Origin of the sequence: Klebsiella sp. I138, from assembly GCF_051131765.1 — a bacterium.
Lineage (GTDB): Bacteria > Pseudomonadota > Gammaproteobacteria > Enterobacterales > Enterobacteriaceae > Klebsiella.
Map to the genome: position 1 here is coordinate 1,373,940 of NZ_CP180447.1, position 922,746 is coordinate 2,296,685.

The 922,746-nt window shown below is 55.0% G+C and carries 840 protein-coding genes, 3 tRNA genes, 15 pseudogenes, 3 riboswitches and 1 other annotated feature (2 of these 862 running past the window's edge); of the genes and pseudogenes, 396 read left to right on the top strand and 462 right to left on the bottom strand.

Annotation, left to right across the window (positions count from 1 at the left end):
• Both ACMYSK_RS06410 and ACMYSK_RS06415 read right to left on the bottom strand, forming a co-directional pair.
• On the bottom strand, positions 1–666 hold the 5' portion of the coding sequence (locus tag ACMYSK_RS06410; RefSeq protein ID WP_434641139.1) for an ABC transporter permease subunit. Its footprint begins 249 nt before the window's first position; the window shows 666 of its 915 coding nt (coding positions 1–666); the start codon lies at positions 664–666; its stop codon lies off the left edge, out of view.
• Between the two features lie 110 nt (positions 667–776).
• Positions 777–1,835, bottom strand: coding sequence for a branched-chain amino acid ABC transporter substrate-binding protein (locus ACMYSK_RS06415; protein WP_434643939.1), 1,059 nt, complete (start codon positions 1,833–1,835; stop codon positions 777–779).
• A 563-nt stretch (positions 1,836–2,398) separates the two neighbouring features.
• On the opposite strand from ACMYSK_RS06415, the gene ACMYSK_RS06420 reads away from it, so the two are divergent.
• On the top strand, positions 2,399–3,394 hold the full coding sequence (locus ACMYSK_RS06420; protein WP_434643942.1) for an HAD family hydrolase: 996 nt from the start codon (positions 2,399–2,401) through the stop codon (positions 3,392–3,394).
• A 127-nt stretch (positions 3,395–3,521) separates the two neighbouring features.
• Positions 3,522–4,928: a glycoside hydrolase family 10 protein gene (locus ACMYSK_RS06425; RefSeq protein ID WP_434643945.1), complete on the top strand. Its 1,407-nt coding sequence runs from the start codon at positions 3,522–3,524 to the stop codon at positions 4,926–4,928.
• Here ACMYSK_RS06425 and ACMYSK_RS06430 read toward each other — a convergent pair.
• The 10 genes from ACMYSK_RS06430 to ACMYSK_RS06475 form a co-directional block, all read right to left on the bottom strand.
• Positions 4,861–6,192 carry a type II toxin-antitoxin system HipA family toxin gene (locus tag ACMYSK_RS06430; protein ID WP_434641141.1) on the bottom strand — a complete coding sequence of 444 codons (1,332 nt, stop codon included), beginning with the start codon at positions 6,190–6,192 and terminating at the stop codon, positions 4,861–4,863. The genes ACMYSK_RS06425 and ACMYSK_RS06430 overlap by 68 nt on opposite strands.
• Entirely contained in the window at positions 6,192–6,464 is a 273-nt protein-coding gene (gene hipB / locus ACMYSK_RS06435) for a type II toxin-antitoxin system antitoxin HipB (protein ID WP_434641142.1), read from the bottom strand. The genes ACMYSK_RS06430 and hipB overlap by 1 nt, the downstream gene beginning before the upstream one ends.
• A gap of 171 nt (positions 6,465–6,635) precedes the next feature.
• Positions 6,636–7,196: an RNA polymerase sigma factor gene (locus ACMYSK_RS06440; RefSeq protein WP_434641144.1), complete on the bottom strand. Its 561-nt coding sequence runs from the start codon at positions 7,194–7,196 to the stop codon at positions 6,636–6,638.
• A 5-nt stretch (positions 7,197–7,201) separates the two neighbouring features.
• Positions 7,202–7,630, bottom strand: a complete 429-nt coding sequence (locus ACMYSK_RS06445) for a hypothetical protein (protein WP_434641146.1) — start codon at positions 7,628–7,630, stop codon at positions 7,202–7,204.
• 154 nt (positions 7,631–7,784) lie between these two features.
• Positions 7,785–8,738 (bottom strand): hypothetical protein, encoded by a 954-nt coding sequence (locus tag ACMYSK_RS06450; RefSeq protein WP_434641147.1) that lies wholly within the window; start codon positions 8,736–8,738, stop codon positions 7,785–7,787.
• Positions 8,739–8,941: 203 nt separating this feature from the next.
• Positions 8,942–9,574: a class I SAM-dependent DNA methyltransferase gene (locus tag ACMYSK_RS06455; protein WP_434641149.1), complete on the bottom strand. Its 633-nt coding sequence runs from the start codon at positions 9,572–9,574 to the stop codon at positions 8,942–8,944.
• A gap of 19 nt (positions 9,575–9,593) precedes the next feature.
• Positions 9,594–10,835 carry a GGDEF domain-containing protein gene (locus tag ACMYSK_RS06460; RefSeq protein ID WP_434641151.1) on the bottom strand — a complete coding sequence of 414 codons (1,242 nt, stop codon included), beginning with the start codon at positions 10,833–10,835 and terminating at the stop codon, positions 9,594–9,596.
• Positions 10,836–11,065: 230 nt separating this feature from the next.
• Positions 11,066–12,172: a DUF4056 domain-containing protein gene (locus ACMYSK_RS06465; RefSeq protein ID WP_434643948.1), complete on the bottom strand. Its 1,107-nt coding sequence runs from the start codon at positions 12,170–12,172 to the stop codon at positions 11,066–11,068.
• A gap of 54 nt (positions 12,173–12,226) precedes the next feature.
• Positions 12,227–13,186, bottom strand: coding sequence for a hypothetical protein (locus ACMYSK_RS06470; RefSeq protein ID WP_434641153.1), 960 nt, complete (start codon positions 13,184–13,186; stop codon positions 12,227–12,229).
• Between the two features lie 17 nt (positions 13,187–13,203).
• Positions 13,204–14,331, bottom strand: coding sequence for a BamA/TamA family outer membrane protein (locus ACMYSK_RS06475; RefSeq protein WP_434641155.1), 1,128 nt, complete (start codon positions 14,329–14,331; stop codon positions 13,204–13,206).
• 292 nt (positions 14,332–14,623) lie between these two features.
• Positions 14,624–14,725, top strand: a riboswitch (TPP riboswitch).
• A 64-nt stretch (positions 14,726–14,789) separates the two neighbouring features.
• Between ACMYSK_RS06475 and ACMYSK_RS06480 the strand changes: the two genes are divergently transcribed.
• From ACMYSK_RS06480 to ACMYSK_RS06505, 6 genes are all read left to right on the top strand, one after another.
• On the top strand, positions 14,790–15,485 hold the full coding sequence (locus ACMYSK_RS06480) for a TenA family protein (RefSeq protein WP_434641157.1): 696 nt from the start codon (positions 14,790–14,792) through the stop codon (positions 15,483–15,485).
• A complete protein-coding gene (locus ACMYSK_RS06485; protein ID WP_434641158.1) occupies positions 15,482–16,210 on the top strand; it encodes an ABC transporter ATP-binding protein in 729 nt (242 codons plus the stop codon). The genes ACMYSK_RS06480 and ACMYSK_RS06485 overlap by 4 nt, the downstream gene beginning before the upstream one ends.
• A complete protein-coding gene (locus tag ACMYSK_RS06490; RefSeq protein ID WP_434641160.1) occupies positions 16,207–16,947 on the top strand; it encodes an ABC transporter permease in 741 nt (246 codons plus the stop codon). Before ACMYSK_RS06485 ends, ACMYSK_RS06490 begins: the two co-directional genes overlap by 4 nt.
• A gap of 32 nt (positions 16,948–16,979) precedes the next feature.
• The gene (locus ACMYSK_RS06495) at positions 16,980–17,915 is read left to right on the top strand and encodes an ABC transporter substrate-binding protein (protein WP_434641162.1); all 936 of its coding nucleotides are present in this window, start codon (positions 16,980–16,982) and stop codon (positions 17,913–17,915) included.
• Between the two features lie 306 nt (positions 17,916–18,221).
• Positions 18,222–19,607, top strand: a complete 1,386-nt coding sequence (locus tag ACMYSK_RS06500) for a diaminobutyrate--2-oxoglutarate transaminase (protein WP_434641164.1) — start codon at positions 18,222–18,224, stop codon at positions 19,605–19,607.
• Positions 19,608–19,616: 9 nt separating this feature from the next.
• The gene (locus ACMYSK_RS06505) at positions 19,617–21,098 is read left to right on the top strand and encodes a pyridoxal phosphate-dependent decarboxylase family protein (protein WP_434641166.1); all 1,482 of its coding nucleotides are present in this window, start codon (positions 19,617–19,619) and stop codon (positions 21,096–21,098) included.
• 226 nt (positions 21,099–21,324) lie between these two features.
• Here ACMYSK_RS06505 and ACMYSK_RS06510 read toward each other — a convergent pair whose 3' ends face one another.
• From ACMYSK_RS06510 to ACMYSK_RS06570, 13 genes are all read right to left on the bottom strand, one after another.
• Entirely contained in the window at positions 21,325–22,515 is a 1,191-nt protein-coding gene (locus ACMYSK_RS06510; protein ID WP_434643951.1) for a cytochrome c biogenesis protein/redoxin, read from the bottom strand.
• Between the two features lie 101 nt (positions 22,516–22,616).
• A complete protein-coding gene (locus ACMYSK_RS06515; RefSeq protein WP_434641168.1) occupies positions 22,617–23,960 on the bottom strand; it encodes an ATP-binding protein in 1,344 nt (447 codons plus the stop codon).
• Positions 23,957–24,697, bottom strand: coding sequence for a response regulator (locus ACMYSK_RS06520; protein WP_434641170.1), 741 nt, complete (start codon positions 24,695–24,697; stop codon positions 23,957–23,959). The genes ACMYSK_RS06515 and ACMYSK_RS06520 overlap by 4 nt, the downstream gene beginning before the upstream one ends.
• Before the next feature lie 83 nt (positions 24,698–24,780).
• On the bottom strand, positions 24,781–25,773 hold the full coding sequence (locus ACMYSK_RS06525; protein WP_434641171.1) for an alpha/beta fold hydrolase: 993 nt from the start codon (positions 25,771–25,773) through the stop codon (positions 24,781–24,783).
• A gap of 182 nt (positions 25,774–25,955) precedes the next feature.
• The gene (locus ACMYSK_RS06530; protein ID WP_434641172.1) at positions 25,956–26,732 is read right to left on the bottom strand and encodes a glutamine amidotransferase; all 777 of its coding nucleotides are present in this window, start codon (positions 26,730–26,732) and stop codon (positions 25,956–25,958) included.
• A gap of 153 nt (positions 26,733–26,885) precedes the next feature.
• Positions 26,886–28,808 (bottom strand): penicillin-binding protein 2, encoded by a 1,923-nt coding sequence (mrdA, locus tag ACMYSK_RS06535; protein ID WP_434641173.1) that lies wholly within the window; start codon positions 28,806–28,808, stop codon positions 26,886–26,888.
• 224 nt (positions 28,809–29,032) lie between these two features.
• Positions 29,033–30,832 carry an allophanate hydrolase gene (gene atzF, locus ACMYSK_RS06540; RefSeq protein ID WP_434641174.1) on the bottom strand — a complete coding sequence of 600 codons (1,800 nt, stop codon included), beginning with the start codon at positions 30,830–30,832 and terminating at the stop codon, positions 29,033–29,035.
• A complete protein-coding gene (gene uca / locus ACMYSK_RS06545) occupies positions 30,829–34,434 on the bottom strand; it encodes an urea carboxylase (protein WP_434641176.1) in 3,606 nt (1,201 codons plus the stop codon). Before uca ends, atzF begins: the two co-directional genes overlap by 4 nt.
• 171 nt (positions 34,435–34,605) lie before the next feature.
• Positions 34,606–35,241: an urea amidolyase associated protein UAAP2 gene (locus tag ACMYSK_RS06550; RefSeq protein WP_434641178.1), complete on the bottom strand. Its 636-nt coding sequence runs from the start codon at positions 35,239–35,241 to the stop codon at positions 34,606–34,608.
• A 10-nt stretch (positions 35,242–35,251) separates the two neighbouring features.
• The gene (locus tag ACMYSK_RS06555) at positions 35,252–35,980 is read right to left on the bottom strand and encodes an urea amidolyase associated protein UAAP1 (protein ID WP_434641180.1); all 729 of its coding nucleotides are present in this window, start codon (positions 35,978–35,980) and stop codon (positions 35,252–35,254) included.
• Positions 35,981–35,984: 4 nt separating this feature from the next.
• Positions 35,985–36,764 carry an ABC transporter ATP-binding protein gene (locus tag ACMYSK_RS06560; protein WP_434641182.1) on the bottom strand — a complete coding sequence of 260 codons (780 nt, stop codon included), beginning with the start codon at positions 36,762–36,764 and terminating at the stop codon, positions 35,985–35,987.
• On the bottom strand, positions 36,761–37,576 hold the full coding sequence (locus tag ACMYSK_RS06565; protein ID WP_434641184.1) for an ABC transporter permease: 816 nt from the start codon (positions 37,574–37,576) through the stop codon (positions 36,761–36,763). The genes ACMYSK_RS06560 and ACMYSK_RS06565 overlap by 4 nt, the downstream gene beginning before the upstream one ends.
• Before the next feature lie 24 nt (positions 37,577–37,600).
• Positions 37,601–38,659, bottom strand: a complete 1,059-nt coding sequence (locus ACMYSK_RS06570) for a putative urea ABC transporter substrate-binding protein (protein ID WP_434641186.1) — start codon at positions 38,657–38,659, stop codon at positions 37,601–37,603.
• 56 nt (positions 38,660–38,715) lie between these two features.
• Positions 38,716–38,814: riboswitch (guanidine-I (ykkC/yxkD leader) on the bottom strand.
• A 578-nt stretch (positions 38,815–39,392) separates the two neighbouring features.
• Here ACMYSK_RS06570 and katG point away from each other — a divergent pair.
• Positions 39,393–41,570, top strand: a complete 2,178-nt coding sequence (katG, locus tag ACMYSK_RS06575; RefSeq protein WP_434641188.1) for a catalase/peroxidase HPI — start codon at positions 39,393–39,395, stop codon at positions 41,568–41,570.
• Between the two features lie 63 nt (positions 41,571–41,633).
• Here the strand turns inward: katG and zapE are convergent, their stop codons facing one another.
• Positions 41,634–42,659 carry a cell division protein ZapE gene (zapE, locus tag ACMYSK_RS06580; RefSeq protein ID WP_434641190.1) on the bottom strand — a complete coding sequence of 342 codons (1,026 nt, stop codon included), beginning with the start codon at positions 42,657–42,659 and terminating at the stop codon, positions 41,634–41,636.
• Positions 42,660–43,018: 359 nt separating this feature from the next.
• Between zapE and ACMYSK_RS06585 the strand changes: the two genes are divergently transcribed.
• From ACMYSK_RS06585 to ACMYSK_RS06600, 4 genes are all read left to right on the top strand, one after another.
• Positions 43,019–45,142 carry a TonB-dependent receptor gene (locus ACMYSK_RS06585; protein ID WP_434641192.1) on the top strand — a complete coding sequence of 708 codons (2,124 nt, stop codon included), beginning with the start codon at positions 43,019–43,021 and terminating at the stop codon, positions 45,140–45,142.
• Positions 45,143–45,150: 8 nt separating this feature from the next.
• Complete coding sequence (locus ACMYSK_RS06590) at positions 45,151–46,164, top strand: ABC transporter substrate-binding protein (RefSeq protein WP_434641194.1); 1,014 nt, start codon at positions 45,151–45,153, stop codon at positions 46,162–46,164.
• 271 nt (positions 46,165–46,435) lie between these two features.
• Positions 46,436–47,845, top strand: a complete 1,410-nt coding sequence (locus tag ACMYSK_RS06595) for an MFS transporter (RefSeq protein ID WP_434641196.1) — start codon at positions 46,436–46,438, stop codon at positions 47,843–47,845.
• A gap of 234 nt (positions 47,846–48,079) precedes the next feature.
• Complete coding sequence (locus ACMYSK_RS06600; protein WP_434641198.1) at positions 48,080–48,520, top strand: hypothetical protein; 441 nt, start codon at positions 48,080–48,082, stop codon at positions 48,518–48,520.
• Between the two features lie 123 nt (positions 48,521–48,643).
• On the opposite strand, the gene ACMYSK_RS06605 is transcribed toward ACMYSK_RS06600, so the two are convergent.
• The gene (locus ACMYSK_RS06605) at positions 48,644–49,531 is read right to left on the bottom strand and encodes a LysR family transcriptional regulator (protein WP_434641200.1); all 888 of its coding nucleotides are present in this window, start codon (positions 49,529–49,531) and stop codon (positions 48,644–48,646) included.
• Between the two features lie 187 nt (positions 49,532–49,718).
• Between ACMYSK_RS06605 and ACMYSK_RS06610 the strand changes: the two genes are divergently transcribed.
• Both ACMYSK_RS06610 and ACMYSK_RS06615 read left to right on the top strand, forming a co-directional pair.
• A complete protein-coding gene (locus ACMYSK_RS06610) occupies positions 49,719–50,519 on the top strand; it encodes an AraC family transcriptional regulator (RefSeq protein ID WP_434641202.1) in 801 nt (266 codons plus the stop codon).
• Between the two features lie 82 nt (positions 50,520–50,601).
• Positions 50,602–51,222 carry a LysE family translocator gene (locus ACMYSK_RS06615; protein ID WP_434641204.1) on the top strand — a complete coding sequence of 207 codons (621 nt, stop codon included), beginning with the start codon at positions 50,602–50,604 and terminating at the stop codon, positions 51,220–51,222.
• A gap of 46 nt (positions 51,223–51,268) precedes the next feature.
• Here ACMYSK_RS06615 and ACMYSK_RS06620 read toward each other — a convergent pair whose 3' ends face one another.
• The 4 genes from ACMYSK_RS06620 to ACMYSK_RS06635 form a co-directional block, all read right to left on the bottom strand.
• Positions 51,269–53,569: an FdhF/YdeP family oxidoreductase gene (locus tag ACMYSK_RS06620; RefSeq protein ID WP_434641206.1), complete on the bottom strand. Its 2,301-nt coding sequence runs from the start codon at positions 53,567–53,569 to the stop codon at positions 51,269–51,271.
• A 215-nt stretch (positions 53,570–53,784) separates the two neighbouring features.
• Positions 53,785–54,702, bottom strand: coding sequence for a bestrophin family protein (locus tag ACMYSK_RS06625; RefSeq protein WP_434641208.1), 918 nt, complete (start codon positions 54,700–54,702; stop codon positions 53,785–53,787).
• A 414-nt stretch (positions 54,703–55,116) separates the two neighbouring features.
• Positions 55,117–55,986, bottom strand: a complete 870-nt coding sequence (locus ACMYSK_RS06630) for an oxygenase MpaB family protein (protein ID WP_434641210.1) — start codon at positions 55,984–55,986, stop codon at positions 55,117–55,119.
• 134 nt (positions 55,987–56,120) lie between these two features.
• The gene (locus ACMYSK_RS06635) at positions 56,121–56,552 is read right to left on the bottom strand and encodes an OsmC family protein (RefSeq protein ID WP_434641212.1); all 432 of its coding nucleotides are present in this window, start codon (positions 56,550–56,552) and stop codon (positions 56,121–56,123) included.
• A gap of 340 nt (positions 56,553–56,892) precedes the next feature.
• On the opposite strand from ACMYSK_RS06635, the gene hpaD reads away from it, so the two are divergent.
• The 4 genes from hpaD to ACMYSK_RS06655 all read left to right on the top strand — a co-directional run bounded on the left by hpaD (position 56,893) and on the right by ACMYSK_RS06655 (position 61,668).
• On the top strand, positions 56,893–57,906 hold the full coding sequence (hpaD, locus tag ACMYSK_RS06640) for a 3,4-dihydroxyphenylacetate 2,3-dioxygenase (protein WP_434641214.1): 1,014 nt from the start codon (positions 56,893–56,895) through the stop codon (positions 57,904–57,906).
• A gap of 88 nt (positions 57,907–57,994) precedes the next feature.
• On the top strand, positions 57,995–59,236 hold the full coding sequence (locus ACMYSK_RS06645; protein WP_434641216.1) for an MFS transporter: 1,242 nt from the start codon (positions 57,995–57,997) through the stop codon (positions 59,234–59,236).
• Positions 59,237–59,285: 49 nt separating this feature from the next.
• On the top strand, positions 59,286–60,575 hold the full coding sequence (locus ACMYSK_RS06650; protein ID WP_434641217.1) for an FAD-dependent monooxygenase: 1,290 nt from the start codon (positions 59,286–59,288) through the stop codon (positions 60,573–60,575).
• 46 nt (positions 60,576–60,621) lie between these two features.
• Positions 60,622–61,668, top strand: coding sequence for an amidohydrolase family protein (locus tag ACMYSK_RS06655; protein ID WP_434641219.1), 1,047 nt, complete (start codon positions 60,622–60,624; stop codon positions 61,666–61,668).
• A gap of 75 nt (positions 61,669–61,743) precedes the next feature.
• Here the strand turns inward: ACMYSK_RS06655 and ACMYSK_RS06660 are convergent, their stop codons facing one another.
• The 8 genes from ACMYSK_RS06660 to ACMYSK_RS06695 all read right to left on the bottom strand — a co-directional run bounded on the left by ACMYSK_RS06660 (position 61,744) and on the right by ACMYSK_RS06695 (position 69,075).
• Positions 61,744–62,589, bottom strand: coding sequence for a DUF2218 domain-containing protein (locus ACMYSK_RS06660; RefSeq protein WP_434641221.1), 846 nt, complete (start codon positions 62,587–62,589; stop codon positions 61,744–61,746).
• Positions 62,590–62,721: 132 nt separating this feature from the next.
• A complete protein-coding gene (locus tag ACMYSK_RS06665; RefSeq protein WP_434641222.1) occupies positions 62,722–63,102 on the bottom strand; it encodes a RidA family protein in 381 nt (126 codons plus the stop codon).
• 68 nt (positions 63,103–63,170) lie between these two features.
• Entirely contained in the window at positions 63,171–64,349 is a 1,179-nt protein-coding gene (locus tag ACMYSK_RS06670) for a hypothetical protein (RefSeq protein WP_434641224.1), read from the bottom strand.
• A 319-nt stretch (positions 64,350–64,668) separates the two neighbouring features.
• Positions 64,669–65,895, bottom strand: coding sequence for a DUF3500 domain-containing protein (locus tag ACMYSK_RS06675; protein WP_434641226.1), 1,227 nt, complete (start codon positions 65,893–65,895; stop codon positions 64,669–64,671).
• Positions 65,892–66,761 (bottom strand): fumarylacetoacetate hydrolase family protein, encoded by an 870-nt coding sequence (locus ACMYSK_RS06680; RefSeq protein ID WP_434641228.1) that lies wholly within the window; start codon positions 66,759–66,761, stop codon positions 65,892–65,894. The genes ACMYSK_RS06675 and ACMYSK_RS06680 overlap by 4 nt, the downstream gene beginning before the upstream one ends.
• 11 nt (positions 66,762–66,772) lie before the next feature.
• The gene (locus ACMYSK_RS06685; RefSeq protein ID WP_434641230.1) at positions 66,773–67,150 is read right to left on the bottom strand and encodes a nuclear transport factor 2 family protein; all 378 of its coding nucleotides are present in this window, start codon (positions 67,148–67,150) and stop codon (positions 66,773–66,775) included.
• Positions 67,147–67,929, bottom strand: a complete 783-nt coding sequence (locus tag ACMYSK_RS06690; RefSeq protein WP_434641231.1) for an SDR family oxidoreductase — start codon at positions 67,927–67,929, stop codon at positions 67,147–67,149. The genes ACMYSK_RS06685 and ACMYSK_RS06690 overlap by 4 nt, the downstream gene beginning before the upstream one ends.
• 261 nt (positions 67,930–68,190) lie before the next feature.
• Entirely contained in the window at positions 68,191–69,075 is an 885-nt protein-coding gene (locus ACMYSK_RS06695) for a LysR family transcriptional regulator (protein WP_434641233.1), read from the bottom strand.
• A gap of 113 nt (positions 69,076–69,188) precedes the next feature.
• On the opposite strand from ACMYSK_RS06695, the gene ACMYSK_RS06700 reads away from it, so the two are divergent.
• The 3 genes from ACMYSK_RS06700 to ACMYSK_RS06710 all read left to right on the top strand — a co-directional run bounded on the left by ACMYSK_RS06700 (position 69,189) and on the right by ACMYSK_RS06710 (position 72,210).
• Positions 69,189–70,040, top strand: coding sequence for a Vmh family MBL fold metallo-hydrolase (locus ACMYSK_RS06700; RefSeq protein WP_434641235.1), 852 nt, complete (start codon positions 69,189–69,191; stop codon positions 70,038–70,040).
• A gap of 158 nt (positions 70,041–70,198) precedes the next feature.
• Positions 70,199–70,339 (top strand): stationary-phase-induced ribosome-associated protein, encoded by a 141-nt coding sequence (gene sra / locus ACMYSK_RS06705; protein ID WP_004861775.1) that lies wholly within the window; start codon positions 70,199–70,201, stop codon positions 70,337–70,339.
• A gap of 173 nt (positions 70,340–70,512) precedes the next feature.
• On the top strand, positions 70,513–72,210 hold the full coding sequence (locus ACMYSK_RS06710; protein ID WP_434641237.1) for an NAD-dependent malic enzyme: 1,698 nt from the start codon (positions 70,513–70,515) through the stop codon (positions 72,208–72,210).
• A 277-nt stretch (positions 72,211–72,487) separates the two neighbouring features.
• On the opposite strand, the gene ACMYSK_RS06715 is transcribed toward ACMYSK_RS06710, so the two are convergent.
• Positions 72,488–72,943 (bottom strand): hypothetical protein, encoded by a 456-nt coding sequence (locus ACMYSK_RS06715; RefSeq protein WP_434641239.1) that lies wholly within the window; start codon positions 72,941–72,943, stop codon positions 72,488–72,490.
• Between the two features lie 801 nt (positions 72,944–73,744).
• On the opposite strand from ACMYSK_RS06715, the gene ACMYSK_RS06720 reads away from it, so the two are divergent.
• Complete coding sequence (locus tag ACMYSK_RS06720; protein ID WP_434641241.1) at positions 73,745–75,457, top strand: ABC-F family ATP-binding cassette domain-containing protein; 1,713 nt, start codon at positions 73,745–73,747, stop codon at positions 75,455–75,457.
• Positions 75,458–75,520: 63 nt separating this feature from the next.
• On the opposite strand, the gene ACMYSK_RS06725 is transcribed toward ACMYSK_RS06720, so the two are convergent.
• Entirely contained in the window at positions 75,521–76,501 is a 981-nt protein-coding gene (locus ACMYSK_RS06725; RefSeq protein ID WP_434643954.1) for a bifunctional helix-turn-helix transcriptional regulator/GNAT family N-acetyltransferase, read from the bottom strand.
• A 210-nt stretch (positions 76,502–76,711) separates the two neighbouring features.
• Complete coding sequence (locus ACMYSK_RS06730) at positions 76,712–77,311, bottom strand: inorganic diphosphatase (RefSeq protein ID WP_434641243.1); 600 nt, start codon at positions 77,309–77,311, stop codon at positions 76,712–76,714.
• A gap of 257 nt (positions 77,312–77,568) precedes the next feature.
• Here ACMYSK_RS06730 and adhP point away from each other — a divergent pair, with 257 nt between their 5' ends.
• The 7 genes from adhP (at position 77,569) to ACMYSK_RS06765 (ending at position 85,880) form a co-directional block, all read left to right on the top strand.
• The gene (gene adhP, locus ACMYSK_RS06735; RefSeq protein ID WP_434641245.1) at positions 77,569–78,579 is read left to right on the top strand and encodes an alcohol dehydrogenase AdhP; all 1,011 of its coding nucleotides are present in this window, start codon (positions 77,569–77,571) and stop codon (positions 78,577–78,579) included.
• Between the two features lie 184 nt (positions 78,580–78,763).
• Positions 78,764–80,386 carry a TIGR04028 family ABC transporter substrate-binding protein gene (locus ACMYSK_RS06740; RefSeq protein WP_434641247.1) on the top strand — a complete coding sequence of 541 codons (1,623 nt, stop codon included), beginning with the start codon at positions 78,764–78,766 and terminating at the stop codon, positions 80,384–80,386.
• A 10-nt stretch (positions 80,387–80,396) separates the two neighbouring features.
• On the top strand, positions 80,397–81,341 hold the full coding sequence (locus ACMYSK_RS06745; RefSeq protein ID WP_434641248.1) for an ABC transporter permease: 945 nt from the start codon (positions 80,397–80,399) through the stop codon (positions 81,339–81,341).
• Positions 81,338–82,189, top strand: coding sequence for an ABC transporter permease (locus ACMYSK_RS06750; RefSeq protein ID WP_434641250.1), 852 nt, complete (start codon positions 81,338–81,340; stop codon positions 82,187–82,189). Before ACMYSK_RS06745 ends, ACMYSK_RS06750 begins: the two co-directional genes overlap by 4 nt.
• A complete protein-coding gene (locus ACMYSK_RS06755; protein ID WP_434641252.1) occupies positions 82,186–83,790 on the top strand; it encodes a dipeptide ABC transporter ATP-binding protein in 1,605 nt (534 codons plus the stop codon). The genes ACMYSK_RS06750 and ACMYSK_RS06755 overlap by 4 nt, the downstream gene beginning before the upstream one ends.
• The gene (locus ACMYSK_RS06760) at positions 83,787–84,776 is read left to right on the top strand and encodes a putative FMN-dependent luciferase-like monooxygenase (RefSeq protein WP_434641254.1); all 990 of its coding nucleotides are present in this window, start codon (positions 83,787–83,789) and stop codon (positions 84,774–84,776) included. The genes ACMYSK_RS06755 and ACMYSK_RS06760 overlap by 4 nt, the downstream gene beginning before the upstream one ends.
• 9 nt (positions 84,777–84,785) lie before the next feature.
• Entirely contained in the window at positions 84,786–85,880 is a 1,095-nt protein-coding gene (locus ACMYSK_RS06765; protein ID WP_434641256.1) for an alkylhydroperoxidase domain protein, read from the top strand.
• Here the strand turns inward: ACMYSK_RS06765 and araJ are convergent.
• Complete coding sequence (gene araJ / locus ACMYSK_RS06770) at positions 85,877–87,046, bottom strand: MFS transporter AraJ (protein ID WP_434641257.1); 1,170 nt, start codon at positions 87,044–87,046, stop codon at positions 85,877–85,879. The two genes, ACMYSK_RS06765 and araJ, sit on opposite strands and share 4 nt — an antisense overlap.
• A 230-nt stretch (positions 87,047–87,276) precedes the next feature.
• Entirely contained in the window at positions 87,277–87,609 is a 333-nt protein-coding gene (locus tag ACMYSK_RS06775) for a glycine zipper family protein (RefSeq protein WP_434641259.1), read from the bottom strand.
• A gap of 301 nt (positions 87,610–87,910) precedes the next feature.
• Here ACMYSK_RS06775 and ppk2 point away from each other — a divergent pair, with 301 nt between their 5' ends.
• Both ppk2 and ACMYSK_RS06785 read left to right on the top strand, forming a co-directional pair.
• Positions 87,911–88,729 carry a polyphosphate kinase 2 gene (gene ppk2 / locus ACMYSK_RS06780; RefSeq protein WP_434641261.1) on the top strand — a complete coding sequence of 273 codons (819 nt, stop codon included), beginning with the start codon at positions 87,911–87,913 and terminating at the stop codon, positions 88,727–88,729.
• Between the two features lie 162 nt (positions 88,730–88,891).
• Positions 88,892–89,323, top strand: coding sequence for a VOC family protein (locus ACMYSK_RS06785; protein WP_434641263.1), 432 nt, complete (start codon positions 88,892–88,894; stop codon positions 89,321–89,323).
• A 36-nt stretch (positions 89,324–89,359) separates the two neighbouring features.
• Here the strand turns inward: ACMYSK_RS06785 and fdnI are convergent, their stop codons facing one another.
• Genes fdnI through fdnG form a run of 3 tightly spaced genes read right to left on the bottom strand, consistent with a single transcriptional unit; the run spans position 89,360 to position 93,964 of the window.
• On the bottom strand, positions 89,360–90,028 hold the full coding sequence (gene fdnI, locus ACMYSK_RS06790; protein WP_434643957.1) for a formate dehydrogenase-N subunit gamma: 669 nt from the start codon (positions 90,026–90,028) through the stop codon (positions 89,360–89,362).
• Complete coding sequence (fdxH, locus tag ACMYSK_RS06795; RefSeq protein ID WP_434641265.1) at positions 90,021–90,905, bottom strand: formate dehydrogenase subunit beta; 885 nt, start codon at positions 90,903–90,905, stop codon at positions 90,021–90,023. Before fdxH ends, fdnI begins: the two co-directional genes overlap by 8 nt.
• Positions 90,906–90,916: 11 nt before the next feature.
• A complete protein-coding gene (fdnG, locus tag ACMYSK_RS06800) occupies positions 90,917–93,964 on the bottom strand; it encodes a formate dehydrogenase-N subunit alpha (protein ID WP_434641267.1) in 3,048 nt (1,015 codons plus the stop codon).
• Between the two features lie 223 nt (positions 93,965–94,187).
• Here fdnG and yddG point away from each other — a divergent pair, with 223 nt between their 5' ends.
• A complete protein-coding gene (yddG, locus tag ACMYSK_RS06805; protein ID WP_434641268.1) occupies positions 94,188–95,066 on the top strand; it encodes an aromatic amino acid DMT transporter YddG in 879 nt (292 codons plus the stop codon).
• Here yddG and benD read toward each other — a convergent pair.
• The 7 genes from benD to ACMYSK_RS06840 form a co-directional block, all read right to left on the bottom strand.
• Positions 95,063–95,836 carry a benzoate diol dehydrogenase BenD gene (gene benD / locus ACMYSK_RS06810; RefSeq protein WP_434641270.1) on the bottom strand — a complete coding sequence of 258 codons (774 nt, stop codon included), beginning with the start codon at positions 95,834–95,836 and terminating at the stop codon, positions 95,063–95,065. The genes yddG and benD overlap by 4 nt on opposite strands.
• Positions 95,837–95,845: 9 nt before the next feature.
• Complete coding sequence (gene benC / locus ACMYSK_RS06815; RefSeq protein WP_434641271.1) at positions 95,846–96,859, bottom strand: benzoate 1,2-dioxygenase electron transfer component BenC; 1,014 nt, start codon at positions 96,857–96,859, stop codon at positions 95,846–95,848.
• 9 nt (positions 96,860–96,868) lie between these two features.
• A complete protein-coding gene (benB, locus tag ACMYSK_RS06820) occupies positions 96,869–97,354 on the bottom strand; it encodes a benzoate 1,2-dioxygenase small subunit (RefSeq protein ID WP_434641273.1) in 486 nt (161 codons plus the stop codon).
• Entirely contained in the window at positions 97,354–98,736 is a 1,383-nt protein-coding gene (locus ACMYSK_RS06825) for a Rieske 2Fe-2S domain-containing protein (RefSeq protein ID WP_434641275.1), read from the bottom strand. The genes benB and ACMYSK_RS06825 overlap by 1 nt, the downstream gene beginning before the upstream one ends.
• A 143-nt stretch (positions 98,737–98,879) precedes the next feature.
• Positions 98,880–99,806, bottom strand: coding sequence for a catechol 1,2-dioxygenase (gene catA / locus ACMYSK_RS06830; protein WP_434641277.1), 927 nt, complete (start codon positions 99,804–99,806; stop codon positions 98,880–98,882).
• 74 nt (positions 99,807–99,880) lie between these two features.
• A complete protein-coding gene (catC, locus tag ACMYSK_RS06835) occupies positions 99,881–100,171 on the bottom strand; it encodes a muconolactone Delta-isomerase (RefSeq protein WP_434641278.1) in 291 nt (96 codons plus the stop codon).
• A gap of 19 nt (positions 100,172–100,190) precedes the next feature.
• Complete coding sequence (locus ACMYSK_RS06840) at positions 100,191–101,357, bottom strand: muconate cycloisomerase family protein (protein WP_434641280.1); 1,167 nt, start codon at positions 101,355–101,357, stop codon at positions 100,191–100,193.
• Between the two features lie 121 nt (positions 101,358–101,478).
• Between ACMYSK_RS06840 and ACMYSK_RS06845 the strand changes: the two are divergent.
• Positions 101,479–102,367 (top strand): annotated as a pseudogene (locus ACMYSK_RS06845) (IclR family transcriptional regulator domain-containing protein).
• Positions 102,368–102,369: 2 nt separating this feature from the next.
• Here the strand turns inward: ACMYSK_RS06845 and ACMYSK_RS06850 are convergent.
• Positions 102,370–103,860 carry an MFS transporter gene (locus ACMYSK_RS06850; RefSeq protein ID WP_434641282.1) on the bottom strand — a complete coding sequence of 497 codons (1,491 nt, stop codon included), beginning with the start codon at positions 103,858–103,860 and terminating at the stop codon, positions 102,370–102,372.
• A gap of 119 nt (positions 103,861–103,979) precedes the next feature.
• Here ACMYSK_RS06850 and ACMYSK_RS06855 point away from each other — a divergent pair, with 119 nt between their 5' ends.
• The 7 genes from ACMYSK_RS06855 to ACMYSK_RS06885 all read left to right on the top strand — a co-directional run bounded on the left by ACMYSK_RS06855 (position 103,980) and on the right by ACMYSK_RS06885 (position 113,411).
• Positions 103,980–104,561 (top strand): TetR family transcriptional regulator, encoded by a 582-nt coding sequence (locus tag ACMYSK_RS06855; RefSeq protein WP_434641284.1) that lies wholly within the window; start codon positions 103,980–103,982, stop codon positions 104,559–104,561.
• 285 nt (positions 104,562–104,846) lie between these two features.
• Positions 104,847–106,235 (top strand): NarK family nitrate/nitrite MFS transporter, encoded by a 1,389-nt coding sequence (locus ACMYSK_RS06860; RefSeq protein ID WP_434641286.1) that lies wholly within the window; start codon positions 104,847–104,849, stop codon positions 106,233–106,235.
• Positions 106,236–106,295: 60 nt separating this feature from the next.
• Positions 106,296–110,036 carry a nitrate reductase subunit alpha gene (locus tag ACMYSK_RS06865; protein ID WP_434641287.1) on the top strand — a complete coding sequence of 1,247 codons (3,741 nt, stop codon included), beginning with the start codon at positions 106,296–106,298 and terminating at the stop codon, positions 110,034–110,036.
• Entirely contained in the window at positions 110,033–111,559 is a 1,527-nt protein-coding gene (gene narH / locus ACMYSK_RS06870; RefSeq protein ID WP_434641288.1) for a nitrate reductase subunit beta, read from the top strand. The genes ACMYSK_RS06865 and narH overlap by 4 nt, the downstream gene beginning before the upstream one ends.
• Positions 111,559–112,254, top strand: coding sequence for a nitrate reductase molybdenum cofactor assembly chaperone (narW, locus tag ACMYSK_RS06875; RefSeq protein WP_434641289.1), 696 nt, complete (start codon positions 111,559–111,561; stop codon positions 112,252–112,254). Before narH ends, narW begins: the two co-directional genes overlap by 1 nt.
• The gene (narI, locus tag ACMYSK_RS06880) at positions 112,251–112,931 is read left to right on the top strand and encodes a respiratory nitrate reductase subunit gamma (RefSeq protein ID WP_434641291.1); all 681 of its coding nucleotides are present in this window, start codon (positions 112,251–112,253) and stop codon (positions 112,929–112,931) included. Before narW ends, narI begins: the two co-directional genes overlap by 4 nt.
• Positions 112,932–113,144: 213 nt before the next feature.
• On the top strand, positions 113,145–113,411 hold the full coding sequence (locus ACMYSK_RS06885; RefSeq protein ID WP_434641293.1) for a hypothetical protein: 267 nt from the start codon (positions 113,145–113,147) through the stop codon (positions 113,409–113,411).
• A 543-nt stretch (positions 113,412–113,954) separates the two neighbouring features.
• Here the strand turns inward: ACMYSK_RS06885 and ACMYSK_RS06890 are convergent.
• Positions 113,955–114,857 carry a LysR substrate-binding domain-containing protein gene (locus ACMYSK_RS06890; RefSeq protein WP_434641294.1) on the bottom strand — a complete coding sequence of 301 codons (903 nt, stop codon included), beginning with the start codon at positions 114,855–114,857 and terminating at the stop codon, positions 113,955–113,957.
• 105 nt (positions 114,858–114,962) lie between these two features.
• Between ACMYSK_RS06890 and ACMYSK_RS06895 the strand changes: the two genes are divergently transcribed.
• The 3 genes from ACMYSK_RS06895 to ACMYSK_RS06905 all read left to right on the top strand — a co-directional run bounded on the left by ACMYSK_RS06895 (position 114,963) and on the right by ACMYSK_RS06905 (position 116,471).
• A complete protein-coding gene (locus tag ACMYSK_RS06895; protein ID WP_434641296.1) occupies positions 114,963–115,277 on the top strand; it encodes a carboxymuconolactone decarboxylase family protein in 315 nt (104 codons plus the stop codon).
• A 10-nt stretch (positions 115,278–115,287) separates the two neighbouring features.
• Entirely contained in the window at positions 115,288–115,698 is a 411-nt protein-coding gene (locus ACMYSK_RS06900; RefSeq protein ID WP_434641298.1) for a tautomerase family protein, read from the top strand.
• Positions 115,699–115,859: 161 nt separating this feature from the next.
• Positions 115,860–116,471 carry a flavin reductase family protein gene (locus tag ACMYSK_RS06905; RefSeq protein ID WP_434641299.1) on the top strand — a complete coding sequence of 204 codons (612 nt, stop codon included), beginning with the start codon at positions 115,860–115,862 and terminating at the stop codon, positions 116,469–116,471.
• A gap of 87 nt (positions 116,472–116,558) precedes the next feature.
• Here ACMYSK_RS06905 and nhoA read toward each other — a convergent pair whose 3' ends face one another.
• The 5 genes from nhoA to ACMYSK_RS06930 form a co-directional block, all read right to left on the bottom strand.
• Positions 116,559–117,404: an N-hydroxyarylamine O-acetyltransferase gene (gene nhoA / locus ACMYSK_RS06910; RefSeq protein ID WP_434641301.1), complete on the bottom strand. Its 846-nt coding sequence runs from the start codon at positions 117,402–117,404 to the stop codon at positions 116,559–116,561.
• A gap of 70 nt (positions 117,405–117,474) precedes the next feature.
• On the bottom strand, positions 117,475–119,136 hold the full coding sequence (locus tag ACMYSK_RS06915) for an ABC transporter permease (protein WP_434641303.1): 1,662 nt from the start codon (positions 119,134–119,136) through the stop codon (positions 117,475–117,477).
• A 10-nt stretch (positions 119,137–119,146) separates the two neighbouring features.
• Positions 119,147–119,275, bottom strand: a complete 129-nt coding sequence (locus tag ACMYSK_RS06920; protein WP_434641304.1) for a hypothetical protein — start codon at positions 119,273–119,275, stop codon at positions 119,147–119,149.
• Positions 119,276–119,327: 52 nt separating this feature from the next.
• On the bottom strand, positions 119,328–120,296 hold the full coding sequence (locus tag ACMYSK_RS06925; protein ID WP_434641305.1) for an ABC transporter substrate-binding protein: 969 nt from the start codon (positions 120,294–120,296) through the stop codon (positions 119,328–119,330).
• Positions 120,293–120,997: an ABC transporter ATP-binding protein gene (locus ACMYSK_RS06930; RefSeq protein ID WP_434643960.1), complete on the bottom strand. Its 705-nt coding sequence runs from the start codon at positions 120,995–120,997 to the stop codon at positions 120,293–120,295. Before ACMYSK_RS06930 ends, ACMYSK_RS06925 begins: the two co-directional genes overlap by 4 nt.
• A 211-nt stretch (positions 120,998–121,208) precedes the next feature.
• On the opposite strand from ACMYSK_RS06930, the gene ACMYSK_RS06935 reads away from it, so the two are divergent.
• The 4 genes from ACMYSK_RS06935 to ACMYSK_RS06950 all read left to right on the top strand — a co-directional run bounded on the left by ACMYSK_RS06935 (position 121,209) and on the right by ACMYSK_RS06950 (position 122,879).
• Complete coding sequence (locus tag ACMYSK_RS06935) at positions 121,209–121,790, top strand: flavin reductase family protein (RefSeq protein WP_434641306.1); 582 nt, start codon at positions 121,209–121,211, stop codon at positions 121,788–121,790.
• 111 nt (positions 121,791–121,901) lie between these two features.
• Positions 121,902–122,024, top strand: a complete 123-nt coding sequence (locus tag ACMYSK_RS06940; protein ID WP_434641307.1) for a hypothetical protein — start codon at positions 121,902–121,904, stop codon at positions 122,022–122,024.
• Positions 121,988–122,224 (top strand): DUF6616 family protein, encoded by a 237-nt coding sequence (locus ACMYSK_RS06945; protein ID WP_434641308.1) that lies wholly within the window; start codon positions 121,988–121,990, stop codon positions 122,222–122,224. The genes ACMYSK_RS06940 and ACMYSK_RS06945 overlap by 37 nt, the downstream gene beginning before the upstream one ends.
• 136 nt (positions 122,225–122,360) lie before the next feature.
• The gene (locus ACMYSK_RS06950) at positions 122,361–122,879 is read left to right on the top strand and encodes a ClbS/DfsB family four-helix bundle protein (RefSeq protein WP_434641309.1); all 519 of its coding nucleotides are present in this window, start codon (positions 122,361–122,363) and stop codon (positions 122,877–122,879) included.
• A gap of 117 nt (positions 122,880–122,996) precedes the next feature.
• Here the strand turns inward: ACMYSK_RS06950 and ACMYSK_RS06955 are convergent, their stop codons facing one another.
• A complete protein-coding gene (locus ACMYSK_RS06955; RefSeq protein WP_434641311.1) occupies positions 122,997–123,821 on the bottom strand; it encodes a helix-turn-helix domain-containing protein in 825 nt (274 codons plus the stop codon).
• Between the two features lie 203 nt (positions 123,822–124,024).
• Between ACMYSK_RS06955 and ACMYSK_RS06960 the strand changes: the two genes are divergently transcribed.
• The 3 genes from ACMYSK_RS06960 to ACMYSK_RS06970 are packed head-to-tail and all read left to right on the top strand — an operon-like array spanning position 124,025 to position 128,653.
• Positions 124,025–125,596 (top strand): sugar hydrolase, encoded by a 1,572-nt coding sequence (locus tag ACMYSK_RS06960; protein WP_434641313.1) that lies wholly within the window; start codon positions 124,025–124,027, stop codon positions 125,594–125,596.
• Between the two features lie 25 nt (positions 125,597–125,621).
• Positions 125,622–127,004, top strand: a complete 1,383-nt coding sequence (locus ACMYSK_RS06965) for a glycoside-pentoside-hexuronide (GPH):cation symporter (protein WP_434641314.1) — start codon at positions 125,622–125,624, stop codon at positions 127,002–127,004.
• A 44-nt stretch (positions 127,005–127,048) separates the two neighbouring features.
• The gene (locus ACMYSK_RS06970; protein ID WP_434641315.1) at positions 127,049–128,653 is read left to right on the top strand and encodes a carbohydrate porin; all 1,605 of its coding nucleotides are present in this window, start codon (positions 127,049–127,051) and stop codon (positions 128,651–128,653) included.
• 106 nt (positions 128,654–128,759) lie between these two features.
• On the opposite strand, the gene pptA is transcribed toward ACMYSK_RS06970, so the two are convergent.
• Together pptA and ACMYSK_RS06980 are read right to left on the bottom strand one after the other, a co-directional pair.
• Complete coding sequence (gene pptA, locus ACMYSK_RS06975; RefSeq protein ID WP_434641316.1) at positions 128,760–128,987, bottom strand: tautomerase PptA; 228 nt, start codon at positions 128,985–128,987, stop codon at positions 128,760–128,762.
• A 144-nt stretch (positions 128,988–129,131) separates the two neighbouring features.
• Positions 129,132–130,136 carry a LacI family DNA-binding transcriptional regulator gene (locus tag ACMYSK_RS06980; RefSeq protein ID WP_434641318.1) on the bottom strand — a complete coding sequence of 335 codons (1,005 nt, stop codon included), beginning with the start codon at positions 130,134–130,136 and terminating at the stop codon, positions 129,132–129,134.
• A 304-nt stretch (positions 130,137–130,440) separates the two neighbouring features.
• Here ACMYSK_RS06980 and ACMYSK_RS06985 point away from each other — a divergent pair, with 304 nt between their 5' ends.
• Positions 130,441–131,637: an L-talarate/galactarate dehydratase gene (locus ACMYSK_RS06985; protein WP_434641319.1), complete on the top strand. Its 1,197-nt coding sequence runs from the start codon at positions 130,441–130,443 to the stop codon at positions 131,635–131,637.
• Between the two features lie 158 nt (positions 131,638–131,795).
• The gene (locus tag ACMYSK_RS06990) at positions 131,796–133,106 is read left to right on the top strand and encodes an MFS transporter (RefSeq protein ID WP_434641320.1); all 1,311 of its coding nucleotides are present in this window, start codon (positions 131,796–131,798) and stop codon (positions 133,104–133,106) included.
• 67 nt (positions 133,107–133,173) lie between these two features.
• On the opposite strand, the gene ACMYSK_RS06995 is transcribed toward ACMYSK_RS06990, so the two are convergent.
• The 9 genes and pseudogenes from ACMYSK_RS06995 to ACMYSK_RS07035 all read right to left on the bottom strand — a co-directional run bounded on the left by ACMYSK_RS06995 (position 133,174) and on the right by ACMYSK_RS07035 (position 141,873).
• A complete protein-coding gene (locus tag ACMYSK_RS06995) occupies positions 133,174–134,067 on the bottom strand; it encodes a transporter substrate-binding domain-containing protein (protein WP_434641322.1) in 894 nt (297 codons plus the stop codon).
• On the bottom strand, positions 134,064–134,840 hold the full coding sequence (locus ACMYSK_RS07000; protein WP_434641324.1) for an amino acid ABC transporter ATP-binding protein: 777 nt from the start codon (positions 134,838–134,840) through the stop codon (positions 134,064–134,066). The genes ACMYSK_RS06995 and ACMYSK_RS07000 overlap by 4 nt, the downstream gene beginning before the upstream one ends.
• Positions 134,824–135,753: an amino acid ABC transporter permease gene (locus tag ACMYSK_RS07005; RefSeq protein ID WP_434641326.1), complete on the bottom strand. Its 930-nt coding sequence runs from the start codon at positions 135,751–135,753 to the stop codon at positions 134,824–134,826. Before ACMYSK_RS07005 ends, ACMYSK_RS07000 begins: the two co-directional genes overlap by 17 nt.
• A 9-nt stretch (positions 135,754–135,762) precedes the next feature.
• The gene (locus ACMYSK_RS07010) at positions 135,763–136,272 is read right to left on the bottom strand and encodes a GNAT family N-acetyltransferase (RefSeq protein WP_434641328.1); all 510 of its coding nucleotides are present in this window, start codon (positions 136,270–136,272) and stop codon (positions 135,763–135,765) included.
• Positions 136,273–136,283: 11 nt separating this feature from the next.
• Positions 136,284–138,547, bottom strand: a pseudogene (locus ACMYSK_RS07015) (NtaA/DmoA family FMN-dependent monooxygenase).
• A gap of 52 nt (positions 138,548–138,599) precedes the next feature.
• Positions 138,600–139,721, bottom strand: a complete 1,122-nt coding sequence (locus tag ACMYSK_RS07020; protein WP_434641330.1) for a M20 peptidase aminoacylase family protein — start codon at positions 139,719–139,721, stop codon at positions 138,600–138,602.
• Positions 139,718–140,719 carry an MsnO8 family LLM class oxidoreductase gene (locus tag ACMYSK_RS07025; protein ID WP_434641331.1) on the bottom strand — a complete coding sequence of 334 codons (1,002 nt, stop codon included), beginning with the start codon at positions 140,717–140,719 and terminating at the stop codon, positions 139,718–139,720. The genes ACMYSK_RS07020 and ACMYSK_RS07025 overlap by 4 nt, the downstream gene beginning before the upstream one ends.
• Positions 140,720–140,824: 105 nt before the next feature.
• Positions 140,825–141,370, bottom strand: coding sequence for an adenylate kinase (locus ACMYSK_RS07030; protein WP_434641333.1), 546 nt, complete (start codon positions 141,368–141,370; stop codon positions 140,825–140,827).
• A 104-nt stretch (positions 141,371–141,474) separates the two neighbouring features.
• Positions 141,475–141,873 (bottom strand): (R)-mandelonitrile lyase, encoded by a 399-nt coding sequence (locus tag ACMYSK_RS07035; protein ID WP_434641334.1) that lies wholly within the window; start codon positions 141,871–141,873, stop codon positions 141,475–141,477.
• 114 nt (positions 141,874–141,987) lie between these two features.
• Between ACMYSK_RS07035 and ACMYSK_RS07040 the strand changes: the two genes are divergently transcribed.
• Together ACMYSK_RS07040 and ansP are read left to right on the top strand one after the other, a co-directional pair.
• Entirely contained in the window at positions 141,988–142,875 is an 888-nt protein-coding gene (locus tag ACMYSK_RS07040) for a LysR family transcriptional regulator (RefSeq protein ID WP_434643962.1), read from the top strand.
• Positions 142,876–143,064: 189 nt separating this feature from the next.
• Positions 143,065–144,528: an L-asparagine permease gene (gene ansP, locus ACMYSK_RS07045; protein ID WP_434641336.1), complete on the top strand. Its 1,464-nt coding sequence runs from the start codon at positions 143,065–143,067 to the stop codon at positions 144,526–144,528.
• A 45-nt stretch (positions 144,529–144,573) separates the two neighbouring features.
• On the opposite strand, the gene ACMYSK_RS07050 is transcribed toward ansP, so the two are convergent.
• Together ACMYSK_RS07050 and ACMYSK_RS07055 are read right to left on the bottom strand one after the other, a co-directional pair.
• Positions 144,574–144,795: a YgdI/YgdR family lipoprotein gene (locus ACMYSK_RS07050; protein WP_004861607.1), complete on the bottom strand. Its 222-nt coding sequence runs from the start codon at positions 144,793–144,795 to the stop codon at positions 144,574–144,576.
• Positions 144,796–144,938: 143 nt separating this feature from the next.
• A complete protein-coding gene (locus tag ACMYSK_RS07055; RefSeq protein WP_434641338.1) occupies positions 144,939–146,000 on the bottom strand; it encodes a YncE family protein in 1,062 nt (353 codons plus the stop codon).
• Positions 146,001–146,259: 259 nt separating this feature from the next.
• Between ACMYSK_RS07055 and pqqU the strand changes: the two genes are divergently transcribed.
• Together pqqU and rihA are read left to right on the top strand one after the other, a co-directional pair.
• Positions 146,260–148,371 (top strand): TonB-dependent receptor PqqU, encoded by a 2,112-nt coding sequence (gene pqqU / locus ACMYSK_RS07060; RefSeq protein WP_434641339.1) that lies wholly within the window; start codon positions 146,260–146,262, stop codon positions 148,369–148,371.
• A 268-nt stretch (positions 148,372–148,639) separates the two neighbouring features.
• The gene (rihA, locus tag ACMYSK_RS07065; protein ID WP_434641341.1) at positions 148,640–149,575 is read left to right on the top strand and encodes a pyrimidine-specific ribonucleoside hydrolase RihA; all 936 of its coding nucleotides are present in this window, start codon (positions 148,640–148,642) and stop codon (positions 149,573–149,575) included.
• A gap of 579 nt (positions 149,576–150,154) precedes the next feature.
• Here rihA and ACMYSK_RS07070 read toward each other — a convergent pair.
• The 6 genes and pseudogenes from ACMYSK_RS07070 to ACMYSK_RS07095 form a co-directional block, all read right to left on the bottom strand.
• A complete protein-coding gene (locus tag ACMYSK_RS07070; protein WP_434641343.1) occupies positions 150,155–150,520 on the bottom strand; it encodes a DUF596 domain-containing protein in 366 nt (121 codons plus the stop codon).
• A 90-nt stretch (positions 150,521–150,610) separates the two neighbouring features.
• Positions 150,611–151,210: a hypothetical protein gene (locus ACMYSK_RS07075; protein ID WP_434641344.1), complete on the bottom strand. Its 600-nt coding sequence runs from the start codon at positions 151,208–151,210 to the stop codon at positions 150,611–150,613.
• A gap of 86 nt (positions 151,211–151,296) precedes the next feature.
• A complete protein-coding gene (locus tag ACMYSK_RS07080) occupies positions 151,297–151,611 on the bottom strand; it encodes a DUF596 domain-containing protein (protein ID WP_434641346.1) in 315 nt (104 codons plus the stop codon).
• 67 nt (positions 151,612–151,678) lie between these two features.
• Positions 151,679–152,443, bottom strand: a complete 765-nt coding sequence (locus ACMYSK_RS07085) for a hypothetical protein (protein WP_434641347.1) — start codon at positions 152,441–152,443, stop codon at positions 151,679–151,681.
• 287 nt (positions 152,444–152,730) lie between these two features.
• Positions 152,731–153,770, bottom strand: a pseudogene (locus ACMYSK_RS07090) (NADP-dependent oxidoreductase).
• Positions 153,771–153,835: 65 nt separating this feature from the next.
• Positions 153,836–154,411: a helix-turn-helix domain-containing protein gene (locus ACMYSK_RS07095; RefSeq protein ID WP_434641348.1), complete on the bottom strand. Its 576-nt coding sequence runs from the start codon at positions 154,409–154,411 to the stop codon at positions 153,836–153,838.
• Between the two features lie 169 nt (positions 154,412–154,580).
• On the opposite strand from ACMYSK_RS07095, the gene ACMYSK_RS07100 reads away from it, so the two are divergent.
• Positions 154,581–155,099, top strand: coding sequence for a GNAT family N-acetyltransferase (locus tag ACMYSK_RS07100; protein WP_434641350.1), 519 nt, complete (start codon positions 154,581–154,583; stop codon positions 155,097–155,099).
• Entirely contained in the window at positions 155,096–155,545 is a 450-nt protein-coding gene (locus ACMYSK_RS07105; protein ID WP_434641352.1) for a DMT family transporter, read from the top strand. The genes ACMYSK_RS07100 and ACMYSK_RS07105 overlap by 4 nt, the downstream gene beginning before the upstream one ends.
• Positions 155,546–155,553: 8 nt before the next feature.
• On the opposite strand, the gene ACMYSK_RS07110 is transcribed toward ACMYSK_RS07105, so the two are convergent.
• The gene (locus ACMYSK_RS07110; RefSeq protein WP_434641354.1) at positions 155,554–155,787 is read right to left on the bottom strand and encodes a YdcY family protein; all 234 of its coding nucleotides are present in this window, start codon (positions 155,785–155,787) and stop codon (positions 155,554–155,556) included.
• Positions 155,788–155,803: 16 nt separating this feature from the next.
• Positions 155,804–157,402 (bottom strand): ABC transporter substrate-binding protein, encoded by a 1,599-nt coding sequence (locus ACMYSK_RS07115; protein ID WP_434641355.1) that lies wholly within the window; start codon positions 157,400–157,402, stop codon positions 155,804–155,806.
• A 264-nt stretch (positions 157,403–157,666) separates the two neighbouring features.
• Here ACMYSK_RS07115 and ACMYSK_RS07120 point away from each other — a divergent pair, with 264 nt between their 5' ends.
• Complete coding sequence (locus tag ACMYSK_RS07120; protein ID WP_434641357.1) at positions 157,667–159,100, top strand: aldehyde dehydrogenase; 1,434 nt, start codon at positions 157,667–157,669, stop codon at positions 159,098–159,100.
• Between the two features lie 153 nt (positions 159,101–159,253).
• Here ACMYSK_RS07120 and ACMYSK_RS07125 read toward each other — a convergent pair whose 3' ends face one another.
• Entirely contained in the window at positions 159,254–160,024 is a 771-nt protein-coding gene (locus tag ACMYSK_RS07125) for an alpha/beta fold hydrolase (protein ID WP_434641358.1), read from the bottom strand.
• A gap of 72 nt (positions 160,025–160,096) precedes the next feature.
• Complete coding sequence (locus ACMYSK_RS07130; RefSeq protein WP_434641360.1) at positions 160,097–160,270, bottom strand: GhoT/OrtT family toxin; 174 nt, start codon at positions 160,268–160,270, stop codon at positions 160,097–160,099.
• 172 nt (positions 160,271–160,442) lie between these two features.
• Here ACMYSK_RS07130 and yncL point away from each other — a divergent pair, with 172 nt between their 5' ends.
• A complete protein-coding gene (gene yncL / locus ACMYSK_RS07135) occupies positions 160,443–160,538 on the top strand; it encodes a stress response membrane protein YncL (protein WP_064610873.1) in 96 nt (31 codons plus the stop codon).
• 49 nt (positions 160,539–160,587) lie between these two features.
• Here yncL and ACMYSK_RS07140 read toward each other — a convergent pair whose 3' ends face one another.
• On the bottom strand, positions 160,588–160,881 hold the full coding sequence (locus ACMYSK_RS07140) for a hypothetical protein (RefSeq protein WP_434641361.1): 294 nt from the start codon (positions 160,879–160,881) through the stop codon (positions 160,588–160,590).
• A gap of 591 nt (positions 160,882–161,472) precedes the next feature.
• On the opposite strand from ACMYSK_RS07140, the gene ACMYSK_RS07145 reads away from it, so the two are divergent.
• Positions 161,473–161,595: a small membrane protein gene (locus tag ACMYSK_RS07145; protein WP_434641363.1), complete on the top strand. Its 123-nt coding sequence runs from the start codon at positions 161,473–161,475 to the stop codon at positions 161,593–161,595.
• A gap of 466 nt (positions 161,596–162,061) precedes the next feature.
• Here the strand turns inward: ACMYSK_RS07145 and ACMYSK_RS07150 are convergent, their stop codons facing one another.
• A complete protein-coding gene (locus ACMYSK_RS07150; RefSeq protein WP_434641364.1) occupies positions 162,062–162,235 on the bottom strand; it encodes a GnsA/GnsB family addiction module toxin in 174 nt (57 codons plus the stop codon).
• Between the two features lie 258 nt (positions 162,236–162,493).
• Positions 162,494–162,661: pseudogene (locus ACMYSK_RS07155) on the bottom strand (DUF2213 domain-containing protein); the annotation flags it as partial.
• A 375-nt stretch (positions 162,662–163,036) separates the two neighbouring features.
• Here ACMYSK_RS07155 and ACMYSK_RS07160 point away from each other — a divergent pair.
• Both ACMYSK_RS07160 and ACMYSK_RS07165 read left to right on the top strand, forming a co-directional pair.
• Positions 163,037–163,318 (top strand): hypothetical protein, encoded by a 282-nt coding sequence (locus ACMYSK_RS07160; RefSeq protein ID WP_434641366.1) that lies wholly within the window; start codon positions 163,037–163,039, stop codon positions 163,316–163,318.
• Positions 163,319–163,481: 163 nt separating this feature from the next.
• A pseudogene (locus tag ACMYSK_RS07165) lies at positions 163,482–163,996 on the top strand (transposase); the annotation flags it as partial.
• Between the two features lie 17 nt (positions 163,997–164,013).
• Here ACMYSK_RS07165 and ACMYSK_RS07170 read toward each other — a convergent pair.
• A pseudogene (locus ACMYSK_RS07170) lies at positions 164,014–164,157 on the bottom strand (IS5/IS1182 family transposase); the annotation flags it as partial.
• Between the two features lie 297 nt (positions 164,158–164,454).
• Between ACMYSK_RS07170 and ACMYSK_RS07175 the strand changes: the two are divergent.
• A complete protein-coding gene (locus tag ACMYSK_RS07175; protein WP_434641367.1) occupies positions 164,455–164,808 on the top strand; it encodes a FimD/PapC C-terminal domain-containing protein in 354 nt (117 codons plus the stop codon).
• Between the two features lie 29 nt (positions 164,809–164,837).
• The gene (locus tag ACMYSK_RS07180) at positions 164,838–165,818 is read left to right on the top strand and encodes a fimbrial protein (protein ID WP_434641369.1); all 981 of its coding nucleotides are present in this window, start codon (positions 164,838–164,840) and stop codon (positions 165,816–165,818) included.
• Positions 165,819–166,181: 363 nt separating this feature from the next.
• Here ACMYSK_RS07180 and patD read toward each other — a convergent pair whose 3' ends face one another.
• The 6 genes from patD to ACMYSK_RS07210 form a co-directional block, all read right to left on the bottom strand.
• Positions 166,182–167,606, bottom strand: a complete 1,425-nt coding sequence (gene patD, locus ACMYSK_RS07185) for an aminobutyraldehyde dehydrogenase (protein WP_434641371.1) — start codon at positions 167,604–167,606, stop codon at positions 166,182–166,184.
• A 22-nt stretch (positions 167,607–167,628) separates the two neighbouring features.
• A complete protein-coding gene (locus ACMYSK_RS07190; RefSeq protein ID WP_434641373.1) occupies positions 167,629–168,438 on the bottom strand; it encodes an ABC transporter permease in 810 nt (269 codons plus the stop codon).
• The gene (locus ACMYSK_RS07195) at positions 168,428–169,357 is read right to left on the bottom strand and encodes an ABC transporter permease (protein WP_434641375.1); all 930 of its coding nucleotides are present in this window, start codon (positions 169,355–169,357) and stop codon (positions 168,428–168,430) included. Before ACMYSK_RS07195 ends, ACMYSK_RS07190 begins: the two co-directional genes overlap by 11 nt.
• Before the next feature lies 1 nt (position 169,358).
• Complete coding sequence (locus ACMYSK_RS07200; protein WP_434641377.1) at positions 169,359–170,372, bottom strand: ABC transporter ATP-binding protein; 1,014 nt, start codon at positions 170,370–170,372, stop codon at positions 169,359–169,361.
• A 17-nt stretch (positions 170,373–170,389) separates the two neighbouring features.
• Positions 170,390–171,535 carry a putative ABC transporter substrate-binding protein YdcS gene (gene ydcS, locus ACMYSK_RS07205; RefSeq protein ID WP_434641379.1) on the bottom strand — a complete coding sequence of 382 codons (1,146 nt, stop codon included), beginning with the start codon at positions 171,533–171,535 and terminating at the stop codon, positions 170,390–170,392.
• 307 nt (positions 171,536–171,842) lie between these two features.
• Positions 171,843–173,255 carry a PLP-dependent aminotransferase family protein gene (locus ACMYSK_RS07210; RefSeq protein WP_434641381.1) on the bottom strand — a complete coding sequence of 471 codons (1,413 nt, stop codon included), beginning with the start codon at positions 173,253–173,255 and terminating at the stop codon, positions 171,843–171,845.
• 325 nt (positions 173,256–173,580) lie between these two features.
• Here ACMYSK_RS07210 and ACMYSK_RS07215 point away from each other — a divergent pair, with 325 nt between their 5' ends.
• From ACMYSK_RS07215 to ACMYSK_RS07270, 12 genes are all read left to right on the top strand, one after another.
• Positions 173,581–175,056: an MFS transporter gene (locus ACMYSK_RS07215; RefSeq protein ID WP_434641383.1), complete on the top strand. Its 1,476-nt coding sequence runs from the start codon at positions 173,581–173,583 to the stop codon at positions 175,054–175,056.
• Positions 175,053–176,582 carry an FGGY family carbohydrate kinase gene (locus ACMYSK_RS07220; RefSeq protein ID WP_434641386.1) on the top strand — a complete coding sequence of 510 codons (1,530 nt, stop codon included), beginning with the start codon at positions 175,053–175,055 and terminating at the stop codon, positions 176,580–176,582. The genes ACMYSK_RS07215 and ACMYSK_RS07220 overlap by 4 nt, the downstream gene beginning before the upstream one ends.
• An 8-nt stretch (positions 176,583–176,590) precedes the next feature.
• Positions 176,591–178,270 (top strand): FAD-dependent oxidoreductase, encoded by a 1,680-nt coding sequence (locus tag ACMYSK_RS07225; RefSeq protein WP_434641388.1) that lies wholly within the window; start codon positions 176,591–176,593, stop codon positions 178,268–178,270.
• Positions 178,267–179,829 (top strand): FAD-binding oxidoreductase, encoded by a 1,563-nt coding sequence (locus ACMYSK_RS07230; RefSeq protein WP_434641390.1) that lies wholly within the window; start codon positions 178,267–178,269, stop codon positions 179,827–179,829. Before ACMYSK_RS07225 ends, ACMYSK_RS07230 begins: the two co-directional genes overlap by 4 nt.
• Complete coding sequence (locus tag ACMYSK_RS07235; RefSeq protein WP_434641391.1) at positions 179,826–180,401, top strand: glycerol-3-phosphate responsive antiterminator; 576 nt, start codon at positions 179,826–179,828, stop codon at positions 180,399–180,401. Before ACMYSK_RS07230 ends, ACMYSK_RS07235 begins: the two co-directional genes overlap by 4 nt.
• A gap of 16 nt (positions 180,402–180,417) precedes the next feature.
• Positions 180,418–180,732, top strand: coding sequence for a putative quinol monooxygenase (locus tag ACMYSK_RS07240; protein ID WP_434641393.1), 315 nt, complete (start codon positions 180,418–180,420; stop codon positions 180,730–180,732).
• A gap of 9 nt (positions 180,733–180,741) precedes the next feature.
• Complete coding sequence (locus ACMYSK_RS07245; protein ID WP_434641395.1) at positions 180,742–181,908, top strand: iron-containing alcohol dehydrogenase; 1,167 nt, start codon at positions 180,742–180,744, stop codon at positions 181,906–181,908.
• A gap of 170 nt (positions 181,909–182,078) precedes the next feature.
• Entirely contained in the window at positions 182,079–183,476 is a 1,398-nt protein-coding gene (locus tag ACMYSK_RS07250; protein WP_434641396.1) for a cytochrome ubiquinol oxidase subunit I, read from the top strand.
• Positions 183,476–184,486: a cytochrome d ubiquinol oxidase subunit II gene (cydB, locus tag ACMYSK_RS07255; protein ID WP_434641397.1), complete on the top strand. Its 1,011-nt coding sequence runs from the start codon at positions 183,476–183,478 to the stop codon at positions 184,484–184,486. The genes ACMYSK_RS07250 and cydB overlap by 1 nt, the downstream gene beginning before the upstream one ends.
• Complete coding sequence (locus ACMYSK_RS07260; protein ID WP_434641398.1) at positions 184,486–184,611, top strand: DUF2474 domain-containing protein; 126 nt, start codon at positions 184,486–184,488, stop codon at positions 184,609–184,611. The genes cydB and ACMYSK_RS07260 overlap by 1 nt, the downstream gene beginning before the upstream one ends.
• Before the next feature lie 99 nt (positions 184,612–184,710).
• The gene (locus ACMYSK_RS07265) at positions 184,711–184,989 is read left to right on the top strand and encodes a hypothetical protein (RefSeq protein WP_434641400.1); all 279 of its coding nucleotides are present in this window, start codon (positions 184,711–184,713) and stop codon (positions 184,987–184,989) included.
• Positions 184,990–185,143: 154 nt separating this feature from the next.
• On the top strand, positions 185,144–185,377 hold the full coding sequence (locus tag ACMYSK_RS07270) for a DUF2554 family protein (protein WP_434641402.1): 234 nt from the start codon (positions 185,144–185,146) through the stop codon (positions 185,375–185,377).
• A gap of 13 nt (positions 185,378–185,390) precedes the next feature.
• Here the strand turns inward: ACMYSK_RS07270 and ACMYSK_RS07275 are convergent, their stop codons facing one another.
• Positions 185,391–187,355, bottom strand: a complete 1,965-nt coding sequence (locus ACMYSK_RS07275) for a peptidase U32 family protein (RefSeq protein ID WP_434641403.1) — start codon at positions 187,353–187,355, stop codon at positions 185,391–185,393.
• Positions 187,356–187,587: 232 nt separating this feature from the next.
• Positions 187,588–188,136, bottom strand: coding sequence for a helix-turn-helix domain-containing protein (locus ACMYSK_RS07280; protein ID WP_434641405.1), 549 nt, complete (start codon positions 188,134–188,136; stop codon positions 187,588–187,590).
• Positions 188,137–188,327: 191 nt separating this feature from the next.
• On the opposite strand from ACMYSK_RS07280, the gene ACMYSK_RS07285 reads away from it, so the two are divergent.
• Positions 188,328–189,494 (top strand): benzoate/H(+) symporter BenE family transporter, encoded by a 1,167-nt coding sequence (locus ACMYSK_RS07285; RefSeq protein WP_434641407.1) that lies wholly within the window; start codon positions 188,328–188,330, stop codon positions 189,492–189,494.
• On the opposite strand, the gene ACMYSK_RS07290 is transcribed toward ACMYSK_RS07285, so the two are convergent.
• The gene (locus tag ACMYSK_RS07290; protein ID WP_434641409.1) at positions 189,474–190,340 is read right to left on the bottom strand and encodes a helix-turn-helix domain-containing protein; all 867 of its coding nucleotides are present in this window, start codon (positions 190,338–190,340) and stop codon (positions 189,474–189,476) included. The two genes, ACMYSK_RS07285 and ACMYSK_RS07290, sit on opposite strands and share 21 nt — an antisense overlap.
• 183 nt (positions 190,341–190,523) lie before the next feature.
• On the opposite strand from ACMYSK_RS07290, the gene ACMYSK_RS07295 reads away from it, so the two are divergent.
• Complete coding sequence (locus ACMYSK_RS07295; protein WP_434641410.1) at positions 190,524–191,420, top strand: DMT family transporter; 897 nt, start codon at positions 190,524–190,526, stop codon at positions 191,418–191,420.
• A gap of 63 nt (positions 191,421–191,483) precedes the next feature.
• Here the strand turns inward: ACMYSK_RS07295 and ACMYSK_RS07300 are convergent, their stop codons facing one another.
• Positions 191,484–192,152: a DUF3313 domain-containing protein gene (locus ACMYSK_RS07300; RefSeq protein WP_434641411.1), complete on the bottom strand. Its 669-nt coding sequence runs from the start codon at positions 192,150–192,152 to the stop codon at positions 191,484–191,486.
• Positions 192,153–192,287: 135 nt separating this feature from the next.
• On the bottom strand, positions 192,288–193,880 hold the full coding sequence (locus ACMYSK_RS07305) for an ABC transporter substrate-binding protein (RefSeq protein WP_434641412.1): 1,593 nt from the start codon (positions 193,878–193,880) through the stop codon (positions 192,288–192,290).
• 114 nt (positions 193,881–193,994) lie between these two features.
• On the opposite strand from ACMYSK_RS07305, the gene pepT (ACMYSK_RS07310) reads away from it, so the two are divergent.
• Positions 193,995–195,224 (top strand): peptidase T, encoded by a 1,230-nt coding sequence (gene pepT / locus ACMYSK_RS07310; RefSeq protein ID WP_434641414.1) that lies wholly within the window; start codon positions 193,995–193,997, stop codon positions 195,222–195,224.
• Here the strand turns inward: pepT (ACMYSK_RS07310) and tehB are convergent.
• Both tehB and tehA read right to left on the bottom strand, forming a co-directional pair.
• On the bottom strand, positions 195,221–195,817 hold the full coding sequence (gene tehB / locus ACMYSK_RS07315) for a tellurite resistance methyltransferase TehB (protein WP_434641415.1): 597 nt from the start codon (positions 195,815–195,817) through the stop codon (positions 195,221–195,223). The two genes, pepT (ACMYSK_RS07310) and tehB, sit on opposite strands and share 4 nt — an antisense overlap.
• Positions 195,818–195,819: 2 nt before the next feature.
• Complete coding sequence (gene tehA / locus ACMYSK_RS07320) at positions 195,820–196,818, bottom strand: dicarboxylate transporter/tellurite-resistance protein TehA (protein WP_434641416.1); 999 nt, start codon at positions 196,816–196,818, stop codon at positions 195,820–195,822.
• A 111-nt stretch (positions 196,819–196,929) separates the two neighbouring features.
• Here tehA and ydcK point away from each other — a divergent pair, with 111 nt between their 5' ends.
• Positions 196,930–197,910, top strand: a complete 981-nt coding sequence (gene ydcK / locus ACMYSK_RS07325; RefSeq protein WP_434641417.1) for a YdcK family protein — start codon at positions 196,930–196,932, stop codon at positions 197,908–197,910.
• A gap of 18 nt (positions 197,911–197,928) precedes the next feature.
• Here the strand turns inward: ydcK and rimL are convergent, their stop codons facing one another.
• From rimL to ycaC, 5 genes are all read right to left on the bottom strand, one after another.
• The gene (gene rimL, locus ACMYSK_RS07330) at positions 197,929–198,495 is read right to left on the bottom strand and encodes a 50S ribosomal protein L7/L12-serine acetyltransferase (RefSeq protein ID WP_434641418.1); all 567 of its coding nucleotides are present in this window, start codon (positions 198,493–198,495) and stop codon (positions 197,929–197,931) included.
• A gap of 66 nt (positions 198,496–198,561) precedes the next feature.
• A complete protein-coding gene (locus tag ACMYSK_RS07335; protein ID WP_434641420.1) occupies positions 198,562–200,217 on the bottom strand; it encodes a glucan biosynthesis protein D in 1,656 nt (551 codons plus the stop codon).
• A 191-nt stretch (positions 200,218–200,408) separates the two neighbouring features.
• Entirely contained in the window at positions 200,409–201,182 is a 774-nt protein-coding gene (locus ACMYSK_RS07340; protein WP_434643965.1) for an ABC transporter substrate-binding protein, read from the bottom strand.
• Between the two features lie 17 nt (positions 201,183–201,199).
• On the bottom strand, positions 201,200–202,369 hold the full coding sequence (locus ACMYSK_RS07345; RefSeq protein WP_434641421.1) for a pyridoxal phosphate-dependent aminotransferase: 1,170 nt from the start codon (positions 202,367–202,369) through the stop codon (positions 201,200–201,202).
• Between the two features lie 144 nt (positions 202,370–202,513).
• Positions 202,514–203,137 carry an isochorismate family cysteine hydrolase YcaC gene (gene ycaC / locus ACMYSK_RS07350; RefSeq protein WP_434641422.1) on the bottom strand — a complete coding sequence of 208 codons (624 nt, stop codon included), beginning with the start codon at positions 203,135–203,137 and terminating at the stop codon, positions 202,514–202,516.
• A 189-nt stretch (positions 203,138–203,326) separates the two neighbouring features.
• Between ycaC and ACMYSK_RS07355 the strand changes: the two genes are divergently transcribed.
• On the top strand, positions 203,327–204,175 hold the full coding sequence (locus tag ACMYSK_RS07355; RefSeq protein WP_434641424.1) for a LysR family transcriptional regulator: 849 nt from the start codon (positions 203,327–203,329) through the stop codon (positions 204,173–204,175).
• On the opposite strand, the gene ACMYSK_RS07360 is transcribed toward ACMYSK_RS07355, so the two are convergent.
• Both ACMYSK_RS07360 and hglS read right to left on the bottom strand, forming a co-directional pair.
• Positions 204,162–205,670, bottom strand: coding sequence for a carboxylesterase/lipase family protein (locus tag ACMYSK_RS07360; protein ID WP_434641425.1), 1,509 nt, complete (start codon positions 205,668–205,670; stop codon positions 204,162–204,164). The genes ACMYSK_RS07355 and ACMYSK_RS07360 overlap by 14 nt on opposite strands.
• A gap of 56 nt (positions 205,671–205,726) precedes the next feature.
• Positions 205,727–207,070, bottom strand: a complete 1,344-nt coding sequence (gene hglS, locus ACMYSK_RS07365; RefSeq protein ID WP_434641426.1) for a 2-oxoadipate dioxygenase/decarboxylase HglS — start codon at positions 207,068–207,070, stop codon at positions 205,727–205,729.
• A gap of 243 nt (positions 207,071–207,313) precedes the next feature.
• Here hglS and pcaH point away from each other — a divergent pair, with 243 nt between their 5' ends.
• The 4 genes from pcaH to ACMYSK_RS07385 all read left to right on the top strand — a co-directional run bounded on the left by pcaH (position 207,314) and on the right by ACMYSK_RS07385 (position 212,455).
• Positions 207,314–208,054 carry a protocatechuate 3,4-dioxygenase subunit beta gene (gene pcaH / locus ACMYSK_RS07370; RefSeq protein ID WP_434641428.1) on the top strand — a complete coding sequence of 247 codons (741 nt, stop codon included), beginning with the start codon at positions 207,314–207,316 and terminating at the stop codon, positions 208,052–208,054.
• A complete protein-coding gene (pcaG, locus tag ACMYSK_RS07375; RefSeq protein WP_434641430.1) occupies positions 208,051–208,671 on the top strand; it encodes a protocatechuate 3,4-dioxygenase subunit alpha in 621 nt (206 codons plus the stop codon). Before pcaH ends, pcaG begins: the two co-directional genes overlap by 4 nt.
• A gap of 170 nt (positions 208,672–208,841) precedes the next feature.
• Positions 208,842–209,765: a LysR substrate-binding domain-containing protein gene (locus tag ACMYSK_RS07380; RefSeq protein ID WP_434641432.1), complete on the top strand. Its 924-nt coding sequence runs from the start codon at positions 208,842–208,844 to the stop codon at positions 209,763–209,765.
• A gap of 317 nt (positions 209,766–210,082) precedes the next feature.
• Positions 210,083–212,455, top strand: coding sequence for a membrane-bound PQQ-dependent dehydrogenase, glucose/quinate/shikimate family (locus ACMYSK_RS07385; RefSeq protein ID WP_434641434.1), 2,373 nt, complete (start codon positions 210,083–210,085; stop codon positions 212,453–212,455).
• Positions 212,456–212,539: 84 nt separating this feature from the next.
• On the opposite strand, the gene ACMYSK_RS07390 is transcribed toward ACMYSK_RS07385, so the two are convergent.
• From ACMYSK_RS07390 to cybB (ACMYSK_RS07405), 4 genes are all read right to left on the bottom strand, one after another.
• Positions 212,540–213,658 (bottom strand): S-(hydroxymethyl)glutathione dehydrogenase/class III alcohol dehydrogenase, encoded by a 1,119-nt coding sequence (locus ACMYSK_RS07390; protein WP_434641436.1) that lies wholly within the window; start codon positions 213,656–213,658, stop codon positions 212,540–212,542.
• A gap of 24 nt (positions 213,659–213,682) precedes the next feature.
• A complete protein-coding gene (locus ACMYSK_RS07395) occupies positions 213,683–213,958 on the bottom strand; it encodes a metal/formaldehyde-sensitive transcriptional repressor (RefSeq protein ID WP_434641438.1) in 276 nt (91 codons plus the stop codon).
• A gap of 104 nt (positions 213,959–214,062) precedes the next feature.
• On the bottom strand, positions 214,063–214,533 hold the full coding sequence (locus tag ACMYSK_RS07400) for a GNAT family N-acetyltransferase (protein ID WP_434641439.1): 471 nt from the start codon (positions 214,531–214,533) through the stop codon (positions 214,063–214,065).
• A gap of 93 nt (positions 214,534–214,626) precedes the next feature.
• Positions 214,627–215,154: a cytochrome b561 gene (cybB, locus tag ACMYSK_RS07405; RefSeq protein WP_434641441.1), complete on the bottom strand. Its 528-nt coding sequence runs from the start codon at positions 215,152–215,154 to the stop codon at positions 214,627–214,629.
• A gap of 238 nt (positions 215,155–215,392) precedes the next feature.
• On the opposite strand from cybB (ACMYSK_RS07405), the gene ACMYSK_RS07410 reads away from it, so the two are divergent.
• Positions 215,393–215,848 carry an NUDIX hydrolase gene (locus ACMYSK_RS07410; protein ID WP_434641443.1) on the top strand — a complete coding sequence of 152 codons (456 nt, stop codon included), beginning with the start codon at positions 215,393–215,395 and terminating at the stop codon, positions 215,846–215,848.
• A gap of 181 nt (positions 215,849–216,029) precedes the next feature.
• Here ACMYSK_RS07410 and ACMYSK_RS07415 read toward each other — a convergent pair whose 3' ends face one another.
• Entirely contained in the window at positions 216,030–216,248 is a 219-nt protein-coding gene (locus ACMYSK_RS07415; RefSeq protein WP_434643968.1) for a DUF7661 family protein, read from the bottom strand.
• A gap of 174 nt (positions 216,249–216,422) precedes the next feature.
• Between ACMYSK_RS07415 and ACMYSK_RS07420 the strand changes: the two genes are divergently transcribed.
• A complete protein-coding gene (locus ACMYSK_RS07420) occupies positions 216,423–216,800 on the top strand; it encodes a RidA family protein (protein WP_434641445.1) in 378 nt (125 codons plus the stop codon).
• A 31-nt stretch (positions 216,801–216,831) separates the two neighbouring features.
• Here the strand turns inward: ACMYSK_RS07420 and ACMYSK_RS07425 are convergent, their stop codons facing one another.
• Positions 216,832–217,752 (bottom strand): AraC family transcriptional regulator, encoded by a 921-nt coding sequence (locus ACMYSK_RS07425; protein ID WP_434641447.1) that lies wholly within the window; start codon positions 217,750–217,752, stop codon positions 216,832–216,834.
• A 105-nt stretch (positions 217,753–217,857) separates the two neighbouring features.
• Between ACMYSK_RS07425 and ACMYSK_RS07430 the strand changes: the two genes are divergently transcribed.
• Entirely contained in the window at positions 217,858–218,703 is an 846-nt protein-coding gene (locus tag ACMYSK_RS07430; RefSeq protein WP_434641448.1) for an oxidoreductase, read from the top strand.
• Positions 218,704–218,945: 242 nt separating this feature from the next.
• On the opposite strand, the gene ACMYSK_RS07435 is transcribed toward ACMYSK_RS07430, so the two are convergent.
• Complete coding sequence (locus ACMYSK_RS07435; protein ID WP_434641450.1) at positions 218,946–219,959, bottom strand: LacI family DNA-binding transcriptional regulator; 1,014 nt, start codon at positions 219,957–219,959, stop codon at positions 218,946–218,948.
• A 113-nt stretch (positions 219,960–220,072) separates the two neighbouring features.
• On the opposite strand from ACMYSK_RS07435, the gene ACMYSK_RS07440 reads away from it, so the two are divergent.
• From ACMYSK_RS07440 to ACMYSK_RS07455, 4 genes are all read left to right on the top strand, one after another.
• Positions 220,073–220,903: an SDR family oxidoreductase gene (locus tag ACMYSK_RS07440; protein WP_434641452.1), complete on the top strand. Its 831-nt coding sequence runs from the start codon at positions 220,073–220,075 to the stop codon at positions 220,901–220,903.
• Between the two features lie 8 nt (positions 220,904–220,911).
• Positions 220,912–222,054 carry a phytanoyl-CoA dioxygenase family protein gene (locus ACMYSK_RS07445; RefSeq protein WP_434641453.1) on the top strand — a complete coding sequence of 381 codons (1,143 nt, stop codon included), beginning with the start codon at positions 220,912–220,914 and terminating at the stop codon, positions 222,052–222,054.
• Positions 222,055–222,424: 370 nt separating this feature from the next.
• Positions 222,425–223,969: a nucleoside hydrolase-like domain-containing protein gene (locus ACMYSK_RS07450; RefSeq protein WP_434641455.1), complete on the top strand. Its 1,545-nt coding sequence runs from the start codon at positions 222,425–222,427 to the stop codon at positions 223,967–223,969.
• Positions 223,970–224,068: 99 nt separating this feature from the next.
• Positions 224,069–225,115 (top strand): ROK family protein, encoded by a 1,047-nt coding sequence (locus ACMYSK_RS07455; RefSeq protein ID WP_434641457.1) that lies wholly within the window; start codon positions 224,069–224,071, stop codon positions 225,113–225,115.
• A 111-nt stretch (positions 225,116–225,226) separates the two neighbouring features.
• On the opposite strand, the gene ACMYSK_RS07460 is transcribed toward ACMYSK_RS07455, so the two are convergent.
• Together ACMYSK_RS07460 and ACMYSK_RS07465 are read right to left on the bottom strand one after the other, a co-directional pair.
• Positions 225,227–225,811 carry a dihydrofolate reductase family protein gene (locus ACMYSK_RS07460; protein ID WP_434641459.1) on the bottom strand — a complete coding sequence of 195 codons (585 nt, stop codon included), beginning with the start codon at positions 225,809–225,811 and terminating at the stop codon, positions 225,227–225,229.
• A gap of 316 nt (positions 225,812–226,127) precedes the next feature.
• A complete protein-coding gene (locus ACMYSK_RS07465; RefSeq protein ID WP_434641461.1) occupies positions 226,128–227,336 on the bottom strand; it encodes an MFS transporter in 1,209 nt (402 codons plus the stop codon).
• A 104-nt stretch (positions 227,337–227,440) separates the two neighbouring features.
• On the opposite strand from ACMYSK_RS07465, the gene ACMYSK_RS07470 reads away from it, so the two are divergent.
• A complete protein-coding gene (locus tag ACMYSK_RS07470) occupies positions 227,441–228,358 on the top strand; it encodes a LysR family transcriptional regulator (RefSeq protein ID WP_434641463.1) in 918 nt (305 codons plus the stop codon).
• Positions 228,359–228,462: 104 nt separating this feature from the next.
• Here the strand turns inward: ACMYSK_RS07470 and ACMYSK_RS07475 are convergent, their stop codons facing one another.
• Entirely contained in the window at positions 228,463–229,035 is a 573-nt protein-coding gene (locus ACMYSK_RS07475) for a TetR/AcrR family transcriptional regulator (RefSeq protein WP_434641464.1), read from the bottom strand.
• Between the two features lie 99 nt (positions 229,036–229,134).
• Between ACMYSK_RS07475 and ACMYSK_RS07480 the strand changes: the two genes are divergently transcribed.
• A complete protein-coding gene (locus ACMYSK_RS07480) occupies positions 229,135–230,028 on the top strand; it encodes an ABC transporter six-transmembrane domain-containing protein (RefSeq protein WP_434641466.1) in 894 nt (297 codons plus the stop codon).
• A 109-nt stretch (positions 230,029–230,137) separates the two neighbouring features.
• Here ACMYSK_RS07480 and ACMYSK_RS07485 read toward each other — a convergent pair whose 3' ends face one another.
• Complete coding sequence (locus ACMYSK_RS07485) at positions 230,138–231,514, bottom strand: serine hydrolase domain-containing protein (protein ID WP_434641468.1); 1,377 nt, start codon at positions 231,512–231,514, stop codon at positions 230,138–230,140.
• 136 nt (positions 231,515–231,650) lie between these two features.
• On the opposite strand from ACMYSK_RS07485, the gene ACMYSK_RS07490 reads away from it, so the two are divergent.
• The 3 genes from ACMYSK_RS07490 (at position 231,651) to ACMYSK_RS07500 (ending at position 233,657) form a co-directional block, all read left to right on the top strand.
• Positions 231,651–232,562, top strand: a complete 912-nt coding sequence (locus tag ACMYSK_RS07490) for a LysR family transcriptional regulator (RefSeq protein ID WP_434641470.1) — start codon at positions 231,651–231,653, stop codon at positions 232,560–232,562.
• 268 nt (positions 232,563–232,830) lie between these two features.
• A complete protein-coding gene (gene ydfZ / locus ACMYSK_RS07495; RefSeq protein WP_434641472.1) occupies positions 232,831–233,034 on the top strand; it encodes a putative selenium delivery protein YdfZ in 204 nt (67 codons plus the stop codon).
• 269 nt (positions 233,035–233,303) lie between these two features.
• Positions 233,304–233,657 carry a DUF1294 domain-containing protein gene (locus ACMYSK_RS07500; protein WP_434641473.1) on the top strand — a complete coding sequence of 118 codons (354 nt, stop codon included), beginning with the start codon at positions 233,304–233,306 and terminating at the stop codon, positions 233,655–233,657.
• Between the two features lie 6 nt (positions 233,658–233,663).
• On the opposite strand, the gene ACMYSK_RS07505 is transcribed toward ACMYSK_RS07500, so the two are convergent.
• A complete protein-coding gene (locus tag ACMYSK_RS07505; protein WP_434641475.1) occupies positions 233,664–234,584 on the bottom strand; it encodes a LysR family transcriptional regulator in 921 nt (306 codons plus the stop codon).
• Positions 234,585–234,681: 97 nt separating this feature from the next.
• Between ACMYSK_RS07505 and ACMYSK_RS07510 the strand changes: the two genes are divergently transcribed.
• The 3 genes from ACMYSK_RS07510 to ACMYSK_RS07520 all read left to right on the top strand — a co-directional run bounded on the left by ACMYSK_RS07510 (position 234,682) and on the right by ACMYSK_RS07520 (position 236,792).
• Positions 234,682–235,740, top strand: coding sequence for an SDR family oxidoreductase (locus ACMYSK_RS07510; protein ID WP_434641477.1), 1,059 nt, complete (start codon positions 234,682–234,684; stop codon positions 235,738–235,740).
• A gap of 154 nt (positions 235,741–235,894) precedes the next feature.
• Positions 235,895–236,290 carry a VOC family protein gene (locus ACMYSK_RS07515; RefSeq protein WP_434641479.1) on the top strand — a complete coding sequence of 132 codons (396 nt, stop codon included), beginning with the start codon at positions 235,895–235,897 and terminating at the stop codon, positions 236,288–236,290.
• A 64-nt stretch (positions 236,291–236,354) separates the two neighbouring features.
• Positions 236,355–236,792: a GNAT family N-acetyltransferase gene (locus tag ACMYSK_RS07520; RefSeq protein ID WP_434641481.1), complete on the top strand. Its 438-nt coding sequence runs from the start codon at positions 236,355–236,357 to the stop codon at positions 236,790–236,792.
• Between the two features lie 60 nt (positions 236,793–236,852).
• On the opposite strand, the gene ACMYSK_RS07525 is transcribed toward ACMYSK_RS07520, so the two are convergent.
• The 3 genes from ACMYSK_RS07525 to ACMYSK_RS07535 form a co-directional block, all read right to left on the bottom strand.
• Entirely contained in the window at positions 236,853–237,185 is a 333-nt protein-coding gene (locus tag ACMYSK_RS07525; RefSeq protein ID WP_434641483.1) for an NIPSNAP family protein, read from the bottom strand.
• 85 nt (positions 237,186–237,270) lie between these two features.
• Positions 237,271–237,573, bottom strand: a complete 303-nt coding sequence (locus tag ACMYSK_RS07530; RefSeq protein WP_434641485.1) for a putative quinol monooxygenase — start codon at positions 237,571–237,573, stop codon at positions 237,271–237,273.
• A gap of 128 nt (positions 237,574–237,701) precedes the next feature.
• A complete protein-coding gene (locus tag ACMYSK_RS07535) occupies positions 237,702–238,604 on the bottom strand; it encodes a LysR family transcriptional regulator (protein WP_434641487.1) in 903 nt (300 codons plus the stop codon).
• Positions 238,605–238,702: 98 nt separating this feature from the next.
• Here ACMYSK_RS07535 and ACMYSK_RS07540 point away from each other — a divergent pair, with 98 nt between their 5' ends.
• Positions 238,703–239,011, top strand: a complete 309-nt coding sequence (locus tag ACMYSK_RS07540) for a monooxygenase (protein WP_434641489.1) — start codon at positions 238,703–238,705, stop codon at positions 239,009–239,011.
• Between the two features lie 96 nt (positions 239,012–239,107).
• Here the strand turns inward: ACMYSK_RS07540 and ACMYSK_RS07545 are convergent, their stop codons facing one another.
• Positions 239,108–239,317 carry a tautomerase family protein gene (locus ACMYSK_RS07545; RefSeq protein WP_434641491.1) on the bottom strand — a complete coding sequence of 70 codons (210 nt, stop codon included), beginning with the start codon at positions 239,315–239,317 and terminating at the stop codon, positions 239,108–239,110.
• Between the two features lie 12 nt (positions 239,318–239,329).
• Positions 239,330–240,070 carry an SDR family NAD(P)-dependent oxidoreductase gene (locus ACMYSK_RS07550; protein WP_434641493.1) on the bottom strand — a complete coding sequence of 247 codons (741 nt, stop codon included), beginning with the start codon at positions 240,068–240,070 and terminating at the stop codon, positions 239,330–239,332.
• 119 nt (positions 240,071–240,189) lie between these two features.
• Between ACMYSK_RS07550 and ACMYSK_RS07555 the strand changes: the two genes are divergently transcribed.
• Complete coding sequence (locus ACMYSK_RS07555; RefSeq protein WP_434641494.1) at positions 240,190–241,110, top strand: LysR family transcriptional regulator; 921 nt, start codon at positions 240,190–240,192, stop codon at positions 241,108–241,110.
• Positions 241,111–241,207: 97 nt separating this feature from the next.
• On the opposite strand, the gene cybB (ACMYSK_RS07560) is transcribed toward ACMYSK_RS07555, so the two are convergent.
• Both cybB (ACMYSK_RS07560) and ACMYSK_RS07565 read right to left on the bottom strand, forming a co-directional pair.
• Entirely contained in the window at positions 241,208–241,744 is a 537-nt protein-coding gene (gene cybB, locus ACMYSK_RS07560; RefSeq protein WP_434641496.1) for a cytochrome b561, read from the bottom strand.
• A gap of 30 nt (positions 241,745–241,774) precedes the next feature.
• Positions 241,775–242,464 (bottom strand): VIT1/CCC1 transporter family protein, encoded by a 690-nt coding sequence (locus ACMYSK_RS07565; RefSeq protein ID WP_434641498.1) that lies wholly within the window; start codon positions 242,462–242,464, stop codon positions 241,775–241,777.
• A 157-nt stretch (positions 242,465–242,621) separates the two neighbouring features.
• Here ACMYSK_RS07565 and ACMYSK_RS07570 point away from each other — a divergent pair, with 157 nt between their 5' ends.
• On the top strand, positions 242,622–243,515 hold the full coding sequence (locus ACMYSK_RS07570; protein WP_434641500.1) for a cation diffusion facilitator family transporter: 894 nt from the start codon (positions 242,622–242,624) through the stop codon (positions 243,513–243,515).
• 28 nt (positions 243,516–243,543) lie between these two features.
• Here ACMYSK_RS07570 and ACMYSK_RS07575 read toward each other — a convergent pair whose 3' ends face one another.
• The 4 genes from ACMYSK_RS07575 to ACMYSK_RS07590 all read right to left on the bottom strand — a co-directional run bounded on the left by ACMYSK_RS07575 (position 243,544) and on the right by ACMYSK_RS07590 (position 246,582).
• Positions 243,544–243,831 carry a hypothetical protein gene (locus ACMYSK_RS07575; protein ID WP_434641502.1) on the bottom strand — a complete coding sequence of 96 codons (288 nt, stop codon included), beginning with the start codon at positions 243,829–243,831 and terminating at the stop codon, positions 243,544–243,546.
• Between the two features lie 242 nt (positions 243,832–244,073).
• On the bottom strand, positions 244,074–244,991 hold the full coding sequence (locus ACMYSK_RS07580) for a M14 family metallopeptidase (RefSeq protein ID WP_434641504.1): 918 nt from the start codon (positions 244,989–244,991) through the stop codon (positions 244,074–244,076).
• 271 nt (positions 244,992–245,262) lie between these two features.
• Entirely contained in the window at positions 245,263–245,670 is a 408-nt protein-coding gene (locus ACMYSK_RS07585) for a DUF2000 family protein (protein ID WP_434643970.1), read from the bottom strand.
• A gap of 57 nt (positions 245,671–245,727) precedes the next feature.
• The gene (locus ACMYSK_RS07590) at positions 245,728–246,582 is read right to left on the bottom strand and encodes a helix-turn-helix domain-containing protein (RefSeq protein ID WP_434641505.1); all 855 of its coding nucleotides are present in this window, start codon (positions 246,580–246,582) and stop codon (positions 245,728–245,730) included.
• Between the two features lie 323 nt (positions 246,583–246,905).
• On the opposite strand from ACMYSK_RS07590, the gene ACMYSK_RS07595 reads away from it, so the two are divergent.
• On the top strand, positions 246,906–247,934 hold the full coding sequence (locus ACMYSK_RS07595; RefSeq protein ID WP_434641507.1) for an LLM class flavin-dependent oxidoreductase: 1,029 nt from the start codon (positions 246,906–246,908) through the stop codon (positions 247,932–247,934).
• Positions 247,935–247,981: 47 nt separating this feature from the next.
• Here ACMYSK_RS07595 and ACMYSK_RS07600 read toward each other — a convergent pair whose 3' ends face one another.
• Complete coding sequence (locus tag ACMYSK_RS07600; RefSeq protein ID WP_434641509.1) at positions 247,982–248,317, bottom strand: gamma-glutamylcyclotransferase family protein; 336 nt, start codon at positions 248,315–248,317, stop codon at positions 247,982–247,984.
• A gap of 250 nt (positions 248,318–248,567) precedes the next feature.
• Here ACMYSK_RS07600 and gap point away from each other — a divergent pair, with 250 nt between their 5' ends.
• Complete coding sequence (gene gap / locus ACMYSK_RS07605; protein WP_434641511.1) at positions 248,568–249,566, top strand: type I glyceraldehyde-3-phosphate dehydrogenase; 999 nt, start codon at positions 248,568–248,570, stop codon at positions 249,564–249,566.
• 67 nt (positions 249,567–249,633) lie between these two features.
• Here the strand turns inward: gap and aldA are convergent, their stop codons facing one another.
• From aldA to ACMYSK_RS07645, 8 genes are all read right to left on the bottom strand, one after another.
• Entirely contained in the window at positions 249,634–251,073 is a 1,440-nt protein-coding gene (gene aldA, locus ACMYSK_RS07610; RefSeq protein WP_434641513.1) for an aldehyde dehydrogenase, read from the bottom strand.
• A 198-nt stretch (positions 251,074–251,271) separates the two neighbouring features.
• Positions 251,272–252,072: a YdcF family protein gene (locus ACMYSK_RS07615; RefSeq protein ID WP_434641515.1), complete on the bottom strand. Its 801-nt coding sequence runs from the start codon at positions 252,070–252,072 to the stop codon at positions 251,272–251,274.
• 310 nt (positions 252,073–252,382) lie between these two features.
• Positions 252,383–253,819 (bottom strand): amino acid permease, encoded by a 1,437-nt coding sequence (locus tag ACMYSK_RS07620; RefSeq protein WP_434641517.1) that lies wholly within the window; start codon positions 253,817–253,819, stop codon positions 252,383–252,385.
• A 10-nt stretch (positions 253,820–253,829) separates the two neighbouring features.
• On the bottom strand, positions 253,830–254,825 hold the full coding sequence (gene astE, locus ACMYSK_RS07625) for a succinylglutamate desuccinylase (protein ID WP_434641519.1): 996 nt from the start codon (positions 254,823–254,825) through the stop codon (positions 253,830–253,832).
• Positions 254,826–254,835: 10 nt separating this feature from the next.
• Entirely contained in the window at positions 254,836–256,176 is a 1,341-nt protein-coding gene (gene astB, locus ACMYSK_RS07630) for an N-succinylarginine dihydrolase (protein WP_434641521.1), read from the bottom strand.
• A 22-nt stretch (positions 256,177–256,198) separates the two neighbouring features.
• Entirely contained in the window at positions 256,199–257,665 is a 1,467-nt protein-coding gene (astD, locus tag ACMYSK_RS07635; protein WP_434641523.1) for a succinylglutamate-semialdehyde dehydrogenase, read from the bottom strand.
• Complete coding sequence (astA, locus tag ACMYSK_RS07640; RefSeq protein ID WP_434643973.1) at positions 257,656–258,678, bottom strand: arginine N-succinyltransferase; 1,023 nt, start codon at positions 258,676–258,678, stop codon at positions 257,656–257,658. The genes astD (ACMYSK_RS07635) and astA (ACMYSK_RS07640) overlap by 10 nt, the downstream gene beginning before the upstream one ends.
• 18 nt (positions 258,679–258,696) lie before the next feature.
• Entirely contained in the window at positions 258,697–259,902 is a 1,206-nt protein-coding gene (locus tag ACMYSK_RS07645) for a bifunctional succinylornithine transaminase/acetylornithine transaminase (RefSeq protein ID WP_434641525.1), read from the bottom strand.
• A gap of 656 nt (positions 259,903–260,558) precedes the next feature.
• On the opposite strand from ACMYSK_RS07645, the gene ACMYSK_RS07650 reads away from it, so the two are divergent.
• The 6 genes from ACMYSK_RS07650 to ACMYSK_RS07675 all read left to right on the top strand — a co-directional run bounded on the left by ACMYSK_RS07650 (position 260,559) and on the right by ACMYSK_RS07675 (position 267,268).
• Positions 260,559–261,833 (top strand): Glu/Leu/Phe/Val family dehydrogenase, encoded by a 1,275-nt coding sequence (locus ACMYSK_RS07650; RefSeq protein WP_434641527.1) that lies wholly within the window; start codon positions 260,559–260,561, stop codon positions 261,831–261,833.
• 187 nt (positions 261,834–262,020) lie between these two features.
• Positions 262,021–262,452, top strand: coding sequence for a MarR family winged helix-turn-helix transcriptional regulator (locus ACMYSK_RS07655; RefSeq protein ID WP_434641529.1), 432 nt, complete (start codon positions 262,021–262,023; stop codon positions 262,450–262,452).
• Positions 262,452–264,104: an MFS transporter gene (locus ACMYSK_RS07660; RefSeq protein WP_434641531.1), complete on the top strand. Its 1,653-nt coding sequence runs from the start codon at positions 262,452–262,454 to the stop codon at positions 264,102–264,104. The genes ACMYSK_RS07655 and ACMYSK_RS07660 overlap by 1 nt, the downstream gene beginning before the upstream one ends.
• 27 nt (positions 264,105–264,131) lie before the next feature.
• Positions 264,132–265,217 carry an HlyD family secretion protein gene (locus ACMYSK_RS07665; RefSeq protein WP_434641534.1) on the top strand — a complete coding sequence of 362 codons (1,086 nt, stop codon included), beginning with the start codon at positions 264,132–264,134 and terminating at the stop codon, positions 265,215–265,217.
• Entirely contained in the window at positions 265,214–266,593 is a 1,380-nt protein-coding gene (locus tag ACMYSK_RS07670; RefSeq protein WP_434641536.1) for an efflux transporter outer membrane subunit, read from the top strand. Before ACMYSK_RS07665 ends, ACMYSK_RS07670 begins: the two co-directional genes overlap by 4 nt.
• A gap of 15 nt (positions 266,594–266,608) precedes the next feature.
• Complete coding sequence (locus ACMYSK_RS07675; RefSeq protein ID WP_434641538.1) at positions 266,609–267,268, top strand: O-methyltransferase; 660 nt, start codon at positions 266,609–266,611, stop codon at positions 267,266–267,268.
• 126 nt (positions 267,269–267,394) lie between these two features.
• On the opposite strand, the gene hrpA is transcribed toward ACMYSK_RS07675, so the two are convergent.
• Positions 267,395–271,240, bottom strand: a complete 3,846-nt coding sequence (hrpA, locus tag ACMYSK_RS07680; protein WP_434643975.1) for an ATP-dependent RNA helicase HrpA — start codon at positions 271,238–271,240, stop codon at positions 267,395–267,397.
• 258 nt (positions 271,241–271,498) lie between these two features.
• Between hrpA and azoR the strand changes: the two genes are divergently transcribed.
• The 3 genes and pseudogenes from azoR to nadS all read left to right on the top strand — a co-directional run bounded on the left by azoR (position 271,499) and on the right by nadS (position 272,953).
• Entirely contained in the window at positions 271,499–272,104 is a 606-nt protein-coding gene (gene azoR / locus ACMYSK_RS07685; protein ID WP_434641540.1) for an FMN-dependent NADH-azoreductase, read from the top strand.
• Positions 272,105–272,332: 228 nt separating this feature from the next.
• Positions 272,333–272,656 (top strand): annotated as a pseudogene (locus tag ACMYSK_RS07690) (type II toxin-antitoxin system RelE/ParE family toxin); the annotation flags it as partial.
• Between the two features lie 12 nt (positions 272,657–272,668).
• Entirely contained in the window at positions 272,669–272,953 is a 285-nt protein-coding gene (gene nadS / locus ACMYSK_RS07695) for a NadS family protein (RefSeq protein ID WP_434643977.1), read from the top strand.
• Between the two features lie 25 nt (positions 272,954–272,978).
• On the opposite strand, the gene paaY is transcribed toward nadS, so the two are convergent.
• The 13 genes from paaY to paaA form a co-directional block, all read right to left on the bottom strand.
• A complete protein-coding gene (gene paaY, locus ACMYSK_RS07700; RefSeq protein ID WP_434641542.1) occupies positions 272,979–273,575 on the bottom strand; it encodes a phenylacetic acid degradation protein PaaY in 597 nt (198 codons plus the stop codon).
• 9 nt (positions 273,576–273,584) lie between these two features.
• A complete protein-coding gene (paaX, locus tag ACMYSK_RS07705) occupies positions 273,585–274,511 on the bottom strand; it encodes a phenylacetic acid degradation operon negative regulatory protein PaaX (protein ID WP_434641544.1) in 927 nt (308 codons plus the stop codon).
• 188 nt (positions 274,512–274,699) lie between these two features.
• Positions 274,700–276,016, bottom strand: a complete 1,317-nt coding sequence (paaK, locus tag ACMYSK_RS07710; protein WP_434641545.1) for a phenylacetate--CoA ligase PaaK — start codon at positions 276,014–276,016, stop codon at positions 274,700–274,702.
• Between the two features lie 26 nt (positions 276,017–276,042).
• Entirely contained in the window at positions 276,043–277,248 is a 1,206-nt protein-coding gene (gene pcaF / locus ACMYSK_RS07715) for a 3-oxoadipyl-CoA thiolase (RefSeq protein WP_434641547.1), read from the bottom strand.
• Complete coding sequence (gene paaI, locus ACMYSK_RS07720) at positions 277,248–277,670, bottom strand: hydroxyphenylacetyl-CoA thioesterase PaaI (RefSeq protein ID WP_434641548.1); 423 nt, start codon at positions 277,668–277,670, stop codon at positions 277,248–277,250. Before paaI ends, pcaF begins: the two co-directional genes overlap by 1 nt.
• Complete coding sequence (gene paaH / locus ACMYSK_RS07725) at positions 277,660–279,102, bottom strand: 3-hydroxyacyl-CoA dehydrogenase PaaH (protein WP_434641550.1); 1,443 nt, start codon at positions 279,100–279,102, stop codon at positions 277,660–277,662. Before paaH ends, paaI begins: the two co-directional genes overlap by 11 nt.
• Before the next feature lie 2 nt (positions 279,103–279,104).
• Positions 279,105–279,893, bottom strand: a complete 789-nt coding sequence (paaG, locus tag ACMYSK_RS07730; protein ID WP_434641552.1) for a 2-(1,2-epoxy-1,2-dihydrophenyl)acetyl-CoA isomerase PaaG — start codon at positions 279,891–279,893, stop codon at positions 279,105–279,107.
• Between the two features lie 2 nt (positions 279,894–279,895).
• Positions 279,896–280,663: a 2,3-dehydroadipyl-CoA hydratase PaaF gene (paaF, locus tag ACMYSK_RS07735; protein WP_434641554.1), complete on the bottom strand. Its 768-nt coding sequence runs from the start codon at positions 280,661–280,663 to the stop codon at positions 279,896–279,898.
• Complete coding sequence (gene paaE, locus ACMYSK_RS07740) at positions 280,660–281,730, bottom strand: 1,2-phenylacetyl-CoA epoxidase subunit PaaE (RefSeq protein ID WP_434641556.1); 1,071 nt, start codon at positions 281,728–281,730, stop codon at positions 280,660–280,662. The genes paaF and paaE overlap by 4 nt, the downstream gene beginning before the upstream one ends.
• A gap of 7 nt (positions 281,731–281,737) precedes the next feature.
• A complete protein-coding gene (paaD, locus tag ACMYSK_RS07745) occupies positions 281,738–282,235 on the bottom strand; it encodes a 1,2-phenylacetyl-CoA epoxidase subunit PaaD (protein ID WP_434641558.1) in 498 nt (165 codons plus the stop codon).
• A 12-nt stretch (positions 282,236–282,247) separates the two neighbouring features.
• Entirely contained in the window at positions 282,248–283,003 is a 756-nt protein-coding gene (gene paaC / locus ACMYSK_RS07750) for a 1,2-phenylacetyl-CoA epoxidase subunit PaaC (protein WP_434641560.1), read from the bottom strand.
• Positions 283,004–283,010: 7 nt separating this feature from the next.
• On the bottom strand, positions 283,011–283,298 hold the full coding sequence (gene paaB / locus ACMYSK_RS07755) for a 1,2-phenylacetyl-CoA epoxidase subunit PaaB (protein WP_434643980.1): 288 nt from the start codon (positions 283,296–283,298) through the stop codon (positions 283,011–283,013).
• Positions 283,299–283,309: 11 nt separating this feature from the next.
• Positions 283,310–284,239, bottom strand: coding sequence for a 1,2-phenylacetyl-CoA epoxidase subunit PaaA (paaA, locus tag ACMYSK_RS07760; protein WP_434641562.1), 930 nt, complete (start codon positions 284,237–284,239; stop codon positions 283,310–283,312).
• Positions 284,240–284,525: 286 nt separating this feature from the next.
• Here paaA and paaZ point away from each other — a divergent pair, with 286 nt between their 5' ends.
• Both paaZ and tynA read left to right on the top strand, forming a co-directional pair.
• A complete protein-coding gene (paaZ, locus tag ACMYSK_RS07765; protein ID WP_434641564.1) occupies positions 284,526–286,571 on the top strand; it encodes a phenylacetic acid degradation bifunctional protein PaaZ in 2,046 nt (681 codons plus the stop codon).
• 322 nt (positions 286,572–286,893) lie between these two features.
• Complete coding sequence (gene tynA / locus ACMYSK_RS07770; protein ID WP_434641565.1) at positions 286,894–289,161, top strand: primary-amine oxidase; 2,268 nt, start codon at positions 286,894–286,896, stop codon at positions 289,159–289,161.
• Positions 289,162–289,224: 63 nt separating this feature from the next.
• On the opposite strand, the gene ACMYSK_RS07775 is transcribed toward tynA, so the two are convergent.
• The 4 genes from ACMYSK_RS07775 to ACMYSK_RS07790 all read right to left on the bottom strand — a co-directional run bounded on the left by ACMYSK_RS07775 (position 289,225) and on the right by ACMYSK_RS07790 (position 294,434).
• Entirely contained in the window at positions 289,225–290,178 is a 954-nt protein-coding gene (locus ACMYSK_RS07775) for a zinc-dependent alcohol dehydrogenase family protein (RefSeq protein ID WP_434641567.1), read from the bottom strand.
• A 60-nt stretch (positions 290,179–290,238) separates the two neighbouring features.
• Positions 290,239–291,132 (bottom strand): oxidoreductase, encoded by an 894-nt coding sequence (locus ACMYSK_RS07780; RefSeq protein ID WP_434641569.1) that lies wholly within the window; start codon positions 291,130–291,132, stop codon positions 290,239–290,241.
• 132 nt (positions 291,133–291,264) lie between these two features.
• Positions 291,265–292,794, bottom strand: coding sequence for a DUF2235 domain-containing protein (locus ACMYSK_RS07785; protein WP_434641571.1), 1,530 nt, complete (start codon positions 292,792–292,794; stop codon positions 291,265–291,267).
• 140 nt (positions 292,795–292,934) lie between these two features.
• Positions 292,935–294,434, bottom strand: a complete 1,500-nt coding sequence (locus tag ACMYSK_RS07790) for an aldehyde dehydrogenase family protein (RefSeq protein ID WP_434641573.1) — start codon at positions 294,432–294,434, stop codon at positions 292,935–292,937.
• A gap of 231 nt (positions 294,435–294,665) precedes the next feature.
• On the opposite strand from ACMYSK_RS07790, the gene feaR reads away from it, so the two are divergent.
• From feaR to ACMYSK_RS07805, 3 genes are all read left to right on the top strand, one after another.
• Entirely contained in the window at positions 294,666–295,577 is a 912-nt protein-coding gene (gene feaR / locus ACMYSK_RS07795) for a transcriptional regulator FeaR (RefSeq protein WP_434643983.1), read from the top strand.
• Positions 295,578–296,436: 859 nt separating this feature from the next.
• The gene (locus tag ACMYSK_RS07800; RefSeq protein WP_434641575.1) at positions 296,437–297,882 is read left to right on the top strand and encodes a sugar porter family MFS transporter; all 1,446 of its coding nucleotides are present in this window, start codon (positions 296,437–296,439) and stop codon (positions 297,880–297,882) included.
• Positions 297,872–298,306 carry a PTS sugar transporter subunit IIA gene (locus tag ACMYSK_RS07805; RefSeq protein WP_434641577.1) on the top strand — a complete coding sequence of 145 codons (435 nt, stop codon included), beginning with the start codon at positions 297,872–297,874 and terminating at the stop codon, positions 298,304–298,306. Before ACMYSK_RS07800 ends, ACMYSK_RS07805 begins: the two co-directional genes overlap by 11 nt.
• Before the next feature lie 84 nt (positions 298,307–298,390).
• Here the strand turns inward: ACMYSK_RS07805 and ACMYSK_RS07810 are convergent, their stop codons facing one another.
• From ACMYSK_RS07810 to ACMYSK_RS07820, 3 genes are read right to left on the bottom strand one after another with little or no spacing between them, the layout of a single operon-like run.
• Complete coding sequence (locus ACMYSK_RS07810) at positions 298,391–298,714, bottom strand: YdbL family protein (protein ID WP_434641578.1); 324 nt, start codon at positions 298,712–298,714, stop codon at positions 298,391–298,393.
• A 7-nt stretch (positions 298,715–298,721) separates the two neighbouring features.
• Positions 298,722–298,907, bottom strand: a complete 186-nt coding sequence (locus ACMYSK_RS07815; protein ID WP_434641579.1) for a YnbE family lipoprotein — start codon at positions 298,905–298,907, stop codon at positions 298,722–298,724.
• The gene (locus tag ACMYSK_RS07820; RefSeq protein ID WP_434641581.1) at positions 298,904–301,543 is read right to left on the bottom strand and encodes a YdbH family protein; all 2,640 of its coding nucleotides are present in this window, start codon (positions 301,541–301,543) and stop codon (positions 298,904–298,906) included. Before ACMYSK_RS07820 ends, ACMYSK_RS07815 begins: the two co-directional genes overlap by 4 nt.
• A 212-nt stretch (positions 301,544–301,755) precedes the next feature.
• Here ACMYSK_RS07820 and ACMYSK_RS07825 point away from each other — a divergent pair, with 212 nt between their 5' ends.
• From ACMYSK_RS07825 to hslJ, 3 genes are all read left to right on the top strand, one after another.
• Positions 301,756–302,256 carry a DedA family protein gene (locus ACMYSK_RS07825; protein WP_434641583.1) on the top strand — a complete coding sequence of 167 codons (501 nt, stop codon included), beginning with the start codon at positions 301,756–301,758 and terminating at the stop codon, positions 302,254–302,256.
• 146 nt (positions 302,257–302,402) lie between these two features.
• Complete coding sequence (locus tag ACMYSK_RS07830) at positions 302,403–303,392, top strand: 2-hydroxyacid dehydrogenase (protein ID WP_434641586.1); 990 nt, start codon at positions 302,403–302,405, stop codon at positions 303,390–303,392.
• 124 nt (positions 303,393–303,516) lie between these two features.
• Positions 303,517–303,939, top strand: a complete 423-nt coding sequence (gene hslJ / locus ACMYSK_RS07835; protein ID WP_434641588.1) for a heat shock protein HslJ — start codon at positions 303,517–303,519, stop codon at positions 303,937–303,939.
• Here hslJ and ACMYSK_RS07840 read toward each other — a convergent pair.
• Positions 303,936–304,202 carry a putative hemolysin gene (locus ACMYSK_RS07840; RefSeq protein ID WP_434641589.1) on the bottom strand — a complete coding sequence of 89 codons (267 nt, stop codon included), beginning with the start codon at positions 304,200–304,202 and terminating at the stop codon, positions 303,936–303,938. The genes hslJ and ACMYSK_RS07840 overlap by 4 nt on opposite strands.
• Positions 304,203–304,514: 312 nt before the next feature.
• Between ACMYSK_RS07840 and ACMYSK_RS07845 the strand changes: the two genes are divergently transcribed.
• From ACMYSK_RS07845 to ttcA, 9 genes are all read left to right on the top strand, one after another.
• Positions 304,515–305,513 (top strand): LacI family DNA-binding transcriptional regulator, encoded by a 999-nt coding sequence (locus ACMYSK_RS07845; protein WP_434641591.1) that lies wholly within the window; start codon positions 304,515–304,517, stop codon positions 305,511–305,513.
• 45 nt (positions 305,514–305,558) lie between these two features.
• Positions 305,559–307,244, top strand: a complete 1,686-nt coding sequence (locus tag ACMYSK_RS07850; RefSeq protein ID WP_434641593.1) for a glycoside hydrolase family 13 protein — start codon at positions 305,559–305,561, stop codon at positions 307,242–307,244.
• A complete protein-coding gene (locus ACMYSK_RS07855; RefSeq protein ID WP_434641595.1) occupies positions 307,231–308,628 on the top strand; it encodes a PTS transporter subunit EIIC in 1,398 nt (465 codons plus the stop codon). Before ACMYSK_RS07850 ends, ACMYSK_RS07855 begins: the two co-directional genes overlap by 14 nt.
• Positions 308,629–308,757: 129 nt before the next feature.
• Entirely contained in the window at positions 308,758–310,329 is a 1,572-nt protein-coding gene (locus tag ACMYSK_RS07860; RefSeq protein ID WP_434641597.1) for a carbohydrate porin, read from the top strand.
• A gap of 275 nt (positions 310,330–310,604) precedes the next feature.
• Positions 310,605–314,132 (top strand): pyruvate:ferredoxin (flavodoxin) oxidoreductase, encoded by a 3,528-nt coding sequence (gene nifJ / locus ACMYSK_RS07865; protein WP_434641599.1) that lies wholly within the window; start codon positions 310,605–310,607, stop codon positions 314,130–314,132.
• A gap of 356 nt (positions 314,133–314,488) precedes the next feature.
• Positions 314,489–315,595, top strand: coding sequence for a porin OmpC (ompC, locus tag ACMYSK_RS07870; RefSeq protein WP_434641601.1), 1,107 nt, complete (start codon positions 314,489–314,491; stop codon positions 315,593–315,595).
• Positions 315,596–315,739: 144 nt separating this feature from the next.
• Positions 315,740–315,952 carry a KTSC domain-containing protein gene (locus ACMYSK_RS07875; protein WP_434641602.1) on the top strand — a complete coding sequence of 71 codons (213 nt, stop codon included), beginning with the start codon at positions 315,740–315,742 and terminating at the stop codon, positions 315,950–315,952.
• Positions 315,953–316,031: 79 nt separating this feature from the next.
• The gene (uspF, locus tag ACMYSK_RS07880) at positions 316,032–316,466 is read left to right on the top strand and encodes a universal stress protein UspF (protein WP_434641604.1); all 435 of its coding nucleotides are present in this window, start codon (positions 316,032–316,034) and stop codon (positions 316,464–316,466) included.
• A gap of 205 nt (positions 316,467–316,671) precedes the next feature.
• Entirely contained in the window at positions 316,672–317,607 is a 936-nt protein-coding gene (ttcA, locus tag ACMYSK_RS07885) for a tRNA 2-thiocytidine(32) synthetase TtcA (RefSeq protein ID WP_434641606.1), read from the top strand.
• A gap of 44 nt (positions 317,608–317,651) precedes the next feature.
• On the opposite strand, the gene dbpA is transcribed toward ttcA, so the two are convergent.
• The 7 genes from dbpA to ACMYSK_RS07920 all read right to left on the bottom strand — a co-directional run bounded on the left by dbpA (position 317,652) and on the right by ACMYSK_RS07920 (position 325,112).
• Positions 317,652–319,025 (bottom strand): ATP-dependent RNA helicase DbpA, encoded by a 1,374-nt coding sequence (gene dbpA / locus ACMYSK_RS07890; protein ID WP_434641608.1) that lies wholly within the window; start codon positions 319,023–319,025, stop codon positions 317,652–317,654.
• Between the two features lie 14 nt (positions 319,026–319,039).
• Complete coding sequence (gene ynaL, locus ACMYSK_RS07895; protein WP_434641610.1) at positions 319,040–319,225, bottom strand: proline-rich small protein YnaL; 186 nt, start codon at positions 319,223–319,225, stop codon at positions 319,040–319,042.
• A gap of 280 nt (positions 319,226–319,505) precedes the next feature.
• Positions 319,506–320,489: a zinc transporter ZntB gene (gene zntB, locus ACMYSK_RS07900; protein ID WP_434641612.1), complete on the bottom strand. Its 984-nt coding sequence runs from the start codon at positions 320,487–320,489 to the stop codon at positions 319,506–319,508.
• Between the two features lie 354 nt (positions 320,490–320,843).
• Entirely contained in the window at positions 320,844–321,773 is a 930-nt protein-coding gene (locus ACMYSK_RS07905) for an ROK family protein (protein WP_434641614.1), read from the bottom strand.
• Positions 321,770–322,630 (bottom strand): ABC transporter permease, encoded by an 861-nt coding sequence (locus ACMYSK_RS07910; RefSeq protein ID WP_434641616.1) that lies wholly within the window; start codon positions 322,628–322,630, stop codon positions 321,770–321,772. The genes ACMYSK_RS07905 and ACMYSK_RS07910 overlap by 4 nt, the downstream gene beginning before the upstream one ends.
• A gap of 1 nt (position 322,631) precedes the next feature.
• Positions 322,632–323,552 (bottom strand): ABC transporter permease, encoded by a 921-nt coding sequence (locus ACMYSK_RS07915; protein ID WP_434641617.1) that lies wholly within the window; start codon positions 323,550–323,552, stop codon positions 322,632–322,634.
• 24 nt (positions 323,553–323,576) lie between these two features.
• Entirely contained in the window at positions 323,577–325,112 is a 1,536-nt protein-coding gene (locus ACMYSK_RS07920) for an ABC transporter substrate-binding protein (RefSeq protein ID WP_434641619.1), read from the bottom strand.
• Between the two features lie 232 nt (positions 325,113–325,344).
• Between ACMYSK_RS07920 and ACMYSK_RS07925 the strand changes: the two genes are divergently transcribed.
• From ACMYSK_RS07925 to ACMYSK_RS07935, 3 genes are read left to right on the top strand one after another with little or no spacing between them, the layout of a single operon-like run.
• Entirely contained in the window at positions 325,345–326,481 is a 1,137-nt protein-coding gene (locus ACMYSK_RS07925) for an ROK family transcriptional regulator (protein ID WP_434641621.1), read from the top strand.
• Positions 326,482–326,491: 10 nt separating this feature from the next.
• The gene (locus ACMYSK_RS07930) at positions 326,492–327,943 is read left to right on the top strand and encodes a M81 family metallopeptidase (protein WP_434641623.1); all 1,452 of its coding nucleotides are present in this window, start codon (positions 326,492–326,494) and stop codon (positions 327,941–327,943) included.
• Between the two features lie 3 nt (positions 327,944–327,946).
• Positions 327,947–329,764, top strand: a complete 1,818-nt coding sequence (locus ACMYSK_RS07935; RefSeq protein ID WP_434641625.1) for an ABC transporter ATP-binding protein — start codon at positions 327,947–327,949, stop codon at positions 329,762–329,764.
• Between the two features lie 27 nt (positions 329,765–329,791).
• Here ACMYSK_RS07935 and ACMYSK_RS07940 read toward each other — a convergent pair whose 3' ends face one another.
• Positions 329,792–330,433 carry an HD domain-containing protein gene (locus ACMYSK_RS07940; RefSeq protein ID WP_434641626.1) on the bottom strand — a complete coding sequence of 214 codons (642 nt, stop codon included), beginning with the start codon at positions 330,431–330,433 and terminating at the stop codon, positions 329,792–329,794.
• Positions 330,434–330,548: 115 nt separating this feature from the next.
• Here ACMYSK_RS07940 and ACMYSK_RS07945 point away from each other — a divergent pair, with 115 nt between their 5' ends.
• The 5 genes from ACMYSK_RS07945 to ACMYSK_RS07965 all read left to right on the top strand — a co-directional run bounded on the left by ACMYSK_RS07945 (position 330,549) and on the right by ACMYSK_RS07965 (position 334,706).
• On the top strand, positions 330,549–331,511 hold the full coding sequence (locus ACMYSK_RS07945; protein WP_434641628.1) for a GlxA family transcriptional regulator: 963 nt from the start codon (positions 330,549–330,551) through the stop codon (positions 331,509–331,511).
• A 130-nt stretch (positions 331,512–331,641) separates the two neighbouring features.
• The gene (locus ACMYSK_RS07950; RefSeq protein WP_434641630.1) at positions 331,642–332,388 is read left to right on the top strand and encodes a DeoR/GlpR family DNA-binding transcription regulator; all 747 of its coding nucleotides are present in this window, start codon (positions 331,642–331,644) and stop codon (positions 332,386–332,388) included.
• 13 nt (positions 332,389–332,401) lie between these two features.
• On the top strand, positions 332,402–333,484 hold the full coding sequence (locus ACMYSK_RS07955) for an oxidoreductase (RefSeq protein ID WP_434641632.1): 1,083 nt from the start codon (positions 332,402–332,404) through the stop codon (positions 333,482–333,484).
• A gap of 391 nt (positions 333,485–333,875) precedes the next feature.
• Positions 333,876–334,070 carry a hypothetical protein gene (locus ACMYSK_RS07960; protein ID WP_434641634.1) on the top strand — a complete coding sequence of 65 codons (195 nt, stop codon included), beginning with the start codon at positions 333,876–333,878 and terminating at the stop codon, positions 334,068–334,070.
• Between the two features lie 516 nt (positions 334,071–334,586).
• Positions 334,587–334,706 (top strand): small membrane protein, encoded by a 120-nt coding sequence (locus tag ACMYSK_RS07965; protein ID WP_434641636.1) that lies wholly within the window; start codon positions 334,587–334,589, stop codon positions 334,704–334,706.
• Between the two features lie 538 nt (positions 334,707–335,244).
• Here the strand turns inward: ACMYSK_RS07965 and ACMYSK_RS07970 are convergent.
• A complete protein-coding gene (locus ACMYSK_RS07970) occupies positions 335,245–335,571 on the bottom strand; it encodes an EthD family reductase (RefSeq protein WP_434641638.1) in 327 nt (108 codons plus the stop codon).
• A 240-nt stretch (positions 335,572–335,811) separates the two neighbouring features.
• Here ACMYSK_RS07970 and ACMYSK_RS07975 point away from each other — a divergent pair, with 240 nt between their 5' ends.
• On the top strand, positions 335,812–336,723 hold the full coding sequence (locus ACMYSK_RS07975) for a LysR family transcriptional regulator (protein ID WP_434641640.1): 912 nt from the start codon (positions 335,812–335,814) through the stop codon (positions 336,721–336,723).
• Here ACMYSK_RS07975 and ACMYSK_RS07980 read toward each other — a convergent pair whose 3' ends face one another.
• Positions 336,724–337,839, bottom strand: coding sequence for an alkene reductase (locus ACMYSK_RS07980; protein WP_434641642.1), 1,116 nt, complete (start codon positions 337,837–337,839; stop codon positions 336,724–336,726). It abuts the gene before it with no gap.
• 667 nt (positions 337,840–338,506) lie between these two features.
• On the opposite strand from ACMYSK_RS07980, the gene ACMYSK_RS07985 reads away from it, so the two are divergent.
• Positions 338,507–339,121, top strand: coding sequence for a helix-turn-helix transcriptional regulator (locus ACMYSK_RS07985; RefSeq protein WP_434641644.1), 615 nt, complete (start codon positions 338,507–338,509; stop codon positions 339,119–339,121).
• A 525-nt stretch (positions 339,122–339,646) separates the two neighbouring features.
• Here the strand turns inward: ACMYSK_RS07985 and ACMYSK_RS07990 are convergent.
• Positions 339,647–341,266 (bottom strand): peptide ABC transporter substrate-binding protein, encoded by a 1,620-nt coding sequence (locus ACMYSK_RS07990; protein ID WP_434641646.1) that lies wholly within the window; start codon positions 341,264–341,266, stop codon positions 339,647–339,649.
• Between the two features lie 188 nt (positions 341,267–341,454).
• Between ACMYSK_RS07990 and mpaA the strand changes: the two genes are divergently transcribed.
• The gene (gene mpaA, locus ACMYSK_RS07995) at positions 341,455–342,168 is read left to right on the top strand and encodes a murein tripeptide amidase MpaA (protein WP_434641649.1); all 714 of its coding nucleotides are present in this window, start codon (positions 341,455–341,457) and stop codon (positions 342,166–342,168) included.
• On the opposite strand, the gene ycjG is transcribed toward mpaA, so the two are convergent.
• Entirely contained in the window at positions 342,159–343,124 is a 966-nt protein-coding gene (gene ycjG / locus ACMYSK_RS08000) for an L-Ala-D/L-Glu epimerase (RefSeq protein ID WP_434641650.1), read from the bottom strand. The genes mpaA and ycjG overlap by 10 nt on opposite strands.
• Positions 343,125–343,227: 103 nt before the next feature.
• Here ycjG and tpx point away from each other — a divergent pair, with 103 nt between their 5' ends.
• Positions 343,228–343,734: a thiol peroxidase gene (gene tpx / locus ACMYSK_RS08005; protein WP_004861181.1), complete on the top strand. Its 507-nt coding sequence runs from the start codon at positions 343,228–343,230 to the stop codon at positions 343,732–343,734.
• 77 nt (positions 343,735–343,811) lie between these two features.
• On the opposite strand, the gene ACMYSK_RS08010 is transcribed toward tpx, so the two are convergent.
• The 8 genes from ACMYSK_RS08010 to pspA all read right to left on the bottom strand — a co-directional run bounded on the left by ACMYSK_RS08010 (position 343,812) and on the right by pspA (position 351,017).
• A complete protein-coding gene (locus ACMYSK_RS08010) occupies positions 343,812–344,867 on the bottom strand; it encodes an AbrB family transcriptional regulator (RefSeq protein ID WP_434641652.1) in 1,056 nt (351 codons plus the stop codon).
• 113 nt (positions 344,868–344,980) lie between these two features.
• Positions 344,981–346,522, bottom strand: coding sequence for a transcriptional regulator TyrR (tyrR, locus tag ACMYSK_RS08015; protein ID WP_434641654.1), 1,542 nt, complete (start codon positions 346,520–346,522; stop codon positions 344,981–344,983).
• A gap of 198 nt (positions 346,523–346,720) precedes the next feature.
• Positions 346,721–347,782: a TIGR01620 family protein gene (locus tag ACMYSK_RS08020; RefSeq protein WP_434641656.1), complete on the bottom strand. Its 1,062-nt coding sequence runs from the start codon at positions 347,780–347,782 to the stop codon at positions 346,721–346,723.
• Positions 347,779–349,176, bottom strand: a complete 1,398-nt coding sequence (locus tag ACMYSK_RS08025) for a YcjX family protein (RefSeq protein WP_434641657.1) — start codon at positions 349,174–349,176, stop codon at positions 347,779–347,781. The genes ACMYSK_RS08020 and ACMYSK_RS08025 overlap by 4 nt, the downstream gene beginning before the upstream one ends.
• Positions 349,177–349,383: 207 nt before the next feature.
• Complete coding sequence (pspD, locus tag ACMYSK_RS08030; protein ID WP_434641659.1) at positions 349,384–349,602, bottom strand: phage shock protein PspD; 219 nt, start codon at positions 349,600–349,602, stop codon at positions 349,384–349,386.
• A 19-nt stretch (positions 349,603–349,621) separates the two neighbouring features.
• Positions 349,622–349,981 (bottom strand): envelope stress response membrane protein PspC, encoded by a 360-nt coding sequence (gene pspC / locus ACMYSK_RS08035; RefSeq protein ID WP_434641660.1) that lies wholly within the window; start codon positions 349,979–349,981, stop codon positions 349,622–349,624.
• A complete protein-coding gene (pspB, locus tag ACMYSK_RS08040; RefSeq protein ID WP_004861160.1) occupies positions 349,981–350,205 on the bottom strand; it encodes an envelope stress response membrane protein PspB in 225 nt (74 codons plus the stop codon). Before pspB ends, pspC begins: the two co-directional genes overlap by 1 nt.
• A 146-nt stretch (positions 350,206–350,351) precedes the next feature.
• Positions 350,352–351,017, bottom strand: a complete 666-nt coding sequence (gene pspA / locus ACMYSK_RS08045) for a phage shock protein PspA (protein ID WP_434641662.1) — start codon at positions 351,015–351,017, stop codon at positions 350,352–350,354.
• Between the two features lie 162 nt (positions 351,018–351,179).
• Here pspA and pspF point away from each other — a divergent pair, with 162 nt between their 5' ends.
• Positions 351,180–352,175: a phage shock protein operon transcriptional activator gene (pspF, locus tag ACMYSK_RS08050; protein ID WP_434641664.1), complete on the top strand. Its 996-nt coding sequence runs from the start codon at positions 351,180–351,182 to the stop codon at positions 352,173–352,175.
• Here the strand turns inward: pspF and ACMYSK_RS08055 are convergent.
• Both ACMYSK_RS08055 and ACMYSK_RS08060 read right to left on the bottom strand, forming a co-directional pair.
• Positions 352,166–353,557 carry an MFS transporter gene (locus ACMYSK_RS08055; RefSeq protein WP_434641667.1) on the bottom strand — a complete coding sequence of 464 codons (1,392 nt, stop codon included), beginning with the start codon at positions 353,555–353,557 and terminating at the stop codon, positions 352,166–352,168. The two genes, pspF and ACMYSK_RS08055, sit on opposite strands and share 10 nt — an antisense overlap.
• Before the next feature lie 26 nt (positions 353,558–353,583).
• On the bottom strand, positions 353,584–354,753 hold the full coding sequence (locus tag ACMYSK_RS08060) for a M20 aminoacylase family protein (RefSeq protein WP_434641668.1): 1,170 nt from the start codon (positions 354,751–354,753) through the stop codon (positions 353,584–353,586).
• 172 nt (positions 354,754–354,925) lie between these two features.
• Between ACMYSK_RS08060 and ACMYSK_RS08065 the strand changes: the two genes are divergently transcribed.
• The gene (locus tag ACMYSK_RS08065; protein WP_434641670.1) at positions 354,926–357,232 is read left to right on the top strand and encodes a helix-turn-helix domain-containing protein; all 2,307 of its coding nucleotides are present in this window, start codon (positions 354,926–354,928) and stop codon (positions 357,230–357,232) included.
• On the opposite strand, the gene ACMYSK_RS08070 is transcribed toward ACMYSK_RS08065, so the two are convergent.
• Positions 357,213–358,076, bottom strand: a complete 864-nt coding sequence (locus ACMYSK_RS08070; RefSeq protein ID WP_434641672.1) for a helix-turn-helix transcriptional regulator — start codon at positions 358,074–358,076, stop codon at positions 357,213–357,215. The two genes, ACMYSK_RS08065 and ACMYSK_RS08070, sit on opposite strands and share 20 nt — an antisense overlap.
• Before the next feature lie 97 nt (positions 358,077–358,173).
• On the opposite strand from ACMYSK_RS08070, the gene ACMYSK_RS08075 reads away from it, so the two are divergent.
• The 8 genes from ACMYSK_RS08075 (at position 358,174) to sapF (ending at position 365,640) form a co-directional block, all read left to right on the top strand.
• The gene (locus ACMYSK_RS08075; protein ID WP_434641674.1) at positions 358,174–359,064 is read left to right on the top strand and encodes an SDR family oxidoreductase; all 891 of its coding nucleotides are present in this window, start codon (positions 358,174–358,176) and stop codon (positions 359,062–359,064) included.
• A gap of 128 nt (positions 359,065–359,192) precedes the next feature.
• Positions 359,193–359,507: a PTS sugar transporter subunit IIB gene (locus ACMYSK_RS08080; protein WP_434641676.1), complete on the top strand. Its 315-nt coding sequence runs from the start codon at positions 359,193–359,195 to the stop codon at positions 359,505–359,507.
• Between the two features lie 163 nt (positions 359,508–359,670).
• On the top strand, positions 359,671–359,955 hold the full coding sequence (locus tag ACMYSK_RS08085; RefSeq protein WP_434641678.1) for a hypothetical protein: 285 nt from the start codon (positions 359,671–359,673) through the stop codon (positions 359,953–359,955).
• A gap of 399 nt (positions 359,956–360,354) precedes the next feature.
• A complete protein-coding gene (sapA, locus tag ACMYSK_RS08090; RefSeq protein ID WP_434641680.1) occupies positions 360,355–361,998 on the top strand; it encodes an ABC transporter substrate-binding protein SapA in 1,644 nt (547 codons plus the stop codon).
• Entirely contained in the window at positions 361,995–362,960 is a 966-nt protein-coding gene (gene sapB / locus ACMYSK_RS08095; RefSeq protein WP_434641681.1) for a putrescine export ABC transporter permease SapB, read from the top strand. Before sapA ends, sapB begins: the two co-directional genes overlap by 4 nt.
• Positions 362,947–363,837: a putrescine export ABC transporter permease SapC gene (gene sapC, locus ACMYSK_RS08100; RefSeq protein ID WP_434641683.1), complete on the top strand. Its 891-nt coding sequence runs from the start codon at positions 362,947–362,949 to the stop codon at positions 363,835–363,837. Before sapB ends, sapC begins: the two co-directional genes overlap by 14 nt.
• On the top strand, positions 363,837–364,829 hold the full coding sequence (sapD, locus tag ACMYSK_RS08105; RefSeq protein WP_434641685.1) for a putrescine export ABC transporter ATP-binding protein SapD: 993 nt from the start codon (positions 363,837–363,839) through the stop codon (positions 364,827–364,829). Before sapC ends, sapD begins: the two co-directional genes overlap by 1 nt.
• Before the next feature lies 1 nt (position 364,830).
• Positions 364,831–365,640, top strand: coding sequence for a peptide ABC transporter ATP-binding protein SapF (sapF, locus tag ACMYSK_RS08110; RefSeq protein ID WP_434641687.1), 810 nt, complete (start codon positions 364,831–364,833; stop codon positions 365,638–365,640).
• 30 nt (positions 365,641–365,670) lie between these two features.
• On the opposite strand, the pseudogene ACMYSK_RS08115 reads toward sapF, so the two are convergent.
• The 6 genes and pseudogenes from ACMYSK_RS08115 to ACMYSK_RS08140 form a co-directional block, all read right to left on the bottom strand.
• Positions 365,671–367,119: pseudogene (locus ACMYSK_RS08115) on the bottom strand (purine-cytosine permease family protein).
• A gap of 53 nt (positions 367,120–367,172) precedes the next feature.
• Positions 367,173–368,675 carry an HAL/PAL/TAL family ammonia-lyase gene (locus ACMYSK_RS08120; protein ID WP_434641688.1) on the bottom strand — a complete coding sequence of 501 codons (1,503 nt, stop codon included), beginning with the start codon at positions 368,673–368,675 and terminating at the stop codon, positions 367,173–367,175.
• Positions 368,672–369,466, bottom strand: coding sequence for an ABC transporter ATP-binding protein (locus ACMYSK_RS08125; protein WP_434641690.1), 795 nt, complete (start codon positions 369,464–369,466; stop codon positions 368,672–368,674). The genes ACMYSK_RS08120 and ACMYSK_RS08125 overlap by 4 nt, the downstream gene beginning before the upstream one ends.
• Before the next feature lies 1 nt (position 369,467).
• Complete coding sequence (locus ACMYSK_RS08130; protein ID WP_434641692.1) at positions 369,468–370,199, bottom strand: ABC transporter permease; 732 nt, start codon at positions 370,197–370,199, stop codon at positions 369,468–369,470.
• A gap of 10 nt (positions 370,200–370,209) precedes the next feature.
• Positions 370,210–370,929 carry an ABC transporter permease gene (locus ACMYSK_RS08135; protein ID WP_434641693.1) on the bottom strand — a complete coding sequence of 240 codons (720 nt, stop codon included), beginning with the start codon at positions 370,927–370,929 and terminating at the stop codon, positions 370,210–370,212.
• A 12-nt stretch (positions 370,930–370,941) separates the two neighbouring features.
• Entirely contained in the window at positions 370,942–371,799 is an 858-nt protein-coding gene (locus ACMYSK_RS08140) for a transporter substrate-binding domain-containing protein (protein ID WP_434641696.1), read from the bottom strand.
• A gap of 216 nt (positions 371,800–372,015) precedes the next feature.
• Here ACMYSK_RS08140 and ACMYSK_RS08145 point away from each other — a divergent pair, with 216 nt between their 5' ends.
• The 7 genes from ACMYSK_RS08145 to osmB all read left to right on the top strand — a co-directional run bounded on the left by ACMYSK_RS08145 (position 372,016) and on the right by osmB (position 378,684).
• Positions 372,016–372,564, top strand: coding sequence for a HutD/Ves family protein (locus tag ACMYSK_RS08145; RefSeq protein WP_434641698.1), 549 nt, complete (start codon positions 372,016–372,018; stop codon positions 372,562–372,564).
• Positions 372,565–372,784: 220 nt separating this feature from the next.
• Positions 372,785–373,573 (top strand): enoyl-ACP reductase FabI, encoded by a 789-nt coding sequence (fabI, locus tag ACMYSK_RS08150; RefSeq protein ID WP_434641700.1) that lies wholly within the window; start codon positions 372,785–372,787, stop codon positions 373,571–373,573.
• Between the two features lie 217 nt (positions 373,574–373,790).
• Entirely contained in the window at positions 373,791–374,948 is a 1,158-nt protein-coding gene (locus tag ACMYSK_RS08155) for a CMD domain-containing protein (RefSeq protein WP_434641703.1), read from the top strand.
• Between the two features lie 80 nt (positions 374,949–375,028).
• Complete coding sequence (locus ACMYSK_RS08160; RefSeq protein WP_434641704.1) at positions 375,029–376,963, top strand: exoribonuclease II; 1,935 nt, start codon at positions 375,029–375,031, stop codon at positions 376,961–376,963.
• Between the two features lie 193 nt (positions 376,964–377,156).
• On the top strand, positions 377,157–377,339 hold the full coding sequence (locus tag ACMYSK_RS08165; RefSeq protein WP_434641706.1) for a YciZ family protein: 183 nt from the start codon (positions 377,157–377,159) through the stop codon (positions 377,337–377,339).
• Between the two features lie 71 nt (positions 377,340–377,410).
• A complete protein-coding gene (gene yciT / locus ACMYSK_RS08170; protein ID WP_434641708.1) occupies positions 377,411–378,160 on the top strand; it encodes a DNA-binding transcriptional regulator YciT in 750 nt (249 codons plus the stop codon).
• Between the two features lie 305 nt (positions 378,161–378,465).
• The gene (osmB, locus tag ACMYSK_RS08175) at positions 378,466–378,684 is read left to right on the top strand and encodes an osmotically-inducible lipoprotein OsmB (RefSeq protein WP_015584565.1); all 219 of its coding nucleotides are present in this window, start codon (positions 378,466–378,468) and stop codon (positions 378,682–378,684) included.
• Positions 378,685–378,782: 98 nt separating this feature from the next.
• On the opposite strand, the gene yciH is transcribed toward osmB, so the two are convergent.
• The 5 genes from yciH to pgpB form a co-directional block, all read right to left on the bottom strand.
• Positions 378,783–379,109: a stress response translation initiation inhibitor YciH gene (gene yciH, locus ACMYSK_RS08180; RefSeq protein ID WP_434641710.1), complete on the bottom strand. Its 327-nt coding sequence runs from the start codon at positions 379,107–379,109 to the stop codon at positions 378,783–378,785.
• Entirely contained in the window at positions 379,109–379,846 is a 738-nt protein-coding gene (gene pyrF / locus ACMYSK_RS08185) for an orotidine-5'-phosphate decarboxylase (RefSeq protein ID WP_434641712.1), read from the bottom strand. The genes yciH and pyrF overlap by 1 nt, the downstream gene beginning before the upstream one ends.
• 191 nt (positions 379,847–380,037) lie before the next feature.
• Entirely contained in the window at positions 380,038–381,207 is a 1,170-nt protein-coding gene (gene lapB, locus ACMYSK_RS08190) for a lipopolysaccharide assembly protein LapB (protein WP_434641713.1), read from the bottom strand.
• A 6-nt stretch (positions 381,208–381,213) separates the two neighbouring features.
• Entirely contained in the window at positions 381,214–381,522 is a 309-nt protein-coding gene (locus ACMYSK_RS08195; protein WP_434641715.1) for a LapA family protein, read from the bottom strand.
• 135 nt (positions 381,523–381,657) lie between these two features.
• A complete protein-coding gene (pgpB, locus tag ACMYSK_RS08200; protein ID WP_434641716.1) occupies positions 381,658–382,425 on the bottom strand; it encodes a phosphatidylglycerophosphatase B in 768 nt (255 codons plus the stop codon).
• Positions 382,426–382,588: 163 nt separating this feature from the next.
• On the opposite strand from pgpB, the gene ribA reads away from it, so the two are divergent.
• A complete protein-coding gene (gene ribA / locus ACMYSK_RS08205; RefSeq protein ID WP_434641718.1) occupies positions 382,589–383,179 on the top strand; it encodes a GTP cyclohydrolase II in 591 nt (196 codons plus the stop codon).
• Positions 383,180–383,222: 43 nt separating this feature from the next.
• Here ribA and acnA read toward each other — a convergent pair whose 3' ends face one another.
• The 4 genes from acnA to topA all read right to left on the bottom strand — a co-directional run bounded on the left by acnA (position 383,223) and on the right by topA (position 390,594).
• Complete coding sequence (gene acnA, locus ACMYSK_RS08210; protein ID WP_434641720.1) at positions 383,223–385,895, bottom strand: aconitate hydratase AcnA; 2,673 nt, start codon at positions 385,893–385,895, stop codon at positions 383,223–383,225.
• A 389-nt stretch (positions 385,896–386,284) separates the two neighbouring features.
• Positions 386,285–386,452, bottom strand: coding sequence for a YmiA family putative membrane protein (locus ACMYSK_RS08215; protein WP_434641722.1), 168 nt, complete (start codon positions 386,450–386,452; stop codon positions 386,285–386,287).
• Between the two features lie 243 nt (positions 386,453–386,695).
• On the bottom strand, positions 386,696–387,670 hold the full coding sequence (gene cysB, locus ACMYSK_RS08220) for an HTH-type transcriptional regulator CysB (protein ID WP_434641724.1): 975 nt from the start codon (positions 387,668–387,670) through the stop codon (positions 386,696–386,698).
• A 326-nt stretch (positions 387,671–387,996) separates the two neighbouring features.
• Positions 387,997–390,594 (bottom strand): type I DNA topoisomerase, encoded by a 2,598-nt coding sequence (topA, locus tag ACMYSK_RS08225; protein WP_434641725.1) that lies wholly within the window; start codon positions 390,592–390,594, stop codon positions 387,997–387,999.
• Positions 390,595–391,007: 413 nt separating this feature from the next.
• On the opposite strand from topA, the gene ACMYSK_RS08230 reads away from it, so the two are divergent.
• Entirely contained in the window at positions 391,008–391,259 is a 252-nt protein-coding gene (locus tag ACMYSK_RS08230) for a YciN family protein (RefSeq protein WP_434641727.1), read from the top strand.
• Between the two features lie 75 nt (positions 391,260–391,334).
• Here the strand turns inward: ACMYSK_RS08230 and sohB are convergent, their stop codons facing one another.
• The gene (gene sohB, locus ACMYSK_RS08235) at positions 391,335–392,381 is read right to left on the bottom strand and encodes a protease SohB (RefSeq protein WP_434641729.1); all 1,047 of its coding nucleotides are present in this window, start codon (positions 392,379–392,381) and stop codon (positions 391,335–391,337) included.
• A gap of 254 nt (positions 392,382–392,635) precedes the next feature.
• Between sohB and ACMYSK_RS08240 the strand changes: the two genes are divergently transcribed.
• Positions 392,636–393,397, top strand: coding sequence for a YciK family oxidoreductase (locus ACMYSK_RS08240; protein WP_434641731.1), 762 nt, complete (start codon positions 392,636–392,638; stop codon positions 393,395–393,397).
• A complete protein-coding gene (cobO, locus tag ACMYSK_RS08245) occupies positions 393,394–393,984 on the top strand; it encodes a cob(I)yrinic acid a,c-diamide adenosyltransferase (protein WP_434641733.1) in 591 nt (196 codons plus the stop codon). Before ACMYSK_RS08240 ends, cobO begins: the two co-directional genes overlap by 4 nt.
• Here cobO and ACMYSK_RS08250 read toward each other — a convergent pair.
• The 9 genes from ACMYSK_RS08250 to rnm form a co-directional block, all read right to left on the bottom strand.
• Positions 393,956–394,930: an AraC family transcriptional regulator gene (locus tag ACMYSK_RS08250; RefSeq protein ID WP_434641736.1), complete on the bottom strand. Its 975-nt coding sequence runs from the start codon at positions 394,928–394,930 to the stop codon at positions 393,956–393,958. The genes cobO and ACMYSK_RS08250 overlap by 29 nt on opposite strands.
• A gap of 24 nt (positions 394,931–394,954) precedes the next feature.
• Complete coding sequence (locus tag ACMYSK_RS08255; RefSeq protein WP_434641738.1) at positions 394,955–397,306, bottom strand: beta-glucosidase; 2,352 nt, start codon at positions 397,304–397,306, stop codon at positions 394,955–394,957.
• 16 nt (positions 397,307–397,322) lie between these two features.
• Positions 397,323–398,687, bottom strand: coding sequence for an MFS transporter (locus ACMYSK_RS08260; RefSeq protein ID WP_434641740.1), 1,365 nt, complete (start codon positions 398,685–398,687; stop codon positions 397,323–397,325).
• Positions 398,688–398,866: 179 nt separating this feature from the next.
• Positions 398,867–399,748 carry a 23S rRNA pseudouridine(2605) synthase RluB gene (rluB, locus tag ACMYSK_RS08265; RefSeq protein WP_434641742.1) on the bottom strand — a complete coding sequence of 294 codons (882 nt, stop codon included), beginning with the start codon at positions 399,746–399,748 and terminating at the stop codon, positions 398,867–398,869.
• Positions 399,749–400,031: 283 nt separating this feature from the next.
• Positions 400,032–402,650 carry an EAL domain-containing protein gene (locus ACMYSK_RS08270; protein WP_434641743.1) on the bottom strand — a complete coding sequence of 873 codons (2,619 nt, stop codon included), beginning with the start codon at positions 402,648–402,650 and terminating at the stop codon, positions 400,032–400,034.
• A 32-nt stretch (positions 402,651–402,682) separates the two neighbouring features.
• Positions 402,683–405,025, bottom strand: a complete 2,343-nt coding sequence (locus ACMYSK_RS08275; RefSeq protein WP_434641745.1) for an EAL domain-containing protein — start codon at positions 405,023–405,025, stop codon at positions 402,683–402,685.
• A gap of 232 nt (positions 405,026–405,257) precedes the next feature.
• The gene (locus ACMYSK_RS08280; RefSeq protein ID WP_434641747.1) at positions 405,258–406,583 is read right to left on the bottom strand and encodes a GGDEF domain-containing protein; all 1,326 of its coding nucleotides are present in this window, start codon (positions 406,581–406,583) and stop codon (positions 405,258–405,260) included.
• A gap of 250 nt (positions 406,584–406,833) precedes the next feature.
• Complete coding sequence (locus ACMYSK_RS08285) at positions 406,834–407,454, bottom strand: L-threonylcarbamoyladenylate synthase (protein WP_100683962.1); 621 nt, start codon at positions 407,452–407,454, stop codon at positions 406,834–406,836.
• Between the two features lie 15 nt (positions 407,455–407,469).
• Positions 407,470–408,333 (bottom strand): RNase RNM, encoded by an 864-nt coding sequence (gene rnm, locus ACMYSK_RS08290; RefSeq protein ID WP_434641749.1) that lies wholly within the window; start codon positions 408,331–408,333, stop codon positions 407,470–407,472.
• Positions 408,334–408,492: 159 nt separating this feature from the next.
• Positions 408,493–408,588 (top strand) — a sequence feature (Trp leader region).
• 34 nt (positions 408,589–408,622) lie between these two features.
• Between rnm and ACMYSK_RS08295 the strand changes: the two genes are divergently transcribed.
• From ACMYSK_RS08295 to trpA, 5 genes are read left to right on the top strand one after another with little or no spacing between them, the layout of a single operon-like run.
• On the top strand, positions 408,623–410,185 hold the full coding sequence (locus ACMYSK_RS08295) for an anthranilate synthase component 1 (RefSeq protein ID WP_434641752.1): 1,563 nt from the start codon (positions 408,623–408,625) through the stop codon (positions 410,183–410,185).
• Entirely contained in the window at positions 410,185–411,780 is a 1,596-nt protein-coding gene (gene trpD, locus ACMYSK_RS08300) for a bifunctional anthranilate synthase glutamate amidotransferase component TrpG/anthranilate phosphoribosyltransferase TrpD (protein ID WP_434641753.1), read from the top strand. The genes ACMYSK_RS08295 and trpD overlap by 1 nt, the downstream gene beginning before the upstream one ends.
• Positions 411,781–411,783: 3 nt before the next feature.
• A complete protein-coding gene (gene trpCF / locus ACMYSK_RS08305) occupies positions 411,784–413,142 on the top strand; it encodes a bifunctional indole-3-glycerol-phosphate synthase TrpC/phosphoribosylanthranilate isomerase TrpF (RefSeq protein WP_434641754.1) in 1,359 nt (452 codons plus the stop codon).
• Positions 413,143–413,151: 9 nt separating this feature from the next.
• Positions 413,152–414,345, top strand: a complete 1,194-nt coding sequence (gene trpB / locus ACMYSK_RS08310; protein ID WP_434641756.1) for a tryptophan synthase subunit beta — start codon at positions 413,152–413,154, stop codon at positions 414,343–414,345.
• On the top strand, positions 414,345–415,154 hold the full coding sequence (trpA, locus tag ACMYSK_RS08315) for a tryptophan synthase subunit alpha (protein ID WP_434641757.1): 810 nt from the start codon (positions 414,345–414,347) through the stop codon (positions 415,152–415,154). Before trpB ends, trpA begins: the two co-directional genes overlap by 1 nt.
• Positions 415,155–415,186: 32 nt before the next feature.
• Here the strand turns inward: trpA and ACMYSK_RS08320 are convergent, their stop codons facing one another.
• Positions 415,187–415,642, bottom strand: coding sequence for a MarR family winged helix-turn-helix transcriptional regulator (locus ACMYSK_RS08320; RefSeq protein WP_434641759.1), 456 nt, complete (start codon positions 415,640–415,642; stop codon positions 415,187–415,189).
• Between the two features lie 75 nt (positions 415,643–415,717).
• Between ACMYSK_RS08320 and ACMYSK_RS08325 the strand changes: the two genes are divergently transcribed.
• Positions 415,718–416,665, top strand: a complete 948-nt coding sequence (locus ACMYSK_RS08325) for a quinone oxidoreductase family protein (protein WP_434641761.1) — start codon at positions 415,718–415,720, stop codon at positions 416,663–416,665.
• Positions 416,666–416,827: 162 nt separating this feature from the next.
• Here ACMYSK_RS08325 and ACMYSK_RS08330 read toward each other — a convergent pair whose 3' ends face one another.
• On the bottom strand, positions 416,828–417,730 hold the full coding sequence (locus tag ACMYSK_RS08330; RefSeq protein WP_434641763.1) for a LysR family transcriptional regulator: 903 nt from the start codon (positions 417,728–417,730) through the stop codon (positions 416,828–416,830).
• Between the two features lie 121 nt (positions 417,731–417,851).
• Between ACMYSK_RS08330 and ACMYSK_RS08335 the strand changes: the two genes are divergently transcribed.
• Positions 417,852–418,553, top strand: a complete 702-nt coding sequence (locus ACMYSK_RS08335) for an SDR family NAD(P)-dependent oxidoreductase (protein WP_434641765.1) — start codon at positions 417,852–417,854, stop codon at positions 418,551–418,553.
• Positions 418,554–418,642: 89 nt separating this feature from the next.
• Here the strand turns inward: ACMYSK_RS08335 and rcnR are convergent, their stop codons facing one another.
• Positions 418,643–418,915 (bottom strand): Ni(II)/Co(II)-binding transcriptional repressor RcnR, encoded by a 273-nt coding sequence (gene rcnR / locus ACMYSK_RS08340; protein ID WP_434641766.1) that lies wholly within the window; start codon positions 418,913–418,915, stop codon positions 418,643–418,645.
• A 120-nt stretch (positions 418,916–419,035) separates the two neighbouring features.
• Here rcnR and ACMYSK_RS08345 point away from each other — a divergent pair, with 120 nt between their 5' ends.
• A complete protein-coding gene (locus tag ACMYSK_RS08345; RefSeq protein WP_434641767.1) occupies positions 419,036–420,151 on the top strand; it encodes a nickel/cobalt efflux protein RcnA in 1,116 nt (371 codons plus the stop codon).
• 2,107 nt (positions 420,152–422,258) lie between these two features.
• On the opposite strand, the gene ompW is transcribed toward ACMYSK_RS08345, so the two are convergent.
• Positions 422,259–422,894 (bottom strand): outer membrane protein OmpW, encoded by a 636-nt coding sequence (ompW, locus tag ACMYSK_RS08350; protein WP_434641769.1) that lies wholly within the window; start codon positions 422,892–422,894, stop codon positions 422,259–422,261.
• Positions 422,895–423,259: 365 nt separating this feature from the next.
• Between ompW and ACMYSK_RS08355 the strand changes: the two genes are divergently transcribed.
• From ACMYSK_RS08355 to yciA, 5 genes are all read left to right on the top strand, one after another.
• Entirely contained in the window at positions 423,260–424,003 is a 744-nt protein-coding gene (locus tag ACMYSK_RS08355; RefSeq protein ID WP_434641771.1) for a YciC family protein, read from the top strand.
• Between the two features lie 52 nt (positions 424,004–424,055).
• Positions 424,056–424,595: a septation protein A gene (locus ACMYSK_RS08360; RefSeq protein ID WP_004860967.1), complete on the top strand. Its 540-nt coding sequence runs from the start codon at positions 424,056–424,058 to the stop codon at positions 424,593–424,595.
• A gap of 179 nt (positions 424,596–424,774) precedes the next feature.
• A riboswitch (Fluoride riboswitch) is annotated at positions 424,775–424,836 on the top strand.
• 79 nt (positions 424,837–424,915) lie between these two features.
• Positions 424,916–426,238: a voltage-gated chloride channel family protein gene (locus ACMYSK_RS08365; protein ID WP_434641773.1), complete on the top strand. Its 1,323-nt coding sequence runs from the start codon at positions 424,916–424,918 to the stop codon at positions 426,236–426,238.
• Between the two features lie 214 nt (positions 426,239–426,452).
• A complete protein-coding gene (locus tag ACMYSK_RS08370; protein ID WP_434641775.1) occupies positions 426,453–428,636 on the top strand; it encodes a TonB-dependent siderophore receptor in 2,184 nt (727 codons plus the stop codon).
• A gap of 98 nt (positions 428,637–428,734) precedes the next feature.
• Positions 428,735–429,133, top strand: coding sequence for an acyl-CoA thioester hydrolase YciA (gene yciA, locus ACMYSK_RS08375; protein ID WP_004860955.1), 399 nt, complete (start codon positions 428,735–428,737; stop codon positions 429,131–429,133).
• Positions 429,134–429,162: 29 nt separating this feature from the next.
• On the opposite strand, the gene ACMYSK_RS08380 is transcribed toward yciA, so the two are convergent.
• Entirely contained in the window at positions 429,163–429,699 is a 537-nt protein-coding gene (locus ACMYSK_RS08380) for a YniB family protein (RefSeq protein WP_434641776.1), read from the bottom strand.
• A gap of 133 nt (positions 429,700–429,832) precedes the next feature.
• On the opposite strand from ACMYSK_RS08380, the gene hxpB reads away from it, so the two are divergent.
• From hxpB to ACMYSK_RS08400, 4 genes are all read left to right on the top strand, one after another.
• Positions 429,833–430,501, top strand: a complete 669-nt coding sequence (hxpB, locus tag ACMYSK_RS08385) for a hexitol phosphatase HxpB (RefSeq protein ID WP_434641778.1) — start codon at positions 429,833–429,835, stop codon at positions 430,499–430,501.
• Between the two features lie 143 nt (positions 430,502–430,644).
• Positions 430,645–431,406: a 2-dehydro-3-deoxy-D-gluconate 5-dehydrogenase KduD gene (gene kduD / locus ACMYSK_RS08390; protein ID WP_434641779.1), complete on the top strand. Its 762-nt coding sequence runs from the start codon at positions 430,645–430,647 to the stop codon at positions 431,404–431,406.
• Between the two features lie 91 nt (positions 431,407–431,497).
• Positions 431,498–432,088 (top strand): metal-dependent hydrolase, encoded by a 591-nt coding sequence (locus ACMYSK_RS08395; RefSeq protein WP_004860944.1) that lies wholly within the window; start codon positions 431,498–431,500, stop codon positions 432,086–432,088.
• Between the two features lie 131 nt (positions 432,089–432,219).
• Positions 432,220–433,611 carry an L-cystine transporter gene (locus ACMYSK_RS08400; RefSeq protein WP_434641780.1) on the top strand — a complete coding sequence of 464 codons (1,392 nt, stop codon included), beginning with the start codon at positions 432,220–432,222 and terminating at the stop codon, positions 433,609–433,611.
• Positions 433,612–433,728: 117 nt separating this feature from the next.
• Here ACMYSK_RS08400 and cedA read toward each other — a convergent pair whose 3' ends face one another.
• From cedA to osmE, 8 genes are all read right to left on the bottom strand, one after another.
• Positions 433,729–433,968, bottom strand: coding sequence for a cell division activator CedA (gene cedA / locus ACMYSK_RS08405; protein ID WP_434641781.1), 240 nt, complete (start codon positions 433,966–433,968; stop codon positions 433,729–433,731).
• 170 nt (positions 433,969–434,138) lie between these two features.
• Positions 434,139–434,897 (bottom strand): chitin disaccharide deacetylase, encoded by a 759-nt coding sequence (chbG, locus tag ACMYSK_RS08410; RefSeq protein ID WP_434641783.1) that lies wholly within the window; start codon positions 434,895–434,897, stop codon positions 434,139–434,141.
• A gap of 12 nt (positions 434,898–434,909) precedes the next feature.
• Positions 434,910–436,256, bottom strand: coding sequence for a 6-phospho-beta-glucosidase (locus ACMYSK_RS08415; RefSeq protein WP_434641785.1), 1,347 nt, complete (start codon positions 436,254–436,256; stop codon positions 434,910–434,912).
• 102 nt (positions 436,257–436,358) lie between these two features.
• Entirely contained in the window at positions 436,359–437,183 is an 825-nt protein-coding gene (gene chbR / locus ACMYSK_RS08420; protein ID WP_434641788.1) for a transcriptional regulator ChbR, read from the bottom strand.
• Positions 437,184–437,210: 27 nt separating this feature from the next.
• Positions 437,211–437,558, bottom strand: a complete 348-nt coding sequence (chbA, locus tag ACMYSK_RS08425) for a PTS N,N'-diacetylchitobiose transporter subunit IIA (protein ID WP_100686083.1) — start codon at positions 437,556–437,558, stop codon at positions 437,211–437,213.
• 52 nt (positions 437,559–437,610) lie between these two features.
• Complete coding sequence (chbC, locus tag ACMYSK_RS08430) at positions 437,611–438,969, bottom strand: PTS N,N'-diacetylchitobiose transporter subunit IIC (RefSeq protein ID WP_434641790.1); 1,359 nt, start codon at positions 438,967–438,969, stop codon at positions 437,611–437,613.
• Between the two features lie 167 nt (positions 438,970–439,136).
• The gene (gene chbB, locus ACMYSK_RS08435; RefSeq protein WP_434641792.1) at positions 439,137–439,457 is read right to left on the bottom strand and encodes a PTS N,N'-diacetylchitobiose transporter subunit IIB; all 321 of its coding nucleotides are present in this window, start codon (positions 439,455–439,457) and stop codon (positions 439,137–439,139) included.
• A gap of 281 nt (positions 439,458–439,738) precedes the next feature.
• On the bottom strand, positions 439,739–440,077 hold the full coding sequence (gene osmE / locus ACMYSK_RS08440; protein ID WP_434641794.1) for an osmotically-inducible lipoprotein OsmE: 339 nt from the start codon (positions 440,075–440,077) through the stop codon (positions 439,739–439,741).
• Between the two features lie 229 nt (positions 440,078–440,306).
• Here osmE and nadE point away from each other — a divergent pair, with 229 nt between their 5' ends.
• Together nadE and cho are read left to right on the top strand one after the other, a co-directional pair.
• The gene (gene nadE / locus ACMYSK_RS08445; RefSeq protein WP_434641797.1) at positions 440,307–441,134 is read left to right on the top strand and encodes an ammonia-dependent NAD(+) synthetase; all 828 of its coding nucleotides are present in this window, start codon (positions 440,307–440,309) and stop codon (positions 441,132–441,134) included.
• Between the two features lie 111 nt (positions 441,135–441,245).
• Positions 441,246–442,121, top strand: a complete 876-nt coding sequence (gene cho, locus ACMYSK_RS08450) for an excinuclease Cho (RefSeq protein WP_434641799.1) — start codon at positions 441,246–441,248, stop codon at positions 442,119–442,121.
• A 79-nt stretch (positions 442,122–442,200) separates the two neighbouring features.
• Here the strand turns inward: cho and spy are convergent, their stop codons facing one another.
• From spy to astC, 6 genes are all read right to left on the bottom strand, one after another.
• On the bottom strand, positions 442,201–442,683 hold the full coding sequence (gene spy, locus ACMYSK_RS08455; RefSeq protein ID WP_434641802.1) for an ATP-independent periplasmic protein-refolding chaperone Spy: 483 nt from the start codon (positions 442,681–442,683) through the stop codon (positions 442,201–442,203).
• A gap of 366 nt (positions 442,684–443,049) precedes the next feature.
• Positions 443,050–444,018, bottom strand: a complete 969-nt coding sequence (gene astE / locus ACMYSK_RS08460; protein ID WP_434641805.1) for a succinylglutamate desuccinylase — start codon at positions 444,016–444,018, stop codon at positions 443,050–443,052.
• 27 nt (positions 444,019–444,045) lie between these two features.
• Positions 444,046–445,380: an N-succinylarginine dihydrolase gene (astB, locus tag ACMYSK_RS08465; RefSeq protein WP_434641808.1), complete on the bottom strand. Its 1,335-nt coding sequence runs from the start codon at positions 445,378–445,380 to the stop codon at positions 444,046–444,048.
• Positions 445,377–446,855: a succinylglutamate-semialdehyde dehydrogenase gene (gene astD / locus ACMYSK_RS08470; RefSeq protein ID WP_434641810.1), complete on the bottom strand. Its 1,479-nt coding sequence runs from the start codon at positions 446,853–446,855 to the stop codon at positions 445,377–445,379. The genes astB (ACMYSK_RS08465) and astD (ACMYSK_RS08470) overlap by 4 nt, the downstream gene beginning before the upstream one ends.
• Positions 446,852–447,886 carry an arginine N-succinyltransferase gene (gene astA, locus ACMYSK_RS08475; protein WP_434641812.1) on the bottom strand — a complete coding sequence of 345 codons (1,035 nt, stop codon included), beginning with the start codon at positions 447,884–447,886 and terminating at the stop codon, positions 446,852–446,854. The genes astD (ACMYSK_RS08470) and astA (ACMYSK_RS08475) overlap by 4 nt, the downstream gene beginning before the upstream one ends.
• Positions 447,883–449,103, bottom strand: coding sequence for a succinylornithine/acetylornithine transaminase (gene astC, locus ACMYSK_RS08480; RefSeq protein WP_434641815.1), 1,221 nt, complete (start codon positions 449,101–449,103; stop codon positions 447,883–447,885). The genes astA (ACMYSK_RS08475) and astC overlap by 4 nt, the downstream gene beginning before the upstream one ends.
• 446 nt (positions 449,104–449,549) lie before the next feature.
• Between astC and xthA the strand changes: the two genes are divergently transcribed.
• The 8 genes from xthA (at position 449,550) to ACMYSK_RS08520 (ending at position 457,221) form a co-directional block, all read left to right on the top strand.
• Positions 449,550–450,356 carry an exodeoxyribonuclease III gene (xthA, locus tag ACMYSK_RS08485; RefSeq protein ID WP_434641818.1) on the top strand — a complete coding sequence of 269 codons (807 nt, stop codon included), beginning with the start codon at positions 449,550–449,552 and terminating at the stop codon, positions 450,354–450,356.
• Positions 450,357–450,583: 227 nt separating this feature from the next.
• Positions 450,584–451,246, top strand: coding sequence for a TVP38/TMEM64 family protein (locus tag ACMYSK_RS08490; RefSeq protein WP_434643986.1), 663 nt, complete (start codon positions 450,584–450,586; stop codon positions 451,244–451,246).
• Positions 451,233–451,940 carry a TVP38/TMEM64 family protein gene (locus ACMYSK_RS08495; RefSeq protein ID WP_434641821.1) on the top strand — a complete coding sequence of 236 codons (708 nt, stop codon included), beginning with the start codon at positions 451,233–451,235 and terminating at the stop codon, positions 451,938–451,940. Before ACMYSK_RS08490 ends, ACMYSK_RS08495 begins: the two co-directional genes overlap by 14 nt.
• Positions 451,940–452,506, top strand: coding sequence for a carboxymuconolactone decarboxylase family protein (locus ACMYSK_RS08500; protein WP_434641823.1), 567 nt, complete (start codon positions 451,940–451,942; stop codon positions 452,504–452,506). Before ACMYSK_RS08495 ends, ACMYSK_RS08500 begins: the two co-directional genes overlap by 1 nt.
• A 10-nt stretch (positions 452,507–452,516) precedes the next feature.
• Positions 452,517–453,686: an ABC transporter substrate-binding protein gene (locus ACMYSK_RS08505; RefSeq protein ID WP_434641825.1), complete on the top strand. Its 1,170-nt coding sequence runs from the start codon at positions 452,517–452,519 to the stop codon at positions 453,684–453,686.
• Positions 453,659–455,194: an ABC transporter permease subunit gene (locus ACMYSK_RS08510; RefSeq protein ID WP_434641828.1), complete on the top strand. Its 1,536-nt coding sequence runs from the start codon at positions 453,659–453,661 to the stop codon at positions 455,192–455,194. The genes ACMYSK_RS08505 and ACMYSK_RS08510 overlap by 28 nt, the downstream gene beginning before the upstream one ends.
• A complete protein-coding gene (locus tag ACMYSK_RS08515) occupies positions 455,194–455,826 on the top strand; it encodes an ATP-binding cassette domain-containing protein (protein WP_434641830.1) in 633 nt (210 codons plus the stop codon). The genes ACMYSK_RS08510 and ACMYSK_RS08515 overlap by 1 nt, the downstream gene beginning before the upstream one ends.
• A gap of 87 nt (positions 455,827–455,913) precedes the next feature.
• Positions 455,914–457,221, top strand: coding sequence for a sulfurtransferase (locus ACMYSK_RS08520; protein WP_434641833.1), 1,308 nt, complete (start codon positions 455,914–455,916; stop codon positions 457,219–457,221).
• Positions 457,222–457,226: 5 nt separating this feature from the next.
• Here the strand turns inward: ACMYSK_RS08520 and ACMYSK_RS08525 are convergent, their stop codons facing one another.
• The gene (locus ACMYSK_RS08525) at positions 457,227–457,850 is read right to left on the bottom strand and encodes a CDP-alcohol phosphatidyltransferase family protein (RefSeq protein WP_434641836.1); all 624 of its coding nucleotides are present in this window, start codon (positions 457,848–457,850) and stop codon (positions 457,227–457,229) included.
• An 86-nt stretch (positions 457,851–457,936) separates the two neighbouring features.
• Here ACMYSK_RS08525 and ACMYSK_RS08530 point away from each other — a divergent pair, with 86 nt between their 5' ends.
• Entirely contained in the window at positions 457,937–458,347 is a 411-nt protein-coding gene (locus ACMYSK_RS08530; protein WP_434641839.1) for a pyrimidine (deoxy)nucleoside triphosphate diphosphatase, read from the top strand.
• Between the two features lie 270 nt (positions 458,348–458,617).
• Complete coding sequence (gdhA, locus tag ACMYSK_RS08535; RefSeq protein ID WP_434641842.1) at positions 458,618–459,961, top strand: NADP-specific glutamate dehydrogenase; 1,344 nt, start codon at positions 458,618–458,620, stop codon at positions 459,959–459,961.
• Positions 459,962–460,194: 233 nt separating this feature from the next.
• Here the strand turns inward: gdhA and ACMYSK_RS08540 are convergent, their stop codons facing one another.
• Positions 460,195–462,147: a DNA topoisomerase III gene (locus ACMYSK_RS08540; RefSeq protein ID WP_434641845.1), complete on the bottom strand. Its 1,953-nt coding sequence runs from the start codon at positions 462,145–462,147 to the stop codon at positions 460,195–460,197.
• A gap of 4 nt (positions 462,148–462,151) precedes the next feature.
• Positions 462,152–463,195 (bottom strand): selenide, water dikinase SelD, encoded by a 1,044-nt coding sequence (gene selD, locus ACMYSK_RS08545; RefSeq protein ID WP_434641848.1) that lies wholly within the window; start codon positions 463,193–463,195, stop codon positions 462,152–462,154.
• 226 nt (positions 463,196–463,421) lie between these two features.
• Here selD and phoC point away from each other — a divergent pair, with 226 nt between their 5' ends.
• Complete coding sequence (gene phoC / locus ACMYSK_RS08550) at positions 463,422–464,168, top strand: acid phosphatase PhoC (RefSeq protein WP_434641851.1); 747 nt, start codon at positions 463,422–463,424, stop codon at positions 464,166–464,168.
• Positions 464,169–464,217: 49 nt separating this feature from the next.
• On the opposite strand, the gene ACMYSK_RS08555 is transcribed toward phoC, so the two are convergent.
• Complete coding sequence (locus tag ACMYSK_RS08555; RefSeq protein ID WP_434641854.1) at positions 464,218–464,769, bottom strand: NAD(P)H nitroreductase; 552 nt, start codon at positions 464,767–464,769, stop codon at positions 464,218–464,220.
• Between the two features lie 165 nt (positions 464,770–464,934).
• Between ACMYSK_RS08555 and sppA the strand changes: the two genes are divergently transcribed.
• The 4 genes from sppA to ACMYSK_RS08575 all read left to right on the top strand — a co-directional run bounded on the left by sppA (position 464,935) and on the right by ACMYSK_RS08575 (position 470,227).
• The gene (gene sppA / locus ACMYSK_RS08560; protein WP_434641856.1) at positions 464,935–466,788 is read left to right on the top strand and encodes a signal peptide peptidase SppA; all 1,854 of its coding nucleotides are present in this window, start codon (positions 464,935–464,937) and stop codon (positions 466,786–466,788) included.
• Between the two features lie 347 nt (positions 466,789–467,135).
• Positions 467,136–468,152 carry an asparaginase gene (gene ansA, locus ACMYSK_RS08565; RefSeq protein ID WP_434641858.1) on the top strand — a complete coding sequence of 339 codons (1,017 nt, stop codon included), beginning with the start codon at positions 467,136–467,138 and terminating at the stop codon, positions 468,150–468,152.
• A 9-nt stretch (positions 468,153–468,161) separates the two neighbouring features.
• Positions 468,162–468,803, top strand: coding sequence for a bifunctional nicotinamidase/pyrazinamidase (pncA, locus tag ACMYSK_RS08570; protein WP_434641860.1), 642 nt, complete (start codon positions 468,162–468,164; stop codon positions 468,801–468,803).
• 170 nt (positions 468,804–468,973) lie between these two features.
• Positions 468,974–470,227 (top strand): glycoside hydrolase family 18 protein, encoded by a 1,254-nt coding sequence (locus tag ACMYSK_RS08575; protein WP_434641862.1) that lies wholly within the window; start codon positions 468,974–468,976, stop codon positions 470,225–470,227.
• Positions 470,228–470,379: 152 nt separating this feature from the next.
• Here ACMYSK_RS08575 and ACMYSK_RS08580 read toward each other — a convergent pair whose 3' ends face one another.
• Both ACMYSK_RS08580 and msrB read right to left on the bottom strand, forming a co-directional pair.
• Positions 470,380–470,658 (bottom strand): YeaC family protein, encoded by a 279-nt coding sequence (locus ACMYSK_RS08580; protein WP_434641864.1) that lies wholly within the window; start codon positions 470,656–470,658, stop codon positions 470,380–470,382.
• A gap of 44 nt (positions 470,659–470,702) precedes the next feature.
• Positions 470,703–471,116 carry a peptide-methionine (R)-S-oxide reductase MsrB gene (gene msrB, locus ACMYSK_RS08585; RefSeq protein ID WP_434641865.1) on the bottom strand — a complete coding sequence of 138 codons (414 nt, stop codon included), beginning with the start codon at positions 471,114–471,116 and terminating at the stop codon, positions 470,703–470,705.
• A gap of 339 nt (positions 471,117–471,455) precedes the next feature.
• On the opposite strand from msrB, the gene gapA reads away from it, so the two are divergent.
• Positions 471,456–472,451, top strand: coding sequence for a glyceraldehyde-3-phosphate dehydrogenase (gene gapA, locus ACMYSK_RS08590; RefSeq protein ID WP_041145107.1), 996 nt, complete (start codon positions 471,456–471,458; stop codon positions 472,449–472,451).
• Between the two features lie 87 nt (positions 472,452–472,538).
• Positions 472,539–473,426 (top strand): D-hexose-6-phosphate mutarotase, encoded by an 888-nt coding sequence (locus ACMYSK_RS08595; RefSeq protein WP_434641867.1) that lies wholly within the window; start codon positions 472,539–472,541, stop codon positions 473,424–473,426.
• Positions 473,427–473,520: 94 nt separating this feature from the next.
• Here the strand turns inward: ACMYSK_RS08595 and ACMYSK_RS08600 are convergent, their stop codons facing one another.
• From ACMYSK_RS08600 to ACMYSK_RS08610, 3 genes are all read right to left on the bottom strand, one after another.
• Complete coding sequence (locus tag ACMYSK_RS08600; protein ID WP_434641869.1) at positions 473,521–474,978, bottom strand: DASS family sodium-coupled anion symporter; 1,458 nt, start codon at positions 474,976–474,978, stop codon at positions 473,521–473,523.
• Between the two features lie 97 nt (positions 474,979–475,075).
• Complete coding sequence (locus ACMYSK_RS08605; RefSeq protein ID WP_434641871.1) at positions 475,076–475,930, bottom strand: aldo/keto reductase; 855 nt, start codon at positions 475,928–475,930, stop codon at positions 475,076–475,078.
• A 93-nt stretch (positions 475,931–476,023) separates the two neighbouring features.
• Positions 476,024–476,770, bottom strand: a complete 747-nt coding sequence (locus ACMYSK_RS08610; protein ID WP_434641872.1) for a MipA/OmpV family protein — start codon at positions 476,768–476,770, stop codon at positions 476,024–476,026.
• Positions 476,771–477,198: 428 nt separating this feature from the next.
• Between ACMYSK_RS08610 and yeaG the strand changes: the two genes are divergently transcribed.
• The 4 genes from yeaG (at position 477,199) to ACMYSK_RS08630 (ending at position 483,330) form a co-directional block, all read left to right on the top strand.
• Positions 477,199–479,133: a protein kinase YeaG gene (gene yeaG, locus ACMYSK_RS08615; RefSeq protein WP_434641875.1), complete on the top strand. Its 1,935-nt coding sequence runs from the start codon at positions 477,199–477,201 to the stop codon at positions 479,131–479,133.
• A 131-nt stretch (positions 479,134–479,264) separates the two neighbouring features.
• The gene (locus tag ACMYSK_RS08620) at positions 479,265–480,548 is read left to right on the top strand and encodes a YeaH/YhbH family protein (protein ID WP_434641878.1); all 1,284 of its coding nucleotides are present in this window, start codon (positions 479,265–479,267) and stop codon (positions 480,546–480,548) included.
• A gap of 343 nt (positions 480,549–480,891) precedes the next feature.
• Positions 480,892–481,545 carry a DUF1345 domain-containing protein gene (locus ACMYSK_RS08625; protein ID WP_434641879.1) on the top strand — a complete coding sequence of 218 codons (654 nt, stop codon included), beginning with the start codon at positions 480,892–480,894 and terminating at the stop codon, positions 481,543–481,545.
• A 453-nt stretch (positions 481,546–481,998) separates the two neighbouring features.
• Positions 481,999–483,330, top strand: coding sequence for a carbohydrate porin (locus ACMYSK_RS08630; protein WP_434641882.1), 1,332 nt, complete (start codon positions 481,999–482,001; stop codon positions 483,328–483,330).
• Positions 483,331–483,382: 52 nt separating this feature from the next.
• On the opposite strand, the gene yajD is transcribed toward ACMYSK_RS08630, so the two are convergent.
• On the bottom strand, positions 483,383–483,727 hold the full coding sequence (gene yajD / locus ACMYSK_RS08635; protein ID WP_434641885.1) for an HNH nuclease YajD: 345 nt from the start codon (positions 483,725–483,727) through the stop codon (positions 483,383–483,385).
• A 357-nt stretch (positions 483,728–484,084) separates the two neighbouring features.
• Here yajD and ACMYSK_RS08640 point away from each other — a divergent pair.
• Positions 484,085–484,215: pseudogene (locus ACMYSK_RS08640) on the top strand (RidA family protein); the annotation flags it as partial.
• 200 nt (positions 484,216–484,415) lie between these two features.
• Here ACMYSK_RS08640 and ACMYSK_RS08645 read toward each other — a convergent pair.
• Positions 484,416–484,715 carry a hypothetical protein gene (locus ACMYSK_RS08645; protein WP_434641887.1) on the bottom strand — a complete coding sequence of 100 codons (300 nt, stop codon included), beginning with the start codon at positions 484,713–484,715 and terminating at the stop codon, positions 484,416–484,418.
• 414 nt (positions 484,716–485,129) lie between these two features.
• Between ACMYSK_RS08645 and ACMYSK_RS08650 the strand changes: the two genes are divergently transcribed.
• Positions 485,130–486,029 carry a LysR family transcriptional regulator gene (locus ACMYSK_RS08650; protein WP_434641890.1) on the top strand — a complete coding sequence of 300 codons (900 nt, stop codon included), beginning with the start codon at positions 485,130–485,132 and terminating at the stop codon, positions 486,027–486,029.
• A 5-nt stretch (positions 486,030–486,034) separates the two neighbouring features.
• Here the strand turns inward: ACMYSK_RS08650 and ACMYSK_RS08655 are convergent, their stop codons facing one another.
• Together ACMYSK_RS08655 and ACMYSK_RS08660 are read right to left on the bottom strand one after the other, a co-directional pair.
• Positions 486,035–486,259: an alcohol dehydrogenase catalytic domain-containing protein gene (locus tag ACMYSK_RS08655; protein WP_434641893.1), complete on the bottom strand. Its 225-nt coding sequence runs from the start codon at positions 486,257–486,259 to the stop codon at positions 486,035–486,037.
• 89 nt (positions 486,260–486,348) lie between these two features.
• Positions 486,349–487,347, bottom strand: a complete 999-nt coding sequence (locus ACMYSK_RS08660; RefSeq protein WP_434641897.1) for a zinc-dependent alcohol dehydrogenase family protein — start codon at positions 487,345–487,347, stop codon at positions 486,349–486,351.
• Between the two features lie 410 nt (positions 487,348–487,757).
• Between ACMYSK_RS08660 and ACMYSK_RS08665 the strand changes: the two genes are divergently transcribed.
• The 8 genes from ACMYSK_RS08665 (at position 487,758) to ACMYSK_RS08700 (ending at position 496,582) form a co-directional block, all read left to right on the top strand.
• Positions 487,758–489,329 carry an arylsulfatase gene (locus tag ACMYSK_RS08665; protein ID WP_434641898.1) on the top strand — a complete coding sequence of 524 codons (1,572 nt, stop codon included), beginning with the start codon at positions 487,758–487,760 and terminating at the stop codon, positions 489,327–489,329.
• Between the two features lie 115 nt (positions 489,330–489,444).
• The gene (locus tag ACMYSK_RS08670; RefSeq protein WP_434641900.1) at positions 489,445–490,740 is read left to right on the top strand and encodes an anaerobic sulfatase maturase; all 1,296 of its coding nucleotides are present in this window, start codon (positions 489,445–489,447) and stop codon (positions 490,738–490,740) included.
• The gene (locus tag ACMYSK_RS08675) at positions 490,737–491,735 is read left to right on the top strand and encodes an AAA family ATPase (protein ID WP_434641901.1); all 999 of its coding nucleotides are present in this window, start codon (positions 490,737–490,739) and stop codon (positions 491,733–491,735) included. The genes ACMYSK_RS08670 and ACMYSK_RS08675 overlap by 4 nt, the downstream gene beginning before the upstream one ends.
• Entirely contained in the window at positions 491,735–492,646 is a 912-nt protein-coding gene (locus ACMYSK_RS08680) for a DUF58 domain-containing protein (RefSeq protein WP_434641902.1), read from the top strand. The genes ACMYSK_RS08675 and ACMYSK_RS08680 overlap by 1 nt, the downstream gene beginning before the upstream one ends.
• Positions 492,639–493,079 (top strand): DUF4381 domain-containing protein, encoded by a 441-nt coding sequence (locus ACMYSK_RS08685; RefSeq protein ID WP_434641904.1) that lies wholly within the window; start codon positions 492,639–492,641, stop codon positions 493,077–493,079. The genes ACMYSK_RS08680 and ACMYSK_RS08685 overlap by 8 nt, the downstream gene beginning before the upstream one ends.
• Positions 493,072–494,046 (top strand): VWA domain-containing protein, encoded by a 975-nt coding sequence (locus tag ACMYSK_RS08690; protein WP_434641906.1) that lies wholly within the window; start codon positions 493,072–493,074, stop codon positions 494,044–494,046. Before ACMYSK_RS08685 ends, ACMYSK_RS08690 begins: the two co-directional genes overlap by 8 nt.
• The gene (locus ACMYSK_RS08695; RefSeq protein WP_434641908.1) at positions 494,043–495,554 is read left to right on the top strand and encodes a vWA domain-containing protein; all 1,512 of its coding nucleotides are present in this window, start codon (positions 494,043–494,045) and stop codon (positions 495,552–495,554) included. Before ACMYSK_RS08690 ends, ACMYSK_RS08695 begins: the two co-directional genes overlap by 4 nt.
• Positions 495,551–496,582, top strand: a complete 1,032-nt coding sequence (locus ACMYSK_RS08700; RefSeq protein ID WP_434641910.1) for an oxygen tolerance domain protein — start codon at positions 495,551–495,553, stop codon at positions 496,580–496,582. Before ACMYSK_RS08695 ends, ACMYSK_RS08700 begins: the two co-directional genes overlap by 4 nt.
• Before the next feature lie 64 nt (positions 496,583–496,646).
• On the opposite strand, the pseudogene ACMYSK_RS08705 reads toward ACMYSK_RS08700, so the two are convergent.
• Positions 496,647–497,836, bottom strand: a pseudogene (locus tag ACMYSK_RS08705) (glycosyltransferase family 9 protein).
• A gap of 360 nt (positions 497,837–498,196) precedes the next feature.
• Between ACMYSK_RS08705 and ACMYSK_RS08710 the strand changes: the two are divergent.
• Positions 498,197–498,697 (top strand): YbaK/prolyl-tRNA synthetase associated domain-containing protein, encoded by a 501-nt coding sequence (locus ACMYSK_RS08710; RefSeq protein WP_434641912.1) that lies wholly within the window; start codon positions 498,197–498,199, stop codon positions 498,695–498,697.
• A gap of 137 nt (positions 498,698–498,834) precedes the next feature.
• Positions 498,835–499,281 carry a DUF441 domain-containing protein gene (locus ACMYSK_RS08715; protein WP_434641915.1) on the top strand — a complete coding sequence of 149 codons (447 nt, stop codon included), beginning with the start codon at positions 498,835–498,837 and terminating at the stop codon, positions 499,279–499,281.
• On the opposite strand, the gene ACMYSK_RS08720 is transcribed toward ACMYSK_RS08715, so the two are convergent.
• Positions 499,265–500,059, bottom strand: coding sequence for an AraC family transcriptional regulator (locus ACMYSK_RS08720; protein WP_434641918.1), 795 nt, complete (start codon positions 500,057–500,059; stop codon positions 499,265–499,267). The genes ACMYSK_RS08715 and ACMYSK_RS08720 overlap by 17 nt on opposite strands.
• A gap of 97 nt (positions 500,060–500,156) precedes the next feature.
• Here ACMYSK_RS08720 and ACMYSK_RS08725 point away from each other — a divergent pair, with 97 nt between their 5' ends.
• Complete coding sequence (locus ACMYSK_RS08725; RefSeq protein ID WP_434641921.1) at positions 500,157–501,341, top strand: CynX/NimT family MFS transporter; 1,185 nt, start codon at positions 500,157–500,159, stop codon at positions 501,339–501,341.
• Positions 501,342–501,437: 96 nt separating this feature from the next.
• Here ACMYSK_RS08725 and ACMYSK_RS08730 read toward each other — a convergent pair whose 3' ends face one another.
• The gene (locus tag ACMYSK_RS08730) at positions 501,438–502,130 is read right to left on the bottom strand and encodes a CTP synthase C-terminal region-related (seleno)protein (protein ID WP_434641923.1); all 693 of its coding nucleotides are present in this window, start codon (positions 502,128–502,130) and stop codon (positions 501,438–501,440) included.
• Between the two features lie 191 nt (positions 502,131–502,321).
• Between ACMYSK_RS08730 and ACMYSK_RS08735 the strand changes: the two genes are divergently transcribed.
• Positions 502,322–502,831 (top strand): DUF523 domain-containing protein, encoded by a 510-nt coding sequence (locus tag ACMYSK_RS08735; RefSeq protein WP_434641926.1) that lies wholly within the window; start codon positions 502,322–502,324, stop codon positions 502,829–502,831.
• The gene (locus tag ACMYSK_RS08740; RefSeq protein ID WP_434641929.1) at positions 502,818–503,165 is read left to right on the top strand and encodes a DUF488 domain-containing protein; all 348 of its coding nucleotides are present in this window, start codon (positions 502,818–502,820) and stop codon (positions 503,163–503,165) included. Before ACMYSK_RS08735 ends, ACMYSK_RS08740 begins: the two co-directional genes overlap by 14 nt.
• An 11-nt stretch (positions 503,166–503,176) precedes the next feature.
• Here ACMYSK_RS08740 and ACMYSK_RS08745 read toward each other — a convergent pair whose 3' ends face one another.
• Positions 503,177–503,419, bottom strand: coding sequence for a putative hemolysin (locus ACMYSK_RS08745; RefSeq protein WP_434641931.1), 243 nt, complete (start codon positions 503,417–503,419; stop codon positions 503,177–503,179).
• A gap of 301 nt (positions 503,420–503,720) precedes the next feature.
• Between ACMYSK_RS08745 and ACMYSK_RS08750 the strand changes: the two genes are divergently transcribed.
• The 3 genes from ACMYSK_RS08750 to ACMYSK_RS08760 all read left to right on the top strand — a co-directional run bounded on the left by ACMYSK_RS08750 (position 503,721) and on the right by ACMYSK_RS08760 (position 505,292).
• Positions 503,721–504,734 (top strand): sensor domain-containing diguanylate cyclase, encoded by a 1,014-nt coding sequence (locus ACMYSK_RS08750; protein WP_434641934.1) that lies wholly within the window; start codon positions 503,721–503,723, stop codon positions 504,732–504,734.
• Positions 504,735–504,850: 116 nt separating this feature from the next.
• Entirely contained in the window at positions 504,851–504,952 is a 102-nt protein-coding gene (locus ACMYSK_RS08755; RefSeq protein WP_004101234.1) for a YoaK family small membrane protein, read from the top strand.
• A gap of 217 nt (positions 504,953–505,169) precedes the next feature.
• Positions 505,170–505,292 carry a hypothetical protein gene (locus ACMYSK_RS08760; RefSeq protein WP_100684930.1) on the top strand — a complete coding sequence of 41 codons (123 nt, stop codon included), beginning with the start codon at positions 505,170–505,172 and terminating at the stop codon, positions 505,290–505,292.
• Between the two features lie 43 nt (positions 505,293–505,335).
• Here ACMYSK_RS08760 and ACMYSK_RS08765 read toward each other — a convergent pair whose 3' ends face one another.
• The 3 genes from ACMYSK_RS08765 to lpxP form a co-directional block, all read right to left on the bottom strand.
• Positions 505,336–505,599 (bottom strand): DUF2534 family protein, encoded by a 264-nt coding sequence (locus tag ACMYSK_RS08765; protein WP_434641938.1) that lies wholly within the window; start codon positions 505,597–505,599, stop codon positions 505,336–505,338.
• 126 nt (positions 505,600–505,725) lie between these two features.
• Complete coding sequence (leuE, locus tag ACMYSK_RS08770; protein WP_434641941.1) at positions 505,726–506,364, bottom strand: leucine efflux protein LeuE; 639 nt, start codon at positions 506,362–506,364, stop codon at positions 505,726–505,728.
• A gap of 91 nt (positions 506,365–506,455) precedes the next feature.
• Positions 506,456–507,370: a kdo(2)-lipid IV(A) palmitoleoyltransferase gene (gene lpxP, locus ACMYSK_RS08775; protein ID WP_434641943.1), complete on the bottom strand. Its 915-nt coding sequence runs from the start codon at positions 507,368–507,370 to the stop codon at positions 506,456–506,458.
• 793 nt (positions 507,371–508,163) lie between these two features.
• Here lpxP and fecI point away from each other — a divergent pair.
• From fecI to ACMYSK_RS08820, 9 genes are all read left to right on the top strand, one after another.
• The gene (gene fecI / locus ACMYSK_RS08780) at positions 508,164–508,682 is read left to right on the top strand and encodes a ferric citrate uptake sigma factor FecI (RefSeq protein WP_434641946.1); all 519 of its coding nucleotides are present in this window, start codon (positions 508,164–508,166) and stop codon (positions 508,680–508,682) included.
• Positions 508,679–509,626, top strand: coding sequence for a ferric citrate uptake sigma factor regulator FecR (fecR, locus tag ACMYSK_RS08785; protein ID WP_434641948.1), 948 nt, complete (start codon positions 508,679–508,681; stop codon positions 509,624–509,626). Before fecI ends, fecR begins: the two co-directional genes overlap by 4 nt.
• Positions 509,627–509,722: 96 nt before the next feature.
• Entirely contained in the window at positions 509,723–512,053 is a 2,331-nt protein-coding gene (fecA, locus tag ACMYSK_RS08790; protein ID WP_434641951.1) for a TonB-dependent Fe(3+) dicitrate receptor FecA, read from the top strand.
• A gap of 112 nt (positions 512,054–512,165) precedes the next feature.
• Entirely contained in the window at positions 512,166–513,068 is a 903-nt protein-coding gene (locus ACMYSK_RS08795) for a Fe(3+) dicitrate ABC transporter substrate-binding protein FecB (protein ID WP_434641953.1), read from the top strand.
• Complete coding sequence (gene fecC / locus ACMYSK_RS08800; RefSeq protein WP_434641955.1) at positions 513,065–514,063, top strand: iron-dicitrate ABC transporter permease FecC; 999 nt, start codon at positions 513,065–513,067, stop codon at positions 514,061–514,063. Before ACMYSK_RS08795 ends, fecC begins: the two co-directional genes overlap by 4 nt.
• Positions 514,060–515,022: a Fe(3+) dicitrate ABC transporter permease subunit FecD gene (gene fecD / locus ACMYSK_RS08805; RefSeq protein ID WP_434641957.1), complete on the top strand. Its 963-nt coding sequence runs from the start codon at positions 514,060–514,062 to the stop codon at positions 515,020–515,022. Before fecC ends, fecD begins: the two co-directional genes overlap by 4 nt.
• Positions 515,023–515,790, top strand: a complete 768-nt coding sequence (fecE, locus tag ACMYSK_RS08810) for a Fe(3+) dicitrate ABC transporter ATP-binding protein FecE (RefSeq protein ID WP_434641959.1) — start codon at positions 515,023–515,025, stop codon at positions 515,788–515,790. It begins immediately after the preceding gene.
• 494 nt (positions 515,791–516,284) lie between these two features.
• Positions 516,285–517,472 (top strand): HD domain-containing phosphohydrolase, encoded by a 1,188-nt coding sequence (locus ACMYSK_RS08815; RefSeq protein WP_434641962.1) that lies wholly within the window; start codon positions 516,285–516,287, stop codon positions 517,470–517,472.
• A gap of 81 nt (positions 517,473–517,553) precedes the next feature.
• Positions 517,554–519,338, top strand: a complete 1,785-nt coding sequence (locus ACMYSK_RS08820; RefSeq protein WP_434641965.1) for a diguanylate cyclase — start codon at positions 517,554–517,556, stop codon at positions 519,336–519,338.
• Positions 519,339–519,367: 29 nt separating this feature from the next.
• Here ACMYSK_RS08820 and ACMYSK_RS08825 read toward each other — a convergent pair whose 3' ends face one another.
• Entirely contained in the window at positions 519,368–519,976 is a 609-nt protein-coding gene (locus ACMYSK_RS08825) for a histidine phosphatase family protein (RefSeq protein ID WP_434641967.1), read from the bottom strand.
• A gap of 470 nt (positions 519,977–520,446) precedes the next feature.
• Here ACMYSK_RS08825 and ACMYSK_RS08830 point away from each other — a divergent pair, with 470 nt between their 5' ends.
• From ACMYSK_RS08830 to ACMYSK_RS08880, 11 genes and pseudogenes are all read left to right on the top strand, one after another.
• Positions 520,447–522,423 (top strand): alkyl/aryl-sulfatase, encoded by a 1,977-nt coding sequence (locus ACMYSK_RS08830; protein ID WP_434641969.1) that lies wholly within the window; start codon positions 520,447–520,449, stop codon positions 522,421–522,423.
• Between the two features lie 596 nt (positions 522,424–523,019).
• Complete coding sequence (gene hflK, locus ACMYSK_RS08835; RefSeq protein WP_434641973.1) at positions 523,020–524,930, top strand: protease modulator HflK; 1,911 nt, start codon at positions 523,020–523,022, stop codon at positions 524,928–524,930.
• Positions 524,931–524,958: 28 nt separating this feature from the next.
• Positions 524,959–525,963 carry a protease modulator HflC gene (gene hflC, locus ACMYSK_RS08840; protein ID WP_434641975.1) on the top strand — a complete coding sequence of 335 codons (1,005 nt, stop codon included), beginning with the start codon at positions 524,959–524,961 and terminating at the stop codon, positions 525,961–525,963.
• A complete protein-coding gene (hflK, locus tag ACMYSK_RS08845) occupies positions 525,960–527,039 on the top strand; it encodes a protease modulator HflK (RefSeq protein ID WP_434641979.1) in 1,080 nt (359 codons plus the stop codon). Before hflC ends, hflK (ACMYSK_RS08845) begins: the two co-directional genes overlap by 4 nt.
• On the top strand, positions 527,036–528,964 hold the full coding sequence (locus tag ACMYSK_RS08850; protein ID WP_434641982.1) for a heavy metal translocating P-type ATPase: 1,929 nt from the start codon (positions 527,036–527,038) through the stop codon (positions 528,962–528,964). The genes hflK (ACMYSK_RS08845) and ACMYSK_RS08850 overlap by 4 nt, the downstream gene beginning before the upstream one ends.
• Before the next feature lie 151 nt (positions 528,965–529,115).
• Positions 529,116–529,361 carry a YmjA family protein gene (locus ACMYSK_RS08855; protein ID WP_434641985.1) on the top strand — a complete coding sequence of 82 codons (246 nt, stop codon included), beginning with the start codon at positions 529,116–529,118 and terminating at the stop codon, positions 529,359–529,361.
• Positions 529,362–529,614: 253 nt separating this feature from the next.
• On the top strand, positions 529,615–530,091 hold the full coding sequence (locus ACMYSK_RS08860; RefSeq protein ID WP_032717235.1) for a cold-shock protein: 477 nt from the start codon (positions 529,615–529,617) through the stop codon (positions 530,089–530,091).
• A 289-nt stretch (positions 530,092–530,380) separates the two neighbouring features.
• A pseudogene (locus ACMYSK_RS08865) lies at positions 530,381–530,914 on the top strand (SDR family NAD(P)-dependent oxidoreductase); the annotation flags it as partial.
• Positions 530,915–531,139, top strand: a complete 225-nt coding sequence (locus ACMYSK_RS08870; RefSeq protein ID WP_434643989.1) for a hypothetical protein — start codon at positions 530,915–530,917, stop codon at positions 531,137–531,139.
• Positions 531,140–531,693: 554 nt separating this feature from the next.
• Positions 531,694–532,677, top strand: coding sequence for a DUF1852 domain-containing protein (locus ACMYSK_RS08875; protein WP_434641988.1), 984 nt, complete (start codon positions 531,694–531,696; stop codon positions 532,675–532,677).
• A 27-nt stretch (positions 532,678–532,704) separates the two neighbouring features.
• A complete protein-coding gene (locus ACMYSK_RS08880; protein WP_434641991.1) occupies positions 532,705–533,736 on the top strand; it encodes a methionine synthase in 1,032 nt (343 codons plus the stop codon).
• A 157-nt stretch (positions 533,737–533,893) separates the two neighbouring features.
• On the opposite strand, the gene ACMYSK_RS08885 is transcribed toward ACMYSK_RS08880, so the two are convergent.
• The 5 genes from ACMYSK_RS08885 to ACMYSK_RS08905 form a co-directional block, all read right to left on the bottom strand.
• Positions 533,894–534,370: a GNAT family N-acetyltransferase gene (locus tag ACMYSK_RS08885; RefSeq protein ID WP_434641995.1), complete on the bottom strand. Its 477-nt coding sequence runs from the start codon at positions 534,368–534,370 to the stop codon at positions 533,894–533,896.
• A 3-nt stretch (positions 534,371–534,373) separates the two neighbouring features.
• Complete coding sequence (locus tag ACMYSK_RS08890; protein ID WP_434641998.1) at positions 534,374–535,063, bottom strand: NAD-dependent epimerase/dehydratase family protein; 690 nt, start codon at positions 535,061–535,063, stop codon at positions 534,374–534,376.
• Positions 535,064–535,199: 136 nt separating this feature from the next.
• Complete coding sequence (locus ACMYSK_RS08895; RefSeq protein WP_434642001.1) at positions 535,200–535,769, bottom strand: TetR/AcrR family transcriptional regulator; 570 nt, start codon at positions 535,767–535,769, stop codon at positions 535,200–535,202.
• An 86-nt stretch (positions 535,770–535,855) separates the two neighbouring features.
• Positions 535,856–536,707: an SDR family NAD(P)-dependent oxidoreductase gene (locus tag ACMYSK_RS08900; protein ID WP_434642004.1), complete on the bottom strand. Its 852-nt coding sequence runs from the start codon at positions 536,705–536,707 to the stop codon at positions 535,856–535,858.
• 435 nt (positions 536,708–537,142) lie between these two features.
• Complete coding sequence (locus ACMYSK_RS08905; RefSeq protein WP_434642006.1) at positions 537,143–537,682, bottom strand: DUF2058 domain-containing protein; 540 nt, start codon at positions 537,680–537,682, stop codon at positions 537,143–537,145.
• Here ACMYSK_RS08905 and ACMYSK_RS08910 point away from each other — a divergent pair.
• On the top strand, positions 537,681–538,094 hold the full coding sequence (locus tag ACMYSK_RS08910) for a hypothetical protein (RefSeq protein WP_434642009.1): 414 nt from the start codon (positions 537,681–537,683) through the stop codon (positions 538,092–538,094). The genes ACMYSK_RS08905 and ACMYSK_RS08910 overlap by 2 nt on opposite strands.
• A gap of 11 nt (positions 538,095–538,105) precedes the next feature.
• Complete coding sequence (locus ACMYSK_RS08915; protein ID WP_434642012.1) at positions 538,106–538,624, top strand: phosphoribosyltransferase; 519 nt, start codon at positions 538,106–538,108, stop codon at positions 538,622–538,624.
• A gap of 63 nt (positions 538,625–538,687) precedes the next feature.
• Here the strand turns inward: ACMYSK_RS08915 and ACMYSK_RS08920 are convergent, their stop codons facing one another.
• Both ACMYSK_RS08920 and ACMYSK_RS08925 read right to left on the bottom strand, forming a co-directional pair.
• Entirely contained in the window at positions 538,688–540,259 is a 1,572-nt protein-coding gene (locus ACMYSK_RS08920) for a sensor domain-containing diguanylate cyclase (RefSeq protein ID WP_434642015.1), read from the bottom strand.
• Positions 540,260–540,562: 303 nt separating this feature from the next.
• Positions 540,563–540,730: pseudogene (locus ACMYSK_RS08925) on the bottom strand (isocitrate/isopropylmalate family dehydrogenase); the annotation flags it as partial.
• 179 nt (positions 540,731–540,909) lie between these two features.
• Here ACMYSK_RS08925 and ACMYSK_RS08930 point away from each other — a divergent pair.
• A pseudogene (locus tag ACMYSK_RS08930) lies at positions 540,910–541,299 on the top strand (SOS response-associated peptidase family protein); the annotation flags it as partial.
• A gap of 161 nt (positions 541,300–541,460) precedes the next feature.
• Here ACMYSK_RS08930 and ACMYSK_RS08935 read toward each other — a convergent pair.
• On the bottom strand, positions 541,461–542,570 hold the full coding sequence (locus ACMYSK_RS08935) for a DUF1214 domain-containing protein (RefSeq protein WP_434642018.1): 1,110 nt from the start codon (positions 542,568–542,570) through the stop codon (positions 541,461–541,463).
• 56 nt (positions 542,571–542,626) lie between these two features.
• Positions 542,627–543,709 (bottom strand): DUF1254 domain-containing protein, encoded by a 1,083-nt coding sequence (locus tag ACMYSK_RS08940; protein ID WP_434642021.1) that lies wholly within the window; start codon positions 543,707–543,709, stop codon positions 542,627–542,629.
• A gap of 397 nt (positions 543,710–544,106) precedes the next feature.
• Between ACMYSK_RS08940 and ACMYSK_RS08945 the strand changes: the two genes are divergently transcribed.
• From ACMYSK_RS08945 to ACMYSK_RS08970, 6 genes are all read left to right on the top strand, one after another.
• Positions 544,107–544,889: a hypothetical protein gene (locus ACMYSK_RS08945; protein WP_434642023.1), complete on the top strand. Its 783-nt coding sequence runs from the start codon at positions 544,107–544,109 to the stop codon at positions 544,887–544,889.
• A gap of 114 nt (positions 544,890–545,003) precedes the next feature.
• A complete protein-coding gene (locus tag ACMYSK_RS08950) occupies positions 545,004–545,366 on the top strand; it encodes a DUF3302 domain-containing protein (RefSeq protein WP_434642025.1) in 363 nt (120 codons plus the stop codon).
• A 192-nt stretch (positions 545,367–545,558) separates the two neighbouring features.
• Positions 545,559–546,695: an HlyD family secretion protein gene (locus tag ACMYSK_RS08955; protein WP_434642027.1), complete on the top strand. Its 1,137-nt coding sequence runs from the start codon at positions 545,559–545,561 to the stop codon at positions 546,693–546,695.
• Positions 546,696–546,784: 89 nt separating this feature from the next.
• A complete protein-coding gene (locus ACMYSK_RS08960) occupies positions 546,785–546,838 on the top strand; it encodes a hypothetical protein (RefSeq protein WP_434643991.1) in 54 nt (17 codons plus the stop codon).
• A gap of 321 nt (positions 546,839–547,159) precedes the next feature.
• The gene (locus ACMYSK_RS08965) at positions 547,160–548,050 is read left to right on the top strand and encodes a LysR substrate-binding domain-containing protein (protein ID WP_434643994.1); all 891 of its coding nucleotides are present in this window, start codon (positions 547,160–547,162) and stop codon (positions 548,048–548,050) included.
• A gap of 149 nt (positions 548,051–548,199) precedes the next feature.
• A complete protein-coding gene (locus ACMYSK_RS08970; protein WP_434642030.1) occupies positions 548,200–549,192 on the top strand; it encodes a zinc-dependent alcohol dehydrogenase family protein in 993 nt (330 codons plus the stop codon).
• Positions 549,193–549,984: 792 nt separating this feature from the next.
• Here the strand turns inward: ACMYSK_RS08970 and ACMYSK_RS08975 are convergent.
• A complete protein-coding gene (locus tag ACMYSK_RS08975; protein ID WP_434642032.1) occupies positions 549,985–550,911 on the bottom strand; it encodes a LysR family transcriptional regulator in 927 nt (308 codons plus the stop codon).
• A 201-nt stretch (positions 550,912–551,112) separates the two neighbouring features.
• On the opposite strand from ACMYSK_RS08975, the gene ACMYSK_RS08980 reads away from it, so the two are divergent.
• Positions 551,113–552,312: an MFS transporter gene (locus ACMYSK_RS08980; protein WP_434642034.1), complete on the top strand. Its 1,200-nt coding sequence runs from the start codon at positions 551,113–551,115 to the stop codon at positions 552,310–552,312.
• Between the two features lie 293 nt (positions 552,313–552,605).
• Here the strand turns inward: ACMYSK_RS08980 and ACMYSK_RS08985 are convergent, their stop codons facing one another.
• The 24 genes from ACMYSK_RS08985 to ACMYSK_RS09100 all read right to left on the bottom strand — a co-directional run bounded on the left by ACMYSK_RS08985 (position 552,606) and on the right by ACMYSK_RS09100 (position 580,060).
• The gene (locus ACMYSK_RS08985; protein ID WP_434642037.1) at positions 552,606–553,913 is read right to left on the bottom strand and encodes a tail fiber domain-containing protein; all 1,308 of its coding nucleotides are present in this window, start codon (positions 553,911–553,913) and stop codon (positions 552,606–552,608) included.
• A gap of 30 nt (positions 553,914–553,943) precedes the next feature.
• Positions 553,944–563,786 (bottom strand): TipJ family phage tail tip protein, encoded by a 9,843-nt coding sequence (gene gpJ, locus ACMYSK_RS08990; protein ID WP_434642040.1) that lies wholly within the window; start codon positions 563,784–563,786, stop codon positions 553,944–553,946.
• A 64-nt stretch (positions 563,787–563,850) separates the two neighbouring features.
• Entirely contained in the window at positions 563,851–564,456 is a 606-nt protein-coding gene (locus ACMYSK_RS08995; protein ID WP_434642043.1) for a tail assembly protein, read from the bottom strand.
• A gap of 52 nt (positions 564,457–564,508) precedes the next feature.
• Positions 564,509–564,844, bottom strand: a complete 336-nt coding sequence (locus tag ACMYSK_RS09000) for a hypothetical protein (RefSeq protein ID WP_434642046.1) — start codon at positions 564,842–564,844, stop codon at positions 564,509–564,511.
• 35 nt (positions 564,845–564,879) lie between these two features.
• Entirely contained in the window at positions 564,880–565,590 is a 711-nt protein-coding gene (locus tag ACMYSK_RS09005; protein ID WP_434642048.1) for a C40 family peptidase, read from the bottom strand.
• Position 565,591: 1 nt separating this feature from the next.
• A complete protein-coding gene (locus tag ACMYSK_RS09010) occupies positions 565,592–566,347 on the bottom strand; it encodes a phage minor tail protein L (RefSeq protein WP_434642051.1) in 756 nt (251 codons plus the stop codon).
• Positions 566,344–566,682 (bottom strand): phage tail protein, encoded by a 339-nt coding sequence (locus ACMYSK_RS09015; protein ID WP_434642053.1) that lies wholly within the window; start codon positions 566,680–566,682, stop codon positions 566,344–566,346. Before ACMYSK_RS09015 ends, ACMYSK_RS09010 begins: the two co-directional genes overlap by 4 nt.
• Positions 566,682–570,017, bottom strand: a complete 3,336-nt coding sequence (locus ACMYSK_RS09020) for a phage tail tape measure protein (protein WP_434642055.1) — start codon at positions 570,015–570,017, stop codon at positions 566,682–566,684. Before ACMYSK_RS09020 ends, ACMYSK_RS09015 begins: the two co-directional genes overlap by 1 nt.
• A 238-nt stretch (positions 570,018–570,255) precedes the next feature.
• A complete protein-coding gene (locus tag ACMYSK_RS09025) occupies positions 570,256–570,624 on the bottom strand; it encodes a phage tail protein (RefSeq protein ID WP_434642058.1) in 369 nt (122 codons plus the stop codon).
• Positions 570,625–570,687: 63 nt separating this feature from the next.
• Positions 570,688–571,149 (bottom strand): phage tail protein, encoded by a 462-nt coding sequence (locus ACMYSK_RS09030; protein ID WP_434642061.1) that lies wholly within the window; start codon positions 571,147–571,149, stop codon positions 570,688–570,690.
• Between the two features lie 32 nt (positions 571,150–571,181).
• Positions 571,182–571,574: an HK97-gp10 family putative phage morphogenesis protein gene (locus tag ACMYSK_RS09035; RefSeq protein ID WP_434643996.1), complete on the bottom strand. Its 393-nt coding sequence runs from the start codon at positions 571,572–571,574 to the stop codon at positions 571,182–571,184.
• A 5-nt stretch (positions 571,575–571,579) separates the two neighbouring features.
• Positions 571,580–571,969, bottom strand: a complete 390-nt coding sequence (locus tag ACMYSK_RS09040; RefSeq protein WP_434642064.1) for a hypothetical protein — start codon at positions 571,967–571,969, stop codon at positions 571,580–571,582.
• Positions 571,950–572,288 (bottom strand): phage head completion protein, encoded by a 339-nt coding sequence (locus ACMYSK_RS09045; RefSeq protein WP_434642066.1) that lies wholly within the window; start codon positions 572,286–572,288, stop codon positions 571,950–571,952. The genes ACMYSK_RS09040 and ACMYSK_RS09045 overlap by 20 nt, the downstream gene beginning before the upstream one ends.
• Positions 572,285–572,602 carry a head-tail connector protein gene (locus tag ACMYSK_RS09050; protein WP_434642069.1) on the bottom strand — a complete coding sequence of 106 codons (318 nt, stop codon included), beginning with the start codon at positions 572,600–572,602 and terminating at the stop codon, positions 572,285–572,287. The genes ACMYSK_RS09045 and ACMYSK_RS09050 overlap by 4 nt, the downstream gene beginning before the upstream one ends.
• Positions 572,583–572,846 carry a hypothetical protein gene (locus ACMYSK_RS09055; protein ID WP_434642072.1) on the bottom strand — a complete coding sequence of 88 codons (264 nt, stop codon included), beginning with the start codon at positions 572,844–572,846 and terminating at the stop codon, positions 572,583–572,585. Before ACMYSK_RS09055 ends, ACMYSK_RS09050 begins: the two co-directional genes overlap by 20 nt.
• Positions 572,847–572,904: 58 nt before the next feature.
• Complete coding sequence (locus tag ACMYSK_RS09060) at positions 572,905–574,191, bottom strand: phage major capsid protein (RefSeq protein WP_434642075.1); 1,287 nt, start codon at positions 574,189–574,191, stop codon at positions 572,905–572,907.
• 75 nt (positions 574,192–574,266) lie between these two features.
• The gene (locus ACMYSK_RS09065; RefSeq protein WP_434642078.1) at positions 574,267–575,187 is read right to left on the bottom strand and encodes a S49 family peptidase; all 921 of its coding nucleotides are present in this window, start codon (positions 575,185–575,187) and stop codon (positions 574,267–574,269) included.
• A 37-nt stretch (positions 575,188–575,224) separates the two neighbouring features.
• Complete coding sequence (locus ACMYSK_RS09070; RefSeq protein ID WP_434643998.1) at positions 575,225–576,490, bottom strand: phage portal protein; 1,266 nt, start codon at positions 576,488–576,490, stop codon at positions 575,225–575,227.
• Positions 576,468–576,665, bottom strand: coding sequence for a hypothetical protein (locus tag ACMYSK_RS09075; protein WP_434642080.1), 198 nt, complete (start codon positions 576,663–576,665; stop codon positions 576,468–576,470). Before ACMYSK_RS09075 ends, ACMYSK_RS09070 begins: the two co-directional genes overlap by 23 nt.
• Positions 576,659–578,380, bottom strand: a complete 1,722-nt coding sequence (locus ACMYSK_RS09080; RefSeq protein ID WP_434642083.1) for a terminase large subunit — start codon at positions 578,378–578,380, stop codon at positions 576,659–576,661. Before ACMYSK_RS09080 ends, ACMYSK_RS09075 begins: the two co-directional genes overlap by 7 nt.
• A complete protein-coding gene (locus ACMYSK_RS09085; protein ID WP_434642086.1) occupies positions 578,380–578,814 on the bottom strand; it encodes a phage terminase small subunit P27 family in 435 nt (144 codons plus the stop codon). The genes ACMYSK_RS09080 and ACMYSK_RS09085 overlap by 1 nt, the downstream gene beginning before the upstream one ends.
• A 156-nt stretch (positions 578,815–578,970) precedes the next feature.
• The gene (locus ACMYSK_RS09090) at positions 578,971–579,390 is read right to left on the bottom strand and encodes a hypothetical protein (RefSeq protein WP_434644001.1); all 420 of its coding nucleotides are present in this window, start codon (positions 579,388–579,390) and stop codon (positions 578,971–578,973) included.
• Positions 579,390–579,701, bottom strand: coding sequence for a hypothetical protein (locus ACMYSK_RS09095; RefSeq protein ID WP_434642088.1), 312 nt, complete (start codon positions 579,699–579,701; stop codon positions 579,390–579,392). Before ACMYSK_RS09095 ends, ACMYSK_RS09090 begins: the two co-directional genes overlap by 1 nt.
• Complete coding sequence (locus tag ACMYSK_RS09100; protein ID WP_434642091.1) at positions 579,698–580,060, bottom strand: HNH endonuclease; 363 nt, start codon at positions 580,058–580,060, stop codon at positions 579,698–579,700. The genes ACMYSK_RS09095 and ACMYSK_RS09100 overlap by 4 nt, the downstream gene beginning before the upstream one ends.
• 226 nt (positions 580,061–580,286) lie before the next feature.
• On the opposite strand from ACMYSK_RS09100, the gene ACMYSK_RS09105 reads away from it, so the two are divergent.
• Positions 580,287–580,763: a retroviral-like aspartic protease family protein gene (locus ACMYSK_RS09105; protein ID WP_434642093.1), complete on the top strand. Its 477-nt coding sequence runs from the start codon at positions 580,287–580,289 to the stop codon at positions 580,761–580,763.
• Between the two features lie 2 nt (positions 580,764–580,765).
• On the opposite strand, the gene ACMYSK_RS09110 is transcribed toward ACMYSK_RS09105, so the two are convergent.
• From ACMYSK_RS09110 to ACMYSK_RS09125, 4 genes are read right to left on the bottom strand one after another with little or no spacing between them, the layout of a single operon-like run.
• Positions 580,766–581,119, bottom strand: a complete 354-nt coding sequence (locus tag ACMYSK_RS09110; RefSeq protein WP_434642096.1) for a hypothetical protein — start codon at positions 581,117–581,119, stop codon at positions 580,766–580,768.
• 42 nt (positions 581,120–581,161) lie between these two features.
• Positions 581,162–581,674: a DUF2514 domain-containing protein gene (locus tag ACMYSK_RS09115; RefSeq protein ID WP_434642099.1), complete on the bottom strand. Its 513-nt coding sequence runs from the start codon at positions 581,672–581,674 to the stop codon at positions 581,162–581,164.
• Entirely contained in the window at positions 581,671–582,210 is a 540-nt protein-coding gene (locus ACMYSK_RS09120; protein WP_434642101.1) for a lysozyme, read from the bottom strand. Before ACMYSK_RS09120 ends, ACMYSK_RS09115 begins: the two co-directional genes overlap by 4 nt.
• 1 nt (position 582,211) lies before the next feature.
• Entirely contained in the window at positions 582,212–582,454 is a 243-nt protein-coding gene (locus ACMYSK_RS09125; protein ID WP_164485153.1) for a class II holin family protein, read from the bottom strand.
• Between the two features lie 135 nt (positions 582,455–582,589).
• Here ACMYSK_RS09125 and ACMYSK_RS09130 point away from each other — a divergent pair, with 135 nt between their 5' ends.
• Together ACMYSK_RS09130 and ACMYSK_RS09135 are read left to right on the top strand one after the other, a co-directional pair.
• Positions 582,590–582,778, top strand: a complete 189-nt coding sequence (locus ACMYSK_RS09130; RefSeq protein ID WP_071984169.1) for a type II toxin-antitoxin system HicA family toxin — start codon at positions 582,590–582,592, stop codon at positions 582,776–582,778.
• Positions 582,779–582,841: 63 nt separating this feature from the next.
• A complete protein-coding gene (locus ACMYSK_RS09135) occupies positions 582,842–583,252 on the top strand; it encodes a type II toxin-antitoxin system HicB family antitoxin (RefSeq protein ID WP_139530386.1) in 411 nt (136 codons plus the stop codon).
• A gap of 475 nt (positions 583,253–583,727) precedes the next feature.
• Here ACMYSK_RS09135 and ACMYSK_RS09140 read toward each other — a convergent pair whose 3' ends face one another.
• The 5 genes and pseudogenes from ACMYSK_RS09140 to ACMYSK_RS09160 all read right to left on the bottom strand — a co-directional run.
• A complete protein-coding gene (locus tag ACMYSK_RS09140) occupies positions 583,728–584,336 on the bottom strand; it encodes a hypothetical protein (protein WP_434642104.1) in 609 nt (202 codons plus the stop codon).
• 13 nt (positions 584,337–584,349) lie between these two features.
• The gene (locus ACMYSK_RS09145; RefSeq protein ID WP_434642107.1) at positions 584,350–585,396 is read right to left on the bottom strand and encodes a DUF968 domain-containing protein; all 1,047 of its coding nucleotides are present in this window, start codon (positions 585,394–585,396) and stop codon (positions 584,350–584,352) included.
• 199 nt (positions 585,397–585,595) lie between these two features.
• Positions 585,596–585,988, bottom strand: a complete 393-nt coding sequence (locus tag ACMYSK_RS09150; RefSeq protein ID WP_434642110.1) for a DNA-binding protein — start codon at positions 585,986–585,988, stop codon at positions 585,596–585,598.
• 342 nt (positions 585,989–586,330) lie between these two features.
• On the bottom strand, positions 586,331–586,564 hold the full coding sequence (locus tag ACMYSK_RS09155) for a DinI-like family protein (RefSeq protein ID WP_434642111.1): 234 nt from the start codon (positions 586,562–586,564) through the stop codon (positions 586,331–586,333).
• A gap of 140 nt (positions 586,565–586,704) precedes the next feature.
• Positions 586,705–586,809: pseudogene (locus tag ACMYSK_RS09160) on the bottom strand (DNA polymerase III subunit theta); the annotation flags it as partial.
• A gap of 260 nt (positions 586,810–587,069) precedes the next feature.
• Between ACMYSK_RS09160 and ACMYSK_RS09165 the strand changes: the two are divergent.
• Positions 587,070–587,411, top strand: coding sequence for a DHCW motif cupin fold protein (locus ACMYSK_RS09165; RefSeq protein ID WP_434642114.1), 342 nt, complete (start codon positions 587,070–587,072; stop codon positions 587,409–587,411).
• Between the two features lie 217 nt (positions 587,412–587,628).
• Here ACMYSK_RS09165 and ACMYSK_RS09170 read toward each other — a convergent pair whose 3' ends face one another.
• Genes ACMYSK_RS09170 through ACMYSK_RS09205 form a run of 8 tightly spaced genes read right to left on the bottom strand, consistent with a single transcriptional unit; the run spans position 587,629 to position 591,305 of the window.
• Complete coding sequence (locus ACMYSK_RS09170; protein WP_434642117.1) at positions 587,629–588,111, bottom strand: class I SAM-dependent methyltransferase; 483 nt, start codon at positions 588,109–588,111, stop codon at positions 587,629–587,631.
• The gene (locus tag ACMYSK_RS09175; protein WP_434642120.1) at positions 588,108–588,311 is read right to left on the bottom strand and encodes a hypothetical protein; all 204 of its coding nucleotides are present in this window, start codon (positions 588,309–588,311) and stop codon (positions 588,108–588,110) included. The genes ACMYSK_RS09170 and ACMYSK_RS09175 overlap by 4 nt, the downstream gene beginning before the upstream one ends.
• On the bottom strand, positions 588,308–588,574 hold the full coding sequence (locus ACMYSK_RS09180) for a DUF977 family protein (protein ID WP_434642121.1): 267 nt from the start codon (positions 588,572–588,574) through the stop codon (positions 588,308–588,310). Before ACMYSK_RS09180 ends, ACMYSK_RS09175 begins: the two co-directional genes overlap by 4 nt.
• 2 nt (positions 588,575–588,576) lie before the next feature.
• Entirely contained in the window at positions 588,577–589,017 is a 441-nt protein-coding gene (locus ACMYSK_RS09185) for a hypothetical protein (protein ID WP_434642124.1), read from the bottom strand.
• Positions 589,018–589,031: 14 nt separating this feature from the next.
• The gene (locus ACMYSK_RS09190) at positions 589,032–589,577 is read right to left on the bottom strand and encodes a replication protein P (RefSeq protein WP_434642126.1); all 546 of its coding nucleotides are present in this window, start codon (positions 589,575–589,577) and stop codon (positions 589,032–589,034) included.
• Positions 589,489–590,472 (bottom strand): DUF1376 domain-containing protein, encoded by a 984-nt coding sequence (locus tag ACMYSK_RS09195; protein WP_434642128.1) that lies wholly within the window; start codon positions 590,470–590,472, stop codon positions 589,489–589,491. The genes ACMYSK_RS09190 and ACMYSK_RS09195 overlap by 89 nt, the downstream gene beginning before the upstream one ends.
• Positions 590,473–590,526: 54 nt before the next feature.
• On the bottom strand, positions 590,527–591,081 hold the full coding sequence (locus tag ACMYSK_RS09200) for a toxin YdaT family protein (RefSeq protein ID WP_434642131.1): 555 nt from the start codon (positions 591,079–591,081) through the stop codon (positions 590,527–590,529).
• A gap of 2 nt (positions 591,082–591,083) precedes the next feature.
• Positions 591,084–591,305: a transcriptional regulator gene (locus ACMYSK_RS09205; protein WP_434642134.1), complete on the bottom strand. Its 222-nt coding sequence runs from the start codon at positions 591,303–591,305 to the stop codon at positions 591,084–591,086.
• A gap of 101 nt (positions 591,306–591,406) precedes the next feature.
• On the opposite strand from ACMYSK_RS09205, the gene ACMYSK_RS09210 reads away from it, so the two are divergent.
• From ACMYSK_RS09210 to ACMYSK_RS09230, 5 genes are all read left to right on the top strand, one after another.
• Positions 591,407–591,796, top strand: a complete 390-nt coding sequence (locus ACMYSK_RS09210; RefSeq protein ID WP_434642137.1) for a helix-turn-helix domain-containing protein — start codon at positions 591,407–591,409, stop codon at positions 591,794–591,796.
• 888 nt (positions 591,797–592,684) lie between these two features.
• Positions 592,685–592,879 carry a DUF1482 family protein gene (locus ACMYSK_RS09215; protein WP_128321249.1) on the top strand — a complete coding sequence of 65 codons (195 nt, stop codon included), beginning with the start codon at positions 592,685–592,687 and terminating at the stop codon, positions 592,877–592,879.
• Between the two features lie 173 nt (positions 592,880–593,052).
• The gene (locus tag ACMYSK_RS09220; protein ID WP_434642139.1) at positions 593,053–595,110 is read left to right on the top strand and encodes a 3'-5' exoribonuclease domain-containing protein; all 2,058 of its coding nucleotides are present in this window, start codon (positions 593,053–593,055) and stop codon (positions 595,108–595,110) included.
• A 52-nt stretch (positions 595,111–595,162) separates the two neighbouring features.
• Positions 595,163–595,408, top strand: a complete 246-nt coding sequence (locus ACMYSK_RS09225) for an excisionase (protein WP_131050564.1) — start codon at positions 595,163–595,165, stop codon at positions 595,406–595,408.
• Positions 595,389–596,516, top strand: a complete 1,128-nt coding sequence (locus ACMYSK_RS09230; protein ID WP_434642143.1) for a phage integrase Arm DNA-binding domain-containing protein — start codon at positions 595,389–595,391, stop codon at positions 596,514–596,516. Before ACMYSK_RS09225 ends, ACMYSK_RS09230 begins: the two co-directional genes overlap by 20 nt.
• 119 nt (positions 596,517–596,635) lie before the next feature.
• Here the strand turns inward: ACMYSK_RS09230 and icd are convergent, their stop codons facing one another.
• On the bottom strand, positions 596,636–597,886 hold the full coding sequence (gene icd, locus ACMYSK_RS09235) for an NADP-dependent isocitrate dehydrogenase (RefSeq protein WP_434642146.1): 1,251 nt from the start codon (positions 597,884–597,886) through the stop codon (positions 596,636–596,638).
• Between the two features lie 264 nt (positions 597,887–598,150).
• Here icd and rluE point away from each other — a divergent pair, with 264 nt between their 5' ends.
• Genes rluE through purB form a run of 5 tightly spaced genes read left to right on the top strand, consistent with a single transcriptional unit; the run spans position 598,151 to position 602,486 of the window.
• Complete coding sequence (gene rluE / locus ACMYSK_RS09240) at positions 598,151–598,771, top strand: 23S rRNA pseudouridine(2457) synthase RluE (protein WP_434642149.1); 621 nt, start codon at positions 598,151–598,153, stop codon at positions 598,769–598,771.
• 20 nt (positions 598,772–598,791) lie between these two features.
• Complete coding sequence (locus ACMYSK_RS09245; protein ID WP_434642152.1) at positions 598,792–599,250, top strand: NUDIX hydrolase; 459 nt, start codon at positions 598,792–598,794, stop codon at positions 599,248–599,250.
• A gap of 56 nt (positions 599,251–599,306) precedes the next feature.
• Complete coding sequence (gene mnmA / locus ACMYSK_RS09250; RefSeq protein WP_434642153.1) at positions 599,307–600,413, top strand: tRNA 2-thiouridine(34) synthase MnmA; 1,107 nt, start codon at positions 599,307–599,309, stop codon at positions 600,411–600,413.
• Positions 600,414–600,470: 57 nt separating this feature from the next.
• Entirely contained in the window at positions 600,471–601,112 is a 642-nt protein-coding gene (gene hflD, locus ACMYSK_RS09255) for a high frequency lysogenization protein HflD (protein ID WP_434642156.1), read from the top strand.
• A gap of 3 nt (positions 601,113–601,115) precedes the next feature.
• Positions 601,116–602,486 (top strand): adenylosuccinate lyase, encoded by a 1,371-nt coding sequence (gene purB / locus ACMYSK_RS09260; RefSeq protein ID WP_413698382.1) that lies wholly within the window; start codon positions 601,116–601,118, stop codon positions 602,484–602,486.
• Between the two features lie 120 nt (positions 602,487–602,606).
• Here purB and ACMYSK_RS09265 read toward each other — a convergent pair whose 3' ends face one another.
• Positions 602,607–602,900, bottom strand: a complete 294-nt coding sequence (locus ACMYSK_RS09265) for a hypothetical protein (RefSeq protein ID WP_434642159.1) — start codon at positions 602,898–602,900, stop codon at positions 602,607–602,609.
• 270 nt (positions 602,901–603,170) lie between these two features.
• Between ACMYSK_RS09265 and ACMYSK_RS09270 the strand changes: the two genes are divergently transcribed.
• From ACMYSK_RS09270 to ACMYSK_RS09295, 6 genes are all read left to right on the top strand, one after another.
• Entirely contained in the window at positions 603,171–604,688 is a 1,518-nt protein-coding gene (locus ACMYSK_RS09270) for a DUF1254 domain-containing protein (RefSeq protein WP_434642161.1), read from the top strand.
• Between the two features lie 26 nt (positions 604,689–604,714).
• Entirely contained in the window at positions 604,715–606,007 is a 1,293-nt protein-coding gene (locus ACMYSK_RS09275) for a DUF1254 domain-containing protein (protein ID WP_434642164.1), read from the top strand.
• Between the two features lie 116 nt (positions 606,008–606,123).
• Positions 606,124–606,759 (top strand): helix-turn-helix domain-containing protein, encoded by a 636-nt coding sequence (locus tag ACMYSK_RS09280; RefSeq protein WP_434642167.1) that lies wholly within the window; start codon positions 606,124–606,126, stop codon positions 606,757–606,759.
• Between the two features lie 285 nt (positions 606,760–607,044).
• Positions 607,045–607,719, top strand: a complete 675-nt coding sequence (gene phoP / locus ACMYSK_RS09285; RefSeq protein WP_434642170.1) for a two-component system response regulator PhoP — start codon at positions 607,045–607,047, stop codon at positions 607,717–607,719.
• Positions 607,716–609,182: a two-component system sensor histidine kinase PhoQ gene (gene phoQ, locus ACMYSK_RS09290; RefSeq protein ID WP_434642172.1), complete on the top strand. Its 1,467-nt coding sequence runs from the start codon at positions 607,716–607,718 to the stop codon at positions 609,180–609,182. The genes phoP and phoQ overlap by 4 nt, the downstream gene beginning before the upstream one ends.
• A gap of 122 nt (positions 609,183–609,304) precedes the next feature.
• Positions 609,305–610,426, top strand: coding sequence for a JmjC domain-containing protein (locus ACMYSK_RS09295; RefSeq protein ID WP_434642173.1), 1,122 nt, complete (start codon positions 609,305–609,307; stop codon positions 610,424–610,426).
• A gap of 113 nt (positions 610,427–610,539) precedes the next feature.
• On the opposite strand, the pseudogene ACMYSK_RS09300 reads toward ACMYSK_RS09295, so the two are convergent.
• Positions 610,540–611,030 (bottom strand): annotated as a pseudogene (locus ACMYSK_RS09300) (REP-associated tyrosine transposase).
• A 95-nt stretch (positions 611,031–611,125) separates the two neighbouring features.
• A complete protein-coding gene (gene pepT / locus ACMYSK_RS09305; protein ID WP_434642175.1) occupies positions 611,126–612,355 on the bottom strand; it encodes a peptidase T in 1,230 nt (409 codons plus the stop codon).
• A 256-nt stretch (positions 612,356–612,611) separates the two neighbouring features.
• On the opposite strand from pepT (ACMYSK_RS09305), the gene potA reads away from it, so the two are divergent.
• The 5 genes from potA to ACMYSK_RS09330 all read left to right on the top strand — a co-directional run bounded on the left by potA (position 612,612) and on the right by ACMYSK_RS09330 (position 617,042).
• A complete protein-coding gene (gene potA, locus ACMYSK_RS09310; RefSeq protein ID WP_434642178.1) occupies positions 612,612–613,748 on the top strand; it encodes a spermidine/putrescine ABC transporter ATP-binding protein PotA in 1,137 nt (378 codons plus the stop codon).
• Positions 613,732–614,589, top strand: a complete 858-nt coding sequence (potB, locus tag ACMYSK_RS09315) for a spermidine/putrescine ABC transporter permease PotB (RefSeq protein WP_434642181.1) — start codon at positions 613,732–613,734, stop codon at positions 614,587–614,589. The genes potA and potB overlap by 17 nt, the downstream gene beginning before the upstream one ends.
• The gene (gene potC / locus ACMYSK_RS09320) at positions 614,586–615,371 is read left to right on the top strand and encodes a spermidine/putrescine ABC transporter permease PotC (RefSeq protein WP_434642183.1); all 786 of its coding nucleotides are present in this window, start codon (positions 614,586–614,588) and stop codon (positions 615,369–615,371) included. The genes potB and potC overlap by 4 nt, the downstream gene beginning before the upstream one ends.
• Positions 615,368–616,414, top strand: coding sequence for a spermidine/putrescine ABC transporter substrate-binding protein PotD (gene potD / locus ACMYSK_RS09325; protein ID WP_434642186.1), 1,047 nt, complete (start codon positions 615,368–615,370; stop codon positions 616,412–616,414). The genes potC and potD overlap by 4 nt, the downstream gene beginning before the upstream one ends.
• 106 nt (positions 616,415–616,520) lie before the next feature.
• A complete protein-coding gene (locus ACMYSK_RS09330; protein ID WP_434642189.1) occupies positions 616,521–617,042 on the top strand; it encodes a methyltransferase in 522 nt (173 codons plus the stop codon).
• A 24-nt stretch (positions 617,043–617,066) separates the two neighbouring features.
• Here the strand turns inward: ACMYSK_RS09330 and ACMYSK_RS09335 are convergent, their stop codons facing one another.
• Positions 617,067–618,704 carry a long-chain fatty acid--CoA ligase gene (locus ACMYSK_RS09335; RefSeq protein ID WP_434642192.1) on the bottom strand — a complete coding sequence of 546 codons (1,638 nt, stop codon included), beginning with the start codon at positions 618,702–618,704 and terminating at the stop codon, positions 617,067–617,069.
• Positions 618,705–619,072: 368 nt separating this feature from the next.
• Between ACMYSK_RS09335 and ACMYSK_RS09340 the strand changes: the two genes are divergently transcribed.
• The 3 genes from ACMYSK_RS09340 to ACMYSK_RS09350 are packed head-to-tail and all read left to right on the top strand — an operon-like array spanning position 619,073 to position 620,808.
• Complete coding sequence (locus ACMYSK_RS09340; RefSeq protein ID WP_434642195.1) at positions 619,073–619,684, top strand: cytochrome b/b6 domain-containing protein; 612 nt, start codon at positions 619,073–619,075, stop codon at positions 619,682–619,684.
• A gap of 10 nt (positions 619,685–619,694) precedes the next feature.
• On the top strand, positions 619,695–620,483 hold the full coding sequence (locus ACMYSK_RS09345) for a molybdopterin-dependent oxidoreductase (protein ID WP_434642198.1): 789 nt from the start codon (positions 619,695–619,697) through the stop codon (positions 620,481–620,483).
• Between the two features lie 49 nt (positions 620,484–620,532).
• Complete coding sequence (locus ACMYSK_RS09350) at positions 620,533–620,808, top strand: pentapeptide MXKDX repeat protein (RefSeq protein WP_434642201.1); 276 nt, start codon at positions 620,533–620,535, stop codon at positions 620,806–620,808.
• Positions 620,809–620,980: 172 nt separating this feature from the next.
• Here the strand turns inward: ACMYSK_RS09350 and cobB are convergent, their stop codons facing one another.
• From cobB to lolC, 5 genes are all read right to left on the bottom strand, one after another.
• Positions 620,981–621,805, bottom strand: a complete 825-nt coding sequence (gene cobB / locus ACMYSK_RS09355; protein WP_434642203.1) for a Sir2 family NAD+-dependent deacetylase — start codon at positions 621,803–621,805, stop codon at positions 620,981–620,983.
• A 14-nt stretch (positions 621,806–621,819) separates the two neighbouring features.
• Positions 621,820–622,731 carry an N-acetylglucosamine kinase gene (gene nagK / locus ACMYSK_RS09360; RefSeq protein WP_434642205.1) on the bottom strand — a complete coding sequence of 304 codons (912 nt, stop codon included), beginning with the start codon at positions 622,729–622,731 and terminating at the stop codon, positions 621,820–621,822.
• Positions 622,732–622,886: 155 nt separating this feature from the next.
• Positions 622,887–624,131 (bottom strand): lipoprotein-releasing ABC transporter permease subunit LolE, encoded by a 1,245-nt coding sequence (lolE, locus tag ACMYSK_RS09365; RefSeq protein WP_434642208.1) that lies wholly within the window; start codon positions 624,129–624,131, stop codon positions 622,887–622,889.
• On the bottom strand, positions 624,131–624,832 hold the full coding sequence (gene lolD, locus ACMYSK_RS09370) for a lipoprotein-releasing ABC transporter ATP-binding protein LolD (RefSeq protein ID WP_434642211.1): 702 nt from the start codon (positions 624,830–624,832) through the stop codon (positions 624,131–624,133). The genes lolE and lolD overlap by 1 nt, the downstream gene beginning before the upstream one ends.
• Positions 624,825–626,024, bottom strand: coding sequence for a lipoprotein-releasing ABC transporter permease subunit LolC (gene lolC, locus ACMYSK_RS09375; RefSeq protein WP_434642213.1), 1,200 nt, complete (start codon positions 626,022–626,024; stop codon positions 624,825–624,827). Before lolC ends, lolD begins: the two co-directional genes overlap by 8 nt.
• A 486-nt stretch (positions 626,025–626,510) precedes the next feature.
• On the opposite strand from lolC, the gene mfd reads away from it, so the two are divergent.
• On the top strand, positions 626,511–629,957 hold the full coding sequence (gene mfd, locus ACMYSK_RS09380) for a transcription-repair coupling factor (protein WP_434642216.1): 3,447 nt from the start codon (positions 626,511–626,513) through the stop codon (positions 629,955–629,957).
• 167 nt (positions 629,958–630,124) lie between these two features.
• On the top strand, positions 630,125–631,087 hold the full coding sequence (ldtC, locus tag ACMYSK_RS09385; RefSeq protein WP_434642218.1) for a L,D-transpeptidase LdtC: 963 nt from the start codon (positions 630,125–630,127) through the stop codon (positions 631,085–631,087).
• A gap of 222 nt (positions 631,088–631,309) precedes the next feature.
• Here ldtC and bhsA read toward each other — a convergent pair whose 3' ends face one another.
• On the bottom strand, positions 631,310–631,567 hold the full coding sequence (bhsA, locus tag ACMYSK_RS09390; protein WP_434642221.1) for a multiple stress resistance protein BhsA: 258 nt from the start codon (positions 631,565–631,567) through the stop codon (positions 631,310–631,312).
• Between the two features lie 249 nt (positions 631,568–631,816).
• Between bhsA and ACMYSK_RS09395 the strand changes: the two genes are divergently transcribed.
• Together ACMYSK_RS09395 and ACMYSK_RS09400 are read left to right on the top strand one after the other, a co-directional pair.
• Positions 631,817–632,452 (top strand): TetR/AcrR family transcriptional regulator, encoded by a 636-nt coding sequence (locus ACMYSK_RS09395; protein ID WP_434642224.1) that lies wholly within the window; start codon positions 631,817–631,819, stop codon positions 632,450–632,452.
• 245 nt (positions 632,453–632,697) lie between these two features.
• Complete coding sequence (locus ACMYSK_RS09400) at positions 632,698–634,884, top strand: TonB-dependent siderophore receptor (protein ID WP_434642226.1); 2,187 nt, start codon at positions 632,698–632,700, stop codon at positions 634,882–634,884.
• 53 nt (positions 634,885–634,937) lie between these two features.
• On the opposite strand, the gene ACMYSK_RS09405 is transcribed toward ACMYSK_RS09400, so the two are convergent.
• From ACMYSK_RS09405 to hinT, 8 genes are all read right to left on the bottom strand, one after another.
• Positions 634,938–635,477, bottom strand: coding sequence for a glycine zipper 2TM domain-containing protein (locus ACMYSK_RS09405; protein WP_434642229.1), 540 nt, complete (start codon positions 635,475–635,477; stop codon positions 634,938–634,940).
• A gap of 241 nt (positions 635,478–635,718) precedes the next feature.
• On the bottom strand, positions 635,719–637,023 hold the full coding sequence (locus ACMYSK_RS09410) for an NAD(P)/FAD-dependent oxidoreductase (RefSeq protein WP_434642232.1): 1,305 nt from the start codon (positions 637,021–637,023) through the stop codon (positions 635,719–635,721).
• 235 nt (positions 637,024–637,258) lie between these two features.
• Positions 637,259–637,801, bottom strand: a complete 543-nt coding sequence (gene ycfP / locus ACMYSK_RS09415; RefSeq protein ID WP_434642234.1) for an alpha/beta hydrolase YcfP — start codon at positions 637,799–637,801, stop codon at positions 637,259–637,261.
• 26 nt (positions 637,802–637,827) lie between these two features.
• Positions 637,828–638,838 (bottom strand): beta-N-acetylhexosaminidase, encoded by a 1,011-nt coding sequence (gene nagZ / locus ACMYSK_RS09420; RefSeq protein WP_434642237.1) that lies wholly within the window; start codon positions 638,836–638,838, stop codon positions 637,828–637,830.
• 32 nt (positions 638,839–638,870) lie between these two features.
• Positions 638,871–639,689: a thiamine kinase gene (thiK, locus tag ACMYSK_RS09425; protein WP_434642240.1), complete on the bottom strand. Its 819-nt coding sequence runs from the start codon at positions 639,687–639,689 to the stop codon at positions 638,871–638,873.
• Positions 639,670–640,305, bottom strand: a complete 636-nt coding sequence (lpoB, locus tag ACMYSK_RS09430; RefSeq protein WP_434644004.1) for a penicillin-binding protein activator LpoB — start codon at positions 640,303–640,305, stop codon at positions 639,670–639,672. Before lpoB ends, thiK begins: the two co-directional genes overlap by 20 nt.
• Before the next feature lie 21 nt (positions 640,306–640,326).
• The gene (locus tag ACMYSK_RS09435; RefSeq protein WP_434642242.1) at positions 640,327–640,701 is read right to left on the bottom strand and encodes a YcfL family protein; all 375 of its coding nucleotides are present in this window, start codon (positions 640,699–640,701) and stop codon (positions 640,327–640,329) included.
• 3 nt (positions 640,702–640,704) lie between these two features.
• Positions 640,705–641,061 (bottom strand): purine nucleoside phosphoramidase, encoded by a 357-nt coding sequence (hinT, locus tag ACMYSK_RS09440; protein WP_434642245.1) that lies wholly within the window; start codon positions 641,059–641,061, stop codon positions 640,705–640,707.
• Between the two features lie 357 nt (positions 641,062–641,418).
• Between hinT and fhuE the strand changes: the two genes are divergently transcribed.
• Positions 641,419–643,587: a ferric-rhodotorulic acid/ferric-coprogen receptor FhuE gene (gene fhuE / locus ACMYSK_RS09445; RefSeq protein ID WP_434642248.1), complete on the top strand. Its 2,169-nt coding sequence runs from the start codon at positions 641,419–641,421 to the stop codon at positions 643,585–643,587.
• 140 nt (positions 643,588–643,727) lie between these two features.
• Here fhuE and ptsG read toward each other — a convergent pair whose 3' ends face one another.
• From ptsG to yceD, 14 genes are all read right to left on the bottom strand, one after another.
• Entirely contained in the window at positions 643,728–645,161 is a 1,434-nt protein-coding gene (gene ptsG / locus ACMYSK_RS09450) for a PTS glucose transporter subunit IIBC (protein WP_434642251.1), read from the bottom strand.
• 304 nt (positions 645,162–645,465) lie between these two features.
• Positions 645,466–646,251, bottom strand: coding sequence for a metal-dependent hydrolase (locus ACMYSK_RS09455; protein ID WP_434642253.1), 786 nt, complete (start codon positions 646,249–646,251; stop codon positions 645,466–645,468).
• A gap of 10 nt (positions 646,252–646,261) precedes the next feature.
• The gene (gene holB / locus ACMYSK_RS09460; RefSeq protein WP_434642255.1) at positions 646,262–647,266 is read right to left on the bottom strand and encodes a DNA polymerase III subunit delta'; all 1,005 of its coding nucleotides are present in this window, start codon (positions 647,264–647,266) and stop codon (positions 646,262–646,264) included.
• Entirely contained in the window at positions 647,263–647,904 is a 642-nt protein-coding gene (tmk, locus tag ACMYSK_RS09465; protein WP_434642256.1) for a dTMP kinase, read from the bottom strand. Before tmk ends, holB begins: the two co-directional genes overlap by 4 nt.
• On the bottom strand, positions 647,894–648,916 hold the full coding sequence (gene yceG, locus ACMYSK_RS09470) for a cell division protein YceG (protein WP_434642258.1): 1,023 nt from the start codon (positions 648,914–648,916) through the stop codon (positions 647,894–647,896). The genes tmk and yceG overlap by 11 nt, the downstream gene beginning before the upstream one ends.
• A gap of 2 nt (positions 648,917–648,918) precedes the next feature.
• Positions 648,919–649,728: an aminodeoxychorismate lyase gene (gene pabC, locus ACMYSK_RS09475; RefSeq protein WP_434642260.1), complete on the bottom strand. Its 810-nt coding sequence runs from the start codon at positions 649,726–649,728 to the stop codon at positions 648,919–648,921.
• Positions 649,729–649,861: 133 nt separating this feature from the next.
• Positions 649,862–651,103 (bottom strand): beta-ketoacyl-ACP synthase II, encoded by a 1,242-nt coding sequence (fabF, locus tag ACMYSK_RS09480; RefSeq protein WP_434642261.1) that lies wholly within the window; start codon positions 651,101–651,103, stop codon positions 649,862–649,864.
• An 86-nt stretch (positions 651,104–651,189) separates the two neighbouring features.
• Positions 651,190–651,426, bottom strand: a complete 237-nt coding sequence (gene acpP / locus ACMYSK_RS09485) for an acyl carrier protein (protein WP_000103754.1) — start codon at positions 651,424–651,426, stop codon at positions 651,190–651,192.
• A gap of 210 nt (positions 651,427–651,636) precedes the next feature.
• Positions 651,637–652,371 carry a 3-oxoacyl-ACP reductase FabG gene (gene fabG / locus ACMYSK_RS09490; RefSeq protein WP_434642262.1) on the bottom strand — a complete coding sequence of 245 codons (735 nt, stop codon included), beginning with the start codon at positions 652,369–652,371 and terminating at the stop codon, positions 651,637–651,639.
• A gap of 12 nt (positions 652,372–652,383) precedes the next feature.
• Positions 652,384–653,313, bottom strand: a complete 930-nt coding sequence (gene fabD / locus ACMYSK_RS09495) for an ACP S-malonyltransferase (protein WP_434642263.1) — start codon at positions 653,311–653,313, stop codon at positions 652,384–652,386.
• Positions 653,314–653,328: 15 nt separating this feature from the next.
• Positions 653,329–654,282: a beta-ketoacyl-ACP synthase III gene (locus ACMYSK_RS09500; RefSeq protein WP_434642265.1), complete on the bottom strand. Its 954-nt coding sequence runs from the start codon at positions 654,280–654,282 to the stop codon at positions 653,329–653,331.
• Between the two features lie 53 nt (positions 654,283–654,335).
• Positions 654,336–655,433, bottom strand: a complete 1,098-nt coding sequence (plsX, locus tag ACMYSK_RS09505) for a phosphate acyltransferase PlsX (protein WP_434642268.1) — start codon at positions 655,431–655,433, stop codon at positions 654,336–654,338.
• A gap of 142 nt (positions 655,434–655,575) precedes the next feature.
• Positions 655,576–655,749, bottom strand: coding sequence for a 50S ribosomal protein L32 (gene rpmF, locus ACMYSK_RS09510; protein WP_000290724.1), 174 nt, complete (start codon positions 655,747–655,749; stop codon positions 655,576–655,578).
• A 16-nt stretch (positions 655,750–655,765) separates the two neighbouring features.
• Positions 655,766–656,287: a 23S rRNA accumulation protein YceD gene (gene yceD, locus ACMYSK_RS09515; protein ID WP_434642270.1), complete on the bottom strand. Its 522-nt coding sequence runs from the start codon at positions 656,285–656,287 to the stop codon at positions 655,766–655,768.
• A 141-nt stretch (positions 656,288–656,428) separates the two neighbouring features.
• Between yceD and ACMYSK_RS09520 the strand changes: the two genes are divergently transcribed.
• On the top strand, positions 656,429–657,013 hold the full coding sequence (locus ACMYSK_RS09520; RefSeq protein WP_434642273.1) for a Maf family protein: 585 nt from the start codon (positions 656,429–656,431) through the stop codon (positions 657,011–657,013).
• 107 nt (positions 657,014–657,120) lie between these two features.
• On the top strand, positions 657,121–658,365 hold the full coding sequence (locus ACMYSK_RS09525) for an MFS transporter (protein WP_434642275.1): 1,245 nt from the start codon (positions 657,121–657,123) through the stop codon (positions 658,363–658,365).
• A gap of 34 nt (positions 658,366–658,399) precedes the next feature.
• On the opposite strand, the gene rluC is transcribed toward ACMYSK_RS09525, so the two are convergent.
• The gene (gene rluC / locus ACMYSK_RS09530; RefSeq protein ID WP_434642278.1) at positions 658,400–659,353 is read right to left on the bottom strand and encodes a 23S rRNA pseudouridine(955/2504/2580) synthase RluC; all 954 of its coding nucleotides are present in this window, start codon (positions 659,351–659,353) and stop codon (positions 658,400–658,402) included.
• Between the two features lie 821 nt (positions 659,354–660,174).
• Between rluC and rne the strand changes: the two genes are divergently transcribed.
• Complete coding sequence (gene rne / locus ACMYSK_RS09535) at positions 660,175–663,522, top strand: ribonuclease E (RefSeq protein WP_434642279.1); 3,348 nt, start codon at positions 660,175–660,177, stop codon at positions 663,520–663,522.
• Positions 663,523–663,758: 236 nt separating this feature from the next.
• Here rne and ACMYSK_RS09540 read toward each other — a convergent pair whose 3' ends face one another.
• Positions 663,759–664,787 carry a LysR family transcriptional regulator gene (locus tag ACMYSK_RS09540; protein ID WP_434642281.1) on the bottom strand — a complete coding sequence of 343 codons (1,029 nt, stop codon included), beginning with the start codon at positions 664,785–664,787 and terminating at the stop codon, positions 663,759–663,761.
• A gap of 16 nt (positions 664,788–664,803) precedes the next feature.
• Between ACMYSK_RS09540 and ACMYSK_RS09545 the strand changes: the two genes are divergently transcribed.
• The gene (locus tag ACMYSK_RS09545) at positions 664,804–666,018 is read left to right on the top strand and encodes an MFS transporter (RefSeq protein ID WP_434642284.1); all 1,215 of its coding nucleotides are present in this window, start codon (positions 664,804–664,806) and stop codon (positions 666,016–666,018) included.
• Positions 666,019–666,070: 52 nt separating this feature from the next.
• Here the strand turns inward: ACMYSK_RS09545 and murJ are convergent, their stop codons facing one another.
• The 4 genes from murJ to rimJ form a co-directional block, all read right to left on the bottom strand.
• Complete coding sequence (murJ, locus tag ACMYSK_RS09550; RefSeq protein ID WP_434642287.1) at positions 666,071–667,606, bottom strand: murein biosynthesis integral membrane protein MurJ; 1,536 nt, start codon at positions 667,604–667,606, stop codon at positions 666,071–666,073.
• A 112-nt stretch (positions 667,607–667,718) separates the two neighbouring features.
• Positions 667,719–668,642, bottom strand: a complete 924-nt coding sequence (locus ACMYSK_RS09555; RefSeq protein WP_434642290.1) for a Gfo/Idh/MocA family protein — start codon at positions 668,640–668,642, stop codon at positions 667,719–667,721.
• Between the two features lie 2 nt (positions 668,643–668,644).
• Positions 668,645–669,292: a YceH family protein gene (locus ACMYSK_RS09560; protein ID WP_434642292.1), complete on the bottom strand. Its 648-nt coding sequence runs from the start codon at positions 669,290–669,292 to the stop codon at positions 668,645–668,647.
• A 9-nt stretch (positions 669,293–669,301) separates the two neighbouring features.
• The gene (gene rimJ, locus ACMYSK_RS09565) at positions 669,302–669,886 is read right to left on the bottom strand and encodes a ribosomal protein S5-alanine N-acetyltransferase (protein WP_004860498.1); all 585 of its coding nucleotides are present in this window, start codon (positions 669,884–669,886) and stop codon (positions 669,302–669,304) included.
• 229 nt (positions 669,887–670,115) lie between these two features.
• Between rimJ and mdtH the strand changes: the two genes are divergently transcribed.
• The 7 genes from mdtH (at position 670,116) to ACMYSK_RS09600 (ending at position 675,565) form a co-directional block, all read left to right on the top strand.
• Positions 670,116–671,324, top strand: coding sequence for a multidrug efflux MFS transporter MdtH (gene mdtH / locus ACMYSK_RS09570; protein WP_434642295.1), 1,209 nt, complete (start codon positions 670,116–670,118; stop codon positions 671,322–671,324).
• A gap of 113 nt (positions 671,325–671,437) precedes the next feature.
• Positions 671,438–671,998: a lipoprotein gene (locus ACMYSK_RS09575; RefSeq protein WP_004860496.1), complete on the top strand. Its 561-nt coding sequence runs from the start codon at positions 671,438–671,440 to the stop codon at positions 671,996–671,998.
• 122 nt (positions 671,999–672,120) lie between these two features.
• On the top strand, positions 672,121–673,167 hold the full coding sequence (gene pyrC, locus ACMYSK_RS09580) for a dihydroorotase (protein WP_434642298.1): 1,047 nt from the start codon (positions 672,121–672,123) through the stop codon (positions 673,165–673,167).
• A gap of 72 nt (positions 673,168–673,239) precedes the next feature.
• On the top strand, positions 673,240–673,491 hold the full coding sequence (gene dinI, locus ACMYSK_RS09585) for a DNA damage-inducible protein I (protein ID WP_434642301.1): 252 nt from the start codon (positions 673,240–673,242) through the stop codon (positions 673,489–673,491).
• 386 nt (positions 673,492–673,877) lie between these two features.
• A complete protein-coding gene (gene bssS, locus ACMYSK_RS09590; RefSeq protein WP_434644007.1) occupies positions 673,878–674,132 on the top strand; it encodes a biofilm formation regulator BssS in 255 nt (84 codons plus the stop codon).
• A gap of 125 nt (positions 674,133–674,257) precedes the next feature.
• Positions 674,258–675,376, top strand: a complete 1,119-nt coding sequence (solA, locus tag ACMYSK_RS09595; RefSeq protein ID WP_434642304.1) for an N-methyl-L-tryptophan oxidase — start codon at positions 674,258–674,260, stop codon at positions 675,374–675,376.
• Positions 675,377–675,451: 75 nt separating this feature from the next.
• Positions 675,452–675,565, top strand: a complete 114-nt coding sequence (locus tag ACMYSK_RS09600; protein ID WP_004860490.1) for a YceO family protein — start codon at positions 675,452–675,454, stop codon at positions 675,563–675,565.
• On the opposite strand, the gene ACMYSK_RS09605 is transcribed toward ACMYSK_RS09600, so the two are convergent.
• On the bottom strand, positions 675,551–676,615 hold the full coding sequence (locus ACMYSK_RS09605; protein ID WP_434642307.1) for a rhodanese-related sulfurtransferase: 1,065 nt from the start codon (positions 676,613–676,615) through the stop codon (positions 675,551–675,553). The two genes, ACMYSK_RS09600 and ACMYSK_RS09605, sit on opposite strands and share 15 nt — an antisense overlap.
• 210 nt (positions 676,616–676,825) lie before the next feature.
• On the opposite strand from ACMYSK_RS09605, the gene ACMYSK_RS09610 reads away from it, so the two are divergent.
• The 3 genes from ACMYSK_RS09610 (at position 676,826) to ACMYSK_RS09620 (ending at position 679,630) form a co-directional block, all read left to right on the top strand.
• Positions 676,826–677,746, top strand: coding sequence for a Kdo(2)-lipid IV(A) acyltransferase (locus tag ACMYSK_RS09610; RefSeq protein WP_434642310.1), 921 nt, complete (start codon positions 676,826–676,828; stop codon positions 677,744–677,746).
• 154 nt (positions 677,747–677,900) lie between these two features.
• The gene (mdtG, locus tag ACMYSK_RS09615) at positions 677,901–679,151 is read left to right on the top strand and encodes a multidrug efflux MFS transporter MdtG (RefSeq protein ID WP_434642313.1); all 1,251 of its coding nucleotides are present in this window, start codon (positions 677,901–677,903) and stop codon (positions 679,149–679,151) included.
• A 92-nt stretch (positions 679,152–679,243) separates the two neighbouring features.
• Positions 679,244–679,630 (top strand): MysB family protein, encoded by a 387-nt coding sequence (locus tag ACMYSK_RS09620; RefSeq protein WP_434642315.1) that lies wholly within the window; start codon positions 679,244–679,246, stop codon positions 679,628–679,630.
• Here ACMYSK_RS09620 and ACMYSK_RS09625 read toward each other — a convergent pair whose 3' ends face one another.
• From ACMYSK_RS09625 to mdoG, 3 genes are all read right to left on the bottom strand, one after another.
• Positions 679,631–679,858, bottom strand: coding sequence for a YceK/YidQ family lipoprotein (locus ACMYSK_RS09625; RefSeq protein ID WP_004860481.1), 228 nt, complete (start codon positions 679,856–679,858; stop codon positions 679,631–679,633).
• Positions 679,859–679,924: 66 nt separating this feature from the next.
• On the bottom strand, positions 679,925–682,453 hold the full coding sequence (gene mdoH / locus ACMYSK_RS09630) for a glucans biosynthesis glucosyltransferase MdoH (RefSeq protein ID WP_434642317.1): 2,529 nt from the start codon (positions 682,451–682,453) through the stop codon (positions 679,925–679,927).
• Entirely contained in the window at positions 682,446–683,999 is a 1,554-nt protein-coding gene (mdoG, locus tag ACMYSK_RS09635) for a glucans biosynthesis protein MdoG (protein WP_434642320.1), read from the bottom strand. The genes mdoH and mdoG overlap by 8 nt, the downstream gene beginning before the upstream one ends.
• Positions 684,000–684,251: 252 nt before the next feature.
• Between mdoG and mdoC the strand changes: the two genes are divergently transcribed.
• Positions 684,252–685,412 carry a glucans biosynthesis protein MdoC gene (gene mdoC / locus ACMYSK_RS09640; protein WP_434642322.1) on the top strand — a complete coding sequence of 387 codons (1,161 nt, stop codon included), beginning with the start codon at positions 684,252–684,254 and terminating at the stop codon, positions 685,410–685,412.
• A 64-nt stretch (positions 685,413–685,476) separates the two neighbouring features.
• On the opposite strand, the gene ymdB is transcribed toward mdoC, so the two are convergent.
• The 5 genes from ymdB to ghrA all read right to left on the bottom strand — a co-directional run bounded on the left by ymdB (position 685,477) and on the right by ghrA (position 689,209).
• Complete coding sequence (gene ymdB, locus ACMYSK_RS09645) at positions 685,477–686,010, bottom strand: O-acetyl-ADP-ribose deacetylase (RefSeq protein ID WP_434642326.1); 534 nt, start codon at positions 686,008–686,010, stop codon at positions 685,477–685,479.
• Between the two features lie 263 nt (positions 686,011–686,273).
• A complete protein-coding gene (locus ACMYSK_RS09650; RefSeq protein WP_434642328.1) occupies positions 686,274–686,768 on the bottom strand; it encodes a DUF1097 domain-containing protein in 495 nt (164 codons plus the stop codon).
• Positions 686,769–686,871: 103 nt separating this feature from the next.
• Positions 686,872–687,426, bottom strand: a complete 555-nt coding sequence (locus tag ACMYSK_RS09655; RefSeq protein ID WP_434642330.1) for a TorD/DmsD family molecular chaperone — start codon at positions 687,424–687,426, stop codon at positions 686,872–686,874.
• A 22-nt stretch (positions 687,427–687,448) separates the two neighbouring features.
• On the bottom strand, positions 687,449–688,186 hold the full coding sequence (locus ACMYSK_RS09660) for a phosphatase (RefSeq protein ID WP_434644008.1): 738 nt from the start codon (positions 688,184–688,186) through the stop codon (positions 687,449–687,451).
• Positions 688,187–688,270: 84 nt separating this feature from the next.
• Complete coding sequence (ghrA, locus tag ACMYSK_RS09665) at positions 688,271–689,209, bottom strand: glyoxylate/hydroxypyruvate reductase GhrA (RefSeq protein ID WP_434642333.1); 939 nt, start codon at positions 689,207–689,209, stop codon at positions 688,271–688,273.
• A 268-nt stretch (positions 689,210–689,477) separates the two neighbouring features.
• Between ghrA and ACMYSK_RS09670 the strand changes: the two genes are divergently transcribed.
• Positions 689,478–689,565, top strand: a tRNA-Ser gene (locus ACMYSK_RS09670).
• Positions 689,566–690,046: 481 nt separating this feature from the next.
• Here ACMYSK_RS09670 and ACMYSK_RS09675 read toward each other — a convergent pair.
• Positions 690,047–690,952 (bottom strand): LysR family transcriptional regulator, encoded by a 906-nt coding sequence (locus ACMYSK_RS09675; RefSeq protein ID WP_434642336.1) that lies wholly within the window; start codon positions 690,950–690,952, stop codon positions 690,047–690,049.
• Positions 690,953–691,066: 114 nt separating this feature from the next.
• On the opposite strand from ACMYSK_RS09675, the gene ACMYSK_RS09680 reads away from it, so the two are divergent.
• From ACMYSK_RS09680 to ACMYSK_RS09695, 4 genes are all read left to right on the top strand, one after another.
• Positions 691,067–691,927, top strand: coding sequence for a pirin family protein (locus ACMYSK_RS09680; protein WP_434642339.1), 861 nt, complete (start codon positions 691,067–691,069; stop codon positions 691,925–691,927).
• Positions 691,928–691,946: 19 nt separating this feature from the next.
• On the top strand, positions 691,947–692,624 hold the full coding sequence (locus tag ACMYSK_RS09685) for an isochorismatase family protein (RefSeq protein ID WP_434642342.1): 678 nt from the start codon (positions 691,947–691,949) through the stop codon (positions 692,622–692,624).
• Positions 692,625–692,769: 145 nt separating this feature from the next.
• Positions 692,770–692,857 (top strand) — tRNA-Ser (locus ACMYSK_RS09690).
• 889 nt (positions 692,858–693,746) lie between these two features.
• Entirely contained in the window at positions 693,747–694,988 is a 1,242-nt protein-coding gene (locus tag ACMYSK_RS09695) for an MFS transporter (RefSeq protein WP_434642345.1), read from the top strand.
• 58 nt (positions 694,989–695,046) lie between these two features.
• Here ACMYSK_RS09695 and phoH read toward each other — a convergent pair whose 3' ends face one another.
• From phoH to efeU, 4 genes are all read right to left on the bottom strand, one after another.
• Complete coding sequence (gene phoH / locus ACMYSK_RS09700) at positions 695,047–695,835, bottom strand: phosphate starvation-inducible protein PhoH (RefSeq protein WP_434644011.1); 789 nt, start codon at positions 695,833–695,835, stop codon at positions 695,047–695,049.
• Between the two features lie 512 nt (positions 695,836–696,347).
• The gene (gene efeB / locus ACMYSK_RS09705) at positions 696,348–697,631 is read right to left on the bottom strand and encodes an iron uptake transporter deferrochelatase/peroxidase subunit (RefSeq protein WP_434642347.1); all 1,284 of its coding nucleotides are present in this window, start codon (positions 697,629–697,631) and stop codon (positions 696,348–696,350) included.
• Positions 697,632–697,635: 4 nt separating this feature from the next.
• Positions 697,636–698,763 (bottom strand): iron uptake system protein EfeO, encoded by a 1,128-nt coding sequence (gene efeO, locus ACMYSK_RS09710; RefSeq protein WP_434642350.1) that lies wholly within the window; start codon positions 698,761–698,763, stop codon positions 697,636–697,638.
• A gap of 48 nt (positions 698,764–698,811) precedes the next feature.
• The gene (gene efeU / locus ACMYSK_RS09715; RefSeq protein ID WP_434642352.1) at positions 698,812–699,651 is read right to left on the bottom strand and encodes an iron uptake transporter permease EfeU; all 840 of its coding nucleotides are present in this window, start codon (positions 699,649–699,651) and stop codon (positions 698,812–698,814) included.
• Positions 699,652–699,923: 272 nt separating this feature from the next.
• Here efeU and ACMYSK_RS09720 point away from each other — a divergent pair, with 272 nt between their 5' ends.
• A complete protein-coding gene (locus tag ACMYSK_RS09720; protein ID WP_434642355.1) occupies positions 699,924–701,108 on the top strand; it encodes a NupC/NupG family nucleoside CNT transporter in 1,185 nt (394 codons plus the stop codon).
• 131 nt (positions 701,109–701,239) lie between these two features.
• Here the strand turns inward: ACMYSK_RS09720 and ACMYSK_RS09725 are convergent, their stop codons facing one another.
• Positions 701,240–701,677 carry a DUF3574 domain-containing protein gene (locus tag ACMYSK_RS09725; RefSeq protein WP_434642358.1) on the bottom strand — a complete coding sequence of 146 codons (438 nt, stop codon included), beginning with the start codon at positions 701,675–701,677 and terminating at the stop codon, positions 701,240–701,242.
• A gap of 143 nt (positions 701,678–701,820) precedes the next feature.
• Positions 701,821–703,329 carry a sodium/proline symporter PutP gene (gene putP, locus ACMYSK_RS09730; protein WP_434642360.1) on the bottom strand — a complete coding sequence of 503 codons (1,509 nt, stop codon included), beginning with the start codon at positions 703,327–703,329 and terminating at the stop codon, positions 701,821–701,823.
• Between the two features lie 425 nt (positions 703,330–703,754).
• Between putP and putA the strand changes: the two genes are divergently transcribed.
• Positions 703,755–707,717: a trifunctional transcriptional regulator/proline dehydrogenase/L-glutamate gamma-semialdehyde dehydrogenase gene (gene putA / locus ACMYSK_RS09735; protein WP_434642363.1), complete on the top strand. Its 3,963-nt coding sequence runs from the start codon at positions 703,755–703,757 to the stop codon at positions 707,715–707,717.
• Between the two features lie 196 nt (positions 707,718–707,913).
• Positions 707,914–708,309: a lysozyme inhibitor LprI family protein gene (locus ACMYSK_RS09740; protein ID WP_434642366.1), complete on the top strand. Its 396-nt coding sequence runs from the start codon at positions 707,914–707,916 to the stop codon at positions 708,307–708,309.
• On the opposite strand, the gene rutR is transcribed toward ACMYSK_RS09740, so the two are convergent.
• Positions 708,306–708,944: an HTH-type transcriptional regulator RutR gene (gene rutR, locus ACMYSK_RS09745; protein WP_434642369.1), complete on the bottom strand. Its 639-nt coding sequence runs from the start codon at positions 708,942–708,944 to the stop codon at positions 708,306–708,308. The genes ACMYSK_RS09740 and rutR overlap by 4 nt on opposite strands.
• A 283-nt stretch (positions 708,945–709,227) precedes the next feature.
• Here rutR and rutA point away from each other — a divergent pair, with 283 nt between their 5' ends.
• From rutA to rutG, 7 genes are read left to right on the top strand one after another with little or no spacing between them, the layout of a single operon-like run.
• Positions 709,228–710,319 carry a pyrimidine utilization protein A gene (gene rutA / locus ACMYSK_RS09750; RefSeq protein WP_434644014.1) on the top strand — a complete coding sequence of 364 codons (1,092 nt, stop codon included), beginning with the start codon at positions 709,228–709,230 and terminating at the stop codon, positions 710,317–710,319.
• On the top strand, positions 710,319–711,029 hold the full coding sequence (rutB, locus tag ACMYSK_RS09755; RefSeq protein ID WP_434642372.1) for a pyrimidine utilization protein B: 711 nt from the start codon (positions 710,319–710,321) through the stop codon (positions 711,027–711,029). Before rutA ends, rutB begins: the two co-directional genes overlap by 1 nt.
• Entirely contained in the window at positions 711,022–711,417 is a 396-nt protein-coding gene (gene rutC / locus ACMYSK_RS09760; protein WP_434642374.1) for a pyrimidine utilization protein C, read from the top strand. The genes rutB and rutC overlap by 8 nt, the downstream gene beginning before the upstream one ends.
• Positions 711,414–712,196 carry a pyrimidine utilization protein D gene (gene rutD, locus ACMYSK_RS09765; protein ID WP_434642377.1) on the top strand — a complete coding sequence of 261 codons (783 nt, stop codon included), beginning with the start codon at positions 711,414–711,416 and terminating at the stop codon, positions 712,194–712,196. Before rutC ends, rutD begins: the two co-directional genes overlap by 4 nt.
• 14 nt (positions 712,197–712,210) lie before the next feature.
• Positions 712,211–712,801 (top strand): malonic semialdehyde reductase, encoded by a 591-nt coding sequence (locus ACMYSK_RS09770; RefSeq protein WP_434642379.1) that lies wholly within the window; start codon positions 712,211–712,213, stop codon positions 712,799–712,801.
• A gap of 9 nt (positions 712,802–712,810) precedes the next feature.
• Positions 712,811–713,305 carry an NADH-dependent FMN reductase RutF gene (rutF, locus tag ACMYSK_RS09775; protein WP_434642381.1) on the top strand — a complete coding sequence of 165 codons (495 nt, stop codon included), beginning with the start codon at positions 712,811–712,813 and terminating at the stop codon, positions 713,303–713,305.
• A 21-nt stretch (positions 713,306–713,326) separates the two neighbouring features.
• Entirely contained in the window at positions 713,327–714,649 is a 1,323-nt protein-coding gene (gene rutG / locus ACMYSK_RS09780; RefSeq protein WP_434642384.1) for a pyrimidine utilization transport protein G, read from the top strand.
• 143 nt (positions 714,650–714,792) lie between these two features.
• Here the strand turns inward: rutG and ACMYSK_RS09785 are convergent, their stop codons facing one another.
• Positions 714,793–714,966 (bottom strand): general stress protein, encoded by a 174-nt coding sequence (locus ACMYSK_RS09785; protein WP_004860412.1) that lies wholly within the window; start codon positions 714,964–714,966, stop codon positions 714,793–714,795.
• A gap of 381 nt (positions 714,967–715,347) precedes the next feature.
• On the opposite strand from ACMYSK_RS09785, the gene wrbA reads away from it, so the two are divergent.
• Together wrbA and ACMYSK_RS09795 are read left to right on the top strand one after the other, a co-directional pair.
• Positions 715,348–715,944, top strand: a complete 597-nt coding sequence (gene wrbA / locus ACMYSK_RS09790; RefSeq protein WP_434642387.1) for an NAD(P)H:quinone oxidoreductase — start codon at positions 715,348–715,350, stop codon at positions 715,942–715,944.
• 20 nt (positions 715,945–715,964) lie between these two features.
• The gene (locus tag ACMYSK_RS09795) at positions 715,965–716,192 is read left to right on the top strand and encodes a YccJ family protein (RefSeq protein WP_004860407.1); all 228 of its coding nucleotides are present in this window, start codon (positions 715,965–715,967) and stop codon (positions 716,190–716,192) included.
• A 75-nt stretch (positions 716,193–716,267) separates the two neighbouring features.
• Here ACMYSK_RS09795 and agp read toward each other — a convergent pair whose 3' ends face one another.
• Entirely contained in the window at positions 716,268–717,515 is a 1,248-nt protein-coding gene (gene agp, locus ACMYSK_RS09800) for a bifunctional glucose-1-phosphatase/inositol phosphatase (protein WP_434642390.1), read from the bottom strand.
• A 156-nt stretch (positions 717,516–717,671) separates the two neighbouring features.
• Here agp and ACMYSK_RS09805 point away from each other — a divergent pair, with 156 nt between their 5' ends.
• Both ACMYSK_RS09805 and ACMYSK_RS09810 read left to right on the top strand, forming a co-directional pair.
• Complete coding sequence (locus ACMYSK_RS09805) at positions 717,672–718,121, top strand: winged helix-turn-helix transcriptional regulator (protein ID WP_434642392.1); 450 nt, start codon at positions 717,672–717,674, stop codon at positions 718,119–718,121.
• Between the two features lie 130 nt (positions 718,122–718,251).
• The gene (locus ACMYSK_RS09810) at positions 718,252–719,040 is read left to right on the top strand and encodes an SDR family NAD(P)-dependent oxidoreductase (RefSeq protein WP_434642394.1); all 789 of its coding nucleotides are present in this window, start codon (positions 718,252–718,254) and stop codon (positions 719,038–719,040) included.
• Here ACMYSK_RS09810 and ACMYSK_RS09815 read toward each other — a convergent pair.
• The gene (locus ACMYSK_RS09815; protein WP_434642397.1) at positions 719,037–719,396 is read right to left on the bottom strand and encodes a winged helix-turn-helix transcriptional regulator; all 360 of its coding nucleotides are present in this window, start codon (positions 719,394–719,396) and stop codon (positions 719,037–719,039) included. The genes ACMYSK_RS09810 and ACMYSK_RS09815 overlap by 4 nt on opposite strands.
• A gap of 100 nt (positions 719,397–719,496) precedes the next feature.
• Here ACMYSK_RS09815 and ACMYSK_RS09820 point away from each other — a divergent pair, with 100 nt between their 5' ends.
• Complete coding sequence (locus tag ACMYSK_RS09820; protein ID WP_434642400.1) at positions 719,497–720,246, top strand: SDR family oxidoreductase; 750 nt, start codon at positions 719,497–719,499, stop codon at positions 720,244–720,246.
• Between the two features lie 17 nt (positions 720,247–720,263).
• Here the strand turns inward: ACMYSK_RS09820 and ACMYSK_RS09825 are convergent, their stop codons facing one another.
• Positions 720,264–720,488, bottom strand: a complete 225-nt coding sequence (locus ACMYSK_RS09825) for a hypothetical protein (RefSeq protein WP_434642403.1) — start codon at positions 720,486–720,488, stop codon at positions 720,264–720,266.
• Between the two features lie 247 nt (positions 720,489–720,735).
• Here ACMYSK_RS09825 and ACMYSK_RS09830 point away from each other — a divergent pair, with 247 nt between their 5' ends.
• Positions 720,736–720,858: a small membrane protein gene (locus ACMYSK_RS09830; protein WP_434642405.1), complete on the top strand. Its 123-nt coding sequence runs from the start codon at positions 720,736–720,738 to the stop codon at positions 720,856–720,858.
• A 100-nt stretch (positions 720,859–720,958) separates the two neighbouring features.
• On the opposite strand, the gene ACMYSK_RS09835 is transcribed toward ACMYSK_RS09830, so the two are convergent.
• Together ACMYSK_RS09835 and ACMYSK_RS09840 are read right to left on the bottom strand one after the other, a co-directional pair.
• Positions 720,959–722,350, bottom strand: coding sequence for an APC family permease (locus tag ACMYSK_RS09835; RefSeq protein WP_434642407.1), 1,392 nt, complete (start codon positions 722,348–722,350; stop codon positions 720,959–720,961).
• Positions 722,351–722,715: 365 nt separating this feature from the next.
• Positions 722,716–724,134: a glutamine synthetase family protein gene (locus ACMYSK_RS09840; RefSeq protein ID WP_434644016.1), complete on the bottom strand. Its 1,419-nt coding sequence runs from the start codon at positions 724,132–724,134 to the stop codon at positions 722,716–722,718.
• A 225-nt stretch (positions 724,135–724,359) separates the two neighbouring features.
• On the opposite strand from ACMYSK_RS09840, the gene puuD reads away from it, so the two are divergent.
• The 4 genes from puuD to ACMYSK_RS09860 all read left to right on the top strand — a co-directional run bounded on the left by puuD (position 724,360) and on the right by ACMYSK_RS09860 (position 728,703).
• Positions 724,360–725,112, top strand: a complete 753-nt coding sequence (gene puuD / locus ACMYSK_RS09845; RefSeq protein ID WP_434642410.1) for a gamma-glutamyl-gamma-aminobutyrate hydrolase — start codon at positions 724,360–724,362, stop codon at positions 725,110–725,112.
• A 25-nt stretch (positions 725,113–725,137) separates the two neighbouring features.
• Positions 725,138–725,695, top strand: coding sequence for an HTH-type transcriptional regulator PuuR (gene puuR, locus ACMYSK_RS09850; RefSeq protein ID WP_004860381.1), 558 nt, complete (start codon positions 725,138–725,140; stop codon positions 725,693–725,695).
• 237 nt (positions 725,696–725,932) lie between these two features.
• Positions 725,933–727,420: an aldehyde dehydrogenase PuuC gene (gene puuC, locus ACMYSK_RS09855; protein ID WP_434642412.1), complete on the top strand. Its 1,488-nt coding sequence runs from the start codon at positions 725,933–725,935 to the stop codon at positions 727,418–727,420.
• 2 nt (positions 727,421–727,422) lie between these two features.
• The gene (locus ACMYSK_RS09860) at positions 727,423–728,703 is read left to right on the top strand and encodes an NAD(P)/FAD-dependent oxidoreductase (RefSeq protein WP_434642414.1); all 1,281 of its coding nucleotides are present in this window, start codon (positions 727,423–727,425) and stop codon (positions 728,701–728,703) included.
• A gap of 109 nt (positions 728,704–728,812) precedes the next feature.
• On the opposite strand, the gene ACMYSK_RS09865 is transcribed toward ACMYSK_RS09860, so the two are convergent.
• Entirely contained in the window at positions 728,813–729,778 is a 966-nt protein-coding gene (locus ACMYSK_RS09865; RefSeq protein WP_434642417.1) for a LysR substrate-binding domain-containing protein, read from the bottom strand.
• A gap of 82 nt (positions 729,779–729,860) precedes the next feature.
• Here ACMYSK_RS09865 and ACMYSK_RS09870 point away from each other — a divergent pair, with 82 nt between their 5' ends.
• From ACMYSK_RS09870 to ACMYSK_RS09890, 5 genes are all read left to right on the top strand, one after another.
• Positions 729,861–730,946 (top strand): tartrate dehydrogenase, encoded by a 1,086-nt coding sequence (locus ACMYSK_RS09870; RefSeq protein ID WP_434642420.1) that lies wholly within the window; start codon positions 729,861–729,863, stop codon positions 730,944–730,946.
• 260 nt (positions 730,947–731,206) lie between these two features.
• The gene (locus ACMYSK_RS09875) at positions 731,207–732,814 is read left to right on the top strand and encodes a BCCT family transporter (protein ID WP_434642423.1); all 1,608 of its coding nucleotides are present in this window, start codon (positions 731,207–731,209) and stop codon (positions 732,812–732,814) included.
• Positions 732,815–732,854: 40 nt separating this feature from the next.
• Positions 732,855–733,979, top strand: coding sequence for a carnitine monooxygenase, oxygenase subunit YeaW (yeaW, locus tag ACMYSK_RS09880; RefSeq protein ID WP_434642426.1), 1,125 nt, complete (start codon positions 732,855–732,857; stop codon positions 733,977–733,979).
• Between the two features lie 18 nt (positions 733,980–733,997).
• On the top strand, positions 733,998–735,446 hold the full coding sequence (locus tag ACMYSK_RS09885) for an NAD-dependent succinate-semialdehyde dehydrogenase (protein ID WP_434642429.1): 1,449 nt from the start codon (positions 733,998–734,000) through the stop codon (positions 735,444–735,446).
• 57 nt (positions 735,447–735,503) lie between these two features.
• Positions 735,504–736,469 (top strand): PDR/VanB family oxidoreductase, encoded by a 966-nt coding sequence (locus ACMYSK_RS09890; protein WP_434642431.1) that lies wholly within the window; start codon positions 735,504–735,506, stop codon positions 736,467–736,469.
• 66 nt (positions 736,470–736,535) lie between these two features.
• Here the strand turns inward: ACMYSK_RS09890 and ptsP are convergent, their stop codons facing one another.
• Entirely contained in the window at positions 736,536–739,037 is a 2,502-nt protein-coding gene (gene ptsP, locus ACMYSK_RS09895) for a phosphoenolpyruvate--protein phosphotransferase (protein ID WP_434642434.1), read from the bottom strand.
• A gap of 308 nt (positions 739,038–739,345) precedes the next feature.
• Here ptsP and ACMYSK_RS09900 point away from each other — a divergent pair, with 308 nt between their 5' ends.
• From ACMYSK_RS09900 to ACMYSK_RS09920, 5 genes are all read left to right on the top strand, one after another.
• Positions 739,346–740,422 (top strand): PTS fructose transporter subunit EIIC, encoded by a 1,077-nt coding sequence (locus ACMYSK_RS09900; RefSeq protein ID WP_434642436.1) that lies wholly within the window; start codon positions 739,346–739,348, stop codon positions 740,420–740,422.
• A gap of 20 nt (positions 740,423–740,442) precedes the next feature.
• Positions 740,443–740,763, top strand: a complete 321-nt coding sequence (locus ACMYSK_RS09905) for a PTS fructose-like transporter subunit IIB (protein ID WP_434642439.1) — start codon at positions 740,443–740,445, stop codon at positions 740,761–740,763.
• Between the two features lie 137 nt (positions 740,764–740,900).
• Positions 740,901–743,198 carry a formate C-acetyltransferase gene (locus ACMYSK_RS09910; RefSeq protein WP_434642441.1) on the top strand — a complete coding sequence of 766 codons (2,298 nt, stop codon included), beginning with the start codon at positions 740,901–740,903 and terminating at the stop codon, positions 743,196–743,198.
• Entirely contained in the window at positions 743,164–744,039 is an 876-nt protein-coding gene (locus ACMYSK_RS09915) for a [formate-C-acetyltransferase]-activating enzyme (RefSeq protein ID WP_434642444.1), read from the top strand. The genes ACMYSK_RS09910 and ACMYSK_RS09915 overlap by 35 nt, the downstream gene beginning before the upstream one ends.
• A 16-nt stretch (positions 744,040–744,055) precedes the next feature.
• Positions 744,056–744,397 carry a PTS fructose-like transporter subunit IIB gene (locus tag ACMYSK_RS09920; protein ID WP_434642446.1) on the top strand — a complete coding sequence of 114 codons (342 nt, stop codon included), beginning with the start codon at positions 744,056–744,058 and terminating at the stop codon, positions 744,395–744,397.
• Between the two features lie 144 nt (positions 744,398–744,541).
• On the opposite strand, the gene ACMYSK_RS09925 is transcribed toward ACMYSK_RS09920, so the two are convergent.
• Positions 744,542–745,309 carry a phytanoyl-CoA dioxygenase family protein gene (locus ACMYSK_RS09925; protein ID WP_434642449.1) on the bottom strand — a complete coding sequence of 256 codons (768 nt, stop codon included), beginning with the start codon at positions 745,307–745,309 and terminating at the stop codon, positions 744,542–744,544.
• 250 nt (positions 745,310–745,559) lie between these two features.
• On the opposite strand from ACMYSK_RS09925, the gene ACMYSK_RS09930 reads away from it, so the two are divergent.
• Positions 745,560–746,393: a helix-turn-helix transcriptional regulator gene (locus ACMYSK_RS09930; protein ID WP_434642451.1), complete on the top strand. Its 834-nt coding sequence runs from the start codon at positions 745,560–745,562 to the stop codon at positions 746,391–746,393.
• 5 nt (positions 746,394–746,398) lie between these two features.
• On the opposite strand, the gene ACMYSK_RS09935 is transcribed toward ACMYSK_RS09930, so the two are convergent.
• From ACMYSK_RS09935 to hpxU, 8 genes are all read right to left on the bottom strand, one after another.
• Positions 746,399–747,307: a GGDEF domain-containing protein gene (locus ACMYSK_RS09935; protein WP_434642454.1), complete on the bottom strand. Its 909-nt coding sequence runs from the start codon at positions 747,305–747,307 to the stop codon at positions 746,399–746,401.
• A gap of 317 nt (positions 747,308–747,624) precedes the next feature.
• Positions 747,625–748,887: an allantoate amidohydrolase gene (gene hpxK / locus ACMYSK_RS09940; protein WP_434642456.1), complete on the bottom strand. Its 1,263-nt coding sequence runs from the start codon at positions 748,885–748,887 to the stop codon at positions 747,625–747,627.
• On the bottom strand, positions 748,884–750,125 hold the full coding sequence (locus ACMYSK_RS09945) for a pyridoxal-phosphate-dependent aminotransferase family protein (protein ID WP_434642459.1): 1,242 nt from the start codon (positions 750,123–750,125) through the stop codon (positions 748,884–748,886). The genes hpxK and ACMYSK_RS09945 overlap by 4 nt, the downstream gene beginning before the upstream one ends.
• Positions 750,126–750,140: 15 nt before the next feature.
• Positions 750,141–750,878, bottom strand: a complete 738-nt coding sequence (locus tag ACMYSK_RS09950; protein WP_434642462.1) for an amino acid ABC transporter ATP-binding protein — start codon at positions 750,876–750,878, stop codon at positions 750,141–750,143.
• Entirely contained in the window at positions 750,859–751,515 is a 657-nt protein-coding gene (locus ACMYSK_RS09955) for an amino acid ABC transporter permease (protein ID WP_434644018.1), read from the bottom strand. Before ACMYSK_RS09955 ends, ACMYSK_RS09950 begins: the two co-directional genes overlap by 20 nt.
• On the bottom strand, positions 751,515–752,180 hold the full coding sequence (locus tag ACMYSK_RS09960) for an amino acid ABC transporter permease (protein WP_434642464.1): 666 nt from the start codon (positions 752,178–752,180) through the stop codon (positions 751,515–751,517). The genes ACMYSK_RS09955 and ACMYSK_RS09960 overlap by 1 nt, the downstream gene beginning before the upstream one ends.
• A gap of 9 nt (positions 752,181–752,189) precedes the next feature.
• Complete coding sequence (locus ACMYSK_RS09965) at positions 752,190–752,975, bottom strand: transporter substrate-binding domain-containing protein (protein WP_434642467.1); 786 nt, start codon at positions 752,973–752,975, stop codon at positions 752,190–752,192.
• Between the two features lie 213 nt (positions 752,976–753,188).
• A complete protein-coding gene (gene hpxU, locus ACMYSK_RS09970; RefSeq protein WP_434642470.1) occupies positions 753,189–754,028 on the bottom strand; it encodes a MurR/RpiR family transcriptional regulator HpxU in 840 nt (279 codons plus the stop codon).
• A gap of 166 nt (positions 754,029–754,194) precedes the next feature.
• Between hpxU and hpxW the strand changes: the two genes are divergently transcribed.
• From hpxW to hpxZ, 4 genes are read left to right on the top strand one after another with little or no spacing between them, the layout of a single operon-like run.
• Positions 754,195–755,778 carry an oxamate amidohydrolase gene (gene hpxW, locus ACMYSK_RS09975; protein ID WP_434642473.1) on the top strand — a complete coding sequence of 528 codons (1,584 nt, stop codon included), beginning with the start codon at positions 754,195–754,197 and terminating at the stop codon, positions 755,776–755,778.
• Between the two features lie 9 nt (positions 755,779–755,787).
• Positions 755,788–755,976, top strand: coding sequence for an oxalurate catabolism protein HpxX (gene hpxX / locus ACMYSK_RS09980; RefSeq protein ID WP_434642476.1), 189 nt, complete (start codon positions 755,788–755,790; stop codon positions 755,974–755,976).
• A complete protein-coding gene (locus ACMYSK_RS09985; RefSeq protein ID WP_434642478.1) occupies positions 755,973–757,370 on the top strand; it encodes an AtzE family amidohydrolase in 1,398 nt (465 codons plus the stop codon). The genes hpxX and ACMYSK_RS09985 overlap by 4 nt, the downstream gene beginning before the upstream one ends.
• A complete protein-coding gene (gene hpxZ / locus ACMYSK_RS09990) occupies positions 757,367–757,753 on the top strand; it encodes an oxalurate catabolism protein HpxZ (RefSeq protein WP_434642481.1) in 387 nt (128 codons plus the stop codon). The genes ACMYSK_RS09985 and hpxZ overlap by 4 nt, the downstream gene beginning before the upstream one ends.
• A 34-nt stretch (positions 757,754–757,787) precedes the next feature.
• On the opposite strand, the gene puuE is transcribed toward hpxZ, so the two are convergent.
• From puuE to ACMYSK_RS10005, 3 genes are read right to left on the bottom strand one after another with little or no spacing between them, the layout of a single operon-like run.
• Complete coding sequence (gene puuE / locus ACMYSK_RS09995; protein ID WP_434642484.1) at positions 757,788–758,720, bottom strand: allantoinase PuuE; 933 nt, start codon at positions 758,718–758,720, stop codon at positions 757,788–757,790.
• A 15-nt stretch (positions 758,721–758,735) separates the two neighbouring features.
• Complete coding sequence (gene hpxA / locus ACMYSK_RS10000; protein ID WP_434642487.1) at positions 758,736–759,479, bottom strand: allantoin racemase; 744 nt, start codon at positions 759,477–759,479, stop codon at positions 758,736–758,738.
• On the bottom strand, positions 759,479–760,195 hold the full coding sequence (locus ACMYSK_RS10005; RefSeq protein WP_434642490.1) for a GntR family transcriptional regulator: 717 nt from the start codon (positions 760,193–760,195) through the stop codon (positions 759,479–759,481). The genes hpxA and ACMYSK_RS10005 overlap by 1 nt, the downstream gene beginning before the upstream one ends.
• Before the next feature lie 144 nt (positions 760,196–760,339).
• Here ACMYSK_RS10005 and ACMYSK_RS10010 point away from each other — a divergent pair, with 144 nt between their 5' ends.
• Together ACMYSK_RS10010 and guaD are read left to right on the top strand one after the other, a co-directional pair.
• Complete coding sequence (locus tag ACMYSK_RS10010) at positions 760,340–761,830, top strand: NCS1 family nucleobase:cation symporter-1 (RefSeq protein ID WP_434642493.1); 1,491 nt, start codon at positions 760,340–760,342, stop codon at positions 761,828–761,830.
• Positions 761,831–761,940: 110 nt separating this feature from the next.
• The gene (gene guaD / locus ACMYSK_RS10015) at positions 761,941–763,311 is read left to right on the top strand and encodes a guanine deaminase (RefSeq protein WP_434642496.1); all 1,371 of its coding nucleotides are present in this window, start codon (positions 761,941–761,943) and stop codon (positions 763,309–763,311) included.
• Here guaD and uraH read toward each other — a convergent pair.
• The 3 genes from uraH to ACMYSK_RS10030 are packed head-to-tail and all read right to left on the bottom strand — an operon-like array spanning position 763,291 to position 764,248.
• The gene (gene uraH, locus ACMYSK_RS10020) at positions 763,291–763,617 is read right to left on the bottom strand and encodes a hydroxyisourate hydrolase (protein ID WP_434642499.1); all 327 of its coding nucleotides are present in this window, start codon (positions 763,615–763,617) and stop codon (positions 763,291–763,293) included. The two genes, guaD and uraH, sit on opposite strands and share 21 nt — an antisense overlap.
• Complete coding sequence (gene uraD / locus ACMYSK_RS10025) at positions 763,614–764,114, bottom strand: 2-oxo-4-hydroxy-4-carboxy-5-ureidoimidazoline decarboxylase (RefSeq protein WP_434642501.1); 501 nt, start codon at positions 764,112–764,114, stop codon at positions 763,614–763,616. Before uraD ends, uraH begins: the two co-directional genes overlap by 4 nt.
• A complete protein-coding gene (locus tag ACMYSK_RS10030; protein WP_434642504.1) occupies positions 764,114–764,248 on the bottom strand; it encodes a hypothetical protein in 135 nt (44 codons plus the stop codon). Before ACMYSK_RS10030 ends, uraD begins: the two co-directional genes overlap by 1 nt.
• Before the next feature lie 354 nt (positions 764,249–764,602).
• On the opposite strand from ACMYSK_RS10030, the gene hpxO reads away from it, so the two are divergent.
• Positions 764,603–765,757: an FAD-dependent urate hydroxylase HpxO gene (hpxO, locus tag ACMYSK_RS10035; protein WP_434642506.1), complete on the top strand. Its 1,155-nt coding sequence runs from the start codon at positions 764,603–764,605 to the stop codon at positions 765,755–765,757.
• On the opposite strand, the gene hpxR is transcribed toward hpxO, so the two are convergent.
• On the bottom strand, positions 765,754–766,671 hold the full coding sequence (gene hpxR / locus ACMYSK_RS10040) for a LysR family hpxDE operon transcriptional regulator HpxR (protein ID WP_434642508.1): 918 nt from the start codon (positions 766,669–766,671) through the stop codon (positions 765,754–765,756). The genes hpxO and hpxR overlap by 4 nt on opposite strands.
• Positions 766,672–766,799: 128 nt before the next feature.
• Here hpxR and hpxD point away from each other — a divergent pair, with 128 nt between their 5' ends.
• From hpxD to ACMYSK_RS10055, 3 genes are all read left to right on the top strand, one after another.
• On the top strand, positions 766,800–767,837 hold the full coding sequence (gene hpxD / locus ACMYSK_RS10045) for a molybdenum cofactor-independent xanthine hydroxylase subunit HpxD (RefSeq protein WP_434642511.1): 1,038 nt from the start codon (positions 766,800–766,802) through the stop codon (positions 767,835–767,837).
• Between the two features lie 13 nt (positions 767,838–767,850).
• A complete protein-coding gene (locus tag ACMYSK_RS10050) occupies positions 767,851–768,822 on the top strand; it encodes a PDR/VanB family oxidoreductase (protein WP_434642513.1) in 972 nt (323 codons plus the stop codon).
• Positions 768,823–769,046: 224 nt separating this feature from the next.
• Positions 769,047–769,388 (top strand): hypothetical protein, encoded by a 342-nt coding sequence (locus ACMYSK_RS10055; RefSeq protein WP_434642516.1) that lies wholly within the window; start codon positions 769,047–769,049, stop codon positions 769,386–769,388.
• Between the two features lie 175 nt (positions 769,389–769,563).
• Here the strand turns inward: ACMYSK_RS10055 and ACMYSK_RS10060 are convergent, their stop codons facing one another.
• The 7 genes from ACMYSK_RS10060 to ACMYSK_RS10090 all read right to left on the bottom strand — a co-directional run bounded on the left by ACMYSK_RS10060 (position 769,564) and on the right by ACMYSK_RS10090 (position 775,936).
• A complete protein-coding gene (locus ACMYSK_RS10060) occupies positions 769,564–769,884 on the bottom strand; it encodes a hypothetical protein (protein ID WP_434642519.1) in 321 nt (106 codons plus the stop codon).
• The gene (locus ACMYSK_RS10065; RefSeq protein WP_434642522.1) at positions 769,881–770,123 is read right to left on the bottom strand and encodes a hypothetical protein; all 243 of its coding nucleotides are present in this window, start codon (positions 770,121–770,123) and stop codon (positions 769,881–769,883) included. The genes ACMYSK_RS10060 and ACMYSK_RS10065 overlap by 4 nt, the downstream gene beginning before the upstream one ends.
• A gap of 16 nt (positions 770,124–770,139) precedes the next feature.
• Entirely contained in the window at positions 770,140–770,853 is a 714-nt protein-coding gene (locus ACMYSK_RS10070) for a DarT1-associated NADAR antitoxin family protein (protein ID WP_434642525.1), read from the bottom strand.
• Between the two features lie 4 nt (positions 770,854–770,857).
• Positions 770,858–771,925 (bottom strand): DarT ssDNA thymidine ADP-ribosyltransferase family protein, encoded by a 1,068-nt coding sequence (locus ACMYSK_RS10075; protein WP_434642527.1) that lies wholly within the window; start codon positions 771,923–771,925, stop codon positions 770,858–770,860.
• Between the two features lie 362 nt (positions 771,926–772,287).
• Positions 772,288–773,319, bottom strand: a complete 1,032-nt coding sequence (locus ACMYSK_RS10080; protein ID WP_434642530.1) for an ABC transporter ATP-binding protein — start codon at positions 773,317–773,319, stop codon at positions 772,288–772,290.
• A gap of 1 nt (position 773,320) precedes the next feature.
• Positions 773,321–774,895, bottom strand: a complete 1,575-nt coding sequence (locus ACMYSK_RS10085; protein ID WP_434642532.1) for an ABC transporter permease — start codon at positions 774,893–774,895, stop codon at positions 773,321–773,323.
• 24 nt (positions 774,896–774,919) lie between these two features.
• Positions 774,920–775,936: an iron ABC transporter substrate-binding protein gene (locus ACMYSK_RS10090; RefSeq protein WP_434642535.1), complete on the bottom strand. Its 1,017-nt coding sequence runs from the start codon at positions 775,934–775,936 to the stop codon at positions 774,920–774,922.
• Between the two features lie 803 nt (positions 775,937–776,739).
• Here ACMYSK_RS10090 and ACMYSK_RS10095 point away from each other — a divergent pair.
• The gene (locus ACMYSK_RS10095) at positions 776,740–777,186 is read left to right on the top strand and encodes a GNAT family N-acetyltransferase (protein ID WP_434642538.1); all 447 of its coding nucleotides are present in this window, start codon (positions 776,740–776,742) and stop codon (positions 777,184–777,186) included.
• Between the two features lie 605 nt (positions 777,187–777,791).
• On the opposite strand, the gene ACMYSK_RS10100 is transcribed toward ACMYSK_RS10095, so the two are convergent.
• From ACMYSK_RS10100 to ACMYSK_RS10150, 11 genes are all read right to left on the bottom strand, one after another.
• The gene (locus ACMYSK_RS10100; RefSeq protein WP_434642541.1) at positions 777,792–778,091 is read right to left on the bottom strand and encodes a hypothetical protein; all 300 of its coding nucleotides are present in this window, start codon (positions 778,089–778,091) and stop codon (positions 777,792–777,794) included.
• Between the two features lie 85 nt (positions 778,092–778,176).
• Entirely contained in the window at positions 778,177–778,584 is a 408-nt protein-coding gene (locus tag ACMYSK_RS10105; protein WP_434642543.1) for a hypothetical protein, read from the bottom strand.
• A gap of 811 nt (positions 778,585–779,395) precedes the next feature.
• Positions 779,396–780,940: a diguanylate cyclase DgcJ gene (dgcJ, locus tag ACMYSK_RS10110; RefSeq protein ID WP_434642546.1), complete on the bottom strand. Its 1,545-nt coding sequence runs from the start codon at positions 780,938–780,940 to the stop codon at positions 779,396–779,398.
• 411 nt (positions 780,941–781,351) lie between these two features.
• Positions 781,352–782,764, bottom strand: a complete 1,413-nt coding sequence (locus ACMYSK_RS10115) for a PLP-dependent aminotransferase family protein (RefSeq protein WP_434642548.1) — start codon at positions 782,762–782,764, stop codon at positions 781,352–781,354.
• 369 nt (positions 782,765–783,133) lie between these two features.
• The gene (locus ACMYSK_RS10120; RefSeq protein ID WP_434642551.1) at positions 783,134–783,991 is read right to left on the bottom strand and encodes a fimbrial protein; all 858 of its coding nucleotides are present in this window, start codon (positions 783,989–783,991) and stop codon (positions 783,134–783,136) included.
• 277 nt (positions 783,992–784,268) lie between these two features.
• Complete coding sequence (locus ACMYSK_RS10125; RefSeq protein ID WP_434642554.1) at positions 784,269–786,758, bottom strand: fimbria/pilus outer membrane usher protein; 2,490 nt, start codon at positions 786,756–786,758, stop codon at positions 784,269–784,271.
• 61 nt (positions 786,759–786,819) lie between these two features.
• A complete protein-coding gene (locus tag ACMYSK_RS10130; RefSeq protein WP_434642556.1) occupies positions 786,820–787,587 on the bottom strand; it encodes a fimbrial biogenesis chaperone in 768 nt (255 codons plus the stop codon).
• Positions 787,588–788,142 (bottom strand): fimbrial protein, encoded by a 555-nt coding sequence (locus ACMYSK_RS10135; protein ID WP_434642559.1) that lies wholly within the window; start codon positions 788,140–788,142, stop codon positions 787,588–787,590. It abuts the gene before it with no gap.
• A gap of 227 nt (positions 788,143–788,369) precedes the next feature.
• Complete coding sequence (locus ACMYSK_RS10140) at positions 788,370–788,951, bottom strand: LuxR C-terminal-related transcriptional regulator (RefSeq protein WP_434642561.1); 582 nt, start codon at positions 788,949–788,951, stop codon at positions 788,370–788,372.
• A 318-nt stretch (positions 788,952–789,269) separates the two neighbouring features.
• Positions 789,270–789,770, bottom strand: coding sequence for a FidL-like protein (locus tag ACMYSK_RS10145; protein ID WP_434642564.1), 501 nt, complete (start codon positions 789,768–789,770; stop codon positions 789,270–789,272).
• Between the two features lies 1 nt (position 789,771).
• Positions 789,772–790,605 (bottom strand): winged helix-turn-helix domain-containing protein, encoded by an 834-nt coding sequence (locus ACMYSK_RS10150; RefSeq protein ID WP_434642567.1) that lies wholly within the window; start codon positions 790,603–790,605, stop codon positions 789,772–789,774.
• A 972-nt stretch (positions 790,606–791,577) separates the two neighbouring features.
• Between ACMYSK_RS10150 and ACMYSK_RS10155 the strand changes: the two genes are divergently transcribed.
• From ACMYSK_RS10155 to ACMYSK_RS10165, 3 genes are all read left to right on the top strand, one after another.
• Positions 791,578–792,405 carry a winged helix-turn-helix domain-containing protein gene (locus tag ACMYSK_RS10155; RefSeq protein WP_434642570.1) on the top strand — a complete coding sequence of 276 codons (828 nt, stop codon included), beginning with the start codon at positions 791,578–791,580 and terminating at the stop codon, positions 792,403–792,405.
• A 5-nt stretch (positions 792,406–792,410) separates the two neighbouring features.
• On the top strand, positions 792,411–792,893 hold the full coding sequence (locus ACMYSK_RS10160) for a hypothetical protein (protein ID WP_434642573.1): 483 nt from the start codon (positions 792,411–792,413) through the stop codon (positions 792,891–792,893).
• A 260-nt stretch (positions 792,894–793,153) separates the two neighbouring features.
• Positions 793,154–793,753 carry a hypothetical protein gene (locus tag ACMYSK_RS10165; RefSeq protein WP_434642576.1) on the top strand — a complete coding sequence of 200 codons (600 nt, stop codon included), beginning with the start codon at positions 793,154–793,156 and terminating at the stop codon, positions 793,751–793,753.
• A 465-nt stretch (positions 793,754–794,218) separates the two neighbouring features.
• Here ACMYSK_RS10165 and ACMYSK_RS10170 read toward each other — a convergent pair whose 3' ends face one another.
• The 3 genes from ACMYSK_RS10170 to ACMYSK_RS10180 are packed head-to-tail and all read right to left on the bottom strand — an operon-like array spanning position 794,219 to position 797,016.
• Positions 794,219–794,935, bottom strand: coding sequence for a DUF554 domain-containing protein (locus tag ACMYSK_RS10170; protein WP_434642578.1), 717 nt, complete (start codon positions 794,933–794,935; stop codon positions 794,219–794,221).
• A gap of 15 nt (positions 794,936–794,950) precedes the next feature.
• The gene (locus tag ACMYSK_RS10175) at positions 794,951–795,523 is read right to left on the bottom strand and encodes a UbiX family flavin prenyltransferase (RefSeq protein WP_434642580.1); all 573 of its coding nucleotides are present in this window, start codon (positions 795,521–795,523) and stop codon (positions 794,951–794,953) included.
• Positions 795,524–795,534: 11 nt separating this feature from the next.
• Positions 795,535–797,016 carry a UbiD family decarboxylase gene (locus ACMYSK_RS10180; protein ID WP_434642582.1) on the bottom strand — a complete coding sequence of 494 codons (1,482 nt, stop codon included), beginning with the start codon at positions 797,014–797,016 and terminating at the stop codon, positions 795,535–795,537.
• 119 nt (positions 797,017–797,135) lie between these two features.
• On the opposite strand from ACMYSK_RS10180, the gene ACMYSK_RS10185 reads away from it, so the two are divergent.
• Complete coding sequence (locus tag ACMYSK_RS10185; protein ID WP_434642585.1) at positions 797,136–798,044, top strand: LysR family transcriptional regulator; 909 nt, start codon at positions 797,136–797,138, stop codon at positions 798,042–798,044.
• A 121-nt stretch (positions 798,045–798,165) separates the two neighbouring features.
• Here ACMYSK_RS10185 and ACMYSK_RS10190 read toward each other — a convergent pair whose 3' ends face one another.
• The 6 genes from ACMYSK_RS10190 to ACMYSK_RS10215 all read right to left on the bottom strand — a co-directional run bounded on the left by ACMYSK_RS10190 (position 798,166) and on the right by ACMYSK_RS10215 (position 803,837).
• A complete protein-coding gene (locus ACMYSK_RS10190) occupies positions 798,166–799,575 on the bottom strand; it encodes a PLP-dependent aminotransferase family protein (RefSeq protein ID WP_434642588.1) in 1,410 nt (469 codons plus the stop codon).
• A 295-nt stretch (positions 799,576–799,870) separates the two neighbouring features.
• Positions 799,871–800,815 (bottom strand): DMT family transporter, encoded by a 945-nt coding sequence (locus ACMYSK_RS10195; RefSeq protein ID WP_434642591.1) that lies wholly within the window; start codon positions 800,813–800,815, stop codon positions 799,871–799,873.
• Positions 800,812–801,630, bottom strand: coding sequence for an amino acid ABC transporter ATP-binding protein (locus ACMYSK_RS10200; protein WP_434642594.1), 819 nt, complete (start codon positions 801,628–801,630; stop codon positions 800,812–800,814). Before ACMYSK_RS10200 ends, ACMYSK_RS10195 begins: the two co-directional genes overlap by 4 nt.
• 4 nt (positions 801,631–801,634) lie before the next feature.
• A complete protein-coding gene (locus tag ACMYSK_RS10205) occupies positions 801,635–802,297 on the bottom strand; it encodes an amino acid ABC transporter permease (protein WP_434642597.1) in 663 nt (220 codons plus the stop codon).
• On the bottom strand, positions 802,294–802,965 hold the full coding sequence (locus ACMYSK_RS10210; protein ID WP_434642600.1) for an amino acid ABC transporter permease: 672 nt from the start codon (positions 802,963–802,965) through the stop codon (positions 802,294–802,296). The genes ACMYSK_RS10205 and ACMYSK_RS10210 overlap by 4 nt, the downstream gene beginning before the upstream one ends.
• A 23-nt stretch (positions 802,966–802,988) precedes the next feature.
• Positions 802,989–803,837 carry a transporter substrate-binding domain-containing protein gene (locus ACMYSK_RS10215; RefSeq protein WP_434642603.1) on the bottom strand — a complete coding sequence of 283 codons (849 nt, stop codon included), beginning with the start codon at positions 803,835–803,837 and terminating at the stop codon, positions 802,989–802,991.
• Between the two features lie 155 nt (positions 803,838–803,992).
• On the opposite strand from ACMYSK_RS10215, the gene ACMYSK_RS10220 reads away from it, so the two are divergent.
• From ACMYSK_RS10220 to ACMYSK_RS10250, 7 genes are all read left to right on the top strand, one after another.
• Entirely contained in the window at positions 803,993–804,946 is a 954-nt protein-coding gene (locus ACMYSK_RS10220; protein WP_434642606.1) for a LysR substrate-binding domain-containing protein, read from the top strand.
• 86 nt (positions 804,947–805,032) lie between these two features.
• Entirely contained in the window at positions 805,033–806,250 is a 1,218-nt protein-coding gene (locus ACMYSK_RS10225; RefSeq protein ID WP_434642609.1) for a M24 family metallopeptidase, read from the top strand.
• Between the two features lie 329 nt (positions 806,251–806,579).
• Positions 806,580–807,242, top strand: a complete 663-nt coding sequence (locus tag ACMYSK_RS10230) for a DUF3313 domain-containing protein (RefSeq protein WP_434642611.1) — start codon at positions 806,580–806,582, stop codon at positions 807,240–807,242.
• 240 nt (positions 807,243–807,482) lie between these two features.
• Positions 807,483–807,941 (top strand): paraquat-inducible protein A, encoded by a 459-nt coding sequence (locus ACMYSK_RS10235; RefSeq protein WP_434642614.1) that lies wholly within the window; start codon positions 807,483–807,485, stop codon positions 807,939–807,941.
• A 19-nt stretch (positions 807,942–807,960) separates the two neighbouring features.
• Positions 807,961–808,554, top strand: coding sequence for a paraquat-inducible protein A (locus ACMYSK_RS10240; protein ID WP_434644021.1), 594 nt, complete (start codon positions 807,961–807,963; stop codon positions 808,552–808,554).
• A complete protein-coding gene (locus ACMYSK_RS10245; protein ID WP_434642617.1) occupies positions 808,551–810,185 on the top strand; it encodes an intermembrane transport protein PqiB in 1,635 nt (544 codons plus the stop codon). Before ACMYSK_RS10240 ends, ACMYSK_RS10245 begins: the two co-directional genes overlap by 4 nt.
• Positions 810,182–810,787 carry a PqiC family protein gene (locus ACMYSK_RS10250; protein ID WP_434642620.1) on the top strand — a complete coding sequence of 202 codons (606 nt, stop codon included), beginning with the start codon at positions 810,182–810,184 and terminating at the stop codon, positions 810,785–810,787. Before ACMYSK_RS10245 ends, ACMYSK_RS10250 begins: the two co-directional genes overlap by 4 nt.
• Positions 810,788–810,836: 49 nt before the next feature.
• Here the strand turns inward: ACMYSK_RS10250 and ACMYSK_RS10255 are convergent, their stop codons facing one another.
• Positions 810,837–811,460: a TetR/AcrR family transcriptional regulator gene (locus ACMYSK_RS10255; protein WP_434642623.1), complete on the bottom strand. Its 624-nt coding sequence runs from the start codon at positions 811,458–811,460 to the stop codon at positions 810,837–810,839.
• Positions 811,461–811,842: 382 nt separating this feature from the next.
• Here ACMYSK_RS10255 and ACMYSK_RS10260 point away from each other — a divergent pair.
• A protein-coding gene (locus ACMYSK_RS10260) for an IS3 family transposase (RefSeq protein ID WP_434642625.1) occupies positions 811,843–812,954 on the top strand; the annotation gives its coding sequence in 2 pieces (ribosomal slippage) (positions 811,843–812,104 and positions 812,104–812,954; 1,113 coding nt in all).
• A 267-nt stretch (positions 812,955–813,221) separates the two neighbouring features.
• Here ACMYSK_RS10260 and ACMYSK_RS10265 read toward each other — a convergent pair.
• Positions 813,222–813,309: transfer RNA gene (locus ACMYSK_RS10265), tRNA-Ser, on the bottom strand.
• Positions 813,310–813,453: 144 nt separating this feature from the next.
• Positions 813,454–815,082 carry an ABC transporter substrate-binding protein gene (locus tag ACMYSK_RS10270; RefSeq protein ID WP_434642628.1) on the bottom strand — a complete coding sequence of 543 codons (1,629 nt, stop codon included), beginning with the start codon at positions 815,080–815,082 and terminating at the stop codon, positions 813,454–813,456.
• A gap of 267 nt (positions 815,083–815,349) precedes the next feature.
• Between ACMYSK_RS10270 and yccA the strand changes: the two genes are divergently transcribed.
• Positions 815,350–816,009 (top strand): FtsH protease modulator YccA, encoded by a 660-nt coding sequence (gene yccA, locus ACMYSK_RS10275; RefSeq protein ID WP_434642630.1) that lies wholly within the window; start codon positions 815,350–815,352, stop codon positions 816,007–816,009.
• Positions 816,010–816,097: 88 nt separating this feature from the next.
• Entirely contained in the window at positions 816,098–816,427 is a 330-nt protein-coding gene (gene tusE, locus ACMYSK_RS10280) for a sulfurtransferase TusE (RefSeq protein WP_434642633.1), read from the top strand.
• On the opposite strand, the gene yccX is transcribed toward tusE, so the two are convergent.
• Genes yccX through ACMYSK_RS10295 form a run of 3 tightly spaced genes read right to left on the bottom strand, consistent with a single transcriptional unit; the run spans position 816,424 to position 818,120 of the window.
• Complete coding sequence (gene yccX / locus ACMYSK_RS10285; RefSeq protein ID WP_434642635.1) at positions 816,424–816,705, bottom strand: acylphosphatase; 282 nt, start codon at positions 816,703–816,705, stop codon at positions 816,424–816,426. The two genes, tusE and yccX, sit on opposite strands and share 4 nt — an antisense overlap.
• Before the next feature lie 51 nt (positions 816,706–816,756).
• On the bottom strand, positions 816,757–817,545 hold the full coding sequence (locus ACMYSK_RS10290) for a helix-turn-helix transcriptional regulator (RefSeq protein ID WP_434642638.1): 789 nt from the start codon (positions 817,543–817,545) through the stop codon (positions 816,757–816,759).
• Between the two features lie 20 nt (positions 817,546–817,565).
• Positions 817,566–818,120, bottom strand: coding sequence for a kinase inhibitor (locus ACMYSK_RS10295; protein ID WP_434642641.1), 555 nt, complete (start codon positions 818,118–818,120; stop codon positions 817,566–817,568).
• A 190-nt stretch (positions 818,121–818,310) separates the two neighbouring features.
• Between ACMYSK_RS10295 and rlmI the strand changes: the two genes are divergently transcribed.
• Together rlmI and hspQ are read left to right on the top strand one after the other, a co-directional pair.
• Positions 818,311–819,513, top strand: coding sequence for a 23S rRNA (cytosine(1962)-C(5))-methyltransferase RlmI (gene rlmI, locus ACMYSK_RS10300; protein WP_434642644.1), 1,203 nt, complete (start codon positions 818,311–818,313; stop codon positions 819,511–819,513).
• A 59-nt stretch (positions 819,514–819,572) separates the two neighbouring features.
• Positions 819,573–819,890: a heat shock protein HspQ gene (gene hspQ, locus ACMYSK_RS10305; RefSeq protein WP_434642647.1), complete on the top strand. Its 318-nt coding sequence runs from the start codon at positions 819,573–819,575 to the stop codon at positions 819,888–819,890.
• 33 nt (positions 819,891–819,923) lie between these two features.
• Here the strand turns inward: hspQ and ACMYSK_RS10310 are convergent, their stop codons facing one another.
• Positions 819,924–820,337: a CoA-binding protein gene (locus tag ACMYSK_RS10310; protein WP_434642650.1), complete on the bottom strand. Its 414-nt coding sequence runs from the start codon at positions 820,335–820,337 to the stop codon at positions 819,924–819,926.
• A gap of 153 nt (positions 820,338–820,490) precedes the next feature.
• Between ACMYSK_RS10310 and mgsA the strand changes: the two genes are divergently transcribed.
• Positions 820,491–820,949, top strand: coding sequence for a methylglyoxal synthase (gene mgsA / locus ACMYSK_RS10315; RefSeq protein ID WP_434642652.1), 459 nt, complete (start codon positions 820,491–820,493; stop codon positions 820,947–820,949).
• A gap of 28 nt (positions 820,950–820,977) precedes the next feature.
• Here the strand turns inward: mgsA and helD are convergent, their stop codons facing one another.
• Positions 820,978–823,032 carry a DNA helicase IV gene (gene helD / locus ACMYSK_RS10320; protein WP_434642655.1) on the bottom strand — a complete coding sequence of 685 codons (2,055 nt, stop codon included), beginning with the start codon at positions 823,030–823,032 and terminating at the stop codon, positions 820,978–820,980.
• 122 nt (positions 823,033–823,154) lie between these two features.
• Here helD and ACMYSK_RS10325 point away from each other — a divergent pair, with 122 nt between their 5' ends.
• A complete protein-coding gene (locus tag ACMYSK_RS10325; RefSeq protein WP_004860167.1) occupies positions 823,155–823,601 on the top strand; it encodes a YccF domain-containing protein in 447 nt (148 codons plus the stop codon).
• A gap of 17 nt (positions 823,602–823,618) precedes the next feature.
• Complete coding sequence (gene yccS, locus ACMYSK_RS10330) at positions 823,619–825,754, top strand: YccS family putative transporter (protein WP_434642658.1); 2,136 nt, start codon at positions 823,619–823,621, stop codon at positions 825,752–825,754.
• Between the two features lie 17 nt (positions 825,755–825,771).
• On the opposite strand, the gene ACMYSK_RS10335 is transcribed toward yccS, so the two are convergent.
• Entirely contained in the window at positions 825,772–826,365 is a 594-nt protein-coding gene (locus ACMYSK_RS10335; protein ID WP_434642661.1) for a TfoX/Sxy family DNA transformation protein, read from the bottom strand.
• A 460-nt stretch (positions 826,366–826,825) separates the two neighbouring features.
• Between ACMYSK_RS10335 and sulA the strand changes: the two genes are divergently transcribed.
• Both sulA and ompA read left to right on the top strand, forming a co-directional pair.
• On the top strand, positions 826,826–827,335 hold the full coding sequence (gene sulA / locus ACMYSK_RS10340) for an SOS-induced cell division inhibitor SulA (protein ID WP_434642664.1): 510 nt from the start codon (positions 826,826–826,828) through the stop codon (positions 827,333–827,335).
• 352 nt (positions 827,336–827,687) lie between these two features.
• Positions 827,688–828,758: a porin OmpA gene (gene ompA / locus ACMYSK_RS10345; protein ID WP_434642667.1), complete on the top strand. Its 1,071-nt coding sequence runs from the start codon at positions 827,688–827,690 to the stop codon at positions 828,756–828,758.
• A gap of 105 nt (positions 828,759–828,863) precedes the next feature.
• Here the strand turns inward: ompA and matP are convergent, their stop codons facing one another.
• Complete coding sequence (gene matP / locus ACMYSK_RS10350) at positions 828,864–829,316, bottom strand: macrodomain Ter protein MatP (RefSeq protein WP_434642670.1); 453 nt, start codon at positions 829,314–829,316, stop codon at positions 828,864–828,866.
• Positions 829,317–829,501: 185 nt separating this feature from the next.
• On the opposite strand from matP, the gene ACMYSK_RS10355 reads away from it, so the two are divergent.
• Positions 829,502–831,259 (top strand): AAA family ATPase, encoded by a 1,758-nt coding sequence (locus ACMYSK_RS10355; RefSeq protein WP_434642672.1) that lies wholly within the window; start codon positions 829,502–829,504, stop codon positions 831,257–831,259.
• 69 nt (positions 831,260–831,328) lie between these two features.
• The gene (gene fabA / locus ACMYSK_RS10360; protein ID WP_095095783.1) at positions 831,329–831,847 is read left to right on the top strand and encodes a bifunctional 3-hydroxydecanoyl-ACP dehydratase/trans-2-decenoyl-ACP isomerase; all 519 of its coding nucleotides are present in this window, start codon (positions 831,329–831,331) and stop codon (positions 831,845–831,847) included.
• 63 nt (positions 831,848–831,910) lie between these two features.
• Here the strand turns inward: fabA and rmf are convergent, their stop codons facing one another.
• From rmf to rlmKL, 6 genes are all read right to left on the bottom strand, one after another.
• Positions 831,911–832,078, bottom strand: a complete 168-nt coding sequence (rmf, locus tag ACMYSK_RS10365) for a ribosome modulation factor (protein ID WP_004871568.1) — start codon at positions 832,076–832,078, stop codon at positions 831,911–831,913.
• 256 nt (positions 832,079–832,334) lie between these two features.
• Positions 832,335–832,898, bottom strand: a complete 564-nt coding sequence (gene pqiC, locus ACMYSK_RS10370; RefSeq protein ID WP_434642675.1) for a membrane integrity-associated transporter subunit PqiC — start codon at positions 832,896–832,898, stop codon at positions 832,335–832,337.
• Positions 832,898–834,535, bottom strand: a complete 1,638-nt coding sequence (gene pqiB / locus ACMYSK_RS10375) for an intermembrane transport protein PqiB (protein ID WP_434642678.1) — start codon at positions 834,533–834,535, stop codon at positions 832,898–832,900. The genes pqiC and pqiB overlap by 1 nt, the downstream gene beginning before the upstream one ends.
• Positions 834,525–835,793, bottom strand: a complete 1,269-nt coding sequence (gene pqiA / locus ACMYSK_RS10380) for a membrane integrity-associated transporter subunit PqiA (protein ID WP_434642681.1) — start codon at positions 835,791–835,793, stop codon at positions 834,525–834,527. The genes pqiB and pqiA overlap by 11 nt, the downstream gene beginning before the upstream one ends.
• A 14-nt stretch (positions 835,794–835,807) precedes the next feature.
• Positions 835,808–837,715 carry an ABC transporter ATP-binding protein gene (locus tag ACMYSK_RS10385; protein ID WP_434642684.1) on the bottom strand — a complete coding sequence of 636 codons (1,908 nt, stop codon included), beginning with the start codon at positions 837,713–837,715 and terminating at the stop codon, positions 835,808–835,810.
• A 12-nt stretch (positions 837,716–837,727) separates the two neighbouring features.
• On the bottom strand, positions 837,728–839,833 hold the full coding sequence (rlmKL, locus tag ACMYSK_RS10390) for a bifunctional 23S rRNA (guanine(2069)-N(7))-methyltransferase RlmK/23S rRNA (guanine(2445)-N(2))-methyltransferase RlmL (protein WP_434642687.1): 2,106 nt from the start codon (positions 839,831–839,833) through the stop codon (positions 837,728–837,730).
• 98 nt (positions 839,834–839,931) lie between these two features.
• Between rlmKL and ACMYSK_RS10395 the strand changes: the two genes are divergently transcribed.
• A complete protein-coding gene (locus ACMYSK_RS10395; protein ID WP_434642689.1) occupies positions 839,932–841,041 on the top strand; it encodes a YcbX family protein in 1,110 nt (369 codons plus the stop codon).
• A gap of 6 nt (positions 841,042–841,047) precedes the next feature.
• Here the strand turns inward: ACMYSK_RS10395 and zapC are convergent, their stop codons facing one another.
• Complete coding sequence (gene zapC / locus ACMYSK_RS10400; RefSeq protein WP_434644024.1) at positions 841,048–841,590, bottom strand: cell division protein ZapC; 543 nt, start codon at positions 841,588–841,590, stop codon at positions 841,048–841,050.
• 167 nt (positions 841,591–841,757) lie between these two features.
• A complete protein-coding gene (gene pyrD / locus ACMYSK_RS10405; protein ID WP_434642692.1) occupies positions 841,758–842,768 on the bottom strand; it encodes a quinone-dependent dihydroorotate dehydrogenase in 1,011 nt (336 codons plus the stop codon).
• A 251-nt stretch (positions 842,769–843,019) separates the two neighbouring features.
• Here pyrD and ssuE point away from each other — a divergent pair, with 251 nt between their 5' ends.
• The 5 genes from ssuE to ssuB are packed head-to-tail and all read left to right on the top strand — an operon-like array spanning position 843,020 to position 847,264.
• Positions 843,020–843,595 (top strand): NADPH-dependent FMN reductase, encoded by a 576-nt coding sequence (gene ssuE, locus ACMYSK_RS10410; protein ID WP_434642695.1) that lies wholly within the window; start codon positions 843,020–843,022, stop codon positions 843,593–843,595.
• On the top strand, positions 843,588–844,550 hold the full coding sequence (locus tag ACMYSK_RS10415; RefSeq protein ID WP_434642698.1) for a sulfonate ABC transporter substrate-binding protein: 963 nt from the start codon (positions 843,588–843,590) through the stop codon (positions 844,548–844,550). Before ssuE ends, ACMYSK_RS10415 begins: the two co-directional genes overlap by 8 nt.
• On the top strand, positions 844,547–845,692 hold the full coding sequence (gene ssuD, locus ACMYSK_RS10420) for an FMNH2-dependent alkanesulfonate monooxygenase (protein WP_434642701.1): 1,146 nt from the start codon (positions 844,547–844,549) through the stop codon (positions 845,690–845,692). The genes ACMYSK_RS10415 and ssuD overlap by 4 nt, the downstream gene beginning before the upstream one ends.
• Positions 845,693–845,702: 10 nt before the next feature.
• Entirely contained in the window at positions 845,703–846,494 is a 792-nt protein-coding gene (ssuC, locus tag ACMYSK_RS10425) for an aliphatic sulfonate ABC transporter permease SsuC (RefSeq protein WP_434642703.1), read from the top strand.
• Positions 846,491–847,264, top strand: coding sequence for an aliphatic sulfonates ABC transporter ATP-binding protein (gene ssuB, locus ACMYSK_RS10430; protein WP_434642706.1), 774 nt, complete (start codon positions 846,491–846,493; stop codon positions 847,262–847,264). Before ssuC ends, ssuB begins: the two co-directional genes overlap by 4 nt.
• 62 nt (positions 847,265–847,326) lie before the next feature.
• On the opposite strand, the gene pepN is transcribed toward ssuB, so the two are convergent.
• Positions 847,327–849,942, bottom strand: a complete 2,616-nt coding sequence (gene pepN / locus ACMYSK_RS10435) for an aminopeptidase N (RefSeq protein WP_434642709.1) — start codon at positions 849,940–849,942, stop codon at positions 847,327–847,329.
• Positions 849,943–850,271: 329 nt separating this feature from the next.
• Between pepN and pncB the strand changes: the two genes are divergently transcribed.
• The 4 genes from pncB (at position 850,272) to ACMYSK_RS10455 (ending at position 856,110) form a co-directional block, all read left to right on the top strand.
• Positions 850,272–851,474, top strand: coding sequence for a nicotinate phosphoribosyltransferase (gene pncB / locus ACMYSK_RS10440; RefSeq protein WP_434642712.1), 1,203 nt, complete (start codon positions 850,272–850,274; stop codon positions 851,472–851,474).
• A gap of 178 nt (positions 851,475–851,652) precedes the next feature.
• Entirely contained in the window at positions 851,653–853,053 is a 1,401-nt protein-coding gene (asnS, locus tag ACMYSK_RS10445) for an asparagine--tRNA ligase (protein ID WP_434642715.1), read from the top strand.
• 591 nt (positions 853,054–853,644) lie between these two features.
• On the top strand, positions 853,645–854,730 hold the full coding sequence (locus ACMYSK_RS10450) for a porin (protein WP_434642718.1): 1,086 nt from the start codon (positions 853,645–853,647) through the stop codon (positions 854,728–854,730).
• A 189-nt stretch (positions 854,731–854,919) separates the two neighbouring features.
• Positions 854,920–856,110 (top strand): amino acid aminotransferase, encoded by a 1,191-nt coding sequence (locus ACMYSK_RS10455; RefSeq protein WP_434642721.1) that lies wholly within the window; start codon positions 854,920–854,922, stop codon positions 856,108–856,110.
• Between the two features lie 62 nt (positions 856,111–856,172).
• On the opposite strand, the gene ACMYSK_RS10460 is transcribed toward ACMYSK_RS10455, so the two are convergent.
• The 7 genes from ACMYSK_RS10460 to cmoM form a co-directional block, all read right to left on the bottom strand.
• The gene (locus ACMYSK_RS10460) at positions 856,173–856,820 is read right to left on the bottom strand and encodes an MBL fold metallo-hydrolase (protein WP_434642724.1); all 648 of its coding nucleotides are present in this window, start codon (positions 856,818–856,820) and stop codon (positions 856,173–856,175) included.
• Between the two features lie 13 nt (positions 856,821–856,833).
• Positions 856,834–857,385, bottom strand: a complete 552-nt coding sequence (locus tag ACMYSK_RS10465) for a DUF882 domain-containing protein (protein WP_434644026.1) — start codon at positions 857,383–857,385, stop codon at positions 856,834–856,836.
• A gap of 180 nt (positions 857,386–857,565) precedes the next feature.
• Positions 857,566–859,356, bottom strand: a complete 1,791-nt coding sequence (gene ldtD / locus ACMYSK_RS10470) for a L,D-transpeptidase (protein WP_434642727.1) — start codon at positions 859,354–859,356, stop codon at positions 857,566–857,568.
• Positions 859,357–859,540: 184 nt separating this feature from the next.
• Positions 859,541–863,989 (bottom strand): chromosome partition protein MukB, encoded by a 4,449-nt coding sequence (gene mukB / locus ACMYSK_RS10475; RefSeq protein WP_434642729.1) that lies wholly within the window; start codon positions 863,987–863,989, stop codon positions 859,541–859,543.
• Entirely contained in the window at positions 863,989–864,693 is a 705-nt protein-coding gene (gene mukE, locus ACMYSK_RS10480) for a chromosome partition protein MukE (RefSeq protein ID WP_434642731.1), read from the bottom strand. Before mukE ends, mukB begins: the two co-directional genes overlap by 1 nt.
• Positions 864,674–865,996, bottom strand: a complete 1,323-nt coding sequence (gene mukF, locus ACMYSK_RS10485; protein ID WP_434642734.1) for a chromosome partition protein MukF — start codon at positions 865,994–865,996, stop codon at positions 864,674–864,676. The genes mukE and mukF overlap by 20 nt, the downstream gene beginning before the upstream one ends.
• A gap of 3 nt (positions 865,997–865,999) precedes the next feature.
• Complete coding sequence (gene cmoM, locus ACMYSK_RS10490) at positions 866,000–866,779, bottom strand: tRNA uridine 5-oxyacetic acid(34) methyltransferase CmoM (RefSeq protein WP_434642737.1); 780 nt, start codon at positions 866,777–866,779, stop codon at positions 866,000–866,002.
• A 121-nt stretch (positions 866,780–866,900) separates the two neighbouring features.
• Here cmoM and elyC point away from each other — a divergent pair, with 121 nt between their 5' ends.
• Positions 866,901–867,680 (top strand): envelope biogenesis factor ElyC, encoded by a 780-nt coding sequence (gene elyC, locus ACMYSK_RS10495; protein ID WP_434642740.1) that lies wholly within the window; start codon positions 866,901–866,903, stop codon positions 867,678–867,680.
• Here elyC and ACMYSK_RS10500 read toward each other — a convergent pair.
• The 12 genes from ACMYSK_RS10500 to serC all read right to left on the bottom strand — a co-directional run bounded on the left by ACMYSK_RS10500 (position 867,657) and on the right by serC (position 881,817).
• Positions 867,657–868,550, bottom strand: coding sequence for a YcbJ family phosphotransferase (locus ACMYSK_RS10500; RefSeq protein ID WP_434642742.1), 894 nt, complete (start codon positions 868,548–868,550; stop codon positions 867,657–867,659). The genes elyC and ACMYSK_RS10500 overlap by 24 nt on opposite strands.
• A 140-nt stretch (positions 868,551–868,690) precedes the next feature.
• Positions 868,691–869,437, bottom strand: coding sequence for a 3-deoxy-manno-octulosonate cytidylyltransferase (gene kdsB / locus ACMYSK_RS10505; RefSeq protein ID WP_434642745.1), 747 nt, complete (start codon positions 869,435–869,437; stop codon positions 868,691–868,693).
• Positions 869,434–869,616: a protein YcaR gene (gene ycaR / locus ACMYSK_RS10510; RefSeq protein WP_434642747.1), complete on the bottom strand. Its 183-nt coding sequence runs from the start codon at positions 869,614–869,616 to the stop codon at positions 869,434–869,436. The genes kdsB and ycaR overlap by 4 nt, the downstream gene beginning before the upstream one ends.
• A 96-nt stretch (positions 869,617–869,712) precedes the next feature.
• Positions 869,713–870,942, bottom strand: coding sequence for a winged helix-turn-helix domain-containing protein (locus ACMYSK_RS10515; RefSeq protein WP_434642750.1), 1,230 nt, complete (start codon positions 870,940–870,942; stop codon positions 869,713–869,715).
• A 55-nt stretch (positions 870,943–870,997) separates the two neighbouring features.
• Positions 870,998–871,978 (bottom strand): tetraacyldisaccharide 4'-kinase, encoded by a 981-nt coding sequence (gene lpxK, locus ACMYSK_RS10520; RefSeq protein WP_434642753.1) that lies wholly within the window; start codon positions 871,976–871,978, stop codon positions 870,998–871,000.
• On the bottom strand, positions 871,975–873,723 hold the full coding sequence (gene msbA / locus ACMYSK_RS10525) for a lipid A ABC transporter ATP-binding protein/permease MsbA (RefSeq protein WP_434642756.1): 1,749 nt from the start codon (positions 873,721–873,723) through the stop codon (positions 871,975–871,977). Before msbA ends, lpxK begins: the two co-directional genes overlap by 4 nt.
• Positions 873,724–873,759: 36 nt before the next feature.
• Positions 873,760–876,024: a ComEC family protein gene (locus ACMYSK_RS10530; protein WP_434642759.1), complete on the bottom strand. Its 2,265-nt coding sequence runs from the start codon at positions 876,022–876,024 to the stop codon at positions 873,760–873,762.
• A gap of 210 nt (positions 876,025–876,234) precedes the next feature.
• Positions 876,235–876,522 carry an integration host factor subunit beta gene (gene ihfB / locus ACMYSK_RS10535; protein ID WP_004100704.1) on the bottom strand — a complete coding sequence of 96 codons (288 nt, stop codon included), beginning with the start codon at positions 876,520–876,522 and terminating at the stop codon, positions 876,235–876,237.
• 151 nt (positions 876,523–876,673) lie between these two features.
• Positions 876,674–878,347: a 30S ribosomal protein S1 gene (rpsA, locus tag ACMYSK_RS10540; protein ID WP_004860074.1), complete on the bottom strand. Its 1,674-nt coding sequence runs from the start codon at positions 878,345–878,347 to the stop codon at positions 876,674–876,676.
• 136 nt (positions 878,348–878,483) lie between these two features.
• On the bottom strand, positions 878,484–879,167 hold the full coding sequence (gene cmk, locus ACMYSK_RS10545) for a (d)CMP kinase (protein WP_434642761.1): 684 nt from the start codon (positions 879,165–879,167) through the stop codon (positions 878,484–878,486).
• A gap of 205 nt (positions 879,168–879,372) precedes the next feature.
• On the bottom strand, positions 879,373–880,656 hold the full coding sequence (aroA, locus tag ACMYSK_RS10550) for a 3-phosphoshikimate 1-carboxyvinyltransferase (protein WP_434642764.1): 1,284 nt from the start codon (positions 880,654–880,656) through the stop codon (positions 879,373–879,375).
• A gap of 72 nt (positions 880,657–880,728) precedes the next feature.
• The gene (gene serC, locus ACMYSK_RS10555; RefSeq protein WP_434642767.1) at positions 880,729–881,817 is read right to left on the bottom strand and encodes a 3-phosphoserine/phosphohydroxythreonine transaminase; all 1,089 of its coding nucleotides are present in this window, start codon (positions 881,815–881,817) and stop codon (positions 880,729–880,731) included.
• Between the two features lie 476 nt (positions 881,818–882,293).
• Between serC and ycaO the strand changes: the two genes are divergently transcribed.
• The 4 genes from ycaO to pflA all read left to right on the top strand — a co-directional run bounded on the left by ycaO (position 882,294) and on the right by pflA (position 888,696).
• Positions 882,294–884,054, top strand: coding sequence for a 30S ribosomal protein S12 methylthiotransferase accessory factor YcaO (ycaO, locus tag ACMYSK_RS10560; RefSeq protein ID WP_434642770.1), 1,761 nt, complete (start codon positions 882,294–882,296; stop codon positions 884,052–884,054).
• 384 nt (positions 884,055–884,438) lie between these two features.
• Positions 884,439–885,296, top strand: a complete 858-nt coding sequence (gene focA, locus ACMYSK_RS10565; protein WP_434585726.1) for a formate transporter FocA — start codon at positions 884,439–884,441, stop codon at positions 885,294–885,296.
• Positions 885,297–885,347: 51 nt separating this feature from the next.
• Entirely contained in the window at positions 885,348–887,630 is a 2,283-nt protein-coding gene (gene pflB, locus ACMYSK_RS10570) for a formate C-acetyltransferase (RefSeq protein ID WP_434642773.1), read from the top strand.
• Positions 887,631–887,955: 325 nt separating this feature from the next.
• Complete coding sequence (gene pflA, locus ACMYSK_RS10575; protein WP_434642776.1) at positions 887,956–888,696, top strand: pyruvate formate lyase 1-activating protein; 741 nt, start codon at positions 887,956–887,958, stop codon at positions 888,694–888,696.
• Between the two features lie 80 nt (positions 888,697–888,776).
• Here the strand turns inward: pflA and ACMYSK_RS10580 are convergent, their stop codons facing one another.
• From ACMYSK_RS10580 to lrp, 10 genes are all read right to left on the bottom strand, one after another.
• The gene (locus ACMYSK_RS10580) at positions 888,777–890,216 is read right to left on the bottom strand and encodes an APC family permease (protein ID WP_434642779.1); all 1,440 of its coding nucleotides are present in this window, start codon (positions 890,214–890,216) and stop codon (positions 888,777–888,779) included.
• Between the two features lie 211 nt (positions 890,217–890,427).
• Complete coding sequence (locus ACMYSK_RS10585) at positions 890,428–891,576, bottom strand: MFS transporter (protein WP_434642782.1); 1,149 nt, start codon at positions 891,574–891,576, stop codon at positions 890,428–890,430.
• Positions 891,577–891,848: 272 nt separating this feature from the next.
• Complete coding sequence (locus ACMYSK_RS10590) at positions 891,849–892,712, bottom strand: dimethyl sulfoxide reductase anchor subunit family protein (protein ID WP_434642785.1); 864 nt, start codon at positions 892,710–892,712, stop codon at positions 891,849–891,851.
• Between the two features lies 1 nt (position 892,713).
• Positions 892,714–893,331 (bottom strand): DMSO/selenate family reductase complex B subunit, encoded by a 618-nt coding sequence (locus ACMYSK_RS10595; RefSeq protein WP_434642788.1) that lies wholly within the window; start codon positions 893,329–893,331, stop codon positions 892,714–892,716.
• Between the two features lie 10 nt (positions 893,332–893,341).
• Positions 893,342–895,780 (bottom strand): dimethylsulfoxide reductase subunit A, encoded by a 2,439-nt coding sequence (gene dmsA / locus ACMYSK_RS10600; protein WP_434642791.1) that lies wholly within the window; start codon positions 895,778–895,780, stop codon positions 893,342–893,344.
• A 202-nt stretch (positions 895,781–895,982) separates the two neighbouring features.
• Positions 895,983–897,275, bottom strand: coding sequence for a serine--tRNA ligase (gene serS, locus ACMYSK_RS10605; RefSeq protein ID WP_434642794.1), 1,293 nt, complete (start codon positions 897,273–897,275; stop codon positions 895,983–895,985).
• Between the two features lie 91 nt (positions 897,276–897,366).
• On the bottom strand, positions 897,367–898,710 hold the full coding sequence (locus ACMYSK_RS10610) for a replication-associated recombination protein A (protein ID WP_434642797.1): 1,344 nt from the start codon (positions 898,708–898,710) through the stop codon (positions 897,367–897,369).
• 8 nt (positions 898,711–898,718) lie between these two features.
• The gene (gene lolA / locus ACMYSK_RS10615) at positions 898,719–899,330 is read right to left on the bottom strand and encodes an outer membrane lipoprotein chaperone LolA (protein WP_434642800.1); all 612 of its coding nucleotides are present in this window, start codon (positions 899,328–899,330) and stop codon (positions 898,719–898,721) included.
• 122 nt (positions 899,331–899,452) lie between these two features.
• A complete protein-coding gene (ftsK, locus tag ACMYSK_RS10620) occupies positions 899,453–903,556 on the bottom strand; it encodes a DNA translocase FtsK (protein ID WP_434642803.1) in 4,104 nt (1,367 codons plus the stop codon).
• Positions 903,557–903,691: 135 nt separating this feature from the next.
• Positions 903,692–904,186, bottom strand: coding sequence for a leucine-responsive transcriptional regulator Lrp (lrp, locus tag ACMYSK_RS10625; RefSeq protein WP_000228469.1), 495 nt, complete (start codon positions 904,184–904,186; stop codon positions 903,692–903,694).
• Positions 904,187–904,720: 534 nt separating this feature from the next.
• Between lrp and trxB the strand changes: the two genes are divergently transcribed.
• From trxB to infA, 5 genes are all read left to right on the top strand, one after another.
• Positions 904,721–905,689: a thioredoxin-disulfide reductase gene (gene trxB / locus ACMYSK_RS10630; RefSeq protein WP_434642806.1), complete on the top strand. Its 969-nt coding sequence runs from the start codon at positions 904,721–904,723 to the stop codon at positions 905,687–905,689.
• 114 nt (positions 905,690–905,803) lie between these two features.
• On the top strand, positions 905,804–907,570 hold the full coding sequence (gene cydD, locus ACMYSK_RS10635; RefSeq protein WP_434642809.1) for a heme ABC transporter permease/ATP-binding protein CydD: 1,767 nt from the start codon (positions 905,804–905,806) through the stop codon (positions 907,568–907,570).
• Positions 907,571–909,292: a heme ABC transporter ATP-binding protein/permease CydC gene (gene cydC, locus ACMYSK_RS10640; protein WP_434642812.1), complete on the top strand. Its 1,722-nt coding sequence runs from the start codon at positions 907,571–907,573 to the stop codon at positions 909,290–909,292.
• A gap of 148 nt (positions 909,293–909,440) precedes the next feature.
• Complete coding sequence (gene aat, locus ACMYSK_RS10645) at positions 909,441–910,145, top strand: leucyl/phenylalanyl-tRNA--protein transferase (protein ID WP_434644029.1); 705 nt, start codon at positions 909,441–909,443, stop codon at positions 910,143–910,145.
• Between the two features lie 388 nt (positions 910,146–910,533).
• Positions 910,534–910,752 carry a translation initiation factor IF-1 gene (infA, locus tag ACMYSK_RS10650; protein ID WP_002211347.1) on the top strand — a complete coding sequence of 73 codons (219 nt, stop codon included), beginning with the start codon at positions 910,534–910,536 and terminating at the stop codon, positions 910,750–910,752.
• A 130-nt stretch (positions 910,753–910,882) separates the two neighbouring features.
• Here infA and clpA read toward each other — a convergent pair whose 3' ends face one another.
• Together clpA and clpS are read right to left on the bottom strand one after the other, a co-directional pair.
• Complete coding sequence (clpA, locus tag ACMYSK_RS10655) at positions 910,883–913,162, bottom strand: ATP-dependent Clp protease ATP-binding subunit ClpA (protein WP_434642814.1); 2,280 nt, start codon at positions 913,160–913,162, stop codon at positions 910,883–910,885.
• A 30-nt stretch (positions 913,163–913,192) separates the two neighbouring features.
• Positions 913,193–913,510, bottom strand: coding sequence for an ATP-dependent Clp protease adapter ClpS (gene clpS / locus ACMYSK_RS10660; protein WP_434642817.1), 318 nt, complete (start codon positions 913,508–913,510; stop codon positions 913,193–913,195).
• A 325-nt stretch (positions 913,511–913,835) separates the two neighbouring features.
• Between clpS and cspD the strand changes: the two genes are divergently transcribed.
• Positions 913,836–914,057 (top strand): cold shock-like protein CspD, encoded by a 222-nt coding sequence (gene cspD, locus ACMYSK_RS10665; protein ID WP_004860015.1) that lies wholly within the window; start codon positions 913,836–913,838, stop codon positions 914,055–914,057.
• A gap of 68 nt (positions 914,058–914,125) precedes the next feature.
• On the opposite strand, the gene macB is transcribed toward cspD, so the two are convergent.
• From macB to ACMYSK_RS10680, 3 genes are all read right to left on the bottom strand, one after another.
• Positions 914,126–916,072 (bottom strand): macrolide ABC transporter ATP-binding protein/permease MacB, encoded by a 1,947-nt coding sequence (gene macB, locus ACMYSK_RS10670; RefSeq protein WP_434642821.1) that lies wholly within the window; start codon positions 916,070–916,072, stop codon positions 914,126–914,128.
• Entirely contained in the window at positions 916,069–917,184 is a 1,116-nt protein-coding gene (macA, locus tag ACMYSK_RS10675; protein WP_434642824.1) for a macrolide transporter subunit MacA, read from the bottom strand. The genes macB and macA overlap by 4 nt, the downstream gene beginning before the upstream one ends.
• Positions 917,185–917,285: 101 nt before the next feature.
• Complete coding sequence (locus ACMYSK_RS10680; RefSeq protein WP_434642826.1) at positions 917,286–918,944, bottom strand: ATP-dependent endonuclease; 1,659 nt, start codon at positions 918,942–918,944, stop codon at positions 917,286–917,288.
• 396 nt (positions 918,945–919,340) lie between these two features.
• Here ACMYSK_RS10680 and aqpZ point away from each other — a divergent pair, with 396 nt between their 5' ends.
• From aqpZ to hcp, 3 genes are all read left to right on the top strand, one after another.
• Positions 919,341–920,036 (top strand): aquaporin Z, encoded by a 696-nt coding sequence (gene aqpZ / locus ACMYSK_RS10685; protein ID WP_015367500.1) that lies wholly within the window; start codon positions 919,341–919,343, stop codon positions 920,034–920,036.
• Between the two features lie 127 nt (positions 920,037–920,163).
• Entirely contained in the window at positions 920,164–921,063 is a 900-nt protein-coding gene (locus ACMYSK_RS10690; RefSeq protein WP_434642830.1) for a lysine exporter LysO family protein, read from the top strand.
• A 233-nt stretch (positions 921,064–921,296) separates the two neighbouring features.
• A protein-coding gene (gene hcp / locus ACMYSK_RS10695; protein ID WP_434642833.1) for a hydroxylamine reductase crosses the window boundary here: on the top strand, positions 921,297–922,746 show its 5' portion. It continues 203 nt past the right edge of the window; 1,450 of the gene's 1,653 nt are visible here — the first part of the coding sequence; its start codon is at positions 921,297–921,299; the stop codon falls past the right edge of the window.

Sequence of the window (922,746 nt, forward strand, 5' to 3'; positions counted from 1 at the left end):
GTTCATGGTGACCAGCACGCCGGCCAGTCCGGCCATCGCTGCGCCAATGACAAACACCAACGAGATAACCCGGTCGGTATTAATCCCGAGGATCGCGGCCATTCGCCGATCCTGCTGCGTCGCCCGGCAGATTCGGCCAAGCCGGGTGTGCTGTATTAACCAGGTCAGGACAATCATGCCCACCAGCGCAGCGATAAGAATAAAGATTTTGGTCCAGGTGATCTGCACGACCCCATCGCCAACCTCAAAGCGAAGGACGCCGGAGAGCAGCGTCGGGATCCCCTGTTGATTGGGCCCCTGGCTGATTTGTACGTAGTTCTGCAGGATAAGCGACATGCCGATAGCGGAGATAAGCGGCGCCAGGCGCGTGGAGTTGCGCAGCGGTCGGTAGGCAATCCGTTCGATAGTCCAGCCGTAGACTCCGGTCACCACGATGGTAAATATCAGCGTGCCGAAGATCAGCAGAGGAAAAGAGTGGATGCCAAAATAAGAGAGCAGCGCCAGTCCGATTGCGCACAGATAGGCCGAAATCATATACACCTCGCCATGAGCGAAGTTAATCATGCCGATGATGCCGTACACCATGGTGTAGCCGATGGCGATGAGTCCGTAAACGGCCCCCAGCGTCAGCCCATTGATCAATTGTTGTAGAAAGAACGCTTCCATAGACACCATCCTGCCGGTAAACGGACAGCGAACGGCAAAGCACGCCGCACGCTGCCTTTTTCGCGAGTAACACCCTTGTCAGATACAGGGTTGGAGAGTTCAGTTAGCGCTTAAAGCTGGTGGTATTTGCCTTTGTCATCCCACTTATACACCACGTAATCCGAGACCTTCAGATCGCCTTTAGCATCCCAGGCTTTCTTGCCCATAACGGTATCGACGCTGTGCGTTTTCAGCCATTCGCTGGCTTTGGCATTATCGGTTCCAACGGCGTTATAGGCGGCAGCAATTGCCTGAATAGAAGCGTAGGCGTACAGGGTGTAGCCTTCCGGTTCAAAGCCACCGGCGCGGAATTTGGCAATAACGGCTTTCCCTTCCGCAATGGTGCGCGGATCCTGACCAAAGGTCATCAGCACGCCATTGGTAAACTGCGGGCCACCGGCGGCAGTCACCAGCTCCTCCGTCACGATACAATCGCCGGAGAAGAATTTTGCCTGTACGCCCTGTTCTCTCATCTGACGAACCAGCGGACCCGCTTCCGGGTGGCAGCCGCCGAAATAGACGACGTCAGGTTTCAGGGCGCCAATTTTTGTTACCAGCGCGTTGAAGTCCTTCTCACCGCGGGATAACCCCTCGTACAGCACTTCTTTCGTCCCGCGTTTGGCCATCGCGGCGCGCGTGGCATCCGCTAACCCCTGCCCATAGGTATCTTTATCGTGGATCACAGCGATTTTTTTCGCCTTCAGCACATCCAGCATATAGTTCGCGGCAATAGTTCCCTGCTGATCGTCGCGCCCGCACATGCGGAACATATCCTTCATGCCGCGCTCGGTGATTTGTGGGTTGGTCGAACCGGGGGTAATGGTCAGGATACCGGCCTCGTCATACACCTCAGATGCCGGCATGGTGGATGACGAACAGAAATGCCCCACTACGGCGGAGACACCGGACTCATCGACCAGACGGTTAGCCACCGCCACCGCCTGTTTGGGTTCGCAGGCATCGTCACCTTGCACCAGAACAATTTTTTCGCCTTTAATTCCTCCGGCCGCATTAATGTCCGCTACCGCCTGCGATGCCCCTTTCCAGTACTGGGCACCGTAGGTGGCATTAGGCCCGGTAAACGGTCCGGCAACGCCAATCTTCACATCCGCCTGTGCGTAAAATGCCACGCTCATACAACCCGCAATCGCAAAATGAAGAGTCAACTTTTTAAGTTTCAGGGACATTCGATATTCCTCAGCGATTTATAGCCTGGCGCCATGTTATGGCGCGGAAAATATCAATTACTGTTTGATTTGCCGAAGGCTGACAATGTGCCGTCACGGCCGGGGTGGAAGAAGCAAAAATCCCGCCAGGGAGAAACGGCGCGTCAGATCGCTTACTGATGGATGGCGATAACGGGTGATAACAACGTTATCGCCTCCGGCTGACGTGCATTTCAGTACGAGTCAGGAGGTCTGTTGCCATCACGTGGCGAGTCGGGAACTGCGGCGTCCATATCGACCAGCGAGCTAAACATAGTTGCTCTTTTCACCCGCTGCGCACTGCCCTGGTGCAAAAGTGCGAAAATGATCATGAGAGTGAATAATTTTGTTGCGGTATTGTGAACAATATAACAAGACGTGAGGGAATCGACGTGGGAACCTCCCTGCGATGCTGGCGGAAACAAGGATTCCACGCTATGCACTAATAGACCCCTCGCACAGGCTGACGCCGTCTAACAGGAAATATGATGAAGAAAAGACTGATGACCATGACGTTACTGCTGGGATGCAGTGCCGCAGTTCATGCCGAACCGCTGTCAGCCTGGAATGACACGGCCGCAAAACAGGCCATCGAGCAGTGGGTCAAAGGTGCCACGCAGCAAGGCAGCGCCACCTTCATTCCTGAAGACAAGCGCTATGTGGTATTTGATAACGACGGGACGCTGTGGCCGGAGGCCCCGCTGACCTTTCAGCTCCAGTTTGTGATTGATGAGGTTCAACGCCTGGCGCCGCAGCATCCGGAATGGAAAAAGGACCCGCTGGTTACCGCCGTGCTGAACCACGATCTCCACACGCTGGCGCAATCCGGACAGCAGGGACTGCTCAGGCTGCTGGCAATGACGCACACTAATATGAGCACCGAGGAATACAGCCACCGCGTCAGCGCCTGGCTTGACAGCCACCAGGACCGCCGCTTTAGCTGTCGTTACGATAGAATGGGCTATCAGCCGATGCGCCAGCTGCTGGATTATCTGCGTGAAAACGGGTTTAAAACCTGGATTATTTCAGGTGGCGGGATCGATTTCATGCGCGTGATGTCGCAGAAAATGTACGGTATTCCGCCCGAGCAGGTGGTGGGATCCTTTGCGCTGGGCGAATTCTCGCTCTCGAACGATGGCAGCCAGATACGTAAAACGATGAACGGGGCGTTCAACGACGATGCGGCCAATAAACCGGTGGCCATTCATCTGTTTATGGGACAGCGGCCCGTCGCGGCGTTTGGTAACAGCGATGGCGACCTGGCGATGATGCAATATACGGCTTCGAACCCCGATTACTCTACCTTCGGATTGCTGGTACATCACACGGATGCGGCTCGGGAATATGCTTACGACAGCCATCCGCCAGCCAGCGGCAAGCTGGTGAAAGGCCTCGCAGAGGCAAAAACAAAAGGCTGGACCGTAGTTGATATGCAACAGGACTGGAAAACGGTCTTCGACCCGGCGCTATGCCCGGCGAAGTGAACCATCGGGTGCCGCCCTGTCTGCGGGGCGGTGGACCCGCCGCAGATGAATACGCTCACACCAATTGACTTGCATTCGAATCGTAGGAAAATGCTTCCTCACGCAATGACCTATAACGATGACGAATATGATTTTCTGCTCTCATAACGTTCATGTAATCAAAAAAACGACGCTGTCCGCCGTGGCTGTGGCTGCCGCACTGCTGCTGGTGAGCTGTTCCAGCAAACCGCCCCGCTCTCTGGTGACCCCGCTTCCCCCGGCGCTGAAGCAACCCCATTTACCCAAAAGTCATGAGCCGGTGCGTGGTGTCTGGCTGACAACGGTCTCCCGCCTTGACTGGCCGCCTGTTGCCTCGGTAACGATTGGCGACCCTGCGGTACGCATCCGTCAGCAGCAGAAAGCGCTGACCGATAAACTGGATAAGCTGCAAAGCCTCGGTATCAATACCGTCTTCTTCCAGGTCAAACCGGATGGTACCGCCCTGTGGCCATCTAAAATTTTGCCCTGGTCCGATATGCTGACCGGCCACATTGGTCAGGACCCGGGCTACGATCCGCTCCAGTTTATGCTCGACGAGGCCCACAAACGCGGGATGCGGGTTCATGCGTGGTTCAACCCCTACCGAGTTTCCGTGAACACCCGACCGAAAACCGTCAATGAACTCAATGGAACGCTGTCGCAGATCCCGTCCAGCGTATTCGTATTGCATCGGGACTGGATCCGTACCGCCGGCGACCGTTTTGTCCTCGACCCGGGGATCCCGGAAGTCCGTGACTGGATAACCAGCATCGTCGCCGAAGTGGTGGAACACTACCCGGTTGATGGCGTGCAGTTCGATGATTACTTCTATACCGAATCGCCGGGTTCTGCCCTGAACGATAGCCAGACCTACCAGAAATATGGCCAGGGGTTTGCGTCTAAGGCGGACTGGCGTCGGCACAATACCCAGCAGCTGATCGCCCAGGTGTCACGTACGATTAAGCAGCTCAATCCCGACGTTGAATTTGGCGTCAGCCCAGCAGGCGTCTGGCGTAACCGTTCGCACGATCCGGCAGGCTCGGACACCCGTGGCGCAGCGGCCTATGATGAATCTTATGCCGATACCCGTAGCTGGGTTCAGCAAGGCCTGCTTGATTACATCGCCCCGCAGATTTACTGGCCCTTTGCCCGCGATGCGGCACGCTATGATGTGCTGGCTAAATGGTGGGCCGACGTAGTGAAGCCGACCGGTACACGGCTGTATATCGGCGTAGCGCTGTATAAAATTGGTGAACCGTCGAAGAATGAACCCGACTGGATGGTGAACGGCGGCGTCCCGGAGCTGAAAAAGCAGCTTGATTTGAACGAGTCAATGCCACAAATCCAGGGCACCATCCTGTTCAGAGAAAACTACCTCAACCAGCCGCAGACTCAGCAGGCGGTCAACTACCTGAAAAGCCGCTGGGGCAGTCACGCCGTATCGGGGTTTAGCCCCACGCAGACGCCGCCATTGCGCTCTGCAAGCGTGAATGGAACCGTAGTAAGTGAGCCGTAATCGCCTCATACACCGGTTGTGAGAAATCATGCGGTAAAGAGTCCTTTACCGCATCGATGGCGTGCGGGACGTTATCGGCAAAATAGCGCAGAATGTCCAGCATCTGCTCCTGAGCAAACCCGACCTCTTTGGCCGTCGTGAGAAAGTGACGTGGGTAGATCGTCTGAATCTCCGTTTTGCGCCCTTTACTGGCCTTCAGGCTCATTGAGAGCTTGAGGTCGCTCAGATGCAGACCCGTTCCGCCGAGCAGCGGAAAGGCGGAGATAATGTCGTAGAACGGGGTTAAGCGGAAGCTGCCCCCCGGCTGCAGGAAAATCGAGAAGTTCTTGGCATGGCCATCTGTTGCGCCAATCATCCACTGGAATACCATAAACTTCATAAAGTTATAGCGATCCTGTAGCGCCTCGCTGGATCCGCCCAAAAATGCCATGATCGCCCGAATTCCCGGGCCGCCATCTGACTCATATTTAATGGACGACGGAATACCAAACGCCTGACACAGGTCTTCCTGCGGTAAACGCAGCAGTACCGTTTTTTCCTGCGCCCAACGGCGGTCAAAACGCTCAACGGCCAGCGCTCTGATGCTGGCGGTCTGGATGATTCTGGCCTGCGGAACGGCAAAACCCAGCGCCCGGGCCAGGGCTAAACACAGATATTCGTTATCCACGCTTTCGCTAAGATCCAGCACCGCATCCGGCTGTTTTATCTCACCAATGGGGAGCTTAATGATATGCGTGGTTGGCGTGGTGCCGGTAGGAACACACCACCGTTCGCCGATTTTCAGCAATGCGGTTTTTTCCTGGGCGCCGGCGACCGAGATCCTGAAGTCATCATGTTCATTGACCATACCGAGTGGAATATCCGACTGGTAGGCCGTCAGCAGTGCGTCGAGGGCGCGGTTATCCAACGGCTCCCAGCTCAGCGCCCTCCGGGCGGCATTCTCTCCCGGCGGGAGTAATGTCACCGCACCGACGCTGTCCCGCCCGATTTCAGCCAGCAGATCAAACGGCTGCTTTGAACGGGCCTGGTAACGCTTAACAATGCGATCCCGCACCCGCGGGCTGTCCGGCAGCAGGTTATCGAAATAGTTAAACACCGCATCGTCGGTGATATTACCGTACTGCAGCGGGAGCGACAGAGAGAGCGGTCTGGCGCGAGGATTGCGCATCCATGCCTCTTCATAACGAAAGAGATGTGCACCGTTCGCCAGCTTGATCAGTTCGCCAACCCGCTCATTGTTCATCCACGTCACGAGTGTCGCCATTACCAGTCCAGATCCTGTGGGCTCTCATTTTTATCGTCGGTTTCTGGCGCATTTTTTTCGCAAACAACCATCGACAGCTCAAGCGATTGTAAAATTTTGAACACCGTCGTTAACGTCGTTTTCTCGGGATGATTTTCAAAGTTAGAGATAGTAGCCTGTTTGATACCCATGCGCTGCGCGAGGTCGCTTTGCGTCCACTGGTTTTTCTGCCGTACCAGTCTGAGATAGTTTGCCAGCTGAACCGGGCTGTATATCATCGGTGAAGGGCTCATATTGCCTCCTTATCCTTTTGTGCGGATAAATCATTGTTTATACCCTACCAGGGATAAAGTCAACGCCTTCATTAATATCCCCACTGAGGGATAAATATAAAAATATCCCCATTTGGGGATATTTAAGTGCCGATGTGATAGCGGAAATCGCGCGGTAGCCAGGTGACAAGTTCAGCCGCCAACCAGCTCATCGTAGAAGATGCGCAGCCGCGTACGAAGATAGAGTACGGCTTTATGTTTACGGGAGAGCAGCGCCTGCTCGCTGACACCGCTTTGTTGCGCCAGCTCCTTATAGCTGTATCCCTGCAGCTCGGTCTGCTCAAATACCTCACGTTGAGCGGGCGGCAGTTCGGACAGTGCCTGGTAAAGTGCATCCCAGAGCAGCGCCTTCAGATACTCCTCCTCCGGCGTTTGCGGCACGCCAAACAATGTCTGCGAAATTTCATCTTCGGGCAGGCCGTCGTCGCCCTCCCCGCTAACGTAGCCCGAAAGCGGCAGCTCGCGCTTTTTACGCGCCCGGTCGGTCATTTCGTTACGCGCGGCGCGAAACAGCCAGGCGGCCACGTTCTCTACCGGCTGCTCTACTTTCATCAGCTGATAAGTGACCTCCTGGAGGATGTCATCGGCATCGTCGCGGATCGGGGTTCGGCCGCGAATAAACGCTTTCAGTCGCGACCGGCAGGCGGTGATTGCCGATACCAGCAGCGACTCTCTGGCCATCCCTGTTTTCATTTGACTCACTCGTCTGCGGTCGTTTTTGGCGCATCATCCTGCGGCGGCGTTTTCTCATTGCGCCGTTCGCGCCAGCCGCAAGGCCCGCGAGGGTCACGTGGATCGCGATGCTGGAAGCGCTGAATAAACTCTTCGCGCTGTTCCGGGCTCATGCTCATCCAGCGTTCGTGCATCCGCCGACGTGCCATCCCGAACATGCCGGGACGAAAACCCAGGCCACCAAAGAGAATACGCGAGAGCGCCAGAATCCCTAACGCCTGCCAGAAACCGATGCTTTTGACGCCAAGAATGGCCGGCAGCAGCGCATTCCACAGTGACATCACCAGAAGACCGAGGATCGCGACCAGCGCTACGCCGAGAATCAGCGGCTTAGCCATTCGATGGCGACCAAACCCGCGTTCGTGCGGATATCCGTGCATACCAAAACCTCTCATGATCATGACCTCATTAACGTAGTGAAGAGTAAGCTTGTGGTGAGGTAGACGAATGAGCGGTGGAAATATTGCTCAAAAAATTAAAAAAAATGGCATAGAGGGTGAACGGATGGCAGGGAGTCTGATATCACGCGGCGTAGAAGTGGGCCGGCAGTTAAAAACTCATCGCTAAACCGATGCCGTAACCCCGGGTATTATCCCCGAACATATATCGGGCAACGAGACGAGTGCGACTGATAAACACGGGATATTGACTGCTGTCGAGCTCCAGCCCGACGCCAAGCGAACTCAGGCCATTAAACCCGAGCTGCCCGCGCTGATCGCCCAGGTATTCGGTATGTGCGCCTTCGAGAACGTAGCGCACCGGGCTTTTCAGCAGCGTCCAGTCAGAAATGGGCGCCCGCCGGCGCAGATACAGCCCGACGTTTTCTGCGCTGGACTGTCCACTGACGGCATCCGGCGTATTGCCGAAGGTTTGCAGGCTCATGCCGGAATACCGCAATTCAACATCGACATCCTGTTCTTTGGAAAAGAGTTCATAATCCAGCATCAGCGACCCGCCGAGGCCGTAAGCATTGAGCCGCCCGCCGTCGAGAAACTTAAAATCCGCATTTCGACGCTGCTCAACCAGCCAACTGCCAATACGCACATCGCTGGCCATGGTTCCCAGCATAAAGTTAAATATGGGCCGCAGGACCAGCGTGCCGCCCCATTTATCGGTATGTAGCGTGAAATCCCAGCCGATGCCGCCGGTGCCGGTCAGACTGTTCCACTTCGCCGGAACATTGCGGCTTTCATTCCCGTTGCTCAGCACAAACTGCGGGTCGTAGCGGCTGTAGCCCAGGGTGCCTTCTAAATAGACAGGATAGCGCTTGCTGAGGGTCGCTCCGCCGCCAAACTGGGTAATCGACAGCTGGTTCTGCTCATTAGTGCCGGAACCAATATTAAGATCGCTGGCGGTGACATCGGGCACCACGGTGTAGCTCATCAGCATCAGCACGGCATCGGCGCGCTGTTTTAAATGGCTGCCGTCAAGCGCAAAACAGGCCGGAGAGACCAGTAAAAAGGCAGCAGACAGAGTGAAGGCACGCGGCAAAGAAACCATCATTTCTTATTTGAAACCTCACCCGAAGAACAAAGGGTTATCCGCTACGTCAGAGCTGACTCTTGAGTCCTGGCCCGATGAATAAACAGCGGATCATTATAATAATTCAGTATAGCGGCAGTTTTGTATTCGCCATCGTGACAAACTCGTCAGGTAGACAAAATTTCCTGTCCGCCCCTTTGTCGCAGGAGCGGTCATGATGCGGGTCACGCGCTTTTCACCGCCAGCCAGATCGTGCGCCCGCCGCACTGCGGATCGTTGACAACGTGCTTTAGCAGCGAAAAACCGTGGCTTTCCAGCAGTCGACGATATTCCTGCGGGGCCAGGCTGGCATGATACAGGTCATGCCCCTCAAACTGCCCGATAGCTTCGCCGTCGCTGGGGCCGCTGGTAAACATCAGCGGCGCATTCGTACGGGCATGCGCCGCAAAATGGGCAAACATATTACGCTGGGCATCGCGGGTGAGATGAAAGAAACTGTCCCACGCCAGCAGCCCGTCAAACTGCTGTCCCAGCGCCAGAGTACGCATATCCGCCACTGCCCACTGCTGATCCGCGAAGCTACGGCGGCAGCGGGCAATCATCGCCGGGGACGCGTCTACGCCGGTCACCTGAAATTTTTGTCGAATAAAATAGGCGGCGACAGGCGTCCCGTTGCCACAGCCGATATCCAGAATATGGCCACCGGGCCTGATCAGGTTAAGAAACGTATCCAGCCAGGGTTGCTCAAACAACCGGGTTGAACGTAGCTCTGCCCAGCGCTGTGCATAGCGCTCATACAACGCGACGATATTCTCAGCACAAGGATCGTCCGCGCAAGGTATACCATCGGTTGACATGCGTTCTCTCTTCAGATGTTTAATATTTTTCGACCAGATACAGCTTCACTTTATTACGCCCTTCTTTCTTCGCCGCATACAGCGCTTTATCCACGCGATTAAACAGCTGGTCTATCTCTTCGTCATGTTGATGCTCGGCCACGCCAATACTCACCGTCACTGCGCTCGCGTGTTCAGGGATGTGAAAACAGCTTACTGCATGGCGGATCTCTTCCGCCATCTCCAGCGCCATAGCGATGGATGCGTTGGGGAGAAATAACAAAAACTCTTCGCCCCCCCAGCGATAAATCTTGTCCTGACCTTTTCCGGCGGACTCCAGTATTCGGGAAATCGCCAGCAGAACCTCGTCGCCTTTTTGATGACCGTAGCTATCATTAATGGCTTTGAAATTATCGACATCAACCAGCAGCAGGCAGAAACCTTCAGGGCGAAATAACGAAGAGTCAACGATACGATAAAACTCACGACGGTTAAGTAACCCGGTTAAAGGATCATGAGTCGCCGCAAACTCCAGTTCTTTCTTTAAATGCACCTCTTCGGTAATGTCATGAATAATGCACAGCATTAAGCGTATATTGTGCAGCACCACCGGGCCGGCATAGGTCTGAACATAGCGCAGTGAACCGTCCGACAAAATATGGGTAAAATTAAGCGGTTTGTGCCCCCCGGGCAGGCCGGCTACGCCGTGCATCACCGGAAGTACGTCCCGTCCCAGAGTATTGATCTGCCAGGTATGGCGGGTGCGCATCTCATCTGCCGTGTAGTTATAAAAACGCAGTGCCGCAATATTGGCATCAATAATTCGCCCATCCTGCTCAGGGTCAATTAACAGCATCGGGGCGGAACTGGTCATAAAAAACCGCGAGAAGAAGCCATTGCTTCTTCGCTTGTATTGTCGTGCAGGGAGGGCTTTAAACGATCCATTTTGCTGTAGGATTTTTACCGCTTCAAAAAGAATTAAGGTGTCATATTCTTCTGATTTAATCAGCGTCGTTTTGCAATATACCGGAGTAAGGCCTTCCGTCGTTTTAATTGTCCAAACTTCGAATACTTCAGCAATATTTTTGAAGTAGTACAAATAATTCTGCAGGCTACGTTCCGGACAGGTTGAAAGCGTACCTTTGCGCATTTCATCCAGCGTTAAATCACCGCCGAGGGTTCTGGATGCCTGATTGGAATAGACGACCGCTTCTTTAAAAGGATGAACCACCCAGACCGGGGTGCTTAATAAATCAAAAATCGTTAACTCTTTTAATAACATGCAGCCCTCCAGCAAACAGGCACCACGTTTCTGAAACACAACCTCATAGCCAATACCGCCCAGCAGCGTGAGCTAAGGAGATGATTCAGGGAATTCAGACGCGTGATGATGACGCCGCAAGTATAGTTCTTTTTCGTCGCTGTGCTCTGTGCGCCTGGAAAGCAAAACGGGGCTGCCAATGCACAGGCCGGGTGCTTTCCAGGCGTTTTCTATTCTGGTCACTCCGGCATTTATTTCTCTATCCGCTCAAGCTGCGTTTTATCCGCCAGTTCAGCACGGTCAGCAAGCCCCTGGAACTGTGCAGGCGTATAAAAGGTGTCCGGTACCGGCAGCATCTGCATGTCGTGCCCCGGGTGAATTTGCAGCTGCCCAAGCTCTGCCAGCGTATACCCGTCGACCGTCTTCGGCATGGTTAACCGATACGGTGTCGCGGTCTCGAACGGTACCGGCGTCGGCAGCCGATCGTCGCTCAAATCGTAGTTGCGTTTAAGTACCAGAAACTTATCCGGCACCCGGCGGTGGCTGTTCCACCAGTCGCCATCCAGCCGGCGGAACATACTCTCCGTTTCACTACGTGGCGCCACCATCAGCTTAACCAGCACCTTTTTCAGTGCCGCTTCCATCGCCTGATTATAATCATCAACCGAACCGGCATGGCCGCGTAAAATCACGCTAATTGCCAGCCGTGCGCCCAGCAGATTCGAATAGAGATCTTCCGGAGAAAATGCGGATATTTCTTCTGAAAACCCCGGGACCGACTGGAAACCATGCCACTGCGCAATCTCATGCCATTGCGCAAGCTCATAGGCCAGACGCCCTGCCAGCCAGGCGGCAATCTCATAGCGACGGGACATAGAGGCCGGCGGCATAAACGCATTCAGCTGAATACGCCGGACACCCAACTCCTCGCTATAGAAAATGCGCCCCTCTCGCCCGAGCTCAGGGTAAATACGGGTAAACAGATAAAACGTGTTGTCCGCGGTATCGCGAACGTGTGCAATATCGATAAACCCGCCGCGGCGGGTATAAATCAGCCCGTTCTTCTCTTCGCTCAGGCCCACCAGGTTTTTAACCGCCCCCAGCGCGCTGTCGTTGTAATGATGCTTCCCCAGCGTATCGAGGGTCAGGACATTGCCAATTTGATAGACCGGGATTGGCACCCCAATGGCTCTGACGTGCAGGTCATAACCGAAGGCGCAGCACGGGCGCAGCGATTCCGGTGGCGCCAGCTGGCTGACCACCGATTTCACCCGGGGAACCGGGACGGTTGGCAATACCGGATCCTTCGCGCACACCGAGAACGCGGCCGCCAACAAAAACAACAAGCCATTACGCATTAACATCGTCTCCAGGACATAAAGCTGAGGCCTCACAGGCGGCATCTTGCGAGGTTAAAAACGGTATTCGCCGGCGACAAAGAAGCTATTACGTTCGTTAAAACCAAACTCTGTTAAGACGTTAAAGTTCTGCGTAATTTCGTATTGCGCACCCACCAGCATATTCCACGGCGACGAGAGCCGCTGTTTCACATCGAACTTGCCCTGATCATCTTTATTGACCGCAGCGATTAACGGCTGGAGCTCCGGCGGCATATGCAGGTCGGAGAGATTGCCTTTGAACTCCTGCTGCACGTTCTGGTACATACTTCCGACCCAGATACTTAAGTTTGACGGGCCCGCAATACCTTGCAAATTAAAGCGATAGCCGATTCGCGGCGAGATGGTCGTCGCGGAAATTTTACCATCAAGAATATCGAAGTCGGTGCGGGTATAGTTGGTATCAACCAGACCAAACCAGTTGCCATAGCCACCGGCGAGCGTAAACCCGGTGCCCCAGGTGGTTCCTTTGAAGTCCAGAGCAAAATCAATATCCTGCAGCTGCCCGTTCTCATGGAGCCGGTGTACGGATCCGGCAATAATTCGGTCGATCCCGGTATATTTTGACGGATCGGCATCAACGGAGACTTTTGATAAGGACGATCCGCTGGTATGCCCGGCAATACCGTAGATATTTAAAAAAGGGAACACCCACATATCAAGACGCAGGTTCTCAGTTTTACTTTTCTGTCGCGTGTGCCCCGCATCGATGGCGAACATATCGCTCGGAATCGGGTGATTGCCCAGCTTCAGCCCGGAAAAATAGATACTGTCGACCAGAATATCCTGGCGGATATTCATGTAGCTTAAATTGACCCCAAACGGCAGCGGGATGGAATATCCGCGCGCCCGTGCTTCATCACCCCAGATCGGAAAATAGCTGTCATTGCTGCTGTCGGAACTGTCGGTTGTGCTGGCCCCCCAGGCGGTACCCGACGTTAACAACAACATAATTACGGTTTTAGTCCATCTCATTTTTTTCTCATTTGACCTTAAAGTCCGGAACCCACATTAAAATAGACCGCCTGCTCGTGTTCGCTGAAGGCGATATCAATCCCCGTATGTAACCCATACTGGCGCGCTATCAGGTAGCGAAACCCTGTCCCCCACGCCACTTCCGTTTGCTCCCACAATGAATGTGCTTCGTCTGCTGCACTGCCAATGCCGACGAAACCTTGCAGGATCCAACGCGGCTGAAACTCCCAGGCTAGCTGAGTTTGTGCGGTACTCACGTAATCCCCTTGATAGCGATAACGCGAAATCCCGCGTAATTCGATATAAGGGCGAGCCATCGGCGTCAGACGCTTATCATGATGAGTTAGCGACTGATAGTTGCCGGCTACGGCGAGCGTCAGCGTGCGGCTCAGTGGGATAAAGTATTTCCCATCTAAAGAGAACTGATCGTAATGATAGTCGCCGCCCAGCAATGAACGATAAAATCGATACTCGCTCTGTACCGATAACCCCTTCTTAGGATAGAAAAAATTATCCGTAGTGTCATATTCAGCCACCACCCCCAGCGCCGAAGATGCACTTTCCTGCCCCAGTACCTGCTGCCAGATCCGATTGACCACCGGGTTATCGGCAGAAATATCGGTTTTTGCATAAACCTGCGAGGCGCCGACAAATACCGGCGTGTCGCCAATGCGGAACAACAGTTTTTGCAGACCGCCATAGCCCCGGGTCTGCGAGTGAATCGCCGTATTTTTATTCAGGTTGCTGAGGCCGTCAGAATAGATATCCAGTTTAATATTGGCGTAACCCAGCATCACCAGATAGCGGATATGGTCGTTCTTCCAGGTATGCCGATGGCCGCCGCCAACAAACCAGGTGCCGTTTTGCGTCCCACCACCACCAAAAGCAGTGATTGGCGGCGGAATGAAATTATCGCCATCACGCGTGCCTTTACCGTGCAAAAAGAGGCCAAACAGCCCCCCGCCGTAGCCCACCGCCGGCTCCGTGATGACCAGCGGTACCGGAAGAAATCCATACTGGTTATCCTGGAGATAATGGCTCATATCCAGCATGCCATCTTCCGGATCGAACAGATCGGCGGCCGCCGCAGGAAAGGAAAGCGGCACGATGAGCGCCAGCAATAAGGTCGATAGCGAAAACTTCATGCACTCTCCGGGGCCGTGATGGGTTCTGAACGCCCAGGTGGCTGAAGAATAATGGGTTTCAGGTAATGAAAATATATCCTATGGCGCCATGAACTACCAATTTTCGGCCAGAGGTTTTCTTTAATTTTGGACAAAATAGCCCGCCTTAAGCGCATACATTGCTAATAAAAACCGTGCGCATTCTGCTTGTGCGGTGAATTTTCCTGCCAAAAATAAGTGACAGCGTCACCTATGTGTGGCTTAAATCGCCTCCCTGCGGGATTGTAATCAAAAAGTGAATGCCGTATAACATTGCGCAACCGAGGGGTGTCCCGTGAGGGCTGAGATGGCGTAAGCCGAACCCTTTGAACCTGATCTGGGTCATGCCAGCGAAGGGACGGGTCGGCAATTTTGCCAGTTACCGCCATTGCCTGTTCATACTTCCGCACGCCCGGATCTCCCTTTTATCAGGAGGTCCTGTGATTCTTCCCGTCTTCACCCAGGGTATTTATGGTCGTCTGCGCCAGCAGGCGGGACACGACTGGGAACAGTACGTTGCCCATCCTTTTCTTCGCCAGCTCGCCGACGGAACCTTGCCCGAATGCGCCTTCCAGCGCTATCTGACTCAGGACTACCTGTTCCTGATCCACTTTGCCCGCAGCTATGCCCTGTTAGTCAGCAAACTGCGTACGCTCCCGGAGATGCGCGCCGCGGCCGCGTCAATGAACGCAATCCTTGGCGAACTGCCGCTGCACGTCGGCTACTGTGCCGGCTGGGGGCTGGATGAAGCCACGATGGCCGCCGAAAGCGAAGCGCCTGAGACGGTAAACTACACCCGCTATGTGCTGGATATCGGTCATTCCGGGGATGCGCTGGACCTGCTGGTGGCGCTGATGCCCTGCGTCGCGGGCTACGCGGAAATCGGCCTCGGGCTGCTCAACGACCCGGCTACCCGGTTCGAAAATAACCCATATGCTTCCTGGATCCGTAACTACGGCGACGCGGGTTATCTCGACGGCGTCAACGCGGCAATCGGCCTGCTCGAAAATATCTGGCAGCAGCGCGGTGCGCAGTCACGTCTCGCCGAGTTGAGTTCGATCTTCACTACCGCCACCCGTCTGGAAGCCAACTTCTGGCAAATGGGACTGAATGCCGTCACGGCGGTTACGGCGTGATTGCCCCGACGATTCAGGTGCGGGACTTAGGCCTGAGCTTCGGTTCGCGGGTCATATTCGACAATCTGTCGTTTGAGATCCCCGGAGGACAGTGGATTTCGCTGCTGGGTGCCAGCGGAGCCGGCAAAACCAGCCTGCTGCGGATCATCGCCGGGCTGGCCGCCCCGACCCGCGGCCAGGTTTATGCCAGCGACGGCCAGCCGCTGGGGCATCGCCTGGCGTGGATGGGGCAAAAAGACCTGCTCTATCCGTGGCTGAGCGTGCAGGACAACGTTGCCCTCGGCGCTCGTCTGCGCGGAGAACGCGTCGATCGTCAGCGGGTGGCGACCTTATTAGACCAGGTGGGGCTCGGCCAGTGCGCCAACGAGCGTCCGGCATCGCTCTCTGGCGGCATGCGTCAGCGGGCCGCTCTGGCGCGCACTCTGTATGAAGATCGCCCGATCGTCTTAATGGATGAACCTTTCTCGGCGCTGGACACCATTACCCGCACCCGTATCCAGACGCTGGCGGCGGAACTGCTGACCCGGCGTACCGTGGTGCTGATTACCCACGATCCGATGGAAGCCTGTCGGCTTAGCCATCGTCTGCTGGTGCTCTCGCCACCGCCCGGCGGCATTGATGATTCGCACCATCTGGCGGGGATACCGCCGCGGGCACCGGACGATCCGGCCCTGCTGCATAGTCAGGCCGAGCTGCTGCAACAGCTGATGAGGGCCAACGGATGAGAGGAAAACTATTACGCGGCGGCGTGGTGTTCTGTGGCCTGCTGCTGCTCTGGTGGCTGGCCAGCCGCAGCGGCATCCCCGCGTTCCTGCTGCCGTCGCCGTCGGCGGTGGCTAACGCCCTGTGGGTCAACCGCAGCTGGCTGGGGTGGCACACGTTGGTCACGTTAAGCGAGATCCTCAGCGGCCTGGCGCTCGGCGTTCTGCTCGGGGTGGTATTAGCACTGAGCATGATTATGTCGCCACGGCTACAGCGCTGGCTGATGCCGCTGGTACTGACCAGCCAGGCCATTCCGGTTTTCGCCCTCGCCCCGCTGCTGGTGCTGTGGTTCGGCTTCGGGATGAGCGCCAAAGTGATGATGGCGGTACTGGTTATCTTCTTTCCCGTCACCTCCGCCTTTTTTGACGGCCTGCGCCGGGTCAACCATGACTATCTCGACCTGGCGCGCACGATGGGCGCCTCGTCTGGCGCACAGCTGCGTCACGTCCGCCTGATGGCCGCCCTGCCGGCGCTCGGTTCCGGGCTGCGGATGGCGGCTGCCGTGGCGCCCATCGGCGCGATTATCGGTGAATGGGTCGGTTCGGCCGAAGGTCTGGGCTACGTCATGCTCAATGCCAACGCGCGCATGCAAACCGATGTCTGCTTTGCCGCGCTGTTTATTTTAGTGCTGCTGACCATCCTGCTATGGCTGGCGGTGGATGCTTTCTTACACCGGCTGATCAACTGGACGCCGGAATAATGACCCACACGGACAACGATGAAGGAATACCCATGAGCAAATCTATTTTCGCCGGGATGGCCATCACCGCACTGCTTAGCGGTCAGGCTATCGCCAACGAGAAGCTGACGCTGGTGCTGGACTGGTACATTAACCCGGACCATGCCCCGATTATGGTTGCAGAGCAGATTGGCGCCTTTAAAGAGCAAGGACTGGACGTCAAAATAGTCCCGCCGTCTGACCCGGCGCTGCCGCCGCGTCTGGTGGCAGCCGGTCAGGCGGATCTGGCCATCACCTATCAGCCACAGGTGCATTTTTTCGCCGATGAGGGCCTGCCGCTGGTGCGGGTCGGTACGTTGATTAACTCCCCGTTGAACACCGTGATCGCCCTGGATAAAAGCATCAAAACCCCTGCCGACCTGAAAGGCAAAAAAGTCGGCTACTCGGTGAGCGGTATCGAGCAGGCCACGCTGGCAACGATGGCGACAAACGCCCATATCGATCCGCAAAGCATCACGCTGATTAACGTCAATTTCCAGCTAACCAGCGCCCTGCTGGCCGGTCAGGTTGATGCGGTGATTGGCGGCTACCGTAATATCGAAGCTCTGGAGCTAAAATTGCAGGGTAAAGACCCGCAGGTGATGAACGTCGAAGATTTCGGCGTGCCGGCTTACGATGAGCTGGTCATTGTGGCAAATCGTGAGCAAATTCATGCCGCTAAAATCAAAAAATTCCTCGTGGCCCTGCAAAAAGGCGTGGCCTACCTGCACGCCCATCCGCAGGAAACCTGGCAGGCATTTGCCGCCGCTCACCCGGAGCTGAATACCGAGCTGAACAAGCAGGCCTGGCAGCAAACCGAACCCCTGTTTGCCCGTAATCCGGCGGCGCTGGATAAAGCCCGCTACGAGGCTTACGAACAGTTTTTATATAACAACAAGTTGGTTAAAAAGATCACACCTTTAACGCAATATGCGGTCGAACTGGATTGAGTAACCATACAGCTGACGGAAGTATTTCCGTCAGCTAACTCAGCGAAACGGTAATAAACCCCGGCACTTTCACTCACTAAGAATTACACTTTTAATGGTTTTATAACACTTAAATTAAATCATCTAAATCAATGCGTTACCATTGATTTTCGTAATGTAAAAATAACGTAAAAATACCTCAATAAATAAAACATTGAATGACGATTTAAAAAGCCATATATTGTGCGCGCTTTATGAATGGCGATTCATTTTCTTAAACCAATTATTCAACCAGTGTTCAACCGCAACGCTGGTTGTGGGAGTGATATGATGACGGATAAAGTCCGTATTGATACTTTAAGTGCAGATTTATTGGACGCTAACAACGAAACCTTTTTGGCCCGTCAGGCTGAATTCGAATCGAACGTCAGGAGTTACCCACGTAAGCTGCCGCTGGCCATCACAAAAGCGGAAGGCGTGTGGTTAACCGATGCGGATAACAAGCAGTACCTTGATTGCCTTGCCGGCGCGGGTACCCTTGCTCTTGGTCATAACCACCCTGATGTGCTGCAAAGCATCCAAAGTGTCATTACCAGCGGCTTGCCGTTACATACTCTCGATCTGACCACCCCGTTAAAAGATCGCTTTTCTGAATACCTGCTCTCGTTACTGCCGGGAGAAGGCAAAGAATACTGCCTGCAGTTCACCGGCCCGTCCGGCGCTGACGCCGTAGAAGCGGCCCTGAAGCTGGCGAAAAAATACACCGGTCGTTCTTCGGTTATCAGCTTCTCCGGCGGCTACCACGGCATGACCCACGGCGCGCTGTCAGTGACCGGGAACCTGTCACCGAAAGAAGCCGTCAACGGCATGATGCCTGAAGTGCAGTTTATGCCGTATCCGCATCAGTACCGCTGCCCGCTGGGTATCGGCGGTGAAGCGGGCGTGAAAGCGCTGACCTACTACTTCGAAAACCTGATCAACGACGTGGAAAGCGGCGTGCGTAAACCTGCGGCGGTCATCCTTGAAGCCGTTCAGGGTGAAGGCGGCGTGAACCCGGCTCCGGTTGAGTGGCTCCAGCGCATTCGTAAAGTCACCCAGGAACACGGCATTCTGCTGATCATCGACGAAGTTCAGGCGGGCTTTGCCCGTACCGGCAAGCTGTTTGCCTTTGAACACGCCGGGATCGAGCCGGACATCATCGTGATGTCGAAAGCCGTCGGTGGCGGTCTGCCGCTGGCCGTTCTGGGTATCAAGAAGCAGTTTGACGCCTGGGAACCGGGCCACCATACCGGTACCTTCCGTGGTAACCAGCTGGCGATGGCCACCGGGTTGACCACGCTGCGTCATCTGAAAGATAACGACATTGCAGGCAAAGTTGCGGCACAGGGCGAGTGGCTGAAAGGCAAACTGGCCGACATGCAGAAACGTTTCCCGGTGATGGGCCATATTCGTGGTCTCGGTCTGATGATCGGTATTGAGATAGTCAACCCGAACGGCGAGCAGGATCATATGGGTTGCTACCCGGCTGACGGCGCGCTGTCTGCCCTGTTGCAGAAGAAATGTTTCGAAGCCGGCCTGATCCTCGAACGCGGCGGCCGCGGTGGCTGCGTACTGCGTCTGCTGCCGTCCCTGCTGATCAGCAACGCCGAGCTGGAAATTTTCCTCGACAAATTTGAACAGGCCATGCTGGCCGCCGGTGTTAAACCGGTCTGAGTGGAGCGAGTGACCGCAATGTCCAAATTGAATCCGATTCTGGCTGGTTCGCCACAAAGTATTGAGGCTTATCAGCAGGTGATCGCCCAGACCAGCCAGGCCGTTGCGCAATGGCTGCAGCAGCCTGAGATGTATCAAGGGAAAAGCGTCGCCGAACTGCGCGAGCGCATTACGCTTGAGTTCACCGAACAGGGTCTGGGCAACCAGGCGGCGATTGAACGTGCGATCGAGTACTTCCTGAAAGACAGCCTGTCGGTACATCACCCGCAGTGTGTGGCGCATCTGCATTGCCCGAGCCTGGTGGTCAGCCAGGCGGCGGAAGTGCTGATTAATGCGACTAACCAGAGCATGGACTCCTGGGACCAAAGCCCGTCGGCAACCATCATCGAGATGAAGCTGATTGAATGGCTGCGCGCGCAGGTCGGCTACCCGGCCGGCGACGCAGGCGTCTTCACCAGCGGCGGCACTCAAAGCAACCTGATGGGCCTGATGCTGGCACGCGATGCCTTCTTCGCCCGTCAGGGGCACTCCATCCAGCAGGACGGTCTGCCGGGTGATGTGCGCAAGTATAAAGTGCTGTGCTCTGAGAACGCCCACTTCTCGGTGCAGAAGAATATGGCGCTGATGGGCCTCGGCTACCGTTCCGTTACGCTGGTGAAAACCGACGAATTCGCGCGGATGGACGTTGCGGACCTGAAAGCGAAGATCGCCGAAGCTCAGGCTAACGGTGAGCAGATCATGGCGATTGTCGCCACTGCCGGAACCACCGATGCGGGGGCGATTGACCCGCTGCGGGCGATTGCTGGCGTGGCGGCGGAACATCAGATCTGGCTGCACGTAGATGCGGCATGGGGTGGCGCACTGCTCCTGTCCGAGCAGTATCGCGATTATCTGGATGGCATTGAATGCGTGGATTCCATTACCCTGGACTTCCACAAGCAGTTCTTCCAGACCATCAGCTGCGGCGCGTTCCTGTTAAAAGACGCGCGTCACTATGAGCTGATGCGCTATCAGGCAGCCTATCTGAACTCTGAGTTCGATGAAGAACACGGCGTACCGAATCTGGTCTCCAAATCGCTGCAAACCACCCGTCGCTTCGATGCGCTGAAGCTGTGGATGGGCCTGGAAGCGCTGGGTCAGAAGCAATACGCAGAGATCATCGATCACGGTGTGACCATGGCGAAAAACGTGGCGGAATACGTTAAGTCCCAGCCGACGCTGGAGCTGGTCATGCAGCCACAGCTGGCGAGCGTGCTGTTCCGCTCTCGTCCGGCGCAGATGGCTGACAGCGATGCTGCTGCTATGGCCCTGCTTAACCAACGCGTCGGGGATGCGCTGCTGGATTCCGGCCGTGCGAACGTCGGCGTGACCGAGCACAACGGCGTGACCTGTCTGAAGCTGACGCTGCTGAACCCGATCGTGACGCTTGATGACGTGAAGGTACTGCTGAATCTGGTAGAACGCACCGCGCAGGAACTGCTGGCGAAGTAACATTCTGGACCGGGGCAGCGGGTAACCTTCCCCGGTAATAAGCATGGCCCCACGGGGTAAACCTGCTTAGCGAAAGCCGATAACTCACCTTATCGGCTTTTTTACGTCTGTTCTCTGACGCGATAAGTGACATCGTCACTTTGTTGGCCGAAAAGGCGACACGGCACAACAGGTCAGCTCGTCCCCTGGACCGGTCAGCGTAGCGCCTCCGGGGCGTTTCTTCGACTCAGATTTTGGCCTCTTGCAGCAACTGCTGAATCATTTTTTCCTGCCGGGCGTAATCCCCTTCGCCAAAAGCGGTGTCGCGCAGCTTACCCTTCGCATCGAACAAATAATGTGCGGGCCAGTATTGATTGCCGAAGGCATTCCAGATGACGTAACCGTTATCCGCAACAACCGGATACGGCAGCTTCCATTTTGCCACCGCCTCGCGCAGCGCCGGCACCGACCGTTCCCACGGATATTCCGGCGTATGCACGCCCACGACCACCAATCCGGCGGCGCGATATTTATTCGCCCACGCACGTACATACGGCAACGTGTGCTGACAGTTAATACAATCCCGGGTCCAGAAATCGATCAGGACCACTTTCCCCTTCAGGTCGGCCTGACTCAGGGGCGGGCTATTGATCCACGCACTGCCGCCTTCAAGTGCAGGCATATCGCTGGTCGGCTGCACGGCGGCAACCGGCTGTAATACCGAAACTTGTCCCCGGGATGGCAGCCTGGCGCTAAGGTTTTGCTCCAGCGTCTGCGTCAGACCACTGGCACCTTGCAGGTAGCGATCCGCCCCGCTGGCAATTAAAGCTACCGAGGCCAGAATCACCCCGCCCGCCAGCTGCCGCAGCCGCTGACTAAAGGCCAGTCCGCGATGCAGGCGCGCCACCAGCTGTGAACCCAGCCACCACAGCAGAGCCAGCATCAGCGCACAGCCGCTGCCGTAGGCGGCCAGCAATACACCCGTGGTCACCGACTGGCCGTTAAGAAACGCAAAGCTGAGGATCGCCCCCAGAACCGGCCCGGCACAGGGCGCCCACAGCAGCCCGATGGCAAACCCAGCCAGCAGCGCCGAAAGTCCACCGGCGTGGCGATAGCTGCGTTCGTTGATGCGGTTGCCCAGCGCGACCAGCGGCGAAGTTAACCGTTGCGCCACCCGCAGCGAAAGCAGGCTCAATCCTACCAGCGCCAGAAAAATCAGCGCCAGCCAGCGCCCGGCCAGTGTCAACTTGATGATTCCGCTGCCGGCTACCGTCACCAGAAGCGACACTCCGGTAAACATCAGCACCATCCCAGTGAACAGCAGCAGCAAATGGCTTCGTTTGCCGCGGAGGCTGGCAAAAATAAGGGGGATCACCGGTAAGGTACACGGGCTCAGCAGCGTCAGCATGCCGCCCAAAAAAGCGATCAGGATAGACATCATATTCACCTCGTTATCAACACGCGGCCGGTCATGGCAGCAGGCGTATTACAACAGGCGAATGTCGTCACAAAATGTCTGAATTTGCGGGTTTTGTCTGCTTAGTTATCGATACCCGCGGGAGATACAGACGGATACAAAACGGTGGCATCAAGGCGAAGGCTGGCTTCTAAGCCACCCTCGGGCCGGTTACGCAGGTAAAGTGTTGCCGGCATCTGACTTGCCAGCTGTGCGGCAATCGCCAGCCCGAGTCCGGTGCCGCCGGTGTCGCGGTTGCGCGAATTTTCCAGGCGAAAGAACGGTTGCAGAACATCTTTCAGGCTCTCTTGCGGGATCCCCGGCCCGTTATCCATCACCTGAATAATGGGGTCGCCATTCCTCGGATAGCTCAACCGGATATCGACTCGTTCAGCGAACTTTAATCCGTTGTCGACCAGATTGGTCATGATACGGCGCAATGCCTGAGGCTGCGTCAGGACTACGCGGCCCTCTTCGGCAGGCATGAAGGTGACCGGTCTGCCGACATCAGCATAGTCGAGAGCAATACTGTCCAGAAACGCGTTCAGGTCCAGGCGTTGACGTTTCTCCTCCAGCGGTTGCGCCGAGCGGGCAAAAGCAATCCCTTCTCTGACCAGGCGACTCATATTGTCGAGGTCCTGCAAGAGCTTAGCACGCAGATCTGGCGCGTCGGCCATTTCCAGACGCAGCTTCATGCGTGTAATCGGCGTCTGGAGATCGTGGGAGATCGCCGCGAGGATCCGCGCACGTTCCTGTAGATGGTCGCGGATGCGCGTCTGCATCGCATTAAACGCCCGGGCTGCATGCTGCACTTCCACCGGCCCCTGCTCCGCCATCATTCCTGGAGCGCTGTCAGCCGGTTGCAGCGCATCAATCGCGTGGGTAAAGCAGGTCATCGGGCGCACGACCAGGCGCACGGCATACCAGGCGCAGGCCAGCAGGAGTAAAAACTGGGCGACCAGCACCGCCGGCAGCCAGCGGGCAATCGCCGGCAGTCGTGGCCATAAATCAATGCTCAGCGGAGCTCCGTCATGCAGGATGATATGCGCCTGAATATGCTCACGCGGACCGGGAACGGCAATAATACTGACCGGATAGCTGCCGCTCAGCGCTTCCTGTAAAGAACGCACCGCATCGCGGGAGCGCCAGCGGGTGGGATAGCTTCCGCTGCTCCCTGCCGACAACCGGTAGCGATAGTTTCCGCGCGCCAGGCGCGCCAGCCACTGCGGACGTTCAGCGGCGGGAAGTCGGTCAAGGATCGCCACGCTGGTCGCCACGTCGTATTCGAGGTTTCCCAGCATTACGCTACGGGCGCTGCTCATCCTTTCATACAGCAGCAGCGACAGCGTCAGGGCATTAGCCAGCAGTAATGTGAAGAAAATCATCAGCATCAGCCGCGACCGCAGAGTCGCGGGCCACAGTCTCATTCACGGACCTCGCGAATGGTGACCGGGACTGACAGGACATAGCCTTCGCTACGCACAGTTTTGATACAGGCCGGTTCGCGGGCATCTTCACGCAACCGCTGACGCAAGCGACTGACCAGCAGATCGATAGAGCGTTCAAACAGCTCGGCATCGCGCCCCTGGGTCAGATTCAGCAGTTGATCGCGATTCAATACCCGCTGCGGATGGTCGAGAAAAACCCGCAGCAGGCGATATTCTGCGCCGCTTAGCGCAACGATGGTACCGTCGCTGTCCAGCAGGTGGCGGGCTGAGGTATCCAGCTGCCAGCGACCAAATGCAATCAGACTGCCGACTTCGGTAATGTGCAGATTGGGCGGCAGCGCGCGCGTTCGCCGCAGGATAGCTTTGATCCGCGCCAGCAGTTCGCGGGCGACAAAGGGTTTGACCAGATAGTCGTCGGCTCCCATTTCCAGCCCCAGAATGCGGTCGCTGTCGTCGGTACGCGCGGTTAACATCAGTACCGGGATATTTTGCTGCCCGTGGCTACGCAGCTGGCGGCAGAGGATCAGGCCATCATCTCCGGGCAGCATTATATCGAGGACAATCAGGTCCACATGATGGCCCTGCAACACTGACCACATCGCTTTACCGTTAGCGACTCCCGTGGCGCGGTATCCCGACTTGTTCAGATAATCGGTGACCAGTTCACGAATATCGCGGTCGTCATCGACAACCAAAATATGGTCAATGTGTTCCATTGCAGGCTCCGCTCAGAATGAATACAACTCAACAAGAATATGCGCTGCTGCCGGAAGCGCAAATCCTGGCCCCGGCATGCGTGTTACAACTGGTCGGCATCGACCACTGCTTTAACAAAATCAGTGGGATCTTCCTGCGGCGGATTGTGGCCAATGTTACCGGTGAATATCCGGTGTTCATACCTGCCGCTAAATTTCGCCCGATAGTTTTCTGGCGTCGGGTGCGGCGCACCGTTATTGTCGCCTTCAAGGGTGATTGTCGGGACGCCGATGGTCGGCAGCAGAGCCAGTTTCTGTTCATAGGCGGCATATTTTTGTTCACCTTTATCAATCCCCAGCCGCCAGCGATAGTTGCTGATAGTCACCGCGACGTGGTCCGGGTTAGTCAGTGCTTTGGCGCTTTGTGCAAACTCCGCTTCGCTGAACGCCCAGCCCGGTGAGGCCTGATGCCAGATCAGCTGCGCAAAATCCCGCGTGTTCTGACGATAGCCCGCTTCTCCGCGCGCGGTGGCGAAATAAAACTGATACCACCAGGACAACTCCGCCTGCGGCGGCAGCGGCGTAACGCCAATTTGCTGGCTGCCAATCAGATACCCGCTCACCGATACCAGCGATTTCACCCGCTCCGGCCACAGCGCCGCCACAATATCGGCCGTCCGCGCGCCCCAGTCAAACCCGGCAAAATCGGCCTGTTTTATCTGCAAAGCATCCATCAGGTTAATCATATCCACGGCCAGGGCCGAGGGCTGCCCGTTGCGCGGGGTGTTCGCGGAAAGAAATTGCGTACTGCCATAGCCGCGAAGATACGGCACGATAACGCGGAACCCTTTTTGCGCCAACGCGGGCGCCACTTTCTCATAGCTATGAATATCATATGGCCAGCCGTGCAGCAGGATAACCGGCTGGCCGTCGCGCGGGCCGATATCGACATAGCCGATATTCAGATCGCCGGCCTTAATGTGTTGGACATGTTCGAACGTAGCGGCATCTTCCGCCGCACAAACGCTGGCTGACCACAAAGCCGACAACGCCAGCAACAGCGCGCTACCTTTACGGACCCGAGAGAATCTGTTCATAAGCAAACCCACCTGTTAACTGAAGAGATAAGAGAGTACACGGACAGTTAACCAGCGTTTTGTATACGGCATATGCAGAGAAAACCGGGGTTTTGTATCCTGATGTAATGCTCCCCCGGCAGAGACAGTACGATACAAAATGAAGGGGCCGGTATGCGAACCGGCCCCTGAAAATACGATTGTTATTCTTGCCGCAGCGGGTCAACCCGCATGGCGAACGACGTCGGCGAGCGGTCCGGTTCCAGATAGTTCGCCACGAAACGGGTTAAGATTCCGGCCGCGACCGGGCATGCCTCCACCTTATCCAGCAACTGCTGCGGGTCGAGCCCCTCCTGACGCAGCACATCGTCACGATACTGAATTAATGAACGTGCAATCTCAGGGGTAAATTCCGGATGGAACTGAGTGGACAATGCATGCCGGGTATAGCGCACTATCTGGTGAGGATCGTGTCCGGAAGAGCCGAGCACCGTTGCATCCGGCGGCAGCCTGACGACCGTTTGCAGATGGCTGAGGTGCGCAGGAAAATGCGCCGGCCGGTCGCTTAACAGCGGGTCCGTTAGCCCGGCAGCGGAAAGCGTAATCGCCTGACATCCCGTTTCGCGTCCGGCCGGATGGTACGCCACCTCGCCGCCCAGCGCGTCGGCCATAAGCTGATGCCCGTAGCAGATGCCAAATAACGGCATCTCTACCGCCATGGCTGAGCGGATCCACGCCGCGGTCCTTTCACTCCAGGCCAGGCGGTCAGTGACCATTGCCCACGAGCCGGTCATGACTGCCACGGTCTGACTGTCCGGCGCGGGCAGCGCTTCCCCGGCATAGACGCGTACGGTAGCAATCTGCTGGCGCCAGGGTGCAAGCAGCCGAGCAAACCAAACCGGAAGATCGCCATGCCTGGCCTCGATGTCCACCGGGGGCGCACCGGTCTGCACAATCAGGAGTTTGTTTCTCAACGCCATAGCCCGCTATCCTTTGAGTCTTCTCATATTCTTTCACTATGGAGAAAGGCGGCTGTTTCGACAAATAACCAATCTCTATGAATAACGTCATGCGGGAATAAGCATCTCTTTGTCGTGCCCGGCCAGCGCGGAGGCCGTGCGCTCCCCACCGGTCTACTGCGCGTCGGCGCTGTCTATCTGCGGTACGCTGGCTTCGGCCCTCTGTGCGACATCAGGCGCATTGGCCGGGTCAAAGATATGGTCAAGAATGGCGCGCGCCGTCGGCCCGGCTACGACGCCATCGCCGCCGCCGTTCTCCAGAATCAGCGCCATCGCCACCTTCGGATGCTGATACGGCGCAAACAAGGTATAGAAGATATGGTCGCGCAGTCGAACCGGGATCATCTTCGCGTTATAGGTCTGGTTCTCCTTCAGGCTGAAGACCTGCGAGGTGCCGGATTTTGCCGCAATCTGATACGGCGCGGTATGGAACAGTTTATACCCGGTACCGTTAGGTAAGTTGGCCATGCCGTACATCCCGTTGCGCACGATGCCCCAGTACGGTGATTTCGGGTCTCCTACCTGCGGCGTATTATCCGGCGGCTGATAGCGCTCAACCTTATTTCCGCGCTTCATGGAATAGAGCAGATGAGGATTTTTAACCTTACCGTTGTTGATAAGCGTCGTCAGGGCCTTCACCATCTGAACCGGCGTGGCTATCCAGTACCCCTGGCCGATCCCGACCGAAATGGTGTCGCCCTGATACCATGGCTTCTTATGCACTTTTTGCTTCCACTCGCGGCTTGGCAACACCCCGGCATACTCTTCGTTTAAATCAATCCCCGTCGACTGCCCGTAGCCAAACTTGCTTAGCCAGGTGTGGATACGGTCAATACCCATTTCAAAGGCCACCTGATAGAAGAAGGTATCCGCCGACTCCTCGATGGCTTTGGTCACGTTCAACATCCCGTGCCCGGTTTTCAGCCAGTCACGGTAGCGGCGCTGGGTACCGGGCAACGTCCAGGTCGGCGCGCCGAAAAAGGTGGTGGTGGGCGTAATTACGCCGGCGGACAGCGCTGACAGCGCCATATACGGTTTGACCGTCGACGCCGGTGGGTAAAGCCCCTGGGTAACGCGGTTGATCAGCGGGCGATCCGGGTTATCGAGCAGCGAACGGTAGGCCTTATAGCCGATGCCCTTCACGAAGGGATTCGGGTCATAGCTAGGGCTGGAGACCATTGCCAGCACACCGCCATCGCGAGGGTCAACCGCCACCACTGCCGCACGCTGGCCCTTCAACACCCCTTCAATATACTGCTGTAAGTGCAGATCCAGCGTCAGGTAGATATCCTTCCCGGCTACCGGCGGTACTTCTTTGAGCAGGCGTACGACGCGACCATGGTTATCGACTTCCACCTCCTGATAACCGGTAATACCGTGTAACTCTTTTTCGTAATAGCCTTCGATACCCTGCTTGCCGATATTGTGGTCTGCGGCATAGTTCTCCGCCTCGCCGTTTTTGGCCAGCCGCTGCAGGTCGCCGTCGTTGATTTTCGACACATAGCCAACCACGTGCGCCAACTGGGCACCGTAGGGATAATCACGCTGCTGGTAGTTCTCCACCGTGACCCCAGGAAAACGAAACTCGTTCACCGCAAAGCGTGCCACCTCAACATCGCTCAGGGCGGATTTCAGGGTCACTTCTTTGTAGCGGCTGTTGTGGTGCATGTCGTCACGGAAGCTGGCGATATCGTCGGGAGTCAAATCAACGATGGGTGTTAATGCATTCAGCAACGCGGTCATATCGGGAATTTTGCTGGGGATCACCTGCAGACGGTACAAGGTGATGTTCTGCACCAGCGGGATACCGTTGCGATCGAAAATAAGCCCACGGCTCGGCGCAATAGGCAGCATTTTAATATCATTCTGATTCGATCGGGTCTGATAGAAATCGTGCTGATCTACCTGTAAACGGTAGAGATTAAAAATCAGCACGCCAAAACAGACCACCACCAGTAGAAAAGCGATCGCGGCACGACGAATAAACAGCATCTCTTCCGCTGAGTGATCGCGAATTTCATCTCTCATTTGGGTCATTAGCGGCAATTCACTTGAGTTTGAATAAAAAGCGAAAAATATAAAAAGCGGAGCAGAATAGCGTTATCGACGCGCTGGCCCTACAGAAAGGTTGCTAATGATTTAGCAGAAATGTTTCAGCATGTTAGATGCCCGAACCGGGCCGGTAGCAAAAGTCGGAGGTTGCGATATGCGTGACACTGTCACGAAATGGCCTCTGCCGGATAATGGCAGAGGCCCGATGCTCAGTCGCGGGCCAGCCAGGCTCGCCAGCCTCCGTAGGTGGTGATGTCGCAAGCCCCCTGCAGGCCATAGCCTTCGCAGATAAAACCGCTCAGCCAGCGTCCGTCTGCCAGTTCGACTTTTCCAAGCCCTAGCGGCGAGGGAATGGCCGTCAGGAGCGATCCCAACTCGGCAGAGGGCAGCTCCCACACTTCGACGGCGATGGCTGCGCCACCATTGTCATCACGCACCATACCCGGACGCCGTCCGTCGGCCAGGGCATACAGCCGGTAGCGCGGAGCGCTCTGCGTCGCCGTCAGGAGACGACCTCCCCGCTCCCGCAGCTGACCGTTTAGCGCCAGACCGTCAAGATGGGCACCGCATACCACCAGAGGCATCCGGTCGTGGCTGGCGATTGCGGCGGACGCGTCACCGGCCAGCCGCGTGCCGCCCGCCAGCGGCAATGGCTGCACGCGCTGGAAAGCATCGGCCACACCAAGCAGATACTGGTCGGTAAAGGCCCGACCAAACAGCGTCACGCCGGAGGGCAGCCCGTTTGCCAGAAATCCGACCGGCACGTTTACCGCCGCGTAATCCAGCAGATTCATAAAGTTGGTGTAGTAGCCCAGATCGGCATTTCGCTGCACCGGTTCGGCCTCCAGCTCGGCCAGCGTTACCGGGCGCGGGTAGGTTGGCGTCAACACGCAGTCCAGCGTCTCCAGCAACGCATCACACTCCGCCTTGTACGTTTGCAGCTGATACATCGCCCGGAAAGTGGCCACGGCATCGATCCCCGGCGCTTTCGCCAGCACATCGCGTATCACCGGGAGCACCGCGTCCGGCTGCTGCTCAATCAACGGCCCCACTATCGCATACCGTTCTGCGACCCACGGACCGTCGTAAAGCAGGCGTGCGGCGGCGAGAAACGGCGTTATATCGAGGTTCACCGGTACGCCACCAAGGGCTATCAGCCGCGCTTTCGCCTGCATAAATAACGCCTCGCTCTGCGGACAGCCGAGGAAATTCAGCGTCTGCGGTACCCCGAAACGAAATCCTGGTGCCGGGGTGCCAAACGCCTGCCGACCATTCCACAGCGGATTATGGCGGCTATAGGCATCTTGCGGATCGCGCCGGGCGGTCAGGGCCAGCAGTTGACTGGCCTCGTCGGCGGTGGCGGTAAAGAATGTCGTACAGTCGAGCGTCCGACAGGCGGGCACCACCCCCGCGGTTGAGATAAGCCCCTTGCTGGCCTTCAGGCCCGTCAGGTTATTCAGGGCCGCCGGCACCCGCCCGCTGCCGGCGGTATCGGTACCGAGGGCGAAACTGGCGACGCCGAGCGCTACCGCCAGCGCGGAACCGGCGCTGGAACCGCCGGAAGGATAGTCCGCATGAAAAGCATTCCGGCAGCGGCCATAGGGAGAGCGCGTGCCGTTCAGCCCGGTGGCGAACTGATCGAGATTAGTTTTGCCAACCGGGATGGCGCCAAGGGCAATCAGCTGTGCCACGATAGTGGCATCCTCCGTCGCGGTGCGGGCGAATGCCGGGCAGGCGGCGGTGGTGGTTATCCCCGCGAGATTGATATTATCTTTGATGGCAAACGGCACGCCGTACAACGGCAGCATCTGAGGTGAAACCTCATCCAGCGCCGCCAGCCAGGGTTCCTGCTCTTCTGGCGTCAGAATATGAATAAACAGCTGATATTCCGGATTCAGCGCCAGCGCTTTTTCACGCAGGTCGGCCAGCAGTGCTCGCGGGGTCCATTCGCCGCGCCGGTAGGCCTCCGCCAGGGTTGCGAGGCGTAAATCAAAGGTTGGCTGACTCATACGTTCTCCTCCAGGATCACCGCCACGCGTTGCCCGGCACGTACCGATGCGCCCGGCTGAACATGCATCTGTTGAACGACACCATTGCACGGTGCCAGCAGCGGAATTTCCATTTTCATCGACTCCAGCACCACCAGAACGTCGCCGGTGCGAACATGGCTCCCGGCAGCGGCCTGCACCTGCCACAGATTGCCGGAAATCGGGCTCTCAACGCCCTGCTGTCCGCGCTGCAGCGGCGGCTCATCTCCCGCATCGACCGGCGCCTCCTGGCTGTCGAAATGTGCCTGACCGCTGGCAATCCAGCGTTCACGTTCGTCATTGAACGCGCGCTGCTGATGTTGACGAAACGCGTCGATACTCGCGGCTTCCCGTTGCAGGAACTGCTGGTACTCCGCCAGCCGCAGCGTGCTGTGCTCAATACGCAGCGAATAGCGGCCAAGCGGGAAATCGCGGCGAATTTGCAGCAATTCATCGGCAGAAACCGGATAAAAGCGCAGCTGGTCGAAGACGCGCAGCAGCCAGGGTTTACCGGCAAAATCAGCCACCTCGTGATAGCGGTTCCACATCTGAAGCGTACGGCCAACAAACTGGTAGCCGCCGGGGCCTTCCATACCGTAAACGCACAGATAGGCTCCGCCGATCCCCACCGAATTTTCCGCAGTCCAGGTGCGCGCCGGGTTGTATTTCGTGGTCACCAGACGGTGACGCGGGTCAAGCGGTGTCGCCACCGGGGCACCAAGATAAACATCGCCCAGCCCCATCACCAGATAGCTGGCGTCAAACACCGTATTCCACACCGCCTGTTCGTCCGGCAGGTCGTTAATCCGGCGGATAAATTCGAGGTTGCCCGGACACCAGGGGGCGTCGCGGCGCACGGTGGTCATGTATTTATCAATCGCTTTACGGCAGGCCGGGTCATCCCACGACAGCGGGAGATGCACGACCCGGGTGGGGACCTCTAGATCGTCGCTGAGGCACACCGTCGTCCACTCCGCGCTCACCCATTGCAGCAGCGCCTCAAGCGTCAGCATTTCCGGCTGGAAATGAATCTGCAGGGAGCGGATCCCCGGCGTTAGATCAATCACGCCCGGTCGGGGCAGATTCTCCAGGGCCTGCATCAGGGCATGAATGCGAAAACGCAACACCAGGTCGAGTTCGGCGTCTCCCGCCTCCAGCAGCAAATGGGTATCGCCGGAAAGGCGGGCTACCAGGCGCTTATCCGCCTCCCCGCAGTTCATCACCACAGGTGAATTCAGAGGCGTGGGCTGCCACGCAACCGGCGCCGCCTCAAGCGTGGCCAGCTCAGTGCGGTAGCCTGCAGCCAGCCGACGGGCGGTGGGCAGATCCACCGGGACAAAACGCACTTTATCACCGGCTTTTAACTGTCCCAGCTGCCACAGGTCGGCCTCGATGACCGTCACCGGGCAGACGAAACCGCCGAGGCTCGGGCCGTCCGGGCCAAGAATAACCGGCATGTCGCCGGTAAAATCGACCGCGCCGACGGCGTAAGGGTTATCGTGAATATTCGAGGGATGCAGCCCCGCGTCACCTCCGCTTTCGCGAGCCCACAGCGGTTTAGGGCCAATCAGCCGCACGCCGGTACGGCTGGAGTTAAAATGCACTTCCCAGTCGGTGGCGAAAAAGGTATCGATATATTCTGCGGCAAAGAACTCCGGCGCCCCGTGGGGACCATAAATCACCCGCAGGGTGCGCTTTTCGCTAAGGGGTGTCGTCAGCGCAACGGGCAGCGCGGCTCCGGTTTTCCCCTCGCTGGCGAAGGTCAGATGCAGAACATCCCCACTACGCAGCGCGCGCCCGCCATGGCCGCCAAATTGCCCCAGAGTAAAGGTACTTTTGCTGCCTAAATAGTCCGGGACCTGGATGCCCCCGCGCAGGCAGAGATAGCTTCTGACTCCTGCGCCGTCGATAGCACCGATTTTCAGCGTTGCACCCGCCGGGATCCGAAATACGCAGTTCATCACCTGCGGGATGCCCGCCAGCAGAACCGGGACAGGCGCGCCGCTCACCACCGCGTGGGTGTCGCAATGAAACTTCAGCGTTGGCCCGGTCAGGGTGATTTCCAGCGCGGCTTCTCCCGGAGAATTACCCAGCAGCCGGTTGCCGAGGCGCAGCGCCCTGTCGTCCATCGGCCCCGACGGTGGAACCCCCACCGCCCAGTACCCCAGACGGCCGGGATAATCCTGGACGCTGGTTTGCGTACCGGCACTGAGCACCTCGACGGTCGCCGCCCGGTAGCTCAGCTGTTCCAGGCACCGGGTCCAGAGTTCACCGCGCGTAAAAGGCTCAAATGCCAGAATCTGCTGAAGATAAACGCGGTTGGTTTCCACACCGTACAGGCGGGTATTTGCCAGCGCCCGGGCCAGTTCCGCAATAGCCTCCTCGCGGGTCGGGCGCCAGGCGATCGCTTTGGCCAGCATCGGGTCAAAAAATGGCGGCACGTCGCAACCCGCCTCGACCCAGCGGTCGATACGCAGGGTTTCGCCGTCTGCCGGCGGGAAAGAGACATCGGTCAACAAACCTGGCGATGGCTGAAACTGCCTTCCCGGATCTTCGGCATAAATCCGCGCCTGGATGGCATGTCCCCGTGGATTCAGGTCGGCAAGCAGGACGGCGAGCGGCGGCAATTCACCGGCCGCCAGCGCCACCATCCAGTGCACCAGGTCGACGCCCCACACCTGCTCGGTCACGCCGTGTTCAACCTGCAGGCGAGTATTGACCTCCAGGAAATAGAAGCGTCGTGCCGCGCTGTCATACACAAATTCAACCGTTCCGGCGCTGCGATAGCTGACCGCTTTACCCAGCGCAATTGCCGCTGCGCAAAGGGACTCCGCCATGCCAGCGGGTAAATTTGGCGCCGGGGTTTCTTCGATCACTTTCTGGTTGCGGCGCTGAATCGAGCAGTCGCGTACCCCGAGGGCGATAACGTCGCCCTGCCCGTCGCCAAAAATCTGCACTTCCAGATGGCGTGCGCGTTCAATGTATTTTTCGACAAACACGCCCGCGTCGCTAAAGTTGTTCTGTCCCAGTCGCCGGACGGCTTCAAACGCATCCGCCAGCTCGCGGGCATCGCGGCAGACGCGCATCCCAATACCGCCGCCCCCCGCGGTGCTTTTTAGCATCACCGGGTAGCCGATGTCCTCCGCTGCCCGGCACGCCTCGGCACTATCGGCCAGCAGGCCGGTGCCCTCCAGCATCGGGACGCCCTGCGCTTTTGCCAGCGCCCGGGCGGTGTGCTTCAGACCAAACGTCCGCAGCTGATCCGGGGTTGGGCCGACAAAAACCAGCCCGGCGGCTTCGCAGGCCTCTGCAAAGGCGGCATTTTCCGATAAAAAGCCGTAGCCGGGATGAATCGCCTCGGCTCCGCTGTTTAACGCGGCGGCAATGATCTTATCCGTCATCAGATAGGTTTGCGCTGCCGGGCCATCGCCGAGGCTGATGGCCTCATCGGCTTCGCGAATATGCAAACTGCTGAGGTCTGCATCAGAGTAGACCGCCACGCCTTTTACCTGCATCGCGCGCAGGGTGCGCAAAATTCGGCAGGCAATGGCGCCACGGTTAGCAATCAATAAGGTCTTGAACATACACGGGACTCACATCGTGGCGGGTCGTCCCGCAGCAAAAGAATCGACCTCCCCAGGGTCGTCCCCGGGGCGCGTAAGAGGGTCAGGACTTACGCGTGGGTGTACTTGACAGACGTTCGGCACGGACGGAAAACAGACGCCAGGCCAGCAGGCGCCAGCGCTGCCAGCGGGTCAGTTCCATACCAGCACCTCCGCGGGCGTCGGGTTCCAGCCGTTGCAGGGATTATTCAGCTGCGGGCAGTTGGAGATCAGTACGATGACGTTGCATTCCGCCCGCAGTTCGACGTACTTCCCGGCACTGGAGATACCGTCTTCAAAGGTCAGACCGCCGGCTTCGGTCACCGGGACGTTCATAAAAAAGTTGATATTGGCGCCGATATCACGCTTATGCAGCCGGCCGTCGTGCAGGCAGGCGCAGAGGAAATTATCCCGACAGCTGTGCATATAGCGTTTATCCAGCGCATAGCGCACGGTGTTGCTCTCCTGCGCACAGGCTCCGCCGAGGGTATCGTGACGTCCGCAGGTATCGGCCACGATGGTCAGCAGCGGATTGCCGAGGTTGGAGTAAAGCACGCTCCCGGTCGTCAGATAGGCATTTCCCTGACGGCGCAGCGTTCGCTGCGGGTCGTAGCGCTCCCGAGGGCTGTCGGCGCAATAAAACAGGGTGTCGATTGCCTGGTTACCTTCAAGATCGAGCAGGCGCAGGGTCTGCCCCTTTTCCATTTCGAACAGCCAGGGTTCGCCCGCCGGGATCACGTGGCGATAGACGGCATCGTCCGGGTTACGGGTACTGGTCACAAGGTTCATGGCAGGTTCCTCAAAGGGCAAACAGTTGGGTATTAGTGAAAGCACGCTGGTTCTCATCGCGGGTAAACAGCGACTCGACGGCCGCCTGCTCATCATCGGCCTGATACCAGCTCAGCTGGAGCGGACGCGGGGCATATTCGGGGGCCGGGTTCATCGGGTGCGGCAAGGCGGTCAGGATCATCAGCACATCCATGGGCGCAAACAGCTCAACGTAGCTGCCCGCCGCGGAGTTCGCCGGGCAAAACTGCAAGCGTCCGTCGTTCTCTACGCTCACTTTGCTGAAGAAGTTGACCACCATCAGCAGATCCTCCAGACCGAGATCCCATTTGCCCATTTCGACCAGCAGATTATCGGTACCGTTACGATGAAATGCGTTGCGCAGCTGCTGGTAGCGGCCCGCACCATATTTTTCTTCCGTCTCCTGCGCGTTGAGCACGCCGCCAAACGGATCGTGCCAGCCGCAGCTATCGGCGACGATGCCGGCCAGTACGCGGCCCATATCTGAGTAGAAACAGTGTCCGGCGGTCAGCCGGGCGGTGTGCTGCCCCTTGAGGGTATCCGGCAGATTCAGACGTTCGCTCTTCTCGTGCGGATTGAGCATCATCATGCTGACGTTGGCCCCACCGTCGATATCGGTCAGGCGCAGGATCTGTCCACGGCGCAGAATGAACGAGGTATGCCCCCCGCCCGGCAGAAATTCTTCGCGCAAACTCGGCGAGCTATGAAACTGGGTTGTCATCGGGCTATCTCCTTAGGGCATAGACGTTGTTATCGGTGCCGGTGCCGAGCATCTGCGACATCCGGGTCTCATTAAGTGGAATATCGTAGGTAATGCGCGCGCCGTAGGCGTTGGGAGCCTGCGGATCGTGGCGCACTTTGTCGAAGACCAGCAGACGGGTGCCAAGATTGAACCCTTCGGCCAGATCGTGGGTGACCATAAAGACCGTCATTCGCGTCTCGCTCCACAGCTGGAGCAGCAGCGCGTGCATATCTTTGCGAATACCGGGATCGAGCGCGCCAAAAGGCTCGTCAAGCAGCAGAACCCGCGGCTGCATCACGAACGCCTGTGCGATTGCCAGGCGCTGCTGCATTCCGCCGGAAAGCTGCGCCGGATAGCGGTTAAGGGCGTGGGAGAGCCCCACTTTCTCCAGCATCTGCGCCGCCTGTTCGCGGGCGGCGCGCTTACGGGCGCCAAACAGGCGGCCAAAACACGGCGCGGACGGCAGTTCCAGACCGACGGTCACGTTATCCAGTACGCTAAGATGCGGAAAAACCGAATAACGTTGAAAAACCACGCCGCGACTGCGATCCGGCTCGGGAGCCAGCGGCTGGCCATCGAGCGTAATCTGGCCTCGGGTCGGCTTCTCCTGCCCCAGTAGCAGGCGCAAAAAGGTGGATTTCCCACAGCCGGAGGCCCCGACCATTGAACAAAACTCCCCTTCTTTAACCGTTAAATTGATGCGTTCCAGCACCACGTGGTCGCCGTACTCCTGCCAGATGTTGTTGATGGTGATAAAACTCATGCCCGGCCTCCTTCGGCCCACGGGAAGCAGACTTTGTGCAGCTGGCGCAGCGCCAGATCCATCAGCCAGGCCAGCAGGGTTATCCAGATGACATAGGGAATGATCACGTCCATCGCCATGTAGCGTCGTACGAGGAAAATACGGTAGCCCAGCCCGGCGGTGGCGGAAATGGCTTCCGCCGAAATCAAAAACAGCCACGCCGAACCCAGCAGCAGGCGCAGCGAGGTGATTAAGCGCGAGAGCAACTGCGGCAATACCACGCGCAGCACCGCCGTCCAGCTGTTGGCACCGAGGGTTTGCGCTTTGATAAACAGCTCCGCCGGAATTTCCCGCGCCCGTTGTTCGAGGTCGCGTGCCAGCATCGGCGTAATACCAATCACGATCAGCATCACCTTGGAGAGTTCATCAAGGCCGAAGACGATAAACAGCACCGGCAGGATCGCCAGCGGCGGCACCATCGAGGCGACGGTCATCAGCGGCGACAGCGCGGCGCGATACACCGGAAACACGCCGGAGACGATCCCGATGCTCAGGCCGATCATTGCGGATACCGCCAGACCGATGAGCAGCCGGGTCAGGCTGATCAGCGTGTCACCCCACAGCAGATATTCGCCGCTGCGTTTGTCCGGCATAAACGCCATCCGTTCGATGGCCGCCGCCATCTGTGACAGACCGGGCAGCAGCTTGTCCTGCGGGTTAGCTTCAAGGCGAATAGCGGAGCCGATAAACCAGGCGGCAATCAGCAACACGAAGGGCAACAGCATCAGCATCAGCTGCATGCCCTGCTGCGGATGGCGGTTAATTTGGCGCATGGCGTTCACTCCCGTCGTCAGTGATTACAGCTGGCCTGCGGCGGCCATTTTCAGATAGCTATCGTCGAAGCGCAGGCGAGTGTTACCGCCGTCGCCGACGGTGACGTTGCCCGGGAAGCTCATACCAATGAAATCGGCGCTTTGTGCCCCTTCGCCCAGCAGCCCTTTATCAAAAGAAAACTGCGCCACGCGCTGCATGGTTTTCGCCAGCTCCGGGCTGGAGATGAACGTCAGGGTCTCGGCGGCGGTCCAGAAAAGGTGGGTGGTTTTCAGCTGTGCCCGATAGCCCGCGAGATCGGTACCGGAATCTGCCGCCATAGCGCTCAGCGCCTGTTCGTCTCCGGCATGCATTTTGGCCATCATTTCAAACCATGCGCCGGTCAGCGCCTTCCCCAACGCAGGGTTATCTTTCAGGATTTGCGTGTTGACCACCATCATGTCGATAAGCTCGCCGGGAACCTGCGCGGAGCTAAAGACTTCGCTGGTTTGCGGGGTCTTTTTAATCGCCGACAGCTGCGGATTCCATGCCACGGCGGCGCGGACGCTAGCGGTGCCAAAGGCAGAGACGATATCGGCATCAGAGGTATTAACGACGTTGACATCTTTTTCCTGCAGACCGGCCTTCTCCAGACCGCGAACCAGCAGATAGTGCGAAACCGACAGTTCCGGGAGATAGACCTGCATACCTTTCAGGTCGCTCAGCGTTTTACCGGTGCCTTTGAGTACTACGCCATCATTGCCGTCGGAATAGCTGCCGGTGATCAGGGCGGTGGTATCAACACCGCCCGCCGCAGGAATGGTCAGCGCATCCATATTGGTCATGGTGCAGCCATCAAACTGGCCGGCGGTATACTGGTTAATCGACTCGATATAGTCATTGAGCTGCACAATATTGATTTTGATGCCGTACTTAGCGGCCCATTTATCAATAATTTTTTCGTTACTGATGGCGCCCCAGGGCATCCAGCCGGCATAGATCGTCCAGCAGACGTTGAACTCTTTTTTTACGGCGGCAAAGGAAGGAAAACTGGCCAGCAGCGCCAGCGACAGCAGGAAAGAGCGGATTACGCGGGATGTCTTCATTATGAACCTCTGGTTGGCACAAAAACAGGAGCAGCGCGACACCTGACGGTGCTGCTGTCTCCCGGGCTTTTGTCCCGCCGTGTAACCTCGCAGAGGTCGCCAGCTCTCGGACCAGACATTCACCTGCGTGAACCGGAACCCTAGCCAGCTATTGGATCATCTTGATTGTCTGTTGCGCTGCCTTCTGATTTATCGTTTGCAAAGGGCATGCCAGAAAATAGTTCTTGTGAATTCAGCAACATAAGGATTATGACTGCTGCATCACACCACAATGGGGAGTGATTTTGGGGCAGTGCGTGAATTTGGTGCAGGCGCCCTGTCCACTCCCGGACGCCTGCCGACAATAAGCCCTCCAGCACCGCGGAAATATTCCCCGCGACCATTCTGCCAGCGCTTCAGCGTTATATAAAAGAGGGTGTTCACCCCCAGAATTCTTATTTTTCAACACCACAACGGGTGGCCAGTAATTGACCAGAATTCACCTGCTTAGCTTTTTTGCAACCGCTGATTTTATCACCAGACGCGCCGTCACAGTGTCCTATACTGATTAGCTAATGAGAACGTACGTAAGCCGCTTTACGTATTTTGGCTTTAACCCACAAATATTTTATGGATTTCTTTATCGCCTGTTGTTAAAAGGATATAACTATTAATTCCGTAGATTCATTCAAGTATCACTTATTGGTTGCAGTGTATATCGTAATGGCATTCACAAAAGCAAACGGAGCCTGATATGAGCACGTCTAACGATTCATCTAACAACGCATCCGCCGGGAAGTGCCCTTTTCACACAGGGAAGCCCACACAGAGTGCCGGTGGCGGCACCGCCAACCGTGACTGGTGGCCAAACCAACTCCGCGTGGATCTGTTAAACCAGCATTCCAACCGCTCAAATCCCCTGGGCGAAGATTTTAACTACCGTGAAGAGTTTAAAAAACTCGACTATGCCGCACTGAAAGCAGACCTCAGAGCGCTGCTGACCGATTCGCAAGAGTGGTGGCCGGCAGACTGGGGCAGCTACATCGGGCTGTTTATTCGTATGGCCTGGCACGGTGCCGGTACCTATCGTACCGTTGATGGTCGCGGCGGCGCAGGCCGTGGACAGCAGCGTTTTGCCCCGCTGAACTCCTGGCCGGATAACGTCAGTCTGGATAAAGCCCGCCGCCTGCTATGGCCGGTGAAGCAAAAATACGGCCAGAAAATCTCCTGGGCGGACCTGTACATGCTGGCCGGTAACGTCGCGCTGGAAAATGCCGGTTTCCGTACCTTCGGCTTCGGCGCCGGTCGTGAAGATGTCTGGGAGCCGGATCTGGACGTTGACTGGGGCCATGAAAAAGCCTGGCTCGAACATCGTCACCCGGAAAGCCTGGCACAACAGCCGCTGGGTGCGACCGAAATGGGTCTGATCTACGTCAACCCGGAAGGCCCGAACGCCAGCGGTGACCCGCTCTCTGCCGCTGCCGCCATTCGCGCCACCTTTGGCAACATGGCGATGGACGATGAAGAGATCGTCGCGCTGATCGCCGGCGGTCATACCCTTGGGAAAACGCATGGCGCAGCGGTGACCACTCACGTGGGCGCAGAGCCTGAAGCCGCTCCAATTGAAGCGCAGGGTCTGGGCTGGGCCAACAGCTACGGCAGCGGTGCTGGCCCCGACGCAATCACCTCGGGTCTGGAAGTTGTCTGGACGCAGACTCCGACCCAGTGGAGCAACTACTTCTTCGAGAACCTGTTCAAATACGAGTGGGTGCAGACCCGCAGCCCGGCAGGTGCGATTCAGTTCGAAGCCAAAGACGCCCCGGACCTGATCCCTGACCCGTTCGACCCGGAGAAAAAACGCAAGCCGACCATGCTGGTCACCGACCTGACGCTGCGCTTTGACCCGGAATTCGGCAAAATTTCCCGTCGCTTCCTTAACGATCCGCAGGCCTTCAATGAAGCCTTTGCCCGCGCCTGGTTCAAACTGATCCACCGCGATATGGGGCCGAAGTCCCGCTACCTCGGACCGGAAGTACCGAAAGAAGATCTGATCTGGCAAGATCCGTTACCTGCCGCGATCCATAACCCGTCCCCGGCGGATATTGCTACCCTCAAGACCGCCATTGCCGATGCCGGGCTGTCGGTCAGCGAGCTGGTGTCGGTGGCCTGGGCCTCCGCCTCCACCTTCCGCGGCGGTGATAAACGCGGCGGAGCTAACGGTGCCCGTCTGGCGCTGGCGCCACAGAAAGCGTGGCCGGTGAACGCCATTGCGGCGAAAGCGCTGCCGACGCTGCAGGCTATTCAGAAAGCCTCCGGTAAAGCATCTCTGGCCGATATCATCGTGCTGGCAGGTGTCGTCGGCGTTGAGCAGGCCGCAGCGGCAGCCGGTGTACAGGTCAGCGTGCCGTTCGCACCGGGCCGGGTGGATGCCCGTCAGGATCAGACTGATATCGAGTCCTTCGATCTGCTGGAACCGCTGGCGGATGGTTTCCGTAACTATCGCCGCATTGAAGGCGGTGTTTCGACTGAGACGCTGCTGCTGGATAAAGCCCAGCAGCTGACGCTGACCGCCCCGGAAATGACGGTGCTGGTGGGCGGCCTGCGGGTGCTGGGTGCTAACTACGACGGGAGCCAGCACGGGGTCTTCACCGACCGCGTCGGCGTGCTGAGCAATGACTTCTTTGTCAACTTACTCAGCATGGCCACCGTCTGGAATGCCACTGACGAGCAAGGTGAACTGTTCGAAGGCCGCGATCGTAAGAGCGGCGAGAGCAAGTACACCGCGACTCGTGCCGACCTCGTTTTCGGTTCGAACTCGGTACTGCGGGCGCTGGCAGAAGTTTACGCTTGCCAGGATGCTCAGCAGAAGCTGGTGAGTGACTTCGTGGCCGCCTGGACCAAGGTGATGAACCTCGACCGTTACGACCTGTAATCTCCCTCCCCGGCTGGCGCCTTGCCCGCCGGGGCTTTTTCCTTTCACTCCGGTTTTCCCGCGCTATTTCTGCCGCAGCTGTAGTAAACGACTGTAGGTGCGCTGAATATCATCCCGTTCCACATCCGCAACCAGATCGGCTAACCCGCAGTCGGCCACGACAACGGGACAGCACTGCTTTTCATACAGAACATCCACCAGGTTAATAAATCGCTGCTGGGCCGCCGGACCTGTCTTGCACAACGGCGGTACCGCATCAATGACCCACTGCGTATGCGTGTCGCACAAGGTCAGATAGTCCATGACCGCCGTTGCACCACCGCACAGCCGGGCAAAGGTAAAATGCAGAAACTCCCCGGGCGCCGAGGCCACATGCAGGGTTCGATATCCCACCTGTAGCGGCAGCTCCGTGGTTGCCGGATCCGGGAGCGCGAGCGCCTGACGGATCCGGGCCGAGGGCTGCACCAAAAACCAACCGCGGCAGAACGGGTTCTCCATCGGCGCATGACGCGCCCGATAATCCTCTTCGCCATCAAGCGCTGCAATCTTCATGTGCTGTTTTATTAGCGCAATGGAAGGCGCAAAGCGTTCATGATGCAGCGGATTCGCCAGTAGCTGGTCCGGCGGATAGTTGGAAGTGGTGATCAGAACGACACCGCGCTGAAACAGCTGCGCAAGCAGTACCTTTACCAGCATCGCGTCGCCGGGATCGTGCAGATGAAATTCATCAAAACAGAGCACGCGGCAGTCACCTGTCATCTGCGCAATCGCGTCTGGCAACGTCGGAGCGGCCGGCGTATTCAGCCGCTGATGAAGTTCGCGAAAGAAGGCATGAAAATGCACCCGGCGCTTTGCCGCCAGCGGCAGACTGGCAAAGAAATGATCAACCACAAAGCTTTTCCCGCGCCCGGTGCGACCCCAGATATACAGCCCTTTGCCGCCGCCGGATGTGCCCGACATCAGTTCCCTGCTCAACGTATCGAGATGGCTCACCAGCGTCTGCTGGTCCGTATCGAGCGTCAGCGCCCGTTCACGGGCCCGCTGTGTCATAAATGCGCTAAAACTCAAAGCGATTATTCCTTGCGTCATTTTTGCTCAGTCAGGTGTCACTGCCCGAAGAGATAAAGAATCAACACCAATTACACCTTCGCGCAACGACAATAACAAGTGTATCTACGCCAGAGGCGATTATTCACCGTCTCCCGGCGTGAAATAACCGCCTACCCCTTCAGGGGCAAAACAATTCAATAAAACTTATAAAAACAGATAATTATGGCAGTGTATTTACCGTGTAACTCATCGTTTTATCATCGAAACAGATCGTTATATATTGACATACATAGCGATCCTCTTTATCTTTTTGTCATACAAATAAAAACCGTACCCTTCAGACAGAGACGAGATTTTCCCCGCCTCATTCCGTTTTCATTCGTCTGAACTTAAAATTAATGCGCTCATATAAACTCGTTTTATTAACCGGGATGATTCCCTGTTCACCCGTTTTGCTGGCGATGCCTGTACATGCGGCAGAAACCATGGTTGTCACCGCAGAACCGCATACGCAATCTCTTGATGACGTCACGCCCGCCGCTGAACAGCAGGCAACACTGGGCAATCTCGGCAAGAAAAAGCTGATTAACGTCCCGTGGTCCGTGCAGACGCTATCGGATTCTCTGACCCGCCAGGTGCAGGCCAGCAGCGTCAAAGATGTCTATCGCTATCTGCCTTCTGTTCAGGGTGACGGCGTTCGTCCGCAGACCCGCGGCATGCAAGGCAGCGTAGTCCAGAACAGCATGATCGATGGTCTTAACGCGGTTTCCACCACCGAATACCCCGCCGAACAGTTCCAGCGCATCGAAGTACTGAACGGCATGGCCGGCGCGCTGTATGGCCCGGCGAACCCGGCAGGAATGTTTAACCTGGTGTCGAAACGGCCAACCGATGTTCCGCTGCGCCGGGTGACCGTTGGCGGTGGGACCGCCTCCGGCGCGAATGCCGCACTGGATCTAAGCGGCCCGCTGGACGCCGGGGATCGAGTGAAATATCGTCTCAACCTGATGGATCAGGACGGCAGCAGCTATACCCACGGAAGCCGCCAGCGCAACCAGTATGCGGGCCTGGCACTTGACTTCCAGCTGACTGATCAGACCGTGCTGGAGAGCAATTTCAGCTACTATCATTTCTATCAAAAAGGGCTGCCCGGCTCGTTCGCCCTGGCAAAAGGTACCCACTTCCCGTCGCCGCTGGACCCGACGAAAAGCAAGTATGGTCAGTACTACGCCGGCAACGATGACACCACCACCACCGGAAGCCTGCATATCAAGCACGACTTTGACGGTAACTGGCTGCTGGACGTCGGTGTGCTGCGCCAGATTGCCGACCGTGAATCAACCACCGTGACCAATACGCTCACCGATAACCACGGGCATTACACCACCACGACCGCCAACTCTGCCGCCAGCCGTTTTACCATCAACAGCTACCTTGCCAATCTCACCGGCAGCCTGGAGACAGGCTGGCTACAGCACGACCTGGCGGTGGGCATACGCGGCTTCGTATGGAAAAACTACAATCCGCGCGATGGCGGTACGCAAAAGCTGGGAAGTTCCTCGCTGGAGGACAGTCCGGAGTACGCCCGCCCCGCTTACCCGGATTTCACCGACCGCTACCATTCGGCGACCACCACGCAGCACGTTTTTTTACTGAGCGATACTCTGACCTTCAACCCGCAGTGGAGCCTGCTGCTCTCGGGGAGTGAAAACCTGTTTACCGTCGATAACTACAACAAAAGCGGGAATCGCAGCAGCAACCATGATGACCGGGGCGCCAGCGGTTCCGCCAGTCTGATGTATAAACCGGTAGAGAATGTCACGCTCTATACGACCTGGGCGAACAGTATGCAACAGGGCGACACGGCGCCGGCCGGGGCGAATAACGCCGGAGATGTTCTCAACCCCTATCGTAGTCACCAGGTGGAGGTCGGTGCGAAATATGCACCGCACAACGATCTGCTCTTAACCGCGGCGCTATTCCAGGCCGAGCGCCCGTTCGCTTATACCAACGACAGCGGCGATTTTGCCGAAGACGGTACGCAAAAAAACCGGGGGCTGGAGCTGCTGGCCGACGGGCACGTGACCTCTAACCTGCGCCTGCTCGGCGGCGGTACCTGGCTCGATCCGCGTCTGCATGACACGTCCAGCGCCGATGCGGATGATAAGCAGGTTGTTGGTCTGCCGCGCTTTACCGCCAACATGCTGGCGATTTACAGCATCGATCCGGTCCCGGGTCTCGACGTCAACGGCAATATCCACTACGTCGGGCGCCGCGCGACCGATAATGCCAACGACAGCTGGGTTGGCAGCTATACCACCGTTGATATCGGCAGCAACTATCGCACCCGGCTGTTTGGCACCGACACCACCTTTAGGTTAGCAGTCACTAACATTACTAATCGCCACTACTGGACCAACATCGTTCCCGGTGCGCTCACGGGCTATACCGGCGCAGGTTATGCCAGCGCTCAGCTCGGCGCACCGCGCGAAGCGACAGCGTCAGTGCAGTTTGATTTCTGAGGAATATCATGAAAAAGATAGCCGCTGGTCTGCTCTCACTGCTGCTTGCTTTCCCGGCGCTGGCCAACCGTCAGGTTACGGACGACGCCGGGCACCCGGCGATCCTCCCCGATCGGGTAACCCAGGTGGCGGAGGGCTGGTATGCGCACCACTCGCTGCTGATGACGCTCGGCGTTGGCAACCGCGTGGTCGCCACGGTTAACCGTCCGGATAGCCGCCCGTGGATGTTCTATCTCGACCCCCGGCTCAATCAGGCGTTGATCGCTCGCGGCCCGCATTTCACTAGCGAAGCGCTGCTGGCGCGCGGCGCGCAGGTGGTGTTTGTGGCGCAGGGCAACGGCGATGCAGAGGCCTACCGTCAGGCGGGATTAGCGGTCATGGAAATGCACTTTACCGACTACCCATCGCTGGCGCGGGCCGTGCAGACCACTGCGGAGGTCTTCGGCACGCCTCAGGCGCGGGCCAGAGCCGAGGCCTACAACCAGTATCTGCAACAGACCATCGCCCGCACCGCTCAGCGCAACCAGGGGTTGACGGATGGCGAGCGCCCGCGGGTGCTGCATATCCAGTCGCTGAAGCCGCTCAAGGTCGACGGCAGCAATACGCTGATCGATACCTGGATTCATCTGGCCGGTGGGCAAAACGCGGCGGCAGGAATCTCTGGCAATATGCAGGAAATTTCGCCGGAGAAAGTGCTTGCCTGGCAGCCGGATGTCATCATTCTCGGCGCCGGATGCGGTGATTTACAGCACTCGGCTTATGGCGAACTGTTCTCCACGCTGCGGGCGGTGAAAAAGGGCAAGGTATGGCAAAATCCGGCGGGCGTTTTCCCCTGGGATCGCTACGGCACGGAAAGCGTGTTGCAGATCCAATGGGCGGCAAAACAGCTTCAGCCGCAGCGTTTTGCCGACCTGGATATGATCGCCATCACCCGGGATTTTTATCGGCGCTTTTTCGATTTTCCACTGACGGAGTCGGAAGCTAAGCGGATTTTGCAGGCCCTGCCGCCGAAGGGAAGGTAAAGCCTGAGTCTGTCAACATGGCCCCGTGGCAACGCGGGATCATTTTATTGACATCTACCATCCCTCTTTTCCCCTTCTCCGTTATCGCATAGTCATATCATTCAAATCTGCCGAATCAGCCTGGCGTAAACCAGTGCATTCCCCCTGTGCATTCCATACACACCAGATTTTTCACTGAAGAACCTTGATGGGAAGAGGAATTAAACATTTAAAACCATTAACAATCTAATAACATTAGCAGGCAAACATTTTATCTGAGGAAAATAATAATATGTCTACCACCCAGGTTCTGGGGGATGCACCTTTTGTATCCACAGGACAACCCCACCCCAGCTTAACCAGCCGCATCGATGCCCTGCCTGCCTCTTTCGGCCTGTGGTCGTTTATTACGCTGCTGGCGCTGGGCGGTTTCTTTGAACTCTACGATCTTTTTCAGACCGGCTACATCAGTACCGGGCTGCTGGCAGAACATATTTTCCATACCAATCAACAAGGGATTTTTGGCATCTCCGACCAGGCCTCGTTTGCCTCGGCCACCTTCTTCGGGCTGTTTATCGGCGCCAGTCTGCTTGCGCCGCTGGCAGACAAGCTGGGCCGCCGGCTGACCTTTATGTTTGCGCTGGCCTGGTACGGCGTTTTTTCGCTGCTGATGGCCTTTCAGAATAACGCCGAAGGGGTTATCTTCTGTCGCTTTCTGGTCGGGATCGGGCTGGGCATTGAGCTGGTTACCATCGACACCTACCTGAGTGAATGGGTCCCTACCCATCTGCGCAACAAGGCATTCGCCTTCGCCTTTTTTATCCAGTTTCTCTCGGTACCTGCCGTCGCGCTGATGTCGTGGATGCTGGTCCCGACGACGCTATTCGGCCTGACCGGCTGGCGCTGGGTCATTATCTTTGGCGCCCTGTGTTCGCTGATCATTTGGGTCATTCGCAAAAAGCTGCCGGAATCGGCCCGCTGGCTGGAGGTCAAAGGTCGCCATGCGGACGCCCACGCGGTGATGTGTCAGATGGAGCAGCGCTGTGGCATCACGCCTTCGCCACAGCATCTTTCGGACACCCGCCAGGCTCAGCGCAAAACCGGGTCCTTCAAAGAGATCTGGGCGCCAGAGTACCGCAAGCGGACGATCATGCTGATGGTGATGAACTTCTTCCAGGCAATCGGATTTTTCGGCTTCGGAAACTGGCTGCCGGCGCTGCTCTCCGGCCAGGGCGCCAGCATTACCCACAGCCTGCTGTACGCCTTTTTTATCACCCTCGCCTACCCGCTCGGCTGCTTGTTCTGTACACGTTTTGTCCATCGTTTCGAAAATAAGTGGCAAATCGTTCTCTCCGCGCTGATGACGGTGGTGTTTGGTACCTTGTTCGCGTTGCAGAATAACCCGGTAATGCTGGTTGTCTGCGGGTTTATGATAACCTGGTCCAACGCCTGGCTGACCATCAGCTATCACGCGTACCAGGCGGAAATCTTCCCGACCCGTATTCGGGCCAGAGCAGTGGGCTTTTGCTACTCGTTCAGCCGCCTGTCAACGGCGATCACCAGTATTTTGATCGGCGTGATTCTGCAATACGCCGGTACGCCGGGAGTGATTAGCTTTATCGTGGCCAGCATGCTGATGGTCATGCTTTCGGTGGGTATTTATGGTCCGAAAACCCGCGGTATTGAACTGGAAAATATCTAGCTAACTGCCGCCGCCGGGTTATTTCCGGCGGCACAGTTTGAATTATGGATGATTTATACCTCACCGCTGCAGGACGCGCGTTATGTATTTCCATTAGTCGATAAAGTAATTATAAAACCGATTGTAATTATTGAGGATATAAATACCTCACTATAAATCATAAATACATTGATGGGTTCACGCGCGCGTGTTATTAATCATGCTCTGTTTTTTGTTCAGAATAAAAGGATAAGCATGATGTTCAGCGCGGCAAGGATAGCAATCACCTTGATCATGATGACATCCATATTATGGGGCACCCCAGGCGTGGCAAAAGAAAGTTTAGCCACGGCGGAGTTGAATGATGCAACGAACAGCCTGGCTTCAGCACCGTATTTCTCTCATGGCAATAATGGGTTCATCGGGCAAAGAAACGATGCGCAAAAAGCGCTGGAAATCATTTCATCCTCTCCGGACGCCATCGACAGACTGATTAACATCGCCCTTGCCGCCCCGACAACCCCTGCCGGGAGTCTCTATGCCGCCTGTGGGTTACAACAAAAGCATTATAATAGTATGAATATTATCTTCCCTCCTTTATTTCATTATACTGTTTCAGTGCTCGAGGGTGATATATTGCGAAAAGAGTCATTTTATGATGTTTACACCAGAATCAGCACCTATGGCTGCCAATAAAAACTCATCCGCACCTGCAGTAAATGATTAAAACCACCTTGCGAATAATATAATAATAAGGATATCGCCGCCGGTTGTATTTTTCAACGCCCCGGTCGGAACGTTGAATGCGTGGCACAGGTTTTATTCTTCGCTAAAAATCGTTTGGGCATCGGCAAAGCATTTTTCCGCCAGCGACGAGACCGGTTCCTGATTACGCATAATCAGCACCAGCATCGAATCCACTTCGGTTTCGGCAATGGGAATAATCTCCAGATTGTCGCTTAAGGCTTCCAGTCCATTGTTGAGCGGCATAATAGCGCAACAAACTCCCGCCTGTACCGCCTGAATAATCTGGAAGGTGGAGTCGCTCTCAAAGACGTATTTCGGTGTTAACCCTTTGCTCTTAAAGCTCATCTCGATGGATTCGCGGTAATGCATTCCTTTGGTGAGAAAACCGAGCGGTAATGCGGCCAGCGTTTCCCAGTCCGGTGCCCCCTCGGCAAACTGAAAATGACGTTTATCGTGCAGCAGTCCCATCCGCGTCGCCGGAAGCCGCTGGACGTTGAAAAGCTGGCTATCGACATGGTGGAGGTAGCAGATACCTAAATCGAGCTGATTGCGACTGACACCATCAATAATCTGCTCTGAGGTGAGCGAAAGCAGGCTGAACTGGAGTTCAGGATACTTCACGGACAGCGGTTTAATCAGCTGCATTGGGTTAAGGCTTGCCAGCGGCACCATTCCCACCCGAAGCTGTCCCACCATCTGGCCGCGGCAAATCGCTGCCTCCGCCTCCAGACCGTCATGCGCCGCCAGCAGCGCCCGCGCCCAGGCCAGAATACGTTCGCCTTCCGCAGTAAATCCCTCAAATCGCTGCCCGCGCTGAATTAATACCAGATTGAGCTCCTCTTCCAGATTGCGGATACGCATCGATAGCGTCGGCTGAGTGATATGGCATAGCGCCGCGGCCTGGCCAAAATGACGCGTTTGATCGAGTGCGATCAGGTACTTGAGCTGTTTGATATCCATGGTTAATCCAGTGTATTGCCTTTCGCTGTACGCGAACGCCGGGACGATGCAGACACCCCTCGCCCGATCAAAAAAGTATGTTAGTTAAATGTTACGTTCAGCATCCGTCAAATACAAGCCGGGCCGTCGCTTGCGAAGGGGGCTGTCGGCGGACTACACTCCCAGTGAATTCCTTCGGGAGAAGCAAATGGCAGCCCGTATCCATCACGTCCGGCAGCACCGGTTGAATCTCCCCGGCCTTGAAGCCATGTCGCTGCTGACCGAACAGCACTTTTCCCGTCATGCCCACGAGCAGTTTGGCCTGGGTATTTTCACCCACGGCGCCCAGCGCTCGTGGAGCCATATTGGCCAGGTTGATGCCTCAGCCGGGAGCATCATTATGGTTAATCCAGGCGAAATGCACGATGGTATACCCCTGGACGGCCCCCGAAGCTGGCAGATGGTCTATCTCGATCCGCAGCGGGTCGCCGATGAATTTCAGGGCGATGTGAAAAGCGAGGATCTTCTGCTGCGTCCGGTGGTTGATGACCCGCCGCTGCGCCAGCTTATGCAGCGATTGTTCCGCGAAATTACCGCCACTGTGGGCGATGAGACGGCTATTGAAGAGGCGCTGCTGCTCTGCCTGCTGCGGGCAACCCGCTGGCATTGTCTTACCCGGACAGCGGTGCCGCGTTTTTCCCCAACGACCGCCCTCGCCAAAGAGTTTCTTGATGATGCACCTGGGGAAAAAATTTCCCTCGATATGCTCGCTGCGCTTTGCGGTATCAGCCGATTTCAGCTGATCCGTGGCTTCGCCCGTGAAACCGGCATCACCCCCCACGCCTATCTGGTACAGTCCCGGGTACGTCTGGCGCGTCGACTGTTGCGGGAAGGTCATCCGCCCGTCGACGCCGCCCTGATGGCCGGTTTTGCCGATCAAAGCCATCTGACCCGCGCCTTCCAGAAACAGTTCGGCACGACCCCGGGCAGCTATCGCGCGGCACAATAATGTCACTGCAATTTTATTCAATACCTTCCTGCACGCTTGCGAAATACTCAGGGCAACCGATTTCTCACGCAGGAGCAGCGCCATGTTGTTAATCAGCCCGGAATTTCTACTGACCTCTTTAATTGTCGTCCTCGCCCCCGGCACCGGAACGCTCTACACCATTGCGACCGGGCTTTCCTCGGGAAGAATCATGAGCTTTGCTGCTGCCCTGGGCTGCACCCTGGGCATTATTCCGCATCTGCTTGCCGCGGTCACCGGCCTGGCGACGGTGCTCCATCGCACCCCGGAAGCCTTCGGCATAATAAAATATCTCGGCGTGGCCTGGCTGCTGTATATGGCATGGACCACGCTCGGTCAACGGGGAACGTTAACGCCAACGAGCCACGACGAGGCGGGATCGCCGCTGAAAGTCATCACTCATGCGGTACTGATTAACCTTCTTAATCCGAAACTGCCGCTGTTTTTTTTCGCCTTTCTGCCGCAGTTTATCCGCAGCGACGCAGCCTCTGCGCTTCAAGAGATGCTGACGCTGAGCGGGGTTTTTATGCTGATGACACTACTGGTTTTTATGCTGTACGGCGCCTGTGCTGCCGCCATGCGCGGCTACGTGCTTTCGCGCCCCAGGGTACTACAGGGACTACGGATAGCTTTTGCCGCCGGTTTCGTCGGGCTTGGAATCAAGCTGGTACTGACGCAAAAATAGCGCATAACGGCTGCCGGCTATCCGCCCGGCAGCCGTCGTGAGCGGATTAGCGCAGGCCGGAGACGGGCTGGATCTCTTTCGACCGCAGGGTCAGTCGAATCGGCACGGATTTATAAGACGGCGTGCCGCTCTCCTCGTCAATGTAGTTCAGTGGAACCAGCACGTTGGCCTCTGGATAATAGGCGCCAACGGTGCCGGGCGCGATACTGTAGGCCACCAGCGTCATATCCTCCAGACGCAGATCGCTGTCAGGCAGCGCCGTGGTGATATCCACCCGGTCACCGTGTTCCAGCCCCTGACTGGCCATATCCTGCTCGTTCATAAACAGCACGTCCCGGCGGCCAAAAATCCCGCGATAACGGTCATCCATGGCGTAGATAGTGGTGTTGTACTGGTCATGACTGCGCAGCGTGACCAGGCGCATCACGTCTTCACCTTCAACGTGAACGTTTTCATGTACGCCGTGGAAAACCGAGAACATGGCTTTACCGGTGGGCGTTGGCCAGATGCGCTCCGTCGGCGGCAGCGGCATGCGGAAACCACCCGGATGACGGATGCGTTCGTTGTAGTCGTCAAAACCGGGAATGGTGCGTTCAATCAGGTCACGGATCCTGTCGTAATCCGCGACCAGTGAGAGCCAGTCGACCTTGCTGTTTGCCAGCGTCGCCATCGCCATACCGGCGACAATTGCCGGTTCTGACCGCAGCAGCGGCGAGGCTGGCTTCAGTTTCCCTGATGAGGCGTGCACCATCGACATGGAATCTTCCACGGTAATCGACTGACGCCCGCTCTCTTGAGTATCGAGCTCGGTGCGGCCCAGGCACGGCAGAATAAAGGTCTCTTTGGCCACCAGTAAATGCGAGCGGTTCAGCTTCGTACCGACGTGTACGCTGAGATCCAGCCCGCGCATCGCCGGGAATGCGCGTTCATGATCGGGCATTGCCACCGCAAAGTTACCGCCAAGACACAGCAGAACCTTTGATTTACCCTCAATCATCGCCTGCAGCGCTTTTACCGCATCATGGCCGTGTTTATGCGGGGGCTCAAAACCAAACACCTCTTGCAGTTTTGCCAGGAAAGCGGCGCCCGGCTTCTCGGTGATCCCGACGGTGCGGTTGCCCTGAACGTTGGAGTGACCGCGCAGCGGGCAGATCCCGGCTCCGGGCTTGCCGATATTCCCGCGCATCAGCAGCAGGTCGGCGATCAGCCGTACGTTCGACGTCCCTTTATTATGCTGGGTAATCCCCATACCGTAGGTCACGATTGTGGCATTTGATTGGGCATACGCGTCGGCAACCCGTTGCAGGTCAGCGCGGGTCAGGCCGGATTCGCGTTCAATATCTTGCCAGGCGGTATTCAGCAGATCATCAGCAAATGCCGGGAAGTTCTGCGTATGCTCGGTAATAAATGCGCGATCGAGGACGTTACCCTGCTCTTCTTCCATCTGGAGCAGCGCTTTGGCAATCCCCTTCAGCGCCGCGGCGTCGCCACCGGCCTTCACCTGAAAATAGGTTGAGGCGATATTTGTGGAGCGATAGGTCGCCATCTCAATCACGTTCTGCGGATCGGCGAACCGCTCCAGCGCCCGCTCTTTCAACGGGTTAAACACAATTATTGGTACGCCGCGACGGGCCAGTTCATGCAGCGTCCCCATCATGCGCGGGTGGTTCGTTCCGGGATTATGACCGATGGAAATCACCAGCTCGGTTTTTTCAAAATCGTCCAGGGATACCGTCCCCTTACCAATACCGATTGACTGCGGCAGTCCGACGCTGGTCGATTCGTGACACATATTTGAACAATCCGGGAAGTTGTTCGTGCCGAGCTCGCGGGCAAACAGCTGAAACAGCCAGGCCGCTTCGTTGGAGGCGCGACCTGACGTATAGAACTCGACTTCGTCAGGCTGCATACCGCGGACCACTTCGCCGATGCGCGCAAAAGCGCTTTCCCAGTCGATGGGGCGCAGCGTATCGCTCGCGCGGTCGTAGACCAACGGATGGGTTAAACGCCCGTAGCCTTCGAGCTCAAAGTCGCTTTTGGCCAGCAGCGAGGTCACGGTGTTTGCCGCCAGAAATTCCGGCGTGACGCGCTTGCTGGTCGCTTCCCAGGTCACCGCTTTGGCGCCATTTTCACAAAACTGGAAGGTAGACTTGTGTTCTTTATCCGGCCACGCGCAGCCTGGGCAATCAAAGCCATCGGGTTGGTTAGTACGAAGCAGGGTCGCAGGCGCATCCAGGGCATCCATCTGTGTGCGCACGGCGATAGCCGTCGCTTTCAATGCGCCCCAGCCACCGGCCGGGCCATCATAGGGATGCACGCCAGGTACTGAGCGTCTCTTCATATTCATGTCTACTCCTGAATGCGCCGTCGATAAACGGCTACGACGTGTCAAATCGTCTTAACAGGGCGATCCGCCACGTGAAATGAGTCCGTCCACCGGGGCACGCGCCGATGGACGTTTTTTGTTAACGAAAGAATAACAATCAGGATCGCAACTGTATAATCAATGTTATCTATCACGCGTTAGATTTAACTTATTTAACAGTTACGCCGGGCGAGCAATCAGGTCAGATTGTAGTAGCGGTCGGGCTTGAGCGTTGCCGGCAGCGGGTGCTGTCCGGTCATATCCAGCAGGTTGCGTTCAATGGTGTTGCACATGGCGTTCAGAGGCAAATCGTTGGCTGCGGTACCAAACGGATCTTCCAGTTCTTCCGCCAGCGAATCCCAGGATAAAAAGGTGTAGGAGATAAAGACCGACACAAACGGGGTCATATAGTGCAGGTCGCCGACCAGCGCAAAGGGCAGCAGGGTGCAGAACAAATAGACCGTTCGCTGCAAAATCAAGGTATAAGCAAAGGGTACCGGCGTACTGGCAAGACGTTCACATCCGCCCAGTACGTGGGCCAGTTCGTCCAGCTTATTGTCCATCAGACCATAGGTTATATCACTCACCTTCCCCGCTTCACGCAGCTGACCCAGTTCATGACCAACCAGCAATAAGATCCGATTAGTCGGCATCGAGCTGCCGAGGATTTCCGCGACGATAGCCGGAGGCAGCAATCGGTTAAGATCGGCCTCAGGGGCGGTTTTTCGCAGCTGGTGTTTCAGACTCCAGCTAAACGCAATCAGGTAGCTGGCGATTTTCTGGTGCACGTCATGTTCTGCCGGCAGAATATTCTTGAGCTGGCGCATCAGGGTGCGTTCGGCAATGAGGACCGTTCCCCACAGATTGCGCGCTTCGACAAATCGGTTGTAGCTGGCGCTGTTGCGAAAACCCAGGAAAATCGCGATGGCTATCCCCAGCAGACTGAAGGGCGCCACGGTCAGATGGATGCCCAACTGCTCATACCATTGATAGCTGATGATGGCGACAACCGACATCAGGACGTTCAGCAGCAGGCGAAAAATGATTTTTGACAGCACGGAGCCGTGCCAGTCAAACAGGCGAAGGAACCAGTGTTGCTCTGGTCGGATGATCATTGTATGACTTCCTGAATGCCCATTCTGGCTATAGATAATATCTATTAGCCGATTGGATTATTTTATTGAACATAAACACGACAATGCGTTTGATAATGACCATTAATATGCGATGGAATAATGGCCGATGAATTATGTTCCGTTTTTATTTATCGGGCAATAAGCAAAATGCCACGGCGAGACAATATATATCCGACAGAAGACCCCACAGAATCATTACGGTTATATTACCTGCCAGCACCGTCAGACGGGTGATGAACGGTTTGCAAAACGTCAGCGCAGTGGGTATCTGCATACAGATATTACTCATAATTTAATTCACTCAGCGCGCGCATACTCAATAAAAATATAGATTTCGGCAGCTGTTGGGGGCCTGAAATAATGCTCCAGGTCCGCTTAGCTGCCAGTGAACAGTTAATTTTCAGCCATTCTTCGCATCGCACAATGATAGGCGCCATTGCGCACCGATGCCCGAAGCACCTTTGCCACGCCATGCACCGCAAGCCTGGCGGTATGCCGCTGGCGGGGAGTGAGTCTCAACCCGAGCATCTCCTGCCCCCAGGGCGGAAGCAGGTCGATCCCGGCATGCATCATCAATCGGCCCACCGGCTGACTCAGACGCCCGGGTAAACGGGTGTTCAGCAGCACGTTCGCCACCTCCCGCGTGCGTTCATCGCAGCGCAGCTGCGGGCGCATATCCTGCAAATATTCGGCCACCTGCTGCGGCGTCACCGGGATATCACTGGCGCCAAGACGGCGGGCTATTTCAGCTGCCTCATGAAAATATTGCGTCTGACGAGCCTCGCTGACCACCGTGCGCTTATAGCGCAGATGTGACGCCATAAAACGGCTGCATTCAGCCACGTGCACCCACGTCAGGAGCGCCGGATCGCTCGCCTCATACGGCGTGCCGTCTTTATCCTGCCCGCTGACCCGCAGGTGAATACCCTGCACTTTCGCAATCAGCCGTTCGGCGTCGGCGGCGGTTCCGAAGGTTGTGGCGGAGATAAACTGACTGGTTCGCCGCAGACGGCCAAAAATATCATCGCGAAAGTTTGAGTGATCCCAGACGCCGGCCAGCGCCAGCGGATGCAGCATCTGAAGCAACAGCGCGCTAACGCCCCCGCAGAGCATCGACGTAAAGTCTCCGTGTACCTGCCAGATGGCTGACCGGGGGCCAAACAGCCCCGGATCCCCTTTCGGGTGCTCGAAATCAATCTCTTTTAGCGCCATGCCGGTTAAGCCCAATACCTGAGCTTCTATCATTCCCCGTATGCTGGTCATTGTTTTGCCCGCTTCTCTGCGTGAAGGCAAAACATATCACTATTCGGCAGCGGACTCATGTGCCAACGGTGACTTTATCTGCGGCGCAAGGGATGGCGTGAAGGGAGTGCCCGTCGTAAACGGGCACCAAAGACTCAAGGATTCAGCTGGTAGTCAAGACTAATCGCGGCGTTTAACACCTGTGAAACCGGGCAGCCGGCCTTCGCTTTCTGGATAATGCCGTCAAACACATCGGCTGCAATACCCGGCAGGACAATCTTACTTTGTAACGCCACCTCGGTAATCGCAAAACCGCCGGCGGATTTATCAAGGGTCACCACCGCCACCGTATCAATCGCCGTGGCCGTATACCCTTCTTCACTGAGCATCAGCGACAGCGCCATGGAGAAGCAGGCGGCATGTGCCGCACCAATCAGCTCTTCCGGGTTTGTCCCTTTTACGCCTTCAAAACGGGTATTGAAGCCGTACGGCTGCTGACTCAGCGCCCCGCTTTCTGTCGAAACGGTGCCCTTGCCACTTTTTAAATCGCCTTCCCAGTGCGCCTGACCTTTCTTATGGATTGCCATGGATTCGCTCCTGTTGGTTTGTCGAACCCAGAGTATAGATGGTGAGACGCTTTCCGGGGGTGGATTAGGAAAATCCCCTATAAAACAAAAAATTATCGTGCCGCGCTCGCTGGCGTTATTTTTAACACGATAATGACAATGATTAACATTCGCGCAACAGATCACATTTTCATCATCGCGGTATAGCGAATTTTTTCCGCTCATCTACTATCAGTTCATTGCACGATATATCGAGATAAAAGATATATCTCAATTGAGCTTTGTCTTGATCAGAACAGGCAGCCGAAGAGCCGCCACGTATCCGATACCTGTAGCGATGACTGATAGAGAGAACCCTACAATGCAGCACATCAATGAGATTGTCGGCCAGCCCCCTTTTAACGTGACCCGGGCCAGCCATGTCGTCCTGAACGTACGGGACCTTGAAGCAAGTAAACATTTTTATCGCGAACTGGTAGGTCTGGTCGTCAGCGATGAAGATGCCTCTACCGTCTGGCTCCGTGGGCTGGAAGAACGCGGTCACCACAGTCTGGTGCTGCGTAAGAGTACGCAGCCGGGCTGTGCTCGCATCGGCATGCGGGTTCATAGCGAAGACGACGTAAAACGAGCAATGGATTATTTCAGCGCACAAGGTGCCAACGCCGAACTGGTGGATGTCCCCTGGCAGGGACTCACGCTGCACGTCAGCGACAGTATTGGCGTGCCGCTGGAGTTTTGCGCGACCATGGAGCCACGCGAGCGGATGTTTAAACAGTACGATCGCTATCGTGGCGCCTGCGCCCAGCGTCTCGATCATTATCAGCTGCAGGCCAGCGACGTGCGCACCGCATTTGATTTCTATCAGCGCCTGGGATTTCGCACCAGCGAATACACCTGGTCGACGCTGGCTGATGAAGAGCAGCTGTGGGGCGTGTGGATGCAGCGCAAAGGCAACCCGCACGATATCGTCTTTACTAACGGGGTTGGCCCCCGTCTGCATCACTTCGCCTATACCATCCCGGATACCAACGACATGATCCGCGCCTGCGACGTGGCAGGCGCATTGGGCTACGCGCCGCAGCTGGAGCGCGGCCCCGGACGCCACGGCATCAGCGGCGCGCTGTTTATCTATTTTCGTGACCCTGACGGCCACCGCATCGAGTTGTTCAACACCCACTACCAGCACATCGACCCGGAACCCGCCGTCGGCTGGGATCTGGCGGATCCGAAACGGGCCGATCAGTGGGGACTCCCGGCGCAAAATAAATGGTTTACCGAGGCCACCACCTTTGTCGGCGTAACGCCACAGCCTCCTCGGCTGCGGGTTGACCCGCCCGATCTGGAGCGCTTTCTGGCCATGGCGAACGACGCCTGACATTGCACATCGTCACACGCTGTACCTCAACGCTCCCGGCGCCGCACGCGGCCTGTGAGCAAACTTAACAGCATCCAGGAGTACGATTGTGGCTACATTTTTTCAAAATGCTTATCTCAGAATTCTGGTGACCTACGCGCTCGGTGTCATGGCGGCGATGACCGTCAGTGAAGCGGTCACCGAACTGGGCGCCATTGCACAAGCGTTTCATCTCGACGGGCACGGCCAGGTGGGGCTTATCATGTCGCTCCCTTCTTTAATGGTCGCTCTCGGGGCGCTGCTGGCGGGCTATACCGTCGACCGTTTCGGCGACCGCGTAGTGCTGCTGATTGGCGCGGTGGTGATTGTCGCCGGCGACCTGCTGGTGATTGCTGCCCCCACCTTTAAGCTGCTGTTGCTCTGCCGGGCAATTACCGGCGTGGGCTACGTCCTGACTGCGGTTGCCGCCGTGACGCTGCTTATTCGGATCACCACCGGCAAACAGCGGACCATGGCGATGGCCCTGTGGTCTACCTTTGTCCCGGCCAGTTTTCTGCTGCCGTTTTTGTCGGCGGGTCTTGCCGAACACTTTGGCAGCTGGCGGGCAGCGTTCCTGGCTCACTCCATCCTGACTCTGCTGCTGGTCGTGCTGGCACAGTTCTGCCTGCCACGACGTAGTGCGGAAGAAAAAATCATGTTCTCTCGTACCCGTGGCCTGCGCGAAGTCCTCAAAAGCCCGCTGCCGTGGCTGCTGGGGATCTCCTTCGGTGCCGATGCGTTTTTGCAAACGGGCGTCATCACGACCCTCGCACCGTGGCTGGCGAAAAACTACGGCGTGGATGTGCTGATGGTATCGCGCTGGAACGTGGTGGCGATGGTGTGTAACGGTATCGGCTGTCTGATGGTGGGCGCCCTGCTCAACCGCGGCGTCCGGGCAACGCGTATCGGCGCGCTGGGCATCGTACTCACCGGTATTCCCGCGCTGGTTATTTTCAGCCTGCAGCTGGGGCTGTGGCCATCGCTGGTGGCATCCTGGGTCTTTACTTTCGGCAGCGGGCTGCTGGTAGGGATGTGGGCGCTGGCTCCGGTGGTTGCTCCTTCACGCGACAGCATTGGCGCCACCAGCGGGCTTATCACTCAGTTGACGCTAATTGGCGTGTTCCTTGGGCCGCCGCTGTTTTTCCATGCGCTTCAGAATCAAACCGGCCATTCGCTGTCGCTGCTGGTTCTGGTGGGGCTGGCGGTCTGTCTGGTCGGCATTCCCGTCTGGCTGCGCGACCCGAACCATAAACCCGTCGTTGAACATCGCGCCCCGGACGGCGCAGGCATCAACAAATCGTCCGTGAACTGACTATGACAGGCCAGCTGGCCTGCTGATAACACAATCTGAGGAAGTTATTATGTTGGATATCGTCATTATTGGTGCCGGTCCGGCAGGGCTGGCTGCGGCCCTGCGTCTGCACCAGCAGGGATTTAAACCGCGTTTATTTGAAGCCGTTCAGGAAATTAAGCCTCTGGGCGTCGGGGTAGATATTAAACCTTACGCGGTGAAAGAACTGACGGAGCTGGGTCTGTACGACGCCTTCTGTGAGATCTCCGTCGAAGCCCAGGAGTCGATTTTTTACACCGGTTACGGCCAGCAGATTTTCGCCGAACAGTGCGGTCGGCATATGGGGTATGAACACGATCAGCGCTTCGTGCATCGCGGCCACCTGCAAATGATGCTCTATCGTGCGGTACAGGAGCGGCTGGGGCCCGATGCGATTACCCTCGGCTGCCGCTGCCTGAGCTTTACCCAGGATGAACATGGCGTAACCGTGACGTTTGATAACAGCCTGAACCCGGCAGCCCCGCAGCAGGTGCGGGCCGATGTGATGATCGGCGTTGACGGGATCCGTTCTGTCGTTCGCAGCCAACTGCTCCCGGCGTCTCAACGTAGCCATTTTTCCGGCCTGACGCTGTATCGCGGCGTCACCGTGATGCCGCCAGTCAAAACCGGCGGATCGATTTTACACATCGGCGATCCGATTCGTCAGGGCACGCTTATCGTCTACCCGATCCAGGACAACGTCGATGGTCAGGGCAATCAGCTGGTCAACTGGGTGATTGAGCAAGCCGAAAAACCGCAAAGCGAAGAAGACTGGAACCAGGAAACCGGCGTCAAAGAGATTGAGCATGTTTTCGATGATTGTCAGCTCGGTTTCCTGGACGTCAGCGAAATGATCCGTCAGGCACGGGAGTGCTACCTCTTCCCGCTGATCGACCACGATCCGCTCACCCAGTGGTCGTTCGGCCGCATCACCCTATTAGGCGACGCCGCTCATGCCATGTATCCGCGCGGCGGCAACAGCGTGTGTCAGGCATTTGTTGACGCTCGCGTGCTGGCAGAGAAGCTCAGCGCCGTGAACAACCCGGTCGAGGCGCTGCGGGCCTACGAAGAAGAACGCCGCGATAAAGTCAACTGGCTGGTACTGGCTTCGCGCGGTGAAGGCCCGGAGGTGGTTCGGCGGATCGTCGAAGAGCGCAGCGGCGGAAAACCGTTTGACGATATCGAGGCGATTTTTCCTCACGAAGAAGCGCTGGCGATTTTTAGCGAATACCACGCGAAAGCCGGAATGCGTATTCCCGGGAGTAAAGAGAGCGTCACCCCCGGTAAATATCAGTCCGTTTTTGCCACCGCGCAGAAATAACACAACACAACACTAATACGACATCAAAAACAAAAGGAAAGTACACATGAGTAAAATTATCGATGCCAACATGCACTGGCTGCCAGGCGATCTGTTTTCCGACGCAAAACTGCTGAACGCCTTTCTGGACTGCGTCCCGAAACAGTACGGGGTACATACCCGGGTGGAACAAATTGAAGGCAAACCGCTGCGTCAGCTGATCATCGAACAGCCGAAAGGCTACGTGAACCTGAACTATGCCGAAGGCCAGTACACCCTCGAAAGCCAGCTGGCCGATATGGAAAAAGCCGGGGTTGATCACGCCATTTTCCGTCTCCCGGTATGGCAGGAGTGGTTAGATCTGGAAACCTGTAAAAAGGTCAACGACCGGATGGCCGAATACGTTAAACGCAGCGGCGGGAAAATGTCAGCGCTGGCGGTTGTTCCACCGTGGGGCACCGAAGATTGCCTGCGTGAGGTGGACCGCTGTCTGAATCAGCTCGGCTTCCGTGGCGCACAGATTGTCGCCCACTACGGGCAGATTTATCTCGACGATCCGGCCTTCCGCCCTTACCTGAGCTACCTGAACTCGCTGGAAGTCCCGGTCGTGGTTCACCATACCCCGCTGCCGGTGGACTTTAACTCCGTGTTGCCGTACACCAACCAGCGCCGCCAGTTCGGACGCTGCATTGACCAGGCCACCGCCGTCGGTCGCGAGCTGTTCAGCGGTATGTTTGATGAGCTGCCGAACCTGCGCTTTATCCACTCTATGCTGGGGGGCGCGTTCTATGCCTTCGCGGATATGCTGGTGCCGCCGCAGCATCAGTTTAACGATGCGGTCGATCGTTTCCAGACCGGTACCGGTAACCTGCGCGCCCAGTTAAGCAACAACATCTTCTTTGATACGTCCGGCGCGCCGCAGTGGGGCAAAGCTCAGCTGGAAGCTGCGGTGAAGGTGATCGGCGGGAAAAACATTCTCTACGGCAGCTCCTACCCGATCCGCAAAGACTGGTTCTTCCAGGGGGTGGACACGATTCAGAGTCTGGATATTTCAGCGGAAGATAAAGCCAATATTCTCGGCGGTAACGCCGCGCGGATGTTCCATCTCGACTAACGAAATCAGCCCCGGTAAGCGTCAGATTACCGGGGCCAAAGAAAGAGAGAAACCGGCAGACCTCTGCCGGTTTTTTTACGTCCGCTGCCAGCGGATATCGAGCGTTTCGCGCACCGCTGCTTCCGCCAGATGGCGCTCCAGAATGGTTTCCATCTCGGCGAGATCGTCCATTTCCGTGGCGCTCAGCGTAATTTGCAAAACGTTATCCTGCACATCCAGACGGACTTCACCAATGCTCAGCCTGAACTGTCCGCTGTTCTCATCGCTGACAACCGGCGTACGATGCTGAAAATGGCTGCACAGCCGGCGCATAAACCGCGGGGCGTTGGGAGTATTAATGCAGGCGATGCTGGAATGCACGCCTTCAGTTGGCGTCGGCGTGGTCAGCAGATGTTCAATACGCTCGGCGGCCAGATGAATCGCCTGCGCCAGACTATCCACCATACCGGCGGGCAGCGGCTCATATTTCATCCGCAGACTGAGCGCCCGTTTCAGATGATCCATGGCCTCCACCAGGACCGGCGGCGATTGACGATTCGCCTGCGGTGCAACCCGCGACTTAAGCATATCCATAACCGACTGGTTGGCCGTCAGCCACGCCTGTCCTTCTTCGGTAATGCTGTAACGCTTGCGGCCACCCTTTTCCAGATCGATAACCGCATAGTTGCGGTCGTACAGCCAGGTCAGGGTTGGATAGATAACCCCGGGGCTGGGCTTATACAGGCCGCCAAAACGTTCTTTAATGTCATGAATCAGTTCGTATCCATGGCTCGGCTGTTCAGACAGCATCGCCAGGAGCAGCACGCGTAGCTCACCGTAATCGAATACCCGCCCACGACGCCCGGTCTGCCCCGCATTCTGCGGGACAGTCGGGGTATCATTACCGGCGGATTTTTTTCCGGAGCGTTGTGTTTGTTCCATCGTCGACTCCTTTATCATCCACTGCAACATAACTAAACTTTAAATATATCTTAAAGAGATGGCGCAGGCCTGAATTTTGTTCGCGAACGGAATAAGAGCGGAAAAAGCGGAGAATCGGTCGGTAACAATCGATTAAAGAACGGCGATGAAATCGCACTGAACGCGGATATTACCGCTCAGCACCGCGTCGATAGCGTACCTGGCCGGACGTGATGCCGGGTCAGGGAAATAGCGGACCCAGTGGCGATTTACCGTTTCGCGTTCGTTTTTGTCTACCATCAGCAGCGTCAGGCGAGCAATATTGTCCAGCGTGCCACCGGCGTCCTCGATCAGCGTCTTGATATGGGCAAACATGAGCGCGCACTGGGCATCGATATCGTCCGGCACCTGCCGGGTATGCGGATCCCGGCCATATATCACGCCGGAAAAAACCATATTGCCAATCCGACTGGCGGCGGGAACGGGATTGGCGTGAACAAAGGCCTCGCTATAAATACTGGTTCTGTTGCTCATGTTACTCTCCTGTCAGGATCTGCCGCCTGGCAGATCCTTGTTGTGATGAAGTTATGATGAAATAACGTTTAATATTCACTGTCCGGCATCATAGCGCCGAATTTATAAACCAGTCGCAGACGTTCAGCATGATAATCGCCGGTCACCGGCGACGGTGAGTCAATATAATCAAATTCAAATTCGGCATGTAATCGCGGGGTCAGGTTATAGCCTAAAATCATAAACCCGGCGTTAATATCCTTAGCAGCTATCGGATAATAAATCCCGCTGGAATCTTTTAAATCCAACCGCGTATAGCCTAATACCGCCAGCGCATTTTGATTATGATAAACGTAGCGCAGCGCCAGCGCATCGCCGGGCTGATTGCTGGTAATCATTGATGCCAGCGGCTGCCCGGCTTCAATGGGCGTGGTGTCATAAATACCGAAGTTATACGGTGCAAAATAGGCACCATTTAAAAACGCACCGTCTTTGCTGGGGACATGAGTAGCAATGACCGAGAAACTATGATTACGTGAGCGAATACCCAGTCGCGCGGAATAAAGGTCGGTATCGATATTTTTATACGGCCAGGCCTGGTCGGAGGTATCCCATTCATGCAAATACTGGGCGCCGAAAAACGGCGTCCATTCGCCGAGGCTGAGCGCATGCACCGGCAGTTCGCTGCCAACAAACGCCATCTGCGCGCGCTTATCAAAATGATAATACCAGGCTTCGGCCTGGGCATCATACAGATGACCGTAGCGCAGACCAAAGGTGGAGAAACCATCGCTGTCGACCGAGGGGATCGTCGTATCGTCAACCTCCGGTGCCCCGGTATCCCCTTTGCCAAAGGTATCCGAACTAAACGGCTTGAAGCGATAAATCCGGTAGCCGTAGAGCTTTAATGACGCTTTATCAAGAAGAGTATAATCGCCGCCAACGCCCTCATATAAAGCCGGAATCATCGTGCGGCCCTCGCCACCGTTGGCGAAAGGCGTGTCGAGCGCAATTCGTCCGCCCTGCAGATTAAACCCATATCCGCGATAGCGCAGATAGGCCTTGCCCAGAACATTGACATTGTCCGCCGGTAAATAGCCTTCCGTTTTCTCGCTATTATCAGGGTTGAGACCTAAATTCCACGATGCATAATCGGCGACGCCAAAGCTAAAGCCATAAAACTCCGGGCTGACATACTGAATATCACCACCAAAAGCATGCGTTTGTTTATCCGCAACGGTGCCGTTAAATTCTTTAAAAAACTGCATGGTTTTGACTTCGCCATAAATATTACCTTGCGAAAGCCAGTCGTTAAATGAATCAGAGTCAGTGCCTGCGGATACCGTATTTGCATAACAACTCCCGCACATCAACGCCAGCGGAAATAACGCCATCGTTGAGACTCTGAATGAACAGTTTAATTCCATTGCCAGATAACCTCATTGTAGGAGACAGAGATATTTTTTTATTTACCGCTCAGAGCCTGTTCGATGAGGCCCTTATAAAATGGCGCGTCAGTGCGCCCACCCGCGCCATGCACAATGCGTACGACGACGGGTGATATAAACAGAGATAAAACTGCAAGACTTATTCGGAAATTTGCGCCAGTAATGCTTTGCCGTAATCATTGCCATTCGGAATACGCGTAATCGTATGGATGTGAAAACGCGCCGGCTGTTCATTGGTCAGCCACATGCCGCTATGGTGATCGAATTCCAGCATCACCACCGGGCTTTGAATACGATAATAAAAGACATCATCATCGCCGCAACCGCCAATCCAACACCACCAGGTTTCCTCCAGATACTGCGCAATTAAGGCCAGTCGGTGCTGTCGCGGGCCGTCGGGTAAGAAATCGAGAAAACAGGCAATCGTCGCCATCAGCTTTTCGCGCTGTTCTGGATTCAACTCCGCCACACAAATCCCCTCATAAGGAATAATGCGGTTATCCTGAAATGCCCCGCCAAGATGGCGCTGATCGGCGAAATTAAAGCGTTCTGGTGGCATCGCCGGATCTTCCATCTGTTGGAAAATCGTCGCCCGCCTCTGCTGATGCGGGGTCAATGCCTGCATTAACGCCAGACCGCAGCGCTCCTCGTCGGTAAACAGCGTCGCGTCGCTTTCATCACCGCGATCGATAACGTTCGGCTCCACGCCCATAAACGTTGGCGCGATGGTCAGCTGGCGTCCGACGATAAAGCAGCAGAACGCAACATGATGGCCGTAAATATTCCAGCCCCAGGGCTTATCGCTGGAAGGCTCGCCGAACAGCATGAAATGAAAGCTCCAGCGGTTCATGATGTTGTTCAGATCGTACAGTTCGCCAAGAAAATGGTTGGCATCCATCAGGCGAGTGACTTTACGAAATCCCTGCTCGCTGGTGCAGGCGTGCAGCAATCCGAGAAACGCCTCGCGCGTTGCCTGGCCGGTCTCTTCGAGGCGCACGCCGTAGTCATTGAACGGAATTTCCGGGTTATACCAGGCCCGCCACTGCGGCGCATCCATCGGCTGACAGACGCGCTGACGCTGCGCCGGATCCAGCGTGATCAGCAGCGCCGTAGCGGCAGCGACCGCCTCGTCGACGGCAAAACCCTCATCGACTCGCGGGAATAGTCCATCGCGTACCGTACCGTTAGTGGTGATCCCGCGAAACGTTTCATCCAGACTGGCCTGCCACTGTGCCTGTAGCGCGCGGGCTTTATCCGTCGCCAGCATCCTGGCGCCGTAGGTAGCCACATCAACGTTACGCGCGGCCAGAATACGCGGCGCGTCGGCGGGCAGAAGATAATCACGAAAAGGATGGCGGCTCATCATGCCTCCCACACAGCGGCATCATCTTCAGCCACCACGCGATGCTCAATCGCGCCCAGGCCATCGATGGTCAAATGCATCAGGTCGCCCGGCTGCAGGAAGCGACCGGTCGGGGCGCCAATCCCGGACGGTGTGCCGGTGGCCAGCACATCACCCGGCTCCAGCGTCATGACCGAGGAAAGGTACTCAATTTGTTGATAAATATTGTAAATCATATCGCCGGTTGATGCATGCTGGCGCCGTTCACCGTTTACCGTCAGCGTCATTTGCAGCGCCAGCGGGTCGGCAATTTCATCACCGGTCGTCAGCCACGGCCCGAGCGGCCCATGTGTATCGAATGATTTTCCGAGCGTGAATGTCGGTGATTTTTTCAGCCAGTCGCGAGCGGAAAGATCGTTGACGATCAGATAGCCGGCAATGACCGCTTTTGCCTCCTGGGCGCAAACGTGGCGACAGCGGCGACCAATGACCACGCCGAGCTCGATTTCATAATCCATCTGTTCGCTGACGCGCGGCTTAACGACCGGGTCAAAGGGGCCGTTGATGCAGGAAACCTGCTTGTTAAACCACATTTGCGACTGCGGAATTACGATCCCGGCCTGGCGTGCCTCTTCGGCATGCTGGCGGTAGTTCATGCCGATGCCGAGAAACTTTTGCGGATCGTTAATCGGAGCTTCCAGACGAACCTCTTCCAGCGCAATAGCCGGCCCGGTTGCCCGTTCAAGCCGCGTCCGCAGCGCCGGCAAACCGCAGAGCAACTGGCGCATCGAATGACCAATACCGGTAATTTCTGACAAATCGATAACCGTAGAATCGACCACTTTGCCAAGCCGGGTTTGTCCGTGATGGGTGTAGCGCACGAGCTTCATAACACTCCTTCTTACGCCGCAAAGGGCGTCATTTGTGAAAGCACAATCTGCCAGCCCTGCGAGGAACGACGCAGAACCAGCGTGGAATAACCGTGGCGCGCCCTTTCAGCACCATCGTGCAACGAGCGGACAATATTGCGCGTTTCGCCGCTGATAATGGCGATATCACCCAGCAGTCGAATGTCCGGGGTTGGCCGGTCGATAGCCACAAATCCCCCCATTTTCACCACATGTTCGAGAAACTCATCCTTACCGTGAACCATCCCGGTGCTGTGAATATGGATAAGATCGTCGGCCAGTAGTCCCGCCAGACACTGGCGGTCGCCAGCCACGAGGGCCTGCTGACGCTGGGATTCGAGCGCCAGCAGGGCCAGAATATCCGCGTTCATAGCAGCCCCTCGTAGGAACCGCCGTCGAGCTGGAGGTTTTGTCCGGAAATATAGGAAGCCTGCTCGCTACATAAGAAAGCGCAGGCTGCCGCGAACTCTTCCGGGCGACCAAAACGCCCGGCGGCGATCGTCGCTTCATTGCGGCGCCGCGCCTCTTCAAGGCCGATCCCCTCTTTGTCCATCAACCGTTGCAGCATAAATGCCTGGCGCGGGGTATCAATCCGCTCCGGAAGCAGGTTATTGATAGTGACATTGTCGGCCACCACCTCGCGGCTGATGGCTTTGCAAATGGCCGTCAGCGCCGTGCGCGCCGAAGTCGATAGCCCCATCATGTAGTGCGGTGCTTTGACCATGGCCGAGGTGATATTGACGATCCGCCCGAAGCGCTGCGCCTGCATCGCCGGCAGCCAGGCGCGGATCAGCTGCACCGCCGGAATAAAATTGGCTGCCATCGCCGCCAGCAGCGCCTCCTCGTGCCAGTCGGCTAGCGCTCCGGGCTGGGGACCGGCGTTATTCGTCACCAGAATGTCGATGTTCGGCCAGGCCGCCAGGATCGCCGCGCGCCCCGCCGGTTGCGTCAGGTCGGCGACGATACTCGTGACGGCTATTTGCGGGAAGCGCTGGCGCAGCGCCGATGCCGCCCCTGCCAGCTTCTCTTCATGACGTCCGTTGAGGGTTACGTTCACCCCTTCTGCCGCCAGCGCCGTCGCGCAGGCCAGCCCCAGCCCTTGCGATGAGGCACAGATAAAGGCCTGTTTTCCGGCAATCCCCAGATCCATTGTCCGCTCCTGAATGTTAATCATTGGTAAAATAATGTACATATATTGATATATCTCAAATTACGATATGTCTAGATATCAACCAGAGGATTAGATGAAAGTCGGAGATGGCTCACGAAAGAAGCGATTATCGACGGGAGACGCCAGGCGTTGCAGCCAGACAGGCGCAGGTATCCCGGCCTTGTCTTACGCACTCTGGCGAGAGATGACAGGAGAACGCGCCGATGTGGCGCGACGGGAGAAGGTTGGCGCGAAGGTGCGCTAGCTAAGCTGCGTCAGCTGTTGTTGAATTTCATCGAGAAACAGCGGCAGCGCGCTGGGCTGGTAGTCGCGCGATAAGTAGATACCGTATACGCTCAGCGCTTTCGGGGTCCATGCCGGCAATACCGGCTTCAGCGCCCCGCTGTTAAGGGCGCGCTGCGCCTCCAGCTCCGGCAGCATCGCGATACCGCAGCCGGCCACCGCCGCTTCCAGCAGTAACGAGGAGATCCCGGCGCTCAGATTCCCGGAGACCGCCACCGCGACAGCCTCACCCTGCGGGTCAGTAAACTGCCAGGTCGGGGCGGCAAAATGGCTGTAATGCAGGCAGTTATGTGCACCCAGTTCCGCTGGCGTTTGCGGCTGGCCGTGCAGCTGTAGCCAGCGGGGTGACGCACACAGAACCGAGCGACAGACGCCCAGGCGACGAGCGATGGCCCCCGGTTCAGGGTTGTCGGTGATTCGAATGGCAACATCAATTCGCTCGCCAATCAGACTCACCGGATGGTTATTGATATCCAGTTCGAGACGCAGCTGCGGATAGCGGGCGAGAAAATCGGGTAACAGCGGCGAAATCAACTGCATGGCGGTAAAGTGGGCGCAGGCGACACGCAGCGTCCCGCTGGGTACTGCGCGTTCGGTCTGCCCGGCAATCTCGTCAGACAGCTGGGTCAGGCTGCGGGTTTTTTGCAGCACTTTCTCCCCGGCGGTGGTTAAGGTTAATTTGCGCGTTGAACGGTGTATCAGACGGGTTCCCGCCCAGTGCTCCATCTGTTCCAGATAGCGGCTGACCATCGGTCGCGACATCCCCAGCGCACGGGCTGCGGCACTGAGGCTACCCAGCTCGCAGATCCGCATATAGACCTGCGCGGCAATAATCCTGTCCATTTATCCCTTCCATCTGCACGTTTTATGAAACTCAGCATCTCTTTTTTCAGGAATTTTCGCAAATCAGGAAATCCGTACAATGGCGCTATTCACCTGACACTGAGAAAACAATCATGAAATTAACTGCCCTTGCCGTTGCGACCGCGCTGTTCAGCACCGCCACTTTCGCCGCCCCTTTAACTTTGCAGACCTACAATCCGCAGGATAAAGGTATCTTCGCCGTGAACTCGACCCTGGCCTCCGGCCCGCACGAAGCAGTACTGTTTGATGCGCAATTTAGCGTCAAAGATGGGGAAAAACTGGTCGAGATGATCCGTAAAAGCGGCAAAAAACTGACCCGCATTGTAATCACTTCCGGCGACCCGGATTTTTATTTTGGCCTCGAACCGCTGGTAAAGGCCTTCCCGCAAGCAAAAGTTGTTGCCACCTCTGAGGTGGTCAACCACATCAATGCCACCAAATCCGCGAAGCTGGCGTTCTGGGGCCCGCAGATGAAAGATGGCGCCCCGAAACAGCTTTATACTCCGCAGGTGATGGCCGCGAATACCTTCACCATCGACGGCGAGAACGTTGAAATCCGCCAGCCGCAAAACTACGCGGCGTTCGTCTGGATCCCGGCAAACAAAACCATCCTCGGCGGCACCGGCGTGGCCTGGGGTATGCACGTGTGGACGGCCGATACCCAAAGTGCCGAAAGCCGTTTGCAGTGGCGTAAAACGCTTGAGGATATGGCCGCTCTTCATCCACAGCAGGTTATTCCCGGCCACTATCTCGGAACACCACCGGCCGGCGATCGTGCAATAACCTTTACCCGCGACTATTTGCAGCAGTTTGAGCAGGCGCTGAAAACGCATAAAGATTCCGCAGGGGTCATTACCGACATGAAGCAACGCTGGCCAAACCTGGCAGAAGAGAGTTCGCTGGCGCTCAGCGCTAAAGTGAACACCGGCGAGATGAAATGGTAACCGCAGATTATTCCTGATTGAGGGTGATGGATTTGCCATTGGTGGGAAAATAGACCACGATAGATAGCACGGTCGCGTTAGCGCACCGTTCTTAGGGTAACATTTCGTCCGGTAGCGCCGGGCTTGTCCTTGAAACAGAACTGGATTAAGGAGTAAGAATGAAATCGAACCACCAGGCACGTCATCTTCTCGGTCTGAACTATAAGCTGTCCCAGCAGAAAAAAGTGGTGCTGGACGGCGATGTTGAAACGACAATCAACCATGCCCACGCCACCGGCCGTAAACGCCGCGCGGGTTAACTTCTCACCTGAGTGATGATAAAAACACCGTCCTTTCGCCAGGATGGTGTTTTTTTAATACAATTTACCCTCTTTGATAACATCTGCTTTATACTCCTTCCCGCTGTATTCCCTGCTAGCCCGCACGCTTATCGCCGCGCCCGGTCTGAAGTGAACATCAAGGAGTTAGTGCGATGCAATTCACCCATAAAAAAAACCGTTCTCTGTATATCCCCTACGCTGGTCCCGTTCTGCTCGAATTCCCTCTTCTCAACAAAGGTAGCGCCTTCAGCATCGAAGAGCGCAGCAGCTTTAACCTGCTCGGTCTGCTGCCAGAAGTTGTTGAAACAATTGAAGAACAAGCTGAACGTGCCTGGATCCAGTATCAGGGGTTTAAAACTGAGATCGATAAACACATTTACCTGCGCAACATTCAGGACACCAACGAAACCCTGTTTTATCGTCTGATTGGCAACCATCTCGATGAGATGATGCCGGTCATTTACACCCCGACCGTCGGCGCCGCCTGTGAGCGTTTCTCGGAGATCTACCGGCGCTCACGCGGGGTATTCATTTCCTATCAGAACCGACACAACCTCGACGATATCCTGCAAAACGTCCCCAACCACAACGTCAAAGTGATCGTTGTTACCGACGGGGAACGTATTCTCGGCCTTGGCGACCAGGGCATTGGCGGCATGGGTATCCCGATTGGCAAGCTGTCTCTGTACACCACCTGCGGCGGTATCAGCCCGGCCTACACGCTGCCGATCGTGCTGGACGTGGGAACCAACAACCAGCAGCTACTCGACGACCCGCTGTATATGGGCTGGCGTCACCCGCGCATTACCGACGACGAGTACTATCAGTTTGTCGATGACGTCATCCAGGCGATTAAACACCGTTGGCCGGACGTGCTCCTGCAGTTTGAAGATTTCGCGCAGAAAAACGCCATGCCGCTGCTTAACCGCTATCGCAATGAGATTTGCTCATTCAATGACGATATCCAGGGCACCGCCTCGGTAACCGTGGGTACGCTGATTGCCGCCAGCCGCGGAGCGGGCAGTCAGCTTAGCGAGCAGAAAATCGTCTTCCTTGGCGCGGGTTCTGCCGGCTGCGGGATTGCCGAGCAGATTATCGCCCAAATCCAACGCGAAGGGCTGAGCGAAGAGGAAGCGCGTCAGCGCGTGTTCATGGTTGACCGTTTCGGCCTGCTGACAGACGCCATGCCGAACCTGCTGCCGTTCCAGAACAAGCTGGTCCAGAAGCGCGAAAACCTACAGCAGTGGGATACCACCAACGATGTGCTTTCCCTGCTGGACGTTGTGCGTAACGTGAAACCGAATATCCTGATCGGTGTCTCCGGCCAGCCGGGCCTGTTCACCGAAGAGATTATTCGCGAGATGCATAAGCACTGCTCGCGCCCAATCGTGATGCCGCTGTCGAACCCAACGTCCCGTGTGGAAGCCACGCCGCAAAATATTCTCAGCTGGACTGACGGTGAAGCGCTGGTTGCCACCGGCAGCCCGTTTGCACCGGTGACGCTGAAAGGCAAGCAGTACGTTATAGCCCAGTGCAACAACTCCTATATCTTCCCCGGTATCGGCCTTGGCGTCATCGCCTCCGGCGCGTCGCGGGTCACCGACGACATGCTGATGGCAGCAAGTGAGACGCTGGCGAAGCACTCGCCGCTGGTTAACAACGGCGAAGGCCCGGTCCTGCCGGAGCTTAAAGATATCCAGACCGTTTCGCGCGCCATCGCTTTTGCGGTCGGTAAGGTTGCTCAGGAGCAAGGTGTGGCGGTGAAAACCTCCGCCGAAGCGCTGCTGCAGGCGATAAGCGATAACTTCTGGCTGCCGGAGTACCGCAACTACCGCCGGACATCAATCTGATTGTTCGCTGTACTCGTTCGCTGAACTTAACGGGCCTGCATGCAGGCCTGTTATATCTGACCCGCCCTAGCCTTCTTTTTGCTCAAGGCCATTACTGGCCTGTTGTGCGGATAAATGAGAATCTTATGCCGTGCTATTAATAGCTGTTCCTGATAGTCGAACGTTTAAAGGGAACACATTTCGCGTTGTGCTATCTGAACAATCGCCGAACCAATCACAATCACCCGTCGAACTCAGCGATGCCAATAATGCTGAGAAATACCGCGCTCTGTGGTACTCATATCAACTGCCCCCGATACTCTAAATCAATCTGACAAGGCACACCGTCTGAGTAAATCCCCGCACAGGAACAAGCAGTAAACGCCAATTTTAAATCTTGCAGAATCTGTTCCGTTGCTGCCGTAAGCTCAGGTGGAATATTGATCGACAACAACCGCCGATGGACATAGTAAACACCATCATTGTCCGTCTCAGGCTTGGTTTTTAGCTCCCTGGTCTCAAGTGACAGCAGCGTACCGCGCCAAAAATAGTCCCAAATTTGCTTTCCGGTTCGTCCAGGTTTATCGGCAGTGTAATCGCTGTAGATATAAAAGAGCCTTAACCACACGGCTTCTTCACGATCGATAGTCCACTGGAAATTTGGGGTATGCAAACCGTTCATACGTCGATTCACCGTGTCTAAATCATAACGTTGCCAATCATCATCTGAGATCATTTCATTAACAAAAGCCATTTCATTATCCCTTGTCGCAGTTTTCCGTTTTATGCGCTTATCGAGGGGTAAGCATAAAAAACCGTTATTCTTAATATCATTAATTTTATTGCCACCTTCATCCTGGATATTTTGTTTTTGCTGCGACTCATTACGATGCAAAATATAAATGAAAATATGGCAAGTGGCCCTCCAGCCAATCCATGACTATATATTCACACCTACATTAAAGTCTCCAGAAATAAATTTTCGGCATAAAACGCAACGGGTAAGAATGAGTTCCCTCGCTTTCATATTCCACATCTATATAAAGTTGATAGATCATCATTATGCTGCGTTCATCGTATCGCTACAGGACTGGATAACATAACGATAAATATTCAGGTTAAAATTTATGAAAATAGAAGCGCTCCGTAAGGCTATTTTCATTGGGAATATACCCTCAACGTAGTTGCCCCTTAATACCCGGCTAAAGTCCCTCTGTCATCACTTGCGTCAGCAGGTCGTCATCCGACGCTACTGCCACAACCGCGACCCCACTATCTTTAGTCACTAGCCAAAACGCCGCCCGGGCTCTACACTGCATTCACCTGTTAACTGACTAATTAAAAAAGGAGGCCCCCATGCTGTTCTGTGAAATATCGATTTTTTCACTGACATTTGGTCATCGTACCAGCTCAAGCGTTATCGGTATCGTGCTGCGATAACTTCAGCTTGAGCGAAGACTTCAGAGACTAATTCCCTTCCCTCGGGCTTACCGGGTTATCGTCAGCGATGTTTGACGAGGCATTTTCATGCCTGTAACTCTTGAGTAAGTTCACTATGAGCACATTATTTACCGCACAATCCCTGCATGTTGAAACGGCATTCGGGCCGCTTTTCACTGACCTTTCCTTTACCCTGAAAAAAGGCGATCGCATTGGCCTGATTGGCCATAACGGCTGCGGCAAAAGTACCCTGCTACAGGTGCTGGACGGCACGCTGATACCCGGATCCGGCAGCGTGGCGCTGGCGAACCAGTGTCTGATGGCGCGGGTTGAACAACACCTCCCGGATGTACTGCTGCAACTTTCGCTGATTGAAGTGGTGCTGGCACGGCTGCCCGACGCCGGCCGCGAACAGCAACGCTGGCAGGCAGAACGTTTGCTGGCGGCAATGGGGTTCACAACGACCGAATTCATGCAGCAGGCCGCAACGCTAAGCGGGGGTCAGCATACCCGACTGCTGCTGGCCAGGGCATTGATTCAGCAACCGGATCTCCTGCTGCTGGATGAACCCGGCAACCACCTCGACCTGCCGACCCTGCTGTGGCTGGAAAGCTTCTTGCAAACCTGGCAGGGGAGCTTCGTTCTGGTGTCTCATGACCACCAGTTATTGGATGCTGTAACTAATACCAGTTGGATCCTGCGCGACAGAACGCTGCACACCTTCTCTCTTCCCTGTAGCGCGGCGCGACAGGCGCTGGCAGAACGGGACGACAGCGATGCCCTGCGTCATAAGGCCGAGCAACGCGAAATTGACCGCGTCACCGCCAGCGCCAGACGGCTGGCGACCTGGGGTCAGGTGTATGACAACGAAGACCTTTCGCGCAAAGCCAAACAGATGGAAAAACAGGTTACGCGATTAAAGGAGAGTCAAACCGAACTGACCGCCGGTACGCCGTGGCGTCTGGCGCTGCATGGCGATGCTCTGCGAGCCGATCGTTTGCTCGACATTGAACGGCTACCGGTCCCTCCGGCTCCGGGATTACCGGCCCTGTTCACCGCCGAACTGGCGCGCCTGCGCAGCGGTGACCGGGTGGCGATTATGGGTCGCAACGGCGGCGGCAAATCCTCGCTGTTGCGCCTTCTGTGGCAGCAGATGCAGCAGTCGACGCCGGACGCCGGGCTGCGTCTGCATCCGCGCTTGCATCCGGGTTATTACGACCAGACGCTGCATCAGCTACCGGACAACGCCACGCTGCTGGAGGCGCTGGAAAACTTTGAGCCTGCCGGCGAAGCTCGCAAGCGGGCGCTGATTTCAGCCGGTTTCGGCTGGAGCCGTCACGGACAAAAGGTCAGCACCCTCAGCGGCGGCGAACGTTCCCGGCTGCTGTTTGTCGGCTTGTCGCTGGCTCGCTATAGCCTGCTCCTGCTGGATGAACCCACTAACCATCTGGATATGGAGGGGAAAGAGGCGCTGGCTGCATCGTTGCAGGATTACTCCGGCGGCCTGCTGCTGGTCAGTCATGACCGCCAGTTGATAAGCCAGAGCTGCAATCGCTTCTGGCTGATTGATGACAGCGGGCTGAGCGAGTGGCACTCCGTGGATGAGGTCTACGCGCGCCTGCGCAGCGGGGCCCGCCGGGAATATACGGCGGCGGAGGCTGAAGCCACGGCGGAGCAGGTTGAGGACAGTGACGCCCTGCTGGAACGGTTAGTCGACCTGGAACAGCGGCTGGCGGATGACGTCTCGCGTAAGCCTAAGCATCAAAAACCCCACCTCCAGGCACAGTGGCGTGAGGAGATTGCGGCCCTGAGTGCTAGGCTCAGTTAACAGGGCCTGAATCGCCGGCTAAGGTGGCGACGCCTTAGCCGGTTTTACGACACCCGATGAGCGTCATTCCGCCGTAGCAGAACCTGTCTGGCGTCGGCTAAACTGCTGTTCGGTCATCATCATTCCCCACTGATCGCCTTGCCACTCTTTATGCAGCGTAAAGCCGAATGATTCATAAAGCGCGCGGGCGGCGTTAAGACCGCTGAAGGTCCACAGCTGAACGGCGGAAAAGCCGCGGCGGTCACAAAAGGCCATAGCCTCGGTCAGCAGACGGCGACCCACGCCGCTACCGCGACAGCTGTCATCGAGAATAAACCAACGCAGATGTGCTTCGTTGCCACCCAGGTCTTCACCATCGATGGCGACGGAACCGACGATTTTGCCATCCAGCACCGCCAGCCAAATCTGATTGCATTCGGCGCCCAGTCGTGTCGAAAACTCCGCCAGCCCGCTGGCAACCTTCCCTTCAAAGAAATGGCCGAACCCGTGGTGCCGGGCATAATATTCGCCGTGCATCTGTGCGATGCGGCCAATCATACCGGGCCGGTATCCGGTCACAATAGCCACGTTTTTTGTCGCTGCCGGTATCTGTACTTCGCGGCATTTTGCCAGCGCCTGCGCGTAGGCGCCCAGCCCCTGCGCCACGCGTTGTTGTTGCCCGGCATCGAGATGCGCCAGCGCATCGACAACCCGCATCGCCCCGTAGTCGTTAATCCGGCTGACCGTTGCCCGCCCCTGTTCCGTCAGTTCGAGGTGTTTGAAGCGGGCATCGTCGCTGTCAGGTTTTTCCTGCAGCTCACCGGCGGCCAGCAGGCGGGACAACATACGACTGACGCTCGATTTCTCAAGGCCGAGTATCTGAACCAACTGCGCGGCTGTCATCGCCCCATGCGCGGACACTTCCAGCAACGTATGCACGGCGGAAGGAGAATAGTCGGTCGCGGCCAGGGTGGAACTCATGAAACCGAGTTCACGCACCATCAGACGGGAGGCGCGGCGTATTTCGTTAATAAGCGAGTCATTAATAAGCGATGGATGAGTCATGGTGTCGATGCAGGCTAATTGATAGTTGTATAATACAACCATTGCGGCGGCATTGCTGTCAATCAGGGTCGCCATTTGCCCCTCCTTCCCGCCTGGCATTTCATGCCACAGCAGAGGGTCCTTGCCAGGATTAAAAACGGTCGGAACGGCGCATCTCTGCGCTAAAAAGTCACAGGCACCGGTCGGTGCCTGTTTTTATCTTCTTGTGAATTACTGCGGATTTTTTTCTTTCCAGGCATCCCAGGCCTGTTTGATCTCTTGCTTCGCTGCGGCGGCATCGTTAAAGCCGTTCAGCTCCACCTTTTTACGGCCATCCGGCAGCTGCTTATAGACGCGGAAAAAGGCCTGCAGTCGCTCCTGCTCAATTTTAGGCAGGTCGCTAATATTCTTCACGTCATCATAGGTCGGGTCGATTTTGCTCGCCGGCACGGCAATAATCTTGTCGTCTTTTTCGCCGCCATCGATCATCTTCAGCACGCCAATCGCCCGCAGTTTAATCAACGTCCCCGGTGCCATCGGCGCGCGGGTGTAGAACACCACGTCCAGCGGATCGCCATCTCCCGCCAGCGACTGGGTCAGTGAACCGTAGTTAGCCGGGTAGGCAACCGGCATCGACTGGAAACGATCGGCTATAATAAATCCGGTTTTAGCGTCCGTTTCATATTTAATGATACCGCCGGTTGGGATTTCGGTGACCGCGTAGAACTCTTCCGGGTTGTTCTCCGGCTGCGGGAAGTCCAGTACATTCTGGGCCTGAGCGGCGGCAGACAGGAACAGCGATGCGGCGAGGATAGTTTTTACCAGATGCATTGTAGTGTCACTCTGTTGTTATATGAAATTTACCTGTAAAAGCCTGCCCGTTAGCAATGAACGGAATATGACGCCCTCATTTCACAATTATTAACAGCCAAAATTTATACAAATGTTCGAATTTTGCGCTATTCGTGCTGCTTCAGACCACATATTTCACTAGCAAACTTGCATTCCTGCGCGTTAGGGTTAATCCTTAATGAGTATTATTTGCGAGTGAATAACCCTATTTTTTCCTCAAATTTCAAGGAGTAGATATGAAGGCAGCCGTTGTCACCCACGATCACCAGGTTGATGTGACGGAAAAAACACTGCGCCCCCTGCAACATGGAGAGGCGTTGTTGAAAATGGAGTGCTGTGGCGTATGCCATACCGACCTGCACGTGAAAAACGGCGATTTTGGCGATAAAACCGGCGTGATTCTGGGCCATGAAGGCGTCGGCGTCGTGCAACAGGTCGGTCCAGGCGTCAGCTCCCTGAAACCGGGCGACCGTGCCAGCGTGGCGTGGTTCTTCGAAGGCTGTGGACACTGTGATTACTGTAACAGCGGGAACGAAACGCTCTGTCGCTCGGTAAAAAATGCCGGTTACAGCGTGGATGGCGGGATGGCTGAAGAGTGCATCGTCACCGCTAACTATGCGGTCAAAGTACCGGATGGTCTCGATTCCGCTGCCGCCAGCAGCATCACCTGCGCGGGCGTCACCACCTATAAAGCGGTGAAAGTGTCGCACATTAAACCTGGACAATGGATTGCCATTTATGGCCTCGGCGGCCTCGGCAACCTGGCGTTGCAGTATGCGAAAAACGTGTTCAATGCCAAAGTCATCGCTATCGACGTTAACGATGCGCAGCTGGCGCTGGCATCCGAGATGGGCGCAGATCTGACCATCAATTCCCGCAATGAAGATGCGGCGAAAGTGATTCAGGAAAAAACCGGCGGCGCTCACGCAGCCGTGGTCACGGCCGTTGCCAAAGCAGCATTTAACTCCGCCGTTGACGCCGTGCGCGCCGGTGGCCGCGTTGTAGCCGTTGGCCTGCCGCCGGAAGCAATGAGCCTCGATATTCCACGCCTGGTGCTGGACGGTATCGAAGTCGTTGGCTCACTGGTGGGTACCCGTCAGGATCTGACTGAAGCCTTCCAGTTCGCAGCCGAAGGGAAAGTGGTGCCTAAAGTGACGTTGCGTCCGCTGGGCGATATCAACGCCATCTTTAAAGAGATGGAACAAGGGCAAATTCGCGGCCGTATGGTTATCGATTTCCGCCGCTAAGCCTCGCGCCTCTCCCGCGCCGGGAGAGGCCGTTTTCACTGACTCCGCCGTCGACTCCCCCTCATAAAATATTCCCCCGACGCGGCAAATGCCTTTTCCGCAAATGCTTAGCGCAATTCGTTGGTTCCTTTGTTTATACCCGCGCCCGATGATGGCAACACAATAGATAACAAAGGAATTCACCATGCAAAGCCGTTTTCGCCTGCCCGCGTTGGCAGCCCTCTTTTTATCAGGCGCCTTTTCCGCCTGGGCCGCGGAAGTACCGGTCAAAGGGGGAACATTAATTTATCTGGAGCAGCAGCCGCACACCAATCTCTATCCGCCGGCCGGGGGGTTTTATCCGAACGGTGGCATTCTTAATCAAATAACCGATAAGCTGACCTGGCAAAACCCGAAGACCCTTGAGGTGGAACCGTGGATCGCGGAAAGCTGGCTCACGAACGCCGACAAAACCGAATATACCTTCACCCTGCGCCCCGGTGTCACCTTCTCCGACGGCACCCCGCTGGATGCTAACGCGGTTGCCAAAAACTTTGATACCTACGGCCTCGGTAATAAAGCCCATCGTCTGCCGGTCTCTGAAGTCATCAACAACTACGACCATAGTGAAGTCATCAACCCGCTGACGGTGAAATTCTACTTCAAAAAGCCGTCACCGGGCTTCCTGCAGGGAACCGCCACGATCGGCTCCGGGCTGGTTTCCCTCAGCACATTGCAGCGTAATTTCGACGAACTCGGCGATGCGCGCAATATTATCGGCTCCGGTCCGTTTACGGTAAAAGATGAAAAGCCGGGCCGCGAACTGACGCTGGTCGCCCGTAAAGATTACCAGTGGGGGCCCAAAAATCTCGCCCAGCAAGGGCCTGCCAATCTCGATGGGATCACTTTTATCGTCACGCCGGAAGACAGCGTGCGGATTGGCGCACTGCTGGCGGGACAGGCCGGTTTTATTCGCCAGGTGCAGGCCTATGATGAAAAACAGGCCACCGATCAGGGCTTCAGGATTTATGCCGCCCCCACCCGCGGCGTCAATGACAGCCTGAGCTTCCGTCCCGATAATCCGCTGGTTTCCGATCTGCGCGTGCGCCAGGCGTTACTGCACGCCACTAACGCCCGACAGGTCGTCGAAACTCTGTTCTCCGCCAACTACCCGCAGGCCACTTCGGCCATCGCCAGCACGGCGGCAGGTTACGTGAATCTGAGCGACAAACTGACTTTCGACCAGGCGAAGGCCCGGCGGTTACTGGATGAAGCCGGCTGGAAACCCGCTGCCGACGGTATCAGAGTGAAAGAGGGTCAGCGCCTGGCGCTGACGGTGTATGAATCTCTGCCGCAGCCGCAAAACAAAGAAGTGCTTCAGTTGATTGCCCAGCAGTGGCGACAGATCGGTGCGGCACTCAGCGTAAAAGCGGGCGATGCCGGCAGCCGGGTACTCGATAACCTCGATCCGCTGAAGACTCCGCTGACCGTTTCGGAAGTGGGTCGCGCCGACCCCGACGTGGTGAAAAGTATGTTCTTCCCGACCAACCGCGATGCCCTTCTGCAACGTGGCGGCTCCAGCGACAAAGTCCAACACTTTCGCGACGACAAGCTTAACGATCTGCTGAGCGCAATTTCCGCCGAAGTCGATACGCCAAAACGCCTGCAGCTGACCGGCGATGCCCAACGTTATCTGCTGGATAACGCCTACGTGATCCCGATATTTGAAGAGCCGCAGGTCTTTGCCGGCGCGACATGGGTGAAAGGCGTGAGCTTTGAAGCCGTCGGCCGCCCGTCGTTCTACGGCGCCTGGCTGGAAAAACACTAAGGAGCATGGGATGAGCCACACTCTTTTGCAACGTCTGGGCCAGAGTTTGCTGGTGCTATGGGCGGCCTTTACCCTCTCCTTCGTGCTGCTTCAGGTGCTTCCGGGGGATGCGGTATTGATCAAGTTCCAGAACCCGGATCTGGGCCTCAGCCCGGCCCAGATCGCCGAAATGCGCATTGCCTACGGCGCCGACAGCCCGCTCTGGAAGCAGTATTTTCACACCTTAGCGGCGATGTTGCAGGGGGATTTTGGCTACTCATTACAGGCGGGTATTGCGGTCAGTACGCTGCTGGCCAGCAATCTACCGGATACCCTTAGCCTCGCTATCCCGGCATTTCTCCTGGCTATCGCCCTGGCTTTCAGCCTCGCCTTTGCCTCACGCCTGCCGGGCCTGCGCTGGCTAAGTAATACGTTGCAGTCTTTGCCGGTGTTGTTTATCTCACTGCCGACGTTTTGGCTGGGTATTGCGCTGATTCAGCTATTTTCCTTCCAGCTACGCTGGATCCCGGTGATCAACCCCGGCCCGCTACAGGGGTTGATACTGCCCATTATCGCCGTTGCGGTGCCCATCTCCGCACCGCTGGCGCAGATCCTGATGCGCAGCATGGATCAGGTGGCCGCCCTGCCGTTTGTGGCGGTAGCCCGCGCCAAAGGGATGAGCGAAACCGGGGTCCTGTGGCGCCACATCACCGGCAACGCCCTGCTGCCGGCGTTGAATATCGCCGGGCTGCTGCTTGGGGAGCTGATCGCTGGCGCATTGATTACTGAAACCGTCTTCGGCCGCGGCGGCCTGGGCCAGCTGACCCAGCAGGCGGTCAACAACCAGGATATTGCCGTGCTGCAGGCGGTGGTCATGATCTCCGCCCTCGCATTTGTGGTGATTAACCTGCTGGTGGATCTGCTGATGCCCCTGTTCGATCCGCGTTTGAAAACACTGACCGGAGGAGTGGTATGAGCCTCGTTGATTACGCAACCGCGGTCCGCCGTCGGGCGCCCGCTCGCCAGCCGCTACGTTTCCAGCCAGGGTTGTGGCTGGCCTGGGGCATTATGATTCTGGCGCTGTTAATGGCGATCGCGCCGCAGATCTTCAGCGCTTATAACCCGCTTGAAGGTATTCCCGGCGCACAGCGTCTGGCACCGCAGGCGGGTCACTGGCTGGGTACCGATCAGCTGGGGCGCGACCTGTGGACGCGGATCGTCTATGGCGCGGTGCACTCTCTTTCCGCCGCGCTGGCGGCCGTCGCCATCGGCCTGCTGGTCGGTACCGCCCTCGGCACCCTGGCCGGCGCCGTTGCCGGACGCGTCGAGTCGCTGGTCATGCGCCTGGTCGACGTTCTGCTGGCGATCCCGTCGCTGCTGCTGTCATTGACGGTGATCATCCTGCTCGGGTTCGGCACCGTTAACGCCGCGGTTGCCGTCGGCGTCGCCGCCATTGCCAGTTTTGCCCGTCTGGCCCGAGCGGAAGTGGTCCGCGTGCGCCACAGCGATTACGTCGAAGCGGCCTTCGGCAGCGGCGGCACCTTCTTCGCCGTCTTCTGGCGGCATATTTTACCCAACTCACTCACCGCCGTGCTGGCCTTCGCCACGCTGCAGTTTGGCCAGGCGATTCTCGCCCTCTCCACGCTGAGCTTTCTCGGTTACGGCACGCCGCCGCCGGTGCCTGAGTGGGGCCTGCTGATTGCCGAAGGACGCAATTATCTTTCAACCGCCTGGTGGCTGACGACCTTTCCCGGCGTTGCGGTGATCGCCGTCGTGCTGGCGGCAAACCGCATCAGCCGTCAATTTAGCGGAGACCGCTCATGAACGTATTACGCGTGGAAAATCTGCGTATCAGCTACCGCTCCCGCCACCGCTGGCAGGAAGTCGTGCATAACGTCAGCTTCACTCTGAAACGCGGGGAAATGCTGGCGTTTGTCGGCGAATCCGGCTCCGGTAAAACAACCACCGCGCAGGCTATTATTGGCCTGCTGGCAGACAACGCCCGACGCGATAGCGGGCGAATTGACATTAACGGCGAGGATATCAGCCGCTGGTCCGGGAAACGTCTTGATAGCCTGCGCGGCGCACGCATCAGTCTGATCCCGCAGGACCCGGGTAACGCCCTGAACCCGGTGCAGACGATAGGCGCTCAGGTCGGCGAAATTCTGCGTCTGCATCAGAAAACCAGCGCCGTCGAGCGCAAGCAGCAGGTTCTGGCCCTGTTGAGTAAAGTCGGTCTCAGCCATCCCGAGCAGCGCATTAATCAGTATCCGCATCAGCTCTCCGGCGGCATGAAACAGCGGGTATTAATCGCCATCGCCATCGCCCTGAAACCGGATTTGATTATTGCCGACGAGCCGACCAGCGCCCTCGATGTCACCGTACAAAAACGCATCCTCGACCTGCTCGATACGCTACGCCGGGAGTCCGGGACCGCGGTGCTGTTTGTTACCCACGACCTGGCGCTGGCCGCCCAGCGCGCCGACAGGCTACTGGTCTTTCGCCACGGGGAAATTCAGGAACAAGGCCTGACGGCGGATGTCGTGCGCACGCCGCAGCATGCCTACACTCGCCAGCTGTTAAACGACCTGTCGGGAAGCCAGCTAACGCTTGAGGCGAAACGCCGCCAGCATCATGCGACTCCCGCCATTCGCGTGGCCGATATCAGCAAACGCTTTGCGCTGGGGGACGCGCAGCTGCAGGCGCTGGACGCTGTCAGTTTTGAAGTGAAACGCGGCACGACTCATGCGCTGGTTGGCGAATCCGGTTCGGGAAAAACCACCCTGGCGCGGATCCTGCTGGGTTTTGAACATGCCGATAGCGGCCATATCGCCATTGACGGGATCGACGCTGGTCATTTAAGCCGCGAGGCGCAGCGTCAGCTGCGGCGTAAAATTCAGTTCGTCTATCAGAATCCGTTCGCCTCCCTCGACCCGCGCCAGACGCTATTTGAGATTATCGAGGAGCCGCTGAAAAATTTCGAACCGTTGAGTCCGGCCATACGCCGCGCCCGCGTCGAGGCAGTCGCCGCGAGGGTCGCCCTGGTCCCGGAGCTACTGACGCGGACCGCCCGCGAACTTTCCGGCGGCCAACGACAGCGGGTAGCCATTGCGCGCGCGCTGGTGCTGGAGCCGACGATTCTGGTCCTCGATGAAGCTACTTCCGCGCTGGATGTCACCGTTCAGGCGCAGATACTCGCCCTGCTTCAGCAGCTGCAACAGCAGCTTGGGCTCAGCTATCTGTTTATCACCCACGACCTGGCGACGGTGCGCCGCATCGCCCACAGCGTCACGGTCCTGCGCGCCGGTGAGGTGGTCGAGTACGGCGAGGTCAGCCGCCTGTTTACTCAACCGCAGCACGACTATACCCGCGAGCTTATCGCCGCCATTCCTCACGTATCCACCCTGAGCAAGGAGATCGCATGACGCGTAAACGCCTGGGCTTTTTTACCCGCCTACTGGACAACGTCGCCCCGCAAGAGCGCTATCGGCTGGCCACCGAACAAATTCGCCACGCTGAACGCCTGGGCTTTGACAGCGCGTGGATTGCACAGCATCACTTCCACGAGCGTGAAGGTGGCCTGCCTTCGCCGCTGGTCTTTCTCGCCCATGTTGCAGCACACACCGAACATATTCGTCTCGGCACCGCCATTATCACGCTGCCGATGGAGAACGCGCTGCGGGTTGCCGAAGATGCGGCGGTGCTGGATTTACTGGCTGACGGGCGCCTTGAAGTTGGCTTCGGCTCTGGCGGTACGCCAACCTCTTTTCTGCCGTTTGGCTTAACCAGCGAGCAGCGGGGAGCCGCGTTTGCCGATAATCTGCATCTGATCCAGAGCGCCTGGCGCGGTGATTCACTGGCCCATCCCGACAATCATCTCTACCCACCGGCACCGCAACTGGCCGAACGAATATGGATAGCGACCTTTTCGATAGAGGGCGCCGTTCGCGCCGGCCAGGCCGGGCACGGTTTAATGCTCTCCCGAACGCAGCCGCGCCCGCACGGGCAGCCCGGCCTGCCGCTGGATGCTATCCAGAATCCGATTATCGATGCCTACCTCGCGGCACTGCCCGCCGGCGTCGCCCCAAGGATCCTTGCCTCGCGCACCGCGTTTCTTGCCGACAGTCAGGAATATGCTCTGCAGGTCGCCGCGTCGGGATTACGCCAGCAGGCGGCGGCTCATCGCACCGCCGGCCATGAAATTATCGGTGACACCGTCACTGATCATATGTCGCAGCTGGATGCCCACGTTGGCGATGTCGAACATGTGCTGGCATCACTGGCGCGGGACAGCGTCCTGGCCCGCGTGACCGATATTTCGTTCCAGGTGCACTCCGTCGAACCATCGCACCGTGACACGCTGCGTTCCCTTGAGCTGATTGCTCAATATATTGCCCCGCCACTAAGGTAAGGAGTCACCATGACATTGCGTCAGGATATTTTGACAGAGCTGGCCGAGATTTCCCCGGATTCCCCGTTAGCGGCGGCCCGGGCCGTACGCGAAGCGGCAACCCGTCACGCGCAGGGCAGCTATGAAGTGCTGTTCAGCCAGCAGGATGAGGACTTCCCGCCAGATGAGCGTTTTGCCATCGCCGCGAAAGTGGCGAAGCTGCATCAGGCTGATGCGCTGGCAGCCCACTATGCCGGTTTCGGTCTCGCCGACCCGACTTCACCGCGGCTGACCCCGGCGCTGGCGTTTGCCCGCCTGTTAACGTTCACCCCGGTGGAGGCCACCCCTTCGGCGCTGCAGGCGCTCACCCGTGCAGGCTGGAGCCCGCGCGGGATAGTCACCCTCGCCCAGCTGATTGCGTTCGTCAGCTTCCAGAGCCGTCTGCTTAACGGCCTGCGGCTACTGAACGGAAAATCGTATGCCAGCGCCGATACCCCGGTAGCCGCTGGGTTCTGGCACACCACGCCGCAAACGGCGAGCGGCAAACCGGCCCCGGTGCATTTCACCCGTGAGGAGCTGAACTGGGAACCCTGGCTCGCCGCCAAGCCGCTGGAAGCATTCACCGACGCCGAACAGGCGATTCTGGCGAGGTTTGGGCATACGGATTCCCCCTATTTTCGTCTGCTGGCGCGCAATCAGCCGGTGCTGGAACAGCGTACGCTGACCGATAAAGGCATCTTCTACACGCCTGGCGGCCTGCCGCGCGCTGAACGAGAGCTGGCCGCCACGGTGGCCAGTAAGGTTAACGGCTGTATTTATTGCGCATCGGTACATGCCCGCAAAGCAGCACAGCTGGCAAAAGATGAGATTGCGGTAGAAACGCTGCTGGCGGTCACGCCGGGAGAAAAGTTGAGCGACGGTCAGTCGCCGCGCTGGCGGGCGGAAATTGATTTCGCCGCCGCCCTTTCCGTCACCCCGCCGGCCCTGAGTAGCGCACATCTCCAGGAACTGGAGCAGCACGGGCTGGACACCCTCGCCCAGCTCGATCTGCTGCAATCGGCTGCCTTTTTCGCATGGGCTAACCGGCTGATGTTGACCCTCGGCGAACCGTGGGAGACTCGTTAGTCCGCTACGCCCGCCGCTATGCGGCTCCGCTGGTCGCGGGCGTAAATCAACAGGGCTGTCATCGCCAGGAAGGAGAGCAGCGCCGCCGGAAGCGCAATCGAATTCCAGCCGAAGCCTGAGGTGATCATCATTCCACCGCAGAATGCGCCAATGGCGCTGCCGAGGTTAAAGGCTATCTGCCCACCGGCCGCCCCCAGCATTTCGCCGCCTCGCGCATTTTGCAGCAGCAGAATTTGCAGCGGCGCCGCCAGGGCAAATAGCCCGGCACAGCAGATAAACGCCAGCATCAGCGACGCCGTTTTATGATCGCCAAAGAGAAATATCAGTAACATCACCACCACAATGGCACCATCGGTGGTCGCCGCAATGCGCAGCGGACTGTAGCGACCGGAGATTTTTCCACTCAGCAGATTACCGATGACCATTCCCAGCCCGACCAACATCATAATGGCGATCATCGCGCTTTCGGAAAATCCGGAGACATTGATCATAAACGGTTTGATATAGCTGAACCACGTAAACACCCCGGCGTTGCCAAACAGGGTAGCGGCGAAAATAAGCCACGGCGCGGGCGAGGCCAAAAAGTGGAATTGTTCGCGCAGCCGGGTTGTCGATTTATCAAAGACCGTCGGAACCCACCAGAGAATCGACATCAGGACCGCAACATTGAATATCGCGATGCCCAGAAAGGTATAGCGCCAGCTGAACTGATGCCCAAGCCAGGTCCCGGCGGGGACGCCGATAAGGTTAGCCACCGTCATGCCGGCAATCATCCCCGCAACCGCCGCGGTGACTTTGCCCGGCGGCGCCACCTTCGACAAAATAATGGCTCCGACGCCAAAAAAGGCGCCGTGGGGGAAACCGGAGACCAGGCGACCCAGGGCCAACATGAAATAGCTGGAAGAAAAGGTAAAAAGCGTATTCCCGACAATACAAAGCGCGGCGAGAAACAGCATGACCGATTTTAATGAAAAGCGGCTGGAAAACAGCGCCATCACCGGAGCGCCAATCACTACGCCAAAGGCGTACCAGGCAATCATGTTACCGGCGACCGGAATGGAGATCCCGACATCGTGCGCAATTTCCGGCAGTACGCCCATAATGCCAAATTCCGCCATGCCCAGGCCGAACGTCCCCAGGGCGAGCGAAAAAATCGTCTTTTTCATTGAGTTAATCACGTTTTTTGGATTTTCGGCCGGCATTATTGACCATTCAGGATCGGCAAACCAGACAAAAACGCCCGCTGACCCGTTTGTCCATAAAATAGCGCAATCCATTCATGTGAGCCATGCAATGAGAGAGAGGGTTTAGAGAAATAACGTAGATGAGAAGAGAGGAAGACTACGCGATGCATAACTGAAGGAAGCCGTATCGCGGAGCAATACGGCTGGAAATATTAGTCGGTCGCTTTGCCGATCATGCCGCCCGCGCCTGCGCCCAGCGCCGCACCTTTAAGCACGCTGTTGCCGGTTACGGCGGCGGTCCCCGCGCCGACCGCAGCGCCAACCGCCCCGCCGGTACGTGCGGCCTTCCCTTTATCACCGTGCTCGGTCATCGCGCCGACGCCGCCGCCAACCACCGCGCCTTGTACCGTGGAGCGCACGCTTTTGCCGGTTAACGCCCCTACGGCGGCCCCCGCCACGGCGCCACCGGCCGTTTTATCCATCGCGCTGGCGGAAAAGGCCAGCGTACAACCCAGAAGAATGGCTATCCCGTTTACTGTTTTCATCAGTCAATTCCTTTTTAATTCGCTCCCGAGAGCGTTCATGCCCGCGGCACGGGCGATACTCAGGAGCCAGACCTGACGGTCTGAGGTAAAGAGTCAGCACAAGGTAGGCGCTCATCGGCTGAATAAACAGTAAAAACTTGTCCATTTCTGGATAAGTTTTTATTCACCCTGCAACCGTCACGCCTCGCAGACTTCGTGGGCTAAGGCGCGGAAATATCATAATTTCCGCCACTATTTCCCGGGGTGATTACACTTTACGGTACACAAGCCCCATTTCCCCTCTTATAACGGAGCGATAGCCATGGGAAACAACAAAAAGACCAAGGGCGTAGCGGGTTCAACAAAAATGAAACCGCTGGGCGATAAAGAGTATGAAAAGGCGCTGCGTAAACTTCACGTTGAGCTGGTTAAGCTTCAGCAGTGGGTGGTCAGTCAGGGACTGAAGGTCTGTATTGTGTTCGAAGGCCGCGACGGCGCCGGGAAAGGCGGCACCATCAAGGCGATCACCGAGCGGGTCAGCCCGCGCGTATTCCGGGTGATTGCCCTGCCGGCCCCCACCGACAAAGAAAAGACCCAGCTTTATTTCCAGCGCTACATCCCGCATCTCCCGGCCGCCGGTGAAATCGTGATTTTCGACCGCAGCTGGTATAACCGGGCAGGCGTTGAACGGGTTATGGGATTTTGCACCGCCGATGAAGTCGATAAATTTCTCCAGGGGGCGCCGCTGGTAGAACGCTCGATGGTGGAGTCAGGCATCATTCTGCTTAAGTACTGGCTGGAGGTGACGCCGGAAGAACAGGAGCGCCGGCTCCGCGACCGAATTGATGACGGGCGTAAAATCTGGAAGCTGTCGCCGATGGATATCAAGTCGTTTAACCGCTGGGATGAATATACCCAGGCCAGGGATTCGATGTTTGCCGCCACCGACACTTCATGGGCGCCGTGGTTTGTAGCACGTTCGGAAGAGAAGAAGCGGGTACGGCTGAATATTATTACCCATCTGCTGTCGCAGATCCCGTATAAAAGTATCGATTCCGAACCGGTAAAATTACCCAAACGAAAAATTGGCAAAGTCAAAACGGCCGATTATCCCTTCCGTTTTATTGCCGAACGTTTCTGACCAGGAGCCCGCCTTTCCCGCATTGAGCTCGTCTATCGCGGCAGGAAAGGCCATCCCCCCCTTTTCTGGTGAGCTCAAATCGACAAACCCGCTGTTTACCTCAAGTTAGCTTTAGGTCTTACGCTTAACACCTATCAGTGCAAACGACGATAAGGACATGATATGCATGAGATTGACAGCGGTTTTACCCACGTCGCCTTTACGGTGCGGGATCTGGACAAGAGCATCGATTTTTATACCCGTTACACCGCCATGCAGGTGATTCACCAGCGTTCGCCGGGCCTGCCCTCGGCTCGCCACGTGGCGTGGTTGAGCGATCGAACCCGGCCATTCGCCCTGGTGCTGGTGCAGGCGGATGAACAAACCGATACCCCGCTGGGGCCGTTTGGCCACTTAGGCGTGGCCTGTGCGACAAAAGAAGACATTGACGCCAAAACCGCGATGGCGCAGCGGGAAGGTGTCCTGAGAAAAGCCCCGGAGCAGCTCGGCGAGCCGGTAGGCTATTACGTGTTTTTCCGCGACCCGGATGGCAATACGCTGGAGCTCTCTTACGGCCAGCGCGTCGGGCTGGAAGTCCTGCGCGGCGAAAGCTGAAAGCACATGGCGCGACCCGGTCGCGCCATGATCCGGTCAGGAACGGCGAGATATGATGCCTTCCTCACTCTCCTTTTTCGCTTCCAGACGCTCAACCTCACGGTACCAGCGCGGATGGTGCTTCTTCGCCCAGCGGCGGCTCACTTTCCCTTCAACCATGCCCTTAATCGACCCTTTGACCCAGAACGCCATATACATATGGATAAGAATGACGTGAATCAAAATAATCGCCGAGGTGGCATGAATCAGCAGGCTGTAGCGAATAACCTGGATCGGGAAAAAGGGCGCAAACCAGGGACGCCAGATAATCACCCCGGTCACCAGTAGCACGAAAATCATGCTCATGATGGTCCAGAACATCATCTTCTGCCCGGCGTTATATTTGCCGACGCGGGCCACCTTATGTTCATTGCCCTTCAGCACTTCGACAATCCCCTTCAGCCACGGGATGTCCTGCTTGTCCGGAATGTTATGCTGGACAAAACGGACAAACATGAACATCAGGGCGACGAAGATAGCCACGCCGAAGAAGGGATGCAAAATGCGCCCCATCTGCGGTGTCCCAAAGGTTTCCGTCAGCCACTGCAACGTCGGGAAAAAGAACGAGATCCCGGAGAGCGCCACCAGAAAGAAGCAGATAACCACCGTCCAGTGACAGGCGCGATCGATAAACTTTGTGCGCACAATCATTTTCGATTTATTCATCATGCTCCTCCTCGTCATCATCCACTTCCTTGTTCGGCCCGATGCCAATGTAGTGATAAATCAACCCGGCAAAGGTGGCAATAAACCCGGCCGCCGACAGCGGTTTAAGGGCCCCTTTCCACAGATTTATGCTGGTATCAATCTGCGGGTTTTTCGGCAAATTGTGGTACAGCTCCGGCTGGTCAAGGTGATGCAGCACGTACATCACGTGAGTACCGCCAACGCCCTGCGGGTTATACACTCCGGCCTGGGAGTAGCCGCGCGCTTTCAGCTTGTTGACCCGCTCCTGCGCCACTTCCAGCATCTCCTTCTTGGTACCGAAATGAATGGCACCGGTCGGGCAGGTTTTCACACAGGCCGGTTCCTGGCCGACGCTGACGCGATCCACGCAGAGGGTACATTTATAGACCCGGTTGTCCTCTTTATTGAGGCGCGGGATATTAAACGGACACCCGGCAATGCAGTAGCCGCAGCCGATGCAGTTTTCCTGCTGAAAATCGACGATACCGTTCGCGTACTGAATAATCGCTCCCGCCGAGGGGCAGGCTTTCAGGCAGCCAGGTTCCTCACAGTGCATACAGCCGTCTTTGCGGATCAGCCACTCCAGCCTGCCGTTCTGTTCGGTTTCGCTAAAGCGCATCACCGTCCAGGATTTTGCGCTCAGGTCCGCCGGATTATCGTAGACTCCGACGCAATGCCCTACCTCATCACGGATATCGTTCCACTCTGAACAGGCCACCTGGCAGGCTTTGCAGCCCACGCAGGAGGAGACATCAATCAGCTTGGCCACTTCCGCTTTGTAGTCCCGCGCGCGCGGCGCGGGCGTGATTGGATTGGTTGCGGAGCGTTTAATAATGTCTTGTGTTTCCATTGCCATTGAATCGCTCCTTACGCTTTCTCGATGTTGACCAGAAACGCTTTGTACTCCGGCGTTTGCGAGTTGGCATCGCCGACATTTGGCGTCAGGGTGTTGGCGATATAGCCCTTCTGCGCCACCCCTTCAAAGCCCCAGTGCAGCGGGATCCCGACGGTCTCCACCTGCTGACCGTGAACGTTGAGAGTCCGCAGGCGGCGGGTGACTACCGCCACCGCGCGAATAAAGCCGCGCTGGCTGCTCACCGTGACCCGGTCGCCGTTGGCAATGCCTTTCGCCTGCGCCAGGCCCTCGCTGATTTCCACAAACTGCTGCGGCTGAGCGATGGCATTAAGCCGCGCATGCTTGGTCCAGGTGTGAAAATGCTCGGTCAGACGATAGGTGGTCCCGACGTACGGGAACTTATCTTTCTTGCCCAGCCGCAACGCATCGTCTTCATACAGGCGCACCACCGGACTGGAGATCACATTCGGGTGCAGCGGGTTGGTTCCCAGCGGCGTCTCCATTGGCTCGTAGTGTTCCGGGAACGGCCCCTCGGCCAGCTTATCGAGGGCAAACAGGCGCCCCAGCCCTTCCGGCTGCATGATAAACGGCCCGGTGTTGCTGCCCGGCGCGGCGGTATTGAAGTCAGGAATATCATTCCCCGTCCACTTACTGCCGTTCCACTGGATCAGCATCCGTTGTGGATCCCACGGTTTGCCGTTGATATCCGCCGAGGCGCGGTTATAGAGCACGCGGCGGTTCAGCGGCCACGCCCAGGCCCAGCCCAGCGTATTGCCCAGGCCTGACGGGTCGGCGTTATCGCGGTTAGCCATCTGGTTACCCTGCTCGGTCCAGCTTCCGGCGTAGATCCAGCAGGACGATGCCGTGGTGCCGTCGTCGCGCAGCAGCGCAAAGCTGTTCAACAGCTGGCCTTTTTTCGCCAGCAGCACACCGTTGCTGTCATAGAGATCGTCCAGCGCATAGCCGTTGTTCTCTTTCGCCACCTCTTCCGACTCCGGATGGTCCGGTTGCTTGTAGTTCCAGCTCATTTTCAACAGCGGTTCAGCGCCTTTTCCGCCTTCACGACGGTACATTTCGCGCAGTCGGTGGTAGATCCCGGCCAGAATCTCACCGTCATTACGCGCTTCGCCCGGCGCGTCCTGGCCTTTCCAGTGCCACTGAAGCCAGCGCCCGGAGTTGGCAATCGACCCGTCCTCTTCCGCAAAGCAGGTGGACGGCAGGCGGAAGACTTCAGTTTGAATCGACGCCGGATCAACCTCATTCATCTCGCCATGGTTTTGCCAGAAGTTAGCGGTTTCGGTCACCAGCGGATCGATAACCACCATGTACTTCAGCTTGCTCAGGCTACGCACGACCTTGTTTTTGTCCGGGAAGGAGGCCACCGGGTTAAAGCCCTGGCAGATATAGCCTGTGACCTCGCCCTTATCCATCATGTTGAAATATTTGATAACGTCATAGGCCTGGTCCCATTTTGGCAGCCAGTCAAAGCCCCAGTCGTTCTCTTTCTGCGCCGCATCGCCGTAGAAGGCCTTCATCAGGCTGACCGCAAACTTCGGATAGTTGCTCCAGTAGTTCACCTGATCGGCGAGCGTGGCTTTTGGCGTATTTGCCGCCAGCCAGGTATGCAGACAGGTCTGCTTTTCAGACGGCAGCGTGAGGTAGCCCGGCAGGCTGGTCGACAGCAGGCCAAGATCGGTTAAGCCCTGAATGTTGGAGTGCCCTCGCAACGCGTTAACACCGCCGCCGGCCATCCCCATGTTGCCCAGCAGCAGTTGGATCATTGCCATGGTGCGGATGTTCTGCGCCCCAACGGTATGTTGCGTCCAGCCCAGCGCATACAGGAACGTGGTGGTTCTGTCCGCGGCACTGGTGGAGGCCAGTACTTCACACACTTTCAGGAAATCGGCTTTCGGCGTCCCGCAGATATTCTCCACCACGTCCGGCGTGTAGCGGGAAACGTGCTGCTTGAGCAGGTTCCACACGCAGCGCGGGTGTTGCAGCGTCTCATCGCGCATGGCATAGCCATTTTCGTCGAACTGATAGTTCCACGAGGATTTATCGTACTGCCGTTTTTCAGCGTCATAACCGCTAAACAAGCCGTCGTCGAAGGCAAAATCATCGCGCACCAGCAGGTTGGCGTTGGTGTAATGCTTCACGTATTCGGCATTGATTTTGTTGTTTTGAATCAGGTACAGCAGTACCCCCGACAGGAAGGTAATGTCGGTACCAGAACGAATCGGCGCATAGATATCGGCGACCGAAGCCGTGCGCGTAAAGCGCGGATCGACGACGATAAGCGTGGCATCGTTATTGTTCTTCGCTTCCATCGCCCAGCGGAATCCCACCGGATGGGCTTCAGCAGCGTTGCCGCCCATCACCACCACGACGTTAGCGTTTTTGATATCAACCCAGTGGTTGGTCATCGCACCGCGACCAAATGTTGGAGCAAGACTTGCTACCGTTGGTCCGTGTCAGACGCGCGCCTGGTTATCCACCGCCAGCATGCCAAGCGAACGCACAAACTTCTGCGTCAACATGCCGGTTTCATTACTCGCCGCAGAGGCGCACAGCATCCCGGTTGATAGCCAGCGGTTAACCGTAATGCCCTGCTCGTTTTTTTCAATAAAATGAGCATCACGGTCGGCTTTCATCAGTCTGGCGATACGATTGAAGGCATCGTCCCAGGAGATGCGCTGCCATTTATCGGACCCTGGCGCACGATATTCCGGGTAACGCAGGCGGTTCTCACTGTGAACATAATCCAGCAGTCCGGCCCCTTTCGGGCACAGCGCCCCCCGGCTGACCGGATGATCCGGATCCCCTTCGATATGATAAATAGCTTCTTTCGCGTTCTTCGCGCCGTCGCCCAGGCTATACATTAATAGCCCGCAGCCTACGGAGCAGTATGTGCAGGTGTTGCGGATCTCTTTAGCGCGCAATAATTTGTAATTGCGTGCCTGAGCCAGTGCCATTTTGGGTGCGAAACCCAGTGCAGCAGCGGTTGTTCCGGCCATACCGCCTGCGCAGATTTTAAAAAACTTTCTGCGGCTGACGTCCATTGGTTTTCTCCATGCAGGATGCTTGTTCATCGCGAGGCAAACTAACAGCAAAGTCCCTGAATTTTTTGCGTCAAATCAATGTCGAAAACCGACGCCCCCTTAATAGTCACCGTCACCGGGTTTCATTACTCCCTTTGTATTAAGTACGGTGGAAAATAGGGGCCAGAAAGAATAAAAAAATGTTATAAATCGACTCTTGATAAATATCGGTGTCAGGTTTGACATGGAAAAGAAAAAAGCAACGTTGACCGGTCTGATCGCTATTGTGTTGTGGAGTACGATGGTCGGTTTAATCCGCGGAGTCAGCGAAGGGCTAGGTCCGGTCGGCGGCGCGGCGATGATCTATACGCTGAGCGGTGTACTGCTGCTGGTGACCGTTGGCTTTCCCCGCCTGCGGCAAATGCCACGCGCCTATCTGCTGGCCGGCAGCCTGCTGTTTGTTTGTTATGAAATTTGTCTGGCGCTGTCGCTGGGCTTTGCCGCCAGCCGCCAGCAGGCGATTGAAGTCGGTATGGTCAATTATCTCTGGCCCAGTCTGACGATTCTCTTTGCCATCCTCTTTAACGGCCAAAAAACCAGCTGGCTGGTTATTCCTGGATTATTTCTCGCCCTTCTCGGCGTCACCTGGGTATTAGGCGGTGAGCATGGTCTGAATATCGCTGAAATTACCCGGAACGTGATCTCCAGCCCCCTGAGCTATATTCTGGCCTTTGTCGGCGCGTTTATCTGGGCAACCTACTGCACGGTCACCGCTAAATATGCACAGGGAAAAAACGGCATCACGCTGTTTGTGTTATTAACCGCCCTGACTCTCTGGCTAAAGTTTATGCTGAGCGAACAACCGCCAATGATCTTCAGCTGGCCGGTGGTGATTAAACTGGTGATGTGCGCGGTGGCGTTGGGATTCGGCTATGCGGCCTGGAACGTCGGTATTCTGCACGGTAACGTCAGCTTGCTGGCCGCGGCCTCGTATTTCACGCCGGTGCTCTCTTCCGCACTGGCGGCGGTGCTGTTAAGTGCGGTGCTCTCCTGGTCATTCTGGCTGGGAGCCGGCATGGTGTGCGCCGGCTCCCTGCTTTGCTGGTATGCCACCCGGCGTTAGCCGAGGTCGCCACCGGCGACCGGCAGCGTGACGCCGGTGATATAGCTTGCCTCATCGCTGGCGAGAAACAGGATAGCGTTGGCCTGTTCCGCCAGCGTCCCGTAACGATGCATCAGGCTGCTCTCTACGGTTTGATCGACAACCTGCTGATACCACGTCTGCTCTTGCGCCGTGGGCGTTTCGTGGTTACGCGGGGTTAAGCGCGTCGGTGCCTCGGTGCCCCCCGGCGCCACGGCGTTGATGCGAATCCCGCTGCCGCTGTACTCCATCGCTATCGAACGGGTCAGCGCATTGACGCCCCCTTTTGCCGCAGAGTAAGGCACCCGGTTCACCCCCGCCGTGGCGACGGAAGAGACGTTGACGATGCTCCCTTTGCCCTGTTTCAGCATCCACGGCAGCGCCGCCCGGCAGCCCCACAGCGTGGGGAACAGCGAACGACGGATCTCTTTTTCAATTTGATCCGGCTGGTATTCGGCAAACGGGCGCGCCCAGATAGTTCCGCCGATATTATTGATAACCACGTCGAGGCGACCAAAATGGGCGACCCCGGCGGCAAAGGCCTGCTCGGTGCTCTCCCACGCCTCAAGGTCCGCCTCAAGGGCCAGCACCTCGCTGCCCTGCTGTGTCAGTGTGGCAGCCAGCTCATGGACATAGCCAGAACGATCGATCAGCAACAACCTTGCCCCTTCGCGGGCGGCCTGCTCGGCGGTCTGGCGGCCAATACCCTGGGCTGCGCCGGTAATCGCCACCACTTTATGTTGAAAACGCATTCCCGCTCCTTATGCCGCCGCACTCTGGCTGGCGTTAAATTTCTCGTACCAGAAACCGGCCGGGCTAATCCCGCGTTCCCGTAACGCTCCGGCAACCGCATTGACCATTGGCGGCGGGCCGCACAGATAGATATCCACATCACCGTCGTTAAGGATCGCCTCCTCAAGATGGTCGGTGACAAACCCGCGTTGCGGGCAGACGCTGTGCTCATCGGCTACCACCGGCAACCACCGGTAGCCGGAAAGCTGTCCGACAAAGGCATCCAGCGCCTCGGTTTTTACCAGGTCACAATCGCGGGTCACGCCATACAGCAGGGTAATCGGGCGGGTATTCCCCTGCGCCGCCAGGGTATGCAGCATCGACAGCAGCGGCGCCAGTCCGGTACCGCCCGCCAGCAACAGCAGAGGACGTTCACCGTTGCGCAGATAGAAGCTACCCATCGGACCGCTAAGGCTCAGACGGTCGCCTGGCCGCGCCTGCTGGGTCAGCCACTGGCTCATCATGCCACCGGGTACATTGCGGATCAGGAAGCGGCCTTCACGCTCGCCCGCCCTTGAACTGAATGAATAAGCGCGGCTGTGCGGCGTACCCGGAACCTGAATTGAGACATATTGTCCCGGCAAAAAGGCCAGCGGTTCGTCAAGCTGCACCACCAGTTCAATGGCGGTATCCGACAGCAGACTCACCTGCATCACCTCTGCGCCGATGTTGGTCATAGCGGTTTTGCACTGCGCCGCCGCAACCGGAACATCAATAATGCAGTCGCTGGTCGGGATCATCTGACAGGTCAACACCTGGCGGTCGTTGGCCTCGTCTTCGTTTAACGCCTCCTCCAGATAGTCTTCCCCCATGCCGTATTCGCCGCTGGCGCAGTGGCACTTGCAGGTGCCGCAAACGCCGTCTGAGCAATCCATCGGCAGGTTAACCTTCTGTCGGTAGGCGGCATCCAGCACCTTTTCACCCGCATTGCAGTGGATGAAACGGGTAATGCCATCCTCAAAGTTGAGTGCGATTGTAAACATAACCACCTCTTAAATATGGTAAACGTCGATCACCTGACGGATGTAATCGTTGTTCAGGCGTACCGTTTTACGCAGGATCTGCGGTTTGCCGTCGCCTGCCGCCAGGGTGCAGCAGGTTGAGCCAAAATAGGCATCGGTATGCTGGTAGCGGTGGCTGTAGGTCACCCAGTTGTAGCGCACCTCCATGCCCTGCTCGTTCTCGCCGAGCAGTTCAACGTTGCTAATCATGTGGGTGGTGCGTGGCTCTGGCGTACTGGCGCCGGAGCGTTCCGTTTTAATGCGGTAAACGCGGTCTTCAAGCCCGTCGCGGTTGGGGTAATAAATCAGGGAAATTTCGCGCTGCGGATCGCGGGTCAGCTTGTCGTCATCCCCCCATGCCGGCATCCAGAAGACCACTTTCGGGCTGTAGCACGTCAGCCACTCATCCCACTGCCGGTCGTCCAGCAGGCGGGCTTCGTAATAGAGAAACTGGCGAACCTGTTCAAGCGTCAGCATTACACCACCTCCACACGTTGAGTAATCGACTGTTCATAGCGCTGCTGCTCTTTTTCCAGCGCCGCCAGCATCACGTTTTGCCAGTGATGGTGATGGGCGATGTACAGCGCTTCATCTTCCGATTTCACCCCACTGAGCAACGGAGTGAATCCGGCATGCCGGGCGTGTTCATCCGGGCCATCGACCCAGTGCAGCGCACCGCGACTGAGATCGCTCCACGCCAGGCTCTCGCCAAGATAACCGCGCTGGCAGGCGCTGAACTCTTCGAGGTCGTCCGGCGTCCCCATGCCGCTCACGTTAAAGAAATCCTCGTACTGGCGGATGCGTAACGCGCGGGCCTGGTCCGGTTCACCTTTTGGGGCGAAGCACCAGATAGTGACTTCGGTTTTGTCTACCGCGATGGGACGAATAACGCGGATCTGCGTGGAGAACTGGTCCATCAAATAGACGTTCGGATAGAGGCAAAGATTGCGCGTTTCGTTGACCATCTGGTCGGCACGCAGCTCGCCAAACTCGGCTTGTAAACAGTCCTGATGGGCATAGACCGGGCGGACTTCCGGGTTCAGCGCCCGGGTCCACAGCAGCATATGGCCGTTCTCAAATCCGTAGCCGCCACCGAGGCTTTTCGACCAGCCGTTGGCATCGACGGAATGCGTCCCCTCCGCTTCATAATTACGGCGCGACATCGTGGAGGCATAGTTCCAGTGCACCACGCTGACGTGATAGCCATCGGCGCCGTTTTCTGCACCCAGCTTCCAGTTACCCTCGTAGACATAGCTGGAGGAGCCTTTTAGCACTTCCAGCCCTTGCGGCGCCTGATCGACCATCAGATCGATAATTTTGCAGGTTTCGCCGAGATAGGCTTCCAGCGGCTGTACGTCTTCACTGAGGCTGCCGAATAAAAACCCGCGATAAGACTGAAAGCGCGGCAGCTTTTTCAGGTCGTGCGATCCTTCATGCTTGAAGGTCTGCGGATATCCGCCGGTGCTTTCATCTTTGGCTTTCAGCAATTTTCCATTGTTGCCAAAGGTCCAGCCGTGGAACGGACAGGTGAACGAGTTTTTATTCCCGGTCTTACGCCGGCATAACATCGCGCCGCGATGGGCGCAGCTGTTAATTAACGCATGTAATTCATTCTTTTTATCGCGGGTAATAATAACCGGCTGGCGTCCCAGCGTCAGAGTGAAATAATCGCCGGGTTCAGGAATCTGGCTTTCATGAGCGAGGAACACCCAGTTCCCTTCAAATATATGCTTAATCTCAAAATCGAATAACTGAGCATCGGTAAAGATTGAACGATGGCAGCGGTAAATATGTTTTTGGCGATCGACAATTAATGCATTACTGATTTTATCTTTTAATAGCGAGAGTGTTTTTTGCATGAGCTTAGCCCTCCTGCAGAATTCAGGAATCAATGAAATCAGAGAGAATAACGAATTCGGGAATATCCCCGGCCGCACGACTCCGGCCGGGCGATAGCAAGGCTCACCGGCCCGGACGCAGTGTCCAGGCGGTGCGCCGGTCATTACTCTTGCGCGCGCAGGCGGGAAATACGCTGTTCTTCTTCGGCGCTCTGGGCCGTGCACAAGGTAAAGTCGAAGCGAACTTCGGTGTGTTCGCCGTCGAGCTTACGCTGAGAAATCAGTTCGCGGTCGGTAATTTTAACCGGGTCGGCGATCAGACCGTCGCGAGTGGCGAAAGCAAAATCGTCCCACAGGTACTTATCGCCATTAAGGTTAATCTGGCTGGTTAAGTGCTTATGGCCCGGTGCGGAGACGAAGAAGTGAATATGTGCCGGACGGTTGCCGTGGCGACCCAGCTGGTCAAGCAGCTTCTGGGTTGGGCCATCCGGCGGGCAGCCGTATCCGGAAGGCATAATACTGCGCACGCTGTAGCGGCCATCGGCACCGGTACGAATGCGGCGACGCAGGTTATATTCACTCTGGCTCTGGTCGAAGAACGAATAGTTCCCCAGCGTGTTGGCGTGCCAGATATCCACAATGGCGTTAGCGACCGGGCGGCCCTGGGTATCGCACACCTGGCCATGCAACCACATGACTTCACCGGCATCGTGACCGTCATCCATCCGCGTGTGCCCTTCCGCCAGCGGCGCATTGGCAACGTACAGCGGCCCTTCAATGGTACGCGGCGTGCCGGTTTCCCGATGCGCTGCGGCGTCAATCGCATCCTGGCGCAGGTCGAGGAAGTGCTCAAGGCCGAGGCCGGCCGCCAGCAGCGCGGCTTCCTGACGCCCGCCCAGCTCATGCAGATAGTTCACCGCATGCCAGAACTCTTCCTGGGTAATATTATAATCGTCGATCAGGGTACACATATCTTCCAGTAAACGATGCACAATGGCTTTAAAGCGTTCATTACCACCGGGAACGTTTAACCCGGCACTTTCACGTAATAATTTCTGCACGGCGTCTTGTTGTACGAAAGAATTTTTCATTGTGATTCTCACTTATTGCTTGCAGGTTGCTTGTAGGGTTTACGCCGGTATGCCCGGCGCGAGGTTTCTTATTATTAGCTATCGTCTTCACGCACCGAGGAGGGATGGCGACACAATGCCTCCACGCGTATTTCCATAAACGGGTATAACGGCAGGCCCATTAAAATCTGGTGTAACTCGTCGGCATCTCGCACATCAAAAATACTGACGTTGGCGTACAGCCCGGCGACGCGCCAGATATGTCGCCATTTGCCTTCACGCTGTAATTGCTGCGAATAGGCTTTTTCTCGTTGTTTAATTTCCTCAATCTCAGCCACTGGATATCCCAGCGGGATCTTGACGGTCATATCCACTTTAAACAGCATATTTTTCTCCTGTCATGCCTCACGCTTTGCGGGCATAGAACTGCAATTTCTCTTCATCAAGCTCAACGCCTAACCCCGGCGTCTGCGGCAGAACGACGCTGCCGTTGGCGAAAGTCAGCGGCACGCTGACGATGTCATCTTTGAGCAGCAGCGGGCCAAACATTTCCGTGCCCCATTGCAGCGGCAGCGTCGACCAGGCGTGCAGTGACGCGACGGTGCCGACGGTTCCTTCCAGCATGGTTCCGCCATACAAACCGATACCCGCCGCCTGCGCGACGTGCGCCAGAGCCAGGACGCTGGCCGGGCCGCCGGCTTTGGCGATTTTCAGCGCATATGCGCCGCTGAATCCCTGCTGCGCCAGGCGATAGCCGTCGTAGTGGGTGGCTACGGCTTCATCGGCCAGAATCGCGGTATTGACGTGGTGACTGAGGCGAACCAGCGCCGCGTTGTCCTGCGCGCTGACCGGTTGTTCAATTAAGTCGATGCCCATCGCCGCCAGCTCACGACAGCCTTTAGCCGCTGCGGTGGCATCCCAGGCCTGATTGACGTCGACACGAATACTGGCCCGGTCCCCCAGGGCTTCGACAATCGCGCGGGTATGGCGCAAATCGGTGGCCAGATCGCGCGCGCCAATTTTTAACTTAAACGCCTGGTGGCGACGGTCGGCCAGCAGCCTTTCCCCTTCGGCGATGTCTTTGTTGGTATCGCCGCTCGCCAGCGTCCACAGTACCGGTAACGAAGTCTGCAACGCCCCGCCCAACAGCGCTGAAACCGGCAGCCCCAGCGCCTTACCCTGCGCATCCAGCAGCGCGGTCTCAATAGCGGATTTGGCGAAGGTATTACCTTTGATGGCGCTATTCATACGCTGGGTCAGCGCATTGAGATTATCGGCGGGCTGTCCCTTGAGCAGCGGTGTCAGGTAATGACTGATGGCGGAAGAGATGGCCTCCGGGCTTTCGACGCCATAGCTCAGACCGCCAATGGTGGTCGCTTCGCCAATACCGCAAATGCCGTCAGAGCGCGTTATGCGGACAATCACCAGCGTCTGGCAGCCCATGGTTGTCATTGAGAGTTTGTGCGGGCGAATAGTCGGGAGGTCAACCAGCCAGCTTTCAATGCGTTCTACGGTCGCGGTCATGTTTTCTTCCTGATCGTTAAATTCATAACTTTTTGTGCACCCAACCATAACGAGGGGTGACGGTGCCTTTGACAATAGGGGGGAGCCAGTGAAATGGTCAACGGCGATAATCGAAATGTTGTGCGATTATCGACGCGCTTGTTAAAATGAGGTTAATAATGTGATCCGAGTGGTAAAACCGGCACATTCCGCCGCCGCCCTTTTTACGCGCGGTATAGTGGTGCCCCGTGAGCTTTTGTCTTCGAATGTAGAGGAATTCAATGAGCGCTACACCGCCAACCCCCCTCAGCGCCAGGCAGGCCGAACATGACCCCAACTTTATGCTGTCACTGGCGCGCGGACTGGAAGTTCTCAATGCCTTTACTCCCCAGCGCCAGCGGCTGACTATCTCGCAGCTCAGCCAGAAAACGCAGATTTCCCGCGCCGCCGTCCGCCGCTGCCTGTACACCCTGGCCGCGCTCGGTATGGTCCACAGTCCGGACGGGCGCGGCTATGAACTGCTGCCGCGCGTATTAGCCGTCGGGCATGCCTATCTGGCCGGGACGCCGCTGGCGAAAGTCGCTCAGACCGCGCTGGACGGCCTCGGCAAGACCCTGGGCGAGTCCTGTTCCGCCGCCACTCTCGACGGCGATAACGTACTGTATATCGCCAGAGCCGCGGTCAACAATTTGCTGAGCGTCGACATCGGTCGCGGCAGCCGCCTTCCCGCCTGGGCGACCTCAATGGGTCGCGTACTGCTCAGCGCGCTGCCGGAAGAACAACTTGATGTGACGTTGTCACGCGCAAGTTTAATTCGCTACACCCCGCATACGCTCTGTGATTTAGCGGGATTAAGACAGGAAATCGCCCGGGTGCGGATGCAGGGATATGCGCTTGCGGATCGGCAAATTGAAGTGGGATTGTGTTCGCTGGCGGTGCCGCTGCTGTCACGCAGCGGCCAGGTGGTGGCGGCACTCAATGTCGGCGTGCCCGCCGCGACCATGAGCGCCGCCGCCCTGAGAGAGAAAGCGCTGGCCCCGCTACGACGGGCGGCCATGGAGCTTTCTCTCCAGCTGTAGGGTCAGGTCATGTCGGGGGCCTTCGCCAGACTGCGCCAGATCCCGACGGCCAGCAGCAGCAGCAGAACACCGGCGGTAGCCAGCACAATGCTGTGAGCACTGATAAACGCGGTTTTCGCCGCCTCAATCAAGGAGTGCGCCGGGATAGCGGGCAGCGATTGCGCCAGCGCAATCGCCTCGCTTATCGAGGAAGACGCCTGCGCCGCTGCCTGGCCTTCCACTCCGGCAGGTAGCACAATCGATGAGCTGTAGCTGCGGGTCAGAATCAGGCCGAACAGCGCGATCCCCAGACCGGCTCCCAGCTCATAGGCCATGGTTTCGATCGCGCCCGCCGCCGCCGCTTTCTCTTTCGGTGCCGCGGCCATAATGGCCGAACCGGAAGCCAGCAGCGCGCTGGCAACGCTGAACCCTAACAGAATCATCAATCCCCACGCCTGCCACTGCTGGGTGCTGAAATCGGTCATCGACAGGCCAAGGAAGCTGAACGCGCTCAGCAGCATGCCGCCGGTCGCCACCTGCCGCAGACCAAGGCGGGAGACCATGACTCCGGCAATCGGCCCGCTAAACCCGCTTGCCAGCATCAGCGGCAGCATAAACAGTCCGGCTTCAAACGGCGTTTTGCCGTGGACAAACTGGAGCTCCTGCGCCATCAGCAGTTCAAAACCGACCAGGGTTATCAGCGCGGTCATCGCCATCATCACGCCGCTTAAGATAATACGATGCGTAAACAGACGCATATCGACCATCGGGGTCGCGGCAGAAAGCTGCTGGCGAACAAAATGCACCAACAGCGCCAGACCAACCAGCGCGATGACTCCGGCCATCCATAATGCCATCTGCCCTTTCAGGGCTGATTTTGCACTGAACACCAGCATCAGGATCGCCGCAATAAGCATCAAGGCCTGCATAATATTAAGCGGCTGTTCGCGCCGCGCCGGCTGACGTGGCACCATCCGGGCGCTGAAGGCGATAACTGCCAGCACAATGGGGACGTTGATCAGAAACACCGATCCCCAGTAGAAATGTTCCAGCAGTATGCCGCCCACCAGCGGACCGAAAGCGGCGCCACCGGAACCAATCGCCGCCCACAGGCCGAGCGCCATATTCCTATGCCGCGCCTGGGAAAACGTGTTCCTGATACCGGCAAGCGTTGCCGGGACAATCATCGCCGCGCCAATAGCCAGCAGCGCACGAGAGGCGATCAGCGCCAGCGCGGTAGGAGAAAATGCCGCCGCCAGCGACGATACGCCAAAAATAGCGCTGCCGAGCAGCAGCAGTCGTTTAAAGCCAATTTTGTCGCCCAGCGCGCCCATCGGCAGCACCATTCCGGCCATCACTAATGAATAAATATCAATGATCCACAGCAGCTCATTGCTGCTGGTCCCCAACGACATGCTAAGCGTTGGCGCGGCGACATGCAGTACCGTGGCATCGATCGCCACCGGCACATATACCAGTAAAATCGCCACAAGCGTTAACCATTGCCGAGACATACCTTTTTCCTCAACTTTCCAAATTGGACACGCGTCCAGGATTGCGATCCTGCCGGAATGTTGAACATCTGTCCAACTTTTTGTTACTATCGAGGAAAACCAAGGCTCAGCGGGGAAATATGCATTACTTAAATCGGGAAGCGCGGCGGGAAGTCATCATGCAGGCGGCAATGCGCGTCGCGTTGCAGGGCGGATTAAGTGCGATGACCGTGCGCCAGATTGCCGCCGAAGCCGACGTATCCACCGGGCAGCTGCACCACCATTTCACCTCCATCGGCGAACTCAAAGCGCAGGCCTTCGTTCGTCTGATTCGTGAAATGCTGGATATTCAGCTGGTCACCGAAGATGCAAGCTGCCGCGAGCGCCTGTTTTCAATGCTCGGCAGCGAAGATGGTCGCCTGGAGCCCTACATCCGTCTGTGGCGTGAAGGGCAGCTGCTCTCCGGCAGCGATAGCATCATCAAAGAGGCCTATCTGCTCACCATGTCGATGTGGCACGAAGAGACGGTGAATATCATTCGCAGCGGTACCGAAACCGGCGAATTCCACCCCGGCGATGGCGCAGAGGACATCGCCTGGCGTTTAATTGCCCTGGTCTGCGGGCTGGACGGTATTTATACGCTGGGAATAAAAGCAATCGACGACAGCGCATTTACACGTTATATAAACTATTATATAACGATGGAGCTATTACGCCCGTAAACGCTATCTCAGCAGCTCCCCCGGCAAGCGCCGTGACGACAGGCCTGCCGCCCTGCTGGCCCCACCTCCGCACCCGGCAGTGGTGCAGTTTTGAGTACATTTCATTTACATTTAGTAACAAATAATAAACCCCTATTCACCACGCGCTTTCTTGTGCCGCGTTTTTTTTATCTATTCTTCAAGCATTACAATAATTAATTCGACCAGCCTTGATCACCTCTTCTCTTTAATTTGCTGTTTTCTCATATTTAATTTTTCTTTGGTTACTGTGCATTCGAGGGCAATATGTCAAGAGAAAATGAGAAAGATAATCATTACCTTTTAAAAGACTGGCGCCCGGAAAATCCGGCATTCTGGGAAAATAAAGGGAAAGCCATTGCGCGAAGAAATCTGTGTATTTCAGTAAGTTGTTTACTTCTCGCCTTCTGCGTCTGGATGTTATTCAGCGCTGTGGCAGTCAACCTCAATAAAGTCGGATTTAATTTCACAACGGACCAGCTTTTTTTATTAACCGCGCTCCCTTCACTTTCCGGGGCAATATTGCGCGTGCCCTATTCTTTTATGGTACCCATATTTGGCGGACGCTACTGGACGGTATTCAGTACCGTTATTTTAGTGATCCCCTGCCTGTGGCTTGGCATCGCAGTGCAAAACCCGGCCACGCCATTCTGGATATTTATTCTTATCGCCCTGCTCTGCGGCTTTGCCGGGGCTAACTTTGCCTCCAGCATGGGCAACATCAGCTTTTTCTATCCGAAAGCGAAGCAAGGCAGCGCTCTCGGGGTAAACGGTGGTCTGGGCAACCTCGGCGTCAGCGTGATGCAGTTACTCTCACCCGTCGTTATTTTTGTACCCGTCTTCACCTTTGTTGGCGTTCACGGTGCCGACCAGCCGGACGGCACAACACTGTGGTTAGGAAACTCGCCGCTCATCTGGGTGCCGCTGCTGCTCGCGGCCACCGTGGCGGCGTGGTTCGGCATGAACGATATCGCCGGTGCCAAAACCTCAATTCGCGATCAGCTCCCGGTGTTGAAGCGTCCGCATATGTGGCTGTTGAGTCTGCTTTACCTGGCCACCTTCGGCTCATTTATCGGCTTTTCCGCCGGCTTCGCGATGCTGGCCAAAACCCAGTTTCCGGATGTGAATATCCTCAAGCTGGCCTTCTTTGGCCCGTTTATCGGCGCCCTGGCGCGATCCTTTGGCGGCATCATTTCCGACCGTCTGGGCGGCGTAAAGGTGACGTTGGTGAACTTTATCCTGATGGCACTGTTTACCGGCCTGCTGTTCCTCACCTTACCCGGCTCCGGTTCAGGAAGCTTCCTGGCCTTTTATATCGTGTTTATGGGGCTGTTCCTGACCGCCGGTCTTGGCAGCGGCTCTACCTTCCAGATGATCGCCGTGATCTTCCGCCAGATAACCATTGATAGCGTCAAGAAACGCGGCGGCACCGATGAACAGGCCCAGCATGAAGCGGTGACCGATACCGCTGCCGCGCTCGGGTTTATCTCCGCCATCGGCGCGGTCGGCGGCTTTTTCATCCCCAAAGCCTTCGGTACCTCGCTCGCGATGACCGGCTCCCCGGTCGGCGCCATGAAGGTTTTCTTTGTCTTTTATGTCGTTTGCGTACTGGTGACCTGGCTGGTCTACGGCCGTCGCAAGCCCGCCACAAAATAATCACAACCATGCTGAGCACGGTAACCACGGAGGCGCCTGCCTCCGTCAGGAGATAATGTCATGAGCAAACTACTGGATCGCTTTCGCTACTTTAAGCAGAAACGCGAGACCTTTGCCAACGGCCACGGCCAGGTGCTGGACACCAACCGCGACTGGGAAGATAGCTACCGCCAGCGCTGGCAGTTCGACAAGATCGTCCGCTCAACGCACGGGGTAAACTGTACCGGCTCATGCAGCTGGAAAATTTACGTCAAAAACGGGCTTGTGACCTGGGAAACTCAGCAGACGGACTATCCGCGCACCCGCCCGGATCTGCCCAATCATGAGCCGCGCGGCTGCCCGCGTGGCGCCAGCTATTCCTGGTATCTCTACAGCGCCAACCGGCTCAAATACCCGCTGGCGCGCAAGCGGCTGATTGAACTGTGGCGCGAAGCGCTGGCCCGGCATCCCGATCCGGTCGAAGCCTGGAACAGCATCATGGAGGATCCGCAAAAGTGTCTGAGTTACAAAAAAGTGCGCGGAAAAGGTGGATTTATTCGCTCGACCTGGAAAGAGCTGAACCAACTGATTGCCGCCGCTAACGTCTGGACCATCAAGCACTATGGCCCGGACCGGATTGTCGGCTTTTCACCCATCCCGGCGATGTCAATGGTCTCTTACGCCGCCGGTACCCGCTACCTGTCGCTGATCGGTGGTACCTGCCTGAGTTTCTACGACTGGTACTGCGACCTTCCCCCTGCCTCACCGATGACCTGGGGTGAGCAGACCGACGTGCCGGAATCCGCCGACTGGTATAACTCCAGCTACATCATCGCCTGGGGATCTAACGTTCCACAAACCCGAACCCCTGACGCCCATTTCTTTACCGAGGTGCGCTACAAAGGCACGAAAACCATTGCCATTACGCCGGACTATTCGGAAGTGGCGAAGCTGTGCGATCAGTGGCTGGCGCCAAAACAGGGTACCGACAGCGCCCTGGCCATGGCGATGGGTCATGTGATCCTCAAACGCTTTCATCTCGACAACCCGAGCGACTACTTCCTCAACTATTGCCGCCACTATACCGATATGCCAATGCTGGTGATGCTCGATGAACGCGGTGACGGCACCACGGTACCCGGACGAATGGTGCGCGCCTCTGACCTGCTGGACGGACTGGGCGAGAGCAATAACCCGGAGTGGAAAACCGTGGCCTTCAGTACGGCAGGTGAACTGGTTGCCCCCAATGGCTCCATCGGTTTTCGCTGGGGAGAAAAAGGAAAATGGAACCTCGAAGCACTGGCCGCCGGAAAAGAGACCGAGCTGGCACTGTCATTACTGGATATTAAAGACGCCGTCGCGGCCGTGGGATTCCCCTACTTCGGCGGCAATGAGAACCCGCATTTTCGCAGCGTGAAACAAGACCCCGTGCTGATTCACCAGCTGCCGGCCAAACGTCTGACGCTGGCCAGCGGCGAGAGCAAACTGGTGGTTAGCGTTTATGACCTGGTCCTGGCCAACTACGGCCTCGACCGGGGGCTTGACGATGTTAACGCGGCCGCCGACTTCAACGATGTGAAAGCCTACACTCCGGCCTGGGCGGAGCAGATTACCGGCGTTCCGCGCCGCCACATAGAGCAAATCGCCTGGGAGTTTGCCGATACCGCCCACAAAACCCACGGACGCTCAATGATTATCCTCGGCGCCGGCGTCAACCACTGGTACCACATGGATATGAACTACCGGGGAATGATCAATATGCTGGTCTTCTGCGGCTGTGTCGGGCAGAGCGGCGGCGGCTGGTCGCACTATGTCGGTCAGGAAAAACTGCGCCCGCAGACCGGCTGGCTGCCGCTGGCGTTTGCCACCGACTGGAATCGCCCGCCGCGCCAGATGAACAGCACCTCATATTTCTATAATCACTCCTGCCAGTGGCGCTATGAAAAACTGACCGCGCAGGAGCTGCTCTCTCCGCTGGCGGATGCCAGTCGCTATACCGGGCATCTGATTGATTTTAACGTTCGCGCCGAACGCATGGGCTGGCTGCCCTCCGCCCCCCAGCTCAGCGTTAACCCGCTGACGATTAAGCAACAGGCCGACGCCGCCGGACTCTCACCGGCCGACTACACCGTACAGGCACTAAAATCCGGCGCTATCCGCTTCGCCTGCGAGCAGCCGGATAACGGGAAAAACCATCCGCGCAATATGTTTATCTGGCGTTCTAACCTGCTGGGTTCCTCCGGTAAGGGGCATGAGTACATGCTCAAGTATCTGCTGGGAACCGACAGCGGCATCCAGGGCGATGAGCTGGGGGCGACCGATGAGGTGAAACCGGAAGAGGTGGAATGGCAGACCGCCGCTATTGAAGGCAAACTCGATCTGCTGGTGACTCTCGATTTCCGTATGTCGAGCACCTGTCTGTTCTCCGATATCGTCCTGCCGACCGCCACCTGGTATGAAAAAGACGATATGAACACCTCGGATATGCACCCGTTTATCCACCCGCTTTCCGCTGCCGTCGACCCGGCCTGGGAAGCAAAAAGCGACTGGGAAATTTATAAAGAGATCGCCCATGTCTTTTCGACGGTCTGCGTCGGACACCTCGGCACCGAGACCGATGTGGTCCTCCTGCCTCTGCAACATGATTCAGCGGGCGAGCTGTCCCAGCCCTTCGATGTCGTTGACTGGCACAAGGGCGAGTGCGAGCTGATCCCGGGGAAAACCGCACCGACTATCGCGGTGGTCGAGCGCGATTATCCTGCGACCTACGAGCGCTTCACCTCCCTCGGCCCGCTGCTGGACAAGCTGGGCAACGGCAGCAAAGGCATCAGCTGGAAAACCCAGGACGAGGTCGATTTCCTCGGCAAGCTCAATTACGTCAAGCTTGACGGGCCGGCGAAAGGCCGCCCGCGCATCGACAGCGCCATCGACGCCACGGAGGTTATCCTCAGCCTGGCGCCTGAAACCAACGGCCAGGTGGCGGTTAAAGCCTGGCAGGCCCTCGGCGAGTTTACCGGGCGCGACCACACCCATCTGGCCATCAATAAAGAAGACGAAAAGATTCGCTTTCGCGACATCCAGGCCCAGCCGCGCAAAATCATCTCCAGCCCGACGTGGTCCGGCCTTGAAAGCGAACACGTCTCCTACAACGCGGGATACACCAACGTCCATGAGCTGATTCCGTGGCGCACCCTCTCCGGCCGCCAGCAGCTGTATCAGGATCATCCGTGGATGCGCGATTTTGGCGAAAGCCTGGTGGTATATCGTCCGCCTATTGATACCCGCAGCGTCAGCCATATGCATGAGATCCCGCCCAACGGCTTCCCGGAAAAGGCGCTCAATTTCCTCACGCCGCATCAGAAATGGGGCATTCACTCGACCTACAGTGAAAACCTGCTGATGCTGACCCTGTCGCGCGGCGGGCCGATTGTCTGGCTCAGCGAAACGGATGCCAAAGAGCTGGGGATCGAAGACAACGACTGGATTGAAGCCTTCAACGCCAACGGTGCGCTCACTGCCAGGGCGGTAGTCAGCCAGCGCGTGCCGCCCGGGATGACCATGATGTACCACGCCCAGGAACGCATCATGAATATTCCCGGTTCAGAAGTCACCGGCCGCCGCGGCGGTATTCATAACTCCGTGACCCGTATTTGCCCGAAACCGACCCATATGATTGGCGGCTATGCACAGCTCGCCTACGGCTTTAACTATTACGGTACCGTCGGCTCCAACCGCGATGAATTCATCATGATCCGCAAAATGAAAAACATTAACTGGCTGGATGACGAAGGTCGCGATCAGGTACAGGAGGCGAAAAAATGAAAATACGCTCGCAAGTTGGAATGGTGCTCAATCTCGACAAATGCATCGGCTGCCATACCTGTTCGGTCACCTGCAAGAACGTCTGGACCGGACGCGAAGGGATGGAGTACGCCTGGTTTAACAATGTCGAGACCAAACCCGGCATTGGCTATCCGAAGAACTGGGAAGATCAGGAGGAGTGGCAAGGCGGTTGGATTCGTGGGATCACCGGCAAGCTGACGCCACGCCTTGGCAACCGCGTTGGCGTATTGTCAAAAATCTTCGCCAACCCGCAGCTGCCGGGCATCGACGATTACTACGAACCCTTTACCTACGATTATCAGCATCTGCATACCGCACCGGAAAGCGAACATCTGCCTACCGCACGACCCCGTTCGCTGATCAGCGGCAAGCGGATGGACAAAATCACCTGGGGGCCTAACTGGGAAGAGCTGCTCGGCGGCGAGTTTGAAAAACGCGCCCGCGACCGCAACTTCGAAGCGATGCAGAAAGAGATGTACGGCCAGTTTGAAAACACCTTCATGATGTATCTCCCGCGCCTGTGTGAACACTGCCTCAACCCGAGCTGCGTTGCCACCTGTCCGAGCGGCGCCATCTATAAGCGCGAAGAAGATGGTATCGTCCTGATTGACCAGGATAAATGCCGCGGCTGGCGTATGTGCATCAGCGGCTGTCCGTATAAAAAAATCTACTTTAACTGGAAAAGCGGTAAATCAGAGAAGTGCATCTTCTGCTATCCGCGCATCGAATCCGGCCAGCCGACGGTCTGTTCAGAAACCTGCGTCGGGCGCATTCGCTACCTCGGCGTACTGCTGTACGACGCAGATCGCATTGAAGAAGCGGCCAGTACCGAACATGAAACCGACCTCTATGAGCGCCAGTGCGATGTGTTCCTCGACCCCCACGACCCGGCGGTGATTGAAGAGGCGCTGAAACAGGGCATTCCTCATAACGTTATCGACGCCGCGCAAAAATCGCCGGTCTATAAGCTGGCGATGGACTGGAAGCTGGCGCTGCCGCTGCACCCGGAATACCGCACGCTGCCAATGGTGTGGTACGTGCCGCCGCTGTCGCCGATTCAGTCCGTTGCCGATGCCGGTGGCCTGCCGAAAAGTGACAGCATCCTGCCCGCCGTTGAAAGCCTGCGCATTCCGGTACAGTACCTCGCCAACCTGCTGAGCGCGGGCGATACCGGCCCGGTTCTGCGCGCGCTGAAACGCATGATGGCAATGCGTCACTACAAGCGTTCTCAGACCGTTGAAGGGGTGACCGATACCAGGGCTATCGAAGAAGTGGGTTTAAGCGTGGAGCAGGTCGAAGAGATGTACCGCTACCTGGCCATCGCCAACTATGAAGATCGCTTTGTGATCCCCACCAGCCACCGGGAAATGGCGGAAGACGCCTTCCCGGAACGCAACGGCTGTGGCTTTACCTTCGGCGACGGTTGCCACGGGTCGGATACCAAATTCAACCTGTTTAACAGCCAGCGAATCGATGCCATTAACATCGGGGAGAAGGACTAATGCGGATTCTGAAAGTCATTGGTCTGCTGCTGGAGTACCCGGATACCCTGCTGTGGGACAACCGCGAGGAGGCGCTGGAGCTGGTCCGCGCCGATGCGCCAGCCCTGCTAGGGTTTGTTGAGCCGCTGTTGGCCGCCCCGCTGCTCGACCGCCAGGCCGAATGGTGTGAAGTGTTTGAGCGCGGGCGCGCCACTTCGCTGCTGCTGTTTGAACATGTTCATGCCGAATCTCGCGACCGTGGCCAGGCGATGGTTGAGCTGATGAATCAGTATGAACTGGCCGGACTGCAAATCGACTGCCGGGAACTGCCTGACCATCTGCCGCTCTATCTGGAGTACCTCAGTAGTCTGCCGCAGGACGGTGCCAGGGAGGGGTTGCAAAACGTCGCCCCAATTCTGGCGCTCCTTGGCGGGCGGTTGAAACAGCGGCAGTGTGAATATTATCAGCTGTTTGATGTGCTGCTGGCGCTGGCGGGCAGTCCACTCAGTAGTGACAGTGTCACAAAACAGGTGGCGGGCGAGAAACGCGATGACACCCGCCAGGCGCTGGACGCAGTATGGGAAGAGGAACAGGTGAAGTTTATCGAAGATAACGCCACCGCCTGCGACAGCTCTCCGCTGCAAAATTATCAACGACGCTTTAGCCAGGACGTCGCGCCACAGTACGTCGACGTCCGTGCCGGAGGCCCGAAATGATACAGTACCTGAACGTCTTTTTTTACGATATCTACCCGTATCTGTGCGGAACGGTGTTTCTCATCGGCAGTTGGCTACGCTACGACTACGGGCAGTACACCTGGCGAGCCTCTTCCAGCCAGATGCTCGACAAGCGCGGTATGGTGCTGTGGTCAAATCTGTTCCATATCGGCATTCTGGGTATTTTCTTCGGCCACCTTTTCGGCATGCTGACGCCGCACTGGGTCTACTCCTGGTTTCTGCCGATGTCGCAAAAGCAACTGATGGCAATGATTCTTGGCGGGGTCTGCGGGGTACTGACGCTGATCGGCGGCGCGGGCCTGCTGATTCGTCGTCTGACCAACCCACGCATTCGCGCCACGTCATCAACGGCGGACATACTGATCCTCAGTATTCTGCTAATCCAGTGCGCGCTGGGGCTAACCACCATTCCCTTCTCTGCCCAACATCCTGACGGCAGTGAAATGTTGAAACTGGTGGACTGGGCGCAGGCGGTTGTCACCTTCCACGGCGGCGCCTCGGCGCATCTCGATGGCGTGGCGTTTATCTACCGCATACATCTGGTGCTGGGAATGACCATCTTCCTTATCTTCCCGTTCACCCGTCTGGTTCACGTCTGGAGCGCGCCGATAGAATACCTGACGCGCCGCTACCAGCTGGTGCGTTCCCGGCGCTGAGGACGTGACGGATTTCATCCCTGCCCGCTTTGACTCATTGTTAAAAGCAAGCGCCCGGCCTCCAGTTCTGGAACCGGGCGTATTTATTGCACCACAAGACAGCGGTTAATCTGTCGTCAATCTACGCCATGCTTTATACTCTCCTCGCATTATTGCCGTATTTGCCTTAACGCAATTGACGCCAACGGAAGCGATTTTTCCTGTGAGGGAACCATGAGTAAATATGTCATTTTTATCAGCGCCAGCGGTGGTAAAGCGTTTCCAAAAGAACAGGTTACTCGTGCATTCATCAATGCCATGAAGGATAAAGGCTTTAGAAAACATCATATTGAAGTGGACGCCGAGAACGAGACCCAGGCCGTTATGGCGTTAAATCAATTTAATGATGAGTATATGCAGGAAGTAAAAGACTATACCGGCAACATTATATTTGTCGGCGTCATCATGTTGTTCGGTTTTATTATTTGGCTGTTTGCATGAATATAGGGACTGATAGCGCCGGATGAATACAAATACCAGTAACCATGAGTTTATGGGTTATCACACGTCGGCATGATACCGGGATTTCATACTTTCGTTTCTGTCGCTAAAAAAGCCTTCAGCAATGATACTGCGACGGAACAGCCACGGTATGACAGCGCGGGGGTTAAGGCGCGTCAGGAAAACGGGCGGGAACGCAGGTGCACATCCAGGACTGACCACCAGGACGGTGGTCAGAGGGCCGGTCGAGACAGGGACGTCGAGTCCGGCCCGGTCCGCCAGATGAAGCCGGAGTGGAGCATACCGCGTAGCGGCCGTTTTCAGCGCAATGCCGGGGGTCATGGGGGGCGAGCGAAACGCCCCCCATGCCGTTCACACGCTGCGGGTGTGAGAAAAGTGGCGGATTCACCGTGAACGGAACACTCCACCGTTCAGGCAACAACAAACGTACGCTCAAAACGCCGTAAAAACGAACCCTCTGACTTAACAGGGTGAACCGAACCTTAGCCCATCGGCATTACGTGGCCGTTGCCACTTCGGCTGCTACAGCGTGGCCTGAGCCGGCGGCAGATGCAGCGCAAAGCAGTCAATAATGGTATCAAGCAGCAGCTTTGCCGGCGCAGAAAGGCGACGTTCATCGCCATATAACCCGACGCCAATATCTCCTGCGTCGGGCAGCGTTGTGGCATGAATGACCTGCAGTGTCGCCGGCATGCCCATGGTGGTGCGCAGCGCAACCCCTAACCCCGCAGAAGCGGCTGCCCAGATACCGCTCAAACTGCGGCTGGTGAAGGCAATCCGCCAGGGAATACCGGCCTTATCTAAGGCCGCGATAGCGGCAGTACGCATCACGCACGGTGCTTCAAAGGCCAGCAGGGGCAACGGTTGGTTATTCCCGAGGTAACGGGAGAGATCACACTCTGCCCCCGTTATCCAGCGTAGCGGCAGCCTGCCCAGCGGATGATCAAACGCCGGTTGATCACGCCCTTCCCAGCTCAGGGCCAGATCCAGCGTCTGGTGTACCATCCCCTCTTGAAGCGGCGCATTTCGGCTGACGGTGACGGCTACCTGCACCTCAGGACAGGCGCGGGCGTATTGCCCGAGAATAGCCGGCAATAGTACCTCACCAAAATCCTCCTGCAGACCAAGGCGTACCTCGCCGCTCACTCCTCTGGCCTTGAGCGCGGCACAGGCTTCATCATTGAGGTTAAGCATGCGCCGCGCGTAGCCCAGCATGATCTCCCCCTCCGCCGTCAGCACCAGATGACGGCCCGACTTTTGCACCAGCGCCGTGCCGGTCTGCTGCTCAAGCTTTTTCAGCTGAGCGCTGATCGCCGACGTTGAACGCCCCAGGCGTTCAGCAGCCAGGGCAAAACTCCCGAGCTCCATCCCGGTCACGAAAGCGCGCAGCGCGTCGGCATCAAACGTCAGTGGTCGTCTGGTCATTGTTAATCATCCCGTTTTTCAGGACTGTTACCCATGAATTATATGATTATCGAAATCATCATAGCCGGATATCGTGACAGTGACACCCCACACCGGAGATAAAAAATGAACCATATGAATCTGACGCGAGAAAATCTCGCCGGGCTGGCACCAAAACTGGCGTCACTGAGCGAAGAGGTGCTTTTTGGCGATATCTGGCAAAGAGCGGCGCTTTCCCCACGCGAAAGAAGCCTGATAACCATCAGCGCACTTGTGGCGCTGTATCGCCCGGAACAGCTGGCCTGGCATCTGCAATTTGCCCGTAAAAACGGCGTAACGCAGAGTGAAATGACAGAGCTGATGACCCACCTCGCTTTTTACGCCGGATGGCCCGCCGCCGTTTCAGCCCTGAGCGTTTTAAATCAGCTCAGCGCAGAATAAGGGGAAACCAATGCCTGTAACCCGCATTGCTATTTCTGAACAGCGTTTCGCGTGCTGGCATGCTCAGATAAGCATGGCCTTACAACAGTCGCTTGAATGCCATTTTTCGGTCCCGGTGGGCGACTGTTTCCAGTTATTTGATTGTTACAGCCCGCAACGACGCGTATTTAATCCGGATTATCTCTGCGGCGGAGATGGCAGGCGCAGCGATGATTTTCTGCTGTTTCAGATCACGGCAGGCAAAGCACGCAGCCGTCAGCAAAAACAGCGTTTTTACCAGGACCTGACCAACCGACTCGAGCAGTTACTGGGTATTAGCCCGCAGAACATGATGATCGTCATCGGCTACACCGAGCCGGAGGACTGGTCGTTCGGCAGCGGAAAGATGTTCTGCTTAACGGATATTCCTCAGCCGCAGTAAGCGAGTCGTTGATTACGCGATCGGGATAAGCGATGGGCCGAAGTCGAACTTCGGCCTGATCAATGAGCGCAGACACGTCAGCGACACTTTGTGCCAGAGCGAAGTATTCCCCCCAAATGAAGAGCATATTCACGACTCTGAGTCGTCTCAAGGAGGATAAAATGAACATGCTGTCAGTCGATTTTTCATCTTTATATTTTGGTACACCGGTCGCTCTGCTTTCCACCCGCAACCCGGATGGTACGACAAACCTGAGTCCCATCTCCTCATGGTGGATTCTTGATAACAGCCTGATGATTGGGCTTGCCACTGTGAATCAATGCTATGAGAACATCGCCAACCATCCTGAAATCGTGCTCAATATTCCCGATGCTCGTTTGTGGAGAAACATCGAGGCGATAGCAGCGACCAGCGCGAAAACCCCTCTGCCGACGCAGAAGAAAAAGATGGGCTATGGTTTTGAAAAAGACAAATTTTCGCGAAGCCGCCTCAATGAAGTAGGGAGTATCTGCGTCTCGCCGGGAAGCGTAAAAGAGTGTCCGGTAAAAATAGAGGCCAGGATGATCCGACAGATGCCCCTGGGAGAGTCGGGTGAAGAGCTGGCGGCAATGGAAGCACGTATCTTGCGGGTTCACATAGCTGAAGAGCTTCTGGGCAGCCGCTGCGGGAATCCCCGGTTTTTGGTCGAAAAATGGCAGCCTCTATACTACATTTTTCGCCACTACTACTCCGTGGGAGAAAGACTCGGGGAGAATTTCAGATGCGACAACTAAGCCGCATCGGCAGCGTCTGAGCCCACCGATGCGTGACATACAATCCCCCTGCACGGCCAACCGCTTCTCGGACTGTACGGCGTCGCGCTACTTCCCCGCCTCCGGGTGAGTATCGAACGCGGCCATTACCGCCGCGAGCTCGGCTTCGCTAAAGCCATATTTGGCATCATCAACGCCGAGGCCAAAGCGGGTTTGCAGCGCTTCGTACAGCGCCGGAACATCGGCTAAATCGACCTTCTCGACCACGTGGGCATTATCCCAGTGGGTAAAGTGAAAGTTGGTTAACGTCATTTTACCGCCGTCCGGTAAGTGACGGCACATCAGCAGATGGTGACGAAAATGCGACTGCGGCCAGTGCGCCGACCAGAAATTACCCATCACATAGTCAGCGGCATACTGGCGACCAAGGTCGAAAAGATACATCGACTGCCAGTGGCCGTGATGGCTGTACTGCAACGTCCACTCATCCCCTTCACAAATCAGCCGGTATACGCCGTGCGGCGTCGATTGTTCGGCGTCAGCCAGCAGTCGGATGGGTGCGGTCAACGTCTGACCGCCGAAACCAACATCGGCAATCCAGCGCTCGCCTTCAACCTCGACCAACAGCAGGCGATGGGTACGCGGCGGCGTCTGCGCTGGATTCGCCAGCACCACCCGGCCCAGCAGGCTACGGACGTTAAAGCCTATCTCGCGCAGCGCTCTCTCCAGCAGGCCATTTTGTTCAAAGCAATAACCGCCGCGACGGCCGTTAACCAGCTTCTCTTCCAGCGTCCGATCGTCGAGATGAATCTCTCTGGGCAGCAGCACATCCAGGTTTTCAAACGGGATCGCGCCGTTGTGGTGAATATGCAGCTCGCGCAAGGTATTAAGGGATACATCAGGGGTGCCCGTCCAACCCAGACGAGAAAAATAAGCGCTTAAAAATCGACTCATCAATGCCTCCAGCAATCGGTGTCCGACATTTATAGCCTATTTTTCCCGTCTGACTGTATATTTTGTGCGGTCAGGATTGGCTACGCGAACCGCGCTGCATCAAAGCCAGCGCGCAGAGCATCAACGCCAGACCGGTCACCAGCGTCAGCGAAGCCATCGCCATACCCTGACCAACCGACCCTTGCTCAAACTGGCGCCAGATAAATACTGCCACGGTTTGCGTTCCCGCCGGGGCCAACAGCAATGACGTCACCAGCTCACGCGAAGCAACGGCAAACACCATCAGCATGGCGGCCAGCAGCGCAGGAAACACCAGCGGTAGCACAATCAGACGCAGCGCCTGCAGGGGCGAGGCGCCGTGCACCCTTGCTGCCGGTTCGAGATGACTGCCCAGCTGACGCAGAGCGCTACCGACATAGCGCACCGGCCACGGCAGCAGCAGGCAACAATACGACAGCAGCAGCATAAACCAGCTGTTATAGGGTGATACCGGCCAGAACGGCTGGTTCCACAGCAATATCAACCCCACTCCCACGACAACACCCGGCAGCGCCGCTGGCATCAGCGACAGCGCATCAACAATCGCACTGCCGGTGATTTTTTGTACCTGCACCAGCCACGCGGCGACCAGACCAATCAGGCCGACAATCAGCGCCGACGCCAGTGCCAGAGAAAGGCTGGTGCCTAGCGCCGACAGGGCATCCCCGTGCTGGGCAAACAGCGCGGTAAAGTGCCGGAAGGTAAAGTTCTCGGCGTGAATACCGCCCGACAAGGTCCCCATCAGGCTGGTCAACACCATAGAAGCCCCCGGCAGTACGACCGCGATCCCCCCGATACACAGCATCAGCAGCACGGCGGGCAGCGTCAGCCATCCCAGCTCTGCCCCGCAATTTTCCCCCGGCTTGCCGGTCACGCTGGTGACTTCCTTATCACCCACCAGCCGCTTTTGTAACCACCAGGCCAGCAGCGCCACCGCGATCAGCAGCAGCGAAAGCAACGACGCGCCAGGCAGGTCGATGGGCCAGTCGGCGAGTTTTTTCTCAATACCGACGGTGAGCATCACCAGTCCGGCACGCGATCCCAGCGCCGCCGGGACGCCAAACTCCTCAATCGCCAGAGTAAATGCCAGCAGCATCCCCGCCGCCAGCGCTGGGGAAAGCATAGGCAGCGTAATATGCCAGAAGGCCTGCCAGGCGCTCGCGCCGTGGACCCGCGCGACAATAGCCAGCCGCTGGCCGCTCGCCAGTAGGCTGCGGGAAACGGCAAAATAGACCACCGGGAAGATGTTAAAGGTCATCACCAGTGCGATCCCGCTGCGGCTAAACAGCAGATCGTTCAGATCCCAACCGGTCATCTGTTGCAGATAACCGTTGCTTTGCAGCACCAGCATCCATGACAGCGCCGCGATATAGGGCGGCGTGAGAAACGGGATCAGGAACAGCAGGTCCCACAGACGCGGCAACGGGACATTGAATAAACCGCGCAGAACACCCAGCGGCAGGCCGATAATCACGCTCATCAGCGCCACGCCGCAGGCCACCCACAGGGTGCCACCCAACATCGGCAAAAGTTGAGGATCGGCAAACAACGCTGGCACCCCCGTCAACGGCTCGCTCAGCGAACCGGCGCTAAAATGGGGGAAAATGGCCTGTAAAATGATGAAGAACAGCGGCAACGCCACCAGCACCAGCAGCGCGGTTAGCGTGACGGCGGAAATCAGTTTTTGTTTCACGGTAATTTCCTTAAAACGAGCGCCCACAATTTGCCAGCGGTCCTGGAGTCTGGGTTACTTTGCCGGCGGTCATCGGGTAGCCCGGACAGGCGCGCCAGCGCCACATGCGGGAAACGTGCCAGGCATGATGCCCCGGCATCGCCTCTTCCCGGTGGCGCTAAGCTGACCGGGCTACGTTGGGGGGCCTCGGTTTACTGCGCGAACAGCGTATTGAAGCGTGACAGCACCACGCTACGTTCACTGCCGCCATCGCTGGTGGTCGGCAGGATTTTCAGTTCATTAAGCAGCGGACGTTTGGCCGGAACATCGCTGCGAGCGGGCATCAGCCAGGCCCCGGCAACCAGCGCCTGCCCCTCCGGCGACAGCACATAGTCCACGAAGGCTTTTGCATCGGCTGCCTGCCGGGTCGTTTTGAGGATCATCATCGGACGCGGGGCAATGACCGTCCCGCTGGCGGGGAAAATCACCTTCAGTGATTCCCCCTGGTCGATATTGCCATATGAGACGTAGTCCACCGCGCCAAACACCGCCGCTTTCGCCCCCTGCATCACCGGCGTCACCGCCTGGGCATTCGGCCCGCTGACCACCATGCCGTTCTTTTTCAGATCGTCGAACAGCGCCCAGGCCTTGTCGCCCATGCCATTTTGCAGCCCGATCAGCAAATCTAACGATGCGCCGGAGAGCGCCGGGTCCGGTGTCGTGACCTTATCTTTAAATGCCGCCTCGGTCAGGTCGCGCCACTCTTTTGGCTCCGGAGTCCCGCTTTTGGTGTTCCAGACAATCCCCAGAGCGGAAATCCCCTGGGCAACGTAATCCGCCGATTTCAGGTTCGACGGCACCTTATCAGCATTGGCACTTTGGTACGGCAGCAGCCAGCCGCGTTGATGCAAATCCTCCGCGGTATCCCAGGACGCGGAGATCAGCACATCCGCTTGCGGATTGGCCTGCTCGGCTTCAAGACGCGCCATCACCTTCCCGGTTGTGGCCTGGAAAATATTGACCTTCACCCCGGTTTTTTTCTCATAACCGCTGGCGAGGCTTTTCGCCAGCGATCCCGGCCCGGCGGTATATACAGTCAGCGCGTGGGCGCTGGACATCATAGTGGCTGACAACAACATCGCGAGCGCGGCTCCTTTCTTAACGGTCATAACGGTTTTCATGCGAGTTCCCCTGAGGATGAAGTAACGGTACGAACGGCGGCAATGCTGCCGGCAGATAAATGGACAATGCGGTCGGCCAGTAGCTCAGCTTCACGGCGGTCGTGAGTGACATACACGGCGGTGATCCCCAACTGGCGCAGCAGACGGCTCATTTCCACACACAGCGATTCGCGCAATTCGCTATCGAGGTTGGAAAGCGGCTCGTCAAACAACAGCACGCGAGGTTCGGCGACAATGGCGCGGGCCAGCGCAATGCGCTGCTGCTGCCCCCCGGACAGGCCGGAGGGTTTACGGTCGGCGAAGCCGTTCAGGCCGACCATCGCCAGCGCGTCATTGACCCGCTTTTGCCGTGCGTCGCGCGCCACGCCGCGCATGCGTAGAGGAAAGGCAACATTCTGCGCCGCCGTCATATGCGGCCACAGAGCGTAGTCCTGAAAGACCATGCCGATATCGCGCTGCTCGGGCGGCATTCCCCAGCCGGTTTTCGCCACCAGGCGGTCGCCAAAGCGTATTTCGCCACAGGCGGGTACGCTGAGCCCGGCAAGCAGGCGCAGCAGCGTACTTTTTCCGCAGCCGGAAGGCCCCAGCAGTGCCACAATGCTGCCCGCATCGATATGCAGATCTATCTGATTGAGTACGGTATGAGTGCCGAAGGCGAACGAGACGCCGTCGAGGGTGATGCCGGTAAGCGCGCGCATTATCGCCCTCCCCGTTGGGAAAGCGATGCTCCGCCCGCGGTCAACACCTGACGGGCCGCGCTCACCTGTGATAAAGACAGGAGAGCTAACATGTTGTTATCCTCTTTGGGATTTAGTGGTGCCGACTATAGGGAGCCTGTATGACGTATTGATTACGTTTTCATTGCGGATTAACGTGTTGTCTGGCATCAGACCCATTTACCAAGGAACGCTTATGAGCCGTTTTCGCCACGTGGAACTCCAGTACGCCAGTCGCCTGCTCAATCATGGCCCAACCATTCTGATAACCAGCTACGACGCCGCCACTCAGCGCCGTAACGTCATGGCCGCCGCATGGTCGATGCCGGTGGAGTTTGCGCCACCCAGGCTTGCCATTGTGGTCGATAAAAGCGCCTGGACGCGGGAGATTATTGAGCGCAACGGCACCTTCGGGATCGTGGTTCCCGGCGTGGCCGCAGCCAGCTGGACCTATGCCGTCGGCAGCATCAGCGGGCGCGATGAAGACAAATTCAATGCCTACGGGATTCCGGTCGTACAAGGACCGGAGCTGGGATTACCGCTGATTGAAGAAAAGTGCCTGGCGTGGATGGAGTGCCGGCTGCTACCTGCCACCGCCGCCCAGGAGCAGTACGACACCTTGTTTGGCGAGGTGGTCTCAGCCGCCGCCGATGAACGCGCGTTTGTTACCGGCCGCTGGCAGTTCGACGACGATAAAATCAATACGATCCATCATCTCGGCACCGGTAATTTTGTTGCCAGCGGCCGCCACATCCAGGCGAATATGCCGGAAGAATAATCATCCTTCACCGTGGCAGGCGATTAAGCCTGCCTTCCGCCGTATTCCTTCACACATCCTTTTTTGGCAGGTTGATCGTCCGTTGCTTCGGTCATATAAGGAGCTACAAACATGCCTCATTATTTAGTCGAACGCTACACCCCTAACGCCGCCTGGCACGCACTGTCAGAGGCGCAACGTACCGCGTTTATTCAGGTATGGGCAGCCTGGCGCAAGGGGGAATTGAACTGCTGACGCTGGCGGAAACCGATACGACCATCGACAACGCCGCAGCGCACCGCTTTTTGGGGATCTGGCGTTTTCCTGACGCCCAGGCCCGCGACGCGCAGCTGGCCGGTATCGCCGCCAGTGGCTGGTATGGTTATGTTGACCACATTAATGCCGCCGCAGAGACGGGTAATATGCAGCAGCACCTGCATGCGCTGGCGGGATAAGATCTCACTGCCAACTCTCCGGTGGCGCTACGCTTACCGGGGCTACAGACTGCATAATCATAATATCGTAGCCCGGAGAAGGTGCTCGGTGCCGTAATCCGGGAATCGTCTATATCATCTCAGAAAGGAAATCGCGATGAGCATACCGCAAACCCAGACTCAGCTGCTGGAAGCCATTGACAAAAACTTCACCACATTAGCCAATTACCTTGCGCATATTCCTGAAGAGAAAACCGCTGAAAAGAGCTTACCTGGTCATGCACAAGGCACGGTAATGAGCGTACGCGATCTGGTCTGTTATCTGTTGGGATGGAACGAACTGGTGCTTAAATGGCTCACACACGACAAGGCGCAAGCGCCTGCCGGGCTTCCTGAAATCGGTTTTAAATGGAACCAGCTTGGGCTGCTGGCACAGAAGTTTTATGGCGATTATCCTTCGCGGGACTTCCCTTCTCTACTGAACGACCTGCATAAGGTTAAGCAGCACATTATGCTCCAAATCTCGACCGGTAACGACGAGACGCTGTACGGTCGCCTCTGGTACGGCAAATGGACGCTTGGGCGGATGATTTCATTAAACACCTCATCACCCTACTCCAACGCTTGTGCCCGATTGCGTAAATGGGCAAAAGAGCAGAATATTCCCTTGAAATAATCCCTCCGGCAACGCGCCACTTTTGCGAGGGCTATATTGGGTGATTTCCCGGTGGTGCTGCGCTGACCAGGCTACACACCGCACGATACCGTAGCCCGGGCGGCTTTACGGTGTGTCTCAGCGCAGCTGACGGCGGCGGTCTTCGCTGGGGGTCAACCCAAAAACCTTTTTGTATAAGGTGGTGAAGTGGTTGCTGTTAGCAAATCCGCATAAATAAGCGACGTCGGTAATCGTCATATCCGTTTCCCGGAGTTTCACTCTCGCGGAGACTAAGCGCAGGCGTTTTAAATAATTATCCGGCGTCATCCCGGTTGCTTCTTTTATATGGCGAAACGCGGTACGGGAGGTCAGATGAAATTTTTCTGCCAGCTGCTGCCAGTTATGATCTTCAAAACAGCGCTCCTGTAACCAGGTCAGCAACTTATGCAGTTTATATTTAGTATTGCTGTATTCCGCTTCAGTTTCTGCATGTCGCATAGTCGTTACCAGCTGAAAAAAAGCGGCTTCCCGTAGCGCGGTATTCTCAACCCGCAGATATTCTGCTGAAAATATTTTCTCCACCAGCTCCTTGCAGATATGGCGGGTATCCGGGGCCAGCCACCCGTAGCAGGAGGCCTGCCGGGCAGAGAATGATTGTAATAATGAATCAAGATGACGTAAATAATGAAACTCAATCTCGGGATTAATCAATACATTAATTAATTTCAGTGTCCCGAGCTCATCATAATAATGGACGTCGCCAGGCTGAACGTAAAAAACGTCACCTTGCTGAATATATAATGGCCGCCCATTAATAATATGTAGGCCATGTCCCTCCTCCACCATCACCAGTTCAGCAAACTCATGACTGTGCTCATGGCTGTTATCTTCCGGGTCACTGGCGTACATCCCCAGTTTATCCTGTGGATCGGCGAAATAATACTCAACGGTTAATATCATCATTAACAATATCCAAAACGGCATTCGGCGCAGTGGCACGATAATGCATTTTACTGACCGCCACGAGCAAGATTTGTGGAATTGTGATCGCCAGCCGGCCCATCCCATTATCAGTGCCATTTTCTCAAATGCATTGGCATTGCCAGAGTGGTTGTCGCAGGCGACGGCATCTTATGCTGCGTGAAAATCAATACAGAGGACGCAGTATGTCGCAGGCTATTCAACACAACGCGCAGGTCGCGATGACCCGCCATCCGCATTTTTTACGCACCGCCGAAGCGCTCAGACCCGCGCTCAACAGCCAACTGCACCCGCCGGTTGCGGTGGTTGAGGCGCATGCCGACCCCGAGGCCCTGTTCGGCTGGCGCGCGGACGCAGTCTGCACTTTAGCGGACTTTTATCGGCGCGAGCTGACCCGCAGCGATCGGGTGATTATCGATTTCGGCAGCCACTATGTTGGCTACCTGCATTTCACCTGCCTGAGCGCCGGTAGCCCTCCCGATGCGCCAGCCCATCTGCAATTGACCTTCGGTGAAACCCTCAGCGAAGTGTGCGAACCGTTCAGCGATTACCGGGGCTGGCTCAGCAGCAGCTGGCTCCAGCAGCAGGATCTGTGGCTTGATGTGCTGCCCGCCGTCGTCGAATTGCCCCGGCGCTACTGCTTTCGCTACCTGAAAGTGGAGGTCAAAGCCGTGTCGGCGAAATTCCGCCTGCGTCTCGACCAGATTCAGGTCAATGCCGTCACCTCGGCGGTGCAAACTTGCCCTCCGGTGTTGACCGACGATCCGCAACTTCAGGCCATCGACCGGGTTGCCGTCCTGACCCTGAAAAACTGTATGCAGGACGTTTTTGAAGACGGACCGAAACGCGACCGACGCCTGTGGCTCGGGGATTTACGCCTGCAGGCGCTGGTCAACGATGTGACCTTCGCTCACCACGATCTTGTGCGCCGCTGTCTGTATCTGTTTGCCGGGCATACCCGGGAAGACGGGATGGTTTCAGCTAACGTCTTTGTCCAGCCGGACGTGCTTGCTGATGATACCTTTCTGTTTGATTATTCACTCTTTTATACCGATGTTCTCTACAACTATCTGCGCAGCACCGGGGACAGCGAAACGGCTCGCGAGCTGTGGCCAACGGCACGTCGACAAATCGAACTGGGGCTGGCCCGCTGCGAAGCTTCGGGCCTGGTGCGTGATAGCGATGACTGGTGGGTATTTATCGACTGGCAGGCGTCACTGAATAAACAAGCTGCCGCTCAAGGCGTGCTGATCTATTGCCTGCGTTGCGCCATCCAGTTGGCCGAGCGTTTTGAACCCGAACGGGTACCGGACTACCGCGCCCGTTTGCAGCAGCTCATCGCGGCGGCACAGGAGAAGCTGTGGGATGACAAGCAGGGATTTTACGTCAGCGGTGCGCAGCGTCAGATCTCCTGGGCCTCGCAAATCTGGCTGGTGCTGGCAGAAGTCGGCAGCGCCGGGCAGCGCCGGGCGATCATGCATAACCTGCGACGCCATCCTCCGACCGTCGCCATGAACACCCCCTATTTGCGCCATCACTATATCGCCGCCCTGCTTCAGTGCGGGATGCGCGAAGAGGCCATAGATGAAATCAAGGCCTACTGGGGTGCGATGGTCGACTACGGGGCCGATACCTTCTGGGAAATTTTCGACCCGGCGAACCCCGAGTTTTCCCCTTATGGCAGCAAACTGATCAACAGCTATTGCCATGCGTGGAGCTGTACTCCGGCCTGGTTTATTCGCCAGTACGGACTTTAACAACAACGATAAGCGAGTGCATTTTATGGCAGAAACATTCTTTACCCAGTGGCGGCAGCGTCTTGGTTATGGCATTGCCGACCTCTCCTGCAACCTCGTGTGGCAGCTGATTTCCTTGTATCTGATGTTCTTTTACACCGATGTCATGGGGCTTCCCGCCTATTATGTCGGCCTGATGTTCCTCGTGACCCGTCTGGTTGATGGCATCGCCGACGTACTGATGGGGCTGGTTATCGACAATACCGCCACCCGCTGGGGACGCTGTCGCCCATACCTGCTCATTGGCGCGGTACCTTTTGGTCTGCTCTGTATCCTGGCCTTTTATGTGCCGGATTTTGGCACAACCGGCAGGCTGCTTTATGCGTTTGTGACCTATCTGTGCCTGTCGTTTCTCTACACCCTGGTCAATATTCCGTTCTGCGCAATGTTGCCGTTTCTGACCAACGACTCACGGGAGCGCACCACGCTATCGACGGTGCGTATTCTGCTGGGTTCGCTCGGTGCGACGATTGTCGCCGTCGCCACCCTGCCATTAGTCGGGGCGCTGGGTAAAGGCAGCCAGGCAGAGGGTTTCTTCTACACGGCGGTCATTTTCGGTGTGATTGCTACCTTCTTCCTGCTGGTGAGCTTTCGCAACGTCAAAGAAAACATCCAGATCACCGAAGAGCGAATGACCTTAAAACGCGCGTGGGTCAGCCTGCGTGCCAATCGTCCCTGGTTCGTGTTTGCGGTGAATATTTTCCTGATGTGGGGGGCGTTTTTCTTCCAGACCGGAGCGCTGGTTTATTTCTTCCACTATTACGTCGGCAACAACGATCTGACGGCGATCGTCGCCGGGATCTCCACTTTTGTCCCGCTGCTGGGCACCCTCACCGTGCCGCTGCTCGCCAGCCGGATGAAGAAACGCCACGTTTATTTGCTGGCCAGCACCATTAACCTCGTCGGCATGGGCATGATGATGGCCGCCGGTGTCAATAGCTGGGGCCTGATTGCCGGAGCGGTAGTCCTGTCCCTCGGCGCCGGCCAGCGCACGGCAATTTATTTCTCCATGCAGGCGGACCCGGTGGATTATGGCGTATGGAAAACCGGTATCAACACGGCGGGGATTTTAACCTCCATCAACGGCTTCCTGGGGAAAGTCGCCATGGCGGGCGCAGGTGCGATTACCGGGGCGCTGCTCTCCTCCGGCGGCTATATCGCAAACCAGGTACAAAACGACAGCGCTATGCTGGCGATTAAAGCCTGCTATCTCTATATTCCGGCGCTGCTGATTGTTGCCTCGATGCTGTGGATCGGTCGCTTCTACCGCCTTGACGATCATTACGAGCAGATCCGTGCTGACCTTGATTCAGGCCGTCGCGCGCCGTCCGCCTCCCCGGTGGTTACAGGAGAAAAACACGCCATGTAAGGCGCCCCCTCACCGTTTTTACCTCTGGAATAATAAGGATTGATATGCGTATCTCTGTGATTAGCGCAGCGGTTTGCTGCGCCCTTTTTTCGACCTTCAGTGCTGATGCCACACCACTTTCCATCGAGCAACGTCTGGCACAGCTGGAAGCCCGGTTGAACCATGCCGAGCTTGAGGCAGGAGAAGCAAACCGCCGGGCACTGCAGGCGGAACAACGCACAACCGCCGCCGAGCAACGCGCAACGGCGGCAGAAAAACAGGTACAAACCCTGAGTCAAAGAACCACCGTAACCGAACAAAAACAGCAGGCGACCGACAAGCAGCTGGCGAAGAGCAGCCTCAGCGACGGCTTTGAATTCAATGCCTATGCCCGCTCAGGGATGCTGGTTGACAGCCACGGCAAGGGTGCGCGCGGCGGCCCGGGGATCTCTCCGGCCAGCTCGCTCAACGGCGATGCCCACGTTGGCCGTCTTGGCAACGAGAAGGATAACTATGTCGAGCTAAGCTTTGGCAAGAAGATGACCTTTAGCGACGGTTCGTGGGCGCATTTTAAAACCATGCTCGCCGACGGAGCGACCAACCCAGACCCGTGGGTGCAGGATAATGACAGCCACCATCTGAACGTGCGCCAGCTGTACGTCGAGATGGGAAACTTCGCCGACTTCTCCGGGCCGTTCAGGAACGCGTCGCTCTGGGCGGGCAAACGCTTTGACCGCGACAATTTTGATATCCACTTTACCGACAGCGATATTATGTTCCTCGGCGGGACCGGTGGCGGGATCGACGATGTCAACTGGGGCGACAGCCTGCGCGGCGATTATTCGGTCTATGCACGTAACTTTGGCGATCTGGGGAGCGATAACTACGAAGACAACGACATTCAGAACCTGATGTTCACGGCGAACCATTTCTGGGAAAAATGGCAGTTGATGACCACGGCGATGACTGCTCAGGGCAACGATTCGCTGAAGGATAATACCTCTACCACCGGCAGCTATGCCCTGCGCAGCAACAATACTGCGAAGAACGGTTATTACGCGATGCTGGCGTATCACGACAAACAGCAGTTCTACGGCATGGCTCCAGGGGTATCGGAGAGCGCTCTGCAATACGGCGGTGGGCTGGGGGCCGAGGCGCGTCAGCCCGGCAGCGATGGCGATCTCACTGAGAACGCCAAATCCCTGCGATTTGCCTCGTACGGTATTTTGCCGCTGGGGGAAAACTGGCAGCTGGCGCCGTCGGTGATCGCTCAACATAGTGAAAATCGCTATCGCGATGGTGACCGCTATGACTGGGCAACCTTCAACCTGCGCGTCTCGCAAGCGCTGACCCGTCATTTCGCCCTGCTGTATGAAGCGTCGTGGCAATATATGGACCTCAACCCGAACGGACGCAGCTACCGGTATAACGACAATGTGTACCAATATCAGGCGGTGAGCGGTGATTTCTATAAGTTAACCTTCGCTCCGACATTTAAGGTCGGCGATGTGTTTGATATCAAGGCTCGTCCGGAGATTCGCTTCTTCGTAACGTGGATGAACTGGGATAAAGCGCTGGATCACTACGCGATTAACGATGATTTTGGTAGCAAAGGCTTTACCGCCGGGGGTAACTGGAACTTCGGCGTGCAGACGGAGATTTGGTTTTAAGTCAGACAGTTGTCCCCGGTGGCGCGACGCTTGCCGGGGCTACACGCCGCACAATCCCGTAGCCCGGATAAGGCGCGCCGCGCCACTATCCTGGATGAGGCGATGATTACATGCTGTAACCGGGCTTTTTAATCAGCTGCTCGATCTGCGGAGCGATTTCGCTGTCCCAGACCTGCTGCCAGTCGCCGGGCTCAACCTGGTTAAGCGCAACGCTGACCGCGCTGTCCTTGCTGCTGAGGTGGCGGATCAGTACATCGGTGATATCGGCAGCCAGGGCGGCTTTTTGCTCTTCAGTCAGCTCGCGGGGAAAACACTTAATATCAACATGTGGCATAGCAGGCTCCTTATTGTGAGATCGATAAACTAGCATAGCGCCGGTAAGTCGGTTGGCCTTTTGTGCTTTAAATCAATTCGTTGTCGCGCAGAGCCTGCGACGTCCCCGGTCCGGGCGCCAGATCCGGGCACCGGTCGAGGAGGGTCAGGCCGATTCGCGCGCCACCAGTTGAAAGCCGATATCAATAATCACCTCGCCTTCCTCGTGGCCTTCAATACGGTCGGCCAGTAGCATCGCAGCCTGTTCACCGATGGCATGCCGATCAACGCTGACGGTCGTCAGTGCCGGACGATTGCTGGCGGCGAAATCAAGATCGCCAAAACCAATCACCGCCAGATCTTCAGGCACGCGCAGGCCGCGGCTTTCGGCTTCCATTATCGCCCCCTGCGCCAGGGTGTCGGAGCTACAGACGATGACATCAAACTCGCCGCCGTCTAACAGTTGCCCCAGACCGCTGCGCCCCAGCGCCAGCGAGGCCGGGAGTGGAACTTCAACCTGAGGCGCCGCCGGGATCCCGTTTTTTTTCAACGTGGCACACAGCCCCTGCTTACGCCGCGCCGCACGCGCATCGCCAGCCCACAATAATCCCGGGCGACGGTAGCCTTTTTGCCACAAAAATTCACCGATGGTTTCGCCAACCTTCTCGTGAGAAAAGCCCACCAGCATATCCAGCGGCGTAGGGGTCAGATCCCAGATTTCTACCACCGGCGTGGCGGCGTTAAGGATCGTTTTTTTCAGCGCCGGGGCATGCTGAATCCCGGTCAGGACCACGCCGTCAGGGCGCCGGGAAAGTAAGGTTGCCACCAGCTCGGCTTCAGTCTGACGACTGTAGCCTGCCACGCAGAGCAACATATGGTAGCCGCGCGCGGCGAGGGTATCGCTCAGCGCCTGGATCGTATCGACAAACATATTGTTGTTAATCTGCGGCACCACGACGGCAACCAGTTTACTGCGCCGCGATGCCAGGCCACCGGCCAGCGCGTTGGGAATGTAGCCGGTGGCCTGCACCGCCTGCATCACCTTCTCCACCGTTTTCGGCCGCACCAGCTGCGGAGTATTCAACGCCCGGCTGACCGTCATTGACGACAGCCCGGCGGTACGGGCGACATCATCCAGCGTCGGCGCACGCGACGGTTTTCTGCTTTTCACGACGAAGCCCCTGTGTTGAGTCGTTTCCTGTGGGCATTATTGATGATGGTCCGCGCAATTACCAGCGCCCTCCGGCACATCGCGAATAGAATCAACCACCTGCAAGATAAAATGTTATCGCTATCATTCAAGGTTGTGCTTTTTCACAAAGCTTGTTGGATCGTGACATCACCGACACAATTTTACCATTAATAACCGCCAATTGTGATCGTTTGTACAAATTAAAACCATCAATATAGCATCCGCATTCAATCAGGATTAAAAATGTTAGCGCAAACATTTTATAACTCGTAAGGAATTGACCATGACCTTTAGCGCTAACTCCGACTCCGTAACCTACGCCAAAACGCTCGGCGTCAAAACCGCCGCCGAAACCGGTGACCGCATTGAACACGTCAAACTGTCGCTGGCCTTTTTGCCTCTGGCGACGCCAGTCAGCGATGCCAAAGTGCTGACCGGCAGGCAAAAACCGCTGACTGAAGTGGCGATTATCGTGGCCGAAATCCGTTCCCGCGACGGTTTTGAAGGCGTTGGGTTTAGCTATTCAAAACGCGCCGGCGGCCAGGGGATCTACGCGCACGCCAAAGAGATTGCCGATAATCTGCTGGGCGAAGACCCGAATGATATTGATAAGATCTACACCAAACTGCTGTGGGCCGGTGCATCCGTTGGCCGCAGCGGCATGGCGGTACAGGCTATCTCCCCTATCGATATCGCGCTTTGGGATATGAAAGCCAAACGTGCCGGGCTGCCGCTGGCTAAACTCCTCGGCGCACACCGTGATTCCGTGCAGTGCTACAACACCTCGGGCGGTTTCCTGCATACGCCACTGGATCAGGTGCTGAAGAACGTCGCTATTTCGCGGGAAAACGGCATCGGCGGGATCAAACTGAAGGTCGGCCAGCCCAACACCGCGGAAGATATTCGTCGCCTGACGGCGGTGCGCGAGGTGTTAGGTGATGATTTTCCGCTGATGGTCGATGCCAATCAGCAGTGGGATCGTGAAACGGCCATCCGTATGGGGCGGAAAATGGAGCAGTTCAACCTTATCTGGATTGAAGAGCCGCTCGATGCTTACGATATTGAAGGCCATGCGCAGCTTGCCGCCGCGCTGGATACACCCATCGCGACCGGCGAAATGCTGACCAGCTTTCGCGAGCATGAGCAGCTGATTCTCGGCAATGCCAGCGACTTTGTGCAGCCGGATGCCCCGCGCGTGGGTGGCATCTCCCCGTTCCTCAAAATTATGGATCTCGCCGCGAAACACGGCCGCAAGCTGGCGCCACATTTTGCTATGGAAGTGCATCTGCATCTGTCTGCCGCCTACCCGCTGGAGCCGTGGCTGGAGCACTTCGAATGGCTGAACCCGTTGTTTAATGAGCAGTTGGAACTGCGTGACGGACGGATGTGGGTGTCGGAACGTCACGGTCTGGGATTTACCCTGAGCGAACAGGCCCGCCGCTGGACTCAGCAAAGCTGCGAGTTTGGTAAACGCCCATAAAAATGCCCCCCGATGGCGGTGCTCACGGCAGCACCGCATCTGCGGGGAAAGGTGTCGATACCAGCGGATTTATGGATAACGACGCGGGAGGACTTGCTGTTTTTCTCCCGCGCCTTACATGCTGTACCCTATAAACAACCCTGCAAAGGAGTTGACCAATGACGACCTCTACAAAACGCAGCAATGTGCGTTACGGCATTTTATTATTTCTTTTTTTGGCCACCGTATTTAATTATGCCGACCGGGCGACATTATCTGTCGTCGCCCCAATGATGAGTAAAGAATTAGGTTTTGACGCAGAGGCCATGGGGCTGGCCTTTTCAGTTTTCGGTATTTCGTATGTGGTGATGCAATTACCCGGCGGCTGGCTTCTGGATAAATATGGGTCACGCCTGGTTTACGGCTGTGCGCTCATTGGCTGGTCGGTGGTGACAATGTTTCAGGGCACCATCTATCTGTACGCCAGCCCACTTATCGTGCTGATTATCCTGCGTCTGATGATGGGTGCTATTGAAGCTCCGGCATTCCCGGCCAATAGTCGCCTCAGCGTACAGTGGTTCCCGAATAAAGAACGAGGGTTTGTTACCTCGGTGTATCAGGCGGCACAATATATCTCTCTGGGCATTATTACACCGCTAATGACGATTATTTTGCATAATCTCAGCTGGCACTATGTCTTTTACTATATTGGCGCTATTGGGGTCGTTCTGGGGATATTCTGGCTGATAAAAGTTAAAGATCCCTTGCACCATCCGACGATTAATCAACAGGAGATTGATTATATTCGCGACGGCGGCGGCGAGCCGGAGCTGGGCAGCCGAAAAACCCAGTCGAAATTAACGCTCGCGCAAATCAAAAGCGTCTGTGTGAACCGGATGATGATCGGCGTCTATATCGGTCAGTTTTGCGTGACCTCGATTACCTGGTTCTTCCTCACCTGGTTTCCGACCTATCTGTATCAGGCCAAAGGCATGTCAATTCTGAAGGTGGGTTTCGTCGCCAGCATCCCGGCGATTGCCGGATTTGTCGGCGGACTGCTGGGCGGGGTGTTTTCCGACTGGCTGCTCAAGCAGGGTTACAGTCTGACGACCGCCCGTAAGCTGCCGGTCATCTGCGGAATGCTGCTCTCCTGCGTGATTGTCGTAGCCAACTACACCGACTCGGAAGTCGTGGTCATTGCCGCCATGAGCCTGGCGTTTTTCGCGAAAGGGTTTGGCAACCTCGGCTGGTGTATTCTCAGCGACACCTCGCCGAAAGAGATGCTCGGCATTGCCGGCGGCGTTTTCAACATGTGCGGCAACCTGGCCAGCATCATCACCCCGCTGGCCATCGGCGTGATCATTGCTAACACCCAGTCGTTTGATTACGCCATTTTGTACGTCGGTTCGATGGGCGTATTAGGTCTGCTCTCGTATCTGTTTGTCGTCGGCCCGCTGGATCGCCTTACGCTCACGCCACGGGTCGCCTGATTTAATACCGCTGGCGAGCGTTCGCCCCCGCTGTTTCGCATCACACTCCTGCGAAACAGCGGTTTTTTTAGTAGGTAATCCCCGGCGGATTAACCTGCGATTGTTCCACCGCCTCCCCCTGCTCACCCCAGCGTGCCAGCACCTGTTGATACTCGCCGCGCGCAATGGCGCCATCAAGCGCCGCCTGCAAAGCATATACCAGGCCATTGCCTTTTTTGGTGGTCGTGGCAACCCAGGCTTTTTTCGGTCCCAGCCCGACAACTTTGGTTGATCCGGTCAACGCCGCCTTATACGCCGCCGTAGACTGCGGACCAAAGAAGACGTCCGCGCGCCCGGACTGAATATACAGGTTGCCGGAGGCGTCATCGGTCAAATAAATCGGCAGCGCCGGCTTGCGCCCCGCCGCTTCATTCTCCCCGTTCCAGCCCAGCAAAATGCGCTCCTGATTAGTGCCGGATCCGACGATCACCTTACGCCCGGACAGATCCTCCGCACCGTCAATTTTCTCGATAGCACTGGTTGATTTAACGGAAAATGCCAGCGAATCGACGCGATACGTAGCGAAATCGAATTTCTCCTTACGTTGTTCGGTGACGGCGATATTGACCAGCGCCACGTCATAACGCCCGGAAGTGATGCCGAGCGGCCAGTCTTCCCATGCCGTGGGCACCAGCTTAAGTTTTAGCCCTAAGCTCCCCGCCAGCAGGCGGGCAATATCCGGGTCACTGCCGATGCGCGTCCGGTTGTCGCTTGCCAGCAGGGCCAGAGGCGGCGAATTAAGCGCCGAAATAGCCACCGTCAGCGTACCGGGTTCAACAAAGCGATAGTTGGCCGGGATCCTGGCGATCGCTGCGTTGTCCGCCGTGACCGGCAGCGGCTGTTCATTCGCGCGCAGATCAATGTTCGCCTGCGCTCCCGCCGATATACCCCCCAGCGCCAGCGCGATTAGTTTGTTTCTCATGCCAGTACCTTCGATAAGAATTGCCGCGTGCGCGGGTGCTGCGGATGATTAAGCACTGCGTCGCTGCTGCCCTGCTCGATAATTTTCCCCTCGACCATAAACACCACCTGATCGGCCACTTCGCGGGCAAAACCAATTTCATGAGTCACCACCACCAGCGTGGTGCCGGAGCGGGCCAGTTTTTTAATCACATCAAGCACTTCGCCTACCAGCTCCGGGTCCAGCGCCGATGTCGGCTCATCAAACAGGATCACTCGCGGCTTGAGGGCCAGCGCCCGGGCGATGGCAATACGCTGCTGCTGGCCGCCAGAAAGGTGGCGCGACCAGGCATCGGCCTTGTGGCGCAGCCCTACCACGTCCAGCAGTTCATAGGCGTAGGCCATTGCCTCTTTGCGGGTTGCCTGTTTGTGGGCAATCGGCGCCTCAATCAGGTTTTCCAGCACCGTCAGATGCGGAAACAGGTTGAAGTTCTGAAAGACATAGCCGACGTTAACCCGCTGGCGAAGGATCTCTTTTTCCTTCAGTTCATAGAGCTTGTCGCCCTGACGCCGATAGCCAATGTAGTCGCCATCTATCTGGATAAACCCTTCATCTACCCGTTCCAGATGGTTGATAGCGCGCAGTAAGGTTGATTTTCCCGAACCGGAGGGCCCGAGGATCACCGTGACGGTGCCGGGTGGAACCTCCAGAGAAACATCGTCCAGCGCCTTATGGCGGCCAAAATACTTACTGACGCCGGTAATCGAGATATGACCGTTATGAGAGTTGGACATGAATGACCTCCTGCGGTTTCTGCGGCTGGCGTGGGGAATCATCAAGGCGTGCACGGCGCGGCGAGTTGACCGCCGACTGCCGTTCGCTGCGTGCCAGGGCGCGCTCTACCAGATACTGAATCAGTGACAGGACGCTGGTGATCGCCAGATACCAGACAGCGCCAACCATCAGCAGGGGGATCACTTCCTGGGTACGGTTGTAAATCATCTGGATGGTGTAAAACAGCTCGGGCATCGCCAGCACATAAACCATCGCCGTCCCTTTGGCGAGGCTGATAATTTCATTAAACCCGGCGGGCAAAATCGTGCGCAGTGCCTGAGGCAGAATAATGCGCAACGTACGCCGCCACGCCGGTAGCCCCAGCGCCGCAGCCGCCTCATACTGCCCGTGGTCGACGCCCAGGAAACCGCCGCGAATAATCTCTGCGGTGTAGGCACTCTGCACCAGCGTCAGCCCGACGACCGCCGTGGAGAACTGTCCCAGAACATGAATAGTCTGATAGCTGCCCCAGCTAATGCCGGTAAACGGAATCCCGAGCGACAGCGTGTCGTACAGATAAGAGAAGTTATACAGGATGATCAGCACCACAATCAGCGGCAGCGAACGGAACAGCCAGATATAGCCCCAGGCGAGGCCGCTCAACAGCCACGAAGAGGAAAGTCGGGCCAGCGCCAGCAGGCCGCCGAAGACCACGCTCAGCACGGTACCCAGCAGCGTCAGCAGCAGCGTTTGGCCCAGTCCCTCCAGAATGACCGGGTCAAAGAACCAGCGGGCGAATACCGCCCACTCCCAGCGCGGGTTAAAGGCTACCGACTGCACTACGCCCGCCAGAACCAGCAGCGCCAGCACCGCGCCTACGGCGCGCAACGGATAGCGAGCCGGAACGACCTTGATTGTTTCGGAACGGTTCATGCTTCCTCCTCAGGCGCTGTGGCTTAGCGCGCTGACCGCCAGCGCTTTAGTGAACCGCAGCCGTCCGTCAAACGGCGGCTGACTGTACTCTTCCGGGTTGCGCGACAGGTCAAACTGCGCCTCATAGCCCTGGCTCAGATAGAGCCTGACCGCCTCCGGCTGGCGAAAACCGGTGGTCAGATAGATGTGGCTGTAGCCCGCCAGCACCGCCCGTCGTTCCAGCTCCTGCACGACCCTTGCCGCCAGCCCTTGCTGGCGCAGGGCGTGATGGGTCCAGATGCGTTTAATTTCCGCCGTGTGGGTATCTTTCGGCTTATAGGCGCCGGTCGCGATGATCTCACCTTGACGTTCGAGGACGATAAACAGCCCCTGCGGCGCGAGATACCATTCGGTCAGCTCCACTTCTGCATCGCGGGAGAAATAGTCGCCGTAGCGCGAGGCGTATTCGGCGAACAGGCCGTTAATAATCGGCTGGAGTTCCGGTGCTTCGGGTGAAATATCGCGGAATGCTTCACTCATGTTGCCTCCTGTTAGTCGCCCAGTCCGGCCGGGTTAATTTCGGATTGCGGGATGCTTTCCACGCTTTCGCCCCAGCGGGCAAGCACTTTGGCGTAGTCACCGTTCTGAATAGTGCCGTTCAGCGCCGTGTGCACGGGCGCGACCAGGCCACTGCCCTTTTTCAGCGTGACCGCAATATGCGCCGCTTTCGGCCAGCCGCCGTCGACGCTGCCCACCAGTTTGGTTTTCCCGGTCAGCGCCGCTTTCCAGGCACCGATCACGTTAGGGCCAAAGAAGGCGTCAGCGCGGCCGGACTGAATCGCCAGCGTCTGGGCGGCATCATCTTTGGTGTAGACCGGTGTAAAAGGCTTCAGCCCTTTTTTCAGGTTTTCCGCATTCCACGCCAGCAGGATGGCCTCCTGATTGGTACCGGAGCCGACGATAATCCGCAGCCCGGCTATGTCTTCCGCCGTCTCAATTTTACTCAGCGGGCTGGTACTCTTGACGTAGAAGCCCAGCGAGTCCTTACGGTAGGTGGCAAAATCGAACTTCTCTTTGCGCTCTTTGGTGACGGTAATATTGCTGATCGCGGCATCATATTTGCCGGAGGCCACGCCCAGCGGCCAGTCCTCCCAGGACGTCGGTACCACGTTTAGCTCCAGGCCCAGGCTGTCGGCGACCAGGCGGGCGATATCCACCTCGCTGCCAAGCAGGGTCTTGTTATCGTCCGAGAAAACGGTCAGGGGTGGCGAGTTCAGCGCCGCCACCGCCACGGTAAATTTCCCCGGCACCGCCAGGTGATAATTCGCCGGCAACTGGGCAATGGCCTGCGGATTCTTTGCCGTATGCACCGGCGCTTTATTGGCCTCCAGGCTCACCCCGGTGCCGTTGATATTGACGTCCTGCGCCCATAATGGCGCGCTGAAGGCCAGCGCGAGAGCCAGTAAAAGTGACTTTTTCTGCATAGCGTCGGTTCTCTTTTTTATTGCAGGAAGGCGTTCACGGGCTGTTCCAGCCCCAGACTTTCACGCAAGGTGGTACCGGGATAGTCCCGGCGGAACAGTCCTCTCGCCTGCAAAATCGGCACCACGCGATCGACAAAGCGCGGGAAGGTATCCGGCGTGCCGCCCTGGATGATAAAACCGTCGGCCCCACGCTGTTCAAACCACAGCTGTAAACCATCGGCGACCTCCTGCGGCGTACCGGCAAAAAGTGGCCGTGGGCTGGCGGCCTCCAGCGCGACCTGGCGCAGGGTCAGATGGCGTTTGCGGGCGTTGCGTTTGATCTCATCGGTAGTGCTGCGGAAACTGTTTTTACCTAGCTCGCCGACATCCGGGAACGGTTCGTCCAGCGGGTACTGCGCAAAATCGTGGTGTTCGAAATAACGCCCGAGATAGCTCAAGGCATCCTCAATCGACACCAGCGCGGCGGTGGTCTGATATTGCTGCTCTACATCGTCGGCATCATCACCGACAATCACGCTGACGCCCTGGAAAATATGCAGCTGATTATCTTGCCGTCCATAGGCCGCCAGCTGGCTTTTCACATCGCGATAAAACTCTTGCGCCTGGGCAAGCGAAGCCTGATGGGTAAAAATGGCATCAGCATGGCTGGCCGCCAGTTTTTTTCCGTCATCGGAAGCGCCGGCCTGGAAAATAATGGGTCGCCCCTGCGGTGTGCGGGAAATATTCAGCGGACCGGCAACCTGGAAAAAATCACCGCGATGGTCAAGGGTATGCAGCTTATTTTTATCAAAGAACTGCCCGGTGGTTTTATTACGCACAAAAGCGTCTTCTTCCCATGAATCCCATAATCCTTTAACTACCCGCAAATATTCGTCGGCAATTCGGTAGCGCAGCGCGTGGTCGGGGTGACGGTCGCGGGAGAAGTTCTTTGCCGATCCCTCCAGCGGCGAGGTCACCACGTTCCAGCCCGCACGTCCCTGGCTCAGATGGTCAAGGCTGGCAAACTGTCTCGCGGTAGTAAAAGGTTCGCTGTAGGAGGTTGATAAGGTCCCCACCAGTCCCAGATTGCGGGTGACCGCCGCCAGCGTCGAGAGCACGGTCAGCGGTTCAAAACGGTTTAAGAAATGCGGGATAGATTTCTCATTAATATATAAACCATCGGCAACAAATATAAAATCCAGCTTGCCCTCCTCGGCTTTTAAAGCCGTCTGTTTGACAAACTCAAAATTAATACTGGCATCCGCCTGAGCGGCCGGATGACGCCAGGCAGACATATTTCCCGATGCGCCGTGTAATATCGTGCCCAAACGTAATTGTCGCTTTTCAGACATAGCTACCCCTTTCCTTGCCGAAAATGAAAATAAAAGCCCGATGTCTCAGACGTTAGATCTGGCGCAATGCCTGTTCAGCCAGTGCCGCAAAATAACGCGCCGCCGGCGCCATTAAACTGTCATCCGGATTGTAGGCCGGGTGATGGAGACCAAATTCGCTGGCGCTGCCGATGCTGACAAAGGCGCCGGGAATATGCTGTAGGTAAACGGCAAAATCCTCGCCTCCCATATGCAGGTCCGCATGATGCGTGCGATATCCGGATTCTGCGGCGACATCGCTGGCGAACGCCGCCCAGCGCTCGTCATTGACTAACGCCGTCGGCCCGGCATACCAGAACACATCTATCTGCGCGCCAAAGGCGCTGGCAAACCCGGCAGCAATCTCGCTGACCCGCGCCTTCACCCGCTGCTGGACATCGCTGCTGTGGGTACGCAGCGTCCCTTCCAGCTCCACGCTTTCCGGCAGCACGTTCCAGGTGTTGCCACCCTGAATACGCGTCACGCTCAGCACCACCGAATCCAGCGTATTCACCTCGCGGCTGGCGACGCTTTGCAGAACGGTAACCAGCTGGCTGGCCAGCAAAATGGCGTCTTTCCCTTCATGGGGACGGGCGGCGTGCGCCCCTTTCCCGGTAACCTTGAAGACAAAGCGATCGACGTTGGCATAGAAGGCTCCGCCGCGGGTAGCAAATTCGCCCACCGGCAGGCCGGGTTCATTATGCATCCCGAAAATTGCCGAAACCCCTTCCAGCGCCCCGGCGCGAATCAGGGTTTTCGCACCGCCGAAATTCTCCTCCGCCGGCTGAAACAGAATTCTAACCCGGCCAGGGAGCAGCGCTTCGCGTTCTTTCAGCAACAGCGCGGCCCCCAGCATGACGCTGGTGTGAATATCATGCCCACAGGCGTGCATCACCCCTTCGTTTTGCGAGCGCCAGGGCAGCCCGGTGCTCTCCTCTATCGGTAGCGCGTCAATGTCCGCCCGCAGGGCGATAATCTTATCGCCGCTGCCGACTTCCACTACCAGCCCGGTTTTTAGCGCATAGGGTAGCACCTGGAGGCCGCCACTTTGCAACCAGTCACGGATCCGCGCCGTCGTCGCCACCTCCTGTAAAGAGAGCTCCGGATACTGATGCAGTTCACGCCGCCAGTTAATCAGCTGTTGTTCGAAGCTCATGGCAGCACCTCCGCGCCAAGATGGGCCTGAGCCAGCAGGCGCAGGGAGTCGAGGCGAGCCTGCCCTTCACTGACCGGCGTGTCGATAATAAATTCGGCAATATTCCAGGCGCTATGCAGATCGTCGAGTTGCGCTTTCACCTCCTCCGCGGTTCCGGCCAGCAGCGAGGACTCACGCCGGGCGATACGAACCGGAGGACTGCCGGCCTGGCGAGCAAAAGCCGCCGCCTGCGCTTCGCTACCGACCGTCACCCGCAGGCCGTTTTCCAGTTCGACGCCCCAGACCTCAACCTGTTTTGCCAGTTCAGCCGCCGTAGCGCTGTCTGCGGCGACGATCGCCTGTACCGCAACGATGGCGTCCCGGCGACTTAGCGCCCGCCAGCGGGTTAACACCTCGCGGAGCAGCACTTTGTCACCGTTTAAGTGAGCGGCAAAAACGAAATTCCAGTCCAGCTGCGCGGCGAGCTGGACGCTCTCCAGGCTGGCGCCAAGCAGAAACCCCTCGGCGCGGCGCGGCGGGATCGGCGTCGCACGCAGGCTCTCTTCGCCTGCGGCATCGGTGAGTGAGAGCCAGTTATCAAGCTGGGCGAGGCTATCGGCAAACGACCCTTTCTCTGCTGGATCAACCCCCTGTTGCAACGCCCGCGTTGACAGCGGCAGTCCGCCAGGCGCTTTACCAACGCCAAGATCGACCCGGCCTGGCGCAATGGAGGCCAGCAGATTGAAGTTTTCCGCGACTTTGTACGGGCTGTAATGTTGCAGCATGACGCCGCCGGATCCGACGCGAATCTGTCGGGTCTGACCGAGGATCCAGGCGATCACCACTTCCGGCGACGGGCTGGCTAGCTGGTCGGTATTGTGATGTTCGGCAATCCAGAAACGATGATAACCCCAGGCTTCCGCCTGTTGCGCCAACGTTAATGTACGCCCCAGCGCCTGAGCGGCCGTCTCTCCCGCCGCCAGCGGGCTTTTATCCAGAATACTGATTCGATAAGACATTTTGCAGGCTCACATTTTCTGACATGCCTGCATTATTAGAATCTGCGGCGGCCACTGAGAAACAATTTATTCACATGTGCTCTGCCGGAAAATAGATATACGCAGTTAACGCGGCGTCGCCTGCGCCTGCAAGCGGCGGATAAAATCCTCCGTCTGCTGCTGGGTACGCAGGCGCACGAAGCGGATGTGTTGCCAGGCCGGGTCGGCCATATCAGACTGATAACGCTGGCGATTATTCCTCCAGGTCTTGATGGTCCACCAGATAATGGAATCGCGGCTGAAGAAGGCGCGACGGAAGCTTTCGCAGTTGCCGGTTCCCGGCCATAGCTCCTGATGGCGACTTGCCCGGGAGATGGCCCGGCAGACGGCCTGTCGCAAGGTTCGGCAGAAGCCATAGTCCACCCACACGACCAGATCGACGTTGCGCCATTTGACCGGACGACTGCGGTTGTAGTTGCCGTCCAGAACCCAGCCGGGGACCTCGGTAGCGACGGCCACTTTTGCGAAGAATGCCTCATCTGGCGTGCCCTGCCAGTCCGCACGCCAGTATAGTCTGTCCATCTCAATGCAGGGAACGGCAAGGGTATGCGCGAGCCGGCGCGCCAGGGTTGATTTGCCGACGCCGCTGGTGCCAACTACGTTGATATTCATCGTTGTCTCTCAGCCGTGGTGGGGCTGAGAATCATAGCCTGAAACGGCCAGACGGCGCTAGCGGCTCACCCGACCAGCGCCGCCGGGCAATACGGACCGGAGGGTTAACTTGCCGGATACTGCTCGTCGGTCACTTTTTCAAGCCAGGTGACCGGGCTGCCATTTTCCGATTCCGCGATAGCAATATGCACCATGGCGGTGTCGCCGCAGGCGCCGTGCCAGTGTTTGACGCCCGGCGGGATCCAGGCAATATCGCCCTGATTCAGCGCCTGAGGCGCCTGGCCCCACTCCTGGAGCCAGCCGCGCCCCTGGGTGATGATAAGCGTCTGGCCAAGCGGATGGGTATGCCAGGCAGTACGCGCGCCGGGTTCGAAAGTCACCGTCGCCCCGCCCACTTTTGCCGGCTCGCTCGCCTGGAACGGCGCATCAATACGAACATCGCCGGTAAACCAGTTGTCCGGACCTTTTCGTGAAGGCTGTGAGCCGCTACGAATAATGTTCATTTTTCTCTCCTCTCAACATGACGTGTCTGATCAAGGTAGCGCAATCTGGCACCGAGGATTAGACTGCAAAATCAGAAAGGAACCATGAGCGAAATTCATTAATCAGGAAAAATGATGTTAAAAGATAACGTTAACGACCTGCTGTCGTTTATGGTGGTGGCCCGCGAGCGCAGTTTTACCCGCGCGGCCGCCCAGCTTGGTGTCTCTCAGTCCGCTCTCAGTCACGCGATGCGTAACCTTGAGGCCCGACTCGACGTCCGACTGCTGACCCGCACCACCCGCAGCGTGGCGCCTACCGAAGCGGGAGAAAGACTGTTTCAGCGCCTGAGTCCGCATCTGAAAGAGATAGAACAGGAGCTTAACGCCCTGCGCGACACCCGCGATCGCCCGGCGGGCAACATTCGCCTGACCGCCGGTGAACATGCCACCAGCGCCGTGCTGTGGCCTGCCTTGAAAAACTTCATGCTGCAATACCCGGATATCAATATCGAGATTACCGTGGACAACGGCCTGACTGATATTGTCGACGGCCGCTTTGATGCCGGAGTTCGCCTCGGTGAACAGGTTGCCAGAGATATGATTGCCGTGCGTATCGCACCCGATATGCGTATGGCGGTAATTGGCTCTGTGGATTATTTACAGCGCTACGGCACCCCGCAAACGCCCTACGATCTCGAGCACCATCGCTGTATTAATATGCGCCTGCCGACCCTCGGGGGTATCTATGCCTGGGAGTTTGAGCAGGACCACCGTGAAGTCCGGGTGCGCGTCGAGGGGCAAATAACCTTAAACAGCCTTCCGCAGCGAATTGACGCCGCTGAATCCGGGCTGGGCCTGGCCTATGTCCCGGAGGATAGCGTTGAGCAGGCGCTGGCGGAAGGGAGACTCGTCCGGGTCCTCGATGCCTGGACCCCCTCTTTCTCCGGCTATCATCTTTACTACCCCAGCCGCCGCCAGCATACGACAGCCTTTAGCCTGCTGGTGGACGCCCTTCGTCGTTGAACTCATTGATATATAAGCAAGTGCTGTGCAGAAATGTTTTACGTGCGTGACTATCTCGATGCGTGTAGGATGCTGCGCCATGCTCTGCTTATCTCCTACGTCAGAATGATGGGAAAGCCAGCATAACGTACTGCGACTCAGCGGTGCGAGGAACCACTCATGGACATTGACAGGAAAATGGGTACACCAATGAATACAAAGCAAAACACGACGGCAGAACACCATGCCGCCAAACGTCACTGGCTCAACTCTCAGGAGTCGGGTTATCACAAAGCGATGGGCAACCGTCAGGTGCAGATGATTGCCATCGGCGGCGCCATCGGTACCGGCCTGTTTCTCGGCGCGGGCGCGCGATTACAGATGGCAGGGCCCGCGCTAGCGCTGGTTTATCTGGTCTGCGGCCTGTTCTCATTCTTTATCTTACGTGCGCTGGGCGAACTGGTCCTGCACCGTCCTTCCAGCGGCAGTTTCGTCTCCTACGCCCGCGAGTTTATGGGTGAAAAAGCGGCCTATGTCGCCGGCTGGATGTACTTTATCAACTGGGCGATGACCGGGATTGTCGATATCACCGCGGTAGCCCTGTATATGCACTACTGGGGCGCTTTCGGGGATGTTCCGCAGTGGGTCTTCGCCCTCGGCGCGCTGGCAATCGTCGGCACTATGAACATGATCGGTGTGAAGTGGTTTGCCGAAATGGAGTTCTGGTTTGCCCTGATCAAAGTGCTGGCGATCGTTGCCTTCCTGGTGGTGGGGACGATTTTCCTCGGTAGCGGCAAACCGCTGGACGGGAATGCCACCGGCTTCCATCTGATTACCGATAACGGCGGCCTGTTCCCGCACGGGCTGATGCCTGCGCTGGTGCTGGTGCAGGGGGTGGTGTTCGCCTTTGCCTCTATCGAGCTGGTCGGTACCGCCGCCGGAGAATGCAAAGATCCGCAGACAATGGTGCCGCGCGCCATCAACAGCGTGATCTGGCGTATCGGCCTGTTCTACGTGGGCTCGGTACTGCTGCTGGTCCTGCTGCTGCCGTGGAATGCGTATCAGGCCGGGCAGAGCCCGTTTGTGACCTTCTTCTCGAAGCTGGGCGTGCCGTACATCGGTAGCGTGATGAATATCGTGGTACTCACCGCGGCGCTCTCCAGCCTCAACTCTGGCCTGTACTGCACCGGGCGCATTCTGCGTTCGATGTCGATGGGCGGTTCCGCGCCGAAGTTTATGTCGAAGATGAGCCGTCATCACGTGCCCTATGCCGGGATTCTGGCCACGCTGGCGGTGTACGTGGTTGGCGTGTTTCTGAACTATCTGGTGCCGTCTCAGGTCTTCGAAATTGTCCTGAACGTGGCATCGCTGGGGATTATTGCCTCGTGGGGCTTTATCGTGGTGTGCCAGATGCGTCTGCGTAAAGCCATCAAGGAAGGGAAAGCGGCGGATGTGAGCTTCAAAATGCCGGGCGCGCCGTTCACCGCCTGGCTGACCCTGCTGTTCCTCCTGAGCGTACTGGTGCTGATGGCCTTCGATTACCCGAACGGCACCTACACCATCGGCTCAATTCCGCTGATCGCGGTGTTGCTGGTCGCCGGTTGGTTCGGGGTGCGTAAGCGCGTTCATGCGATTCATAGCACGGCGCCGGGCGCACAGACTGCACAGAAATAACCTTATCGCGGTTTGTCCGTCATCGGGCAAACCGCCACTTCTTGTTTAGTTGTCTTCCACCAGCTGTGACACGTCGCTGCTGTTAATCTGACGATGGTTGCCGGATTCATCCACATAGCTGGTCATGCCGGTGTCTTTATCCAGACGCGGTTTACCCTGAGTCACAATGGTCTGCCCGCTTTTGGTGGTCATCACATAGTTTGAAGTACAACCCGCAAGCAGTGCCAGCATCGCGCCAGCGCACAGAACCATAAATGGCTTATTCATACATCCTCCAGATTGATTAATACCGCCCGGCAGCAGGCGGAAAGCGTTAATTGTAAAACCATTATATTAATCGGGCCAATAAGTGTTTGTAACAGAGGGTGATTCCGGCGGGCGGGAGGGGTTTCCCCCTCCTCAAACAAGACTTACAGCGCAATGCGGATAATGTCATCCGGCTGGGTCGCTTCTTTCTGACGGGTTGATTCCTGCTTCACGCTGACATACAGCGTTTTACCGTCGGCAGAGAGCACCAGACTGTTCGGGTGGGTTGGCGTTTTGAAGGTTTTGACGACTTTGTAGGTTTTGCCATCAATAACGCTGACTTCACCGGCTTTCCGATGCGTGACGTAGGCTTCGTTGCGCGTCGGGTTGAACAGCACCGCCAGGGATTCCGGCGCGGCAACTTTATTCAGTACTTTCCCGTCACGGAGGTCGACCACCAGCACTTCCGGCTGTTTGCCATCGGTGATGAAGGCGCGATGGCCGGCGGTATCCAGGCTCAGGTTAAGATAGAAATGCTCTTTGCCGTCGTCCTGAAGTTTTTTGCGGCTCAGAATTTTGTTGCTCTCGCTGTCGATGATCAACAGCTCGCCGTCGGCATTGGTGGTGTAAATCCGTTTCGCATCAGCATCTACCGCCAGCCCGGTTGCCATAGCGCCGGTATTGGTGATGGTGTCTTTCAGCGTCAGCTTTTCACCATCCACGACCCAGATCACGCTCTCTTTGCCCAGACCGGTGATATAGACGGTGTTGGTTTTTTCATTAACGGCCAGTTCACGCGGCGCCAGCGGGCGCACGGTTTCGCTGCGTTTACGATCGTCGAGCACCAGACGGCCTTTCACCGTGCCGGTTTTCGCGTCAATAGCGGTGACGGTGCTGTCAGTGGTGTTGCCAAACCACAGCGTTTGCGTCGCGTTATTGATCGTCGCGCCGAACGGTTTCAGATCGTTATGAATAACCTGAGTGACCTCCAGCGTGGTCGGATCGAGACGATAAACAATCCCGCCTTTATCCAGCGAACGGCTTTGAGAAGTAGCGACCCACAGCGCATTTTCCTGCTGGCTGTAAGCCATTTCGTATGCGCCCTTACCGACCGCCTTGCGCAACATTTCTTCTGCCGCATGAGCGCTAAAGCTCCCCGCCAGCAGTAAAGAGGTTAATAACAGTGAACGGCGCAGACGCGGCGTGGACAGATGACGTAATGACATGACGACTCCCTTTGATAAAACAACTATGTGCCTGCTCGACATTGCTTCCCTGACGCAAAGTCATGGCTTTGCGTTATTTTCAAATGCGAATAGTAATCATTATTTACCCTAAAGTGGAGCGCTATTTGTCGAAACTGACGGCTAAAATAACCATTCGGTGCCATTATTTAACGAAAATAACGTTAATAATTTTCAAAAAATTACAAAAGGGTTAACATGTGGACATATGTTCCGTTTGGTTCGTTTTACGAGTAGCTCTATGAAAATCCTTTCCGTGCGCACGGCTGCGCTCCCTGCCCTCCTCTTTCCGCTGATTGCAGTGGCTCAGACCAGCACCACCGATGAACAGACTATGGTCGTGACCGCCGCCCCAACTGCGGTCTCCGAACTCGATACCCCCGCGGCCGTCAGCGTCGTTAACGGGGATGAGATGCGCCAGGCGGCGCCGCGGGTAAATCTTTCTGAATCACTGGGTTCCGTACCGGGGCTGCAGGTGCAGAACCGCCAGAACTACGCTCAGGATCTGCAGCTATCGATTCGCGGCTTTGGTTCCCGCTCTACCTACGGCGTGCGCGGGCTGCGTATTTACGTCGACGGCATTCCGGCCACCATGCCCGACGGCCAGGGACAAACCTCGAATATTGATATCGGCAGCGTCGACAGTCTGGATGTCCTGCGCGGACCGTTCTCTGCGCTGTACGGCAACTCCTCCGGGGGGGTGATCAACGTGACCACTCAAACCGGCAGCCAGCCGCCAACCATTGAAGCCAGCAGCTATTACGGCAGTTTCGGGACCTGGCACTATGGCCTGAAGGCGATCGGATCCGTCGGTGACGGGACCCACGCTGGTGACGTCGATTACACCGTATCGACCAACCGTTTTACCACCCACGGTTACCGCGATCACAGCGGCGCGCGCAAAAATCTGGCCAACGCCAGGCTGGGCGTACGCATCAATGACGTCAGTAAACTGACCTTGCTGTTCAACAGCGTGGATATCAAAGCCAATGATGCCGGCGGCCTGAGCTACGATGAATGGCAGAACAATCCGCGCCAGTCGCCCCGTGGCGACCAGTACAATACCCGTAAGTCAACGAAACAAACCCAGGCGGGATTGCGCTACGAGCGACAGCTCAGCGAGCAGGACGACCTGAGCGTGATGATGTACGCGGGCGAGCGTGAAACCACGCAATATCAGTCGATTCCCCGCGCGCCGCAGCTCAACCCCGCTCATGCGGGCGGCGTTATCGACCTGACGCGCCATTATCAGGGGATTGATACGCGCTGGACCCACCGCGGTGAACTGCTGGTGCCGGTCACCTTCACCACCGGCCTCGACTATGAAAATATGAGCGAGCGTCGCAAAGGATTTGAAAACTTCGTGATGGTTAACGGCGCGCCGCAGTACGGCGAAGAGGGTAACCTGCGCCGGAATGAACGCAATCTGATGTGGAACATCGACCCGTATCTGCAAACCCAATGGCAGCTGACGGACAAACTCTCGCTTGATGCCGGAGTGCGCTACAGCTCGGTGTGGTTCGATTCCAACGATTATTACATTACCCCGGGCAACGGCGATGACAGCGGCGACGCCAGCTACCACAAATGGCTGCCGGCAGGATCGTTGAAGTATGCGGTCACCGAGGCGTGGAACGTCTATCTGTCCGCCGGCCGAGGCTTTGAAACACCAACCATTAACGAACTCTCTTACCGTGCCGATAACCAAAGCGGCCTGAACTTCGGCCTGCAACCTTCGACCAACGAAACGGTCGAGATCGGCAGTAAGACGCGGATCGGCAATGGCCTGTTTACCGCCGCGCTCTTCCAGACCAATACCGATAACGAAATTGTGGTAGATGCCAGCAGCGGCGGGCGTACCAGCTATAAAAACGCCGGTAAAACTCGCCGTCAGGGGATGGAGCTGGGCCTGGATCAGCAGTTTGCAGAGAACTGGCGCCTGAAAGCCGCGTGGACCTGGCTGGACGCGACCTACCGGACCAACGTCTGTGACGACAGCAACTGCAACGGCAACCGGATCCCAGGGATCGCCCGTAATATGGGCTATGCGTCATTTGGCTATCAACCGGATCGCGGCTGGTACGCCGGCAGCGATATTCGCTATATGAGCGATATTATGGCCAATGATGAGAACACCGCCAAAGCGCCGTCGTGGACGGTGGTCGGTCTCACCACCGGCTATAAGTGGAGCTACGGCAAGATGGATATGGATCTGTTTGGTCGCGTCGACAACCTTTTCGACCGCAGCTACGTCGGCTCGGTTATCGTCAACGAGTCCAACGGCCGCTACTACGAGCCTGCGCCGGGGCGTAACTATGGCGTCGGCCTGAACCTCGCCTGGCGATTCGAGTAATCGCCAGCCACCGTCAGCGGAATCACCCCCCTCTCCCCCGGTGAACACAGCGCCGCCGGGGGATATTCCCGGAGGCGGCGCGACACACCTGTCCGGGCTACAATATTCCCAACTGCACAGGGCCGTAGCCCGGTCAGCGCAGCGCCAGCGGGGAATCGTCCTCACCGCCATTAAAATGCTGCGTGCTTCACGCTTTGCTTTATCCTTTCTCGTCTGTTGTGCTTCCGGGCGTTACCCTTGTCACAATTAACACCCAAAAGGAGCTGCTATGGCACTGCCGATCATTCTCGATTGCGATCCGGGTCATGATGACGCCATCGCGATTGTTCTCGCCCTCGCCTCACCCGAACTTGACGTCAAAGCGATCACCGCCTCTGCGGGCAATCAGACACCGGATAAAACCCTGCGCAACGTGCTGCGAATGTTGACGTTACTCGGGCGGCAGGATATTCCGGTCGCCGGCGGCGCGCACAAACCGCTGATGCGGGATCTGATCATCGCCGACAATGTTCATGGCGAAAGCGGGCTTGATGGTCCGGTGCTTCCGGAGCCTGATTTTGCGCCACTGGCCTGCACCGCCGTCGAGCTGATGGCGAGCACGCTTCGCGCAAGCCCGCAGCCGATAACCCTTGTCGCGACCGGCCCGCAGACTAATGTTGCCCTGCTGCTTAACAGCCACCCGGAACTGCATGGCAAGATTGCTCGTATTGTCCTGATGGGCGGCGCGATGGTGCTGGGCAACTGGCAGCCCGCCGCCGAGTTTAATATCTACGTCGACCCCGAAGCCGCGGAAATCGTCTTCCAGTCCGGTATCCCGATAGTTATGGCCGGGCTGGACGTGACCCATAAAGCACAGATTCATGACCAGGATATCGCGCGTTTTCGCCAGGTGGGTAACCCGGTTGCGACCATTGTCGCCGAACTGCTCGACTTCTTTATGGCATACCACCGGGATGAAAAATGGGGTTTTGTTGGCGCACCGCTGCACGATCCCTGCACCATTGCCTGGCTGTTGAAACCAGAACTCTTCACCAGCGTTGAGCGCTGGGTGGGTGTGGAAACGCAGGGGAAATATACCCAAGGGATGACGGTAGTCGATTATTACTCTCTGACCGGCAATTCGCCGAATACAACGGTCCTGCTGGACGTCGACAGGCAAGGGTTTGTGGATTTGTTAGCCGGGCGACTGGCGTTTTATGGCTGAATAAGGGTTCTGCGCGACGTTAGGGGTTGCGATACAGCCTTCTGGATAAAGACGAGCGTCGACAGTTTGCAGAGCATTAGGCGACGAGCTTGTCAGGGTCAGGCCTTGTCCGTTCGTTCGTCAATAACCCTGCCTTTGGTCTGTCCGGGTTGGATCTATCATAGGCAGGCAGCGCCGTTAATTTCAGTGTCGTGACCGACAAACTGCGTTTATGCGGGATATATTCAAGGATAACGGCTCCGAAGAGCACCGACAGCCATCCCCTCCAATTCCTCCAGTCTTTCCTGGTAAAGTGTGTTTGTGATGGTTAGCTTATTCATATTTTTCTCGGTTGCTTTTGCGACCATGGATTGACCAATAATATCAACCGTCCGGCGAGAGATACCATATTTACAATACTAGCGTACCACTCAGAGCATAATGTCTCGTTGAAAATGCCGACATTTAAATATATTCATAAGTAACGTTAGTGGTGAAAATGAAAGTAAAGTCTATCAGCGAAACAATCTCTCAACAGAGCCGGTCATCATGACATCCTCACCGTCCTGGAGGACGAGGAGGATGTCAACATATCATTACCTAAGTCCAATCCTGATAGCCGTTTTCGTGGATCCAGACAAGTCCAGCAGGACAAGCATCAGATAAAAACCAATACCCATTAAAAGCACCACACTCCATCTCTTCAGGAGAATGTGGAAATCTTTGTCTAAGTTTAACGATCTGTTCTTGTATTGTTCCCGTCCAAAACTCGCCACCGTTTCCAAGTTTTACTTTCCCTTCATTCATCAAACACACGATAAACCAGAGGAATAACTCTTTCTCTTCAAAAAATGATAGCGTTATCTTACCTGATAAGCTATCCGGGTGGATATTTTCCCAAATCGTAACCATTGATGCTCCCTCAAGAGCTTCTTTCCTCTTTTCATATTGCTCTATCGTAATCATATAGATCACCTATCTAAATTTGATTTCAAATTTGTTATCGGAGAGATTCGCAACTTTATTTATATCTTTATTACCGACAATATAAATCAACTACCGAGCTTTTGACTCTTGCGCACTAGTAGAATAGTTTCTCAAATTTATTACCTTCCCTTCAAACTTAGCGTAGTAAACAACATCTTTCGAATTCCTCACCTCGTTGAGAGGTATACCTCCAGCAAGCGATTGTGCGTATACATAGATGCCTTTGTCGCTAAGCGATTCAGATGCAACAATTTTTATTGTTCCTTTCGTGTTACTTCCCTCATCACCCAACACTTGTACTATTGACTTACCAAAAATATTAATATTACCATCTGTCTGTGTTTTATCGAAAAGTTTAACCAACTGGTTAGTGTTAGTTTTCTGAATATCCCGGACATAATTTTCCGTTTTGCTTGACAGAACCGCACCGGCAGCCGTCTCACTTTTAATAAAGCTGACAACGGGTTGGGTATTCAGCGTTTTCGTTTTGTACAGACCATCAGAGGCCTTCACCAGTTGCTGTGAAAGCTTCTTCACGCTGTCTCCGGTTTTCCTCACAATCAGCGTGCTGGCCGTGGTAATAGCCCCGGTACCGATTAGCGCTTCAGGCGCTATAATATCTGCCGCATAGATACCCGCCTGGTTCAGGCAAAGCGCAGGAACGGGCAAGTATTGCCAACACTCATGCAATTTGGAGTAAGACGGATATAAATTAAGGATAACGGCTTCGCAGGGCCGTTATCCTTGTCGATGCTTCAGGTCCAGTCTTCATAGCCATTTTCATGGATCCAGACTATACCGCCAGGGCAATCTTCTTCATAAAACCAGATCTCTTCGTTTCTTTTTTTCCACTCATCTTCTGTTTTCGGAAAAGCCATTCTGTAGCGGCTGATCTGTTCCTCAATAGAACCATCGAGAAATTTACCATGTTTACCAATCCTTACTTTTCCTTCGGTCATGAATCTTTCAAGCAACTCAAAAAAATAAGTTCTTTTTTCTTCAAAAGGAAATTGTACATTACCAATATCTTCATTCGGGCAACTGACCCCCCAAAGAGCATCGATAGCCATTCCCTCCAATACCTCCAGTCTTTCCTGGTATAGTGTGTTTGTGATGGTTAGATTATTCATAAATCACCTACCTAAATTTAATTTCAATTTTATTTATATTTTTTTCGGTTGCTTTTGCGACCATGGATTGACCAATAATATCAATCGTCCAGCGAGATTTGGTATCATCCTGACTTCTGGAAAAATTTCTAAGATTAATAGTGACACCATCTTTTTTTGCAATATAGATGTTCCCTGCAGCTGTTCTTTTCTCTACAAAATGAGTAACACCGGCCAGTGATTGCGCATAATCAATGATCTCTCTATTAGACAGTTTATCTGTCGCAAAGATTTTGGTCGTCCCTGATTTATTACTTCCACCATCCCCCAACACCTGAGCAAACTCTTTGCCGAAGACATTGAGTTTATCGCTACTCTGTTTTGGGTCAAACACTTTTACCAGTTGGTCGGTGTTGGCCTTCTGAATATCCCGGACATAATTTGCCGTTTTGCTTGACAGAACCGCACCGGCAGCCGTCTCACTTTTAATAAAGCTGGCAACGGGTTGGGTATTCAGCGTTTTCGTTTTGTACAGATCATCAGAGGCCTTCACCAGTTGCTGTGAAAGCTTCTTCACGCTGTCTCCGGTTTTCCCCACAATCAGCGTGCTGGCCGTGGTAATAGCCCCGGTACCGATTAGCGCTTCAGGCGCTATAATATCAGCCGCATAGATACCCGCCTGATTCAGGCAAAGCGCAGGATTAGTTTTACAACCGGCAATAACCAGCCGTGCTGCAAGAACCAGCTCAGGCGCCGCTCCAACCAGTGTCATTCCGCCCGCGGTCAGTGCCATACCACCGCCGCTGGCAGCCGCTACGATGATCGCTGCTTCTCGCCGGGCCTGAACGCGCTTCGCCGCCGCCGAATGTTCGTATCCACATGGTACGGGCTCAGCGAAGAGGCAGCCCTCATAGGTAAGTCGCTGAAGAATGGTAGATAAGAGGGGATCGTGAGGGGAAAACCCAGATAGAAGTGCCGAACGGTAACATCGTGGAAATGGAAAAAGAAAACCCGGATGACAGCGCAGCGCGCTCTATCCGGGCTCCAGGGTACAGTCGTTTCGTGAAGTGCTAAGCGCGGCTACTTATCGTCTGGCGAAACGCGTACCACCACTTTGCCGAAGTTTTCCCCCTTCAGCAGACCAATCAGCGCATCTGGCGCCTGTTCAAGACCGTCAATGATCTGCTCGCGGTATTTGATTTTACCTTCCTGCACCCAGCGCCCCATCTCTTCCTGAAACTCGGCAATGCGATGCCAGTAGTCCAGGCCGATGATAAAGCCCTGCATACGGATACGTTTTTTCAGCAGCGTCGCCATCAATAATGGCAGACGGTCCGGGCCATCCGGCAGTTCCGTCGCATTATAACCACTGACCAGGCCGCATACCGGGACCCGCGCGGAAGTATTCAGCAGCGGCAGCACGGCATCAAACACCTTACCGCCCACGTTTTCATAATAGACATCAATACCCTGCGGGCAGGCCTCAGCCAGCTGACTGGCAAAGTCTTCGGCGCGATGATCCAGGCAGACGTCAAAGCCCAGGGTCTCGACCGCATAACGGCATTTCTCGCTGCCTCCGGCAATACCCACCGTGCGGCAGCCTTTCAGTTTTGCGATCTGCCCAACCGTGCCGCCAACCGGCCCGGTGGCGGCGGCCACCACCAGCGTCTCACCCGCCTTTGGCTGGCCGATATCCAGCAGCCCCATATAGGCCGTAAAACCGGGCATGCCGAGTATGCCGAGCGCCCAGGAAGGGTGTTCCGGATGCGCACCCAGCTTCACCAGGCCGCTGCCATCTGAGAGTTCATAATCCTGCCAGCCGCCGTAGCTCAGCACCCACTCTCCGGGTTTAAAATCAGCATGATCAGAGGCTTCGACGCGACTTACCGTTCCCCGACCATCACGGCGTCAATCGCAACCGGCGGCGAGTAGGACGGGGCGTCGCTCATGCGCCCACGCATATAGGGATCTAAAGAGAGATATACCGTGCGCAAGAGCACCTGCCCGGGGCCGGGCGTCGGGGCTGCCCCCTCTTCCAGACGAAAATTATCCCCGGTCGGCTCGCCGTGCGGGCGAGAAGCCAGCACCCAGCGGCGGTGGCGTTGCGAATGAAAAGCCATAGCAAACTCCTCTTATTAAAAGCCTGTAATGAGGCTAGTCGCAATTGCCGCCGCGCACATTGGCATTATGAGGCAGATTGATTTAATCGCACGACCAGGTAGGTGCACGATGCGCTGGACTCATTGATAAAACGGCAGTCGTTTGGCGGCCCCAGTTCAAGACAATCACCGGCCCTCATCTCATGCCGGGTCGCCCCCTCGACAAAAACCAGCTCGCCCTGCTGCAACCAGATCAGTTGACGCGCCAGCGCATAGGAGGCTGCGGGCATCGGGACGTCGCTGCCCGCCGGCAGCTCCACCTGCACCAGATCGATGGGCAGATCGCTGCGTGGCGAAACGTGACGACGTAAATAGTGACTTTGCGGGTCGCGCCATACCGGCTGCTGCGCAAAACGCAGCAGTTTACCTTCCTGCATCTCTGCTCTGGCGATCAGCGTCGACATACTGATGCCAAAGGCGCCGGAAAGCCGCCCCAGCATCGACGCCGTCGGGCTGCTCTCACCGCGCTCGATCTTGTGGATCATCGCGCGCGAAGCGCCGGCCCGCTCGGCCAGTTCGCTGAGCGACCAGCCGCGAGACTCGCGCTCGATGCGGATACGGGCGCTAATGCGCTGATTCATATTGTCTTCAATAGTATTCATAGCGTAGTACTATAGTGTATGAGTCAGCCTCAGACAAGGTGGTACCGAAGGCCCACCCAGCCCAGACAGGACGGGGAATAATAAATTTATTGCTAAAACAGATGACAGCGTTGCGTACATTATTGTAATAATATCGTACTACTATAGTGTACAGATACTGAGGTTTGCTATGCCCATTCGTTATGCCTGCAAAGAAGACTGCGCGGCGATTGCTGAAATCTACAACCACGCGGTGCTGCATACCGCCGCTATCTGGAATGACAAAACCGTCGATACCGATAATCGCATTGCCTGGTTTGAAGCCCGTCAGCTGGCAGGCTTCCCGGTATTGGTGAGTGAAGAGAACGACGTCGTAACCGGCTACTCCTCGTTCGGTGACTGGCGCGCCTTTGAAGGCTTCCGCCATACCGTTGAGCATTCGGTTTACGTCCACCCCGATCATCAAGGTAAAGGATTAGGCCGCAGACTGCTGGTGGCGCTGATTAAAGAAGCTCGCCGCCTGAACAAGCATGTCATGGTCGCCGGTATCGAAGCGCAAAATCAGGCCTCTCTGCATCTGCACGAGACGCTTGGTTTTGTGACCACCGGGCAGATGCCGCAGGTCGGTACCAAATTTGGCCGCTGGCTGGATCTGACCTTTATGCAGCTCCAGTTAGACGATCGCCTCGATCCGGATGCCAGCGCATGAACTCATCCCTGACGCTTGCCTGCCTGATCGCCGCTGGCGTCGGGCTGGTGGTGCAAAATACGCTGATGGTGCGCATTACGCAGTCTGCCTCCACGATATTAATTGCCATGCTGCTCAACTCGCTGGTTGGGATTGTGATTTTTGTGACGATCCTGCTGCTACGCCATGGCGCGGCGGGCTTTCAGGAGCTGGCGCTCAGCATAAAATGGTGGACATTGATTCCGGGACTGCTGGGGTCGTTTTTTGTCTTTGCCAGCATCAGTGGCTATCAGAACGTCGGCGCGGCAACAACGATTGCGGTGCTGATTGCCAGCCAACTGGTTGGGGGACTCGTGATGGATATTATTCGCGCTCACGGTGTGCCGTGGCGGGCGTTGCTGGGGCCGACATGCGGGGCGGTGATGCTGGTTGCAGGCGCCTGGCTGGTAGCCAGACGCCAGTTTTAACCCAGGACTCAGAGAATCGCGCCACCTTTGTTCAACTGGTCGCGGCGTGCTTCCTGTTCTTCATGATGCTGACGCCCATGATGTGCAATCGTGGTCCGTAAACGCTGCTGCTGGGTAAAGCGCTCGTCGCGATCCAGCTCAGCATCGTCACTTAGCGCCACCAGCAGTTCATTCATATGAGTAATAACACCCTCGGCAATCGCGGCATCTACGCGGGCGATAACGTCATCCAGATGTGCCATTTTGTTCTCCTTCGGCTTAATTCAGTTTAACCTTTGAAAAATCGCTGCCCATCAGGCTTACGCTATAGCCGCTGACGTTGCTACGCGTGGCATAGAAGGTTTTCCCCGTCGCCAGGGTAATCCATGGCGCCTGCTGATAAAAAATCTCCTGAGCCTGGGCATACAGTGCAGCGCGTTGCTGCGGATCGCTCACCAGGATAGCTTTTTTCACCAGCGCGTCGTAAGACTTATCGCACCAGCGGGCAACGTTAGAACCGGTCTGGATATTATCACAGCTCAGCAAGGTGCCGGCAAAGTTGTCCGGGTCACCGTTATCCGACATCCAGCCAAACAGCGCGCTGTCGTGTTCTCCTTTGCGCATGCCTGAGAGATATTCACCCCACTCATAGGTGACGATTTTGGCCTTGATGCCCACTTTGCTCCAGTCGTTCTGAATCATTTCGGCAATACGCCGCGAATTAGGGTTATAGGGACGCTGCACCGGCATCGACCATAAAGTCACCTCCGCGCCTTTTTCCAGCCCTGCCTGCTTCAGCAGCGCTTTGGCTTTTTGCGGATCGTAATCGTAGTCCGGCAGATCGTTCTTATAACCGAGCATGTTCGCCGGCAGCGGGGATTTGGCGACAACGCCAGAATCCATAAACACCGCTTTGACGATCGCCTGCTTGTCGGTGGCGTAGTTCAGCGCCTGACGCACCAGCACGTTATCAAACGGTTTTTTCTCGGTATTAAACGCCAGATAGCCGACGTTGAGCGCTTCGACAGAATGCAGCGCCAGATCTTTATTGTTCTTGATAACGGCAAACTGCACGGGAGATGGCGCCGGGATAATCTGGCATTCATTGGTTTGCAGCTTCGCGAGGCGGGTCTCAACGTTCGGGGTAATTGAGAAAATCAGGTGTTTTGTCGGAACTTCGCCTTCCCAGTAATGCGGGTTGGCAATATAACGGATAAGCGAGTCGACTTTATACTGCTGGAGCACATACGGGCCGGTGCCGACAGGCCAGGTATCGACATACTCCGGCGTGCCTTTCTTCAGCATGGCATCGGCGTATTCCGCTGACAGTATCGAGGCGAAATCCATTCCCCAGTCGGCGAGAAAAGCCGCATTCGGCTGCGTCAGCACAAACTGGACGTGATAATCATCGACCTTTTTCACTTCTTTAATCAGCTTATCCAGCCCGACATCGTGAAAATATTCATAGTTGCCTTGCGAAACGTTGTGGTACGGATGTTTCGCATCCTGCTGGCGCAGCACCGAGAAAATCACGTCATCGGCGTTAAAATCGCGGGTCGGTTTAAAGTATTTATTGCTGTTGAACTGCACCCCTTTACGTAGGGTAAAGGTCCAGGTCTTACCATCTGGTGAAACGGTCCACGCGGTGGCGAGCGAAGGGATCGGTGTGTTTTTAACCGGATCAAAAGTGATCAGGCGGTTATAGAGCACCTGTGAGCTGGCCACAAACGAGGGGCCAGAGCTGGCAATCTGCGGGTTAAATGATTCCGGCGAAGCTTCGGAGCAATATACCAGCGTATCGTTACCGGCTGCCCATGCGGCGCCAGCCGGCAGCAGTGCACTTATCGCCAGCGCAATTAACGTTTTCCCTGTAGACATGGTTATAAACCTTATCAATTTGTTATATGTGCTCTAATAACAGCACAGCGGGATTCAACCGGCAAATAATCAATCGGTATCAGGTTATGCTGAAAGCGCCGTTTTCGTCGATTTATTCTCCATCTTCCGGCCCGAGAGGCTGAAGTTGTGAACTCCCTATAAAACCAGAAAAAAAACGTGCGATAACCGCCCTGCTTACTCCACGCGGCCCCGTCGCCCGATACACTCGGAAAACCGCCGAACGCAGAACAATGAGGTTTTCCGATGACAATAACCTGCAACTTATTTACCCATGGCCAATGGCATGATGCTGAAGGCCAGGCAACGTTTACCCGCACGAACCCGGTCAGCGAGCAGCCCGCTTCCATCGCCGCTGCGGCAACCCTTGCCGATGCCCGCCGCTGTGTCGAAGCCGCCGCCGCGGCCTTCCCACAATGGCGCGATACCGCCCCCACCGAACGCCGCCGCCTGCTGCTGGAAGCGGCGGAACAAATGTGCCTTCGTGAAGCAAAGTTTATCGCTACGATGTCGGCAGAAACAGGTGCTACGGCTCACTGGGCGGGTTTTAACGTACATCTGGCCGCCGACGTTTTGCGTGAGGCTGCCGCCCTCACTACCCAGATTGAGGGTCAGATCATTGCGTCGAACGTACCGGGTAATCTGGCCATGGCCGTCCGCCAGGGCGCTGGCGTCGTGCTGGGGATGGCACCATGGAATGCGCCGCTGATCCTGGCGACTCGTGCGATTGCAACGCCGCTGGCCTGCGGTAATACGGTGATCCTCAAGGGCGCAGAGATTTCACCCGCCAGCCAGGCGCTGATCGTTGATGCACTGGCGGCCGCCGGATTGCCGGACGGTGTGGTCAACTATCTGACCTGCGCCCCGGCAGATGCGCCGGCGCTGGTCGAGTCGCTTATCGCCCATCCGGCGGTGCGCCGCGTCAACTTTACCGGTTCCACGCCGGTAGGACGCATCATCGCCCGCACCTGTGGCCAGCACCTGAAACCGGCAGTCCTTGAACTCGGCGGGAAAGCGCCGCTGCTGGTACTTGACGATGCCGATCTCGAACAAGCGGCGGCCGGAGCGGTTTTTGGCGCGTTCGCGAACGCCGGGCAGATCTGTATGTCGACCGAACGCATTATTGTCGACGAGTCGATAGCCGATCGCTTTATCGCCCTGCTCAGCCGCCGCACGGTCACCTTGCCCGCCGGGCTGATTGGGCCCGTTGTCGATATGAAAACCGTCACGCGCTGCAATGAGCTTATCGATGACGCGCTGGCAAAAGGAGCCCGGCTCTTAACCGGCGGCAAAGCTGATACCACGCAGATGAGCGCCACATTGCTTGATGGCGTTACCCGCAATATGCGGATATGGCAGGAAGAGTCCTTCGGCCCGGTGAAAGCGATTATTCGCGTGCAGAGTGAACAAGAGGCGTTGGCCGTTGCCAACGAAAGTGAATACGGGCTCTCTTCGGCGATATACAGCCGCGACAGCGCCCGGGCCTGGAATGTAGCGCAAGCGCTTCAAACCGGCATATGCCACATTAACGGCCCAACCGTGCACGATGAAGCGCAAATGCCGTTTGGCGGCTGCAAAGCATCTGGCTACGGCCGCTTCGGCGGGCGCGCGGGCGTCGCCGAGTTTACCGAACTGCGCTGGATAACAATGCAGACCCGTCCGCGTGAACTGCCGTTTTGATCTGGAGCAGCCGGTTGTCCAGTCTCATCACCGGTTAACAGCCACGTCATTTGGCTGCCGTTGCGGGGCAGGATTACCGCGCAACGGCGGCGACGTTGTTGTCGCCGAACGGAGCAACCGGTCATGCGGCTGAGCGCGCGTGTGGAGCAGGTATTAGTCTTTAGCGTTAGCCACGTCGAAGAATTGCGCCACGCAGCCGGCGAGCGCAACCGGATTGTCCCAGGCCAGCGAGTGCCCCGCGTCCGGTACGACCCGCAGCGGAATACCGGCAGCGACCGCATCGTCAGCCTCCTGCGCCGGGAGCGACAAGGCACCGTAAATCAGCGCCTTGCGACAGGATAATTGCTGAAAGCGGGTGAACCAGGAAGGCGTCACTCCGGCCACCAGGCTGCTGGCCCCCCGCCATACTGCCCACGGAGCGCTGTTTTGCAGGCACCCGGCCCAGGGCGTCGTGTCTTCCGCCAGTATGCTGGAAAAGCCATGAGCAACAAATTGGGCTTCCGTTTGTGCGGCGATCGCCCGGCTGTACATGCCGCCACCGGCATAAAGATTAGGCTCTGCCACCAGCAGAGCCAGCACGCGGTCGCCAAGAAGATCAGCCGTCTCAATGGCAATGCTGCCGCCCATACTGTGGCCAAACAGATAACAGCGGGCCAGTTGCAGGTTGTCGAGCAGTTCCACGACCACCCGCGCCTGCTCACCGGTGCCGTAGCCAAATGTTTCGGGCTTGTCGCTATAGCCGTAACCAGGCAGGTCGACAAGCAGGGCTCGCCGCCCGAGAAAAGCCGGATCGGTCACGACGCGCGGATAATCATAAGAGGACGCGCAGCCCAGTCCGTGAATAAAGACAACCGGGTCGCCGCGTCCAGGAATATCGAGCCAGCGTACGGTCGCGCCAGCTAATGAGGAGAAATAGCCATTCATAAGGTTGTTCCGTCAGGATTAACTGTATTTTTATACAGCTTTATTTTCACGGTTGCCAACGACTTTATGATATCAGAACAAAGAAACCAGCAGCGCCATCGGAAAACTAAACGGCCAGGTGGCGCCGATTAGCAGCGCGGCCAGCAGGCGAATCAAACGGCTTTCTTTTGTTAAGAACCAGCTAATTATTGCGCAAATACATCCCATAATTGCGTAAAAAAACAGCATTTTTTGGTAGAGGGTCATTCTTACTTATTCCTTCCCTGATAAGCCCGCACTCAGGGTACGCCACTGCCTGCAAAATCACACAATGAATAACGTGATTAATCCGCAGAAAACAACCAATTCAGCCTTGTCTGATAGCACTTCTTTTCGCCTCGTACTATACCTGTAGAGGCTTACTCATAAAGGTGGCGTTATGGATGTTTCCAGCAAAACCGTAATTCTGATTAATGTCGGCGTAGCTTTCGCGCTTATCAGCCTGTTATCTGTTCGTTTTGGTTGGTTTTACTGATTATTTTCAGCAAAGAAACCTAAAAAAGCAGCCTCTGCGGGCTGCTTTTTTACGATTTAATCGGGGCGCTCTTATCCGCGCCGGTATGGCTCAGGGCCTGTCTCACCGCAATGGCCTTGAGATTCTCAGGGTTGTAAGCCGGCAGTAGATTAATTTTTTCACTATCCCACTCAGCAGCTATGCAGACGGGTTCGCTGGCACCCTGTTTTTCACAACCGCTAATACGCTGGGCAGGTAAATTGCCATAGAGAATTGTCGTGGCGCAGGCCATCGACAGAAAGAATGCTAATTTTTTCAAAACAAGATCAACGTCAAAGTAACAAATTATGACAAATGTTCGCATGAGCCCGCCTGTAAAGTCAAACCACAAACCCTCTTTTACCCCTTAGAGAGAGTGAATCAAGGGTGATTTCATAACATGCCATCTACATTCCTTGTGCATAATAAAAAATCGCCTCGCGGTAAGCTGTCACGACCCATTTTAACTTCAACAAGTTATTGCGTGAGCTGGATGATTTATCACCTTTAACTCTCCAGGAATAAAATCTGATGCTGTTAAATAAAAAATGAAATTAATGTTTGCGGTCTTACCAGGTGATGCCAGCACACGATGCAAAATAAAAAGAGTGTATAAGAATAAACCTAAAAAAACTGAATATACGCTACGAAGAATTAAGTATAAGAAATGAAAAAACGCTTAGCCATTGACTAAAAATGCGAAAATCATTAAATACGCAATCTTTGTGCAAGTAATAAAATGGCACATAATTCATTGTTTTTTATAACGTTTATAAGCATGACCTGTATTTTCAACAGTGCTATTCGACGCCTTCTCATGCAAATACCGTTTGCGTTATTGCTCGTTAGAAATTACATTCGTCACTTCATATTATTCCTGTCTTTTGTTTTTTCTCATTTTATTTTGGGGTGGTTCATGTCCGGAATTATTGTGCTAATTGTGGCATTTATACTCCTGGTAATTGCAGCGTATAATCTGGTGTCTTACATTCGCGACCGTCGCCAGTCTAGCCTGCCGACTAAAAAATCAAAGCGATAGTTCCACGCGTTACTCGCAAATCGTGCAGCCATGACAGAAATTTTTTGTCATGGCGACGTTTCGCCGCAGGAAATAACACCACGATTTCCATGGGAATAAATTGTTTCAACCGCGTAGGTCCTCTTTTGCCGGCGGCATCTGACCGGGTAAGTACGGACGCAAACAAAAAACCCCTGTATTCAATACAGGGGTTTAATGTGCTTTGCCGTTTGCGGTGAATAATTAATCAACACCGCTTCTCTGTCTGTCCGCGTTGAACGGCATGTTACGCGCCCCACCCGGCGCTTATCTCCGGCACTCATTCTGGCTTAGCTCTTGAAGGGGCATAAGAATACTCTCATATTTTTACCCATTTGTTTTAACAATAACTGCCATTGTGATTATTAGCAGACTAATGCACGCAATGCGTGATTATCTCATCCGTAACAAGCCATAAAAAAAGGTCGCCCTGGCGACCTTTGATCTTTCACATCAGCTTTATCCTGACGTCGTACCCGTCAAGTCCCGACATGGTTTCATGAGGTATAAATTCGATCTCAGAGACTTCTTTACCCGTTTTCTTGCGCAGTTCTGCGACTTTTTTACTAATCAGCGCCGAGATCTCTTCTTCAGCTTTCCGAGTCAGCTCTTCGCTTTTCATTGGTCAATTCTCCTTGAATATCACGATGTCGTCCGGCAATGGGGTTGTCATGCCTTATCGAAAAGGCAACCCTAACCTATTATAAATAAAAGGTTATCCTCATTGAAGTTCTATTCGAAACCTCTTTATTGCATTCGTCCTGAACTCTTTGATTAATGGCCAATGATGCGAATGACTAAGGCGCCCTCCTGCGGTGCTGGGCGTTGCTCGTCAGGAGCAGACATGGCTCATCATAAGAGGTGTATTATGGCCTTTACCGAACATGCCGGCGCCCTCTTCAGGCGTACCGGCACTCGGTTCGTCCAGCAAGATAGCGATATGGTCGAACTGCATGTTGCGAGCGATCCACGAATGCTTCCTGTCCATCGACTCACCGGACTTTTTCTCTTTGTTGGTGAGCAGCCCGGTAGAAAGGTGAATCGGGTCGTCACCATCCACCAGGTAATCGTCCAGGATGGTCTGAACAATGTTTAGCAGGTCAGCCAGCTCCTGCGGCGACATGTCGTAGATTAACCGCCCGGCATTGGCCTGGCAGAGCTCCTGCTCTACCAGTGCGCAGAATTCGAGGTCACATCGACCTCATTTGCCGGATGATAGCGATGTATGGGTGGACGTTTTCAGAGCTATGGATGGAATGGCCGACGTTCAGTTGACACAGCCTTTTCCTTCTCTTGCTGAGTTACAACAAAAAAAAAGCAACTTGAGTAGCTGTAGCTATTATTTAGTGAAACCAGCAATGCATCATGTGGCATGACATGCCTGGTTTTCTCCTGGTGAACAACTATCTCTTGGGTAGGAATTATGATGAATACAATCACATTTAAGACATCAGACGGGCCTGACGTATCGTTTATTGGTCAATTTGTTGCAGATGATACTGAACAAAGTGTGACCACGGCAATTTACGATACACAAAGTGGAAACTGGTTTGTAGCAATAACAAACTCCAGCAACATCTTGATTGTTTATCGAGTTATTGAAAATAAATCAGTGAGTGACCTTATCGATTTCCTTGGGCATACCGACGGCGCAGAACGCCTTTATAAGAAACTTGGAATCGACACTACTCAACATCCAGATTAATGGAATATTCTTTTACTTCTATTAACTAGCAACCTTATGCAGCTCTGATAATTATACTTTGTCCCATTAGAGAGCCACCTCTGGTATAAGCATCTCTGCAATCCGCACCATTCACCTTTAGGGATCTTCCGACATACTGATTATGTCCTCTGAGAAGATCACCATGCGTAAAGCCCGATTCACCGAACACCAGATCATTGCCGTTCTGAAGTCCGCCGAAGCCGGACGTACCGTTAAGGATGTCTGCCGTGAAGCCTGTATCTCAGAAGCCAGTTATTACAACTGGAAAGCGAAGTCTGGCAGTATGGAAGCTTCTGATATCAAAAAGATAAAAGATCTTGAGGACGAAAATCGTCGTCTCAAACAGATGTTTGCCGATCTCAGTCTTAAATGCCGGGCCCTGAAAGACGTTATCGAAAAAAGCTTTAAAACCAACGATAAAGCGTGAACTTCAGCTATCTGACGGCGCAATTTGCCATGAGTTTACGCCAGGCCTGCAGGACATTATCACTGAGCAAGGCAGTGTATTTTTACCAGCCCGATACCCGGCGCGATGAACCGGTGATCCAGGTGCTGACTGAGCTGGCAGAGCGCTATCCGCACTACGGTTTTAAGACGCTCTTCCAGTTGCTACACAGGCAGGGTAAGGCCTGGATCCATAAACGCGTTCACCGCATTGACCGTCTTCCGAAACCTTTACGGGACTGGATATGCGGCTCGTAGCGGTAGCTCTGTAGATACGTTTTCAGCCAGCCTGCTTCGTAGCCTTTGTCCAGGCAGAGTCTGAGTTTTTGTCCCGGACGCCCCGTCTGAAGGGCATCGAGCGTATCCGCCATCTGCTGCCTGTCATTCTTTTAATTAAAAATATAATTATTTGAAGTTATCTTAGATCGATGGTGGAGGGATGTGATGGTTGGTGAAATATGATGTGTTTTTCTGACGTTATGATTATTTTTTCTTTTGTGTTTGAGTTCTCTGACATTCATGCCTGATCGTCATTTTGTATTTTTTACTGCAGCTCAATGTGTTTGTGCAGATGTGACGGTTTTTTTGAGGTTAGAGCGGGTGAATGTGCTGATTGAAAAGACAAAATATAATTTTAATTAAAGTCCTTGGGCTGGTTGGCTATTATCTCGGTGCTAAATATTAAAATTTTTAATACTCAATGCACGGTGGCGATGGTGCCGCAGACGGTGGTCCCGACTTGGGGTGCGGCGGTGAAGGTGAGCTACCAGACCAGCGTCGGAATCAGGGCGCTGATGGTACTGAACCGCGCCGATGGTCAGGCGGTGCCGTTTGGTGCGGCTGTGACGCTGGCGGGGAACCGTGAGGAGCAGGGTTACATCGTTGGTGACGGTGGTCAGGTCTATCTGACAGGCCTGGCGCCGCAGGGCGAGTTGGATGTCCGCTGGGTAAAGGGGCCGGGCAGCAGTGCCGTGCGGCATTTCGTTTGCCTGATGAGACGATGGCTTCGGGAATACGCAGCCTGACGGCGCAGTGTTTATAATTTAAGGATATCATGATGCGTATAATTAAATGGATGGCGTTGTTGTTTTTATTGGCACCGGGTGTGTCTCAGGCCGTTGTATGCAACGTTTCACGTGTAGGTTATGACAGTGCAACTCTGTCAGGAACAATTACGGTACCTCGTACTGTTGAGCCTGGTGATGCCATTGGGGGCTCATATTTATTGTCGGCTAGCGGTACTAACGGATACGTTACTTCCTGTAGCGGAAAACCTCCTTTATATTTGGTTTTTTCCAGTACTCAAACACCATCGCCTTTTGCTGGTATATACGAAACAAATATTCGCGGTGTCGGTGTAAAGGTCTGGAGTACTTTTGTAGGCCAAGGAGGTAGTGGAAATACTATTGTTGGTAATTCTCCAGTATATTGGTATTCGCATTATGATAGCGGTGGTTTTCTTGGGTCTACAGCATATATGAGGGTGCAGTTTTATGCCACAGCTAGTGATATTGGGCGAGGAAATATTTCTTTTCCCTCTCCTTTCGTCACGGCACGGGCAGGCGATCAACTGGTAATGTATTCTAACTTGTCAATTAATTCTTCTCTCAAAATCGTACCTGAAAAAGGATGCTCAGTAACCAACCCCAACCAGACCGTCACATTATTAGATGTCAAAACCACGGCGTTAAAAAACAATGCCGGTAGGTATCCTGACGGGAAAGACTTCAATATCGGACTCAGCTGCACGCCAGAGACCAAAGTCTCGATGAAGTTTGAAGGTGCCACCATGGCAGGGCATGGCGATGTGCTGGCGAATCAGAGCACCGATACAGATGCTGCGGGTAACTCAGTCGGCATACAGATGATGTATGGCGATAATCCCGTCACTCTGGGGCAGACCTTCCTGGCGGTTGCTGATGCAACAAATGCAGAGACGTTGCCTTTCAAAGCGCATTATTACTATAACGGCGGAGCGAATATACAGAGTGGCGATGTTACCTCCTCGACCACATTTACCTTTAGCTACCAGTAAGCAATTCATACCGCGTTGCCAGAGTATCCGTGCCCCGAGGTGTTTACGTCGGGGATACGGGACCTTTGGCGGGGCAAAAGAACCGAGTCAATGCCGTGGCAAGAGATCAGCATGGGCAGATTTCAGGATTTTGCTATTCAGCGAAACGTCTTGCAATTAAAAACAGGTATCATATGTAGGTAAATAACCGGAGTGTTGAATTTGTCCCGTTCGATTTTAATGTTTGCGGAAAATGAATATCTGACCGAAACGGTAATCAAATCGCTCTGCTCAACCAGAATTTTGACTTTAATGCCCCACAGATGCCCCATAAGAAAATGGCTGTATTGTAATAATTATACATTACAGCCACTTATCACTTTATCAGTGCTTTATCATCACATGGCGCACGACGGTATAGTCTTCCAGACCATACATTGACATGTCCTTCCCATAGCCGGAGAGCTTCTGCCCGCCGTGTGGCATCTCACTGACCAGCATAAAGTGGGTATTCACCCAGGTGCAGCCGTACTGTAAGCGCGCGCTCAGACGATGAGCGCGGCCCACATCGCGGGTCCAAACCGATGAAGCCAGTCCGTACTGGGAATCATTGGCCCATTCCAGCACCTGATCTTCATCGCTGAATGACGTGACGCTGACCACCGGGCCAAAGACTTCCCGCTGCACAATATCATCATCTTGCTGTGCGCCTGCCAGCAGCGTCGGCTGATAGAAATACCCCTTGCCCTCCGCCCGGCTTCCACCGGTCACCACCTGAATATGCGGCAACGCACGCGCGGCCTCAACGGCGGCACTGACCCTCTCCAGGTGCGCCTGTGAACTCAGCGGCCCCAGTTCGGTGGACGAGTCGTCCGGCGGGCCCATTTTCAGACTGGCAACGGCGGCGCCCAGGCGCTCCACCAGTTGGTCGTAGACACCCTGTTGAGCATAGATACGACAGGCGGCGGTACAATCCTGACCGGCGTTGTAAAAACCGAAGGTCTTCACCCCTTCTACCACCGCATCAATATCCGCATCGTCAAACACGATCACCGGCGCTTTTCCGCCCAGTTCCATGTGCGTGCGTTTTACCGAGGAGGCCGTATGACCGATAATATGTGCGCCGGTGGCAATCGATCCGGTCAGCGACACCATACGTACTTTCGGGTGACCGGTCAGCGGGTCCCCGACGGTTTTCCCCCGACCGAACAGCACATTCAGAACCCCTGCCGGGAAAATATCCCTGGCCAGTTCGGCCAGTTTCAACGCCGTCAGCGGCGTGATTTCCGACGGTTTTATCACCACGCAGTTACCGGCCGCCAGCGCCGGCGCCAGCTTCCACGCCGCCATCATTAACGGATAGTTCCACGGGGCGATAGAGGCGACCACGCCAACCGGATCCCGGCGGATCATCGAAGTGTGGCCTTCCAGGTATTCACCGGCTGCCATGCCCGGCAAGCAGCGCGCCGCCCCGGCGAAAAAGCGAAACACATCGGCGACAGCGGGCAGTTCGTCATTTATCACGCAGTGCAGCGGCTTACCGCAGTTTAAGGATTCCAGCTTCGCCAGCGTTTTAGCGTGATCGGTAATCGTCTCTGCCAGCTTTAACAGGTAGTCAGCCCGGGTTTTCGGCGTCGTCTGGCTCCAGCTGACAAAGGCCCGATCGGCAGCCTCAACGGCCGCATTCACCTGGGCCTCCGTGGCCTCCGCAATTTCCAGAATAACTTCGCCATTAGCAGGATTGAATACCGGCACCATCTCGCCTTCACCCGCCACTAACTCACCGTTAATCAAAAGGTTATGTTGCATAGCATTATCCTGTAGATAGATATTATTTGCCGTTTTCAGCGTTGTTTATGTCACCGTCACGGGTTAGCCACCAGGCTCCCAAAATCGGTATCGTCGTTACCAGCATCACCAGCAGCGCAACCACGTTGGTTATCGGTACATCGCGCGGGCGGCCCAGCTGATTCAGCAGCCACAGCGGCAGCGTACGTTCATGCCCGGCGGTAAAGGTGGTTACGATAATTTCATCAAACGATAAGGCGAACGCCAGCATTCCCCCGGCCAGCATCGCCGATCCCAGATTCGGGAGCACTACATAGCGAAAGGTCTGCCAGCCCGTTGCGCCTAAATCCATAGAGGCCTCCACCAGACTCCACGAAGTCCGGCGAAAACGCGCAATAACGTTGTTAAAAACCACCACCACGCAAAACGTGGCATGACCTACCACGATAGTAAGCAGGCCTGGCTCAAGATTGATGGCGTTAAAAGCCGTCAGCAACGCCAGCCCGGTGATAATTCCCGGCAGCGCAATCGGCAACAGTAGGAGTAACGACACCGCGCTCTTACCAAAAAACGTGCTGCGCCATAATGCGCCTGCAGCCAGCGTGCCAAGTACCAGTGCGATAGCCGTCGACATGGCGGCAATTTTAAGTGACAACGTCACGGCTTCGATAATATCGCTGCGCCCGGCAGCCTCGCTGAACCAGCGGAGAGTCAGGCCCTGAGGCGGAAAACTAAAGGCGGCATCTTCGGTATTAAACGCATACAGCGCGATAATCACCAACGGGAAATGGAGAAAGATAACCCCGCCCCAGGTTGCCACTTTCAGGAACAGCGGTGCGCGTTCAGAGTGCATCAAACGCTCCCAGACGTTTCACAAACGCCAGATAAAGGGCGATCAGGACAATCGGCACCAGGGTAAACGCAGCCGCCATCGGCATATTGCCGATAGCCCCCTGCTGGGAATAGACCATGTTGCCGATAAAGAAGCCGGGCGGCCCCACCAGCTGGGGCACGATAAAGTCCCCCAGCGTCAGGGAGAAGGTAAAAATAGAACCGGCGGCAATACCGGGGATTGCCAGAGGTAATACCACATAGCGGAAGGTCTGCCGCGGGCGGGCACCCAGATCGGCGGAGGCCTGCAGCAGCGACGGCGGCAGGCGTTCCAGCGCCGCCTGCACCGGCAGGATCATAAACGGCAGCCAGATATAGACAAACACCAGAAAACGCCCCAGACCAGAGGTCGACAGCGTATTTCCGCCTACTGCGGGAATCGTCAGCACCAGGTTCAGTATGCCCTCCAGCCCCAGATGCCCCAGGAACCACTGTGCCACGCCATCTTTTGCCAGCAGCAGCGTCCAGGCGTAAGCCTTAACGATATAGCTCGCCCACATCGGCAGCATGACGGCAATATAGAAGAAGGCTTTCATTTTGCCGCGGGTATAGCGGGCCATATACCACGACATCGGCAGCGCCAGCACGGCGCTGGCAATCGTCACCGATAGAGCCATCACCAGCGTGCGGATAATAATGTCGTAGTTTGCCGGGTTAAACAGCGCCTTCAGGTTGGCGAGCGTCAGGTCCGTGGTCACCGACATCGTAAAATCATCAAAGGTATAAACGCTTTGCCAAAGCAACGTCAGCAGCGACCCCAGATAGACAATGCCGAACCACATCAACGGGCCAAGCAACAGCAAAAACAGGCCCAGCGATGGCCTGCGCCAGAAGAGTCCGGACAGGCGCCCGGACGGCGCGCGTGGAATGACCATCGTCATCTCAGCCCCCTTGTTCCAAAGGCACCATCGCCGCGCGTGACCACGACGCCAGTACCGTCTGTCCGGGCTGGGGCGCACTTGAAGCGATACCGCCATCGCTGTTCGCCTGGCTGACCAGTAGCTTATCGCCATCCGCCAGTTTCAGTTCGATGCGCGTAGCCGCGCCCTGATACTGGACGGCCTGCACCACGCCCTGAACCTGCACCTCTCCGCCGCTGTTCAGGCGAATATGCTCCGGGCGCAGCGACCAAACGCCTCGCATCCCGCACAGACGGGCAGCAAGCTCGCTATCAAACACGTTAGCGGTACCGACGAAGCCGGCAACAAAGGCCGTTTTGGGGCGTAGATACAGGTCGTGTGGCGCATCAATCTGCTCGATGCGGCCGTTATTAAAGACCGCCACCCGGTCAGACATCGACAAGGCTTCACCCTGATCGTGGGTGACAAAGATAAAGGTGATCCCCAGTGCCTGCTGGAGCTTTTTCAGTTCCACCTGCATCTGCTCACGCAATTTTAAGTCCAGCGCGCCAAGCGGTTCATCGAGCAGCAGCACCCGAGGCTCATTCACCAGCGCGCGGGCAATCGCCACCCGCTGCCGCTGTCCGCCGGAAAGCTGCGACGGCTTACGGGTATGGACAAACCCTAACGCCACCTTTTCAAGCGCCTCCTGCGCCCGAAAATGGCGATCCTTTTTCCCCATACCTTTAACCATCAGCCCGTAGGCGACGTTATCGAGTATCGACATATGGGGAAACAGCGCATAGTCCTGAAAAACGGTATTCACATCGCGCTGCCAGGGCGGTAGCTCGCTGGCCTTGTGGCCGAAAATAGATATCGCCCCGCCGGAAAGCGCCTCGAACCCGGCTATCAGCCGCAGACAGGTGGTTTTGCCGGAGCCGGACGGCCCCAGCATGGAGAAAAACTCGCCATCACGGATACCCATGTTGACGCCATCCACCGCGCGCACGTCGCCGTAGAAACGAGAGACATTATGAAACTCTACCGCGTACGTCATATTGCGCCTCCGGCCGGTTACTGATTACCCATAATCGCGATATAGTCCTGCGTCCAGCGGCTGTAAGGCACGTATTTCCCCCCTTTGGCAACCGGTGTTTTCCAGAATGCGATTTTTGAGAACTCGTTGTAACCATTGGTTTCACAGCCTTTGTCGCCCAACAGCGTGCTGGCCTTGCAGCCTTGCGGCACCACCGGTAATGAACCAAACCACGCGGCAACATCGCCCTGGACCTTCGGCGTCAGCGACCAGTTCATCCACTTATAGGCACATACCGGGTGTTTGGCGTCGCTATGCAGCATCGTGGTGTCCGCCCAGCCGGTGACGCCCTCTTTCGGGAAGACGGTAGCTATCGGCTGGCCGTCGGCTTTTAACCCGTTGGCCTGGTAGGGCCAGGCGCTGGAGGCCACTACGCCTTCGTTTTTGAAGTCGCTCATCTGAACGGTGGTGTCATGCCAGTAGCGGTGGATTATCTTGCGCTGATCGCGCAGCACCTTCAGCACCGCCTGATACTGCGCCTCGGTCAGCTGATAGGGATCGGTGATCCCCAACTGCGGCTGGGTCGCTTTCACAAACAGCGCAGCATCGGCAATATAGATAGGACCGTCGTAGGCCTGGATACGCCCGGTGTTACTTTTACCATCGGAGAGCTTTTGCTCCACGAAGACCACGTTCCAGCTGTCTGGCGGCGTCGGGAATACTTTCGTGTTGTACATCAGCAGGTTTGGCCCCCACTGGTACGGTGTGCCGTAGACTTTACCGTCGACGTTAAACCAGGCGCCTTTTTCAACACGGGGGTCGAGCGTAGACCAGTTGGGAATCAGTGCCGTATTAATGGGCTGTACGCGTTTGCCCATAATTAAGCGCAGCGAGGCGTCACCCGAGGCGGTGACCAGGTCATACCCTCCTTTTGTCATCAGACTGACCATCTCATCAGAGGTCGCTGCGGTTTTCACGTTCACCTGGCACCCGCTCTCTTTTTCAAATTGGGTGACCCAGTCATAGTTTTTATCCGTCTGGCCGCGCTCGATATAGCCCGGCCAGGCAATAATATCGAGCCGGCCTTCACCTTTATCCAGCGAAACCGGCGGCTCAGCGGCCTGCGCGGTCAGGATAGCCATACCCAGCGCATAGAGGCTGCCACGGGCAATTTTTTTGCTCATTGGGTGTTACTCCTGTCACAATAAAATTAGCGGCAGCCGTGCCGTAAAAATATCTCCCTTAATAACCATAGACGGCGCACTTACGCCCCCCGGAGAAATTTATTCAGGTTGTGACAAGGGGCGCATTCCGCAAAAATCGATAAATACATGGCAACAATATGGATTATAGACAAGGAGTTAGGGGCAGGATACGGCTATGCATATTTCCTATGGTTACGGCCGGTAAAATATTAGCCGGCCGGGTTTGATAATAATATTTAGTTATTTCACGGGCGGATATTCAGCCGCATATAAAACAAACACAGATTTAACTCAGCTGCTCACGAATAAGTTCGCCAAGACGTTTAACCCCTTGCTCTTCTCTTTCCCCCCAGCCCCATGCCGTATTAAAGCGGAAAAATGAAGTCCAGCTGGCGGTGGTCGAGAACATTTTCCCCGGTGCGATACTGATGTTATCGCGTAATGCCCGGGCGCTCAGCTCACCGGCATCGGCCCCTTCCGGCAGTTCCAGCCACAAAAAGTAGCCGCTGTCGCTGTGATGAATCTTCACTTCGGCGGGCAGATGGCGCAGCAGCGCCTGCCAGGCCAGCTGTTTGCGCTCGGCAAGCTGGCGGCGCAGGCGGCGCAGGTGGGCGTCATAGCGCCGGGTCGACAAATAATCGACCAGCGCCATCTGCATCGGTGAACTGGTGGAGAGCGTACTCATTAATTGCAGCTGCTGAATGCGCCGGGCATGTCGGCCCGCGGCCACCCAGCCGATACGAAAGCCAGGTACCAGACATTTTGAAAACGAGCTGCAGTGCAAAGTCATCTCCTGGCGGTCCCAGTATTTGGCGGGCAGCGGCTTTTCACGACCAAAATAGAGTTCGCTGTAAACATCGTCCTCAATCAGTACAACGTTATAGCGGGCCAGCAGCTCGACCAGCTGCGCCTTTTTCGCCGCACTGAGGGTAAAGCCGAGCGGATTTTGTCCATTGGTCATCAGCCAGCAGGCTTTGACCGGGTAGCTCTGTAGCGCCTGCTCCAGCGCGGCTAAATCAATCCCTTCTTTGACATCCGTCGCCACCGACAGCGCTTTCAGGCGCAGTCTTTCCAGCGCCTGTAGCGCTCCGTAAAAGCAGGGATTTTCTACAACTACCCAGTCGCCCGGTTCAGTCACCGCCTGCAGGCTGAGGTTCAATGCTTCCAGGGCCCCGGCGGTAATAACGATTTCATCCGGCGAAATATTCATTCCTTGCAAGGCATAGCGTCGAGCAATCGCATGACGCAATTCATCATTGCCCGGCGGCAAATTCTCAATGACGCTCATGGCGGTCGCGGTTTTACTCACCTGTGCCAGGGATCGGTTAAGCTGCTGGAGCGGAAACAGTCGCGGATCGGGAAAGGCCGAGGCGAACGGCAGCATCGAAGCCCGACGGCTGGCCTGCAGGACCTCAAAGATGTATGTATTGATATCCACCGACTCATCGCGTGTCACCTGCGCTGGCGGGGGCGGCTGGCGCAGTTTGACCGGTTTTGGCGCCACATAGTAACCGGACTGCGGGCGGGCAATAATCCGTCCCTGGCTTTCCAGCAACTGGTAGGCATGACTAACGGTCATAAAGCTCATCCCGCTGCTCACCACCTGTTCACGCAACGAAGGCAGTCTGTCACCGGGTTGCCAGACACCAAGCGCTATCTGCTCGGTCAGCTGCTGTGCGAGCTGCTGATACTTTTTCATAGGAAGTTCCGCACTATTGAGTTTGCCCCTATAGTATATCAGGCATCAATAAATAGCCGTTTATAAAAACTGTTATAGTTCTGCTGCCCTCTCCCTCCGGTTTGCTCGCCTCATGCTCTTTTTTTAGATCCAGAGCTTAACAAATGCGTTACATGTCACACATTGCGCGTAAAGCGACAATAGCGCTTTGACACCCGCCATTCTCCCCTCTAGAGTTCACCCTACAGATTTTAGATTAGAGACTATCTGTAATTCATTAAGATGGTCTCTCATTGCCTTTCCTGTATGTAGCGGCCTTCTTTCGAGTATTGCAAAGGGGACCGCTATGTCTGTTTATAAAAATACAAGCAAAAAAAATATTCGCGGCATTGACGATATTATTCACTTTATCGATTCTCAGCCGAATATTGCCGGTAAGGCCGGTATTATCTGGTGGCTGGCTCTCGGTGGACTATTTTTAGACGCCTTTTCTAATTCAGCATTAAGTGCCGGACTCAATCCGATGACCCGGGATTTACAGCTTAGCGCCACGGAAGTGGCAATGCTGACCTCATTTTCTTCGTGGGTGGCGATTATTTTTAACCCGGTCGGTGGCTGGATTGCCGACCGCTGGGGGCGGGTCACGCCGCTCATTGCCGCCAAAGTCAGCGCCGTTGTCGGCGCCCTTCTCGTCACTTTCTCTCCTGATTTCAATCTGATACTTACCGGACGTTTTTTTGTCGGTATTGCCTATGGGATGGACTTCGCGGTGGCAATGGCGATGCTGGCAGAGTTTACTCCGGCACGCTTTAAAAGCCGACTCAACACCTGGCAAGGAGTGTGGTATGTCGCCGTTTGTTTAAATCTGGTACTGGCGTTGTTATTTTATTCATGGCAGGTCGGCGATACCATCTGGCGCTATTCGGTAGCCGCAACGGCTATCTGCGGTATTATTATTTTATTACTGCAAATACGCTACCTGGTAGAAAGCCCGGTGTGGTTAGCCAGAAAATCGCGCCTCCACGATGCCGTCACGGCCATGCAAAAAATATACGGCGACCGTTTTATTCTCGCCCCCGCCAGTGAACAAAAAGCGATTATTGGTCAGGCGCAAAAAGGGATTAAAAACGTTCTGCTTATTTTCCGCGGCGTCTATTTACCCCGTACCATTCTGGCGTCCACGGTACAAGTTTGTCAGTCCATTCAATACTTCGGCGTCGGCTGGTATCTTCCGGTGATCAGCGCCAGCATGTTTGGGAAAAATTTTGTTTACGCTACGTTAGGTTCACTATTTTTTAACATTTTTGGCATTGTCGGCGGTTTCCTGTCGCCGCTGATTGGTCGCCGTCTGGGCCTGCGCCGTTCCTCTGCTGTCGGCTTTGCCATCGCTTTTCTGGTGCTGCTTACCCTCGGTTTGTACAGCGACAGCATGCCGCTGTGGGCATCGCTGATGGTACCGGCCCTGTTTATTCTGTTTCATTCCGGCGGCCCGGGAGCGAACGGCAAGAGCCTTTCCTCTCTCTCTTTTCGCAGCGAATTACGTGCCGGGGCCAACGGTATCGTAGGTGCGCTGGGGGCCATTGGTGCCGCCATCGGTCTGTTTGTTTTCCCCATCTTTCGCGAGATGTACGGCCTGCAGTCGACCTTTTTGATCATGTCGGCAGTTCCGCTTTTCGCAAGCGTTGTCTGTTTCGTTATCTCCTGGGACCCAACGCGTACCACCATCCAGCCGGATAACGAACCCGGCGCGCCACAATTTACCCCCTCATCCCGTACACACCTGCAACCTGTCGCCCAGGAAACAGGCAGAGGCACAAAATGAATTCACCGCAAAACGTCATTCTGTCAATCGATGAAGGTACTTCCGGCACCCGTGCGGCGGTTGTCGGCCAGGACGGCCAGGTTCACTGCCTGGAATATCACCCGCTTCGGGTATTCAGCCCACGCCACGGCGTAGTGGAACAAGATGCCAACGACATTCTGGCCATCACGCTGGCGGTCTGTCGCAAAACGATTGCCGAGGCGCAAAGCCGCAATATGCGTATCCAGGCGCTGGCTATCGCCACCCAACGTTCCACCGCCGTACTCTGGGATAGCGAAACCGGTCAGGCGCTGGTTCCGGCGATGGTCTGGCAGGATGCGCGCTACGCCCGGACGCTGGCCGACAAAGCCGGTGAATGGAACCAGCCGCTGGTAAGCCATACCGGTCGCCCGGTGGGGATCCGTTCGCCCTACCTGTGGGCCGCCCGCCATATTGCCGATACCCCGGCGATAGCGGCGGCGCATCGGGCCGGACGCCTGATGTTTGGGACAATCGACAGTTGGCTGCTCTGGCAGCTCACCGAAGAGCGTCGCTGCCTGTCAACGCCCACGAATGCAACTTCGGCAGGCGCCTATCAGCTGCGGGAACATCGCTACTATGAACCCTGGCTGACGGAGCTGGCCTTTCCTGCCTCACTGTTGCCGGCTCTGGTCGATGATGGTGAGATGCTCGGCACCACGCGAAAGGCGTTGCTTGGCATCGCCGTGCCGGTCCTGGCCTGCATGGGGGATCAGTTTGCTGGCGCCGTGGGGCTGGGTTGTATTGAGCGTGGCCAGTCTCTGTGTATGCACGGTACCGGCAGTTTTGTCGATCTGCTGGTCGGCGACCGGGTACCCACGCTGCAAGCAGCCTGTGAAAGTACGCTGGTGATGACCGCCAGACGCCAGCGCGGCGTATCCCACTACTCTGTCGAAACTTTCGTCCCGACCAGTGGTTCAGCCCTCAACTGGATATGTGAAAACCTGGGCTGGTTCGACACACCGGAGCAAATAAGTGAGCTTGCGGCACAGGCTGCCTCTTCTGGCGGTGTCAGCTTTATTCCGGCGTTAACCGGATTACGGGTACCGGTGCTCCAGCCGCAGGCGCGCGCCTCGCTAAACGGTATTTCTATCTCAAGTACCCGCGCGCAAATAGCCCGGGCGATTCTCGAAGGGATCGCCCATTCGGTCGCCGCCTGCATCCGGGCCAATGAACAGGCCACCGGCCTCAGCGTCGGTGAGCTGGTGGTCGGCGGAGGGATGTCCAACAGCGACAGCCTGATGCAAATCCAGGCCGACCTGAGCGGCATTCCGGTACTCAGAATGGCCGAAACGGCCCGCGCCAGCCTGCGCGGCGCGGCGTTTCTTGCAGGTTCCAGCGGCCTGCTCTGGGATTCACTCCCCGAAGCCTGCCGTACGGTACGCATTACCCGTCGTTTTATCCCGACCATTGATGGCGAACGCCGTCAGCAGCAGCGGACCCTCTGGGAGAGCCGTATCGCCCAGGAGCTGGCAACGGCGTCTATCCCATCTCACATTCAGGAGTAAAGGCGTTGATGAAGTTTTTTCCAACCCGTAAAGCCAACAAAGCGCGCAGTGAGATGTTCGACACCGCTCCGCTGCGCCTGCAACGCGATGAGCAACTCGACCGGCTGGCCAGCGAGACCTTCGATATTTTAATCGTTGGCGGCGGCGTCACCGGCGCCTATACCGCACTGGACGCCAGCCTGCGCGGCTACCGTGTCGCGCTGGTGGAGAAGTGCGATTTTGCCTCCGGTACCTCTTCCAAATCATCAAAGATGGTTCACGGCGGGCTGCGCTATATCGAACAAGGAAATTTGGGACTGGTGCGCCATTCTCTGCTCGAGCGTCAGCGCCTGCGCCGCAACGCCCGTCATCTGGTACAGCGCTTACCTTTTATGTTTCCGGTACTGGATAAAAACGGCATTTTTGATAAGCGCATGGCTTCCGCTTTTGAGAGTCTGCTGTGGACTTACGATCTTGCCGGCGGTTGGCGGGAGGGTATTCTCCACCAAAAACTCACGCCTGCCGAGGTGTTGTCCCACTGCCCGACGCTCAATGAAGAGCAGCTTTCCGGCGGCTTTATGTACTTCGATGCCAGAGTCGATGACGCCCGGCTGACGCTGGCCCTGGTTCGCACCGCCGCGTTTCATGGTGCGGTGGTAGCAAACCATGCCCAGGTCGTCGATACCACCCGCGACGGTCATGGCAAAGTCAACGGCGCACGCGTTCGGGCCGATGACCGTGAAATCGAAGTCAAAGCCCGGGTGGTGATTATGGCGACCGGCGTATGGCTACGCGACTGGGATGGGCAGAAAAAGGGCTCCCCGTCGCCGTTACAAATCCGTCCGGCGAAAGGCGTACATGTTGCGATTCCGTGGATCAAGATCCGCAATGACTGCACGGTCACGATCCCCGTGGCCGGGCGCAAACGCCGTGCCACCATAACCCGCTGGGGTAATGTCTCCTATCTGGGCACCACCGATGAAGATTATCACGGCGATCTGGACGATGTGTGCTGTACCCGGGAAGAGCTGGATTTTCTGCTGGACGGCGCCAATTCTGCGCTGAAAACCCAGCTCACTCCGCAGGATGTTGTGGGCAGCATTGCCGGCTGCCGGCCGCTGGTTGGAAGTGCCGGGGGTAAGACCGTCGAAATGAAGCGCAACCACGAAATTAACGTCGCCCCGGACGGCCTGGTAACCATTGTCGGCGGCAAACTCACCACCTCCCGGCATATGGCAGAGCAGACCGTCGATGTCGCCGCGAAGCTGTTGGGCCGCAAACGCGCCTGCTCAACCAAAAGCGCTTTTTTACTCGGGGCCGCCGGGTACGACCCGCAGGCCATCCTCGCCTCAGGCGGGCTCTCCGCCCATCTCGGCGAACGTTACGGTGCTGAAGCCCATTTTGTCAGCGATCTCATCCACGCCAACCCGGCCTTACAGACGCCGATTATTTCGGGTCTGCCCTACACCGAAGCCGAAGTGGTTTATGCCATTCGCCATGAACTGGCCAGCAGCGTAGACGACATTCTGTCACGTCGTTTGCGCGCACGTCTGATGGCGAGGGATGCCTCGGCCGCAGCGGCGGATCGGGTAGGCGAACTATTACAGCAAGAACTCAACCTGGCACCGGCAGCGGTTGCGCAGCAAATCGCCGCCTACCGGGCAGCCGTTAAACATGAAAAATCCGTTCTTATGGGGAGCTCAGAATGATCAGTAAAGAAGCAATTAAGCGTGGCTATAACCGTGGAAATTATCTTGTCGGTGTTCACACCCCGCCGGGCTGGGCCGCACAACGTAAAACCGAAGGCGGCACGCGCAGCATGCAACGTGACCCTGTCACCGTGAGTGAGGCCATAATTGACCAGCTGCGCACGGTGGCCAACGAAGTACTGACCGCCTGCCACGATGTCGTAAACTGGACCCGCGACTGGTGGGCCGCTTCAATGATAGCCGAAACCGCCGGAAACCCGGCCACCCCGATGGCGGTCATCGTCCGTGTCTCCCGCGTTGAGCAGGTTCAGGACGTGCTCAGAATCGCGCATAGCAACCATCTGCCACTGACGGTGTCCGCCGGTCGTAGCAACGTGACCGGCGCAGCATTACCTGTCCGCGGTGGTATTGTTCTCGACGTCTGTGACCTCAATCAGCTGGTGACGTTTGATCCTGAGAGCCAGATTGTCGAGGTAGAAGCCGGGATGTTTGGCGATATCTTCGAGCAAACCATTCAGCAGGAGTACGGTATGACAATGGGCCACTGGCCCTCCTCGTTTGGCATCAGCACGGTTGGCGGCTGGGTAGCCTGTCGCGGCGCCGGTCAACTGTCGACCCGTTACGGGAAAATTGAAGATATGGTCTATGGCATGGATGTCGTGCTGGCAGACGGGCGCTTAATTACCGTCGGGGGTTCACCGCGCAGCGCAATCGGACCTGATATCCAGCAGCTGTTTATCGGCTCTGAGGGGACGCTGGGCGTTATTGTGCGCGTACGTCTGAAGCTGCATCGCCTGCCCGACTATGGCCGCGCCATCGCCTGGGGCTTCGCCAGCTTTGCCGAAGGCCTCGAAGCCTGCCGGGAGATCCTCCAGCACGGCGCCACCCCGGCAGCCCTGCGTCTGTACGATAACCTCGAAAGCGGCGTCCAGTTTTCCTTGCCGGACACCAACGTCCTGCTGATTGCCGATGAGGGTGAAAAGGAGCTGGTGGACGCGGTGATGGCAATCTCTGCCCGCGTCTGTGAGCAATGCCAGGGACAGCCGCTGGACAGCGCTCCGATATTTGAACGTTGGTTGGATACCCGCTATCTCACCGGGAAAAGCGCCGAAGGGTTTAAGCGCAGCCCCGGTCTGGTGGCCGATACGCTGGAAATGATTGGACGCTGGCGCGATCTGGCCCCGATCTATGAAGAGGTCGTCGCCGCCATTAACGCCGTCCCGGGCACTCTGGCCGGGTCAGCTCATCAGTCCCATGCCTATGTTGATGGCGCCTGCCTCTACTTTTCGCTTCGCGGGGACGTCGCGGTTGACGAACGTGCAGCCTGGTATCGCGCTGCCTGGGATGCGGCAAATGCGGTGCTGATTCGCCACAACGCTTCTCTCAGCCATCATCATGGCGTAGGTTTATTACGTTCGCCTTATATGCAAGCATCGCTAGGTGAAACCCTGGGCGTAATGGCGGATATTAAAGCCGCCCTCGACCCGCACCGCATTCTCAATCCAGGAAAACTGGGCTTGAGCGATGAGTTTGTTTCTCGTCCGGCAGGTCAAGCATGATCAAAAACCTCGGCGCGCAGCTGGCGCGCCACCCGATGATTATGGCGATATACGGCATCGACCAGTTAAAAGTGGCGCTCACCAGCCGGGCGCAGGTCTGCATTATCGCCAATATCGATCTGATTAAGCTTCAGCCGGTGATTACGCTGCTGGCAAAAGCGGATAAGTATGTGATTGTTAACATCGACAGCTGTAGCGGGCTATCGCAGGATAAAGGCGGTATCGATTTTATTGCCGAAACCGGCGCAATGGGGCTGCTTTCCACGCGCCTGCAAACCGTCCAGCGGGCGAAAAAAAGCGGACTGGTCACGATGCAAAAAATTTTTGTCACCGACCGCTCTACCTGGCTTCGCAGCCTCCATGCCCTGGAGCAAAGTGAGCCCGATTATGTACAGCTCATGCCAGCTCCGATGCTGGGCATGCTGCCGCAGGCCGACCGCCAGCGCCTGCCGCCGATCGTCGCTTCGGGTTTTGTCAGTAATGAAGAACAAATCCGTGCCGCGCTCGCCAGTGGCGCAACGGCGGTCTCGAGCAGCGACAGCGCGCTGTGGAACCTCGCACTTTCATCTTAATGACGCGGAATTTTCTATGGGAAATCAACAGCTACAGGTCATCGCCCACTACTATACCCTGCCGGATGAGGCAGAGAACGTGGCAAACGCATTACACGCTCTGGCCGACGCCACGCGCCAGGAGCCGGATAATCTCTCTTATGCCTTCTTCCAGTCCCCCGAAGATCGTCGGCACTTTGTGATCCTCGAACGCTATCGCAGCGCCGGCGGGCTCGATGCACATCGGGCAACATCACACTTTCAGCATCTTGGCATCGAGGTCATTGCGCCACTGCTGGAAAAAAAAGAGGTGGAGAGCTTTTTAGTTCCTGAGCCGGATACCGACAACTAAGGAGTCAGCATGCCCCCATCAGGAAAGGCCTTCACCTTCACCACCGTCGGGACCGTGCTCGTCGAATGGCAAGGCGCTGCGCGGTTGGGTGATATCGTTCAACATTACTTTCAGGCCCGGCGAATTTTACTGGTGACCGACCCCGGCCTGGTCAGTGCCGGTGTGCTGGCCCCCGTAGAGGAATCATTGTCCCGCAGCGGCTTTACGCTGACTCGCTTCGATCAGGTCGTTGCCGACCCACCCGCCGACCTCGCCCTGCGTGCGGCAGAGCGAGCCCGTGAAGCAGGCTGCGACATGGTTATTGGGATCGGCGGCGGTTCTTCGTTGGATGTGGCGAAAATGGCCGCCGTTCTCGCCCCGTCACAGCAGCCGCTCGCCGGGATGTACGGGATTGATCGGGTTGAAGGGACGCGCCTGCCGCTGATGCAGATCCCGACCACTGCCGGAACCGGGTCTGAAGTGACCAATATTGCCATTCTCACCACCGGTGAAAACAGCAAAATGGGCGTGGTGGCACCGCAGTTGTATTGCGATGTGGTCCTGCTCGACGCCCACTTGACGCTCGGTTTACCCCCGGTTCATACCGCGGCGGCGGCTATCGACGCCATGGTACACGCCATCGAAGCCTATACCAGCGCGCATAAAAAAAATCCGCTATCGGATGCGCTGGCCCGCGAAGCGCTGCGGCTGATTAGCCGTCATTTGCTCACCGCCTGTCACCACGGGCAGGATCGCGAGGCGCGCGAGGCGGTCTTGCTCGGGGCGATGCTGGCAGGTCAGGCCTTTGCCAATGCGCCGGTCGCGGCGGTCCATGCGCTTGCTTATCCGCTGGGCGGTCGCTACCACGTGCCCCACGGGCTCTCAAATGCCCTGATGCTGATCCCTGTTTTGCAGTTCAACGCCCCGGTGGCCGGTGTACTGTATGCCGAACTTGCGGCGGCTATCGGGCTGGAAACCTGCGGCGACGTCCAGGGGGATACGGCGGCATTTATCGCTGAAATGACTCGTCTCATCGTCGCCAGCGGCGCGCCTCAGCGCTTACGGGATGTCGGGGTCGATGAAGCGCAGCTGCCGCTACTCGCGCAGGATGCCATGCAACAAACCCGGCTGTTGGTCAATAATCCGCTGGCGCTTAACGAAGACGATGCGCTGCGGCTTTATCAGCAGGTCTTTTAAGTCTTCCGCGTCACGCGCTTGCTACCGCAGGACGTGACGCGGATTTTTAGCCCGATAAAACCCATAACAGTCAGACAACTGTTATCACAAAAAATAGCCTTTCTGCCTCTGCAACCCAAAACTATCGCCGCCTAAAATTGCGCTGAATCAATTTTCTTGCGGAGTTCTGCATGTTCGGTCTTGATGCATTCCACCTGGCGCGAATTCAATTCGCCTTTACCGTCTCATTTCACATTATCTTTCCGGCGATCACCATCGGGCTGGCCAGCTACCTGGCCGTACTGGAAGGATTGTGGCTGAAGACAAAAAATCCAACCTGGCGCTCGCTGTACCACTTCTGGTCAAAGATTTTCGCCGTTAACTTCGGGATGGGTGTCGTTTCTGGCCTGGTTATGGCCTATCAGTTCGGTACCAACTGGAGCGGCTTTTCTGAATTTGCCGGCAGTATCACCGGCCCGCTGCTGACCTATGAAGTCCTGACCGCTTTCTTCCTGGAAGCAGGATTCCTCGGCGTCATGCTCTTTGGCTGGAACCGCGTTGGCCCAGGCATGCACTTTTTCGCCACCTGCATGGTGGCCCTGGGGACCATCATTTCCACCTTTTGGATCCTCGCGTCTAACAGCTGGATGCAAACGCCGCAGGGGTTCGAAATCGTCAACGGCCAGGTTGTCCCCGTCGACTGGTTCGCGGTCATTTTCAACCCGTCATTCCCGTATCGTCTGTTGCATATGACGGTGGCGGCCTTTCTCAGCAGCGCGCTGTTTGTCGGGGCGTCGGCGGCATGGCATCTGCTACGCGGCAATAATACCCCATCGATTCGCGCGATGTTTTCTATGGCGCTGTGGATGACGCTTATCGTCGCCCCCATCCAGGCGATGATTGGCGATATACACGGCCTGAATACCCTGAAACATCAGCCGGCAAAAATTGCCGCCATCGAAGGACACTGGGAAAACCGTCCCGGCGAACCGACGCCGCTGCTGCTGTTTGGTTGGCCAGATATGGCGCAGGAGCGTACCCGCTACGGGCTTGAGATCCCGGCGCTCGGTAGCCTGATCCTGACCCACAGCCTGGACAAACAGGTTCCAGCGCTGAAAGAATTCGCGCCGCAAGACCGCCCCAACGCCACCATTGTCTTTTGGTCATTCCGCCTGATGGCCGGTCTCGGCATGTTGATGATCCTGCTCGGTACGCTGGCGCTGTGGTTACGCTACCGCCAGCGTTTGTATCAGTCGAAACCCTTCCTGCGCTTCGCACTGTGGATGGGCCCCTCCGGACTGATTGCTATTCTGGCCGGCTGGGTCACCACCGAAGTCGGTCGTCAACCCTGGGTCGTCTATGGCGTACAGCGTACCGCCGATGCCGTCTCCGCCCATGGCGACCTGCATATGACCATCAGCCTGCTGACCTTTTTCGTCGTCTACAGTTCGGTGTTTGGCGTTGGCTACAGCTATATGCTGCGCCTGATCCGCAAAGGGCCGCAGACCTTCAATCCACCGCTATCCGGTACTCCGGCCCGCCCGATCTCTGCGGCAACGGAAGGTTTTCAGCATAAGGAGTCCCGCTAATGGGTATCGATCTCTCGGTTATCTGGTTCGTCATTATCGTTTTCGCCACCCTGATGTACATCGTGATGGATGGCTTCGATTTGGGGATCGGCATCTTGTTTGCGACCACTCGTGATGCCCAGGACCGTGACGTCATGGTCAACAGCGTGGCACCGGTCTGGGACGGCAATGAAACCTGGCTGGTGCTCGGCGGCGCCGGGCTCTTCGGCGCGTTTCCTCTGGCCTACGCGGTGATTATCGATGCGCTGGCGATCCCGCTAACGCTGATGCTCATCGGCCTGATTTTTCGCGGCGTGGCATTCGAATTTCGCTTTCAGGCGACGCCTTCGCACCGCCCGTTCTGGGACTCGGCCTTCCTGGGCGGCTCGGTGCTGGCCACCTTTTCCCAGGGCGTGGTTGTCGGGGCGGTGATTAACGGCTTTTCCGTGAGCGGCCGGGCTTACAGCGGCGGCGTATTCGACTGGCTAACGCCGTTTACCCTGTTCTGCGGCCTGGGGTTAACCATTGCCTATGCGCTGCTGGGGGCCACATGGCTGGTGATGAAAAGTGAAAATCCGCTCCAGGATAAGATGCGTCATACCTCGCGGGCGCTGCTGCTGGCGCTGCTGGCAACTATCGCCATCATCAGCCTGTGGACGCCGCTGGCGCAGCCGGCCATCGCCGCTCGCTGGTTCAACCTGCCTGACCTCTTTTTCCTCCTGCCGGTTCCTCTGCTGGTGGCAGTAATCGGGGCCTGGCTGTGGCGGGACCTGCGCAACCCCGCCCGCCACGCGCTGCCCTTTATCCTGACGCTGGGGCTGGTGTTTCTTGGTTTTAGCGGGCTGGGGATCAGTATCTGGCCGCATATTATTCCGCCGGGGATTACGCTGTGGCAGGCCGCCGCGCCGCCGCAGAGCCAGGGTTTTATGCTGGTGGGCGCACTGCTCATTATCCCGGTTATCCTCGGCTATACCTTCTGGAGCTATTACGTGTTCCGCGGCAAAGTCCAACATGGTGAGGGGTATCATTGATGAATCAGTCACGTCTGAAACAGTTATTATGGATGGTCACGCTCTGGGGTGGAAGCGTGCTGGCGCTGGCCGCAGTGAGTATGCTCTTTCGATTTTTGATGACTGCGGCGGGGCTGAAAGTTTAATTCTGAACGTATAGGATAACTCTGATTAGAAAGACCTTCATTTTGTCTCCACTTTTATTTGCTGAAATCTCAAGGCACATAAAAATAAAGGATGTAGAGATGAAAAAGATTGTCTTGTTATCGGCGGCGATGTCATTTGCGCTTTCTTCACTGGCGTTTGCAGCCGATAATCCGCCGCCACCGCCGGGGAAAAACGTCGCTGGCCAACAGCATAACGGCCACGATAAAAACGCGCAGCAGCACAACGGAAAGCAGCCACCGCAGGGCGGGCAGCATAACGGCAAACAGCCGCTGAAAGGTAAACCGCCCGCACACGATAACAAGCAGCCGCCGAAAGGCGGCCAGCACAATGGCAAACCGCTGCCGCCAAAAAAATAATCACTTCCTGACCCGGCGCTTCGTAATGCCGGGTTTTTTTTCGCCTTTCGTCAGGAAAGACTGACGCAGACTTTGCTCTTCTTTGATAACCCGATAATAAAGCTCAAAAAATTCAGAGCATAGTAGCCCCACTCGTCTGTAAGTGGGAATGGATATGCTCAGGAGATGTGTTTCGACGTTGGTGCTGATGTGTGCGTTATTTTCCGGCCATCTGCTGGCCCGCAAACAAGGACATGAATACTTCCCGGTACAGAGCCTCGAACAGCAGCTGCTGCACGAGGCCGACAGTGATGAGTTGCGCAGCCAGCGGGACGAAGCCGCCGCCGATCTACGCGAACGTCACCACTGGCAGAATGCGCGCAAACCGAAAATGCACGTCCACCAGTAGCGCTTACCGCCGATCAGGCGCCTTTACGTTTCGGTAAAGTTTTCAGCAGGTCATCCGGGCTGACCGACGCAACGATGCTTCCCGGAAGCGGCATTTTCAGAATGTGATTTTTCATCTTGCCCACGACGTGCATTTCGCACGGGCGGCAGTCGAACTTCAGCGTCAGCACTTCGTCGCCATGAATGAGCTGCATCGGCGTCGCTTTCCAGCTCTTGATCGAGCCCTTGGCCTGTTTCGGGCAGAGATTGAAAGCGAAACGCAGGCAGTGCTTGGTGATCATCACCGGCACGTCGCCCTTCTCTTCATGCGCTTCATAGGCGGCATCGATCAGCTTGACGCCGTAGCGCTGGTAAAACTCGCGCGCTTTATGGTTATAGACGTTGGCAAGGAACGACAAATGGGTTTCAGGATAAACCGGCGGCGGCACGGAAACCGCTTTGCGCTGGCCGCGCGGGGCGGCATTCACCCGCGCTTCATCCAGCAACTCTGTCGTTTCCCGACGCAGCTGATTCAGCAGACTATTGGGCACAAACAGCGCTCCGGGCAGGTTGATCTGCACATCGCGGGCGAAATAGAGGGTCTGCCCCAGCTTCGCCACGCCGTCACGCAGATTCGCCAGCGCCTTCTCCGCCTGGGTTGCTTCGGCAAATTCACCGTCGAGGGTGTGGGTGACGCTGACCCCATCTTCGCAGGTCATCGTCAATACCAGCTGTTCCTGCCAGCCGCTGAGCGTGATATCAACCGCAATCCGTCGCTCGCTGGAGGTCTTTTGCAGCGCCTGCTGCCAGTTGTGGTCAAGGTTGCGGTTTAATACCTGATGTGGCCGGACTTTATGCAGGTCCGCCGGCATCTCATTCGGCCACACGCGATAGCGGTTTTCGCCGGTTTTTTCCACCGTATTGGCGCGAAAACCTACAATTTCGCGCTTAATCATCACGTTCAGACCATCGCCGTTAGTCAGCGCCTCGGTCACTTCAACATCCAGGTGGTCTTTACCCACTTTCAGCACTTCACCCACCGGCAGGCCGATAAACTTCGGTGAATCAAAGGCACCGATATCGCCTTTGCGCGCATTCACAAAATAGTCGGTGCTGCCGCGATGGAAGGTTTTATCGGTAGATGGGATAAAGAAGTGTTCTGTGCGCCCGGTGGATGAGCGCATCAAATCGCCGCGATCTTCAATAATCGCATCGAGCATCTGGCGATAGTGTGCCGTGATGTTCTTCACGTAGCTCATATCTTTGTAGCGGCCTTCAATTTTGAAGGATCGTACCCCGGCATCAATCAACTGGGCCAGGTTTGCCGTCTGGTCGTTATCTTTCATCGACAGCAGATGCTTCTCGTAGGCCACCACGCGGCCCTGATCGTCTTTTAACGTATACGGTAAACGGCAGGCCTGTGAGCAGTCGCCTCGGTTGGCGCTGCGCCCGGTCTGGGCGTGAGAGATATTGCACTGCCCGGAATACGCCACGCACAGCGCGCCGTGAATAAAGAATTCGATCGTCGCGTCGGTATTGTCGTAAATCGCTTTAATTTGCTGCAGGTTCAGCTCACGCGCCAGGACGATTTGGCTAAAACCGACATCGGAGAGGAATTTCGCTTTCTCAACACTGCGGATATCGCACTGGGTGCTGGCATGGAGTTCGATAGGCGGAATATCCAGCTCCAGCACCCCCATATCCTGCACAATCAGCGCATCTACGCCGGTTTCGTAGAGATCGGTAATCAGCCGCTGCGCCGGCTCCAGCTCATCATCGTGAAGGATGGTATTCAGCGTCACAAAGATTTTCGCACCATAGCGATGGGCGAAAGGCACCAGTCCGGCGATATCGCTGAGGCTGTTGCTGGCGTTGTGGCGTGCGCCGAAACCCGGCCCGCCGATATACACCGCGTCTGCGCCGTGTAAAATCGCTTCACGGGCGATCCCGACGTCGCGGGCGGGGCTAAGAAGTTCAAGATGATGGTTGTGCAGGCGCATACGCTCGTCGTTATCCGTTATAGGGGTCGAAATGGCGGCTATTGTAGTCAGAAGTGGGCAGCGGTGAAATCATTTTCCGCCACGCCGAACGCGTGAATTTTCAGATTTCGGCAAAGCATTGAAGGAAAAGGTATTTCCCTCTCAAAATGTCGTCGGTTACTGTCATCTCGTATTCCGGATTTTCCTCGTCACGTTGTGAGTGGTTATCATTAATCATTTGATTGGCCGCAGGTTAGATCCCTGCGGCTTTTTCTTTGGGATAATGAATCAACGAGTGGAAATGGACCGTTTGCGCGCCGCTGTTACGGTAGGCATGCGCCAGGTCTCCGGCAAACCGCCGCCCTTCTCCGCCCGTTAACGTCAGCCATTCTCCGTGCAGACACAGCTCAAGCACACCGCTTATCACCACCACATGTTCAATCACCCCTTTCTCGTGCGGCGTGGATTCGCTGAGCGCGCCGGGTGCCAGGGTAATGGAGAAGTGATCGAAACGCAGCTCCGGGTCCCACGGGAAAACAGGCGTCACCACCATCGCCTGCTGCTGCGGGTCAAAGGCGGCGGGAATGGCCGATTCATCAGCCACGATGAACGCCGAGAACGGCACGTTCAGGCCGGTGGCAATTTTCCACAAGGTGGCCACCGTCGGGCTGGATTCATTTCGTTCAATCTGTCCGAGCATCGCTTTTGACACACCGGTCTCTTCCGCCAGCCGCGACAGGCTCCAGCCGCGCTGCTGACGCAGCGTTTTCAGGGTCGTCGCCAGATGTTGCGCAATATTCATTCCACCTCCAGATTGTCTCAGCGGAAATTATACTCGCATTGATATGATTCTACAGGGAGTTTAGTGACGAAAGCGGCTGCGGCACTCGCGTAACCCATCCTGACGCCAGCGTGAAAAGACGTTAAGAGAGTTGTACGCTATAACGCACAATGCTACAGTCTGCCGGATGCTATAACGCACAAGAGGCAACTATGCGCTCGTTTTCACTCCCGCTGCCGACGCTGCTCGCCGGGTTTATTGCCGTTCTGGTGGGCTATGCCAGCTCCGCCGCGATTATCTGGCAGGCCGCGGCCACCGCGGGCGCCAGCCCGGATCAAATCGCCGGCTGGATGACGGCGCTGGGTCTGGGAATGGGCGTCAGTACGCTGGCCCTTACGCTGTGGCGCAAAGTGCCGATCCTCACCGCCTGGTCAACGCCCGGCGCGGCACTGCTGGTCAGCGGATTACACGGTGTGACGCTGAACCAGGCGGTTGGCGTGTTTATCTTCGCGAATGGCTTAATCCTGCTGTGCGGGCTGACCGGCCTGTTTGCGAGGCTGATGAAAATTATCCCTCACTCGCTGGCGGCAGCGATGCTGGCGGGAATTTTGCTGCGCTTTGGTCTGCAAGCCTTCGCCAGTCTTGAAGCTAATCTCCTGCTGTGCGGCGGGATGCTGGCAGCCTGGCTGCTGTGTAAAGCGCTATACCCACGTTTTGCGGTGGTTGCGGCGCTACTGGTCGGCGCTGCCCTTGCCGGGTTTTCCGGTGATATTGCCCCCGGGCATATCAATCTGGCGTTTGTTGCTCCGGAATATATCGCGCCGCAGTTTACCTTGCCTCTGCTGCTCAGCGTTGGTCTGCCCTTCTTTCTGGTGACGATGGCGTCGCAGAACGCCCCCGGTTTCGCCACCCTGCAGGCTTCCGGCTATCAGGTGCCCGTTTCACCGCTGATGGTTGTCACCGGCGGTCTGGCGCTGATACTGGCACCTTTTGGCGTCTATTCCATCTGTATTGCTGCCATTACCGCCGCAATCTGTCAGAGCCCGGAGGTCCACCCGGACCCGCATCAGCGCTGGCTGGCTGCCGCTGCCGCCGGTGGCTTCTATCTGCTTGCTGGCGTGTTCGGTGGTTCGATTACGTCATTGATGTCGGCATTGCCGGTGGCATGGATCCAAATGCTCGCCGGACTGGCGCTGCTTGGGACGCTGGGTGGAAGCCTGTTTCAGGCGCTGAATCAGGAGAATGAACGCGATGCGGCGGTGGTGACCTTTCTGGTCACCGCCAGCGGCGTTAGCGTTGCGGGGATCGGTTCTGCCTTCTGGGGGCTGGTGCTCGGCGGCGTGAGTTTCGCCCTGCTCTCAGCGCTGCGCCGCACGTAGCTGCGAGGGCGTCAGGCCGGTGGCGCTTTTCACCCGATGACTAAAGTGGCTGGCGGAGCTGAAGCCACAGGCCATCGCGATATCGGTCAACGACCGGGCGCTGCGGCAGATAAGCTCCTGCGCTTTTGCCATTCGCCGCTGCATCACGTACTGGTGCGGCGCCATGTTCATTGACTGACGGAACATTCGGGCAAAGTGGTATTCGCTGAGTGCCGCTTCCTGGGCCAGATCCGCCAGCGTCAGCGGCTGATCCAGACTCTCCTCAACCCATGCCAGCAGATTGCGCAGAACGTGCGGCGCCAGGCCGCCGGACACCGTGGGTAAACGCCACTGCACGTTCGAATAGTGCTGGATGAGATGGGTCAACAGCAGCGTGCTGGCAGAACTTAACGTCAGCTGATTGGCCTGCTGCTGCCAGTCGTAATCGAGGAGAAACTGACGATAGACGGCGGTGATTTTGTCATCCTGGGAAAAAGTTTGTTCCTGCAGGCTAAACGACGCCGGACTGCGGTCCCAGATCTGCTCGCCAACCCGGCGCAGGTGGTCATCGGTACAGTAAAGATGAACGAACGAGAGATCACCGCGAATGTCCCAGGTGCTTTCGGCGCCCTTTGGCATCAGGCAAAAGCGATCCGGGCCGCCTCCGTTTTTCCAGCCCTGCGGTGTTTTTTGATAACTTTCGTAGCCATCGGCGACGTACAGGCTCAGCGTATGGTGATCGCTACGCACCGTCACCGTATCGCGATTGTTATACCATGCCGCCAGCTGAATCCCGGAATTGAGCTCCACCGTCTCCCGCAGGACGGCTTTTTGCCGACGTAATGTTTCAAAAGTCCCGTAAGCCATAGCCTTTACACATCTGATTTCGTCAACCTCTAGTCTATGAAGAGTCGGCACCGGATACCAGCATTCTCCTACTGCCCGGCAAAAATAAGCGCAAGAATATGCAAGTCAAACCCATAAAGATGACAGCGTTGGCGACCAAAAGCCGACACACTGCCACTTTGGTGTGCTTATGGGAGAAAAATAGTGAACGCAATACTGTACGGGCTGGTTGTCGTCATCTGGGGAACGACGTGGATTGCCATCTTTTTACAACAGGGACCCGTCTCCGCACCGGTCTCCATTTTCTGGCGTTTTGCCGTGGCCAGCGTCACGATGCTGGCGATTCTGCTGGCAACCCGCCGACTGCGCCCGCTAGCGCTGCGCGACCATTTATTCTGCGTGATACAGGGCTGCTGCGTTTTCTGCTTTAACTTCTGGTGTTTTTATACTGCCGCCGCGCACATCAACACCGGTCTCGAATCGGTTATTTTTTCGATGGCGGTACTGTTTAACGCCATCAACGGGTTTATTTTCTTCCGTCAGCAGCCCCCCGCCCGTTTCTGGCTTGCCGCCGCTCTCGGCCTTGCGGGAATTGTGACGCTGTTCTGGGACGATCTGCTCAGCAATGGGCTGAACGCTTCCCTGCTGTGGGGTATCGGCCTGAGCGCGCTGGGGACCTACGGTTTTTCCCTTGGGAATATGCTCAGCATGCGCCACCAGCGCCGTGGTCTGGAAACGCTGACGACCAATAGCTGGGCAATGCTGTACGGCACCTTGGTCATGGGGGCTATCGCCCTGGTACGCGGCGATGATTTCACGCCTCAGTGGACGCTGAGCTATATGGGCGCGCTGCTGTATCTGGCACTGTTCGGTTCGGTTATCGCCTTTGGCGCCTATTTCACGCTGGTTGGCCGAATTGGCGCCGGCAAAGCCGCCTACAGTACGCTGCTGTTCCCGCTGGTCGCGCTGACGATTTCGACGTTTTACGAAGGCTACGTCTGGCACAGCAACGCGGTTATCGGGCTGGCGCTGATTCTGGTGGGTAATCTGGTGATGTTCGCCCGTCCTGAACAGTGGTTCCTGCGCCGCAGGCTGGCATAGTCCTCCGACTGCAGGCATAAAAAAGGCGCCTTGCTTAAGGGCGCCTTTTTCGTTGTTTCGGGATTATTTCTGCGTCGGGTCAAATTTCACGGCATCGATCGCCATTTCATCAATGACCTGTTTCAGGGTGTCGATGGTCATCGGTGTGTTTTCGTTGGCCAGCGCTTTCCCCTCGCCTTTACGCACAACTTTGACCACCGGTTTGTTGGTTTTCGGGTCAATCAGTTCACCTTCGAAGTAGAGGCTGGTATCCATCGTGCGATGACCGGTCGCCATCTCCGTTCCTGCTACCACCATCGCAACCGGAACCACTTCATAGAACTGCAGGCCCTCTTTGCTGGAATCCACACCGGTGATTGCCCCACGGAAAATCAGGCTACGCGGGCCGGGATTTGCTACCAGCGGTTTGCGCTCGGAAATCGCCTGTTTCATCTGCTGGTTGGTGTAATTCAGAATATCGCGCAGCGCCTTTTCCCCGACCTGAGTAGACGGTTTAGGAATCGGGTAATAGGTGATCGGGTTATAGACAATGTTGTCGTAGTTTTTCGGATTGTAATCCGGAGAAATCCAGCGCAGTTCTGGTTTACCAGAAGCCGACGTTGTTTCTTTTAAGTTTGAATAGTCTTTTAAGAAACCAGAATATTTTTCCGGAGCGGCAATTTTTGAGGTACAGCCCGCAAGAGCTAACAGACCAGCAAGTGCTGCCACTTTAAAAATGAAATGAGTACGCATGAGTGAATCCCTGTAAATGCAGTTGTCGGCGCGATTTATAGCAAATTAACAAGGTAAGTTTTGTGACAAAAAAGGGGGTTCGTCAAACGTTTGAAAAAATAAATCCGCCACGGTGGGCGGATTAACATGTCCAGCTTATTTTATATCGACCTGATAGAAAATATGCTTGCCAAAAGGATCGATTTCGTAGTCAGAAACATCTTTGCGGACCGGTTCAAAAATAGTCGAATGGGCAATCATCACCGCCGGCATTTGGTCATGCATCATTTGCTGCGCCTGTTTATACAGGGCTTCACGTTTTGGGCGATCGGTAATCGATTTTGCCTCGGCGATAATTTTATCAAATGGCTGATAGCACCATTTCGCCGAGTTAGAACCGCCGTTTGCCGACTGGCAGGTAAATAGCGGACCAAAGAAATTGTCCGGGTCACCGGTCGCGGTCGTCCAGCCCATCAGCGCCGCCTGATGTTCGCCGTCTTTCACTCGTTTCAGGTATTCACCCCATTCATACGTAGTGATTTTGGTCTGTACGCCAATTTTGGCCCAGTCCGCCTGAATCATCTCGGCCATCCGTTTAGCGTTTGGATTATAGGGACGCTGTACCGGCATTGCCCACAGGTCAATCGTCAGCGGGCCGCTTATCCCCGCCTCCTGCAGCAGCGCTTTGGCCTTTTGCGGATCGTAAGCGTAATCTTTCAGCTCGCTGTCGGCGCTCCATACCCCCGGCGGCAGCAGGTTTTTCGCCTCCGTACCGGTACCATGGAACACCGCGTCAATAATCGCCGCTTTATTAATCGCCATCGCCAGCGCCTGACGGACTTTGACATTATCCAGCGGCGGCTTTTGCGTATTAAACGCCAGGAAGCCGGTATTTAACCCCGCTTTGCTCAGCAGAGTAAGGTTTTTATTTTCTTTCATCCGGGGTAAATCGGCCGGATTAGGAAACGGCATCACCTGGCATTCGTTCTTTTCCAGTTTGGCGTAGCGCACCGAGGCATCCGGAGTAATGCTGAATATCAGACGATCGATTTTTGCTTTCCCCTGCCAGTACTCCGGGAAGGCCGTAAAAAGAATCCGGGAATCTTTCTGGTACTGCGCCAGCTTAAAGGGACCGGTGCCAACAGGATCGGAATCAACGCGCTCAGGCGTACCGGCTTTTAACATCGCATCCGCATACTCTGCCGATAAAATAGAAGCAAAATACCACGCCAGGTCGGCCACAAACGGAGCTTCGGCTCTCGTCAATGTAAACCGCACAGTATATTCATCAGACTTATCAATTGCGGTAATTAACTGGCCGAACTCAAGGCTTTCGAAATTAGAGTAGTTGCCGTTGGACACGTTGTGATAAGGATGCTGCGGATCTTTTTGCCGCATAAAGGAAAAAATCACATCATCGGCATTAAAATCGCGGGTGGGGGTGAAATATTTATTGCTCTGAAACTTAACGCCTTTACGTAAATGGAAGGTATACACTTTTCCGTCTTCACTCACCTCCCAGCTTTCTGCGAGGCTCGGCTGTAATTCAGTGGTACCGACTTTAAAATCGACCAGCCGGTTATAAACGGGTACCGCGCTGGCGTCCACGCTGGTACCGGAGGTGTAGAGTTGAGGATTGAAATTCTCCGGTGATCCTTCGGAGCAGTAAACCAGCGTTTTTGCATTCGCGGTGGAACCAAACGCGAGTGCCGTTAATGTCAGAGCAAGCGTAGTGAGTTTGCGTTGCATTACGTTTCCTTTTTTAATTTGTCAGCTAATGAATAGCTTGTTGTTTTCCTGCCCATACATAACACTAAAGCCAGATTGCAAACACCTGAAAAAATAAATAAAGAAGGAATCACTATGTCATCACCGCTCGCCAGTCAATTGACCCAGCGCTTCTTCCGCTATCTCGCCATCAGTAGTCAAAGCGACCCCCGTGCTACCACGTTGCCCACCACGCCAGGGCAACATGAGATGGCCCGCGAACTTGCCGATGAGCTGCGGCGCCTCGGGCTTGATGAAATCGAGATCGATGAACATGCCACCGTTACCGCAGTGAAAAAAGGCAACGTCCCGGGCGCGCCGCGCATCGGTTTTATCACCCATATCGATACCGTTGATGTCGGGCTGTCCCCGGACATTCATCCGCAGATTTTACGTTTTACCGGTGACGATCTGTGCCTGAACAGTGAAAAGCAAATCTGGCTGCGGGTTGCCGAGCATCCGGAAATTCTCGCCTACCCTGGCGAAGAGATTATTTTCAGCGACGGCACCAGCGTGTTGGGTGCCGACAACAAATCGGCGGTCACGGTGGTGATGACGGTGCTGGAGAACCTGACGCCGGAACACCGCCACGGCGATATCGTGGTGGCCTTTGTTCCGGATGAAGAAGTCGGTCTGCGAGGAGCGAAAGCCCTGGATCTCAACCGTTTTGCCGTTGATTTCGCCTGGACTATCGACTGCTGCGAGCTGGGGGAGATTGTTTATGAGAACTTTAATGCCGCGGCGGCCGAAATCCGCTTTACCGGTGTAACCGCCCACCCGATGTCTGCAAAAGGCGTACTGGTTAACCCGCTGCTGATGGCTGCCGATTACATCAGCCATTTCGACCGACTGCAAACGCCCGAGCATACCGCCGGGCGAGAAGGTTACGTCTGGTTTAATGGGATTCAGGGCGATCAAAACAGCACCCTGCTGCAGGCCAGCATTCGTGATTTCGACCGCGAGAGTTTTTTACGCCGTAAGCAGCAGATTGGCGATGTCGCTGAAAAAATTGCGGCGCAGTACCCGACGGCCAGCGTTGAGTTTACGATTAGCGATACCTACAGCAACATCAGCAATGCCATTGGCGAAGATCGCCGGGCCATTGACCTGATGTTTGAAGCTATGGAGAGCATTGGCGTGACGCCGAAGCCGACGCCGATGCGCGGCGGCACCGATGGCGCGGCGCTCTCGGCAAAAGGCCTGCTAACCCCTAACTTCTTCACCGGCGCGCATAACTTCCACTCAAAGTTTGAGTTTCTGCCGCTGCGCGCCTTTGAGGCGTCGTACCACACTGCGCTTCAGCTCTGCCTGCTGGCAGCTCGTTAAGCCGGCTTTTGCGCCAGCATGGTGGCAAAACGCAGCTTGATGCGATTGCCGTTGGCGTCGGTGCGGTGCAGTTCGCCCACCTCTTCGTTGTACTTGAGGAACGACCAGTCGGCATAATAGCGCCGCAGTTCCTCAGGTTTAAAGGCAAACGGGAAGCCGACGGTGCACGGATAATCGTCGGTGTCCATGGCTGCAACGATCAGGTTATGGCCGCCTGGTCTGGTACAGCGCTGCATATTCGCGATAAGCCCCGGAATGGTGTTCGCTTCAAGGAACATCAGCACCACGGTTGAAAGAATAAAGTCATATTCACCGTCGAAGCTTAAGTTATTCAGATCCTTTACCGCAGTCTGTAGGTTCGCCAGCCCTTCCTGCGCACGAATGTCCTCCAGGTTATTGATGCTCATCGGGTTTTTGTCCCATGCGGTCACATCAAAGCCGTTTGCTGCCAGATAAAGACTGTTACGCCCGTTGCCGCAGCCCAGATCCAGCGCTTTTCCCGGCGCTATCTGGGTTGCAGCGTACACCACTTCCGAATGGGTACGGGTCAGACCGTATTTTTCAGTAAAGTAATTTTCGTCACGGATGGTCATGATTAATCCTTATTTTTTAATAATGTGGCCCGGTCAACGCGAATCAGTAATTTCCCCCGCATCAACAACAGAAACGTGCGTAGCACCAGCAGCCCAATAATCAGATTGGTAAAGACAAACAGCGGGATCGATAAGTAATGGAAAAAGCCGTTCGGCTGGCTGTGCCCGAGATGCAGCCCGGTACTGGCCAACGCGGAAATGCCAAACGAAAAGCTCCAGAATGAGGCGTTAAACGGCTGCTGCAGATACCACGGCATCAGGCGCAACATAAACAGCAGTTGCAGCAGGCCGTAGCCAAACAGCAGTTTAGCGAAAGTATCCGCCTCCCCGCCGTTGACGCTAAGCCAGGCGCTACAGGCCACCAGCGCCGGGGCCAGTTGAATACCCAGCGACGTGCGCATAGCGGTGGGGAGCTCACCATCACTGCGTAAGCGTTGGAGAATCACCGGCTCCAGGCTCAGCCACGAGAAGATCCCGGCACCAAGAAACACCAGCCCGGCATCGCTAAAGCCGAGCGCACCGCAGGCCATCGCACTGATGAAATTATTGGCCACCGTCGGTAAATAGAGGCCCGGCGTGGTGGCTTCTCCGGGGTGTTTCCCCCGCCAGAGTCCAGCGCTCTGCCAGGCAGAATACGTCAGCTGGAGCACCACGCCGAGGCTGAACAACAGCAGCGAGAGCGGACGAAACCACGGCACGAAGCCGATAGCCACCAGCATTGTGGTGGCGGGAAACAAGCTGACAAAACTGCTGGCGACCGGGTGGCGCATCTCCTGCAACACGCTCCACGGAAAGCGAATGGCCCGGGAGATAAACGCCATCGCCAGCAGCGCCCATATCGTCGCTGCCAGAGCCACCAGGCCATCTCCGACAGCCCGGCTCACTGGCCAGATAGTGCTGGCGTAGCGCCACGCGAAGCCCATGCCGATAATGCCCAGCACCATACCAAAATAGCCCGCAGGTAAATTCAGGACCTGCCGTTCAAGCGGGTTTTTATTCATTTTATTTAATTTTTCAATTTATCTTTAAGTTGCATTTTAGAAGAACCTTATAAAACGCGCTACGGAGATTTTTGCTATGTTTATGTTAACCAAAAGTAAAGAGAAGCCTTGATGAACAAATATCGTCTGAGCGACAAGGTCCGCCTGTTTCACTATGAAGAAGACGGGATTAAACATAGCGTAAATCTGCGGCAAATTGTGGCTCTGCGTGATTTCGCCGATGTGCAGGCCGGCTGTGAAGGCGGCTGGCTGGACGACGAAGCGGCGCTGAGCCAGGAGGGCGCATGCTGGATTTACGATCCCAACAGTGCGGTGTTTGCCGGGGCGCGGATTGCAGCTAACGCGAGGCTTACCGGGACCTGTATCGTCAGCCACGGCGCGATTATTCACGGCGATGCGTGGATCGACAACGGTCATATCAGCCATCACGCACAGATTAGTGACAACGTCACACTTCAGCACTCCCGCGTTCGCGGCTACTGCCGTCTCGCCGATTGGGCGCGTATTCTCCCCCACTGTCTGATTGTCGCCGCCCAGGGACTCACCGCCGACCGCGACAAGTTCCTGCAAATATACCAGCGGGCGACGGTCAGCGCTTCGCGCATTGTTCATCAGGCGCAAATCTACGGCGACGCGTTCGTGGACCATGCTTTTGTCGAGCATCGGGCGGAAATTTTTGACCATGCCCGATTGGAGGGCAACGAGGATAACGACGTTTGGGTCTGCGATAACGCCAGAGTGTATGACCATGCCCGGATCATCGCCGGACGCGCTGAAGACGCGATACCGACGCTACGCTACAGTTCACAGGTGGCGGAGAACGCCGTCGTCGAAGGAAACTGCGTGCTTAAACATCGAGTGATGGTCGGCGGTCACGCCCGGCTGTGCGGCGGCCCCATTCTGCTGGATGACGAGGTGCTGGTGCAGGGACATGCCCGCATCAGCGGTGACGTGGTGATCGAGCATCGGGTTGAAATTAGCGACGAGGCGCGGATTGAAGCCCTTAACGGCGACGTGATTCATCTGCGCGGCCGCAAAGTGATCAACGGCACGCAGCATATTACCCGCACGCCGCTGCTGGGGTCGCTGTAGCCCGACAGCCCCCGACAATCACGCTACGGGGCTATCGATAATGCGCCCGTAGATATTCTGGTCGTCATAAGATCCATTCAGGAATTCGGCCTGCTTCAGGCACCCTTCCAGGGTAAAGCCATTGCGCAGCGCCACCCGGTTGCTCTGGTGGTTAGCCACCCGACATTTGATAACAAAGCGCCGGACTTCACCGCGGCTGGCGTAGTAGTGCATAAAGGCCTGCAGCGCCTGCGAAAGCAGCCCCTGCCCCTGGTGATGCTCATCAATCCAGTAGCCGATGTAGCCGGTTTTATTCAGCGGTTCAATCTGATTAAACGACAGCACGCCCACCAACTCATCGCGGAGAAACAGTAAAAACATTTTGGCGTAGCCGCGCTGGTGAAGCATGACGTTCCCCTGCACATGGCGGCGGGTTTCAGCTTCATTGTCCACTGCGGCGGGCCAGCTAAGCGAATGCTGTAGCCAGTGCTTATTTTTTTCCACCAGCTGGTGTAAGTCGGCAACGTAGCGCTCGTCCACCGCGCGCAGCGTCAGCGGGTCGGTCACCGGGATCGTTTCAAGGGCGGGAGTATTTTCTGCGGACATGGCGGTCTCTCACTGCGGGCAAGCCCATCCCCGGCATCTCTGCGCGCGGATGGGCAACTGCGACGGTTACTTCATGACCCGGTCATCAACGTAGTTGCGTTTGTCCGGAGCCGGCGGGAAATACTGATACAGCCAGGTTTCGCTGATTGCATCGCCCTGGCAGCGCAGGAACATGCGCATTTCTACCGGGTCGGTGGAATCGTTGGTCGGGTACCAGTCAAACTGGATGCGATAGCCGTCGAAAGGTTCGACATACAGAATCTCAATCTGTTTCGCCTCGCCGTTAGACAGGGTAATCACCGGCTCAATGCCTTTTGGCGCCGCGGCCTTGAGATCGCCGCCGACGAAATCAATGGCAAAACGCCGCGCCCATTTGTCCGGATAGTGTTCACCCGGCGCCCAGCCTTCCGGGAACCCCCCCATCCCGGTGCGGGTAGCCATCACGCGGGCCAGCGGTGAACGGACCGGCGGCTGCGCGCTCCAGTACAGGCGATAGCTGAAGTCCAGCTCATCCCCGGCCTTGATCGCTTTTTCCGGCTGCCAGAAGCAGACAATGTTATCCAGCGTTTCGCCGGTGGTCGGGATCTCCATCAGGCTGACGGCCCCTTTACCCCACTGGTTTCGCGGCTCGACCCACAGGCTCGGACGCTTGTTGTACCAGCCCATAATGTCCTGGTAATGGGTGAAATCGCGGTCAAGCTGCAGCAGACCAAAGCCGCGCGGGTTCTTATCCTGGAAGGCGTTGAACTGCAGTTTTTGCGGGTTGTTCAGCGGACGGCAGACCCACTCGCCGTTGCCGCGCCACATGGCGAGGCGATCGGAGTCGTGAATTTGCGGGTGGATGGTATCGCACATCCGGCGTTCGTTGTTGCCGCAGCTGAACATACTGGTCATCGGTGCGATGCCCAGCTGTTTGATATCTTTGCGAGCGTAGATGTGGTTTTCCACATCCATAATCACCTGCGTCTCCTGGCAGTTGATCACAAACTTGTAGGCGCCGGTGACGCTCGGACTGTCGAGCAGCGCATACACGGTAAAGACCGTCGCGCCCGGCTTAACCGTCTCAAACCAGAACGAGGTAAAGTCCGGGAACTCTTCCGGAGTATCGGTAAAGGTATCGACCGCCAGACCACGGGCGGAAAGCCCGTACTGATAGGTGCTGTCTACCGCGCGGAAGTAACTCGCGCCGAGGAAGGCAACGATATCGCGGCGTGCCAGCTCCGGCGCTTTAAATGCGCGGAATCCGGCGAAGCCGAGGTCGGTTTGCCCCACCAGTTGTTTGGTATCTACGCCGGCGTTGTTGTAGTTAAACAGCTCCGGACGGAAGTGAATTTCACGCGCCTGTTGGGTTTGTGTATCCAGCGAGAACATGCGCACGCGGCGGCGAAAACCCATACCGACGTGGAAAAACTGGATATCCAGCTTGCGGTCATCGATGTTGTTCCACAACGAGTGTCCTGCGTCGTACTGGATGCTGTTGTAGGCCTGTGGCGTCAGATTCGCCAGCGTTGGCGGCAGGTCGCGCGGCGCTCCGCCCCACGGCTGACGAGAGAGATCGTGCGCCATCGATTGCAAAACGGAAAAGTCAAAACGGCGCGTCATCCCATCAGCAATGCCCGAATCTTCGGCAAGCGCGGCGTTAGAAAAAAGTGAAGCGACTCCTGACGTTCCGCATACGGCGGCAACAGCCATGGAAGATTTGAGAAAACGTCTGCGATTCATGCCTGAGAAAGCGTCCTTCTGTTATGCCAGTTGATACGCAACGCGACCAACAGATGCGTCGTGAATTTCGCCCACTCTAGACAAAAACGATTGATAATCCAATTGTTGGCGACAGAAAAAACGCGAAAAAATTCTGTCCACCGGACCAGACTGAATTCCCCCGCAGATTTGCCCTGCGGAGGAAGACGGGGTTATTTGACGCTGACGTCGATACCCGGGAAGTATTTAGCCGCCAGACGGGTGATGGTGCCGTCAGCGCGAACATTATCGATTGCCGCATCAAGCTGCTTTTTGGTCGCCTCATCGCCTTTACGCAGGCCGTAGCCGATCCCGCTGCCGAGAATGGTATCGTCAGCTACCGGTTTACCGATAAAACCAAACCCTTTACCCTGCGGCTTGCTGAGGAATCCGGCCTGCCCGGCGGCGGACATCACCAGCGACGCATCGATACGGCCATTCAACAGATCCGCCCACGCCATATTTTGATCTTTGTAAGACACCACCGTCACACCGTGCTTTTCCCAGTGCTCTTTGGCAAAGGTTTCCTGAATCGATCCTTGCAGTACACCGATGGTTTTGCCCTTCAGCCCTTCCGGGGTGGCCGCCAGTCCGCTGTCGGCTTTACCCACCAGCTGCGAAGGAATGCGATAAATCGGCTGGGTAAAATCAATGCTTTTGCGCCGCTGTTCGGTGATATTCATCGCCGAGTTAATGGCATCAAATTTCTTCGCCACCAGTCCTGGGATCAGCGCATCAAAAGATGTCTCCACCCAGCTGCATTTCAGCTGGGCCGCCTTGCAGATGGCATTCCCGAGGTCAATATCAAAACCTTCCAGCTCCCCTGCCGTATTGCGACTTTCAAACGGCGGGTATTCAGCTTCCACGCCGTAGCGCAGTTCACCGGCGGCAAACGCCGAGAAGGTACACATCATCCCCAACGCGAGGGTAAGGGCTTTTATTTTCATCTTCATCGTGGGGCTCCTTAACGCGGCTTAACGTGACACAGTGCCTGCGCACTGGCCCGCAATGTGGCTTCATCTTTAGCAAAAGAGAGGCGAATCAGTTTGTTATCAGTACCATCCGTATAAAACGCTGACAGCGGGATCGTCGCCACACCGTAGTCGGTAATCAGGCGCTTCACCATCTCGCTGTCGCTTTCGTCGCTGAAATGGCTGTAGTCCGCCAGCATGAAGAAAGAGCCGGCGCTCGGCAACAGGCGGAACGGTGAATCAGCCAGCAGCTGCTGAAGGAGATCTCGCTTCTGCTGATAGAATGCAGCCAGAGAAAGCCAGGATTGCGGATCGGCCATATGCTCGGCAAAAGCGTATTGCATCGGCGTGTCGGCGGAGAACATCAAGAACTGGTGAACCTTGCAGATCTCGTCCATCAGCGCCGCCGGCGCAACACAATAGCCCACGCGCCAGCCGGTCACGTGATAGGTTTTGCCAAACGATGAGATGATGACGCTCCGCTCCGCCAGCTGGGGATGCGTCGCCATTCCGTGGTGCTGCTCACCGTCAAAAACCACGTGCTCGTAGACTTCATCTGACAAAATCACGATATCGGTATTGCGCGTCAGCGCCGCCAGCTGGTCTAAATCCGCACGGGAGAATACCTGGCCACTGGGGTTATGCGGCGTATTGACAATAATCATTCGCGTACGCGGGGTAATGGCGGCGCGAACTTCATCCCAGTTAACGCTAAAATCAGGCACCGTTAGCTTGATGGCCACCGGCGTCGCCCCTTGCAAGCGGACGATTGGCGCATAGCTGTCAAAGGAAGGTTCGAAGTAGATAACTTCATCGCCCGGATGCACCAGCCCACCGATGGCCGAGTAGATCCCTTGACTGGCGCTGGCGGTGATCAAGACTTCGCTGTCAACGTCATAGTCTGTGCCGTACAGAGTTGCAACCTTCTGGGCAATCCGCGCTTTCAGTTCAGGCAGGCCGGTCATTGGCGCATACTGGTTATGCCCTTCTTCCATCGCCCGCGTGACCCCCGCGACCAGCCGGGCATCACAGGCAAAATTCGGCGCCCCTTGAGAAAGGTTGATGGCGTTATGCCGGGCGGAAAGTTGACCGATCACGGTAAAAATTGTCGTGCCGACATCCGGCAATTTGGAGCGGAGGGCTACCGGGGAGCTGAGACTCATAGTTAATCCTTTCTCATTTTATTTGCATAACCATTCAATCCAATGCGCTACCTGACGACAAACGAATTGTTGTCATAGTAGCCATGCGTTTTGATCATGCCTTGAGAAAAGAGACGGCCAGCACAGGCTGGCCGGAGAGGAAAACTACTTACTGGTTAAGGTGTTAAAGCTGGTCATCAGGTTACGATAGTCCGGGATATGGTTGGAAAACAGCGTACCCAGTCCCTCAACGTCATTGCGCCAGTCGCGATGTAGCTCACACGCGGCGCCAAACCATGACATAAGCTGCACTCCGGCCTGCGACATGCGATCCCAGGCGGCATCGCGGGTAATCGGGTTAAAGGTGCCGGACGCATCGGTTATCACGAAAACATCATATCCTTCTTCAATGGCCGACAGTGCCGGGAACGCCACGCACACTTCGGTTACCACCCCGGCAATAATCAGCTGCTTTTTCCCCGTGGCTTTTACCGCCTTGACGAAATCTTCGTTATCCCAGGCATTAATATTTCCCGGGCGGGCAATATAGGGAGCATCCGGGAACTGGGCTTTCAACTCCGGCACCAGCGGGCCGTTGGGGCCATTTTCAAAGCTGGTGGTTAAGATGGTTGGCAGGCCGAAGTATTTCGCCATATCTCCCAGCGCCAGCACGTTGTTCTTGAATTTATCCGGGTCAATATCGCGAACCAGAGACAACAGTCCTGCCTGATGATCCACCAGCAGCACTGCCGCCTCATTCTTATCCAGACGAACATAGGGTTTAGCCATGATTGATTCCTCATTTAAGCATCAGGTTATCCCCACCGGCCTTTCCGCACCGGCAGATATTTACTTCACAAGACAGATAGTAGTTGACTGACCGAGTGATGATTAGCCGGCAAAAGTGGAACGCAGTGTCCCATTCACTGAACAAAGCAGGCATACTGCCCATGATCAAAATGCATAGCTGGAGTTGAGATGTCGCGAAGCGCCCTGCCTTTTCATGCCGTGGAAACCTTTCTGGTCACCGCCAGACACCTGAACTTAACCCATGCCGCACGCGAACTCTGCCTGACTCAGGGAGCCGTCAGCCGTCAGATTGCGGCGCTGGAGGCGTGGTTCGGTTTTCCGCTTTTTGCCCGCCACGCACGAGGGTTGCATCTTTCGCCGCAAGGCAGCGCCCTTTATCCGGAGCTACAGTCCGCTTTTAGCCATCTGGTTACGGTGGCGGATCAGGCCCGTCAGCAGCAGACCGTGGTTCGCCTGAAGGCACCGACCTGCGCAATTCGCTGGCTGGTTCCGCGGCTGGTCGCCATCGAGCAGCGCCATCCCGAGTTGCAGATTGCCCTGACCACCACCATGGAGCATAGCGTCAATTTCAAAACCGAACCCTATGATGCCGCTATCGTTTTCGGAACTCACCACAGCGCAGGCGACCTGCTGTTTGAAGAAGCGCTGACGCCGGTGAGCAACGGTGCCCTTGCCGGTGACAACAGGCTAAACGACGTTACTTTTTTGCATCCGACGCGCGATAAAACCGACTGGTTACTGTGGCTGGCAGCATTTTCGCCGGACACCCCGCTATTGATGCGTAAAAACCAGCACTTTGACACGATGGATCTGGCGATCACTGCCGCTATGCAGGGGCTGGGCGTCGCCATGGCTGATGCCACCCTGGTGGCCGAGGATGTGCGCACCGGCCGCCTGACGCAGCCCTTTGCCTTAAGCGTAAAAACCGGCGCCAGCTACCGCCTGGTGGTCCGTCACTCGCAGAGTAAAGCCGACGGTCTGGCGCGGTTTCGGCAGGAGCTGGTTAATCCAGGGTGACGTGGTGGCGCATAACCCGGCGAAACAGCGCCAGTCGTGCTCGCATAAAGCGATTTTCCAGTTTAAATCCTGCTCGCTTATGCAGCCCGATACGCAACAGGCGGTCCCGCCCACGCAGGCAGGCGGGCCAGCGTACCGGCCCCGGTAGTTCGCGACAGCGATGACCGGCAAGGCGCGCGAAGGCGGCCCAGTAATCGGCCACCTGGGCGGCAAACGCGTTGTCCTCGTCAGTCGCGTAGGTGCTCACCGGCTCGGCCAGTGAGAGCGTATCGAAAACATAGGGCACGTCATCGCCATGCCAGGCCCCGTGCGGACAGGTTTCTTCGGCGCCCCGTGGCACATAGTCAAACCAGTAGCGCCAGCAGGGTTGCCCTACCCGCTGCTGGGCCTGCATCACGACATAGCCCAGAGTGGTAAAGGCCATATCGCGGCACACTTCACGGCCCAGATTCTCATCTCCCTTCACGCCGGGATAGAGCAGTTTGATCAGCCCGAGACCAAAGCGTCGTTCGCGGCGCAGCTTGTGAATCTGCCCGGCGATATCGACGCCGAACACCGCCATCACGCTGGCCTCATCGCTGTTCGACCCAATCATCACCGGCATCGGGTGCTGACGACCGGCAAAAAAGGCCTCCAGCATCGACTGGGGGAGTACCGCATCGCCGGCAATGGGCGCCGGCCCGATATTCAGCGGCGCGGTCAACGGCCAGAAGGCCTCTGCCGGAATCGCCCGTAGCTGTTCGGCGCTGGCCTCCGGTAACGAGAAATGCTCCGCCAGCAAGCGCCCCTTCTCCAGCGCCTTTTCGCGCGGAAGATCCGGCAGCGTATAGCCGCTCTGGATAATGGCCTTATGGAACAGTCCGCGAGATTTTGGTGACACCATTAGCGAGAGCACGCTCCGCGCCCCGGCCGACTCGCCAAACAGGGTGACGTTTGCGGCGTCGCCGCCAAAAGCGTGAATATTCTCCTGCACCCAGTGCAGCGCGGCGATTTGGTCAAGCAGCGCGAAATTATAGACCCGCTCGCCGTCTTCCCCTTCGAGCGCCGGATGGGCAAAGAAACCCAGATGGCCCAACCGGTAGTTGACGGTCACCACCACCACATCACGCGCCGCCAGCGCTTTACCATCATACGGCGGGAGACTGCCGGCGCCGATGGTAAACCCGCCGCCGTGAAGCCAGACCATAACCGGTAGCGGCCGGGTACGCCCGGCGGGCGCCCAGACGTTAAGATAGAGACAATCTTCCGAGAAACGACCGGGGTCGCCGCCGCCGAGCTCGCGGCAGTACTCAATATCCTGCCAGCTGGAGGCAGAGAAGGTATCGGCCTGGCGAACACCCTGCCAGCGCGCGGGTGGCTGTGGCGCGCGCCAGCGGAGTTCGCCGACCGGCGGCGCGGCGAAGGGAATGCCGCGCCAGAGATGGATGCCCTGTTCAGTGATTCCGGACAGCGTCCCCTGCCGGGTTTTCACCAGTGGGGTAGACGGATTCTGCATGACCTGCTTCCTTTTAACGATGCTCGTTAATGGTTCATGTCAGCAGAGTACCGGTTTCAGAGCAGACCGCAACGGCGTTTACTGCGCTCCTGGGCCTGTTGATAGAGCGAGAACTCGTCCAGCACCGGGCAACCCAGCGCCGTTTCAAAGGCGTCGCGGCTGGCATTCCCGTGGCTGCGGGCCTGAATGTCATTCCCGAGATTCGACTGGAAAATCCCCGCCGCGCTCACCGGTAAAAAATCTTCATAAATAATGGGTTGTGCCACTACCCAGCCGCGTTCGATTAACGGCTGCGGATCGTCTCCGGGGCCAAAGGCCTGGCGATGGGCTTCCCCGGCGGGAGTCAGGCGGTAGCGGAACCACGCCAGCCCCTGCTGACGCAGCAGGAATTCGCTGTCCGGGAACTGGCTGAAGACCTCCTGCAGATGGCGTTGGTGGTTCAGGTTGTCTTTGCCAACGCCGGCCTCGCTCAACAACCGGTCGTACAGCGCCCGGCCTTTCGGCGTCAGTGCAATCCCGCGCTGCTCGATTTCGCCAAAGCGTGCGCTGTGGGTACCCTGATGTTCTCCGGCAAACACCACCGGTTCTTCGAGGGCTTTAAAACTGGTCTGGCGCAGCAATATCGGCACTTCCCGGCGCGGCGGCCCTTCGATCAACGCCTTCGGCACAATCCCGCACTCCGGCATCAGCGACTGAACCCGGTCGATATCCAGCGTACGTGGCGTCAGGTGGTTGATGTGACAGCCGGGGAAACAAACCACGTCGGCGATCAGCCGATGCTCATTATGCAGCGCATGGTAGGTATCGGCGTCTACGGTCGCATGGCTGTGCCAGCGGAACGTTTCCAGCGCTTCGCGCACAAATTCCCGGGCCTGGGCCGGAGAAAAGCTGCCGTCCTCTTCATGAAGGGCAATCAGCTCGCGGCAGCGGGGGGTGAAAATATCACGTCGGGCGAGGATCGCCGCCGCACGCTCACGCAGGTCAACGTTGGCAATCAGTTCCAGACGCAGCAGCGAGGTAAACACCCGGAACGGGTTACGCGCCAGCGCCGCATCGTCAACCGGACGAAACGCGGTGGAATGCACCGGTACACCGGCCTGCGACAGATCGTAATAACTGACGGGGAACATCCCCATAATGGCAAACATGCGCCGCAGCGTCGCCAGTTCTTCCGCCGTGCCGACGCGAATAGCACCGTGACGCTCAACGTTGAGTCGCGACAGCTCATCGGCATTCGCCAGTTGCTCGTGCAGTTTCGGATTATGCTCCAGCACCGCCAGATTTACGTCGGCCACCAGCTCCAGTAGCGTCCCGTACTGTGGAACTTCCTGCTGGTACATTGCCGACATCGCCTGCGAAAAGTTTTCCCGAATCTCATCAGCCGTGATGGTGTTCGCCATGATGTCTTACCTCCAGTGAATACTTCCTGGAGTGTAGAAAAGGCCCATGACGACGGCGGGAAGAATTTACAAATTGTGATGCGGATAACCTGCCCCCGCCGTTTGCACTTTCCTGGACATAACCGTGGGTTATGTAAAACGGCCATTAATTTCACTTTAAATTAACAAAACATTTACACACACTGTTTCTGGCGATTTGACAATAAGAAGCCCCTCTACCGCTACCAACGGAGCCAGTACCCTATGAATGATAAATGGTCACCGCGTGAAGTTGTTCATCGCGACTATAACAGCCACCCGCCCGCCTACGCGCCGGGCTACAAAACCAGCGTTCTGCGCTCACCGCGCAATGCGCTGATCTCACTCCAGAATTCGCTGTCTGAAATCACGGGTCCGGTGTTTGGTCACGACGATCTCGGGCCACTGGATCATGATCTGATCCTCAATTACGCCAAAGAAGGCCTGCCTATTGGCGAGCGTATTATCGTCCATGGTTATGTTCGCGACGGCTTTGGTCGACCGATGAAAAACACGCTGGTCGAGGTGTGGCAGGCCAACGCCGGCGGCCGCTACCGGCATAAAAAAGATCAGTATCTGGCGCCCATTGACCCCAACTTTGGCGGCTGCGGGCGGGTGCTTACCGATGAAAACGGCTATTACTGTTTTCGCACCATTAAGCCGGGACCCTATCCGTGGCGTAACCAGGTCAGCGACTGGCGCCCGGCGCATATTCACTTTTCCCTTTCCGGGGAGGCGTGGGCGCAGCGCCTGATTACACAAATGTATTTCGAAGGCGACCCGTTGATTAAACAGTGTCCGATCGTCAAAACCATTAATAACGACGATGCCGTTCGCACGCTGATTGCCGAGCTCGATACCCATGCCGCCGTGCCGCTGGATTGCCTGGCCTATCGTTTTGATCTTGTGCTGCGCGGCCATCGTGCCACGCTGTTTGAAAACCGTACCCAGGGGGCCGCCCGATGAAAGACTATTTAGCCGAAACCGCCTCGCAAACCGCCGGGCCCTACGTACATATCGGCCTCGCCCCCGATGCTGCCGGCTTTCATATCTTTGAAAAGAATTTTGGCCCACAGCTCACGACGCCGGACACCGAAGGTGAACGCATCACCATTGAAGGCCGGGTCATTGATGGCTCTGGAACGCCGGTTCGCGACGTGCTGCTGGAGATCTGGCAGGCCAACGCCGCCGGGCGCTACCATCACCCGGACGACCGCCAGCAGAATAAAAAGGTCGATCCGGCCTTTCGCGGCTGGGGCCGGAGCTGCTCGGACTTTTCCTCTGGCATCTGGCGCTTTGAGACCATCAAACCGGGGCCGGTCGTCGGTCGCGATGGGCGGATTATGGCACCGCATGTCAATTTATGGGTGGTCGCGCGCGGCATCAATATCGGTCTCAATACGCGGATGTACTTCTCCGACGAGCAAGAGGCGAACCGCAGCGATCCGGTCCTCAATCTGATTGAGTGGGAAGTTCGCCGCCAGACGTTGATTGCCCAGCGCGACGTGCGCGGCAGTGAGATAGTCTACCGTTTTGACATTCATCTGCAGGGCGAGAACGAAACCGTCTTTTTTGATATCTAAGCGGCTTCCCGCCTGATTGTGCCCCGACCGGGTTCGGGGCGTCTGTTTTTTCATCAAAATAAAGGATTTGTAACGCAACAAGGTTAAATGTTAATAATATTTTGCTATCCGGTTATCAAATTTCAATAACTTCGCTTGTCACTCATACCGCTCTGTTTTTAACATCGAGTATGGAAAAAAATGGTCTCTTCAGTCAGCGCATTCGCTTGCGCCATCTACACACCTTCGTGGCCGTCGCTCAACAGGGAACGCTGGGGCGTGCGGCTGAAACACTTAATCTGAGCCAACCCGCTTTATCCAAAACGCTTAACGAGCTGGAGCAATTGACCGGCACGCGGCTGTTTGAACGCGGGCGGCTGGGCGCCCAGCTGACGCTGGTCGGCGAACAGTTTCTCACTCATGCCGTCAAAGTCCTTGACGCCCTGAACACGGCGGGCCAGGCGCTGAATCGCAAAGAAGGGCTGAATAACGATGTGGTGCGTATCGGCGCGCTCCCCACCGCAGCATTGGGTATTTTGCCCACAGTTATCGGACAGTTTCACAAGCAGCAAAAAGACATTACCTTGCAGGTCGCCACCATGAACAACACCATGCTGCTGGCGGGCTTAAAGTCGGGAGAGATCGATATTGGGATCGGGCGCATGTCTGACCCGGAGCTGATGAGCGGCCTCAACTACGAGCTGCTGTTTCTTGAGTCCCTGAAGCTGGTAGTGCGTCCCGGGCATCCATTATTGCAGGAAACCGTGACCCTCAGTCGGGTGATGGAGTGGCCGGTGGTCGTTTCCCCTAAAGGTACGATTCCGCGGCAGAATGCCGAATCGCTGCTGCAAAGCCTGGGGTGCAAAATTCCCGCCGGGTGCATTGAAACGCTCTCTGCATCACTTTCGCGTCAGCTGACCGTGGATTATGACTACATCTGGTTCGTCCCTTCCGGAGCGGTCAAAGACGACCTGCGGCGCGGATTGCTGAGCGCCCTGCCGGTGCCAACCCAGGGCGCGGGCGAACCTATCGGTATTTTGACCCGCGTGGACGCGACATTCTCGTCCGGCGCGCAAACTTTACTCAGCGCCATTCGTAAATCCATGCCAGCATGATGGAGCCAGGATAAGGCGTCCTGCGCCTGTCCTGCTCTTTTTCCCCTTCTACTCCCGCCTGTGATCAGACTTTTGCCGACCATCGCTCAGCGGAAAATCGCCGCTCTAATCAATTAATGCGAAATTGTTTATTAACAATTGCGCAAACTTCATTAACAGATTTATCATTGTCTCGATTTCACCAAATGGTTCATTCGAAATCAATAACACTTGTGAATACCGCTAACATGAAGGCGAATTTCACTTCACTCAAAAGCACCCCTGTATTTTTTGATTCATTTGGTTCGCATCTGAGAACGGATGGTTAAGGAGACAAAATGGCAACTGGCAACGTGCCGCGAGGATTCCCCCGGGTCCTGCAGTGGCTTCTCGCCGGACTGATGCTCATCATCGGTCTGGCTATCGGTATTCTTGGGATCAAACTCGCCACCCTCGGCGGTACCCTTTATTTCGCAATCATGGGTCTGGTGATGGTTATCGCCGCCGTGCTTATCTTCCGTCATCGTCGCGCCGGTATTGTGCTGTACGCCGTCGCGTTTATCGCATCGATTGCCTGGGCTATCGGCGACGCGGGCTGGACCTACTGGCCGCTGTTCTCACGCCTGTTCGCGCTCGGCGCGCTGGCGCTGCTCTCAGCGCTCGTCTGGCCGTACCTTTCTGCCCAACCGGCGAAGAAAGGCCCGGCGTTTGGCCTGGCTGCGGTACTGGCCGTCGTGTTAGCGGCGAGCTTTGGCTGGATGTTCAAATCACAGCCGCTGGTTAGCGCAACCGAAGCGGTGCCGGTGAAGCCAGTGGCCCCCGGTGAACAGCAGAAGAACTGGGAGCACTGGGGTAACACCACCCACGGCGACCGTTTTGCCGCCCTCGATCAGATTAACAAACAGAATATTAATCAGCTGCAGGTTGCCTGGGTTGCCCATACCGGCGATATCCCGCAAAGCAACGGTTCCGGAGCGGAAGACCAGAACACCCCGCTGCAAATTGGCGACACGCTGTATGTCTGTACGCCGTACAGCAAAGTGCTGGCGCTGGATGTCGATAGCGGGAAAGAGAAGTGGCGGTATGATTCCAAAGCCACCGCGCCAAACTGGCAGCGCTGCCGCGGTCTCGGCTACTACGAAGATAGCCAGGCGCAGGCCGCCGCTGCGGCTGACGTACAACCTGCCGCCTGCTCCCGCCGCCTGTTCCTGCCAACCACCGACGCCCGCCTGATCGCGATAGATGCCGATACCGGCAAAACCTGTGAAGCCTTTGGCGATCGCGGCATTGTCGACCTGAGCGCCGGGATGGGTGAAATCAAACCGGGCTACTATCAGCAAACCTCCACTCCGCTGGTTGCCGGAAACGTCGTTGTTGTCGGCGGCCGTGTGGCGGATAACTTCTCCACCGGCGAGCCTCCGGGCGTGGTCCGGGCCTACGATGTCCATACCGGTAAGCTGGCATGGGCGTGGGATCCGGGTAACCCGAGTCTGACCGGCCTGCCGCCGGAAGGCCAGACCTACACCCGCGGGACGCCAAACGTCTGGTCGGCAATGTCATATGACGCGAAGCTGAACCTGATTTACCTGCCGACCGGGAACGCGACCCCGGATTTCTTCGGCGGTGAACGGACCGCGCTGGATGACAAGTACAGCTCCTCAATCGTGGCCGTTGATGCAACAACCGGCCAGGTACGCTGGCACTACCAGACCACCCACCACGATCTGTGGGACTTCGACCTGCCATCACAGCCGCTGCTGTACGACCTTCCCGACGGTAAAGGCGGCACCACGCCGGTGCTGGTACAGACCAGCAAGCAGGGAATGATCTTTATGCTCAACCGCGCGACCGGGGAACCGGTGGCGAAAATAGAAGAGCGCCCGGTTCCGGCAGGGACGATTAAAGGTGAGCGCTACTCTGCGACGCAGCCCTACTCCGTCGGCATGCCGATGATTGGCAATGAAACGCTGAAAGAGTCAGATATGTGGGGCGCCACGCCGGTGGATCTGCTTATCTGCCGGATTGCCTTTAAAGCCATGCGCCATCAGGGCATCTTCACCCCTCCGGGCGAAGACCGTTCACTGCAATACCCGGGCTCGCTGGGCGGCATGAACTGGGGCAGCGTCTCGGTGGACCCGAACAACAGCCTGATGTTTGTCAACGATATGCGTCTTGGCCTGGCGAACTATATGGTGCCGCGAGAAAAAGTCGCCAAAGATGCCAGCGGCATTGAGATGGGGATTGTTCCGATGGAAGGGACACCGTTCGGTGCGATGCGTGAACGTTTCCTGTCACCGCTGGGTATTCCGTGCCAGAAACCACCGTTCGGTACCATGTCCGCCGTGGATCTGAAGACCGGGAAACTGGTGTGGCAGGTACCGGTAGGCACCGTTGAAGATACCGGCCCGCTGGGCATTCGCATGCATATGCCGATCCCAATCGGGATGCCGACGCTGGGCGCATCGCTGTCAACCCAGTCCGGCCTGCTGTTCTTCGCCGGTACCCAGGATTTCTACCTGCGGGCGTTTGATACCGCCAACGGCAAAGAAATCTGGAAATCTCGTCTGCCGGTTGGCAGCCAGTCCGGCCCGATGACCTACGTTTCGCCGAAAACCGGCAAGCAGTACATTATCATCAACGCCGGCGGCGCCCGTCAGTCTGCGGATCGCGGCGACTACATCATCGCCTACGCACTACCTGATCAGAAATAAAAACAAAAAACCCAACCTCCGCCCGGGGGTTGGGTTTCATTTCACACCGGCGACGACCGTCTGACGACAGCGGACGCCGACACATCAATTTTCGCCAAAGTGAATAACGGTGCGGATTGATTTCCCTTCATGCATCAGATCAAAAGCGTCGTTAATCTGGTCCAGCGGCATGCGGTGGGTGATAAACGGATCGAGGTCAATTTTCCCCGCCATCGCATCTTCAACCATGCCCGGCAGCTGGGTGCGCCCTTTCACACCGCCGAACGCTGAACCGCGCCATACGCGACCGGTCACCAGTTGGAACGGACGGGTTTTGATCTCCTGGCCCGCACCGGCCACGCCGATAATCACGCTCTCGCCCCAACCTTTATGGCAGCACTCCAGCGCCGCACGCATCACGTTGACGTTGCCGATGCACTCAAAGCTAAAGTCCACGCCGCCATCGGTGAGCTCAACGATCACATCCTGAACCGGTTTGTCGTAGTCATTCGGGTTGATAAAGTCTGTCGCCCCCATCTCTTTGGCGAGGGTGAATTTTTCCGGGTTGGTATCGACCGCCAGAATGCGCCCGGCTTTCGCCTGCACCGCACCCTGAATCACCGCCAGACCAATCCCGCCCAGGCCGAAGACCGCCACGGTATCGCCCTCTTTCACTTTCGCCGTATTGTGAACCGCACCGATACCGGTTGTCACGCCGCAGCCCAGCAGACAGACTTTGTCCAGCGGCGCCTGCGGGTTCACTTTCGCCAGTGAAATTTCAGCAACCACGGTGTATTCGCTGAAGGTGCTGGTGCCCATATAGTGATAAATCGGCTCACCGTTGTAGGAGAAACGGGTGGTCCCGTCCGGCATCAGGCCTTTCCCCTGGGTGGCGCGTACCGCCTGGCAGAGGTTGGTTTTGCCGGATTTACAGAATTTGCACTCGCGGCACTCTGCGGTATACAGCGGGATGACGTGATCACCCGGCTGCAGGCTGGTGACGCCTTCGCCGACTTCGACCACGATACCGCCGCCTTCGTGACCCAGCACGGCCGGGAATACGCCTTCCGGGTCATCACCGGACAGGGTAAACGCGTCGGTATGGCAGACGCCGGTGTGGGTAATTTTCACCAGTACTTCGCCTTTTTTCGGCGGGGCAACGTCAATTTCAACAATTTTCAGCGGCTGGCCTGGGCCAAACGCGACAGCTGCACGTGATTTCATAACCGTCTCTTCCTTCGTGATGATTTATTTTAAGTAGGATCGTAGCAGATGGCCGACTTCCGCCATTCTTGTCGCCCGTTGATCCGCAGTGGTATCGCCGCTGACCAGCTCATCCTGGAGATGTATTTCTACCATCTCACCCATCAGACCGTTGGTGGCCCCGCGGATGGAGGCAATCTGTTGCAGAATCGTCATGCAGGACTCGCCGGATTCCAGCGCCCTTTCCAGGGCTTCGACCTGCCCGCGAATACGACGTACGCGACTGAGCGCGCGTTTTTTGTCTTCAGGTGAATGTGGCATGATGACGCCCTCAATATCATATAGGGGGGTATACTATATTTTATTATCCAACGTGGCAATCTAAACGCCGCTTTAAACCGTAGCACAGCGGCGAGTCGTTGGGATTAGTCGAGGGGACGCGCCATCTCTATACAGCGTAAATCGGCCTTCGCCAGCTTTGACGGCAGCAGTTTTTCACGTAAGGCGACGAAACCATGGCACAGATAAAAACTGGCCGCATTCGGCGTCGCTTCCAGAGTAATACGGCGAAACGCCAAGCGCCGTGCTTCAGCGATAATGGCCGTTAAAATCATTCCGGCACAGCCTTTCCCGCCCCATTCGGGCAGCGTAAATATGGCCTCCACGCTGGCCGCACGGATATCAAGGTAGCCGGTCGCGACGGGCTGACCGCCCGCTTCAACCACAAAAAAGGGATTATCGCGTATCGCGTGGCGATACCCTTCCGGCATGGTATCCGGCGTCCAGGCATCCAGTACGGCGGCGGCGTAACTCTCGCGACAGCCGCTGCGAATGGCCTGATTGCGGATAATCCAGAGCGCAGGTGCTTCATCCGGGACGGCAAGTCTGACTTTCATCTTGTTCTCCTTTTTCCTGAGTCCGTATCAGATGTATCACAGCCAGCGGCGAAAGAAATAAAAAACCCCGCTCGGAAGCGGGGTCTGGAGGAGTCAGCGCTTGCGCGGCATCATCCGCAGCAAGGTATTATCCTTCCACAGATAGTGGTGCAGTAGCGCGGCCAGCGCGTGCAGGCCGATAATAAAGTAGCCGGTGTTCGCCAGCAGGCTGTGAACCCCCTTCAGCGTATCCACCAGTTCAAACTGACTTTGCGCAGCAAACGGCATCGTCAGGCCGAAGGCATACCACGGATTACCGCGGTAATACATCATCACCAGGCCGACGATCGGCTGGGCGAGAAACAGCAGATAGATAATCAGATGCCCCAGGTGCGCAAAACCGGTCATCATCGGCGAGGGTTTCGGCACAATTGGCGGCGCCGGGTATTTCAACCGAACCAGCAGGCGCGTCACCATCAACACGAGAATAGCTATCCCACAGGAAACATGAATCATGTTAATGACCGGACGGTCGCTACGTGGGAAAAAACCTCTAAGCTCCATGGTGGCATAGGCGCCGACGACCAATAAAAAGACCAGCCAATGGATACCGATTTGCAGGCCAGTGTATTTATCGCGCATGAGAAACCCTTAACAAAACTGTGATGCCGACAACATAACGACCTTTCCTGAAAAATTCATTAACTTTTACGTAGCATTAAGAAACCGTTGCTCAAAATGGTGCAATCAGTGAAAAAGCAGGGAGTTAATGCGCTTTGCCATCGTCCTGTCACCGTCCGCGTGTACAATAATCTCACGATCTGGGACGATGCCGTCGCCCTTCACTCTTCATTTTCCATCACGGAACACAGGAGTCCATTTGAGCTACGTTTCTGAAATGCGCAGCATGATTGGCCATCAGCTGCTTCTCCTTGCCGGAGCCAATATCATTATGACCAACAGCGAGGGGCATATTTTGCTACAGCAACGTAGTGATTTGAGCTGGGGGCTGCCCGGAGGGTTACTGGAACCTGGTGAATCGCTCGAACAGACGGCTATCAGGGAAGTCAAAGAAGAAACCAATCTTGACGTGCAGACGCTGCAATTTTTGCGGGTATTCTCAGGCGCGGATTACACGTTTACGCTGCCGAATCGCGATGAGATCAACGTCATTACCGCGCTTTATCATACGGACTGCTGGTCAGGCGAAATGATCGTCGATACCGAAGAAGGGCTTGCGCTTGCATTTTTTTCCCCAGAACAACTCCCCTCTCCGATCAATGATGAGTATCTCACCTATATCCGCTATTTCCTCGAAACAAAAGCAACGGAGTAAAGCAATAGCGTGAGATCCCCCCCGGTTATCGCGTGGCGAGTACGCCTTTTACTCATAACCGGGAGCGAAGCCGTAGGATGCCTCTTTAGCTTCACTTAACTATCCACTCATCAGGAAAAAGCAGGTTCGCAACTCGTTCATCATCACCAGGCCTACGAGGCATTCAAGGCGAGCAAATGAATTATCGAATCCGCCTCACCTCAGGATGGCTCGCCGTTGCGGCCTCATGAAAAATATCATCCAGCCAGCCTGGGATTTCAGCTTCTGTGAATTCATCAGGAATCATCACATCATAAAGCCGGGAATATTTTTGCTCCGTCATGTCAACACGAAAAACCAGCCAGCGATCCCGTTCTCGCTGGACCCCAATGTGTCGCCCAAATACATCGTAAATTAGCATCATGACTGCGTTTAACGCCTTAATGAGCCTAAGCGAGAGTGAATGTCTCAAGACTATCTAAATATCCAAAACGGAGCAAACGAAGTCAGCAGCCTTCGCGACGCCCATGAATAGTGAACCGTAACAAGACAATGATAAGATTGATTTCGGTTAAGTCCCATTAAGGAACCCATCATGAATAAGGTGATTCGCAAAAATTATCCCGAGTTAGGTGAGGTTAAGGCCCCTTACGTTCATTCGGTAAGGCATGGCGACACGCTCTATATTTCAGGGCTAACCGCATTTGGCACGCCCGCGCAGCAATCAGGCATCGCCGAACAGGCAGAGGAAATATTCAGTCAGATTCGGAAAATCGTCACTGCAGAGGGTGCTGATTTCTCGTCCCTCATTAAAGTCACCATTTTCATTACCTCTTTTGCAGAGATCAACGCGCTGCGCGAGGCACTCTACCGACATTACGGCGATCACCTGCCTGCCAGTTCGCTTGTGGAAGTCAGCCGTCTATTTTCACCCGATCTCAAGATTGAAATTGAAACGGTATTTGCCCTCTGATTCATGGCTTATCAGTCATGCCAAATCAGCCTTAATGCGATGAAATAAATACCGACGCTGGCCGGGCAGGCGGAACGGCGAAATTACGTTGCATACGTTTCATCTCCTCTGCCGGAGGCAGGCCAAACAAGCGTTTAAACTCGCGATTAAATTGTGACGGGCTTTCATATCCTACCGCGTAACTCGCGGCGCTGGCGGTGATCTGCTGGCGCACCATCAACATCCGCGCCTGGTGCAGGCGGACAGATTTCACATACTGCATCGGCGGCATCCGGGTTATCGCTTTGAAATGGCTGTGAAACGTCGGCACACTCATTCCGGCTTCCATTGCCAGCTGCGTCAGTGTTAACGGCTCAGCGTAGAGAGCATGGATGCGCTGAAGCACTTTACCGATTTTGCCGAACTGCCCCTGCAAGGCCAGCGCGGCGCGCATTGCATCGCCCTGCTCGCCTGTCAGTACGCGGAAATAGAGCTCACGTACCCGCGCAGGGCCAAGGATCGCCGCCTCAAGCGGATTGTTCAGAACCTCTAGCAAGCGCAGCACCGCCGTTTTTACCGCGTCGTCCATCAGGCTCGACATCATGCTTTGCGGTACCGCGGGGGGATGCGGGACACCATGCTGTTCAAGCTGTAACATCAGCTCAGCGGCAAGCTGAAAATTCAGATGCATATAAATTGCCAGCAACGGATGTTCTACCGAGGCATCGGTTTCCATCACAAACGGCACCGGCACCGAAACCGCCAGGTAGTGCTGCTCATCATATAAATAGGTCTGCTGGCCGAAATAGCCGCATTTTCTGCCCTGGCATACAATCACGATCCCCGGATCGTACAGCACAGGCGTTCTGGCAAGCGGGCGGTCGGCACGCAAGATTCGCACATCAGGCAAGGCAGTCAGATTGTACCCCTCTTGCACGGCCAGTGCTTTCATCAAGGTAATCATCCCGGACATCACAGCACCTCATAAAATCAGGCAATAAAAAGAGAAGATTCGGCCTCAGAATACGGCAAAATAGAGAATACCATGCAACCTTCACTGTTCATGGGAGTTCTTTTTATGTCCTCTGTAAAAACGATTTTAATCACCGGTGTCAGCAGCGGCTTGGGTCGTGCGCTGGCGCAGGAGGCGCTCGCCGCAGGTCATCGGGTCATCGGGACCGTGCGTAACCACAACACAAAGCAGGCTTTCGAGGCGCTCGATGCGCATCGGACTTTCGGCCGCTTGCTGGATGTCACGGACGCTGGGCGTATTGCTGAGGTGGTAGCGGAGGTTGAGTCGACCGTCGGTCCGATTGATGTGCTGGTGAACAATGCCGGCTACGGCCATGAAGGCATTATGGAAGAGTCCTCGCTCGCAGAGATGCGCCACCAGTTTGAAGTGAATGTGTTTGGCGCAGTGGCAATGATCAAAGCCGTGCTACCGGGCATGCGCCAGCGCCGTCGCGGCCATATTATTAATATCACCTCAATGGGCAGTTTTATTACCCTGCCCGGCATCAGCTATTATTGCGGCAGCAAATTTGCTCTGGAAGGCATATCAGAAACGTTAAGCAAAGAGCTGGTTCCGTTCAACATACAGGTGACCGCCGTGGCGCCAGGGTCGTTTCGCACCGACTGGGCCGGGCGCTCAATGGTCCGCAGCGCTCGCAGCGTCCCGGACTATGATGCTCTTTTCGAACCCATTCGACAGGCGCGGATAGAAAAAAGTGGCAAGCAATCCGGCGATCCCGTGATGGCTGCTCGCGCGATGCTGACAATCATTGAGAGCCAGAACCCACCCACGCATTTATTGCTAGGCAGCGATGCATTGAATTTAGTACGGCAAAAGCTCGCCGCGTTAGATAAAGAAATTGAGCAATGGGAAACGCTGACACGTTCAACGGATAGCGACTCAGCGGCTTAGTCAGGAAGTGTATTGGATAACCCATTATGGCCGGTCGCTCGTACGGCCATTTTGTATCGGGCATCGTACTGATGCCCTTCACATCAGCCCGTTAACTTTCCGGACGTCCAGGCGAGCTGTGAAGTCAGCGTTTCATCCAACTTAAAGCAACCCTGACGCCGTTGGCCAGACCGCCAGGTACCAATGAAGTGATTACCTGACAGATATAATATATGCCTCTATAAACAACCTATTAAAGTCAATTAGATATTGTAAGGAGTGACCACAATTACGCGCGATGGCGCTATTTCATTCTCTGTTTCCGGCAAAAAACCATGGAAACGCAGGATTGCGCTAAATGCGGACCGCGCGTCTTCATGCAGGTCATGATCAATCACCGCATCCATTTTTTCAGCAGCCAGCAGACCGCGGTTCTCTTCATCCAGGTCGTGGCCAATAAACACTTTTATCTCCCGTTGCATCGCTGCAAAAGCCCGTAAAATAGCGCTGTTTCCCCCGCCCACGCTGTAAACAGACTGGATTGAATGGTCCTGTTCCAGCGCTTTGCACATCTGCGTAAAAGTCAGCGTATCAATCCCATATCCTTCACTGACGGCGATGGTGTCCAGATATGGCGCCCGCTCGCTTAGCGCCTGGATAAAGCCTGCCATGCGCTGTTCTTCTCCGCGAAAATCCTTACTGCTGAGCACGACTGCGACCGTTTGCTCTTCTTTCAAAAGCCACCGCGACAGGAGCCATGCCGCTGTTCGTCCCGCACCGGCATTATCCATTCCCACGTAACGGATACGCCTGCTGTGAGGCAGGTCAGTAACCAGCGTGACCACCGGAATGTTAAGTTCCGCAAGCTCCGCAATAGTGCTTTCAAGCAACGGATGATCGCTGGCTTTGAGCAACACGCCGTAGCTGTCATTGCCGCAACGGCGCAGCTCACGTTGCAATTCCTCAGGCGTGACCTCTTCAAAAATGTGGCAGCGTAGCGTCAGGCGAAAAGGTGAAAAGGTTTTAATTTGACTGAGCAGCGCCGCTACTGCCAGTGAACTGAAGCGTTCCGGCGTGTGCATCACCAGGTCGATCGGCAACGTGCGGCCGCTTGCAAGGCTGGTGCGCTGTTGTAATTCCAGATCGCTGATTGCCTGCGCAATGCGTCGGGCCGTACGGGGACTCACGCTGCCGCGCTGGTGCAACGCTCTGTCGACCGTCGCTTTACTGACGCCAGACTGAGCTGCGATTTGTTTGATGGAAAATGACCGTGGCATAAATTGAGGTCTTTTTGAGGTTGTGTGTACATATTGTTAAGCGAATGTAGCTGCTAAGGTCAGGGTAAGCAAGCGGACAAACCTGATCTCTCCTCAATAAGAAAGGACCACAAATGGACATGAATAAAAGCGGTGATTTTAATAACAAAGTGTTCGTCGTTACCGGCGGAACCCAGGGGCTCGGCGCAGCGGTTGCCCGTCTGCTGGTAGAGCGTGGGGCGCGGGGCATCGTCATTTGCGGACGTAACGTAAAAGCCGGGCGCGAACAGGCAGAAGCCCTTAGCCATGGCGGATGTGAAGTGATATTTGTTGAAGCGGATATCAGTTCGCCAGAAGCCTGCAAACAAGTGGTGGGAGCCGCAGAATCGGCGTTTGGCACGCTGCATGGACTGGTAAACTGTGCAGGCATGTCCGACCGTGGCACCATCCTTGATACCTCTCCGGAATTATTTGACTCCATCATGGCGGTCAACACTCGCGCGCCTTTTTTTCTGATGCAGGCGGCGATCAAACTGATGATTTCAAGGGGCGTAGAAGGCAGCATTGTTAATATCATTACCATGACTTCCCACGGCGGCCAGAGTTTCCTGACCGCATACGCCACATCGAAAGGCGCGCTGGTCACGCTGACCAAAAACGTGGCCTTCAGCGCTATGCGTAACCGTATAAGAGTAAACGGCCTGAACATTGGCTGGATGGACACGCCGCATGAACACGACATCCAGCGGCAATATCATGATGCTGAAGAAAACTGGCTTGCCAGCGCTGAGCAGGCCCAGCCTTTTGGCCGATTGCTGAAGCCAGACGAGGTCGCGCGTGGCGTAGCATTTCTCCTTTCAGAGGAGTCGGGAATGATGACTGGCGCGGTGATCGATTTTGATCAAAGCGTGGTGGGCTGCGGTGACAACGGTGGTTTTCAGCCATCACATGCTCTGACTCTGTGAGGCGAAAAATGCATACGCCCTATATTAATGACCGCCATATTTCTCTCGATACGTTCGCCACGCTATGTGCGCAAACCTTGCGTAAGGACGATTTCCCGCTGGCGCGTTCTGCCGATAAAAATGTACTGATCTATCATCATGATGATCTGCTTACAGCAGCCAGAACAGATCGTCAAACCATGCTGGGTGAACTGCATCACGCACTGTCTGGCGGACCCGGCGTGTTCGTGGTTCAGGGCTTATACCGCGACGTCTCCGTCATAGACAGCAGCAATAAGGTGTTTGACGATATTCTCGTCAGTGAAGCGGCAAACGGTGGCGGAGGCGATCACTTTGCCAAAGCCGGCAGCAATGGCCGTATCTGGAACGCGCTGCAAAAAGTCGCTGAACGTGATGCCGATGCCTTCGTCGATTACTACAGCAATACTTTACTGGCACTGATTTGCGAAGCCTGGGTTGGCCCCGGCTATGACATCACGGCACAGGTAAATCAGGTCCGCCCGGGCGGCAAAGCCCAACAGCCGCATCGGGATTACCATCTCGGCTTCCAGCTGAATGAGGTGGTCGCCCGCTTCCCGCTGCCTCTGCAGATTCTGTCGCAATACCTGACGCTTCAGGGTGCGGTCGCGCACAGCGATATGCCGGTAGAGTCAGGACCGACGCAGCTTTTACCGTGGTCGCAGCAATATGCAGAAGGATATCTGGCATGGCGCGATCCGCGTTTTATTGAATTTTTCCAGCAGCATGCCATTCAGTTGCCACTGAAGAAAGGTGACGGGTTGTTCTTCAATCCGGCGCTGTTCCATGCCGCGGGGAATAACGTGACACGAGACCAAGTGCGTACGGCTAATTTGCTGCAGGTCTCATCCGCATTTGGCAAAACAATGGAAAAAGTAAATCACGTCAAAGTCATGGAGGCGGTCTATCCCATTTTACTGAATAAACCCTTAAATGATGAGCAGTTACAGGCGGTTGTGGCAGCAAGCGGTGAAGGCTATTCCTTCCCGACCAATCTTGATACCGATCCGCCGCTGGGGGGGCTGGTGCCAAAAACACAGCAGCAGTTGTTGCTTGAAGCGTTACAACAAGGTTGTACGGCTGAAGAGTTTATTCGGCAACTGGCAAACCACGAGAGTAAGAGAAAAGCATAGCTGCACATATCTGGCAGGCATGGCGTAATTTCCTCGCATGTGGATTGCGTCATGCCAATGGAACCGGGATTCGGTTTACTGCTTACCTGGATTCTCAAATGCTGTGGGCTGGTTTGCAGTGTAACCGGTTAAGCAAATATCGCTTTTCGCTCGCCGCGGGCCTCGCGGAGCTTCAGGCGGTCTGTTCCGTGACAGAAGCGGACAAAGCCATGCCCACTGCATCAATTCGTGGGGACAGGTCAGTGAGAGGGTTACGCAAAACACGTAAACCTACGAGTCCAGTCACACTCTGCTGGTTTATATTTTTACTTTGTTTCCTCAGTTAACTATATTGGATTCACTTTTATGGCAAGGAACTCTCGAGGTAAACATGATCAATTCACAACGCAGCAGGCTCGCTCAAGGCATCTGGCTAGCGATGGCCGGACTACTGGCGATCTCCGCACCACTGGCGGCCTACGCCGATACTGCCATTGCACAGATGGCGACCAAAGTACTCCCGTATCAGGCTAAACCGCGCGTCTTCGTTCTCACCGACATTGGTAATGAACCCGATGACCAAATGTCGCTGACTCGTTTTCTACTCTATGCCAATGAAATGAACGTCGAAGGACTGGTCGCAACCACTTCTACCTGGCAGCGGGAAAAGGTGCATACCGATATGATTGAACTGGTGCTGGGTCACTACGGTGAAGTACAGCCTAACCTGATAAAACACGCCGCCGGCTTCCCGACACAGAGTCAACTGGCCGCGGTAGTCGCGCCGGGCGTGGCGGGCTATGGGCTGGCAGCGACCGGCGCAGGTAAACATACCGCTGGCTCCGATCTGCTGGTAAAAGCTATCGAGAAAAGCACCGATGCCAGCCAGCCGCTGTACATCAACCTGTGGGGTGGTGCAAATACCCTGGCGCAGGCATTGAAAGACTTGCGCGCGAAACACCCGGCAAGCACGGTGAACGCGTTAACGCAAAACCTGGTGGTGTACGCGATTTCCGATCAAGACGATTCCGGTTTCTGGGTACGAGAAAACTATCCACACATCACCTGGATTGGCGATCCTTCCAGTCAGAACGGCGAAGATTACGCCCGCGCCACCTGGACAGGCATCAGCGGCGATCGCTACTACCGCAACGCGCCTGGCGCGGATTTCATGACCGTCTCTCAGCACTGGCTGGATGACAACATCCGCAGCAAAGGACCGATGGGTAAAGGCTATCTGCAGTATCTGTTCATCATGGAAGGCGACACTCCGGCGTTCCTCGGGCTAATCCGCAACGGCCTCAATAGCGAGCGCAATCCGGGCTGGGGCGGCTGGGGCGGACGTTATATTGTTCGTCAACCGCAGCACGAGACGCGCCCGTTCTGGAGCAGCGGCGGCGATTTTTACCCGGGCAACCCGAATGCCGCCGATACGGTTACCGGCATCGATGGCCAGCAGTATACCTCTAATCAGGCCACTATCTGGCGCTGGCGCGAAGCCTTTCAGCATGACTTCGCCGCGCGAATGGACTGGGGGATTAAAGATTATGCGGCGGCCAACCACAATCCGCAGGTGGTGGTGAACGGCGATAGCGGGCAAGAAGCACTATTTTTGAATGCCAGCGTCGGTGAAACACTGAACATCAGCGCCGAGGGCAGTAAAGATCCTGACGGCAATCAGCTCAGCTATCGTTGGTTCCTCTACCCGGAGGCGGGCTCCGCCAGCTCACTGCCGGTGGCTGTTAACGACGTTCAGGGCCGTCGCGGCGAAGATAATCTGCAGGCACCTGCGGTACTGGCGCTTAGCGAAGCCGCGCAATCCCACGCTAAGGTTAAGGCGCTACGCACGGGAACCGAGCACCTGATCCTCGCGGTGACGGATAACGGCACGCCGTCGCTCACATCCTATCGACGTCTCATCATTAACGTCAAATAATCCTCATGAGCGGCAACCACCCGTTTTTTTCCCGCCCGCAATTGCGCGGGCGGGATGGTATGATAACGCCTGACTCAACGGTGACAGGGGCGTGACGGCGTGGACTACAGACAGCAGATTCTCAATATTTTGCATAGCGAAAGCGAATCTCGTGCGGAGATGACCCGGCGACTCGGCGTCACTAAAGCCTATACCACCAAGCTCACCGCCCGGTTGCTGGAAGAGCAATTAATCGAAGAGCGCGAAATAAAAGACGCAGCCTTTGGCCGACCTCAGCAGTGCCTGTCAGTTAAAGAAGGCAACGCCTGGAGCGTGAATATCATGCTGCGTCGCGGCAGCTTCCAGGGCACGCTCAACGATTACTATACCCTGAAAGCGCCGCTGGCCAGCCACCAGTTCAACCTGCCAGAGCAGATGACCCCGGATACGTTGACGCAGTTCATCGCCGATGGTCTGCAGAGGCTATGCCAGCAGGCTTCACTGAAGGAGACGCAAATCAAGGTGGTCAGCGTGGCGCTGCAGGGAGGGATTGAACATACAACCGGCGTGGTGCGCTACTGTCCGCTGTTCGCCGATAACAATATCAACCTGATGGCGCTGCTCGAAAAGCATCTTGGCATCCCCGTCCGCATCTACAACATAGCCCACTGCACCAATTATCTGCTGGCGAAACGCTCGCCGGGGAGCTCTTACGTGGCGTTTATGCCCGGCTTCGGTAGCCTCGGTTACGGCTACTGCACCAACGGCGTTCCGGGGCTGGGTGAAAACGGTTTTTATCCGGAAATCGTCCACTTACCCTATGAAGGTGGGCTGGAACCGGCATTTAACGTCGATCCGGCGAATGAAGCCACCGGTATTCAGGCGACCGCTCGCGCGCTGTATTTCGCCATCTGTTGCACCGCGCCTATTCACAATATTCGCCTGGTCATTGCCACCGGTGAACTGTTCGAAGATTACGGCGATGATATTTTGCCGCTGGCGCAGCAGATGCTGGATGACAACCCGAACCGCCATATCCGCGAGATTAAAATACGGCACTACAAAACAGGACATAACTATGGCTGGAGGGGGTTAGTACAACTCAGTTCCGACGTCATTACCTGTATCGGCATGCAATCAAAATCTCTTGACTCAGACAAGGTCTAACCTCAATACAGATACAATCAAGAGAAGCGCATAAAGTAATCATAGCGAGATCACTCAAAATGCAGTCGTTCGGCGGTTTTGTTCCTCTTACAGAACTATCAGAACCTTGCATTATTGATTTGGTTTCACCTCGTAGCGCAGGCACACGACCCCCGACGGGAAAACTTTACTCTTCACCAGCATGAGTGAAGTTTTGTCTTTTATGTTTTTGAACAAGGGAATGCCTTGCCCCAGCAGAATCGGATTGACGAATAGCCAGTACTCATCGATAAGGTTTTCCGCCATTAGCGCGTGAGTCGCTGAGGGACTGCCAAACATTAACATTTCGCTGCCCGCGCTATGCTTGAGCTTGCTGATTTCGTCGCTTAAATTGCTACTGATAATTTGCGTATTTGGGTGATTTTTTTCTAGCAGGGTTTTCGATAACACCACTTTATGGGCAGATTTATACCAACGCGAATGCGCGTGGTCATGCGGGCTAGCGTCAGGCTTATCGGCAGCAGTTGGCCAGTACGACTCCATCATCTGGAAGGTGATGCGCCCATATAAGGCGGTGTCGGTCTGCTGAATCCGCTGCTCCACGTATTCAAACAAGTCGGGGCTTATGCTTATCCAGGCCAGACCCGCCGCCCCCTCAGCGGTAGAAGCGACAAAACCATCCAGCGAGACATGGACAAACGAAACTATTTTTCTCATGATTTTCTCTTTGATTAAGTTTTGATTACCTGGCCTGCGAGGCGCGCCAGGGTTTGACTCCCGCCTCCTGGCGCACCCATTTTCTCCAACGCCTTTTTTGCGTGCATCCGTATCCGGTTAAAACAGCTTGCTCTCCATGGCAAGCCCCTATTCCCGAACATCTGCAATTAAGTATAAACCCTGTCACCAATACGGTTCTGGAGCCGCGCCCATTGGAGACTACCCCCCTGATATGTGTGATGGGTGCGAACTTCCGCTCCTTGCTCAACGTGGCCCCCTGCACCACGTCCCGTCCGCTCCAGGCGCTGGCGTTATGCTAATCCATGATGAGGTGATCGGGCTGGATGCTACGTTTAGCCAGTTTCTTTTGAAGTATGATGACCATGACGGGAAATACTGATGCGACTACTGCACTAACAATCAGCAGCCTGTTTAGATTTTGCGTTGTTATTCCCTGGTCAGGTAGCAATAAGGAAGACAGAAAGAATGCGAGGGTTGTTATCAGGGACATCATTGCTGCCTGTAGTGAAGAAAAACTGGCTCGTTGTTCATCTTCAGGATACTGAATAACAACCGATGAAGCGCAAACAAGTCGGCTATATGAGGCCCCAAGAAATAAGGTTATAAACAGAACAGCATTATGGTAGCCTAGCGCAGGAATCAACAAACTTGCTATAAAGAACAGCGTTGAAATTATTGCCAGCATCAGCGCAGATAAACGTGATATTAGAATACCTGTTATTTTTGTAGCCAGAAAACCGGCAACTCCTCCACTAAAAAACAATACCGGCAACAGGTGTTGCTGTGCGCCCATATACAGCATCATTAATGGAGTCAAAATGGGGATAATCAGCATGGGACTAAATTGCACTCCAGCAGTACAAGAGGCGAAAAATAAGGTTTGAGTATCAAAAGACAGATGACTCTTCACGCTGGATGGAACCGTATCTCTGGGAATAATAAGCACAATCAACGGTAAACATAGCAGGCAAAGTGAACTAATTAACCACAGCGCAGTATGCCAACCATAGTGCGTGCACAAAAATAATATAGCTGGCATGCCGACGATACTTACCATCGAAAATGATGCAATCACCGTTGCCAGCATTTTCCCACGCAAGTTAGCTGGAGCATAGTTTATCAATATACTTGTACCCACCCCCATTGTCGTGCCACCAACCAGTCCTGCAAAAAATCGTAGCGCGAGCAGCGTTTCAAAATGAGTCGTGAGTGTGGTCAAAAATGTTAATACACCCAGCAGCACCATATTCTTGACCAGGAATTGTTTTTTATTAAACCGGTCGATCATATAAAAAGCAATAACGCCAGCAAGGACAGCCCCCAGAGTGTACATACCAGAAACATAGCCAGAAAATGATACCGGAACCGAAAATTCATCGGCCATAAAAGCAAAAACAGGCGTAAACGCCATGTATTCCAGCGCATGAGTGAACTGGATAAAAGCCATGACAATGGCTATCTGCATAAGGGCTTTATGATTGAACGTCTGTGTGACCTGTAGCATAGCAAGCAACCTATGGATAAACGATACCCTGAGTTTAACCGCTATCAATGGTGTATATTATATGGTAAAAACGGCATTTATTATTATCAAATATGGGATAATTAATGCGATCAGCTCTTGATTTTCACACCCTGAAAGTGTTCATTGCGGTGGTTGAAAGGGAAAGTTTTGTTGGGGCATCGAAAGTCCTTGAAATGCCGTCATCCAATGTGAGTCGTTGTATTTCTCAGTTAGAAGAAAGACTGAATCTTCAGCTCATTGAGCGCAGCACCCGACACATGAAACTCACCCAGGCTGGGCACCTGCTTTATAATCGAGCGAAGCCATTACTGGAGGCGCTTGAGCAAACTGAGACAGAATTAACGTTGCGGCAAATGCAACTCAAGGGTCCATTACGCCTCTGTATTCCCAATGAAATAGGCCCTGCATTGCTGGGTTCTGTCATTGCCGATTTTGCCTGTCTGTACCCGGACCTGGAAATCAGCTGTGTCACAAATTTGTCAGGACTCGAATCCCTGCGGGATGATCTGGATTTAGCTATTATTATTACCCGTGGTCAGATGGATGACAGTGACTATATCGCCCGTCATCTGGTGACTATCCCTTGCACCATTGTCGCAGCCCCCTCCGTCATTCAGCGTTATGGCACCCCTTCTCATATCCAGCAATTTGAAGATTTGCCCTGCATTACCACGGTAAGTGCACTGAAAGGTGCGCCCTGGCAGTTTGTCAATAAAAAGGGGGGATTCGAGACAATTAAGGTGAATGCGCATTATCGGGTTAACAGCGGAGAGATGGCGGGACGAGCTGCAGTATCAGGTGTCGGTTTTGCCATTCTCTCGAAACAAGCCTGCCAGCCCTACATTAGCGATGGGCGGTTAGTCGAGGTTGAGTTTGAACAATCGGCAGCCCCGTTGCAATTGTTCGCACTTTATTCAGACCGGCGGTACCTGCCCGCCAAAACAAGAGCGCTGATTGATTTCATGCAGCAGAAATTACGCCATCTGTCCCTGGCAACCTAAGCCGGCATTGACGCCACAGCGTGCCCCGTAGATACGATGAATCTCTACGCAAGACAGAAGACCACGCACCGCGGCGAGATATACATCGCGAAAACCCGACAGGGTTACAGAATATGCCGGATAAAATCCTGCAAATCATCGCTGGCTAACTGGCACTTCTCCGGCGACGGATGAATAATCAGATTCTCGGAGTAGCCGTTAAGCATTGCCGTAAACTGACGCGTAACGCGTTCGGTATCTACCGCCCGGAAGGCTTTTGTCTCTACGCCTTCGCGAATAATGCCGGCGATCATCTCCATCCACTGATCCATATTCCGCTCGGCAAGTTCGGCATAAGCCGCGTTATGCGACGCCACACGCCATAGAGAGTCATAAAGTTGCCAGACGGCATCCGGCCCCTCAGGGAGATAGTTTTTGATAAGCACCGTCAGTTTCTCGTGGGGAGTCAGGCCGTTTAAAGACGCCGTTAACTCTTCCAGTTCTTTATGCATAAATCGCGCGAGTGCTTCGATGCAAAGAGACTGCCAGTCCTTGAAATAGTGATAGATATGGCTGCGCGAAATGCCCAGATGTTCGGTTAACTCTCGGGTGGTCACTTTCTCTATTCCTTTCTCGATGAACAACATCACAGCGCCATCGAGGATCCGCGTTCTCAGTTCTTCGGTCTTCTTTTTCATTCATATCGCCCGGATTGACTTTGAGCAATTGCTCAAATAGACTCATCTTTCAATATTTGAGCAACCGCTCAAATATCTATTTTAACAGAAACACAAACAATGATAAGCCTGAATACACACGAAAAATCCACGACCATTTACAGTGCGGTGGACACCCTGAAGTCTCTGGGCCGCCTGCACAGGAAAAAACTGGCGATCACTTTTCTCCTCGTCGTTGCTGAGAACCTGACTTACCTGCTGTATCCGCTGATGGCGGGTTTTGCTATCAACGCGATTATTGCCGGTAACGCCCTGCACGCTGTGTTCTATGCGGTGATCGTATTTATTATGTGGGCGATCGGGGCCGCTCGCCGCAGTGTGGATACCCGTACATTTACACGGATCTACGCTGAGCTGGCGGTGCCCGTTATCCTTGCGCAACGCCAGGATAAGCAAAATACGTCCACCATTGCCGCTCGAGTCGCGCTTTCCCGGGAGTTCGTCGACTTTTTTGAAAAGCATTTGCCTGCCCTGATCACCTCCGTTGCTTCCATTCTGGGGGCGGCCATGATGCTGCTGGCAATAGAGTTCTGGACGGGAATTGCCTGCCTGGCGATCCTCGGGTTCTTTTCATTATTCCTGAGAGGTTATACGCGTAAGAACGAAGCCCTTTTCCTGCGCCTTAATAATCGTCTTGAAAAAGAAATCGCGATGGTCAACAGCGCATCGCCCTCCCCGCTTATCCGGCACTATCGCTTGTTGTCCAGGCTGCGCGTGTGTTTGTCCGACCGTGAAGCCTTTGGCTACCTGTCCATTGGCACCGTCGTCGCCCTCTTATTTGGCATGACCATTCTAGCCATGACGTTGGGTGGCGTGGCCGATGCGGGCCACATCTATTCAGTCATGACCTATATGTGGATGTTTGCTATGAGCCTTGATGACGCCCCGCAACTGCTGGAAAAGTATTCCCAGCTAAAGGATATCGGCAGAAGAGTGAATACCGGACATGGTTAAACGACGAACCGTATGCGGTGATGTCGTGGTCTTGCACTGAACAATTCTGTGATGTTCCTGTGATGCCGCTTCACGCGGCATCGGGAATTCCGGTTTAACAAGCCTGAACTTACTGCTTCAGTTTATCCATTGCCGCATTAAGGAAACTGTAGGTTTCATGCTCTTTCGGGTCGATCCATGGCGTTTCCCAGGTACTCCAGACTACGGCGACCACATTTTCTTTCTGGTTGATAGTAATAAACTGGCCAAACACACCTTCAGCCGTAAATGCACCAGACAAATTAGGGAAATTCTTTACTGGCGTCTGGCTGTAGGCATCTTTACCCCATACCTTAGGATTGTCGAGATCGTCCCAGGCAGTCCACTGACCTTTCGGGAAAGACCACCAGTTATAGCCATAGCCCATGGGGTTCGCAGAAGGATGCGATGGGACATTAATGGAAGAATAGAGAGCACCTTGCTGATTCTCCGGTGAGTCCGCTGCCGGCTCCCCAGCATCAGCAACCCAGCCATCAGGAAGCACTTTCTGACCCTTAATAACGCCATCATTGAGGATAAACAACCCGAATCGGCCATAGTCTCGCAGCGTCATACTTAACGATCCTCCCGCAAACTCCTGGCCGTTTTTTGACTCCAGCAACCAGTAGCCATCTGATTCCATGCCCATAGGGACCCAGATTTTACGTGACAAATAACTCGATAACGACTCCCCTCCTAGGGCAGCGGTCAACACTTCACCTTCCATGTGTGTTTCGCCGGTTTTATAGTTAAACTGGGTGCCAGGTGCAGCAGCCCGGGGTAACTTTGACATCACGCCAACAATGCATTTGGCTTTCCCTTCTTCAACACACTTAAACATGGCAGAAAAGTCAGAGTCCGGATCCCGATAGTCTTCATTCCACTGCACTCCGGAGGTCATCTGCAACAGCTGACGAACGGTGACGCCATCGTAGGCCGTGCCCTTCATCTGCGGAAGATAGTCCGTCACCTGATCATTAATATTCTTGATCTTGCCATCTTTAATTGCGGCACCAATAAGCGTTGAAACAATAGACTTCCCGGTGGAAAACGACGTCCATTTAGACGTTTCAGTATTTCCCTGGGCATATCGTTCAAGTGCGATTTTTCCGTCTTTAATGATCAGCAGCCCGGCAACGTTGTTACGTTTCATAAAATCATCGATGCCGTAGGTATGAATGCCATCAGGAGAATATTGCACGGCGTTGAGTTGCACCGGGGCGGCAGGCAATGGAGAAACAGTATCACCACGGCGGAAAGTGCGAGTGTTGAAAATTTTGTCAACGTTGCGGTAAGTACCCGGCTGTTGAGCGTGCTTCAGGGTGAGAAAATCAGTTGCCGCTCCAATATTATCCTGTGTTTTGGAGGATGCCGTCGCAGGGGAAGCGAACCCTGTAAGAGGGATGCAAAGCGTCATAACACAACAAAACTGGCTCAGGGTCTTATTATCTTTATCAGTAGGATACATGTTATCTCCGGATCACTGCTTCAAGCACCATGCTCAAAACATGACCACCAGTATAGGTTTCCCCTCCTCCAGCAGATAGACAGGCGGCAGTTAACGTGACATCATTTAGTTAACACCAATGAAACATTTTTAAAACATGAAGTATTACCAGCTTAATGCGTTAGTGGCGATTGCCGATGCCGGGAGCATTCGCCATGCCGCCAAAATACTGCTGACCTCTCCAGCCGCGATCACCAAAGCGATACAAAAGCTTGAAGCAGATACGTCCCTGCAACTGGTTATTCGTAATTCAACCGGGATATCCTTCACGGCTGAGGGAGAAAAACTGTTGATTCAGGCCCGCCTGCTGGTCGCACAAATGCAAACGGCCCATCAAACAGTTGAGGGTTGCAAAGGTGAAATGACGGGGCGTTTATCGGTTGCCATCACCCCTTGGGTGGTCATGACGTTATTACCCAAAGCAATCTGCCTGTTTCAACAACGATTTCCTGACGTTCAGTTAGACGTGCATGAGGGACTAGTCTCCGTTGCCTACCCTAAACTACGTGATGGAAGCCTCGACCTCTTTATTGGGCGACTGTCAACGCAAGGTTCGAGCACAGAATTCCAGTATCAGCCTTTATTTTCGTCCGAGTTTGCCGTAGTCGCACGACAGAATCACCCGCTGGCGAACAGCCGCTTCCTCGAGGATCTTGCGGATGCCCAATGGATTTTGCCGTACATCCCGGATGGTTTTCCTTATGCTTCGAGGGTACATGTCTCATATTCGCTTTCCATCGCCATGAGCCTGTTACGCAAAACCGATATGTTGAGCATTTTTCCCTGGCCATTGGTGGAGGAGTGCGCGCAACGTGACGGGCTGTGTGCTTTGCCGTTACGAGAATCAATGGGGGAAGTACTCGTTGGGTTGATCAACCGTGTCGGACAGCCAACCGGGCCAACTGCTGAATACTTTGTGGCGTGTCTGATGCAGGTATTACGTGAGGAAATATCCCAGTCGGCCTCCCCCTACAAGCGCATTCTCCATTCCGTTGAACTCTTAGTTTAATTGTGGCAGCAGGACACCAACGATGTAGCCGCATTAGATATCTTGTTCCACTTTGGCATAACTCCACTTCTTGTTATGCGGTTTTATTTGGTCAATCCGCCTTATCTCAGAAATTTATCCCCGTCTGCGCGGTTAAAAAGTGTGACATTGATCAACCTCAACAAAATAAGCGGGTCAGAGGCGTATTGCTATTACGTCCGTTATTTGGGGCTATCCCTGATGATGAAGCGGATTCTTTGACGCACTCATATTTAAAGGAGAAATACCTATGGTCACTTACGATCGTAACCGTAACCCTATTACCAACGGCAGCCAGGTCATGATTAATGGCACGGGAAGAACAGGTAAAATTGTTGCGATACACGCCAATGGACTCACTCCAGCCCAGCTACGCCGCAGTAAAACTGTCGAAGTTGAAGGTAATGAAGGCCAATTCGAACCCGTTGAACTGATTCGTCTGGGTCTCCATTAATGATATGAATGCCGCTGCGGGGCCAGGCTGGCTAGCGTACCAGGCATTCAGCCTCCGGTACCGGAACGGCACTCTTTTGATGACGTCACCATGAGCACGGTATATCGGATTTGTACTACATCGCGTCTACAGTAGGCTGCCGGTATCTTACTCACCATATCCTGCACATTAGCCCGATGACCACGCCACACTCGTCGCCTGGGTATCTTCCTGCCGCCTGTTGAGTATAATTCGGCTTCAACACATTCCGCTCGTTACTGGCTAATGCTATGAATCTCAATCGCTTCTGCTATTTTCTCCTCGCCTTAGCGGCGGCGGGAAGCCTGTTGACTCCACATCCCTTTATCGTATGGTTCCTGCTTGCCAACGTACTGACGCTGGTAATTTACGGTATGGATAAACTGGCGGCGCGCAAGGCCTGGCGCAGAGTGCCAGAGTTGACTCTGCTGGTGTTTGGTTTTGTGGGAGGGTGGCCAGGCGCGATGGCTGGTCAGCAGCTCTTTCGCCATAAAACGCAAAAACAGCCTTTTAAAACCTACTTCATCATCAGTGTGATATTGAGCATCCTGGCGATGGCAGCGGTTTACCAGCTTTCACCATTTTCTCCGCTTGCCGCGTCCTGAACCTGTTCAGCTGGTTTTATCCACAGCGGATGCGGGGCCATCAGGGATTCCCGTTAATTCAGGCAGTAATTGTTCGATCGCACGGATAATGTTCCTGACCCTCTGGGGAATAAAGCGGGCATCGGGATAGACGGCATAGAGAAAGCGGTCAGGCAACCGGTAGGCGGGTAATACCGGAACAATTCTGCCGGATAGCAAAGCGCTGGCCGCAAGCGGAACCTGCATAGCCCCGATACCAATGCCTGATTCTATCGCCTGTAACAGGGCGTCACTGGTGTTAGCCCGGAAAACGGTATTCACTTTTACGTCGAGAGTGTCATTACCCAAGACCAGACGGAGCAGTGCGTCCTGTGGGATAGCGCTGAATCGCACGTACGGATGCGCGGTCAGCTCACTCGCGGTATGAATCGGTTTAAAACCGGGGGCGGCAAACAGTGCCGTTTCAATACGCGCCAGCACACGCGCCGCATGCGCCTGCGAAGGTTCATTGCTCAGCCGCAGCGCAACATCCACCCCTTCAGTGACAAGATCGGCGATGCGGTCATCCAGCGACAGCATCAGGTGCAATTCTGGATTCATTTTCTGCAACCCCAGCAGGTGCGGCAAAAAAATCTGTCCCAGACCACTCGGCAACTGCACATGTACCCTACCCTGAAACTGATGATCGGCAGGGTTCAAGCGCCTTTCCGCTTCCTGCATGGACTCCAGTAACAGCTGCATATCACGCCGATAGCTTTCCCCCTGCTCGGTCAGCGCCATCACACGCGTTGTACGATGCATTAATACCACCCCGAGATCTTCCTCAAGCGCCGCGACCTGCTGACTGACGGCAGATTGTTTCATCCCGCTCTGGCGAGCAGCGGCAGAAAAGGAACCCGCTTCTGCTACGCGTAAAAAGGTGGCAATGGCATTGAGCTTATTGTTCATTTAATGATTCTGCTTATAAGTGCTATCGGTTTCATGGGATATGCGTGAAAAAAATAATATATCACACTGTTTCTATCACCTTCCCTGGAGAGAAACCATGAATAAGATGCAGCCCCAAAAAGTCGCGCTGGTCGCTGGCGCAAGCGGTATTGTCGGTCAACAGCTCGTCAAAACACTCCTGCACAATAAGTGGGAGGTTATCGGTCTGAGCCACCGCGTCCTGTCCCATCCTGACAATATTCCGATGGTAAACGTTGATTTACAGGATGCGCAGGACAGCGCAAATACGCTGCAATCCCTCAACGGTATCACCCATATTTTTTACAGCGCCTGGATGAATGCCGCGAACTGGACAGAAATGGTTGCACCGAACGTCGCGATGCTGCGCAACCTGGTCACTCATATCGAGAAAGTCGCCCCGCTCCAGACGGTAAGCCTGATGCAGGGATACAAAGTCTATGGAGCACACCTTGGTCCGTTTAAAACCCCGGCGCGTGAAAGCGACCCCGGCGTACCCGGTGCTGAATTTAACGCCGCTCAGCTCGCATGGCTCAGCCAGTTTCAACGAGGAAAACCGTGGCACTGGAATGCTATCCGCCCAGGCGTGGTGGGCAGCGCGGTGCCAGGGAATGTCATGAATCTCGCCCTGAGCATCGCGCTGTATGCATCGCTGTGCCGGGCTCAAAATTTACCGCTGCGTTTTCCCGGCTCGCGACAAACCTGGCACAGCATCGTTGATCATACTGATGCCGGCTTACTGGCAGAGGCTACGCTGTGGGCCGCTACCTCATCTGCGGCACAGAATCAGGCTTTCAACGTGAACAACGGCGACGTCTGGCGCTGGAGCGAGCTGTGGCCACTCATCGCTCGCTGGTTTGCACTGGAGGAGGCCCCGCCGGTCAGGCTGTCATTTAACCAGCTATTCAAGGACTATCATGCGCAATGGCGTGAACTTGCCGGGCAGCACCGGCTGGTGGAGGCGGATCTTACAACGCTGAGCGACGGGAATTTTGCCGATTTCGTGTTTGGCTGGAATGACGACATGTTCGGTGATGGCAGCAAGCTGCGCCGGGCGGGCTTCACTCGCATGCAGGCAACCGATGAGATGTTTTTCAGTCTGTTCTCGCAGCTAAGAGCCGCACATATTATCCCCTGATACCGCCTTGCGCAGCAGAGTTTATCCGGCTTCTTACCGACCGTTAGCTGTCAGCTGCGAGTATTGATGAACAGGACCAATACTGACGGTGGGCGCGGTTCTTTTGTGATAAAAAGGATTGCGGGCAGTGGTGCCCAACTGGATGGAGTAAAGCATGAGAACGCAAAAGCGATGCCTGGGGTACGTAGCCGTGGTCGTAGATGACTACGATCGCGCAATTGAGTATTACACGGACAAGCTGGGCTTTACCCTTGTAGAGGATACCCCACAGCCAGGAAAACGCTGGGTAGTGGTGACGCCGCATCCAGAAAGCGACTGCAACATTCTTCTTGCCCGCGCCTCCAGTGAGAAGCAGGAAGGTTTTATCGGCAACCAGTGCGGCGGAAGAGTATTTCTGTTCTTGCAAACTGATGATTTCTGGCGCGACTACAAGGCGATGAAAGCAAAAGGCGTACATTTCTGTGAGGAACCGCGACAAGAGGAGTATGGAACGGTCGTTGTGTTTGAAGACCTCTACGGCAACCGGTGGGATCTTTACCAAAACGCTTAACCGCGCCTGAGTGTCTCACTCATACGTCTATACGTAGTTTCTGCTTTTTAAAAGGGCATACGAAATGAGCGGTTCAGTTGAAGAGATAAGTCTTGAAGTATGCGAAACCCCTGATGCGGCGCAACTGACGCCAATTGCAGAAGGGCTTAATGAATTCAATGAGTTGATGACTGGTATCAACGATCGCAAGCCGCTCGCGGTCTTTATCAAATCAAGCAAAACCGGCGAAGTACTCGGGGGAATGCAGGGGCGTTCATCATTGGGCCTGCTATTTATCGATCTTTTCTATATCCCGCCTGCGTTGCGTAAACTGGGGATCGGTACAGACATCCTGCGCCGCTTCGAGGATGAAGGCCGCAAAAGAGGCTGTACTGCGGCGTGTCTCTATACGATAAGCTTTCAGGCCCCTGAGTTTTACAAAAAACATGGCTGGGAAGAGTTTGGGCGTATTGAGTGTAAACCAGACGGAACCAGCCGGATTTTCATGAAGAAACGACTATAAATAACCGCCAAACCCATGGGGTAAACCGGCAGGACAGGCATTATCGCTGTCACAACTCACTCATGAGCGCTCGCGTAAACTTTCAACTGCGCTGTCACTGAGGGTGAGTACGGATTTAACACTGATGTCTATTTTATCGATAATCGCCTGCCGGGGGCCATTGCGCCACGCTTCATCGCTGTAAAAGGATGCCTGAGAGGATTTCAGGTGGGACAGGCTGGCATAAGCTCTGATCAGGTAGTAAGCATCCTCGTCATCAATTGAGATCCCGAAAGCCACGATATCCATATTCGCTGAGCGATGAAGTGGCACACTTTGCTCCATCATTATCTGGTGAAATGCTTCCCCGGTGCCGGGTTTAAGGGTATACAGCAACAATTCTACCGTTTTCATCCCTGCTCTCCTTTTTGATTTGTCTGCACATAACGCACTCGCTCCGTGCGAATAAACCGGTATTAGTCACAGGCAGAATGGCGCTTTAAACATTATCCGGCCTGACCAGATTATTCATCAGAACGTACTGCGCATCCTGACGTTTATATTGATCAATCATTGGCACAAGCCGTCTGAAATGCTCACTGGCACAGTGTATATCGAGCGCCGCACGGTCCGGCCATTCCTCAATAAAAATGAAATGACCCGGATCTTTTTCATCAATATACAGATCGTAAGCGATGCAAAGCGGTTCCTTTTTTGTGGCTAATATCAGCTCACGGTAAAAAGGCATAACGATGGCAACACACTCAGGTTTTATAAAATCTTCAGCAATGACTTTTAACATTCCAGCCTTCAGGAAAAGAAGAATTTATACACTATGACCGAAAATACTCTTTTGGCAAAGACTGTGCGCCATCGCACCAGCCCACCCTATCCAATAGGGCACCGCGAGCCGTTGCCTTCCCGAGAGTGTTAGCCTTTTCGCACGGCGGCATCGGCCATCAGCAGTTCAAAGAGCGCTCTTGCCGCAGGCCCGGTATCTTCACCCTTTGGCAAAGTGACATGTAACGGTACCTGATAGTCGAAACCTTCCTGAACGTTGAGCGTGGTAATACCAGGGTCACTGCGCCGTTTTATCAGGTGTTCAGGCAACCGACAAAAACCGAGACCAGCGCTCACGGCATCAATGGCGTAATCAAAATTGTCCACCGTTATTCTACGCTGCGGCTTCAGCCAGCCCACATTTTCGCCCTGCGCGCCATCCTCGTACCCCAGGTCACGCAGAACAATTTGTGTCGTATTAAGCAGTTCACTCTGACTGACTTGCCTCTCCCCGGCGAGTTCGTGGTGAGAGGAGATGACGGGAAGCATTTTTACATGGCCGAAAAAGGAGGAGGGAAAATTTTCGACAGGCAGATTAATAATGGCGATATCTGACAGTTTCTCTTTGACGTATCGCCGCGTAGCGCTGAGAGAGGTCTCACGTAGCGTGATCGATGTTAGCGTATTTTCAGCACAAAACCGGGTCAGGGGCGCGTAAATCCATTGCCGGTCACACAGGTGATCAACGGAGATAGTGAGGCTGGATTCATAGCCTTCTGCCAGCAAACTGCTGAGCTTTTCCAGCTGCCTGGCCGTTTCAAGCATACTGCCTGCTTTGCGCAGAAGCATGGTCGCGCTGGCGGTAAGCCGCGTTTTTTTACCCACCACTTCCACCAGCGCCGTACCCAGCTGCCCTTCTAACTTTTTAACGGAATACAACACAGTGGTATGGCTTTTATGCAGCCGTTCTGCCGCCGCCTGAACGCTTCCTTCCTCACTTATGGCAACCAGATTCATCCACTGGTCCAGGGTGGTCTTTAGTCGTTCTGTCATGTTTTTGCACACATAATGGCTAAATTATGCAGTTTATTGTGCAATATATTGAAAATAATATACAGACTCATTCATAAGAACGTTCTCCTGGAGGGAATATGTCGAAAAAACTGCTGCAGCTGCATTTTGATTTTAAGGGGCCGTTCGGTGCAGAGATGTCACGCCAGCTGGTTGAACTTGCCGAGTCCATTAACCATGAGCCTGGGTTCATCTGGAAAATCTGGACGGAGAACGAAGCTCATCAGGAAGCCGGTGGCATCTACCTGTTTCAGAATGAAGAGACCGCCACGGCCTATGTCCAGAAGCATTCTGCCCGCCTGAAACATCTGGGTGTGGATAACGTGGCGTGCAAGATTTTCTCTGTTAATGAGCCATTGACTGCACTTAATCACGGCAAAATTAGTTAATAAACCGGGCCCTGCCTTCGATGAACCCGGTCTATTCGCACTATCACGTTGCTTATCACGCTGAATAATATGGGGCAACAAAGGGCGCATTTCGACCTATCGCAAAGGCTCATTTTTGCGCAAGTCGCTGACGCTGCGCCCGCCGACGCCCCAGTTTTCCGTATCGACCTCATCAATCACTACGAAGGTCGTGTGGTGCGGTTTATTGAGCACCTGATGGAGAAGCTCGGTCACGCCTTCAATCAGCCGTCGTTTATGCTCAGCGCTGACCCCTTCCCGGGTGACCTTGATATTGACATAAGGCATCGTACTCTCTCCTTACCAGACTCCTGCGGTGGCCCCGCCATCAACCGTCATCACCGTTCCGGTAACAAAAGTCGCGTCGGCCAGATACAGCACCGCATCCACAATATCCCTGGGTTGGCCAATCCGTTCAGTGGGTGACAGCCCCTTTAAAAACGCCAGACTCTGCTCATCCGACTCATGCATTGGCGTCGAAATAATGCCGGGCGCCACGCCGTTCACCAACACATTATGCGGCGCCAGCTCCAGCGCCAGTCCGCGAATGGCCTGATTCAGCCCTCCTTTAATCAGCACGGGCAACAGTGCCGGAACCTTACGATTAGGCTGCATCGCAATCGACGCCGTGATGGTAATAATATGCCCGGATCCTCGCGGTGCCATGTGGCGCGCCGCAGCCTGAGCCGGATAAAAGAAGCCCTTAAGATTGGTGTCCGTCATCGCCCCGACATCCTCAGGGGTGTATTCAGTCACGGGTTTTGCCACAAAGATCCCCGCATTGTTGACCAGAATATCGACCTGTCCAAAGTGCTGCTCGGCCTGGGTGAATAAACGGGCCGATGTTTCCGGAAGCGAGATATCGCCCGGCACCAGCAGTAAATTCGCTGGGTTACCCAGGCCATCAGCCGCGGCTTGCAAACGCGTAAGTGTGCGCGCATTCGCGACAACATTGTCATTCCTGGCCAGGAAAGCCTGAGCGATGGCTAAACCCAAACCGCTGGAAGCGCCCGTCACAATGACCGTTTTCGTTCTGTTCATGTTATGTCCTTTTTCCAACCGTTAGTGGCATGACATAAACGATAATTGATGCTAGTTGATTGAAAAATGGGCCTGAATGAATTTTAATTTATACACAATGTAATTAATCAGGGGGTAGCGTGCAGCGCTATTTTGACGATCTTCAGTTAGGCAGTATCGAGCTGTTTTGCCTGACCGTGGAAACCGGCAGCTTTACAGCCGCCGCCGCCGCGGCAGGTGTTACACCGGCCGCCGTCAGCCGGTCTGTCGCCAGGCTGGAGAAACGATTGCAAACGCGACTATTTATCAGGACAACGCGCAGCATGCGCCCGACGGACACCGGCCAGCTGTACTATCTGGATTGTCGCAAGGCGTTAAGCCAGTTCGTGGAGGCTGAAGAAAAAATATCGGGTGAACGACAGATGCCCGTTGGCACCCTCAGTATCAGCGCGCCTACGCTGTACGCGCACTTCCGTCTGCTGCCGCGAATGTCGGCTTTTTGCGCCCTTTACCCCGATGTGACGGTAAATCTGGAAGTGAGCAATCAGAATATTGATTTCGCCGAAGACCAGTTTGACCTGGCCATTCGCGGTAGCGAACTGCACGATTCTGGTCTGGTGGCACGGCGTCTGGAAGATACCGAGCTTATTATTGTCGCAACGCCGTCATATCTGCAAAACCATCCCGCCCCGACCACCCCAGCCGATTTGGCGCACCACGAGTGCATTCAGTACATTCTTCCCGGCAACGGTCGCCCTGCCCCGTGGACATTTATGGAGCATGGCCGGGAATACAGAATGGAAACCCGTGGACGGTTAGTCTGCCGGGAAGATTATCTTGCCACCCTGACGTTGGTGAAAAGCGGCGCGGGGGTCATGCAGGTTTACCGCTTTAGCGTCGAGGAAGAATTAAAGCGCGGCGAGCTGATTGAACTGCTGCCTGACTATGCCGGCACTACCCGCCCCTTTATGCTTATTTATCCTTATACGCGCTATCTGCCGCTAAAAGTAAGAAAGTTCATTGATTTCCTGCTCAACACACCCGAACCGCGCACTGACTGATTAATTATCCACGACGATCAGACGCATTAATAACATCACGGTGGCGATGCCAGTCGCGCGCTACCGGGGTTCGGGTAAACCTTCGCTGATAGCCTGTTTAGTCCCTGTTTTTTCCAGGCATCATCCTTTTTAAGGTGTTGTCCCGCCAAACATAGTGATGCATTAAGGCCGCCACAGCGTGTAAACCAATGATAAAGTAACCCGTATTGGCCAGCAGTTCATGAATATCCTTCAGACTGTTTTGCAGCAGGCTATTTTTTACCGATGCCACAGGCATATGAATAAAGACAAAGACCCATTCTTTTTGACCAAAATAGAGCGACATCACCCCAAGAACAGGAAGTAAAATAAAAAGAGAATATAAAATAAAATGCCCGACGGTGGCGCTGAGGCGCTGCCAGTCCGGAAGAGGAGGAACGACCGGGGGCTCAGGGGAAAGAAACCGCAGTATCATTCTGACTAACATCAGAATAAACACGCTCACCCCGCAACTGTAATGCGCGATGCCCATCCAGTAACGCCCCGTGGACCCCTTGGGGAACAAGCCCTTTAATTCCATCGCGGCGTAAGTTATCACGATCAGCAGAAAGACCAGCCAGTGGAGCGCAATCTGGCTACGCGAATATTTTTTCAATTTTATCTGTCCTTATTGCTTAACGGTATTTCAGGCCAGCGTCTGGCCGGCAAGAGAACCCGCACCCATCGATAAGACCATGGCGATGGTACTCCAGAAGGTGATTCTCATTATTGCCTTCACCGGCGACGCTTTGCCTGCAACCGATGAGATATATCCAAGGATAACCAATGAAAAAAGCGTGGAGACAATAACAAACGGGAGCACCAGCATAGCCGGCGCCAGCCATGCAATGAGTACAGGTAACAACGCACCCGCAGAAAAGCTGAGTGCAGAAAACAGGGCGGCCTGCAGAGGGCGCGCGGAATTAGTCTCCGTCAGTCCCAGCTCTTCCCGGGCATGGGCATCCAGGGCATCCTTCGCCATCAGCTGCTCCGCAACCTGACGCGCCAGGGTCGACTCCAGCCCCCGCTGCCTGTAAAGCGAAGTCAGTTCCTGTACCTCTTCCTCATAGTTTGCGGCAAGCTCTCTTTTCTCCTGAGTCAGCGCCGCATTTTCGGTATCAGCCTGCGATGAGACGGAAACATACTCCCCTGTAGCCATCGACATAGCCCCCGCAACCAGCCCGGCTACGCCAGCGAGCAAAATACCCGCCGGTGAAGTACCCGCGGCGGCAACCCCGAGGACCAAACTGGCCGTTGACACAATGCCATCATTTGCTCCCAGCACCGCCGCTCTCAGCCACCCGACTTTGTCGATACTGTGTCGTTCCAGATGCATGGTGTGGTTTTCCTTTTAATCAGGAAATTAATCCCCCCGGTATGAGGGATATATAAAAATCACCTTTCTCGGTAATTTATTCTTTCATCATTAACCTTACATTAAGATTGAGCCAGTATAATTCTGGCCATCATGTTTTATTTATCCGGAATGTTTTATGCGAAATGATAATGGGTATCATGAACGTTCAGTGATGGCGCGAAAAAGCACCTTAGTCAGCGTAGCGGTTAATGTTGTTTTATCGCTTATGCAGATTCTCACCGGTATATTTTCCGGTTCTCAGGGTTTAATTGCAGATGGAATTCATTCTCTTTCTGATTTAGTGGCCGACTTTGTCGTGCTGTTTGCCAATAAAAAGAGCCGGAAACCCTCGGACAGTGACCACCACTACGGACACTGGCGGTACGAGAACGGCGCCTCAATGATTCTCGGGATGATGCTCATGGCCGTCGGGGTCGGAATGTTGTGGTCTGCCGCCGGAAAATTACTCCATCCGGAGTCGCTTTCTGAGGTGCATATTGCCGCGCTGTGGGTTGCCCTGGCGGCACTCGCCATCAAAGAAACGCTGTTCCGCTATATGCTCCGGGTAGCCACCCGCCTCCAGTCCTCTCTGCTGATGGCCAATGCATGGCATGCCCGTTCCGATGCCGCGTCGTCGGTTGTCGTGGCCATCGGTATTACCGGAACCCTGGCCGGATACCCGTGGTTTGATCCGGTGGCGGCGGGTGTGGTTGGTTTGCTGATACTCAGGATGGGATATTCATTCGCTTCTGACGCGATGCATGACCTGATGGACCGCGCGGCGGATAGCGATAAGGAACATGAAATAAAAACGCTACTCCGGTCAACACCGGGAGTAGCCGGACTTCACGATCTTAAAACGCGTAAGGTGGGCGATCTTATTCTTGTCGATGTGCATCTGGAGGTTCCTGAACACCTCTCCGTCAGAGAGGGCCATGACATTGCGATGGCGGCACGGGAGCGTGTTTTACACCAGCACGGGGTACTGAATGTGATGGTGCATATTGATCCATGTTCAGCCACAACGTGACATCAGGAGGAGCAGCACGCAGACTCGCTCAGCACTGTTGCTCATGTTGACTCTCATTCAAGGACGATGACGAGCCTGAATGCTGTTTTTTTTCGCCTTTAGGATAACGGAATATTGCCTGCCGAGGATCAATCAGCAACCGCAGCGCATGTATAGATATTGCCGCCCCGATGGTGGAAAGTGCGCTCCCGACCAATGCATAGAATAAATCACCTAAACACCAACAGTCCCAGGCGATAAAAATATTCATGGGCACAATAAAAATAAACTGGAAAACGGCCATAACAAAGATGGAAATATGAACACCCGCAGTCATAATTCATTATTTGATTTTTACTATTGATGATGAATATAAGCAATCAGCCCGTAGCCCTGTTTATACAGCCCAGGCTCACCCCCTGGCATGCATATACAATCGCAAACGATGATGAATACAATTACAATTTTCTTTTTTGAGGACAATATGTATTTTGCGAAACGACCGTTCGATAAATGCGAAAATACAGCGACAACAACACCAGCCGAGTAGACCGGGCAATACCTGCCCGGTCGGCTAAATCAGTTCGATAAGGCAAATTCTATGGCCCGGCGGACCGTGACAACCTGCGCCCTGGTACACTGTTCCGGGGTGGCATCCGCGCTGTCGGGATAGACTTCGGTGGTGGTTGTAAACGGGGCGTCGGTGATCGTCGAACACAGGTGCCAGGCGTTATTGTCATACTCAACAATCCCCGGACCGGTGACCGGATACCCGAGCACGGTTTCGCCGGGTTCCGACGGGGCAATGTGCGTTACCTGCGCAACAGCGGCAATCAACGCGCTCTGGAAGTCGAGTCTTGAATTGCGCGTGTTGCTGACCAGATAGTAGCCATCAGGAATATTCTCCGGGGTGTACGCCACGCCGTCTCGGGCAGACCGCGCGGGGCTGAACTCGCTCTCGTCCGTATCGGTCGTTTCATGCAAATCGACGTGAACGGCGAACCGGCCGTTCTGCGCAGCAATGAGCCTCATCAATGCCTGGGACTCTTCTGCTGCCCCCTCCAGGAAAAATTGCCGGTTAGGGTCGACGGCCTCGAAGTTCCAGCGGGCAATATGCTCGTAGGCCCAGGGGCTGATGCAGGGAGCAACCAGTAAATTGATTTTCCCCGCATACTCGTCCTGACACTCCGATAAAAACGTCAGGGCGCCCATCACGCCGCTTGTTTCATACCCGTGGACGCCTCCGGTAACAAGAGCTACCGGCAGAGCATCGTCCCAGCGTTTTGATTTTACCGCCATCAACGGATAAACATCATCGGCATAACGCAACTCGCCATACTGAATGACATCGTAGCGATGCTGTAGGGTATCGAGGACGTCTAACACATCGCGCTGATAGCTCCTGGATCGCGTCTGACTCTGCTGCCACTGGTGCTTTTCGTCTGCGCTCCAGGGGTGTCCCGGCGTACCGATTGGATAAAACTGATTTAGGGTCATATTGCACTCAAAGAATAAAAGAGAAGATCCGGTGCGGGAACAAGCGGCATACCGTCTGGCTCCCGAAGCCTTCGCTCAAACATGTCAGGCATGCAGCCCATTGGCTACGTGCCCCATCCCAGAATTAAAGCATAGATTGCCGCAAGGACCATAGCAGCATCAGGCAACGCCAGACGCCCTTCCCGCCGCCGATGAGGGTGAATGCAGAGCCCGCCGGTTTACCCTGCTGCCGGTCAGGGACAAGCCCAACCCCGTTTCAACAGCAGGGACACTAGCCGTGCAGCGCCAGCCCCTTGATCACTTTATCCACCATTTTTTTCGGCCCACGGATCCCCAGCCCGACCAGGTCCAGATTATCCGCATCGGCGGCCTTAAACACCTCGCGGTTGGCCTCATCATGCCCGGTAGAAAACATGGCGTGAATGTAAGGAATGATCGTCACTTCCCGCTCCAGCGCTTTGCGATGAACGGTTTGCAATTTTTCCAGGTCGGCTGCAAATATCAACATCGGCTGGCCAGACATATTGCCATAGTGACGGCCCAGAGAATCGATATAGGGTTGTCCCACTATCTCCGGGGCCGCAGAGGTGATCCCCGTCGCCAGAAATGCCACGACGTTCAGTCGCTGCCACGTCGCTAAATCATCCCGCACGATATAGGCAATCTTGGTATCAAACATCATCAGAATACTCCCGTCTGTACTACGAAAAATCCATCTTCGCGTACGCAGCGGGCATCAGTATAGAACGTTTGAGCAACGGCTCTGAAAGGCAACCGGTGATATCCGGTAGGCGCGTCTGAACCAGCGGCCTAAGTGGCTTTGGTCGGCAAAACCCGTCTCTGACGCCACCTGCGACGGCGAGAGCCCTTGAGCCAACAGCTGTCGCGCCGTACGCAGGCGCAACCTGACAAGATAGGCATGAGGCGTCTGCCCGAAGGCCGCCTTAAATTGCCGGCTCAGGCGAAAGCGGTCGATACCGCTGATATCAGCCAGCTCATCGAGGCCGGTGTTCCAGGCAAGATGGTCGTGCAGATAATCCCGGACCCTGTTCATCCTGACCAGTGAATCGGTCATCGCCGCCGCTGGCCTGACTTCTACATGAGGCGTAAGGTGTGCCACCAGCCGATCCAGGCTCTCATCACACGCCAGCCGACCTTCCCCATGATGAATAGCAGCAAAAGCTTGTGAGATGGCGATAATTAATTGCCGATCCTCCGTCAGCGTATGGCGAAATGCAGCCTGCACCAGAGAGATATCACCCATACCGCGCTGGCTCAGGCTGTTGGCCATCCAGCGCTGCGGAATATACAGCATGGCATAGGTAAACCCGCTGGGCTGAGGGGAATAGCCATCATGCAGCGCCCCTGGCTCGATAAGGATCGCATTCCCCGGCGTACTGGTGTGGAGTGTGCGATGACAGCTGAATCGCTGTGAGCCCTGTAACGTCACCCCGAGCAGCAGTTCCTCGTGATCATGGCTGTCGTAGGCGTGGCCTTTAAAGTGGGCGTTAACACTTTCAATTCCCGTATGGGCATCGCGACGAAAGTCGACCCAATCACCGTTGGTCGACTGCTCCGTTCTTCCTGGCATAATCACACTCTGGCAGCGTTTGCGAAACAATAAGCTTAACAGGGAACCGCGGGGCGTATTGGCCTAAAATGCGCTGCAAATCAGCGGAAACAAGGCTTGCTACGCGCCAGCGAGTCATCCCCGCGCAGGTTTCAACGTCCTGCTCCGCAAGCAATACCTCCCCGACTCTATCAATTTATTTGATGCATTATGTTAAATAAACGTTATTTATTATCATCAGGGAATACGTAAAGTAGAGATAATCCAACGCGGGGACCGGCTGGCCGTACGTAAGCCGCTCCTCGCCTGCTGAATATTTCCCTGCAAACCAGGATAAAGACGTTATGAAAAAGATCGGATTTTTGTCATTTGGTCACTGGACACCGTCGCCGCAGTCCGGTACCCGCTCAGCCGCTGACGCGCTGCTGCAATCTATCGATCTGGCCGTTGCCGCTGAAGAACTGGGGGCTGACGGAGCCTATTTCAGGGTGCATCACTTCGCCCGTCAGCTCAGCTCGCCGTTTCCCCTGATGGCCGCAATCGGTGCCAGAACCCGACGTATTGAAATCGGCACCGGCGTTATCGATATGCGCTATGAGAACCCGCTGTACATGGCCGAAGATGCAGGAGCGGCGGATTTGATCTCCGGCGGTCGCCTGCAGCTGGGTATCAGCCGGGGCTCCCCGGAACAGGTGATCGATGGCTGGCGCTATTTCGGCTACGTCCCTGCCGAAGGGGAAACCGAATCCGATATGGCGCGCCGGCATACCGAAGTGCTGCTGGATGTCCTGCGCGGTGAAGGCTTTGCGAAACCCAATCCCCAGCCGATGTTCCCAAATCCGCCGGGTCTGCTGCGCCCGGAACCCTATTCGGCAGGCCTGCGTGAGCGCATCTGGTGGGGCGCCGGTTCGAATGCCACCGCGCAGTGGGCCGCCAGACTCGGTATGAACCTGCAAAGCTCAACCTTGAAAGACGATGAAACCGGCGAACCGTTCCATATTCAACAGGCGAAACAGATCCGCGCCTACCGCGACGCCTGGGCACAGGCGGGGCATACGCGCACGCCCCGGGTCTCCGTCAGTCGCAGCATTTTTGCGCTGATGGACGATCGGGACCGGCGGTATTTTGGCGCCAGCCATGACGACAGCGATAAGGTCGGCTTCCTGGATGAGAAGACTCGCGCGATTTTCGGTCGCAGCTATGCTGCGGAGCCGGATAAGTTGATCGACCAGTTGAAGCAGGATGAGGCCATCGCCGAGGCGGATACGCTACTGCTGACCGTGCCGAATCAGCTCGGGGTGGATTACAACGTGCACGTCATTGAGTCTATTTTACGTCATGTTGCGCCGGCGATGGGCTGGCGCGAGCAATAAATGGGGTCGGCTTGCGCCCCGCCCGCTTACCGCGCGGGGCGCACAATCTACTCGCTGGTTCGCGGCTGAAGCTGGTAGATCCACGCGGTCACCCGTTCTCCCTCAACCGTCGTCACCTCGACCTCAACGCGGTCGTAGCCCTCTTCAAATTCATCCAGCATGGGCCAGTGTGCCGCAAGCTTATCTGATACAAACAGAGATCCGTGAACCTGAGCGCCGTATCTATCGAGCACGATCCCGGGGAAATCGGCAGCGGCGCCCCAGCCGCGCGTATAAAACGTGCCATGTACCCAGCCCGGCAGCCACTCGCCGCCGATACTTTCCAGAAGTGGGGCATTCTCATGGCCCGGGCGCAGCGTACCGTAGACAAATAAATGTTCCATTCTCCCTCATCGGCAAAGTCATCCAGCCCAACGGGCAGTGAAAAGAGTCAAAATACGAGGGATCACGGCGCTTAGCAAGACGCGGAAACAGCGATATGCCACCCTCATAGAATTGATTAATTTTTCTGTAGTGTTTTTCAACCGCTTAGCGGATAAGGCGGCTTTCCGGGTTGCCGATTCGCCATGAGTAGAGTATGCCTGGAGTGTCTTATACCCTCAACCTCACTCACCATCCTACCGGAGGCTTTACATGAGCAAACTTGGGATTAATGGCTTTGGTCGTATCGGACGTCTGGTATTACGTCGTTTGTTGGAAGTGAACAGCCCGCTGGAAGTTGTGGCGATCAACGATCTCACCTCACCAAAAGTGCTGGCCTATTTGTTAAAGCATGACTCGAACTACGGTCCGTTCCCGTGGAGCGTTGATTTTACGGAAGATGCGCTGATTGTGAACGGTAAGAAAATCACCGTCTATGCAGAGAAAGAAGCCCAGCATATTCCGTGGAAAGCGGTAGGCGCAGAGCTCATTATTGAATGTACCGGCTTCTACACATCAACGGAAAAAGCCCAGGCTCACCTCGACGCCGGCGCGAAAAAAGTCCTGATTTCGGCCCCGGCCGGAGACATGAAAACCATTGTCTATAACGTCAACGACGACACCCTGGCCGCCGATGACACCATTATCTCAGTCGCTTCCTGCACCACCAACTGCCTGGCCCCAATGGCCAAAGTCCTCCACGATGCCTTCGGCATCAAGCTCGGTACCATGACCACCATTCATGCCTACACCGGTACCCAGTCGCTGGTTGACGGCCCGCGGGGGAAAGATCTTCGTGCCTCACGTGCGGCGGCGGAAAACATTATTCCCCACACCACCGGGGCGGCCAAAGCCATCGGTCTGGTTATCCCGGCGCTCAGCGGCAGGCTGAAAGGTCACGCCCAGCGCGTGCCGACCAAAACGGGCTCGGTCACGGAACTGGTCTCCATCCTTGAGAAAAAAGTCACCGCTGATGAGGTCAATCAGGCGATGAAAAAAGCGGCGGAGAACAACGAATCCTTCGGCTATACCGAGGAAGAGATCGTATCTTCGGATATTATCGGCAGCCATTTCGGCTCCATTTATGACGCCACCCAGCTTGAGGTTGCCGAAGCCGGTGACGTGCAGCTGGTAAAAACCGTCGCCTGGTACGATAACGAGTATGGTTTTGTCACGCAGCTTATCCGCGTGCTGGATAAATTTGCCCACTAGCTATCGCTACCGTGTAAAAAGCGGATAGCCCGGCTATCCGCTTTTTTTATCTGTCTGAATCCGACGCTCACGACTGCAGATAGACCACCTGGGTTTGCAGATATTCGTTCAGACCATGGCGACCGTCGGCGCCGCCGATACCTGATTTTCGCCATCCGGCATGAAAACCCTGCATCGCTTCGAAGTTCTCGCGGTTAATATAGGTTTCACCGAACTTCAGCCCCTTAATGGCCTTCATCGCCACGTTCAGGTCACGGGTGTAGATCGATGAGGTCAGGCCGTACTCGCTGTCATTCGCCATCGCCAGCGCCTCATCCAGGGTGTCAAATGCCACCACCGGCAGTACCGGACCAAAGGTTTCTTCATGAACGATGTCCATCTCCTGACGAACATCCAGCAACAGCGTCGGCGGATAGAAATAGCCTTGTCCTGCTACCGCTTTGCCGCCCAGCGCCAGGCGTGCCCCCTGGGCTATCGCCTTCGCGACCTTCTGCTCAACGCGTTCCCGCGCGGCGGCGTTAATCAATGGCCCCATGGTGATATCATCCCGCGTTGCCGGGTCGCCAAACTGCACCGCCTTTAACGCTTCACCCAGTCGATTCACGAAACGATCGTAAATACCTTTTTGCACGTAGACCCGCTCAACGCAGTTACACACCTGCCCGCTGTTAATCACCCGGGAATCCACCACCGCCCTTACCGCCAGTTCAAGGTCGGCATCATCCATCACGATGGCCGGAGCCTTCCCGCCCAGCTCAAGGCATACTTTGGTGATGTTCTTCGCCGCGGCGGCCATAATCTTCTCGCCCGCACCGACGCTACCGGTCATGCTAACCATCGCCACGTTGGGGTTGGCAGCCAGCTCGTGGCCTACGGTCTCGCCACGGCCCAGCACCAGGTTAAAGACCCCTTTCGGCAGGCCGATATCATCGACGATCTGCGCAAATGCGACCGCGTTATTGGGAGTGAATTCGCTCGGTTTAATGACGATGGTGTTGCCGGTAATCAGCGCCGGCGCCAGCTTGCGGGCAATCAGGAAGAACGGGAAATTCCACGGCAGAATGCCGGTGGTGACGCCCAGCGCGCGCTTGAACACCAGGATATTTTCCCCAGGCCGGTCGCTCTGAATAATTTCGCCTTCATAGCGCCGCGCCCACTCGGCCATATAGTCAAGATAATCCGCGGTAAATGAAACCTCCACCGCCGCCAGCTGCTGAATTTTACCCCCTTCCGCGACGATCAGCCCGGCAATCTCTTGCGCGCGCTGGCGGATCCCGGCGGCAATTTTACGCAGCCAGCCCGCACGCTCAATCGCCGGCAGCGCTTCCCAGCCAGGCTGTGCACGTTCTGCCGCCGCAATAGCCTGCCGGGCATCTTCCGCCGTGCCGTCGGGAATACGGGAAAGCAGCGCTTCCGTCGCCGGATTGAGTACATCGATCCAGGCGTCACCGCGCCCGGCGACAAACTGACCATCAATATACATCGGGTGCTGAACGGGTGCTGTCATGGCCTGCTCCTGTAGATTTAGTGTTTTTAACAAGTAATTTATTTGTTAAAAATCTATCCACGCGGCGCGGCAAGCGCAGTCCGTCAGCGTAATTCTGTGAATCAGTTCATGAAAAAGAGCAAAGTTTGCGGCGTTGAAGTTACATTCTGGCAACAATAATTGCCCGTTTGCGAAAAACGTATCGCAAACGGGCAAAGCTTAGCCAAGGGTGCGGGCGTTCAGCGCTTCGCTCAGCAGGTTGTCTTCGCGCAGACATTGTCCGGCATCGAGGATCTGCGCGGGAATATCGACATGAATGATAAAATCTTTCCCACGTGGACCGTATCCCTGGGGCGCATCCAGCAGTCGCGGCAGTTCCCCAAGAATCAGCGACAGGTAGCGCCCGACCGGCCACAGCCCCGCGGACTCACCGCTGAAGGCCAGTCCGTTCGCCGTATTGCACAGCAGCGGCGCGCAGCCCGGCGTGCTGTACCACTGCGGCACGGCCGTTTCGCCCTGCCAGACTCGGGCAAACGTCGCCATGGTTCGCCGCTGCATCGTTGGATCCTGTAGCACGACGCCGGCGCGGGGCGTCATGCCAACTGCCGCCAGCATCTCGCGAGTAAAGCGCGCGTTCTCGCCGCAGTTGGTAGACCGGTCTTCAACCACAATGGTGTCCCGGGGAATATGCCAGAACCGGTGGGCGATATCGGCCAGGATATGCGCCTCCGGGCGACCATCGACCGGCAGCGACCGATAGCGCGGGTCATCACGCACCGCGTCATAGAGAAAGACGGTGGAGTGGCCGATCCCACCGCTAATCAGCAGCGGTACCCCGCGATCCGCAGCCAGTCGACAGGCGGCATCAATGGTCGGGATCACCGCATTACCTGCCAGCACGACAATATCCACCGTCGGTGTCACTGCCTGTGCGGTGAAATCATCCAGCGCCAGCCACTGGCCCAGGCGGTTGGCCGCCGCCAGCGTTTCATCCGGCAGGGATGGGAAATGCTCACTCATACTTGCTCCTTTCATGCCATCTCATCCGTTAAGGACGCCCAGCCATCTCACAGACCGCCGCACACCGCGCCGAATCATGAACGCTAATACGTCACAAAAAAGAACGCACAAGAGATATCTAAAAACGATTCGCTTGCACCTTAATAAACCCGCGCAATGATGCCATTAATCAGGGCATACGCTCACTAATAATCATTTTAGCCGCGTGAGATGGCGATAAAAGGTGCGAAGTGGAGGGCAAGCATGTTTGGGCAGGCGGTGCATACATTAAGGCGACGCCGACAGCGGGATAGGTGCTGTCGGCGTCCGATCAGGCGTTCAGTTTCTCCAGCTGCGTTTGCCCTTCTCGCTTCTGCTTGATCTTCCAGAACAGCCACAGCGCCACAAACCACAGCGGCGTCGCCATCAGCGCTTTCAGCGTGTCCGGGTCAAAGATCATAATAAAAATCGAGAAGGCGAAAAACAGCAGGCTGAGCCAGCTCATAACCACACCTGCAGGCATCTTAAACGTCGACTTTTCATGCAGGTCGGGTCGTTTGTGGCGATAAACCAGATAGGCCACCAGAATCATTCCCCAGCTGAAGACCACCATAATCGCCGCCAGCGTCGACACAATGGTAAACAGCGTCATCACGTTCGGCACCAGGAACAGCAGCAGCGTACCGCTGAGCATACAGAAGCAGGAGAACAGCAGGCTTCGCACCGGAATTCGCGTTGTGCGCGACAGAATGCGGAACTGTCCATGGGCATGCTTCTCCACCGACAGGCCATACAGCATGCGGGTACTGGAGTAGACGCCGCTGTTGGCCGACGACATCGCCGAGGTCAGCGCAACAAAGTTGATGACCGCAGCGGCGGCGGGCAGACCGGCTTTGGCAAACAGCGTCACAAAGGGGCTGGCATCCGGAGATACGCCAGGCCAGGAAGCCACGGCGATAATCACCACCATGGAAAGCAGATAAAAAATGATGATACGCAGCGGCAGCGCGTTAATCGCCTTCGGTAAAATCTTCTGCGGATCGCGGGTTTCGGCGGTCATCGTACCGAGCAGCTCAATCCCGGTGAAGGAGAAAATCGCTATCTGGAAACCGGCAAAGAAGCCGGTGACGCCGTGGGGCATAAATACCGTCGGGTCGGTGATGTGACTCAGCGAGGCTTTCACGCCATCGGGCGAGGTCCAGCCAATAGCTATCATCCACGCGCCGGTCAGAATCAGCGCAATAATAGTAATCACCTTGATCAGCGCAAACCAAAACTCGGCTTCGCCAAACATTTTCACCGACAGCAGGTTGAACAAGAACAAAATACCGAGGGTGCTAAGCGCCGGCATCCAGGCGGACATCTCCGGAAACCAGTATTGCATGTAGCTGCCGCACACCACCACGTCGGCAATACAGGTCACGACCCAGCTTAGCCAGTAGGTCCAGCCTAAATAGAAGCTGGCCTGTGGGCCGAGATAGTCGCCGACAAAATCGGCGAAAGAGCGGTAATCAAGCCGGGTGAGCAGCACCTCCCCCATGGCCCGCATGACCATATAGGTAAAAAATCCCACCAGGATATAGATAACGAGGATCGACGTCCCCGCGACCGCAATATTTCTTCCCGCCCCCATAAACAGGCCGGTGCCGATAGCGCCGCCCAGCGCAATCATCTGAATGTGCCGGGCGCCAAGGCCGCGTTTGAGCTGCGACGGGCACTCCCCGTCGACGGCAGGATTCACCTGCCCCTCGCGTTGATGTTGAGTCATGTCGATTCCTTCAAGCAGGCAAAGAAAGGCATGGCGCGGCTGACTTCAGTAACAAACCGGCGCGTTGCCCGGCTGCCACTCCCGCATTCGGAAATAAGATGTACGGCGCGTGAGCCTGGACCACCCACGTTTTTTCCGGCTGCCGGGCAATCTCATACCCGGCAGGCAGCGCGGTGAAGTTGTCTATTTTCGGGTCAAGATTGAGCGTGAAATCGCTGGCGCTCTTAATGATACTCTCCTCCACCAGAAAATAGTCCGCCGGCGCTTTGCCCCGCACCGGCAACGGCGCGTCGGCGAGCAACGCGCGCACGGCGGCGTCGGTTTCAGCAAACAGGCTGAGGTCGTTCTCCCCGAAAGCCATCACCTTACCCAGCTCCAGAGTGGCACTTTGCGCGCCAAACGTTGCGCCGGTGTAGTGCGTAAAGGTCCCGCCCGGTTCGGTATGGCGCACGATGGCATCCATACCGCTGGCCTGAAGCAGCGCATAAAAATCAGCATCGTACTCACCTTCGCGGGCCGGAAGCAGAGCAAACTGGCGGTAGCGCGAACCGCGAATCGCGGTATGCAAATCCAGATGCCTGCGGCGCAGGTGGCCCTGACTGTCGGCCGTCGCGAAGAAGGCCGTAACCGCCTCCTCCAGCTGTGCCGCACGCCGGGATTCATTCCCCGGCGCCACCGCAAGATGCCGTCCGCCAAACAGGCGATTCAGGTCATTATGCAAATAGCGGCGGCTGGCGCGAATTGCCGGCAAATTGCCGAATACCAACAGCAGCGCATGGTTCAGCGGCTGTTCGCCCTTACTTAGCGCCTGCATAATCCGCAGCAGTATCTCAATCGGCGCGGTTTCGTTACCATGAATCCCCGCCGAAACAATTGTCGCCTGCGTCCATGGCGTCTGAGGAAGCAGCTGCAGCACACCATCGGCTAACCAACTCGCCTTCATCGTGGCCGGAAACGGCCACGCCGACAGCCCGCAGTGGAGTAAATCATTCACTGTTTTGTCCATTCCCGGCCCCTTAACGCTGGAAGTCATAGACCGATCCCAGACCTAAAATCTGCGTCAGTTCATCAAGGGCCTGGTAAACCTCGCTCAGCAGCTGTGGATCACCGAGGTCGCGGGCATGCAGGCGGTCGCGGTAATGTTTCTCAACCCAGCCGGTCAACAGCTGATACCGTTCATCATTCATCAGACTGCGCGGGTTCACCGCCGCCAGCTCCTGATGATTTAGCACCACGCGCAGCCGCAGGCACGCCGGGCCGCCGCCATTACGCATGCTTTCACGCAAATCGAAGACCGCCACTTCGTTGATTGGCGATGCGCTGTTGCTAACCAGTTCATTCAGGTACTGCCAGACGTTACTACGCTGGCGGCACTCTTCTGGTACCACGATCAGCATGTTGCCATCCGCTTTGCTGAGCAGCTGGCTGTTGAACAGATAGGACGCCACGGTATCGTCGAGGCTGACCTGTGCCTGCGGCACTTCCACGCTGGTAAACGGAATATCCAGCTGCGCGGTTTTTTCCCGCAGCGTGTCCAGCACGGCCTGCTGATTCAAAAATGCATGCTGATGGTGGAACAGTACGTGGCGGTTGCTGACTGAAATCACGTCGTTATGGAACACCCCGTGGTCGATGGCCGCCGGATCCTGCTGGGCAAACACGGTATATTCCGGCTTCAGCCGATGCAGGCGAGCGATAGCCTGGCTGGCTTCCAGCGTCTGGCGGGCCGGGTATTTTGCCGGCGCCACGCCACCGCTGGCACGCTTACCGTAGACAAAAAATTGTACGCCCTGGCGGTCATAGTCGGTGCAAAACCGGTTATGGTTCGCCGCCCCTTCGTCACCTAAATCACCATGCTGCGCCAGCGCATCGTGGTGGCTAAAATGTGTTTCATCGGCGAAGGTAGCACGCAGGATGGATGACGTCGTTGGTGCCTCCTGCGAACGATGCAGCTTGTTGTTCAGGTTGGCGACCGTAAAATGCAGCTTGCCGTCGGCGCTGTCGGCGGAAGGCGAAACCGTGGCGGCGTTGGCGGTCCACATCGACGATGCGGAGCTGAATGCGGACAGCAGATGCGGCGCCTCGACGGCGGCCTGCTGAATCACCTGCGCATCGCTTCCCTGAAAACCCAGCCCGCGCAGGGCGGTGATATTCGGCCGCGGCTGCGGCGGTAAAATACCCTGCACAAAGCCTTTGTCAGCCAGGGTTTTCATTTTAAACAGCCCCTGCAGCGCCGCCTTCTTCGGGTTGGATAAGCCATCGCGGTTGTTTTGCGAGGCTTCGTTACCGACCGACAGACCGGCATAGTGATGCGTTGGCCCAACCAGGCCATCGAAATTAGCTTCAAAACCAGACATGGTGTCCTCTCAGAATCCGTTATCAGAATGGCAGGCCAGGCGAGGTTGTCGCCGGAAGCGTCAGCGTGTCGCTGATCAAAGAGGCCATCGGCCACGCGCAGTAATCCGCGGCATACCATGCCGACGCGCGATGGTTGCCTGAGGCCCCCACGCCGCCAAACGGCGCTTTACTGGAAGCGCCGGTGAGCGGCTTGTTCCAGTTAACGATCCCGGCGCGGGCCTCGTCGGCAAATTGCTCAAACAGCGCCGGATCGGCGGAAATCAGCCCTGCGGCCAGCCCATACCGGGTATTGTTGGCGATGCGGATCGCCTCCTCGAAGGCGTCGTAGCGGATAACGGTCAGCAGCGGGCCGAAGTACTCTTCATCGGGAACGTCGAGGCCGGTGACGTCGATAATACCCGGCGTTAAAACCGTGGAGTGCGGGTCCGGCTGGCGCAGACGTAGCATGACGTTGCCTCCCAGCCTTTCCAGCTGGTCCTGCGCCGCCAGCATCCCCTGCGCCGCCTGAAGTGAGATAACCCCGCCCATAAACGGCTGCGGCTCGGCGTCCCATTTCCCGCTGCGAATTCTGGCGCTGACCTCAACCAGACGCTGCAACAGCGCATCGCCTTCCGGACCGCGTTTAACCAGCAGCCGGCGCGCACAGGTGCAGCGTTGCCCGGCCGAAATAAACGCGGATTGAATTATCACGTTCAGCGCCGCATCACTGTCGGCGACGTCGGCGACGATCAGCGCGTTATTGCCACCCATCTCCAGCGCCAGCATTTTCTCCGGCTGACCGCTCAGATAACGATGGAAGTGGAACCCGGTAGACGCACTGCCGGTAAACAGCACGCCGTCGATATCCCGGTTTTCCAGCAATGCCTGGCCGGTCTCTTTTCCACCCTGAATCAGGTTGATAACGCCGTCCGGGATCCCGGCCTGTAGCCACAGCTTCACCGTCAGTTCAGCGGTGGCGGGCGTCAGTTCGCTCGGCTTAAACACCACGGTATTGCCGGCAATCAACGCCGGAATAATATGCCCGTTCGGCAGATGGCCGGGGAAGTTGTAGGGTCCGAACACCGCCATCACGCCGTGGGGCTTATGGCGCAGCAGGGCCTTTCCGTCCGGCATCGCCGTTTCACGCTGGCCGGTACGCTCGCTGTACGCTTCAATCGAGATACCCGCTTTACCAATCATCGCCTGCACCTCAGTCCGGGTTTCCCACAGCGGCTTGCTGGTTTCCCGGGAGATAAGCGTCGCCAGAGACTCTTTTTCCGCCTCAAGCAAGGCCGCAAAGCGCTGAACGCAGGCAATGCGCTCCGCCAGCGGTCGGTGAGACCAGGCATAAAAAGCACCGCGCGCCGCCGCACAGGCGGCCTGCACCTCTGCGGCACCGGCGCTGGCCGCCTGCCACAAGACGGATTGGTCTTCCGGAGCCAGTTTGGTCAGCGTTACGCCGGTGCCCTGCTGCCACTGCCCTGCAATGAGCTGCGCATTTATCGCCATGATGTTCTTGCCTCCGGATGTAAGGTCACCGCATGAACCCGGTCGGTGTCATTCACCGCCAGAGCGTCCAGCGTGGCCTGATTAAGTTGTGGTTGTTCTTCCGGCGAGATCAACACCGCGCGGAAATGTTCAAACTGATTGTTGGCGACGATAAGCGGCGATGACCGCTCCGCCATCAGCTGTATAGCCGGAATAAACTGGCTCTCGCTGACCGCCCTGATGGCGTCTGTTTCGGCTTCCAGCACCGGGCCGGCATCAAAAATGTCCACGGAACCACGCCAGCTGAAGCCCTCTTTTTCGAGAATCGCTCGCGCCGGGGACGTATTCGCATGTACCTCCCCAATCACCTCACGGGCGTTGTCCGGCAGCAGCGATACGTAAATCGGGTACGCTGGCATCAGTTCGGCAATAAAGGTTTTCATTCCGGTGCCGGTCAGCCGGTCGGCATCGGCAAACGGAATGTCGAAAAAGTGGTGGCCCAGCGCATCCCAGAAGGGAGAGTTGCCCTGCTCATCGCTGCGTCCGCGCAGCTCGGCAAAGAGATGCGGCGAAAACAGTTCTCTGAAGGCGGCAATAAATAAGAAGCGCGCCTTTGACAGAAACAGCCCATTACGGTTTTTCTGATATTCCGGGTCCAGAAACAGCGTGCACAGCTCGCTGTGGCCGGTGTGGTCGTAGCTGAGGTTCAGCAGCTCCTGGTTTTTATACACCCCCAGCTCTTTCGAGGCGCGAACGGTACGCTGCAGGCGGAAATTATAAAACGGCTCATCGAGACCCACGGCGACTTCAATGGCACTGACCCCGACAACCCGCGCCAGGCAGGTATCTTCCAGCACAAAGAGAAACCCCTGCTGGCCGCGCGGCAGCTTGCCGGCAAACGTCTCCACGCTCCGCTGGATCCGCGCGGCCAACCGTGCAGGATCGTTGGGTAACGAGGTCATTCCGACACCCGCTCGCGACGCGAGGCGGATGATATCGTCGAGGTCATCTTCCCGAACGGGACGAAAAAGCATCATAAACCGTCTCCCGGATTAGCTGGTCAGGCGGGTGACGGCGCGCTCAAGGCGCACGAAAGCGTCCTCGATATCCGCCAGCGGAATATTAAGCGCCGGCGCAAAACGCAGGACATCGGGGCCAGCAATCAGCGCTATCAGCCCCTCTTCCGCCGCCAGGTTGGTCAGCGTTTTAGCCTTGCCGCGCAGATGGCTGGCCAGCTCCGCGCCGATCAGCAGCCCCTTGCCGCGTACCGCACTGAAGAGATCGTACCTGGCGTTGAGGGCATTCAACTTCTCGACGATAAGGTCGTGGCGCTCACTGACGCCGGCCAGCAGCGCATCATCCAACTGGGCCAGAACGGCGTTAGCCACTGTCGCCGCCAGCGGATTGCCGCCGAAAGTGGTGCCGTGGGTGCCCGGCTGGAAGACCTGAGCCCAGGTCTCTTTGGCCAGCATTGCCCCTATCGGGAAGCCGCCGCCGAGCCCTTTGGCGCTGGTGAGAATATCCGGGACAACGTTGTAGTGCTGGTAGGCATACAGCGTGCCGGTACGCCCGGCTCCGGTCTGCACTTCGTCAAAAATCAGCGCAGCGTCGTGCTGGTCACACAGCTCACGTAGCGCCTGCAGGAACGCCGGATCGGCAGGCAATACGCCGCCTTCGCCAATAATCGGCTCCACGATCACCGCGCAGGTGCGGTCTGATATCGCCGCTTTTACCGCCGCAATATCGTTATAGGGAAGATGGGTAATATCCTGCGGCAGCGGCGCATAATCGCAGGAGTATTTTGGCTGCCCGCCAACCGTGACGGTAAACAGTGTGCGGCCGTGGAATGCGTTCTGGAAGGCGATGATCTCGCTTTTATCGGCGCCAGATTTGTCGTGGGCATATTTTCGCGCCAGCTTCAGCGCGGCTTCATTGGCTTCTGCCCCGGAGTTGCAGAAGAACACCTTATCGGCAAAGGTAGATTCCACCAGCGTTTTAGCCAGCTGCAAAACCGGCTCATTGGTATAGCCGTTGCCGATATGCCACAGGTCATCAAGCTGAGATTTCAGCGCTGCAACCAGCGCCGGGTTGGTGTGTCCGAGAGAGTTAACGGCAATGCCGCCCGCTAAATCGATATATTCTTTCCCCTGCTGATCCCAGACTTTCGATCCTGCCGCCTTCACCGGAATAAAGGGCGCAGGGGCAAAACAGGGAACCATGTAAGAATTAAAATCTTCACGAGTGATAGAGCCTGACATAACAATTCTCCGGAACGATTATTGGCAAAAAATCAGTTGGCCAATCATGGATGGTCGACATTAACAATTCCCTCGGCCTTGTATTGATGACGAGCGCGCCCGCTGTGATGGAAATATATTCACCACACTCAAATAAAGCCTTTTTATATGTATGGGTATTTGTTAATTCTCAGTTAATATCTTGTGCATTGCGTGCTCTCATGCTGGGCCCTGTTGCGTAACAAAGTCAATACAACAGCCCATCATTTTATTCACTTTTTGAAGATCATCAAGATAATGATAAATATAGAAAAAATATTTATCCATTCACTTAATTGCATAAAATGTGCATGAAAATGCACTACATGGCCGCATTTTTCCGTGCTTATTTATGCAGTCAAAAAACCAAATTTCTAACAAAAATTTAAAATTCGGAATGGCGGTCAAATACCGGTTTATAAAATTGGTGATAACATTCATTGCACAGAGTTTACTGCTGTATACCCTGAATAAATTCGGGTGGCTGGAAGGCGGCGATACAGGGAATCCCCAGGCGCTTACTGAAGTATGTGACGGGGGTGAACGAGGAAAGCCAACGCTCATGCAGCTTGAAGTATGACGGGTAGAAATATTCCACGGTTTCACACGACATAAATAACACTAAGAACAGGACTCTTATGGAAAAGTTATCTTACGCATCTGAAAGTAGTACATCTCCATGGACAACCTATCTGCGCCAAATCGACCGCGTCGAGCCTTATCTGGGCGATCTCGCCTACTGGGTGGAAACCCTGCGTCACCCAAAACGCGCGTTGATTGTCGACATTCCGGTGCAGATGGATGATGGCACTATTCGCCACTTTGAAGGTTATCGCGTACAGCACAATCTATCGCGTGGACCGGGTAAAGGTGGTGTTCGCTACCATCCAGACGTTGACCTGAACGAAGTGATGGCACTTTCTGCCTGGATGACCATCAAGTGTGCCGCCGTTAATATTCCTTACGGCGGCGCCAAAGGCGGCGTCCGCGTTGACCCGTTTAGCCTGTCTGAAGGCGAGCTGGAACGTCTGACCCGTCGCTATACCAGCGAAATCGGCCTGATTATCGGGCCACAGAAAGACATCCCGGCGCCGGACGTCGGCACCAACGGTAAAGTGATGGCATGGATGATGGATACCTATTCCATGAACCACGGCACCACCATTACCGGCGTCGTCACCGGTAAGCCCATTCACCTTGGCGGCTCGCTGGGCCGTGAAAAAGCGACCGGTCGCGGCGTGTTTATTACCGGCCGTGAAGTCGCCGGCCGTTCCGGCATTGAAATTGAAGGTGCAAAAGTCGCGCTGCAGGGTTTTGGTAACGTCGGTAGCGAAGCCGCGCGTCTGTTCTCTGAAGTAGGCGCCCGGATCGTCGTGATTCAGGACCACACCGCCACTCTGTTCAACGAAGGGGGCATTGATATGGCAGCCCTGACCGCGTGGCAGGCAGAGAAGAAGCAAATTGCCGGTTTCCCGGGCGCCCGTGAAATCGACAAAGATGCGTTCTGGACGACCCAGATGGATATTCTGATCCCTGCCGCACTGGAAGGTCAGATTACCCGCGAACGTGCTGAGAAACTGACCTGTAAGCTGGTGCTGGAAGGGGCGAACGGCCCGACCTATCCAGAAGCGGATGATGTCCTCGCCGAGCGCGGTATCGTCGTGGTGCCGGACGTTATCTGTAACGCCGGTGGTGTGACCGTCAGCTACTTCGAATGGGTCCAGGACATGGCGAGCTTCTTCTGGAGTGAAGAAGAGATCAACGCCAAAATGGACCGCATCATGACTGACGCGATCGTCCACGTTTGCGAGAAAGCCGCGGATAAAGCGTGTTCTCTGCGCACCGCGGCCTATATCGTGGCCTGTGAACGTATTCTGATGGCACGTAAAGATCGCGGTATCTATCCGGGGTAAGTTCTCCCGTTGATCAATGCCCGGGCCAAGGCCCGGGCTTTTTTTTGCCCGCTGTCATTGTGTATTCCTTCCGCTAAGCGCACACAGCGTTAACCATTTTTTAGCATCGCCCTTGAATTTCGCTTTCTATCAGGAATAGAATCGTTAGAGCTCTAATGATTTTAAGATAACCTGATGTTAAGAAACTATGGATAACCGACAGCTTACCTTCTCCCATCTGTTGTATCTCACGGCCCACCACTGGCGACTGGCGGTCAATCGTCGCTTAAAAGACCTCGGCATGAGCCAGGCGAGCTGGGTCGCGGTTGCGGCCATTGCCCGAAATGCAGATCCGCTCTCGCAAATTGAGCTTGCCCAGGAGCTTGGCGTAGAAAGCGCTACCGTGGTCCCGCTGGTCAATCGTCTTGTCGAACAGGGGCTGGTCGAGCGCGTCATCACCGAGCGCGATAAACGCAAACGTCTGCTGGTCGCCACCGAAAAAGGTCTTGAGGTCTATCTCCAGGTCAAGGCCGTAGCGGACGCGTTGCGTGAAGAGATCCTCAGCACCATCACCGCCGAGGAGCGCGAGCAAACTCAGCGGGTGCTGGAGAAACTCCTGCGCGAAGTGGAGAAAAAGTAATGCCGCGCCGCAAGAGTAACCCGTATGTGCCTCATGACTGGGCTGCGCACGAAAAACCCGCCCTGCTCGGTTCGCCGTCAACGCCAATTCACCGTCCGCCGAAGCGCGTCGCCTACGGGATTGTCGGGCTGCTGGTCTGCCTGACCGGCGCACTGGGTAATGCAGTGGTCACCGCTAACCTGCAAAACCTGCAGGGCACTTTCGCTGCCTGGTCGACGGAGATAGCCTGGCTGCCCGCCGTTTACGTTATGACCAACGTATCGATCAACCTGCTGCTGGTAAAATTTCGCCAGCAGTTCGGCCTGCGCGCCTTTACTGAAGGCTTCCTGGTGCTCTATGTCCTGGTGACCTTTTTCCACCTTTTCGTTAACGATCTCAGCTCGGCTATCATGGTCCGCGCCGCCCACGGCATGGTGGCAGCGGCGCTTAGCTCTTTGGGTATCTACTATCAGGTTCAGGCCTGGCCCGCCCGCCATCGTCTGAAGGCGCTGACGATTGGCATTACCGGGTCGTCGCTGGCTATCCCTATTGCTCGCCTGTTCTCCACCGAGCTGCTACAGATCGATGAATGGCGCGGACTCTACTTTTTTGAGCTGGGGCTGGCGCTTATCTCTCTTGCCTGCGTGATCGCCCTGAAGCTGCCGCCCAGCGATCGCAAAAAAGTGTTTGAGAAAAAGGATTTCATCACCTTTATGCTCCTGGCGCCCGGCATGGCGCTGGTCTGCGCCGTCCTCTCGCTGGGCCGCCTTGACTGGTGGTTTGAAGCCCCGTGGATTGGCTGGTCGTTAGCCGGTGCGGTGGTGCTCATTGTTTCGGCTATCGTCTTCGAGCACAACCGCAGCAACCCGCTGCTTAATACCCACTGGCTTTCCAGCGGCAGTATCCTGCGCCTGGGGCTGATTATGCTGCTGATTCGCATCGTGCTGGCGGAGCAAAACACCGGGGTTATCGGCTGGCTACAGTATGCGGGTCTGCAAAACGAGCAGATGAACACCCTCGCCTGGTCGATTTTCGCCGGTATTCTCAGCGGGATTGTCGCCAGTTGCCTGACCCTGAATCCGCAACGACTCTACTGGCCCATCGCCACCGCGCTGGCGTTTATCATGGTCGCTTCGCTGCTCGACAGCCAGTCCACCATTCTGACCCGACCGGAGCAGCTGATGTTCAGCCAGTTCTTGCTCGGTTTCGGCAGCGCCTTTTTCCTCGCCCCGGCGATGCTGGCGGGGATCGGCGGCGTCATTGCCGACCCGCGTAACCTGGTGAGTTTTTCAGTGCTGTTTGGTATGAGTCAGAATATCGGCGGCCTGCTGGGATCGGCAATTCTCGGGACCTTCCAGACCTGGCGGGAGAAATTTCACTCCAGCCAGTTGGCCGACCAGCTAACCACGCTAAATCCGTTGATTACCGAACGCCTGCAGCAATACAGCCAGCAGTATCAAAACCAGATCGGCGACAGTACCTTGTTGAGCGTACAGGCCAGCACGCTGCTGCAAAATGCCTCGACGTTGCAGGCCAATATTCTTGCCTACAATGACACCTATCTTCTGACCGCGGCGATTTCCGCCGGAACGCTTATCTGGGTGTTCTGGCGGTTAATAAGACTGCGTATTACCGCCCATATTGCGCTGAAACGCGCGACGGGAAGCAAATAACACTGATAATTTTACTCTGGAGTCGTTATGAGTCAGCAGGATGCGGCCAGGCAACAGGCCAACACCCGCAATAATATCCGCGTAGTATCCATTTTTACCGCTGCCGCCATCGGGCTGATCGGCGTACTGGTCATTTTATACGCCTGGCAGCTGCCGCCGTTTACCCGGCACAGTCAGTTTACCGATAACGCCTATGTTCGCGGGCAGACCACCTTTATCAGCCCTCAGGTCAGTGGCTATGTGACTGCCGTCAACGTGCAGGATTTCGAATCCGTTAAGCCGGGACAGGTGCTGTTCCAGATTGATGACCGGATCTATAAACAGCGCGTTCATCAGGCGCAGGCGACGCTGGCGATGAAAGAGGCGGCGCTAAAAAACAACCTTCAGCAGCGCAAAAGCGCCGAGGCGGTCATTCAGCGCAATGAAGCGGCGCTGCAAAATGCCCGTGCGCAGAACCAGAAAAACCAGGCGGACTTAAAGCGCGTCCAGGATTTAACCGCCGACGGTTCGTTATCCATTCGCGAACGAGATTCGGCCAGGGCCAGCGCGGCGCAAGGTACCGCCGATATCGAACAGGCGAAGGCGACACTGGAGATGTCACGCCAGGATCTGCAATCGACTATCGTTAACCGCGATGCGCTGGAGGCCGATGTTGCCAGCGCTCATGCCGCGCTGGAACTGGCGGAGATCGACCTGAACAATACCCGGATTGTCGCGCCCACCGCCGGCCAGCTCGGACAGATTTCAGTGCGTCTCGGTGCCTACGTCAGCGCCGGTACCCACTTAACCTCGCTGGTGCCGCCGCAGCACTGGGTGATCGCCAACGTGAAAGAGACTCAGCTGGCGCAAATTCGCATCGGCCAGGCCGCTACCTTTACCGTTGACGCGCTGAACGGTGAAACCTTCAACGGCACCGTCCAGAGCATCTCCCCGGCGACCGGGGTTGAATTCAGCGCCATTTCCCCGGATAACGCCACCGGTAACTTCGTCAAAATCGCGCAGCGAATTCCGGTGCGTATCGCGGTGAATGAGGGGCAGAAAAACAGCACCCGGCTACGTCCTGGGATGTCGGTGCAGGTCACTATTAATACGCGTGAGGGAACGCAGCCATGATTCGCCCGCTCACCCTTGCGCTGGCTCTCACTCTGGCCGGCTGTCAGTCGGCAGACGTTCAGCGTGCCGAGCCATCATTACAGATCCCGGACGCCTGGCGCGCCGCTATCGGGCCGGCCAGCCCGGTTGAAGGCGTGTGGTGGCGCAACTTTCACGACAGCCAGCTTAACCAGTATGTTGACCAGGCGCTGCGCTACAACAGCGATGTCCTGATCGCCCGCGAACGGATCAACGAGTATCAGGCCCGGGCCTATGCCGTCGACAGCGCGCTGTTTCCGTCGCTGGATGCCGGGTTGACCGGAACCCGCGCGCGGGCGCAGTCTGCGGCAACCGGGCTGCCTGCGCACAGTACGGTCTACAAAGGCGGATTAACCGCCAGCTATGATGTGGATCTCTGGGGGGCTAACCGCAGCGCAGCCAGCGCAGCACAGGCGAGCCTGGAGGCGCAAAAAGCCGCTGCGGCGGCGGCCAATCTCACCGTCGCGACCTCGGTGGCCGTGGGATATCTGACGCTGCTATCGCTGGACGATCAGCTGCGGGTAACGCAGCAGACGCTAAAATCACGCGAAGACGCGTATAACCTGGCCAAACGCCAGTTTGAGACCGGCTATACGTCGCGTCTGGAGCTGATGCAGGCCGACTCGGAACTGCGTTCGACACGTTCGCAGATCCCGCCGCTACAGCATCAGATTGCTCAGCAGGAGAATGCGCTGAGCGTGCTGATCGGCAGCAACCCAGGCAGTATTAAGCGACAAGCGTTCGCCCAACTGACGCCCCTCGTCCTGCCATCGCAGCTGCCGTCTACGCTACTTAACCGTCGCCCGGATGTTGTCCAGGCCCAGCGACAGCTGATTGCCGCCGATGCCACGCTCGCCTCATCGCAGGCGCAGCTGCTGCCGTCAATCAACTTAACTGCCACCGGGAGCCTGCAGGACCGGACGCTGCCGGACCTGCTCGATAACCCGCTCCGGCTCTGGAGCTTCGGCGGGAGTATTCTCGCCCCGCTGCTCAACCGGCAGGCGCTGAATGCGCAGGTGGATGTTTCGATGGCGCAGCGCAACCAGGCGCTGTACGGTTATGAGAAAACGGTGCGCGGCGCGTTTCGGGAAGTGAATGACAGCCTTGATGCCATCACCCGCTATGACGAGCAGTTAACCGAATTACTCAGCCAACAGGAGGTCGCGCAGGAAACCTTACGCATCGCGCAGAATCGCTACCGCAACGGCTATTCCTCATATCTTGACGTACTGGACGCCCAGCGCACGCTGTTCGCTACGCAGATTAGCGTTGTGCAGGTGAAGAACAACCTGCTGTTGGCGCAGGTGGATTTGTACCGGGCACTGGGAGGTGGCTGGTCTGACTCATCAGGGACGTAATGCAGGAAATCGCTTATGCAACAAAAATGGTCTGCCGTAGACAGGTATCTTGTTGATGCTTTAATTCCCGATGATCCGCTGCTCACGCAGGTGCTTGAGAATAACCAGCGTGCCGGGCTGCCCGCCTTCGACGTTGCCGCCAATCAGGGACAGTTCCTGGCACTGTTGGTGCGCATGGTACGGGCGCGGCGGGTGCTGGAAATCGGTACGCTTGGGGGCTACAGCACGATCTGGATGGCCCGCGAGCTGCCGGAAGATGGCGAGCTGCTGACCCTGGAAGCCGACCCGCACCATGCGGCGGTGGCGCGGGAAAACCTGCGACTGGCGGGGGTCGATAACCTTGTTACGCTGCGGGAAGGCCCGGCGCTGCACACCCTGGCGTCGCTCGGGGAGCATCCGCCTTTTGATGTGATTTTTATCGATGCCGACAAACCCAGTAATCCGGATTATCTGCGTTGGGCATTACATTATTCCCGACCGGGAACATTGATTATTGGTGATAACGTGGTCCGCGACGGCGAAGTGGTGAACCCGCACAGCGACGACGATCGCGTGCAGGGGGTGCGACGTTTTATTGACATGATGGCCAGCGATCCGCGCCTGACGGTCACCGCGCTGCAAACGGTAGGCAGCAAAGGTTGGGACGGATTCACCCTCGCGTGGGTGAATGCATAATCCGTTTTAACCCTCTCCCGGAGGCGGTGCTTCACACCGGTCGGGCTACAGGACATCACCACACTCAATCCCGTAGCCCGGTTAGCGCAGCGCCACCGGGGAAGGCTCGTCGGTTTCTGGCATCGCTTACGCGACGATTTGCTCCATTGCCTGCAGCACCCGCTTATCGGAAATCGGGTACGGCGTCCCGAGCTGCTGGGCAAAGAAGCTGACGCGCAGCTCTTCAATCATCCAGCGGATCTCCTGTACATCCGCATCACCACGACGCCCCGGCGGCAGCTTATTCAGCCACTGTTGCCAGGCCTGCTGGATGCTCTCCACTTTCAACATCTGCGCCCGGTCACGGTGCGGGTCGATAGCCATTTTCTCCAGCCGCTTTTCTATCGCCTGAAGATAACGCAGGGTATCGCCCAGCCGACGGAAACCGTTGCCAGTGACGAAGCCGCGATAAACCAGCCCGCCCATCTGCGCTTTAATATCCGACAGCCCCAGCGCCATGCTCATGTCCACGCGCCCTTTCAGCCGCTTGTTGATGTTAAACACCGCTGTCAGAATCTGTTCGACCTGTTTGGCTATCTCCACCACCGTCTCGTTGAGTTCGGCACGCACTTTCTCGTGCAGCTTCGCGAAAGCCTCTTCGCTCCACACCGGGCCGCCCGCCTCATCGATAAGCTTATCCACCCCGCAGGAGATACAGTCATCAATCAGATCCAGCACCTTGCCATACGGGTTAAAATAGAGCCCCAGCTTGGCTTTATTCGGCAGCTTCTCGTGCAGATACTTAATCGGCGACGGGATGTTCAGCAGCAGCAGTCGCCGCAGCCCCTGCCACATCGCCTGCTGCTGCTCCAGCGGATTATCAAACAGTTTGATCGCGACACTGTCACGTTCATCCACCAGCGCCGGCCAGGCTTTGACCTTATAGTTACCGCGCTTTTGCTCGTAGCTCTCCGGCAGCTGGCCGAAACTCCAGATATGCAGCCCGCTCTGCTCGATGCCATCGTCGGCGACGGCAGAAAGCGTCTCCTGAACTTTGCCTTTCAGCGCGTCTTTTAAATCCTGCAGTGAACGCCCTTCCGCCAGCTTTTTATTCTTATCATCCACGACGCGGAAGGTGATTTTCAGGTGATCGGGCACCTGATCCCACTGCCAGGCATCGCGGTCGATGGTCACGCCGCTCATCCGTCGCAGCTCGCGCTCCAGGGAATCCAGCAGCGGCAGCTCCAGCGGCGTAGCGCGGCCCAAAAAGGCCTCGGCGTAGTTCGGCGCCGGTACAAAGTTGCGGCGCACCGGCTTCGGCAATGATTTAATCAGCGCGATAATCAGCTCGCGGCGCAGGCCGGGGATCTGCCACTCGAACCCGGCCTCTTCCACCTGATTGAGCAGCGGCAGCGGAATATGCACCGTGACCCCATCGGCGTCGGCACCCGGTTCAAACTGATAGGTCAGCCGCAGCTTGAGGTTGCCCTGATGCCAGAAGTTCGGATAGTCCAGCTTGCTGACCTGTTCCGCGCCCTCTTTGATCAACATGCTCTTTTCAAAGTTGAGCAGATCCGGCGTGTCGCGGCTGGCCACTTTCCACCACTGATCAAAGTGGCGGGCGGAAATTACGTCGTGGCTGATGCGCTGGTCGTAGAACTCAAACATCGTGTCGTCATCGACGAGAATATCGCGGCGGCGCGACTTGTGCTCCAGCTCTTCAATTTCCGCACGCAGCTTGAGGTTGTCGCGGAAGAAAGCGTGACGCGTCTGCCAGTCACCCTCCACCAGCGCGTGACGAATAAACAACTCGCGACACAGCGCCGGGTCAATCTGGCTGTAGTTCACTTTACGGGCGGCGACGATAGGCAGACCGTAAACGGTCACTTTTTCCGTCGCCATCACCGCACCCTGCGCCCGCTCCCAGTGCGGCTCGCTGTATGACCGTTTAATCAGATGCTGCGCCACCGGTTCGACCCATTCCGGGTCGATGCGCGCGGCGATACGTCCCCACAGGCGGCTGGTTTCCACCAGTTCGGCGACCATCGTCCACTTTGGCGGCTTCTTGAACAAACCGGATCCCGGGAAGATAGAGAAACGCGCATTGCGCGCCCCGGTAAACTCCTGCTTATCGTTATCTTTCATCCCGATATGCGACAGCAGACCGGTCAGCAGCGCGGTATGGATTTCACGATACTCCGCCGGCTCGCTGTTAATCGGCAGACCCAGCTCTTTCACCACCTGGCGCAGCTGGGTATAGATATCCTGCCATTCGCGCACCCGCAAATAGTTGAGGAAATCGGTGCGGCACTGGCGACGGAACTGGTTCGAGGAAAGCGCCTTTTGCTGCTCACCGAGGTAGTTCCACAGATTCACAAACGCCAGGAAGTCAGACTCTTTATCGTGGAAGCGGCGATGTTTCTCATCAGAGGCCTGCTGCTTGTCCATCGGGCGTTCACGCGGGTCCTGAATTGACAGGGCCGAGGTGATGATCATCGCTTCACGCACGCAGCCATGTTTTTTCGCTTCCAGCACCATGCGCGCCAGACGCGGGTCAACCGGCAGCTGGCTGAGCTGACGGCCCATCGGCGTCAGCTTGTAGGCGGTCATCTGCTCGTCGGTCGTGATGGCCCCCAGCTCTTCCAGCAGACGCACACCGTCCTGAATATTGCGCTTGTCCGGCGCTTCAACAAACGGGAAGGCGGCGATATCGCCCAGCCCCAGAGCGGTCATCTGCAAGATAACCGACGCCAGGTTAGTCCGCAGAATTTCCGGGTCGGTAAATTCCGGGCGCGAGAGGAAATCGTCTTCGGAATACAGACGGATACAGATCCCTTCTGACACACGACCACAGCGGCCTTTACGCTGGTTGGCGGAGGCCTGCGACACCGGCTCTATCGGCAGGCGCTGCACTTTGGTACGGAAGCTGTAGCGGCTGATGCGCGCGGTACCGGGGTCAATGACGTATTTGATGCCTGGCACGGTCAGCGAGGTCTCGGCGACGTTGGTCGCCAGCACGATCCGTCGCCCGCTGTGGGACTGGAAGACGCGGTTCTGCTCGCTGTTCGACAGGCGAGCATACAGTGGCAGCACCTCGGTATGGCGCAGGTTAAGCTTATTGAGCGCATCGGCGGTGTCGCGAATTTCACGCTCGCCGCTCATAAAGATCAGAATATCGCCCGGGCTTTCACGCCCCAGCTCATCCACCGCATCAAAAATCGCCTGCAGCTGATCGCGGTCAGTATCGTCCGCCTCTTCGACAATCGGCCGGTAGCGAACTTCCACCGGATAGGTACGACCGGAGACTTCAATAATCGGCGCATTGTTAAAGTGGCGCGAGAATCGTTCCGGGTCGATGGTTGCCGAGGTGATGATAATCTTCAGGTCCGGGCGACGCGGTAGCAGCTCGCGCAGGTAGCCGAGCAGGAAGTCGATATTCAGACTACGTTCGTGCGCTTCATCGATGATAATGGTGTCGTACTGCATCAGCAGCCGATCCTGCTGGATTTCCGCCAGCAGAATACCGTCGGTCATCAGCTTCACCATCGTGTTGTCGCTGACGTGGTCGCTGAAACGGACTTTATAGCCGATGCAGCCACCCGGCTCGCTTTGCAGCTCTTCGGCAATGCGGTTAGCCACGGTACGTGCCGCCAGACGACGCGGCTGCGTATGGCCAATCAGGCCTTTGACGCCGCGCCCCTGCTCCATGCAGATTTTTGGCAGCTGAGTGGTTTTACCGGAGCCGGTCTCCCCCGCCACAATAACCACCTGATGGTCGCGCACCGCCTGCAAAATCTCGTCTTTCTTCTGGCTTACCGGCAGGTTTTCCGGGTAGGTAATCGCCGGACGCGATGCTTCGCGCAGCAGGACTCTCCCTGCGGCTTGTTCAATCTCTTGCGCCATCCCCTGAAGAATGGCCTGTTGGGCTTCAGGATTTTTAACCTTCTTCACGCCGTGCAGGCGACGAGAGAAGCGTGACTTATCACGCAGCATCAGGCCGTCAAGCTGTTGGAATAGCTGAGAGAAGGTGAACTTTTGTTGTTCTGTCATAGCGTTATCGGGCAGCGCACTGCCGGGAAAAATCTCTTTTGATGTATTGCTGTATATTACCACATCCGCGATTCTCATGCCTTGTTCAAAAAAATCGAACATAGGGTTCGATTTATTGCGCTTTCTCTGTGGCATGATTGTGAATACAGTGTCAACAAGCACCAGGGCATCGACCCGTCAATCTCATATAAGGAAACACCCATGAGCAAAGTATTAGTACTGAAATCCAGTATTCTGGCAGGGTACTCACAATCCGGTCAGCTGTCCGACTATTTTGTTGAACAATGGCGCGAACAGCACGCTGAAGATGTTATCACCGTACGTGACCTGGCAGCCAATCCGATTCCAGTACTGGATGGTGAACTGGTGGGTGCACTGCGTCCGAGCGATACCCCGCTGACTCCGCGCCAGCAGGAAGCGCTGACGCTGTCTGACGAGCTGATTGCCGAACTGAAAGCGAATGACGTCATTGTGATTGCGGCGCCGATGTATAACTTCAACATCCCGACCCAGCTGAAAAACTACTTCGACCTGGTGGCTCGCGCCGGTGTGACCTTCCGCTACACCGAAAAAGGACCAGAAGGTCTGGTCACCGGTAAACGTGCGGTGGTTCTGACCAGCCGTGGCGGTATCCATAAAGATACCCCGACTGACCTGGTCACGCCGTACCTGTCTACCTTCCTTGGCTTTATCGGTATCACCGACGTGAACTTTGTCTTCGCCGAAGGCATTGCTTACGGCCCGGAAGTCGCTGCCAAAGCACAGTCCGATGCCAAAGCGGCCATCGACAGCGTCGTTGCAGCATAAGAGTTAACTCCCACCGCCCGGTGGGAGTCTTTTTTCTCCCCATCCCCACGTTACGAGACACCTCGTAAAATCAGTAGTCCATTCCGCCAAAAATTCATTCAGCCTATACGATAGCGCTCGCGGCTTAAGGCAACCCGTTTCCGACCACCCGACAGATTGCCGTAAAATCATGGATCGGTACTATGTATACACAAAAGTGTACATAGTACCTTAATAAGGAGCATGCTCATGTGCTGTGCGATTGAGTTTATCGAAACGCCACTGTTTACCCGGCCGATATAACAGCTTACTACTACTGACGATGGGCTTCGGATGTTGCAGAAAGAACTTACAGGCAACCCGGATGCCGGGGATATCATCCAGAATACGGGTGAGCGACGGAAAATCAGGATGGCAACTGGCTCTCAGGAGAAAAGCGGCAGCGCGAGGGGTATGTATTTCCTCGCAACCGCTGAAATTATCTATCTGGTTTTGGCCTACCCGAAAAGCACCAAAGATAACCTGACCGATGCTGAAAAAGTGCAGCTCAAAAAACCAGCAAAACGACTGAAAATGAGGTGTGATATGCGTTTTTTTGATGAGCTTCAAACGTCTCTCAAAGAAGCTATTGATATCAAAAATGGCGATAAAGCCTCAGCCCGCGTGACTCGCTATGAGATTGCTGACGTGAAAACTATTCGAGCGCAGCTGAACGTTTCGCAGGCGGAAATGGCGCACGCGCTGGGAACCAGCGTGGATACCATAAAAAGCTGGGAGTCCAGACGACGCAACCCAACGGGGCTGGCGGCAAAAGTGCTGGCGGCTATTCAGGCGAACCCGGCGCTCTTTCGGGAGCTGGCTAAATATTAGGCCCTCCATGCCGGAGGGCTATCGCTCAGTATGATGATTTAGGCCGCAGACTTTCATCAAACTCAAGGCGCTTACGGTCTGGCTCCGCCTGTTTTAACGGCTCCACCTGATGCAGCGTCTGCTGGCAGCGTTCAACCAGCACCTGATACTCCCGCGTTCCCTGCTTTTTCCACGCGATCTCCTGCTCGCTTAAGGTGCGAATCGCTTTGGCCGGACTGCCGACAATCAGGTGGTTCGCCGGCATTTCTGCTTTGGCTTTGACAAACGCCGACGCGCCAACAATGCTGTTTTCCCCGATGGTCGCCCCGTCGATAATCACCGCGCTCATCCCCACCAGCGCATTGCGGCCAATGACGCAGCCGTGAAGAATCGCCCCGTGGCCGATATGCCCGTCCTCTTCCACCACCGTATCCTGACCGGGGAAACCGTGCATTACACAGTTATCCTGAATGTTGGCCCCGTCTTTGACCACAATGCGCCCAAAATCGCCGCGCAGGCTGGCATTCGGGCCGACGTACACGCCTTTCCCGAGGATCACATCGCCAATCAGCACCGCCGTGGGATGCACATAGCTTTCATCCGGCACAACGGGGGTCATACCGTCAATCTGATAAATCGGCATCAAGCCTCCTTAGGCGCCCGGCAGACCGCCAAAGCGCTGATAATAGAGCGGCCCCGGCGCGGGGAGTTCCCCCACCGAGCTTTCCCCTTTCTCACCGACGAAGGTCAACGCGCCCGGCGCGACCCGCTGATAAATATTGATACACAGCTGACGCGCAGTTTGCCCGGCCCAGTGCGCCGGTAATAACGCCTCCGGCAGCAGCGGATCTTTCAGCACCACCCGGCGATAGAAATGGATCAGCAGGAGTTGGATCTGGAAGCTGCGCGCCGGCGTTAGCTCGTCGACATCGGCATCACGCAGCAGCGGCAGCAGCGGGCGAAACAGCGCAATAAAGGTCTCATACATTGCGTTCTGTTCGGTCAAATGCCAGCACTCCTCAACGCGAGCGCGCAGTGCCGCCTGGGACAGGGCTAATGGCGAATGCGCTTCAAAACAGATCACGTTTTCCGCCACGCCCGCTTCGTGCAGGAGCGACTGCACATCGGCCATTTTTTGCGACGGCGAGGCCAGCAGACTGGGCGCCAGAGCACCAAAGCCTTGCCACAACAGCTGTTTTTTCACTTCCGTGAGCTGGTTTTTCTCCAGCCCCTCCGAGAGCAGCAGCAGCCAGGTCCCGTCCCACTCCGGCGCGCTGGCACGGTAAATTTTATGCTCCGCCCGCCGCGTGAGACGCAGTCCTTTGTCACTCAATCGATAGAAACTGCGCCGGCCGATACGTACCACGTCCAGCCACTCTTCTTTGTTCAGTCGGAACAGCGCCGTGCGCACGAAGCGTTCGCCAAACCCGAGGCCTTCCAGCAGTGCGGCCACGCTGCCGAGCCAGACCTCCCCGCCGCGTTGCAGTAGTGAATCCCCGTACAGCGAGGCAATCAGCGAAGTGCCGCTTATCGGCATCGCCTCGACGGCCTGTTGAATAAAGGTGTCAAGCTTACTCATCTGATTCATTCTGTTGTTGTTTTTGTCCTTTTCGAATCATAGCACAGGAATTCCCGCAGGCGATGCCGCGCACCTGTCCGGGCTACCGGTATGCAGACAGCTGTCAACCCGTAGCCCGGTCAGCAAGCGCCACCGGGTATCCACCGGCATGCAGACGACAATATTGACGCCGCAAGCCGGGGAAAAAATTAACCGCTGACGATAATTTTGCGCAGGTCCGAGACGCGGCAGGCCTTACCTTCAGAGCGAGGAATACTGCCGCAGTTGACGATGCTGATATCGGTTGAGATCCCCACCATCGACTTAATACGGTGACGCAGCTGATGGCAAATCTGGCAGCGCTGCTCATGGCTTAGCGATAAGCTGCTCTCTTTCAGCTCAACGCGTACCGAGAGTGAATCAAGATGGCCGCGACGATTGACTTCCAACTGATAGTGCGGCGACAGATGTTCGACTTTAAGGATCTCTTCTTCCAGCTGCGACGGGAAGACGTTCACTCCGCGAATAATCAGCATGTCGTCGCTGCGACCGCTGATGCGATCCATCCGGCGCATGGTCCGCGCGGTGCCTGGCAGCAGACGAGTCAGATCGCGGGTACGGTAGCGAATCACCGGCAGCGCCTCTTTGGTCAGGGTAGTAAACAGCAGTTCGCCGTGTTCGCCATCCGCCAGCGGCGTGCCGTCGTTCGGGTTAACCACTTCCGGGAAGAAATGGTCTTCCCAGATGGTCGGGCCGTCGGCGGTTTCCAGACACTCCATCGCCACCCCCGGCCCCATCACTTCCGACAGGCCGTAAATATCCAGAGCAGAGATGCCCAGGCGACGCTCAATCTCCGCCCGCATCGCCAGCGTCCACGGCTCAGCGCCGAAGACACCGACCCGCAGCGAGCAGCCGCTGGCATCACCGCCCATCTGGCGCTCAAGCTCTTCTATCAGATTCAGGCAATAAGAAGGCGTCACCATGATCATATCCGGCTGAAAATCGCGGATCAGCTGAGCCTGCTTTTCCGTCTGACCGCCGGACATCGGAATGACCGTGGCCCCCAGACGCTCTGCACCGTAATGGGCGCCGAGACCGCCGGTAAACAGGCCATAGCCGTAGGCGACGTGGATTTTGTCTTTGGCCGTACCGCCCGCCGCGCGCAGGGAGCGGGCAACAATATTGGCCCAGGTGTCGATATCATTTTGCGTATAGCCCACTACCGTTGGCTTACCGGTGGTGCCCGAGGAGGCGTGAATACGTACGATTTGCTCCATCGGTACCGCAAAAGTATCAAACGGATAGTTATCGCGCAGATCCTGTTTGGTGGTGCACGGGAACTTGCTCAGGTCGCTCAGTTCATGAAAATCATCAGGGTGGACGCCCGCGGCATCAAATTTGCGGCGGTACATGGGCACATTGTCATAGGCATGCTTCAGCGTCCATTTCAGGCGCTGGGTCTGCAAGGCTTGTAATTCGTCACGAGAAGCGGTTTCAATCGGATCTAATTTTGTATTAGTTATCATTTTAGGGTACTCGCAGGTAAATTCGCTCACACACGCTCAAGGATCATGGCAATGCCCTGACCCACGCCAATACACATCGTACACAGCGCATAGCGCCCGTTCCGTCGCTGCAGCTCCAGACTGGCGCTCAGCGCCAGCCGCGCACCGCTCATTCCCAGGGGATGGCCTAAAGCAATCGCGCCACCGTTGGGGTTAACATGCGCCGCATCGTCCGCCAGGCCCAACTGCCTGAGCACGCCCAACGCCTGGGCGGCGAACGCTTCGTTCAGTTCGATAACATCCATGTCGTTGATATTCAGACCCGCGCGCTCCAGCACTTTACGCACCGCCGGAACCGGCCCCAGCCCCATAAACTTTGGTTCTACGCCCGCGGTGGCCATCGCCACAATTCGCGCTCGCGGGGTTAACCCCTGGGCGCGCGCCTGCTGCTCGCTGGCGATAATCAGCGCGGCGGCGCCATCGTTGACCCCGGAGGCGTTGCCTGCGGTCACCACCCCACCTTTCCGGAACGGCGTTTTTAACCCGGCCAGCTGTTCAAGCGTGGTATCCGCACGCGGATGTTCATCGTCGCGAACCGCGCTTACCGCGCCTTTCTTTCCAATAATTTGAACCGGCACGATTTCCTGCGCCAGAATCCCCTCCCGCTGCGCTTTTGCCGTCAACTGCTGGCTGCGCAAGGCGAAAGCATCCTGATCGGCCCGGCTGATGTTTAACAATTCAGCTACATTCTCTGCCGTTTCCGGCATGCTGTCAGTGCCAAATTGTTGCTGCATGAGCGGGTTCACAAAACGCCAGCCGATAGTGGTATCAAACAGCTCCGCCTGACGCTGGAACGGCGCGCTGGCCTTACCCATCACAAACGGCGCCCGCGACATAGACTCTACGCCACCGGCGATCATCAGGTCCGCGTCACCGGCTTTGATGGCGCGAGCGGCAAAGCCAATCGCGTCCAGGCCGGAACCGCACAGGCGGTTGATGGTGGTGCCGGAGACCGTCTGTGGATACCCTGCCAGCAGGGTCGCCATATGCGCTACGTTACGGTTATCTTCCCCGGCCTGGTTCGCGCAGCCGAAAATGACGTCATCAATACACGCGGGATCCAGCCCTGGATTGCGGCTTAACAATTCGCGCAGCGGAATGGCGGCCAAATCATCGGCGCGGACGCCGGCAAGCGCCCCGCCGTAACGGCCAATCGGCGTACGAATCCCATCACAGATAAAGGCGTCGCGCATCACACTTCTCCCGTTATTGTGCCGCCGATGCGGTGCGATTTACCGCGAAACAGGGCCACAATTTTTTGTTGTTGGTTAACGATTTCAATGTCATAGACGCCGGTCAGTTTTCCCTGCTGTTTCACCCGCGCCGTGGCGACCAGGCGATCGCCGGCAAAGGCCGGACGCAGGAAGTCGATGCTGGCGGCAGAGGCCACCGCCGCCAGCCCCTGGCTGTTGCAGGCGTAGGCAAACGCGGTATCAGCCAGTGAAAACAGCTGCCCACCGTGACAGGTCTGGTGGCCGTTGAGCATTGTGGGCGACACGGTCATACTCATCTGCGCATAGCCGTCATCCATCTCGATAATCTCGATGCCGAGGGTTCTGGCACAGGTGTCGTTTTCGTACATCACGCGCGCGTTGCGCCAGGCATCATTGCTCATTACGTTTCTCCACCAGCGCCTTCTGGCGCAGTAAGGAACCGGGGCGATAGCGCTCTTCGCCATAGTGCTGTTGCAGGTTTTCCAGCAGGCGCAGTACGCGCTGCCAGCCCAGAGATTCGCCCCACGCCAGCGGGCCGTGCGGGTAGTTGACACCAAGACGCATGGCGGTATCGATGTCCGCTGCAGTGGCGACACCTTTTTGCACCGCATCCAGCGCTTCATTAATCAGCATGGCGAGAGTCCGCCAGACCAGCAGGCCGGGATAATCGGCAATCAGCAGCACTTTTTTGCCCTGCTGCTGGAAATAGCGCACCGCTTTGTCGGTCGCCGACGCCGGGTTCGTTGCCGCTGACGCCAGAACCACGGTGTCGCCGGCACAATAGTCGTACACCACGACCGGACAGCCATACTGCACGCTCAGCGCCTGGGCGGTTTCGCCAGCCGTTTCAAGCAGCCGGACGTCGTCCAGTTCAATTACCACCACGCCAGTGACACTGTCACATTTTGTGCGAACGTTTTTCGCTCCGCACGCTTCAGCCACGAGGTCCAGCGCCGGGTCAGATGTCGCCTCGACAGGCCAGCGATAGACGCCCTGTCCGCTCTTCTTACCCAGTCGCCCGGCCAACGCCAGCTCCTGCTGTACCAGCGACGGCAGAAAACGCCGGTCCTGCCAGAACGCGTTAAAAACCGAACAGGTCACGGCGAAATTGACGTCCTGGCCAATCAGGTCAGTCAGCGCCAGCGGCCCCATCGGGAACCCCCCTCCGTCACGCAGCGCGGCATCAATCACTGCCGGGGGTGCCACCTGTTCTTCCAGCGCTCGCCACGCCTCGGCATAAAACGGTCGCGCCACACGGTTGACGATAAAGCCCGGCGTCGAGCGGCAGCGTACCGGTTGTTTTCCCCATGCGGTTACGCACTGGCATAGCTGTTCGACCACTTCCGGCGAGGTCGCCAGACCGCTCACTACCTCGACCAGCTTCATCACCGGCGCGGGGTTAAAGAAGTGCAGTCCGGCCACACGTTCGGGATGCTTCACGTCAGCGGCAATGGCGGTGATCGAAATTGAAGAGGTATTGCTGGTCAGCAGCGTTGACGGAGAGCAGATCGTCGCCAGCTGGCTGAAAAGCGCTTTTTTGACGTCCGGGCGCTCAGAGGCTGCTTCGATAACCAACCAGGCCTCGGACAGCGCGGAAAGCTCGGTTACCGGCACAATCCGGGCGGTCAGCGCAGCCGCGTGGTCCGCAGCCAGCTTGCCACGCGCCACGCGGGCGGCAAGACGCTGACCAATACCGTCAACCGCACGGGTTAACGCCTCGGTGGCAATATCGTAGAGCAGAACCGGGTGTCCGGCTGCGGCAGCAACTTCGGCAATACCGGCCCCCATCGTGCCAGCGCCGATCACGGCGACGGTCTGTTGTGTTTGGCTCATGTTTATTTCCCGCTGAACTGTGGAGGACGCTTCGCAAGGAAAGCGCTGACGCCTTCCCGGTAGTCATCGCTACGTCCGGCCAGACGCTGGTAATCACGTTCAAGATCCAGCTGCGCATCGAGGCCGTTAGTTTCCGATGCCAGCAGCGCTTTCTTAATAAGCCCAAGACCAAAGGTAGGCTGTGCCGCCAGATGGCGAGCCAGTTGACGACTGGTGTCGGCCAGTTCAGCGTCCTCCACCAGTTGCCAGATCATCCCCCACTGCGCGGCTTGTTCGGCGCTGAGCTTTTCACCCAGCAGCGCCAGCCCCATTGCCCTGGCGCGCCCGGCCACCCGCGGCAGGAACCAGCTGCCGCCGCAGTCCGGCACCAGCCCGAGTTTGCTGAAGGCCATCACAAAGTTCGCCGAGCGGGCCGCGAGAACAATGTCGCAGCCCAGAGCCAGGGTGGCACCCGCACCGGCCGCCACGCCGTTCACCGCCGCAATGACCGGCTTTGGCAGCGCCGCCAGGCGGCGCACCAGCGGGTTATAGAAACGTTCAACGGACAGGCCGAGATCCGGCGCCGGGCCGCTGGGGTCCACGTTGCGGTCGTTCAAATCCTGACCGGCGCAAAAACCGCGTCCGGCACCGGTAATCAGCAGGCAGCGCACGTTCTCATCGCGCTCGGCCTGGGTCAGACACGCCGCCAGCTGTTGATGCATAAGGTCGTTAAAACTGTTAAGACGATCCGGGCGGTTAAGGGTAATCGTCATCACACCCTGTTCTACTTCGCTGAGAATAAAAGCGTCCACGATTAGCGTCCTTTAAATTCCGGGGTTCGTTTTTGTAAGAAGGCGGCAATACCTTCCCGGCGGTCGTCGGTGGCGCTCAGCAGCGTAAACAGCTGGCGCTCCTGCTGTAGTCCTGCCTGAAGGCTCACTTCCTGCGCCTGGCGCAGAGACTGTTTCGCCGCACGCAGCGCCAGCGGCGAGTGACGGGCGATAGTCGCCGCCAGCTTCAGGGCATATTCGTTGGTTAACGGTGCCGGCGTGATTTCACTGACCAGGCCGGCCTGTTGCGCCCGCTGTGCATCAATACTTTCGCCGCTCAGCACCATGCGGCTGGCCAGCGCTTTCCCGACGCTACGGATCAGGCGCTGGGTGCCTCCGGCGCCGGGCATAATCCCGAGAGTGATTTCCGGCAGGCCGAAGCGCGCGTTATCCCCCGCCACCACCAGGTCGCACAGCAGCGCCAGTTCACAGCCGGCCCCGAGGGCATAGCCGTTAACAGCCGCAATCAGCGGTTTCGGAAAGGCATCAATGCGCGCCCACAGTCGCGGACGAATATCGTCCATCGTGGCAGGCAAGTCTTTTTCCGCCATTTCGTTCAGGTCGGCCCCGGCGGCAAAAAAACGACTGCTGCCGCCGATCACACAGGCATTGATGGTCGGGTCAGCCGCCGCCGCGTCCAGTGCATCGGCAATCTGCGCCAGCAGCGCGTTATTTAAAGCGTTGCGCGCCTGCGGGCGATTCAGGGTCAGTTGCAGAACGCGTTCGTGGCGGGCTATCAGCAGATCGCTCATGCCATTCCCCTTGCGTCAAAATCGACCACCACATCGCCGCTGGTCGGCAGCGCCTGGCAGCTCAGGACATATCCGGCAGCCAGCTCTTCCGCTTCCAGGCTATAGTTGGCCGCCATCGCCACTTCCCCACGCAGCACTTTACATTTACAGGTCGCACAGACGCCGCCTTTACAGGCGAAGGGTAAATCCGCCCCCTGGCGCAGGGCCGCATCCAGAATGCTGTCGTCATCCGCGTTCAGGGCAATCTGCCGGTCGCGGCCGTCCTGACGAATCGTAACGGTGCGGCCTTCCGCCTGTACGCCTGTCGCGCGTTTAACGCTGCTTCCTGGCGTATTAAACCGTTCGAGATGAATACGGTTTTCCGCCATCCCCAGCGCACGCAGCGCCGCTTCAGCCTCATCCATCATCACCGTCGGACCGCAGATAAAGGCCTCATCGTAGCGGCTGAAATCCAGCAATTTTGCGGAAAGAGCGTGCAGTTTCTCGCCGTCAATACGCCCCTGGAGCAAATCGCTGTCCATCGACTCCTGGCTGAACAGATGAACGACCTGTAGCCGCTGCGGATAGCGATCTTTTAAATCCGCCAGCGCCTGGCGAAACATCATGCTGCTGCTGCTGCGGTTCCCATAGATCAGGGTGAAGCGACTATCCGCTTCGGTGGCAAGCGTCGCGCCAATTATCGCCATCATCGGCGTGATCCCGGAGCCGGCGGCAATCGCCAGGTAGTCAGCCTCGCGCCCGGCCTGCGGCTGGTAGCCGAAATGCCCCTGTGGAACCATCACCTCCAGCACCATCCCCTGGCAGATATCGCTCTGCGCATAGCGGGAGAATCGTCCGCCGTCGATGGCTTTGACCGCCACGCTGATTTCCGCCGGTGAGCGACTGCGGCAGATGGAGTAGCAGCGGCGAAGCTCTTCCCCACCAAGGCGGGCTTTTACGGTCAGGTGCTGGCCCGGACGGAAGGCATACTCCGCCTGCAGCGCGTCGGGAATCGCAAAGGTAATGGTCACCGCATCGCGGGTTTCCGGCTCCACTTTCGCGACGGTAAGCGAATGAAACGTCGTCATGGCAACCTCAAATACATTTAAAGTAATCAAAGGGTTCGCGGCAGCTGTCGCAGCGGTAAAGCGCTTTGCAGGCCGTCGAACCGAATTCACTGATCGGCGCGGTATGTACGCTGCCGCAGCGCGGGCAAACCACCTCTTGTGCCAGTCCGGCATGACAGGCGTGCCCCTGCGGCGGGCTTATGCCGTACTGACGCAGGCGCTCACGGGCGTCCTGGTTCATCCAGTCGGTGGTCCACGGCGGGTCAAGCTGGAGGACAATATGCACCGGCGTATAGCCGTGGCGAGTCATCATCGAGCGAATTTCCCCCAGCAGATGTTCCGTCGCCGGGCAGCCCGAGTAGGTCGGGGTAAAGCCGATCACCCAGCCTTCGCCGTGTGCTGCAACGCTGCGCACCATGCCAAGGTCGGTAATGGTCAGCACCGGCACTTCCGGATCGGGGATTTCACTTAACAGCGCCCAGATAGCGTGGACTTCTGCGGGAGCGATATCGGCGAGACGTTGCATAGCCACCTCCTGTTACCACTGCTGACCGGGATAAGCGCGTTGCAGATACTGCATTTCCGCCAGCAACGGCCCGAGATGTTCACTGTGCAGCCCCTGTTTTCCGCCGTGGCGAAACGCCGCCTCTTGCGGAATCTGGAGCCCGGCGTCGAGCAGCGCGGTGTGAACCGTGCTCTGCCACTCCGCCTGCAGGTCACGCGGGTCAACGGCGATTCCCTGTTCAATGAGGGCGCTTTCCAGCGCATCGACGAGGAATAATTCCCCGGTAAAGCGCCACAGGCCATCAACCGCCTGCTGCATTTTCTGCGCCGAGAGCGCGGTGCCATTGCCCAGACGTTCCAGCCAGCCGCGGCTGAAGCGCAGGTGATAGCGCACTTCTTTCAGTCCCTTGGCGGCAATGGCAGCAATTTGGGCATCGCGGCTGTTGGCCAGGCGGGTAAACAGCGCCACGTGCCAGGCATCCATAAAGAACTGGCGGGCAATCGTGTCGGCAAAGTTGCCGTTCGGTTGTTCCACCAGCAGTAAATTGCCGTACTGACGTTCATCCCGGCCATAGGCCAGGGTGTCTTCATCGCCGCTCCCCATAAGCTCTGCCGCATAGCTGAGGAAGTTACGCGCCTGGCCCAGCAGGTCGAGGCCGATATTAGCCAGCGCCAGGTCAATTTCCAGCTCCGGCGCATGACCGCACCACGCGCCTAAGCGCTGGGCCAGCACCAGGCCGTTATCGCCAAGACGCAGCGCATAGGTTGCAACGGGATTCAGATTGTTCATCGTTGCCTCACATATGTTCCATGCCGTCTGGCACGTTGTAGAAAGTGGGATGGCGATAGACTTTGCTCTCCGCCGGGTCAAAAAATTCACCGCGCTCATCTGGTTGGGATGCAATGATCTGGCTGGCTTTCACCACCCACAGGGAGCAGCCTTCGCTGCGACGGGTATACACATCGCGGGCATTTTCCAACGCCATCTGGTCATCTGCGGCATGCAGGCTGCCGACGTGACGATGGGATAATCCCTGTTTGCTGCGAACAAAAACTTCATATAACGGCCAGTACACGTTGCTCATCATGCTTCTCCTTATGCCGCGTCGCGGGGGTGTTGTTTTTGGGCATGCGCCAGCGCGGCTTCCCGCACCCATGCCCCTTCTTCCCAGGCTTTACGCTTGGCGGCCAGGCGTTCGTGGTTACAGATACCGCGCCCGTTAATCACGTCATTCAGTTCCTGCCAGTTGATTTCGCCAAAGCGGTAGTGACCGGTTGCTTCATCCAGCTGCAAATCCGCATCGGGTACGGTCATACCGAGGATGGCGACCTGCGGGACAGTGTTATCGACAAAGCGCTGACGCAGTTCATCGTTAGAGTGCAGTTTGATTTTCCACGCCATGCTGCGCGCGCTGTTCGGCGAGCTGTCGTCGCTCGGGCCAAACATCATCAGGGCCGGCCACCAGAAGCGGTTAATCGCATCCTGCAACATCTGCCTCTGGGCTTCGCTCCCCTGGGCCAGCGCCATGCAGGCTTCAAATCCCTGACGCTGGTGAAAGCTCTCTTCTTTGCAAATTTTGACCATCGCCCGGGCATACGGCCCGTAGGAGGTCCGGCACAACGCCACCTGGTTGACGATAGCGGCGCCGTCGACCAGCCAGCCGATCACGCCGATATCCGCCCAGCTCAGCGTCGGGTAGTTAAAGATTGAGGAGTACTTCATCTGGCCATCTAGCATCTTCTGATACAGGTCTTCCCGGGCGCAGCCGAGCGTTTCCGCCGCGCTATAGAGGTACAGACCGTGCCCGGCTTCATCCTGCACCTTTGCCAGCAGAATCGCTTTCCGACGCAGGGTTGGCGCACGGGTAATCCAGTTTCCTTCCGGCAGCATGCCGACAATTTCGGAGTGCGCATGCTGGCCAATCTGACGGATCAGCGTTTTACGGTAGGCATCCGGCATCCAGTCCTGGGGTTCGATGGCCGTATCCTGCGCGATGCGCTGGTCAAAGCGTTGTTCTTCTGTCACGTCATCACCTTTATGATTCCGATAAATTCAACAAACAAACATTTGTGAATCACATTGTTTTATAAAAGTTACACTCAGGTTAAATAAAACCACAAATTTTGTTTGTGTTTTTTGTGATGGTTACAGCAAAAAACATCCGCCACACCGCGAAAACACCGGCAGACTGCGGCAAGGCACGACGCGCCCGCGATCACAATGTTAATAAATTATTAAATAGTCACTTGCATTTTATGATTCAGAAAATAACTATTTATAAAGATTTCACGTAACACATTGGAGATTCGCAATGCAGCAGTTAGCCAGCTACTTATCCGGCGCCTGGCAGACCGGCCGGGGCCGCGCCCGTACTCTTCGCCACGCCATCAGCGGTGAAGCATTATGGGAAGTCACCAGCGAAGGGCTGGATATGGCGCAGGCGCGCCGTTTTGCCATCGATCACGGCGGTAAAGCGTTACAGGCCATGACCTTTATCGAACGCAGCGCAATGCTGAAAGCGGTGGCCAGGCACTTACTGGAAGAAAAAAACGCGTTTTATGCTATTTCGGCGCAAACCGGGGCGACCCGAGCCGATAGCTGGGTCGATATTGAAGGGGGGATCGGCACCCTGTTTACCTATGCCAGTCTCGGCAGCCGCGAGCTGCCGGACGATACTCTGTGGCCGGAAGATGAACTGATCCCGCTGTCGAAACAGGGAGGCTTCGCCGCACGCCATGTGCTGACCTCAAAATCCGGCGTCGCGGTGCATATCAACGCTTTTAACTTCCCCTGCTGGGGGATGCTGGAAAAGCTGGCACCCACCTGGCTTGCCGGTATGCCGGCGATCATCAAACCGGCTACCGCCACTGCTCAGTTGACCCAGGCGATGGTCAAATCCATCGTCGAGAGTGGCCTGGTTCCTGACGGGGCCATCAGCCTGATTTGCGGCGGCGCGGGCGATCTGCTTGACCACCTGGATTGCCAGGATGTGGTGACCTTTACCGGCTCGGCGCATACCGGCCAGCAGCTCCGCGTTCACCCCAACCTGGTCGCGAAGTCGATCCCCTTCACCATGGAAGCCGATTCGCTGAACTGCTGCGTGCTTGGCGAGGACGTCACCCCCGAACAGCCGGAGTTTGCGCTGTTTATCCGCGAAGTGGTGCGCGAGATGACGACCAAGGCCGGACAGAAATGTACCGCTATCCGCCGCATTATCGTTCCTCAGGCGCAGATTCAGGCGGTCAGCGAGGCGCTGATTGCTCGTCTGCAAAAGGTGAGCGTTGGCGACCCGGCACAGGAAGGGGTGAAAATGGGCGCGTTGGTCAGCCACGACCAGCGCCAGGACGTGCAGAACAACGTGAACGCGCTGATTCAGGCCGGGTGCGAAGCCCTGCTCGGCGGTCAGGCCGATCTTAACGCCGACGGTGCTTTCTTCCCGCCAACGCTGCTGTTCTGCCCGCAGCCGGATGAAACCCCGGCGGTGCATGCCATCGAAGCATTTGGCCCGGTAGCCACCCTGATGCCGTATCAGCATCGCGAGCATGCGCTGACGCTGGCGCGCGCCGGCGAAGGCAGCCTGGTCGGAACGTTGGTGACCGCCAGCGGTGAACTGGCGCGTGAGTTTATTCTTGGCGCCGCCCGTTCTCACGGCCGTATCCAGATCCTCAACCAGGAGTCGTCCGCAGAATCCACCGGTCACGGTTCACCGCTGCCACAGCTGGTGCATGGCGGGCCGGGGCGCGCGGGCGGCGGTGAAGAGCTCGGTGGCCTGCGCGCGGTGAAACACTATATGCAGCGCACTGCGGTTCAGGGTAGCCCGACGATGCTGGCAGCGATTGGTCAACAGTGGGTTCGCGGCGCCGAAGTCAGCGAAGATCGCATTCATCCGTTCCGCAAATATTTTGAAGAGATCCAGCCCGGCGATAGCCTGCTGACGCCGCGCCGCACGCTGACCGAAGCGGACATCGTTAATTTTGCCTGCCTCAGCGGCGATCATTTCTACGCCCACATGGACAAAATTGCCGCCGCAGACTCCATTTTCGGCGAGCGCGTCGTGCACGGCTACTTCCTGATTTCTGCCGCCGCCGGGCTGTTTGTCGATGCCGGTGTCGGGCCGGTCATCGCCAACTACGGTATGGAAAACCTGCGCTTTATCGAACCGGTAAAACCAGGCGATACCATTCAGGTTCGCCTGACCTGTAAGCGTAAAACCGTGAAGCGTCAGCGCAGTGCCGAAGAGAAAGCAACCGGCGTGGTGGAGTGGGCGGTAGAAATATTTAACCAGCACCAGCAGCCGGTGGCGCTCTATTCCATCCTGACGCTGGTTGCCCGCCAGCACGGCGACTTTGCGAGTTAAACACGCTGTGCCTGCCCTGTCGTTCCGGCAAATGCCGGGCGGCCAGGGTCGGTTCCCGATGCCTCTGCGGAGGCATTTTTTGTGCCCTGTGCACGTCATGAGGCTGATAACTGGCAAACCTGACAAACAACCTGGCAAGAGCAAACAAACGTTCACCCGCCAACCGCTGGTAGGTTAAAGCGAGTAAAGCCGACTTTTCGCAGCGGCAAGAGACAACACAACTCGCCGGAATCATTGGCGTTGCAGGCAATAGCAGGGACGCGTGGTCACCGTAGATGCAACCCAAAGCATGACGGGAATAAAAATATAAGATGAGGTCACAATGGCAATTAACTCAATTCGTTCCCCGCGTAAAACAGCCTTAGCCCTGGCCGTTGCGCTGTTTTGTGCCTGGCAGTCACCGGCGTTCGCCCACGGCGACGAAGCGCACATGGTTCCGATGGACAAGACCCTGCAGGCGTTTGGCGCCGACGTACAGTGGGATGATTATGCCCAGATGTTTACCCTAATGAAGGATGGCGCCTACGTCAAAGTGAAGCCCGGCGCCAAAACGGCCATCGTCAACGGCAAGACGCTGAATTTACAGGTTCCGGTGGTGATGAAAGACGGTAAAGCGTGGGTCTCCGATACCTTTATCAATGATGTCTTCCAGTCCGGCCTTGACCAGACATTCCAGGTTGAGAAGCGCCCGCATCCGCTCAACTCGCTATCGTCTGCGGAGATCAGCGAAGCGGTGACGATTGTTAAAGCCTCGCCGGAATTCCGCCCCAACACCCGCTTTACCGAAATTTCTCTGCATGAGCCGGATAAAGCGGCGGTGTGGGCCTTCGCGTTAAAAGGCACCGCGGTTGATGCACCGCGTACCGCGGACGTCGTGATGCTCGATGGTAAGCACGTTATCGAAAGCGTGGTGGATTTACAGAATAAGAAAATCCTCTCCTGGCAGCCGATTAAAGATGCCCACGGCATGGTCCTGCTGGATGATTTCGTCAGCGTGCAAAACATCATTAACGCCAGTGATGAATTCGCCGCCGTGCTCAAAAAACACGGTATCACCGATACCAAAAAGGTGATCACGACCCCGCTGACCGTCGGCTACTTTGACGGCAAAGACGGCCTGAAACAGGATTCTCGCCTGCTGAAAGTCGTGAGCTATCTGGATACCGGCGACGGTAACTACTGGGCACACCCGATCGAAAACCTGGTCGCCGTCGTGGACCTTGAACAGAAAAAAATCATTAAAATCGAAGAAGGTCCGGTTATCCCGGTTCCGATGGAACCACGCCCTTATGATGGTCGCGACCGCGTGGCAGCCGCCGTTAAACCGCTGGATATCACCGAACCGGAAGGCAAAAACTACACCATTACCGGCGACACGATTCACTGGCAGAACTGGGATTTCCACCTGCGTCTGAATTCGCGCGTCGGGCCGATTCTTTCTACCGTGACCTACAACGACAACGGGAAAAAACGCCAGGTCATGTATGAAGGTTCACTGGGTGGGATGATCGTCCCTTACGGCGACCCGGACGTAGGCTGGTACTTCAAAGCCTATCTCGACTCCGGGGACTACGGCATGGGCACCCTGACCTCGCCAATCATTCGCGGCAAAGATGCACCGGCGAACTCGGTGTTGTTGGATGAAACCATCGCTGATTATACCGGCACGCCGACCACCATCCCGCACGCCATCGCGATCTTCGAGCGCTATGCTGGCCCGGAATATAAGCATCAGGAGATGGGACAACCGAACGTCAGCACCGAGCGCCGCGAACTGGTGGTGCGCTGGATCAGTACCGTTGGCAACTACGACTATATCTTTGACTGGGTATTCCACGAGAACGGCACCATCGGCATTGATGCCGGCGCGACCGGGATCGAAGCGGTCAAAGGCGTCATGGCGAAGACCATGCACGATCCGAGCGCGAAAGAAGATACCCGTTACGGGACGCTGATCGACCATAATATCGTCGGTACCACGCACCAGCATATCTACAACTTCCGCCTGGATCTTGACGTCGATGGCGAGAACAACACGCTGGTCGCCATGGATCCGGAAGTGAAGCCAAATACCGCCGGCGGCCCGCGTACCAGTACCATGCAGATTAATCAGTACACTATCGACAGCGAACAAAAAGCGGCGCAGAAGTTCGATCCGGGCACCATTCGCCTGCTGAGTAATACCACCAAAGAGAACCGGATGGGTAACCCGGTGTCGTATCAGATTATCCCGTATGCGGGCGGTACCCACCCGGCGGCAACCGGTGCCAAATTCGCCCCGGATGAGTGGATTTATCACCGCCTGAGCTTTATGGATAAACAGCTGTGGGTGACCCGCTATCACCCGCAGGAACGCTATCCGGAAGGGAAATACCCGAACCGCTCGGTCCATGATACCGGCCTTGGTGCTTATGCGAAGGATAATGAATCGCTGACCAACCACGATGACGTCGTCTGGATAACTACCGGTACCACCCACGTGGCGCGTGCGGAAGAGTGGCCGATTATGCCAACCGAATGGGCGCACGCCCTGTTGAAACCGTGGAACTTCTTTGACGAAACGCCGACGCTTGGCGAAAAGAAAAAGTAGGTTTTCCCGGCAGATGACGGCACGGATGCCGTCGATACACCGCGCGTTGCGTGCCGCTTCTGGCTAATCTTCCGCGGTAAAATCGAGCAAAATTTTACCGTGACCAGCTCCCTGACCGCTGGCGCTTATCGCCTGTTGCCAGCGGCTCAAGGGAATCACGTCCACCGGCGGTAACGACGTTGCCGGCAGTCGTGACCAGATCTCGCGAAACGCCGCCTGCCAGGCGGCAGTTGACAGATCCACCTGCGCTTCGCGCAGATGGAATTTATACACCCGCGGAGTTGTGCGGGTCTGATTCAGCGCCTGCCCGGACAATAATCCGTAGGACACCAGCTCCGCATGCTCCGGCAGCACCGACAGCATCGCATCCGCCAGGGCGCCGCCAACGGCATCAAACACTCGATCGGCGTTCTGACTCACCTGTTCCAGCATCAACCGGTCGTCCTCAAGTACAGGATAAACGCCCTGCTGCGCCAGATGGTGAATATGCGATTCCGAACGGATCACCCCGCTCACCGACCGCGCCCCTTTTTGCAGCGCCCACTGCGCCAGCAGGCTGGCGCAGGAGGAGCCCGCCGCCGTCAGGACGATATTCAGGCCCTCCACCGGCCAGCGCCTGAGCATCAGCAGCGCAGTCAGCGGGTTAATATAGGCCCGGGCGGCCAGGCAATCGTCTATCTCATCGGGGACCGGTACCAGCCAGCCTTCGGCGATATCCAAATGGCTCTGCCAGGTGCCTTCTCCGCGCAGAGGCAGCACCCGCTGGCCGGGTACCACGCTGGCACCGGGCGGGGCGTCAACCACCACGCCAACCCCTTCATAGCCCGCCGTCGCCGGAAGCCGGGTTCGGTGGCGATAGGCGCCGGTAACAGGGATAAGATCGGAGGGGTTGACCGGCGCGTAGCGCATTTTGACACGTACGCTTCCCGCCGCCAGAGGAGGTAAAGGCTCGCGGCGCAGCCTCAGCGCCGATGAGGGTGGCCCATAATGGTCATAGCAAAGCGCATATTTCAGCATATTTAGCGTTCAGGACAGTAAAAGCGAGATAATAGCAGAGTCTGGCCGCCGTTTTACCCGTCAGCCCGGCCCGTCGCTGGCGGCGGCCAGCAGCGGTACGATAAGATCGCTCAGCGGCGTCGAAATACCGTGCAGGCGCCCACGGCGCTGAACGACGCCGTTGCGAATCGCCCATTCCAGCGGCAGCCCGCCTTCGCGGTCAATCTGAATCGAGGTACTGAGATCAGGGGGAGCACGATGAAATCCGTCGAGAATCTCCTGCGGCACGCTATTATCGAGCCTTGCACCCTCCGCGCGCGCAACGAGCAGGCATTCATGCAAATAGGCCAGCGCGATCTCGCTGATATCGGCACGAGCGAACACCCCGGCCCGGCGTCCGGTCAGCACCATCAGACCAGCCACCGCATTTTGCAGCAGCTTGCGCCAGGCGACGCTGGTGAAATCATCGGCCAGTGCCACGGCGCAGCGGGTTCCCTGCAACGCTTGCTGTACGAGGCGGGCGGACGGCAGATCCGGCAAGGTTAACCGCGGCTCCGCCCGCAGCCAGACAGAGGCATCGGGTTCGCGCTGTGCCGGAAACCACACCACCGCCGGGAGCACCGTCGCTCCCGCCACCTCACTGGCAAACTGCGCCTGCTGTTCAACGCCGTTTTGCAACACGCAAACCACCGTATGCGCATCACATAGCGCGCTCAGCCACGGGCTGATAGCGTGGTTCTGCGTCGCCTTCACCGCAACGAACACCAGGTCAAACGGTCGCGCAACGGCCGCCGGATCGGTCAGTACCGGCCCGGGAACGGTAATTTGCCCGCCGTCGAATCTGAGCCGCAGCTGGTGATGAGACGTTCGCCCACACACCACCGGCGTGCGCCCGACTTCATGCAGCGCCGCCGCTATCGTGGTCCCAATCGCGCCGGGCCCTATAAGGGCTACGGCAGGCTCCCGCGAGATCATATCCGCCTCCTGGTGATGAGTTCCGCCACGTCGGCGGTAAGAGATCAACAGTAGCGACAAACGCCGTCATTCAGCAAGTCCCCTGCGCCGATAACGCGGATAACGCGGATAGCGATGGATGCCTGCCACCACCTAACGGGCAATTGTCAGAGAGACGCTGCCGCGATTGTTATCGTACATTTGCCACGCATCGTTCGCGTATGCGTAGAAATAGCCGCTTTTAGCCGGCGTGAACCGGCATCCGGTCCCGATAACAACGATTTCATGCCGCGGCTCAGGCGCGTCGGCAGCAGAATCCGCATGATTGGCAACCACCCCAATAAGCGCGAACCACGGCGCCGTGCCGACGCGTCGGCTCAGCCAAAAATCTACGTCCTGGTTTTTGGTCGCCCCCTTCCACAGGGTTTCCAGTTTGTTGGCAACGGAGGCCATAATCTGCGCGGCCTCGCCGGGATAAAACTTCCCGTCATCGGTGCCGCCTGCGTCACAGGGCACCGAACCATCCACCCATTTCCCCGTAGCACTAAAACGATACTCAACCCCCGCCTCCAGCCAGACTCCCGTTTCATTCCAGCGTTCGCGCGCAAAAACGTCTAAAGTCGCCGGTTGTTCTGCCGTTACATTGGTGGCCGGTCGGTAGCGCCCGTGGAGCAGCATCGGCTGGCTTTGCCGCTGTATCACGCTGGCATCGACATCGGGACTCCCGCTGACAATCTGCGGTACGCTGCGCGGACAGGTATGCAGCAGCTTAAAAATGCCGGTTACCGAATCATGTTGCAGCCCCTGGGGATCGGGGGCCAGCTGAGTCTCAATACCCGGCAGCAGCGCAAGGCCCAGCGCTTCAGCCTCTGTCATCATCCATTGCAGGGTGATATCCGATAAGCCGCACTGCGCGTAGCCGCCGCCCACGTCAGAATGCACGCCGACGAACCAGCGCTGTTTCACCTTCGGGTTACCCGCCACGTTATCCCACAGCGTGGGGATGAAGCTCTGCCGCTGCTCATCCAGCGCCAGCGCATGGCGGGCATGCTCAACAATCGGGCTGAGTGAGGTATCGTGGAAGGCATACTTTTTCGGGTTATCCAGCAGATTGACTAACGCCATATCGTCGGGAATGCCCAGTGAGCCCACCGTTTCCCAAACGCCAATAAAATAGACAGGAATACTCTCTTTGGTTGGATGCCCCGTCGCAACCGAATAAAAGGGCCGGCCTACGCTGGCCGTTATTGCCGGTACGCTGCCCGCCGGCTGGCGGTACTGGCTGAAGAGATCGTTGATATCCTCCCAGACCTTATCGTCGCCGGTCCCCGCCTGGCTGGCGTTCAATAATCCGCAGCGTGCAATCATTCCGCCAAGGCTCCGGACGGTATAAGCCCCGCGACTAAAGCCAAACAGCCAGATGTTATCGCCGGGCTGATAGTGGGTCGCCAGCCAGTAGTAGGCGCTGATAATATTCTTATCAAGGCCTTCGCCGATCCCACCGCCAATATACCGATCGACCACACCGCCGTCGGTCCCCACGCCGGAGTGATAGTAAACGCGCTGATGACTATTTTCCGCCACGGCGTTCCTGAGTTTGACCACATTGGTCGGGGCGGGCTTTCCATCATCAAGCTGCTGGGGGGTATTCCAGGTACCGTCACAAAACACCAGTAAGTTCATAGGACCTCATCGCGGGCTGCGTTAGCAGCGGTCAGGATTGACAAGGTAAAAATAGCAGACGAGAAGGGGATCAGGAGGGCAATCGTCAAAAGCGCCCGACCCCGCGGTGCATCACCGGGAGCCAGGCACTGAGGCAGAGATTAATAACGTACGCAGACCGATTTCGTTTCGCACCAGTCGTCCAGCCAGTCCGGGCCGAAGTCGCGCCCGGTTCCGGACTGCTTCATCCCGCCAAACGGCAGGTTGGCATCGATAAGCGTATGGCTGTTGACCCATACCGTCCCGGCCTGCAGGCTATCGGTGTAGTTCAGCGCCTGGGTTAAATCACCGGTCCAGACGCTGGCGGTCAGACCGTAATCACTGTCGTTTGCAAGGCGTAGCGCCTCTTCACCATCGGCGACGCGGACCAGATTGACCACCGGACCGAAGACCTCTTCCCGGCTCAGGCGCAGCCCGGCATCCGGGTTAATGACCAGTGTTGGCGCAATATAAAAGCCCTGTGAATCCGGCCCCACCTGCCCGGAGATCAGCTCTGCTTTTTGCTTACGGGCCTCATCAAGATAAGCCGCGACCTTCTCACAGTGCCCTTTTGAAACCACCGGGTTAATCTGGGTCGTTTCCAGCATCCCAGGCCCCACCTGCAGCGATTTCACCGCCTGTTCAAAGCCGCTCACCAGCGTATCGAACAGCGGCGCTTCAATGTAGATCCGTGAGCTGGCAGCACACACCTGGCCCTGGTTGAGGAAGCTGCCGGTCATCAGCCCTTCAATGACCCACTCCGGGTTGGCATCTTTGAGCACAATCGCCGGGTTTTTCCCGCCCAGTTCCAGTGTGACGCGGGTCAGGCGGTCGGCGGCCACGCGGGCGATATGCTTACCGGTTGCGGTGGAGCCGGTGAAGCTGACCTTCGCCACCTGCGGATGAGAGGTCAACGCCGAGCCGCATCCGACACCGCTACCGGTGACAACGTTAAACACTCCGTCCGGGATCCCCGCCTCGGTGGCCAGCTCAGCGACGCGCAGCAGCGTCAGCGGCGTGGTCTCCGAGGGTTTGATGACGATAGAGCACCCCGCTGCCAGCGCCGGCATCACCTTCCACATCCCAATCATCAGCGGGAAGTTCCACGGCACGATACCGGCAACGACCCCCACCGGCTCCTTCCTGGTCCACGCCTGATAGCGTGCGCCCTGCGGGAAGGGAATCGACACATCGAGCGTGCGTCCGCTGATTTTAGTCGTCAGTCCGGCGGTATAACGCATCCAGTTCAGCGTACAGCCGACTTCAAATGCGCGAGAAATATTGATGGATTTCCCCTGCTCCAGCGTTTCCAGCTGCGCCAGCTCTTCGCCATGCTGTTCAACCAGGTCGGCAAAACGCAGCAGAATACGCTCGCGGTCGGCCGGCGTACGGCCTGCCCAGCTACGGGCGACAAACGCGCGCCAGGCTGACATCACGGCGCGATCGACATCGGCCGCGTTGGCATCCGCCGTGCTGGCGATAGCCTGCCCGGTCGCCGGGTTCCAGACGGTGAGCCGCTGCTCGCTCTGCGACGCTTGCTGGGTGCCGTCAATATATAAGCCATGCTGCCTGTCTAAAAACTGCTGTACGCTGGCAAGCAGCGCTACCTGTGCTGTGGACATATCGCTTCCTTATTCCTCTCGGATCGTGAATTGAGTCTACGACGAGCCCGGCGTTCGCGCTTTTTTCTCTGTGACATTCGTTTTTGCCGCTGTGACAGCCACCGCAATTAAACATATTGCGTGCGCAGAAATGTGCCTCAGGTAATAGTTCTTTCATATACTCCGCGTCTTGCTCTTGTATGCCACAGCGTAAATGCAACAATACAAAAACATTATGTTTACAAGAGACACATTATGGCGACGGCGGAGCACGGGCAGGACTACCAGCGCTGGTTGGCGAAAATCAATCAGGTCTGCGGCCATTTTGCCGCCCGTCCGCTGGAGGGCAACTTTCACGGGGAGATTGACGCCAGCTATGCGGGCAATCTGAAAGTCAGCACCGTCACCGCCTGCGGCGTCAATTTGTTCCGCACCCGCAATGAGATTAAGCGCAGCAACGACGACTGGTTTTATACCGTGTTTCAGCTCTCCGGCCAGGCGGCCATTGAGCAAGACGATCGTCAGGTGGTGCTGAGCGCGGGTGACATCACCCTGATTGATGCTTCCCGTCCCTGCTCCATCTTCTGGCAGCAGACATCGCGCCAGGCTTCCCTGCTGCTCCCCCGGCAGCTGCTTGAACAACAGCTGCGCGGCAGCGAAATTAGCATTGCCACCCGACTGGAAAAATCCCTGCCGATGGTCCAGCTCAGTCAGCGACTGTTGCACGAAAGCATGTGCAGCCCTGAATTGTCGGAAAGCGAGAGTGCCGCTGCCCTGGAGGCTATTGTCTGTCTGCTGCGTCCGATGCTGCATCAGCATGATGTTCAGCCCTCGCGCAGGGAAAAACAGTTCCATAAAATTATGGACTTAATTGATGAGTCCATTCAGGCGGAGCATCTGCGCCCGGAATGGCTGGCCAGCGAAACCGGGATGTCGGTTCGCAGCCTGTACCGCCTGTTTGCCGACAAGGGTCTGGTGGTCGCACAGTATATTAAGAACCGTCGTCTCGATCTCTGTGCGCGGGCGCTACTCAGCGCGCACGATGACGAAAAGCTGGCCGGGATTGGCTACAGCTGGGGATTCAGTGACCACAGCCACTTCTCTACCGCCTTTAAACAGCGCTTTGGCGTGTCGCCAGGGGAATATCGCAAGCGCTGCCGCTAGTTTTCGTAAGCCTCATCGCAAACTGCCCTGCAACTGGCCGGGTGTGCTTTGCTTTCGTCAGCTCGTTTCCCCGCTGTTATAGCCGGTTGACTGGTCTCCTCTACCCGCTTGCGCATTGCCCCGATTAAGCCGATTCCGCGACTCCCGGCCCCTACTCCGGTACGGCCTGGCCTTTCGCTGCGAAAAAAACAAAATCACATAAAAAAATGTAAAATGGAATTTTAATTTCATTATTAACGGTAAGGATTTAAAAGCGTGACTCGTATCAAAAATTTAACTTTTAATTCAATGATTTATTTTTGCTGACCTCACAATGACCGATGAAATTTATCTTTTATTATCAATGAGATAAAATCCACGCCTTTTCAAAAACCGCATAAAATGTTTCGTCATAAACATTTTTAAATGAAATGAAATTTTCAATTTGTGATCTATTTGTGATTTTATTTCATTCGCGAATGGCATATTACCCTTCGATAAAACGCAACCTGTCCACTCTCGGCGGTACGCAAACCCGCAGGCACGGAGGAGACCATGAAGGAAGTAAGAACAGGACTTATCGCTACTGGCCACAGGGGAACGTTGTCATCAATTCCGCGCGAAAGCGGCCGTTGGTTCGCCGTATGAATGCCGATAGCCAGCATCGCGGATGCAATACGCATTCCAGAGACACTGATAACACACCATCAATCAAAAACACGCCTATCGCCCGTATTTATTTAGCCTACTGCGATGAAGGCGAATAATCGCACCCGAAAATATTTCACCAGCGTCATTGGTCGACAGGATAAAAACTGCGGGCGACGGCCAGGGAGAAACAGGATGACCGGTGCTGTTAATGAAAATAAAAGGTATGAAAATGTCAGCTATCATGAAACTGAACGTACAGCAAAGAAAGCGGCTTCACCAAATAACACTCGTGGCAACATTTGGTGGCCTGCTATTTGGCTATGACACTGGGGTTATTAATGGTGCATTTTCTTCACTGAAGCAATATATGGCCCTGACGCCAACGACTGAAGGCCTGGTCATGAGCGTATTGCTGGTGGGCGCCGCTATTGGCAGCGTCTTCGGTGGGACCCTTGCAGATTATTTTGGCAGACGCAAATATCTGCTCTGTCTGTCATTTATTTTCCTGGTCGGGGCATTAATGTCGGCCCTCGCACCGGATATCACCGTCCTGCTGATTTCCCGCTTCCTGCTGGGATATGCCGTTGGGGGCGCTTCCGTCACGGCACCGACGTTTATTTCCGAAGTTGCGCCAACGGAAATGCGCGGCAAACTCACCGGCCTGAATGAAGTTGCCATTGTTATCGGGCAGCTGGCCGCCTTTGCCATCAACGCCATTATTGGCATCGTCTGGGGCCATCTCCCGGAGGTGTGGCGTTATATGCTGATGGTGCAGGCGATACCGGCAATTTGTTTATTTGTCGGAATGTTGCGTTCACCGGAAAGCCCACGCTGGCTGGTCAGTAAAAACCGCCATCAAGAAGCGCTGGAAGTCTTAAAGCAGATCCGCTCGCCGGAGCGCGCGGCGCAAGAATTCGCCGATATTTCAACCCTGATCAAAGTCGAAGCCGACCGAAAAGTCAGTACTCAAAATGCGTTTATGACCATCCTTAACACGCCGTGGATTTTTAAATTGCTGCTGGTGGGTATCATCTGGGCCGCATTACAACAGACCACCGGGGTCAACGTCATTATGTACTATGGCACGGAAATTCTGAGCACGGCCGGATTCTCAGAAAGAACGTCCTTAATATGTAACGTGCTCAATGGGGTATTCTCCGTGGGCGGGATGCTGATTGGGGTCTTTTTCCTCGTTGACCGCTTTAAGCGCAAAACCATCATTATTTACGGCTTTGCCATTATGGCGACGCTGCATCTGATCATTGCCGGCGTCGATTACACGCTGGTCGGCGATCTCAAGGCAACGGCCATCTGGCTGCTCGGTGCGATGTTTGTCGGGGTTATGCAAGGAACCATGGGCTTTATTACCTGGGTGGTATTAGCCGAACTGTTCCCGCTGAAATTCCGCGGCCTGTCGATGGGTATTTCGGTATTCTTCATGTGGATCATGAATGCGATTGTCAGCTATTTGTTCCCTCTGCTACAGGCCAAACTCGGGCTGGGTCCGGTCTTCCTGATTTTTGCGGCGATTAACTATCTTGCCATTATCTTTGTGGTCACCGCGCTCCCGGAAACATCAAACAAATCGCTGGAGCAACTGGAAGAAGAATTATCGTCTAATAAATATGATGCACGGCTAAATAACGGCGCGGAGGTCGCTCATAATGATCGCTAATATTACACAAGAGAATCTCCACCTTGGTTGCAAGGCTAAAAATAAGGCAGAAGTCTTGACCATGCTGGGGGCGGAATTTAAAAAGAAAGGCTACGTCAGCGAAGACTGTATCGTGTTTCTTGAGGAAAGAGAGCGTCAGGTTTCCACCTTTTTAGGTAACGGGATTACGCTCCCCCATCTGCCGAAATCTGCGACCAGCATTATTCTTCGAACCGGAGTAGAAATTTTCCAGTTCCCTGATGGGGTTATCTGGGACCGAAGCAACGTCATGTTTATTGCGATTGGGGTGATTGCCAAAGAGAAGGAACATATTGATGTTCTGAAGGACATCGCGTCTATTTTCAGTGATGAAATTATTGCCAACGCGCTGTCGTTAATCTCCAGTAAGCAGGATTTTATGACGATTTTACAGCAGCACCGTTAGCCATAACGCTGAACTGAAGCCTGGCCGCTGATGAACGAGAGTGTCATCAGCGGCCATTTCGTTCAAGCAAAAGTTATGGAGGTGCTATTTACGCAGCCATTTGCCGTTTATCCCCTGAACGTACTCACCGGGCTGCGCCCGTGACACCAGCTTCTGCCCGGCCATTTTGGCCACCTCGTCCACCGGCAGATTATTATCATCCGCCAGCTGCTGGTAGCTTTCGCTCCTGGCCGAGTTTATCTGTTTGACCAGCGCCAGCGTTTCCTTGTCCTGACGCAGCGGCGCCAGGTAGCCGTTAAGCGTTTCGCCAACCCGCCCTTGTTCCCGCGCTTCCCCCAGCGTCAACGCCAGAGCCGATGAGCTGAAGAGGCCAAGCGCCAACGCCGCCGTTAACAGTCGTTTTCTCATCGCCACCTCAGAATAGATCGCTACGCGACTTCAGTAACTCTTCAACATCCTTATCCACTTTGATATGAATCTCATGTTCAATTTTGACATTCATATTGATGGTGATCGGCTCTTTTGACGCCGCGATTTCAATTCGTGGCGTACAGCCCGCCAGCAGCATCGTCATCAGCATCGCCGTTAGCAATTTCATCATTGTTGTTCCTTACACTTTTTACTGTCCGTACAGCTGCGCACGGGGAGCACGGCATTTTGCTCAAACCATGCCTGCAAATTGTCGCCAAAACGTAAACTGCGCCACAGGTCAAAAATATTCTCTTCATGAGAATAGTTTAAATGCACCGTATTACTCTGATCCCCGACGCGGCTGGTGCCGCTGATGGTCGCCTTCAGCGTCAGCATGCCGAGATTATCGAGATCGATGCGCGTCCATGAACGGGAGATCTCCATATAGCGCAGCCAGTTAATCGCCGCGCCGGCGGAGATATTATCGTTGACCATGGCATCCGCCATGTCCTTATCAAGACGTAACGTCATCGGTCCCGGGTTACCCAACCAGCCGTCTTTAATAATCCATTTGTCATTGTTCAGCCACAGCGGCAGCGCGCCGTTAAATGCCCCTGACATGGCGAATTGCTTTATATTCACCGCGCTCACCAGTTCGCTGCTGGAGATGTGCTGTAGACGCAGTAGCGCCGGATCATGCTGCGGCATGCGCAGCTGCTGCATAGTCACCTGACCACCGAGAATGTCCACGCTGACGTTGCTCAACTGAAGCGGGTCGCTTTCACTCCATGGCCAGGCCCCCTGGAGGTCCGCCGAGAGATTTTTCGCCGTCACCTGGTTGACGATTTCGCCAATACGCAGCGACACCGGCCGACGGGTACCCAGCTGCCAGACTCCCTGACTAAAGCGGAAAGGCAGAACAAAATCTACGCCATTAATCTGATTGTCCGGCATCCAGGCGCTGCCGCCTTTTAAGACGCCGTGGCCGCCGGCCTCAAATCCCTGGCCAGCTGCCGCCGAGAAGGCAACCTGCGCATACAGCATCCCTTCACGCAGGTTCATTTTCCAGTCCGGCGGCACCAGCGGTTGAAACACGGTTAACGACTGTTTTGGCCACCAGGCCTGACCCCGCAGACGTTCACCATCCCAGCGACCGGCGACCCGTACGGGACCAATTTTATTGGCGTGAAGCGCCCCGTTGAACTGGAACCAGGTCGGGTCGCGTCCGTCGATATTGAACTTTAAGGTTGAAGGAGGAAGTTCGCTGCCGCTGCTAAAGCTGGTTTTCCCCGCATCCAGCGACAGCGCTCCGGTCAGTCTCGGGTGCTGTTCGCTGCGCAGCCAGTGCACCGGCTCATCCAGGGTTAATCGCGGGGTGCTGACCAGCATGGTGCCATACTGAAGCTTATCGAATCCCGTCGACAGACTGTTCAGTACGATCGAGCTGTCTATCCACGCGCCCGCACCTTTGACATCCCACTTTGCCTGCATCGGCGTGAAGTGCCCCTCTCCCCAGTAGCGCCACTGCCAGCGGCCGCTGTCGGGCATAAAATTGTCGGCCTGACCATCGAGATGTAGCGAGAAGTCACCCATTTGCTGTTCGTGAGCGCGCAGAATCGCCTGCAGACGGCCGTCAACGCCCTGTTGCGTGACCTTTACCCCAGCCAGCGGCAGGCGGACTTCGTCAATATTGAGAGAATCAATGACCCGACCACGGGAGCGCAGCAGCGCGCCGGGGTGGAACACCAGCGCCGGGGTGGCCAGCGGGCCGCTGAGATTCGCCGGTAGCACGGCGTAGACAATCAGATCGCCAAGCTTGGCCTCACCGGTCAGCTGCAACGGCATGTCGGTATTGTCCATGCTCAGTTTACCCGGGCCTATCGTCAGCACGGCGTTCCCTTTCCCGGCTTCCCCGTGGGTGAGAACGTTCAGACGGCCGCTTACCTGCATCTGCTCGGTGCCCTGTTGCCAGTTGCCAACGGACAGCGCCACGCGCCCGCTCAGCGGATACCCGGCATATTCAGTGCTCCAGCGGCCATCGCTGATGGCGATGCGTTCCGGGGTAATTTCCCACGGCAAATCGAGCATCGGCTCAACGTCGCCGCGCGGCGTGACCACCAGCTGCCCGCGGTTTTTCTGCCATTCAAGTTCCGCATCAACCAGCCCGGCCGTTTGCGGGAACTCAAGCGTGGCTATCAGATGACCGTCAACCGGCAATCCGTCGGGTACCAGCGGCATATGAAACTCGCCAACCAGCTTCACCGGCGCCTGATCCTCGACCAGCTGTGCAGAAAAGTTACTCACCGTCAGCGCCTGCCCGCGCAGGCGAGCCTGAAGCGTCATCTCTTTGCCGCTGTAGCCGATATCCTGCTGCTGTGGAGTCAATGACATCACCAGCCGACCCTGCCACTTCTCCCACGGCGAGAGGCGCAGATTTTCAATTGTCAGCCAGCTATAGGGCAGCATCGACTGCCATTGTGCCAGGGTGCGCGGCGCACCGGCCGCCGGTTCACTTTCTGGTAGCTTGCTCAGACAGGCGCTGTTGATATCGAGCTCGTCAACGTGCAGCCGCCAGCGGCTGGGATGGGAGAGTTGAACGTTAGTTATCCGGGCCAGCTCGCAGTCGCCGACCAGATAGCGTAAATCGGGAATGCGTAGCGCAGAACGCGTCAGGCGCGGACTATCATGGAGCGAGATCCGGGTGCCCTCGGGCAGCCAGATCCCGGCCAGCGTAGGTACCCAATGGGTAAGCGTCGACAACAAGGCCAGCGGTAGCAGAATGAGGGCTAACACCAGCGCGATGGCGGCTTTATATTTACCCTTCATGGGCAGTTAATATCCTGATTCAACAAAAGTATAAGCCGAAAGTAGCGCATATTGTGGCACGTTCGACCAGTGAGTTAAAGTTTCTATCCAGCCTAAGAATAGTTGCTGCGGCGTCATCGCTGCGGTGAATTTTTGCCATTCGCTTATTTAACCCCCATTTAGCCAACGGCTGTCACACTCCCAGGAGTTATTCAAACAAGTGGGTGGATCCCGTGGAGTTTTTTGTTTCGCTTATTGAATATGCCCAGCGCCACTATTCATTCCTGCTGCTGCTGGTCTTCCTGCTGACGTTCAGCAAATCCTGTGCCCTGATTTCGCTGCTGGTGCCGGGTACATCCGGGCTGCTGCTTTTTGGTCCACTGGCGTCTGGCAGCCTGAATCACTTTTTACTTATGTGGCTCACCGCCAGTCTGGGAGCCATAGGTGGATTCTGGCTTTCCTGGTGGCTGGGACGACGCTATCAGCATCGCTTGCTTGAGTTCCGCTGGCTACGCGGCGAACGCCTGACCCGCAGCCTGGTTTTTCTACAGCGTCACGGCGAGTGGGCGGTGTTTTTCGGCCGCTTTCTCTCCCCGCTTCGCGCCACCATCCCGCTGGCGAGCGGTGCCAGCGGTACGCCGTTCTGGCGGTTTCAGTTGGCCAATATCAGCTCGGGGCTACTCTGGCCGCTGGTGCTGCTGGCTCCCGGTGCCTTCAGCGTGAGTTTTTGGTAAAACACATTGTGTTTTAAACAGATACCTCAACTCAGCGATATGCTCTAGAATTATCATTATACCCGTTAAGCTAAACTAATTTTTAAGATTTGTATGATTATTTTAAATATGCTACCGTGACGGTATAATCACTGGAGAAAAGTCTTATGAAAATCGCTGTGTATAGTACGAAGCAGTACGATAAAAAGTACCTTCAGCATGTTAATGATGCATATGGCTTTGAACTCGAGTTTTTCGACTTTCTGTTAAACGAAAAAACCGCGAAAACGGCCAACGGCTGCGAAGCCGTGTGTATCTTCGTTAACGATGACGGAAGTCGCGCGGTACTGGAAGAGCTGAAATCACACGGTGTGAAGTACATCGCTCTGCGCTGCGCCGGGTTTAACAACGTCGATCTTGATGCGGCAAAAGAGCTGGGGCTGCGCGTAGTACGTGTTCCTGCCTATTCGCCGGAAGCCGTAGCGGAACATGCCATCGGCCTGATGATGTCCTTAAACCGCCGTATCCACCGTGCCTATCAGCGCACCCGTGATGCCAACTTCTCACTCGAAGGCTTAACCGGCTTTACCATGCACGGTAAAACTGCCGGGGTAATCGGGACCGGCAAAATCGGCGTCGCCACGCTGCGTATTCTGAAAGGGTTTGGCATGCGTCTGCTGGCGTTCGATCCCTATCCAAGCGCCGCAGCGCTGGATCTTGGCGTGGAATATGTCGATTTGCCGACGCTGTATGCGCAGTCCGACGTTATCTCCCTGCACTGCCCGCTGACGGACGAGAACTACCATCTGCTGAATCATGCGGCGTTTGATCAGATGAAAGACGGCGTAATGGTGATCAACACCAGCCGTGGGGCGCTGATTGATTCACAGGCGGCAATCGATGCTCTGAAACACCAGAAAATCGGCGCACTGGGCATGGACGTCTATGAAAACGAACGCGATCTGTTCTTTGAAGATAAGTCCAACGATGTGATTCAGGATGACGTATTCCGTCGCCTCTCTGCCTGTCACAACGTATTGTTCACCGGGCACCAGGCTTTCCTGACCGCCGAAGCGCTGATCAGCATTTCACAAACCACCCTGGATAACCTGCACCAGGTTGACGCCGGCGAAACCTGCCCGAACGCACTGGTCTGACGGTCCTTTCCCTTTTGTGCCCTCCCTCTGCGGGGGCACATTCAGATAATCCCCACAGAAAATGCCTGCAGTAAAATGACATTCTGCTTATCTGTTAGATGTGAAAAATGTTTTTGGAGGAATAATGAACAAGTTTGCTGCACTGCTGGCGGCAGGAATGCTGTTATCTGGCTGTGTTTATAACAGCAAAGTCTCCACCGGAGCGGAGCAACTTCAGCACCATCGTTTCGTTCTGACCAGCGTTAATGGCCAGGCCCTGAAGGCTGGGGACAAACCGCTGGAGCTGAGTTTTGGCGAAAATATGTATGTTTCAGGAAACATGTGCAACCGCTTTAGCGGCAAAGGTAAAATCAGCGGTGGCGAGCTGAAGGTCAGCACGCTGGCAATGACCCGTATGCTGTGCACCGATTCCCAACTCAATACGCTGGATGCTACGCTGAGCAAAATGCTACGCGATGGCGCACAGGTTGACCTCACGGAAAATCAGCTGACGCTGGCCACTGCCGATCAAACGCTGGTCTATAAACTCGCCGACCTGGTTAACTAGTAGTTACCGCAGCTTCCACCCGCTAACGCTTGCTCGCTGCAGCGCTTCCCGTTGGGCAGAGCGCACATGCCAATCGCCGAACCATCAAGCTGCCGCGCCACGGATAATGAGCCGCCAACCATCGCACAGTTCGCCTGGCCTGAGCTGCTCATCGCGGCACGCATTCCTGGCGACACGTGTGCCGCTGTTGCCTGTTGAACAGGTTCACTACTACAGGCCGACAATAATAACGCGGCACACCCCACTAAAAACGCAGCTCGCATCGTCTCTCCCCTCAGAAACTTCCCAAAATAAACAAACCCAAGAATAATAGGCAGCGCAGCGCCGCACGTCGAGAGGCGAAATACGTATTTATGCGTCCTGTTAACATTTCCTAGCAAATTTTCTGGCCAAACGTTGATCTTGTCAGGGGGTGTTCCCCTGTGATGAAAATGACTGAAAGCTGCACGATCGTAGCCGTTCCCTGCCCTCTGGCATTTTGTTGTGAAGTCGATCATGTTTTAAAAAAAGGTGATTGACTTATGCATCGGCTGAAAATAGTTTACAGCGCTATGATAACGATTTCATAAAATCACATGGCAACCATAAAAGACGTAGCAGAAAAAGCAGGATTATCCGTCACCACGGTCTCCCGTTTCCTGAATAATCATCCCTATATTTCGGATGATAAAAAAGAAAAGATTCTGGCGGCGATGAAGGCGCTTGATTACGAGCCGAGCACCGTTGCCCAGCAGATGCGTGGAGTAAAAACGTACCGTATCGGCGTGCTTATCTCGCGTATTACTAACCCGTTCTTCGCCAGCCTGGTTGACGCGCTGGAGGTCACCGCGCGCAAAAATGGCTATTCGGTATTAATCGTGCAAAACCACGACAGCGCAGGTGAAGAAAAAAACTGCCTCGATCTGCTGAAGAAGAAGATTATCGATGGCCTGATCTTATGTGCCGTCGAAAACGATAAAAACGTGCTGGAAAAATACCAGCAATATGGGCCGATCCTGCTGTGTAATACCAGCATTGAGGGTATCAATCTACCGGTGGTAAAAGTTGACGATCGCCAGGCAACCTATAATGCCGTGATGTACTTGATCAACAAAGGCTATAAAAATATCGCCTATTCCACCGGCGGCGCATTTGAACAGAAAGGTCACGGCAGCAGAAGAAATCACGGCTTTAGCGACGCCATGCTGGCGGGCAACCTGACAATTAATCCCGCGCTTATTTTCCGCCAGATGCATACCTATAAAGACGGACAGCGTCTTGCCGACACCATTATGCAGATGGATATCGATAAACGCCCCGAGGCTATCTTTACCGGAAGTGACGAAGTTGCCTGCGGCTTAATTGCCAGCCTGACCGCCAGAGGCGTTAACGTTCCGACAGATCTTGCGGTAATGGGCTTCGATAATTTACCGGTTGCGGAAATGATTAACGTCCCTCTCACCACCGTCAGCCAGCCTGTAGAACAGCTGGGGCGAATTTCAGTTGAACGCCTGCTTTCACTCATTAACGGCACTCGTTATCAGTACGATGAACAAGATCTGCAATCTGAATTGATTATCAGAGCGTCGGCTTAATTTTTTTATATCAATATGGTATCGATTTCATACCAAGGAGAAACAATGAATACTCCCCGGCAGTCCGCATGGTGGAAGGAATCTGTCATCTATCAGATTTACCCTAAGAGTTTTTATGACAGTAACAATGATGGGATCGGCGACATTCGCGGCATTATTGTGAAGCTGCCTTATCTGAAAACGTTAGGCATCACCCTAATCTGGGTATCGCCGTTTTATCAGTCGCCAATGGCGGATAACGGTTATGATATTGCCGACTATTTTGCCGTAAACCCTGACTTTGGCAGCATGCAGGATGTCGATGAACTTATTGTCCGGGCCGCGGAAATGGGTATCAAAGTGATGATTGACCTGGTGGTCAACCATACCAGTGACGAGCACGCCTGGTTCCAGCAGGCGCTGGCGGACCCCGACTCCCCCTACCGCGATTATTACATCTTTAAACCGGCGGTTAACGGCGCCCCGCCGAATAACTGGCGTTCCATTTTTGGCGCCAGCGCGTGGGAAAAAGTCCCCGACGAAGAGATGTACTACCTTCATGTTTTCCATAAAAAGCAGCCCGACCTGAACTGGGAGAACCCGGCATTACGTGAAGAGATTTATGCAATGATTAACTGGTGGCTGAATAAAGGGATCGCAGGCTTTCGCATTGACGCGATTACCTTTATTAAAAAGGACCAGGATTTCGGATCTCTTCCGGCCGACGGCATCGATGGCCTCGTCTCCATTAAAAGCAAAGCCCGTAACAGACCGGGAATTGAGATATTCCTGAACGAGCTAAAAGAAAAAACCTTTAAACAATTTAATTGTGTGACCGTGGGAGAAGCGCCTGGCGTGCCGCTGGATGAATACGATCGCTTTATCGGGCCCGAGGGGTATTTCGACATGATATTTGATTTTCATGCCGCCGATATCGACGTGGAAAATGGCTCGGAATGGTTCCGACAGCGCAACTGGCGTGTAAAAGAGTTCAAAGAGACGCTGTTTGCCAGTCAGCTGGCGTTTATTCGGGCTGGATGGGGGACCACGTTTATCGAAAATCACGACCAGCCTCGTGCCCTGTCCAAGCTTATCCGGGACGTTAACTACCACAACGAGACTGGTGCCACGGCGCTGGCGGCAATGTACTTTTTTATGCATGGAACGCCGTTTATCTACCAGGGGCAGGAGCTGGGGATGAAGAACTTTTGTCGCACGGATATTAGCGAGTTTGATGATATTTCCAGCCTCGATAACTTCTCCCGTTCGCTGGCAGAAGGCTTTAGCGCCGACGAGGCGATGGAGTTCATTAACCGACGTTCAAGAGATAATGCGCGCACGCCGTTTCCGTGGTCCAACGCCATCAACGGAGGGTTTAATCAAGGGGCGAAACCGTGGCTGGCATTTACATCCAGCGATTTTTCAGTGAATGCAGAAAGTCAGGTCTCACGGCAAAATTCCGTTTTTTGGTTCTACCAGCGGATGATTACCTTAAGAAACGTCGAATTTCCCGAGACCCTGATTTATGGCACATTTAAGCCGCTGCATAACGTTGCCGATGACATTATCGCCTATGAGAGATGCTCTGACGACGTTCGTCTTATCTCCATCACTAATCTGAGTAGTAAAGAGCAGCCGGTTGAATTACCGGACGGCGAAGTTTTACTCAGCAATGACGACAATAGAACTTCGCCGTTAAAACCCTACCAGACCATTCTTATTAAGGGATGCGTTAAAAATGAACAAATATAAAAATATCGCTGTTGAAATAGTCAATACTATTGGCAAGGATAATATCGCCTCGGCCACCCACTGTGCGACGCGCTTGCGTTTACAGGTGAAGGACCGCGAATCGATTGATGACGAGAAAATTCGCCATATTAGTGAAGTGAAAGGCGTATTTTATAATTCAGGTCAGTACCAGATAATTCTCGGCACCGGCATCGTCAACAAAGTTTACCAGGCATTTGTTGACGAATTCCAGGTGGCTGAGGTTAGCAAGGATGAAATGACCCGACAGCAAACGGGCAAACTCCAGCGGGGCATTCGCAACCTTTCCGATGTCTTTGTCCCTATCGTTCCGGTGCTTGGCGCCACCGGTCTGTTTCTGGGCCTGAAAGGGGTCATTTTTAATGATACCGTGCTGTCCTGCTTTGGCAGCAGCGTGCAGGACATTCCCGTTTATCTGCAGACCCTGGCCACGGTACTTTGTGATACCGCGTTTGCGTTTCTCGCAGCATTTATTTGCTGGTCGGCCTTTAAAAAATTTGGTGGCACGCCGATTATCGGCTTTCTCATTGGCCTGATGCTGGTCTCACCGGCACTTCCCAATGCGTATGATGTGGCATATGGCCATGCCGCCCCGATTTATGTATTTGGCTTTATCCCACTGGTTGGTTATCAGGGCTCGATTCTCACCGCGCTGATTACCGGTATTATTGGTGCGAAACTCGAAATCTATTTCCGGCGAGTTATGCCGAACGCCATGGATCTGATTTTCACGCCCTTTATTGTGATCCTGATTGCTATTGCTATTGCGCTATTTGTTTTAGGTCCTCTGGTACACGGATTTGAACACTATGCCGTGATGGCTATTGGGCAATTCCTCGCCCTACCGGCCGGAATTGGCGGCCTGCTGATCGGATTTATTTATCCCATCGCAGTGATGACCGGGATGCATCATATGTTCATTATGATTGAAACGTCCCTGATTGCCGGCACCGGCTTTAATCCACTGATTACGGTTTGCGCCATGTATGGCTTTGCTAATGCCGCCGTGTGCCTGGCCATCTCGCTGAAATCGAAAAATGCGGCCTTTAAAACCGCCGGTATATCCGCCACGCTCACCCAGCTGCTGGGAGTTTCTGAGCCAGCCCTCTTCGGGATTGTGATGCAGTCAGGTATCCGCGCCATTGCCGTGATGCTCACCAGCTCAGCATTAGGCGGGATGATCCTCTCTCTTTTATCGATCAAAGCTAACGCCTATGGCCTGGCGGTGCTGCTGTCACCGCTGATGTACATATACGATCGTTATCAATTCATTAGCTATATTACCGTCGGGATTGCGGTATTTATTTTCGCATTTATTGCCGCCACCCTGTGCGTGAACACAAATAAAGCGGCAGGAAAAAAATGAAATAAAGACTACCGCGAGATATTCCATCACCTGACCCGTTAATAACACTATTTTCACTTTTTAATGGCACTATTCCCGTGCTGCGGGCGCCCTTGCGCCTGGAGTATGGGAAAACCCGCACAGGTATAAATGATGAAAGCTTATGCCCTGACGTTTTGTGCGCTGGCGTTACCCGCCGTCGCACATAGCGCCGATATGACGTTAGAAGAAATAAATGCCCGGCTGGAAAAAATAGAAGCGGAGTTATCGCTGTCGAAAATACAGTTACAGCACGCCGAGCAAAAAATTGATCGGGCAGAAAAAAGAGCCGCCACCGCAGAACACGATGCCACTTTAGCCCGCCAGCGGTTGCAGGTCGTTGAACAACGCACGGATACTGCATTAAGCAACAATCAGACGGTAAATACGCCGCCGGGCCATAGCAATAATAGCGACATTAAAATCGGCGGCTATGCCCGCACCGGAATCTTAACCGGACAACAGGGAGCCACCAGTACCGTGGGCCCTTCGCTGACGCCCGCCGGAAGCACCGGCGGCAGCGTCGGCCGCCTTGGCAATGAATCCGACACCTATGTCACTGCGGACATTAACTACATCCGTCAGTACGACAACAGCGCCAGACTGCGCTATTACATGAAAATCGCCGAATGGGATAAAACCTACAACACCGACAGCGCCTTTAACGGTCAGATGAATTTACGTCAGGCCTTTGCTGAAATGAGCGATCTCCCCTCTTTTAGCGGCCCGTTCACCCACGCCACCCTGTGGGCCGGGAAACGAGAAGACCGGGATAATTTTGATATTCACTGGCTGGACTCCGATATGATGAATTTGATCGGTACCGGCGCCGGTATCTACGATGTGAATTTCTGGGGCGATATAAAAACCAATCTTTCCGTCTACGGGCGTAATTTTAATGATATCGATACCATGGAAAATGTTGAATATAACAACATGACCGGGGCTGCCAATACCTATATCCAGAACTACACCTTTTCAGTTAATAACAAATTAGCCCAGTGGCAGTGGATGCTGAACGGTCTCTACTCCAAAGATAACGACAAGCGCATTAATGACGGTCTGGCCTCGGATAAGGCCGCATCGCAGGGTTTCAATACCATGCTGGCGTATCACGGTGACAGCTTCTACGGATTGCGGCCCGGGCTCTCGAAAACGGTGCTGCTTTATGGCCAGTCCCTCGGCGCGGAAGTCCGTGGCCCGGGGTCGGACGGCTATCTCATCGATAAAGCGTGGACCGTAAAATTTGCCTCTTACGGCATCACCTCGCTTTCCGACCGACTAAGCCTGGCGCCGCTCATTGTTGCCCAAAGCAGCAATAGCCGCTATCTGGATTCGGACCATTACGACTGGGTCACCTTGAACACAAGGATCATTCAGGAGATTAATCAAAACTTCGCGTTGCAGTATGAAGCCAGCTACCAGTACATGGATATTGACCCTAAAGGGTTTAACGGCAACCAGCCGGTCAGCGGCAGCTATTACAAACTCACCTTCGCCCCGACGTTCAAAATGCAGAATATGACCGATTTTTTTGAACGCCCGGAAATTCGCTTTTTCGCCACCTGGATGAGCTGGGACAAATCGCTGGATAATTATTCCACCAGCGATACCTTCGGCAGCGCCGGCTATCACAGCGGGGGAAGCTTATTTTTCGGCGCGCAGCTCGAAACCTGGTTCTAAATGAAACGCCAGCAGCTCCCTCGGCACCTTGCCTGGGAGCATGGCCACCATGACTCCCCTCACATCCGTAGCAGCGTCTAAATAATCCTAGAATTATCATTGATCTTCATCCGCTGCCGGGCCCACAGCGGTGGTACATCGTGGATCAATTTGTGCACTCGAAAGCCTCATAACTTCAAGGGTATAGATAATACCCTTATACTAACAACTATAATTACAGGACCTGTGGCCGTTTGTCGGGTCTCTTCTTTTGCGCAATGTTAGGGTGTCTTCTTATGATTACTATCGACGGTAATGGCGCGGCCGCTTCAGTCGCGTTTCGCACCAGTGAGGTTATCGCCATCTACCCGATTACGCCCAGTTCAACAATGGCGGAACAGGCGGATGCCTGGGCGGGTAACGGGCTTAAAAACGTGTGGGGAGACGTGCCTCGCGTGGTGGAAATGCAGTCGGAAGCCGGGGCCATTGGGGCCGTACACGGCGCGCTGCAAACCGGGGCGCTGTCGACGTCCTTTACCTCATCGCAGGGTTTACTGCTGATGATCCCAACGCTGTACAAACTGGCCGGCCAGCTGATGCCGTTTGTTCTGCACGTCGCCGCCCGCACCGTGGCCACCCACGCGCTATCGATTTTTGGCGACCATTCTGACGTCATGGCCGTGCGCCAGACCGGCTGTGCCATGCTCTGCGCCAGTAGCGTCCAGGAAGCCCAGGACTTTGCGCTGATTTCCCATATTGCCACCCTTAAAAGCCGGGTGCCGTTTATTCACTTCTTCGATGGTTTCCGGACCTCGCACGAAATCAACAAGATTTCCCCGCTTGCGGATGACACTATTCGTAGCCTGATCCCGCAGGAAGAGATTGATGCTCATCGTCAGCGTGCGCTGAACCCGGAGCATCCGGTGATCCGCGGGACCTCCGCTAACCCGGATACCTATTTCCAGTCCCGCGAAGCCACGAATCCCTGGTATGACGCAGTTTATGATCACGTCGAGACGGCAATGAACGATTTCGCCGCCGCGACCGGTCGGCAGTACAAGCCGTTCGAGTTCTACGGGGATCCACAGGCAGAACGGGTCATTGTTATCATGGGTTCGGCTATTGGCACCTGTGAAGAAGTCGTGGACGAGCTGCTCAGCCGCGGCGAAAAAGTCGGCGTCCTGAAAGTTCGCCTCTATCGCCCTTTCTCAGCCACCCATCTACTGGAAGCGCTGCCGGAAAGCGCCCGCGCTATCGCCGTGCTTGACCGCACCAAAGAACCCGGCGCGCATGCCGAACCGCTGTACCTTGATATCATGACCGCCCTGGCGGAAGCCTTTAACCGCGGCGAGCGCGAAACGCTTCCGCGCACCATCGGCGGCCGCTACGGTCTGTCCTCCAAAGAGTTTGGTCCGGAGTGCGTGCTGGCCATCTTCAACGAATTACGCGAAGCCCGGCCTAAACCGCGTTTCACCGTCGGCATCTACGATGATGTGACAAATCTCTCCCTGCCGCTGGGGGAAAACACCCTGCCGTCAGAAGCCAGGCTGGAAGCACTGTTCTACGGACTGGGCAGCGATGGCAGCGTATCGGCGACCAAGAACAACATCAAAATCATCGGTAACTCTACGCCGTGGTTCTCGCAGGGCTACTTCGTCTATGACTCGAAGAAAGCCGGCGGATTGACCGTGTCGCATCTGCGCGTCAGTGAAAAACCGATTCGCTCTTCCTATTTGATCTCACAGGCCGATTTTGTTGGCTGCCACCAGCTACAGTTTATCGACAAATATCAAATGGTTGAGAGGTTAAAGCCCGGCGGAATTTTCTTGCTTAACACGCCATATTCTGTGGATGAAGCCTGGTCGCGCCTGCCGCAGGAAGTGCAGGCGACGCTAAACCAGAAAAAGGCGCGCTTTTATATTGTCAACGCCGCAAAGATCGCCCGCGAATGCAGCCTCGGCGCGCGTATAAACACCGTGATGCAGATGGCGTTTTTCCACTTAACGCAAATTTTGCCAGGTGATAGCGCGCTGGCCGAACTGCAGGGAGCTATTGCCAAAAGCTACAGCAGCAAAGGCCAGGATTTGGTTGAACGTAACTGGCAGGCGCTGGCCTTAGCCCGCGAGTCGTTGGCCGAAGTGCCGCTGCGGCCTGTGGATGCCGCCAGCCCCAACCGCCCGCCGGTGGTCTCCGATGCCGCCCCGGATTTTGTCAAAACCGTCACCGCCGCGATGCTTGCCGGGCTCGGCGATGCGCTACCGGTCTCCGCCCTGCCGCCGGACGGCACCTGGCCGATGGGTACTACCCGTTGGGAAAAACGCAATATCGCCGAAGAGATCCCTATCTGGAAGGAAGAACTGTGTACCCAGTGCAACCACTGCGTCGCCGCCTGCCCACATTCGGCCATTCGTGCCAAGGTTGTCTCGCCGCAGGCAATGGAGGCGGCGCCAGCCAGCCTGCACTCACTCGACGTCAAGTCTCGCGATATGCGCGGGCAGAAATATGTGCTGCAGGTCGCGCCGGAAGATTGCACCGGCTGTAACCTGTGCGTAGAAGTGTGTCCGGCAAAAGACCGTCAGAACCCTGAAATCAAGGCCATCAACATGATGTCGCGCCTTGAACATGTGGAAGAAGAGAAAGTGAACTACGACTTCTTCCTCAACCTGCCGGAAATTGACCGCTCCAGCCTGGAACGCATCGATATCCGTACTTCGCAGTTGATTAGCCCGCTGTTTGAATATTCCGGAGCCTGCTCCGGCTGCGGCGAAACGCCGTATATCAAACTCCTGACCCAGCTGTACGGCGACCGGATGCTGATCGCCAACGCTACCGGCTGCTCGTCAATTTACGGCGGCAATCTGCCTTCCACGCCGTATACCACCGATGCCAACGGCCGCGGCCCGGCATGGGCGAACTCGCTGTTTGAAGACAACGCCGAATTTGGTCTTGGTTTCCGCTTAACCGTCGACCAGCACCGTCAGCGCGTCATGCGCCTGCTGTCCGCATTTGCCGACAAGCTGCCGGCAGAATTGAACGACGCGCTGCATGCCGATGCCACGCCGGAGGCGCGGCGTGAACAGGTGGCTGAGTTACGTAAAGTTCTGGCTAATGAAGACGGTGCGAAGGAGCTCTTAACCGATGCCGATGCCCTGGTTGAGAAATCCATCTGGCTTATCGGCGGCGATGGCTGGGCCTATGATATTGGTTTCGGCGGTCTCGACCACGTCCTGAGCCTGACTGAAAACGTCAACATTCTGGTCCTCGATACCCAGTGTTATTCCAATACCGGCGGTCAGGCCTCGAAAGCCACCCCGCTCGGCGCCGTGACCAAGTTTGGTGAACATGGCAAGCGCAAAGCACGTAAAGATCTCGGCGTCAGCATGATGATGTACGGGCATGTCTATGTGGCGCAAATTTCGCTGGGGGCGCAGCTGAATCAGACGGTGAAGGCCATTCAGGAAGCGGAGGCCTATCCTGGCCCGTCGCTGATTATCGCCTACAGCCCATGTGAAGAGCACGGCTACGACCTGGCACTGAGCCACGATCAGATGCGTCAGCTGACCGCAACCGGCTTCTGGCCGCTGTACCGTTTCGACCCTCGTCGCGCCGATGAAGGCAAACTGCCGCTGGCGCTGGACTCTCGCCCACCGTCCGATGCGCTGGCTGAAACGCTGCTTAACGAGCAACGTTTCCGTCGCCTCAACGCTCAGCAGCCGGATGTGGCGGAGCAGCTGTGGAAAGATGCGGCGGTCGATCTGCAAAAACGCTATGACTTCCTGGCCCAGATGGCCGGCAAAGTGGAAAAACCGACGACCGAAAGTTAACCCGGCCCGTCCTTAACCCTGCCATAAAAAAAGCCCGAATATCCATTCGGGCTTGTCATATTAACCGTCAAAATAATAACGTGCGTGAATACGTGACGGTTATAATAAAAGTTAAAGACAATAAAAGGCATATAACAATCGAATGGTACGCGAATGCCTCTGGCATGTATAATTTTTATTTTATATATTTCATCCCAATATATTCATGAAAACTATCACCATGACAAAGGTATTATTTCCTTTAGATTTTACTTATATCGTAACAATTGTTTCTTATCATATATTATTTCTCTCCTTTAGCATGAGCTCACTTCCTTACGGGAAGCTAAAATAAAAACAGTTAAAGGAATATCTCAATGAAAAGAAAAGTACTGGCCCTCGCTATCCCTGCATTATTAACTGCAGGCGCTGCCCATTCAGCTGAAGTTTATAATAAAGATGGCAACAAATTAGATCTCTACGGCAAGGTAGACGGTCTGCACTATTTCTCCGATGACTCAGCGAAAGATGGCGATCAAAGCTACATTCGTCTCGGCTTCAAAGGTGAAACACAGATTAATGACCAGCTGACCGGCTACGGCCAGTGGGAATACAACGTTCAGGCCAACAACACCGAAAGCTCCAGCAATCAGTCATGGACGCGTCTGGCGTTTGCCGGCCTGAAATTCGCAAACTACGGCTCATTTGACTACGGCCGTAACTACGGCGTGCTGTACGACGTGGAAGGCTGGACCGATATGCTGCCCGAATTCGGCGGGGACTCTTACTCCCAGGCGGATAACTTTATGGCTAACCGCGCTAACGGCGTAGCGACCTACCGCAACACCGATTTTTTCGGTCTGGTCAACGGTCTTAACTTTGCCGTGCAGTATCAAGGTAAAAACGAAAACGCCGGGAGCGGTGAAGGAACCAACAACGGTGACCGCAGCGTGCGCAATTCAAACGGCGATGGCTTTGGTCTGTCGACGTCTTATGATTTCGGTATGGGCATCAGCGCCGCCGCCGCATACACGTCCTCCGACAGAACCAACGATCAAATCACGCAAACGACCGCCGGCGGTGACAAAGCTGAAGCCTGGACTACCGGCCTGAAATATGATGCCAACAATGTCTATCTGGCGACCATGTATTCAGAAACCCGCAACATGACGCCGTATGGCAACAGCAATGGCGTAGCGAATAAAACACAGAACGTTGAAGTCACCGCGCAATATCAGTTCGATTTTGGCCTTCGCCCGGCGGTTTCATTCCTGATGTCCAAAGGTAAAGACCTGAGCGTTGCCGATGGTGATAAAGATCTCGTTAAATATGCGGATATCGGCGCGACTTATTACTTCAACCGCAACATGTCTACCTATGTTGATTATAAAATCAACCTGCTGGACGAAGATGACAGCTTCTACAAAGATAACGGCATCTCTACCGATAACATCGTCGCACTGGGTCTGGTTTACCAGTTCTGATGCGCAGGCCCGCCGGCAACGGCGGGTCTTTCCTCATCACCACCGACAACCTCAATCAAATCAAAACAATATACCTGGTGTATTAAAACTGCTCCCCGATAAATGATATATTGCCGGTAAAGCCTGTCGTAAAGGACGCCTGCCATGCATCATCATCCGGTTAAATCATCCCGAATCGCCTCCGTTGCCTATGACGAAGCCTCTGGCATCCTTGAAATTCGTTTTCGCGACAACACCACGCGCCAGTATGAGAATGTGCCCGAACGTGTTTATCGCAGTTTTATGCAGGTGGTATCCAAAGGGCGGTTTTATGATGGCGTCATTAAGGGGAAATTTACCGAACGCCGGAGTGTCTAAAGCCAAAATGTGACCCGCCTTTGTACATTCCGCTGCCGAATGGCGTACACTTTAAGCGGTTACTTAAACAGGAGGTTTTATGGCCAGAATAATTCTTGTACCCATTGATATTTCTGATAAAGAATTAACTCAACGCGTCGTATGTCACGTTGAGGCGGAAGCGCGCATTGATGATGCCGAGGTGCACTTTCTGACCGTGATACCATCCCTTCCCTATTACGCCTCGTTAGGGATGGCCTATACCACCGAACTGCCGCCGATGGATGAGTTTAAAGCAGAATCTGAAACCCGTCTGAAAGAGATCGTGGCCAAATTTGCCATTCCTGAAGATCGGGTGCACTGCCATGTTAAGGAAGGTTCGCCGAAAGATAATATTCTGGAGCTGGCGAAAACGCTTCCGGCAGATCTGGTGATTATCGCTTCTCACCGCCCGGATATGACAACCTATCTGCTCGGCTCCAACGCCGCGGCCGTGGTTCGTCATGCCGACTGCTCCGTGCTGGTCGTGCGCTAAGCGCTTCAGCCCGCCGCCACGGCGGGCTTTTTATCTGAGTTTCCGTCAGGCTAAACTACCTGAAATGTGCTGACATCCCCCCCGCGAATCCGTACCATACACGCCACAGACTTAGACTCATCAACGTCAGACGTCATTAATTGCGAACACCCGCCGTGCTGCAAGCAGAGTGCGTGTGCCACACTATGAATTGAGCCATTATTAAATGCTGCAAAATCAAGATATTAGTAAGAAAGAAAAATATAACATCGATAAACTGCAAAAGCGCCTGCGCCGTAACGTCGGCGAAGCCATTGCCGACTTCAACATGATTGAAGACGGCGACCGGATTATGGTTTGCCTGTCCGGCGGCAAAGACAGCTACACCATGCTGGAAATCCTGCGCAGCCTGCAGAAAAGCGCGCCGATTTCCTTCTCGTTGGTCGCGGTTAACCTCGATCAGAAGCAACCGGGTTTCCCTGCGCACATTCTGCCGGAATATCTGGAGCAGCTTGGCGTCGAGTATAAAATTGTCGAAGAAAATACCTACGGGATCGTAAAAGAGAAGATTCCTGAAGGTAAAACCACCTGCTCGCTCTGCTCCCGCCTGCGTCGCGGGATCCTCTACCGTACCGCGAGTGAACTGGGTGCGACTAAGATTGCTCTCGGCCATCACCGCGACGACATTTTACAAACGCTGTTCCTGAATATGTTCTACGGCGGCAAAATGAAAGGCATGCCGCCGAAGCTGATGAGCGATGACGGTAAACATATCGTGATTCGCCCGCTGGCATACTGCCGTGAAAAAGATATTGAGCGTTTCTCACAGGCCAAAGGCTTCCCGATTATTCCGTGCAACCTGTGCGGCTCGCAGCCTAACCTGCAGCGCCAGGTGATTGGCGATATGCTGCGCGACTGGGATAAACGCTACCCTGGCCGCATCGAGACCATGTTCAGCGCCATGCAGAACGTGGTGCCGTCTCATCTGAGCGACACTAACCTGTTCGACTTTAAAGGGATTAACCATCATTCCGCAGTCGTTGACGGCGGCGATCTGGCATTTGATCGTGAAGAGATTCCGCTGCAACCTGCCGGCTGGCAGCCGGAAGACGATGCTGTGCAGCTGGATGAACTGCGCCTGAACGTGGTGGAAGTGAAGTAACCGACCGGCGTCTCAGAGCGATCTCTGAGACGCGTTGTTTTGGTTTATTTCAGCAAACGGACGCGGCAATTTTTGCCTTTAATCTTGCCGTTTTGCAACTGCTTATAGGCTTTCTGCGCCACGCCCTGGCGCATCGCCACATACACATGCGCAGGATGGACGTTAATCTTGCCGATATCGGCGCCGTCAAAGCCCATGTCTCCGGTCAGTGCGCCAAGCACATCTCCCGCACGCATTTTAGCCTTTTTCCCGCCATCAATGCACAGCGTCGCCATCTCGGCGTGAAGCGGCTTGATCGTGCCATTGGCCGGCGCACTCATCCAGTTCAGCTTCAGCTGCAGCATTTCTGCGAGAATATTGGCGCGCTGCGCTTCTTCCGGGGCGCAGAGGCTGATAGCCAGACCGCTCTCACCCGCACGGGCGGTACGGCCGATACGATGAACGTGAACTTCCGGGTCCCAGGCCAGTTCATAGTTCACCACCAGCTCCAGCGATTTAATATCGAGGCCGCGCGCAGCCACATCGGTTGCAACCAGTACGCGAGAGCTTCCGTTGGCAAAACGTACCAGCGTCTGATCGCGATCGCGCTGTTCAAGATCGCCATGCAACGATAGCGCGCTCTGCCCTGCGGCATTCAGCGAATCGCAAACCGCCTGGCAATCTTTTTTGGTGTTGCAAAAGACCACGCAGGAGGCCGGCTGATGCTGGCTGAGCAGCGCCTGTAGCAGCGGGATCTTCCCGCGCTGGGAGGTTTCAAAGAACTGCTGTTCGATTGCCGGCAGCGCGTCGACGGCATCCGTTTCAATCGTTAACGGATTATTTTGCACACGCCCGCTAATTGCCGCGATGGCCTCCGGCCAGGTGGCGGAAAATAGCAGCGTCTGGCGCTCGGCCGGGGCAAAGCGAATCACGTTATCAATGGCTTCGCTGAAGCCCATATCCAGCATGCGATCCGCTTCATCCATGACCAGCGTCTGCAGAGCATCCAGCGAAACGGTGCCTTTTTGCAGGTGATCCAGTAAGCGACCCGGCGTGGCAACAATGATATGCGGCGCATGCTGGAGAGAATCACGCTGCGCGCCGAAAGGCTGCCCGCCGCACAGGGTTAAGATTTTAATATTCGGCAAAAAGCGCGCCAGGCGACGCAGCTCTCCCGCCACCTGATCCGCCAGCTCGCGGGTCGGGCACAGTACCAGAGATTGTGTCTGGAACAGGGTTGCATCGACGTGCTGAAGCAGCCCCAGACCAAATGCCGCTGTTTTACCGCTGCCGGTTTTTGCCTGCACGCGCACATCTTTTCCCGCCAGAACAGCGGGCAAGGCGGCAGCCTGCACAGGGGTCATCGTGAGATAACCCAGCTCATTGAGATTAGCAAGCTGGGCAGCGGGTAAAGCATTCAGTGTTGAAAAAGCGGTCACAATTTTTTCTCGAATTAACAGGCACACAAAGGGCAGGCGCGTATCCTCGCAGATCTGCGCCTCTGATGCGACAATTTAATCGGTTCATCATCCGGCGGCGGATCGGGGAGCGGATGCGGGCGCGGCCGGGGATCGGGCACCGGCGTAGGGTCGTTAGGTTCTGGTGAGATGGGTATTGACGTCAGGGGCTGATAGCGCATGTTGACTCTCCCGGGAAATGAGCGGGTACACCCATTAAGCGTAGAAGCTGGTAACCAGAGAGCAAAAAAAAGCCGACTTAATCAAGTCGGCATCGTACGAATCAATTGTGCTATGCAGTAATTCAAAAAAGGAAGTAAGACAATATGGAGCGCAACGCCCATCGCTTGACGTTGCATTCACCTGCGAGAGAGATATTGCCCCGAATGGGTAGACAGTTTATTGATTTCGCTCAAACATTACCGGATTTACACCTTTTGACCGCGGATAAAAAGCGATTATTTACAGCCATTTACTACGATGCAACCACCATGTAACACCGCCAATAATAACGACTAACATTATGCAGAAAATAGAAAAGCCTAAATGCCACTCATTGCCGGGGATCCCCCCCAGGTTGACGCCAAACAGACCGGTCAGAAAGGTGCTGGGCAGAAAGACCATCGCCATCAGAGACATCGTATAGGTCCGGCGCGACAGCGCCTCCTGCATAATCTGGGCGATCTCATCGCTCATAATCGCCGTCCGGGAAATACAGCTGTCTATCTCATCCAGGCCCCGGCCCAGTCGGTCTGCGATATCCTGCATTCTCCGACGGTGATCGTCATTCATCCACGGCAGGCGTTCGCTGGCAAGGCGGGAGTAGACATCGCGCTGCGGCGACATATAGCGGCGCATCACAATCAGCTGTTTACGCAGCAGCGCCAGAAAACCACGCGGCGGTACCTGCTGGTCCAGCAGGTTATCTTCGAGATCGATAATCCGGTCGTGCAGTTGCTCAATAAATTCGCTGGCGTGGTCGGTCAGCGCATCACAAATCTCCACCAGCCAGCCGCCGCAGTCCACCGGTCCGGTACCCTCACGCAGATCGCCGAGGACATCATCCAGCGCCAGCACCCGGCGCTGCCGGGTAGATACGATTAAACGCTCATCCATATACAGGCGCATTGCCACCAGCTGGTCCGGGCGTTCATCGGTGCTGCCGTTAATGCAGCGCAGCGTAATTAACGTGCCGTCGCCCACCCGGGTTACCCGAGGGCGAGTACTTTCCCCGGCTAAGGCATCCCGTACGCTGTTAGGTAGCAGCGGCGTGGAAGCCAGCCATTCGGCACTATCGGCGTGGGTATAGTTCAGATGCAACCAGCAAGGGTGATCTTTATCAATAGCGTCACTGTCGGCCAGCGGTTTAACCCCGCCCTGCCCGTCGAATTGCCATGCAAAAACAGCATCCGGCACGTTCAATTCCGATCCCTTAATGGCGTCCACCAGACCTCCGTCAGTTAATGCTTATTTTTGCTAGTCTAGCCTGGCATAGAGGTTAATCAAGAGGTAAAGCCAGCAGGGTGCTGAATTCGCTGATGAAAAACGACCGGGAGAGGGGAAAAAAAGAACCCGCCGATGGCGGGCTATGGGTGCGCTTAATTAGAGTATGTCCAGCCCGCTGGATTAACCACCGCCAGAATGAATAACGGCGGGACGGCAGGCTAGCAGGAGCCGTTCATTTTTTCTCTTCTGCATACCGGCGAGCGTTGTCGTGCAAATTTGTACACATGTTTATCTCCTTCATCGTTATAAGCAGGATTAAGCGTAGACAGGGATTACCGTTTTGCAACCCTGCCCTTATAAAAGTTTGCGTCCCAGCACCGATGCGCCCATTAAACCGCCATCGCGCGTATACTGGCCGGCAACGATCAGCGGTTGCGTGGTGTTCAACAACACCTTACGTCGCACCGCCTTATCGAGCAGTCCCAGCAGTTCCGCCTCTGTAGCCAACCCGCCGCCTGCCACGATTTTATGCGGCCCGAGGATATTAACCGCATGGGCCAGGGGTTCACTCACCAGCTCAGCCCACACCGCCAGGGTGAAAGCCTGTGGTTCGTATCCCGCCAGGCCAGAGGCGACAATGTCCCGGCTGTCCTGGGAATACCCGCTGAGCACGCGGTGCAGTCGCTCCATGCCTCTCGCGCCACCTAATGTGTCAAGACATCCCTGCTGACCGCAGCCGCAGGATAGCCGCGGCACGGCCACCGGCTGCCCGGCGATCTGGAGCGTGGTCTGGACAATAGGCCCGTGACCCCATTCGGCGCTGATCCCCTGGCTGCCATAATGAATATTTCCTGCAATGGCGATACCGCCGCCAATGCCGCTACCCAGAATAATACCCAGCACCACCGGTAAATCTTTAGCCGCGCCGTAGCTGGCTTCCGCCAGGGTAAAACAGTCGGCGTCATTGGCCATCACCACCGGACGCTGAAGCATCGCCCCCAGCGTTTGGGTGATACTGACGCCCTGAAAAGGCGGCACATTACTGGCAAGTATGCGGTCGGTGGCGATATCCACGACGCCCGCGCAGGAGAGCGCTACCGGGCTGTCCGGCGCTAATGCGTCTGCGTAATCGGCGACGATGTGCGCCACTGCGCCACTGAAATCAGCCCAGCTGCCGGTGGGTATCGGGCGCTGGCGCGTCTCGCTGATGTGCCCTGCCGCCGCTGAAACGGCGCTTTTGATAAACGAGCCACCAATGTCCAGACACAGTACACTTTTACTCATAAGCGGGTATCCAGTAAGTCGCGCAGGCCGTCACCAAGTACATTAAACCCCAGTACCGAGAGCACAATCGCCAGCCCAGGCCACAGAGAGATCCCAAGGCTAATGCCGAGGAAATTGCGCCCGTCGCTCATCATGGTGCCCCACTCCGGCATCGGCGGCTGAACGCCCATTCCCAAAAATGAAAGCGAAGCGGCCGCCAGAATCACCGACCCGCCGGTCAATGTTGCCTGCACGGTAATCGGGCCGAGGGTATTGCGCAGAATGTAGTGGATAATTTGTCGACGATAGCCGATACCAAGCGCCCTCGCGGCCTCCATGTATTCCATGTTCTTAATGCCGAGCGTCAGGTTACGACTTAAGCGGGCATAGACTGGCACCGAGAAAATGGCAATCGCCAGCAGCATGTTCATTAGCCCGGCCCCCAGCACGCTCACCAGCAAAATTGCCAGCACGATGCCAGGAAAGGCAAAAATCACGTCCATCACCCACATAATGATGTGGTCGACGCTTTTTCCGCACAGCGCCGCCATGATCCCCAGCGGCAGCCCCATCAGCAACGACAGCGCCACGCTGACCACCACTTCGGTCAGGGAAATTCGCGCGCCATAGATGATGCGGGAAAAGATATCGCGGCCGTAATCATCCGTTCCCAGCCAGTGTTCAGGCGATGGCACTGAAAGGATGTTTAGCAAATCCTGGGCGTAAGGATCGTAATGGCTTAGCCACGGCGCAAAAATGGCGCTCAGGACAATCAGACCAACGATAAATCCGCCGATACTCACAGAGGGGTGATCGATTCCCCAGCGCAGGCCGCTCATGACGCTGTTCCGCGATTTGGTGAGAGAGATTTCAGACATATTAATCAAACCTTATTTTCGGGTTGATTCTGGCGATAATCATTTCGCCCACCAGATTCATCACCACCACGCTGGCCACGGTTATCATCGTCACCCCCTGGATCACCGGATAATCGCGATAGCGCACGGAGTCCACCAGATAGCGGCCAATCCCCGGCCAGTTAAATACCGACTCCGTCACCACCGCACCGCCAATCAGGCTGCCGAAGTTCAGGGCAATAATGGTTACTATCGGGATCAGGGCATTGCGTAAGGCGTGCTTGAAGTAGATATAAAAAGGCGCCAGCCCTTTAGCCCTGGCAGTGCGGATATAGTCTTCACCCAGTACGTCAACCATGCTCGATCGCGTCATCCGTGACATCACCGCCATCGGGAAAATCCCCAGACAGATTGACGGTAAAATGTAGCTTTTCCAGCCGTCAGCCCCCAGCAGGGGCAGCCAGCCGAGCTTTACCGAAAAGGTATCCATGGCAATCAAAGCCAGCCAGAAGTTGGCGATTGACGCGCCGGCAATCGCCACCAGCATCAGGACATGATCGGCGACATGATTGCGGTAGATTGCCGCGCACATGCCCATGGGGATCCCCAGAACGACCGCCATCACCCATGCCAGCAACGCCAGTCCCAGGGTATAAGGCACGCGTTCGCCCAGTTCAGCGGAGACCGGCTGTCCGGATTTTAACGATGTGCCAAAATCACCTTTTAGCATACCTGCTACGAAGTGCCCGTACTGCACCGCTAGCGGGTCATCCAGCCCGAGGCGGGAGTGCATCCGGCTCACATCGTCCTGGGTTGCCTGAGGCCCTGCCATCAGACGCGCGGGATCGCCGGGAAGAGTCCTGATCGCCAGAAAGACGATCAAGGAAGCCCCCAGCAGGATAAGCGGCAAAGAAAGCAGCTTTTTGATGACATAAGCTTTCATAACAACTCCAGAAAAAACCCTGCGTTACGGTTTCTGCGCGTTCACCACGATGATTTCGCCGCCGGGCTCCATGCGCACGCCTTTAATATCGGCGCGAGTGGCATAGAGATCGTCCTGGAAGTACAGCATGACGTGCGGCGCATCCTGCATAATCACTTTCTGCGCCTGCACGTAGTCCGCGATGCGCGTTTTGTCATCCATAGTGGTGGCCGCTTTATCCAGCAGCTCATCAAGATGCGAGTTGTTATAGAAGCCGAGATTAGCGCCGACCGGGGCGGCACTCTGGGAGTAGTACAGAGGACGCAGCTGCAAATCCGAGCCGTTCAGGCCGGAAGACCAGGAGGCAAGAACCGAATCGGTCTGGCTCGCTTGTTTTTCCGCCGAAGGCGCAAAGGCCGCTTTACTCCAGACGCCGCTCTCCATCTGCTGAATATTGAGCTTGATGCCCGCCTTACCCCACATGGCCTGTAAAATTTGCGCGGTACGGGCATCGGGCCCCTGCACGGCAATATTCATCGCAAAGCCATCGGGATATCCGGCTTCCTTCAGCAGCGCTTTGGCTTTATCGAGGTTGTAGGCGTACTCATTGAGCGACTTATCATAGCCTTCATTGACCGGAGCCAGCGGCGAGTTAGCCGCTGAGGCGTAGCCAAACATAACCGCTTTCAGCAGCGCCTCTTTATCCGTCGCCAGGTTTAACGCCTGGCGGACGCGGACATCGCTTAGCGGTTTCCGATCGACATTCAGCGCCACCCAGAATACCGAGGCGCCTTCCCCCTGCTCCAGTTTCACCTGCGGGTTACTTTTCAGTTGCAGACCAAACTGAGGAGGGACCGGGTTGATAACGTCAACCTGGCCGGACAGCAGCGCCATATTCATGACCGAAGGTTCTGAACTCCACGTCCATTTGATCTGCTCGGGCCCCTTGTTCTCCCCCCAGTAGTGCGGGTTTTTTTGCTCCAGAACGTACTCCCCGGTTTTATACTCCTGCAACCTATACGGGCCAGTGCCGTCAGCCTTGCGACCAAGGGTACCCGCCTTATTCGCCGCCGGGCTGACCATTTTCGCCGCTCCGCCGGTAAGCAGGTTCAGGAATGAGGGATAGACTTTTTTCAAGGTGATAGCCACGCTGCCGTCGTCGATTTTCTTCACCGATTCAATGACGTTACGCATTCGCGAGCTGGCGGCCAGGCTCCCTTTCGGGTCGATATGACGCTGGATATTCGCCACCACCGCATCGGCGTTGAACGGCGTACCGTCGTGGAAAGTGACATCTTTACGCAGGGTGAAGGTCCAGACTTTACCGTCATCGCTGACCTGCCAGGCCGTCGCCAGCGCAGGGGCAATTTTATAATCCGGGGTCAAGTCCACCAGCCCTTCGTACATCGGCCTCAGGACCGTATCGGTGAAGGTCGCGGTCTGATCGCCGGGATCCATGCTGCGCGGTGGTTCATTCTGCATCACGTTCAGCGTTGCCGCCTGTAATGACGCCGTACAGCTTGCTGCCAGCATGCCTGCCAGCACGGCAAGTCGATATTTATTCAAAACAAAGCGCTTCATCTGCTCACCCCTGCCCGTATGTTATGTCACCAGTTGTGGTTGTTATGTTGCTATTAAGTTTTGTTTTTATACAAAATAAATTTCCGTAACTGTGATATTAGCCATGATTAGCGCTTAATTAGGTAATAAATTTAACTTATATGTGACCATTTAGTTATTTTTTGAAAGAAACTGATTGCCAAATAACCTGCCCACAATTATGTTCAGAAAAAAGGGCAATGGCTGAGTAACTATGCTGAACAAATTCCAACAACACCTTGTCCATCAGGTCTGTAGCGAAGAGGGCGCCAGCCGTGCCGACCTCGCGCGCTTAACCGGCATGAGCAAACCGGCCATTGGCGCGCTGGTCAAAGAGCTGCTGAGTGAAGGCGTACTGCAGGAGAGTGATGTTGCTGCCTCCAACGGCCAGGGCCGACCTTCCGTTACCCTGTCGCTGGCCCCGGACGCTGCCTATGCCATCGGCATTTCGCTGATCGATAACCAGCTGGTGCTGGTACTGATGAACGCCGTTGGCGAGAAAATATGCCAACGTCGGCGCAAACCGGCGTCGGAGATCCCGGAGCTGATTCTGCAACTGGCAGAGGATATTGCCGCGCTACTGGACGATTCAACGATTTCCCGCCAGCGTCTGGCGGGTATCGGCTTCGCCCTTTCAGCGTTTATTGATGCCAGTCAGTCCGTCTGCGTACAGTCTGCTCTGCTGGGCTGGCACCAGGTACCGTTAGCGGATCTGCTGAGCCAGGCGACGGGAGGGATCCCGGTGATCGTTGAAAATGACACCCGGGCGCTGGCGACCTACGAAAAGACATTTGGTCACCTGCGCAAACAGGAAAGCGCGGTGGTTATCTCCCACGGTAGCGGTATTGGTAGCGCAGCGGTGATTCACGGGCGCATCTGGCGCGGCGCACACGGCGGCGCGGGGGAGATAGCCCACTGCACCCTCGTCCCGGCAGGGAAACCCTGCCGCTGCGGCAAACGCGGCTGCCTCGATACGGTTGCCTCTCTCACCGCGATTTTCGAACAGGCGCGGATGGAAGGTATTGAAGCCGGCAGTCTGAACGAACTGGAAGCCCTGGCCCGCAAAGGCCATTCCGGCGCGATCCAGATTTTACATCAGGCCGGCGACGCGCTGGGTATGGCTATCTCCCATCAGATTCAGAACAACGACCCGGCGGCCATTATGCTGGCGCACCAGCCTGACAGTTTTCAGGGGCTGCTCAACACCGTGATGCAACAGGCTATCGAAACCTATTTGCTGCCCGGGATGGCCGGCAAAACACCGCTTATCTATCGACCGCTTGAAGAGGACAGCTGGGCGCTCGCTGCCGCAAGCGTGGCGCTTACTCACGTTCTCTTTCCCGGATATTAACGAGGTCCCTATGCGAATTGCCGTTGGCGGAATACATATTGAATGCAGCACCTTCAACCCCGTATTGACTCGCGAGAGTGAATTTCGCACGGTCAAAGGTGATGCGCTGCTGGAGGCGCCCTATTTTCAGTTTCTCCGCGACTATCCGGCCACTTTTCTGCCGACGCTGCATACCCGCGCAATTCCCGGCGGCCCCGTAGCCCGGGAAACCTACGAGCATTTCAAAGCCGAATTTCTCAGCCGCCTGCAGGCTTCGCTGCCGATAGACGGCCTGTATCTGGCTATGCACGGTGCGATGTACGTGGAAGGTCTGGAAGATGCAGAGGGCGACTGGATCAGCGCCGCTCGCGCCTGCGTGGGCGATGCGTGCCCGGTAGCGGTGAGCTACGACCTGCACGGTAACGTCACCCAGCGCATTATTGACGCAATCGACATGTATTCGACCTACCGTACCGCCCCGCATATCGATATTGAAGAGACCATGCGCCGGTCCGTTACTATGCTGGTAAACAGCATTCAGAGCGGCGTCCGCCCCGGCGTGGTCTGGGCGCCGGTACCGGTCATGCTGCCCGGTGAACGCACTAGCACCGAAGATGAACCGGCAAAAAGCCTCTATGCCACCCTTGCGCTCAGCGACCAACTCGATGGCGTGCTCGACAGCTCGCTGATGGTCGGCTACGTCTGGGCTGATGAACCTCGCGCCACCGCTGCGGCCATCTTCACCGGCACCGACGTCAATATCCTGAAGCAGCAGGCGGCAAAACTGGCGCAAGCATACTGGGATGCCCGCGAAGCATTCGTCTTCGGCTGCCCTACCGACAGCGTTGCCGCCTGCGTTACTGAGGCCATAAACAGCGCCACCTCGCCGGTGATCCTCGCCGATTCAGGTGATAATCCGACCGGCGGCGGCGTAGGCGATCGCGGCGACGTGCTGGCCGAACTGCTTCGCCAGCGGGCAACCGCCACCCTGGTCGCCGGTATTACCGATGCCCCCGCTACGCAAGCCGCCTTTGCCGCAGGCGTTGGCGCAGAGCTAACGTTGACCGTCGGCGCCCGGCTTGATCCGACAGGCGAAAGCGTCAGCGCCCGTTTTACTGTTAAAAATCTGCTGCCTGCCGGCCAGCATAGCACCGCGAATCAGGCGGTTTTACAGGTTGAGGGCATCACCGTCGTGGTGGCCGATCGCCGTCGTCCCTACCACGACCTCGCCGATTTTCACGCGCTCGGGTTAGATCCGCAGGCGGTCAACATTCTGGTGGTGAAATCAGGTTATCTCTCTCCCGAACTGGCACCGTTGGCAAACCCAAATCTGATGGCGCTTTCACAAGGCGTGGTGGACCAGGATATCGAGCGCGTGCCGCGTCGGCGCATGCTGACCCACACCTGGCCGTTCGATCGTCATCTTGATTACACCCCGCAGGTTTTTGTGTCTGCCAGAGCCCCTTTTGCCCAGGAGTCCTGATTCATGCTTACCCCAATCCCTTCTCCGGTGCTGAGCGTTGACAACTTATCGGTCGCCTTTCGCCGCGGTGATAGCTGGCAAAAAGTGGTACGGAATATCAGTTTTAGCCTCTTTCCAGGGGAAACGCTGGCCATTGTTGGCGAATCGGGATCGGGGAAAAGCGTAACCGCAATGGCTATTATGCGGCTGCTGTCATCGCGCCAGAGTCGTACCGAGGGCAGCGTTACGTTGTGCGGCCAGTCGTTGTTACCGTTGCCTGAAGAGGCGATGCGTCGCATCCGCGGCTCTGAAGTGGCGATGATCTTTCAGGAACCGATGACCAGTCTGAATCCCGCATTTACCATTGGGCACCAGATAGCGGAAGTGTTTATTCATCATCAGGGGCTCTCAAAACGCGAGGCCCGAAAAGAGACGATTGCCCTGCTGGAAAAGGTGCGTATTCCCCACGCCGCCCAGCGCTTTGATGAATACCCCCACCAGTTTTCCGGCGGCATGCGCCAGCGCGCAATGATCGCCATGGCGCTGGCGCTCAAGCCCAAACTGCTGATCGCCGATGAGCCCACCACGGCTCTGGACGTGACCATTCAGGGGCAGATTCTTGATTTGATTAAGACACTGCAGGCGGAGAACAATACCGCCGTGCTGTTTATCACCCACGATATGGGGGTGGTGGCGGAAACCGCGGACCATACGCTGGTGATGTTTCGTGGCGATGCTATCGAATGCGCACCGACGGCGACGCTGTTTGCCGCGCCTCAGCAGCCCTATACCCGAGCGCTGCTGGCTTCGGTTCCCGCCGCAGGCGAGATGGATGCAATGGCGACCCCGTGCAAATTCCCGTCGGTAAATCTGCAAAGCGGTGAGACTCTACGCTATCCGCCTGAGCCGCCGCTGGCGGAAGCCTCAACGCCGCCGGTCTTGTCCGTCAAAAACCTGATCACCCGTTTTCCCGTGAAAAAAGGCTTTTTCAACCAGCTGACCGGCCATATTCACGCCGTCGAAAACATCAGCTTTGACCTGTGGCCCGGCGAGACGCTTTCACTGGTTGGCGAGTCGGGCTGCGGCAAGTCCACCACCGGACGCAGCCTGATTCGTATGATTGAGGCACAGTCCGGGGAAGTGATGCTGAATGGGTATAATGTGCTGCAGGCCAACCGGGCGCAGCAAAAACGGCTGCGCCAGGATATCCAGATGATCTTTCAGGATCCCTTTGCCAGCCTGAACCCGCGCCTGAAGGTGCAGGAAACGCTGATTGAACCGCTACTGGAAAATGGCCTCGCGACCCGTCAGCAGGCGCTGGCGCGATCGCAGGAGCTTATCGAGAAAGTCGGGCTAAGCGTCCAGGTGCTCAATCGCTACCCGCACGAGTTTTCCGGCGGCCAGCGTCAGCGCATCTGTATTGCCCGTGCGCTGGCGATGAACCCCAAAGTGATTATTGCTGATGAGTCAGTCTCAGCGCTGGATGTCTCGGTAAAGGCTCAGGTGGTGAATCTGATCATCGAACTCCAGCGCACGCTGCAAATAGCCTTTCTGTTTATCTCCCACGATATGGCGGTCATTGAGCGCATCAGCCACCGGGTGGCGGTGATGTATCTCGGCGAAATCGTCGAGATCGGCCCCAGGCAGGCGATTTTTGCTAACCCGCAGCATCCGTATACCCAAAAACTGATTGCCGCGATCCCGAAAACCGACCCGTCCCGGCGTCATCTGCTGCGCGAAGCCGGCAATGACGAACTGCCCACGCCGTTTCGTGATAAAGCCTACAGCCCACCGCAGCGCCGCTACGAACAGGTGGGCCATCAGCACTGGGTCATGCGCTAACCGTGCCTGGATGAGGCGGACGGGGCTTCAGCCTGCCCAGCGGGAGGCGCGAATAATCTGGCAGAAATTCAGCGGTGTAAAGGCCGGATCTTTGTCCCGCAGCACGTCGGCTTTGACATTGCCAAAGGTGGTGGCCGGTTTATGTTTAATCCCGTCATAAAAGGCCTGAACGATATCCTCCTTAAAGTGTGACGTGCGCGGATGTTGCTCAACGACGGCGGTGCGATCCGCCTCGCTGAAGCGATCATAGTCTATCCCCAGGACGTCCATCTCCACGCCAGCGGTGACCATTGCAATCTCCGCCGCCATAAACTCCGGGATCCCCGGAGTAGTATGCAGCGCAATCGCCGTCCACACTTTATCCATATCGCTTTGCGTCACACCGTAGCCCTGCATAAATTCGCGGGCGGCGTTGGCACCATCCACTTCAAACCGCTTATCACAGCTACAGTGCTCGTGGGTCAACCCGATATCGTGGAACATACAGCCAACGTAAAGTAATTCGTGGTCAACCTTCATCTCCCGGCGCCTGGCGGCGAGCGCGGCCCAGTAATACACCCGGCTGGAATGGTGAAAAAGCAGATCCGATTCGCGATCGCGAATAAACATAGTGGTGTCGCGGGCCATTTGGCTGTCCGGAATCGTGATGCCCTGTACGGTAAAAGTCATGCGATGTCTCCTCAGTTTCGCTACCAGACCATTCTATGGCAGACAGCGACTGTCTTTAATGGTATTAAACAGACGATATCGGACATAGCATGAAAGCAGGACGTGGAGAAGAGAGATGCAGCACCACATTGTGATTCTGGCGGTTCCAGGCGTGCAGCTGCTCGATGTAGCCGGGCCGCTGGATGCGTTTGCCGAAGCCAACCGGATACTCTGTCGCCCGGTCTACCGCCCGCTTATTCTCTCCCTCAGCGGCGAGAGCGTGCGCGCCTCCTCGGGCGTGGTACTTGCCGCCGATGCGCGGCTGGGGGAGACTCCGGCGGTCGAACGTCTGACCTTTCTGGTCGCCGGTGCACCCGATATTCAGCAGCAGCGGCTGACCGAACGGCAAATCAGCAATATCACGCAGCTTTGTGCCGCCAGCTGGCGTTTTGGGTCCGTCTGTACCGGAGCACTGCTGCTGGCGCAAACCGGGCTGCTGGAGGCGCGTCGGGTGACCACCCACTGGTCGGTTGCCCACGAGCTGGCCGCCGCGTATCCCGGCGTTGAGGTCGATGTCGACGCCCTGTACGTCGCCGACGGACCGGTACGCACGGCGGCGGGCGTTACCTCCGGTATGGACCTGGCGCTGCGCTTTATCGAAGAAGATTTGGGCCGGGAGGTCGCCCTCGACGTGGCGGCGAATCTGGTGATGTTTTTCCGCCGCCCTGTGGGCCAGGGCCATTATATTCGCCAGCGCCAGGTTTCCCTCGACGGGCGAACTGCGCTCCAGGATCTTCAACGCTGGACGCTCACCCACCTGGAAAGTGTCGCGGGGGTCAAAGAGATGGCGGCGCATATCAACCTGAGCACCCGCCACCTTAACCGGCTGTTTCATCAGGAGATGGGGATCAGCACCGGCGAGTGGCTCGAAGGAGCAAGAATTGAGCGCGCGCGGGAGCTGCTCTGCGCGCAGGAGCCGCTCAAGGTCATCGCCTTTCGCTGCGGCTATCGCAGCAGCGACGTTATGCGGCGGGCATTTTTGAAGGTCACGGGCTTAACGCCGACGGTTTACCGCAAGATCTACGGCGCCAGACCTTAGTCACTTTACGAGCGCGAATCAACCGCAGCCCCCCTTTCTCCTCTCATGACGTTGGGCTACGGGAGATTTCTTTTCCTGCTGAATGCTGTATTATGCGAGTTATTGCAGCATTTTGCGGGATTTCATCACCATGCATAAAACCGCCAGGCAGAAATACTTGCTTGATCTTATTAGCGAAAACGGGCAGGTCAGCATCAGTGAACTGGTGGAAAAGCTGCAGGTCTCCGCTGATACCCTCCGCCGCGATCTGACTGACCTTGAAAAACAGGGGCTGGCGCAGAAAAACCACGGCGGCGCAATCGCGCTCGACCTTTCCGCCATGAACCGCCAGGGGCGTAACGCCCTGCTGCCGCAGACCAAACAGCGCTTAGGCCGCATGGTTGCCAGCAAAATCCCTGCCGGATCAACTCTCTTTTTAGATGCCGGCAGTACCGTGCTGGCCGTTGCCACCCAGATCCAAAGCCCGATGACGGTCATCACGACCTCGTTGGATATTGCCTCGCATTTCAGTACCCGTCCGGATATTCAACTGATTGTGATCGGGGGCACATGGGATGTGCAGCAGCGTCTGTTTGCCGGCAGTGCAACGCTGGCAATGCTGGCGCGCTATCGTGCCGATATCGCCATCCTTGGCGCCTGCGCGATTCATGCCCGGCTGGGTCTTAGCGCCAGCCAGGAGGCCGATGCTGAAATCAAACGTGCGATGCTGACGGCAAGCACCGAGCACTGGCTGGTCGCCGATCATATGAAGCTGAACCACTGCGAGCCGCATCTGGTGGCCGCATTAACAGACATACATCAGTTATTTTTAGACAAGCCCTGGGAAGAACTCGGGGATACTAGCGCGCTGCAGGTCAACATTGCTGACGCTCAATAACGTGGAGAGAGTAATGAATAACGTCATCGCTCGTGAAGGTAAAAGCATTAATATTGCGCTAATCGGTTATGGTTTCGTCGGCAAAACGTTTCACGCGCCGCTCATTCGCTCAGTCGAAGGACTGACGCTGGCGGTCGTTGCCTCCGGCGACGAAGAGAAGGTGAAGCGCGACCTGCCGGATGTCACCGTCATCGCGTCGCCAGAACAAGCCATTCAGCATCCGGATGTTGACCTGGTGGTTATCGCCTCCCCCAACGCGACGCATGCTCCGTTAGCGAAACTGGCGCTGAATGCCGGCAAGCATGTTGTGGTGGATAAGCCCTTTACCCTGGATATGCAGGAAGCCCGCGAACTGATTGCCCTCGCGCAAGAGAAGCAACTGCTGCTTTCAGTTTTCCACAACCGCCGCTGGGACAGTGATTTCCTCGGGATCAAGCAGGCCATCGAACAAGGTCTTATCGGTAACGTTAAGCACTTTGAGTCGCATTTTGACCGCTTCCGCCCGGAAGTTCGCGTGCGCTGGAGAGAACAAAATGTCCCCGGCAGCGGATTATGGTTCGACCTGGGGCCGCATATGATCGATCAGGCTTTGCAGCTGTTCGGCCTGCCGCTGTCGGTTCAGGGGAATATCGCCACGCTGCGCCAGGGCGCGGAAATTAATGACTGGGCGCATGTGGTCTTAAATTACCCGCAGCACAAAGTCATCCTGCATTGCAGTATGCTGGTGGCCGGCGGCGTGTCCCGCTTTACCGTACACGGTGACAAAGGCAGCGTTATTAAGCAAAAAGCCGATCAGCAGGAAAGCCAGCTGCTGGCTGGGGTGATCCCGGGTAGCGAAAGCTGGGGACGCGATGACGATAGTCTGGTCGTGTTTGATGCCAGTGCGCAGACTCAGGAATACCCGACGCCGCGAGGCGATCAGCGTCAGTACTATATTAACGTGCGCGATGCGTTAACTGGCAAGATCGAGAACCCGGTGCAGCCGCTGCAGGCACTTGCCGTCATGGCCGTATTAGAAGCCGCGGTACAGTCGGCGGAATCCGGCACGGTGCAAACCGTCGCGTTGACCGCTGATGAGCGTGCGGCGCTGCAATAACGTATCATCCTGCCATGACCTGCGGCGCTCCGCAGGTCATTCATTCCCTCATGCTCGACTTTTTCTCATGTCATTTTGGCCGTGAACCCCCTCGCCAGGCGCTGAAGGAATGGTTCAGGTATCGTAAAACTGACTCAAGGCTGTTCGGCTATCTTGCTCACCACATCAGAGGCTTCTCAGGATTTTCTTATGAGACGTTTAACCCATGCTGCCGGTGGCCCAATAGCCGCCCTTTAGAAACCGGGAAAAAGAAGACGATAAACAGCAGGACGTGTCTCTGGAAATTTGATGCAATTGGGAGGAGGATAGACCGTGCGAACCCGATCGTTATGGGTCATCGTCATCACCACAACCATGGCGATTTTCCCGAGAGACTGAACTGGAGATTCTTATGTATTACACGTTAGGAGATACCACCCTCCACTTTTATCGCTATCAGTGCCGCTTCTACGTCGCCCATTGGGACGGCGGTAATGTGATGAGCGATAAATTCAAGCAGTTCATTGAGTTGATTACCGAAAAAACGGGAATCGAATCGAAGCGCGTCGAGGCGGTTGCGCGGGACTACTTTAATAACGTGGATTGACGCCGGTCAGAATCCGCATACGATTTTTACTCTCATTCGGGCACCGCGGCCCAGTGAACGTTTATGGATGAACAACCCGCTTTTGCTCGCCTGCGCAGAGCAATTTCGCGCGATCCGCACGCGTATTGTGCTAAACAGCTCACTTCAGCAGGCCGTCTTCAAGGCCTGCTGTTAGATTTTGGACCTCCCCCCTTCGCCTTGTCCCCTTTGCCTATTTCCAGTTAGTTTTTAGCCAGATACCGCCCGCCAACGGCTTCGTTTTAATACCCATACAAATCATGGGCAAACAATACTGCACTCGGTGTTTTTGAGCGAAAAACACATCAACAATGACCATATCCTGCTGTGCCATCAGGCTGTTGTTGGCATTAAATTCCAAGAGATGATCATAAACAGCAGAAAAAAAACTTTTTTCACAATCCATTAAAATATTTAGTTAGGATTTTTCTTAATCCTGGAGTAGATTCGCTTTCATAAAAGCAAGAATATCCATGAACTTCTCGGGGACTAAACCACATGGCGAACTTATTCTTTTTAGTATTGGCGATAGTACTGCTGCTGGTTGCTGTTTTTTCTCTTGTTTCCTATATCAGAGACAGAAAAAAACAGCAATTTACTTTCAAAAAAAGACGCTAACAAAAGCACAAACGCAAGATAAACCCGGTACACGAGCAGTCTGGAAAGCATCATTTAATGCTGTCAGCGGCCTGCTATGGGTGGTTTCGAACGGAATTACGTTAGCCACGTTATTCGTCTTTTCGCGCAGATGATTAAAAAGCACATATATGCATAAGCAATTCCAATACCTTATACCCTATTAATTATATATTTTTCTTTTTATTATCCAGGTTAACGTTTGACATCCCCTGATGCTTAAATACCAGAGTCACAGGGGAATAAACCCGTCAGCCGGTCGCATTTTTAATAACTAAACCATCACTGACCGGCAAAAAAAGTATGCCCTTCTGCCCAACAAGAATTTGGCGTTATTTATTCTTAGCCTCGACCCGGCATAACAAACAAAAGTATCCATAGTTATATTGCCCCCCCTTCTTGCAACCGCAGCTGTCGGTTAAACATCGCTTATCACTGACGGACCCAATTTAAACTTAGCCCACCAGCAAAACTTTCTGAAAGGTCAAAACGGCCCGATCACGACTCCCGGACAAGTCATCTATAGCATCCTGATTTCAGTGATATAGGTGATAGCCGCGCGCGCCACGAAATTGGGTACGTCTTTGTAAGCCTCCTGTCCGACGGGAGAGTCAAAAGCCGCTATTGCGTCTTCAATAGAGTCAAACCACAGCTCAGAAAAGCCATCCACCGGGGAGTCCGGGTATTTTTCGCGGTCGACAGGATTTAGCACATAGCCTCTGAGGCCAGGCAGTCGCAGCGCAATCGCGGTGTGAATCTCCTCCCAGTGCTTCACAAAGTCGTCAAAGCTTTGGCCCTTTTTACGGGTCAGGAAGCCGACGTGTTTAAAGCCTTTTGCTACGGTCATACTCTTCTCCACAACGTTCAGTCAGATAAGTAAAAGCTGAGAGCATCACTATGATTGTTTTCTGTTTCATGATAAACCCGTTTAAATTCGTCACAATGTAGACTTAGATTCAACAATTAACGGGCTGTTTTGCGTTATCGTCGGGATCAGGTCGCCCCCACTGGCGAGCTTAAGTACCAGGAAACGAAGATGAATCGCACGTGACCCGGCGCTGCCAGGCCACTCAACACATGGAAACCTATGCGAAAAACAGACCATCTTGGTGGAATAACCGCCTTCGTCACCACCGCCCAGCAAGGCAGTTTTACCGCAGCCGCAGAGAAACTGGGGCTGACCAAATCGGCCGTTGGCAAAAGCGTCGGCCGCCTGGAGGCGCGTCTGGGGCTGACGCTATTTCAGCGCTCAACGCGGCGTCTCAGCCTGACGCCGGATGGCGAACGTTTTCTTGCCAGCTGCCAAAGCGCAATCGATATTCTCGAACAGGCTGAAGCGGAACTGACGTCCCATCTCTGTCAACCTTCAGGGCGCCTGCGGGTCGACCTGCCCGCCGCATTTGGGCGACAGCGCATTCTGCCTGTCCTGCTGGATATTACCCGTACCTATCCTGAGCTGACGTTGACCGTCACGTTCAGCGAACGGTTTGTCGACCTGATTGAAGAAGGAATTGATCTGGTGATTCGCATTGGCGAACTGGCCGACAGCAGCGGGCTTGTCGCCCGGAGGCTGACCACGCAAAAGCTGGTGATTTGCGCCTCACCGGGCTATCTGCATGAGCGGGGCGAACCCACGGCCCCCGATGAGCTAAGCCAGCATCGCTGCGTTGTTGGGTTTCGGCGCAATCAACCGGTTTCGTGGTTACTGAAAGGAAGCGATGGACAGATCAGTCGCTATACACCGCCGCCAACTCATGAATTCGGTGACGGCGATGCGATGCTCGCCGCCACATTAGCCGGCGGCGGTCTTTCGCAGCTCCCCCTGTGGCTGGTGGGAAAACACCTTGCCAGCGGAGAGCTGCTGGAGGTTCTGCCGGGGCATTCCGGTGGGGAGATGCCGATCAGCGTGCTGTGGCCCAAAAACCGTCGGCTGCTGCCCAAAATACGCTACGCGGTGGACACGCTGGTGCAAGCAGCGGAAGACGGCCTGCTCGACTGATTACCGCAGTTCCTGCGACGCCTCAGGCCAGAACGGGTAGTCGGTGTACCCTTTTTCATCACCCCCGTACATTGTCGCCCGGTTAACCTCGTTCAGCGGCCAGCCGTTGGCCAGGCGCTCCGCCAGGTCCGGGTTGGCGATATACGGTCGGCCAAATCCGATCAGGTCGGCCAGGCCCTGGCGCAGATACGCTTCGGCGCGTTGCTTATCAAACCCACCGGCTATGATCAACGGTCCGTTATATACCGCGCGAAATTTCTCGATAAATCCGGCTGGAATGGCCTGTTCTCCCAACGTTTGCTGGTCGCTCAGATGAACATAAGAGAGCGCACGCGTGTTAAGTTTCTCCGCCAGCAGCAGCCAGGTTTGTTCTTCGCCATCAAAAGCATGCATATCGAAGAGTCGGCCAAACGGTGCCAGACGGATCCCCGTTTTCCCTGAGCCAATGGCCCGGGAAACAGCGTCGGTCACTTCCAGTACAAAGCGCAGGCGATGCTCAGGGTTGGCACCGCCATATTCATCATCACGGGTATTCAGGCCGCCGTTAATAAACTGCTCAAGGAGGTACCCGTTAGCCGCATGGATCTCAACGCCATCAAACCCAGCCCGGATAGCATTTTTAGCTGCCTGAACATAATCCGCGATGACCTCCTGTATCCCGGAAACCGAAAGCGCTTGCGGCGTCGGGACAGGAACCGGACCAGGCTGGCCGTTTTCGTTCCACGCATAACAGGTGGCATTTTCCGCTTTCACGGCTACGGAACTGACGGGCAGTTGACCGTCAGTTTGCAGGCTGGGATGAGAGATGCGGCCAACGTGCCAAAGCTGGATATAAATTTTACCGCCCGCCGCGTGGACGGCGCCGGTGGTACGAGCCCAGCCGTTGACCTGTTCTTCACTATAAATTCCGGGCGTAAAAAGATACCCCTGCCCCTGCACGGAGATCTGCGCGCCTTCGGTAATAATCAGCCCCGCCGAGGCTCGCTGCTGATAATAGGTTGCCGTCAGTTCATCTGCCGTATTGCCGGTTGCGCGTGACCGCGTCATCGGCGCCATTACGATCCGGTTGGCCAGCCGCGTGTCGCCAGCCGTAAAAGGGGTAAATAACTTGTCCATTTTGTTCTCCTTTCGTCAGGAGAAATATCATGGGCGTCGCCGCGCCAGAAGAAAATACCCATTAGTTCCGAACAGAGACGCCATAAATTCTACTCTGGTGCACCGACTATGTTTTACTCCGCCGGTCAAAGGGCCTCAGACATATATGAAGGACAATCCATCTGTTTAATAGTAGAACTGCAAATTAACCCACGTTAAATGCATGGCTTTAAGTTGACGGGACCAGATAAGCTACCCGCTTATTCACATCAATAACGCTATTTCACACTCCGACACATTTTTTACCTGTAGCAATGACCTTCCACGCTATCTTTACCGGCGCTGACCGAATGCAAACACCAAATGATAAAACAAATCATAAAAACAAGTTAACTTTCACTCAACTTTTATTTATAAAAACTATAGACTTATCACTCATCCCAACACGACCGCGCTTACCCGTGACCGGTCGCTTTTGTTTAAAATAAAACAAAATAAACCATTACAAAGCATTAATGCATTGTTAAATAGGATTTTTCTTACCTCAAACTGTCTTTATCTCATTTTTCCCACATCTATTGCAAACATAATGTTTGTGAAATATCTTAGCTGTAATACGCAAATAAAAGAGACCTTATAAAAAACATTATTATCATCGCCTGCCCTGACCATTGACTGTGAATACTACATGACCAGAATATTATTCAATATAAAAAATTTTTATTTTAGACTTGCCATTATCAAATTAATTGAAGGCCTACACACAGAGAATAAAAACATTGCCTATGATTTTAACTACAACACTAAAAGCATTAGTACTGCCGACATCATATTCACAGAAATGGTGGCAGGTGAGTTTTCTTTATGCCATGACACATTAAATAACAGGGGGGATACTGCCAGAATTTTCATCTTTCATTCACAAAGCGGGCGCATCACCAAAAACCCGTTACCCAACTGTATTAAAGGGTCCATTTTTATTCATGAAAAAGATTCATTTGCCAACATCAAAAAAACAATTGAAAAAGCCCTGGGCTTTAATAATATAAAAATTACGCATGACCCGGTACCTTGCAGACTCCGACGCTGCCTTAACTGCCAGTGCAAATCGGTCACCGCGGCACAATTAAAAATCCTCTATGCGACCAGTATCGGGCTAAACACTTCCGACATCGCAAAAGAGTTAAATATGAACTATAAAACGGTGTTTTCACACAAGAGGAATGTAATGATTAAATTTAGTCTCACCAACAAACAGGAACTTCAAAAGTTTGCTTGCCTGCTAGCCAAAAAAAAGCTCTGAGCCGATAAACTTACCTTCGTTTACTCCAGCGAGAATGTGTTTTAGATATCCGCCTGGCTTTTGCATCATTATAATAAGAATATGCAGACCACAGCGCGATTATCAAAAGAAAAACCGCGATAAAAATTAACACAACAGTTGCCATATAAGGCTATTCCGTGATTGGAAGACAGGACTGGCAAGCACTGTATTATGCCGCAATCCGCCATTCAAGCTCGCCGCATGATTTTCAGCGTACGGATTACAAGCACAAGAAAAATCTTAAACCACAATCGCAGATTTATTTTCTGTTTCGATCATGGCTCCTGCATCATATTTCTTGGCGCATTAACATTGCTCGTACAGTTTTCGCCGTGTCAGCACTGTCCATTTTCCTATGCTGACACCTGTCTATACCCATGAAACACATTGCGCGCGAGTTTTGCACGCCTGCGGCTATAGGGGCAAAACGCCACGGTGAGTTGAGGTATCAAAAAAGCCATGGCGCGGTCACCCGCGCCATGGCTGAGAGAGGCTGGAAAAGACTTACGGGTGTTTTTCGATATACATCGTACGGCTATAGGCAACATCTTCCGGGTTATTAATCGGATACCCTTTCAGCCACGGCTTAATCAGACGCCCGTTGGTATACTGGTAAATCGGAGCGATAGGCGCTTTGCTCATGATGATTTTTTCTGCCGCATTGTAATCGTCATTCCGCGCTTTATCTGAGGTTTCCAGCGCCGCCTGATTCAGAATCTTGTCATAGACCGGATCGTTAAAACGAGAAATATTCCCGCTATGGGTCGATGTTAACAGCGACAGGAATGTTGAAGGTTCATTGTAATCCCCTACCCACGATGCGCGAATGACATCAAAATTACCGGTATTACGACTGTCAATATAGGTTTTCCACTCCTGATTCTGCAGCTTCACATCCACGCCGAGATTCTTTTTCCACATTGACGCAACCGCAATCGCGATTTTCTGGTGGTTTTCCGACGTGTTATACAGCAGCGTCAGCTGTAACGGCCGGCCTGGGCCGTAGCCTGCCGCCTGCAACAGTGCTTTGGCCTGGGCATTCAGCTCGGCCTGGCTCATGCTTTCCATCTGCGATGGCTGCGGCGTAAACCCGGCCGTCACGTCCGGCGTAAAGTGCCACGCCGGTTTCTCACCGGTACCCAGCACCTTTTCAGCCATCAGGCGACGATCGATAGTCATACTCAGCGCCAGACGAACGCGTTCATCGGCAGTGGGACCTTTTTGGGTGTTAAATGCGTAGTAATAGGTTCCGAGCTGCGGCGGCGTATAGACCTGGCCGGGAATATCCTTCAGCAACTTCTGATACAGATTTTTCGGGAAAGACTCAGTGATATCTATATCGCCGGCCAGATAGCGTTTTGTTGCCGACGACTCCTGATTAATCGGCACAAATGTCACCTGCTGGATAACCGTTTTGGCGTTATCCCAATAGTGGCTGTTTGGCACGACCACCAGTTTTTCATTAACGACACGGTCTTTTAAAACGTAGGCACCGTTGCCGATAAGGTTGCCCGGACGCGTCCAGTTAGCACCGCTCTCCACGTTAGCCTTCTGTACCGGATAAAACGCGAAGCTGGCCGTGAGGTTGCTGAACCACGGCAGCGGTTTATCCAACTGCACGCGCAGCGTACGCGCATCAACGGCAGTGACACCCAGCGTCTGCGGCGCGGCTTTTCCATCAATAATATTTTGTGCGTTGCTGATACCCGCCAGCGCGGCGAACCAGGCGAATGGCGAGGTGGTCTTCGGATCGACCAGGCGCTGCCAGCTATAGACGAAATCCTGAGCCGTCACCGGCGAACCATCCGACCAGCGGGCGTTATCGCGCAGGGTAAATGTCCAGACGCGGTTATCATTACTCTGCCAACGGGTCGCGACGCCTGGGATAATATTGCCTTTCGCGTCCTGATTGACTAAACCTTCGAAAAGATCGCGAATCACCTGAATTTCCGGCAGACCAACGGCTTTGGCGGGATCTAATGAAGCGGGCTCATCTTTGATGTGCCGTACCAGCGCCTGTTTTTCGGCTAATACGGTTCCCTGAGGGACGTCCGCCGCCCAGGCAAGAGAAGAAACGCTGGCTAACCACAGCGCGCCGCATGTCAATGTGACAGGATACTTCATGAGATCCCCTTTAAAATTGAATAACCAGAGCTGGCAGAGCGATAATTATTTGTTTCATCACCTGAAATTGCAAACGGCTTGTGATAGAAAATTGACATGTCTTCTGATTTAACCGCCTCGGGAAACTATTTGATTCCGGGACGCTTTTACACAACACTGCAGAAAATAACCTGCTAACAGGATGCCCTATGCCCGTTTCCCGTCCTCGTCCCCAGCGCGGCGCCTTCCCGCCCGGCACCCAGCGCTATGGCCAGTCACATCTTGGTGCACCATTGCTGTGGTTCCCCGCGCCACTGGCGGACAGCCGCAGCGGCCTGATCCTGGCCGGTACGCATGGCGATGAAAACTCATCGATAGTGACGCTCTCCTGCGCGCTGCGCACCCTGAAGCCGGAATTACGCCGTCATCATGTCGTCCTGGCGGTGAATCCGGACGGCTGTCAGCTGGGGCTGCGCGCCAATGCCCGCGGTGTCGATCTGAACCGCAACTTTCCTGCGGCAAACTGGAAGGCGGGCGAAACGGTGTATTGCTGGAATAGCGCGGCCGAAGAGCGCGATGTGGTGCTGCTGACCGGTGAGAAACCCGGCTCAGAACCGGAAACGCAGGCGCTGTGCCAGCTGATCCATCAGATCCACCCGGCGTGGGTTGTTTCCTTCCACGATCCGCTGGCCTGCATTGAAGATCCCGGTCACAGTGAACTGGGGCAGTGGCTGGCTGATGCCTTTGCGCTGCCGCTGGTCGGCAGCGTCGGTTATGACACGCCCGGCTCTTTTGGCAGTTGGTGCGCCGACATCAGCCTGCCCTGCATTACCGCAGAGTTTCCCCCCATCTCAGCCGACGAAGCCACGGAAAAGCATCTGTCGGCCATGACGGGCCTGCTACGCTGGCATCCTCAAAGATGAAGTACGCCGGTGCTGAAATGCAGCGCCGGTTCAACATCCACCGCCAGCCAGGTCGGGCCATCCAGATCGGCGAAACGGGCCAGCGGCGCCAGCGGCAGCGCCGCAGAAATAGCCCGCGACGTGCAGAGCATGCAGCCAAGCATGCGTTCAAACCCCAGCTCTCTGGCCTCCTGCGCCAAAAACAGCGCTTCGGTCAGCCCACCGGTTTTATCCAGTTTAATATTCACCATCTCATAGCGCCCGCGCAGCTGCGGCAGGCTGTCACGCGTGTGGCAGCTCTCGTCGGCACAGATGGGAAGCGGGTGAATAAAATTCTCCAGCGCTGCATCAGCATCCGCCGGCAGCGGCTGTTCGAGCATCGCCACGCCAATATCCGCCAGCAGCTGGCAGCGTGCCGCCAGACCATCGCTGAGCCAGGATTCGTTGGCATCCACGATCAGCGTTGCCTGGGGCACCACGTTGCGAATGGCGATCAGACGTTCGCTGATCAGGTGATTATCCAGTTTTATCTTCAGCAACCGGGCCCCCTTTTCCCACAGCGCTGCGGCGCTGGCCGCCATCTGTTCAGGGGTGCCAATGACGACCGTCTGCGCCGTCACTATCCGGTTGGGAAGCCCGACACCCAGCAGTTGCGGAATAGATTTACCCACGCCACGGGCCTGCAAATCCCACAGCGCGCAATCTACGGCGTTACGCGCCGCTCCTGCCGGCAGTAGTTGCTGAAGTTGTTCGCGGGTCATGCCGCTTTCCAGCTGCTCACCGATAGTGAGGATCTGCGCCATCACCGACGCGATGCTCTCACCATAGCGCGGATACGGCGTACACTCCCCGACCCCTTTTACGCCGTTTTCTTCAATTTCCACCACCACCACCTTCGCCTCACTGCGGCTGCCGCGGGCAATCACAAAAGGTGTGTGTAACGGCCAGGCTTCTTCATACACTCGCAGGTTTCGCATTCCCAGGTTCCTCCAGGGGAAACATTAAATAGGATTTGCCGTGCCGATAACGGATGTCATACACTACCCGTGACGTTAACTATATGTAAACAGGAAGATAAACATGTCACAAACCGTGCATTTCCAGGGCAACCCCGTTTCTGTTCAGGGCACCATTCCGCAGGCAGGCGCTACCGCGCAGCCGTTTACGCTGGTCGCCAAAGATCTCTCTGACGTCGCGCTGAGCCAGTTCGCCGGCAAACGTAAAGTACTGAATATTTTCCCGAGCATCGATACCGGCGTGTGCGCGGCATCGGTACGTAAATTCAACCAACTGGCCTCCGAGCTGGATAACACCGTTGTGCTGTGCATCTCTGCCGACCTGCCGTTCGCCCAGTCTCGCTTCTGCGGCGCAGAAGGTCTGAACAATGTCGTCACGCTGTCCACTCTGCGCGCACCGCAGTTCCTGGCAGACTACGGCGTCGCGATTGCTGCCGGTCCGCTGGCTGGCCTCGCAGCGCGTGCAGTCGTCGTCATTGATGAAAACGACCAGGTTGTCTACAGCCAACTGGTGAATGAAATCACCGAAGAGCCGGACTACGATGCGGCCCTGGCTTCGCTGAAAGGCTAAGACCACAAGATCTCCCGGATGACGGCATAACCGCCAGCCCTCCGGTGACGTGAAGCCTCCGCTCTGCGGAGGCTTTTTTATTTCTGCGGCGCATAGCGCGAAATAAAACGCGCAATCATCGGGCCGGTCAGCAAAATGGTGAACAGGCGCAGTGTCTGCATCGCCATGATAAACGACATATCCGCCCGCGTACCTGCCGCAATAATCGCCACCGTATCCAGCCCCCCGGGGCTTGTCGCCAGATAGGCGGTCATAAAATCGAGCGGCAGCACCTGCGTCACGCCCAGCGCCATAAGCGCACAAACCAGGATCAGTCCGATGATGGACACAACGATCTGCGGCAGCGTCCTGAGTGCTAGCAGGAAAATCTCTTTATTAAACTTTAGTCCAACGCTCCAGCCAATGGCGGTATATGCCAGCGCAAGCAGCCATTCAGGCAGCTCCAGCATTAGCCACCCCTCTCCCTGCACCAGCGCACCCGCCAGCATCGGGAATAGCATCGCGCCGGAAGGAAAACGCATTCTCAGCCCCAGCCACCCGGCGATGGCGGTCAGCAGCAGCGTCCACGGCAGCTGCCACGTTAACGGTGGAAACCAGATAATCTGTAGAGTCATCGCCTGCGCATCGCCCCCCATGGCAAAACGCACCACCAGCGCCGCAGCGCCGGCGACAAACAGCACCCGCAGATACTGCATCAGCGCTACCAGCCGCACATCGGCACCGTAATCCTGCGCCATTACCACCATCGCCGAGGCGCCTCCCGGCGAGCTGCCCCACGCGCCGGTCGCGCCGGGTAGCGAGCTATAGCGCACCAGCAGCCATCCCGTCAGCGCGCTGACGGCAAGCGTGGAGCAGAGGATAACCAGTACCAGCGGCCAGTGTCCGATCAGAACGCCAAAAATAGAGGGCGTCAGCGTGCGGGCAATCATGCAGCCGATAATGGCCTGTGCGGCAATAAAAAATGGGCGAGGGACGCGAAGATTCACCCCGCGCAGGCTCAACGTTATCCCGGCAATCATCGGCCCCAGCAGCAATGCCGCAGGCAGGTGAAACCAGAAAAGAACACATGAGAGTCCGGCAGAGAGTGCTAGCAGTTTCATCCACTGAAGCAGATGACCCGGCGAAGTTGACATCCGTATTCCTGGAAAAAAATGAAGAAAACTGAGTATATACAGAACAGAGAGAAAGGCAGAACCCTCTTTTACACACGGCAGACACCGGCAGCCTGAGCCGCCGGTGACCGGCTCTACTCTTCGCCTTTTTTCTGGCTCAGACCGTATTCGCGCAGCTTATTGGCAATCGCGGTATGCGAGACGCCCAGACGCTTCGCCAGCTTACGGGTGCTCGGGAAGCTCCGATAAAGCTGGGTGAGCACGGAACGCTCAAAGCGACGGGTAATATCATCCAACGAGCCTTCCATCGCCTCTTCGCCAACCGGCAGCGAGGCCACGTCATTTTCCGGCAACAAAATATCCTGCGGACGCATCTCGTAGCCGTCCAGCTGGGTCAGCGCACGATAAACCGCATTCTTCAGCTGGCGAACGTTGCCGGGCCAGCTATAGCGGGTCAACACCGTGCTGAGATCGGCGGAAAGCTTCGGCCTCGGGATCCCCTGCTCATCGGCAAAGCGGGCAACGAACAGCTCCGTCAGCGGAATGATATCCTGCGGACAGTCGCGCAGCGGCGGCAGATAAAGCGTAAGCACGTTGAGTCGATAGTAGAGATCCTCGCGGAACAGCCCCTTCTGCACCAGCTCCACCAGGTTTTTCTGCGTCGCACAGATGACCCGCACATCGACGTGAACTTCGTGATCTTCACCGACGCGGCGGAAGGTACCGTCGTTGAGAAAACGCAGCAGCTTAGTCTGCATGCGCGGTGACATTTCGCCGATTTCATCCAGCAGAACTGACCCGCCGTTCGCCTGCTCAAAGAAGCCTTTTTTGCCCTGAATGGCGTCGCCAAACAGCTCACTTTCCACCGCGTCTTCCGGAATGGAACCGCAGTTCAGCGCCAGATAAGGTTGACTTGCCCGCGGGCTGGCCAGATGACAGGCGTGGGCCAGTAAATCTTTGCCGGTTCCGGTATCGCCGACGATTAGCAGCGGCGCACTGAGCATTGCCAGCTTGCGGGCCTGCTCGACGACGTGGCGCATTTTAGGGCCAACGGCGAGGATTTGGCTAAAGGCGCTGGTGTCCTGCGTCGTCATGGTTTGCAGCTGGCGTCCCATTCGGACGGTCGAGCGCAGCATCGCCACCGCGCCGGTCAGGACCCGCTCGCCGTGTTCGCCTTCAAGGTACACCGGGGTGATTTCCAGCACGAAATTCTGCCCATTGACCACCACGTGTTCGCTATGCGACTCCTGCGGGCTGTTTTCCAGCCAACGCTGGATGTTAAAATCAGTAATTAACTGCGCGACAGGATGATTGCGCAACCGCTCCTGACTTTGCGCGAACAGCTGGCAGCTGGCGGGGTTCGCCAGCTCTACCTTGCCTTTGGTATCCAGCGACAGCACCGGTTCCGGCATCGCCACCAGCAGCGCGCTAAGCGCCAGGTGCTCACGTTCCGATGGCATCCACGGCACGGTACGCACGTCGGTCACGCCGGCAATCCGGCGGATTTCCGCCATCAGGCTGCTGAAGCTGGCAAATTCCAGTTCGGCAAAATTGAGATAAATTCGGCCTATGGGATCGATGTCAATGCCGCGCAGATCGATCCCGCGCAGCACCAGCAAATCAAGTAATTCACGAGTCAGACCAAGACGGTCTTCACAAAAGACTTCAAGACGCATGGGAGTATTCACCCTAAAAAGGCCAATGACGGATGAATAATAGGACAGTTATTTGCTGGCGTGAAGATAGCTGTCAACAATTATTGACAGCATGGCGGAAAAACGGCCGTTATGGCGTAAAGATATCCGTTCAAACGCCTGCGGTGGGCCGGCGCGAGGTATAAGCCGCCGGTCGCCCGGCGGCTATCAGGAGGGCATTCACGCCTGTGGACCGGTTTTACTTTTTTGCAGGGTCTCTTTCAGCTGACCAATCAGCTCGCGGCGAAAATCACCCAGTCGGGGTTTATCGTCAGCGATCCACGGCAGCGGGCGACAAAGCTCCATCGCTTTAATCCCCAGACGCGCCGTGAGCAATCCGGCGCCAATCCCCTGCGCCGCACGCGCCGAGAGTCTGGCCGCCAGGTCCTGCGACATCCAGTCCATACCCACTTCCCGTACCAGTTCGCTGGCGCCAGCGAAGGCGATATTCAGCAGCACCAGGCGGAACAGGCGCAGTCGGCTGTAATAGCCCAGCTCGATGCCATACAGCGTGGCAATGCGGTTGATCAGACGTAAATTCCGCCAGGCGATAAAGGCCATATCCACCAGCGCCAGCGGGCTGACGGCGATCATCAGGGTAGATTCCGCCGCCGAACGGCTGATTTCCCGCCGCGCCTGAGCATCCAGTACCGGTTGCACCAGCTGCGCATACAGGCTGACCACCTCCCGATCGTTTTGCGTTTCATGAATCGCCGCATACCAGCGTTGCAGCGCCGGATGCGCCTGATCCAGACCGGCCTGCTGGGCCAGCTTTTCACAAAATGCGCGCCCTTTTCCGACCGCGTGACTGTGCATCAGATCCCGCGCCTCATCTCGCTCGTGCGCGCGCTGGCGCAGGCGCCACAGCCGCCGCCATTCGGTGGCCACTGACCCGACGCCGGCGCCGATAATCAGCGCCCCCGCCGCACAGCCGCCCAGCGAAATCCAGTCCTGGGTTTGCCAGGCGGTCATCGTCCACTGTACGCCCTGCGCGACGACGCTGACGCCAAATATCGCCAGCCCGGCGCTGACCATTCGCCGCCATAAGCTGCGTTTTGGTCGCAGAACCGATTCAACCACCGCTTCTGCCGCCCCCTCGTCTTCCTCCAGCTCATCGATTCGCGCCGGGGCAAATTTCGCTGCCTCTGAGCCGTCAAAGGCACGCGCCGATTTCAGCGCCTCCATTCTCTCCGCTTCCAGCGGGCCGTCGAAGTCGATACGCGGTTTTAAAGGTTCGCTCATCGCAATTTATCTCCGATCAAAAATTCAAGCGCGGCATCCAGGCGGATATGCGGCAGCGGCTTATCCACGTCCATCACCTGTGGACGGAAATTCTCAAACTGGAATCCCTGCTGTTGCCAGAACGCCTGGCCCGGCAGCCTGGCCGGGACCTCTCCGGGGTAGACGGTCAGCGGCTGACCGTCGCTCAAGCGGTTTCCGCGCAGCGCGGGAATTTTCTCACCGTTCACCTCAATCAGGCCGCTCTGCGTTGCTTGAATCGAGGCCAGCCCCAGACAATCCATACTGATGCCTTCAAACGCGGCATTCTGCCACGCGTCCTGAATCAGCTGCTGTAGCAGAGAAACCATGTTGCCGTGCTGATCGACGGTGACGTGATCGGCTTTGGTGGCGGCAAACAGCAGCTTGTCGATAACCGGAGAAAACAGGCGGCGGAACAGGGTCCGCTGACCATAATGGAAGCTCTGCATCAGCTGAGTCAGCGCCAGGCGCATATCGTTGAAGGCCTGCGGCCCGCTGTTCAGCGGCTGCAGGCAGTCCACCAGCACTATCTGGCGATCAAAGCGCAGGAAGTGGTCTTTGTAAAAACCCTTGACCACTTTTTCGCAGTAATACTTAAAGCGCTCGCGCAGCATCCCGGCGTTGCTGTGTTTATCCGCCTGAGCCAGCTTCGCTTCACCGATAGCATCAACATCCGGCCAGGGGAAAAACTGCAGCGCCGGTGCCCCGGCCATATCCCCCGGCAGCACAAAGCGCCCCGGCTGAATAAAATGCAGCCCTTCGTTTTTACAGGCGTGCAGATACTCCGTCCACGCGCCCGCGATCTCCGCCAGGCGGTTTTCATCTGCCGGTGCCAGCGGGTCCAGCCCGTCACACAGCTGACGCCAGCGGGCAGACCATTCCGCACGCTGCCCTTGCAACAGGCCGGTCATCTGCCGGGACCAGCTGAGGTAATCCTGCGCCAGCATGGGTAAATCCAGCAGCCATTCGCCCGGATAATCGACGATTTCCAGGTACAGCGTGGAGGTCTCTTTAAAATGACGCAGTAGCGATTCGCTGGAGCGGTAGCGCAGCGCCAGACGAATTTCGCTGACCCCACGAGTGGGCGTCGGCCAGACCGGCGGCGAGCCATATAGCTGCGCCAGCCCTTCGTCATAGGTAAAACGCGGGATGCCAAAATCACGCTGCGGAACCCGTTTGACCCCGAGCAGACGCTCTTCTCTCACCGCGCTAAGCAGCGGCAGACGCGCCCCGGAGTGGATGTTTAGCAGTTGATTCACCAGGGCGGTGATAAAGGCGGTTTTACCGCTGCGGCTCAGGCCGGTAACCGCCAGACGCAAATGCCGGTCAACGCCACGGTTGACCAGCGCATTGAGTTCAGTTTTGAATCGCTTCATTGCCATCCTGTAATGCTCTGAAGGAAAGTGCTTTGATTATAAGCTATTAGGTGAGGATAAGCAGAAAGATATCCCGCGCGCTGCGGGCGACCTCGCGACGCGGGCCGTTATCCGTCTGTCGCTGCGCGCTCTGCTCGCACGCGTGCCTCTCACCCCGCCCACCTTGTGGGCGTCGGTACGATGCGCCAGACGCATCGCCTCGAAAGATCATTTCATCCCGCGGGCAAAACGGTTGGCCAGACGGCTGAGTAACGGTTCGAGCGCCACTGCCAACAGCATTTTCAGCGGCCGACGAGCCACCGATTTCACCGCCCAGCCGGCAACGCCCGCGGGGCCATAGCGTAGTGCGGTCAGCAGAACCAGCTTGCCCGCGATTTTCAGACCGGGTGTCACTTTTTGCCCGGCCTGCTGCCATTTTATGTTCATGCGTGACCTCAGATTTCAGTTATAGCTGGCGAAAACGACTGCGTAACGTGAAGGTATCCGATGTGACGTAGCGCTCCATTTCGCGCAGACGGCGTTCGCTGGCGGCAAGTTCTTGGTCCGCTACGGCCAGTAGCTCACCGCTGGTCGGCATTTTCTCTCCATACAGTTCGCTTTCCGGCATCGGATCAAGAACGAATGTCATGATGATGTACGCCACCACAACGAAGAAGAACAGGCCAAAAATCATCGCCAGGACGGTAATCAACCGTACCAGCTTGACCGGCACATCCAGGTACTGCGCAATACCGGCGCAGACACCCTTTACCATGCCACGCTGCGGTATCCGCCACAGTTTTTTATTCAGATCCAGTCCGCCCATTATTTGTCTCTCCAGTTCGGATGTTCGGCATCAAGAATGTCTTCCAGCGTCTGAATACGTTCGCGCATGCGCTTTGCATCATCGGTTAACTGCAGCAAACGCTGCTGTTCATTCTGCGATAAGCTGCCGCTTGCGGTGCGGTTGTTGTAGTGCAGCCAAAGCCAGACCGGTAAAACAAACAGCACAAACAGCGTCAGGGGTATGGCAATAAAAAGCGTACTCATGTGTACTCCTTACAGTGAGTGAACGGCGGCGCATAGCAGCGCCGCAACGCGTTATCCTTCAGAACGGCGGAGCGTCGGGCCATTCGCTGCTTTTGCCACAGCCACCTGACCCGTCCAGCCTTTCCCGAAGGCGCTGGCGTATTCCATTAGTTGTTTTGATTCATTTTGCTTTTCAACGCCGCCAGCTGTTCGCTGATTTCATCGTCCGCTTTCAGGTCAGCAAACTGCTGGTCCAGGGTTTTCTGTTTGCCAAAACCATGGCTTTCCGCTTCGGCTTCCATATGATCGATACGGCGTTCAAAGGATTCAAAACGCGCCATCGCCTCATCAATTTTACCGCTATCCAGCTGACGACGAACATCGCGTGAAGAACTGGCTGCCTGATGACGCAGAGTCAGCGCCTGCTGGCGAGCTCGGGTTTCGCTCAGCTTGTTTTCCAGCTCACCAATCTCTTTTTTCATGCGCGTCAGCGTTTCATCCACCATCTGCGCTTCATTTTCCAGGCTACCGATAAGGTCGGTCAGCTTCTGTTTTTCGATAAGCGCAGCACGCGCCAGATCTTCTTTGTCTTTACGCAGCGCCAGTTCGGCTTTTTCCTGCCATTCGGCCTGCTGGGCAAGCGCCTGCTCAACCCGACGGCTCAGCTGTTTCTTTTCCGCCAGCGCACGTGCCGAGGTCGAACGCACTTCGACCAGCGTATCTTCCATTTCCTGGATCATCAGACGAACCAGCTTCTGTGGATCTTCCGCTTTCTCCAGCAGGGAGTTGATGTTGGCGTTCACGATGTCGGCAAAACGAGAAAAAATACCCATAATTTTGGTCCTCATAGTTCTGATTTCAGGCGGTGGCCTGTGATGGTACTTGTGAGAGTTAATACAAATCCCATGCCAACTTTTTATCTTATTGATTTTAAACGGAGTGGTTGTTATCTGCGCAGTGGGTTGCTACAGTACCCTGGTGAATCACACGATTAAATGGCGAATTTCATCATGGCGGAATACAAGGACAACCTGCTCGGCGAAGCCAACAGCTTTCTCGAGGTACTGGAACAGGTTTCGCGGCTGGCGCCGCTGGACAAACCGGTGCTGGTCATTGGGGAGCGCGGTACCGGTAAAGAGCTTATCGCCAACCGCCTGCATTTTCTCTCCTCGCGCTGGCAGGGGCCGTTTATCTCCCTGAACTGCGCGGCGCTGAATGAGAATCTGCTGGATAGCGAGCTGTTTGGCCATGAAGCCGGCGCATTTACCGGCGCCAGCAAGCGCCATCCAGGGCGCTTTGAGCGCGCCGACGGCGGAACGTTATTTCTTGATGAGCTGGCGACGGCACCCATGCTGGTACAGGAAAAGCTGCTGCGGGTGATTGAATATGGCGAACTTGAGCGCGTGGGCGGCAGTCAGCCGCTGCAGGTCAATGTGCGGCTGGTCTGCGCAACCAACGCCGATCTGCCGCAGATGGTTGAGACCGGCCATTTCCGTGCCGACCTTCTCGACCGCCTGGCCTTCGATGTGGTACAGCTGCCGCCGCTGCGCGACAGGCAGAGCGATATTATGCTGCTGGCAAATCAGTTCGCTATCCAGATGTGCCGCGAGCTGGGGCTGCCGCTGTTTCCGGGCTTCAGCGAGCGCGCTCGCGAGACGCTGCTCGGCTATCGCTGGCCGGGGAATATTCGTGAGCTGAAAAACGTGGTCGAGCGCTCTGTCTATCGCCACGGTACCAGCGATAGCGAGCTGGACAACATCATCATTAATCCTTTTCATCAACAGCAGCACCAGCCGCTGACCACCGATGCTGCTGCGATCCCCGCCGGGCCAGCGCTGCCGCTGGATCTGCGGGCCTTCCAGCAGGAGCAAGAAAAAAGCCTGCTGCAGTCGAGTCTGCAGCAGGCAAAGTACAACCAGAAGCAGGCGGCGGAGCGACTCGGGTTAACCTACCACCAGCTGCGGGCGCTGCTGAAAAAACATCAGCTGTGAGATATCCGCGGCAGCATCAGGGCGCTGACCACCGTCGCGCCCAGACACATTGCCGCGTTAAACCACAGTGCATACTGCGCGGCGCTGGCCATTCCGAGCGGTAAAAACAACGCAAAAAGTGACGCTGTCACTGCAATCCCCATCGCCCCACCGAGCGAGCTGCCCATCTTGTAAATCCCCGACGCCACGCCCACTTTATTTTCTGGCGCGTTCACCACCGCCGTATCGGTTGAGGGTGTCGCGTAGCACCCCAGCCCCAGGCCAAACAGCACGTTGCTAAGAAACACCGTGACGATATAGACCGACTTATCCAGAAACGTGCAGGAGATAAGCAGGATTGCCACTGCGGTAAAGACCGGCCCGGTCATCATCGGCAGCCTTGCCCCGTAGCGCTGTAGCAGCTTTTCCCCCACGCGAATCATCGCCAGGACGGTAATCAAATAGCCCAGGGTCATGCCACCGGTCTCCAGGGGGCTCATATTGTGCCCCTTCTGTAGCCAGATACTGGTGATCATCATCGTGCCGATCGCACCGTTAAGCATAAAGTTTGAGAGCACGGCGGCGCTGTAGGCCCGGTTGCGAAACAGCGCAAAATCAATCAACGCCGCGTCCCCTTTACGCAAACCGTTGCGAATAAAATACCCCGCCGACAGCAGCGAACCCGCAAACATCGACAGCGACAGGCCGCTGCTCCAGCCCCAGCCGTGCCCTTTACTGATAAACAGGTTCAGCATCACCAGCGAGATAATCAGGCTCAACAGACCGCGGATATCCAGCTTCTGCTGCTGCGCTCCGGCGCTACGGCTTTCCGGCGTACCACGAAGCAGCAGCAGGGCCGCCAGGGCAACGGCAATGGAAAAGACAAAGATCCAGCGCCAGCCAAGACCGGTGGCGATAGCGCCCCCGACAAATGAACAGAGCCCACTGCCGCCCCACGAACCGATGACCCAGAAGCTCACAGCGCGCTGGCGGGCCTTGCCCTCATACCAGGTTTTGATCAACGCCAGGGTGGCCGGCATGATGCAGGCCGCCGACAGCCCCTGCAAAACCCGCCCGGCGAGAAACAACCCTGGCCCCTGTGCCAGCACCAGCAACCCGCTGCCGGCAATGCTCAATCCTAAACCGATATGGGTCATGCGCATGCGGCCAAACTTGTCCGCCAGCCCCCCGCTGGCGACGACGAAGCAGCCGCTGAAGAGTGCGCTGAGACTGACGGCGAGCGTCAGCGTCTCAAGGGAAATATCCAGACTGCTTTTCATTGCCGGGACAACGTTGATAACCGACTGGGCAAACAGCCAGAAGGTCAGCACGCTCAGCACAATACCCGCCAGCAGGCGATCGGTGCCGGCAAAAGGCGTGTCGGTCAGAGAAACGGTGCTCATAATAGAGTCCTCCCCGTCGCGGGTGGTTAGCGCAGATAATGTTCCGTCAGGCCGCACCACAGCGCCGCGCCCTTGAGCAGGATCTCGTCGTTAAAGTCGTATCCCGGATTATGCACCATACAGCGATCCGCCTCGTCTCCGGCGCCAATAGTGAAGTAGCTCCCGTGCGGATTATGTTCGAGCATAAATGCAAAATCTTCGCTGCCCATAAACGGCTTCACCTCTCCCACCCGCGCTTCACCAAACAACGACGTCGCCACCTCCCGCACCATCTGATTAGCGGTGGGATCGTTTCGGAGCACCGGGCTGCCGTTGACGTGGGTTAATGTGGCCGTAGCGTTAAAGCTTTCCGCCTGAGCGACGGCAATATCGTGAATACGCTGGAGGACCGTTTCTCGCACCTGCTCGTTCAGCGTGCGGACCGTCAGCTTCATCAGCACCTTATCGTTGATAATGTTTGGCGCATGTCCTGCCTGGATACTGCCCACGGTCACCACCGCCGGTTCAAAGGGCGTGATATTGCGCGAAACGATGGATTGCAGCGCCAGCGTGATGTGGCAGGCAACCAGCGTGGCGTCTACGGTATGTTCCGGCACCGCTCCGTGACCACCCACCCCTTTAACCTCAATATGTAGGGTATCGGAAGAGGCCATCATAGCGCCGTCGCGCAGGCCAATTTTACCCAGCGCCTGCCCCGGCATGTTGTGCAGACCAAAGATGAGATCGCAGGGGAATTTATCGAACAGGCCGTCTTCCACCATGACCCGACCACCGTACAGCAGTTCTTCTGCGGGCTGGAAAATCAGCTGCAACGTTCCGTTAAACTGCCGGGTGCCAGCCAGATACTCAGCAGCATAAAGTAACGTGGTGGTGTGACCATCATGGCCGCAGCCGTGAAAACGGCCTTCGACCTGGCTGGCCCAGGCTTTGCCGCTCGCTTCCTGCATCGGCAGCGCGTCCATATCAGCGCGCAGGCCGAGACGACGCTGACCGTTGCCGACGCTCAATGTCCCGACGACACCGGTCCCCGCCAGACCGCGGTGCACCTCATAGCCCCATTCCGCCAACAGGCGAGCGACTTCATCGCTGGTTTTATGTTCTTCGAATCCGATCTCCGGCTGCTGATGGAAACGACGACGCAGGGCAATAAACTGCGCTTCATTAACCTGTAATGCCTCAATAAGTGGATGTGTCATTTTTGTTATTCCTTCATTGTGTTTGCGCGACACTTTCGAGTTTATGCGGTTAAAACGGCATCAATGTGCGGTTTTTTGTTTTATATTGACGGATTATTAATGAGTGTTTTTCATACTTATCGGTTATGACAAAAAGTAACCTGTTATTTTTTGTCTTAGAGAGGGCGTTACGGTGGAACACCAGTCAGGCGATTTTAGCGTCGCGGTTCGCGATGTCCGTCAGTACAGTCAGCAGGAAAGCGATGTATTAACGCTGCTGTGGGTGTTGGAAGGCCGCGTTGAACTGCATGACGGTGACGGTCACCAGTCGTTGCACCATGACGACCTGGCGATAGTGAACCGTAACCATCGCTGGAGCCTGAGCGCGTCGGCCGCCAATGCGGTGATGCTGCTGACCCTGTCCTGCGGCTGGCTGACGCGGCTTGACGGGGATTTTTTTGCCGTAGGCTATCAGGTCGCCGATGAGACCCGCGATGTCGATGACAGCCTGCGCCGTCTGATGCGTCAGCTGTTGATTATTGAACTGGTAAATCACCAGTCCCGCTACCGTCTTGAGGCCAACCGTTGGCTCAGTGAAATTGCCCTGCTGCTGGCCACCCGCTTCACCCGGCCCGTTATCGCCGGGACGCAGCGCGGGGCGGAGAAGTGGAGTCGCCGCATTGCCCGGGTGGTGGCACGTATTGATGCCAACTACCAGCAGCGCCTCTCCCTACACGATGTTGCTGCCGCCGAATTTGTCTCCGAAGCCTGGCTGTCGCGGCTGTTTCGTAAAGAAGTCGGCATGAGCTTTGTCCAGTACACCACCGCCCTGCGTCTCAGCAAGGCGGCTGAACAGCTCATCGCTACCCGCAAATCGGTACAGCAGATTGCCCAGGAACAGGGATTTGCCAGCACCCGCATCATGAGCGATCTGTTTAAACGTCTGCATGAGCTCACCCCGCGTCAGTTTCGCCAGCAGCACCCGCAGGCTGCCCCGGAGTCTGGCCGTTTACGTCCCGTCCCGACCGATATCTGGCAACCGGTCGCCGTCGAACGCCTGTATGCCCGGCTGAATGAGCCAGAAAAAAACGGCTGGGACAATCCGCAGCCGCTGTTGAACCCGCAGCAGACCCGTCAGATCGATCTCCGCCAGCTTCCGGTGCGTTGCACGCCATTACGCCATACCCGAATGGTGGTTACGGTCCGTGAGCTGGATGATTTATTGCGCGAGGATGTGCGCCGGGAACTGGAGCGGTTGCACGACAACCTGCCGGTTTATGCGATAGACATCAACGACCCGTTTCTCAGCAGCCGACTGTTCGCGACCGGCTGGGACGACCCGCAGATGGCAGGCTATGCCTGCTGGTACAATCTACAGCAGATTTTCAGCTGGCTGGCCAAAATGGGCTGGGGAGTGATTTTGCATACCGGGCTGACCACCCGCTGTGATCTGCTACAGCAGTTTTTACGCCTCGCGGCGAACCATTTCCTGCCGGCGACGCTCGCCAGCTGGCGTTTTGTCTGGCACTGGTCGCCGCAGGCCAGCGAAGAAGCCCGCCAGCATGCCTGGCAGCAGCAGCGCGACACGCTGCGGGCGCTCCTGCCGCAGCCGCAGTTAGGGATCTGGCATCGCTTCCCACAGAGCGCTATTGGTGAAGACGCTCTGCTCCGTTCGCCGCTGCTGACCGAGGCCAGTTTTCTCGCCTGTCAGGCCGACGCGAATGAGCTACTGGATCTGGCCCAGCTCGATAGCAGCAGGCTGGCCGCCAGTGAAAACTATCCGGTCCATAAGCTGCGCCAGATCCACAGCGCTCTGCGTCAGCGTCAGCTGTCGCTCCCCGTCTGGCTGCTGTCATGGAATACGTTAACCGGCAATACTCGCGACACCAACGGCCGTTTTTTTCGCGGTGCGCTACTGATGGATAACCTGCTGGGACTCGCCGACCAGGTTTGGCTGGCCGGATTCTGGCTAAATTCAGGCCTGCAGGGCGAAGCGCGCACAAACGGTAAGCTGGATACCTCCAGCCTGGCGCTGCACTACTTACACGGTCTGCCACGCCCGGTTTACTGGGTGCTGTGGCTCTGGCGACGGCTGCGCGGGGAGGTGCTGGTGAATGACAAAAATCTGCTGCTGTTACGTCACGGCGAACATTATCAGCTGCTGTTACGCAATACGGTGGTCTTCAACCCCTGGCTCTCCAGCGAAGAGGCCTTTATCCAGCGTTTCAGCCAGCCCTATAGCGTGCAGTTGTCGGGACTGAAGGGCCGCTGGCGGGTTAAACAGCATTTGTTCGATCAGCACCACGGGGCATTGTTCCCGCTGTTTGACGCTTTTCGCAGCCAGAGCGGACCGGATGAGGAGGACTATCACTGGTTAATGCACAGAGCGCGCCCGGCGCTGAGTGTCTCAGAGGAGCAGCCGGAAAACGGCTGGCATGTCGTCGACTCGCTGGAGAGCAACGCCCTGGCGCTCTACGAGTTTACCCCGCTGGGTGAATAACCTCGTCATTATCGGATGCAGGCTTTCCCTGGTTCACCCAATCGTAAATTTTTATCCGGCTCGTCTCGGTGGCCGGGTTAAACACCATCATGCTGAGGTCCGGGCGCCCGTCAACGGAGAACGTGGAGAATTCCAGCTCAATCATGCCAATCTGCGGGTGATGCATTCGCTTAAAACCTTCACCCTGTCCGGCCACATCATTGCTGCGCCAGAAGGCGTCAAATTCCGGACTCTGGCGCGAGAGATCCGCAATGAGCCGCTCGTTTTCTGCCGATACCCCAATCCTGGCGACATCGGCCCGAAAAGCGCTGACGATCAGGCGGGCAACGGATGGCCACTCTTCCAGCGCCCCGCGCGCAGCGTTGTCGGTAAACAGTCGACGAAGAATATTACGTTCGGCTAACGGCAGCAGCGCGTAGTCGGTCAGGACGCGAGCGGCGGCATAATTCCACGCAACCACATCCCAGGACGCGGTTTTGATTATCGCCGGAACCGGGAGAGCATTCAGCACCCGCTGTAATCGCGGGGTGATGTCGTCGGAGATTGTCAGCCGGGTTTCCGGCGGATGACCAAATGCCAGAATAAACAGATGTTCGCGTTCCGGCACCGTCAGCCTGAGTCCACCGGCGATACGCCCCAGCACCTCCCGAGAGGGTGCCCCGCCGCGGCCCTGTTCAAGCCAGGTGTACCAGGTGGGGCTAATATTTGCCAGCTGGGCCACCTCTTCTCGTCGCAGCCCAGGCGTCCGCCGACGGCCGGGCGCGAAGCCAAATGTCGCCGGGTCGAGCCGTAAACGGCGCGCCCGCAGGAATTCACCCAATGCATAAGCTGGAGAGTCGCTCATAATCAGCCTGTTAGTATTGATACCCTGATAATGTCTCTACTTTTATCGTATCGCGGTAAGACTACCATAGCCTGGACACTCATTCTGGAGGTAGCTTATGCGAATTTTTCTTACCGGCGCGACGGGATTTATCGGCTCGCGTATTCTCAGCGAACTGCGGGCAGCCGGGCACCAGGTTACCGGTCTGGCGCGTTCAGAATCCAGCGCCCATGCGCTGCAGGCAGCAGGCGCCGACGTCCAACGCGGCACCCTGGAAGAGCCCGACTCGCTGCTGACGGCGGTCGCCAACAGCGATGCGGTGATCCACACCGCGTTTGATCATGATTTCAGCCACTTTGTTGCAAACTGTGAAAAAGACCACCGCGTCATTCTCGCCATCGGCGCGGCGTTGAAAGACAGCCGTCGCCCGCTGATCGTCACCTCCGGTACCGCTATGGGCGACATCGGTGACGGGCGACCCGCTAGCGAAATGCACTTTAATCCCGCACACCGGAACCCGCGAGCAGCTTCGGAGCGTGCCGCAAATACGCTGCTGGATGCCGGTGTCGATGTCCGGGTGGTACGACTGCCTCAGGTGCATGACACGGTGCGCCAGGGGCTATTGACCTATTACATCGAGCATGCGGCAAAAACAGGGATCGTGGGGGTTGTCGGCGACGGGAGTCACTGCTGGTCGGCCGCACACATCAGCGATGTCGCAGCCCTGTATCTGCGGGTGCTGGAACAAGGTCAAGCCGGCAGGCGTTATCATGCTGTTGATGAAGAAGCGGTCCCCTCCATGCAGATTGCCGAGGTGGTGGCGCAAAAGCTAAACCTCCCTCTGCAATCCCTGAACATCGATGAGGCTGCGACTCATTTTGGCTGGTTTGCCGCTTTTGCCGGGATGGATTTACGCGCAACGTCGCTCTGGACCCGCCAGCAGCTGGGCTGGCAGCCGACAGGCCCGGGTCTGCTGGAGGATCTGCGTCATTTGGGCATCGCAATGTGACAACGTCACTAAACACCAGGTTGCGCGATCGTATTTTTATATCAGTCACATGAATAATTGATGGGCAGCGCATTTTCACCGACCGGAGCGGAATAATGTAGTTCCGGAACTCCATCGAGGATCAAACCGTGAAAAAACTACTGATATGTTGCTTGTTTGGTGAGACAGCGAACATCTTAGCGAAGAAAATGCAAAAAACAGCGGATGCTCAGGGTCTGAATATGTTAATTAGCGCCGTAGGTCTGGAGAATGTTTTTAGCGTTGCACCGGCCTACCACGCCGTGTTAGTGGCGCCGCATATTCAATATAAAAAGGATGAAATCGCTGAGGTGTTACACGATAAGCAGGAAATAGCGGTGATTGAAAGCCTGCCCTACGCATCATTTGACGGCGACAGCGTGCTGAAATTTGCGCTCGCCAGTATGCCCCAATCGCTCACCTGACAGGCTTTATCGATGCGGGCTGAACAGGCCCGCATTGCGCCATTCCATCTGCCTCGATTTTCACCCGATGAGGGGTTTACCAGAGTTAATTATTTGTAACTGGTAAGATGTGCCAATGTGAATTATAGTCTGCGCTTTATCGTTCAATGGACTGAAAACGCACATGATTCCGGTTAACATTCATACTCTTAGTCGCTATGCGGCGCATGTCAGTTTAACCCACACGATGAAAAACCATCGTTCACCCGCACTCTCAGTAATGATGATCTTTTCCGATCTGTGTATCCGTTCAACCCGGGACGCCTACAGCGAGCAGGGCTGGGAAATTAGCGAGAAGCGCAGCGGCCTGGTCCTGAGAACTTTTGTTGCGACCCATCACGGCGGGACGGAGATCGAAATCACGCCGAAGGACTATATCGGTCGCTATAACCGATTACTTCCCCTGTAAGCGCCGGTGAATTAACAGCTAACTGGAGAAAGTGGCAATAAAAAGATACCATGTTTCATTATCTGCCATACACCGCATCAATATGCAGGGAAGCGCCTAAAAGAGCACCATACCCTCAGGTTTTTGATGAATATCAATCCGTAGTCCCCTTTGAAGCATCACGATCGACGCGACCCGTACTGTTGCATGCTTTGTACGTTATTCAGGGGGATGGAGGATAAAAACGCCTGGTGGGTTTACGAGGTATACTCGAAGTAGCGGTGCGGTATGCATGTGGGCTGACGTAACAGCACCATGGCGCAACAGCCCGCTATATTGTCCCTGCGAGCGTTTAAGGTGATGGAATATGTCATTGAATATTAATAAGACAGAGCTCTGCTCTATAACCACAAAAACATTATGCGCCTGAAATTATCTTCTCTCCTGGCGGTTGTATCACTGCTGTGTGGGCAGGCTGTTGCCGCGCCCGCGCTGCCCGCGAATGCCGATATTCGCGACAGCGGCTTTGTGTATTGCGTCAGCGGTCAGGTTAACACCTTTAACCCGCAGAAAGTCAGCAGCGGTCTGATTGTCGACACCTTAGCTGCCCAGTTATACGACCGTCTGCTGGATGTTGACCCCTATACCTACCGTCTGGTTCCTGAACTGGCCGAAAGCTGGGAGGTGCTGGATAACGGTGCCACCTACCGCTTTCACCTGCGTAGCCACGTTCCTTTCCAGTCAACATCCTGGTTTAAACCCACCCGCGCCTTTAACGCTGACGATGTGATTTTCACCTTCAGTCGCATTTTTAACCGCGACGATCCGTGGCACAACGTCAACGGCAGCAGCTTCCCCTATTTCGACAGTCTGCAATTCGCCGACAGCGTGGAAAGCGTGCGCAAGCTGGATAGTCAAACCGTCGAGTTTCGTCTGAAACGCCCGGATGCCTCATTCCTCTGGCACCTGGCCACCCACTATGCGTCGGTCATGTCAGCAGAATACGGCGCGCAGCTGACCAAACACGATCGCCCAGAGATGCTTGACCGTCAGCCGGTCGGCACCGGCCCGTTCCAGCTGGAAGAGTACCGGGCCGGGCAGTATGTGCGCCTTCAGCGCCATCCGGACTACTGGCGCGGTAAACCGCTGATGCCACAGGTGGTGGTCGACCTCGGTTCCGGCGGTACCGGTCGCTTGTCCAAACTGTTGACCGGTGAGTGCGATGTTCTGGCCTGGCCTGCCGCCAGCCAGTTGACTATTTTACGCGACGATCCCCGTCTGCGCCTGACGCTGCGACCGGGAATGAATATCGCCTGGCTGGCGTTCAATACCGCGCGGCCGCCGCTGGATAACCCGGATGTGCGCCACGCGCTGGCACTGGCCATCAATAACCAACGCCTGATGCAGTCTATTTATTACGGCACGGCGGAAACCGCCGCCTCAATGCTGCCGCGCGCGTCGTGGGCCTACGATAACGACGCTAAAATTACCGAATACAATCCAAAAGAAGCTCGCGCCCGGCTCAAAGCGCTGGGGCTGGAAAAACTGACGCTTAAGCTCTGGGTACCCACCAGTTCACAAGCCTGGAACCCCAGCCCGCTGAAGACCGCCGAGCTGATTCAGGCTGATATGGCGCAAATTGGCGTGAAGGTTATTATTGTGCCGGTCGAAGGCCGCTTCCAGGAGGCCAGATTGATGGACATGAACCACGATCTGACGCTCTCCGGCTGGGCCACGGACAGTAACGATCCGGATAGTTTTTTCCGGCCGCTGCTGAGCTGTGCGGCCATTGCCTCGCAGACCAACTTCGCCCACTGGTGCAATCGTGAATTTGACGAGGTGCTGCAAAAGGCCCTGCGCTCTCAGCAGCTGTCGTCACGTATTGATGCTTATAAAGAGGCGCAGCATATCCTGGCCCGCGACCTGCCGGTGCTGCCGCTGGCTTCATCGCTGCGTCTCCAGGCTTACCGCTATGATATGAAAGGTCTGATCCTGAGTCCGTTTGGCAACGCCTCCTTTGCGGGCGTCTCGCGGGAGAAAAAAGACGAGGTGAAAAAACCATGATTATTTTTACCCTGCGCCGCCTGCTGCTTCTGCTGGTCACGCTCTTTTTCCTGACCTTCGTGGGCTTCAGCCTGAGCTATTTTACGCCGCACGCCCCGCTGCAGGGCGCCTCGCTATGGAACGCCTGGCAGTTCTGGTTCAGCGGGCTGCTGCACTGGGACTTCGGCGTCTCCAGCATTAACGGCCAGCTAATTTCAGAGCAGCTGAAAGAGGTGTTCCCGGCCACTATGGAGCTGTGCATCCTCGCGTTTGGCTTTGCACTGCTGATTGGTATCCCCGTCGGTATGCTGGCGGGGATTATGCGCAACAAGTGGCCAGATACGCTAATCAGCGCCATAGCGCTGCTCGGCTTCTCGATTCCGGTGTTCTGGCTGGCGCTGTTGCTGACGCTGTTTTTCTCTCTGACGCTAGGCTGGTTCCCGGTGTCCGGGCGCTTCGACCTACTCTACGAGGTGAAAACGGTCACCGGTTTTGCGCTGATCGATGCCTGGCTTTCCGATTCACCGTGGCGCCATGAGATGATCGTCAGCGCCGCGCGGCATATGGTTCTGCCGGTCTTAACGCTGGCGGTCGCACCGACCACCGAAGTGATCCGCCTGATGCGCATCAGCACCAGCGAAGTGTATGACACCAACTACGTGAAGGCCGCCGCCACCCGTGGCGTTTCGCGGCGCACGATTTTACATCGCCACGTGCTGCACAACGCCCTGCCGCCGGTTATTCCACGCCTTGGCCTACAGTTTTCAACCATGCTGACCCTGGCGATGATCACCGAGATGGTCTTCAGTTGGCCGGGCCTCGGCCGCTGGCTGATTAATGCCATCCGCCAGCAGGATTACGCCGCCATTTCGGCAGGCGTCATGGTGATTGGCGCACTGGTGATTACCGTCAACGTGATATCAGACATTCTGGGAGCCATGGCTAACCCGCTGAAACATAAGGAATGGTATGCCTTACGATAGCGTCTATCTGGAAAAGCGGCCGCCTGGCGCGCTGCGTACCGTATGGCGGAAATTTTACGGCGATACCACCGCGATGATCGGCCTGTACGGCTGCGCAGGTCTGGTGCTGCTGTGCGTCTTCGGCGGCTGGTTTGCTCCTTATGGTATCGATCAGCAGTTCCTCGGCTACCAGCTACTGCCGCCGTCGTGGTCGCGTTATGGTGAAGTGTCGTTCTTCCTCGGGACGGACGATCTCGGCCGCGATGTGTTAAGTCGCCTGCTGAGCGGCGCGGCTCCCACCGTCGGCGGCGCTTTTGTCGTCACTTTCGCGGCGACGCTGTTCGGCCTGGTACTCGGCGTGGTTGCCGGATCGACCCACGGCCTGCTCTCGGCAATGCTGAACCATATCCTCGATACCCTGCTGTCGATTCCGTCGCTGCTGCTGGCAATTATCGTCGTCGCCTTCGCCGGGCCGCATCTGAGCCACGCAATGTTCGCCGTCTGGCTGGCGTTGCTGCCGCGTATCGTGCGCTCGGTCTACAGCATGGTGCACGACGAACTGGACAAAGAGTACGTGATTGCCGCCCGTCTTGACGGGGCATCAACCTTAAATATTCTCTGGTTTGCGGTGCTGCCAAACATTGCTTCCGGACTGGTTACCGAGATCACCCGTGCATTATCGATGGCGATTCTCGATATCGCGGCCCTCGGTTTTCTTGACCTCGGTGCCCAGCTTCCCTCACCGGAATGGGGGGCAATGCTGGGCGACGCGCTGGAGCTGATTTACGTGGCGCCGTGGACGGTCATGCTGCCCGGCGCGGCAATTATGATTAGCGTCCTGCTGGTCAATTTGCTGGGCGACGGGATCCGCCGCGCAATTATCGCCGGGGTGGAATAATGCCGTTACTTGATATCCGCAACTTAACCATCGAGTTCAAAACCAACGAAGGCTGGGTTAAAGCCGTCGATCGCGTCAGCCTGACCCTCGCGGAAGGTGAAATCCGCGGCCTGGTGGGCGAATCAGGTTCCGGTAAAAGCTTAATCGCCAAAGCAATTTGCGGCGTGACCAAAGATAACTGGCGGGTTACCGCCGACCGTATGCGCTTCGATGATATCGATCTCCTGCGCCTTTCCATCCGCGAACGCCGCAAACTGATTGGTCACAACGTGTCGATGATTTTTCAGGAGCCGCAATCCTGTCTCGACCCGTCGGAACGCATCGGCCTGCAACTAATGCAGAATATCCCCGGCTGGACCTTTAAAGGCCGCTGGTGGCAGCGTATCGGCTGGCGAAAACGCCGGGCTATCGAACTGCTGCATCGCGTCGGGATTAAAGATCACAAAGACGCGATGCGCAGTTTCCCCTACGAGCTAACCGACGGGGAGTGCCAGAAGGTGATGATTGCCATCGCCCTTGCTAACCAGCCACGTCTGCTGATCGCCGATGAGCCAACCAACGCCATGGAACCGACGACCCAGGCGCAAATTATCCGCCTGCTCACCCGTCTGAACCAGAATAACAACACCACCATTTTGCTGATCAGTCACGATATGCAGATGCTCAGCAAATGGGCGGATAAAATCAATGTGATGTACTGCGGGCAAACGGTAGAAACCGCGCCCAGCGAGGAGCTGGTAACAACGCCTCATCATCCGTATACCCAGGCGTTAATCCGCGCGATCCCGGATTTTGGCAGCGCGCTGGCGCATAAAAGCCGCCTGAATACCCTGCCAGGGGCCATTCCCCTGCTGGAGCAGTTGCCGATCGGCTGCCGCCTTGGGCCTCGCTGCCCCTATGCGCAGCGTGAGTGCATCGAGACACCCCGCTTGACCGGAGCCAGAACGCATCTGTACGCCTGTCATTTCCCGCTAAACATGGAGAAAGAGTGAAATGGTCGAAACATTGCTCGAAGTCCGCAATCTGAGTAAGACCTTTCGCTATCGCACCGGCTGGTTCCGTCGTCAGATGGTAGAAGCGGTAAAACCGCTGAGTTTTACGCTCCGTGAGCGTCAGACGCTGGCGATTATCGGCGAGAACGGCTCCGGAAAATCAACCCTGGCGAAAATGCTGGCAGGCATGATCGAGCCGACCTCCGGCGAGCTGCTGATTGACGATCATCCGCTGGAGTTTGGCGACTACTCTTTCCGCAGCCAACGTATTCGCATGATCTTTCAGGATCCATCGACCTCACTGAATCCGCGCCAGCGAATCTCACAGATCCTCGACTTCCCGCTGCGCCTGAATACCGATCTCGAACCGGAGGCGCGGGAAAAGCAGATTATTGAGACCCTGCGGATGGTCGGCCTGCTGCCGGACCACGTGAGCTACTATCCACATATGCTGGCGCCCGGGCAGAAGCAGCGTCTGGGCCTGGCGCGTGCGCTGATTCTGCGCCCGAAGGTGATTATCTGCGATGAGGCCCTGGCATCGCTGGACATGTCAATGCGTTCGCAGCTGATCAACCTGATGCTGGAGCTCCAGGAAAAACAGGGAATTTCATATATCTACGTGACTCAGCATCTGGGGATGATGAAGCATATCAGTGACCAGGTGCTGGTGATGCATCAGGGTGAGGTCGTCGAACGCGGCAGCACCGCCGATGTTCTGGCGTCACCGCTGCACGACCTCACCCGACGGCTGATTGCCGGGCACTTTGGCGAGGCGCTGACCGCCGACGCCTGGCGTAAAGACGGTAAATAACCGTCTGCGCCGGCCCGCAGAAGTACGCGTTTAATCCGGAAAAACGCTCTGCGTCGGTAGCACCCGACGGTCGAAGTGACGCAGCGCGTAATAGAGCATCCCGGTCCCAAACCAGCCGATAATCCAGGAAACATCGTTCCCGGCAAACAGCCACGTCAGCGACCCGTGATACAGCGGGTTCTCAATAAACGGCAGTTGGATAAGCACGCCGGCCACATACACGACAATCGCGTAGAGGTTCCAGTATCCGTAACGCTGTTGTGGATCGGACAGCGCGGGAATATCTACGGCTCCTGCCGAGATTAAATAGTAATCGGTCAGACTGATGGCGCTCCACGGAACGAAAAATGCCAGCAGGAAGAGCAGGAAATGGGTGAAGTTCTTTAAAAACGCAGGCTCACTCAACAGCGCAATCACGCACGAGATAGCCACCATCAGCACCACGAAGAGAATACGCGATCTTTTCGACAGCGAAGCCTGGCGACGAAATCCGGAAACAATAGTGCTCAATGACATAAAGCTGCCGTAGGCATTCAGGGTCGTGAAGGTGATTTTGCCAAAGCAGATGGCAAAGTAAATCACCATCGCCATAAGCTGGCTTTTCCCTAACCCGACGATAAAACTCACTTCATGGCCGGAAAATGCACTGCCGGCAATGGCCGCGGTCAGAACCCCGAGGGTCATCGATGCCTGAGTACCCAGTACCGTGCCGCTGAAGACACACAAAAACGTCTTCGCGCCGGAGACATTGCGCGGCAAATAGCGGGAGTAATCGGAGACATAGTGGCAAAATGCAATTTGCCACGACGACGATAACGACACGGCCAGTAAGAACATCGGCAATGAGAAATGGTTATCCTGCACGATCGCCGGCAGATTAGCAGAGAGCAGCAGCGTCACGAACAAATAGACGAACGCGAATACCCCCACCACGCTCGCCACTTTGCCCAGCTAATGTATTACGCGATAGCCCAGGACGGCAATCACGATAATAATCGCGCTGAACAACAGCATACCGGCGACATCAGAAATCGACAGTAGTCTGGCCATGGCCTGACCGGCCAGCACGGTGCCGCTGGCTGAAAAGCCCACGTACATCACGCACACCACTACCAGCGGCACCACGGCACCGAATACGCCAAACTGCGCCCGGCTGATAATCATCTGCGGCAAACCCAGGCGCGGCCCCTGCAGCGCATGCAGCGACATCACCGCAGCACCAAGCACCTGCCCCACCAGCAGCCCAATCAATGACCAGACCACATCGCCTCCCAGCACCACCGCCAGCGCACCGGTCACGATGGCGGTAATTTACAGATTGCCGCCAAACCACAGCGTAAACTGGCTAAAAGGATGCCCGTGGCGTTCGCGGTCGGGAATATAATCGATGGACCGCGTTTCCGTTAAACCCCGATCGCGATGGGCTGACTGCCGGTCGGCTGGCGGAAAAGATGACCTATTTTCCTCGCTATAGCTCATTGTTATTGTTGTGTTTTATAGTTCTATAATCTGGTGTTGTTTGCCACCGGCCGCTATACCAGCCAGTCCACCCGATGGTTCTTTATGGTTGCGACCGCTTTCGCTATTTCCGGCGCCAGCCAGCGGTCATCTTCCCATGTCGCCACCGTCTGTCGCAGCAGCGCCAGCGCGTGGCGCGTACCTGCCGCCAGCATGTCCTGGGCGTGAAACTCCAGGCCCTGAGCGGACAGCAGATATTCAATCGCCATGATTTGATACAGGTTACCCAGCAGACGCTGTAGCTTTAACGATGCGCCGGTGCCGAGACTCAGGTGATCTTCCTGCAGCGCCGAGGTGACAAAATTATCGAGTACCGCCGGTTGCGCCAGCTGCTTATTCTCCGCACAGAGCGACGCCGCCACGTATTGAGCAATCATCATGCCTGAGTTCACACCGGGTTTTGCCACCAGGAACGCCGGCAGACCGCTGATTAACGGGTTGACCAGGCGATCCAGACGCCGCTCGGCGATCGCGCCCAGCTCGGCCATTGCAATCGCCAGCACATCACAGGCCATCGCGACCGATTCCCCATGCGGATGCGCCTGCGACACCACCCGCCAGTTTTCCAGCGTACCGAGAATCAACGGGTTATCCGTACAGGCGTTCAGTTCAGTGTTAATTTGCCGCTCGGCATGATCGAACTGATCGCGACAGGCGCCGTGCACCTGCGGCATGGATCGCAAGCTGAGCGCATCCTGCGTGCGTATCCCCTGGCTAACGCCCAGCAGCGGGCTGTCGGCCAGCAGCTGGCGTAAGCGGGCTCCGCTATGTTGCATACCGGGGCTGGCCTTCAGCGCCAGAATCTCGGCATCAAACGCCACGATCTGCCCGCGCAGGGCTTCAAAACTCATAGCGCCGGTGACATCGGCCCAGTCCAACAGATGGCTGGCATCATCGAGAGCCAGGCAGGCCATCCCGGTCATACACGGCGTACCGTTGACCAGACTGAGTCCCTCTTTGGCCCCGGGCGCGATCGGCTGAAGTCCCGCTTGTTCCAGCGCTTCAGTGGCTGGAAGCACACGCCCCTGCCAGTTCACCTCGCCAATACCCATCAGCGCCAGGCCGATATGCGCCATATGCGTCAGATAACCCACCGACCCCTGCGAAGGCACCTGCGGCGTGATGTGTTGATTCAGGAAGGCCAGCAGTTGTTGCACGATGGCGCAGGAAATCCCCGATTTCCCGTGACTGTAGTTGGCCACGGCGGCGCACATAATGGCCCGCGTTTGTGCGTCGTCCAGCAGAGGCCCAACCCCGCAGGCGTGGCTCAGCAGCGTATTGCGCGACAGCTGGCTCAGCTGCTCTTCAGGCAACGTGATATTGCATAATGCCCCCAGCCCGGTATTGATCCCGTAGGCAATCTGACCCGCATCAATAATATGCTGAACAATCGCCCGCCCCTGCGCTATGCGCTCCCAGGCACCGGCGCTGAGCGCCAGCTGCGCGTTGCCACGGGCGACCAGCACGACATCCTGCCAGCATAACGGGGCATCGCCCCACAGCACCTGTTGATTCATACGGATTGTCCTGGTTGATGATGACTGGAGATAAACTGCTGAAAACGCGGCGATCCGTGAGCCCCAAACAGCGCCTCCGGGGTACCGTCGCAGTCAATGGTGCCCTGGTGCATAAACACCACGCGGTTAGAGACATGGCGGGCAAACCCCAGCTCATGCGTGACCACTAACATCGTGCGCCCTTCTTCCGCCAGACTGCGCATCACTTTTAATACCTCACCTACCAGCTCCGGATCCAACGCCGACGTCGGTTCATCGAAGAGCATGACCTCGGGGTCCATCGCCAGCGCACGGGCTATTGCGACCCGCTGCTGCTGACCCCCGGAGAGCTGAGCCGGGTAAAAATCTTTGCGGTTCAACATACCGACGCGATCGAGCAACTGTTCCGCCTGCTCAATGCACTCCTGCTTGCTGCGCTTTAAGACGTAATGCGGCCCTTCAGTCACGTTTTGCAGCACCGTCATATGCGACCACAGGTTAAAGCTTTGAAACACCATCCCCAGCCGAGAGCGCAGGCGCTCGATCTGTTTAGGGTTGGCCGCTAAACGGTGGCCGCGGGCATGGTGCTTCATCTCAATGGTTTCGCCTCCCACGCTGACCACTCCGGCATCGGGCGTTTCCAGCAGGTTGATGCACCGTAAAAGCGTACTTTTCCCTGAACCACTGGCCCCCAAAATCGAGATCACATCGCCTTTTTGCGCGTGGATAGAAATCCCTTTCAACACATCAAGTGAACCAAAGGATTTATGGATATCGCTGACGGACAGCGTCACGGGACGGGAATCGTGCATACTATTCTCCTTTGGTGGCCGGTTTGAGTGATACGGTGGCAGGGGTTTGCCGGGTATGCGGCGTCAGACGACGCTCAAGCAGTGCATACAGCTGTACGATGATAAAGTTGAGCAGCAAATAGATAACTGCCGCGCAGAGAAACACTTCCATCGTGCGATAGGTTCTTTGGATAATTTGCTGTGCCACGCCGGTGACATCCCACACTGTCACCAGGCTGGCAAGCGCCGTGGATTTGACCAGTAAAATCGCCTCCGTCGAATAGGCCGGCAGCGCGTAGCGCAGCATCACCGGCGCGATAATGCGCCGCAGCAGCAGGAAACGGGACATCCCGCAGGCCTGTCCGGCTTCAATCTGCCCGACGGGAACCGCCAGCAGCGCGCCACGCAGGATTTCAGCCGTGTAGGCGGCGGTACACAGCGCCAGCGCCAGCACCGCGCAGATAAACGGCTCGCGCAGCAGCGGCCACAGAAAACTGTGGCGAATCACGCCAAACTGGCCCAGCCCGTAATAGATAAGGAATAGCTGGATCAGCAGCGGCGAGCCGCGAAACACCAGAATATAGCCTTTCGCAAAACCGCTCAGCAGCGGCCAGCGGCTCATTCGCAGCGCCAGCACCCCGACAGCCAGTACGCCACCGCAGAGAAAAGAGCAGATAAACAGTCCCAGCGTAACCGGTAGCGCGGCGCTGAGCTTCAGGAACGTGTCGCTGAGAAAGGCAAAGTCGATAAACATAGATTCTCCCTTAAGCCTGAGCCGAAGCGCGACGCAGCCATGCGCGATTCAGGCGACTTTCCGCCCGAATAAACGCCCGGTTGGACAGTAATGTGAGTACCAGATAGCACCCGGCGCCAATCAGATAGAACAGGAAATATTCGCGGGTGGAGCCGGCGGCAATTTGGCTGGTGCGCATTAATTCCGCAATGCCCGTCACCGAGACCAGCGCCGAATCCTTCAGGCTCATCTGCCAGACGTTTGACAGCCCCGGCAGCGAATAGCGGGCAATCTGCGGCAGCATAATGCGCTGAAAAATCCGCCAGCGCGGCATACCGATTGCCGACGCCGCCTCGACTTCACCAGGCATCAGCGCCAGGCGAGCCGCGCGGTAAACTTCCGCCTGATATGAGGCGGAAATCAAACCGATGGCCAGTGAACCAATCAGGAACGGCGGGACTTCAATAAACCCGTCGGCGCCAAACAGCTGGCCGATCGCTGAGACCAGTCCTGAACCACCAAAATAGAACAGGTAAATGACCAGCAGTTCTGGAATGCCGCGGAATACCACCGAATAGGCCGAGCCGAACCAGCGAGCGGGCGCGTGCTGCGACAGCTTTGCTGAGGCAATCACGCCGCCCACCACGGCACCGACCGCTAAGGCGGCGAGAGACAGCAACAGCGTGGTCAGCGTTGCGCTCAGAATGAGCGTTCCCCAACCGTTTTCACCAAAACTCAGCAGACAAAGCATCTTCAACCTCACTTATGGCGTGACATCGCTTTTAAACCATTTCTCGCTCAGCTTTTTCACCGTCCCGTCCGCCAGCGCGGCCTGAATGGCCGTATCCAGCTTCGCTTTTAAGTCGGCATCGGCGTGGCGAACGCCCATCGCTTCGCCGTCGCCCCAAATGGGGCCGCTCAGCTGTGGGCCGCTAAAGTTGAGGTTGCTGTTTTCCGGACGGGCAAGCGTCGTGTTGGCGAACGTAATATCGTCAAAGACGGCATCGATACGTTCCGCCTGCAGATCCAGAATAGCGTCCGCTGAATTGCTGTATTCGCGAATATCGGCCACATCTTTGAAGTATTTGTCGATGAACGGGGTATAAACGGTGCCAGAAGCAATACCGATGGTTTTGCCTTTCAGGGCGGCTTTTAATGGCGCAATCGCCGCCTGAATTTCTTTTTCATCATCGTGAAGCTTAATGATGTGGTTAGCTCCGGTCGCCGGCGGCAGCAGGGTGCCTTTTACCGCGATAAAAGATGCCGGTGTCGCGGCATAGGGGATTGTGAAAGAGACCACCTGTTTTCTTTCCGGAGTAATGACGATGGCATCCATAATCACATCGTATTTCCCGGCATTCAGTCCGGCTATCATCCCGTCCCAGTTTTGGACAACCAGCTTGCATTCAATGCCCATACGCTGGCAGAGATTCACCATCAGTTCAGGTTCGAAGCCGCTCAGTTTTCCGCCCGGCAGCGTCATGTTCCAGGGCTCGTAGCCCCCTTCCGTGGCAATGGTAATGGACTTCCACTCTTTGGCATTAGCCGTACTACCGCAGAGCAATAGCCCTGAAAACAGGGTTGTCAGACAGGCCTGGCGAAAAGTGATGCTCTGCTTCATGATAATTCTCCTGATTTCATTTAAGTCATGCCGTCCTGGCGTTGCCAGACGGACGTAAAATTCAGATGACAGAGCATGTATATACAAGCATTGACAAATCCGCACACCCTCCTGATGATGGATTTGTGAGCCACACTGTAAATAATTTGTAATCGAATTGAAAATTCGGTGTAGCTAAAACTTTACACAATGCGACAGGCCGACGGTGAAACTGCGATGATAACTGCCTTTAATTTCTCTTCCCTGCCGATCACCCCGTGGAAAAACGGCGCTGGCGAAACGCGTGAAATCATCAGCGTTCCCTCACCTGACCCGGATGCCCCCTTTCTCTGGCGTGCCAGCATCGCGATGTTAGAAAACGACGGGCCGTTTTCACCTTTTAAGGGCATTGATCGGGTCATTACGTTAATTGAGGGGCAGCCACTCTGGCTGCGCGGTGACGGGATCGATCACCATCTGCAACGCTGGGAGCCGTGGGCATTTTCCGGCGACTGGTCTCTGGGCAGCGAAGGCATTTCTGCACCGGGCCTGGATTTTAACATTATGACACAACGCACCCGCGCTACCGCGCAGGTCAACGTGGTCTCCACTGAACAGCATCCCGGTAGCGAAGGCATTGCCTGGGTACTTCAGGGATGCTGGCAGCTTGCCGACAAGCGCTGTGATACGCGATCAGGGATCTGGTGGCAGGACCAACCGCCCGGCGCGCTGATGCCGCTCTCGCCCGATGCCCGGCTGCTGCTGGCCAGCATTACCCACCTTTAACCCGTCGATAGGCAGCCAGGCGGCATAAAACGGGCCAGATATCCGGTGATATACTGGAGTGTGTCCGGTCGTCATTACGTGTTAAGGCACGAAAATATCGTGACACAAGGGGTCGTCAGTGGGATATAATTCTCGGCTAAATTTGAGTTATTTTGAAATAACAACCTTAACCCCATGATTGTTAAAGTAAAAATAAGCAATAACGATAAGGATTAAAGCTATGGGTTTTCTTTCCGGTAAGCGCATTCTGGTGACTGGCGTTGCCAGCAAACTGTCCATCGCCTACGGTATTGCGCAAGCAATGCACCGTGAAGGGGCTGAACTGGCGTTCACCTATCAGAACGAAAAACTGAAAGGTCGTGTGGAAGAATTTGCAGCGGCACTGGGTTCTAACATCGTACTGCCGTGCGACGTGGCTGAAGATGAGAGCATCGAGTCTCTGTTCACTGAACTGACTAAAGTCTGGCCGAAATTTGACGGCTTCGTCCACTCAATCGGTTTTGCGCCGGCTGACCAGCTGGACGGCGACTATGTCAACGCGGTTACTCGCGAAGGCTTCAAAATCGCTCATGATATCAGCGCCTACAGCTTCGTGGCGATGGCGAAAGCCTGCCGCGGCATGCTGAACCCGGGTTCTGCCCTGCTGACGCTGTCCTACCTGGGCGCAGAGCGTGCGATTCCGAACTACAACGTGATGGGTCTGGCAAAAGCCTCCCTGGAAGCGAACGTGCGTTACATGGCGAATGCAATGGGTCCTGAAGGCGTGCGCGTCAATGCTATCTCTGCCGGTCCGATCCGTACCCTGGCCGCATCTGGCATTAAAGACTTCCGTAAAATGCTGGCGCATTGCGAAGCGGTAACCCCGATTCGTCGTACCGTGACTATCGAAGACGTGGGTAATAGCGCAGCATTCCTGTGCTCCAACCTGTCTGCCGGTATCTCCGGTGAAGTCGTTCACGTCGATGGCGGTTTCAGCATCGCGGCCATGAACGAGCTGGAACTGAAATAAGTTCCTTTCCCTCCTCACGCCCGTGAGGAGGGATTCTCTGCATTCTCTGCATTCTCTGCATTCTCTGCACGTCAGAGACAAACATTCTCCCCTGTTATTCCAAACGGCTATTTGTTAGCACGGATCAATATTTTCTCCTGCTTCGGGGTTACGCCAGGATAGTAATGTATATGGCCCACGGAAGTGCGGCTTGTCACATACCGATCAAGGAACGCCCATGGAGCAACGCCGCATTTATGGCAAAAACCACTGGTATCATGAAACCCAGTCAACAATCTGCCCGGTGGATGTGCTGCCGCTCGCCCCTGAAGCCGCCCATGTCGAAGACCGTTTTTTACTCGATCTGACATTGCCCGAAGAGTGGCTCCCGGCGCATACAGGCTGGCTGACGCCAGCACGATGTCTGGCCGATGCGCTTTTTCCCGCATCCGTCGAGGTCAATCGACTACAGACGTTTAGCGCCTACGATCGGCTAAGCACGGCGCTGACCGTTGCCCAGGTTTATGGCGTGCAGCGCCTGTGTAATCACTATGCCGCACGGCTGGCCCCGCTACCGGGACCGGATTCTTCACGAGAGAGCAATCGTCGGCTGGCGCAGATAACCCAGTACGCCCGCCAGTTGGCCGGTTCCCCGTCGGTGATTACCGCCCTGTCCCGCAGCCAGTTGGATGAAGTCGGGTTAACCAGCCGCGATATCATCCTGATTAATCAGATTATTGGATTTGTCGGCTTCCAGGCGCGGGTGATTGCCGCGTTTCATGCATGCCAGGGCTTCCCGGTACGCTGGATGCCGGGTATGCCACAGCAAGAAGATGCGCCAGCAGACGATTTCTCCGCCGGTCCGTTCAGTTGGATACCCGACATCAACGACACCGATCTCCGCTATGTCAGCGACGAACGGCAGGCGTTGCTGGCCGACTGGCAGCCGCATCCCGGCCTTTCAGAGCTGGCGCCGCTGCTCGCGGTCCATGAAACGACGCTTAAAGCCCAGCATGAATTACTTAGCCAGTTAAGCACGAATCAGCCATTTGCATCTCTGGTGGCGCTGATGAGCGCGCGCATCAACGGTAGCGTCAGCTGTTTTAACGCATGGGCCGAGAGCGGCTTTGATTCCCCGCAGCTTTCAGACGTTTTGCGCCGGGACGATCGCGCATTTCAGTCATGGGGACAAAACCACCCTACCGAGCGCGCTATCTTGCAGGCGGCACAGCTTTTAACCCGGGCACCCGACCGGTTCAGCGCGGCGCATTTAACCCCCCTTTCGGAGCATGGGCTTTCCCGCGAGCAGATTGTCGATATTCTGGCGTGGTGCGGGCTATGCGGCTGGATGAATCGTCTGAAAATCGCCCTCGGGATCGTTCGTCAACAGACGTAAAATGCCAAACATCGCTTGCCGCAACAGGCATTATCGCGTAAAAATGTCAGCCGCTCTTTTAGCCACGAAAATACCTAATTATGTTTCAGGACAACCCGCTGCTAGCGCAGCTTAAACAGCAACTGCATTCCCAGACTCCTCGTGTTGAAGGGGTCGTTAAGGGGACGGAAAAAGGTTTTGGCTTCCTCGAAGTGGATGCGCAAAAAAGCTACTTTATTCCGCCGCCGCAAATGAAAAAAGTGATGCATGGCGACCGTATTAGCGCCGTGGTCCATACTGAAAAAGAACGTGAAAGCGCTGAACCGGAAGAGTTGATTGAACCTTTCCTGACCCGTTTCGTCGGTAAAGTGCATAAAAAAGATGACCGTCTGTCTATCGTTCCCGATCATCCGCTGCTGAAAGACGCAATTCCTTGCCGCGCCGATCGTGGCGTGAGCCATGACTTTAAAGAGGGTGACTGGGCCGTTGCTGAAATGCGCCGTCATCCGCTGAAAGGCGACCGCGGTTTTTATGCCGAATTGACCCAGTTTATCACCTTCAGTGACGACCATTTCGTTCCGTGGTGGGTCACGCTGGCACGCCATAATCTGGAAAAAGAAGCGCCGGACGGCGTAGCGACCGAGATGCTCGATGAAGGTCTGGAACGTCGTGACTTAACGGCGCTGGATTTCGTCACCATCGACAGCGCCAGCACCGAAGATATGGACGATGCGCTATTTGTCGAAGCCGCTGCCGACGGCAAGCTGCATTTGACCGTTGCCATTGCCGATCCGACCGCCTGGATCGCCGAAGGCAGCAAGCTGGACAACGCGGCAAAAATCCGCGCCTTCACCAACTATCTGCCGGGCTTTAACATCCCGATGCTGCCGCGTGAGCTGTCCGACGATCTGTGCTCTCTGCGTGCCAATGAAGTGCGTCCGGTGCTCGCCTGTCGCATGATCCTGGCGGCTGACGGCACCATTGAAGACGATATCGAATTCTTCACGGCGACCATCGAGTCGAAAGCGAAGCTGGCCTACGACAACGTCTCCGACTGGCTGGAAAATACCGGCAGCTGGCAGCCTGAGAGCGAATCCATCGCTCAGCAAATTAAACTGCTGCAGGACGTCTGTCTGCGCCGCAGTGAATGGCGTAAAACCCATGCGCTGGTGTTCAAGGACCGCCCGGACTACCGTTTCGTGCTGGGTGAGAAAGGCGAAGTGCTGGACATCGTTGCCGAACCGCGTCGCATCGCGAACCGCATTGTTGAAGAGTCCATGATCGCGGCAAACATCTGTGCGGCCCGCGTTCTGCGCGACAAGCTAGGCTTTGGCGTTTATAACGTACATACCGGCTTTGATCCTGCTAACACCGAGCAGCTGGCATCGTTGCTGAAGACCCACGACGTCCACGTTGACCCGGTCGAAGTACTGACGCTCGACGGTTTCTGCAAACTGCGTCGCGAGCTGGACGCACAGCCGTCGGGTTTCCTCGATAGCCGTATTCGTCGCTTCCAGTCTTACGCAGAAATCAGTACTGAGCCAGGCCCGCACTTCGGCCTTGGCCTTGAAGCCTATGCCACCTGGACTTCACCGATTCGTAAGTATGGCGACATGATTAACCATCGCCTGCTGAAAGCAATGATCAAAGGTGAAACGGCCTCCCGTCCGCAGGATGACATTGCCGTTCAGATGGCCGAGCGCCGTCGCCTGAACCGCATGGCTGAACGCGATGTCGGTGACTGGCTGTACGCCCGCTACCTGAGCCCGCAGGCAGGTACCGATACCCGTTTTGCCGCTGAGATCATCGATATCAGCCGCGGTGGGATGCGCGTTCGTCTGGTGGATAACGGCGCCGTTGCCTTTATTCCGGCACCGTTCCTGCACGCCGTACGTGATGAACTGGTTTGTAGCCAGGAAAACGGAACCGTGCAGATCAAAGGTGAAATCGTCTACAAAGTCACTGACGTTATCGACGTCAAGATTGCCGAAGTCCGGATGGAAACCCGCAGCGTCATCGCGCGTCCGTTCGCCTGATAGCCGTCTTCAGCGGCTCCCGTAACCGGGGGCCGCTTATTTTTGGTCTCTGGCTGTTTCATATTGCCCCGTTTTGCCTCGTTTTCCTGACTATCCATCGCAGATGATTTACGTTGTGCGTTTTTTTCACTTCTCTTTTTCATCCGTTTTTTGCATCATTGATTTCATTCGTTTTTGTAACCAGGATAATGCTATGTCAGAACTGAATGCCCGCCTGCTCGCCCAACGTATCGATACCGTGCTGGATATTCTGGTTGCCGGAGATTATCACTCTGCGATTCATAATCTGGAGATCCTTAAAGCGGAACTTCAGGCGCTTTCTGCCGATGAGCCGGAAGCAAAACCCGGTCAGCCGAAAGCGCCCTGGGAAATCTGATTGCCCACATCGCCGCAATCGATTGTTGATGTCGATTGTCAGCCAAATAGCCCCCTAACTGTGATGTTGCTATGAACGCCCGACAACAAAGTATTTTGCAAATGGTCATCGATAATGGCCGCATGAGCGTGGCCGATCTCGCGAAAATGACCGGTGTCTCTGAAGTGACGATTCGTCAGGATCTGAATTTACTGGAAAAGCAGAGCTATCTGCGCAGGACTCATGGTTTCGCGGTGCCGCTGGACAGCGAAGATGTCGAAACTCGGATGATGACGCACTTCTCTATCAAACGTGAGCTGGCTACGCGTGCCGCAGAGCTGGTCAACGCCGGTGAAACTGTGTTTATCGAAAACGGCAGCTGTAACGCACTGCTCGCCCGTACGCTTGCCGAGCGCGGCGATATCACTATCATTACCGTCAGCAGCTACATTGCGCATCTGCTTAAAGAGACGCCCGGGGAAGTGATTCTGCTCGGCGGGATCTATCAAAAGCGTAGCGAAAGCATGGTCGGCCCACTCACGCGGCAGTTTATTCAGCAGGTTCACTTCAGCAAAGCGTTTATTGGTATAGATGGCTGGCAGCCGGAAACCGGTTTTACCGGAAGAGATATGATGCGTGCTGATGTGGTCAATGCCGTCCTTGAAAAGGGCTGCGAGGCGATTGTCCTCAGCGACAGTTCGAAGTTCAGCGTCGTTCACCCTTATCCGCTTGGCCCTGTGGCGCGCTTTAGCCGCATTATTACCGATAGCAGTCTGCACGATGACGCACGCCAACAGCTGACGGAAAGCGGGTTGACCGTCGATATCGTCAGTTTTTCCTGATCTCACCCCTGCTTTCTGTTTAACCCTCTGTTTTGCTTTTCCCGACGCCCACGCTTGTGGGCGCAGCCCGCATGAAGCCCTGTCTGAGAGTATTCCGAGCCCGCAATTAAGAGTTTTTACCTGCCGGTAAAATTTAAAAAAAGTAGAATTAATGTTAGCGATATAACAGGAAGTGACTATCACCTGCGTGATTAAAGTAACACCTGCGCAACTTAAGTTTCATGGAATCGCCCTTAAGACTTAGCATCACGCTATGCTTTAAAGGAAGTTGTATCCATGAATAGATTATTCAGGAGAAAATTATGATGACTTCAATGAGCAAAAAAATGGCTGCCGCAGTTCTGGCCGTAACCGTAGTAATGTCTCTGAGCGCATGTTCCAATTGGTCAAAACGCGACCGTAATACCGCAATCGGTGCAGGCGCTGGCGCACTCGGTGGCGCAGTCTTAACCGATGGTAGCGCACTGGGCACCCTGGGCGGCGCAGCGGTCGGCGGGATTATCGGCCATCAGGTTGGTAAATAAGGTCTGAACTGGACCAAATATAAAAATAATCCGCATCAATAGACTTACGCACCTGCTAAGAATCAAGGCCACGGTATTTACCGTGGCCTTGTTGTTTATTAACCGCCGGCCAGTTTAACTTTCATGCCTTTGGCTTCCAGCAACGTTTTCAGCAAATCGCGTTTATCGCCCTGAATTTCTATCACGCCATCTTTCACCGACCCGCCGCAGCCACACTTCTTTTTCAGCTCAGCGGCCAGTTTCGTCAGCGCGTCATCATCCAGGTCAATGCCCACGATCAGGCATACGCCCTTCCCTTTACGTCCGCTGGTCTGGCGCTGAATGCGAACGATGCCGTCGCCTTTTGGCCGCTCTGCGACCGGCTTCGGTTGATCTATCCGGCCGCTGTCCGTTGAATAGACCAGACGACTGTTGGAATCATTCATTATGCCCCCTTATTCAGTGACGCATTGATGCTGCGTAAGGTCGCTGCAGGATCCGCTGACTGGGTTACCGGACGACCAATCACCATATAGTCAACCCCGGCTTCCTGCGCCTGTTCCGGCGTCATGATGCGCCGCTGGTCACCGGCATCGCTGCCCTGCGGGCGAATACCGGGCGTGACCAGCTTAAATGCTTGCCCGAGTTCCTGTTTAAAGCGTACCGCTTCTTGTGCTGAACACACTACGCCGTCCAGACCACAGCGCTGCGTTAACGCCGCCAGTTTCGCTGCATGGTCGGCTGGAGAAAGCGTAATGCCAAGATCCTGGAGATCGCTGGCTTCCATACTGGTCAGAACGGTCACGGCAATCAGCAGCGGCGCATCCTGTCCAAACGGCACCAGTGCTTCACGTGCAGCGGTCATCATCCGCGCACCGCCGGAGGCGTGAACATTGACCATCCACACCCCGAGATCTGCCGCAGCGGCTACCGCGCGTGCGGTGGTATTCGGGATATCATGGAATTTCAGATCGAGGAAGACTTCAAAACCGCGCTGATGCAGGTCGCGAACAAACTGAGGCCCCAACCGCGTAAACATCTCTTTGCCTACCTTCAGGCGGCAGTCGCGTGGGTCAATCCGGTCAACAAAGGCCAGCGCTTTGTCGCGGTTATCATAGTCGAGCGCAACAACAACGGGAGAGGATGTGACAACGCGAGGCGAAGATGGAGCAGTAGACGTCATGACCAGACCTTAATTGTTGATGGGCGCCGTTTTGGCGCAAAAAAGGTAAACGGGCAGCATTCTACCTGCGATGAAGGGAAATTGACAGGCTGCTTTTCGCCTCCTGCAAGGCGATATCAGCGGTGGCGTCAAAGGCGAGGAGTTATAAAAACTGGTTAGTATGTTGTAACTAAATTGCGTTTTTTTAAAAACTATTGTCCGTCGAGACCGCGAATGGGCTTAATCGTTGACCATGACCGGCAGGACGGACAGTGCCAGTACAGCGTATGCGCGGTAAAACCGCACTTCTGGCAGCGGTAGCGCGGTTTACTGCGAACCTGCTCACCCACCATATTACGCAGCACGCCCAGACTCTCCTTCGCGCGCCCCTCTTCAGCCTCGTTAAGGTGATAGTCCATCAGCTTGTGGAAGACCCGCATCGTCGGGTGGCGCTCCAGCTGACGCGTCACATAGCTCTGTGCAGCCTCTACGCCCTCACGCTGTTCGAGAATTTGCGCCAGCATCAGTTCTGCGGTTGCGCCGGTATTTTCATCGGCGCAGCGGCGCAGGAAGATTTCCCACTCATCGAGCTTGCCCAACTGCTGGTAGCAGGTCTGTAGCATGTCGAGCGTTTCGCCCACCAGCTCTTTGTCCTGATTAATCACCCGCTCCAGGCTCTCTACCGCTTTCGCGTAGTCGCCCTTCTCCATCCACACCCGGCCCATCATAATCGACACGCGAGCGCTGTTGCGGTCAGCCGACGCCCCTTTTTTCAGTAGCGTCATGGCCTTATCCATATCGCTGTTCGCCATCTGCTGCAGCGCCAGCTCGCACCAGAAGTTAGCTATATCGCCCCGGTGCTTTTCTTTACCCAGCTTCACTAAACGTTCGGCAACATCGATAGCCGACTGCCAGTCGCTGGTGGCCTGGTAGATTTGCAGCAGCTGCTGTAGTGCGCTGAGGCGAAAATCGGTTTCATCCACCAGCTGCTTGAACATATCTTCCGCGCGATCGTAAAGACCGGCAGCCATGTAATCACGCCCCAACTGCTGAACGGCCAACAGCCGCTGATCGTAGGTCAGTGAAGCACTTTCCATCAGGCTTTGGTGAATACGGATAGCCCGGTCAACCTCGCCGCGGGAGCGGAACAGGTTTCCCAGGGTCAGGTGAGCCTCAACGGTACCGGTATCCTCTTTCAGCATGTCGAGGAACAGGTCTACCGCTTTATCCTGCTGATTGCTCAACAGGAAGTTCACCCCGGTCACGTAATCACGTGACAGGCGGCTAGCGTCGTCCTGTTTGGACTGTTGTGCACTTCTGCGCCCCATATACCATCCGTAAGCAGCGGCAACGGGCAATAGCAGAAACAACAACTCCAGCATAAATGATTATTCCTTCACCGCAGGAACACCTGCGTCGGCCGGCACGGCGGTTGTTGGTGCAATCTGATGTTCAAGACGCTTAATTTTACGTTCAGCGCGCACCAGCGAAACACGAACCCGCAGCCAGAAAAGGCCGCAAATCAGCCAGCCAATAGCAAACCCTGCGGCAAAGAGCACTGCCAGCAACGTCGAAATACGGAATTCACCCTGCGCGAGCAAATAGTTGAACGTGACCAGTTGATCATTCTGCGCGCCTAGCGTCACGGAGATGACGAAGACCGCTAATACCAGTAAGAAAATAAGTAAATATTTCACACTACTTCCCGTTTTGTGGGTTGAGCGAATAAATCCCGCGTTCAGCCCTATAAAGTATCATTTTCGCTGCAGTGGTGAAATGGAAAAGCATGACACCCTGTCAGGATATGCGGCCGGCAGACGCGAAAATCAACGTTATCCCTGTTTTATCGTCCGTTTCTTAATATCCTGCGCTTCTTCTCCCGGCGGCGTAAGCGGACCACACAGTCGCTGGGTGAGCCAGGTTGCCAGCGTCACCAGCAGCCAGGAGATAAGCGTGGCGACCATCAAGTCTTGCGGCCAGTGCATGCCCAGCGCCAGGCGACTGCCCATTACGGCCGTCGCCCACGTCAACAGCGCAGCCATGGTCACCCAGCGCCGCCGCGGCCATAGCAGTCCGACGCCTAATAGCGCCCAGCTGGCAGCAAACATCGTGTGCCCGGACGGAAATGCAAAACCGGTCTCTTTCTGCCAGTGCTTACGCAGGAACCGAGGTATATCCTGCTCCTGCGCCAGCTGCTCATGCACCAGTTTAGCGCGTTCTTTGCGTTTTAACGCGTAGAATTCATCAACGGGCACCTGCTGCGTCTTTTCAAGCCAGACCACAAAAGGACGCGGTTCCTGCACCTGCTCTTTTATCCCGGATTTTATGCCCTGCCCCAGCAAAATCGCCGCGCCTAAAATGACAAACAGCATTACGGCCGCACGCAGGCGAAAACGCAGACACCACAGAAACCAGCCGCATAAAACCACATGGGTGATAATTCCCCACGGTTGAGTGACGCTTTCCGTCACCCAGTACATCAGCTTTAACCACACTTGCGAAAGGCCAGGCTGCCACTTCCAGCCGGATATCCACACCACGCCGGGCATAATCATAAGCAATGCCGCACCGAGGGCGGTTCGTCTGGCAATAGACAGCATTTCAACTCCTTATTTCTTCTCCCGACTATCATAACGGAAAGTGGTTCGTTTGTGCGCTTTACGCGCAGGCAGCCGTGCGTAATTAGGAGAACGTCGCGCCAGTGTGGCAAAATAGCGCTAAACAGAAAGCACATTCAGGTGCTGACAAAATCTGGAGAATCACATGCAGCTTAAACGTGTGGCAGAAGCCAAACTGCCAACCCCCTGGGGCGATTTCCTGATGGTGGGATTTGAAGAACTGGCAACCGGGCAGGATCATGTCGCGCTGGTCTTTGGCGACATTTCGGGTCAGTCGCCCGTCCTGGCTCGCGTACACTCTGAGTGCTTAACGGGCGATGCCCTTTTTAGCCTGCGTTGTGATTGCGGTTTCCAGCTCGAAGCGGCGCTGTCGCATATTGCCGAAGAGGGGCGTGGTATTCTGCTCTACCATCGGCAGGAAGGTCGTAATATTGGTCTGTTGAACAAGATCCGCGCCTACGCGTTACAGGATCAGGGCTATGACACCGTGGAAGCCAACCATCAGTTGGGCTTTGCCGCAGACGAACGCGACTTTACGCTGTGTGCGGATATGTTCAAACTGCTCCACGTTGACCAGGTGCGTCTGCTGACGAACAACCCGAAAAAAGTAGAAATTCTCACCGAAGCTGGCATTAATATCGTGGAACGCGTTCCGCTGATTGTCGGGCGCAATCCGAAAAATGCCCACTATCTGGATACCAAAGCCGCCAAAATGGGGCATCTGTTGAATAAATAAGACGACAGAATCATTCAGGGCCAGCGCTTGCTGGCCCTTTTTTTTACAGCATATTGCGGATCACATAATGCAGGATGCCGTCATTCTGATAGTACGTCAGCTCCGTGGCGGTATCGATGCGGCAGCGGCAGAGTAACACCTCTTGTTTGCCGTCCACGCGCGTCAGCGTCACCGGCACCGTCGCACCAGGCTGCAAAGCCTGAAGGTTACTGATATCTATCCGCTCTTCCCCACTCAGCCCCAGCGTTTTACGCGTGACGCCCTGCGGGAACTCCAGCGGCAGGATCCCCATACCGATAAGATTAGAACGATGGATTCGCTCAAACGATTCGGCGATAACCACCCGTACACCCAGCAGTCGAGGGCCTTTTGCAGCCCAGTCGCGGCTGGAGCCGGAGCCGTACTCTTTCCCGGCCACCACCGCCAGCGGAGTCCCCTCACCTTTATAACGCATCGCGGCGTCATAGATAGCCATGGGCTCGCTGCCCGGCAGGTGTCGGGTCATACCACCTTCAACGCCCGGCACCATTTCGTTGCGAATACGGATGTTGGCAAACGTCCCGCGCATCATCACTTCATGGTTACCACGGCGAGAGCCGTAGGAGTTAAAGTCAGCTCGCGCGACGCCGTGTTCCTGTAAATAGCGCCCGGCAGGGCTGTCCTGTTTGATGCTCCCGGCCGGCGAGATATGGTCCGTGGTGACCGAGTCGCCAAGCATCGCCAGAATACGCGCACCGTGAATATCTTCTACCGGCTCAGGTTCAGCCCCCATTTCATCAAAGAATGGCGACAGACGAATATAGGTAGAGTCCTCCTGCCAGTCGTAAGTATCGGAGCGGTCAACATGAATAGCTTTCCATTCAGGCGTCCCCTCGAACACCTCCGCGTACTCTTTGTGGAACATTTCAGTTGAGACCTGCTCAACGGCCCGGGCAATTTCAAGGCCGCTCGGCCAGATATCCTTCAGATAGACCGGCTGACCATTCTTGCCGGTACCCAACGCATCACGGGTCAGGTTGACGTTCATATTCCCGGCCAGGGCGTAGGCCACCACCAGCGGTGGCGATGCCAGCCAGTTGGTTTTCACCAGCGGATGAATACGACCTTCAAAGTTGCGGTTACCGGATAGCACGGCGCCGACGGTTAAGTCGCCTTTTTTGATGGCTTCTTCAATCGGCTCAGGCAACGGCCCGGAGTTACCAATACAGGTGGTACAGCCATATCCCACCAGGTTGAAGCCCAGCGCATCAAGATATGGCGTCAGCCCGGCGTGTGCCAGATAATCCGACACCACTTTCGACCCCGGCGCCAGAGAGGCTTTTACCCACGGCTGCGGCTGGAGGCCCAGCTCAACCGCTTTTTTAGCCAGCAGACCGGCGGCCATCAGTACGCTGGGGTTAGACGTGTTGGTACAAGAGGTGATCGCGGCAATGGCCACCGCGCCGTCGGGTAGCGAAAAACGATGTCCGTTCAGCGTATAGTCAACCGCCTGGCGCGGATTCTGCGTCAGATTGACCTCCAGCTCACTGCTGGCGGCAAAGGCTTTTGGGACATCGCCCAGCGCAACGCGATCCTGCGGCCGTTTGGGCCCGGCAAGGCTCGCTTCGACCGTGCTCATATCCAGCGCCAGCGTGCTGGTAAAGACCGGCTCATCGCCCGTCTGACGCCACATTCCCTGCGCTTTGGCATAGGCTTCCACCAGCGCTACTTGTTCATCGCTACGACCGCTCAGGCGCATATAGCTAAGCGTTACCGCATCAATCGGGAAGAAGCCGCAGGTCGCACCGTATTCAGGTGACATATTGGCGATGGTGGCACGGTCCGCCAGCGGGAGCGAATCCAGACCATCGCCGTAAAACTCAACAAACTTCCCGACGACGCCATGCTGGCGCAGCATCTGGGTGACGGTCAGCACCAGGTCGGTAGCGGTAATCCCCTCCCGAAGCTTGCCGCTTAGCTTGAAGCCCACCACATCCGGGATCAGCATCGATACCGGCTGACCCAGCATCGCGGCTTCCGCTTCAATGCCGCCAACGCCCCAGCCCAGCACGCCCAGCCCGTTGATCATGGTGGTATGCGAATCGGTGCCGACCAGCGTATCGGGCCAGGCAAACCATTCACCGTTAAGCTCTTCGCTCCAGACCGCTTTACCCAGATACTCCAGGTTAACCTGATGGCAAATCCCGGTCCCCGGCGGCACGACGCTGAAGCGGCTGAACGCCTGCTGTCCCCAGCGCAGGAACACGTAACGTTCGTGGTTGCGTTCCATTTCGAGACGGACGTTTTCCTCAAACGCTTCGTCGTTCCCGAAGCGGTCTACGGTGACCGAGTGGTCGATAACCAGGTCAACGGGTGACAGCGGGTTCACTTTCGCCGTGTCTCCCCCCAGGCGTTTTACCGCTTCACGCATTGCCGCGAGATCCACTACCGCGGGCACGCCGGTAAAATCCTGCATTAAAACGCGCGCCGGACGATAGGCAATTTCCCGGTCGGCGTGAGCATGATCGAGCCAGCCCGCCAGCGCATGAATATCTTCTGCGGTGACCGAGTCACCGTCCTGCCAACGCAACAGGTTTTCCAGCAGGACTTTGAGCGATTTGGGTAAACGGGTCAAATCGCCCAGTTCTTTAGCGGCCAGCGGTAAGCTGTAGTAATGGTAGGTTTTATCTTTGACCTGTAGCGTATCCTTACTGGCTGCTCGTAGGGTTGACGACATAGCTCCTCCTTTATCACAGGGATGGCATGCCCTGATGCTCCTCAGGGTCAATAGTAAAGATAACACATACCAGGCATAACACTTTGATAACAACCCAAATTGCTAAAATCGGTAAAATGTTTAAAGCAAAAAACCTGAATGATTATACGGAGTAATGTCGAACGAATTTGATAGAGGGAAATATGTAGCAGGATAACTGTACGAGTACATGAGTACGAAAGAACTAATCGCCAGTTGATTGACGATTAGTTCAAGGGAAGGGATGTTTGTTTAAACACACAATGTCGCGAAATATATCCTCCTTGTCGCCGCGGGTTATTAGATTAAATAATTTCTCACGATTTCGCCGTCATAAAAATGACACATACAGCCATCCAGGAAATGTACGCTCAGCTGATGATCCAAACGTTACAGATTACGAGCGCAATGATACTCCAGAACATCGCTAACCCAACGAGCACGGCACTCCAGGCGCGGCTCCTCAGCACAGGATCAATCTCCGTTTTGTCACTTTCCTGTGACATCGTCAACTTCATATAATCGATATCACTAATCATTTTATCACCACCAATCGCTAAAATTATCAGGTACAGTTAAAGCTTAATTATAGCTAATGAATTAATCCAGTGAATTCTCCCTCTGGATATTATCTTTAACTATTATTTTGACCGAAGCGGGTATATTTGCAATCGTGTTAATGGAAATAACGATTTTTGTGATTTAGACGAGGTTTACAAATTTAATTAGAGGCCATTATAGGAATTGGCATCCCCGGCGGAGATGCCTGATATTCAGCTTAATCACTTTTCAGGTAGTTTAATATCTTTGAACATTGCCTCAATATCTTCATTCGAACGCAAAGCCACCGCAGTATCCACCACATCTCGCGTCAAGTGCGGCGCAAAACGTTGAATAAAATCATACATATAGCTGCGCAAGAAGGTGCTGCGTCGGAAACCTATCTTCGTGGTACTGTGGCTGAAAATACCGTTTGCTTCAAGCTTAACCAGGTCAGGATCGGAGACGGGATCAACCGCCATGCTGGCAATCACCCCTACCCCAAGGCCAAGGCGGACGTAGGTTTTGATAACGTCAGCATCGGTCGCGGTAAAGACGATGCGCGGCGTAAGCCCGGCGCGGTTAAACGCGGTATCCAGCTCAGAACGACCGGTAAACCCAAAGGTGTAGGTTACCAGCGGATACTGAGCCAGCTCTTCAATAGTCACCGAGCCACGGGAGGCCAGCGGATGCTCAGGTGTAACCACAATGGAACGGTTCCAGTGGTAGCACGGTAACATAACCAGATCATCATAGAGATGTAGCGCTTCGGTCGCGATGGCGAAATCCGCGTTGCCTTTTGATACGGCTTCCGCAATTTGCGTCGGCGAGCCCTGGTGCATATGCAAAGAGACACGCGGGTAGCGCTCAATAAAGCCTTTAATCACTCCAGGTAACGCGTAGCGGGCCTGAGTATGGGTGGTTGCCACATACAGTGAGCCTTTGTCAGGCCAGGTATGCTCGCCGGCGACCGATTTGATCGCATCAACTTTCGACAGGACCTCTCGGGCGATGCGGATGATCTCCTGACCGGCCGGGGTCACCTGAGTTAAGTGTTTGCCGCTACGGGCGAAAATCTGAATACCGAGCTCATCTTCCAGCATGCGTACCTGCTTGCTGATACCGGGCTGTGAGGTATACAGGCCTTCGGCAGTAGAGGAGACATTCAGATTATGGTTAACAACCTCAACGATGTAGCGGAGCTGCTGTAGTTTCATGGCTGATATCCGTTAACGCGTAAAATGAATTCGCTCATACATTTTACGTTCAGGTCGCCTGTCGGCAAGCTGCACGCCCGCCGTCCCTGCGACTCGCCGCAACGGCGCCACAAAGCATCCTGACACGATGATGTATAAGACGATTTAATAATAAAAAAGGGATTAACTATAACCACTATATCATTTATATCTACAGTGTATAGACGCTAACGAAAAATAATAAGCCGGTTATAAGGCCGTCCGAAAACGAAAACAAACCGTGAATATGGCAGGAAAATCAAAGAGAAAAAGGGCCGCACTGCGGCCCTTCAGAGAGATGAATACGCTTATTTCTTCGCTTCAGTCCATTTGCCGTCAATATAGAAGGCTGACCAACCGGTCGCTTTGCCATCTTTTTCTGACGCCACGTACTGCTGCTTAGTTTTACGGCTAAAACGCACCAGCGTTTTGTTGCCGTCGGGATCCTGCTGCGGCGCATCGGCCAGATAACGCAGTTTCTCCGCCAGGCGATCACGGAAGCGGTACAGCTCTTCCACCAGTGGCGCACGCGTTTCACGCGATTTCGGGAAGGTGTTTGCCGCAAGGAAAACACCCGCCGCACCGTCACGCAGAACGAAATAGGCGTCCGACTTCTCGCACGGCAGCTCCGGTAACGGAACCGGATCTTCCTTCGGCGGAGCCACTTCGCCATTACGCAGAATCTTACGCGTATTCTTACATTCGTCGTTGGTGCAGGCCATGTACTTACCGAAACGCCCCATTTTCAGGTGCATTTCAGAACCACATTTTTCACACTCCACGACCGGGCCGTCGTAGCCCTTGATGCGGAATTCGCCCTCTTCAATCTCGTAGCCGTCGCAGGTCGGGTTATTACCACAGACGTGCAGCTTGCGCTTAGGATCGATCAGGTAGCTGTCCATCGCCGTGCCGCATTTCTGGCAACGACGCTTGGCGCGCAGCGCGTTGGTTTCGGCATCGTCGCCTTCCAGCACGTTGAGCACTTCGTTTTCCGGCACCAGGTTAATGGTAGTTTTGCAGCGTTCTTTCGGCGGCAGCGCATAGCCTGAACAGCCGAGGAATACCCCGGTACTGGCGGTACGAATACCCATTTTGCGGCCACAGGTCGGACAGTCGATGCTGGTCAACACCATCGGGTTCGGCTGCATGCCGCCCTCTTCCGGATCCTTCTCTGCCGTTTCCAGCTGAGTAGTGAAGTCACCAAAGAAGTGGTCCAGTACCTGACGCCACTCGGCCTGATGGTTAGCCACCTGGTCGAGACGATCTTCCATTTGGGCGGTAAAATCGTAGTTCATCAGATCGCGGAAGTTTTCTTCCAGACGATCGGTGACGATCTCACCCATTTTCTCGGCGTAGAAACGGCGGTTTTCTACCCGCACGTAGCCACGATCCTGAATAGTGGAAATGATCGACGCATAGGTCGACGGGCGACCGATACCGCGTTTTTCCAGCTCTTTAACCAACGAGGCTTCGCTAAAGCGCGCAGGCGGCTTGGTAAAGTGCTGGGCCGGGGTCAGTTCGACCAGGCTCAGGCTCTCGCCCTGGTTGACGACCGGTAACGTCCGATCTTCATCACCTTTGCGCAGCGCCGGCATGACCTTAGTCCAGCCGTCAAAACGCAGAGTACGGCCACGCGCTTTCAGTTTAAAGTCGCCGGCTTTGACGGTCAGCGTGGTGGAATCGTACTGCGCCGGCATCATCTGGCAGGCGACAAACTGGCGCCAGATCAGTTGATACAGCTTCAGCGCGTCCGCTTCCATGCCTTTAAGATCTTCAGCCATCACATTCACATCAGAAGGACGAATCGCTTCGTGCGCTTCCTGTGAGTTTTCTTTGCTGGCGTACTGATTGGGGTTCTCTGGCAGATATTTTTTGCCAAAGTTGTCGCCAATATAGCCGCGGACCATGCTCAGCGCATCCTGACTCAGGTTTGTTGAGTCGGTACGCATATAGGTGATGTAGCCTGCCTCATAGAGGCGCTGCGCCATCATCATGGTTTTCTTCACCCCAAAGCCCAGGCGGGTGCTGGCTGCCTGCTGCAAGGTTGAAGTAATAAACGGCGCACCAGGTTTGCTGCTGGTCGGTTTGTCTTCACGCTCAAGCACGCTGTAGCTGGCTTTCTCCAGCAGCGCAACGGCCGCCATGGTCTCATCGCGGTTAACCGGACGGAACGGCTTGTCGTTCTTGTGCGTCACCTGCAGCGGCAGTGCATCACCGCCCGGCGTTGTGGTAGCGGCGTCGATTTCCCAGAACTCTTCCGGGACGAAGGCTTTAATTTCGCGCTCGCGCTCTACCACCAGACGTACGGCAACCGACTGTACGCGGCCTGCGGACAGACCGCGGGCAATTTTTTTCCACAGCAGCGGAGAAACCATATAACCCACGACGCGGTCCATAAAACGACGCGCCTGTTGGGCATTAACACGATCGATATTCAACTCGCCCGGCTTCTCAAAAGCCTGACGGATCGCGTTTTTGGTGATTTCGTTGAACACCACACGGCTATAGCGTTTTTCATCTCCACCGATAACTTCCCGCAGGTGCCATGCAATGGCTTCCCCTTCGCGGTCAAGGTCGGTTGCGAGATAGATATGGTCGGCTTTTTCTGCCAACTGTTTGAGTTCTGAAACTACCTTTTCTTTACCCGGAAGTACTTCATACTGAGCATCCCAGTCATGCCATGGGTCAACACCCATACGGTTGACCAGAGCGCTACGTTCATCCTTTTTAGGCTTTTTAGCCCCTTTGGTGGAGGTAGAGTCGGCGCTCTTTTTGGAAGCTGAGCCACTGGTCGGCAAATCGCGGATATGACCCACGCTGGATTTCACCACGTAGTCATTACCCAGATACTTATTGATCGTTTTGGCTTTTGCCGGGGACTCAACGATAACGAGAGCTTTACCCATATTCACCTTTACCTAATTTGATTCATCCAGGAATACATCGCACATTTTGATTCACCATCCACTGGCGACGTACGTCAAATGTTGCGACGCCGTCGATGGATATCAACCCTTTGCACGTCCGGTTTCACATCCATAAAACCAGATAGCTGAGTTTACTGACTTTTGCTCGTCAGGTGACATAGCACGAAGAATTTTTGGCCGAATGTCAAGCAAATCTGTTGCCAGATCGCCGAAAGCGTCACACTGTACCTGATAAAATTCGTTACGCAACTTTATTAGCATGCAAAAGCAAATCCTGCCAGTAAAGTCATGTTTCTTAGACCCTTGCCATTATCCCTGCACTCTAAATGGAAAATTTGCCCCTTCTCGCCGCGCGGCGTAAACTACCGGGCGAAGAATCACAGGAGTCACTTATGCAAGATACAACCCAACCCATCGATCGCCAGTCGTTGCTTGAAATAGCCAACAAACTCATTCGTGAACATGAAGATACGCTTGCCGGGATCGAAGCCACCGGCGTCACTCAGCGTAACGGCGTTCTGGTATTCAGCGGCGAGTTTTATCTTGATGAGCAAGGCTTGCCAACGGCGAAGAGCACGGCGGTGTTCAATATGTTCAAATATCTCGCGCATACGCTGTCAGAGAAATACCACCTGGTTGATTAAGCCCTCTTATATTTAGCGGGCACAAAACGCCAACGCGAGGCAGTTGCCTCGCGTTGTTTTGGTCAAATCCGCAGATTACATCAGCGGCTTTTGCCCTCGCTGCCACCAGCGTAGCAGCAGGCGGTCAGCGCTTTCCGCTGCGCTACCGGTCACACGGTCGAGCATTTTTTTACGTTGCTGATAGCGAACGCTAACCACGTCGTGATTGTCGATCAGGCCCAAAAGCAGTTCGTCACTGGTTTCCACCACGTCCACCAGCCCTTTTTCCAGCGCCTGCACGCCATACCAGTGTTCACCGGTTGCGACGGTCTCAATATCCAGCGATGGTCGCATTTCATGGACAAAATCTTTGAACAACTGGTGGGTCTCATTCAGGTCTTCGCGGAACTTACGTCGGCCTTCGTCGGTATTCTCACCCAGCAGCGTCAGGGTACGTTTGTACTGACCGGCGGTATGCAGTTCAATATCGATATCTTTGTTCTTCAGGAACCGATGCAGATTAGGGATCTGCGCAACCACGCCGATGGACCCCAGGATAGCGAACGGGGCGGCGACAATTTTGTTCGCCACGCAGGCCATCATGTAACCGCCGCTGGCCGCGACCTTATCAACCGCCACGGTTAAGGGAATTTGCTTATCGCGCAGACGCTGCAACTGTGATGCGGCGAGACCGTAGCCGTGAACCACGCCGCCGGGGCTTTCCAAACGGAGAATCACCTGATCGCGCGGTTTTACTGCCGCGAGGACGGCGGTGATCTCTTCACGCAGGCTTGAGACTTCGTGGGCGTCCATGCTGCCTTTGAAATCCAGCACCCAGGCGCGCGGTTTACTGTTTGGCTCCGTAGAGCCCAACTTAGCTCGCGCTTTTGCTGCTTTCGCTTCCTGTTTGTGTTTCTTCTTTTGCGCTTTGTGCCACATCTTTTGCTGGGGACCATCAAGCAGCGCGACCGCCAGCTCTTCCCGCATCTCTTTATATTGCTCGCTAAGATTGGTCACCCGCAGTTCCCCACGCTGTTTTTTGCGCTGGGTCAGGTTAACGATAAGAGCGGTAATAACCGCAATAGCGACGACAATCGTCGCGATTTTGGCCAAAAACAGACCATATTGAGCAAGTAATTCCACGAATTCACCTTGTGTAAACCACTGACGTTGAAGCACAGTGTACATCAGCCCGCGTCACGAAGTCTCTGCGCTTTGTGTCCTCTACGCGGCCCCTTCCCGTTTTTTTCGGCGACGATGAAATCGTTGCAAGATGTTCATTCCGAAAAGACTTTCCCTTTCGCTGATTGCAATACCCGGCTGTTTCAGGCATAAAACGCAAAAGTAAGAGACCGAATACAACGCGCGATCGTCAGCAGATTGCCCAAGGAGTCGCCGTGCACTATCAACCGCAGCATCATTTGTTAAAAGATCGCATCATCCTGGTTACCGGCGCCAGCGACGGTATCGGCCGCGAAGCGGCATTGACCTATTCCCGCTACAGCGCCAGCGTTGTCCTGGTCGGGCGTAACGAAGAGAAACTGCGCAGCGTCGCGCAAGAAATAAGCCAGGCCGGCGGGATCCCGGCTCGTTGGTTCACGCTGGATCTGTTAACCTGCACGCCGCAGGAGTGCCAGCAGCTGGCACAGCAGATAAGCGTCCACTACCCGCGCCTTGATGGCGTACTGCACAATGCCGGCCTGCTGGGCGACGTCTGCCCGATGGATCAGCAAAAGCCGGAAGTCTGGCAGCAGGTGATGCAAGTTAACGTCAATGGCACCTTTATGCTGACCCAGGCGCTGCTTCCTTTATTACTCAAGTCTGAGTCAGGCTCGCTGGTCTTCACCTCTTCCAGCGTCGGCCGTCAGGGACGCGCCAACTGGGGGTCCTACGCGGCTTCGAAGTTTGCCACGGAAGGAATGATGCAGGTACTGGCCGAAGAGTATCAGAGCCGTCATCTGCGGGTTAACTGCATTAACCCAGGCGGGACGCGAACCAAAATGCGCGCCAACGCCTTCCCGACGGAAGATCCGCGAAAGCTCAAAACCCCCGCCGATATCATGCCGGTTTATCTGTGGCTGATGGGCGATGACAGCCGTCGTAAGACGGGAATGACCTTCGATGCCCAGCCAGGGCGTAAACCAGGAATTGCACAATGAGTGATGAACGCTACCGTGAACGCCAGCAGCGGGTAAAAGACAAGGTTGACGCCCGGGTGGCGGCAGCGCAGGAAGAACGCGGCATTGTTATTGTCTTCACCGGTAACGGGAAAGGGAAAACAACGGCCGGTTTTGGTACCGTGACCCGCGCCATCGGCCATGGCAAAAAAGCGGGCGTCATCCAGTTTATTAAAGGGACCTGGCCCAATGGCGAGCGTAACCTGCTGGAGCCGCACGGCGTAGAGTTTCAGGTTATGGCCACCGGGTTTACCTGGAATACCCAGGATCGAGAAAGCGATACGGCGGCCTGTCTTGCGGTCTGGGAGCACGCGCAGCGGATGCTGGCCGATGAGACCCTGGATATGGTGCTGCTGGATGAGCTGACTTACATGGTGGCTTATGACTATTTGCCGCTCGAAGAGGTCCTTTCCGCGCTGCGCAATCGCCCGGTACAGCAAACGGTGATCATTACCGGGCGCGGCTGCCATCGTGAGCTCATTGAGCTGGCCGATACCGTCAGCGAACTGCGGCCGGTGAAGCACGCATTCGATGCCGGTATCAAAGCTCAGATGGGGATTGATTACTAAGCGCCAGACGCTCCAGTAGCGCGTGATTCAACGGCAAACAGAGGCAATCCTCTCCCAACGCCAGCGCGCTTTCGCTCGTATTTTGCCGTGAGACGAAGCGCTTACGGTACTCCGTGGGCGTCAGGCCACAGTATTTATTGAAGGCGGCAATCAGGTACTTGTGCTCCTGAAAGCCGCAGCTGTGGCTGATTTCAGTGATTGGCGTGCGGGTATCGCGCAGCAGCGCCCTGGCCTTATTCAGCCGCACCAGGGTGAGATACTCTTTGAAATTATGCCGGCTGACCTTCTTAAACAGCCGCGAAAACCACGAATAGCTCATGCCGCTCTGATTCGCCACCTCGGTCAGCGTCAGCGGCTGATCGAAGTGCTGATTAATGTAATCGATCCCCTTTTTAATCATCGCCTCTTCACGCAGTGAACTCTCCACCTGCGTGGTCGGTTCACCAGCCAGTACCAGCGCATCCAGCAGCAGGTAGGTCATCGCGATTCGCTGAAACGGCGCCTGATTCTCAATCAGTTGCGCGAGGAGATCGCCAAGCCGCCGCTGCACCTGCTGGTCTACCGTCGATTTACGGCGGCCCTGAGCACACCAGCGCAAAACCGGCGCCGGATGCAGCGCATCAAACAGGCCGGGAGAAAACTGGACGGTCACCAGCGAGCTGCCCGCCGCCTGTGCGCACAGCGAATGTACCGCGTCGGCATTGATGTACAGCATGTCTCCCTCAACCAGCTCCACGCTCTGCTGGCCAACGACGACCGAAAACCGCCCGTACAGAACGGTGATTAACTCTGGCGCCGGGTGCCAGTGAGGTTCGCAATAGCGCACCTCGGCGGCAAAGACATTCAGCTTTTCGGCATCGAAAGCAATCAGCTCATAGCCGCTGCTGGCCGTATGCCGCCCGGTTTCTGTCGCCGGGCGTGGGTGGGTAACGGAAAATGGAAACACGCATCATCTCCTGTGACGGGAGGATTAATCAGTCCCCGCAAGTACGGTATTGAGCTCATCGCGGTCGATATCAAGCGCTAAAAACTCCGTCAGCGCAATCAGTAGCCCACAGAACAGATCCGGTGCCAGCTGGATCAGCCGTTCGCGGATTTGCGCCGGCTGTCGCTGGCTCTTACGAGCAATCAGGGCCACAACCCGGTCGAGCGCTTCCGGCTGCTGAATCAGCTGCTGCAGCGAGTTATCGTCGCGAAGCGGAACAAAGCGCGGCGGACAATCTACCTCGACCTCAGCATACAGCGCCAGATCGCGGGAGGAACTCCCTACCCGAATCTGCCAGCATCCCGGCGTAATAACCCAGTCCGCCAGCCCTGGATGATAACAGGCCAGGTCGGCAACGGGCAGTTGCAGGCTCACGCGACGGCTCTCTCCGGCGGCCAGTGACACTTTACAGAACCCTTTGAGCGCCTGCTCTTCACGAATCAACTCTCCGGCCGGGGCACTGACGTACAGCTGAACGATCTCTTTACCTGCGCAATCCCCGCAGTTGGTCAGTTCGAAAGAGACGGTAAGTGTCTCATCGGCCCCGACGCGCGGCGCGGAAAGCCGAATGTCTCGATAGGTAAAGCGGGTATAGCTCAGGCCAAAACCAAACGGAAACTGCGGCGTCAGGCGGCGTTTATCATAATAGCGGTAGCCGACAAACAGCCCTTCTCCGTAGTGGTGCCGCAGGTTTTCACCGGGATAATGGAGCCAGGCAGGCGTTTCTTCGAGGGTGTTAGGGACCGTCACCGTCAGTTTAGCGCAGGGATTACGTTTACCGAACAAGATCTCGGCCACGGCGCGCCCCATGCCCTGTCCGGCGAAGAACGTTTCCAGCAGCGCCTTGCAGTCGGAAAGCCAGGGCATCACCACCGCATCGCTGTTTGCCAGCACCACCACCACATTAGGCTGAACGGCTGCCACTTCCCGAATCAACTGCTCATGTACCGCCAGAATATTCAGATCGTGACGATCGCCGTTTTCACCGTCTTCACCAACGGCGGTACTGACAAAGATAATCGCCACGTCCGCCGCCTGCGCCACGCTCCGGGCTTCAGCCAACGCCTGCGGATCGCTGCGCAGATCGTCCGGGGCGCCAACGGCCCAGGAGACACTGAAATCATCCCCGGCAAGGTCAAAAATTTCATCGAGCGGGCGATCCAGCAGCCAGGGAACCGTGGTCGCGCAGCCCGAACCTTGAATCACCGGTTCCTGCGCCGGTTTACCTACAACCGCAATCCGCCGGGTGCGTTCCGCCCGCAGCGGCAACAGGTTATCCTCATTTTTCAGCAGCACAATGGATTCTGCAGCCAACTGCTGTGCCAGGGCGTGGTGCGCCGGGAAATCAGCCTGCGTCTGCGGGCGACGGTGACGCTGAACTTTATCCAGCAGCGTCAGCATCCGCAGGCAGGCGCGATCGACAACCGCCATGGGCACCTCGCCGGCATCTATTGCCGCCAGCAGCGTCTGTTTATCGCGCCGGGTTTCCGGCATGGCCAAATCGTTGCCGGCCATCAGCGATGCCGGGCGGTCTTTAATACCGTACCAGTCAGACATCACCAGCCCGTCGTAGCCCCACTCATCGCGCAGTACCTGGGTCAGTAAAAAAGGATCCTGCGATGTCTGAACGCCATTAAGCCGGTTATAGGAGGACATTACCGTCCACGGCTGGGATTTAGCGATCGCCCGCTGGAAACCGGCAAGATAGATTTCGCGCAGCGCCCGTTCGTCGATGATGGAATCCATCTCCGTGCGTCGATACTCGGAATTATTCGCCGCAAAGTGTTTCAGACTGGCGCCAACGCCTTCCTGCTGCAGGCCGTTGATTAAGGCGGCGGCAATATCTCCGCTAACAACCGGATCCTCGGCATAGTATTCATAGCCGCGTCCGGCCAGCGGGGTACGGCGAATATTGATCCCCGGCCCCAGCAGAATACCCACCCCCATCTGCTGGCATTCACGACCCAACGCCTGCCCCATTCGATACACCAGCTCGACGTCCCAGCTACAGGCCAGGCTGGAGCCATTGGGAAAGCAGGTCGCCGGGAGTGAAGCACTGAACAGCGCTTCGCTGCCGCCTTTCGCCGCAGGCTCTTCCGCACTGGCCCGATCGGCGGTTTGGGTGATCACCGAGATAAAATCGTCCATGCTCCACTTTTCGTCACCATTAATTTGCGCGCTGCTGTAGCGCACGCCGTAGGTGCCATCGGTCATCACGATATCTTCGATGCCGTGCTGAGGCAGAGAGGCCGTTCGCCACAGTCCACTCCCGGTCAACAGCGCAACTTTCTCTTCTGCGGTCATCGCCGCGATAAGGGTATTCAATTTGGTATTCATCTCTGGCTCCCTGAGGTTAAAGCGCATTCTGTTTACGCAGGCTAATTTTTTGGACAATATCGCGATACGTTTTTTCATCCAGCGAATAACAGGCGACAAATATCGCGCTGATAGCAAACATTGCCCCGGGGAATAACGTCATCAATACATTAATTCCGTTAATTGCGCTGGCGCTAATATTGCCGGCATCATATTGATAGTAATCCAGCATCCAGCCCGCGCAGCCGCCGCCAATCGCCATCGCAATTTTAGTAATAAAGTTGAAGAAACCATAAATTGCCCCTTCCGTGCGCACGCCGTGATGCCATTCGGCATACTCCACTGTATCTGCAATCATTGACCACATGGCAACAAACCCCATCCCCAGAGTAATACTATAGAGACACACGCCGGTCATAATGAGCCATAGATTATTCCCCGCAACAAAGTACTGCATCAGCACCCCCAGGATACCAATCAACAGTGCCACCAGCGCCATTCTCTTTTTGCCCATCAGGGCGATCGCCTTTTCTGATATAACGGTCCCGACAATATAAGCGGCGGACTGAATCAGGAAAAATGTGGCGGTAAAACCTTCGCTACCGATAATGTATTTAATAAAATAAATCGCAATCGCCATCCACACGGTATAGGCAATATAAAAGAATACCGTAAACAGCGACAAATTAAGCAACGGCGTATTTCCCATCACCGCCCGCAGCATTTCCCGCAGCGACGGTGCCGGAGCCTCTTCCTCGTGCTCGCCTACCCGTTCCCTGGTCATGCCGAAGCAGGCAAGGAACAGAAACGTTGCCAGTAGCGCAAAGCAGGAGACGGCGAAGACGTACCCTGATTGCTTATCCGTAAACGGTGAGATCAGCATGTCGGCAGTGGTTGAAACGATCAGATAACCGACAATCGCCAGCACGAACCGATATACTGACAGCGAGGAGCGGGAGGCTTCATGTTGCGTCAGGCGATTGGTCAGCGCCGAATAAGGTGTATTGACCGCAGTATATGCCAGGCAATAGATCGTATAAGAGATCAGCGCGAAATAAAATTTCGCTTCGCCGCCAAATGGCACAAAACACAGCACGGTTAAAAACCCTAAAGGTATCGATCCATATAATAACCAGGGACGCAACTTCCCATATCGGCTGTGGGTTTTATCGATGGCAAAACCGATAAGAATATTAAAAATAGCATCAATCACACGGGCAATGACAAATATCAGGCTGGCCTGCACCGCGCTGATCCCGTAAATATTAGTATAAAAAAACAATAAGAATAAAGAAACAAAGCCGAAAGATAAATTAGAAGCAAAGTCACCAAAACCGTAACCTATTTTCTCTTTCACGCCGATAACCACATAGCTTGCCGATAATTTTCCTGCTGTATCCATTTTTGGCTACCTGTTTTTGTAATCAGTGTCGACAGTATATGGCGATAGCGGAAGCGGCACTTTGCGTTATTTGTCCGGGCGTTTCCTGTTTTTTGTCTTTATGCAGAAGTGTGAAAGAAATCACATGCGAGGAGGGTACAAATGAGAAATCCGGCGGGAGCCCGCCGGATTGAATAAGATTAGCCGTTGCTACGACTGCCACCTGAACGGCGGTTGTTGCTGGTTCCCACCTGAGTGTGGCGTTTCACCGCGCGGCGAATCTGATTGGCCTTCATGCGGCGACGATCTTTCTCTACCGCCACTTTCGACGTGGTTTCAGCAGGCAGCTCAACCAGCTCACGCAGGTAGTTGGTTTGCGCCAGATCCAGCTCGGTATAGCCGCCGCGAGGCAGGCCTTTCGGCAATGGAATATCGCCATAGCGTACGCGAATTAGACGGCTGACTTGTACGCCTACCGCTTCCCACAGGCGGCGCACTTCACGGTTACGCCCTTCGGTCAGCGTGACGTTGTACCACTGGTTAATCCCTTCGCCGCCGGCAAACTTGATCGTTTTAAATGCCGCCGGGCCATCTTCCAGCTGAACGCCGCGAGACAGCTGACGCAGTTTGTCTTCGTCAACCTGGCCGAACACGCGTACGGCGTACTCACGTTCAACTTCGCGGCTCGGGTGCATCAGGCGGTTTGCCAGTTCACCGTCGGTCGTGAACAGCAGCAGACCGCAGGTGTTGACGTCCAGACGCCCTACCGCGATCCAGCGCGCGCCGCGCAGTTTCGGCAAACGATCAAATACCGTCGGACGGCCTTCAGGATCGTTACGCGTACAGAGTTCGCCTTCCGGCTTATAGTACGCCAGGACACGGCAAATCTGCTCTGCGGATTCTTTCACCGAAATCAGATGACCATCGATACGAATTTTTAAACCAGGAACCACTTCTACACGATCGCCGAGGGTGGCGACTTTACCATCGACGCTGACGCGGCCAGCTTCGATTTTAGATTCAATTTCACGGCGGGAGCCGTGGCCAGCACGGGCCAGCACTTTCTGTAATTTCTCGCTCATTGAGCTTCCTTAAGGTGTCGCCTTCCCAGGCGTCTGGTATACTTTATAAAACAACAGGTTACATTTTATAACCTATTGTTCTGTAGCTACTTTTTGCATTAAAGGGCGCCACTGTCTTCCACAGAAGCCCGGCACACCCGTATACGTGGGCGGACATTCTACACTAACTTGAAAATGAATGCTTCTTCGCGTTTCATCCGCCGGGCGCGGCTTTCGCGGGCGATGAATGCGCTGCCTTCATTATGGGTCAGATTGTCGCCTTTATCCTCCTGCGGGCCACGCTTCAGGCAGATTTCCCCTCTTTCTCGCCGTCAATTTCACTCTCTTCCTGGTAAAAGAAAGCCCCTGTTTCACAGCGGAAGCTAGAGAATTCCGCCGGACGGTGGAAATAGTAGCCCTGAGCCTTCTGGCAACCCAGTTGCTGGAGTTGCAGCTTCACCGCTTCATCTTCAATCCCTTCGGCAATCAGCGGCACGTTGAACCCTCTGGCCAGAACAATCAGCGAATCAATCACGGATTTGGCTTTCTCATCACCCAGATAGCCGTTCACAAAATGCGGGTCGATTTTGATGCTGTCGAACGGCAACATATGCAGCCGGGAAAGGCTGGAAAAGTTGGCGCCAAAATCATCAAGGGAGACGGAAATACCGTGGCGGCGCAAATAGCTCAGCATCTTACCAATGCGCTGAACCTGACCAGTCAGCACCCGCTCGGTAATCTCAATACATACGTTGCTATTAGCCAGGCCATTACGACGGATTGAATCCATTAAATGCCATGCAAAGTCCTGCTGCAAAAGCTGAATCGCTGAAACATTAATGTAGATAACGAACGTTTCCGGCGCGCCACGGGCAATCATCAGCGCCAGCTCCCGGCAGGCTTCTTCGATGATCCATTTGCCTAACGGGATAATCAGTCCGGTCTCTTCCTCGAGCGGGATAAACCGGTCGGGAGGAACATTGCCCAACGTTTCCGAATGCCAGCGAACCAGACACTCGCCTTCGCAACAGCGCGTTTCATCCCCCTGGTCGATAATGGGTTGCAGAACCAGATGAAATTCCTGACGCTGTATGGCATCGCTCAGATGCTCATGCAGACGAATGTTGTACAACTCCTGGTCGCGCATTTCACTGGAAAAGAGTGAAACCACGCCGTTCCCCTGTTTTTGCGCCTGCTTCAGGGTTAGCCAGGCTTCCTGCAGGACCTGGGTAATGTTCTGCGTCGTCAGCTCGCCGAACACCATGCCTGCGTTACCGGTGTACACATACTTCTTACCCGACGGATACTGGTCCAGCCCTTCACAAATAAACAGCGAGGAGAGAAGTTCACGATAGCGCTGATAATCTTTCTCCTGATTGATACCCGGAAAGACAATGATCAGCTTGTCGTCTTTGTCACGGGCAAGCAGCGTGTCCGTTGGTAACAGCGCTCGCAGACGGCTGATGAATTCATTGATAAACGTATTGCCGTACTCCGCGCCCAGTGAGTTAATGATGGTATTCATATTGCTGATATTCACCATCCCCAGCAAATTGCGTCGGCTGTAGAGCGCATCTTGTTGCAGCAGCCCCGCGCGGGTAAAAAGCCCCGTGGCCTCATCCTCTTCAATTTTGCGCCGCTGGCTTTCGAAGCTTTCCGCCAGTTTGTACGACAGTGCCATAAACGTGGTTTCCAGTGACACAATTTCCGGGAAGTGGCGTTTATTATCCGGCGGCGTCCAGCGGTGCGTCGCCAGCTGATCGGCCTTACGCACAATATCCTGCAACGGCTTAGCCACCTTTGAAAGCACCAGAAACACCATCAGCAGCCCCAAAATCAGGGTGAAGATCAGCATACCCATCGTCATCATCGAATACTTCACAACCGTGTGAGCAATCGCTTTCACCGGGCTGATGATAATTCCCTGCCATTGCAAGCGTGATTCCCGGTCCCGAATGGGAAAAGCATCAACGTAATAATCTTCACCGCCAACCGTTATGGATTGTAGCCCCGGCTGCTGCACGCCTTTTATCGCCTTACTCGCCGCAACGACAAGCGGTATGCCGCTGGTATCAATGGGTGGCGGTGTTATGACTGAGTGGCCTTTTCCCTTCGCCATTGCCTGCGACAACGCCGGCAATGAAGAGGCTATCGCTTCATTATGCTCATTGACGATCAGCAGAATACTGCCAGGGAAGGGTTTGAGGCTTTCCAGATTATGATTGAGTTGATTGAGATGCAGTTCGCTGGCAACCACGCCGACAAATTTACCCGCGCGGTTATAGGCCGGAGAACTGAATGCAACGGCGATATGCTGAGGATCGTCATCGTCCCGGAACAGCGGAGTCCAGCCAGCGCGTTGACCGGCTGCCGCTGTCCTGAACCAGGTCTGCTGCAGGACATCATCATTGTCGATGATTTTTTTAACGGCAGAGTCAGCACTAAGATGGTTATAGACCGTCAGCTTATGGCGAGTTTGCGCATCTTTTAGCGCCAGAGAGTCATTATCAGAGCGATGCTTATCGTGCATTACCTGGACCAGATCCCCATTTACTGCGCCAAATTCGACGGTATTGAGATACTGTTTCTCGGTAAAAACGTTATTGATGTTGTTCACCAGATCATCGATGAGATGGCGCACAGCAATCGTCTCCCCCTCTTCGCGACCAATGGCGTGCACGATAATCGCATTGGACTGAATCGGGACGTCGATATCATCATGGATCGCGGCTTCAATCGCCGTTCGTTTCGCACTCAGAATGCCGTGACTAACGTCATCAACAAACGCATTTCCCTGAAAACAGAGAAAGGTGTAGACGGTGAGCAGCACAACAACCACCGTGGTCAACAGCGTTAACAAGATGGTGTGCGTCAGCGACAGCGGGTAGCTTTTAATCGAAAACTGTTTCTTTAGAATCTGCATAGATATCGGTATTGTGCCCTGTGGCACGCTCGTTATTCTGGCTCGACAAGCAAGACGCCGTTTTGCGCAACGAAATGATCGAATGCTTTCGGTCGCGAATAGTAATACCCCTGCGCCAGGTCGCACCCCATCTCATGAAGCTTCTCCGCCATCTCAGCGGTTTCAACGCCTTCTGCCACCAGAGGAACATCAAAACTTCGCGCCAGCATTAATACCGAAGCAATAACCGCTTCGCTCTTTTTGTCATCCAGCACGTTTCTGACAAAGCCACGATCGATTTTCAGGCAATCAAACGGCAGTGAGTGCAGATAAGAGAGGCTGGAATAGCCAGAACCAAAATCATCAATGGCGACCGACACGCCCAGCCGGCGCAAATAGGCGAGGATCTCCACGACCCGGTGGGTATCGTGTAGCAGCACGCTTTCGGTAATTTCGATGCAAATATTGCCGTTCATCAATTCATGGCGCTGAATGGCACCCAGTAAATGGGCGGAAAAGTCGGGCTGCTGGAGCTGCACCGCCGAGATATTCACATGCAGCTTAAAGTCTTCCGGTGCACCGCGTGCTATAAACTCCGCCAGCTCCCGGCAGGCCGTTTCGACAATCCATTTGCCAAGTGGGACAATCATCCCCGTGTGCTCCGCCAGGCCGATAAACTTGTCCGGTGGGACAAATCCCAGCACGTTGGACTGCCAGCGGATAAGACACTCCCCCTCTTTACAGTGGCTTCCTTGTGCGAAGGGAACAATCGGCTGCAGTACCAGGTGAAAGCCCTCCGTTTGTAGATCGTCACAGAGCGCCTGGTGCAGACGCAGGTTATTCACCTCTTCCTCACGCATTTGCGGCGTGAAGAGCTCGCTGGCACCGTTGCGCTTGAGCTGCGCATGCTGTAGCGCCAGGCTAACGTTCATCAGACATTCACCGACGTTTTCCTGCGTAATACGGTCAAAAACCATTCCCACGTGGCCGGTAAAAATATGGGAATCGCCGGACATCTCCGTTGTGGTCATGCGAAACACCGAGGAAAGGAGCGCGCAGTAATAGGTCACGTCTTTACTCTCATACGCGCCGGCAAAAGCGATGATAAAGAGATCTTCCCGATCGCGGCAGCAGAGTGCGCCTTCCGGCAGTATTTCGCGAAGCCGCTGGGTAAACTGCCTGATAAACTGGCGAGCCAGCTCGTTGCCCAGAACGTTTTTAACCGAGTTGTAGTTACTGACATGCACCATCGCCAGCAGGTTACGGTTCTCGTACAACGACTCGCTATGCAGCAGACCGCTGCGGGTTAAAAAGCCCGTTTCGAGGTCTTCCTCCAGCTTTTTACGCCGGTCTTCAAATGCTCCCGGCAGAGAAAGCGAGACGCTATTGAGGGCCGCATCGAGGCTGGCAATCTCAGGAAACAAGCGTTTAGGCTCTTTATTCCACGGCATCAGCCCCGGGCGCACCTTATCGGCAATCCCTTTCAGAGTGCCGGTAAAATGGGAAATAATCAGCGCCAGAACCACCATCAGAGCAAAAATAAACAGCATATTGCTGAAGGTCATCATCAGCCGCTGTTTGTTCATTTCTGCGTTTACCACGTGGCGCGGGGCTATCATCACGGCTTTCCATTTCAGTAAATGTTCGTGGTCCTGCACATCGAATACGGTCGCGAGGTAGTCATTTTTATCAATGTTGAAAGCAGTCACGTGCTGCTGGCCGTTGGTTTTCAGGAGCTCACGAATCAGGGCCGGGCGTTGTTTCCACGCCGTTCCCTCTCCCGACGCCATGACGAGGTTGTTGTTTTCATCCGCAATCAACAAGGCATAGCGCTTGCCCGGGAGAATACGCTGCAGATATCCCCCCATATCGGATGGCAACGTTTCGCTGGCGATCAGCCCACGAAACGCTCCCTGCTTATCGTAAACCGGCAGATGATAGGTCATCACCGGGCCATCGGAGAGTAGCGTCGTAGTCCAGAAGGGCGATTTTTGCTGCCGGGCCTGCAAAAACCACGGTCGATCCGTTACGCTGAAATTGTCGCTGACGTTGACAATCGTGGAGTCCTGGGTAATTCCGCTATACCTTACCAGGCGATGCGAATCATCGGCCGATGTCCGCTCTAAATAGATCTGATTACTGTGGTTATTTCGCACAACAGAATAGTAGCGGCCGCTGGCTTCGGCCCAGGAGAGACTTTTAAATGCCGGCATGATATTTAAGGCCTGAGCAGTTAAATAAACCATTTCAGGAATAAACTGCGGCTCCGCTACGCGGTTATCGCTACCCTGAAGGTATTGCAGTAATAAGTTCCCGGTTTGCTGCGGGCGATCAAAAAAATCTTCCAGCCGATGCTGCGTCAATTGACTATTATTGAGCAATAGTTGCTTACTCACCGCCTCACCCACCTGATGAGACTGGTAATTAAATAAAGCAGACAGCCCAATGATAATAATAATCAATGAGAGCAAAGAAACGATAAGCACACTTTTTAGTAAAGTGAACGGATACGCTTTATAAGAAGACCTGGCCATAGATTATGTCACATTAAAGTATCGGATAAGTAAAGTCATCAATGAAATACCGTCCGACAACCATTTATTGCCAGACAATAAGAATAAAAAGAAGCTATTGAGTCGCCACTATTGGCCCGGCGCTGGTACGGTTACGCCCCATTTTTTTGGACTGGTACAGATAGCCATCCGCTTCCGACAGCAGTTTGTCAAAAATATCGACAATATTTTGCCGCATGGCTGTGCCGTAGCTCAGACCAATACTGACGGTAAGCGAAAGATGTTTACTCCCCCACGCTACCTGCATATTTTCCACCGCCTTGCGGATCTCCTCCGCCAGCTGGAAACCTGCGTCGCCGGGCCTGCCAGCCATAATGACTGCAAATTCTTCGCCCCCCAGGCGCGCCACGATGCCGCGCTGGCCAACGATGCTCTTCACCTGTACGGCAAAAGCGGTCAGCACGCTGTCACCACAGTCATGCCCCCAGGTATCGTTGATATTCTTGAAATGATCGATATCGAGGACCAGCACGTTCAGCGGCGTCGCCCCGCTATCATCCAGCTCTTTTAACCGTTCGTAGAGACCAAAACGGGAATGAACCCGGGTCAAATAGTCATATCTGACCTGGTGCGAAAGCTGCTTGACCAGCGTATTAATGGCTTCGACGCTTACCGCCACAATCACCGGACTGATCGCAATTGAGGCGATACCTAATCGCGCCGAAATGATCGGCGGGATCTGCCCCATCAGACCGATTCCGGATACCTTTTGGTCAACCAGTAGCACTTCGATGACGCCCGCCAGCAGCGTAAGCAGGCAGGTGGTCGGCAACGAGTAGACAATGGCGCACCAGATCAATGCCGGCAGGATCATCGAGAGCGTCCCCATGCTTCCGATGGTACCGGTGACAATCGAAACGGTCAGCGAAAGCACCAATAGCAATACTGGAATGAGCCGACTCAATTTAAACGGCCGCGGTGAGGGTTGCGCGCGACAAATTAACACCACCGGCAAAACCAGCACGCTGGTCGTAAATTCCTCGCTAAACCAGGCGGGATAAATTTGCCAAAAATCGGTTTGATGGGCCAGCGCATAGAAATAACTCCCCGGCACCGAACAGATAAATCCGGTCAGTAAACAATAGCTGTACAGGCGGAATATCGTTATTTTTAGATGTGTTTCCGCCGGACGTTTTTCCCTGAGCAACAGCCAGCTTAATATACCGACAAAGGCAATATCAGAAACATCAATCAATATTCCCGCCAGATGACGATGTCCCAGCATCACGCCTGTCATCAGCGTCGCGAAGATAAAAATACCGTAATAACAGGGCTGGCGTAAGGTTCGATGACGAATAAACAACCCGGTCAGCACCGCGTTCATCGGCCAGAATAGCGCAACATCATGATGACCGATTAATCGCCCGGTGGCATACAGCATAACCGTTATACCTGACAGGATAACGGCATTAAATAAAGGCTTCTCCCTCTTAAAATAATCGGAAGGATATATTGTCAGCTTATGCATGATATTGGGATTCTATTAGAGAGCGCTGTTTTCAGAAGATATCGTAAGCGGACTAATAGTATCGAGGCTAAAAATTAACCTCAATATTAATGTTATCTTAAAATAAACATTGGGCGGAAGTGATAAGCCCGGGCGGTCGTAAAAATCCCGCCCGGAGAAGGGGTTACTGGAACGGCTTCACATCGCCGACGCCTTCACGCAGCACCACAGGGGCATCTTCGGTGAGGTCGATGACGGTAGTAGGCTGCTGGCCGAGATAGCCGCCGTGGATAATCAAATCCACCAGCTTCTCCAGCCGGTCTTTGATCTCTTCCGGGTCGGATTCGGTGAATTCGCTGCCGGGCAGCATCAACGATGTCGACAGCATCGGCTCACCCAGCGTTTCCAGCAGCGCCTGGGCTATCGGGTTGGACGGCACGCGCATCCCGATGGTCTTACGCTTTTCCTGCAGCAGGCGACGCGGCACTTCTTTCGTCCCCTTGAGGATAAACGTGTAGTTGCCCGGGGTGTTGTTTTTAATCAGCCGAAACGCCACGTTATCGACAAATGCGTAGGTCGACAGCTCAGACAGATCGCGACACATCAGCGTGAAGTTGTGGCCATCAGGCAGTTGACGAATACGGCAAATACGCTCCATCGCGCCTTTATCTTCAATCTTACACCCCAGCGCGTAGCCGGAATCCGTGGGATAAACAATCACCCCACCCTTACGCACAATCTCCACCGCCTGGTTAATCAACCGTACCTGCGGGTTGTCCGGATGGATATAAAAAAACTGGCTCATACTTCCCTCTCAATTTTATTCTGCGGCTGTTTCCCAGCTGTGCCAGATCCCTTCCACGCCTGCGGGTAGCCAGAGTTTACGGCCCAGCTCGATCCATGGGCAAGGCTGATGAAAATCAGAACCTTGCGAACCCAGAAGGCCAAACTGCACGGCGTATGTGGCAAGTTGCGTACGTTCATGAGGCGCCTGCTGACACTGCGCCAGCTCCATCGCATCGCCACCCTGCTCGCTGAAATGGGCCAACAGCCGTTTTAGCCACTTGGCGGAGAGGTCGTAGCGCCCGGGATGGGCGATAACCGCTTTGCCGCCAGAATGATGAATGACATCAATCGCTTGTTTTATTGTACACCACTGCGGCGGAACGTATCCGGTTTTCCCACGGGCGAGATATTTTTTAAAAACGTCGGCGATATTGCTGGCATGGCCGGCCTCCACCAGGAAGCGGGCAAAATGTCCGCGGGTTACCGCCCCGCCGTCCGCTAGCTTCATCGCCCCTTCCCAGGCGCCAGGAATCCGCGCTTTATCAAGCCGCTCGGCAATCATCTGTGCGCGCAGCTGACGACGAGCCTTTTGTTCTTCCAGAAGGCCGGTCATCGCCGGATGCGTAATATCAATATTCAGACCGACGATATGGATCTCATGGTTTTCCCATAAGGTTGAAATTTCTACACCGGTCACCAGGGTGAGCGGTAAACCGGCGCGGGCGATTTCGGCACGGGCCGCGGGAATCGCCGCAACGGTATCGTGATCGGTAATCGCCAGCGTTCCGACCCGCATCTGGTGAGCGCGATGGACAAGTTCTTCTGGAGTCAGCCGCCCGTCAGAGGCGGTGGTATGGCTGTGCAGATCGTAAATCACTGCGTATTGGGTGTCGCTCAAGGTGACTCCTGCTGGACATGGACTTAAATTAGCGCATTATCATAACGACTCACGGAGAAAATCTGCAAACAGGGGTTGACTTTATTCCTCTGGACTAGTTAACTAGTACGCAAGTTCACATGAAGGGGTATCACGATGAAAACGCAATTTATCACTCTGCACGGCTGGTGGCGCACCTCCTGAAATCGGGCGGCGTGATCGCGTTTTGCACTCAGCATACAGATACCCGGCCCGCCAATGAGCGGGCTTTTTATTGGACAAATTATTATACCGAAAGGCGAGAACAATAATGCAAACATCAAAACCGGCACTCGAGCTTCTCACCAGCGACGCCATTTACCGTGAAAACCCGACGGCGTTATTCCACCAGCTGTGCGGTGCCCGTCCGGCGACGCTGCTGCTGGAATCCGCAGATATAGACAGTAAAGATGATTTAAAAAGCCTGCTGCTGGTTGATAGCGCGCTGCGCATCACCGCCTTAGGTGACACCGTCACTATTCAGGCGCTTTCTGCTAACGGCGCAGCCCTGCTGGATTTACTGGATAACGCGCTGCCTTCAGGCATCGACAATCAGCGCCAGCCCAATAGCCGGGTGCTGAAATTTCCGCCGATCAGCGCGTTGCTTGATGAAGACGCACGCCTGTGCTCTTTATCGGTCTTCGACGCCTTTCGTTTGTTGCAGGAACTGGTCACCGTACCGCAGGACGAGCGCGAAGCCATGTTCTTCGGCGGCCTGTTCGCCTATGACCTGGTCGCCGGTTTCGAAAACCTGCCGCCGCTGGAAAGCGACACCGCCTGCCCGGACTACTGCTTCTATCTGGCTGAAACGCTGCTGGTTATCGACCATCAGACCAAAAACACCCGTATTCAGTCGAGCCTGTTCACCCCGCTGGAGAATGAAAAACAGCGTCTGACACAGCGAATTGCTCAGCTTCGCCAGCAGCTTAACGAGCCACCAGCCCCGCTGCCGGTGACCAACGTTGAAACGATGACCTGCGACTGCGATCAGAGTGATGAAGAATACGGCGCGGTCGTACGCAAAATGCAGCGCGCTATCCGCGCAGGTGAGATTTTCCAGGTGGTGCCATCTCGGCGCTTTTCTCTGCCCTGCCCGTCGGCGCTGGCGGCCTACGATGTCCTGAAAAAGAGCAACCCAAGCCCGTATATGTTCTTTATGCAGGACAACGACTTCTCCCTGTTTGGCGCGTCGCCGGAAAGTTCGCTGAAATATGACGCCGTCAGCCGCCAGATTGAGATCTACCCGATTGCCGGTACCCGTCCGCGCGGCCGTCGCCCCGACGGGTCGCTGGACCGCGACCTCGACAGCCGTATTGAACTGGAAATGCGGACCGACCATAAAGAACTTTCTGAACATCTGATGCTGGTTGACCTCGCGCGCAACGATCTGGCGCGGATCTGTACGCCAGGCAGCCGCTACGTCGCCGACCTGACCAAAGTTGACCGCTACTCATTCGTTATGCACCTGGTTTCCCGCGTAGTTGGCGAACTGCGTAACGACCTCGACGTGCTGCACGCCTACCGCGCCTGTATGAATATGGGCACCCTGAGCGGTGCGCCGAAAGTGCGCGCCATGCAGCTTATCGCCGCCGCCGAAGGCAAACGCCGCGGCAGCTACGGCGGCGCAGTCGGTTATTTTACCGCCCACGGCGATCTGGATACCTGCATCGTGATCCGCTCTGCCTATGTGCAGGATGGCATCGCAACCGTCCAGGCCGGCGCCGGTATTGTTCTGGATTCAGTGCCTCAGTCCGAAGCGGATGAAACCCGCAATAAAGCTCGCGCGGTGCTGCGCGCAATCGCTCAGGCCCACCACGCTAAGGAGATTTTCTGATGGCCGACATTCTGCTGCTCGATAATATCGACTCTTTTACCTATAACCTGGCAGACCAGCTGCGCGCTAACGGCCATAACGTGGTGATTTACCGTAACTCGGTTCCAGCACAAACCTTGATTGAACGCATCGGGACCATGGAAAACCCGGTGCTGATGCTCTCTCCGGGTCCGGGCACCCCCAGCGAAGCGGGATGCATGCCAGAGCTGCTGACCCGGATGCGCGGCAAGCTGCCGATCATCGGTATCTGCCTCGGGCATCAGGCGATTGTTGAAGCCTACGGCGGCTACGTGGGCCAGGCCGGTGAAATCCTGCACGGTAAAGCCTCCAGCATCGAACATGACGGTCAGGCGATGTTTGCCGGGCTGACCAACCCGCTGCCTGTGGCCCGCTATCACTCGCTGGTCGGTAGCAATATCCCGGCCGGGCTGACGATTAACGCCAACTTTAACGGCATGGTCATGGCGGTACGTCATGATGCCGACCGCGTCTGCGGCTTCCAGTTCCATCCGGAGTCGATCCTCACCACGCAAGGCGCACGCCTGCTGGAACAAACCCTGGCATGGGCGCTGCAAAAACTTGAACAGACCAACGTTATCCAGCCTATCCTGGAAAAACTGTACCAGGCGGAAACCCTGAGCCAACAAGAAAGTCACCTGCTGTTCTCTGCGGTGGTGCGTGGCGAAGTGAAACCCGAGCAGCTGGCTGCCGCGCTGGTGAGCATGAAGGTGCGAGGCGAACAGCCGCAAGAGATTGCCGGCGCCGCCACCGCGCTGCTGGAAAACGCCGCGCCGTTTCCGCGCCCGGACTACCTGTTTGCCGACATCGTCGGTACCGGCGGCGACGGCAGCAACAGCATCAATATTTCCACCGCCAGCGCCTTTGTCGCCGCGGCCTGTGGCATGAAAGTTGCCAAGCACGGCAACCGCAGCGTGTCGAGCAAGTCGGGCTCCTCCGATCTGCTGGCCGCGTTCGGTATTAACCTGGATATGAATGCCGATAAATCCCGCGCCGCGCTGGATGAACTGGGCGTCTGCTTCCTGTTCGCGCCGAAGTATCACACTGGTTTCCGCCACGCGATGCCGGTCCGTCAGCAGTTAAAAACCCGCACGCTGTTCAACGTGCTCGGCCCGTTGATTAACCCGGCGCATCCACCGCTGGCGCTCATTGGCGTCTACAGCCCGGAGCTGGTGCTGCCGATTGCTGAAACCCTGCGCGTGCTGGGCTACCAGCGTGCGGCGGTGGTTCACAGCGGCGGAATGGATGAAGTGTCGCTGCATGCGCCGACCGTCGTCGCCGAGCTGCATAACGGGGAAATCAAAAGCTACCAGCTGACGGCCAGTGATTTTGGCCTGACGCCTTACCATCAGGAACAGCTGGCAGGCGGCACGCCGGAAGAAAACCGTGACATTCTTACGCGCTTGCTACAAGGTAAAGGTGAAGCCGCTCACGAAGCCGCTGTCGCCGCCAACGTGGCCATGCTGATGCGTTTGTACGGGCACGAAGACCTTCAGGCCAACGCCCAGCAGGTGATCAACGTGCTGCGCAGCGGAGCGGCCTATGACAGAGTGACCGCATTAGCGGCAAGAGGGTAAATAATGCAGACCGTATTAGCAAAAATCGTTGCCGACAAAGCGATTTGGGTAGAAGCCCGCAAACAACAGCAGCCGTTAGCCAGTTTTCAGAATGATGTCGTCCCGACCCAGCGCAATTTTTATGATGCACTCGGCGGTACACGCACCGCATTCATTCTGGAGTGCAAAAAAGCGTCGCCGTCGAAAGGACTGATTCGCCAGGATTTTGACCCGGCAGCCATCGCCGGGGTCTATAAAAATTATGCCTCGGCCATCTCCGTCCTGTGTGATGAGAAATATTTCCAGGGCAGCTTCGACTTTCTGCCGATTGTCAGCGCCATCGCGCCGCAGCCGATTCTGTGCAAGGATTTCACCATCGATCCTTATCAGATCTACCTGGCGCGCTACTATCAGGCCGATGCCTGCCTGCTGATGCTCTCGGTGCTTGACGATGAACAGTATCGCCAGCTTGCCGCCGTGGCCCACAGCCTGAACATGGGCGTGCTGACCGAAGTCAGCAACGAAGAGGAGCTGGAACGCGCCATTGCGCTGAAGGCTAAAGTCGTCGGGATCAACAACCGCGACCTGCGTGATATGTCGATTGACCTGAACCGCACGCGCCAGCTGGCGCCGCGCCTGGGTCACGATGTCACGGTAATTAGCGAATCCGGTATTCATACCTACGCCGAAGTGCGCGAACTCAGCCATTTTGCCAACGGTTTCCTGATCGGTTCCGCGCTGATGGAACACGCCGATCTCGATGCTGCCGTAAAGCGCGTGCTGCTCGGCGAGAATAAAGTCTGCGGCCTGACTCGTGCGCAGGATGCACAGATTGCCTGCGAATCCGGCGCGATATATGGCGGGCTGATCTTTGTCCCTTCCTCACCGCGCGCCGTGAACGATACGCAGGCGAAAGAGATTATTCAGTCCGCCCCGCTGCGCTACGTGGGCGTCTTTCGCGACGAGCCGGTTGATGCGGTTGCCGCCCGGGCAGAGCAGCTGCAGCTGGCGGCCATTCAGCTGCACGGCAGCGAGGATCAGGCCTATATTGACGCCCTGCGTGCGGCCCTCCCTGAATCAGTTCAGATCTGGAAGGCCCTCAGCGTCAGCGACGCGCTGCCCGCCCGCGACCTCAACCACGTCGATAAGTATGTTTTCGACAATGGTCAGGGCGGTAGCGGCCAGCGTTTCGACTGGACGCTGCTGCAAGGCCAGGACCTGCGTAATGTCATTCTGGCAGGCGGTCTCGGTGCCGATAACTGTGTAGACGCGGCGAAAAGCGGCTGTGCCGGACTCGATTTCAATTCAGGCGTAGAGTCACAGCCGGGTATGAAAGATCCCAGCAAACTGGCTTCGGTGTTTCAAACACTGCGCGCATATTAAGGAGCAATAATGAGCACTTTACTTAATCCCTACTTTGGCGAATTCGGCGGTATGTACGTCCCGCAGATTCTGATGCCTGCCCTGCGCCAGCTGGAAGAAGCTTTCGTCAGCGCGCAGAAAGATCCTGAATTTCAGGCTGAATTTACCGACCTGCTGAAGAACTATGCCGGTCGCCCGACGGCGCTGACCAAATGCCGTAACCTGACCGAAGGTACCCGCACCACGCTGTACCTGAAGCGTGAAGATCTGCTGCACGGCGGTGCGCACAAAACCAACCAGGTTCTGGGTCAGGCGCTGCTGGCTAAGCGCATGGGTAAAACCGAAATTATCGCTGAAACCGGCGCCGGCCAGCACGGTGTAGCGGCCGCACTCGCCAGCGCCCTGCTCGGCCTGAAGTGCCGCATTTATATGGGTGCGAAAGACGTCGAACGTCAGTCACCAAACGTGTTCCGCATGCGTTTAATGGGTGCCGAAGTCATTTCAGTGCACAGCGGTTCTGCCACATTGAAAGATGCCTGTAATGAAGCGCTGCGCGACTGGTCTGGCAGCTACGAGACCGCGCACTATATGCTCGGTACCGCGGCTGGCCCGCACCCGTTCCCGACCATCGTGCGTGAATTCCAGCGCATGATTGGCGAAGAAACCAAAGTACAAATTCTCGAAAAAGAAGGACGCTTGCCGGATGCGGTTATTGCCTGCGTCGGCGGCGGCTCCAACGCTATCGGTATGTTTGCTGATTTTATCGATGAAACCAACGTCGGTCTGATCGGCGTCGAGCCAGCGGGTCATGGGATTGAAACCGGTGAACACGGTGCGCCGCTGAAACACGGTCGTGTCGGTATCTATTTCGGGATGAAGTCGCCGATGATGCAGACTGCTGACGGCCAGATTGAGGAATCCTACTCAATTTCCGCCGGGCTGGATTTCCCGTCCGTTGGTCCGCAGCACGCCTTCCTCAACAGTACCGGGCGCGCCGATTACGTTTCGATTACCGATAACGAAGCGCTGGATGCCTTTAAGGAACTTTCGCGCCATGAAGGGATTATTCCGGCACTGGAATCCTCTCACGCTCTGGCTCATGCGCTGAAAATGATGCGCGAAAACCCGGAAAAAGAGCAGCTGCTGGTGGTTAACCTGTCCGGTCGCGGCGATAAAGACATCTTCACCGTACACGACATTCTGAAAGCGCGAGGGGAAATCTGATGGAACGTTATGAGACGCTGTTTGCACAACTGAAAGCCCGCCGGGAAGGCGCGTTTGTTCCCTTCGTCACCCTCGGCGATCCGAACCCTGAGCAGTCACTGAAAATCATCGATACGCTAATTGAAGCCGGCGCCGATGCGCTGGAACTGGGGATCCCCTTCTCCGACCCGCTGGCGGATGGCCCGACGATTCAGAGCGCAACCCTGCGCGCCTTTGCCGCCGGCGTCAACCCGGCACAATGCTTTGAAATGCTGGCGGCGATTCGCCACAAGCACCCGACAATCCCGATTGGCCTGCTGATGTACGCCAACCTGGTATTCAGCCCGGGTATCGACGAATTCTATGCCGAGTGCGAACGCGCGGGCGTGGATTCGGTGCTGGTTGCCGACGTTCCGATTGAAGAGTCCGCCCCGTTCCGTCAGGCGGCACTGCGCCATAATATCGCGCCAATCTTCATCTGCCCGCCTAACGCTGATGATGAGCTGCTGCGCCAGATTGCTTCCTGGGGCCGCGGCTACACCTATCTGCTGTCGCGTGCTGGCGTTACCGGGGCGGAAAATCGCGCCGCGCTGCCGCTGAACCATCTGGTGGAAAAGCTGGCCGACTATAATGCCGCCCCGCCTCTGCAGGGTTTTGGGATCTCTGCGCCGGAGCAGGTGACCGCCGCGCTTGAAGCCGGCGCCGCCGGGGCGATTTCCGGTTCGGCGATCGTCAAAATCATCGAACGCAACGTCAACGATCCGCAGACCATGCTGGCCGAGCTTAAAGCCTTCGTGCAAAGCCTGAAGGCGGCTACCAAAGCAGCATAGCCAAACTCACCGTCTGGCGCCCTGCCAGACGGTTACTTTCGCTGTAAGCTGTCGGCGTATTTGCGCGTCAGGCGAAAGAGCGCCCGGACCTCCTCTTCATCCCATGCTGCCAGTACCTGATTCATCAGCCGCGTCCTTGCTACTGCGATGCGCTCAATCAACGTTTTCCCCTGCTCGCTCAAGGTGACCTCGCTGATTCGCCGATCGTGAGCGTTCGGCTGTTTTAATGCCAGCCCCTGTGCCTCCAGCTTTTTCACCTGTCGACTGACGGTGGTGTAGTCGCGCCCCAGACTATCTGCCAGCTCGACGACCCCCACAGGCCCATAACGCCCGATGGCCACCAGCAACGGAAACAGGATCTGATCGATCTGAACATCCGCGGCCTGCAGCAACTGCTCATCACGGACGGGTTGGTTCATCACGCTGATGATATCGAGCAGCGCGCCGTGAAAATCGGTAATGTCGTAATTATTATGTGCATCTTGCATATATTTGTTAACCGGGTATAGTGCCGTAATGTGATATGTGCATTTTACACATAATAACCTTACGGAGATAACATTATGAAAGCAGCCGTTATTTTTGACCTGCAACAGGGCCCCGTATGGGCTGATTTTACCGACCCGAAAGCCGATGCGGGTCACGCCCTGGTGAAGGTTAATGCCGCCGCTATCAGCCATGTGGTGAAAGGTCGCGCCTCCGGCAAACATTACAGCTTCGACGGTCAACTGCCTTTTGTGGTCGGCATCGATGGTGCCGGAACCCTGGCCGACGGCCAGCGCGTTTACTTCGCCTTCCCCGTTGCACCGTGGGGCAGCATGGCGCAGTGGGCGCCGGTTGCCGCGGAACATTGCCTGCCTTTACCGGATGACCTGGATGATGTCACTGCCGCTGCGATGGCAAATCCCGGGATGTCCGCCTGGGCCGCGCTGGTGAAACGCGCCGGAATGACCGCCGGAGAGACCGTCCTGATTAATGGCGCAACCGGCAGCGCCGGTCAACTGGCGGTGCAGATTGCCCGCTTCCTGGGCGCCAGGAAAATCATCGCCACTGGTCGGAATGCCCAGATGCTGGCAACACTCGGCGCCGATGTCTGTATCAACTTAACGGCAGATGACCCCACGCTGCAGGCACAATTCAGCGAGCAGGCAGCGCAGCAGGTCGATGTAGTCGTCGATTATTTATGGGGACACAGCGCCGAGTTGCTGCTGCCCGCGCTGGCAAAACACTGTCCTGGCAATGCTCCGGTACGCTATGTCCAGGTGGGTTCGCTTTCTGGCGCCGACATCTCGCTCAACGGTGCAGTCCTCCGCGCCGCGCCGTTACAGTTGATGGGTAGCGGTATTGGCAGTCTGCCGATGTCGCAGCTTCTGGCGGCCACCGGAGAGATGCTGCAGGCCGCCGTCGCAGGTGGTTTTACCATCGCAACAACCCCACTGCCGTTAGCCGACGTGGCCAGCGCATGGCCGCGTGACAACAGCCAGAAACGAACCGTATTTATGATTAACTAAAAAAAACGCTTCCGCACAAAAGTTGGGGTTGATATCTTAGATGAGAACTATTATCTTTCTCATTACCGAATAGTTGAGCAAAACACTCAGGTATTTGGTACGACATTGCTCACATTGCTTCCAGTATTTTTCGCCCGCACTTGTGCGGGCTTTTTTTTGCCATCATCCCGTCCTCTGACATACGCTCAACACCTGCTGGCGTAACCAGTAGTGGCCCGGAGCTTGCTCCTGGCGCGGGTGCCACATCTGAGAGACGGTAATCTCCGGGGTGCTAACCGGAAGTTCAAATGCGACGACACCATCCTGCATGCCATGTCGCAAACAGGATGCCGGGACCAGCGCAATCAGCTGCGAGCGTCGGGCAATCGCCAGGGCGGCAGAAAAACCCGGCACCACCGCCAAAATTTTACGGCTCAGCCCAAACTCCGCCAGCGCCTCATCCACGGGTCCGCGAACCAGCCCGTGACGGGAAACGATCACATGCTCACCGGCAGCATAACGCTCGCGGGTGATTGCCCCGCCCTGTGCCAGCGGGTGTGATGTAGCCCGTACGCCAACAAAGCGATCGCGAAATAACGCCTGCAGACGAATTTCCGGTCCCATATTTTTCAGAACGCCTATCTCCAGATCCACGCTTGCATCGCGCAGAAACTGCGGATCTTTTTCGCTTTTGGCAACAAAGTTGAGCGTCACTCCCGGCGCCTGCGCCGCGCAGGCACAAATTAATGCCGGACCGAAAGTCTCCACAAACCCCTCATTGGTGCGCAGGGTAAATGTTTTCTCCAGCGTCGGAAGATCAAGTGGCGCAGCGGCGTTGTTCAGCACTGAACGCATTGCGGACACCACGTTTGGCGTGCGCGCTTTTAAGTTTTGCGCATGCGGTGTTAACACCATTTTACGCCCCGCTCTCACCAGCAGCGGATCGCCGGTGGCCTCGCGCAGCCGGGTCAGCGTGCGACTCATCGCCGAGGCGCTGAGCCCTGCTCGTCGGGCTGCCCCCACCACGCTCTCCTCTGCCAGTAAAATATCCAGCGCCACGAGTAAATTAAAATCGGGATCGGTCATGTGCATTCCTGCCTTCAGTCATAGCGTCTTCTGCATCTTATTACTGCAAATGCTGCGCCTTCCGCCTGCGATATCCTATGACTATAGTCATAGCCTCACTCTTTACTCAGGAATGTTGATCATGACTACTCTTGCTCGTCAAACCGTGCTGATCGTCGGCGCTTCACGCGGCCTCGGTCACGCGATGGCCGCTGAATTTCTGCGCCACAACTGGAATGTGACAGGTACCGTGCGCGATATGCAGCACCCGACGCCCCTTCACCAGCTTGCACAGGCCTACCCCGGTCGAGTTCGCCTTGAAACGCTGGACATTTGCGACAACGATCGACTTGCCGCACTGGATCAAAAGCTGAGTACTGAGCGCCTGGACATGCTGTTTGTGAACGCCGGAACCACGAATCGCGATCCGACACAGACCATTGGCGAAGTTTCAACGGAAGAGTTTATTGAGGTGATGCAGACAAATGCGCTAGCGCCGATGCGGGTCATTGAGCGCCTGCAGCACCATGTAGTGGCCCAGGGACTGCTGGGGGTGATGTCTTCCGGGCAGGGTAGCCTGACGAATAACATCGGCGGGCAGCGCGAACTGTACAGAGGCAGCAAGGCAGCACTGAATATGTTTATGCGCAGTTTTGCCGCCCGCTCAGCATCGCGTCCGCTGGTGGTGATGGCGCCGGGATGGATTCGTACCACGCTGGGCGGCGATGCGGCTCCGCTAACCATCGAAGAGACCATCCCACATCTGGTCAATGTCTTGCTGGAGAAACAGCAGCGCCCCGGACTGGAGTACCTGGATTATCAGGGGAAAACCGTACCCTGGTGATCCCCGTAGGGACGGTGCTGTACGGCCGTCCGGAACCTTACATTAGTGAAACAGACGGAGAACCTGTTTTTCCGCTCACGCCAGGCGATTTATTTAATATAGGAATCAAGGACCTTAAGTACGACGTCCAGATCATCTTCGCGTTTGGCCTCATCCCCTTCATGCACGATATGCTCGACCAGATGGCCTTTGATAACCTCACGCATCAAGCCATTAACCGCCCCGCGTATCGCGGCAATCTGCTGAAGTACGGCGGCACATTCATGTGGTTCATCAAGCATTTTTTTCAGCGCAATAACCTGCCCCTGAATCTTGTTGGTGCGGGCTTTAAGCTTTTTTTGATCGCGGATAGTATGCGACATGCTGCAACCTCTCATGAAAAAATCGTGCCTCATTATATCATTACGATTTTACTGGGGGGTAGTATTCGGTACTGGGGGGGAGTAGAATTCTGACACCCATCGCGATCCAGAATACGACTCATGACTGACTTTACAACGCTGCTCCAACAGGGAAATGCCTGGTTCTTCATTCCAGGCGCGGTGCTTCTTGGTGCACTTCATGGCCTGGAGCCTGGCCATTCAAAAACGATGATGGCAGCCTTCATCATCGCTGTTAAAGGCACCGCCAGACAGGCGGCCATGCTGGGTCTGGCGGCCACCCTCTCGCATACGGCAATCGTCTGGCTGATAGCTTTTGGTGGAATGTATATCAGTAACCGGTTTACCGCAGAATCGGCTGAGCCGTGGCTACAGCTGGTTTCCGCCGTCATCATTCTGGGCACCGCTGTCTGGATGTTCTGGCGAACCTGGAAAGGGGAAAGAAACTGGTTAGCCGCCATGCCGGAAAACGACAAGCATCATCATGATGAATCGAGGGTGATCGATACCGGTCACGGCACCGTGGAATTATCCATTTTTGAAGAAGGCCAGCCGCCGCACTGGCGCATACGCACGCTCAGCGGCAGAAAATGGGATGCAGGGAGTCTTTCATTAGTGACCCTGCGAGATACGGCTGCGGGTGCACAAGCATTTGATTTTGTCGATCGCGGTAGCGACCTGCAGTCACGATCGCCCATTCCGGAACCGCATAATTTTCGCGTACGACTGTCACTGGGACACCGCGGGCATGTCCATGATTACGATTTGGAATTTTGTGAACATGAACATACGCACGATCATACCGAGCTTGAAGGGCTGGATGTGAATTCCGCAGAATACCGGGACGCCCATGAACTGGCTCACGCTCAGGACATCAAAAACCGATTCACCAACAAAGAGGTGACCAACGGGCAGATTTTACTCTTTGGCCTGACGGGAGGGTTAATCCCCTGCCCGGCGGCCATTACGGTGATGCTAATTTGCATCCAGCTCAAAGCGCTGGCACTTGGCGCCACGTTGGTAGTGTGTTTTAGCATTGGGCTCGCTCTGACGCTGGTGACGGTTGGCGTCGGTGCCGCAATCGGTGTGCGCGAGGTTGCCAGGCGCTGGAGCGGTTTTCATACGCTTGCCCGCAGAGCACCTTATTTTTCAAGTCTGCTGATTGCTGCGATGGGGATGTATCTGGCTATCCACAGCGGGATCGTTCTGCTAAGTTAACCCTGTGCCTCTTCTTCTGGTTGAACAGAATGAAGAGGCGTGAGCTGAACGGTGATGGCCGTTACGGGCTAATACCCGGCGGCTTTGTTCGCCGCTTTAATCCGCTCGGATCTGGCGTCTTTCTCGTATTTATCTGTCGCTTGCATCAGGCCGCCTGCGGCATCAACCCAGTCACCTGCCGTACAACCTGATACCGTAGCGCTCAACAATAATGCAAAGATATATCTCATTTCGCCCTTAGAATCCCTGTGTCATATCGTCCGTTATAAAATCAATTTTTTTGAATACACAGCCGCCATTCTGACAAAATAATTGATTATTATCAATATTGCGCGCTTCGGACGGCAGACCATACGCGCGCACAGCTCACAGGGAAGACCCGGAGGAACATCAAGTGGTGTTGAATAACTATATGTGTTTCAGGTAAACCTTGAATTAAAATGCTCTATTGCATCGGTGGTAAATTCGGAATGCCGCATAGAGTTATGAAAAGACTATCGCTTACCCTATTAATAATATTAATGCCGACATTTGTTCAAATTTGTCTGATATCCACCATACGGTCAATTCGTCCTGGTAACAGATGTTCATCCCGCACTGTTCAGCTGTACGCGCTATTTACCGGTAGTGGCCAAACTCGGTGTCGTTTGACGTGACACGCGACACGCCAAAGACCCTCTCCGCAAGATGCGGAAGGTTAATTATGTTCGTTGTCATCTTTTTTCCATTGGGTGCTAAAAATCCACATTCAGCAAGCAACTATTGTTCAGGCTTCGACCAGCAGCATCCGGCTTCGGTTAGTGATAAGAATAAATCCGCCTGAGTTTACAATAGTCCATTTTCAACTGTATGATGTTAACCAACGAATAAATCTAACTGTAAGGGAACAACATGCCAGATTTTTCATTGCTTTTTTTTGGCGCAATAATATTAATCTTTCTGATTTATGTGGTAATAAAAATTATTAAATCACAAAATATAAAAGAAAGCATTTTTAATATTTTTATTCTGGATAGTATTAAGCTGTTCTATTGTATATGTAACCTTCTCAGACAATATTGGTGACGCATTCCTTTTTATATCATCAATACTTATAATATTATTCTTCAGCGTGATCCTTTTAAATCTCTTGATTGATTTTTACATAGTCAAAATGTGCATAGCAAGGGCTTTAAAAAAAATACACACTGCAAAAAAATTAGACATTGATGATATCTTTAAAATAAAACAATCCTTCCTTTATACCAATAAGGTGTGGTACATAGCCTATTCAACAGTAAATGGCTTCACCCTTATAGGAATAAATATCTCCAAAGATGCTCCACATGCAGGAAAAAAATTTAGCATGAAAGCTTTAAGCGGTGAGAACTATAGCGCCGACTCCTTAAACCCTTTCAATGAGGAAGATGCAGATAAGGTATCTATTCTTTGCCCCTTGAAAGAGTTTTATTATTCAGGAAAAGAAAATCGAAAAATAGTCTATGACTATTTACTAAAGTTAAAAAATAAAAAATTCTAGTCGTGTTTGCACTACGTCGTTGCTGTTCTGAAAAGACTACAATCAGATCTGTCAGATACATGAACGGGCCTCGTTGGTTAAGGGATTAACTAACGGGACCTTAGTGATGCCGGTTTCACGCCTGAACCAGAAAGTCTCAGGCACCCGCCTTGTTTCTACCTTCAATTATCTGAATTAACGAGCCAGGATAATTCCGTCTCGGTCAGTTAATAGCAAAAGAGATAGCGACAAAACGATATCCACGAGGGGAAATTAAACTGATTACATTGAAGCAAAAGCCTCCCCTCTTAAAGTCTTTTAAGAACACTCAGGGATGCATCCATTGGACCAAATTAGCGTAAAAAATATTTTCTCTATTCTGGGTAAAGGGACATAACAGAATGAGTAAAATATTCAGAAAAGTTGTCATCGGCATTTTCAAGGAAGCTCAGTAACTCGGAGAGGTTCCGGTAGATTTCAATCCTGCAGAGGCGGTCAAGTGAAGCCAGGGATTCTTACCGTGGCGTTTAGCAATGCAAGGGATCAGGTGGGTTATGACTGGTCAACAAGGGAAAAACTGGCCATATAATGACCAGTTTTACAGAGGACTCAGAACCGGTAGCCGGCAGAGAACATAAACACCCACGGGTCGATACGGGTACTGACTTTCTGGTCCACGCCGCCGGCTTTGAATTTCACGTCGGTGTCGATATCCATGTACCACACGGACATGTTCAGCAACCAGTCGCGGTTAATCAGGTAATCCAGCCCCACCTGGCCTGCCGCACCCCACGAGTCCTTAAGACTCAGATCGCTCAATCCTGCATTCTTACCGGTGTCATTAAAGTCAGCATTAAAGAAGGTGGTGTAGTTAATACCTGCCCCTACATAAGGGCGCACTTTGCTCTGCGCATCGCCAAAGTACCATTGCGCCATCAGCGTTGGCGGCAGTTGATGGACGGTAGCGATGGTTCCGGTCGGGCCGGTACCCACTTTATGGCGAAAAGGCGTGGCCGCCAGCAGTTCAACGCCGATATTTTCCGTCGCCATATAGGTGAAGGTCAGACCCAGCTGGGTGTTATTGCTGACGTTAAACCCGCCGAGGCTACCTAACACGTTATCAGAACCTTCCGTCGGCCGAACGGTAGCAGAACCGGCACGTATAAAGAACTCTCCGGCTTCATGCGCCCAGACGCTGCCGGAAAGGGTACTCAAAATAATGCCAACCGCTGCTAACTTTTTCATATCCACTTCCTCATTATGGTTATTCGCGCGGTGAATATACCCATAATGAGTTACCTTTGATCCAACCTGGATCACACTAAGTCATGAGATGTAACATTTATTGATCCAGATTAATTTTTTGTAAATCACTGTAATAGAAGCACACCTGGATAAATCAATTTTCATGGCCACAGGGAAACATCCTGGCGTTGTCCGCGGGGTTAACCCCTTCCGGGATCGTCAAAACGCGCAATCTGTCACCACTTTCGCGCGGGTCCCTCTTTACAAAGATATACTTAGCCTGATGAGAGCAGAGGCTGCTACGCAGAGGGGATTTGCGGTACAATCGCCGGCTAGTTAACACCTGCAATACTCAAGGAGAGTGCATGTCTATCACGGCGAAGACCGTCTACCGTGACACGGGAAATTTTTTCCGCAATCAGTTCGTCACCATTTTGCTGATCGCGTTGCTATGTGCGTTGATTACGGTAGTCCTTGGCCACGCTTTTTCACCCAGTGAAGAGCAGCTCTCAATTCTGAGCGAAGGCGATAATCTGGCGGGCAGCGCCGGGTTGTTCGAACTGGTACAGAATATGACCCCCGAACAACAGCAGATCCTGCTGCGTGCGTCGGCTGCATCCACCTTCTCCGGATTGGTAGGTAACGCCATTCTCGCCGGTGGCGTGCTGCTGATGATTCAGCTGGTCTCCGCCGGGCAGCGAGTCAGCGCACTGCGCGCTATTGGCGCCTCGGCACCCGTGCTGCCTAAGCTACTGCTGCTGATCCTGTTCACCACATTTGTGGTGCAGATGGGCATGATGCTGGTTCTGGTTCCGGGCGTGTTGCTGGCGATCGTGCTGTCCTTCGCGCCGATTATGCTGGTGCAGGATAAGATGGGGATTTTCAGCGCCATGCGCAGCAGTATGCGCCTGGTGTGGGCTAATATGCGTCTGGTCGCCCCGGCGGTTATTGGTTGGCTGCTGGCGAAAACGCTACTACTGCTCTTTGCATCCAGCTTCGCGGTACTGACGCCGAACGTCGGTGCAGTGGTTATCAATACGATAAGCAACCTGATTTCCGCGCTGTTGCTGATCTATTTGTTCCGCTTGTATATGCTTATCCGCAACTAAATTAACCTTGGCCGGAAATGTTCCGGCCCTATCTGAACGACGGGTCCGATGTATGAAGCAGTTTCTGGATTTTTTACCGCTGGTAGTCTTCTTCGCATTCTACAAGCTCTATGATATCTACGCCGCCACCACCGCGCTGATTATCGCCACCGCCATCGTGCTGATCTATACTTGGGTGCGCTATCGCAAAGTCGAAAAAATGGCGCTGATTACTTTTGTGCTGGTTGCCGTATTTGGCGGCCTGACCATTTTCTTCCACAATGATGAGTTTATAAAATGGAAGGTCACCGTCATCTACGCACTGTTTGCCGGCGCCTTGCTGTTCAGCCAATGGGTGATGAAAAAGCCATTAATTCAACGCATGCTTGGTAAAGAGCTGACTCTGCCACAACAGGTCTGGTCGCGCCTGAACCTCGCCTGGGCGCTGTTTTTCATTCTCTGCGGCCTGGCCAATATCTACATCGCATTCTGGTTGCCGCAGAATATCTGGGTCAACTTCAAGGTCTTTGGTCTGACTGCGCTGACGCTGGTCTTCACGCTGTTAAGCGGCGTGTATATCTACCGTCATATGCCGCAGGACGATAACCACTAATTTGTGGGAGAGCCGCCTGCCCGGCTCTCTTTTCCCTTTTCTTCCCTTGCGACTCTTCCGCAATTTTCCTCTCGATTGTTATTTGCCGTTTTCGCGCCTTTTTTCGCAACCTGCGCGCCACGTTGCCGTTTCCCGACCGCAGAAAAAACTTCAGCTGACGCGTTTCACCTTGTAATATAAGCGCCACAGGGGATGGCATTCCCCCTTGAACCGCCATGTGGCTAATGATGCCTGCTTTTTATTCCCGGACCGGGAATGAGCAGGCGTATCTGCCGTGCATACAACGCGTCCGGGATGGTCAACCCTCTAAGGATTCGTTCATGCGATCACTTCGTCCTTCTCACCCCGCGACGCTCTTGTTCCTCGGACAGTGGCTTTTTATCGCCTTTATTATTGCCGTTCTGGCAGGGAGCGCATCCGCCGCTTTCCTTTTCTCCCTTGAGTGGGCCACCGCCACCCGGGAAAGCCATCCCTGGATGATCTGGCTGTTGCCCGTCGCTGGTTTTACCGTCGGCTGGGTTTACCTCCACTACGGCGCCGCCGTCGAGGCCGGTAACAACCTGATTCTGGAAGAGATCCACCGCCCCGCGCGGGTGATCCCGCTGCGGATGGCGCCGCTGGTCTTTATCAGTACGGTCATCTCTCATCTTTTTGGCGCATCGGTTGGCCGGGAAGGAACGGCGGTACAGATGGGCGCTTCGATCGCCGATCAATTCACCACCATTCTGCGTCTTAACGATAGCGGACGGCGTATCGTGTTGATGACCGGGATCAGCGCGGGTTTTTCCTCCGTGTTTGGCACCCCCCTCGCCGGGGCATTGTTCGCTCTGGAAGTGCTGGCCATCGGGCGGATGGACTACCACGGCATTCTGCCCTGCCTGTTTGCCGCCATTGTGGCAGACCAGGTCGGACTGATGTGGGGCGTACAGCATACCCACTACCTGGTCGCGTCCATTCCCCCCCTTTCAGCCTGGACACTGTTTGCCGTGATCCTCGCCGGATGCTGTTTTGGCCTGGCCGCCCGCGTCTTCGCCGATATGACTCATCTGCTGAGCGGTTTTATGAAAAAATGGCTGCGCTACGCCCCTCTCAGGCCGTTTATTGGCGGACTGGTCGTGGCGACAGCCGTCTTTTTCCTGCATGGCGAACGCTATATCGGGCTGGGGATCCCGGTTATCAGCGATGCGTTTCAGCATCCGCTGGCGCCGTGGGATTTTTTTGGCAAGCTGGCCTTTACCGTCCTCTCACTGGGTAGTGGTTTTAAAGGCGGAGAAGTGACGCCGCTGTTCTACATCGGCGCAACGCTCGGCAATACGCTAGCACCGCTGATGCACCTGCCGGTAGGATTCCTCGCGGGTATCGGCTTTGTTGCTCTCTTTGCCGGAGCGGCCAATACTCCCGTGGCCTCTATGCTGATGGCCATCGAGTTGTTTGGTGCCGGGATCGGGGCATATGCCGCGCTGGCCTGCGTGGTGGCATATCTGGTGTCTGGCTATACGGGAATCTATCGGGCTCAGCGCATTGCCGGCCTGAAACACCGTGACGTCCCGACCGGTATTCGGCTGGCTGAACTTCCGGCCTGGAATCGGCGTCAGGAACCCACCGCGCCAGTAACAAAAGAAGAAAAACATCGCGCGGGATAACCGCTCATCCTGCGCCGCTTACCGCGCGGCGCAGACATTCGTGCCTTGTTGCCCCGTCAACCCTGCCTGTTTATTCACGCTTTCTGCTATAACCCGGAAAAATTGCGCCAATTGTGAGGATTTCATGGAGATTCATTCATACGCGTTGTAATGATAATGATTATCATTGATATTCGCAGTCTCAATTTTTAACGATTTGATATGGATATTTACAATGAGACCGCAGAACTATTATGCCATTACGCCGCTCGCTCTGGCATTTGCTGGCTTTCTGACGCCCGATGCCTGTGCTGAGGAAATGGAGCGAGATACCGAAACCATGGTGGTACACAGCACGGCTGAAGAAGTACTTAAGCAGCAGCCGGGGGTATCCATCATCACCGCTGAAGATATTGCCCGAGATCCGCCGGTTAACGATCTGTCGGAAATCATTCGTAAAATGCCCGGCGTCAACTTAACCGGCAACAGCGCAAGCGGCAGCCGCGGCAACAACCGGCAGATCGATATTCGCGGGATGGGGCCGGAGAACACCCTAATCCTGATCGATGGCGTTCCGGTAACCTCCCGCAACTCGGTGCGCTATAGCTGGCGCGGCGAACGCGACACCCGCGGAGACAGCAACTGGGTCCCGCCGGAAATGGTCGAACGTATTGAAGTTCTGCGCGGCCCGGCGGCGGCGCGCTACGGCTCCGGTGCGGCCGGCGGCGTGGTCAATATCATCACCAAACGCCCCACCAATGACTGGCATGGCTCACTGTCGTTTTACACCAACCAGCCGGAAAACAACAAAGAAGGCGCCACCAACCGCGCTAACTTTAGCCTTAACGGACCGCTGGCCGGCGATGCACTGACCATGCGCCTGTACGGAAACATCAATAAAACCGATGCTGACGCCTGGGATATCAACCATGCGCAAAATGGCTCGTACGCCGCGGGGCGTGAAGGCGTGCGTAATAAGGACATTAACGCCCTGCTGTCGTGGAAGGTGACGCCGCAGCAGATTATTGATTTTAGCTACGCCTACAGTCGCCAGGGCAATATTTACGCCGGCGATACTCAATACAGCAATGGCAACCTCAGCCCTGACGGTCTGGTCAGCGAGCTGTATGGCCATGAAACAAACCGCCTGTATCGCCAGTCCTGGGGGCTGACCTACAACGGCATCTGGGACTGGGGCCAGTCCAAAGCCGGCGTCTATTACGAGAAAACCAATAACACCCGCCTGCAGGAAGGTTCCACCGGGCGCGTAGAAGGGATGATCAACAGCGATGAGTACGCCACCAGCCGCCTCGAATCCTGGCGTTCAACCGGCGAGCTGAATCTCCCGTTCAACTGGCTGGTCGATCAGACCCTGACCCTTGGTATGGAATGGAACCACGATGAACTGAACGATCCGGCTTCCATGCAGGCAACCAACGTCAGCGGCGAGACTATTCCCGGAACGTCAGGCGATGCCTCTCAGCGCAGCACCACGAACAGCGCCACCCTCACCGGCCTCTATCTGGAAGATAATATTGAAGCCACGCCGGGCACCCATATCATCCCCGGCCTGCGTTTTGACTACCACAACGAGTTTGGCAGTAACTGGAGCCCAAGCCTGAACCTGGCGCAGGAGCTTGGCGAGATGTTCAAAGTCAAAGCCGGTATTGCGCGGGTCTTCAAAGCCCCTAACCTGTATCAGTCCAGCGAAGGCTATCTGCTGTCTACCCGCGGCAACGGCTGCCCGAATACCATTAGCAACGGCAGCTGCTACCTGCTCGGCAACCCGGACCTCGACCCGGAAATCAGCATCAATAAAGAGCTTGGCCTTGAGTTCAACTTCAGCGGCTATAACGCGGGTATTACATGGTTCCGCAACGATTATAAAAACAAAATCGTCTCCGGTACCGACGTTCTGGGCTATACCTCCAGCGGCAACAATATTCTGCAATGGCAGAACGGCGGGAAAGCGGTTGTCGAAGGACTGGAAGGCACGCTGCTCATCCCCCTCGTAGTGGATACTCTCGACTGGCGCACCAATGCGACCTATATGATCAAATCCGAGAGCAAAGATACCGGAAATCCCCTGTCGGTTATCCCGAAGTACACCATCAACACCATGCTGGACTGGCAGGTTAACAGCAAGCTTTCAGCTAACGTAAACTGGACCATGTACGGCCGGCAGAAACCGCGACAGTATGCGGAAATCCGCAACGAAACCGGCGCGCTCGCCACCAATGAAATTGGAGCCTATTCCGTTGTCGGTGTTGGCGCAAACTACCAGTTGTTGAAAGATCTTCGCCTGAACGCCGGCATCAGCAACCTGTTTGATAAGCAAATTTATCGTGAAAACGCAGGCGCTTCGACCTATAACGAACCCGGTCGCGCGTATTACGCTGGCGTTACGCTCTCCTTCTGATGACCACGCCCGCAGCCGCGGGCGTATTCCCCTGTTTTCTCCCTGCCATTTTCATAGTAGCATCGCGCTGATCTTCTTTGACCAGCACAGAGTACAGAATGACAACAACAGATCTCACCCCGAAGGGCGAAATGGTTTTACGCACCCTGGCAATGCCGGCGGATACGAACGCCAATGGCGATATTTTTGGCGGCTGGTTGATGTCGCAGATGGATATCGGCGGCGCGATTATGGCCAAAGAGATTGCGCAAGGTCGCGTGGTGACCGTGCGCGTTGACGGAATGACCTTTTTACGGCCGGTGGCCGTGGGTGACGTGGTGTGCTGCTACGCACGCTGCGTGAAACGCGGCAATACGTCCATCACCATTAATATCGAAGTCTGGGTGAAGAAGGTGTCGTCTGAGCCGATTGGCCAACGTTATAAAGCCACAGAAGCGCTGTTTATCTACGTTGCAGTCGACAATCAAGGTAAGCCTCGCGCAATACCTGGCGAGTAAAAAAGTGCCCGGCGTGCCGGGCCACTTTTCTACAGGAAACCGAGCAGCGAGAAGAAGATATAGCCGAGAACAATCATGACAACCGGCAGGATGTACAGCGGGAAATACTGCACCAGAATGGTATGACGAGGCACCACGATGCGTTCAGCAATTTGCTCGCGCGTTAGCCCTTCCGGCCCTTTGGCCAGCTCCAGAATCAGCTGATCCTCCACGCCTTCGCGCAGGAATTTCGCCTGGCGACTCATGCGCGCGCCTGACGCCTGCAGCGCCATGCCGACAAACACCAGGACATAGATAATCCAGAAACCAATATTCAGGCTGTGTTTAAAGTCTGGCAGCGGCGAGTTGTACCAGAAAAAGTTCAGGAACGGCGTATTAAAACGCATCATTTCAATCATGACATGCGCAAAATCCATCAGAACTGCATCAATGCCCGGTTTTTTTTCACTGTGTTCGTACATGAATTTCAGTACGGAAATCAGCGTTGAAAGCACCGCAGGTATAAAAATGACCCACCCTAAAATACGTTTAAGCACTGCAATGCGTCCAGCTTGTTGATACGTCATGGATTCCCCTTGTTTAAGACGCCTTAATCACTGTCTAAGTCTACCCTCACCGGCGAATTTCGCCCAATAATGCGCGGTATGATATACCATGAGGACAAATTCGTTATCTACTTACGCTACAGGAGAAGGACTTATGTCAGCCAGGCGACAAATTCATGCCGCTATTTTCGATATGGATGGATTACTGATTGATTCTGAGCCGCTATGGGATCAGGCGGAGCTGGAGGTAATAGAAAGCCTCGGAGTAGATATCAGCCGCCGCGATGAACTGCCCGATATGCTGGGGCTGCGCATCGATTTAGTGGTGGATTTGTGGTTCGCCCAGCAGCCCTGGGAAGGTCCGGACCGTGCAGAGGTAACCGCGCGCATCATCAGCCGCGCGATTCAGCTGGTTGAAGCCTCCCGCCCTCTGCTACCCGGCGTAAGAGAAGCCGTTGCGTTGTGCAAAGCGCAAGGGTTGAAGGTCGGTCTGGCCTCGGCCTCGCCGCTGCGGATGCTGGAAAAGGTCCTCACCATGTTTGAGCTGCGCGAGCAGTTTGACGCTCTGGCCTCTGCCGAATCGCTGCCGTACAGCAAACCCCATCCTCAGGTTTATCTCAACTGCGCAGCCAGTCTGGGGGTTGACCCAATGGCCTGCGTTGCGCTGGAAGATTCCGTTAACGGCATGATAGCCAGTAAGGCCGCCCGCATGCGTTCGATCGTCGTTCCGGCGGAGGAAAACCGTCACGACCCGCGTTTTGTGCTGGCAGACGTTAAGCTGACGACGCTGGCGTCACTCACCGAAGCCGATCTCTGCGGCTAGGTTTCCCCTGTGATGAGAGGGCGATTGTCGTCTCATCACAAAAATAAAACAGCGTTTCAATTTTAATTGTATTTCCGCTCTTCACCCTCTATGCTTGAAAAAACGGCGTGGTTTTACGCCTGAAACAGCATACAGAGGTGCATATGGTACTTAACGCCTTCGACCTGACGGGTAAGGTCGCCATCGTGACGGGATGTGACACCGGTTTGGGCCAGGGAATGACGCTGGGCCTTGCCAGGGCCGGCTGCGATATCGTCGGTGTCAATCGTAAGGTTCCGCACGAAACGGCTGAAAAGGTTCTGGCGCTGGGGCGTCGGTTTACCGCTATTCAGGCCGATCTCAGCCGTCAGGAGGCGATCGCCGACATTGTCACCAGCGCCGTCTCCGCAATGGGCCGGGTGGATATTCTGGTGAATAACGCCGGGACAATCCGCCGTGCCGATGCCCTCGCGTTTACAGAAAAAGAGTGGGACGACGTCCTCAACCTCAATCTCAAGTCGGTGTTCTTTTTGTCTCAGGCGGTCGCCAGGCAATTTATTCAGCAAGGCGACGGTGGGAAAATTATCAACATCGCTTCGATGCTCTCGTTCCAGGGAGGTATTCGCGTCCCCTCTTATACCGCCTCCAAGAGCGGCGTGCTCGGGTTGACTCGCCTGATGGCTAACGAATGGGCCGGGCAGAATATCAATGTGAATGCTATCGCCCCGGGCTATATGGCCACCGATAATACCCGGCAACTGCGCGATGATGCCGAACGCAGTAAAGAGATCCTCGACCGTATCCCGGCCGGACGCTGGGGCGTCCCGGATGATTTACAGGGCCCGGTCGTGTTCCTGGCGTCAAAGGCCGCGGATTATGTCAATGGATATACGCTTGCGGTTGACGGTGGCTGGCTGGCACGTTGATAATTTTGTGACAAAGAGTTACACCGTCACCTCTTTCGCACACTGTATAAAAACCCTATACTGTATGAATTGACAGTTTAGGGTTTTTATCATGACGGCGGAAGGCCATCTCTTCTTTTCTATTGCCTGTGCAGTATTTGCCAAAAATGCGGAATTAACCCCCGTACTGGCACAGGGTGACTGGTGGCATATTGTCCCCTCCGCGGTGCTGACCTGCCTGCTGCCGGATATCGATCATCCGAAGTCATTCCTCGGCCAGCGGCTCAGCTGGATATCAAAACCGGTCGCCCGCGCCTTTGGCCACCGCGGGTTCACCCATAGCCTGCTGGCGGTGTTTGGTGCCATCACGCTGTTTTATCTGAAAGTGCCGGAAAGCTGGTTCGTGCCCGCCGATGCCGTACAGGGGCTGGTGCTTGGCTACCTCAGCCATATTCTTGCCGATATGCTCACTCCGGCCGGCGTCCCCCTGCTTTGGCCCTGTCGCTGGCGCTTTCGCCTGCCGATCCTCGCGCCGCGTAAAGGTAATCAGTTGGAGCGGGCGCTCTGTATGGCGCTGTTCGTCTATGCCGTGTGGATGCCGCAAACTTTCGCCGAGAATAGCGCCGTGCGCTGGTCTTCGGGGATGATTAATTCCCTGCAGATCACCTTTAATCGTTTTATTAGTCACCAGACCGGACGATAAACAGGCGAAATAAACAAAATAGTTATAATCCATTCCATTTGAATATAAGTAATGAATTCCTCTTCTGCTAACCTTGCGCCATTAGAGCTGGTAACAGACCAGCCAGATAAAAACATATCAGGAGAACGGGGATGAACTTTCCATTAATAGCGAACGTTATCGTGTTCGCGGTTTTGCTGTTTGCGCTGGGGCAAACTCGCCACAAACAGTGGAGCCTCGCCAAAAAAGTGCTGGTCGGTCTGGTCATCGGCGTGGTATTCGGCCTGGCGCTGCAGTTGATTTACGGTTCCGACAGCCAGGTGCTGAAAGACTCCATTCAATGGTTCAACATCGTCGGTAATGGCTACGTCCAGCTGCTGCAGATGATCGTGATGCCGCTGGTTTTCGCCTCAATTCTGAGCGCGGTTGCACGCCTGCACAATGCATCGCAGCTGGGGAAAATTAGCTTTCTGAGTATCGGTACCCTGCTGTTCACCACACTGATTGCGGCGCTGGTCGGCGTGCTGGTGACCAATCTGTTCGGCCTGACCGCTGAAGGTCTGGTGCAGGGCAGCGCGGAAACCGCGCGTCTGAACGCGATTCAGAGCAACTACGTCGGTAAAGTCGCTGACCTGAGCGTTCCACAGCTGATCCTCTCCTTCGTTCCGAAAAACCCGTTTGCGGACCTGACCGGTGCGAATCCGACCTCGATCATCAGCATCGTTATCTTTTCCGCGTTCCTCGGTGTTGCGGCGCTGAAGCTGCTGAAAGATGACGTTGAAAAGGGTCAGCGCGTTCTGACGGCGATCGACACCCTGCAGGGTTGGGTGATGAAGCTGGTACGCCTGGTTATGCAGTTAACGCCTTACGGTGTACTGGCGCTAATGACGAAAGTCGTGGCCGGTTCCAACCTGCAGGACATTATCAAGCTCGGTAGCTTCGTGGTTGCGTCCTACCTTGGTCTGGGTATTATGTTTGTGGTTCACGGTCTGCTGCTGGCCATTAACGGCGTAAGCCCGCTGAAATACTTCCGTAAGGTGTGGCCGGTGCTGACTTTCGCCTTCACCAGCCGTTCCAGCGCCGCGTCGATTCCCCTGAACGTTGAAGCGCAAACCCGCCGCCTGGGCGTACCGGAATCCATCGCCAGCTTCTCGGCCTCTTTTGGCGCGACTATCGGTCAGAACGGCTGTGCCGGTCTCTACCCGGCGATGTTGGCCGTAATGGTGGCACCGACCGTTGGTATCAACCCGCTTGACCCGCTGTGGATCGCCACTCTGGTTGGTATCGTAACCGTCAGTTCTGCAGGCGTAGCAGGCGTTGGCGGTGGTGCGACATTTGCGGCACTGATCGTTCTGCCGGCAATGGGCCTGCCGGTCACGCTGGTCGCCCTGCTGATCTCCGTTGAACCGCTGATCGATATGGGCCGTACCGCACTGAACGTGAACGGCTCAATGACCGCCGGCACCCTGACCAGCCAGTGGCTGCGCCAGACCGACAAAACCATTCTTGAGAGCGAAGAAGACGCCGAACTGGCACATCGCTAAGCCTCGGTGCCGGCCAGGCGCAGTCGGTGCCGGGAACCTCGCCTGAAAGCAGGCTGCCGACGGGCAATAAAAAAACCGCAGAGAACTCTCTGCGGTTTTTTTATTGCTGACGACATTTCAGGAGGTGATTTCGCCTTCCTGTCGCGTTTGCATGGCCCAACGCTGCGCCGACTCTGGCACGCTGAACGTTGGTGAACGTCGAACATGCTCGCCCATTAAAACGAAGGCGACATATTTGCCCCGCAGCATCCACACATCGCGAAAACCGTCCATTTTGACGGCGTGTTCCGGCGGGGCTGGTTCCACCCGAGGCACGTAGCTAATGACAGGGCGATTTTGTTGGCGAAGTGTTTTCATAACCGATAGATTCACTAAACAAAGCGGGAGACAGAAAAAGCTATCATAGCTGATTGCATCCCCTTTCGTCGCCCCTTACGTGTATCTTCGTGCCCGGATGTGAGGTATAGCGTTGTCAGGATAACGGGCGAAATCAAGGGGAAGCATCGCGCTTCCCCTTAGCTCTTTCTTTAAACGTCGCGGTAGGTTCCTAACCGATATCCGCGCTCGGCCACCGCATACTTCAGGGATTCCGAGGTCAGAACATCCAGCTCGGCCAGCCGCGGATAACAATAGGCACTACCCATAATGGTATTGTCGACAAATGCCGGGTGGCACATCACTTCCAGAGATGACTCCTCCCGCTGAATGGACGCATCCAGAGTGTGCAAAAACAACGCCTCAGATATCGCCTCGCCGTAGAACTCACTGGTAAAGCCGTCGCTGCTGCGTGCGGCATCCTGTGCCAGGCCATCACGCTCAGCGAGCTGGCGGTCAATGCGCATAGCCACCCCTTTTTCACGCGCAAATGCGGCGACTACGGGATAGATCTGAGCGATCATATGCACGTGGTGATGGCTGTCGATATGCGTCGGTTCGCAGCCAAACAGCTCGATAAACCGGCGATACTGACACTCCAGCTCATGCGCGATTTCATCCAGCGGCAGGCTATCTTCTTCCGCCATCTGCCAAATCCACTTACCTAAGCGCCCTTCACGGGTCAGGCCCGGCATAGCCGATAAAGGCTCACCCAGCGTCAGGACAAAATGCATCCCGACGCCCAGCTCCGGTACGCTGCGGCTTAGCTGGGCCGCGTGGCTAATCGCCGCCCCGTTAACCAACGCCGTCGTGGAGGTGACAAGTCCATTTTTGCAGGCTTCAATAATGCCGTAGTTCTGGCCTTTGCTCAGGCCAAAATCGTCGGCATTAACGATTAACACGCGTTCCATCAGCCGCTCCCGTTACTGTTTTAGTTTCTCGATTGTTGCTGCAAAGTTTGGCAGCCATTTTTCGTGCGCAAGGATCATCTCGCGCGCCAGCAGTTCCGCATCGCGGTCTGAGTGAATCAGCGGGCTCAGGTTGAGTGCCAGCAGCACGTCATTCAGTTCACCGCTGATTGCCGCCTGGCTCGCCGCCACTTCAAACCCTTTGATGGTATAAATCAGCCCAAGTACTTTCTCATCGAAATGGGTGATACGCGGCGTCGGCGTCGCCCCTTCACTTCCGAGCGTGCAGGTCATTTCGACCGCCCAGTCCGCCGGGATATTATCTATGTGGCCATGATGTGGGATGTTGACGTAGTGCTCGGTTTGCTTATCATTGTAGATAGCATTGATCACTTCACAGGCCGCATCGGAGTAATAGGCGCCGCCGCGCAGCTCCAGCTCTTTCGGCTTCACATTCAGATCCGGATTCTTATACAGCTCAAACAGCTGTTTCTCCACCTTCTGCACCACCTGAGCACGGGCGCCGCCCTTATAGTACTCGCCCATTTCAATAGCCAGCATCTCTTTTGGCTTGAAGTAATACAGCAGATATGAGCACGGAATCAGGCGCAGAGAGCGGATCAGCCCTTCGCTGAACGGCAAGTCGAAGATATTTTTCACCGAGTTGGCGCTCAGCGTGCCGGAGGCAACGCCGTCCAGCAGTTCGTCGAAGCGCGATTTGCCATTCACCAGCACATCGCGGACGAAGACCAGGTGGTTCAGACCAAACAGATCAATAGAAAGCTCATCGCTCGGACTCAACTGTAGCACGTCGGTGATGAACATTTTCATGCCGATCGGGATGTTGCAGACGCCGATAAAGCGCTTGAAACCGGTGTGACGATATACGGCTTCGGTCACCATCCCGGCCGGGTTGGTAAAGTTGATAATCCACGCATCCGGGCAGATTTCCTGTACGTCCTTGACGATATCAAAAATCACCGGAATGGTGCGCAAACCTTTAAACAGGCCACCAGCGCCGTTAGTCTCCTGACCAAGATAGCCGTGGCTGAGAGGAATACGTTCGTCTTTTTCACGCGCTTTCAGCTGGCCAACCCGCAGCTGAGTCGTCACAAAGCTGGCGCCTTCCAGCGCGGCGCGGCGGTCCAGCGTTTTGTAGACTTTCATCGGCACGCCCGCTTTTTCCACCATCCGCTGGCACAGCGCATGGATAATATCGAGCTTCTCCTGCCCTTCCTCGACATCAACCAGCCACAGCTCCGTTACCGGCAGTTCGTGATAACGCTTCAGGAACCCTTCCAGTAATTCAGGGGTATAGCTGCTGCCGCCGCCGATAGTGACAACTTTTAATTTCTGGCTCATTATATTCTCCCTTGTGGCACCACGAGTTGCACGTAGCCCACCCTCCGCATAGATACGGAAAGTTAACTTGAATATTTCCTGGTGCGGAACAATCCGCTCCGGTTAATTAATACTGGTCAGTTGTTTTCGATAATTGCTTGGCGTAAATGAGGTGAGCTTCTTGAATGTTTTAATAAACAAACTTGGGCTGCTGTACCCCGATTCGTAGGCAATATCGGTCACCGAGTAGTTGGTGATCTCCAGCTGTTTTTTAGCAAAGTTGATGCGAATATCATTAATAATCTGCATCGGCGTTTTACCATAATAGCGTTGGGTTGCCCGGGTTAAATACTCCTGCGTTTTCCCGGAGAGCTCAACCATATGCTCCAGCGCACCTTCGCCAAATTTCAGCTTATCGTGCATATCCTCGACGGTATTTTTCAGCCATTGCGGAATAACATCCTGCACCGGCTCCTCGCGATAATGCCGTAAACGGTTAATGGTATAAAACGAGACCAGTTCAATAAATTCGTCAAATTCAGTTTCGCGAAAATTCAGCGAAGCGATAACCGACTCGATGTAGCTGAGAAAGGTACTTTTTACCGCGTAGACCTGTGAAGCCACCAGACCAAACGGCAGCAGCGGCAGATAGTGTTTCTCAAAGAAACTCTTGCTGATGCCGACGTTAAGAATGCGGGTCGCGCCGAAAGCATAAAAACTTTGGTGATGCGACCCCATCGGGATAAAGACAAAATCCCCGCGCTCCAGCAGCACCCGTTTGCCATTAATTTCCTGATAATAGCGCCCGGTTAAAACGATGGTGTACTCGTAATAATCATGCTGGTGAAGCCCGCTTACGCTTTCCGTTTTGTTGTAGATAACCACATGGAAATTTTTCCCGTTGAAAAGCTGCTGTTCCCGTGCGGTACTGATTTCAGTGGTTATCATCTTTGGCTGCCTCATCGTGTAGATGGCCTATTGTACCTTCTCGTGCAGCTCAATCAATTCGGCAACCAGTTCTCGCGCCAGCATTGAGGTCATCAAATGATCCTGCGCATGAACCAGCACCAGGCTAACCTTCATTTTGCCTTCGCCTTCATCGCTTTCAATGAGCTGAGTCTGTACGCGATGCGCTTCGCTCAGCGCCATTCGAGACTGTTCCATCATGTTTTTTGCTGCGGCGAAATCGCCCTGCTTAGCCTGCTTAAGTGCCGCATAGGCCAGGCTGCGGGCCTGACCGGAGTTGATAATCAGCCCCATCACAACCTCTTCGAGGTCATTCTCAGGTACATCAACCGCTTCGATATTGTCCAGATCAAACATAGTATTCCCTCATTTCTCAGGCGGTACGGGAATGCTCCCGTACCGCTCGACATCAGAATTTCAGCGCATTCGCGATATCTTCTTCGCTTTCCTGCTCTTCAATAACCGCCTGCGCCTTGTTGGAGACCGCCACGAACGGCAGGTAAACCAGCACCGACACACCCAGGTTGAACAGTGCCACGCAGAGTGCGGCGATACTCCCGTTACTGTTGAAGAAAGCACCGAGGCCGGTAGGCATAGTCCACGGTGCCAGGTTGGTCACCGGTGGGATAATCCCCATCGAGTAGGCGGCAAGCGTAATTGCGGCCAGAATCGGCTGAACCAGTACGAACGGGATGAACATCACCGGGTTCATAATAATCGGCAGACCAAACAGAATCGGCTCGTTAATCTGGAAGATGCCTGACGGCAGCGCCAGTTTTGCTACCTGACGGTGATCCGCACGGCGTGAGCCGATGAAGATAGCGATAATCAGACCCAGCGTTGCCCCAGAGCCACCCAGCAGGATGTAGGAATCCAGCATCGGCTTGGCCCAGAAGTGGAACTCTTTACCCGCCGCAATAGCGGCTTCAACGGAACCATACTGGTTGTACAGCGCGATGTTTTCCAGAGCCCACGGGGTCATGATGCCGTTGTCCAGCGCGGTCAGCGCCAGAGAACCATGTACACCAAAGAACCACAGCAGGGAGTTGAAGATGACGTAAGCCCAGCCCACCACGCTGCCCATCGACGCCAGCGGTTTGGAGATAGAGTCCATGATTATCTGGTGGAAGTTGCTGCCGTGGTTAGCCAGCATCCAGGAGATAATGCCGAATACGGACAGAATCAGGAAGCCTGGGATCAGCGCCGAGAATGAGCGCGATACCGATGACGGTACGCTATCCGGCAGGGTGATGACCCAGTTGCGACGGATAACAAAAGTAAACATTTCTGCGACAACCAGGCCAATGATCATGCCCGAGATAATATTTGCCCCACCCAGCCAGTTTGCGCCGACCGCATAGGCCTCGCCCACGCTGTAAGGTGTGACGGTCATAAAGGCCGCGACCGATAATAACCCCGCCGCCAGCGGATCGACCTTACGTTCTTCCGCCAACGCCATACCGATAAAGAACGGCGCCATCAACGACATAATGCCTAACGTCCCGTTATAAACGTTACCGCCGATAGCCTTAAAGCCGTTTAACGTTTCAATGGTTGAGCCATCCAGGCGAATACCCATTGAATAGAAGAAAGAACCTTCACCAAAGCTCAGGAATACGTTGTTGATTAATACAAACATGGCCCCTGCGAGGGTCAACGGCATTAATTTAATAAAGCCGTTTTTAATCGCATTGATGTGCGGTTGTTTTCCTATTTTAACTGCAAAAGGAAGGAGTACCTTTTCAAGCGAGTCAATCACTTTACTCATATCAAATACCCTTTAAAGCCGTAATTGAATCATTACGGCATAGATGTATGAAATTACTCTTTGACGGGAAAATAAACTCTCACCTTTGCTATTCCGGTAAATCAGAAAAATACCGTCACAGCTTCGTGCTACCGAATACCAAAAGGATATCGAGTTTTAAAATTAAATTATTGTGCAGCAGCTTTCTTAATGGCCGCAACGGCCGCTTTCAGTACACCTAAACCATCGACTTTACCGTACAGCGCAGAGTCGATAACTTCCACCGGCTTATTTGACAACAGCCGCTGAATTTCGGGAAGCATATACGCAATTTGTGGGCCTAATAATACGACGTCGGCTTCAGGGCCTTTTTCTCCGGCGAGAGTTTCCGGATAGGCTTCAATGATGACCGGTACTTCATATTTCTCTGCCTGTGCGCGCATTTTAGACACCAGCAGCGAAGTGGACATTCCAGCGGAGCAAAATAAATAGATGTGTTTCTTTTCCATGAACGCTTCCTCAATTTGTAAGACCTGGCGGCTTCAGCATCTTCTTATGTCTGAAAGCCGGGTAAGACATGCAGTCATTCAATTAGTATTGTTTATGCATTGAGTATACGGCATCGTTCGGCACCTGGATAATTCCTGGTTAATCAAAATTGTCTCTCATTGACCTCGCGTTTTGACTACCTTCACATTTCCCCTAAATAATTCGCGCAATTAAATAAGCATCAGTGGTCATAAAAAAGCCCGACCGGTGGTCGGGCTTTCGTAGTGCTCAGTATGTTGCATTACTTGCTGTTGCGTGGGTCAGTATCGTACTCAGCACAGGTCTGGTAGCCGGAGTTCATTACGCGACCGGTCTCATCAAGCGCAACAAAGTAGGTCTCAATTTTACCATCCCGTTGACCCAGGATATAGGTCTGGCAGGTTCCGCGTGCGTGGATCATGGTAACCTCAGATGACGGTTTGCCCGCTATCTGCAGAACCTGTGACCGGGTCATCCCTTTTTTGACATCTTTGACGACCGGTTGAGTGAACTGATCGGCGGTACGGTCGTAAGCCGTACAGCCTGCCAGCATAGTTAAAACTGCTGCTGCGCCCAGAAATCCAACTAAATTCTTGTTCATATTCCATCCTCTTTTATTCTGCGTGTTAATAAGCCTGGAATAAATACCGTTATTTTTCAAGCCGAAGGTGCAAAAGGCGTAAATTTAAGATCTTTCTAATAAAAAAAACCTATGTCCTTGATTGCTTTCTTTTACACCAGTCAATTCTGTGATCCTTGTCGTTTTCCTGGCAAAGAGGTAGCTTTAACCCCTACTGGCAGCCAAACAGATTCACTTTCCGGAGGGCGCGATGACGCTACAACAAGAGATTATTCAGGCGCTGGGCGCAAAGCCCGAGATCGATGCTGAGGGTGAAATTCGCCGCAGCGTGGACTTTTTGAAATCATACCTGCAGACCTACCCGTTTATTACGTCACTGGTTCTGGGAATCAGCGGCGGCCAGGATTCCACCCTGACAGGCAAGCTCTGTCAGCAGGCTATCAATGAATTGCGTGCCGAAACCGGCGATGAGAAACTGCAGTTTATTGCGGTACGCCTGCCCTACGGCGTCCAGGCGGATGAGCAGGACTGCCAGGATGCTATCGCCTTCATTCAGCCGGATCGGGTGCTGACGGTGAATATTAAAGGCGCAGTGCTGGCCAGCGAGCAGGCGCTGCGTGAAGCAGGTATTGAACTTAGCGACTTTGTTCGCGGCAATGAGAAAGCCCGCGAACGCATGAAAGCTCAGTACAGCATTGCCGGGATGACCCACGGTGTCGTTGTCGGGACTGACCATGCGGCCGAGGCGATTACCGGCTTCTTTACCAAGTACGGGGACGGCGGTACGGATATCAATCCTATCTTCCGTCTCAATAAGCGTCAGGGTAAACAGCTGCTGGCGCAGTTAGGTTGCCCGGAGCACCTGTATAAGAAGCTGCCGACCGCTGACCTGGAAGACGATCGCCCGTCTCTGCCTGATGAAGTCGCGCTGGGCGTGACCTATGAGAACATTGATGACTATCTGGAAGGCAAAACGCTGGATGAGAAAACCGCCAAAATCATCGAAGGCTGGTATCTGAAAACCGAGCATAAACGCCGCACGCCGATTACCGTCTTTGACGACTTCTGGAAAAAGTAACGTTTTCCCTCGCCTTTCTCTGACCCCGGCCAGCGCCGGGGTTATTATTTGCACTTTTCGCTCTCTGAACGCCCTGCTATACTGGATAAATAACCAGCACCAGGAGCCCGCGTGGTCAGAAGACAATCTGCCCCGCGTCTGGAATTTGACGCGGCGGCTATCTATGAATATCCCGAACACCTACGCCCCTGGCTGGAGGCACTGCCTAAGCTGCCGGGCGTCTATCTGTTTCACGGCGAAAGCGATACCCTCCCGCTGTATATCGGTAAAAGCATCAATATTCGCAGCCGGGTGCTGTCGCATCTGCGCACGCCTGAAGAGGCGGCCATGCTCCGTCAGGCACGAAGCATCAGCTGGCAGCGTACGGCAGGAGAACTGGGCGCGCTTCTGCTGGAGGCGCAGCTTATTAAAGAACGCCAGCCACTGTTTAATAAGCGCCTGCGGCGTAATAAACAGCTCTGTTCCCTGCTGCTGGAAGAGACTCGCCCTCGGGTGGTATACGCCCGCGAGGTTGATTTCTCCCACCAGAATCATCTGTATGGCCTGTACGCCAACCGTCGGGCGGCCCTGCAGGCGCTGACGGCCCTCGCTGACGAACATCATCTTTGCTATGGGCTGCTGGGGCTGGAAACGCTCACTCCGGGCCGGGCCTGCTTTCGTCGCGGGCTAGGACGTTGCGCCGGCGCCTGCTGTGGTCAGGAAAGTCTTGCCGCGCACCATGAAAGACTTCGTGCCCGGATGGCTCAGCTGCAGCTGGTGTGCTGGCCGTGGCCTGGGGCTGTTGCCCTGGAGGAGAATGGCCCTGACCTCACCCACTATCACGTCATACATAACTGGCTATGGCTGGGTGCGGTAGAGACGCTGGAGAAGGCAGAGGCGCTAACGCGCCTGCCGGCGGGTTTTGATCATGACGGCTACAAAATTCTCTGCAAACCGCTGTTAAGCGGCCGCTTTACGCTGCATCCCCTCTCGCCCCCGTCTCGATAGCAAAAAAAACCGCCGGTCCTGCCCAATGCCTGACGGCGTGTGTTGGGCAAGACCGGCGGTCTTCATTCAGCGCGCTGAATTATTCAGCTGATGCAGGCATTTTACCTTCTGGCGCTTTGCGATCTGTCAGATGCTTCTCAAAATTCGCATTGAACTGTTTTTTCTGTTCTGGCGTCAAAATGTTGTAAATCTTGTTCTGGGTTTCCATACGGGAAAGCGCCATTGCTTTATGCTGGGCTTCCATTTTATCGATTTGCGCTTCCGCTTTCGCTTTATCGAAGGTATCGCTGGCGATCAGATCATGCATCGCGCGGCGTTCATCCAGAGACGGACGTTTCATGTTTTCGCGTTGGCCTTTCATGATGTCGCGGACCTGCTGTTTTTGCGCATCGGTCAGGTTCAGTCCTTTAAACATCATATCGTGCTGGCCGCCGTGCATACCTTTATGGTGCATCATCGGTTTGCTTTCGGTCTGAGTCGTAGTGGTATCCGCAGCGTGAGCCAGGTTAGCCGCACCCAGCGCCAGTGTAGAGGCAACAAACAGAGCAGTAATCTTCTTCATATTCAGTCCTTACTTTAAGTTATTCTTACGGCGTATTGCCGTGTTGACGAGTTAAACTTTACGACGTTTATCGTCAATTAGTCAGAGCAAGAGTAAAACAATGAAAGTGTAAAAAACATTTTCTCACCAATTGTGGAGAAAATAAGGAAATTAAGGAGGTGATTGCAACAATAAATATATAAACTATTGTTTTGGTGAAGATTTACAAGAATCATAAAGCAACAGAGATTAAAAACAAAGCATTTACCCAGGAATAATCTGCAATCAAATAGCAGAGCACGAAAAAATAAGATTACGAGCTAAAAATGACTGCGAAAAATTAAACGAAGCCGCTCGGATGAGCGGCAAAGATATTCGGCCACCGACCTACGGCAGGCGCTCCAGCATCAGTCCGGCCCGCAGTCCCGGCGCCACCGACGGGTTAGGAAACAGGACAAACTCCTGTAGTTTTTCCACCACATAACGGGTACCACCGTCTTCTGCGAGCAGAGTTCCGGCCGTAAAGGCGGTAAAATTGAGCGTCTGTGCCGACATATGCAGGTGGAAATTATCGCTATGGCGGGTAATTTGCTGTACCACCCGATAGCGCAGCGGCACCTGGCCGCTCTCAACCACCGACAGATCACCTACCAGCAAACGCATTAACGCCCGCTGGGTAACGGTAAATTGCGTCAGATCGTTAGCACCAAACGGCAACGCTTTACCGAGCTCCAGAGTACACGAGAGCGCGTCAAAACGTTCACAGCTGAAATGGGTGAATGTCCCGGCCGGCTGCTGATGGAAGACCAGCGCCTCCAGGCCGGCGCCTCCCAGCCAGCTCAAGAACCCCTCATCCCAGGGCACTTCCCGCGCCGGAAGCACGCCAAAGCGCGTATGCAGCGAACCCCGTATCGCGGTATGTAAATCAAGATGCCAGCGGCTGCCCGTTCCTGCGGCAAAAAAACGCGCCAGTACCCGTTCCAGCTGCCGCGCTCTGGCAGTTTCATCGCTGGCGGGGAAACGCGCCCAGCGCCCGCTGAACATCCGGTTCATATCGCTATCCAGATAGCGCTTGTTTTCCCGTAACGCCCCCGGGTTGCCAAAGATAATCAGCAGCCGCCAGTGTAGCGGCAGCTCACCGCTAAACAACTGCTGTAACAACAGATGCGTCATTTCCACCGGCGCGGTTTCATTCCCGTGAATACCTGAAGACAGCACCAGCGAACGCTCGCAGCGCGCATGCGGAGTCAGTTGCAGAACGCCGCAATCCAGCCAGTGCCAGCGAAAATGTGCCGTTTCGCCATGAAAATGATGGGGTAAACGCCCCGCCAGTGTTAATGCCAGAAAGTCGTCCACGATGCCTCCTTGATAACGAAAACTGAGTCACAGCGACTGCTGGAACGGGTAGACGGAACCCAGCTGCAGAATTTGCGTCAGCCTATCGAGCGCCTCTCGCCCTTCATTCAGCAGCTGCGGGTCTGCCAGATCCGCCTGGGTGAGACGATCGCGATAGTAGCGTTCGACCCAGTCATTCAGGGTCACAAACAGCGTCTCATTCATTAACACCGCCGGATTAACGGCCTGCAGTTCATCTTCTGTCAGCACCACTCTCAGGCGCAGGCAGGCCGGGCCACCGCCGTTCGCCATACTTTCACGCAGATCGTAAACCTGCAGTTCATCAATTGGGTTATCTGCTGCCAGCAACGTATTCAGATAGCGCCAGACGCGAGGATGCTCCTGCGCCTCCTGGGGAAGGATCAGCCGCATCGCCCCCCCGGCTTTGCTCAGTAGCTGGCTGTTAAACAGATAGGTGGCCACCGCCTCTTCTACCGTTACCGCGTGGGCCGGTACAATAACGGGCGTAAACCCTTCGACCAGCCCGGCAAGCTGGTGCATCAGCTGAGATTGATCGGCGAACGCCTGCTCATGGCAAAACAGCACCTGCCGATTACTCACCGCAATCACATCGTTATGAAACACCCCTTGATCAATCACCGCCGGGTTCTGTCGGGCAAAAACGACCTGGCGCGGGTTAACCTGATTCAGGCGAGCCACGGCCTGGCTGGCCTCCAGCGTCTGCCGCGCCGGGTAGCGCTGCGGGGCCCCGCCTTCGCCGCCCTGCTGGCGACCGTAGACAAAGAGCTGCACTCCCGGCGCGCCATACTCGCCGCCGAGGCGGTTATGGTTCGCCGCCCCTTCATCGCCAAACATCGCTACCTGCGGCAGAGCCGGATGGATGGCAAAGCGCTGCTCATCAGGGAAGATCGCGCGCAGCAGCGCTTCAGTCGTTGGTGCTTCGCTGGCGCGATGGAATTTATCGTTAAGGTTGGCCACCGTCAGGTGAACCCGGCCATCCAGAGAATCGGCTGAGGGCGATACCGTCGCCGCGTTGGCCACCCACATCGACGACGCCGAACTGACCGCCGATAGCAGATCTGGCGCCTGCCGGGCCGCCTTCTCGATAACCTGCGGGTCGCTGCCGCTGAACCCCAGCTGGCGCAGCAGGGGGACGTTGGGTCGCTCCTGGGGCGGAATGACTGCCTGGGGATAGCCAGCGTCCGCCAGCGCCTTCATTTTTTTCAGCCCCTGCTTCGCCGCCAGCAGCGGACTGGATACCCGATAGCGATGCCGGGTCGACGCCTCATTACCAAAGGAAAGCCCGGCGTAGTGGTGAGTCAGGCCGGGAAGCCCGTCAAAGTTAACCTCAAAGGCTTTCATCGCCCGGCCCCCCGCAGCGCATCGAGGCCGGGATTGAGGCTTTCCGGCAGCGTCAATTCCGGCGCTTCGAGGCTGGCCATCGGCCACGCACAATAATCGGCCGCATACCACGCGCCCGGGCGGTGGTTACCGGATGCCCCCACGCCGCCGAACGGTGCCGTGCTGGCGGCACCGGTCAGCGGTTTGTTCCAGTTGACGATCCCGGCCCGCGCCTCCAGCAGCAGACGGTCAAATTTCTCACGTTCGGGGGATATCAATCCACAAGAAAGTCCAAACCGGGTGGCATTCGCCAGGGCAATGGCCTCATCAAAATCGTCATAGCGCCAGACGCCAAGCAGTGGGCCAAAAACTTCTTCATCGGCCACTTCAGCCACCGAAGTCAGCTCGATAATTCCCGGGGTCAACAGCGAAGTTCCGTCCCGCAGCAGCCGGGGCTCCAGCAGCGTTGTTCCACCGTTGGCGACGTGCCCAAGCCAGGCCTGGTGGACCTTTTGCGCCGCCTGGGCCGAAATAAGCCCACCGAGGAACGGCTGCGGAGAAGCATCCCAGGCACCTGGGATCAAGGTTTGTGACACCGTCACAAGGCGGGCAAGGAACGCGTCGCCGATTTCACCGCGCTTGACCAGCAGGCGACGAGCGCAGGTACAGCGTTGTCCGGCCGTAATGAAGGCCGACTGGATAGTCAGATGTACGGCCGCATCAATATCCTGCGGATCGTCGACAATCAGCGGATTATTGCCACCCATTTCAAGCGCCAGAATTTTTTCCGGCTGTCCGGCGAGCTGGCGATGCAGTTGAAAACCGGTCGCCGAACTCCCGGTAAACAGCAGGCCGTCAATATCCGGCTGGGCGCTCAGCCTCTCGCCGGTTTCTCGCCCGCCCTGCAGCAAGTTCAGAACCCCCGGCGGCAGCCCCGCTTCGGCCCACAGTTTCACCACCGCCTCACCGCTGTGCGGCGTCAGTTCACTGGGCTTAAACACCAGCGTATTCCCCGCCAGCAGGGCCGGCACAATATGACCGTTGGGCAAATGTCCGGGAAAATTGTATGGGCCAAACACCGCCAGCACGCCATGTGGCCGGTGGCGCAGCGTCGCCGCGCCGTCACCCATAGCCGTCTGCGCTTCACCGGTGCGGCTGTGGTAAGCCTTGAGTGAAATGGCGACTTTGTTGATCATCGCGCCAATTTCCGTCGCGGCTTCCCACTGTGGCTTACCGGTTTCTGCGGCAATAACGGCGGTTAGCTCGGTTTTATGCGCCTCCAGCAGAGCGGCAAATTTTTCCACGATTGCCTGACGTACGCTGAATGGCTGTCTGGCCCACGTCGGGAAGGCTCGCCGCGCGGCGCTGACCGCCATCGCCACCTGTCCGGCATCGGCATCGTTGCCCTGCCATAGCAGCGCCTGGCTTACCGGGTTGGTTTTTGTGCGCGCCGGACCGTGCCCGGCCTGCCAGTCGCCGTTAATCCATAAACTCATGATTTTTTCTCCTCCGGAATCAGGCGAACCACTCTCACCCGGTCACCGACATGGCACTTCAGGGCATCCAGTTCGCGCGCGCTGAGCAGCAGACGTTCGGTTTGCGGATCGGCGTGCACCAGCAGGGCACGAAACTGCTGATACTGTTCATTGGCGACCAGACAAACCGGCCAGTCCCCCGGCGCGGGCAGCCCCTCCGCCACGGTCACCAGCCGGCTTTTGCGAATCGCCCGCACCCGGTCAATGTCGCACTCCAGCGTCGGCCCGCCGTCGAAAATATCGATATAGTTACGATAGCGGAACCCTTCTTTCTCCAGCACCGCGCGCGCCGGAGCCGTTTGCGGGTGCACTTCACCGATCACCGCTCGCGCCTCATCGGATAAAAAATCGATATACAACGGGTGTTTCGGCATCAAGGCGGCAATAAACGCTTTTTGCCCGGTCCCGCACAGGTAGTCGGCACGTGAGAACTCCATCGCAAAAAAGCGTTTGCCGAGGCTTTCCCAGAACGGCGAGTAGCCATGCTCGTCAATAACGCCGCGCATCTCCGCCACCACTTTTTCATTAAAGTACTCGCGGAAAGCGGCCATAAACATGAAGCGCGATTTCGACAACAGATAACCATTGCCCTCTTTACGCCAGGCAGGGTCAAGAAACAGCGTGCACAGCTCGCTGCTGCCGGTATGATCGTTGCTGAGAAACAGCGTCGGCAGAGCGTTGTAGACGTTCAGCTCTTTTGAAGCATGAACCTGCGTGCCTACGCGATAGTTGTACCAGGGATCGTTCAGCCCCACCGCCACTTCAATAGCGCAAATCCCCACAACCGCGCCGCTGCTCGTCTCTTCAAGAACAAAAACATACCCCTGCTCACTTTTTGGTAGTTCCCCGCGCCAGGTCTTCTGTGAACGTTCAATCCGCGCCGCCAGCGTCTGTTCATCAGCAGGCAGCGATGTCAGGCCACCGCCGGTTTCCCCGGCCAGGGTCATCAGACCGGCCAGGTCTTCGGCGACTACAGGACGAATCACCATCATGATGACGCTCCCGCGAGGAAGTGACGGCAGGCCAGCTCAAAGCGATCCAGCCCGGTGTTCACCTCTTCCTCGCTCACAATCAGCGCCGGAGCAAAACGCACCACGTTTGCGCCGGCAATCAGAATCATCAGCCCCTCTTCTGCGGCCTGCGTGCTGATGGCCTTCGCCTTTCCGGCCCAGGCATCATTCAGCTCACAGCCGATCAGTAATCCCAGACCACGGATCTCCTTGAACAGGCCGTAGCGGGCGTTAATCGCGCTCAGTCGTTCGTTAAACCACTGGTGGCGCTGCTTCACGCCATTTAATACCGCCGGCGTATTGACGATAGACAGCACTTCGCCAGCCACCGCGCTGGCCAACGGGTTGCCGCCGTAGGTGGTGCCGTGCGTTCCGACCGTCATGACACTGGCACAGGCTTCGGTTGCCAGCAGCGCGCCAATCGGGAAACCGCCCCCCAGCGCTTTTGCCGTCGACAGCACATCCGGCGTGACGCCATAGTGCATATAGGCATACAGTTCGCCGGTGCGGCCCACCCCGGTCTGGACTTCATCAAAAATCAGCAAAGCATGATGCGCGTCGCACAGTTCGCGCAGACCGCGCAGGAAAGCCGGATCGGCGGGCACCACGCCCCCTTCGCCCTGCATTGGCTCGACAATTACCGCGCAGGTATGCTCGTTAATAAGCGCCCTGGCCGATTCGAGATCGTTGTAGACAGCGTGCTGAATCTGCGGCGGCAGCGGCGCAAAATCCTGGGAATAGGCCGGCTGACCGCCTGCAGAAACGGTAAACAAAGTGCGGCCATGAAAGGCATTTTTGAACGCAACAATGCCGCTTTTATGGCTGCCGAAACGGTCGTGAGCGTACTTGCGCGCCAGCTTGAGCGCCGCCTCGTTGGCCTCTGCACCTGAGTTACAGAAGAAAACGCGGTCGGCAAAAGTTGCGTCGATGAGCTGTTTCGCCAGCCGCAGTGCCGGCTCGTTAGTGTATCCGTTACCGGTGTGCCAAAATTTTCCAGCTTGTTCCGTCAGCGCACGAATCAGTTGAGGATGGGCGTGCCCCAGCGCATTCACCGCAATACCGCCGGCAAAATCGATATACTCTTTTCCCTGCTGATCCCACAGGCGTGAACCTTCCCCGCGTACCGGAATAAAAGCCGCCGGCGCATAGACCGGCATCATCCATTGATCAAAATTGCTACGCGTAATTGACTGAGACATATCGACCTCTTCCGGTAAATAAAAAGTATTAATAATGTTAAAAATTATGAGTTATTACGCTGTAAATGTAGATTGCACACTTCGTGCCAGCCAGAGGGGAAAATGCATAATTCGAGGTCAACTAAGGAATATCAATGAGTTGCAAACATACCTTATGCAAACAAAATGCATAAATAGTGAATAAATATCCGATATGGCGGCCATGGCAGTGAATAAAACAGAAGAGTTATGCATTGGTAAGATATAATTCTGTATTTGTGATCCTCTACGAAATTTATCGTAGATATCCGCTCTTTTTTGGCGCAGCTTGCGCAGAAAGGGTGCACGATGTGGACGAAAGCGCCGCCAATCAGAACAACAGGCACAATAAAATGCCTTCCGGCAGCCAGCCCGGTGAATTTCTGCTACCATCCCTGCACTATTCACCTTGCACAGTGGCAGCGACTATGAAATTTGTCTCTTTTAATATCAACGGCCTGCGTGCCCGTCCCCACCAGCTGGCCGCCATCGTCGATAAACATCAGCCCGACGTGATTGGCTTACAGGAAACCAAAGTACACGACGACATGTTCCCGCTCGAAGAGGTCGCAAAGCTCGGGTACAACGTGTTTTATCACGGACAAAAAGGTCACTACGGCGTGGCGCTGTTGACCAAAGAGACGCCGGTTTCCGTGCGTCGCGGTTTCCCCAATGATGGCGAAGAGGCCCAGCGCCGCATCATCATGGCGGAAATTCCGTCCGCGTTCGGTAACGTGACGGTCATCAACGGCTACTTCCCGCAGGGAGAAAGCCGCGACCACGAAACCAAGTTCCCGGCAAAAGCAGCGTTCTACCAGAACCTGCAAAACTATCTCGACACCGAGCTGAACAAAGACAATCCGGTGCTGATTATGGGCGATATGAACATCAGCCCAACCGACCTGGATATCGGGATTGGCGAAGAGAACCGCAAGCGCTGGCTCCGCACCGGTAAGTGTTCATTCCTGCCGGAAGAGCGTGAGTGGATGGCGCGTCTGCTGGGCTGGGGTCTGGTCGACACCTGGCGCCATGCTAACCCGGATAGCCAGGACCGCTTCTCATGGTTCGACTATCGTTCTAAAGGCTTTGACGATAACCGCGGGCTGCGTATCGACCTGCTGCTGGCAAGCGCCCCGCTGGCGCAGCGCTGCGTGGAAACCGGTATTGATTACGAGATTCGTAGCATGGAAAAACCGTCCGACCATGCGCCGGTCTGGGCCACCTTTAAGCCATAACGCCTGTTCTCCGTTGACTCTCCCGGCCTTCGTGGCTGTGGAGAGTCCGCAAATCCTGAGCAAAATCAATAAATCCGCGGTATGCCATTGTTGCAGTTCACCATTTATTATACTGTCGCGCACGCCCTGGCTTCCGGGGTGGAGATTCACGGAACGCGGGTTAAACAGGAGATCCCCCATGCAAAAGAAGCCGTCATAAAGCAGAACTTCGGCTGCTGCTGATTCTTATCCTGCTTTGCGCCGTCGTCGCGCTTATCTCATTCTCCGGTTTTGCCGATCTGGTCACCCACTTCCGTCATCTCCAGGCGCTTATCCAGCACAGCGGCCCTCTCGGCTATACGCTCTACGTTGCCTTGTTTATCGTGGCGGCCCTGTGTCTGATTCCCGGGAGTATCCTGGTCATGGTCGGCGGCGTTGTTTTTGGCCCGCTATGGGGCACGCTGCTGTCGCTAGGAGCGGCCACGGTGGCCTCGTCGCTCTCTTTCCTGCTGGCCCGCTGGCTGGGCAGAGATCTGCTGCTCAGGTATGCCGGACATACCGCGATCTTTCAGGCCATTGAACGGGGTATCGCCCGCAGCGGCACTGATTTCTTAATTTTTACGCGCCTGGTGCCCCTGTTTCCCTACAACATCCAAAACTATGCCTACGGCCTGACGGCTATTCCGTTCTGGTCATTTACGCTGATTTCCGCTCTGACGACCCTGCCGGGGCTGTTTATCTATACGCTGATGGCCAGCGAACTTGCCCGGGATGGCATAACCCTCGGGTTTATGCTCAAACTGAGTCTGGCCGGCTGCGTTTTGTTTGCCGTTATCCAGGGCGCAAAAATCTTTGCCCGACATCGGCAGATCGATCCCGACAAGATGCAGGTCAGCCATGAAGAAAAATAGCGCGCGCCTCATCTGGTACTGCCGGGTGGCGATAATCCTCACCGTCGCAATTGCACTTATCGCCTGGTGGCGAGTCCCCGGCGTGAACGCGTTTATTCAGCACAGCCTGGCGGCTTTTTCCGCCTTAGATCAGCACGCCATTGAGCGCTTTATTGCCGCCTACGGGCCGCAGGCGGCGCTGGTTTCCTTCGCCTTAATGATCCTTCAGGCCATCGTGGCACCGCTTCCTGCTTTTCTGATCACCTTCGCTAACGCGTCGTTGTTTGGCGCACTCTGGGGCGGCGCACTTTCCTGGGTCAGCGCCATGGCAGGCGCCGCCCTGTGTTTTTTTATCGCCAGAGTACTGGGCCGCGAAGTGGTTGAAAAGCTAACCGGAAAAACCGTCTTGCGCAGTATGGACGCCTTCTTTGATCGTTACGGCAAACAGACGGTGTTGATCTGTCGACTGCTGCCGTTCGTCCCTTTCGATCCCATCAGCTATGCTGCGGGTCTGACGTCGATTCGCTTTCGCCAGTTTATGTTTGCCACCGGCGTGGGCCAACTGCCCGCGACCGTCGTTTACTCCTGGGTGGGCAGTCGGTTAACCGGTGGGACATTCTGGTTTATCACCGCATTATCTATTCTGTTTGCGCTGGTGCTGATTATCTTTATTGCTAAAGCCTGTTATCTCGAACGTTATAAAAGGAAGTCTTGATGAGGTTGCCGCCGCTGCACACCATCCCCTTAATCTTACGCCCACAGGCCTGGCTACACCGACGCCACTACGGCGAGGTGCTTAGCCCAATCCGCTGGTGGGGGCGCATCCCGTTTGTTTTTTATCTGGTGTCGATGTTTGTCGGTTACCTTGAGCGCAGGCGCTCGCCGCTCGATCCGGTGCTGCGTTCGCTGGTCAGCGCCCGCGTTGCCCAACTGTGTCTGTGCGAATTCTGTATCGATATCACCAGCATGAAGCTGGCTGAGCGCACCGGCAGCAACGATAAATTGCTCGCCGTCGCCGGCTGGCGCCAGAGCCCGCTGTTTACCGAGAATGAACGTCTGGCGCTGGAATACGCCGAAGCCATCAGCCTTACGCCGCCCACCGTCGACGATGCGCTGCGGGGCAAGCTGGCCGAGCGCTTTGATGCCCAGGCCCTGACCGAACTAACGGCGCTGATCGGCTTACAAAACCTGTCGGCCCGGTTTAACTCCGCCATGGCGATCCCGGCGCAGGGTTTGTGCCAGATCCCCCCGGTAGCCTCATCAGAAAACGCGAAATCATAAGGAGCAGATCATGCGCTACTGTTTAATCTGGCTCGCGACGCTGCTGTTCGCGCCGATAGCCGCTCACGCTGACGATAGCTGGCAACAGATAACTCAGCAGGCCCGCGGGCAGACGGTATGGTTTAACGCCTGGGGCGGCGACCCGGCGGTGAATCGCTATCTCGACTGGGTCAGCGGTGAGGTCAAACGCGACTACGCCGTAGACCTGCGCATCGTCCACATCGCCGATGCAGCCGATACGGTCAAGCGTCTGCAAACTGAGGCCCGTGCCGGGCGCAAGCGCAACGGCTCTGTCGACCTGCTGTGGATCAACGGCGAAAACTTCCGCACCCTGAAAACCGCTAATCTGCTGCAAACCGGGTGGGCGGAAACGCTGCCGAACTGGCGCTATGTGGATACCCGCCAGCCGGTACGTGAAGATTTCTCCCTTCCGACCGATGGCGCTGAGTCCCCGTGGGGCGGCGCACAGCTCACCTTTATCGCCCGTCGCTCACAGACGCCGGCACCACCGGACGGCCCGGAAGCCCTACTGGCGTTTGCCGAGGCGCATCGTGGAGCGGTCACCTATCCCCGCCCGCCGGATTTTACCGGCACTGCCTTTCTCGAACAGTTGCTGATCGACCTGACCGATCGCCCGCAGGCGCTACGTGTTCCCCCGGACGCGCAGTCATATGCCGCCGTAACCGCACCGCTGTGGCGCTACCTCGACCAGCTTCATCCTCTGCTGTGGCGAGAAGGCCGTGATTTCCCGGCCTCGCCGGCCCGCATGGATACCATGCTGACAAACGGCACCCTGCAACTGTCGCTGACCTTTAACCCGCTGCATGCCCTGCAAAAAGCAGCCAGCGGCGAGCTACCGAAAGACAGCTACGGGTTTGGTTTTGATAAAGGTATGCTCGGTAACGTGCACTTCGTGACCATTCCGGCGACTGCGAGCGCGTCTGCGGGCGCGAGAGTAGTCGCAAACTTCCTGCTCTCACCCGCAGCCCAGGTGCGGAAAGCCGATCCGGCGGTGTGGGGGGATCCCAGCGTGTTAGATCCGCAGAGCTTGCCTGACGACCAACGCCGGGCGCTAGAGGCGCTGATCCCGCAGAACCGGCCACCGGTACTGGCGGAACCCCACGCGGCCTGGGTTGATGCGCTGGAGCAGGAATGGCTGCGCCGTTACGGTACACACTGATCCTGCTGGTCTGGGGGATCATGGCGCTGGTGTATCTGCCCGTCCTCCCCGCCTTCGCGCTGATGGTAGCGCCTGCGCTCCGGCTCGCCTGCTGGCAGGCGCTGTTCGCCGACCCGCAGCTTTGGCAGGCGCTAACGGCGACCCTGATTTCAACGCTAATCGCGGTCGGCGGCGCACTCCTTATCACGCTGACTATCGTCGCTGCACTCTGGCCCTCTCGCGGCTGGCGGCGGCTGGCAGGACGCCTGCCGCTGCTGTTGGCCGTACCGCACGTCGCCTTTGCCACCGGGGCGCTGCTCCTGTTCGCCGAAGGTGGCTGGCTGTATCGTTTCTGTCCCGTTTGCTCCCCGTTGGCCGATCGCTACGGCCTCGGTCTGGGGATAACGATGGCCATCAAAGAGAGCGGTTTTTTACTGTGGGTGGTCTACGGCCTTCTGGGCGAAAAGCGGCTGGCAGAACAGGCCACCGTCCTGAAAAGTCAGGGGTATGGCCGCTGGCAGTGCCTGAACTGGCTGATACTGCCGACGCTGATTCCCTCGCTCGCAATCGTGCTGGTAGCCACTACCGCGTGGAGCCTGTCGTCGGTGGACGTCGCGCTGGTCATCGGCCCGGGAAACCCACCCACTCTTGCCGTACTCGCCTGGCAATGGTTAAACCAGGGCGATGATATACAGCAGGCGAAAGGCGCCCTCGCCAGTCTGCTATTGCTGCTGATGCTGGGAGGACTGGCGGTCGGTGCCTGGGGAGGATGGCGCCTCTGGCAGCGGCAGATTCCTGGCCTGCAAGGTATTCGTCGCCCGCAGCCGCGTGCGCTACCCGGGCGGCTTTTGGCTATTGGCCTGCCGTTAAGCGGTCTGCTTTGCGCACTGTTTCTGGCCGCTCTGGCGCAGAACGCCTCCCCGGCAGGCGATAGCCTGGCGAACAGCCTGTGGCTGGCCCTTTTCGCCTGTCTGGCCGGGGCGGTTATCTGCCTGCTGTGGCTGGAGTGCGGCCCTTCCAGCGGCGACGGCTGGGTCTGGCTGCCGCTGGTTCTGCCTGCGCTGCCGCTGGCCGACGGGCAGTATCAGCTGGCGCTGTATGCCTGGCTGGATGGTCAGTTCATCACCGTCTTGTGGGGCCACCTGCTGTGGGTGGTCCCATGGATGTTGTTTATTCTTCGCCCGGCGTGGCGCCACCGCGACCGACGCCTGGAGCTGGTGGCGCGCACCCTCGGCTGGGGGCGTTGGCAGAGAGTCTATCGGGTGAAACTGCCGCTGTTGGTGCGTCCGCTGCTAACGGCGCTGGCGGTCGGGTTTTCAGTCAGCATTGCCCAGTACCTGCCCACGCTGTGGCTGGGTGCCGGGCGAACGCCGACGTTAACCAGCGAAGCCGTGGCGCTCAGCAGCGGCGGTGATACGCAAACCCTCGCCGCCCAGGCATTATGGCAACTGCTGCTGCCGGCGATTGTTTTTACGCTGACCGCCCTGCTGGCCTGGCTGGCGGGTCGCTACCGACGAGGATTACGCTAGTGCTCATCGTGAAGAACCTGACCCTGACGTTGCACCATCGTCCTGTGCTGCGCGACGTCGCATTTTCCGTTTCACCGGGAGACGTGCTGACGCTAATGGGGCCATCCGGCAGCGGCAAATCCACGCTGTTTGCCTGGATGATTGGCGCGCTGGAAACTCCTTTTAGCGCCAGCGGCGAGCTGTGGCTGAACGACGAACGCTGCGATCAACAACCGACCGAGCGGCGACGGATAGGCATTTTGTTTCAGGATGCGCTGCTGTTCGACCATTTCAGCGTCGGGCAAAACCTGCAGCTGGCGCTGCCGGCAGACATCCGCGGCGGGGAGCGAAAAATTCAGGTGCAGCAGGCGCTGGAGCGCGCCGGGCTGGCAGGGTTCGCTTCCCGCGACCCGGCGACGCTTTCCGGCGGGCAACGGGCGCGCGTCAGTCTGCTGCGCGCGCTGCTGGCTCGCCCGCTGGCGCTGCTGTTGGATGAGCCGTTTAACCGCCTCGATGCCGAACTACGCGCCGATTTTCGTCGGTGGGTATTTGATGAGCTGGCGCGTCTGGCCATTCCGGCAGTGCTGGTGACCCACGACAGCCACGATATCCCCGATCGCGGTCGTTGCCTGAATATGCGCAACTGGCAATGAAACCCTTGCTAACCTGCGTTATCGCAAAGAATTGTCTGCGGGTGCGGCGGAGAATGTGCGCTCAATTTTCTCTTGTCGGGCATTTCGATGAAACGTGTTTCTCAATTGACCGCACTCGCCCTGCTGATCGGGCTTGCTGCTTCTACCTCCTTCGCCGCTGAAACCATGCCAACGCTAACGCTGTCGACGTTACAACAGCAGCACGGTGTCGCGATTGATACGCGCCTGAGCGCGTTCTACAACGGCTGGCCACAACACGCTAACGGCCCGCAGGGTCATGAACCCCAGGCGTTAAACCTCTCTGCCGGCTGGCTCAATGCCATGAACGATGAACAGCTTAGCGCATGGGCCAGACAGCATCAGCTGCGAGCAGACACGCCTGTCGCCCTCTACGGAAGTGATGAAGACAACGGCAAGGTGGCCGCTCGCCTGAAGACCGCCGGTTTTACCCGCATTAATACCCTGAGCGATGCACTAAGCCAGGCTGACCGCCTGCAAAAACTGCCGCACTTTGAGCAGCTGGTTTACCCGCAGTGGCTGCACGATCTCCAGCAGGGTAAAGCGGTCACCGCCGCGCCGGCCGGAAAGTGGAAAGTCATTGAAGCCGCGTGGGGAGCGCCGAAATTTTATCTGCTGAATCATATTCCCGGCGCCGGATATATCGATACCAACGAGGTGGAAAGCGAACCGCTGTGGAACAAGGTCTCTGATGCGCAGCTGAAAGCGCTGCTGGCGAAACAAGGTATTCGCCATGACACCACGGTCATTCTCTACGGCCGCGACGTTTACGCTGCTGCCCGCGTAGCGCAGATTCTGCTGTACGCGGGCGTGAAAGATGTCCGTCTGCTCGACGGCGGCTGGAAAACCTGGTCCGATGCCGGGCTGCCGGTAGAACGCGGAATGCCGGCAGAGCAAAAAGCAGAGCCCGACTTCGGCGCACCGATTCCTGGCCAGCCACAGCTGATGCTGAACATAGAACAGGCGCGCGCGCTGCTGCATCGTCAGGATGCCTCGCTGGTCAGCATCCGCTCCTGGCCTGAGTTTGTCGGCACCACCAGCGGCTACAGCTACATTAAGCCAAAAGGCGAGATTGCCGGTGCCCGCTGGGGACACGCCGGAAGCGACTCCACCCATATGGAAGACTTCCACAATCCGGACGGCACCATGCGCAGCGCGGATGATATTACCACCATGTGGCAGCAGTGGAATATTCGACCCGACCAGCAGGTTTCATTCTACTGCGGTACCGGCTGGCGTGCCTCCGAGACCTTTATGTATGCCCGAGCCATGGGCTGGAAAAATGTCTCGGTATACGACGGCGGCTGGTACGAATGGAGCAGCAACCCGAAAAACCCGGTGCAGACCGGTGAACGCGGCCCGCAGAGCAGTCAATAGCTCCGCTATACCTGACGCTGAACCTGCTTTAGCGTCAGGTAGCCGCTGTAAATACGGGTCGCCGTAGTCAGCCAGCAGAGTGCGCCGAAAAACCACGCAAACCAGGCAAACTGCGCCGGGAACAGGCAGCAAAGCACAAACAGCAGGATAGTTTCGCTCCCCTCAGTCAGTCCCCCCAGATAGTAAAACGATTTGTGGGCATAGCCCGGATTCGCTATCTGGTGTTTTGCCGCCAGCGCGGCAAAGGCAAGAAAGCTGCTGCCGGTGCCGATAAAAGCAAACAGCAGCCAGCCTCCGGCCACGGCGTTGTGCGCCGGATCGGCGATGATAAAGCCGAACGGCACCAGTGCATAAAACAGAAAATCGAGCGAAATATCGAGAAACCCGCCCGCATCGGTCAACCCCCGGCGGCGCGCCAGCGCACCGTCTAATCCATCCAAAAGCCGGTTCAGGACAATCGCCGCCAGCGCTGCCCCATACCAGCGCAGCCCAAGAAACGGCAGCGCCAGTACGCCAATGGCAAAACCTGTCAGCGTCACGCCGTCGGCAGACACGCCGATGCGGTCCAGCCGTGCGGCGCAGACATTGAGTAATGGTTTCAGACGAGGATGCAGATGACTATCGAGCACGACTTATCTCCGAGGGGCTAAAGGTTGTCTGGCACAGACAAAGGCGGTGATAATAGGCCATTATCCTGCCTGGAACGATGATTCAGATGCAAAAAACGCTTGATGTTGTAGCCGCCATTATTGAACAGGATGGCAAAATTCTGCTGGCACAGCGACCGTCCCACGCCGATCAGCCCGGCTTATGGGAATTTGCCGGTGGCAAGATAGAGCCCGGTGAGAGCCAGCCGCAGGCGCTGATACGCGAACTGCAAGAGGAGCTTGGCATCACGGCACAGGTTGAGCGCTATATCGCCAGCCATCAGCGGGAAGTTTCCGGCCGCATTATTCACCTGCACGCCTGGTGGGTGGCACGCTTTAGCGGCCTTCCTACCGCCCACTATCATCGCCAGCTCTGCTGGTGCACGCCACAGGAAGCGCTGACCTTTGACCTTGCTCCTGCGGATATCCCACTCCTGCACGCGTTTATTGCACAATGGGCGACGGACCTTCCCCGCTAATCCCCCGCAGCTGGCGTCATCGTTTTTAGTTATGACCGACGCCAGATTATAAATTTTCCTGTCAGGATAATTTTTCCTTGCTTGCCTAACGATTCCCGGTGGTATAGTCGGAAAATCGGTCTTTTCAAGGACCGCATAATAAAAAAAGAGATACAAAATCATTCAGATTGCGTCGAGGCGGCCGTAAAAGCGCTCCAGAAGCGGGCAGCGAGGCAGTCTGAAACATGACGCGTATGCATGCAACCACAACCATAAGGGGAAATTATATCTATGGATCAGATGTGCACTCTGGAAAGTTTTCTCACCCGCGTTCAACAGCGCGACCCGCATCAAACCGAATTTGCTCAGGCCGTCCGCGAGGTGATGACCACACTGTGGCCATTCCTTGAGGAAAATCCGCGCTATCGCCAGCTCTCTTTGCTGGAACGTCTGGTTGAACCAGAGCGTGCTATTCAGTTCCGCGTCGTCTGGGTCGACGACCGCAATCAGGTTCAGGTCAACCGTGCCTGGCGCGTGCAGTTCAACTCCGCGATTGGGCCATATAAAGGCGGTATGCGCTTCCACCCGTCGGTTAACCTGTCGATTCTCAAGTTCCTCGGTTTTGAACAGACCTTCAAGAATGCCCTCACCACGCTGCCAATGGGCGGCGGGAAAGGCGGCAGCGACTTCGATCCGAAAGGTAAGAGCGATGGTGAAGTGATGCGCTTCTGCCAGGCGCTGATGACCGAACTGTATCGTCACTTAGGCCCGGATACCGACGTTCCGGCAGGCGATATTGGCGTTGGCGGTCGTGAAGTTGGCTTTATGGCCGGGATGATGCGTAAGCTCTCCAACAACAGCGCCTGCGTGTTCACCGGTAAAGGCCTCTCCTTCGGCGGCAGCCTGATTCGTCCTGAAGCAACCGGCTACGGCCTGGTCTATTTCACCGACGCGATGCTCAAACGTCACGGTCTGGGCTTTGAAGGGATGCGGGTTGCGGTGTCCGGTTCCGGCAACGTGGCACAGTACGCTATCGAAAAAGCGATGGAGCTGGGCGCCCGTGTCGTCACCGCCTCCGACTCCAGCGGTACCGTGGTCGATGAAGCTGGCTTTACCCCGGAAAAGCTGGCCCGGCTGTGCGAAATCAAGGCCAGCCGCGATGGTCGCGTTGCCGACTATGCCCGCGAGTATGGCCTGACCTACCTCGAAGGCAAACAGCCGTGGTCCGTACCGGTTGATATTGCGCTGCCTTGCGCTACGCAAAACGAACTGGATACCGATGCGGCACGCCTGCTGATCGCGAACGGCGTGAAGGCCGTTGCCGAAGGCGCCAATATGCCAACCACCATCGCCGCCACCGATCTGTTCCTCGAAGCAGGCGTCCTGTTCGCGCCGGGCAAAGCGGCTAACGCCGGCGGCGTCGCCACCTCTGGCCTCGAAATGGCGCAGAATGCGGCCCGTATGAGCTGGAAAGCGGAGAAAGTCGACGCCCGTCTGCATCACATCATGCTCGACATTCACCACGCCTGTGTTGAATACGGCGGCGAAGCACAGCAGACCAACTATGTTCGCGGCGCGAATATCGCCGGTTTCGTTAAGGTGGCTGATGCTATGCTGGCGCAGGGCGTGATTTAAGCTCACCGTCCACCGCAAAGGACCTGAGAACAACGCATAATAAACCGGACAGCCATAATGCTGGTCACTTCAGGTGGCCAGCTTTTTTTTTGGGTTTATCGCGGACCAGGGTGATACCGGTAAGCGGCGTATAAAAATCGGCAATCTCTGTGAGATGACCGATTCTTACACCGCTGTCTGATCGGTCAGCCGACCCTTAAACGATCGGCATCACCGGACAACCCGTTTTTTTACTATGGATTGTCCACCGCGGGATCCGCCGCTGACTTTCCCGCTTTCGGTTTGGCTTTGGCCTTGCCTTTGCTGAAACTCTTTTTGCCACCGCCCGGAGCGGTAATACCACGGAACTGACGCGCCGGCGTGCTCCGCGCCTGCTCGATCAGCTGGTAAAGCGTGCCGACCAGCGGCTGCATAAAGTCCTGATAACGGCACTGTTTCTCGCTAATTTGCGTCAGCACCGACTCCCAGTGGGCGGTCATATCGGGCCTGGCAGCCATTTCAGGCAAAGAGTGAATCAACGCGCGCCCCGCATCAGACGAGTGAATATAGCGGCCCTTTTTGACTAAAAAGCCCCGCTTAAACAGCAGCTCGATAATTCCGGCACGGGTGGCTTCCGTCCCGAGGCCGTCGGTCGCACGCAGAATCTTTTTCAGATCTTTATCCTGCACGAAGCGGGCAATCCCGGTCATCGCCGAGAGCAGCGTCGCATCGGTAAAATAGCGCGGCGGCTGAGTTTGCCGTTCCACCACTTCACCCTTTTCACACAGCAGCTCATCGTCTTTTGCCACCACCGGCAGCGGAGTACCATCGTTCTCTTCGTCCCGCTCTTTGTTACCCAACAGCGTACGCCAGCCGGCTTCCGCGAGGAAACGCGCTTTGGCCACAAATTTACCGTTGGCGATATCGAGATCGATCTGACACTTGCGAAATACCGCATCCGGACAGAACTGCATCAGATACTGGCGGGCAATCAGGCCGTAGACTTTCTCTTCGTTATCCGACAGCTTCACCCGACTGCTGCGAGCGGTCGGGATGATAGCGTGGTGCGCATCGACCTTTTTATCGTCCCAGCAACGGTTACGGATTTCCGGATTGACCACCGGCTGAGGGAGCAGATCCGCCGCATGAACCCCAATGGCATTGAGGACCGTGTGCCGCCCGGCAAAATGTTCTTCCGGCAGATAGCGGCTATCCGAACGTGGATAGGTAATCAGTTTGTGGGTTTCATACAGTTTCTGGCAGATATCGAGTACGTTTTGCGCGCTAAAACCAAACCGCTTCGCCGCCTCAATCTGCAACGCCGAAAGCGAAAACGGCAGCGGGGCCGGCTCCGAATCCCGCTTATCATTGTAGGCGGTTACCCGCGCCGGTTGTCCTTCGATGCGCGCCACCACGTGTTCGGCCAGCGGGCGATGCAGCAGGCGTCCCTCTTCGTCCTGGTACGGCTCGCAGGCATCGCTCGGGACCCAGGTCGCGACGAAGCGCTCATCCTTCGGCGTCACGATATGCGCTTTGACATCAAAGAAATCTTTCGCCACGAAGTTCTCAATCTCTTCGTCACGCCGTACCACCAGCCCCAGCACAGGCGTCTGTACCCGCCCGACCGACAGTAACCCCTGGTACCCGGCATTGCGACCCAGCAGCGTATAAGCGCGGGTCATATTAATCCCGTAGAGCCAGTCGGCGCGCGCGCGGGCCAGGGCCGACACGCATAGCGGAATAAACTCGCTGTTGGCTCGCAGGCGAGAAATCGCCCGCTCCACCGCCTGTGGGTTAAGATCGTTTATCAGGCAGCGCTGAACCTGCTGGCGCTTTTCCGGCGCCAGCTGCAAATAGTCGAGTACTTCATCCACCAGCAGCTGACCCTCTCTGTCCGGGTCACCGGCGTGAACCACCTCCTGCGCGTCGCCCAGCAGACGCTTGATAACGTTGAGCTGTTTAGTCACCGACGGTTTTGGCTGCAGCTGCCACTTTTCCGGCACGATGGGCAAATCGAGCAAGTTCCAGCGCGCGTAGCGTCCGTCATAGACATCCGGCTGAGCCTGCTCCAGCAGATGGCCGATACACCAGGTGACCACCTGCCCGTTACCGCACTCAATATAGCCGTCACCTTTACGATGTGGCTTTGGGAGCACCTCGGCAATGGCGCGGCCGAGGCTGGGTTTTTCCGCAATAAACAACCGCATGTAATCAACGGATCTCGATCATGGGACGCCCGCCACGCGCGGTCACCAGTTCACCGATAGCGGCCAGCTGGATGTTGAACTCCGCCGCTGCGGCCTGGACTTGCGCTTCGGCTTCCGGCGCCACCGCCAGCAGCAGACCGCCGGAGGTTTGCGGATCGCACAGCAGATCGCGCCACGCCGCCGGCATGTCGCCCATCAAATGGCCATAGCTGGCAAAGTTGCGACCGGTGCCACCGGGAACAGCGCCCGCCGCGATATAGTCTTCAACACCCGGCAGTTTCGGGATATCCGCATAGTTCAACAGCGCCTGGACTCCCGCACCGCGACACACTTCACTGAGATGGCCCAGCAGGCCAAACCCGGTAACGTCGGTCATCGCTTTCACGCCGGCGATCGTCGCAAACGCCGCTCCGGCGAGGTTCATCTGGCACATCGTTTCCGTCGCCAGCCCCTGATGTTCCGGTTTGAGCAGTGATTTTTTCTCAGCGGTGGTCAGCACGCCAATGCCTAACGGCTTGGTGAGATACAGTTTGCAGCCCGCCTCGGCGGTGCTGTTTTTCTTGATCCGTTCGGTCGGCACCACGCCGGTGACCGCCAGGCCAAAAATCGGCTCCGGCGCGTCAATAGAGTGGCCACCGGCCAGAGAGATACCGGCCTGCTGACAGGCAAAGCGCCCGCCATCCACGACTTCACGGGCAATTTCCGGCGCAAGGGTATTAATCGGCCAGCCAAGAATGGCAATCGCCATAATCGGTTTTCCCCCCATCGCGAAAATGTCGCTGATGGCGTTGGTTGCCGCGATACGCCCAAAGTCGAACGGGCTGTCGACAATGGGCATAAAAAAGTCGGTGGTGCTGATGATGGACGTCCCGTTGCCAAGGTCGTAGACCGCAGCATCATCACTGGTCTCATTTCCCACCAGCAGGTTCGGATCGATAAACTTCGCCCGATCGCTCTTCAGAATCGTTTCCAGCACCTTAGGGGAAATTTTACACCCGCAACCGGCTCCGTGGCTGTATTGCGTTAAACGAATAGCTTGCTCGCTCATGGACATCTCCTGTCATTGCAATCCCGCTATGGTAGCGCCCAAACGCCGAGGTGGTAAGTACGACAGTCTTAAATCGCGAATGGTTGCTCATTAAGCAGACAAATATTCGATTTTGCGATAAACAACCCTTTTTTCATCGCCGTTTTAACTTTTACTAAAAGATGACAGAAATATGACAAAGCAGCGTTCTGTCACCCCGGATATTTCACACAGTAAGGATATATTGATGAAAAAGCGTGTTCTCGCCCTTTGCCTCGCCAGCCTCTTTTCCGTTAGCGCTTTTGCCCTGGCTCCCGCCGGTAACGATGCCACCACCAAGCCCGATCTCTACTACCTGAAGAATGCTCAGGCCATCGACAGCCTGGCACTACTCCCGCCGCCGCCGGAAGTGGGCAGCATCGCCTTTTTAAACGATCAGGCGATGTATGAGAAAGGCCGCCTGCTGCGCGCCACCGAGCGTGGAAAACTGGCCGCCGAAGACGCCAACCTAAGCGCTGGCGGCGTGGCAAACGCCTTCTCCGGTGCATTCGGCTCCCCGATCACCGAAAAAGATGCGCCGGCGCTCCACAAGCTGCTCACCAACATGATTGAAGACGCGGGCGATCTGGCTACCCGTGGCGCGAAAGAGAAGTATATGCGTATTCGTCCATTTGCTTTCTACGGCGTCTCAACCTGCAACACCACCGAACAGGATAAGCTGTCGAAAAACGGATCCTACCCTTCCGGACATACGTCAATCGGCTGGGCTACCGCGCTGGTGCTGGCAGAAGTCAACCCGCAGCGTCAGAATGAGATTCTCAAGCGCGGCTATGAACTCGGGGAAAGTCGGGTGATCTGCGGCTATCACTGGCAGAGCGATGTCGACGCCGCGCGGATTGTCGGCTCCGCGGTGGTCGCCACGCTGCATACCAATCCGGCCTTCCAGCAGCAGCTGCAAAAAGCCAAAGACGAGTTTGCGAAACAGCAGAAATAGTCTGAGTAACGGCCCGGCGGCGCTCACCTGCCGGGCCAGTACGCTTTCATCAGAAGCGAATAACGAACGGCGCGGTGTCCGGCAGTGAAACGGTCGTTGAGGCTTTAAGCTGCGGCGTGCCAAGGTAGAGAAAACCGACAATTTTATCCTGCTCTCGACAGGCAAAACCATCGCGGACGACCGAGCTCTCGGTCAACGCGCCGCTGCGCCAGATACCGTTAAAGCCCTGGGCTACCGCCGCCATCTGCATGGCCATAACCGCACAGCCCGCCGACATTTCCTGCTCCCACTTCGGTACCTTAGGGTGATCTTCACAGCGTGCGACGACGGTGATAATCAGCGGTGCACGAAACGGTGCGCTGCGGGCCTTTTCAATACCTTTCTCATCCTGCCCGGCGTCAATCGCCCCTTTCTCCAGCAGTTGACTGAAGCGCTCACGGCCTTCATCAGCGATAATAAAGAAACGCCAGGGTTGCAGCGTTCCGTGATCCGGGGCGCGCAGCCCGGCCCGAAGAATGTTTTCCAGTTGTTCACCGGCCGGTGCCGGGTCTGCCAGGCGCGAAGCGCTGCGGCGGTTAACCAGTAGATCGAGGGCATCCATCTGTTTGACTCCTGTGATGTTATTTTTCATAAAATTAACATGAGCAAGAATTTTGTTACAGCACGACCGGTGATTCCTGCTGACAACCGTCAGCCGTCTCTTTAGGATAACCAGACGCGGCAACCCATGCGGTTAGCCCATTTTTAACAATGTTAGGGAGAATACATGCGAACTCTTTGGCGGCTGCTCGCCGGCTTTTTTAAATGGACATGGCGGGTACTCAACTTTATTCGCCAGCTCGCACTGAATCTGGTTTTCCTGTTGCTGGTCCTGGTTTGTGTCGGCATCTGGGCGCAGTTCAGCAGCACAACAACGGAACATACCGCGCGCGGTGCGTTGTTGATGGATATTACCGGCGTGGTGGTCGATAAGCCCTCCGCCAGCAGCAAACTCGGGGTCATCGGTCGTCAGCTCTTTGGCGCCAGCTCCGATCGTCTTCAGGAAAACTCGCTGTTTGATATTGTGCAGACCATTCGCCAGGCAAAAGACGACCGGAATATCACCGGTATCGTGCTGGATCTGAAGAATTTTGCCGGAGGCGACCAGCCTTCGATGCAGTATATCGGTAAGGCGCTGCGCGAATTCCGTGATAGCGGCAAACCGGTGTATGCCGTGGGCAGCAGCTACAGCCAGGGACAGTATTATCTGGCGAGCTTCGCCAATAAAATCTGGCTCTCGCCGCAGGGGGAAGTCGACCTGCACGGTTTTGCTACCAACGGTCTGTATTACAAATCGCTGCTCGATAAGCTGAAAGTCTCAACGCACGTTTTTCGCGTCGGCACCTATAAATCGGCGGTTGAGCCGTTTATCCGTGATGATATGTCTCCTGCCGCCCGTGAAGCTGACAGCCGCTGGATTGGCGAGCTGTGGCAGAACTATCTCAATACGATCGCCGCCAATCGACAAATTACCGCGCAGCAGCTGTTCCCTGGCGCTCAGGGCCTGATTGACGGTCTGCGTAAAGTAGACGGCGATACGGCGCAATACGCGCTGAACAGCAAGCTGGTTGATGAGCTGGGCACTGCGACTGACGTCGAGAAGGCACTGACGAAACAGTTCGGCTGGAGCAAAGCGGATAATAACTATCGCGCGATTAGCTATTACGATTACAGCGTTAAAACGCCGTCGGACCAGGGGGCTGCCATTGCGGTGATCTTCGCAAACGGTGCGATCATGGACGGTGAAGAAACGCCGGGTAATGTCGGAGGAGACACAACCGCCGCTCAGATCCGCGATGCCCGTCTCGATCCCAAAGTGAAAGCGATTGTCCTGCGCGTCAATAGCCCAGGTGGCAGCGTCAGCGCTTCAGAAGTCATTCGTGAAGAGCTGGCAGCGGCGAAGGCTAGCGGCAAGCCGGTGGTCGTCTCGATGGGCGGTATGGCAGCGTCCGGCGGCTACTGGATCTCCACGCCGGCCAATTATATCGTGGCCAACCCAAGCACCCTCACCGGTTCGATTGGTATCTTTGGCGTTATTAACACCGTCGAAAATACGCTGGATTCGATAGGTGTGCACACCGACGGTGTCGCCACCTCGGCGCTGGCCGATGTTTCAACCACCAAATCGCTGCCGCCTGAAGTGCAGCAGTTGATGCAGTTGAGCATCGAAAACGGCTACAAACGCTTTATCACCCTGGTTGCCAACGCGCGTAACAGTACGCCGGAGAAAATTGACCAGATTGCCCAGGGCCACGTCTGGACGGGAGAAGATGCGAAAGCCAACGGGCTGGTCGATAGCCTGGGCGACTTTGACGATGCGGTGGCAAAAGCCGCAGAACTGGCGAAGCTGAAGCAGTGGCATATCAACTACTATCAGGAAGAACCGACGTTCTTCTCGATGGTGCTCGATAGCCTGACCGGTTCGGTGCGTGCATCGCTGCCGGCGGCAATTCAGGCCTGGCTGCCGGCCCCTGTTGCCGCAGCGGCTAATGCCGTGAAAGCCGAGAGCGATAAGCTCGCCGCGTTCAACGATCCGCAGAACCGCTACGCGTTCTGCTTAACCTGCGCCAATATCCGCTAGTTTCCTCGCTTAGCCAATAACCCCGACAACGTTGTTCACCATGTTGTCGGGGTCACCTGCACCCTGAAGTATGACAGGCATCCCCGGGAACATCGTCCGCTATGTGACCGGGGTAAACACGCGCGGCCAACGCACCTGCAACCTGAAGCATGACGGGCATCCCCTAAATAATTCGAGTTCCAGGCAGGCGGCAAGCGGGTGCATCCCCGGGAACATCGTCCGCTATGTGACCGGGGTAAATACGCGCGGCCAACGCACCTGCAACTTGAAGTATGACGGGGATTGCGCTGTATTTTTTTAGCGGTCACCTTATACTGCGCCTGTCTACGTACAACCTAAGCGATGATATGCAAAAGAAATCGATTTACGTTGCCTACACCGGTGGGACCATCGGTATGCAGCGCTCAGAACACGGTTATATTCCCGTTTCCGGCCACCTGCAGCGTCAGCTGGCGCTGATGCCTGAGTTCCACCGTCCGGAAATGCCGGACTTTACGATTCATGAATATGAACCGCTGATGGACTCTTCCGACATGACGCCGGAAGACTGGCAGCATATTGCCGACGATATCCGTACCCATTATGACGAGTATGACGGCTTTGTTATCCTCCACGGGACTGACACCATGGCTTTTACCGCCTCGGCGCTGTCGTTCATGCTGGAGAATCTGGGCAAACCGGTAATTGTGACAGGGTCACAGATCCCCTTAGCCGAGCTGCGCTCCGACGGGCAAATCAATTTGCTGAATGCCCTGTACGTTGCCGCTAATTACCCGATTAATGAAGTTGCGCTGTTTTTCAATAATCGCCTGTATCGCGGCAACCGCACGACCAAAGCCCACGCTGACGGTTTTAACGCCTTTGCCTCCCCTAACCTGGCGCCTTTGCTGGAAGCGGGGATCCACATTCGTCGCCTCAGCACCCCACCTGCACCACACGGTATCGGCGAGCTGATTGTTCATCCCATTACGCCGCAGCCCATTGGCGTTGTGACGATTTATCCGGGCATTTCCGCCGACGTCGTGCGTAACTTCCTGCGCCAGCCGGTGAAAGCGCTGATCTTGCGATCCTATGGCGTCGGCAACGCCCCGCAAAACGGCGAGTTTATTCAGGTTCTGGCGGAAGCCAGCCAGCGCGGGATCGTGGTCATCAACCTGACCCAGTGTATGTCCGGTAAGGTCAATATGGGTGGGTATGCCACCGGTAACGCCCTCGCCCAGGCGGGCGTGATCAGCGGGTTTGATATGACCGTTGAGGCCACGCTAACCAAGCTACACTACCTCCTGAGCCAAAATTCTGGCGTCGAGGAAATTCGCAGCCTGATGCAGAAAAACCTGCGTGGTGAACTGACCCCCGATGAGTAAGGAGAACCGATGACGAATCGTGCACTACTGCTGGTCGATTTACAAAACGATTTTTGCGCGGGCGGCGCGCTTGCCGTACCGGAAGGCGATAGCACGATAGATATCGCCAACCGGCTTATTGACGGTTGCCTTGCCCGCGGCGAAACCATCGTCGCCAGCCAGGACTGGCACCCGGCAAACCATGGCAGCTTCGCCAGCCAGCACCACGTCGAACCTTATACCCAGGGCCAGCTTGATGGCCTGGCGCAAACGTTCTGGCCCGATCACTGCGTGCAGAATAGCGAAGGCGCGGCGCTGCATCCGCTGCTGCAACAGCAGGCTATTGCTGCGGTGTTTCACAAAGGGGAAAACCCGGCGATCGACAGCTACAGCGCCTTTTTTGACAACGGACACCGGCAAAAAACCCGGCTCGATGACTGGCTACGCGCACGCGATATTACCGACCTCATCGTTCTTGGGCTGGCAACCGATTACTGCGTCAAGTTCACCGTACTGGATGCGCTGAACCTCGGCTATACCGTCAACGTCATTACCGACGGCTGTCGCGGGGTTAACCTTCAGGCGCAGGACAGCGCGCACGCCTTTATGGAGATGGCCGCCGCTGGCGCCACGCTGTACACCCTCGACGACTGGCTGGAAATTCAGGCCTGAGCCTCGTGCCCGACGCTGTCGCATCGGGCCTTTTTCCCCGCTTCGCTTTTGACTATAAATTGAGCTAACTCGCAGATTCAACTCAGTTTCGCTGGTAGTGTTATCGCGTTGTTATTTCGCCACGCCATTGCTGTGGCGTGTTTATTTTTTTATGTCAAAGAGGATCGTCCATGAAACTTTTGCCTTTGCTGGCAGCATTACCCATGCTCTGCGCTTGCGCGGTCTCCGCCAGTTCCCTGATGTCCGTGGGCTACTTTAACGGCGGCGGTGACGTCACCGCAGGCCCGGGGGGCGATATTGATAAGCTGGACGTGCGCCAGATTACCCATCTCAATTACTCGTTTGGTCTGGTCTACAACGATGAAAAAGACGAAACCAATGACGCTTTAAAAGACGCCAGCAAACTGCATCAAATTTGGCTCTCGCCAAAAGTACAGGCTGACCTGGCGAAAATCCCTGCCTTGCGCCAGCAGAACCCGAATCTGAAAGTCCTGCTTTCCGTCGGTGGCTGGGGTGCACGTGGATTCTCTGGCGCAGCGGCAACGAAAGAAACCCGGGCGGTGTTTATTCAGTCTGCAAAGGCGATTGTGGCTAAGTATGGTCTGGATGGCATCGATCTCGACTGGGAGTATCCGGTCAATGGCGCGTGGGCCCTGGTCGCCAGCCAGCCGGCCGATCGCGATAACTTTACCGCCTTACTCAAAGAGCTGCGCGCGGCATTTGGCACCAGGAAACTGGTGACTATCGCCGTGGGCGCTAACGTAGAGAGCCCGAAAAGCTGGGTTGACGTTAAAGCGATTGCCCCGTCCCTCGACTATATCAACCTGATGACCTACGACATGGCCTACGGTACCCAGTACTTCAACTCTAACCTGTACGATTCAACCCAGTGGCCAACGGTAGCGGCGGCCGACAAGTACAGCACCGATTTTGTGGTCAATAACTATCTTGCCGCCGGTTTAAAACCGAGCCAGATGAACCTGGGGATCGGTTTCTATGGCCGGGTGCCCAAACGCGCCATTGAACCGGGTATAGACTGGACGAAGCCGGATGCACAAAAAAATCCCGTCACCCAGCCCTCGTTCGGACCGCAGCAGATTGCCCTGTTCACCTCACTGGGTTTTGATCTGACTAAAGACTCCTACGTGAAATACAACGACATCGTCGCGAAATTACTCAACGACCCGCAAAAACGCTTTACTGAACACTGGGATGATGGGGCGAAGGTTCCGTGGCTGTCGGTGCAGTCCGCAGACGGCAAAGCGCTGTTTGCGCTGTCCTACGAAAACCCACGTTCGGTCGCGATAAAGGCGGATTACATTAAGCAAAAAGGTCTGGCGGGGGCAATGTTCTGGGAGTATGGCGCCGATGACCACAATCAGCTGGCGAAGCAGCTCGCAACGTCACTTGGGATAAAACATTAATCAGCGATCGGTCGTCGGGTAATGGCGAGTAGCATCTTACCTGATTGATCACACACTGCCCGGTGGCGGCGCTACCTCACCGGGCCTATACAACTGCGGCACCCAATCACAGACCCTACAAGCGTCAGTGCCACCGGGCACGGCCCGCGGCGTCATAGCATCTTCAGCGTCGCAATTGGCTTGGGGGCGATACCAAAATCTTCTTTCAGCTGCTGCTTACTCTTCATCACCATCTGGCCGTTAGTATCGATGGTCATGTGCTGGGCGTCGCTGTTGTGGCGCGCCTGATAGAGCATGACCAGCTGCAGGCTGTTCTCTTTCTGTTCCGGGGTTAACGCCACGCCATCCGGCCATTTTCCCAGCTCCACCGCCGTCGCCAGGCGCTGATACACTTCAGGCGTCATGCTGTCTATAATTTGCTCGATTTCCATGGTTCGCTCAACTCCGTATTGGAATAATTTGCTGAATCGTTTCTTTAGCCTTTAATTTGCTCGCCATTATCTTCGTCATTGAAGCTTAATGAGGCCGAATTGACGCAAAAGCGCTCCCCCGTCGGCTGCGGTCCGTCCGGAAACACATGTCCCAGATGCGCATCGCAGTTTCCGCAGCGAATTTCAGTGCGCTGCATGCCGTGGGAGTAATCGTTCAGATAGCGAATCGCCTCCTCGCTCACCGGCTCATAAAAGCTCGGCCAGCCACAGCCTGAATCATACTTCGTTTGCGAGTGAAACAGCGCTGCATCGCACACCAGACAGTGATAGACACCGTCCCGCTTGTTGTGGAGCAGTCGCCCGGTGAACGGCGGCTCAGTACCGTGATTCTGCGTCACGTAAAACTGCATCTCGCTCAACTCTTTTTTGAGCTCGTCCGGGGAGGGTTTATTCGCCATGTGCTTGCTTCTCACTGTGAAAGGACAACTTTACGCCCCGATTCTAACAAAACATTAACAATGAAGCGTGGACTTTTGTTCTAAACTTATTCGATGCCAAAAGGCAGCCCAGATAATTGTGATAAACATCACATTTTTATCTTTAACGCCCTTTAAAATTCCGGGCGCGGCCCCAATATGGAATTGGGCTCAAAGGGAGAGTGAGGCAAAACATTCGAGCAAAGGTATGCTCAGGATTGATTTGTCGCAATGATTGACACGATTCCGCTTGACGCTGCGTAAGGTTTTTGTAATTTTACAGGCAACCTTTTATTCACTAACAAATAGCTGGTGGAATATATGACTATCAAAGTAGGTATCAACGGTTTTGGCCGTATCGGTCGCATTGTTTTCCGTGCTGCTCAAGAACGTTCTGACATCGAGATCGTTGCAATCAACGACCTGTTAGACGCTGACTACATGGCTTACATGCTGAAGTATGACTCCACTCACGGCCGTTTCAACGGTACCGTTGAAGTGAAAGACGGTCATCTGGTCGTTAACGGTAAAAAAATCCGTGTTACCGCTGAACGCGATCCGGCTAACCTGAAGTGGGACGAAGTAGGCGTTGACGTTGTTGCTGAAGCAACGGGTCTGTTCCTGACTGATGAAACCGCTCGTAAACACATCACTGCTGGCGCGAAAAAAGTCGTTCTGACTGGCCCGTCCAAAGACAACACTCCGATGTTTGTTAAAGGCGCTAACTTTGACAAATACGAAGGCCAGGACATCGTTTCTAACGCATCCTGCACCACTAACTGCCTGGCACCGCTGGCTAAAGTTATCAACGACAACTTCGGCATCGTCGAAGCGCTGATGACCACCGTTCACGCGACTACCGCTACTCAGAAAACCGTTGATGGCCCGTCTCACAAAGACTGGCGCGGCGGCCGCGGCGCATCCCAGAACATCATCCCGTCCTCTACCGGTGCTGCTAAAGCAGTAGGTAAAGTACTGCCAGAACTGAATGGCAAACTGACTGGTATGGCGTTCCGCGTTCCTACTCCGAACGTATCCGTTGTTGACCTGACCGTTCGTCTGGAAAAAGCTGCTTCTTATGAAGAAATTAAGAAAGCAATCAAAGCTGCTTCCGAAGGCGCAATGAAAGGCGTTCTGGGCTACACCGAAGACGACGTTGTATCTACCGATTTCAACGGCGAAGTTTGCACTTCCGTGTTCGATGCTAAAGCTGGTATCGCACTGAACGACAACTTCGTGAAACTGGTTTCCTGGTACGACAACGAAACTGGCTACTCCAACAAAGTTCTGGACCTGATCGCTCACATCTCCAAATAAGTTGAGATGAGAACCTGATCCAAAAAGGCGACTTCGGTCGCCTTTTTTTATAGCTTAACTCAGTACCTGTACACCAAGGATTGCACCATGATAAACAAAATTTTTGCTCTCCCGGTTATTGAACAAGTTACCCCTGCCCTTTCCCGCCGCCAGCTTGACGAACTTGAACTGATTGTCGTTGACCATCCGCAGGTCAAAGCCTCTGTTGCGTTCCAGGGCGCTCACCTGCTCTCCTGGAAACCCGCTGGTGAAGACGAGGTTCTGTGGCTGAGTGGCAACACCCCTTTTAAAAACGGCGTGGCCCTGCGCGGCGGCGTTCCGGTTTGCTGGCCGTGGTTCGGCCCGGCCGCACAGCAGGGTTTACCGTCCCATGGCTTCGCCCGCAACCTGGCGTGGACGCTGAAAGGCCACGATGAAGATGAAAGCGGCGTGATGCTGACCTTTGAACTACAAAGCAGCGATGAAACCCGCCAGTACTGGCCGCACGACTTCACGCTGTATGCGCGCTTCAAGCTGGGTAAAACCTGTGAGATAGAACTGGAAGCGCACGGCGAATTTGAGACCACCTCCGCGCTGCATACCTACTTCAACGTCGGCGATATCGCCGCGGTAAAAGTGAGCGGACTCGGCGATCGCTATATCGATAAAGTGAACAATGCAGAAGAAGGCGTGTTGAGCGACGGCGTACAGACCTTCCCGGATCGTACCGATCGCGTGTATCTGAGTGCCGAAGCCTGCAGCGTTATCCACGACGGCGCGCTGAACCGCAGTATTGACGTTGTCCATCATCATCACAGCAACGTGGTGGCCTGGAACCCTGGCCCGGCGCTTTCCGTGAGCATGGGCGATATGCCAGACGACGGCTACAAAACCTTCGTTTGTGTCGAAACCTGCTGCGTCACCGAACCGCAGAAAGCCAGCGAAGAGAAACCGTCTCGCCTCGCGCAAACTATCCGCGTCGCGAAACGTGCCTGACCTCTTTACTCCCGCCCGATAAGCGGGAGATGAGGGATCAAAAACAGGGCGAAATCGCCCTGTTTTGTTTACCGGCATTCGCTACGTTTTTCCGTTACCAGAATCCCACCAGCTTCATCCACGCGCCGCCCAACACCAACCAGATAGCAATAGACGCCAGCGATACCACAAAACTGACGCCCCACCACTGTCCGGTCGTGTTATATCCCGAGCCAAACAACGCGGGCCCCGGGCCACCCGAGTATTGCGTGAGCCCCATCGACAAATTAGAGGTATAGCCCAGTACCAGCGCAGCAAAAAGCGGCGGTACGCCGACTGAAACGGCCACGGCTAAAAACGCCAGATACATCGCGGAAATATGCGCCATCGCCGAAGCGAAAAAGTAGCGGGTATAGAAATAAACCACGACAAGCAGTAAGAAAACCGTTATCCATTCGAAGTGGCCGACATAGCCGACAATCCGCGCTGAGATCCAGCTAATCATGCCGTACTTGTTGAGCGCATTTGCCATCATCACCAGCACGGCAAACCAGAACATGGTGTCCCAGGCCGTTTTTTCTTCAATAATATTCTTCCACGACATGATGTTGCTGATCAGCAGCACCATCAGTCCAATGAACGCCGAAAGCGTCGCGGGAATCGAAAAGAATATATCGCCAATGGTCCAGAGCATTATCAGCAGTACAAAATCAAATGCCAGAATTTTTTCCGCCAGCGACATCGGCCCCATTTTTCGCAGTTCTTCTCTGGCGATTGACGGGATCTCCGGCGTTTTCTTTAGCTGCGGCGGGTAAATGGCATAGATAACCAGCGGTAGCAGGATCAGAGAGGCAATCCCCGGCACGATAGCCCCGACAAACCAGGTCGTCCAGGTTATCTCTATTCCCTGGCTTCTCGCCAGCTCGGCGACCAGCGGGTTACCCGCCATCGCCGTTAAAAACATCGTGCAGACGATAGCATCGATCTGCGACACGCAGATCATTAAAAAGGCGCCGGCTTTTCTCGCCGTCGCGCCAGGTTCTGACTGGTATGCCGTAGCAATGGACTGCGTAATGGGGTACATAATTCCGCCACCCCTTGCTGATGCCGAAGGGATCCCCGGACCGAGGACGACATCTGACAGGGCCAGACCGTAGGCAACGCCCAACATGCTGGAGCCGCATTTAGAAATAAACCACAGCGCTACCCGCTTCCCCAGCCCGGTCTTGATCACCGCCCGGGAGATGAACATGGCGATACCAATCAGCCAGATGGTGCCGTTGGCAAACCCGGATAACGCGGCAACTTTGTCGCTTTTACCCGGCGAAAGAGGCGTCACGCCCAAAAACGCGGAGACAATTAGCGCAATCATCGTCACCGCCCCCATCGGGAGCACCTTCAGAATGATGGCAAAAATAGTGGCAGCAAAAATGGCAAACATTTGCCATGCGTGGAGGGAGAGTCCATCAGGCGGTGGGGTAAACCAGATGATAACGCCGAAGAGTATTGTCAGAACGCCTTTCCACAGCGGGAAAGGCAGCTTCACATCCAGAGGCTTGTTAGGTTCAGTCATGTCAATCTCCTTTTCTTTTATCTTTAAGGGGATAACCACAACTGAACCTTGATGTTCATCAACAAAGCGCCAATGTGTTTTGCTGAAGAGCGGTCCTTTAAACCATATCCAGCGGGACTTTTTTGCCCGGTGCAGGGAAAGCATTATCCAGCTGCGACCGCTCCTGGGCACTGAGCGCAATGTTCAACGCATCGGCATTTTGTGCCACATGTTCCACACTGGCAGCTTTCGGAATAGCCATCACGCCCGGATGACTGATCACCCAGGCCAGCAGAATTTGCGCCGCACTCACCCCTCGCGCTTCAGCAATATTTTTCACAACGCTATGATTTAAAAGTCCATCACGCAGGCGGCCGGCCTGAGCCAGCGGGCTGTAGGCCATCACCGGCAGCGATTGTTGCTGGCACCACGGCAGCAGATCGTGCTCAATACCGCGCGAGGCCAGGTGATAAAGCACCTGATTGGTAGCGCACTGTCTGCCGCCAGCAACCTGCCATAGCGTCTGCATCTCGGCAACATCGAGATTCGACACGCCCCAGCGACTAATTTTGCCCTGCGCCACCAGCAACTCCATTGCTTCAACGGTGTCCTCAAATGAAAACTCACCGCCCCAGTGCAGCAGATACATATCGAGATGGTCGGTCCCCAGGCGGCGCAGGCTGGCCTCGCAGGCAGCGATCATCTTCTGGCCACCCGCATTCCATGGATAGACCTTAGAAACCAGCACAACCCGGTCCCGAAGACCGCGAATAGCCTCACCCACAACCTCTTCAGCACCGCCATCAGCGTACATTTCAGCGGTGTCGATGACCGTCAGTCCCCGTTCCACGCCCGCCCGTAGTGCAGCGACTTCCTGTGCCCGTTGGGCGCGGTTTTCTCCCATGAACCAGGTGCCCTGCCCGATAGCAGGAACCGCGGCCCAATCGCCAAAACGTAGCGTTTTTTCCATCATCGACTCCTCCGGTCATGTCGTTGCACTACCGTAATGCAAAACAGGGCCTGACGCCCTGTTTTGATGCACGAATATCTTCGTTATGGTGCACAATCAGAAGGTGTAGGTTACCCCTGTGGAGATCAGGCCACTCCAGGATTTATCCACCATCGGGCTGTCGGTGATTTCATCAGACAGGCGGGTATAACGAGCCACGCCGTATACGCTCCAGTCACCGAGGAAACGATAGTTTGCCGACAGCTCAAGGTACGGGTTCCAGCTGCTGTCCGGATCGTAGCTGCGCATGCCGCTACGATTCGACTCATGCTGCGAAACGCCGTAGTAGTATTCGTTCTGGTTATCGCTGCTCCACTCCAGGCCAATTCCCGGCGTCAAGGTCAGGTTGCCGTTGGTGTAGCGATACAGCCACGCCGCATCCCAGGTGATACCGTTGCTGTTACCCAGCGTATCGCCCGCGAGCGTGGTACGCAGGAAGCCATACTGCGTGTTGTGGACATAAGAGAGCCCGGCCATCATGGTCGTTTTGCGGCGGTCCAGCTTACGCATTTGCTCGCTGTCGCTGTCACCCGGCTTGAAATACATCGGCGACCAGTAGGCCGTCACGGACAGCTTGTCGGTGTTGTCATTCCATAAGTAGTAGCCGCCGCCCAGACCGTGGAACCAAAAACTCTCACTTTCATAGCTAATGGCCGGGACCGGGTAAACATCAGCATCATATTGTTTATAAGGGTTCTCGACGATACCGACGCCGGCCCCTAACGTAAATTTCCCTTCCGCGTGGGCAGCCGAAACCGAGGCCGCAAGACACACACCGAGTGCCAGAGGTTTGATCTTATTCACAATCCATATTCCCGTTTGTCAAATAATACGCCCCGGCAGTTTAACGTCGTAGACCTCATGCCTCAAATTCTTTACCAGTCATTACATAAAACCATCTAATTTCTCATCAACAGATGACCGGAAACTTGCAAGGGCATGACAGCACGATGACGAGCCCTGGCAAGTCGTGCGAAAAAGCCGCTTTTTTCCGGATGAGTTATTGATATGTCATTGAAATTGATTTTTGACCACATGCAAGTTTTCTAAATGCATCTACGCTTTAATTTAGAAGAAGTCATTTTAGCGCACGCTGTCTCCGCCGCTACGACAACCTGGCATAAGGGTTGCTGGAGAATCGGTGAACGTCGCGCAGTTTACCTCTTCCGGGAGCTCCCACTATTCATATGAACGGCTCTCAACTTGTGCTAAAAACGAAAGGACGGCATGCCATGAATATATTCGATCACTATCGCCAGCGTTATGAAGCTGCCAAGGACGAAGAGTTCACACTGCAGGAGTTTCTTACTATCTGCCGGCAAGATCGCAGTGCTTATGCCAACGCGGCAGAACGGCTGCTGATGGCCATTGGTGAACCAGTTATGGTCGATACGGCCCTGGAACCCCGGCTGTCCCGTCTCTTTTCAAACCGGGTTGTCGCCCGCTATCCGGCCTTTGAAGAGTTTTACGGTATGGAAGATGCCATCGAGCAAATCGTCTCTTACCTGAAACATGCCGCGCAAGGCCTGGAAGAGAAGAAACAGATTCTGTATCTGCTGGGCCCGGTGGGCGGCGGTAAATCGTCGCTGGCTGAACGGCTGAAATCCTTAATGCAGCGCGTGCCTGTCTATATACTCAGCGCAAACGGCGAACGCAGCCCGGTCAACGATCATCCTCTGTGCCTGTTTAATCCCCAGGAAGACGCGCAGATCCTGGATAAAGAATACGGCGTACCGACCCGTTATCTCGGCACGATTATGTCGCCGTGGGCGGCCAAACGCCTGCATGAGTTCGGCGGTGATATCACCAAATTCCGCGTGATCAAAGTATGGCCATCCATTCTTGAGCAGGTTGCCATCGCGAAAACTGAACCGGGTGATGAGAATAACCAGGATATCTCAGCGCTGGTCGGTAAAGTGGATATTCGTAAACTGGAGCATTATGCCCAGAACGATCCGGATGCCTACGGGTACTCCGGCGCCTTGTGCCGTGCCAACCAGGGGATTATGGAATTCGTCGAGATGTTTAAAGCGCCTATCAAGGTGCTGCATCCGCTGCTGACCGCGACCCAGGAAGGCAACTATAACGGCACCGAGGGGATTTCGGCCCTGCCGTTTAACGGCATTATCCTCGCCCACTCCAACGAGTCCGAATGGGTGACCTTCCGTAATAACAAAAACAATGAGGCCTTCCTCGACCGCGTGTATATCGTCAAGGTGCCTTATTGCCTGCGCATTTCCGAAGAGATGCGGATCTATGAAAAACTGCTTAACAACAGCGAACTGACCCATGCGCCTTGCGCCCCGGGGACGCTGGAGACTCTCTCGCGCTTCTCGATTCTGTCACGCCTGAAAGAACCTGAAAACTCGAGCATTTACTCCAAAATGCGCGTCTATGACGGTGAAAGCCTGAAAGACACCGACCCGAAAGCGAAGTCCTATCAGGAGTACCGCGATTACGCCGGCGTTGACGAAGGGATGAACGGTCTGTCCACCCGCTTCGCCTTTAAAATATTATCGCGCGTATTTAACTTTGATCACGCCGAGGTCGCCGCGAACCCGGTCCATCTGTTCTATGTTCTGGAACAGCAAATCGAGCGCGAGCAGTTCCCGCAGGAGCAGTCAGAGCGCTATCTGGAGTTCCTCAAAGGCTACCTGATCCCGAAATACGCCGAGTTTATCGGCAAAGAGATTCAGACCGCCTATCTGGAGTCCTACTCTGAATACGGGCAGAACATTTTTGACCGCTATGTGACCTATGCGGACTTCTGGATTCAGGATCAGGAATACCGCGATCCTGACACCGGTCAGCTGTTTGACCGTGAGTCGTTGAATGCAGAGCTGGAAAAAATAGAGAAGCCGGCCGGGATCAGCAATCCGAAAGACTTCCGTAACGAGATAGTCAACTTCGTTCTGCGCGCCAGAGCCAATATCAACGGACGGAACCCGAACTGGACCAGCTACGAAAAACTGCGCACGGTCATCGAGAAGAAAATGTTCTCGAATACCGAAGAGCTGCTGCCGGTGATTTCGTTTAACGCCAAAACCTCTACCGATGAGCAGAAAAAGCACGACGATTTTGTCGACCGGATGATGGAGAAAGGCTATACCCGTAAGCAGGTCCGTCTGCTGTGCGAATGGTATCTGCGCGTACGTAAATCGTCCTGATAGCGGAAATTGCCCGGCGGCGTAGAGCCTGCCGGGCCTACAAAAACAGCGACCTGTAGGCCGGAGAAGCACAGCGCCATCCGGCATTTCCGTCGCAGCGTAAGGTTGGCAACTGCAGTACAGGAGGGCATATGACCTGGTTCATAGACCGGCGCCTGAACGGAAAGAATAAAAGTGCGGTGAATCGCCAGCGCTTTTTGCGCCGTTATAAGGCGCAGATTAAACAGTCCATCTCCGAGGCGATCAATAAGCGTTCGGTGACGGATATTGACAGCGGTGAGTCCGTCTCCATCCCGACGGACGATATCAACGAACCCATGTTTCATCAGGGTCGCGGTGGGCTACGCAACCGCGTACACCCAGGAAACGACCACTTTGTGCAAAACGACCGCATCGAGCGCCCGCAGGGCGGTGGCGGAGGCGGTGGGAGCGGTCAAGGGCAAGCCAGCGCCGATGGTGAAGGCCAGGATGGCTTTGTCTTTCAAATTTCCAAAGACGAGTACCTGGATCTGCTGTTCGAGGATCTCGCCCTGCCAAATCTGAAGAAAAATCAGCAGCGACAGCTCACAGAGTTTAAGAACCATCGGGCTGGCTTTACCGCTAACGGCGTACCGGCCAATATCAGCGTGGTACGCTCCCTGCAAAACTCGCTGGCACGGCGTACCGCAATGACGGCAGGCAAGCGCCGTGAGCTGCGGGCACTGGAGGAAGACCTCGACAGTATTGCCAAAAGTGAGCCGGCACAGCTGCTGGAAGAAGAGCGGCTGCGCCGGGAAATCGCCGAGCTGCGGGCAAAAATCGAACGCGTGCCCTTTATCGATACCTTTGACCTGCGCTACAAAAATTACGAAAAACGCCCCGAGCCTTCCAGCCAGGCGGTGATGTTCTGTCTCATGGACGTCTCTGGCTCGATGGATCAGGTCACCAAGGATATGGCAAAACGCTTTTATATCCTGCTGTATCTGTTCCTCAGCCGGACTTATAAAAACGTCGAGGTGGTCTATATTCGCCACCATACGCAGGCCAAAGAGGTGGATGAACATGAGTTCTTCTATTCTCAGGAAACCGGCGGCACCATCGTATCAAGCGCCCTGAAGTTAATGGATGAGGTTGTGAAAGCGCGTTATGACCCGTCCCAGTGGAATATCTATGCCGCGCAGGCATCGGATGGCGATAACTGGGCGGATGACTCACCGTTGTGTCACGAACTGCTGGCAAAAAATATTTTGCCGGTGGTGCGTTACTACAGCTACATTGAAATAACCCGTCGCGCACACCAGACCCTCTGGCGCGAATATGAACACTTGCAGGAGACGTTTGAGAATTTTGCTATGCAGCATATTCGCGATCAGGAAGATATTTATCCGGTCTTCCGCGAACTGTTTCACAAGCAGGGTTCTGAAGTCAGAAGCTAGCCAATAAAACAGTCAGTTACATTAAGATCCTGACTGTTTTTCTGAATGTTTTATATTTACCCTTTAATTCAATCACAGATTTTATCTTTCCGGTTTATTATTTTACCGCTATCGTCAACATTGGCGCGCCCATTATTAACCCATGGATTACGATACAGCATTCACTTTCCCTCACAGGAATGTCGGCAGCGAATACTCTGGCATTCATCTCTAATATGCAGACCCCCACATCGAATTATTTACAGGCTCACGCAGCGAAAGCCACGTGTCTTAATGTCAAACAACCCACCGGCCATAGCCTACAGTTAATCTGTTGAAGCTATGACTGGATGTGACTAATACTATGCGTCTGACTACCCATCTCTACGTTCGCCTGCCCTTGCTGATTTCAATCCTTCTTGGTGTTGTCTGCTTTTTTTTGCTTCCCGTAAGACTGGGTATGTTGCAAAGGCTGTTGATCGCCTGGAATGTGCTGGCCTGGTGTTATCTGGCGTTTATCTGGGTCCGCATGCTGATGACTGATGTCGCGGGAATTCAGCGCATTGCCCGATTACAGGACCAAAGCGCGATGCTCGTGCTCACCCTGGTGATTGTGGCGTGTGCGGCCAGCATTGTCGCCATTTTAAGCGAGCTCTCCTCTTTGAAGCAGCTCTCCGGTACGCCACGCGTTTTGCATGTCCTGTTAACGGTAGCGACACTTATTGTCTCCTGGGCCCTTCTGCCCAGCTCATTCGCTGTGCACTATGCCCATCAGCACTATTTGCATCGGACGCAGGACGTCACCCCGATGATGTTTCCTGATAAGCCTGATGACCCAGGATACTGGGACTTCCTGTACTACTCCTTTACGATTGCGGTAGCCTCGCAAACTGCCGATGTGGCTACAGGGACAACCGGAATGCGTAAAATCACGCTGCTGCAATCGGTTATCTCCTTTGTGTTCAATCTGGCGATACTGGGCTTGTCGGTGAATGTCGGCGCGGGTTTACTTAACTAGTCCTCCTGTATTCAGCGGTAAGCGGCTCTCCTGGCCACCGCGGCTGAGTCTGCATCTCCACGGGACGGGGGCCCTGGACTGAACCTCGTCAAATCAGCAGCCGCACGTTTGAGCCGGTGACGTTACCCGGTATTTTCTCCCATTGTCGCAACGCAAAAGTGACGTTGAACGATCGCCATTTCCTCTTTTTAACGCCTTTTTTTGTGCGCTAGTCCACAAATTGATATTCCGCAAGACTAATATTTACTTTTAAATAAATGCTCTGTTTTAGGGCCACAGGTAACACCATACACTGTGTCAAAACGTGCAATGACACCTGAAAAAAATAACATCTTTTTAAAGCAATTAAAATAATCATACATTTTAACTGCCGATAACTGTTGCTGAAATTTAACAATTAAATCCACTGCGATTTGATACGGATCTTATATTTTAAAACCAGGAAATTATTTAATGAAAAACTCTTTATTGCCCTTTGCCATTGCTTCAACACTTTCAATGGCTCCTGGCATTGTATTTGCAGATGATAAAACAGATGCGCCATCCAAAACAATTACCGCCACCGACGCGTTAGCGGGCATTGATTTTTACGGCTATTTTCGTTCAGGAATGGGGGCAAGTGACGGCGGTGGCTCAATGAAAGATGCTACCGGCGGCAGCTTTGAGAAAAATAAACTCGGCCGCCTGGGTAATGAATTTGATACCTATGCCGAAATTGGCTTTGGTAAAGAATTGTATAGTTCTGGCAGTCAGTCTGTATATATACAGACGATGATCAACATGTACGACGGCGATACAAACAGCAGCAACGAAAATAAGTTTGGTTGGGAAAACATGAACATCCAGTTCCGTAACTTTATGGGAATGGATGAGACAACCTGGGCAGGTATTCGCCAGTATAATAAATACAGCATCGACGCCAACGATTATGATTACTGGAACCATACCAACGTCGGGGGCGGTATTGAAAAGATGAGCCTGGGTCAGGGTAAACTGTCCGTCGCCTTCTTACATCGTGATATCGATGAAGATCTTTCCGCGTTCGCCGAAGGTGAAGTCGACGCACAGCAGTTGATTGACTCCAACCAGCTGGAACTCATGTATGACAGCCAGCCCCTGTGGGATGGCGCAACGTTAGCGGTAGGTTATAAATACCTTCACGCAGATGCCAACGATGAACAAGTTAATCGTGCCAACCACGATTATGTCGATGGTCAAACCGCGATGGTGGTGCTGAAGCAGCAGATCTTCGACAAGGGCGTTAACAATACGGTTATCCAGTATTATGGCAAAGGTTCGGCCCTGCAAGGTGTGACCTTCGGCGCAGCGGATACGCTGAATGGCACGGTTAAAGAGGGTGAAGGTTGGGCACTGCGTAACTACGGTACCATCCCGGTTGCTGCGGATTGGGATGTCAGCCACGCACTGAACTATGCTGCGGCCAACGATGTCGAGCTGTGGAACGGTGATAAGGGCGATGCGTCAACGGCTTCTGTCAGCGCGAAAGTCACTTACCATTGGTCTGATTACACCCGTACTTATCTCGAAATGGGTTATTTCGACGACAAGAAAACGGTTAACGGGACTGACTACGATCGCAGCGGGGCAAAATATACCCTGGCTCAGGCGCTCTCCTACGGTCGCGACAAACCGGAACTGCGTGTCTTCGTAAGCCACTACGATAGTGACAGAGATAACTGGACGGATTCCAGCGAATCATCCTTCAATAATGGTCTGGAAAACGACACCTGGGCCGTCGGTATTCAGGCTAACGTCTTCTGGTAATCATCGGCTGTTCATTGCGGGCAACTGGCACCAGTTGCCCGCAATAGTCAATCTACTTCTTATTCAGCATCGACTTTAAATCAGCAAAAGGATTGTAGGTTGCGGCAGCAACATCTTTTTGCGCGTCCTCCCCGGCAACCACTCGCGTACCATACAGATCGGCTTCGGTGTATTTGGAGTGCTCATGATCGTGACAGTACAGGCATAACAGCTCCCAGTTACTGCCATCTTCCGGATTATTGGTATGGTCGTGATCGATATGGTGAACCGTGAGTTCGCGTAGGTTTGAATACACAAACTCCCGCGAGCAGCGCCCGCAGACCCACGGATAGATTTTTAAGGCTTTCTCGCGGTAGCCGCTTTCGAGCCGGGCGTAGTTTTTGGGGATCAGAGCCATTGAAGATGTTACCTGTTACCAAGGAATATTTTTTAGATAGTACCTCCAATCTATCCCGCAATGGAACAGAAGGCGTGATGAAAGAGATACCGGATATGCATTGCTGAGGGTTGCTGTCACGGGTCAAGTCGGTGCCATTAACGCCAGTGTCGCCATAAAAATTATTTTAAATTCAGGCAATTAAATTTAAGGCTTCATCAATAAGCATGTGATTCCCGATACCTGAGGCAAAAGCCATCCCCTTCGGCGAATGAACGTTCAGCAGCAACAGGAGGGTGACAGGATTGCGTTCAGTTCACCCTCATTAAGGAATTCCAGATGAGTAAGGTAATTCGGAAGCACTATCCTGAATTAGGTGAGGAGATCGACGAACTACGCAAGATTTTCTACCGCTATTATGGCGATCACCTGCCAGCTCGCTCGTGGAAGCCAGCCAACTTTTTTCACCGGACCTCAGAATAGAAATTGAGATGGTATTCGGCCTCTAATTTTTATTATTCTCGTGCGCAGGGCAATGCACCTGGGTAAACGTCTGCTTCTTCGCCTGTCGCAACCTGAAGTTGAACGAGCCTCTCGAAGCATGGCGCGGAGATGACGCGTATCGCAGGATCTTAATCAATAAGAAACTCATCGCACTGGCGGGAATAAAACGAGGTGATGATCCCCGGTCTTAACGCCGGGGAGGAGATCAATGATTTCCGGTGACCACCGTCGCGGCGACGGGATGATCGGAATTTGCCACCACGGTGGCGCGGGCAACGGGATGGTAGCCGTTATTTCCGGTGGCGGCGGTCATCGCAACAGGATGGTCAGAATTTGCCACAACGGTAGCACGAGCAACGGGATGGTAGCCGTTGTTCCCGGTGGCTGCGGCCATCGCCACAGGGTGATCGGCGTTAGCCACAACCGTTGTTCGGGCGACGGGATGATTAGCAAAGGCCGGGAGAGCCATCGTCGCGATAGCCAGAGTCAAAATAATTTTTTTCAAAGTATCACCTTTATAAGCCTGCCCGACAATAACCCGGTCAGACGTTGTTCTGAACAAACCTCATTATAAATATCCGCAGCTAAAACTGGCCTAAAAAGGTATTTATTTTTACATTTTTACCGCACGACTGATTTTCCCCCCTGGCAGATACCCCCTCCCTGCTTGTTATATATACGGAGCGGGTATTTCATTTTCAGGCTTGAGAGGCTTTATTTCAGGTAATGTAAGACTGCACGGTACACGGCTATTATTGCAGCGATATTGAACGATGCAAAATCGATGTTTCATTTACCTTCACCGGCTCTGCATATAACCTTTTTAACTCCACGGGTATAGAGGTTGCTTTACACAATAAGGATATCAATAATGTCTTTATCGGGTTCAGGCAATTAAACCTCTCGCCATCAGGTAAACATGACAAATCAACTGGAACTGCTAAAGATTTTCTGCGTTGCCGCAGAGAGTGATAGCTTCAAACAGGCGGCAATCGCCCTTGGGAAATCACCGCAGACGGTGACGCGTGCAATTCAGGAACTTGAGGCCAGCAGGGGTGAAATTCTGTTCTATCGCACGACGCGCAACAGTAAAATTACCCGAGAAGGAGAACGTTTTGCTCGTCAGGCAAAACAGCTGATCCAGCAGATGGACAACCTCTTTCGCGTTGCCTCGTCTGACGAAGACAGCCAAATGGCGGGCCAGATTAGCCTGACGCTGCCTGCGTCTCTGGGCCGTCACTATGTCCTCCCCGCATTGATTGCATTTCGCCAGCAATACCCGGAAGTGACCATTCGCTGCATTTTTACTGACGCCCATTCGGATGTTATTGATAGTCAAATAGATATTGGCCTGAGAACCGGCTTTTTGCGCGATAACCGTTTCGTGGCTCGCAAGGTGCTGGATGTCAACTTCTACCTGCTCGGCACGCCAGAATTAATACTTCAGTCCGGCGCACCAGATTCGCTGGAACAGCTGAATACTGTGCCCGTTGTCGCGTTGCTCGATAACCAGACGAACCGATACTGGCCGTGGGGATTTGAACATTCACAAAGCTTCACCCCGGACCAGCCGGGGTTTGTGACCGACGATCTGGATGCGTACTGCGAAGCCGTCGTTCAGGGACTCGGATACGGCCATCTGCCCGGATTTATGGCTTACCCGTATATGGACAGCGGGAAACTGATCCCCGTGATGCAGGACATCCCTTCGACACCATGGGGGTTATATTTATTCCGTCCGCAAAGGGGCCCGGTGCCGCTGCGGATCCGCAAGCTCTACGATCATCTCTATACGCATCTGAAGAACCTGCGGACATAGGTCACTTACACGGTCACAACCACTTTGCCGGACGCCTCGTACCCCACCCGGGAAGGAAGAACCGCTTTCAGGATATACTCATCCTTGCGGAACATCATATCGGCGCAATTAAGTCCGATGGCCTTAATTCGCACCTGGACTTCCTCTGGTGAAGGCGGAGGTAAAATCATCTGATCCAGTTGCAGCACTTCCGGGCCACCCAGACGGTGAAAACGATAAACCTGTGCCATTTGACCTCTCTTAGCCGTGACCGGCTGATATAAACCGGCCCCGACAACAATTTTCTTGAATCAGCGCATCTCTGCTCTGGCGGAAAGCATCAGAGAATATCGATGACTACTTTTACGTTTGCTGAACCGTTTTCAACGGCATCGTGCGCCTCCAGCGCGGAATCGAGGGTGAATTTGCGCGGGTCAACAATTGGATGGAGTTTTCCCTCCTCCACAAACTGCGTGAGCTGACGCAAGATTTCGCCATGATGCACCCGCCCCTCGCCTGAGAGCATCGGCAGTAATACGAACACCGCTGAAATCGTCGCACAGCGCAAGGATGAAGGGGCGATATTGAACTCACCGAATGCATAGCAGCTGGTGATATGGCCATAGGGTTTCACCGCCGTAAGCGATGCGCTCAGTACATCCCCGCCCACGGTATCGTAAATAATGTCAAAACCTTTGCCCTGCGTGTATTGCTGCATATATTCATCAACGCTTACGGTTCGGTAATCAATCGCCGTCGCACCAAAGCTCTCAACCTGTGCTTTTTTGGCAGCGGATGCGGTGGCGTAGACATCGGCACCAAAGATTTTTGCCAGTTGAACGACCATATGGCCAACGCCACCCGCTCCGCCCTGAACCAGCACTTTATCGCCCGCTTTAACCTGAGCGCGGTCCACCAGCCCTTCCCACGCCGTCAGGAAGACCAGCGGAAGCGCGGCAGCTTCACGCATGGAGAGATTCTTTGGTTTGTGCGCAAGAAGGTTCGCATCAACAGCAGCATATTCCGCCAGGCTTCCCTGCAGGCCGCGTACGCCGCCGGTCAGGCCATAGACTTCGTCGCCAACGTTAAACTGAGTCACTCCCTCACCGATGCGAACGACCTCCCCTGCGAGATCTGTACCGAGCACGGCAGGCAGTTCAGGGGTTGCATAGGTCGCAGACCCTTCACGAATTTTATAGTCGATGGGGTTGACGCCGCTGGCGTGAATTTTTACCAGAACCTCGTTTTGACCCGGCGTGGGAATCGCAATCTGAGAGGCAGTGAAGGCTTTGACATCGTAGCTATTGAGGATAAGGGCTTTCATTGTATTCGTAGACATCATTACGCTCATGTTCGTGGAGAATGAGCGTAATGTAGACATGGGATGGCAGTGCGTAAATGGCATAATCAGGATTTGATAATTCCATTTTATGGAACCATAGAATATTCCTGTCTATCCGACGAGCTGCTGGCAATATCGTCCAGCATATCGATGCTGTCCGAGACGATGCATACCCAGGATCCCGCAGATGAATTATTCCCAACGCATGATGATGTTAAGCCCCCCTTATACGCAAAGTTCAATAATAAATATCCGCGCACTGGTTTCGCAATATTGACCGGTACTAGAGTGAGCAAACTGTCGGTTATAGCCCGGGATATTTGTCATTAATGGAGAATACCTCCTGCGACATATGACCGTCCTGAATGGCTTAACTATTCCGCACTCGCATATTTACAGGTGGTTGTATGAAAAAAATCAGAGCGTTCCATTTTTCTTTGTTGGCCAGTGCATTAGCAACCGCCTGCGGAATGGCTCACGCCGCAGAGAATACCGCTCAGGCTTCGCCTGCCGATGCGCAAAAACCGAATATCGTCGTGATCTTTGGTGACGATATTGGCTATTCAAATATCAGCGCTTATAACCAGGGCGTCATGGGTTATAAAACCCCGAATATTGACAGTATTGCGAGTGAAGGCGCTAAGTTTACCTCTTATTATGCCGAGCAAAGTTCAACCGCAGGTCGTTCTGCATTTATTACCGGGCAGATGCCGTTCCGTACCGGATTAAGTAAAGTGGGTATGCCTGGCGCACCGCAGGGTCTGCAAAAAGAGGACCCGACAATTGCTAACATCCTCAAACAGCTGGGCTATGCCACCGGTCAGTTCGGTAAAAACCATCTCGGCGACCGGGATGAATATCTGCCAACCGCCCACGGTTTCGATGAATTCTTTGGCAATTTATATCACCTGAATGCCGAAGAAGAGCCGGAAAATCCAGATTATCCGCACGATCCGGCGTACAAGAAGCAGTTCGGCCCGCGCGGCGTGCTCAAAAGCACGGCAGATGGCAAAGTAGAAGATACGGGACCGCTCACGACCAAACGTATGGAAACCGTTGATGATGAGTTTCTGGCCGCGAACAACGACTTTATGACCCGCCAGGTGAAGGCCGGAAAACCTTTTTTCACCTGGCTGAATACCACCCGAATGCATTTTAAAACCCACCTGAAAGAGGGCAGCATCGGTGCCACCGGCCTCGGTACCTACGCCGACGGCATGGTCGAGCATGATAAAATGGTCGGTGAGGTTCTGCAAAAAATCAAAGACCTGGGCATCGAAGATAACACCATCGTTATCTATACCACGGATAATGGCCCGAGCCTTGCGCTGTGGCCCGATTCCGGCATGACGCCATTTCGCGGTGAAAAAAACACCGGCTGGGAGGGCGGGTTCCGCGTCCCGGCGATGATTCGCTGGCCGGGCCACATCAAGCCAGGCACCGTTATCAATGATATGTTTGCCAGCTATGACTGGTTTCCAACGCTCATCGCCGCCGCCGGCGACACCGGCATCAAACAGGAACTGCTGAAAGGGTATAAAACCCCGAGTATCACTTACAAAGTTCATCTGGACGGGTATAACCAGCTCGACTTCCTGTCCGGCCACGGTGCCGATCAACGCAAAGAGTTTTTCTACTGGAGCGATGACGGTGACCTGCTGGCCATGCGCTACGGCCGCTGGAAAGCCCACTTTATGATTCAGGAACATACCGGCATGGATGTCTGGCGCTACCCGTTCCTTAAACTTCGCGCACCGCAGATATATAACCTTGAAATCGATCCCTATGAAAAAGGTGATATCGGCAGTGGCTACGATATGTGGGCGCACGACCGTTTATTCCTGATGGGCGGAGCGCAGAAATATGCCAGGGAAATGCTGGCCACATTCAAAGCATTCCCGCCGCGCCAAAAACCGGGGTCATTCACTGTCTCTGATGCCTCAACGATGTTGGAAAAAGGTTCCAGCCTTAAAAAATAATCTTCCCCGCGTCACGGCATAAACACTGAATACGGAGCGAATAGCGAACGCAATCCGCTCTGTATTTTTAGCGTTGGTTTATGCGCGTTATGCGTCTTTGCTTCTGGAGCATGTCATGAAATCCCCCCTCTCTCTCCCCATAAAGGTCTTACCGTCCGCGGAAAAATACGCCGGCGAAGGCCCTGAGTACCGACGCCGCTTCCACGTCATGGCGAAGCCTACCGGCGCTACCTGCAACCTGGATTGCACCTACTGTTTTTATCTGTCAAAAGAAAACTTGCTCCATCAGAACCGCCACACTGGCATGAGTGACGAGGTACTGGAAAATTTTATTCGTCAATACATCGACGGACAGGATGGTGAACAGGTCGTATTCTCCTGGCAGGGCGGCGAACCGACCTTGATGGGCCTCGCGTTTTTCCGTCACGTCGTCCGCCTGCAGAAAAAGTATAAAAAACCGGGTCAGCGCATCGAAAACGATCTGCAAACCAACGGCGTATTGCTGAACGACACCTGGGCCGAATTCCTGAAAGAACATCAGTTTCTGGTGGGAATCTCAATTGATGGTCCAAGAGAGCTCCACGACCATTATCGCGTGACCCGCAGCGGCAAACCGACGTTCGATAAAGTCATGGCGGGAGTGGATGCCCTGAAACGCTACGGCGTGCCGTTTAATGCACTGGTCACCGTAAACCGGACGAATGCCCGTTTCCCGCTGGAAGTCTATCGTTTTATGACCCGCAAACTGGGCGCGACCTACATCCAGTTTAATCCCTGCGTGGAGCCCGTTGATTTCAAACACAGCGCGCCGCAGTTCGGCGATCAGAACGGGTTCCCCGTCATTGGCAGCCCGCGTGCACGTCCTGGTCCCCCCGACGCTATTGTCACCCCCTGGTCCGTCGACCCCGTAGAATGGGGAAAATTCCTCATGGCGGTATTTGAAGAGTGGGTCAACAATGATTTGGGCCGCGTGCAGGTCAACCTGTTCGAAACTGCCGTTGCACAGACGCTGGGGATGCCCGCGCAAATGTGTACCAGCGCTGAATTTTGCGGTAAGGGGCTCGCCATGGAGAAAAATGGCGATATTTTTACCTGCGACCACTATGTCTACCCGGCGTATCAGACCGGTAATATCGAACAGAACACGCTGGCCCATCTGGCTTTCTCCGAACGTCAGCAGGCGTTTGGCATGGGGAAACGCGACACGCTACCGAAATACTGCCTGGCATGCCCCTATCTGCACTTGTGCTGGGGAGAATGTCCGAAAAACCGCCTGCTGAGCACCCCCGATGGCGAGCCGGGGCTGAACTACCTCTGCCCCGGTATCAGGGCTTTCTTTAACTATGCTCAGCCCATTCTGGTGGGGATCGCGACGTTGCTGAAGCGCGAGTTCACCGGAGTCACAGCATGAACCTCAGAGAGAAGCTGCTTCGGCTTGAACAACGGATGAATACCCAGGTGCTGGGCCAGGAAGAACTGGTACGTATGCTGATTATCGCCCTGCTCTGCGACGGACATGTTCTGCTGGAAGGGCTGCCTGGCCTTGCGAAAACCCGTGCGGTTCGTGAGCTGGCCCGCCAACTGGAAGGTGAGTTTCGCCGGATTCAGTTTACGCCGGATCTGCTGCCCTCTGACATCACCGGCAGTGAAATCTATCAGCAGAATGCGACCAGCGATGACCAGCGGTTCCGCTTCCGCCCTGGTCCGGTGTTTGGCAATATCATCCTCGCCGATGAGATTAACCGGGCATCGGCCCGCGTGCAGTCTGCCTTGCTGGAGGCAATGGAAGAGCGCCATGTTACCGTCGCCGGGAAGAGCTGGCCGCTACAGGGCGTGTTTATGGTACTGGCGACACAAAACCCGGTCGATCAGGAGGGTACCTGGCCACTGCCGGAAGCTCAGTTGGATCGTTTTCTGCTGAAAGTTCAGGTTGGCTACCCATCCAGAGCCCATGAGCTACAGGTGATGCGGCTGGTTCGCGCCGAGCTGCAGGCCAAATATCCGGCGCTCACGCAGCCTGATACCCTGGCAGCCAACGACCCGTTCACCCTGACACAACAGGAGATAGCTGCCAGTTGGCAGGCTATTTCCGCTATCTATGTCGCGCCGACAATCGAAGAGTATATCGTCAGTCTGAGCCGTGCCAGCCGCTCTCCTGACGCGATTAGCGAATTACTCGCCGGCTATATTCATACTGGTATCAGTCCGCGTGGCACCCTCGCGCTAGAGCGCTGCGGTCGGGCACAGGCATGGCTTGAAGGCCGCGATGCCGTGCTACCCGCCGATATTCGCCGCGTTGCCCCGGCGGTGATGCGACACCGCCTGATCCTGAGCTACCAGGCGACGGCCGACAACCGTTCGCCAGATGATGTGGTGAATATGCTGCTTGACGCTGTGGTGGCGTGATGGACGCAGGACTACGCGTTAACCGGGCGGCGCTGCTGGCCCTGGCCCACGATGCGCGGCTGATTGCCGCCCCGCCGGGACAGACGCCGTCCGGTCCGCTTGCCGGCGAGCGGATGGCGAAACAACAGGGGCGTGGGCTGAATTTTGACAGCCTGCGTCGTTATCAGGCAGGCGACGACGTGCGCCTGATAGACTGGCAGGCCACGGCGCGCCAGAGCTCGACATGGATCCGGCTCTACAATGAGGAACGCGAGCGTCCGGTATTTTTGCTGGTCGATCAGCGTCTCGATATGTATTTCGCCACTCGCGGGCAAACCAAATCGGTTGCGGCGGCCAAAACTGCCGCACTCCTGACCTGGCACAGCGTTCACGATGGCGACCGCATCGGTTGTCTGGTCTTTAACGACACCGATATGGCGCTGCAAAAATGCCGACCTCCGCGCGGCGCACTCAATGCCATCCTTGATGATCTGCTGATTTACAACCGGCGCCTGCCTGAGCAGTATCCGAACGAACCCGTGACAACGGTCTCGCTTGCCAGCGCCTTACTGCGCGCCAGCCCGGCAATTCCCAGCGGAGCCTGGGTTGCGGTACTCAGTGATTTTCACGATATTGATCCCCGCAGTGCAGCCCTGCTGTCAGGGCTCCGCCGCCGCTGCGAAGTCAGCGCCTTTATTGTGCTCGACGAGGTCTCTCAGCGCCTGCCTTCCTCGGGCACGCTGACGGCAATATATCAAGGTAATGAGACAACATTTACGCTCTCCGGCAGCCTGAAAAAAGCGATTACACAGCGCGTCAGCGCTCACCTGACCCACCGGGAGCGTTGGCTGACGGGCCTGGGTATTCAGGTAAACCATCTGTCGGTCGCGCAGGATCTGGTCTCACAGCTATGCAGGTATCGAAATGGTTGAGAAAGGATTGACGGTCCCCGAGCTGGCAACGCCAGCGTTGCCCCCTTCCGTCTCCTGGCTACCTCTCCCTCCAGGATGGTGGGTGCTGGGGACCTTTTTACTGCTCGCGTTCGTCATTTACCTGATTTTCCGCGTTGCCCGCTGGCGTCGCAACCGCTGGCGACGTGAAGCGCTGGCGGCGCTGTTATGCCCTCACTCCGTGGACGGCTGGACAGGACTGATCCAGCGGATCCTGCTGGTGCATCAGCCGCGTAAATTGGTCAGCCGCCACGTGACAACAGACTCTTTGCTTCAGCAGGTGCCGTTGGATAGCGACCTGCGCCAGGCGATAAGCGCCAGGTACTGCCAGAGAAATAACCAGCTCGATGCGGATCAGACATCGCGGCTGCGTCAGCAGCTCAGCCACTGGTTAAAGGTGCTACCCGATGTCTGAACTATTATCCCGCGTCGATTTTGCCTGGGTTTGGGCCTGGGCCATTTTACCGCTACCGCTGCTCAGCCGCTTTCTGCGCAGACCGGATCAGCCGCGCAGAGAACGCGTACGCGTTCCCTTGTTGCCGATGTTGATCGGTGAATTAACGCCGGATAGCCCGCCCGCTCGTAGCGACTGGCGACACGGGACCTTGTTCTGGCTCATCTGGACGCTGCTCGTTTGTGCACTGGCGCAGCCGCAGTTCCTGACACTTCCGCAATACACCCGCAGGCCTATGCGCGATATGGTGCTGATTCTGGATGTCTCCGGCTCCATGGGCAAAACCGATGTTCAGGAGGGAGTTACACGTTTGCAGGCGGTTCAGGATTCGGTGCGCAAATTCGTTGCCGCGCGCCAATCGGATCGGACAGGGTTGGTCATTTTTGCCAGCCACGCCTGGCCTTTTGCACCGGTGAGTGAAGACAAGCGGGCGCTCATTACGCGCATTAACCAGCTCACGCCAGGGATGATCGGGCAGCAGACGGCGATCGGCGATGCGCTCGGCGTGGCGGTGAAGATGCTTGATTCTGACCCACATCGCGATGCCAGCAAGCTGGCAATTTTGCTGACCGATGGACATGACACCGCATCGCAGCGCCCTCCTGAGCTAACGGCCAGGCTGGCGGCGGCCCACCATGTACAGGTGCACACCATCGCCTTTGGTGACCTGAACGGCGAAGATAACGGTCGGTCCGCGGCCCTGCTGAAAACTATCGCCAGCACGACCGGCGGAAAAAACTGGACGGCGGCCAACTCGGGAGCCGCCCTCGACAGCGTCTGGAGAGAGATTGACGCGCTCGCGCCGGTCGCAGTGAAAAGCCTCGGCTGGTCCTGGCATCAGCCGCTGTTCGCCTGGCCATTAGGCGCGGCCATGTTTCTGCTGTTAATCCCCCCGCTAGTGCGGCTGATAAAGGTGAAACGCGGATGAGCAACCTCCATTTTATTTACCCGTGGCGGCTGTCTGGCCTGCTGATCCCGGTCCTGCTTTGGCTGTGCCCTCGAACGCCAGACAGCGCCTGGCGGTATATCATGGACCTGCCTTTTGCGCAGGCACTGATCGTCGGGTATACGTCGCGTCGGGCTCAGATATTACCGTGGCTGTTCGCACTGGGTGTTATCGCCCTTGCCGGGCCCGCGTGGGAGCGCGAGTTTCCGACGGCGCTGGCGCCAGAAAGCAACGTGATGGTTATCCTGCAACAGGATCCGGCAATGTATGCCCAGGACCTCCCCCCAAACCGAAATGAACGAATGCAGGAAAAAATCAGCGAATTGGTGGCGCGGACTCCCGGTACACGCTACGGTCTGGTGGTCTACAGTCACCAGGCATTCGTCACTACACCGCTAACGCAAGACCCTCAGTTCTTCTCTCTGTTTCTGCATGCCCAAACGCCCTCGCTGATGCCGCAAGGCACAGGCTCCGGACTTAGGCAGGCCGTCGAACTGGCGCTCAATAATATGCCTGCCGCACCACGCAGTCTGATTCTGGTGGCCGATACGCTTTCTGCAGACGACGCGGCGTACCTTAAAAAACTCGATGCGCCGCTGCAAATCTGGGTACCCGGCACCGCCGCGGGTGGTGCGCTGGCGACAAACGATACCGCGCCCGGGGTTGATACTCGCCTGAACGTAACGCGCTTTAGCCACGTGCGCGATACGGGAATACCGCTGACGCTGGTGACCGCCGATCAACGTGACCTGAAGGTGATACGAAACCATATCCAGCATGCGATTGCCCGACAAAACAGTGCCCGCAGCGATCTGCACTGGAAAAACAGCGGCTGGGTGCTGATTATCCCGATGCTGGCCTTGCTCTTTTTCTTACGCAGCCAGCTGATTTACACGATCGTTATCCTGCCGGTGTTGTTCTGGTCGCCGCCAGGTGCAGCGGCATGGCTGGATGCGTGGGTCAGCCCGGACGTGCAGGGACAGCAGGCATTTGAAAAGGGAGAATATTTGCAAGCCGCCGGACACTTTCACGACCCGCTGTGGCAGGGCATCGCATGGTACAACGCGGGCAATTTCCCGGCAGCGACGGCGGCTTTCCGTGATGCCCCGCAAACAGCGGAGACCCTGCTGTGGCTGGGGAACGCACTGGCCCTGCAGAAAAAATGGCCGGAGTCTTTAAACAGTTACGATCGCGCCCTCAGCAAACGTCCTGACTGGAAGCTGGCACAAAGCAACCGCCAAAAAATTGCCCGCATCGTGATGCAGCTGAGGCAGCAGGCGCGTGAACAGGAACCTGGCGCTGATATGCCGGATAGCCCGGATGACATCGTCAAAGAGATGACAAAAGGTGAAGGCGAGCAGCAGAAAGATATTGGTATCGTGGGCAACGCTTCACCGCCGCTCACTGCGTGGTTTGATCATTTATCGATCTCTCCCTCCGGCCTGCTGGAAAACCTTTATCGCCTTGGCGCGCAGGAACAGCAGCCATGAGACACCTGTTCGCTGCGCTGTTAGCCGTCATCATGACGGCGGCGCTATCCTCTGCGCAGGCCGCAATGGATGTCAGCCGCGAAATCGTCGCGCCAAAAAATAGCGTTCCCGGCCAGCCGGTGACCGTTGCCGTCACTTACTGGACCGACTCCTGGTTTAATCCTCCGCCGGCATGGCCTGATTTTCCCGTCCGGAACGGCGAGTGGCTTGCTACACCACAGCCAAATCAGCTGCAAACCCGCCTGGAAAATGGGGTCCGCTGGAGCGGAATTCGTTTTGAACGCCAGCTGATAGTCTGGGATCAGGGTACGCTTCTGCTTCCTGCGGTGGATGTGACGCTCGACGCTGCCAGGCAGCCTCCCGCGACGGTGCATCTGAAGGCCCTTTCGCTGGCGGTAGCCTGGCCAAAAGGCGTTGAACAACCCGACCGTTTTTTACCGGCAAGCCATCTGACGCTGACTCAGACCATTACCCAATATCACACGGGGGATGATGCAATCCTGCGCGCAGGAGATGCCGTTGAACGCAAGGTGAAAGTGCAGGCGCAAGATGTTGCGCCCATGCAGATCCCGCAGATTCTGTTCGCGATCCCAGGCGAGAACAACCAGCAGCTGGCGCCCGAAACTCGCGTTGAAAAAACTGGCCGTGGCGATATCGCCGGCGTGGTCCACATCGAACGTCTGCGCTATCTGCCGACGAAAGCAGGCAAGCTAACGCTCCCTCCCGTCAAATTACGCTGGTGGGATAGCGACCATCAGCGGTGGCAGCTGGCCACACTGCCCGGCCAGATCCTGAACGTTAGCGCTGCGCGTGCTGCCGGAGAAGAAGCGACGTTATCCGGCCACGCTGAAGCTGATAACTGGCCGTGGATTCTGGCTCTGCTTACGTTCGGTGGGATCGCGTTCATCACGTGGGTCACCCGTCGCTCTTTGCGTTATCGCGCACTCTGGGTCACACATCGCTGGCAGCATTTCTGGCGCCCGGTTTCCCTTGCGGAACTTGCTCCGCCCCACAGAAAAAAGCGATGAATAAAAGCCAGCGAACGCGTGTCGCTGGCCGCATCATGATGCCTTTCAGCTTCGGGGTTATCCTTTACGCACCGGCGGTCTTTTGATCATTCAGACAATCTCGCACAGGATCTTTTGGCAGCACTCCGCTCTCAATCTCATCCATGATCAGGCTGGCCAGATTATCCATTTGATGGACCTTGCCACATTTGACAATAATCTGCCGCGCGTTGTCATACCCCGGCGCCCACAGGCGGTTGTTCATAAGCACATCTTTATAGATAGCGACCAGCGGTTTTCTCCACGCCGCCGCCATATGCACCACCGAGGTATCCGGCGAGATAATCAGATCGGCATCGGCAATCAGCGCCATCGCATGATGCAGCGTCTTAAAGGGATTAACGCACACCCTTTCCGGCAACGGGAGGCGAATTTCATTGCGGTGATCGAGCAAGATTATCTGCAATCAGGGTACGCGGCTTGCAGTTTGTCGATGATGGATGATAGCTGTGCCTGCGACAGGCTGCGGTCCGCATGGCCGGCAAAAATATTAATGATTACCTTGCGCCCGGTAAACCCGGCCAGGTACTGGCGAGTTTGCTGATAAATATCCTCGGGAATATGCAGGTCATATCTCTCCAGATATTTTTTATCCAGATTCATATGGTCGGCGATAAATGCATAGGTCTTACTGACGTGCCAGTTTTCACAATCAAAATCAAAGGATTTTGTATAATGATTAATAGAAGTCCATTTATTAAACCCTAGCACCGACTTTGCTTTTATTTGCCGCAATAACAACATCCGGTGTATGGGCATATCGAATAAAGAGGGATCGATAACGATGTCATACTTATTATTCGCAAGCTCATTAATAACTGACTTAGGAACATTGTGCGTAAATTTTCGCAGAAAATCGCCAGAGTCTACATTTTCTGCTTCATAGATCCGCCGAATCCCCGGATGATAGCGCATCACCTGGCTGTTCGATTTTGTCAGCAGAAAATCGACGATGAACCCTGACTCATGAAGGCATTTAACCAGCGCAGAATCAACCACCACATCCCCTATAGCGCCTTCATTGCGCATCAGCAGTACCGTTTTCGCCGATGATAAATCCGTCTCGCAACGCGCATGGCTATCCCACAGCGTTTTCGCAATATAAACACGTAATGCGTTACGAACCCTTTTTGTAAAATAATTACGGCGTCTGTTAAGTTCCCTTATTTTTTTAAACTTCTTCGGGGATACCCGCACCGCTGTGTTACCCATCATCATACCCTCGTTACCACAATTAACAGCACTCCTGTCGGTTTTGTTAAGGACTCAATAAAATGGGAAAAGTTCTCTTGATTAATAAATTCTTTCCATTTTCTTTACTTCCACATATTGGTTACGGACAAATTGAAGACAAATTGCGTGAATTATGAATTAAATGCGAAGATTCCTATAAGACCGCGTGTATTGTGTCGTTATTCCTGACGTTTATATTTCTCTGCGGGCATCATGCCGTTTCGCTATGGCCCCTGAATTAATGTTTGCCATACAAGAAATCAGCCTCTTCGGCCGTCGTCGGGTTCTCATCCAGGGTGAAGAGGATTATGCTGGCTGCTTTGCCATGATGGAAAGACAGCGATGAACATGCCGGAAAAACCTAACACTCACCGCCAGCTCCTCGAGCTGCTTGAAGCGCACCAGGCGCACTACCGCGTCGTGGAACATGATGCCGTGGGCAAATGTGAAGCCGTGTCAGAAATTCGCGGTACCGCTTTGGGTCAGGGAGCAAAAGCCCTGGTCTGTAAAGTCAAAGGTAACGGCGTTAACCAGCACGTACTGGCGATCCTGGCCGCCGACCAGCAGGCCGACCTGTCACGTCTGGCGCAGCATATTGGCGGCAGTAAAGCATCGCTGGCCAGTCCGGCGGAAGTCGACATGCTCACCGCCTGTGTTTTTGGCGCGATCCCTCCGTTCAGCTTCCATCCGGATTTACGCCTCGTTGCGGATCCGCTGCTGTTCGATCGCTACCCTGAAATTGCCTTTAACGCCGGCCAGCTGGATAAGTCAATCATCCTGAATACCGAGGATTATTTACGCATTGCCCGCCCCGAGCTGGTCGCCTTTCGCCGCGAAGCCTGATGTCCGTTTTACAGCGCGCCGCCGGCTATCGTTATGCAGATGCCTGAAAACACCGTCTGAGGCCAAAAAAAGCCTGTCGACTCACGCTATTACGCGTAAAGTAGGCAGGCTTATTATTTTGGCAAGGATCCCCCCTCATGTTCGATACAACCCTGTTTATTCTGCTGGGGCTGGCCGCGCTGGGTTTTGTTAGCCATAACACCACCGTGGCCATTTCTATCCTCGTTTTAATCATCGTTCGCGTCACGCCGCTCAACGTCTTTTTCCCGTGGATTGAAAAGCAGGGGCTGACAATCGGCATTATTATTCTGACGATTGGCGTGATGGCGCCCATAGCCAGCGGTACGCTTCCGCCGTCAACGCTGCTGCATTCGTTCGTCAACTGGAAGTCGCTGCTGGCAATCGCCGTAGGCGTGTTTGTCTCCTGGCTGGGCGGGCGCGGGATTGCGTTAATGGGGTCGCAGCCGCAGCTGGTGGCCGGACTGCTGGTCGGTACGGTTCTCGGCGTAGCGTTGTTCCGTGGCGTACCGGTCGGCCCGCTGATCGCCGCCGGCATCATTTCCCTGTTTATCGGGAAGTCGTAGCCAGGCTCGCCAGATAGCGCCCTGGCGTCTGACCCAGGCCCTTTTTAAACATGGTAATAAAAGCGGTCGTCGAGTCATACCCCAGCGTTTGCGCTGTCTGCTGAACCGTTTGTCCGCGAATCAGCATTTGCAAGGCAAGGATTAGCTGCAACTGATGCCGCCAGCGGCGAAAGCTCAGTCCGGTCTCGCGCACCACCAGCCGCGCCAGATTGCGGTCGCTCATCGCAAATTCGGCCGCCCACTGCCCTAGCGTCTGCCAGCGGGCCGGATCAGCGGCCATCAAATCTGCCATCTGGCGAATCTTCGGATGCGCGGATACCGGTAATTGCAGGTGCTCCTGCGGCTGCTGCGGGAGCTCATCGAACAGCACCTGTACCAGCCGCTGGGTCGTTTGCTGGGCGAACGCCGCCCCGCTTCGCCCGGCAAGCGTCAGAATCAGCTCGCGAACCAGTGGGGAAATTTTTAGCGTACAGCAGTGCGCCGGCATCGGCGCAGCATCGGGCTCAATAAACAAGAAACTGATTTGCGCACCCGGCGTGGCCCGGTTGCTGTGGGGCATCTGGCCAGGCACCCAGACAGCATACTGCGGGGGCACCATCCACATGGCGTTTTCCACCTCGCAGGTCAGTGCGCCGTGTAAGGCGAGGATCAGCTGGCCTTTGCGATGTTGATGGCGAGGAATAAACTGCTCGTCTTCCACCACCTGGATGCGAAAAGCGAGAGCCGCTTCGTGGCCGCTGTCCGGATCGTAGCCTTCCAGGCCGAGTCCAATCATCATTTTGTCCGATATGAGCGATAATCTGTCATTTTAGCTTGATTTAAACCTTCGGCAAACGCGCTATTGTAGCCGCCCTGTTTACTCGTCAGAGAATGCCATGAGTTCTGTTCTGCCATCTCCCGGCCGCCGCCCCCTACTGCTGATTGCCGGGATTTTATTGATTGCTTCCACGCTCCGCGTGACCTTTACCGGCGCCGCTCCGCTGCTGGACGCTATTCGTGCCGGCTACGGTCTCTCCACCGCACAAACCGGGATGCTCACCACGCTACCGCTGCTGGCCTTTGGCCTGGTTTCGCCCCTGGCGGCAGGCATCGGTCGTCGGCTGGGTATTGAGCGCAGCCTGCTGGTCGCGTTAATTCTTATTTGTCTGGGGATTGCATTGCGTTCGCTCCCTTCCGTCGCGCTGCTCTTTGCCGGTACGGCCATCATCGGCTGCGGAATTGCGCTGGGTAACGTTCTGCTGCCGGGCCTCATCAAACGCGACTTCTCACAGCATGTTGCCAGAATGACCGGCGCCTATTCGCTCACTATGGGCGGAGCGGCCGCACTGGGTTCGGCGATGGTGGTCCCGCTGTCGCTCGCCGGTTTTGGCTGGCGCGGCGCACTGGTTATGCTGATGGTCTTCCCGCTGCTGGCGCTGCTGGTGTGGTTACCGCAAACGCGTAGACCCGCGACCGCGCCGCTTACCGGCTCCGGTGCCCTGCACAATCGCGGGATCTGGCGCTCCGCATTGGCCTGGCAGGTCACGCTGTTCCTCGGCATCAATTCGCTGGTCTATTACGTGATTATCGGCTGGCTGCCGGCCATTTTACAGAGCCTTGGCTACAGCGAAGCTCAGGCTGGTTCTCTGCATGGCTTGCTCCAGTTGGCCACCGCTGCCCCTGGGCTGGCTATTCCGCTGATCCTCCACCGGCTGAAAGACCAGCGCGGTATCGCTATCCTGGTTGCACTGATGTGCGCCATCAGCGCCTGCGGGCTATGGTTCTGGCCTGGCCAGGCGGTGGTATGGACGCTGATCTTCGGTTTCGGCTCGGGGGCGACCATGATCCTGGGACTGACGTTTATCGGCCTGCGCGCGAACTCCGCGCACCAGGCGGCGGCATTGTCGGGTATGGCGCAGGCCGTCGGGTATCTGTTGGCCGCCTGCGGGCCTCCGCTGATGGGGAAAATCCATGATGCCAACGGCGACTGGCATATTCCGTTGATCGCCGTAGCCGTGATTTCAGTGGTGATGGCGCTGTTCGGCGCCCTGGCCGGACGCGACCGGGAAATAAACGGATAGCAATTCGGTAAGCCGCCATCCAAACGGCGGCTACGCTTTCCCCGGTCGCGCGAGCGTCCGGGGTCATACAGCAAAGTGCCTCACATTGGCCCGATATTAGTGGCTCGCCGCATGTAAAAACGCCTGCACCAGCGGAGACGGACGCCCTTCCAGCGCATGGCGCTCATGCTGGAATAAGGTGGCCACAAAAAACGGATGCGTGACCAGTTCTACCGCGCGAATCTCTCCCTCTTCGTCCCAACCCGTCACCCGCAGATCGCCCTGCTCCAGTTCACGGGCGAAGCTATCAGCAATACCGTAGTTGCAGTGGTAACCCTCTTCGATGTTATCGCGACCATACGCGCGGGCAATCAGGGTATGGGCACGCAGTTCAATGGTGTCCGACTTTTCCACCAGCGAGCAGCTTAGCGGCGCAATCACCATCCGTCCTTCGGTGTCAGTCTCCGCATGTGCCGCGTCCTGCCAACCCATCACGTTACGCGCATATTCGATTATCGCGTGCTGAAAACCACCGCAGGTTCCCAGGAACGGCACGCTGTTTTCGCGCGCGTGGCGAATTGCGATAAACGCACCTTCGGCATTTTTGTACGGGCTGGCAGGTACCACCCAGATAGCATCGTAATTTGCCAGCGCTTCGGCATGTTGGATATCACGGGTAGCCAGCCAGTCATAGCGTATGGGCAGCTCGAGTACGGCAGCGGCATCGTCGATAGCCAGGGGAATAGCTTTATGGGCAATCACGTCAGGATTGTAGTCGCCAACCAGGGCAATACGCAGGGGGGTGTTCATAGCAGGATCCTTATGTCAGAGCGATTTTCGGGCAACACAAGGAGCCTCAGATTAGCGATCTCCTGCGCGGAACACAATCCCTATTTTTACCGGAGCAGATAGCCTTTAGCGATGTTAAGTCACCTTCCGTTCGGGTAATTTCCGCCCGCAGGCGTTATTGTATAGCGCAGAGAAAAGATGATGGACGGCCTATGAAGAGCAAAATTCTGGTTAGCGCCTGCCTGATGGGGTTTCAGGTTCGCTATAACGGCAGCGATAAAGCGCAGCTTACCGACGCCCTGGCGCGCTGGCAGCGGGACGATCGGCTCGTGATTCATTGCCCGGAGCTGGCCGCCGGGCTACCGATCCCCAGACTCCCGGCCGAAATCCTTCACGCCCAGGGCGCGGAAGTGATGCGCGACCGGGCGCGTATTGTGGAAAGTGATGGTCAGGACGTCACCGCCCATTATCAGCTGGCCGCGTGGCTGGCCCTGCGCGCCGCACAGGAAGCGGGCTGCAATGCGGCCCTGTTAACCGACGGTAGCCCAACCTGCGGCAGTCAGTTTATCTACGATGGGACGTTTAGCGGGCAGCGCAAGCCGGGTTCAGGCGTAGCGGCGGCCCTGCTGCGCGAACACGGGATTGCGGTTTTTTCCGACGGACAGCTTCCCCAACTACTTGCCTGGATGAATCAAAGAGAGAACTGCGATGATCCACTGTAAACGTGTGTACGATCCGGTAGAGCCCGGCGACGGTTACCGTGTCCTGGTCGACCGACTCTGGCCGCGCGGGATAAAAAAAGAGGCTCTGCGCTACGATGAATGGTGTCAATCGCTTGCGCCGTCTTCGGCGCTGCGTAAAGCGCTGCACGGCGAGACCATCGATTTTGCCAGCTTCAGTCAACTGTATCGTGAAGAACTCGATGCCCGGCGTGACGAAGGGTTGCGTCTCGTCGGGCTGGCGCGTCAACAGACGTTAACCTTGCTGTATGCCGCCAAAGATACCCGGCAAAATCATGCGCTGGTGCTGGCGAACTGGCTGGAAAATCTGTTGTGACAACACGCTATCTATGACTTCGCGGGATGGTCCCGGCGCCATAACGCCCATTCATCAATAGTTTCACCGCCGGGAAGTTTACAGTCCGAACGCACGCCTTGCGGTGTCTGAACCGGGATCAGGCTACCGCCTTTCTGAGTACAGTAGACGGAGGCCGGATTAGCCATACCGATAGACTGCGGCGGCGGCGGGGCATCTTGTTGCTGTGCACATCCGGCCAGGGCCAGCGGCAGCATAATCGTCATCCACTTCATTTTGTTTCCTTCTTTGAACAGAGCGCACATTAGCCCTGATTCTTCATGGTTTCTCCATTTTAACTACACTTTTGCCCCGTAGAGTAGCGCTTGTTCTCGAATTGACCAGAGAACAGATCATTCCATAATCAATGAGTTTTCCCCGTCGCCCCCGACGGGGCTTTTTTTTCCCCGCTGCGATCGCAGGTATTCCCTTAACTAATGTGTTAAATTTGTTGTATCTATGTTTACTCTTCGCGGGTAGCCGTTTTCCAGCACACATGACTGGCGGTCATGCCTCGCGATCGGGAGCCGTACATTCATGTCAGATTTTATTCTTGCCCGTGTCTCACAAACGCTTGCCAATGAACATTCCCTCGAAATGTTAGTCCGGCAGCTGCTTGAGATGCTGGAGCTTGTGACCAGAATGGAGTCGACGTATCTGACTCGTATTGATTTAACAGCGCAGCGTCAGCTGGTTCTCTACGCGCATAACAGCAGTGAAATGAAAATTCCGGAAGGGTTTTCCGTGCCGTGGAATGAGTCGCTGTGCAAGCGCGCCATCGACGATAACTGCCAGTTCAGCAACGATGTTAACAACCGCTGGCGGTCATGTATTGCTGCCCAGGATCTGGGAATTATCACCTTCTTCAGCATTCCCGTGCGCCTCGCCGACGGCTCGCTGTACGGCACGCTGTGTGCAACCAGCCGCGATAAGCAGCCCTACAATCTCGAAGGTGAGCAGGTGATGGCGCTGTTTGCCAATTTGATATCGCACTATATTGAAAAAGAGACTCTGGTCGAGCAGCTACGTGCAGCCAACGTCGCGCTGGAAATGCACTCCTACACCGACGAGCTGACCGGCTTAGCCAATCGCCGGGCGTTGTTTAAGCATCTGTCGTCGATGTTTCCCCGCGAGCGCGAGCAGCAGCGTAGTATGTTGATGATTTTTATCGACCTTGATGATTTTAAAGCGATAAACGATCGCTTCGGCCACCCGTGCGGTGACAGCTTTTTGATTCAGATTGGTGAGCGCTTAAATGCGCATATTCGCAAGGAAGATCTGGTGGGACGCCTCGGCGGTGATGAGTTTTTAGTTGTCGGGACCGGGCTGGACGTCGTGCAGCAACAGGCCTTTGTGACCACCTTGCGGGATGCATTACGTGGGGTCTATTTCCTCGGCGGACACCGAATTAACTATCCCGGCGCCAGCTTTGGCGTCATTGAGGTCAATCCGCAGGCTCAGGACGTCGAAAGTGCGCTGCGTGCAGCGGATGACGCCATGTATCAGGATAAGAAGTCACGCCGGAAAGAAACCTTCCTGAATATTGATTAAAACCTAGTGACAATATCCAGTATGATAGCGAGGTTTTCCACTCAGCCGCTCTGATTTCCTGTGGCGGCTGGCGGGCATTTTGGCATCACCGTTTTTTTAGCTTCAGGGGCAACATCATGAGATTGGGTATTCTTTTCCCGGTGGCCATATTTATCGTCGCCGTTGTTTTTCTCGGTTGGTTTTTTGTCGGCGGCTATGCGGCTCCGGGCGGCGCATAATGAAAAAAAGCACCATTTTGATGATTATCATCGCGATCGTGGCCCTGGCAGGCGTTCAGTTCGGCTGGTGGTAGCGGCGGCGGCAGAGTATCGTCCTGTCAGCGCATTATTGCGGAATTATCCTATCTACTCAATAAGTTAACTCTATAGACTCACTTCATCAGCCGATTCCGCAAGCCCATTGCCAGCGGACGGAGGACAACCGGAGAAGTGAGAAATGAAAAAACCGATCGTGTTACCGTTGATTCTTGCGCTATGCACGCTGTTATCGGGATGTATTGTTGACGATGGTTATCACCACAGGCACCACCACCATCATTATGATGGCCGCGGCTGGTGACAGAAGAATTAAGCAGGGCGAACGCGCGTTCGCCCCGTAAGCCTCAATCCTGGCGGTCAGAACCTAAAAAGAAGAAGCCCAGCGGAATCGAAAACAGAAGCGTGAACACGATACTGTAAACGGTCACCATTGCCCCCTGCAGGAAAAACATCGATGTCGTCCATTCGGAGTACGGCATATTGTATTCGCTGACGACCCCACCGAACGTTGCACGCCCCACCACGGTTAGCGCGATGGCAAACACAATCCCTATCGACAAGAAAAATTTCTTGCTGTTTTTATTGCTGATGAGTTTTTGCAGAATCATCCGGGTTCCCTTTTCTCTGACCGATAATCGGCTGTATATGTAACATTAATGCAATAAAAATTGAAGGGTTTTTGTTACAAGGCAGCGGATATTACTATCAGGCCGAAAGCACTGCCGGCCCGCATTTTACGATTGCAAGGTTGCCAGACGTGCGGCAAAACCGACAAAGACCAGGCCAATCAAACTGTTGCCAATTTTTGCCAGCTTCTTGCGGGTTTTCACATAGCGCGTCACGAACGAACCGGAGAGGATCAGGAAGCTCATATACATAAAGCTAATCACCTCCAGCGTCAGTGCCAGAATAAAGAACGCCAGCCCCGGAGTTTGCGCATTAACGTCAATAAACTGCACGAAGAAAGAAACATAGAAAAGGATGGCTTTTGGATTGGTCAGGCTGAGCGTCAGCGAGCGTTTCAGAATCGCGCTCCCTGGTTCTGCACCGGCATCGGCGTGCCCTTCCCGCTGGGTCAGTACGGAATAGAGCATTTTACCTCCCAGCCACAGCAGATAAATCGCCCCCAGATAGCGAACGATATTAAACAGCACCGGCGTGGTCTTAATCAGGGTCGCTACGCCGGCAAAGGCCAGCAGCATCAGCACCGCATCACCGATAAACACGCCAGCCGCCGCCAGATACCCTTTTTTAACGCCGTGGGCAATACCGGTTTTAAGGACAAAAAAAGTATTAGGGCCGGGCACCAGGATGATAAAAATAGCCCCGACCAGATAGGTCAGATAGTTCAACACACCAAACTCAGCGAACACGCTGCACTCCTTCGCTTTCAACAAAAAACATGATCGCGCTCACGTTAACGCAACTGCCACGATTTTGAAAGCGCTTACGGTGCTTGTTGACTTAGTAGAGTGAGCCTTCGCCCAGCGGGCGGGTTTTGAAACGCCGATGGACCCACAGGTATTGCTCCGGGGCACGCAGAATTTCTTTTTCAATAACCCGGTTGATATAGCTGGCCGCATCCTGCTTATCTTCGCCCGGATAGTCGCTCAGCACGTCGCTGATGTATAAGGTGTAGCCCTTACGGTCCATTTTGCGCACCATGCTGATGCTCAGCATCTTGGCACCGGAGAGGCGCGACAGGACATAGGTCCCGTTTGTGGTCGCCGCCTGCGGCACGGAGAAGAATGGCGCAAACACGCTGCCTTTCGGGCCATAGTCCTGATCCGGCGCGAACCAAACTGCTTCGCCGGCTTTCAGCGCATGCACCAGACCAGACAGATTCCGGCGATCGATCATCGCTTTATTCGAACGCAGACGCCCACGGGTTTGTACATATTCCATCAGCGGGCTGTTATGCGGGCGATAGGTTGCCATCATCGGACGGCACAGACCCATGGTACGGCCGCCAAGCTCCAGCGACATAAAGTGGACGCCGACAACCATCACCCCCTGCCCCGCGCTCAAGGCTTTGCTCAGATTGTCAAAGCCTTCAACGTCGAACCATTTTTTAACCCGCTCATCGCTCCAAAACCAGGCCATCCCGGTTTCGATAAGCCCCATGCCCAGCGACATGAAATTCTGTTCGATCATCTTTTCGCGTGCTTCCGGCGTCATATCCGGAAAACAGAGTTCGAGGTTGCGTCTGGCAATATGCTCCCGGCGTTTGAGGAAACGACGTGAAGCCTTACCCGCGCTGGTGCCGATGGTGTGTAACAAAGGATAGGGTAGCTGCACGATTAACCAGAGAATGGCAAGGCCAAACCAGGTCCCCCAGTTGCGAGGGTGCAGAAGACTTTTATTAAAAGCGCAGGGCATGATTTTTCCTGTAAACGTCTATAAATGAGGTAACGCTTAAGGAAAAAACGAAGTCCCTTCATCAGTCGTTAGGCGGTACGTATAGCAACTATGACAATAGTAATCCGGCTAAATTCACTCCGGCAAGTAAAAAATACCCCCGCGATGAAAAAAGCATAATAACCTCATAGTTGTAACAGAATGTAAAATAAAAAAGAAGATCTTATTACAAATATTTACTGTAGCAACCCTTTCTGCGCTAATTATTGCGTTCCGCTGATTGCACATTATTAAATCAATCGACGACCATCAGCGCCCCGCGCCTTCACAGCCCTTGCCGCCACTGGCCGGATCCCCCCATGCGACCCTCGACCTCTCAGCCTTAACAGCCCGGCTGCAAAAAGTATAAACTTCGCTTAAAAATTCACGGCAAAAAATATAACTTTTCTCCATACGCCAGCCTTAAGACATATAAAAATATCATACAACGTATCTTTTCATTCCTTTGCTATATATCAAATAAGAATCACCTTATTTTATAAATCCGTGGGATGCCTGACGCTTTCTGAAAATAAATCGCGCATTATTCGTTTATAACGAACAATTATCATTCTGTATCCACCAATCCTCGATGATACTCCGCCTGCTGCGCGGGCTACTGCCTGACTGGATGAGGTCAAACAATTTGTTAACTGCAACAATTACTTATTGAAATTATTCTTCTATCAGGCCATTTTTGAGCAGCATTTCAATTGTAATGATAACCATTCTCATATTAACATGCCGCCATTGATAACCTGCTTTGAACCCGGTCATGTCTCAGCTTTCCGCCGCTACACCATTCACGCTTGCGTCATTGTATCAGGCCCATCACGGTTGGCTGAAAAACTGGCTCACCGGCAAGCTGCAATCTGCCTTTGACGCCGACGATGTTGCGCAGGATACATTTCTGCGCATTATGAGCGGCGACTCCCTGACGGCGATTCGCGATCCCAAATCCTTTCTGTGCACCATCGCCAAACGGGTGATGATCGATCTGTTTCGCCGCAACGCGCTCGAACGCGCGTGGCTGGAAATGCTGGCTCAGCTTCCTGAAGCGCTGCTCCCCTCACCGGAGGTGCAGCACATCCAACTGGAGACGCTGCAACAGATCGATGCCATGCTCGATGGCCTGAGTCGCAAAGCCCGCGAGGCTTTTTTACTTTCGCAGCTGGAGGGCCTGACCTACGCTGAGATTGCCGGACGCCTCGGTGTCTCGGTGAGTTCGGTGAAAAAGTATGTCGCCAAAGCGACCGAACACTGCCTGCTTTTCCGCCTGGAGAATGGCTTGTGAGCACCGCGTTGAGCGAGTCCCGCCGTCAGGCACTGCGCTCCGCATCGCGCTGGTACGCAGTATTAAGCGACGGCCGAACCAATCCGCAACAGGAGGCCCGCTGGCAGCAGTGGTATGAACAGGACCACGATCATCAGTGGGCGTGGCAGCAGGTCGAAAATCTGCGCCAGCAGATGGGGCAACTCCCCGGCGACCTCGCCAGCCGAACGCTTAACGACAGCCGTCTGACCCGCCGTCAGGTCCTGAAAGGTTTGATGCTACTGGTGAGTGCGGGCGGCGGATGGCAAATATGGAACAGCGAACTGGCAGAGGGATTTCGTGCCGATTACCGCACGGCAAAAGGGATGCCGCTGCGACAGACGCTTGCCGATGGCACCCTGCTTACGCTCAATACCGACAGCGCCGCCGATGTGCGCTTTGACGCCCGTCAGCGCCTGGTACATTTGCGCTATGGCGAAATAGCCGTCACCACCGCTCGCGATAACCAGCAGCGACCGTTTCGTATTCAGACCCGCGACGGTCTGCTCACCGCGCTGGGCACGGCGTTTACCGTTCGCCAGTTTCCCCGCGAAACGCGCCTGACGGTGCAGCAGCACGCCGTCGAGATCGTGCTCTCCACGGGACAGCGCAAGATTGTCCACGCGGGTGAAAGTCAGTGGTTTACCCGCGATGCCTTCTCTCTCCTCCAGCCGCTGAACAGCAGCGATACCAGTTGGACGCAGGGGGTCCTCAGCTTCCGCGATCGGCCCCTGCAGGAGGTCATCGCGACCCTGTCCCGCTATCGCCCCGGGCTCTTGCGCTGCGATCCCGCCGTAGCCGGTTTACGCCTGAGCGGTACCTTTCCGCTGGGCAACACCGATGCCATTTTGCACATCATCGCGCGTACGCTGCCGGTAAAACTGCAGTTTGCCACCCGTTACTGGGTTACCGTCGTCGCGGCCTGATAAAAAAGATAAAAAATTCTCATTCTCCATTGTCCCTTTTCACCTGCTCGTTCGACTTAACAGGTGAAGACAACCAAAAACGATCATGGAGAACACATGACGCCTTTACGCGTATTACGCAAACCTATGCCTCTGGTGATGGCAATCCGTTTAAGCCTGCTGCCGCTTGCGGGGCTGGCCGCTGTCCCCGCTGTTGCCGCAACGCAGTATGAGATTGCCGCCGGATATTTAGACAACGCACTGAACCAATATGCCGCCCGCAACGGCATCACACTCTCGGCGGATGCCAGCCTGACCCGCGGTAAACACAGCGATGGCCTGCACGGCAGCTATGAGGTGGAAGAGGGTCTACAAACCCTGCTCAACGGCAGTGGACTACAGCTAAAAGCGCTGGGCAATCATGCCTGGACGCTGGAGCCGGCGCCGATCAGTACGGAGTCTACACTGACGGTAGTCGGTGACTGGCTCGGCGATGCGCGGGAAAACGATGTCTTTGAACACGCGGGGGCTCGCGATGTCATCCGCCGTGAAGATTTCGCTAAAACCGGCGCCACCACCATGCGCGAAGTGCTGAATCGCATTCCCGGCGTTAACGCCCCGGAAAATACCGGTACCGGCAGCCACGATCTGGCAATGAACTTTGGCATTCGTGGCCTGAACCCACGTCTCGCCAGTCGTTCCACGGTGCTGATGGACGGCATCCCTGTGCCCTTCGCGCCCTACGGCCAGCCTCAGCTATCGCTGGCGCCGGTGTCGCTCGGTAACATGGACGCGGTGGATGTTGTCCGCGGAGCTGGCGCCGTGCGCTACGGGCCACAAAGCGTAGGCGGCGTCGTGAACTTTGTTACCCGCGCCATCCCGCAGGATTTTGCGATAGCGGGCGGCGTGGAAGGTCAGCTCAGCCCGACCTCCTCACAAAACAATCCCAAAGAGACGCATAACCTGCTGCTGGGCGGTACGGCCGAAAATGGATTGGGGGCCGCCCTGCTCTATTCCGGTACGCGCGGCAGCGACTGGCGCGAACATAGCGCCACGCGCATCGATGACGTGATGCTGAAAAGCAAATATGCACCAAATGAAGTGCACACCTTCAACAGTTTGCTGCAGTACTACGACGGTGAAGCCGATATGCCCGGTGGTCTGTCCCGCGCCGATTATGATGCCGACCGCTGGCAGTCCACCCGACTAAACGATCGCTTTTGGGGGCGGCGTCAGCTCGCCAGCCTCGGCTATCAGTTTCAGCCGGATGCGCAGCACAAATTCAATATTCAGGGCTTCTATACACATACGCTGCGCAGCGGCTATCTGGAACAAGGAAAACGCACCACGCTTTCCCCGCGCGAATACTGGGTTCGCGGCATCGAACCGCGCTACAGCCAAAGCTTTATGCTCGGCAGTTCCGCTCATGAGGTTGGCGTCGGCTATCGCTACGTGAATGAATCCACTCACGAGATGCGCTACTACACCACCACCGCCAGCGGCGACCTGCCCAGCAGCGCCAGTCCGTATGACCGCGATACCCGTTCAGGCACCGAGGCACACGCCTGGTATATTGACGATCGCATTGATATCGGCAACTGGACGGTGACGCCGGGAATGCGCTTCGAACATATTGCGTCCTACCAGGACGACGGCCTGAAAGGCACCCACCAGCAGGTTAGCTATAACGCCCCGCTGCCGGCGCTGAACGTGCTCTACCATCTCACTGACAGCTGGAATCTTTATGCCAATACAGAAGGATCGTTCGGTACCGTACAGTACAGCCAAATTGGCAAGGCTGTGCAAAGCGGCAATGTGGAACCGGAAAAAGCCCGAACCTGGGAAGTCGGTACCCGCTACGACAACGGTGCGCTGAGTGCGGAGATGGGGCTGTTCCTGATTAACTTTAATAATCAGTACGACTCCAACCAGACCAACGATACCGTCACCGCTCGTGGTAAAACCCGCCACAGCGGGCTGGAAACGCAGACGCGTTACGATCTCGGCTTTCTGAATCCGCAGCTGGAAAACCTGTCGGTCTATGCCAGCTATGCCTACGTCAATGCCATCATTCGTGAAAAAGGCGACACCTACGGTAACCAGGTTCCCTTCTCCCCCAAACATAAAGGCACGCTTGGGGTGGACTACAAGCCCGGTAGCTGGACGTTTAACCTCAACAGCGATTTTCAGTCCAGTCAGTTCGCGGACAACGCCAACACTGTTGAAGAGAGCGCTGACGGCAGCAACGGCCGTATTCCGGGCTATATGCTGTGGGGTGCCCGCGTGGCCTACGATTTTGGCCCACAAATGGCCAACCTCAACCTGGCGTTCGGCGTGAAGAATATCTTCGACCATGAGTACTACACCCGCTCATACGACGATAATAACAAAGGCATTTATGCCGGTCAGCCGCGCACGTTGTATCTACAGGGTGCGATGACATTCTGACAAAAATATGCCGATAAAAACGTTCTGATGTTGTTCCGTCACCGCCTCTGCTATGGGGCGGTGACGGTGCCGTTTTAGCGCGTGGCGCACGTCGCACCGCCCGGGAGAGAATATGCTGACTCTGATTCGTCTTTTTTTCACCGCGCTGCTGGTTTTCAGCTGTCCGGTCTTTGCCGTCACCGTTCAGGATGAACAAGGAACATTGACGCTCGATAACATGCCGCAACGGATTGTTGTGCTGGAGCTCTCCTTCGCCGATGCGCTGGCAGCGGTGGATATCAGCCCTGTCGGCATTGCCGATGACAATGACCCATCGCGTATTTTGCCCGAAGCCCGAGCGCACCTGAAAGCCTGGCAGTCCGTCGGTACCCGCGCCCAGCCATCTCTGGAGGCCATCAGCGCCCTGCGTCCCGACCTCATCATTGCCGACAGCAGCAGACATCGCAGCATTTATGCTGCACTACGGCAAATCGCTCCGGTCCTGCTGCTGAAATCACGCAATGAAACCTACGAGGAAAATCTCCACTCCGCGGCCATTATTGGCAAGGCGGTGGGTAAGGCACAGGAAATGCAGCAGCGACTGGCGCTACACCGCCAGCGGATGGCCGATTTTTCCCGTCAGCTACCGGCCGGCGCAAACGTGCTGTTTGGCACCTCCCGTGAACAGCAGTTTAACCTCCACTCCCGGAATACCTACACCGGCAGCGTCCTCGTGGCGCTAGGGCTAAACGTGCCGAGGGCGATGAACGGGGCGCCGATGACAGCCATCAATCTTGAGCAACTGCTGGCCATCAACCCTCAGTGGCTGCTGGTAGCCCACTACCGTACGGAAAGTATTGTGCGCAAATGGCAGCAGGACCCGCTCTGGCAGATGCTGCAGGCACAGCAAAAACATCAGATTGCCGCCGTCGACAGCAACAGCTGGGCACGAATGCGTGGAATTTTTGCCGCCGAGCGCATTGCCGGGGATCTGGTCAACATTGTTCATCATCAGGCGGTTGATGTGCCGCAATGAAACCTTCTCAACCTGTCTCGTTGACCTGGGGCTTGCCGCTGCTGACGCTGGCTGGCCTGTTCTGGCTGAGCCTGTTTTGCTATTCCGCGATACCGATCGCTCCTTTGGATGCGCTTCACGCGCTGCTGGCTTCCGATTCGCCCCCTCTTTCCCAGGCGCTGGTGCTCAATATCCGGCTGCCGCGTAGCCTGGTGGCGCTGCTGCTTGGCGGTAGCCTGGCGCTTGCCGGAACGCTGCTGCAAACTCTGACGCATAATCCGCTGGCCTCGCCGTCGCTGCTCGGGATTAACAGCGGTGCGGCGCTGGCGATGTCGCTGACCAGCGCCCTGAGTCCGGCACCGCTGGCTGGGTACTCTCTGGCGTTGATCGCAGCCTGCGGCGGCGGCGTCAGCTGGCTGCTGGTGATGAGCGCCGGCGGCGGCTGGCGCCAGGAGCGGGATCGTAACCGGCTGATCCTTGCCGGGATCGCGCTGTCGGCGCTGTGTATGGCCTTGACCCGCGTGACGCTACTGCTGGCAGAAGATCATGCTTTCGGCATTTTATACTGGCTGGCCGGAGGCGTATCTCATGTGCGCTGGCCAGAGTTCTGGCAGCTGTTTCCTTTTGTCGTCCTGATAGTTCCCGGCATTTTTATCTTCGCCCATGCGTTGAATTTGCTCAACGTCAGCGATACAGCCGCCCATTCTCTGGGTATAGACCTCCCTCGGCTGCGGCTGCTTATCCATGTTTCCGTGCTACTGCTGACCGGCGCCTGCGTCAGCGTTGCCGGGCCGGTGGCCTTTGTTGGCCTGCTAACCCCGCACCTCGCTCGGCTGTGGGTGGGTCACGACCATCGGGTGCTACTCCCGATGAGCATGTTGCTCGGCGCCATCCTGATGCTGCTGGCGGATATGATTGCCCGGGCATTGGCCTGGCCCGGTGAACTACCGGCCGGAGCCGTGCTGGCGCTGGCGGGCGCCCCCTGCTTTGTCTGGCTGGTCAGGAGGCGGGGATGAAGACGGTGAAAGCGCGATTCTGTTGCCTGCTGATGCTCCTGGTCCTTCTGATCGCCCTGTCGTTGCGCATGGGAGCAATCCCGCTGCCCTGGCACGCCTTGCTTGACGGCTGGCACAGCGACAGCGACTACCACTATGTTCTGATGCAATATCGCCTGCCGCGCGTGATCCTGGCGGTCATTATCGGCGCGGCGCTTGCCGTCTCCGGCGTGCTGATTCAGGGTATTGTCCGTAACCCGCTGGCCTCACCGGATATTCTCGGCGTCAATCACGCCGCCAGCCTGGCCTCGGTCATGGCCCTTACCCTGCTGCCGTCACTGTCTCCGCTGTGGCTTCCGGTGCTGGCCTTTATCGGCGGTATGGCGGCCATGCTGGCGCTCATCGCCCTTGCAGGTGTCTCTCGCCCAATACGCCTGGCACTGACCGGTGTGGCGCTTTCGGGGTGCTGGGCCAGCATCACGGATTATCTGCTGCTGACGCAGCCCCAGGAGATCAACACCGCGTTGCTGTGGCTGACAGGCAGTCTGTGGGCAAGGGATAGCGCATTCGTCGCCGTTGCCCTGCCGGTGCTGGCGATTTTGCTACCGCTAAGCTTCTTGCTGAGCCGTGGCCTCGATCTGCTGGCGCTGGGCAATGACCGGGCCGGCACGCTGGGCGTCAATATCACCCGGTTCACCGGCTACGGTCTGATACTGGCGGTCGCACTGGCCTCGGTGAGCGTGGCGGTGTGTGGCCCGATAGCCTTTGTCAGCCTGGTGGTTCCCCATCTCGTTCGTCGTTTGGCGGGCGGCCGCCATCGCCGTCTGCTGCCATTTTCGGCTGTGGTTGGCGGGCTGGTTCTGCTGCTGGCGGATCTGCTGGCACGGACGATTCATCCGCCAATGGAGCTGCCGGCGGGCGTGTTAACCGCGATTATCGGCGCCCCGTGGTTTATCTGGTTACTGATGAGAATGCGTTAAATGGAACTGAAAACGGAAAATTTGAGCGCCGGATACGGTGCAAAGCGCATTATCGACGGGCTCAATCTGACGCTGCCCGGCGGAAAAATCACGGCGCTACTGGGGCCAAACGGCTGCGGTAAATCGACGCTACTGAAGGGCTTTTCGCGCCTGCTGACGCCGGCTGCGGGGCAGATATGGCTAGGAGCGCATCCGCTGGCAGGCTTGAGTTCCCGCCAGTTGGCCCGTCATCTGGCGCTGCTGCCTCAGCAGCACCTGACGCCGGAAGGGATAACCGTACGTGAACTGGTTGGCTATGGCCGTAGTCCGTGGCTCCCGCTATGGGGGCGGCTGTCGGCACAAGACCACCAGCACGTCAATCAGGCGCTCGTTCGAACCGGCATGGATGCCCTTGCCGAGCGGCAACTTAGTGCATTATCCGGAGGCCAGCGCCAGCGGGCTTTTCTGGCGCTGGCTCTGGCCCAGGATACGCCGCTGGTCCTGCTGGATGAACCGACGACCTGGCTTGATATTAACCATCAGGTCGAACTGATGAAGCTGCTGCGCGAACTACAGCAGGCGGGTAAAACGGTGATTACCGTGCTGCACGATCTCAATCAGGCCAGCCGCTACTGCGACCACCTGGTGGTACTGGACCGCGGGCAGATACAGGCCGAGGGACCACCGGAAACGGTATTGACCCCAGCGATGCTGCGCGCCGTTTTCAGCCTTGAGGCCGACATTCACCCTGACCCGGTTTCACGCCGTCCCATGTGCGTCGTAAAATAGCTGAACTTGCGCGGCGTTGTTCACTTCAGACCAGGTTTAGCAGAGCTCACCCCCGTGATACCTTTTACGCCGGGTATATTACCCGGCGACATTTCGCCTTCCATGACAATACAGGCGCGGCGCACTTTCCCGCGTCAGCTTACATATTGTTCGCCACACCATCGCCAATCCTGTTCTAAAATTCATCTTGCTCATGGTTAAAATAGATATGTATCAACGTGACAGCGGGATAACGTCAACGAGCCACGACTATCTATTTTCTTTTCGCGAACAAAATGATTAACTAGCGGTCACTAAAGACTTTTTCACGCGTTTACGCCCCTTTTCCGCCACGGTATTACGGGCTTGGGTACAGGTATAAATGATAATACGTCAGAATTTGCTCAATGATCATTTCACCGCGTACTGGCGTCCCTGCACCCGTCTGGCGTTAGCTGGATACAGACGACCAGAATGAACCGATATTATCCCGGTCACGCGGATGGAGAAAAACGATGCATCTCGCCTTAAAATCAGCATTGATGCTAACCACGCGCGTTATCCAGATAATCAACCCGGAACTTCAGTTGCATATGCAACGCACGGCTTTAATTGCCCTCGAACTGGCGTTGGCTTTGAGATTATCGCGCCCGCAGCAGCAGACCATCTTTTGTGCCGCGTTGCTGCACGATATCGGCGTGCTCGGTGATAAGCGCATTGTCACCTCGTTGAATGACATTGATAACATCGAAGATCCCCACCAGCACCGGGGCGCGGAGATGCTCTCTGGCTTACCGACCTTTGCCCCCATTCTGTCCATTATTCGCCATCATCATTTTAGCCCGGCGCATAAAGGCACTCTCGAAGAGCATATCGTTTTTTTTGCCGATGCTTTTGAACGTCTGCTCTCTACCGGAAATATTACCACTGAGCACCATCCCGACATTATCATCGACACTTTCCGTACATTGCATCATGAGATTGACCCGATTCTCTGTGACACCCTCTGTCGGCTCGCACAGAAAGAGCATTTCTGGCTGCATCTTCATCCCGGACACATTCAGAGGATGCTCGAAATCATCGGCCCGATTAACGAGCTGTATATCGATATCGACGGTCTGAAAGATATTTGCTTGTTAATTGCCAAAATTGTCGATACCTACAGCAGCTTCACCGCCAGCCACAGTATTATGGTCGGAGAAATATCCTGCCTGCTCGCCACCTATATGCATCTACCCGAAGACGAGTGTAAAAAAATAGAGATTGCCGGCTATTTGCACGATATTGGTAAAATTAATATCTCACTGGATATTCTGGAAAAACAAAGCGAACTCACACCTGATGAGTTACGTCAGGTTCGCGAACATAGCTATATGACAGGTGAGATTCTCAGCGCCTTCAGCGAACTGGGTGAAATCATTAACTGGGCGGCAAACCACCATGAAAAACTCGATGGTAGCGGCTATCCATTACATTTGAATCAGGATTATCTGCAACTCCCTGATCGCATTATCGCCATTGCCGATATATTTACTGCATTAACCGAAGATCGCCCCTATCGCGTCGCCATGCGCTATCAAGATGCAATACAGCTGATAGAGAACGATGTTATAAATGGCGCGTTGGATAAGGATGTTTTTCGCACTTTATGCCAGCACGCTGACTCGCTACATCGCAATATTATTCATAAGAAACGCCACTAACCCTCTGTCCGCAGGCGGGCAATTGCGGGTTCTATAATTAAACATAACGTCATTTATTCATCTGCATGCAAGGAAAATTCGGTGAGAATCGCCACCATGACCAACTGGGCCTACGGGATCACCGTCTGCCTGACCATCACTTCCGGTATTGCCATGCTGATGGCCTCTAATGCAGAAACGGCTGAACGCCGGGCCGTGCAACAGCGACAGATTTTCGATCAGTTAACCGAAACGGTTGAATCCGAGAGCTGGGAGCTATCCGATCTCGCCCGCGCCTACGTGATTAACAAAAATCCGGATGTGTTACAGGAATACCGCCAGCAGGCCCGTTCACTGACGACGATAGAACACCGTCTGGAAAAGCTCAAAGATCAGGGCGCGGCGCCCCAGGAGCTGATGCTGCTGCGCGACGGGCTGAAGATAGTGGACGAACTGCAGGATGAACAGCAGGCCGCGCTGGCCAGTATTGAACGTGGCGCGGATCAAGAGGCCATCAACCTGCTTTACGGCAAGCCGTATGAACAAGAGCTGGATCGGGTACAGACGCAGATCGATCATTTCCGCCTTATGCTGGAAGGCCGGGCTACCAGTGCCATTATGCAAGCCACGGAAAAATCGCACACCTGGCGCACGTTGTCCGAAATCATGGTTGCCCTGACGGCGCTCATGTTTCTGTTTGTCCTCGGCTTTATCCTGCAGCGCCGGGTGTTGTACCCGGTTGTGCGTTTAAGCGATGTGGTACAGCGTCTGGCTTCTCAGGATTATGCCGTCGAAGCGCCCCGGTTCACGCAGATTGATGAAATTGGCGATATGGCGCAGGCGATCCGTATCTTCCGCGAAAATGGCCTGGCGCGTCAGCGTCTTGAGCAAGAGCGGGATGCCGACTGGGCGATTCGGGAACTGCTGGCGCGTATGACGCAGCGTCTGCAGGGGTGTGAGTCCTTTGAGGATGTCATCAAGGTCGCCGAGCTCTTCGCGCCGAATATCGCCCCGGCCATTCCCGGGCGCCTGTATATTCTTGAAACCGATCCCTGGCAGCTGCGCTGCGTCGCGCAGTGGCTCTCTCCCCCGGACGAGCCTGAGGTCTTTTATCCCGACAACTGCTGGGCCGTCCGCCGCGGGTTGAGCCATCCTCCGGTCAACGGTGAACCGGACATCGCCTGTTCGCACCTGCCCGAATCCAGCGCCCATCAGTCGCTTTGCGTGCCGCTGGTAGCCCAGGGGGAAGCGATCGGTCTGCTCTCTTTCAGAAATGTCACCTCCGCTACGGCCCCTTCTCGCGCCTATCTGGAGCTGATGGCCGAAGCGCTGGGCCTGGCGCTGGCAAACCAGCGTTTGCGCAGTGCGTTGCTGGAGAAAGCGCTGTACGATTCGCTCACCGGGCTGCGTAATCGTCATCATCTTGATGATGCCCTGCATACGCAAATCAATCTCGCGGTGCATAACAATGCTGCGCTGAGCTGCCTGATGATCGATATCGATCACTTCAAAGCGATCAACGATCGATATGGCCATGAGGCCGGCGATCTGGTTATCAAAAACGTAGCGGCAATTGTTCAACGTGCGGTGCGCGATACCGGCATGGCCTTTCGCTACGGTGGAGAAGAGTTTCTGGTACTCCTTGCCGGCGCCAATGAAGAGTCGGCCCGGGCCTGCGCGCAGGAGATTTACAACAGCGTTCGCAGCCTGACGCTACGCTATGGTCTTAGCGATATCGGCCAGGTCGATGTGTCGATAGGCATTGCCAGCTTCCCGCAGCATACCCAGAGCGACAGCCTGCTGCGCGCCGCGGATGCCGCACTTTACCGGGCCAAAGAACAGGGACGCTCGAGGATCGTTAGCTTCGGAATGCTAAAGGCCGGCTAAAAACCAGAAGGGGATAAGCGAAAAAACGCTTATCCCCGCAACAGAAGATGAGTGGCTATCCCCCATTTCATCAGCGATAGCCTCCCTTCGGCATACTCCAGAACCGAGTAGCTGCCGTTCGGATACGTATAGCGAGGAAAGCGTTCCGGTCCGTGGCCGTCAAGCATGGCGATCGCCGCCTGAATGACCTGGCCGTGGGAAACCACGCAAACACATTGATCCCCTGGCGCACCGGCGTCAAGCAGCGCCGCCATCGTTCTGTTGACGGCATCAGACAGCGACTCACCCTGCGGGGGCGTCACATCAGTATCACCGCGATAAATCGTATCGAACAACTTTTGCTGGTCGGCGTTTAACTGATGATAGACCTTCCCTTCCAGTGGCCCAAAACCGCGTTCCATGAGTCGCACATCAAATCGGGTCGGACAGGCAAAATGGGCCGCGATCGGCAACGCCGCCGCGATGGCACGGCCAGCCGGAGAAGAGATAACCCGATCGATCTTCTCACCGTCAAGCGCGCCAATCAGCGCTGCAATTTGTCTCTGCCCGCGTTCCGTCACCGGGCTATCAAGATGCCCCTGCAGGCGGTTAACGCGATTCCATTCGGTTTCACCATGTCTTACAAGCAATATCTTCATATACAGCATCGGGTTACGAGACATCGGGTAACAGTACCATCAGGAGCGAACAAATTCATGCCTCTCCTCTGTCGTCTGGGAAAAGGCGGGTCTGTCGACCTGGTTGGGCCGGTGATCAAGCGCATATCGACAATAGAACTGATGAGCTTCATTTGGAAATAGCACGATTTGTTCATCAGATTTTTTCGCCGTATAAAATGCCAACAACATCGAAATAGCTATCTGGAAGTCACTGTAAAGACAGGTAAATCCTGATGTTTCGGAGGTATTTCGCACTAGTCTGACAAGGTAACACGGTCGATATATAACAACATGTTATATATCGACTTTCCAGAAGGTTACAGGAAATGGTTTTTTGTCGCGGTTAACTTGTTGAATGTAAATACTTGGTTATATTCATATGTAAATTGTAAAACTTTAACCCAAAAAAAACCATGATTGTTCGACCGTCGAGACTGAAGAGGAATTTTATGAAATTGACCCCCATAGTGAAAGGAATGGCGTTAGCGGGGATGCTAGCGGCCATTACCCTTCCCGCCTGGGCTGATGTCGCACCGAAAGATGCAACGGCAGCGACAAAGCAAGCCAATGATGCACTGTATAACCAGCTTCCCTTCTCCGATAACACCGATTTCACCAACGCCCATAAAGGCTTTATTGCCGCACTGCCAACCGAAGTGATTAAAGGTGAGCAAGGCAACGTCGTGTGGGATCCGCAGCAGTACGCCTTCATCAAAGAAGGGGAAAAATCGCCGGACTCCGTCAACCCGAGCCTGTGGCGTCAGTCTCAGCTGATCAATATCAGCGGTCTGTTTGAAGTCACCGACGGCGTGTACCAGATCCGCAACCTCGATCTTTCCAACATGACCATCATCGAAGGCAAAGAAGGGATTACCGTGGTTGACCCGCTGGTTTCCGCCGAAACGGCGAAAGTGGGTATGGATCTGTACTACAAAAACCGGGGTAAAAAACCGGTGGTTGCCGTGATTTACACCCATAGCCACGTTGACCACTATGGCGGCGTGCGCGGTGTGATTGATGAAGCCGATGTGAAATCCGGCAAGGTCAAAGTCTACGCACCGTCTGGCTTTATGGAAGCAGCCGTAGCTGAGAATATCATGGCCGGTAACGTCATGAGCCGTCGCGCCAGCTACATGTACGGCAACCTGCTCAAGCCAGATGCCAAAGGCCAGGTAGGCGCCGGGCTGGGGACCACCACCTCCGCCGGTACCGTGACGCTGATTGCCCCGACCAATATCATCGAAAAGGACGGCCAGAAAGAAGTTATCGACGGCCTGACCTACGACTTTATGCTGGCGCCGGGCTCCGAAGCGCCATCTGAAATGCTGTGGTATATCGAAGAGAAGAAACTCATCGAAGCGGCAGAAGATGTCACCCATACCCTGCATAACACCTACTCGCTGCGCGGCGCGAAAATTCGTGAACCGCTGCCGTGGTCGAAATACATCAACGAAGCCATCGTGCGCTGGGGTGACAAAGCCGAAATTATCATGGCTCAGCACCACTGGCCGACCTGGGGCAACGAGAACGTGGTTAACCTGCTGAAGAGCCAGCGTGACCTGTATCGTTATATCAACGACCAGACTCTGCGCATGGCCAACGAAGGGCTGACCCGCGATGAAATCGCGGCGAAATTCAAGCTACCGGACAGCCTCGCGCAGACCTGGGCCAACCGCGGTTACTACGGCTCCGTCAGCCATGACGTGAAGGCCACCTACGTGTTGTATCTCGGCTGGTTTGACGGCAACCCGGCAACCCTCGATGAACTGCCGCCGGAAGAGTCGGCGAAGAAATTCGTTGAGTACATGGGCGGTGCCGATGCCATCATGACGAAGGCCAAAGAGGACTACGCACAGGGTAACTACCGCTGGGTAGCGCAGGTGGTCAGCAAAATCGTCTTCGCCGACCCGAAAAACCAGGATGCGCGTAACCTGGAAGCCGATGCTCTGGAGCAACTGGGCTATCAGGCTGAATCCGGTCCGTGGCGTAACTTCTACCTGACCGGTGCGCAGGAGCTGCGTAACGGCGTGGTGAAAGGGCCAACGCCGAACACCGCCAGCCCGGATACCGTGCGTGCGATGACGCCAGAAATGTTCTTCGACTATCTGGCGGTACATATCAACGGTGAGAAAGCCGGTAAAGCCAAAGCGGTGTTTAACATTGACCTCGGCAAGGACGGCGGTAAATACAAGCTGGAGCTGGAAAACGGCGTGCTGAACCACACCGCAGATGCCGAAGCGAAAGATGCCGATGCGACCATCGTACTTGACCGCGCGACGCTCAACAAAATCATCCTGAAAGAAGAGACCCTGAAGCAGGCTGAAGATAAGGGCGAAGTGAAAGTCACCGGTAACGGCGACAAGCTGAACGAGATGCTCGGCTATATGGACAAGTTTGAGTTCTGGTTCAATATCGTCACGCCATAACGGCTGACCACGACAAAACCATCAGGCCCGGAAAACTCTCCGGGCCTGTTTTTTGACATGGACATAATCCCTGTCACCGATTAAATATTCGCATTTTAAGAACATCATCAGATAACACCGTTCCCGATGCCTTCATCTAATAACGCCGGACTCAGTGCAGTATATTTGCAGATGTCGACCCAATGCGCGTGCGCCAAAACATTTCGCGGATGCGATTTTTTTCGTTTTAGAGATTACCCTGTTAAAACAACACCACTCGGCACAAAAATGGACCACGCAGTATTAAACATTGCGCCCATGAAATACAACACCCGGCCAGTGTTTTTTAACAGCATTTAATTATATTGCGCATCTGAATCATCTTCTATACTGACTAACACCAAATCAAAGATTTAATATAAAAGGCCAGCAAAACTGCACAATACATTATTGCACCTTGTTACTCTTGCGGGGAGAAACCGGAAAACAACTATTGTTGTTTCATTATTTATTCTAAAGAAAGATATATTTTGATGTTATTAAATAATACAAACCTATTTACTTTGTAACCACGTTTGTATTTTTGGTCCGTGATATGCTTTTACAACGGAGTCACTATGGTGCCCAACCACCAAAATGAAATCAGCAGTTCAGAGGCCCGGTTACGCTCACATTTATTGTGGTATCGGGTCATTATCTGCATCCTTTTGTTCTCTGCTGTGGCCAGCGACTATCTCTGGCTTCGCGCCGATGAACTCAACCCGTGGGTGTTCTTTGCCCGCCCCTTATTTGCCTCGTTGCTGTTAGCGCTGGCTTTTATTGAGAATGCGAGACGCCTCTGCCCAGCGCCGATGAATCCCCGCCCTCTCACCGACGATACGGGCAAGGTCAGACGCAAATTCTGGCATTATTCGCCACCGCCGCGCGCCGTATTATGGTTCAGGCATGGGTATCAACTATTATTAACTGCTCTGTGTGCCCTTCTGGCGATCAATATTGTTGGCCAAAACTTCCCGCTGCAGTTAGTGAAAGCCCCCGATGAGCGCGAATTAATTCCGGCAGGACTTGCGCTACTTCTCATCTGTTTTGCGCTATTGGTGGGCGAGCGTATGTTAAGCTTTCGCCGCATTCGCCACTGGCCATATCAAACCGTCGGCATCGGACTGCTGCGTGCGCTATTAAGTATTTGTCTGCTGACCTTGATTGCGCTCAGCGTATCGAGTTTTGCGCTCATCCCCGCGGGATGGATCGTCGAAATTACCGGCGTCATTGTCTTGCTGATTGCCGCAGAATTTTTACTCCGCATGCTCGCCGCGCTATTTGTCGCGCCACGCGAGGACAAAACGCCACCGTTTTTAAGCCAAAGTCTGCTGGCTGAGCACTATCGCTGGCCACTTCACCCGCTGCTGTTAATACGTAAAAAAATCATTCAGCACTTTGGCGTCGATATCGGCAAAATCCAGGCCTTTCGCCTGATGGGGCAAATCTTGTTCCCGGTGCTGTGCGGTATTGCCCTCATCGGGTGGCTGATGAGCAGCATAAATGAAGTATCCCTCCACCAGCGGGGCGTATATGAACGCTTCGGTCGCCCGGTTAACGTACTGCTGCCGGGATTGCATCTCGGTCTGCCCTGGCCTTTTGGCCGCGTGATGCCCGTGGACTATGGTGCGATTCACGAACTGCAGTTGAGCGAGGCGCAATCCGCAGAGTCGCCGGCCACGCAAAGCGCTGTATCGGGCCCCAGTACGCTGCCAACCGTGAAGAGCGTGGATGCCATTGAAGGCCCGGCGCCGCAGAGCAGCTGGCGTTTATGGGATAATACCCATACCACCGATCAGGCCCAGGTTATCGCCAGCGCCCAGGGTGATAAGCAGAGTTTCCAGATTGTTAATATGGATATTCGTCTGCTCTGGCGCGTCGGAATGCAAGATAGCGATGCCATCAATAGCCTGTACCAGACTGACGATCTCGCCACCACGATCCAGCGCATCGCCCGCCAGGTCCTCACACAATACTTTGCTCATCAGCAGCTGGATGTTTTATTAAACGAGCAGCGTGCCACTATGGCCGCAACGATTAACAGCGACATTCAAGCTCGACTCAACCAGCTTCATATCGGCGTCGAGCTGCTCTCGACTCGCGTTGAATCTATCCACCCTCCGGCCGGAGCGGCCAATGCCTACCACGGCGTGCAGGCAGCGCAGATTACCGCCAATGCCCTGATTGCTCGTGAGCGGGGTTATGCCGCCGTACAGAGCAATGATGCCCACCAGAAAGCCACCACCGCGATCGATTCGGCACAGGCCACGGCCAACGAAGTACAGGCCAAGGCCGATAACACCCTGACCCGCTATCGGGCGGAACATGATGCCTGGGCGATTAATCCGCAGGCATTTATGAACGAGCGGCGCTATCAAACCATGAGTAAGGCCCTGTCACGCGCCCCGCTATTGATTATTGATAGTCAGGTCGCAGGGCAGCATGACCCCATGCTCGATTTACGTCCGTTTTCACCATCAGCTCAATAGCTCTGTTTGATAATAAGGCCAGCGCAAAATGAAAATTCATACCATTACCACGCCTGCGACAGCCGGAAAGATTGGGCTCACCCCCACGGCATCACAGCCAGCGTCCCCCCGACGAGCCAAAAAATGGCTGCGCTACGGCGTCGCCGCCTTTCTGGTGACGCTGGCACTATTGACCGCGTGTCTGGTCCAGGTCCACGCCGGGAGCGCCACGATTATTACCCGCTTTGGCAGCCCGGTTCGCGTCCTGCTTAACCCCGGCCTCGCTGGGCGCCTACCGGCGCCTTTCGAAACGCCGCTGGAAGTGGATCTCCGCAGTCGTTCGACCTCAAGCGGCTTGCAGGATGTCGGTACGCGCGATGGCCTGAGGGTCATCGTACAGGCGTGGGCTATCTGGAAGGTTAGCCCGGATGCGCCTCACGTCCTGCGCTTTATCCGCGCGGTACAAAACCAGCCGGATGAGGCTGCTCGTCAGATTCGGACGTTCATCGGTTCAGCGCTGGAAACCACAACCAGTAACTATGCCCTGTCCGACATCGTCAACACCGACGGCAAACGGGTGAAGATCCCTCAGCTGGAACAACAAATTGCGGACCAGTTAAAAACTCAGTTGCTGAACAGTTACGGTATCGCGCTGATTCAGGTCGGCATAGAACGCCTGACGTTGCCGGCGGTCACGCTGAACGCCACCGTCGACAGAATGCGTGCGGAGCGGGAAACCATTGCCACTGAACGCACGGCAGAAGGTAACCGCCAGGCGGCTGAAATTCGCTCCAGAGCCGACCGCGATGCCCGCATCACCGAAGCCGATGCCTCGATCAAAGCCGCGACGATTACCGCCGAAGCGCAGAAGGACTCCGCGGCAATTTATGCCAGAGCCTATACGCTTGACCCGCAGCTCTACAATCTGTTGCGTTCTCTCGATACGCTCAATGATGTCGTCAATAAGAGCACTCGTATCGTATTAAGTACGGACGCAGCCCCGTTTACGGCGCTGGTACAGAAACCGGATGATGCCGCGAAGGCCACGCCATGAGAAAACAATCCATCGGCAATACCCCCTGGGGGCAATCATACCGTATTGCGTTTTTTGCCCTGTATGGTGCCACGCTGCTGGCCGCCGCGGCGTGGCTATTTTCCAGCGTTCATCAGATAACCCCAGATACCCAGGCGGTGGTGTTTCGCTTCGGAAAACCGCTCACCGTAGAACATTCCGGCGTGCTGTTCGCCTGGCCTAAACCGGTCGACCGCGTCGAGGTTATTCCCGGCCCGGCGCGCATTTTGCAGCATGACATTTTGCCTTTGCAGCGCACCGAGCGGCTTAAGCAGCTCACCGATGAACAACATGACACCGATGCAGGCGCCGGCGCCGGCTACCTGCTGACCGGCGATGCCGGCGTTGTTCAGCTCAATATGCAGGTTTTTTATCGCATTAGCGATCCGCTGCGCTACGTCCTGCAACGCGATCATATCGATGCGCTGATTGACCGTCTGGCGCAGCGAGCCGCGACGCTGGTTTCCGCCGGTCGTGACCTCGACACGATTCTGGTGGCCAGACCGGAAACCATGCAGAACGACAGCCATGCCGCACAAGAACGTTCGCGCCTGCGCAGTGATTTAAAACAGCGAATGGAGAGCGATATTCAACGCCTGGCAGCAGGGGCTAACAATCCTGGCATCACCATTGAGCGTATCGATGTCTCCTCGGCGCTTCCGGATCGCGCAGTCGAGGCCTTTAACTCTGTACTCACGGCCAGCCAGCAGGCCGAACGCGACGTCGCTCAGGCGCAAAACGATGCCACCTTACGCTTACAAAAAGCACAGCAGCAGGCGGACCGCGTTATCCAGCAGGCCGAAGCTGCGAGCAGCGAGACGCGGGCCCAGGCCGAAGTCGCCACGCAAACTATCACCAAACTGGCCCAGGCGCGGGCGACGGGGAGCGATGCAGGAATGCTGCAACGCATCTGGCGAGAAAGGATCACCGCGGTACTTTCGCACGCGGGCGAGGTGATTACCGTCAACCCTGAAGATAACGGCAGGCTGATTTTACCAGGACCCACGCAGCAGGTTGCAGCGGGTCAATCGATGCAACTTTACGGGGGAATACCATGAGTCACCAATGCAGTCACGGACACGTCCATCTCCATCCCGACTTTAGCCAGGCGCTGCTGACCCCGGAAGAACGCCGCCGGATGACCGTGCAGCTCACGCTGGCGATGAGTACCATCGGCTTGATTCTGCTCAGCCTGCTCTGGCGCACTCTGGCGCCGCAGCAATCAGCGATCAGCGATCTGCTTGCCGGGGTCGCCTGGCTTATTGTTGCCATCCCGGTATTACGTGCCGGATGGCACAGCCTGCGCCACCCGGATTTACATGGGGTGACGGATCTCTTAGTGGTGCTGGCCATGCTCGGCGCCTGGGCGTTAGGCGATTTAGTGACCGCCGCGCTGCTGCCGGTACTGATGATTTTTGGTCATCTCCTTGAAGAGCGCAGCGTGATGGGCACCCGTCAGGCCATCGCCGGACTAACTCGTCTCACACGCAGCAGGGCGCGCCGTCTGCATGCCGATGGTTCTCTGGAGGAGATAGACAGCCAGTCGATTCGCCAGGGTGATGTGGTGGAAATCCGGGCCGGTGATAAAGTCCCCGCCGACGGGAAAATACTCAGCGGCTATGCCAGCCTGGATGTCGCCTCCATTACCGGCGAATCCGTCCCGCAGGAGGTCGGCCCTGGCAGCGCCATTTACGGCGGGGCAATCAACCTGAACGGCCTGCTGCGCATGGAGGTCACCCATACTGGCGAACAATCCACGCTCGGCAAGGTCATCGCGCTGATGAAAGATGCTGAGCAGGCCAAGCCTCCCATTACCCGTCTGCTGGAGCGCTATGCCTCCCATTATCTGGTGCTGGTTCTGCTGATTGCCGCCAGCACCTGGTTTTTAACTTACGACAGCCAGGCTATGCTCGCGGTTCTCGTGGCCGCCTGTCCGTGTGCGCTGGTGCTTTCCGCGCCGGCTACGGCAATGGCCGGAGTAGCGGTAGCTGCTCGTCATGGGATTTTGATCCGCAATGCCGCATTTCTCGAAGAGCTGGCCGATGTGGACGCATTGATTATCGATAAAACGGGCACCCTGACCCAGGGTCGCCTGCAGTTGGTTGACGTGGTGCTTGCCCCCGGCCGCGATTATCAGACCGTTCTGCAGCTTGCCGCAGCGCTTGGCGCAACCAGTAGTCACCCGGTGAGCCATGCGCTGGCGGTGTATGCCCAACCAGGTAACGCTGTCGTTGTCGAGCATGCCGAAGAAAAACACGGTATGGGGATTATCGCGCAAACGGCAGCGGGTATCGCCCTGCTGGGGCGGGCCGACCTCTTTGCGGCGTATTCTGTCAGCACCCTGGAACTGCCGGCGCACGAAGGGCCGCTGGTCGGTATATCGCACGACGGCGTATTCCTCGGCTGGCTACTGCTGGCGGATACTCTGCGTCCACAGGCCCGTGCGGCGCTAGAGGAATTGCAGCAGATGGGCATAGAGAAACAGCAGCTGCTGACCGGCGACCGGCTTCCGGCGGCGAACAGTGTTGCTCAGGCTCTGGGGATTCAGGAGGTGGTGGCCCATGCGCTACCGGCAACAAAATTACAAGAAGTCCAGAAAGCGGTCGCCGAAGGCTGGCGGCCCCTGGTCGTCGGCGACGGCATTAATGATGCCCTGGCGCTCAAAGCCGGCGCCGTCGGGATGGCGATGGGGGCAAATGGCGCAGATATCGCCCTGGTCTCTGCCGATGTAGTATTAACCGGGAGCGACCTGCGTCGACTGCCGTGTGCCATTCGCCTGAGCCGTCAATGCCGTCGAACCCTGCTGGTCAACGTGTTTATCGGCATCGGGTGGACCATTATGATTGTGGTGGCGGCCGCTCTTGGCTGGCTGGGCGCCGCCGGCGCGCTGGTGGCCGCGCTGCTGCACAACCTGAGTACTCTGATGGTCCTCGGCAATACCGGGCGCCTGCTCCAGTTCGATGAAACACATAACAAAAATTGATCGTCCATTTTTATTAAAAGCAAAACGGCGTTAAAGCCTAAAAACGCTCACAAACCGGCATCATCCGTTGACGTCAGGATGGCAGAAAAAACGCGATAAGGATGATATTATCTCAGGCTGATGATGCCGGCATTAACCCAAGAGCCAAATTATGAATAATGAAATACCGCTAAAATATTATGACATCGCCGATGAGTACGCGACGGAATGCGCAGAACCGGTCAGTGAATCTGAACGCGAACCTCTGGCGCACTATTTTCAGCTGCTGCTCACCCGGTTAATGAATAACGAGGAGATCAGTGAAAGTGCGCAGGAAGAGATGGCGCGTGAAGCCGGGATCGCTCCCGCGCGCATCGATGAGATAGCGACGTTCCTGAATCAATGGGGCAATGAGTAGCCCTGGATAAACGGGCGTGCTGTCAGACTGGCGCACGCCCCGCCTTCCGTAAAGCGCCGACGATAATCGGCTACACTTATACGCAGACTTCCCCTTTCACTTGTGTCCACAGCGCCATACCGGCTCTCTCCCTCGCCTTGCCAAAATTTATCATCCAGACTTAAATCAAAGGCGTGGTCTGCGCAGGCATTGTGCTTTACACTGCGCGCTGCAAAAATTGAGTTAATACACGATTAAGTAGGTGGTAACGGCGATGAACGGAACAATCACAACCTGGTTTAAAGATAAAGGCTTTGGATTTATCAAAGATGAAAACGGCGATAACCGTTATTTTCATGTGATTAAGGTCGCCAATCCTGAGCTGATTAAGAAAGACGCGGCGGTGACCTTCGAACCCACCACGAATAACAAGGGTTTGTCAGCTTATGCGGTAAAAGTGGTGCCGGAAAGCAAATACATCTATATCGCAGGCGAGCGTCTTAAGCTCACGTCGATCAAATCCTATCTGGTTTACAGCGAAGAAGTGCCTGCCGATACCCGCATTGATAAAGAAAATGCGGTGCTGTCCGTGGGCATCCTGATGAGCAGCATCAAGCCGAAATCAGACGTTAAGCCCGGTGATATGCGCTCGTTGAAAAAACTGGCAATCACCACCTTCCAGGGAACGACACTGATCTTCTCGGAAGATGAAATAGACATCGATGCCACGGTGAAACTGCTTAAGGTCTGACATCGTTCAGGCTGCCCCTGGGCCGACATTTTGCCTCTCAATGAGCAGAGTGTCGGTCCGCGACTGACCTCAATTCGCCCTCACCTTCCCCCTTGCAACCAGACCAATCGCTGCGGATTTCTCCCTGCGAGCTATACCGGTCCGGATGTTGATTCCGCTTAAAAGCCGCGAATATTTGTGTTCTTTGGTGCGGTTTTCACCCGAATGGCACAATCGGAAAGATGCCGGGCCACCCTCTCCTGCACTATCACTCCCGGAACCCTGTTCGTCACTCACAAGGAGTCAGCCGATGTTGAGAGGTAAAAGAGCCATTATTACGGGCGGAGGCAGTGGATTTGGCCAGGCGCTGACCGTCTGGTTAACCCGTGAAGGGGTAAATGTCGATTTTTGCGCGCGGCGCCCGGAGGATGTGCAGAAAACATGCGACCTGATCGCCACGGAAGGGGGAACGGCGAGAGGATATGTGTGTGATTTAGCACAATCTGAATCCGTTACCCACTTCTCTACGCAGCTCTTACGGTCCGATACGCCGGTGGATATTCTCATCCTTAATGCGGCGCAGTGGTTATCCGGGAATATAGACGATTGCGCGCCTTCAGAAATAATCGATACCCTTCAGTCCGGGCTAACCAGTTCAGTTTTGTTAGTTCAGGCGCTGTTACCCGCATTAAGGCGTTCGGCGCATGCTGATATCGTGTCAATGATTTCCGCCTGCGCTATCCCAAACTTCACCGATTCCATCGCTCATCCCGCTTTCTTTGCCAGCAAGCACGGCCTGAGCGGGTTTACCAATCAGCTATCGCACCAGCTGGCGGCAGAAAATATCCGCGTCACTGGGCTTTATCCCCCTGATTTTGAACTGACAAGTTTAGACGAGCCGACCGACAGTCGGGTCAAAATGGGGGAGCAGCTGCTGAACGGGCGATCGGTCTGGGAAACCATACGCTTTGTCCTCACTCAGCCCCGGAGCTGCCATATCAAGGCTATCTACTTTCAGGGCCCCACGCGCGAAGACCTCAACCGGGGGAGCGACAGCCATTGCGAATAGACGGAGCAAAGTCCCTGCCGCACAATCATACTGCATGCCCGGTTTCCTAAAGCGCCGCAAGGCGCTTTATTCTTTCATCTGAACGGCTTTATTGTGCCGACCTGAACTTTGGTTCGGGCAGAAGCGGCGGGGTTGAGTCTTCAAAACGGAGCCAGTTGTCCCAGATATCATGCACCTGCAACTCGATAAGCGCGATTTTTCGCATCGAGGCGCGGGTACCGATTATCGTTCCTCCCGCGCTGGACACCTCCGTTGAGACGGTGGCCTGGTGGAATCAATGACATTGGGGAATAACCCTTTTTTTATTAATGATTAATCTCCGCCTACCGACAGAGCACCCCGCGCTTCTCGTATCACCGACCATGAAGATGGCTCATGTTGTAATGAAATTTAGTCGCTTTCGCTCGGGCAATGACTCTGGCATAAAATATGTTTTATTAATCAGAGACAATATGATGATGACTGAGTGAAATAACCAGATAAAAACAAAGGATATGCTGGGATTCAGGGAATAACTTCAGTTTTCATATCAGAATTTAGGGTGCACCATCGCGATGAATAAAGATTTTACATTTGCTATTAAACGTAGTTGTTTCGATACCGGGTATAACCCCACTGATAATACGAGAATCACCACCAACTTTGCGAATTTGGCCAGAGGGGAAAACCGCGAGGAGAACTTGCGTAATACGCTGGTGATGATTGACAATCGTTTCAATACGCTGGCGTATTGGGATAATCCGAAAGGTGACCGCTACTCGGTCGAGCTGGAAATTATTTCGGTTGAGATGACAATCACTACTCAGGAGCGTCACGGCAGCTTTCCGGTCATTGAAATACTGAAAACCAATATCGTTGATAAAAAAACGCACGAACGGATTGACGGTATTGCCGGGAATAATTTCTCGTCTTACGTGCGGGATTATGACTTTAGCGTAAAGCTGTTGGAACACAATAAGCAGAAATCTCAGTTCAGCACCCCTGACGACTTTGGCGATTTACATGGCAACATATTTAAGCACTTCGTCAATTCAGATGAGTACAAAAAGAGCTTTAATAAGCCACCGGTTATCTGCCTCAGTGTTTCAAGCAAAGACACCTATCAGCGAACCGGGAATCAGCACCCGGTATTGGGTATCGAGTACCAGCAAAATGGATCGTCATTAACTGAACAATATTTCAAAAAAATGGGATTACAGGTTCGCTATTTCATGCCACAGAATAGCGTTGCACCGTTAGCTTTTTATTTTTCTGGTGATTTGCTCAGGGATTATACCAGCCTTGAGCTGATCAGCACCATTAGTACGATGGAAACATTCCAGAAGATCTACCGGCCTGAAATTTACAATGCTAACTCTGCCGCCGGGCAATTCTTTCAACCGAACCTGAGCCACCATGACCATTCATTAACTAAAATTGTTTATGATCGGGAAGAACGAAGCCAGTTGGCTATTGAGCAAGGGAAATTTACTGAAGAGCATTTTATCAAGCCATACCAGAATATTCTTGAACAATGGTCTGCAAGCTACGCGCGTTAATTAACCGAACATACAAGGCAATTTATTATGGCAATATTATTACCCACTTCAACGGCTGGCAGCTTACCTAAACCGTCCTGGCTGGCAGAACCTGAGAAACTGTGGTCACCGTGGAAATTACAAAACGAAGAGTTAATTGAAGGGAAAAAAGACGCGCTGAGCTTATCCCTGTACGATCAGCTGCGCGCCGGGATTGATATTGTCAGCGATGGCGAGCAGACGCGTCAGCATTTTGTCACCACCTTTATTGAGCACCTCAGCGGCGTTGATTTTGAGAAACGCGAGGTCGTTAAAATTCGCAATCGCTATGAAGCGAGCGTACCGACCGTTGTGGGCGCAGTTACGCGTCAAAAGCCCGTTTTTGTGGAAGATGCCAAATTTTTACGTCAGCTGACTAAGCAGCCCATTAAATGGGCGCTGCCAGGGCCAATGACGATGATCGATACCCTTTATGATAACCACTATAAAAGCCGGGAAAAGCTCGCCTGGGAATTTGCTAAAATTCTCAACCAAGAAGCTAAAGAGTTAGAGGCAGCGGGTGTCGATATTATTCAGTTTGATGAACCCGCATTTAATGTCTTTTTTGATGAAGTGAATGACTGGGGGATCGCTGCGTTAGAAAGAGCCATTGAAGGGCTTAAATGTGAAACGGCCGTACATATCTGCTATGGATATGGCATCAAAGCCAATACCGACTGGAAAAAAACGCTGGGAACGGAGTGGCGACAATATGAAGAGGCGTTCCCTAAACTGCAAACCTCAAATATCGATATCATCTCGCTGGAGTGCCATAACTCGCATGTCCCCATGGATTTGCTTGAACTGATCCGCGGTAAAAAAGTGATGGTGGGAGCGATTGACGTCGCAACGAATCATATTGAAACACCCGAAGAGGTTGCTGGTACGTTACGAAAAGCATTGCAGTTTGTCGATGCCGATAAGCTCTATCCTTCCACCAACTGTGGTATGACTCCCCTGTCTCGCCAGGTAGCCAGCGGTAAGTTAAATGCATTGAGCGCAGGCGCAGAAATCGTCCGCAGAGAGCTCTCGGCGAAATAACGCTGGCATCGCGGCCAACAACGCACCTGACGAAGCCGAGCGATCGGTGGAGTCAGGTCATCCGCGCGAGGCGCTAGCATTTGTCTTTGTCTTTTCCTTTGTCATTCTCGTCGTACTGCCCTACCGCAGGTAGCGATTTTATCTGTGCGGCCGCGGGTTAAGCGACCAGCGTCTTGCTCATATTGATTCCCGTCACCCAAAAACCGCTGGACTCATAGACGTACCGTGCGCGCTCGTTATCTCCGGCCACGCGCAGCCGGATATGCTCAAACGCCTGCTCTCGCATCGCCTGCTCAAAAGCACGAAGCGCCAGGGTCCCCAGCCCTTGCCCCTGGCAGACGTTGAAGATATAAAAATCACAAATGAATACAGACCGCATGGCCGTATCGGGCTTGTACCAGAGGTAACCTACATGCCTGTCGCGATTATCCGTCCGGGTAAAGAGACACAGCAAAACCTGCCCGGGCGTATTCACCCCCTCAGGAAGATCCTCAGCCATTTCCCGCTGCGCTCTTGCCAGCGAATCCTCTGCGGAAAGTCGATAGTTGGCGGCAATTTCTCGCGCATAATCCGCAATAAAATAGTCCTGATACGCCGGGTATTCTTCTTCACGCATGGGGCGAAGCATGATCATTATTTAATCCTTTTCGTGTGGCGCGTATTCCGCTGCGGTTAAAATATCCTGCTTCGTCATGATAACCTTGCTAACGCCATAGCGGGTGATGTTTAACATAGCGTTGCCCAAATCAATAATTGATAAAAACCGCTTTCCGGTAACGGCGCTGATAACGCGCATTAGCGGTGCGATAACGCTATACAATAACCGATAAGCCGGAGTACGCGAGTGCACTCCTGGGGCAGGAAGAATCAATGCCGGTCGGAAAATTGCGACTTTGCCCTCAAACATGGCCTGCAGTTTATTTTCCACTTCCCCGCGGACACGAGCCCACATTTGTCGGCTTGTACCACTACTGTCGGCCCCTGCGCCGGAAACATAAATAAATGTCATGTGTGGGCTACGCGCTTTCAACTGTTCTGCCACATGCAATGTCATATCACATGTCACCCGCCGGTAAGCCTCCTCACTGAGGCCGGAAGCACTCACTCCGGCGCAAAAGAAGCAGCCATCTACGTGGTCGAATACTGGGTCGGTGGCATTCAATGCCATCAAATTGCGTTCTACAATATACCTGACACGCGGGTCGGGATGGTTTTCCGGTTCGTTTCTGACCAGTAAAATAATCTCACTCACGTCTTTTGCAGCCAGACTTGTCTGCAGTACTCCCTGCCCAACCATACCGCCTGAGCCAACAATGACCACTTTCATCGGTTATTTCCTACAGATAGCGTATTGATTTAGCGCCGTTACCGGCGACACAGTGTTTAAAGGTGAAAACGCACGGAGCAGGCATTTATCTGCCGGCTCAGCGCAATATTTTGATAGCGTATTCGTATGGCAATACTCAGACGGTAATGGCCTTCCACATCATTCGAAAGCCGAGTTGCAGCAGCGCTTCTTTTTGTTCCGGCCGCTGTGCAATTTGTTCACTGGTTGCATCGGAGATATTCTGAATAACCGCGTAAATAAATGCTTTCGAATCGGTTACAAACAAGGATTGCTCAATAGCATCATCGAACATTTTATCTGCAAGGCTTAACGCCTCTGGCGTGCTGGCAAGCGTTTCGGCGCTCAGCAGGTCGGAAACGGCCAGTAGTCGGAGCACGCGTTTTCCTTGCGGATTCACCAGTGACCACTCGGTATAGCAGCGCCAGACGTGCATTATCTGGCTACGGAAGTCAGCCTCTTTGGGGTAATCCGTGACCAGCACTGCGGCCATATTCTGCTTCAGGGTCAGATAGACTTCGTTCAGCAGCTGCTCTTTTGTCGGGAAATAGGTGAATAGCGTCCCTACCGCGACCTTCGCGCGTTTTGCGATACTGGCTGTCGTTGCCGACAAGCCGCACTCGGCAACGGTAGACACCGCAGCCTCAATAAGTGCGGCGTGTTTCTGCGGGCTTAATGGTCTTGCCATCGTCCTCTCCAGGGCAGGAAAAATCATCCCGGTAATGTACAATATTTTGCTTTGCTCGCCCCGGCAATTTGCGAGGGCGAGATTGATTATTCAGGAATAAATCCGCTTTTGCCTTCAATCGCCACGGAGACCGAAATCTCCCTTTGCGATTCCAGTGAGCGGAGATTCTTCTCGTAGCTGTCTTTAAGGATCTGGAAAGCATCGGTACCTAAAACGGTGCGCAGCTGCGGTTCAGGCTGACGGCTCAGGGTATAGATCACTTGCGCCATTTTGCGCGGATCGCCGGCGTTGCTTTCTTCCCCATGTTCCACGACCCAGCGCCGTAGTTGGCCGACTATGCCATTTTTATAATCTGCGGTTTCTTCAGTCCAACGCGCATTGCTTTGGAAGTTCGTTTTTATGGAACCCGGCTCGATAATTTGTACGCTGATATTAAATTCGGCGACTTCCATCGCCACCGTCTCCGCAAACCCTTCCAGACCATACTTAGCCGCGTGATAGAACGCCCCGCCCGGGAAAGCAACCCGTCCGCCCATGCTGGTAATATAGAGTAGCCGCCCCTGTTTTTTACTGCGCATTGCAGGCAGGAACGCACGAGTAATATGTATCGGAGCCAGGAGATTAAGGGCCAGCTGATGCTCAATTTCCTGCTCGGTAAACTCTTCCATTGCACCAATAATCGCGCCACCGGCGTTATTGACAACGACATCACTGTCACCGTGCTTTGCAACCCTGCTCGTCAGGCTGGCAAAATCGGTAACGTCCAACTTTTCAACAATCAACTGCGCACCAAATTGCTGCTGCAATTTCTCCAGCGTGGCAGGGTTACGCACCGCAGCAACCACCGTGTTCCCCTCCCCCAAGACATGTTGTGTCAACGCCAGCCCAAGCCCACCAGAAGCCCCGGTAATAAACCATTTTTCAGTTTTAGCAGTCATCTTTTCCCCTTCGTTCCTCTGTGTAACACGCGGCCTGGTCACCTTGTTATGAGCAGGTATTGTCATTGCCATTAATTAATGACTGACTAGTCACTCAATTATATGGGTGATTATTGAGTTTGCAACAGGCGGCGGTAATTTTTTTCTCGAATGGACAGAAGAGATGTTGCCAGTGGCGCGGGTGAACGGAAAACGTCGTATGTATGTGCGGCCTGCCAGGCCAGGAATCACGCGTAATGTCGCAGATTGAATTAGCGCAGCTTCAAGACCTGGCGGAATAGCAGCCACTCAGCTTGCCGCAGACGATAATTCCGTTTTCCCGGCGGATTTGCGTCACCTCCGACAGCCTGCCGGCTGCGATGAGTGTGGAGCAGACGCTCTGTCGGCGCACTGCCCCCACGCAAGCCGGTTTTGATAACCTCAGGACGAGGTGTGTTACCACATTAAATCATCAGGCACTTTAAAATCGGCATACGGATCGTCTTCATCCTGCTCTTCCTGGCTGAGAGCACTGTGTAACACAATACTGTCAGCATCTCGCTGCGCAATTTTATCGGCTACGTTGGCCGGGATAATGGCGTACTCGCTCTCGCCATTGCTATGCACCGCCAAACGGGCGATAGCAAGACGACCGCTAATCAACTGCGCCTGAATGAGTTTATCGACAAATATTTTTTTAATGAGATTGTTGTCGGTAAAGTTAAAACCGATATCGCCTCTTCCAGGGACAATTCGGTTCATTTCGATAAGCTGTTTCACCTGAGCTTTATACTCTTTGGCTAAAACGGCCTGCTTTTGCTGCTCACCGAGCTGCTTATCACGTTCAAGCTGCGCTTTTTTGTTTTCTTCCACCGCTTCACGCGCTTCACGCGCCTGAACCCGCGATTTTTTAGCCGTTCGCTGGACTTTGGCCGCCTTTTTGCTGCTCACTAGCCCGGCTTTCAGCAGCTGCTCTTGTAAGGTGAGTTTTGTCATGTTGCCTCTAAACCCGTTGAGAAATTTCTGGGATTATAGCGGGAATGTTGAAGGCTGTACCAGAGCTGCATCCGTGGAGGGGATGTGGCTTGAGCGCTGCGCCCTCGGATATGAAGCGGCTTTGAGCAAACAGCTGGCCTTTATCCTGTGGAATGCCGGTAACGAAAAACCCGCACCGGGCGGGTTCATTTTTACCCGCGATCATGCTACTGCCTTCATCGCTGCGGCAAGCATCGGCGATGATGGCGTGGTGGATAAAGACTTGTCGTCGGTGAGCGAAAAAAGCATAATCGAGCAATCAAACATTAAGAACAAACCACATCGAGCACAAGAAATCACAATAGTGCATTCGGAAGGTTGTTTTACTGAAACAAGCAACACATCGCCTATTCCCCGTAAAAGCCGAATCTAAACGGAGTTCAAATGAATAATTATCGTATTGGTGAAGTGATTATCGATGAAGCAAGAATCGCCGCCGGCGTGAACAACGTAGCCGGACAGTTAAACCGAGATTACACTGATGCCGTCGTCATTACCGTTGTTCCCGGTGGAATTCTTTATACAGCAGATCTAACCAGGCAGTTGAATTTTGATATTAATATGGATTATATCTCCTGCCCTCATACTCCCGGCGATCGCAATAATAGCTCCACTATTGTCTATCACCAGAACATCGAAATTGCTAACCGGCATATCATTCTTATCGATGATGCTATCGAATCCGGGGGAACGATGAAGCGTCTTGTCGAATATATTTCAGGCAATTTCCAGCCAGCCTCCGTCTCAGTCGCCGTACTTTTTGTTAAACCGGGTAGAGTCAATATTCCGATAAAACAGTACTATGCCTATGAAATGGAAAGTGATGACCCGCTCATTGGTTATGGAATGCCATGGGATAATAAATATCGAAATCGTCCAAATGTCGCCAGGCTGATTAAGTAAATCAGTGGCATAAAGCAGCCTGCCGTAACGCCATCAGGCTGCTATATGACAAAGCACAATGGTTCAGACCGCTGAAAAACCCTGCGCGCTGCTGACCATAACCCTATTGCGGCCAGAGTGCTTGGCTTCATACAGTGCCAAATCTGCTTTACGCAGGACGGTGTACACATCATTTTCATTGTCACTAAATCCGGCCACGCCCAACGAAATGGTCACCTTACCGACGTACGGGAAATCAGCGTTGGCTATCTCTGTTCGGATGTATTCAGCCGTCGCAGCGGCCGCGTTCAGGTTGGTATAGGGCAGTAATACGACAAACTCTTCACCGCCAAACCGGCAGACCACATGTTCGCTGGCGCATAAATTTCGTAGCTTCTCGCTGAATGTCATGAGTACCGCATCGCCACCTTCGTGTCCGTAGCGGTCGTTCACGCTCTTAAAATGGTCGATATCAATAGCAATGACGCAATGTTCACCTAAGCGGTCGTACTGCTTTAACAGAGTGCTGAAGCCTTTACGGTTATAGAGTCCGGTAAGCGTATCCGTCATCGTCTCATCGCTGAGCGCATTGACCCTGCGAGTCATTATCAGCAGGTGCAGGCTGAGAGCTTCCTTAAGACGCTCTGCTTCTTTGTACCAGACGTTGATGTTGGCCAGTTTTTTAACCGTCGCCTCACCGTCTTCTGCCCGCGTGAACTCCGCAAGTTTCTCCAGCGGAGTCGAAATTCTGGCCGCAAAAATGGTCACCACGGTGACCGTCAGCAAGATGATCGCCAACGTGAACCAAAATGAATTCACCACCGTTTGCATTAATATACGCGATACGCTTTCTGTGGTGCCCGATATAATCACCTTCCAGTCGGCCTGCTTCAGACTGGCATAGCCGACAAGGCTGCCTTCACTCTTATCATCACCGAAAAAGTGTCCGTTCTGCTCTCTGACAATCTGTTCCTTGAGACCGGGAACAGAATTAAACCCGGTGCCGACTAAAGCAGGATCGCGATTAAATATGACTTTCCCATCATTATTAATAACGCTGACGTCTGTTGTTTTCTCATAAAAATGCATCTTCAGAATATCGCTGAGCATGCTCTCTTTCTGCAAATAGATACTTCCACCGATATAGCCAATATAATGGCCGGCGTGGTTAAATAACGGCTGAGAAATAAAAACAACATAGTTACCGGCTGCCGAAACGAATGGCTCAGAGATAAAAACTTTTTTCCCCGCAATGGCCCTTCTGCTGGCATCTGAATGCAGTTTTACCCCCACCAGATTGAGGCTTTCCGGAGACGCGGCCGCGATCACCGCTTCGGAATTGACAACCACAACCGAGTTGAAAAAGCCGGATTGCAAACGCAGTCTCTCCGCTTCATTTTTCAAATGCTCGATGTCGTTAAGTGCGGTTATCTGACTGGCGCTATAGGCCAGTTCCCGCTGTGCCGTTACCAGGTATCGATCGGTAGTGTCAGCCAGTTTTCGGGCGTAGGCAAGATTGTTCTCAAGCAGGCGATCCTCAATATTTCCCTTCTGAAAAACAGTTAAGGCGCTGAGCAACAACATAGATGTGAGCAGAATTCCTCCAACAGACAACATCAGCATCAGAGTGCGCAGATGCAGTTTTTTCCTTGGCATAAGTACTCACATCTCTTAAATTTTTTGTATTATCGACTTTTCCGCACAAAACATAAACAGCTTCTGACATCCGTTCCAGCAATAAATATGCGGGAAGTTGTGGCTTTTTATGATTCCGCTGCGGTATTACATGGAGATACCCGGTTTTTTGTATATATCAGGCATGTTTGTTCGGTGATGTTAGCTACCCCTTTTTCCCCTTGCAACCCACCTGTTTTGATAAAATTTTAATAATCATTCAAATACTAATAATAAAAAACGGGAACCATTAAGCTCCCGTTGTTATTTAACCCAGAGACTGGATTACATGTTCGCGATGATCGCGTCGCCAAACTCTGAACATTTCAGCAGTTTAGCGCCTTCCATCAGACGTTCGAAGTCATAAGTCACGGTCTTAGCCGCGATAGCGCCTTCGGTGCCTTTAACGATCAGGTCTGCGGCTTCGAACCACTGCATGTGGCGCAGCAGTAGTTAAACAAAATAACTGTTATTTATTGATTTTAAACATAAAGATTAGATTTTATGGTTTTAAACAACGAGTTCTAGCATATTGCTAACCCATTGATATTGCTTAATCGATTTTTAGTTTTGATAACCGTTTTTTAGGCAGATGCCAGGAAAGAGGCGCTTCCATAACATTTGAAAACCAGTCAGCTATTTGTTTTGCTGACGGCTGGTTCGAATGGAATCGTGAGGGTGACTAAAGGCAGCCCTACTTCATCCACCGAAAAGACGAGCAACCCGTTTTTATGGCGGCGATCGGCAGCGTACCGTTCGAGCGCGGAGATGAAGTAGAGGGATTTTTGATTGTGACCGCTGCGGCTGATCAGGGGCTGGTCGATATTCACGACCGCCGCCCACTCGTCCTTGTGCCGGAAGCAGCGCGCGAATGGATGAGGCAGGATATAGGGGGAAAGGAAGCCACCGAAATTGCCGCCGACGGATTAGTGTCAGCGGACCATTTTACCTGGCCCCCTGTTTCCGGCTCCGTCGGTAACGTGAAGAATCAGGGACCAGAACGGATAGAAAAATTCAGCTAAACAAAGATGTCATATTGTCCCAGATGATTGCCTGCTTTTTACCAAGAGCGGAAGTTTGAGTACCAGAGGCTCTCTGAAAATGGATGGTTGGGTTAAGCGGGATACTTACAGATGGAGGAGATACAACAACAGCCGTTGTATCTCCTTTGGTCAGGACCGTTTTACTGTTGCTGTAATACAACAGGATGGTTTTTCTGCATATCCTGTGAATATTTCAGAATATCGTCGACCGAGTTTGGCAGGTAGGCGCGCATCAGGGCATTCCAGTTTTTGGTGGTCTGGAAATTATTCACCGCATTATCACCGCAGTTGAAGTGCAGCGTGTAGCTTCCGTCTTTATTCGCTTTGGCATTGTGCGAGTTGATGACGAAATGGTCGGTTTTGACCCAGCCTTCTGCATTGTAGACAGTGAGTGACCAGTAGCCATTCTTATCATACTGAACAGGCAGCGGTTTAATGGTGGTAGAGCTGCACTGGGCATTTTTTGCTCCTTCATCTGCCGGGGCGACTACCCAGTAGAACGCATGTTTTGCGGGTAAACCGCCCCAGCCACCGATATTCACCAGCTGATATTGCGGAGTGATCGCTTTGTCGCCTTTAGAGACAAAACCTTTATAGATAACCGCTTCTTTAGGCCCGCGTTTGACCAGTTCAGTGCGCAGTTTGTTGAACGAATCGACATCATACTTCACGTCACTTTTGTAAGGTTCCGGCGTGCCCCCAAAGCTGACTTTCACCGCATCCTGACGTTTGTTCATTTCCGCAATGCCTTTTGCATCCAGGCTGCGTGGCTGTGTGCGCATGAAGAGATAGACAAATCGACCGTGGGTCAGATCGGACTGTTTGATGGTCACCGTCTGTCCCGGATACACCACGGCAATGGTGAAATGGTCTTCATCAAAAATATGGACACTTTGATAAAGATCGTAAGGTGGTACCGAAACGGTTAAGCCTTCTTTGGTGTCAAAAACTCCGTACGAATAGACCAGATCAAAGTTAGAACGGATCACCGTCTGATTTTTCAGGTCTATACCTTTACGCTCATGGCGGAACTTGTTCCCGCCAGAGGTCAGTGTTTCCGCAGCGAAGTACTTGGCTGTTTCCGCACGGATGACGTTATCCATGGTCACTTTCACACCGTCTTTTGCGGTAAATGACGGATTAGTCACTGTCGCGTCACCGTCAGATTTAACCCCTGTATCCACGGCATAGACACCTGTACTGGTCAGGAGAACGGCCGCAACAGCAACGGCACATGCTAATTTTTTCATCTTTTCATTCCGTATTATGAAAGGCGACATATGTCGCCTTTTATTCAGACAGTGGGTTATTTGACGGGTTTGGGTTCAGGCAGTTTGTAGGTATTGTCCTGAATGTCCTGCGCCGGGAAGTACACGCGTAATGCCAGCGTCCAGTTGTCCGTTGGGGCAATCAACAGATTTTGCGCATCTTTGCCACAGGTCTTTTCAGTCCCGTAGTGCATCGTGAAGGACTTGCCATCCGGATCCAGTTTTAACTCTTTATTCGACAGACTTGAGCCCTTTTCGGTATGCAGGAACAGGTCATCTCCGTACATCGTCATCGAATAGAATCCGAGGTCAGGTTTTGCCATGCCGGGCACTTTATAGGTGGCGGTGTAGCAAATGTCTTTACTGACTTTATAGGTATTGAAGGAATACCAGGCATCCTGATCCGGCAGCAGTCCGGTGGCCACTGCGGCACCTATGTTGACGTCTTCCTGAGGAAACGTGCCGCGGACCCCCATGGTTTTGCTGACGCCGCGCTTATCAGCCAGCTGACGATAATGGGTCTGAAGTTTTTTCAGTTCCGCTTTATTCCAGTCAGTCGCCTGGAATGCTTTTGGCGTATACCCTTCCGGGAACGTTATCTTGTACTGATCCTGAATTGCATGTGCTTTATTGATGTCCTGCGGATCGTTCGGATTGACCTGGGTGCGGATATTCAGAACAACAAATTGAGTGGCATTGGCCGGATCAATTTTGTAGTCGCCCGCACCGTAGTACACATGTTCGGTCGTATGGTCATGGTCCATGACCTGCAATGAAATATAGCGACCGTCACCTTTTGGTACATGAACCATTGCGCCATGCGAGGCGTCGATAATGGCAAAAGAATACAGCGTATCCCGGTTCATCAGCACCGCAGGTTGCTTGTCAATTTCCATTGGCATCCGGTGGTGGTAGAACTTATTGTTCGCGCCGTGTTTCACTTCTGCATTCATCGAGACATCAAGCTCGGCAAACGCATAGTTTTCCGGGGTCACGCTGACATTCTGTTTTCCTGGGAGGGTCGTTTCAAGCTGTCGGGCCGTCTCAAGATTGATGGCATCCTGGGCGCACGCATTTCCTACAAAAAACACCAACAGACTGAGACACAGTACCTTTTTCATCTTAAATCCTTGTTTATGAGTGTAGAATCATTGTAGTCAACAGACGGAAAGACGAAAAATAAGAACGGGTTTAAGATTAAATTGTCTGGTATATCTCCCAAATATCGCTGAGTGCCTCGATCAATCAGCCACCAATCCAACGCTATCCACTTCAGGCCTCACTCTGTTATCGATGAAATGGGATTTGTTAAGAAACCAGGCCCCCTGACGTTCCGATAATCAGATATCTTTGATGCAAATCTCCGCAGTTTCTTTATCCCCTTCCTCAAACACATTCTCTTTTAACAATCCCGGAACAGAAAAGGGCACGCTAATATTTAAGATAAAACATCACAACTTTTTTGCTTGTTAAAAAATTAGCTACTATTCAATAGGTTCCTCACTCTTCAGGATGGGTATGAAAAAGATAATTGGATTTAGCGCAATAGCGTTGCTCGCGGGCAACGTCTGGTCTGCCGAAAGCTCTCCTGGTGCAGCACAGGCAAACAACCCGCTTGCTAATATGACTGCCTTCAACATGCAGGACTATTATATCGGTGATGTCAGTGGAACCGATAACGATGCAAATCAGTTCTGGTTTCGCTATGCGACACCTTTCTCACTGGGTGACAGCAACTGGTTATTACGTGCATCATTGCCTGTCAATACCTACCCGGCCCCGCCGACAGGCGGTCATCAGTCTGGCGTAGGCGACCTTAACCTGTTTGCCTCCTGGCTTATTGATACAGGCAACCCGGCTGTAAGTTTTGGTTTTGGCCCGCAGATTACCGCCCCCACAGCTTCAGATGATGACGTAGGAACCGGGAAGTGGTCAGGAGGACTGGTAAACGTTCTGTTTGATGCCAGCAACCCTAAGTTTCAGTATGGCTATCTCGCTTCCTGGCAGCATAGCTTTGCCGGAGAAGGCGATCGCAGTAGTGTCAATCTGGCAACATTCCAGCCATTTATGTTCTATCAGCTAGGTGGGGGCACATACTTACGTTCCGCTCCTATCTGGGCTTATAACCTGCATAATGACGACTACAGTGTCCCACTGGGACTGGGTATTGGTCAGGTGATTAAAAACCAAAAAACGGTATATAACTTCTTCATTGAGCCACAAGGCTCGGTCGCCGATCGTGGACCCGGACAACCACGCTGGCAGATCTTCGCGGGGCTGAATCTTCAGTTCCTGGACTAAGAACCGGCCCTCAGTAATAACCTGTTACTACCTGATGGTAATTACTGAAGATATCAACACCTTATCGATCCAGACCAATGACCGGCCTGTTTCGTAAGCAGAATGGAGGAATCGATGGATTTTAAGCTTCAATCATTTGGGCCGTTTCTGCACTGGCTGACACTGGTTGTTCTTTGCATCATACCGATGCTCGCAGTCTACCTGGTCTACCGTCTTGGTAAATTGCCCGGCGATATAGCACGTGCACACCACCACCCTCAGTCCAGTGCCATCACCGTCTGTGGATGGATGGGGATCATTACACTGGTGCTTTGGCCGCTTGCGATGGTTTGGGCCTGCCTCGTGCCAGACCAACCTTTTCGTGGCAGGGCCAGCGGCAGCACTGAGAACGATGCCTTGATCAAACGACTGCACGAGGCACGGCAACGACTCGCCAGACTCGAGCGGCATGTATCCCAACAGCACACAGAGGAGTAAGGCTGATATGTTTTGGGCTCTCGCAAGTACTGTTTTTATTATCTATCTTTATCGCAAGCTGAATACCGGGAGCGTTGAGTTTCAGGATGTCCAGTCAGCTGAGAACGTCGAGGCTGAATTGGCCGCGTTGAATGTGCAAATCACCGCACTTGAGGTCAAATTGGGGTGTACGACGACGGAGAACCTTAACCGATGATGGCCGCCATTTTCATGTCCTATGTTGCTTTGATTTGGCTGGTGTTTGCTAAATTTAAGCTGTTCAGGCTCTCTCTTCCTCTGACTATAATATTTGCCTCAGCGGGACCGCTATTTGCCTTCTACGTCATTATATCAATGAATAATTATCATCCTTCATCGGTTGATGCGCGCGTATTTCAGCGGATAGTTCAGGTTGCGCCACACATCACGACCCCGGGTCACGTTGATAAAGTACTGGCCCAGCCTAATACGCCGATGAAGAAAGGTGATGTGCTTTTCACCGTGGACCCTCGCCCATACCAGTTTGAGGTCAATCGACTCGAAGCTGCACTCGCCGCCGCATCACAATTCGTCCCACAGTTGAACGCCTCTGTGAGCGAAGCGTCGGCTGGCGTTGCAAAAGCACAGGCTCAGTTATCGCTGGCCACATCGAAACTTAGCAGAGAACAAGAGCTGTTCAGTAAAGGGTTTGCCGCAGAAACCGATCTCGACCGCACCCGACGCAATGCGGATGCTGCAAAACAGACCGTTGTCGAAGCGAAAGCGGCTGAGCAGAAAGCCAGGCTGGCATCTGAGTCCAATGTAGGAGGTGAGAACACCACCGTCGCACAGACGCGCGAGCAACTCGAACAAGCCAAATACAATCTTGCTGAAGCAACCGTCCGCGCGCCCTGTAATGGTTATGTAACTAACCTACAGCTTGAACCTGGGGCACTAGTCAGCGCGAAGACGTCAGTATTACCCTTCGTCTGCGATCGGGATGAGCATAACCGTGGCATGGTCGTCGCAACATTCATGCAGGGACCATATCTTTCTATTAAACCGGGCGCTTATGCTGAAGTCGTCTTTCCGATGTATCCGGGGCAGATTTTCCCCGGAAAAGTTCTCATGACCATTGATTTTGCAGCTGAAGGCCAGCTCGTGACAACCGGGATGTTCCCAGGCGTCGGGGTGCCAAATAACGCACGATTTGCGGTCAGAATCAAACTTGATGACAGCAACCTCCGCTTGCCGGCAGGGACGCAAGGCAGCGTTGCGGTCTATAGTGGTAGGGTGCAGATTGCCGGTGTTATCAGGATGGCTGTGATGCGGGCCAATAGCTGGATGAACTACCTGTTCTTTACTCAATGATGCCTGACATAAACCGTTGCAGCTGGAGATGCATTCTGCATCGGCGGATGCCTCGATGAAAAATTGGGGCCTGGCGCATACGCTATAACCTGAGGCGTCCCCATTCTGCACTGGGCTGGATAACGCCACCTGAATTCGCTTAGAAGTCTGTTGGTTGCCAGAATATGCAGCCAACATGAAGCCGGTTATTCCTGATTATGACAGGAGCATATTCGGGGTCAGGGTTAATTCGACCTGTGTAGTGGCGCACTAAAACTGGTCACCGGAACCAATATGTAAATGTCCGTTCCTCGCTCAGAACGGACCTTCAGCAGCACATTGCTGTCTGCTCTGGGCCAAGAGCGGACATAGTGACAGCCTGGAAATCCTTATCTGAACGAAAAGAATTAATGCCGTTGGGATGGTTTACTTTACAATACCAGTTTTAAAAAGCTTAAAAAACAGGTGATTACGTGCATGCCAACATGATTGAATACCTTAATATTTTTATACAGGTTGTTGAGCAGGGTAGCTTCACAAAAGCAGCTGATGTACTTCAGATCCATCGCCCCACCGTGAGTAAAGCGATACAGCAGATAGAGAATGATCTGGGTGTAAAACTCATTCATCGCACAACCCGAAAGCTGAGCATTACTGCTGAAGGGGATGAGTTCTATCATCATGCCAGGCATGTTGTGGCTGAAGTTAATGACATGATGGCCAGTTTTTCACCGACTCTTCCACCGCGAGGACGCCTGCGACTTGATGTACCCCTGGCGCTGGCGCATGCCATCTTGATCCCTAATCTCAGGGATTTTCGGGCACTGTACCCAGGTATTGAAATCGTGCTGGTTTCATCGGATAAAAAAACTGATTTAATTACGGAAGGCGTAGATTGCCTTGTCCGCATGGGCGCACTTCAGGATTCAAGTTTTGTTTCCCGACGTCTTGGTGACATCAGGATGGTTACCTGCGCAGCCCCGTCTTACCTGCGAGAGCACGGTCGGCCGCAAACACTTGCGGATCTGGATCAGCATCGGGCGGTTAACTTTTTTAGCGATCACAGTCGTGAGGTGATGGAATGGAAGTTTATCGAGGACGGGAGTGTCATTTCGCTGCGCCCTGCAGGCAGTATGCTGGTTGATAATTCTGATATTCTGCTTTCCTGTGGTCTGGCCGGTCTGGGTATTATCCAGGCCACCTTTGACGCCCTTGCTCCCCATCTATCTTCCGGCGCTCTTGAAGAGGTTCTGACGCAATACCCCTCGGTGTCGAAGCCCGTATCAGTGATGTATCCGGACAGGCGCTATCTGTCTCCAAAAGTACGGGTTTTTATCGACTGGTTCAGTGATGTTATGGCCACTCAGATCCGCTGAAGCAGGTGGATTGTTAATGGATAATTAATACTGAAGTTCCCTGTAGGCTATTTCTGGTGCGTTTATAACACTGTAGATTGTTCACAAATGATTCGGGCACCTCTTCGGCATTATTCTGAAGATGTACCGTTAACTGACGAGAGCTGAATATGTCTAAAGTTGTTACCTTTAACCGCACCGGTGGTCCGGAAGTGCTGGAAGTTGTTGATATAGAAGTTCCTGCGCCGACCGCAGGTGAAGTGCAGATTCGCGTACATGCTATTGGTCTCAACCGTGCCGAAATCATGTACCGCAACGGTCAGTATGTTATTGAGCCGGAATTTCCGGCACGTCTTGGTTATGAAGCTGCTGGCGTTGTTCAGGCCGTAGGTGAGAATGTTGAAGAATTTGCCAGTGGAGATCTGGTAAGTGTGATCCCTTCATTTATGTTTAATGAATACGGCATGTACGGCGAATTAGTCAACGCACCGGTGCACGCTGTCGTGAAGCATCCTGAAAACCTTTCTTTCGAGGAAGCCGCCGCAAGCTGGATGATGTATGTCACCGCTTATGGTGCGCTCGTTGAATATGGCAATCTACAGGCTGGTCAGAACGTCGTGATCCGCGCAGCATCAAGCAGCGTGGGTCTGGCTGCCATACAGATAGCTAACATGTTGGGTGCCAAACCCATAGCGCTTACGCGCACCGCAGAAAAAAGCGAAATGCTCCTGAAAGCTGGTGCATCCGCCGTCATTGCTACAGCGGAGCAGGATATGGTTGCTGAAATCAATCGTGCAACAGACGGCGCGGGAGCCCATATTGTTTTTGATCCTGTCGGCGGCCCCGACGTGGCAAAACTGACTCAGGTAATGGCACCGCAGGGCGTGTTCTTTCAGTATGGCGCGCTCGATAGCCGTGATATGCTTGTACCTGTATTTGATATTCTCGGTAAGCATCTCACCCTGCGTGGATATGAGCTGTTTGAAATCACGATGGATTCTGAAAAAATGGCGCGCGCAAAATCCTTCGTCACAGAAGGTTTACGAGCTGGAAAACTGAAGCCAGTCATCGATAAAACGTTCCCACTCGACGAGATTGCAGACGCCCAGCGATATATGGAGGCTAATGGCCAGGTTGGCAAAATAGTTGTGGTCGTAGAGTAATTCTTACCGCTGTATTTTATTAATGATTTTGCTGTAGCCTGGATAATATCCGGGCTTTTTTTCACCCTTAGTTTCTAACCGGTAACTCTAGTACTGGCATCCAACGTATTGACTTCGATATTCTCCTCTTCAAATTAATGTTCGCTTCTCGCTTTGAGCGGACCTTCAGTCCAGTTATCTTGTCCGCTCTATGCCATGAGCAGACATTCAATGGTTCTAAAAACTCAGATGCCGCGGCCAAGTTTTGACAAACACAGCCTGATAAAAAATCACGTGGTTGACTATATTTTTGTAAACAGAGAAGCTTTGAGGATAACCTTTTAGAGAGTAGATTCTCATGTCACGAAAAATGCTAGAAGCTAAGAAGAGAAACCATCACGTATGGGCGAAGTACCTTGCACGCTGGGGGTAATTTTTCGTCGATAGCGGTATCAGTATACGGTTTTAACTTTATACATCAGCAACGTTTTGCTTCCCCTGGCAATTTTCACTGTAGCGAATGCAGCCCTTCTTGATTTCTCAGGACATCTCATGAAACAAATATAACAAACACGGCGAATACATATAGATTTTCCGTTGTAGTGATATGTTCAAGATGATGATATATGTTTGAAAAGTTTTGGAATGCGTTCACTTTGAGAACGGTATAAAATTTCTGGCGTTCACTTTCATAATCATATTTTTAGGATCAAGAAGACGCCAATCTATGCAATGCCTGAGATAACTACGTCTAATGTCACTTGACTACCAGTGGAAAATCAGTTTAAGTCCGAGAGGATACTTTTCGCCCCCTTAACGAGCAGAACTTGAGCAGCTCTTTTGGATATACTTTGATGTTATTTCCTCAAGAAAATTAAGAATTATATTCAATCTTGGCGACATATTACTTCGTCCTGGATACACAGCATAAATACTCACGTCGGGTGTTACCTCAAGCATTGGCGAAATCATGACTAGTTTTTTTTCAGCTACCGGGCGCATACAATAGATATCGGGAAGTAACGTTACACCAGCCCCGTGCTCAACAGCCTCGCGAACCATCAGAACATCTTCCAATACATTTGCTGATGGGAACCGTATTTCTGTAAGCTCACCAGAACTGTGCTTTATATAGAATTTTTCTGGGTAATTATTTTGACTATGAAAAAATCGCACATGGTTAGCTAAATCATTAATATTTGAATGCGCGAGGCCAGGGTTATTCCTGTAATAACTCGGGGATGTCATCCATTGTAATTTAACCTTACAAAGATGGCGTGCGTAAAAACCGGAAGGAATTAATGACCCTAACTGAATAATCAAATCAAGATCATCGTCAAAAATACTCAGCTCTTGAGCAATGGTTCGGATATTTAGAACTATCTTTGGATGACGTTCAGAAAATTCTGCTGCGCAAGGCGAGAATATCTCACGAGAGAAAGCCAAAGTTAATGCTAATTTAAACTCACCATCTAATTCCCGATGATTTAAAGAGTGGGCAATATCTTCGAGTTTCCCTAAAGTAGGTTTGAGTTGTTCATAGAGTTTTTTTCCCTCAACCGTAGGCCTAATATGCCGACTATTTCTTTCCAGTAAAAGAAAACCTAATGTGGTTTCCAACCGGGTGAGAGCGCGACTGACACTTGATTTCTGCATCCCCAACTTCTGGGCTGCTAGCGTTATCCCTTGATTTTCAACAACTGCGACAAATACCGGTAAATCATTAAGGTTCCAGTCCATATTGCCTACTCTACGCAGTAAGTTAGCTATTAATACACAAGAATGATCCTGCTATCATAGAATGCATTGACGCGATTTTAGGACATCTGACACCTCAAGCATAGCTCAAGTTAAGCAACGCAGCGTTCCATAAATGCATCTATCAGTACAATTCAGGATCAAGGATAGTAACAGCCAGATTCATTGTCCCTGAGTTAAATTATGAAAAATAATATTTGCCTCTCCGACACGAGAGAAAGTCTACTTCAGATAAAAAAAAGTGTCTTCTTACGTATCAGTTTACTCTTTGGAAGTAGTCTACTGGTAATGGCCAATGCTGCCATTATTCCTTCACTGGTCAGTATCAGCAAGGCATTTAATACCGTTTTTGGGGTTTCGCTATTAATGAGTTTCCCAGCAATCGCGGTAGTCATATTTTCGCCATTTGTTGGGCCAATAATAAAACGTTATGGGGAGAGAAAGGCTCTGCTTATGGGGCTTTTTTTATATGCCCTGACCGGTAGTAGTGGGCTTTGGTGTAATTCTCTTTATCTATTATTGTTTGGTCGCTTGTTGCTTGGCGCTTCTATTAGTATTTGCATGACGGTGATCAATCACTTGATTGGATATCATTTTCACGGACATGAAAGATCCCGTCTGGTATCGCAGCAATCAATGGCTGTGAACATTGGAGGAATAATATTCATATTATCAAGTGGTATATTAGCTGAACTTCATTGGAGAATTCCTTTCTCATTATATTTATTTTCATTACCTGTACTAGCCCTCGCGTGTATTTCAATACATGATACTCCGCAAATAGAACATGAAGATAGAATAACCAAGCGGGTGATAAATCCGATGTTACCCACCTATATACTGGGCGGAATAGGAATGTTGATCTACTATATTACTTTAATACATATGCCATTTGTATTAAGCAATAATTACTCATGCAGCGCACGAGACATTGGTTTAATAATGGCAACAATGGGGCTTATCTCCGCAATTGTCGCTTTATTCAACCACCGGCTAAAACTGATCATCGGTGAGGCATGGCTTCTCGCGTTCTGTTTTGCTTGTCTTGGCAGTGCATTAATCCCTTACGTATTTTTACCGGGTATTGTTTCACCAGTTATGAGCGTAATCTGTGCTGGTGTCGGGTTCGGAATATTACTTCCAACCTTAACAGGGATCGTTATTGAGAGAAGTCCTGCTCATTATCGCCCACAGTTATTAAGTGGCTTTGTAATGGCATATTTTTTAGGCCAGGCATTGAGTGCACCACTGATGCAGTCAGGGGCATTGTATCTTTCACAAGGTATATTTATGCTTTCCATCACGGTAATAGCATATATTTGCGCATTTTTTGTATTTATCAGAAGACACACCCTAAGCGGAGAAAATACTCATCACTTGTGATGCAGCATTAAACTGTTCATCTTTTCTCAATTTTGTGGAGGGACAATGCCCCGTATATTTTCTTACATACTATCGGACAGGATCGTCTACCGGGGCGGGGTCAGTCAACTATCCATATTGATAATGTCACTCTGAAGGGGGGCGGACAGGATACTATGTATTCCGAACGTCCGCTCTTAGCAGACTCACATTGCAACAGAGCCAAGTGATTTTTCACAAATCCTTTAACCTCTGCAGAGCGATCTGTTACGCAACTATCATTGTTTGGCAGGATAACCACCAGCCGACTTAAATTAGTTTTGCAATTTATCTTCCATTGCAGATACTCGCGCCTCCAGCTCCTTGTTATGTGCCAGCAGCAAACCAATCGCCGCCAGTGGGTCAATGGATTTCGTGTCGTCACTCATCGTCTGGATGAGGTCAGGGATAACCTTCTCTGCCTCCTGCGCCAGAATACCGAAGCTGTACGCTTTCCCTTCCGAATACGCCGTATTCTTGAACTTGTACGACACCGGGCGCAGTTGACTGATCACGCTGGCAGCCGCTCCCGGAACCACGTCGCGGATACCTTCCTTTAGCCGAACATCGGAGTTAAAGAAGTTCACACCGCGCGCCGACCCGTCGACGTAAATCTCAAGGTAATTCGCCTCAATACTAGTCCAGCAGCGCGTGCGCCCATTGTTCAGGCGAATAGTATCCATTTCGAGAGAGCGATCGGGACGCAGAATCATGGTTACGTTTTTGCCGAAGCCGTCCATCATGAAAACCATGCGGTGCTCGGTTCCCACGACCTCCTCCATATAAAATCCGGCCCATGCACCAGAAGAGTCACTGAACGCGCCACGCCCTTCCATTCTGCTGCGAATGGATGCGGATGACTGTAGTGTGCCAGTGTTGCCACCATACCCGCTGCGCATCGTGATGATGTCACCATTGGAATATGTTGCACCCCAGACACGCAGGTCACGGTCAATCCGCAGATGTGAACCGCTGACACTTAACTGGTCCACTGCCGTGGCTATGATGCGCCCGGTGTAGTCCGCCGTGCTGCTGCCGAAGTGAAAATCGATGTAGGGTGTCGCACTGGTTAACTCAATGCCTGTCAGTGTGAGCTTGTAGCTCGCCATATCGATGTTGCCGTTTACGGTCATAGGCCCGTAGAACGTCGCTCTGCCGTCTGTGCCGATGCTCATCAGGTCCGTGAACGTGTCGGCAGGGGATAAGGTAGCTTTGTTGCTGCGCTGCACCTTGAACGCTGTCGACAACCCTACGGCTATTGTCCCGGACTGACCGCTCTTCTTCATGAGGGCCAGGTCATTATTCTTGCCCAACACGATCATGCCGTTGTCGCCGCTCATGTTGATACCGGAGCTAAATGTGTTTATCTGGGTGAAGGTGTTCGTCGTACCGCGCTGAGCCGCTGTGTCGACAGCCCCGATAACTTTCCCCCATGAGCGGATGGTCGCTTTCGTCCCATCCTGGCGGGTGATGATGACATCCCCAACGCCGAAGAAGATCTGATCCTGGTTCGTCAGGTCCGTATAGTATTTGCTGAACGCGGTATGAATATCTGCAGCCAGCTGATCGCTGATAGTCGCCATTCAATACCGGGCCCTTTCAGGCCCGTCTCCTTATGCTGATTGTGCGCCGCTGATGGCGTTTGAGTTACGAGCCACGAATGCAGAAAAGCGCGAGAGGATAGTGATAACCATTGAACCGTTTCGATCGAGGTATCCGCCATAACGCAGTACCGCATCGCCAGTCCCGGCCGGTACGATGAAGGAGTAGTTGTCGAGGTTAACCGACGAATCCCACTGGTTTAAAATGTTGCCATCGAGTGAAAGTGCAACGGTCATAGCTCCGCCACCTGATGTCGCACCTGTTGCGCGCATAAGAATGGCATAAGACAAGAAGCCTGGATCGAGACCACCATCTGAACCCGGTGCATATGACATGCCAGCCCGAAGCGTACCACCGCCACTAACGCTGATCCGGTCATTCTGCAACAAGCCACCTAACAGGTTGACGATCTGGTCAAATCCCTGGCGACGAATGCGCAGGAGGTCGAACCATACCCATTGAGCCTTTGGTACGCCTCGCGTACGATGCTGCGCCACGTTGATCGCAAAAGCACCGACATCCCCTTCAATGCGATTTGCGTAAACCGTGCCAGCAAAGTAACCACTCTGGGCTTCGATATGACCACGGAAGATTGCATCGTTAAACTGCGCACCACCGTTTTTGTTGATGGCCCATCCCCTCGAACCTTCTACATAGTTTGTCGACTGGATGTTGTTAGTAATCTGGGCAAAATCAATAACCAGGTTGCGCGCCATCGCCTGCTGCATATAAGCGCCGTTCCCGTCAGTACCGAAGACCAGATTATTTTTGTCTCCGTTAGGCACATAAACGCCGAACGTGTCCGCCTGTACCAGAAACTGTGATTGCCCGCTGCCGTTAATACCCAGTTGGATACCTGCAACATAGTTCGTACCACCGTTAGAGGTATTGACCTTCACGCCCCACTGCGCCCCCAGCTTGCCGTTCAGGTCTGCCACGGTCGACGCCGTCTGCTGAACGGTCGCAGACATATCACCGACGCGCGAGGTCAGGGTTGTAACCTGCTCAGTGGTTGATTTCTCCAGATCGGCGAGGGCCTTGCTTGTCGTGGTGATTGACGCCTGGACGTCGCCCACCTGCGCACGCATCTGCTGAAAGCCATTAGCCATCGCCAGCCCGTTTGCCGCCGTCGTTTCGTTCAGGCCATCAATGGCCGATTCCGCGTTCCCGACACGAGAAGTCATGTTGCTGATCGCCGTGGTGTTCGCGGTGATCTTGCCTTCTGCGTTGGTGACACGGGTCGTCAGGCTGTTAATGGCCGTCGCGTTTCCTTCCGTGGTCAGTGAGTCAGTTACATCAACAAAGAACACGTCATCAAAGTAAATCTCGCCTGCCGTCAGCAGGAAGTTAACCGAGAATGCGACGCTCATATCTGCCGTCGCTTTCCAGTCCTTCGTTAACAACGTCCATGTGGTAGCGATATTTGACTGACTGAAGTTCAGCTCTGAAACAGGGCCAGCGCCTGTATCCGCATTCCCCAGCCGGAATTTGTTGTTCCCGGTAGCCCCAATCATCATGTCAGTATTACGGCGAACGAAGCCGCCAAATCGGTAGGTACGATCCTTCTTCACGCCGATGATGTTCTGACCGACTGCGGCGATACCGCCAGCCTTACCACGCAGAATGTTTGCCCCGGTTCGCGGGTTGGTTGCCGCGTAAACATCCACGTAGTTATTCCAGCCAGACCACAGCGCGGTGCCTCGCTCAAAGCCAGGGTTAACCAGCAGGTTACCCGGACTTGTCGCTATCGCTGCCGCGTCGTTATTCAGTGACGAGGACAGCTGAGTCAGCGCGTTCGACTGCGCCGTGATCTGATTGCCTTGCTGTGTAACGGTGTTGCTCAGCACCTGTAATGCATCAGAAGTGGCTTTGATATTCACTTCGTCAGTGATGTCATAAACCCGGAACGAGTCTATCCAGATCTCCGCGTTGGCCGGATGGCAATAGATACCGAACGACACACCATCGACGCCGCTTGCCGGTGTCAGGTTCGGTTCCCATGTGATGACCTGCCAGTCGTTTGTCAGCGTATTGTTCTTGTCCTCATATGCACCTTCAGTGCTGCCGTTATAGTTCCAGCGGCGCAGCAGCATGTTCATCGCACCAGATACGCCTTTTGCCTTCACGACGTACCGGTATTTGCGGCGGCTATCGACGGGGACGGGCTTTTTATTATTCGCGAACAACCCCGGCGAGGTGCCGTTAACGCGAACCATCTGCGCACCCGGCTTGCCATCGCCAAATGCACCGATGTTCACCATGCTGCCAGTCGTTCCCGGATTCCGCTGGAAGTTGTACGCCGTCTCTCCCTGCGCAAAGTCGAAGTTCTGAACGAGGTTTTCGCCTGTGCTACGTGCGGCATCGATACTGTTACTGAGTTGAGTGATCGCTTGCCCCTGTGAAGTAATGCTTCCCTCCGCAGCTGTGACCCGCGTAGCCAGAGCGTTCACCGCTGACGCATCCGCTTTCTGGCTCACTTTGCCATCCATCACACTGACGTCATTCGTCAGCGTCGTAATCGCATCGCCCTGAGAGGTGATTTTCCCTTCGGTGTTGCTGACTCGCGTTGTCAGACCGGTGATGGCTGCGGCGTTCGCGTCTGCGGTTACCTGCGCCGCGTTTGCATCGGAGATATCCGTGATAACCACTTCATCCAGATAAATGGAATAGCCCGGACCACCCGACACGCCTCGTGTCGAGATCCACACCACACCGCGTGTTTTGCCGCCGGTCATAGCGGCTTTCCCGGTAAACCTGACCCACTTATCCCGACCGCCGCCAGCGGTCAGACTGGCTTCGGTAATGTTGACAGCAATATTCCATGCGTTGTTACCGGACCGGTCCTGCACATTGATACCGACAGCGGTCGTCCAGCCGGTTGGCGGCGTCTCACTTTCTGGCATCATCGCCCACAGCTCAAAACGGTAGACGGCAGTTTCACGAACAGTCGTACGGATGCCGATAGTCTTGTCGCTGTTTCCGGTCTCGCCATCAGCACGGCGACATTGCAGGGAACGGTAGCCGGCCAGTTTGTAAGATTCGGTGACGAAGCAGTTCGCGCCGGACAGCTGCTGGTTATTCGCATAGCTTTCGAGCGACCCGTCAAACCACGGGTTGCTGTTTGCATAGCGCAGGGTGTTCAGGGAGTTTGTCAACGAGATCATGGCGTTGCCCTGCGACGTGATATCGTTACCCTGTTGCGTCACTTTGGTGTTCAGTGTGGTGATGGCGTCGGCGTTCGCCTGGATCTGCGTATCATTTGTGATGTCCACGACATAAACATCATCAAAGTACATCGCGCCAGCAGAAAGCCACGTCGTCAACTGGAAGGCCGCGGTCGTGTCTTTCGTCGCTGTCCAGTCCATGAAAACATGTTGCCATGTGCTGGTGAATGGCCCGTAGTTGGTGCCGATAAGCAGACCAGAAGAATCAGCGATACGGAATTTCGTGTTGCCTGTATCCTGGATAGCCGTTCCGTTATCCTGCTTCGCCCACACACCGAAGCGATACCGGTGACCCTTTGTAATAACCACATCCTGCCCGATACCAGCAGTGCCGCCCGATGCCATCTTCAGCACGTTCTTCCCGAAGTGCGGCACCTGTGCGGTCATGACAGTTGAAAGCGCGTTCCATCCGTTAAAGGCTGCCTGGCCGCGTTCAAAGGAGTTGTTCGCCAGCAGGTTGCCAGGGATTTTGCCAGCCGCGTCGATTGACGCATCCGTGTTGCTCAGATTGTTAGTCAGCTGAGTGATAGCGCTGCCCTGGGTCTCCAGCTTGCCCTCTGCCTGCGTCACGCGGGTAGTCAGCACGGTCAGCGCGGCAGCGTCTGCTTTCTGGTTAACAATGCCGGTCAGGTTGCTGATGTCGTTCGTCAGCTGAGTCAGCGCGCTGCCCTGAGAAGTGATTTTTCCTTCCGCCGAAGTCACGCGGGTAGTGAGCTGGGTGATGGCCGATGCGTTGGCATTGGCGACATCGAGCGCTGCCGCCGCCGCAGTGACATCGCGGACACTCCAGTCCGTGGCGTACCAGATTGTGCCAAACGGGGAAGACTGTCCGATCTGAAGGAATGGACGGAAGTAGCCGCGCGCGGCATGGTCAGCCGGAACCTTATAGCGCCAGACTGTGCGGGTCCACTGAGCGCCGGTTGCGGCGGTCACGAGCCCCCCCGTCGCCAGCGGGGAGTTAACCCCCATTGTCGGGTTATCGGCGGTGCCGAGATAATGGCTGAATGATGCGTTACCCGCACCACATGCGACCAGCACGGAAAACTCGAACACCTGCCCAAGACGGCACGGGATGTTATTGATCTGGATGTGGTGGTCACGGGCCGCCAGCTTAGCCGCATAGCCGAACGGACATCCAGCCGGAACACCTTCGGACGATGTCGCCACAACGGGAAGTCCCATCTGGCTGTACGCCGGGTCAAAGGTCGGATTCGGGATCAGATTAGCGGCCTGAGACTGGCTCCCTTTGATGGATGAGCTGATCGAGGTGATAGACTGCGCCTGCGAATCAATCTTGCCCTCTGCGGCGGTGACTCGGGTGGTCAGCCCGGTAATCGCATTGGCATTTGTGGTGATCTTGCCGTTAGCTACCGACAGGTCGTTAGTCAACTGGGTAATGGCGCTACCTTGCGTGGTGATCTTGCCCTCAGCATTAGTTACTCGGGTGGTCAACGCGGTGAGCGCAACGGCATCGGCTTTGGTGTTCAGCGCGGTGTTTATGTCCTCCACTGAGTTGTTCAGCGTGGTTATCGCGCTGCTGTTCGCATCAACCTTTCCGGCGGTCTGCTCGACCTGAGAGGACAAGACCTGCGAGGCAGAGGCCGCTGCCAGTTGACCGGCCCCGCTGAACATCTGGTCAACGTTGGCGGAGATTTTCAGCCCGAAGTTCAGGTACGACTGTCCGGTCCAGTTCATGGTGACGAACTCAACCGTGTTCCAGCCTTTTTTAAGCTGAATGTCGAACTTAACCAGTGCCGGACCCATCGTCGTGACGCTCGTGCCGTTGATATACAAACGAGCAGTGTCGTCAGCAATACGCGCGCCAGGGTTAAGAGAGATCGTCTTGTCTGCTGTCACATAGGCCAGCGCTTTGACGTAGATAAACCTGTAATCGCCGTAAGACAGAAAGTCCAGGCGGGTCGCATCGACCATTTCCGACACACTCAGCGGCGGGACACCGTTGAGGTCAGCCAGGGACGGGATGTACGAGCCATCGGCTTTCTTGATGTCGAACACCTTCAGCAGCCAGTAACCCTTCTTGCCGTTCTGCAGGTTGTTCTGAATATCGGTGATCGCAGACCCCTGAGAGGCCAGAGTCTGGCCCTGCTGGGAAACGGTCGTTTGCAGTTGCTGCAATGCGCTGGCTTCAGCTTTGTTTGCCAGCTGGCCCTGTACGGTCGAGAGGTCGCCTTTCAGCTGGGTGATGGCCTGGCTGTTAGTGGTGATGGCCCCCTCTGCGGCAGTGACGCGGGTGGTCAATCCGGTGATGGCGCTGGCGTTAGCGTTGTTCTTGATCTCTTCGGTAACATCGATGAAGAAGACGTCATCAAAGTAGATTTCCCCGACAGTCAGGATCCAGTTGATGCTGAAATACACAGTCATGTCACTGGATGCAGTGAAGTCCTTGGTGAACAGAGTCCAGTTAGTGCCGACGTTCGAAGCGTTGTAGAGAAGCTCGGACAGCGGGCCGGTGCCGGTATCCGCATTTCCCAGGCGGAACTTGTTGTTCCCGGTGGTGTTCGAACTCATCGCCATATCGCCGGAACGCTTCACGTAACCACCGTAGCGGTACGTGCGACCCTTCTGAACGTTGGTAACGTTCTGACCGATGGAGGAAATGCCGCCAGCCTTACCACGCAGGATCATGGCCCCTGAGTGCGGCACCTGTGCGGCGTACACGTCTGAGTAGGCGTTAAATCCAGTCCATGCAGCCTTGTTACGCTCAAAACCTGTGTTCGTCAGGAGGTTATCCGGGTTAGCCACCAACGCTACAGCGTCGTTATTCAGCGTGCTTTCAAGCCCGGAGATCAACTGGCTGTTAGCCGTGACGCGTCCGTCAATCGCGGTCACATCGGTCTTGATCTGGTTGATAGCCGTCGAGTTCGCGCCGATCTTGCCGTTGGCATCAGTCAGGCCAGATTGCAGCTGAGTCAGGGATTGCGCCTGCGCCTGGTTCTCTGAGGTCAGCGTATCAAGGCGCTGAGTAACGGCGGCCTTGTTGTTGTTGAAGTCAGTGCGCAGTGTGGTGACGTCGGAAGCAATAGCCTGCTCTGCGGTAACGCGGGCCACATGTTCGTTGTACATGATACCGGTGACGAGCTTGTTCGGGTCCGTGCCTTCGTAGTTCCCACGGAGCTGCGCGGCCAGCTGACTGCGTTCCAGTGCTTCAGCAGCATCGGCGGTAGTCATGGCACTCTTCAGGTCTTGTATCTGCGCCTGAGATGCGCCCGGCGTCGGACGGCCAACGGCCAGCCAGTCAACCATGTAGTAATTTGCAGCGGTCTGGTTCGTGGAAAAATCAAACCGCAGACGACGAACGGTCTCAGAGGTCGCCCAGGCAATGTCCTGAATCGGAATAACGGTCACGCCGGTGGACGGGTCGAACTCAGGTTCAGGGATATTCAGCGTGCGCTGAGTCGACCAGCCGGTTTCGTTGACGCCGATCCAGTACAGTTTTCCGCTCCAGTTCGGATTACCGACACGCTTTATACGCAGGCGCATGTACTTGTACGACTGGCCATCTATCGCCAGCGGGTTCGGTGAACGCATGGTAGACGACGCGCCTGCCGGATAAACCCATCCGTAAGAGTCAACGGGCAGCAGCTTCGTGTTGGCGTCATCCTCGGCCCAGCCTTCTGCACCTTTATCGAAGTACCAGATTTTCAGGCTGTCGAACTGCTCGCCGGTACCGGCAGAAATAGATGCCATCTGCTGAGCCAGACTGTCGAAACCATCCTGCATGGTGGTGTTTATCGTACTGATCTGCGCGTCGACTTCACTCTTCGTATTCAGCAGATTGTCTGCGGCATTCTTCGCAACGTCAGCATCGTCCGTCTCGGCCTTCTTGATGGCGTTAGCAACATCGCTTGCAGCCTTATTGGCCGTGGTCAAATCACCCACCTGGCGATCAAGAATTTCCTGAGCCAGCTTATTCGCGTTTTCAACACCGGCTTTGGCCGCGTTGTTGATGTCATTGACGTTCTGAGCGATATCTTTCGCCTGCTCGTCGATCCGCTTCTGCTGTTCTGTATTTGTCGCTACGGCCCCTTCAGCGACACCCTTCGCTGCATCAGCGGCCTTCTGTGCGGCGTCAGCGGCGGCGCTGTTGTCCTGGATACCCTTATTCAGTTCCTCATAGGTATCCGAGCCTTTAAGCGCATCGTCGAGTTGCTGGTAATAATCATCAACGTTATCGCTGGACATCCCCTGCACCCAGCCGGTCCATGGAGAGGCATTGCCCAGGCGGTCAACCAGGCGCGCGCGGTACCAGAACTGCGTGGCAATCTGTAGGCCCATCTGCTGATACTGTTTGCCGGGGTAGGCTAAATCGGTCAGCGGCATCGCGCCTTTACCGCTCTGGTCCGGGCTGTACTGCAGTTCAGTTCGCTGGGTATCCTCTGCGCCTGCCGGGAACTCCCAACGAATCTCGATACCGGCGGTCAATGAAGCGGTCGTCAGTGCCATCGGCGGCAGCGGCTCGCCGACTTTACCGGTCAGGGTTTTCTCTTCAGAGTAGGCCCAGCCACTCGAAACCTCTGCTGCGTTGATTGCGCGGACACGGGCCAGATAACGACCGGCATAAATGCCGCTGACTTCAAACGAGGTGGTCGAGCTGCGCGGCACATTAATCCAGTTGCCGTCATTTCGACGCCACTGCGCCTCATAGGCGATAGCATTTTTCACAGCATCCCAACTGGCCTGCAGGGTTTCAACACTGATACCCTGATTTACCACAGAGAAGGACGTCAGGAGAATGCCATCAGGCGGAGCCTGGTTGCCTGGCGGAATAACGCTAATCGGGCGCTGGTCGATGATCGCGCCGGTATCAATTCGCGGGAATTTATCCGGGTCGTGGGCCACGCCGGTGATGGTAAACGTGGCGTTATTATTGTCCTTTACGCCAATGACACGATACTGCTGCGCCACCAGGTCGGTATATTCGACGATCCAGACACATTCCGCCTCTGGTGTCTCGCTGTATGCCGTGGTGACCGTCACCTGCCGACGACCGTTCACCGACTGAATGGTCCGGGCCTGGGAGATACCTGACGGCAGGTTCAGATGCAACCGGTCACCCTCTTTTGCATCGATATCCCGGTCAAGCGTGATTACCCGACCATTCACCGCGCTGATACGACCGCCATTAACTCGCCCGGCCAGACGTTCGTCGCCCAGCGCGATGATGTAACCCGGCTGCGGGATCCTGCCGTCCAGACCGACATCAATTTCGACCATGCGATCTTTGTTGTTGGTCAGAATGCCCCATAACCCTTTGCGATGGGCTTCACTCTGCCGTGTACACCCGACGGCTGTCACTTCCAGCTGGTTAAAGCTGTAGCGGGAAACCAGTTCCGGGATAAAGGACGGCTCCATCGCATCAGCATACGCATTATCCGGGTCAGACCACGACACCAGCGCATTGGTGTACCGGGCCTTACTGGTACTGCTGGAATAACGAGGACTACCGATAATATTCGCGCGCGTATAGTTGAAATCAACATCGCGCGGCATATCAGCCTGCACAACAATCTGCTCGCCACTCCAGCAGGTCATCCCCCGGAAAATAGCCGCGAAATCGCGCAGCACGGTATAGGCGTCGTTGCGTTCCTGGACATAAACGTTACAGAGATAACGAGGCTCCGTACCGTCGCCTCCTCTTCCATCCGGAACTAACTGGTCGCAGTACTGTGCAATCTGGTATAGCGTCCATTTTGAGATATTGGCGCTGGTCAGCCGGTTACCGAGACCAAAACGTTCCTCGACAACGATATCGTAATAAATCCAGGCCGGGTTATCCGTCCACGCCCATTTAAACCCGCCGGTCCACATGCCGGTGTATTCACGCGTATCGGGGTTGTAGTTATCCGGTACGCGGATGACGCGCCCGCGTGGCTCGCAGGAAATCTGGGGGATCGAACCATTGAACAGCCTGGAATCGAACTCGACATAAAGCAGGGCTGTATGAGGATAACGCAGCTTCGCGTCAATCACTTCGGTATAGCTCTGCAGCGTCATCACATCGCCAATTTTTACGCTATTGGCGTCAGGTGTAATTTTCCGAAGGCGCAGGGTCCAGGTGCTGCCCGCCTGCGGCAGGTCGATACGGTGGCTTCGCTCATAGCCGGAGGTGGTTTTGCCTGTGACCGCTGTTTCCAGTACGGTCTGCCAGGCACCGCCATCCGTCTGCAGATCCAGCGCATATTTGACGGTATTCCCCACTACATCGCCATCATCTTCCTGCTTCATCAGGGACGGCCATTTCAGGCGGACACGAACGGCGGATAATTGGGTATTAGTAAACGTATGAGTCCAGGCTGTAACACTGGAAACTTCTGTACCGACGTTTATTTCGTTTTCCGTTCCGGGAATACCCTGAATATATGTCTGGGCCTGCGTGCCGGGGCGAAACTCCCAAACAACACCCGGAAAGTTTTCAGAACCATCCGCATTTTCAAGTGGAGTGCCGTCAAGATAAATGTCTTTACCCGTTAACCCTCCCGCAAATTCCCCCTCACCTAATGCGATAAGAATTTTGGCTTTTGCTACAGACTGTAAATCGTCTGGCTGTTCCGTCGGTGTGCGCTGACTGGAGCCGCCACCCTTGCGCCCTTTAATTATGTTATTTGCCATATCGCGCCCATAAAAAAAGCCACCGCAAGGTGGCCTGAATTAGAAGAGATTACTGACTGATTATTTATTGCTGGTCTTCGACATAAATACCGGCGGAAATAATTGCCCCGCCAATTCGTCGTTTACCATAGAGAAGGCCAACCGGATAACCTTGCGAAGCGGTATTGGTCACGCCACCAAAGGCATAACTGGCTTTGTTATCCGGGGATTCTTTGCGGGCCAGGCCAGCGGGTTGTGGGGATAGCATCTGGACAACGCCGCCTAACATCATGGCACCACCCATCATGGCCATCTTCGAACCGACCGCCCAACCGACACCAGTCCAGCCAGTTACATATCCGACAATTACCCCAACGGCGACCAAAACAGCCCCCATAATTGTTTGTAAAACACCGGCCTTTTTACTACCAATGACCACCGGAACTATACGTAAAACTTCGCCTGTTAGAGGAAAGGGCAAATCTTCTTCTCCAATATTTGTTTTACCTTTAAAAATGGCGAAGGTTATTCCTCTTTCCTTGCTGCTGTTGAGGTATTTTTCAAACCCTTCAATTGTGCAGCATAATGCTCTAATTGCTTCAGATGAACTTGAAACTAATCTCTCATGACATTTACCAAAAGTTTTACCTAAAGTTCCGCTTAATACTATTTTGGTCATTACCTCTTTCATATTAACCCCATAAAAAAACCCACCGAAGTGGGTTTGTCAAAAATAGATAAACTTAAATGCAACTTCTTGCTGCACTTCCCCAAGGGTCATTCCAGCCTTTTGATATGGCGTAAACATTTACATCACTACCACCGGTTTTATTTGTTTGGATTTTTACGACAGACACAGTGCCTAGTAAATCATCTGATGAAATTATTTTATAGCCAGACTCGGTAGGAATGCTTGAACTTGAAGGTCGCAGTTCAACCCATTTGGGTGCGAGGCATTTATTTATTTCATCTGCACTTTTTGTAGAGTGCCCTGAATAAATTGGTTTTTGCGATTCAAGCGAACTTACCATACAGCCGCTAAGCAAGAATGCTGAAAAAAACAGAACTGCTTTATTCATCTCCATTTCCTTTTTGGATTTAATTTCCCCAAAGGTTAACACAGAGAATGGTATCGAACGATTTTCATCGTCCTGTCGAGATAATATCCACCATACGGCACCCGCTGGCTGAGATGGCCATACAGGTGATGCAGCAGCATATTTCCTTCCAGCAAAATCCCGGCGTGGTTCCATTTGTTCGACTGTACCTGCATGATAACCATATCACCCGGCTGCGGTGGACCATCAAATTCACGGAACCCGCATTCATACCAGCAATCGTGGTAAAAATTTTCGGGATAGTCGTTCTCCCACCAGGGATAATCAACGCGGTAATCGTGCAGCTCGATGCCGTGAGTCTGCCGGAAATAGCTCATCACCAGCCCCCAGCAGTCGTAATGTCCGAGCACAAACGGTCGTTCGAGGAGGGGGAGCTCGCCACGCGGGAGAATAGTGCGAAGGTCACCCTCTGGCCAGCTGATAATATGCCACGGCAGCTGCGTGGCATCGCACTGCGCCTTATCCAGTTCGCTGGGTTGCGTGGTCGCATCTGGATGACTGTGAACAATACCGATGATCGTTCCCCAGTCCTCAACCTCTGCGTAATCCTCCGGGGCCAGAACGAAATTATCATTCGACTCACTGGCCAGATTCCGGCACGGGAAATAGCGCTCAATGCGGCCCCTCTGCGCGATCAGTCCACAGGCCTCGCGCGGGTAGTCAGCAGCGGCATGGGTCTGTATCGCCTTAATCGTTTTCTGTCGCATATCAGCTCCTGATAAGGCTGGTACCGGGGAAGCCTCCGAACGGTAGAGGATTATCTGGTCCATGACGTGCCTTACAGGCCGCCATCGTGCCGGGGCAGACATCCTGTGACGGGTCGTCTACTGGCTTATTGTTCTTATCAAAATACTTTGTACCGGCATAATCGCAGCCATCGCCGCTACGGTATTTGTTGCGGATACACCAGGTACAAACCGAATGATATTGCCGGGTGGGGATCATCATTCCCTGCAGGTCCATCGGACTTGAAAGGGTAAACTCTACCTCCGTATCGGTTTCGAGGCTTTTGGCATCAATAAAAAATAGCTGGCGCTTTTCCTGCGTCGGGTCCGCTGACGTGTTTCCCTCCGGGAAGTTTTGCGCATCCAGATACTGCTTTTGCGTCTCATGGATGGTGACTCGCGCCATCGCCATATCGTCGTAATGCAGACACAGCGCGGATATCGAACCATCGATGTTACCTACCCGCAGCGTCGGTTGTGCATCGCTGCCCGTAGTGGATGATTCGATACCGTCGAGATCGCACGGCCAGGCTTTATATTCGGTACCCTGCCACCAGATACTTTTGGCTGGCAATTTCGACTCATCACCACCGGCTGCAATAATTTCTGCTGCGGAATGAGGAATGTTATAGCCGTGAAAATATAGAACCTCGCCCATATTGAAAGAACGGCCATCAATTTCCAGAAGCTGAATTGAATCGCCTGGCTCAAGCTTCTGGTAATTTGCATTAATACTCATGGTTTAAATCCCTGAATAAAGGTTGCCGACAGGGAGTAGTTCCCCCCACCCATCGGAACAGGTTTATATTGCTCGCAGCGAAAAAGCCCCACATCTTCAAGTGGTGGGGTCCACTGAAAAGATTTCGTGCCGCCGTGACGATCCAGGAACTGTTTTATCGGTCGGATATAATCCTCGGTACCGACAAAACTCAGTTCCCATTCCTGTGACCGGGTATTTAATCCATCCCCTGATACCTGCGTATACCCGTCACCAAACTCCGCTTTTCGGATTCGGAATTTCACGGTTTGCGTAGGGTTGATTCGGGGACTCCAGGTAAATATCTCAATGGCCATTAACGTTGTCCTTTTACGGCGTTCCAGATAGCGCCACCCGGACGCATGTCTTTCGCCTGCAGCTCGCGGTATTTCTTCTCGACGAATGACCCAATTTGCTGACCAAATTCCTCAAACCCTGATGAACTATCAGTGGATGTTTTATCGCCGGAAATAGAGATCCAGACCTTTGGCCCTTCGGTGGCGCTGGCGTTCTGTCCGCCGCCGACCGCGCGTACCCCCAGCGAACCATCACCGGCACGCGTCAGCGGCATAATGGCCTCTGGCCCCGCCTCGGCAAATACGCCCGCACCTTTAGCAAAGGCGAAGAACTGCGGGGTATCGTGGACCTGGTTGCTGTAAGCGCTTAATGAAGGGGAATCGTAGACGCCACCTTTGGCGTTAAACTGGAAGTTACTGCCTGCGTTCTGAATTGCCGTCCCTGAGCCAGCGCCAGCTGCCCCACCTGCGATACTGGTCCCGATGCCGACCACGCCCATGATGGTTTGCATGACCGAACTAGTGATCAGCGCCTGAGCGGCCATATCAACCAGGTTTTTAATGACAGCCTGCGTCAGGGAGGAGAACAGGCCAACCATGTTTTCCTTGAAACTTTGGGTTCGTGTCAGCGTACTCGTTAAAAAGTTGGTTGAACGCTCATACGTCGTCTCAAATAACCCAACGGCCAGGCTCTGAAATTCACCCTGCGAGCGATACAGCTCCAGCGAGGTCTGATACTGTGCATCAGCTGATTCCTTTGACACTTTCTGCATCAGCATTTCGTACTGGTCTTTGCTGATCGCGCTGCCCTGATAGTACGCCTGCAGTAATGCCTGCCGTTGAGCTAACTGATTACTCAACGCGACCAGGGGATCTACGTCACCGGCGATATCCAGTTCAGGAGCGGCGATTTCATCGGCCTTCGCCTGCAAAAGCTCTTTCGCGGTTTCTCTGGCCAGCGTGATTCGGGCGGTCTGGTACTCTTTTTCCGTAAGCAGACGGGCTTTGAAAAGCCCGGAAAGGTCCCGGCTGACCTCCTGCTCCTTACGTAAGCTCTCCTGTGCGGGTGAATATTGCGCGGCCAGATCCAGTCGCTGCTTCTGATAGTTCTCCGCATTCATTAAGAGCGCGCGCTGCAGATCAGCATCACTGGCTCCGTTTTTCTGCGCCGCTTCCCTCAACTCCCTGTTGCTGTCCTGCTCCTGCAGGTTAATCCTGGCCAGGCTGGAGGCATGGGCTTCTTCAATTTGTTGCCGAAGCGTTTTGAACTGGTCGAGCCTGGCTTTATCACCCTTCCCTTTCCCGGTACCACCCTCACCGGTCCAGGGATTTCCGTCGCCGGTCTCTTTGCCGGGCTTATTCAGCGCGCCTTTCAGATCGTCAGTCAGCGACGTTATTTTCCCGGATAGTCCAAGCTGAGCCAGTGTTTTTGCGTCACTGACGCGCTTGATATTTTCCTCTGTTTTGCGCAATCCCTCGTTAACGCTATCGAGGTCCGCACGCGCCCGCGTCTGGTCCTTTGTCACCCCTTCCAGCTGGCCAAAGGGGTCAAATCCTTTGAGGCCATCGAGGCGGCTGTCGGCATCCTGAATCTCTTTTATCAACTGGTTCCGCTGAACAACCTGATTTTCATACTGATCATTCAGGTCGAACTGCTTCACATTTAACTGATTAAGAGAGAGGCGCATCAGCGCTTCACTGGTTTCGACTACGGCGTCTTTTAAATTAATGGCCGATTGTCGGGCTTCCTTTGCCTGTTGATGGAAATACAGTAAAGCCGAGCCAGCCAGAGTCGCTGCACCAAATGGACCACCAACAAACGCCAGAGCGCCCCGAGCCAGACCTACAGCAACAGAAGCCGCACGGGCAGATATCGACACCTGCCGGTTAGCCGCCGCCAGCTTCAACTTCGCCTGGCTGGCCAGACTGGTTTGTTCAGTTTCCTGTCGGATAAGCCGGGTAAACTCGTCCTGGTAACTGATATTCATCCCGTACTGTTTAGCCGTCTGCTCCATCTGCCGGTAGTGACCAAACTCGGCATCGTTTTGCTTCAGGATGGCGGCTGTCGAATCCAGCGTTTTACGGGCAATATCCGCATCGGCAAGCGCTCTCGCTTTTACCGCCGCCTGGCTTTCCCGCCAGGCACTGATATTTTCCCGAAGCCCTGCGGTTAGTTTCGTGGACAGAACCGGGATCAGGCTGTAAAGCGCAATACTGGAGACGGTATTGAAGTTATTCGCCAGGCCGTTTAGCGCCTCTGTCGCTGCCTGAATCCCGCTGCGAAGAGGACCGTTGCTGCTCTGGCCAATCTTGATGACCATCCCTTCAAACGCACTGCTCAATCCCAGCAGATCGCCGTTCAGGTTATTGACCCTGATTGACGCCTGCTCATGCGCCGTTTTTGTGCCGGTCAACGAAGCGGTCAGCTCATCAACCTTTGAGCGATTCTGGACGAGAATGGAAGCCGCACTCAGGTTTTCCACGCCAAACAGCTTCACCGCCTGGGCCGTTGAAAGGTTCTTGCCTGCCAGCGTATTGAGCGCCTGGCTCAGTCCGACAACGGAGGGTTTGAGGCTTTTATCTGTCCCCTTTTCCAGATTCAGGATGACGTTACGCAGCGCCGTTCCCGCTTCTCCGCCCTTCACTTCATGCTCGGCCAGAACCTGAATGGCCGCATTCAGTTGCTCAAAACCGACACCAGCCTGCGCAGCGGCGACACCGCCGTTTTTAATCGCCGCTGCCGTATCCGTAATTTCGGATGAGCCATACTTCGCGCCAGCGGCCAGAACGTTGATATAACGATCGGCCTCCTGCGCGCTCGCACCATACTGGTTTAACGACAGCGCCAGCGTTTTCGTCGCATCCGGGAGCGTCGTTCCGGCGGCCTGCGCCAGGATGAGGGCACTGTTAGTCGCCTGCTGCAGGCCATCTGCAGTTTTTAACAACTCCGGTTTAGCCGACGCCATCAGCTTGAGCGCCTCAGCCGCCTGGCTGGCGCTGTATTCTGTCGTGCGCCCCATTTCCTGCGCGGCCAGGTCCAGCGCTTTCATTTCACCGGCGGTCGCACCGGTGATCGCCTGCAGGTCTGATAATGCCTGTCCGTACTGCCTGGACGTTGTGATGATCGTGCTGACAGAGAGGCCAGCCCCAGCCAGCCCCGCCAGCCTGCTGGCCATCCCGGATATCGACAGGCCAACCTTCTTATAGGCGTCCTCCGTCTTTTTCACGTCCGCCTGGGCATTGCGGTTAAACCGTTTTGACTGGTTCTCCGCATCGCCATATGCGCCCAGAAGCTGGGTTTTAAAACTGGCTGCGTTAAGGTGCAACCCGACCGCTAAAGATGCGACGTCTGCCATTACATTAATGCCCTCATGACTGCCGCGCATTCATCATTAATCGTCGTCCGGGATGGCGCAGGTGTTGTTTCGGGAGGAGGCGCATTTTCATCGCCAGGACGGCGGAAAATACCTTGTTTCAGGAAGAAGGCGCGCCAGTGGTACAGGGTGTTTGCCGGAAGTGCAGCAATTCTGGATGGGTCAGGCTCGCCCCAGCGGTCGGCCAGCCAGAAAATCAGCTCCAGCCAGGGCGAGTCATTTAGTTTTTTTCCGCTTCCTCCAGCTTGCCGATCGCGTGTAGCTTCACTTTGTCCACTGCGGCCAGCAGTTCTGGGTTTTCATGGGCCTTCAGCAGCTCGGCGGCCGTGGGTTTAAATTCATCGGGAATAGCCGTTCCATCCGGCTGAACCAGTGCATCGATGACGATCTGGATTAATCGCTCCGATGCCTCACGCGGTTCGCCAGATTTTGCTGTTTCAGCCAGTGTTTCTTCGTAGCTGATGAGATAATCCCCGGTCAGGCGGCGGATATAGACCGTTGCGCCGAACAACTCTGTTTTCACTACCGTCGGGACTGATTTAAGCAGCGCGGATTTAAGCGCGGACAGGTCATAATTTTTATCTTTCACGGGTCGTCCTTAAAAATAAAAAGCCACCCGGAGGTGGCTGTCTGTTATGGATATAAATGCTGCTTATTCGCCGCCAGCTGCAACGGTTCCCCAGGTGATTTTGTTCTGTTTTCCCTGGACGGTGATCTGAATGACCTCGCTCGCCGGTGCAGCGATTTCGCTCATCTGCCAGCCAGACAGCGCCAGCAGCATTGTCGCGGTACGCTTGTTCGGCAGCTCAACATAAAGCTGAATAGTCCTGCGGGCTTCGGCAGCATTAAGCAGCGCGGCAAAGTCGGTATTGCCCGGATCGTCGATAAATCCTAAAGATTTCTCCGGGCCATCCGGCAGATCGCTGATGGATTGTTTTTGCGTGTCGAGGAGTGTGGTGCAGTCGACAAAACCGCCGGTCTGCCCCATAGCCCCCAGCGCTTTACAGTTAACCAAAGGTTTCAGCGCTGCGGCTGCCGCGCCGGGGTCCCCGTATTTCACAATGGTGCCAGCCGGCAGCATTGCATATTCCGGCGATGTTTTATTATCAGGCATGATGTCTCTCTTTTATTTATCGGTAGCGGTCGCTACCTGTTTTGAATACCGTTTCGAATTTCCACGGTCAGGACGCGCAAAACTGTCTGGACGTTGTAATCCAGAGCGGGTCGAATAAAGGGGTCTGCAACCTGTTTAACCGTGCCGAACTCCTGCGCCAGCGCCTTCATATAGTGTTGCTTGCTGGGGCCAACACGGAGCGTTACAACCGCGATCCCTTTGGCCTTTCGGGCAGAAGAGCGGATTTTGATTGAATCCCGCATGTGCTGCCCGGTCGACGTTTCGTCAAAGCCCGCATGCTGCCGCATGTCCTCTTCAACAACCTTCAGCGCCTCCCGGCCAGCGTCACGCAAAATCTTCGTGCCGACTTTTTCTCCCAGGGCTATCAGCTGGCGCTCCAGCTCATCCAGCCCTTTCACTTCCATTCGTATCACGACGTATCCTCCGCGTAGTGAATGATGAAATCGCGGATCAGGCGGTACTGGCTGCGGCGGTTCGTCAACGTCGTTTTGTCCTGCCGGATGCCGCTGCGTTCAATGAACTGAACCGGGATATTTTCCAGCTGGCCGTGGACGATTTTTTTCCATTCAGACCAGATTTTTTTGTCCAGATGCAGGAGGTCGGTGTAGTCGTCAATCCGGTAAATCGTCACCTGAAATCGTGCTGAAATGAGTCCGGTTCGCAGTGTTCCCGCGTACATCTCCGGGTCTGAAATTCGTTGAAACGTAACTCCTTCCTGCTCGTTATCCGGCAACAGCAGCGGGTAAGCATTCAGGCCGGTGATACGCTCCAGCGCAGTTTTAATCGCCAGTTCTATCATGCCGCCCGTCCGCCTCCCCCGTAATGATGATCTGGTCCGTTTTGCGGTCGATATTCCGGACGGTGTAAACCAGATCTTTCGTCGTGATTTTCCAGTCCAAATCGACCAGAACTCCCGGATAAACCGTAAATAACCGGGTTTCCACCACCTGCTCCTGATCCTTCGTTCGAACTTTTCGCCCTGATACCAGTTCAGCTTTCGCCCAGGCTTTTCCCACCTCGACCAGCGTTTCCGGTAGCGGTTCACCCAGCGGTCCTCGTCCGGACTGGATATAGCCGATAGCGATACGACAGTTCATTTCTCCCGGTTTCAGGCTCATACGGTATGCTCCTGAACAGGGAAAAGGAGATATTTCACAGCCGTAGTTTCCAGCCATTGCCCGGTATGGCCATTCAGATATGCATCACTGACCAGATACTGGATGGCCAGCTTGATATCTTCATCAGCAATGAATCCGCGTACCGTCTCCGGGAGCGCCTGCAGCTCTTCATCACTGGTGACCAACTTGCAGTAATAATCACGCTCGATGCTCCGCTGTGCGGCATTAACCATCTGCGTGAGCATGGCGTCATGCTCCGTGAAATCCAGCTCCAGGCGAAGCTGGGTTTTCACTTCAACCAATGTCAGTATCAAAGTCGTTATCTCCCGGTTTCGGTGCCATCGCGCGTTCGGCATCTTTCGGCCACACAGCGATATGACGCTCAACCAACTCTTCCGCATGCTGGAGATCAAAACATGCGATATCACCACGGGAATAGCGGCTATATGGGCCAAGGAACACAATGGCTTTACGTTCTGCCTGTGCGACCGTGGTCGCATGGCTTTCATCTGCAGCCGTTTCTTCCTGATCTACGGGCTTATCTTTCTTCACAGCCATAGCATTCTCCTTAAATAGAAAAGCCCGCGTGTGCGGGCCTTATTGATGTATACGGGGATTAGAACAGGACGCCGGTACCCAGCACTAACCCTTCCGGGTGGCGGAAACCGATATCGTGTTCAACAACAACGCGAATCAGAGACTGGTTACGGGCAAAGGCGGATACCAGATTACCTTCGGCATCTTTGTAAGTGGCCTCTTTGGAGAAATCGACCTTCATGGAGCCATCCTCAGCGATGACAACATCGTTGAAGTCGGCAAAGTAAATTTCCGATTCTTTGCCACTTTCGCCCAGGTTAACCGGGATCGCGCTGGTACGCTGGATCGGATAGCCTTTCAGCATGCCCAGCGCCATTTCCGGGTAGACTTTATTCCCGTTGCCGTCACGCAGGCCAAACAGCTTCATATAGGTGCGGTTAGACATACCCCAACCGCACTTAATCATGAGGCTGTTGCCATCCATCGCCATCAAAATAACCTTATCCAGGTATTCATCAACCGTTGTAAGGTTGATCTCTGCAGCGGCTTCCCACGGCAGCAGGCGATTCCACTGCGTCGCGCGTGCCTTCATACCAACCGGCGTATCTTCGGTACCGTCATCACGCATAAACGCTTTATCTTCGCGCACGGAGATAGCGGTCAGAATGTCCTGCAGGACCAGCTGCTCAACGTTAAAACCGGCACGACCAATCAGCTGGTTCGAAATCGGTACCAGCGCGATCATGGTTTTTGCAGCCAGTTTTACGTCGTTGAATTTTGATTCAGACGCTTTCGCATCTTTCCCTTCACCGGTGTAGCTGGCTGTTGCACCGCCAGCTGAGCGTGGCAACGACAGATTACCGTTAGGCAGTGGGATAGAACGGGCGCCCAGCTTACGGACAATGGTGCGATCACTCAGCAGCTCAATGACCTCGTTTTGCATGTTCTCCGGGATAAGTGCGCCGCCAGAACCCGCCGCAGTTGAGATGGCCATCGATACGGACTGGTCATTCAATTCTTCAGCGGCAAACGCAGCCGCATCACGCAGATCGCCCTTCGCCGCTGCAATAGACATCACCATGCGGGTCATCCCGGCACCGGTGTATTGCTTCGGCTCTGATTTGACGATAACTGCCGGGCCATGCTGGGTCGCTTTTACCGGCTTCGCGACGACCGCGGCTGCACGTTCTGCCGCTTCCATGCGCTCCATTTTGGCGCTGATGTCGGTGAACTGCTGCTGCAGGCCGGAAAATTCTGTCAACTGCTCTGCCGTCAGCGTACCGCCGTTCGCTTCAATGGTTGCCAGGGCCTGAACTTGTTCATTGATACCCGCACGCTGACGACGCAATTCTTCAATCTGTGGCATTGTTTTTCTCTCTTTTTTAGACATAAAAAAAGCAACCCAAAGGCTACTTTCTGGTAGTGACGCGTTTGCGTCGGGTTACATTTGGGTTTGCAGGTCCATCGCTGCCGCCTGCAGCTTGATAGAACTGGCTTTCTGAGGCGCTTTGTACTTCGCCGCAATAGCATTGATCGCCGACTGAGGGTCTGAGATTTCATCCGCCAGACCTGCTGAAACGGCACCAGGGCCAAAATACAGCCCCGCTTGCGTTTCGATTACAGCCTGCTGGCCAAGGCCGCGATATTCCGCAACCGACCCCGTAAACGTCTCGTACATTTCATCGATCATCCCCTGGAACATACCCAGCGCCTCTTCACTCAGCGGCTCATGCTGGGTACCGTTATTTTTGTTATCCCCCCTGAAGATCGTGGTAAACGTCAGCCCCATTTTTTCTTCCAGCTTCGACGTATCCAGGTGCTCCATAATCACGCCGATAGAACCTACGCCACTGGTCTGGCTGACGATGATTTTGCTGCAGGCCGACGCGATGAAATACGCGGCTGAATAAGCGCTGTAGTTCACTATCGCCGTGATGGGCTTCGTCTCGCGAGACTGATAGATATAATCGGCCAGCTCTTTACAGCCCACCGCCGCGCCGCCTCCGGAATTAATATCCAACACGATTTCGCTGATTGATGGATCGTTTAATGCCGCGTTCAACTGGCTGCGTATCCGCTCATAGCTGGTTAGCTCTGTGCAGGCCTGCGTAATTTGCCCACGACGTGCTACCAACAATCCGTGGACAGGAATAACGGCCACGCCACCGGCTGGCTGTACCTGCTCCGATGCCGGTGCTTTATCCGGGTCCAGAGCTAACTGGATGCCGGTGTTCTCAATCGTTCCCTGGATACGCGGGATTAATACCGCCTTTACAGAGTCCATCGTTTGTCGTGACACGTAATGCGGCACGCCAAAGACCATCTCCGCAAGATGCGGAAGGTTAATGTGTTTTGTTGTCATGGTTTTTACCGGGTAAGCCCGCGTTGCGCGGTGGTATTCAGGATCGGGACAGGATGGTGTTGATTTCTGACATCTGCTGCGCGGTCGGCTTTTTATCGCCAGGGATGATTTGTGCGCTGTCGACCATATTCAGTGGCGTCAGATATTTTTCACCTCCGGCTATCGGCGGCAGGTTCTCCATGCGCCGGATATCGTTAACCGATAACCAGCCCCACTGGCGTCCCAGCGCATAGGACTCATAGCGTGACTTCTGGTCGCCACGCAGTAAGCCGGAAACGTTGAATTCGATATACAAGTCACGGCGCTCGCTGGGCAGGAGCAGGTCACGCTGCAGCGCGCCTTCATGCCGCTTCAACCAGGCCAGGAGCGTATACATCACGAACTGCAGGCCCTGGTGCTCGATGTTGTTGTTGGTCGCTTTCGCCAGCATTTGCACCATATGTGGCGGGATTTTGTAGAGACGGCAAACCTCCTCTACGCCCCACTGGCGCGACTGTAGCAACTGGGCTTTCTCGTTATCCTGCGACATCTGCTTATAGCTCATCCCCTCCTGCAACAGCGCCACAGAAAAAGCATTACGCACACCGGAATAACGATCAGTCCATTTAGCCAGAAGCTGGTCAATCTTCTCCTGACTCTTGATGGGCGTGGCTTCTTTTGGTCGCTCGATAACGCCACTCATCGTTGTACCGCGTCGGAATGTCGCCGATGCATGTTCTTCAACGGCCAGATTCAACCCGAGCACGTCGGCGTTCGTCTGAATAGGCGAGCTACCGATATAACCATCCAGCGAAAAGACTTTCACATGGTGCATCATGCGCATTGGCAGGGTTTCGCCGATTTCCGGGATTTCATAATATGGCATCCCGTCCGGCCCCTTCAGGACAATCACCTTTTTCGGGCTAATCGGGATCAGCTCTTTCGGGTAGCCTTTTCCATCGCGATCGATGATCGAGTAGCAATTCCCCTCCAGCCCCAACAACCCCTGCTGCTGCTCAAAGTACTCGAATGAGGTGTCTTTTTTGTTGGGCTGGGAGTGAATCAGATCATAAATCGGGTGGTCTGTCGCACGCTGACGACCTCCATTTTTATCTCGCCGGTAGAGTTCGACCGGCAGCTGCGCGACGGACTCTGCCAGGAGGGTTACACACGCACGAACAGCAGAAAGCGCAAGCGCCGTTTCTGATGTAATCATGATCCCCGCTTTACTCTGGCTTGAACTGACGCCGCCCAGCATCGCTTCCCAAAAACCGTCCCCTGACACAGACCGCTTTTGACCTCTAAACATCTGGGGAATAAACATCATCTCCCCCATTTTTAGCGCTGACAACCGCCGTTCTGGCGATTAAAAACGACCAGACCATGCAAATAATGCCACCGGTTATCAGTCCCGCTGCGGGACAAAGCAGCCAGGCACCAGCAGACATCAATACAGCCCCAGCGAGGCCGATAATGAAACTCAGAATTGTGATTAACACGCTATGTCTTCCTCATCGTAGACAGATTTGATGACTGCGCTATTCAGCATGGCGCGCCCTATCCCCATCATTAAACCAACCGCACCATCAATCTTGTTTTGTTTCCCCTCTTTTGTTGGGCGAACAATATCGTCACTGCCCGGCAAATAGCGGCCTACAACGTTCTGAATACACCAGTTCATGATGGGATTTCCGTCATGGTGGAATCGACCCGATGCCAGTGCAGCTTCAATCTCTCGCATGGGATCGCTCATATGGGTGAAGTTCTGCCTGATTTCGACGGGCTCCAGCCCCTCTTCTTCGAGCAGATGGCGCAGAGATGTAGCGCCATATGGATCTATAGGGCACTGGGCGATTTTCACGTTCTGACGTAACTGCAGAATGGACTCAAAAATCAGCCGGTAATCAACCTCGGCGCCCTCAGAAGGAATTAAAACGCCCTGACCTACAAATGACTGATAACGCTCAGAGGTGTGTTTAAGCTTAGGGTCGACAGAATAAATCGTGTCTTCAGGCACCCAGAACATAGGCCCGACGCAATAGAAATGAGTAATCCCGTCAACATCCCGACGGAAAACAGGTATAACGGCGTTGAGATCGACCTTTGACGCGAGGTCTATCCCCAGCCAACATTCCTCACCGGCAAAATCAGACAATTTGAGACTTTTGTCAGCGGCAGCCATCCATTTCTGTAAATCGTAAAAAACCGTTTTTGCACTAACCCAGCGGTTAAAATGTTTGGTCAGGATCTTATTTGTCTGACTGGGATTCGATATTGCCAGTAATTGTTTTGCGCGCAGGAAATGTTCTTTTATTGAAATACCATAGTTGGGATTCGCCTTAATAAGCGCCTCTGGCTGAGTCCAGTCGTCATCATCATCAAGTCCATAAATGATGCCGAAAATCCCCTCGTTCTCTTCGCCGTTCCGGGTTTTGCGCAGGATCTCCACGACCTGCTCACGCTTCTCATAGCATGGGGAGGTAATGTCATAGCCGGCAGTAGTGATGATCAGGGTGATGGGTTGTTCACGAGCCCCCATGCCTGTTGTCATCGTGGTATAGAGCGCATCTGTAATATGTTCATGGTATTCATCGATAATGGCGCACGATGGTGAATCGCCATCACCAGGATCACCAATCACTGGTGCGAAAACAGCCCCGTCCGGGCGGGTCATTTTTTTTGCCCAGGGCTTTATAGAGAATTTTTGACGCAACGCGGGAAGTTTTTTCACCATCAATAATGCTGGCGCAAACACTTTCCAGGCCTGCTTTTCGGTCGTGGCGCCACAGTAGACCTCTGCGCCGTGCTCACCATCAGCACAGAACATATAGTTGCCAACGGCAGCAGCAATCGCCGATTTGCCGTTTTTTCTCGGAACCTCGATATAGATCTCAGTGAACCGACGCCGGCCATTTTTCTTATTCACCCAGCCAAAAGGGACACCCAGGGCAAACTTTTGCCAGGGTTCAAACTCTATTCTTTGTTTTCGGCGGGCCCACTCCCCGGCGGTGTGAGGCATTTTCTGGGAGAAGCGAAGAAATCGCTCCGCTTTATTTTTATCGAACCGGTAAGGCCAGTTAGGATCCTTCGCACGCTCCAGGTCATCAAGGTGCCGCTGACAGGCAAGAATGGTTAACTGACACGCCATAATCTTCCCGCCAACTATATCCCTCGCATACTGGTTCGCCGCATTGACGTTCGGATATGTGGCCATCAGTCAAACTCATCAAATTCATTCCCGTCATCGTCCGGATCATTTCTGCCACTGGTCATTCGGATACGACTGAGCGGGTCTAACCCCAGGAGCGAGCCCAGACGGGCAATCTGGGAAACAGAGTCATTTCTGACGTTTACGGCAGGATGTTTTTTTAATCCTCCCGCTTCACTTTCAGTTGTCAGCCCCACAGCCAGTAGCTTTTCGGCTTCGAGCATCAGATGAAAGGCATTACAGTAGGCCAGGAGCAGAGGGGCATCCTCAAGTTCAAAGACTCCTCTTTCGATTAGAATTTTGCTTTGGGTTTTCCATATTCTTACAGCCGCCTCCCCCATTAACTCAGCCGGAGGGGCGATGCGGGTCAGCTTGCTTTTTTGCCCGGCGGGTAAAACTGGTTTTCTCCCCCCTCCAGACGATCGAATTCCACCAGCCATAACTCCTCTTTTGATAGGTGAAGTCTGCCGGAAAAAAGATCTTTATTTCTGGCGTGTAAAAATGTCCTTCAAGCGGCAGTCCTGAAACGCGAAAGGGGTTGGGGATTTGATCCCCCCTACCCCTGCTGGTGCCAGCCTCAGCCGAGGTGTAAGTCGTTATTCTGGCTTCGCACCATCAGCCTGCAACACGCTTTCAGGGATATGGGTTTCCAACGGCGCGTTCTCGAACACCTTCAGACCATTGAAACCAATCCAAGTGGAATTATTATTCATACCGCCTGCAATGAAATCGGCTACGTCAGTCAGCAGATCACTAACCACAGCCTCAGTGTTCTGACGCCAGTAGTTTTCGATAGCTACCAGTAACGGATCAGAGCCGTTCTTCGTCATCTGCTCACCTACTGAATAGGTCTTCTTCCTGGCTTTGTCAGTAACGCAAAGCAGTTGACTGGTTTGTACGGGTACCGATTCAGAATTATTCACCTGCAGCATGATAGCGGCGATTTTGTTCCCGTCATTGTCGGTGCTCGACGCGTAGAACATAGAGATGGTCAGGTCGTTACGGTTAAACATTATTAACTCCGTTGGCGGTTACGGCGGCGACGGCCATGAGAATTTCGTTGTGACTCTGAAGGGAGGAGTTCACCTTCTTTTGGTGGCTCCCCACTTCCTGAAGCGACTGCTTCTGTTTGCGGTTGTGGGTCCGGTTGAGTGGATGGCTCTTTTACCTCAGTACCGCCCATCTCAATATTCAACTGCGGTGAGGTCTTGAGCGTATGGTTGAAAAAAATCCCTGTAACATCAGTATTCATAAAAGAAAATCCGTTGCGCTCCAGGGCCACTAATTTCCCGTCTACGTATTCAATTTTCAGATTCAGGTTGCTCATCGAGTTCTCTCTGTTGCTGTTTTCTTTCTGTGACACGGCCAGCACAACGCCTCCAAATTGGAGTCGTCATCGGTACCGCCATGGGCTTTTGGTATGATGTGGTCGACACTGGCTGCTTTCGTTGCGATGCCTTGGCGCCGACAATTCTGGCAAAGGAATTTGTCTCGCTGGAATATTCGAGGGCGAATAAGCTCCCAGAGGCGACCATAACCGCGTTCCTGCCGGCTCTTTCCCGGTTGGTAGTTTCGCCAGCCTTCACTTGCATGTTCCTGCTGGTGGACTTTACAGTAGCCGCTGGCATCGTTCGTAATAGCAGCACATCCTTTATGGCGGCAAGGGCGTTTAGCACGTGGTGGCATGAGCCCTCTCTTATCCTCGGTAACGGACATTCATGATTTATCGTGAGCAGGGATGGTTATTGCAGGTAGCTAAGCACAGCTGTATTGAGCGACTACTGTTTAAACATCAGGGTGTTACTGTGAAACCTCAGCATGTAAGGTTACCGCTCAGCCCGTCCGTGGTGGGACACGGACGAACACACTAATGGTGGAGTAATGGCTGATTAGCTCTGCTCAAGGAATGGACATGGCAAAAACAATAACAATTCGGTTTATGCGAAAAAATGATAATTCAATGACGGACTCCCCTGAATTTGGGACGAGACCGGTGATTCCGGTAACCATCAGGCCTAGTTCACCCGAAGATCATGCGAAGGACATTGGCGGAAAAACCAAACAAGTATTCGCTCTCATTGATACCGGAGCGGATGATTTTTATGTCGATGAAGCTCTTGTCGAAGAATTAACACTCCCTATAAAAAAAGAGAGTGAACCAGCAACAGTGATATCTGGTTTAAACAATGAAAAAACGACTATTCACCATGCAATAATACGCTTAATCGATACTGACATTGAATGTGGCATTACTATGCACAAGATCATTACCAGCAAGTTAGGGTTAGGTTATCAAATAATACTTGGTATGGATATAATACGTCGAGGAACTTTGGTTCTTGATCCTGTAAATCATATTTATACCCTAACTCTTCCTGACGTTATTTAGCATCACTCTCTTTTCAAACTAGTTATGTTCTGTTGCGGAGGGGTTCTCTCATCCCCTTCGCCAACTATAATGACCCGACACAGCGCCATTCCCAAATAGGATACATACTCTTGTGGCGAGAATGACGCTGAAAGTTGAAGATGTGGCAGGTCTGGACGGTCATGTTCAACCACCAGCGGTTCATCATCGGCGCTAACGTCATATGACAAGGTAAACGGAACTGAAGTCTTGCCTGAGATCCCCCTCTCCACCAGCACTCGCCCAGCCTGTATGACTCTAAATGCAACCTGAGTCCCGCAGACGACACCATTTTTTACCTGTTGAAGGTTTTCAATTGTAACTTTCAACGTTTTCAAGTTGTTCCTCCTCATTATCCCTTACAAGGGATATCGTTTATCTTATCCCTTAGCGGGGATAGAGGTTCTCACCGATTCGTAAATCCGTTCACAGGTCATTCCTGCGGTGTAGCGTTCGTCAGCGATTGCAGCATATCGTCGAGCTTCTTCTGCAAGGTCTCCAAGCATGTCGGCGAACATTCCGGCGGTGGCTCCGGTTGTTTTGCTTCTGACGGCAGCGGCAAGATTTGCGGTGTGCTTTGCGGCGTCCAGACGGGCAGCAAGGGTGTTTGCCTGCTGGCGCAGCTGCTTAACAGTGCCAGAGAGATTATCGGCAGCAGCACGCGCTGCAGCGGTTTGGGATTGAGCATCTTTTACGGCCTCTTCACGGGCTATCAGGCGCCCTTGTTCAATCATCCTGGCGGCGGTCTGTGCATTCACTTCCCGTGATGATTCAGCGCTATCTCGTTCCGCCCATTTCTTTTCCCATGCCCGCTCGCTCCAGACAGAGCCAGCAACGAAGGCACTGGCCACAATCAAAACGGCAATAGCTGGCTTTAAGAAGGTGGTATTCACTGGTCTAGTCCCCAACACGTCAGCGCGCTCTCCTGGTCACGTCTCTCAACCTGACCGTAGCAGCCGTTCTTTTGACCTTTGGTCAGGCGACAATCGCGGCCACCGTCTTTAATCCACCAGCGAATCGCTTCACATGCGCCTTTACGGTCACCGGCGTTGATTCGTTTGTAGAAAGTCGAGGGGAAACATTTTCCGGGGCCAATGTTGTAGGGACAAAATGACGCGATTCCAACTTTCTGCGGAGCGGTAAGCGATATCTTGATATTTCGGGCGACCCATGCCAGCGCCTTGTCCCGCTCAATGGCGTTTACCTGCTTACACTGCGCCTCGGTCGCTCTTTGCCCCTTAATTACAGGCTTGCCATTGATGACCGTTACACCGTGGCACAATGACCACACTCCGCCGGGATCAACAACAGCCACCAGCGCATTACCTTCTTTCTCGCTAATAAACTGATCAAACAGCACCGGAGCTGATGCACCGGCAGCAATGAGCGCAAGCATGGCCGCACTGAGTTTCGTTTTCAGAGATGCCATTTTATTTATCCTGCGGCGGTTGCGTCACATACCCCCGCCTGAGTGCATCCTCATAGGCTTTGGTTTGTCGACGTTTGAAATAGAGGTTCGTGAAATAAGTGGCGACGCCAATCACTACACCGCTGACCAGCGCAATAAAATTCCAGTCAAGACCGTGGAACCAGTCATAAACACGCGCCAGGCCGGTACAAATCAGGCCGCCTGACGTGCAGTACGTGGCCGCTGAGAAGATTTTGTCAGGCATGATTTTATTCATCCGTCACCTCCTGCCGAGGTGTTAACCGTAAGATTAAAAAAGGTGGGTGTAATACCTACTAATATGTTGTTTTCTTCGTTATTGGTGGGTATAATACCCACATGTTAACGAAACGGAGGATTGATGAGCAGTGCAGAGTTAATCAAACAACTGATAGCTGATGGTTGGGTTAAGCAAAGACAAACAGGAAGTCATGTGACGCTAGCAAAACCGGGGACAGTGAAAATAATCACCATACCCCACCCCAGAAAGGATTCTTCAAAGGGGGTTGTTAGACAGGCTCAACAGATATCAGGACTAAAGTTGATTTAAACAGGGCGCGGCGCAAGCCGCCCCTCTCTGCAAGGACATCAATACGCAACAAATGAGGTACCTATGATTTATCCGCTCTTTATTTTCAAAGCCGAAGACGGAACGTTTGACGGCTATTTTCCTGATGTCGAAGGCTGCATGTTCGCCGGCAACGACCTCGAAGGCGCTTTGAGGGATGCGGAAATAGCTTTTGGACAGCACATGGAAGTGCTAACCGAGCAAGGTGGGCATGTGCCTGCGCCGCGTGATCCAGCTGAGTATCTGGGGGATGATCGCTTAACCTCAGATAACGGCTTTCTGGCGCTTGTAGAAATAGACCCATCAAAGTACGAAACGAAGGCTATCAAGTTCAATCTCACCATGCCTGGCAACTTGTTGACCGCAATCGACAGATACATTGAAAGTCACGGCAGATACAAAAACCGTTCTGCCTTTCTATCTGAGATTGCAAGAAAAGAGATAGCCCGAGGCTAAGTTAAACGTGATTAGGCCTCTAACAATGGGCCTAATCACGCCCTCACTTATCTACTTACTAACCAGCCAACCAGGGCTGGCAAAATATGCCAGCCAGTGAGCAAATCGAGTTGAACGATTACTATCAGGGCTAGTATCAGGGGGCGAGCTTCCTTTAGTGCAAGCATGCAATGCTCCGATTATCAGTGTGGAGCACTCATTATCTCACTGGTATTGCTCCTAACTGCCCCATCAGACGAGCCGATTTTTTAAAAAAATCTCAAAAATGCGTTTGTGCAAAAGTCACTTTTGCGCGGCTGAATTTTTTGAACGAAAAAAAACCCCGCAAAGGCGAGGTTTCGAATCTTATTTTTTGTTGCTTTTAGTCGCTGCCATCGTGGCGCAGCTCTGCCAAGCATGAATGGATTATTAACTTTTCTGGCCCACTTTCAACTACAAGTAAAATAAAAAGCACTTTTTGTTAAAATGAGAATAACTATACATCCTTCATCTTTCGTCTGACGGACAGAAAAACTTTCGCCCTGAATATCTCCAGACACCAACGCACTCTTTTGCGCGCTTCGCCGTTCGTTAGCCATGGCGCCACCAGTTGCAATTCCTTGGTGATATCGGAGATCTTATTTCTGGTGGTGTAAAACTTCATTCCTACGAGATAAACCGGATCGTCAGTTTTAAACGTCTCAAGCATGACCTCTTCAATAAAATCCGCATCATCCCGGCGCTCTGACTCGTCAATCATATCTTTAAGCGGCATGGCCCATAGTATTGTCCGGGCGCGCGCTGCTGCCTGTTCTCCCCTGAACCCCTCTTTGCGTGCCTGTTCGATTGCATCTGTTATGCGCGATAACTGACTATCTGACCAGCATGAATCTTTAACGTCCGAGAAGAAACGACCGCAATTCTCCAGACGATACTGCGCACGGGTTTTCCCTCCGACGCATTCGCCCCAGACTGTTAGCAGCGATTTAATCCATGCAGACTGAATGTGTGCCAGCGGTGTAAATCGTCCCAGCCAGGTTTTCCGGGGCGCTCCGGCAAGTGTTTCTAATCCTGCGTGATGAATGCGGCGTTGACGTGGTGTCATTCTGTTCTTCTCCTTACGCCAGAACGCCGAGCGCATAAGCCCGGTCCAGCAATTTAATAATCAGCGCCGGCTGGGTGCCGTATTCGCGTTCGAATGAAAGAGGATCGTGATGTAGTTGCCGGTGGTGTTTTCGGCATAAAGGAATGGTGAAAATATCGTGAGCTTTCGTACCGACGCCACCCTGCCCCCAGCCAATAAGATGATGAGCATCATCAGCAGGCTGGCCGCAGCACATGCAGGGCTGAGTTTTAACCCACGCGAGAAAATTAGGCGATTCCCAGCGGATGCGTTTAGGTCTGGCAAAAAATGTAGAAGGGGCTTCCGGATCAACGAGCACGCCTAAAACTGACGCTGGTCGTTCCTGCGGTAACTCTGGCGGTGCTTTAGGATCAGGAGGCATTAAATCCATGCGTTCTTTCAACATGCTGGTGGACGGAATGGACGGTACAATGTCACTTTCCCGGTAGACCGGTTTAAAGCCTTCATCTTTCAGCTTCAGAGACCGTCGGGCCATCTCTTCGGTTATTTCTCCACCGATCCCCACAGACACTGCCCACCAGCACAGCTCTGCGAGAGAAAGCATTCGTTCTTTGTTGTAGCCCAGATATACCAGCGCCGTGTCAATAATCCAGTCGGCCATGTTCAGCCCAACCAGAATATCGAGTGTTTGCACGGTCTGATTGCGCAGCTCGTTATCGCAATGCCAACATGCACGTATCGCACCGGGCTCATGCCTGAAATTAACCAGTTCAGGATGATGATAATTAGAATGCGGCCACTGGCAGTGCCCTATAAAACGATCGAGCCACAGCTCCATGGTGCTTATCCCACCAGCAGCTTTGATGACGCGCTCATTCAGAAAAAACGGTCTGATCCCAGCATCATCCCGCAGCGGCTGACGGGCATCTGGTAACCGTCCACTCGGCATCGAGTCCATTTCCGCCGGTGGCATCTCGACCAGCACCCGCCCCTTGCCGAAGATCCGCATTAGCTCGCTTCCGGGCTTCAGAAGTACAACACCAAGATGCCGCGCAATATCCACGTTAAGTAGCGCCCTCATCAATCCCTCCACATTTTCTGCAGATAGGTTTTATCGGCGCGTGGCTCCTTTTTCGACTCAGGTAAAAAAACACTGACTTCCCATGACACCAGGTCATGGGATAAACATTTCTCTACCTGGTAGTTCGACTTCCTGTAGCGTTCCACCAGCTCAAGTGCCTGAGACTCTGTTAATTCCGTATGCTGAAACCAGCTTTTCTTCATAGCTGGGCCTCATACAACCGAATAAACTCAATAGCGCGTTCACGTGCTCCCGGTTCGTTATTTACCATTTCCTGCAGCAGCTGCACGGCGAGCAGTGGCTCTTTATGGCCGACAATTGAAATGCCTCGGGACATGTTAGGGCCAATGGTGATAAACCCTTTCCTGCACAACGCCCGAAGATGTTCGGCGGCAGCATTCGGAGACGCAGCACCAATCAGATCTGACAGCTCTCTGGCTGTCGGCGGATAACCGTGTTTTGAGATGAACGCAACGAGGAGATCAAACACCTCTTGCTGGCGTGGGGTCAGTTTCTTGAATGACGAAGGACCGGCGTTGTCAGTATGACAGCCAGTCTTCATTGGTTCCGGTCTTGCGATGGTTTGCGCCATGGTCTCTCTCCGTGGCGCAGCAGGTATAGGTTGTTCAGGCCTATGACGGGAGTGTAACAGAACCCGGCGGAACCTGGTAACCATCTCCAGACCTCGCCTTTTCAACCATCTGCGCAAACAATGAAAGAGTTCCCACAATTTCATCATGCTGTAGTGGCATAAACGAAACTGTATCACCGCGACGGTACATCAATGCACGCTCACATACCGGAAACGACCTGAGGCGGGCAACGATAACCCCATCGTCGCACCTGATTACTACATAGCCGGTGTTCGGCATTTCTTGTTTTTCACCCACTACAAAATCCTCTCAAAAAACCCGGTCCATCGCCGCGCTGAAACTCAATAAAACCAGTCGTCGGCGCTTTCCCACGTTTCTTGCAGGATCTCTTCAATCGTTTCTTTGTCACCGCCAATGCCCCCCAAAATACTCAGGCCATCAGCTCCGGCGCGGCGGATTGATAATTTACAGTCCTCATAGCTCTGACTTAAACGCCGTAGCAGTTCAACTTCCAGAGCAGGGACTGCGCCATCAGGCAAAGGCTTTTTACGGTCGATTGTGATTTCAACTTTCATCGTTAGCTTCCATCGATATACTGTATAAATAAACAGTACACCGATACCACGCTTTTATCAATATCTTAACAGCACAAAATGTTAATTTTTGATTAGCGTGCTAAATAAAAACCCGCCGTAGCGGGTTGATTTAACGGAGGTTACTTTTTTTGGCTTTGCTCTGCCATCTCGATGTAACGCGGATCGGATGCCCGAGGCAACTGGATGCTCTGCTCGCGGTAGTAGCGCCCCCTTCCCATAAAATACCTTAGCTCAAACTTGATCTGACAATTTTTTCAGGGAGTGCACAATCAAAACTGACGGTCAGCTTTGAGCGAGGAGCGGACGTTGCCGACACCCGTCAATTTTCACAGGTGTAGCACCTCTTAGGTACACAACTTGAATCAGGTTCAACTTCGTTACTACATATGAAAAATAAGGTGTTGATGTATAAATTATTTCTCCTTATGTTAATTCACTTAAACCTGAGCTCGAGAGCTCTTTCTTAACAACGAAGGGCCATACAATGAATATCGAGGCATTTGCTTTTGGCACCACCAACTGGAGTGAAGTCGCAAAAACAGAGCATCCAGGGGAAACTGGCATGGCCTACTGGCGCACACAACTTTTTGGTCACAAGCCGAACCAAATACGTGTGCGAATGGTTGAATATACCCCTGGTTACCTTGCAGATCATTGGTGCAGAAAAGGCCATGTCCTTTTCTGCATAGAGGGAGAACTCGAAACACTGCTCGCGGATGGCCGTAAATTCACTTTAAGTGCGGGGATGAGTTATCAGGTTGGTGATAACGCAGAACCACATCAGTCCAGAACGACGACAGGAGCAAAACTCTTTATTGTGGACTGACGTATTCGTCGTTATTGCATGCGACGTCCGCTCCTGGCACGAAGCGGACATCTTCCGGTTTAGGGGCCATGTTTCACTTTAACATCAGAAAAACCACTCTAACCATGATGGCATCGTGATTTATGCAGCCTCCCGAGCCTGACACATCTCAGATAAGTTCGCCCTCACAATTCGCCTTCAGTCCACCAACCCTCGGTATCTTTGATGCATTTGACTTTCATGCTGCTGCCCCCTTCACGAAAATTACCCAGTGCGTCTTATCGGCCTTACCGGTGCGTTGCCAGATGGCCGGCTTCTCGTCGGTCAGTACCAGAATCTGGCTAACCGGTATCTGGGTTTCGTTCCATTTGAAGATGAGCACGCCGTGCTGCCGCAGCACTCTGAACGCTTCTTTGAATCCTGCGCTCAGGTCGTCGCGCCAGGAATCTTTGCTCAGGCGTCCGTATTTCTTACCCATCCAGGCGTTTTCGCCAACGCGCTCAAGGTGTGGCGGGTCAAACACAACAACAGGGAATGAGTCGTCGGCAAACGGCAGCGCGCGGAAATCGGCGATAACATCAGGGTTAATTACCAGGCTGCGACCATCGCACAGGGTGTGCTGCTCGGCGCGAATGTCGGCGAAAACTGCGCGCGAGTCCTGTTTGTCGAACCAGAACATACGGGAGCCGCAGCACATGTCGAGAATGGTTTGCTCTGTCATTTTCCGGTCCCCGGGATCGGTTGAATTGAATCCAACAGGAGCCGGCGGCGCGTATGCTCCGCAAAATGCCGTTTCCCCGTGTCTTTTCGGTAACATTCGGTCTTCTCTACAACCCACATCGATGCGGTTTCGTGGAGTAGTTTTGCTTTCGGACCATCTTTCGTTATCACGATTCCGGTATGCGTTTTTTTAATGGTCATTTGGAGGTCCCCGCATTCTTCCTGTAATCGTATTTGGCCAGGTCAAAATCGATGGTGGCGCGAGCGTCGCGAAACAGACCAAACCGGCTATAACGGATTACTTCTCCTGTCGCGACCGCCGCCCGGAAATACTTCCGAGCCGTATCGAGGGACATTCCGAACTCGCTCGCCACCTGTTCGGTGGTCAGGCGCCCTTGGCGTTTGGTGAGATCGATAATGGTTCTGATTGTGTCGGCCATCTGGCTCCTGGATTTGTTCGCCATGATCAGCACCTCCGCGCGTTACGTAAGCAACGACTGCGCAGCCGGGCAATACGCCATAATTCATTGGCAGTGGCGGTCATTCCCAGGATGTTGGTGTACACGGTCGCAGCGCGCCGCCAGAGTTTTTTCTCCTCCAACTCTTTCGCCAGGACAACTGCTGTTTTCACCTGCTGTACATCGCCTTTGTCTGCGTGTGGAGCCAGTTCAGGCAACACAACTTCAGGTACTTCTACGCCCGGCGTTACCAGGTAAACGAACTGTGTTCCGTTGTGGTAACGGGTCAGTTTACCTACCTCGGTAAGTTTCCGGAGGATTGCCCCGGCAGTGCTTGACTGCAAATCCAGTACCTCGCAAACATCCTGCAGGATGCAATCCGGCGTCCGGTCGACGATGGCCAGTGCCATCTGTGATTTTGTTACTCGAAATTTCTTAATTTTGGTCATTGGTCAAAACTCGCTTACTTGGTTAAACCTTCCGCTTTGCGACGTTTGTACTCTTCCATCAAAATTTCTGCTGGCGTTGGCCCCGGTGGATGCCGCGGCGCCTCAAGCTGCCGGCGGACCGGCGGTATCGTGAATCCGTTCCCAACATGTTTTGTCCACTTTGTCAGTAGTTTCTCAGCCAGTTTCTTCAGCTCCCCCTCTGTCAGTTGGCGCTCTACCCCCGTTCGGCGCATCTCAATGCAAATGTGATAGAGCACATCCTGTTTCCATGGATATTTGTCACTACCGGCATAGCGATACGACTCGTTGCGCCAGCATTTGTACTCGGCCATGACCGTTTCTGAGGTCAGATTGAACGGGTTCGCCCCGCTCTCTGAGACCAGCGAAACAAACTCAGCCAGATCCGGCGGCCAGGTGTTTCCCATAGCGCACCGCTCCATGCACTGGCGGCAAACCAGAGTGATCTGCGTATCAGTCATTGACCCAATCTGGGCAATCCACATATCCGACGGCGCCGCCCCGTTCTTCTGGGTCCAGCGGTTCGAAAATATTTCCCCCATGACCGTCCATAGCCTCCATGCCGTGTCCGCCGCTAGTAAGTCCGTTTTCCTGCTCCCAGCGCTCTCTGGCTGCCTGAATTTCCTGGACTGCCCGGGATGCGGTGTTAACTGGTTGAAGTCCTGCATGGCCGTTACCTCCGGTTACTGGTTGTGGTCTGGATTTAGCTCTGGCGTTCACGACGCTACGGGCGAATTTTTGTTCCCACTGGACCTGTGTGAATACCTTCCGTTCCGATTCCCAGTAGGCGGCAAACTCGGTCAGTTCAGTCGGCAGGTAAGCCGGTTCAGGAAGCGCAATTCCCCACGTAGCTGCCAGCCGTGGCCAGTCCTGCGATGGTCGCCAGTTTTCATGCATCGTGAATTTACCGATGGGGATATCCAGTCCTGCCAGGAATTGCGGCTCCTGAACATCTGGAATTTCGCTCCCGCGTAGAGAGGGGTTTTCTTTTAGATCTGTATCTATATCTGGATCTTTATTAGTTGGATTGCCGTTGCCATCCTGTTCAAACGGATTATCAACGCCCGTTGAACGGTCGTTACCTTCCCGTTGCTCTGTCGTTGATTTTTTGGCTTTTCTTGCTTTTGCTGAGGCTTTACCGGCATCAGATTTCTGACGTACAGAGGAACGAACCATCTCAAGATCCCTTTCAATGCGCTCATGAACCCAATCGGTACCAGTGTCGTTAAAAAACTCTTTTAACGAGGACTCAACGGAAGACCAACGGTCGTTGCTTAGCCGTGCTATTTTCGATAACCGGCTTTTAGGGATAGACCTCCCCGTTTGCCAGTAATTGAACATCAGCAGCAGGTAGGCGCCGTGCTCCTCGGTTGACAGATGCATGGTGTCCGCCAGGTAATCAGCAATGTAAAGTTGCATGTAGGGCAGCGCTGCCATGGTTACTCCTGACGCCCTTGGTGATCGGGCGTATAGTCATTGGTAAAAACTCGATTAAAAACACTGTGGCGCTATGGCGCTGATGCTCGCCAGTAGTGGTCCCGCCACATCTGCAGGAAGCAGATTAAATAGGGCAATTGCAGCCTCTCGGATTTCTTGCTCCAGCTTGTGAATGGGAGCTCCACCCAATTTTGCCTGGTGCGCTTCGCTGCATTCCTTTATCGCACTCGCCACCAGCTCGGTTTCCGTTAAGCCATTTTTAAGGTGATATCTACGCGCAATCTCAATTGGCATCGCATCCGCAATGGCCACCGACAGCTGCATTACGTAGCTGGTGTACTTTTCCGATCTGCCCTCATTTTTCAGGTATCGGTAAAGGTTCTGTTTGTTAATGCTGATCCCTCTCCCGTTTTGTTTTTCCCACTGCTCGGCCACCAGCTGCGCGATAATTTCCTGCGCGCGCCCGGGTAAAGTTGATTCCCATTCCTGAACGGCTTCGAGGATGTTTCTGCACTTCATGCGGTCCCGGCGCCGCGGCGAATACTGATTTTCAGATTTCAGCTGCACAGCGATACGCGAGGTATGATTCTCAAAGGTGATGGATTGCATGACTAAACCTCTTCGTTTGGCATCCCATCGCTGGGATTAGGGTATAAGTCGGGGCGAAGTTCATGGGGAGTAACTCCAGTTGCTTTGAATACCTGGAGTACACGAGACGAAGGTACTGAACCTTTCGCTTTCCACTGGCTGACGGCCATACCAGAAACGCCTATGGCTAGAGCTAATTTGTTGGCAGAGCCAACAATTCGAATTGCATTATCAAGGGCTGTCATGTCTCTCTCCTCGTTAAGATAGGCATAATAAAGCATAGGTTTACATTTAATGCAAACAATCAATTTATTGTGACTATAAACTAAACCTTTAAAATGTTCTTATGAAAAATACCGAAGAACTCAACAATCAACTGGTTGCTCGTCTTCTTGAAATCACCCAAAGAGGGATCAGCAAAGCTGATATGGCCCGTATTGCCGGCGTCACCCCTCAGGCTGTAAATGGATGGTTTAAGAAGGGGGTAATTAGCAAAAAATCTGCAATCGCCATTGCGGAAGCTGCGAACGTGTCGGTTACATGGTTGCTGGGTGAAGAGGTATCGGAAGATGCAGGACTCAAACCTAACGAGAGTAAAATGTTGGGACTTTTTAGACAATTGCCTGAGTCTGAACAAGAAAGGATGATCGATACCTTCGAAATGAGGCTAAAAGAAATTGATGATTACGTAGAGCGCTATCTTCGTGGTCGTTTCAAAGAGCGTGACCCCAACTAAATACACATCGACATTCCTTTAAAACCGGCTACTGCCGGTTTTTTTGTGCCCTTTTTCTCTATCCGTTCCTACCCGCTTACCCTTCCTCCCATTAAAGCTAAAGTTTACACTCAATGTAAATTTATTATTGACACAAAATATAAACCGATGCTTTAATCATTCGACCGAAACACGTCATTGAGGCAGGACGCCCACGAAGTAGCTGCCGGCGGCATACGAAACACCGGATGAGATGACACCAATCATTGCGCAGCAGGTTTCAACGTTCAGCTGGCCGGCTACAAGGCATCGAGGGGATTTATGGATAAGGCATACGAAGAATATTTCGAAAGTCTTGCTGTAGGTGAAGAGGCTTTAAGTTTCGCTGAGTTCGTAGCCGCACTATCAAGTAGCACAACAGCTAAACCGACTCCGGAATCACAGCCCAAATAGTTTCGCATTTTGCCTTTTAAAGCTGACCTGCACAAAACAGGCTTTGCAATACGGTGAATGCGGCTATGCGCACGCGGCTCAGTTAAATCAGTACCACCGATTCCCTGGTGGGGTGGAAAAGAAGCTGCCGGCAGTAGTTGTTAACTGACTACTGTCACCGGGAGGCACCCGGCACCGCATTGCAAAGCCTGATTAATGGTTAGTCAGCAAGCACCGTTAGCCGCGTTAAGGCTGGGGTTGAAATGAGTAAAAATGGCATTCGCTATATGGTCATTTCACTAGTTATCGGGCTCATCTTTTGGGCTTCAGTTTCAAAACCAATTATGGAGTTTGTCACATGGTTGATTTCGCTCGTGTAGCAACAGGCCGACAGGCTGTACGCCTTAGCTGGATCACCGCAAGGATTCGCCAACTCTGCTACTTCCTCGCTCAGAAAGGGGATCCTGAGGCAAACGCATGAGCACGTTGTTTGCCTTAGTTATCGGTGTCTGCTCGCTGACTGGTGAATGCTCTGATGTTCTGATCGGCGTGTATCAAACGGAAAAGATTTGTTCAGAAGCTGCTACAGAGCAGCACGTTAATGGCCAGTGCTTACCCTACAAGCAAGCGTTCGCCGCGGCTGAAGACCAACAGCCGGCAGTAAATTTTTAAATCGAGTTTTAATCAATGACCATGGTCCATAAAGCACAAAACCCGCGCAAGGCGGGTTAGGTACCCGGTCAGCCGACCAAAGCTTTCCGGAATCGAGTTTTGACCAATGACCACCACCAGGGCGGCTGCCATCAGCTGCCGGGTATCTTACAATCCAAAGGAGCCCGAACGCAATGAACAACTATGCGTATCTTGTCAAAGCAAAAGCAAAATCAGCAGATGCCAAAAGCCTCTTTTGCTGGTTCCCTGCAAAATCCGACTCACGTGCCGAACGTGAAATCCTGAATATCCTGGAGGATGCTGGCATTGCTGTAGGCCGCGGCGCCGACCACCAGCTGCCGACCCGCACCCATTGGTTTATCGTTGATGATCTTCCTGAAGAAGGCGTGCTGGATGATACCTGGTGCGACCGCTACGAACTTGGCGGAGAAGACGGGATCACCTGGGGAAAAATTGCAGCACCGGAACCTGAAACAATCGCAGAAGAGCCGACGCCGGAAGACGATGCAGACGATGCAGACGATGCAGACGATGCAGACGATGCAGACGATGCAGACGATGCAGCATTACACCCACTCGCAACAATGCCTTTCCGCACTCAGTTGCTAGCGCAATATACGTCAGAAGATAGCCACGTTTATCACATTGATACCCCACGCCGTCATACCCTTTCCGCGTTAGAAATGGATGTCGATAACAGTGCTGTCCAGAATCTGATTCTGGCTGCAGAGAATGTGCCAGATATCAAGTCATACGACATGCCCGGGATCTGGAAATTTACCAGCGCAATGAAAAAAGTGTTCCCGGTTGGCAAACGCCACGAACTGGGCAAGCAGATCCAATTCGCTAAATTATGGTTCGTGACAAGCCACCTTGACCGCGGGATCCTGACTAAAGAATGGGCTGCTGGTAATAGTATTTCAGCCGTAAATCGCACCCCCTCCGGCGCGAATGCCGGCGGCGGTAATGTGACAGATCGCCTGACCCCATTAACCGTTTTAGGAATGGAATACGAAATAGCTCTGGGGCTCATCGCCCGTGTAAAAGAGTTCGATATCTATAACGTTCCGCTTGAGGTCGATATTCAGGCGAACAGCATAATGAACAAATATGACAACAAAGAGTTTATTGCGACCAGAGAGCTATTCATGTCGATGCCTGGCGGGCGCGATTATTCCCGTGCCTGCAATATAGCAACAGTAAAGACCACACCAGATGATCTTTACCTAGACAAAGCTGCGCATCGCGAATACTTGAACAAGGTGATGACAGAAACAGATCACGCACATCCTGACGAGATAATAGTTGATATTGCATGTGGTCGTTCTTCTTCCCCTATGCCAGCCACACCAGCTACAAAAGAAAATGTGTCTGATGAGGTTGGTAAACAACAGGCCGCAGGGCGCGGCGAATACGTAGAAGGCATCAGCGACCCTAGCGATGCTAAATGGGTTAAGGAAGATCTCACCAAACCAATCGCAACTGAGGAGACCACCAGTCATGTGCCGATGGAAAAAACTATCAGTGATGAAGCCGCGGGTTCTGGTGAGCTATCAGAAGGCGAAACGGCAATTGAGGATACTACAGGCAACACTGAGTCTGGTAATACGCCAACTGCCGTAAATATTGAAACCAGTCATCATAAACATGATGAAGAATCACCCACTGATTATGTTCATGTAATGGTGGACATAGAAACTATGGGGAAAAAACCTAACGCCCCTATCGTCTCCATTGGTGCTGTATTATTTGACCCGTCAACCGGGATCCTCGGCGAAACATTTTACAAAGTTGTCAGCCTGGAATCTGCGGTTTCATGGGGCGCTGAGATTGACCCCTCAACGGTTATATGGTGGTTAAAACAATCCTCTGAAGCGCGTTCGGCCATTGCCAATGATGACGTCATAAAGCTGGATGATGCACTGCTCATGTTTACTGATTTTGTTGAAGAGAACGTCACTGGTGGTCGCAAAAAAGCGCAGGTGTGGGGGAATGGCGCCACATTCGATAACACCATTTTGCGTTCGTCATTTGATCTCGCTTGCCTCGATTGTCCGTGGGACTACTGGAATGACCGCGACGTCAGAACGATGGTTGAACTCGGAAAAGCAGTTGGCTTCGATCCTAAAACCGCCATCCCGTTCGAAGGTGACCGGCATAACGCGCTGGCGGATGCGAAGCACCAGGCCCGGTACATTTCCGCAATCTGGCAGCGCCTGATTAAAAACTGATTTTCCGTTTTCAGATAATGGCCCAGCAATGGGCCATTATGAGGTAAAGCATATGCTTCAAATGTTAACTCTTGAAGAGTGGGCAACCGAGAAATACAGAAGCAATCCGCCAAGTGTTTCCACTCTCAGAAACTATGCGAAACAGAATATGTTTTCTCCCCCAGCCAAAAAAGAAGGTCGGTTCTGGCGCGTCAGGGAGGATGCCGAGTTGGTCGGCGAACTGACCACTCCAATAGTAAAGAAAAGCGATCCTGTTCTATTGCAGAGGATTTTAAACGATGGCTGCCAGACCACGTAAAAATAACGTAACTATTCCAAATTTATACCCGCTTTATAGTCGTAAGGTTAATAAAGTCTACTGGCGCTATAAACATCCTGTTACCGGAAAATTCCACAGCCTGGGTACAGATGAGGCAGAAGCCATTGCAATAGCCATTGAAGCAAATAAAAGACTGGCTGAGCAGCAAACTCGCCAGATCATGGCAATCACTGACAGAATATCCACCAGCAAAGGTAAAGCTATATCGACTAACACCTGGCTTGAGCGTTACTGGAAGATTCAAGAGGAGCGATTGAAATCTGGAGATATCAAAGAAAATACCTTCAGACAAAAAGCTAAGCCTGTCTCTCTCCTTAAAGAACGCGTAGGCATGAAATTAATCCCGGCGGTCAGCGTTCGTGATATCGCCCAGATACTGGATGATTATTTAGCCGAAGGACAACCCAGAATGGCTCAGGTTATACGTTCTGTGCTAATTGATGTTTTTAAGGAGGCTCAACATGCTGGGGAAGTGCCCCCTGGCTATAACCCGGCGTTATCGACAAAACAACCGCGGCGGAGAATCACCCGTCAGCGTCTTACTCAGGAAGAATGGCAAAAGATTTTTGACATAGCCGATGCCAACCACAAGTACATGGGGAATGCCATGCTACTTGCCCTGGTAACCGGCCAGAGACTGGGGGATATTTCCCGAATGAAATTTTCAGACATTTGGGATGATCATCTTCATATCGAGCAGGAGAAAACCGGTAGCAAGATAGCCATTCCTCTGGCATTGCGATGCAACGCGATAAACTGGAGCCTTCGCGACGTAATAGGTCGTTGCCGGGATTATGCGGTTAGCCCATTTTTGGTGCATTTTTTCAGAACAACATCTCAGGCAGAACGTGGCGCTCAGGTTAAAGCCAGAACGCTGACGATGAATTTTAGCAAGGCAAGGGATTGTGCAAATATCGACTGGGGTGAAGGTACGCCGGCAACGTTCCATGAGCAAAGATCACTTTCCGAACGGCTTTATAAAGCACAGGGTATAAACACAAAAGATTTACTGGGGCATAAGACTCAACAACAAACGGACAGATACCATGATGACCGTGGGAAAGGATGGACCAAGGTGGCTATTTGAGGTTTTTGCGGCGGGGGTTTTGATAACTTGTTTTGATAATGTTTTGATAACCATTCGAAAGCTAATAATAAAAAACGGGAACTGTTAAGCTCCCGTTATTGTTTAATCCAGAGACTGGATTACATGTTAGCGATGATTGCGTCGCCAAACTCGCTACATTTCAGTAGTTTAGCGCCTTCCATCAGACGTTCAAAGTCATAGGTCACGGTCTTAGCGGCGATAGCGCCTTCGGTGCCTTTAACGATCAGGTCTGCGGCTTCGAACCACTGCATGTGGCGCAGCATCATTTCTGCGGACAGAATAATAGAACCTGGGTTCACTTTATCCTGGCCTGCATATTTCGGTGCAGTACCGTGAGTCGCTTCAAACAGTGCACATTCGTCACCAATGTTCGCGCCCGGAGCAATACCGATACCACCAACCTGTGCCGCCAGGGCATCAGAGATGTAGTCGCCGTTCAGGTTCATACAAGCAATGACGTCGTACTCAGCCGGGCGCAGCAGGATCTGCTGCAGGAAAGCATCAGCGATAACGTCTTTGATGATGATCTCTTTCCCGGTGTTCGGGTTCTTGATCTTCTGCCACGGGCCGCCGTCGATCAGTTCGCCACCGAACTCTTCGCGAATCAGCTGGTAACCCCAGTCTTTGAACGCGCCTTCGGTGAACTTCATGATGTTGCCTTTGTGTACCAGAGTCAGCGAATCGCGATCGTTGGTGATAACGTATTCGATGGCCGCGCGAACCAGGCGTTTGGTGCCTTCTTCAGAGCACGGCTTGATACCGATACCGCAATGTTCCGGGAAGCGAATTTTCTTCACGCCCATCTCATCACGCAGGAATTTGATCACTTTTTCTGCTTCAGCAGAATCCGCTTTCCACTCGATACCGGCATAGATGTCTTCTGAGTTTTCACGGAAGATAACCATATCGGTCAGTTCAGGGTGTTTGACCGGGCTCGGGGTGCCCTGGTAGTAACGCACCGGGCGCAGGCAGACGTAGAGGTCCAGTTCCTGGCGCAGCGCAACGTTCAGAGAACGAATACCGCCGCCAACTGGCGTCGTCAGAGGGCCTTTGATAGCAACACGATAGTCACGAATCAGATCAAGAGTTTCGGCAGGCAGCCAGACGTCCTGGCCATAAACATGGGTCGATTTTTCGCCGGTGTAAACTTCCATCCAGGAAATTTTACGCTCGCCTTTATAGGCTTTCTCAACGGCGGCATCCACCACTTTCAGCATCGCTGGGGTCACGTCAACACCGATACCATCACCCTCGATAAACGGGATGATCGGGTTGTTAGGGACATTCAGTTTGCCATCTTTCAGGGTGATTTTTTGACCTTCCGCCGGAACTACTACTTTGCTTTCCATTAACCTCTCCTTCGAGCGCTTCTGGTTCTGCTCTTCCTTTTCACACTAACCGAGCGTTGGCTTTATCCGCCCACTCCCGCCACCGGGTCATCCCGCTAACCGGAGATTCGCGTCCGTGCCGCCTTCTAGTAGCGCGAATCAGTTTGAGCAATATTTTTGTTAAAAAATTGTGATGAGCATGTCAATACTACCTGAATGTTTGCGTCCATGAAAGGCATTCGTAATTAGGCTATAATGCGGCAATTGTCATGACCTGAAAATACCATGCAGAAAACTTCATTTAGAAAACATCGCGTTGAGCGATTCAGCTCACAACAAGTCGCCAGACAACGTAAAGAACACGCGCCAAAACGCGTGATCTTGTTTAATAAACCCTATGATGTGTTGCCGCAGTTTACGGACGAAGCCGGGCGCAGCACGCTGAAAGATTTTATTTCCGTCTCCGGGGTCTACGCGGCGGGCCGTCTCGACCGCGATAGCGAAGGGCTGCTGGTGCTGACCAACGACGGCGCACTGCAGGCCGCACTGACCCAACCGGGTAAACGCACCGGTAAAATCTACTATGTTCAGGTCGAAGGTCTGCCGACAGAAGAGGCGTTGAGTGCCCTGCGCACCGGCATCACGCTGAACGATGGCCCCACCCTGCCCGCCGGCGCTGAGCTGGTGGCGGAACCCGCGTGGCTGTGGGCGCGTAACCCGCCCATCCGCGAACGCAAAGCCATTCCGACCAGCTGGCTGAAAATCACCCTTTATGAAGGCCGCAACCGTCAGGTACGGCGCATGACTGCGCACGTGGGCTACCCCACGCTGCGGCTGATTCGCTACGCCATGGGCGACTACACTCTCGATGGACTGGCCAACGGCGAGTGGCGCCAGGTCGGATAATCACAGAAGGAACGGGAAGTATGTTTAAACCGCACGTCACCGTCGCCTGCGTCGTACACGCGAAAGACAAATTTCTGGTCGTAGAGGAAACCATCAACGGCAAAGCGCTGTGGAATCAGCCCGCGGGTCATCTCGAAGCAGATGAAACCCTGGTTCAGGCCGCCGAGCGAGAGCTGTGGGAAGAGACCGGTATTCGCGCCGCACCGCAGCATTTTATCCGTATGCACCAGTGGATAGCCCCGGACAATACGCCGTTTTTACGTTTCCTGTTCGCCATCGAACTTAACGATACGTGCGCCACACAGCCGCATGACAGCGATATCGACTGTTGCCTGTGGCTGAGCGCTGATGAGATCCTCAATGCGCCAAATCTGCGCTCTCAGCTGGTTGCGGAAAGCATCCGCAGCTACCAGCAGGACCCGCGCTACCCGCTGTCATTAATTGGCGCGTTCAACTGGCCCCTCCAGGGGGGTGCCTGAGGCGCTAGTGCGTGCTAGAATATGCCGCCTTGAAGTTCAATGTGGTGAATATTCCAATGTCAGAAAGCCAAAAAAAAGTGATCGTCGGCATGTCCGGCGGCGTCGACTCCTCTGTTTCTGCCTGGTTGCTGCTTCAGCAAGGTTATAAGGTAGAAGGCCTGTTCATGAAGAACTGGGAGGAAGACGATGGTGAGGAATATTGCACCGCCGCTGCCGACCTCGCCGACGCGCAAGCCGTCTGCGATAAGCTCGGGATTGAGCTTCATACCGTTAACTTTGCCGCAGAATACTGGGACAATGTGTTTGAGCTGTTCCTCGCCGAATACAAAGCCGGGCGCACGCCGAATCCCGATATTCTGTGCAATAAAGAAATCAAATTTAAAGCCTTCCTCGAGTTCGCCGCAGAAGATCTGGGCGCCGACTATATCGCGACCGGTCACTACGTGCGCCGTGCTGATGTCAACGGCAAAAGCCAGCTGCTGCGTGGCCTGGACGGCAACAAAGATCAGAGCTACTTCCTGTACACCCTCAGCCACGAACAGATCGCCCAAAGCCTGTTCCCGGTTGGCGAGCTCGAAAAGCCGCAGGTGCGCAAAATTGCCGAAGATCTGGACCTGATCACCGCGAAGAAAAAAGACTCCACCGGGATCTGTTTTATCGGTGAGCGTAAATTCCGCGAATTCCTCGGCCGCTACCTTCCCGCCCAGCCGGGTAAAATCGTCACCGTCGACGGTGACGAGATCGGTGAGCATCAGGGCCTGATGTACCACACCCTTGGCCAGCGCAAAGGCCTCGGCATCGGCGGGACCAAAGAAGGGAGCGAAGACCCGTGGTACGTCGTCGATAAAGACGTCGAAAACAATATTCTGGTCGTGGCTCAGGGCCACGATCACCCGCGTCTGATGTCCAGAGGGCTGATTGCCCAACAGCTGCACTGGGTCGATCGTGAGCCGGTTAAAGGCACCCTGCGCTGTACGGTGAAAACCCGCTATCGGCAGACCGATATCCCGTGCACGGTGAAAGCCCTGGACGACGATCGCATCGAGGTTATCTTTGACGAACCGGTTGCGGCGGTGACGCCGGGCCAGTCAGCGGTCTTTTATCGCGGCGAAGTGTGCCTCGGCGGCGGCGTGATCGAGCAGCGTCTGCCGCTGCAGTCCTGACAGACAGTTTTTGCCGCCGGTGCGAAAACCTTCCCCGGCGGTTTACAAGGAGTAGGTGTGGCGAAGAATTATTATGACATCACGTTGGCGCTGGCGGGCATCTGCCAGGCAGCCCGTCTGGTTCAGCAGCTGGCTCACCAGGGCCATTGCGACAGCGATGCCCTGCACGTTTCGCTGAACAGCATCATCGATCTCAACCCGGATTCCACGCTGGCTGTGTTCGGTGGCAGTGAAGCCAATCTTCGTCTCGGGCTGGAAACCATGCTCGGCGTGCTCAACAGCGGCAGTCGCCAGGGCCTCAATGCCGAACTGACCCGCTACACGTTAAGCCTGATGGTGCTGGAACGTAAGCTTGATGGCAGCAAAGGGGCAATGGATACCCTCGGCAACCGCATCGCCGGCCTGCGTCGCCAGCTGGAGCATTTCGACCTGCAATCCGAAACCCTGCTCAGCGCCATGGCCAGCATCTATGTTGACGTTATCAGCCCGCTGGGCCCACGTATTCAGGTAACCGGCTCACCAGCCGTGTTGCAAAGCCCGCAGGTTCAGGCCAAAGTTCGCGCCTCTCTGCTGGCAGGCATTCGCGCCGCGGTACTCTGGCACCAGGTCGGCGGCGGGCGTATGCAGCTCATGTTTTCTCGTAATCGTCTGGTTAACCAGGCAAAACAAATTCTTGCTCATTTAACCCCGGAGTTGTGATCTATGGAATTATCCTCACTGACCGCCGTTTCCCCTGTCGATGGACGCTACGGCGATAAAGTCAGCGCGCTGCGCGGTATCTTCAGCGAATTCGGTTTGCTGAAATTCCGTGTACAAGTTGAAGTACGTTGGCTGCAGAAGTTAGCCGCGCACGCAGCGATCAAGGAAGTTCCTGCTTTTGCTGCCGACGCAAACGGTTTCCTTGATAAAATCGTTACCGACTTCAGCGTTGAAGATGCGCAGCGCATCAAAACCATCGAGCGCACCACCAACCACGATGTGAAAGCGGTAGAATATTTCCTCAAGGAAAAAGTGGCCGATATCGCTGAACTGCACGCGGTGTCCGAATTCATCCACTTCGCCTGCACCTCCGAAGACATCAACAACCTCTCCCACGCGCTGATGCTGAAAACCGCGCGCGATGAGGTAGTGCTGCCCTACTGGCGCAAGCTCATCGACGCAGTGAAAGATCTGGCGGTTCAGTACCGCGATGTGCCGCTGCTGTCCCGAACTCACGGTCAGCCGGCAACACCGTCCACCATGGGCAAAGAGATGGCTAACGTCGCTTATCGTATGGAGCGCCAGTACCGTCAACTGAACCAGGTAGAAATTCTGGGTAAAATCAACGGCGCGGTCGGTAACTATAACGCCCACATCGCGGCGTATCCTGAAGTAGACTGGCACCAGTTCAGCGAAGAGTTTGTCACCTCCCTGGGTATTCAGTGGAACCCGTACACCACGCAGATTGAACCGCATGATTATATTGCCGAGCTGTTCGACTGTATTGCCCGCTTCAACACCATCCTGATCGATTTCGATCGCGATGTGTGGGGCTATATCGCCCTGAACCACTTCAAGCAGAAAACGATTGCCGGTGAAATTGGTTCATCCACCATGCCGCATAAAGTCAACCCGATCGATTTCGAGAACTCCGAAGGCAACCTCGGTCTGGCTAACGCCATGATGCAGCATCTGGCCAGCAAACTTCCCGTTTCCCGCTGGCAGCGCGACCTGACGGACTCCACCGTTCTGCGTAACCTCGGGGTGGGCATCGGCTATGCGCTGATCGCTTACCAGTCGACCCTTAAAGGCGTCAGCAAGCTGGAGCTGAACGGCGATCGCCTGCTGGACGAGCTGGATCATAACTGGGAAGTCCTGGCTGAGCCGATCCAGACCGTAATGCGCCGCTACGGCATCGAGAAGCCGTATGAAAAGCTGAAAGAGCTGACCCGCGGCAAACGCGTAGATGCGGAAGGTATGCAGCAGTTTATCGACAGCCTGCCGCTGCCGGAAGACGAGAAAGTTCGCCTGAAAGCCATGACCCCGGCCAACTATATTGGCCGCGCGACCACCATGGTTGATGAGCTGAAGTAAGCGCTTTGCCCCACCCGTTTTTAGGACAGGGGCTCTGAATGAGTACGAATACAAAGATGGCCGGGAGTGTCTCCGGCCATCTGTTTAACAAGGGGATAAAACTCCACCACGGCACACACCTTAATTCGTTTTTTTCGTCACATCATCCATCGACGCGCCGTTTTCCATTTTCGTGTCATTTTTCATTTCATGTTTTTTTAACTCAGCCTGAGTTTTGCACCCCTCCTTCACCTGCGCACCGTTGACCGCTCGGCAGTCATCAATGATATGGTCCGGGTTTTTTAGCTGCTCTTTTTCCGCCTGTTTCTCTGACGTGCTACTGGCCGGGTTTTCTGCCAGCGCCGATGAACAGAAAACTAAGGTTAAACATGTTGTTAGCATCAACGAAAAGCCTTTTAACTCATTCAGTCTCATACGTAAACTCCATGTGCAGGGTATACAGGGATAGCCATCAATAAGGATATACGACCCCTCACAAACTTCCTGATGCTGGCGATAAATAATCCTCTGACGCTCGTCGTTTATGCCACCTGCGTGCCGCAATGTTCATTAATACATATTTGCGCGATTGATTCTGTCGGCCCGGTGCCGGAATATTTTTTACGCGACGAACAAGCAAATAAAAAAAACTCTCTATAGTTCATAGAGATAATTTTGCATTCCGTTAACTGGTGGAGTTAAACGATGTCAATGACTCGTAGAGAATTTTATAAGCTGGCGCTCGGTTCGGCCGTTGGTCTGGCTGTATTAAAACATGCGTCGCCGGTGCTGGCGCAGGGGATTTCGCTGAAGACACCGCTGCGCTATGGCGCCGGACAAAAAGGCGAAACCGCCGGTGGCCTGCCGCCGGCAGGCGCGATGAGTTCGGTGGATGATTTTGACTACCAGATAAAATACCAGCGGGCCTTTGAAGCGGTGCTTTGGAACATGCCAGCGGTCGCCATCTATAGCTTCCGCCGGGCAGCATTTGAAAATTTAGGTCTTAAAGATAACGATATTATTGCCTATTCAAAGCCCGCAACCCCACATCTGGAAGCGATCACCGCCAACAGCACCACACCGTATATTTCAGCGTTCACCGACCTGCAAAAAGGGCCGGTCGTGCTCGAGGTCCCTGCTGCCAGCGCCGACGGCAGTTTATACGGACAGATAGTCGATGCGTGGCAGTTTACGATTGCCGACGTCGGTCCGGCAGGCCTTGATAAAGGTAAAGGCGGCAAGTTTTTGCTCACGCCTCCCGGGTATAGCGAAGCGATCCCCGACGGGTATCTGCACGTACCGTCACCCAACTTTCGCGTCGCATTTGCCTTTCGCTCCGTGCCGGCGCCCGGAAAAACGACGGAAGACGCCTATCACTACTCCCGCCGCCTGCATATGTATTACCTCGCCGAAGCGGCTAGCCCCCCAGTACAGCGTTTTGTCGACCCGGGCAACCAGCGGTATCCCACGCTGCCCTACTACGACGAACGCCATTTTGACGATTTGCACGCAGTCGCCAGCGTCGAGCCCGTCCGCGAACAGGACAAAGTGATGATGGGGATGCTCTCATCGCTGGGAATAGGACATGGCTTAACCTTCACCCCGGATGCAAAAACAAAAAAAGCGCTGCGCCAGGCCGCCATTGACGCCTGGTTCTACATGCAATACTGGTACGACAATTTCCCCAAGGAGAAGCTCTTCTGGCCCGATCGCCACTACGCCTCGCTGCTGCAGGCCGATGACAATAAGACATTCACCTTTATCTATCCAGATCGCATCGACCTGATCAATCGCGCGGCGGAATATTTTTGGTGTACCTATATGCCAAAAGTGCTCAGCGACATGCCCGCCACGCAATATCTGATGAGCCTCGCCGACAGCGAAGGCCGTCTGCTCGAAGCCGGCCAGCTCTATAAACTCACGATCCCCGCCAAAATGCCGGTGAAACAGTTCTGGGCGCTGACCGTTTATAACCGCGACACGATGTCCTTTATCTATAGCGACAGCGGGCGTACCACACTGTCATCCTACGACCTTGAGAAAATGACCAAAAACGCCGATAGCAGCGTCACCCTGTATGTCGGTCCTGTGGCCCCGGCCGGGCAGGAAAATAACTGGATCCCCACCAGCGGCAAGCGCCCCTTGCCCGCCATGCGCTTCTATGGCCCGACCGAAGAACTGAATCATAAAACCTTCAAATTAGCCGATTTCGAGCGCGTATAAGCGCACCTATCCTCACCGGAGTACGTATGAGAAAGTTAATCCTTACCGCAGCGCTGTGTACCATCGCGCTGCCTGCAATGGCGCAAATTAGCGACAAGATGGCGCAGGACGCCTACGTCTACGGCTATTCCATGGATGAAGCCTATAAGTTCTTCTATGACACGGCGGTAAAAACCGACACCCCGATGAACCGCTTTCAGAACATCCGGCACCTTGCCGATGATACCTACAAAGATCATCCCACCATCAATAACGATATCCTTCACCTGCAGGGTTGGTTAGACGTCAGCGCTGAGCCGGTTATTGTCAGCGTCCCGGACATGGATAAAGGGCGCTACTGGATCCTCCACACCATGGACATGGGCCACTACACCACTTCGATGATTGGCTCCCGCACTCGCGGGACCAAAGGCGGGCACTTTATGTTTGCCTCACGGACCTGGAAAGGGGACGTCCCGGCCAGCGTCACCGAAGTTATTCGCGTTGATTCCGATATTCTCAAGCTGATGGGTCGTATCATGGCCACCAGCCCGGAGGATACCAAAGTCGCCCTCCGGTATATGGATGACTGGAATATTCGTACCCTGTCGGCCTATCTGGGAGAGCCGGGGCCGAAAGCGACCGTCCATCATTGGCCCGACCCGGCGAAAACCAACTGGCTGCAGCGCGTGAACGTCGTACTGTGTGAAGGCGACATGGGAACCGCTGACAAGAAATGGCTCGACCAGTACAAAGATATCGGGCTGGCGCCATGTAAAACCGACTTCACCGCAGAGCAACTTGCCGCAGCCAAAAAAGGAGAAGAGCTGGGATCGGCTCATCTTAAGGCACTGCTGCCGAAAATGACCTCATCAGAAGGTCTGCTGGGAACCCGGGCGGAACTGCAAAATCAGCAACGCGATCTGTTCGCCGAAGGGACGCTGATCGGGCAATGGGGTCTGCCGCCGGAAGAGTCCGTCTATCTGCAGGCGCTGAAGGGCTCGGACGGACAAAATATTAACGGCGCACACGGTAAAAAATACCGCATGCACTTTAAAGCACCAACTGTCAGCCAGTTCTGGTCCTTTACGGTCTATGGTTCCGATAACATGCTGATGGCACACAACGAACTCAATCGCCACAGCCGCGGTGACCGGACGCTCAAGCCGGACGCTGATGGTATGTACACCATCGATTTAAGTGCAAAAGGCGATGCTAATAACCCTAACTGGCTGCCGATTCCCGAAAAAGATGCCTATATCATTATGCGCCTGTACGGGCCTGATAAAGCGATACGCGAAGGGAAATATCCGATGCCAACGCTGGAAGTGGTCAAATAAACCTTAGCACTCGCATGCCGCCATCATTAAATTGAAACCTTTGCCCTTCATCTAACTCATGAAGGGCTTTTTTATTCTAAAATAGCGTCAATGATTATTTTTCTACCAGGTTATTCATGATTACACCCCCAGTCAGACCAACCGCGTCTATCGAACGCTTAATCAACGTATTAACTCCCTATGGAAAAACTATCGACGCGGCCCCGCGAAAAAGGCTGTCCTGGGATAACAATGGCGTCCCGTATATCTACGTTTTTCTCGAAGGCGAGCTTTCTATCTCGCGAATCACCGACGGGATTCTGGTTGCCACGGTGGTTGAACCGCATATTTTCGGTTTTTCCGAAATGTTTTATCCGATGAGAAGCAATGTGCTGCGCGCAGAAACGCAATGTCTGTTTTCACGCATTGATAATAACCAGGCTGAGCAGTGTATTGAACAACACGGCCTGTGGCGTGAAGTCGCCGAGGTGCTCTCGTTTCATACCAACACCATGCTCTGCCGCGACCTGCAAATTGTGAATCAACGCACTTTTCCCGTGGTTTGCCACTATCTGCGCGAGCTGGATCGTCTGCCAGACGCAACGAAAGAACGGGTTAATATCCTCAGCTATATCCAGGAGCGAACGGGGCTCTCCCGCAGCAGTATTCTGAATATTGTCTCTGCGCTAAAAACCGAGCGCTATATTGATTTCGAGCGCGGCGGCTACAAATTGCGGATCAATGAATTACCCGATACTGCCGAACGCCCTTAACCCTTTCCCGGCGCCGGTAACGCGGGTGCTTTTCGGCGCCGATTCTCGTATGGCTGGAAACGCGGGCCTAAACTTGCCAGTATATGCCCACAATATACCCCCTGTCTTACCGGGGGATATTGGTCGCAGGAGCCCTCCCCCTTTCCACCGCGGCATGGGAGGCCACTGCGTAAAGGGCGACGGCAGGCCGGGTAGCAAAGAAAGCCTTTCATTTACAGCCGTTTAAATTCAGTATATCTAATCAGCGCTACACTACTCAAAACCAAAATAAACGGGAGAAAAGGCATGCGCGTACTTGTCGTTGAGGATAACGCTTTACTGCGCCATCACCTGAAAGTTCAGCTCCAGGAATTAGGTCACCAGGTGGATGCAGCAGAAGATGCAAAAGAAGCGGATTACTATCTGGGCGAACACGTGCCGGATATCGCGATTGTCGATCTGGGCCTGCCTGACGAAGACGGCCTGACGCTGATTCGCCGCTGGCGCAGCCATGATGTGTCGGTTCCGGTACTGGTGTTGACCGCCCGCGAAAGCTGGCAGGATAAAGTCGAGGTGCTGAGTGCCGGCGCGGATGATTACGTCACCAAGCCGTTCCATATTGAAGAAGTCGCCGCCCGGATGCAGGCATTGCTGCGTCGCAACAGCGGCCTGGCCTCGCAGGTTATTTCTATTCCACCTTTCCAGGTTGACCTGTCGCGCCGCGAACTGTCAATCAACGAGCAGCCGATCAAGCTGACTGCATTTGAATACACCATTATGGAAACGCTGATTCGTAACCGCGGTAAAGTGGTCAGCAAAGATTCATTAATGCTCCAGCTTTATCCCGATGCCGAACTGCGCGAAAGCCATACCATCGACGTACTGATGGGCCGGTTGCGGAAAAAAATTCAGGCTCAGCACCCGCACGACGTCATTACGACCGTGCGCGGCCAGGGCTATTTATTTGAACTACGAGAATGAAAGGTCCGCTACGGCATATTTTGCCGCTTTCATTACGCGTTCGCTTTCTGCTGGCGACGGCTGCGGTGGTGCTGGTGCTTTCACTGGCCTACGGCATGGTTGCGCTGGTGGGCTACAGCGTCAGCTTTGATAAGACCACCTTCCGCCTGCTGCGTGGCGAAAGTAACCTGTTTTATATGCTGGCAAAGTGGGAAAACAACCACATTGATGTGGATATCCCCGAAAACCTCAACATGCAGAGCCCGACCGTCACGCTGATTTACGATGCCAAAGGCAAACTGCTTTGGATGCAGCGCGATGTGCCGTGGCTGGTAAAACGTATTCAGCCCGAGTGGTTGAAAAGCAACGGCTTCCACGAAATAGAATCCGACGTTGACAGCAGCAGTATGCTGCTACGCAATAATCAACAGTTTCAGGAGGAGCTGGATGCTCTTCGCCAGCAGGACGATGGTTCAGAAATGACCCACTCGGTGGCGATCAATATTTATCCCGCCACCGATAAACTGCCGCAGCTGAGCATCGTGGTCGTCGACACCATCCCGGTCGAGCTGAAACGCTCTTATATGGTCTGGAGCTGGTTTATCTACGTGCTGGTAGCCAATCTGCTGCTGGTTATTCCCCTGCTTTGGGTCGCCGCCTGGTGGAGCCTGCGCCCCATTGAGTCGCTGGCCAAAGAGGTCCGCGAACTGGAAGAACATCACCGGGAAATGCTCAACCCAAACACCACCCGGGAACTAACCCGACTGGTCAGCAACCTCAACCGGCTACTTAAAAGCGAACGCGAACGCTACGACAAATATCGCACAACGTTGACCGACCTGACGCATAGTCTGAAAACGCCGCTGGCGGTGCTGCAAAGCACCCTGCGCTCTTTGCGGAGTGAAAAGATTGACGTCAATGAAGCGGAACCGGTCATGCTCGAACAGATCAGCCGGATCTCACAGCAAATCGGCTACTATTTGCATCGCGCCAGCATGCGTAGCGGCGGTACGTTACTCAGCCGCGAGTTGCACCCTATCGCGCCGCTGCTCGACAAGCTGACCTCAGCGCTGAATAAGGTTTATCAGCGCAAAGGGGTCAACATCAGCCTCGATATCTCGCCGGAAATCAGCTTCGTTGGCGAACAGAATGATTTTATGGAAGTAATGGGCAACGTGTTGGACAACGCCTGCAAATACTGCCTGGAGTTTGTCGAAGTCTCCGTACGTCAAACCAACGATAACCATCTGCATATTCTGGTGGAAGATGACGGCCCCGGTATCCCGTTGAGCCAGCGTACCGCCGTGTTTGACCGCGGGCAGCGTGCCGATACGCTGCGACCGGGCCAGGGCGTGGGCCTCTCCGTCGCCCGGGATATCGTCGAGCAGTACGACGGCGATATTCTCACCGGTGAAAGTCTGCTCGGCGGGGCCTGCATGGAGGTGGTTTTTGGCCGGCAGTTGCCCGACGATATGGAAAGCTGAGCCGACCCGTTTACCGGTTCAGCAAACTCTGTGACTACGAAGCACAATCGCCGTCAACAAAGAGGCAGTTTGAAAGATGGCGTGTATAATCCCAAACAGACACCTGCTGTGGAATAAATAAAATGGATTATCAATTAACGCTTAACTGGCCTGACTTTATCGAACGCTACTGGCAAAAACGCCCGGTAGTCCTCAAGCGCGGCTTCGCCAATTTCGTCGATCCTATTAGCCCGGATGAGCTGGCCGGGCTGGCGATGGAAAGTGAAGTCGACAGCCGCCTGGTCAGCCATCAGGACGGGAAATGGCAGGTCAGCCATGGTCCTTTCGAAAGCTACGATCACCTGAGCGAAAACAACTGGTCGCTGCTGGTGCAGGCGGTGAATAACTGGCACGAGCCAACGGCCGCGCTGATGCATCCCTTCCGCGCACTCCCCGACTGGCGCATTGACGATCTGATGATCTCTTTCTCCGTTCCCGGCGGCGGCGTAGGTCCCCATCTCGATCAATACGACGTGTTTATCATCCAGGGCACCGGCCGACGCCGCTGGCGCGTGGGTGAAAAAGTCCCGATGAAGCAGCACTGCCCGCATCCGGACCTGCTGCAGGTCGATCCGTTCGACGCTATCATCGATGAAGAGATGGAGCCGGGCGATATCCTGTATATCCCGCCGGGATTCCCGCATGAAGGTTATTCCCTGGAAAACTCGCTCAACTATTCGGTGGGCTATCGCGCGCCGAACGCCCGTGAGCTGTTCAGCGGTTTTGCCGATTATATTCTGCAACGTGAGCTGGGTAGCCAGCGCTACGCTGACCCGGATGTACCTTCACGCGATCATCCGGCGGATATCCTCCCGGTTGAGCTGGACCGCCTGCGCGATATGATGCTGGGGCTGATTAACCAGCCAGAACATTTTAAACAGTGGTTTGGTGAGTTTATTACTCAGTCCCGTCATGAGCTGGACGTGGCCCCTGCGGAGCCGCCGTATCAGCCTGATGAGATTTACGATGCGCTGCAACAAGGCGATCGGCTGGTGCGTCTGGGTGGGCTGCGGGTGCTGCGTATTGATGGCGAGGTGTTCGTCAACGGCGAGAAAATAAATTCGCCGCATCGTCCTGCGCTGGATGCGCTGGCAACGCATCTGTCGCTTAACGCGGCACATTTTGGCGATGCGCTGGAAGATCCGTCGTTCCTCGCGATGCTGGCCGCGCTGGTCAACAGCGGCTACTGGTTCTTCGAGGACTAAGCTCGTAGTTTGCCCGGTGGCGGCTTGCGCCTGACCGGGCCTACAAGTTCGAACGCCAGGTATGTGGAACTGGCTCAGTAGGCCGGGTAAGGCGCAGGCCGCCACCCGGCGTTTTACCTGCGCTCTCCGGCGTCAAAATCGGCAGCGTCCCCTGCCCACCCGGCGGATACAGCCCGACACTGACATCACGATGAAAAGTTGAATACGGCCAGTTAATCACCCGCTTCACATAACCATGTTTCACCGGATTGATGTAAACGTAATCCATATGCCGTCGGTAATCATCTTCGTTACGGATCGCATGCTCCCAAAAGCGGGGTTGCCAGACCTCACGCATCCCCAAATCACGAGTGAACGATTTTTTAATATCCCGCCAGCGTCCCGAATAATCGGTATCATCTCCCGGTAGCGTCCAGATGCAGTGCATATGTTCGGGCAAAATAACCCATGCGTTAATCAGAAAGGGCTTTTTGCGTTTAATGAGGGCTGTCACAGCGCGAAACCGATCGATATGGCGAGTCAGAAGATCGCTTTGACGATTTTGCAAATTGACAGTAAAGAACCAGGTGCCGCCGGGGATATAGCAGCGGCGATAATTTGACATCCGAGGTTCCCTCCTCTTCAGCAGATACAACCCTTTTGACAGTAGAGCATCCTGCATTGCCCGGTGGCGGCTTGCGCCTGACCGGGCAAACTGGTTCAGGCATCGCGTTTAGCAGTCAGCTCTGCGATGCGTACAATCACCTGCACCGCCTTCTCCATCCCTTCAAGCGTGACGAACTCGTGTTTGCCGTGGTAGTTATAGCCGCCGGTAAACAGGTTCGGGCACGGTAACCCCATAAATGAGAGCTGAGCGCCGTCGGTGCCGCCGCGAATCGGCTTCATCTGCGGCTCAATATCGCAATCCACCATTGCCTGGCGGGCAATTTCGACCACGTGCGGATGCGACATCACTTTTTCATGCATATTGTAGTAGCTGTCCTCAATCACCAGCTCAATATAGCAGTCCGGATGCAGCCCTTTGCCGACCTTCTTGGCTATCTCCATCATTTTGCGTTTGCGCGCTTCAAACTGCTTGCGGTCAAAATCGCGGATGATGTAGTGCATTTCTGCCCGGTCAACGGTGCCTTTCATGCTCGACAGATGGTAAAACCCTTCGTAGCCTTCGGTCGTCTCCGGCGCTTCGTCAGCAGGGACTTCAGCATGGATCCGTGCCGCCAGCGACAGCGCATTCACCATCACCCCTTTTGCGGTGCCGGGATGGACATTGTTACCCACAATCTTAATGGTCACCGACGCGGCATTGAAGTTTTCAAACTCCAGTTCCCCCACGCCCCCTCCGTCGACGGTGTAGGCCCAGCGGGCGTCAAAGGCGGCGACGTCAAAGTGCTTCGCCCCTTTCCCGACTTCTTCATCCGGCGTGAAGGCCACGCGAATATCACCGTGAGGTATGTTTTTCACTTTCAGCGTCGCCAGCGCGGTCATTATCTCGGCGATACCGGCTTTATCATCGGCACCGAGTAGCGTTTTACCATCGGTGGTGATCAGCGTTTGTCCCAGCAGTTGGTGCAGCACCGGGAACATCACCGGCGAGAGCACCTCATCGCCAATCCCGAGGGCAATATCGCCGCCGCGGTAGTTTTCAACGATTTGCGGATTTACGTTTTTGCCGCTGAAATCCGGCGCCGTGTCGACGTGGGAGATAAAGCCAATGGGCGGAATAGTGCCGGCTACGTTTGCCGGAAGGGTTCCCGTCACCGTCCCTTTCTCACTTAGCGTCACATTAACCAGTCCCATTTCTTCCAGCTGCGCCTGCAGCAGGCGTAACAGCTTCCACTGACCTTCCGTGCTTGGAACCTGACGCACGCCAGGCTTCGACTGTGTGTCCAGAGAAACGTACTGTAAAAAACGCTCAAGCAATTTATCCATGTAGCCACCCTCTTTTTTTGTGACAACATTATTCATAAGCCAGAAAATACAAATATTGCGTCAGGTCATTTTTAGCCCGGCAAATAAGAATTTAATACATGAACTAGCGTAATGTTGTAAAGGTCATGCATCTGTATGCGACAAGGATTGGCGATCGCAAGCGTTTGCCGTAGAATGTTTGCCCTTGTTTATTATGTGAAACCCCAAAGGTGGTTAACCACAAACCCCGCAACGGTCAGTCGTCCGCTGCGTCTACATGGGACAGAGTCAAAAATTGAATATACAACCGCGTTCGCTTTCGCCGCTGGTGCAACTGGCGGGAATTCGCAAAAGCTTTGATGGAAAAACGGTTATCTCCGATCTAAATCTGACCATCAACAATGGTGAGTTTCTCACCCTGCTTGGCCCTTCCGGCTGCGGTAAAACCACCGTTCTTCGTCTTATCGCCGGGTTAGAGAACGTCGACAGCGGGCGAATTCATCTCGAAGATCAGGACATCACTCATGTTCCGGCGGAAAACCGCCACGTCAATACCGTCTTTCAAAGCTACGCTCTGTTTCCCCATATGAGCGTATTCGAAAACGTCGCATTTGGCCTGCGTATGCAGAAAACGCCGGCGGCGGAAATCACGCCTCGGGTCCTCGATGCTCTGCGTATGGTCCAGCTGGAGGAGTTTGCCCAACGCAAACCACATCAGCTCTCCGGCGGCCAGCAGCAGCGCGTGGCTATCGCCCGGGCCGTCGTCAATAAACCGCGTCTGCTACTGCTGGACGAGTCTCTGTCGGCGCTGGATTACAAGCTGCGCAAACAGATGCAAAACGAACTGAAGGCCCTGCAACGTAAGCTCGGCATCACGTTCGTCTTTGTGACTCACGATCAGGAAGAGGCCCTGACCATGTCCGATCGTATCGTGGTGATGCGCGATGGCAAAATCGAACAGGACGGCACGCCGCGTGAAATCTACGAAGAGCCAAAAAATCTCTTCGTCGCCAGCTTTATCGGCGAGATTAATCTCTTTAACGCCACGGTGATTGAACGCCTCGACGAGCAGCGCGTCCGCGCCAGCGTCGAAGGTCGCGAATGTAACATCTACGTCAACTTCCCCGTCGAGCAGGGGCAGAGGCTGAACGTCCTGCTGCGACCGGAAGATCTGCGCGTCGATGAAGTCCACGACGGCAGCGACGCCGACGGACTGATCGGCTATATCCGCGAGCGCAACTATAAAGGCATGACGCTGGAGTCCGTCGTCGAACTGGAAAATGGCAAAATGGTGATGGTCAGCGAATTCTTTAATGAAGACGATCCGGACTTTGACCACCCTCTTGACCAGAAAATGGCCATTAACTGGGTAGAAAGCTGGGAGGTTGTGCTGGCTGATGAAGAACACAAGTAAATTCCAGAATGTGGTGATCGCCACTATCGTGGGCTGGCTTGTGCTGTTTGTATTCCTGCCCAACCTGATGATCATCGCCACCAGCTTTTTGACCCGCGACGACGCCAGTTTCGTCAAAATGGTCTTTACGCTGGATAACTATACGCGCCTGCTGGATCCGCTCTATTACGACGTGCTGCTGCACTCGCTGAATATGGCGCTCCTGGCAACTCTTGCCTGCCTGGCGCTCGGCTATCCCTTTGCCTGGTTTCTGGCCAGGCTGCCGGAAAAAGTGCGCCCGCTGCTGCTGTTTCTGCTGATCGTGCCGTTCTGGACCAACTCATTGATTCGTATCTACGGGCTGAAAATTTTCCTCAGCACCAAAGGTTATCTCAACGAGTTCCTGCTGTGGCTGGGGGTCATTGATACGCCGCTGCGCATCATGTATACCCCATCGGCGGTCATCATTGGTCTGGTCTATATTCTGCTGCCGTTTATGGTCATGCCGCTCTACTCCAGTATCGAGAAGCTGGATCGCCCACTGCTGGAAGCAGCAAAAGATCTGGGCGCCAGCAAGGTGCAAACCTTTGTGCGCATTATTATCCCGCTGACCATGCCGGGTATTATTGCTGGCTGCCTGCTGGTGATGCTTCCGGCGATGGGGTTGTTCTACGTCTCCGACCTGATGGGGGGCGCCAAAAACCTGCTGATTGGTAACGTCATCAAGAGCCAGTTCCTCAATATCCGCGACTGGCCGTTTGGCGCGGCAACCAGCATTACCTTGACGCTGGTGATGGGCCTGATGCTGCTGATTTACTGGCGCGCGGCGCGTCTGCTGAACAAGAAGGTGGAGCTCGAATGATGGGTCGACTGCTGCGCGGCGGCTTTATGACCGCCATTTATGCTTACCTTTATATTCCGATCATTATTCTGATCGTCAATTCGTTTAACGGTTCGCGCTTCGGTATTAACTGGCAGGGCTTCACCACCAAATGGTATGGCCTGTTGATGAATAACGATAGTCTGCTGCAGGCGGCGCAGCACTCGCTGACCATGGCGGTGCTGTCAGCCACCTTTGCGACGCTCATCGGTTCACTGACCGCCGTCGCGCTGTATCGCTATCGTTTTCGCGGTAAACCCTTCGTCAGTGGGATGCTGTTCGTCGTGATGATGTCACCGGATATCGTCATGGCTATTTCCCTGCTGGTGTTGTTTATGCTCATCGGCATTCAGCTGGGCTTCTGGTCGCTGCTGTTTTCGCACATCACCTTCTGTCTGCCTTTCGTGGTGGTGACGGTTTATTCGCGTCTCAAAGGCTTTGATGTGCGGATGCTGGAGGCGGCGAAAGATCTGGGTGCCAGCGAGATGACCATTCTGCGTAAAATTATACTGCCGCTGGCGCTGCCGGCCGTGGCCGCAGGGTGGCTGTTGAGTTTTACGCTGTCGATGGATGATGTGGTGGTGTCGTCGTTCGTGACCGGTCCGGGTTACGAGATCCTGCCGCTGAAGATCTATTCGATGGTTAAAGTGGGGGTCTCGCCAGAAGTGAATGCGCTGGCGACCATCTTATTGGTTCTGTCGCTGGTGATGGTTATCGCCAGTCAGTTGATTGCACGTGATAAAACTCAGGGGACGTTAAAATGAATAAATGGTCACGCCACCTGCTCGCGGCGGGTGCTCTGGCACTCGGTATGAGCGCCGCACACGCGGACGACAGCAAAACGCTCTATTTCTATAACTGGACGGAGTACGTACCGCCGGGCCTGCTGGAACAGTTCACCAAAGAGACCGGAATCAAGGTTATCTATTCGACCTATGAGTCGAATGAAACCATGTATGCCAAACTCAAAACCTACAAAGACGGCGCTTACGACCTGGTGGTCCCTTCCACCTATTTCGTCGACAAGATGCGTAAAGAAGGGATGCTGCAGAAGATCGACAAAAGCAAGCTGACTAACTTCAGCAACCTCGATCCGCAGATGCTGAACAAGCCGTTCGACCCCAACAACGATTATTCCATTCCGTACATCTGGGGCGCGACGGCCATTGGCGTTAACAGCGATGCTATTGACCCGAAAACCGTAACCAGCTGGGCCGACCTGTGGAAACCGGAATACAAAAGCAGCCTGCTGCTGACCGACGATGCTCGTGAAGTTTTCCAGATTGCCTTACGCAAGCTGGGATACTCAGGCAATACCACCGATCCGAAAGAGATTGAAGCCGCCTACAACGAGCTGAAGAAACTGATGCCTAACGTGGCGGCGTTTAACTCCGACAACCCGGCAAACCCGTATATGGAAGGCGAAGTGAATCTCGGGATGGTGTGGAACGGTTCGGCCTACGTTGCCCGCCAGGCTGGTACTCCGCTGGAAGTAGTGTGGCCGAAAGAAGGCGGTATCTTCTGGATGGATAGCCTGGCCATCCCCGCAAATGCGAAAAACGTCGACGGGGCGCTGAAGTTGATTAACTTCCTGCTGCGCCCGGAAGTGGCAAAACAGGTGGCGGAAACCATCGGCTATCCGACGCCGAACCTCGCCGCGCGCAAAATGCTAAGCCCGGAAGTCGCCAATGATAAGTCGCTCTATCCGGATGCCGACACCATCGCGAAAGGCGAATGGCAAAACGACGTTGGCAGCGCCAGCACCCTGTATGAAGAGTATTATCAGAAGCTAAAAGCGGGCCGTTAATTCCGTAGGGCGGAGCCTCGGCTCCGCCATTTATTTCCCCTTCCCCTGCGTGGCTCAGCTACACTTTTCCTCATAACACCGCTAAATACCCGGTACGAGGTTAATCATGATGGCGACGGTATGGCTGTTTCTGGCGCTGCTTAATCTGGTCGTATTTACCGCCTTTATCATTCCGCATAAGCAGCCCGCCGAGGCTCGTCCTCTGTTTCCTGTTGCGGCTATCAAGCTCTTAAGGCTTATGTGGCTGATTCCAATCCTTATTTTTGGCTATAGCCTGTCCGTGGTGACAGCCATCAGCATGGTCGAATGGACGTGCCTGGCAATTGCCGTGATCGGCAATGTACTGGTTATTAAAGGCAAACATGATTTAGGCCGCCGCCACACCTGGGCGGGATACTATTTACCTGGCGCATCGGCTATCAGAACTGGTATTTTCAGATGGCTCCCCCATCCTATGTATACTGGTATCGTTCTGGTTATCCTCTCGTGCAGCATGATTTACGTCGCCCGGCTCCCCGCGTACATGAGCGCTATTGCGTTGATCTGCTGTGTCTATATCATCGTTTTTTTACTGATTGCCGCTTACAGAGAAAGCAAAGTGCTTATGCCCCTGGCTCAAGGGGCATAAGATTTCAGGCGCCCGGAATCCAGGTTACCCCGCCTCGCGTCCATCGCCCATCAGAATCTGACCGAACTCGGCCCGCAGCCGGTTTTTTAGCACCTTACCGGTAGCGCTGACGGGGAGCGCATCGATGAACAGAATCCTGTCCGGAAGCTGCCATTTCGGTACACGCGTTTGATACCAGGCCAGCAGCTCCGGCTCTTCAATTTCACCCCCCTCAGCCCTGACGCACAGCAGTACCGGACGCTCATCCCAGCGCGGATGCTGCGCCGCAATCGCCGCCGCACTGCGGATCGCCGGATGGGCAATCGCAATATTTTCCAGCTCCACGGTCGAGATCCACTCTCCGCCGGACTTAATAATATCTTTCGCCCGGTCGTGGATAACCAGGTAGCCATTCTCATCGAGCGTGCCAATATCACCGGTGTCGAACCAGCCGTCGTCGGTCAACGCCCTATCCGGGCGACCGTAATAATTTGCGACGACCCAATGCCCACGCACCTGCAGATAACCCTGACTTTCGCCGTCGTGGGCCAGCGGCTGGCCATCAACATCCACCACCCGGAGATCGATCCCGAAAATAACGCGCCCCTGGCCGTGACCCAGTTTGTCCTGCGCCTCCGGGGTTAAGGCTTTATGTTTTTTCAGCGGCGTATTGATGGTGCCGATGGGCGAGGTTTCAGTCATCCCCCAGGCATGAATCAGCTCAATATTGTACTCGCGGCGGAAGACCTCAATCATCGAAGGGGGCAGCGCTGACCCGCCGACAAAGGATCGTTTAAAGTGCGGCAGGCGAATCGCCGATTTACGCAACGCGGCAAGCAAACCGGCCCAGATTACCGGAACCCCGAACGCAACGCTGACCTGCTCTTCGCTCAACAGCCGCAGCAGACTATCGCCGTCAAGATTCGGCCCTGGCAGAACCAGGCGAGCACCGACCATCGCGGCAATAAAAGGCGTGCCCCACGCATTGACGTGGAACATCGGCACAACGGGCAGCAGAGTATCCTGCGCCGAAATACAGGCGGCATCAGGCTGATTGCCGCTCAGCGCGTGCAGCACCAGCGAGCGATGGGTATTCAGTACGCCCTTCGGTTTCCCCGTGGTCCCGGAGGTGTAGCACAGCGAGGCCGGCGAGTTCTCGCTCACCTCGGGCCAGCGATACGCCGGGTCCCCTTCGGTAATCAGCTCATCAAAAAACAGCAGCGAGTCCAGTGCGGCGAGCGCATCCTCACTGCGCGATTCCAGCAGAACAAAGTGTTTTACCGTCGGCAACTGAGGGCGCAGCGCGCAGATAAGCGGCAGGAAGGTCGCGTCGAAAAACAAAATCTCGTCCGCGGCATCGTTGATGATAAACACGAGATGTTCAGCGGAGAGGCGCGGGTTAATCGTATGCGTCACCCACCCGCCGGAACTGATGCCAAAATAAATCTCCAGATGGCGGCGGTTATTCCACGCCAGCGTGCCACAGCGGGCGCCTGTCGGCAAACCCCGTTGGCTCATGGCAGAAGCCAGACGCTGCGCGTTGTCAGCCACCTGCCCCCAGTTGCTGTACTCCCTTCCCCCTAACGTCCCGACCGAAACAATCTCCGTATCGGTATGATACCGCGCAGCATGTTCAATGAGCGCTCGGGTCGTTAAATCCTGATACATCATCGGTTGATGCATGACTGATACTCCGCGACTGGCTGATGTGTGATGTGGGTGACACGGTTCGGTGTAAGCCCGAACGCTCACTAAATCTGGCAACAACCCGGGAAACCAACCAAAAAAGATGTGCAAAATTTAGCGTTCACGCACAAGAATCATCGTCTGACGGCGGGGAATGTGATGGAAGCTGGCTTTTAGCACGCCGGCGGAATGCACTACCCGGCTGATTTTTTTACCGTCATCACTACCGACTTATTGCACTCAGTCAGAGAAAGTTTATACGACATTCTCACCGCGAGTTATCACATTTAATTTAACTTTTCGTGATACATCGGCGAACAGATTCGGTCCACACTGTAATCAACGCAATGACCGGGAATATCACAATGAACAGGCCAACCTTTCAGATTACACCCGTCACAATTCATCCTTTGTGGCTGCGGGTTAGCCACTGGCTAAATGCGTTTTCTATATTAATTATGGTGACCAGCGGCTGGCGTATTTATAACGCATCACCATTATTTAATTTTGATATTCCGGATGTACTGACCCTCGGCGGTTGGCTCGGTGGAGCATTGCAATGGCATTTTACAGGAATGTGGTTATTCGGCATCAACGGCGTTTTTTACCTGTTAATGAATATTTGCAGCGGACGGTTAAAACGAAAATTCTGGCCTCTGTCAGCGCGGGGATTAATAGATGATTTTATTTCCGCACTACGCGGGCGGCTGACGCATGACAACCCCGGGCATTATAACAACGTCCAGAAACTGGCCTATCTCTTTGTCATGCTCGACAGTCTGGTATTAGCCATATCCGGTCTGGTTATCTGGAAGTCTGTTCAGTTTCCGCTGCTGCGGGCGTTACTCGGGGGATATGACAACGCACGATTTATTCATTTCTTTGCAATGTCCGCCCTGATGGGATTTGTCGTCATTCATTTGATCATGGTGTTGCTGGTCCCGAAAACGTTACTCGCCATGCTCCGCGGACGCTAAGGAAAATATCATGAGCGATCGTAAAAATATATTCTCCGCTGCCGATAAGACGCTTGTGGTTCAGGAGGCAAGCCGGGAAATCAAGAAACAGCTGTCCTGCGAAGGCCGCCGCCGCTTTATCAAGCAGGGATTAACCTTTGGCGGTCTGATGCTGCTCACTGGTTGTGATATCAGCAATAACGCCGAGGTCGAAAAAACCTTAAGCCAGATGTCCCGATTTAACGATCGCATTCAACATTGGTTATTTAACGCTAACAACCTTGCGCCGGTTTATCCCGACAGCATGATCGCCCGCCCTTTCCCGTTTAACGCATTTTATAGCGAGGATCAGGCACCGACGATCGACGGCAGAAATTATCGCCTTGAAGTCGCAGGATTAGTCGCTGACAAGCGCCCATGGTCACTCGCCGAGCTGCATAAAATGGCGCAGGTCAGCCAGGTCACCCGACATATTTGCGTGGAAGGATGGAGCGCCATTGGTAAATGGGGAGGCGTCCCGTTTGCATTATTCCTCAAAAGTATCGGTGCCGACCTGAACGCCAGTTACGTCAGTTTCAAATGTGCCGATGATTATTATACCAGCATTGATATGGCCACTGCGCTCCACCCGCAGACGATTATCGCATTAACTTACGATGGCCAGATATTGCCACGTAAATATGGTTTTCCGATGAAATTAAGAATCCCGACAAAGCTGGGCTATAAAAACCCTAAGCATATTTTGTCGATTGAAGTGACCAATCGCTACCCCGGCGGCTACTGGGAAGACCAGGGTTATAACTGGTTCGGTGGTAGCTAATTCGTTGTCGTCATCATCCGTTGTTCATAAAACATGAAGGAATTGAAAAATGAAAAAGATTAATACCTTACTGATGTGCTCTGCTTTATTATTTGGCATGTCCGGCGCGTACGCTGCCGATAATATGGCTAAAGATAATATGGCCAAAGATAACATGGGCAAGATGTCTCACGACTGTACAAAAGATGGCATGAAAAAAGAGTGTATGTCTAAAGACGGGATGTCGAAGGATAAAATGAGCAAGGACGCCATGAGCAAAGACAGCATGGCCAAAGATTCAATGTCGAAGGACAAAATGGGCAAAGACGCGATGGGTAAACAATAACCGCGCAGCCCGACGAGGGACCAGGCGGGTTGCCTGCCAGTTGGTCAGGCAACCGCTTTTTCATCCGCTCTCTGCTAGCGCACAAATTCCGCCAGAGCCTTCTCTGTACTCCAGAGCGCCGCTCTGGCTTTCTGTCGACCAGAACCTGGCAGAAGAGTCACAGCGTTAGCCGTCAGAGATCGTTCAGCAGTTGGTCGATGAACGCCGGTACAACCTCGCTCGCGAGGCCGTAGTGTTTTTCGGCAAATTCACTCCCCACCTGACTAGGTTCCAGGTTTAACTCCACGGTATGCGCCCCTTGCAAACGGGCTTCGTGCACAAAACCTGCCGCCGGATAAACGTGCCCGGAAGTGCCAATGGCGATAAAAATATCGGCGTCGGCCAGCGCGCTGTAAATGTCATCCATTCCCAGCGGCATCTCCCCAAACCAGACCACGTGCGGGCGCAGCGGCGCCGGGAACTGACAGCAGTGGCACTTATCCTCCGCCGTGACGTCCCCGGTCCACTCCAGCACCTGCCCGCTCCACGAACAACGCACCTTCAGCAGCTCACCGTGCATATGAATGACCCGCTGGTTGCCCGCGCGTTCGTGCAGGTTATCGATGTTCTGAGTGACCAGCACAAAACGATCGCCCAAAACCGCTTCCAGTCGCGCCAACGCCTGATGGGCCGCATTGGGTGTAATCTCCGGGCTTTGCAGCTGCCGGCGACGGGCGTTGTAAAACGCCTGCACCAGCGCAGGATCGCGGGCGAAGCCTTCAGGCGTCGCCACGTCTTCCACCCGGTGCTCTTCCCACAGCCCATCGGCCGCGCGGAAGGTTTTAATGCCGGACTCCGCCGAAATGCCTGCGCCGGTCAGGACCACAACCCTGGGTTTATCCATTGTTTCCACAGCCGCCTTATCCTCTTTAAAGAAAATCCGCTGGCGAAGACGTTCACGCAAGCGGCGTTTATTACGACGAAAACGGCTCAATCGGTGTAAGCGGCGCGACAGCATAGCTACCCCTGTAGTTAATGAGTCAAATGAAGGAAGGCCGCACCGCGCATACCTCCGGCATCGCCATGGCGTGCACGTTCAATACGCGGCACCCGGGCTACGGGGAGTAAATGTCGCGGCAGGCGCTGCGCCAGCCCTTCGCTTATAGCAGTAAAGTTAGATAATCCTCCGCCAAGCACCAGCAGATCCGGATCAACAATGGTCAGAATATTACCCAGGCACACGGCCAGCAGGTCAAGATAACGCTCGACGTGCTCACGCGCCCGCACGTCGCCCTGCTGCCACAGTGCCACGATTTCGGGGGAGGTTAAGGCGTGCTGATAGAAGTGCTCATAGAGCCAGGCAAAACCGCGACCGGAGAGATAGTTTTCAATGCAGCCCAGCTGCCCGCAACCGCAGCGGGTGAGCGGAAAATCACGCCCCACCACTTCCAGCGCGTCGACCGGCAGGCGGATATGTCCAAACTCACCGGTAATATAGCTATGTCCGGTAATTGATTTACCGTTGAGGACCAGGCCACCGCCAACGCCGGTACCGAGAATCAGCCCCATGACCAGCGGATATTGCGTAAATTCATCGTCCCAGGCTTCGGAGAGAGCAAAGCAGTTGGCGTCGTTATCCAGACGAACTTCACGCCCGAGTCGGGTGCTCAGATCGCGGCGCAGCGGCTGGCCGCTGGCGGCAGGGACATTGGCGGCATACAGCGTGCCGTCCGCGGTTTCCGGCATTCCCGGAATCCCTATCCCTACCGAACCCTGACAGTCAAAGCGGCTGTCCGCTTCATGCACCAGCGCCTCTACCGCCTGCAGAAAGTTTTCATACCCTTCTTTCGGCGTCGCGACGCGTTTTTCCCACTGCAATCGCCGCTCTTTATCAAAGACACCCAACGCAATCTTACTGCCGCCAATATCAAATCCGTAGTACATAGCCATTCCTCTTTACTGACCGAAAAGGTCAGGACGTAAAGAGTGGATTTCAGAGGTTCTTGTAGGCCCGCGCAAGCAAAGCACCACCGGGCGCAATGTCGGGTAGTGACTTCGCCTTACCCGACCTACGAGCTCATCCCCCGCAATCCACTGAATTACTGGCCACTCAGCACCCTCGCCGGGTCAATGCGGCTGGCGCGGCGGGCGGGATACCAGCTGGCCAGCAAACTCAGCAACAGTGCTGTCACCAGCACATAAATAACATCCAGCCAGTGCAGTTCAGACGGCAGGAAGTCGATAAAATAAATGTCGCCGGACAAGAATTTGTGCCCGATCAGGTATTCGAGGCCGTTGATAATCGACGTCAGATTCAGCGCAGAAACGACGCCAATCGCCACGCCAATCAGGCTCCCGACCGAACCGGCAAGCAAACCATACCAGACGAAAATAGCGCGAATCAGGCCGTCTTTCGCCCCGAGGGTGCGCAGTACCGCAATATCGCTGCTTTTATCTTTCACCGCCATCACCAGGGTGGAAACGATGTTAAAGCAGGCCACGCCGATCACCAGCACCATCGCGAGGTACATAATGGCGCGGATCATCTGAATATCACGATACATATAACCGTAAGTCCCGATCCAGCTCTTAATGTAAACGTAGCTGTTCGTCACCTCGCCGGCATCACGCACCAGCGTGTTAGCGTGGAAGACATCGGTGACTTTAATCGCAATCCCGGTCACGCTGCTACCCATATCCAGATACTGTTGGGCATCCCCCATCGGGATCATCGCAAAACTGTGATCGAGCTGACCACTAAGCTGCAAAATCCCGGTGACATGCAGCCGGACGCGTTTCGGTTGCAACAGCTGATGCTCGGCGTCGGAGTTAGGGATCATGATAGAAACCCAGTCGCCCTGCTTCACGTGCAGCGCATCTGCAACCCCTTTGCCCAGAATGACCTGCTGTTCGCCAGCTTTAAAATTAGCCCAGGCGTTATTCAGTACAAACTGAGGCAGCGAGCTCAGGCGGCTTTCCTGCTGCGGATCAACGCCCTTCACCTGAATTGCGCGCATGTTGCTGCCGCTCTCCACCAGCCCGGTAAAATTAATATACGGTGCCGCAGCAACGATACCTTTTACCTTTTCCACCTTCGCCAGCGCGTCGTTCCAGTTGTTCCACGGCTGTTTCACCGGCTCGATTTCACCATGCGGAACCACGGCCAGAATGCGGTTATTCAGCTCACGTTCAAAACCATTCATCGCGCTGAGGCCGACGATTAATACCGCAACCCCGAGTGCAATACCGATCGTTGAAATCACCGAGATCAGCGACACCATGCCGCCGCGCCGCCGTCCGCGGCTAAAACGCAGAGCAAGCAATAACGATAACGGAGAAGTCATTACCTGGCCCCCATCAGGGTCAGTTCCGCATTCAGATGGCCATCACGCATCTCCAGCTGGCGGTTCATACGTTTTGCCAGCTGCAGGTCGTGGGTCACCACCAGAAAAGCGGTGCGCTGGGCAACATTCAGTTCCCCCAGCAGCTCGAAAATACTGTCGGCATTGCGGGCATCGAGGTTACCGGTCGGTTCATCCGCCAGCACCAGGCGCGGCTTGTTAACCAGCGCACGGGCAATCGCCACGCGCTGGCGTTCGCCGCCGGAAAGTTCTGACGGGCGGTGGTTGCTCCGGTGTTCAAGTCCCACCGCATGCAGCATTGCCTTCGCCTGACGTTCAATATCCGACGCTTTCTGTTTGCCAATCAGCAGCGGCATTGCCACGTTTTCGAGGGCGGTAAAATCCGGCAGCAGGTGGTGAAACTGGTAGATAAAGCCCAGTTCGCGGTTGCGCAGGTCGGCACGTGCGGCGGCAGAAAGCCGGCTCATCGACTGCCCGGAGAAAATCACCTCGCCGGAGGTCGGCGTATCCAGCCCGCCGAGCAGATGCAGCAGCGTACTTTTCCCGGAACCGGAGGTACCGACAATCGCCATCATCTCCCCTTCCTCGATGCTGAAGCTGACATTGTGCAAGACGTCGGTTTGCACATTGCCTTCCTGATAGCGTTTGCACAGATTGTCGCATTGCAGCAGGATCTTATTCATAACGTAAAGCCTCAGCGGGTTGAGTGGCGGCAGCGCGCCAGGAAGGATACAACGTTGATAACAAAGCCAGCACCATGGCCACCAGGGCGATAATCGTCACCTGCAAAGGCTCGATTGCGACCGGCAGCGCAGCGCCGTCAAGGAACGCTCCGATAATCGGCATTAAATTATTTAACTGGCTGGCAAGCAGCACGCCAAGCACGGCACCGAGCAGCGCACCGACTATCCCGGCGCTGGCCCCCTGAACCATAAAGACCAGCATAATCTGCCGCGGCGTCAGCCCCAGCGTTTGTAAAATCGCCACTTCGCCCTGTTTTTCCATAACCATCATTCCCAGCGACGTAATAATGTTAAACGCCGCCACGGCCACGATCAGGCTCAACAGCAGGCCCATCATATTTTTTTCCATGCGCACGGCCTGGAACAGCTCGCCTTTACGCTCGCGCCAGTCCTGCCACTTCGTTCCCTGGGGTAGCACCTGCTGGCTGAGGGTATCCACCTGCAACGGTTGGCTGAGCCACAGACGCCAGCCGGTAATATTACCCAGCGGATAGCGCATCAGGCGCGAGGCATCGTCGATATTCGTCAACATCTGATAGCCGTCCACTTCGCTATTGGCCGCAAAAGTACCAATAACGTTAAACAGTCGTTGGCTCGGCACGCGGCCCATCGGGGTGAACTGACTGGCGGAAGGCACCATAACGCGAATCTGATCGCCGCGGTTAACCCCTAACTGGCCGGCCAGCTGTTCGCCTAGAATGACGTTATATTTCCCGGCCTGGAGATCGCTTTGCTTTACGTTAACGAGATACGGCGTGAGCGGATCGTTTTGCGCCGGGTCAATACCCAGCATCACGCCAACCGCGACGCTGCGGGCGCTTTGCAGCACCACATCGCCGGTAGTGAGCGGCGCCACGCGGGTGACACCCTGCAATTTCACGGCGCTTTCCGGCAGCTGTTGCGGGTTCACTGAGCCCTGCTGGGCGCTAAGAATGGCCTGCGGCATGAGCCCCAGGATGTTGTTCTGCAGCTCGCGCTCGAAGCCGTTCATGACCGAAAGCACGGTAACCAGCGCCATCACGCCAAGCGTAATGCCTATGGTTGAAAGCCAGGAGACGAAACGACCGAAGCGGTCGGCTGCGCGCCCACGCATGTAGCGAAGGCCGATAAAGAGTGCGGCAGGTTGATACATGTAATCCATCTGGTTGCTGATAGCCGATGCACGAGTATATATGGCATAGCACAACGCGTAAATCACTGAAACGGTAAGTTTTTGTCGCGGAATAAGAAAAAAGTAAAGATAAATCAAGTGGATATTTGATTAGTCAGCGCTTATCTATCAGAATCTTTCACCATGGCGGCCTCTCCTGCCGTCAATCAGGTTGGCGAATGCGGGTCAATCGCGGATAATCATCGACATTGAATATTAGCAGTTTGCCCTTATATACCCGTCATACATCAAGCTGCATGTGCATTGGCGATGCTCGTTCACCCGAATCACTTACCCGCGTAAGCTCATCGGGACTCGCTCACTTGCCGCATGACCTGGCCTACGGCCTCGCCCCTTCGGGGCCAGCGCAAGCGCTGTTCAAAAACGCCTACGGTGTTTTTGTCCTGCGACTCGACATATTTAGGGTATATACATAGAGCGAATCACGAAGGGATCCTGATAACAGCTATGCCTCAACAATATCGATACACACTGCCGGTCAAGCCCGGCGATCAGCGGCATCTCGGCGAGTTAACCGGCGCGGCGTGCGCTACGCTGGTGGCCGAAATGGCCGAGCGCCACGGTGGGCCGGTCATACTCGTCGCCCCCGATATGCAAAATGCCCTGCGCCTGAATGATGAAATTCGACAGTTTACCGACAGTATGGTGATCGGTCTGGCGGACTGGGAAACGCTGCCCTACGATAGCTTCTCTCCGCATCAGGACATTATCTCTTCCCGTCTCGCTACCCTCTACCAGTTACCGACCATGCAGCGCGGCGTGCTGATCGTCCCGGTGAGTACGCTGATGCAGCGCGTCTGTCCGCACAGCTTCCTCCACGGGCACGCGCTGGTAATGAAAAAGGGCCAGCGGTTGTCACGTGACGGTCTGCGCACGCAGCTGGATAGCGCCGGCTATCGCCACGTGGATCAGGTGATGGAGCACGGTGAATATGCCACCCGCGGCGCCCTGCTCGACCTGTTCCCGATGGGCAGTGAGCAGCCCTACCGTCTCGACTTCTTCGATGATGAAATCGACAGCCTGCGTCTGTTCGATGTCGATAGCCAGCGTACGCTGGAAGAAGTGGCCGCCATTAACCTGCTGCCCGCTCATGAATTCCCGACCGATCAGACCGCTATCGAACTGTTTCGTAGCCAGTGGCGCGATCGATTCGAGGTCAAGCGCGACGCCGAACATATTTATCAGCAGGTCAGCAAGGGCACATTGCCAACCGGCATCGAATACTGGCAGCCGCTGTTTTTCAATGAGCCGCTGCCGCCGCTGTTCAGCTACTTCCCGGCTAACGCCCTGATCGTCAATACCGGCGATCTGGAAGCCAGCGCCGAGCGTTTTCAAAACGAAACCCGCGCCCGCTTCGAGAGTCGCGGCATCGACCCGATGCGTCCGCTCCTGCCGCCGGAACAACTCTGGCTGCGGATCGATGAGCTGTTCAGCGAGCTGAAAAAATGGCCGCGCATCCAGTTAAAAACAGAGCGTCTGGCAGAGAAGGCCGCCAATACCAACCTCGGCTATCAGAAGCTGCCGGATCTCTCCATTCAGGCGCAGAACAAAGCGCCGCTGGATAATCTGCGCCGTTTTCTCGAAGCCTTTGATGGCCCGGTTATTTTTTCAGTCGAGAGCGAAGGCCGCCGCGAAGCGCTAGGCGAAGTGCTGGCCCGCATCAAAATTGCGCCGAAACATATTCTGCGCCTGCAAGACGCGACCGGTAATGGCCGCTACTTAATGATTGGCGCGGCCGAACACGGGTTTATCGATAGCCAGCATAACCTCGCGTTGATTTGCGAAAGCGATCTGCTGGGCGAGCGCGTCGCACGTCGCCGTCAGGATTCGCGGCGCACGATTAACCCCGATACCTTAATCCGCAACCTGGCAGAGCTACATGAAGGCCAGCCGGTGGTGCACCTCGAGCACGGCGTTGGCCGCTATGCCGGGATGACCACCCTGGAAGCAGGAGGGATCACCGCTGAGTATCTGATGCTCATCTACGCCAACGATGCCAAACTGTACGTTCCAGTGTCATCGTTACACCTGATTAGCCGCTACGCCGGCGGCGCGGAAGAGAGCGCCCCGCTACACAAACTCGGCGGCGATGCCTGGGCGCGTGCACGGCAGAAAGCGGCGGAAAAAGTGCGCGATGTGGCGGCGGAGCTGCTCGATATTTACGCCCAGCGCGCGGCGAAATCAGGCTTTGCCTTTAAGCACGATCGCGAACAATATCAGCTGTTTTGCGACAGTTTCCCCTTTGAAACCACGCCGGATCAGGCACAGGCGATTAACGCCGTCCTCAGCGATATGTGCCAACCGCTGGCCATGGATCGTCTGGTCTGCGGCGACGTCGGCTTCGGTAAAACCGAAGTGGCAATGCGCGCCGCCTTTCTGGCTGTCGAGAACCACAAACAGGTCGCCGTCCTGGTGCCGACCACCCTGCTCGCTCAACAGCACTTCGACAACTTCTGTGACCGCTTTGCCAACTGGCCGGTACGCATCGAAATGCTGTCGCGCTTTCGCAGCGCCAAAGAGCAGGCGCAGATTCTTGAACAGGCCGCTGAGGGCAAAATCGATATTCTTATCGGGACGCATAAGCTGCTGCAAAGCGAAGTCAAACTGCGCGATCTTGGGCTGCTGATCGTCGATGAGGAGCACCGCTTTGGCGTTCGCCACAAGGAGCGTATCAAAGCGATGCGCGCCGATGTTGATATTCTGACGCTGACCGCCACGCCGATTCCGCGCACGTTGAATATGGCCATGAGCGGCATGCGCGATCTGTCCATTATCGCGACGCCGCCTGCCCGCCGTCTGGCGGTAAAAACCTTCGTTCGGGAATATGACTCACTGGTGGTTCGCGAGGCTATCCTGCGTGAAGTCCTGCGCGGTGGCCAGGTCTACTACCTCTATAACGATGTAGAAAACATCCAGAAAGCAGCGGATCGTCTGGCGGAGCTGGTGCCGGAGGCGCGAATTGCAATCGGCCACGGGCAGATGCGCGAACGCGAGCTCGAACGGGTGATGAATGATTTCCACCACCAGCGTTTTAACGTGCTGGTTTGTACCACCATTATTGAGACCGGGATCGATATCCCGACCGCCAATACCATTATCATCGAGCGCGCGGACCATTTCGGGCTGGCTCAGCTGCATCAGCTGCGCGGACGCGTCGGCCGGTCGCATCATCAGGCCTATGCATGGCTGTTGACGCCACATCCGAAGGCGATGACCACCGATGCGCAAAAGCGTCTGGAAGCCATTGCCTCGCTGGAGGATCTCGGCGCCGGTTTCGCGCTGGCCACCCATGACCTGGAAATCCGCGGCGCGGGCGAGCTGCTGGGCGAGGACCAGAGCGGGCAGATGACCACTATCGGCTTTTCGCTCTATATGGAGCTTCTGGAGAATGCCGTCGATGCGCTGAAAGCCGGGCGTGAGCCTTCGCTTGAGGACCTTACCAGCCAGCAAACTGAAGTTGAGCTGCGTATGCCCTCGCTGTTGCCGGACGACTTTATCCCGGATGTGAATACTCGCCTCTCATTCTACAAGCGAATTGCCAGCGCGAAGAATGAGCACGATCTGGACGAGATTAAAGTTGAGCTGATTGACCGCTTCGGCCCGCTGCCGGATGCGGCAAGAAACCTCCTCGATATCGCCCGCTTGCGCCAGCAGGCGCAGAAGCTGGGGATCCGTAAGCTGGAAGGGAATGATAAAGGCGGCGTGATTGAGTTTAATGAAAAGAACAACGTCAATCCGGTGTGGCTGATTGGCCTGTTGCAAAAACAGCCTCAGCATTTCCGTCTGGACGGCCCGACGCGCCTGAAGTTTATGCAGGAGCTTGGCGATCGTAAAACCCGTATGGAATGGGTTCGCCAGTTTATGCGTCAGTTAGAAGAGAACGCCGCCGCATAATCGCGGCACGGATACGGTGCCAGCCACCGTATCCGTGTCCGTCAGGTTTTGCCGCCGACACATTCGGTAAACTTTACAAATATTTTGCAATTCACCAGGGTTTCCCCACAGACACTCGCGCGATAATCCTCGTCTGTTTCCTCATAAAAAATAACCACTTATTTATTATGACTATTTTCAAATCGCGTTTCTCTCTGTGGCTGACAATGGCGGCCATTGCGGCCGTGCTGTCGCTTCCTGCTCGCGCCAACACCTGGCCCTTACCGCCTCCCGGCAGCCGCGTCATCGGGCAAAATCAGTTTCACGTCGTACAGAACAACGGCGGTTCACTGGAGGCTATCGCTAAAAAATACAATGTCGGCTTTCTGGCATTGCTTCAGGCGAACCCCGGGGTCGATCCTTACGTTCCGCGTGCCGGCAGCGTACTGACTATTCCGCTCCAGATGCTGCTGCCGGAAGCTCCGCGCGAAGGTCTGGTGATTAACCTCGCCGAGCTACGTCTGTACTATTATCCGCCGGGTAAAAGTGAGGTCACCGTCTACCCGATTGGCATCGGTCAGTTGGGTGGAGACACGCTCACACCAACGATGATCACCACCGTTTCCGACAAACGTGCGAACCCAACCTGGACGCCAACGGCCAATATTCGCGCGCGGTATAAAGCGATGGGGATCGAACTCCCTGGCGTGGTACCTGCCGGGCCGGATAACCCAATGGGTCACCACGCCATTCGCCTCGCGGCCTACGGCGGGGTCTATCTACTGCATGGCACCAATGCCGATTTTGGCATCGGTATGCGCGTGAGCTCCGGCTGTATCCGCCTGCGTGACGATGACATCAAAACCCTGTTTAACACCATTACCCCAGGGACTAAAGTCAATATTATCAACACCCCGATTAAAGCCTCCGTTGAACCGGACGGAACGCGTCTGGTGGAAATTCATCAGCCGTTGTCCAAACATTTGAATGACGATCCGCAGACATTGCCGATAGTACTGAACAGCGAGATGGCGGCATTTAAGCAGGCATCGCTGACCGACCAGGCGGTGATGAATCATGCGACAGAAATGCGTTCAGGTATGCCGGTTGATGTTACCCGTCATCACAATGCTGACGAACACTCATTGTAAGCGCTTGCTGGCATGAATAAAAAAACCGCCCTTTGAGGCGGTTTTTTATTGGACGTACACAAACAGGGTAAAGCGATGGTACACGCTTCGCGGTTTCATTAAGGGGTGAAAACCGCGTCACGCTTGTGGCAAAACAGGGAATAGCATACTGCTTACTGCTCGCGTCCTGATAAATGGGTCAGGTCGCGCTTTGTCAGTGGCATGACAGGGGTAAAACGAAACTTATTTGTAGATAACCGCGGTACCGTGCAGGGTGTTCGGACCCGTTACCGAAGTGATACGGAAGGAGCTGGCGCCCATTTCTTCCGCTTTCTGTGCCAGCTGGTCTTCCAGAGAGCCCAGGTTTGTCCCGGCGGAGGCAGAAACGGTACCGATTTTATGCTGGCCTGCTGGAGTGGACTGCACTTCAACAGCGGCAAAACTTGCGAAAGAAAGAGAGCTCAGGACGGCGGCAAGCGTCAGTGTTTTGATGTTTTTCATGATTATTATACCTATGCAGATGATTTTTTTAGTAGGGTCGCAAGAATTAACTTAACGATCGATAGGTAAATAATAATGTGACCTATATCACACGTCAATGAATTTTTATAACGATCGTTTATTTATTTATAAACAACTTAAAATTCATACATATATGAATTATTTATTTTTGCGGGTTCAGCGCTGGAAGGTTGTAAGGTTTATTTTTATAATGTCGCTTCAACAAACCAACATAGGTACAGCGGCATCATGACAACTGACGTTCAAAGTTGCACAAAAAAAAGCCGTGGCCGACCCAAAGTGTTCGACAAGGAAGCGGCGCTGGATAAGGCCATGGCACTTTTCTGGCAGCACGGCTACGAGGCAACTTCTCTTGCCGATTTGGTGGAGGCGACCGGCGCAAAAGCACCGACGCTGTACGCTGAGTTCGTCAATAAAGAAGGATTATTTCGCGCGGTTCTGGATCGCTATATTTCACGTTTTGCAGCCCGACACGAAACGCTGCTGTTTGCCGAGGATAAATCCGTCGATCAGGCTCTGCGGGACTATTTCACCGCCATTGCCACCTGTTTTACCAGTAAAGATACGCCGGCAGGCTGCTTTATGATCAACACCTCGGCGGCGCTGGCGGCTTCGTCCACCGCTATCGCCAATACCATTAAGTCGCGCCACGCGATGCAGGAAAAAACGCTGACGCAGTTCCTGCAGCAGCGCCAGCTCCGCGGCGAGCTACCGGCAGACGGCGATGTACGACAGCTGGCCCAGTTTTTAAACTGCGTGCTGCAAGGTATGTCCATCAGCGCACGTGAAGGGGCCGACTTCACAAAACTGATGCAAATTGCCGATACCACTCTGCGGCTGTGGCCACAAATCCTCCAGCACTAACCCGCTTTTTACCCGGTGACGATCGCCACCGGGTTTTCGCCCTTCCTTCTGATTTAACCCCATCTTTATTAATGTTTTCACATTGTTACGTGTCAATTAAGTTGTAAATGATATTGATAACAATAATCACTACGTGCAAAATTCGCCTTTAAGTTTTTCTGCTTATTTCTACTTGTAACAATCGGTGCGCCCGCATCGAAATCTAAAAACAACATAATTGCAGTTAACTCATAAAAGGAATGCGAATGAACAAGCGTCTCTGGGTACTCAACCCACTGCTGCTGGCCACTGCCCTGCCCGTCCTTGGCGCGCAGGCGGATGAAGAAAACATTATCGTTAGCGCCAACCGTAACCACCGTACCGTCGCCGAAATGGCGCAAACGACCTGGGTTATCGAAGGTCAGGAGATAGAACAGCAGGTTCAGGGCGGGAAAGAATTTAAGGACGTTCTGGCCCAACTGATTCCGGGTATTGATGTGAGTAGCCAGGGACGCACCAACTACGGTATGAACATGCGCGGCCGGGCCATCGTGGTACTGATTGACGGCGTGCGCCTCAATTCATCCCGTACCGACAGCCGCCAGCTCGATTCCATAGACCCATTCAATATTGAACACATTGAAGTGATTTCTGGTGCCACCTCGCTGTACGGTGGCGGCAGTACCGGTGGCCTGATTAATATTGTGACCAAAAAAGGGCAGCAGGAACGTCAGGTTGACCTGGAATTAGGCGGTAAAAGCGGATTTGCCAACAGCAACGACCACGATGAGCGCGTAGCGGCAGCCGTGAGCGGCGGAACCGACCACGCCTCCGGGCGGTTATCGGTGGCTTATCAGCGCTTCGGCGGCTGGTACGATGGCAATAACGATGCCCTGATTCTTGATAATACCCAGACCGGCCTGCAGCACTCTGACCGCCTCGACGTCATGGGTACTGGCACTATCAATATTGACGAGAATCGCCAGCTGCAGCTGGTGACGCAATATTATAAAAGCCAGGGCGATGATTACGGCCTGTATCTGGGCAAAAATATGTCCGCCGTCACCGGGAACGGTAAAGCCTACACCACCGACGGACTGGATTCAGACCGCGTTCCCGGCACCGAACGTCACCTGATTAGCCTGCAATACTCCGATGCCGACTTTTATGGCCAGAACCTGGTCAGCCAGATCTATTATCGCGATGAATCGCTGACTTTTTATCCCTTCCCGACGCTCTCCAAAGGCCAGGTTAGCAGCTTCTCTTCATCCAAACAGGATACCGATCAGTACGGGGCGAAAATTACCCTCAACAGCCAACCGCTTGACGGCTGGGATCTCACCTGGGGACTGGATGCCGACCACGAGACGTTTAACGCCAACCAGATGTTCTTCGATCTTGGCACCTCGATGGCTTCAGGCGGCCTGCACAATGACGCGATTTATACGACGGGACGCTATCCGGGCTACAGCATCACGAACCTGGCGCCATTTTTACAAACCAGTTATGACCTGAATGATATCTTCACCCTGAGCGGCGGCGTGCGCTACCAGTGGACAGAAAACCGGGTGGATGATTTCGTCGGCTACGCCCAACAGCAGGACGTTGCCAACGGCAAGGTCAGCTCAGCCGATGCTATCCCTGGTGGCAAAACTGACTATGATAACTTCCTGTTTAATGCCGGGATTGTCGCCCACCTCACCGACCGCCAGCAGACCTGGTTTAACTTTTCGCAGGGCGTCGAGCTGCCGGATCCGGGGAAATACTACGGTATCGGCAAATACGGCGCGGCGGTCAACGGTAACTATCCGCTGCTGTCGAGCGTCAACGTAGGCGATTCGCCGCTGCAGGGGATCAAAGTCAACTCCTACGAGCTGGGCTGGCGTTACACCGGCGATAACCTGCGTACCCAGCTGGCAGCTTATTATTCAACCTCGGACAAAACCATCGTTGTGAACCGCACCGATATGACTATCGATGTGCAATCTGACAAGCGCCGTATTTACGGCGTGGAAGGGGCAGTGGATTACTTCTTCCCGGAAAGTGACTGGAGCACCGGTGCGAACTTCAACGTGCTTAAATCCCAGGTGAAAAGTGACGGCAGCTGGCAGAAATGGGATGTGACCCTCGCTTCACCGTCAAAAGCCACCGCCTGGGTCGGCTGGGCGCCGGATCCGTGGTCACTGCGCGTGCAGACTCAGCAGGTGTTCGACCTGAGCGATGCCAGTGGGAATAAGCTCGACGGCTATAACACCGTCGACTTTATCGGCAGCTATGCGCTCCCGGTGGGTAAACTGACCTTCAGCATTGAGAACCTGCTGAACGAAGACTACGTCACCATCTGGGGACAGCGCGCTCCGCTGCTTTACAGCCCGACCTACGGCAGCAGTTCACTGTATGAATACAAAGGACGTGGTCGTACCTTCGGCCTGAACTATGCCGTGAGCTTCTGATAAAAAAGCCCCTCAGCCAGAGTGGATGAGGGGCTAATAAACATTGACGCTTATTACGCTTTGTTGCTCAGGACCAGCTGGCCGTTGCTATCCAGCGGTATTTGCGTACCAGGATCGTGTTCCATTCGGATTTTGCCCTGCTGCCCGCCGATTTTATAAGTCACATCGTAGCCCAGCATTTTATCCGACTTGTCGTACACCGTTTTGCAACGCTGCTGCGTGGTGGTGTAGGTATCCCCTTCCTGCATCGCCCCCTGAACCTGATTGCCGGCATAACCGCCGCCCAGCGCACCCACCACGGTAGCTACGCTGCGACCACGACCGCCGCCAAACTGATGGCCAATGACCCCACCGGCAACGGCGCCGAGGACGGAGCCGGCGATGCGGTTTTCATCCTGCACCGGGCGACGATGGGTTACGGTGACGTTACGGCATTCCTGACGCGGGGTTTTTACCGTCTCTTTTATCGGTGTGCTGGACACCACTTGCGCATATTGCGGGCCACGATCGAGCACGTTCAGACCAGCGACAGCTGCAACGCCCAGCGCGGCAGCCACGCCAATCCCTATACCCGCCAACATTGATTTATTCACGGGGTATCCTCCCTTGTTGCTGATAATTCAATTTTGCGATCGACCCGGGGACCTTGCAAATCAGAAAGCGGATGAAAAATGCGGCAGTAAGCGGCAAACCGAGCGGATTCAGAGGAATCTGAGACGTTATAGCGAACAAAGCAGGAGGATATTCTGGAAATAACCCGGCGCATCGACGCTTCGCCGGGTAACAGGTCCGGACAGGCCAGGAGGCCTGCCCGGACACTGATGATTCAGGACATTAGTGCAGCTTAAGACGAGGACGAATGATACGGTTGATTCGCCCGACCAGCATCATCAGACCGGTTTTGCAGTAGCCATGCAGCGCAATCTGGTGCATGCGGTACAGGGAGATGTAAACGAAACGCGCAATACGCCCTTCGACCATCATAGAACCCCGCATCAGGTTGCCCATCAGGCTACCCACGGTCGAATAGTTGGACAGCGATACCAGCGAGCCGTGATCTTTATAGACGTAGGATTTCAGCGGTTTGTCTTTCATCTGCGCCAGAATATTATTCAACGCACAGCTCGCCATCTGATGGGCGGCCTGGGCGCGCGGTGGCACAAATCCGCCTTCCGGACGTGCACAGGACGCGCAGTCGCCGATCGCATAAATATCCGGGTCGAGCGTCGTTTGCAGCGTGGGCTGAACCACCAACTGGTTAATGCGGTTAGTTTCCAGACCGCCAATCTCTTTCATAAAGTCAGGCGCTTTGATCCCCGCCGCCCAGACCATCAGATCGGCATCGATGAACTCGCCGTCTTTGGTGTGCAGACCGTTGGCATCGGCGCTGGTCACCATGGTTTTCGTCAGGACACGCACGCCAAGCTTCGTCAGCTCGCTGTGGGCGGCACCGGAAATACGCGGCGGCAGCGCAGGCAGAATACGCTCACCCGCTTCGACCAGGGTCACGTTCAGCGCTTCATTAGTCAGCCCTTTATAACCGTAGCTGTGCAGCTGTTTCACCGCATTATGCAGTTCAGCAGAGAGCTCAACGCCGGTCGCACCACCGCCAACAATAGCAATATTTACTTTGCCGCTGGCGCCCAGGTTGGCTGAATATTTCAGGAACAGGTTCAGCATTTCCTGGTGGAAACGGCGCGCCTGATGTGGGTTATCAAGGAAAATGCAGTTTTCTTTGACGCCTGGGGTATTAAAGTCGTTAGAGGTACTGCCCAGCGCCATCACCAGCGTGTCATACGGCAGCTTACGTTCCGCCACCAGCAGTTCACCCTTCTCGTCACGCAGTTCGGACAAGGTAATGGTTTTGGCTTCACGATTAATGTCGGCCACTGAACCCAGCTGGAACTGGAAACCGTGGTTACGGGCATGGGCCAGATAGCTCAGCGCATCCACACCTTCATCGAGCGAACCGGTAGCCACTTCATGCAGCAACGGTTTCCACAGATGGCTGTGATTACGATCCACCAGCGTGATTTTCGCTTTTTTGTTACGCCCCAGCTTTCTACCCAGCTGAGTAGCCAGTTCCAGTCCACCGGCACCGCCACCTACGATTACGATTTTTTTCAATGGTGTAGTCACGAGACCCCCTAAAAATATTAACCAATTGTTAATTAAAAGTTATATAAATAGCTCTTATTTAACAACAAGTTACAGCAGTGAAACCATTCAGCGAAATTGAGAATAACATGAACGGGTCATTGGTCATACCAAAATTGATATGCATCAAGTTTTACCGCATATTTTTTAGCCAGGCAATCACAGTTGGCATAAAAAAACCCGCCGTATTGACATACGGCGGGTCGGAGGGAGGAGATTAGCCTAGCGTCTTAAAGGCTTTTATCCGCTGCAGGTGCGGCGAGATGTTCTTGAATTTGTGGGTCTGCTCGTTATCCCAGATGATTTCATAGAAGTGATGCAGAAGGTCGGCTGAACGCTGGCTGTTAAGCGCTTCGTCCTGTCGGGAGAGTATCACCAGACAACGATCGCGATTTTTTTCGCGGAAGTTATTGACGCATTTCGTCCCGATATCGGCATACTCTTCAGGCCTGTCAATCTTGCCTTCCATGTTTTCAGCGGGAAACAGATTGGGGTTAAAAACGGCCTGGCGGACATCGCAAAGGAAACCGATCCGTTCCGCCCAGTAGCCGCCCAGGCCGACGCCGCAAATCAACGGCCGATCGTCGGTATTGAGCTGCAGCATTTTATCGACTTCTTTCAACAGGTGCTGCATATCATGCTTTGGATGCCGCGTGCTGTAGCTTATCAGGCGCACATCGGGATCGATAAACTGTAGCTGTAGCACCTTCTCATGGTTGCCGGGACTGTTTGAGTCAAAACCGTGTAAATAGATAATCATCGCATCCTCACCAGACTTCAGGTCAATTACGCAGACTTCGCCTCTTGCCAACGCGCGTGGAGCTGTTCCAGCTGCGCATTAACCGTCTTCCAACGGGCAGAATCCCTTAACTCTTGACGGGTAAATGAACCTTTATGATACAATTTCGTAACACGCTCTGCTTTGATCGGCGACAGGTTATCCAGAACGCTGACCGCACCCTTACGATTATTGCAGACCAGGATCATATCGCAACCTGCATCCAGCGATGCCTGACCGCGTTCGGCATAGCTGCCCATGATTGCCGCCCCTTCCATCGACAGGTCATCAGAAAAAATCACCCCGTCGAAGCCTAACTCACCGCGCAGCACCGTCTTCAGCCAGTGCGCAGAGCCGCTGGCCGGACGCGGGTCCACGTCGCTGTAGATAACGTGAGCAGGCATAATCGCGTCGAGGCGGTTCTCCGCCACCAGCGTGCGAAATACCGCCATATCTCTGGCCCGAATGTCGGCTTCAGCGCGCGGATCGCGCGGCGTCTCTTTGTGCGAATCTGCGGTCACAGCGCCGTGGCCAGGGAAGTGTTTCCCGGTGGTTTTCATTCCCGCCTCGTGCATGCCGTCAATAAAGTGGCGGGCAATGGCCAGCGCTTTCTCCGGATCGTCATGGTAGGCGCGTTCACCAATCGCCGCACTGATGTGCCCGACATCAAGCACCGGGGCAAAGCTAATATCAATATCCATCGCGATCATTTCGCTGGCCATCAGCCAGCCGGCCTGCGCCGCCAGCGCGCCACCCTCTTCCATTCCCAGCAGCGCCGCAAAAGATTGAGCGGCCGGCAGGCGGGTAAACCCCTCGCGAAAGCGCTGCACGCGCCCGCCTTCCTGATCGACGGCCACCACCAGATGATTACGCGAAGCCTCGCGGATCTGGCGTACCAGCTCCCGCAGCTGCGCCGGATCGTGATAGTTGCGCGTGAATAGAATCAGCCCGCCAACCAGCGGGTGCGCGAGGATCTCACGCTCTTCCGCATCCAGTCCAAAACCTTCGACATCCAACATTACCGGACCCACACTGACCTCTCTTATTCTTTTCATTCTTTGTCTAACTGACACCATGTTTCATCTGCCAGCGTGATAAATTGCCGGTCGCCGGTCTGCTGCCAACGGCGTTCATACCAGCCCGCCATCAACAATATCACCCACGGACGCCAGCGTTGTACCTGTCGCCACAGCTGCCGCTCATCAATGCGCGCCAGCCGGGCATATTCCATCACCAGCTGACGCTGGTCCGTTGGCGCAATCCACACCGCGGCCAGCTCCAGCGCTATGTCGCCATCGCCTGCATATTCCCAGTCAATCAGCCGCGCTCCCGCTTTCGTGTGGACGATATTGCCGGCATGCACGTCCATATGTAACGGCGCCAGACGCAAAGGGCGAGGCTCGCCGCGCTGTAACAAACGCTTATGCCAGCGCAGCCAGAGCGGCGTTCGCCGCGCGTCATCACACGTTTGCCAGTACCGTTCAAGTAGCGGCGCCAGCGCAACGCGCCAGCCCAGACGCGGCTGTTGGTGCAGATGATACAATAACCCTGCCAGCTGCGGGCACTCCGGGAGAGTGCTTTTCATCTCGCCGTCGCAATATTCCACCCCTATCCAGCATGGCGAATAGAAAAGCGGCGCGGGGACGACGGTCGCCGGCAGGCGAGACAAGGTGCGGTACTGGCGGAGGAATTCGCGAGCTGGCGCGCCGGGGTCGTGCGGCTGGCGTAACACCAGCCGCCGGACTCCGTCGCTGATAATACAGCTGCCGCCGCTCAGGCCATTATGGTCTTCGCTGGCGACAGGTGAATAGCGGGGGAAAAAGCGCGACAACACTTCATCGCGCGTCAGTTTACTGTTGCTGAACGGCACCTTTACCTGACCAAATAATCTCGCCGGTTTGCACCAGCATCAGCTGCATTTTCAGCTCAGGAGAATTAACGTTGCCGGTCGCGTTTGAGTACAGAACGTACTGGGCACCCACGGTGCGGGCAATCCCCATCGCTTTGCTGCGGCTGCCAAGGCTATCCTGCGGCGATAAACCCAGCTGTTGTTTTGCAACGCCCAGCTGCTGGGCAGACACCAGGGTAAACTTGCCGTTCCCGCTCAGGGCATTACGCAGCGCCGCGGTGGCGTCTCCTGCGTTCAGCGTACCGTTCGTGCGGTTATTCACGCTGTCTACCAGCAGAATACTCCCCGCATTGACGCCACCGGCCTGCAGCATTTGCCCGACCATCGGCTGAACTGCCGCATTCCAGTCATAATGACGCACGCGCGGCGCTGGCTGTGCCGGCTGCTGCTCGTGCTCAATCGGTCCCGGCTGCTCCGGAATGGTAGGCACCGTTGGCACGGTTGGCACCGTCGGCTGCGGCTGCGCGGGCTGCGTTGGCTTCGGCTGCGCCTCCTCAACGGGAGCGGGCTCTTGACGTTGCCCCACGCACCCGGCAAGGAATATCGCCAGTGCTGTGATTAACGCATAGCGACACATTTTAATCATTACAATTACCCCTTACAGATAAAGATACAGGCGGGCTTTATGCGCCCCCAAAATATTCGCGCTACCGTACAAGGTGACAAATGAATGCGCAGGCACCGTGATACTCCGGGCCGGCTCCAGCGGGTGCATTTCCAGGCCTCTCGCGTCATACCAGAAGAAGCGGTAATGCACGGTAATCGGCTCCTGTCGTTCATTAAACAGTCTGGAGGTGGCGGTAGCCTGAATCTCTGAGGCGGTGACTTCTGGCGCATCGGCGCTGATGCCTGCCGCCAGTACATTGGATTCCATCACCAGAGTCTGCTGTTCAGCAACGGGGATTTCCGCACGAGAACCGCACCCGACAAGAAGCACGGCCGTCAGAAGTGGGCCGAAATGAGCTGCGCGCATCGATTAACCTTTGTGAGCCAGCATCGGACCTAGCGGGCGGCCGCCCAGCAGGTGCATGTGGATATGGTAGACTTCCTGGCCGCCGTGGCGGTTGCAGTTAACAATCAGACGATAGCCATCGTCAGCAAGACCTTCATCACGCGCGATTTTCGCGGCGACGGTCATCATGCGCCCCAGCGTCAGCTCATGCTCTGCGGTCACATCGTTGACGGTAGGAATCAGGATATTAGGGATAATCAGAATGTGGGTCGGCGCCTGCGGGGAAATATCGCGAAAAGCGGTCACCAGTTCATCCTGATAAACCATATCCGACGGGATCTCCCGGCGAATGATTTTGCTAAAAATCGTTTCTTCTGCCATGACTGATTCCTTATTAATTTTTATACCGTGCTCTGGCCTGCCTCTGCAGATAAACGCGGATGCACAGGATTCGCCTAAGAGTATGAGCGAGTTACTCCCCCTCTTTCAACCTGAATGCGCTTTTTCTTATGTCGCGACGCCGCCAGCTGCTGATGGATTAATCATATCGCTGATTCAGGCTTTGCACCGGGCTCGCTAACGTGCGGTTCTGCCAACATTTCTTACTTCTGTTTACACATTAAATACAAATGCGTATATTTCTCATTTGCATTCACTATGGACAAAAGCGCTTTAAGCTAATGCCGACCGTGGCCACAGAGCCCCGGCACAGAACAATAACCATTCGATTAAGGGTTTATGATGTCTCTCACTCTCCATCACCAGGGCAGGCGTATTGCGCCATCCCTGCTGGCTGTCGGCGTCGCGCTGGCGCTTCACCCCGTACTCAGCTACGCCGCCGATACCGAAGATACTCTCATTGTTGAAGGGACTTCGGGCACCACTCCCGATGCTCAACAGCAGGATTACAGCGTGAAAACCACGACGACTGGCACCAAACTGCTGCTCGTGCCCAGGGATATCCCGCAATCCGTCAGCGTCATTAGCCAACAACGGATGGAAGATCAGGATCTGCAGACCATTGGCCAGGTGCTGAGTAATACCACGGGTATCACCCAGCAGATTCAGGATAGCGATCGCACGGTCTTCTATTCGCGCGGCTTTTTCGTCAGCAACTACGCCTATGACGATCTCCCGACCTCCATCAGCGAGGTCTGGAATTTCGGCGATACCACCACCGATACCGCCATTTACGATCGTATTGAAGTGGTGCGCGGCGCAACCGGCCTGATGAGCGGGTCCGGCAACCCTTCAGCCTATGTCAATATGGTGCGAAAACATGCCGATAGCCGCGAATTTCAGGGAAATGTCTCAGCTAGCTACGGCAGCTGGGATAAACAGCGCTACGTGCTCGATCTCCAGACCCCGCTGGTGGAGTCAGGTAACGTGCGCGGGCGAATGATTGCCGGATACCAGGATAACGACTCGTGGGTCGATAACTACCATTATCGTAAAAAATTCCTCTATGGCGTGATCGATGCCGATATTACCGACAGCACCACGCTATCGCTGGGCTATGAATACCAGCAAAGCCGCACCGAAGACCCCACCTGGGGCGGACTGCCAACCTGGTACAGCGACGGCAGCAAAACCCATTACAACCGTAGCGATACCATCGCGCCCAACTGGGCCTACTCGGATAAAGACAGCAAAAAGGTATTCGCCAACGTCACCCAGCGCTTCGACAATGGCTGGGAAGCACATATTAACGGTATGCACACCGATACCCACTTTGACACCAAAATGATGTACATGTACGGCTACCCGGACAAAGAGACCGGCGATGGCATGGTGGGATATGGAGGCTGGAACCGCGGCGATCGCAAGCAGGATGCGGTTGATGCCTTCCTGCGCGGCGACTTTGAGCTATTTGGTCGCCAGCACGAAATGATGGTCGGCGGCAGCCTCAGTCGACAGCGTAATCACTACGATAACTCCCTACCTGATTCGCTGTACGCCATGGTTGATGTCGGGAGCTTCAAAAACTGGAACAGCAATATTGCCGACCCGCAATGGACCGCCTGGCAGCTCTACAGCAAAGACGACATTCGCCAGTCATCTGCCTATACCTCAGCCCGCTTCTCGCTGGCCGATCCGCTGCATCTGATCCTCGGCGCTCGCTATACCAACTATAACATTCGCTATAATCCGGCAGGCTCGCCGCAGACGCGGCTCGAAAGCACCAAAGATGACGTCACCCCATATGCCGGTCTGGTGTATGACATCAACGAGGCCTGGTCAGCCTATGCGAGCTATACCTCTATTTTCCAGCCACAGGATAAGCGCGACGCCAACGGCCGCTATCTGGACCCGACCACCGGGAAGAGCTACGAAACCGGCGTCAAGGCCGACTGGTTCAACACCCGCCTGACCACCTCGCTGGCTATCTTCCGCATTGAGCAGGATAACGTGGCCAATAATACCTACACCTACCTGCCGAGCGGCGAATCGATTTATGAATCGCTGGATGGCGTGGTCAGTAAAGGGGTGGAATTTGAGTTAAACGGCGCGCTGACCGATAACTGGCAGCTCACCTTTGGCGCCACCCGCTATATTGCTGAGGATAAGAGCGGCAACGCAGTGAGCTCCGATCAGCCACGCACTACCATGAAGCTGTTTACCCGCTACCAGCTGCCCGCGCTACCGGCACTCACCGTCGGCGGCGGTGTAAACTGGCAAAGTAAAATCTGGAGTGAAGTCAGCGGCGGTCCCAACGGTCGTGATTACATCGATCAAGGCAGTTACGGGCTGGTTAATCTCTTTAGCCGTTATCAGGTGAACAAAAACGTTGCCCTGCAGGCGAACGTCAATAATCTCTTCGATAAGGCGTATTACGACTACGTTGGCTCTTACCTCGTGTATGGCGCACCGCTGAACTTCTCGCTCAGCGCAAGCTACGATTTCTGATCCTCAAGGACTCGGGGTGGCGGCGACCTCTTACGCCACCCTTGCCGACCTGCGCAAGCGAAGCCCCACCGGGCAATAGCTTTAGTCACTGTAATAAAAAAGGCAGCCATTTGGCTGCCTTAGTCTCCCCACATCACAACTTAGTTGCTGCGGATGTACTCATCCATTTCAGTTTTCAGGTTATCGGATTTGGTTCCGAAGATTGCCTGAACGCCTGAACCTGCAACAACCACACCTGCCGCGCCGAGTTTTTTCAGGCCAGCCTGATCAACTTTCGCGACGTCAGCTACGCTGACACGCAGACGGGTGATACACGCATCAAGGTTAGTGATGTTTTCTTTACCGCCGAACGCTGCAATCAGCGCCGGAGCCATTTCACTGGTTGCGCCCACTTTGCTGTCTTCGGTTGAATCTTCACGACCCGGAGTTTTCAGGTCCAGTGCTTTAATCAGCACGCGGAAGACAACGTAGTACACGATCGCATAGCAGATACCGACAATCGGGAACAGCCACAGCTTGCTGCTGTTACCAGACAGAACGATGAAGTCAATCAGGCCATGGGAGAACGAGGTACCGTCACGCATACCCAGCAGGATACAGATCGGGAAGGCCAGACCTGCAAGAATTGCGTGGATAACGTACAGAATCGGCGCAACGAACATGAAGGAGAACTCGATCGGCTCGGTAATACCGGTCAGGAACGAGGTCAACGCTGCGGAGATCATGATACCGCCCACTTTCGCGCGGTTTTCCGGCTTAGCGGAATGCCAAATCGCGATAGCAGCAGCCGGCAGACCGTACATTTTGAACAGGAAGCCGCCGGACAGTTTACCCGCAGTCGGGTCGCCTGCCATATAACGAGGGATATCGCCGTGGAAGACCTGACCTGCCGCATTGGTGTATTCACCAATCTGCATCTGGAAAGGAACGTTCCAGATGTGGTGCAGACCAAACGGTACCAGGCAGCGTTCAATGAAGCCGTAGATACCGAACGCCACAACCGGGTTCTGGTATGCAGCCCACTGAGAGAAGGTCTGGATAGCAGTACCGATCGGTGGCCAGATGAAGGACAGGATCACGCCGGTGAAAATAGCGGCGAGACCGGAGATAATCGGAACAAAACGCTTGCCCGCAAAGAAGCCCAGATATTCAGGCAGCTTGATGCGATAGAAGCGGTTGAACATGTACGCTGCAATAGCACCAGAGATAATACCGCCAAGCACGCCGGTATCAGCCAGGTGTTTAGCCGCAATTTCTTCAGCAGGTAAATGCAGAACCAACGGTGCAACGACCGCCATGGTTTTCACCATGATGCCGTAAGCAACAACGGAAGCCAGTGCAGATACACCGTCGTTATTGGTGAAGCCAAGTGCCACACCGATAGCGAAGATCAACGGCATGTTAGCAAAGACTGAACCGCCCGCTTCTGCCATGACGTGGGAAACAACGGCTGGCAGCCAGCTGAAGTTTGCGGAACCGACGCCCAGCAGGATACCTGCGATAGGCAGTACGGAGACCGGCAGCATCAGCGATTTACCGACCTTCTGCAGGTTAGCAAATGCATTCTTAAACATAATTGAGAGTGCTCCTGAGTATTTGGTGCTTTTTTACGTTTTCACGCATTGGCACGGGGGGAGAACCGTGCCGTGGACAGGACATCTAAGCGCCCTTTATTTATTACACAGAGTAAAATAATTGACGGAATTTTTGTTTGACGGCTATCACGTTTCAATCAGTCAGCGTGGAAAAATTTACACCAACTTACATAAGCCATGTCTGGATGTTGCAAAAAATCCTTCACCGCCCCTTTTGTGGCGGTGAACTTTACTCGCTTTGCTTATTAATTACGAGCCTTAAAATAATAGACAGATCGGCAGGTTACAGTCTGGCGGGGTCAATATGGAACAAGCTGGCGAAATTATGCGTGGTCTGCTGTGCCAGCTGCTCAAGCGAAACCCCCTTCAGTACCGCCATGTATTCCGCCACATCGCGGACCATTGCCGGCTGGTTCTCTTTGCCTCGATGCGGAACCGGCGCCAGGTACGGCGAGTCCGTTTCCACCAGCAGGCGATCGAGCGGCACGTAGCGCGCAGCATCGCGCAGCTGCTCCGCATTACGGAACGTGACGATACCGGAAAACGAGATATAGAACCCCATATCCAGCAATTTACCTGCGGTCTCCCTGTCCTCAGTGAAACAGTGTAGTACGCCACCGCAATCCGTCACTTTTTCTTCCTGCAAAATTGCCAGCGTATCGGCACGGGCGTCGCGCGTGTGCACGATAACCGGTTTGTTTAATTCACGGCCAATGCGGATATGATCGCGGAAGGAGGCCTGCTGGCGAGGTTTCGTTTCCGGCGTGTAAAAATAGTCCAGCCCGGTTTCACCCATTGCCACAACGCCCTCTTCCGCCGCCAGCTTGCGCAGCTCTTCTACGTCATACTCTTCATCCTGATTGAGTGGATGCACGCCGCAGGAGAAAACAACGTTGTCACGCGGCCCGACCAGCTCACGCATTCCTCGGTATCCCGGCAGCGTCGTCGCCACCGCAAGGAAAAACTTCACGTCACGGGCGGCGGCTTTTGCCAGCACATCGTCTACGTCTTTGTGCAGCGTTTGATAATCCAGACCGTCCAGATGGCAATGGGAGTCGACTAAAAACATAATGTCTCGCTCAGAGGTGGGATACGGGAAGTACCGTCCCAGGTTGCAGGTAATGTTCCCAGCGCAGGAGGCGCTCGGTCAGCAGCAGTTCGCGGTTGACGCCGACGACGTTCAGCAGCCGGTCGCGGCAGGCGCTGACATCGCGCGCAATCGCCTGCAAGCGGGACGCAGGCAGCGCCTGAGCCAGCTGGTTGACCAGCGTCCAGGCATCAGGGTTACTCACCAGCGTGATCCCCTGCTGCCGTTTTTGTGCATCCAGCAGCAGCGATGCCAGCCAGTGCAAACGAACCGCGGCCTGTTCGTGATTCAGAATCGGCAGCAGCGCCAGCCAGTCACCGCTGCTTATAACACCAGCCAGCGCCTGGATAAGCTGCTGTCGGGAAGCCCAGTGGCTCTCCTGCAGCAAATCCAGCGCCGCTGCGGGTGCATTGGCACTCAGGCGCAGCGCGCTGAGCAGCGCATCCTGGGGCATTGTCACCTCACGCTCCAGCCACGCCAGCCCGTACGACTCTGACGGCGGTGCCAGATGATGCAGGCGACAGCGGCTACGCAGCGTGGCCAGCAGCCGTGCAGGCTCCTGGCAGGCGAGGAAGAACCAGGTATTTTCCGGCGGCTCTTCCAGCGTTTTTAATAACGCATTCGCCGCCGCATCCGTTAACAATGCGGCATCGCCAATCCACACAACCTTGGCGCCGCCCAGGCGTGAACGCTCATACAGTTTTTCGTTAACCTCACGCACGGCGTCAATGCCGAGGGCACTTTTGCCTTTCTCCGGCGTCAGGGTGTAGTAATCGGGGTGTGTGCCGGCCTGCATCAGCTGGCAGCTGTGGCATTGCCCACAGCTTTTATTCCCGTCAGGCTGTCGACACATCAGGTAGCGGCACAGCGCATAGATAAGCGCATCGCCTCCCATGCCGGGTAATGCCTGAAGCAGTAGCGCATGGTGACCCCGTCCGGCCTGGTAGCCGGCGACTAGTTGCTCAAATGACGGGCGTAACCACGGGTACCATTTCATGCGCGCTGCTCCGCAACCCACTGGCTGACGACCGTGCGGATATCATTAGCCACGGCTTCGAGTGATTGAGTCGCATCAATGGTGTAAATGGTCGGATCCTGCGCCGCCAGCTCAAGGTAGCGCGCACGGGTACGGTTGAAGAAATCCAGAGACTCTTGTTCGATACGGTCAAGTTCGCCGCGCGCGCGCGCGCGTTTCAGCCCGACTTCTGGCGTGACATCCAGATACAGCGTCAGGTTTGGACGGAAATCGCCCAGCACCGCATCACGCAGCGTGGCCAGCATCGTCTGGTCAATCCCGCGACCGCCGCCCTGATAGGCCTGGGTAGAGAGATCGTGACGATCGCCAATCACCCACTGGCCGTTCGCCAGAGCGGGTTTAATCACCGTCTCAACCAACTGAACGCGGGCAGCGTAAAACATCAGCACTTCGGCCTTTGTATTAATCACTTCATCGCCAGTGGATTGAATATCCAGTACCAGGCTGCGCAGTTTCTCGGCAAGGATGGTGCCGCCCGGCTCACGGGTAAACACCAGATCACTGACGCCAGATTGCTGTAGCGCCTCCACCACCAGATTACGTGCGGTGGTCTTACCTGCGCCTTCCAGTCCTTCGATAACGATATAGTTACTGCGCATTTTTTTCCTTAAGTACTTTCAGATAATCCTGTACCGAGCGGTTGTGGCTGGCCAGATTAGTGTTAAACGTATGCCCGCCTTTGCCATCGGCAACAAAATAGAGATAAGGCGTCTTCGCCGGGTGCGCCGCCGCGTTCAACGATGCCTCTCCAGGCGCGGCAATAGGCCCTGGCGGCATACCCGCGATCGCGTAGGTATTATAAGCCGTTGGGGTCTCAAGGTCCTTACGGGTCAGCTTGCCAGTATAGCTCTCCCCCATACCGTAGATAACAGTCGGGTCAGTTTGCAGGCGCATGCCAATCCGCAGACGGTTGATAAAGACCGACGCGACACGATCGCGTTCTTCAGGGACCGCCGTCTCTTTTTCAATAATGGACGCCATAGTCAGCAGCTGGTTCTGATCTTTGTACGGCAGATTGTCCATCCGCCCTTCCCACGCTTTTTCGACCTGGGCGACCATTTTCTGATGCGCGCGTTTGAGGATCGCCACATCGCTGGTATGGGCGGTATACATCCAGGTATCCGGCCAAAACCAGCCTTCAACCCAGTCCGCATGTTCGAGATTAAGCGCTTTTGCCACCGTATCGTAGCTGTCATCCGCCAGCGTATGCTTCACATAGGGCGCATCGCGCAGCTGACGCAGATAGTCGCTCACCCGCATGCCCTCCACAAAACGCAGCGGGAACTGGGCTTCTTTTCCACTACCCAGCAGCTGCAACATTTCACGCACCGTCATCTTCGGCGTGAAGCGGTAGGTACCGGCTTTAAAGTGGGATAATTCAGGCTCCAGACGCAGCAACCACTGGAATACACGCGGGCGGTTGATCACCTTGTCGGCGTAGAGCTGCTCTCCCAGCGCCATGCGCCCGGTGCCGGTCTCAAGAGTGAAGATAGTCTCTTCTTTAATCAGCAGTTTGCTATCGGCAAGCTGGCGAACTTTCCAGACGCCCGCGCCGGCAGCAATGCCGAGCACCACCAATAACAACAGGATAAAACGTAACATTTTCTTCATGACTAACCAGACAGCTCACACAGTGGGGCTAAAAAATGATAAAGCTCTCGCGAGGACCAGCATGTCTCGTCCCAGCAGCGAACCGGTACCAGCGGCATCAGCGCATTGCAGATCAGCACTTCATCGGCGTCACGCAACACATCGGCGCCAGCTGTGACTTCGACAACGCGAAACGGCGATTGTGCCAGCTGCGCCATACAATGCTGACGCATAATGCCATTGACCCCCGCTTGATCGAGGCGTGGCGTAAACACATCCATCCCCTTGCGCCAGAACAGATTCGCGGCACAGCATTCCGTAAGCCACCCGTCGCTGTCAAGGACCAGCGCCTCATCGGCGTCCGTCTGCTCAAGATGAGAGCGGATCAATACCTGCTCCAGCCGGTTGAGGTGCTTGAGTCCGGCAAGCAGCGGATTACGCCCCAGGCGAACCGGGCTAAGCGCCAGCGCAACGCCGGTTTGTTGCCAGCGCGCATAGTGGGCCGGATACGGTGAAACGCTGAGGATACGGGTGGGGTCCTGGCAGGCCGAGCCGCTATAGCCGCGTCCGCCGACGCCGCGGGTCAGAATGACTTTCAGCACGCCGCTTTGCTGTTCATGCGCCATGCGCTGCATTTCATCTGCCAGCGTCTGCCATTGCGCGTATGGGATCATCAGCGTTTCGCAGGCCCGCTGCAAGCGACGAAGGTGGGCAGGCAACATCTGCACGTTATGGCCCGCGATACGCGCGGTAGTAAAACACCCGTCGCCGAACTGGATTGCCCGGTCACTGGCGGCCAGGGTGTCCTGTTCAATGCCATTTATCAAGAACATAGCGGCTCCTTATCGGTGACGTATTAGTGTCTCAGGATGAAATACGCAGGACAAGCAGAGAAAACTGAAGAAAAAAAGAAGGCCCGCATTTAATGCAGGCCTGAGTCAGGATTTTGCGTCGGGCGCTACGGGCTTAGATCTTTTTAAAGATCAGCGAACCGTTGGTGCCACCAAAGCCGAAGGAGTTACACAGGGCATACTCCATACCGGAAACCTGACGCGCTTCGTGCGGAACGAAGTCCAGGTCACAACCTTCATCCGGGTTATCCAGGTTGATGGTCGGTGGAACCACACCGTCACGCAGCGCCAGGATGGAGTAGATAGATTCTACGGCCCCGGCGGCGCCCAGCAGGTGCCCGGTCATTGATTTGGTTGAGCTAACCATCACGCGGCGTGCAGCATCACCGAAGACAGACTTAACCGCCTGCGTTTCCGCTTTATCGCCTGCCGGCGTAGAGGTGCCGTGCGCATTAACGTAAGCTATCTGGCCAGGTTCAATCCCTGCATCACGGATGGCATTTACCATCGCCAGGGCCGCACCCGCACCGTTCTCCGGAGGAGACGTCATATGGTAAGCATCGCTGCTCATGCCAAAGCCGACGATTTCCGCGTAAATTTTCGCGCCGCGTTTCCTGGCATGTTCGTACTCTTCCAGTACCACCATACCTGCGCCGTCGCCGAGCACAAAACCGTCGCGATCTTTATCCCACGGACGGCTTGCCGCCTGCGGATTGTCATTGCGGGTAGAGAGTGCACGCGCTGCACCAAAGCCGCCCACGCCAAGCGGGGTACTGGCTTTTTCCGCACCGCCGGCCACCATTGCATCAGCATCGCCATACGCAATGATACGCGCGGCCTGACCAATATTGTGTACGCCAGAGGTACAAGCGGTCGCGATAGAAATACTCGGCCCACGCAGACCAAACATGATGGTCAAATGCCCGGCCACCATGTTAACAATTGTAGACGGTACAAAGAACGGGCTAATCTTACGAGGTCCGCCGTTCGTTAACGAACTGTGATTTTCCTCGATCAGGCCGAGACCACCGATACCGGAACCAATAGCGGCACCGATGCGGGTTGCGTTCTCTTCCGTTACTTCAAGACCAGAATCCTGCATGGCCTGAACGCCAGCGACAATTCCATATTGAATGAAGGCATCCATCTTGCGCTGTTCTTTACGCGAGATAATGTCATCACAGTTAAAATCCTTTACTAAGCCAGCAAATTTTGTTGCATAGGCGCTAGTATCGAAATGGTCGATCAGGCTGATGCCACTCTGACCGGCAAGGAGAGCTTTCCAGGTAGACTCTACGGTATTGCCGACAGGAGACAACATGCCCAGTCCGGTCACAACTACACGACGCTTAGACACGGTTGTCCTCCAGGGAGGGAAAATAGATTCTTGTGGGACAAAAAGATAAAACTCAGGCGGTCGAATGACCGCCTGGAGATGTTCACTTACGCCTGGTGACCGTTGATGTAATCAATGGCAGCCTGAACAGTGGTGATTTTCTCAGCTTCTTCGTCCGGAATCTCAGTATCAAACTCTTCTTCCAGAGCCATTACCAGCTCAACGGTGTCAAGAGAATCAGCGCCCAGGTCTTCAACGAAGGAAGCATTGTTGGTAACTTCTTCCTGCTTAACGCCCAGCTGTTCGCCGATAATTTTCTTAACGCGTTCTTCGATAGTGCTCATACTCTTAAATTTCCTATCAAAACTCGCTTTCGCGATGGTTTTCGTAGTGTATAAAATGTTGAAAAATTTGCAACTAAATCCCGGCAGTTCTTACCACGATTTTACGCTATTTTGCGGGTGTTTGCCCTCATAACGCAAATCATTTTGCACAAAACCGCACTCGGGATCGCACGGACTGCGCGGTTCCTGAGCGTTTTGTGCAAATCTCGGTCAGACCATATACATTCCGCCGTTGACGTGCAGGGTTTCACCAGAGATGTAGCCTGCTTCGTCAGAAGCTAAGAACGCAACCGCATTAGCGATTTCTTTTGCATCGCCAAGGCGACCCGCAGGAACTTGCGCCAAAATACCCGCACGCTGATCTTCAGACAGCGCACGCGTCATGTCCGTTTCAATAAAGCCCGGAGCAACAACGTTAACAGTAATACCGCGAGACGCGACTTCACGTGCCAGCGATTTACTAAAACCAATCAGACCCGCTTTCGCCGCAGCGTAGTTGGCCTGACCAGCATTTCCCATGGTACCGACCACAGAACCGATAGTAATAATGCGACCGTGACGCTTTTTCATCATAGCGCGCATTACTGCTTTTGACAGACGGAAAACTGATGACAGGTTGGTTTCGATGATATCGTTCCACTCGTCATCTTTCATCCGCATTAACAGGTTATCACGAGTAATACCGGCATTATTAACCAGGATATCAACTTCACCAAATTCTGCGCGAATATTTCCCAGAACAGATTCGATAGATGCCGGATCGGTCACATTCAGCAGCATGCCTTTACCGTTAGCACCTAAATAATCGCTGATCGCCTGTGCACCGCTTTCGCTGGTGGCGGTCCCGATCACTTTCGCGCCACGGGCGACAAGCGTTTCTGCGATTGCACGGCCAATACCGCGACTTGCACCGGTAACCAGCGCGATTTTTCCTTCAAAACTCATGGTATTCCTCTTTTATTGCTCAAGCGCCGCAGACAGCGCTGCAGGCTCGTTAAGCGCAGAAGCGGTCAGGGTGTCAACAATACGTTTAGTCAGACCGGTAAGCACTTTACCCGGCCCCACTTCATACAGGTGCTCTACGCCCTGTGATGCCATAAACTCAACGGTTTTGGTCCACTGAACCGGGCTGTACAGCTGGCGAATCAGGGCATCGCGAATCGCGTCCGGCGCCGTCTCGCATTTCACATCAACGTTGTTCACCACCGCAATAACCGGCGCGTTAAAAGTGATGTTCTGCAGTTCAACGGCCAGTTTCTCCGCCGCAGGCTTCATCAGCGCGCAGTGGGACGGCACGCTCACCGGCAGCGGCAGCGCACGCTTAGCGCCCGCGGCTTTACAGGCGGCACCGGCACGTTCAACGGCCTCTTTATTACCGGCAATCACCACCTGGCCCGGAGAGTTAAAGTTAACCGGAGAAACGACCTGTCCTTCAGCGGACTCTTCGCAGGCTTTAGCAATAGACGCATCATCAAGGCCGATAATCGCCGACATCGCGCCAGTCCCTTCCGGCACGGCTTCCTGCATAAATTTGCCACGCATTTCAACCAGACGCACGGCATCGGTGAAATCAATCACACCAGCACAAACCAGCGCGGAATACTCACCCAGGCTATGACCGGCCAACAGAGCCGGCGCCTTGCCGCCCTGCTGCTGCCAGGCGCGATACAGCGCCACGGAAGCGGTCAGCAGCGCCGGCTGCGTCTGCCAGGTTTTGTTCAGCTCTTCCGCCGGGCCCTGCTGAGCAAGCGCCCACAGATCGTAACCCAACGCCGCAGAGGCTTCACGGAAAGTCTCTTCGATAACCGGATACGTTGCTGCCATGTCAGACAACATACCGACCGTCTGAGAACCCTGTCCCGGGAACACAAAAGCAAATTGCGTCATGTCTAAATCCTTATCCTAAAAACGAACCAGCGCGGAACCCCAGGTGAAACCGCCACCAAAGGCTTCCAGCAGAATCAGCTGACCACGTTGGATGCGGCCATCACGAACCGCTTCATCCAGCGCACAGGGAACGGATGCCGCAGAGGTATTGCCATGGCGATCGAGCGTGACCACGACATTATCCATCGACATCCCCAGTTTCCTCGCCGTCGCACTGATGATACGCAGGTTTGCCTGATGCGGCACCAGCCAGTCCAGCGCAGAGCGTTCGAGATTGTTGGCCGCCAGCGTCTCATCAACAATGTGCGCCAGCTCGGTTACGGCAACCTTAAACACTTCGTTGCCCGCCATCGTCAGATAGATCGAGTTTTCCGGATCGACACGATCGGCGTTCGGCAGCGTTAACAGCTCACCATAGCGGCCATCCGCATGCAGATGAGTAGAAATAATACCCGGCTCTTCAGAAGCCCCTAGCACGACGGCACCTGCGCCATCGCCAAAAATAATGATCGTTCCGCGATCGGTAGGATCGCAGGTGCGCGCCAGCACGTCAGCACCGATAACCAGCGCATAATCTACCGCCCCGTTTTTCACGTACTGATCGGCAATGCTCAGCGCGTAGGTGAACCCTGCGCACGCGGCCGCTACGTCAAAGGCCGGACAGCCATTAATACCCAGCATGGACTGAATCTGACACGCCGAGCTTGGAAACGCGTGAGTACCCGAGGTGGTCGCAACAACGATCAGACCAATTTGCTCCGGTTTAACACCCGCCATATCCAGCGCATTTTTTGCCGCTTCAAAACCCAGCGTAGCAACGGTTTCATTCGGTGCAGCAATACGACGTTCACGGATACCCGTACGGGTGACAATCCACTCGTCAGACGTCTCTACCATTTTTTCCAGGTCGGCGTTAGTCCGCACTTGCTCGGGCAGATAACTGCCGGTACCAATAATCTTCGTATACATGTACGCTCAGTCACTCTTGGGTAATATACCTGCTTTGTTCAAACCGCTGGTCGTCAGCCTTCTTCGTTCGTCCCGTTTTGCTGCCGGGAGTTCCCGTTTCTGTCGCCCGTGGGCAGTTCGAAACCTGCTGGGTATAAAGATTCCAGGCGAGCGGCGATCCGTTGAGGAATTTGCCGCTGCACCGCCTGCACTGCCTGCTCTATCGCAACGCTGAAGGCGCGCTGATTGGCAGCCCCATGACTCTTAATCACGGAACCACGCAATCCTAACAGACAGGCGCCATTATACTGGTCGGGGTTGAGGTGACTGAATCGCCTCGCCAGGCTTTTTTGTAACCAACGCTTCAATAACAGCAGCCACCACGACCGTTTTTTGCCCTCACCCTGTGATTTCAGCAGCGAGAGGAACATTCTGACAACACCTTCCATAGTTTTTAATGTGACGTTGCCCGTGAATCCATCACAAACCAGCACATCGGTTTTGCCCGTCAATAGTTCGTTGGCTTCAAGATAGCCGATATAGTTAAGCGACGGCAGCGTTTTCAAAACTGCGGCGGCATCGCGGATGCTGCTGAGGCCTTTCATCTCTTCTTCGCCGATATTCAGCAGCGCGACGCGAGGATTCTCAATACCAACGACTTCTTCCGCCAGTACGGCGCCCATCACCGCAAACTGCACCAGCATCGTGCTATCGCAGTCTACGTTAGCGCCTAAATCCAGCACCACGGTTTTCCCCTTCTGCTGATGCGGCAGAACCGTCACCAGCGCCGGGCGCTCAATCCCCTCAATGGGCTTGAGTAATAATTTTGCCAGTCCCATCAGCGCACCGGTATTCCCCGCGCTGACGCAGGCTTCCGCCCGCCCTTCTTTTACTAACTCCAGCGCCATGCGCATTGAGCTTCCGCGGCTACTGCGGATCGCCTGCGCCGGCCGCGCATCACTAGCAATAACTGACTGCGCAGGGATCACCTGCAGACGCGAACGTTGTTCGAAATCAGCTTTGGCAAGTAATGGCGTGATGGTGTCGGGATCGCCGACTAAAAGAAGTGTGAGTTGCGAATTAGAGTTCAGTGCCTGCAGTGCTGCAGGCACTGTCACGGATGGGCCAAAATCACCCCCCATGACATCTAACGCCAGGGTTAGACGTGTCAAGGTATCGTCGCTGCCCGGTTCGGTTATTCCCCAGTTACCTGGGGAAATCCTCGCTAAGCTTCACCACGCTTTACTCTTTGTCTTTCACGCGCCAAGTGACTTACGTCTTCTTGTTACGCAAAATCCAGGGAGTAGTGCGTGATTACTTAGCGATAACCTTGCGACCGCGGTAGAAACCGTCGGCAGTGATGTGGTGACGCAGGTGTTTCTCACCAGAAGTTTTGTCTACAGACAGGCTGGTGACTGCGGTCAGAGCGTCATGGGAACGACGCATGCCACGTTTGGAACGGGTTGGTTTATTCTGTTGTACGGCCATGGACCTTACTCCTCAATTACTTATGCTTTAAGCTGGCTAATACGGCAAATGGGTTTGGTTTTCGTGCCTCTTCAGGCAGTTCACCAAAGACCATGTCCGCGTCGGACACTTCACAGTGTTCAGAATCATGCACCGGAACTACAGGCAAGGTGAGAATGATTTCATCCTCAACCATCGCTTGCAGGTCGATTTCACCGAATTCGTTAACCTCAATCGGCTCATACGCTTCCGGTAGTGCTTCGGCCTGTTCGTCATTTCTGACGGGGCTAAAACAATACGTAGTGTGGACATGATGGGGGAACGGTTTCCCGCAACGCTGACATTCGAGGGTTACTGATACCGTTGCATCACCGGTAATAACGGCAAGACGTTGATTATCAATAGCGAACGACATGCTGCATTCCACATCGCTGTCCACGCTGACTACAGAATCGGCTACACGTTCAACCTGATCACGGGCATAGATACCTGCGTAATCGAGGCGTTTTTGAGCCGTGCGGACCGGATCAAGAGTCAGGGGTAATTTTACCTTTTGCATAGGGCGCGCATATTAACTTTGTAATGTCATAGAGTCAAAGAAAAAGGCAGCCTCAGGTTGCCTTTCGCCATTTATTCGCACACATTGCGGCCCATAGTTTAAAATGATGCTCTTCGAAGCGCTATATGTGGATGAAAAAATATGTCTGAGCTTATCCTGGCGTCAACTTCGCCGTGGCGGCGGATGCTGCTGGAAAAACTGGCCATGCCGTTCGACTGCGCGGCGCCAGATGTCGATGAAACCCCGCATCCGGGTGAACCCGCCCGCCAGCTGGTGGTCCGCCTCGCGCAGGCGAAGGCGCAAATCCTTGCCGAGCGCTACCCTCATCATTTAATTATCGGCTCCGATCAGGTTTGCGTTCTGGACGGTGAAATTACCGGCAAACCGCATACCGAAGAGAATGCCCGCCTGCAGTTAAGGAAAGCCAGCGGTACGATTGTGACCTTTTACACCGGGCTGGCGCTCTATAACTCAGCCAACGGTCACTTACAAACCGAGTGCGAACCCTTTGATGTCCATTTCCGCCATTTGAGCGACCAGGAAATTGACCATTATGTTCGCAAAGAGAGCCCCCTGCACTGCGCCGGGAGTTTTAAAAGTGAGGGTCTGGGCATCACGCTGTTTGAACGACTGGAGGGACGTGACCCTAATGCGCTGGTTGGCCTGCCGCTGATCGCGTTGTGTCAGATGCTACGTCGGGAAGGCTGTAATCCGCTTTTAAGCTAGTCCTTTATTCTATCGGGCCAAAGCCGCTGCGCTGGCCCTTTTCTTTGTCATAGATTTTTCGCGTCTCAGCCAGTAATCTCATTTTACTTCCCCTTTGCTGACCGAAAATGACCGTGGAACCACTCGCCTCAAAACCTGCCGCAGGCCGACTGTGGCTCCCCATCACGCTTGCCAGCCTGATTTTACTCATCACCATGGGGATTCGTCAGACCGTTGGTCTGTTTGTCCATCCGTTGATGGGCGAAACCACCATGAATATCGCCGAAATCAGTATGGCGCTGGCGATTGGTCAACTGATGTGGGGCGCATTTCAACCGCTGTTTGGCGCCTGGGCCGATAAACGCGGTGCGTTCGGCGTATTAATCATCGGTGCCCTGCTGATCGCATTCGGGCAAGTGGCAACGCTGTGGGCAACCTCGTTGACTTCGCTAACCCTTGCACAAGGTTTGCTGAGCCCGGCAGGAGCCGCTGCCGGGAGTTTTTCGGTTCTGATTGGTATTGTTGCCGGACGCCTGCCAACGGATAAAGGCTCGATGGCCAGCGGCCTGATAAACGCCGGTGGTTCGATGGGGCAATTTATTTTTGCGCCACTGGTACAGCTGATCGTCAGCCTGCGTGGCATGGCTTCCGGGCTGATCTTTCTGGCGATTGCAGCGCTGGCAACGCTGTTCCCCTCCTGGCTGCTGTGCCGGGATAGCGTGAAAAAAGCCGCGCCGCAGAGCCTCTCTGAGCGCGAGCCAGGTCTGAAGCAGCAGATTCATGCTGCATTTCGCAATCCCAGCTACCTGTTATTGCATGCCGGCTTTCTCACCTGCGGCTTCCACGTTGCCTTTTTGACCACCCACCTGCCGGGTGAAGTCACGCTTTGCGGCCATGAAGCGTCCGTTTCTGCGGCCAGCCTGTCGCTGATTGGCCTGTGTAATATTGCCGGCAGTATCTTCGCGGGCTATCTCGGTAAACATTACCCGATGAAATATATCCTCGCCGTGTTGTATGCCTCGCGTGCGGTGCTGATTGGCCTGTTCCTGGCCTCCGACAAAAGCGTACTCGACTTTTATATCTTTGCTGCGGCGATCGGCTTTACCTGGCTTGCCACCGTGCCACCGACCGCCGGGATCATCGGGAAGCTGTTCGGCACCCGCTATCTGGCTACTCTGTTTGGTTTCACCCTGTTCAGCCATCAGATTGGCGCTTTTTTCGGTGCCTGGCTTGGCGGACTGGCGATGGAGCACAACGGTAATCTGGATTGGGTGTGGTATGCAGATATCGTGCTGGCACTGCTTGCCGCACTGGTGAACTTGCCGATAAAAGAGAAAAGCGTCGCGGTGAGACTCAACGATGCGACGCGTTAGTAAGCCGCGGCGGGTTGACGACCCGCCGGGGAGATTACTTCGTATTCCGCAACACCTGCAGACAACGCTTCAGCTGGTTATCCAGCGGCGCTTCCACGCGCATCACCTCCCCGGTTCCCGGGTGAGTAAATTTTAGCGCAGCGGCGTGCAGGAACAGGCGATTCAAGCCGGTGCCGGCCAGCTGTTTGTCGAACTCGCGGTCGCCATAGCGGTCGTCGAAGGCAATCGGGTGGCCCGCATACTGCGTATGCACGCGGATCTGGTGCGTGCGTCCGGTTACCGGGCTACAGCGTACCAGCGTCGCATGGGTATAGCGCTCTTCGACCTTAAAACGCGTCTCAGACGGTTTACCTTCCTGATTAACGCGAACAATACGTTCTCCGCTCTGCAAAATGTTTTTCAGCAGTGGCGCCTGCACAACTTTGGTGTGCGACTGCCACTGCCCGCGCACCAGCGCCAGATAATCCTTCTGCATCCCTTTTTCGCGCAGCTGCTCGTGCAGTGAGCGCAGTGCGGAACGCTTCTTCGCGACCAGCAGGACGCCAGAGGTATCGCGGTCAAGACGGTGCACCAGTTCGAGGAAGCGAGCTTCCGGACGCAGCGCGCGCAGCCCTTCAATGACGCCAAAGCTCAAGCCGCTGCCGCCGTGCACCGCGGTACCGGAGGGTTTGTTGAGCACCAGAATATGGTCATCTTCATACAAGATAACCTCCGCCAGCGCGGCAACCTTCTGCAAATGCGGAGAAACCGCCTCTTCTTCGCGCTCGGCGACCCGAACTGGCGGAATGCGGATTTCGTCGCCCGCTTCCAGCTTATATTCCGGCTTGACGCGTTTTTTATTCACCCGCACCTCGCCTTTACGCAGGATGCGATAAATCATGCTCTTCGGTACGCCCTTCAGCTGCGTACGCAAAAAGTTATCGATGCGTTGCCCCGCTTCATCGGCGGTGATGGCAACCATTTTTACGCTTGGAGTCTCAGTTTTCATGGTGCGCGATTCTAAATAGCCCGACGCATTAGCGCCACTCATTTTTATATGCTTATATTTATCAGTACCCGGTTTTCATTGAATGCTTCACCGTCGTTTTGTTTGTTATTAGAACAATCTGTATGCGCTGGTGAAAAAACTGTGAGTAACCGGGTGATAAAAGGTAAAAGTCAACTTGCTATAACAAGGTTAGCAATGGAATAATGATGCCGTTTTCCGTGTTCAATCTTGTTAGAACAAGAAATTAGCGGAATGACCAATTTTGTCTGACCGATCATCCACGCAGCAATGGCGTAAGACGTATTGATCTTTCAGACAGTTAGCGGGCTGCGGGTTGCAGTCCTTACCGGTACAGGCCTCTATGGATTTCACGTCGCAGGAAGGCGTCGACTCCGGGTATTCCCGGGTGCTCTACTCAGTCCGCTGATTGAGGTGAGCAGGTTAAGCCAAAACATCTGCAACGTGAAAGACGACGAGATATACGTAAAATTGTTCAGAATGCGCCAAGGCGGCGAAAGAGAGACACCCCGGAACTGACATCGTCAGTAACAGGGGTGAACGAGCCTAGCCGACGCAGAAGCAATCTGAAAAATGACGCGTATAAATGGAATCTTCTCTGGTGATACATCCCAGGCTGTTCCCCTGCTAATTGCGCTGTGTTTCCGTTTGAAATACAGGCGACCGACACTCTGCGCCTCTTAAGCGCGCGACAACCGTGAGGTTGGCGACGTGAAACAGACACGAGGCCATCGGTTCCACCCGGCAAGGCAATACTCTGCCCGCAGCTTAGTCGTCAATGTAAGAATAATGAGTAAGTTACGATGAAAAGAATGTTAATCAACGCAACTCAGCAGGAAGAGTTGCGCGTCGCCCTTGTTGATGGGCAGCGCCTGTACGACCTGGATATCGAAAGCCCCGGGCACGAACAGAAAAAAGCGAACATCTACAAAGGCAAAATTACCCGTATTGAACCTAGCCTTGAAGCCGCGTTTGTTGATTACGGCGCCGAGCGTCATGGTTTCCTCCCCCTCAAAGAAATCGCCCGCGAATACTTCCCTGCCAACTACAATTCTCACGGCCGTCCGAATATTAAGGATGTCCTGCGTGAAGGCCAGGAAGTCATTGTGCAAATTGATAAAGAAGAACGTGGCAACAAAGGCGCTGCGCTCACCACCTTTATCAGCCTGGCGGGTAGCTACCTGGTACTGATGCCGAATAACCCACGTGCCGGCGGTATTTCGCGCCGCATCGAGGGTGACGACCGTACCGAACTGAAAGAAGCGCTGGCCAGCCTTGAACTGCCTGACGGCATGGGGCTTATCGTGCGTACCGCAGGCGTCGGCAAATCTGCTGAAGCACTACAATGGGACCTGAGCTTCCGTCTGAAGCATTGGGAAGCCATCCAGAAAGCCGCAGAAAGCCGCCCGGCGCCGTTCCTGATCCATCAGGAAAGCAACGTTATTGTGCGCGCCTTCCGTGATTACCTGCGCCAGGACATCGGCGAAATCCTGATCGATAACCCGAAAGTGCTTGAGCTGGCTCGCCAGCATATCGCAGCGCTGGGTCGTCCGGATTTCAGCAGCAAAATCAAACTGTACACCGGTGAAATTCCGCTGTTCAGCCATTATCAAATCGAATCGCAGATTGAGTCCGCCTTCCAGCGTGAAGTGCGTCTGCCGTCCGGCGGTTCTATCGTTATCGACAGCACCGAAGCATTGACCGCTATCGATATCAACTCCGCACGTGCAACCCGCGGCGGCGACATCGAAGAAACGGCATTCAACACCAACCTGGAAGCGGCCGATGAAATCGCCCGCCAGCTGCGTCTGCGTGACCTCGGCGGCTTGATTGTCATCGACTTCATCGACATGACGCCGGTACGCCACCAGCGTGCGGTTGAAAACCGCCTGCGTGAAGCCGTTCGTCAGGATCGTGCGCGTATTCAGATCAGCCATATTTCCCGCTTCGGCCTGCTCGAAATGTCCCGTCAGCGTCTGAGCCCGTCGCTGGGTGAATCCAGCCATCACGTCTGCCCGCGCTGTAGCGGTACCGGCACCGTTCGTGATAACGAATCCCTGTCGCTCTCTATCCTGCGTCTGATTGAAGAAGAAGCGCTGAAAGAGAACACCCAGGAAGTTCACGCCATCGTGCCTGTGCCGATTGCCTCTTACCTGCTGAACGAAAAACGTGCCGCGGTGAGCGCTATCGAAACCCGCCAGGGCGACGTTCGTGTCATCATCGTCCCGAACGATCAGATGGAAACTCCACACTACTCCGTGCTGCGCGTACGCAAAGGCGAAGAAACCTCTACGCTGAGCTATCTGCTGCCGAAACTGCACGAAGAAGAAATGGCGCTGCCTGCGGACGAAGAGCCGGCCGAGCGTAAACGCCCTGAGCAACCAGCCCTGGCCACTTTCGTCATGCCGGACGTACCGCCTGCGCCAGAGCAGGATGAACCTGTCGCCGCGCCTGCCGCCGTGAAACCTGCGGCAGCATCTGTCGCCGCGGCACCGCAACAACCGGCACAGCCAGGTCTGCTCTCACGCTTCTTTGGTGCTCTGAAGAATATCTTCTCCGGCGCGGAAGAAGCCAAACCGGTAGAACCTCAGGTCGAGAATAAGACTGAAGAGAAACCGGAACGTCAGCAGGAACGTCGTAAGCCGCGGACTAACAACCGCCGCGATCGCAACGATCGTCGCGATAACCGTGATAATCGCGATAACCGTGATAATCGTGACGCCCGTGATAACCGTGACGCCCGTGATAACCGTGCTGAAAATAGCGAAGGCCGTGAATCTCGTGAATCCCGCGAGGAAAACCGTCGTAACCGTCGCGAGAAACAGCAGCAGAACGCGGAGCCGCGTGAATCTCGCCAGCCAGTGACCGATGATGCGGACAAAGGCAAGGTACGCGATGAACAGCAGCCGCGCCGTGAACGTAATCGTCGTCGTAATGACGAAAAGCGTCAAGCACCGCAGGAAGTCAAAGCGCAAACTAGCGAAGAGCCCGTTGTCCAGCAGGAAGTTGAGCAGGAAGAACGCGTGCAGACGATGTCGCGTCGCAAGCCGCGTCAGCTGTCCCAGAAAGTTCGCATTGAGTCTGCGGTAGTTGAAACAGCGGCACCGGTTGTAGAAACCGTCGCCGTTGCTCAGCCGGAAACCGTTGCCCCGCGCACGGAGCTGGCAAAAGTCGACCTGCCTGCCGTCGTTGAAACAAACGGCGATCATGACGACAACAATGAATCTCGTGAAGCCAACGGCATGCCGCGTCGCTCTCGTCGTTCGCCGCGTCATCTGCGCGTCAGCGGCCAGCGCCGTCGCCGTTACCGTGATGAGCGTTACCCGACCCAATCGCCGATGCCGCTGACCGTAGCCTGTGCATCTCCGGAAATGGCGTCAGGTAAAGTCTGGATCCGTTATCCGGTTGTCCGTCCGCAGGATCAGCAGCAGGAAGAGCAACAGCTGCAGGCATCCGTAGCTGAAACCATCGCGCCAGTTGTTGTCGCTGAGCCGATCGTTGCAGAAGCCGTAGCCCCGGTCGTTGTTGACTCAGCGCCTGTCGCCGCAGAACAACCGGTCGTCGCTGAAGCAACCATCGTTGAAGCCGCACAACCTGTTGAGCCGGAGATCGTCCGTGAGGCCGAGGTTGCGCCACAGGACGTTATCACCGCAGAAGCCCCGGTTGTTGAGGCAGAAAGCGTGGTTGCACCGGTTGTCGAGGAGTCGGAAACGGTAGCAGTGGAAGCTGAAGCCGTCGTTGAAGAAATCGCACCGCTTGTGGCGCACGACGCCCCTGCACCGCAGGCCACCGAACCGACGCCTGTCGTTGAAACTGCCCCGGTTGTGGAAATCGCGCCGGTTGTCACACCAGAGCCGGTTGTCACGCCAGCGCCGGTTGTCACACCAGCGCCGGTTGTCACACCAGCGCCGGTTGTCACGCCAGCGCCGGTTGTGGTTGCAGAGCCTGCCGCAGCTAAGGTTATCATTTCTAACCACTACGCCACGGCTCCGATGACTCGCGCGCCAGCTCCGGCCTACGAGCCTGAAGAGCCGCGTCACAGCGACTGGGTTCGCCCGTCATTTGCCTTCGATGGCAAAGGTGCAGCAGGCGGCCACAGCGCAACTCATCAGGCGACGGCGGAGCCTACCCGTCCACAGCCTGCCGAGTAAACGCGGTACGCACTAAAAAACCGGCCTCTGGCCGGTTTTTTTATGGTTTATTGTGAACCTGGGTGATGCCGATAAACGGTGGTTTGGACGAACATTTGGTGTTGCCCGTTTTCCTGTCGCGATATCATTGCTGAAGGTTTTTCAGCGGCAGAATGGTCAGCATGGAATATCGGAACATGCCGCAGGGGGTTGGAGCGGCTAAAAATCGCTGAGATGCAGGCCTCTGGCCGATTTTTTTATTCCCCTTCCGGTTGTTGCATCCCGGCTACCTGTGGCATAACCTCGCGCATCAGATCGAGGAACTTTCTCAGGCGGGTAGGATAATAACGCGCCCACGGATAGACCAGGTGCACCGGCAGCGGAGAAGCTCTCCACTGTGGAAACGGTTCGACCAACCGACCGGCAGCGATATCCTGCGTTACAGCCCAGCTCGACACGATAGCCACCCCCAACCCAGCCAGCGCCGTATTACGCGCCACATGTACACTATCCGTGCTCAGACACGGCACGATGCCAAAAGTAAGCTCCTGGCTGTCATCCTGATGCTGTAGCTCCACTTCATGCTGATAGAAGGTGCTGATAGCCACCCACGGTAGATGAGACAGGTCCTCGGGGTTCACTAATACCGGGTAGCGCGACAACAGCGCCGGGGCCACCACCAGGCTACGCGGAACCTCTGCCAGCAGCACAGAAACCGTAGCCGGGTCGACTTCGGCACCGACCCGAATAGCACAATCGATATTGTCGCTGAGAAAGTCGACGGTTTTGTCATTGAGCATCCACTCTACCGCCAGCTGAGGATATCGTTGCAGAAAGCTGACCAGCGGCCCCAGCAGCTGCTGCTGGCCAAAGGCGTGAGGTGCACGCACGCGCAGCACGCCCACCGGCCTTTCATCAGCAATACTCATCTCGTCCTCCAGGGCCAGCCATGCATCCACCACCTGCCGCGCGTGCTGATAGCAGCGTTCCCCGTCATCGGTCAGCTTCATGGCGTGGGTTGTACGCAGGATCAGTCTGCTACCCAGCATTCCCTCCAGAGACTGCAAGCGGCGGCTGACCGTCGCCTGGGTTGTGTCCAGCTGCCGCGCCGCCGATGAGAGCGAGCCGGACTCGACGATTCGAATAAAAGTTCGCATCAGCTCAATGCGGTCTATACGCTCCTGCCTCTTCATTTTCATTTTCTCTATACGTATGACGTATAACCGTTTTACCACCACGCTATCTACCGCACCAGCCGTATTCAGTGAAGAATAGCGCCATCTCATCTACGAGGACTCCATCATGACTCCGAAGCCGTTATCCTCCCGCGAGGCTGGCTGGATTATTTTTATACTCGCCCTTGGCGCGGGTTTTAGCGTTGCCTCCATTTATTACGCTCAGCCCCTGCTCCCGCTGATGGGCGCTAATCTGCATCTCAGCGTTGAAGGAATGGGGCTGGTCCCGACCCTGACACAGGCGGGCTACGCGCTGGGGATTCTGTTTCTTCTGCCGCTCGGGGATCGCCACGACCGGCGCACCCTGATTCTGCTGAAGAGTGCGGCGCTGGCGGTCCTGCTGCTGCTGTGTAGCCTCACGGGCCAGTTGAGTTCACTGCTTCTGGTCAGCCTGCTGATTGGCATGGCAGCAACGATGGCGCAGGATATCGTTCCGGCTGCGGCCATCCTGGCACCGGCGGGTAAACAGGGAAAAATGGTCGGGACGGTGATGACCGGCCTGCTGCTGGGGATTTTGCTCTCGAGGACCGTCAGCGGGCTGGTCGGAGCGCTGTTCGGTTGGCGAGTGATGTATCAGGCAGCGGCGGTGAGCATCGCCTTGATTGGCCTGCTGATGTGGCGCATCCTGCCGCGGTTTGAGATTCACTCAACCCTAAGCTATCCGCAGTTGATGAAATCTATGGTACACCTTTGGCAACGCTATCCTGCGCTACGTCGCGCGGCGTTAGCCCAGGGCTTTTTATCCGTGGCCTTCAGCGCCTTCTGGTCAACGCTGGCGGTAATGCTGCTCGCACATTATCAGATGGGTAGCGCCGTTGCCGGGGGATTCGGTATCGCCGGTGCGGCCGGGGCCCTTGCCGCACCGCTGGCCGGCGGGCTGGCCGATAAATATGGCGCGGGAAGAGTCACTCAACTGGGGGCCGGGCTGGTTACCGCCTCTTTTGCCCTGATGTTCCTGATGCCAGCATTGCCACCGCACGGCCAGCTGCTGCTGATAGGCCTCTCGGCCATCGGTTTCGATCTTGGTCTGCAGTCCAGTCTGGTCGCCCACCAGAATCTGGTTTATAGCCTGGAGCCACAGGCTCGCGGTCGCCTGAATGCCCTGCTGTTTACCGGCGTGTTTATTGGTATGGCGCTGGGCTCAATTCTCGGCAGCCGGCTATACGTGGTTGCCGGCTGGAACGGCGTCGTTATTCTCGCCGTCGTTAGCGGGGCTATTGCTCTCGCGATTCGTCTGCGGGAAAGCGCTCGGCTGGCCTCAGCTCAACGCACGGCCCGATAAAAAAACCCGTTCTGCGGTGCAGAACGGGTCCCTTTTAGTCCGATGTATCACTTCAGATAGTGCGGCGGGCAAACTCTTTCACCCGGAAGCCCAGCAGCATCAGGGTCGCAAAATAAGCGACCACGCCTACTACCACCACGGCCATCAGGCGCAGCAAACGGAACGGCATAGAGCCCTGCGACCACTCCGGCATGATATACATCATGCCCAGCAGCGCCGCCGACATCACAAGCACCGCTACCACCAGGCGTAAAAGGAAGGAAAACCAACCCGGCTGAGGGGTAAAGATCTTTTGCTTACGCAGCTGCCAGTAAAGCAAACCGGCATTAAGACAGGCCGCGAGACCGATAGACAATGACAGACCGGCATGCTTCAGCGGACCAATAAAAATCAGGTTCATCACCTGGGTCATGATCAGCGTAACGATAGCAATTTTGACCGGCGTTTTAATGTCCTGGCGCGAATAAAAGCCCGGCGCCAGCACCTTAACGACAATCAGCCCCATCAGACCAACGGAATACGCCACCAGCGCACGTTGGGTCATGGCGGCGTCAAAGGCACTGAATTTTCCGTACTGGAACAGCGCCACGGTCAGCGGTTTCGCCAGGATCCCCAGCGCAACGGCGCTCGGTAACGCCAGCAGGAAGCACAAGCGCAGCCCCCAGTCCATCAGGCGGCAATACTCGTCATGGTTGCCGCTGGAGAAACTCTTTGACAGCGAGGGCAGCAAAATAGTCCCCAGCGCCACGCCAAGCACCCCGGACGGAAACTCCATCAGACGGTCCGCATAATACATCCACGACACGGAACCAGAAACCAGGAACGAGGCAAAAATCGTATTGATAATCAAAGAAATTTGGCTGACAGACACGCCGAGGATCGCCGGCCCCATCTGCTTCACTACGCGAATCGCCCCGGCATCTTTCAAATTAATACGCGGCAGAACCAGCATGCCGATTTTTTTCAGATGTGGCAGCTGATAAGCCAGCTGCAGGATGCCACCAACGGTAACCGCCCACGCCATCGCCATCATCGGCGGATGAAAATAAGGTGCGGCGAACAGGGCAAAACCAATCATGCTGACGTTAAGGAACGTCGGCGCAAAGGCAGGAACAGAAAAACGGTTCCATGTGTTGAGAATCGCCCCGGCTAATGACGCCAGTGAAATCAGCAGAATATAAGGAAAGGTGACCCGCAGCAGCTGCGTGGTCAACGTAAATTTATCGGGACTGTCGGCGAAGCCCGGCGCGGTAATAGTGATAACCCAGGGAGCGGCCAGCATGCCAAGAACGGTAACTACCGCCAGAACCAGCGTCAGCAGGCCAGAAACGTAGGCCACAAACACGCGGGTTGCATCTTCGCCCTGCTTGCTTTTGTATTCAGCAAGAATCGGGACGAAAGCCTGAGAAAAAGCCCCTTCGGCGAAAATACGGCGCAGCAAATTCGGTAATTTGAACGCCACGAAAAAGGCATCCGTCGCCATCCCGGCACCAAAAATTCGGGCGACGATAGCATCACGCGCAAACCCCAGTACGCGTGAAAACATGGTCATCGAACTGACTGCCGCCAGTGATTTTAAAAGGTTCATTAACGTGTTATTCCACAACCCTGAAGTAAAACGCCCGCGATAGCGGGCGCTGGAAAGTGGCGATAGTCTACCGGGTTCGTCATGAATTACTACTCCCAGTTGTTACAACCAGTTATTCGCTCATTGCCTCACGCCAGAGCTTTTCCACGATACGCTGGGCCAACAGCGCCTGCTCACCTGCGGTATCCGGAACCGTCTGATTTTGCACACATTCGATAAAATGGCGGGCGCAGCCGACAAAGCCGCGTTGCTCCAGCGTGGTTTGCCAGCCGGGTACCGGCCGCTGAACGACGCCCTGGCCGCGCTCTTCCTGCCAATCGCGCATATCGCAAACCTCATACAGCCCGCCATCGGTAACGGCCTGTACCCACTCCCGCTGGCTGCCGGCACGGCGGTGCATGCTGGTGGTCACCTCCAGCTGCGGCGTGCTGAAATGATGTTCGGCATAGAGCATTTCACCCTGGGCCGTGGTGTGCAACGTCCCGCCGCTCAGGCGCGCGTTTCCGCCCGCCAGCCACAGCGCAGTATCCACTACGTGCAGATAATCATCCAGAAGTGTAAAACGCAGATCGTGGCCCACGCTGTCGCTGCGATGTTTATCCATGCGTAACGATGCCGCATCGCCCAGCTGCGCTTTAAGCTCGCGGTACAGCGGCGCAAAGCGACGGTTGAACCCAACCATGAGCGTGAGCTTGCGGCGCGCGGCCAGTTCGACCAACGACTCCGCCTCGTTCAGCTTATCGGCCAGCGGTTTATCTACGCAGACATGCACCCCGGCATTCAGCAGGCGGCTGACGACCTCAAAATGCGAAGCCGTCGAGGTATGCACAAATACCGCATCACACTGCGCCGCCAGCTGTTCCAGCGAGTCAGCATAAGGAATACGCCAGGTGTCGCAGATGCGCAGCGCTTTCTCTTTACCCGGCGACCAGGCCGCCTGCAGCGTCCAGCCGTCTGCGGCGCCCAGCACCGGCAGCCAGGCCTTCTGCGCGATGCCTCCTAACCCCACCACGCCAATGCGTAATTTCGCCGTCACGATTAATCTCCCAGGTGAGCCAGCAGTGAGTCCAGCCGCTCTTTAAGCTCCGCGACCTCGCCTTCAAGCGCCTCAACCCGCGCGAGGAGATCATCGGTCGGCGGTGAGACGGCCTCCACGGCGGTAATCAGCGAGTCCATGTCATCGCAGAACAGATGCATATAGCGGGATTCGCGTTTTCCTGGCTCGCGCGGCAGGCGGGCGACGAAGGGGCCGTCATCCCGGTTGGCCAGCGTTTCGAGCACATTTTCCACTTCCGCCATATCGCTAAAGTCGTGCATTCGCTGCGCGCGACTGCGCAACTCGCCCGGCGTTTGTGCCCCGCGCAGCAGCAGCGTCGTCACCACCGCCACCTCTGCCGGAGTCAGCTTAAGATCGCCAAATTCTGAATTACAAAAGCGCTGCTCGTATTTGGTCACGCGATTGCCAAAACCGCTGACCGTGCGCAGATAGTGGCGTTTGACCAGGGTATCCAGCAGGTCCTGAATATCACTTTCGCTCAGCGACATCACCGGCTCACGGTTGGTTTTCTGATTGCAGGCGGTCACCACCGCATTGACCGACAGCGGATACTGTTCCGGCGTGGTCACCTGTTTTTCCAGCAAACACCCGATGACCCGTGCTTCGTGTGCGGTTAACTGATATTTCATGCTTTCTCCTTAGCGACCCGGAGTCCAGTCCGGGGTCGTCAACGCCGTCAGTACATGGTCGCGCCACTGCCCGTCAATCAGCAGATAGTTTTTAGCGTAACCCTCTTTTTCAAAGCCAAGACGCGCCAGTAGATCGCCGCTACGCTGATTATGCGGCATGTAATTGGCCATAATGCGATGGATATGCTGCGTGCGTTGCATATAACGAATCGCGGCGGTCAGCGCTTCAAACATCAGCCCCTGGCCCTGCCACTTCTCACCAATGGAGTAGCCGAGGTAACAGGCATGAAACGACCCGCGCACCACGTTGGAAAAATTCGCTACGCCGATAATCTCTTTCTCTTCCGGATCGAGAAGCGCAAAGTAGAATGCCGAGCCCTGTTTATGAAACTCAGAAATCATCGACAAACGCGCCTGCCAGCCAGAGGGGTAGCAGTGGCTGTCGTCGCGCACTGGTTCCCAGGGTTTCAAGAACCCTTTATTCTCCGCGTAATAATCGGCCAGACGCCAGGCGTCACGATCGTATACCAGCCGCACCACCAGCCTGTCCGTCGTCAAACGCACCTTCGGTACGTTACTGCGATAGCCAAACATTCCCTTCTCCTGTTCCCCTGACTGATTACCCTGCTCCCTTCACTATACCTGTCCTGAACGCTGGTGTGAAAACAGCAACATACCATTTTCTGCACCATCTCCCTTTTTCGATGAATAGACTCTATCGATCTTGCTTTTTGATAAAAAAATATTGTCGCAAGGAAGCTGGGAAAGTCAGCATCTTCCCCGCACACTATCCGGGTAACTCTTTATTTTCCCTGGAGGGGAAATGTCCCGCGTATCGCAGGCAAGGAGCCTGGGTAAATATTTCCTGTTGGTCGACAACATGCTGGTGGTTCTCGGCTTTTTTGTCGTCTTTCCGCTGATTTCTATTCGCTTTGTTGACCAGATGGGCTGGGCGGCGCTCATGGTCGGCATTGCGCTCGGCCTGCGTCAACTGGTACAGCAGGGATTAGGCATTTTTGGCGGGGCGGTTGCCGATCGCTTTGGCGCCAAGCCGATGATCGTCACCGGTATGCTGATGCGCGCGGGGGGGTTCGCGGCGATGGCCGTGGCCCATGAACCGTGGGTCCTGTGGCTTTCCTGTATTCTCTCCGGGCTTGGCGGAACCCTGTTCGATCCGCCGCGCGCTGCGCTGGTGGTCAAACTGGTTCGCCCACATCAGCGCGGGCGGTTCTTTTCCATCCTGATGATGCAGGATAGCGCCGGAGCGGTTATCGGCGCGCTGCTCGGCAGCTGGCTGCTGCAATATGACTTCCGCCTTGTCTGCAGCGTCGGCGCGGCGCTGTTTATCGCCTGCGCCGGGTTCAACGCCTGGTATCTCCCGGCGTGGAAGCTTTCCACCGTGAAAACGCCGGTTCGAGAAGGTCTGGGTAGAGTCCTGCGCGATAAGCGCTTTGTCACCTACGTCCTGACGCTTACCGGCTACTACATGCTGGCTGTACAGGTCATGCTGATGCTGCCTATTATGGTCAACGACATCGCCGGCTCGCCCACTGCGGTAAAATGGATGTATGCCATTGAAGCCGCCATTTCGCTGACCCTGCTCTATCCCATCGCTCGCTGGAGCGAGCAGCGCTTTCGTCTGGAACACCGACTGATGACCGGGTTACTGGTGATGACCGTCGCCATGCTACCCATCGGCTTAACCAGCAATTTACAGCAGCTGTTTACCCTGATTTGTGTTTTCTACATCGGCTCGATCATTGCGGAACCCGCTCGTGAAACGCTGGGCGCATCGTTAGCAGATGCCCGAGCGCGCGGCAGCTATATGGGCTTCAGCCGGCTGGGGCTGGCCTTCGGCGGCGCGTTTGGCTACGCCGGTGGCGGGTGGTTATTCGACGCGGGTAAAGAGCTGAACCAGCCCGAACTACCGTGGCTGATGCTGGGTATTATCGGCTTTATTACCTTCATTGCCCTGTGGTGGCAGTTTAGTCAGAAGCGCTCGACGTCCGGCATGCTGGAGCCTCGTACCTGACCTGATATTCAGCGTCAGGCATCTTTTCAGCATTTTCCGCTAGTACGTCGAATGCTGGCAGGCCATGCTGCTTTATGTCAGGATAAGTCCTGGCATGACCGTTAAGGAATCTAATGAAAAAGATGTTTATCGTGGCCGCGCTCATTGTCAGCGGCCTTCTGAGCGGCTGTAACCAGCTCACGCAGTATTCAGTTAGCGAGCAGGAGATTAACCAGGCGCTACAGAAACGTAACCACTTCGCCAAAGATATCGGCCTGCCGGGCGTGGCGGACGCACATATAGAACTACACGATCTGACCAGCGCAATTGGCCGTGAAGAGCCTAATAAGGTGACGCTGAGCGGCATCGCCAACCTCGATTTGAACTCGTTATTCGGCAACCAGAAAGCCACCATCGACCTGAAGCTCAAGGCGCTGCCGGTGTTTAATAAAGAGAAAGGTGCGATCTTCCTGCAGGAGATGGAAGTGGTTGATGCGAAAGTATCGCCCGAAAAGCTGCAATCCGTCGTGCAGACGCTGATCCCCTATCTGAATCAGTCTCTGCGTAGCTATTTTAACCAGCAGCCGGCCTACGTTCTGCGCGAAGACGCCAGTACCGGTGAAGCGCTGGCCAAAAAATATGCAAAAGGCATCGAGGTGAAACCGGGTGAAATTATCATCCCGTTCACCAATTAATATTCCGGGCGCTGCGGCGCCCGTTTTTTTACGGAATTTGATGCAAAGGAAAACGTTTACGCTTATCCTTAGTGCCCGGCAAAAACAGCCCTGATGACTGACCCTATTAGCCGGAGCTTTCCATGACAGCACAATCCCAGGTATTGAAAATCCGCCGCCCTGACGACTGGCATATCCATCTGCGCGATGACGATATGCTGAAAACCGTCGTGCCTTACACCAGTGAGTTTTATGGCCGGGCGATCGTGATGCCGAATCTGGTGCCGCCTGTCACCACCGTAGAGGCTGCAATTGCCTACCGCCAGCGTATCCTTGACGCAGTACCCGCCGGGCATGATTTTACGCCACTGATGACCTGCTACCTGACCGACACGCTCGATCCGGCAGAGCTGGAGCGCGGATTCCACGCTGGCGTATTCACAGCAGCTAAGCTCTACCCGGCCAATGCCACCACCAACTCGAGCCACGGCGTCACCAGCATCGATGCCATTATGCCGGTGCTGGAACGCATGGAAAAACTGGGCATGCCGCTGCTGGTGCACGGTGAAGTGACTCACGCCGAGATCGATATCTTCGATCGCGAAGCGCGTTTTATCGAAACGGTAATGGAGCCCCTGCGCCAACGTTTACCGGGTCTGAAGGTGGTATTTGAGCATATCACCACCAAAGATGCCGCCGAATACGTCCGCGATGGTAACGAACTGCTGGCTGCGACGATTACTCCTCAGCACCTGATGTTTAACCGTAACCATATGCTGGTCGGCGGCGTACGTCCTCATCTTTACTGCCTGCCGATTCTGAAGCGCAATATCCACCAGCAGGCGCTACGTGAGCTGGTTGCCAGCGGTTTTAATCGGGCCTTTTTGGGTACCGACTCCGCCCCGCACGCCCGCCATCGTAAAGAAGCCAGCTGCGGATGCGCCGGCTGCTTTAACGCACCGACGGCGCTGGGCGGCTATGCAACGGTATTTGAAGAGATGAATGCTTTACAGCATTTTGAAGCGTTCTGTTCGCTTAACGGCCCGCGCTTCTACGGTTTACCGGTGAATGAAACCTTTGTTGAACTCGTGCGCGAAGAGAGCACCGTGGTCGATAGCATCGCGCTGCCGGACGATACGCTGGTGCCGTTCCTTTCCGGTGAAACCGTTCGCTGGACGATGAAAAAATAAAAGCGTTGCCTCCTGTTGTAAATGCAAATTCTATACTGTATAAATAAACAGTATATTACACAGGGGGCAATCATGCGTATCGAAGTGTCAATCGCCAAATCTACCGCCTTACCCAACGGCGCCTTAGAAGCGCTAAACAATGAACTCTCCCGACGTATTGAACAGCAGTTCCCGGCGAACCCAAGCCAGGTAACCGTACGTTTTGCTACCAGTAACAATTTGTCCGTCATTGGCGGCCTTAAAGAAGATAAAGACCGGATAAGCGAAATCCTGCAAGAAACCTGGGAAAGCGCGGATGACTGGTTTGTCCATGACGTATCCTGACGCCTTTCTGGCGGCATAGCGCAGTAGAAGGGCATTATCTCTGAGCAAACAGAGATGCCCAGTCTGGTACGCAGGCCGCCTGAAGATAGCGCCAGGTACAGCAAATTCAATTTGCTCCCTCATTGTGCTTTTTTTGCCGGGTCGCCCCGGCTTTTTTATCCCTCTGCCAGTTTCAGACTTTTCTATTTCCTTCCTGCTATTTCCTTAAAAAATAACGTTGCGCGAGACCAGGCTTGCACAAAAAAACAGCAAACCGCCGCGAATGTGCCCCATTTGATTTAATTTCTCGAGTTTATTCTTAACTGCTGATATAATTAACTTGCTTCAAAAAATATGCATTAAACCTCGAGAATTGTTGTCTTTTAACATATGAATAAGGGGTTATGATGGAAAAGAATAATGAAGTCATCCAGACCCATCCACTCGTCGGATGGGACATCAGCACCGTTGATAGCTACGATGCAATGATGTTGCGCCTGCACTACCAAAACCCCACTCATGAAAGCAGTAACGAAGCTGAAATTGGCCAGACGCTATGGCTAACGACGGATGTCGCACGTCAATTTATTTCTATTCTGGAAGCAGGTATTGCTAAGATAGAATCAGGTGAATACCAGGCAAATGAGTACCGCAGGCATTAAAGATTATGCCGCAATCGATATATGCTAACTCAACAGGCACCCGCGGGTGCCTGATTTATTTTCGGGCTTGTATAAGTGCAGGTTGTTATTTACCCTGCTAATAAAGCAAAAAACCGGAACATACCATGCAATACGACCTCATCATTATCGGCAGCGGCTCCACTGGTGCCGCTGCCGGCTATTATGCCCGCCGTGCAGGACTTAACGTCCTGATGACCGATGCGCACACCCCTCCGCATCAGGAAGGCAGCCATCACGGTAATACGCGCCTTATCCGCCACGCCTATGGCGAAGGTGAGAAATATGTCCCTTTGGTACTGCGTGCACAGGCGCTATGGGATGAGCTTGCCACCCTCAGCGGTGAGGCGGTTTTTGAACGCACCGGGGTGATTAACCTCGGCCCGGCAAACTCGATGTTCCTGACCAACGTCGCGAACAGCGCGAGGGAGTTTCAGCTGAACGTCGAAGAGATGGATGCCCCTGCGATCATGGCCTGCTGGCCTGAAATTCGCGTTCCGCAAGATTACCGGGGAATATTCGAACCGTCGTCCGGCGTTTTACGTAGTGAGCTAGCCATCGAGACCTGGATCCGCCTCGCTCGTGAAGCAGGCTGCGCTCAGCTATTTAACTGTCCGGTAACCGCGATTCACCATCAGCCGGATGGCGTAACCATCGACACCGCCGATGGCAGCTACAGCGGCAAGAAGCTGCTGGTCAGCGCCGGCACGTGGGTGACGCGCCTGCTGCCCAATCTGCCGATTCAGCCGGTACGTAAAATTTTTGCCTGGTTCCAGGCCGACGGACGCTACAGTACAAAAAACAACTTTCCAGCGTTTACCGGCGAGTTGCCAAACGGCGATCAGTACTATGGTTTCCCGGCAGAAGATAACGAACTGAAAATCGGCAAGCACAACGGCGGGCAGTTCATCACTACCCCGGAAGAACGTACACCATTTGGCGCTGTCGCCACCGACGGTTCTGAGTCATTCAACTTCCTGCGCAACATTCTGCCCGGTATCGGCGGCTGTCTGCACGGCGCCTCCTGTACCTACGATAATACGGCGGATGAAGACTTTATCATCGACACCCTTCCCGGCCATCCTGAGACGCTGTTGATAAGCGGATTAAGCGGCCATGGCTTCAAATTTGCCCCGGTGCTGGGGGAAATTGCCGCGCAGTTTGCCCGTGGAGAGACGCCAGCTTTCGACCTGACCCCTTTCTCGCTGGCACGCTTTCAGCAATAGCGGGTCTTCTCATGCTGTCTGGTTCAAGCAATAAAAAACGGCCTCAAGGGAGGCCGTTCATCACAGAGAGAGTTTATGCGTCGCCTGTATGATTTACTGGTCAACAACGTCCGCGAGCACTTTATGATTTACCTCGCGCTGTGGCTACTGCTGGCGATCGTTGATCTTATCTGGTTATGGTTTTTCTAAGGTTTCCGGGTCTGGAATCCCCAGCTTCGTATTCAGACGACCGCGAGATTTGTTAAAGATCTTATTGCCATTTTCTCGCCCGGCCCGCAGCTGACGCTGCTCCTCTTCCGGCAGTTTGTGCTCTTCCATGCAGGTCTCGCTACAGCATCCGGCAAACTTTTCGGCACAGCTCGGGCACTGGATAAACAGCAGATGGCAGCCGTCATTCAGGCAATTGGTATGGCTGTCGCAGGGGGTGCCACACTGGTGACAGTGCGCAATCACATCATCGGAAATGCGCTCCCCCATCCGCTCATCGAACACGAAATTCTTACCGATAAAACGTACCGGCAGTCCTTGCTCGCGCGCGCGGCGGGCATATTCAATGATTCCGCCTTCGATGTGCCAGACCTTGCTAAAGCCGTTATGCTTCATCCAGGCGCTGGCTTTTTCACAACGAATCCCCCCGGTGCAGTACATCACAATTTTTTTATCTTTATGATCCTGCATCATCTCAACCGCTTTAGGCAGCTGATCGCGGAAAGTGTCCGCCGGAATTTCAAGCGCCTGCTCAAAATGGCCCACTTCATATTCATAGTGGTTGCGCATATCGATAAACACCGCTTCGGGATCGTCCAGCATCGCATTCACTTCGGCCGCCTTCAGGTAATCGCCGACATCTGAAGCATCAAACGTCGGATCGTCGATACCATCAGCCACGATTCGATCGCGGACTTTCAGACGCAGCACCCAAAAAGATTTTCCGTCATCATCCAGCGCGATATTCATACGCAGGCCATCCAGCGCCGGATCGAAAGCGTAGAGACACTCACGCAAGGCGTCGACCTGGCTCTCCGGCACGCTGATTTGTGCGTTGATCCCTTCATGGGCCAGATAGATACGGCCAAACACGTTTAATTTGGTGAGGGCAATCCACAGCGCATCGCGCGTCGCTTTTGGATCCACGATGGTGAAATATTTATAAAAAGAGATCGTCGTACGCGGTTCGCTCTCAGCTAACATCTGCGCTTTTAACGTCTCATTTGAAATGCGGTTATGTAACACTGGCATGGTGTACCTGCTCGGCATAGGAAATGAGTAAAATAAACGGCCGGCATCATATAGCAAACGACGTTAATTTACATCCCTACATTTTGCGCTACATTCATTTCACCCGTCTTCGCCTGCGTTTAACAATAAATGCCACCTGGGACAGCCGTTTTGGCTGATGCATGAAAAAATGCGATAATAGAATGAGTTGCTTATTTGAACAGGTATGAGATGACCCATTTACCTAAATTCTCCGCGGCGCTGCTGCACCCGCGCTACTGGCTGCTTTGGCTGGGTATTGGCCTGTTATGGCTGGTTGTTCAGCTTCCTTATCCGCTGATTTACCGTCTTGGCAATGCCATTGGCCGCCTGGCAATGCGTTTTATGAAGCGCCGCGCTAAAATCGCATACCGCAATCTGGCACTCTGCTTCCCGGATAAAAGTGAAGAAGAGCGCCACCAGATGGTGGTGCAAAACTTCGAGTCCGTCGGAATGGGGCTAATGGAAACCGGAATGGCCTGGTTCTGGCCGACGCAGCGCATCGCGCGCTGGACCGACTCCATCGGCGTCGAGCATATCCGGGAGGTACAGGCGCAACACCGCGGTATTCTGCTGATTGGCATCCACTTCCTGACCCTGGAAATGGGAGCGCGGATGTTTGGCATGAACGAACCCGGCATTGGCGTCTACCGTCCAAATGACAACCCGGTTATCGACTGGCTACAAACCTGGGGCCGCCTGCGTTCCAACAAGGACATGATCGACCGTAAAGATCTGAAAGGGATGATTCGCGCACTAAAAAAAGGCGAGGTTATCTGGTATGCGCCGGACCACGACTACGGCCCTGCCGCCAGCGTATTCGTGCCGTTCTTTGCCGTCGATAAAGCCGCCACAACATCGGGAACCTGGATGCTGGCAAAGATGTCGAAAGCCTGCATCGTCCCGTTCGTTCCGCGCCGCAAGCCTGACGGCAAAGGGTATGAGCTAATCATTCTACCGCCGGAATGCGATCCGCCGCTTGATGATGCAGAAACGACCGCCGCCTGGATGAACCGAATCGTCGAGAGATGCATTCTGATGGCGCCGGAACAGTATATGTGGCTACACCGTCGCTTTAAGACTCGCCCACCCGGCGTTCCTTCACGTTATTAAATCGCCCTTCCTCCGGCGGCAAGATGCTGGCCGGAGGCGTTCTCCCTCTTTAGCTTTCAGCGCTCTCCTCCATTGCGATGATCATAACTCAGGCGCATAATTAGCAGGCTCATATTTTCATTTTTTGACCTGCATTGCGGGCCAACGGAAGCCTATGTCGTCTGCAGATACCCCGATTAACTGGAAACGCAATCTCACAGTCACCTGGCTCGGCTGTTTTTTGACCGGCGCCGCCTTTAGCCTGGTTATGCCATTCCTGCCGCTCTACGTCGAGCAGCTTGGCGTCACCGGTCACAGTGCGCTGAATATGTGGTCCGGTCTGGTTTTCAGCATTACTTTCTTGTTCTCCGCCGTTGCCTCCCCTTTCTGGGGCGGCCTTGCCGATCGCAAGGGGCGCAAAATAATGTTGCTGCGCTCGGCTCTGGGGATGGCCATCGTCATGATGCTGATGGGGCTGGTACAGAATATCTGGCAATTTCTGGTCCTGCGGGCCTTGCTGGGCCTGCTGGGCGGTTTTATTCCTAATGCGAACGCCCTGATCGCCACGCAGATCCCACGACAGAAGAGCGGCTGGGCGCTGGGTACGCTATCCACCGGGGCGGTCAGCGGAGCGCTGCTTGGTCCGCTGGCGGGCGGTTTCCTCGCTGACCATTGGGGCCTGCGCACCGTCTTTTTCCTCACCGCCAGCGTACTGCTGGTCTGTTTTATTCTGACGCTGTTTTTCATCCGCGAGCAGTTCGTCCCGGTGGCGAAAAAAGAGATGCTTAATGCCAGAGATGTCTTCTCATCCCTGAAGAGCCCAAAGCTGGTATTGAGTCTGTTCGTCACCACGATGATTATCCAGGTTGCTACCGGTTCAATCGCCCCCATTCTGACGCTCTACGTGCGTGATCTCGCCGGCGACGTCGGAAATATCGCCTTTATCAGCGGAATGATTGCCTCAGTTCCGGGCGTGGCGGCGCTAATCAGCGCCCCGCGTCTGGGGAAACTTGGCGATCGTATCGGGCCGGAAAAAATTCTTATCGTCGCCCTGACGATCTCCGTTTTGCTGCTGATCCCGATGTCCTTTGTCCAGACCCCATTGCAGCTCGGGATTTTGCGTTTCCTGCTCGGCGCCGCCGACGGAGCCCTGCTCCCGGCAGTCCAGACGCTGCTGGTCTACAACTCAACCAGCCAGGTTGCCGGGCGTATTTTTAGCTATAACCAGTCATTTCGCGATATCGGTAACGTCACCGGGCCGCTGATAGGCGCATCGGTATCGGCCAGCTACGGCTTCCGGGCCGTGTTTTTCGTCACCGCCGCGGTTGTCCTGTTCAACGCTATCTACTCCACCCTCAGCTTACGTCGTCCCTCAGGGGATAAACCCGGACAGGAGGCGGACTCTGTTGACCGTTCGGTAAATTAAGTTCAACAGTCGAGCCTTCCCCTTGACGCAATGCTCACCGCCTTCTATAGATTGAATCGTGTCCATTTTTCATTCTTCTTAGGGGGTTATCTATGCCAAAGGATTCGATTTTCTATGCCACGCTCGAAGAAGCTATCGATGCGGCCCGCGAAGAGTTCCTGGTCAATAATCCGGATAGCGACGAGGAGAGTGCCAACGTTGAGCAACTTAATATCCAAAAGTACGTTCTGCAGGACGGTGACATCGCCTGGCAGGCCGAATTTTTTGCCAATGAAGACGAGGAAGGTGAGTGCCTGCCTATGTTAAGCGGCGAAGCGGCGCAGAGCGTTTTTGACGGTGACTACGACGAGATTGAGTTACGTCAGGAGTGGCTGGAAGAGAATACGCTGCATGAGTGGGATGAAGGTGAATTCCAGCTGGAACCCTCTCTGGACACCGAAGAGGGTCAGACCGCCGCTGATGAGTGGGATGAACGCTGATTAGTTATACGGACCGTGACTGGCGTCAAGCGGCAGCAATAGCGTATCGAACACCAGCGAAAAAGGCAGATCGAGAATGGTAATGTAGCGCCATGACGAATCGCGGACATCCCACTGTACGCCAGGGTAGTACTGGTTCCCATGCCCCTGCCCTGGCACCGTGCGGCTAATAATACTGCCGCAGCCGCTGAGCAGCAGCGCCATGGCGATAACCAGTAAAATTCTCATCGACTACCTCAATTCTCAGATAAAAAAATACCGGCAATATTGCCGGTATTTTCCTTCACATACGGCCTATTTCGTTTTCAACGCCAGCGGGTTGAGCGTAACCTGCTGATAAGCGCTCACCCACGAAGAGTATTTCTCCGGCGCAGCCCACACGCGATAGTGCAGACGTGTCAGGGTAACCGGATCGCTCAACAACACCAGACGCCGATCGCGATTAAGCTTATCCGGGGTCTCGTTCAGCGCTTGCTCAACGTGGCGCTCACGGGCAATATCCAGAATATGACCATGGCGGTGGCGTGCGGTTGCCATTGCCGTAGCCAGCGCGTTGAACGATGGGTTGAACACCGCATGCATAAAGCCATCATCCAGCGAACGCTGGCGGTTCAGGGTCAGATATGCATCGGTATCCTTCAGCACCTGCGGCGGGGAATACTCTTCCGGGATCAGGAACAGCTTCCAGCGTCTGGTACGCAGACCCACGGTTGTCCGGCTGGAAATTACCGAGACAAACGGCGACAGGATCAGTGAGAAGACAATCGGCGCCAGCCAGAACAGGAAACGGAGATCCAGCCACGCCATACCGACCGCCCACACCAGGCCCAGCAGCAGCTGCGAGCCATGACGCATAAAGGCTTCGCCCCACGGAGTGGAGTCATCATCACGCTGCGGAGAGTTCCAGACCACTTCCCAGCCGAGGAACGCGCTGACCACAAATACGGTGTGGAACAGCATACGAACCGGCGCCAGCAGCACGGAGAACAGGACCTCCAGCAGCAGAGAAAGCGTGACGCGAATAAAACCGCCGTACTCTTTTGAGCCTTTGCACCACACCAAAATAATGCTCAGCAGTTTTGGCAGGAACAGCAGCACCATCGTAGAGGCAAACAGCGCAATCGCCAGCTCTGGACGCCACTGCGGCCATACCGGGAACAACTGTCGTGGCTGCAGGAAATACTGCGGCTCGGTCAACGCATGCACCACCTGTAGCGCGGTAGACAGAGCGAGGAACATAAACCACAGCGGCGCCGACAGGTAGGACATCACGCCGGTCAGGAACACCGCGCGGTGCACCGGGTGCATGCCTTTAACCAGGAACAGACGGAAGTTCATCAGGTTACCATGACACCAGCGACGGTCACGCTTCAGTTCGTCCAGCAGGTTCGGCGGCAGCTCTTCATAAGAGCCCGGCAGATCGTAGGCAATCCACACGCCCCAGCCGGCACGGCGCATCAAGGCGGCTTCTACGAAGTCGTGCGACAGAATCGACCCGGCGAAAGAGCCCTCACCCGGCAGCGGTGCGAGGGCACAGTGCTCGATAAACGGCTTGACGCGGATAATCGCGTTATGGCCCCAGTAGTGCGATTCGCCCAGCTGCCAGAAGTGCAAACCAGCGGTAAACAGCGGACCGTAGACCCGGGTCGCAAACTGCTGACAGCGGGCATACAGGGTGTCCATACCGGAGGCGCGCGGCGATGACTGGATAATCCCGGCATTCGGGTTCGCTTCCATCAGACGCACCAGCCCGGTCAGACATTCACCGGTCATCACCGAGTCAGCATCCAGCACCACCATGTAGCTATACTGGCTGCCCCAGCGGCGGCAGAAGTCATCGATATTACCGCTTTTACGCTTCACCCGACGGCGACGGCGACGGTAAAAAATCTGCCCTTCGCCCTGCACTTCCGCAATCAGCTCCATCCACGCCTTCTGCTCGGCGACGCAAATATCCGGGTTATAGCTGTCGCTCAGGATATACACGTCGAAATGCTGCTGTTGACCTGTCGCCTTCACCGACTCCCAGGTCGCGCGCAGCCCGGCGAAGACGCGATCGACGTCTTCGTTACAGATTGGCATGATCAGCGCCGTGCGGTGCTGCGGATTAAGCGGTTCATCACCAACGGTTGAGGCAGAGATGCTGTACTTATCGCGGCCCATTAACAGCTGCAGGAAGCCCATCAGCGCCGTCCAGAATCCAGCTGATACCCAGCAGAAGAGAACGGCAAACAGAATCAGGATCCCGGTTTGCAGCATATACGGCAGCAGCTGCATAAACGACACCCACAGGTTCTGACCTACCATGTCGGCCGGGTTGATTAACGCCCAGCCCTGATACGGCAGAATGGTCTTCATGTACCAGGTCGCAACAACGGTCTGCGCCAGCGTTAGCAGCAGCAAAGTGTAGCGACGGATGGTACCGGCGGTGCGCCACTTTTGTTCGTGTTCCTGCTCTTCCTTGGTCAGGCAAGAAAGATAGCGCGGGGTCACATCGCGTCCCCGTAGCCGATCCCAGAAGCGCCCAACCGGGTTGGTTCGCCACGGATCCGGGAACATCGAGGAGCGTTTTGCTTTCGGCATTGCGTTCAGCTGAGTACGGCCTTCATCGTCTTTTATCAGCTGGTCACCGGCCAGAGAATCTGGCCAGCTATTTTCCAGTCGTGATTTCACCGACCCCAGCGGGGAATCGTCTTCACGAGCAAAAGTATGATGTTCGGCGTCCAGCGCCTGGTGTACGGCCTGCAGGCTCGTATCAGGCAGCGCGGCTTTTTCAGCATCAGACAGCGGCAACGCCTCAATGTACTTCGTTATCTTATTCATTGGCAGGCAGCTGATAGCTCCAGGTTTCACTCAGCGTCTGGTCGGCATTGACCAGCGCAGCGCGCATTTCCGTGGTTTTCTTCGGATCTTTCACTTTCACACGCAGAACCATACGCCAGCCCTTGGTGACCGGGTTATAACGCACGGTATTCTCAACAATCTCTGCGTTATCACCAATGCTCGCCTGCGCCGTTACCGGCGTATCTGACGGCATTTTTTTCATTTCAGCACCGGTAAAGTCGACGATAAAGGCGATGGTGCCATCCGGCTGACGAATCAGGTTGGACTGCTTCACGTCACCGGTAGAACGGCGGGTCTGCATCACATAGGCGTTATCCGGAGCGTGCAGTTTGTCTTCATCGCGGCTAAAGGTAATCGAGTATTTGAAGTTCATCTCTTTACCCGGCTCCGGCAGCTGATCCGGCGTCCAGTAAGTCACGATGTTGTCGTTTGTTTCGTCATTGGTCGGGATTTCAACCAGTTCGATTTTCCCTTTACCCCAGTCGCCCTTCGGCGTGATCCAGGCGCTCGGGCGCAGATCGTAGCGATCGTCGAGGTCTTCAAAGCGAGAGAACTGACGGCCACGCTGCAACAGACCAAAGCCCTGCGGGTTTTCCATCGCATAGCTGCTGACGGCCAAATGTTTCGGGTTATTCAGCGGACGCCAGATCCACTCGCCGTTACCGGCAAGAATCGACAGGCCGTTGGAATCATGCAGCGCCGGGCGATAGTTGGTCGCCGGAGAAGGTTGATTCGGCCCAAACAGGAACATACTGGTCAGCGGCGCAACGCCCAGCTTGCCGACTTTGTCGCGCAGATACACTTTAGACTGCACATCAACGACGGTGTCGCGGCCCGGCATAATAACGAAACGGTATGCGCCGGTCGCACGTGGGGAGTCAAGCAGTGCATAAATAGTCAAACGCTTGTCCGTGGCTTTTGGATGCTCAATCCAGAACTCACGAAAACGCGGGAATTCTTCGCCGGAAGGCAGGGCGGTGTCGATAGCAAGGCCACGAGCAGATAACCCGTAAACCTGGCCCTGGCCCAGTACGCGGAAGTAACTGGCTCCGAGCATGCTGACGATTTCGTCGTTCTTATCTTTGCTGTTGATCGGATACAGTACTTTGAAGCCGGCGAAGCCCAGATCTTTCACCGTATCTTTATCATGCTGGACGCTGCCAAAATTAAAGTAATCCGGGTTATATTTAATCTTACGCACGCTGCTTGCCGTCACTTCATTGATGGTGACCGGCGTATCGAAGTACATACCCTGATGATAAAACTCAAGTTTGAACGGGGTTTTCTGGTTGTTCCAGTAAGCCTTATCGTGATTAAACTGGATTTGCTGGTAGTCCGCGTATTTCATGTCACGGAAAGCGGAGGGCAGGTTGCTCTTCGGCGCTTCATAGCCTTTCCCGGCTAATGCTTTGGCCTCTTTTGCAACGTCATCAATGCTAAACGCCCATGCAGATGAAGTACACAGGGACAACATTACGGCTGCGCTTAACCAGCGCATTTTCATCATCTGTGGTTTAAGTTTCATATAAGTAAGCACTTCCCCCTTTGTGTGCTTAAATCGATCCGATCTATTTTAATGGTAATTCAGGCAATCCGACAACATAATCCCTGCTTTGTTCACCTTAGCGGCGCAGGGAATAGGCAGTTAGTCGCCACTTTTGCACTTTGCGTACTTATCCTGGAGACAGGTATCCAGAGTTGATGTAGGGTTGCTGAGAATTTAAACGTTATCACTTTGAGTGATAAGACGAATTGTCCGAGAATGTAGTGATATTGTATGAATAATACGCCGGTACAACGTGAATACTTCTTCGATAGCATCCGCGCATGGCTGATGTTACTGGGGATCCCTTTTCACATATCACTGATCTATTCCAGCCATAGCTGGCATGTGAATAGCATCGAGCCCTCCTGGTGGCTGACTCTGTTTAACGATTTTATCCATGCTTTTCGCATGCAGGTCTTCTTTGTCATTTCTGGCTACTTTTCCTACATGCTTTACTTACGCTATCCGCTGAAGAAATGGTGGAAGGTGCGCGTGGAGCGCGTCGGTATCCCGATGCTAACCGCCATTCCACTGCTGACGCTGCCCCAGTTTCTTATGCTGCAATACGTCAACGGCAAGGCTGAAAACTGGCATGCCCTCTCAGGCTACGACAAATTTAATACCCTCGCATGGGAGTTGATTTCGCACCTGTGGTTTTTACTGGTGCTGGTCGTCCTGACGTCCCTGGGTGTCGTGCTGTTTCGGTGGCTGACCGGTCGACGCACAGGCAACACACCAACCCTGGGTGACACTGTCACTTTAGGCCAGCTGTCGATGATTTTCCTGGCTCTCGGGGTTCTTTACGCGGTGATCCGCCGGACGCTGCTTGTGGTTTATGCACCAGTTCTCAGCAACGGCCTGTTTAACTTCATCGTAATGCAGACCTTGTTCTACCTGCCCTTCTTTATTCTCGGCGCCCAGGTATTTATCAATCCGCGCTTAAAAACGATGTTCACCACTCCCTCACCGTGGTGCTTTGTCGGTGCGCTGCTGGGCTTTATCGCCTATCGACTCAATCAGCAATATGGCTCCGGCGACGGGTGGATGTATGAAACCGAGTCGGTCATTACTATGGTGCTGGGATTGTGGATGGTGAACGTAGTGTTTTCTCTTGGCCACCGTCTGCTGAATTTTCAATCGGCGCGGGTCACCTATTTTGTTAATGCTTCGCTGTTCATTTACCTGGTGCACCATCCGCTGACCCTGCTCTATGGTGCATGGCTGGCACCCGCGATTAAATCCAATGCACTAGGGTTTATAACCGGCTTAATCTTTGTGGTGGGTATCGCGCTGGTGCTGTATGAAATTCATCTGCGCATCCCCCTGCTTCGCTTTCTGTTTTCGGGGAAGTTCGAGCAAAAAACAGCTAAGCCACAGGTTTCCGCCGGCTGATATTACGCGCTGTCGGTTCGCCCGCCTCCCTGATGACAGGCAGCGGGCGACCGGTATCATCCTTTCAAACGCACGACTGCGGCTCAAGCAAGCGGCGGTAGATGTCCGCGGTTTCCTCATCAAAACAGACAAAACAGACGCGCTCTAGCGGGTTGTATCGTGTCAGGAAGGCGTTGACCGTCTGCACGGCGATTTCGGCAGCCGCCTGTTTAGGATAGCCATAAACGCCGGTACTCATGGCCGGAAAGGCAATCGAACGATAGCTGTTCGCCGACGCCAGCATCAGACTATTTCTGTAGGCGTCAGCAAGCAGCTCCGCCTCCTGATGCTCTCCGCCACGCCAGACGGGACCAACGGCGTGAATAACCGCACTGGCAGGCAGCTGCCCCGCCGTCGTAATCACCGCATGGCCTGGAGGGCACTCGCCCTGTTGTTGCCGGACAACCTGACAAGCAGCAAGGAGCTCCGGTCCGGCGGCACGATGGATTGCGCCATCAACGCCCCCGCCGCCAAGCAGCGAAGGATTGGCGGCATTGACGATAACATCGACGTCAAGCGTAGTGATGTCGCCGAGAATAACCTCAGGTTTAACAGTCATTTCGCCTCCTGTCGGCAAACGTCTTTACATAAAGCACAGTGGGTAATATGGCACGATAGCCCGACGGACGAAAGCCCGGGAAACTTATGGCTGCCGATATCCGTTTGCAGAATAGCAAGGCAATGTTGCGGGTTAACACAGCGTTGTGGCGCGCTGTCGCTGTGGAGGATGTTCCGACGGCATGGGCAGATGAGCCAGAAGTCTGAACCTCCAGAAAGAAAAAACAGGACCTGAGGTCCTGTTTTTCAGCGGATAAGAGCGGGTCACGCCCGATCGGGCGTTTCATTGGCCACGGTGGGTTTATTTTTCTGCGCACGCGCTGCCAGCCACAGGCCGCAATTTTTCATCGCGTAGCCGAACACCAGGCCTAAAGCCAGCGAGGGCACGACCAGTCGCCAGTTGCCGTCGCCGGCAAAGGTGGCGCAGGCGCCAATAAAAGTCCCGGGGACAAAAGAAAGCAGCAGCTGACGCGCCTGAATACACATCAGGAACGCCACAACGCCGGTCATCATATAACCCAGAATTTCAAGGTGCGGAGCCAGCGCACTGCCATAGATAATCACCAGCGCCCACACCACGCCGCTCATGACCGTACAGGTTGAGATAACCAACCCTTTGAGCCCACCCTGCGGGCAGGCGAAATAGGCAGTACAGCCCAGAAAACCCGCCCAGCTTAGCAGGCCAAGCGCGACCGCCACCCATCCCCAGATTCCGGAGAGAATGCCTGTCGTTATTGCGATTGCGAGAAGTCTATTCATGATGCGTATCATACCAGATACGCATCATTCAAATGAGATCTGAAGCACGTTATATGCAAGATTCATTTTTCACTTGCATTAATAATGCGATTTATATCACATATTATTCTTCAGTTTCTTCCTGTAGTTCATCCCACATGGCAGAGAGCGCTTCACGCGTCAGGGGCGCCATTGTCCGCCAGAAAGGCGTGCCGGCGTGCGCTTCGACTTTACCAAGGAAGGCGCCACACCACGGCAGAATATAGTCAGCAAACAGCGTTTCCAGCGTTTCGCTTTCATCTTCGGTGGCATGATCTTCAAGCCAGGAGGCGGCCAGCAGCAGGGAACCAATATGGTCTGCCTGACCTTCTCCGGTCGGGATCCCGTGTTCGCTGAGGAAACCGCGAACTTCAGCTTCGCTTGCCCCTTCAACCCACGCGCTACGATACGGAGGAACGCTGCACTCCTCACCGACAAACAGCGCATTATAATCTGCGGCAAGCGGCTGCACGTCGCAGCTTTTTTGCAAACGTTCCAGCAGCTCATCCTGCTCCAGCGGCCAGCTCGCCGCCAGTTTCCCCTCGCGTATCAGGGTAAACAGCGGCACCAGCAGCGGATCCTGCGGCTGACGATAGTACAATGAGCCCAGCACGCGGCAGAGGATAGAAAACTCGTTCATTCAATTCTTCCCGTTATTCATATTAAAGATCGGCAAATTCAGGGATCGCCGGCATCCCGCGAGACTCAAGGAAATTCAACAGTCGGCGCGGAGAAACGTTAAGGATCCGCTCTTCGGGGAAGTCCACGTCATCCAGGATCTTACGGCACGCTTTGAACTCGCCGAGGGTAAATGCGGTATGGGAATCCGACCCCAGCGCGACCCAACCTCCGGCATCTCGCACGGCGGCGGCAATAGCCCGGCAGTTATCTTCGCTGCCCACCCGCGATGAGATAAAGGACGAGTTGTTGATTTCCAGCGCCACCTGGTATTGTGCCGCTGCGGCGGCTATCGCCGGGATATCGACGGGGTATTTAGGATTACCCGGATGGCTAATAATGTGTACCGCACCACTCGCCATGGTGGCGATCATCGCTTCAGTATGGGTTGCTTTGTCCTGCGGTGGGAAAACCGGCTCATGGAAGCCTGCAATAAACAGGTCCAGTGAGGTCAGCATGGGCCCGGTGCAGTCTATTTCGCCCTGGATATTTTTAATGTTGGCTTCAATACCACGCAAAATGCCCACGCCGTCCACCAGCCGCGGCCAGATACGCATATTGACGAAATGCCAGTAGTGCGGAGCATCGGCCATATCCGGACCGTGATCGGTGATGGCGAAAAGTTTGATCCCCTTGCGCTTTGCTTCAGCAATATAATCGTGCAGGGTACTGTAGGCGTGGGTACTGGCGACGGTATGCATGTGCAGGTCAACAGGATACATCACAATCTCCTCCTCTGTTTGTGGCAAGAATAGCAGGAATCAGGACGCATGATTAGCAAAACCCCGCCGCAGCGGGGTTTTCTCTTAGTAGCCGCGCTGGCGGTCGACCTGCCCGTTTACCGTCTCGCCGCGTTCCAACTGGCCAATCGTGCCGGCAATATAGGTTATCGCTTCCAGCGGGCGCGTTACCGCTGCAACATGGGGCGTCATCGCGACCCGAGGATGCGACCACAGCGGGCTCTGGGCCGGCAATGGCTCGCGGCTAAAGACATCCAGCATTGCGCCTTTGAGCTTACCGCTATTCAGCGCCGCCAGCAGATCGTCTTCAACCACATGAACGCCGCGTGCCAGATTGAGAACATAGCTGTTATCCGGAAGCTGCGCCAACAGCTGCTGATTAATAATGCCGACGGTTTCCGCTGTGTTGGGCAGCAGGTTGATCAGCACCCGCGTGCCGCCGAGAAATTCCCCGAACTCCTCCTGGCCGGCGAAGCTTTGCACCTGAGGCCAGGATTTACGGCTACGGCTCCAGCTCCTGAGCGGGAATCCCCATACCTGCAGCGCTTGCGCCACTTTCGCGCCGAGGACACCCGCCCCCATAATCCCGATGGTAAACTCGTCACGAGAATAATCGTCCAGCGGCTGCCAGCGGGCCTGCTGCTTTAACGCCTGGTAGTCATCGAAACGGCGGAACCAGTGTAATACCTGGCTTACCGCATACTCTTGCATCTGCTGCCCCATTCCGGTGTCCTCGAGGCGAAAAAGTGGGATCGACATCGGCAGCATTTCCGGGTGTTCACGGAGTTTACTGAGAATCGAATCAACGCCTGCCCCCAGAGCAAAAACGGCTTTTAGCTCCCGCCCCTTCAGCATTTCCACCGGCGGATGCCAGACCAGTGCATAATCAGCATGCTGGTTATCGCCGGACTTCCATGCGCGAACGCGCGCGCCTGGCAGCTGTTTTTCCAGCTCAGCAATCCAGTAAGCGGTATCAAATGTCGGGTGATAAAAGATAATGTCCATAGTGACTCCTGATCGCTGGCGCTTAATGCAGGCTTACCCAAGCGCCGCATTTTACTTATTGTTTTCTATTGGATTGCCAGCATAACAAATTTCATTTTTCTATCGAATAAAAAGAGAGTGGCGACAAAAAAATCGATTGTCGCGCATTTAAAAAGCAAGTTGCGCGAAGTTTGGCTAAACACGCTGTTTTTTGCAAAAGTTGATTGACGAGAGATACGTATTTCCCTAAATTAGCGCCCGTTCCCAGCGACAACGGGAACGACAATATGGTGAGGTGTCCGAGTGGCTGAAGGAGCACGCCTGGAAAGTGTGTATACGGCAACGTATCGGGGGTTCGAATCCCCCCCTCACCGCCATATTTTAAGAAGAGCTCGTACGCAAGTACGGGCTTTTTTTTCGCATATTGCACAGCCCGGGGGGATGAGAAGCCCCGACCGGGGGTCGACAACGGGCAAAGCCAGTTGGACAGACCGTGAGCCTGCGAGCGGGCTGCCCGTCAGGGCGAGCAACGCGAGTCAATCCCCCCTCACCGCCATATTTTAAGAAGAGCGAGTACGCAGTCACGGGCTTTTTTTCGCATATTGCACAGCCCGGGGAGGATGAGAAGCCCCGACCGGGGGTCGACAACGGGCAAAGCCAGTTGGACAGACCGTGAGCCTGCGAGCGGGCTGCCCGTCAGGGCGAGCAACGCGAGTCAATCCCCCCCTCACCGCCATATTTTAAGAAGAGCGAGTACGCAGTCACGGGCTTTTTTTTCGCATACTGCACAGCCCGGGGGGATGAGAAGCCCCGACCGGAGCGGCATAGCTGTTTCGTCCTCGCTATGCCGGCAAAATATCAATCCTCTTCCATCCGCTGATATTCCTCGCTCAGAAAGTCTACCAGCGCTCTCACCGACGGCAGCAGGCCACGACGAGAAGCAAAGACCGCATGAATCACTTCCCGCTGCGGTTGCCACGCATCCAGTACCACCTCCAGCTCCCCTGCCGCCAGCTGTTCGCGGACCATTAGCAGCGGCAGCTGAACTACGCCAACGCCGGCAACCGCCGCCTCACGCAGCGCCAGCATATCCGTCGTCACCATGCGCGGTGTGAAGTAGACCTCCGCCCGTGAGCCTTCTGGCCCTGTCAGCTGCCATTTGTGCTGATGCTTTCCGGCCCCGATGCTGAGTCCAGGCCATGTGCTCAGTTCTGAGGGCGCCTGCGGCCGTCCCATACGCGCAATGAGTGCCGGGCTGGCGACCAACCGATGCCCGCGGTCGGCCAGTACGCGCATCACCAGATCGCTGTCCTCAAACGGTCGTGGACGCACGCGGATCGCCACATCAATCCCTTCGCCAACGACATCAACCCGCCGGTTCGTCGCCTCCAGTAACAGGTTCACCCCAGGGTATCGCAGCATAAACCGCGCCAGCATCGGCCCGACATGCGCATGCAATAGGGTGACCGGGCAGGTGAGCTTCACGCTGCCGCGCGGTTCCGAGCGCAGCGTTTCCACCACCTGCTGCGCCGCTTCAGCCTCAATGAGCATCGCTTTGCAATGCTGGTAGAACGTCTGCCCGACCTCGGTCACCACAAACTGCCGGGTAGTGCGATGAATTAACCGCACGCCAAGCCGCTCTTCCAGCTGCGCTATCCGCCGGCTGAGCTTTGACTTTGGCTGATCGAGCGCCCTTCCCGCAGCGGCGAATCCTTCATGATCTACCACCTGCACAAACCAGGCTAAATCGTTGAGATCCTGCATCCTTCCTCCACTGTTCCATTTTTAGAACAGTATAGGTCATTTTCGCTATCTACCGGGTTATTAGCCACGCATATAAGCTTATTGACATCAGCAACAAACACACAGGAGAACGCAATGAAACAGATTACAGGCGTCTATACCGCACCGGCACAACACTGGGTGGGCGATGGTTTTCCGGTTCGCTCGCTGTTTTCTTATCAGACACATGGCGAACAGCTGAGTCCCTTTCTGCTGCTGGACTATGCCGGTCCACACAGCTTCCCGGCAGGAAGCGGCAAGCGCGGGGTTGGCGAGCATCCTCATCGTGGATTTGAAACAGTCACCATCGTCTATTCCGGTGAAGTTGAGCATCGTGACTCGACGGGCAGAGGCGGGGTTATTGGTCCCGGCGATGTGCAGTGGATGACCGCAGGGGCCGGCATTCTGCATGAAGAGTTTCATTCGGCGGAATTCACCCGCACCGGCGGGGAACTGAAAATGATACAGCTGTGGGTCAACCTGCCAGCCAAAGACAAGATGACACACCCTGGCTATCAAAGCATCACGGCAGATGTCATCCCTGATGTCGCTCTACCGAACGGCGCGGGCAATGTCAGGGTCATCGCCGGCAGCTATGGCGATACGTCCGGCCCTGCGCATACCTTCTCGCCGTTGAACGTCTGGGATATGCAGCTCAATCAGGGCCACAGTGTCACGCTCGGCCAGCCCGATGGCTGGAGCAGTGCTCTGGTGGTTCTTGAAGGTGATATCGGCATCAACGGCGCCGACCAGGCACGTGAAGGCCAGCTGGTGGTGTTAAGCCAGAAAGGAGAAGCGATTCATCTTCATGCCAACGCAAACGCTAAAGTGCTGCTGCTGGCCGGCGAACCGTTGCAGGAACCGGTTGTGGGCTATGGCCCGTTTGTCATGAACACAAAAGCCCAGATCGCAGAAGCCGTGCGTGATTTTAACAGCGGCCGCTTTGGCCAAATCTGATATGAAAGAGGTGAAGAAAATGTCCACTCCCGCTAATTTTAACGGCTCCCGGCCGGTGATTGATGTTAACGATACCGCCATGCTCCTGATTGACCATCAAAGTGGCCTCTTCCAGACCGTTGGCGATATGCCAATGCCTGAACTACGCGCTCGTGCGGCTGCTCTGGCAAAGATGGCCTCTCTTGCGGGGATCCCGGTGATTACCACGGCTTCCGTTCCACAGGGGCCGAATGGTCCACTGATCCCGGAGATCCATGAGAATGCGCCCCACGCACAGTATATTGCGCGCAAAGGCGAGATTAACGCCTGGGATAACCCGGATTTCGTTGCCGCCGTAAAAGCAACCGGGCGCAAAACGCTGATTATCGCGGGGACGATTACCAGCGTCTGCATGGCGTTTCCGTCTATCGCCGCCGTCGCCGATGGCTATAAGGTTTTCGCCGTCATCGATGCCTCCGGGACTTACAGCAAAATGGCGCAGGAGATAACCCTGGCTCGTGTAGTCCAGGCAGGCGTGGTCCCGATGGATACGGCGGCGGTAGCTTCCGAGCTACAGCGTACCTGGAACCGTCCGGATGCCGCTGAGTGGGCAGAAGTGTATACCAAAGTCTTCCCTGCTTATCAGTTGCTGATCGAGAGCTACAGCAAAGCGCAGGATGTGGTGAAGAATAGCGAACAGCTTGATTCACAGCGTTAAAACCGCTGCCCTGCCGGTTTTCGACGGGGCAGTGTTCATTGCTTGAGCGAACGGTAAAGAAAGAATAAATACTGCTTGACCGTTTTAGCTCAACTCCCTATAGTAGCGCCCCGTTGCCCACCCAAGGTGAGCAGCAAAACAATATGGTGAGGTGTCCGAGTGGCTGAAGGAGCACGCCTGGAAAGTGTGTATACGGCAACGTATCGGGGGTTCGAATCCCCCCCTCACCGCCATATTTTAAGAAGAGCTCGTACGCAAGTACGGGCTTTTTTTTCGCATATTACACAGCCCGGGGGGATGAGAAGCCCCGACCGGGGGTCGACAACTGGCAAAGCCAGTTGGACAGACCGTGAGCCTGCGAGCGGGCTGCCCGTCAGGGCGAGCAACGCGAGTCAATCCCCCCCTCACCGCCATATTTTAAGAAGAGCTCGTACGCAAGTACGGGCTTTTTTTTCGCATGTTGCACCCCACCAAGGGGGATGAGAAGCCCCGACCGGGGGTCGACAACGGGCAAAGCCAGTTGGACAGACCGTGAGCCTGCGAACGGGCTGCCCGTCGGGCGAGCAAAGCGAGTCAATCCCCCCCTCACCGCCATATTTTAAGAAGAGCGAGTACGCAGTCACGGGCTTTTTTTTTGCATGTTGCACCCCACCAAGGGGGATGAGAAGCCCCGACCGGGGTTCGACAACGGGCAGCGCCAGTTGGACAGACCGTGAGCCTGCGAGCGGGCTGCCCGTCGGGCGAGCAACGCGAGTCAATCCCCCCCTCACCGCCATATTTTAAGAAGAGCTCGTACGCAGTCACGGGCTTTTTTTTCGCATATTGCACAGCCCGGGGGGATGAGAAGCCCCGGCCAGGCTAACCAAACCAGCGCGCGCAGACAAAAATCCTGAAATCTCCGTTTTTTATCTCCAGTACATTACGTTGCCATCATTCCCCCCTAAAGTATTAGAGGCAAAACCTACACCACATGTCAGTTATTTATGCTGATAACACCATGATAAACATCCATTTCCCATCATAACCCTCGCTAACATCCCCGCGTTTTGCCCTTATGCCGAGTAGATTGCATCCGCTGACAAATTTATACTTAGCGCACAATTTTATTCCAAAGGTCTGAACATGACGTTCTCTTCTCCACATAACAAACGCGGCGTGACGCCAGCAAAAGCGATGGTCGCCGCCATCAGCGGCTACGCAATGGATGGCTTTGACCTGCTGATTCTGGGTTTTATGCTACCGGCTATCAGCGTTTCTCTGGCGCTCAGTACCTCTCAGGCCGGTTCCCTGGTGACCTGGACGCTGATTGGTGCAGTATTGGGCGGGATCTTCTTTGGTCATCTTAGCGATCGTCTTGGCCGCATCCGCGTTCTGACCTTCACCATTCTGATGTTCTCCGTCTTTACCGGTCTCTGCGCAGTCGCGCAAGGCTACTGGGACCTGCTGGCCTATCGTACCCTTGCAGGAATGGGATTGGGCGGTGAATTCGGGATTGGTATGGCGCTGATCGCTGAAGTCTGGCCCGCCAACAAGCGCAACCGGGCTTCGGCCTGGGTGGGAATTGGCTGGCAGCTGGGCGTGCTGCTTGCGGCCTTTATCACCCCACTTCTGCTGGGTGTGATTGGCTGGCGAGGGATGTTCCTGGTCGGGCTACTGCCCGCACTGGTCTCGTTTGCTATCCGCCGCGGAATGGGTGAACCGGAGGCCTTTACGCAGGATATTGCCACGACCCAGCACGTCTCCTTCTCTTCGCGGATAAAAATGCTGTTTTCCGACCGCGCCACCTCGAAGGCCAGTATCGGCATCCTGATTCTCTGCTCGGTACAGAATTTCGGTTACTACGGTCTGATGATCTGGATGCCCAGCTATCTCTCCTCAAGCTTTGGCTTTTCCCTTACCAAATCGGGATTATGGACCGCTGTCACCGTGGTCGGAATGACCTTTGGCATCTGGCTGTTCGGCATACTGGCAGACCGTTTCGCCCGCTGGAAAATTTTCCTGATTTATCAGATTGGTGCCGTCGTGATGGTCATTATCTACGCCCAACTGCGCGACCCGACCCTTATGTTGTTTACCGGCGCCGTAATGGGGATGTTTGTGAACGGGATGATCGGCGGGTACGGCGCGCTTATCTCTGATACCTATCCACTTCAGGTCCGCGCCACGGCACAGAACGTACTGTTTAACCTCGGCCGCGGCGTCGGTGGTTTTGGACCGCTGGTGATTGGTCTGTGCGTCAGCCACTGGTCGTTCACTGCCGCCATCACTCTGCTGGCGCTTCTCTACCTGCTGGATATTTTCGCCACCCTGTTTTTATTGCCGAAAACGCAAGGCAGCGAAGATGCCCTGGGGGCAATTGGCTAACGCCCTGCGCGAAATAACAAAGCCCGGGTTTCCCCGGGCTTTGCACATCAGATAGCGGTCAGTAGTAGGCTTTCAGCGTTCGCTGGCAGAGCATCGAACGGACGCAATCATCGACAGTAAAGCGCACGATACCAATCATGTCGTCTTCCTCAAAACGTGCCAGCGCATCGACCAGTCCGGAGCGTACGCCAGAGGGTAAATCACACTGGGTTATGTCGCCGTTTACGATGACCGTCACGTTTTCCCCGAGGCGAGTTAAAAACATTTTCATTTGCGCAGCCGTCACGTTCTGGGCCTCGTCCAGAATCACCACGGCATTTTCAAATGTACGTCCGCGCATGTAGGCGAACGGCGCGATTTCCACCTTGCCGATTTCCGGACGCAGGCAGTATTGCATAAAGGAAGCGCCCAACCTCTTCACCAGTACGTCATACACCGGTCGGAAATAGGGAGCAAACTTCTCGGCGATATCTCCCGGTAAGAAGCCGAGGTCTTCGTCGGCCTGCAGAACGGGACGGGTAACAATAATCCTGTCCACATCTTTATGAATCAGGGCTTCGGCTGCCTTCGCTGCGCTAATCCAGGTTTTTCCGCACCCGGCTTCGCCCGTTGCAAAAATCAGCTGTTTATTGTCGATGGCATTCAAATAATGCGCCTGAGCGTCATTGCGCGCCTCAATTGGGGAAGTATCACGGCTGTCCCGCGCCATGCCAATTGCTTCTACGCCACTCATTTGCACAAGCGATGTGACCGATTCTTCTTCGCGTTGCTTATGGCTGCGCGAATCGCGTCTCAGCACACGTTTTGCCTCACGACGAGCTTTGATCACTGCTTTTTGTCTTCCCATGGATAGCACCTTGCGTTGTTGGTTTACATCACACGCGTCAGTATCGACGCGATTATGCGCACAAACGATTGAGGTTTGGCTTCCTTTTAAGCCATTGCTTGCCGGTTGAATTGACAACGAGTCACGGCTACGCGCACCGCGTACCCTGTCAGGGTTCGGATGTTCTGTCGTGGTGGAAGGAGGTGAATTTACGGTGACGAAATCGCTGCCGGAGGTTTTCCCTCCGCGCTGAAGAGTACGGCGTGTTGTTTTGCGTTGTCCGGTACAGGACCCTACCATTCGCGATCTCCATAGTGAAACGACATCACTGCCGGGAACTACCGCGTCTGTAATAAGTACATCAAAAATAATTCTGAATGCAACTTATTTTTTACATGATCGCAACAAATAATTCCTCAAACAGCTGGAGCGAGTTTCCGTCATTTAGATTACAGAAAAATAACACAAGGCAGGAAATACAAAAAAAGAATGGAAAAACAGCAGAAAACGCCCTGCCCTTGCGGGCAGGTACGTCAGGCTTCGAGCAGGGATTGCGCCAGATAGTGCTGGCTATCGATAACGCCCGGCAGCACGAAGAAGTAGCCGCCGCCGATAGGTTTGACGTACTCCTCAAGCGCCTCGCCGTTAAGCCGTTTTTGCACCGTCAGGAATCCTTTCTCCAGATCGTGCTGATAGCAGACAAACAGCAGTCCCATATCCAGCTGACCGGAGTTGGTCACCCCCAGCGAATAGCTGTAGCCACGGCGCATCATCAGGCCAGACTGCGTCTGCGGCGTACGCGGGTTCGCCAGACGAATGTGACTGTCCAGCGCGATAGTATCGCCGTTAGGATCCTGGCTGTAATCCGGCACATCATGTTCGTGCTGCATGCCCAGCGGTGCACCGCTGTGCTTATCCCGGCCAAAAATGGTCTGCTGCTCTTTCAGCGGAGTGCGATCCCAGAACTCGACGTGAAACTGGATAATACGCGCCGCCTGATAGCTGCCGTAGGTTGCCCATGCCGGCTCGCCCTGACCGGACGTGACCCAGACTACTTCATCCATCAGCGCCTTATCCGTGCTGACCGGGTTCGCGGTACCGTCTTTAAAGCCCAGCAGATTAACCGGCGTCTCTTTGCCTTTACTCCGCGCAGCGCTATCGGAAATAAAACCTTCGCGCTTCCAGCGGACGCTGAGCAGATCCGGCGTATGCTTAATCACATCGCGCAGCGCATGAATCACCGTATCCTGGGTGTTCGCACAGATTTGCAGCAGCAGATCGCCATGACACAGCGCCGCATCGAGCGAGTCATTCGGGAAGCGCGTCATTTTTTGCAGCTTTTTCGGCACCTTGTCCGCTAAGCCATAGCGCTCATCGAACAGCGAATGGCCAACCGAAACGGTGATAGTCAGATTGTCAGGGGAGATCCACGGTCCAAGAATTCCCGAATCCATCGGCGGCAGACGCGGATTCGGCGTGTCCGGTGCCGGGCCACCTTTCGTCAGAAAGGCAATGCGCTGGGTCAACAGACGAAACAGGCGCTCCAGGTCAGCCTTATCGCTGGCCAGCACATCAAAGGCCACCAGCATCATCGATGCCTGCTGCGGCGTCAGTACGCCGGCCTGGTGCTGGCCATAAAAAGGCTGCGCCTCGGAACGCGCGTCCGGCGGCAACACGCCCGGAGAGCTGGTGCCCTTCGCCGCATGCGCCACCGGACAGCCGCCGGAGATGGCCAGCGCGCCGCCAAGCGCGCCGATCCCTTTTAATAATCGACGACGTGAAGGTTCATTCACGTCAACTTGCTTCTGTTCTGCCATCGACTTAGTCCAGACCGAGGATCCCGCGCAGCTGAGCCAGATCTTCCGCCAGCGTGGTGATCGGCCCTTTTAACGCATTACGATCCGCATCCGTCAGCTTGTCATAGGTTTCGAAGCCGTCTTTGGTGCGGTATTTACTGAGAATGGCGTCTACTTTCTTGAAGTTAGCGTCAATCTTCGCCAGCAGCGCACTGTTCTCTTTTTGCAACTGCGGTCTCAGCAGGTCAACAATTTTCTGTGCGCCGTCGATATTGGCCTGGAAGTCCCACAGGTCGGTATGGCTGTAGCGATCTTCTTCACCGCTGATCTTGCTGGCCGCGACCTCTTCAATCAGGCCAGCTGCGCCGCCCACGACTTTAGACGGCGGGAACGCCAGTTCGCTGATGCGTTTTTGCAGTTCAAGCACATCGCTGTTCAACTGGTCGGCATACTTTTCCATCCCCTTGACGCTGTTGTCGCCAAACAGCGCTTTTTCCAGGCGGTGGAAGCCGGTGAATTTCGGGTCTTCGGCTTTCTTCTCGTAATCGTCTTCACGGGCATCGATACTGCCGTCCAGATCGGAGAACAGCTCTGCGATAGGTTCGATGCGTTCATAGTGCTGACGCGTCGGGGCATACAGCGCTTTCGCTTTTTCAATGTCGCCCGCTTTCACTGCATCAGTGAAGGCCTTCGTACCGCTAACCAGCTCGGCGGTTTCCGCCGTGACATACGCTTTATAGGCGGTGATTGCCTCACCAAGACTCAGCACCGCATCGGCTTTCGCCGCATCTTTGGTGGCCGCACCGGTCACGATCAGTTTACCTTTCGGGTTGGTCAGCAGACCACAGGTCATGTCATATTCGCCCGGCTGCAGGTTAGCCGTCAGCTTTTGCGTAAAGCCTGGCGCAATATTCTCACGCTCTTCCACCACCATCACGCCTTTGAGAATTTCCCACTCCAGCGCCTTCTGACTGTGGTTTTGAATAATGAACTGTGTTTTGCCCGCTTTCACGGTCACGTTCATCGGCTCACACTGTTTGTCGTTAACGGTGACTTTTACCTGCGGGATATCCGCAGCCTGGGTGCAAAAGGCAGAGCTGAACAACGCTGCGACGGCAAGCTGCAGCGCATTACGGCGAAAATGAGTCATCATGATCATCCCTTTCGGTAAGTATGTTGTAACCATATATCCTGCGGCGCTCTACTTAAGCGGAGCGGTGCGCGAGGTTGCTGTATTGCTACGCGGCGGCAGGGCAAACAGCACCAGCGCCGGAATCAAATAGATAAAGTAGACCGCCACTTCACTGATGGTCGGCGTCTCCTGGTAACCGAAGATCCCCTCGAGCAGCGTTCCGAACAATGTGTGAGTCGACAGCACGCCGCTCAGGTCAAACGCGACGTCCTGGAAGTGATTCCACAGCCCGGCCTCATGAAAGGCGCGAATCGCCCCGGCAGCCAGCCCGGCAGCGACCAGCAGAATGAACAAGCTGGTCCACTTGAAAAATACGCCGAGGTTAAGGCGAATCCCGCCCCAGTAGAGCAGGAAGCCAAGGACAATTGCGGTAGCCAGCCCCAGCATCGCGCCGAGCGGTGGCCATATCCCGACATCCTGCTGAAATGCCGCCAGCAGGAAGAACACCGATTCCAGCCCTTCGCGCGCCACGGCGAAAAAGACCATCATGACCAGCGCCCACCCGTGATGATTCCCGCGCTGCAGGGCGTTATCCACCGCCTGCTCCAGCTGCTGCTTCACGTTGCGTGAGACCTTTCGCATCCAAAACACCATCCAGGTCAGGATGCATACCGCAACCAGCGCCACGATGCCTTCGAACAGCTCCTGTTCACGCTGCGGGAATTCGCCGGTGGTTTCATTGATAAAGATACCAAGGCCCAGGCACAGTGCCGCCGCCAGGATAACGCCAATCCACATGACGCCAATCCAGCTGCCGCGCTGCGTGCGTTTGAGATAGCTGGCAATCAGGCTGACAATCAGCGCCGCTTCCAGCCCTTCGCGTAACATAATGAGAAATGGAACAAACATGCCAACACCCTTCAATGTGAATCGCAGTCAGTGGATGCAAAGATAGGTAAATATTTCTGATAGTGATTATCATTACAATAATCAGAAACACAAGTGAAATGTAGAGAGAATGGTGACGAGTTGTAAATTAATCGCTGCAAAATAATTACTTACGGGATTATCTGTCTGCACGTCGCCCGGGCCGGCGAAGCGGCGATTTTTCGCCTCAGATATTTACCGGACTGACCGCCTGTGGCTAAATAGCGGCCTTATTGACCTGCGAAAAGAACAACATGACACAATTCTTGCACTTCCTGCTGGCGCTGGTGGTTATTCTCGGCCTTGCCTGGCTTGCCAGCTATGACCGACAAAAAATCCGCATTCGCTATATTCTCCAGTTAATTATCATTGAAATTGCGCTGGCCTTCTTTTTTCTCCACGCCGAAAGCGGCCTGTGGGTAGTTAAAAATATCTCAAGCTTTTTCACTTCTTTGCTCGGTTTTGCCGCCGAGGGTACCAACTTCGTATTTGGTGGCATGAGTGAAAAAGGGATGGCGTTTATTTTCCTCGGCGTGCTGTGTCCGATTGTCTTTATTTCGGCGCTGATCGGAATTCTTCAGCACTGGCGCATTCTGCCGATTTTTATCCGCGTCATTGGCACCCTGCTCTCTAAAGTCAACGGCATGGGTAAACTGGAATCCTTTAATGCCGTCAGCTCGCTGATCCTCGGACAGTCGGAGAACTTTATCGCCTATAAAGGCGTGCTGGGGGACCTCTCCTCCCGCCGACTATTCACCATGGCGGCCACCGCGATGTCGACGGTATCTCTGTCGATCGTCGGTGCCTATATGAGTATGCTGGATGCGAAATATGTGGTGGCTGCGCTGATCCTCAATATGTTCAGCACCTTTATTGTGTTGTCGATTATTAACCCGACGCGCCCGGGCAGCGAAGAGGAAATTAAGCTGGAGAAGCTCCACGAATCACAAAGCTTCTTCGAAATGCTCGGGGAATATATTCTTGCTGGTTTTAAAGTGGCGATGATTATCCTGGCCATGCTGATTGGTTTTATCGCCATAATCAGCGCGATTAACGCCCTGTTTGCGACAGTATTTGGCCTGAGCTTCCAGCAAATTCTCGGCTACGTTTTTTATCCGCTGGCCTGGCTTATCGGTATTCCGCTGAGCGATGCCCTGAACGCCGGGAGTATTATGGCCACTAAGCTGGTGGCAAATGAGTTTGTGGCGATGATTGAGCTGCAGAAAGTTGCCGCCGGGATGACCCCGCGCGGGCTGGGAATTCTGTCGGTGTTCCTGGTCTCTTTCGCTAACTTTGCTTCCATCGGCATTATTGCCGGCGCCATTAAAGGGCTGAACGAGCAACAGGGGAATATCGTATCCCGCTTCGGCCTGCGTCTGGTCTACGGTGCTACGCTGGTCAGCCTGCTCTCTGCCAGCTTCGCCGGGCTGGTGCTGTAACCTGGGCGCGCTATCGCGTTTGTGCCGGGTGGCGAAGATAGCCGCCGCCCGGCCTGCCAGATCCCACCCCGTTCGTAGGCCCGGTAAGGCGATAGCCGTCACCGGGCAATTTCATCAGCGCACAATTGGCATTAAAAATGTACGCAGACCGGCTGGTCGACGCGCATCACCGACTCCTGGGCGAAGCGCGACTTGTAAAGGTTGCGTAGCGCCTCAATCCCCTCTTCACTCTTACCATCCGTACCGTGAATCAGCATCAGGGCTTTGCTCTGCTCACGCGCAACGCTGCCATCATTCCCCAACCACTGGCCACGGGCATCAAACACCGTTAAGCCGTCACGAAAGCGCGGCGTGACGTCGCGATCAACAAACTGCTGCCACTCCTGGGCGGTGATATTTTTCCCCGCCGGACGGCTTAAGCCAAAGTACAACGTGGTCTGCACCATCGCATTGTCCGTCGGGCACGCAGCAGCCGCAGCCGGAACCGGCGCACAATTCTTCACCGGTGCCACGCAGCCGCCGAGCAGGCCAGCCATCACCAGTACCATTGCACCCTGTCTGAACGTCATTTTGCTATCCTCATCGTTTTTTTGTGCCCCGATATCAGCGTATTTTCAGATAATTAGCAAGAGGGAGACCGCCATCGGATGATTGGCCGGTTTGCAGGAATAAAAAAGCCCGCTAAGCGCGGGCTTCATTGAAATGGTCTGAATTACTCGGCGATGGCCGGAGTCGGCGGAGCCGAATGATAATGCGCATCTGCTTCGGCAAAACGTTGCTGCATTGCCGCCGACGGGGCTTTGCCCAGCAGGCTGAAGACCACGATGCCAAGGCTGGCGAAAATAAAGCCAGGAATGATTTCATACAGGCCCAGCCAGCCGAACTGTTTCCAGACAATCACGGTCAGTGCGCCAATGACCATCCCGGCCAGCGCACCGTTACGCGTCATGCGGGACCACATTACAGAGAACAGCACAACCGGGCCAAACGCCGCGCCGAAGCCTGCCCAGGCGTAGCTCACCAGACCCAGGACGCGGTTGCTCGGGTTTGCCGCCAGCGCAATGGCAATCAGCGCCACGACCAGCACCATCATCCGCCCAACCCACACCAGCTCTTTCTGGTCGGCATTTTTACGCAGAAACGCTTTATACAGGTCTTCGGTAATCGCGCTGGAGCACACCAGCAGCTGGCAGCTCAGGGTAGACATCACCGCCGCCAGAATCGCCGACAGCAGAATACCGGCAATCCACGGGTTAAACAGGATCTGCGCCAGTTCAATGAACACACGCTCAGAGTTCTGATTCACCGCCCCCGCCAGGGCCGGATTATTATTGAACCATGCAATACCGAAGAAACCGACGCCCACCGCACCTGCCAGGCAGAGAATCATCCAGGTCATACTAATGCGACGTGCGTGAACGATGCTGTGATGAGAGTCTGCCGCCATAAAACGCGCCAGAATATGCGGCTGGCCGAAATAGCCCAGGCCCCAGCCCATCAGCGAAATAATCGCCACAAAGTTCAGCCCTTTGAGCATATCGACGTTTTCAATGCTCTTCTGCTTAATGACTTCCAGCGAGTCACCAAAGCCACCGACGGAAATAATTACCATCACCGGCGTCAGAATCAGGGCGAAAATCATCAGGCTGGCCTGAACGGTATCGGTCCAGCTGACTGCGAGAAATCCACCAACGAAGGTATAAATAATCGTTGCAGCGGCACCGGCCCACAGCGCCGTTTCGTAGCTCATACCGAAGGTGCTTTCAAACAGGCGGGCACCGGCCACAATCCCGGAGGCGCAATAAATGGTAAAGAACAGCAAAATAACCAGCGCTGAGATAATACGCAGCACGCGGCTTTTATCTTCAAACCGGCCGGTAAAATAGTCCGGTAACGTCAGGGCATTATTATTCACCTCGGTATGAACGCGCAGACGACCGGCAACCAGTTTCCAGTTAATCCATGCGCCGAGCGTCAGACCGATGGCAATCCAGCTTTCGGAAATACCGGAAAGAAATATCGCCCCTGGCAACCCCATCAGCAACCAGCCGCTCATATCAGAGGCGCCAGCGGAAAGTGCGGTCACAAATGGCCCGAGGCTACGGCCGCCGAGAATATAGTCATCAAAGTTTTTTGTCGATCGCCAGGCAATAAAACCGATCAGTACCATGCCAAATATATAAATAGTAAAAGTCACCAACATAGGGGTGCTAATAGCCATGTAAAATCTCCAGATTTTTTTGTCGACAACATCCTGCTTTGTCATTTTATTCCACTACCGGAACGGGGTAATGGCACAATGGTTGTATTGGGCGACCGTATCCTGACGGAAGCGTTGGCATTTCACAAACGATTTAACACAGCATTTACACTAATTCTTGCCATCGCCAAACTTCATTTTGTTATAGGTTGCACTCTCTCACGTTTTTATTGGTTGCACCTTGGAAAACTGTTAACTGACGCATAAAAACACCCCAACGGACAAAGGTTAATTTTCCGTTACACTCCTCATTACAATTAACAATGCACTCATTTTCCAGCCTGCCGCACAAGTCACGATTAACAAGGTTGCACAAAGTTGCAACATAGTAGATATTTCCGCGTAACCGCAAAAAAGAACAACGATTCATAACAGGAGTGATGAGCATGGGCACCACCACCATGGGTGTTAAGCTTGACGACGCGACGCGCGAACGCATTAAGTTCGCCGCGAGCCGTATTGACCGCACGCCGCACTGGCTAATTAAACAGGCCATTTTCAACTATCTGGAAAAGCTGGAAAACGACGAAACGCTGCCTGAGCTGCCGGCCCTGCTTGCCGGCGCCGCTAATGAAAGCGATGAAACCAGCAGCGCTGTCGATGAACCCTGGCAGCCGTTCCTCGAATTTGCCGAGCAGATCCTGCCGCAGTCTGTAACCCGGGCGTCGATCACCGCCGCGTATCGCCGGGCGGAAACCGACGCCGTCCCTATGCTGATGGAGCAGGCTCGCCTGCCGCAGCCGCTGGCCGAGCAGGCGCATAAGCTGGCCTGGCAGCTGGCTGAAAAGCTGCGCAATCAAAAAACGGCCAGCGGCCGTGCCGGGATGGTGCAGAGCCTGCTGCAGGAGTTTTCTCTCTCATCACAAGAAGGTGTGGCGCTGATGTGCCTTGCGGAAGCGCTGCTGCGTATTCCGGATAAAGCCACCCGCGATGCCCTGATCCGTGACAAAATCAGCAACGGTAACTGGCAGTCACATATCGGCCGTAGCCCGTCGCTGTTCGTCAACGCGGCAACCTGGGGGCTGCTGTTTACCGGCAAACTGGTCTCTACCCATAACGAAACCAGCCTTTCACGCTCGCTGAACCGGATTATCGGAAAAAGTGGCGAACCGCTCATTCGCAAAGGCGTCGACATGGCGATGCGTTTGATGGGCGAACAGTTCGTGACCGGCGAAACCATTGCCGAAGCACTGGCCAACGCCCGCAAGCTGGAGGAGAAAGGGTTCCGTTACTCCTACGATATGCTGGGCGAAGCGGCGCTCACCGCCGCCGACGCCCAGGCCTACATGGTCTCTTACCAGCAGGCTATTCACGCCATCGGTAAGGCATCAAACGGCCGCGGGATTTATGAAGGGCCTGGGATTTCAATCAAGCTTTCCGCACTGCATCCGCGCTACAGCCGCGCGCAGTACGATCGGGTGATGGATGAGCTGTATCCGCGCCTGAAATCATTGACCCTGCTGGCGCGACAGTACGACATCGGGATCAACATCGACGCCGAAGAGGCGGATCGTCTGGAGATCTCGCTCGACCTGCTGGAGAAGCTGTGCTTTGAGCCGGAACTGGCCGGCTGGAATGGGATCGGCTTCGTCATCCAGGCCTATCAGAAACGCTGCCCGTTCGTGATTGATTCGCTGATCGATCTCGCCACCCGCAGCCGTCGTCGCCTGATGATCCGCCTGGTGAAAGGCGCCTACTGGGACAGCGAAATCAAACGTGCGCAGATGGACGGTCTTGAAGGCTACCCGGTCTACACCCGTAAAGTGTATACCGACGTCTCCTACCTTGCCTGCGCGAAGAAACTGCTGGCGGTGCCGAGCCTGATCTATCCGCAGTTCGCCACCCACAACGCCCACACCCTGGCGGCCATTTACCAGCTGGCCGGGCAAAACTACTATCCGGGCCAGTACGAGTTCCAGTGCCTGCACGGGATGGGTGAACCGCTGTATGAGCAGGTGGTCGGCAAGGTTGCAGACGGTAAACTGAACCGTCCGTGCCGAATTTATGCGCCGGTCGGAACCCACGAAACGCTGCTGGCATATCTGGTGCGCCGTCTGCTGGAAAACGGTGCCAACACCTCCTTTGTGAACCGCATCGCTGATACCACGTTACCGCTGGATGAGCTGGTTGCCGATCCGGTCGGCGCCGTGGAGAAACTGGCTCAACAAGAGGGTCAGGCCGGTCTGCCGCATCCCAAAATCCCGCTGCCACGCGATCTGTATGGCAAGGGCCGCAGCAACTCCGCGGGTCTGGATCTGGCCAACGAACACCGCCTGGCCTCCCTCTCCTCCTCCTTGTTAAACAGCGCGCTGCACAAATGGCAGGCGCTGCCGGCACTGGAGCATCCGGTCATTGAAGGCGAACTGCAGGCGGTAATTAACCCTGCCGAACCGAAAGATATCGTCGGCCACGTGCGTGAAACCCGTCCTGAAGAAGTTGAGCTGGCGCTGGCCAGCGCGGTCAACAATGCCCCGATCTGGTTTGCGACCCCGCCGCAGGAGCGGGCTGCTATCCTGGAACGCGCAGCGGTGCTGATGGAAGATCAGATGCAAACGCTGATCGGTATTCTGGTCCGTGAAGCCGGTAAAACCTTCAGCAACGCCATTGCCGAAGTCCGTGAGGCGGTCGATTTCCTCCACTATTACGCCGGCCAGGTTCGCGACGATTTTGATAATGAAACCCACCGTCCGCTGGGGCCGGTAGTCTGTATCAGCCCGTGGAACTTCCCGCTGGCTATTTTCACCGGCCAGATTGCCGCCGCGTTAGCCGCTGGCAACAGCGTGCTGGCGAAACCCGCCGAGCAAACGCCGCTGATTGCCGCGCAAGGCGTAGCGATTCTGCTGGAAGCCGGTGTTCCGCCGGGCGTCATTCAACTGCTACCGGGCCGTGGAGAAACCGTCGGTGCCGCGCTGACGAGCGATGAGCGCGTTCGCGGAGTGATGTTCACGGGTTCCACCGAAGTTGCCACGCTGCTACAGCGCAATATCGCCAGCCGCCTGGATGCTCACGGACGGCCAACGCCGCTGATCGCCGAAACCGGCGGGATGAATGCGATGATCGTCGACTCCTCCGCCCTTACCGAGCAGGTAGTGATCGACGTACTGGCTTCGGCGTTTGATAGTGCCGGGCAGCGCTGTTCCGCTCTGCGCATTCTGTGCCTGCAGGAGGAGATCGCCGACCATACGCTGACCATGCTGCGCGGCGCGATGGGCGAGTGCCGGATGGGTAACCCTGGCCGTCTGACCACCGATATCGGTCCGGTCATCGATGCTGAAGCAAAAGAAAATATTGAACGCCATATTCAGAGCCTGCGTGCCAAAGGCCGTACGGTCTTCCAGGCGGTGCGGGAAAACAGCGAAGATGCGCGGGAATGGCAAAGTGGGACATTCATCCCGCCGACGCTTATCGAACTTGAGAGCTTTGATGAGCTGAAAAAAGAGGTCTTTGGCCCGGTTCTGCACGTGGTGCGCTACAACCGCAACGCGCTGGATCAGCTGGTCGAGCAAATTAATGCCTCCGGCTACGGCCTGACCCTCGGCGTGCATACCCGCATCGATGAAACCATCGCGCAGGTCACCGGCAGTGCGAAGGTCGGCAACCTGTACGTCAACCGTAATATGGTCGGTGCCGTGGTCGGCGTGCAGCCTTTTGGCGGCGAAGGCCTGTCGGGGACCGGACCAAAAGCCGGCGGCCCGCTTTATCTGTATCGTCTGCTCTCCAGCCGTCCGCAAAACGCCGTGGGAACCACGCTTGCCCGTCAGGATGCGGAACGCCCGCTGGATGCGCAGCTGAAAACCCTGCTGGAAAAACCGCTGACCGCGCTACAGCAGTGGGCAGCCGGTCGTCCGGAACTGCAGTCGCTGTGTCAGCAGTATAGCGAGCAGGCACAGGCGGGAACGCAGCGTCTGCTGCCGGGACCTACCGGGGAGCGTAATACCCTGACCTTTATCCCGCGTGACCGCGTTCTTTGCGTGGCGGATAACGAACAGGATGCGCTGATTCAGCTGGCGGCGGTCACTGCGGTGGGCTGTGAAATCCTGTGGCCGGAGAGTGCGCTGCATCGTGAGCTGGCGAAAAAGCTGCCGCGCGAAGTCAGCGATCGTCTCCATTTTGCCAAACCAGAGATCCTGACCACTCAGGCTTTCGATGCGGTTATCTACCACGGCGATTCCGATCAGCTGCGCGAGCTGTGCGAACAGGTGGCGGCACGCGACGGGGCGATTGTTTCGGTTCAGGGCTTCGCCCGCGGTGAAACTAACCTGCTGCTGGAACGCCTCTATATTGAACGTTCACTGAGCGTCAATACCGCGGCAGCCGGTGGTAACGCCAGCCTGATGACGATTGGCTAACGCTGTTCCCCGGAGGCGGTGCGACGCACCTTTCCGGGCTACCTGTCTTCAGCCGTCTGCTGTTCTGTAACCCGGACAAGGCGCTTGCGCCGCCCCCGGGAAAAGCAGGCGGCACCAACGGCAGCTAATGACACCAGACGCAGGCTGTGGTTAATTAAAGCTCCCCGACGGGAGCTTTAATTATGGGAGTGGACTTATGAAACGTATTTTATTTGCCCTTGCCGCCCTGCTGGCAAGCGGACATGCCCTGGCGGATGAATGCGCCAGCGCCGGCAATCAGGCAGAGATGAACCAGTGTACCGCAGCACAATTTCAGGCCGACGATCGGAAACTGAATCAGACCTATCAGGAAGCGCTAAAACGCGCATCGGGTAAACAACAGGAGCAGCTGAAAAAAGCGCAGCTGGCGTGGATAGCGCTACGTGACGCCGACTGCACCTTCCTTGCTTCCGGCGCCGAAGGCGGCAGCGTCCAGCCAATGCTGATCAATCAATGTATGGCAGACAAAACCGTCGAGCGCGAATCGTTCCTTGCTTCGCTGCTGCAATGCGAAGATGGCGACCAGAGCTGCCCGCTTCCCCCCGCCAATTAACGAACCCGGATACCTTCAATGATCATCCGCTGGACGTTATCCACGGTTTGTTGAAAAAACGCCTCGTCGCGTAACGTTGCGCCGGTAACCGCCTCAATCTGCGTGGCGAAATCGGCGTAATGCTGGGTGGTCGCCCAGATCATGAAGATCAGATGCTGAGGGTCGACCGGCGCCAGTTTGCCACTATCGACCCAGCCGGAAACAATTGCCGACTTTTCATCCACCAGCGCTTTTAAATCGCCGGTCAACTCGCCCATCAGCAGCGGCGCGCCCTGCAACATCTCCAGACAAAACAGCTTCGACGCCTGCGGATAATCGCGGGACACCTCCAGCTTCAGGCGGATATATTCGCGGATAGCGACCAGCGGGCTAATGTCTTCGCGAAACGCCCTCAGGGGCGCCAGCCAGATAGTAAGAATCTGCTGCAATACGGCGACATACAGCGCTTCTTTCGACGGGTAGTAATAGAGCAAGTTCGTTTTTGATACCCCGGCCAGATCCGCAACCTGCTCCAGCCGCGTGCCGTGGATACCAAACTGGGAAAATGCGTCCAGCGCAGCGGCCAGGATAGCCTCTTTCTTTGCGCTCACCGCCTGCGAACGCTTCCCGGTTTTTTTCACAGCGCCCTCTGCCATTGGTCATCTCCTTCTTTCAACGCCCTCAGCATAGCAAAAGCCCAACGCCGACACGACCTTATGCACCCCAATTGCGCATGACTGCCGTTTTTTCGTGCACTCTTTTTGACCATTCAGTCCACTTTCACAACCTTCACTTTGGCAACCAATACGCAACACATTAATAACATTGGTTTTTGCAAAACTGGCATTACCTTTGCTTTAGCTTACTGGCGAGGTGACCCAGGAGATGCAGGATGCAGCACCGCGCGCCTTCTTCTTCACCGACTGTAGAGAGGTACGTATGAAAATTGGTGTCTTCGTTCCGATTGGCAATAACGGCTGGCTGATTTCCACCCACGCTCCGCAGTACATGCCGACGTTTGAGCTGAACAAAGCGATCGTCCAGAAAGCAGAGCATTACCACTTTGATTTCGCCCTGTCGATGATCAAACTTCGCGGCTTCGGCGGCAAAACCGAATTCTGGGAACATAACCTCGAATCTTTCACCTTAATGGCCGGACTGGCCGCGGTCACATCGCGGATCCAGATCTACGCCACCGCCGCGACGCTCACCCTGCCGCCGGCGATCGTCGCCCGCATGGCCTCCACCATCGACTCTATCTCCGGCGGGCGCTTTGGCGTGAATCTGGTGACCGGTTGGCAAAAACCTGAATATGAGCAGATGGGCATCTGGCCTGGCGATGACTACTTCGCCCGCCGCTACGACTACCTTACCGAATATGTTCAGGTGCTCCGCGACCTGTGGGGCACCGGGCACAGCGACTTTAAGGGTGACTATTTCACCATGAACGACTGTCGCGTCAGCCCGCAACCGTCACAGCCGATGAAGGTTATCTGTGCCGGACAAAGCGATGCGGGTATGGCCTTCTCCGCACAGTACGCTGATTACAACTTCTGCTTCGGAAAAGGCGTCAATACGCCGACTGCTTTCGCCCCGACCGCCGCGCGCATGATGCAGGCGGCAGAAAAAACCGGTCGTGACGTTGGCTCGTACGTGCTGTTTATGGTCATCGCCGACGAAACCGACGAGGCGGCACGCGCCAAATGGGAACACTACAAGGCAGGAGCCGATGACGAAGCGCTCGCCTGGCTCACTGAGCAAAGCCAGAAAGACACCCGTTCCGGCAGCGATACCAACGTGCGCCAGATGGCTGACCCAACCTCGGCGGTCAATATCAATATGGGCACGCTGGTGGGATCGTACGCCAATGTCGCCCGCATGCTCGACGACGTAGCCAGCGTGCCCGGCACCGACGGCGTACTGCTGACCTTTGATGATTTCCTGACCGGCATTGATGCCTTTGGCGAGCGTATCCAGCCGCTGATGCGCTGCCGCGACCATATTGCTACCGCTACCCGCGAGGTTGCCTGATGATTACACTTTCCGCCCGCCCGGAATCCCTGACCTTCCCGGCGCAAAACAGCGCGCTGATCGTCGTCGATATGCAAAACGCCTACGCAAGCCAGGGGGGCTATCTCGACCTCGCCGGGTTTGATGTCTCCGCCACCCGACCGGTTATCGACAACATTAATACCGCCGTTGCCGCCGCCCGTGCCGCGGGTATGACAATCATCTGGTTCCAGAACGGCTGGGACGAAGAGTATAGGGAAGCCGGCGGCCCAGGCTCGCCGAACTACCACAAATCCAATGCGTTGAAGACGATGCGCAGCCGCCCGGAACTGCAGGGAAAACTGCTGGCTAAAGGCGGCTGGGATTATCAACTGGTCGATGAGCTGCGGCCCCAGGCCGGCGATGTGGTGTTACCGAAACCGCGCTACAGCGGCTTTTTCAACACCCCACTGGACAGCATTTTACGCAGCCGCGGTATTCGACACCTGATTTTTACCGGTATTGCCACCAACGTTTGCGTGGAATCCACCCTGCGCGACGGCTTTTTCCTCGAGTATTTCGGCGTCGTGCTGGAAGACGCGACTCACCAGGCGGGCCCGGCCTTCGCCCAGCAGGCCGCGCTGTTCAATATTGAAACCTTCTTCGGCTGGGTCAGCGATGTTGCCAGCTTCTGTGATGCGCTGACCCCGGCCACACCACTTCCTTTCCCGGAGGAGAAACGTTATGCCTAAACAGGTCATTATTCCGCCCGGCACCACCACGCCGATTGCCCCTTTTGTCCCCGGTACCCTGGCCGATGGCGTGGTCTACGTTTCCGGCACGCTGCCGTTTGATAAACACAATAATGTGGTCTGTCTCGATGACCCAAAGGCGCAAACCCGCCACGTTCTGGAAACGATCAAAACCGTAATCGAAACGGCGGGTGGCAGTATGGAGGATGTGACGTTCAACAGCATCTTTATCACCGACTGGAAAAACTACGCCGCGATTAACGAAGTCTATGCCGAGTTTTTCCCCGGCGATAAACCGGCGCGTTTTTGCATCCAGTGCGGGCTGGTCAAGCCGGAGGCGCTGGTAGAGATTGCCACCGTTGCCCACATCGGGAAAACCCTGTCATGAAACTGAATATCTCTCCGGCGCCCTTTGAGGGTGCACCGATAGTGGTGCTGAGCGCGGGCTTAGGCGGCGCAGGCAGCTACTGGCTACCACAGCGTTCGGCGCTGGCTCAGCGCTATCAGCTGGTGAGCTATGATCAGAACGGCACCGGTGAAAACGCCGGCCCGCTGCCCGCCGGTTACAGCATGGCGACGATGGCGCAGGAGCTGAATCAGGCGCTGCAGTCGGCAGGCATTTCCCGTTTCGCTCTGGTGGGTCACGCTCTTGGCGCGCTGATTGCCCTGCAACTGGCACTCGACTTCCCGCAAGCGGTCAGTGGTCTGGTGCTGGTCAACGGCTGGCTGACCCTCTCGCCCCATACCCGCCGCTGCTTCCAGGTGCGCGAACGCCTGCTGCACGCGGGCGGTGCCCAGGCGTGGGTCGAAGCACAGCCTTTATTTCTCTATCCGGCGGAGTGGATGGCCGCTCGAATGCCGAGACTGGAAGCCGAGGACGCGCTCGCGCTCAGCCATTTTCAGGGTAAGGAGAACCTGCTCAAGCGACTTCAGGCGCTGAAGCAGGCCGACTTCTCCCGCCGGGCGTCCGCCGTGGCATGCCCGACCCTGATCGTTAGCGCTCAGGACGATCTGCTGGTGCCCGCCTCGTGTTCCCGCACGCTACAGGCGGCAATACCGGGCAGTCAGAGGATCGAGATGGCCTGGGGCGGGCACGCCTGCAACGTGACCGATGCCGACACCTTCAACCCTATTTTATGCGACGGGCTGGCCACCATGCTGGCTTGATATCAGGAGAATCTATGAGCGAAAGCATTAACCAAAGCGCGCGTGACAGTCTGTTTACACACGCCCGCACCCACAACGGCTGGCTGGATAAACCGGTCAGCGATAGCCTGCTACAGGAAATATATGACCTGATGAAAATGGGCCCGACCTCTGCCAACTGCTCCCCTGCACGGATCGTTTTTGTCCGCACGCCTGAGGGCAAAGAGAAGCTGCGCCCGACGCTCTCCAGCGGCAATCTTGAGAAAACTCTGCGCGCGCCGGTGACCGCCATCGTTGCCTGGGACAGCGCCTTCTACGATCGGCTGCCCGTGCTGTTTCCCCACGGCGATGCCCGCAGCTGGTTCACCTCCAGCCCACAGCTGGCGGAAGAGACCGCCTTTCGCAACAGCTCCCTGCAGGCGGCGTATCTGATTTTCGCCTGCCGCGCCCTCGGGCTCGATACCGGGCCGATGTCCGGGTTTGACCGCGACAAAGTCGATGCGGCGTTCTTTGCCGAAAACGGCTGGAAGAGCAACCTGCTGATCAATATCGGTTATGGCGACGAAACCCTACTGTATGGCCGCCTGCCGCGCCTTCCCTTTGATGATGCCTGCCAGCTGGCGTAAGGAGCCACTATGCCCGTAGCGGATAAACAGAGTTATCGTGACGCCATGGCCCAGGTCGGTGCCGCGGTGAACGTTATTACTACCGATGGCCCGGCGGGGCGGGCCGGCTTTACCGCCAGCGCGGTCTGTAGCGTCACCGATACGCCGCCGACGCTGCTGGTCTGCCTCAACCGTTCTGCTTCGGTGTGGCCGACCTTCAGCCAGCACCAGGCGCTGTGCGTCAACACGCTGGCGGCAGGCCAGGAGTCGCTCTCCAACGTCTTTGGCGGTAAAACACCGATGGCCGAGCGTTTCGCCGCCGCCGAATGGCAAGTCGGCCTCACCGGCTGCCCACGCCTGGTAGATGCGCTGGTCAGCTTCGATTGTCGCATCAGTCAGATAGTCAGCGTCGGCACCCACGACATTTTGTTCTGCGAAGTTGCCGCCATCGTCAGACATCCAGAGCCGCGCGGCCTGATGTGGTTCGACCGCGGCTACCACACGCTCATGCGTCCAGTCTGTTAACCTCAAACCCGGGATATCATCATGGCACTTTTCGATTTTCCTCGCTGGCAGTTGACCTCCCCTTCCGCCGCGTCCGGCGTGGTGGCCCCTGATGAACGGCTCTCCATTGGGCAAACGATGGTCATGGGCGTCCAGCACGCGGTCGCCATGTTTGGCGCCACCGTACTGATGCCGATTCTGATGGGGCTGGATCCTAACCTGGCGATTTTGCTGTCCGGGATCGGTACGCTGCTGTTTTTCCTGGTGACCGGCGGCCGGGTACCCAGCTATCTGGGTTCCAGCGCCGCCTTTATCGGCGTAGTGATTGCCGTCACCGGCTTTAATGGCCAGGGGCTCAACCCGCATCTTAGCGTCGCCCTGGGAGGCATCATCGCCTGTGGTCTGGTGTATACCCTGATTGGCGTGGTGGTGATGAAAATCGGCACCCGCTGGATTGAACGGCTGATGCCGCCGGTGGTGACCGGCGCGGTAGTGATGGCTATAGGGCTCAATCTCGCGCCAATTGCCGTACACAGCGTCTCGGCCAGCGCCTTCGATGGCTGGATGGCGGTCCTGACCGTACTGTGTATCGGACTGGTGGCGGTCTTTACCCGGGGCATGATCCAACGGCTGCTGATCCTCGTTGGCCTGATCGTCGCCTGTGGGCTGTATGCGCTGCTGGCGAATGTTCTCGGTCTGGGTAAACCGCTCGACTTTACCTTACTGCAACAGGCCGCGTGGTTTGGGCTGCCGCACTTCACCGCGCCGACCTTTAACGGCCCGGCGATGATGCTGATAGCCCCGGTGGCGGTGATTCTGGTGGCGGAAAACCTCGGTCACCTGAAAGCGGTGGCCGGGATGACCGGGCGCAATATGGACCCGTATATGGGTCGGGCGTTCGTCGGCGACGGGCTGGCCACGATGCTCTCCGGCGCGGTGGGCGGCAGCGGCGTGACCACTTACGCGGAAAACATCGGCGTAATGGCGGTAACCAAAGTCTACTCCACGCTGGTTTTCGTCGCCGCGGCGTTGATTGCTATTCTGCTCGGTTTTTCGCCGAAGTTTGGCGCGCTGATCCACACTATTCCCGGCCCGGTTATCGGCGGGGCATCGATTGTGGTCTTCGGACTGATTGCGGTCGCCGGCGCGCGTATCTGGGTGCAGAACCGGGTTGACCTCAGTCTGAACAGCAATCTGATTATGGTGGCGGTAACGCTGGTGCTCGGCGCCGGGGATTTCGCCCTGTCACTGGGTGGTTTTACCCTTGGCGGGATCGGAACGGCCACCTTCGGCGCGATTCTACTTCATGCGCTGCTTAACCGCCGCACCCATGAAGCAGAACAACCCGACGTCACCCCCGTATAACCCCCCGTTAACGCGGACCGACATAACAACCGCTAATCGCCCCAGTGAACCATAAAAAAACCGCCGGCAAATGCCGGCGGCGAGGAGGATGTGGCTGGCGCTCAGGAGATTAAAACCACATCGTAAACAGTCAGCCGCGTGCGTCAGCTATGACGGTTACCGTGACTGTTTTTTCCTCCTTTTTTGCCCGCTTCCGAGGCGCGCTGGGGATCGTTTTTGAAGTTCCCCCCGCTATGCTGGCCACCCTTACGACCTGCTTCTGATGCTCTTTCACGATCCTCGGCAAAGTTGCCGGAACCGCCACGATGGTTTGCCATCACTGACCTCCACTTGGTTAGACATCATCTTGCATTGCCTACAATACGAGGCCGCAGCTCTGCGGCATATGGCATGGCCATTTTCGTATCGCGTGCTGTTAAGCGTAGTGAATGAAACTCATTCACTCAGTAAATAGTAACATCCTGAAACAACTCCGCCTGCAAAACGGGTATCTCGCGGTCTGCAACAGGCTAACCATCTCTTATCACTCACGAAAAGCGGGCCGAGGAAGATGTTTCTTTTTGCGACAAATGCGTTCTTTGCAATTTTGTTATAAATCAAATAAATGATTGTTAGATTTGCACTCTTAGCCAGACGCCTTATCTTTAAAGGTAGCCAGTCGTTTGACTGGTCTATAACGCAACCGAGGAGTGATGCAAATGGCTAAAATTCTGGTGCTTTATTATTCAATGTATGGAAACATCGAGACCATGGCTCATGCCGTCGCCGAAGGGGCGAACAAAGTAGACGGCGTTGAGGTGGTTGTGAAGCGCGTGCCGGAAACTATGCATGCTGAGGCGTTTGCCAAAGCAGGCGGGAAAACGCAGAATGCGCCCGTCGCCACGCCACAGGAACTGGCAGAGTATGACGCCATCATCTTTGGTACCCCAACCCGTTTCGGCAATATGTCCGGACAAATGCGCACCTTCCTGGATCAAACCGGCGGCCTGTGGGCATCGGGTGCGCTGTACGGCAAACTGGCCAGCGTATTTTGCTCCACCGGTACCGGCGGCGGGCAAGAGCAGACGATTACCTCCACCTGGACGACGCTTGCCCATCACGGCATGGTCATTGTGCCGATCGGCTACGGCGCGCAGGAGCTTTTTGATGTGTCGGCGGTTCGCGGCGGCACACCGTATGGGGCGACGACTATCGCCGGCAGCGACGGCTCCCGTCAGCCGAGTCAGGAAGAACTGGCAATCGCCCGCTATCAGGGTGAACACGTCGCAGGACTGGCAGTTAAACTACACGGCTAACCTTCAGCAGGAGGATTTGCATGCCAACTCAAGAAGCGAAAGCCCACCACGTGGGTGAATGGGCAAGTTTACGAAATACCTCTTTAGAGATCGCCGAAGCGATTTTCGAATTAGCCAAATACGATGAAAAGTTAGCAGAAAAAATTTGGGAAGAAGGCAGCGATGAAGTGTTGTCTTTGGCCTTCGCGAAAACGGATAAAGACGCCCTTTTCTGGGGTGAACAGACCATCGAGCGTAAAAACGTGTGACCTACCGGCCCGGCGCTACAACCGGGCCGACGGAACGATAACCGGACCGGCCATCACTGGCCGGTCCGTTTTTTTCTATTTCGCGGCGTCGTTCATAACCTGCTTAAATGTCTCCATTGGACAGAAACCGTTCGCGTCCACCGGGCAGCCGTTCAGCGCCAGGGTCACCCGCTGAGGCGGGGATTGCAGCGTTAACGTGTCGCTATTACGCAGCTGCGATGTGCTTTGATACACATATTCAATTTTCATCAGCTCACGATTTGCCCCGCTATCATGCCAGCGCTGGAAAACAATTTTTCCGCCGATCGGGGTGCGTTCATACTGGTCGTGCAGCTGATAAGGCTTGAAATCCAGCGCCGTCAGCAGCGAGGCAATGTTGGAGTCATGCCCGACCAACAGCGTCACTTTCGCCGCCTGAGCGGCATCGCCAACCCACGCGTTATCGATATATTTCACCAGCGGTTTCGCCACGTTACGCGCCACTTCCGGCGAGGTGAACAGGCTATCCTGATAGCCGTTTTTCAGCTTCGATAACACCTGCCACTGCTTGTCGGTTTTGATTTCGCCCCACGCGACCTGATCCAGCGGATAGCCTTCGTAATACTGCAACGTAAACGCATCAACCAGCGAATTACCCACCTTCAACGGCCCGGAAACGCCCGGCTCCTGCTGATATTTGGCGCTAAAGGTATCTTTGCCATCGCTCAGGGAGCACTGCTGCTTCTCTTTGCAGGATGGCGAGTTTTGATAATCCGTCATCACCTCAAGCAACTTGTAGCTATCGGCCAGCTGCATCGTCTGCCGCTCTTTTTCCATCGCCTGGACGGCTTTTTCGCTGAATGCGGCGGAATCGTCGGTAATAACTGGGTTAAAAGTCGGGTCCATGGTGCCCATTTTCGGCTGATGATGCACCGTGACGCCACAGCCGGGAAACGCGCCGGTAATAAAGAACTGCGCGGTCGCCACGGTACGTTGCAGACTGTTGGCGTAGGCGTAAACCGCATTCTCCGGCGGACATTCACCGCGGGTGACCAGCCCCTGCTGCGCCAGCCATTCGCGCATGTAGTGCCCCATGTAGACTTCAAGCACCCCGCCCTTGGTGGTCAACTGACCGCCGGGAACATCCCACTCCGGCCATGATTTTGGCGTTGACTGCTCCAGCACGCTGCCGTTGTTGGCCAGCGGCGCGCGCAGATTGTGGCGACTCATGATCAACACCTGCTGTAGCTGATAGCCCTGCGGCGCCGTCTGCTCCTGTGCCTGGCCTGCAGCGGAAAACATGATGGCCCCGGCAACGACGCTGGCAAGTAGACTCTTTTTCATCCCTTAATCCTCAGTCAGTGATTATCATCGCTTTCATTGTGACAAATTGATGACATTTTTCCGCCCGGCAGCTCGCAAACTGATGCAACGGGAGAAACTTTTATCTGTCCGGGGAAATAGTTTTATAATAAAACGACTGAAGCAACAGGAGCTATCGTGAAACGTACCCGTCTGGAAAACAGCAGTTGCCCTATCGCCCGCTCACTGGATGTCATTGGCGACTGGTGGTCGCTGCTTATCGTCCGCGATGCCCTGAGTGGAACCCGGCGCTTTAGCGAATTTCAAAAGCACCTTGGCATCGCTAAAAACATGCTGGCCGGACGCCTGAAAATGCTGGTGGAAGAAGGCATTCTGACGATGCAGCCCGCCTCCGACGGCAGTGCATGGCAGGAGTACGTGCTCACCGAAAAAGGCCGCGGGCTGCAAACCGTGCTGGTAGCGCTCGCGCAATGGGCCGACGAGTTTCTGTTGGCGCCCGACGACCCCGTCACCGTACTGGTGGATAACCTGACGCGCCAGCCGCTGCGCAAACTGGTGCTCCAGTCCGCCGATGGCCGGACCCTACAGCCTGATGACATTAGCGCCAGGCTTCCTGTAACAGACTGATTTAAATTATTATTTCATTTTAACCTTACATTATATAAAAATAATTCCCGTCAATTGGTTGCATTATTAAACCAATTATCTCATGCTGAATTAAGTTTAATTATGAAACCAAACCAGCAGAGACAACACCATGACAACCTATACCGCTTTAATTACCGGCGCCTCTTCCGGCATCGGCGCCGTTTACGCAGGACGCCTCGCGGCCCGCGGCTTTAACCTGATTCTGGTCGCTCGCCGTGAGGCGCGTTTGCAGGCTCTCGCCGAAGAGCTGCAAAGCCTGTATGGCATTCACGCTGACGTACTCAAGGCCGACCTGAGCGAAGAAAATGGTATCGGTGCCGTAGAAGCGCGCCTGCAATCGGATCCGACGATCGCGATGGTGATTAACAACGCCGGCACGGCGAAAATGGGGGGATTGCTGACCACGGATGTGCGCGAGCACCAGATGATTCATACCCTGAATACCACCGCCCTGCTGCGCCTGAGCTATGCCGCGCTGGCCGCTTTCCGCCCGCGCGGCCAAGGGACACTTATCAATATCGCCTCGATTCTGGCGCTCCACGCGCTGCCGGGCAGCGCCGTTTATAGCGCCAGCAAGGCGTGGGTGCTGAGCTTTACCCGTGCGCTTGGAGAGGAGTTTGCCGACAGCGGGCTGCGCATTCAGGCGGTGCTCCCGGCGGCCACCGCGACGGCGCTATGGCCCACCTCCGGCGTCGCCCTTGACGCTCTGCCGGCGGGCTCGGTGATGACCACGGAAGACCTGGTAGACGCGGCGCTCAGCGGGTTGGATCAGGGAGAAAATATCACCCTGCCGCCGGTTCACGATCTGACGCTCTGGGATAATTTCGACCAGACGCGGCTGGCGCTGTTCACCAGCGCGCGTACCGGCCAGCCTGCGCCGCGCTATCGCCCTTCTTAACGTTTAAGCAGATGACCGTGCTGGCTCATCCACTCCGCCAGCGGCTGTAGCGCGCTGCGCATTGACAGCCCCAGGGCGGTTATCTGGTATTCAACGCGAGGGGGGATTTCGGGGTAGACGCAGCGCGACACCAGCCCGCGCTGCTCAAACAGCCGCAGCTGACGAGTCAGCTCTTTTTGCGTAATCGGCGCCGCCGCGCGCAGCAGCTCACCAAAACGCACCGGCGCATTGAGGACAATCAGCCGGTAGAGAATCGGGATCGCCCACTTGCCGGCAATCAGATTAACAAAGTCGGTCATCGGGCAAGACTGCTGCACAAAATTATTTTCCCCGACGCGCACCGCTGTCTTCGCCATAGCACACCTTTCGCCTCATTAGTATCCAATTGGTACCTGGTATCCTTTGGATACTAAAGCTTTTATAGTCCCTTTTCCAGAGCACGGTCAGGAGAAGATCATGGGACGTTTAGCAGGAAAATATACGCTGATAACCGGCGGCACCAGCGGCATTGGTCTCGCCACGGCACAGGAGTTTATCGCCGAAGGGGCGCGGGTTGCGGTCACCGGTCGTCATCCGCTGGCCCTTGAACAGGCGCAGGCAATATTGGGGGAGCAAGCCTGGGTCATTGCCGCAGATTCTGGCGACGCTGCCGGGCAACAGCAGCTGGCAACCACCCTGGCCAGTCGCTGGCCGCAGCTGGATGCCGTATTTATCAACGCCGGGGATGTCACCCACGGCCCCTTCGGTGAATGGCAGGAAGCGCAGTGGGATCGGATAATGAACGTCAATCTGAAAGGCCCGTTTTTCTTGCTGCAGGCGCTGCTGCCGCTGCTCGCTAACCCGGCATCGGTGATTCTCTGCGGGTCGGTCAGCGCTCACATCGGCCTGCCCACCAGCAGCGCCTATGCCGCCAGCAAAGCCGGGCTGCTGTCGCTGGCGCGCACCTTGTCGGCGGAGCTGCTGCCGAGCGGCGTCCGCGTGAACGGCCTGAGCCCGGGCCCGGTCCGCACCCCGGCGCTGGATAAGCTGGGCCTGAGCGCCCAGGCCTTGAGCAACCTGCAAGAGGAGATCAAAAACCTGGTACCATTAGGCCGGATGGGCACACCGCAGGAGCTGGCCAAAGCGGCCCTGTATCTGGCATCGGATGAGTCCAGCTATGTGGTAGGCACCGAACTGCAGGTGGACGGTGGTACGGGAAATCTCTGATCCGGTGACGGCGGGCGTTACTCCGGTAGCGGTACCGCCGCCAGTGTACAGATAGCTTCATGCTCGCCGCCGCGACGATCGACCATCACCACTTTGTCCCCGGCTTTTTTACCTTCACAGGGTTTTAGCACCTGATCCACGATACGTTCACGGGTTTGTTGGCGATCTGACTCGGCCATAGCGGTCAATGAAGTCAGGGCGAGTGTCAGCCCAACCAGGCCAACGATATGTTGATTACGCATGCATTATTCTCAGACAATTCTTACTCACGTGCAGAGTATCAGCCCGGGGCCCGCACGTCTGTAAAATCACTTAACGGATTGTTACCCGACCGACAAAATGGCGGATCATGTCGGTCTGCATGATTTTATCATGCTGATTTTTTTCGCTTTTAATACCAAAGCGAGTCATATTTCAGACACATCCTGATGCTATCTTACACGCAACTTAATAGAGTGCATGGTTTTCAACTCAAGCCCAGGATCGCTTATGTCCGGTATTATTCTCATTGTTGTCGCGGTCATTTTGCTGGGAGTGGCAATTTACAGTCTGGTGTCATACGTCAAAGAACGCCGCGCCAGCCAGCTCCCGACCCATAAGAAGAAAAGGTAGCCTCTCTCTATGTGTCACGATGTTCCATCGTCTGTCACGGAAAAATAAAAGCAGGCACAATGCCTGCTTTTATTCTTTTCTTCCTGATCAGCCTGAATGATTACGACTCCCAGGCCTGCTCTGCTTTACGGGCATCAAACTGCGGTGGAGGCTTACGGAAGCGGCGGGTCAGCCAGGTCAGATAAAGCAGCCCTACCGCCGCCCACACCAGCCCCAACGTCAATGATGTTGCCTCCAGATTAACCCACAGCACCGCCACCGTCGCCGCGCCAATCAGCGGCAGAATCAGGTAGTGGACACGATCCTTCCACGTTTTGTTAAAGCCTTTGCGCCGCCAGAAGTGGTTGAACACCGACAGGTTGACGAAAGTAAACGCGACCAGTGCACCGAAGTTAATCAGCGCCGTTGCGGTCACCAGGTCAAAGAACAGCGCCGACATCGCCACGACCCCAACCATCAATACGTTCAGCGCCGGCGTTCGCCATTTCGGATGCACGTAGCCGAAAATACGTTCCGGGAAGACGTTATCGCGCCCCATGACATACAGCAGGCGGGAGACGCTGGCGTGAGATGCCAGACCTGACGCCAGCGTATTCACGAAAGTGGTACAGAGGAAGATCGACTGGAACAGCTTCCCGCCGACGTACAGCGCAATTTCCGGCAGCGCCGCATCAGGGTCCTTAAAGCGGCTGATGTCGGGGAAAAAGAGCTGCATGAAGAAGGAGGCAACGATAAAGATAATCCCGCCATAGACTGCCGTCAGGAAAATAGCTTTCGGAATAGTGCGCGCGGCATCCGGCGTCTCTTCCGACAGCGTCGTGACTGCATCAAAGCCAAGGAACGAGAAACAGACAATCGTCGCCCCGGTGATAATCGGGATCAGATGGGCGTTCTGGCTGATAAACGGCTGCAGCGACCAGACGGTACCAACCCCTTCCCCCTTATGCAGTCCCTCAACAACCAGGAAAATAAAGACCACCATGATCGCAATCTGCACCAGCACAAACAGCGTATTGAAGTTTGCCACCAGATTGACGCTTTTGAGGTTTGCGGCAGTCAGAATGGCGACGAAACCCACCACCCAGATCCACGGTGGCACTTCCGGGAACAGCGCCGACAGATAGATCTTCGCCAGTAATACGTTGATCATCGGTAAAAAGAGATAATCCAGCAGCGATGACCAGCCCACCATAAAACCCACGTACGGGCTAATCGACTTCTGCGCATAGGTATACGCCGAACCCGCTTCCGGGAACTGACGCACCAGCTTGCCGTAGCTGATGGCGGTAAACAGCACCCCAGCCAGCGCCAGAATATAAGAAGCCGGCACGTGACCGTTGCTGATCCCGGACACAATACCAAAGGTGTCAAACACCGACATCGGCGTGAGATAGGCCAGCCCCATCACAACTACCTGCCAGAGCTTGAGCGACTTGCGCAGACGGGGTTTTCCCGCCTCGGATGAGATGTCGAGAGAAGCGTTAGCAGCCATAGTTATCCCCCCCCATGTAAACGTGGGTTTGTGGGCACAATGACCGGGTGACAAACCTGCTTAGCAAGGGGGTAAGGCATAAATAATCGGTTAAAACATACCGACGCGCGGCGGTTAATTCAGCCTGTTTACGGCATGCATTGCGGCCTTCATGGCCCCCTTCTCCCTGCGGATATTTGAACATCTGCATCATCACTTACCTCGTCACACACTCTGTCGTTAACTGAAGCCCGTTATCGCCTGCGCTCCTTTACGCGACATCCGGGAAATGGCTGGACTCCCAGCAAAAACGTCCGACCAGGCTCCGCTCAGGCCGTATGATGCTACTTCTCAATAAAATCTATGGGCCCCTTGCGGGGCGACAATCAGGCGTTTTTCAACATCCAGTCAATTTCTGTTTCTGTGATAAGACGTTCAAACTGCAACAATTCGTCATGCTTACAGGCGTGATAAACGTGACAGAAACGTTCACCCAGACGCTCGCGCAGGTGATCGTTTTGCATAAACTCCCACAGCGCATCGCTTTGACGGATTGGGAACGGCAGCCCTTCTTGCTCAAGGCCATTCCCTTCGACTTCTTCCTGCAGCGGCAGCGTATTATCCAGACCGTGCAAAATGCCGGCAAAGATCGCCGCCATCACCAGATAAGGGTTGGCATCAGCCCCCGCAACGCGATACTCCACGCGATGATTCTGCCGATCGCCGCAGGGGATCCGCAGCGCCACCGTCCGGTTGTTATGCCCCCATGAAGCCTGAGTCGGGACGTACATGCCCGGCTGAAAGCGACGGTAGGAGTTCACGTTCGGTGCCAACAGCGCCATCGACGCCGGCATCAGGTCAATCATCCCGGCAAGCGCGCGTTTCAGCAGCGCAGAATCTTCGCCATCGGCGTCTGCCAGAACGTTTTCGCCCTTGTTATTTTGCATACTGATATGGATGTGCATCCCACTGCCAGCATGCTCTTCATAAGGCTTGGCCATAAAAGTGGCATGCATCTTATGCTTCTCGGCCATCAAACGCACGAGGCGTTTTAACGCCAGCGCATCATCGCAGGCATCCAGCACGTTATCGGTGTGATAAAGGTTGATTTCGAACTGGCCCGGTGACGCTTCCGCTACCGCACCATCGGCCGGAATCAGCTGTAGCTGAGCCAGCTCATCAATGTCGTTGAGCACGTCGGCAAAGTGGTTAAGGTTATCCACGGAGTAGACCTGGCTTTGGGTGTTGCGATCGCCGGTACCCGGTGCACAAGGCGGCTGCAAATAGCCTTCGGCATCGCGTTTGCGATCGAGTAAATAGAACTCCAGCTCTACCGCTACCACGGGGAACAATCCACGCTGGCGCAGCTGCTGCCAGAGGCGATTGAGTACGTTCCGCGGCTCAACGTCAAAGGGAGCGCCATCTTCATCAACCATGGTCAGCTGCAGCTGGCCGATAGATTCCGGGTCGGCGGCAGAGGGGGTTAAGGTCCCCGGTACCGGGATGCAGGTGCAGTCCGGTTCACCCATGTCCTGGCCCAGGCCGGCTTCTTCAACCACATTCCCCAGAATATCCATCGCAAACACGGAGGCCGGGAAGTAGCACCCTTTTTCCAGTTTGCTCAGGCTGGAGACCGGGATGCGCTTGCCGCGGAAACAGCCGTTCAGATCGGTCAGCAACACATCGACATACTGCGTATTCGGGTACCGCTCAAGGTAGCGCTTCACTTCATGAGTGAATGCGCTGCCCCGTCTCTCTTCTGACTGCTGAACAAAATTCTCAACTTCTACAATATTGGTTTCCATCATTCACCGCCGTTGTGTTGGTTTCGGACTTCGGCTTTCTTGCCGTTAAATATAATGTCCACCCTTCGAATGTGTATGCAAACAAAATGTTTGTCAAATGTTAAATTAAGTTTGCAAACGGCTATTTCCACTGCTAGATTGAGAAAATATTGAACGATATGGCCATTTGAAGCGCTAAATGGTCATAATTTAGTCCACTTTGTGAGGGCGATCATGGAAAATATAATGTACAAGCCAGTAATTGGTGTCGTGATGTGCAGGAACAGGCTGAAGGGTCACCAGACCCAGACCCTGCAAGAAAAATACCTGAATGCAATTATTAACGCTGGCGGACTGCCGATTGCTCTGCCCCACGCGCTGGCGGAACCGGAACTGCTTGCCGCGCTGTTACCTAAACTGGACGGAATTTATCTGCCGGGCAGCCCTAGCAATGTGCAGCCGCACCTTTATGGTGAAAACGGCGATGAGCCTGACGCCGATCCCGGGCGTGATCTTCTGAGCATGGCATTGATTAACGCCGCACTCGAAAGGCGTATCCCCATTTTCGCCATCTGCCGTGGGTTACAGGAACTGGTTGTCGCCACCGGTGGGACTCTGTATCGTCGTCTTTTCGAGCAGCCGCAACTCCTCGAACATCGCGAAGATCCGGAGCTGCCGGTCGAGCAGCAATATGCGCCTTCTCACGAAGTACAGGTTCAGAAGGGAGGATTACTTTCTCAGTTAATACCGGGCTGCAACACGTTTTGGGTAAACTCGCTACATGGGCAGGGAGCAAAAACATTAAGCTCGCGTTTGCGCGTCGAAGCCCGTTCTTCGGATGGGCTGGCAGAGGCGGTCAGCGTCAATGACCATCCCTTCGCGCTGGGGGTACAGTGGCACCCTGAATGGAACAGTAGTGAATACGCCCTGTCGCGTCTGTTGTTTGAAGGTTTTATCACCGCCTGTCAGAACCAGATGGCTGAAAAGTCGCGGCTCTGACCATTACAGTTAAGGAAATGCAAATATGAGCGATGACGGACTGGCGCCAGGAAAACGTCTGTCAGAGATCCGCCAACAGCTGGGTCTTTCACAACGTCGTGCCGCCGAACTGTCTGGGTTAACACATAGTGCCATCAGCACCATAGAACAGGACAAAGTCAGTCCTGCCATCAGTACGCTGCAAAAGCTGCTGAAAGTTTATGGGCTGTCGCTCTCGGAATTCTTTTCTGAACCAGAAAAACCTGATGAACCGCAGGTGGTTATTAATCAGGATGACCTTATCGAAATCGGCAGTCAGGGGGTTTCGATGAAGCTGGTGCATAACGGAAATCCGAACCGTACGCTGGCGATGATTTTTGAAACTTACCAGCCTGGAACCACGACCGGGGAGAGGATCAAACATCAAGGTGAGGAAATCGGCACCATACTGGAAGGTGAAGTCGTACTGGTCATCAATGGTCAGTCGTATCATCTGGTTGCTGGACAAAGCTATGCCATTAATACCGGCATACCGCACAGTTTCAGCAATACTTCGGCAGGTATTTGCCGAATTATCAGTGCCCACACCCCCACCACATTCTGATTTTTTAGCCTGAGCACGTTTCAGGCTTTCTTCTGGCCTGCTCCGTCGGATGCCCTCTTTCCGGCGGAGCGAAGAACACGCAAATAATACGCGCGTAGTGCGGAATCTTATTTCCTGCTGGCCTCAATAATACGCGCAAATAAAACGCGCTAAAGACGGTATCTGACTCCGGGGACGCCCTTCGCCCTGTGCTGTCTGAAATGCCCACTATTCGATTATGTGATTAAGGAGTCTTATATGGATTTCAAACATCTGGCCTGGTGGCAGGATAAAGCGAAAAGCATGGAGATTGAAACGCGGTTATTTATTAATGGCGAATATTGCTCTGCTGTCGATAATACCACGTTTGAAACCCTCGACCCCGCCGCGCAGCACACCCTGGCGCACGTCGCCCGCGGTAAAAAAGCCGACGTCGACCTCGCCGTTCAGGCCGCACGCAGCGTCTTTGAACGCGGCGACTGGTCGCAGGCGACGCCCGCAAAGCGTAAAGCCGTGCTCAATAAGCTGGCAGACCTGATGGAAACTCACCGGGAAGAGCTGGCGCTGCTGGAAACGCTCGATACCGGGAAGCCCATTCGCCACAGTCTGCGTGACGATATTCCCGGCGCCGCCCGGGCCATCCGCTGGTATGCAGAAGCCATCGACAAGGTGTACGGCGAAGTTGCGCCAACCGGCGTCAACGAGCTGGCGATGATCATCCGTGAGCCGGTAGGCGTCATTGCCGCCGTGGTACCGTGGAACTTTCCGCTGCTGCTGGCCTGCTGGAAACTCGGCCCGGCGCTGGCGACCGGCAACAGCATCATTCTTAAGCCTTCTGAAAAATCTCCGCTGACCGCCCTGCGCCTTGCCGGCCTGGCGAAAGAAGCCGGACTGCCTGACGGCGTACTGAACGTGATCAGCGGTTTTGGTCACGAAGCCGGTCAGGCCCTGTCACTGCACTCCGACGTCGAGGTCATCACCTTTACCGGCTCCACTCGCACCGGCAAGCAGCTGCTAAAAGACGCAGGCGACAGCAACATGAAACGCGTCTGGCTGGAGGCGGGCGGTAAAAGCGCCAATATCGTCTTTGCCGACTGCCCGGACCTGCAAAAAGCGGTCAACGCGACCGCTGGCGGCATCTTCTACAACCAGGGCCAGGTCTGCATCGCCGGTACCCGCCTGCTGGTTGAAGACAGTATCGCCGATGAGTTCCTCAGCCGTCTGCAGGAGCAGGCTCGTCTCTGGCAGCCGGGCAACCCGCTCGACCCGAACACCACGATGGGCATGCTAATTGATAACACCCATGCCGACAGCGTGCACAGCTTCATCCGCGTAGGCGAAAGCCACAGTACTCTGCTGCTCGATGGCCGGAAAAACCCGTGGCCTGCCGCCGTTGGCCCGACCATTTTCGTCGATGTCGACCCGGCTTCGCCTCTGAGCCGGGAAGAGATTTTTGGTCCGGTTCTGGTCGTCACCCGCTTCACTTCAGAAGAAGAGGCGCTGCGGCTTGCCAACGACAGCCATTACGGCCTGGGAGCCGCGGTATGGACGCGCGACCTGTCCCGTGCTCACCGCATGAGCCGTCGCCTGAAAGCCGGCTCCGTGTTTGTGAACAACTATAACGATGGTGATATGACCGTGCCGTTTGGCGGTTATAAGCAAAGCGGTAATGGACGTGATAAGTCTCTGCACGCGCTGGAAAAATTCACCGAACTGAAAACGATATGGATGACTCTGGAGTCTTAATCATGACCGAACATACCACCAGTTATTACGCCGCCAGCGCCAATCAATACGAACCGTTTCCGACGCTGAGTGAGTCCATCAGCTGCGACGTCTGCGTTGTCGGCGGCGGCTATACCGGCCTCTCTTCGGCCTTACATCTTGCCGAAATGGGCTATGACGTGGTGCTGCTGGAAAGTGCCCGGATCGGCTTTGGCGCCAGCGGGCGCAACGGCGGTCAGCTGGTTAACTCCTACAGCCGCGATATCGACGTGATTGAAAAAACCTACGGACCGGACGCGGCAAAAATGCTCGGCAGCATGATGTTTGAAGGCGGCGAGATTATCCGCGAACGCATCCAGCGCTACCAAATCCAGTGCGACTATCGCCCCGGCGGCCTGTTTGTGGCGATGAATCACAAACAGCTGGAAACGCTGGAAGAGCAAAAAGAGAACTGGGAGCGCTACGGCAACAAGCAGCTGGAGCTGCTCGATGCCAACGCCATCCGCCGTGAAGTCAACAGCGATCGTTATGCCGGCGCCCTGCTCGATCACAGCGGTGGTCATATTCATCCCCTGAATCTGGCCATCGGCGAAGCGGATGCCATTCGCCTGAACGGCGGCCGGGTGTTTGAGCAATCGCCGGTCACCCGCATCCAGCACACCAGCCCGGCGGTCGTCACCACGGCTAAAGGCCAGGTTACCGCACGCTACGTGATCGTCGCTGGCAACGCCTATCTGGGCGATAAAGTGGAGCCGGAGCTGGCCAAACGCAGTATGCCGTGCGGCACTCAGGTCGTCACCACCGAACCACTGTCTGAGGATGTCGCCCGTTCGCTGATCCCGAAAAATTACTGCGTGGAAGACTGCAACTACCTGCTGGACTACTATCGCCTGACCGGTGATAACCGTCTGCTGTACGGCGGTGGCGTGGTTTACGGTGCCCGGGATCCGGACGACGTTGAGCGCCTGATCATGCCGAAGCTGCTGAAGACTTTCCCCCAGCTAAAAGGGGTGAAAATCGATTACCGTTGGACCGGCAACTTCCTGCTGACGCTCTCAAGAATGCCGCAGTTTGGCCGTCTGGATAACAATATTTATTACATGCAGGGCTACAGCGGCCACGGCGTGACCTGTACCCACCTCGCCGGGCGGTTGATTTCCGAGCTGCTGCGCGGAGACGCCGAGCGCTTCGACGCCTTTGCAAACCTGCCGCACTATCCGTTCCCGGGCGGACGCAGTTTACGTATTCCGTTCACCGCCATGGGCGCCGCATATTACAGCCTGCGCGACCGCCTTGGGGTATAGCCCGCTACGCCGCCAGTGCTCGATGATTGCCGCCGGGGTCGTTGACCCGACAACCGGCGCGGATGCACCGTTCACTCAGCCCTCCCGGCAGCACCCGCCGCCTGGAGGGCTATTGCGTATCGCGTCGGGTTTCACGGCTCACACTGCACTGCTGCGGATAGTGCTGTTGAAAATAGTGGCGTAAAAACTCCACCGTGGTACGAATTTTCGCCGAGGTCGCCAGCCGCGACACATACACCGCCCAGACGTTGGCCGGTTGATAATATTCCGGCAGCAGATGAACCAGGTGACCGCTGGCAATATTTTCACTGACATCCCACCATGAGCGCAGTGAGACGCCCTGTCCGTCCAGACACCACTGATGGACGATCTCCCCGTGGTTAGACGACAGCGGGCCAGTCACCTTAATCGCCTGCTCCCCCTCTTTTCCGTGCAGTTGCCACACGCCAAACGGACGATCGCGCTCTTTAATCACCAGACACGGTAAGGTTGCCAGATCGCTGAGCTGCCTTGGCTGCGGGTGACGGGCCAGAAACGCCGGTGACGCGCAGAGAATACGGTGATTGGTCGCCAGCTTGCGGGCTATCAGATTGGGGGCAATATCATCGCCCACGCGAATGTCCAGATCGACGCCTTCGTTGACCAAATCCACCAGCCGGTCCTCAACATCAAACCGCAGCTCCAGCTGGGGATACTGGCGGGCCAGCGCCGACAGCGCCGGCGCCACTACCCGACGGCCAAAGCCAAAGCTGCTGATAATACGCAGCGTACCCTGCGGTACCTGACGCACATCGGACAGCTCATCCATCATTTGGTCTACGTCCTGCAAAATGCGCTGCGCCCATTCGTAGATGCGCTCTCCCTCTTCGGTAATGGTAACCCGACGGGTAGTGCGGTGCAGCAGCACGACATTCAGCGTCTGCTCAAGTAACGAAATGCGTTTACTGACAAACGCCGGCGAAACGCCGAGCTCTTCGGCAGCGGAGGCAAAACCGGCGCGACGGGCAACCAGCATAAACACGCGTAAATCATTTAGCAGCGGCAGATTATTCATGAACTGTGTTTTATGTTTCACCAGTTAGCGTGATTGATTATGAACCAGTCAATTATAGGATAGAAAGGAAGTCAATTTTCATCGCTAATAAGTGAGAACCGGTATGAAGAAAACCTGTCGTATTGCCGCCATCCCAGGAGACGGTATTGGTAAAGAAGTTCTGCCTGAAGGTATTCGCGTATTACAAGCCGCGGCTGAACGTTGGGATTTGTCATTAAGCTTTGAACAGATTGAATGGGCCAGCTGCGAGTATTACGCCCACCACGGAAAAATGATGCCGGACGACTGGCATGAGCAGCTCAAAACGTTTGATGCACTCTATTTTGGTGCCGTTGGCTGGCCCGACACCGTCCCGGATCACGTCTCGCTGTGGGGCTCGCTGCTCAAGTTTCGCCGGGAGTTCGATCAGTACGTTAACCTGCGGCCGGTCCGCCTGTTCCCCGGCGTCCCCTGTCCGCTGGCGGGTAAAAAAGCCGGCGATATTGATTTCTACGTGGTGCGAGAGAATACCGAAGGGGAATATTCCTCTCTCGGCGGACGCATGAATCCGGGTACCGAACACGAGATGGTTATCCAGGAGTCGGTATTTACCCGTCGCGGCGTAGACCGGATCCTGCGCTACGCATTCGAACTGGCGCAAAGTCGTCCGCGTAAAACCCTGACCTCCGCCACCAAGTCCAACGGACTGGCCATCAGCATGCCCTATTGGGATGAGCGCGTAGAGGCCATGGCCCAACAGTACCCTGATATCCGCTGGGATAAACAACATATCGATATCCTGTGCGCCCGCTTCGTCCTCCAGCCAGAACGCTTCGACGTGGTCGTTGGCTCAAACCTGTTCGGCGATATCCTCTCCGACCTTGGCCCGGCCTGTACCGGTACTATCGGTATTGCTCCGTCGGCGAACCTCAACCCGGAACGGACCTTCCCGTCGCTGTTTGAGCCAGTGCACGGCTCGGCGCCGGATATTTACGGCAAGAACATCGCCAACCCGATTGCCACTATCTGGGCCGGCGCCATGATGCTGGATTTCCTCGGCGCCGGCGATGCGCGCTATCAGGCCGCCCATGACGGCATTCTGCAGGCCATCGAGCAGGTCATTGCCAGTGGGCCGAAAACGCCGGATATGAAAGGCGTCGCCTCCACCCAGCAGGTCAGCGAAGCCATTTGCCAGGCTATTTTGCGTTAAAGGTCAAACCATAAAATCAGAGCCGCGTCACTGACGCGGCTTTTTTATTGGTTCCAGCAAGGAGATAACCTGCGCCATTTCACCTTTTATTATTTCCGTTCCGTGTTTTATTGCTTCACGAAACGGCCAATTGTTTAATCCATGTAACGAAGAAATAATTTAATTGTTAACAACAGCATCATCATGAACGTTGACCCTACTGCATGATAACAACGACAGGCTAAAGCCAAACACGGGCGCAGACGCCCAGGAGATCCCCCATGTTGAGCAACGTAAAGAAAAAGGATGTGCCGCTTATCGCGATAAGTCTGGTGGCTATCCTTTTTATCGCAGCAGCATTAAGTCTCTTCCCGCAGCAAACCGCGCAGGCGGCAAATACAATCTTCAATAGTGTGACCCGCATGCTCGGTTCCGCCGTTCAGGTTCTGGTGCTGCTGGCGCTGGGCCTGGTGCTCTACCTGGCCACCAGCAAATACGGCAATATCCGCCTTGGCGAAGGGAAAGTGGAGTACAGCACCCTCTCATGGCTGTTTATGTTTATCTGCGCCGGACTGGGGTCTTCCACTCTGTACTGGGGTGTGGCCGAATGGGCCTACTATTACCAGACGCCCGGTCTGAATATTGCCCCGCACTCGCCAAAAGCGCTGGAATACAGCATCCCTTATTCCTTCTTCCACTGGGGCATCAGCGCCTGGGCGACCTATACCCTGGCGTCACTGATTATGGCCTACCACTTTCACGTACGTAAGAATAAGGGGCTGAGCCTCTCCGGGATTATCTCGGCCATTACCGGCGTGCACCCGCAAGGGTTCTGGGGCCGCCTGGTGGATCTGATGTTCCTGATAGCGACCGTCGGCGCGCTGACTATTTCACTGGTGGTCACCGCCGCAACCTTTACCCGCGGGCTGTCTGCCCTTACCGGTCTGCCGGATAACTTTACCGTTCAGGCGTTTGTCATCCTGCTCTCCGGCGGTATCTTCTGCCTGAGCTCCTGGATTGGCATCAACAACGGCCTGCAGCGCCTGAGTAAACTGGTTGGCTGGGGTGCATTCCTGCTGCCGCTGGTGGTATTGCTGGTCGGCCCGACGGAGTTCATCACCAACAGCATCATCAACGCTATCGGCCTGACGACGCAGAACTTCCTGCAGATGAGCCTGTTTACCGACCCACTTGGCGATGGCGCCTTTACCCGCAACTGGACCGTCTTCTACTGGCTGTGGTGGATTTCCTACACCCCCGGCGTGGCCATGTTTGTTACCCGCGTCTCTCGCGGGCGCAAAGTGAAAGAAGTTATCTGGGCGCTGCTTCTCGGCAGTACCGTTGGCTGCTGGTTCTTCTTCGGCGTCATGGAAAGCTACGCCATGCATCAGTTCATTAACGGGACGATCAATGTGCCGAACATTATGCAGACCCTGGGCGGCGAAACCGCCGTGCAGCAGGTGCTGATGTCGCTCCCGGCCGGCAAGCTGTTCCTCGCCGCTTACCTGTTCGTGATGATTGTTTTTCTCGCCTCGCACATGGATGCCGTGGCCTACACCATGGCAGCGACCAGCACCCGCAACCTGCGGGAAGGGGAAGATCCGGAGCGCGGACTGCGTCTGTTCTGGTGCGTGATGATTACGCTTATTCCCCTGTCGATACTGTTTACCGGCGCGTCGCTGGAGACCATGAAAACCACCGTGGTGCTGACCGCCCTGCCGTTCCTCGCCATTTTACTGGTGAAGACCGCCGGCTTCCTGCGCTGGTTAAAACAGGATTACGCCGCAATCCCGGCTTATCAGATTGAAAGCTATACGCCCGATGTGACCACCAAAGAGTCGCAGGCCCCGGCTGGGGCATTAATGAAAAGCGATAACCCGTCGCTGTAACCGAACATCTTACAATCACAATCATCAAAGGTGACCTTACATGAGCAATTTGAGTCCTGAATTTACCCTGCCCGCCAATTTCTGCGCCAACCCGCAGGATGCCTGGACCATCCCGGCCCGTTTCTATACCGACGGCCAGGCGTTCGAACATGAAAAAGATCGCATTTTCGCCAACAGCTGGATCTGCGTTGCCCACAGCAGCGAACTGGCGAAACCCAACGACTACATCACCCGGGAAATCATCGGTGAAAATATCGTTATCGTACGCGGTCGGGACAATATTCTGCGCGCCTTCTACAACGTTTGTCCGCATCGCGGCCACCAGTTATTAAGCGGCGAAGGCAAAGCGAAAAATGTCATTACCTGTCCGTATCACGCCTGGGCATTTAAGCTGGACGGCAATTTAGCCCACGCGCGCAACTGTGAAAATGTCGCCAACTTCGACAGCGAAAAGGCCCATCTGACCCCGGTTCGCCTGGAAGAGTACGCCGGCTTTGTCTTTATCAACATGAACCCGGACGCCGTAGGCGTCGAAGCACAGCTGCCGGGGCTACAGGACAAAGTGCTGGAGGCCTGCCCGGATGTACACGACCTGAAGCTGGCAGCACGTTTCACCACCCGCACGCCGGCAAACTGGAAGAACATTGTCGACAACTATCTTGAGTGCTACCACTGCGGTCCGGCACACCCGGGGTTCTCGGATTCCGTGCAGGTCGACCGCTACTGGCACACCATGCACGGCAACTGGACCCTGCAATATGGCTTCGCCAAACCTTCTGAGCAGTCATTCAAATTTGAAGAAGGCGTTGATGCCTCATTCCACGGTTTCTGGCTGTGGCCGTGCACCATGCTGAACGTCACGCCGATCAAAGGCATGATGACCGTGATCTATGAGTTCCCGGTTGACGAAGAGACCACCCTGCAAAACTACGATATCTACTTCACCAACGAGGAGCTGACCGACGATCAAAAAGCGCTTATCGAGTGGTACCGCGACGTTTTCCGCCCGGAAGATTTGCGACTGGTCGAGAGCGTGCAAAAAGGGCTGAAGTCACGTGGCTATCGCGGTCAGGGTCGTATCATGGCCGACGCCAGCGGCAGCGGCATCTCTGAACACGGCATCGCCCACTTCCACAATCTCGTGGCCCAGGTTTTCCAGGATTAATCGCTAAAGGAGTTTGCTATGTCAGTGTTCGATACCTCACTTTTTCGCCAGCAGGCGCTGATTGCCGGCGAGTGGTGCGCCGCCGACGATGGTGCGACCTTAACGGTCAGCAACCCGGCCACCGGGGCGGTCCTCGGGCAGATCCCGAATATGGGCCGCGACGACGCACGGCGCGCCATCGATGCCGCCGCTCAGGCTCTGCCTGCCTGGCGCGCGTTAACCGCAGCCCAGCGTGCAACGCTGCTTAAAGACTGGCACCGTCTGATTGTCGAGAATAAAAGCGCGCTGGCGCAGATTATGACCGCTGAGCAAGGAAAACCGCTGGCGGAAGCAGAAGGGGAAATCACCTACGCCGCCTCGTTTATTGAATGGTTTGCCGAACAGGGTAAGCGTACCAACGGCGAAATAATCCCCTCTCCCACCGCCGATAAACGCCTGATGGTGATTCGCCAGGGCGTCGGCGTGTGCGCCGCCATTACCCCATGGAACTTCCCGGCGGCGATGATCACCCGTAAAGCCGGCCCGGCGCTGGCCGCCGGGTGCACGATGGTGGTCAAACCCGCCAACGAAACCCCGTATACCGCACTGGCTCTGGCGGAGCTGGCGCTGCAGGCCGGTATTCCTGCTGGCGTGATCAATGTCGTGACCGGACAATCGCGGGAAATTTGCGCCGTGTTGACCGGCGATGAGCGGGTACGCAAGCTCTCGTTTACCGGCTCTACCGAAGTCGGACGCGTGCTGATGCGTCAGTGTTCAGACTCCATCAAGAAAGTGTCGCTGGAGCTGGGCGGTAATGCGCCCTTTATCGTCTTCGAGGATGCGGATATTGATAAGGCGGTTGAGGGTGCGCTGGTGGCTAAATTCCGCAACGCCGGGCAGACCTGCGTCTGCGTCAACCGTTTCTACATTCACCGCGCAGTTTACGACCGCTTCTGCGATAAGTTTATCGCGCGGGTCGCCGCACTCCAGGTGGGCGATGGCCACGAACCCGGCGTCCAGATAGGCCCGCTGATTAACGCCGATGCCGGACGCAAGGTGCAGTCCCTGCTGGATGATGCGCTGAGCCGCGGCGCCCGCCTGTTACACGGTGGCCAGCCTCACGCGCTGGGCGGGAACTACTTTACGCCTACGGTGATCGGCGATGTCCAGCCCGGCTCACAGCTGCTGCAGGAAGAGATTTTTGGCCCGGTCGCCGCGCTGGTGAAGTTCGATACCGAGCAAGAAGCCATCGCCCAGGCTAACGATACTCTCTACGGCCTGGCATCCTACTTCTACAGCAACGATGCGGCGCGCATCTGGCGCGTGTCCGAGCAGCTTGAGTACGGCATGGTCGGCATTAATACCGGACTGATTTCGAACGAAGTCGCCCCCTTTGGCGGGGTGAAGCAGTCGGGCCTGGGGCGTGAAGGCTCCGCGCACGGTATCGAGGATTACCTGGAGATGAAGTATCTCTGCCAGGGGCTGTAAAGGGCACACTCCCGGCGGCGGCAGTGGCTCCGCCGGGCTTTTTGATGGAGTTCAGCGATGTCTGATTATCAAATGTTTGAAGTCGTGGTGCGCGATGTCACCGCCGTGACCGACCAGGTAAAATGCTTTACCCTCGCCGCACAAAGTGGAATGCCGCTTCCGCCATTTAGCGGCGGCAGCCACATCATTGTCCAGATGCAGGAGGGCGAACAGCGTTACAGCAATGCCTACTCCCTGATGAGTTCGCCGCTGGATACCTCGACCTGGCAGATTGCCGTACGCCTGGAGTCGCCGTCGAAAGGCGGATCGCGCTTTATGCATCAGCGGGTGCAGGTGGGAGACCGACTGACGGTCTCCACGCCCAAAAACCTGTTTGCCATCGTTCCGCAGGCGCGAAAACATGTCCTGATCGCCGGAGGGATCGGCATCACCCCGTTCCTGTCGCATATTCCGCAGCTTGAACAACAGCAGGCTGACTGGCAGCTGCACTACTGTTTTCACGATGCCAACAATAACGCCTTCGAGACAGCGCTGACCACGTCCGCATGGCGCGACCGGGTCAATCTCCACGTCTCCGCCCTGGGCTCGCGTCTTGACCTTGCTCGCCTGTTTGCCGATATGGAACCCGGAACCCATGTTTATACCTGCGGCCCTGCGGCCCTCAATGCGGCGGTCAAAGCGGCCGCCGAAGGCAGCCAGGTTGGTCCGGAACAGCTGCATTTCGAACAGTTTATGCTGGAGGACAAAGGCGGCGATGCCTTTACCCTGGTGCTGGCGCGGTCCGGACGCGAGCTTTGTGTGCCGCAGGATATGACGATTTTGCAGGTCATAGAGCAGCATAAAGCGGCGAAGGTCGAATGCCTGTGTCGTGAGGGAGTGTGCGGCACCTGCGAGACAACCATTCTTGAAGGGGAAGCGGATCACCGCGACCAGTATTTCAGCGATGACGAAAAGGCCAGCCAGCAGAGCCTGCTGATTTGCTGTTCACGCGCGAAAGGCAGCCGCCTGGTGCTGGACCTCTAGCATGTCGCCTGCGGACTGCCGTGCGCGATAATACGGCAGCCCGCGAGCCGGGTGTCCGGCAGGCGCTTACAGTTCCAGCTCGCGCTGCAATAACATCGCGATAGCCTCGCTACTCTCGGCGGTCACCAACGCGTGGCGAAACGCCTCATGCATGATGCGCCGCGCCAGACGAGAGAAGATACGCATATGCTGATCCCCGGCGGCGTGCTTGTTCAGCGTCAGCATAATCACAAATTGCGCCTCATCATCTCCCCACGCCACCGGCTGCGCCAGGCGCGCCACGCTGATGGTGGACTGCTCAATGTGCTCCGACTTGCTGTGCGGTATGGCAAAGCTGAAGCCCAGCCCGGTTGAAAAAACCGCCTCACGCGCCCAGAGATCCGCTTCCAGCTTACGCGGATAGCGACAGCGCCCTGCCAACAGCAAATTATCGGTCATCCCCTTCATCACCTCTTCTTTGCTGCGCCAGTCGCTGTTTAAGGTGATGCACTGCGCGGTAATCAGCGGCGCATCCTGCTGCGCCATGCGGAACTGGGCTAACAAGTGTTCGACCTCCAGCGAGGTGCGGCACTGCATGGCCTGATTCAACAGCTGCCGACAGGCCCGGCTATCCAACTGGGCCAGGCGCGCTTTGGTCGCCGGAATCGCCGGCGCGCTCATGCTCAGTTCATCCAGCCCGAGACCCACCAGCAGCGGCAGCACCGAGCCTTTGGCCCCCAGCTCGCCGCACAGGCCGATCCATTTCCCCTGGCGATGCACCGCCTGCACGGCGTAGTCCAGCGCGCGTAAAAAAGCGGGGTTAAGGCTGTTGTAGTGGCGCGTGACCTTGCTGTTATCGCGATCCACCGCCAGCAGATACTGCGTCAGGTCGTTGCTGCCAATACTGAAGAAATCAATCTCTTCGCAGCACTGGTCGATAATAAACATCACCGACGGCACTTCCAGCATGATGCCGAGCGGAATCTTCTCATCGAACGGAATATGCTCTTCGCGAAGGGATTGCCTGGCCTCGGCCAGCCTTTCTTTCACCCACAGGATCTCTTCCATCGAAGAGATCATCGGAATCATTATTTTCAGCGAACCGTGCGCCGAGGCGCGGAGAATGGCCCTGAGCTGAGTGCGGAACAGCGCCTGGTACTCTTCGTAAATCCGCACCGCGCGATAGCCCAGGAAGGGGTTGTTCTCCGGCGGGATATTGAGATACGCCACCGGCTTATCTCCCCCGATATCCATCGTGCGGATGATTATGCTGCGGCCGTTCGCCGGTTCCAGCGCCTGGCAGAAAATATTATACAGTTCGTCTTCGGACGGGGCGCTGGGGCGGTCCATGTACAGCATTTCGGTTCGGAACAGCCCGACCGCCTGCGCACCGTTGCTAAACGCCGCCGCGGCTTCAACGGAGTGGGCGATATTTGCCGCCACTTCCAGACGCAGGCCATCTTTGGTTATCCCCTCTTCATCAAGCCACGTCTGCTGCTGAGCGCACACTTGCGCCGCAGTCCAGGCCTCCTGCTGGTAGTAGCGCGTAACTGCCTCATCAGGGTTAACCGCCACCAGTCCGGCATTGCCATCGATATAGACCGGTTGGCCTACCCATGGCCGCAGCGCCGCCATCTCAACGCCTACCAGAGTCGGTATATTAAACGAACGCGCCAGAATCACGGTATGCGAGGTCGTCCCCCCGCCGCTCAGCAGCAGGCCTTTAAGCAGGGTTTTATCCAGCTCCAGGAACTGGCTGGGCGTCAACTCTTCGGCAAGACAAATCGAAGGGACGGTCAGCTTACCCGGCGCCGGGAAACGGGACTCGCCGTAGATATGCTGCAGGAGCTGAAAACAGACATCGCGCACGTCCAGCGCCCGCTCCTGTAAATAGCGGTTGCCGGAGTCGCTGAACTGCGCGCAGAAGTGCTCACCGCTGGCGACTATTGCCTGGGCGCAACTCAGGCCGGTCAGCAGTCCGCCCAGCAGATGCTGGCGCAAAGAAGCGTCCGTTGCCAGCGAACGATGCGCGTCCAGAATGGCGCTGGCGGTTCCGTCGTTATCCAGCAGTCGCAGCTCGATATTTTTAACCAGCAGCAGCAGTCCGTTGTCCAGCATCGCCTGCTCCTGCTCGATATTGCCGGCCGCCGGTAGCGTGCCAGAATCGCGCAGGTCAAAGGTTCGCAGATGGGTAAGCGTTCCCCCGGCGCTTCCGGCACACACCGGCAGCCCGGAGAACAGCGAGGGATGAAGGCGGGACAGCGATTCAGGAATCGGCTGTGTCTCAAGGGTGTCCGCTGCGGGCAGCGGCGTATCGCAGTGCGGAAATTCATCCTCAATAAATGCCGATAGCCCGGCAAACGCCTGCCGTTCATCTTCGCCGCTGATGATCAAGTGGCACTCGTCGCCTTTTATGGTGTTGGTGCCAATAATCGCCAGCGCACTTTTGGCATTGCCGCGCAGGTCGCTGCGCGTATTCCACCACTCGACTGAAGACGAGAAGGTATTGCACAACGTTTCCACCAGACTGGCCGGGCGGGCATGGACGCCATTTGGTAAATCACAACTGAATTTAATGACCTGGGCCATTGGCTTTCTCCTGAGCAAGACATCATTGACTCAAAGGTAAAGAAAGCCCGCGGCAGGGACTACGCGAAAAAAGAGTGAATTACTGGAATATTGTACGCAGAGATCTTTTTTCTGTTCCGTATCACAAATCCGCCATTTCGCCGTTAATCCTCCCTGTACCCCCTAAGATTAGAGGTGGATCGCAATTTCATAAGCACCTTACAAATATCCAGTAAATGCACTTTTTCTCTACTGTTTTCTCCCCCGTCATTTTCCTACTGTTGAAGCAACAATACTGTCACGAGCGATACCGCGCTCAGGAGCAAGCAATGAACGAACTGGTGCAAATACTAAAAAATACACGCCAGCATCTCATGACCGGCGTCTCACATATGATTCCCTTCGTGGTCTCCGGCGGGATCCTACTCGCCGTCTCCGTCATGCTGTACGGCAAGGGCGCCGTGCCCGACGTCGCGACGGATCCCAACCTGAAGAAGCTGTTTGATATTGGGGTCGCCGGGTTGACGTTGATGGTGCCTTTTCTGGCGGCCTATATCGGTTACTCCATTTCCGACCGCGCGGCGCTGGCCCCCTGCGCCATTGGTGCATGGGTCGGCAACAGCTTTGGCGCCGGTTTTTTCGGCGCCCTGATTGCCGGCATGATCGGCGGCCTGGTGGTTTACTACCTGAAGAAGATCCCCGTCCACAAAGTGCTGCGCTCCGTGATGCCCATTTTTGTGATCCCCATTATCGGCACCTTTATCACGGCCGGGATCATGATGTGGGGGCTGGGCGAACCTATCGGGGCGCTTACCGCTAACCTGACAACCTGGCTACAGGGCATGCGCGAGGGCAGCATCGTGCTTCTTGCCATCATCATGGGACTGATGCTGGCCTTCGATATGGGCGGCCCGGTCAATAAAGTCGCCTACGCCTTTATGCTGATCTGCGTCTCCCAGGGCGTATATAGCGTGGTGGCCATCGCCGCTGTCGGGATCGCCATTCCGCCGCTGGGAATGGGGCTGGCCACGCTGATTGGCCGCAAATATTTCACTGCGGAGGAACGTGAAACGGGCAAAGCCGCTCTGGTGATGGGCTGCGTGGGCGTCACCGAAGGCGCCATCCCCTTCGCCGCCGCCGACCCGCTACGCGTTATCCCGTCCGTCATGATTGGCGCCGCAAGCGGCTGCGCAACAACCGCTCTGCTCGGCGCTCAGTGCTACGCCGGCTGGGGCGGGCTGATCGTCCTGCCGGTGGTTCAGGGTAAAGGCGGATTTATCATCGGCCTGCTGGTCGGGGCATTTGTCAGCGCCGCCTGCGTCATCGTTCTTAAAGCCCTCACGAAAAAGAAAGCGTCAGAAGCCAAAGCCGATGACGAACTGGATCTTGATTTCGAAATTAACTGAAACGCTGGAAGGAATATTTTATGACCAACATTATCGCCGTTACCGCCTGCCCATCCGGAGTTGCGCACACCTACATGGCAGCAGAGTCGCTGGAAAGCGCCGCCAGGGCTAAAGGCTGGCAGGTTAAGGTGGAGACTCAGGGCTCTATCGGTATTGAGAATGAGCTGTCGCCCGACGATGTCACCCACGCCGACATCGTGATCCTGACCAAAGACATCGGCATCAAGTGTGAAGAGCGCTTTGCCGGTAAAACCATCGTTCGCGTCAATATCAGCGATGCCGTGAAGCGCGCTGACGCCATTATGAACAAAATCGACAGCCACCTTTCGCAGAAAGCCTGAATAACGTCGCGCGCAGCGGGGCTGCGCAAGACTCAGCGCCTCGTTCCACGAGCGTCATCGTGACCGGCAGTCCGTGCATTTACTCCGCCGGATTGCCGCCACCCGCGCATGGCGAAGGCGTTCACATGGAGTTTGTCATGACCAATCGTACCCAGCGTTTAAAAGAGAGCCTGTTTGCTCATCCCCGGGAAATCTCGCTCGAGCGTGCCCTGCTCTACACCGAAAGCCACAGGCAAACCGAGGGAGAGCCGACGATCGTCCGCCGGGCGAAAGCCACCGCGTGGATCCTCGACCATGTACAGATATCGATACGTGATGATGAACTTATCGCCGGAAACCGAACAATTAAGCCTCGCGCCGGGATCGTCTCCCCAGAGATGGACCCCTACTGGTTGCTTAACGAGCTGGATCAGTTCCCTGTCCGCCCGCAGGATCGCTTCGCCATCAGTGATGAAGATAAGCGGATTTACCGTGAAGAGCTGTTCCCATACTGGGAAACACGCTCGATGAAGGATTTCATCAATGCTCAAATGACCGAGGAAGTCAAAACGGCGGTGCGCACGCAGATTTTCAGCGTCAACCAAACCGATAAGGGTCAGGGGCATATCATTATTGATTATCCCCGTCTGCTGAATAATGGGCTGGCGGCGCTGGCGAATGAAATGAAAACCCTAACCCAACGGCATCCCCAGAACGATTTTTATCAGGCGGTGCTGATTCTGCTGGAGGCCTCGCAGCGTCATATTTTGCGCTACGCCGCTCTCGCCGATGACATGGCCGCCCGCTGCGACTCCCCGCGGCGACGCCAGGAGCTGGAGACGATTGCCGCGATTTCGCGCCATAACGCAGAACACCGCCCGGAAGACTTCGGGCAGGCCTGTCAGCTGTTCTGGTACATGAACATCATCCTGCAGTACGAGTCCAATGCCAGCTCCATTTCGCTGGGGCGTTTTGACCAGTACATGCTGCCGTTCTACCAGACGTCGTTAAGCCGCGGTCAGGATGCCGCGTTTCTGAAAACGTTGCTGGAATCGCTGTGGGTCAAGTGCAACGACATCGTCCTGCTGCGTTCATCCAGCAGCGCCCGCTATTTTGCCGGCTTCCCGACGGGCTACACGGCCTTACTCGGCGGACTGAGTGAGACCGGGCGCAGTGCGGTAAACGTGCTCTCTTTCCTCGCGCTGGATGCCTATCAAAACGTCCAACTGCCGCAGCCTAATCTCGGAGTCCGCATTAACGAACTGATCGACCGACCGTTCCTGCACAAAACGGCGGAAACGATCCGCTTAGGTACCGGGATTCCACAAATTTTCAACGATGAGGTGGTGATCCCGGCATTCCTTAATCGCGGAGTTTCGCTGGAGGATGCGCGAGATTACGCCGTGGTGGGCTGCGTTGAACTCTCTATTCCCGGTCGTACCTACGGGCTGCATGATATTGCGATGTTCAACCTGCTGAAGGTCATGGAAATCGTGATGCTGGAAAATGAAGGTAACGCCGATGTCAGCTGGGACGGGTTGATTCAGCAAATCCGCGACAAAACCCGCTACTACATCAAGCTGATGGTCGAAGGCAGCAACATTTGCGACCTCGGCCACCGGGATCAGGCGCCGGTTCCCCTCCTCTCCTCGTTTATTCAGGACTGCGTTTTGCACGGTAAAGATATCACCGAGGGCGGCGCACGCTACAATTTCTCCGGCGTCCAGGGGATTGGTATCGCCAACCTCAGCGACTCCCTGCATGCGCTCAAGGGCATGGTCTTTGACCAACAGCGCATGAGCTTCGATGGGCTGATGCAGGTCCTCAAAGCGAATTTCCAGACGTCGGAAGGAGAAAAAATCCGCGCCAGGCTGATTCATCGCTTTGAAAAATATGGCAACGACATTGACGAGGTGGACAATATCAGCGCCGACCTGCTGCGTTTTTACTGTAAAGAGGTTGAACAGTACCGCAACCCGCGCGGCGGTCACTTTACCCCCGGATCGTACACCGTCTCGGCGCACGTGCCGCTAGGCTCGGTTGTCGGCGCAACGCCGGATGGTCGACTGGCCGGCGAGCAGTTAGCCGACGGCGGTCTGTCACCGATGGTCGGTCAGGATTCTCAGGGGCCAACGGCGGTGCTGAAATCGGTCAGCAAGCTGGATAACTATCTGCTGTCCAACGGCACGTTGCTGAACGTTAAGTTTACCCCCGCCACCCTGAGCGGAGAGAGCGGGCTCAACAAGCTGGCAGATTTTTTACAGGCTTTCACCAGCCTGAAGCTTCAGCATATCCAGTTTAACGTGGTCAATGCGGATACCCTACGGGAAGCGCAGCAACGTCCTCAGGATTTCGCCGGTCTGGTGGTACGCGTCGCGGGCTACAGCGCCTTCTTTGTCGAGTTATCGAAGGAGATCCAGGATGACATTATCCACCGCACCACGCATCAGCTGTGAAGTTATCGATACGCGCGCCGACCGGGCGCGCATTTTTAATCTCCAACGCTACTCGCTGAATGATGGCCAGGGGATCAGGACCGTCGTTTTTTTTAAAGGCTGTCCGCATACCTGTCCGTGGTGCGCCAACCCGGAATCCATCTCCCCCAAAATTGAAACCGTGCGCCGGGAAAGCAAGTGCCTCCACTGCACGCGCTGCCAGCAGGACGTCGAGGAGTGTCCCTCCGGTGCGTGGGAGCAAATTGGCCGCGATATCACCCAGGAAGCGTTGCTCAAAGAGGTCCTGAAGGATGAGATCTTTTTCCGCGCCTCGGGCGGCGGCGTCACGCTTTCGGGCGGAGAGATATTAATGCAGGCCGGGTTTGCCACCCGCTTCTTACGAACCCTGCGCCAGTGGGGGATCCGCACGGCAATAGAAACGGCGGGCGATGCTCCCTTCAGCCGCTTGTATCCCCTTGCCCAGGCCTGTGACGAAGTGCTGTTCGATCTGAAGATCATGGACGCCAGGCTGGCGCGAGAACGGCTCGCCATCGATCTCCCCCGGGTGCTGGCAAACTTTCGCCAGCTGGTGGAAAACGGGGTTCAGGTTATCCCCAGAGTGCCGCTCATTCCAGGCTTTACCCTGTGCGAAAGGAACTTCAGCCAGATACTGTCCTTCCTCGCCCCGTTTGCGCTACCCGAGATTCACCTGCTGCCGTTTCATCAATATGGCGAGCCGAAATACGCGTTGCTGGGTAAAACATGGGCGATGGCAAAGATCGGTACGCCATCATCAGCTGAGATAAACCGATTCACAATCATGGCAGAACAAGCCGGTTATCGCGTAACGGTCGGCGGCTAATTGCCCGGAGGATGCTATGGATATCAAAATCGTGGCGGTCACCGCCTGCGTAAGCGGCGTGGCCCATACCTATATGGCCGCGGAACGTTTACAAAAAGTCGGTCACCAGGAAAAATGGCAGATAAAAATCGAAACCCAGGGCGCGCTGGGGATTGAAAATAAAATTACGCCTGACGATATTGCCCAGGCCGATGTCGTGCTGCTGGTAACGGATATTGAAATCGACGACGCAAAACGGTTTTGCGGCCTCAGAACGATTAAAACGAGCATCAAAACGTTTTTACTCCAGCCGCAGCACATCACTGAGGCGGTAAAAAACATCATGAAAAAGCCGGTCGTCTATTTAGATATCCCCTGAGAGCAGATGAGATCATGCCACTGCTGCTCAGGGGCAAAGAACCGGTATCGTACCCCAGTTTGGCCCGCGAGAAGCTACCGTTTCGCAGGCCAGGTAAGGCGTAAGCCGCCACCAGGCAAACAACGGATACCCCGGTTAACCGGGTTACTCCACATCCAGCAGCCATTTTTGCGCCGGCGTCAGGCGGCTGGCGGTTTCCGGCTTTAACCAGTGCCGTTGATCCTGCTGCGCAGTATCCTGGCGGTCAATGTATAAACCGTGCAGCACTCGCCTTCTGCTGCCGGTGGTATTGCAGGTTCCACCGTGCCAGGCATGCGCGTTATAAATCATCACGCTGCCCGCCGGTGCGGCAAACACGATCTCATCCGGGTGCGGCAGTTCAGGGTCGCTCAGGGCATCTTCGGGCAGATCCGGGCGCAGATGCGTGCCGGGGATAATTCGCGGGGCGCCATTTTCCGCGCTCAAATCATCAATAGCCCAGATCGTGTTCACCAGATGCACTTTGGGAAAATCCGGACGTGGCTTTTTCCAGTCGGCGTGTAGCGGCTGGTGGCCACCGTTAACCAGCGCCTCTCGCGCATTGAGGCTGGAGACCTTAAAGTCGCCCTGGAAAATATAGCGGCAGGCCGACAGTACCAGCGGATGGGACCACACTTTCTCCCAAATCACCCCTTTGTTAATCAGATTAGCAATGCGCGTCGCCGTCGCCTCCTGATGGTGCTCAATGGCCAGATTATCCCCCTCTTTCTCGACAATCGTATCGATGAGGCTTCGCATCGCGTCCAGCCACTCCGGGTCAGCCAGATGATGCACCACGGTGTACCCGAGGGTATCCAGCTCCTGTTTCATTTTGGCGGACAGTGCAATGTTGGCGCCGAGCGCATCCAGATAGACAGCAGATTGATGTTCCATATTTCTTTCCCTTAACCTTTCGATAACACGAAATAAACTCTAATCGTCGGCCTGGGGAAATACATGAGGCGATTCCTACGAAAAACTGGACATCCGCACGCGAGGGGGCAAAGTGTGATGCTCATCAAACTCTGCACCACGCACTGTCGTATGGCCGTTCCCCGTACGCAATCAGACAATCTAAAAGAGGCCTGCCAGGATTAAATAGATTATATTCAACAGGATAATAGCTATTTCACGGGGTGATGGGATGATTGAAGCGCTGCCGGATATTTTAAATCGCCTGGTCAGTCAGAAGGACAGGCTGCATGTCCGGTTCCCGGAACCGGATATTTCCGTCCCTGAACTGGCCTATAAGGTCGCGTTTCCGCGTCTGGAGATCGTGCTGGAAGGTGAGCTGCAAGAGAAAGGTTTACCCTTGTCCGATACGCAGCTGTCAACGTCGCAGGTACTGTATGTACAGGCCGGAAAATGGACCCTTCCACAGTGGACCGGCCCGGCATCGACCTTAAGTATTTTATTTGGCAGGCAAAAGCTGGGTTTTTGCATCCAGCACTGGGACGGCAGACAGTTAAGAACGGAAAAACAAAGCGTCGCCCGCCTGGGGCCACGCGTCGGTTCTTACCTGCTGCTGGCACTGAACGAAATATGTTTGCAGCCAGATCCGGTCACCGCCCGGCTTGTGGTATCCGCGCTGCTCAGCCACTGTCTTGAGCAGCTGGTTGGGCTGGAGATGCGGGTCAGCCGCAGCCGCGATCTGTTCATGGCGGTACAGGATTATCTGGAAGAGAACCTCAGCCAGCCGCTGACCCGTGAATCGGTAGCGAAGCGTTTTCATATCACCCCAAACTACCTGTCGCACATTTTTCAGAAATCCGGTTCCGTCGGCTTTAACGAATATCTGACCAGCGTCCGGCTGGAGCAGGCCAAGAAGCTGCTGCGCGGTTACGATTTAAAAGTCAAAGAGATCGCCCACAACTGCGGTTTTGTCGACAGTAACTATTTTTGCCGGATCTTTAAACGCTATACCGAGCGATCGCCGTCCGAATATCGCCGTCATTGCCGCAGCGCGCAGCAGGGATAGTGGCCTCAGGATGAGGCCCACTCCACCCGGCCACGACCGTTGTGCTTCGCGGCGTAGAGCGCTTCATCCACTTTCTTAATAAACGCATCCTGGGGTTCATCTTTTTCCCGCATCCCGACGCCAATGCTCACCGACAGCGGATAATCGTGATTAATCAAAATGGAACCAACATTGAGCAGAATGGACTCTGCGAGCTGTGCCACCTCATCGGCGGGCATCCCGTCAACGATAATGGCAAACTCCTCACCGCCGATCCTCGCCGGCAGGACCGTGTCGCTGGTGAGCTTCGACAGCTGCTTACCCAGCGCGAATAACACCTCATCGCCCACCAGATGGCCATAGGTATCATTAATCTTCTTGAAGAAATCGATATCGAGGATCATCAATGCCACCGGGCTGTGATCCTGCTTTTCGCGGATCGTATCGATAAAGAAACGTCGGTTCGGCAGCTGGGTCAGCTCATCTTTTAATGACTGGGAGCGCGCGTCGACGTACAGGACGTTAATACGCTCGATGATTTTGTAGATGCCAATCGTAGTCAATAGCATGCCCGACAGCCGCAGCAGATCTTCGCAGTAATAACCCATCCACCTCGGCTGAACGAACATTTCATCCATTAAATCAAAGGTGCCCCCGGCTATCCACAGCAGCAGCCCGTAGCGCACCCAGTTCACCGCGACATGGCTCATTCTGACTTTCGACGAGATCCACAACATAAAGACCAAAAACAGCAACGCCAGCAAGTCGATATACAGCCCGGCTTTAGCAAAAATCACGTCCCAGGGTCCTAATGGCTTCGACATGGCAATACATAACGCGGCGACGGCGATAATCACCAGCAGAGCAGGAAAAAGGTTGGTATGGGGGCTGACTGGCTGGGTTTTTATATTGATATTCTTTTCTGAGTTCAACATCGGCACATCTCTCGGCAGCGTCATGGCTTTTCACAAGTTAGCATAGCAGTCGGGTGATTTTCAGCGAATAAAATTGATAATTATCTGAGGGTTAAATGTGTCATAGATGTTTGACAAAAAGAATAGACTGACCCCGCGGAATTTTTCCAACTGACTACCAATCCATGGCGACGAGGTCAGTGCCGCGGATGGTATAGAGATAGTCATCCGCACTTTTAGCACTTTGTGCTACTTTCGGGTAAAAAGCCCTTTCACTTCAGTCAGGCTACGCCGGTAGCCGCCGCCCGGATCCGATGCGTGCGACCGGGCGGAGCGGTTTATGCGCTTTCAGCCAGCGCCCACGTTGCGCGGCGAAATGCCTCAATCGCCAACGCCACATCAGCCTGCGTCACGGACTCCGCCGGATGGTGGCTGACGCCCCCTTTACAGCGCACAAACAACATGCCAACCGGCCACCGCTCGGCGATGGCGATCGCATCATGTCCGGCGCCGCTGGGCAGGGTCAATGACGTTCCCTGAACCTCGCTGACGGCTTGCGTCAACACGTCCTGCAATCGCCTGTCGCAGGGGGTCGCGGCAATGTGGTAGAACGTTTCGGCTGCAAATTGCAGCTGGCGACGGGCGGCAATCGCCTGCGCCGCGTCCAGCAGCGTCGTGAGTAGCGTGTCGAGAGGGCCATCCTGCGGGCCACGAATATCCAGAGTCAGCGCGACCTCGCCGGGGATCACGTTAACCGCGCCAGGCGCGCAGCGCAGCGTCCCGACCGTCGCCACCAGATTCCCTCCCTGCTGGCAGGTGGCTGTTTCAATGAGGACCATCCATTCGGCGGCGGCAGCCAGCGCATCCCGGCGTTGGCCCATCGGTACCGTTCCGGCATGGCCCGCTTCGCCGGTAAAACGGCAGTTCAGGCGGCGCGCACCGTTGATAGCCTCCACCACGCCAAGCGCCAGCCCTTCCCGTTCAAGACATGGTCCCTGCTCAATGTGCAGCTCCAGATAGCCGGCGATATCCGCGGCCGGTCGCGCCGCCAGGCTCACGCAGGCAGGATCAAACCCGGCCAGCACCATCGCCTGCGCCACGCTGGCCCCTTGAGCATCGGTCTGCTCAAGCCAGCTCTCCGGCCAGGTTCCCGTCAGGCCGCGGCTGCCCAACAGCGTAATACCGAAACGCGTCCCTTCCTCATCGCAGAAACCGACAATCTCTATCGCCTTCGCCAGGCGGCGTTCCTGCCGGTGCAGGTTATCCACCACCTCAATCGCCGTCAGCACCCCCAGCATGCCGTCATAGCGCCCGGCATTGCGTACCGTATCCAGATGAGACCCCAGCAGAATGGCCGGGGCCCCCTCCTGCTCGCCCTCATAACGCCCGCAAATGTTGCCGACGCTATCCTGCCAGACGGTCATTCCCGCCTGCGTCATCCAGCGCGCCACCTGCTGATTGGCCTGCAGATGCTGCACAGAGAGATACACTCGGGTTAGCCCCTCCGTCGTTTCACTGATCGCGGCCAGCTCATCCGCACGAGCCATCACCCGCGCTGCGGCCTCCGTCATCTCCGCCTGCCGGCGTGCTAATGGACTCATCGCGCACTCTCACGGCAATAGTGATCCCACGCCGCCTGCATCGCTGCCCCCTGAGTGGTGGAAAATTTCAGGTAGTTCAGTACTGACTCCAGGGCGCTGAGCGTGGTCATCACGCAATCTTTCCGCGCGTTGTACCCCATAGTGCCGATGCGCCACACTTTGCCGTGCAGCGGGCCAAAGGAGGTGCCTATCTCAATGCCGAAGTCTTCCAGCATCAGCTTACGCACCTGATCACCGTTGATGCCCTGCGGAATAACCACCCCGAGCACGTTGTTCATCTTGTGTTGCAAATTACCAAAGGTTTCCAGCCCCATCGCCTGAATGCCTTTTACCAACGCATCGCCATGCAGCTTATGCCGGGCGATCCCGTTATCCAGCCCTTCTTGCAGGATCAGCCTCGCGCATTCGCGGGCGCCAAACAGCGCCGATGTTGCTTCAGTATGATGATTCAGGCGCTCCGGCCCCCAGTAATCCATCACCATGCCAAGATCGAAGTAGTTGGAATAAATCGGCTCATCCTCGCCAGCAAGATGGTCTGCGGTGCGAATCCCCTCTTCGACGCACCGGCGGCGGCGAATCACCGCTTCCATACGTGCGCTTAGCGTGATCGGCGAGGTGCCGGACGGCCCGCCGAGGCATTTCTGCATCCCTGCCGATACCGCATCCAGCCCCCAGGCATCGGTTTCCAGGGCGTTGCCCCCCAACGAGGCGGTGGCATCGGTATAAAACAGCACATCGTAACGGCGGCAGATATCACCCAGCGCCGCCAGCGGCTGGAGCATGGTGGTTGACGTGTCGCCCTGTACCGTCAGGAGCAGGCGTGGGCGCACGCGCTTGATGGCGTCTTCCACCTGGTCTGGCGTAAAGACTTCACCCCACGGTACCTCAATGGTGTGAACCTCAGCGCGGCAGCGGCGGGCTATCTCGCACAGCAAATGACCAAAACGACCGAATACCGGTACCAGCACCTTATCACCGGGGCGAATAGCCGACACGAGAACGGCTTCAATTCCCGCACGAGAAGTCCCGTCCACCAGCATCGTCCAGCGGTTTTCGGTACGAAATACCCCGCGATACAGCGCCATAACCTCATTCATATAGTGGGTCATCACCGGGTCGTACTGACCGATCAGCTGGCTCGACATCGCGCGCAGCACGCGCGGGTCGGCGTTAATCGGCCCTGGCCCCATCAGCAGGCGCGGCGGCGGGTTAATTTGCGAAAATTGAGCGATATCCATTTTAGAGTCCTTTGATTAATTGAGGCCGCGCACGGAGGAGATAAACTGCTTCAGTTCACCGGTCTGCGGATTGGCAAACAGCGTTTTGCTGTCTCCCTGTTCCCAGACGCGCCCCTGATGCATAAACACCACGCGGTCGCCCACTTCACGGGCAAAATTCATTTCATGAGTGACGAGAATCAGCGTCATGCCTTCGGCTGCCAGCTGTTCCAGAACCTTGAGCACTTCACCCACCAGCTCAGGATCCAGCGCCGAGGTGATCTCGTCGCAGAGTAAAACTTTTGGCGACATCGCCAGCGCACGGGCAATGGCCACCCGCTGCTGCTGGCCGCCGGAAAGACTGGAGGGATAATAGTCCAGCCGATCGCCGAGGCCGACTTTCTCCAGCATCCGCTGCGCCAGCTCCCGGCATTCGGCGGCGTTTTTTTTCAGCACCCTGCGCGGCGCCAGCATCACGTTCTCCAGCGCGGTCATGTGCGGGAACAGGTTAAAATTCTGGAATACCATCCCGACAGAGCGGCTGATCTCCCGCGCCTGCGAATCGCGATCGGTGATGGTCATACCGCCGAGCTTAATGCTGCCTTCCTGATAGCCTTCCAGCCCGTTGATGCAGCGCAGCAGCGTGCTTTTCCCCGAGCCGCTTCGGCCAATAATCGAAATCACCTCGCCCATATCGATATCCAGATCGACACCTTTGAGTACGTGGTTGTCCCCGTAGTACTTCTGCATCTGATTAATGGTGATGAGAGGCATTGAATTTATTCTCCAGATAGCGGCTGTAGCGGGACAGCGGGTAGCACAGAACGAAGTAGCCCAGCGCCACCAGCGCAAAGACTTTAAACGGCTGATATGTCACGTTGGTGAGCATCGTGCCGGCTTTGGTCAACTCGACAAAGCCGATAATCGAGGCCAGGGCGGTACCTTTGATTACCTGCACCGCAAACCCGACGGTGGGTGCCACGGCGATACGCAACGCCTGCGGCGCAATGACGCGAAGCAGCGTCTGAGTGAAGCTCAGGCCCAGGCAGCGCGACGCTTCCCACTGCCCTTTTGGCAGTGCCCGGATGCTGCCGTACCCGATATCGAGCAAGAAGGCGCTGGTGTAGAACGTCAGCGCCATCGACGCAGCGGTCCACGGCGAGACGTCAATGCCGAACAGCGCTACGCCAAAGAAGGCCAGAAACAGCTGCATCAGCAGCGGCGTCCCTTGAAACAGCTCGATATAGCCGCGAATCAGGCGCCTGACCTGCCGTCCGCCGGTCAGGCGCAGCAACAGCAGCGGTAGCGTCACCAGCGCGCCGCCGGTAAACGCCACCAGCGACAGCAGAACCGTCCAGCGCCCGGCCAACAGCAGATTGCGAATAATGTCCCAGTCGGTAAAGGTGGCCATCATGCCTGCACCCCCAGCCATTTTCGCCCTGCTGCCATCAGCAGCTGACGCATTGTTATCGAAAGCACTAAGTAGATCCCCGTCGTCACCAGATAAACCTCGAAGCTCAGGAACGTCCGTGACTGAATCAGGTTGGCGGCAAAGGTCAGCTCTTCATACGAGACCTGAGAAACTACCGACGATCCGAGCATCACGATGATGCACTGGCTGACCAGCGCCGGGTAAATGCGCTGTAACGCCGGCGGCAGCACCACGCGGATAAAGGTCTGTGTGCGACTCAGGCCAAGCACCCGCCCGGCCTCCCACTGGCCTTTCGGCGTAACCTGAATACCGGCGCGCACGATCTCAGTACTGTAGGCCCCGAGGTTCACAACCATCGCCAGCAGCGCCGCTTCGCCTGCGGTCATCTTCAGCCCGAGATTCGGCAGCCCGAAGACGATAAAAAACAGCTGCACCACGAACGGCGTGTTGCGAATCAGCTCCACGTAACCGCCCCACATCCGGCTGAGCCACGATGGCCGTCCGCTGCGAAGCGCAGCCCCGAAGATACCGATAGCCAGGCCCCCGGCGGTGGCCATCACCGTCAGCTGGACAGTCACCCATAGCCCTGCCAGCAGCTCCGGCCAGTGCGGCCAGAGCGCAGAAAAATGAAGTTGTTCCGTCATTCCCTGACCTTATGCAGCAAAGTCAGCGGGCAACGGCGCTTTTAGCCACTGCTGTGACAGCCCGTTCAGGGTTCCGTCTTGTAGGCCCTGCGCTATCAGCGCGTCCACTTTGGCTTTCAGCGCTGGCTCATTCTTTCTCAGGCCAATCACGCACGGTGAATCTTTCAGCATAAAGCTCTCCACCGGCGCCTTCGCCGGGTTCTGGCGAGCAATCGCGGCCACCACCAGGTTTCCGGTCGCCACGTACTGCACCTGGCCGGAGAGGTAGGCTGACAGCGTGGTGTTGTTATCTTCGTAGCGTTTAATCTGCACCGCTTTCGGGGCGATACCGGTCAGCACCATATCTTCCACCGCCCCACGGGTTACGCCGATAGTTTTCCCGCCAAGCGCCGCCACGTCTTTCACCTGCGCCTCTTTCGGGCCAAACACCCCGAGGAAGAACGGCGCATAGGCGCGGCTGAAATCAATCACCTTCTCGCGTTCGGCATTCTTGCCAAGGCTGGAGATAACCAAATCCACTTTATCGGTTTGCAGGTAAGGCACCCGATTTGCGCTGGTGACCGGCACCAGCTGCAGCTTAAGCTTCATCTCTTTGGCAAGATAACGCGCCATATCGATGTCATAGCCTTGCGGCTGGAGATCGGTTCCCACCGAGCCAAACGGCGGGAAATCCTGCGGTACCGCAATGCGGATCACTCCGCGCTTTTCAATATCCTGCAGCTGGTCCGCTTTCGCCGCTGTGATTTGCGTGAACAGACAAGCGGCCCCGGCCAGTGCGATCAGCAGTTTTTTCATGATGTTTACCCGTTACGTTAGTATGAAACAAAAGATTCTTCAAATAAACTTTTGCAACTAATGTGCCAGATAACATTCTCACCAGTGACGGCGTAGAAATCCGCTTAAAATAGAGAGTAAACAAGAAATAGCGAAAAGAAGTGAGATTATGGGCCTTGTTTCTTCACGCTTTTAGCGCACCAAAACAAGGCAAAGCACCAGCCTGAGGCCCCATTATCGTTGCTCAAGCTCATCCAGCTGCTGGTAGAGGGTGGCGATATCGTGGATCCGCGGCCGGCCTTTATCGAGAATTTCGTGCAAAAACGCATTCGCCAGCAGATTGATTAAGCTGTTTACCGAGGCGTAGCTGTCATAGGCCGAGACGCTATCCAGCGGCGCGCACAGCTGCCAGCTCGACAGCGGAAACAGGCTGAAGGCCTGCGGTTCACACATCAGCAGCACCGGGATACCACGTGACTGAAGCTCCTGTAGCAGCGGGCGAATAATGCGCGGACGGCGGCGGAAGGCCATGACCACCACCAGATCGTCTGCCGTCAGATCCACCAGCTCTTCGCTTAAGCTTTGCCCCGGCTGTGGCAGAACCTGCACCTGGCCACGCGCCTGCAGCAGCTGCTGGCGCAGATGCAGCGCCACCGGCCAGGAGTTACGCATCCCGATGATAGCAATACGCCGGGCATTGACCATCCCACTAATCGCATCGGCAAACTGTTGCGCGTCGAGCGCGTTGACCCACTGCGTCAGATTCGCCATTTCCTGCTTATAGTGACGCGCCAGCAGCGTGTTACCCTGCACCGCATCGCGATGATCGGTTAACGGCATTCCGCTCTGTCGCAAGGTGCGCAGTTCATCGCGCATATCCTTATATTTATCGTAGCCCAGTCGCTTAAACAGGCGGCTCACCGTGGCTTTTGACACCCCGCTCAGCTGCGCCAGTTCGGCGCTGTTGTAACCGATCAGGTCATCGAAGTGATCAAAAATAAAATCCGCCACCCGCTGCTCCTGAGGCGACAATGACGCGTATTGCCCCTTCAGGCGTTCATCCAGTTGTTCCATACGGCCTCTGTAACTTTTGTTTCATCACACTATACATGATGTAAGCCCTTTCATAATGCATGCCAGTTTAAGACAAATGCCCCTCCTGCGGGCGACTGAAACTTTACGCTCAAAGTGGAACAGCTTTTGCAGCGCTGAGATCATGTTTGGATCATGAGGACAACCCATGCAGAGTAATGTATCCGCCCACGGGATGGCGGTCGCCCCCCATCATCTGGCCAGTCAAAGTGCGATTGCCGTGCTGCGCGAAGGCGGAAGCGCGATAGAAGCCATGGTCGCGGCAGCAGCCACCATTGCGGTGGTTTATCCGCATATGAACGGGCTGGGCGGCGATGGCTTCTGGCTCATCGTGCCGCCGACGGGCGATCCTGTCGCCATTGACGCCAGCGGCGCGGCGGGTTCACTCGCCACGCCGGAAGCCTACGCCGGACTGGCGCATATCCCGCATCGCGGGCCGCAGGCGGCGCTAACCGTCGCCGGAACCGTCAGCGGCTGGGATGAAGCCCTTAAGGTCTCGCAGACGTTGACCGGAAAAGCACTGCCGCTGGGGCGTCTGCTGGAGGATGCGATCCGCTATGCCGCTGACGGCACGCCGGTCACTGCCTCGCAATCCAGCGCTACCGCCGGAAAACTCGCCGAACTGCATAACCTTCCAGGGTTCGCCGAGACCTTTCTGCTCGACGGGCGGCCGCCGGCAGCCGGCAGCCGGTTTCGTCAACCCGCACTGGCATCGACGCTAAAACAACTGGTCGACGACGGCCTCGACAGCTTTTATCGCGGTCCATTGGCCCGGCGTCTGGCACAAGGGATGGCGACATGTGGCCTCCCCATCACCCTTGCGGATCTGCATCAGCATCGCGCCCGCCGCCCTGCGCCGCTGAAGCTTCTGCACCGTCAAGGCGAGCTGTGGAACCTGGCACCGCCAACGCAGGGACTGGTGTCGCTGGCAATCCTCGGGATTACCGATCGGCTGGCGATGTACGACGCCGATGACGCGCAGACCGTACACCGTATCGTGGAGGCCACCAAGCTGGCCTTTGGTCTGCGCGACGCCCACATAACCGACCCACGCCACCTCGACGTCGACATTCAAAGCCTGCTCGCTCCGCAGGCGCTCCAGCAGTTGGCCGATAGCATCGATGACGGACAGGCTGCCCCGTGGGGTGCCGGGAAAGGTCCCGGCGATACCGTCTGGATGGGGGTGATGGACAGCAGCGGGCTGGCGGTCTCCTTCATTCAAAGTCTTTATCATGAGTTTGGCAGCGGCGTTGTGCTGCCGGATAGCGGGATCGTCTGGCAAAACCGCGGTGCCTCGTTCAGCCTCGACCCCGCGCATCTGCTGGCGCTGGCGCCGGGTAAACAGCCGTTCCATACCCTCAACCCCGCCGCCGCGCGCCTCAACGATGGCCGGGTGATGGTCTACGGTTCGATGGGCGGCGATGGCCAACCGCAAACCCAGGCGGCCATTTTCACCCGCTACATCCTCCAGGGCATACCGCTGCAGGAGAGTATTTCACGCCCGCGCTGGCTGCTGGGGCGCACCTGGGGGCAGACCTCAGACTCACTGAAGCTGGAAGGCCGCTTCTCGCCGGAGAGCATCGCCTGTTTACGCAGACTGGGCCATGACGTGGAAGTGCTGGCCGATTATAGCGAAGCCATGGGTCACGCCGGCGCCATCGTCCGCCATTCCAACGGTCTGTTTGAAGGGGCGTCCGATCCGCGTAGCAACGGCTCCGCCGCCGGTTATTAGGAGACGAAGATGATGCATAGCGTAAACGACTGGGGCGCTTACCTGGCGCAAATGGAGCAGCTCCTCGCACTGGAGCTGGATGACACCCGACGCGGCGAACTTCAGCTCCAGTTCAGCCGCATTGCCGCACTGGCGGAGCCGCTGATGGCCTGCCCGCTGGATGAACGCCTGGAGATAGCCGGAGTATACAAAGCATGACGCTCACTGAGATGACCATTGCTGATATTCAGCGCGCTCTGGCCAACGGCGAGATTAGCGCCAGAGAGATTGCCCGCCGCACCCTGGACGATATGGCGCGAGTTAACCCGCACATTAACGCCTGGACGCACATCACCGAAAGCCGGATGCTCGCCGAAGCCGACCAGATTGATGCGCTGCGCCGCAGCCGCCAGCCCTTGCCGGCGCTGGCGGGAGTCCCCTACGCGGTAAAAAATCTGTTCGACGTTGCCGGTGAAACAACCCTCGCCGGGGCGCAGCTGTTCAGCGATCGTCTGCCAGCGGCCTCTGACGGTTGGGCGGTGCGGCAGATCTGCGCGGCAGGTGGCCTGCTCAGCGGCATGGTGAATATGGATGCCTACGCCTATGGGTTCACCACCGAAAATAGCCATTACGGTGCGACCCATAATCCACACGACCTGGCGCGGATTGCCGGCGGCTCTTCCGGCGGATCGGCCGCCGCGGTTGCCGCCGGGCTGGTTCATTTCGCTCTGGGTAGCGATACCAACGGCTCTATCCGCGTTCCGGCCTCTCTGTGTGGCATTTTTGGTCTGAAACCCACGTTTGGTCGCCTGTCGCGGGCGGGTAGCCACCCGTTCGTTGCCAGCCTCGACCATATCGGCCCGTTTGCCCGCCACGTCGGCGACCTGGCGACGGTGTACGACGCCTTGCAGGGGCGCGACCCCGACGATGATTTCCAGGCTGACGAGGCCGTCTCCCCGACCCTTATGCGGCTGGAACGTGGTCTGGAAGATCTGCGTTGCGGAGTGCTCGGGGGCTTTTTCAACGACTGGTGCGATGGCGATGCCCGGGCGGCCGTGGCGCGTGTAGCCCAGGCCCTTGAGGCCCGAGATGAGCACCTGTTCCCTGAGGCAGATCTTGCCCGTTCGGCGGCGTTTATTATCAGCGCGTCTGAAGGGGGCAACCAGTACCTGCCCGCGCTTCGTCGCGAACCGGAGCGCTTTGAACCGCACTCCCGGGAACGCCTGCTGGCGGGTGCGATGATGCCCTCCGCCTGGTATCTCCAGGCGCAGCGTTTTCGTCGCCATGCCCGGGAGGCGATGAAATCACTGTTTCAGCATGTCGATGTGCTTATCGCCCCGGCGACACCGTGCAGTGCCACCCTCATTGGCCAGCAGATGATGGCAATTAACGGTGAGACGCTGCCCGTTCGCGCCAGTATGGGCATGCTCACCCAGCCGGTCTCGTTTCTGGGTCTGCCGGTGGTCACCGTCCCGCTGCGTACGGCATCTAACCGGCCCATCGGCGTACAGCTGATTGCCGCACCGTTTAATGAACAGGCCTGCCTGCGCGCGGCGCGCGTCCTGGAAGAGATGGGCGTCACCCACGCACAGCCGGCGGAGAGAGCAGCATGATCAATCAGGATAATATTAACCGCCCGCGGGTTCTGGCTGAGGTAACGGCGGCTTTTTACCGCTACGAAGAGGCGCTGGTCAGCAACAACATTGCGGTGCTGGATGAGCTCTTCTGGCACGATAAACAGACGGTTCGCCTGGGGGCCGGGGAGAATCTCTACGGTATCGACGAAATCCGTGCCTTTCGCGCCGCCCGTCCGTCGGCGGGGTTGCAGCGTGAATTACGCCACACGGAGATCGTCACATTCGGCGAGGATTTTGCAGTATGCAGTACCGAGTTCACCCGCGTCGGGAGCGAGCGGATCGGCCGCCAGCAGCAGACCTGGGTGCGTTTTCCTTTCGGCTGGCGGATTGTCGCCGCGCAGGTCAGCCTGATGGGCTAACCCGGCGTTGAGCCGGGCTGCCAGGGAACGGAAGCTATTCCCGGAACGGATGAACTTCGCGCCAGTGGGTGGCTATCTGCTGGCGCGTACATACCCAGACCCGCTCGTGCTGTTGCACATAATCGAGAAAGCGCTGCAGGGCACGGAAGCGACCCGGGCGCCCAAGCAGCCGGCAGTGCATGCCGATGGACATCATCTTCGGCGCCTGCTCCCCCTCTTCATACAGCACATCAAAACTGTCTTTCAGGTAGGTATAAAACTGCTCGGCGGTATTAAACCCCTGCGCGGTAGCAAAGCGCATGTCGTTGGTATCAAGAGTATACGGTACGATCAGATGCGGCCTGCGGGAGCCATCGCTGCAGGGAACGTGGGTCCAGAACGGCAAATCGTCGCCATAGTAATCGCTGTCGTAATCAAAACCACCGTGCTCCACCACCAGCTGGCGCGTATTGGGGCTATCGCGTCCGGTATACCAGCCGGCAGGCGGTTTGCCAAACAGGTCGGTTAACACCTGCACCGCCTTGTTCAGGTGTTCACGCTCGGTATTGATATCCATATGCTGGTAGTGGATCCAGCGCCAGCCGTGGCTGACCACGTCATAGTCGGCGGCTTTGATCGCCGCAACGATATCGGGATGACGTGCCAGCGCCATCGCTACGCCAAATACCGTCAGCGGCAGCCCGCGCCGGCTGAACTCCTGATGGATACGCCAGAATCCAGCGCGACTGCCGTACTCATACAGCGAGTCCATCGACATATGTCGGTCCGGGTAGCTGGCGGCGCCGATAATATCGGAGAGAAACTGCTCAGAACCGGCATCGCCATGCAGAACATGGTTTTCCGCCCCTTCTTCATAATTGAGCACAAACTGCACGGCAATCCGCGCCTGGTTCGGCCATCGCGCATGCGGCGGCCGTCCGGCGTAGCCGCGCAAATCGCGCGGGTAGTACTGTTCTGCAAGCGTCATCTCCACCCCTTAAGTTTAAAATGAATTGAATGCCGCAAATTTACCGCTCAGCGTTTTGGCCTCCGGGAAAGCCAGGTCCCCGCGTTTGCTGGTCGACAGCCCCAGTGCCACCAGCGACTCCACCATCTTCACCGCTGCGCTGACGCCATCGATGACCGGGATCTGTAGTTCGCACGTGAGCTGCCGGGCCAGCGTAGCCATTCCACCGCAGCCCAGCACTATGGCGCCGCAGCCGTCCTCTTTTAATGCCTGTAGGCAGCGCGCGCGCACTTTCTCCTGCGCCAGACCCGAGCCGTCTTCCAGCGCCAGCACCGGGAGATCGATAGCGTGCAGCCCGGCGCAGTGGTCGTAAAAGCCATACTGATGCAGCAAATGGCGGGCGATAATCCGCGTGCGCGGCAGCGTGGTGACTATCGAAAAACGCGTGGCCACCAGCGTCGCCATATGCATCGCCGCCTCGGCGATGCCGACAACCGGCCCCTGCGCCAGCTCACGGGCTGCCAACAGCCCAGGATCGCCAAAACAGGCGATCACATGTCCCGAGACGCCCAGCTGGCGACCGGCCTGAATCTGTTCCAGTACGCCGACGGCGGCAATCGCTTCATCAAAATGGCCTTCGATGGACGGCACGCCTTCCCGCGAAGAGACCGCCACAATCTCGGTCCCCGGCGCCGCCGCGGCGCGGGCAGCTGTCGCAATGGTGTCCGTCATTCCGGCGTTGGTGTTGGGGTTAATCACTTGTATACAGATAGCGGCCATTACGGCTCCTTATCGCCGGCAAAGAGCCGGGCAAAATCAGGCAGGCATTCGCCAGCACGCTCAAAGCAGAGGCTGGCGACGATATGTTCGAAATGGTGCGTTAACGCCGCGCTTAGAGGTGACAACGCCTTTTGTCGCAGCAGTTGGATAAGCTGCTCGTGATCGTCGCAGCGGCAGCCCTGGCGCCACGGGGCGCCCCATGCCGCTATCACTAACGAGGAGCGCTGGCTGAGGCGAGTCACCATCTCGGTGAGCACCTGGTTGCCAGAAATGGCCTGCAGCTGAATATGGAATTCGGCAGAATGGCGGATAGCCGCCGGGCCATCATAGGCTTCGTGCGCCAGCTGCTCCTGGCGAATAATTGCCTCCAGCGCCGCCAGATGCGGCGGCTGACAGCGAGCAATCACGTCGGGCAGGTTTGCGACCTCCAGCAGCGTGCGGGTGCGGAAGATCTCCCGCGCCTCTTCAACCGTCGGGCTGGCCACCTGTGCACCACGCTTGGGCGTTAATGTCACCATTTGCACAGCATTGAGTCGTTGCAGCACCTTACGGATCCCGGTCCGGCTCACGCCGAAGACGTCAGCCAGCGCCTCTTCCGGCAATTTACTGCCCGGCGGCAGCTGATGTTCCACAATGGCGGTCATCAGGGCCTGATAGATCGATTCATCCTTGTCATGCAGCGCTGCTGCGGTCTGCTGACGGTTTTCATTACCCATTGACCCGCTCCAGATTGATATTTCGATAGCCAATCGTATACATAAAATAAATTTCTTGTATACAAAATTAACCGTTCTGGCCTGAATCCTGCAACAGCCTCCTGCATCAACATCACAGGGTTTCATTTCACAGGAGCAGGTTTCATGCCAAACAGACAACATACCCATCAGGTTCCGGCCGCTGATTCCACCGCCGGCTACAGCCCACGGCTTTGTAATGAGGATCTGGCACCAACGCGCGACCAGAACTGGAGCTGGTACAACATCTTTTCTTTCTGGATGTCCGACGTGCATAGCATGGGGGGCTACGTGGTGGCGGCGAGCTTCTTCACGCTCGGGCTGGCCAGCTGGCAGGTGCTGCTCTGCTTGCTGGTCGGAATTTGCATTGTTCAGCTGTGCGCCAACCTGGTGGCAAAGCCCAGTCAGATGGCGGGCGTGCCCTATGCGGTCATCTGCCGCCAGGCGTTTGGCGTCTTCGGCGCCAATATCCCGGCGGTGATCCGCGGTCTTATCGCCTTTGCCTGGTACGGCATTCAGACCTATCTGGCGGCCAACGCGCTGATGCTGGTTCTGCTTAAGTTCTGGCCTTCGCTATCAACGCTTACCGAAGCGACGTTCCTCGGGCTGTCGCACCTTGGCTGGCTCTGTTTCGCCACCATGTGGCTGCTGCAGGCAATGGTGTTCTGGCACGGAATGAGCGCCATCAAGCGCTTTATTGATATCGCTGGCCCGGCGGTATACGTGGTGATGCTGGCACTGGCGGGCTGGATTGTATACAAAACCGGGTTTGACGGGATTGCCTTTACGCTGGCCAGTAAATCGCTGACCCCCGGCGAGCAGACCTGGCAGATGATCACCGCCACCGCGCTGGTGGTCTCCTACTTCTCCGGCCCGCTGCTTAACTTCGGCGATTTCTCTCGCTATGGGAAAAGCATGGGCGAAATTCGCCGCGGCAACCGCTGGGGCCTGCCGTTTAACTTCCTGCTGTTTTCTCTCGTCACCGTGGTCATTGTTTCCGGTACCCAGTCACTGTTCGGCCGCATGATCACCGACCCGATTGAAACCGTCAGCCGTGTGGGTAACGATCTGGCGGTCGCTATTGGTCTGCTGACGATGATTACCGCCACCATCGGCATCAATATTGTCGCCAACTTCGTCTCACCGGCCTTTGACTTTTCCAACTGTTCGCCGCAGAAAATCAGCTTTCGTACCGGGGGGATGATCGCCGCGGTCGGTTCGATTCTGCTGACCCCCTGGAACCTGTTCAACTCACCGGAGCTTATCCACTACACGCTCGATGTTCTGGGCGCTTTTATCGGCCCGCTGTTTGGTATTCTGATTGTCGACTTCTATTTGATTAAGCGCGGCCAGGTGTCGGTAGACGATCTGTTTGATGCCACGCCACAAGGCCAGTACTGGTATCGCAACGGCTTTAACCCGAAAGCCATCGCCGCGCTGCTCCCCTCGGTGGCAATTGGTCTGGTGATTAGCTTTATTCCCTCCCTGCATGAAGTGGCGAACTTTAGCTGGTTTATCGGCGTCTTCCTGAGCGGCGCGGCCTATCGCTGGATAGCCCGCGACGATCGCGCTGCCGCATCCGCTTTTGCTTCTCGCCAGGTGGCGCAGAAAGAGTAGCCCTCGTTGCCGCGGCACTGCGCCGCGGCGTCAGCGTCTCCCGTCCGGCAAACTGGCATTAATTTTGCTCAATATCCCTGCCCCTTTATGGAACAGAGAAGGTTGTCTTTATGATTGAGTACCATACCGCCGTTCGCGGCGCCTTTTTCGATATCGCCCGGCTTGCCGACAGCGCTGACGATATCGCCCGCCATGCGCGTTACCTTGATGATGGTGTGCTGTTTATCCAGCAGGGCAAAATTCAGTCGCTGCTGCCCTGGCAGGAGGGCGAGCAGTATCTGCAGGCGCAAAAAGGCTACCTCGACCTGCGTGGGCAGCTAATCCTCCCCGGCTTTGTCGATGCGCACGTACATTATCCGCAAACCGAGATGATTGGCGCCTTCGGTGAGCAGCTGCTGGAGTGGCTGACCACCTATACGTTTCCGGTCGAGAGCCAGTTTAGTGATGAAGGCTATGCCGCTGAAATCGCTCAATTTTTTATCAGCCAGCTGCTGAGCCACGGCACCACCACCGCGCTGGTGTTTTGTACCCTGCATCCTGAATCCGTCGATGCGCTGTTTACCGAAGCCCTGCGGCTGAATATGCGTCTTCTCGCCGGTAAAGTGATGATGGACCGCCACACCCCGGACTATCTGAGTGAAACGGCGGAGCAGAGCTACCGACAAACCCGGGAATTAATCCAGCGCTGGCACCATCAGGGCCGCCTCGGTTACGCTATTACACCGCGTTTTGCCCCCACGTCGACACCGGAGCTACTGACGGCGGTTCAGCGGCTGCGGGAGGAGTTCCCGGATACCTGGCTGCATACCCACTTGAGTGAAAATCTTAACGAGGTGGCGTGGGTGAAGAGCCTGTGGCCGGAGCACGAGCACTATCTTGACGTCTATCACCACTATCGCTTAACCGGCGAGCGCAGCGTATTCGCCCACGGGATCCATCTGGCCGACGCGGAGTGGCAATGCCTGCACGAGACCGGCTCGGCGCTCGCCTTTTGCCCGACCTCAAACCTGTTTCTCGGCAGCGGTCTGTTCCGGTTGCCGACCAGCTGGCAGCAGAAGGTGCGTATCGGTATCGGCAGCGACGTGGGCGCAGGCACTACCTTCAGTATGTTACGCACCCTCGGCGAAGCCTATAAGGTGGCGCAGCTGCAAAGCTATCGCCTGCGCGCCAGCGAAGCGTTTTATCATGCCACGCTAGGTGGCGCTCACGCGCTGCGTCTTGATGAAAAAATCGGGAACTTTGCGCCGGGAAAAGAAGCCGACTTTGTGGTGATCGACCCGGCGGTGACGCCGTTGCAGCGGCTGCGCATCTCCCGCTGTCAGGATATCTACGAGCAGCTTTTTGTCCTGATGACGCTGGGCGACGAACGCAATATTCGCCAGACCTGGGTCAACGGCGAGTGCGTCTGGCAGGGAGAAACGGTGTCACCAGGCCCGGCCAGGCGCCGGGCTTCGGCGCACTCAGCTTCCCCGATAGGTTGACCAGCCGCCAGGCGCAATCAAGAACGGCAGATGGAAATGATCATCCGCCTCCTCGGCAATCACAAAATCAATCTGCGCACACAGATACAGCGTTTCGAGACCGCCGCGCGTAAACCAGTCGCCAATGTCCGCCACCAGCCGATAGCGCCCGGCGGCCAGCCTGCCCGGCGCCAGCGCCGCGATGCGACCGTGCTCATCTGTGATGCCGCTTGCGATAGATTGCCCTCCCATCAGCAGGTTAACAGCCACACCCTGCGCGGGCTTTCCGGTGGAAACATCCAGAATATGGGTACTCAACGTATTCATTCGCCAATGACTCCCGTTAGTCTTAATAAAGTAATTTCACGTAGCTGCCCCAGCGCGACCTCTGTCTCCTGCTCCGGGCTGAGGCTCAACCGCTGCGTCAGCGCCCGGAGTATCTCTTCCCCGCTGCGACCTTTAGCGCGTATCAGAAACACACGCCCAAAGCGCGCTTCATAACGGGCGTTGCCCTCAGCGAGCGCCCGGATAAGCGCGGCGTCCCGATCGTTAACCGCCGCCTGCTCCTGGCGCGACATCTCGGCATGTTCCTGCTCTGCGGCGGGTTTCTCACCAATTCGCGGATGCGCGCGCAGCGCCAGCGCCAGCTCCGGTGCGCCCCATTGCAGGGACTTCTGCTGCGCGAAGGCCATCAGCGCCGTGAGATTCGGGTATGGTCGGGCCTGCATCAGTGCCGTCGCCCAGGCATCAATCGCTACGCACGGTGCCAGCAGGCGCACGGCATCGTCGCGAGACAGCTGATTAAAGTGTATGAGTGGGATCATCACCGCTCCTTGCCGCTGTCGCGCAATTCTCCCCGCGGCCAGGCCGTCATCGCCTGCTCCGCCCCCGGACGTAGCCCGCTAAAATTTCGCGGCGCGAGGCCGATAAACTGACTGTTGTTCTTGTTTTCAAACATAATCATTCCCCCCGTTACGCATAAACGTTGTCTGCACAGTGCACAAAGCAGGCCAGAGTGGCGCTGCGGGTCAAGTACAAACGGCAATGTTTAATAAGCTGTTGTTTATCAATGAAATTAACCAATAAGATCATCTCCTGTCCTCACGCCCGCCACCGGTGGTTAATGAAACATTCGATTCCATCACCTTAACTGAGAAACTTTTCGTTCATAACATGGCAACTGCCACCTCATCACGCACCACAAAAGTGCGATAGCTGGCATTTTTGCCGTCCCGGTAGCGATTTTGGTGCTTTAACCAGGCTGGTACGCAAATTGCTCTACTCCTTCAGGACGCAACAGAAGGAGTAAAGCATGAAAGCATTAGTGATTGGTGCCGGCATTGGCGGCCTGAGCGCAGCGGTCGCGCTGAAGAACGCGGGAATGGACTGCGAGGTCTTTGAGGCAGTGAAAGAGATTAAGCCGGTTGGCGCGGCAATCTCCATCTGGCCCAACGGCGTGAAGTGCATGAATCAGCTGGGCATGGGGGAGATCATCGAAACCTACGGCGGCCCGATGCACTTTTTGGCCTATAAAGAGTACCTGGACGGCGAAACGCTAACCCGCTTTAGCCTTGCGCCGCTGGTTGAACGCACCGGAGGCCGTCCCTGCCCCGTTTCACGCAGCGAACTCCAGCGGGAAATGCTCGATTTTTGGGGGCGCGACGCGGTGCAGTTTGGTAAGCGGGTGATCCGCACGGAAGAAGATGCCGAAGGCGTCACCGTCTGGTTCACCGACGGAACCACGGCCCACGGTGATTTCCTGATCGCCGCCGATGGTAGCCATTCGGCGCTGCGCCCGTACGTGCTGGGCCATACGCCCGAACGCCGCTATGCAGGGTACGTCAACTGGAACGGGCTGGTGGACATCGACGAGAACATTGCGCCAGCCGATCAGTGGACCACTTTCGTCGGTGAAGGCAAACGCGTGTCGCTGATGCCGGTGGCCAGCGGCCGTTTCTATTTCTTCTTTGATGTACCGCTCCCCGCCGGCCTGGCCGAAGACAGGCACACCCTGCGCGACGATCTCAGCCGCTACTTCAGCGGCTGGGCACCGCCGGTGCAAAAGCTGATTGCCGCCCTGGATCCGCAGACCACCAATCGCATTGAAATCCATGATATTGAACCCTTCGATAAACTGGTTCGCGGCAGGGTTGCGCTACTCGGTGACGCCGGGCACAGTACGACCCCGGACATCGGCCAGGGCGGCTGCGCAGCAATGGAGGATGCGGTGGTGCTTGGCAACATTTTCCAGGATAACCGTGAGATTGTTTCCGCTCTGCAACAGTACGAAGCACTACGCTGTGCCCGCGTTCGCGACCTGGTACTCAAGGCGCGCAAGCGCTGCGACATCACTCACGGGAAAGATATGGCCCTGACCCAGGCGTGGTATCAGGAGCTCAAGGAGGAAACCGGAGAGCGCATCATCAACGGCCTGTGTGAAACCATCCAGGGCGGACCACTGGGCTAGCGTCTGCCGACGGTTTGCATCTCCTCCATGACCGCCGTTAATTTTTGAATCGCCATTTGTGCCGGACGAGAAAGCTGGCGCGATGGCGCCGTACACAGCGCCAGCGTCAGCGGCCGCAGCAGCTTATTGCGTAGCGGAATAAACGCCAGCCGCCCGCTTTTCACCTCATCCAGTACATCCAGCAGGCTCAGAACGGTGACGCCGCTGCCTTTAAGCACCAGCGATTTAATCAGGCGGATGTCGTTGCAGCTGATACTGTTGCCCGGGCTGAAATCATAGTGGCGATAGAGCATCCCGACCCGTTCGTGAACAATCAGCGGTGCGCCAGGGACAATATGTCGCTGCTGGCTAAGTTCTCCCAGAGAGAGCGTTGCCGCGCAGGCCAGGGGATTATCCGGGCGCATCACCACGCCCATCTCCAGTTCAGCAAAAGCCAGTACGCTTAGCCCAGCCTGGCCTTCCGGGTCAAGAATCAGGCCAAAGTCGAGATCGGCCTGGCGAACTTTTTCACTGACCGTGTGGCTGTCCGCGACCTGCAACATCAGCTCAAGCCAGTCCCAGGTGCTGATAATATCAGCCAGCGCGGCGGCAAAACTGCCCTCCGCCAGCGCCTGCACCATTCCGACGCTAACCGTCCCTCTCTTGAGCCCCTGCAGCTCATCAAACTTTTGCCGGGTCAGGTGAAACTCTTTTTGCCAGCGCAACAGGTTGTCATACAGCAATTCGCCGGCGGTCGTCATGCGTAGCCCTTCCGGTAGACGTTCGAACAGCGGCGTGCCAAACGCCTCTTCGGCCTGCAGGATCTGCCGATTGATTGCCGAGGCCGAAATATGCAGCTTTTCAGCGGCCCGTCGCAGGCTTCCGCTGCGGGCGACTTCGGCAAAATAGAGCGCAAAACGCGAAAATGGACTCATACCCCACCCTGTACTCTTTTTTGCAACGGGTTGATGAATTAATGCTGATGGATGTCAACACCCTAATATGACAACAATAAACTCACAACAATTAAACAAATGTATTTCTGTGAGCAGGAAGGTACACCATGAACAAACCCACGCTAACCCCGCCCGCCCATTGCACCTTCGATCCTGATGACTGGCTGCGCCTGGCCAAATGCTGGCATCCGGTCGCCCGCGCCGAAGATATCGGCCCCGCGCCGGTGAAAGCCACCTTGCTGGATGAGCCGCTGGTTATCTATCGTGTTAAGGGCCAGGTTGTCGTGGCTCGCGACGTGTGCCCGCACCGCGGCGTGCCGCTAACGCTGGGCTTTCATGATGAAGAAGGGATTATCTGCCCCTACCATGGCCTGCGCTTCGGGGAAAATGGGCGCTGCAACCGCATTCCCTCAAGCCCCGACCAGCCCGTTCCGGCCAGACTCAATCTCACCCGCTATGCGGTAGAAGAGCGCTACGGACTCATCTGGACCTGCCTGGCTTTTGATGCGGAAAACCCGATGCCGCTGCCCGTTCTCCCCCACTGGCACGATGACGGCTTTCAGCAGATCAACTGTCCGGCCTTTGAAGTCAACGGCTTTGCCGGTCGTCAGGTAGAGGGATTTCTCGATGTCGCCCATTTCGCCTGGATCCACACCGATACCTTTGCGGATCCCGATAATCAACAGGTTCCCGATTACGCTCCTCGGGAGACCCCCTTTGGCTTCACCGCCGATTACTGGAGTTCAGTGGGCAATTATCCAGCCAGCTCTGAATTTCGTGCGCCGGAAGGGTTCCAGTGGCTGCGCCATTTTGAGCTGCACCTACCCTTTACCGCGACCCTGACGATCCACTTCCCCGGTGACGCCAGGCTGGTCATCATGAATGCCGCCTCGCCGGTGTCATCACGGGTGACGCGGATGTTTGCTCCCATTGCGCGCAATTTTGACCTGCACGTGCCGATCGAGGAGGTCCATGCGTTCAACCTGCGCGTGTTCGAGGAGGACCGCCTGATGGTGGAGACCCAGCGCCCGGAAAGGCTGCCGCTGGACCTGACGCTTGAGGCGCATATTCCCGCCGACCGTAGTTCAATCGCCTATCGTCGCAGCCTGAAGAAAATGGGCTTTGGCGAGTTTTTCCTGGTGTAAGTGGAGAAAAGTGATGAGTGATGTACTGAAGGTGGTTGTCGACGGCTTGTGGCGCCAGGGGGACAAAAGTCTCGCCATCAGACTGATGGCCCACGACGGTCGGCCGCTTCCCGGCTGGCAGCCGGGGGCGCATATTGACGTACACCTGCCCTGCGGGATGGTTCGCCAGTACTCGCTGACCGGCCCGCACGCCGATGCCAGCCCCCGTGCTTACCTGATCTGCGTTGGCCACGAGAACGCATCACGCGGCGGTTCACGGTATGTCCATGAGACGCTGCGCCCGGGCCAGACGCTGCTTATCTCCCCGCCGCGCAATCTGTTTGCGCTGCGACACGCAGAGCGGGTAACGCTGCTGGCTGCCGGGATCGGCATCACGCCGCTGTATACGATGGCGCTGCACCTCGACGCTGCGGGGACGCCGTTTGAGCTGCATTACTACGTTAAGTCTCGGGCAAATGCGGCCTTTGCTGAGGAAATGGCGAAGATAACGACCTTCGGCAACTGCGTGGTTCATTGCTCAGATGAAGGGCACAGCCCCCGTCATACGCTAGCGGATACGCTGGGCAATACGCACGCTGGCCATCATCTGTATCTTTGCGGCCCGCAGGGCTTTATGGATACCGCCCGGCGCATCGCTGCTGAAAAAAACTGGCCCGAGGACCAGATACATAGCGAAGCATTTCAGCCGCTAAAGGCTACCGCCAGCGCCGATCACGATACGTTTACCGTCACGCTGGCGTCGTCGGGCGAGACATGGCCGGTACCGGGGAATAAAACCATTGCCCAGGTGCTGCAGGAAAACGGCGTTGCCTTCCCACTCTCCTGCGAAATGGGGATCTGCGGGGCCTGCCTGACGCCGCTGATTGCCGGCCAGGCCGATCATCGCGATACGGTGCAGTCTGAAGCTGAAAAATCCGCTGCCGCACAACATATCGCCCTGTGCTGCTCCCGCAGCCGTTCGGCAAATTTGTTGATTGATTTGTAAGTCCGCTTTTCTCCGGAGCCTGCTGATAGCCCCTGGTACAAGCGCAGGCGCCGGGCCTCCCGCTCACCCCAACCGCAATACTAAAAAACGATGTGGATCAGCGAGATATAAAATCATTCCATTTGTTTATAACTAAGATAAAAATTATTCATTTCATTTCTGAATCAATCACCGCCATATTTGTATGACAAATACGGTCACACTGAACGGGCTTCGCCGAAATCATGGTAACAACTCAGCAAGAGAAACTGCTTCAGGCCCAAAGCCTACAGGACCGGGGCTTATTGCGGCGCGCCTTAGCGCTATGGACCGAAATAGCTTTGCACGGCGAAAGCGAACTGATGCCGATAGCCAGGCACAAACAGCTGGAGATTTCAGCCCTGTTGAAGCAGCAAACCGTCCAGAAAGCGGCCGCGAAATATAACTGCCGATCCCATATCGCCGCCGATAGAGAGGCCATTATGGCCCATCTGCGTAACGGCATGAAGCCCAGGGAAATTGAAGGATTAACGCAGCGATCCAGCGCGTTTATTTACCGCTGTAAAAAGCTGCTGGCCGGAGAGTAAATTCGCAATATGACGATAGCTGACCAGCTTTCTGGGTATAGCAGCGTATGCCGCTATTCCCAGACAGGTGTTCAGGTACCCCCCCGATACACCAACCATAAAATGAAGTTCTATCCGTGTCTTTGCCAGCCAGTTATTGGCTGGCTTTTTTTAACGCCGCCTGAACAGGTCCTGGCTACTTACCGGGTCGTTTTTCATTCAGCAGTTTTGCATATCTGGCCCTGTTCTCTTCAAACAGCGCGTTAAATGCCTCCCGACTTTCAGGCGCCATTCCCGCCAGCATAGCCTCATGTTTCTCCTGTCGTTGGATGCGCTCCTGCACCGATTTCAACGCTGCCTCCATGGCAATGAGCTCTCCCGACAGGTCCCTTTCCAGAATGGAGCGATATAAAAACTCCCGTGCCAGCGTCCCGAGGGCATTATTGGCCTGGTTGATCGCGCTGTGGGTTTTGCTGAGTGATTCGGCAACGGCGGCCAGGATTTTGTTCTCGTTCATTTTGTCGTCTCCCCGTCCGCCAGCAGCGCCAGCGTTTCCGCCAGGCTCAGGTGAAACATCTCACGCTGCGCGACGGTCATCGCCTCCACTTCTTTGTTCACGGCCTGGATGCGTGCGAAGTAGTCGCGCATCACCGCTTCCCGAATGGCCTGTTTACGCGCGTCGGAAATATCGTCAAAGGTATCCACCGCCGTGACAGCGGGTACGTGGACATCACCATGGGGTAGTTGCCCTGCCATTGTCGCTCCTGGTAGCTTAGAAAAGACGCAAAGTGTGAAGATCGCCGTCGCTGGTGTTGTAAATGGTGAACCGTTCAATCAATGCAATAAACGCATCCCGCGCTGGAATCGTGGTTGTTAGCAACCCACGCTGGCGGAGCGCGCACCACAGCGCCACGGAGTAGGCCTGGCAGTTGATTGATTTCTCGGGGTTAAACTCGATATCGGTGAAGGCCGAATAGTCCAGAACCTGCTCTTTATAAAGTGAGTGGCTGAGCGCATTGAGATACAGCCAGTCGTAGAACGCCGTTTTCGGCTCCAGCGGCCAGATAACCGCCTCCCGCGCCTCATTAGGCTGAAATGAAAAATGGGCTAACCGGCCCGAGGTTTTCAGCTGTTCGGCACGTTTGGCCTCTTTTGGCGTCATGTACATCAGCTCGCGAAAAGGCCCGCCATCGATAAACACCTTGGAAGACTGGAACAGCGATTCCACGCTGATAAATTGCCCGCCGTGGCTCTGGACCCCCATGTTAAAGGCGCTGAGCTGAACGCCGAGGGCGTCCGGAGATTTACTTGAGACCTCCAGAATCTTTGTTCCTGGCGATCTCTGCGCATAACCTTCATGCAGCGCGGCAATAGACTTTTGTTTCTGGCTGACCGCCAGACCAGGCGACCAGCTGAAATCTACGTTAATAATGTCAACCAGAGCCTCCCCTTCGCGGGTCGGAATAAAGACGGGACGCACGGCCATAAACTCACCTGAAAGCAAAATGGGAAGGGTCAACCACGATGTTTACCGGACAATCGCGTAACCAGGGCGGGATAATATCCGCAGAATAAAAAATAACGTCACTGATAAACCAGGTCGGAATCTCGCCAAGATACAAAATTTCCGCCTGAATATCATGCGGGGAATCGCCGGAATCTTCATTATTTTCACCACAAAACATCGCCTGGAAGGCCTGATGCTTTTGTCGTTGTTCTACGCTAATGGCTTTGACTGCAGAAGAAGCCGCGTTGCTGTGGCAAAAAACGGCCCGCCTGAGCAACGTCCGGTGATCGAATGACGGCTGCGTGGGCCCGCTAATCAGCTCTTTTTTGATTTTGAGGATAACCCAGTCGCGATCCCGCAGCCCCTGGGTATATTTGTAGAGCATTTTCTTATTCACCTGGCCTAACGAGAGGGAGATGGAATCCCTTATCCCCTCCAGCCGCAGTTCGTCGTTATAGTGGAAAGCGTGATTGCCCTCTTCAAGTTTCCGCCGGCTAATAATTCCTGATTTAAATATACCGCGCAGATTCGACAAGTGGCTAAAGTGATACAGCGAAGCAATATTTCGCCGCCGGACCGAAGAAAAATCAATGGCTCTCGCCCAGTTAAATTGCTGAATCGCATAGAAGGGTTTATGCGTAATTAGCCGCATAAAATCGTCGTGTAAATCAGACATATAAGCGGGTGCCAGATGAGTTAACCCCGTCATCGCATAGCGCGTTAGCATATATTCTTTAAATCCGTCGATATGCATAATAAGGTTCAGCGCTTCCGTCATCGTAATACAAGGTGCCGCATTATTCCCGTCGGCAATTAACGAGCCTGGTGTCTTATCAGCCAGTATTGAACCGAAAGTTAATCGTCGCGCTGCCGGCCTGACCGGATCAACCTGTAGGGTATCGGTTTTGTGCTGCTCGACGTCAGCCAATGGGGCGGGTGCACGACTACCTGTTTTAGTAGGCGGCGCTTTTTTTTCAACGGGAGTTTCTTTTTTCTTTATTAAATTGCCGATAAAAACAAGAACTAAAAAAATGCCAATCACAGTCCACATATGAACCCCAGTACAAGCATTATTCTATTGTTGTGTGTTACAGCGCACGCCTTCGCGCTTCGCCGATAGCAAAAATGAAGTGAGTATTATCTTATTCGTATTTTTTGTTGTTCAGCAGCATCACGGAACGAGTGAAGAATGTGTGAACGACGCTCCACACTAATCTATTCATTCGGTGAACTCAAGGGCCAACGGCGGCCTGCACGCCTGTATAGCAGCCCCTGAGGTGCGACGAGAATAGCGGATATTTATCCGTAAATAGCGTCTTTTGGTCGCCGGGATGCCCGTGTCGACATCAATCATTCACCTCACGGTCGTCGGCAGAATAAATGACGCCAGAAAAATCCTGGCGCTATTTTCATTTATTGCGGAAGAAATACCCGCCCTTTGCCGCTGACCTCAATATCTACCCCGCAGCCTGGTACCCAGTCGGCCCGGCTGACGGTTTTGAGGGTCAGCGTCTGCTCCTGCTGCGCTATCGCCAGCGTTAGGGTCGACAGATGCCCGGAAAAATCAACATCGACGATGGTGACGGCACTGTCCTCTTTCCGGCAAGGGGTAATCACCAGCTGTTCCGGACGCAGCATAACTCGCCCGTGCCCCGAAGCATTATCGTTGTCGGTATGCAGCCATCCGATCGCACACTGCGCCCGTCCGTCGCGTAGTTCGGCGGGCAGCACCAGCGCATCGCCGAGAAACAGCGCCGTGGCTTCATCGACGGGTTGTGAATAAACCTCGAATGGCGTCCCCACCTGGGTAAAGCGCCCATGACGCATAACCGCAACCTGGCTGGCAAACGACAGCGCCTCGTTCTGATCGTGCGTCACGAGAATAGAGGCAATCCCGGTCTGGGCAAGCAAGTCCGCCGTCGCTTTTCGCGTCATGGCGCGCAACCCGGTGTCGAGGGCGGAAAAAGGTTCATCGAGCAACATCAGCGAGGGCTGCTGCGCCAGCGCCCGAGCCAGAGCAACGCGCTGCTGCTGACCGCCGGAAATCTCATGCGGCCAGTGCGTAGCCAGCGACTCGTCCAGCGATACCCTCTCCATCAATGCCGCGACCCGACGCCGTTTTTCCTGCCGGGAGCAATCTAAACCCCATGCGATATTGTCCGCGACATTAAGGTGGGGAAACAAGGCGCCTTCCTGAGGGACAAAACCGATACCGCGTTGATGAGCAGGAATAAAACCCTCTTTATCAAACAGCGTTCTTCCCTGCATCACGATGCGCCCGGTATCCGGCGTTTCAAACCCGGCGAGAATACGCAGCAGCGTGGTCTTCCCGGAACCGGAAGGCCCCACGATGGCCGTGCGGCTGCCCGGAGCCACCGTCAGAAAAAGGTTATCCAGTACCTGGACTTCGGCAAAAGATTTTGAAACAGACGTTAATTCCAGCATGTTACAGACCTGCAATTTTTTTCGACTGGTGATAGAGCACACCGGTCAACGGGAGTGAAATCGCGATCATCAGCATCGCGTAGGGCGCCGCAGCGACATAATCTATCTCGCTGGTTAATGCCCAAAAGCCGGTAGCGAGCGTGCGGGTGCCCAGTGGGGACAGCAGCAGCGTCGCGGTCAGTTCATTACTGACGCCGAGGAACACCAGCGCCGCCCCCGCCGTCGCCCCCGGCGCAGCGAGGCGCAGAGTGATACTCCACAGCGCCCGGGCAGGGCTTCTCCCCAGGCTCCGCGCGACGTTTTCCAGCTCCACCGGCGCCTGAGCGATTCCCGCCCGCAGATTGATCAGCGCGCGCGGCATAAACATCAGCAGGTAGGCCAGAAACAACGTCACTTCAGTTTGGTAGATGGGTCGGGCATAGTGAATGGTCACCGTGACCAGCGCCAGCGCGGTAACGATACCCGGCAGTGAGCTGGTCATGTAATTGCACCCTTCTAGCAGGCGAAACAGGCGATGCGGATAGCGAATCCCCAGCCAGGCGATGGGGATTCCGCAGGCGGTCGTCAGCAGCGCCCCGCAGGCGCCCAGCATGAGCGTCTGGCGAAGAGAGAGCCACAGATCGGCGTTCATCCAGTTCTCGATCCCTCCCAACCATAGCCAGCGGCACAGCACCATCAGCGGAACCCCTAGCGCCAGCAGCACCAGCGTTAACAGCAGCGTCTGGGCGGCAAAGGTGGTCACCATGCTCATGCGTTTGCGCTTCTGCTCCCGCGCGGCCCCGGCGCCAATGCGGGCGTAGCGCGCTTTTCCCCGGGAAGCGCTCTCCAGGAGTAAGAACGCCAGGCAGCACAGCGCCAGCACGCCGGCCAGCATATTTGCCGCCGGACCGCTGAATGTCGACTGGAACTGGTCGTAGATAGCGGTTGTGAAGGTGTCAAAACGGATCATCGCGTACAGACCGTATTCCGCCAGCAGGTGGAGCGCCACCAGCAGCGCGCCGCCGCAAATCGCCAGCTTCAGCTGCGGTAACACCACGCGGAAAAAGACCTTCCACGGTGGCGTTCCCAGCGAGGCGGCAACGTCCTCAAGCGTCGGGTCCAGTCGACGAAGCACCGCCGCAACCGGCATATAGATAAAGGGATAGTAGGCGAGCACCGAGAGGAACACGCCTGAAGAGAGACCGTGCATTGAAGGCACCGCGCTGACCCAGGCATAGCTCTGGACAAACGCCGGGATGGCCAGTGGAGCAACCGCCAGCGCCGACCACACCTGTCGCCCCGCCAGCGCAGTACGCTCTGTCAGCCACGCCACGGTTACCCCGAGCGCAATGCACGCCGGGACAGTCAGGACGCTAAGCCACAGCGTATTGCTGAGCAATTCCCCGACGCGCGGGCGAAATACCAGCGCCTTAATGGTCTCCCATCCGGTATCAAGGCCCACGGCAACCACAAAACCCGGCGGGAGGAGTGCTAATAATGAAAACAGGACCGCTAATGCAACCATCGGAAATGCAGGACGCCTGCGCTCAGGCAGGCGTCGTACTTTTTTTCCGAGTGTAATACTCAGACCAGACATAAGGTATTCACTTCACCGGAGGGATCACAGCAGGCCAGCTTGCGTCATCAGTTCGATAACTTTTTTACTGTTCAGCGAAGACGGCTCCACTTTCGGCGCGTCCAGCGCTTTCAGCGGCGTCAGTTTCGGGTTAGAGGCGGCATCGACGCCCACGGCATATTCAAATGCATTATTGGTTCTCAGCTCTTCCTGACCCTGTTTACCGGTGATCCACTTGATAAAGGCCTGAGCCTGCTCTTTGTGTTTGCTGGATGCCAGTACACCGCCGCCGGAGATGCTGACGAATGCGCCCGGATCCTGATGTTTGAAGTAATACAGTTTGGTGTTTTTGCTGTTCTCACCGGTTTTGGCCTGATCGACAAAGCGGTAGTAATGATAAATCACCCCGCCATCAATTTGCCCGGCGTTCACGGCCTTCATCACCGTACTGTTACCTTTATAGGCCACGAAATTAGCTTTCATCGCTTTGAGCCAGTCCAGGGTGGCTTTCTCTCCCTTCAGCGCCAGCATCGCACTGACGATAGCCTGGAAATCAGCACCCGATGGGGAGGCCGCCCAGCGTCCTTTCCATTCCGGTTTTGCCAGGTCCATAAGAGAATGCGGCAGCTGAGATTCGCTGATTTTTTCCGGGTTATAGACAAACACGGTGCTGCGTGCAGCGATGCCCGTCCAGCGGCCGTGCTCAGGACGGAATTCCGGGGCCACCTGTTTTAAGGTGTCGGCATCGAGAGGCGCGAATAATTTCGCGTTATCGACCAGCACCATTGACGGAGAGTTTTCCGTCAGAAATACGTCAGCCGGAGAAGCCGTACCTTCCTGTACCAGCTGGTTTCCCAGCTCGCTATCGCCGCCGTTACGCAGGGTCACTTTAATACCGGTTTCTTTGGTAAAGCCATCCACCCACGACTTGACCAGGTTTTCATGCTGCGCGTTATAGACAACGATGCCTTCACCGTTTTCGGCCGCCAGGGCCTGAGGGGCAAGGAACAAAGAAGAGGCGACGAGCGCGACGGAGCAATAAGACGACAGGCGAAAATTCATGTGCTAATCCTTAGTATTTATGAACAAATGGCCGCCGATAGCCTGGCCGGAAAGGATTAAAACACAGAGAAATGGGAATGATAATGAAAACAATTCCCATAAAACAAAAACAGTGGAAAATACCGTCCACTATAACTTGCTTATTTGAATATGCTTTATTTAAAACAGCGGTAAAAGAAAGATTAAAATAACCTTAAGGAAAATTCTTTTTTTAACAGTAAAGATGAAATATATGATCGCGCTTGCATTTCTGACGATCGATGAAATCCTACACCATCAGAAAATATGACGCCAGTGAGCGCGTTTATTTGCAATCGATAGCGGTGAGTTGAGTCAGCGCACTTATAAACGGTGAATGCTGTCGGGAAAGCGACAGTCGCGAGCCATTTTTTGCCCTTCCCGGCTGTCAATACCGGTGCCGGGACGCATTGTGAACCGCAGAGTCAGGCTGTCGGTATCATAACCCAGTGATAGATCTTCCGAAAAACAGCATTACCGCAATACTATCATCCAGCAGGCCTGTTGATTTCCTTTTTGCATATTAAGTGCTGATGTTAACACGCGTTGTCGTGGCTATTAGATACGTTAAAATTAATTAAAAATCAATATGTTAACGCACTTCGCTTTCATGAATCTTGCCCTCTCACTCGCAGAATAACACGCCGTTATATCTGAATAATCACCGTAAAATAAAAGCAAAATAACTGTCACCACTTTATAGCGTATCCTTCAATGCCTGCGGTCGGGTATTTACAGGGCGATGATTCGGAATACAATCAGTCATCTTTGTGAAGAGGTAAAATATGAATATTTATCAGGCACAGCCCCAGGACGTGGATAAAATACTGCCCCTGTTTCTTGCTTATCGCGAATTTTATCATGTCGATATACAGCGTGAGCAGGCACGTAATTTTATTCTTCAACGTTTACAGCTTAATGAATCGACTATTTTCTTTGCTCAAGTTGACGGGAAAGTCGTGGGATTCACTCAGCTGTATCCGCTGTTTTGCTCATTAGAAATGAAGCGTATCTGGTTGCTGTATGATCTCTTTGTTGATGGTTCATCCCGCAAGCAGGGGGTTGCCGAGGCTCTGATTGCCCGCGCCGAACAGTTAGCCAACGAGTCCGACTCCGCATTTGTGATGCTCAGTACCGCTACGGATAATACGCAAGCGCAAGCGCTGTATGAGAAAAGTGGCTTCGTGCGCGATACGGATTTCTACGTCTATAATAAGCTGTTAAATAAGTAAAATGCACCGCTGTCCCCGATAGCCTATCGGGGGCTTAAGCGCCCGGCATATCGCCGGGCAGATATTGAGACGGATAGTCTGTTTCAATGTTTTATTACGTCATAAACGCACAGAGTGAAATATATAGCTCTCACGGAGAGTATTCGCGACAAGTGACATTATTTTGTTTTAACGTCAGATACCGTATTCCGCTCTTTATTTACGGTCAAACCTATCCCCGTTTTTTTCGCCGCATTCCAGAACGTTAACGGGTCTTCATCGCTTAGCCGCCAGCCATGATGGGTTAACCATGAAACTGCCGATGCGAGTTCCCGGCCGGTAATATGTTGTTTAACCGAAACCAGTACCGACGATGGCTTCTCTGCGACGCGATGGTTTTGCGCTTTTGACTGATGAATATCGCAGCCATTAGCCTCACTTAGTTGCGTTCACCCGCTCTGCTCAAGCTGCCTGCGGTATGCTTCACTTATCGCATGGGCAGGGATCATCGCCGACATTATCACCCCGCCCAGCAATGGCAATATTATTATTTTTTTACTCATATCCTCTCACCATAACATGATTTATTGACACTCATTAATGTCTCAGCGGTATAGTCCCGCCAGTTAAATTTTATCGTCACTTGATGACCAAAACTTATCACCGGGTTCCTGGCTGACAGCAGGCCGGGTTAGCCAGGCTAAAAAGCCAATTGCCGCACCTAATACTAATAAGACGACGGTGATCACCAGCACGATAGAAATCTCGGTTGAAAACATTTCAATGCTTATGCCACTATTTGCTTCTTTAAACAGAAAAACGCCTTCATCAAGGGTAAAATATGCAAACCAAATACAAAATGCGATAAACACCCAGAGAAGTATTTTCCCAGGCAATGTTCTTGTTTCTTTCGCTTGCCCGGCCATGATAATTTTCCAATACCGGTTGAAGTTAAATACACGGTCGGTATATGACGTTTCCGTGTAAGAGCGTTGGCAATATTCCGCAGGCTTATTGAACGGTCACTCCGGCGAGTCTGCCGGATGCCGTCATATCAAATGCCAGCGTGAAACCTGATTTCTGCCATCTGGTGTGTTCCGCATTGGCCGAATGCCAGCCCTCTTCCTGCATCAAATCCACAGCCTGACCCTGATACATTCCTGCAAGCCGGGTATCCAGGTCGTGTGCGAGTTCTTTTGCGGCATTCCGTTTTGTTAGCGCATTTCTGCTCTCCCTCTCGGGCCCCTGCGAAGCGTGTTGTCGATAGGCCTGATTGCTGTCGCAAGTTCCGTTTGCCTCGCTAACTTGTGTACAACCTGAGTTTTCCAGCTGTGCGCGATAGGCTTCGCTGATTGCAAATACAGGCTGAAAGCACGAGCCAACCACGATCGCTACCGCGACAATATGTTTAACGTTCATTAACAGCTCCTTTCAGCGATACCAGCAACGTGAACCATTATCCGCCTGACTGGCATCAGGCAATGTGGCGCAATCGGGTAATGAAATGCCCTCTCGCGTTATATTCTTTTCGCTATGATGGGCACGCTGCCCGTCGACTCCTGTTTTCATCGCGCATCCTGACAGGAGCACGGACCCGACCATTACCATAAATACTGTCATTTTAATTTTTAAACCCTGTCTGATTATATATTTTACATTCGCCCGTTTTTATTATTCCTGCGAAGTCATCGCCAGGTTAATGGGTCAGCAGCATCTTATTTGACATCGCAAACGAAGAGAAGAGGTCTGACCTGGCGTAAAACTCTGTTTTAACATGTTGTTTTAAAACAACAAAAAAAGCATAAGCTTTCTTTGTTATTAATTTGATAAATTTAATACCAAATTTTTGTTATTTTTAATTTAATTATTTAATCATCTTTCCCCTGGCGGATTGAAAACGATTACATTTTATTAATACTTTTCGTAAAAAAAGCGCTGCCCGCTTTCTTTTAAGATAACTCCGATAACAACAAAAATATTTACCACGCTAATTAGATGCACTCTCACATTAAGCATGAGAGTGATGAAACAGGACCGGATGCATAGAAAAATATGGGTTAGAAAACCTTAATGCAGCTGCTCACAGTCTGTACCAGAATATAACTATTATCCGATGTTGTACCACATGCAGATAATCAGAGTAAAAGAGGTGCCCGTACCGCCTTGGCTCAACTGCGTTGGCGGAAGCTGTATTGGGGGACATCGACAAGTGAGAAGGTTACTATCCGTATTAAGGGGCCTCACTTCCGTATCCCTGATGCGATACGCCATATTTCGTGCATTTCTGTCGATAGAGTAACGCATCGGCTTTCCGAAAAGCCTCTTCAACTGAATCGGTCGCGGTCAACTGATAGCAGCCACTGGAGAATTGGATGATGCCGCGGGTATCTCGTATTTTTACCCGTTGATTGATCCGCTCGATGAGTTCTGCCGATTTCCCCAGATCGTAACCGATCAGGATCAGGCTAAACTCGTCACCGCCCAACCGGATACCGTAATCATTTTTTCGGATAGACTGAGCAATCGATTGACCCAAAATTGAGATCACTTCGTCACCGACGGCATGACCATAATTATCATTAATCTTTTTTAATCCGTCGCTGTCAATTGCGATCGCGGTAACAGGAATATTTTTCGCCATGATTTTTTTTATTCTTTTATCTAAAGCCGGAGTGAGGATCTTGCGGTTATAGAGCGTAGTCATGGTATCAGTAACATTTTCCAGTGAAATGGACAAATGCTTCTTGATTTGCTGTTGGGCATAGCGACAAAGACTCCACGTACTAATAACATAAAGAATGAGTAGCCACAGCGTGCTGATGACAAGATATACTGCATCCAGTTGAATATGCAGAGTATAATAGTTCGTCATTCTTTCTCTGTATTTTATTGGTGAGAAAGTGGATATTGACGGTGTATGAAAAGAGATGCTGTCGCCCGTAGAGTTATCAGTTATGTACAATGATAAAAACTGCCATAGCAAAGGCCGATCGTGTGTATAGAAGGATGCAGTTAAATCGTTAATGGTAAAATCAGACACCAGCACACCTTTTATTTCACCATTTTTAAATACGGGGGTCAGCAAACTAATAATATTTTTCTTCGTGTAACGACCCAAATAAACATGCGATACAATACTTTCCCCATGATACAAATCATAGAGCGCTTCACTATCAATTTTTATAGTATGCTCACCAGCATAAATCGCAATGCGGCCATTTTCTTTTATCAACCAGTTATTGAATACAAACTGATGAGAATCAACCAGATGATTTATATACACATAGTCATTAACTATATCGATATAATATCGGGTGTTGTTAAAGCGGTAACTCGCATAATTTGAAAAGCTGTACTTTGGTCGGGTACCTGAAAGATCATCCTGAATAAGAATCAAAGCCGGTATATCTGATGCCCAATGAGCACACGTCGTATCGCGCGCCTGCAATGTTCCCACGAGATCCGGGAATGATTTATGTGATAAATTAAGTCCAATCACACCATTTATTTTTTCCTGGTATCGGCACACATCTGATACCGTCAACGGGGAGGATTTCATTGCAGAAAAACCTCTGGACAGCTGTGAAGCGACAACCTGATTAATATATTCTTCCTGGAATAAAGCTGATTTGCCGTTTTCAGAAATAGATTCAATGCTGGCCTGTAAGCTGCGATACTCGTGTACAAAAATTCCGGTAAAGATGACGGTTGTCAGCAGGATAATAATTGCAGGCGCATTAATATATTTTGATACAAGCCCAGAAGAGTATCTCATTCCCGACATCACCTGATTTTTCATTCAAGATTAGCATTGAGCATAACGATCATCATGCAGTTTATGTTTATCACTGAACCCAAGCGTGACTTGAGCCTCAATGTGATACTCCTCGCCTTGCCAGTTAATCCTTGATAAGCTGTCTCATTCAGTCGGTGGTTAATTGCATGATAATACTAGTAAAAGTTACCGCCTAATTTTTTAGTATAGCAGAGTTCTACATGATAGAAATTCCGAAAAGCCTCTTTGAGATTCACCTCCTCATCAACAGGTCCACTGAGAGGCTAAAATGCTCTTCCTGTAAGCATCATTCGGTAAAACCTGTTGAACGCTGAGTACCTGCGCACCATAAAAAGGCATTGCTGAGCGATACGTGCCTCATTACTCTGCCAGAAACGCTCGTATTACCGTTTACCTGTCAGACACACTGGCGCTATGGCTATATTCTTCAAGCACTTTCTTCAACAAATGGACCGCCTTTTTCAGCGTATCACGGTTAAAAAGCAGGTATCCCATCACTAACCCACTGCGTTTTTCATGACAGAAAAATTGTGATAGTGCTCTGAGAGAAAGCCCCTGCTCTTTTGCGAGTGACTCGACCTTAACATCATCTATTTCCAGAGAAAATGTAAATACCACCAGACTTCCGGCCGGATCTCCGTAGGTTTTGCCGTAGGGAAAGAGTGTCTTATTCAAGAGTGCGATTAAAAAATGTCTTTTTTCGGCATAACTATTTCTGGCTTTCAACAGATAACGATAAAAATCACCTGAGCGAATAAATTCAGACAGCACAAGCTGCGGTAAATAAGATGCTTTTTGCGTGTAGTTTAGCTTACTTACCCGAGGCAAGAGCGCGACAGGGACAACAATGAATGCAATGCGAAATTCAGAGCTGATGAGTTTAGAGAAACTGCCAAGATAAATCGTTCGGTGGTGCGTATCGAGTGCCGCCAGGGCCGGTGCTTTCTTGTTATTAAAATAGAAATCACCATCATAATCATCTTCAATAATCCAGGTCTGATTATTATAAGCCCATTGCACAAATTCGCGTTTTCTCTGGGTCGGCATCGTCATTCCGAGCGGAAACTGGTTCCCTGGAGTGATTATTGCCACGCGACTACTTGCGGGTATGGTATCGCACCGTGCTCCCGACTCATCGACCGGCATCACGTGAATAAAGCGGCGTTGAGAATCGGTGTAACTCCGTAATAATGGATAACAGGGGTCTTCAAGACTGAGCATTTGACCCGGCACCGTCAGAGCATTAATACAGATTTCTAGCGACTCCATGGAGCCGGTAGTAATAATAATTTGACCCGCGCTGCAGCTGATACCTTTGCTTTCGTAGAGGTATTCGCAGAGTATCTCCCGGAGGTCACGATTCCCGAACTCATCGTACTGGCTCGTATTTACCAGCGAAAGCGAAGCCGTTCTGGCAATTTTTGACATAATTTTCGCCCATCTGGACACCGGAAAAAGCGAATTATCTATCGGTTCAGCACTGAACGGCGCGTATCTGGAATGGTTAATCGCAACGGTAGCTTCTTCCTTTCTTGCTTCAGGCAGATGCGCTGCCGGGTGAGTATTGATCGTATAGCCTGCCCCTTTGCGGCTGATGATGTACCCTTCAGCAATTAACGCAGTATACGCATTAAGGACACTGGTTCGGGAGATGGACATGTCAACGGCAAGGCGGCGGCTTGAAGGAAGGGTATCTCCGGGCAAAAAATGACCGGCAATAATGTTCTCTCTAATAAAATCAAATAGCTGTTTATATATCGCAGTCTCTTTTCCAGGCACCAGCGCAAATGTCTCTATTTTCATCGCAGTTTAAAAACCCATCATTAGATACATAAGTGCCCTCGTCCTCGACGATATAATCTTTTTGCAGACAGCCCATTATTGAGAATCATAAATATTATTAACTCTGCCATTGTAGTTCACTAAATTCGAGGTAGCAAGGACGGCTGGCATAGTTCCAGATAACCGATTCTGTATAACCGATACCAATAATTACGACACATATAGCAGCAAACTGGCATTATGTTATACCCACCGAGAATCGACGTCACTTTTTAGGTGCGTACCAGCAATCTTTAGTAGCAAACAATCAACATTAGCGCAGAAATTATTCTTACATGATAAAACCACGCTGGTTTATTGACATATTTTATTGCAAAAAAATGGCTTCCTCTATTTATATTCGAGATGATAGATAATACTGCTGTCAGCCTGACCCGCAGTCACACTGCTTTCCGTTTGAATGTAGCGGGCAAAAATCGGGATTGTCAGTGACGCAGAACCATCAAACGGAAAGTTTCCCCTCAGCTCTTCATTCAGCTTAATCGCCGATGCGTCGCTTTGCGCCGCAGATAGCTGGATCCCCACACCTGCCGCCGTCGCTGAACCTGAATTATCGAGACTGATAATGCCCCGTTGTTCATCTATCACTCCGTTGACCGGCTGGAGCGACAGTGTCCAGATATTTGCGCTGGCATCAGCCACACCATAATAGCTCAAACCTGCTGTTTTACCGCGGCTACCAAAAAATGTGGGGCAATTGACCAGGCGGATACTGGCATCTTTCCATTCCGTCGCTGACCCGATATGGGAGAAGGTTCCACCTATCATATGTTCCCCTAGTTCAACGGTATTATTGGGGGATTCTATCTGACAGGTCGGTACCGTTATCGTTACCTGACCATTAAAGCGATAGCGGAAAAATTCATGCATATCGCCGGACTGTCCGCCGGAGAATACGGCCGTGGGTAAACTTGCGCCTGTCATGATCCCCGGCTGAACATCCCCGGTTTTAATCAGCGCAAATTCTTTTACAACCGGGTTGTTCTTCAGGTACATATCGGAATAGGCACCACCCGGATCGTGGGTATAAGGATAGCCCTTGGTATAATTGCCGGAACTGATCGTGCCGCTGGCCAGATAAACAACGCCAATACCCGGAACATTAGTGTCAAACATACGCCCGCCGTAAGGGCTGGCCACAGCTGACTCAGGATACATAATATCCCCGTAATCAAAATACCAGTACATTCTGGCCACCGCAGAGCAGATAATGCCTGCGCTTCCGGCCTCTGTCGAACTGAGCGCCCGAAGTCGATAGATCTCCGTCCCCACAGGCATATCTGGCGGAACCGATATTGTCACGTTGCCGAGGGTCGTTTCTTTCGTGGTGATGCCTCCCTGTGCAACATAACACCCGGTAGCCATGGCCCATCCCGGCAGTAGTCCGAACAGCGCGAGAAGAACAAATCTGATCATGTTCATTATTTTTCCTTAACTGGAGAGTTCCTGGCCTGGCTTACACGTCTTATCGACAGCTTCCGGCAATTGTCGGCATGCGACTGTCTTTTCCAGGATCGCGATACTGCACCTGACAACGCTCATTCGCTTCACTACCCCATCGAACGGTCAACTTACCGGAGGTGGACGCCAGTCGAACAAAGGCCTGCTTCCCTTGCCCCACCACGCCGACAATATTGTTTTGTTCATCAATAACATCAGCCCCGAACGGTATATTTTGATTGTCTTTCAACTGGATCATCACCGGACGCCCTTGCGTGGTATTGAAACGCAGCTTTACAACTGCACCGTTGAACGGGGTCACTTTCTGGCTTGTATCATCCAGTTCGATATCGTCCGGCAGGCCTTTAGGATCAATACTGATTTCATTCATCTGGTAGGCATTCAGATAGGGAACGATGGCATATCCTGAACTATCGATGCGTATGCCTGGATAGCCGCTGACGGCAGCGCCGTTCGCTCCTTTGGCTTCCACCAGAGCCTGCGTATCGCCACTGTACGGCGTCAGGGTTACGCCCTCACTGTGTAAAACGGCGGCCCCGCTCATCCCTGCGGAAACGTTGTGGTAGCGCTTGCCACTTCCCGCCGATGCCTGCAGAGTTGCATTTTCAGTCCGCAGCGACGCGGTAGTGGAAACACCGGGTGCCCCACCCTTGTTTGAATTCGATCCGGACAGACTGTAGCTGAGTGAATTATCTTCGAGGGACGATCCGCTGAGATTCACCTGCTCCCGCACAATCCCTTTTGGCTCATGGCTCATATTGACTGACATCTGATTGAAAATGCCCGAATTTCCCAACGGAATACTGAAATTGAGCATATAGCGATCTTCATAGTCGTTATCGCCATTGCGGGAACGACTGGCGCTGAGGCTGTAACTTAAACGCCCTAGTCTGTTGTTATAACCAACCTGATACTGCCTGTCGCGATCGGAGGCGTTCCAGTAATTTTGCTGGTAGGCATTGATATAAAAGCTGCCCCAGCCCTCGGGTAAAATTTGAGTTGCGGTAATCCCCAGGCGACTTTTCGGGCGCTGAATAAGATAGCGATGGTCATTATGGCTTTGTTGCTCACGGATCTGCATCGCCGTCATGTAATCGAGATAGCTATCGGTAGAAAAGCGATACGCCGCAAGGCTGACATGGCTGTTGGTCTGCTGAATATGCTGGCTATACTTAAGCTGATAGCTTTGCCCGTTCATCGATTTTTGCCCTTCTACAGGCTTCTCCAGCGATGCTTTGGCATGCGTGGCATCCAAAGAAAATGCGCCCACGGAAGTCCCCAGCGCGGTACCGATAAGCCCGGCCTGGTAATCTTTATTTCCCTGAAGACCGGCATAACCGGTCAGATAGTTGTTTACCCCGGTCTGCCAGGTCACTTCGCCCAGCATCGGTTCATTACCTACCCAGCCTTTCCGCAGCTTCCCGAGCGTCGCGCTATAGTGGTGCGTACCAGGACGAAGTAAATTGCTGGTCGGTGCAAACGGAATCGTCTGCCGCTGGCTCGAACCGTCAGCTTCGAGAATAATCATCTCCAGCTCACCGCCGTAGCCCGTGGGATAGAGGTCATTAATCTCAAAATCTCCCGGGGGAACGGTTGTTTCATACAGCAGCCTGTCCTGTTGCATAACCTGAACTCTCGCATTCGTACGAGCATAGCCGCGTAACAGCGGAGCATAACCTCGCTGGGAATTTGGCAGCATCTGTTCTTCATTCGCTAATTGCAGGCCTCGGAATGCCAGCGTTCCGAATAACTCACCGGTCGTGCTGGTATCCCCAAGCGTCATCCGACCGCGGATCGCGGGGATATCACGCTGGAGGTAAGTATCCAACGTCTGATAACCGCTTCCGGTATCTCCGCTCCAGTTCCAGCTACCGTTATGGCGAAGGAACCATCCTGCGAGATTCAGGCCCCCAGATATGCCTGTATAAGCGCTTTCCGTATTATTTCCCTGATTCTCAGAGCGGTAATAATTTGCGTTGTAGCTTAATATGCCCGCGGTAATACCCCGGTCCCAAAACTCAGGGTCGACAAAACCACGAGGATTGCGCAGAAGGTACATACCCGGAATATCAATAGCCAGTTGCTCTCCGGCTTCAAATGTCAGCGTGGCCTGGGGAATAACCTGCTGCAAGGATAAACAGCTATCCGCCGCCTTATTCTTCAGTTGCTCTCGCACATCAGGGGGCAGTTTTTCTGGATCAAGCTCGAGCTGCTTTAGGCTATGAATGCCCAGACAAATATCGCCCTGTAGATCGGCGGAGCTCTCTGCTTTTATTATGACGTCGTGCGGACCGCGGGACTGGCCATTCACCAAAACATTGACCCGATAAATCCCTGGCGCTGCAAGATTACGCTCATAGCGGGTAATATCGATTTTTTTCTGGCTTCCTGGACTCATAAAAGACGTATTGAACTCCACCTCCTCTGCGCATGCCTGGCCAGAAAGTAAGGCAATGGCGGCAGCTAATGGTCTGAATACCAGTCTGTCAGGCATGAATACACTCCATTTCACCAGTTATTATCAGCCTCCTGAGAGCGCCGTAATATTTCCTAATTTATTTTCCTGCCGGTGTGACGACTTTCAGTGCACCGTAATCATTAATGACAACGGGATAGAATTTTGCAGTGGCTTTGGTCAGCATGAAGGTGCGCACATCCCCGGGTTTAATCATTCCACCGTCGCCCAGCGGTACTTTCCCTTTTTCATCTTCAGTAAATAACGCCACGTTGATGTGGAAAGGTGTCGGATTGCGTGCGACGACACGGTTACCGTCACGGGACCAGGACACTTGCTGAGGCGCATTCAGAGCATTTCCAGACAATCCTGTCGGACGGAAAAACAGCTTTAAACGTGAGCGAAAAGCCATATTGAGCAGATTTTTGCCATCAGGATTCTTCGCTTTAGGCGGCACCTCAAGCACATTAAGGTAGAACACGGACTCTTTATCCGTCGGCAGTGCATCCCCGGTATAACGAATACGTAATACCTGACCGCGTCCCGAATTCACGCGATTGACCGGCGGGGTAATAAAAAAAGGCGCTTTCGCGGTCTCCGGCGTGGAGTTACGATCGCCATCATCAATCCATGACTGAACAAGTACTGGCACGTTGCCGTTATTGTTCATTTTTACGGAGACTTCTTTCTCGTCTGCTGGATAAATAACCCGGGTCCCGGTTATCACGACCGTGCTATTAGCTGACATTGATGTGCACGCCGAGCATAAAAGCAATACGCTGAAAAATAATGTCCTTTTCATAATAACCATCCATTTACAAACGGCGGCACTGAAGCCGCCGTTATTTAAAACAACATCATGACTCAATTATTCGTAATCAATACTGAAGTTAACCTGGCTGGTCACATCACCCGCCGTTGCGGTACCCAGTGAGTAATATTGAACAGCATAAGGCAGAACAACAGAGGCGGTGCTGGCATCGATACGGCTGGTATTGGTTCTCTGATTCTGATTACCAATATTGATTGCCTGATCGCTTGTTGCGTCAAGTAACTGCAGCTGCACGTTTTCGGCACCCGTTGCCGAGGTGTCGGTGTTAATCAGGTTAAACGTGGTTGTGTTAACCGTTGCACCATTTTCAAAGAATGCTGCTGCCGTTGATGTACTGGTCATCCCTTCACAGTTCGTCAGTCCAATATTGAACTGTGTTTTACCTGCAGTTTGCCCTGCAGTAGCTAATGTTGATGCCGCCAGCGTCGGCAGTACAACCACGCCAGGGGATGCCTGATCGTTAATAGTGATATCACAGGTATTTGCCACCAGTTTACCGCGGAAGTTAATCGTGCCATCGGCTGCCAAAGCAGACGAAGACATTAACGCTGCGGCAACTGCAACAGAAGCCAGAGTATTTTTCATTTTCATATAACAAACTCCTTGTATTGAATATGTTTGCCCACGATTAAATCGACAGACAAACGATTACCGCCGCTTGCATAGCTTTAGGTAGTTATGGGTGACACGATCTGTATTACACTGAACAACTCATTACTTACTAAAAATAAATTACATATCCGGGCATGCGCAGATAATTACTTAAAATTATCACAGCGATGATTCAATCATAGAAAAGAGTCTGACGGCGGTCTGGCCTAAAAGCTTTTTTCAAAAGAATCACTATATAAAAGCTGTTTAACACCGCTATACACCAGCATGGCTTTCGCCTTCATTTTATTTAACCCCATGCGCTGAGTAGCTTTTTTCTTATGATTGTAAACCGTTTTTTCGGCAATATTCAGTAAGCTGGCAACGTGTGAAACACTCACGCCAGTTGCCAGATTATCCATTACCGCACGTTCATTAGGCGTCAGGTCATCCGTAATCCGCCGTAAAGCATTTTTCTTTATCGCACGTTTAACTGCACTTAAAATCAGTCCAGACGGTGTCCGGCGTGAGACGATGCCATTATAACCGGCAAAGCATTCATAGCCTTTAGCATTATTGATAAAGAGACATATCCTAATATCTCTTCTGGACAATATATGCAGTACTTTATTAACAATATCCATCATGTCAACAGCCAGCAGTAACGTATCCCCATCAGAAAGCCTGTTCATACTTTCCTCAATCGAATCAGAAACAGCAGGCAGGATCGTAAGATGTTCTCCTGCATTTCTAAAGACACTCCTTACACCAAGGGAGAAGAAGTCATCATCTGAAAGTATGTACATCATCTGCTACCTCCTTGTTCAAGGCTGTTGATAGCCCTCCAGGGCTTAAGTGTTCAGGCTGGTCCTTTAACAAGATTTTCCTGAATCGTTGAGATGAAGTATGCCGACACAACGAACAAAACGGAACAATATGCTTACCTTAAAGCTATATTTATTTTATTATTCCAATATTAATAAAAAATTAACGCATTTTAAGCTCAAAAAACTAATCAATGAGTAAAATTAAGAGATCCATTCCAGATCAGAAAAATACGATTAATCTCTGTCATTGCCAGCAATGACAGACTCGTAGATAGTGAAAGAAATGGAGGGAGGAAACGCTTATTGGGAGATGCAGATCAGTAATGGAGAGTTTACCGAGCCGATGAGACTGGTTTTGCTGTTTACTCGTCTGACAATTAATCTAAGTTTTTGTGAGCCCTGACTGAATACTGCCATAAACTGATGAAACTCTTCATCCCCTGAAGCATCAGCAGGAGACTTAACCATACGATAGTTATCAAGGATATAATTATCACCAGCGGCGGTAGATGAACGTTGATAATCAAAAAAAATAAAGCGATGCAGCGGCCGTTTCTCTGAGGTCGAAGCGGAATAGGAATCACCATCCACGCGCATGTACCCTTTCTCATCGGCTTCAAAGGTAATATAAACCTTCCCATGCAAAAACGGAGGGGAAAAGTTGTCAGTGTAAGCGGTCAGATCGCCAGAACACCTGAAAACATCATTGCGCTGATGGTATACACAGAGAATTAAGGCGGCACAACAAATCATAAGGATGATCACTGAAAATATTAAAAACAAAATGCTTTTACGGGCCATCTTATCTCCAGTTATAAAAGAAATAGTTGTTGCAGTACCCATGGGGGTTATCACCGCGGGAGGTACACTGAGTCAGCAATGTGTTGCCTAAGCCCGAGGATTTAATCCTGGAATCATAATGAAAAAAGAACTGATTATGTTCATCGCATGGCAACCGGAGATTCGTTCTGACACGGGAGAAATCATCGGCAAGCGCCGGTTTCCATTTTTCTTTGACGTCTTCTAAGGCGTAGACATGACATTCTGAAACCGGCAACTGACTGATTTCTGGCATACCTGGTGAGCGAAAAGTATGCAGAATGTAGAGAAGTATGAGAACAGAGGAGAAGAGGCAAAAAAGTCCTGGAACAATATAGAAGAAGAATAGCCTTAGCCCCTGATGACTGCAGATCGCATGGCGCTGAGAGGTTAATGCTTCCGTCTCGGAAGACGGAGCCGGGTCTGCTGTATCAGCAAATCGTTGTTCACCGGCCCCTTCATGACTAGTGGTATCGTCTTCTTCATCAAAAACTTGAATCACTCGAAGGGCTGGATTGAGTTGCACACCCATACGCGGCATAGAAAGAATGATGTCATCAAGGCCATACTGACGGAATGCCCGGCGTAATATACTAAGATACTGGTTCAGATTATTATAACTGCCCGTTAACCCCTGACTGCCCCAGACCGTTTCAATCAGATAATCACGGGGGACAACCCCCCGGTCATCGAGGAGCACAGCGAGCAGCGATGAGGCCGTTTTCGTTAAGGTGGTGACGTCATCCGGTTGGTCAGATGAACGTAATGTTCCATCCTGGGGGTTATAGGATACAGAGTCCTGGATTATATATTTCATAATATTTACAACATAATCCTGACCATTCTGGCCGGTTTGTTTTCACCTCTAAAAGAACATAGAGGATGGGTTTCTGATATAGATAAGAGTTAAAGTCCTTTCAACTCCAGGAAGATTACGGATACCTTTCCAGAATGAGGCTATAATGATGGCGTCAAAAAACATCCACTGTCGGGCATATTCTTAATGAGCAAATTGCAAATAAAAAGCTAAAAACGTACGCCATGTTATTATCAAACAATAAACGGATACTCTAGCCTCCGCTTCCTGTTAATTAAAAACGCATTCAGCTGGCAAAGCCGTTTTTCATCAATGATGATAAGTGCCACGGTGATCAACCTGCCAGCCCCAATCAAACAGGCAAATTTCTGCGGGCCAGTGTCGTCCAGCAAGGTGACAATATGAGCGCTTTATAAATAGAGAATGAATTTCAATCATACACGGCACCGTCATTCAAAGGTTGGAATATGGCGAAGCATGCTTGACTACATACATTCACTTCGCAAATAATATACTGCTTTTGGCTCGGCATACACAGCAAATGGCCAAAAAAGTTGTGCGCAGGGTCAATTTAGGATTTTCTATCACTCTCTGACTCCGGTTATGATTACCCTTCCTGGTGCTCCGAACATATTCCCAACTGCATCGCACTGAATACGTACGACTGAACATCGTCTGGCGATCATAATCTCGTTTCCTGATTATGATTAATCATAAATTTTTGAATCCCTGTCTATTAGATATGTTATTTTATTATTAATACATTAAGCGCAGTGAATCCTTGAAAAACATATAGATAGATCCCCCACCTGAATGCGTTAACATTTTATTAATCTCTCTAGGATTATTCTCTATTAATTAAGATAATTCCCACACATGATCGAATGTGTTGCTATGGCATCAATGCTAGTATCTTTTACATAAAATAACACATAAGCACTCCGTTGATGTTCAAATCGTAAGAAGTGATATATGGCTAAGACTTATAGTATTGAAAATAAAGTGGTATATAATCCATCTTTGCATACCCTGCACTCCATAGAAAATAACGAATACATTACATTAGCGGTATCTTCGAGTTTATGCTTTTATGTACTACTCCAGAACAAAGGAAAGATCATCACTCAGGCGGAGTTGTTACAAAGTGTCTGGGGAGAAAGAGGTATGAATGTCACTTCTAGCACACTATACCAAAACATATCTTTACTCAGAAAAGCCTTAAACAGATTGAATGTTTCAGACCTGGTGATACAGACTATTCCAAAGCGGGGGTTCATGGTCGCTAATGAGATTAGCGTACTTGAGCACAATGATGAGGAAGAAAGAAAATTCAATTTAGAAGCACCCGGAGCAGTAACGCTACCAAAGGATATGAAATTCAATACTGACTCAGAAGACATGGTTTCTTCTTCTGAATACAAAAAGTATAAACCTATATTTTTCAGATGGTTTTCACAATCTTACAGGAAAATTTCGGCAATAGATCTGATTGCGATTTTCGTTCTCGTTACATTGTGCTGCGTGCAGTTTTTTTCTCGCTCACTGCACAACGCAACCATTTTCTCAAAATATAATGAGTTGGCTGACATGAATGGCTGCACTGTATTATGGGATGGCGATTTAAGTGATGACAGCTACTTTTCCCGGTTTATCAAGGAAAAAAACATCACCTGTTCCGCTGGGCAAACCCTGTATTTGACAAACTATTTCCCTTCCAGCAGGACGTCTTTAATTTCCTGCCGAAACTCGATAGATTCAGAAAAAAGACCTTATTGTACTTCAGCTTACTATCTTAAATAAAAATCATGCGTATATTTAAAAAAGTCAGAGTAACCATCTACACACTTTTATTTTTCGCAATACTGTGCTATAGCGGAATGCAGAGAGATGATGAACCTGTTGACTGCACATCTGCGTTTTCTGTTATCAGTGGTGAAAAAACGCTTTCGCTATCGGTGACCTTCTCTGCTTATAATGGGAATGGGCTGATCACCTTTACCGGTGGGTTAGATGGAATCGGTGACGACCTCAGCATAAGGAAATATTTTTCCTATGAAAAAAAACGAAACCAGATCTACGTTTTCAAAAATAGTGATTCAGAAATAAGACTGCCTTCACTTCCGAATAATGAATCGTTTGGGACTTTCTTACCAGACTTTTTTACTAATCCGAACAAAGGGAGCGAGTTTATCGTGAAGATCGTGCCGATTAAGAAAGGGGTATGGTTATTCATGTCAACGAATACGCCTTACTTTATCTGTGAAAACAGAACACCAGAGAAAGGGTAACCGCGGTCGGCAGAATCATGCCGGCCTGGTTGTCGTTAATGCCAGGGCATGCATTCTGCGGACGGTTCCCATGCTGATTTGGACAGGGTTTACCGACTGGTCATTAAAAATATACCGGAATTGGTCATTTCAATGGATTAATCTTCACGGTTAGAATCATACCCGCCACGTTGAGTACCATTAGCAAAAAAAGCAACTTTTAACGAATACTTGACATCTTCTTGCTGTAACTAACAATCAGATAAAATAATTAACCAAAAATGACTATTCATATCGTCTCAGATAATGCCCTGCTCCTTCTTGGCGTTCGCGAAAAAATACGCGAAGAAACCGTGCTGTCGAAATCACTCGCCCTTAAAACTCACTCCCCCCACTTTTCAGAAGAAGACATACTTTCTGATGATGTAGTGCTAATTTGTATTTATAGTAAAATTATTAGAATGAATACGCTGGAGAGAATAACAAAACTGACTTGTAACATTGCCATCATGGTGCAATCTAACTTTCAACACAAAATGACATCATCTTACCCAATTCGGGTTCCACGTAAGATCTCTTTTCATGAAATCGTGATGCTTGGGAAACGAATGAAACGGCAGCCGCCGCCTGTCAGAGTATGCAACCATACTTATCAAATTTTTCGCGAACTTTATCAGGGCGAATCAGTTCATAGTGTCGTCGCGAAAAAACAGCTTAATCTGACGACAATTTATAATTTAAAAAAACGGGTATTCAAAAGGTTTGGGCTAAAGAATATCAATGATAAAGGCGTCATTCATTGCATGGAATACCTTGAAATAAATCGCCTGGCACGAGAGTCTTTAGGACAAATGCCAGGATATGAGCTACGTCGCGCATAACTATTTTTATTACAATTCACTGCAACACTGCGCGTATCAATCCGGTATTCTGCTACGTAGCGACGATACCCGAGACCAGATTAGATAAAGAGGGAGATAGACCAGCACACCACACAGCAGCCAGATATTTTCCGTTTCAAGCAGCAAAGCCACATGGACAATAAACATGAGCAGTATGAGTAGCAACGTCGTCATATAGGATCTATTGTGCTTTTTCGAATAGAATGCATATGAGTACAGCATGATTATATTCCAGGATAAATAATGTGTGCTTATAATACTACAAGTGTATGTATGAAAAATCTGAAAATACAGCTTAGGTGTATTTTCTCGACGGCCGGTGAGTCATTTTCCGTCCTGAATATCGCAGGGAGATCGCCGCAAATCGAGCAGAACGCTCTGTCCCGAAAACATTATTGATCTCCGGGTTCTCAAAAACGGCAGGCGACTTACCTGCCGAGAGATTTACCCAACAAATGTGGCCCAGACCCAGGACAGCGGCATCACTAAGATAAGTGCCGGTAACATATTTGCCACCGGGAACACTTTAATACCCGCAATGCGAAAACCGGTCGCCAGCATCAACAAACCACCGACAGCGGAGAAGTCTGCCATCATGGACGCTGTGGTCATGGGCAGGATCATACCGGCCAACATCGCGAGCACCAATTGAATGACCAATTGTGGAATCACGATAGTGGCAACAGCAAAACCCAACAGAGAGGCAAAGATCGTTGAGGTAAAAAGGTCCAGTACGGTTTTGATATACAGGATTGACGGATCGCCCGTCATCCCTTCATGCATCGCGCCGAAAATACCGGTTCCACTTGCGCAAAACAGAACGACGATCGCGACAAATTTCTCAGTGAAACTATCCTTCGACAATGAATCTGGTGTCGGGAAAAACTTATCTATCATTCCGCGAGTCGACCCGGCAGCCCGTCCAAAACCTTTTTCCAGAAATATTAATTCGCCAATGACTGTGCCCAGAACTAAGGCTATCACTACCGCAGGCATATTTTTTACCTGAGGGATAAGCATTACCCCCAACCCCATTGAGCAAAGACCAAATATCAAAGAAAGCGAGGCTTTTACCCGTTCTGGCAAATATTTACCGCTGGTTGCACCAATAACACCACCAGCAACAATAGCAGCACCGTTTACATAAGGACCGATTAACATAGTATTTCCATAAAATCACTGGGAGGGAGTTTCACCCCACCGGGGTAGTTCAAGATTCAGACCAAATAGATCAAGGGCTCTGGCGACGCTGTGATGAATGATGTGGTCAACACTTTGTGGCCGTTGATAAAGCGCAGGAACCGGGGGAAATATGATCCCCCCCATTTCAGTCACCTGAGTCATATTACGCAAATGTCCCAGATTGAGCGGTGTTTCGCGCGCCATAAGAACCAGTCGTCGCCGCTCTTTGAGCACCACATCGGCGGCACGAGTCAGCAGGTTATCGGTCATGCAGTGGGCAATAGAAGCCATCGTTCGCATTGAACAAGGAGCAACCAGCATTCCCCGTGTCGTAAATGAACCGCTGGACACAGATGCCCCAAGCTGGTTGATATCATGGGTAACATCAGCCATCGACATCACATCGGCCAGGTTATAGTCCGTTTCCAGTTCGCAGGTACGCTCTGCTCCGCGGGAAATGACAAGATGGACCTCAAAATCCAGAGGACGTAATAATTCCAGCGCTTTTACACCGTACTGAAATCCGGATGCGCCACTGATTCCAACAATAATACGTTGCTGACTCATGGCCACCTCAGTTATTCGAAGTCTGGCAGAAAACGTTTTACATCAACGGTCATAAATTTCGACCGTTCGAAATGTGCTTTCAGATGAAATGGCACGGTACAGTCAAAAATTGTTTTACAGGACATTCCTTGCTGCAAAATTGAAGGGCTGTACTCCGGAACCTGTGACGGATCCAGAGGATGACAGCGTACACCGGGTATAAATACGGTATCTACATCTCCCTGATAGCGGGTCTGCATCGCCCACAGCACGTCGTCGCTGTCAAAAATATCGACATCCTCATCAACCAGGATAACGTGCTTCAGTTCAGGGAATGCAGAGAACGCCAGCAATGCTGCCTGACGCTGACGACCTTCATCCACCGCAGCCGCTTTTTTAAACTGCATGACAGCCAGTAATTTCCCGCCCCCAGCAGAGTGCGCGAAGACGTTAAGCAATTTTCCCGGCATCGCTCGCTCGACCAGATCCAGAATGCTGGCTTCCGTCGGGATCCCGGCCATGTTTACATGTTCCTCACCAGGTCCCACGGTGGTCCGCCAGATTGGGTGGTGACGATGGGTAACTGCTTTAACTTTAATGACCGGAATGGCAGCTTTCGCTTCACCCGTATAGCCTGGAAATTCAGGCATGGCTTTGCCCGTTTGGGTGTTGACGTCTTCCTGCATGCGGACATTGGGCAATAGCTCACCCTCAATAACAATTTCCGCATGGGCGATGGCTTTTTCATTGATGGTTTTGCATTGGACCATTTCGACCGGATGACCACGCAGTGCCCCGGCGATGCTAAGCTCATTAAAACCCAGTGGAGTGGTGGGTGGCTCAAAACAGGCGGCAACTTCAATCGCCGGGTCAACGCCAATACTGATAGAGATTGGCAGCGGCTTACCCGCATTTTCCGCCTTCATTCGGAAAGCATCAATATGTCTGCCTGGCGTTAGCCACATTGTCAGCTCATCTTTGCTCTGAACGCAGAGGCGGTGAATAGTGATGTCTGATTCATGCGTCTCTGGGTCGGACGCGTAGCACAGACCCATGGTGATATATGGCCCGGCATCCTCTTCGGTATTGGTCGGCGCCGGTAGCAGTTTTCGCAGATCAAAACCGGGATCGGATGCAAGATGAATAACCTGCTGGCAAACGGCCGCTGCCGGTTCAATATCCACCGGAGCAATCGCGTGTTTAACCGATTCCTTTAATAAAAAACCTAACTTTTTCGGCTCACAATTAAGAAACTCGCCAACGCGTTTACGCGATCCATTCAGACCAATGGCGACGCTGATGTCTGTAAATCCTTTAATTTTGTTGAATACCATTGCCGGGCCATTTTTCTTCGTCGGACGCAGGCATGTACCACCCGCGCCAACATAGCGATAAACACCGGACAACTCCGCATGAGGATCGACCTCTGTGTCAGTTTCAACATATTCACCTGGTAATGTTTTTAGTAGCTCTAGCGCTGAGCGCAGGTCATACACAGAAGATTTTTTTGCCATCTTGATTTTTTCCGGTTAATTGATTTAACTGACCGCACCATATACCCATACAGCAAAAGCGGGTAAATACCGTTTTCGTGCCAGAGACCAGATCAAAAAGATGAGGGTAGGTTGAAAGGATGGATCTGAAGAGACTACGTTATTTTTGTAAGGTCGTTGAACATGGTTCAATTACTCAGGCTGCCAGAATGTTAAATATGGCGCAGCCTCCGCTCAGTAAACGTATCCGTGAGCTGGAAGAAGAACTGGATGTCACACTATTTGAACGGAACGGTAGCCGTATCGAACCCACTCAGGCGGGCTATCATCTCTATAGAAGGGCCTGCGAGATCCTTCGGCAGGTAGAAGATGCCACCCTAGAAACCCGGCAGATCAATAACCAGCAGGGTAAGGTTCTGCGCATTGGATTAAGCCATCTTTTCCAACGGTGGTTTCAGCCACTTTTGCTGGCTTTGCACCGTGCGCACCCGGCATTTGAGCTCAATATTTCAGTACTGGATTCGAGTTATCTGGAAGAAAAACTCAATAATGGGCAGTTAGATGTGGCGCTGATTCAGAAACCTTATAGCAGTGAGGGATATGATATTGTTGCATTTGAACCCATAAAAATGGTTGCTGTTATTAGCAAAAAGCTGCTGCCCGTTCAACCAGAAACCCCTCTTCCCTTTGTGGAGCTGGCAAAGTATCCACTGGTTTTACTCCATCGTTCAAGAGATTCTGGCACTTACGAAATTCTGATGGGGCTATTTAGAAATGGCGGGGTGATGCCGAAGGTTATTATGCATATCACTCAACCTGGCGCCATTCTCGACTGGCTGGAAACCGGTTTAGAGGCGGTGACCCTGGTTCCGGCTTCTGAGGTGAACGCTGCACAGTTAACACACTGCCATGTTATCGATATATTCCCCGAACCGCAGGTCTTCTTCCCGGCGATGGTAAAAATGACCGTCACACCTTATATACCAGAACTGATGGACATTATCTCGGAAGGATATCCTTTTCAATGCCCAAATACATGCATCAAGTAATTGGAGTGGATGATAAAAAATTAGCGTATCTATTATCTGGCACGCACTCCGTTTTCGGAGCGCTAAAAAAGCGCCATCGGGCTGTTATCCCGGTATTGCCCATGGCGACTCAGGCTTTGCTTTATCTGATACCACTACCGGCGCCACAATATAAAGCAAGGCAATGTTTCATCAGACTGACCGCTTTTTTTAGCACTTCTCGATTAAAGTAGATGAACCCCAGCAGAAAACCATTCTGGTTCACCTCATGACACATCGGTGACAGCGGCATCAGGTCCAGGCCTTTACTCTTTGCAAACACCGCAAATTGACTATCTGAATAGGCAGGGTCAAGCATGAAAACGACGAAACTTCCTGCCTCACTTCGAAAAGGATAGCCATAATCTGATAGCTGCTCTCTTAGCAACGTTGCGAAGAATGCCTTCTTTTCTGTGTATATTTTTCTGGCTGTTAGCAGGTTTCGATAGAACTCACCTGTTTTGATAAACTCCGCGAGTATCACCTGAGGTAGATACGAAACCTTAAACTCGTATTCTGCCTGTTTAAACCTCTCCAGTAGATGTTCTGGTAATACAATGTACCCTACGCGTAATTCACTGGTGATCAGACGCGAGAAACTGCCCAGATAGAGCGTTCTCTTATTTTGGTCCAAAGTAAATAAGGTCGGTTCCCTCGATCCCTCAGCATTGAAATCACTGTCGTAATCATCTTCAATGATCCACCCTTTCCTCGAATTTGCCCATTGAATAAACGCCATTTTCCTTTCGATACTCATGATTATCCCAAAGGGAAACTGACAACCTGACGTGATAATCACCGCTTTGCTTTCCTGGGGAAGGTTGTCATGACATGCGCCTTCATGGTCAACCGACATGGCATTCAGAACCCGTGTGTTTCTGGCCAAAAAAGTGTACATCGGAGGAAAGCAAGGGTCTTCAATACTTAACATTTCGCCGGCCTCAGTCAGTATGTTGACGCAAAGCTCAAGCGACTCCATTGACCCTGATGTAATAACAATCTGCTCAGATGTACAATTAAGTCCTTTTTTCTCATAGAGATATGAGCAAATCGCTTCTCGCAAATCCCGATTGCCAAATTTTTCATATACATCGGTATACAACAGCGACTCAGGTTTTTCTCTGCTTAACCGGGTAATAATTTTGGACCATTTATGGGAGGGGAAAAATGAAGTATCGATAGGTTCAGGACTGAATGGAAGATAACGCTCGGTCAATCTCTGAGGTAATGATTTATCATCGACCGTTTTTTCAGCCTGCGGCACAGGCAGGTGATTAATCCGGTACCCTGAACCTCTTATGCTGGTGATGTATCCCTCCGCCAGTAGAGAATTGTATGCATTTAGCACACTGGTTCGCGAAATGCCCATATCGGCCGCCAGTCGTCGGCTTGCCGGCAGTACATCGCCAGGCAAAAAACGGCCAGTAAGGATACTATTTTTGATGAAGGTAAAGAGTTGCTTATAGAGTGCGCTTTGCTGGTTAAATATCACCGTCAGCGTGTCAATTCTCATAGTACAGGCCCAATACCTACTTAAGGCGTAGTCTTAGTATCTGATTGTATACTATAAAAAATATCCAGCAATCATTCAGACTCCCTGCGTCACCCTGGCGGCACAGAATCAGGAAGCGCCAGTAACGGTGCCCCGCCGCTCCCTCCTGGCTCAGGCGTAAAACAGACCACATCGTTCGCAATGCGCGACAGAATAAAACGTGACCAGAGTAACCCGGTAGTCCAGCGGACCAATACAACGCCGCCAGTGGCAATTTGCAACGAATGGCGCGCAATCGAACCTCTCGTGGAGGGAGCTATACCGCTGCCTGAACACGGTTGCTATGCTGATGGAAATGCACCGACGTCAGGACGCCCCCCAGCAACAGCACGATAGCGGCACTTTCAAGAAGATCCGGAACACGCTGGAGATAGATGAAACCGTATAACAGGGCAAAAAGGGTTTCAAAAACCACCATTTGCCCCGTCAATGATAGCGGAAGGCGCCGGGAACAGAGATTCCACGCCAGATATCCCAGCCACGAAGAGACCACGGCCAGTACCACGTTCATCGCCCAAAAGAGCGTTTGCGCATGCGCCGGCAACGATAAATCAACAACGGAAAACCCGCAGAGACTGGCAATGAGCCACAGCAGTACCGAGATACCTCCCGTACACAGGCCAATCAGGAGCGACCACTGATTGCTGTCGTAAGGGAGCGTTTTCAGACAGCGCGAATTCTCGACCGCGTAACGGCTCCAGCACAGCAATGCGGTGCCGGCACAGAGCATCCCCAGCATCGGCTGCTTCCGCCCCGTCATCGGATACGTGGATGGCTGTTGCGCATGCAGATTTATCAGCACCACCCCGGCGACGATCGCCGCCATCGGCAGCAATAATTGCCTGAATGGTGGCGCATGCTGGTCTCTGCGTCCGAGCAGCGGAACCATCACCGGAATTAAGCCAATCACTAGCGAGGTTGCGGCGATACCGACCTGCTGCACGGCCGCGGCGACCAGCAGAAAATAGAGCACATTGCTCAGCAGCGAAAGACGGATCAGCGTCAGCAGATGGCGATGGTGCCAGACGCGGGCAATCCTGCGCCATTGCGGGATCAGTAATATTGCCGCCAGAATGCCATAGGTTGCAAAGCGCCCGCAGGTTAACAGCAGCGGTGATACCTCGGGTAACAGCATCGGCGGCAGGAAGATGAATCCCCAGCATGCGCCCGCCAGCGCGCCACAAGCAATCCCCTGCTTCATGCTGACGCCTGTGCCGCCGTTTCTGGTAATCCCGCTCCCGACTGGCGCTCACTCCACGACGATAAAAAATACCGCAGCCGTGGGCTTTTCGGCTGATGAAATAGTTGCGCCGGCGGCCCCTGCTCTTCAATGCAGCCATCGGCAAGAAACAGCACCCGATCGGAGACTTTGGCGGCAAACCCCATCTCATGGGTGACTATCATCATGGTCATCCCCTCATCGGCAAGTTTGCGGATCACCTTTAGCACCTCCCCGACCAGTTCCGGGTCAAGTGCTGAAGTGGGTTCATCGAACAGCATAATGGCCGGTTTCATGGTCAGTGCCCGAGCAATGGCAACGCGCTGCTGTTGACCACCGGAAAGCATCGCGGGCCAGCTGTCGGCCCTGTCTGCCAGGCCAACCCGCGCCAGCTGCGTTTTCGCCTCGGCGTAGGCTGCTTCACGGGAAATCTTTTTAACCCGCCGCAGCGGCGTGGCTACGTTATCGAGTACCGTCATATGCGGCCACAGATTAAACTGCTGAAAGACCATACAAACATCGCGCAACGCCCGGCGGTTTTCCTTGTCACTTAAACGCCGGCGTTTCTCCCCGCCGAGTGGTTCATAGCCGACGCACTCACCGTTAACCACAATGCCGCCAGAGCTATAATCCTCCAGAAAGTTAATGCAGCGTAACAGCGTGGATTTACCCGACCCTGAGCCACCAATCACGCAAATCACTTCTCCGGCAGTAATGCTGACATCGATGCCGCGTAATACATGGTTTTCGCCATAGTGTTTATTGAGGCCGTTAATCTTAATGGCATAATCACGCATAATATTAACCCTGACTTAATTGAGAATAAGAGTAATGACGTTCTATTTTGTTACCCAGATAAGAGATACCGACCGCGATCCCCCAATAAGCAATGGCCATTAAGGAATAGATTTCAACCATCGCATAGGTCTGGTTGGCAATGGTCATGGCGGTATTAGTGAGTTCACCGACCGTAATAATTGACAGCACCGACGACTCCTTTACCAGAATAACGCTCTGGCCTATCAATGGCTGGACAGTTCGCGCGAGCATTTGCGGCCAGATAATGAAAGTAAATATTTGCCACACACTTAAACCAAGGTCCAAAGCCGCTTCGACTTGCCCGCCAGAGACAGCATTGCGACCCGCGCGGAATATCTCTGCAAAATAGGCAGAACCATAACACCCTAAACACAGCACGCCGACCTGTTGTGCTTCAAGGTTAATACCAATATAGGGCCCACCATAAAAGACTAAAAAGAGCTGCACCAGTAACGGCGTGCCGCGAAATATATTAATCCATGCATGATATATCACATTGAATAGCGCCGGCTTCTGTCTTTCGAGGAGAAAAAAACAGAGACCTATCGCCAGCCCCAGCAGAATACCGCCGAGGCTCATTTTTAGGGTCATAAATATACCGGAGGCGATGGCATCTTTATAAGTAATCAGTATCTCAAGATTCATTGTGCTAACACCCTTTGAGCCGAAGATGAGCGTTTTTTCTCCAGTCTGGCGCCAACGATACTCAGCCCCCACGAGGTCAGGAAATAAAGCAGCCCGGATGCCGTGTAAAACTCCAGCGGCCGATAGGTGGTGGAGGCCAGGGTTTGAGTCACTCTCATTAGCTCATGGACTGCCACGACCGAGACCAGTGCTGAATTTTTGATAATATCGATAGTTTCATTAATCAATGCCGGCATCATGGTGCGTAAAACCTGCGGCATCTGAATATAAAACAGAGTTTGCACCACTGAAAAACCAAAATCTCGCGCCGCTTCCACTTGGCCTTTGGACAACATTTTAAAACCAGCCCGAAGAATCTCCCCCTGAAAGGCAGCGGTATTTAATGAGAGGGCCACAACCGCCGCCAGCAATGGCGAGAGCGTAACCCCCACTGCCGGCAAAGCATAAAATATTAATATCAACTGGACCAGTAACGGCGTGCCACGGTAAAAACTGACATAGGTTTTGCAAAAACAGCGCACCAGACGCTGCGGAGAGTTTAATCCCAGACAGATTAACCAACCGAAGATCAATCCTATGACAATCGCGCTCAGCGATACCGCCAGAGTACTGAGCACGCCGATTAGTAACTGAGGGAAATAGGGAAACACCACAGAAATATCAAACATATTGCCCTCCAGTATCCATCAAATTAGTTTGCCGGGGTCGGAACTTGCTCAGGAACGGCCATAGAAAATCCCAGCCATTTCGTCTGTAGCTGCGCCAGTTTTCCCGATTTATTCAACTGCACAATGCCGTCGCTGATAAATTTGACCAGTGAGGCGCTATCCGCATCTTTTCTTCCAGCCCATGCATACCAGGTGGCCGGGCCAAATGGCGGACGTACAATTTCAAACGTATCACCACGGGTCTTCACCAACGGCGCGAGATTCGGCAGCGATTGCACAACCGCATCAACGCGGTGCGCCGCCAATGCCGCGTAGGCTTCGTTATAATCAATAAAGGCTTTTATTTCTTTAACGCCGTGACCGGTGGTGGGTTTAAGCACCGATGCTTCATACTCTTTTAGCACGGCGATTTGCGGCGCCCCGGCCTGACTGGCGACAATCATGCCCTGGAGATCTTTGGCGCTATTAATGCGGCTATCCCCTTTGCGTTTCAGAATGGCCACGCTGGCGTCGGAAAAGGGAGCGGTAAAGGCGAATTTGGCTTCACGATCGCGGGTAATGGTTAAAGAAGTTGCCACAAAGTCGAATCGTTTACTTTCCAGGCCAGGTAAAATCCCCTGAAATGGAATATCCAGCTGAACCACTTTCACGCCGGGCAAACCTTTCATGACTTCCGTGAGAATATCCTTTCCCAGGCCAACTATTTTGCCATCTTCAAGCATTTCAAAAGGGGCATAGCGCGCTTCAGTGGCAATCACTATTTCTTTTTTTTGCTTAATATCATCCAGTAAATCGGCCTGGGCGGCAGGTATAAATAATGGTGAAAGTTGTAAGGCAGACATTGACAGTAACAGCCACAGTTTATTTTTCATGAGGGTTTCTCCGCGAATTTGAATGACGCTGATAGTATTTATGCATTCGCTGAGCGGCGACAAACGGTGGTTTCTAACTGATAACTATTAGCACGGCTAATGGTGCCTTTGGCATGAATAGTGCTTATTGCAGGTTATTTGCAACAGAGAAACCGATGATGCAACGTAAACCTGGTTTGCCGTCCCTGGACGGTTTGCGCTACTTTGATGCCGCAGCACGTCATCTCAGTTTTACCCGCGCCGCGCAGGATCTTTTTCTTACACAGAGTGCAGTAAGCCAAAAAATTCAATCGCTTGAACAACAGCTAGGTTACCTGGTCTTTCACCGGACTCCCGCAGGGCTACGCTTAACCTCGCAGGGTGAACAGCTGTTTATCGGGGTGCGCCAGGCATTTACCATCCTCGAAACCACCCTGCACCAAACCGGTGAAGAAACTCTTGAGGGCACCATAAAGATTCGGGTTATGCCCTCCTTTGCCACCAAATGGCTGCTTCCCCGATTGCATCAGTTTTATGAGCAATACCCTATCAGTCTGGAAATTGATGCCGATATGACGCCCGCCAGCTTTAAATCTGATGCGGTCGATATCGCCATTACTCCGTACTGGGTTGACGATAAAAATTTGATTCAACGACACTTATTCAACGATGTGATCTATCCCGTGATCAGCCCGGAGCTAATGAAAACCCGGCCGATTAAAAACTACAGCGACCTCTGCGGGTTACGCTTGCTGCATGATTCCATGCCGCAAAATGCCTATAGCACCCACTGGCGCTCTTATTTTGCCCGCCTCGGGCTCTATGACCTGGATGTCGAGCCCGGGAGCGGATTTTCCCGTGCCGACCTCGTACTCCAGGCTGCCTGCGCTGGGCAAGGAGTCGCCTTAAGCCGTCACTCTTTGTGCGCGGCGGAAGTTCGCAATGGCGCGCTGATACGCCCGTTTACCGATATCGTCGAAGACGGACAGGTATGGTTAACCTGTCCGCGCAATAATGAGAAACGGCCACGCGTTCAGGCGTTGATTGACTGGCTGACAGAGGAAACCGCGCGTCATATTACAGAGAGAATGCAAATCCTCGGTGAATATACGCTGCATAAGGCCGGCTAATGACGGCAAATTAATAATCTCCGTTTGTCGCAAGATATCGTTTTCCAGATGATGGCAACACGCCATTATCAACGACGGAGTTTATTATGAGCATGCCAGATATTATTGAATTAGCTAATGGACAAAAAGTCAAAGGAACGTTCAGCACCCATGAAATGCAGCGTCGACTGTCAGGTTTACGCGCCGCCATGGCAGCAGATAGTATTGATGCAGTTATTTTAACCTCGATTCATAATATTAATTATTATGCTGACTTTTTATACTGTAGCTTTGGTCGCCAGTATGCCCTGGTGGTGACACCGAGCCAGTCATTTTTAATTACCACCAATATCGATGGGGGTCAGGGATGGCGCCGCAGCTATGGCGCAAATATCGTTTACACGGACTGGCAGCGTGATAATTATTACCGGGCAGTGCGCAAAGTAGTACCTGATGATAGCCGGCGAATTGCCCTTGAAGGCGACCATGTGACGTTCGAACAGCGCGCTAAATTTTGCCATTACTTATCCCAGTCGGCGTTTATTGATATCGCCCCGGCAACGATGCGTATGCGCATGATTAAGTCCGCTGAAGAGATCGCGCTGATTAAAATTGGCACTCAGGTCGCCGACCTCGGCGGCGAGGCATGCGTCGAGGCAATTGCCGAGGATGTTCCGGAGTATGAAGTCGCCCTCGCGGCCACCTCGGCGATGACCCGGGAAATTGCCAAGCGCCTGCCGCATGTTGAATTGCGCGATACCTGGACGTGGTTTCAGTCTGGCCTGAATACCGACGGTGCCCACCATCCGGTGACCACCCGTCGCCTGAAGCAAGGGGATATTTTATCGCTGAACTGTTTTCCAATGATTGCCGGCTACTATACCGCACTGGAACGAACGCTGTTCCTCGGTCACCCCAGCGATGAGCAATTACGTCACTGGGAGATCAACTGTGAGGTACATCGGCGTGGCCAGGCGCTAATCCGCCCAGGCGCACGCTGTTGCGATATCGCCGCCTCGCTCAACGAGATTTATCGCGAACATGACCTGCTACAGTATCGGACTTTTGGCTATGGTCACTCCTTCGGCGTACTGAGCCACTATTATGGTCGCGAAGCCGGTTTAGAATTACGTGAGGACATTGAGACCGTTTTGGCACCGGGAATGGTTGTCTCGATGGAACCGATGATCATGTTGCCAGAGAGCATGCCGGGCCACGGCGGTTATCGCGAACACGATATCCTGGTTGTCACCGAAACAGCAGCAGAGAACATCACCCGGTTCCCCTATGGCCCAGAGCACAACATTATCGGCGTCAATCAATAAACATGCCGGATGACGCCTGCGCCGCCCCTTAATAAGAAAAATTAAGGGGCGGCAGCTTCTTAACGATTCTTACCAATCAATATCCACAATGTGCAGTGACAGCAGGCGACTAGCGCCTTCGCGATAGCTCACCCTCCCCCTTCAGAACCGACCGTTCTTCACTCTCAGCCATCGTTCCAGACGGAATAGTTTCAGCAGACAATTAAGTTGACACGCTTATACATGCGATCAAAACTAAACCGTACAGTTCACATAAGAGTGAACATCACAGTGTCTATTGTGGGCTTGCTGATACGCGCGGCCCTTAACCACAACGAAAGGATCTGCACATGAAGACGTTAAGGCAAATCGGTGGGCTGACGGCTATCGCTGTCCCCCTGCTGTTGGTGGGATGTGCGGGTAAGGAGCCCCTGCGTTACAGTGGCATCGATTCGGCGTCAAAGTTGACCGCAAACACCGATGATAATGCCGATCGCATGCCCTATCGTTATTCGCCCCTCGTCGACTGGCGCAAGTACGACAGCATTATTATTGACCCGGTAAAAATTTATCAGGGTCACGATGGACAGTTTGACGATATGGCGCAGGCCGATCGCCAGCAACTCGCCACCCACATGCAGGAACAGTTCAGCAAAACATTAAGCCCCCGGTTTAAAGAGGTCGCCTCCCCTGCGGCGAACACCCTGCGACTGAAGTTGACCTTGACCGGCGCAGATACCACACCCCAGGTGGTAGGTACCTTTACTAAATTCGATCTGGCGGGTGGGCCATATAACATCGTGCAATCGATGCGCGGAGGCCAGGGACTGATGAGCGGTTCTGTGGATTATGCCGTCGAAATTTATGACGCAAACAGCCACGATCTGTTGAAAGCTTACGTCGCCAGACAGTATCCGAATGCGATGAATATCTCTGCCAGCATCGGCTCGCTGAGCGCCGCTGAAGTGGGTATTGAAAAGGGTGCAGAAGAACTGGCGACGTTGCTCCGGTAGCCTAACAGACACGTATGCAGCCGAAACCGGTTGTCATTTTCACTATGAATCATCTCCTGGCGATCCGGTGCTATGAAGACATTCCCACATCTGACTATCTGCCCGCATTGCGATAGTGTCTACCAGACATTGCCCTGCGTGTCGGGTGAAATTGCACGCTGTCAGCGTTGTCACGCCGTGCTATGGCGTGGCAAGCGGCGTGTGCCAGGCCATCTACTGCCCCTGATAATAACGGCGGCCGTGGCTTTGGTGATCGCCGCCCTTTTTCCGGTGATCTCCGTCGGGTTTCACGGGATGGTGAACAATGCCACGTTGTGGAGTGTGCCCTGGGCGCTGACTGTCGATGGCGGCAACCCCGTGATGGCGATTGGTACCGTGTTTCTTCTACTGGTCGCCCCTTTCTTACAGACAGTACTAACGGCATGGCTACTAAGCTTTGCGCATTTCGCACGCCCGGCACCGGGGTTTATCTTCACCATGCGGGCGCTCAAGTGGCTGCATCCCTGGAGCATGGTAGAAGTTGGCATGTTGGGATTTCTGATTGCCGGGATAAAGCTATCGTCACTGCTGGACGTCGCCGTGGGGCCCGGTGGTTGGGCACTGGCCCTCTCCTGCACGCTGACTGTCTTCATCAACAGTCACGATCTGTATCCACTGTGGGATCTGCTGTCGTTCGAGGAGAAAAACCGTGACCATTAAGGCACCTTTTGCCCGCCAGATGCAGATGTGCCGTTGCACGCTCTGTGGCCTGGTGTGTGCTGACGACACAACGTCTGACCATGACAGAAAATGTCCTCGCTGTCAGACGATGCTGCCTGACCACCAGCCTGGGCACCAACATCTGAGCTGGGCACTGCTTTTAACCTCCGTGATCCTGTATCTGCCCGCCAATATTTTGCCGGTGATGTACACCACGCTGCTCGGCCATGGCAGCGAAAGCACCATCCTCTCTGGAATTGTTGCCTTCTGGCAAAGCGGTTCATGGGGCATTGCGGCGATCATCTTTATCGCCAGCGTGATGGTACCGTGCCTGAAATTTTTGTCGCTGGGTGTTCTGCTGATCTCTGCATCCCACCACAGCCGCTGGGCCAGGCGCGAACGAACGCGACTTTACCGGCTGACCGAGTGGATTGGCTGTTGGTCAATGCTGGATGTTGTTGTGGTAGCCGTGGTGTGTGGCCTGCTCCGGTTTCGTCCACTAAGTGAAGCCGAACCTCGTGTCGGGATCCTGTTTTTCGCCCTGGTGGTTATCTTGACCATGCTGTGTGCGCTGAGTTTTAAACCAAAAACACTATGGGAAGACAAGCAATGAAGCGTCCTGTTTCGGGTACCCCTCTTTTTCATTACGGGCGCTGGCGCAATGCCCTGATCTGGCTGCTCCCCGCTGTCGCATTTGTTGTCGCGATATCGATGGTTATCCAGGCGCGCTTAACCATCGGGCCTGAGGTTGTTATTGCATTTCGTAGCGCAGCAGGCCTCGAAGCGGGTAAAACCGCGGTGAAATATAAAGATGTCACCGTAGGGATAGTTAAGGAGATAACCCTTAGCCCCGATAATGCACAGGTACTCGTGCGGGTTGCTCTTGGCCGGAACGCCCAGAATCTGGCGCGCGCCGACACCCGGTTCTGGGTGGTGAGGCCACGAGTCGGGCTGAGCGGCGTTAGCGGCATTGATACGCTGTTGTCAGGGGCTTATATCGGGGCGGACAGAGGGAAATCCGAGGAGAGCCGATATCGGTTCACCGGCATGGAAACGCCTCCGGCTATTGTCAACGACATGGCGGGTAGCCAGTTTTTTCTGGAAGCAGACGACCTTGGCTCGCTGGATATTAACGCGCCGGTCTACTATCGCCGCATTCCGGTCGGACGGATAACGTCCTACCAGTTACGTAAAGATGGCAGAGGGATCGATCTCAACATCTTTATTGATGCCCCCTATGACCGCCTGGTCACTGCGGATTCGCGCTTCTGGAATGCCAGTGGCGTAGATCTGTCGGTCGGCAGCGACGGTTTTCAGCTTAAAACCCAGACCGTTGCCGCCATCATGGCCGGGGGCATCGCCTTCTCCAGCCCGGAGAACCCGACTCAGGGCGTGATCCATAAGCAAACCCGTTACAAGCTGGCAGCGGATGAGGAAACCGCGATGGCGCCTGCGGACGGGCCGCCGGTACGCTTTCAACTGCGTTTTGAACACACCTTACATGGCCTGAACGTGGGCGCCCCGGTTGAGTTTTCCAGCGTGCGGATTGGGCGTGTTGCCTCCGTCGAACTCGACTATAACCCCAAGGGATACCGCTTTCCGACCATCGTGGATATTGATGTCTATCCCTCACGGATGGGCCATGTGCTCGAAAAACTCCCCGAACCGACGGGCGACACTGACCTCAATACGGTCATTTTCACTCGCGAGATGATCGCGCATGGGCTGCGGGCACAGGCCACGTCCAGCAGTCTGCTGACGGGGCAACTTTATATCTCACTCGATTTTATCCCGGATGCGCCAAAGGTGAAATTTGATGTGACGAAACGCCCGATTGAACTGCCTACCGTTAATGGCGGACTGACCATACTGCAGGATCAGATAACGAATATTGCCAGAAAGATCAATAAAATGCCGCTAGATCAAATCGGAAGTAACATGAATAACACGCTGGTAGAATTGAATACAACATTGCGTTTGGTGAACGGTCAATCTCTGCCTGCCGCCAACCGCCTGATGCAACAAACGCAGCGAGCGACACAAGACGTACAAAACCTGCTGGCGGAAGATTCTCCTCTGGTGATTAACCTGTTGCAGGCCTTACAGGAAACCACGCGAACGCTACGGGCCGTGCGCAGCCTGACCAGCCAGCTGGACCGCCACCCGGAATCGTTATTGCAAGGTCGCGCGGCTGACGCGTCGCTGGATGCTCCCCGTCCACTCAAAGAAGGAGAGCGGCCATGAAAGCGGCTGTGTGTCTGATCATCGGCGTCACCTGCGCGCTTGCTGGCTGTTCATCTCCCCAGGTACGTTACCATACGCTGGTCAGCGCTGACCCAGGTTCCCACGCCGTCGACCCACCAGGATTTGTGATAGCAGTGCTGCCCGTCGGTGTTCCGGCCCAACTGGATAGCCAACAAGTGGTGGTCCGTCAGAACAACAGCCGCATGGTGGTTCTGGACAACGATCGCTGGTTAAGTCCATTGGGCGATGAGCTACAGACGGCGCTGTCCCTCAATATGACGCAGCAGCTCAACACCGTGGATGTGGCAGGGATCGCGCGTGATAACAGCAAACCGGTGGTACGGGTGCAGTTGCAGGTTCGCCGTTTTGATAGCTGGCCCGGCAAAGCCGTCAGCCTGGATGCTGACTGGAGCTTATCCACACAGCAAGGGAATGAAAACCGCCGACTGGTGTGTAGAAGTCACCTTACGCAAAGCGTCTCCGGCGATTCGGCACAGATGTTTGCCGCCTGGCAACGCGTGGTTGAGCGCCTGGCAAGCCAGACAGGCGAGACCGCCGCGCAGTGGCTAGCGACGGGCAGCGCCACATGTCCCCTGATTTGATACGATAAAAACCGGGTTCGAGGCCGTGAACCCGGTCAACAGGTGTCCGTTAAACCGGCTTTTTAACGGCGCCATCAAGAAACATTCGCACCCCATTCATGACCATGTCGCTGACTTTTTCCTGCGTGAAGTCAGGCATCTGACGCATGAAAAACAGGATCTCGCTTTCTGCTTTGATCAATGAGGTAAACTGGATCGCCCGCAGCATCGGGTCCGACGGCGCCAGTTCACCTCGTTCCATTGCCGCGTTCATTTCCTGAGCCAACGTCTCCATGCTTTGGCGGATGCCGGACTCCAGAAACAGTTGCCCGATATCGGAATGCGCGGCTTCGCCCAGCACGACACGATAGATTTGCAGGGCCTGGTTATCGCATGTCACTACCCGCAGCATATCTTCACCAAAGCGGACCAGTTTCTGTTCCAGAGATAAGTGCTGGTTTTCCGGCTGAGTCAGCCCGCTTGCCGCTTCGGTAAGAAACCGGGCGCTGCAGTCGCGCACAACCGTTTCAAACAACGCCTCTTTTGAGGAGAAGTATTTATAGAGCGTGGCCTTGGAGCCACCGGCACGTCTGGCCACTTCATCCATGGAAGCGCGTTCGTAACCTATCTCCGTAAACACCTCCGCGGCGGCAGCGACAATCCCCTGGCGGCGCGCTTGCGTCAGTACCTTCATGTTGAACCCTTAGCTGATTTTAAAGCGCTGCTTAAACATAACTACACCGTACAGTATCGGTTTATTATGCCATGCCGGGGCGTGAAATGCCCCGATGGGGATCGTTTACTGTGATCAATGAAGGTAGTAGTAACTGACGGTTGTTCTTAAACGTGGGGGCAAATCACTGCGTATACGTTTGCCTGATACCTCGGTGTAGAACTGGACTTGAGAAATTTTCTAATGTTCTGGTAACCTTCCTCAATAATGAATTTACGTTGAAATAACGATTTCCGCCTTTGGCACAAAGCGGACAAGCTAAATTGTAAGCATCCCAGCAATCCGCACCATTCACTTTTAGAGATCTTCCGACATACTGATTATGTCCTCTGAGGAGATCATCATGCGTAAAGCCCGATTCACCGAGCACCAGATCATCGCCGTTCTGAAGTCCGTAGAAGCCGGACGTACCGTCAAGGATGTCTGCCGTGAAGCCGGTATTTCCGAAGCCTCGTACTACAACTGGAAAGCGAAGTTTGGCGGGATGGAAGCCTCTGATATCAAAAAGATGAAAGACCTTGAAGATGAAAACCGTCGCCTCAAACAGATGTTTGCCGATCTGAGTCTTGAATGCCGGGCACTTAAAGACGTTATCGAAAAAAAGCTTTAAAACCAGCGATAAAGCGTGAACTCGTCAGCTATCTGACGGCGCAATTTGCCATGAGTTTACGACAGGCCTGCAGGACGTTATCGCTGAGCAGGACGGTGTATTTTTACCAGCCCGATACCCGGCGTGATGAACCGGTGATCCAGGTACTGACTGAGCTGGCAGAGCGCTACCCGCGGTATGGTTTTAAGAAGCTGTTCCAGTTGCTGCGCAGGCAGGGTAACGCCTGGAACCATAAACGCGTTCATCGCATTTACTGTCTTCTGAAACTGAATTTTCGCCGCAAGGGAAAGCAGCGGCTGCCTGTACGCAATCCGGCACCACTGGTGACGCCAGAAGCGCTGAACCAGAGCTGGTCCATCGATTTTATGCACGATGCGCTGGTGTGTGGCAGACGCTTCCGGACCTTCAATGTGGTTGATGACTTTAACCGCGAGGCTCTCGCCATAGAAATCGACCTGAATATCCCGGCGCAGCGGGTGGTCAGAGTGCTGGACAGGATCGTGGCAAACCGGGGCTACCCGCTGAAGATGCGGATGGACAACGGACCCGAACTGGTCTCACTGGCGCTGGCACAATGGGCTGAGGAACATGGTGTGATGCTGGAATTTATAAGGCCAGGCAAGCCGACACAGAATGCCTTCATCGAGCGTTTTAACCGGACGTACCGGACAGAAATTCTGGATTTTTATCTGTTCAGAACCCTGAATGAAGCACGGGAAATCACAGAGCGCTGGCTGACGGAATATAACAGCGAGCGGCCTCATGAATCCCTGAATAACCTGACACCGGAAGAGTACCGGCTAATGACGGAAAAACCGGAACTCTCAAAAAGTGCGTGGAACTAAAACAGGTGTGCTTACACCTAAAAATGCTGAAGATCGTATGATCTCGCATAATAACTTCAGTCAATAAGGGTTCGTTGAAAGGATGGACATAATCATCGCCGGAGCCTATTCGAGGATGCATCAGCACGTAGCGAAAAACTCATTCTTCATCCAATACAAGCTAGCCTAGAACAATCCAAGCTAAAGAGAAATGGCACAACAAATGGCACAACAGAAACTGTATAAAACGAAAAACCCCAAGCTATTAAATAGCTTGGGGTTTATATTTGGCGGAAGCGTAGAGATTCGAACTCTAGAACCCTTTCGGGTCGCCGGTTTTCAAGACCGGTGCCTTCAACCGCTCGGCCACGCTTCCGGTATGGGGCGCACTATAAACACCTCGACGTAGCCTGTAAAGCCCGATTTTGTTCAACCGCCTTAAAAACAACCAAAAATGCATTATTCGTCTGAAATACAGGCAGTTCGCGCAAAAAATCAACGCCAATCGGGCTGACTCCGGTTAATGTTTTTTGATGTACATGTCTTTCGTGAAATAGTATCCCAGCTTATCAGGCGTAAATCCCCCCACCCACGGCTTCACCAGGTGCGTACGAACATAGTGATACACCGGAACCGCCGGAACATCTTTCCCCAGAAGATCCTCTGCCTGCTGGTAGTACTTACCGCGCGCAGCCACATCCGGCGCTTTGGCGGCATTCTTTAAGGCTTCATCATAGGCAGGATTGCTGTACTGGCTGGTATTTTCACTATCGCCGGTGCGGAAGTTATTCAGGAACGTGGCGGCATCGTCGTAATCGGCAATCCAGGCATAGCGCACTGCGTCAAAATTATGCGTGTGCATGGTGTCGAGCATCGTCTTCCACTCCTGGTTTTGCAACTTCGCCTCAACGCCCAGGTTTTTCTTCCACATCGAACTGGCAGCTATCGCCACGCGCTGATGTGACTCCGACGTGTTGTACAGCAGATTAAACACCAGCGGATGGCTATCAGAGTACCCCGCTTCACTCAGCAGCTTTTTGGCCTCAGCAATACGCTTATCGCGTGGCCAGCTGGCGTAATCCGGGTTTTGCAGTTTCACGCCGCCAATATCAGGCTGGCTAATCAGCCACGCCGGACGCTGCCCCTGCCCTAATACTTTTTCAGCGATGATGTCTTTATCCAGCGCCATATTCAGCGCCAGCCGGACGCGCGGATCGTTAAACGGCGGTCGGGTGGTGTTGAACTCGTAATAATACGTTGCCAGCTGCGGCGAAACGTCCAGCTGATCGCCCATGGTTTTTTTAAGCAAAGCAAACTGGTTAATCGGTACCGTATAAACAATATCGATTTCACCTGCTTTATAGCGGTTAACATCCGCTGCTTCGGAATGGATCGGCAAATAGGTCACTTTGTTGATAACCGTATGCGCGTTGTCCCAGTAGCGCGGGTTACGCTCGGCGACGATGCGTTCGTTAACGACCCACGCGGAGAGCTTATACGGACCGCTGGTGACGATATGCTCCGGTTTGGTCCACTGCTCGCCAAAACGAGTTACCAGTACCTTATCCACCGGGACCAAAGACGGGTGCGCCAACATGGCTAAAAACGCCGCATTCGGCTGCGTTAATGTCACCTCAAGCGTCGCGTCATCGACAGCCTTCACGCCCAGCGTCTCCGGCGCCTTTTTCCCTTGTGCGATCTCCTGCGCGTTCACTATATGCATATTTCCCGGATAGCTGGCATAAGGTGATGCCGTAACAGGCGACACCAGACGCTGCCAGCTCCAGACAATATCCTGCGCGGTAATAGCGGTACCGTCAGACCAGGTAATGCCCGGGCGTAAATGGAACGTCCAGACGGTGTTATCTTTATTTTCCCACTTCTCCGCCAGCCGCGGCTGAATTTCACCTTTCGGTGAGACGCTCACCAGTCCCTCGAAAAGATCGCTGATGATGTTAAACTCCACATCACTCTCAACCTTGTGTGGATCCAGCGATGCCGGCTCGCTACCGTTATTCCTGACCAGCTCCTGCTTCTCTGCCAGCACCGTACCCGCAGGAACCTGTGCGGCAAATGCCGCGGCAGTTGTGCAGAGTAAACCGAGGGCCAGCAATGTTTGTGTGATGTGATTGTATTTTTGTGATTTCATATCCCTTGCCTTTATTACGCTTCGTTTGTACCCTCTCCACACTTAGCCACAGAATGTCGATAACGCAATATTTTTCAGTAACCTATCAGATTCCGATCTGGTTCCTGACGCCAAACGCACAAACGCACCACCCTGCCATCATTTATTAGAATAATATGCTGCGTGATTCCGCTGGGGTCTAAGTAAAGATGGGTAAAAGCACTATGGCTTCCGTCGTGGTTTTTTTATGCTTCATTATTAATTACATCTGTCATAAGAGAGTGACTCATGGATCGTATTATTACGTCGTCGCGTGACCGTTCATCGCTGCTCAGTACGCATAAAGTTCTGCGGAACACCTATTTTCTTCTCAGCCTGACGCTGGCATTTTCCGCCATTACGGCGACGGCCAGCACGGTGCTGATGCTGCCTTCTCCGGGACTGATTCTGACGCTGGTGGGTATGTACGGTCTGATGTTCCTGACCTACAAGCTGGCCAATAAACCGACAGGTATTCTGGCGGCATTCGCCTTTACCGGCTTCCTGGGTTATATCCTTGGGCCGATGCTCAACGCCTATCTGTCTGCGGGCATGGGTGATCTGATTGGCATGGCGCTGGGCGGTACCGCGCTGGTGTTCTTCTGCTGTTCGGCCTACGTGCTGACCACCCGTAAAGACATGTCCTTCCTCGGCGGTATGCTGATGGCCGGCGTTGTGGTGGTTCTGGTCGGTATGGTCGCGAATATCTTCCTGCAGCTGCCTGCCCTGCACCTGGCTATCAGCGCGGTGTTTATCCTGATTTCTTCAGGCGCAATCCTGTTTGAAACCAGCAATATCATCCGCGGCGGTGAGACCAACTACATCCGCGCGACCGTCAGCCTGTACGTGTCGCTGTACAATATCTTCATCAGCCTGCTGAGCATCCTTGGCTTCGCAAGCAGAGACTAACCTCTCCCATTGTCCACTCAGGCCCCGCTTATGCGGGGCCTTATTTTTTGCTACACTGCCGCCAGTCTGGACTGGTATGTGAAGAATTATGTTTATCTTTGAAGGCAACGAAATTGAGACCGATAGCGAAGGCTATCTGAAAGATACCACACAGTGGAATGAAGCCATGGCGGAGGTTATCGCCGGGCAGGAAGGTATTACCCTTTCCGTTGAGCACTGGGAAGTGGTGCGCTTTGTACGCGAATTTTATCTGGAATTTAACACATCGCCGGCTATTCGCATGTTAGTGAAGGCGATGGCGAATAAATTTGGCGAAGAGAAAGGCAACAGCCGCTATCTGTATCGCCTGTTCCCGAAAGGTCCCGCCAAACAGGCCACAAAAATTGCCGGCCTGCCTAAACCGGTAAAGTGCATCTAATAGAGAATGGCAAATTTTTGCCATTCTCTGGTGGGCTGATGGGGCTCGGTATTTACCCTGTCTACCCGTGCGCTACGCGGCCCGCCGGCTTTCAGCCAGGCGATAAGTGCCGCGACCTGGTCTGCCTCTCCACAGGCCAGCACTTCCACGCTGCCATCATCAAGATTACGAGCGTACCCCGTCAGCCCCAGTCGTAGCGCTTCCCGCTGCGTCGAGTAACGAAACCCCACGCCCTGAACCGAACCATACACCCATGCCATTGTGCAGATTGTCGCCATCGTTGCTCTCCTTTTTTGGCCTGCTCTGATGCAGAGGATAGCAAATTTTCGTCAGCGTACATGCTTTGGCAACAGCCCGTAATGCTGACGAAAACGCGCGGTAAAGCGTGACCCGGACTGATAGCCACTGTTCAGGGCGATCTCGCCTATCGGCAAAGAGGTGGATTGCAACTGGCCTAAGGCATACGCCATTCGCACCTCTTCTACAATCAGGCGAAAGCTTTGCGATTCCTGCTGCAGGCGGCGACGTAGCGTCGATTCGCCCACAAACAACATTTTGGCTACCCGGGGAACGCTCCACGTATCTGCTGGCGACAGCATAATGATTTGTCGTACCTGGCTGGTCAGATCCTGCTGCCTTTCGGTCAACAACGGCCCGGCATATCCCGCCTGCTGCAACGCCAGCAGCAGCCCCATCGTCTGGTGATGCTGTAGCTCCGTTGATAGCCCCCCACGCACCGCTTGTAACACGTTTTGCCACATAAACGACAGCTCAGGAGACAGTGGTGCACATAATGAGGTCAGCCGGCCGGGTTGCGGCTCACTCATATAGCGCGCTTTAAAATCTGCCAGCAGGTCTGCCGTCAACGAGAGCAGGTCGGAGCAAAATAGCCCATTGTCCGGCTGATTAATCACCTCAAGCTCGACATCGGCGGGCAAAATAATCAGTTGCTGCGGTGTGGCCTGCATCTGGCTGGCTCCCTGCACGATAATCTTACTTCCACGATTAACCCGACACAGCGCCGGCGAAAATAGCCGGACGCGATGCAGCTTATATAATCGCCGGGAGGTAATCTCCGCCGCCGATAACGCATTATGGTGAAAGTGAATATTCTGCATCAGAGCCCTCTGTCTGTCGTTTAGCGTCCTGACATAGCCGTCAACTGCGCGCTGGCAATAACATGGCTGTGCAGCATAAAGCCCACTAACGCGCCGCTGGCCTGGGCATCAATCGGTAATGTCGGCGTATCCAGCGCCCATACCGTGAAGTGATAACGGTGAGGCTTATCTCCGGCGGGTGGGCATGCCCCGCCAAACCCTGCGTAGCCGAAATCATTTCGCCCCTGTACAGCACCCGCAGGCAGTTTAGCGTTATTTTTATCTCCGGCACCAGTCGACAGACGGGAAACGGCAGAAGGAATGTTCACCACCGTCCAGTGCCACCAGCCGCTGCCGCTGGGGGCGTCCGGGTCGTAGGCGGTCACGGCAAAACTTCGGGTTTCCGCTGGCGCATTTTCCCATGCCAACTGCGGCGAGACATTACCACCGCGACAGCCAAAACCATTAAACAGCTGGGACACCGCCAGGTTGTCTCCCTCACGCATATCGCTACTGGTCACGCGAAATGACGCCGCGGACACGCTGGTACTGATAACCGAGATCAAGATTGCCGCTAACCGGGTTCCTGTTTTCATCGTAATTTCCTCCGTTGGGTGAGGAAACACTGTAAGATCGCGGGAAAATTTTTATTGTGCCAAAGCGCCTGCGTTTTGTGCCGAAACGCTCACCTGCCGGCGCAGGCGGAAAGATGCTTGTGCCGGTCACTTGTGCTAACCTACGCGCCATTTTTCGGTGCCGACATTCCCGTTGCTTAAAGGTAGCTCCATGACAGATTCCATTTTCCCCCGCTTAGTGTTATCCAAAGGACGCGAGAAATCTCTGCTGCGTCGTCATCCGTGGATTTTCTCCGGTGCCATTGCCCGTATGGAAGGCAAAGCTCGTGCCGGTGAAACCATCGACATTGTCGACTCACAGGGGAAATGGCTGGCCCGTGGCGCCTGGTCGCCCTCTTCGCAGATTCGCGCGCGCGTCTGGAGCTTCGATCGTAACGAAGCTATCGATAACGCCTTTTTCGAACGTCGCCTGCAGCAGGCTCAGACCTGGCGCGAATGGCTGGCTGCCCGCGATGGCCTTGACAGCTATCGCCTGATTGCCGGTGAATCTGACGGCCTGCCGGGTGTGACCATTGATCGCTTTGGTAACTTTTTCGTTCTGCAACTGCTGAGCGCAGGTGCCGAGTACCAGCGCGCCCCCATAATCAACGCACTGCAAACCCTGTTCCCGGACTGCTCTATTTACGATCGCAGCGATGTCGCCGTACGTAAAAAAGAGGGTCTGGAGCTGGCACAAGGCCCGGTGACCGGCGAACTGCCACCTGCGCTGCTGCCTATCACCGAACACGGCATGCAGCTGCTGGTCGATATTCAAGGTGGGCACAAAACCGGTTACTACCTCGACCAGCGCGACAGCCGTCTGGCGACCCGCCGCTACGTCGCCGACAAACGCGTGCTCAACTGTTTCTCCTATACCGGTGGCTTCGCCGTTTCCGCGCTGATGGGCGGGTGCAGCCAGGTTATCAGCGTCGATACCTCTCAGGAAGCGCTGGACGTTGCGAAACAAAACGTTGAGCTAAACAAGCTGGATCTTTCTAAAGCGGAATTTGTTCGCGACGACGTCTTCAAGCTGCTGCGTAAGTATCGCGATCAGGGAGAGACATTTGACGTTATCATCATGGATCCGCCAAAGTTCGTTGAGAACAAAAATCAGCTGATGGGCGCCTGCCGCGGGTATAAAGATATTAACATGCTGGCGATTCAGCTGTTGAATCCCGGCGGGATCCTGCTGACCTTCTCCTGTTCGGGTTTAATGCCAGGCGATTTATTTCAGAAAATCATTGCCGATGCCGCAATTGATGCCGGACGTGATGTACAATTTATAGAACAGTTCCGTCAGGCTGCGGATCACCCGGTGATTGCAACCTACCCGGAAGGGCTGTATCTGAAAGGGTTTGCCTGTCGCATCATGTAACTTGAAAAGCGGAACATTGCCCGCATATAGCAGGTAATAACGTTTCCCAGGAGGTGCCTATGATTGCCAGCAAATTCGGTATCGGCCAGCAGGTTCGCCATACGCTATTGGGCTACCTCGGCGTGGTCGTTGATATCGATCCTGTATACTCGCTCGCCGAGCCGGAAGAGGACGACATTGCAGCCAATGACGAACTGCGCGCCTCTCCCTGGTATCATGTGGTCATGGAAGATGAAGACGGCCAGCCGATCCACACTTATCTCGCGGAAGCGCAGCTGAGCGGTGAAGCCAGCGATGAACATCCGGAACAGCCGTCGATGGACGAACTAGCCAGAACGATTCGCCGACAGCTGCAGGCGCCGCGGTTACGCAACTGATGTGAAAAACCCCGCTATCGCGGGGTTTTTTATTTACTTCGCCAGTCCGAGGCGGGGTATTTCAATTGCCGGGCATCGATCCATCACCACATTCAACCCAGCCTCGCGAGCCAGGACCGCCGCCTGTTCGTTAATCACGCCCAGCTGCAACCACAGCGTTTTTGCGCCAATCGCGATAGCCTCCTGCGCAACGCCCAGCGCCGCATCAGAATTGCGGAATACATCAACCATATCCACATTCTCAGGAACATCGCCAAGGGTCGCGTAGCCTTTCTGCCCCATCAGCGTGGTACCGGCCACTTTCGGCGATACCGGGATAACATGATATCCCTGTTCCAGAAGGTACTTCATCACCCGGTAACTTGGGCGATCCGGTTTGTCACTCGCCCCCACCAGCGCGATAGTCCGGGTTGAGGTCAGAATGCCTGCAATATCGTTCTCTTTCATTTTATCCTCCCGCTATTTAGCCCAAGTGTAAGCTAATCCGGGTAAAGGAGCCATTCACCTAACTTACGGATGCGTCAAAAAATTTCACCCGGATGCTTGCAGCAGCAGTCACTTCCAGTAATCTGTCTGCAGGTCAAAATGTGGAATGAAAATATGGAACTGACGACACGTACGTTACCCGCGCGCAAACATATCGCGCTGGTTGCTCACGATCACTGTAAAGACATGCTGATGAAATGGGTTTCGCGCCACCAGCCGTTGCTGGCTCAGCACGAACTCTATGCAACCGGCACCACCGGTAACCTCATCTCCCGCGCAACGGGGCTTGGGGTGAACGCGATGCTGAGCGGACCGATGGGCGGCGATCAGCAGGTCGGCGCGCTGATCGCAGAAGGTAAAATCGATGTGCTGATTTTCTTCTGGGATCCGCTCAACGCCGTACCGCACGACCCGGATGTCAAAGCACTGCTGCGCCTGGCAACGGTTTGGAACATCCCCGTAGCCACCAATGCCTCAACGGCCGACTTTATTATTCTGTCGCCGCACTTCGGTGAACCTCTCGATATTCTGATCCCTGATTATCAGCGCTATCTCGCCGACCGACTGAAGTAATCCTGCCCGGCGGCTTGGCCGCCGGCTATTACGGTTTTCTCGCTACCGGCACATCAAGATCCTCTAGCATCCCGACGAACGGCGAAGGCCGCGTTTTGTTGAACAACAGCCAAACGCGAAGTCGCGCGCGCGTGATGGCGACATAAAGCAAACGTCGCTCTTCCGCATCCGGGAAATCTTCAGGCTGAGGCAGCAGCGCTTGCTCCATAACAGACTCCCGCTCCGGGGCCGGGAACGCATCATCCCCCTCCTGAAGCCCCAGAATAATGACATAATCCGCCTGTTGCCCTTTGCTGGCGTGGATGGTCATAAAATCGAGCTGCAAATGCGGCCAACGCGTCGCCGCTTTCTCCAGCGCCTCTGGTTTTAAATGATGGTAACGCGCCAGCAATAAAATCCGCTGTTCCGGTTTTACGTAGCCGCTGAGCTTATCAAGGAGATCGTCGAGCTTATCGTCGGCCAGCAAGGTGACGGCCTTTTTGTCGCCGGCCGTCAGGCTGTTCAACGGCTTACTTAACTGATGAGGGTTTTGTTGAATAAAACCGTTCGCCACCTCACCAATACGCCCGTTAAAGCGGTAGGTGGTATCCAGGGCACAGCAATCGCCTTCACCAAAATAGTGATTGAATGCGGTCGTCAGAGAGAGCTGTGCCCCGCTGAAGCGATAAATAGCCTGCCAGTCATCACCAACGGCAAACAGTGTGGTCTGTGTATTCTGCCGACGCAGCGCGGCAAGCAGTGCAGCGCGCTGCGGTGAGATATCCTGAAACTCGTCAACCAGAATATGCTTCCACGGGCTGACGAAGCGCCCTTTATCCAGAATATTAATCGCCTGATGTATCAGCCCGGAGAAATCAACAGCGCTTTCGTCTTTCAGCGCCGTTTTCCAGGCCTTCAGCAACGGAGCCATCAGCTTAACGCGCTTGCCGAACAGATCTCGAACCTCTTCAGGTGCACCGGCGATCATCTCTGCTTGTGAGCCCCCATGCATGCGCATCAGGCTCACCCAGCGATCGAGGCGACTGGCCATGCGTCGCTGTATTTTTTTATCCTGCCAGAATTCACCGTCCGGAACCTGCCAGCCCATCTCTTCTTCCAGCCACTGACGCCACCCCTTAGCCTGCGCTTTTTTCTCCTGGCACTGCTGGCGCCAGTTTTTCAGCAGCAGCGCCTGACGGGCTGCGCTATCGCTCTCCAGCGTGCTGATAGTCGGCACTTTTTTACTGCCTTGTTGAATAATATGCAGCGCCAGGGAGTGGAAGGTTCGCGCCGAAATCTCTTCTGAGCCTAACCGCTCGCGAATGCGTTCATCCATCTCCTGAGCCGCCTGGCGGCCAAATGCCAGCAGCAGGATCTGATCGGCAGCGGCTTCACCTCGCGTCAGCAGCCACCCGGCGCGCGCGACCAGAACGGACGTTTTGCCGCTCCCGGCGCCGGCAAGCACCAGCAAAGAACGCTCACCATTAACCACCGCCCTGGCCTGTGCCGGATTCAGCGGTGATGATTCAACGCTGGCAAAAAATTCGCGGTACTGTTCCAGCATTAATTCAGTAAAAGCCTGGTTATGAGCCAGTCGGGCTTCTTCGGTATCCGCCAACCAGCTTTGGCACTGCCGCCACAGCTCACGACAGTTATCGAAGGCATCAAGCCGGCTGGTCGGCATCGGCAGTCCGGTCAGCGCGCGGCGGATTTTTCCCTGAACGTCAGCAACCTGCTGGCGGGTCAGCCATTTGCCTTCGACGCTGGAACGGGCAACCTCCTCCAGTTGCTGGCGAAGAACCTCGGCGGCAATCCCGCTCATCTCCGTGCTCCACTGCTGCCAGAGCGTATTCAGATGATGATAAAAGCGCTGCGTTTCATTCCACTCGGTGCCATGTAAGCGCACCACTTTGCTGTCCGGCAACACGAATTCCAGTTCGCCCCAGACCAGACCACGCTTACATTGAACTGACAGTAACTGATTGAAAGGTATAAGATACTCATGGTTATCACCTGAGACTTTTACTCCAGCGTTAAGCAGTTGCACCCTGTCGTAAGGATGCTGTGCCATGCGCTTGCCCAATGTTGTCGCTTTAAGTTCCATATCATGCCGAATTTCAATCAGGTTGGATGTTTTTAAGTTTAACCGCCAGCGACCAGGTGCTCCAGCGTAAAAAACGTTACAATGGTCAGGTCTTATTATCTCCGGCACTGAACTGAGGGTTTATGCGTACCATTCTGAATATTTTGAACTTTATCCTTGGCGGTTTCGCCACCACGCTGGGCTGGCTGCTGGCAACATTAGTCAGCATCATCCTGATCTTCACCCTGCCGCTAACTCGCTCATGCTGGGAAATTACCCGACTGTCCCTTCTGCCTTACGGAAACGAAGCGATTCATGTCGATGAACTGGAACCACAGGGCAAAAATAGCCTGTTGAATGCCGGTGGCACGATTCTGAATATTCTGTGGTTTATCTTCTTTGGCTGGTGGCTGTGCCTGATGCATATCTTCAGCGGTATTGCGCAATGCCTGACCATCATCGGTATCCCGGTCGGTATTGCCAACTTTAAAATTGCCGCCATTGCATTATGGCCGGTGGGACGTAGGGTGGTTTCCGTCGAAACGGCTCGTGCAGCGCGTGAAGCTAATGCGCGTCGCCGCTTTCAGTAACCGGACGGAATACAACCATGCTTAGCCCCCTGCTACGCCGATATACATGGAACAGCGCCTGGCTGTACAACGCCAGGATTTTTATCGCCCTTTGTGGCACGACCGCCGTTCCGTGGTGGCTTGGCGAAGTTAAACTGACCATTCCCCTGACGCTGGGCGTGGTTGCCGCAGCATTGACAGACCTCGACGATCGTCTGGCCGGACGGTTACGCAATCTGGCTATCACGCTGGTGTGTTTTTTTATTGCGTCTGCCTCAGTGGAACTGTTGTTCCCCTGGCCCTGGCTGTTTGCCCTCGGGTTAACCGTATCAACTACCGGCTTTATTTTGCTCGGCGGTCTGGGGCAGCGCTATGCCACTATCGCATTTGGCGCTTTATTGATTGCCATTTATACCATGCTGGGCGCGACGCTCTACGACCGCTGGTATCTCCAGCCGATCTTTCTGTTAACCGGCGCCGTCTGGTACAACATGCTCACGCTCGCCGGACACCTGATTTTCCCGATTCGCCCTCTCCAGGATAACCTTGCGCGCAGCTATGAACAGCTGGCTCGTTATCTGGAGCTGAAATCTCGGCTGTTTGACCCGGACATTGAAGATGAGAGTCAGGCACCGCTATATGATTTAGCCATTGCCAATGGTCAACTGGTAACGACGCTCAACCAGACCAAGGCCTCTTTGCTGACGCGCCTGCGTGGCGACCGCGGCCAGCGCGGCACCCGCCGAACGCTGCAATACTATTTTGTTGCTCAGGATATTCACGAACGCGCCAGCTCGTCGCACATTCAGTACCAAACGCTACGCGATCACTTCCGCTATAGCGATGTGATGTTCCGCTTCCAGCGTATGCTGTCGATGCAGGCGCAGGCGTGTCAGAAATTGTCCCGGGCTATTCTTTTACGTGAGCCTTACCAGCACGATGCGCATTTCGAACGGGCATTTATGCATCTTGATGCGGCCCTCGACCGCGTGCGCGCCAGCGGTGCACCAACAGAGCAGATGAAAGCGCTGGGTTTTTTGCTTAACAATCTCCGCGCTATTGATGCTCAGCTGGCCACCATTGAGTCAGCGCAGACCATTGCCCCAGCGAACAATGCGACCGAAAATCTGCTTGCGGACGACAGGCTCAACAGTTTCAGTGATATTTGGTTGCGACTTCGCCGCAATATGTCGCCGGAATCAGCCCTGTTCCGCCATGCGGTGAGGATGTCGTTAGTCCTCTGTACCGGCTATGCGTTTATCCAGTTTACCGGGTTAAATCACGGCTACTGGATACTCCTGACCAGTCTGTTCGTCTGTCAGCCGAACTATAACGCGACGCGTCACCGCTTAGCCCTGAGGATTATCGGTACCCTGATCGGAGTGGCTATCGGCCTGCCGATATTGCTCCTGGTACCATCGGTTGAAGGCCAGCTGCTGCTCATCGTCCTGACCGGCGTCCTGTTCTTTGCGTTTCGCAACGTACAGTATGCCCACGCGACGATGTTTATTACCCTACTGGTATTGCTATGCTTTAACCTGTTAGGGGAAGGTTTCGAGGTCGCTTTACCGCGCATTTTCGATACGCTGATTGGTTGTGCTATCGCCTGGGCCGCCGTGAGCTTTATCTGGCCCGACTGGAAGTTCCGCAATCTGCCACGAATGCTGGACCAGGCAATCAATGCTAACTGCCGGTACCTGGATGCTATTCTTGAGCAGTATCACCAGGGACGCGATAACCGTCTGGCATACCGCGTTGCCCGTCGAGATGCACACAGCCGGGATGGTGAACTTGCCTCGGTGGTATCGAACCTGTCGACAGAACCGCGGGCCAACTCGGCGATGCGCGAAACGGCATTCCGCCTGCTTTGTCTGAACCATACGTTTACCAGCTATATTTCAGCGCTGGGCGCGCATCGGGAACAACTCACAACTCCGGATATTCTGGCTCTGCTTGATGATGCCGTCTGCTATGTTGATGATGCGCTGCACCACACGCCTGCTGACGAACATCGGGTGCAACAAGCGCTCAATAGTTTGCAGTCCCGGATTCAACACCTTGAGCCCCGTGCAGATAGCAAAGAACCGCTGGTGCTACAGCAAATCGGCCTGCTGCTGGCGCTGCTGCCGGAAATCTGCCGGTTGCAAAAACAGGTTGCCGCTCAACCTGAATAAGCATCGATACTTTTGAACTAGATACCAGCCCAAGCCTTAAGCTCCTGACGCCGCTGCGTCGGGAGCGCCGCAGAATGTACGCCCACAATAGCCCCCTCCAGCGCGTAAAGAATATTCAGCGTAAGCGCCTTATTTGACTCACGTAATTTCAGCCAGACTTCCTGCGCACCAAGCTGTCGAAGCGTTTTTTCATCCATAATGCCAACGCTAATCAACAGCAACTCCATATGAAAGCTGATATTAGGGAGATCTTTTAGCCTTCCGGTAGCAAGCTGTCGTCGCTTTTCATTGCGTGCACTTTGTAACGACAACGCCGATAAGTTAAAAAGCGTTTTGCTGTCGCGCCAAAGAGTTTCATCAACCTGATAATACTTCAGCAAAACCGGGCGGCCATTTTTCCGCATTGTCAGAAGAGGAGTCTCATGCACAACACGATACTCAGCGCTCTGCTCACAAACCTTAAGATAGATTTCGCCCTCTGCAACCATAGCAAAAACGGTATCCTCGATGGCCAGGCTATAGCCGCCAAATAACGGCCGACAGCTTATTTTACCGAGTGGAGATAAACATTCCTGGAATTGATGGAACCGTAAAGATGAAATTTTCTTCATGATTATTCCTTTGTTAATCATGTAAATAGAAGATTGTTTGTAAACGGATCCGCTAATACAGAAAATAAGTGACTTCGTTTATTGCAGCAAGGTGATTTTTGCACTGTTCAATATTTACTCACCGTTTTGCGAGGGGCTTTCAGAAAACTGCCCGCTGGAAATGCTAAATATATAAGCAATAAATACGCATTCCCTGTTCACCGGGATATGAGTGAATAGTTTCGCGTTCTGTATAACAAACACGGGCGAAGCAACTGCGCGCATGCGCCGGATGGCCAACAATTGCTCACGTCATTTATCGATCAGAATAGATGCATCCCCCCTGCCCCCGGAGCCCGCTGGCGCAGAATCGACAAAAATCATGTACAATTTTCAACCAATGAAGTGATAAATGAGGTTGATCTTTTCTCCTGCTGGATATACTGTATATTCATACAGTAACCTACAGGCGGGATAGACTATGTTTACTTCAGCTTACGCAAATCGTTCATCACTGACTTCTGCTTCAGTACGTCATCCTTCTCATGACGTCGCCGAACAACCGGCCAGCGGGCTGATCAGTGAAATTGTCTACCGCGAAGATCAGCCTATGATGACGCAATTACTCCTGCTCCCTTTATTGCAGCAGCTTGGCCAGCAGTCCCGCTGGCAGCTCTGGCTTACGCCGAAGCAGAAATTGAGTCGTGAATGGGTTCAGTCTTCCGGTCTACCGCTGTCTAAGGTTATGCAGATTAGCCAGCTGTCCCCTTACAATACCGTAGAGTCGATGATCCGCGCACTCAGTACGGGTAATTACAGTGTGGTGATCGGCTGGCTGGCAGATGAACTCACGGCAGAAGAACATGAACGCCTGGTTATCGCGGCGCAAGAAGGTCATGCAATGGGGTTTATCATGCGACCGGTTGGAAATGCAAACCAGCCTGGGAGACAACTCAGCGGGCTAAAAATTCACTCTAATTTGTACCATTAAGCTAAATTAGGATTAATCCTGGAATTTTTTTTGCTTACAATAATGTCATTTTCAGAACAGGGTCATTTATACCGGAATGCCTGTCTGATGCGGTTTCGCGGGTTTATTGGGCGAACAAAAATCAACCATATTTGTTAAATGTTGTGTACACAACCCTTTTTTTTCATATGCCTGACGGAGTTCACACTTGTAAGTTTCGAACTAAGTTGTAGACTTTACATCGCCAGGGGTGATCGGCTTACGCTGCATGTATCAGCATAGTTAACAACAAGTCACGCCCCGGGTGAAGGATTTAACCGTGAGGTCTTTTGTAACTTCATGGCGAATTTTGGATGATAATGAGGCGCAAAAAATGAAAAAGACAGCTATCGCGATTGCAGTGGCACTGGCTGGCTTCGCTACCGTAGCGCAGGCCGCACCGAAAGATAACACCTGGTACGCAGGTGGTAAACTGGGCTGGTCCCAGTTTCACGATACCGGATTCTACGGTAACGGTTTCCAGGACAACAATGGCCCGACCCACAACAGCCAGCTCGGTGCTGGTGCGTTCGGTGGTTACCAGGTTAACCCGTACCTCGGTTTTGAAATGGGCTACGACTGGCTGGGTCGCGTTGCATATAAAGGCAGCGTAGACAACGGCGCTTTCAAAGCTCAGGGCGTTCAGCTGACTGCTAAACTGGGTTACCCGATCACTGACGATCTGGATATCTATACCCGTCTGGGTGGTATGGTTTGGCGTGCAGACGCTGATGGCAACTACGGTTCTACCGGCGTTTCCCGCAGCGAACACGACACTGGCGTATCCCCGGTATTTGCTGGTGGTTTAGAGTGGGCTGTTACTCGTGACATCGCTACTCGTCTGGAATACCAGTGGGTTAACAACATCGGTGACGCAGGTACCGTTGGTGCACGTCCTGATAACGGCATGCTGAGCCTGGGTGTTTCTTACCGTTTCGGTCAGGATGAAGCAGCTCCGGTTGTTGCTCCGGCACCGGCTCCGGCTCCAGAAGTGACTACCAAGCACTTCACTCTGAAGTCTGACGTTCTGTTCAACTTCAACAAATCTACCCTGAAACCGGAAGGTCAGCAGGCTCTGGATCAGCTGTACACCCAGCTGAGCAACATGGATCCGAAAGACGGTTCTGCAGTGGTTCTGGGCTACACCGACCGTATCGGTTCTGATGCTTACAACCAGCAGCTGTCCGAGAAACGTGCTCAGTCCGTTGTTGATTACCTGGTATCTAAAGGTATCCCGGCTGGCAAAATCTCCGCACGTGGTATGGGTGAATCCAACCCGGTTACCGGCACTACCTGTGACAACGTGAAGGCTCGCGCTGCACTGATCGACTGCCTGGGCCCAGATCGTCGCGTAGAGATCGAAGTTAAAGGTTACAAAGACGTAGTAGCTCAGCCGCAGGCTTAAGTTTTACTACCTATAAAAAACCCCGCTTAAGCGGGGTTTTTTTTGGTCTGAATTCTGCTGGCAAAACACAGTTTCTCTAGCGCTGTGACGCCCTGCGGCCAGAAACTACTCTTTGCCCAGCAGCACCTGTAAATCGTGCTTCAGACTGGACATTTTGGTGGCATACTTCTCTTTATGCTCAGCGTCTTCAATCAACTGCACGATAGTTTCCGACAGGGTTTTTCCACGCCGCTGCGCAAGCCCGGCCAGACGCTGCCAGACGATAAACTCCAGGTCTATCGATTTCTTACGCGTGTGCAAATGCTCAGCATTAAAATGTCGTTTCCGGCGCGCGCGGATTGTCTGCTTCATCCGGTTCATTAACTCTGGATTCATATGCTGCTCAATCCAGGTATGTACCAGAACAGGTTCATTTTCGAGCGTCAGTAAGACATCGACCGCGGCTTTCGCTGCACTGGCTTCAATGTAGCGGGTAATCAGCTCACCTTCCCGGTGCTTTTTTACCAGATATGTCCATTTCCAGCCGCTTTCAAGATTTTCCAGTTGTTGATATTTCATTGCGATCTCAATGTGACCGTGTAACTCATTTCAGGATATCAGTTTTTTCCCAATGTGCTGAGAATAAATCACCATTCGTGATACAGGTAACTCGGGAATCATCACCGCAAACGCAATCCCCCGTGTGCTCAGACGCAGCATAAGGTATAATCGCGCGTTTTACATCTGACTAAAAAACAGCGACTTTGACCATTACGAAACTTACCCGAAACGACCTCGCTCCTGATACGGAAAGTTATCAGGCGCTGTTTGCACAAGCCGATTTAGCCCAGGCAGAAGACGATCTATCAGGCGAACTCCAGCCCCGTTTATTCTATGGTCTGGAGCAGCTTCTGGTGACGCCGGCCATCTCGCCATTCATGCTGGTGAAGGCCCCGGAAGAACCGGAGTACCTGCAGTGGCTGGCGACAGAAACGCGAACCTTACACGAACCTGCCGCACCGCTTTACGGTGTTCGTTATCAGATCAATGGCGGCAACGTCACCCTCACTCCGGCAAAACATGCCGACGATAACTTTGCCAGCACCGCGCCGGTTGAATCAGCCGACTGGATAGAAGCGGAGCAACTCTTTGGTTGCGTCCGACAGTTTAACGGTGAAATCACCCTTCAACCTGGACTGGTACATCAGGCCAACGGCGGCGTACTGATTATCGCTCTGCGCGCGCTACTGGCCCAGCCGCTGCTGTGGATGCGCCTGAAAAATATGGTCACCCGCCAGCGCTTTGACTGGCTGTCCATTGATGAGTCTCGCCCTCTGCCGGTCGCAATTCCCTCTATGCCGCTCAGCCTGAAGGTGATTCTGGTTGGCGAGCGTGAATCACTGGCAGATTTCCAGGAGATGGAACCCGAGCTCTCGGCTCAGGCTATTTACAGCGAATACGAAGACAACCTGCAAATAGCTGATGGCGATACCATGAAACAGTGGTGTCAGTGGGTATGGAAAAACGCCCAGCAGCTCGACCTGCCGGGGCTGGCCGCCGATGCCTGGCCTTTGTTGATTCAGGAAGGCGCACGTTACACCGGCGATCAGGAGACATTACCGCTGTGTCCGCTGTGGATTGCCCGTCAGCTGCGGGAAGCCGCCGCCTTCTGTGAAGGAGGGCTTATCTCTGCTGAAGAGATGCAGACCATGCTGGCACGTCGTGAATGGCGCGAAGGCTATCTTGCCGAGCGGATACAGGATGAGATCCTGCAAGAACAGATTTTGATCGAGACCGAAGGCGAATGCATCGGGCAAATCAACGCGCTGTCGGTCATCGAATTCCCCGGCCATCCGCGGGCCTTTGGTGAGCCATCACGCATCAGCTGCGTCGTTCATATTGGTGACGGCGAGTTCATCGACGTCGAACGTAAGGCGGAGTTGGGTGGTAACATTCACGCCAAAGGCATGATGATCATGCAGGCGTTCCTGATGTCAGAACTGGAACTTGAGCAACAGCTCCCGTTCTCCGCATCGCTGACCTTCGAGCAATCGTACAGTGAAGTAGACGGCGATAGCGCCTCCCTGGCCGAGCTGTGCGCCTTAATCAGCGCGTTGGCGGGAGTTCCCATTAATCAAAGTATCGCCGTCACCGGTTCAGTCGATCAGTTTGGTCGCGTTCAGCCGGTAGGCGGGCTTAATGAAAAAATTGAAGGCTTCTTTGCCATTTGCCAGCAGCGCGAGCTGACCGGCAAACAGGGGGTCATCATTCCTGCGGCGAATGTTCGCCATCTGAGCCTGGCGCCAGAACTCCAGCAGGCTGTCGCTGACGAGAAGTTTTTCATCTGGGCGGTGGAAGACGTGACTGAAGCGCTGCCGATGCTGACCCAATTGTTATGGGACGGCGAAGGGCAAACTTTACGGCAAACCATTCAGGAGCGGATTGCGCAGGCGACGCAGCAAGAGAGTCGCCATCGTTTTCCGTGGCCGCTACGCTGGTTAGGTGGTTCAGGTTCGAACTGATCGGACTTGTTCAGCTTACACGTGTTAGCTATCCTGCGTCCCGAACTCAAAATAAGGCTTACTGAAAACATGGTAGATAAACGCGAATCCTATACGAAAGAAGACCTTCTTGCCTCTGGCCGTGGTGAACTGTTTGGCGCAAAAGGCCCACAGCTGCCCGCACCAAGTATGCTGATGATGGACCGCGTCATCAAAATGACCGAAACCGGTGGTAACTACGACAAAGGTTACGTCGAGGCAGAACTCGATATTAACCCGGACCTGTGGTTCTTCGGTTGCCACTTTATCGGCGATCCGGTTATGCCGGGCTGTCTGGGTCTGGACGCAATGTGGCAGCTGGTTGGCTTCTATCTGGGCTGGCTCGGTGGCGAAGGCAAAGGCCGTGCGCTGGGCGTGGGTGAAGTTAAATTCACCGGCCAGGTACTGCCAACGGCGAAGAAAGTGACCTATCGTATTCACTTTAAACGCGTTGTTAACCGTCGTCTGATTATGGGCCTGGCGGATGGTGAAGTACTGGTTGACGATCGTCTGATCTACACCGCAGCCGATCTGAAAGTGGGCCTGTTCCAGGACACTTCCGCGTTCTGATTAGCAGCAACGCTTAAAAAGGCGAAGCCCCCGCTCGCGGAGGCTTCTTTTTTAAAGAGACAGTCAGGCAGTTTGTACCCTGTCCTCCATGGCTTCTCGCCAGCCTCCTAGCCAGTAGGACCTTTGATTCAGGGTCTGGTAGGGACACATTTCTTTCGATCTTCCGGTTATCCCGGCCTGATATCCACGTTGATGTGCCCGTTCCAGGCGATCTCGTTTTTGTCTCTTCATGCCTCGTTTCCCTCATTCTTTGATCTGGTGGAAAAGAAAACAGTGGTCACTAAACATGCAACCACGTTTAACGAATACCGCGAATCAGAGGGAACGTCAATGCGCAAAATTCACGCCATTGTCATAATTGTGAGCTACATGAAAGTTCATTTGTACAAAAAGTGTGAACCGGCACAAGTAACAACCTGACGAGACAAATAAAAAAACCGCGCTGGTTTTGCGGTCCAGCGCGGCGTTTTCACTTCATTCATTTTGCTTATGGCAGGCGATTCAGCTCGCTGGCAATAGCGGTCGCTTCCTGAGCCCAGGCCTGAGCCATGGTCTTCACCATCGCGTCATAACCATCCTGCTGCTGCTTAAGCTCAATATTGAATGGCCGCTTAATCAACTGCCCCTGATGCTTCAGCAACCACTCACCGCTGACGATAACCCGGCCATCGTAACGGCCATGGAAACCATTAACCGCCACATTGAGCGTATCCTGCTCGCTGCCCAGCGGCTGCGAAGCGACAACCCACCCCGGCAGTTGAGCACTCAAGTTCGCCACCAGCGTAGTACGCAGCTGTTGATCGAGCGGACTGGCCCACAGATTATTATTGGCAATCACATATTGCACGTCAGTTGTCTGATAGACCACCCCGTTGCCCGCCAGATAATCCGGAATACTCACCTGTTCAACCCACAGCAGCTTTTTACTTTGGTGGGCGGCGGTTTGTGCGCCGCTTTGTGCAACAGGAAGCTGATAGTAGGTTTTATTCTCCCCACTGCTGCTGCATGCCGCCAGCGCACATGCCGCAGCTACGACTAACCATTTTTTCATTATTTCGCTCCCTTCGGCTGAGGATCTTTTTTATCCTTGGCCTCAAACACCAGCGCATTGCTCTTATCATTGAGCGTTTTCAGTACCGGCTGCAGTTCGCGCAGAACCTGATCCAGTCGCTGCATATCTGCCACCATCTTATTGTATGCCGCCGAGCCTGGCTGGAAGCCTTGCATACTGCGGTTCAGTTCACGCAACGTATTCTGCATATCGTTCGGCAGCTGCTGCATTGACGGGCTTGCCGCAATCTTATTCAAGCTATCCAGCGTCGTCTGAACGTGCTGCATTGTTTTTTCACTTTGCGCCAGCGTGGTGGTCGCCTGTTCCAGCAGCGGGTTAATCGGCAGACTGTTAATCTTATCCAGCGCATCCATCAGGCGTTGCTGGATCTGCGCAAAGCCACCGCTGATTGTTGGTATGATTGGATAGGTACCAAACTCCTGGATCTTGCCGCGCGGAGGCGCTTTTGGATAGAAGTCGAGATCGATATACAGCGCGCCGGTCACCAGATTCCCCGTCTTCAGCGATCCTCGCAGACCGCGATTAATGAGATCATCGATGTGCGTGCGGATATTCGGATCGCCGCCGAGCTGATTGATCAAGCGCTCTGGTTCAATACGGACTTCCACCGGGATGCGGTAATCATCATTCAGGCGCTGATGCAGGCCTGGGATAAAGAACGGCACTTTCCCAACGGTACCCAAACGTATTCCGCGGAATTCAACCGGTGCCCCCGGCTGCAGACCACGAACGGAGTCTTTAAAGAACATCACGTAATCAATGTGCTGAGTAAAGACAGAATCCTGAATGCTCTTCTGATCATCGAAAAGATGGTAACCCGTTTTGTTGGCAACCGGTTCACCCAGATCCAGACCTTCCGGGATATCAAAGCTCACGCCGCCGCCGAACAGGGTGGCTAAAGACCCCATTTCAACACGCATCCCTGCCGAGGTCAGATCCACCGCAATTCCGCTGTCTTTCCAGAAGCGCACGTTGGTCGTCACCAGACGATCGTTGGGTGCATTGATAAACAACTGATAGGTAATACTGCGTTTTTGCGCGTCAAAGGTGCTGGTTTCTACCGAGCCAACGCGATAGCCGCGAAAGAGCACCGGATCGCCAGGCGACAGCTGTCCCGCTTTATTACTCTCCAGCAGAATACGAATACCTTTCGCATCCGGCGAAGCCAGCGGCGGTGAGTCCAGTAGTGAGAAACGAGCAGGCTCCCCGCCTTTTGTTCCCGGCTGAAGTTCAATATAAGCGCCGGACAGCAGCGTACCGAGCCCGCTGATACCTTCGCGTCCTACCTGGGGTTTGACGACCCAAAATACGGAATCTTCATGCAGCAGTTTCTTCATGCCGGAGTTAAGACGGGCTTTAATCTCAACGTGCGTCAGATCGTCGGTCAGCGTGGCGCTTTCCACCACCCCTACGTCGACGCTGCGGCTTTTAATCCGGGTTTTACCACCCTCAATACCTTCAGCGTTGGTGGTGATCAACGTCACCTCCGGTCCCTGATGGCTGTAATGATAAAAAAGAATCCACGCGCCGATTAGCACAGTGACGATGGGGAAGATCCACACGGGTGACCAGTTCTTCACCTTTTGCACTTTTGCTTCTCCGCTCTTATTTTCCATGCTGCTGCATTTCCTCATGGCTTGAATCTGGTTCACGGTCCCACAACAAACGAGGGTCAAACGTCATGGCTGAAAACATCGTCATGACAACAACGAGCGCAAACATCACCGCTCCTATCGCAGGATAGATACTCATCAACCCTCCCATGCGCACCAGCGCCGAGAGCACCGCGATAACAAAAACATCAATCATTGACCAGCGGCCAACGAACTCCACAACTTCATAAATCACATGCATACGCTCCGAGTCGCGCTTGCCGTTACCGTTGGCGTTCCAGCAAAGCCAGGCAATGGCGAGCATTTTCAGCGTCGGCACCATAATACTGGCAATAAAGATCACCAACGCGACCGGATAAGACCCTTCACTCCAGAGCAGAATGACCCCCGCCATGATCGTTGACGGCAGTTTATCGCCCAGCAGATCGGTAATCATGATCGGCATAATATTGGCAGGCAGATAAAGGATGCATGACGTCATGAGCAGGGCCAGCGTCCACTGCAGACTGTTCTTGCGCCGCGCCGACCCTTTCGTCTGACAGCGCGGACAAACAGTTTCATCAATGGGTAAAACGGCGGTACAGCACGAGCATGAACGCAGACCCTGGCGGATCCCCGTCACGCCAACTTTCGGTGGCTGCGTTAGCGCAGGCATGGGTGCAATATCGTCCCACAGCCAGCGCCGGTCCACGCATTGCAGCGCTCGCAACTGTAGCAGACAGAAAAAACACCAGGGCGCGAAGCTTAAGCCCACGCCGATATCACCGTATGCCATCAGCTTGACGAAGCTCACCAGCACGCCGGCGAGGAAAATTTCCGCCATTCCCCAGGTTTTAAGGTGAAACAGAATACGCGCCAGAAATGCCTTTAATGCTCGCGGCATACGAATGCGATTGACCAGCAGCAGAATAGTGACCAGACAAAAAGCCGGCACCAGCTGTACGAAGAGTAAAAAGAAGGTGCCAAGGCTGGCGTAATCTTCGCTAAACAGCACGCCGGGGATTTCCAGCAGGTTAATTTCGCTGCTGAGGCCACTCACCTTCATCTCCACAAAGGGAAACAGGTTAGCCAGCAGCAGCATAAATAACGCCACCAGAGCATAGGCTGTGGGACGCTGCCGAGGCGCGTCCCATGAAGTTGTCAGCGTCGTGCCGCAGCGCGGACACACGGCTTTTTGGCGATGCTCCAGCTGCGGCAAAGCCACCAGCAAATCACATTGGGGGCACAGGATAGACCGCGCAGCATGATGATGATCGCACATGAAAACTCCTCAGCTTATGCGCCGTTTTTCAATCCTTCAAGATATTCCCAGCGTTCAAAGGCGGTTTCCAGCGCCTGTTCCGCCTCGGCCAGCTGTGCCAGCACCTGCTGCGTATGGTCGTGGGTCTGGCCAAAGAATGAAGGATCGGCAACCTGCTCCTGCAAAGTCTGCAGTTGGGTTTCCAGTTCTTCGAGCCGTTGTGGCAACTGTTCCAGTTCGCGCTGCAGGTTATAGCTTAGTTTGTTAGGCGCACGTTTGACACTTTCTGCTTTCGGTTGAGCAACTTCTACCGTTTTTTTGGCAACCTGCTGCTTTTGCGCCAGATACTGCGCCTGCTGGCCGCGGGCATCGTGATAGCCACCGACATATTGACCAATGCGCCCTTCCCCTTCGAAGATCCAGCATTCGGTGACGGTATTATCGACGAATTGACGGTCGTGGCTGACCAGCATCACGCTGCCCTGATAACCGTCAACCAGCTCTTCCAGCAGTTCCAGAGTTTCGACATCCAGATCGTTTGTCGGTTCATCGAGGATCAGCAGGTTGCTAGGCTTCAGGAACAGACGCGCCAGCAGCAGGCGGTTACGCTCGCCCCCGGACAGCGCACGTACCGGCGTCATTGCGCGTTTCGGATGGAACATAAAGTCCTGCAGGTAGCCCAGCACATGGCGCGGCTTGCCGTTCACCATGACTTCCTGTTTGCCTTCCGCAAGGTTGTCCATCACCGTTTTGTCCGGATCAAGTTCCGCACGATGCTGGTCGAAGTAGGCCACTTCCAGCTTGGTGCCAACGTGAATGCGCCCGCTATCCGCTTTTAGCTGACCCAGCATCAGTTTCAATAGCGTGGTTTTCCCGCAGCCGTTCGGACCAATCAGGGCAATTTTGTCGCCGCGCTGGATCTGGGCGGTGAAATCATTAATCAGGACCTTGCCATCGATCTGGTAGTTGACGTTCTCCATTTCGAAAACAATCTTACCCGAGCGAGCAGCTTCTTCGACCTGCATCTTCGCGCTGCCCATCACTTCACGGCGTTCACCGCGCTCGCGACGCATCGCTTTCAGGGCGCGTACGCGGCCTTCGTTACGGGTACGGCGCGCTTTAATACCCTGCCGGATCCATACCTCTTCCTGCGCCAGCTTGCGGTCGAACTCTGCATTTTGCAGATCTTCCACACGCAGGGCTTCTTCTTTCTCCAGCAGATACTGATCGTAGTTGCCCGGATAGGTCACCAGCTTGCCGCGATCGAGATCGACGATTCGGGTGGCCATATTGCGAATAAAGGAACGGTCGTGCGAGATGAAAATAATGGTCCCTTTGAAGGTCTTGAGGAAACTTTCCAGCCAGTCAATGGTTTCAATATCCAGATGGTTGGTCGGTTCATCAAGCAGCAGTACGCGCGGCCCGCTGACCAACGCGCGCCCGAGAGCCGCTTTACGCAGCCAGCCGCCGGAGAGCGAGGAGAGCTCGGCGTTAGGATCCAGATTAAGCTGCTCCAGCACTTCATTAATACGGCTATCGAGCTGCCACAGCCCTAAATTATCCAGCTGCTCCTGCAGACGCGCCAGTTCATTCAGGTTCCTGGCGCTTGGGTCAGTCATTACCAGCTGTGAAACATCGTGATAGCCTTTGAGATAGGCCGCCTGCTCGGCAATGCCTTCCGCGACGAAATCATAGACGGTGCCGGTGACATCACGCGGCGGATCCTGTTGCAGTCGTGCGACCACCAGATCCAGCTCATAAATAATGCGCCCGTCATCCAGACCCTGTTCCCGGTTAAGGATTTTCATCAGGGTGGATTTGCCCGCACCGTTACGCCCGACCAGGCAGACGCGTTCGTTATCTTCGATATGCAACTCGGCATTGTCCAGTAGCGGAGAATCGCTAAAGGAGAGCCAGGCACCATGCATACTAATTAATGACATTCTTTATTCCTTTCAGGCTGCAGTAATCAGCCAGCAGTTGTGGATCTGACGGTTACGGGCGAAATCCTGGGACAGCGTTTTTTGCGTAATTTCTTGCGCCTTCAGCCCCAGCTGAGCCAGTCCGTCATGATCCATACGGAAACCGCGTTTGTTATTCGAGAACATAATGGTGCCGCCTTTGCGCAGCAGACGCTTAAGATCCGTCATCAGACGCAGGTGATCGCGCTGCACGTCAAAAGCATCATCCATGCGTTTTGAGTTAGAGAACGTTGGCGGATCGATAAAGATCAGATCGAACTGTTCATCACTCTCGCGCAGCCAGCCCAGCACATCAGCCTGCATCAGACGATGCGCGCGTCCGGTTAATCCGTTGAGGCGCAGGTTACGTTCGGCCCATTCGAGATAGGTGCGGGACATATCGACGGTGGTCGTCGAACGCGCCCCGCCAAGGCCAGCATGCACGCTGGCACTGCCGGTGTAGGCAAAGAGGTTGAGGAAATCCTTCCCTTTGCTCATCTCGCCCAGCATGCGACGCGCAATGCGGTGGTCAAGGAACAGACCGGTATCCAGATAATCGGTCAGGTTGACCCACAGACGTGCGTTATACTCCTGCACTTCCAGGAAATCGCCCTTCTCGGCCATTTTCTGATACTGGTTTTTCCCTTTCTGCCGCTCGCGGGTTTTCAACACCAGCTTGTTTGGCGCAATGCCGAGCACGGAGATGGTCGCCGCGATAATATCAAACAGGCGCTGACGTGCTTTATGCGCATCAACCGTTTTCGGCGGCGCATACTCCTGCACGACAACCCACTCGCCGTAGCGATCGATGGCGACGTTATATTCCGGCAGATCGGCATCATACAGGCGGTAACATTCGATACCTTCCTGACGCGCCCATTTCTCATATTTTTTCAGGTTTTTGCGCAGGCGGTTAGCGAAATCTTCCGCCAGGGATACCGCGCCGCTACCGTCGTTTTCTGCAAGGTGATAGTTTTTCTGCACGCAGTCCAGCGGCCCGTTTTTCGCTTTAAACTGCTTGTCAGCGCGTAACTGCAGGCAGCTGAGGAGCTCCGGCGAGGCGCTGAACAGCGAGAGGTTCCAGCCACCAAACTGGGTTTTCATCGTCCGGCCAAGCAGGCTATGCAGGGCAATCAGTGCCGGCTCGCTTTCAAGCCGTTCGCCGTACGGCGGATTGCTGATGACGGTCCCGTACGGGCCTTTCGGCAGCGGATTGCTCAGCTGGGCGACATCTTTTGCTTCAAACGTAATCAGTTCACCGACGCCAGCGCGGCGGGCGTTGCTACGCGCGCGTTCAATTACGCGGGCATCAACGTCAGAACCATAAAAACGCGATTCATAGGCCGCCAGCCCTTTGCGGGCACGGGTCTGAGCTTCGGCCTTGACCTCTTTCCAGACCGCATCATCGTGCTGTAACCAGCCGTTGAAGCCCCAGTGCCCACGATGCAGGCCCGGCGCACGATCGGTCGCCAGCATCGCGGCTTCAATCAGCAACGTACCGGAACCGCACATGGGATCGAGCAGCGGCGTTCCCGGAGCCCAGCCAGAGCGCATCACGATCGCCGAGGCGAGCGTTTCTTTGATCGGCGCCATACCGGTACCATCACGATAGCCGCGCAGATGCAGACCCTCGCCGCTGAGATCCAGCGAAATGTGCGCCGTCTCTTTATTCAGCCAGACATTGATTCGCAGGTCGGGATTTTCACGATCGACGTTTGGTCGCGGCAGATTTTTGCGCGTGAAGCTGTCGACTATCGCATCTTTGACCTTTAACGCCCCGTACTGGCTGTTACGAATCTCATCGTTCAGCCCGCTAAAATGCACGGCGAAAGTAGCGTCGGTGGTGAAAATCTCCGTCCATGGAATGGCCTGTACGCCGAGGTACAGGTCCAGGTCGCTGTACACGCTACACTGACCCAGCGGCAGCATGATGCGCGAAGCCAGTCGGCTCCACATCAGGCTTTGATACAGCAGACGCGTATCTCCCTGAAAATGGACCCCGCCCTGGACTACCTGGCAGTCCACTGCGCCAAGTGCTTCCAGTTCAGTTTTTAACAGCTCTTCAAGGCCACGAGCCGTACTGGCAAACAGAGAATTCATATCGTCACTTTTACTAAAAGAAAATTGTTGCGCATTATAGCCAATATGCGCCCCATGTCATAAAGTTAAAGGCTTATTTTTAAGCCCGGAGGCAGCGCATGATAACGCTCTCGCGACTTTTTATTCATCCCGTCAAATCCATGCGTGGAATTGGCCTGACGCACGCGTTTGCCGATATCAGCGGCCTGGCCTTCGATCGCGCGTTTATGGTGACGGAAACCGATGGCACTTTTATCACCGCCCGCCAGTTTCCCCAGATGGTGAAGTTTACACCCTCGCCACTGCACGACGGTCTTCATCTGACGGCAGTCGACGGCAGCAGTGCAATAGTGCGCTTCAGCGACTTTGCCCCTCAGGGTGAACCTACCGAGGTGTGGGGGAACCACTTCACCGCGCTGATTGCACCGCCATCGGTCAACCAGTGGCTCAGCGGTTTCTTTAACCGCGACGTTCAGCTCCGCTGGCTGGGCCCGCAGCTCACCCGGCGGGTTAAACGCCACGATGCCGTCCCGCTCACCTTTGCGGATGGTTTCCCCTATCTGCTGGCCAACGAAGCCTCGCTGCGCGATCTGCAAAGCCGCTGCCCGGCCAGCGTACAAATGGAACAGTTTCGCCCCAACCTGGTGGTGACCGGCGCCGCGGCCTGGGAAGAAAATACCTGGAAAGTCATTCGCATTGGTGACGTGGTTTTTGACGTGGCTAAGCCTTGCAGCCGCTGCGTGTTAACCACCGTCAGCCCGGAACGCGGGCAAAAGCATCCTTCCGGTGAACCGCTGGCCACGTTGCAGCGTTTCCGCACCGCGCTGGATAACGGGGATGTCGATTTTGGTCAAAACCTGATTGCCCGCAACAGCGGCGTGGTTCGCGTAGGCGACGAAGTGGAAGTGCTGACCCGTGGCCCGGCAAAAGCCTATGGCGCTGGCGAGAGCGATGATACGCCGACAGTTGCCGTCCAGCAGGACGCCGTCATTGAAATTGAATGGCAGGGGCAGCGTTTTAACGGCAATAATCAGCAGGTATTGCTGGAGCAGCTGGAGCAGAAAGGCATTCGAATCCCCTACTCCTGTCGGGCTGGGATTTGCGGCAGCTGCCGCATCAGACTTGAAGAAGGCGAAGTCAGCCCGCTGAAGAAAAACGCGGTGGCTGCGGATGGGACAATTCTGTGCTGCAGCTGCATACCGAAAACGGCTTTACGGCTGGCGCCTTAGCGTCTGTTAAACTGCCTGACCCAGGCTGTAGCTGGTCATCCCTTGTGCCGGCTGCAGTCTGTCATTCATAATCTTAATCACATCTCCCAGCTGCATTACGCGCCCGGCGACCGTCACCCCTGGCTGAGCCAGCAGACAAAGCGCAGCATTTTCACCCGATTCAACCACCAGCAAATTAACCTGCTGCCCGCTATCGCTTAGCCAGGCGCTCGCGGCGTCACCGCTGGCAGGCTGCCAACACTCTTCATGAGTCGTAAAGTGCCAGCTCTTGGGCATCTGTGGTTTCAGGAAGCGAATCGCGACCAGGGCGTTAAGCACTAACTCCGCGCGCTGCTCTTTAGATAATTCTATATCGCGACATTTTTCCTCGAAGGAAAAATATAACGCGGCGTCGTCAACACAGAATCCGGAAGGTGCAAAGGCATCGGGCGTTAACATCCGACGCGCAAAACGCGAACGGAACAACATACCATTGGCCAAATCGAGCATCATACGATCGTGCTCTTCATCGTAATACCAACGCCAGTTATCGTCAGGTTTAATTCGCATCGTTCCCCCGTCCTCTTTCCCGTCCATCGGTAATGCCATAGCATCCTGCAACAGAATAATGATCAAAATTAAGAAAAGACTAAAATGTCTAAATAAGCAACAATGAAGGAATATAAAACAACCAGGGCCGGAAATAAAGCCCTGGGGGAGATTAGAGGGGGAAAAGATTAGATATGGGTAACAATTTCTTTAATCAGCGGAGGTCCTTTAAAAATAAACCCGGAATAAATCTGAACGAGGCTGGCACCAGCGGCCATCTTTTCCCGTGCAGCGATCACCGAGTCAATCCCTCCGACTCCGATAATAGGCAAGCGACCATTTAATTCCGCCGCCAGCATACGGATAATTTCCGTGCTCTTTAATTGTAACGGACGGCCGCTAAGTCCACCGGTTTCATCACAGTATTTCATTCCCTGTACCAACGAACGATCGAGTGTCGTGTTGGTCGCAATGACGCCATCAATATTATGGCGAACTAAACTATCGGCAACCTGGATCAATTCTTCAAGAGAAAGATCCGGCGCGATCTTTACCGCCACAGGAACATATTTCTGATGTTTTTGCTGGAGCTCAAGCTGCTTATTTTTAATACCGGAGAGTAAATCGTCCAGGGCCTCGCCGTATTGCAGGGTACGCAATCCCGGGGTATTCGGCGAAGAGATATTAATGGCGATGTAACCCGCGTAAGGATAGATTTTTTCCATACAAATCAGGTAATCATCTTTACCCTGCTCGACCGGCGTATCCTTATTCTTACCGATATTAATACCGAGAATACCGTCAAAATGCGCCTTTTTTACGTTCTCCACCAGGTTATCAACACCGTGGTTATTAAAGCCCATACGGTTGATCAAACCTTCGGCATCTACCAGGCGGAAGATCCTCGGTTTATCGTTCCCCGGCTGCGGGCGCGGAGTCACGGTACCAATTTCAATAGAGCCAAAACCCATCGCGCCGAGCGCATCGATGCACTCGCCGTTCTTGTCCAGCCCCGCGGCCAGACCCAGCGGATTTTTAAACGTGAGTCCCATGCAGGTAACCGGCCTGGACGGCACCTTCTGGCGAACCAACATTTCCAGCGGCGTACCTGAAACACGGCGTAATTGTTGAAAAGTAACTTCATGAGCGCGCTCAGGATCGAGCTGAAAAAGGGCTTTACGAACGAAGGGGTAGTACATGAACTCTCCTGGATTCCCGGTGTGCAAACCGGGGGCGTATTATGTTCGATCGACGCCAGAAAGGGAATTGACCTACGACAAAAAATCTCGCATCCAACGCAAACGTTTACTTTTCTCTCCTCGCGTTATGCAATTTCTGACAAAACAAGGGTGGAAAAATCATTTAGGGAAATAAATCGGCTCTGTCACACTGACATCAAATGTTATCAATTATAGATAAATGCAAACATTTGGTTATAAGGAGAGAGAAGATGCGTGTTATTACACTTGCGGGCAGTCCGCGTTACCCTTCCCGTTCCAGCGCGCTTCTGGAATATGCCAGAGAGACGCTCTCCGCGGCAGATGTTGAAGTCTGCCACTGGCATCTGCAAAATTTTGCTCCGGAGGATCTCCTTTATGCGCGTTTCGATACCCCGGCGCTACGCACCCTGAACGAACAGCTGGCCGGTGCCGATGGGCTCATCATTGCCACTCCGGTCTATAAAGCTTCATTCTCCGGCGCGCTAAAGACGCTGCTCGACCTGCTCCCGGAGCGGGCTCTGGAGGGGAAAATCGTTCTACCGCTGGCCACAGGCGGCACGATCGCCCATATGCTGGCGGTGGATTATGCGCTGAAACCGGTGCTCAACGCCCTGAAAGCCCAGGAGATCCTGCATGGTGTTTTCGCCGATGATAGTCAGGTCACGGATTATCAGCACAAGCCACAGTTTACGCCCAACCTGCAGGGACGACTCGATCAGGCGCTGGAAACCTTCTGGCAGGCGCTGCACCGTCCGACCAGCCGCGCCCCGGCGCTGACGTCGATTCGCGGGGTGGAACATGTTTAATCCTCTGCGTATCCTCGCGCTAAGCGGGCTACTGACGCTGTCCGCCCTGGGTCATGCGGCAGAACCCGCGCCGGATGCTCTGCGCGTCGGCTACCAAAAAGGCAGCGTCAGTATGGTGCTGACCAAAAGCTATCAGATGCTGGAAAAACGCTACCCGAACACCAAAATCACCTGGGTAGAATTTCCCGCCGGCCCGCAGATGCTTGAAGCATTAAACGTAGGCAGCATCGATCTCGGTAGTACCGGCGATATTCCGCCGATTTTTGCCCAAGCCGCCGGGGCCGATCTGGTGTACGTCGGCGCGGAGCCGCCAAAACCGAAAGCGGAAGTTATTCTGGTCGCAGAAAACAGTCCAATCAAAAACGTTGCCGGGCTGAAGGGCCGTAAGGTAGCGTTCCAGAAAGGCTCCAGTTCCCATAACCTGCTGCTCCGGGCATTACAGCAGGCGGGGCTGAAGTTCAGCGATATTCAACCCGTCTATCTTGCGCCAGCCGACGCACGCGCCGCGTTTCAGCAGGGCAATGTTGATGCGTGGGCTATCTGGGATCCTTACTACTCAGCCGCTCTGCAACAAACGAGCGCCCGGGTGCTGAAAGATGGCACCGACCTCAAGCAAACCGGCTCGTTCTATCTGGCATCGCGCCCTTATGCAGAAAAAAACGGTTCCTTTATTACCGGAGTACTGGAGACATTCAGCCAGGCAGATGCCCTGACGCTGAGCCAACGTCCGCAAAGCATCACCCTACTGGCAAAAACGATGGGGCTCCCCGAAGCGGTTATCGCCAGCTATCTGGATCATCGGCCGCCGACCACCATTACGCCAGTGAGCGCCGAAACGGCCGCCCGACAGCAGCAAACCGCCGATCTGTTCTATGAGAACAAGCTGGTACCGAAAAAAGTCGATATCCGTGCCCGCATCTGGCAGCCCGCGACCGCACAAGGAGCGAAATCATGAGTCTGAATATGTTCTGGTTTTTACCAACCCACGGCGATGGCCGCTACCTGGGGACTGAAGAAGGCGCCCGACCTGTTGATTACGGCTATCTACAGCAAATTGCGCAAACCGCGGATCGCCTCGGATTTACCGGCGTACTGATTCCAACAGGACGCTCCTGTGAAGATGCGTGGCTGGTTGCCGCCTCGATGATTCCCGTCACTCAGCGTCTGAAATTTCTCGTCGCCCTGCGCCCGAGCGTAACTTCTCCAACCGTCGCCGCCCGCCAGGCCGCCACGCTCGACCGCCTGTCCAATGGTCGGGCATTGTTCAACCTTGTCACCGGCAGCGATCCGCAGGAACTCGCCGGTGACGGCGTATTCCTCGACCATAGTGAACGTTACGAAGCCTCTGCCGAGTTTACTCATATCTGGCGCCGCCTGATGGAGGGCGAAACGGTAACCTTCAATGGTAAACACCAGCGGGTACGTGGCGCGAAACTCCTGTTCCCACCGCTTCAGCAGCCGCGCCCACCGCTCTATTTCGGCGGTTCTTCTGATGTCGCGCAGGATCTTGCCGCTGAACAGGTCGATCTGTACCTTACCTGGGGAGAGCCCCCGGCACAGGTCGCAGAAAAAATCGCTCAGGTGCGTGCAAAGGCCGCGCTTCACGGTCGTCAGGTTCGCTTCGGTATTCGTCTGCATGTAATTGTCCGGGAAACCAATGAACAGGCGTGGGAAGCGGCCGAAAGCCTGATCTCGCATCTTGATGATGCCACGATTGCCCGGGCGCAGGCCGCTTTTGCCAACACTGATTCCGTCGGGCAGCAGCGGATGGCCGCCCTGCACAACGGTCGTCGCGACAAGCTCGAAATTAGCCCTAACCTATGGGCCGGCGTTGGACTGGCTCGCGGAGGAGCGGGCACTGCCCTGGTCGGCGATGCGGCCACCGTAGCCGAGCGCATCAATGAATACGCCGCGCTGGGTATCGATAGCTTTATCTTTTCCGGCTATCCCCACCTTGAGGAAGCGTATCGCGTCGGGGAACTGCTGTTCCCGCTGCTGGATGTCACTATCCCGCAGATCCCTCAGCCGCAGAGTCTGCGCCTGCAGGGTGAGGCGGTGGCGAATGAGTTTATCCCGCGCAAAGCCGCACAGAGCTGAGGAGGACATCATGGCCACGTCTGCGCAAAAACTGCTGCTGCGGGTTGCCCCCTGGCTGCTGCCGGTGGGGACCGTCATCATCTGGCAACTCGCCTCTTCCGTGGGCTGGTTATCCACCCGAATCCTCCCCTCTCCTGAAGGCGTGCTCAAGGCTTTCTGGACGCTTTCTGCCAGTGGAGAATTGTGGCATCACCTGGCCATTAGCTCATGGCGCGCGCTGCTGGGCTTCGCCATCGGCGGATCGATTGGCCTGGTTCTGGGGATGATTAGCGGCCTGTCTCGCTGGGGGGAACGTCTGCTGGATACGTCGATTCAGATGCTGCGCAACGTGCCACATCTGGCGTTGATTCCGCTGGTCATTTTATGGTTCGGGATTGATGAAAGCGCCAAAATATTCCTCGTCGCACTGGGGACCATGTTCCCTGTGTATATCAACACCTGGCACGGCATTCGCAATATCGACCGTGGACTGGTGGAAATGGCGCGCAGCTATGGTCTGTCTGGCTTCGCTCTGTTCCGCCATGTCATTCTACCTGGCGCCCTGCCCTCAATTATGGTCGGCATCCGCTTCGCCCTCGGGCTGATGTGGTTAACGCTAATTGTGGCCGAGACTATCTCGGCTAACGCCGGCATCGGCTATCTGGCGATGAATGCGCGGGAGTTCTTACAAACGGATGTGGTGGTCGTCGCCATTATTCTCTACGCCATTCTTGGCAAACTGGCTGACTTCAGCGCCCAGCAGCTGGAACGCGTCTGGCTGCGCTGGAATCCGGCTTATCATCTTCAGGAGGCCAACGCATGACCACAGCCCGTCTGAACCCTGGGATCCCGCTGTTGCTTAACGGCGTGACCAAACGCTACGGCGAAAATACCATTCTTAACGCACTGGATTTACATATTCCGACCGGGCAGTTTGTTGCAGTCGTCGGGCGCAGCGGCGGTGGGAAAAGCACCTTGCTGCGCCTGCTTGCCGGGCTCGAAAAACCCAACGGCGGTGAGCTGCTGGCAGGTTCAACGCCGCTGGCGCAGGTCCAGGACGACAGTCGTATGATGTTTCAGGATTCGCGACTGCTGCCGTGGAAATCGGTCATCGACAACGTCGGCCTTGGACTGAAGGGCCAGTGGCGTGATGCCGCCCTGCAGGCGCTGGCCAGCGTTGGTCTGGAAAACCGCGCCGGCGACTGGCCTGCGGCACTCTCCGGCGGGCAAAAACAGCGGGTTGCGCTGGCCCGCGCGCTGATTCATCGCCCTGGCCTGCTGCTGCTTGATGAACCGCTGGGCGCGCTGGACGCATTAACCCGGCTGGAAATGCAGGATTTGATCGTCTCGCTGTGGGAGGAACACGGTTTTACCGTGCTGCTGGTGACGCATGATGTGAGTGAAGCGGTAGCCATGGCTGACCGGGTGCTGCTGATAGAAGAGGGAAAAATTGGCCTGGATGTCGCCGTCGATATTCCGCGGCCGCGACGAACCGGTTCGGCCAGACTGGCGGAACTGGAAGCAGAAGTGCTGAACAGAGTGATGAAACGCGGCAAGAACGAATCCACGCCGCGCTTATTGAGTCGCGGTTAACGCCGGTTGTTGAAAGCCCGGATAAGGCGCATCCGCGCCGTTATCCGGGAACCGTATCGCCGTTACGCCAGCGCCTTGCTGATTTTCTCGAACAGATCGCCGGAGAGATTCTCCAGACCTTTAAGCTGCTCCAGCGCCGCACGCATCAGCGCCTGACGTTTGGCATCATAGCGTTTCAGGCGAATCAACGGCTCAATCAGGCGAGATGCCACCTGCGGGTTGCGGCTGTTAAGTTCGGTCAGCATCTCCACCATGAACTGATAGCCGCTGCCATCTTCGGCGTGGAATGCCGCCGGGTTACTGCCGGCAAACGCGCCAATCAGAGAGCGAACGCGGTTCGGGTTGCTCATACTAAACGAACGGTGTTTCAGCAGGCTGCGCACCTGATCCACAACATTATCCGCCGGGCTGGTGGACTGCAGGATAAACCATTTATCCATGACCAGGCCGTCCTGATGCCATTTGTCGTCGTACTCCTGCATCAGAGCATCGCGGCACGGCAGCTGCGCCGCCACCGCAGCCGACAGCGCGGCCAGCGCATCGGTCATGTTGTCCGCCTGATGATACTGCGCGACGACCAGCTTATCCGCCAGTTCAACCTCACCAAACGCCAGGTAACGCAGGCAGGTATTGCGCAGAGAACGCTTACCGATATCGGCATGTTCCACGCGATAGCTGGCCAGCTTGTTGGCGTTGTAAACTGCCAGGAACTCGTCCGCCAGCTCTTTCGCCAGCGTGCGGGTCAGGGCTTCGCGGACCGCAGCAATGGCGATCGGGTCGATTGTTGCAAACAGTTCAGCGATTTCATTAGCGGAAGGCAGCGTCAGAATTTCTGCCGCCAGCGCCGGATCAATCTTCTCATCCAGCAGGATCGCGCGGAACGCGTCGGCCACATGAATCGGCAGTGACAGCGGCTGTCCCTGCTGATGGCGATTGACGTTGAGCTTGATGTAGGTTGCCAGCAGGCTCTGCGCAGCATCCCAGCGGGAGAAATCGTTACGCGCATGGCGCATCAGGAAGGTGAGCTGCTGGTCGCTCCATTTATATTCCAGCTTCACCGGTGCGGAAAACTCGCACAGCAGCGCCGGTACCGGCTGGAAATAGACGTTGTCGAATACAAAGGTCTGCTCAGCCTGGGTCACATTCAGCACGTGATGTACCGGATGCCCCCCCTTCTGCAGCGGGATCACCTTTCCTTCGTTATCATACAGTTCGATATCGAACGGGATATGCAGCGGCTGTTTCTCCGGCTGTTCCGCCGTCGGCGGCGTACGCTGGCTGATGGTCAACGTGTATTGTTCGGTTTCCGGGTTGTAGTCATCGTGAACACTCACCACCGGCGTACCGGACTGGCTGTACCAGCGGCGGAAATGAGACAGGTCGACGTTAGAAGCATCCTCCATCGCCTGGAAAAAATCGTCGCAGGTGGCGGCGCTGCCGTCATGACGTTCGAAGTACAGCTGCATCCCTTTCTGGAAATTAGCTTCCCCTAACAGGGTATGCAGCATGCGGATAACCTCTGCCCCTTTTTCATACACCGTCAGGGTATAGAAGTTATTCATCTCAATGACGCTATCCGGGCGAATCGGATGGGCCATCGGGCTGGCGTCTTCGGCGAACTGCAGGCCGCGCATGGTGCGCACGTTGTTAATCCGGTTTACCGCACGTGAACCGAGATCGGAGCTGAACTCCTGATCGCGGAACACGGTCAGCCCTTCTTTGAGGCTCAGCTGGAACCAGTCGCGGCAGGTGACACGGTTACCGGTCCAGTTGTGGAAATATTCGTGGCCAATCACGCGTTCGATATCGAGATAGTCTTTATCGGTAGCGGTATCGGTCCGGGCCAGCACGTATTTGGAGTTAAAGACGTTCAGTCCTTTGTTCTCCATGGCGCCCATATTAAAGAAGTCGACGGCGACAATCATATAGATGTCGAGATCGTACTCGAGACCAAAACGGGTTTCGTCCCATTTCATCGAGTTCTTCAGCGAGGTCATTGCCCACGGCGCGCGGTCGAGGTTACCGCGGTCGACGAACAGTTCCAGCGCCACTTCTCGCCCGGAACGGGTTTTGAAGGTATCGCGCAGAACGTCAAAGTCGCCGGCCACCAGCGCAAAGAGATAACAAGGTTTTGGGAACGGATCCTGCCACTGGATCCAGTGACGACCGTTGTCCAAATCGCCCTGCGCCACGCGGTTGCCGTTGGAGAGCAGGAACGGATATTTTGTTTTATCCGCGATAATTTTAGTTGTGAACCGGGCCAGCACATCCGGACGGTCGAGATACCAGGTGATATGACGGAAACCTTCCGCTTCACACTGGGTACACAGCGCTTCGCCAGACTGATACAGACCTTCCAGCGCCGTATTCGCCGCCGGGCTGATTTCATTGACGATAGTTAGGGTGAAATGTTCCGGCAATCCCCCGATCGCCAGCTGGTTATTTTCTTCTTTATAGTTGCTCCACGGCTGGCCATCAACGTGAATGGAGACCAACGTCAGGTCTTCGCCATCCAGACGCAACGGCACATCAGACGCAGCCGCGTGACGGGAGACTTTGCTCTCAGCCGTAACCACGGTTTTCTCGGCATCCAGGTCAAAGGTCAAATCGATATCGCTAATCAGATAATCCGGCGCACGGTAATCGTGGCGGTATTTGGCTTGGGGCTGTTGTGTCATAAAAAACCTTTAGCATGTTCCATAAAGTGTCGAACCCAGTCTATTCCTGTTGCGTAGATCGCGCTATGCAGAATCTTCATCTTTTCAACGCCAAACACGAAAATTGCTACATATTGATAACATTAGAGGCACGAAATGCGCTCGACCAGGCACAAAGCTTGTGGTGTGATCCCTGTTCAATATATTAAACTAGGCCTCGCAAATGACCGTCAGCGTCGCCATCGACCGTCACTGCGGGACAGAGTCGGGTAATAAAGGTATACTCCGCCTCCTTTTTTCTGCTTCGGTTTTGATGAAAACGCTCCAGTGAGAGGACGCTACTGCGCACCATGACACAATTCACTTCTCCTGTACTGCACTCGCTGCTTGATACGGACGCCTACAAGCTGCACATGCAGCAGGCCGTCTTCCACCGCTACGGCGATGTACATGTTGCGGCGGAGTTCCGTTGCCGCGGGGACGATCTGCTCGGTATCTACGCCGATGCAATTCGCGAGCAGGTTGAGACCATGCGCGACCTGAAGCTGCAGGACGATGAATATCACTGGTTGTCCACCCTGCCGTTCTTTTCTCAGGACTATCTCGACTGGCTACGCGATTTCCGTTACGACCCACGTCAGGTCACCGTCAACAATGACAACGGCAAGCTGAATATTCGGCTGTCTGGACCCTGGCGTGAAGTCATCATGTGGGAAGTTCCACTACTGGCGGTGATCAGTGAGCTGGTCCATCATTACCGCTCACCGGAAATCAGCGTCGATTTGGCGCTGGAAACGCTCGAGCACAAACTGGCCGATTTCGCGGACCTCACCGCCGATCTCGATCTCAGCCACTTCCGCCTGATGGACTTCGGCACCCGCCGTCGCTTCTCGCGTGAAGTGCAGCAGGCCATCGTTGAACGCCTGCGACACGAACCGTGGTTTATCGGCACCAGCAATTACGATCTGGCTCGCCGACTGAATTTGACGCCAATGGGTACCCAGGCACATGAGTGGTTTCAGGCACATCAGCAAATCAGCCCGGTTTTAGCCAACAGCCAGCGTGCGGCTCTGGCAGTATGGCTGGAAGAGTATCCCGACAGGCTTGGTATTGCTCTCACCGACTGCATTACCATGGACGCATTTCTGCGTGATTTCGGCCCGGAATTTGCCACTCGCTACCAGGGACTGCGCCACGATTCAGGCGATCCTGTTGAATGGGGTGAGAAAGCCATTGCGCATTATCAGAAGCTGGGAATTGACCCCATGAGCAAAGTGCTGGTCTTTTCTGATAACCTCGATCTGGCGAAAGCCGTTGACCTGTATCGTCACTTCTCTTCGCGAGTCAATCTGAGTTTCGGTATTGGTACCCGCTTAACCTGCGATATTCCACAGGTTAAACCGTTAAATATCGTGATCAAGCTGGTGGAGTGTAACGGTAAGCCGGTCGCAAAACTCTCCGACAGCCCGGGGAAAACGATCTGCCATGATAAAGCCTTTGTCCGCGCTCTGCGTAAAGCCTTCGATCTTCCGCCGGTGAAAAAGGCCAGTTAATCATCACAAGGAGCCGTTCTGGCTCCTTGTTCTTTATTTATTTGCGAATTTATTTCCGAAAACTCCCCTTCATGGTGCGAAATCTGCTTGTCTGACGGAAGATGACAGGTAACATAGATATCCCCCCGTTATTGGGGGAAACAGAATTTTTTATTGGACTACGAATAGAGAGACTATTATGAGCGTTGTGCCTGTAGCCGACGTACTCCAGGGCCGTGTTGCCGTTGACTGCGAAGTCACCGTGCGCGGATGGGTACGTACCCGCCGAGATTCAAAAGCTGGCTTTTCCTTCCTGGCCGTCTATGACGGTTCCTGCTTTGATCCTGTACAGGCCGTTATTAATAATTCTCTGCCCAATTACAATCAGGAAGTGCTGCGCCTGACCACCGGCTGCTCAGTCGTCGTTACGGGTAAAATCGTGGCGTCTCAGGGCCAGGGTCAAAGTTTTGAGATCCAGGCCAGCCATGTTGAAGTGACCGGTTGGGTAGAAGATCCGGATACCTATCCGATGGCCGCTAAACGTCACAGCATCGAGTATCTGCGTGAAGTGGCTCACCTGCGCCCGCGCACCAACCTCATTGGCGCCGTTGCTCGCGTGCGTCATACCCTGGCGCAAGCGCTGCATCGCTTCTTTGATGAGCAGGGCTTCTTCTGGGTTTCTACGCCGCTGATTACCGCATCCGATACCGAAGGCGCTGGCGAAATGTTCCGTGTCTCGACGCTGGATCTGGAAAACCTGCCGCGTAACGATCAGGGCAAAGTCGATTTCGATAAAGACTTCTTCGGTAAAGAGTCGTTCCTGACCGTATCCGGTCAGCTGAACGGTGAAACCTATGCCTGCGCGCTGTCTAAAATCTATACCTTCGGTCCGACCTTCCGTGCTGAAAACTCCAACACCAGCCGCCATCTTGCGGAATTCTGGATGCTGGAACCGGAAGTCGCTTTTGCGAACCTGAACGACGTCGCCGGCCTGGCAGAAGCCATGCTGAAGTACGTCTTTAAGGCGGTACTGGAAGAACGTGCGGACGATATGAAATTCTTCGCCGAGCGCGTAGATAAAGAAGCCGTATCCCGTCTGGAACGTTTTATTGATGCCGACTTCGCTCAGGTTGATTACACCGATGCCGTAGCCATTCTGGAAAAATGCGGCCGACAGTTTGAAAACCCGGTCTACTGGGGTGTCGATCTCTCATCCGAACATGAGCGCTATCTTGCAGAAGAACACTTCAAAGCGCCGGTGGTGGTGAAAAACTACCCGAAAGATATTAAGGCGTTTTATATGCGCCTTAACGAAGACGGTAAAACCGTCGCGGCAATGGATGTTCTGGCACCGGGTATTGGTGAAATCATCGGCGGTTCTCAACGTGAAGAGCGCCTGGACGTGCTTGATGCTCGTATGGCGGAAATGGGTCTTAATAAAGAAGACTACTGGTGGTACCGCGACCTGCGTCGTTACGGTACCGTGCCGCACTCCGGCTTCGGTCTAGGCTTCGAGCGTCTGATAGCCTATGTTACCGGCGTACAGAACGTGCGTGATGTGATTGCGTTCCCGCGAACCCCGCGTAACGCCACCTTCTGATTATTTTTTCTTATTATCGCCACAGGCCAGCGTAAGCTGGCCTTTTTTTATGTCAAGTTTTGTTAATGAATATTAAAAAACTCAAACATCAACCCTTCAAATTCACATTTATGTTACTCACTATTACGCCTCTTTCCTGCACGACAAACCGCACCTTATGTTCATTTCTCGACGAAATGCCTGATAATTTTGTTCATTTTTTAACCTTGCGCAGCACAAGATGCAAAGACAAATGCTGAACGAAAAAAAAGCGAAATGCAGACATAAAATGCACAAATGGCTCTTTATCTAAATTAATCATAATTAATTCATATAGATATATATGGTCTGATTGTTTTGCGAGCAAAGTGGAACGGAATTTTGATTGAGTTCACAAAGTTCCTAAAAATACACATTTAGTTACACACTCTTTCGAATTGTTACTCATATGCGACATTGGTAGCATTTTCCGGCTAGCGAAACGCTGGCGCGGATGGAAAGATGCCTTCAGACACCAAACTATCATCAATAGTTCTGTAAATATTTATTGACGGAATTTATTGGCGGCAGTGGCAAGTGTTCATATAAAAATATTAATGAGGGTAATAAATAATGATGAAGCGCAATATTCTGGCAGTGGTAATCCCTGCCCTGCTGGTAGCCGGCGCAGCTAACGCTGCAGAAATCTATAACAAAAACGGCAACAAACTGGACTTCTACGGGAAAATGGTTGGCGAGCACGTTTGGACCACCAACGGTGCAACCAACAGCGAAGACACCACCTATGCTCGTATTGGCCTGAAAGGCGAAACCCAGATCAACGATCAGCTGACCGGTTACGGCCAGTGGGAATACAACATGGATGCGTCCAATGTTGAAGGTTCTCAGGGTACCAAAACTCGTCTGGCCTTCGCAGGTCTGAAAGCGGGTGAATACGGTTCATTCGACTACGGTCGTAACTACGGCGCAATCTACGACGTTGAATCCGCAACCGATATGCTGGTTGAGTGGGGCGGCGATGGCTGGAACTACACCGACAACTTCATGACCGGCCGTACCAACGGCGTGGCAACCTACCGTAACTCTGACTTCTTCGGTCTGGTTAACGGCCTGAGCTTCGCGCTGCAGTACCAGGGTAAAAACGATGCCAGCTCTCGTGACGTTCACAAACAGAACGGCGACGGCGTCAGCACCTCTGCAACCTATGCATTTGACAACGGTATCGCGCTGTCTGCAGGTTATGCCTCTTCTAACCGTAGCGTTCAGCAGAAAGCTGACGGCAACGGCGACAAAGCTGAAGCATGGGCAACCTCCGCTAAGTACGATGCAAACAACGTCTACGCGGCAGTCATGTACTCCCAGACCTACAACATGACCCCGGAAAACCAGGATAGCTACTTCGCGGGTAAAACCCAGAACTTCGAAGCTGTAGCTCAGTATCAGTTCGACTTCGGTCTGCGTCCGTCCATCGGCTACGTTCAGACTAAAGGTAAAAACCTGCAGGGCCGTACCGGCTTCTCCGGCGGCGATGCTGACCTGGTTAAATACATCGAAGTGGGTACCTGGTACTACTTCAACAAGAACATGAACGTCTACGCAGCATACAAATTCAACCTGCTGGACGACAACAGCTATACCGAAACTGCTAAAGTGGCCACCGATGACCAGGCTGCAGTGGGTATCGTTTACCAGTTCTAATTCAAATCAGTACACCCCTTCGTGATATGCCTAAAAAGCAGGACTTCGGTCCTGCTTTTCTACATTACTAAGATAAAGATCGTAACTTTCGAAAACCTTCTCGCTTTTTGTCGCAAACGGTTGGCAATTTGTAAATCTCCCGTTACCCTGATAGCGAAATTCCCTCAGAAATCACAATGGAACCTCGTCATGTTTGAGAACATTACCGCCGCCCCTGCCGACCCCATTTTAGGCCTGGCCGATCTGTTTCGTGCCGATGACCGCCCAACTAAAATTAACCTCGGGATTGGTGTTTACAAAGATGAAACGGGTAAAACCCCGGTCCTGACCAGCGTTAAAAAAGCAGAACAGTATCTGCTGGAAAATGAAACCACCAAAAACTATCTGGGTATCGACGGTATTCCTGAGTTTGGCCGCTGCACCCAGGAGCTGCTGTTTGGTAAAGGTAGCCCTATCGTCAGCGATAAGCGCGCACGTACCGCCCAGACGCCAGGTGGCACCGGCGCACTGCGCGTTGCCGCTGACTTCCTGGCGAAAAATACCTCAGCTAAACGCGTCTGGGTTAGCAATCCTAGCTGGCCGAACCACAAAAGCGTGTTCAGCGCTGCCGGCCTGGAAGTATGTGAATACACCTATTATGATGCGGCCAACCATGCGCTGGACTTCGACGGCCTGCTGGCGAGCCTCAGTGAAGCACAGGCGGGTGACGTTGTGCTGTTCCACGGTTGCTGCCACAACCCAACCGGTATTGATCCGACGCTGGACCAATGGCAACAGCTGGCGCAGCTGTCAGTTGAAAAAGGCTGGATGCCGCTGTTCGACTTCGCCTATCAGGGCTTTGCCCGCGGTCTGGAAGAAGATGCTGAAGGTCTGCGTGCATTCGTTGCACTGCATAAGGAGCTGCTGGTTGCCAGCTCCTACTCGAAGAACTTCGGTCTGTATAACGAACGTGTTGGTGCCTGCACCCTGGTGGCCGCCGATGCCGAAACCGTTGACCGTGCTTTCAGCCAGATGAAGTCTGTGATCCGCGCTAACTATTCCAACCCGCCTGCTCACGGTGCTTCTGTGGTCGCCACGATCCTCAGCAATGACGCACTGCGTGCAATCTGGGAACAAGAGCTGACCGATATGCGCCAGCGTATTCAGCGCATGCGCCTGCTGTTTGTGAATACCCTGCAGGAAAAAGGGGCCAGCCGCGACTTCTCTTTCATCATCAAGCAAAACGGGATGTTCTCGTTCAGTGGCCTGACCAAAGAGCAGGTACTGCGTCTGCGTGAAGAGTTCGCCATTTACGCCGTGGCTTCCGGGCGTATTAACGTTGCCGGCATGACGCCAGATAATATGGCTCCGCTGTGTGAAGCGATTGTCGCCGTGCTGTAATCTCGCCGGCAGGCAAAAAAAAGGCCGCTTACGCGGCCTTTTTTATTTCCCGTCAAGGTGACTTACCAGACGGGCATTTCATCCTGCAGGAAAGGGTTGTGCAGACGCTCATCGCCCAGCGTCGATATCGGCCCGTGACCGGGAATAAACGTCACATCATCACCCAAAGGCAATAATTTACGTTTAATCGCGTCAATCAGCTGACCGTGATCGCCGCGAGGGAAATCGCTACGCCCGACGCCACCTTTAAAAATCACATCGCCGGAAATCAGCAGCCGGGAGACGTTATCAAAGAAAACGACGTGCCCTGGCGTATGCCCAGGACAGTGCAGCACCTGCAGAGAAATATTCCCCACGCTGACGGTATCGCCTTCATTGAGCCAGCGGTCCGGCTGCAGGGGCTGGCAATCTTCCAGACCAAACATTCGGCTTTGCGCTGGCAGTCCTTCCAGCCAGAACTCATCTTCTTTTTCCGGCCCAATAACCGGCACGCCATAGTGTTGTGCCAGTTCGGCCGCCGCACCGACGTGATCGAGATGGCCGTGAGTGAGCAAAATCTGCATCAGGCTGACGCCTGCTGCCGCGACTTCCTGTTTAATTCGCTCAGCGTCACCGCCGGGATCGACCAGCGCTGCAAGCCGGGTTTGTTCGCACCAGATTAAAGAACAGTTCTGAGCGAACGCGGTAACCGGAATAATACGATAGTTCATGATGCTCCTTTCGTTACCAGTGCCTTACCGGACCGGTATCAATATGCACAAAATTGCTACGTGGGTAGTATCCTACACCACCTGCGCCCATAGATAACGCCGCTTTGCGAACATTGCTTAACGAAACGCCTTCAATGTGGAAATCCATTGCCTGTCCCTTGGTGTGATAGCTATGTTTCGCTACACCACGGCTTCGTGCGCGGAGCTCATCATTGGTATCGAGGGAACGATAGCCGGAGATAAGCTGGACAGGTTTATTCGTGCCAAGTAATCCCTGCAGACGATAGAGGTGATCAAACAAACTCGGATCGATTGACTTAATTTTATTCGCGCGGAAATCGCGGAAAAAATGGTTAAGCCTTGCTAATTCATCCTGAATATAGCCTCTGCCATCGAAAAACTCCGCCTTGAGTGATTCACCAGTATGCAGGTTATTCAACGTCAGAATACGCGGTCGGGGGGTCGAGAGGGTGGCAAATGCCGGCGCAGGCAGTATGGCGGCAGCACCGAGCGCAGCCCCACCTAACGCCAGCAATTTGCGGCGATTAGCGTCAAATTTGTCCATGATAATCAGGTCTACAAGTAAATGAATCGAATATATGCACTTCTGGCGCACGAAAGGCACCTTACCGGGCATTATTGCCAACGTCAAGGTAGCCTAACCCCAGCAAATACGGGCCCTGTAGACGAACAGAGCCTGTTTTCGCTGAGAGTTAGGACAACAAAATTCGTTGAACTACTTCATTTACCTGATTAATTGTTCTGCTTTCGCCAGAATTTGTGCGCCAGATCGCGCGGTGAGATCGTAATTGTAAATATCTGTGCGATATTGCATCCGCCCATCCGCCCCCACAAAGGCGGTTAAATAATAAAGATTCACCGGGATATTCTGACGGATATTCACATACCGCGTATCGCCCTGCTTGAGCGCATCGGAAATTCGCGTATCGTTCCAGCCAGCATCCTGCAACAGCATATTTGCCAGTTCCGACGCTTTATTAACCCGCACGCAGCCCGAGCTTAATGCACGAACGTCTTTCTGGAACAGATTGTGGTTCGGCGTGTCGTGCAGATAGATGGCATCGGAGCTTGGCATATTAAACTTATAGCGCCCCAATGAGTTACGCGCGCCAGGCGCCTGCTGGAAGCGGAACGGCAGGTTATTCTCAGTGATCGTCGACCAGTCTACCCGGTACGGATCGATAGCCTCTTTGCTGCTCCATCCGCGCATCACGGTATAACCATGCTGTTCAAGATAGCCCGGGTCATTGCGCACCTTCGGCAGGATATCTTTACGCGCCAGCGTCGGCGGCACGTTCCACGGCGGGTTGACCACCACGTTATTTAACGCACTGCTCATCATCGGCGTTTTACGATCCGGCCGACCTACAATTACCCGCGATGCCAGTACCTGGCTGCCATCCTGGTAATAGACCAGAGAAAAGGCCGGAATATTCACCATAATGCCGGTAGACAGTTTTCCCGGCAGCAGACGCAGGCGCTGAATGTTCAACGCCAGCACGCCCGCGCGCTGAGCCGCGGAGACGTTGAGCCAGTCACGGGTGGACTGACCAATCACTCCATCGGCACCCAGCCCTTGCCAGGCCTGAAAGCGCTTAACGCCTTCAACCAGCTGGCGGTCATAGACGCCGCGTGCCGCGGTTTTGCTCTTCTTCCCTGCCGATGGGCTGACGACATCTCCCGGCAGAGCGATCTTCGCAGAGTCATCAAGCATGCCGTTACGCTGTAAGATCTCGCGCAGCGCGCCAATATCGTTACTCCACTCCCCGGGGCGCAGCGACGCGTTGCTGGTCAGCTGCGGCCACGGACGCGAATCTGCCACCAGCGACAGCAGCGCCTGGTGCATCGCCTCATATTGCGGGTGCTTCGGCGCCAGACCGACAATAAATGGCACCAGAGAGCCGTTATCCAGCGCCAGCTGCCACTGATTAATCACCGACAGCGGCGGCGTCGTCATCGCATACGGCTTCGTTCCGTATAGCCAGCGGTTCCCCTGCACCGGAATACCGCTGATAAAATGCAGATATCCCATCATGGCATCGGAGAGCACGATATCGCGAGCCAGGCCGTTCACCGCCGGATCGGTCAGCAGGCTTACCCAGGTGGTAAATTGCGGCTGAAAGCCGGCGATAGCCACTTCTGCCAGTTGCTGCTGGAACGCCTGAACCGCCTCGCGGTTCTCCCACATCGGCTTCATATCTCTGGCCGCATAGAGCGACACCAGCGGGTTCATAAACACGGGCTGATAGCCCGCCGGCAGCAGCGCAATGATATCGGCGCGACTTTTTTCTGCGGCCCCGGCAGCAAGCGGCTGCTCTCCGGCCATTTTCGCTACCGTCGCGGACTGGCCATCGGTTTGAATAAGCGCAGACGACAGCTCTCCCATGGTTGCGGAACTGTCTGTAGGTACGACTTCAGGCTCTTCGGCCTGGGCATTGAACAGTGGAGCAAATGCAAAAGCCAGGCTTAAACTCAGCGCTGACAATTGACGACCATACCGTTTTTTAAGCAACATCCCTTGCCCCCTGTTGTCACATTGCCGCCCGTAAAAACGGGTCTTACTCTCAGTATATAGAGGCGCAAAAGCTTTTGCCTCCCCAAATGTAAAGAAGTATAAAGATTATAAAACGTTACCTTAGCGGATCCGATAACAAAAAGGGCGACATCATGTCGCCCTTTTATCTATCAATCCCTACCCGCTAAGAGGCATCCGCCGTTCCAGGCAGCGTCTCCGGCAGCTGTGCAGCAAAACCGCGCAGCCCGACAACATGGACGTGTTCGTGGTTATTAAACACTTTACGCACTAACTTGTAAGTCGTGCCTTTTTCCGGGCTGATGTTTTCTGGCGCAGCGATGATCAGCTGCATTTCCAGACGTTCGCACAGCTCAAACAGCGTAGCGATAGAACGGGCATCGAGACGTGCAGCCTCATCGAGGAACAGCAGACGACACGGTGACAGATCTTTGCCGCGCAGGCGACGCGACTCATCTTCCCAGCTCTGGACCACCATCACCAGAATCGACATCCCGGTACCGATAGCCTCCCCGGTCGACAGCGCGCCGGATTCCGCACGCAGCCAGCCGTCGGAGCCGCGGTTAACTTCCACTTCCATCTCGAGATAGTTGCGGTAGTCGAGCAGCTCTTCACCGATGGTCTGCGGTGTACGTTGCCCCATATCGATCTGCGGGTTCAGGCGCTGGTACAGCTTCGCCAGCGCTTCCGAGAAGGTCAGCCGGTTGCTGTTAAACAGATCCTGATGCTGCTCGTGCTGTTCGGACAGCACATCAAGCAGCGTCGAGTGGGTTTCCCGCACGTTGACATTCAGGCGTACGCTGTTGACCTGCCCGAAGGAGACGCTTTGCAGTCCCTGGTTGAGCATGCGGATGCGGTTCTGCTCGCGCTGGATCGTCTTGCGAATGATATTGGCCACGCTGCGGGAGCTGATAGCCAGCTTCTGCTCGCGGTTGGTCAGCTCTTCCGTCAGGCGGCTCAGCTCAATTTCCATCTGCTCAATCGCTTCTACCGGGTCATCGGTGCGAATAATATCCTGACGGATACGCTCGCGCAGATGCTGGTAGACCGCGACAAAGAACTGGATTTTACGCTCAGGACGCTTCGGATCTTCAGAGACGCGCAGCACATCGCGCAGGTGTTCGTTATCCGAAACGGCCAGACGCAGCGCACCCAGCGCTTTATCCGACATTGAACGTAGCTCATCGGCAGAGAGATAGGCCAGCTCGCGGCGATGCAGGCGTCGTTCAACCCCGTTATCTTTCACCAGGCGCATAACCGCACACCAGCCCGCCTTGGCACTCACCACCTGCTCACGCATTTCGCAGTAGTCGCGCTCAAGCTTACGTAGCCTGCGGGTCAGGTTGTCCATTTCGGCTTCGCAGAAGGTCAACGCTTTTTCCAGCTGATTACGACGGGCGCGGTTGTTGCTTAACTGCGTATGCAGCTGATCGCGTCGCGCACGCGCACGCTCTTCCGCGCCGCTATCGGCTCTTACGCCGATATCCTGCAGCTCTTTGTACAGATCGCCCAGCAGCTCTTTTTTGGTGTCATAGGAGCTTTTCAGCGAGGCCAGCACCTGATTGTACTGGTTCAGCTGAGCAGAATGGGTACGCATCGCGTCACGGGCGCGGCTACGTTCTGCTTCCGCCTGCTCCAGACGCTGGCGCAGTTTTTCGTTGAGATCGCTGTTGCCGTTCAGCATTTCCGCAGAGTCGGAGTAGCTGAAGTGGGCTCGACGCTGAACGACTTCGCTCAGTGCAAACGCCTGCTGACGCGCGTCGCGCTGCGTCTGCTGTGCGTAGGCGTAGTCTTCTTTCAGCTGCTCGAACTGCTCCGGGTCGCTCTGCAGTACTGAAACGATCGGCTCCAGTTTTGCCAGCTGATTACCATACTGCTGAATAAAGCGCGCCGCTTCCTGAGCTTCATCCAGGCGTTCCTGAATTTCGTCAACGCGGTCAGCCAGCGTATCGTCTGCCAGCAGATTAAGGCGCGGCAACAAGCGGTTTAGTGCGGAAACGCCCTCTTTCGCCTGCTCATATTGCACCCGGTTTTGCTGGTTATCGCTTTCGTGCGCATTCAGCGCACGCTCCAGCTCGCCGCGGCGGCTATTCAGCTTACGGATCTCTTCTTCCGGATCGTCTTCAAAAGCAACGGCCAGATGACTGCCGATAAAGCGGCTAAAGGCCTGATGCTGACGCTGCGTTTTCTGCACGTCAAAAGAAAGGGTCGCAAAACGCTCGGAAAGACTTTCACGCTCGGCGTGCAGGCTTTCGATGCGGCTTTCACGCGCCGCGCGGCCGAACAGCGGCAGCGTCGGGAAGCGTGAATAACGCCATTGGCGATCGGCCACTTTAACCACAACCGCTTTTTCCAGCTCATCGACGCTGAAGACGCTGTCATCGAAGGATTGCGGATCCCCTTCGATCAGATAGAGATCTTCCGGGCAATCTTCCAGCCCTGCAAGCTGTTCAGCGATCTGAGACAGATTGGGCACCACGATCGCGTGGCGCGACGGGCCGTACAGCGCGGAGAAGTACGGGGCGTCTTCAAGACTGACATCGTCATAGATTTCGGACAGCAGCACGCCGCCAAAACGTTCCGCCAGCGCGTTAAGACGGGGATCTTCAGACCCTCCCGGTTGGCTGAGACGTTCGATTTCTTCGTCGATGGCGCGTTTGCGGGCGCCGACTTCGTCACGCTCAACGATGGCTTCGCGCTCGCGTTCCAGTAGCTGCTGGAGGTATTCGGTGACGTCCTGGCTGGATTCAAACTGCTCGCCGCTCTGCTCACAGAGCTGGTTGAGACTGTTTTGCGCGGCCAGCCAGATTGGCGCTCGACGCAGCAGAGACTGAGTGCGTGACTGCAGCTGCTCCAGCTCCTGACGCAGGTTCATACGCTGTTCGCTGGCGGAAGAGACGCTATCGGACAGGGAGGCGATGCGCGCTTCCAGCTCCTGATGCAGGGCTTCCAGATCGTCGATATCGTAGCGTTTGCCCTGGCGTTTGCAGAATTCGCTCAGCTGGCGTTCGGCATCCTGCTGCTCGCGTAGGCGCTGTTCCAGCTCGGTCAGGCGACTGCGCAACCCTTGCGCTTGCTCGGCAAGATGGCGCTGGTTGACGCCATCACGCAGCAGCTCACGCGCCACGTCCCAGGCCTCATTACGCGCCAGCGGGCCGTTGATCGCCGCCACCAGTTGGTAAGCCTGCTCGAACTGGCCGTGCGCGGTTTGCGCCACGCTCATTTTTTGTTCCAGCGACAGCATTTTTTCCGTCGCTTCTTGCTCTTTCGCCTGGAATGTTTCCAGCCATTCGTCCGCACTCTGCGGAGTTAAGTCCGGCAAATGACACAGCGTGCGTGCGCGTTCCAGCGCCTGCAGCGCCTGGTTGTACTGAATTGCGCGAGTCTGCTGCACGTCCAGCGCCTGCTGATAGTCGGCAAGCTGACTTTTCAGCTCATCCACTTCCAGCTCGGCCGCTTCTGCGCGGGCTTCATTCTCTTCTTGCAGATCGGTCGCTTCCGCGACGACTTCATTTTGCTCTTCAAGGCGAATCTGCAGCTCATCGAGGTCCGCTTCATAGCGCTCGATTTTTTCCTGCTGACGCAGCGCGGTTTGCACCAGATTCAGATGATCGCTGGCAGCCTGATAATCGGCCTCCAGGTCGCCCTCTGCGCCGTTGTGCTCCTGCAGTTCGCGGGCCATATCGACGTGCTTATACTGCTCTGCCGCCAGCTGCGCCCGCGAGGTGAACAGGTCGCGACGATATTCCAGCGCTTTATCCAGATGCACACGACGTTCGTTGGCATGGCGCATATAGTCTGCCGCCACATAGTTCGTTGCTTCGCTGATCAGATGTTTAAACAGGTCGCGATCCGACTGGGTGACGCGAATAGCCTCAAGCGTCATGCGGTTTTCGCGCAGCGCGGCTTCCATATCCTGGAACGCTTTGCGCACGCCGCTGTTTTCTGGCAGCAGGTAGTCGCGCAGCGAGCGGGTAATGGTGTTGGAAATCCCGCCGTACAGCGAGGCTTCAATCAGACGATAATATTTACTACGATCGGAAGCCGAACGCAGACGACGGGCAACAACGCCCAAATCGAACATCAGCGAGTGGTAATCGGTAATCGAGTTGAACTGCTTGAACTGCACCCCTTCTATCGCTTCAACCTTATCTTTCAGCTCGTTGAGGCTAAGAACGCGCGCCTGGCGTTCGTTGAGGGTTTCCGTCAGCAGCTGGGTCGGCTGCACAGACATCGGCAGCCCCTGGATAGCAAACGGCTTGATATCCACTTTGCGATCGCGACCGGCTATCTGCTGCAGGCGCACGCCCACGACCACCCGCTGGTGATGCGAGTTGATGACGTCCAGCACCGAATAACACACCCCGGCACGCAGCTTACCGTGCAGGCCTTTATCACGCGACCCGCTGGTCGCCCCCGCTTCGGTGGTGTTACGAAAGTGCAGCAGGGTCAGGTCCGGGATCAGCGCCGTGACGAAGGCCGCCATGGTGGTCGATTTCCCGGCACCGTTACCGCCGGATAGCGTAGTAACCAGCTCATCCAGATCAAACGTCCGGGCAAAAAAACCGTTCCAGTTAACCAGCGTTAGCGAGCGAAATTTACCGCGTTCAATCATTACTCTTCCTCCCCGCTATCCGGCTGATTCTCTTCATTCTCATCATGGAGCTGCAGATGGTTTTCCAGCGCCATCGCTTCACCATCGCGAATCATGCGCAGCTGCGCTTCGCGCGGATCGTCGCCGACGCGAACGTCAGCGCCAAAGCGGAAGACCGACTCGGTAATGCGAAATTTACTGCTGTCATGTCCCATAAACCAGACCATGCCCAGACGGCGTAGACGGTTGAGCGACGCGCGCATTTTTTCCTGCAGCTTCTGGCGGTCTAGATCGGAACCGGTGGAGCGGTTATTCACCAGCTTCAGCAATTTAGCTTCGTCTGCCAGGGTCAGGAGCTCATCGTACAGCTCCTGCTGCGTAAAGATCCCTTCATTGGCCAGGCGTTCCGGGCTGAGATAGAGATAGCAAAGAATTTTGCCCACCATCATATCCAGCTCGGAGAGGACCGAGCGCGGGATAAGCGTCGTAGAACGCGGGCGCAAATAGAAAAAACCTTCCGGAGCACGGATCAGCTCAACGTTATAGCGCGCGTAAAACTCTTCCAGGTAGTCCTGAAAATCCATCAAAAATGCGTGATTATCCAGTTCGTCCAGGCCGATATGACGGCCTGCACGCAGGGCGCTGTCCAGCGCCGGAAATAACGGATTGCCCAACGCCAGCGCCAGTTTAACTGGCATCACTTGTTCAATATTTGTCGATGACATGCGCCTGTACCTTGGCTCCGTAATCATTAATCGGCTGCCATTTTGCCGGCAGTCCGGTGAAATCTGCTTGTGCGACGCCCAGGCGTACCGCCTGATCGACAACGATTCGCGCCACATCAAAATGGCGAGCTCGCGGATACTGCGCCAGATATTCGCGTACCACCAGACCAAGGTCCAGCGGCACGCCTTTGTCTTTATAGACCACCAGCTGCGCTTCGATCAGCGCGGCTAGCTGCTCGCGAATTTCATTAAACTCTTCGTATTCCAGATCCGCCGGGAGCTCCCCGGTCACCTCTTCGTCACGCAGCGCCATCTCTTCATCACGCATATCCAGCAGACGGTCGGCACTGGCGTGGGTCAACGCCCACGGTGCATCAAAGTAGGTCTGGACGGACTGGCGCAGACGCTGGGCAAAGACGCGGTTTTTATCCATATCAATAGCGGTACGGATAAACTTGTGAACGTGGCGATCGTAGCCAATCCACAGATCAATCGCCTGCTGGCCCCAGCTGACGATGCGGTCCAGCTTACTTTGCAGATCGAAGACTAAGCGATCGACAAAATGCAGATCGTCACGCGAAATCGTTGCATCCTGAATTCTCAGCAAGTTAGCTTGCAGCTTATCGCCCGCGGCATCCAGCGTATCCTGCAGCTCGCGCAGAGTTCCGGATGTTTCTGATAGCAGCAGCTCACAGCTGGAGATCGCTGCCCGCCAGTCTTTGTTCAATAGCTGAGCAATATCATCTTTAACCAGCTGCTGCTGTTCATCCATGATGCGCTGCGTCAGGTCGATGCTGTCGAAAATTTCAGCGACGGAATATTTCAATGGCGCAAAGACGTTGCGATGCCAGTGAAACTCATCGCCGCCCTCTTCTGCCGAGTCGGCAGCGCGTTTAAGCTCGCCGGCGACGATCGACAGCTGCATCGACAGACGCAGAGTGGAAAATTCGCGTTGGCGAATATAGTAGTCGGTAATACCAATACCCAACGGCGTCAGGCGATAAATCGCATTGCCTTCCGTAATTTCGCTGGTAAAGCGGTTCAGCAGACGCTGGCGCACCATATCGTTGATCGCATTATTGGCACGCTGGCTGATGGTTTCGCTGGTCTGCTCAAACGCATCACTGACGTGGCGGAACGCATCCACCAGTTCTCCCTCGGTCATTTCCCCTTCGAGCCGCTCGCCGTTCAGCGTAGCAACCGCCAGCAGAAACGAGAGTCTGTCCACCGGCAGCGAAATAGAAAAGTCATTTTTTCTGGCCCAGGCAACCAGTTCGGGGACTGTCTGGGAAAATTCACTCATAGTTTATCCTTGCATCTGCGGCTTAAGCGCTGTGACATGAATGTAGCGACCCAGGCTGATATACGGCTCCTGGCGACAGTAGCGCGTCTCCAGCTCCAGCAGCGCCGCAAAATTGTCGCGCTGTTTGCGTTTTTCACGCAGATAATCATGAAACACCCGCACGCCGGTTTTACCGGTAATATGCCAGCCCTGCTCTTCCAGCCAGCCGTAAACCTGCTGCGGGGAACGCGGATAGTCCGGCGACAGCGTGCGTTTTTTCTTTTTTGGCATGCCAATTTGTACATAGTCGAAGTTCCCGACGACCATGTTATGCATCAACAGACCGTTAGCATTGTAGAACATCAGCGACAACCCACCGCCAGGTCGTAAAACCGACCACAGCGTTCGCAGCATTTCCTGCGGCTCGGCCACCCATTCCAGCACCGCATGGAACAGTATCAGATCGACCGGGCTTTCCAAATGCTGCGCAATATCCTGTGCGGCGCATTGTACAAAATGCATGTTGTCGATCACACCTTTATCGACAGCCGCCTGTCTGGCGCGCGCCACCATTTCAGCAGAAAGATCGCATAGCGTCACATGGTGGCCCATTTCGGCAACTTTTACCGCCGTTTGCCCTTCGCCCCCCCCCGCGTCAAGAACCCGAAGCGGCCCGGGACCAAGCTGGCTCAGTAGCGGCTGTAAATCCTGCCAGAGAATAGCCTGGCGCAGTTCACCCTTGGTGGTACCGTAAATGTTGCGCGAAAACTTTTCAGCCATGTCATCAAAATTACGATCCTTCACGGGCGGCTCCACCTGCCAACACAAAGCCGCTATTTTGTCATACCCACGCTGAGAATGAAGCGATCTGTTATAAGATCCGGGCATAACTTTGGTTATATGGTTAAAAAAGGACCCATCTGGCATGCTTTTTACACTGAAAAAGTATTTAGGCGGCATGATGCTGCCGCTTCCCCTGCTGCTGTTGCTGATAGCCGCAGGCATTGCCCTGCTCTGGTTCAGCCGTTTTCAACGAACCGGCAAGGCCTGCGTCAGTGTGGGCTGGCTGCTTCTGGTGCTGCTCAGCCTGCAACCGGTGGCCGATGGTTTACTTAAGCCAATAGAGGAAACATACCCAACATGGCGTGGTACAGAGCGCGTGCAGTATGTGGTGGTACTCGGCGGAGGGTATACCTGGAACCCGGACTGGGCACCCAGCTCTAATCTGATTAATAACAGCCTGCCACGGCTAACCGAAGGGATCCGGCTCTGGCAGGAAAACCCCGGCGCGAAGCTTGTCTTTACCGGCGCCGCGGCGAAAACCAACCCGGTCAGTACGGCCGAAGCCGGAGCCCGCGTAGCGCAGAGCCTTGGCGTCCCGCGCAGCGAAATTATTGTCCTGGATCGGCCGAAAGATACCCAGGAGGAGGCTGCTGCGGTGAAACTGGCCATCGGTGATGCGCCTTTCCTGCTGGTCACTTCCGCATCGCACCTACCCCGGGCGATGATTTTCTTCCGTAATGTCGGGCTAAACCCTCTGCCCGCGCCAGCCAATCAGCTGGCGATAGCATCGCCGCTTAACCCGTGGGAGCGAGCGATCCCCTCTCCCGTCTGGCTGATGCACAGCGATCGCGTTGGCTACGAAACGCTGGGACGCATCTGGCAGTGGTTAAAAGGGGCGTCAGGCGAGCCAGGGCAGGATTGATTTAGCAGCCAGGTCAAACCGGGTGCGGTCAAAGCGCCCGGTATTAACGAGGTTATCCACCTCATCCCACAGCAGATACAGCCAGCGCCGCCACAGGAAGGATTCGGCCACCGGCGCGCGGCGCAGATAGTGCCACAGTAGCTGCTCCGCCTGCCCGGCGTCTGACAGTCGAAACAGTTCGTATTCCCGCGGCGCCCACAGCATCATCCCCGGTCCGACCATCGCCAGCAGTTGATCGCTGCGTGCATCTTTCAGCATACTGCGCAGCGTGAAGCTCCCGTGAACCAGTACGCAGTTATCATTGAAGCCCTCAAACAGGGCCGGAAGGCATTCCCGGGCACGGAATAAAATCCGCTTGTCTTGCATCGTCAGGCCCGTGTCCTGATACAGATTCAGCGTACTCCATAGCATCTCTACGCGCTGACGATACCAGTTTGGCCACAGATTTTCCTGTGTGCTATCCACCATGCCAACGCAGCCACCGCTATCATGTCGGTGCCAGGCCAGCAGAGCTTCAACTATCTGTTCCTGCAGTTGCTCCCAGCGCTCTGGCGTGCGCGTTGGCGCCTCCACGGAAACGCCGCGCAGCCGTTCAAGCAACAAAACATCGGGCCCCGGATGCTCTTCATGTGTCAATACGCCGTATACCACCGGCATGCGCGCGGTGCCGCTACGCGCCAGCATTGAGACCTTCCACGCCAGCTGACGGGCGATGCCTGGCGTGGTAAAACTTCTCGCCAGCAGCGGCAATGGGTTTCCCTGTGCATCATAGAGCGACCACAGCGCCGACGAGGGTTTCTCGCTGACACACTCCACGCGACTGAGTTTTTCACCCAGCAGGTGGCTTAGTTCGGTTCGCAGCTGTTCCATTTCGATTGCCCCTGTGAATACTACTGGTTTTATAATGAGCGCCAGCCGCAGGGATGTCATCGGGTAAGATCAAAAATTGGGGGAAAAAGTAGGGAAAAATAGCTTGAGACTATCCCCTCGTGATGGAGGGGATGAGGAGATTAACGCAGCTCAGCGCGAACGCGTTCCAGATCTTCCGGCGTATCAACACCGGTACCCGGGACAACGTCAGCCACCGCAACATGGATTTTTTCGCCATACCACAGCACCCGCAGCTGCTCCAGCATTTCGATCTGCTCCAGCGGACCTGGCGCCCAGCTGACGTAGCGACGGATAAAACCGGCACGATAAGCGTAAATGCCAATATGACGTAGCAGCGAATTGCCGATGGTCTCGCGCGATTGCGCAAAACGATCGCGATCCCACGGAATGGTGGCGCGGGAGAAATACAACGCATAGCCCTGTGCGTCCATCACCACTTTCACCGCATTCGGATTAAATGCTTCCTCGGCGTCGTGAATCGGAACGGCAAGCGTGGCCATACCGCAGGTATTGGCCGCCAGATTCTCTGCCACCTGACGTACGATCGCCGGCGGGATCATCGGCTCATCGCCCTGGATATTAACGATGATGGTGTCATCACTGAAGCCACATTTTTCAACGACTTCGGCCAGACGCTCGGTGCCGGATTGATGATCCGCACGCGTCATACACACCTCGCCACCGGCGGCTTTTACCGCACGCGCGACTTCGTCATGATCCGTCGCGACGATAATACGTTCGGCTCCGGATTCACGTGCACGTTCCAGCACATGAACGATCATCGGCTTACCGTTGATATCCTGCAGAGGCTTTCCAGGTAAACGCGTGGAGGCAAAACGCGCAGGAATGATGACCACGAAACTCATGAATGGCTCTCTCCCACGGCTAATGCGCGGGCTTCGGTTTCCAGCAAGACGGGAATACCTTCACGCAACGGGAAGGCCAGGCTGTCGATTTTGCAGATCAGCTCTTGCTTATCCTGGCTGTAGTAGAGTTTACCGTTGCAGACAGGACAGGCGATGATTTCTAGTAAACGGTGATCCATGATTCCTCCTGATGGACCGAATAGATTCCGCAGCAGCATATCACATGATGGCAAACTCAGGGATCCGTTTGCGGCAAAGGCTGAGCGGGCCATGGCTTATTCCAGGGTGACTTCCCAGCCCTGGCGCCGGTCGGAGAAGAGCCCCGGCGGCAGACAACCAAAAGTGATACGCTGAACCGACTGCCAGAGGGCAAAGTCTTCAATCGCCCGTGCCAGCCCTTTCTCCAGCCCAGACGTGACGTTTACCCCCTCTTCCAGCCACAGAGAGAAGACTTCCAGTACCCCGGTTTTACGATGTACCTTGCTGTCCATTCTTCCCACCAGCGCTCCCTGATGCAGCAGCGGCAGGACAAAGTAGCCATATTGCCGCTTCGGTGCAGGCGTGTAGCACTCAAGACGATAGCTGAAATTGAAAAGCTGTTCGGCGCGTTTACGGTCCCAGACCACCGGATCAAAAGGTGATAGTACGGCGCTGTGGCTGGCGGAGAGTTTGCCCCCGGGAGCCGATTCAAGCCGCGCTCGCGCTTCGTGATGAAGCCACATTTCACCGAGGTCTTCAACGTTCACCGGCGTCACCAGCCCTTCCTCCTGCCAGCTTTCCAACAGCGCCGGCAAGGCCGGCTGGCGAAGCCGGTAGTAATCAGCTAGCCACTGTGGACGGAAAACACCGAGGCTCCGGGCGCTGTTGCGCAGCATTAACGCCTCCGCCTGCGCCTGCGAGAGCGCGTCGCGCGCGTCGTCCCAGTGCGGCATCACCCGATGCGTCAGGTCATACACCCGCTGAAAGTTACGACGTTCAACGACCATCACCTTCCCAGCGGTAAACAAACCTTCCAGATGACGCTTTTGCGGTTTCCACTCCCACCAGCCGCTGGCTCCTTTGCGTGGGTGCGCGAAGTCAGCCGAACGTACCGGGCCATTCTCAGCGATATGGTCCAGCAGCAGCTGAATATCCTCGGCGTGTTCAGCCATCCACTCTTTACGGTACTTCCAGCCCATATTATCGGGCATCAGCATGCGGTGGCGCACCAGTGCAAAATCGCTACGGGGCAGAAAGCAGGCTTCGTGGGCCCAGTATTCCATAAGCGCTCCGCTGCGCAGGGCCTCCTCCAGCCAGTTTTGCGGATAGCGGCCAAGGCGACTAAAAAGCACCAGATAGGGGCTACGGGCAACCACGTTGATCGTATCGATTTGCAGCAATGACATTTGTTGAATGGTGGGCAGAATATCGCTGGCGCGGGCACGACGCCGGGGCTTCTTCAGCAGTCCCTGCGCCGCAAGATGAAGGTGTCGGGCTTCTTTAAGTGAAAGTTGTAATACCGGCATGCAGGTTCTCCGTAAAGGACTCCCGCACAGCGTGATTGAAGCTAGCGTGGCAGAACTAACGTTGCGCCAGCGTCACCAGTTCCGTCAGCAACTGCTGTGCGCGTTCATCCGTCATTATGGCGTCGACGGGTAAATACCACCAGTTTGCTTCGGCAAACTCACGACATTTCACCGCGTCTTTCTCGGTCATCAGCAAAGTTTGCTGTGCATTCACGAGGGAGGAAACGCTCGCCTGAGTCAAGGCCTGGTGATCGGCAAGCGCGACGGTTTTCACCGGCCGTATGCCGCAGCTTTCGAGAGTGGCAAAAAAGCGTGGAGGATGGCCTATCCCGGCCATAGCAACGACATTGTCGAAGGTGGCCACGTCACGCCGTTCGCCGCTGCGTAAATTCACCGCCTGCCCAGGGCGCAGCTGCATGGGGATCTCTCCCGCCTGTGCGACACCGCCGTTAACAATGATGGCATCAACGCTGCGCAGACGTGAAGCGCGTTCACGCATCGGCCCGGCCGGTAGCCACCAGCCATTGCCGAAACGGCGCACGCCATCAATCACGACAATTTCTTTATCCCGTGCCAGCTTGTAGTGTTGCAGGCCATCATCGGTGATGATGAGCTGCAGATCGTATGCCCCGAGCAGCGCCTGTACCGCCTCGCGACGCACCGGAGAAACCGCAACCGGCGCGCCGGTACGTTGAAAAATCAGCACCGGCTCATCGCCGGCCTCTGCGGTACTGGTCTGGTTGTTGAGCAGCAGCGGATAGCTTGCCGCTTTCCCACCATAGCCTCGGGAAACAACGCCGACGCGAATGCCGCGCTGGTGGAGCTGCTCTACCAGCCAGATGACCACCGGCGTTTTGCCGTTACCCCCGGCGGTGAGGTTACCTACAACCGCCACTGGAACCGGTGCTCGCCAGGCTTTCCTCATGCCCAGCCGATAGCTGAGACGAATCAGCCCGCTCACCAGACCATAGAGCCAGGAGAGCGGCAGCAAGAGCCGCCATAAAGGCGACTCACCGGACCAGATACGCGCAATCATTGGCCAAACTGCATCTTATGCAACTGAGCATACACGCCGCGATGTTCCAGCAGATCGGCATGGCTGCCACGCTCGACGATGCGACCATCTTCCACAACCACAATTTCGTCGGCTTGTTCGATGGTGGACAGTCGGTGGGCAATGACCAGCGAGGTGCGGTTTTTTTGCAACTCGTCCAGCGCCGCCTGGATTGCGCGTTCAGATTCGGTATCCAGCGCCGATGTCGCTTCGTCCAGAATCAGAATCGGGCTGTTACGCAGCAGCGCACGCGCGATTGCAATACGCTGGCGCTGGCCACCGGAGAGCAGCACGCCGTTCTCACCGATAACGGTATCAAGGCCATTATCCATTTTGTTGATAAAGTCCATCGCATAGGCCATACGCGCCGCATCTTCAATCTGCTCGCGGCTATACTCTTCCGTACGCGCATAGGCAATGTTGTTTGCCACGGTATCGTTGAACAGATGAACGTTTTGCGATACCAGAGCCACCTGATCGCGCAGAGATGCCAGGGTGTATTCGCGCAGATCGTGACCATCCAGCAGAATCTGGCCGTCATCGATATCATAAAAACGGGTAATCAGGCTGGCGATGGTCGATTTACCCGAGCCCGAACGCCCCACCAGTGCAACGGTTTTACCTTCCTGAATGCTCAGGTTGATATTTCGCAGCGCCGGCGTTTCACGGCCAGGGTAGGTAAAGGTGACATCGTTGAACTCCAGGTTGCCCTTTGCACGCTCGATAACCAGCTTACCTTCGTCTTTCTCCTGTTCGGAGTCGAGAATCGCAAACAACGTCTGACATGCTGCCATCCCGCGCTGGAACTGAGCGTTGACGTTAGTCAGTGATTTCAGCGGGCGCATTAACGCAATCATCGAGGAGAAGACCACGGTGATCGTACCGGCGGTCAGCGTTTCCATCACGCTCGGGAAGCTGGCGGCATAGAGGACAAATGCCAGCGCCAGTGAAGCAATCAGCTGAATAATCGGGTCAGAAATTGACGATGCGGAGACCATTTTCATCCCCTGCAAACGCATTTTATTGCTGACTTTATCAAAGCGTTTGGTTTCTACCGCCTGGCCGCCAAACATCAGCACTTCTTTATGCCCTTTCAGCATCTGCTCAGCGCTGGTGGTCACCTGCCCCATGGTGTTCTGCATGTTTTTGCTGATATTACGAAAACGCTTGGAAACCACGCGAATAGCGATAGAGACGATCGGTGCCAGCACGATCAGAATCAGCGACAGCTGCCAGCTGTAGTAGAACATCATCACAAACAGGCCGATGATTGAGGCACCTTCACGCACGACGGTAATCAATGCGCTGGAAGAAGATGAAGCGACCTGTTCAGAGTCGTAAGTAATACGCGACAGGAGCGTACCCGTGGACTGCTTATCAAAGAAGGAGACGGGCATTCCCATCATATGGCTGAACAGACGACGGCGCATCGTCATAACGACTTTGCCTGAAACCCATGAGATACAGTAGCTCGAAATATAGCTGGTGATGCCACGCAGTAGCATCAACCCAATCACGACCAGCGGCATCCATAGCAGCACTGAGCGATCCGTTTTACCAAAACCATCATCCAGTAACGGTTTAAGAAGCGATAGCATGAAGGTATCACTAGCGGCGTTAAAGACTAACGCTACTGCCGCGACGATCAGTCCGGTTTTAAATGGCGCAATAAGCGGCCAGAGGCGGCGGAAGGTCTGCCACGTGGAGAGATCTTTATCATTCTGCATTCAATAAACCAGCTTATGTTGAAATAGCCGCATATTCTACCCGTTATCCACGGTCTCGCCAAACCACTGATGATACCAACGAGGTAAAAGTTGATCTCGTAAGCTGTGGATTTGCCAACCTTCTGTAGAAAAAATAACCGTAAGTTGCCCCTGATGCGGCGTATCGAACCACCGATAGCCCTGGTGGCGGTAGCGCTGTACCACTTTCGCCACCGGCATGTGCCAGGCATTATATCGCGATGCCGAAGCCAGCGCCGCCTCCCCCCCGACCCGCTGCAATAACGCAACCGAAGAGGAGGTATTACTTCCGTGGTGCGGAACCTGGATAAGTGTAGACGCAAGATGCTGCCAGTAGTGGCTCATCATTGCCCGTTCCGCTGGAATTTCAATATCTCCGGTCAGCAGGATGCTCCGTACTCCATCATCAATACGTATCACACAGGAGCGGTTGTTACCCGTCATCTTTGAGCCTTCCAGCGGCCAGAGCGCGCGAAAAGTTAACCCGCGCCATTGCCAGGTTTCGCCGCGACGACAATGTTGATGCCCCTGCCAGCCCAACGGGCTGCGGATCCACAAACCGGGCCACGCCTTCAGCAACGTATTGAGGCCCCCGCGATGGTCAAGATGCTCATGACTCAACACAATCCCCTCCGGGCGCAGGTTATGCCAGCGCAGCCAGGGAATAATAACCTGCTGGCCGCTGTCACCCTCGGGCCAGGCTGTCCCGGTATCATACAAAATCGCCGCCCCCTCGCGTTCGATAACCATGGCCAGCCCCTGCCCGACATCCAGCATTGTGACTCGCCATTCATCTTTCTCTGTCTGACGCCACAGGGGCCAGCTCAGCAGTATCGTACTGCTGAGACAAACTGCCGGTAATGAACGCCAGGCATGAAAACGCCACACCAGCAGCATCAGCCAGGGCAATACGCTCAACCCCACCCAGCGAAAATCCAGACTCAGCCAGCCCTGCGGCAGCTGACGTAAATACCAAAACAGTGCCGCCAGCAGGTGGTCCGCCAACGACCACAGAATCGTCTCAACCACTGCGGGCCCACAAAGATGTAACAGCATTGCCAGCAGAATGCAGGGAACGATAGCGAAAGTGACCAGCGGCACGGCAACCAAATTCGCTCCCCAGGAAGTCAGGCTGATACCGTGGAAAAGGGCAATCTGGATCGGCAATAGCAGAAACATCAGTCCAAGCTGGAGGTGACCTAGAGCAAGAACCTCACGCCACGGCCAGCGCCATGTACGCAGCGGCAGTGGCACCAGCTGATACCAGAAAATCAGAGTGGCAACCGCAAAGATGGACAGCCACAGGCTGTCGGACAAAACGGCCAGCGGATCGGCAAATAAAATCGCGCCGATGCAGCATAGCCATATCTGCCAGGATGACCAGCGTTTGCCGGAAAGCCGCAGGCCCACCGCGCCGCTCAGTGCCACGCAGGTGCGCAGCGCTGGCGGCTGCATACCGGTCAGCCAGGCATAAAATAGCGCACAAGCCAGACCGATAAGCAGTGGCATTCTCCAGCCAATCCACCGGCACGGGAAAAAGAACTGCAGGCCACGAACCAGCAGTCCACCGAGTACGGCGCCTAGTGCAATATGTAAACCAGAGATAGCCATCAGATGCGATGTTCCGGTTTCCTGCATCAGACGTTTGATTTCCCCCGGTACAACCAGCCTCTCCCCCATGCCGAGCCCGAGTATCACCGGCTGCCAGGGGAACGCCTCAAGAGTACGACCTAACGATGCCAGATAGCGCGCGCGGTAGCTGCACGTCGGGTCAACGGCTTCAGCTGATGTAAAGCGCCCGGTTAACGAGCGATGCTGCGCCAGGGAAAAACGCTGACCGTCAAAGCCCCCCTCGTTGAGCTGGCTATGGACTGGACGAAGGCGAACGGCCATCTTCCAGCGCTGTCCGGCGCACGATTCCCCGGGCAGCGCATTGCCATAGAGAGTGACCACCGGAGCCGGCCATAGCCGCTGCCCGTTCCAGCGGAGAATCTTTCCCTGGTAGGTCGTCTCCCCCTCTACTGCCGTCAGTTTAATCTCCACCTGCCGGGTACTGCCGGGTAGCACCTGCATCGGCCACAGCACCTGATGCGCGCTCAATACGCCCCAGGCAAAAAATAATATAGTCAGAGTCAGGTAGCGTACTTGCCTCCTGCGGTACACCAAGAGCAGGAGTGCGCCGACGATGATTCCCTGAACAGCAGTCAGTGTAGGGAGCGCCGGCAATAGCGACAGCGGGCAAATTCCGACAACCACGCATCCCGCAAGCTGTGATAAACGCATAACTCCCTCCTGTTGACGGGAAGTATCGCGTGAACGTTTAAGGTCGTCATTTATCGTTCGACAAGTCTGGATACCGGTTTCCACAGAAGCGTCAGGATTGCTGCAAAACGAAGAGGATGCTGCGAGAAGGGGCAAATTGCGGGTATAAAAAAAGCACCTGCAGAGGTGCTTTTTTTATCATCGGAGTACGTTGTCGCGGCTCTGCGAAACTTACTCTTCGTAAATATTGGCGCGGTCGCGTAATTCTTTCCCGGGTTTAAAGTGCGGAACGTACTTACCTTCCAGCTCGACTTTATCACCAGTTTTCGGGTTACGCCCGGTGCGAGGTGCTCGATAATGCAAAGAGAAACTGCCGAAACCGCGGATTTCAATGCGCTCACCTTGAGCAAGCGTTGAGGCCATATGTTCCAGCATTTCTTTAACAGCATCTTCGACTGCTTTCGCAGGAATGTGAGATTGCTGGCTGGCAAGTCTTTCTATCAATTCTGACTTGGTCATTATTCCTCCGGTTTCCTTCAAGGCAAAGTTAGCTAACTGCTTTAAACAAGGGCGGCCGTAGCCGCCCTTTGTGCTTGATTACAGGACGAATCCTGCAATCTGTCAAGTAAACTCGTCGCAATTCAGGTTGTTGTAACCTGAATGACTAAGATTACTCGCCTTTAGCTGCTTTGAAAGCTTCAGCCATTGCGTTGTTAGAGAAGTTTGCATCTTCCTGTTTGTTAACAGTTGCGATTGCATCTTTCTCATCAGCTTCGTCTTTAGCACGAACAGACAGGCTGATTGCGCGGTTTTTACGATCAACGCCGGTGAATTTAGCTTCAACGTCGTCGCCAACGCTCAGAACCAGAGTCGCATCTTCAACGCGGTCACGGGAAGCTTCAGAAGCGCGCAGGTAACCTTCAACGCCGTCAGCCAGTTCTACGGTTGCGCCTTTCGCGTCAACTGCAGTGACTTTACCGTTTACGATTGCGCCTTTCTTGTTCAGTGCAACCCAGTTGTTGAACGGATCTTCTGCGAGCTGTTTAACGCCCAGGGAGATACGCTCACGCTCTGCGTCAACCTGCAGAACAACTGCTGCGATTTCGTCGCCTTTTTTGTATTCACGTACTGCTTCTTCGCCTGCAACGTTCCAGGAGATGTCAGACAGGTGAACCAGGCCGTCGATGCCGCCGTCCAGGCCGATGAAGATACCGAAGTCAGTGATAGACTTGATTTTACCTTCAACACGGTCGCCCTTGTTGTGGGTTTCCGCAAACTGCTGCCACGGGTTGTTTTTGCACTGCTTCAGACCCAGGGAGATACGACGACGTTCTTCGTCGATATCCAGAACCATAACTTCCACTACATCGCCAACGTTAACAACTTTGGACGGGTGGATGTTTTTGTTGGTCCAATCCATTTCGGAAACGTGAACCAGGCCTTCAACGCCTTCTTCGATTTCAACGAAGCAGCCGTAGTCGGTCAGGTTGGTCACGCGACCGGTCAGTTTGGTACCTTCCGGATAACGCTTAGCGATAGCTACCCACGGATCTTCGCCCAGCTGTTTCAGGCCCAGAGATACACGAGTACGCTCGCGGTCGAACTTCAGCACTTTAACAGTGATTTCGTCGCCAACGTTTACGATTTCGCTCGGGTGCTTAACGCGTTTCCACGCCATGTCGGTGATGTGCAGCAGGCCGTCAACGCCGCCCAGATCAACGAATGCGCCGTAGTCAGTGAGGTTCTTAACGATACCTTTGACTTCCATGCCTTCCTGCAGGTTTTCCAGCAGCTGATCGCGTTCTGCACTGTTTTCAGATTCGATAACAGCACGACGGGAAACAACAACGTTGTTACGCTTCTGGTCAAGCTTGATTACTTTGAACTCAAGCTCTTTGCCTTCCAGGTGCAGAGTGTCGCGAACCGGACGAACGTCAACCAGGGAACCTGGCAGGAACGCGCGAATACCATTCAGCTCAACAGTGAAGCCACCTTTAACTTTGCCGTTGATAACACCGACTACAGTTTCAGCTTCTTCGTAAGCTTTTTCCAGCGTGATCCAAGCTTCGTGACGTTTAGCTTTTTCACGGGACAGCAGGGTTTCACCGAAGCCGTCTTCTACTGCATCCAGAGCAACGTCAACTTCGTCACCGACCTGGATTTCCAGCTCGCCCTGGGCGTTTTTGAACTGCTCTGCCGGAATGGCAGACTCAGATTTCAGACCGGCGTCAACCAGTACGATATCTTTGTCGATAGCAACAACAACACCACGAACGATGGAACCCGGACGGGTTTCGATTGTTTTTAAGGATTCTTCAAATAGTTGAGCAAAAGATTCAGTCATGTTTAATCTTCAGGTTTCATATTTAACGTCCACCTGGCTCCGTGCCGGATGGGGTTGTTTAACATACCCGCTAACACTCCATTGCTGCGGGGGTACTGCTATAATTCTGAGGCCGTTTCGCTTCACCGCTTAGCGGTCAGGCGACTGCCAGTTTTTCGCGCGCATAGTGTAGCGCTTTTTCAATAACTTGCTCAATGTTTAGTTCAGTTGAATCGAGAACTAAAGCATCGGCGGCCGGGACAAGCGGCGCCACGCTGCGATTACGGTCGCGATCGTCACGCTCTTTTATCTCGGACAAAAGACGTTCAAAGTTAACACTAAAGCCCTTTTCCTGCAACTGTAGCATGCGTCGATGAGCGCGTTCCTGTGCCGATGCATCAAGGAAAATTTTCACTGGCGCATCGGGAAATACCACGGTTCCCATATCGCGTCCGTCGGCAATCAAGCCAGGCAGTTCACGAAATGCGCGCTGACGGCGAAGCAATGCTTCGCGCACGCGCGGAAATGCGGCGACTTTCGATGCGGTATTAGCCACTTCCTGAGTACGAATTTCAGCGCTGACGTCTTCGCCTTCAAGAATCACTTCCAGGTTGCCATCGGTGGAAATAAAACGCACGTCCAGATGCGCAGCGAGCGGCACCAGTGCCTCTTCGGATTCGACATCAACATGGTGATGCAGCGCCGCGAGGGCCAGAACGCGATAGATGGCACCGGAATCCAGCAGATGCCAGCCGAGTGCTTCCGCCATTGCCTTGCACAAGGTGCCTTTACCCGCACCGCCAGGCCCATCAATGGTGATTACCGGAATAGTTGCCGTCATCTTTTTCTCCTTCAGCAAGGCGCATAGAATATAAACGCCGCGCATTATACGCATCTATACGCGGGAAAGTGAGCATTGCTTGCAAATTACGGACTACCAGAAATGAAACGCAGAAGAATTGCGCAATTATAGCGGGCTGACGAGACATCAGCCCGGGAGATGACAATGTTTTACTTATTCAGGGTACTTTTTGCACCAGCGAGCATTACGCCAGCGTGCTGATCCGCGCCAGCTGCTCGAAGTAGTCCGGGAAGGTTTTTGCCGTACATTTCGGGTCAAGAATGGTGACCGGCGTATCAGAAAGCGCCACCAGCGAGAAACACATCGCCATGCGGTGATCGTTGTAGGTACCAATCTCGGCAAACTGCAGCGCAAGCGGAGGGGTAATACGGATGTAATCCTCCCCCTCTTCCACTTCGGCACCCACTTTACGCAGCTCTGTTGCCATCGCAAACAGGCGGTCGGTCTCTTTGACGCGCCAGTTATAGATGTTGCGCAGCGTGGTGGTGCCTTTTGCAAACAGCGCCGCAGTGGCGATGGTCATTGCCGCATCCGGAATATGATTCATATCCATATCAATGGCGTTCAGCTGGCCGCGGGTACAGGCAATATAATCGTCGCCCCAGGTGACGGTCGCGCCCATTTTTTCCAGTACGTCGGCAAACCGAATATCGCCCTGCACGCTATTGCGGCCAATACCGGTCACTTTCACCGTACCGCCTTTGATAGCGCCGGCGGCAAGGAAATAAGACGCCGACGAGGCATCCCCTTCGACCAGATAATCACCCGGCGACTGGTACTGCTGATGACCCTTCACTACGAAACGCTGGTAGGCCTGGTTTTCAACCTCAACGCCGAAGGTTTTCATCAGATGCAGCGTGATATCGATATACGGTCTGGAAACCAGCTCGCCTTTAATGGCGATAACGGTATCCTGCGGCGCCAACGGCGCAGCCATCAGCAACGCGGTCAGGAACTGGCTGGATACGCTGCCATCTACTTCAACCTGGCCGCCGACAAAACCACCGCGCAGGCGCAGAGGCGGATAGTTTTCCTGCTCCAGATAATCAATTTGCGCGCCGCCCTGGCGCAGGGCATCGACCAGATGGCCAATCGGGCGCTCTTTCATCCGCGGTTCGCCGGTCAGCACGATATCGTTGCTACCCAGACACAGCGCTGCCGCCAATGGACGCATGGCGGTCCCTGCGTTACCGAGGAACAGCTCCAGTGCGTTACCGGCCAACAGCGGCCCACCGTTGCCGGTGACTTCACAGCGGGTACGATCGGAAGACAGGTCGTAATGAACTCCCAGGGCGCTCAGGGCATTCAGCATATGGCGTACATCGTCGCTGTCCAGCAGGTTGGTCAGCACCGTGGTGCCTTGGGCTAATGCCGCCAGCAGCAAAGCGCGGTTAGAGACACTTTTTGACCCAGGCAGGTTCACGGTGCCATCCACTCGCGCAATGGGTTGTAACGTCAGGGATTCCATCAAACTCAACTCTCAAACAAACAGAATAAAAACCCCGCAGGCCGGCTGCGGGGATGAAAAGCAGGACGGTGATTAGCCGTGGCGACGTTCAAAGTCCTGCATAAAGTCGGTCAGTACCTTCACGCCCGCCAGCGGCATCGCGTTATAGATAGAGGCACGCATGCCGCCCACTACGCGGTGCCCTTTCAGCGCATGCAGGCCAGCTGCGAAGGACTCTTCGAGGAACAGTTTATCCAGCGCGCTGTCGGCCAGCTGGAACGGAACGTTCATACGGGAACGGTTAGCCGCTGCAACGTCGTTACGATAGAAGCTGCTGCGGTCAATCACGCCATAGAGTAAATCGGCTTTTTGCTGGTTAATTTTATCCATTGCCGCCACGCCGCCCTGTTCTTTCAGCCACTTGAACACCAGGCCTGCCAGGTACCAGGCAAACGTCGGCGGGGTATTAAACATGGAGTCGTTGGCATCCAGAACGCTATAGTCGAGAATTGACGGACAGGCGATGCTGGCTTTGCCCAGCAGGTCTTCACGAACAATAACCAGCGTCAGACCCGCCGGCCCGATGTTTTTCTGCGCGCCCGCATAGATAACACCATAGCGGCTGACATCGATCGGGGCAGAAAGAATGGTGGAGGAGAAATCCGCCGCAACCACCACGTCGTCACCGAAATTCGGCGTTTCATCAATCGCGATGCCGTCGATGGTTTCATTCGGGCAGTAGTGCAGGTAGGCCGCACCTGGCGTCAGTTGCCATTCGCTCATCGGTTTTACCGCCCGCAGGCCGTCAACCGTAATTTTGGCGTCGATGGCATTCGGCGAACAATATTTTTTCGCTTCTTTGATAGCACTGGCCGCCCAGTAGCCTGCGTCAACATAATCAGCCGTGGTTTTATCACCGAGCAGGTTCAGCGGAACGCCCGCGAACTGACCGCGACCACCGCCGTGGCAGAATAAAACTTTGTAGTTGGAAGGGATATTGAGCAGATCGCGAAAATCCTGTTCCGCCGTCTCGGCCACCTGGATAAACTCTTTACCGCGGTGGCTGATCTCCATCACCGACGTACCCAGCCCCTGCCAGTTGCACAGTTCTTGCTGCGCCAGTTTGAGAACTTCCGCCGGCAGCATTGCCGGGCCCGAACTAAAGTTATAGACCTGAGCCATTTCCCCTCACCACATTGCTATGTTATTTGCTCGCGAACCGTCGCGGGCATCAGTAATCCCGGAATCTGTACACAAAATCGTTCAACACGCGTCAAGGCGGCAGATCCGGGCAGTCCAGGAACTTAACCGGGATAAGCAGACTGAGCCAGCAAAGAGGCAGTGTGAAGGAGGATGTGTATATCGGTTTTATCATTCGGTGACACACACCGCAATGGGTAAAACTGACCGATGGTGAAATGCGCCCCCCGTCACACAAAAGAATCAACCACCTTGACGTCATAAAACCGACATAATTGCTGTCATGGCATCGGTTTTTCTCTCTGTGCCTTCAACCCTGCTGCATTTATCTGTCTCCGGGTAAATTTGTCTGATTGGACGATAAGAAAGCAGTGAGAAAATCCCGTACCGAACGTGATAGCGCCTGTCATCTAAAAGCCGTATCATTGCGCGCTTTACGTACGATAAAAGTGATCGCCATGACTCAAACGTTTATTCCCGGCAAAGATGCCGCCCTGGAAGACTCCATCGCCCGCTTCCAGCAGAAATTGCTCGACCTCGGATTTGATATTGAAGAGGCCTCATGGCTGAATCCCGTACCGCACGTGTGGTCAGTGCATATCCGCGATAAAGAGTGCTCGCTGTGTTTTACCAACGGCAAAGGTGCCACGAAGAAAGCGGCGCTGGCCTCGGCGCTTGGCGAATATTTCGAGCGTCTGTCCACCAACTACTTTTTTGCTGACTTCTGGTTAGGCGAAACCATTGCGAACGGACCATTCGTCCACTACCCAAATGAAAAATGGTTCCCGCTGACTGAAGATGATGAAGTGCCGGAAGGTCTGCTGGATCCTCGCCTGCGCGCCTTCTACGATCCTGACGATCAACTGACTGCCGGCATGCTGGTCGATTTGCAGTCGGGGAATGACGAGCGTGGCGTGTGTGGCCTGCCGTTCACCCGTCAGTCCGATGGCGAAACCGTGTATATCCCGATGAATATCGTCGGCAACCTGTATGTCTCTAACGGTATGTCAGCAGGCAACACGCCGAACGAAGCGCGCGTTCAGGCACTGTCGGAAGTCTTCGAACGTCACATTAAAAACCGCATCATCGCTGAAAGTATCAGCCTGCCGGAAATCCCTGCGGAAGTGATGGCACGCTATCCTGGCGTAGTGGAATCCATTAATAAGCTGGAAGCCGAAGGTTTCCCGATTTTTGCTTACGATGGCTCACTGGGCGGTAAATACCCGGTTATCTGCGTGGTGCTGTTTAACCCGGCTAACGGAACCTGCTTTGCCTCTTTCGGCGCCCATCCGGACTTTGGCGTCGCCCTGGAGCGTACCGTCACCGAACTGCTGCAAGGCCGTAGCCTGAAAGATCTCGACGTCTTTACACCGCCGACCTTCGATGATGAAGAAGTGGCCGAACACGCCAACCTTGAGACTCACTTTATTGATTCCAGCGGTCTGATCTCCTGGGATATGTTCAAGCAGGATGCCGATTATCCGTTCGTCGACTGGAGCTTCTCCGGCACGACGGAAGAAGAGTTCGCCACTCTGATGGCTATCTTTAAAGAAGAAGATAAAGAAGTTTACATCGCCGATTACGAACACCTGAGCGTCTATGCTTGCCGCATCATCGTTCCGGGTATGTCGGACATTTATCCGGCAGAAGATCTGTGGCTGGCCAATAACAGCATGGGCAGCCATCTGCGCGAAACCCTGCTTTCCCTTCCGGGCAGTGAATGGGATAAAGAAGACTATCTGGCGCTGATCGAGCAGCTGGACGATGAAGGGAACGACGACTTTACCCGCGTACGCGAGCTGCTGGGCCTGGCAACGGGCAAAGACAACGGCTGGTATACGCTGCGTATTGGCGAACTGAAAGCGATGCTGGCGCTGGCCGGTGGCGATCTGGAACAAGCGCTGATCTGGACCGAATGGACCATTGAATTCAATGCTTCCATCTTCAGCGCAGAGCGCGCCAACTACTACCGCTGCCTGCAGACGCTGCTGCTGCTTAGTCAGGAAGAAGAACGCCAGCCTCTGCAGTACCTGAATGCCTTCATCCGCATGTACGGGGCTGATGCGGTAGAAGCCGCCAGCGCGGCAATGAGCGGTGAAGCGCCGTTCTACGGCCTGCAGCCGGTAGATAGCGACCTCAAGGCCTTCCCGGCCCATCAGTCGTTACTGAAGGCCTATGAAAAACTGCAGCGGGCAAAAGCGGCATTCTGGGCCAAATAAGGCTTTAATCTGCTGGTAAGCGTATTTTAACGGGGTCGATGAGGGCCCCGTTTTTCGTCGCTGAGCAGACTCGCCGCTAATTTGTGGTTGCTACGTTAACTTACCGTAAAAATTTTTTACGCATCAGCTTATGGTTGTTAATTTTAATAAAAAATACCCCATTTTAATTAACCGTCAGCACTGTCCCAAAATGAAAAAAATCAACATAAGTTGTAAATATTAAAATTTATTTTTTTAATATAAAACAGATAGTTAAATACAAAACAAGTAAAAACCATACGTATACAGGGCTTATAGTTCCGGTGGGATATGATCTACATCAATTTCCCTTCTATAATGCTTTGTTAGTATCTCACCGCCAACTTTTATAAAGAGAGAGTTAGTGTGAAAGCTGACAACCCTTTTGATCTATTACTCCCTGCTGCGATGGCGAAGGTTGCCGAAGAAGCAGGTGTCTACAAAGCGACAAAGCACCCGATGAAGACGTTTTATCTGGCGATTACCGCTGGTGTTTTCATTTCCATCGCTTTTGTCTTCTATATCACAGCGACAACCGGCACTGCCGCGATGCCTTTCGGTATTGCCAAACTGATCGGAGGGATCTGCTTTTCACTCGGCCTGATTCTCTGCGTCATTTGTGGTGCTGACCTGTTTACCTCCACCGTTCTTATCGTCGTGGCGAAAGCCAGCGGACGAATTACCTGGGGTCAACTGGCAAGAAACTGGCTCAACGTCTATGTTGGTAACCTGATAGGCGCATTGCTGTTTGTATTGCTGATGTGGTTGTCTGGCGAGTATATGGCCGCTAACGGCGGTTGGGGCCTCAACGTCCTGCAAACCGCTGACCATAAAATGCACCATACTTTTATTGAAGCCGTATGCCTGGGTATCCTGGCGAACCTGATGGTCTGCCTGGCGGTGTGGATGAGCTACTCCGGCCGCAGCCTGATGGATAAAGCCATGATTATGGTTTTACCCGTGGCCATGTTTGTTGCCAGCGGCTTTGAGCACAGTATCGCTAACATGTTTATGATCCCGCTGGGTATCGTAATCCGCGACTTTGCAAGCCCGGAATTTTGGACCGCAGTCGGTTCTGCTCCGGAAAATTTCTCTCACCTGACCGTTATGAACTTCATTACTGATAACCTGATTCCGGTAACTATCGGGAACATTATCGGCGGTGGTCTGCTGGTTGGGTTGACATACTGGGTCATTTACCTGCGTGGCGACGACCATCACTAAGGGCCGTTTCAGGCAGTAAATAAAAAATCCACTTAAGAAGGTAGGTGTTACATGTCCGAGCTTAATGAAAAGTTAGCCACAGCCTGGGAAGGTTTCGCGAAAGGTGACTGGCAGAAAGAAGTCAACGTACGTGACTTTATCCAGAAAAACTATACCCCTTATGAAGGTGACGAGTCCTTCCTGGCTGGCGCAACTGACGCGACAACCAAGCTGTGGGACAACGTCATGGAAGGCGTTAAACAGGAAAACCGTACTCACGCACCTGTTGATTTCGACACTTCCCTTGCATCCACCATCACTTCTCATGACGCAGGCTATATCAACAAAGCCCTTGAGAAAATCGTTGGTCTGCAAACTGAAAAACCGCTGAAACGTGCGATTATCCCGTTCGGCGGCATCAAAATGGTTGAAGGTTCCTGCAAAGCGTACGATCGCGAACTGGACCCGATGCTGAAAAAAATCTTCACCGAATACCGTAAAACCCATAACCAGGGTGTATTCGATGTCTATACCAAAGACATTCTGAACTGCCGTAAGTCTGGCGTTCTGACTGGTCTGCCGGATGCGTATGGCCGTGGCCGTATCATCGGTGACTACCGTCGCGTTGCGCTGTACGGTATCGACTTCCTGATGAAAGACAAATACGCACAGTTCCTGTCACTGCAGTCCGATCTGGAAAATGGCGTAAACCTGGAAGCGACTATCCGTCTGCGTGAAGAAATTTCTGAACAGTACCGTGCTCTGGGTCAGATCAAAGAAATGGCAGCGAAATACGGCTGCGATATCTCTGGTCCGGCAACCAACGCACAGGAAGCTATTCAGTGGACCTACTTCGGCTACCTGGCCGCAGTTAAGTCTCAGAACGGTGCAGCAATGTCCTTCGGTCGCGTATCCACCTTCCTGGATGCTTACATCGAACGTGATATCAAAGCAGGCAAAATCAACGAGCAAGACGCACAGGAAATGATTGACCATCTGGTCATGAAACTGCGTATGGTTCGCTTCCTGCGTACTCCGGAATATGATGAACTGTTCTCCGGTGACCCGATTTGGGCAACTGAATCTATCGGTGGTATGGGCGTTGACGGCCGTACTCTGGTCACTAAAAACAGCTTCCGCTTCCTGAACACCCTGTACACCATGGGTCCTTCTCCGGAGCCGAACATCACCGTTCTGTGGTCTGAAAAACTGCCGCTGAACTTCAAGAAATTCGCCGCTAAAGTGTCTATCGATACCTCTTCTCTGCAGTACGAGAACGATGACCTGATGCGTCCGGACTTCAACAACGACGATTACGCTATCGCATGCTGCGTAAGCCCGATGATTGTTGGTAAGCAAATGCAGTTCTTCGGTGCTCGTGCTAACCTCGCGAAAACCATGCTGTACGCTATCAACGGTGGCGTTGATGAAAAACTGAAAATGCAGGTTGGTCCGAAATCTGAACCAATCAAAGGCGACGTTCTGAAGTTCGACGAAGTCATGGATCGCATGGATCACTTCATGGACTGGCTGGCTAAGCAGTATGTCACCGCACTGAACGTTATCCACTACATGCACGACAAATACAGCTACGAAGCTTCCCTGATGGCTCTGCACGACCGTGACGTGGTTCGCACCATGGCATGCGGTATCGCTGGTCTGTCCGTTGCGGCTGACTCCCTGTCTGCTATCAAGTATGCGAAAGTTAAACCGATTCGTGACGAAGACGGCCTGGCCGTTGACTTCGAAATCGAAGGTGAATACCCGCAGTTTGGTAACAACGATTCTCGCGTTGATGATATGGCGGTTGACCTGGTAGAACGTTTCATGAAGAAAATTCAGAAACTCACTACCTACCGTAACGCTATCCCGACTCAGTCCGTTCTGACCATCACTTCTAACGTTGTGTATGGTAAGAAAACCGGTAACACCCCTGATGGTCGTCGCGCTGGCGCACCGTTCGGACCAGGTGCTAACCCGATGCACGGCCGTGACCAGAAAGGTGCTGTAGCCTCTCTGACCTCCGTTGCAAAACTGCCGTTTGCTTACGCTAAAGATGGTATTTCTTACACCTTCTCTATCGTTCCGAACGCGCTGGGTAAAGATGACGAAGTGCGTAAAACCAACCTGGCAGGCCTGATGGATGGTTACTTCCACCACGAAGCGTCTATCGAAGGCGGTCAGCACCTGAACGTCAACGTCATGAACCGCGAAATGCTGCTCGACGCGATGGAAAACCCGGAAAAATATCCGCAGCTGACCATCCGTGTATCTGGCTACGCAGTACGTTTTAACTCCCTGACTAAAGAACAGCAGCAGGACGTTATCACTCGTACTTTCACTCAGACCATGTAAGTGGTGCTACCCAATGGATTTCGGGTTGCATCGCGGCGGCAAGTGCACGAATCCCGATGAGCTTACTCAAGTAAGTGATTTGGGTGAGTAAACGAAGCCAACAAAGATACAGCCTGAAAGACGATGGGTACTGACTGAAATCGCGAAGTAAAAAGCGTATAATAAAGGCTCCACACAAGTGGGGCCTTTTTAGCACTTCCCGTACTACAGTCTCTTTTGTCCGCTATCTATACTGCATGGATAACCGCCAAAACAGACTTAACACAGCCGGTTTGAGCTGTGCATCACAGGCCCCGGACGGGCCGAATCTGGAGATATCACCGCAATGTCAACTATTGGTCGTATTCACTCCTTTGAATCCTGTGGCACTGTCGATGGCCCAGGGATCCGCTTTATCACCTTCTTCCAGGGCTGCCTGATGCGCTGCCTGTACTGCCATAACCGCGACACCTGGGATACCCACGGCGGCACCGAAGTCACCGTTGAAAACCTGATGAAAGAGGTCGTAACCTATCGCCACTTTATGAACGCGTCCGGCGGCGGCGTCACGGCATCCGGCGGTGAAGCGATTTTACAGGCAGAATTCGTACGCGACTGGTTCCGGGCCTGCCGGAAAGAAGGCATTCACACCTGCCTCGACACCAACGGCTTTGTCCGCCGCTACGACCCTGTGATTGATGAGCTGCTTGAGGTGACTGATCTTGTCATGCTCGACCTCAAACAGATGAATGATGAGATCCACCAGAATCTGGTTGGCGTGTCGAACCATCGTACGCTGGAATTTGCCCGCTATTTGTCGAATAAAAACGTCAAAGTCTGGATTCGTTACGTGGTCGTTCCCGGCTGGTCAGACGATGATGATTCCGCGCATCGCCTCGGCGAGTTTACTCGCGATATGGGCAATGTCGAAAAAATCGAACTGCTGCCCTATCACGAGTTAGGCAAACACAAATGGGTGGCAATGGGCGAAGAGTACAAGCTTGATGGCGTACACCCGCCGAAGAAAGAGACGATGGAGCGGGTAAAAGGCATTCTCGAGCAGTATGGTCATAAGGTGATGTACTAACTTTCCGATCTTATTTCCGGGGCCGCATGCACGCCGCCCCGGAAAATACTCCCACCTCTTCCCGGTGTGTTACCCGTCATTCACGACGACGCGTCAAGCGTCTGTTTTCGCCTCGCGAGCAGCGGGAAAATCAGCCCCAGCCCGACCAGCACGAAAGGTGTCGCCACGTTAAGCGATAGCTGGAACGTCCATTCCGGCGTAAAAGCCTCCATCTTCGGGAAGATCCCGGTCAGACAGGCAAAAGCGGTAAACAGGAAGCACCATAGCCCAACGCCAAAAGCCAACGGGCGGTGGCGGATAAAAACATATTCCGTTTTAAAGCGGTCGGCCGCCTTAATCACCGCCATAAAGGCAATAAATACCCACAGGTAACGCAGCGGCATCACCACCGAGTTAAGATTCAACAGCCATTTGTAAAGATCATTCATATCCCCGATCCCAAGTGTCGGTAACATAATCAAAATCCCTACCAGTACCAGCGTCAAAATATAGCCATTGACCGGCGTGCCTTTTTCGTTCACCCGACATAACTTTTCCGGGACATATTTTCTGTCGGCGTCACCAAGCAATACCTTAAGCGGCGCATCAATGGAGAACACCAGCGCTGCAACCTGCCCCAGGGTATTTGCAATGGCATAGATAATCATCAGCGTATTACCCATATGGTAATATTCGCCTAATTTCTGGAAAGCGTAATACTGTCCGTTGGTCATCAGGTCATCGGGAATATGGCGAGAGTTAAACATCATCCCCATCGCCAGAGATCCGAGAATGGCGCAAACCGCCACCATGATCGCCAGCAAAATCATGCCGCGAGGAAACTCTTTGCCCGGGTTACGGGTGTTATTCACATAAGGCGATATTTTCTCCGCACCGCCGACGGCAAACACCAGCATAGAAATAGTCGTGATATAGGTAAAATCAATATGGGGAATAAAGGTCCGCCAGGTGATATCGGTAGTGGCAATTTCTACGTCGGTAATTGCTGGCGCCGTCACGGCCATCACGACATAGAGCAGCGACATGACAAACATCGCAATCCCGGCTACGGATCCCACGACCTTCAGTGACTTCATCCCGCGAGAAGCAATCCACATAAAAAACACAAACAGCAGCAGCGTGGCAGCCTGAAGTACGACGACGCCATATTGCGTAATCAGCGAGCCATTCCCTTTTATTGCCCACCCTAGCGCAATCAAGATAGCCTGCGGCTTTTGTGCCAGGTACGGAATATGCACTACCCAGTAGGTCCACGCTGCCAGATAAGCCAGCCCAGGCCCCATCGTATGTTTAATCCAGGTGCTGACCCCGCCTTTACCATCTTTAAAGGTTGAACCCAGTTGGCCAACAATCAGCGCATACGGCGTAAAATAGAGGGCAAAAATAAAAACCCATGAAAAGACAACGACCAGTCCCTGATTCGCGTAATTATTAACGACGTTACCGAAACCCCACACCGTAATAAACGACATCAGCGCAATGTTGTACCATCGCAGCTGTTTTTCCTGTGCACCCGCCATAAATTCCAGTCCTTGATATAATTCTTAGTGTTAAACCGACGGGATTATGCGTTTTATGCTTTTCCTGGACAATTAATGAGTGCAAAACTCTAACCATCTGCACATTAATTGCATTTTAATCCAGAAAAAAAGGAAAGTGTGGCAGATGTATATAGACGGGATATCAGAAATATGAATTTTGCGCGCGCTGTGGGCACAGCGCGCGAAGGACTCAGGCGTGAGCCACCGGCGTCGGATGGTGGCCTGCTTTGCGCAACAGCGTCAGCAGATAAATAAATGACACGCTGGCGATCATGATAAATAACAGATTGTCAGAAAAGTTCTGCATCAGCATCGCGGTGAAAGTTGGCCCAAGCAGGCTGCCGATGGTATAGCTCATCAACAATGCCTGATTCATCGCGACCAACTGATGGCGTTCGACTTTTTCGCAGGCCCATGCCATTGCCACCGGATACAGCGTGAAGCCCGATGCGCCAAGGATAAACAGCGCCGGAGCCATTGCCGCACCGCTGAGCATCGCCAGGCAGCCCAAAATCACCACAAAAACCTGAACGCGCAGCACCAGCAAGCGGCCATAGCGGTCAGCCATACGGCCGATCGGCCATTGCCCCAGAATCCCTGCGCTGACCATGACCGCCATCCAGAAACCAATGCCGGAATCACTCACGCCCTGATGGTTCAGCCACAGCGGCATCAGTCCATACAGCGACCCGAGCACAATCCCGGAGATAATGCAGCCGTTAACGCCATGGCGAGCCTGGCGCAGCTTAAGCATTGGCCAGATGCGTGCTGGCTCATGCTGTTCATCACTTTGATTAACCACGCGGGTAAACAGCAGAGGGAGAATCGCCGCCAGCGCTAACGCGGTCACCCACGGCAGCACGCTCATCAGATCGGTTGGCAGCTTGCTGACCATCAGTTGGCCCAGTACGGTCCCTACATAGTAAACCATCATATAGGCCGCCAGCAGACGGCCGCGGCTGCGCGACGTTCCGCTGCAAACCAGTGCGCTTTCTACTACCACCCAAATCATCGCGCAACCAACGCCGGCGAGAAAGCGCCAGCTGAACCAGGTCCAGAAACCGAGGGTAATACCAAGCCCAACGCAGCCAACCGCGAAGATCAGCGACGCAAGATAATAACTACGGTTAAACCCCAGACGCTTAATCACCCATCCGGCCAGCAATGTTCCCACCAGGTTACCGGTGAAATAGGACGACCCCACCATCCCGACCTGCCAGGTAGGCATATTTTCATGGGCGAGCCAAAGCGGGACGAGGGTATTTAAAACCGCAATCGCCAGCGTCAACAAAAGCAGACCGCAGAGCAACATTTGCACCGGCCGGGTGTAGATGGACATGGATATAACCGTGAGGAAGTTTAGATTTCGTGCGCATCATGCCACCGCTAAAAACATTGTCAATCCACCAGAAATCAGGCGGGACGCGGTTTCACGGGCAACGATAGAAGTTTTTTATCCAGCGGAGCGACAACAGAATTATTCTTTATATTATTCCATTGTTTTTATTAATTTATTGGAAATAAACGGCGGGAATATCAGTAGAAAAATTTCATGAATCAACAGCATTTTTTTGTTGCGCCAGAACCGGACGTCCTGGCGCAACAAATTTATCAGCTGGCGACAGCCATACCGACCGTCATATGCAGACCGTAGAAGACGCCACGTCCCACCATCTCACCCACCAGTACCAGCACGAATGCCAGACTGAGCAGCGGCACCGCAGGCTGATAGCCTTTGAGCAGAGGAACAACCCAGCATGCCAGAGCCAGCACCAGCGCGACGACTCGCCAGGCCATCAGCGAGCCATAGTCCGGCACCAGCGCGGAAGCCTGCTGAATGGAACTATGGATAGCCGGCAGCTCACTGCCTTGCATCAGGGCCACAATAACGCTGGCCACCAGCGCCAGCAGCGTGACCACTGGCAACAAACGCATGGCCCAACCGTCTACCCCTGCTACGCGCAGCAGCAGGTAGCCCAATAGCGGACCACCGATAAACAGCGTCAGGAAGAAACTCAGCGGCGTCCAGACGGTATACCAGGTCGGTACGGTATCAATGGTGTTATACACGCGCACCATCATCCAGACGAAGATAATGCCCAGCACCATCGTCGCGACCAGCCAAAGGCTACGCAGCCCGGCCGGAAGCTTCTTCATCACCGCCAGCAGCCAGCCAATGCCACCTACGGCGAAAAAGAGCGCGCCGCTGGCAATTTCGTTACTCAGCGATGACGCACCAATACGGTTAAGGGAGTTAAAGGCGCGCATCGGCGATCCCAGGTGCATCGTGGAAGCGATAAACCCAATCCCCATCAGCACCCATAAACCGAACATGCTTAGCACCACGCGCTGCTGCTGCTCATTCGACAAATTGCCTTTCATCAGCGCCAGGGCCAGGACGATAAAACCGCCTGCCACACATTGTCCAAAGACCGTGAAGATCATCAGCGGCCATTCATGCCATCCACTACCCATCTCACACCTCCTTCGGGTTGGCCAGATAGCCGGTTGTATCACCACACGGACGACTGTTGGCGTTCGGTTTGATGACAATACTAGGTTTTGTAAAATGTGCTGATGGCAGCGGTGCAACCGCGGCCAGCTGGCCGTGTTTTTTACGCAGTTCTTCGATGGGACCAAAGTCCAGCGCACGCAGCGGGCAGGACTCGACGCAAATCGGTTTTTTACCGTCAGCGACGCGTTCATGGCAGCCATCACACTTGGTCATATGTCCTTTCGCAGCATTGTACTGCGGTGCGCCGTACGGGCAGGCCATATGGCAATAGCGGCAGCCGATACACACATCTTCATCCACCACCACAAATCCGTCATCGCGCTTATGCATAGCACCACTCGGACACACCTTGGTGCAGGCCGGGTCTTCACAGTGGTTGCAGGCAATCGATAAGTAGTAGGCAAAGACGTTCTGGTGCCAGACGCCATTGTCTTCCTGCCAGTCACCGCCCGCATATTCATAAATACGGCGGAAGCTGACATCCGGCGTTAAGTTTTTGAAGTCTTTACAGGCCAGCTCGCAGGTTTTACAACCGGTACAACGAGCAGAATCGATAAAAAATCCATATTGAGTTGTCATCGGTTATTCCTTACAGCTTTTCAACCTGGACCAGGTTAGTGTGCGATGGGTTGCCTTTCGCCAAAGGCGACGGCCGTTGGGTGGTGAGCACGTTGATGCTCCCCGCCTGATCCACGCGTCCTGCGTCCGGGTTATACCAGGCGCCCTCACCCAGCGCGACCACGCCAGGCATCATTCGCGGCGTGACCTTGGCCTCGATATGCACTTCGCCGCGATCGTTGAAAATACGGATGCGATCGCCGTTAGTGATGCCGCGTTTTTTCGCATCGAGCGGGTTAATCCACATCTCCTGGCGACAGGCAGCCTTCAGCACATCGACGTTGCCGTAGGTTGAGTGAACGCGCGACTTATAGTGAAAACCGGTCAACTGCAGCGGGAATTTCGCCGTCAGCGGATCGTTATAGTTTTCAAAGCCCGGAGTATAAATCGGCAGCGGATCAATCACGTCGCCATCGGGTAATTCCCAGGTCGCAGCAATTTGCGCCAGCGCCTGTGAATAGATCTCAATTTTGCCTGACGGGGTTTCCAGAGGATTAGCCTTCGGATCGTCACGGAATGCCTTATAGGCAACGTGATGCCCTTCCGGATCGCGCTGTTTGTAAATGCCCTGCTTGCGGAAGGTGTCGAAATCCGGCAAATCCGGAATAGCCTTACGGGAAAGTTCATGCAGATAACGCATCCAGCCTTCCTGGGTGCGACCTTCGGTAAACTTCTGCTCCACGCCCATGCGTTTTGCCAGTTCCGTCGTCATGTCATAAATCGTTTTGCATTCAAAACGCGGTTTAATTACCTGATCGGTAAAGATGACGTAGGACATATTGCCGCAGGAAGCATCCAGTGCGAAGTCCATCTGTTCGGAAGCGGTGCAGTCCGGCAGCAGAATATCGGCATATTTGGCAGATGATGTCATGTGGCAGTCGATCACCACGATCATTTCGCACTTCTTGTCATCCTGCAGGATTTCATGAGTGCGGTTGATATCAGAGTGCTGGTTTATCAGGCAGTTGCCGGCATAGTTCCAGATCATTTTGATCGGTACATCCAGCTTATCTTTTCCGCGAACGCCGTCACGCAGCGCTGTCATCTCAGGACCGCGTTCTATCGCGTCGGTCCACATAAACATGGAGATACTGGTCTCAACAGGGTTGTCCAGCGTCGGCATACGTTCAAACGGCAGGTCGTATGACCCTTCACGCGCGCCGGTATTGCCCCCGTTAATGCCAACGTTGCCGGTCAGGATCGCCAGCATCGAAATAGCACGAGTGGCGATTTCGCCGTTTGCGTGGCGCTGCGGACCCCAGCCCTGGCTGATAAAGGCCGGCCTGGCTGTCGCAATTTCGCGTGCCAGCTGTACGATACGGTCGACCGGGATCCCGGTGATAGTCGATGCCCACTGCGGCGTTTTGGCAATACCATCGCTCCCCTGGCCGAGGATATAAGCCTTATAGTGCCCGTTGGCCGGCGCATCGGCAGGTAACGTTTTCTCGTCGTAACCTACGCAGTATTTATCGAGGAACGGCTGATCGACCAGGTTTTCGGTAATCATCACCCAGGCGAGTGCGGAAACCAGCGCGGCGTCGGTACCTGGACGAATCGGTATCCACTCATCTTCCCGGCCTGCGCCGGTATCGGTATACCGGGGGTCGACGATGATCATCCGCGCATTCGATTTTTGGCGCGCTTGTTCCAGGTAGTAAGTCACCCCGCCGCCGCTCATGCGAGTTTCACCCGGGTTATTGCCAAACAGCACCACCAACTGGCTGTTTTCGATATCTGACGGGCTGTTGCCGTCGGCCCAGCCACCATAGGTGTAGTTCAGTCCCGCAGCGATTTGCGCCGACGAGTAATCGCCGTAATGGTTAAGGTAACCGCCGCAGCAGTTCATCAGACGCGCGATGAGCGTTTTTCCCGGTGGCCAGGAGCGGGTCATGGTCCCGCCAAGCGTGCCGGTACCGTAATTCAGATAGATCGATTCGTTACCGTAATCTTTAATCAGGCGCTGCATATTGCTGGCAATAGTGTCGAATGCTTCTTCCCAGCTGATCCGCTCGAATTTGCCTTCGCCACGCTGACCAACGCGCTTCATTGGATATTTCAGGCGATCGGGATTGTAGACACGCCGACGCATCGAACGCCCGCGCAGACAGGCGCGAACCTGATGCAGGCCGTCATAGTTATCATCGCCGGTATTATCGGTTTCAACGTATTTAATTTCACCGTCAACCACATGCATACGCAGTGGACAACGGCTGCCGCAGTTCACCGTGCAGGCGCTCCAGGTGACCGTCTCATTCACGGGCGCCAGAGCGCTGGCCGCATGGGCAATGCGTGTAAAAGGTAGGGTAAATGCGCTGCTGGCCATCGCCAGACCGCCAATTGCCGTGGTTTTCATTAAACCACGCCGGCTTACTTCGGCAGCCAGTAAAGCATCGGGGGCTTTAATTTTCATGGATACTCGCTTTGGTTGCTCACAATTCACTGACAATCGTTATATAGTCAAATATATAACGAATTTAATTTTTTATAGTTTTTTATGCTGCTTTAACACAAAGGGAGTATGGGTGTAATCACCTGAAGGATTATTGCCCAGCATCAAGAAGGGGGTAAAAAAAAAGCGCCCGAAGGCGCTTTTGAGAAGGAGGTAAAAAAAATCAGCCGATAAATTCAAGGCCACGCATGTAGGGGCGCAGAATTTCCGGGATCTCAATGCGACCGTCAGCGTGCTGATAGTTTTCCATCACCGCGACGAGGGTACGACCTACAGCCAGCCCGGAACCATTCAGCGTGTGCACCAGACGCGTTTTCTTGTCCGATTTGCTGCGGCAGCGTGCCTGCATACGACGCGCCTGGAAGTCCCAGACGTTGGAGCAGGAAGAGATTTCACGGTAGGTATTCTGTGCCGGTACCCAGACTTCCAGATCATACGTTTTGCATGCGCTGAAGCCCATATCGCCGGTGCAGAGCGCCACTTTACGGTATGGCAGACCCAGCAGCTGCAGAACTTTTTCCGCATGGCCGGTCATCTCTTCCAGCGCCGCCATGGAATCTTCCGGGCGCACGATCTGCACCATTTCCACTTTGTCGAACTGGTGCATACGGATCAGGCCACGAGTATCACGGCCATAAGACCCCGCTTCAGAACGGAAACATGGCGTGTGAGCGGTCATTTTGATCGGCAGATCGTCTTCGTCGATGATCTCATCGCGAACGAGGTTAGTCAGCGGTACTTCCGCCGTTGGGATCAGCGCATAGTTGCTGCTGTCCGCTTCTTCTTCCAGCGGGCGCGTGTGGAACAGGTCGCCGGCAAATTTCGGCAGTTGGCCGGTACCGTACAGCGTGTCCTGGTTAACCAGGTACGGCACGTAGTTTTCGCTGTAGCCGTGCTGTTCGGTATGCAGATCCAGCATGAACTGCGCCAGCGCACGATGCAGACGGGCCAGTTGCCCTTTCATTACCACAAAACGGGAGCCGGTCAGCTTAACGGCGGCGGCAAAGTCCAGCCCGCCGTGCATTTCACCCAGCGTCACGTGATCGCGGATGTCAAAATCGAACTCGCGAGGCGTACCCCAGCGGCTGACTTCGACGTTGTCGTTTTCGCTTTTACCCAGCGGAACGTCATCGTGCGGAATGTTCGGGATGGTCAGGGCAATATCGCGGATCTCTGCCAGTAATACGTCCAGCTCGGCTTTCGCCGCATCCAGCTGTTCGCCAAGTTTATTGACTTCCTGGCGTAATGGCTCGATATCTTCCCCGCGCGCTTTCGCCTGGCCAATGGATTTCGATCGGGAGTTACGCTCCGCCTGCAGATTTTCAGTTTCAACCTGCAGAACTTTACGACGCTCTTCCAGAGCGCGCAGTTTATCTACATCCAGCTTAAAGCCCCGGCGTGCCAGTTTTTCAGCGACTGCGTCTGGCTCGGTACGCAGCAGATTGGGATCGAGCATGCTTATCCTGTGCTTATCGAATAAATAAAAGAAAAGTGGCCGCAGACTACGACCACCGGAATATCTGGATAACCTTACCGCAACGTCTCTGTTAGCGGTAGCGTTTTATGGGGCTATTTTGATCCTGTTCGGCAAGCCAGGCGAGCTTTTCGCCAATTTTCCCCTCCAGCCCCCGATTTGTAGGCTGATAATAACGAGTTTTGGCCATTTCCTGCGGGAAATAGGCTTCCCCGGCGGCATAAGCGTTTGGCTCGTCGTGGGCGTAGCGATACTCCTGCCCATAGCCCATTTCTTTCATCAATCGGGTTGGCGCATTGCGCAGATGTACCGGGACATCGTAATCCGGGCGCTCTCGGGCATCGGCCATCGCCGCTTTAAATGCGGTGTAGACCGCATTGCTTTTCGGCGCACAGGCAAGATACACAATAGCCTGAGCAATGGCGCGCTCGCCCTCTGCTGGCCCCACGCGAGTAAAACAATCCCAGGCGGAGAGAGCAACCTGCATCGCTCGCGGGTCGGCGTTGCCGACGTCTTCCGACGCAATCGCCAGGCAGCGGCGAGCCACATACAGCGGATCGCCGCCGGCGGTAATAATACGTGCATACCAGTACAGCGCAGCATCCGGCGAACTCCCGCGCACGGACTTGTGCAGCGCGGAAATTAAATCGTAGAAACGGTCGCCTTTATTATCAAAACGGGCGCTGCGCTCACCGGCAATTTCGGTCAGCAGTTCAGCTTTCAGAACCCGGTTGCCGGAAGCATCCGTTTCGGCCATATCGGCCATCATTTCCAGCGTATTCAGCGCCCGGCGCGCATCGCCGTTAACCAGCCCGGCGATTGCCTGGCGGGTGTCGTCCGGCAGCACAATATTTTGCCCGCCGTAACCGCGATCTTTATCGTTCATCGCCTGGGTAAGCACCTGCTCAATATCATCGCTGGTCAACGATTTCAGCAGATACACGCGCGCACGGGATAGCAGTGCAGAATTGAGTTCAAAAGAGGGATTTTCCGTCGTCGCGCCAATGAAGGTGATGGTGCCATCTTCAATATGTGGCAAAAATGCATCCTGCTGGCTTTTATTGAAACGATGGACTTCGTCGACGAACAGAATGGTGCGGCGCCCGGCATTGCGGTTCTGCCTGGCTCGCTCGATCGCTTCACGGATCTCCTTCACCCCGGAGGTCACCGCTGATATACGCTCGACATCGGCGCTGGCATAGCGAGCAATCACTTCAGCCAGCGTGGTTTTACCGGTGCCCGGCGGCCCCCATAAAATCATCGAATGCAGGTGCCCGGCCTCAATCGCCCGCGGCAAGGGTTTCCCCGGTGCCAGCAGATGCTGCTGACCAATGTACTGCGCTAAATTTTCTGGCCGCATACGGGCGGCCAGAGGTTGAAACGCATTGTCGGAAAAATCGAGCGACAGATTGCTCACATTCGCCTCTATTTACGTTGATCGTCCACCGTCACCCCTTTCGGCGGCGTAAAGGTGAACTTAGATGCATCGATCGCACCATTTTGCTGCGACTTCAGCTGGTAGCTGCTGCGCTGGTCATCCTGCTCAACCGCACTGAATTGATGAATAGTCCCGTCGCGGCCAACATTAATGGTGAATTGCTTCAGATTACCGCCGCCGCTTTTCGGCGTCAGGACAAAATCATCGCCATTTTGCTTAATATTGTACTGCTGCCAGTCGTTAGACTGGTTACGGGCAATCAGCATAAACGGCGTGTTGCTGGTGGCATCTTTAAGCCAGGTCACTGTCGCCTGTTCAACAAACGGGTTGTAGAACCACAGGGTTTTCCCGTCTGATACCAGGATGCTCTCATCCGGCTGGGTCATATGCCAGTTAAAGAGGTTCGGACGTTTGACCCACAGGTCACCCTGCCCGTCCTGCACGGCATTCCCGCTGCCATCGGTTACTTTTTGCGTGAAACTGGCGTGGAAGCTGCTCACCTTATCGAGGCGGCTTTTCAAATCGCTGGCGGCATCCGCCCAAACCTGGCTCACGACAAATCCAGACAGTAATGCACAGGTGATTGCGAGTTTTTTCATTGTTATTCCTTAATGTGCGTCACTCCCGACGCGGGAGCCTCTTCTGCCCCTAATTTAGGACCGCCTGACGCGGCGGGACAGCAGAATAAGCTGATTTTGCGCTTATTTACCCAACTTTGCACTTACTCAAAGGGGGGCGGTGCCAGTACTTCGCGGTTGCCATTATGGCCCTGCTCACTGACGATACCCTGCGCTTCCATCTGTTCAATAATACGTGCGGCACGGTTATAACCGATGCGGAACTGACGCTGGACGCCGGAAATAGACGCTTTACGCTTTTCGGTCACGAAGTTAACCGCCTGATCGAACAGCGGATCCAGTTCCTCTGCACCGTCAAAGCTACCGCTGCCGCCTTCACTTTCGCTATCTGAAGTGATGCCATCGACATACTGCGGACGCCCGCGCGCTTTCCAGTCCTGAACCACTGCGTGGACTTCCTGGTCGCGGACAAACGCACCGTGCACACGCACCGGCATGGTTGAATTTGGCCCGGAATAAAGCATATCCCCCATGCCCAACAGCGATTCAGCACCGCTCTGGTCGAGAATGGTTCGCGAGTCAATTTTACTTGATACAGTGAACGCAATACGCGTCGGGATGTTAGCTTTAATCAGGCCGGTAATCACATCAACCGACGGGCGCTGCGTTGCCAGCACCAGGTGAATACCTGCGGCACGCGCTTTCTGTGCCAGACGCGCGATCAGCTCTTCGACCTTCTTACCAACGGTCATCATCAGGTCGGCAAATTCATCCACCAGGACGACAATATACGGCAGTTTTTCAAGCACCGGATGGATGGCGTCCATACTATCACCCGGCTTCCAGTACGGATCTGGAATCGGGCGACCCATGCGCGCCGCTTCGGCGATTTTCTCGTTATAACCTGCAAGGTTACGCACGCCCAACGCCGACATCAGCTTATAGCGACGCTCCATTTCGTTCACGCTCCAGCGCAGCGCATTGGCGGCATCCTTCATATCGGTGACGACTTCGGTCAGCAGATGCGGGATCCCTTCATAGACTGACAGCTCAAGCATTTTCGGGTCGATCATTATGAAGCGCACATCTTCCGGCTGCGCTTTATAGAGCATGCTGAGGATCATGGCATTCACGCCAACCGATTTACCCGAACCGGTCGTACCCGCCACCAGCAGGTGCGGCATTTTCGCCAGATCGGCTACCACCGGATCGCCCGCGATATCTTTCCCCAGCACCACGGTCAGCGGCGATGGGTTATCGCGGAATTTCGCGCAGTCCAGCACCTCTCGCAAGTAGACGGTCTGACGCTTTTTATTCGGCAGTTCCAGACCCACGTACGGCTTGCCGGGGATCACTTCCACAACACGCACCGCAACGGTGGACAGAGAACGCGCCAGATCACGCGAAAGGTTTGAAATACGTGCCGCCTTCACACCCGGCGCCAGATTCAGCTCGAAGCGCGTAATCACAGGGCCCGGGGAGTAGTTCACCACGTCGGCTTTAATGCGGAAGTCGGCGAGGCGAGCTTCGACCAGGCGCGCCATCTGCTCCAGCGCAAAAGTATCAACCGGTTCGATCTCGGCCGGCGGCGGGGTAAGCAAATCCAGCGACGGCAACGGCGTAGTGGGTCGTTGCATCGGCTGACTGTTGCCGTTACGCATCAGCAGCGGGTGAATAAGGCTATCCTGCGGCTGAGGTGCTGGCTGCTGCGGCACTGGAACCTGAGAAGCCGTCTGCGGCTGATAGTTCTGGGCAGCATGCTGAGGCTGCACCTGCGGGTGCTGGGCCGGTTGATGTACCGGTTGATGTACTGGTTGATGTACCTGGGGCTGAACCGGCTGCTGGTACTGCTGCACAGGCGGCTGCGTTTCCGGCATTGGCGTGAACAGCGGTTCACTCGGGCCGTCATCGACCAGCGCTTTCATCGGCGAGAAATCGTAATCAGCAGGTGAGAATGGCGTTGCCCCCTGCGGCTGCTCGCTGCTATAGCGTTGCTGCTGAGAGGCCGCAAACTGACGGGCCAGTTCGGCTTCGGCCGCAGAGTCATCCTCTTCTTCATCCTGCTCGTAGACTTCACTGTAGCGCTGCTGCTGGGTTGCCGCAAACTGGCGCGCCAGTTCATCCTGCTCCAGCGCATCCACTTCTTCGTCTGTTAACGGCTCATCATCATAGTTCTGATCGAGTTCCGCTTTGCGCGCACGTTCCTCAGCCATACGTTGGGACGGTAGCTTAATGCCATACGATGCCAGCTCACGGCGCGTAGGGACGCGGACATGATTAGGCCGCGGCAGTTTTGGACCAATCCCCTCTTTTACCTGTACGCGCGGCCCACCAGACGCCGGGCTGAACAGCGGCGCAGCGGATGACATCGCAGAAGCCGCGGTCGCCGCCGCTGCTCCAGCCCCTGTCGCCTGGTGTACACCGGCGGCAAGCGTCGTCACCGCAGCCGCCTCGACCACAGGAGACGGCGGTGGCGTGACAGGCCGTGTTGCAACCGGGCTTGCAGGCTCCGGGATCGGTTGATACCAGGCCGCCAGTTGCTCGCGCTCACGCGCTCGCTTCTCTTCGACCTCTTCAAAATAATACATCGGCGGACGCTGCGGCTTCACATCTTCCTGCGGCGGCTCGGATGCCACGACAGGTGGATCCGGCTGATAGACCGGCTGCTGTACCGGCGCCTGCTCTGGTTGATACGCCTGATGCTGCGGGTAAGACGGCTCCGGCTGATAAACCGGCTGCTGTACCGGCGCCTGCTCTGGCTGATACGCCTGATGCTGCGGGTAAGACGGCTCCGGCTGATAAACCGGCTGCTGTACCGGCACCTGCTCTGGCTGATACGCCTGATGCTGCGGGTAAGACGGCTCCGGCTGATAAACCGGCTGCTGTACCGGCGCCTGCTCAGGCTGATACGCCTGATGCTGCGGGTAAGACGGCTCCGGCTGATAAACCGGCTGCTGTACCGGCGCCAGCTCTGGCTGATACGCCTGATGCTGCGGGTAAGACGGCTCCGGCTGATAGACCGGCTGCTGTACCGGCGCCAGCTCTGGCTGATACGCCTGATGCTGCGGGTAAGACGGCTCCGGCTGATAGACCGGCTGCTGTACCGGCGCCTGCTCAGGTTGATACGCCTGATGCTGCGGGTAAGACGGCTCCGGCTGATAGACCGGCTGCTGTACGTGTTCGACTACCGGTTCGGCCCACGCCTGTGGCGCCGCGGTTGCCGCTGCGGCCGAACCCAGTGGATCGGCAATGCTATGACCGTTCAACAGCGGATCGTAAGGGTCGAAATCACCCGGACGCGTCGCACTGGCGCCAGAGAACAGCACATCGTCGGCATCGCCTTGGCGTGCCGCGCTGGATCCGGAAAAGAGTACATCGTCCGCCGCAACGGGCGCGCCGTTTGCACTGAACTGAACATCTTCTTCGGCGTCGTCCATTCGTTTGCCGGAGAACAGCGCCGCGTCGGTTTTACGCCCCATCGGATTGGAGAATTTCTCCGCCAGACGCTGACGACGCGCTAATGCGCTGCGTAGAATGCGCGCGCGACGAGACTCCTGCGGCTTCGCAGAGTCGTCATAGTCGCCTTCATCATCCTCGTACTCATCTTCATCTACCCAGGTATCATCCCGACGGGTGCGGTTGCTGGCGAACGTGAGGACAGACAGAATCGCGCCGCCGAGTTTTTCGGCAATGCTCACCCATGACCAACCGGTAAACAATGTTAAGCCCGCGGCCCAGATGCACAGCAGCGCAATCGTTCCGCCGCTGCTGTGCAGCAGCGGTTGCAACGTCGTACTCAGCAAACTGCCGATCACCCCGCCAGAGGCGAAATACCAGATATCGTCGGCATTGATGGCGGCCAGGCCGCAGGAGGTCAGAATCAGCGCCAGCGCACCGATTAAACGTAGCGAAACGGCAAAGTAATCGATGTACTCGTCGTTGGTCTGATTACGCCAGGCGAACCAGCAACCGCCGATGATAATCACAGGGATGGTGTAAGCCATTACGCCAAAAATGAAAAATAGCGTATCGGCAAGCCAGGCTCCCGGTATACCGCCTATGTTGTGAATAGGCTCGTGCCAGGCCGTTTGCGACCAGCTAGGATCCGAGGGATTAAAGCTAAGTAATGCCGCCATCAGCCAGATGGCAAACAGGGAGCAAAGGATGAGTAACGCCTCAAGGAGTCGGCGCCCGCTGCTTAACTTGGTCAGTTTGACTTCTTTGTCTTCGGTGTATTCCTGGCTCAAAAAAGGCTCTCCAGGTATCAGGCTGTTTCCTGCCTGCTGCTAAAACGGACAACAGTGCCGGGTCACCCCGGCACTGTTGCTGTATGGATTAACAGGAGTGTAATCAAACTACATCGATTTTGCACCTGTTCCGTGTTAGCGCGTCTTAATTACCAGACGATTACTCTGCTTGACTTCTTCCATTACCACGTAGGTACGGGTGTCGTTCACGCCCGGCAGACGCAGCAGGGTCTCGCCCAGTAATTTACGATACGCTGACATGTCCGGCACGCGGGTTTTCAACAGATAGTCGAAATCACCGGATACCAGATGACACTCTTGAATTTCTTCAAGTTTTTGCACAGCGGCGTTAAATTGCTCAAACACATCCGGCGCGCCACGATTCAGAGTAATCTCAACAAATACCAGAAGTGATGCATCCAGATAATGCGGGTTAAGCAGCGCCGTGTAGCCCTGAATAAAACCTTGTCTTTCCAGTCGACGCACGCGCTCAAGGCAAGGCGTCGGGGAAAGTCCCACCCGTTTAGAAAGCTCGACGTTTGAAATACGCCCGTCTTTTTGCAGCTCATTCAAAATATTACGATCGATGCGGTCGAGATCTTTGCCAGGGCGCTTCTTGCTATCTACCATTATTATTGTCTCTCTGTATTCCTTCCCTACTCCTGTTCCGACTCAGGGCCTTCACTGCCCGAGTCCATCCTGTTCTTACTCGTATACGACATTGAGTAACCCAGGGGTACGTGAGAAGCCCGTTGCCTTACGGCAGCCACCGACATCACGCATGGCGTCTGTCCACACCATGCGTAGATTTCGCTGACCCGGATAAAAATGGCATTTGCGTGCATGAAAATTCGCCGCACGCGAAACACTGCTTTTTTTCTTCCATGAATGTTTTCGCAAAAGCACAGGGGATTGTCAAAGCAAAACATCGATTTTTAGTACAAGATGCCAGATATTCATTATCCACCCCCGGTGATTCTCATGTTTTCCTCTTATAATTGTCCCGCTGACAGTAGAATTAGTTATATTCTTCGCGCGTAAAATCACCAGTTCATTGGCTACCTCTATTGCACATATCGTTAACAAAACTGCTGCGCTCTTTTTTTACGACAACAAATTCCCTACAATCCAGCCCAATGTATGCCAATAAATTATGGGGATCTCATGGGCACGACCAAACACAGTAAACTGCTTATTCTTGGTTCTGGACCTGCGGGATACACCGCTGCAGTCTACGCAGCGCGCGCAAACCTGCAGCCGGTGCTGATTACCGGTATGGAAAAAGGGGGTCAGCTGACCACCACCACGGAAGTGGAAAACTGGCCGGGCGATCCCAACGATCTGACCGGGCCACTGCTGATGGAGCGGATGCACGAGCATGCAACGAAATTTGATACCGAAATTATTTTCGACCACATCAATAGCGTCGACCTGCAAAATCGTCCTTTCCGTCTGGTTGGCGACAGCGGCGAATACACCTGTGACGCGCTGATTATCGCCACCGGCGCTTCAGCACGCTATCTGGGGCTGCCGTCGGAAGAAGCCTTCAAAGGCCGCGGTGTTTCCGCCTGTGCAACCTGCGATGGGTTCTTCTATCGTAATCAGAAAGTGGCGGTCATCGGCGGCGGCAATACCGCGGTAGAAGAAGCTCTGTATCTCTCTAACATCGCATCCGAAGTCCACCTGATTCACCGTCGCGACGCCTTCCGCGCCGAAAAAATTCTTATCAACCGCCTGATGGATAAAGTTGCCAACGGCAACATCGTGCTGCACACCCATCGCACGCTGGAAGAAGTGACCGGCGATCAGATGGGCGTCAGCGGCCTGCGTCTGCGTGATACGCAGAATGCAGACAATATCGAGTCGCTGGAGGTTGCTGGCCTGTTCGTTGCAATAGGCCACAGCCCGAACACCGCCATCTTCGAAGGTCAGCTGGCGCTGGAAAACGGTTATATCAAAGTTCAGTCCGGGATCCATGGCAACGCCACCCAGACCAGCATTCCGGGCGTGTTCGCCGCGGGCGACGTGATGGACCACATCTATCGTCAGGCTATCACCTCTGCCGGTACCGGCTGCATGGCGGCGCTGGACGCTGAGCGTTATCTTGATGGTTTAGCCGACGCTTGCAAATAATCTTTACAAGTCAGTAACAAAGGTAAAGAAGGCGACGAAAAGTCGCCTTTATTTTTTCCTCGTTGTAACATTGCCGTGCCTAAAAACCCCATAACAACACCTGCTAAGTGCGCAATGAATAAAACCCGTCAAAAAGAGTTAACACGCTGGTTAAAAGATCAAAGCATTCTCTCCCGTCGCTGGTTGATGATTTCCCGCACGCTGGGCGTCATTAGCGGCCTGCTGATTGTTGGTCAGGCCTGGCTGCTGGCCCGGATCCTTCATCGCATGATTATGGAAAATATTCCGGCGACGGCGCTGGTATTGCCGTTTATCGTGCTGGTGCTGATTTTTGTTCTCCGGGCCTGGGTGGTATGGCTGCGCGAACGGGTGGGGTTCTATGCCGGGCAGAATATTCGCTATGAAATTCGCCGCAAGGTCCTTGACCGCCTCCAGCAGGCGGGTCCCGCATGGATTCAGGGCAAACCCGCGGGAAGCTGGGCAACGCTCGTGCTTGAACAAATTGACGATATGCACGATTACTACGCGCGTTATCTGCCGCAGATGACACTCGCCGCCAGCGTTCCGTTACTGATTGTTATCACTATTTTCCCGATAAACTGGGCGGCCGCGCTGATCCTTCTGGGTACAGCTCCCCTGATCCCCCTGTTTATGGCATTGGTTGGTATGGGCGCAGCAGATGCTAACCGCCGTAACTTTCTGGCCCTTGCCCGTCTCAGCGGCCATTTCCTCGACCGCCTGCGCGGTATGGAAACGCTGCGTCTTTTTCATCGTGGCGAAGCGGAAACGGACACTATTCGTGACGCTTCTCAGGATTTCCGTCAGCGGACGATGGACGTGTTACGTCTCGCCTTCCTCTCTTCCGGCGTACTGGAGTTTTTCACCTCCCTCTCCATTGCTCTGGTGGCGGTCTACTTTGGCTTCTCTTATCTGGGGGAGCTCAATTTTGGCCACTACGGCGTAGGCGTCACCCTGATGTCGGGTTTTTTGACTCTGATCCTTGCGCCGGAGTTTTTCCAGCCGTTACGTGATTTAGGCACGTTTTACCATGCTAAAGCCCAGGCTATCGGCGCCGCGGATAGCCTGAAAACATTTATGGAAAAACCGCTGGCACAGGAAAAACGCGGGGAGAAGATCCTCAGCGATAACGAACTGATTCATCTCGAAGCGCGCGATTTGATTGTGAAATCGCCAGAAGGCAAGGTTCTCGCTGGGCCACTGAATTTTACGCTCCCGGCGGGTAAGCGCGTGGTGCTGGTGGGGCAAAGCGGCTCAGGTAAAAGCTCGCTGCTGAATACATTGACCGGTTTTCTCCCCTATGACGGCTCGTTGATGGTCAACGGTATTGAACTGCGGGATCTTGATGTCAGCCGTTGGCATCGCCTGCTAAGTTGGGTTGGACAGAACCCGCAGCTGCCCGCCGCCACGCTGCGTGAGAACGTTCTGCTGGCCTGGCCGGAAGCCAGCGAAGCTCAGCTCCAGCTGGCCCTGGACAAGGCCTGGGTGAGCGAATTTGTCTCCCAGCTGCCGCAAGGAATTAACACGCCGGTAGGCGATCAGTCTGGCCGTCTGTCCGTCGGGCAGGCGCAGCGAATTGCCGTGGCGCGAGCGCTGCTGGTTCCCTGCAGACTGCTGCTGCTGGATGAACCTGCCGCCAGCCTTGATGCGCATAGCGAACAGCGGGTTATGCAGGCGCTCTTTAATGCGTCTTCGCAACAGACGACGCTTATGGTCACCCATCAGTTAGAAGGTATTGCCGACTGGGATGCTATCTGGGTAATGCAAGATGGGCAGATCGTCGAGCAGGGAACATTCTCACAGCTCTCTGCCGCCAACGGTCCTTTTGCCACTCTGTTAGCTCATCGTCAGGAGGAGATTTAAATGCGCGCATTATTGCCTTATCTGGCGTTGTACAAGCGGCACATCTGGCTGCTGACGCTCGGCGTGGTTCTGGCTATTGTTACCCTGCTTGCCAGTATTGGTTTGCTGACGCTGTCGGGTTGGTTCTTATCTGCTTCCGCCGTCGTTGGCGTTGCCGGTATTTACAGTTTTAACTATATGCTGCCGGCTGCCGGCGTCCGCGGCGCGGCAATTATCCGCACCGCCGGCCGCTATTTCGAACGTCTCGTCAGTCATGACGCCACTTTCCGCGTATTGCAGCATCTGCGCGTATTCACCTTCAGTAAACTGTTGCCGCTCTCCCCTGCCGGGCTGGCTCGCTTTCGTCAGGGTGAACTCCTCAACCGGGTAGTCGCCGACGTCGACACTCTGGACCATCTCTACCTGCGGGTAATCTCTCCGCTGGTTGGCGCACTGGTTGTTATCCTGGTGGTGACCGCAGGTTTAAGTATTCTCGATGTGACCCTGGCACTGACGCTGGGCGGTATTATGCTGGTGACCCTGCTGATCCTGCCGCCGCTGTTTTATCGCGCCGGAAAGCCCGCAGGTGAAAGCATCACACATATGCGTGGTCAGTACCGTCAACAGCTGACTGCATGGTTGCAGGGCCAGGCTGAACTGTTGCTATTCAGCGCCAGCGACCGCTACCGCAAGCAGCTGGAGAAAACCGAGCAGCGCTGGCAGGATGCGCAGCGTCGCCAGGCCGAGCTGACGGCGCTGTCTCAGGCGCTGATGCTGCTGATTGGTGGGGTAGCCGTGGTTGCTATGCTATGGCTTGCCTCCGCTGGCGTGGGTGGCAACAGCCAGCCCGGCGCGCTGATCGCCCTTTTTGTCTTTTGTGCGCTGGCAGCATTTGAAGCGCTGGCTCCGGTAACCGGCGCATTCCAGCACCTCGGGCAGGTCATTGCTTCCGCTCGCCGAATTACGCAGATTACTGAACAACAGCCGGAAGTGTCCTTCACACAAGGCGCGGAACAGTCTTTCGGGCAGGTTTCACTGACGTTGAACCAGGTGACCTTCAGCTACCCGCAGCAGCCTTCTCCGGCGCTGGAAAACATCTCGTTGCAGGTTACCGCCGGTGAACATATTGCCATTCTGGGGCGTACCGGCTGTGGCAAATCCACGCTGCTACAGCTTCTCACCCGCGCCTGGGATCCGGCTCAGGGCGAAATTCTATTCAACGGTCAGCCGTTAACTCAGCTTAATGAAGCTACGCTCCGTCGGGCTATGAGCGTTGTTCCTCAGCGCGTGCATCTGTTTAGCGCCACACTACGTGATAACCTGTCACTGGCCGCACCCAACGCCAGCGATGGCCGTCTGATGAAAGCCCTGGAACGCGTAGGGCTGGATAAACTGCTGGAGGATAGCGGTCTCAACGCCTGGCTGGGCGAAGGCGGCCGTCAGCTTTCCGGCGGCGAACTGCGCAGGCTGGCCATTGCCCGTGCGCTGCTTCACGATGCGCCGTTGATGTTGCTTGATGAGCCGACTGAAGGTCTGGATGCGACCACCGAAAGCCAGATCCTGGATTTACTGGCCAAGGTGATGGCCGAAAAAACCGTGCTGATGGTGACCCATCGTCTGCGCGGACTGGCGCGTTTTAATCAGATAATTGTCATGGACAACGGCAAGATTATTGAGCAAGGTAGTCACGCGGAACTGCTGGCTGCACAAGGGCGCTATTACCAGTTTAAACAGCGTCTGTAGACCGGCTATTTCACGCCGTTTTGCGTATATACTCAATGAGTTTCTGGCGTGCTGAAAAACGGTTCCGTTGTGCCCGGTGAGGTCACGGACCGTCCGCTTGAACACAGCGAATATATTGAACAATTGCCTGGTGCGTATTGAGGTCAAAATGCGTCTGGTTCAGCTCTCCCGTCAATCCATTGCCTTCCCCTCTCCGGAGGGGGCGCTGCGCGAGCCCAATGGCCTGCTGGCGCTCGGCGGCGATCTTAGCCCTTCGCGCCTGCTTATGGCCTATCAGCACGGGATTTTCCCCTGGTTTTCTCCGGGCGACCCGATTCTATGGTGGTCCCCCGATCCGCGGGCGGTACTGTGGCCCGAACGGTTTCATCTCAGCCGCAGCATGAAGCGTTTTCACCAGCGTTCCCCCTACCGCGTCACGCTGAACCATGCTTTTGGAGAGGTTGTTGAAGGCTGTGCCGACAATCGTGATGAAGGGACATGGATTACCTCCGGTATCGTCAAGGCCTATCATCAGCTCCATGAACTCGGTCACGCGCACTCGATTGAAGTGTGGCATGGCGATGCACTGGTGGGCGGCATGTACGGGGTGGCCCAGGGCGCGCTGTTTTGCGGTGAGTCCATGTTCAGCCGCGCGGAAAATGCCTCGAAAACGGCGCTACTGATATTCTGCCAGGCATTTATGCGCGACGGTGGGAAATTAATCGATTGCCAGGTTCTGAATAATCACACGGCGTCGCTGGGGGCCATCGAAATCCCTCGTCGCGATTATCTCGATGCGCTATCGGTATTACGCACCCGCCGTCTGCCGGAAAGATTTTGGGTACCCAGGGTGCTATTTACCGGCAATGTGTAAATGTTTTCAGCACATTTTTCACCGTGATGGTATAATTGCGCAGTAGAGTAGCTTCTGCCTGTTGCCCCGCCGCCGTTTGGGAATAATAAGAGTCAGATAACGCCCCCATCGTTCTGTCACTCCCCTTTACGTTTGCGCCTGCCATGCGGCTTATCCGTGTGCATTTCGGGCAATGCGCCAAAACTACTTCCATGATTTATACCCTTAACAATTTTGGATGCGTCAGGATGGCACTGCAAAGCGCCTGGCAGCGTCAATAACTATGTGACCGAGTGAGCGAAGGCAGCCTGAAAGATAAAGTGCACAAACGTAAACCTTTACTTACTCGCTGAACTTCGGCATTATCTTGCCGGTTCAAAACTACGGTAGTGATACCCCAGAGGACTAGATGGCCAAAGAAGACAATATTGAAATGCAGGGCACCGTACTTGACACGTTGCCTAACACAATGTTCCGCGTAGAACTGGAAAACGGTCACGTGGTAACTGCGCATATTTCCGGTAAAATGCGTAAAAACTACATCCGCATTCTGACGGGCGACAAAGTGACTGTTGAGCTGACCCCGTACGACCTGAGCAAAGGCCGCATTGTCTTCCGTAGTCGCTGATAGTTTTCCGCCCGTGTGGCGTCAGATGCCGAAGACCGGGATAATTCCCGGTCTTTTCATATCTGCAGCCGGCTAAATTCGGCATAAAAAAACCGGCCCACAGGCCGGTTTTTGCTAATACAGAGGGGGATTAATGCGCCGTTTCCGGTTTATGCTTCTGCGCACTCTGGAAATCATAAGTCAACGCACCCTTCTCTTTATCCAGCGCGACGGTAACCTGACCACCGTCCACCAATGAACCAAACAGCAGCTCGTTAGCCAGCGGTTTCTTCAGGTTGTCCTGAATCACGCGAGCCATTGGACGTGCGCCCATGGCCCGGTCATAGCCTTTCTCGGCCAGCCAGTCACGCGCTTCCTGACTCACTTCCAGCGAGACGCCTTTCTGATCCAGCTGAACCTGTAGCTCGACGATAAATTTATCCACTACCTGATGGATAACCGTCGTGGACAGATGATCGAACCAGATAATATTGTCGAGACGGTTGCGGAATTCCGGAGTAAAGATCTTCTTGATCTCATCCATCGCATCCGGGCTGTTATCCTGTTGGATAAGGCCAATTGACTTACGTTCGGTCTCACGCACGCCGGCGTTGGTCGTCATCACCAGCACCACGTTGCGGAAGTCCGCCTTACGCCCGTTATTGTCGGTCAACGTCCCGTTATCCATCACCTGCAGCAGCAGGTTAAAAACGTCCGGGTGTGCTTTTTCAATCTCATCAAGCAGCAGTACCGCATGCGGATGCTTAATCACCGCATCGGTCAGCAGACCCCCTTGATCGAAACCGACGTATCCCGGAGGCGCACCAATTAAGCGGCTGACGGTATGACGTTCCATATATTCGGACATATCAAAACGCAGCAGTTCAATGCCCAGCGCTTTCGCCAGCTGCACGGTCACCTCGGTTTTCCCAACCCCGGTCGGCCCGGCGAAAAGGAAAGAACCCACGGGTTTGTGCTCATGACCCAGGCCCGCACGCGCCATCTTGATCGCCTCGGTCAAGGCTTCAATCGCTTTACCCTGACCAAAGACCAGCATTTTCAGGCGGTCACCGAGGTTTTTCAGCGTATCGCGATCGCTTTGCGAGACGCTCTTCTCAGGAATACGAGCAATACGCGCCACCACGGACTCGATATCCGCAACGTTCACGGTTTTCTTCCGCTTGCTGGCTGGCATTAACCGTGCCCGCGCACCGGCCTCATCAATGACGTCAATCGCCTTGTCCGGCAGATGGCGGTCGTTAATGTATTTCACCGCCAGCTCCACCGCCGCACGCACTGCTTTCGCGGTATAGCGCACATCGTGATGCGCTTCGTACTTCGGCTTCAGGCCATTGATTATCTGCACCGTCTCTTCCACGGAAGGTTCGGTAATGTCTATCTTCTGGAAGCGACGAGCCAGCGCCCGGTCTTTTTCGAAGATATTGCTGAATTCCTGATAGGTTGTGGAACCCATCACCCGAATCTTGCCGCTGGAGAGCAGCGGTTTAATCAGGTTGGCGGCATCGACCTGGCCACCGGAAGCCGCGCCCGCACCGATAATGGTGTGGATTTCGTCGATAAACAGAATACTGTTGGTGTCCTGCTCAAGCTGTTTAAGCAGCGCTTTGAAGCGTTTTTCAAAATCGCCGCGGTATTTTGTGCCCGCCAGCAGGGAACCAATATCCAGCGAGTAGATGGTGCAATCGGCCATAATTTCCGGCACGTCGCCCTGAACGATCCGCCAGGCAAGCCCTTCGGCTATCGCGGTTTTACCGACGCCGGATTCCCCCACCAGCAGCGGGTTATTTTTGCGGCGACGACACAGAACCTGAATCGCGCGTTCCAGCTCTTTTTCGCGGCCGATCAACGGATCGATCCCGCCGACACGAGCAAGCTGATTAAGATTGGTGGTGAAGTTTTCCATACGATCCTCCCCGCCTGCTTGCTCTTCATTGCTGGGCTGGCTTCCGCTGTTATCGGAAGACTGGCTCGGCTCGTCTTTGCGCGTACCGTGAGAGATGAAGTTGACGACGTCAAGACGGCTCACTTCGTGTTTACGCAGCAGATAGGCCGCTTGTGATTCCTGCTCGCTGAAAATGGCAACCAGCACATTGGCACCGGTCACTTCGCTGCGGCCTGAGGATTGTACATGGAAGACTGCACGTTGCAGCACGCGCTGGAAGCTCAGCGTTGGCTGGGTGTCACGCTCTTCTTCCGTTGCGGGAAGAACGGGTGTGGTCTGTTCGATGAAGGCTTCAAGTTCCTGACGCAGCGCCACCAGGTCCACGGAACACGCTTCAAGCGCTTCGCGGGCCGAAGGGTTACTGAGCAGCGCCAGCAGCAAGTGCTCGACGGTCATGAACTCATGACGGTGCTCGCGCGCTCTGGCGAAAGCCATATTTAAACTGAGTTCCAGTTCTTGATTGAGCATAGGCACCTCCCCCAATTTTCACGCCTGTCTTCAGGCTTTCTCTAGCGTACACAGCAATGGATGATCGTTCTCCTTCGCGTATTCGTTCACCATCGCGACTTTGGTTTCCGCTACTTCTGCGGTAAATACACCACAAATCGCTTTACCTTGATAGTGAACCGTCAGCATCAGTTGCGTTGCACGTTCTACATCATAAGAAAAGAATTTTTGTAACACGTCAATAACAAACTCCATTGGAGTGTAGTCATCATTGAGCAATATCACTTTATACATAGATGGTGGTTTAAGCTCATTACGAACTTCGTCTTCTACCAGTTGATCGAAGTCCAGCCAATCTCTCTTACTCATCGTCAGTGTTCATCATCGGTTGCTGTTGCCAACAGGCGGTGGCCTGTCGATGACCAGAGGCTATGCACATCACAAATCTACAATAGATCATAGATAACTATCATCTATTACTTCCATCCGCGATGTCTGTCACATTCCCCGGCAATAGCGTTAACTGCTTCAAATTTTGACGCATTTTTCGCCTCCCACTACCGTCAATTGCTTGACGCATTTCCGTATTTCTCTAAATTGTACTGGCGAGAGTTGGCGAGCATTTGAACAACTCGTCACTCCACTACCGGTTCATTCCATCTTACTTATAAAGAATTACGAAGGATGTCGAAGTATGGAAATGGGTACTGTTAAGTGGTTCAACAATGCCAAAGGGTTCGGTTTTATTTGCCCTGAGGGCGGAGGCGAAGACATTTTCGCCCATTACTCCACCATCCAGATGGATGGTTACAGAACGCTAAAAGCCGGACAAGCCGTTCGGTTTGATGTTCACCAGGGGCCGAAAGGCAATCACGCCAGTGTGATTGTTCCTGTAGAAGCGGAAGCGGCTGCATAACTCTTTTGCTTCATTGTGTACATCCTGCCAGTAAAATGCCAGTCCTTCTGACTGGCATTTTTTTGTTTCTACTCGCGAGCCAGCGCGTCCACCGGATCGAGGCGCGCGGCATTTCGCGCCGGCAGCCAGCCAAACAGCACGCCGGTTAGCGTCGAGCATAAAAACGCCGTCAGCAGCGCCAGCGGTGAAAAACCTATCTCCCAGCCGGGCAAAAAGAGCTGCAGAATAAAGGCGATCATCAGCGATAGCGTCACGCCCAGCGCGCCGCCAACGAGGCAGACTAAAACAGCCTCAATCAGAAACTGCTGTAATACATCGCTGGCCCGCGCCCCGACTGCCATTCGAATCCCGATTTCACGCGTTCGTTCGGTCACCGACACCAGCATGATGTTCATCACGCCAATCCCCCCCACCACCAGCGCAATCACCGCGACCAGGGTCAGAAACAGCTGTAATGTATGTGTGGTCCGTTCCGCGGTTTTCAAGATGCTGTCCATATTCCAGGTAAAAACATCTTTTTTTCCGTGGCGCAGCTCAAGCAAACGCAGCAGCTGTTGTTCGGCGGCAGAACTCTCGTACCCTTCCCGCACGCGAACGGTGATGGAATTCAGCCATGATTGCCCCATGACTCTTCCGGCCATGGTGGAGTACGGCAGCCAGACGCGCAGGATTTTGCTGCTGCCAAACATCGACTGTTTCTCATCCGCCACCCCGACGATCGTTGCGGGCATATTGCCGATGAGGATTATCTCTCCGACGACCCGGGTTTTGTGTGGAAACAGCTGGCGACGCGCGTTGCTATCCAGTACCACTACCTGAGCCCGGCTGTTGAGCTGCAGTTCGTTAAACGTATTACCTTCACTAAAGGTCATGCCATAAACGTTGAAGTACTGTGGCCCAACGCCTTCCGCGCTGGCGGCAACATCAATGTTGTCCGCACGCAGGCGCAGGCTTTTCGATACCGCAGGCGTCGCCGAACTCACCCAGGGCTGTTTCTGGATAGCCAGCAGATCGTCATATTTCAGCGCCTGCTGATAGCGGGGATCGTCATCGCCGAAATCTTTACCGGGATAAACATCGATGGTATTGGTACCAATCGCGCGAATGTCCGCCAGCACCATCTGTTTCGCTGCATCGCCTACCACCACAATCGACACCACCGATGCGATACCGATAATGATACCGAGCATGGTCAGCAGCGTGCGCATTTTGTTCGCGGCCATCGCCCGCCAGGCCATAACCAGCGCTTCACGAAAGCCGCTGGTGAACTGGCGCCATGCGGAAGGCTCCTCGTGGCTTAACGCCCGTGATACTCCGCCACCCGCAGGATTTTTCGCCGGCGGGTTGCTGACGATTTCTCCGTCGTGGATCTCAACGATCCGCTCTGCCTGTGCTGCCACCTGCGGATCGTGGGTGACGATAATCACCGTATGCCCTTGAGATTTTAGCTGATGCAAAATAGCCATCACCTCTTCACCGGAGCGGCTGTCCAGGGCGCCGGTTGGCTCATCGGCCAGAATCACCTCGCCGCCGTTCATCAGTGCGCGGGCAATACTGACCCGCTGCTGCTGGCCGCCGGAGAGCTGCGAAGGTTGATATTCCGCCCGTTCGCCAAGACCAAGGCGCGCCAGCAATGCGTGCGCTCGCGCAAGGCGCTCCCGTCGCTCGGTCCCCGCATACACCGCCGGCACTTCGACGTTCTGTACCGCAGTCAGATGTGAAAGCAGATGGTAGCGCTGGAAGATAAAACCAAAATGCTCCCGTCGCAGCCGGGCCAAAGCATCGCCGTTGAGCAACGAAACATCCGTCCCGGCAACGCGATAGGTACCGCTGGTCGGTTTATCGAGACAGCCGAGAATGTTCATCAGCGTCGATTTTCCCGACCCTGACGCGCCGACAATAGCCACCATTTCACCGGCGGCAATACTCAGCGTCACCCCTTTGAGTACGTCCACGCTGGCGTCGCCGGAGAGGTAGCTGCGACGGATATCACGCAGTTCCAGCAATGCCGTCATTTTGCCGTCCCGGCGTGACTTTCGCCGATGATCACCTCATCGCCTTCATCCAGCCCTTTCACTACCGCCACGTCGGTATCGTTGCGCGCACCAATAGTCACTTCACGCTCTTTAACCTCGCCAGTACGCAGCAGACGGACGTGGTAACGGTTGTCACCGATAGCATCGCCCAGCGCGCTGAGCGGAATAGTGATGACATTTTTCACTTCCGCCATCTGGATATGGACCTGAGCCGTCATCTCCAGGCGCAGTATCCCCTGCGGATTCGGCACTTCAAAGCGGGCGTAATAAAAAATGGCGTCGTTGACTTTTTCCGGGGTCGGTAAAATATCCTTCAGGCTTCCCTCATAGCGGGTCAGCGGGTCGCCAAGCACGGTAAACCAGGCTTTTTGTCCCGGACGAAGATGAATCACATCCGCTTCTGAGACCTGGGCTTTGACCAGCATCGTACTGAGGTCGGCCAGAGTAAGAATATTTGGCGCCTGCTGGGCGGCAATCACCGTCTGCCCCTGCAGGGTGGTAATTTGCGTCACTTCGCCGGACATCGGCGCCAGAATACGCGTGTAGTCGAGGTTGGTTTTGGCGGTATCCAGCGTCGCCTGGTTGCGCTTTATCTGCGCCTCAATGGTACCGATTTGCGCCTCTTTGACCGCTAAATCGGTGGCGGCCGTATCCAGCTCCTGGCGGGAAACCAGCTGCCGTTGTGCCAACTGTTTTTGGCGCGTCAGAGTGACCGCCGCAAGCTGGCGTTCGGCACGCGCCTGATTCAACTGAGCGCTCAGCTCCATCAGCGTCGCCTCAACTTCTTTGATCTGGTTTTGCGCTTGCTCGGGGTCTATCACCCCCAGCAGTTGATCCTTGCTGACTTTGTCGCCGATATTCACGCGCAGCGTTTTTAACTGCCCGCTCACCTGCGCCCCGACATCGACTTTTCGCAGGGCATCCAGTTTACCGGTGGCCAGCACGCTCTGCTGTAAATCACCTTTACGCACCACTAATGTCTGATACTGCGGCAGCGGTGCATTCAGTACCCGCCATCCCCAGAAGGCCAGAGCCAGTACGACAATGGCCATCAGCCACCAGACTTTCCTGCGTTTTCCATTGAGCTTCATAAAAATTCCTGATGTTTTAACTCGCAGAGCCAGGCGGTGATTCTATCTGGAGATGGTAAAAACATAACGCTGAATTTGAATCATTCTTATTTTCACCGCCATTAATCCGCGCGACCGCGCGCCAGCCACAGCACCCGGGAGAACATTTTTTTCAGCAGCGCCGGTACCGAATCCACGCCACGACGACCGGCCTCCATCGCGACCTCGATAGCCAGATCCGGTTTCGATGAGCGATGAATCGCTTTGGTTATCACCCGTCGCATATTCATCGGTACATTGGCCGGAAGCTGCGCCACCCGATGATAAACATCGTTAAACCCCTGACGATACATAAAGTGTTCCATGTCCAGCGCCGGAAGCGTGGTGAGGTGATCGCGTTCCAGATCGCGGTCATCATTGAGCAGGCCACGAACCGTCGCCGCATATTTTTTTCCTGCTTCATCGCCGTCGACCAGCACGTGCCATTGAATCCCCATTCGGCGGGCAAATTTAATCAGTGGCTTGAGCCCGGACTGTGCAAATTCGATAACCTTCACCCCTTCAGCATCGAAGTGATGCCCGCACTGACGCGCCAGCTCGTTAATCACCCAGGTTTCGGTCTCTCCTTCCACCAGCAGCCAGCAGCGAGCAAACAGCGAGGAGGCGCGGTTAAAACGAATATGAAAAGCGATGCGTCGGCTGTCTTCTGCATTCATTCCCCCGGGCCCGAGTCGCCAGGCGGACACGCGCGAGGATTCGCGTACCAGTCGACACACGTGTTCAACCGGCGTTAGCGACAGGAGCTCACCAGAATTGGTGGTCGTGACGCGCTGCAGCGGCAGCAAATTAAGCAAATGCCAGGCGACCGACAGCATAATCGGATGCAGACGCGTTTCCGGGTCTTCAATCAGCAGCAGAGGCCGCGCATCCCGGTCAAGCCTCACCGTCCCCTTCGCCTGAAGCAGGGTTGAAAACAGGCCAAGCAGGATCACTCGATGGCTGCGGCCACCGGGCTTATCTATCATCCGGTTGATAATATCCAGATAACGCCAGCTGCGTTGTTCATCGTGTGAATGGCGGCGCATAAGACGGTGACGGGATTGCGCACTGCTCTGCTCAGCAAAGTAGTGCTCCAGCAGCTGCACCATAGCCGATAGCCCCTGGCGTATCTGGCCATCGGTTAAATTCTGTGGGTGATTAACCAGCTCGCGGGAGAGAAAATCCAGCTGGCGGGCGGTGATTTCAACCTGTGATGAGTGCGGGACGGTACCATTGTGAATGCGCCGCATAAAGCGCGCATCGCGCAGGCGTAACACCGGCATCAGCCGTACCAGGTGGCGCACCATTTCATCGATATCCTCCAGCTCCAGCGCCTCGCCCTTGCTGTCGATAAAGCTGCGCAGCGTCATGACGCTGTTGTCATCGGTCATTTCGCCTTCAAGACGATAAAAAATGCGCTGGTAACCATCGTCACAAGGTACCCAACAGTCGCTCAGCGGACGAAAGCGGCGGACACGATGATGGCCTGGTTCATTCTCACGGAAGGTTAAAATGATATGCAGATGATGTTCACGACCCTGGACATCGCCCGGAGGAAACCAGAAATCATCGCGAACGAAGTGGTACAGCTCAAATTCTGGCGACAAAAGTAGCGTCAGCGCGTCCAGCAGGCTGGATTTACCCCATGCATTCTCGCCGATCAGAACGTTATTTTGCTCCAGCATCAACGATAAACGATTGATACCGCGAAAACCGACGATTTCTACCCGTTCAAGATGCATATCCCCTCCGCTCAGCAGCCACTTTCTCCTTCAATTATCAGCAGTATAGCGACACATGAAGAAACATGACACCACCAGCCAAAGCCGGCACCTGCAGGCATACCTTTAATACGACCGGGGTATGATTATTCACCGCGCTATTCACTTTTGAAATAATTCATTCTGTAAAGTGGTTATTTTTATTATTTTTGTTCTACACTTTTCTGCAATCGACAATGGTCAAAGGATTAAGATCACATTGCCCTAAATCAAATTACATCTGGTTATTTAACTAGCCCTGGGATGACGATTGTTCATAGAATAGCGACGCTTTATTTTTATCTTCATCCTTTACGTCGATAAATAAAGATCGGCACGAGAATTCGTGCTCGTTTACATTATTATTTTGAGGTGGTTATGTTCAGAAAATTAGCAGCGGAATGCTTTGGTACATTCTGGCTGGTGTTCGGTGGGTGCGGTAGCGCAGTGCTCGCCGCGGCCTTCCCGGAGCTGGGAATTGGGTTTGCCGGTGTGGCTCTGGCCTTCGGTTTAACTGTATTAACCATGGCATTTGCCGTCGGTCATATTTCCGGTGGGCACTTCAACCCGGCGGTCACTTTAGGTCTGTGGGCCGGCGGCCGTTTCCCGGCGAAAGACGTGATTGGCTATATTATCGCCCAGGTTGTTGGCGGTATTATTGCGGCTGCCGTTCTGTACGTGGTTGCCAGCGGTAAAGCCGGCTTTGATGCCGCTGCCAGCGGCTTTGCCTCTAACGGCTTTGGCGAACATTCACCGGGCGGCTACTCCATGCTGTCTGCCATTGTTATTGAAATTGTCCTGACCTGCGGCTTCCTGCTGGTGATTCATGGCGCAACCGATAAAAACGCACCGGCTGGCTTTGCCCCGATTGCGATTGGCCTGGCGCTGACCTTAATCCACCTGATCAGCATCCCGGTCACCAATACCTCTGTTAACCCGGCACGAAGCACCGCCGTGGCGATTTTCCAGGGCGGCTGGGCACTGCAGCAGCTGTGGTTATTCTGGGTTATGCCTATTATCGGCGGGATCCTCGGTGGCGTGCTGTATCGCACTCTGCTGGAAAAACGCGATTAATCATTTATCTGGCTTCACAAAAGGCCTGGCATTGCCGGGCCTTTCTTTTTAGGCACAGCTTTACTCGGTTCTCTGATTTGGGTAGTGTCAGTGGCGCTCACCTCATTCTGCAAGGACCAGATCGTTCATGTTTTCGGGATTATTAATCATTCTGCTGCCGTTGGTCGTCGGCTACCTTATTCCTTTGCGTCACCCTTCAGCACTGAAACTTATTGCGCGACTGTTGAGCTGGATTGTCTACGTCATCCTCTTTTTCATGGGGATTAGTCTCGCCTTCCTCGACAATTTATCCAGCAACCTGCTGTCCATTCTTCATTATGCCGTGGTCAGCGTGATTGTTATTCTGCTGTGCAATATTGCCGCATTAATGTGGCTCGAACAGAAAATGCCGTGGCGCCACCAGCACCGGCAGGAGAAATTACCTTCCCGTGTCGCGATGGCAATGGAATCCCTCCAGCTGTGCGGCGTGGTGCTTATTGGTTTTCTGATCGGTCTGAGCGGTTTATCATTTTTGCAGCATGCCACCGAGGCAAGCGAATATACGCTGATCTTCCTGCTGTTCCTGATCGGTATTCAGCTGCGTAATAACGGAATGACCTTACGCCAAATAGTGCTAAACCGTCGCGGTATGATTGTCGCGGTGGTCGTTACCGTCAGCTCATTAATCGGTGGCGTGATTAACGCCTTTATTCTCGACCTGCCGCTGAAAACCGGCCTGGCAATGGCCTCCGGGTTCGGCTGGTATTCACTCTCAGGGATCCTGATGACCGAATCCTTTGGGCCGGTTATCGGCAGCGCCGCGTTCTTTAACGATCTTTCCCGCGAGCTGCTGGCCATTATGCTGATTCCCGGGCTGGTTCGTCGCAGCCGATCCACGGCATTAGGGCTTTGCGGTGCGACCTCAATGGACTTTACGCTACCGGTATTACAACGTTCCGCCGGCGTAGAGATCGTGCCCGCCGCCATCGTTCACGGTTTTATCCTGAGCCTTCTGGTGCCGATACTCATGGCCTTCTTCTCGGCCTGAGTCACGTCAGACCCTTCGCACTCTCCCCGGCGACGGCGTTCGTCGCGCCCCCGGGGAATCGTCCCTTCTTTCGCCTGGGCACTGGATGTCTACCCCCGTGGCGGTAGACTGCCGCAGCCAAATTTGCGCTAAATCAATCTCCCTTTAAATTGTATCAGAAATACCTTTTATCTCTTCTTTTGCAGGCATAACCTTAAACATGTATTTAAAATATAACTTTAAAAGGTGTGACCATGTTTTGTGTGCAATGTGAACAAACCATCCGTACTCCGGCAGGGAACGGCTGTTCTTACGCGCAGGGTATGTGCGGTAAAACGGCTGAAACCTCCGACCTCCAGGATCTGCTGATTGCTTCCCTACAAGGTCTGTCCGCATGGGCGGTAAAAGCCCGTGAATACGGCATTATCAATCATGACGTTGATAATTTTGCCCCGCGTGCATTTTTCTCCACGCTAACTAACGTTAACTTCGATTCCCCACGGATCGTTGGCTATGCGCGTGATGCCATCGCGATGCGCGAAGCGTTGAAAGCGCAGTGCCTGAGCATTGATGCCACCGCCAGCGTCGATAACCCAATGGCTGACCTGCAGCTGGTAAGCGACGATCTGGGCGACCTGCAGCGCCAGGCAGCGGAATTTACCCCTAACAAAGACAAAGCAGCTATCGGCGAGAATATTCTTGGCCTGCGCCTGCTTTGCCTGTATGGCCTGAAAGGCGCAGCGGCTTATATGGAGCATGCGCACGTTCTGGGTCAGTACGACAATGATATCTACGCGCAGTACCACAACATCATGGCCTGGCTCGGCACCTGGCCTGCCGATCTGAACGCTCTGCTTGAGTGTTCAATGGAAATCGGTCAGATGAACTTCAAAGTGATGAGCATTCTGGACGCCGGTGAAACCACCAAATACGGTCACCCGACGCCGACTCAGGTCAACGTGAAAGCCACCGAAGGTAAGTGCATCCTGATTTCCGGTCATGACCTGAAAGACCTTTACAGCCTGCTGGAGCAAACCGAAGGCACCGGCGTGAACGTTTATACCCACGGTGAAATGCTCCCGGCGCACGGTTATCCGGAACTGCGTAAATTCAAACATCTGATCGGTAACTACGGCAGCGGCTGGCAGAATCAGCAGGTCGAATTTGCCCGCTTCCCGGGACCTGTCGTGATGACCTCTAACTGCATTATCGACCCAACCGTTGGCGCCTATGATGACCGCATCTGGACTCGCAGCATCGTTGGCTGGCCGGGCGTCAATCACCTTGAAGGTGAGGACTTTGCCCCGGTAATCGCTCAGGCGCAGCAGATGGCGGGCTTCCCGTACAGCGAAATTCCGCATCTGATCACCGTCGGCTTCGGTCGCCAGACGCTGCTGGGCGCCGCGGATACCCTGATTGATCTGGTCAGCCGCGAAAAACTGCGCCATATCTTCCTGGTTGGCGGCTGCGACGGCGCACGCGGTGAACGTAACTACTTCACTGATTTCGCCACCAGCGTGCCGGATGACTGCCTGATCCTGACGCTGGCCTGCGGTAAATATCGCTTTAACAAACTGGACTTCGGCGATATTGAAGGTTTGCCGCGTCTGGTGGATGCCGGTCAGTGCAACGATGCCTATTCAGCAATTATCCTGGCGGTCACCCTGGCAGAAAAACTGGGCTGCGGCGTCAACGATCTCCCGC

Bases quoted from the DNA above. Each gene is read 5' to 3' on its own strand.
- ACMYSK_RS06420 (WP_434643942.1), top strand. From the start codon at position 2,399: ATGAAGAAAAGACTGATGACCATGACGTTACTGCTGGGATGCAGTGCC.
- ACMYSK_RS06425 (WP_434643945.1), top strand. From the start codon at position 3,522: ATGATTTTCTGCTCTCATAACGTTCATGTAATCAAAAAAACGACGCTG.
- ACMYSK_RS06430 (WP_434641141.1), bottom strand. From the start codon at position 6,192: ATGGCGACACTCGTGACGTGGATGAACAATGAGCGGGTTGGCGAACTG.
- hipB (WP_434641142.1), bottom strand. From the start codon at position 6,464: ATGAGCCCTTCACCGATGATATACAGCCCGGTTCAGCTGGCAAACTAT.
- ACMYSK_RS06440 (WP_434641144.1), bottom strand. From the start codon at position 7,196: ATGAAAACAGGGATGGCCAGAGAGTCGCTGCTGGTATCGGCAATCACC.
- ACMYSK_RS06445 (WP_434641146.1), bottom strand. From the start codon at position 7,630: ATGAGAGGTTTTGGTATGCACGGATATCCGCACGAACGCGGGTTTGGT.
- ACMYSK_RS06450 (WP_434641147.1), bottom strand. From the start codon at position 8,738: ATGATGGTTTCTTTGCCGCGTGCCTTCACTCTGTCTGCTGCCTTTTTA.
- ACMYSK_RS06455 (WP_434641149.1), bottom strand. From the start codon at position 9,574: ATGTCAACCGATGGTATACCTTGCGCGGACGATCCTTGTGCTGAGAAT.
- ACMYSK_RS06460 (WP_434641151.1), bottom strand. From the start codon at position 10,835: ATGTTATTAAAAGAGTTAACGATTTTTGATTTATTAAGCACCCCGGTC.
- ACMYSK_RS06465 (WP_434643948.1), bottom strand. From the start codon at position 12,172: ATGCGTAATGGCTTGTTGTTTTTGTTGGCGGCCGCGTTCTCGGTGTGC.
- ACMYSK_RS06470 (WP_434641153.1), bottom strand. From the start codon at position 13,186: ATGAGATGGACTAAAACCGTAATTATGTTGTTGTTAACGTCGGGTACC.
- ACMYSK_RS06475 (WP_434641155.1), bottom strand. From the start codon at position 14,331: ATGAAGTTTTCGCTATCGACCTTATTGCTGGCGCTCATCGTGCCGCTT.
- ACMYSK_RS06490 (WP_434641160.1), top strand. From the start codon at position 16,207: ATGAGAGGAAAACTATTACGCGGCGGCGTGGTGTTCTGTGGCCTGCTG.
- ACMYSK_RS06495 (WP_434641162.1), top strand. From the start codon at position 16,980: ATGAGCAAATCTATTTTCGCCGGGATGGCCATCACCGCACTGCTTAGC.
- ACMYSK_RS06500 (WP_434641164.1), top strand. From the start codon at position 18,222: ATGATGACGGATAAAGTCCGTATTGATACTTTAAGTGCAGATTTATTG.
- ACMYSK_RS06510 (WP_434643951.1), bottom strand. From the start codon at position 22,515: ATGTCTATCCTGATCGCTTTTTTGGGCGGCATGCTGACGCTGCTGAGC.
- ACMYSK_RS06515 (WP_434641168.1), bottom strand. From the start codon at position 23,960: ATGAGACTGTGGCCCGCGACTCTGCGGTCGCGGCTGATGCTGATGATT.
- ACMYSK_RS06520 (WP_434641170.1), bottom strand. From the start codon at position 24,697: ATGGAACACATTGACCATATTTTGGTTGTCGATGACGACCGCGATATT.
- ACMYSK_RS06525 (WP_434641171.1), bottom strand. From the start codon at position 25,773: ATGAACAGATTCTCTCGGGTCCGTAAAGGTAGCGCGCTGTTGCTGGCG.
- ACMYSK_RS06530 (WP_434641172.1), bottom strand. From the start codon at position 26,732: ATGGCGTTGAGAAACAAACTCCTGATTGTGCAGACCGGTGCGCCCCCG.
- mrdA (WP_434641173.1), bottom strand. From the start codon at position 28,808: ATGACCCAAATGAGAGATGAAATTCGCGATCACTCAGCGGAAGAGATG.
- atzF (WP_434641174.1), bottom strand. From the start codon at position 30,832: ATGAGTCAGCCAACCTTTGATTTACGCCTCGCAACCCTGGCGGAGGCC.
- uca (WP_434641176.1), bottom strand. From the start codon at position 34,434: ATGTTCAAGACCTTATTGATTGCTAACCGTGGCGCCATTGCCTGCCGA.
- ACMYSK_RS06550 (WP_434641178.1), bottom strand. From the start codon at position 35,241: ATGAACCTTGTGACCAGTACCCGTAACCCGGACGATGCCGTCTATCGC.
- ACMYSK_RS06555 (WP_434641180.1), bottom strand. From the start codon at position 35,980: ATGACAACCCAGTTTCATAGCTCGCCGAGTTTGCGCGAAGAATTTCTG.
- ACMYSK_RS06560 (WP_434641182.1), bottom strand. From the start codon at position 36,764: ATGAGTTTTATCACCATCAACAACATCTGGCAGGAGTACGGCGACCAC.
- ACMYSK_RS06565 (WP_434641184.1), bottom strand. From the start codon at position 37,576: ATGCGCCAAATTAACCGCCATCCGCAGCAGGGCATGCAGCTGATGCTG.
- ACMYSK_RS06570 (WP_434641186.1), bottom strand. From the start codon at position 38,659: ATGAAGACATCCCGCGTAATCCGCTCTTTCCTGCTGTCGCTGGCGCTG.
- katG (WP_434641188.1), top strand. From the start codon at position 39,393: ATGAGCACGTCTAACGATTCATCTAACAACGCATCCGCCGGGAAGTGC.
- zapE (WP_434641190.1), bottom strand. From the start codon at position 42,659: ATGACGCAAGGAATAATCGCTTTGAGTTTTAGCGCATTTATGACACAG.
- ACMYSK_RS06585 (WP_434641192.1), top strand. From the start codon at position 43,019: ATGCGCTCATATAAACTCGTTTTATTAACCGGGATGATTCCCTGTTCA.
- ACMYSK_RS06590 (WP_434641194.1), top strand. From the start codon at position 45,151: ATGAAAAAGATAGCCGCTGGTCTGCTCTCACTGCTGCTTGCTTTCCCG.
- ACMYSK_RS06595 (WP_434641196.1), top strand. From the start codon at position 46,436: ATGTCTACCACCCAGGTTCTGGGGGATGCACCTTTTGTATCCACAGGA.
- ACMYSK_RS06600 (WP_434641198.1), top strand. From the start codon at position 48,080: ATGATGTTCAGCGCGGCAAGGATAGCAATCACCTTGATCATGATGACA.
- ACMYSK_RS06605 (WP_434641200.1), bottom strand. From the start codon at position 49,531: ATGGATATCAAACAGCTCAAGTACCTGATCGCACTCGATCAAACGCGT.
- ACMYSK_RS06610 (WP_434641202.1), top strand. From the start codon at position 49,719: ATGGCAGCCCGTATCCATCACGTCCGGCAGCACCGGTTGAATCTCCCC.
- ACMYSK_RS06615 (WP_434641204.1), top strand. From the start codon at position 50,602: ATGTTGTTAATCAGCCCGGAATTTCTACTGACCTCTTTAATTGTCGTC.
- ACMYSK_RS06620 (WP_434641206.1), bottom strand. From the start codon at position 53,569: ATGAATATGAAGAGACGCTCAGTACCTGGCGTGCATCCCTATGATGGC.
- ACMYSK_RS06625 (WP_434641208.1), bottom strand. From the start codon at position 54,702: ATGATCATCCGACCAGAGCAACACTGGTTCCTTCGCCTGTTTGACTGG.
- ACMYSK_RS06630 (WP_434641210.1), bottom strand. From the start codon at position 55,986: ATGACCAGCATACGGGGAATGATAGAAGCTCAGGTATTGGGCTTAACC.
- ACMYSK_RS06635 (WP_434641212.1), bottom strand. From the start codon at position 56,552: ATGGCAATCCATAAGAAAGGTCAGGCGCACTGGGAAGGCGATTTAAAA.
- hpaD (WP_434641214.1), top strand. From the start codon at position 56,893: ATGCAGCACATCAATGAGATTGTCGGCCAGCCCCCTTTTAACGTGACC.
- ACMYSK_RS06650 (WP_434641217.1), top strand. From the start codon at position 59,286: ATGTTGGATATCGTCATTATTGGTGCCGGTCCGGCAGGGCTGGCTGCG.
- ACMYSK_RS06655 (WP_434641219.1), top strand. From the start codon at position 60,622: ATGAGTAAAATTATCGATGCCAACATGCACTGGCTGCCAGGCGATCTG.
- ACMYSK_RS06660 (WP_434641221.1), bottom strand. From the start codon at position 62,589: ATGGAACAAACACAACGCTCCGGAAAAAAATCCGCCGGTAATGATACC.
- ACMYSK_RS06665 (WP_434641222.1), bottom strand. From the start codon at position 63,102: ATGAGCAACAGAACCAGTATTTATAGCGAGGCCTTTGTTCACGCCAAT.
- ACMYSK_RS06670 (WP_434641224.1), bottom strand. From the start codon at position 64,349: ATGCAGTTTTTTAAAGAATTTAACGGCACCGTTGCGGATAAACAAACG.
- ACMYSK_RS06675 (WP_434641226.1), bottom strand. From the start codon at position 65,895: ATGATGAGCCGCCATCCTTTTCGTGATTATCTTCTGCCCGCCGACGCG.
- ACMYSK_RS06680 (WP_434641228.1), bottom strand. From the start codon at position 66,761: ATGAAGCTCGTGCGCTACACCCATCACGGACAAACCCGGCTTGGCAAA.
- ACMYSK_RS06685 (WP_434641230.1), bottom strand. From the start codon at position 67,150: ATGAACGCGGATATTCTGGCCCTGCTGGCGCTCGAATCCCAGCGTCAG.
- ACMYSK_RS06690 (WP_434641231.1), bottom strand. From the start codon at position 67,929: ATGGATCTGGGGATTGCCGGAAAACAGGCCTTTATCTGTGCCTCATCG.
- ACMYSK_RS06695 (WP_434641233.1), bottom strand. From the start codon at position 69,075: ATGGACAGGATTATTGCCGCGCAGGTCTATATGCGGATCTGCGAGCTG.
- ACMYSK_RS06700 (WP_434641235.1), top strand. From the start codon at position 69,189: ATGAAATTAACTGCCCTTGCCGTTGCGACCGCGCTGTTCAGCACCGCC.
- sra (WP_004861775.1), top strand. From the start codon at position 70,199: ATGAAATCGAACCACCAGGCACGTCATCTTCTCGGTCTGAACTATAAG.
- ACMYSK_RS06710 (WP_434641237.1), top strand. From the start codon at position 70,513: ATGCAATTCACCCATAAAAAAAACCGTTCTCTGTATATCCCCTACGCT.
- ACMYSK_RS06715 (WP_434641239.1), bottom strand. From the start codon at position 72,943: ATGGCTTTTGTTAATGAAATGATCTCAGATGATGATTGGCAACGTTAT.
- ACMYSK_RS06720 (WP_434641241.1), top strand. From the start codon at position 73,745: ATGAGCACATTATTTACCGCACAATCCCTGCATGTTGAAACGGCATTC.
- ACMYSK_RS06725 (WP_434643954.1), bottom strand. From the start codon at position 76,501: ATGACTCATCCATCGCTTATTAATGACTCGCTTATTAACGAAATACGC.
- ACMYSK_RS06730 (WP_434641243.1), bottom strand. From the start codon at position 77,311: ATGCATCTGGTAAAAACTATCCTCGCCGCATCGCTGTTCCTGTCTGCC.
- adhP (WP_434641245.1), top strand. From the start codon at position 77,569: ATGAAGGCAGCCGTTGTCACCCACGATCACCAGGTTGATGTGACGGAA.
- ACMYSK_RS06740 (WP_434641247.1), top strand. From the start codon at position 78,764: ATGCAAAGCCGTTTTCGCCTGCCCGCGTTGGCAGCCCTCTTTTTATCA.
- ACMYSK_RS06745 (WP_434641248.1), top strand. From the start codon at position 80,397: ATGAGCCACACTCTTTTGCAACGTCTGGGCCAGAGTTTGCTGGTGCTA.
- ACMYSK_RS06750 (WP_434641250.1), top strand. From the start codon at position 81,338: ATGAGCCTCGTTGATTACGCAACCGCGGTCCGCCGTCGGGCGCCCGCT.
- ACMYSK_RS06755 (WP_434641252.1), top strand. From the start codon at position 82,186: ATGAACGTATTACGCGTGGAAAATCTGCGTATCAGCTACCGCTCCCGC.
- ACMYSK_RS06760 (WP_434641254.1), top strand. From the start codon at position 83,787: ATGACGCGTAAACGCCTGGGCTTTTTTACCCGCCTACTGGACAACGTC.
- ACMYSK_RS06765 (WP_434641256.1), top strand. From the start codon at position 84,786: ATGACATTGCGTCAGGATATTTTGACAGAGCTGGCCGAGATTTCCCCG.
- araJ (WP_434641257.1), bottom strand. From the start codon at position 87,046: ATGAAAAAGACGATTTTTTCGCTCGCCCTGGGGACGTTCGGCCTGGGC.
- ACMYSK_RS06775 (WP_434641259.1), bottom strand. From the start codon at position 87,609: ATGAAAACAGTAAACGGGATAGCCATTCTTCTGGGTTGTACGCTGGCC.
- ppk2 (WP_434641261.1), top strand. From the start codon at position 87,911: ATGGGAAACAACAAAAAGACCAAGGGCGTAGCGGGTTCAACAAAAATG.
- ACMYSK_RS06785 (WP_434641263.1), top strand. From the start codon at position 88,892: ATGCATGAGATTGACAGCGGTTTTACCCACGTCGCCTTTACGGTGCGG.
- fdnI (WP_434643957.1), bottom strand. From the start codon at position 90,028: ATGAATAAATCGAAAATGATTGTGCGCACAAAGTTTATCGATCGCGCC.
- fdxH (WP_434641265.1), bottom strand. From the start codon at position 90,905: ATGGCAATGGAAACACAAGACATTATTAAACGCTCCGCAACCAATCCA.
- yddG (WP_434641268.1), top strand. From the start codon at position 94,188: ATGGAAAAGAAAAAAGCAACGTTGACCGGTCTGATCGCTATTGTGTTG.
- benD (WP_434641270.1), bottom strand. From the start codon at position 95,836: ATGCGTTTTCAACATAAAGTGGTGGCGATTACCGGCGCAGCCCAGGGT.
- benC (WP_434641271.1), bottom strand. From the start codon at position 96,859: ATGTTTACAATCGCACTCAACTTTGAGGATGGCATTACCCGTTTCATC.
- benB (WP_434641273.1), bottom strand. From the start codon at position 97,354: ATGCTGACGCTTGAACAGGTTCGCCAGTTTCTCTATTACGAAGCCCGC.
- ACMYSK_RS06825 (WP_434641275.1), bottom strand. From the start codon at position 98,736: ATGCAAAAAACACTCTCGCTATTAAAAGATAAAATCAGTAATGCATTA.
- catA (WP_434641277.1), bottom strand. From the start codon at position 99,806: ATGAAAAATTCTTTCGTACAACAAGACGCCGTGCAGAAATTATTACGT.
- catC (WP_434641278.1), bottom strand. From the start codon at position 100,171: ATGCTGTTTAAAGTGGATATGACCGTCAAGATCCCGCTGGGATATCCA.
- ACMYSK_RS06840 (WP_434641280.1), bottom strand. From the start codon at position 101,357: ATGGTTGGGTGCACAAAAAGTTATGAATTTAACGATCAGGAAGAAAAC.
- ACMYSK_RS06850 (WP_434641282.1), bottom strand. From the start codon at position 103,860: ATGTCTCGGCAATGGTTAACGCTTGTGGCGATTTTACTGGTATATGTG.
- ACMYSK_RS06855 (WP_434641284.1), top strand. From the start codon at position 103,980: ATGCATTACTTAAATCGGGAAGCGCGGCGGGAAGTCATCATGCAGGCG.
- ACMYSK_RS06860 (WP_434641286.1), top strand. From the start codon at position 104,847: ATGTCAAGAGAAAATGAGAAAGATAATCATTACCTTTTAAAAGACTGG.
- ACMYSK_RS06865 (WP_434641287.1), top strand. From the start codon at position 106,296: ATGAGCAAACTACTGGATCGCTTTCGCTACTTTAAGCAGAAACGCGAG.
- narH (WP_434641288.1), top strand. From the start codon at position 110,033: ATGAAAATACGCTCGCAAGTTGGAATGGTGCTCAATCTCGACAAATGC.
- narW (WP_434641289.1), top strand. From the start codon at position 111,559: ATGCGGATTCTGAAAGTCATTGGTCTGCTGCTGGAGTACCCGGATACC.
- narI (WP_434641291.1), top strand. From the start codon at position 112,251: ATGATACAGTACCTGAACGTCTTTTTTTACGATATCTACCCGTATCTG.
- ACMYSK_RS06885 (WP_434641293.1), top strand. From the start codon at position 113,145: ATGAGTAAATATGTCATTTTTATCAGCGCCAGCGGTGGTAAAGCGTTT.
- ACMYSK_RS06890 (WP_434641294.1), bottom strand. From the start codon at position 114,857: ATGACCAGACGACCACTGACGTTTGATGCCGACGCGCTGCGCGCTTTC.
- ACMYSK_RS06895 (WP_434641296.1), top strand. From the start codon at position 114,963: ATGAACCATATGAATCTGACGCGAGAAAATCTCGCCGGGCTGGCACCA.
- ACMYSK_RS06900 (WP_434641298.1), top strand. From the start codon at position 115,288: ATGCCTGTAACCCGCATTGCTATTTCTGAACAGCGTTTCGCGTGCTGG.
- ACMYSK_RS06905 (WP_434641299.1), top strand. From the start codon at position 115,860: ATGAACATGCTGTCAGTCGATTTTTCATCTTTATATTTTGGTACACCG.
- nhoA (WP_434641301.1), bottom strand. From the start codon at position 117,404: ATGAGTCGATTTTTAAGCGCTTATTTTTCTCGTCTGGGTTGGACGGGC.
- ACMYSK_RS06920 (WP_434641304.1), bottom strand. From the start codon at position 119,275: ATGCCGGGGCATCATGCCTGGCACGTTTCCCGCATGTGGCGCTGGCGC.
- ACMYSK_RS06925 (WP_434641305.1), bottom strand. From the start codon at position 120,296: ATGAAAACCGTTATGACCGTTAAGAAAGGAGCCGCGCTCGCGATGTTG.
- ACMYSK_RS06935 (WP_434641306.1), top strand. From the start codon at position 121,209: ATGAGCCGTTTTCGCCACGTGGAACTCCAGTACGCCAGTCGCCTGCTC.
- ACMYSK_RS06940 (WP_434641307.1), top strand. From the start codon at position 121,902: ATGCCTCATTATTTAGTCGAACGCTACACCCCTAACGCCGCCTGGCAC.
- ACMYSK_RS06945 (WP_434641308.1), top strand. From the start codon at position 121,988: ATGGGCAGCCTGGCGCAAGGGGGAATTGAACTGCTGACGCTGGCGGAA.
- ACMYSK_RS06950 (WP_434641309.1), top strand. From the start codon at position 122,361: ATGAGCATACCGCAAACCCAGACTCAGCTGCTGGAAGCCATTGACAAA.
- ACMYSK_RS06955 (WP_434641311.1), bottom strand. From the start codon at position 123,821: ATGATGATATTAACCGTTGAGTATTATTTCGCCGATCCACAGGATAAA.
- ACMYSK_RS06960 (WP_434641313.1), top strand. From the start codon at position 124,025: ATGTCGCAGGCTATTCAACACAACGCGCAGGTCGCGATGACCCGCCAT.
- ACMYSK_RS06965 (WP_434641314.1), top strand. From the start codon at position 125,622: ATGGCAGAAACATTCTTTACCCAGTGGCGGCAGCGTCTTGGTTATGGC.
- ACMYSK_RS06970 (WP_434641315.1), top strand. From the start codon at position 127,049: ATGCGTATCTCTGTGATTAGCGCAGCGGTTTGCTGCGCCCTTTTTTCG.
- pptA (WP_434641316.1), bottom strand. From the start codon at position 128,987: ATGCCACATGTTGATATTAAGTGTTTTCCCCGCGAGCTGACTGAAGAG.
- ACMYSK_RS06985 (WP_434641319.1), top strand. From the start codon at position 130,441: ATGACCTTTAGCGCTAACTCCGACTCCGTAACCTACGCCAAAACGCTC.
- ACMYSK_RS06990 (WP_434641320.1), top strand. From the start codon at position 131,796: ATGACGACCTCTACAAAACGCAGCAATGTGCGTTACGGCATTTTATTA.
- ACMYSK_RS06995 (WP_434641322.1), bottom strand. From the start codon at position 134,067: ATGAGAAACAAACTAATCGCGCTGGCGCTGGGGGGTATATCGGCGGGA.
- ACMYSK_RS07000 (WP_434641324.1), bottom strand. From the start codon at position 134,840: ATGTCCAACTCTCATAACGGTCATATCTCGATTACCGGCGTCAGTAAG.
- ACMYSK_RS07005 (WP_434641326.1), bottom strand. From the start codon at position 135,753: ATGAACCGTTCCGAAACAATCAAGGTCGTTCCGGCTCGCTATCCGTTG.
- ACMYSK_RS07010 (WP_434641328.1), bottom strand. From the start codon at position 136,272: ATGAGTGAAGCATTCCGCGATATTTCACCCGAAGCACCGGAACTCCAG.
- ACMYSK_RS07020 (WP_434641330.1), bottom strand. From the start codon at position 139,721: ATGAGCTTCGAACAACAGCTGATTAACTGGCGGCGTGAACTGCATCAG.
- ACMYSK_RS07025 (WP_434641331.1), bottom strand. From the start codon at position 140,719: ATGTCTTATCGAATCAGTATTCTGGATAAAAGCCCGCTGGCGGCGGGA.
- ACMYSK_RS07030 (WP_434641333.1), bottom strand. From the start codon at position 141,370: ATGAATATCAACGTAGTTGGCACCAGCGGCGTCGGCAAATCAACCCTG.
- ACMYSK_RS07035 (WP_434641334.1), bottom strand. From the start codon at position 141,873: ATGAACATTATTCGTAGCGGCTCACAGCCTTCACGAAAAGGTCCGGAC.
- ACMYSK_RS07040 (WP_434643962.1), top strand. From the start codon at position 141,988: ATGTTAAAAGATAACGTTAACGACCTGCTGTCGTTTATGGTGGTGGCC.
- ansP (WP_434641336.1), top strand. From the start codon at position 143,065: ATGAATACAAAGCAAAACACGACGGCAGAACACCATGCCGCCAAACGT.
- ACMYSK_RS07050 (WP_004861607.1), bottom strand. From the start codon at position 144,795: ATGAATAAGCCATTTATGGTTCTGTGCGCTGGCGCGATGCTGGCACTG.
- ACMYSK_RS07055 (WP_434641338.1), bottom strand. From the start codon at position 146,000: ATGTCATTACGTCATCTGTCCACGCCGCGTCTGCGCCGTTCACTGTTA.
- pqqU (WP_434641339.1), top strand. From the start codon at position 146,260: ATGAAAATCCTTTCCGTGCGCACGGCTGCGCTCCCTGCCCTCCTCTTT.
- rihA (WP_434641341.1), top strand. From the start codon at position 148,640: ATGGCACTGCCGATCATTCTCGATTGCGATCCGGGTCATGATGACGCC.
- ACMYSK_RS07070 (WP_434641343.1), bottom strand. From the start codon at position 150,520: ATGATTACGATAGAGCAATATGAAAAGAGGAAAGAAGCTCTTGAGGGA.
- ACMYSK_RS07080 (WP_434641346.1), bottom strand. From the start codon at position 151,611: ATGGCTATCGATGCTCTTTGGGGGGTCAGTTGCCCGAATGAAGATATT.
- ACMYSK_RS07085 (WP_434641347.1), bottom strand. From the start codon at position 152,443: ATGGCACTGACCGCGGGCGGAATGACACTGGTTGGAGCGGCGCCTGAG.
- ACMYSK_RS07095 (WP_434641348.1), bottom strand. From the start codon at position 154,411: ATGAATACTATTGAAGACAATATGAATCAGCGCATTAGCGCCCGTATC.
- ACMYSK_RS07100 (WP_434641350.1), top strand. From the start codon at position 154,581: ATGCCCATTCGTTATGCCTGCAAAGAAGACTGCGCGGCGATTGCTGAA.
- ACMYSK_RS07105 (WP_434641352.1), top strand. From the start codon at position 155,096: ATGAACTCATCCCTGACGCTTGCCTGCCTGATCGCCGCTGGCGTCGGG.
- ACMYSK_RS07110 (WP_434641354.1), bottom strand. From the start codon at position 155,787: ATGGCACATCTGGATGACGTTATCGCCCGCGTAGATGCCGCGATTGCC.
- ACMYSK_RS07115 (WP_434641355.1), bottom strand. From the start codon at position 157,402: ATGTCTACAGGGAAAACGTTAATTGCGCTGGCGATAAGTGCACTGCTG.
- ACMYSK_RS07120 (WP_434641357.1), top strand. From the start codon at position 157,667: ATGACAATAACCTGCAACTTATTTACCCATGGCCAATGGCATGATGCT.
- ACMYSK_RS07125 (WP_434641358.1), bottom strand. From the start codon at position 160,024: ATGAATGGCTATTTCTCCTCATTAGCTGGCGCGACCGTACGCTGGCTC.
- ACMYSK_RS07130 (WP_434641360.1), bottom strand. From the start codon at position 160,270: ATGACCCTCTACCAAAAAATGCTGTTTTTTTACGCAATTATGGGATGT.
- yncL (WP_064610873.1), top strand. From the start codon at position 160,443: ATGGATGTTTCCAGCAAAACCGTAATTCTGATTAATGTCGGCGTAGCT.
- ACMYSK_RS07140 (WP_434641361.1), bottom strand. From the start codon at position 160,881: ATGCGAACATTTGTCATAATTTGTTACTTTGACGTTGATCTTGTTTTG.
- ACMYSK_RS07145 (WP_434641363.1), top strand. From the start codon at position 161,473: ATGTCCGGAATTATTGTGCTAATTGTGGCATTTATACTCCTGGTAATT.
- ACMYSK_RS07150 (WP_434641364.1), bottom strand. From the start codon at position 162,235: ATGAAAAGCGAAGAGCTGACTCGGAAAGCTGAAGAAGAGATCTCGGCG.
- ACMYSK_RS07160 (WP_434641366.1), top strand. From the start codon at position 163,037: ATGATGAATACAATCACATTTAAGACATCAGACGGGCCTGACGTATCG.
- ACMYSK_RS07180 (WP_434641369.1), top strand. From the start codon at position 164,838: ATGATGCGTATAATTAAATGGATGGCGTTGTTGTTTTTATTGGCACCG.
- patD (WP_434641371.1), bottom strand. From the start codon at position 167,606: ATGCAACATAACCTTTTGATTAACGGTGAGTTAGTGGCGGGTGAAGGC.
- ACMYSK_RS07190 (WP_434641373.1), bottom strand. From the start codon at position 168,438: ATGCACTCTGAACGCGCACCGCTGTTCCTGAAAGTGGCAACCTGGGGC.
- ACMYSK_RS07195 (WP_434641375.1), bottom strand. From the start codon at position 169,357: ATGACGATGGTCATTCCACGCGCGCCGTCCGGGCGCCTGTCCGGACTC.
- ACMYSK_RS07200 (WP_434641377.1), bottom strand. From the start codon at position 170,372: ATGACGTACGCGGTAGAGTTTCATAATGTCTCTCGTTTCTACGGCGAC.
- ydcS (WP_434641379.1), bottom strand. From the start codon at position 171,535: ATGAGCAAAAAAATTGCCCGTGGCAGCCTCTATGCGCTGGGTATGGCT.
- ACMYSK_RS07210 (WP_434641381.1), bottom strand. From the start codon at position 173,255: ATGAAAAAGTATCAGCAGCTCGCACAGCAGCTGACCGAGCAGATAGCG.
- ACMYSK_RS07215 (WP_434641383.1), top strand. From the start codon at position 173,581: ATGTCTGTTTATAAAAATACAAGCAAAAAAAATATTCGCGGCATTGAC.
- ACMYSK_RS07220 (WP_434641386.1), top strand. From the start codon at position 175,053: ATGAATTCACCGCAAAACGTCATTCTGTCAATCGATGAAGGTACTTCC.
- ACMYSK_RS07225 (WP_434641388.1), top strand. From the start codon at position 176,591: ATGAAGTTTTTTCCAACCCGTAAAGCCAACAAAGCGCGCAGTGAGATG.
- ACMYSK_RS07230 (WP_434641390.1), top strand. From the start codon at position 178,267: ATGATCAGTAAAGAAGCAATTAAGCGTGGCTATAACCGTGGAAATTAT.
- ACMYSK_RS07235 (WP_434641391.1), top strand. From the start codon at position 179,826: ATGATCAAAAACCTCGGCGCGCAGCTGGCGCGCCACCCGATGATTATG.
- ACMYSK_RS07240 (WP_434641393.1), top strand. From the start codon at position 180,418: ATGGGAAATCAACAGCTACAGGTCATCGCCCACTACTATACCCTGCCG.
- ACMYSK_RS07245 (WP_434641395.1), top strand. From the start codon at position 180,742: ATGCCCCCATCAGGAAAGGCCTTCACCTTCACCACCGTCGGGACCGTG.
- ACMYSK_RS07250 (WP_434641396.1), top strand. From the start codon at position 182,079: ATGTTCGGTCTTGATGCATTCCACCTGGCGCGAATTCAATTCGCCTTT.
- cydB (WP_434641397.1), top strand. From the start codon at position 183,476: ATGGGTATCGATCTCTCGGTTATCTGGTTCGTCATTATCGTTTTCGCC.
- ACMYSK_RS07260 (WP_434641398.1), top strand. From the start codon at position 184,486: ATGAATCAGTCACGTCTGAAACAGTTATTATGGATGGTCACGCTCTGG.
- ACMYSK_RS07265 (WP_434641400.1), top strand. From the start codon at position 184,711: ATGAAAAAGATTGTCTTGTTATCGGCGGCGATGTCATTTGCGCTTTCT.
- ACMYSK_RS07270 (WP_434641402.1), top strand. From the start codon at position 185,144: ATGCTCAGGAGATGTGTTTCGACGTTGGTGCTGATGTGTGCGTTATTT.
- ACMYSK_RS07275 (WP_434641403.1), bottom strand. From the start codon at position 187,355: ATGCGCCTGCACAACCATCATCTTGAACTTCTTAGCCCCGCCCGCGAC.
- ACMYSK_RS07280 (WP_434641405.1), bottom strand. From the start codon at position 188,136: ATGAATATTGCGCAACATCTGGCGACGACCCTGAAAACGCTGCGTCAG.
- ACMYSK_RS07285 (WP_434641407.1), top strand. From the start codon at position 188,328: ATGCGCTCGTTTTCACTCCCGCTGCCGACGCTGCTCGCCGGGTTTATT.
- ACMYSK_RS07290 (WP_434641409.1), bottom strand. From the start codon at position 190,340: ATGGCTTACGGGACTTTTGAAACATTACGTCGGCAAAAAGCCGTCCTG.
- ACMYSK_RS07300 (WP_434641411.1), bottom strand. From the start codon at position 192,152: ATGCGTACTCATTTCATTTTTAAAGTGGCAGCACTTGCTGGTCTGTTA.
- ACMYSK_RS07305 (WP_434641412.1), bottom strand. From the start codon at position 193,880: ATGCAACGCAAACTCACTACGCTTGCTCTGACATTAACGGCACTCGCG.
- pepT (WP_434641414.1), top strand. From the start codon at position 193,995: ATGTCATCACCGCTCGCCAGTCAATTGACCCAGCGCTTCTTCCGCTAT.
- tehB (WP_434641415.1), bottom strand. From the start codon at position 195,817: ATGACCATCCGTGACGAAAATTACTTTACTGAAAAATACGGTCTGACC.
- tehA (WP_434641416.1), bottom strand. From the start codon at position 196,818: ATGAATAAAAACCCGCTTGAACGGCAGGTCCTGAATTTACCTGCGGGC.
- ydcK (WP_434641417.1), top strand. From the start codon at position 196,930: ATGAACAAATATCGTCTGAGCGACAAGGTCCGCCTGTTTCACTATGAA.
- rimL (WP_434641418.1), bottom strand. From the start codon at position 198,495: ATGTCCGCAGAAAATACTCCCGCCCTTGAAACGATCCCGGTGACCGAC.
- ACMYSK_RS07335 (WP_434641420.1), bottom strand. From the start codon at position 200,217: ATGAATCGCAGACGTTTTCTCAAATCTTCCATGGCTGTTGCCGCCGTA.
- ACMYSK_RS07340 (WP_434643965.1), bottom strand. From the start codon at position 201,182: ATGAAAATAAAAGCCCTTACCCTCGCGTTGGGGATGATGTGTACCTTC.
- ACMYSK_RS07345 (WP_434641421.1), bottom strand. From the start codon at position 202,369: ATGAGTCTCAGCTCCCCGGTAGCCCTCCGCTCCAAATTGCCGGATGTC.
- ycaC (WP_434641422.1), bottom strand. From the start codon at position 203,137: ATGGCTAAACCCTATGTTCGTCTGGATAAGAATGAGGCGGCAGTGCTG.
- ACMYSK_RS07355 (WP_434641424.1), top strand. From the start codon at position 203,327: ATGTCGCGAAGCGCCCTGCCTTTTCATGCCGTGGAAACCTTTCTGGTC.
- ACMYSK_RS07360 (WP_434641425.1), bottom strand. From the start codon at position 205,670: ATGCAGAATCCGTCTACCCCACTGGTGAAAACCCGGCAGGGGACGCTG.
- hglS (WP_434641426.1), bottom strand. From the start codon at position 207,070: ATGGCGAACACCATCACGGCTGATGAGATTCGGGAAAACTTTTCGCAG.
- pcaH (WP_434641428.1), top strand. From the start codon at position 207,314: ATGAATGATAAATGGTCACCGCGTGAAGTTGTTCATCGCGACTATAAC.
- pcaG (WP_434641430.1), top strand. From the start codon at position 208,051: ATGAAAGACTATTTAGCCGAAACCGCCTCGCAAACCGCCGGGCCCTAC.
- ACMYSK_RS07380 (WP_434641432.1), top strand. From the start codon at position 208,842: ATGGAAAAAAATGGTCTCTTCAGTCAGCGCATTCGCTTGCGCCATCTA.
- ACMYSK_RS07385 (WP_434641434.1), top strand. From the start codon at position 210,083: ATGGCAACTGGCAACGTGCCGCGAGGATTCCCCCGGGTCCTGCAGTGG.
- ACMYSK_RS07390 (WP_434641436.1), bottom strand. From the start codon at position 213,658: ATGAAATCACGTGCAGCTGTCGCGTTTGGCCCAGGCCAGCCGCTGAAA.
- ACMYSK_RS07395 (WP_434641438.1), bottom strand. From the start codon at position 213,958: ATGCCACATTCACCTGAAGACAAAAAACGCGCGCTCAGTCGCGTACGT.
- ACMYSK_RS07400 (WP_434641439.1), bottom strand. From the start codon at position 214,533: ATGAAAGTCAGACTTGCCGTCCCGGATGAAGCACCTGCGCTCTGGATT.
- cybB (WP_434641441.1), bottom strand. From the start codon at position 215,154: ATGCGCGATAAATACACTGGCCTGCAAATCGGTATCCATTGGCTGGTC.
- ACMYSK_RS07415 (WP_434643968.1), bottom strand. From the start codon at position 216,248: ATGCTAATTTACGATGTATTTGGGCGACACATTGGGGTCCAGCGAGAA.
- ACMYSK_RS07420 (WP_434641445.1), top strand. From the start codon at position 216,423: ATGAATAAGGTGATTCGCAAAAATTATCCCGAGTTAGGTGAGGTTAAG.
- ACMYSK_RS07425 (WP_434641447.1), bottom strand. From the start codon at position 217,752: ATGTCCGGGATGATTACCTTGATGAAAGCACTGGCCGTGCAAGAGGGG.
- ACMYSK_RS07430 (WP_434641448.1), top strand. From the start codon at position 217,858: ATGTCCTCTGTAAAAACGATTTTAATCACCGGTGTCAGCAGCGGCTTG.
- ACMYSK_RS07435 (WP_434641450.1), bottom strand. From the start codon at position 219,959: ATGCCACGGTCATTTTCCATCAAACAAATCGCAGCTCAGTCTGGCGTC.
- ACMYSK_RS07440 (WP_434641452.1), top strand. From the start codon at position 220,073: ATGGACATGAATAAAAGCGGTGATTTTAATAACAAAGTGTTCGTCGTT.
- ACMYSK_RS07445 (WP_434641453.1), top strand. From the start codon at position 220,912: ATGCATACGCCCTATATTAATGACCGCCATATTTCTCTCGATACGTTC.
- ACMYSK_RS07450 (WP_434641455.1), top strand. From the start codon at position 222,425: ATGATCAATTCACAACGCAGCAGGCTCGCTCAAGGCATCTGGCTAGCG.
- ACMYSK_RS07460 (WP_434641459.1), bottom strand. From the start codon at position 225,811: ATGAGAAAAATAGTTTCGTTTGTCCATGTCTCGCTGGATGGTTTTGTC.
- ACMYSK_RS07465 (WP_434641461.1), bottom strand. From the start codon at position 227,336: ATGCTACAGGTCACACAGACGTTCAATCATAAAGCCCTTATGCAGATA.
- ACMYSK_RS07470 (WP_434641463.1), top strand. From the start codon at position 227,441: ATGCGATCAGCTCTTGATTTTCACACCCTGAAAGTGTTCATTGCGGTG.
- ACMYSK_RS07475 (WP_434641464.1), bottom strand. From the start codon at position 229,035: ATGAAAAAGAAGACCGAAGAACTGAGAACGCGGATCCTCGATGGCGCT.
- ACMYSK_RS07480 (WP_434641466.1), top strand. From the start codon at position 229,135: ATGATAAGCCTGAATACACACGAAAAATCCACGACCATTTACAGTGCG.
- ACMYSK_RS07485 (WP_434641468.1), bottom strand. From the start codon at position 231,514: ATGTATCCTACTGATAAAGATAATAAGACCCTGAGCCAGTTTTGTTGT.
- ACMYSK_RS07490 (WP_434641470.1), top strand. From the start codon at position 231,651: ATGAAGTATTACCAGCTTAATGCGTTAGTGGCGATTGCCGATGCCGGG.
- ydfZ (WP_434641472.1), top strand. From the start codon at position 232,831: ATGGTCACTTACGATCGTAACCGTAACCCTATTACCAACGGCAGCCAG.
- ACMYSK_RS07500 (WP_434641473.1), top strand. From the start codon at position 233,304: ATGAATCTCAATCGCTTCTGCTATTTTCTCCTCGCCTTAGCGGCGGCG.
- ACMYSK_RS07505 (WP_434641475.1), bottom strand. From the start codon at position 234,584: ATGAACAATAAGCTCAATGCCATTGCCACCTTTTTACGCGTAGCAGAA.
- ACMYSK_RS07510 (WP_434641477.1), top strand. From the start codon at position 234,682: ATGAATAAGATGCAGCCCCAAAAAGTCGCGCTGGTCGCTGGCGCAAGC.
- ACMYSK_RS07515 (WP_434641479.1), top strand. From the start codon at position 235,895: ATGAGAACGCAAAAGCGATGCCTGGGGTACGTAGCCGTGGTCGTAGAT.
- ACMYSK_RS07520 (WP_434641481.1), top strand. From the start codon at position 236,355: ATGAGCGGTTCAGTTGAAGAGATAAGTCTTGAAGTATGCGAAACCCCT.
- ACMYSK_RS07525 (WP_434641483.1), bottom strand. From the start codon at position 237,185: ATGAAAACGGTAGAATTGTTGCTGTATACCCTTAAACCCGGCACCGGG.
- ACMYSK_RS07530 (WP_434641485.1), bottom strand. From the start codon at position 237,573: ATGTTAAAAGTCATTGCTGAAGATTTTATAAAACCTGAGTGTGTTGCC.
- ACMYSK_RS07535 (WP_434641487.1), bottom strand. From the start codon at position 238,604: ATGACAGAACGACTAAAGACCACCCTGGACCAGTGGATGAATCTGGTT.
- ACMYSK_RS07540 (WP_434641489.1), top strand. From the start codon at position 238,703: ATGTCGAAAAAACTGCTGCAGCTGCATTTTGATTTTAAGGGGCCGTTC.
- ACMYSK_RS07545 (WP_434641491.1), bottom strand. From the start codon at position 239,317: ATGCCTTATGTCAATATCAAGGTCACCCGGGAAGGGGTCAGCGCTGAG.
- ACMYSK_RS07550 (WP_434641493.1), bottom strand. From the start codon at position 240,070: ATGAACAGAACGAAAACGGTCATTGTGACGGGCGCTTCCAGCGGTTTG.
- ACMYSK_RS07565 (WP_434641498.1), bottom strand. From the start codon at position 242,464: ATGCATCTGGAACGACACAGTATCGACAAAGTCGGGTGGCTGAGAGCG.
- ACMYSK_RS07570 (WP_434641500.1), top strand. From the start codon at position 242,622: ATGCGAAATGATAATGGGTATCATGAACGTTCAGTGATGGCGCGAAAA.
- ACMYSK_RS07575 (WP_434641502.1), bottom strand. From the start codon at position 243,831: ATGACTGCGGGTGTTCATATTTCCATCTTTGTTATGGCCGTTTTCCAG.
- ACMYSK_RS07580 (WP_434641504.1), bottom strand. From the start codon at position 244,991: ATGACCCTAAATCAGTTTTATCCAATCGGTACGCCGGGACACCCCTGG.
- ACMYSK_RS07585 (WP_434643970.1), bottom strand. From the start codon at position 245,670: ATGTTTGATACCAAGATTGCCTATATCGTGCGGGATGATTTAGCGACG.
- ACMYSK_RS07590 (WP_434641505.1), bottom strand. From the start codon at position 246,582: ATGCCAGGAAGAACGGAGCAGTCGACCAACGGTGATTGGGTCGACTTT.
- ACMYSK_RS07595 (WP_434641507.1), top strand. From the start codon at position 246,906: ATGAAAAAGATCGGATTTTTGTCATTTGGTCACTGGACACCGTCGCCG.
- ACMYSK_RS07600 (WP_434641509.1), bottom strand. From the start codon at position 248,317: ATGGAACATTTATTTGTCTACGGTACGCTGCGCCCGGGCCATGAGAAT.
- gap (WP_434641511.1), top strand. From the start codon at position 248,568: ATGAGCAAACTTGGGATTAATGGCTTTGGTCGTATCGGACGTCTGGTA.
- aldA (WP_434641513.1), bottom strand. From the start codon at position 251,073: ATGACAGCACCCGTTCAGCACCCGATGTATATTGATGGTCAGTTTGTC.
- ACMYSK_RS07615 (WP_434641515.1), bottom strand. From the start codon at position 252,072: ATGAGTGAGCATTTCCCATCCCTGCCGGATGAAACGCTGGCGGCGGCC.
- ACMYSK_RS07620 (WP_434641517.1), bottom strand. From the start codon at position 253,819: ATGACTCAACATCAACGCGAGGGGCAGGTGAATCCTGCCGTCGACGGG.
- astE (WP_434641519.1), bottom strand. From the start codon at position 254,825: ATGGACAAAACAGTGAATGATTTACTCCACTGCGGGCTGTCGGCGTGG.
- astB (WP_434641521.1), bottom strand. From the start codon at position 256,176: ATGTCTGGTTTTGAAGCTAATTTCGATGGCCTGGTTGGGCCAACGCAT.
- astD (WP_434641523.1), bottom strand. From the start codon at position 257,665: ATGGCGATAAATGCGCAGCTCATTGCAGGGCAGTGGCAGCAGGGCACC.
- astA (WP_434643973.1), bottom strand. From the start codon at position 258,678: ATGCTTTTTCGTCCCGTTCGGGAAGATGACCTCGACGATATCATCCGC.
- ACMYSK_RS07645 (WP_434641525.1), bottom strand. From the start codon at position 259,902: ATGTCAGGCTCTATCACTCGTGAAGATTTTAATTCTTACATGGTTCCC.
- ACMYSK_RS07650 (WP_434641527.1), top strand. From the start codon at position 260,559: ATGGAAAAGTTATCTTACGCATCTGAAAGTAGTACATCTCCATGGACA.
- ACMYSK_RS07655 (WP_434641529.1), top strand. From the start codon at position 262,021: ATGGATAACCGACAGCTTACCTTCTCCCATCTGTTGTATCTCACGGCC.
- ACMYSK_RS07660 (WP_434641531.1), top strand. From the start codon at position 262,452: ATGCCGCGCCGCAAGAGTAACCCGTATGTGCCTCATGACTGGGCTGCG.
- ACMYSK_RS07665 (WP_434641534.1), top strand. From the start codon at position 264,132: ATGAGTCAGCAGGATGCGGCCAGGCAACAGGCCAACACCCGCAATAAT.
- ACMYSK_RS07670 (WP_434641536.1), top strand. From the start codon at position 265,214: ATGATTCGCCCGCTCACCCTTGCGCTGGCTCTCACTCTGGCCGGCTGT.
- ACMYSK_RS07675 (WP_434641538.1), top strand. From the start codon at position 266,609: ATGCAACAAAAATGGTCTGCCGTAGACAGGTATCTTGTTGATGCTTTA.
- hrpA (WP_434643975.1), bottom strand. From the start codon at position 271,240: ATGCTGCGTGATAAGTCACGCTTCTCTCGTCGCCTGCACGGCGTGAAG.
- azoR (WP_434641540.1), top strand. From the start codon at position 271,499: ATGAGCAAAGTATTAGTACTGAAATCCAGTATTCTGGCAGGGTACTCA.
- nadS (WP_434643977.1), top strand. From the start codon at position 272,669: ATGCGTTTTTTTGATGAGCTTCAAACGTCTCTCAAAGAAGCTATTGAT.
- paaY (WP_434641542.1), bottom strand. From the start codon at position 273,575: ATGCCGATTTATCAGATTGACGGTATGACCCCCGTTGTGCCGGATGAA.
- paaX (WP_434641544.1), bottom strand. From the start codon at position 274,511: ATGAGTAAGCTTGACACCTTTATTCAACAGGCCGTCGAGGCGATGCCG.
- paaK (WP_434641545.1), bottom strand. From the start codon at position 276,016: ATGATAACTAATACAAAATTAGATCCGATTGAAACCGCTTCTCGTGAC.
- pcaF (WP_434641547.1), bottom strand. From the start codon at position 277,248: ATGCGCGACGCCTTTATCTGTGATGGGATTCGTACGCCGATTGGCCGT.
- paaI (WP_434641548.1), bottom strand. From the start codon at position 277,670: ATGAGCAATGATGCCTGGCGCAACGCGCGCGTGATGTACGAAAACGAC.
- paaH (WP_434641550.1), bottom strand. From the start codon at position 279,102: ATGAGCCAAACACAACAGACCGTCGCCGTGATCGGCGCTGGCACGATG.
- paaF (WP_434641554.1), bottom strand. From the start codon at position 280,663: ATGAGCGATCTGCTGATAGCCCGCCACGAACGCGTTCTGCAACTGACC.
- paaE (WP_434641556.1), bottom strand. From the start codon at position 281,730: ATGACGACGTTTCATTCGCTTACCGTCGCGAAAGTGGAGCCGGAAACC.
- paaD (WP_434641558.1), bottom strand. From the start codon at position 282,235: ATGCAACGTCTCGCCGATATCGCTCCCGCAGAAGTCCACGCTATCTGG.
- paaC (WP_434641560.1), bottom strand. From the start codon at position 283,003: ATGAACAATCTGAATCCCGTTGCAACCTATGCGCTGCGTCTTGGCGAT.
- paaB (WP_434643980.1), bottom strand. From the start codon at position 283,298: ATGAGCAACGTGTACTGGCCGTTATATGAAGTTTTTGTTCGCAGCAAA.
- paaZ (WP_434641564.1), top strand. From the start codon at position 284,526: ATGCAGCAGTTAGCCAGCTACTTATCCGGCGCCTGGCAGACCGGCCGG.
- tynA (WP_434641565.1), top strand. From the start codon at position 286,894: ATGGCAATTAACTCAATTCGTTCCCCGCGTAAAACAGCCTTAGCCCTG.
- ACMYSK_RS07775 (WP_434641567.1), bottom strand. From the start codon at position 290,178: ATGCTGAAATATGCGCTTTGCTATGACCATTATGGGCCACCCTCATCG.
- ACMYSK_RS07780 (WP_434641569.1), bottom strand. From the start codon at position 291,132: ATGATCTCGCGGGAGCCTGCCGTAGCCCTTATAGGGCCCGGCGCGATT.
- ACMYSK_RS07785 (WP_434641571.1), bottom strand. From the start codon at position 292,794: ATGAACTTACTGGTGTTTTGTGACGGTACCTGGAATACCCCCCAGCAG.
- ACMYSK_RS07790 (WP_434641573.1), bottom strand. From the start codon at position 294,434: ATGTCCACAGCACAGGTAGCGCTGCTTGCCAGCGTACAGCAGTTTTTA.
- ACMYSK_RS07800 (WP_434641575.1), top strand. From the start codon at position 296,437: ATGTCAGCTATCATGAAACTGAACGTACAGCAAAGAAAGCGGCTTCAC.
- ACMYSK_RS07805 (WP_434641577.1), top strand. From the start codon at position 297,872: ATGATCGCTAATATTACACAAGAGAATCTCCACCTTGGTTGCAAGGCT.
- ACMYSK_RS07810 (WP_434641578.1), bottom strand. From the start codon at position 298,714: ATGAGAAAACGACTGTTAACGGCGGCGTTGGCGCTTGGCCTCTTCAGC.
- ACMYSK_RS07815 (WP_434641579.1), bottom strand. From the start codon at position 298,907: ATGATGAAATTGCTAACGGCGATGCTGATGACGATGCTGCTGGCGGGC.
- ACMYSK_RS07820 (WP_434641581.1), bottom strand. From the start codon at position 301,543: ATGAAGGGTAAATATAAAGCCGCCATCGCGCTGGTGTTAGCCCTCATT.
- ACMYSK_RS07830 (WP_434641586.1), top strand. From the start codon at position 302,403: ATGAAAATCGCTGTGTATAGTACGAAGCAGTACGATAAAAAGTACCTT.
- hslJ (WP_434641588.1), top strand. From the start codon at position 303,517: ATGAACAAGTTTGCTGCACTGCTGGCGGCAGGAATGCTGTTATCTGGC.
- ACMYSK_RS07840 (WP_434641589.1), bottom strand. From the start codon at position 304,202: ATGCGAGCTGCGTTTTTAGTGGGGTGTGCCGCGTTATTATTGTCGGCC.
- ACMYSK_RS07845 (WP_434641591.1), top strand. From the start codon at position 304,515: ATGGCAACCATAAAAGACGTAGCAGAAAAAGCAGGATTATCCGTCACC.
- ACMYSK_RS07850 (WP_434641593.1), top strand. From the start codon at position 305,559: ATGAATACTCCCCGGCAGTCCGCATGGTGGAAGGAATCTGTCATCTAT.
- ACMYSK_RS07855 (WP_434641595.1), top strand. From the start codon at position 307,231: ATGAACAAATATAAAAATATCGCTGTTGAAATAGTCAATACTATTGGC.
- ACMYSK_RS07860 (WP_434641597.1), top strand. From the start codon at position 308,758: ATGATGAAAGCTTATGCCCTGACGTTTTGTGCGCTGGCGTTACCCGCC.
- nifJ (WP_434641599.1), top strand. From the start codon at position 310,605: ATGATTACTATCGACGGTAATGGCGCGGCCGCTTCAGTCGCGTTTCGC.
- ompC (WP_434641601.1), top strand. From the start codon at position 314,489: ATGAAAAGAAAAGTACTGGCCCTCGCTATCCCTGCATTATTAACTGCA.
- ACMYSK_RS07875 (WP_434641602.1), top strand. From the start codon at position 315,740: ATGCATCATCATCCGGTTAAATCATCCCGAATCGCCTCCGTTGCCTAT.
- uspF (WP_434641604.1), top strand. From the start codon at position 316,032: ATGGCCAGAATAATTCTTGTACCCATTGATATTTCTGATAAAGAATTA.
- ttcA (WP_434641606.1), top strand. From the start codon at position 316,672: ATGCTGCAAAATCAAGATATTAGTAAGAAAGAAAAATATAACATCGAT.
- ynaL (WP_434641610.1), bottom strand. From the start codon at position 319,225: ATGCGCTATCAGCCCCTGACGTCAATACCCATCTCACCAGAACCTAAC.
- ACMYSK_RS07905 (WP_434641614.1), bottom strand. From the start codon at position 321,773: ATGAGTAAAAGTGTACTGTGTCTGGACATTGGTGGCTCGTTTATCAAA.
- ACMYSK_RS07910 (WP_434641616.1), bottom strand. From the start codon at position 322,630: ATGTCTGAAATCTCTCTCACCAAATCGCGGAACAGCGTCATGAGCGGC.
- ACMYSK_RS07915 (WP_434641617.1), bottom strand. From the start codon at position 323,552: ATGAAAGCTTATGTCATCAAAAAGCTGCTTTCTTTGCCGCTTATCCTG.
- ACMYSK_RS07920 (WP_434641619.1), bottom strand. From the start codon at position 325,112: ATGAAGCGCTTTGTTTTGAATAAATATCGACTTGCCGTGCTGGCAGGC.
- ACMYSK_RS07925 (WP_434641621.1), top strand. From the start codon at position 325,345: ATGCTGAACAAATTCCAACAACACCTTGTCCATCAGGTCTGTAGCGAA.
- ACMYSK_RS07930 (WP_434641623.1), top strand. From the start codon at position 326,492: ATGCGAATTGCCGTTGGCGGAATACATATTGAATGCAGCACCTTCAAC.
- ACMYSK_RS07935 (WP_434641625.1), top strand. From the start codon at position 327,947: ATGCTTACCCCAATCCCTTCTCCGGTGCTGAGCGTTGACAACTTATCG.
- ACMYSK_RS07940 (WP_434641626.1), bottom strand. From the start codon at position 330,433: ATGACTTTTACCGTACAGGGCATCACGATTCCGGACAGCCAAATGGCC.
- ACMYSK_RS07945 (WP_434641628.1), top strand. From the start codon at position 330,549: ATGCAGCACCACATTGTGATTCTGGCGGTTCCAGGCGTGCAGCTGCTC.
- ACMYSK_RS07950 (WP_434641630.1), top strand. From the start codon at position 331,642: ATGCATAAAACCGCCAGGCAGAAATACTTGCTTGATCTTATTAGCGAA.
- ACMYSK_RS07955 (WP_434641632.1), top strand. From the start codon at position 332,402: ATGAATAACGTCATCGCTCGTGAAGGTAAAAGCATTAATATTGCGCTA.
- ACMYSK_RS07960 (WP_434641634.1), top strand. From the start codon at position 333,876: ATGTATTACACGTTAGGAGATACCACCCTCCACTTTTATCGCTATCAG.
- ACMYSK_RS07965 (WP_434641636.1), top strand. From the start codon at position 334,587: ATGGCGAACTTATTCTTTTTAGTATTGGCGATAGTACTGCTGCTGGTT.
- ACMYSK_RS07970 (WP_434641638.1), bottom strand. From the start codon at position 335,571: ATGACCGTAGCAAAAGGCTTTAAACACGTCGGCTTCCTGACCCGTAAA.
- ACMYSK_RS07975 (WP_434641640.1), top strand. From the start codon at position 335,812: ATGCGAAAAACAGACCATCTTGGTGGAATAACCGCCTTCGTCACCACC.
- ACMYSK_RS07980 (WP_434641642.1), bottom strand. From the start codon at position 337,839: ATGGACAAGTTATTTACCCCTTTTACGGCTGGCGACACGCGGCTGGCC.
- ACMYSK_RS07985 (WP_434641644.1), top strand. From the start codon at position 338,507: ATGACCAGAATATTATTCAATATAAAAAATTTTTATTTTAGACTTGCC.
- ACMYSK_RS07990 (WP_434641646.1), bottom strand. From the start codon at position 341,266: ATGAAGTATCCTGTCACATTGACATGCGGCGCGCTGTGGTTAGCCAGC.
- mpaA (WP_434641649.1), top strand. From the start codon at position 341,455: ATGCCCGTTTCCCGTCCTCGTCCCCAGCGCGGCGCCTTCCCGCCCGGC.
- ycjG (WP_434641650.1), bottom strand. From the start codon at position 343,124: ATGCGAAACCTGCGAGTGTATGAAGAAGCCTGGCCGTTACACACACCT.
- tpx (WP_004861181.1), top strand. From the start codon at position 343,228: ATGTCACAAACCGTGCATTTCCAGGGCAACCCCGTTTCTGTTCAGGGC.
- ACMYSK_RS08010 (WP_434641652.1), bottom strand. From the start codon at position 344,867: ATGTCAACTTCGCCGGGTCATCTGCTTCAGTGGATGAAACTGCTAGCA.
- tyrR (WP_434641654.1), bottom strand. From the start codon at position 346,522: ATGCGTCTTGAAGTCTTTTGTGAAGACCGTCTTGGTCTGACTCGTGAA.
- ACMYSK_RS08020 (WP_434641656.1), bottom strand. From the start codon at position 347,782: ATGAGCGAACCTTTAAAACCGCGTATCGACTTCGACGGCCCGCTGGAA.
- ACMYSK_RS08025 (WP_434641657.1), bottom strand. From the start codon at position 349,176: ATGAAGCGATTCAAAACTGAACTCAATGCGCTGGTCAACCGTGGCGTT.
- pspD (WP_434641659.1), bottom strand. From the start codon at position 349,602: ATGAACATAAAATGGCAGCAGGCCGGGCAAAAAGTGACACCCGGTCTG.
- pspC (WP_434641660.1), bottom strand. From the start codon at position 349,981: ATGGGCGGACTGGATCTGAATAAAAAACTGTGGCGGATACCGCAGCGT.
- pspB (WP_004861160.1), bottom strand. From the start codon at position 350,205: ATGAGTACGCTTTTTATTGCCATACCCCTGACGCTGTTTGTGCTGTTT.
- pspA (WP_434641662.1), bottom strand. From the start codon at position 351,017: ATGGGTATTTTTTCTCGTTTTGCCGACATCGTGAACGCCAACATCAAC.
- pspF (WP_434641664.1), top strand. From the start codon at position 351,180: ATGGCGAATTTCATCATGGCGGAATACAAGGACAACCTGCTCGGCGAA.
- ACMYSK_RS08055 (WP_434641667.1), bottom strand. From the start codon at position 353,557: ATGAGCACCGTTTCTCTGACCGACACGCCTTTTGCCGGCACCGATCGC.
- ACMYSK_RS08060 (WP_434641668.1), bottom strand. From the start codon at position 354,753: ATGACACATCCACTTATTGAGGCATTACAGGTTAATGAAGCGCAGTTT.
- ACMYSK_RS08070 (WP_434641672.1), bottom strand. From the start codon at position 358,076: ATGAGCGACTCTCCAGCTTATGCATTGGGTGAATTCCTGCGGGCGCGC.
- ACMYSK_RS08075 (WP_434641674.1), top strand. From the start codon at position 358,174: ATGCGAATTTTTCTTACCGGCGCGACGGGATTTATCGGCTCGCGTATT.
- ACMYSK_RS08085 (WP_434641678.1), top strand. From the start codon at position 359,671: ATGATTCCGGTTAACATTCATACTCTTAGTCGCTATGCGGCGCATGTC.
- sapA (WP_434641680.1), top strand. From the start codon at position 360,355: ATGCGCCTGAAATTATCTTCTCTCCTGGCGGTTGTATCACTGCTGTGT.
- sapB (WP_434641681.1), top strand. From the start codon at position 361,995: ATGATTATTTTTACCCTGCGCCGCCTGCTGCTTCTGCTGGTCACGCTC.
- sapC (WP_434641683.1), top strand. From the start codon at position 362,947: ATGCCTTACGATAGCGTCTATCTGGAAAAGCGGCCGCCTGGCGCGCTG.
- sapD (WP_434641685.1), top strand. From the start codon at position 363,837: ATGCCGTTACTTGATATCCGCAACTTAACCATCGAGTTCAAAACCAAC.
- sapF (WP_434641687.1), top strand. From the start codon at position 364,831: ATGGTCGAAACATTGCTCGAAGTCCGCAATCTGAGTAAGACCTTTCGC.
- ACMYSK_RS08120 (WP_434641688.1), bottom strand. From the start codon at position 368,675: ATGAATCAACAGGTGCTGTGGGGCGATGCCCCGTTATGCTGGCAGGAT.
- ACMYSK_RS08125 (WP_434641690.1), bottom strand. From the start codon at position 369,466: ATGCACGATTCCCGTCCCGTGACGCTGTCCGTCAGCGATATCCATAAA.
- ACMYSK_RS08130 (WP_434641692.1), bottom strand. From the start codon at position 370,199: ATGTTTATCGACTTTGCCTTTCTCAGCGACACGTTCCTGAAGCTCAGC.
- ACMYSK_RS08135 (WP_434641693.1), bottom strand. From the start codon at position 370,929: ATGCTTTGTCTGCTGAGTTTTGGTGAAAACGGTTGGGGAACGCTCATT.
- ACMYSK_RS08140 (WP_434641696.1), bottom strand. From the start codon at position 371,799: ATGAAGCAGAGCATCACTTTTCGCCAGGCCTGTCTGACAACCCTGTTT.
- ACMYSK_RS08145 (WP_434641698.1), top strand. From the start codon at position 372,016: ATGATAACTGCCTTTAATTTCTCTTCCCTGCCGATCACCCCGTGGAAA.
- fabI (WP_434641700.1), top strand. From the start codon at position 372,785: ATGGGTTTTCTTTCCGGTAAGCGCATTCTGGTGACTGGCGTTGCCAGC.
- ACMYSK_RS08155 (WP_434641703.1), top strand. From the start codon at position 373,791: ATGGAGCAACGCCGCATTTATGGCAAAAACCACTGGTATCATGAAACC.
- ACMYSK_RS08160 (WP_434641704.1), top strand. From the start codon at position 375,029: ATGTTTCAGGACAACCCGCTGCTAGCGCAGCTTAAACAGCAACTGCAT.
- ACMYSK_RS08165 (WP_434641706.1), top strand. From the start codon at position 377,157: ATGTCAGAACTGAATGCCCGCCTGCTCGCCCAACGTATCGATACCGTG.
- yciT (WP_434641708.1), top strand. From the start codon at position 377,411: ATGAACGCCCGACAACAAAGTATTTTGCAAATGGTCATCGATAATGGC.
- osmB (WP_015584565.1), top strand. From the start codon at position 378,466: ATGACTTCAATGAGCAAAAAAATGGCTGCCGCAGTTCTGGCCGTAACC.
- yciH (WP_434641710.1), bottom strand. From the start codon at position 379,109: ATGAATGATTCCAACAGTCGTCTGGTCTATTCAACGGACAGCGGCCGG.
- pyrF (WP_434641712.1), bottom strand. From the start codon at position 379,846: ATGACGTCTACTGCTCCATCTTCGCCTCGCGTTGTCACATCCTCTCCC.
- lapB (WP_434641713.1), bottom strand. From the start codon at position 381,207: ATGCTGGAGTTGTTGTTTCTGCTATTGCCCGTTGCCGCTGCTTACGGA.
- pgpB (WP_434641716.1), bottom strand. From the start codon at position 382,425: ATGCTGTCTATTGCCAGACGAACCGCCCTCGGTGCGGCATTGCTTATG.
- ribA (WP_434641718.1), top strand. From the start codon at position 382,589: ATGCAGCTTAAACGTGTGGCAGAAGCCAAACTGCCAACCCCCTGGGGC.
- acnA (WP_434641720.1), bottom strand. From the start codon at position 385,895: ATGTCGTCAACCCTACGAGCAGCCAGTAAGGATACGCTACAGGTCAAA.
- ACMYSK_RS08215 (WP_434641722.1), bottom strand. From the start codon at position 386,452: ATGATTAGTGATATCGATTATATGAAGTTGACGATGTCACAGGAAAGT.
- cysB (WP_434641724.1), bottom strand. From the start codon at position 387,670: ATGAAACTACAGCAGCTCCGCTACATCGTTGAGGTTGTTAACCATAAT.
- topA (WP_434641725.1), bottom strand. From the start codon at position 390,594: ATGGGTAAAGCTCTCGTTATCGTTGAGTCCCCGGCAAAAGCCAAAACG.
- ACMYSK_RS08230 (WP_434641727.1), top strand. From the start codon at position 391,008: ATGCAAGATACAACCCAACCCATCGATCGCCAGTCGTTGCTTGAAATA.
- cobO (WP_434641733.1), top strand. From the start codon at position 393,394: ATGAGTGATGAACGCTACCGTGAACGCCAGCAGCGGGTAAAAGACAAG.
- ACMYSK_RS08255 (WP_434641738.1), bottom strand. From the start codon at position 397,306: ATGAATACCAAATTGAATACCCTTATCGCGGCGATGACCGCAGAAGAG.
- ACMYSK_RS08260 (WP_434641740.1), bottom strand. From the start codon at position 398,687: ATGGATACAGCAGGAAAATTATCGGCAAGCTATGTGGTTATCGGCGTG.
- rluB (WP_434641742.1), bottom strand. From the start codon at position 399,748: ATGAGCGAGAAATTACAGAAAGTGCTGGCCCGTGCTGGCCACGGCTCC.
- ACMYSK_RS08270 (WP_434641743.1), bottom strand. From the start codon at position 402,650: ATGCAGATTCTAAAGAAACAGTTTTCGATTAAAAGCTACCCGCTGTCG.
- ACMYSK_RS08280 (WP_434641747.1), bottom strand. From the start codon at position 406,583: ATGCTGTATGCCACCGGGCGATTAATCGGTCATCATGATGTTGCGCTA.
- ACMYSK_RS08285 (WP_100683962.1), bottom strand. From the start codon at position 407,454: ATGAGCCAGTTTTTTTATATCCATCCGGACAACCCGCAGGTACGGTTG.
- ACMYSK_RS08295 (WP_434641752.1), top strand. From the start codon at position 408,623: ATGCAAACATCAAAACCGGCACTCGAGCTTCTCACCAGCGACGCCATT.
- trpD (WP_434641753.1), top strand. From the start codon at position 410,185: ATGGCCGACATTCTGCTGCTCGATAATATCGACTCTTTTACCTATAAC.
- trpCF (WP_434641754.1), top strand. From the start codon at position 411,784: ATGCAGACCGTATTAGCAAAAATCGTTGCCGACAAAGCGATTTGGGTA.
- trpB (WP_434641756.1), top strand. From the start codon at position 413,152: ATGAGCACTTTACTTAATCCCTACTTTGGCGAATTCGGCGGTATGTAC.
- trpA (WP_434641757.1), top strand. From the start codon at position 414,345: ATGGAACGTTATGAGACGCTGTTTGCACAACTGAAAGCCCGCCGGGAA.
- ACMYSK_RS08320 (WP_434641759.1), bottom strand. From the start codon at position 415,642: ATGCAAGATGCACATAATAATTACGACATTACCGATTTTCACGGCGCG.
- ACMYSK_RS08325 (WP_434641761.1), top strand. From the start codon at position 415,718: ATGAAAGCAGCCGTTATTTTTGACCTGCAACAGGGCCCCGTATGGGCT.
- ACMYSK_RS08330 (WP_434641763.1), bottom strand. From the start codon at position 417,730: ATGACCGATCCCGATTTTAATTTACTCGTGGCGCTGGATATTTTACTG.
- ACMYSK_RS08335 (WP_434641765.1), top strand. From the start codon at position 417,852: ATGACTACTCTTGCTCGTCAAACCGTGCTGATCGTCGGCGCTTCACGC.
- rcnR (WP_434641766.1), bottom strand. From the start codon at position 418,915: ATGTCGCATACTATCCGCGATCAAAAAAAGCTTAAAGCCCGCACCAAC.
- ACMYSK_RS08345 (WP_434641767.1), top strand. From the start codon at position 419,036: ATGACTGACTTTACAACGCTGCTCCAACAGGGAAATGCCTGGTTCTTC.
- ompW (WP_434641769.1), bottom strand. From the start codon at position 422,894: ATGAAAAAGTTAGCAGCGGTTGGCATTATTTTGAGTACCCTTTCCGGC.
- ACMYSK_RS08355 (WP_434641771.1), top strand. From the start codon at position 423,260: ATGTCTATCACGGCGAAGACCGTCTACCGTGACACGGGAAATTTTTTC.
- ACMYSK_RS08360 (WP_004860967.1), top strand. From the start codon at position 424,056: ATGAAGCAGTTTCTGGATTTTTTACCGCTGGTAGTCTTCTTCGCATTC.
- ACMYSK_RS08365 (WP_434641773.1), top strand. From the start codon at position 424,916: ATGCGATCACTTCGTCCTTCTCACCCCGCGACGCTCTTGTTCCTCGGA.
- ACMYSK_RS08370 (WP_434641775.1), top strand. From the start codon at position 426,453: ATGAGACCGCAGAACTATTATGCCATTACGCCGCTCGCTCTGGCATTT.
- yciA (WP_004860955.1), top strand. From the start codon at position 428,735: ATGACAACAACAGATCTCACCCCGAAGGGCGAAATGGTTTTACGCACC.
- ACMYSK_RS08380 (WP_434641776.1), bottom strand. From the start codon at position 429,699: ATGACGTATCAACAAGCTGGACGCATTGCAGTGCTTAAACGTATTTTA.
- hxpB (WP_434641778.1), top strand. From the start codon at position 429,833: ATGTCAGCCAGGCGACAAATTCATGCCGCTATTTTCGATATGGATGGA.
- kduD (WP_434641779.1), top strand. From the start codon at position 430,645: ATGGTACTTAACGCCTTCGACCTGACGGGTAAGGTCGCCATCGTGACG.
- ACMYSK_RS08395 (WP_004860944.1), top strand. From the start codon at position 431,498: ATGACGGCGGAAGGCCATCTCTTCTTTTCTATTGCCTGTGCAGTATTT.
- ACMYSK_RS08400 (WP_434641780.1), top strand. From the start codon at position 432,220: ATGAACTTTCCATTAATAGCGAACGTTATCGTGTTCGCGGTTTTGCTG.
- cedA (WP_434641781.1), bottom strand. From the start codon at position 433,968: ATGAAAACACTTCGCCAACAAAATCGCCCTGTCATTAGCTACGTGCCT.
- chbG (WP_434641783.1), bottom strand. From the start codon at position 434,897: ATGGAACGCGTGTTAATCGTTAATGCCGACGATTTTGGCCTGAGCAAA.
- ACMYSK_RS08415 (WP_434641785.1), bottom strand. From the start codon at position 436,256: ATGAGCCAGAAATTAAAAGTTGTCACTATCGGCGGCGGCAGCAGCTAT.
- chbR (WP_434641788.1), bottom strand. From the start codon at position 437,183: ATGATAACCACTGAAATCAGTACCGCACGGGAACAGCAGCTTTTCAAC.
- chbA (WP_100686083.1), bottom strand. From the start codon at position 437,558: ATGTTTGATCTGGACAATATCGAAGCGGTTGATGTACCTGAGAATGAC.
- chbC (WP_434641790.1), bottom strand. From the start codon at position 438,969: ATGAGTAAAGTGATTGACTCGCTTGAAAAGGTACTCCTTCCTTTTGCA.
- chbB (WP_434641792.1), bottom strand. From the start codon at position 439,457: ATGGAAAAGAAACACATCTATTTATTTTGCTCCGCTGGAATGTCCACT.
- osmE (WP_434641794.1), bottom strand. From the start codon at position 440,077: ATGAACAAGAATTTAGTTGGATTTCTGGGCGCAGCAGCAGTTTTAACT.
- nadE (WP_434641797.1), top strand. From the start codon at position 440,307: ATGACGCTACAACAAGAGATTATTCAGGCGCTGGGCGCAAAGCCCGAG.
- spy (WP_434641802.1), bottom strand. From the start codon at position 442,683: ATGAAGAAGATTACTGCTCTGTTTGTTGCCTCTACACTGGCGCTGGGT.
- astB (WP_434641808.1), bottom strand. From the start codon at position 445,380: ATGAAAGCCTTTGAGGTTAACTTTGACGGGCTTCCCGGCCTGACTCAC.
- astD (WP_434641810.1), bottom strand. From the start codon at position 446,855: ATGAGTTTATGGATTAACGGCGACTGGCAGGCCGGGCACGGTCCGGCG.
- astA (WP_434641812.1), bottom strand. From the start codon at position 447,886: ATGATGGTGATTCGTCCTGTAGTCGCCGAAGACCTGGCCGGTCTGATG.
- astC (WP_434641815.1), bottom strand. From the start codon at position 449,103: ATGTCTCAGTCAATTACGCGTAGCAATTTTGATCAATGGATGATGCCG.
- xthA (WP_434641818.1), top strand. From the start codon at position 449,550: ATGAAATTTGTCTCTTTTAATATCAACGGCCTGCGTGCCCGTCCCCAC.
- ACMYSK_RS08495 (WP_434641821.1), top strand. From the start codon at position 451,233: ATGAAGAAAAATAGCGCGCGCCTCATCTGGTACTGCCGGGTGGCGATA.
- ACMYSK_RS08500 (WP_434641823.1), top strand. From the start codon at position 451,940: ATGAGGTTGCCGCCGCTGCACACCATCCCCTTAATCTTACGCCCACAG.
- ACMYSK_RS08505 (WP_434641825.1), top strand. From the start codon at position 452,517: ATGCGCTACTGTTTAATCTGGCTCGCGACGCTGCTGTTCGCGCCGATA.
- ACMYSK_RS08510 (WP_434641828.1), top strand. From the start codon at position 453,659: ATGGCTGCGCCGTTACGGTACACACTGATCCTGCTGGTCTGGGGGATC.
- ACMYSK_RS08520 (WP_434641833.1), top strand. From the start codon at position 455,914: ATGAAACGTGTTTCTCAATTGACCGCACTCGCCCTGCTGATCGGGCTT.
- ACMYSK_RS08530 (WP_434641839.1), top strand. From the start codon at position 457,937: ATGCAAAAAACGCTTGATGTTGTAGCCGCCATTATTGAACAGGATGGC.
- gdhA (WP_434641842.1), top strand. From the start codon at position 458,618: ATGGATCAGATGTGCACTCTGGAAAGTTTTCTCACCCGCGTTCAACAG.
- ACMYSK_RS08540 (WP_434641845.1), bottom strand. From the start codon at position 462,147: ATGCGGTTGTTTATTGCGGAAAAACCCAGCCTCGGCCGCGCCATTGCC.
- selD (WP_434641848.1), bottom strand. From the start codon at position 463,195: ATGAGCGAGCAAGCTATTCGTTTAACGCAATACAGCCACGGAGCCGGT.
- phoC (WP_434641851.1), top strand. From the start codon at position 463,422: ATGAAAAAGCGTGTTCTCGCCCTTTGCCTCGCCAGCCTCTTTTCCGTT.
- ACMYSK_RS08555 (WP_434641854.1), bottom strand. From the start codon at position 464,769: ATGGATGCCCTCGATCTACTGGTTAACCGCCGCAGCGCTTCGCGCCTG.
- sppA (WP_434641856.1), top strand. From the start codon at position 464,935: ATGCGAACTCTTTGGCGGCTGCTCGCCGGCTTTTTTAAATGGACATGG.
- ansA (WP_434641858.1), top strand. From the start codon at position 467,136: ATGCAAAAGAAATCGATTTACGTTGCCTACACCGGTGGGACCATCGGT.
- pncA (WP_434641860.1), top strand. From the start codon at position 468,162: ATGACGAATCGTGCACTACTGCTGGTCGATTTACAAAACGATTTTTGC.
- ACMYSK_RS08575 (WP_434641862.1), top strand. From the start codon at position 468,974: ATGAAACTTTTGCCTTTGCTGGCAGCATTACCCATGCTCTGCGCTTGC.
- ACMYSK_RS08580 (WP_434641864.1), bottom strand. From the start codon at position 470,658: ATGGAAATCGAGCAAATTATAGACAGCATGACGCCTGAAGTGTATCAG.
- msrB (WP_434641865.1), bottom strand. From the start codon at position 471,116: ATGGCGAATAAACCCTCCCCGGACGAGCTCAAAAAAGAGTTGAGCGAG.
- gapA (WP_041145107.1), top strand. From the start codon at position 471,456: ATGACTATCAAAGTAGGTATCAACGGTTTTGGCCGTATCGGTCGCATT.
- ACMYSK_RS08595 (WP_434641867.1), top strand. From the start codon at position 472,539: ATGATAAACAAAATTTTTGCTCTCCCGGTTATTGAACAAGTTACCCCT.
- ACMYSK_RS08600 (WP_434641869.1), bottom strand. From the start codon at position 474,978: ATGACTGAACCTAACAAGCCTCTGGATGTGAAGCTGCCTTTCCCGCTG.
- ACMYSK_RS08605 (WP_434641871.1), bottom strand. From the start codon at position 475,930: ATGATGGAAAAAACGCTACGTTTTGGCGATTGGGCCGCGGTTCCTGCT.
- yeaG (WP_434641875.1), top strand. From the start codon at position 477,199: ATGAATATATTCGATCACTATCGCCAGCGTTATGAAGCTGCCAAGGAC.
- ACMYSK_RS08620 (WP_434641878.1), top strand. From the start codon at position 479,265: ATGACCTGGTTCATAGACCGGCGCCTGAACGGAAAGAATAAAAGTGCG.
- ACMYSK_RS08625 (WP_434641879.1), top strand. From the start codon at position 480,892: ATGCGTCTGACTACCCATCTCTACGTTCGCCTGCCCTTGCTGATTTCA.
- ACMYSK_RS08630 (WP_434641882.1), top strand. From the start codon at position 481,999: ATGAAAAACTCTTTATTGCCCTTTGCCATTGCTTCAACACTTTCAATG.
- yajD (WP_434641885.1), bottom strand. From the start codon at position 483,727: ATGGCTCTGATCCCCAAAAACTACGCCCGGCTCGAAAGCGGCTACCGC.
- ACMYSK_RS08650 (WP_434641890.1), top strand. From the start codon at position 485,130: ATGACAAATCAACTGGAACTGCTAAAGATTTTCTGCGTTGCCGCAGAG.
- ACMYSK_RS08655 (WP_434641893.1), bottom strand. From the start codon at position 486,259: ATGGCACAGGTTTATCGTTTTCACCGTCTGGGTGGCCCGGAAGTGCTG.
- ACMYSK_RS08660 (WP_434641897.1), bottom strand. From the start codon at position 487,347: ATGTCTACGAATACAATGAAAGCCCTTATCCTCAATAGCTACGATGTC.
- ACMYSK_RS08665 (WP_434641898.1), top strand. From the start codon at position 487,758: ATGAAAAAAATCAGAGCGTTCCATTTTTCTTTGTTGGCCAGTGCATTA.
- ACMYSK_RS08670 (WP_434641900.1), top strand. From the start codon at position 489,445: ATGAAATCCCCCCTCTCTCTCCCCATAAAGGTCTTACCGTCCGCGGAA.
- ACMYSK_RS08675 (WP_434641901.1), top strand. From the start codon at position 490,737: ATGAACCTCAGAGAGAAGCTGCTTCGGCTTGAACAACGGATGAATACC.
- ACMYSK_RS08680 (WP_434641902.1), top strand. From the start codon at position 491,735: ATGGACGCAGGACTACGCGTTAACCGGGCGGCGCTGCTGGCCCTGGCC.
- ACMYSK_RS08685 (WP_434641904.1), top strand. From the start codon at position 492,639: ATGGTTGAGAAAGGATTGACGGTCCCCGAGCTGGCAACGCCAGCGTTG.
- ACMYSK_RS08690 (WP_434641906.1), top strand. From the start codon at position 493,072: ATGTCTGAACTATTATCCCGCGTCGATTTTGCCTGGGTTTGGGCCTGG.
- ACMYSK_RS08695 (WP_434641908.1), top strand. From the start codon at position 494,043: ATGAGCAACCTCCATTTTATTTACCCGTGGCGGCTGTCTGGCCTGCTG.
- ACMYSK_RS08700 (WP_434641910.1), top strand. From the start codon at position 495,551: ATGAGACACCTGTTCGCTGCGCTGTTAGCCGTCATCATGACGGCGGCG.
- ACMYSK_RS08710 (WP_434641912.1), top strand. From the start codon at position 498,197: ATGAACATGCCGGAAAAACCTAACACTCACCGCCAGCTCCTCGAGCTG.
- ACMYSK_RS08715 (WP_434641915.1), top strand. From the start codon at position 498,835: ATGTTCGATACAACCCTGTTTATTCTGCTGGGGCTGGCCGCGCTGGGT.
- ACMYSK_RS08720 (WP_434641918.1), bottom strand. From the start codon at position 500,059: ATGATGATTGGACTCGGCCTGGAAGGCTACGATCCGGACAGCGGCCAC.
- ACMYSK_RS08725 (WP_434641921.1), top strand. From the start codon at position 500,157: ATGAGTTCTGTTCTGCCATCTCCCGGCCGCCGCCCCCTACTGCTGATT.
- ACMYSK_RS08730 (WP_434641923.1), bottom strand. From the start codon at position 502,130: ATGAACACCCCCCTGCGTATTGCCCTGGTTGGCGACTACAATCCTGAC.
- ACMYSK_RS08735 (WP_434641926.1), top strand. From the start codon at position 502,322: ATGAAGAGCAAAATTCTGGTTAGCGCCTGCCTGATGGGGTTTCAGGTT.
- ACMYSK_RS08740 (WP_434641929.1), top strand. From the start codon at position 502,818: ATGATCCACTGTAAACGTGTGTACGATCCGGTAGAGCCCGGCGACGGT.
- ACMYSK_RS08745 (WP_434641931.1), bottom strand. From the start codon at position 503,419: ATGAAGTGGATGACGATTATGCTGCCGCTGGCCCTGGCCGGATGTGCA.
- ACMYSK_RS08750 (WP_434641934.1), top strand. From the start codon at position 503,721: ATGTCAGATTTTATTCTTGCCCGTGTCTCACAAACGCTTGCCAATGAA.
- ACMYSK_RS08755 (WP_004101234.1), top strand. From the start codon at position 504,851: ATGAGATTGGGTATTCTTTTCCCGGTGGCCATATTTATCGTCGCCGTT.
- ACMYSK_RS08760 (WP_100684930.1), top strand. From the start codon at position 505,170: ATGAAAAAACCGATCGTGTTACCGTTGATTCTTGCGCTATGCACGCTG.
- ACMYSK_RS08765 (WP_434641938.1), bottom strand. From the start codon at position 505,599: ATGATTCTGCAAAAACTCATCAGCAATAAAAACAGCAAGAAATTTTTC.
- lpxP (WP_434641943.1), bottom strand. From the start codon at position 507,370: ATGCCCTGCGCTTTTAATAAAAGTCTTCTGCACCCTCGCAACTGGGGG.
- fecI (WP_434641946.1), top strand. From the start codon at position 508,164: ATGTCTCAGCTTTCCGCCGCTACACCATTCACGCTTGCGTCATTGTAT.
- fecA (WP_434641951.1), top strand. From the start codon at position 509,723: ATGACGCCTTTACGCGTATTACGCAAACCTATGCCTCTGGTGATGGCA.
- ACMYSK_RS08795 (WP_434641953.1), top strand. From the start codon at position 512,166: ATGCTGACTCTGATTCGTCTTTTTTTCACCGCGCTGCTGGTTTTCAGC.
- fecC (WP_434641955.1), top strand. From the start codon at position 513,065: ATGAAACCTTCTCAACCTGTCTCGTTGACCTGGGGCTTGCCGCTGCTG.
- fecD (WP_434641957.1), top strand. From the start codon at position 514,060: ATGAAGACGGTGAAAGCGCGATTCTGTTGCCTGCTGATGCTCCTGGTC.
- fecE (WP_434641959.1), top strand. From the start codon at position 515,023: ATGGAACTGAAAACGGAAAATTTGAGCGCCGGATACGGTGCAAAGCGC.
- ACMYSK_RS08815 (WP_434641962.1), top strand. From the start codon at position 516,285: ATGCATCTCGCCTTAAAATCAGCATTGATGCTAACCACGCGCGTTATC.
- ACMYSK_RS08825 (WP_434641967.1), bottom strand. From the start codon at position 519,976: ATGAAGATATTGCTTGTAAGACATGGTGAAACCGAATGGAATCGCGTT.
- ACMYSK_RS08830 (WP_434641969.1), top strand. From the start codon at position 520,447: ATGAAATTGACCCCCATAGTGAAAGGAATGGCGTTAGCGGGGATGCTA.
- hflK (WP_434641973.1), top strand. From the start codon at position 523,020: ATGGTGCCCAACCACCAAAATGAAATCAGCAGTTCAGAGGCCCGGTTA.
- hflC (WP_434641975.1), top strand. From the start codon at position 524,959: ATGAAAATTCATACCATTACCACGCCTGCGACAGCCGGAAAGATTGGG.
- hflK (WP_434641979.1), top strand. From the start codon at position 525,960: ATGAGAAAACAATCCATCGGCAATACCCCCTGGGGGCAATCATACCGT.
- ACMYSK_RS08850 (WP_434641982.1), top strand. From the start codon at position 527,036: ATGAGTCACCAATGCAGTCACGGACACGTCCATCTCCATCCCGACTTT.
- ACMYSK_RS08855 (WP_434641985.1), top strand. From the start codon at position 529,116: ATGAATAATGAAATACCGCTAAAATATTATGACATCGCCGATGAGTAC.
- ACMYSK_RS08860 (WP_032717235.1), top strand. From the start codon at position 529,615: ATGAACGGAACAATCACAACCTGGTTTAAAGATAAAGGCTTTGGATTT.
- ACMYSK_RS08875 (WP_434641988.1), top strand. From the start codon at position 531,694: ATGAATAAAGATTTTACATTTGCTATTAAACGTAGTTGTTTCGATACC.
- ACMYSK_RS08880 (WP_434641991.1), top strand. From the start codon at position 532,705: ATGGCAATATTATTACCCACTTCAACGGCTGGCAGCTTACCTAAACCG.
- ACMYSK_RS08885 (WP_434641995.1), bottom strand. From the start codon at position 534,370: ATGATCATGCTTCGCCCCATGCGTGAAGAAGAATACCCGGCGTATCAG.
- ACMYSK_RS08890 (WP_434641998.1), bottom strand. From the start codon at position 535,063: ATGAAAGTGGTCATTGTTGGCTCAGGCGGTATGGTTGGGCAGGGAGTA.
- ACMYSK_RS08895 (WP_434642001.1), bottom strand. From the start codon at position 535,769: ATGGCAAGACCATTAAGCCCGCAGAAACACGCCGCACTTATTGAGGCT.
- ACMYSK_RS08900 (WP_434642004.1), bottom strand. From the start codon at position 536,707: ATGACTGCTAAAACTGAAAAATGGTTTATTACCGGGGCTTCTGGTGGG.
- ACMYSK_RS08910 (WP_434642009.1), top strand. From the start codon at position 537,681: ATGTTGCCTCTAAACCCGTTGAGAAATTTCTGGGATTATAGCGGGAAT.
- ACMYSK_RS08905 (WP_434642006.1), bottom strand. From the start codon at position 537,682: ATGACAAAACTCACCTTACAAGAGCAGCTGCTGAAAGCCGGGCTAGTG.
- ACMYSK_RS08915 (WP_434642012.1), top strand. From the start codon at position 538,106: ATGAATAATTATCGTATTGGTGAAGTGATTATCGATGAAGCAAGAATC.
- ACMYSK_RS08920 (WP_434642015.1), bottom strand. From the start codon at position 540,259: ATGCCAAGGAAAAAACTGCATCTGCGCACTCTGATGCTGATGTTGTCT.
- ACMYSK_RS08935 (WP_434642018.1), bottom strand. From the start codon at position 542,570: ATGAAAAAATTAGCATGTGCCGTTGCTGTTGCGGCCGTTCTCCTGACC.
- ACMYSK_RS08940 (WP_434642021.1), bottom strand. From the start codon at position 543,709: ATGAAAAAGGTACTGTGTCTCAGTCTGTTGGTGTTTTTTGTAGGAAAT.
- ACMYSK_RS08945 (WP_434642023.1), top strand. From the start codon at position 544,107: ATGAAAAAGATAATTGGATTTAGCGCAATAGCGTTGCTCGCGGGCAAC.
- ACMYSK_RS08950 (WP_434642025.1), top strand. From the start codon at position 545,004: ATGGATTTTAAGCTTCAATCATTTGGGCCGTTTCTGCACTGGCTGACA.
- ACMYSK_RS08955 (WP_434642027.1), top strand. From the start codon at position 545,559: ATGATGGCCGCCATTTTCATGTCCTATGTTGCTTTGATTTGGCTGGTG.
- ACMYSK_RS08965 (WP_434643994.1), top strand. From the start codon at position 547,160: ATGATTGAATACCTTAATATTTTTATACAGGTTGTTGAGCAGGGTAGC.
- ACMYSK_RS08970 (WP_434642030.1), top strand. From the start codon at position 548,200: ATGTCTAAAGTTGTTACCTTTAACCGCACCGGTGGTCCGGAAGTGCTG.
- ACMYSK_RS08975 (WP_434642032.1), bottom strand. From the start codon at position 550,911: ATGGACTGGAACCTTAATGATTTACCGGTATTTGTCGCAGTTGTTGAA.
- ACMYSK_RS08980 (WP_434642034.1), top strand. From the start codon at position 551,113: ATGAAAAATAATATTTGCCTCTCCGACACGAGAGAAAGTCTACTTCAG.
- ACMYSK_RS08985 (WP_434642037.1), bottom strand. From the start codon at position 553,913: ATGGCGACTATCAGCGATCAGCTGGCTGCAGATATTCATACCGCGTTC.
- gpJ (WP_434642040.1), bottom strand. From the start codon at position 563,786: ATGGCAAATAACATAATTAAAGGGCGCAAGGGTGGCGGCTCCAGTCAG.
- ACMYSK_RS08995 (WP_434642043.1), bottom strand. From the start codon at position 564,456: ATGAAAGAGGTAATGACCAAAATAGTATTAAGCGGAACTTTAGGTAAA.
- ACMYSK_RS09000 (WP_434642046.1), bottom strand. From the start codon at position 564,844: ATGAATAAAGCAGTTCTGTTTTTTTCAGCATTCTTGCTTAGCGGCTGT.
- ACMYSK_RS09005 (WP_434642048.1), bottom strand. From the start codon at position 565,590: ATGCGACAGAAAACGATTAAGGCGATACAGACCCATGCCGCTGCTGAC.
- ACMYSK_RS09010 (WP_434642051.1), bottom strand. From the start codon at position 566,347: ATGAGTATTAATGCAAATTACCAGAAGCTTGAGCCAGGCGATTCAATT.
- ACMYSK_RS09015 (WP_434642053.1), bottom strand. From the start codon at position 566,682: ATGGCCATTGAGATATTTACCTGGAGTCCCCGAATCAACCCTACGCAA.
- ACMYSK_RS09020 (WP_434642055.1), bottom strand. From the start codon at position 570,017: ATGGCAGACGTCGCATCTTTAGCGGTCGGGTTGCACCTTAACGCAGCC.
- ACMYSK_RS09030 (WP_434642061.1), bottom strand. From the start codon at position 571,149: ATGCCTGATAATAAAACATCGCCGGAATATGCAATGCTGCCGGCTGGC.
- ACMYSK_RS09035 (WP_434643996.1), bottom strand. From the start codon at position 571,574: ATGGAAGTGAAAGGGCTGGATGAGCTGGAGCGCCAGCTGATAGCCCTG.
- ACMYSK_RS09040 (WP_434642064.1), bottom strand. From the start codon at position 571,969: ATGATAGAACTGGCGATTAAAACTGCGCTGGAGCGTATCACCGGCCTG.
- ACMYSK_RS09045 (WP_434642066.1), bottom strand. From the start codon at position 572,288: ATGAGCCTGAAACCGGGAGAAATGAACTGTCGTATCGCTATCGGCTAT.
- ACMYSK_RS09055 (WP_434642072.1), bottom strand. From the start codon at position 572,846: ATGGCTGTGAAGAAAGATAAGCCCGTAGATCAGGAAGAAACGGCTGCA.
- ACMYSK_RS09060 (WP_434642075.1), bottom strand. From the start codon at position 574,191: ATGCCACAGATTGAAGAATTGCGTCGTCAGCGTGCGGGTATCAATGAA.
- ACMYSK_RS09065 (WP_434642078.1), bottom strand. From the start codon at position 575,187: ATGACAACAAAACACATTAACCTTCCGCATCTTGCGGAGATGGTCTTT.
- ACMYSK_RS09070 (WP_434643998.1), bottom strand. From the start codon at position 576,490: ATGTTTATTCCCCAGATGTTTAGAGGTCAAAAGCGGTCTGTGTCAGGG.
- ACMYSK_RS09080 (WP_434642083.1), bottom strand. From the start codon at position 578,380: ATGGCCACATATCCGAACGTCAATGCGGCGAACCAGTATGCGAGGGAT.
- ACMYSK_RS09085 (WP_434642086.1), bottom strand. From the start codon at position 578,814: ATGGCTGGTGGAATTCGATCGTCTGGAGGGGGGAGAAAACCAGTTTTA.
- ACMYSK_RS09095 (WP_434642088.1), bottom strand. From the start codon at position 579,701: ATGAGCAACCTGAATCTGAAAATTGAATACGTAGACGGGAAATTAGTG.
- ACMYSK_RS09100 (WP_434642091.1), bottom strand. From the start codon at position 580,060: ATGCCACCACGTGCTAAACGCCCTTGCCGCCATAAAGGATGTGCTGCT.
- ACMYSK_RS09105 (WP_434642093.1), top strand. From the start codon at position 580,287: ATGGCAAAAACAATAACAATTCGGTTTATGCGAAAAAATGATAATTCA.
- ACMYSK_RS09120 (WP_434642101.1), bottom strand. From the start codon at position 582,210: ATGGCATCTCTGAAAACGAAACTCAGTGCGGCCATGCTTGCGCTCATT.
- ACMYSK_RS09125 (WP_164485153.1), bottom strand. From the start codon at position 582,454: ATGCCTGACAAAATCTTCTCAGCGGCCACGTACTGCACGTCAGGCGGC.
- ACMYSK_RS09130 (WP_071984169.1), top strand. From the start codon at position 582,590: ATGAGCAGTGCAGAGTTAATCAAACAACTGATAGCTGATGGTTGGGTT.
- ACMYSK_RS09135 (WP_139530386.1), top strand. From the start codon at position 582,842: ATGATTTATCCGCTCTTTATTTTCAAAGCCGAAGACGGAACGTTTGAC.
- ACMYSK_RS09140 (WP_434642104.1), bottom strand. From the start codon at position 584,336: ATGACACCACGTCAACGCCGCATTCATCACGCAGGATTAGAAACACTT.
- ACMYSK_RS09145 (WP_434642107.1), bottom strand. From the start codon at position 585,396: ATGAGGGCGCTACTTAACGTGGATATTGCGCGGCATCTTGGTGTTGTA.
- ACMYSK_RS09150 (WP_434642110.1), bottom strand. From the start codon at position 585,988: ATGGCGCAAACCATCGCAAGACCGGAACCAATGAAGACTGGCTGTCAT.
- ACMYSK_RS09155 (WP_434642111.1), bottom strand. From the start codon at position 586,564: ATGAAAGTTGAAATCACAATCGACCGTAAAAAGCCTTTGCCTGATGGC.
- ACMYSK_RS09165 (WP_434642114.1), top strand. From the start codon at position 587,070: ATGAATATCGAGGCATTTGCTTTTGGCACCACCAACTGGAGTGAAGTC.
- ACMYSK_RS09170 (WP_434642117.1), bottom strand. From the start codon at position 588,111: ATGACAGAGCAAACCATTCTCGACATGTGCTGCGGCTCCCGTATGTTC.
- ACMYSK_RS09175 (WP_434642120.1), bottom strand. From the start codon at position 588,311: ATGACCATTAAAAAAACGCATACCGGAATCGTGATAACGAAAGATGGT.
- ACMYSK_RS09180 (WP_434642121.1), bottom strand. From the start codon at position 588,574: ATGGCGAACAAATCCAGGAGCCAGATGGCCGACACAATCAGAACCATT.
- ACMYSK_RS09185 (WP_434642124.1), bottom strand. From the start codon at position 589,017: ATGACCAAAATTAAGAAATTTCGAGTAACAAAATCACAGATGGCACTG.
- ACMYSK_RS09190 (WP_434642126.1), bottom strand. From the start codon at position 589,577: ATGGGGGAAATATTTTCGAACCGCTGGACCCAGAAGAACGGGGCGGCG.
- ACMYSK_RS09195 (WP_434642128.1), bottom strand. From the start codon at position 590,472: ATGGCAGCGCTGCCCTACATGCAACTTTACATTGCTGATTACCTGGCG.
- ACMYSK_RS09200 (WP_434642131.1), bottom strand. From the start codon at position 591,081: ATGCAATCCATCACCTTTGAGAATCATACCTCGCGTATCGCTGTGCAG.
- ACMYSK_RS09205 (WP_434642134.1), bottom strand. From the start codon at position 591,305: ATGACAGCCCTTGATAATGCAATTCGAATTGTTGGCTCTGCCAACAAA.
- ACMYSK_RS09210 (WP_434642137.1), top strand. From the start codon at position 591,407: ATGAAAAATACCGAAGAACTCAACAATCAACTGGTTGCTCGTCTTCTT.
- ACMYSK_RS09215 (WP_128321249.1), top strand. From the start codon at position 592,685: ATGAGCACGTTGTTTGCCTTAGTTATCGGTGTCTGCTCGCTGACTGGT.
- ACMYSK_RS09220 (WP_434642139.1), top strand. From the start codon at position 593,053: ATGAACAACTATGCGTATCTTGTCAAAGCAAAAGCAAAATCAGCAGAT.
- ACMYSK_RS09225 (WP_131050564.1), top strand. From the start codon at position 595,163: ATGCTTCAAATGTTAACTCTTGAAGAGTGGGCAACCGAGAAATACAGA.
- ACMYSK_RS09230 (WP_434642143.1), top strand. From the start codon at position 595,389: ATGGCTGCCAGACCACGTAAAAATAACGTAACTATTCCAAATTTATAC.
- icd (WP_434642146.1), bottom strand. From the start codon at position 597,886: ATGGAAAGCAAAGTAGTAGTTCCGGCGGAAGGTCAAAAAATCACCCTG.
- rluE (WP_434642149.1), top strand. From the start codon at position 598,151: ATGCAGAAAACTTCATTTAGAAAACATCGCGTTGAGCGATTCAGCTCA.
- ACMYSK_RS09245 (WP_434642152.1), top strand. From the start codon at position 598,792: ATGTTTAAACCGCACGTCACCGTCGCCTGCGTCGTACACGCGAAAGAC.
- mnmA (WP_434642153.1), top strand. From the start codon at position 599,307: ATGTCAGAAAGCCAAAAAAAAGTGATCGTCGGCATGTCCGGCGGCGTC.
- purB (WP_413698382.1), top strand. From the start codon at position 601,116: ATGGAATTATCCTCACTGACCGCCGTTTCCCCTGTCGATGGACGCTAC.
- ACMYSK_RS09265 (WP_434642159.1), bottom strand. From the start codon at position 602,900: ATGAGACTGAATGAGTTAAAAGGCTTTTCGTTGATGCTAACAACATGT.
- ACMYSK_RS09270 (WP_434642161.1), top strand. From the start codon at position 603,171: ATGTCAATGACTCGTAGAGAATTTTATAAGCTGGCGCTCGGTTCGGCC.
- ACMYSK_RS09275 (WP_434642164.1), top strand. From the start codon at position 604,715: ATGAGAAAGTTAATCCTTACCGCAGCGCTGTGTACCATCGCGCTGCCT.
- ACMYSK_RS09280 (WP_434642167.1), top strand. From the start codon at position 606,124: ATGATTACACCCCCAGTCAGACCAACCGCGTCTATCGAACGCTTAATC.
- phoP (WP_434642170.1), top strand. From the start codon at position 607,045: ATGCGCGTACTTGTCGTTGAGGATAACGCTTTACTGCGCCATCACCTG.
- phoQ (WP_434642172.1), top strand. From the start codon at position 607,716: ATGAAAGGTCCGCTACGGCATATTTTGCCGCTTTCATTACGCGTTCGC.
- ACMYSK_RS09295 (WP_434642173.1), top strand. From the start codon at position 609,305: ATGGATTATCAATTAACGCTTAACTGGCCTGACTTTATCGAACGCTAC.
- pepT (WP_434642175.1), bottom strand. From the start codon at position 612,355: ATGGATAAATTGCTTGAGCGTTTTTTACAGTACGTTTCTCTGGACACA.
- potA (WP_434642178.1), top strand. From the start codon at position 612,612: ATGGGACAGAGTCAAAAATTGAATATACAACCGCGTTCGCTTTCGCCG.
- potB (WP_434642181.1), top strand. From the start codon at position 613,732: ATGAAGAACACAAGTAAATTCCAGAATGTGGTGATCGCCACTATCGTG.
- potC (WP_434642183.1), top strand. From the start codon at position 614,586: ATGATGGGTCGACTGCTGCGCGGCGGCTTTATGACCGCCATTTATGCT.
- potD (WP_434642186.1), top strand. From the start codon at position 615,368: ATGAATAAATGGTCACGCCACCTGCTCGCGGCGGGTGCTCTGGCACTC.
- ACMYSK_RS09330 (WP_434642189.1), top strand. From the start codon at position 616,521: ATGATGGCGACGGTATGGCTGTTTCTGGCGCTGCTTAATCTGGTCGTA.
- ACMYSK_RS09335 (WP_434642192.1), bottom strand. From the start codon at position 618,704: ATGCATCAACCGATGATGTATCAGGATTTAACGACCCGAGCGCTCATT.
- ACMYSK_RS09340 (WP_434642195.1), top strand. From the start codon at position 619,073: ATGAACAGGCCAACCTTTCAGATTACACCCGTCACAATTCATCCTTTG.
- ACMYSK_RS09345 (WP_434642198.1), top strand. From the start codon at position 619,695: ATGAGCGATCGTAAAAATATATTCTCCGCTGCCGATAAGACGCTTGTG.
- ACMYSK_RS09350 (WP_434642201.1), top strand. From the start codon at position 620,533: ATGAAAAAGATTAATACCTTACTGATGTGCTCTGCTTTATTATTTGGC.
- cobB (WP_434642203.1), bottom strand. From the start codon at position 621,805: ATGCTGTCGCGCCGCTTACACCGATTGAGCCGTTTTCGTCGTAATAAA.
- nagK (WP_434642205.1), bottom strand. From the start codon at position 622,731: ATGTACTACGGATTTGATATTGGCGGCAGTAAGATTGCGTTGGGTGTC.
- lolE (WP_434642208.1), bottom strand. From the start codon at position 624,131: ATGACTTCTCCGTTATCGTTATTGCTTGCTCTGCGTTTTAGCCGCGGA.
- lolD (WP_434642211.1), bottom strand. From the start codon at position 624,832: ATGAATAAGATCCTGCTGCAATGCGACAATCTGTGCAAACGCTATCAG.
- lolC (WP_434642213.1), bottom strand. From the start codon at position 626,024: ATGTATCAACCTGCCGCACTCTTTATCGGCCTTCGCTACATGCGTGGG.
- mfd (WP_434642216.1), top strand. From the start codon at position 626,511: ATGCCTCAACAATATCGATACACACTGCCGGTCAAGCCCGGCGATCAG.
- ldtC (WP_434642218.1), top strand. From the start codon at position 630,125: ATGACTATTTTCAAATCGCGTTTCTCTCTGTGGCTGACAATGGCGGCC.
- bhsA (WP_434642221.1), bottom strand. From the start codon at position 631,567: ATGAAAAACATCAAAACACTGACGCTTGCCGCCGTCCTGAGCTCTCTT.
- ACMYSK_RS09395 (WP_434642224.1), top strand. From the start codon at position 631,817: ATGACAACTGACGTTCAAAGTTGCACAAAAAAAAGCCGTGGCCGACCC.
- ACMYSK_RS09400 (WP_434642226.1), top strand. From the start codon at position 632,698: ATGAACAAGCGTCTCTGGGTACTCAACCCACTGCTGCTGGCCACTGCC.
- ycfP (WP_434642234.1), bottom strand. From the start codon at position 637,801: ATGATTATCTATTTACACGGTTTTGACTCAAACAGTCCCGGCAACCAT.
- nagZ (WP_434642237.1), bottom strand. From the start codon at position 638,838: ATGTTGGATGTCGAAGGTTTTGGACTGGATGCGGAAGAGCGTGAGATC.
- lpoB (WP_434644004.1), bottom strand. From the start codon at position 640,305: ATGTGTCGCTATGCGTTAATCACAGCACTGGCGATATTCCTTGCCGGG.
- ACMYSK_RS09435 (WP_434642242.1), bottom strand. From the start codon at position 640,701: ATGCGCGCAGCTCATTTCGGCCCACTTCTGACGGCCGTGCTTCTTGTC.
- hinT (WP_434642245.1), bottom strand. From the start codon at position 641,061: ATGGCAGAAGAAACGATTTTTAGCAAAATCATTCGCCGGGAGATCCCG.
- fhuE (WP_434642248.1), top strand. From the start codon at position 641,419: ATGATGTCTCTCACTCTCCATCACCAGGGCAGGCGTATTGCGCCATCC.
- ptsG (WP_434642251.1), bottom strand. From the start codon at position 645,161: ATGTTTAAGAATGCATTTGCTAACCTGCAGAAGGTCGGTAAATCGCTG.
- ACMYSK_RS09455 (WP_434642253.1), bottom strand. From the start codon at position 646,251: ATGTTTTTAGTCGACTCCCATTGCCATCTGGACGGTCTGGATTATCAA.
- holB (WP_434642255.1), bottom strand. From the start codon at position 647,266: ATGAAATGGTACCCGTGGTTACGCCCGTCATTTGAGCAACTAGTCGCC.
- tmk (WP_434642256.1), bottom strand. From the start codon at position 647,904: ATGCGCAGTAACTATATCGTTATCGAAGGACTGGAAGGCGCAGGTAAG.
- yceG (WP_434642258.1), bottom strand. From the start codon at position 648,916: ATGAAGAAAATGTTACGTTTTATCCTGTTGTTATTGGTGGTGCTCGGC.
- pabC (WP_434642260.1), bottom strand. From the start codon at position 649,728: ATGTTCTTGATAAATGGCATTGAACAGGACACCCTGGCCGCCAGTGAC.
- acpP (WP_000103754.1), bottom strand. From the start codon at position 651,426: ATGAGCACTATCGAAGAACGCGTTAAGAAAATTATCGGCGAACAGCTG.
- fabG (WP_434642262.1), bottom strand. From the start codon at position 652,371: ATGAGTTTTGAAGGAAAAATCGCGCTGGTTACCGGTGCAAGTCGCGGT.
- fabD (WP_434642263.1), bottom strand. From the start codon at position 653,313: ATGACGCAATTTGCTTTTGTGTTCCCGGGACAGGGTTCTCAGACGGTC.
- ACMYSK_RS09500 (WP_434642265.1), bottom strand. From the start codon at position 654,282: ATGTATACGAAGATTATTGGTACCGGCAGTTATCTGCCCGAGCAAGTG.
- rpmF (WP_000290724.1), bottom strand. From the start codon at position 655,749: ATGGCCGTACAACAGAATAAACCAACCCGTTCCAAACGTGGCATGCGT.
- yceD (WP_434642270.1), bottom strand. From the start codon at position 656,287: ATGCAAAAGGTAAAATTACCCCTGACTCTTGATCCGGTCCGCACGGCT.
- ACMYSK_RS09520 (WP_434642273.1), top strand. From the start codon at position 656,429: ATGTCTGAGCTTATCCTGGCGTCAACTTCGCCGTGGCGGCGGATGCTG.
- ACMYSK_RS09525 (WP_434642275.1), top strand. From the start codon at position 657,121: ATGACCGTGGAACCACTCGCCTCAAAACCTGCCGCAGGCCGACTGTGG.
- rluC (WP_434642278.1), bottom strand. From the start codon at position 659,353: ATGAAAACTGAGACTCCAAGCGTAAAAATGGTTGCCATCACCGCCGAT.
- rne (WP_434642279.1), top strand. From the start codon at position 660,175: ATGAAAAGAATGTTAATCAACGCAACTCAGCAGGAAGAGTTGCGCGTC.
- ACMYSK_RS09540 (WP_434642281.1), bottom strand. From the start codon at position 664,787: ATGAGATGGCGCTATTCTTCACTGAATACGGCTGGTGCGGTAGATAGC.
- ACMYSK_RS09545 (WP_434642284.1), top strand. From the start codon at position 664,804: ATGACTCCGAAGCCGTTATCCTCCCGCGAGGCTGGCTGGATTATTTTT.
- murJ (WP_434642287.1), bottom strand. From the start codon at position 667,606: ATGAACCTTTTAAAATCACTGGCGGCAGTCAGTTCGATGACCATGTTT.
- ACMYSK_RS09560 (WP_434642292.1), bottom strand. From the start codon at position 669,292: ATGAAATATCAGTTAACCGCACACGAAGCACGGGTCATCGGGTGTTTG.
- rimJ (WP_004860498.1), bottom strand. From the start codon at position 669,886: ATGTTTGGCTATCGCAGTAACGTACCGAAGGTGCGTTTGACGACGGAC.
- mdtH (WP_434642295.1), top strand. From the start codon at position 670,116: ATGTCCCGCGTATCGCAGGCAAGGAGCCTGGGTAAATATTTCCTGTTG.
- ACMYSK_RS09575 (WP_004860496.1), top strand. From the start codon at position 671,438: ATGAAAAAGATGTTTATCGTGGCCGCGCTCATTGTCAGCGGCCTTCTG.
- pyrC (WP_434642298.1), top strand. From the start codon at position 672,121: ATGACAGCACAATCCCAGGTATTGAAAATCCGCCGCCCTGACGACTGG.
- dinI (WP_434642301.1), top strand. From the start codon at position 673,240: ATGCGTATCGAAGTGTCAATCGCCAAATCTACCGCCTTACCCAACGGC.
- bssS (WP_434644007.1), top strand. From the start codon at position 673,878: ATGGAAAAGAATAATGAAGTCATCCAGACCCATCCACTCGTCGGATGG.
- solA (WP_434642304.1), top strand. From the start codon at position 674,258: ATGCAATACGACCTCATCATTATCGGCAGCGGCTCCACTGGTGCCGCT.
- ACMYSK_RS09600 (WP_004860490.1), top strand. From the start codon at position 675,452: ATGCGTCGCCTGTATGATTTACTGGTCAACAACGTCCGCGAGCACTTT.
- ACMYSK_RS09605 (WP_434642307.1), bottom strand. From the start codon at position 676,615: ATGCCAGTGTTACATAACCGCATTTCAAATGAGACGTTAAAAGCGCAG.
- ACMYSK_RS09610 (WP_434642310.1), top strand. From the start codon at position 676,826: ATGACCCATTTACCTAAATTCTCCGCGGCGCTGCTGCACCCGCGCTAC.
- mdtG (WP_434642313.1), top strand. From the start codon at position 677,901: ATGTCGTCTGCAGATACCCCGATTAACTGGAAACGCAATCTCACAGTC.
- ACMYSK_RS09620 (WP_434642315.1), top strand. From the start codon at position 679,244: ATGCCAAAGGATTCGATTTTCTATGCCACGCTCGAAGAAGCTATCGAT.
- ACMYSK_RS09625 (WP_004860481.1), bottom strand. From the start codon at position 679,858: ATGAGAATTTTACTGGTTATCGCCATGGCGCTGCTGCTCAGCGGCTGC.
- mdoH (WP_434642317.1), bottom strand. From the start codon at position 682,453: ATGAATAAGATAACGAAGTACATTGAGGCGTTGCCGCTGTCTGATGCT.
- mdoG (WP_434642320.1), bottom strand. From the start codon at position 683,999: ATGAAACTTAAACCACAGATGATGAAAATGCGCTGGTTAAGCGCAGCC.
- mdoC (WP_434642322.1), top strand. From the start codon at position 684,252: ATGAATAATACGCCGGTACAACGTGAATACTTCTTCGATAGCATCCGC.
- ymdB (WP_434642326.1), bottom strand. From the start codon at position 686,010: ATGACTGTTAAACCTGAGGTTATTCTCGGCGACATCACTACGCTTGAC.
- ACMYSK_RS09650 (WP_434642328.1), bottom strand. From the start codon at position 686,768: ATGAATAGACTTCTCGCAATCGCAATAACGACAGGCATTCTCTCCGGA.
- ACMYSK_RS09655 (WP_434642330.1), bottom strand. From the start codon at position 687,426: ATGAACGAGTTTTCTATCCTCTGCCGCGTGCTGGGCTCATTGTACTAT.
- ACMYSK_RS09660 (WP_434644008.1), bottom strand. From the start codon at position 688,186: ATGTATCCTGTTGACCTGCACATGCATACCGTCGCCAGTACCCACGCC.
- ghrA (WP_434642333.1), bottom strand. From the start codon at position 689,209: ATGGACATTATCTTTTATCACCCGACATTTGATACCGCTTACTGGATT.
- ACMYSK_RS09675 (WP_434642336.1), bottom strand. From the start codon at position 690,952: ATGCAGGATCTCAACGATTTAGCCTGGTTTGTGCAGGTGGTAGATCAT.
- ACMYSK_RS09680 (WP_434642339.1), top strand. From the start codon at position 691,067: ATGAAACAGATTACAGGCGTCTATACCGCACCGGCACAACACTGGGTG.
- ACMYSK_RS09685 (WP_434642342.1), top strand. From the start codon at position 691,947: ATGTCCACTCCCGCTAATTTTAACGGCTCCCGGCCGGTGATTGATGTT.
- ACMYSK_RS09695 (WP_434642345.1), top strand. From the start codon at position 693,747: ATGACGTTCTCTTCTCCACATAACAAACGCGGCGTGACGCCAGCAAAA.
- phoH (WP_434644011.1), bottom strand. From the start codon at position 695,835: ATGGGAAGACAAAAAGCAGTGATCAAAGCTCGTCGTGAGGCAAAACGT.
- efeB (WP_434642347.1), bottom strand. From the start codon at position 697,631: ATGGCAGAACAGAAGCAAGTTGACGTGAATGAACCTTCACGTCGTCGA.
- efeO (WP_434642350.1), bottom strand. From the start codon at position 698,763: ATGATGACTCATTTTCGCCGTAATGCGCTGCAGCTTGCCGTCGCAGCG.
- efeU (WP_434642352.1), bottom strand. From the start codon at position 699,651: ATGTTTGTTCCATTTCTCATTATGTTACGCGAAGGGCTGGAAGCGGCG.
- ACMYSK_RS09720 (WP_434642355.1), top strand. From the start codon at position 699,924: ATGACACAATTCTTGCACTTCCTGCTGGCGCTGGTGGTTATTCTCGGC.
- ACMYSK_RS09725 (WP_434642358.1), bottom strand. From the start codon at position 701,677: ATGACGTTCAGACAGGGTGCAATGGTACTGGTGATGGCTGGCCTGCTC.
- putP (WP_434642360.1), bottom strand. From the start codon at position 703,329: ATGGCTATTAGCACCCCTATGTTGGTGACTTTTACTATTTATATATTT.
- putA (WP_434642363.1), top strand. From the start codon at position 703,755: ATGGGCACCACCACCATGGGTGTTAAGCTTGACGACGCGACGCGCGAA.
- ACMYSK_RS09740 (WP_434642366.1), top strand. From the start codon at position 707,914: ATGAAACGTATTTTATTTGCCCTTGCCGCCCTGCTGGCAAGCGGACAT.
- rutR (WP_434642369.1), bottom strand. From the start codon at position 708,944: ATGGCAGAGGGCGCTGTGAAAAAAACCGGGAAGCGTTCGCAGGCGGTG.
- rutA (WP_434644014.1), top strand. From the start codon at position 709,228: ATGAAAATTGGTGTCTTCGTTCCGATTGGCAATAACGGCTGGCTGATT.
- rutB (WP_434642372.1), top strand. From the start codon at position 710,319: ATGATTACACTTTCCGCCCGCCCGGAATCCCTGACCTTCCCGGCGCAA.
- rutC (WP_434642374.1), top strand. From the start codon at position 711,022: ATGCCTAAACAGGTCATTATTCCGCCCGGCACCACCACGCCGATTGCC.
- rutD (WP_434642377.1), top strand. From the start codon at position 711,414: ATGAAACTGAATATCTCTCCGGCGCCCTTTGAGGGTGCACCGATAGTG.
- ACMYSK_RS09770 (WP_434642379.1), top strand. From the start codon at position 712,211: ATGAGCGAAAGCATTAACCAAAGCGCGCGTGACAGTCTGTTTACACAC.
- rutF (WP_434642381.1), top strand. From the start codon at position 712,811: ATGCCCGTAGCGGATAAACAGAGTTATCGTGACGCCATGGCCCAGGTC.
- rutG (WP_434642384.1), top strand. From the start codon at position 713,327: ATGGCACTTTTCGATTTTCCTCGCTGGCAGTTGACCTCCCCTTCCGCC.
- ACMYSK_RS09785 (WP_004860412.1), bottom strand. From the start codon at position 714,966: ATGGCAAACCATCGTGGCGGTTCCGGCAACTTTGCCGAGGATCGTGAA.
- wrbA (WP_434642387.1), top strand. From the start codon at position 715,348: ATGGCTAAAATTCTGGTGCTTTATTATTCAATGTATGGAAACATCGAG.
- ACMYSK_RS09795 (WP_004860407.1), top strand. From the start codon at position 715,965: ATGCCAACTCAAGAAGCGAAAGCCCACCACGTGGGTGAATGGGCAAGT.
- agp (WP_434642390.1), bottom strand. From the start codon at position 717,515: ATGAAAAAGAGTCTACTTGCCAGCGTCGTTGCCGGGGCCATCATGTTT.
- ACMYSK_RS09810 (WP_434642394.1), top strand. From the start codon at position 718,252: ATGACAACCTATACCGCTTTAATTACCGGCGCCTCTTCCGGCATCGGC.
- ACMYSK_RS09815 (WP_434642397.1), bottom strand. From the start codon at position 719,396: ATGGCGAAGACAGCGGTGCGCGTCGGGGAAAATAATTTTGTGCAGCAG.
- ACMYSK_RS09820 (WP_434642400.1), top strand. From the start codon at position 719,497: ATGGGACGTTTAGCAGGAAAATATACGCTGATAACCGGCGGCACCAGC.
- ACMYSK_RS09825 (WP_434642403.1), bottom strand. From the start codon at position 720,488: ATGCGTAATCAACATATCGTTGGCCTGGTTGGGCTGACACTCGCCCTG.
- ACMYSK_RS09830 (WP_434642405.1), top strand. From the start codon at position 720,736: ATGTCCGGTATTATTCTCATTGTTGTCGCGGTCATTTTGCTGGGAGTG.
- ACMYSK_RS09835 (WP_434642407.1), bottom strand. From the start codon at position 722,350: ATGGCTGCTAACGCTTCTCTCGACATCTCATCCGAGGCGGGAAAACCC.
- ACMYSK_RS09840 (WP_434644016.1), bottom strand. From the start codon at position 724,134: ATGGAAACCAATATTGTAGAAGTTGAGAATTTTGTTCAGCAGTCAGAA.
- puuD (WP_434642410.1), top strand. From the start codon at position 724,360: ATGTACAAGCCAGTAATTGGTGTCGTGATGTGCAGGAACAGGCTGAAG.
- puuR (WP_004860381.1), top strand. From the start codon at position 725,138: ATGAGCGATGACGGACTGGCGCCAGGAAAACGTCTGTCAGAGATCCGC.
- puuC (WP_434642412.1), top strand. From the start codon at position 725,933: ATGGATTTCAAACATCTGGCCTGGTGGCAGGATAAAGCGAAAAGCATG.
- ACMYSK_RS09860 (WP_434642414.1), top strand. From the start codon at position 727,423: ATGACCGAACATACCACCAGTTATTACGCCGCCAGCGCCAATCAATAC.
- ACMYSK_RS09870 (WP_434642420.1), top strand. From the start codon at position 729,861: ATGAAGAAAACCTGTCGTATTGCCGCCATCCCAGGAGACGGTATTGGT.
- ACMYSK_RS09875 (WP_434642423.1), top strand. From the start codon at position 731,207: ATGTTGAGCAACGTAAAGAAAAAGGATGTGCCGCTTATCGCGATAAGT.
- yeaW (WP_434642426.1), top strand. From the start codon at position 732,855: ATGAGCAATTTGAGTCCTGAATTTACCCTGCCCGCCAATTTCTGCGCC.
- ACMYSK_RS09885 (WP_434642429.1), top strand. From the start codon at position 733,998: ATGTCAGTGTTCGATACCTCACTTTTTCGCCAGCAGGCGCTGATTGCC.
- ACMYSK_RS09890 (WP_434642431.1), top strand. From the start codon at position 735,504: ATGTCTGATTATCAAATGTTTGAAGTCGTGGTGCGCGATGTCACCGCC.
- ptsP (WP_434642434.1), bottom strand. From the start codon at position 739,037: ATGGCCCAGGTCATTAAATTCAGTTGTGATTTACCAAATGGCGTCCAT.
- ACMYSK_RS09900 (WP_434642436.1), top strand. From the start codon at position 739,346: ATGAACGAACTGGTGCAAATACTAAAAAATACACGCCAGCATCTCATG.
- ACMYSK_RS09905 (WP_434642439.1), top strand. From the start codon at position 740,443: ATGACCAACATTATCGCCGTTACCGCCTGCCCATCCGGAGTTGCGCAC.
- ACMYSK_RS09910 (WP_434642441.1), top strand. From the start codon at position 740,901: ATGACCAATCGTACCCAGCGTTTAAAAGAGAGCCTGTTTGCTCATCCC.
- ACMYSK_RS09915 (WP_434642444.1), top strand. From the start codon at position 743,164: ATGACATTATCCACCGCACCACGCATCAGCTGTGAAGTTATCGATACG.
- ACMYSK_RS09920 (WP_434642446.1), top strand. From the start codon at position 744,056: ATGGATATCAAAATCGTGGCGGTCACCGCCTGCGTAAGCGGCGTGGCC.
- ACMYSK_RS09925 (WP_434642449.1), bottom strand. From the start codon at position 745,309: ATGGAACATCAATCTGCTGTCTATCTGGATGCGCTCGGCGCCAACATT.
- ACMYSK_RS09930 (WP_434642451.1), top strand. From the start codon at position 745,560: ATGATTGAAGCGCTGCCGGATATTTTAAATCGCCTGGTCAGTCAGAAG.
- ACMYSK_RS09935 (WP_434642454.1), bottom strand. From the start codon at position 747,307: ATGTTGAACTCAGAAAAGAATATCAATATAAAAACCCAGCCAGTCAGC.
- hpxK (WP_434642456.1), bottom strand. From the start codon at position 748,887: ATGAGTCCATTAGCACGCCGGCAGGCGGAGATGACGGAGGCCGCAGCG.
- ACMYSK_RS09945 (WP_434642459.1), bottom strand. From the start codon at position 750,125: ATGGATATCGCTCAATTTTCGCAAATTAACCCGCCGCCGCGCCTGCTG.
- ACMYSK_RS09950 (WP_434642462.1), bottom strand. From the start codon at position 750,878: ATGCCTCTCATCACCATTAATCAGATGCAGAAGTACTACGGGGACAAC.
- ACMYSK_RS09955 (WP_434644018.1), bottom strand. From the start codon at position 751,515: ATGGCCACCTTTACCGACTGGGACATTATTCGCAATCTGCTGTTGGCC.
- ACMYSK_RS09960 (WP_434642464.1), bottom strand. From the start codon at position 752,180: ATGACGGAACAACTTCATTTTTCTGCGCTCTGGCCGCACTGGCCGGAG.
- ACMYSK_RS09965 (WP_434642467.1), bottom strand. From the start codon at position 752,975: ATGAAAAAACTGCTGATCGCACTGGCCGGGGCCGCTTGTCTGTTCACG.
- hpxU (WP_434642470.1), bottom strand. From the start codon at position 754,028: ATGGAACAACTGGATGAACGCCTGAAGGGGCAATACGCGTCATTGTCG.
- hpxW (WP_434642473.1), top strand. From the start codon at position 754,195: ATGCAGAGTAATGTATCCGCCCACGGGATGGCGGTCGCCCCCCATCAT.
- hpxX (WP_434642476.1), top strand. From the start codon at position 755,788: ATGATGCATAGCGTAAACGACTGGGGCGCTTACCTGGCGCAAATGGAG.
- ACMYSK_RS09985 (WP_434642478.1), top strand. From the start codon at position 755,973: ATGACGCTCACTGAGATGACCATTGCTGATATTCAGCGCGCTCTGGCC.
- hpxZ (WP_434642481.1), top strand. From the start codon at position 757,367: ATGATCAATCAGGATAATATTAACCGCCCGCGGGTTCTGGCTGAGGTA.
- puuE (WP_434642484.1), bottom strand. From the start codon at position 758,720: ATGACGCTTGCAGAACAGTACTACCCGCGCGATTTGCGCGGCTACGCC.
- hpxA (WP_434642487.1), bottom strand. From the start codon at position 759,479: ATGGCCGCTATCTGTATACAAGTGATTAACCCCAACACCAACGCCGGA.
- ACMYSK_RS10005 (WP_434642490.1), bottom strand. From the start codon at position 760,195: ATGGGTAATGAAAACCGTCAGCAGACCGCAGCAGCGCTGCATGACAAG.
- ACMYSK_RS10010 (WP_434642493.1), top strand. From the start codon at position 760,340: ATGCCAAACAGACAACATACCCATCAGGTTCCGGCCGCTGATTCCACC.
- guaD (WP_434642496.1), top strand. From the start codon at position 761,941: ATGATTGAGTACCATACCGCCGTTCGCGGCGCCTTTTTCGATATCGCC.
- uraH (WP_434642499.1), bottom strand. From the start codon at position 763,617: ATGAATACGTTGAGTACCCATATTCTGGATGTTTCCACCGGAAAGCCC.
- uraD (WP_434642501.1), bottom strand. From the start codon at position 764,114: ATGATCCCACTCATACACTTTAATCAGCTGTCTCGCGACGATGCCGTG.
- ACMYSK_RS10030 (WP_434642504.1), bottom strand. From the start codon at position 764,248: ATGTTTGAAAACAAGAACAACAGTCAGTTTATCGGCCTCGCGCCGCGA.
- hpxO (WP_434642506.1), top strand. From the start codon at position 764,603: ATGAAAGCATTAGTGATTGGTGCCGGCATTGGCGGCCTGAGCGCAGCG.
- hpxR (WP_434642508.1), bottom strand. From the start codon at position 766,671: ATGAGTCCATTTTCGCGTTTTGCGCTCTATTTTGCCGAAGTCGCCCGC.
- hpxD (WP_434642511.1), top strand. From the start codon at position 766,800: ATGAACAAACCCACGCTAACCCCGCCCGCCCATTGCACCTTCGATCCT.
- ACMYSK_RS10050 (WP_434642513.1), top strand. From the start codon at position 767,851: ATGAGTGATGTACTGAAGGTGGTTGTCGACGGCTTGTGGCGCCAGGGG.
- ACMYSK_RS10055 (WP_434642516.1), top strand. From the start codon at position 769,047: ATGGTAACAACTCAGCAAGAGAAACTGCTTCAGGCCCAAAGCCTACAG.
- ACMYSK_RS10060 (WP_434642519.1), bottom strand. From the start codon at position 769,884: ATGAACGAGAACAAAATCCTGGCCGCCGTTGCCGAATCACTCAGCAAA.
- ACMYSK_RS10065 (WP_434642522.1), bottom strand. From the start codon at position 770,123: ATGGCAGGGCAACTACCCCATGGTGATGTCCACGTACCCGCTGTCACG.
- ACMYSK_RS10070 (WP_434642525.1), bottom strand. From the start codon at position 770,853: ATGGCCGTGCGTCCCGTCTTTATTCCGACCCGCGAAGGGGAGGCTCTG.
- ACMYSK_RS10075 (WP_434642527.1), bottom strand. From the start codon at position 771,925: ATGTGGACTGTGATTGGCATTTTTTTAGTTCTTGTTTTTATCGGCAAT.
- ACMYSK_RS10080 (WP_434642530.1), bottom strand. From the start codon at position 773,319: ATGCTGGAATTAACGTCTGTTTCAAAATCTTTTGCCGAAGTCCAGGTA.
- ACMYSK_RS10085 (WP_434642532.1), bottom strand. From the start codon at position 774,895: ATGTCTGGTCTGAGTATTACACTCGGAAAAAAAGTACGACGCCTGCCT.
- ACMYSK_RS10090 (WP_434642535.1), bottom strand. From the start codon at position 775,936: ATGAATTTTCGCCTGTCGTCTTATTGCTCCGTCGCGCTCGTCGCCTCT.
- ACMYSK_RS10095 (WP_434642538.1), top strand. From the start codon at position 776,740: ATGAATATTTATCAGGCACAGCCCCAGGACGTGGATAAAATACTGCCC.
- ACMYSK_RS10100 (WP_434642541.1), bottom strand. From the start codon at position 778,091: ATGGCCGGGCAAGCGAAAGAAACAAGAACATTGCCTGGGAAAATACTT.
- ACMYSK_RS10105 (WP_434642543.1), bottom strand. From the start codon at position 778,584: ATGAACGTTAAACATATTGTCGCGGTAGCGATCGTGGTTGGCTCGTGC.
- dgcJ (WP_434642546.1), bottom strand. From the start codon at position 780,940: ATGAGATACTCTTCTGGGCTTGTATCAAAATATATTAATGCGCCTGCA.
- ACMYSK_RS10115 (WP_434642548.1), bottom strand. From the start codon at position 782,764: ATGAAAATAGAGACATTTGCGCTGGTGCCTGGAAAAGAGACTGCGATA.
- ACMYSK_RS10120 (WP_434642551.1), bottom strand. From the start codon at position 783,991: ATGTACTGGTATTTTGATTACGGGGATATTATGTATCCTGAGTCAGCT.
- ACMYSK_RS10125 (WP_434642554.1), bottom strand. From the start codon at position 786,758: ATGCCTGACAGACTGGTATTCAGACCATTAGCTGCCGCCATTGCCTTA.
- ACMYSK_RS10135 (WP_434642559.1), bottom strand. From the start codon at position 788,142: ATGAAAATGAAAAATACTCTGGCTTCTGTTGCAGTTGCCGCAGCGTTA.
- ACMYSK_RS10140 (WP_434642561.1), bottom strand. From the start codon at position 788,951: ATGATGTACATACTTTCAGATGATGACTTCTTCTCCCTTGGTGTAAGG.
- ACMYSK_RS10145 (WP_434642564.1), bottom strand. From the start codon at position 789,770: ATGGCCCGTAAAAGCATTTTGTTTTTAATATTTTCAGTGATCATCCTT.
- ACMYSK_RS10150 (WP_434642567.1), bottom strand. From the start codon at position 790,605: ATGAAATATATAATCCAGGACTCTGTATCCTATAACCCCCAGGATGGA.
- ACMYSK_RS10155 (WP_434642570.1), top strand. From the start codon at position 791,578: ATGGCTAAGACTTATAGTATTGAAAATAAAGTGGTATATAATCCATCT.
- ACMYSK_RS10160 (WP_434642573.1), top strand. From the start codon at position 792,411: ATGCGTATATTTAAAAAAGTCAGAGTAACCATCTACACACTTTTATTT.
- ACMYSK_RS10165 (WP_434642576.1), top strand. From the start codon at position 793,154: ATGACTATTCATATCGTCTCAGATAATGCCCTGCTCCTTCTTGGCGTT.
- ACMYSK_RS10170 (WP_434642578.1), bottom strand. From the start codon at position 794,935: ATGTTAATCGGTCCTTATGTAAACGGTGCTGCTATTGTTGCTGGTGGT.
- ACMYSK_RS10175 (WP_434642580.1), bottom strand. From the start codon at position 795,523: ATGAGTCAGCAACGTATTATTGTTGGAATCAGTGGCGCATCCGGATTT.
- ACMYSK_RS10180 (WP_434642582.1), bottom strand. From the start codon at position 797,016: ATGGCAAAAAAATCTTCTGTGTATGACCTGCGCTCAGCGCTAGAGCTA.
- ACMYSK_RS10185 (WP_434642585.1), top strand. From the start codon at position 797,136: ATGGATCTGAAGAGACTACGTTATTTTTGTAAGGTCGTTGAACATGGT.
- ACMYSK_RS10190 (WP_434642588.1), bottom strand. From the start codon at position 799,575: ATGAGAATTGACACGCTGACGGTGATATTTAACCAGCAAAGCGCACTC.
- ACMYSK_RS10195 (WP_434642591.1), bottom strand. From the start codon at position 800,815: ATGAAGCAGGGGATTGCTTGTGGCGCGCTGGCGGGCGCATGCTGGGGA.
- ACMYSK_RS10200 (WP_434642594.1), bottom strand. From the start codon at position 801,630: ATGCGTGATTATGCCATTAAGATTAACGGCCTCAATAAACACTATGGC.
- ACMYSK_RS10205 (WP_434642597.1), bottom strand. From the start codon at position 802,297: ATGAATCTTGAGATACTGATTACTTATAAAGATGCCATCGCCTCCGGT.
- ACMYSK_RS10210 (WP_434642600.1), bottom strand. From the start codon at position 802,965: ATGTTTGATATTTCTGTGGTGTTTCCCTATTTCCCTCAGTTACTAATC.
- ACMYSK_RS10215 (WP_434642603.1), bottom strand. From the start codon at position 803,837: ATGAAAAATAAACTGTGGCTGTTACTGTCAATGTCTGCCTTACAACTT.
- ACMYSK_RS10220 (WP_434642606.1), top strand. From the start codon at position 803,993: ATGATGCAACGTAAACCTGGTTTGCCGTCCCTGGACGGTTTGCGCTAC.
- ACMYSK_RS10225 (WP_434642609.1), top strand. From the start codon at position 805,033: ATGAGCATGCCAGATATTATTGAATTAGCTAATGGACAAAAAGTCAAA.
- ACMYSK_RS10230 (WP_434642611.1), top strand. From the start codon at position 806,580: ATGAAGACGTTAAGGCAAATCGGTGGGCTGACGGCTATCGCTGTCCCC.
- ACMYSK_RS10240 (WP_434644021.1), top strand. From the start codon at position 807,961: ATGCAGATGTGCCGTTGCACGCTCTGTGGCCTGGTGTGTGCTGACGAC.
- ACMYSK_RS10245 (WP_434642617.1), top strand. From the start codon at position 808,551: ATGAAGCGTCCTGTTTCGGGTACCCCTCTTTTTCATTACGGGCGCTGG.
- ACMYSK_RS10250 (WP_434642620.1), top strand. From the start codon at position 810,182: ATGAAAGCGGCTGTGTGTCTGATCATCGGCGTCACCTGCGCGCTTGCT.
- ACMYSK_RS10255 (WP_434642623.1), bottom strand. From the start codon at position 811,460: ATGAAGGTACTGACGCAAGCGCGCCGCCAGGGGATTGTCGCTGCCGCC.
- ACMYSK_RS10270 (WP_434642628.1), bottom strand. From the start codon at position 815,082: ATGAAATCACAAAAATACAATCACATCACACAAACATTGCTGGCCCTC.
- yccA (WP_434642630.1), top strand. From the start codon at position 815,350: ATGGATCGTATTATTACGTCGTCGCGTGACCGTTCATCGCTGCTCAGT.
- tusE (WP_434642633.1), top strand. From the start codon at position 816,098: ATGTTTATCTTTGAAGGCAACGAAATTGAGACCGATAGCGAAGGCTAT.
- yccX (WP_434642635.1), bottom strand. From the start codon at position 816,705: ATGGCGACAATCTGCACAATGGCATGGGTGTATGGTTCGGTTCAGGGC.
- ACMYSK_RS10290 (WP_434642638.1), bottom strand. From the start codon at position 817,545: ATGCAGAATATTCACTTTCACCATAATGCGTTATCGGCGGCGGAGATT.
- ACMYSK_RS10295 (WP_434642641.1), bottom strand. From the start codon at position 818,120: ATGAAAACAGGAACCCGGTTAGCGGCAATCTTGATCTCGGTTATCAGT.
- rlmI (WP_434642644.1), top strand. From the start codon at position 818,311: ATGACAGATTCCATTTTCCCCCGCTTAGTGTTATCCAAAGGACGCGAG.
- hspQ (WP_434642647.1), top strand. From the start codon at position 819,573: ATGATTGCCAGCAAATTCGGTATCGGCCAGCAGGTTCGCCATACGCTA.
- ACMYSK_RS10310 (WP_434642650.1), bottom strand. From the start codon at position 820,337: ATGAAAGAGAACGATATTGCAGGCATTCTGACCTCAACCCGGACTATC.
- mgsA (WP_434642652.1), top strand. From the start codon at position 820,491: ATGGAACTGACGACACGTACGTTACCCGCGCGCAAACATATCGCGCTG.
- helD (WP_434642655.1), bottom strand. From the start codon at position 823,032: ATGGAACTTAAAGCGACAACATTGGGCAAGCGCATGGCACAGCATCCT.
- ACMYSK_RS10325 (WP_004860167.1), top strand. From the start codon at position 823,155: ATGCGTACCATTCTGAATATTTTGAACTTTATCCTTGGCGGTTTCGCC.
- yccS (WP_434642658.1), top strand. From the start codon at position 823,619: ATGCTTAGCCCCCTGCTACGCCGATATACATGGAACAGCGCCTGGCTG.
- ACMYSK_RS10335 (WP_434642661.1), bottom strand. From the start codon at position 826,365: ATGAAGAAAATTTCATCTTTACGGTTCCATCAATTCCAGGAATGTTTA.
- sulA (WP_434642664.1), top strand. From the start codon at position 826,826: ATGTTTACTTCAGCTTACGCAAATCGTTCATCACTGACTTCTGCTTCA.
- ompA (WP_434642667.1), top strand. From the start codon at position 827,688: ATGAAAAAGACAGCTATCGCGATTGCAGTGGCACTGGCTGGCTTCGCT.
- matP (WP_434642670.1), bottom strand. From the start codon at position 829,316: ATGAAATATCAACAACTGGAAAATCTTGAAAGCGGCTGGAAATGGACA.
- fabA (WP_095095783.1), top strand. From the start codon at position 831,329: ATGGTAGATAAACGCGAATCCTATACGAAAGAAGACCTTCTTGCCTCT.
- rmf (WP_004871568.1), bottom strand. From the start codon at position 832,078: ATGAAGAGACAAAAACGAGATCGCCTGGAACGGGCACATCAACGTGGA.
- pqiC (WP_434642675.1), bottom strand. From the start codon at position 832,898: ATGAAAAAATGGTTAGTCGTAGCTGCGGCATGTGCGCTGGCGGCATGC.
- pqiB (WP_434642678.1), bottom strand. From the start codon at position 834,535: ATGGAAAATAAGAGCGGAGAAGCAAAAGTGCAAAAGGTGAAGAACTGG.
- pqiA (WP_434642681.1), bottom strand. From the start codon at position 835,793: ATGTGCGATCATCATCATGCTGCGCGGTCTATCCTGTGCCCCCAATGT.
- ACMYSK_RS10385 (WP_434642684.1), bottom strand. From the start codon at position 837,715: ATGTCATTAATTAGTATGCATGGTGCCTGGCTCTCCTTTAGCGATTCT.
- rlmKL (WP_434642687.1), bottom strand. From the start codon at position 839,833: ATGAATTCTCTGTTTGCCAGTACGGCTCGTGGCCTTGAAGAGCTGTTA.
- ACMYSK_RS10395 (WP_434642689.1), top strand. From the start codon at position 839,932: ATGATAACGCTCTCGCGACTTTTTATTCATCCCGTCAAATCCATGCGT.
- zapC (WP_434644024.1), bottom strand. From the start codon at position 841,590: ATGCGAATTAAACCTGACGATAACTGGCGTTGGTATTACGATGAAGAG.
- pyrD (WP_434642692.1), bottom strand. From the start codon at position 842,768: ATGTACTACCCCTTCGTTCGTAAAGCCCTTTTTCAGCTCGATCCTGAG.
- ssuE (WP_434642695.1), top strand. From the start codon at position 843,020: ATGCGTGTTATTACACTTGCGGGCAGTCCGCGTTACCCTTCCCGTTCC.
- ACMYSK_RS10415 (WP_434642698.1), top strand. From the start codon at position 843,588: ATGTTTAATCCTCTGCGTATCCTCGCGCTAAGCGGGCTACTGACGCTG.
- ssuD (WP_434642701.1), top strand. From the start codon at position 844,547: ATGAGTCTGAATATGTTCTGGTTTTTACCAACCCACGGCGATGGCCGC.
- ssuC (WP_434642703.1), top strand. From the start codon at position 845,703: ATGGCCACGTCTGCGCAAAAACTGCTGCTGCGGGTTGCCCCCTGGCTG.
- ssuB (WP_434642706.1), top strand. From the start codon at position 846,491: ATGACCACAGCCCGTCTGAACCCTGGGATCCCGCTGTTGCTTAACGGC.
- pepN (WP_434642709.1), bottom strand. From the start codon at position 849,942: ATGACACAACAGCCCCAAGCCAAATACCGCCACGATTACCGTGCGCCG.
- pncB (WP_434642712.1), top strand. From the start codon at position 850,272: ATGACACAATTCACTTCTCCTGTACTGCACTCGCTGCTTGATACGGAC.
- asnS (WP_434642715.1), top strand. From the start codon at position 851,653: ATGAGCGTTGTGCCTGTAGCCGACGTACTCCAGGGCCGTGTTGCCGTT.
- ACMYSK_RS10450 (WP_434642718.1), top strand. From the start codon at position 853,645: ATGATGAAGCGCAATATTCTGGCAGTGGTAATCCCTGCCCTGCTGGTA.
- ACMYSK_RS10455 (WP_434642721.1), top strand. From the start codon at position 854,920: ATGTTTGAGAACATTACCGCCGCCCCTGCCGACCCCATTTTAGGCCTG.
- ACMYSK_RS10460 (WP_434642724.1), bottom strand. From the start codon at position 856,820: ATGAACTATCGTATTATTCCGGTTACCGCGTTCGCTCAGAACTGTTCT.
- ACMYSK_RS10465 (WP_434644026.1), bottom strand. From the start codon at position 857,385: ATGGACAAATTTGACGCTAATCGCCGCAAATTGCTGGCGTTAGGTGGG.
- ldtD (WP_434642727.1), bottom strand. From the start codon at position 859,356: ATGTTGCTTAAAAAACGGTATGGTCGTCAATTGTCAGCGCTGAGTTTA.
- mukB (WP_434642729.1), bottom strand. From the start codon at position 863,989: ATGATTGAACGCGGTAAATTTCGCTCGCTAACGCTGGTTAACTGGAAC.
- mukE (WP_434642731.1), bottom strand. From the start codon at position 864,693: ATGTCATCGACAAATATTGAACAAGTGATGCCAGTTAAACTGGCGCTG.
- mukF (WP_434642734.1), bottom strand. From the start codon at position 865,996: ATGAGTGAATTTTCCCAGACAGTCCCCGAACTGGTTGCCTGGGCCAGA.
- elyC (WP_434642740.1), top strand. From the start codon at position 866,901: ATGCTTTTTACACTGAAAAAGTATTTAGGCGGCATGATGCTGCCGCTT.
- ACMYSK_RS10500 (WP_434642742.1), bottom strand. From the start codon at position 868,550: ATGGAACAGCTGCGAACCGAACTAAGCCACCTGCTGGGTGAAAAACTC.
- kdsB (WP_434642745.1), bottom strand. From the start codon at position 869,437: ATGAGTTTCGTGGTCATCATTCCTGCGCGTTTTGCCTCCACGCGTTTA.
- ycaR (WP_434642747.1), bottom strand. From the start codon at position 869,616: ATGGATCACCGTTTACTAGAAATCATCGCCTGTCCTGTCTGCAACGGT.
- ACMYSK_RS10515 (WP_434642750.1), bottom strand. From the start codon at position 870,942: ATGCCGGTATTACAACTTTCACTTAAAGAAGCCCGACACCTTCATCTT.
- lpxK (WP_434642753.1), bottom strand. From the start codon at position 871,978: ATGATTGCGCGTATCTGGTCCGGTGAGTCGCCTTTATGGCGGCTCTTG.
- msbA (WP_434642756.1), bottom strand. From the start codon at position 873,723: ATGCAGAATGATAAAGATCTCTCCACGTGGCAGACCTTCCGCCGCCTC.
- ACMYSK_RS10530 (WP_434642759.1), bottom strand. From the start codon at position 876,024: ATGCGTTTATCACAGCTTGCGGGATGCGTGGTTGTCGGAATTTGCCCG.
- ihfB (WP_004100704.1), bottom strand. From the start codon at position 876,522: ATGACCAAGTCAGAATTGATAGAAAGACTTGCCAGCCAGCAATCTCAC.
- rpsA (WP_004860074.1), bottom strand. From the start codon at position 878,347: ATGACTGAATCTTTTGCTCAACTATTTGAAGAATCCTTAAAAACAATC.
- cmk (WP_434642761.1), bottom strand. From the start codon at position 879,167: ATGACGGCAACTATTCCGGTAATCACCATTGATGGGCCTGGCGGTGCG.
- aroA (WP_434642764.1), bottom strand. From the start codon at position 880,656: ATGGAATCCCTGACGTTACAACCCATTGCGCGAGTGGATGGCACCGTG.
- serC (WP_434642767.1), bottom strand. From the start codon at position 881,817: ATGGCTCAGGTCTATAACTTTAGTTCGGGCCCGGCAATGCTGCCGGCG.
- ycaO (WP_434642770.1), top strand. From the start codon at position 882,294: ATGACTCAAACGTTTATTCCCGGCAAAGATGCCGCCCTGGAAGACTCC.
- pflB (WP_434642773.1), top strand. From the start codon at position 885,348: ATGTCCGAGCTTAATGAAAAGTTAGCCACAGCCTGGGAAGGTTTCGCG.
- pflA (WP_434642776.1), top strand. From the start codon at position 887,956: ATGTCAACTATTGGTCGTATTCACTCCTTTGAATCCTGTGGCACTGTC.
- ACMYSK_RS10580 (WP_434642779.1), bottom strand. From the start codon at position 890,216: ATGGCGGGTGCACAGGAAAAACAGCTGCGATGGTACAACATTGCGCTG.
- ACMYSK_RS10585 (WP_434642782.1), bottom strand. From the start codon at position 891,576: ATGTCCATCTACACCCGGCCGGTGCAAATGTTGCTCTGCGGTCTGCTT.
- ACMYSK_RS10590 (WP_434642785.1), bottom strand. From the start codon at position 892,712: ATGGGTAGTGGATGGCATGAATGGCCGCTGATGATCTTCACGGTCTTT.
- ACMYSK_RS10595 (WP_434642788.1), bottom strand. From the start codon at position 893,331: ATGACAACTCAATATGGATTTTTTATCGATTCTGCTCGTTGTACCGGT.
- dmsA (WP_434642791.1), bottom strand. From the start codon at position 895,780: ATGAAAATTAAAGCCCCCGATGCTTTACTGGCTGCCGAAGTAAGCCGG.
- serS (WP_434642794.1), bottom strand. From the start codon at position 897,275: ATGCTCGATCCCAATCTGCTGCGTACCGAGCCAGACGCAGTCGCTGAA.
- lolA (WP_434642800.1), bottom strand. From the start codon at position 899,330: ATGAAAAAACTCGCAATCACCTGTGCATTACTGTCTGGATTTGTCGTG.
- lrp (WP_000228469.1), bottom strand. From the start codon at position 904,186: ATGGTAGATAGCAAGAAGCGCCCTGGCAAAGATCTCGACCGCATCGAT.
- trxB (WP_434642806.1), top strand. From the start codon at position 904,721: ATGGGCACGACCAAACACAGTAAACTGCTTATTCTTGGTTCTGGACCT.
- cydD (WP_434642809.1), top strand. From the start codon at position 905,804: ATGAATAAAACCCGTCAAAAAGAGTTAACACGCTGGTTAAAAGATCAA.
- cydC (WP_434642812.1), top strand. From the start codon at position 907,571: ATGCGCGCATTATTGCCTTATCTGGCGTTGTACAAGCGGCACATCTGG.
- aat (WP_434644029.1), top strand. From the start codon at position 909,441: ATGCGTCTGGTTCAGCTCTCCCGTCAATCCATTGCCTTCCCCTCTCCG.
- infA (WP_002211347.1), top strand. From the start codon at position 910,534: ATGGCCAAAGAAGACAATATTGAAATGCAGGGCACCGTACTTGACACG.
- clpA (WP_434642814.1), bottom strand. From the start codon at position 913,162: ATGCTCAATCAAGAACTGGAACTCAGTTTAAATATGGCTTTCGCCAGA.
- clpS (WP_434642817.1), bottom strand. From the start codon at position 913,510: ATGAGTAAGAGAGATTGGCTGGACTTCGATCAACTGGTAGAAGACGAA.
- cspD (WP_004860015.1), top strand. From the start codon at position 913,836: ATGGAAATGGGTACTGTTAAGTGGTTCAACAATGCCAAAGGGTTCGGT.
- macB (WP_434642821.1), bottom strand. From the start codon at position 916,072: ATGACGGCATTGCTGGAACTGCGTGATATCCGTCGCAGCTACCTCTCC.
- macA (WP_434642824.1), bottom strand. From the start codon at position 917,184: ATGAAGCTCAATGGAAAACGCAGGAAAGTCTGGTGGCTGATGGCCATT.
- ACMYSK_RS10680 (WP_434642826.1), bottom strand. From the start codon at position 918,944: ATGCATCTTGAACGGGTAGAAATCGTCGGTTTTCGCGGTATCAATCGT.
- aqpZ (WP_015367500.1), top strand. From the start codon at position 919,341: ATGTTCAGAAAATTAGCAGCGGAATGCTTTGGTACATTCTGGCTGGTG.
- ACMYSK_RS10690 (WP_434642830.1), top strand. From the start codon at position 920,164: ATGTTTTCGGGATTATTAATCATTCTGCTGCCGTTGGTCGTCGGCTAC.